871 protein-coding genes, 9 tRNA genes, 3 rRNA genes, 1 other RNA gene, 123 pseudogenes and 1 riboswitch (2 of these 1008 only partly in view) are annotated in these 899,313 nt (G+C 65.0%); of the genes and pseudogenes, 473 read left to right on the plus strand and 534 right to left on the minus strand.

The annotated features are described in order from the left end of the window. The 26 genes and pseudogenes from GT370_RS20930 to GT370_RS13075 all read right to left on the minus strand — a co-directional run. Positions 1-272, minus strand: the 5' portion of a protein-coding gene (locus GT370_RS20930) for an amidase family protein (RefSeq protein WP_333489944.1). It extends 91 nt beyond the left edge of the window; only the first 272 of its 363 coding nucleotides appear in the window; it begins with the start codon at positions 270-272; the stop codon falls past the left edge of the window. Beyond that, positions 206-466, minus strand: coding sequence for a hypothetical protein (locus tag GT370_RS20935; protein ID WP_333489945.1), 261 nt, complete (start codon positions 464-466; stop codon positions 206-208). Before GT370_RS20935 ends, GT370_RS20930 begins: the two co-directional genes overlap by 67 nt. After that, positions 412-1,257, minus strand: coding sequence for an amidase family protein (locus tag GT370_RS20940; protein WP_333489946.1), 846 nt, complete (start codon positions 1,255-1,257; stop codon positions 412-414). The genes GT370_RS20935 and GT370_RS20940 overlap by 55 nt, the downstream gene beginning before the upstream one ends. A gap of 6 nt (positions 1,258-1,263) precedes the next feature. After that, positions 1,264-1,446: a DUF4089 domain-containing protein gene (locus GT370_RS12990; RefSeq protein ID WP_008494196.1), complete on the minus strand. Its 183-nt coding sequence runs from the start codon at positions 1,444-1,446 to the stop codon at positions 1,264-1,266. After that, positions 1,446-2,531 (minus strand): BMP family ABC transporter substrate-binding protein, encoded by a 1,086-nt coding sequence (locus GT370_RS12995; protein ID WP_008494195.1) that lies wholly within the window; start codon positions 2,529-2,531, stop codon positions 1,446-1,448. Before GT370_RS12995 ends, GT370_RS12990 begins: the two co-directional genes overlap by 1 nt. Before the next feature lie 27 nt (positions 2,532-2,558). Continuing rightward, positions 2,559-2,945 (minus strand): ABC transporter permease subunit, encoded by a 387-nt coding sequence (locus tag GT370_RS21505; RefSeq protein WP_442865425.1) that lies wholly within the window; start codon positions 2,943-2,945, stop codon positions 2,559-2,561. A 154-nt stretch (positions 2,946-3,099) separates the two neighbouring features. Continuing rightward, on the minus strand, positions 3,100-3,483 hold the full coding sequence (locus GT370_RS21510) for an ABC transporter permease subunit (protein WP_442865426.1): 384 nt from the start codon (positions 3,481-3,483) through the stop codon (positions 3,100-3,102). Beyond that, positions 3,480-3,941, minus strand: a complete 462-nt coding sequence (locus GT370_RS13005) for an ABC transporter permease (RefSeq protein ID WP_333489947.1) — start codon at positions 3,939-3,941, stop codon at positions 3,480-3,482. Before GT370_RS13005 ends, GT370_RS21510 begins: the two co-directional genes overlap by 4 nt. Next, positions 3,824-4,555, minus strand: coding sequence for an ABC transporter permease (locus GT370_RS13010; protein WP_270183180.1), 732 nt, complete (start codon positions 4,553-4,555; stop codon positions 3,824-3,826). The genes GT370_RS13005 and GT370_RS13010 overlap by 118 nt, the downstream gene beginning before the upstream one ends. Next, entirely contained in the window at positions 4,539-5,609 is a 1,071-nt protein-coding gene (locus GT370_RS13015; protein WP_442865541.1) for an ATP-binding cassette domain-containing protein, read from the minus strand. The genes GT370_RS13010 and GT370_RS13015 overlap by 17 nt, the downstream gene beginning before the upstream one ends. Before the next feature lie 42 nt (positions 5,610-5,651). After that, a pseudogene (locus GT370_RS21515) lies at positions 5,652-6,019 on the minus strand (ATP-binding cassette domain-containing protein); the annotation flags it as partial. Between the two features lie 219 nt (positions 6,020-6,238). Then, the gene (locus tag GT370_RS13020) at positions 6,239-6,916 is read right to left on the minus strand and encodes a cysteine hydrolase family protein (protein ID WP_270183181.1); all 678 of its coding nucleotides are present in this window, start codon (positions 6,914-6,916) and stop codon (positions 6,239-6,241) included. After that, a pseudogene (locus GT370_RS13025) lies at positions 6,897-7,366 on the minus strand (nucleoside deaminase). Before GT370_RS13025 ends, GT370_RS13020 begins: the two are co-directional and overlap by 20 nt. Continuing rightward, a complete protein-coding gene (locus GT370_RS13030) occupies positions 7,363-7,926 on the minus strand; it encodes an XdhC family protein (protein ID WP_270183182.1) in 564 nt (187 codons plus the stop codon). The pseudogene GT370_RS13025 and the gene GT370_RS13030 overlap by 4 nt, the downstream one beginning before the upstream one ends. A 155-nt stretch (positions 7,927-8,081) precedes the next feature. Beyond that, positions 8,082-8,267, minus strand: a pseudogene (locus tag GT370_RS13035) (XdhC family protein); the annotation flags it as partial. Further along, positions 8,260-10,247 (minus strand): annotated as a pseudogene (gene xdhB, locus GT370_RS20955) (xanthine dehydrogenase molybdopterin binding subunit). The pseudogenes GT370_RS13035 and xdhB, both read right to left, overlap by 8 nt. Next, positions 10,133-10,573: a hypothetical protein gene (locus tag GT370_RS20960; RefSeq protein ID WP_333489951.1), complete on the minus strand. Its 441-nt coding sequence runs from the start codon at positions 10,571-10,573 to the stop codon at positions 10,133-10,135. Before GT370_RS20960 ends, xdhB begins: the two are co-directional and overlap by 115 nt. Beyond that, entirely contained in the window at positions 10,566-10,799 is a 234-nt protein-coding gene (locus GT370_RS13045; protein ID WP_270183183.1) for a hypothetical protein, read from the minus strand. Before GT370_RS13045 ends, GT370_RS20960 begins: the two co-directional genes overlap by 8 nt. A gap of 115 nt (positions 10,800-10,914) precedes the next feature. Further along, positions 10,915-11,781 carry an FAD binding domain-containing protein gene (locus GT370_RS13050; RefSeq protein ID WP_270183184.1) on the minus strand — a complete coding sequence of 289 codons (867 nt, stop codon included), beginning with the start codon at positions 11,779-11,781 and terminating at the stop codon, positions 10,915-10,917. After that, a complete protein-coding gene (locus GT370_RS13055) occupies positions 11,778-12,029 on the minus strand; it encodes a 2Fe-2S iron-sulfur cluster-binding protein (protein ID WP_270183185.1) in 252 nt (83 codons plus the stop codon). Before GT370_RS13055 ends, GT370_RS13050 begins: the two co-directional genes overlap by 4 nt. A gap of 136 nt (positions 12,030-12,165) precedes the next feature. Further along, complete coding sequence (locus tag GT370_RS13060; RefSeq protein WP_008494183.1) at positions 12,166-13,077, minus strand: polyprenyl synthetase family protein; 912 nt, start codon at positions 13,075-13,077, stop codon at positions 12,166-12,168. Between the two features lie 4 nt (positions 13,078-13,081). Beyond that, a complete protein-coding gene (locus GT370_RS13065) occupies positions 13,082-13,318 on the minus strand; it encodes an exodeoxyribonuclease VII small subunit (protein ID WP_008494182.1) in 237 nt (78 codons plus the stop codon). Between the two features lie 30 nt (positions 13,319-13,348). Continuing rightward, on the minus strand, positions 13,349-13,966 hold the full coding sequence (locus GT370_RS13070; RefSeq protein WP_442865427.1) for a histone deacetylase family protein: 618 nt from the start codon (positions 13,964-13,966) through the stop codon (positions 13,349-13,351). After that, positions 13,954-14,127, minus strand: coding sequence for a hypothetical protein (locus GT370_RS21520; protein ID WP_442865428.1), 174 nt, complete (start codon positions 14,125-14,127; stop codon positions 13,954-13,956). Before GT370_RS21520 ends, GT370_RS13070 begins: the two co-directional genes overlap by 13 nt. Further along, on the minus strand, positions 14,106-14,270 hold the full coding sequence (locus GT370_RS21525; protein WP_442865429.1) for a hypothetical protein: 165 nt from the start codon (positions 14,268-14,270) through the stop codon (positions 14,106-14,108). Before GT370_RS21525 ends, GT370_RS21520 begins: the two co-directional genes overlap by 22 nt. Then, positions 14,267-14,503, minus strand: a complete 237-nt coding sequence (locus GT370_RS13075; RefSeq protein WP_039885287.1) for a sulfurtransferase TusA family protein — start codon at positions 14,501-14,503, stop codon at positions 14,267-14,269. The genes GT370_RS21525 and GT370_RS13075 overlap by 4 nt, the downstream gene beginning before the upstream one ends. A 64-nt stretch (positions 14,504-14,567) precedes the next feature. Between GT370_RS13075 and GT370_RS13080 the strand changes: the two are divergent. After that, positions 14,568-15,466: pseudogene (locus GT370_RS13080) on the plus strand (ROK family protein). 356 nt (positions 15,467-15,822) lie between these two features. After that, a complete protein-coding gene (locus GT370_RS13085; protein WP_270184393.1) occupies positions 15,823-16,320 on the plus strand; it encodes a cysteine hydrolase family protein in 498 nt (165 codons plus the stop codon). Positions 16,321-16,368: 48 nt separating this feature from the next. Here GT370_RS13085 and GT370_RS13090 read toward each other — a convergent pair whose 3' ends face one another. Continuing rightward, a complete protein-coding gene (locus GT370_RS13090; RefSeq protein WP_270183186.1) occupies positions 16,369-16,839 on the minus strand; it encodes a hypothetical protein in 471 nt (156 codons plus the stop codon). A 56-nt stretch (positions 16,840-16,895) separates the two neighbouring features. Between GT370_RS13090 and GT370_RS13095 the strand changes: the two genes are divergently transcribed. After that, the gene (locus GT370_RS13095) at positions 16,896-17,267 is read left to right on the plus strand and encodes a hypothetical protein (RefSeq protein WP_270183187.1); all 372 of its coding nucleotides are present in this window, start codon (positions 16,896-16,898) and stop codon (positions 17,265-17,267) included. Between the two features lie 452 nt (positions 17,268-17,719). On the opposite strand, the gene GT370_RS13100 is transcribed toward GT370_RS13095, so the two are convergent. Next, the gene (locus GT370_RS13100) at positions 17,720-18,685 is read right to left on the minus strand and encodes a dipeptidase (protein ID WP_333490078.1); all 966 of its coding nucleotides are present in this window, start codon (positions 18,683-18,685) and stop codon (positions 17,720-17,722) included. A gap of 36 nt (positions 18,686-18,721) precedes the next feature. Then, positions 18,722-19,623 (minus strand): annotated as a pseudogene (locus GT370_RS13105) (A/G-specific adenine glycosylase). A 56-nt stretch (positions 19,624-19,679) separates the two neighbouring features. On the opposite strand from GT370_RS13105, the gene GT370_RS13110 reads away from it, so the two are divergent. The 4 genes and pseudogenes from GT370_RS13110 (at position 19,680) to GT370_RS21530 (ending at position 24,429) form a co-directional block, all read left to right on the plus strand. Next, positions 19,680-20,051 (plus strand): DUF721 domain-containing protein, encoded by a 372-nt coding sequence (locus GT370_RS13110; protein WP_270183188.1) that lies wholly within the window; start codon positions 19,680-19,682, stop codon positions 20,049-20,051. Beyond that, positions 20,048-20,212 (plus strand): hypothetical protein, encoded by a 165-nt coding sequence (locus GT370_RS13115; protein ID WP_270183189.1) that lies wholly within the window; start codon positions 20,048-20,050, stop codon positions 20,210-20,212. Before GT370_RS13110 ends, GT370_RS13115 begins: the two co-directional genes overlap by 4 nt. Before the next feature lie 60 nt (positions 20,213-20,272). Then, complete coding sequence (locus GT370_RS13120; RefSeq protein ID WP_039885161.1) at positions 20,273-20,890, plus strand: DsbA family protein; 618 nt, start codon at positions 20,273-20,275, stop codon at positions 20,888-20,890. A 10-nt stretch (positions 20,891-20,900) separates the two neighbouring features. Continuing rightward, a pseudogene (locus GT370_RS21530) lies at positions 20,901-24,429 on the plus strand (chromosome segregation SMC family protein). Positions 24,430-24,672: 243 nt separating this feature from the next. Here the strand turns inward: GT370_RS21530 and GT370_RS13140 are convergent. Further along, positions 24,673-24,906 carry a DUF1127 domain-containing protein gene (locus GT370_RS13140; protein ID WP_008494169.1) on the minus strand — a complete coding sequence of 78 codons (234 nt, stop codon included), beginning with the start codon at positions 24,904-24,906 and terminating at the stop codon, positions 24,673-24,675. 170 nt (positions 24,907-25,076) lie between these two features. Here GT370_RS13140 and GT370_RS13145 point away from each other — a divergent pair. The 4 genes and pseudogenes from GT370_RS13145 to GT370_RS13160 all read left to right on the plus strand — a co-directional run bounded on the left by GT370_RS13145 (position 25,077) and on the right by GT370_RS13160 (position 29,140). Continuing rightward, a pseudogene (locus tag GT370_RS13145) lies at positions 25,077-26,842 on the plus strand (aminopeptidase P family protein). A gap of 76 nt (positions 26,843-26,918) precedes the next feature. Next, positions 26,919-27,452, plus strand: coding sequence for an RNA 2',3'-cyclic phosphodiesterase (gene thpR / locus GT370_RS13150; RefSeq protein WP_039885284.1), 534 nt, complete (start codon positions 26,919-26,921; stop codon positions 27,450-27,452). A gap of 171 nt (positions 27,453-27,623) precedes the next feature. Continuing rightward, positions 27,624-28,172 carry a hypothetical protein gene (locus GT370_RS13155; protein WP_270183193.1) on the plus strand — a complete coding sequence of 183 codons (549 nt, stop codon included), beginning with the start codon at positions 27,624-27,626 and terminating at the stop codon, positions 28,170-28,172. Between the two features lie 53 nt (positions 28,173-28,225). Further along, positions 28,226-29,140 (plus strand): CHAD domain-containing protein, encoded by a 915-nt coding sequence (locus tag GT370_RS13160; protein WP_270183194.1) that lies wholly within the window; start codon positions 28,226-28,228, stop codon positions 29,138-29,140. Between the two features lie 130 nt (positions 29,141-29,270). On the opposite strand, the gene GT370_RS13165 is transcribed toward GT370_RS13160, so the two are convergent. From GT370_RS13165 to GT370_RS13175, 3 genes are read right to left on the minus strand one after another with little or no spacing between them, the layout of a single operon-like run. Beyond that, positions 29,271-30,176 carry an ATP-binding protein gene (locus tag GT370_RS13165; RefSeq protein ID WP_442865430.1) on the minus strand — a complete coding sequence of 302 codons (906 nt, stop codon included), beginning with the start codon at positions 30,174-30,176 and terminating at the stop codon, positions 29,271-29,273. 13 nt (positions 30,177-30,189) lie between these two features. Continuing rightward, positions 30,190-30,741 (minus strand): hypothetical protein, encoded by a 552-nt coding sequence (locus tag GT370_RS13170; protein ID WP_270183195.1) that lies wholly within the window; start codon positions 30,739-30,741, stop codon positions 30,190-30,192. Positions 30,742-30,758: 17 nt separating this feature from the next. Next, positions 30,759-31,478, minus strand: a complete 720-nt coding sequence (locus GT370_RS13175; RefSeq protein ID WP_008494163.1) for a response regulator — start codon at positions 31,476-31,478, stop codon at positions 30,759-30,761. 313 nt (positions 31,479-31,791) lie between these two features. Here GT370_RS13175 and GT370_RS13180 point away from each other — a divergent pair. The 3 genes and pseudogenes from GT370_RS13180 to GT370_RS13190 all read left to right on the plus strand — a co-directional run bounded on the left by GT370_RS13180 (position 31,792) and on the right by GT370_RS13190 (position 34,281). After that, positions 31,792-32,912, plus strand: a pseudogene (locus tag GT370_RS13180) (type III PLP-dependent enzyme). A 269-nt stretch (positions 32,913-33,181) separates the two neighbouring features. Further along, a complete protein-coding gene (locus GT370_RS13185) occupies positions 33,182-33,748 on the plus strand; it encodes a hypothetical protein (RefSeq protein ID WP_270183196.1) in 567 nt (188 codons plus the stop codon). After that, the gene (locus GT370_RS13190; protein WP_270183197.1) at positions 33,733-34,281 is read left to right on the plus strand and encodes a Hint domain-containing protein; all 549 of its coding nucleotides are present in this window, start codon (positions 33,733-33,735) and stop codon (positions 34,279-34,281) included. Before GT370_RS13185 ends, GT370_RS13190 begins: the two co-directional genes overlap by 16 nt. A 9-nt stretch (positions 34,282-34,290) precedes the next feature. On the opposite strand, the gene GT370_RS13195 is transcribed toward GT370_RS13190, so the two are convergent. After that, positions 34,291-34,629, minus strand: coding sequence for a hypothetical protein (locus GT370_RS13195; protein WP_270183198.1), 339 nt, complete (start codon positions 34,627-34,629; stop codon positions 34,291-34,293). A gap of 210 nt (positions 34,630-34,839) precedes the next feature. On the opposite strand from GT370_RS13195, the gene GT370_RS13200 reads away from it, so the two are divergent. The 3 genes and pseudogenes from GT370_RS13200 to GT370_RS13210 all read left to right on the plus strand — a co-directional run bounded on the left by GT370_RS13200 (position 34,840) and on the right by GT370_RS13210 (position 37,596). After that, positions 34,840-35,550, plus strand: a complete 711-nt coding sequence (locus GT370_RS13200; RefSeq protein WP_008494159.1) for a dienelactone hydrolase family protein — start codon at positions 34,840-34,842, stop codon at positions 35,548-35,550. Further along, positions 35,543-36,700 carry a hypothetical protein gene (locus GT370_RS13205; protein ID WP_144052740.1) on the plus strand — a complete coding sequence of 386 codons (1,158 nt, stop codon included), beginning with the start codon at positions 35,543-35,545 and terminating at the stop codon, positions 36,698-36,700. The genes GT370_RS13200 and GT370_RS13205 overlap by 8 nt, the downstream gene beginning before the upstream one ends. A 142-nt stretch (positions 36,701-36,842) precedes the next feature. Next, positions 36,843-37,596, plus strand: a pseudogene (locus tag GT370_RS13210) (IS5 family transposase). A gap of 104 nt (positions 37,597-37,700) precedes the next feature. Here GT370_RS13210 and mnmE read toward each other — a convergent pair. The 18 genes and pseudogenes from mnmE to GT370_RS13305 all read right to left on the minus strand — a co-directional run bounded on the left by mnmE (position 37,701) and on the right by GT370_RS13305 (position 54,472). Then, positions 37,701-38,966 carry a tRNA uridine-5-carboxymethylaminomethyl(34) synthesis GTPase MnmE gene (gene mnmE, locus GT370_RS13215; protein WP_008494157.1) on the minus strand — a complete coding sequence of 422 codons (1,266 nt, stop codon included), beginning with the start codon at positions 38,964-38,966 and terminating at the stop codon, positions 37,701-37,703. Beyond that, on the minus strand, positions 38,963-39,439 hold the full coding sequence (locus tag GT370_RS13220; protein WP_270183199.1) for a low temperature requirement protein A: 477 nt from the start codon (positions 39,437-39,439) through the stop codon (positions 38,963-38,965). The genes mnmE and GT370_RS13220 overlap by 4 nt, the downstream gene beginning before the upstream one ends. Before the next feature lie 46 nt (positions 39,440-39,485). Then, entirely contained in the window at positions 39,486-40,121 is a 636-nt protein-coding gene (locus GT370_RS13225; RefSeq protein WP_270183200.1) for a low temperature requirement protein A, read from the minus strand. Beyond that, positions 40,121-41,587: a carboxypeptidase M32 gene (locus tag GT370_RS13230; protein ID WP_008494155.1), complete on the minus strand. Its 1,467-nt coding sequence runs from the start codon at positions 41,585-41,587 to the stop codon at positions 40,121-40,123. The genes GT370_RS13225 and GT370_RS13230 overlap by 1 nt, the downstream gene beginning before the upstream one ends. Continuing rightward, positions 41,584-42,267, minus strand: a complete 684-nt coding sequence (locus tag GT370_RS13235) for an SURF1 family protein (protein WP_008494154.1) — start codon at positions 42,265-42,267, stop codon at positions 41,584-41,586. The genes GT370_RS13230 and GT370_RS13235 overlap by 4 nt, the downstream gene beginning before the upstream one ends. 3 nt (positions 42,268-42,270) lie before the next feature. Further along, positions 42,271-43,122 (minus strand): cytochrome c oxidase subunit 3, encoded by an 852-nt coding sequence (locus GT370_RS13240; protein ID WP_008494153.1) that lies wholly within the window; start codon positions 43,120-43,122, stop codon positions 42,271-42,273. A 70-nt stretch (positions 43,123-43,192) separates the two neighbouring features. Continuing rightward, positions 43,193-43,354, minus strand: a complete 162-nt coding sequence (locus tag GT370_RS13245; RefSeq protein ID WP_270183201.1) for a hypothetical protein — start codon at positions 43,352-43,354, stop codon at positions 43,193-43,195. A gap of 37 nt (positions 43,355-43,391) precedes the next feature. Next, positions 43,392-44,327 (minus strand): heme o synthase, encoded by a 936-nt coding sequence (locus GT370_RS13250; protein ID WP_008494149.1) that lies wholly within the window; start codon positions 44,325-44,327, stop codon positions 43,392-43,394. 8 nt (positions 44,328-44,335) lie between these two features. Next, a pseudogene (ctaD, locus tag GT370_RS13255) lies at positions 44,336-45,932 on the minus strand (cytochrome c oxidase subunit I). 11 nt (positions 45,933-45,943) lie between these two features. Continuing rightward, a pseudogene (gene coxB / locus GT370_RS13265) lies at positions 45,944-46,842 on the minus strand (cytochrome c oxidase subunit II). Between the two features lie 121 nt (positions 46,843-46,963). Then, a complete protein-coding gene (locus tag GT370_RS13270; protein ID WP_270183203.1) occupies positions 46,964-47,191 on the minus strand; it encodes a hypothetical protein in 228 nt (75 codons plus the stop codon). Beyond that, positions 47,188-48,339, minus strand: a complete 1,152-nt coding sequence (locus GT370_RS13275) for a 1-acyl-sn-glycerol-3-phosphate acyltransferase (protein ID WP_270183204.1) — start codon at positions 48,337-48,339, stop codon at positions 47,188-47,190. Before GT370_RS13275 ends, GT370_RS13270 begins: the two co-directional genes overlap by 4 nt. A gap of 56 nt (positions 48,340-48,395) precedes the next feature. Further along, entirely contained in the window at positions 48,396-49,430 is a 1,035-nt protein-coding gene (locus tag GT370_RS13280; protein WP_270183205.1) for a rhamnan synthesis F family protein, read from the minus strand. Between the two features lie 10 nt (positions 49,431-49,440). Further along, the gene (locus tag GT370_RS13285) at positions 49,441-51,048 is read right to left on the minus strand and encodes a class I SAM-dependent methyltransferase (RefSeq protein ID WP_270184394.1); all 1,608 of its coding nucleotides are present in this window, start codon (positions 51,046-51,048) and stop codon (positions 49,441-49,443) included. Beyond that, positions 50,952-51,416 carry a hypothetical protein gene (locus GT370_RS13290; protein WP_270183206.1) on the minus strand — a complete coding sequence of 155 codons (465 nt, stop codon included), beginning with the start codon at positions 51,414-51,416 and terminating at the stop codon, positions 50,952-50,954. The genes GT370_RS13285 and GT370_RS13290 overlap by 97 nt, the downstream gene beginning before the upstream one ends. Continuing rightward, complete coding sequence (locus tag GT370_RS13295; RefSeq protein ID WP_442865431.1) at positions 51,416-51,640, minus strand: hypothetical protein; 225 nt, start codon at positions 51,638-51,640, stop codon at positions 51,416-51,418. The genes GT370_RS13290 and GT370_RS13295 overlap by 1 nt, the downstream gene beginning before the upstream one ends. A gap of 86 nt (positions 51,641-51,726) precedes the next feature. Beyond that, positions 51,727-53,115 (minus strand): class I SAM-dependent methyltransferase, encoded by a 1,389-nt coding sequence (locus GT370_RS13300; RefSeq protein ID WP_270184396.1) that lies wholly within the window; start codon positions 53,113-53,115, stop codon positions 51,727-51,729. A gap of 43 nt (positions 53,116-53,158) precedes the next feature. After that, positions 53,159-54,472: a UDP-glucose dehydrogenase family protein gene (locus tag GT370_RS13305; protein ID WP_008494140.1), complete on the minus strand. Its 1,314-nt coding sequence runs from the start codon at positions 54,470-54,472 to the stop codon at positions 53,159-53,161. A 181-nt stretch (positions 54,473-54,653) separates the two neighbouring features. Here GT370_RS13305 and GT370_RS13310 point away from each other — a divergent pair, with 181 nt between their 5' ends. Next, positions 54,654-55,019: a hypothetical protein gene (locus GT370_RS13310; RefSeq protein WP_270183207.1), complete on the plus strand. Its 366-nt coding sequence runs from the start codon at positions 54,654-54,656 to the stop codon at positions 55,017-55,019. A gap of 26 nt (positions 55,020-55,045) precedes the next feature. Next, positions 55,046-55,675, plus strand: a complete 630-nt coding sequence (locus tag GT370_RS13315; RefSeq protein ID WP_270184397.1) for an MraY family glycosyltransferase — start codon at positions 55,046-55,048, stop codon at positions 55,673-55,675. 51 nt (positions 55,676-55,726) lie between these two features. Here GT370_RS13315 and metZ read toward each other — a convergent pair. Then, positions 55,727-56,910: pseudogene (metZ, locus tag GT370_RS13320) on the minus strand (O-succinylhomoserine sulfhydrylase). 248 nt (positions 56,911-57,158) lie between these two features. Here metZ and GT370_RS13325 point away from each other — a divergent pair. From GT370_RS13325 to GT370_RS13345, 5 genes are all read left to right on the plus strand, one after another. Further along, positions 57,159-57,232, plus strand: a tRNA-Gly gene (locus tag GT370_RS13325). 194 nt (positions 57,233-57,426) lie between these two features. Further along, positions 57,427-57,876 (plus strand): M28 family peptidase, encoded by a 450-nt coding sequence (locus GT370_RS13330; protein WP_270183208.1) that lies wholly within the window; start codon positions 57,427-57,429, stop codon positions 57,874-57,876. After that, positions 57,786-58,577, plus strand: coding sequence for a hypothetical protein (locus GT370_RS13335; protein ID WP_270183209.1), 792 nt, complete (start codon positions 57,786-57,788; stop codon positions 58,575-58,577). The genes GT370_RS13330 and GT370_RS13335 overlap by 91 nt, the downstream gene beginning before the upstream one ends. After that, positions 58,553-58,681 (plus strand): hypothetical protein, encoded by a 129-nt coding sequence (locus GT370_RS13340; RefSeq protein WP_270183210.1) that lies wholly within the window; start codon positions 58,553-58,555, stop codon positions 58,679-58,681. The genes GT370_RS13335 and GT370_RS13340 overlap by 25 nt, the downstream gene beginning before the upstream one ends. Before the next feature lie 406 nt (positions 58,682-59,087). After that, positions 59,088-59,621, plus strand: coding sequence for a hypothetical protein (locus GT370_RS13345; protein WP_008494135.1), 534 nt, complete (start codon positions 59,088-59,090; stop codon positions 59,619-59,621). Positions 59,622-59,699: 78 nt separating this feature from the next. On the opposite strand, the pseudogene hrpB reads toward GT370_RS13345, so the two are convergent. Then, positions 59,700-62,090, minus strand: a pseudogene (hrpB, locus tag GT370_RS13350) (ATP-dependent helicase HrpB). A gap of 49 nt (positions 62,091-62,139) precedes the next feature. On the opposite strand from hrpB, the gene GT370_RS13355 reads away from it, so the two are divergent. The 5 genes from GT370_RS13355 to GT370_RS13375 all read left to right on the plus strand — a co-directional run bounded on the left by GT370_RS13355 (position 62,140) and on the right by GT370_RS13375 (position 65,157). Then, positions 62,140-62,697 (plus strand): protein-disulfide reductase DsbD domain-containing protein, encoded by a 558-nt coding sequence (locus GT370_RS13355; RefSeq protein WP_270183211.1) that lies wholly within the window; start codon positions 62,140-62,142, stop codon positions 62,695-62,697. Then, entirely contained in the window at positions 62,694-63,182 is a 489-nt protein-coding gene (locus GT370_RS13360) for a hypothetical protein (protein ID WP_270183212.1), read from the plus strand. The genes GT370_RS13355 and GT370_RS13360 overlap by 4 nt, the downstream gene beginning before the upstream one ends. Positions 63,183-63,201: 19 nt before the next feature. Next, positions 63,202-64,026 (plus strand): thioredoxin family protein, encoded by an 825-nt coding sequence (locus tag GT370_RS13365; RefSeq protein ID WP_270183213.1) that lies wholly within the window; start codon positions 63,202-63,204, stop codon positions 64,024-64,026. Between the two features lie 82 nt (positions 64,027-64,108). After that, positions 64,109-64,768 carry a class I SAM-dependent methyltransferase gene (locus GT370_RS13370; protein WP_008494129.1) on the plus strand — a complete coding sequence of 220 codons (660 nt, stop codon included), beginning with the start codon at positions 64,109-64,111 and terminating at the stop codon, positions 64,766-64,768. Between the two features lie 5 nt (positions 64,769-64,773). Then, on the plus strand, positions 64,774-65,157 hold the full coding sequence (locus GT370_RS13375; protein WP_008494128.1) for a lysozyme inhibitor LprI family protein: 384 nt from the start codon (positions 64,774-64,776) through the stop codon (positions 65,155-65,157). 2 nt (positions 65,158-65,159) lie between these two features. Here GT370_RS13375 and GT370_RS13380 read toward each other — a convergent pair whose 3' ends face one another. Then, the gene (locus GT370_RS13380) at positions 65,160-65,417 is read right to left on the minus strand and encodes an usg protein (RefSeq protein WP_008494127.1); all 258 of its coding nucleotides are present in this window, start codon (positions 65,415-65,417) and stop codon (positions 65,160-65,162) included. A gap of 268 nt (positions 65,418-65,685) precedes the next feature. Between GT370_RS13380 and groES the strand changes: the two genes are divergently transcribed. The 3 genes from groES (at position 65,686) to GT370_RS13395 (ending at position 68,331) form a co-directional block, all read left to right on the plus strand. Next, a complete protein-coding gene (gene groES / locus GT370_RS13385) occupies positions 65,686-65,979 on the plus strand; it encodes a co-chaperone GroES (protein WP_008494126.1) in 294 nt (97 codons plus the stop codon). Positions 65,980-66,043: 64 nt separating this feature from the next. Continuing rightward, positions 66,044-67,690: a chaperonin GroEL gene (gene groL, locus GT370_RS13390; RefSeq protein ID WP_008494125.1), complete on the plus strand. Its 1,647-nt coding sequence runs from the start codon at positions 66,044-66,046 to the stop codon at positions 67,688-67,690. A gap of 101 nt (positions 67,691-67,791) precedes the next feature. Beyond that, positions 67,792-68,331, plus strand: coding sequence for a hypothetical protein (locus GT370_RS13395; protein ID WP_144052736.1), 540 nt, complete (start codon positions 67,792-67,794; stop codon positions 68,329-68,331). Between the two features lie 104 nt (positions 68,332-68,435). Here the strand turns inward: GT370_RS13395 and GT370_RS13400 are convergent, their stop codons facing one another. Further along, positions 68,436-68,921: a hypothetical protein gene (locus tag GT370_RS13400; protein ID WP_144052735.1), complete on the minus strand. Its 486-nt coding sequence runs from the start codon at positions 68,919-68,921 to the stop codon at positions 68,436-68,438. A 200-nt stretch (positions 68,922-69,121) separates the two neighbouring features. On the opposite strand from GT370_RS13400, the gene GT370_RS13405 reads away from it, so the two are divergent. Both GT370_RS13405 and GT370_RS13410 read left to right on the plus strand, forming a co-directional pair. Next, positions 69,122-70,114 (plus strand): radical SAM protein, encoded by a 993-nt coding sequence (locus GT370_RS13405; RefSeq protein WP_008494121.1) that lies wholly within the window; start codon positions 69,122-69,124, stop codon positions 70,112-70,114. Beyond that, complete coding sequence (locus GT370_RS13410) at positions 70,114-71,145, plus strand: hypothetical protein (RefSeq protein ID WP_008494120.1); 1,032 nt, start codon at positions 70,114-70,116, stop codon at positions 71,143-71,145. The genes GT370_RS13405 and GT370_RS13410 overlap by 1 nt, the downstream gene beginning before the upstream one ends. A 62-nt stretch (positions 71,146-71,207) precedes the next feature. Here the strand turns inward: GT370_RS13410 and GT370_RS13415 are convergent, their stop codons facing one another. The 5 genes and pseudogenes from GT370_RS13415 to GT370_RS13435 all read right to left on the minus strand — a co-directional run bounded on the left by GT370_RS13415 (position 71,208) and on the right by GT370_RS13435 (position 74,886). Then, on the minus strand, positions 71,208-71,801 hold the full coding sequence (locus GT370_RS13415) for a nitroreductase family protein (protein WP_008494119.1): 594 nt from the start codon (positions 71,799-71,801) through the stop codon (positions 71,208-71,210). Positions 71,802-72,015: 214 nt separating this feature from the next. After that, positions 72,016-72,840, minus strand: coding sequence for a CHAP domain-containing protein (locus GT370_RS13420; RefSeq protein WP_008494118.1), 825 nt, complete (start codon positions 72,838-72,840; stop codon positions 72,016-72,018). A gap of 308 nt (positions 72,841-73,148) precedes the next feature. After that, positions 73,149-73,499 (minus strand): RidA family protein, encoded by a 351-nt coding sequence (locus GT370_RS13425; protein ID WP_008494117.1) that lies wholly within the window; start codon positions 73,497-73,499, stop codon positions 73,149-73,151. A gap of 11 nt (positions 73,500-73,510) precedes the next feature. Further along, on the minus strand, positions 73,511-73,837 hold the full coding sequence (locus tag GT370_RS13430) for a hypothetical protein (RefSeq protein ID WP_008494116.1): 327 nt from the start codon (positions 73,835-73,837) through the stop codon (positions 73,511-73,513). 52 nt (positions 73,838-73,889) lie between these two features. Next, positions 73,890-74,886, minus strand: a pseudogene (locus GT370_RS13435) (NAD(P)H-quinone oxidoreductase). 64 nt (positions 74,887-74,950) lie between these two features. Between GT370_RS13435 and GT370_RS13440 the strand changes: the two are divergent. Beyond that, on the plus strand, positions 74,951-75,241 hold the full coding sequence (locus tag GT370_RS13440) for a hypothetical protein (protein WP_270183214.1): 291 nt from the start codon (positions 74,951-74,953) through the stop codon (positions 75,239-75,241). Next, the gene (locus tag GT370_RS13445) at positions 75,172-76,104 is read left to right on the plus strand and encodes an ABC transporter substrate-binding protein (RefSeq protein ID WP_270183215.1); all 933 of its coding nucleotides are present in this window, start codon (positions 75,172-75,174) and stop codon (positions 76,102-76,104) included. Before GT370_RS13440 ends, GT370_RS13445 begins: the two co-directional genes overlap by 70 nt. A gap of 20 nt (positions 76,105-76,124) precedes the next feature. Here the strand turns inward: GT370_RS13445 and GT370_RS13450 are convergent, their stop codons facing one another. Continuing rightward, on the minus strand, positions 76,125-76,643 hold the full coding sequence (locus GT370_RS13450; protein WP_270183216.1) for a dihydrofolate reductase: 519 nt from the start codon (positions 76,641-76,643) through the stop codon (positions 76,125-76,127). Beyond that, positions 76,603-77,387: pseudogene (locus GT370_RS13455) on the minus strand (thymidylate synthase). The gene GT370_RS13450 and the pseudogene GT370_RS13455 overlap by 41 nt, the downstream one beginning before the upstream one ends. A gap of 142 nt (positions 77,388-77,529) precedes the next feature. Between GT370_RS13455 and ssrA the strand changes: the two are divergent. Then, positions 77,530-77,912, plus strand: a transfer-messenger RNA (tmRNA) gene (gene ssrA, locus GT370_RS13460). 161 nt (positions 77,913-78,073) lie between these two features. After that, positions 78,074-78,376 carry a putative quinol monooxygenase gene (locus tag GT370_RS13465; protein ID WP_008494109.1) on the plus strand — a complete coding sequence of 101 codons (303 nt, stop codon included), beginning with the start codon at positions 78,074-78,076 and terminating at the stop codon, positions 78,374-78,376. Between the two features lie 328 nt (positions 78,377-78,704). Here the strand turns inward: GT370_RS13465 and ispF are convergent. Continuing rightward, positions 78,705-79,190 (minus strand): annotated as a pseudogene (ispF, locus tag GT370_RS13470) (2-C-methyl-D-erythritol 2,4-cyclodiphosphate synthase); the annotation flags it as partial. A gap of 145 nt (positions 79,191-79,335) precedes the next feature. Here ispF and dusB point away from each other — a divergent pair. From dusB to ntrX, 5 genes and pseudogenes are all read left to right on the plus strand, one after another. Beyond that, positions 79,336-80,390: pseudogene (gene dusB / locus GT370_RS13475) on the plus strand (tRNA dihydrouridine synthase DusB). Between the two features lie 105 nt (positions 80,391-80,495). After that, positions 80,496-81,640, plus strand: a pseudogene (locus GT370_RS13480) (two-component system sensor histidine kinase NtrB). Positions 81,641-81,644: 4 nt separating this feature from the next. Further along, the gene (gene ntrC / locus GT370_RS13485; RefSeq protein WP_008494105.1) at positions 81,645-83,105 is read left to right on the plus strand and encodes a nitrogen regulation protein NR(I); all 1,461 of its coding nucleotides are present in this window, start codon (positions 81,645-81,647) and stop codon (positions 83,103-83,105) included. A 21-nt stretch (positions 83,106-83,126) separates the two neighbouring features. Further along, positions 83,127-85,350, plus strand: a pseudogene (locus GT370_RS13490) (ATP-binding protein). After that, positions 85,347-86,732, plus strand: a complete 1,386-nt coding sequence (gene ntrX / locus GT370_RS13495) for a nitrogen assimilation response regulator NtrX (RefSeq protein ID WP_008494103.1) — start codon at positions 85,347-85,349, stop codon at positions 86,730-86,732. Before GT370_RS13490 ends, ntrX begins: the two are co-directional and overlap by 4 nt. Positions 86,733-86,883: 151 nt before the next feature. Here ntrX and GT370_RS13500 read toward each other — a convergent pair whose 3' ends face one another. From GT370_RS13500 to GT370_RS13515, 4 genes are all read right to left on the minus strand, one after another. Further along, positions 86,884-88,296, minus strand: coding sequence for a sensor histidine kinase (locus tag GT370_RS13500; RefSeq protein WP_144052734.1), 1,413 nt, complete (start codon positions 88,294-88,296; stop codon positions 86,884-86,886). Between the two features lie 20 nt (positions 88,297-88,316). Then, positions 88,317-89,000 carry a winged helix-turn-helix domain-containing protein gene (locus GT370_RS13505; RefSeq protein ID WP_008494101.1) on the minus strand — a complete coding sequence of 228 codons (684 nt, stop codon included), beginning with the start codon at positions 88,998-89,000 and terminating at the stop codon, positions 88,317-88,319. A 2-nt stretch (positions 89,001-89,002) separates the two neighbouring features. Next, the gene (locus GT370_RS13510; protein WP_333490080.1) at positions 89,003-89,635 is read right to left on the minus strand and encodes a S1C family serine protease; all 633 of its coding nucleotides are present in this window, start codon (positions 89,633-89,635) and stop codon (positions 89,003-89,005) included. Positions 89,636-89,810: 175 nt separating this feature from the next. After that, on the minus strand, positions 89,811-90,047 hold the full coding sequence (locus tag GT370_RS13515; RefSeq protein ID WP_270183218.1) for a hypothetical protein: 237 nt from the start codon (positions 90,045-90,047) through the stop codon (positions 89,811-89,813). 156 nt (positions 90,048-90,203) lie between these two features. Here GT370_RS13515 and GT370_RS13520 point away from each other — a divergent pair, with 156 nt between their 5' ends. Then, positions 90,204-90,542: a hypothetical protein gene (locus tag GT370_RS13520; RefSeq protein ID WP_008494097.1), complete on the plus strand. Its 339-nt coding sequence runs from the start codon at positions 90,204-90,206 to the stop codon at positions 90,540-90,542. Between the two features lie 6 nt (positions 90,543-90,548). Then, on the plus strand, positions 90,549-90,950 hold the full coding sequence (locus tag GT370_RS13525) for a hypothetical protein (protein ID WP_008494096.1): 402 nt from the start codon (positions 90,549-90,551) through the stop codon (positions 90,948-90,950). Positions 90,951-91,235: 285 nt separating this feature from the next. Here the strand turns inward: GT370_RS13525 and GT370_RS13530 are convergent. The 3 genes and pseudogenes from GT370_RS13530 to GT370_RS20970 form a co-directional block, all read right to left on the minus strand. Next, positions 91,236-91,648: pseudogene (locus GT370_RS13530) on the minus strand (DUF3576 domain-containing protein). Between the two features lie 273 nt (positions 91,649-91,921). After that, positions 91,922-93,196: a porin gene (locus GT370_RS13535; protein ID WP_008494094.1), complete on the minus strand. Its 1,275-nt coding sequence runs from the start codon at positions 93,194-93,196 to the stop codon at positions 91,922-91,924. Positions 93,197-93,675: 479 nt separating this feature from the next. Then, a complete protein-coding gene (locus GT370_RS20970; protein ID WP_333489954.1) occupies positions 93,676-94,155 on the minus strand; it encodes a thiamine phosphate synthase in 480 nt (159 codons plus the stop codon). On the opposite strand from GT370_RS20970, the gene GT370_RS13550 reads away from it, so the two are divergent. Continuing rightward, entirely contained in the window at positions 94,154-94,828 is a 675-nt protein-coding gene (locus GT370_RS13550) for a YggS family pyridoxal phosphate-dependent enzyme (protein ID WP_008494092.1), read from the plus strand. The two genes, GT370_RS20970 and GT370_RS13550, sit on opposite strands and share 2 nt — an antisense overlap. 202 nt (positions 94,829-95,030) lie before the next feature. On the opposite strand, the gene GT370_RS13555 is transcribed toward GT370_RS13550, so the two are convergent. Then, positions 95,031-95,357, minus strand: coding sequence for a hypothetical protein (locus tag GT370_RS13555; RefSeq protein ID WP_270183220.1), 327 nt, complete (start codon positions 95,355-95,357; stop codon positions 95,031-95,033). Positions 95,358-95,492: 135 nt separating this feature from the next. On the opposite strand from GT370_RS13555, the pseudogene GT370_RS13560 reads away from it, so the two are divergent. From GT370_RS13560 to murI, 6 genes and pseudogenes are all read left to right on the plus strand, one after another. Beyond that, a pseudogene (locus GT370_RS13560) lies at positions 95,493-95,699 on the plus strand (rod shape-determining protein MreC); the annotation flags it as partial. 44 nt (positions 95,700-95,743) lie between these two features. Beyond that, complete coding sequence (locus GT370_RS13565) at positions 95,744-95,914, plus strand: hypothetical protein (protein ID WP_270183221.1); 171 nt, start codon at positions 95,744-95,746, stop codon at positions 95,912-95,914. A gap of 3 nt (positions 95,915-95,917) precedes the next feature. Then, complete coding sequence (gene mreD / locus GT370_RS13570) at positions 95,918-96,463, plus strand: rod shape-determining protein MreD (RefSeq protein ID WP_008494089.1); 546 nt, start codon at positions 95,918-95,920, stop codon at positions 96,461-96,463. A gap of 10 nt (positions 96,464-96,473) precedes the next feature. Beyond that, the gene (mrdA, locus tag GT370_RS13575; RefSeq protein ID WP_008494088.1) at positions 96,474-98,360 is read left to right on the plus strand and encodes a penicillin-binding protein 2; all 1,887 of its coding nucleotides are present in this window, start codon (positions 96,474-96,476) and stop codon (positions 98,358-98,360) included. Between the two features lie 68 nt (positions 98,361-98,428). After that, a pseudogene (gene rodA, locus GT370_RS13580) lies at positions 98,429-99,514 on the plus strand (rod shape-determining protein RodA). Position 99,515: 1 nt separating this feature from the next. Next, the gene (gene murI, locus GT370_RS13585) at positions 99,516-100,274 is read left to right on the plus strand and encodes a glutamate racemase (protein ID WP_008494086.1); all 759 of its coding nucleotides are present in this window, start codon (positions 99,516-99,518) and stop codon (positions 100,272-100,274) included. A 316-nt stretch (positions 100,275-100,590) separates the two neighbouring features. Here the strand turns inward: murI and GT370_RS13590 are convergent, their stop codons facing one another. The 3 genes and pseudogenes from GT370_RS13590 to GT370_RS13605 all read right to left on the minus strand — a co-directional run bounded on the left by GT370_RS13590 (position 100,591) and on the right by GT370_RS13605 (position 102,804). Then, the gene (locus tag GT370_RS13590) at positions 100,591-101,076 is read right to left on the minus strand and encodes a GNAT family N-acetyltransferase (protein WP_008494085.1); all 486 of its coding nucleotides are present in this window, start codon (positions 101,074-101,076) and stop codon (positions 100,591-100,593) included. A 3-nt stretch (positions 101,077-101,079) separates the two neighbouring features. After that, complete coding sequence (locus tag GT370_RS13595) at positions 101,080-101,850, minus strand: sulfite exporter TauE/SafE family protein (protein WP_442865432.1); 771 nt, start codon at positions 101,848-101,850, stop codon at positions 101,080-101,082. Then, positions 101,825-102,804, minus strand: a pseudogene (locus GT370_RS13605) (adenosine kinase). The gene GT370_RS13595 and the pseudogene GT370_RS13605 overlap by 26 nt, the downstream one beginning before the upstream one ends. A gap of 375 nt (positions 102,805-103,179) precedes the next feature. Between GT370_RS13605 and GT370_RS13610 the strand changes: the two are divergent. Continuing rightward, positions 103,180-103,587 carry a bactofilin family protein gene (locus GT370_RS13610; protein ID WP_270183222.1) on the plus strand — a complete coding sequence of 136 codons (408 nt, stop codon included), beginning with the start codon at positions 103,180-103,182 and terminating at the stop codon, positions 103,585-103,587. Positions 103,588-103,670: 83 nt separating this feature from the next. On the opposite strand, the gene GT370_RS13615 is transcribed toward GT370_RS13610, so the two are convergent. From GT370_RS13615 to GT370_RS13640, 6 genes are read right to left on the minus strand one after another with little or no spacing between them, the layout of a single operon-like run. Beyond that, positions 103,671-105,173, minus strand: coding sequence for a Ppx/GppA family phosphatase (locus GT370_RS13615; RefSeq protein WP_008494080.1), 1,503 nt, complete (start codon positions 105,171-105,173; stop codon positions 103,671-103,673). Positions 105,174-105,216: 43 nt separating this feature from the next. Then, complete coding sequence (locus tag GT370_RS13620) at positions 105,217-105,651, minus strand: GNAT family N-acetyltransferase (RefSeq protein ID WP_008494079.1); 435 nt, start codon at positions 105,649-105,651, stop codon at positions 105,217-105,219. Beyond that, on the minus strand, positions 105,648-105,845 hold the full coding sequence (locus GT370_RS13625; protein ID WP_270183223.1) for a hypothetical protein: 198 nt from the start codon (positions 105,843-105,845) through the stop codon (positions 105,648-105,650). Before GT370_RS13625 ends, GT370_RS13620 begins: the two co-directional genes overlap by 4 nt. After that, positions 105,800-106,288 carry a hypothetical protein gene (locus GT370_RS13630; protein WP_333489955.1) on the minus strand — a complete coding sequence of 163 codons (489 nt, stop codon included), beginning with the start codon at positions 106,286-106,288 and terminating at the stop codon, positions 105,800-105,802. The genes GT370_RS13625 and GT370_RS13630 overlap by 46 nt, the downstream gene beginning before the upstream one ends. Next, positions 106,285-106,869, minus strand: coding sequence for a malonic semialdehyde reductase (locus tag GT370_RS13635; protein ID WP_008494077.1), 585 nt, complete (start codon positions 106,867-106,869; stop codon positions 106,285-106,287). Before GT370_RS13635 ends, GT370_RS13630 begins: the two co-directional genes overlap by 4 nt. Before the next feature lie 15 nt (positions 106,870-106,884). Continuing rightward, positions 106,885-107,439 carry a NifU family protein gene (locus tag GT370_RS13640; protein WP_008494076.1) on the minus strand — a complete coding sequence of 185 codons (555 nt, stop codon included), beginning with the start codon at positions 107,437-107,439 and terminating at the stop codon, positions 106,885-106,887. Positions 107,440-107,622: 183 nt separating this feature from the next. On the opposite strand from GT370_RS13640, the gene GT370_RS21535 reads away from it, so the two are divergent. The 4 genes from GT370_RS21535 (at position 107,623) to GT370_RS13655 (ending at position 109,404) form a co-directional block, all read left to right on the plus strand. Further along, complete coding sequence (locus tag GT370_RS21535; RefSeq protein ID WP_442865433.1) at positions 107,623-107,931, plus strand: DODA-type extradiol aromatic ring-opening family dioxygenase; 309 nt, start codon at positions 107,623-107,625, stop codon at positions 107,929-107,931. Beyond that, complete coding sequence (locus GT370_RS21540; RefSeq protein WP_442865434.1) at positions 107,886-108,368, plus strand: DODA-type extradiol aromatic ring-opening family dioxygenase; 483 nt, start codon at positions 107,886-107,888, stop codon at positions 108,366-108,368. The genes GT370_RS21535 and GT370_RS21540 overlap by 46 nt, the downstream gene beginning before the upstream one ends. Before the next feature lie 125 nt (positions 108,369-108,493). Continuing rightward, complete coding sequence (locus GT370_RS13650; RefSeq protein WP_008494073.1) at positions 108,494-108,895, plus strand: hypothetical protein; 402 nt, start codon at positions 108,494-108,496, stop codon at positions 108,893-108,895. 143 nt (positions 108,896-109,038) lie between these two features. Continuing rightward, on the plus strand, positions 109,039-109,404 hold the full coding sequence (locus tag GT370_RS13655; RefSeq protein WP_008494072.1) for a hypothetical protein: 366 nt from the start codon (positions 109,039-109,041) through the stop codon (positions 109,402-109,404). A 108-nt stretch (positions 109,405-109,512) separates the two neighbouring features. Here GT370_RS13655 and GT370_RS13660 read toward each other — a convergent pair whose 3' ends face one another. The 4 genes and pseudogenes from GT370_RS13660 to GT370_RS21550 form a co-directional block, all read right to left on the minus strand. Beyond that, positions 109,513-110,244 carry a hypothetical protein gene (locus GT370_RS13660; protein ID WP_008494071.1) on the minus strand — a complete coding sequence of 244 codons (732 nt, stop codon included), beginning with the start codon at positions 110,242-110,244 and terminating at the stop codon, positions 109,513-109,515. 114 nt (positions 110,245-110,358) lie between these two features. Then, positions 110,359-110,598 (minus strand): hypothetical protein, encoded by a 240-nt coding sequence (locus tag GT370_RS13665; RefSeq protein ID WP_442865435.1) that lies wholly within the window; start codon positions 110,596-110,598, stop codon positions 110,359-110,361. Beyond that, positions 110,595-111,152 carry an FGGY-family carbohydrate kinase gene (locus GT370_RS21545; protein WP_442865542.1) on the minus strand — a complete coding sequence of 186 codons (558 nt, stop codon included), beginning with the start codon at positions 111,150-111,152 and terminating at the stop codon, positions 110,595-110,597. The genes GT370_RS13665 and GT370_RS21545 overlap by 4 nt, the downstream gene beginning before the upstream one ends. Before the next feature lie 18 nt (positions 111,153-111,170). Beyond that, positions 111,171-111,847 (minus strand): annotated as a pseudogene (locus GT370_RS21550) (FGGY family carbohydrate kinase); the annotation flags it as partial. Positions 111,848-111,851: 4 nt separating this feature from the next. On the opposite strand from GT370_RS21550, the gene GT370_RS13680 reads away from it, so the two are divergent. Further along, positions 111,852-112,853 (plus strand): isopenicillin N synthase family dioxygenase, encoded by a 1,002-nt coding sequence (locus tag GT370_RS13680; RefSeq protein ID WP_270183226.1) that lies wholly within the window; start codon positions 111,852-111,854, stop codon positions 112,851-112,853. A gap of 183 nt (positions 112,854-113,036) precedes the next feature. On the opposite strand, the gene GT370_RS13685 is transcribed toward GT370_RS13680, so the two are convergent. The 3 genes from GT370_RS13685 to GT370_RS13700 all read right to left on the minus strand — a co-directional run bounded on the left by GT370_RS13685 (position 113,037) and on the right by GT370_RS13700 (position 117,993). Then, on the minus strand, positions 113,037-114,107 hold the full coding sequence (locus GT370_RS13685; protein WP_008494067.1) for an acyltransferase family protein: 1,071 nt from the start codon (positions 114,105-114,107) through the stop codon (positions 113,037-113,039). A 127-nt stretch (positions 114,108-114,234) separates the two neighbouring features. Further along, positions 114,235-115,476, minus strand: coding sequence for a class I SAM-dependent methyltransferase (locus tag GT370_RS13690; protein ID WP_333490083.1), 1,242 nt, complete (start codon positions 115,474-115,476; stop codon positions 114,235-114,237). A 438-nt stretch (positions 115,477-115,914) separates the two neighbouring features. Next, positions 115,915-117,993 carry a thioredoxin domain-containing protein gene (locus GT370_RS13700; RefSeq protein WP_333489956.1) on the minus strand — a complete coding sequence of 693 codons (2,079 nt, stop codon included), beginning with the start codon at positions 117,991-117,993 and terminating at the stop codon, positions 115,915-115,917. A 56-nt stretch (positions 117,994-118,049) separates the two neighbouring features. Here GT370_RS13700 and GT370_RS13705 point away from each other — a divergent pair, with 56 nt between their 5' ends. After that, entirely contained in the window at positions 118,050-118,385 is a 336-nt protein-coding gene (locus GT370_RS13705) for a (2Fe-2S) ferredoxin domain-containing protein (RefSeq protein ID WP_322786121.1), read from the plus strand. 286 nt (positions 118,386-118,671) lie between these two features. Here the strand turns inward: GT370_RS13705 and GT370_RS13710 are convergent, their stop codons facing one another. Then, positions 118,672-119,634: an APC family permease gene (locus GT370_RS13710; protein WP_270183228.1), complete on the minus strand. Its 963-nt coding sequence runs from the start codon at positions 119,632-119,634 to the stop codon at positions 118,672-118,674. 7 nt (positions 119,635-119,641) lie between these two features. Between GT370_RS13710 and GT370_RS13715 the strand changes: the two genes are divergently transcribed. After that, positions 119,642-120,004, plus strand: coding sequence for a hypothetical protein (locus tag GT370_RS13715; protein WP_270183229.1), 363 nt, complete (start codon positions 119,642-119,644; stop codon positions 120,002-120,004). Positions 120,005-120,069: 65 nt separating this feature from the next. Here GT370_RS13715 and GT370_RS13720 read toward each other — a convergent pair whose 3' ends face one another. From GT370_RS13720 to GT370_RS13825, 22 genes are all read right to left on the minus strand, one after another. Continuing rightward, complete coding sequence (locus GT370_RS13720) at positions 120,070-121,188, minus strand: EscU/YscU/HrcU family type III secretion system export apparatus switch protein (RefSeq protein WP_270183230.1); 1,119 nt, start codon at positions 121,186-121,188, stop codon at positions 120,070-120,072. Then, positions 121,181-121,390, minus strand: coding sequence for a flagellar biosynthetic protein FliR (locus GT370_RS13725; RefSeq protein ID WP_270183231.1), 210 nt, complete (start codon positions 121,388-121,390; stop codon positions 121,181-121,183). Before GT370_RS13725 ends, GT370_RS13720 begins: the two co-directional genes overlap by 8 nt. After that, positions 121,294-121,947 carry a flagellar biosynthetic protein FliR gene (locus GT370_RS13730; protein WP_270183232.1) on the minus strand — a complete coding sequence of 218 codons (654 nt, stop codon included), beginning with the start codon at positions 121,945-121,947 and terminating at the stop codon, positions 121,294-121,296. Before GT370_RS13730 ends, GT370_RS13725 begins: the two co-directional genes overlap by 97 nt. After that, complete coding sequence (locus GT370_RS13735; protein ID WP_008494059.1) at positions 121,938-122,213, minus strand: flagellar biosynthetic protein FliQ; 276 nt, start codon at positions 122,211-122,213, stop codon at positions 121,938-121,940. The genes GT370_RS13730 and GT370_RS13735 overlap by 10 nt, the downstream gene beginning before the upstream one ends. Next, a complete protein-coding gene (fliP, locus tag GT370_RS13740; RefSeq protein ID WP_008494058.1) occupies positions 122,213-122,944 on the minus strand; it encodes a flagellar type III secretion system pore protein FliP in 732 nt (243 codons plus the stop codon). The genes GT370_RS13735 and fliP overlap by 1 nt, the downstream gene beginning before the upstream one ends. Then, positions 122,937-123,206 carry a flagellar biosynthetic protein FliO gene (locus tag GT370_RS13745; protein WP_008494057.1) on the minus strand — a complete coding sequence of 90 codons (270 nt, stop codon included), beginning with the start codon at positions 123,204-123,206 and terminating at the stop codon, positions 122,937-122,939. The genes fliP and GT370_RS13745 overlap by 8 nt, the downstream gene beginning before the upstream one ends. A 6-nt stretch (positions 123,207-123,212) precedes the next feature. After that, positions 123,213-123,683: a flagellar basal body-associated FliL family protein gene (locus GT370_RS13750; protein ID WP_008494056.1), complete on the minus strand. Its 471-nt coding sequence runs from the start codon at positions 123,681-123,683 to the stop codon at positions 123,213-123,215. A 9-nt stretch (positions 123,684-123,692) separates the two neighbouring features. Then, positions 123,693-123,809: a flagellar basal body rod C-terminal domain-containing protein gene (locus GT370_RS13755; RefSeq protein ID WP_270183233.1), complete on the minus strand. Its 117-nt coding sequence runs from the start codon at positions 123,807-123,809 to the stop codon at positions 123,693-123,695. Continuing rightward, the gene (locus tag GT370_RS13760; RefSeq protein WP_270183234.1) at positions 123,806-124,240 is read right to left on the minus strand and encodes a hypothetical protein; all 435 of its coding nucleotides are present in this window, start codon (positions 124,238-124,240) and stop codon (positions 123,806-123,808) included. The genes GT370_RS13755 and GT370_RS13760 overlap by 4 nt, the downstream gene beginning before the upstream one ends. 29 nt (positions 124,241-124,269) lie before the next feature. Then, positions 124,270-125,625, minus strand: coding sequence for a FlgK family flagellar hook-associated protein (locus GT370_RS13765; RefSeq protein ID WP_270183235.1), 1,356 nt, complete (start codon positions 125,623-125,625; stop codon positions 124,270-124,272). Beyond that, complete coding sequence (locus tag GT370_RS13770) at positions 125,622-126,167, minus strand: glycoside hydrolase family 73 protein (protein WP_333489957.1); 546 nt, start codon at positions 126,165-126,167, stop codon at positions 125,622-125,624. Before GT370_RS13770 ends, GT370_RS13765 begins: the two co-directional genes overlap by 4 nt. A gap of 316 nt (positions 126,168-126,483) precedes the next feature. Continuing rightward, a complete protein-coding gene (locus GT370_RS13775) occupies positions 126,484-127,548 on the minus strand; it encodes a flagellar basal body P-ring protein FlgI (protein ID WP_270183236.1) in 1,065 nt (354 codons plus the stop codon). A gap of 35 nt (positions 127,549-127,583) precedes the next feature. After that, positions 127,584-128,111 (minus strand): flagellar basal body L-ring protein FlgH, encoded by a 528-nt coding sequence (locus tag GT370_RS13780; protein ID WP_234730562.1) that lies wholly within the window; start codon positions 128,109-128,111, stop codon positions 127,584-127,586. Between the two features lie 142 nt (positions 128,112-128,253). Beyond that, a complete protein-coding gene (flgG, locus tag GT370_RS13785) occupies positions 128,254-129,048 on the minus strand; it encodes a flagellar basal-body rod protein FlgG (RefSeq protein WP_008494050.1) in 795 nt (264 codons plus the stop codon). A gap of 29 nt (positions 129,049-129,077) precedes the next feature. After that, entirely contained in the window at positions 129,078-129,821 is a 744-nt protein-coding gene (locus GT370_RS13790) for a flagellar hook-basal body complex protein (RefSeq protein WP_008494049.1), read from the minus strand. Positions 129,822-129,835: 14 nt separating this feature from the next. Next, positions 129,836-130,657, minus strand: a complete 822-nt coding sequence (locus GT370_RS13795) for a flagellar hook-basal body complex protein (RefSeq protein ID WP_333490084.1) — start codon at positions 130,655-130,657, stop codon at positions 129,836-129,838. Next, positions 130,654-131,058, minus strand: coding sequence for a flagellar hook-basal body complex protein (locus GT370_RS13800; protein WP_270183237.1), 405 nt, complete (start codon positions 131,056-131,058; stop codon positions 130,654-130,656). The genes GT370_RS13795 and GT370_RS13800 overlap by 4 nt, the downstream gene beginning before the upstream one ends. After that, positions 131,055-131,750, minus strand: a complete 696-nt coding sequence (locus GT370_RS13805; protein ID WP_270183238.1) for a flagellar hook assembly protein FlgD — start codon at positions 131,748-131,750, stop codon at positions 131,055-131,057. Before GT370_RS13805 ends, GT370_RS13800 begins: the two co-directional genes overlap by 4 nt. After that, on the minus strand, positions 131,747-132,175 hold the full coding sequence (gene flgC, locus GT370_RS13810; RefSeq protein ID WP_008494046.1) for a flagellar basal body rod protein FlgC: 429 nt from the start codon (positions 132,173-132,175) through the stop codon (positions 131,747-131,749). Before flgC ends, GT370_RS13805 begins: the two co-directional genes overlap by 4 nt. Before the next feature lie 14 nt (positions 132,176-132,189). Next, positions 132,190-132,543, minus strand: a complete 354-nt coding sequence (locus GT370_RS13815) for a flagellar basal body rod protein FlgB (protein WP_008494045.1) — start codon at positions 132,541-132,543, stop codon at positions 132,190-132,192. A gap of 213 nt (positions 132,544-132,756) precedes the next feature. Then, positions 132,757-133,212, minus strand: a complete 456-nt coding sequence (locus tag GT370_RS13820) for a hypothetical protein (RefSeq protein WP_008494044.1) — start codon at positions 133,210-133,212, stop codon at positions 132,757-132,759. Between the two features lie 12 nt (positions 133,213-133,224). Continuing rightward, entirely contained in the window at positions 133,225-133,596 is a 372-nt protein-coding gene (locus tag GT370_RS13825; RefSeq protein ID WP_008494043.1) for a response regulator, read from the minus strand. A 272-nt stretch (positions 133,597-133,868) separates the two neighbouring features. Between GT370_RS13825 and GT370_RS13830 the strand changes: the two genes are divergently transcribed. The 26 genes from GT370_RS13830 to GT370_RS13950 all read left to right on the plus strand — a co-directional run bounded on the left by GT370_RS13830 (position 133,869) and on the right by GT370_RS13950 (position 156,682). Next, on the plus strand, positions 133,869-134,162 hold the full coding sequence (locus GT370_RS13830) for a flagellar hook-basal body complex protein FliE (RefSeq protein WP_008494042.1): 294 nt from the start codon (positions 133,869-133,871) through the stop codon (positions 134,160-134,162). A 3-nt stretch (positions 134,163-134,165) separates the two neighbouring features. Beyond that, on the plus strand, positions 134,166-134,828 hold the full coding sequence (locus GT370_RS13835; RefSeq protein WP_270183239.1) for a hypothetical protein: 663 nt from the start codon (positions 134,166-134,168) through the stop codon (positions 134,826-134,828). A gap of 80 nt (positions 134,829-134,908) precedes the next feature. Next, positions 134,909-135,283, plus strand: a complete 375-nt coding sequence (locus GT370_RS21555; protein ID WP_442865436.1) for a flagellar M-ring protein FliF C-terminal domain-containing protein — start codon at positions 134,909-134,911, stop codon at positions 135,281-135,283. Continuing rightward, the gene (locus GT370_RS13840; RefSeq protein WP_144052730.1) at positions 135,280-135,723 is read left to right on the plus strand and encodes a hypothetical protein; all 444 of its coding nucleotides are present in this window, start codon (positions 135,280-135,282) and stop codon (positions 135,721-135,723) included. Before GT370_RS21555 ends, GT370_RS13840 begins: the two co-directional genes overlap by 4 nt. Before the next feature lie 19 nt (positions 135,724-135,742). After that, entirely contained in the window at positions 135,743-136,741 is a 999-nt protein-coding gene (locus tag GT370_RS13845; RefSeq protein WP_008494039.1) for a flagellar motor switch protein FliG, read from the plus strand. Then, on the plus strand, positions 136,677-138,338 hold the full coding sequence (locus GT370_RS13850) for a flagellar hook-length control protein FliK (protein ID WP_270183240.1): 1,662 nt from the start codon (positions 136,677-136,679) through the stop codon (positions 138,336-138,338). Before GT370_RS13845 ends, GT370_RS13850 begins: the two co-directional genes overlap by 65 nt. After that, positions 138,331-139,593 carry a FliM/FliN family flagellar motor switch protein gene (locus GT370_RS13855; RefSeq protein ID WP_008494035.1) on the plus strand — a complete coding sequence of 421 codons (1,263 nt, stop codon included), beginning with the start codon at positions 138,331-138,333 and terminating at the stop codon, positions 139,591-139,593. The genes GT370_RS13850 and GT370_RS13855 overlap by 8 nt, the downstream gene beginning before the upstream one ends. Next, entirely contained in the window at positions 139,590-139,853 is a 264-nt protein-coding gene (locus GT370_RS13860; protein ID WP_008494034.1) for a flagellar biosynthetic protein FliQ, read from the plus strand. The genes GT370_RS13855 and GT370_RS13860 overlap by 4 nt, the downstream gene beginning before the upstream one ends. Continuing rightward, positions 139,846-141,933: a flagellar biosynthesis protein FlhA gene (locus tag GT370_RS13865; RefSeq protein WP_008494033.1), complete on the plus strand. Its 2,088-nt coding sequence runs from the start codon at positions 139,846-139,848 to the stop codon at positions 141,931-141,933. The genes GT370_RS13860 and GT370_RS13865 overlap by 8 nt, the downstream gene beginning before the upstream one ends. Further along, positions 141,926-142,489, plus strand: coding sequence for a sigma-70 family RNA polymerase sigma factor (locus tag GT370_RS13870; protein WP_008494032.1), 564 nt, complete (start codon positions 141,926-141,928; stop codon positions 142,487-142,489). The genes GT370_RS13865 and GT370_RS13870 overlap by 8 nt, the downstream gene beginning before the upstream one ends. Continuing rightward, positions 142,486-143,292 carry a flagellar motor protein gene (locus GT370_RS13875; RefSeq protein ID WP_008494031.1) on the plus strand — a complete coding sequence of 269 codons (807 nt, stop codon included), beginning with the start codon at positions 142,486-142,488 and terminating at the stop codon, positions 143,290-143,292. The genes GT370_RS13870 and GT370_RS13875 overlap by 4 nt, the downstream gene beginning before the upstream one ends. Then, the gene (locus GT370_RS13880) at positions 143,216-144,160 is read left to right on the plus strand and encodes a flagellar motor protein MotB (protein WP_270183241.1); all 945 of its coding nucleotides are present in this window, start codon (positions 143,216-143,218) and stop codon (positions 144,158-144,160) included. The genes GT370_RS13875 and GT370_RS13880 overlap by 77 nt, the downstream gene beginning before the upstream one ends. A 5-nt stretch (positions 144,161-144,165) precedes the next feature. Beyond that, a complete protein-coding gene (locus GT370_RS13885) occupies positions 144,166-144,327 on the plus strand; it encodes a hypothetical protein (protein ID WP_270183242.1) in 162 nt (53 codons plus the stop codon). Next, positions 144,315-144,437, plus strand: a complete 123-nt coding sequence (locus GT370_RS13890; protein WP_270183243.1) for a hypothetical protein — start codon at positions 144,315-144,317, stop codon at positions 144,435-144,437. The genes GT370_RS13885 and GT370_RS13890 overlap by 13 nt, the downstream gene beginning before the upstream one ends. Next, entirely contained in the window at positions 144,434-145,084 is a 651-nt protein-coding gene (locus GT370_RS13895) for a FliH/SctL family protein (protein ID WP_234730552.1), read from the plus strand. The genes GT370_RS13890 and GT370_RS13895 overlap by 4 nt, the downstream gene beginning before the upstream one ends. Then, positions 145,081-146,418, plus strand: a complete 1,338-nt coding sequence (locus tag GT370_RS13900) for a FliI/YscN family ATPase (RefSeq protein ID WP_270183244.1) — start codon at positions 145,081-145,083, stop codon at positions 146,416-146,418. Before GT370_RS13895 ends, GT370_RS13900 begins: the two co-directional genes overlap by 4 nt. Next, complete coding sequence (locus GT370_RS13905; RefSeq protein WP_270183245.1) at positions 146,415-146,837, plus strand: hypothetical protein; 423 nt, start codon at positions 146,415-146,417, stop codon at positions 146,835-146,837. The genes GT370_RS13900 and GT370_RS13905 overlap by 4 nt, the downstream gene beginning before the upstream one ends. Positions 146,838-146,849: 12 nt before the next feature. Beyond that, positions 146,850-148,070, plus strand: coding sequence for a flagellar hook-associated protein FlgL (gene flgL, locus GT370_RS13910; protein ID WP_008494025.1), 1,221 nt, complete (start codon positions 146,850-146,852; stop codon positions 148,068-148,070). A gap of 15 nt (positions 148,071-148,085) precedes the next feature. Beyond that, the gene (locus GT370_RS13915) at positions 148,086-150,128 is read left to right on the plus strand and encodes a sulfotransferase (protein ID WP_270183246.1); all 2,043 of its coding nucleotides are present in this window, start codon (positions 148,086-148,088) and stop codon (positions 150,126-150,128) included. Positions 150,129-151,497: 1,369 nt separating this feature from the next. Next, the gene (gene flgA / locus GT370_RS13920; RefSeq protein WP_270183247.1) at positions 151,498-152,199 is read left to right on the plus strand and encodes a flagellar basal body P-ring formation chaperone FlgA; all 702 of its coding nucleotides are present in this window, start codon (positions 151,498-151,500) and stop codon (positions 152,197-152,199) included. Between the two features lie 193 nt (positions 152,200-152,392). Then, on the plus strand, positions 152,393-153,865 hold the full coding sequence (locus GT370_RS13925; protein WP_008494022.1) for a flagellin N-terminal helical domain-containing protein: 1,473 nt from the start codon (positions 152,393-152,395) through the stop codon (positions 153,863-153,865). A gap of 71 nt (positions 153,866-153,936) precedes the next feature. Further along, positions 153,937-155,325, plus strand: coding sequence for a flagellar filament capping protein FliD (fliD, locus tag GT370_RS13930; protein ID WP_008494020.1), 1,389 nt, complete (start codon positions 153,937-153,939; stop codon positions 155,323-155,325). Between the two features lie 18 nt (positions 155,326-155,343). Next, on the plus strand, positions 155,344-155,721 hold the full coding sequence (locus GT370_RS13935) for a flagellar protein FliS (protein ID WP_144052725.1): 378 nt from the start codon (positions 155,344-155,346) through the stop codon (positions 155,719-155,721). Continuing rightward, positions 155,718-156,020, plus strand: coding sequence for a flagellar biosynthesis anti-sigma factor FlgM (gene flgM, locus GT370_RS13940; RefSeq protein WP_008494018.1), 303 nt, complete (start codon positions 155,718-155,720; stop codon positions 156,018-156,020). The genes GT370_RS13935 and flgM overlap by 4 nt, the downstream gene beginning before the upstream one ends. Then, on the plus strand, positions 156,017-156,490 hold the full coding sequence (locus GT370_RS13945; protein WP_008494017.1) for a hypothetical protein: 474 nt from the start codon (positions 156,017-156,019) through the stop codon (positions 156,488-156,490). Before flgM ends, GT370_RS13945 begins: the two co-directional genes overlap by 4 nt. Before the next feature lie 9 nt (positions 156,491-156,499). After that, complete coding sequence (locus tag GT370_RS13950) at positions 156,500-156,682, plus strand: hypothetical protein (protein WP_270183248.1); 183 nt, start codon at positions 156,500-156,502, stop codon at positions 156,680-156,682. A 19-nt stretch (positions 156,683-156,701) separates the two neighbouring features. On the opposite strand, the gene rpmE is transcribed toward GT370_RS13950, so the two are convergent. Both rpmE and GT370_RS13960 read right to left on the minus strand, forming a co-directional pair. Beyond that, positions 156,702-156,929 carry a 50S ribosomal protein L31 gene (gene rpmE, locus GT370_RS13955; protein WP_008494016.1) on the minus strand — a complete coding sequence of 76 codons (228 nt, stop codon included), beginning with the start codon at positions 156,927-156,929 and terminating at the stop codon, positions 156,702-156,704. A gap of 60 nt (positions 156,930-156,989) precedes the next feature. Then, the gene (locus tag GT370_RS13960; protein ID WP_008494015.1) at positions 156,990-157,892 is read right to left on the minus strand and encodes an alpha/beta hydrolase; all 903 of its coding nucleotides are present in this window, start codon (positions 157,890-157,892) and stop codon (positions 156,990-156,992) included. 94 nt (positions 157,893-157,986) lie between these two features. On the opposite strand from GT370_RS13960, the gene GT370_RS13965 reads away from it, so the two are divergent. The 9 genes from GT370_RS13965 to GT370_RS14005 all read left to right on the plus strand — a co-directional run bounded on the left by GT370_RS13965 (position 157,987) and on the right by GT370_RS14005 (position 164,468). Then, complete coding sequence (locus GT370_RS13965) at positions 157,987-158,343, plus strand: CidA/LrgA family protein (protein WP_039885146.1); 357 nt, start codon at positions 157,987-157,989, stop codon at positions 158,341-158,343. Next, positions 158,336-159,070, plus strand: coding sequence for an LrgB family protein (locus GT370_RS13970; protein WP_008494013.1), 735 nt, complete (start codon positions 158,336-158,338; stop codon positions 159,068-159,070). The genes GT370_RS13965 and GT370_RS13970 overlap by 8 nt, the downstream gene beginning before the upstream one ends. Positions 159,071-159,321: 251 nt before the next feature. Then, positions 159,322-160,161 carry an acyltransferase family protein gene (locus tag GT370_RS13975; protein WP_270183249.1) on the plus strand — a complete coding sequence of 280 codons (840 nt, stop codon included), beginning with the start codon at positions 159,322-159,324 and terminating at the stop codon, positions 160,159-160,161. Continuing rightward, positions 160,158-160,370, plus strand: a complete 213-nt coding sequence (locus GT370_RS13980) for a hypothetical protein (protein ID WP_270183250.1) — start codon at positions 160,158-160,160, stop codon at positions 160,368-160,370. The genes GT370_RS13975 and GT370_RS13980 overlap by 4 nt, the downstream gene beginning before the upstream one ends. Positions 160,371-160,563: 193 nt before the next feature. Beyond that, entirely contained in the window at positions 160,564-161,043 is a 480-nt protein-coding gene (locus GT370_RS13985) for a hypothetical protein (protein ID WP_270183251.1), read from the plus strand. Beyond that, the gene (locus GT370_RS13990; protein WP_008494009.1) at positions 161,034-161,816 is read left to right on the plus strand and encodes an SDR family NAD(P)-dependent oxidoreductase; all 783 of its coding nucleotides are present in this window, start codon (positions 161,034-161,036) and stop codon (positions 161,814-161,816) included. The genes GT370_RS13985 and GT370_RS13990 overlap by 10 nt, the downstream gene beginning before the upstream one ends. 104 nt (positions 161,817-161,920) lie before the next feature. Further along, a complete protein-coding gene (locus tag GT370_RS13995) occupies positions 161,921-162,655 on the plus strand; it encodes a manganese catalase family protein (protein WP_008494008.1) in 735 nt (244 codons plus the stop codon). A gap of 21 nt (positions 162,656-162,676) precedes the next feature. Further along, the gene (locus GT370_RS14000) at positions 162,677-163,936 is read left to right on the plus strand and encodes a DNA polymerase IV (RefSeq protein WP_039885143.1); all 1,260 of its coding nucleotides are present in this window, start codon (positions 162,677-162,679) and stop codon (positions 163,934-163,936) included. A gap of 28 nt (positions 163,937-163,964) precedes the next feature. Continuing rightward, entirely contained in the window at positions 163,965-164,468 is a 504-nt protein-coding gene (locus GT370_RS14005) for a flavin reductase (RefSeq protein ID WP_008494006.1), read from the plus strand. A 108-nt stretch (positions 164,469-164,576) separates the two neighbouring features. Here the strand turns inward: GT370_RS14005 and gshB are convergent, their stop codons facing one another. Beyond that, positions 164,577-165,524: a glutathione synthase gene (gene gshB / locus GT370_RS14010; RefSeq protein WP_008494005.1), complete on the minus strand. Its 948-nt coding sequence runs from the start codon at positions 165,522-165,524 to the stop codon at positions 164,577-164,579. A 31-nt stretch (positions 165,525-165,555) separates the two neighbouring features. Beyond that, positions 165,556-165,930 carry a hypothetical protein gene (locus GT370_RS14015; protein ID WP_008494004.1) on the minus strand — a complete coding sequence of 125 codons (375 nt, stop codon included), beginning with the start codon at positions 165,928-165,930 and terminating at the stop codon, positions 165,556-165,558. Between the two features lie 232 nt (positions 165,931-166,162). Between GT370_RS14015 and GT370_RS14020 the strand changes: the two genes are divergently transcribed. Together GT370_RS14020 and msrB are read left to right on the plus strand one after the other, a co-directional pair. Then, positions 166,163-166,318 (plus strand): hypothetical protein, encoded by a 156-nt coding sequence (locus tag GT370_RS14020; protein ID WP_168118416.1) that lies wholly within the window; start codon positions 166,163-166,165, stop codon positions 166,316-166,318. Between the two features lie 138 nt (positions 166,319-166,456). Next, complete coding sequence (gene msrB / locus GT370_RS14025) at positions 166,457-166,867, plus strand: peptide-methionine (R)-S-oxide reductase MsrB (RefSeq protein ID WP_008494003.1); 411 nt, start codon at positions 166,457-166,459, stop codon at positions 166,865-166,867. Between the two features lie 237 nt (positions 166,868-167,104). Here the strand turns inward: msrB and GT370_RS14030 are convergent, their stop codons facing one another. Continuing rightward, positions 167,105-168,382, minus strand: a complete 1,278-nt coding sequence (locus GT370_RS14030) for a beta strand repeat-containing protein (protein WP_008494001.1) — start codon at positions 168,380-168,382, stop codon at positions 167,105-167,107. Positions 168,383-168,865: 483 nt separating this feature from the next. Then, a complete protein-coding gene (locus tag GT370_RS14035; protein ID WP_008494000.1) occupies positions 168,866-170,629 on the minus strand; it encodes a chloride channel protein in 1,764 nt (587 codons plus the stop codon). 42 nt (positions 170,630-170,671) lie between these two features. On the opposite strand from GT370_RS14035, the gene rsmA reads away from it, so the two are divergent. Next, complete coding sequence (rsmA, locus tag GT370_RS14040; protein WP_008493999.1) at positions 170,672-171,502, plus strand: 16S rRNA (adenine(1518)-N(6)/adenine(1519)-N(6))-dimethyltransferase RsmA; 831 nt, start codon at positions 170,672-170,674, stop codon at positions 171,500-171,502. Positions 171,503-171,641: 139 nt separating this feature from the next. Here the strand turns inward: rsmA and htpG are convergent. Then, a pseudogene (gene htpG / locus GT370_RS14045) lies at positions 171,642-173,428 on the minus strand (molecular chaperone HtpG). Positions 173,429-173,676: 248 nt separating this feature from the next. On the opposite strand from htpG, the gene GT370_RS14050 reads away from it, so the two are divergent. Further along, a complete protein-coding gene (locus GT370_RS14050) occupies positions 173,677-174,021 on the plus strand; it encodes a hypothetical protein (protein WP_270183252.1) in 345 nt (114 codons plus the stop codon). A 61-nt stretch (positions 174,022-174,082) separates the two neighbouring features. Here GT370_RS14050 and GT370_RS14055 read toward each other — a convergent pair whose 3' ends face one another. Together GT370_RS14055 and GT370_RS14060 are read right to left on the minus strand one after the other, a co-directional pair. Then, complete coding sequence (locus GT370_RS14055) at positions 174,083-174,319, minus strand: YMGG-like glycine zipper-containing protein (RefSeq protein ID WP_008493996.1); 237 nt, start codon at positions 174,317-174,319, stop codon at positions 174,083-174,085. Between the two features lie 123 nt (positions 174,320-174,442). After that, entirely contained in the window at positions 174,443-174,694 is a 252-nt protein-coding gene (locus GT370_RS14060; protein WP_035179279.1) for a YMGG-like glycine zipper-containing protein, read from the minus strand. A 179-nt stretch (positions 174,695-174,873) separates the two neighbouring features. Between GT370_RS14060 and GT370_RS14065 the strand changes: the two genes are divergently transcribed. After that, the gene (locus tag GT370_RS14065) at positions 174,874-175,911 is read left to right on the plus strand and encodes a rod shape-determining protein (protein WP_008493993.1); all 1,038 of its coding nucleotides are present in this window, start codon (positions 174,874-174,876) and stop codon (positions 175,909-175,911) included. A gap of 80 nt (positions 175,912-175,991) precedes the next feature. Here the strand turns inward: GT370_RS14065 and GT370_RS14070 are convergent, their stop codons facing one another. Together GT370_RS14070 and GT370_RS14075 are read right to left on the minus strand one after the other, a co-directional pair. After that, positions 175,992-176,849: an AsmA family protein gene (locus GT370_RS14070; protein ID WP_270183253.1), complete on the minus strand. Its 858-nt coding sequence runs from the start codon at positions 176,847-176,849 to the stop codon at positions 175,992-175,994. Next, on the minus strand, positions 176,816-177,925 hold the full coding sequence (locus GT370_RS14075) for an AsmA family protein (protein WP_270183254.1): 1,110 nt from the start codon (positions 177,923-177,925) through the stop codon (positions 176,816-176,818). Before GT370_RS14075 ends, GT370_RS14070 begins: the two co-directional genes overlap by 34 nt. Before the next feature lie 227 nt (positions 177,926-178,152). Here GT370_RS14075 and dapF point away from each other — a divergent pair, with 227 nt between their 5' ends. The 3 genes and pseudogenes from dapF (at position 178,153) to GT370_RS14090 (ending at position 180,967) form a co-directional block, all read left to right on the plus strand. Continuing rightward, positions 178,153-178,971, plus strand: a complete 819-nt coding sequence (gene dapF / locus GT370_RS14080) for a diaminopimelate epimerase (protein WP_008493991.1) — start codon at positions 178,153-178,155, stop codon at positions 178,969-178,971. A gap of 3 nt (positions 178,972-178,974) precedes the next feature. Continuing rightward, positions 178,975-179,891, plus strand: a pseudogene (gene ftsY, locus GT370_RS14085) (signal recognition particle-docking protein FtsY). Then, complete coding sequence (locus GT370_RS14090) at positions 179,888-180,967, plus strand: hypothetical protein (RefSeq protein WP_008493989.1); 1,080 nt, start codon at positions 179,888-179,890, stop codon at positions 180,965-180,967. The pseudogene ftsY and the gene GT370_RS14090 overlap by 4 nt, the downstream one beginning before the upstream one ends. A 133-nt stretch (positions 180,968-181,100) precedes the next feature. Here the strand turns inward: GT370_RS14090 and GT370_RS14095 are convergent, their stop codons facing one another. Further along, positions 181,101-181,403 carry a hypothetical protein gene (locus tag GT370_RS14095; protein WP_008493988.1) on the minus strand — a complete coding sequence of 101 codons (303 nt, stop codon included), beginning with the start codon at positions 181,401-181,403 and terminating at the stop codon, positions 181,101-181,103. Between the two features lie 122 nt (positions 181,404-181,525). Between GT370_RS14095 and ade the strand changes: the two genes are divergently transcribed. Further along, positions 181,526-183,244, plus strand: a complete 1,719-nt coding sequence (ade, locus tag GT370_RS14100) for an adenine deaminase (RefSeq protein WP_008493987.1) — start codon at positions 181,526-181,528, stop codon at positions 183,242-183,244. Between the two features lie 179 nt (positions 183,245-183,423). On the opposite strand, the gene GT370_RS14105 is transcribed toward ade, so the two are convergent. The 4 genes and pseudogenes from GT370_RS14105 to GT370_RS21560 form a co-directional block, all read right to left on the minus strand. Continuing rightward, the gene (locus GT370_RS14105) at positions 183,424-183,990 is read right to left on the minus strand and encodes an aminotransferase class IV (RefSeq protein WP_270183255.1); all 567 of its coding nucleotides are present in this window, start codon (positions 183,988-183,990) and stop codon (positions 183,424-183,426) included. A 201-nt stretch (positions 183,991-184,191) separates the two neighbouring features. Next, on the minus strand, positions 184,192-185,133 hold the full coding sequence (locus GT370_RS14110; RefSeq protein WP_333489958.1) for an anthranilate synthase component I family protein: 942 nt from the start codon (positions 185,131-185,133) through the stop codon (positions 184,192-184,194). Positions 185,134-185,531: 398 nt separating this feature from the next. Then, positions 185,532-186,490, minus strand: a pseudogene (locus GT370_RS14115) (CobW family GTP-binding protein). A 105-nt stretch (positions 186,491-186,595) separates the two neighbouring features. Then, entirely contained in the window at positions 186,596-187,075 is a 480-nt protein-coding gene (locus GT370_RS21560; RefSeq protein ID WP_442865437.1) for a glycosyltransferase family protein, read from the minus strand. Between the two features lie 573 nt (positions 187,076-187,648). Here GT370_RS21560 and GT370_RS14125 point away from each other — a divergent pair. Beyond that, positions 187,649-189,031: an O-antigen ligase family protein gene (locus tag GT370_RS14125; RefSeq protein WP_168118415.1), complete on the plus strand. Its 1,383-nt coding sequence runs from the start codon at positions 187,649-187,651 to the stop codon at positions 189,029-189,031. Here GT370_RS14125 and GT370_RS14130 read toward each other — a convergent pair. Both GT370_RS14130 and GT370_RS14135 read right to left on the minus strand, forming a co-directional pair. Further along, complete coding sequence (locus tag GT370_RS14130) at positions 188,940-189,566, minus strand: glycosyltransferase family 4 protein (RefSeq protein ID WP_270183257.1); 627 nt, start codon at positions 189,564-189,566, stop codon at positions 188,940-188,942. The genes GT370_RS14125 and GT370_RS14130 overlap by 92 nt on opposite strands. Positions 189,567-189,671: 105 nt before the next feature. Next, entirely contained in the window at positions 189,672-189,998 is a 327-nt protein-coding gene (locus GT370_RS14135) for a hypothetical protein (protein WP_270183258.1), read from the minus strand. Positions 189,999-190,136: 138 nt separating this feature from the next. Here GT370_RS14135 and GT370_RS14140 point away from each other — a divergent pair, with 138 nt between their 5' ends. Then, positions 190,137-191,786, plus strand: a complete 1,650-nt coding sequence (locus tag GT370_RS14140) for a methyl-accepting chemotaxis protein (RefSeq protein ID WP_008493979.1) — start codon at positions 190,137-190,139, stop codon at positions 191,784-191,786. Between the two features lie 60 nt (positions 191,787-191,846). Here the strand turns inward: GT370_RS14140 and purF are convergent, their stop codons facing one another. Then, positions 191,847-193,298, minus strand: coding sequence for an amidophosphoribosyltransferase (gene purF, locus GT370_RS14145; protein WP_008493978.1), 1,452 nt, complete (start codon positions 193,296-193,298; stop codon positions 191,847-191,849). A 96-nt stretch (positions 193,299-193,394) separates the two neighbouring features. Then, positions 193,395-194,603: an aspartate aminotransferase family protein gene (locus GT370_RS14150; protein ID WP_270183259.1), complete on the minus strand. Its 1,209-nt coding sequence runs from the start codon at positions 194,601-194,603 to the stop codon at positions 193,395-193,397. A 354-nt stretch (positions 194,604-194,957) separates the two neighbouring features. Here GT370_RS14150 and lptF (GT370_RS14155) point away from each other — a divergent pair, with 354 nt between their 5' ends. The 7 genes from lptF (GT370_RS14155) (at position 194,958) to GT370_RS14185 (ending at position 202,221) form a co-directional block, all read left to right on the plus strand. Next, positions 194,958-195,950 (plus strand): LPS export ABC transporter permease LptF, encoded by a 993-nt coding sequence (gene lptF / locus GT370_RS14155; protein WP_270183260.1) that lies wholly within the window; start codon positions 194,958-194,960, stop codon positions 195,948-195,950. A 109-nt stretch (positions 195,951-196,059) separates the two neighbouring features. Then, positions 196,060-197,172, plus strand: coding sequence for an LPS export ABC transporter permease LptG (lptG, locus tag GT370_RS14160; protein WP_008493975.1), 1,113 nt, complete (start codon positions 196,060-196,062; stop codon positions 197,170-197,172). A gap of 3 nt (positions 197,173-197,175) precedes the next feature. Continuing rightward, positions 197,176-199,425, plus strand: coding sequence for an LPS-assembly protein LptD (locus tag GT370_RS14165; RefSeq protein WP_008493974.1), 2,250 nt, complete (start codon positions 197,176-197,178; stop codon positions 199,423-199,425). 103 nt (positions 199,426-199,528) lie between these two features. Next, a complete protein-coding gene (locus GT370_RS14170) occupies positions 199,529-200,038 on the plus strand; it encodes a SurA N-terminal domain-containing protein (protein WP_270183261.1) in 510 nt (169 codons plus the stop codon). Continuing rightward, entirely contained in the window at positions 200,035-200,715 is a 681-nt protein-coding gene (locus GT370_RS14175; RefSeq protein ID WP_270183262.1) for a peptidylprolyl isomerase, read from the plus strand. Before GT370_RS14170 ends, GT370_RS14175 begins: the two co-directional genes overlap by 4 nt. A gap of 6 nt (positions 200,716-200,721) precedes the next feature. After that, a complete protein-coding gene (locus GT370_RS14180; protein WP_008493972.1) occupies positions 200,722-201,300 on the plus strand; it encodes a YqaA family protein in 579 nt (192 codons plus the stop codon). Between the two features lie 147 nt (positions 201,301-201,447). Further along, the gene (locus GT370_RS14185; RefSeq protein WP_008493971.1) at positions 201,448-202,221 is read left to right on the plus strand and encodes a DeoR/GlpR family DNA-binding transcription regulator; all 774 of its coding nucleotides are present in this window, start codon (positions 201,448-201,450) and stop codon (positions 202,219-202,221) included. A 145-nt stretch (positions 202,222-202,366) separates the two neighbouring features. Here GT370_RS14185 and GT370_RS14190 read toward each other — a convergent pair whose 3' ends face one another. The 3 genes and pseudogenes from GT370_RS14190 to GT370_RS14200 all read right to left on the minus strand — a co-directional run bounded on the left by GT370_RS14190 (position 202,367) and on the right by GT370_RS14200 (position 203,760). Then, positions 202,367-202,978, minus strand: coding sequence for a cytochrome c oxidase assembly protein (locus tag GT370_RS14190; RefSeq protein ID WP_270183263.1), 612 nt, complete (start codon positions 202,976-202,978; stop codon positions 202,367-202,369). Further along, positions 202,975-203,277, minus strand: a complete 303-nt coding sequence (locus tag GT370_RS14195; protein WP_270183264.1) for a hypothetical protein — start codon at positions 203,275-203,277, stop codon at positions 202,975-202,977. The genes GT370_RS14190 and GT370_RS14195 overlap by 4 nt, the downstream gene beginning before the upstream one ends. After that, positions 203,270-203,760: pseudogene (locus GT370_RS14200) on the minus strand (Lrp/AsnC family transcriptional regulator). Before GT370_RS14200 ends, GT370_RS14195 begins: the two are co-directional and overlap by 8 nt. A gap of 170 nt (positions 203,761-203,930) precedes the next feature. Between GT370_RS14200 and GT370_RS14205 the strand changes: the two are divergent. Further along, positions 203,931-204,215: an NAD(P)-binding protein gene (locus GT370_RS14205; RefSeq protein ID WP_270183265.1), complete on the plus strand. Its 285-nt coding sequence runs from the start codon at positions 203,931-203,933 to the stop codon at positions 204,213-204,215. Next, positions 204,212-204,991, plus strand: a complete 780-nt coding sequence (locus tag GT370_RS14210; RefSeq protein ID WP_270183266.1) for a hypothetical protein — start codon at positions 204,212-204,214, stop codon at positions 204,989-204,991. The genes GT370_RS14205 and GT370_RS14210 overlap by 4 nt, the downstream gene beginning before the upstream one ends. A 66-nt stretch (positions 204,992-205,057) precedes the next feature. Here GT370_RS14210 and ndk read toward each other — a convergent pair whose 3' ends face one another. Next, the gene (ndk, locus tag GT370_RS14215) at positions 205,058-205,480 is read right to left on the minus strand and encodes a nucleoside-diphosphate kinase (protein ID WP_008493965.1); all 423 of its coding nucleotides are present in this window, start codon (positions 205,478-205,480) and stop codon (positions 205,058-205,060) included. Positions 205,481-205,570: 90 nt separating this feature from the next. Here ndk and GT370_RS14220 point away from each other — a divergent pair, with 90 nt between their 5' ends. The 9 genes from GT370_RS14220 (at position 205,571) to GT370_RS21565 (ending at position 213,705) form a co-directional block, all read left to right on the plus strand. Next, positions 205,571-207,439 carry an ABC-F family ATP-binding cassette domain-containing protein gene (locus GT370_RS14220; protein ID WP_008493964.1) on the plus strand — a complete coding sequence of 623 codons (1,869 nt, stop codon included), beginning with the start codon at positions 205,571-205,573 and terminating at the stop codon, positions 207,437-207,439. 184 nt (positions 207,440-207,623) lie between these two features. Next, positions 207,624-208,205, plus strand: a complete 582-nt coding sequence (locus tag GT370_RS14225) for a chalcone isomerase family protein (RefSeq protein ID WP_008493963.1) — start codon at positions 207,624-207,626, stop codon at positions 208,203-208,205. 75 nt (positions 208,206-208,280) lie between these two features. Beyond that, the gene (locus GT370_RS14230) at positions 208,281-209,321 is read left to right on the plus strand and encodes an AI-2E family transporter (protein ID WP_270183267.1); all 1,041 of its coding nucleotides are present in this window, start codon (positions 208,281-208,283) and stop codon (positions 209,319-209,321) included. After that, the gene (locus tag GT370_RS14235; protein WP_270183268.1) at positions 209,294-209,446 is read left to right on the plus strand and encodes a hypothetical protein; all 153 of its coding nucleotides are present in this window, start codon (positions 209,294-209,296) and stop codon (positions 209,444-209,446) included. Before GT370_RS14230 ends, GT370_RS14235 begins: the two co-directional genes overlap by 28 nt. 217 nt (positions 209,447-209,663) lie before the next feature. Next, positions 209,664-210,500, plus strand: a complete 837-nt coding sequence (locus GT370_RS14240) for an ABC transporter substrate-binding protein (protein ID WP_008493960.1) — start codon at positions 209,664-209,666, stop codon at positions 210,498-210,500. Between the two features lie 18 nt (positions 210,501-210,518). Next, complete coding sequence (locus GT370_RS14245; RefSeq protein WP_008493959.1) at positions 210,519-211,271, plus strand: amino acid ABC transporter permease; 753 nt, start codon at positions 210,519-210,521, stop codon at positions 211,269-211,271. Further along, positions 211,268-212,044 carry an amino acid ABC transporter ATP-binding protein gene (locus GT370_RS14250; RefSeq protein ID WP_008493958.1) on the plus strand — a complete coding sequence of 259 codons (777 nt, stop codon included), beginning with the start codon at positions 211,268-211,270 and terminating at the stop codon, positions 212,042-212,044. Before GT370_RS14245 ends, GT370_RS14250 begins: the two co-directional genes overlap by 4 nt. A 57-nt stretch (positions 212,045-212,101) precedes the next feature. Next, entirely contained in the window at positions 212,102-213,613 is a 1,512-nt protein-coding gene (locus tag GT370_RS14255; protein WP_442865438.1) for a gamma-glutamyltransferase family protein, read from the plus strand. Then, positions 213,577-213,705, plus strand: coding sequence for a hypothetical protein (locus tag GT370_RS21565; protein WP_442865439.1), 129 nt, complete (start codon positions 213,577-213,579; stop codon positions 213,703-213,705). Before GT370_RS14255 ends, GT370_RS21565 begins: the two co-directional genes overlap by 37 nt. Positions 213,706-213,892: 187 nt before the next feature. Here the strand turns inward: GT370_RS21565 and GT370_RS14260 are convergent, their stop codons facing one another. After that, positions 213,893-214,186, minus strand: a complete 294-nt coding sequence (locus GT370_RS14260; RefSeq protein WP_008493956.1) for a PAAR domain-containing protein — start codon at positions 214,184-214,186, stop codon at positions 213,893-213,895. Between the two features lie 375 nt (positions 214,187-214,561). Between GT370_RS14260 and GT370_RS14265 the strand changes: the two genes are divergently transcribed. The 13 genes and pseudogenes from GT370_RS14265 (at position 214,562) to GT370_RS14325 (ending at position 233,343) form a co-directional block, all read left to right on the plus strand. Further along, positions 214,562-214,993: a POTRA domain-containing protein gene (locus tag GT370_RS14265; RefSeq protein ID WP_270183269.1), complete on the plus strand. Its 432-nt coding sequence runs from the start codon at positions 214,562-214,564 to the stop codon at positions 214,991-214,993. After that, entirely contained in the window at positions 214,933-216,108 is a 1,176-nt protein-coding gene (locus GT370_RS14270; protein WP_270183270.1) for a ShlB/FhaC/HecB family hemolysin secretion/activation protein, read from the plus strand. The genes GT370_RS14265 and GT370_RS14270 overlap by 61 nt, the downstream gene beginning before the upstream one ends. Before the next feature lie 22 nt (positions 216,109-216,130). Beyond that, entirely contained in the window at positions 216,131-216,562 is a 432-nt protein-coding gene (locus tag GT370_RS14275; protein WP_270183271.1) for a two-partner secretion domain-containing protein, read from the plus strand. Beyond that, positions 216,559-217,644, plus strand: coding sequence for a hypothetical protein (locus GT370_RS14280; RefSeq protein ID WP_270183272.1), 1,086 nt, complete (start codon positions 216,559-216,561; stop codon positions 217,642-217,644). Before GT370_RS14275 ends, GT370_RS14280 begins: the two co-directional genes overlap by 4 nt. Before the next feature lie 11 nt (positions 217,645-217,655). Beyond that, on the plus strand, positions 217,656-224,066 hold the full coding sequence (locus GT370_RS14285; RefSeq protein WP_270183273.1) for a hypothetical protein: 6,411 nt from the start codon (positions 217,656-217,658) through the stop codon (positions 224,064-224,066). 14 nt (positions 224,067-224,080) lie between these two features. Further along, on the plus strand, positions 224,081-227,275 hold the full coding sequence (locus GT370_RS14290; protein WP_270183274.1) for a beta strand repeat-containing protein: 3,195 nt from the start codon (positions 224,081-224,083) through the stop codon (positions 227,273-227,275). Continuing rightward, positions 227,272-227,574 carry a hypothetical protein gene (locus GT370_RS14295; protein WP_270183275.1) on the plus strand — a complete coding sequence of 101 codons (303 nt, stop codon included), beginning with the start codon at positions 227,272-227,274 and terminating at the stop codon, positions 227,572-227,574. Before GT370_RS14290 ends, GT370_RS14295 begins: the two co-directional genes overlap by 4 nt. An 11-nt stretch (positions 227,575-227,585) precedes the next feature. Continuing rightward, the gene (locus GT370_RS14300) at positions 227,586-229,940 is read left to right on the plus strand and encodes a tetratricopeptide repeat protein (RefSeq protein ID WP_270183276.1); all 2,355 of its coding nucleotides are present in this window, start codon (positions 227,586-227,588) and stop codon (positions 229,938-229,940) included. After that, positions 229,937-230,638: a CHAT domain-containing protein gene (locus GT370_RS14305; protein ID WP_270183277.1), complete on the plus strand. Its 702-nt coding sequence runs from the start codon at positions 229,937-229,939 to the stop codon at positions 230,636-230,638. Before GT370_RS14300 ends, GT370_RS14305 begins: the two co-directional genes overlap by 4 nt. A gap of 25 nt (positions 230,639-230,663) precedes the next feature. After that, positions 230,664-231,244 (plus strand): annotated as a pseudogene (locus tag GT370_RS14310) (serine/threonine-protein kinase). After that, entirely contained in the window at positions 231,244-231,876 is a 633-nt protein-coding gene (locus GT370_RS14315; protein ID WP_270183278.1) for a hypothetical protein, read from the plus strand. The pseudogene GT370_RS14310 and the gene GT370_RS14315 overlap by 1 nt, the downstream one beginning before the upstream one ends. Continuing rightward, positions 231,798-232,463, plus strand: coding sequence for a DUF4384 domain-containing protein (locus tag GT370_RS14320; protein WP_270183279.1), 666 nt, complete (start codon positions 231,798-231,800; stop codon positions 232,461-232,463). Before GT370_RS14315 ends, GT370_RS14320 begins: the two co-directional genes overlap by 79 nt. A 214-nt stretch (positions 232,464-232,677) precedes the next feature. Beyond that, positions 232,678-233,343 carry a hypothetical protein gene (locus tag GT370_RS14325; RefSeq protein ID WP_008493945.1) on the plus strand — a complete coding sequence of 222 codons (666 nt, stop codon included), beginning with the start codon at positions 232,678-232,680 and terminating at the stop codon, positions 233,341-233,343. Here the strand turns inward: GT370_RS14325 and GT370_RS14330 are convergent. The 11 genes and pseudogenes from GT370_RS14330 to tssA all read right to left on the minus strand — a co-directional run bounded on the left by GT370_RS14330 (position 233,309) and on the right by tssA (position 244,357). Continuing rightward, positions 233,309-234,394: a hypothetical protein gene (locus GT370_RS14330; RefSeq protein WP_270183280.1), complete on the minus strand. Its 1,086-nt coding sequence runs from the start codon at positions 234,392-234,394 to the stop codon at positions 233,309-233,311. The genes GT370_RS14325 and GT370_RS14330 overlap by 35 nt on opposite strands. A gap of 122 nt (positions 234,395-234,516) precedes the next feature. Then, a complete protein-coding gene (locus tag GT370_RS14335; protein ID WP_008493943.1) occupies positions 234,517-235,116 on the minus strand; it encodes an OmpA family protein in 600 nt (199 codons plus the stop codon). Between the two features lie 137 nt (positions 235,117-235,253). Beyond that, positions 235,254-236,218 (minus strand): annotated as a pseudogene (tssG, locus tag GT370_RS14345) (type VI secretion system baseplate subunit TssG). 3 nt (positions 236,219-236,221) lie between these two features. After that, complete coding sequence (tssF, locus tag GT370_RS14350) at positions 236,222-238,045, minus strand: type VI secretion system baseplate subunit TssF (RefSeq protein ID WP_008493941.1); 1,824 nt, start codon at positions 238,043-238,045, stop codon at positions 236,222-236,224. Continuing rightward, the gene (tssE, locus tag GT370_RS14355) at positions 238,038-238,583 is read right to left on the minus strand and encodes a type VI secretion system baseplate subunit TssE (RefSeq protein WP_008493940.1); all 546 of its coding nucleotides are present in this window, start codon (positions 238,581-238,583) and stop codon (positions 238,038-238,040) included. Before tssE ends, tssF begins: the two co-directional genes overlap by 8 nt. Further along, positions 238,580-239,386: a type VI secretion system accessory protein TagJ gene (locus GT370_RS14360; protein ID WP_008493939.1), complete on the minus strand. Its 807-nt coding sequence runs from the start codon at positions 239,384-239,386 to the stop codon at positions 238,580-238,582. The genes tssE and GT370_RS14360 overlap by 4 nt, the downstream gene beginning before the upstream one ends. 31 nt (positions 239,387-239,417) lie before the next feature. Next, positions 239,418-240,671, minus strand: coding sequence for a type VI secretion system contractile sheath large subunit (tssC, locus tag GT370_RS14365; RefSeq protein ID WP_333490085.1), 1,254 nt, complete (start codon positions 240,669-240,671; stop codon positions 239,418-239,420). After that, complete coding sequence (locus GT370_RS14370; RefSeq protein WP_270183283.1) at positions 240,599-240,937, minus strand: hypothetical protein; 339 nt, start codon at positions 240,935-240,937, stop codon at positions 240,599-240,601. The genes tssC (GT370_RS14365) and GT370_RS14370 overlap by 73 nt, the downstream gene beginning before the upstream one ends. Positions 240,938-241,138: 201 nt before the next feature. Continuing rightward, positions 241,139-242,629 carry a type VI secretion system contractile sheath large subunit gene (tssC, locus tag GT370_RS14375; RefSeq protein WP_008493937.1) on the minus strand — a complete coding sequence of 497 codons (1,491 nt, stop codon included), beginning with the start codon at positions 242,627-242,629 and terminating at the stop codon, positions 241,139-241,141. 3 nt (positions 242,630-242,632) lie between these two features. After that, a complete protein-coding gene (gene tssB, locus GT370_RS14380) occupies positions 242,633-243,142 on the minus strand; it encodes a type VI secretion system contractile sheath small subunit (protein ID WP_008493936.1) in 510 nt (169 codons plus the stop codon). Positions 243,143-243,259: 117 nt separating this feature from the next. Continuing rightward, the gene (tssA, locus tag GT370_RS14385) at positions 243,260-244,357 is read right to left on the minus strand and encodes a type VI secretion system protein TssA (RefSeq protein ID WP_008493935.1); all 1,098 of its coding nucleotides are present in this window, start codon (positions 244,355-244,357) and stop codon (positions 243,260-243,262) included. A 796-nt stretch (positions 244,358-245,153) separates the two neighbouring features. Between tssA and tssH the strand changes: the two genes are divergently transcribed. The 3 genes from tssH (at position 245,154) to GT370_RS14400 (ending at position 248,760) form a co-directional block, all read left to right on the plus strand. Then, on the plus strand, positions 245,154-247,277 hold the full coding sequence (tssH, locus tag GT370_RS14390; RefSeq protein ID WP_442865440.1) for a type VI secretion system ATPase TssH: 2,124 nt from the start codon (positions 245,154-245,156) through the stop codon (positions 247,275-247,277). 30 nt (positions 247,278-247,307) lie between these two features. After that, a complete protein-coding gene (locus GT370_RS14395) occupies positions 247,308-247,793 on the plus strand; it encodes an Hcp family type VI secretion system effector (RefSeq protein ID WP_008493933.1) in 486 nt (161 codons plus the stop codon). Between the two features lie 355 nt (positions 247,794-248,148). Next, the gene (locus tag GT370_RS14400) at positions 248,149-248,760 is read left to right on the plus strand and encodes a putative adhesin (RefSeq protein WP_008493932.1); all 612 of its coding nucleotides are present in this window, start codon (positions 248,149-248,151) and stop codon (positions 248,758-248,760) included. 114 nt (positions 248,761-248,874) lie between these two features. Here GT370_RS14400 and GT370_RS14405 read toward each other — a convergent pair whose 3' ends face one another. The 13 genes and pseudogenes from GT370_RS14405 to GT370_RS14465 form a co-directional block, all read right to left on the minus strand. After that, positions 248,875-249,084 carry a PP2C family protein-serine/threonine phosphatase gene (locus GT370_RS14405; RefSeq protein WP_270183284.1) on the minus strand — a complete coding sequence of 70 codons (210 nt, stop codon included), beginning with the start codon at positions 249,082-249,084 and terminating at the stop codon, positions 248,875-248,877. Beyond that, positions 249,063-249,584, minus strand: coding sequence for a PP2C family protein-serine/threonine phosphatase (locus GT370_RS14410; protein WP_270183285.1), 522 nt, complete (start codon positions 249,582-249,584; stop codon positions 249,063-249,065). Before GT370_RS14410 ends, GT370_RS14405 begins: the two co-directional genes overlap by 22 nt. Further along, the gene (tagF, locus tag GT370_RS14415) at positions 249,584-250,180 is read right to left on the minus strand and encodes a type VI secretion system-associated protein TagF (RefSeq protein ID WP_008493930.1); all 597 of its coding nucleotides are present in this window, start codon (positions 250,178-250,180) and stop codon (positions 249,584-249,586) included. The genes GT370_RS14410 and tagF overlap by 1 nt, the downstream gene beginning before the upstream one ends. A 2-nt stretch (positions 250,181-250,182) precedes the next feature. Next, a complete protein-coding gene (gene tssM, locus GT370_RS14420) occupies positions 250,183-253,698 on the minus strand; it encodes a type VI secretion system membrane subunit TssM (RefSeq protein WP_270183286.1) in 3,516 nt (1,171 codons plus the stop codon). A 7-nt stretch (positions 253,699-253,705) separates the two neighbouring features. Next, positions 253,706-254,329 (minus strand): type VI secretion system protein TssL, long form, encoded by a 624-nt coding sequence (gene tssL, locus GT370_RS14425; protein WP_333490086.1) that lies wholly within the window; start codon positions 254,327-254,329, stop codon positions 253,706-253,708. Positions 254,330-254,338: 9 nt separating this feature from the next. Continuing rightward, a pseudogene (gene icmH, locus GT370_RS14430) lies at positions 254,339-255,090 on the minus strand (type IVB secretion system protein IcmH/DotU); the annotation flags it as partial. 12 nt (positions 255,091-255,102) lie between these two features. Beyond that, the gene (tssK, locus tag GT370_RS14440) at positions 255,103-256,449 is read right to left on the minus strand and encodes a type VI secretion system baseplate subunit TssK (protein ID WP_442865441.1); all 1,347 of its coding nucleotides are present in this window, start codon (positions 256,447-256,449) and stop codon (positions 255,103-255,105) included. Between the two features lie 75 nt (positions 256,450-256,524). Next, positions 256,525-256,902: a type VI secretion system lipoprotein TssJ gene (gene tssJ / locus GT370_RS14445; protein ID WP_270183288.1), complete on the minus strand. Its 378-nt coding sequence runs from the start codon at positions 256,900-256,902 to the stop codon at positions 256,525-256,527. Next, entirely contained in the window at positions 256,896-256,973 is a 78-nt protein-coding gene (locus GT370_RS21570; protein WP_442865543.1) for a hypothetical protein, read from the minus strand. The genes tssJ and GT370_RS21570 overlap by 7 nt, the downstream gene beginning before the upstream one ends. Then, entirely contained in the window at positions 256,970-258,418 is a 1,449-nt protein-coding gene (gene tagH / locus GT370_RS14450; RefSeq protein WP_270183289.1) for a type VI secretion system-associated FHA domain protein TagH, read from the minus strand. Before tagH ends, GT370_RS21570 begins: the two co-directional genes overlap by 4 nt. Before the next feature lie 106 nt (positions 258,419-258,524). Next, positions 258,525-258,875, minus strand: a complete 351-nt coding sequence (locus GT370_RS14455; protein WP_270183290.1) for a DUF6931 family protein — start codon at positions 258,873-258,875, stop codon at positions 258,525-258,527. Further along, complete coding sequence (locus GT370_RS14460; protein WP_270183291.1) at positions 258,812-259,117, minus strand: DUF6931 family protein; 306 nt, start codon at positions 259,115-259,117, stop codon at positions 258,812-258,814. The genes GT370_RS14455 and GT370_RS14460 overlap by 64 nt, the downstream gene beginning before the upstream one ends. A 19-nt stretch (positions 259,118-259,136) precedes the next feature. Continuing rightward, positions 259,137-261,074, minus strand: coding sequence for a type VI secretion system Vgr family protein (locus GT370_RS14465; protein ID WP_168118414.1), 1,938 nt, complete (start codon positions 261,072-261,074; stop codon positions 259,137-259,139). A 409-nt stretch (positions 261,075-261,483) separates the two neighbouring features. On the opposite strand from GT370_RS14465, the gene GT370_RS14470 reads away from it, so the two are divergent. Continuing rightward, positions 261,484-262,386: an EamA family transporter gene (locus GT370_RS14470; RefSeq protein ID WP_008493918.1), complete on the plus strand. Its 903-nt coding sequence runs from the start codon at positions 261,484-261,486 to the stop codon at positions 262,384-262,386. A gap of 36 nt (positions 262,387-262,422) precedes the next feature. On the opposite strand, the gene GT370_RS14475 is transcribed toward GT370_RS14470, so the two are convergent. Further along, the gene (locus GT370_RS14475; protein WP_008493917.1) at positions 262,423-263,586 is read right to left on the minus strand and encodes an alpha/beta fold hydrolase; all 1,164 of its coding nucleotides are present in this window, start codon (positions 263,584-263,586) and stop codon (positions 262,423-262,425) included. Between the two features lie 110 nt (positions 263,587-263,696). Here GT370_RS14475 and GT370_RS14480 point away from each other — a divergent pair, with 110 nt between their 5' ends. Further along, positions 263,697-264,599 (plus strand): LysR family transcriptional regulator, encoded by a 903-nt coding sequence (locus GT370_RS14480; protein WP_039885135.1) that lies wholly within the window; start codon positions 263,697-263,699, stop codon positions 264,597-264,599. 33 nt (positions 264,600-264,632) lie between these two features. Here the strand turns inward: GT370_RS14480 and GT370_RS14485 are convergent, their stop codons facing one another. Further along, the gene (locus tag GT370_RS14485) at positions 264,633-265,445 is read right to left on the minus strand and encodes an aldo/keto reductase (protein WP_270183292.1); all 813 of its coding nucleotides are present in this window, start codon (positions 265,443-265,445) and stop codon (positions 264,633-264,635) included. Then, positions 265,424-265,585, minus strand: a pseudogene (locus GT370_RS14490) (aldo/keto reductase); the annotation flags it as partial. The pseudogene GT370_RS14490 and the gene GT370_RS14485, both read right to left, overlap by 22 nt. A 167-nt stretch (positions 265,586-265,752) precedes the next feature. Between GT370_RS14490 and GT370_RS14495 the strand changes: the two are divergent. Then, complete coding sequence (locus GT370_RS14495; RefSeq protein ID WP_008493914.1) at positions 265,753-266,652, plus strand: AraC family transcriptional regulator; 900 nt, start codon at positions 265,753-265,755, stop codon at positions 266,650-266,652. A gap of 173 nt (positions 266,653-266,825) precedes the next feature. Here the strand turns inward: GT370_RS14495 and GT370_RS14500 are convergent, their stop codons facing one another. From GT370_RS14500 to GT370_RS14520, 5 genes are all read right to left on the minus strand, one after another. Beyond that, a complete protein-coding gene (locus tag GT370_RS14500; RefSeq protein ID WP_008493913.1) occupies positions 266,826-267,641 on the minus strand; it encodes a heavy metal-binding domain-containing protein in 816 nt (271 codons plus the stop codon). Between the two features lie 3 nt (positions 267,642-267,644). Beyond that, positions 267,645-268,580 (minus strand): heavy metal-binding domain-containing protein, encoded by a 936-nt coding sequence (locus GT370_RS14505; protein ID WP_008493911.1) that lies wholly within the window; start codon positions 268,578-268,580, stop codon positions 267,645-267,647. Next, the gene (locus tag GT370_RS14510) at positions 268,580-268,957 is read right to left on the minus strand and encodes a hypothetical protein (RefSeq protein ID WP_008493910.1); all 378 of its coding nucleotides are present in this window, start codon (positions 268,955-268,957) and stop codon (positions 268,580-268,582) included. The genes GT370_RS14505 and GT370_RS14510 overlap by 1 nt, the downstream gene beginning before the upstream one ends. Then, the gene (locus GT370_RS14515; protein WP_168118413.1) at positions 268,954-270,177 is read right to left on the minus strand and encodes a toxic anion resistance protein; all 1,224 of its coding nucleotides are present in this window, start codon (positions 270,175-270,177) and stop codon (positions 268,954-268,956) included. Before GT370_RS14515 ends, GT370_RS14510 begins: the two co-directional genes overlap by 4 nt. Positions 270,178-270,600: 423 nt before the next feature. Continuing rightward, positions 270,601-270,687 (minus strand) — tRNA-Ser (locus tag GT370_RS14520). A gap of 190 nt (positions 270,688-270,877) precedes the next feature. Between GT370_RS14520 and rplU the strand changes: the two are divergent. From rplU to proB, 4 genes and pseudogenes are all read left to right on the plus strand, one after another. Next, a pseudogene (gene rplU / locus GT370_RS14525) lies at positions 270,878-271,191 on the plus strand (50S ribosomal protein L21). Between the two features lie 14 nt (positions 271,192-271,205). After that, entirely contained in the window at positions 271,206-271,475 is a 270-nt protein-coding gene (gene rpmA / locus GT370_RS14530) for a 50S ribosomal protein L27 (protein ID WP_008493907.1), read from the plus strand. A 90-nt stretch (positions 271,476-271,565) separates the two neighbouring features. After that, positions 271,566-272,579, plus strand: coding sequence for a GTPase ObgE (obgE, locus tag GT370_RS14535; RefSeq protein WP_008493906.1), 1,014 nt, complete (start codon positions 271,566-271,568; stop codon positions 272,577-272,579). After that, positions 272,576-273,691 carry a glutamate 5-kinase gene (proB, locus tag GT370_RS14540; RefSeq protein ID WP_270183293.1) on the plus strand — a complete coding sequence of 372 codons (1,116 nt, stop codon included), beginning with the start codon at positions 272,576-272,578 and terminating at the stop codon, positions 273,689-273,691. The genes obgE and proB overlap by 4 nt, the downstream gene beginning before the upstream one ends. Before the next feature lie 70 nt (positions 273,692-273,761). Here proB and GT370_RS14545 read toward each other — a convergent pair whose 3' ends face one another. The 3 genes from GT370_RS14545 to trxB form a co-directional block, all read right to left on the minus strand. Next, positions 273,762-274,076, minus strand: a complete 315-nt coding sequence (locus GT370_RS14545) for a DUF167 domain-containing protein (RefSeq protein ID WP_240376600.1) — start codon at positions 274,074-274,076, stop codon at positions 273,762-273,764. A 220-nt stretch (positions 274,077-274,296) separates the two neighbouring features. Further along, on the minus strand, positions 274,297-275,193 hold the full coding sequence (locus GT370_RS14550) for a LysR family transcriptional regulator (protein ID WP_026440748.1): 897 nt from the start codon (positions 275,191-275,193) through the stop codon (positions 274,297-274,299). Positions 275,194-275,209: 16 nt separating this feature from the next. Continuing rightward, positions 275,210-276,175 carry a thioredoxin-disulfide reductase gene (gene trxB / locus GT370_RS14555; RefSeq protein ID WP_008493901.1) on the minus strand — a complete coding sequence of 322 codons (966 nt, stop codon included), beginning with the start codon at positions 276,173-276,175 and terminating at the stop codon, positions 275,210-275,212. Positions 276,176-276,592: 417 nt separating this feature from the next. On the opposite strand from trxB, the pseudogene GT370_RS14560 reads away from it, so the two are divergent. Then, positions 276,593-277,398 (plus strand): annotated as a pseudogene (locus GT370_RS14560) (MBL fold metallo-hydrolase). Here the strand turns inward: GT370_RS14560 and GT370_RS14565 are convergent. From GT370_RS14565 to GT370_RS14585, 5 genes and pseudogenes are all read right to left on the minus strand, one after another. Next, on the minus strand, positions 277,370-277,753 hold the full coding sequence (locus GT370_RS14565; RefSeq protein ID WP_008493899.1) for a RidA family protein: 384 nt from the start codon (positions 277,751-277,753) through the stop codon (positions 277,370-277,372). The pseudogene GT370_RS14560 and the gene GT370_RS14565 sit on opposite strands and share 29 nt — an antisense overlap. A 10-nt stretch (positions 277,754-277,763) precedes the next feature. Then, positions 277,764-278,406: pseudogene (gene nth, locus GT370_RS14570) on the minus strand (endonuclease III). Between the two features lie 35 nt (positions 278,407-278,441). Then, the gene (gene upp, locus GT370_RS14575; RefSeq protein WP_008493897.1) at positions 278,442-279,065 is read right to left on the minus strand and encodes a uracil phosphoribosyltransferase; all 624 of its coding nucleotides are present in this window, start codon (positions 279,063-279,065) and stop codon (positions 278,442-278,444) included. 27 nt (positions 279,066-279,092) lie between these two features. Beyond that, positions 279,093-280,706: pseudogene (locus tag GT370_RS14580) on the minus strand (ATP-binding protein); the annotation flags it as partial. Further along, a complete protein-coding gene (locus tag GT370_RS14585) occupies positions 280,703-281,404 on the minus strand; it encodes a response regulator transcription factor (RefSeq protein ID WP_008493894.1) in 702 nt (233 codons plus the stop codon). The pseudogene GT370_RS14580 and the gene GT370_RS14585, both read right to left, overlap by 4 nt. Positions 281,405-281,462: 58 nt before the next feature. Here GT370_RS14585 and GT370_RS14590 point away from each other — a divergent pair, with 58 nt between their 5' ends. The 5 genes from GT370_RS14590 to GT370_RS14610 all read left to right on the plus strand — a co-directional run bounded on the left by GT370_RS14590 (position 281,463) and on the right by GT370_RS14610 (position 285,492). Continuing rightward, a complete protein-coding gene (locus tag GT370_RS14590) occupies positions 281,463-281,945 on the plus strand; it encodes a pyridoxamine 5'-phosphate oxidase family protein (protein ID WP_168118412.1) in 483 nt (160 codons plus the stop codon). Positions 281,946-282,012: 67 nt separating this feature from the next. Continuing rightward, a complete protein-coding gene (locus GT370_RS14595; protein ID WP_008493892.1) occupies positions 282,013-283,620 on the plus strand; it encodes a phosphoenolpyruvate carboxykinase in 1,608 nt (535 codons plus the stop codon). Positions 283,621-283,878: 258 nt separating this feature from the next. Beyond that, complete coding sequence (locus GT370_RS14600) at positions 283,879-284,685, plus strand: hypothetical protein (RefSeq protein WP_270183294.1); 807 nt, start codon at positions 283,879-283,881, stop codon at positions 284,683-284,685. Next, positions 284,667-284,900, plus strand: coding sequence for a hypothetical protein (locus GT370_RS14605; protein ID WP_270183295.1), 234 nt, complete (start codon positions 284,667-284,669; stop codon positions 284,898-284,900). Before GT370_RS14600 ends, GT370_RS14605 begins: the two co-directional genes overlap by 19 nt. Beyond that, positions 284,890-285,492 (plus strand): hypothetical protein, encoded by a 603-nt coding sequence (locus tag GT370_RS14610; RefSeq protein WP_008493890.1) that lies wholly within the window; start codon positions 284,890-284,892, stop codon positions 285,490-285,492. The genes GT370_RS14605 and GT370_RS14610 overlap by 11 nt, the downstream gene beginning before the upstream one ends. Before the next feature lie 104 nt (positions 285,493-285,596). Here GT370_RS14610 and GT370_RS14615 read toward each other — a convergent pair whose 3' ends face one another. Together GT370_RS14615 and GT370_RS14620 are read right to left on the minus strand one after the other, a co-directional pair. Then, the gene (locus tag GT370_RS14615) at positions 285,597-286,337 is read right to left on the minus strand and encodes a TlyA family RNA methyltransferase (protein ID WP_008493888.1); all 741 of its coding nucleotides are present in this window, start codon (positions 286,335-286,337) and stop codon (positions 285,597-285,599) included. Next, a complete protein-coding gene (locus GT370_RS14620) occupies positions 286,337-287,740 on the minus strand; it encodes a helix-turn-helix domain-containing protein (protein WP_039885126.1) in 1,404 nt (467 codons plus the stop codon). The genes GT370_RS14615 and GT370_RS14620 overlap by 1 nt, the downstream gene beginning before the upstream one ends. 188 nt (positions 287,741-287,928) lie before the next feature. Here GT370_RS14620 and GT370_RS14625 point away from each other — a divergent pair, with 188 nt between their 5' ends. Next, on the plus strand, positions 287,929-288,144 hold the full coding sequence (locus GT370_RS14625; protein WP_008493886.1) for a hypothetical protein: 216 nt from the start codon (positions 287,929-287,931) through the stop codon (positions 288,142-288,144). A gap of 126 nt (positions 288,145-288,270) precedes the next feature. On the opposite strand, the gene GT370_RS14630 is transcribed toward GT370_RS14625, so the two are convergent. Then, positions 288,271-289,335 carry an acyltransferase family protein gene (locus tag GT370_RS14630; protein WP_083878606.1) on the minus strand — a complete coding sequence of 355 codons (1,065 nt, stop codon included), beginning with the start codon at positions 289,333-289,335 and terminating at the stop codon, positions 288,271-288,273. Between the two features lie 62 nt (positions 289,336-289,397). On the opposite strand from GT370_RS14630, the gene aat reads away from it, so the two are divergent. Next, the gene (aat, locus tag GT370_RS14635; RefSeq protein ID WP_008493884.1) at positions 289,398-290,063 is read left to right on the plus strand and encodes a leucyl/phenylalanyl-tRNA--protein transferase; all 666 of its coding nucleotides are present in this window, start codon (positions 289,398-289,400) and stop codon (positions 290,061-290,063) included. Next, positions 290,060-290,641, plus strand: coding sequence for a hypothetical protein (locus GT370_RS14640; protein ID WP_008493883.1), 582 nt, complete (start codon positions 290,060-290,062; stop codon positions 290,639-290,641). The genes aat and GT370_RS14640 overlap by 4 nt, the downstream gene beginning before the upstream one ends. Before the next feature lie 139 nt (positions 290,642-290,780). Here the strand turns inward: GT370_RS14640 and GT370_RS14645 are convergent, their stop codons facing one another. The 4 genes from GT370_RS14645 to GT370_RS14660 form a co-directional block, all read right to left on the minus strand. Further along, positions 290,781-291,554, minus strand: coding sequence for an ABC transporter permease (locus tag GT370_RS14645; protein WP_008493882.1), 774 nt, complete (start codon positions 291,552-291,554; stop codon positions 290,781-290,783). Next, positions 291,551-292,477, minus strand: a complete 927-nt coding sequence (locus GT370_RS14650) for an ABC transporter ATP-binding protein (protein ID WP_008493881.1) — start codon at positions 292,475-292,477, stop codon at positions 291,551-291,553. Before GT370_RS14650 ends, GT370_RS14645 begins: the two co-directional genes overlap by 4 nt. A 217-nt stretch (positions 292,478-292,694) precedes the next feature. Further along, on the minus strand, positions 292,695-294,368 hold the full coding sequence (locus GT370_RS14655) for a thiamine pyrophosphate-binding protein (protein ID WP_008493880.1): 1,674 nt from the start codon (positions 294,366-294,368) through the stop codon (positions 292,695-292,697). Continuing rightward, positions 294,361-294,573, minus strand: a complete 213-nt coding sequence (locus GT370_RS14660; RefSeq protein WP_168118411.1) for a hypothetical protein — start codon at positions 294,571-294,573, stop codon at positions 294,361-294,363. The genes GT370_RS14655 and GT370_RS14660 overlap by 8 nt, the downstream gene beginning before the upstream one ends. Positions 294,574-294,607: 34 nt before the next feature. Between GT370_RS14660 and GT370_RS21575 the strand changes: the two genes are divergently transcribed. Genes GT370_RS21575 through GT370_RS21585 form a run of 3 tightly spaced genes read left to right on the plus strand, consistent with a single transcriptional unit; the run spans position 294,608 to position 296,180 of the window. After that, positions 294,608-295,156: an aldehyde dehydrogenase family protein gene (locus GT370_RS21575; protein WP_442865442.1), complete on the plus strand. Its 549-nt coding sequence runs from the start codon at positions 294,608-294,610 to the stop codon at positions 295,154-295,156. Further along, on the plus strand, positions 295,129-295,881 hold the full coding sequence (locus GT370_RS21580; protein ID WP_442865443.1) for an aldehyde dehydrogenase family protein: 753 nt from the start codon (positions 295,129-295,131) through the stop codon (positions 295,879-295,881). The genes GT370_RS21575 and GT370_RS21580 overlap by 28 nt, the downstream gene beginning before the upstream one ends. Continuing rightward, complete coding sequence (locus GT370_RS21585; RefSeq protein WP_442865444.1) at positions 295,797-296,180, plus strand: hypothetical protein; 384 nt, start codon at positions 295,797-295,799, stop codon at positions 296,178-296,180. The genes GT370_RS21580 and GT370_RS21585 overlap by 85 nt, the downstream gene beginning before the upstream one ends. Positions 296,181-296,315: 135 nt before the next feature. Here the strand turns inward: GT370_RS21585 and GT370_RS14670 are convergent, their stop codons facing one another. The 7 genes from GT370_RS14670 to GT370_RS14695 form a co-directional block, all read right to left on the minus strand. Further along, on the minus strand, positions 296,316-297,743 hold the full coding sequence (locus GT370_RS14670; protein ID WP_008493878.1) for a short-chain fatty acid transporter: 1,428 nt from the start codon (positions 297,741-297,743) through the stop codon (positions 296,316-296,318). Positions 297,744-297,839: 96 nt separating this feature from the next. Beyond that, positions 297,840-298,940: an ABC transporter ATP-binding protein gene (locus GT370_RS14675; protein ID WP_333490088.1), complete on the minus strand. Its 1,101-nt coding sequence runs from the start codon at positions 298,938-298,940 to the stop codon at positions 297,840-297,842. Next, complete coding sequence (locus tag GT370_RS20985) at positions 298,871-299,071, minus strand: hypothetical protein (protein ID WP_333489959.1); 201 nt, start codon at positions 299,069-299,071, stop codon at positions 298,871-298,873. Before GT370_RS20985 ends, GT370_RS14675 begins: the two co-directional genes overlap by 70 nt. A 104-nt stretch (positions 299,072-299,175) precedes the next feature. Then, positions 299,176-299,886, minus strand: a complete 711-nt coding sequence (locus tag GT370_RS14680; protein ID WP_270183296.1) for a carbohydrate ABC transporter permease — start codon at positions 299,884-299,886, stop codon at positions 299,176-299,178. Between the two features lie 7 nt (positions 299,887-299,893). After that, the gene (locus GT370_RS14685; RefSeq protein ID WP_008493874.1) at positions 299,894-300,769 is read right to left on the minus strand and encodes a carbohydrate ABC transporter permease; all 876 of its coding nucleotides are present in this window, start codon (positions 300,767-300,769) and stop codon (positions 299,894-299,896) included. Positions 300,770-300,772: 3 nt separating this feature from the next. Further along, a complete protein-coding gene (locus tag GT370_RS14690) occupies positions 300,773-301,510 on the minus strand; it encodes an SDR family NAD(P)-dependent oxidoreductase (RefSeq protein ID WP_008493873.1) in 738 nt (245 codons plus the stop codon). Then, a complete protein-coding gene (locus GT370_RS14695) occupies positions 301,511-302,809 on the minus strand; it encodes an ABC transporter substrate-binding protein (RefSeq protein ID WP_039885122.1) in 1,299 nt (432 codons plus the stop codon). It lies immediately after the preceding gene. 167 nt (positions 302,810-302,976) lie between these two features. On the opposite strand from GT370_RS14695, the gene GT370_RS14700 reads away from it, so the two are divergent. The 5 genes and pseudogenes from GT370_RS14700 (at position 302,977) to GT370_RS14720 (ending at position 307,541) form a co-directional block, all read left to right on the plus strand. Continuing rightward, the gene (locus GT370_RS14700) at positions 302,977-303,849 is read left to right on the plus strand and encodes an aldolase (RefSeq protein ID WP_008493871.1); all 873 of its coding nucleotides are present in this window, start codon (positions 302,977-302,979) and stop codon (positions 303,847-303,849) included. After that, entirely contained in the window at positions 303,846-304,808 is a 963-nt protein-coding gene (locus GT370_RS14705; RefSeq protein ID WP_008493870.1) for an alcohol dehydrogenase catalytic domain-containing protein, read from the plus strand. Before GT370_RS14700 ends, GT370_RS14705 begins: the two co-directional genes overlap by 4 nt. Before the next feature lie 41 nt (positions 304,809-304,849). Next, positions 304,850-305,694: pseudogene (locus GT370_RS14710) on the plus strand (PfkB family carbohydrate kinase). Between the two features lie 141 nt (positions 305,695-305,835). Continuing rightward, positions 305,836-306,564: a FadR/GntR family transcriptional regulator gene (locus tag GT370_RS14715; protein WP_039885232.1), complete on the plus strand. Its 729-nt coding sequence runs from the start codon at positions 305,836-305,838 to the stop codon at positions 306,562-306,564. Between the two features lie 305 nt (positions 306,565-306,869). Beyond that, entirely contained in the window at positions 306,870-307,541 is a 672-nt protein-coding gene (locus GT370_RS14720; RefSeq protein WP_333490089.1) for a 5-dehydro-4-deoxyglucarate dehydratase, read from the plus strand. A 6-nt stretch (positions 307,542-307,547) separates the two neighbouring features. On the opposite strand, the gene GT370_RS14725 is transcribed toward GT370_RS14720, so the two are convergent. Next, a complete protein-coding gene (locus GT370_RS14725; protein ID WP_008493866.1) occupies positions 307,548-308,171 on the minus strand; it encodes an FMN-binding negative transcriptional regulator in 624 nt (207 codons plus the stop codon). Between the two features lie 180 nt (positions 308,172-308,351). Then, positions 308,352-308,461: riboswitch (guanidine-I (ykkC/yxkD leader) on the plus strand. 116 nt (positions 308,462-308,577) lie between these two features. Here GT370_RS14725 and GT370_RS14730 point away from each other — a divergent pair. The 8 genes and pseudogenes from GT370_RS14730 to GT370_RS14765 all read left to right on the plus strand — a co-directional run bounded on the left by GT370_RS14730 (position 308,578) and on the right by GT370_RS14765 (position 315,227). Next, a complete protein-coding gene (locus GT370_RS14730) occupies positions 308,578-308,781 on the plus strand; it encodes a hypothetical protein (protein ID WP_270183297.1) in 204 nt (67 codons plus the stop codon). A 29-nt stretch (positions 308,782-308,810) separates the two neighbouring features. Next, complete coding sequence (locus GT370_RS14735) at positions 308,811-309,359, plus strand: DUF1989 domain-containing protein (RefSeq protein WP_270183298.1); 549 nt, start codon at positions 308,811-308,813, stop codon at positions 309,357-309,359. After that, entirely contained in the window at positions 309,356-309,970 is a 615-nt protein-coding gene (locus tag GT370_RS14740) for an urea amidolyase associated protein UAAP2 (RefSeq protein WP_008493864.1), read from the plus strand. The genes GT370_RS14735 and GT370_RS14740 overlap by 4 nt, the downstream gene beginning before the upstream one ends. 3 nt (positions 309,971-309,973) lie before the next feature. Next, positions 309,974-311,232, plus strand: a pseudogene (locus GT370_RS14745) (ATP-binding protein); the annotation flags it as partial. Between the two features lie 176 nt (positions 311,233-311,408). After that, positions 311,409-312,892: pseudogene (locus GT370_RS14750) on the plus strand (carboxyltransferase domain-containing protein); the annotation flags it as partial. 240 nt (positions 312,893-313,132) lie between these two features. Further along, positions 313,133-313,447: an acetyl-CoA carboxylase biotin carboxyl carrier protein subunit gene (locus GT370_RS14755; protein WP_270184408.1), complete on the plus strand. Its 315-nt coding sequence runs from the start codon at positions 313,133-313,135 to the stop codon at positions 313,445-313,447. Positions 313,448-313,449: 2 nt separating this feature from the next. Then, entirely contained in the window at positions 313,450-314,799 is a 1,350-nt protein-coding gene (atzF, locus tag GT370_RS14760) for an allophanate hydrolase (protein WP_270183299.1), read from the plus strand. 32 nt (positions 314,800-314,831) lie between these two features. Then, complete coding sequence (locus tag GT370_RS14765) at positions 314,832-315,227, plus strand: allophanate hydrolase-related protein (RefSeq protein WP_270183300.1); 396 nt, start codon at positions 314,832-314,834, stop codon at positions 315,225-315,227. A gap of 30 nt (positions 315,228-315,257) precedes the next feature. On the opposite strand, the gene GT370_RS14770 is transcribed toward GT370_RS14765, so the two are convergent. The 5 genes from GT370_RS14770 to GT370_RS14790 all read right to left on the minus strand — a co-directional run bounded on the left by GT370_RS14770 (position 315,258) and on the right by GT370_RS14790 (position 320,628). Continuing rightward, positions 315,258-316,148, minus strand: coding sequence for an ABC transporter ATP-binding protein (locus GT370_RS14770; RefSeq protein WP_008493861.1), 891 nt, complete (start codon positions 316,146-316,148; stop codon positions 315,258-315,260). Then, positions 316,145-317,161: an ABC transporter permease gene (locus GT370_RS14775; protein ID WP_008493860.1), complete on the minus strand. Its 1,017-nt coding sequence runs from the start codon at positions 317,159-317,161 to the stop codon at positions 316,145-316,147. Before GT370_RS14775 ends, GT370_RS14770 begins: the two co-directional genes overlap by 4 nt. Continuing rightward, positions 317,161-318,156 carry an ABC transporter substrate-binding protein gene (locus GT370_RS14780; protein ID WP_008493859.1) on the minus strand — a complete coding sequence of 332 codons (996 nt, stop codon included), beginning with the start codon at positions 318,154-318,156 and terminating at the stop codon, positions 317,161-317,163. The genes GT370_RS14775 and GT370_RS14780 overlap by 1 nt, the downstream gene beginning before the upstream one ends. A gap of 79 nt (positions 318,157-318,235) precedes the next feature. After that, the gene (locus tag GT370_RS14785; protein ID WP_008493858.1) at positions 318,236-319,549 is read right to left on the minus strand and encodes an NtaA/DmoA family FMN-dependent monooxygenase; all 1,314 of its coding nucleotides are present in this window, start codon (positions 319,547-319,549) and stop codon (positions 318,236-318,238) included. Further along, a complete protein-coding gene (locus GT370_RS14790; RefSeq protein ID WP_270183301.1) occupies positions 319,546-320,628 on the minus strand; it encodes a fatty acid desaturase in 1,083 nt (360 codons plus the stop codon). Before GT370_RS14790 ends, GT370_RS14785 begins: the two co-directional genes overlap by 4 nt. Positions 320,629-320,878: 250 nt before the next feature. Between GT370_RS14790 and GT370_RS14795 the strand changes: the two genes are divergently transcribed. The 7 genes and pseudogenes from GT370_RS14795 to GT370_RS14825 all read left to right on the plus strand — a co-directional run bounded on the left by GT370_RS14795 (position 320,879) and on the right by GT370_RS14825 (position 326,393). Beyond that, positions 320,879-321,055 carry a LysR family transcriptional regulator gene (locus GT370_RS14795; RefSeq protein WP_270183302.1) on the plus strand — a complete coding sequence of 59 codons (177 nt, stop codon included), beginning with the start codon at positions 320,879-320,881 and terminating at the stop codon, positions 321,053-321,055. Further along, positions 321,052-321,816 carry a LysR family transcriptional regulator gene (locus GT370_RS14800; RefSeq protein WP_270183303.1) on the plus strand — a complete coding sequence of 255 codons (765 nt, stop codon included), beginning with the start codon at positions 321,052-321,054 and terminating at the stop codon, positions 321,814-321,816. The genes GT370_RS14795 and GT370_RS14800 overlap by 4 nt, the downstream gene beginning before the upstream one ends. A gap of 198 nt (positions 321,817-322,014) precedes the next feature. Next, entirely contained in the window at positions 322,015-322,695 is a 681-nt protein-coding gene (locus GT370_RS14805; protein WP_270183304.1) for a hypothetical protein, read from the plus strand. A gap of 15 nt (positions 322,696-322,710) precedes the next feature. Beyond that, positions 322,711-323,396: pseudogene (locus GT370_RS14810) on the plus strand (SDR family NAD(P)-dependent oxidoreductase). A 42-nt stretch (positions 323,397-323,438) separates the two neighbouring features. After that, the gene (locus tag GT370_RS14815) at positions 323,439-324,218 is read left to right on the plus strand and encodes a creatininase (RefSeq protein ID WP_008493851.1); all 780 of its coding nucleotides are present in this window, start codon (positions 323,439-323,441) and stop codon (positions 324,216-324,218) included. Between the two features lie 186 nt (positions 324,219-324,404). Next, entirely contained in the window at positions 324,405-325,499 is a 1,095-nt protein-coding gene (locus GT370_RS14820; protein ID WP_008493850.1) for a branched-chain amino acid aminotransferase, read from the plus strand. A gap of 223 nt (positions 325,500-325,722) precedes the next feature. After that, a pseudogene (locus GT370_RS14825) lies at positions 325,723-326,393 on the plus strand (TetR family transcriptional regulator). Here GT370_RS14825 and GT370_RS21590 read toward each other — a convergent pair. Then, positions 326,370-327,014 (minus strand): VOC family protein, encoded by a 645-nt coding sequence (locus GT370_RS21590; RefSeq protein WP_442865544.1) that lies wholly within the window; start codon positions 327,012-327,014, stop codon positions 326,370-326,372. The pseudogene GT370_RS14825 and the gene GT370_RS21590 overlap by 24 nt on opposite strands. A 66-nt stretch (positions 327,015-327,080) precedes the next feature. Continuing rightward, a pseudogene (locus tag GT370_RS21595) lies at positions 327,081-328,270 on the minus strand (TIM barrel protein); the annotation flags it as partial. 181 nt (positions 328,271-328,451) lie between these two features. Between GT370_RS21595 and GT370_RS14840 the strand changes: the two are divergent. From GT370_RS14840 to GT370_RS14850, 3 genes are read left to right on the plus strand one after another with little or no spacing between them, the layout of a single operon-like run. Then, entirely contained in the window at positions 328,452-329,336 is an 885-nt protein-coding gene (locus tag GT370_RS14840) for a shikimate dehydrogenase (protein WP_008493847.1), read from the plus strand. A 55-nt stretch (positions 329,337-329,391) separates the two neighbouring features. After that, positions 329,392-329,568: a hypothetical protein gene (locus tag GT370_RS14845; RefSeq protein WP_270183305.1), complete on the plus strand. Its 177-nt coding sequence runs from the start codon at positions 329,392-329,394 to the stop codon at positions 329,566-329,568. After that, on the plus strand, positions 329,547-330,710 hold the full coding sequence (locus tag GT370_RS14850) for an MFS transporter (protein WP_270183306.1): 1,164 nt from the start codon (positions 329,547-329,549) through the stop codon (positions 330,708-330,710). Before GT370_RS14845 ends, GT370_RS14850 begins: the two co-directional genes overlap by 22 nt. A 47-nt stretch (positions 330,711-330,757) precedes the next feature. Here GT370_RS14850 and GT370_RS14855 read toward each other — a convergent pair whose 3' ends face one another. From GT370_RS14855 to GT370_RS14890, 9 genes and pseudogenes are all read right to left on the minus strand, one after another. Further along, positions 330,758-331,279 (minus strand): sugar phosphate isomerase/epimerase family protein, encoded by a 522-nt coding sequence (locus tag GT370_RS14855; protein ID WP_270183307.1) that lies wholly within the window; start codon positions 331,277-331,279, stop codon positions 330,758-330,760. Then, a complete protein-coding gene (locus GT370_RS14860; RefSeq protein ID WP_270183308.1) occupies positions 331,279-331,611 on the minus strand; it encodes a hypothetical protein in 333 nt (110 codons plus the stop codon). Before GT370_RS14860 ends, GT370_RS14855 begins: the two co-directional genes overlap by 1 nt. A 61-nt stretch (positions 331,612-331,672) precedes the next feature. Next, on the minus strand, positions 331,673-332,956 hold the full coding sequence (locus GT370_RS14865; protein ID WP_008493844.1) for a carbohydrate porin: 1,284 nt from the start codon (positions 332,954-332,956) through the stop codon (positions 331,673-331,675). Between the two features lie 113 nt (positions 332,957-333,069). Then, positions 333,070-335,322, minus strand: a complete 2,253-nt coding sequence (locus GT370_RS14870; protein WP_270183309.1) for a branched-chain amino acid ABC transporter ATP-binding protein/permease — start codon at positions 335,320-335,322, stop codon at positions 333,070-333,072. Further along, on the minus strand, positions 335,262-335,558 hold the full coding sequence (locus tag GT370_RS14875) for an ABC transporter permease subunit (RefSeq protein WP_270183310.1): 297 nt from the start codon (positions 335,556-335,558) through the stop codon (positions 335,262-335,264). Before GT370_RS14875 ends, GT370_RS14870 begins: the two co-directional genes overlap by 61 nt. Positions 335,559-335,566: 8 nt before the next feature. Beyond that, positions 335,567-336,436, minus strand: a complete 870-nt coding sequence (locus GT370_RS14880) for a branched-chain amino acid ABC transporter permease (protein WP_008493842.1) — start codon at positions 336,434-336,436, stop codon at positions 335,567-335,569. A gap of 18 nt (positions 336,437-336,454) precedes the next feature. Then, entirely contained in the window at positions 336,455-336,607 is a 153-nt protein-coding gene (locus tag GT370_RS14885; RefSeq protein ID WP_270183311.1) for a hypothetical protein, read from the minus strand. Positions 336,608-336,634: 27 nt separating this feature from the next. Continuing rightward, positions 336,635-336,850: pseudogene (locus GT370_RS21600) on the minus strand (ABC transporter substrate-binding protein); the annotation flags it as partial. Between the two features lie 32 nt (positions 336,851-336,882). After that, positions 336,883-337,704, minus strand: a pseudogene (locus GT370_RS14890) (ABC transporter substrate-binding protein); the annotation flags it as partial. A gap of 374 nt (positions 337,705-338,078) precedes the next feature. Here GT370_RS14890 and GT370_RS14895 point away from each other — a divergent pair. The 7 genes from GT370_RS14895 to GT370_RS14920 all read left to right on the plus strand — a co-directional run bounded on the left by GT370_RS14895 (position 338,079) and on the right by GT370_RS14920 (position 343,708). Beyond that, the gene (locus GT370_RS14895; protein WP_270183313.1) at positions 338,079-339,749 is read left to right on the plus strand and encodes an FAD-dependent oxidoreductase; all 1,671 of its coding nucleotides are present in this window, start codon (positions 338,079-338,081) and stop codon (positions 339,747-339,749) included. A gap of 3 nt (positions 339,750-339,752) precedes the next feature. Then, entirely contained in the window at positions 339,753-340,094 is a 342-nt protein-coding gene (locus tag GT370_RS14900) for an NIPSNAP family protein (RefSeq protein ID WP_270183314.1), read from the plus strand. Positions 340,095-340,108: 14 nt separating this feature from the next. Next, positions 340,109-340,363, plus strand: a complete 255-nt coding sequence (locus tag GT370_RS21605) for an NIPSNAP family protein (RefSeq protein ID WP_442865545.1) — start codon at positions 340,109-340,111, stop codon at positions 340,361-340,363. 26 nt (positions 340,364-340,389) lie between these two features. Then, positions 340,390-341,211: a shikimate dehydrogenase family protein gene (locus GT370_RS14905; protein WP_270183315.1), complete on the plus strand. Its 822-nt coding sequence runs from the start codon at positions 340,390-340,392 to the stop codon at positions 341,209-341,211. 261 nt (positions 341,212-341,472) lie between these two features. Then, positions 341,473-342,027, plus strand: coding sequence for a sugar phosphate isomerase/epimerase family protein (locus GT370_RS14910; protein ID WP_270184411.1), 555 nt, complete (start codon positions 341,473-341,475; stop codon positions 342,025-342,027). Next, positions 342,024-342,470: an FAD-dependent oxidoreductase gene (locus tag GT370_RS14915; protein ID WP_270183316.1), complete on the plus strand. Its 447-nt coding sequence runs from the start codon at positions 342,024-342,026 to the stop codon at positions 342,468-342,470. Before GT370_RS14910 ends, GT370_RS14915 begins: the two co-directional genes overlap by 4 nt. Beyond that, positions 342,428-343,708, plus strand: coding sequence for an FAD-binding protein (locus GT370_RS14920; protein WP_333490090.1), 1,281 nt, complete (start codon positions 342,428-342,430; stop codon positions 343,706-343,708). Before GT370_RS14915 ends, GT370_RS14920 begins: the two co-directional genes overlap by 43 nt. A gap of 19 nt (positions 343,709-343,727) precedes the next feature. On the opposite strand, the gene GT370_RS14925 is transcribed toward GT370_RS14920, so the two are convergent. The 3 genes and pseudogenes from GT370_RS14925 to GT370_RS14945 all read right to left on the minus strand — a co-directional run bounded on the left by GT370_RS14925 (position 343,728) and on the right by GT370_RS14945 (position 346,882). Next, positions 343,728-344,540 carry an IclR family transcriptional regulator gene (locus GT370_RS14925; protein WP_008493833.1) on the minus strand — a complete coding sequence of 271 codons (813 nt, stop codon included), beginning with the start codon at positions 344,538-344,540 and terminating at the stop codon, positions 343,728-343,730. Positions 344,541-344,620: 80 nt separating this feature from the next. Beyond that, a pseudogene (locus tag GT370_RS14930) lies at positions 344,621-346,077 on the minus strand (MFS transporter). An 8-nt stretch (positions 346,078-346,085) separates the two neighbouring features. Next, positions 346,086-346,882: pseudogene (locus tag GT370_RS14945) on the minus strand (IclR family transcriptional regulator domain-containing protein). Between the two features lie 73 nt (positions 346,883-346,955). Here GT370_RS14945 and GT370_RS14950 point away from each other — a divergent pair. From GT370_RS14950 to GT370_RS21610, 4 genes are read left to right on the plus strand one after another with little or no spacing between them, the layout of a single operon-like run. Continuing rightward, positions 346,956-347,663, plus strand: coding sequence for a CoA transferase subunit A (locus GT370_RS14950; RefSeq protein ID WP_008493828.1), 708 nt, complete (start codon positions 346,956-346,958; stop codon positions 347,661-347,663). A gap of 1 nt (position 347,664) precedes the next feature. Then, positions 347,665-348,306, plus strand: coding sequence for a 3-oxoacid CoA-transferase subunit B (locus tag GT370_RS14955; protein WP_008493827.1), 642 nt, complete (start codon positions 347,665-347,667; stop codon positions 348,304-348,306). Continuing rightward, positions 348,303-349,175 (plus strand): acetyl-CoA C-acyltransferase, encoded by an 873-nt coding sequence (locus GT370_RS14960; RefSeq protein ID WP_442865445.1) that lies wholly within the window; start codon positions 348,303-348,305, stop codon positions 349,173-349,175. The genes GT370_RS14955 and GT370_RS14960 overlap by 4 nt, the downstream gene beginning before the upstream one ends. After that, positions 349,165-349,503, plus strand: a complete 339-nt coding sequence (locus GT370_RS21610; RefSeq protein ID WP_442865446.1) for a hypothetical protein — start codon at positions 349,165-349,167, stop codon at positions 349,501-349,503. The genes GT370_RS14960 and GT370_RS21610 overlap by 11 nt, the downstream gene beginning before the upstream one ends. A gap of 83 nt (positions 349,504-349,586) precedes the next feature. On the opposite strand, the gene pcaQ is transcribed toward GT370_RS21610, so the two are convergent. Further along, positions 349,587-350,441 carry a pca operon transcription factor PcaQ gene (gene pcaQ / locus GT370_RS14965; RefSeq protein ID WP_270183319.1) on the minus strand — a complete coding sequence of 285 codons (855 nt, stop codon included), beginning with the start codon at positions 350,439-350,441 and terminating at the stop codon, positions 349,587-349,589. Positions 350,442-350,546: 105 nt separating this feature from the next. Between pcaQ and pcaD the strand changes: the two genes are divergently transcribed. Genes pcaD through GT370_RS14990 form a run of 5 tightly spaced genes read left to right on the plus strand, consistent with a single transcriptional unit; the run spans position 350,547 to position 354,178 of the window. Beyond that, positions 350,547-351,332, plus strand: coding sequence for a 3-oxoadipate enol-lactonase (pcaD, locus tag GT370_RS14970; protein WP_270183320.1), 786 nt, complete (start codon positions 350,547-350,549; stop codon positions 351,330-351,332). Beyond that, the gene (pcaC, locus tag GT370_RS14975) at positions 351,333-351,737 is read left to right on the plus strand and encodes a 4-carboxymuconolactone decarboxylase (protein WP_008493822.1); all 405 of its coding nucleotides are present in this window, start codon (positions 351,333-351,335) and stop codon (positions 351,735-351,737) included. Continuing rightward, positions 351,730-352,473 (plus strand): protocatechuate 3,4-dioxygenase subunit beta, encoded by a 744-nt coding sequence (pcaH, locus tag GT370_RS14980; RefSeq protein WP_008493821.1) that lies wholly within the window; start codon positions 351,730-351,732, stop codon positions 352,471-352,473. The genes pcaC and pcaH overlap by 8 nt, the downstream gene beginning before the upstream one ends. A 3-nt stretch (positions 352,474-352,476) precedes the next feature. After that, positions 352,477-353,106, plus strand: coding sequence for a protocatechuate 3,4-dioxygenase subunit alpha (pcaG, locus tag GT370_RS14985; RefSeq protein WP_008493820.1), 630 nt, complete (start codon positions 352,477-352,479; stop codon positions 353,104-353,106). Positions 353,107-353,110: 4 nt separating this feature from the next. Beyond that, positions 353,111-354,178, plus strand: coding sequence for a 3-carboxy-cis,cis-muconate cycloisomerase (locus tag GT370_RS14990; RefSeq protein WP_008493819.1), 1,068 nt, complete (start codon positions 353,111-353,113; stop codon positions 354,176-354,178). Between the two features lie 505 nt (positions 354,179-354,683). Here the strand turns inward: GT370_RS14990 and GT370_RS14995 are convergent. Continuing rightward, positions 354,684-355,118, minus strand: coding sequence for a recombinase family protein (locus tag GT370_RS14995; RefSeq protein WP_270183321.1), 435 nt, complete (start codon positions 355,116-355,118; stop codon positions 354,684-354,686). 225 nt (positions 355,119-355,343) lie between these two features. Between GT370_RS14995 and GT370_RS15000 the strand changes: the two genes are divergently transcribed. Beyond that, complete coding sequence (locus GT370_RS15000) at positions 355,344-355,688, plus strand: hypothetical protein (RefSeq protein ID WP_144052720.1); 345 nt, start codon at positions 355,344-355,346, stop codon at positions 355,686-355,688. A 753-nt stretch (positions 355,689-356,441) separates the two neighbouring features. On the opposite strand, the gene GT370_RS15005 is transcribed toward GT370_RS15000, so the two are convergent. Together GT370_RS15005 and GT370_RS15010 are read right to left on the minus strand one after the other, a co-directional pair. Continuing rightward, complete coding sequence (locus tag GT370_RS15005; RefSeq protein ID WP_083878918.1) at positions 356,442-357,521, minus strand: IS5 family transposase; 1,080 nt, start codon at positions 357,519-357,521, stop codon at positions 356,442-356,444. Positions 357,522-357,597: 76 nt separating this feature from the next. Continuing rightward, positions 357,598-358,292: pseudogene (locus GT370_RS15010) on the minus strand (VIT1/CCC1 transporter family protein). Between the two features lie 129 nt (positions 358,293-358,421). Between GT370_RS15010 and GT370_RS15015 the strand changes: the two are divergent. The 7 genes from GT370_RS15015 to GT370_RS15045 all read left to right on the plus strand — a co-directional run bounded on the left by GT370_RS15015 (position 358,422) and on the right by GT370_RS15045 (position 367,816). Continuing rightward, positions 358,422-359,522 carry an AI-2E family transporter gene (locus GT370_RS15015; RefSeq protein WP_051060283.1) on the plus strand — a complete coding sequence of 367 codons (1,101 nt, stop codon included), beginning with the start codon at positions 358,422-358,424 and terminating at the stop codon, positions 359,520-359,522. Continuing rightward, positions 359,443-360,483, plus strand: coding sequence for a P-type ATPase (locus GT370_RS15020; protein ID WP_270183322.1), 1,041 nt, complete (start codon positions 359,443-359,445; stop codon positions 360,481-360,483). The genes GT370_RS15015 and GT370_RS15020 overlap by 80 nt, the downstream gene beginning before the upstream one ends. Then, positions 360,390-362,063, plus strand: coding sequence for a cation-translocating P-type ATPase (locus GT370_RS15025; RefSeq protein ID WP_270183323.1), 1,674 nt, complete (start codon positions 360,390-360,392; stop codon positions 362,061-362,063). The genes GT370_RS15020 and GT370_RS15025 overlap by 94 nt, the downstream gene beginning before the upstream one ends. Positions 362,064-363,439: 1,376 nt before the next feature. Then, positions 363,440-364,429, plus strand: a complete 990-nt coding sequence (locus tag GT370_RS15030) for a Y-family DNA polymerase (RefSeq protein ID WP_270183324.1) — start codon at positions 363,440-363,442, stop codon at positions 364,427-364,429. 8 nt (positions 364,430-364,437) lie between these two features. Further along, positions 364,438-364,713, plus strand: a complete 276-nt coding sequence (locus GT370_RS15035) for a hypothetical protein (protein ID WP_270183325.1) — start codon at positions 364,438-364,440, stop codon at positions 364,711-364,713. Next, positions 364,713-366,101: a PHP domain-containing protein gene (locus tag GT370_RS15040; protein ID WP_270183326.1), complete on the plus strand. Its 1,389-nt coding sequence runs from the start codon at positions 364,713-364,715 to the stop codon at positions 366,099-366,101. Before GT370_RS15035 ends, GT370_RS15040 begins: the two co-directional genes overlap by 1 nt. Beyond that, positions 366,035-367,816 carry a helix-hairpin-helix domain-containing protein gene (locus GT370_RS15045; RefSeq protein ID WP_270183327.1) on the plus strand — a complete coding sequence of 594 codons (1,782 nt, stop codon included), beginning with the start codon at positions 366,035-366,037 and terminating at the stop codon, positions 367,814-367,816. Before GT370_RS15040 ends, GT370_RS15045 begins: the two co-directional genes overlap by 67 nt. 86 nt (positions 367,817-367,902) lie before the next feature. On the opposite strand, the gene GT370_RS15050 is transcribed toward GT370_RS15045, so the two are convergent. After that, positions 367,903-368,118: a helix-turn-helix domain-containing protein gene (locus GT370_RS15050; protein WP_008493810.1), complete on the minus strand. Its 216-nt coding sequence runs from the start codon at positions 368,116-368,118 to the stop codon at positions 367,903-367,905. Positions 368,119-368,340: 222 nt separating this feature from the next. Here GT370_RS15050 and GT370_RS15055 point away from each other — a divergent pair, with 222 nt between their 5' ends. Beyond that, entirely contained in the window at positions 368,341-369,390 is a 1,050-nt protein-coding gene (locus tag GT370_RS15055) for a sensor domain-containing diguanylate cyclase (protein WP_270183328.1), read from the plus strand. Positions 369,391-369,642: 252 nt separating this feature from the next. Here GT370_RS15055 and GT370_RS15060 read toward each other — a convergent pair whose 3' ends face one another. The 8 genes from GT370_RS15060 to GT370_RS15095 form a co-directional block, all read right to left on the minus strand. Further along, positions 369,643-370,344 carry an IclR family transcriptional regulator gene (locus GT370_RS15060; protein WP_026440704.1) on the minus strand — a complete coding sequence of 234 codons (702 nt, stop codon included), beginning with the start codon at positions 370,342-370,344 and terminating at the stop codon, positions 369,643-369,645. Positions 370,345-370,419: 75 nt separating this feature from the next. Beyond that, the gene (locus GT370_RS15065) at positions 370,420-371,340 is read right to left on the minus strand and encodes an SMP-30/gluconolactonase/LRE family protein (protein WP_008493806.1); all 921 of its coding nucleotides are present in this window, start codon (positions 371,338-371,340) and stop codon (positions 370,420-370,422) included. Positions 371,341-371,355: 15 nt separating this feature from the next. Next, positions 371,356-372,369, minus strand: coding sequence for an amidohydrolase family protein (locus GT370_RS15070; RefSeq protein WP_008493805.1), 1,014 nt, complete (start codon positions 372,367-372,369; stop codon positions 371,356-371,358). After that, positions 372,366-373,037, minus strand: a complete 672-nt coding sequence (locus GT370_RS15075; RefSeq protein WP_008493804.1) for an RraA family protein — start codon at positions 373,035-373,037, stop codon at positions 372,366-372,368. The genes GT370_RS15070 and GT370_RS15075 overlap by 4 nt, the downstream gene beginning before the upstream one ends. A gap of 59 nt (positions 373,038-373,096) precedes the next feature. Further along, complete coding sequence (locus tag GT370_RS15080) at positions 373,097-374,428, minus strand: MFS transporter (RefSeq protein ID WP_039885118.1); 1,332 nt, start codon at positions 374,426-374,428, stop codon at positions 373,097-373,099. A 27-nt stretch (positions 374,429-374,455) separates the two neighbouring features. Beyond that, on the minus strand, positions 374,456-375,331 hold the full coding sequence (locus tag GT370_RS15085) for an amidohydrolase family protein (RefSeq protein WP_039885117.1): 876 nt from the start codon (positions 375,329-375,331) through the stop codon (positions 374,456-374,458). 15 nt (positions 375,332-375,346) lie between these two features. Further along, positions 375,347-376,816 carry an MFS transporter gene (locus tag GT370_RS15090; RefSeq protein WP_240376592.1) on the minus strand — a complete coding sequence of 490 codons (1,470 nt, stop codon included), beginning with the start codon at positions 376,814-376,816 and terminating at the stop codon, positions 375,347-375,349. 57 nt (positions 376,817-376,873) lie between these two features. Further along, the gene (locus GT370_RS15095; protein ID WP_039885116.1) at positions 376,874-377,878 is read right to left on the minus strand and encodes a hydroxyacid dehydrogenase; all 1,005 of its coding nucleotides are present in this window, start codon (positions 377,876-377,878) and stop codon (positions 376,874-376,876) included. Positions 377,879-378,333: 455 nt separating this feature from the next. On the opposite strand from GT370_RS15095, the gene GT370_RS15100 reads away from it, so the two are divergent. Then, positions 378,334-378,609 (plus strand): hypothetical protein, encoded by a 276-nt coding sequence (locus tag GT370_RS15100; RefSeq protein WP_270183329.1) that lies wholly within the window; start codon positions 378,334-378,336, stop codon positions 378,607-378,609. Between the two features lie 68 nt (positions 378,610-378,677). Here GT370_RS15100 and GT370_RS21615 read toward each other — a convergent pair whose 3' ends face one another. The 7 genes and pseudogenes from GT370_RS21615 to istA all read right to left on the minus strand — a co-directional run bounded on the left by GT370_RS21615 (position 378,678) and on the right by istA (position 384,770). Then, positions 378,678-379,115 (minus strand): citrate/2-methylcitrate synthase, encoded by a 438-nt coding sequence (locus tag GT370_RS21615; RefSeq protein WP_442865447.1) that lies wholly within the window; start codon positions 379,113-379,115, stop codon positions 378,678-378,680. After that, positions 379,112-380,320 (minus strand): IS256 family transposase, encoded by a 1,209-nt coding sequence (locus GT370_RS15105; RefSeq protein ID WP_008495841.1) that lies wholly within the window; start codon positions 380,318-380,320, stop codon positions 379,112-379,114. Before GT370_RS15105 ends, GT370_RS21615 begins: the two co-directional genes overlap by 4 nt. Before the next feature lie 189 nt (positions 380,321-380,509). Continuing rightward, entirely contained in the window at positions 380,510-380,596 is an 87-nt protein-coding gene (locus GT370_RS21620; protein WP_442865546.1) for a hypothetical protein, read from the minus strand. Continuing rightward, positions 380,593-381,075 (minus strand): citrate/2-methylcitrate synthase, encoded by a 483-nt coding sequence (locus tag GT370_RS15110; RefSeq protein WP_270183330.1) that lies wholly within the window; start codon positions 381,073-381,075, stop codon positions 380,593-380,595. The genes GT370_RS21620 and GT370_RS15110 overlap by 4 nt, the downstream gene beginning before the upstream one ends. Positions 381,076-381,199: 124 nt before the next feature. Then, positions 381,200-382,347 (minus strand): IS3 family transposase gene (locus tag GT370_RS15115; protein ID WP_270183331.1). Its coding sequence is split into 2 segments (ribosomal slippage): positions 381,200-382,098 and positions 382,098-382,347, totalling 1,149 coding nucleotides; the frame shifts between segments, so codons are not numbered across the junction. Positions 382,348-382,457: 110 nt separating this feature from the next. Beyond that, entirely contained in the window at positions 382,458-383,252 is a 795-nt protein-coding gene (gene istB, locus GT370_RS15120; protein ID WP_008495843.1) for an IS21-like element helper ATPase IstB, read from the minus strand. Then, a pseudogene (istA, locus tag GT370_RS15125) lies at positions 383,242-384,770 on the minus strand (IS21 family transposase). Before istA ends, istB begins: the two are co-directional and overlap by 11 nt. 51 nt (positions 384,771-384,821) lie before the next feature. Here istA and GT370_RS15130 point away from each other — a divergent pair. The 5 genes from GT370_RS15130 (at position 384,822) to GT370_RS15150 (ending at position 388,675) form a co-directional block, all read left to right on the plus strand. Continuing rightward, complete coding sequence (locus GT370_RS15130; RefSeq protein ID WP_270183332.1) at positions 384,822-385,580, plus strand: recombinase family protein; 759 nt, start codon at positions 384,822-384,824, stop codon at positions 385,578-385,580. Between the two features lie 77 nt (positions 385,581-385,657). Further along, entirely contained in the window at positions 385,658-386,098 is a 441-nt protein-coding gene (gene tnpA, locus GT370_RS15135; RefSeq protein ID WP_083878915.1) for an IS66-like element accessory protein TnpA, read from the plus strand. Beyond that, positions 386,095-386,484 (plus strand): IS66 family insertion sequence element accessory protein TnpB, encoded by a 390-nt coding sequence (tnpB, locus tag GT370_RS15140; RefSeq protein ID WP_144052888.1) that lies wholly within the window; start codon positions 386,095-386,097, stop codon positions 386,482-386,484. Before tnpA ends, tnpB begins: the two co-directional genes overlap by 4 nt. A 41-nt stretch (positions 386,485-386,525) precedes the next feature. Continuing rightward, positions 386,526-388,073, plus strand: a complete 1,548-nt coding sequence (gene tnpC, locus GT370_RS15145) for an IS66 family transposase (RefSeq protein ID WP_008495811.1) — start codon at positions 386,526-386,528, stop codon at positions 388,071-388,073. Beyond that, entirely contained in the window at positions 388,028-388,675 is a 648-nt protein-coding gene (locus tag GT370_RS15150) for a UPF0149 family protein (protein ID WP_144052887.1), read from the plus strand. The genes tnpC and GT370_RS15150 overlap by 46 nt, the downstream gene beginning before the upstream one ends. Positions 388,676-389,124: 449 nt before the next feature. On the opposite strand, the gene GT370_RS15155 is transcribed toward GT370_RS15150, so the two are convergent. From GT370_RS15155 to GT370_RS15180, 6 genes are all read right to left on the minus strand, one after another. Then, a tRNA-Met gene (locus GT370_RS15155) sits at positions 389,125-389,201 on the minus strand. A 70-nt stretch (positions 389,202-389,271) separates the two neighbouring features. Continuing rightward, positions 389,272-389,386: ribosomal RNA gene (rrf, locus tag GT370_RS15160) — 5S ribosomal RNA — on the minus strand. 119 nt (positions 389,387-389,505) lie between these two features. Beyond that, positions 389,506-392,239, minus strand: a 23S ribosomal RNA gene (locus GT370_RS15165). Between the two features lie 514 nt (positions 392,240-392,753). Continuing rightward, positions 392,754-392,829 (minus strand) — tRNA-Ala (locus GT370_RS15170). Positions 392,830-392,922: 93 nt separating this feature from the next. Beyond that, positions 392,923-392,999 (minus strand) — tRNA-Ile (locus GT370_RS15175). 198 nt (positions 393,000-393,197) lie between these two features. After that, positions 393,198-394,682, minus strand: a 16S ribosomal RNA gene (locus GT370_RS15180). Together the 16S, 23S and 5S rRNA genes with 3 tRNA genes alongside form the textbook arrangement of a ribosomal RNA operon. A gap of 193 nt (positions 394,683-394,875) precedes the next feature. Between GT370_RS15180 and GT370_RS15185 the strand changes: the two genes are divergently transcribed. After that, complete coding sequence (locus GT370_RS15185) at positions 394,876-395,142, plus strand: hypothetical protein (protein WP_270183333.1); 267 nt, start codon at positions 394,876-394,878, stop codon at positions 395,140-395,142. A gap of 33 nt (positions 395,143-395,175) precedes the next feature. Here the strand turns inward: GT370_RS15185 and GT370_RS15190 are convergent, their stop codons facing one another. The 4 genes and pseudogenes from GT370_RS15190 to GT370_RS15205 all read right to left on the minus strand — a co-directional run bounded on the left by GT370_RS15190 (position 395,176) and on the right by GT370_RS15205 (position 398,378). Further along, positions 395,176-396,138: an NAD-dependent epimerase/dehydratase family protein gene (locus GT370_RS15190; protein WP_008494692.1), complete on the minus strand. Its 963-nt coding sequence runs from the start codon at positions 396,136-396,138 to the stop codon at positions 395,176-395,178. After that, positions 396,135-396,722: a D-sedoheptulose-7-phosphate isomerase gene (locus GT370_RS15195; protein WP_008494694.1), complete on the minus strand. Its 588-nt coding sequence runs from the start codon at positions 396,720-396,722 to the stop codon at positions 396,135-396,137. The genes GT370_RS15190 and GT370_RS15195 overlap by 4 nt, the downstream gene beginning before the upstream one ends. A 115-nt stretch (positions 396,723-396,837) precedes the next feature. Next, positions 396,838-397,622 (minus strand): annotated as a pseudogene (locus GT370_RS15200) (3-hydroxybutyrate dehydrogenase). Positions 397,623-397,637: 15 nt separating this feature from the next. Beyond that, complete coding sequence (locus GT370_RS15205; RefSeq protein WP_039885352.1) at positions 397,638-398,378, minus strand: acetoacetate decarboxylase; 741 nt, start codon at positions 398,376-398,378, stop codon at positions 397,638-397,640. A 337-nt stretch (positions 398,379-398,715) separates the two neighbouring features. On the opposite strand from GT370_RS15205, the gene pstS reads away from it, so the two are divergent. From pstS to pstA, 3 genes are read left to right on the plus strand one after another with little or no spacing between them, the layout of a single operon-like run. After that, entirely contained in the window at positions 398,716-399,768 is a 1,053-nt protein-coding gene (gene pstS, locus GT370_RS15210) for a phosphate ABC transporter substrate-binding protein PstS (RefSeq protein WP_008494697.1), read from the plus strand. A gap of 59 nt (positions 399,769-399,827) precedes the next feature. Then, positions 399,828-400,751 (plus strand): phosphate ABC transporter permease subunit PstC, encoded by a 924-nt coding sequence (pstC, locus tag GT370_RS15215; protein ID WP_008494698.1) that lies wholly within the window; start codon positions 399,828-399,830, stop codon positions 400,749-400,751. Continuing rightward, entirely contained in the window at positions 400,732-401,601 is an 870-nt protein-coding gene (gene pstA / locus GT370_RS15220; protein ID WP_008494699.1) for a phosphate ABC transporter permease PstA, read from the plus strand. Before pstC ends, pstA begins: the two co-directional genes overlap by 20 nt. A 70-nt stretch (positions 401,602-401,671) precedes the next feature. On the opposite strand, the gene ppa is transcribed toward pstA, so the two are convergent. Next, positions 401,672-402,196, minus strand: coding sequence for an inorganic diphosphatase (ppa, locus tag GT370_RS15225; RefSeq protein WP_008494700.1), 525 nt, complete (start codon positions 402,194-402,196; stop codon positions 401,672-401,674). A 125-nt stretch (positions 402,197-402,321) separates the two neighbouring features. Here ppa and GT370_RS15230 point away from each other — a divergent pair. Continuing rightward, positions 402,322-402,396: transfer RNA gene (locus tag GT370_RS15230), tRNA-Ile, on the plus strand. Positions 402,397-402,448: 52 nt separating this feature from the next. Here the strand turns inward: GT370_RS15230 and GT370_RS15235 are convergent. Further along, positions 402,449-403,650, minus strand: a pseudogene (locus GT370_RS15235) (pyridoxal phosphate-dependent aminotransferase). Positions 403,651-403,864: 214 nt separating this feature from the next. Between GT370_RS15235 and GT370_RS15240 the strand changes: the two are divergent. Further along, positions 403,865-404,248: a hypothetical protein gene (locus GT370_RS15240; protein ID WP_008494702.1), complete on the plus strand. Its 384-nt coding sequence runs from the start codon at positions 403,865-403,867 to the stop codon at positions 404,246-404,248. 52 nt (positions 404,249-404,300) lie between these two features. Continuing rightward, a complete protein-coding gene (locus GT370_RS15245; protein ID WP_008494704.1) occupies positions 404,301-404,666 on the plus strand; it encodes an FKBP-type peptidyl-prolyl cis-trans isomerase in 366 nt (121 codons plus the stop codon). A gap of 122 nt (positions 404,667-404,788) precedes the next feature. On the opposite strand, the gene GT370_RS15250 is transcribed toward GT370_RS15245, so the two are convergent. The 3 genes from GT370_RS15250 to rpmI form a co-directional block, all read right to left on the minus strand. After that, the gene (locus tag GT370_RS15250) at positions 404,789-405,589 is read right to left on the minus strand and encodes an EcsC family protein (RefSeq protein WP_270183334.1); all 801 of its coding nucleotides are present in this window, start codon (positions 405,587-405,589) and stop codon (positions 404,789-404,791) included. 150 nt (positions 405,590-405,739) lie between these two features. After that, on the minus strand, positions 405,740-406,108 hold the full coding sequence (gene rplT, locus GT370_RS15255) for a 50S ribosomal protein L20 (RefSeq protein WP_008494706.1): 369 nt from the start codon (positions 406,106-406,108) through the stop codon (positions 405,740-405,742). Between the two features lie 14 nt (positions 406,109-406,122). Then, positions 406,123-406,323: a 50S ribosomal protein L35 gene (gene rpmI / locus GT370_RS15260; RefSeq protein ID WP_008494707.1), complete on the minus strand. Its 201-nt coding sequence runs from the start codon at positions 406,321-406,323 to the stop codon at positions 406,123-406,125. A 226-nt stretch (positions 406,324-406,549) separates the two neighbouring features. Between rpmI and GT370_RS15265 the strand changes: the two genes are divergently transcribed. Further along, positions 406,550-407,101 (plus strand): regulatory protein RecX, encoded by a 552-nt coding sequence (locus GT370_RS15265; RefSeq protein WP_039885355.1) that lies wholly within the window; start codon positions 406,550-406,552, stop codon positions 407,099-407,101. 42 nt (positions 407,102-407,143) lie between these two features. On the opposite strand, the gene GT370_RS15270 is transcribed toward GT370_RS15265, so the two are convergent. The 37 genes and pseudogenes from GT370_RS15270 to GT370_RS15450 form a co-directional block, all read right to left on the minus strand. Beyond that, positions 407,144-407,431: a hypothetical protein gene (locus GT370_RS15270; RefSeq protein ID WP_008494709.1), complete on the minus strand. Its 288-nt coding sequence runs from the start codon at positions 407,429-407,431 to the stop codon at positions 407,144-407,146. Positions 407,432-408,004: 573 nt separating this feature from the next. Continuing rightward, positions 408,005-408,316 carry a hypothetical protein gene (locus GT370_RS15275; protein WP_008494711.1) on the minus strand — a complete coding sequence of 104 codons (312 nt, stop codon included), beginning with the start codon at positions 408,314-408,316 and terminating at the stop codon, positions 408,005-408,007. Between the two features lie 22 nt (positions 408,317-408,338). Continuing rightward, positions 408,339-408,638 carry a hypothetical protein gene (locus GT370_RS15280; RefSeq protein WP_008494712.1) on the minus strand — a complete coding sequence of 100 codons (300 nt, stop codon included), beginning with the start codon at positions 408,636-408,638 and terminating at the stop codon, positions 408,339-408,341. A gap of 11 nt (positions 408,639-408,649) precedes the next feature. After that, positions 408,650-409,162, minus strand: coding sequence for a glycoside hydrolase family 108 protein (locus GT370_RS15285; RefSeq protein WP_008494713.1), 513 nt, complete (start codon positions 409,160-409,162; stop codon positions 408,650-408,652). Beyond that, entirely contained in the window at positions 409,155-409,481 is a 327-nt protein-coding gene (locus GT370_RS15290) for a hypothetical protein (RefSeq protein ID WP_008494714.1), read from the minus strand. Before GT370_RS15290 ends, GT370_RS15285 begins: the two co-directional genes overlap by 8 nt. Positions 409,482-409,493: 12 nt before the next feature. Continuing rightward, positions 409,494-411,635 (minus strand): hypothetical protein, encoded by a 2,142-nt coding sequence (locus GT370_RS15295; protein WP_008494715.1) that lies wholly within the window; start codon positions 411,633-411,635, stop codon positions 409,494-409,496. A gap of 4 nt (positions 411,636-411,639) precedes the next feature. Next, positions 411,640-413,796, minus strand: coding sequence for a beta strand repeat-containing protein (locus GT370_RS15300; RefSeq protein WP_270183335.1), 2,157 nt, complete (start codon positions 413,794-413,796; stop codon positions 411,640-411,642). A gap of 43 nt (positions 413,797-413,839) precedes the next feature. After that, the gene (locus tag GT370_RS15305) at positions 413,840-414,667 is read right to left on the minus strand and encodes a hypothetical protein (protein ID WP_270183336.1); all 828 of its coding nucleotides are present in this window, start codon (positions 414,665-414,667) and stop codon (positions 413,840-413,842) included. A gap of 47 nt (positions 414,668-414,714) precedes the next feature. Then, positions 414,715-415,062 carry a right-handed parallel beta-helix repeat-containing protein gene (locus GT370_RS15310; RefSeq protein WP_270183337.1) on the minus strand — a complete coding sequence of 116 codons (348 nt, stop codon included), beginning with the start codon at positions 415,060-415,062 and terminating at the stop codon, positions 414,715-414,717. Beyond that, positions 415,059-415,979: a right-handed parallel beta-helix repeat-containing protein gene (locus GT370_RS15315; protein ID WP_270183338.1), complete on the minus strand. Its 921-nt coding sequence runs from the start codon at positions 415,977-415,979 to the stop codon at positions 415,059-415,061. The genes GT370_RS15310 and GT370_RS15315 overlap by 4 nt, the downstream gene beginning before the upstream one ends. Positions 415,980-416,001: 22 nt before the next feature. Continuing rightward, positions 416,002-416,397: a hypothetical protein gene (locus tag GT370_RS15320; RefSeq protein ID WP_270183339.1), complete on the minus strand. Its 396-nt coding sequence runs from the start codon at positions 416,395-416,397 to the stop codon at positions 416,002-416,004. A 13-nt stretch (positions 416,398-416,410) separates the two neighbouring features. Beyond that, positions 416,411-416,893, minus strand: a complete 483-nt coding sequence (locus tag GT370_RS15325; protein ID WP_270183340.1) for a phage fiber-tail adaptor protein — start codon at positions 416,891-416,893, stop codon at positions 416,411-416,413. 10 nt (positions 416,894-416,903) lie between these two features. Continuing rightward, positions 416,904-417,128, minus strand: a complete 225-nt coding sequence (locus GT370_RS15330; protein ID WP_270183341.1) for a hypothetical protein — start codon at positions 417,126-417,128, stop codon at positions 416,904-416,906. Continuing rightward, entirely contained in the window at positions 417,125-417,949 is an 825-nt protein-coding gene (locus tag GT370_RS15335; protein WP_270183342.1) for a glycine-rich domain-containing protein, read from the minus strand. The genes GT370_RS15330 and GT370_RS15335 overlap by 4 nt, the downstream gene beginning before the upstream one ends. Then, positions 417,910-418,155, minus strand: a complete 246-nt coding sequence (locus GT370_RS15340) for a hypothetical protein (protein WP_270183343.1) — start codon at positions 418,153-418,155, stop codon at positions 417,910-417,912. Before GT370_RS15340 ends, GT370_RS15335 begins: the two co-directional genes overlap by 40 nt. A gap of 10 nt (positions 418,156-418,165) precedes the next feature. Continuing rightward, the gene (locus GT370_RS15345; protein WP_008494722.1) at positions 418,166-418,822 is read right to left on the minus strand and encodes a hypothetical protein; all 657 of its coding nucleotides are present in this window, start codon (positions 418,820-418,822) and stop codon (positions 418,166-418,168) included. A 1-nt stretch (position 418,823) separates the two neighbouring features. After that, entirely contained in the window at positions 418,824-419,936 is a 1,113-nt protein-coding gene (locus tag GT370_RS15350) for a baseplate J/gp47 family protein (protein ID WP_008494723.1), read from the minus strand. Between the two features lie 19 nt (positions 419,937-419,955). Next, positions 419,956-420,318 carry a hypothetical protein gene (locus GT370_RS15355; RefSeq protein WP_008494725.1) on the minus strand — a complete coding sequence of 121 codons (363 nt, stop codon included), beginning with the start codon at positions 420,316-420,318 and terminating at the stop codon, positions 419,956-419,958. Continuing rightward, positions 420,318-420,860: a phage baseplate assembly protein V gene (locus tag GT370_RS15360; protein WP_008494726.1), complete on the minus strand. Its 543-nt coding sequence runs from the start codon at positions 420,858-420,860 to the stop codon at positions 420,318-420,320. The genes GT370_RS15355 and GT370_RS15360 overlap by 1 nt, the downstream gene beginning before the upstream one ends. Further along, positions 420,861-421,835, minus strand: a complete 975-nt coding sequence (locus GT370_RS15365; protein WP_008494727.1) for a hypothetical protein — start codon at positions 421,833-421,835, stop codon at positions 420,861-420,863. Further along, positions 421,825-422,010 (minus strand): LysM peptidoglycan-binding domain-containing protein, encoded by a 186-nt coding sequence (locus GT370_RS15370; RefSeq protein ID WP_026438911.1) that lies wholly within the window; start codon positions 422,008-422,010, stop codon positions 421,825-421,827. Before GT370_RS15370 ends, GT370_RS15365 begins: the two co-directional genes overlap by 11 nt. Further along, entirely contained in the window at positions 422,010-422,696 is a 687-nt protein-coding gene (locus GT370_RS15375) for a hypothetical protein (RefSeq protein ID WP_039885361.1), read from the minus strand. Before GT370_RS15375 ends, GT370_RS15370 begins: the two co-directional genes overlap by 1 nt. After that, the gene (locus tag GT370_RS15380) at positions 422,693-422,830 is read right to left on the minus strand and encodes a hypothetical protein (RefSeq protein ID WP_270183344.1); all 138 of its coding nucleotides are present in this window, start codon (positions 422,828-422,830) and stop codon (positions 422,693-422,695) included. The genes GT370_RS15375 and GT370_RS15380 overlap by 4 nt, the downstream gene beginning before the upstream one ends. A 47-nt stretch (positions 422,831-422,877) precedes the next feature. After that, entirely contained in the window at positions 422,878-423,180 is a 303-nt protein-coding gene (locus tag GT370_RS15385; protein WP_008494729.1) for a hypothetical protein, read from the minus strand. Further along, complete coding sequence (locus GT370_RS15390; RefSeq protein ID WP_008494730.1) at positions 423,180-423,608, minus strand: hypothetical protein; 429 nt, start codon at positions 423,606-423,608, stop codon at positions 423,180-423,182. Before GT370_RS15390 ends, GT370_RS15385 begins: the two co-directional genes overlap by 1 nt. 15 nt (positions 423,609-423,623) lie before the next feature. Then, positions 423,624-425,177 (minus strand): tail protein, encoded by a 1,554-nt coding sequence (locus GT370_RS15395; protein WP_008494731.1) that lies wholly within the window; start codon positions 425,175-425,177, stop codon positions 423,624-423,626. 3 nt (positions 425,178-425,180) lie between these two features. Beyond that, positions 425,181-425,321 (minus strand): hypothetical protein, encoded by a 141-nt coding sequence (locus GT370_RS15400; protein ID WP_008494732.1) that lies wholly within the window; start codon positions 425,319-425,321, stop codon positions 425,181-425,183. 7 nt (positions 425,322-425,328) lie between these two features. Next, positions 425,329-426,159, minus strand: a complete 831-nt coding sequence (locus GT370_RS15405) for a hypothetical protein (RefSeq protein ID WP_008494733.1) — start codon at positions 426,157-426,159, stop codon at positions 425,329-425,331. After that, on the minus strand, positions 426,159-426,803 hold the full coding sequence (locus GT370_RS15410; RefSeq protein ID WP_008494734.1) for a hypothetical protein: 645 nt from the start codon (positions 426,801-426,803) through the stop codon (positions 426,159-426,161). The genes GT370_RS15405 and GT370_RS15410 overlap by 1 nt, the downstream gene beginning before the upstream one ends. Before the next feature lies 1 nt (position 426,804). Next, positions 426,805-427,200 carry a hypothetical protein gene (locus GT370_RS15415; RefSeq protein ID WP_008494735.1) on the minus strand — a complete coding sequence of 132 codons (396 nt, stop codon included), beginning with the start codon at positions 427,198-427,200 and terminating at the stop codon, positions 426,805-426,807. Beyond that, the gene (locus tag GT370_RS15420) at positions 427,200-427,508 is read right to left on the minus strand and encodes a hypothetical protein (RefSeq protein WP_008494737.1); all 309 of its coding nucleotides are present in this window, start codon (positions 427,506-427,508) and stop codon (positions 427,200-427,202) included. The genes GT370_RS15415 and GT370_RS15420 overlap by 1 nt, the downstream gene beginning before the upstream one ends. Before the next feature lie 12 nt (positions 427,509-427,520). Continuing rightward, positions 427,521-428,842: pseudogene (locus GT370_RS15425) on the minus strand (DUF4043 domain-containing protein). Between the two features lie 290 nt (positions 428,843-429,132). Then, on the minus strand, positions 429,133-429,522 hold the full coding sequence (locus GT370_RS15430) for a hypothetical protein (protein ID WP_008494740.1): 390 nt from the start codon (positions 429,520-429,522) through the stop codon (positions 429,133-429,135). Beyond that, positions 429,519-430,913, minus strand: a complete 1,395-nt coding sequence (locus GT370_RS15435) for a phage portal protein (RefSeq protein ID WP_008494741.1) — start codon at positions 430,911-430,913, stop codon at positions 429,519-429,521. Before GT370_RS15435 ends, GT370_RS15430 begins: the two co-directional genes overlap by 4 nt. A gap of 19 nt (positions 430,914-430,932) precedes the next feature. Continuing rightward, positions 430,933-432,252, minus strand: a complete 1,320-nt coding sequence (gene terL / locus GT370_RS15440; protein WP_008494742.1) for a phage terminase large subunit — start codon at positions 432,250-432,252, stop codon at positions 430,933-430,935. A gap of 147 nt (positions 432,253-432,399) precedes the next feature. After that, a complete protein-coding gene (locus GT370_RS15445; protein ID WP_008494743.1) occupies positions 432,400-432,804 on the minus strand; it encodes a DUF6362 family protein in 405 nt (134 codons plus the stop codon). Next, positions 432,788-433,090 carry an AsnC family protein gene (locus tag GT370_RS15450; protein ID WP_008494744.1) on the minus strand — a complete coding sequence of 101 codons (303 nt, stop codon included), beginning with the start codon at positions 433,088-433,090 and terminating at the stop codon, positions 432,788-432,790. The genes GT370_RS15445 and GT370_RS15450 overlap by 17 nt, the downstream gene beginning before the upstream one ends. 154 nt (positions 433,091-433,244) lie before the next feature. On the opposite strand from GT370_RS15450, the gene GT370_RS15455 reads away from it, so the two are divergent. After that, positions 433,245-433,445, plus strand: coding sequence for a helix-turn-helix domain-containing protein (locus tag GT370_RS15455; protein WP_270183345.1), 201 nt, complete (start codon positions 433,245-433,247; stop codon positions 433,443-433,445). 127 nt (positions 433,446-433,572) lie between these two features. Here the strand turns inward: GT370_RS15455 and GT370_RS15460 are convergent, their stop codons facing one another. The 5 genes from GT370_RS15460 to GT370_RS15475 are packed head-to-tail and all read right to left on the minus strand — an operon-like array spanning position 433,573 to position 438,032. Beyond that, positions 433,573-436,101: a glycosyltransferase family 2 protein gene (locus GT370_RS15460; protein ID WP_008494746.1), complete on the minus strand. Its 2,529-nt coding sequence runs from the start codon at positions 436,099-436,101 to the stop codon at positions 433,573-433,575. Between the two features lie 5 nt (positions 436,102-436,106). Beyond that, positions 436,107-436,757 (minus strand): isochorismatase family cysteine hydrolase, encoded by a 651-nt coding sequence (locus GT370_RS15465; RefSeq protein ID WP_008494747.1) that lies wholly within the window; start codon positions 436,755-436,757, stop codon positions 436,107-436,109. Beyond that, on the minus strand, positions 436,754-437,503 hold the full coding sequence (locus GT370_RS15470; protein ID WP_008494748.1) for an N-formylglutamate amidohydrolase: 750 nt from the start codon (positions 437,501-437,503) through the stop codon (positions 436,754-436,756). The genes GT370_RS15465 and GT370_RS15470 overlap by 4 nt, the downstream gene beginning before the upstream one ends. Then, positions 437,503-437,628, minus strand: a complete 126-nt coding sequence (locus GT370_RS20990) for a hypothetical protein (protein WP_333489961.1) — start codon at positions 437,626-437,628, stop codon at positions 437,503-437,505. Before GT370_RS20990 ends, GT370_RS15470 begins: the two co-directional genes overlap by 1 nt. Further along, the gene (locus tag GT370_RS15475; protein ID WP_333489962.1) at positions 437,589-438,032 is read right to left on the minus strand and encodes a histidine phosphatase family protein; all 444 of its coding nucleotides are present in this window, start codon (positions 438,030-438,032) and stop codon (positions 437,589-437,591) included. Before GT370_RS15475 ends, GT370_RS20990 begins: the two co-directional genes overlap by 40 nt. Before the next feature lie 146 nt (positions 438,033-438,178). Here GT370_RS15475 and GT370_RS15480 point away from each other — a divergent pair, with 146 nt between their 5' ends. The 4 genes and pseudogenes from GT370_RS15480 (at position 438,179) to GT370_RS15495 (ending at position 442,543) form a co-directional block, all read left to right on the plus strand. Continuing rightward, the gene (locus GT370_RS15480; protein WP_008494750.1) at positions 438,179-438,847 is read left to right on the plus strand and encodes a Tim44/TimA family putative adaptor protein; all 669 of its coding nucleotides are present in this window, start codon (positions 438,179-438,181) and stop codon (positions 438,845-438,847) included. A 1-nt stretch (position 438,848) separates the two neighbouring features. Beyond that, positions 438,849-439,970: a murein transglycosylase A gene (gene mltA, locus GT370_RS15485; RefSeq protein ID WP_008494751.1), complete on the plus strand. Its 1,122-nt coding sequence runs from the start codon at positions 438,849-438,851 to the stop codon at positions 439,968-439,970. Between the two features lie 110 nt (positions 439,971-440,080). Then, positions 440,081-441,972, plus strand: a pseudogene (locus GT370_RS15490) (potassium transporter Kup). A 370-nt stretch (positions 441,973-442,342) separates the two neighbouring features. Then, positions 442,343-442,543, plus strand: a complete 201-nt coding sequence (locus GT370_RS15495; protein WP_144052787.1) for a hypothetical protein — start codon at positions 442,343-442,345, stop codon at positions 442,541-442,543. 37 nt (positions 442,544-442,580) lie between these two features. Here GT370_RS15495 and GT370_RS15500 read toward each other — a convergent pair whose 3' ends face one another. Genes GT370_RS15500 through GT370_RS15510 form a run of 3 tightly spaced genes read right to left on the minus strand, consistent with a single transcriptional unit; the run spans position 442,581 to position 444,901 of the window. Then, complete coding sequence (locus GT370_RS15500; RefSeq protein ID WP_240376683.1) at positions 442,581-443,678, minus strand: CCA tRNA nucleotidyltransferase; 1,098 nt, start codon at positions 443,676-443,678, stop codon at positions 442,581-442,583. A gap of 50 nt (positions 443,679-443,728) precedes the next feature. Next, positions 443,729-444,286 (minus strand): NUDIX hydrolase, encoded by a 558-nt coding sequence (locus tag GT370_RS15505; RefSeq protein ID WP_008494755.1) that lies wholly within the window; start codon positions 444,284-444,286, stop codon positions 443,729-443,731. A gap of 18 nt (positions 444,287-444,304) precedes the next feature. Continuing rightward, positions 444,305-444,901, minus strand: coding sequence for a DUF1285 domain-containing protein (locus GT370_RS15510; protein ID WP_008494756.1), 597 nt, complete (start codon positions 444,899-444,901; stop codon positions 444,305-444,307). Positions 444,902-445,113: 212 nt separating this feature from the next. Here GT370_RS15510 and mnmG point away from each other — a divergent pair. The 5 genes and pseudogenes from mnmG (at position 445,114) to GT370_RS15535 (ending at position 451,197) form a co-directional block, all read left to right on the plus strand. Next, a pseudogene (gene mnmG / locus GT370_RS15515) lies at positions 445,114-446,821 on the plus strand (tRNA uridine-5-carboxymethylaminomethyl(34) synthesis enzyme MnmG). Continuing rightward, complete coding sequence (gene rsmG, locus GT370_RS15520) at positions 446,818-447,390, plus strand: 16S rRNA (guanine(527)-N(7))-methyltransferase RsmG (protein ID WP_008494758.1); 573 nt, start codon at positions 446,818-446,820, stop codon at positions 447,388-447,390. Before mnmG ends, rsmG begins: the two are co-directional and overlap by 4 nt. Continuing rightward, positions 447,374-448,168 (plus strand): annotated as a pseudogene (locus GT370_RS15525) (ParA family protein). The gene rsmG and the pseudogene GT370_RS15525 overlap by 17 nt, the downstream one beginning before the upstream one ends. Then, complete coding sequence (locus GT370_RS15530) at positions 448,165-449,043, plus strand: ParB/RepB/Spo0J family partition protein (RefSeq protein WP_008494761.1); 879 nt, start codon at positions 448,165-448,167, stop codon at positions 449,041-449,043. The pseudogene GT370_RS15525 and the gene GT370_RS15530 overlap by 4 nt, the downstream one beginning before the upstream one ends. Before the next feature lie 255 nt (positions 449,044-449,298). After that, on the plus strand, positions 449,299-451,197 hold the full coding sequence (locus tag GT370_RS15535) for a methyl-accepting chemotaxis protein (protein WP_008494762.1): 1,899 nt from the start codon (positions 449,299-449,301) through the stop codon (positions 451,195-451,197). A gap of 200 nt (positions 451,198-451,397) precedes the next feature. Here the strand turns inward: GT370_RS15535 and holA are convergent, their stop codons facing one another. The 6 genes from holA to GT370_RS15560 all read right to left on the minus strand — a co-directional run bounded on the left by holA (position 451,398) and on the right by GT370_RS15560 (position 457,283). Further along, the gene (gene holA / locus GT370_RS15540) at positions 451,398-452,462 is read right to left on the minus strand and encodes a DNA polymerase III subunit delta (protein WP_270183346.1); all 1,065 of its coding nucleotides are present in this window, start codon (positions 452,460-452,462) and stop codon (positions 451,398-451,400) included. Then, on the minus strand, positions 452,459-452,971 hold the full coding sequence (locus GT370_RS15545) for a hypothetical protein (RefSeq protein ID WP_008494764.1): 513 nt from the start codon (positions 452,969-452,971) through the stop codon (positions 452,459-452,461). Before GT370_RS15545 ends, holA begins: the two co-directional genes overlap by 4 nt. Beyond that, entirely contained in the window at positions 452,955-455,516 is a 2,562-nt protein-coding gene (gene leuS, locus GT370_RS15550; protein ID WP_008494765.1) for a leucine--tRNA ligase, read from the minus strand. Before leuS ends, GT370_RS15545 begins: the two co-directional genes overlap by 17 nt. A gap of 104 nt (positions 455,517-455,620) precedes the next feature. Continuing rightward, the gene (locus GT370_RS21625) at positions 455,621-456,046 is read right to left on the minus strand and encodes an SDR family oxidoreductase (protein ID WP_442865448.1); all 426 of its coding nucleotides are present in this window, start codon (positions 456,044-456,046) and stop codon (positions 455,621-455,623) included. Positions 456,047-456,140: 94 nt separating this feature from the next. Next, positions 456,141-456,398: an SDR family NAD(P)-dependent oxidoreductase gene (locus GT370_RS21630; RefSeq protein ID WP_442865449.1), complete on the minus strand. Its 258-nt coding sequence runs from the start codon at positions 456,396-456,398 to the stop codon at positions 456,141-456,143. Positions 456,399-456,422: 24 nt separating this feature from the next. Continuing rightward, positions 456,423-457,283 carry a pyruvate, water dikinase regulatory protein gene (locus GT370_RS15560; protein ID WP_026438936.1) on the minus strand — a complete coding sequence of 287 codons (861 nt, stop codon included), beginning with the start codon at positions 457,281-457,283 and terminating at the stop codon, positions 456,423-456,425. 338 nt (positions 457,284-457,621) lie between these two features. Here GT370_RS15560 and hemE point away from each other — a divergent pair. From hemE to GT370_RS15590, 6 genes and pseudogenes are all read left to right on the plus strand, one after another. Further along, positions 457,622-458,574: pseudogene (gene hemE / locus GT370_RS15565) on the plus strand (uroporphyrinogen decarboxylase). After that, positions 458,571-459,170: pseudogene (gene hemH / locus GT370_RS15570) on the plus strand (ferrochelatase); the annotation flags it as partial. The pseudogenes hemE and hemH, both read left to right, overlap by 4 nt. Positions 459,171-459,304: 134 nt before the next feature. Beyond that, positions 459,305-459,601, plus strand: a complete 297-nt coding sequence (locus GT370_RS15575) for a ferrochelatase (protein WP_270184414.1) — start codon at positions 459,305-459,307, stop codon at positions 459,599-459,601. Continuing rightward, complete coding sequence (locus tag GT370_RS15580; protein WP_008494771.1) at positions 459,591-460,250, plus strand: HAD family hydrolase; 660 nt, start codon at positions 459,591-459,593, stop codon at positions 460,248-460,250. The genes GT370_RS15575 and GT370_RS15580 overlap by 11 nt, the downstream gene beginning before the upstream one ends. Then, entirely contained in the window at positions 460,247-460,696 is a 450-nt protein-coding gene (gene hemJ, locus GT370_RS15585; RefSeq protein ID WP_008494772.1) for a protoporphyrinogen oxidase HemJ, read from the plus strand. The genes GT370_RS15580 and hemJ overlap by 4 nt, the downstream gene beginning before the upstream one ends. 337 nt (positions 460,697-461,033) lie before the next feature. Further along, positions 461,034-461,879: an oxidoreductase gene (locus tag GT370_RS15590; protein ID WP_008494773.1), complete on the plus strand. Its 846-nt coding sequence runs from the start codon at positions 461,034-461,036 to the stop codon at positions 461,877-461,879. Here the strand turns inward: GT370_RS15590 and GT370_RS15595 are convergent. The 6 genes and pseudogenes from GT370_RS15595 to GT370_RS15620 all read right to left on the minus strand — a co-directional run bounded on the left by GT370_RS15595 (position 461,864) and on the right by GT370_RS15620 (position 467,233). Further along, complete coding sequence (locus tag GT370_RS15595) at positions 461,864-463,054, minus strand: acetate/propionate family kinase (RefSeq protein WP_008494774.1); 1,191 nt, start codon at positions 463,052-463,054, stop codon at positions 461,864-461,866. The genes GT370_RS15590 and GT370_RS15595 overlap by 16 nt on opposite strands. Then, positions 463,047-464,438, minus strand: coding sequence for a bifunctional enoyl-CoA hydratase/phosphate acetyltransferase (locus GT370_RS15600; protein WP_008494775.1), 1,392 nt, complete (start codon positions 464,436-464,438; stop codon positions 463,047-463,049). The genes GT370_RS15595 and GT370_RS15600 overlap by 8 nt, the downstream gene beginning before the upstream one ends. Before the next feature lie 11 nt (positions 464,439-464,449). Continuing rightward, positions 464,450-465,466, minus strand: a complete 1,017-nt coding sequence (locus tag GT370_RS15605) for a PHA/PHB synthase family protein (RefSeq protein ID WP_442865547.1) — start codon at positions 465,464-465,466, stop codon at positions 464,450-464,452. A gap of 6 nt (positions 465,467-465,472) precedes the next feature. Beyond that, a pseudogene (locus tag GT370_RS15610) lies at positions 465,473-466,230 on the minus strand (poly-beta-hydroxybutyrate polymerase N-terminal domain-containing protein); the annotation flags it as partial. Next, positions 466,163-466,946 (minus strand): annotated as a pseudogene (gene fabI / locus GT370_RS15615) (enoyl-ACP reductase FabI). The pseudogenes GT370_RS15610 and fabI, both read right to left, overlap by 68 nt. Then, a complete protein-coding gene (locus GT370_RS15620) occupies positions 466,943-467,233 on the minus strand; it encodes a hypothetical protein (RefSeq protein WP_008494779.1) in 291 nt (96 codons plus the stop codon). The pseudogene fabI and the gene GT370_RS15620 overlap by 4 nt, the downstream one beginning before the upstream one ends. Before the next feature lie 826 nt (positions 467,234-468,059). Here GT370_RS15620 and GT370_RS15625 point away from each other — a divergent pair. Beyond that, positions 468,060-469,459: pseudogene (locus GT370_RS15625) on the plus strand (putative bifunctional diguanylate cyclase/phosphodiesterase). 178 nt (positions 469,460-469,637) lie between these two features. On the opposite strand, the gene GT370_RS15630 reads toward GT370_RS15625, so the two are convergent. The 5 genes and pseudogenes from GT370_RS15630 to GT370_RS15650 all read right to left on the minus strand — a co-directional run bounded on the left by GT370_RS15630 (position 469,638) and on the right by GT370_RS15650 (position 474,983). Then, entirely contained in the window at positions 469,638-470,117 is a 480-nt protein-coding gene (locus tag GT370_RS15630) for an acetate uptake transporter (RefSeq protein WP_270183349.1), read from the minus strand. A 454-nt stretch (positions 470,118-470,571) separates the two neighbouring features. Continuing rightward, complete coding sequence (locus tag GT370_RS15635) at positions 470,572-471,348, minus strand: SDR family oxidoreductase (protein ID WP_008494782.1); 777 nt, start codon at positions 471,346-471,348, stop codon at positions 470,572-470,574. Continuing rightward, positions 471,345-472,555 (minus strand): annotated as a pseudogene (gene hemA / locus GT370_RS15640) (5-aminolevulinate synthase). Before hemA ends, GT370_RS15635 begins: the two are co-directional and overlap by 4 nt. Before the next feature lie 170 nt (positions 472,556-472,725). Continuing rightward, complete coding sequence (locus GT370_RS15645) at positions 472,726-473,157, minus strand: CBS domain-containing protein (protein ID WP_008494785.1); 432 nt, start codon at positions 473,155-473,157, stop codon at positions 472,726-472,728. A gap of 47 nt (positions 473,158-473,204) precedes the next feature. Further along, positions 473,205-474,983, minus strand: coding sequence for a glucan ABC transporter ATP-binding protein/ permease (locus GT370_RS15650; protein WP_039885451.1), 1,779 nt, complete (start codon positions 474,981-474,983; stop codon positions 473,205-473,207). 128 nt (positions 474,984-475,111) lie between these two features. Between GT370_RS15650 and GT370_RS15655 the strand changes: the two genes are divergently transcribed. Both GT370_RS15655 and feoB read left to right on the plus strand, forming a co-directional pair. Next, positions 475,112-475,420, plus strand: coding sequence for a FeoA family protein (locus GT370_RS15655; protein WP_240376669.1), 309 nt, complete (start codon positions 475,112-475,114; stop codon positions 475,418-475,420). Positions 475,421-475,434: 14 nt separating this feature from the next. Further along, the gene (gene feoB, locus GT370_RS15660; protein WP_008494788.1) at positions 475,435-477,348 is read left to right on the plus strand and encodes a ferrous iron transporter B; all 1,914 of its coding nucleotides are present in this window, start codon (positions 475,435-475,437) and stop codon (positions 477,346-477,348) included. 125 nt (positions 477,349-477,473) lie between these two features. Here feoB and GT370_RS15665 read toward each other — a convergent pair whose 3' ends face one another. Together GT370_RS15665 and GT370_RS15670 are read right to left on the minus strand one after the other, a co-directional pair. Next, positions 477,474-478,157 carry an alpha/beta fold hydrolase gene (locus GT370_RS15665; RefSeq protein ID WP_008494789.1) on the minus strand — a complete coding sequence of 228 codons (684 nt, stop codon included), beginning with the start codon at positions 478,155-478,157 and terminating at the stop codon, positions 477,474-477,476. A 3-nt stretch (positions 478,158-478,160) separates the two neighbouring features. Beyond that, complete coding sequence (locus GT370_RS15670) at positions 478,161-478,949, minus strand: carbon-nitrogen hydrolase family protein (RefSeq protein WP_008494791.1); 789 nt, start codon at positions 478,947-478,949, stop codon at positions 478,161-478,163. A 111-nt stretch (positions 478,950-479,060) separates the two neighbouring features. On the opposite strand from GT370_RS15670, the pseudogene GT370_RS15675 reads away from it, so the two are divergent. From GT370_RS15675 to GT370_RS15690, 4 genes and pseudogenes are all read left to right on the plus strand, one after another. After that, positions 479,061-479,712 (plus strand): annotated as a pseudogene (locus GT370_RS15675) (50S ribosomal protein L25/general stress protein Ctc). Positions 479,713-479,731: 19 nt separating this feature from the next. Further along, on the plus strand, positions 479,732-480,310 hold the full coding sequence (gene pth, locus GT370_RS15680) for an aminoacyl-tRNA hydrolase (RefSeq protein WP_039885365.1): 579 nt from the start codon (positions 479,732-479,734) through the stop codon (positions 480,308-480,310). Then, positions 480,310-481,404, plus strand: coding sequence for a redox-regulated ATPase YchF (ychF, locus tag GT370_RS15685; protein ID WP_008494794.1), 1,095 nt, complete (start codon positions 480,310-480,312; stop codon positions 481,402-481,404). The genes pth and ychF overlap by 1 nt, the downstream gene beginning before the upstream one ends. 68 nt (positions 481,405-481,472) lie before the next feature. Continuing rightward, positions 481,473-481,970 (plus strand): TIGR00645 family protein, encoded by a 498-nt coding sequence (locus GT370_RS15690; protein ID WP_008494795.1) that lies wholly within the window; start codon positions 481,473-481,475, stop codon positions 481,968-481,970. A 5-nt stretch (positions 481,971-481,975) separates the two neighbouring features. On the opposite strand, the gene GT370_RS15695 is transcribed toward GT370_RS15690, so the two are convergent. Next, the gene (locus GT370_RS15695) at positions 481,976-482,707 is read right to left on the minus strand and encodes an HNH endonuclease (RefSeq protein ID WP_008494796.1); all 732 of its coding nucleotides are present in this window, start codon (positions 482,705-482,707) and stop codon (positions 481,976-481,978) included. A 99-nt stretch (positions 482,708-482,806) separates the two neighbouring features. Here GT370_RS15695 and GT370_RS15700 point away from each other — a divergent pair, with 99 nt between their 5' ends. Then, positions 482,807-483,238: a hypothetical protein gene (locus GT370_RS15700; protein WP_008494797.1), complete on the plus strand. Its 432-nt coding sequence runs from the start codon at positions 482,807-482,809 to the stop codon at positions 483,236-483,238. 200 nt (positions 483,239-483,438) lie between these two features. Then, the gene (locus GT370_RS15705; RefSeq protein WP_008494800.1) at positions 483,439-483,648 is read left to right on the plus strand and encodes a cold-shock protein; all 210 of its coding nucleotides are present in this window, start codon (positions 483,439-483,441) and stop codon (positions 483,646-483,648) included. 42 nt (positions 483,649-483,690) lie between these two features. Here GT370_RS15705 and GT370_RS15710 read toward each other — a convergent pair whose 3' ends face one another. From GT370_RS15710 to uraD, 13 genes and pseudogenes are all read right to left on the minus strand, one after another. Beyond that, on the minus strand, positions 483,691-484,758 hold the full coding sequence (locus GT370_RS15710) for a fatty acid desaturase (RefSeq protein ID WP_270183350.1): 1,068 nt from the start codon (positions 484,756-484,758) through the stop codon (positions 483,691-483,693). Positions 484,759-484,993: 235 nt separating this feature from the next. After that, positions 484,994-485,143: a hypothetical protein gene (locus GT370_RS15715; RefSeq protein ID WP_270183351.1), complete on the minus strand. Its 150-nt coding sequence runs from the start codon at positions 485,141-485,143 to the stop codon at positions 484,994-484,996. Continuing rightward, positions 485,143-486,936 (minus strand): arginine decarboxylase, encoded by a 1,794-nt coding sequence (locus GT370_RS15720; protein ID WP_270183352.1) that lies wholly within the window; start codon positions 486,934-486,936, stop codon positions 485,143-485,145. The genes GT370_RS15715 and GT370_RS15720 overlap by 1 nt, the downstream gene beginning before the upstream one ends. Next, positions 486,936-487,280 (minus strand): Orn/Lys/Arg decarboxylase N-terminal domain-containing protein, encoded by a 345-nt coding sequence (locus GT370_RS15725; protein WP_270183353.1) that lies wholly within the window; start codon positions 487,278-487,280, stop codon positions 486,936-486,938. The genes GT370_RS15720 and GT370_RS15725 overlap by 1 nt, the downstream gene beginning before the upstream one ends. Positions 487,281-487,688: 408 nt before the next feature. Next, entirely contained in the window at positions 487,689-487,880 is a 192-nt protein-coding gene (locus GT370_RS15730; RefSeq protein ID WP_008494803.1) for a hypothetical protein, read from the minus strand. A 17-nt stretch (positions 487,881-487,897) separates the two neighbouring features. Next, complete coding sequence (cydB, locus tag GT370_RS15735; protein WP_008494804.1) at positions 487,898-489,037, minus strand: cytochrome d ubiquinol oxidase subunit II; 1,140 nt, start codon at positions 489,035-489,037, stop codon at positions 487,898-487,900. Positions 489,038-489,050: 13 nt separating this feature from the next. Further along, entirely contained in the window at positions 489,051-490,661 is a 1,611-nt protein-coding gene (locus GT370_RS15740) for a cytochrome ubiquinol oxidase subunit I (RefSeq protein WP_008494805.1), read from the minus strand. Positions 490,662-491,051: 390 nt separating this feature from the next. Further along, positions 491,052-492,389, minus strand: a complete 1,338-nt coding sequence (gene cydC, locus GT370_RS15745; protein ID WP_270183354.1) for a thiol reductant ABC exporter subunit CydC — start codon at positions 492,387-492,389, stop codon at positions 491,052-491,054. Further along, positions 492,329-492,727, minus strand: a complete 399-nt coding sequence (locus GT370_RS15750) for a hypothetical protein (protein WP_270183355.1) — start codon at positions 492,725-492,727, stop codon at positions 492,329-492,331. The genes cydC and GT370_RS15750 overlap by 61 nt, the downstream gene beginning before the upstream one ends. Further along, a pseudogene (gene cydD / locus GT370_RS15760) lies at positions 492,720-494,437 on the minus strand (thiol reductant ABC exporter subunit CydD). The gene GT370_RS15750 and the pseudogene cydD overlap by 8 nt, the downstream one beginning before the upstream one ends. Next, a complete protein-coding gene (gene puuE, locus GT370_RS15765; protein WP_270183358.1) occupies positions 494,434-495,429 on the minus strand; it encodes an allantoinase PuuE in 996 nt (331 codons plus the stop codon). Before puuE ends, cydD begins: the two are co-directional and overlap by 4 nt. Then, positions 495,401-495,709, minus strand: coding sequence for a hydroxyisourate hydrolase (locus GT370_RS15770; protein WP_008494810.1), 309 nt, complete (start codon positions 495,707-495,709; stop codon positions 495,401-495,403). Before GT370_RS15770 ends, puuE begins: the two co-directional genes overlap by 29 nt. Beyond that, positions 495,706-496,215 (minus strand): 2-oxo-4-hydroxy-4-carboxy-5-ureidoimidazoline decarboxylase, encoded by a 510-nt coding sequence (uraD, locus tag GT370_RS15775; RefSeq protein WP_008494811.1) that lies wholly within the window; start codon positions 496,213-496,215, stop codon positions 495,706-495,708. The genes GT370_RS15770 and uraD overlap by 4 nt, the downstream gene beginning before the upstream one ends. A 50-nt stretch (positions 496,216-496,265) precedes the next feature. Between uraD and GT370_RS15780 the strand changes: the two genes are divergently transcribed. Then, on the plus strand, positions 496,266-497,483 hold the full coding sequence (locus GT370_RS15780; protein ID WP_008494812.1) for a M20/M25/M40 family metallo-hydrolase: 1,218 nt from the start codon (positions 496,266-496,268) through the stop codon (positions 497,481-497,483). A gap of 3 nt (positions 497,484-497,486) precedes the next feature. Here the strand turns inward: GT370_RS15780 and GT370_RS15785 are convergent, their stop codons facing one another. Continuing rightward, complete coding sequence (locus GT370_RS15785; protein WP_008494813.1) at positions 497,487-498,173, minus strand: DUF6766 family protein; 687 nt, start codon at positions 498,171-498,173, stop codon at positions 497,487-497,489. A 59-nt stretch (positions 498,174-498,232) separates the two neighbouring features. Next, positions 498,233-499,456, minus strand: a complete 1,224-nt coding sequence (locus GT370_RS15790; protein ID WP_008494814.1) for an allantoate amidohydrolase — start codon at positions 499,454-499,456, stop codon at positions 498,233-498,235. 91 nt (positions 499,457-499,547) lie between these two features. Between GT370_RS15790 and GT370_RS15795 the strand changes: the two genes are divergently transcribed. Together GT370_RS15795 and GT370_RS15800 are read left to right on the plus strand one after the other, a co-directional pair. Beyond that, entirely contained in the window at positions 499,548-499,805 is a 258-nt protein-coding gene (locus GT370_RS15795; RefSeq protein WP_270183359.1) for a hypothetical protein, read from the plus strand. Next, positions 499,802-500,959 carry an NAD(P)-binding domain-containing protein gene (locus GT370_RS15800; protein ID WP_270183360.1) on the plus strand — a complete coding sequence of 386 codons (1,158 nt, stop codon included), beginning with the start codon at positions 499,802-499,804 and terminating at the stop codon, positions 500,957-500,959. Before GT370_RS15795 ends, GT370_RS15800 begins: the two co-directional genes overlap by 4 nt. A gap of 56 nt (positions 500,960-501,015) precedes the next feature. On the opposite strand, the pseudogene dld reads toward GT370_RS15800, so the two are convergent. Beyond that, a pseudogene (dld, locus tag GT370_RS15805) lies at positions 501,016-502,727 on the minus strand (D-lactate dehydrogenase). 81 nt (positions 502,728-502,808) lie between these two features. Further along, complete coding sequence (locus tag GT370_RS15810; RefSeq protein WP_270183361.1) at positions 502,809-504,362, minus strand: L-lactate permease; 1,554 nt, start codon at positions 504,360-504,362, stop codon at positions 502,809-502,811. Positions 504,363-504,566: 204 nt separating this feature from the next. On the opposite strand from GT370_RS15810, the gene GT370_RS15815 reads away from it, so the two are divergent. Next, positions 504,567-505,349, plus strand: a complete 783-nt coding sequence (locus GT370_RS15815; protein WP_008494819.1) for an FCD domain-containing protein — start codon at positions 504,567-504,569, stop codon at positions 505,347-505,349. Between the two features lie 44 nt (positions 505,350-505,393). Next, positions 505,394-505,558: a hypothetical protein gene (locus GT370_RS15820; RefSeq protein ID WP_270183362.1), complete on the plus strand. Its 165-nt coding sequence runs from the start codon at positions 505,394-505,396 to the stop codon at positions 505,556-505,558. Positions 505,559-505,648: 90 nt separating this feature from the next. Here GT370_RS15820 and GT370_RS15825 read toward each other — a convergent pair whose 3' ends face one another. Then, positions 505,649-506,296 (minus strand): TetR/AcrR family transcriptional regulator, encoded by a 648-nt coding sequence (locus GT370_RS15825; protein ID WP_035178998.1) that lies wholly within the window; start codon positions 506,294-506,296, stop codon positions 505,649-505,651. Between the two features lie 265 nt (positions 506,297-506,561). Between GT370_RS15825 and GT370_RS15830 the strand changes: the two are divergent. From GT370_RS15830 to GT370_RS15860, 7 genes and pseudogenes are all read left to right on the plus strand, one after another. Further along, positions 506,562-507,739: pseudogene (locus tag GT370_RS15830) on the plus strand (efflux RND transporter periplasmic adaptor subunit). A 21-nt stretch (positions 507,740-507,760) separates the two neighbouring features. Then, positions 507,761-510,896: pseudogene (locus GT370_RS15835) on the plus strand (efflux RND transporter permease subunit). Positions 510,897-510,899: 3 nt separating this feature from the next. After that, positions 510,900-512,405 carry an efflux transporter outer membrane subunit gene (locus tag GT370_RS15840; RefSeq protein WP_270183363.1) on the plus strand — a complete coding sequence of 502 codons (1,506 nt, stop codon included), beginning with the start codon at positions 510,900-510,902 and terminating at the stop codon, positions 512,403-512,405. An 89-nt stretch (positions 512,406-512,494) separates the two neighbouring features. Further along, positions 512,495-513,238: an ABC transporter ATP-binding protein gene (locus GT370_RS15845; RefSeq protein ID WP_026438979.1), complete on the plus strand. Its 744-nt coding sequence runs from the start codon at positions 512,495-512,497 to the stop codon at positions 513,236-513,238. Further along, on the plus strand, positions 513,235-513,978 hold the full coding sequence (locus GT370_RS15850; RefSeq protein ID WP_270183364.1) for an ABC transporter permease: 744 nt from the start codon (positions 513,235-513,237) through the stop codon (positions 513,976-513,978). The genes GT370_RS15845 and GT370_RS15850 overlap by 4 nt, the downstream gene beginning before the upstream one ends. Before the next feature lie 361 nt (positions 513,979-514,339). Continuing rightward, the gene (locus GT370_RS15855; RefSeq protein WP_144052789.1) at positions 514,340-515,395 is read left to right on the plus strand and encodes a hypothetical protein; all 1,056 of its coding nucleotides are present in this window, start codon (positions 514,340-514,342) and stop codon (positions 515,393-515,395) included. Beyond that, positions 515,392-515,667 (plus strand): hypothetical protein, encoded by a 276-nt coding sequence (locus tag GT370_RS15860; protein ID WP_083878754.1) that lies wholly within the window; start codon positions 515,392-515,394, stop codon positions 515,665-515,667. Before GT370_RS15855 ends, GT370_RS15860 begins: the two co-directional genes overlap by 4 nt. Positions 515,668-515,859: 192 nt before the next feature. Here the strand turns inward: GT370_RS15860 and GT370_RS15865 are convergent, their stop codons facing one another. Further along, positions 515,860-516,939, minus strand: coding sequence for an IS5 family transposase (locus tag GT370_RS15865; RefSeq protein ID WP_083878918.1), 1,080 nt, complete (start codon positions 516,937-516,939; stop codon positions 515,860-515,862). Between the two features lie 160 nt (positions 516,940-517,099). Then, entirely contained in the window at positions 517,100-517,492 is a 393-nt protein-coding gene (locus GT370_RS15870; RefSeq protein WP_270183365.1) for a helix-turn-helix domain-containing protein, read from the minus strand. Positions 517,493-517,651: 159 nt separating this feature from the next. Here GT370_RS15870 and GT370_RS15875 point away from each other — a divergent pair, with 159 nt between their 5' ends. Further along, positions 517,652-517,846: a YqaE/Pmp3 family membrane protein gene (locus GT370_RS15875; RefSeq protein ID WP_008494828.1), complete on the plus strand. Its 195-nt coding sequence runs from the start codon at positions 517,652-517,654 to the stop codon at positions 517,844-517,846. A 7-nt stretch (positions 517,847-517,853) separates the two neighbouring features. Here the strand turns inward: GT370_RS15875 and GT370_RS15880 are convergent, their stop codons facing one another. From GT370_RS15880 to GT370_RS15905, 6 genes are all read right to left on the minus strand, one after another. Continuing rightward, complete coding sequence (locus tag GT370_RS15880) at positions 517,854-518,345, minus strand: ATP-binding cassette domain-containing protein (protein WP_270183366.1); 492 nt, start codon at positions 518,343-518,345, stop codon at positions 517,854-517,856. A 1,135-nt stretch (positions 518,346-519,480) separates the two neighbouring features. Then, entirely contained in the window at positions 519,481-520,644 is a 1,164-nt protein-coding gene (locus GT370_RS15885) for an ABC transporter ATP-binding protein/permease (RefSeq protein ID WP_270183367.1), read from the minus strand. After that, positions 520,590-521,246: an ABC transporter transmembrane domain-containing protein gene (locus GT370_RS15890; protein WP_270183368.1), complete on the minus strand. Its 657-nt coding sequence runs from the start codon at positions 521,244-521,246 to the stop codon at positions 520,590-520,592. Before GT370_RS15890 ends, GT370_RS15885 begins: the two co-directional genes overlap by 55 nt. A gap of 2 nt (positions 521,247-521,248) precedes the next feature. Beyond that, the gene (locus GT370_RS15895) at positions 521,249-522,292 is read right to left on the minus strand and encodes a cytochrome d ubiquinol oxidase subunit II (RefSeq protein ID WP_008494832.1); all 1,044 of its coding nucleotides are present in this window, start codon (positions 522,290-522,292) and stop codon (positions 521,249-521,251) included. 15 nt (positions 522,293-522,307) lie between these two features. Next, positions 522,308-523,750, minus strand: coding sequence for a cytochrome ubiquinol oxidase subunit I (locus GT370_RS15900; protein ID WP_008494833.1), 1,443 nt, complete (start codon positions 523,748-523,750; stop codon positions 522,308-522,310). Between the two features lie 68 nt (positions 523,751-523,818). Beyond that, the gene (locus GT370_RS15905) at positions 523,819-524,379 is read right to left on the minus strand and encodes a GbsR/MarR family transcriptional regulator (RefSeq protein ID WP_008494834.1); all 561 of its coding nucleotides are present in this window, start codon (positions 524,377-524,379) and stop codon (positions 523,819-523,821) included. A 178-nt stretch (positions 524,380-524,557) separates the two neighbouring features. On the opposite strand from GT370_RS15905, the gene GT370_RS15910 reads away from it, so the two are divergent. From GT370_RS15910 to urtE, 13 genes are all read left to right on the plus strand, one after another. After that, the gene (locus GT370_RS15910) at positions 524,558-525,658 is read left to right on the plus strand and encodes a purine-cytosine permease family protein (protein WP_270183369.1); all 1,101 of its coding nucleotides are present in this window, start codon (positions 524,558-524,560) and stop codon (positions 525,656-525,658) included. Further along, entirely contained in the window at positions 525,625-526,164 is a 540-nt protein-coding gene (locus GT370_RS15915) for a hypothetical protein (RefSeq protein ID WP_270183370.1), read from the plus strand. Before GT370_RS15910 ends, GT370_RS15915 begins: the two co-directional genes overlap by 34 nt. Next, positions 526,056-526,283: a hypothetical protein gene (locus GT370_RS15920; protein WP_270183371.1), complete on the plus strand. Its 228-nt coding sequence runs from the start codon at positions 526,056-526,058 to the stop codon at positions 526,281-526,283. Before GT370_RS15915 ends, GT370_RS15920 begins: the two co-directional genes overlap by 109 nt. Continuing rightward, a complete protein-coding gene (locus tag GT370_RS15925) occupies positions 526,280-527,515 on the plus strand; it encodes an ATP-binding response regulator (protein ID WP_270183372.1) in 1,236 nt (411 codons plus the stop codon). Before GT370_RS15920 ends, GT370_RS15925 begins: the two co-directional genes overlap by 4 nt. Beyond that, on the plus strand, positions 527,493-527,738 hold the full coding sequence (locus GT370_RS15930; protein ID WP_270183373.1) for a hypothetical protein: 246 nt from the start codon (positions 527,493-527,495) through the stop codon (positions 527,736-527,738). The genes GT370_RS15925 and GT370_RS15930 overlap by 23 nt, the downstream gene beginning before the upstream one ends. Before the next feature lie 109 nt (positions 527,739-527,847). Continuing rightward, positions 527,848-528,468 (plus strand): response regulator, encoded by a 621-nt coding sequence (locus tag GT370_RS15935; protein ID WP_333489964.1) that lies wholly within the window; start codon positions 527,848-527,850, stop codon positions 528,466-528,468. A 49-nt stretch (positions 528,469-528,517) separates the two neighbouring features. Beyond that, on the plus strand, positions 528,518-528,709 hold the full coding sequence (locus GT370_RS20995) for a helix-turn-helix domain-containing protein (RefSeq protein WP_333489965.1): 192 nt from the start codon (positions 528,518-528,520) through the stop codon (positions 528,707-528,709). Positions 528,710-528,852: 143 nt separating this feature from the next. After that, positions 528,853-529,287, plus strand: coding sequence for a hypothetical protein (locus GT370_RS15940; protein ID WP_144052792.1), 435 nt, complete (start codon positions 528,853-528,855; stop codon positions 529,285-529,287). 222 nt (positions 529,288-529,509) lie between these two features. Beyond that, a complete protein-coding gene (urtA, locus tag GT370_RS15945; protein ID WP_008494838.1) occupies positions 529,510-530,730 on the plus strand; it encodes an urea ABC transporter substrate-binding protein in 1,221 nt (406 codons plus the stop codon). Positions 530,731-530,789: 59 nt separating this feature from the next. Then, positions 530,790-531,698, plus strand: coding sequence for an urea ABC transporter permease subunit UrtB (gene urtB, locus GT370_RS15950; RefSeq protein WP_008494839.1), 909 nt, complete (start codon positions 530,790-530,792; stop codon positions 531,696-531,698). Position 531,699: 1 nt separating this feature from the next. Next, positions 531,700-532,812, plus strand: a complete 1,113-nt coding sequence (gene urtC, locus GT370_RS15955; protein WP_270183374.1) for an urea ABC transporter permease subunit UrtC — start codon at positions 531,700-531,702, stop codon at positions 532,810-532,812. Further along, on the plus strand, positions 532,748-533,500 hold the full coding sequence (urtD, locus tag GT370_RS15960) for an urea ABC transporter ATP-binding protein UrtD (protein ID WP_008494842.1): 753 nt from the start codon (positions 532,748-532,750) through the stop codon (positions 533,498-533,500). The genes urtC and urtD overlap by 65 nt, the downstream gene beginning before the upstream one ends. Further along, a complete protein-coding gene (urtE, locus tag GT370_RS15965; RefSeq protein WP_039885368.1) occupies positions 533,487-534,200 on the plus strand; it encodes an urea ABC transporter ATP-binding subunit UrtE in 714 nt (237 codons plus the stop codon). The genes urtD and urtE overlap by 14 nt, the downstream gene beginning before the upstream one ends. 185 nt (positions 534,201-534,385) lie before the next feature. On the opposite strand, the gene GT370_RS15970 is transcribed toward urtE, so the two are convergent. Beyond that, on the minus strand, positions 534,386-535,057 hold the full coding sequence (locus GT370_RS15970) for a DeoR/GlpR family DNA-binding transcription regulator (RefSeq protein ID WP_270183375.1): 672 nt from the start codon (positions 535,055-535,057) through the stop codon (positions 534,386-534,388). Next, complete coding sequence (locus GT370_RS15975; protein WP_270183376.1) at positions 535,054-535,308, minus strand: hypothetical protein; 255 nt, start codon at positions 535,306-535,308, stop codon at positions 535,054-535,056. The genes GT370_RS15970 and GT370_RS15975 overlap by 4 nt, the downstream gene beginning before the upstream one ends. Positions 535,309-535,372: 64 nt before the next feature. Here GT370_RS15975 and glpD point away from each other — a divergent pair. The 18 genes and pseudogenes from glpD (at position 535,373) to GT370_RS16060 (ending at position 550,956) form a co-directional block, all read left to right on the plus strand. Beyond that, positions 535,373-536,847 (plus strand): annotated as a pseudogene (gene glpD / locus GT370_RS15980) (glycerol-3-phosphate dehydrogenase). 40 nt (positions 536,848-536,887) lie between these two features. Continuing rightward, on the plus strand, positions 536,888-538,387 hold the full coding sequence (gene glpK / locus GT370_RS15985; RefSeq protein WP_008494847.1) for a glycerol kinase GlpK: 1,500 nt from the start codon (positions 536,888-536,890) through the stop codon (positions 538,385-538,387). A 75-nt stretch (positions 538,388-538,462) separates the two neighbouring features. Further along, the gene (locus GT370_RS15990; protein WP_008494848.1) at positions 538,463-539,191 is read left to right on the plus strand and encodes an MIP/aquaporin family protein; all 729 of its coding nucleotides are present in this window, start codon (positions 538,463-538,465) and stop codon (positions 539,189-539,191) included. 119 nt (positions 539,192-539,310) lie between these two features. Then, positions 539,311-540,039: an alpha/beta hydrolase gene (locus tag GT370_RS15995; RefSeq protein ID WP_270183377.1), complete on the plus strand. Its 729-nt coding sequence runs from the start codon at positions 539,311-539,313 to the stop codon at positions 540,037-540,039. Further along, the gene (locus tag GT370_RS16000) at positions 539,979-540,170 is read left to right on the plus strand and encodes a hypothetical protein (protein WP_442865450.1); all 192 of its coding nucleotides are present in this window, start codon (positions 539,979-539,981) and stop codon (positions 540,168-540,170) included. Before GT370_RS15995 ends, GT370_RS16000 begins: the two co-directional genes overlap by 61 nt. A 184-nt stretch (positions 540,171-540,354) precedes the next feature. Next, on the plus strand, positions 540,355-541,887 hold the full coding sequence (gene adh / locus GT370_RS16005) for an aldehyde dehydrogenase (protein WP_008494850.1): 1,533 nt from the start codon (positions 540,355-540,357) through the stop codon (positions 541,885-541,887). 12 nt (positions 541,888-541,899) lie between these two features. Continuing rightward, positions 541,900-542,271: a DUF779 domain-containing protein gene (locus GT370_RS16010; protein WP_008494851.1), complete on the plus strand. Its 372-nt coding sequence runs from the start codon at positions 541,900-541,902 to the stop codon at positions 542,269-542,271. A gap of 144 nt (positions 542,272-542,415) precedes the next feature. Beyond that, entirely contained in the window at positions 542,416-544,143 is a 1,728-nt protein-coding gene (locus GT370_RS16015) for a PQQ-dependent dehydrogenase, methanol/ethanol family (protein ID WP_008494852.1), read from the plus strand. 52 nt (positions 544,144-544,195) lie between these two features. Further along, positions 544,196-544,600, plus strand: a complete 405-nt coding sequence (locus GT370_RS16020; RefSeq protein ID WP_270183379.1) for a hypothetical protein — start codon at positions 544,196-544,198, stop codon at positions 544,598-544,600. Next, positions 544,594-544,959, plus strand: coding sequence for a hypothetical protein (locus tag GT370_RS16025; protein WP_270183380.1), 366 nt, complete (start codon positions 544,594-544,596; stop codon positions 544,957-544,959). The genes GT370_RS16020 and GT370_RS16025 overlap by 7 nt, the downstream gene beginning before the upstream one ends. 16 nt (positions 544,960-544,975) lie before the next feature. Next, positions 544,976-545,377 (plus strand): c-type cytochrome, encoded by a 402-nt coding sequence (locus GT370_RS16030; RefSeq protein ID WP_234730365.1) that lies wholly within the window; start codon positions 544,976-544,978, stop codon positions 545,375-545,377. 87 nt (positions 545,378-545,464) lie between these two features. Continuing rightward, complete coding sequence (gene pqqA / locus GT370_RS21635) at positions 545,465-545,542, plus strand: pyrroloquinoline quinone precursor peptide PqqA (protein ID WP_008494857.1); 78 nt, start codon at positions 545,465-545,467, stop codon at positions 545,540-545,542. Between the two features lie 38 nt (positions 545,543-545,580). After that, positions 545,581-546,510 carry a pyrroloquinoline quinone biosynthesis protein PqqB gene (pqqB, locus tag GT370_RS16035; protein WP_039885370.1) on the plus strand — a complete coding sequence of 310 codons (930 nt, stop codon included), beginning with the start codon at positions 545,581-545,583 and terminating at the stop codon, positions 546,508-546,510. Next, on the plus strand, positions 546,507-547,256 hold the full coding sequence (gene pqqC, locus GT370_RS16040; protein WP_008494860.1) for a pyrroloquinoline-quinone synthase PqqC: 750 nt from the start codon (positions 546,507-546,509) through the stop codon (positions 547,254-547,256). Before pqqB ends, pqqC begins: the two co-directional genes overlap by 4 nt. Beyond that, positions 547,247-547,522, plus strand: a complete 276-nt coding sequence (gene pqqD, locus GT370_RS16045; RefSeq protein WP_008494861.1) for a pyrroloquinoline quinone biosynthesis peptide chaperone PqqD — start codon at positions 547,247-547,249, stop codon at positions 547,520-547,522. The genes pqqC and pqqD overlap by 10 nt, the downstream gene beginning before the upstream one ends. Further along, a pseudogene (pqqE, locus tag GT370_RS16050) lies at positions 547,519-548,603 on the plus strand (pyrroloquinoline quinone biosynthesis protein PqqE). Before pqqD ends, pqqE begins: the two are co-directional and overlap by 4 nt. Next, a complete protein-coding gene (locus GT370_RS16055; protein ID WP_270183382.1) occupies positions 548,600-549,904 on the plus strand; it encodes a TonB-dependent receptor plug domain-containing protein in 1,305 nt (434 codons plus the stop codon). Before pqqE ends, GT370_RS16055 begins: the two are co-directional and overlap by 4 nt. After that, a complete protein-coding gene (locus GT370_RS16060; RefSeq protein WP_270183383.1) occupies positions 549,820-550,956 on the plus strand; it encodes a TonB-dependent receptor in 1,137 nt (378 codons plus the stop codon). Before GT370_RS16055 ends, GT370_RS16060 begins: the two co-directional genes overlap by 85 nt. A 39-nt stretch (positions 550,957-550,995) precedes the next feature. Here GT370_RS16060 and GT370_RS16065 read toward each other — a convergent pair whose 3' ends face one another. After that, entirely contained in the window at positions 550,996-551,202 is a 207-nt protein-coding gene (locus GT370_RS16065; RefSeq protein WP_270183384.1) for a hypothetical protein, read from the minus strand. Between GT370_RS16065 and GT370_RS16070 the strand changes: the two genes are divergently transcribed. From GT370_RS16070 to GT370_RS16080, 3 genes are all read left to right on the plus strand, one after another. Beyond that, positions 551,201-551,410 carry a hypothetical protein gene (locus GT370_RS16070; protein WP_270183385.1) on the plus strand — a complete coding sequence of 70 codons (210 nt, stop codon included), beginning with the start codon at positions 551,201-551,203 and terminating at the stop codon, positions 551,408-551,410. The genes GT370_RS16065 and GT370_RS16070 overlap by 2 nt on opposite strands. Positions 551,411-551,439: 29 nt before the next feature. After that, entirely contained in the window at positions 551,440-552,012 is a 573-nt protein-coding gene (locus GT370_RS16075; RefSeq protein WP_270183386.1) for a transporter, read from the plus strand. Between the two features lie 225 nt (positions 552,013-552,237). After that, positions 552,238-553,539 carry a Glu/Leu/Phe/Val family dehydrogenase gene (locus GT370_RS16080; protein ID WP_008494865.1) on the plus strand — a complete coding sequence of 434 codons (1,302 nt, stop codon included), beginning with the start codon at positions 552,238-552,240 and terminating at the stop codon, positions 553,537-553,539. A gap of 56 nt (positions 553,540-553,595) precedes the next feature. Here GT370_RS16080 and GT370_RS16085 read toward each other — a convergent pair whose 3' ends face one another. The 3 genes from GT370_RS16085 to GT370_RS16095 form a co-directional block, all read right to left on the minus strand. Continuing rightward, positions 553,596-554,261: a lipid-binding SYLF domain-containing protein gene (locus GT370_RS16085; RefSeq protein ID WP_008494866.1), complete on the minus strand. Its 666-nt coding sequence runs from the start codon at positions 554,259-554,261 to the stop codon at positions 553,596-553,598. Next, a complete protein-coding gene (locus GT370_RS16090; protein WP_270183387.1) occupies positions 554,258-554,830 on the minus strand; it encodes a histidine phosphatase family protein in 573 nt (190 codons plus the stop codon). Before GT370_RS16090 ends, GT370_RS16085 begins: the two co-directional genes overlap by 4 nt. Before the next feature lie 318 nt (positions 554,831-555,148). Then, on the minus strand, positions 555,149-555,499 hold the full coding sequence (locus tag GT370_RS16095; protein WP_008494868.1) for a carboxymuconolactone decarboxylase family protein: 351 nt from the start codon (positions 555,497-555,499) through the stop codon (positions 555,149-555,151). A gap of 103 nt (positions 555,500-555,602) precedes the next feature. Here GT370_RS16095 and hemW point away from each other — a divergent pair. From hemW to GT370_RS16115, 4 genes and pseudogenes are all read left to right on the plus strand, one after another. Then, positions 555,603-556,762: pseudogene (gene hemW / locus GT370_RS16100) on the plus strand (radical SAM family heme chaperone HemW). Positions 556,763-556,791: 29 nt separating this feature from the next. After that, a complete protein-coding gene (gene thrC / locus GT370_RS16105) occupies positions 556,792-558,186 on the plus strand; it encodes a threonine synthase (RefSeq protein WP_008494871.1) in 1,395 nt (464 codons plus the stop codon). 1 nt (position 558,187) lies between these two features. Then, positions 558,188-559,453, plus strand: coding sequence for a M16 family metallopeptidase (locus GT370_RS16110; protein ID WP_008494872.1), 1,266 nt, complete (start codon positions 558,188-558,190; stop codon positions 559,451-559,453). Beyond that, complete coding sequence (locus tag GT370_RS16115; protein WP_008494873.1) at positions 559,450-560,754, plus strand: TldD/PmbA family protein; 1,305 nt, start codon at positions 559,450-559,452, stop codon at positions 560,752-560,754. Before GT370_RS16110 ends, GT370_RS16115 begins: the two co-directional genes overlap by 4 nt. A gap of 255 nt (positions 560,755-561,009) precedes the next feature. On the opposite strand, the gene GT370_RS16120 is transcribed toward GT370_RS16115, so the two are convergent. Further along, positions 561,010-561,258, minus strand: a complete 249-nt coding sequence (locus tag GT370_RS16120) for a hypothetical protein (protein WP_008494874.1) — start codon at positions 561,256-561,258, stop codon at positions 561,010-561,012. 308 nt (positions 561,259-561,566) lie between these two features. On the opposite strand from GT370_RS16120, the gene mscL reads away from it, so the two are divergent. From mscL to GT370_RS16135, 3 genes and pseudogenes are all read left to right on the plus strand, one after another. Then, a complete protein-coding gene (gene mscL / locus GT370_RS16125) occupies positions 561,567-561,962 on the plus strand; it encodes a large conductance mechanosensitive channel protein MscL (protein ID WP_270184415.1) in 396 nt (131 codons plus the stop codon). 176 nt (positions 561,963-562,138) lie between these two features. Continuing rightward, positions 562,139-564,163, plus strand: a complete 2,025-nt coding sequence (locus tag GT370_RS16130) for an FUSC family protein (RefSeq protein ID WP_270183388.1) — start codon at positions 562,139-562,141, stop codon at positions 564,161-564,163. An 11-nt stretch (positions 564,164-564,174) separates the two neighbouring features. After that, a pseudogene (locus tag GT370_RS16135) lies at positions 564,175-565,130 on the plus strand (acetyl-CoA carboxylase carboxyltransferase subunit alpha). A gap of 231 nt (positions 565,131-565,361) precedes the next feature. Here GT370_RS16135 and GT370_RS16140 read toward each other — a convergent pair. Next, on the minus strand, positions 565,362-565,751 hold the full coding sequence (locus tag GT370_RS16140; RefSeq protein ID WP_008494878.1) for a hypothetical protein: 390 nt from the start codon (positions 565,749-565,751) through the stop codon (positions 565,362-565,364). A gap of 119 nt (positions 565,752-565,870) precedes the next feature. Between GT370_RS16140 and GT370_RS16145 the strand changes: the two genes are divergently transcribed. The 3 genes and pseudogenes from GT370_RS16145 (at position 565,871) to ppdK (ending at position 571,399) form a co-directional block, all read left to right on the plus strand. Further along, positions 565,871-566,707 (plus strand): glycine--tRNA ligase subunit alpha, encoded by an 837-nt coding sequence (locus GT370_RS16145; RefSeq protein ID WP_270184416.1) that lies wholly within the window; start codon positions 565,871-565,873, stop codon positions 566,705-566,707. Beyond that, on the plus strand, positions 566,700-568,715 hold the full coding sequence (gene glyS / locus GT370_RS16150; protein ID WP_008494880.1) for a glycine--tRNA ligase subunit beta: 2,016 nt from the start codon (positions 566,700-566,702) through the stop codon (positions 568,713-568,715). Before GT370_RS16145 ends, glyS begins: the two co-directional genes overlap by 8 nt. 12 nt (positions 568,716-568,727) lie before the next feature. Further along, positions 568,728-571,399: pseudogene (ppdK, locus tag GT370_RS16155) on the plus strand (pyruvate, phosphate dikinase). A 57-nt stretch (positions 571,400-571,456) separates the two neighbouring features. On the opposite strand, the gene GT370_RS16160 reads toward ppdK, so the two are convergent. Together GT370_RS16160 and gloB are read right to left on the minus strand one after the other, a co-directional pair. Next, positions 571,457-571,900, minus strand: coding sequence for a DUF2147 domain-containing protein (locus GT370_RS16160; protein ID WP_008494882.1), 444 nt, complete (start codon positions 571,898-571,900; stop codon positions 571,457-571,459). Positions 571,901-572,090: 190 nt separating this feature from the next. Further along, a complete protein-coding gene (gloB, locus tag GT370_RS16165; protein ID WP_008494883.1) occupies positions 572,091-572,816 on the minus strand; it encodes a hydroxyacylglutathione hydrolase in 726 nt (241 codons plus the stop codon). 39 nt (positions 572,817-572,855) lie between these two features. Between gloB and GT370_RS16170 the strand changes: the two genes are divergently transcribed. Continuing rightward, positions 572,856-573,578: a class I SAM-dependent methyltransferase gene (locus tag GT370_RS16170; protein ID WP_008494884.1), complete on the plus strand. Its 723-nt coding sequence runs from the start codon at positions 572,856-572,858 to the stop codon at positions 573,576-573,578. Here the strand turns inward: GT370_RS16170 and GT370_RS16175 are convergent. Genes GT370_RS16175 through GT370_RS16185 form a run of 3 tightly spaced genes read right to left on the minus strand, consistent with a single transcriptional unit; the run spans position 573,575 to position 575,858 of the window. Next, positions 573,575-573,820, minus strand: a complete 246-nt coding sequence (locus GT370_RS16175) for a hypothetical protein (RefSeq protein ID WP_270183389.1) — start codon at positions 573,818-573,820, stop codon at positions 573,575-573,577. The two genes, GT370_RS16170 and GT370_RS16175, sit on opposite strands and share 4 nt — an antisense overlap. After that, complete coding sequence (locus GT370_RS16180; protein ID WP_270183390.1) at positions 573,817-574,464, minus strand: mechanosensitive ion channel family protein; 648 nt, start codon at positions 574,462-574,464, stop codon at positions 573,817-573,819. The genes GT370_RS16175 and GT370_RS16180 overlap by 4 nt, the downstream gene beginning before the upstream one ends. Beyond that, complete coding sequence (locus GT370_RS16185; protein ID WP_270183391.1) at positions 574,440-575,858, minus strand: hypothetical protein; 1,419 nt, start codon at positions 575,856-575,858, stop codon at positions 574,440-574,442. The genes GT370_RS16180 and GT370_RS16185 overlap by 25 nt, the downstream gene beginning before the upstream one ends. 77 nt (positions 575,859-575,935) lie before the next feature. Between GT370_RS16185 and GT370_RS16190 the strand changes: the two genes are divergently transcribed. The 5 genes and pseudogenes from GT370_RS16190 (at position 575,936) to GT370_RS16210 (ending at position 578,614) form a co-directional block, all read left to right on the plus strand. Further along, on the plus strand, positions 575,936-576,121 hold the full coding sequence (locus GT370_RS16190) for an HIG1 domain-containing protein (RefSeq protein ID WP_026439014.1): 186 nt from the start codon (positions 575,936-575,938) through the stop codon (positions 576,119-576,121). A gap of 70 nt (positions 576,122-576,191) precedes the next feature. Then, positions 576,192-576,923, plus strand: a complete 732-nt coding sequence (locus GT370_RS16195; RefSeq protein WP_442865451.1) for a PhzF family phenazine biosynthesis protein — start codon at positions 576,192-576,194, stop codon at positions 576,921-576,923. Between the two features lie 113 nt (positions 576,924-577,036). Next, a pseudogene (gene alkB, locus GT370_RS16200) lies at positions 577,037-577,578 on the plus strand (DNA oxidative demethylase AlkB). Between the two features lie 155 nt (positions 577,579-577,733). Then, positions 577,734-578,162, plus strand: a complete 429-nt coding sequence (locus GT370_RS16205; protein ID WP_008494890.1) for a lytic transglycosylase domain-containing protein — start codon at positions 577,734-577,736, stop codon at positions 578,160-578,162. Between the two features lie 11 nt (positions 578,163-578,173). Continuing rightward, positions 578,174-578,614 (plus strand): hypothetical protein, encoded by a 441-nt coding sequence (locus GT370_RS16210; RefSeq protein WP_270183392.1) that lies wholly within the window; start codon positions 578,174-578,176, stop codon positions 578,612-578,614. 42 nt (positions 578,615-578,656) lie between these two features. Here GT370_RS16210 and GT370_RS16215 read toward each other — a convergent pair whose 3' ends face one another. The 6 genes from GT370_RS16215 to GT370_RS16240 form a co-directional block, all read right to left on the minus strand. Next, on the minus strand, positions 578,657-580,021 hold the full coding sequence (locus tag GT370_RS16215) for an APC family permease (RefSeq protein ID WP_008494892.1): 1,365 nt from the start codon (positions 580,019-580,021) through the stop codon (positions 578,657-578,659). A gap of 111 nt (positions 580,022-580,132) precedes the next feature. After that, a complete protein-coding gene (aguA, locus tag GT370_RS16220) occupies positions 580,133-581,212 on the minus strand; it encodes an agmatine deiminase (RefSeq protein WP_008494893.1) in 1,080 nt (359 codons plus the stop codon). Positions 581,213-581,230: 18 nt separating this feature from the next. Further along, entirely contained in the window at positions 581,231-581,623 is a 393-nt protein-coding gene (locus tag GT370_RS16225; protein WP_270183393.1) for a hypothetical protein, read from the minus strand. After that, a complete protein-coding gene (locus GT370_RS16230) occupies positions 581,563-582,582 on the minus strand; it encodes a glutamine synthetase family protein (RefSeq protein ID WP_270183394.1) in 1,020 nt (339 codons plus the stop codon). Before GT370_RS16230 ends, GT370_RS16225 begins: the two co-directional genes overlap by 61 nt. Continuing rightward, complete coding sequence (locus GT370_RS16235; protein ID WP_008494895.1) at positions 582,579-583,958, minus strand: aspartate aminotransferase family protein; 1,380 nt, start codon at positions 583,956-583,958, stop codon at positions 582,579-582,581. The genes GT370_RS16230 and GT370_RS16235 overlap by 4 nt, the downstream gene beginning before the upstream one ends. 244 nt (positions 583,959-584,202) lie before the next feature. Beyond that, complete coding sequence (locus GT370_RS16240; RefSeq protein WP_008494896.1) at positions 584,203-585,564, minus strand: hypothetical protein; 1,362 nt, start codon at positions 585,562-585,564, stop codon at positions 584,203-584,205. Between the two features lie 153 nt (positions 585,565-585,717). Here GT370_RS16240 and GT370_RS21000 point away from each other — a divergent pair, with 153 nt between their 5' ends. After that, positions 585,718-586,299 (plus strand): WD40 repeat domain-containing protein, encoded by a 582-nt coding sequence (locus GT370_RS21000; protein WP_333489966.1) that lies wholly within the window; start codon positions 585,718-585,720, stop codon positions 586,297-586,299. Beyond that, a complete protein-coding gene (locus GT370_RS21005) occupies positions 586,296-586,730 on the plus strand; it encodes a WD40 repeat domain-containing protein (protein WP_333489967.1) in 435 nt (144 codons plus the stop codon). Before GT370_RS21000 ends, GT370_RS21005 begins: the two co-directional genes overlap by 4 nt. A gap of 106 nt (positions 586,731-586,836) precedes the next feature. On the opposite strand, the gene GT370_RS16250 is transcribed toward GT370_RS21005, so the two are convergent. The 7 genes from GT370_RS16250 to GT370_RS16280 form a co-directional block, all read right to left on the minus strand. Continuing rightward, positions 586,837-587,280 carry a type 1 glutamine amidotransferase domain-containing protein gene (locus tag GT370_RS16250; protein ID WP_270183395.1) on the minus strand — a complete coding sequence of 148 codons (444 nt, stop codon included), beginning with the start codon at positions 587,278-587,280 and terminating at the stop codon, positions 586,837-586,839. Further along, the gene (locus GT370_RS21640; RefSeq protein ID WP_270183396.1) at positions 587,250-587,516 is read right to left on the minus strand and encodes a hypothetical protein; all 267 of its coding nucleotides are present in this window, start codon (positions 587,514-587,516) and stop codon (positions 587,250-587,252) included. The genes GT370_RS16250 and GT370_RS21640 overlap by 31 nt, the downstream gene beginning before the upstream one ends. Positions 587,517-587,565: 49 nt before the next feature. Beyond that, a complete protein-coding gene (locus GT370_RS16260) occupies positions 587,566-588,423 on the minus strand; it encodes an amidohydrolase family protein (protein WP_008494899.1) in 858 nt (285 codons plus the stop codon). A 38-nt stretch (positions 588,424-588,461) separates the two neighbouring features. Beyond that, positions 588,462-588,878 (minus strand): DUF4149 domain-containing protein, encoded by a 417-nt coding sequence (locus GT370_RS16265; protein WP_008494900.1) that lies wholly within the window; start codon positions 588,876-588,878, stop codon positions 588,462-588,464. Beyond that, positions 588,878-590,185, minus strand: a complete 1,308-nt coding sequence (gene ahcY / locus GT370_RS16270; protein WP_008494901.1) for an adenosylhomocysteinase — start codon at positions 590,183-590,185, stop codon at positions 588,878-588,880. Before ahcY ends, GT370_RS16265 begins: the two co-directional genes overlap by 1 nt. A 187-nt stretch (positions 590,186-590,372) precedes the next feature. Then, the gene (locus GT370_RS16275) at positions 590,373-590,696 is read right to left on the minus strand and encodes a c-type cytochrome (RefSeq protein WP_008494902.1); all 324 of its coding nucleotides are present in this window, start codon (positions 590,694-590,696) and stop codon (positions 590,373-590,375) included. Further along, positions 590,693-591,172, minus strand: a complete 480-nt coding sequence (locus tag GT370_RS16280) for a copper chaperone PCu(A)C (RefSeq protein WP_270183397.1) — start codon at positions 591,170-591,172, stop codon at positions 590,693-590,695. The genes GT370_RS16275 and GT370_RS16280 overlap by 4 nt, the downstream gene beginning before the upstream one ends. Positions 591,173-591,271: 99 nt before the next feature. On the opposite strand from GT370_RS16280, the gene folB reads away from it, so the two are divergent. The 3 genes and pseudogenes from folB to pgi all read left to right on the plus strand — a co-directional run bounded on the left by folB (position 591,272) and on the right by pgi (position 595,444). Continuing rightward, positions 591,272-591,682, plus strand: coding sequence for a dihydroneopterin aldolase (folB, locus tag GT370_RS16285; protein ID WP_008494905.1), 411 nt, complete (start codon positions 591,272-591,274; stop codon positions 591,680-591,682). A 218-nt stretch (positions 591,683-591,900) separates the two neighbouring features. Further along, on the plus strand, positions 591,901-593,763 hold the full coding sequence (gene uvrC, locus GT370_RS16290; protein ID WP_008494906.1) for an excinuclease ABC subunit UvrC: 1,863 nt from the start codon (positions 591,901-591,903) through the stop codon (positions 593,761-593,763). Between the two features lie 119 nt (positions 593,764-593,882). After that, positions 593,883-595,444 (plus strand): annotated as a pseudogene (gene pgi / locus GT370_RS16295) (glucose-6-phosphate isomerase). A gap of 21 nt (positions 595,445-595,465) precedes the next feature. On the opposite strand, the gene GT370_RS16300 reads toward pgi, so the two are convergent. After that, complete coding sequence (locus GT370_RS16300; RefSeq protein ID WP_270183398.1) at positions 595,466-595,870, minus strand: response regulator transcription factor; 405 nt, start codon at positions 595,868-595,870, stop codon at positions 595,466-595,468. Positions 595,871-596,002: 132 nt separating this feature from the next. On the opposite strand from GT370_RS16300, the gene GT370_RS16305 reads away from it, so the two are divergent. Together GT370_RS16305 and GT370_RS16310 are read left to right on the plus strand one after the other, a co-directional pair. Then, positions 596,003-596,263: a histidine kinase dimerization/phospho-acceptor domain-containing protein gene (locus GT370_RS16305; RefSeq protein WP_270183399.1), complete on the plus strand. Its 261-nt coding sequence runs from the start codon at positions 596,003-596,005 to the stop codon at positions 596,261-596,263. After that, the gene (locus GT370_RS16310) at positions 596,161-596,679 is read left to right on the plus strand and encodes an ATP-binding protein (RefSeq protein ID WP_270183400.1); all 519 of its coding nucleotides are present in this window, start codon (positions 596,161-596,163) and stop codon (positions 596,677-596,679) included. The genes GT370_RS16305 and GT370_RS16310 overlap by 103 nt, the downstream gene beginning before the upstream one ends. Positions 596,680-596,686: 7 nt before the next feature. Here the strand turns inward: GT370_RS16310 and GT370_RS16315 are convergent. The 3 genes and pseudogenes from GT370_RS16315 to GT370_RS16325 all read right to left on the minus strand — a co-directional run bounded on the left by GT370_RS16315 (position 596,687) and on the right by GT370_RS16325 (position 599,344). After that, positions 596,687-596,761 (minus strand) — tRNA-Gln (locus GT370_RS16315). 14 nt (positions 596,762-596,775) lie between these two features. Next, positions 596,776-597,632, minus strand: a pseudogene (locus GT370_RS16320) (4-(cytidine 5'-diphospho)-2-C-methyl-D-erythritol kinase). Continuing rightward, on the minus strand, positions 597,629-599,344 hold the full coding sequence (locus GT370_RS16325; RefSeq protein WP_008494911.1) for a tetratricopeptide repeat protein: 1,716 nt from the start codon (positions 599,342-599,344) through the stop codon (positions 597,629-597,631). The pseudogene GT370_RS16320 and the gene GT370_RS16325 overlap by 4 nt, the downstream one beginning before the upstream one ends. 231 nt (positions 599,345-599,575) lie before the next feature. Between GT370_RS16325 and GT370_RS16330 the strand changes: the two genes are divergently transcribed. From GT370_RS16330 to tldD, 6 genes and pseudogenes are all read left to right on the plus strand, one after another. Beyond that, a complete protein-coding gene (locus tag GT370_RS16330) occupies positions 599,576-599,839 on the plus strand; it encodes a Co(2+)/Mg(2+) efflux protein ApaG (protein ID WP_333489968.1) in 264 nt (87 codons plus the stop codon). A gap of 95 nt (positions 599,840-599,934) precedes the next feature. Beyond that, positions 599,935-600,581: pseudogene (gene folE / locus GT370_RS16335) on the plus strand (GTP cyclohydrolase I FolE). Positions 600,582-600,588: 7 nt separating this feature from the next. Beyond that, entirely contained in the window at positions 600,589-601,068 is a 480-nt protein-coding gene (locus GT370_RS16340; RefSeq protein WP_008494915.1) for a nucleoside deaminase, read from the plus strand. Between the two features lie 212 nt (positions 601,069-601,280). After that, positions 601,281-601,783: pseudogene (locus GT370_RS16345) on the plus strand (COX15/CtaA family protein). Positions 601,784-601,788: 5 nt separating this feature from the next. Continuing rightward, positions 601,789-603,285 carry a COX15/CtaA family protein gene (locus tag GT370_RS16350; protein WP_270184417.1) on the plus strand — a complete coding sequence of 499 codons (1,497 nt, stop codon included), beginning with the start codon at positions 601,789-601,791 and terminating at the stop codon, positions 603,283-603,285. 11 nt (positions 603,286-603,296) lie between these two features. Beyond that, a pseudogene (tldD, locus tag GT370_RS16355) lies at positions 603,297-604,731 on the plus strand (metalloprotease TldD). A 59-nt stretch (positions 604,732-604,790) separates the two neighbouring features. Here tldD and ilvN read toward each other — a convergent pair. The 3 genes and pseudogenes from ilvN to miaA form a co-directional block, all read right to left on the minus strand. Next, on the minus strand, positions 604,791-605,300 hold the full coding sequence (ilvN, locus tag GT370_RS16360) for an acetolactate synthase small subunit (RefSeq protein ID WP_008494920.1): 510 nt from the start codon (positions 605,298-605,300) through the stop codon (positions 604,791-604,793). After that, positions 605,300-607,061, minus strand: a pseudogene (locus GT370_RS16365) (acetolactate synthase 3 large subunit). Before GT370_RS16365 ends, ilvN begins: the two are co-directional and overlap by 1 nt. 92 nt (positions 607,062-607,153) lie before the next feature. Beyond that, positions 607,154-608,122 (minus strand): tRNA (adenosine(37)-N6)-dimethylallyltransferase MiaA, encoded by a 969-nt coding sequence (gene miaA / locus GT370_RS16370; RefSeq protein WP_039885376.1) that lies wholly within the window; start codon positions 608,120-608,122, stop codon positions 607,154-607,156. Here miaA and serB point away from each other — a divergent pair. After that, a complete protein-coding gene (gene serB, locus GT370_RS16375; RefSeq protein ID WP_008494923.1) occupies positions 608,121-609,005 on the plus strand; it encodes a phosphoserine phosphatase SerB in 885 nt (294 codons plus the stop codon). The two genes, miaA and serB, sit on opposite strands and share 2 nt — an antisense overlap. 17 nt (positions 609,006-609,022) lie before the next feature. Here the strand turns inward: serB and GT370_RS16380 are convergent. The 3 genes from GT370_RS16380 to GT370_RS16390 all read right to left on the minus strand — a co-directional run bounded on the left by GT370_RS16380 (position 609,023) and on the right by GT370_RS16390 (position 612,684). Further along, positions 609,023-609,097 (minus strand) — tRNA-Met (locus tag GT370_RS16380). A gap of 101 nt (positions 609,098-609,198) precedes the next feature. After that, complete coding sequence (locus GT370_RS16385; RefSeq protein ID WP_008494924.1) at positions 609,199-610,611, minus strand: APC family permease; 1,413 nt, start codon at positions 610,609-610,611, stop codon at positions 609,199-609,201. A 117-nt stretch (positions 610,612-610,728) separates the two neighbouring features. Continuing rightward, entirely contained in the window at positions 610,729-612,684 is a 1,956-nt protein-coding gene (locus GT370_RS16390) for a primary-amine oxidase (protein WP_008494925.1), read from the minus strand. A 244-nt stretch (positions 612,685-612,928) separates the two neighbouring features. Here GT370_RS16390 and GT370_RS21645 point away from each other — a divergent pair. The 3 genes and pseudogenes from GT370_RS21645 to GT370_RS16400 form a co-directional block, all read left to right on the plus strand. Then, positions 612,929-613,528: pseudogene (locus tag GT370_RS21645) on the plus strand (AraC family transcriptional regulator); the annotation flags it as partial. After that, entirely contained in the window at positions 613,503-614,024 is a 522-nt protein-coding gene (locus GT370_RS21650) for a helix-turn-helix transcriptional regulator (protein ID WP_442865548.1), read from the plus strand. The pseudogene GT370_RS21645 and the gene GT370_RS21650, both read left to right, overlap by 26 nt. Continuing rightward, positions 613,921-614,514, plus strand: a complete 594-nt coding sequence (locus GT370_RS16400; RefSeq protein WP_008494927.1) for a Maf family protein — start codon at positions 613,921-613,923, stop codon at positions 614,512-614,514. Before GT370_RS21650 ends, GT370_RS16400 begins: the two co-directional genes overlap by 104 nt. 99 nt (positions 614,515-614,613) lie before the next feature. Here GT370_RS16400 and GT370_RS16405 read toward each other — a convergent pair whose 3' ends face one another. The 3 genes from GT370_RS16405 to GT370_RS16415 form a co-directional block, all read right to left on the minus strand. After that, positions 614,614-614,976: a helix-turn-helix domain-containing protein gene (locus tag GT370_RS16405; protein ID WP_008494929.1), complete on the minus strand. Its 363-nt coding sequence runs from the start codon at positions 614,974-614,976 to the stop codon at positions 614,614-614,616. Continuing rightward, positions 614,973-615,293: a Smr/MutS family protein gene (locus GT370_RS16410; protein WP_270183403.1), complete on the minus strand. Its 321-nt coding sequence runs from the start codon at positions 615,291-615,293 to the stop codon at positions 614,973-614,975. Before GT370_RS16410 ends, GT370_RS16405 begins: the two co-directional genes overlap by 4 nt. A gap of 249 nt (positions 615,294-615,542) precedes the next feature. Continuing rightward, a complete protein-coding gene (locus tag GT370_RS16415) occupies positions 615,543-615,743 on the minus strand; it encodes a DUF1192 domain-containing protein (protein ID WP_008494931.1) in 201 nt (66 codons plus the stop codon). Positions 615,744-615,958: 215 nt separating this feature from the next. Here GT370_RS16415 and GT370_RS16420 point away from each other — a divergent pair. Continuing rightward, positions 615,959-616,437: pseudogene (locus GT370_RS16420) on the plus strand (cell cycle transcriptional regulator TrcR). 204 nt (positions 616,438-616,641) lie between these two features. On the opposite strand, the gene GT370_RS16425 reads toward GT370_RS16420, so the two are convergent. The 7 genes from GT370_RS16425 to gorA all read right to left on the minus strand — a co-directional run bounded on the left by GT370_RS16425 (position 616,642) and on the right by gorA (position 626,245). Further along, complete coding sequence (locus tag GT370_RS16425) at positions 616,642-616,809, minus strand: YdcH family protein (RefSeq protein ID WP_008494933.1); 168 nt, start codon at positions 616,807-616,809, stop codon at positions 616,642-616,644. A 133-nt stretch (positions 616,810-616,942) separates the two neighbouring features. Further along, positions 616,943-617,764 carry a sulfotransferase domain-containing protein gene (locus tag GT370_RS16430; protein ID WP_008494934.1) on the minus strand — a complete coding sequence of 274 codons (822 nt, stop codon included), beginning with the start codon at positions 617,762-617,764 and terminating at the stop codon, positions 616,943-616,945. Between the two features lie 16 nt (positions 617,765-617,780). Beyond that, positions 617,781-620,501 carry a DEAD/DEAH box helicase gene (locus GT370_RS16435; RefSeq protein ID WP_270183404.1) on the minus strand — a complete coding sequence of 907 codons (2,721 nt, stop codon included), beginning with the start codon at positions 620,499-620,501 and terminating at the stop codon, positions 617,781-617,783. A 119-nt stretch (positions 620,502-620,620) separates the two neighbouring features. Next, entirely contained in the window at positions 620,621-622,297 is a 1,677-nt protein-coding gene (locus tag GT370_RS16440) for an NAD+ synthase (protein WP_442865452.1), read from the minus strand. A 9-nt stretch (positions 622,298-622,306) separates the two neighbouring features. Next, positions 622,307-623,425, minus strand: a complete 1,119-nt coding sequence (locus GT370_RS16445) for a nicotinate phosphoribosyltransferase (protein WP_008494938.1) — start codon at positions 623,423-623,425, stop codon at positions 622,307-622,309. A gap of 11 nt (positions 623,426-623,436) precedes the next feature. Then, positions 623,437-624,825, minus strand: a complete 1,389-nt coding sequence (locus GT370_RS16450; RefSeq protein ID WP_008494939.1) for a class II 3-deoxy-7-phosphoheptulonate synthase — start codon at positions 624,823-624,825, stop codon at positions 623,437-623,439. A 58-nt stretch (positions 624,826-624,883) separates the two neighbouring features. Beyond that, on the minus strand, positions 624,884-626,245 hold the full coding sequence (gene gorA, locus GT370_RS16455; RefSeq protein WP_008494941.1) for a glutathione-disulfide reductase: 1,362 nt from the start codon (positions 626,243-626,245) through the stop codon (positions 624,884-624,886). A gap of 156 nt (positions 626,246-626,401) precedes the next feature. Here gorA and GT370_RS16460 point away from each other — a divergent pair, with 156 nt between their 5' ends. Together GT370_RS16460 and GT370_RS16465 are read left to right on the plus strand one after the other, a co-directional pair. Continuing rightward, positions 626,402-628,843: a tetratricopeptide repeat protein gene (locus tag GT370_RS16460; protein WP_270183405.1), complete on the plus strand. Its 2,442-nt coding sequence runs from the start codon at positions 626,402-626,404 to the stop codon at positions 628,841-628,843. After that, positions 628,789-629,073 (plus strand): hypothetical protein, encoded by a 285-nt coding sequence (locus GT370_RS16465; RefSeq protein WP_270183406.1) that lies wholly within the window; start codon positions 628,789-628,791, stop codon positions 629,071-629,073. The genes GT370_RS16460 and GT370_RS16465 overlap by 55 nt, the downstream gene beginning before the upstream one ends. Before the next feature lie 75 nt (positions 629,074-629,148). Here GT370_RS16465 and GT370_RS16470 read toward each other — a convergent pair whose 3' ends face one another. Next, positions 629,149-632,238, minus strand: a complete 3,090-nt coding sequence (locus GT370_RS16470) for a glycosyltransferase (RefSeq protein ID WP_270183407.1) — start codon at positions 632,236-632,238, stop codon at positions 629,149-629,151. A gap of 255 nt (positions 632,239-632,493) precedes the next feature. Here GT370_RS16470 and GT370_RS16475 point away from each other — a divergent pair, with 255 nt between their 5' ends. Beyond that, positions 632,494-632,919, plus strand: a complete 426-nt coding sequence (locus tag GT370_RS16475) for a hypothetical protein (protein ID WP_270183408.1) — start codon at positions 632,494-632,496, stop codon at positions 632,917-632,919. 111 nt (positions 632,920-633,030) lie between these two features. Here GT370_RS16475 and ygfZ read toward each other — a convergent pair whose 3' ends face one another. Then, complete coding sequence (gene ygfZ, locus GT370_RS16480) at positions 633,031-633,846, minus strand: CAF17-like 4Fe-4S cluster assembly/insertion protein YgfZ (protein WP_008494946.1); 816 nt, start codon at positions 633,844-633,846, stop codon at positions 633,031-633,033. An 80-nt stretch (positions 633,847-633,926) separates the two neighbouring features. Between ygfZ and GT370_RS16485 the strand changes: the two are divergent. From GT370_RS16485 to GT370_RS16495, 3 genes and pseudogenes are all read left to right on the plus strand, one after another. Further along, positions 633,927-634,819, plus strand: a pseudogene (locus GT370_RS16485) (glycosyltransferase family 9 protein). A gap of 8 nt (positions 634,820-634,827) precedes the next feature. Then, positions 634,828-636,153, plus strand: a complete 1,326-nt coding sequence (locus tag GT370_RS16490) for a dihydroorotase (protein WP_008494949.1) — start codon at positions 634,828-634,830, stop codon at positions 636,151-636,153. Between the two features lie 59 nt (positions 636,154-636,212). Then, entirely contained in the window at positions 636,213-636,707 is a 495-nt protein-coding gene (locus GT370_RS16495; RefSeq protein WP_008494950.1) for a cupin domain-containing protein, read from the plus strand. Between the two features lie 145 nt (positions 636,708-636,852). Here the strand turns inward: GT370_RS16495 and GT370_RS16500 are convergent, their stop codons facing one another. Genes GT370_RS16500 through GT370_RS16510 form a run of 3 tightly spaced genes read right to left on the minus strand, consistent with a single transcriptional unit; the run spans position 636,853 to position 638,442 of the window. Then, entirely contained in the window at positions 636,853-637,890 is a 1,038-nt protein-coding gene (locus GT370_RS16500; RefSeq protein WP_270183410.1) for an MFS transporter, read from the minus strand. Continuing rightward, positions 637,874-638,044, minus strand: coding sequence for a hypothetical protein (locus GT370_RS16505; protein WP_270183411.1), 171 nt, complete (start codon positions 638,042-638,044; stop codon positions 637,874-637,876). The genes GT370_RS16500 and GT370_RS16505 overlap by 17 nt, the downstream gene beginning before the upstream one ends. Beyond that, positions 638,041-638,442 carry a polysaccharide biosynthesis/export family protein gene (locus GT370_RS16510; RefSeq protein ID WP_270183412.1) on the minus strand — a complete coding sequence of 134 codons (402 nt, stop codon included), beginning with the start codon at positions 638,440-638,442 and terminating at the stop codon, positions 638,041-638,043. The genes GT370_RS16505 and GT370_RS16510 overlap by 4 nt, the downstream gene beginning before the upstream one ends. Positions 638,443-638,533: 91 nt before the next feature. Between GT370_RS16510 and GT370_RS16515 the strand changes: the two genes are divergently transcribed. Together GT370_RS16515 and GT370_RS16520 are read left to right on the plus strand one after the other, a co-directional pair. Continuing rightward, entirely contained in the window at positions 638,534-639,421 is an 888-nt protein-coding gene (locus GT370_RS16515) for a hypothetical protein (RefSeq protein ID WP_008494953.1), read from the plus strand. Next, positions 639,418-640,059 (plus strand): class II aldolase/adducin family protein, encoded by a 642-nt coding sequence (locus GT370_RS16520; protein WP_008494954.1) that lies wholly within the window; start codon positions 639,418-639,420, stop codon positions 640,057-640,059. Before GT370_RS16515 ends, GT370_RS16520 begins: the two co-directional genes overlap by 4 nt. A 47-nt stretch (positions 640,060-640,106) precedes the next feature. Here the strand turns inward: GT370_RS16520 and GT370_RS16525 are convergent, their stop codons facing one another. Further along, positions 640,107-640,310, minus strand: a complete 204-nt coding sequence (locus GT370_RS16525; RefSeq protein ID WP_008494955.1) for a cold-shock protein — start codon at positions 640,308-640,310, stop codon at positions 640,107-640,109. Between the two features lie 306 nt (positions 640,311-640,616). Between GT370_RS16525 and acs the strand changes: the two are divergent. Both acs and ppc read left to right on the plus strand, forming a co-directional pair. Beyond that, positions 640,617-642,562, plus strand: a pseudogene (acs, locus tag GT370_RS16530) (acetate--CoA ligase). Between the two features lie 129 nt (positions 642,563-642,691). Beyond that, the gene (gene ppc / locus GT370_RS16535) at positions 642,692-645,484 is read left to right on the plus strand and encodes a phosphoenolpyruvate carboxylase (protein ID WP_039885382.1); all 2,793 of its coding nucleotides are present in this window, start codon (positions 642,692-642,694) and stop codon (positions 645,482-645,484) included. Here the strand turns inward: ppc and GT370_RS16540 are convergent. Next, on the minus strand, positions 645,382-645,846 hold the full coding sequence (locus tag GT370_RS16540) for a hypothetical protein (protein WP_205619809.1): 465 nt from the start codon (positions 645,844-645,846) through the stop codon (positions 645,382-645,384). The genes ppc and GT370_RS16540 overlap by 103 nt on opposite strands. Positions 645,847-645,876: 30 nt before the next feature. Here GT370_RS16540 and GT370_RS16545 point away from each other — a divergent pair, with 30 nt between their 5' ends. Next, positions 645,877-647,091: a DUF6892 domain-containing protein gene (locus GT370_RS16545; RefSeq protein WP_270183413.1), complete on the plus strand. Its 1,215-nt coding sequence runs from the start codon at positions 645,877-645,879 to the stop codon at positions 647,089-647,091. A gap of 145 nt (positions 647,092-647,236) precedes the next feature. Here GT370_RS16545 and GT370_RS16550 read toward each other — a convergent pair whose 3' ends face one another. Both GT370_RS16550 and GT370_RS16555 read right to left on the minus strand, forming a co-directional pair. Then, positions 647,237-647,467 (minus strand): hypothetical protein, encoded by a 231-nt coding sequence (locus GT370_RS16550; RefSeq protein ID WP_270183414.1) that lies wholly within the window; start codon positions 647,465-647,467, stop codon positions 647,237-647,239. A gap of 44 nt (positions 647,468-647,511) precedes the next feature. Then, the gene (locus GT370_RS16555; protein ID WP_270183415.1) at positions 647,512-648,318 is read right to left on the minus strand and encodes a hypothetical protein; all 807 of its coding nucleotides are present in this window, start codon (positions 648,316-648,318) and stop codon (positions 647,512-647,514) included. A 211-nt stretch (positions 648,319-648,529) separates the two neighbouring features. On the opposite strand from GT370_RS16555, the gene ilvC reads away from it, so the two are divergent. Together ilvC and GT370_RS16565 are read left to right on the plus strand one after the other, a co-directional pair. Continuing rightward, on the plus strand, positions 648,530-649,549 hold the full coding sequence (ilvC, locus tag GT370_RS16560) for a ketol-acid reductoisomerase (protein WP_008494962.1): 1,020 nt from the start codon (positions 648,530-648,532) through the stop codon (positions 649,547-649,549). Positions 649,550-649,569: 20 nt separating this feature from the next. Next, positions 649,570-649,968 (plus strand): DUF1489 family protein, encoded by a 399-nt coding sequence (locus tag GT370_RS16565; protein WP_256378783.1) that lies wholly within the window; start codon positions 649,570-649,572, stop codon positions 649,966-649,968. 40 nt (positions 649,969-650,008) lie between these two features. Here the strand turns inward: GT370_RS16565 and GT370_RS16570 are convergent, their stop codons facing one another. Continuing rightward, positions 650,009-650,281 carry a GCG_CRPN prefix-to-repeats domain-containing protein gene (locus tag GT370_RS16570; protein WP_008494964.1) on the minus strand — a complete coding sequence of 91 codons (273 nt, stop codon included), beginning with the start codon at positions 650,279-650,281 and terminating at the stop codon, positions 650,009-650,011. Between the two features lie 183 nt (positions 650,282-650,464). Between GT370_RS16570 and fabD the strand changes: the two genes are divergently transcribed. From fabD to mltG, 6 genes are all read left to right on the plus strand, one after another. Further along, positions 650,465-651,421 carry an ACP S-malonyltransferase gene (fabD, locus tag GT370_RS16575; RefSeq protein ID WP_008494965.1) on the plus strand — a complete coding sequence of 319 codons (957 nt, stop codon included), beginning with the start codon at positions 650,465-650,467 and terminating at the stop codon, positions 651,419-651,421. Beyond that, a complete protein-coding gene (fabG, locus tag GT370_RS16580) occupies positions 651,422-652,159 on the plus strand; it encodes a 3-oxoacyl-[acyl-carrier-protein] reductase (RefSeq protein WP_008494966.1) in 738 nt (245 codons plus the stop codon). A gap of 132 nt (positions 652,160-652,291) precedes the next feature. Beyond that, positions 652,292-652,531, plus strand: coding sequence for an acyl carrier protein (locus GT370_RS16585; RefSeq protein WP_008494968.1), 240 nt, complete (start codon positions 652,292-652,294; stop codon positions 652,529-652,531). A 39-nt stretch (positions 652,532-652,570) separates the two neighbouring features. Further along, complete coding sequence (gene fabF / locus GT370_RS16590) at positions 652,571-653,833, plus strand: beta-ketoacyl-ACP synthase II (protein ID WP_008494969.1); 1,263 nt, start codon at positions 652,571-652,573, stop codon at positions 653,831-653,833. Positions 653,834-653,904: 71 nt separating this feature from the next. After that, complete coding sequence (locus GT370_RS16595; protein ID WP_270183416.1) at positions 653,905-654,411, plus strand: endolytic transglycosylase MltG; 507 nt, start codon at positions 653,905-653,907, stop codon at positions 654,409-654,411. After that, a complete protein-coding gene (gene mltG, locus GT370_RS16600; RefSeq protein WP_270184418.1) occupies positions 654,315-654,806 on the plus strand; it encodes an endolytic transglycosylase MltG in 492 nt (163 codons plus the stop codon). Before GT370_RS16595 ends, mltG begins: the two co-directional genes overlap by 97 nt. A 137-nt stretch (positions 654,807-654,943) precedes the next feature. Here mltG and GT370_RS16605 read toward each other — a convergent pair whose 3' ends face one another. Both GT370_RS16605 and phaR read right to left on the minus strand, forming a co-directional pair. Beyond that, on the minus strand, positions 654,944-655,570 hold the full coding sequence (locus GT370_RS16605; protein ID WP_144052800.1) for an ankyrin repeat domain-containing protein: 627 nt from the start codon (positions 655,568-655,570) through the stop codon (positions 654,944-654,946). A 59-nt stretch (positions 655,571-655,629) separates the two neighbouring features. Next, on the minus strand, positions 655,630-656,205 hold the full coding sequence (gene phaR, locus GT370_RS16610) for a polyhydroxyalkanoate synthesis repressor PhaR (RefSeq protein WP_008494972.1): 576 nt from the start codon (positions 656,203-656,205) through the stop codon (positions 655,630-655,632). A 157-nt stretch (positions 656,206-656,362) separates the two neighbouring features. On the opposite strand from phaR, the gene GT370_RS16615 reads away from it, so the two are divergent. From GT370_RS16615 to GT370_RS16635, 5 genes and pseudogenes are all read left to right on the plus strand, one after another. Beyond that, entirely contained in the window at positions 656,363-656,674 is a 312-nt protein-coding gene (locus GT370_RS16615) for a hypothetical protein (RefSeq protein ID WP_008494973.1), read from the plus strand. Beyond that, the gene (locus GT370_RS16620; RefSeq protein ID WP_240376673.1) at positions 656,628-657,692 is read left to right on the plus strand and encodes an alpha/beta fold hydrolase; all 1,065 of its coding nucleotides are present in this window, start codon (positions 656,628-656,630) and stop codon (positions 657,690-657,692) included. Before GT370_RS16615 ends, GT370_RS16620 begins: the two co-directional genes overlap by 47 nt. A 38-nt stretch (positions 657,693-657,730) precedes the next feature. Beyond that, positions 657,731-658,902 (plus strand): annotated as a pseudogene (locus GT370_RS16625) (acetyl-CoA C-acetyltransferase). Positions 658,903-659,000: 98 nt separating this feature from the next. Then, positions 659,001-659,711 carry a CoA transferase subunit A gene (locus tag GT370_RS16630; protein WP_008494977.1) on the plus strand — a complete coding sequence of 237 codons (711 nt, stop codon included), beginning with the start codon at positions 659,001-659,003 and terminating at the stop codon, positions 659,709-659,711. A gap of 3 nt (positions 659,712-659,714) precedes the next feature. Beyond that, positions 659,715-660,358: pseudogene (locus GT370_RS16635) on the plus strand (CoA transferase subunit B). Positions 660,359-660,393: 35 nt separating this feature from the next. Here the strand turns inward: GT370_RS16635 and GT370_RS16640 are convergent. From GT370_RS16640 to GT370_RS16655, 4 genes and pseudogenes are all read right to left on the minus strand, one after another. Beyond that, complete coding sequence (locus GT370_RS16640) at positions 660,394-661,635, minus strand: MFS transporter (RefSeq protein ID WP_270183417.1); 1,242 nt, start codon at positions 661,633-661,635, stop codon at positions 660,394-660,396. Beyond that, a complete protein-coding gene (locus GT370_RS16645; RefSeq protein ID WP_270183418.1) occupies positions 661,628-662,227 on the minus strand; it encodes a phosphatase PAP2 family protein in 600 nt (199 codons plus the stop codon). Before GT370_RS16645 ends, GT370_RS16640 begins: the two co-directional genes overlap by 8 nt. Positions 662,228-662,252: 25 nt before the next feature. Beyond that, positions 662,253-663,222 (minus strand): annotated as a pseudogene (locus tag GT370_RS16650) (quinone oxidoreductase family protein). After that, positions 663,219-663,679 (minus strand): annotated as a pseudogene (locus tag GT370_RS16655) (methylated-DNA--[protein]-cysteine S-methyltransferase). Before GT370_RS16655 ends, GT370_RS16650 begins: the two co-directional pseudogenes overlap by 4 nt. A gap of 84 nt (positions 663,680-663,763) precedes the next feature. Between GT370_RS16655 and GT370_RS16660 the strand changes: the two are divergent. Then, positions 663,764-664,249 (plus strand): CHAP domain-containing protein, encoded by a 486-nt coding sequence (locus GT370_RS16660; protein ID WP_051060369.1) that lies wholly within the window; start codon positions 663,764-663,766, stop codon positions 664,247-664,249. A gap of 13 nt (positions 664,250-664,262) precedes the next feature. Further along, positions 664,263-665,795, plus strand: a complete 1,533-nt coding sequence (murJ, locus tag GT370_RS16665) for a murein biosynthesis integral membrane protein MurJ (RefSeq protein WP_008494987.1) — start codon at positions 664,263-664,265, stop codon at positions 665,793-665,795. 42 nt (positions 665,796-665,837) lie between these two features. Here murJ and GT370_RS16670 read toward each other — a convergent pair whose 3' ends face one another. From GT370_RS16670 to GT370_RS16685, 3 genes and pseudogenes are all read right to left on the minus strand, one after another. Continuing rightward, positions 665,838-666,497, minus strand: a complete 660-nt coding sequence (locus GT370_RS16670) for an SGNH/GDSL hydrolase family protein (protein WP_008494988.1) — start codon at positions 666,495-666,497, stop codon at positions 665,838-665,840. Between the two features lie 159 nt (positions 666,498-666,656). Then, positions 666,657-668,497: pseudogene (locus tag GT370_RS16680) on the minus strand (putative bifunctional diguanylate cyclase/phosphodiesterase). 1 nt (position 668,498) lies between these two features. After that, positions 668,499-669,050 (minus strand): heme NO-binding domain-containing protein, encoded by a 552-nt coding sequence (locus GT370_RS16685; RefSeq protein ID WP_008494990.1) that lies wholly within the window; start codon positions 669,048-669,050, stop codon positions 668,499-668,501. A 147-nt stretch (positions 669,051-669,197) separates the two neighbouring features. Between GT370_RS16685 and trpS the strand changes: the two genes are divergently transcribed. The 4 genes from trpS (at position 669,198) to GT370_RS16705 (ending at position 672,024) form a co-directional block, all read left to right on the plus strand. Next, on the plus strand, positions 669,198-670,205 hold the full coding sequence (gene trpS / locus GT370_RS16690; protein ID WP_008494991.1) for a tryptophan--tRNA ligase: 1,008 nt from the start codon (positions 669,198-669,200) through the stop codon (positions 670,203-670,205). 18 nt (positions 670,206-670,223) lie between these two features. Next, complete coding sequence (locus GT370_RS16695) at positions 670,224-670,511, plus strand: hypothetical protein (RefSeq protein ID WP_270183420.1); 288 nt, start codon at positions 670,224-670,226, stop codon at positions 670,509-670,511. A gap of 2 nt (positions 670,512-670,513) precedes the next feature. Continuing rightward, positions 670,514-670,762 carry a DUF3678 domain-containing protein gene (locus tag GT370_RS16700; protein WP_270184420.1) on the plus strand — a complete coding sequence of 83 codons (249 nt, stop codon included), beginning with the start codon at positions 670,514-670,516 and terminating at the stop codon, positions 670,760-670,762. 107 nt (positions 670,763-670,869) lie between these two features. Then, positions 670,870-672,024 (plus strand): hypothetical protein, encoded by a 1,155-nt coding sequence (locus tag GT370_RS16705; protein WP_168118439.1) that lies wholly within the window; start codon positions 670,870-670,872, stop codon positions 672,022-672,024. A gap of 123 nt (positions 672,025-672,147) precedes the next feature. Here GT370_RS16705 and GT370_RS21655 read toward each other — a convergent pair whose 3' ends face one another. The 4 genes from GT370_RS21655 to GT370_RS16720 are packed head-to-tail and all read right to left on the minus strand — an operon-like array spanning position 672,148 to position 674,751. Then, positions 672,148-672,636, minus strand: a complete 489-nt coding sequence (locus GT370_RS21655) for a sensor histidine kinase (protein ID WP_442865453.1) — start codon at positions 672,634-672,636, stop codon at positions 672,148-672,150. Beyond that, complete coding sequence (locus tag GT370_RS21660; RefSeq protein WP_442865454.1) at positions 672,633-673,445, minus strand: HAMP domain-containing protein; 813 nt, start codon at positions 673,443-673,445, stop codon at positions 672,633-672,635. Before GT370_RS21660 ends, GT370_RS21655 begins: the two co-directional genes overlap by 4 nt. Positions 673,446-673,452: 7 nt before the next feature. Further along, positions 673,453-674,169, minus strand: a complete 717-nt coding sequence (locus GT370_RS16715) for a response regulator transcription factor (RefSeq protein ID WP_008494997.1) — start codon at positions 674,167-674,169, stop codon at positions 673,453-673,455. 6 nt (positions 674,170-674,175) lie between these two features. After that, on the minus strand, positions 674,176-674,751 hold the full coding sequence (locus GT370_RS16720; RefSeq protein WP_008494999.1) for a MarR family winged helix-turn-helix transcriptional regulator: 576 nt from the start codon (positions 674,749-674,751) through the stop codon (positions 674,176-674,178). A 303-nt stretch (positions 674,752-675,054) separates the two neighbouring features. Between GT370_RS16720 and GT370_RS16725 the strand changes: the two genes are divergently transcribed. After that, positions 675,055-675,201 carry a hypothetical protein gene (locus GT370_RS16725; RefSeq protein ID WP_270183421.1) on the plus strand — a complete coding sequence of 49 codons (147 nt, stop codon included), beginning with the start codon at positions 675,055-675,057 and terminating at the stop codon, positions 675,199-675,201. Next, positions 675,168-676,259 carry an acyltransferase family protein gene (locus GT370_RS16730; protein WP_270183422.1) on the plus strand — a complete coding sequence of 364 codons (1,092 nt, stop codon included), beginning with the start codon at positions 675,168-675,170 and terminating at the stop codon, positions 676,257-676,259. The genes GT370_RS16725 and GT370_RS16730 overlap by 34 nt, the downstream gene beginning before the upstream one ends. Before the next feature lie 17 nt (positions 676,260-676,276). On the opposite strand, the gene GT370_RS16735 is transcribed toward GT370_RS16730, so the two are convergent. From GT370_RS16735 to GT370_RS16750, 4 genes are read right to left on the minus strand one after another with little or no spacing between them, the layout of a single operon-like run. After that, positions 676,277-677,224, minus strand: coding sequence for a threonine ammonia-lyase (locus tag GT370_RS16735; protein WP_008495001.1), 948 nt, complete (start codon positions 677,222-677,224; stop codon positions 676,277-676,279). Beyond that, positions 677,221-678,597: a glycosyltransferase family 39 protein gene (locus GT370_RS16740; protein ID WP_008495002.1), complete on the minus strand. Its 1,377-nt coding sequence runs from the start codon at positions 678,595-678,597 to the stop codon at positions 677,221-677,223. The genes GT370_RS16735 and GT370_RS16740 overlap by 4 nt, the downstream gene beginning before the upstream one ends. Position 678,598: 1 nt before the next feature. Further along, the gene (locus GT370_RS16745) at positions 678,599-679,681 is read right to left on the minus strand and encodes a glycosyltransferase (RefSeq protein WP_039885386.1); all 1,083 of its coding nucleotides are present in this window, start codon (positions 679,679-679,681) and stop codon (positions 678,599-678,601) included. A gap of 4 nt (positions 679,682-679,685) precedes the next feature. Continuing rightward, complete coding sequence (locus GT370_RS16750) at positions 679,686-680,165, minus strand: peroxiredoxin (protein WP_008495004.1); 480 nt, start codon at positions 680,163-680,165, stop codon at positions 679,686-679,688. Positions 680,166-680,344: 179 nt separating this feature from the next. Between GT370_RS16750 and GT370_RS16755 the strand changes: the two are divergent. Next, positions 680,345-680,865 (plus strand): annotated as a pseudogene (locus GT370_RS16755) (YqgE/AlgH family protein). Beyond that, positions 680,862-681,432, plus strand: a pseudogene (gene rdgB / locus GT370_RS16760) (RdgB/HAM1 family non-canonical purine NTP pyrophosphatase). Before GT370_RS16755 ends, rdgB begins: the two co-directional pseudogenes overlap by 4 nt. Before the next feature lie 159 nt (positions 681,433-681,591). Here the strand turns inward: rdgB and glnA are convergent. Both glnA and GT370_RS16770 read right to left on the minus strand, forming a co-directional pair. Beyond that, positions 681,592-683,022 (minus strand): type I glutamate--ammonia ligase, encoded by a 1,431-nt coding sequence (gene glnA / locus GT370_RS16765; RefSeq protein ID WP_008495009.1) that lies wholly within the window; start codon positions 683,020-683,022, stop codon positions 681,592-681,594. 120 nt (positions 683,023-683,142) lie between these two features. Continuing rightward, positions 683,143-683,481 carry a P-II family nitrogen regulator gene (locus tag GT370_RS16770; protein ID WP_008495010.1) on the minus strand — a complete coding sequence of 113 codons (339 nt, stop codon included), beginning with the start codon at positions 683,479-683,481 and terminating at the stop codon, positions 683,143-683,145. 302 nt (positions 683,482-683,783) lie between these two features. Here GT370_RS16770 and GT370_RS16775 point away from each other — a divergent pair, with 302 nt between their 5' ends. The 9 genes from GT370_RS16775 to GT370_RS16815 all read left to right on the plus strand — a co-directional run bounded on the left by GT370_RS16775 (position 683,784) and on the right by GT370_RS16815 (position 691,942). Next, on the plus strand, positions 683,784-684,965 hold the full coding sequence (locus GT370_RS16775; RefSeq protein ID WP_039885509.1) for an aminotransferase: 1,182 nt from the start codon (positions 683,784-683,786) through the stop codon (positions 684,963-684,965). 27 nt (positions 684,966-684,992) lie between these two features. Continuing rightward, positions 684,993-685,068 (plus strand) — tRNA-His (locus GT370_RS16780). A gap of 87 nt (positions 685,069-685,155) precedes the next feature. Further along, positions 685,156-685,719, plus strand: a complete 564-nt coding sequence (gene mobA / locus GT370_RS16785) for a molybdenum cofactor guanylyltransferase MobA (RefSeq protein ID WP_008495012.1) — start codon at positions 685,156-685,158, stop codon at positions 685,717-685,719. A gap of 159 nt (positions 685,720-685,878) precedes the next feature. Next, positions 685,879-687,474, plus strand: a complete 1,596-nt coding sequence (locus tag GT370_RS16790) for an isocitrate lyase (protein WP_008495013.1) — start codon at positions 685,879-685,881, stop codon at positions 687,472-687,474. 127 nt (positions 687,475-687,601) lie between these two features. Next, positions 687,602-688,981 (plus strand): DUF2029 domain-containing protein, encoded by a 1,380-nt coding sequence (locus GT370_RS16795; RefSeq protein ID WP_008495015.1) that lies wholly within the window; start codon positions 687,602-687,604, stop codon positions 688,979-688,981. 151 nt (positions 688,982-689,132) lie between these two features. Beyond that, entirely contained in the window at positions 689,133-689,909 is a 777-nt protein-coding gene (locus GT370_RS16800; protein ID WP_008495016.1) for a sterol desaturase family protein, read from the plus strand. Continuing rightward, positions 689,909-691,039, plus strand: coding sequence for a hypothetical protein (locus tag GT370_RS16805; RefSeq protein WP_008495017.1), 1,131 nt, complete (start codon positions 689,909-689,911; stop codon positions 691,037-691,039). Before GT370_RS16800 ends, GT370_RS16805 begins: the two co-directional genes overlap by 1 nt. A gap of 10 nt (positions 691,040-691,049) precedes the next feature. Continuing rightward, complete coding sequence (locus GT370_RS16810) at positions 691,050-691,607, plus strand: EamA family transporter (protein WP_270183423.1); 558 nt, start codon at positions 691,050-691,052, stop codon at positions 691,605-691,607. Continuing rightward, positions 691,604-691,942, plus strand: coding sequence for an EamA family transporter (locus GT370_RS16815; RefSeq protein ID WP_270183424.1), 339 nt, complete (start codon positions 691,604-691,606; stop codon positions 691,940-691,942). The genes GT370_RS16810 and GT370_RS16815 overlap by 4 nt, the downstream gene beginning before the upstream one ends. A 145-nt stretch (positions 691,943-692,087) precedes the next feature. Here GT370_RS16815 and GT370_RS16820 read toward each other — a convergent pair whose 3' ends face one another. The 4 genes and pseudogenes from GT370_RS16820 to GT370_RS16835 form a co-directional block, all read right to left on the minus strand. Continuing rightward, entirely contained in the window at positions 692,088-692,780 is a 693-nt protein-coding gene (locus GT370_RS16820) for an NAD-dependent epimerase/dehydratase family protein (RefSeq protein WP_333490093.1), read from the minus strand. Beyond that, positions 692,726-693,088: pseudogene (locus GT370_RS16825) on the minus strand (NAD-dependent epimerase/dehydratase family protein); the annotation flags it as partial. The pseudogene GT370_RS16825 and the gene GT370_RS16820, both read right to left, overlap by 55 nt. Further along, on the minus strand, positions 693,030-694,061 hold the full coding sequence (locus GT370_RS16830) for a DUF1176 domain-containing protein (protein WP_008495020.1): 1,032 nt from the start codon (positions 694,059-694,061) through the stop codon (positions 693,030-693,032). The gene GT370_RS16830 and the pseudogene GT370_RS16825, both read right to left, overlap by 59 nt. A 7-nt stretch (positions 694,062-694,068) precedes the next feature. Beyond that, positions 694,069-695,806, minus strand: a pseudogene (locus GT370_RS16835) (fatty acyl-AMP ligase). Between the two features lie 255 nt (positions 695,807-696,061). Here GT370_RS16835 and GT370_RS16840 point away from each other — a divergent pair. From GT370_RS16840 to GT370_RS16860, 5 genes are all read left to right on the plus strand, one after another. Next, complete coding sequence (locus tag GT370_RS16840; RefSeq protein ID WP_270183425.1) at positions 696,062-696,679, plus strand: glycosyltransferase; 618 nt, start codon at positions 696,062-696,064, stop codon at positions 696,677-696,679. Between the two features lie 94 nt (positions 696,680-696,773). Then, positions 696,774-696,935: a hypothetical protein gene (locus GT370_RS16845; protein WP_270183426.1), complete on the plus strand. Its 162-nt coding sequence runs from the start codon at positions 696,774-696,776 to the stop codon at positions 696,933-696,935. 336 nt (positions 696,936-697,271) lie between these two features. Beyond that, positions 697,272-698,408, plus strand: a complete 1,137-nt coding sequence (locus tag GT370_RS16850) for an inositol-3-phosphate synthase (protein ID WP_008495024.1) — start codon at positions 697,272-697,274, stop codon at positions 698,406-698,408. Then, complete coding sequence (locus tag GT370_RS16855) at positions 698,405-699,121, plus strand: phosphocholine cytidylyltransferase family protein (protein WP_008495025.1); 717 nt, start codon at positions 698,405-698,407, stop codon at positions 699,119-699,121. Before GT370_RS16850 ends, GT370_RS16855 begins: the two co-directional genes overlap by 4 nt. Positions 699,122-699,258: 137 nt before the next feature. After that, positions 699,259-700,038, plus strand: a complete 780-nt coding sequence (locus GT370_RS16860) for a CDP-alcohol phosphatidyltransferase family protein (protein WP_270183427.1) — start codon at positions 699,259-699,261, stop codon at positions 700,036-700,038. Here GT370_RS16860 and GT370_RS16865 read toward each other — a convergent pair. From GT370_RS16865 to lptF (GT370_RS16875), 3 genes are all read right to left on the minus strand, one after another. Continuing rightward, entirely contained in the window at positions 700,024-700,260 is a 237-nt protein-coding gene (locus GT370_RS16865; RefSeq protein WP_008495027.1) for a DUF1272 domain-containing protein, read from the minus strand. The two genes, GT370_RS16860 and GT370_RS16865, sit on opposite strands and share 15 nt — an antisense overlap. 89 nt (positions 700,261-700,349) lie before the next feature. Beyond that, positions 700,350-701,435: an LPS export ABC transporter permease LptG gene (gene lptG, locus GT370_RS16870; RefSeq protein ID WP_008495028.1), complete on the minus strand. Its 1,086-nt coding sequence runs from the start codon at positions 701,433-701,435 to the stop codon at positions 700,350-700,352. Next, on the minus strand, positions 701,425-702,573 hold the full coding sequence (lptF, locus tag GT370_RS16875; RefSeq protein WP_008495029.1) for an LPS export ABC transporter permease LptF: 1,149 nt from the start codon (positions 702,571-702,573) through the stop codon (positions 701,425-701,427). The genes lptG (GT370_RS16870) and lptF (GT370_RS16875) overlap by 11 nt, the downstream gene beginning before the upstream one ends. Positions 702,574-702,764: 191 nt before the next feature. Between lptF (GT370_RS16875) and GT370_RS16880 the strand changes: the two genes are divergently transcribed. From GT370_RS16880 to GT370_RS16900, 5 genes and pseudogenes are all read left to right on the plus strand, one after another. After that, positions 702,765-703,016, plus strand: coding sequence for an acyl carrier protein (locus GT370_RS16880; RefSeq protein WP_008495030.1), 252 nt, complete (start codon positions 702,765-702,767; stop codon positions 703,014-703,016). 6 nt (positions 703,017-703,022) lie between these two features. After that, a complete protein-coding gene (locus GT370_RS16885; RefSeq protein ID WP_270183428.1) occupies positions 703,023-703,190 on the plus strand; it encodes a hypothetical protein in 168 nt (55 codons plus the stop codon). Between the two features lie 14 nt (positions 703,191-703,204). Further along, positions 703,205-704,238: pseudogene (gene spt / locus GT370_RS16890) on the plus strand (serine palmitoyltransferase). A 20-nt stretch (positions 704,239-704,258) separates the two neighbouring features. Further along, positions 704,259-705,386, plus strand: coding sequence for a glycosyltransferase (locus GT370_RS16895; RefSeq protein ID WP_008495032.1), 1,128 nt, complete (start codon positions 704,259-704,261; stop codon positions 705,384-705,386). Beyond that, positions 705,386-706,216, plus strand: a complete 831-nt coding sequence (locus GT370_RS16900) for a PIG-L family deacetylase (RefSeq protein WP_270183429.1) — start codon at positions 705,386-705,388, stop codon at positions 706,214-706,216. Before GT370_RS16895 ends, GT370_RS16900 begins: the two co-directional genes overlap by 1 nt. 37 nt (positions 706,217-706,253) lie before the next feature. On the opposite strand, the gene GT370_RS16905 is transcribed toward GT370_RS16900, so the two are convergent. From GT370_RS16905 to GT370_RS16925, 5 genes are all read right to left on the minus strand, one after another. Beyond that, positions 706,254-708,152, minus strand: a complete 1,899-nt coding sequence (locus GT370_RS16905; protein ID WP_051060371.1) for a transglycosylase domain-containing protein — start codon at positions 708,150-708,152, stop codon at positions 706,254-706,256. Between the two features lie 58 nt (positions 708,153-708,210). Next, the gene (locus tag GT370_RS16910; protein WP_270183430.1) at positions 708,211-708,723 is read right to left on the minus strand and encodes a hypothetical protein; all 513 of its coding nucleotides are present in this window, start codon (positions 708,721-708,723) and stop codon (positions 708,211-708,213) included. Between the two features lie 172 nt (positions 708,724-708,895). Beyond that, positions 708,896-713,500 (minus strand): alpha-2-macroglobulin family protein, encoded by a 4,605-nt coding sequence (locus GT370_RS16915; RefSeq protein WP_270183431.1) that lies wholly within the window; start codon positions 713,498-713,500, stop codon positions 708,896-708,898. Positions 713,501-713,583: 83 nt separating this feature from the next. Next, complete coding sequence (locus GT370_RS16920) at positions 713,584-715,152, minus strand: oligosaccharide flippase family protein (protein ID WP_270183432.1); 1,569 nt, start codon at positions 715,150-715,152, stop codon at positions 713,584-713,586. Continuing rightward, a complete protein-coding gene (locus GT370_RS16925; RefSeq protein WP_008495038.1) occupies positions 715,149-716,378 on the minus strand; it encodes a glycosyltransferase in 1,230 nt (409 codons plus the stop codon). The genes GT370_RS16920 and GT370_RS16925 overlap by 4 nt, the downstream gene beginning before the upstream one ends. A gap of 163 nt (positions 716,379-716,541) precedes the next feature. Here GT370_RS16925 and GT370_RS16930 point away from each other — a divergent pair, with 163 nt between their 5' ends. Next, on the plus strand, positions 716,542-717,468 hold the full coding sequence (locus tag GT370_RS16930; protein ID WP_039885518.1) for an alpha/beta hydrolase: 927 nt from the start codon (positions 716,542-716,544) through the stop codon (positions 717,466-717,468). A 320-nt stretch (positions 717,469-717,788) separates the two neighbouring features. Here the strand turns inward: GT370_RS16930 and GT370_RS16935 are convergent, their stop codons facing one another. From GT370_RS16935 to GT370_RS16950, 4 genes are all read right to left on the minus strand, one after another. Further along, positions 717,789-718,289, minus strand: a complete 501-nt coding sequence (locus GT370_RS16935) for a DUF2147 domain-containing protein (protein WP_008495040.1) — start codon at positions 718,287-718,289, stop codon at positions 717,789-717,791. A 210-nt stretch (positions 718,290-718,499) separates the two neighbouring features. Then, the gene (locus GT370_RS16940; RefSeq protein ID WP_144052803.1) at positions 718,500-718,751 is read right to left on the minus strand and encodes a hypothetical protein; all 252 of its coding nucleotides are present in this window, start codon (positions 718,749-718,751) and stop codon (positions 718,500-718,502) included. Between the two features lie 176 nt (positions 718,752-718,927). Beyond that, positions 718,928-719,146, minus strand: coding sequence for a hypothetical protein (locus GT370_RS16945; protein ID WP_008495042.1), 219 nt, complete (start codon positions 719,144-719,146; stop codon positions 718,928-718,930). 68 nt (positions 719,147-719,214) lie between these two features. Continuing rightward, on the minus strand, positions 719,215-719,436 hold the full coding sequence (locus tag GT370_RS16950; RefSeq protein WP_008495043.1) for a hypothetical protein: 222 nt from the start codon (positions 719,434-719,436) through the stop codon (positions 719,215-719,217). 262 nt (positions 719,437-719,698) lie between these two features. On the opposite strand from GT370_RS16950, the gene GT370_RS16955 reads away from it, so the two are divergent. The 4 genes and pseudogenes from GT370_RS16955 to GT370_RS16970 all read left to right on the plus strand — a co-directional run bounded on the left by GT370_RS16955 (position 719,699) and on the right by GT370_RS16970 (position 722,180). Beyond that, positions 719,699-720,280, plus strand: a complete 582-nt coding sequence (locus GT370_RS16955; protein ID WP_026439106.1) for a TetR/AcrR family transcriptional regulator — start codon at positions 719,699-719,701, stop codon at positions 720,278-720,280. A 94-nt stretch (positions 720,281-720,374) separates the two neighbouring features. Beyond that, positions 720,375-720,578 carry a YdcH family protein gene (locus GT370_RS16960; protein WP_008495045.1) on the plus strand — a complete coding sequence of 68 codons (204 nt, stop codon included), beginning with the start codon at positions 720,375-720,377 and terminating at the stop codon, positions 720,576-720,578. Next, the gene (gene purE / locus GT370_RS16965; RefSeq protein ID WP_008495046.1) at positions 720,575-721,057 is read left to right on the plus strand and encodes a 5-(carboxyamino)imidazole ribonucleotide mutase; all 483 of its coding nucleotides are present in this window, start codon (positions 720,575-720,577) and stop codon (positions 721,055-721,057) included. Before GT370_RS16960 ends, purE begins: the two co-directional genes overlap by 4 nt. Next, positions 721,057-722,180, plus strand: a pseudogene (locus GT370_RS16970) (5-(carboxyamino)imidazole ribonucleotide synthase). Before purE ends, GT370_RS16970 begins: the two are co-directional and overlap by 1 nt. Positions 722,181-722,267: 87 nt before the next feature. Here the strand turns inward: GT370_RS16970 and arfB are convergent. The 4 genes and pseudogenes from arfB to GT370_RS16990 all read right to left on the minus strand — a co-directional run bounded on the left by arfB (position 722,268) and on the right by GT370_RS16990 (position 725,358). Continuing rightward, positions 722,268-722,687: an alternative ribosome rescue aminoacyl-tRNA hydrolase ArfB gene (arfB, locus tag GT370_RS16975; RefSeq protein ID WP_008495048.1), complete on the minus strand. Its 420-nt coding sequence runs from the start codon at positions 722,685-722,687 to the stop codon at positions 722,268-722,270. A 33-nt stretch (positions 722,688-722,720) separates the two neighbouring features. Beyond that, positions 722,721-723,020 carry a 50S ribosomal protein L28 gene (rpmB, locus tag GT370_RS16980; RefSeq protein ID WP_008495049.1) on the minus strand — a complete coding sequence of 100 codons (300 nt, stop codon included), beginning with the start codon at positions 723,018-723,020 and terminating at the stop codon, positions 722,721-722,723. 139 nt (positions 723,021-723,159) lie between these two features. Beyond that, the gene (locus tag GT370_RS16985; RefSeq protein ID WP_008495050.1) at positions 723,160-723,426 is read right to left on the minus strand and encodes a hypothetical protein; all 267 of its coding nucleotides are present in this window, start codon (positions 723,424-723,426) and stop codon (positions 723,160-723,162) included. 61 nt (positions 723,427-723,487) lie between these two features. Next, a pseudogene (locus GT370_RS16990) lies at positions 723,488-725,358 on the minus strand (ABCB family ABC transporter ATP-binding protein/permease). A gap of 90 nt (positions 725,359-725,448) precedes the next feature. On the opposite strand from GT370_RS16990, the gene GT370_RS16995 reads away from it, so the two are divergent. From GT370_RS16995 to GT370_RS17010, 4 genes are all read left to right on the plus strand, one after another. Beyond that, positions 725,449-725,721 (plus strand): hypothetical protein, encoded by a 273-nt coding sequence (locus GT370_RS16995; protein ID WP_270183433.1) that lies wholly within the window; start codon positions 725,449-725,451, stop codon positions 725,719-725,721. Beyond that, on the plus strand, positions 725,712-726,209 hold the full coding sequence (locus GT370_RS17000; RefSeq protein ID WP_270183434.1) for an NUDIX hydrolase: 498 nt from the start codon (positions 725,712-725,714) through the stop codon (positions 726,207-726,209). Before GT370_RS16995 ends, GT370_RS17000 begins: the two co-directional genes overlap by 10 nt. An 82-nt stretch (positions 726,210-726,291) precedes the next feature. Continuing rightward, complete coding sequence (locus tag GT370_RS17005) at positions 726,292-726,768, plus strand: hypothetical protein (RefSeq protein WP_270183435.1); 477 nt, start codon at positions 726,292-726,294, stop codon at positions 726,766-726,768. Positions 726,769-726,818: 50 nt separating this feature from the next. Beyond that, a complete protein-coding gene (locus GT370_RS17010) occupies positions 726,819-727,928 on the plus strand; it encodes a Hint domain-containing protein (protein WP_270183436.1) in 1,110 nt (369 codons plus the stop codon). Positions 727,929-728,109: 181 nt separating this feature from the next. On the opposite strand, the gene GT370_RS17015 is transcribed toward GT370_RS17010, so the two are convergent. The 8 genes and pseudogenes from GT370_RS17015 to GT370_RS17050 form a co-directional block, all read right to left on the minus strand. Next, a complete protein-coding gene (locus GT370_RS17015) occupies positions 728,110-728,988 on the minus strand; it encodes a hemolysin family protein (RefSeq protein ID WP_008495055.1) in 879 nt (292 codons plus the stop codon). Then, entirely contained in the window at positions 728,985-729,425 is a 441-nt protein-coding gene (ybeY, locus tag GT370_RS17020) for an rRNA maturation RNase YbeY (RefSeq protein WP_026439113.1), read from the minus strand. The genes GT370_RS17015 and ybeY overlap by 4 nt, the downstream gene beginning before the upstream one ends. 50 nt (positions 729,426-729,475) lie before the next feature. Continuing rightward, positions 729,476-730,498 (minus strand): PhoH family protein, encoded by a 1,023-nt coding sequence (locus GT370_RS17025; protein ID WP_008495057.1) that lies wholly within the window; start codon positions 730,496-730,498, stop codon positions 729,476-729,478. Next, positions 730,495-731,850, minus strand: a complete 1,356-nt coding sequence (gene miaB / locus GT370_RS17030) for a tRNA (N6-isopentenyl adenosine(37)-C2)-methylthiotransferase MiaB (protein ID WP_039885389.1) — start codon at positions 731,848-731,850, stop codon at positions 730,495-730,497. Before miaB ends, GT370_RS17025 begins: the two co-directional genes overlap by 4 nt. Positions 731,851-732,008: 158 nt before the next feature. Continuing rightward, positions 732,009-732,455: a bleomycin resistance protein gene (locus GT370_RS17035; protein WP_008495059.1), complete on the minus strand. Its 447-nt coding sequence runs from the start codon at positions 732,453-732,455 to the stop codon at positions 732,009-732,011. A 3-nt stretch (positions 732,456-732,458) separates the two neighbouring features. Then, positions 732,459-732,974 (minus strand): glycine cleavage system protein R, encoded by a 516-nt coding sequence (locus GT370_RS17040; RefSeq protein ID WP_008495060.1) that lies wholly within the window; start codon positions 732,972-732,974, stop codon positions 732,459-732,461. A 3-nt stretch (positions 732,975-732,977) separates the two neighbouring features. After that, positions 732,978-733,754, minus strand: a complete 777-nt coding sequence (locus GT370_RS17045; RefSeq protein WP_008495063.1) for a Bax inhibitor-1/YccA family protein — start codon at positions 733,752-733,754, stop codon at positions 732,978-732,980. Between the two features lie 720 nt (positions 733,755-734,474). After that, positions 734,475-736,546, minus strand: a pseudogene (locus GT370_RS17050) (ribonuclease E/G); the annotation flags it as partial. Positions 736,547-736,938: 392 nt separating this feature from the next. Between GT370_RS17050 and GT370_RS17055 the strand changes: the two are divergent. Together GT370_RS17055 and GT370_RS17060 are read left to right on the plus strand one after the other, a co-directional pair. Then, a complete protein-coding gene (locus GT370_RS17055) occupies positions 736,939-739,005 on the plus strand; it encodes a glycosyltransferase family 2 protein (RefSeq protein WP_168118440.1) in 2,067 nt (688 codons plus the stop codon). 105 nt (positions 739,006-739,110) lie between these two features. After that, a pseudogene (locus tag GT370_RS17060) lies at positions 739,111-741,262 on the plus strand (malate synthase G). A gap of 152 nt (positions 741,263-741,414) precedes the next feature. Here GT370_RS17060 and GT370_RS17065 read toward each other — a convergent pair. Beyond that, positions 741,415-742,202 (minus strand): annotated as a pseudogene (locus tag GT370_RS17065) (inositol monophosphatase family protein). After that, a complete protein-coding gene (locus tag GT370_RS17070) occupies positions 742,199-743,191 on the minus strand; it encodes a c-type cytochrome (RefSeq protein WP_008495069.1) in 993 nt (330 codons plus the stop codon). Before GT370_RS17070 ends, GT370_RS17065 begins: the two are co-directional and overlap by 4 nt. A gap of 139 nt (positions 743,192-743,330) precedes the next feature. Here GT370_RS17070 and GT370_RS17075 point away from each other — a divergent pair. Then, positions 743,331-744,057 (plus strand): annotated as a pseudogene (locus GT370_RS17075) (3-deoxy-manno-octulosonate cytidylyltransferase). Continuing rightward, positions 744,054-744,893: a prephenate dehydratase gene (locus GT370_RS17080; RefSeq protein WP_008495071.1), complete on the plus strand. Its 840-nt coding sequence runs from the start codon at positions 744,054-744,056 to the stop codon at positions 744,891-744,893. The pseudogene GT370_RS17075 and the gene GT370_RS17080 overlap by 4 nt, the downstream one beginning before the upstream one ends. Before the next feature lie 106 nt (positions 744,894-744,999). Here GT370_RS17080 and rho read toward each other — a convergent pair. The 3 genes and pseudogenes from rho to GT370_RS17095 all read right to left on the minus strand — a co-directional run bounded on the left by rho (position 745,000) and on the right by GT370_RS17095 (position 747,838). Continuing rightward, positions 745,000-746,272: pseudogene (gene rho / locus GT370_RS17085) on the minus strand (transcription termination factor Rho). Positions 746,273-746,431: 159 nt separating this feature from the next. Next, positions 746,432-746,890 carry a ribonuclease HI gene (gene rnhA, locus GT370_RS17090; protein ID WP_008495074.1) on the minus strand — a complete coding sequence of 153 codons (459 nt, stop codon included), beginning with the start codon at positions 746,888-746,890 and terminating at the stop codon, positions 746,432-746,434. After that, positions 746,880-747,838 (minus strand): annotated as a pseudogene (locus tag GT370_RS17095) (homoserine kinase). The gene rnhA and the pseudogene GT370_RS17095 overlap by 11 nt, the downstream one beginning before the upstream one ends. Before the next feature lie 45 nt (positions 747,839-747,883). Here GT370_RS17095 and GT370_RS17100 point away from each other — a divergent pair. Continuing rightward, a complete protein-coding gene (locus GT370_RS17100) occupies positions 747,884-748,483 on the plus strand; it encodes a hypothetical protein (protein WP_008495076.1) in 600 nt (199 codons plus the stop codon). A gap of 162 nt (positions 748,484-748,645) precedes the next feature. Here the strand turns inward: GT370_RS17100 and GT370_RS17105 are convergent, their stop codons facing one another. From GT370_RS17105 to aroQ, 5 genes and pseudogenes are all read right to left on the minus strand, one after another. Next, positions 748,646-750,508 carry an aminotransferase class III-fold pyridoxal phosphate-dependent enzyme gene (locus GT370_RS17105; RefSeq protein ID WP_333490094.1) on the minus strand — a complete coding sequence of 621 codons (1,863 nt, stop codon included), beginning with the start codon at positions 750,506-750,508 and terminating at the stop codon, positions 748,646-748,648. Beyond that, positions 750,409-750,951, minus strand: coding sequence for a hypothetical protein (locus GT370_RS17110; protein WP_270183438.1), 543 nt, complete (start codon positions 750,949-750,951; stop codon positions 750,409-750,411). Before GT370_RS17110 ends, GT370_RS17105 begins: the two co-directional genes overlap by 100 nt. A 118-nt stretch (positions 750,952-751,069) precedes the next feature. Further along, positions 751,070-752,413, minus strand: coding sequence for an acetyl-CoA carboxylase biotin carboxylase subunit (gene accC / locus GT370_RS17115; RefSeq protein WP_008495078.1), 1,344 nt, complete (start codon positions 752,411-752,413; stop codon positions 751,070-751,072). Between the two features lie 15 nt (positions 752,414-752,428). Further along, positions 752,429-752,895 (minus strand): annotated as a pseudogene (accB, locus tag GT370_RS17120) (acetyl-CoA carboxylase biotin carboxyl carrier protein). Next, positions 752,892-753,343 (minus strand): annotated as a pseudogene (gene aroQ, locus GT370_RS17125) (type II 3-dehydroquinate dehydratase). The pseudogenes accB and aroQ overlap by 4 nt, the downstream one beginning before the upstream one ends. 190 nt (positions 753,344-753,533) lie before the next feature. On the opposite strand from aroQ, the gene thiS reads away from it, so the two are divergent. Genes thiS through GT370_RS17140 form a run of 3 tightly spaced genes read left to right on the plus strand, consistent with a single transcriptional unit; the run spans position 753,534 to position 755,207 of the window. Next, positions 753,534-753,755 carry a sulfur carrier protein ThiS gene (gene thiS / locus GT370_RS17130; RefSeq protein WP_008495082.1) on the plus strand — a complete coding sequence of 74 codons (222 nt, stop codon included), beginning with the start codon at positions 753,534-753,536 and terminating at the stop codon, positions 753,753-753,755. Positions 753,756-753,759: 4 nt separating this feature from the next. Then, positions 753,760-754,566: a thiazole synthase gene (locus GT370_RS17135; RefSeq protein ID WP_008495083.1), complete on the plus strand. Its 807-nt coding sequence runs from the start codon at positions 753,760-753,762 to the stop codon at positions 754,564-754,566. A 5-nt stretch (positions 754,567-754,571) separates the two neighbouring features. Continuing rightward, positions 754,572-755,207, plus strand: a complete 636-nt coding sequence (locus tag GT370_RS17140; protein WP_280512642.1) for a VC0807 family protein — start codon at positions 754,572-754,574, stop codon at positions 755,205-755,207. Between the two features lie 156 nt (positions 755,208-755,363). Here GT370_RS17140 and dnaQ read toward each other — a convergent pair. The 4 genes and pseudogenes from dnaQ to GT370_RS17160 form a co-directional block, all read right to left on the minus strand. Beyond that, positions 755,364-756,049 (minus strand): annotated as a pseudogene (gene dnaQ / locus GT370_RS17145) (DNA polymerase III subunit epsilon). Continuing rightward, entirely contained in the window at positions 756,046-756,630 is a 585-nt protein-coding gene (gene coaE / locus GT370_RS17150; RefSeq protein WP_008495086.1) for a dephospho-CoA kinase, read from the minus strand. The pseudogene dnaQ and the gene coaE overlap by 4 nt, the downstream one beginning before the upstream one ends. Further along, entirely contained in the window at positions 756,627-757,451 is an 825-nt protein-coding gene (locus GT370_RS17155; RefSeq protein WP_008495087.1) for a shikimate dehydrogenase, read from the minus strand. Before GT370_RS17155 ends, coaE begins: the two co-directional genes overlap by 4 nt. Continuing rightward, the gene (locus tag GT370_RS17160; RefSeq protein ID WP_008495088.1) at positions 757,355-758,590 is read right to left on the minus strand and encodes a glycosyltransferase family 87 protein; all 1,236 of its coding nucleotides are present in this window, start codon (positions 758,588-758,590) and stop codon (positions 757,355-757,357) included. The genes GT370_RS17155 and GT370_RS17160 overlap by 97 nt, the downstream gene beginning before the upstream one ends. Positions 758,591-758,633: 43 nt before the next feature. Between GT370_RS17160 and GT370_RS17165 the strand changes: the two genes are divergently transcribed. The 8 genes and pseudogenes from GT370_RS17165 (at position 758,634) to phnN (ending at position 763,467) form a co-directional block, all read left to right on the plus strand. Then, positions 758,634-759,818, plus strand: coding sequence for an aspartate aminotransferase family protein (locus tag GT370_RS17165; RefSeq protein WP_008495089.1), 1,185 nt, complete (start codon positions 758,634-758,636; stop codon positions 759,816-759,818). Between the two features lie 157 nt (positions 759,819-759,975). Beyond that, positions 759,976-760,912: pseudogene (argF, locus tag GT370_RS17170) on the plus strand (ornithine carbamoyltransferase). Further along, complete coding sequence (locus tag GT370_RS17175; RefSeq protein WP_008495091.1) at positions 760,909-761,184, plus strand: hypothetical protein; 276 nt, start codon at positions 760,909-760,911, stop codon at positions 761,182-761,184. The pseudogene argF and the gene GT370_RS17175 overlap by 4 nt, the downstream one beginning before the upstream one ends. After that, on the plus strand, positions 761,181-761,321 hold the full coding sequence (locus tag GT370_RS17180) for a hypothetical protein (protein ID WP_270183439.1): 141 nt from the start codon (positions 761,181-761,183) through the stop codon (positions 761,319-761,321). Before GT370_RS17175 ends, GT370_RS17180 begins: the two co-directional genes overlap by 4 nt. Beyond that, positions 761,318-761,962 carry a hypothetical protein gene (locus GT370_RS17185; RefSeq protein WP_270183440.1) on the plus strand — a complete coding sequence of 215 codons (645 nt, stop codon included), beginning with the start codon at positions 761,318-761,320 and terminating at the stop codon, positions 761,960-761,962. The genes GT370_RS17180 and GT370_RS17185 overlap by 4 nt, the downstream gene beginning before the upstream one ends. Beyond that, positions 761,959-762,297, plus strand: coding sequence for an amidohydrolase family protein (locus GT370_RS17190; protein WP_270183441.1), 339 nt, complete (start codon positions 761,959-761,961; stop codon positions 762,295-762,297). Before GT370_RS17185 ends, GT370_RS17190 begins: the two co-directional genes overlap by 4 nt. Beyond that, positions 762,290-762,955 (plus strand): DUF1045 domain-containing protein, encoded by a 666-nt coding sequence (locus tag GT370_RS17195; RefSeq protein WP_008495093.1) that lies wholly within the window; start codon positions 762,290-762,292, stop codon positions 762,953-762,955. The genes GT370_RS17190 and GT370_RS17195 overlap by 8 nt, the downstream gene beginning before the upstream one ends. 8 nt (positions 762,956-762,963) lie before the next feature. After that, a complete protein-coding gene (gene phnN, locus GT370_RS17200) occupies positions 762,964-763,467 on the plus strand; it encodes a phosphonate metabolism protein/1,5-bisphosphokinase (PRPP-forming) PhnN (protein WP_008495094.1) in 504 nt (167 codons plus the stop codon). Between the two features lie 138 nt (positions 763,468-763,605). On the opposite strand, the gene GT370_RS17205 is transcribed toward phnN, so the two are convergent. Beyond that, complete coding sequence (locus GT370_RS17205; RefSeq protein WP_008495095.1) at positions 763,606-764,061, minus strand: hypothetical protein; 456 nt, start codon at positions 764,059-764,061, stop codon at positions 763,606-763,608. 197 nt (positions 764,062-764,258) lie between these two features. Between GT370_RS17205 and GT370_RS17210 the strand changes: the two genes are divergently transcribed. After that, the gene (locus GT370_RS17210; protein ID WP_270183442.1) at positions 764,259-764,888 is read left to right on the plus strand and encodes an aldo/keto reductase; all 630 of its coding nucleotides are present in this window, start codon (positions 764,259-764,261) and stop codon (positions 764,886-764,888) included. A 160-nt stretch (positions 764,889-765,048) separates the two neighbouring features. Then, positions 765,049-765,276 carry an aldo/keto reductase gene (locus GT370_RS17215; protein WP_270183443.1) on the plus strand — a complete coding sequence of 76 codons (228 nt, stop codon included), beginning with the start codon at positions 765,049-765,051 and terminating at the stop codon, positions 765,274-765,276. 44 nt (positions 765,277-765,320) lie between these two features. On the opposite strand, the pseudogene glpX reads toward GT370_RS17215, so the two are convergent. The 4 genes and pseudogenes from glpX to GT370_RS17235 form a co-directional block, all read right to left on the minus strand. Beyond that, positions 765,321-766,303: pseudogene (gene glpX, locus GT370_RS17220) on the minus strand (class II fructose-bisphosphatase). A 12-nt stretch (positions 766,304-766,315) separates the two neighbouring features. Further along, positions 766,316-767,604: pseudogene (locus GT370_RS17225) on the minus strand (homoserine dehydrogenase). After that, a pseudogene (locus GT370_RS17230) lies at positions 767,601-768,810 on the minus strand (LL-diaminopimelate aminotransferase). The pseudogenes GT370_RS17225 and GT370_RS17230 overlap by 4 nt, the downstream one beginning before the upstream one ends. Positions 768,811-768,845: 35 nt before the next feature. Then, complete coding sequence (locus GT370_RS17235) at positions 768,846-769,334, minus strand: hypothetical protein (protein ID WP_270183444.1); 489 nt, start codon at positions 769,332-769,334, stop codon at positions 768,846-768,848. A gap of 263 nt (positions 769,335-769,597) precedes the next feature. Here GT370_RS17235 and GT370_RS17240 point away from each other — a divergent pair, with 263 nt between their 5' ends. Both GT370_RS17240 and GT370_RS17245 read left to right on the plus strand, forming a co-directional pair. Beyond that, positions 769,598-771,400: a PHA/PHB synthase family protein gene (locus GT370_RS17240; RefSeq protein WP_008495100.1), complete on the plus strand. Its 1,803-nt coding sequence runs from the start codon at positions 769,598-769,600 to the stop codon at positions 771,398-771,400. A 517-nt stretch (positions 771,401-771,917) separates the two neighbouring features. Beyond that, positions 771,918-773,090, plus strand: a complete 1,173-nt coding sequence (locus tag GT370_RS17245) for a hypothetical protein (RefSeq protein WP_039885396.1) — start codon at positions 771,918-771,920, stop codon at positions 773,088-773,090. 72 nt (positions 773,091-773,162) lie between these two features. Here the strand turns inward: GT370_RS17245 and GT370_RS17250 are convergent, their stop codons facing one another. Beyond that, on the minus strand, positions 773,163-773,570 hold the full coding sequence (locus GT370_RS17250) for a ketosteroid isomerase-related protein (RefSeq protein WP_008495103.1): 408 nt from the start codon (positions 773,568-773,570) through the stop codon (positions 773,163-773,165). Positions 773,571-773,628: 58 nt separating this feature from the next. Further along, positions 773,629-775,398 (minus strand): DNA mismatch repair endonuclease MutL, encoded by a 1,770-nt coding sequence (mutL, locus tag GT370_RS17255; RefSeq protein ID WP_270183445.1) that lies wholly within the window; start codon positions 775,396-775,398, stop codon positions 773,629-773,631. 99 nt (positions 775,399-775,497) lie between these two features. Between mutL and GT370_RS17260 the strand changes: the two genes are divergently transcribed. The 3 genes and pseudogenes from GT370_RS17260 to GT370_RS17270 all read left to right on the plus strand — a co-directional run bounded on the left by GT370_RS17260 (position 775,498) and on the right by GT370_RS17270 (position 778,233). Beyond that, complete coding sequence (locus GT370_RS17260) at positions 775,498-776,265, plus strand: type 1 glutamine amidotransferase (protein WP_270183446.1); 768 nt, start codon at positions 775,498-775,500, stop codon at positions 776,263-776,265. Further along, positions 776,262-776,831, plus strand: coding sequence for a hypothetical protein (locus tag GT370_RS17265; RefSeq protein ID WP_270183447.1), 570 nt, complete (start codon positions 776,262-776,264; stop codon positions 776,829-776,831). The genes GT370_RS17260 and GT370_RS17265 overlap by 4 nt, the downstream gene beginning before the upstream one ends. A gap of 464 nt (positions 776,832-777,295) precedes the next feature. After that, positions 777,296-778,233: pseudogene (locus tag GT370_RS17270) on the plus strand (hypothetical protein). A gap of 48 nt (positions 778,234-778,281) precedes the next feature. Here GT370_RS17270 and rsmD read toward each other — a convergent pair. From rsmD to GT370_RS17285, 3 genes are read right to left on the minus strand one after another with little or no spacing between them, the layout of a single operon-like run. Then, positions 778,282-778,821, minus strand: a complete 540-nt coding sequence (gene rsmD / locus GT370_RS17275; RefSeq protein WP_008495109.1) for a 16S rRNA (guanine(966)-N(2))-methyltransferase RsmD — start codon at positions 778,819-778,821, stop codon at positions 778,282-778,284. A 10-nt stretch (positions 778,822-778,831) separates the two neighbouring features. Next, positions 778,832-779,623 (minus strand): pseudouridine synthase, encoded by a 792-nt coding sequence (locus GT370_RS17280; RefSeq protein ID WP_270183448.1) that lies wholly within the window; start codon positions 779,621-779,623, stop codon positions 778,832-778,834. Further along, positions 779,583-780,290, minus strand: coding sequence for a gamma-glutamyl-gamma-aminobutyrate hydrolase family protein (locus tag GT370_RS17285; RefSeq protein WP_008495111.1), 708 nt, complete (start codon positions 780,288-780,290; stop codon positions 779,583-779,585). The genes GT370_RS17280 and GT370_RS17285 overlap by 41 nt, the downstream gene beginning before the upstream one ends. Positions 780,291-780,335: 45 nt before the next feature. Here GT370_RS17285 and GT370_RS17290 point away from each other — a divergent pair. From GT370_RS17290 to GT370_RS17300, 3 genes and pseudogenes are all read left to right on the plus strand, one after another. Beyond that, positions 780,336-780,784: pseudogene (locus tag GT370_RS17290) on the plus strand (nucleoside deaminase). After that, positions 780,777-781,403, plus strand: a complete 627-nt coding sequence (locus tag GT370_RS17295) for a ribonuclease HII (protein WP_008495113.1) — start codon at positions 780,777-780,779, stop codon at positions 781,401-781,403. Before GT370_RS17290 ends, GT370_RS17295 begins: the two are co-directional and overlap by 8 nt. 57 nt (positions 781,404-781,460) lie before the next feature. Next, positions 781,461-781,943: a DUF3429 domain-containing protein gene (locus GT370_RS17300; RefSeq protein WP_008495115.1), complete on the plus strand. Its 483-nt coding sequence runs from the start codon at positions 781,461-781,463 to the stop codon at positions 781,941-781,943. A 123-nt stretch (positions 781,944-782,066) separates the two neighbouring features. On the opposite strand, the gene GT370_RS17305 is transcribed toward GT370_RS17300, so the two are convergent. From GT370_RS17305 to pgsA, 9 genes are all read right to left on the minus strand, one after another. Further along, positions 782,067-782,639 (minus strand): CvpA family protein, encoded by a 573-nt coding sequence (locus GT370_RS17305; RefSeq protein ID WP_008495116.1) that lies wholly within the window; start codon positions 782,637-782,639, stop codon positions 782,067-782,069. After that, positions 782,636-784,054 carry a DNA repair protein RadA gene (radA, locus tag GT370_RS17310; RefSeq protein WP_008495117.1) on the minus strand — a complete coding sequence of 473 codons (1,419 nt, stop codon included), beginning with the start codon at positions 784,052-784,054 and terminating at the stop codon, positions 782,636-782,638. Before radA ends, GT370_RS17305 begins: the two co-directional genes overlap by 4 nt. A 2-nt stretch (positions 784,055-784,056) precedes the next feature. After that, positions 784,057-784,284: a hypothetical protein gene (locus GT370_RS17315; RefSeq protein WP_270183449.1), complete on the minus strand. Its 228-nt coding sequence runs from the start codon at positions 784,282-784,284 to the stop codon at positions 784,057-784,059. Continuing rightward, complete coding sequence (locus tag GT370_RS17320; protein WP_270183450.1) at positions 784,284-785,105, minus strand: hypothetical protein; 822 nt, start codon at positions 785,103-785,105, stop codon at positions 784,284-784,286. The genes GT370_RS17315 and GT370_RS17320 overlap by 1 nt, the downstream gene beginning before the upstream one ends. Before the next feature lie 57 nt (positions 785,106-785,162). Continuing rightward, a complete protein-coding gene (locus GT370_RS17325; RefSeq protein ID WP_008495119.1) occupies positions 785,163-785,678 on the minus strand; it encodes an adenine phosphoribosyltransferase in 516 nt (171 codons plus the stop codon). 10 nt (positions 785,679-785,688) lie between these two features. Continuing rightward, on the minus strand, positions 785,689-786,174 hold the full coding sequence (locus GT370_RS17330) for a molybdenum cofactor biosynthesis protein MoaE (RefSeq protein WP_008495120.1): 486 nt from the start codon (positions 786,172-786,174) through the stop codon (positions 785,689-785,691). Between the two features lie 4 nt (positions 786,175-786,178). Beyond that, positions 786,179-786,730 (minus strand): molybdopterin converting factor subunit 1, encoded by a 552-nt coding sequence (moaD, locus tag GT370_RS17335; protein WP_270183451.1) that lies wholly within the window; start codon positions 786,728-786,730, stop codon positions 786,179-786,181. 126 nt (positions 786,731-786,856) lie between these two features. Continuing rightward, positions 786,857-787,354 carry a molybdopterin-guanine dinucleotide biosynthesis protein B gene (gene mobB / locus GT370_RS17340; RefSeq protein ID WP_008495123.1) on the minus strand — a complete coding sequence of 166 codons (498 nt, stop codon included), beginning with the start codon at positions 787,352-787,354 and terminating at the stop codon, positions 786,857-786,859. Between the two features lie 6 nt (positions 787,355-787,360). Beyond that, complete coding sequence (gene pgsA / locus GT370_RS17345; protein ID WP_008495124.1) at positions 787,361-787,939, minus strand: CDP-diacylglycerol--glycerol-3-phosphate 3-phosphatidyltransferase; 579 nt, start codon at positions 787,937-787,939, stop codon at positions 787,361-787,363. A gap of 107 nt (positions 787,940-788,046) precedes the next feature. Between pgsA and GT370_RS17350 the strand changes: the two genes are divergently transcribed. The 4 genes from GT370_RS17350 to GT370_RS17365 all read left to right on the plus strand — a co-directional run bounded on the left by GT370_RS17350 (position 788,047) and on the right by GT370_RS17365 (position 790,365). Beyond that, positions 788,047-788,955, plus strand: coding sequence for an extracellular solute-binding protein (locus GT370_RS17350; protein WP_008495125.1), 909 nt, complete (start codon positions 788,047-788,049; stop codon positions 788,953-788,955). Positions 788,956-789,104: 149 nt separating this feature from the next. Next, positions 789,105-789,548 (plus strand): ABC transporter permease subunit, encoded by a 444-nt coding sequence (locus GT370_RS17355; protein ID WP_270183452.1) that lies wholly within the window; start codon positions 789,105-789,107, stop codon positions 789,546-789,548. Positions 789,549-789,571: 23 nt separating this feature from the next. After that, positions 789,572-789,700 carry a hypothetical protein gene (locus tag GT370_RS17360; protein ID WP_270183453.1) on the plus strand — a complete coding sequence of 43 codons (129 nt, stop codon included), beginning with the start codon at positions 789,572-789,574 and terminating at the stop codon, positions 789,698-789,700. Next, complete coding sequence (locus GT370_RS17365; protein ID WP_270183454.1) at positions 789,697-790,365, plus strand: ATP-binding cassette domain-containing protein; 669 nt, start codon at positions 789,697-789,699, stop codon at positions 790,363-790,365. The genes GT370_RS17360 and GT370_RS17365 overlap by 4 nt, the downstream gene beginning before the upstream one ends. Here GT370_RS17365 and GT370_RS17370 read toward each other — a convergent pair. After that, positions 790,340-790,975: a 2OG-Fe(II) oxygenase gene (locus GT370_RS17370; protein ID WP_008495130.1), complete on the minus strand. Its 636-nt coding sequence runs from the start codon at positions 790,973-790,975 to the stop codon at positions 790,340-790,342. The two genes, GT370_RS17365 and GT370_RS17370, sit on opposite strands and share 26 nt — an antisense overlap. A gap of 176 nt (positions 790,976-791,151) precedes the next feature. On the opposite strand from GT370_RS17370, the gene zapE reads away from it, so the two are divergent. The 5 genes from zapE (at position 791,152) to odhB (ending at position 798,945) form a co-directional block, all read left to right on the plus strand. Further along, positions 791,152-792,267 (plus strand): cell division protein ZapE, encoded by a 1,116-nt coding sequence (gene zapE, locus GT370_RS17375; protein WP_008495131.1) that lies wholly within the window; start codon positions 791,152-791,154, stop codon positions 792,265-792,267. A 170-nt stretch (positions 792,268-792,437) separates the two neighbouring features. After that, positions 792,438-793,634: an ADP-forming succinate--CoA ligase subunit beta gene (gene sucC / locus GT370_RS17380; RefSeq protein ID WP_008495132.1), complete on the plus strand. Its 1,197-nt coding sequence runs from the start codon at positions 792,438-792,440 to the stop codon at positions 793,632-793,634. Next, positions 793,634-794,509 carry a succinate--CoA ligase subunit alpha gene (gene sucD / locus GT370_RS17385; RefSeq protein WP_008495134.1) on the plus strand — a complete coding sequence of 292 codons (876 nt, stop codon included), beginning with the start codon at positions 793,634-793,636 and terminating at the stop codon, positions 794,507-794,509. The genes sucC and sucD overlap by 1 nt, the downstream gene beginning before the upstream one ends. Positions 794,510-794,741: 232 nt before the next feature. Next, positions 794,742-797,603 (plus strand): 2-oxoglutarate dehydrogenase E1 component, encoded by a 2,862-nt coding sequence (locus GT370_RS17390; RefSeq protein ID WP_008495135.1) that lies wholly within the window; start codon positions 794,742-794,744, stop codon positions 797,601-797,603. Positions 797,604-797,727: 124 nt separating this feature from the next. Next, positions 797,728-798,945, plus strand: a complete 1,218-nt coding sequence (gene odhB / locus GT370_RS17395; protein ID WP_008495136.1) for a 2-oxoglutarate dehydrogenase complex dihydrolipoyllysine-residue succinyltransferase — start codon at positions 797,728-797,730, stop codon at positions 798,943-798,945. 82 nt (positions 798,946-799,027) lie between these two features. On the opposite strand, the gene GT370_RS21665 is transcribed toward odhB, so the two are convergent. The 3 genes from GT370_RS21665 to GT370_RS17405 are packed head-to-tail and all read right to left on the minus strand — an operon-like array spanning position 799,028 to position 800,972. Next, complete coding sequence (locus GT370_RS21665; protein ID WP_442865455.1) at positions 799,028-799,561, minus strand: glycosyltransferase; 534 nt, start codon at positions 799,559-799,561, stop codon at positions 799,028-799,030. Next, positions 799,462-800,034 carry a glycosyltransferase gene (locus GT370_RS21670; RefSeq protein ID WP_442865456.1) on the minus strand — a complete coding sequence of 191 codons (573 nt, stop codon included), beginning with the start codon at positions 800,032-800,034 and terminating at the stop codon, positions 799,462-799,464. Before GT370_RS21670 ends, GT370_RS21665 begins: the two co-directional genes overlap by 100 nt. Before the next feature lie 8 nt (positions 800,035-800,042). Next, complete coding sequence (locus GT370_RS17405; RefSeq protein ID WP_270183455.1) at positions 800,043-800,972, minus strand: UDP-2,3-diacylglucosamine diphosphatase; 930 nt, start codon at positions 800,970-800,972, stop codon at positions 800,043-800,045. Between the two features lie 169 nt (positions 800,973-801,141). On the opposite strand from GT370_RS17405, the gene GT370_RS17410 reads away from it, so the two are divergent. The 13 genes and pseudogenes from GT370_RS17410 (at position 801,142) to GT370_RS17475 (ending at position 809,252) form a co-directional block, all read left to right on the plus strand. After that, positions 801,142-801,651, plus strand: a complete 510-nt coding sequence (locus GT370_RS17410) for a diacylglycerol/lipid kinase family protein (RefSeq protein WP_270183456.1) — start codon at positions 801,142-801,144, stop codon at positions 801,649-801,651. A 135-nt stretch (positions 801,652-801,786) separates the two neighbouring features. Beyond that, the gene (locus GT370_RS17415; protein WP_270183457.1) at positions 801,787-802,011 is read left to right on the plus strand and encodes a hypothetical protein; all 225 of its coding nucleotides are present in this window, start codon (positions 801,787-801,789) and stop codon (positions 802,009-802,011) included. A 69-nt stretch (positions 802,012-802,080) separates the two neighbouring features. Beyond that, positions 802,081-803,061, plus strand: coding sequence for a malate dehydrogenase (locus GT370_RS17420; protein ID WP_008495140.1), 981 nt, complete (start codon positions 802,081-802,083; stop codon positions 803,059-803,061). A gap of 104 nt (positions 803,062-803,165) precedes the next feature. Beyond that, entirely contained in the window at positions 803,166-804,125 is a 960-nt protein-coding gene (locus tag GT370_RS17425; protein ID WP_270183458.1) for a proton-conducting transporter transmembrane domain-containing protein, read from the plus strand. Then, a complete protein-coding gene (locus GT370_RS17430) occupies positions 804,110-804,376 on the plus strand; it encodes a hypothetical protein (protein WP_270183459.1) in 267 nt (88 codons plus the stop codon). Before GT370_RS17425 ends, GT370_RS17430 begins: the two co-directional genes overlap by 16 nt. Continuing rightward, a complete protein-coding gene (locus GT370_RS17435) occupies positions 804,343-804,828 on the plus strand; it encodes a hypothetical protein (protein ID WP_270183460.1) in 486 nt (161 codons plus the stop codon). Before GT370_RS17430 ends, GT370_RS17435 begins: the two co-directional genes overlap by 34 nt. Beyond that, positions 804,828-805,948: pseudogene (locus GT370_RS21020) on the plus strand (respiratory chain complex I subunit 1 family protein). Before GT370_RS17435 ends, GT370_RS21020 begins: the two are co-directional and overlap by 1 nt. Continuing rightward, positions 805,875-806,444, plus strand: coding sequence for a hydrogenase-4 component E (locus GT370_RS17450; RefSeq protein ID WP_270183462.1), 570 nt, complete (start codon positions 805,875-805,877; stop codon positions 806,442-806,444). Before GT370_RS21020 ends, GT370_RS17450 begins: the two are co-directional and overlap by 74 nt. Continuing rightward, on the plus strand, positions 806,441-806,845 hold the full coding sequence (locus GT370_RS17455) for a hypothetical protein (protein ID WP_270183463.1): 405 nt from the start codon (positions 806,441-806,443) through the stop codon (positions 806,843-806,845). The genes GT370_RS17450 and GT370_RS17455 overlap by 4 nt, the downstream gene beginning before the upstream one ends. A 28-nt stretch (positions 806,846-806,873) precedes the next feature. Continuing rightward, positions 806,874-807,890, plus strand: a pseudogene (locus GT370_RS17460) (proton-conducting transporter transmembrane domain-containing protein); the annotation flags it as partial. After that, positions 807,887-808,471 carry a hypothetical protein gene (locus GT370_RS17465; protein WP_270183464.1) on the plus strand — a complete coding sequence of 195 codons (585 nt, stop codon included), beginning with the start codon at positions 807,887-807,889 and terminating at the stop codon, positions 808,469-808,471. The pseudogene GT370_RS17460 and the gene GT370_RS17465, both read left to right, overlap by 4 nt. Beyond that, entirely contained in the window at positions 808,384-808,680 is a 297-nt protein-coding gene (locus GT370_RS17470) for a hypothetical protein (protein ID WP_270183465.1), read from the plus strand. The genes GT370_RS17465 and GT370_RS17470 overlap by 88 nt, the downstream gene beginning before the upstream one ends. Further along, positions 808,677-809,252, plus strand: coding sequence for a hypothetical protein (locus GT370_RS17475; protein WP_270183466.1), 576 nt, complete (start codon positions 808,677-808,679; stop codon positions 809,250-809,252). The genes GT370_RS17470 and GT370_RS17475 overlap by 4 nt, the downstream gene beginning before the upstream one ends. Positions 809,253-809,388: 136 nt before the next feature. On the opposite strand, the gene GT370_RS17480 is transcribed toward GT370_RS17475, so the two are convergent. From GT370_RS17480 to accD, 3 genes are all read right to left on the minus strand, one after another. Beyond that, positions 809,389-810,324, minus strand: a complete 936-nt coding sequence (locus GT370_RS17480) for a metallophosphoesterase (RefSeq protein WP_270183467.1) — start codon at positions 810,322-810,324, stop codon at positions 809,389-809,391. Between the two features lie 62 nt (positions 810,325-810,386). Beyond that, positions 810,387-811,679 (minus strand): bifunctional folylpolyglutamate synthase/dihydrofolate synthase, encoded by a 1,293-nt coding sequence (locus GT370_RS17485; RefSeq protein WP_008495148.1) that lies wholly within the window; start codon positions 811,677-811,679, stop codon positions 810,387-810,389. Beyond that, on the minus strand, positions 811,676-812,536 hold the full coding sequence (gene accD / locus GT370_RS17490; protein ID WP_008495149.1) for an acetyl-CoA carboxylase, carboxyltransferase subunit beta: 861 nt from the start codon (positions 812,534-812,536) through the stop codon (positions 811,676-811,678). The genes GT370_RS17485 and accD overlap by 4 nt, the downstream gene beginning before the upstream one ends. Before the next feature lie 632 nt (positions 812,537-813,168). Between accD and GT370_RS17495 the strand changes: the two genes are divergently transcribed. Together GT370_RS17495 and GT370_RS17500 are read left to right on the plus strand one after the other, a co-directional pair. Further along, positions 813,169-814,248 carry an IS5 family transposase gene (locus tag GT370_RS17495; protein ID WP_083878918.1) on the plus strand — a complete coding sequence of 360 codons (1,080 nt, stop codon included), beginning with the start codon at positions 813,169-813,171 and terminating at the stop codon, positions 814,246-814,248. 59 nt (positions 814,249-814,307) lie between these two features. Further along, on the plus strand, positions 814,308-814,799 hold the full coding sequence (locus GT370_RS17500) for a hypothetical protein (RefSeq protein WP_270183468.1): 492 nt from the start codon (positions 814,308-814,310) through the stop codon (positions 814,797-814,799). Between the two features lie 305 nt (positions 814,800-815,104). Here the strand turns inward: GT370_RS17500 and queG are convergent, their stop codons facing one another. The 9 genes and pseudogenes from queG to GT370_RS17545 form a co-directional block, all read right to left on the minus strand. Next, a complete protein-coding gene (gene queG, locus GT370_RS17505; RefSeq protein ID WP_008495151.1) occupies positions 815,105-816,148 on the minus strand; it encodes a tRNA epoxyqueuosine(34) reductase QueG in 1,044 nt (347 codons plus the stop codon). A 106-nt stretch (positions 816,149-816,254) separates the two neighbouring features. After that, positions 816,255-816,719, minus strand: coding sequence for a preQ(1) synthase (gene queF / locus GT370_RS17510; protein WP_008495153.1), 465 nt, complete (start codon positions 816,717-816,719; stop codon positions 816,255-816,257). Then, positions 816,716-817,843, minus strand: a complete 1,128-nt coding sequence (gene tgt, locus GT370_RS17515) for a tRNA guanosine(34) transglycosylase Tgt (protein ID WP_008495155.1) — start codon at positions 817,841-817,843, stop codon at positions 816,716-816,718. Before tgt ends, queF begins: the two co-directional genes overlap by 4 nt. Positions 817,844-817,880: 37 nt before the next feature. Further along, positions 817,881-818,906 (minus strand): tRNA preQ1(34) S-adenosylmethionine ribosyltransferase-isomerase QueA, encoded by a 1,026-nt coding sequence (gene queA / locus GT370_RS17520; RefSeq protein WP_008495157.1) that lies wholly within the window; start codon positions 818,904-818,906, stop codon positions 817,881-817,883. Beyond that, positions 818,906-819,301, minus strand: coding sequence for a VOC family protein (locus tag GT370_RS17525; RefSeq protein WP_008495158.1), 396 nt, complete (start codon positions 819,299-819,301; stop codon positions 818,906-818,908). The genes queA and GT370_RS17525 overlap by 1 nt, the downstream gene beginning before the upstream one ends. Positions 819,302-819,307: 6 nt before the next feature. Then, positions 819,308-820,953, minus strand: a pseudogene (locus GT370_RS17530) (fumarate hydratase). Between the two features lie 5 nt (positions 820,954-820,958). Next, on the minus strand, positions 820,959-821,465 hold the full coding sequence (locus tag GT370_RS17535) for an SspB family protein (RefSeq protein WP_008495161.1): 507 nt from the start codon (positions 821,463-821,465) through the stop codon (positions 820,959-820,961). A gap of 40 nt (positions 821,466-821,505) precedes the next feature. Further along, positions 821,506-822,342, minus strand: a complete 837-nt coding sequence (locus GT370_RS17540; protein ID WP_008495162.1) for a GNAT family N-acetyltransferase — start codon at positions 822,340-822,342, stop codon at positions 821,506-821,508. Further along, positions 822,339-822,749 carry a Fur family transcriptional regulator gene (locus GT370_RS17545; RefSeq protein ID WP_008495163.1) on the minus strand — a complete coding sequence of 137 codons (411 nt, stop codon included), beginning with the start codon at positions 822,747-822,749 and terminating at the stop codon, positions 822,339-822,341. Before GT370_RS17545 ends, GT370_RS17540 begins: the two co-directional genes overlap by 4 nt. Before the next feature lie 55 nt (positions 822,750-822,804). On the opposite strand from GT370_RS17545, the gene GT370_RS17550 reads away from it, so the two are divergent. Continuing rightward, positions 822,805-823,053: a sulfurtransferase TusA family protein gene (locus GT370_RS17550; RefSeq protein ID WP_008495164.1), complete on the plus strand. Its 249-nt coding sequence runs from the start codon at positions 822,805-822,807 to the stop codon at positions 823,051-823,053. Positions 823,054-823,190: 137 nt separating this feature from the next. Here GT370_RS17550 and rpsU read toward each other — a convergent pair whose 3' ends face one another. Next, on the minus strand, positions 823,191-823,394 hold the full coding sequence (gene rpsU, locus GT370_RS17555) for a 30S ribosomal protein S21 (protein ID WP_007421557.1): 204 nt from the start codon (positions 823,392-823,394) through the stop codon (positions 823,191-823,193). 145 nt (positions 823,395-823,539) lie between these two features. Here rpsU and def point away from each other — a divergent pair, with 145 nt between their 5' ends. Both def and GT370_RS17565 read left to right on the plus strand, forming a co-directional pair. After that, positions 823,540-824,067 carry a peptide deformylase gene (gene def / locus GT370_RS17560; protein WP_008495167.1) on the plus strand — a complete coding sequence of 176 codons (528 nt, stop codon included), beginning with the start codon at positions 823,540-823,542 and terminating at the stop codon, positions 824,065-824,067. 444 nt (positions 824,068-824,511) lie between these two features. Beyond that, positions 824,512-824,664 (plus strand): ubiquinone biosynthesis protein COQ9, encoded by a 153-nt coding sequence (locus GT370_RS17565; protein ID WP_270183469.1) that lies wholly within the window; start codon positions 824,512-824,514, stop codon positions 824,662-824,664. Between the two features lie 98 nt (positions 824,665-824,762). Here the strand turns inward: GT370_RS17565 and pgmG are convergent, their stop codons facing one another. The 11 genes and pseudogenes from pgmG to queE all read right to left on the minus strand — a co-directional run bounded on the left by pgmG (position 824,763) and on the right by queE (position 836,131). After that, positions 824,763-826,166, minus strand: coding sequence for a phosphoglucomutase/phosphomannomutase PgmG (pgmG, locus tag GT370_RS17570; RefSeq protein ID WP_008495169.1), 1,404 nt, complete (start codon positions 826,164-826,166; stop codon positions 824,763-824,765). Between the two features lie 14 nt (positions 826,167-826,180). Next, positions 826,181-827,055, minus strand: a pseudogene (gene galU / locus GT370_RS17575) (UTP--glucose-1-phosphate uridylyltransferase GalU). Between the two features lie 273 nt (positions 827,056-827,328). Then, positions 827,329-828,301: pseudogene (locus GT370_RS17580) on the minus strand (L-threonylcarbamoyladenylate synthase). Positions 828,302-828,450: 149 nt separating this feature from the next. After that, positions 828,451-828,860: pseudogene (gene rbfA / locus GT370_RS17585) on the minus strand (30S ribosome-binding factor RbfA). A gap of 18 nt (positions 828,861-828,878) precedes the next feature. Beyond that, positions 828,879-831,578, minus strand: a complete 2,700-nt coding sequence (gene infB, locus GT370_RS17590; RefSeq protein ID WP_270183471.1) for a translation initiation factor IF-2 — start codon at positions 831,576-831,578, stop codon at positions 828,879-828,881. Positions 831,579-831,640: 62 nt separating this feature from the next. Beyond that, the gene (locus GT370_RS17595) at positions 831,641-832,150 is read right to left on the minus strand and encodes a DUF448 domain-containing protein (protein WP_270183472.1); all 510 of its coding nucleotides are present in this window, start codon (positions 832,148-832,150) and stop codon (positions 831,641-831,643) included. A 108-nt stretch (positions 832,151-832,258) separates the two neighbouring features. Beyond that, positions 832,259-833,774, minus strand: a pseudogene (gene nusA, locus GT370_RS17600) (transcription termination factor NusA). 16 nt (positions 833,775-833,790) lie between these two features. After that, positions 833,791-834,171, minus strand: coding sequence for a ribosome maturation factor RimP (gene rimP, locus GT370_RS17605; protein WP_270184423.1), 381 nt, complete (start codon positions 834,169-834,171; stop codon positions 833,791-833,793). 250 nt (positions 834,172-834,421) lie between these two features. Continuing rightward, complete coding sequence (queC, locus tag GT370_RS17610) at positions 834,422-835,126, minus strand: 7-cyano-7-deazaguanine synthase QueC (protein WP_008495177.1); 705 nt, start codon at positions 835,124-835,126, stop codon at positions 834,422-834,424. Then, positions 835,126-835,497 carry a 6-pyruvoyl trahydropterin synthase family protein gene (locus GT370_RS17615; RefSeq protein ID WP_008495178.1) on the minus strand — a complete coding sequence of 124 codons (372 nt, stop codon included), beginning with the start codon at positions 835,495-835,497 and terminating at the stop codon, positions 835,126-835,128. The genes queC and GT370_RS17615 overlap by 1 nt, the downstream gene beginning before the upstream one ends. Beyond that, positions 835,497-836,131, minus strand: a pseudogene (queE, locus tag GT370_RS17620) (7-carboxy-7-deazaguanine synthase). The gene GT370_RS17615 and the pseudogene queE overlap by 1 nt, the downstream one beginning before the upstream one ends. 416 nt (positions 836,132-836,547) lie before the next feature. On the opposite strand from queE, the pseudogene GT370_RS17625 reads away from it, so the two are divergent. Further along, positions 836,548-836,808 (plus strand): annotated as a pseudogene (locus tag GT370_RS17625) (DUF2867 domain-containing protein); the annotation flags it as partial. A gap of 243 nt (positions 836,809-837,051) precedes the next feature. Here the strand turns inward: GT370_RS17625 and GT370_RS17635 are convergent. After that, a pseudogene (locus tag GT370_RS17635) lies at positions 837,052-837,995 on the minus strand (GlxA family transcriptional regulator). Between the two features lie 79 nt (positions 837,996-838,074). On the opposite strand from GT370_RS17635, the gene GT370_RS17640 reads away from it, so the two are divergent. Together GT370_RS17640 and GT370_RS17645 are read left to right on the plus strand one after the other, a co-directional pair. Next, positions 838,075-838,758 (plus strand): DJ-1/PfpI family protein, encoded by a 684-nt coding sequence (locus GT370_RS17640; RefSeq protein WP_008495183.1) that lies wholly within the window; start codon positions 838,075-838,077, stop codon positions 838,756-838,758. A gap of 27 nt (positions 838,759-838,785) precedes the next feature. Beyond that, positions 838,786-839,529: an SDR family oxidoreductase gene (locus GT370_RS17645; protein WP_008495184.1), complete on the plus strand. Its 744-nt coding sequence runs from the start codon at positions 838,786-838,788 to the stop codon at positions 839,527-839,529. Between the two features lie 46 nt (positions 839,530-839,575). On the opposite strand, the gene GT370_RS17650 is transcribed toward GT370_RS17645, so the two are convergent. The 4 genes from GT370_RS17650 to GT370_RS17665 form a co-directional block, all read right to left on the minus strand. Further along, on the minus strand, positions 839,576-840,994 hold the full coding sequence (locus tag GT370_RS17650; protein ID WP_008495185.1) for a DHA2 family efflux MFS transporter permease subunit: 1,419 nt from the start codon (positions 840,992-840,994) through the stop codon (positions 839,576-839,578). A gap of 3 nt (positions 840,995-840,997) precedes the next feature. Further along, positions 840,998-841,321, minus strand: a complete 324-nt coding sequence (locus GT370_RS17655) for a hypothetical protein (RefSeq protein WP_270183473.1) — start codon at positions 841,319-841,321, stop codon at positions 840,998-841,000. A gap of 71 nt (positions 841,322-841,392) precedes the next feature. Next, a complete protein-coding gene (locus tag GT370_RS17660; protein WP_051060378.1) occupies positions 841,393-841,839 on the minus strand; it encodes a MarR family winged helix-turn-helix transcriptional regulator in 447 nt (148 codons plus the stop codon). A gap of 153 nt (positions 841,840-841,992) precedes the next feature. Further along, positions 841,993-842,616, minus strand: a complete 624-nt coding sequence (locus GT370_RS17665; protein WP_270183474.1) for a DJ-1/PfpI family protein — start codon at positions 842,614-842,616, stop codon at positions 841,993-841,995. Positions 842,617-842,628: 12 nt separating this feature from the next. Between GT370_RS17665 and GT370_RS17670 the strand changes: the two genes are divergently transcribed. The 6 genes and pseudogenes from GT370_RS17670 to GT370_RS17695 all read left to right on the plus strand — a co-directional run bounded on the left by GT370_RS17670 (position 842,629) and on the right by GT370_RS17695 (position 849,071). Then, positions 842,629-843,690 (plus strand): GlxA family transcriptional regulator, encoded by a 1,062-nt coding sequence (locus tag GT370_RS17670; protein ID WP_442865457.1) that lies wholly within the window; start codon positions 842,629-842,631, stop codon positions 843,688-843,690. Positions 843,691-844,430: 740 nt separating this feature from the next. Next, entirely contained in the window at positions 844,431-844,520 is a 90-nt protein-coding gene (locus GT370_RS21675) for a KGG domain-containing protein (RefSeq protein ID WP_083878787.1), read from the plus strand. A 63-nt stretch (positions 844,521-844,583) separates the two neighbouring features. Next, the gene (locus tag GT370_RS17675; RefSeq protein ID WP_008495191.1) at positions 844,584-845,087 is read left to right on the plus strand and encodes a YciE/YciF ferroxidase family protein; all 504 of its coding nucleotides are present in this window, start codon (positions 844,584-844,586) and stop codon (positions 845,085-845,087) included. A gap of 65 nt (positions 845,088-845,152) precedes the next feature. Then, entirely contained in the window at positions 845,153-846,043 is an 891-nt protein-coding gene (locus GT370_RS17680) for an SDR family oxidoreductase (RefSeq protein ID WP_008495192.1), read from the plus strand. Between the two features lie 466 nt (positions 846,044-846,509). Then, positions 846,510-846,656, plus strand: coding sequence for a hypothetical protein (locus GT370_RS17685; RefSeq protein ID WP_168118442.1), 147 nt, complete (start codon positions 846,510-846,512; stop codon positions 846,654-846,656). Positions 846,657-847,070: 414 nt separating this feature from the next. Next, positions 847,071-849,071, plus strand: a pseudogene (locus tag GT370_RS17695) (FdhF/YdeP family oxidoreductase). Between the two features lie 235 nt (positions 849,072-849,306). Here the strand turns inward: GT370_RS17695 and GT370_RS17700 are convergent. Next, positions 849,307-849,471, minus strand: a complete 165-nt coding sequence (locus tag GT370_RS17700) for a hypothetical protein (RefSeq protein ID WP_168118443.1) — start codon at positions 849,469-849,471, stop codon at positions 849,307-849,309. Positions 849,472-849,756: 285 nt separating this feature from the next. Here GT370_RS17700 and GT370_RS21680 point away from each other — a divergent pair, with 285 nt between their 5' ends. From GT370_RS21680 to GT370_RS17755, 11 genes are all read left to right on the plus strand, one after another. Further along, positions 849,757-849,972 carry a DUF2934 domain-containing protein gene (locus tag GT370_RS21680; RefSeq protein ID WP_144052811.1) on the plus strand — a complete coding sequence of 72 codons (216 nt, stop codon included), beginning with the start codon at positions 849,757-849,759 and terminating at the stop codon, positions 849,970-849,972. Positions 849,973-850,971: 999 nt separating this feature from the next. After that, a complete protein-coding gene (locus tag GT370_RS17710; protein ID WP_008495199.1) occupies positions 850,972-852,069 on the plus strand; it encodes a paraquat-inducible protein A in 1,098 nt (365 codons plus the stop codon). Next, the gene (locus tag GT370_RS17715) at positions 852,066-853,703 is read left to right on the plus strand and encodes a PqiB family protein (RefSeq protein ID WP_270183475.1); all 1,638 of its coding nucleotides are present in this window, start codon (positions 852,066-852,068) and stop codon (positions 853,701-853,703) included. The genes GT370_RS17710 and GT370_RS17715 overlap by 4 nt, the downstream gene beginning before the upstream one ends. 18 nt (positions 853,704-853,721) lie before the next feature. Then, positions 853,722-854,285 (plus strand): PqiC family protein, encoded by a 564-nt coding sequence (locus GT370_RS17720; protein WP_008495201.1) that lies wholly within the window; start codon positions 853,722-853,724, stop codon positions 854,283-854,285. Continuing rightward, positions 854,257-855,252 (plus strand): lysylphosphatidylglycerol synthase domain-containing protein, encoded by a 996-nt coding sequence (locus GT370_RS17725; protein ID WP_270183476.1) that lies wholly within the window; start codon positions 854,257-854,259, stop codon positions 855,250-855,252. The genes GT370_RS17720 and GT370_RS17725 overlap by 29 nt, the downstream gene beginning before the upstream one ends. A 4-nt stretch (positions 855,253-855,256) precedes the next feature. After that, entirely contained in the window at positions 855,257-855,652 is a 396-nt protein-coding gene (locus GT370_RS17730) for an AI-2E family transporter (RefSeq protein ID WP_270183477.1), read from the plus strand. Positions 855,653-855,654: 2 nt separating this feature from the next. After that, positions 855,655-856,113 (plus strand): AI-2E family transporter, encoded by a 459-nt coding sequence (locus tag GT370_RS17735; protein WP_270183478.1) that lies wholly within the window; start codon positions 855,655-855,657, stop codon positions 856,111-856,113. 345 nt (positions 856,114-856,458) lie between these two features. After that, positions 856,459-857,190 (plus strand): GntR family transcriptional regulator, encoded by a 732-nt coding sequence (locus tag GT370_RS17740; RefSeq protein WP_270183479.1) that lies wholly within the window; start codon positions 856,459-856,461, stop codon positions 857,188-857,190. 33 nt (positions 857,191-857,223) lie between these two features. Then, on the plus strand, positions 857,224-858,462 hold the full coding sequence (locus GT370_RS17745; protein ID WP_039885414.1) for an MFS transporter: 1,239 nt from the start codon (positions 857,224-857,226) through the stop codon (positions 858,460-858,462). Positions 858,463-858,479: 17 nt separating this feature from the next. Then, positions 858,480-859,301, plus strand: coding sequence for an amidohydrolase family protein (locus tag GT370_RS17750; protein ID WP_168118444.1), 822 nt, complete (start codon positions 858,480-858,482; stop codon positions 859,299-859,301). Between the two features lie 319 nt (positions 859,302-859,620). Next, positions 859,621-859,881, plus strand: coding sequence for a hypothetical protein (locus GT370_RS17755; protein WP_144052813.1), 261 nt, complete (start codon positions 859,621-859,623; stop codon positions 859,879-859,881). Between the two features lie 49 nt (positions 859,882-859,930). Here GT370_RS17755 and GT370_RS17760 read toward each other — a convergent pair whose 3' ends face one another. From GT370_RS17760 to GT370_RS17775, 4 genes are read right to left on the minus strand one after another with little or no spacing between them, the layout of a single operon-like run. Beyond that, positions 859,931-860,368 carry a DoxX family protein gene (locus GT370_RS17760; protein WP_270183480.1) on the minus strand — a complete coding sequence of 146 codons (438 nt, stop codon included), beginning with the start codon at positions 860,366-860,368 and terminating at the stop codon, positions 859,931-859,933. A gap of 20 nt (positions 860,369-860,388) precedes the next feature. Continuing rightward, positions 860,389-861,099, minus strand: coding sequence for an HvfC/BufC N-terminal domain-containing protein (locus GT370_RS17765; protein WP_168118445.1), 711 nt, complete (start codon positions 861,097-861,099; stop codon positions 860,389-860,391). Continuing rightward, a complete protein-coding gene (gene bufB / locus GT370_RS17770; RefSeq protein ID WP_008495211.1) occupies positions 861,083-861,928 on the minus strand; it encodes an MNIO family bufferin maturase in 846 nt (281 codons plus the stop codon). The genes GT370_RS17765 and bufB overlap by 17 nt, the downstream gene beginning before the upstream one ends. Before the next feature lies 1 nt (position 861,929). After that, complete coding sequence (locus GT370_RS17775) at positions 861,930-862,235, minus strand: BufA1 family periplasmic bufferin-type metallophore (protein ID WP_008495212.1); 306 nt, start codon at positions 862,233-862,235, stop codon at positions 861,930-861,932. 388 nt (positions 862,236-862,623) lie between these two features. Here GT370_RS17775 and GT370_RS17780 point away from each other — a divergent pair, with 388 nt between their 5' ends. Next, entirely contained in the window at positions 862,624-863,193 is a 570-nt protein-coding gene (locus GT370_RS17780) for an RNA polymerase sigma factor (protein ID WP_039885417.1), read from the plus strand. Beyond that, a complete protein-coding gene (locus tag GT370_RS17785; protein WP_039885418.1) occupies positions 863,183-863,827 on the plus strand; it encodes an NrsF family protein in 645 nt (214 codons plus the stop codon). Before GT370_RS17780 ends, GT370_RS17785 begins: the two co-directional genes overlap by 11 nt. Before the next feature lie 144 nt (positions 863,828-863,971). On the opposite strand, the gene secA is transcribed toward GT370_RS17785, so the two are convergent. Then, the gene (gene secA, locus GT370_RS17790) at positions 863,972-866,653 is read right to left on the minus strand and encodes a preprotein translocase subunit SecA (protein WP_008495215.1); all 2,682 of its coding nucleotides are present in this window, start codon (positions 866,651-866,653) and stop codon (positions 863,972-863,974) included. 84 nt (positions 866,654-866,737) lie between these two features. Next, complete coding sequence (locus tag GT370_RS17795; protein WP_008495216.1) at positions 866,738-867,589, minus strand: bestrophin family protein; 852 nt, start codon at positions 867,587-867,589, stop codon at positions 866,738-866,740. A 98-nt stretch (positions 867,590-867,687) separates the two neighbouring features. On the opposite strand from GT370_RS17795, the gene GT370_RS17800 reads away from it, so the two are divergent. Beyond that, positions 867,688-868,599 carry a peptidylprolyl isomerase gene (locus GT370_RS17800; RefSeq protein WP_008495217.1) on the plus strand — a complete coding sequence of 304 codons (912 nt, stop codon included), beginning with the start codon at positions 867,688-867,690 and terminating at the stop codon, positions 868,597-868,599. A 6-nt stretch (positions 868,600-868,605) separates the two neighbouring features. Then, complete coding sequence (gene argJ / locus GT370_RS17805) at positions 868,606-869,835, plus strand: bifunctional glutamate N-acetyltransferase/amino-acid acetyltransferase ArgJ (RefSeq protein WP_008495218.1); 1,230 nt, start codon at positions 868,606-868,608, stop codon at positions 869,833-869,835. A gap of 45 nt (positions 869,836-869,880) precedes the next feature. Here the strand turns inward: argJ and GT370_RS17810 are convergent, their stop codons facing one another. From GT370_RS17810 to GT370_RS17825, 4 genes and pseudogenes are all read right to left on the minus strand, one after another. Beyond that, entirely contained in the window at positions 869,881-871,293 is a 1,413-nt protein-coding gene (locus GT370_RS17810; protein WP_008495219.1) for an NAD(P)/FAD-dependent oxidoreductase, read from the minus strand. Between the two features lie 47 nt (positions 871,294-871,340). Then, positions 871,341-871,925: an SCO family protein gene (locus GT370_RS17815; protein ID WP_039885420.1), complete on the minus strand. Its 585-nt coding sequence runs from the start codon at positions 871,923-871,925 to the stop codon at positions 871,341-871,343. A 130-nt stretch (positions 871,926-872,055) separates the two neighbouring features. Further along, a pseudogene (locus GT370_RS17820) lies at positions 872,056-873,722 on the minus strand (M3 family oligoendopeptidase). A gap of 2 nt (positions 873,723-873,724) precedes the next feature. Then, positions 873,725-874,960, minus strand: a complete 1,236-nt coding sequence (locus tag GT370_RS17825; RefSeq protein ID WP_008495222.1) for a DNA recombination protein RmuC — start codon at positions 874,958-874,960, stop codon at positions 873,725-873,727. 84 nt (positions 874,961-875,044) lie between these two features. Between GT370_RS17825 and GT370_RS17830 the strand changes: the two genes are divergently transcribed. Beyond that, positions 875,045-875,599: an SPFH domain-containing protein gene (locus GT370_RS17830; protein ID WP_270183481.1), complete on the plus strand. Its 555-nt coding sequence runs from the start codon at positions 875,045-875,047 to the stop codon at positions 875,597-875,599. Further along, positions 875,581-875,934, plus strand: a complete 354-nt coding sequence (locus GT370_RS17835) for a hypothetical protein (protein WP_270183482.1) — start codon at positions 875,581-875,583, stop codon at positions 875,932-875,934. The genes GT370_RS17830 and GT370_RS17835 overlap by 19 nt, the downstream gene beginning before the upstream one ends. Here the strand turns inward: GT370_RS17835 and GT370_RS17840 are convergent. From GT370_RS17840 to GT370_RS17850, 3 genes are read right to left on the minus strand one after another with little or no spacing between them, the layout of a single operon-like run. After that, entirely contained in the window at positions 875,931-877,514 is a 1,584-nt protein-coding gene (locus GT370_RS17840; protein WP_008495225.1) for an efflux transporter outer membrane subunit, read from the minus strand. The two genes, GT370_RS17835 and GT370_RS17840, sit on opposite strands and share 4 nt — an antisense overlap. Further along, complete coding sequence (locus GT370_RS17845; RefSeq protein WP_008495226.1) at positions 877,511-879,073, minus strand: DHA2 family efflux MFS transporter permease subunit; 1,563 nt, start codon at positions 879,071-879,073, stop codon at positions 877,511-877,513. Before GT370_RS17845 ends, GT370_RS17840 begins: the two co-directional genes overlap by 4 nt. Next, on the minus strand, positions 879,073-880,191 hold the full coding sequence (locus GT370_RS17850) for an HlyD family secretion protein (protein WP_008495227.1): 1,119 nt from the start codon (positions 880,189-880,191) through the stop codon (positions 879,073-879,075). The genes GT370_RS17845 and GT370_RS17850 overlap by 1 nt, the downstream gene beginning before the upstream one ends. 289 nt (positions 880,192-880,480) lie before the next feature. Between GT370_RS17850 and GT370_RS17855 the strand changes: the two genes are divergently transcribed. Next, the gene (locus GT370_RS17855; protein ID WP_270183483.1) at positions 880,481-881,089 is read left to right on the plus strand and encodes a TetR/AcrR family transcriptional regulator; all 609 of its coding nucleotides are present in this window, start codon (positions 880,481-880,483) and stop codon (positions 881,087-881,089) included. Positions 881,090-881,161: 72 nt separating this feature from the next. Here GT370_RS17855 and GT370_RS17860 read toward each other — a convergent pair whose 3' ends face one another. From GT370_RS17860 to GT370_RS17935, 14 genes and pseudogenes are all read right to left on the minus strand, one after another. Further along, positions 881,162-881,833 (minus strand): CarD family transcriptional regulator, encoded by a 672-nt coding sequence (locus GT370_RS17860; protein WP_008495229.1) that lies wholly within the window; start codon positions 881,831-881,833, stop codon positions 881,162-881,164. A 134-nt stretch (positions 881,834-881,967) separates the two neighbouring features. After that, a complete protein-coding gene (gene fdxA, locus GT370_RS17865; protein ID WP_008495230.1) occupies positions 881,968-882,300 on the minus strand; it encodes a ferredoxin FdxA in 333 nt (110 codons plus the stop codon). A 276-nt stretch (positions 882,301-882,576) separates the two neighbouring features. Continuing rightward, on the minus strand, positions 882,577-883,200 hold the full coding sequence (locus GT370_RS17870) for a hypothetical protein (RefSeq protein ID WP_270183484.1): 624 nt from the start codon (positions 883,198-883,200) through the stop codon (positions 882,577-882,579). 69 nt (positions 883,201-883,269) lie between these two features. Further along, positions 883,270-883,542 (minus strand): RNA-binding S4 domain-containing protein, encoded by a 273-nt coding sequence (locus GT370_RS17875; RefSeq protein WP_008495232.1) that lies wholly within the window; start codon positions 883,540-883,542, stop codon positions 883,270-883,272. A gap of 1 nt (position 883,543) precedes the next feature. Then, positions 883,544-886,092 (minus strand): annotated as a pseudogene (locus tag GT370_RS17885) (helicase-related protein). 45 nt (positions 886,093-886,137) lie between these two features. Beyond that, positions 886,138-887,927: pseudogene (ptsP, locus tag GT370_RS17895) on the minus strand (phosphoenolpyruvate--protein phosphotransferase). Further along, positions 887,914-888,195 carry an HPr family phosphocarrier protein gene (locus GT370_RS17900; RefSeq protein ID WP_008495236.1) on the minus strand — a complete coding sequence of 94 codons (282 nt, stop codon included), beginning with the start codon at positions 888,193-888,195 and terminating at the stop codon, positions 887,914-887,916. The pseudogene ptsP and the gene GT370_RS17900 overlap by 14 nt, the downstream one beginning before the upstream one ends. Before the next feature lie 7 nt (positions 888,196-888,202). Further along, positions 888,203-888,631: a PTS sugar transporter subunit IIA gene (locus tag GT370_RS17905; protein ID WP_008495237.1), complete on the minus strand. Its 429-nt coding sequence runs from the start codon at positions 888,629-888,631 to the stop codon at positions 888,203-888,205. Positions 888,632-888,641: 10 nt separating this feature from the next. Continuing rightward, positions 888,642-889,541, minus strand: a complete 900-nt coding sequence (rapZ, locus tag GT370_RS17910; RefSeq protein ID WP_008495238.1) for an RNase adapter RapZ — start codon at positions 889,539-889,541, stop codon at positions 888,642-888,644. Beyond that, positions 889,538-889,975, minus strand: coding sequence for an HPr kinase/phosphorylase (locus GT370_RS17915; RefSeq protein WP_039885426.1), 438 nt, complete (start codon positions 889,973-889,975; stop codon positions 889,538-889,540). Before GT370_RS17915 ends, rapZ begins: the two co-directional genes overlap by 4 nt. Positions 889,976-890,054: 79 nt before the next feature. Continuing rightward, entirely contained in the window at positions 890,055-891,302 is a 1,248-nt protein-coding gene (locus tag GT370_RS17920) for a type III PLP-dependent enzyme (RefSeq protein ID WP_008495240.1), read from the minus strand. A 344-nt stretch (positions 891,303-891,646) separates the two neighbouring features. Next, positions 891,647-892,444 (minus strand): response regulator transcription factor, encoded by a 798-nt coding sequence (locus GT370_RS17925; RefSeq protein ID WP_270183489.1) that lies wholly within the window; start codon positions 892,442-892,444, stop codon positions 891,647-891,649. Between the two features lie 102 nt (positions 892,445-892,546). Continuing rightward, complete coding sequence (locus tag GT370_RS17930; protein WP_144052815.1) at positions 892,547-892,738, minus strand: hypothetical protein; 192 nt, start codon at positions 892,736-892,738, stop codon at positions 892,547-892,549. Positions 892,739-892,802: 64 nt separating this feature from the next. Beyond that, positions 892,803-894,224, minus strand: coding sequence for a glycosyltransferase family 4 protein (locus tag GT370_RS17935; RefSeq protein ID WP_008495242.1), 1,422 nt, complete (start codon positions 894,222-894,224; stop codon positions 892,803-892,805). A 167-nt stretch (positions 894,225-894,391) separates the two neighbouring features. Between GT370_RS17935 and GT370_RS17940 the strand changes: the two genes are divergently transcribed. From GT370_RS17940 to GT370_RS17950, 3 genes are read left to right on the plus strand one after another with little or no spacing between them, the layout of a single operon-like run. Then, positions 894,392-894,850, plus strand: coding sequence for a DUF3617 domain-containing protein (locus tag GT370_RS17940; RefSeq protein ID WP_270183490.1), 459 nt, complete (start codon positions 894,392-894,394; stop codon positions 894,848-894,850). Next, positions 894,847-895,716: an MFS transporter gene (locus tag GT370_RS17945; protein WP_270183491.1), complete on the plus strand. Its 870-nt coding sequence runs from the start codon at positions 894,847-894,849 to the stop codon at positions 895,714-895,716. The genes GT370_RS17940 and GT370_RS17945 overlap by 4 nt, the downstream gene beginning before the upstream one ends. After that, positions 895,716-896,117: an MFS transporter gene (locus GT370_RS17950; RefSeq protein WP_333490096.1), complete on the plus strand. Its 402-nt coding sequence runs from the start codon at positions 895,716-895,718 to the stop codon at positions 896,115-896,117. Before GT370_RS17945 ends, GT370_RS17950 begins: the two co-directional genes overlap by 1 nt. Here the strand turns inward: GT370_RS17950 and GT370_RS17955 are convergent. Continuing rightward, a complete protein-coding gene (locus tag GT370_RS17955; RefSeq protein ID WP_008495246.1) occupies positions 896,104-896,868 on the minus strand; it encodes an MOSC domain-containing protein in 765 nt (254 codons plus the stop codon). The genes GT370_RS17950 and GT370_RS17955 overlap by 14 nt on opposite strands. 131 nt (positions 896,869-896,999) lie before the next feature. Here GT370_RS17955 and clpB point away from each other — a divergent pair, with 131 nt between their 5' ends. Next, positions 897,000-899,313 carry the 5' portion of an ATP-dependent chaperone ClpB gene (clpB, locus tag GT370_RS17960; protein ID WP_008495247.1) on the plus strand. The gene runs 266 nt beyond the window's last position, so only the first 2,314 of its 2,580 coding nucleotides appear in the window; it begins with the start codon at positions 897,000-897,002; its stop codon lies off the right edge, out of view.

The following is an 899,313-nucleotide window of genomic DNA, read 5'->3' on the forward strand; positions in this document are numbered from 1 at the left end:
ATCTGCACCCCGCGCGGCAATCCGCTTGAGGCCACCGGCACGCACACCACCGGCAGCCCGATGAAGCTGATCGGCTGGGTATAAAGCCCGATATTGGCGCGCAGCGGCACCTGTTCCCCGGCCAGCTCGAAACTTGGCTGGCCGATCAAAGGCGCGGTGATCGGCGTGGCAGGTGCCAGCAGCAGATCATGGCGCTCGAACAATTTCAGCGCCTGCTCCCGGAACCAGGCGCGGAAGCGCTGCGCCTGATAAATCGTCTCTGCCGGCTGCAACGCCCCGCGATCAGCCGCGGCAGCGTCGCCGGATCATAATCCTGCGGCCTTGCGATCAGGTTGGGCTTATGCAGCTGCCCACCCTCGAAGGCGGAAATGCAGAACGCCGCCGCCCGCGCCCGCTTCGCCTCCGGCAGCGTCACGCTCTGCGTGCCGCCCAGCGCATCGGCGACGATCCGCACCGCCTCCAGCATCTCAGCACTGGCCCGTGCTGGAACCAGTCATCCAGCACCGCCACCCGCGCCGCATCGGCCGCCTCGCCCAGAACCGGGCTGGCTTCATCCTCGTCCTGCAGCACATCATAAGCCAGCGCCAGATCCGCCGCCGAACGCGCGAACGGGCCGATATGGTCGAAGCTGTCAACGAACGGGAACGTCCCCGCCCGCGTCACCCGGCCGTAGCTCGGCTTCAACCCGTAAATGCCCGTCAGCCCGGCGGGCAGGCGGATCGAGCCGTTGGTGTCCGAGCCCAGCGCCAGCACGCACAACCCCGCCGCCACCGAAGCCGCCGAGCCGCCGGAGGAGCCGCCGGCGATACGCGTGGTGTCATGCGGGTTGCGCGTCGGCCCGTCATGGGCGTTTTCGGTGACGAAGCCATAAGCGAATTCGTCCATGTTCAAGGCGCCGAGCAGCACCGCCCCGGCCTCGTTCAGCCGCTGCACATGCGGCGAATCCTGCTTGGGCGGGGCCGCCTCGCGGCGGATTTTCGAGCCCGCCAGCGTCGGCAGCCCGACAATGTCGAACAGGTTCTTCACCGCGAACGGCACCCCGGCCAGCGGGCCGGGATCGCCCCCCGCCTGCACGGTGGCATCCACCCAGGCCGCCTCGGCCCGCGCCCGCTCAAAGGTTTTGCCGGTGAAGCAGTTCAGCACCGGGTCCAGCGCCTCGATGCGCCTGATATGCGCCGCCAGCACCTGCGAGGCGGAGAGCTTGCCCGCCCGCACCCGCGTGGCGATCTCCACCGCGCTCAGCTCAAAAAATTCCATATCGCCTCAGGGGGTAAAACGCGGCGCCGCCTCGGTCTGCGCCGGCAGCGGAAAATCCCGGATCAGCGCCGCCTGGGCGCAGAGCACGGCGAAGGCGGTTTGCACCGCCTCCTGGTGCTCGGGCCGGATCGGCAGCCCGAGCAATTTCGACGCCGCCGCCAGATAGGCGGCTTCGTCCGGCGCGCTCATCAGGAGAGCTTGCCGTCGATACCCTGCACCAGCGTCTGCAGCCCGGTCAGGGTGTTGTCATCCATCACCTGGCCGGCGGGCAGGAAGATTTTGCCGGTCTGGTCGGTCAGCGGGCCGACAAAGATCTTGTTCTTGCCGGAGGAAATATCCGCCACCGCCTGCTTCGCCGCCGCCGCCACGCTGTCAGGCATGTTGGTGTAGGGCGCCATGGCCAGCATGCCATCGGCAAAGCCGCCCCAGGTATTCTCGGTCTTCCAGGTGCCGGCCAGGGCTGCCTTGCAGCGCTTGATGTAATAGCCGCCCCATTCATTCACATCGGCGGTGAGCTGGTTCTTCGGCGCGAACTTGATCATGTCCGTCGCCTCGCCAAAGGCCGGGATGTTGCGGCTGGCGGCCACCTGCAGCGGCGCCGGGCTGTCAGTATGCTGGGTCAGCACGTCGCAGCCCTGGTCGATCAGCGCCTTCGCGGCATCGCCTTCCTTGCCCGGATCGTACCAGCTATCGACCATGATGAATTTCAGCTGCGCCTGCGGGTTCACCGAGCGCATACCCAGCAGCACCGCATCCATGCCCTGCACCACTTCCGGGATCGGCACGGAGGCGACATAGCCGATCTTGCCGGTCTTCGACATATGCCCGGCAATGACGCCCTGGATATAGCGCCCCTGGTAATAGCGGATGTCATAGATGGCGAGGTTCTTGGCCTGCTTATAGCCGGTGCAATGCTCGAACATCACATCAGGATGCTTCGCCGCCACCTTCACCATATAGTTCATATAGCCGAACGAGGTGCCGAAGATCAGCTTATGGCCGGAGGCGACCAGGCTCTCGAACACCGCCTGGCATTCCGGCGCTTCCGGCACATTCTCGACATAAGAGGTCTCGATGGCGCCCCCCAAAGCCGCCTGCGCCTGCTTGCGGGCGATATCATGCTGGTAGCTCCAGCCGAAATCCCCGACCGGGCCGACATAGACAAACCCCACCTTCAGCGGTGCGGCGGCGCGGGCGGCGCCGATAATGCCGGGTGCGGCCAGGGCCGAGGCCCCCAGCATGGCGGTAAAGCCACGGCGTTTGAGTGAAGACATGATGTTGCTCCTTCCTTTTCGTGAAGCTCAGGCTGTGGCGTGGAAATATTTGCCGAGGCAGGCGGGCTGGTTGAGCCGGATGCGCCGCGCATCGCGCGAGATCAGCACCAGCACCAGCACGGTGCCGACATAAGGCAAGGCGGAGACCAAGGGCGAGGGCACCGAAATCCCCAGCCCCTGGACATACAGCGAGAAGAAGGTGATGCCGCCGAACAGATAGGCGCCGACCAGCAGCCAGAGCGGCCGCCACGCGGAGAACACCACCAAAGCCAGCGCGATCCAGCCGCGCCCGGCGGTGAGGTCCTGCGACCAGAGCGGCGAATAGAAGAGCGAGAAATACGCCCCGGCGATCCCCGCCATCGCCCCGCCAAACGCCACCGCGGCGTAGCGGATGCGCAGCACCGGATAGCCCATCGCATGCGCGGCATCGTGGCTGTCCCCACCGCGCGCAAGATCAGCCCGGCATGGGTGCGGTTGAGGAACCAGGCGATGACCGCCAGCATGATGAAGGCGAAATAGACCAGGATATTTTCATCGAACAACACCGGCCCCAGCACCGGAATGGCGCTCAGCAGCGGGATCGCGATCGGGTGCAAAACCGGCGCGGAAATGCCGACATAGCCCGCCCCAGCAAGGCCGCGAAGCCATGCCCGAAAATCGTCAGCGCCAGACCGGTCGCCACCTGGTTGGCGAGGAAGGAGAGGCTGAGCAGCGCGAAGATCATCGCGATGCACACCCCCGCCAGCGCCGCCACCCCAACCCCCAGCATGGCGCTGCCGCTATGATGCGCGGTGGCGAAACCGGCGATGGCGCCGACCAGCATCATCCCCTCGACGCCGAGATTGAGCACCCCGGATTTCTCCGCCACCAGCTCGCCGGAGGCGGCAATCAGCAGCGGCGTGGAGGCGGCGACGACCGACACCGCCAAGGTTGTGACCATGGAGAGGATCATGCGGCCTCCGTCGCGCGCGGGCGGATGCGCCGGACGCGGTGCAGGATCAGCACATCCGCCCCCAGCAGATAAAACAGCAGCACACCCTGGAAAATCCCGGTGATGGCGTTGGGCATGTTGAGATTGATCTGCGCCGCATCGCCACCGAGATAAGAGAGCGCCAGCAGCAGCCCGGCGAAAATCACCCCGACCGGATGCAGCCGCCCCAGAAACGCGACGATGACGGCGGAAAACCCATAGCCCGGGGTGATGGTGGTGGTCAGCTGCCCGATCGGCCCGGTGACTTCGATGATCCCCGCCAGCCCGGACAAGCCGCCCGAGACCAAAAGCGCGATCCAGGTCAGCCTTGCATTGGAAAACCCGGCAAAGCGCGCCGCCCGCGGTGCCTGCCCCACCACCCGCAGCTGAAACCCCAGCACCGAGCGCCCCAGAATCTGCCACAGCACCAGCGCCAGCACCGGCGCCAGCGCGCAGCCGAGATGGATGGAGGTGCTGCCAAAATCCGGAGTCGTCGCCCCGCCCCGAACATCGCCGATTGCGGAAAGCCGAAGCCCTGCGGATCGCGCCACGGCCCGGTCACCAGCCAGACCAGGATCAGATTGGCGACATAGACCAGCATCAGCGAGGTCAGAATTTCATTGGCGTTGAATTTCAGCTTCAGCCAGGCCACCAGCCCGGCCCAGACCATGCCACCCAGCACGCCGAGTGCCAGCACCAGCGGATATTCCCACCAGAACGCGCCATTGGGCAGCGCCAGCGCCACGCCGGCCCCGGCCAGCGCGCCCATGGTGAACTGCCCGTCCCCGCCGATATTCCAGACATTCGCCCGGTAGCACAAAGCCAGCCCCGCCCCGATCATGATCAGAGGCGCCGCCCGCACCGCCAGCGAGGACAGGCCCGAGACATTGGCGATCGGGGTGATCAGGAAGGTCTCGATCCCCTGCACAGGCGGCTTGCCGAGCAGCGCGAAGATCACCATCATCGTCACGATGGTCAGCAAAATCGCCAAAACCGGCGAGCCGATGGACCAGAAGCCCGAGCGCTCGCCGCGCGGTTCAAGCCGGAACAACATGCTGCGCCTCCCCGGCTTGATCCTGGCCCGTCTGCGTGCCGCCCATCAACAGGCCAATCCGTTCGATCGTCGCATCCTTCACATCCATCGCCTCGGAAAGCCGCCCCGCCGCGATCACCGCGATGCGGTCGCATAACAGCAAAATCTCGTCCAGATCCTGCGAGATCAGCACGATCGCCGTACCCGCCTGGGCCAGCGCCACCAGGGCCTCGTAAATCGCCGCCGCCGCGCCGGCATCCACCCCCCAGGTCGGCTGCGAGATCACCAGCACGCCCGGCTGCTGCAACACCTCCCGCCCGACCAGGAATTTCTGCAGATTGCCGCCGGAGAGCGAACGCGCCTCCGCCAGCGGCCCGGTGGTGCGCACATCGAAGGCGGAAATCACCTTGGCCGCGAATTCCTGGGTCCGGCGCTTATTGATGAGACCAAACCGCCCCAGCGCGCCGCGTATATGGGCGGAAAGAAAGCCGTTCTCGGCCAGGCTCATCCCGCCCACCGCGCCATGGCCGTTGCGCTCCTCGGGCAGAAAACAGCCGCCGCGCCGCCTGCGCGCCCGCGGCCGCTCCAGCCCCACCGGGGCGCCATCCAGCAGAATATTCCCCGGCGCGCCGGCGGGAATTTCACCCGAAAGCGCATCCATCAGCTCGCTCTGGCCATTCCCGGCGATCCCGGCGATGCCGAAAATCTCCCCGCCTTTCACGGCGAAGGAAATCTCCTTCAAATCCGTGCCGAATTGCTGGTTGGAGCGGATGGTCAGCTTACTTACCACCAGCCGCTCCGGCCCCTGGGCACTGTGTTTCTGCGAATAATCCTGGGTTTTCAGCTTCGCCGAGATCATCAGCTCCGCCAGCTCGCGGGCGGTCTTCTCGCGCGGGTCGCACTGCGCCACCACTTTGCCCAGCCGCATGATCGTCGCCGCCTCGCACAAGCTGCGGATCTCTTCCAGCTTGTGGCTGATATAGAGAATCGAGCAGCCCTCGGCGCGCAGCCGCCGCAGCGTGGCGAACAGCGCCTGCACCTCCTGCGGGGTGAGCACGCTGGTCGGCTCGTCCATGATCAGCAATTTCGGGTTCTGCAGCAGGCAGCGCACAATCTCGATGCGCTGGCGCTCGCCGACGGAGAGATCATGCACCGCCTTATGCGGGTCCAGCGGCAGCCCGTAACGGCTGGAAATCTCGGCGATCCGGCCCTCGAGATTCTCCCGGTCCTTCGGATCATTCAGCCCCAGCGCGATATTCTCCGCGACCGTCAGCGCCTCGAACAGCGAGAAATGCTGGAACACCATGCCGATGCCCAGCGCGCGCGCCTGGGCCGGGCTGTTGATCGCCACCTCCTGTCCCCGCCAGCGCAGACTCCCGCATCCGGCTTCATCACCCCATAGATGATCTTCACCAGCGTCGATTTGCCCGCACCGTTCTCGCCCAGCAGCGCATGGATCTCGCCCTGGCCGATGGTCAGGTCCACATGGTCATTCGCCAGCGTGCCGGGGAATTGCTTGACGATGCCCCGCAACGCCAGCAATGGCGCGTCTTCAGCAACAGAGCGGTTCAAACCAGGGCCATCGCGCAACCTCCAAGCAATATTCAGGCCAGCATCGATCCCGCCCGCAACCGGCAATGGCTATGAAGCAGGCAACCCATCCTGCCCAAAGCGTAGCCAGACTGACACGAAGCTGCAATAGAATCAGGCCCCTGCCAGCGACGCCGCGACATCCGCACTCGCCGCGACCCAGCCGAAAATGCCGCCTTGGGCCGCGACCATCTCCAGTGCCGCGCGATGAAACTCCGGGAAGTAGGAGGCGGTGCCATCTTCCAGCACCAGACATTCGAAGCCGCGATCATTCGCCTCGCGCAGCGTGGTATGCACGCACACCTCCGTCGTCACCCCGGCCAGGATCAGCTGGGTGATGCTGCGCTTATGCAGGATCGTCTCCAGATCGGTGGCATAGAAGGCGCCCTTGCCCGGCTTATCCACCACCGGCTCGCCATCAGCCGGCGCCAGATCATCGATGATGCCGTGCCCGGCCTCGCCGCGCACCAGAATCCGCCCCATCGGCCCGGCTCTGCCGATCCCCGCCGCCCGCCGATGCTTGGCCGGATGCAGATCCGCCAGATCCGGCCGGTGGCCTTCGCGCGTATGCACCACCAAAATCCCTGCCGCCCGGGCCGCCGCCAGCACGGTTACGATGGGGCCGATGGCGGCGCGCAGCTTCGTCACATCATTGCCCAAAGCCGCGCCAAACCCGCCCGGCTCCAGAAAATCCCGCTGCATGTCGATGATCACCAGCGCCACGCGGCCGATATCCAGCACAAAGGGCGCGGCCTGGCTGCAATCTCCCGGCTCATGCCCAAACCCCGTCATGCAGCGCCAGCGCCTCATCCTCCAGCAGCGGGCCGACCACCTCGACCGCCCGCTGCCCGGCGGCGAACACCGTGCGGCAGGGCAGATCAAGCGTCGGGTTCTCCGCATGGTCCCCGGTCAGCGCCTTCAGCGCCGCTTCGCTGAGCCCGTACACCACCCGGCCGATCCCGGCCCAATAGATCGCCCCGGCGCACATCGCGCAGGGCTCGGCGCTGGAATAAAGCGTGCACTCGGCCAGGAATTTGCTGCCATAGGCAATGCTGGCCCGCCCGGCGAGGATGCGCTCGGCATGGCCGGTCATGTCATGGTCGGGCAGAAACCCGTTGCCTTGCTCCATCAGCACCGCCCCTGCGGCCCGGCCAGCAGCGCGCCGAACGGGTGGCACCCCGCCTCGCGCGCCTTTGCCGCCACCGCGAAACTCCGCCGCAGCAAATCCTCATCCAAACTCATCCGCCCTCCAGGCTCAAAAGCTGTGCCGCGACCGAAACCGCGATCACCTCCGGCTGCTTGCCGGCCACCCCCGCCAAACCGATCGGGCAGGTCAGCCGCGCCGGGTCCACCCCGTCCGCCGCCAGCCGCGCGAGAAACCGCGACCGCTTGGTGCCCGAGCCGATCATGCCGACAAACCCGGCCGGCCCGCTTAAGGCGGCGCGCACCAGGGCATAATCCAGCTGATGGTCATGGGTGAGCACCAGCACCGCCGCCTCCGGCGGCGCCTCTGCCAGCAGCGCCTGCATCTCCTCCGCCGTGCAGCAGACCAGCCCGGGCAGCCCGGCCAGCTCCGGCCGCACATCGAACCAGCCGAGCGAAAGCGGCAGCCCGGCAAACACCCGCGCCATCGCCTGGCCGACATGCCCGGCCCCAAACAGCAGCACAGGCCGGCTGGTGATCTCCACCGGCTCGACAAAGCTTGCCCCCGCCCCCGGCAACGCCCCGCGCGCTTGCGGCAGCTTTGTCGCCAGCCGCCCGCCATAGGCCCGCTCGATGCGCCCTTCCGCCAGCCTCGCCACCAGCGTCTCCCCGGCTCCGCCTGCAAAAATCCGCAAGATTCCGGGTCCAGATGCTCGACCAGCAGCCGCACCCGCCCGCCGCAACATTGGCCGAGCAGCGGCCCCAAAGGATAATCCTGCACCGCCCAGCTCCCGGGTGCCCGCCCCAACGCCGCCCTTGCCTGGGCGATGGCGGTGAATTCCAGCTTGCCGCCGCCAATGGTGCCGAAAATCGCCTCGGCAGACACCAGCATCTTCGTCCCCGCCCCGCGCGGCGCCGAACCTTCGGTGGCCAGCACGCTGACCAGCGCCACGGGACCACGCGGCAGCCAGGATCGTAGCGCTTCGATCCACTCAGCCATGACCCACCCTCAATGCCGCAATCGCCGCCAAAATCCGCTCCGGCGTCGCCGGCGCATCCAAAGCCGGAAACCCGCCGCCCGGCACGCTCGCCGCCACCGCCTGGGTCAGGGCGCAGAACACCGCATTGGCCAGCATGAAAGGCGGCTCGCCCACCGCCTTGGAGCGATGGATGGTCGGCTCGGCATTCTCGCCTGGTGCCCACAGCTCGATCTTCATCCGCGCCGGACGGTCCGAGGCGGTCGGGATTTTATAGGTCGAGGGCGCATGGGTGAGCAGCCGGCCTTGATCGTCGAACACCAGCTCCTCGGTGGTCAGCCAGCCCATGCCCTGAATAAACCCGCCCTCGATCTGGCCGAGATCGATCGCCGGGTTCAGCGATTTGCCGACATCATGCAGAATATCCACCGCCAGCACCTTATGCTCGCCGGTCAGCGTATCCAGCGCCACCTCCGCCACCGCGGCGCCGTAAGCGAAATAATAGAAGGGCCGGCCGGTATGGCTGGCGCGGTCATAATGGATGGCGGGGGTGGCATAAAACCCGGTGGCGGAGAGCGAAACCCGCGCCAGATAGGCCAGCTGGCACAGCCTGGCGAAACTCACCCGCTCCGCCCCGGCGACCACCCCGTCCGGCGTGAAGCGCACCGCCGCTTCCGCCACCCCGAAATGTTTGGCGGCGAATTCAACCAGCCGGGCGCGGATCGTCGCCGCCGCATTGAAGGCTGCCATGCCGTTGAGGTCGGACCCGAGGAGGCGGCGGTGGCCGAGGTGTTGGGCACTTTGTCGGTGCGGGTGGAGGAGATGCGCACCTGCGCCACTGGCACCGCGAACACATCGGCCACCACCTGCGCCACCTTGATCATCAGCCCCTGCCCCATCTCGGTGCCGCCATGGTTCAGCAGGATGGAGCCGTCCGTATAGATATTCACCAGCGCCCCGCCCTGGTTGAGATGGGTGGTGGTGAAGGAGATGCCGAATTTCACCGGCGTCAGCGCGATGCCTTTCTTGATGATGCGATGGCGCGCATTCCACTCCGCCACCGCCGCGCGCCTTGCCGTATAATCGCTGCTGGCCACCAGATCCGCGATGATCTGCGGGGCGACATTATCGCTCACCTGCATCGCATAGGGTGTGAGATCCCGCCCCGGCCCGTAGAGATTGGCCAGCCGCACCGAAAGCGGGTCCTTGCCCAGCACATGGGCGATATGGTCCAGCATCCGCTCCGCCACGATCATCCCTTGCGGCCCGCCAAAGCCGCGAAAGGCGGTGGCAGAGACGGTATGGGTTTTCGTCCGGTGCGAGAGGATCTTCACCGCCGGGTAGAAATAACAATTATCCGCATGGAACATCGCCCGGTCATTGATCGCCTGCGAGAGATCCGCCGAGCAGCCACAACGCGAGGCCAGCTCCATCGACACCGCTTCGATCCGCCCCTCATCGTCGAACCCGACCTCGTAGCTGGTCTCGAATTCATGCCGCTTGCCGGTGAGCACCATGTCGTCATCGCGGTCGGCGCGGATTTTCACCTGCCGCCCGGTCGCCGCCGCCGCCAGCGCCGCCCCGGCGGCGAACAGGGAGGCCTGGGTCTCCTTGCCGCCGAAGCCGCCGCCCATGCGGCGCACCTCCACCGTCACCTGCGCATCCGCCAGCCCGAGCACGCGGGCGATGATATGCTGCACCTCGCTCGGATGCTGGGTGGAGGAGAGCACATGCATGCCCCCCTGCTCCTGCGGGGTCGCCACCGCGATCTGGCCTTCGAGATAGAAATGATCCTGCCCGCCCATCGCCAGCCGGCCGGAGAGCCGGTGGGGCGACGCCGCCAAAGCCGCCGCCACGTCGCCGCGCCCCATGCTCTGGGCGGGCTCGATCAGGCTGTCCGCCGCCACCGCTTCGGCAATGGTGAGCAAGGGCGGCAACGGCTCATACGCGGCCTTGCCCAGTTTCGCCGCCCGCCGCGCCGCCTGATGGGAGCTGGCGACCACCAAGAACAGCGCCTGGCCGTGATAGACCACCTCATCTTCCGCGAAGAGCCGGTCATCCCCGGCGAAGGGCTGACATCGTTCTTGCCGGGGATGTTGATGGCGGAAAACACCGCCACCACGCCGGGGGCGGACTGCACGGCAGAGAGATCCAGCCCGGTCAGCCGCGCATGCGCCACGCTGGAAAGGCCGAAGGCGCCATGCAGAATGTTGGCGGCCTCGGGCACATCATCGGCATAAAGCGCGGTGCCGGAAATCTGCGCGGCGGCGCTGTCATGCGGCAAGGGCCGTGCGACGGCGCCCAGGGTCTGGATCTCGCGGTCAGCCATCGGCCAGCTCCAGCACGCTCACCGCCTCGCCCTGGGATTGCGCCCAGAGCCGGCGCAGCAGATTGGCCGCCACGGTGAGGCGATAGGCAGCCGTGCCCCGCACATCCGAAAGCGGCGCAAAATCCTGCCCGATCAACGATGCCGCCGCCTCCAGCGCGGCTTCGGTAAAGGGCGCGCCGGTCAGCGCCGCCTCGACATGCGCCGCCCGTTTCGGCGTGCCGGCCATGCCGCCAAAGGCCAGCCGCGCCTGGGTGATGGTGCCCCCTCCACCCGCAGATGGATCGCCCCGCAGACGGCGGAGATGTCGCTATCGAAGCGCTTCGATAATTTCGCAATCAGGATCAGCGCGCCCGGCTCGGGCCGGGGATGAACAGGCTTTCCACAAACTCGCCCGGCTGGCGGTCCTGCTTGCCATAGGCCAGGAAGAAATCCTCCAACGCCATGGTCCGGCGTTCCGCCCCCCGGCGCAGCGTCAGCGTTGCCCCCAGCGCGATCAGGGAAGGCGGCATGTCGCCGATCGGCGAGCCATTGGCGATATTGCCGCCGATGGTCCCGGCATTGCGCACCTGCGCCCCGCCGATCCGCCGCACCAGCTCGCCCAAAGCCGGATGCAGCCGCGCCAGCGCGGCTTGCGCCTCGGCATAGCGCAAAGCCGCGCCGAGGCGCAGCCCGTCCTGCGTCTCCTCCATAAATCGCAGCGCTTCGATATCGGCGATGAAGATCAGCTCGTCCAGCACGCGCTGCTGCTTGGTCACCCAGAGCCCGACATCCGTCGCCCCTGCCACCAGCCGCGCCTGGGGGTGCGCCAGATAGAGTGCCGCCAGCTCCTCGACGGTTTGCGGCAGGAAGGCGCGGCGGCCCTGATAGTTGATCGCGCCGGGAGCGTCGCGCAGTTTTCGCAGCGCTGCGATAATGGCCGCATCGTCACGCGGGGCCGACGCCACCGCCGCACCCGCCGCCAGAATCGGCCCATAGCCGGTGCAGCGGCAGAGATTGCCCGCGAGGCAATCCGCGACGCTCTGCTCCGCCCCCAGCGCGCCGATGCTGCGCGCATAGAGCGACATCACGATGCCCGGCGTGCAGAAGCCGCATTGCGAGCCGTGCCGCTCCAGCATTTCGCGCTGCACCGGATGCGCGCCGCCCAGGCTCTCGATGGTCAGCAGCGCCTTGCCATGCAGCATCGGCAGGAACATGATGCAGCTATTCACCGCCCGCCAGGCGATGCGCGCGCTGCCCCCTCGCCCGCCAGCGTGCCCAGCAGCACGGTGCAGGCGCCGCAATCGCCCTCGGCGCAGCCTTCCTTGGTGCCGGTGCGGCGCAGCGGGCCGCGCAACAGCTCCAGCACCGTGCCGGTGGGTCGGGCGCGTCCAGCGTGATCACCTCGCCATCCAGCAGGAACCGCACGCTCATTGGCTCTACTCCACACCCGTCCCAACCCGCGGAGTGTCCACCCCACCCACCCGGCCTGTCAACGGTAAGTTGCCCGCCCGGCCATTTAAAAAGGCAGGACCGAACCCGGCCCTGCCTGTTTCAGATTCCACCCACGGCGCGGTTTTGGGCAACCGGCTGAAAGCGCGCTCAGCGCGTGCGCCTCAGCTCTTGCGCGAGACGGTGAAGCGGGCCAGCGCCTGCAGCAGCGCGGCGCGCTCGCCAAAGCTCTCCAGATGCGCCGCCGCCTGCTCGGCCAGGCGCTCGGCCTGGGCGCGGGCGCGCTCCAGCCCCAGCACCGCGACCATGGTCGCCTTGCCGGAGGCGGCATCCTTGCCGGCGGTCTTGCCCATTTCCTCGGCGGTGGCGGTCTCGTCCAGCACATCGTCATAGATCTGGAAGGCCGCCCCCAGATCGCGGCCATAGGCGACGATCGCCTGGCGTTGGGCGGTGGGCGCACGGCCCAGAATCGCCCCGGCCTCGGCGGCGTACTGGATCAGCCGGCCGGTCTTCAGCGCCTGCAGCCGGGTGATCTCGGCGCCCGAGAGTTCCTTGCCCTCGGATTGCATGTCGATCATCTGCCCGCCGACCATGCCGCGCATGCCCGAAGCCGAGGCCAGCGCCAGCACCAGCTCGATGCGCGCCTCGGCATCGCCATGCGTGTCTTCCTCGGCCAGCACCTCGAAGGCGCGGGTCTGCAGCGCGTCGCCGGCCAGGATCGCGGTGGCCTCGTCGAATTTCTTGTGGCAGCTGGGCTGGCCGCGGCGCAGATCATCGTCATCCATCGCCGGCAGATCGTCATGCACCAGCGAATAAGCGTGCAGCATCTCCACCGAGGCGGCGACGCGCGCGGCGCAGGTGCGGTTGACCGAGAACAGCCTGGCCACCTCCATCACCAGAAAGGCGCGCATGCGCTTGCCGCCATTCAGCACGGCATAGCGCATGGCCTCCATCAGCTTCGCCTCGGCGGTCTCGGGCACGGGCAGCAGCGCGTCGAGCTGCGCCTCCACCAGCCTTGCCACCTCGGCCAGCGCCTCGCCCAGCGCGTCCGGCTTGGGTACCACATCAAGCGCCATGGTCTTACTCTCCGTCCTTGAGGGCGAGCGAGCCATCCGCCCGCGCCACGATGGCCTGCACCCGGGCTTCCGCCTGGGCCAGTTTTTCCTCGCAATGTTTCTTCAGCGCCGCCCCGCGCTCGTAGGCGGTGATCGCATCTTCCAGCTTCTGCTGGCCGGATTCCAGCCCGCGCACGATGGCTTCCAGGGCGGCCAGGGCGTCCTCGAAGGAGAGGGCGGCAATATCGGATTGATCAGTCATGAATGCTCCCGTAGCCGCGCCGCGCGGGAATCACAACCGCATCAGCGCGCGCACATGCGTAGCACAGCTTTGCGCCAACGCGGTGGGATCATAGCCACCTTCCAGCAGCGAGACGACGCGGCCGGGGCAATGCGCATCGGCGATGGCCAGCAATTCGCGCGTCGCCCAGGCGAAATCCGGCTCTTTCAACCGCAGCTGCGCCAGCGGGTCGGCGGCATGGGCATCGAAACCGGCGGAGAGGATCAAGATCTGCGGGGCGAAATCCGCCAGGCGGGGGAGCAGGGCCGTGCTCCAGGCGGCGCGGAAGACCTCGCCGGTGGCGCCGGGCGGCAGCGGGATGTTGAGGATATTGCCCATCCCGGTCTCGCTCTGCGCCCCGGTGCCGGGAAAGCAGGGTGATTGGTGGGAGGAGGCGTAGAAGACCTGCGGGTCCGCGCTGAAAATATGCTGGGTGCCGTTGCCGTGATGCACATCGAAATCGACGATGGCGATGCGCGTGAGGCCCCATTGGCGCTGCGCCTGGCGGGCGGCCACCGCGGCGTTATTGAAGACGCAGAAGCCCATCGGCCGGTCGGCCTCGGCATGGTGGCCGGGCGGGCGCATGGCGACGAAGGCGGCCTGGGCCCAGCCTTCCATCACCGCATCCACCGCCGCCGCCCCCCCCCGGCGGCGCGCAAGGCGGCCTCGCGCGTGCCCGGGCCGAACACCGTATCGCCGTCGATATGCCGGACGGGCTCGCCGGACCAGCCCAGCACGGCGTCGATGTAATCCGCGTCATGCGCGGCCTTCAGCTGCGCCGGCGTGGCCAAGGGGCCAGCTCGCGCAGCAGGTGCGCGAAATCCGGCGCGTCCAGGGCGCGCAGCACGTAGCGCAGCCGTTCCGCGCATTCGGGATGGTCCGGGCCGGTATCATGCCCCAACGCCGCCGGATGCGTGAACAGCGCCACGCTCATCCGGGCTGGCCGCCGCGTTTCAGCGAAAAGCTATACACACCCTTGACCTCGCTGGCGGCGATCAAGGCATGGCCGCTGGTTTTGCAGAATTCCCGGAAATCCGCCACCGCCCCTGGGTCCGTCGCCAGGATGCGCAATTTCTCGCCGGGCGCCATGGCGCGCAGGGCGCGGGCGGCGCGCAGCACGGGGATGGGCGATTTCTGGTATTGCGCGTCGATTAGAGTTTCTCCCATGGCGCGAATCATGCGCCTTCACGCGGGCTTGAGCAAGATGAGGTTTCGGCCCAGAACCCGGCTTATGACCCATCGCATCGGCATCGATCTCGGCGGCACCAAGACGGAAATCATTCTGCTGGCGCAGGATGGCCGCGAAATACTGCGCCGCCGCCGCCCGACCCCGCCCGGCTATGCGGCGGCGTTGCGCAACATCGCCGATCTGGTGGCCGAGGCGGAGCAGGAGAGCGGGCAGGTTTGCACGGTTGGGGTGGGGATACCCGGCTGCATCTCGCCCGCCACCGGGCTGGTGAAGAACGCCAATTCCAACGCGCTGAACGGCCATGCCTTCGACCGCGATCTGGCCGCCTTGCTCGGGCGCGAGGTGCGGGTGGCGAATGATGCCAATTGCTTTGCCCTCTCCGAGGCGGTGGATGGCGCGGCGGCGGGGCGGGGGTGGTGTTCGGCATCATCATCGGCACCGGCACCGGGGCGGGATTGTGGTGAATGGGCGGATACTGGAAGGGCGGCACCGCCTGGCCGGGGAGTTCGGCCATACCCCCCTGCCCTGGCCACGGGAGGATGAGCTGCCGCTGGCGCGTTGCTGGTGCGGGCAGAGCGGCTGCCTGGAGCTGTATCTGGCCGGCCCCTCGCTGGCGCGCGAATGCGACGGGCCGGGCTATCACGATGCCGGCTCGCTGCCCGAGCGCGCCGCCGCCGGGACGACAAGGCGCAGGCGGCGCTGGCCCGGCACGCGGACCGGATGGCCCGGGCGCTGGCGGTGATCACCAATCTGCTCGACCCGGACTGCATCGTGCTCGGCGGCGGGGTTTCCAATATGGCGCATCTCTATGAGCAGCTGCCCGGGTTGATGCGGCCTTATGTGTTCTCGGACCAGGTGGCGCCGCACATCGTGAAGGCGAAGCATGGGATAGTTCGGGGGTGCGCGGGGCGGCCTGGTTGTGGCCGGCGGGGCAGGGCTGAACGCCACGCGGTGCAGCGCTGGCACGCGGATTGCTTCACCCGCCTCATGCGCGGCCTTTGCGGCGGCGCTGCATTTCCAGCGCAAGGACCGCCATGACCCAGCCGACCCGCAGCATCGCCGCCCGCCCCTATCCCTGGCCCTATGATGGCAGCCTGGGGCCGCAGACCACGGCGCTGGTGATCATCGACATGCAGACGGATTTCTGCGGGCCGGGCGGGTATGTGGACAAGATGGGCTATGACATCGCGCTGACCCGCGCGCCGATCGCGCCCATTCAGGCGGTGCTGCGGGCGATGCGGGCGGGGGTTATACGATCATCCATACGCGCGAGGGGCATCGGCCGGACCTGGCGGATCTGCCGGCGAATAAACGCTGGCGCTCACGCCAGATCGGGGCGGGGATTGGCGATGCCGGGCCGTGCGGGCGGATTCTGGTGCGCGGCGAGCCAGGCTGGGAGATTATTCCCGAGCTGGCGCCGCTGCCGGGGGAAATCATCATCGATAAGCCGGGCAAGGGTTCGTTCTGCGCGACGGATCTGGAGTTGATTTTGAACCAGAAACGCATCCGCAATCTGGTACTGACCGGGATTACCACGGATGTGTGCGTGCATACGACCATGCGCGAGGCGAATGATCGTGGATTTGAGTGCGTGATTCTGGAGGATTGCTGCGCCGCGACGGATGCGGGCAACCATGCGGCGGCGCTAAAAATGGTGACGATGCAGGGCGGGGTGTTTGGGGCGGTGGCGAGGTCGGGGGCGTTGTTGGCGGGGTGTAGGGGTGGGGACGAGGAAAATTGCCGCTCAGAAGCGGCTACTTTGCGCCCATCCTTGTCGTTCCCGAGCCCTGGTTAATGGCCCGAAAGCCGCCGTTCCCACGGGAAAGATTTTTGCGCCGTAGGCCTAAGCTTTAGGCTCCTCCACCCAGCGAGCATATTCTTTCAGGTCAGGGATCAAATCACCGGCCATTTTAAAATCTGGCTTACTGATTTTTGGAGCATCTTTCCCGTATTCGGCGGCCATTTTTTCTCCATGCTCTCTAAGCACATTGACGAGCTGGACGCTAAATCCGATGCAGCTATCATTGTAACGTTCTATGGCGTCCATCAAATTGGGGTATCGATCATCAACACGGCCAGGTGCGAAAGGAGTGCCAAAATAAAGGCATGCTTTCATAGCGTCATTGTTTTCAGGCATCTTTTTGACTTCGTCGATCCAGGCGTTGCGTTGTGCCGCAGCATCAGCAAAGCCCTCGATGGACTGCATAAGAGGAGTTAACAGAAGCAGTGCCCTGCCGCTCGGGTTAATCCGATCCAAAAGAATTTTTTGCAGTTCCGCAATGGGAGAATAGGGTGGCAGAATTGTTTGGAGCACGAGTTGATAGGTAAAAGTAGTGTTTGCGGGATTACCAGTGCATTTACGCGCATGTCGTGGGCTTCGCGATCCGCGCGTTGCTGTTTGTAGCCTGCAACGAGTTCTTTGGTGAGCTGCTTTTTGGTCGCGATGTAGGTGTTGGCGATATTGAAGGCAAAACTCAGCGCCGCATTTACCCCCTTATTTCGGCCAAAATTTCTTTCCGCCGCGCTGTCCTTTCGGCGAGAAGTTGGGCACCCCAGGTGCCAGCGAAAGCGGCAATAGCGGTACTGACAATGGCAATAAAAAGTGGCGAGGAAAGGGCTGCATTTGCAATTCCCAGCAGTTGGTCAAAGATATACGGATCGGCCATGATTACAGGTCTTTTCGTCTCCACACGCCGTCGAGCTGGAACCATCTCTCAGAAACTGAGCGATCCTCTGAAATAAGGGTAAGCGAGTGTGCGGGAATTTTGGGGTGATTAGTCACCGCGCTAAAAACCTGCCGCGCCTCTTCAACGGTCTTAAAATCAAGAGTTAACGGTTTGAGTAACGGCTCAATTTCCCCGCTGGGGTTCGTCCAGAACATTTCTAAAGTGAATTGCATTATTTACTATAACGACTGTTCGTGTGTTTGTAATGGGCAGTTCATTTCTCAAAAATCAAGACTTCTGGAAACTAAATAGAGTCACATGATTTCAATAGGTTAAATCTTGCAAAAGATATGACCGAAACCCAAAATTCATTTCCTTGGCTCAAATCATCTTTTGATTTCAAACATTTTCCGCTAGGCGGTCGGCTCTTAAGCCAGATCTCCGCTATTTGCGGCTGTCAATCTGACGCAGACGAGCCGCTCCCGGCCCGATCTAGCCATCGGCAACCGCCGCCCCTATTCATTACCCCTACTCCGCCGCCGCCTTCTCCCCCGCCACAGCCTCAGCCTTTCGCATCAGCCGCAAAAAATTCCCGCCCCAGATTTTCTCGATTTCGCTCCGCCCATACCCGCGCTTCGCCAACGCCGCTGTCAGGTTCGGGGTTTGGCTGGCGTTCATAAAGCCGCGCACGCCGCCGCCGCCGTCGAAATCGGTGCCGATGCCGACATGGTCCACGCCCATGCGTTTCACCGCGTAATCGACATGGTCGACGATATCCTCCACCGTCAAATCCGCCGCGCGGGCTTTCGGGCGCAGGAAATTGGAGACGATGGTGATCTGCGCCAGCCCGCCAGTGGCGGCCAGCGCGTCGAGCTGTTCGTCGTCCAGATTGCGCTTATGGTCGCACAGGGTTTTCATGCAGCTATGGGTCGCCACCACCGGGGTGCGCGAGCGCTGGGCCGCCTGCATCATCGTCGCCTTGGAGGCGTGGGAGATGTCGATCAGCACGCCCAGCTCATTCATTCGCGCGATCACCGCCTGGCCGAAATCCGAGAGCCCGCCATAGAGCGCCTCGGGGTCGCCCAAGGTCGGCAAGGCGATGGCGGCGTCCGCGATCTCGTTATGGCCGTTATGGGTGAGGGTCATGTAGCGGATGCCACGGGCGGCGAACTCGTCCAGCAAAGCCAGGCTCTTGCCGATGGCGTAGCCATTTTCGATGACCGGGACGATGCCGGGCTTGCCGGCCGCGAAGGCGGCCTCGATGGCCCCCGCACTGGTCGCCCAGATGCCGCCAGAGCCATCCGCCGGGGCCATGGCGGCGATGGCGTCCAGCATCGCCCGCGCCCGGCTGGTGGCGGCCTGGTGCCCGGCATCGTCGCGCCGCCCTTGCGGGATATAGGCGGCGAAGCATACGCCCCCACCCGGCCCTGCCGCATCTTCGGCAGATCGACGCAGCGCGGCCCGTCCTCGAACGGGCTGGGGCCTTCCGGCCAGGGGATGTCGACATGGGTATCGATGGCCAGCAGGCCGTTATGCGGATCGTTTTCCATTCCCCGCATGGTTGAGCGCCAGGCAACCGGCGTCAAGCGCCTTGCGCATGACCGAGGGCACCGGGGCGGTGCCGACCGGGGCATGCAGCGCGCCCGCCGGCAAAGCGGGCACGCGGGCCACCTTCACGGACAAAGTCAGAGCGAAATGGGTGAAGATATGCTCGATGGCGCCGGCATCGCGCCAACGGGTTTTCACCGGCGGGGTATCCGGCAGAGCCAGCATGCCGCCGAGCAGCCCGCTGGGCGGGCGGCGCAGCAGCAGCACATTGTCCTGCGCGTCCAGCAGCATATAGGCGATGCCCTCACGGTGCGGGCGCTCGGGCTTTTTCGCCTTGGCCGGGAGGGTGGCGGCGATGCCCTGGGCATGGGCCGCGCAATGCGCCATCCAGGGGCAGATGGCGCAGGCGGGGGATTTGGGGGTGCAGATGGTGGCCCCAGATCGAACAGAGCCTGGGCGAAATCGCCGGGGGCCTGGCGGGCGGCTTTGTCGCGCATCAGCGCCTCGGCGGCGGTGGCGATGGTTTTCTTGGAGCCCGGCAGCGGCGCGGTAATGGCGAAGAGGCGGGCGGCGACGCGTTCGATATTGCCGTCCACGGGCAGCACCGGCAGGTTGAAGGCGATCGCGCCGATGGCGTTAGCGGTGTAGGGACCGATGCCGGGGAGGGCGCGTAACCCTTCGATACAATCAGGGAATTCGCCCAGCGCCGCCACCGCGACCGCGCATTTATGCAGGTTTCTGGCGCGTGCGTAATAGCCAAGCCCGGCCCAGAGGGCGCACACCTCCTCCACGCTGGCGGCGGCGAGCGCTTGCACGGTGGGGTAGGTTTCTAGAAATCTGGCGTAATAAGGCCGCACGGTTGCCACAACCGTCTGCTGCAACATGATTTCGGAGAGCCAGACATGGTAAGGGTCGGCATGCTCGCCAGGGGCTGAGCGCCATGGCAGATGACGGCGATGGCGGTGATACCATGAGAGGAGTTTGCGTGCCGGAGGAGGGGAAGAAGAAGCGTGCGCCACGGGCGCCGATTGTGCCGCAGGAATCTGCGCCGCGCAATTTCGGCCCGCGCGGCATCGCGGCGGTGCTGGCGCCGGTCACCCGTCCGGCCTTTCGCAAGCGCGCCCCCGCGGCCGCGCAGCTGATGGCGGACTGGGCGCAGCTGGCCGGACCCGAGCTGGCGGCGCGCGCCGCCCCGCTGAAATTCGCCGGCGGCACGCTGACTCTGGGCTGCACCGGGCCGACCGCGATGGAGCTGCAACTCGCCGCCCCGCAGATCATCGGCCGGCTGAACCTGGCTTTGGGCAGAGCATGATCGAGCGGCTGCGCTTCGAGCAGCAGGCGCCGCGCCCGCCCGCCACCCCGCCGGCCCGCCCGAAACCGCGCCATCCCGCCGCACCACCGGAGGATCTGCCGCCCGGCCCGCTGGGCGAGGCGCTGGCCCGGCTCTACCAGGGCTTAAAATCCCGTGGATAACTCTCACGCCGGGTTGGACTCCCGGCAGGGTCTTTGGCTACACTAGATATAGGAGACAACATGCAGTTTACTCGCCGTTCCATACTATCTGTTGTGGGTGCCACCGCGCTGATGCCAGGCGCCGCCTGGGCCGACTCGGGCAGCCTTCCGGCCACCGAGACGCAGCGCTCGATCGGCGCCGCCACCGCGCCGGTGACGATCATGGAGTTCTTCTCCCTCACCTGCACCCATTGCGCCGAGTTCGGCACGGTCACCATGCCGCAGGTGAAGCCGAAGCTGGTGGATACCGGCAAGCTGCGCATCGTCTATCATGATTTCCCGCTCGACCAGGTGGCGCTGAAGGCGGCCCAGGTGGCGCGCTATCTGCCGGTGGATGAATATTACCCGTTCATCGAGGCGCTGTTTGCCAGCCAGAATGACTGGGCCTTCCAGCAGGGCGAGGATTATCACGCCTCGATCTTCAAATATGCCGCCCTGGCCGGCATGGACCAGGCGACCTACGACAAGGCCTGGAACGACATGGCGCTGGCGAAATGGATTCTCGCCGGCCAGAAGGAAGCCGAGACCACCTACAAGATCAACGCCACCCCGTCCTTCGTGCTGAACGGTAAGACCTATCCGGGGGCGATGGATTACGAGGATTTCGCCGCCCTGATCGCCAAGGCGGCCGGGGGCTAAAGGAGGCTGAATGCCCGCTCGTTTCGCCCGGCTGCGGATTGCCGGTTTCAAGAGCTTTGCCGACCCGACGACGGTGGAGATCCTCCCCGGTCTGACCGGGGTGGTCGGGCCGAACGGGTGCGGCAAATCCAACGTCATCGAGGCGCTACGCTGGGCGATGGGCGAGGCCAATGCCCGCAATATGCGCGGCAATGAGATGGAGGATGTGATCTTCGCCGGCACCTCCGGCCGGGCGGCGCGGAATCTGGCGGAAGTGACGCTGACGCTGGAGGAGACGCTGGGGCTGGCGCCGCCGCCCTTCCAGGAATCGGCGGATCTGGAGATTTCCCGCAAGATCGAGCGCGGGGCGGGCAGCGCCTACAGGGTCAACGGCAAGGAGGCGCGCGCCCGCGACGTGCAGACCTTGTTCGCGGACCTGGCCTCGGGCTCGCGCGCCTCGGCGATGGTGAGCCAGGGGCGGGTCGGTGCGCTGGTGAATGCCAGGCCGGAGGAGCGCCGGGCGCTGCTGGAAGAGGCGGCGGGCATCACCGGGCTGCATGCCAGGCGGCACGAGGCGGAGCTGAAGCTGAAAGGGGCGGAGCAGAATCTGCTGCGCGCCGATGATCTGAAAGGCCAGCTGGAGGCGCGGCTAGGTGAGCTGCGCAAGCAGGCACGGCAGGCGACGCGCTATAAGGGGCTTTCGGGCAATATCCGTGCCGCCGAGGCGGAGCTGCTGTCCATTCAGCGGGCGATTTCGGTGAAGGCGCGGGAGACGGCGCAGGCCGCTTTCGCCGCCGCCGAGGCGCGGGTGGCGGCGGCGGCTGCGAAGGCCGCGGAAAGCGCGGCCCAGGCCGAGGCGGCCGACACCAATCTGCCGGCGCTGCGTGAGGCGGAGGCGCAGGCGCGGACGGTGCTGGAGCGCGCGCGCATCGGGCTGGAGCAGGTGAAGGAGCAGGAAGCCCGCGCCCGCGCGGCGCTGAACGATGCCAAGGCCCGGCTGGAGGCGCTGCGCCGCGACCATGGCCATGCGGAAAAACTGGTGGCGGATGCGCAGGCGGCGCAGGCGCGTCTGGTCGCCGAGCAGGAGGTGCTGCAGCAGGAAACCAGCGCCGCGCCGGCGGCGATCGATCAGGCCGCCGATGAGGCCGAGGCGGCGTTGGAGACGATGCGCGCCGCCGAGGGGGCTGCCACCAAGGCCACCGAATATGCCGCCCGTCTGGCCGCTGAGGCGGAGGCCGCCCGCCGCGCTTTGCAGGAAGCCGAGAGCCGGGCCCGTCGGCTGGGCCAGCGCGCGGCCGAGACCAAGGCCGAGCATGACAAGATCGCCGCGACGCTGATCCCGCCCGAGCGGGTGGCGGCGGCGGAGACGGAGCGCGCAGAGGCCGAGGCGGCTCTGGCCGGGGCGCGCGAGGCGGTGACCGAAGCCGAGGCGGCGAAGGTGAAGGCCGAAGCCGAGGCCGCCGAGGCGCGGACGGTTGCGGAAGCCGAGCTCGCCGGGGCACGCTCGCGCGCCGCCTCGCTGGAAGCCACGGCGACCAAGGTGGGCACCGAATATGACGCGCTGGCGGCGTTGCTGGCGCAGAAATTCGGGCGGGAGAGCCAGCCGATCCTGGATCAGATCACCGTGCCGCCAGGGCTGGAAGCGGCCTTGGGCGCGGCGTTGCGGGAGGAATTATCGGCCTCGGCGGACCTCACCGCGGCGCGGCATTGGCGCGCGCTGCCGGCGCTGGAGAGCACGACCGGCAAGCTGCAGAGCTTCGCCGAGCTGGCGCAGGGCCGGAGGCGCTGAAGCGGGCTTTCTCGCATATTCTGCTGCTGCCGGAGGGCGAGACCGGGGATCTCTATCAGCCGAACCTGACGCCGGGGCAGATTCTGGTCTCGCGTGAGGGCGCGTTGTGGCGTTGGGATGGGTATATCGTCCGCGCCGGGGCGGCCTCCGAGGCGGCGGTGCGGCTGAAACAGCGCAACCGTCTGACCGAGCTGGAGCGCGAGCGCGCCGTGGCCCGCGAGGCCGCCCAGGGCGCACGCGATGAGCGGATCAAGGCCGAGGCAACCGAGCGCGAGGCCCGCGCCAATGAAGCGAAGACCCGCGAGGCGCATCGTGCCGCCGAAACCGCCGCGCGCGAGGCGCGCCGGCTGGCGGAGCAGCGTTTCGACAAGGCCCGCAACGAGGCGATCCGGCTGACCGCCGAGGCTGAACGCGGGGCGTCCCGCGCCGCCGCCGCCGCCGCCCAGGCCGAGCAGGCGGGCAGCGAGGCGCAGGAGGCCGAGGCGGCTTTGGCCAAACTGCGCGAAACCCATGCGGCGTTGCCGGATGTGAATGCGGCCAGGCTGGCGGTGGAACAGGCCCGCAACGCGCTGAACGAGGCGCGCCAGGCCGAGAGTGCCGCCCGCGCCCGGCTGCTGGCGCTGCGCAATGCCGAGACCCAGCGCGGCCAGCGTTTGCAAAGCCTGACCCGCGAGCTGGAAGGCTGGCGCGAGCGTGGCCGCGATGCGAGCGACCGGCTGAAAGACCTCACCGCTCGGCTGAATGAGGCGCAGAGCGGGCTGGAGAGCCTGAACGCGGCACCTGAGCAGGCGCAGACGGCGCATAAGGAAGCGCAGGACGCGCTGCAGGGAGCTGAAACAGCCCATCGCGTCGCCGCCAAGGCCTTGCAGGAGGCGTTGAACGCCAATGAGGGCGCGATGCGCCTGGCCCGCGCCGCCGAATCCGAACTGGCGGCCGCGCGAGAATCCCGGGCGCGTGAGGAAGGCAACATCACCGCCGCTAACCATGCCTGGGGCACGGTGGCGGAGCGGATACTGGAACGTCTCGGCGCCAATCCGGAGCTGCCGGAACCGCCGGAGGTTTTGAATGCCGAGGTTGAGGACAAGGCCCGCAAGCGCTGGGAGCGGCTGCAGCGCGAGCGTGAGGAGATGGGGGCGGTCAATCTGCGCGCCGAGATCGAGGTGAACGAGGCGGAAGCCGCGATCGCCACCATCGACAAGGAGCGCGACGAGATCACCTCCGCCATTGCCAAACTGCGCGGCTCGATCGGGCATTTGAACCGCGAGGGCGGGAGCGGCTGAATACCGTCTTCGCCGAAGTGGATAAGCATTTCCAGGGGCTGTTCGCGCGCATGTTCGGCGGCGGCAAGGCGCATCTGGCGCTGGTCGGCTCGGAGGATCCGCTGGAGGCGGGGCTGGAGATTTTCGCGCAGCCGCCGGGCAAGAAGCTCTCGACACTGTCCTTGCTCTCCGGTGGCGAGCAGGCATTGACGGCGCTGTCGCTGATCTTTGCCGTGTTCAAATGCAATCCGGCGCCGATCTCGGTGCTCGATGAGGTGGATGCGCCGCTGGATGACGCGAATGTCGAGCGCTTCTGCAATCTGCTGGAGGATATGGTGCGCGAGACCGGCACCAGGTTCCTGGTGGTGACGCATCATCATCTGACCATGGCGCGGATGGACCGGCTTTACGGGGTGACGATGCAGGAGCGCGGGGTTTCGCGGCTGCTCTCGGTGGATTTCCACCGGGCGATGGACATGGTGGACCCAGGCCACGCGATGGCTGCGGAATAAGGCACTTAGAGCATCAAGCTTTTAGCTTGAGGCTCTAAGTTTTGTTTTGGCGAGCAATTTCATGTGTTTAGGTTGACGCTGTCGCGTCAGCCTAAACACATATTGCTCTAAACTATCAAAAGTTTTTTGGTGCCGCTTTTTTACAAAAAAGCGGCGAAAACGCTTGGGATTTACCCCATGACGGCGACACAAAAAAGGCCCCGCGAGGGCCTTGATTGTACCAGCTCCAAGGGGAGCGTGTTGTTACCGGACCGTCCGCAGGATGGTCGGGATATCGGCGCGGGAGATGCCGATATCGTTCAGGTCACGCTCATTCATGGCGTAGAGCTCGCTCGCGACAGCGCGGCGGGCCTGCCAGGCCTTGAACCAGCGGCGCAGCCCACCCGTCTTGCTCTCGGCGGCGACAGGAGCCTCGCGCGAGATCACCAGCGACCCGAGCTTGCCCAGGGTGGTACGGTTATGGATAGTCGTCGACATGATTCACCTATTCTCTGATGGAACGGCCGGTTCGGGATGAGCCAGCTGCGTTCCGGAAACGACCAGTTCGTCGCCGTTTCGAGGCATCATATAGGGCATTTCGCGGAATTTTTGTGCAGGTGCGAACGCCGAGTCAGGCCTGCGTTGGAAGCATAGCAACGGGATTACTCATGTCATCAGAACATAACACACGCCTCGCCGCCTTACGCGCTTCATGTCGCCAATACGGGCTGGATGGATATTTGATTCCACGATCCGATGAATATCTGGGTGAATATGTCCCGCCCTGCGGGGAGAGGCTGGCTTTCATCTCCGGCTTCACCGGCTCGGCGGGGCTGGCGATTGTGCTGGGCGCGCGAGCTGCCGTGTTTTCGGATGGCCGCTATACCTTGCAGTTGGAGCAGCAGACCGATGCCAGCGCCTGGGAGCGGCGGCACATCATCGAGGACAAGCCCGCGGCCTGGCTGGCCGAGGCAGCACCGGGCGGGCGGATCGGCTATGACCCCTGGACGATCAGCGCCGAGGCGCTGGGGCGCTTTAGCGGGGTGGAGATGGTGCCGCTCTCGCCCAATCTCATCGACATAATCTGGACGGACCGCCCTGCCCCGCCGCTGGCGCCGGCCTATCCTTACCCGGAGGCGCTGGCCGGGAGAGCAGCGAGGCGAAGCGGCATCGGCTGGGGGCGGCGCTGCAGGCGGCCGGGCAGGATAGCGCGGTGCTGAGCGATGGCGCCTCGCTGGCCTGGCTGTTCAATATTCGCGGCACGGATCTGGAATTCTGCCCGTTCGCGCTCGGCTACGCGCTGCTGCACAAGGATGGCACCGCCGGGCTGTTCATGGCGCCGGAGAAGATCACGCCAGAATTGCGCGCCCATCTCGGCCCGCAAGTGTTCATCGCGACCCCGGAGGCGCTGCCGGGGGCGATCGCGACGCTGGAAGGCCGCGTGGTGCGCTATGATCCGGCGAGCCAGCCGGCCTGGTTTGAGGCGGCGTTGAAGGAGGCGCGGGCGGTGATCGCGCCCGGGCCGGACCCGGTGGCGCTGCCCAAGGCGCGGAAGAATGCGGCCGAGCAGGCGGGGGCGCGCGCCGCGCATCTGCGCGATGGCGTGGCGATGGTGGAATTCCTGGCCTGGGCGGCGGAGGCGCTGCCCACCGGCAAGGAGACCGAGATGAGCGCTGCATCCCGGCTGCTGGCCTGCCGCGCCGCGCAAGACAAATTCAAGGGCGAGAGCTTTCCGGCGATTTCCGGCGCCGGGGAGAATGGCGCCATCATCCATTACCGGGTGGATGAGGCCAGCAACCGGGCGATCAAGCCGGATGAGGTCTATCTCATCGATAGTGGCGGCCAGTATCTGGACGGGACCACGGATATTACGCGCACCATCTGGACCGGCCCCGGCCCCGCGCCGGACAGCGTGAAGGCGCATGTGACGGCGGTGCTGGCCGGCACCATCGCGCTGGCCCGGGCGGTGTTTCCGGAAGGGGTGGCGGGGGCGCATCTGGATGCGCTGGCCAGGCAGGAGCTGTGGCGCGCCGGGCTGGATTACGACCATGGCACCGGGCATGGGGTGGGGGCCTATCTCTCGGTGCATGAGGGGCCGGTGAGCATTTCGCGCGCGGCGCGGCCGGTGGCGCTGGCGGAGGGGATGATCCTCTCCGACGAGCCGGGCTATTATCTGCCCGGTGCCTACGGCATCCGCATGGAAAATCTGCTGCTGGTGCAGAAGGCGGAGCTTCCCGCAGCGAAGACGCAATTCCTGCGCTTCGAGACGCTGACCCTTGTCCCGTTTGATCGTGCGCTGATCGATTCGGCGCGTCTGCCGGCGGAGGCGCTGGCCTGGCTCAATGCGTATCATGCGCGGGTGCAAGCCAGCCTCTCGCCTTATCTGTCTGATAAAGCAGCCGGCTGGCTGAAGCGGGTTTGCGCGCCCATATAAATATTTGACCATCGCGTCGTGGATCAGGCAGTCTTTGAGCTGCGGATTCGCTGAATTTTTGAAGAAAGGGCAAGCCATGCGCCTGTTCGTCGCACTCGACCTCCCCTGGGAGGTCAAGGAAGAACTCAGCGAGCTTTCCTGCAATCTGCCCGGCGCGCGTTGGGTGCCGGAGGATAATTTCCACCTCACTTTGCGCTTCATCGGCGAGGCCAACCGGCTGCAGGCGGAGGAGATCGACATGGCGCTGAGCGCGCTGCGCGGACGCGGGTTTACCTTCTCCCTCTCCGGGCTCGGCTGGTTCGAGAAGAATGGCCGGGTGAACACGCTCTATGCCGGGGTGGAGCGCAATGAGCATCTGGCGCGGCTGCAAGCGAAGGTGGAGACGGCTTTGCATCGCGTCGGGCTGGCGCCGGAGAAGCGGCGCTTTACCCCGCATGTGACGCTGGCGCGGATGGATATGGGGGTGACGCCCGCGCTGACCAGCTTCGTGCAGGCGAATAATCTGTACCGCTCGGCGCCGATCCGCGCCGATAACGTGACCTTGTTCTCCTCCTTCCTGGGCAAGGACCAGCCAACCTACACGCCGGAAGCCGAATACGCCCTGGCTTAGAGCCATATATGTTTGGATTGACGCGGCAGCGGCGAAATAAACACATATGGCTCGCCAAAACATGAGGAGCGCGCGTGGGCGTCAGCCCCTCGCGCGCTACGGCAATCTTCACATTTCTTCGGCTCGACTCGGGGGCGGCCGCCACGGTATCGTTGCGGCATGGACGCGATTGTGACGGGCGAGGCCCTGACGCCGGAGACGCCGGTGGCGGAAGCGGAAATCGAGCAGACTGTGATCCGGACATGGCGCTTTGCCCTGGTGCCGGCGCAGCTGAAGGCGCTGGAGCAGAGCCCGCTCTTCGGCCCGCCGACGCGGGCGAAGCGGCTGCAGGAGCGCTATCTGGATACGGAAGATTTCGCTCTGGCGCGGGCCGGGGTGACGCTGAGCTGGCGCAAGGCGGGGCGCGGGATGCGGCTCAGCCTGCTGCATGAGGGGGTGCGGCTGGACGCGGCGCAGAGCGGCGAAGACCCGGATTTGAGCGCCTTCGGCCCGGCCTGGCAGGCCAGCCTGACCACGCTGCTGCAGGATGCGCCGCTTTATGAGATTGCCGGCGCCAGGCTGCGCCAGACCACGCGCAGCTTCGCCGGGGCCACGCTCTGTTTCGAGGCCGGACAGCTCAGCGCCGAGGGGGAAAGATCGCCCTGGCGGAGGTTGAACTCTGCGGCCCGGCCACCGCCCTGGCCGATGCCGCGCTGGCGCTCGCCGGGCAGGCGGCGCTGACCCTGCAACCGGAATGCCCCGGCCCGCGCGCCGTGCGCCTGGCCGGCGGGCCGATGCTGAAGCCGCAAAAGGCTGCCGGGGCGCTGGAGGGGGCGCCCTGCCTGGATGAGGCGGTGCATGACGTCATAAAATCCTGCCTCAACCAGTTCCGCGCCAACTGGGCGGTGTTCGCGCATGGAGACCAGGTGGGGGCGGTGCATCAGATGCGGGTGGCCATGCGCCGGCTGCGCTCGGCGCTGGGGCTGTTCAACCGGGCGCTGCCATGTGGGGAGTTTCTGCTGCTGCGCGAGGAGGCCAAGCGCATCGCCAACGCCATGGGCGAGGCGCGCAACTGGGACGTGTTCATCGAAATGCTGCAAGACGGGCCGGCCAATGCCTTCCCGCAGGAGCGCGGCTTCGCGGCGCTGGCGGCGCAATGCCGGACCCATCGCGCCGCCGGCTATGATGCCGTGCGCGCGCTGCTGGATGATCCGGCGACGACGCGCTTCATCATCACCGCCGAGGCCTTCATCGCCAGGCGCGGCTGGCGCGGCGGCCTGCCCGTGGAGGCGCTGGCGCAACTGGCCGCCCCGGCTAGCGATTTCGGCGCCATCTGCTTGCAGCGTTTGCATCGCAAGCTGCGCAAGCGCGGGCGCCATCTGGCGGCGCTGCCGGCGCATGACCGCCATCTGGTGCGCATCGAGTTGAAAAAGCTGCGCTATGCGGCTGAGTTTTTCGGCGGGCTGTGCGCGCAGAAGGGCAAGGTGCGAAACTTCAACCGCGCCGCCGCGGCGTTGCAGGAGGAGCTGGGCAAGCTCAACGATATGGCGACCGCCGAAGGGCTGGCCACGCGGTTGCAGGGCGGCACGCCGGAGGCGCTGCGGGCTCTGGGCATCGTGCTCGGCTGGACCGCGCATGCCGCCCTGGGCGAGCCCCGGGCGCTGAACGCCGCCTGGGCGGAATTCAAGAACACCAAGCTTTTCGTCTGACCGAGGGTTTTTTCAAAACCCGCAAAAACTTTGGGTCTGTCCCAGATCTTCATTCATCTGGCCATGATGTCGATCCTTCAAGGCGTTGAAGGTATAAGCCGGAAACTTATCTGGGACAGCCCCAAAACTTTCAAACCGGCAGCGTCACGCTCACCCGCAGCCCCTGCGCCAGATTGGCCAGCGCGATATCCCCGCCATGGGCGCGGATGATGTTGCGGGCGATCGACATGCCGAGCCCGGAGCCGCCGGTTTCCCGGTTGCGGCTGGTCTCCAGCCGGTGGAAGGGCTCGAAGACGCGCTCCATCTCCGCCACCGGAATCCCCGGCCCGTCATCCTCGATCTCGATGCGCAGCGTGCCCTTCACCGGCGGGTGCAGCCGCACCCGCGCCGCGTCGCCATATTTCAGCGCGTTGGTGATGAGATTGCTCAGCGCGCGCTTGAGCGCCAGCGGCCTTGCATTGATGGGCAGATGCAGCGGGCCCTGGTAATCCACCGTCTCGGCGCGCTCGGGGTCGAGATCCCCCGCCTCGTCCACCAGCGTGCGCAGCAGGCTGGCCAGATCCAGCCGGGCCAGCGGCTCGGTGGTGGTGATGTCCTTGCCGAAGGCCAAAGTGGCGGCGACCATCGCTTCCATCTCGTCGAGATCGGCCAGCATTTTCGCCCGCTGCTCGTCATCCTCCATATATTCCGCGCGCAGTTTCAGCCTGGTGATCGGGGTGCGCAGATCATGACCGATGGCGGTGAGCAGGAAGGTGCGGTCCTCGACGAAGCGGCGGATGCGCGCGGCCATGGTGTTGAAGGCGCGCGCCGCGGTGGCGATCTCCTCCGGGCCGGTTTCCGGCAGCGGCTGGGCATTGACCACGTCGCGCCCGAACAGTTCGGCGGCGCGGGCCAGGGTTTTCACCGGCACCAGCAATTGCCGCACCGCCAGCGTGATCATCATGCCGCCCAGCAGCATCATCACGATGAAGGCGGTGGCGAAGCCCGGCGAGCGCCAAGGGGCGGGGGATGCAGCTCGGTCGTCACCGTCAGCCACATCAAGGGCGGCATCAGCTCGTCCGGCGAGGGAAAGGCGAAGGGCGGCGGGCCGTCAGGGAAGCCATCTGGCGGTTGCGCGTGATCGGGCGGGCCGGCATCGGGCGGGGCAGCGGCGGAAAGAACAGCCCGTCCGGCAGGCCGAAACTGACCATCAGCCGCAGCGGATGCGGGATGATCCGCAGCACGATGCCGCGCGGATGGATAGGGCGCGGGATGCCATAGGTGAAGATGCCGGCGCGCACCGCCTCGGCCATCGGCAGCGGCATCGGCAGGGTGCCCTGCTGGGGCGGCACCATGGTCAGGCTGACCGTGTCGCCCTTGGGCACCGGCTCGCGGGCCGCCACGAGGGCGCGGTTATCCGGCTGCGCCAGGGCGATATGGCGATAGATGATCGCCGCCCGGGTGGCGAATTCCTGCTCCTCGACCAGGCGCTGCAGATTGATCTGGTTCACCGTATGCACCAGCAGCCCCAGCATCTGGATCAGCGCGAAGCCGACCAGCAGGAACAGAATCGTCCGCCGCGCCAGGCTGTGCGGCAGCAGGCGCGTCCTGAAACAGCCCAATCTCAGCCGCCGAAAGATCAAAGCCGCTCGACGGGGGTGGAGAGCACGTAGCCGCCGCCGCGCACGGTCTTGATCAGCTGGGCGTTGCGCCCGTCATCCTCCAGCTTGCGGCGCAGGCGCGAGACCGCGACATCGATCGCCCGGTCGAACGGCCCGGCCTGGCGGCCGCGCAGCAGGTCCAGCAGCATGTCACGGGTCAGCACCCGGTTCGGCCGGTCCAGCAGGGCGACCAGCAGATCATACTCGCCACCGGTGATCGCGACCTCGGTGCCGCTCGGGTCCAGCAGGCGCCGGCGCGCGGTCTCCAGCACCCAGCCCGCGAATTGGTAGGTTTTCGCGGTCTGGTCGGCGGCGCGGTCCTCCGCCTCGGCGGTACGGCGCAGCACCGCGCGGATGCGCGCCAGCAGCTCACGCGGGTTGAAGGGCTTGGTGACATAATCATCCGCCCCCAGCTCCAGCCCGATGATCCGGTCGGTCTCATCGGCCATCGCGGTGAGCATGATGATCGGCACGTTGGTCTCGGCGCGGAACCAGCGCGCCAGCTCCAACCCGCCCTCGCCGGGGAGCATCAGGTCCAGCACCACCAGCTGGTAATGGCCGTTGAGGAAGGCGCGCCGGGCCTCCTTCCCATCGCGCGCGGCGGTCACGCGCAGACGCTGGCGCTCCAGGAATTTCGCCAGCAGATCGCGGATTTCACGGTCGTCATCGACGACGAGTATGTGCGGCAGGGTGTCCATGGCTGTTACAATAGCGATCCGCTGGGGCTTTGGGCAGATGAGGTTGCAATACGTGACAATTCGGGCCTGAACCGCAACAGTCCGGGCCACGAAAAAAACGCTTGCCCCCCTGGGCCGTTGGCTCTAATGCGCGCTCACGCAGCAACGTACGTGCCTCTGCCGGCTCTCCGGTTACGCAACGGCGTCAAGCGTTCTGGCAGCACGACTGGGAAGCCCTCCGGCGACCTGGAAGTCGGCTGGTTCGTTCGACCGTTTCGATAACCCTGCCCCGCCGCGTGAACAGGCGGGCATTTGAGAGAAGGACTTGAGGGCCATGACCCCCAAACTCGCTTCCTTTCTGGCGTCGCAGCCCGCGACGCCGTGCCTGGTGCTGGATTTGGACCAGGTGGCGGAGAATTATGCCCGGCTGCGCGCGGCTTTGCCGGCGGCTTCGATCTATTACGCCGTGAAGGCCAATCCGGCGCCCGCGATCCTGCGGCTGCTGGCTGATGCGGGCTCCTGCTTCGATGCCGCCTCCTGGCCCGAAATCCAGTCCTGCCTGGAGGCTGGGGCCGCGCCTGCGGCGATTTCTTTCGGCAACACCGTGAAGAAGCCCTCCGCCATCCAGGCGGCCTACAAGGCTGGGGTGCCGCTCTATGCCTTCGACAGCCGCGAGGAGCTGGAGAAGATCGCCCAGCACGCGCCAGGGGCAAAGATCTATTGCCGGCTGGCGGTGAATAATATCGGCGCCGAATGGCCGCTCTCGAAGAAATTCGGCACCACGCTGGAAAAGGCGAGGGAGCTGATGCTGGCCGCCCCTGGCTTGGGGCTGGTGCCGCACGGGCTCTCCTTTCATGTCGGCTCGCAGCAGACCGGCACGCTGGCTTATGAGCTGGCGATCGCGGAAGTGGCGATGCTGTTCACCGACCTGAAGGCGGCTGGCCTGCCGATGCGGATGCTCAATCTCGGCGGCGGCTTTCCGGTGCGCTACCAGGAAGACGTGCCCGAGGCGGATGCCTTTGGTGATGCCATCATGAACAGCATGGTCGCGCATTTCGGCAATGATATCCCGGACATCCTGATCGAGCCGGGCCGCGCGATGGTCGGCAATGCCGGGTGGTGGCGGCGGAGGCGGTGCTGGTCTGCCGGCGCATGCCGCAGGATGAGCGGCGCTGGGTGTATCTGGATATTGGCCGCTATGGCGGGCTGGCGGAGACCGAGGGCGAGGCGATCCGCTATCGCATCACCGCCGGCAATGGACCCACCGGCCCAGTGGTGCTGGCCGGCCCGTCCTGCGACGGGGTCGATGTCATGTATGAAAAGACATCCTTCAGCCTCCCCCTCGATTTGCAGTCCGGCGACCGGGTTTTGATCCACGACGCCGGCGCCTACGTGACCAGCTATGCCAGCCAGAACTTCAACGGCTTCGCGCCGCTGGCGGAGCATTACATCTGAGGGTTGTGGCGGCTGAGCCGGAAAGGCTCAGCCTGGCGCCCCGCGCCCCGACACCGCCGCAGCAGCAGGTTGCGTAAGTAAATTTAACGCGCCGATCAAATCGCCTGACACCGCCAACGCGGAGTCAGGAGATTTATTTTGTGACACATCTATTATTTTTTTAACATCGCCTGCTCAAAATTTGCCCTAAATATGTCTCTCAAATTTTACTTCGACTCAAAATTTACCTAATTTTGAGAACAAGAGAGGTTTTTATGGCGAACCTACAAATGGACTCAATTTATCAAAATTTTGACGATTCCTCCTGGCCAAGCAATTGGTTCGGTTGCGCGCCGGGGAGCTGGACATGGCCCGGCTTTGGGGACGGGGACGGGGATGGCGACGGCTCCGGCAAGGGCGGAGTCACGGAAACCGGCATGACCGCCTATGCGATCGCGCTCACCCCGGGGAGCGGCGGCAGCGCCACCGCCAGCATTCTCTCCCCCCTGCATATCGCGGTGAGTGTCACCTCAACCGCCACCGGCGCCCTCGCCAACCTGCTGGGTGACGTCAACACCGCGATCACCGGCGAAAGCTTCAAGCTGAACATCGGCGATTTCAGCCTCCCGAGCTACTATTACGGCACCGCCACGATCGACGGCGTCAGCGGCTTCATCGCGAACACGCTGCCAGGCGGGCCGGGCTCTGGTATTTCGTCACCCCCAGCAGCAGCCACTCCAACAGCCTCGGCCGGGGCGCTTCCGGCACGGCGCATCATGACACGACCGGCGCCAGCTCGCCCTATCAATGGGATCTCGCCACCGGCCAGGCCGTCTGCTTCATGGCCGGCACGCTGATTGAGACGCATGACGGGGAAAAGCCGGTGGAGAGCCTGCGCCCGGGCGATCTGATCCGCTGCGCCGATGGCCGGCTGATGCCGCTGCGTTGGCTGGGCGAGCAGCAGATTGTCCGCGCCTTCGCCGACCCGATCCGTGTCGGCCCGGTGCGCATCCGCGCCGGCGCGCTGGGGAATGGGCTGCCACGGCGGGATCTGCGCTGCTCGCCCGACCATGCGTTTCTGCTTGGCGGGGTGCTGGTGCAGGCCGGGGCGATGGTGAATGGCGGCAGCATCCAGCGTGAGGCGCAGATGCCGGAGCGCTTCACCTATTACCATCTGGAGCTGGCCGAACATACGCTGGTGCTGGCCGAAGGTGCGGCTTCGGAAAGCTTCGTCGATCATATCGACCGGCTGGCCTTTAATAACTGGGCGGCGCGCGGCCCGCAGGCGGCGATGCCGCCGATTCAGGAAATGAAACTGCCGCGGGTGAAATCCGCCCGGCAGCTGCCAGCAGCGTTGCGCCAGGCGCTGGGCCAGGCCCAAGCCGCCTGAAGGCGGGCTTTACGGCCAGGCGACCTGGGCGGTGGCGAGATCCAGCCTGCGCTGGCTGGCCACCCGCATGGCGGAGGCGGCGAGCGGCGGGGTTTCACGCGGCGCCTCCAGCCAATAGCCATGCACCGCCAGCGCCGCCGCCACCGCGCGCAGCAGCCGGCGTTCCAGCTTGGTGACGGCAAACCCGCCGGGCGGGCGCAGCGGCAAGGCCCGCGCGCAATCCGCCTGCCGCCCTTGCCAGACCGCCAGCAAGGCGCGATGGATCTGCGCCTGATCGCGCCCCAGCCCGAACGGGCAGACCAGACTGGCCGCCCCCGCCTGCCCCCCACCGCCCGGCGCAATGCGCACAAGGCCACACGTTCCGCCCGGCTCAAACCCGGCTCAGCTTGCAACAGGGTCATGGCTGCACCTCCTATGCCTGACCCTCGCACAATTGATAATGATTATCAATTGCAATTTTTGTTCATCAAAGCACTTTTGCGCCTTCCCCGCGCTTCTTCTACACTCCGCCCCGACCGGCCATTCCGGCCGGACGACATCAAAAAAACGGAGAGCAGAATGCGCGAGATCAAACTGAAGGCGGCGGATCAGAGCGGCGAATTTTCGGCCTTCGTCTGGGAGCCCAAGGGGCTCAAGGCCGGCAAGGAAGCCGGCGCGGTGGTGGTGATCCAGGAGATTTTCGGGGTCAATGACAGTTTGCGCGAGACGGCTGCATCGCTTGCCGAGCAGGGCTTCATCACCATCGCCCCGGATCTGTTCTGGCGGCTGGAGCCGGGGGTGAATATCTCCGACAAGAGCGACGCGGAATGGCAGAAGGCGTTCGACCTGATGAACCGCTTCGACCAGGATAAGGGCATCGAGGATCTGAAGACCACCCTGGCCGAGGCACGTGAGCTGCCGGGCTGCAATGGCAATGCCGGCACCATCGGTTTCTGCCTCGGCGGGCGCCTGGCGGTGATGATGGCGACGCGCTCCGATTCGGACGTGAATGTGTCCTATTACGGTGTCGGGCTGGACAGCCTGCTGCCGGAATTCGACCGCATCCAGGCGCCGCTGATGCTGCATATCGCCGATGAGGATGAGTTCTTCCCGGCCGAGGGGCGGGAGAAGCTGATCGAGGGGCTGGAGGGCAATGAGTGGGTGGACGCTTTCGTGTTCCCCGAGGTGCAGCACGCCTTCGCGCGCGTTGGCGGGGTGCATTACGATGCCCGCGCCGCGACCATCGCCAATGGTCACACCACCGAGCTGCTCGCCGAAATCCTTGACTAAGCTGACACGCCGCGCGGTTTGCGCGGGGGCTTTGGCGCTGCCCGCCTTGGCGCGGGCAGCGCCGGATCTGGCCAGCCGGCTGGTGCAGGCGGTGCGCGGGCAGATGGCGGCACTGGGTGATGGCCCGGTGCTGCTGAATTCCTATCTGGTGGAGACCGGGCCGAAGGCTGATGATTTCGACCTGACCCAGGCCAATGCCGCCTATGTTTACGACAATGCGCTGGCCGGGCTGCTGCTGATCGCGGCCGGGCATAAGGATGAGGCGCTGCGCATCGGTCAGGCTTTGGCGATGGCGCAGGCGCATGACCGGACATTTCACGATGGCCGCTTGCGCAACGGCTATGCCGCCGGGGTGATGACCAGCCCGGCGAAGCTGCCCGGTTTCTGGAACAAAAAGACCAATCAGTGGGACGAGGACCCGTATCAGGTCGGCACCGATACCGGGCCGGTGGCCTGGGCGATGCTGCTCTGGCAGGCGCTGGGGATGACAACCCCCGCGAACAAGGCCGGGAATTTCCTGGATGAGAGGCTGCGCGCCCCGCTTGGCTATTATGGCGGGTTTTACGGGTTCGATCAGGCGCAGCAGAAACTCACCTGGGAGAGCACGGAGCAGAATCTCGATCTGGCGGTGGCCTTCTCGCGGCTGGGCCGGGCGGAAGATGCAGCCCATGCCAGGGCATTTGTGAAGGCGGCCTATGATGCGAAGGCGCATCTGTTCAAGACCGGGCTGGCGCCGGATGGCAAGCCGGGGGCGATGCTGGCGGCGGATGCCGGGATCTGGCCGTATCTGGCCGGGATTGGCGACAAGGCGAGCGCGACGGCGGCGGTGGACGCGTTGCAGCATGGCGATGGCATCGGGTTTTCCAGCGCCTCGGACGGGATCTGGCTGGAGGGCACGGCGTTTGCGGCGCTGGCGCTGAAGCGGCTGGGGGATGCCCGGGCTTCGGCATTTTTGCAGACGGTGGCGGGGAATTTGTCGCCGCAGGGCTATGTGTATGCGACGGTGGCGCCGGTTCTGGGGACGGGGCTGAAAATTGGGCCCTCCCTGCAGAAGGGCGTGCCGGAGGCGGATTTCAACTATTACCGCCGGCCCTCGCTGAGTGCCACGAGCTGGGCCGGGTTGGCGGCGCTGAGCGTGAATCCGCTTTAATTTGCAAAAGTTTTTGGGCGGAGGCGGCCAAGGTTCCGCCGCTGCGCAGCAGCGGTGGAAAGCCGCCGGAGGGGCCGCTTTTTTAGGGCTTGTTGAGATTTAAGGATTCCCCTGACCACGTCTTTTGTGATTCACGCTTTTCATGGAAGAGCGTTTTGTCCTGACTGACGCCCAATGGGCGAAGATTGAGCCGCACTGCCTTGGGAAAGTGGGTGATCCCGGGCGGAGCGGTTTGAATAACCGCTTATTTGTTGAAGGTGTTTTGTGGATTGCGCGCACGGGCAGCCCGTGGCGTGATCTGCCGCCGTGGTTTGGTAAATGGAACACGGTGTTCAAGCGTTACCGTGACTGGGTAAAAGCTGGTGTTTTTCAGAAGCTTTTCGAGGCCTTATCGGATGAGCCGGACATGGAATACGCGATGATCGACGGCACGGTTGTAAAGGTCCATCGCCATGGCCAAGGCGCAAAAGGGGACCAAAAGCCAGGCCATAGGGCGCAGCGTCACCGGATGGGCGACCAAAATCGTCGCTTTAACAGACGCGCTCGGCAATCTGGTCCGCTTCGTCATTATCCCCGGTCAGCATTTTGACACTGTCGGCGTCGCCCCGCTCATCCAGCAGGCGGACTTTGCCGCTTTGCTTGCCGACAAGGCATTTGACGTAGAGTGGATCCGTGAGGCTCTGGAAAAGCAAAAGGCAGAGGCCGTCATTCCCCAACGGAAAAACCGTATCGTCAAACGCGATTATGACAAAACGACCTATAAGGCCCGCCATCTCATCGAAAACTTTTTCGCCAAACTCAAGGAGTTCAAGCGTATCGCCATGCGCAGCGACAAGACAGACCAATCCTTCAAAGCAATGATCTATCTCGCCGCTGCAACAATCAATTCACGATGAATGTCAACAAGCCCTAGAAAAAAGCGGCGAAAAACGTTTTGGGGGGGCAACGGCGTTGTCCCCCCCCCAACGTCTGTGGGGACTTTATTCGATCGCTACCTGGCCTACTTCCCGATACAAAACCCCGAGAATACCGCGTCGAGTATCTCCTCAACCCCGATCCCGCCCGCCAGCCGCGCCAGCGCCGAGGCCGCCGTGCGCAGCTCCTCCCCGCGTAATTCCGGTTCCGCCAGCGCCAGCGCCATATCCAGCGCCTGCACCACATCGCGCACACAAGCGATCTGCCGGGGCCGGGCCAGGGCGACGGCGCCCTGGCGGTCGGTCAGCGCGGCGGCTTCCTCGGCGAGGCGGGCGCGCAACGCCGCCATGCCCGCCCCGGTTTTGGCGGAGATGCAGAATTCGTCTGGGTTTTCGGCGAGGTCGGCCTTGGTGCGCAGGCGCAGCACCGCGGCACCGGGCGGGGCCTCGGCATAATCCGCCCCGGGCGGCGCTACCAGGATGACAAAATCCGCAGCCCCCGCCTTGGCTTTGGCGCGGCGCACGCCTTCGGCCTCGATCGCGTCCTGCGTTTCGCGCACCCCGGCGGTGTCGGTCAGGTGCACCGGCACGCCGCCGAGATCCACCCGCACCCCCAGCGCATCGCGGGTGGTGCCGGGAATGTCCGAAACGATGGCGACATCTTCGCCGGCCAGCGCGTTCAGCAGCGTGGATTTGCCGGCATTCGGCGCGCCGAGAATGACGAATTCCAGCCCCTCACGCAGCCGCGTTGCGGCCGGGGCGGCGTGCAGGCCGGCCTGCATCTCGTTGCGAAGATCGCTGATGCCGGCAAGGAGATTGGCTTCCACCTCGGGCGGCAAATCTTCATCCGGGAAGTCGATCAGCGCTTCCTGGCGGGCGATGATCTGGCGCAGCCGCTCGCGCCAATCGGCGGCCTGGTCGTGCAGCCCGGCCTCCAGCGCCTGGCGGCGCTGCGCCTCGGTTTCAGCGGCGATGAGATCGGCCATCGCTTCCGCCTGCAACAAATCCATGCGGCCATGCTCGAAGGCGCGGCGGGAGAATTCGCCGGGCTCGGCCGGGCGGGCGCCGAGTGCGACCAACGCGGCGCTCACCGCCGCCAGCACGGCGCGGCCGCCATGCAGGGAAATTTCCGCCACATCCTCGCCGGTGAAGCTGCGCGGGCCGGGGAAGGTGACCAGCAGCGCTTCGTCCAGCAGCGCGCCGCCCTGGCGCAATTTGCGCAGCGCCGCCTGTCGGGGAGGCGGCAAAGCGCCTGCCAGCGCCTGGGTGATTTTGAACGTGTCCGGCCCGGAGAGGCGCAGCGTGGAGATGGCGCCGCCGCGCCCGGTGATCGGCGCAAAGATCGTGCTCACGGCGTGCGAACCAGCTTGTTGGAGATGAGAATGACGGCAAGCAGCACGGCCAGCACCAGCGTGCCGAGCAGCCAGAGCGGGGCGAGAGGCGAGACCAGCGCCAGAACCGCCAAGCCGCCCAACCCGTAGAGATGCGAGGGCGGGAAGCGCGGATGCAGCATGCGGCGAAAAATGCCATTGCCGAGCAGGAAGGCGGCGGGGCCGCCAAGCAGCATCAGCCCCTGCCCCATTGTCGGCGCATGCAACGGCGCCTCCAGCAGAAACGCATCGCCGGCCGCGACGACGATGATCGCCGCCACCAGCAGCCCGTGCGCGTAGGTGTAGGCGGCGCGGGCAATCTTGCCGACATCCTGGGCATGGGCGAAGGCGTGGGCGGTGCGCTCGGCGGCATCGTTGAAATAGATCCACCAGAGCGCGAAGGCGGCCAGCAGCGCCAGCAATGCGGCCAGGTAGGTTGGCGCGCCCCAGTGCAATTCGGAAAAATTCGCGCCGATGACGGTGATGGATTCCCCAACGCGATCAGCACGAAGCCGGCGCAGCGCTCGGCCATGTGCCGGGCATCGACCTGCCAGTCCTGCGTCGTCGAACGGCCGAGGCCGGGACGTAAAATCCGTTGACGGGGCCTGAAAGATCGATCAGCAGCGCGGCGATCCACAGCGCCATGCGGGCACTGCCCTCGGCCAAGCCGCCCAGCAGCCAGAGCCCGGCGCCGATGCCGAGCCAAATGGAAATACGCTGGAAATTCCGGTAATTTCCCGAATCATGCCGCCGCAGCGCCCAGAGCATGAACATAGAGCGGCCGAGATTGAGCCCGCCCAACCCGATGGCGAAGGCAAGGCCGCGTTCGGCGAAGGCCTCCGGCAGCGACGCGGCCAGCAGCAAGGCGCAGCCCATCAACCCCAGCAACAGCAGCTTCACCGGGCGGCGCTCCGGGTCGATCCAGTTGGTCACCCAGCTGGTATAGACCCAGCACCACCACATCGCCGCGAACAGCATCAGCCCCTGGAACGCGCCCAAACTATTCAGGTGGGTGCGCAGAAATTCCGAAATCTGGGTAACGGCGAAGACGAAGATCAGATCGAAAAACAGCTCGATCTGCGTCACCGGCGCGGGGGCACCGCGCCGGCGCAGCAGGCTGGAGGAGGCGGCAAACATCAGGTGAGGTAGCGGGCGGTGAGATGCGCCTCGAAATAGTCCGGGTTCAAAGCTTCGCCGGTGGCGCCTTGCAGGATTTCATTGAAGCCGGCGGAGGCGCCCCGCGCGTGCACATGCCGCGCCAGCCAGCCGGTCAGCGGCGAGAGATCGCCCTGCGCCAGCGCGCCGTCCAGATCCGGCAGCGCCTGGCGCGCCGCCGCCATCAGCTGCGCCGCCGCCATCGCCCCCAGCGTGTAGGAGGGGAAATAGCCGATCGCGCCATCGAACCAATGGATGTCCTGCAGGCAGCCCCGCGCATCGTCCGGCGGGGTGATGCCGAGCAGGCCCTTCAGCCCTTCATTCCAGGCGCCGGGCAGGTCTTTCACCTGCAGCGCACCGGAGAGCAGGCGCTGTTCCAGCCGAAAGCGCAGCAGCACATGCGCCGGGTAGGTCATCTCATCCGCCTCGACGCGGATGAAGCTGCGCTGCACCCGGCGCAGGCGGTGTTGCAGCCCGGCCAGGGTGATCTCCTTGCCGAACGCCGCCGAGGCCAGCGGGGCGAGATAGCCCAGATAGGCATCCGAGCGCACCGCCTGCATCTCGATGATGAGGGACTGGCTTTCATGCACCGCCATCCCGGCCGCCGCCCCCACCGGCTGGCGCGCCCAGGCGGCGGGGAGGTTCTGCTCATAGAGCGCATGGCCGGTTTCGTGCAGCACGCCCATCAAAGCGGCGGCGAAATCGGCTTCGTCATAGCGGGTGGTGATGCGGATATCGGTTTGCGTGCCGCCGCAGAACGGGTGGGCGGAGATATCCAGCCGGGCGGCGTTGAAATTCAGCCCCGCCGCCTGCGCGAGCTTGCGGGCCAGCGCCGCCTGCACCGCTTCCGGGTAGGGGCCAGGGGGCAATTCCTGCTGCGGACGGGTGGCCTGCAAGGCCTCGGCCTTGGGCAGCGCCTCGCGCAGAAAGGCCTCGTAACGGGTGAAAATCGCCTCGGCCTGCGCCGCATCGATGCCGCGCTGATACTGGCTCATCAGCGCGTCATACGGCGAGAGCCCCAGCGCCTGGCCGAGGATCTCCGCCCCCTCGCGGGTGAGCTTCACCACCTCTTCCAGAGCCGGGCGGACGGCTTCGAAATCGCTGGCTTTGCGCGCATTGCGCCAGATGGTTTCGCAGGCCCGGCCGGCGCGCACCTGCGCCTGGACCAGCGCGCCCGGCAAGGCGGTGGCGCGCAGATGCGTCTCGCGCATCAGAGCCAGGTTTTTGCCGTCCCAGCCTTCGGCCTGGGCGGCGGCGAGATTCTCGCCGACCTCAGGCGCGCAGAGAAACTCGTGGCTGAGCCCGGCCAGCACCGCGAGCTGCTCCCCGCGCGCCGCCGCGCCGCCCTCGGGCATCATCGCGGCGGCGTCCCAGCCGAGCATGGCGCTGGCTTCGTCCAGGCAGGCGATGCGGTTGAAGGCGGATTTCAGGGCTTCGTAAGCGCTCATGTCGACAGCAGCCTTTTACGTGCGAGAAAGATGAATTCGAACACCAGGACCCCGGCGAAGCCGAACCAGGTGAGCGCATATCCATAATGGTTGTTCGGCGGGGTGGGCAAATTCTGCGCCGGCTGCGGCGCCGTACTGCCCGGCGGCGGCAGCGGCCCGAGCGCGATGAGCATATAGGGGGCGACATTGTGCAGCCCCATGCCGGCGCCGATGCGCGCCGGGTCCAGCGTGTAATAATGCTGGGCCTTGGGGTTGTCCGGCGGAGCGAACCAGCCAGGGCTGATCGGGGCGTGGATATAGCCGGACGGGGGGACGGGCGGATCGGCCAGAGGGGTGGGGACGCTCTGCGGCACCCAGCCGAGATCCACCAGCAGAATTTGCCCATCCGGCCGGCGCAGCGCCATGATCAGCTCGCCGCCGGAGATCGGCCCGCGCGGCCCGTCATGCACGATCTGCCCGTAAAGTGCCGCCTTGCCCGGCAGCCAATCCCCGCTGGCGGCAACCTTCTCGAACGGGCCGGGATGCGGCCCGAGCGGGACCGGCGGGGCCACCTGCGCGGCGCGGATCTGCGCGATGATGCCCTCTTTCCAGCTCAGCCGGTGCAGCTGCCAGACGCCCAGCGCGATGAAGGCGCAGAAGGCCGCGAGCCCCAGAGCGGCGGGCAGGATCAGCCGGCGCAAGAACTATCCCGCCGTGACCGCGCTGCGGCCGAGATAATAGATGCAGACAAACAGGAACAGCCAGACCACATCGACGAAATGCCAGTACCAGGCCGCGGCCTCGAAGCCGAAATGCCGCTCCTTGGTGAACTGCCCGGCCCGCGCCCGGAAGAAGCAGACGGTGAGGAACAAAGTGCCGATGATGACATGCGCGCCGTGAAACCCGGTGGCGATGAAGAAGGAGGAGGCGAAAATGCCGCCATGATAAAACGGGAAGGGCGAATGGGTATATTCCCAGGCCTGGCCGCAGAGGAACATCAGCCCCAGCACGATGGTGATGCCAAGCCCGCGCACCAGGTTCTTGTTATCCCCTTCCAGCAGCGCGTGATGCGCCCAGGTGATGGTGGAGCCCGACAGCAGCAGCACCATGGTATTGAAAAGCGGGATCGCGAACGGGTCGATCGTCGTCACCCCTTGCGGCGGCCAGACCGGCGCGAAGGCGGTGCCCATTTTGTCCGGGTAGAAGAAATAGTTGAAATAGTTCCAGAAGAAGGAGACGAAGAACATCACCTCCGAGGCGATGAACAAGGCCATGCCGTAGCGCAGGCCCATCTGGGTGACGATCTTGTGCAGGCCAGGGGTGCGGGCCTCATGGATCACATCGCGCCACCAGAGGAACATCACGCTGAGATCCGCGACGCCGCCGATGGCGAGCACGATGAAATCATGAAAATGCGCCGCCAGGATGATACCGGTGAAGGTGATCATCGCCGCGGTGGCGCCGAAGAGCGGCCACAGGCTGGGATCGACGAGATGGTAAGGGTGGGGCACGGTGCCCTTCACCTGGTCGGTCGCGGTATGGATTGAGCCGCTCATCTGTTTCCCTTTCTTCCTTGAGGCGTTTCCTTGAGGCGTCTTTTTTAGGCGGTGTCTTAATCGGCGCGGATCACCACATCTGGCCGTATTCGTGCAGCTTCACCAGCGCGATCACATAGACGATCAGGCAGAACCCGCCCAAGGCGGCGAGCAGCAGGAAATTCCTGGCCCGGCGGCGGCGCAGAAACTCCGCCTTCTGCTCATCGCTCCAATGCGATTCGGTAAGCTCCACCCGGGCATCTCATCGAGCTTGCGGGCCATGGCGCGGCTCATACCAGCCGGTCCACCGCGCAGGCGGCAAACAGCAGGAAGAGATAAAGGATGGAGAATTTGAAGGCGGCGCGGGCCGGGGCATCCTTGTTCAGGCTCACCCCTTTTTCGTCCTGGTCGTCGCGCAGCACACCCCAGGCGTAATAGATGAAGGCGCCACCCAGAACCAAGGCGGTCAGCCCGTAAATCGCCCCCGCCAGCCCCATGAACCAGGGCGAGAGCGCCAGCGGGAACAGGATCAGCGTGTAGATGAACACGTTCCAGCGTGTATGGCGCGCCCCCTTCACCACCGGCAGCATCGGCACCCCGGCCTTCTCGTAATCGGTGGAAGCGTAGAGGGCGAGGGACCAGAAATGCGGCGGCGTCCAGAAAAACACGATGAAGAACAGCACCATCGGCAGCAGGCCGATATGGCCGGTGACCGCCGCCCAGCCGATGACCGCCGGGAACGCCCCTGCCCCGCCGCCAATGACGATATTCTGCGGCGTGCGGCGCTTGAGCCAGATCGTGTAGATCACGGCATAGTAGAAGATCGAAAAGGCCAGCACGCCGGCGGCGCAGAGATTGGTCGCCATCGCCAGCAGCAGAACCGAGACCACCGAGAGCACGACGCCAAAGCCCAGCGCCCCGGCGGCCGAGATCTTGCCCGCCGGGATCGGCCTTGAGGTGGTGCGGCGCATAATCGCGTCGATATCGCGGTCATACCACATATTGATAGCCCCGGCCGCGCCGGCGCCAAGGGCGATGCAGAAAATCGCGATCGCCGCCATCAGCGGGTTGATATGGCCGGGCGCGATCAGCAGCCCGATGGCGCCGGTGAACACCACCAGCGACACCACGCGCGGCTTCAGCAGGGCGATCCAGTCCGCCGGCTCGGCGCCCAGATGCGGCACCGCCCGGCTGTTGGACAGGAACTCAGAGACGTGGTCGGACAAATCGGCTCCTAACGGATGATCGGCACATCTTCGAAGGTATGGTGCGGGGCCGGGCTGGGCACCGCCCATTCCAGCGTCGTCGCACCCTCACCCCAGTAATTATCCGCAAGCTTCTGCTTCGAGGTGAACACCGCGTAAAGCACATAAAAGAAGATCAGGGTTGAAACACCCGAGACCATCGAGCCGACGGAAGAGACGAAATTCCAGCCCGCGAAGGCATCCGCATAATCCGGATAGCGGCGCGGCATGCCGGCCAGCCCCAGGAAATGCTGCGGGAAGAAGGTGAGATTGACGCCGATGAAGAAGGTCCAGAAATGCAGCTTGCCCCAGAATTCCGGGTATTGGTGGCCGCTCATCTTGCCGATCCAGAAATAGAACCCGGCGAAGATGGCGAAGGCGGCCCCCATGGAGAGCACATAATGGAAATGCGCGATCAGGAAATAGTCGTTATGCAGCTCCTGATCCAGCCCGGCATTGGCCAGCACCACGCCCGTCGCCCCGCCAATGACGAACAGGAAGATGAAGCCCAGCGCCCAGAGCATCGGGGTTTTGAACTCGATGGAGCCGCCCCACATGGTGGCGATCCAGGAAAACACCTTGATGCCGGTGGGCACCGCGATGATCAGCGTCGCCACCTCGAAATAGACCCGGCTATCGGTCGAGATGGCCGAGACGAACATATGGTGCGCCCAGACCACGAAGCCGACAAAGCCGATGATCACCATCGCATAGGCCATGCCGAGATAGCCGAAGATCGGCTTGCGGGAGAAGGTGGAGACGACATGGCTGATGATGCCGAAGGCCGGCAGGATCATGATGTAGACTTCCGGATGGCCGAAGAACCAGAACAGATGCTGGAACAGCACCGGATCGCCGCCGCCGGAGGGCTCGAAGAAGGAGGTGCCGAAATTGCGATCCATGATCAGCATGGTCACGGCCCCGCCAGAACCGGGATCGCCAGCAGCAGCAGGAAGGCGGTGACCAGGATCGCCCAGCAGAAGAGCGGCATCTTGTGCATGGTCATGCCCGGGGCACGCATATTGAGGATGGTGGCGATGAAATTGATCGCCCCCAGCAGCGAGGAAATGCCGGCCAGATGCAGCGAGAACAGCGAGAAATCCGTGGCCACGCCGGGGAGTACTGGGCATTGTCCAGCGGCGGGTAGAGCGTCCAGCCCGCGCCGGTGCCGGTGCCCAGGAACAGCCCCAGCATCACGAACACGAAGCCCGCCACCAGGAACCAGAAGCTCATATTATTCAGCCGCGGGAAGGCCATGTCCGGCGCGCCGATCATCATCGGCACGAACCAGTTGCCCATGCCGCCGATCAAAGCCGGCATCACGAACCAGAAGATCATGATCAGCCCATGGGCGGTGATGATGGCGTTCCAGGTATTGCCGCTGGTGATGATGTCGTTGTGCGGATACATCAGCTGCTGGCGCATGATCATCGAGAGCACGCCGCCGAAGCAGCCGCCGATGAACGCCATGATGATGTAGAGCGTGCCGATATCCTTGTGGTTGGTGCTCATCAGCCAGCGCGCGGCGAAGCTCTTTTTATGGTGGCCGTGAGCGTGCAGGGCATGTTGGTCAGCGGTAATGGACATTCTCTGGCTCCTCAGCGCGCGGCGTCAGCCAACAGGGTGCGGGGGATGGCGGGGGCGGCGGCCGGCGCAGTCTGCGCGTAATTGGTTAGCGCCTGCTTGGTCCAGGCGATGTAATCGGCCAGCGGCACCGCCTTGATCTCGATCGGCATGGCATCATGGTTGAGGCCGCAAATCTGGTTGCATTGGCCGTAATAGGTGCCGGGCTTGTCGATCTCGGTCCAGCTGGTGAGCTGGGTGCCGGGAATGGCGTATTTCTGCACCCCAGCGAAGGCAAATAGAAGCCGTGCAGCACATCGGCGCTGGTGATGACAAAGCGCACCTTCTTGCCCACCGGCAGCACCAGCGGGTGATCGACCGACAAACGGCGGATCTCGCCGGGTTTGATCTCATTATCCGGGATCATATAGCTGGTATAATCAAGCCCCGGCACGGAGTCATACTTATATTCCCAATACCACTGATGTCCGGTGACGGTGACGGTCATGTATGGGTCGCTGTCATTCGCCTCGTAATAGATGAGGTTGATCGAGGGCACGATGATGGCGACCAGGATCAGGCAGGGCACCACGATCCAGATGATCTCGATCAAGGTATTATGGGTGGTCTGGCTGGGCTTGGGGTTGCGCCCGGCGCGGTAGCGCACCATCACATAGCCCATCAGGATGGTGACGAAACCCACCACCCCGGCCATGATCCAGAGCACATATTTCATCAGCCAGTCGATCTTGGCCTGCATCGGGCTGCCGGCCGCCGGAAACCAGAGCTGCCAGTTGAATGGCGCGTCCACATAGTGATTGGCTGCCGCCGTGGGGTCCGGGGCGGCACTCTGGGCCAGGCCAGCGTGGCACCATAGCCCGCTTGCCGCCGCCAGCATTGCCAACGTCAAGGCAGATTTCACTCTCAGCTTCATGCGTCTGCATCCCGCTTTATTTTCATTGGCCGTTTCCAAGCCTTCTTATGTTGGAAACGATACGGGCGGCGGCAGGGGAGATCAAGCGAAATAGGCGAGTGTCCCGGCTTGCAGCACTCGCTCAGCCGCGTTGCGCCGCCAGCCAGGCCCGATAGGCCGGCAACGGCAAGGCTTTGATCTGGATCGGCATCGGCTGATGATCGTCGCCGCAGATCGGGCTGCTCTGGCCGTCATACAGGCCGGGCCTGGCGATCACCGTCCAGCCGGTGAGGAGGGCGCCGGGCAGGGCGTAGATCTGCAGCCCCAGCGCCGCGACGAAGAACCCGTGCATCACATCGCCGCTGGTCACCAGAAACCGGATTTTCTCCCCCGCCGGCACCACCAGCGGATGATCGGCGATATCGCCATAGACCGCGCCGGGGGAAGCCGCTCCCGTGGCACGGCGCGGCTATCGAAGCCCAGGCCGGGAGCGGAGACATAGTCGTAATGCCAGTACCATTCATGCGCGGTGACGCTGACGGTGAGATAAGGCGGCTCATCGCCGCGATAGAGCATCCGCGCCGCCGGGATCGCCAGCACCAGCAGCACCGCCAGCGGGACGACGATCCAGCCGATGGCGGTGATTTTTTCCGGGCTGAAGCCGCGCGGGCGAGGATGTTGTGCAGCAGGCGGCGCAGGCCCAGATAGCAAAGCGCCAGCACCGCCAGCCCGAGCACCGCGACGATGAGCCAGCCGGCGAAGCCGAGCAGCAGCGCCAGCTCCTGATGCATGAACTGGTTGGCGCTCACGCCCCGGCAGCTCCCGGCCCTGGCGCAGTGCGGCGGCGTTGGCGCTGATCTGGCGCTCCAGCGCCGCACTCATCTGCTTGCGGTTGGCATAGCTGCCCGGGGGCATCGGTTCGCCGAGCAGGATGGTCGCCCGCACCCGGCGCCGGCCCAGCAGCGGCAGCAGATGCGGGGCAAGGTCCATGTCGCCGTACCAGGCCACCAGCGGCCGATCGGCATGGCGGAGGGGCTGGCCCTCCAGCCGGTCATAGACGATGGTCACCGGCTGCACCCAGGGCTTGGCGGCGCCGAAAGCCAAAGTGAAGAAGGCCGAGGCGAAGGGCAGCACGCGGTTGCCGTCCGAGGTGGTGCCTTCGGGGAAGAGGATGATATTATCGCCCGCCTGCAGCCGGGCCTCCAGCAGACGCTGCTCCTGCGCCACCGTCTCGCGGTTGCGGGAGACGAAGATGGTGCGGCCGAGCCTGGCGATGAGCCCGATGCCGGGCCAGCCGGCGACCTCACCCTTGGCGATGAAACAGCCCGGCAGCGTTGCCCCCAGCGCCACGATATCCAGCCAGGAGCAGTGATTGGCGACGAACAAGGTCGGCCGGCTGGGGCTCAGCCCACCCAGGCAGCGCCGCTCCAGCCCGATGATGCGCGCCACCCCGCGCCAGTAAAGCCGCGCGAACCAGGCCTTGCCCCGGCCCGGCAGGTTCAGCAGCACCGCCTGCACGGCGATGGCGAAAACCGTCCAGAGCAGGGTCGCAGCCGCCCGGCAGACCAGCCGGATCAGGGCGCCCCACCCTTCAGCATCAGCCGCAGATCCTGCTCGATCGGCCCCGGATCCGCGCCCAGCTCGTCGCGCACGACATCCTTCCAGTCCCCGACATCCTGCACCTTGCTGGGATTGTCGCGCAACAGCTCGCGCTTGATGAAGGGAAAGCCGGTGAGCAGCAGCTGGCGCCAGAGATCGGAGGTCGGGTTCATCGCCACCCGCCGCGCGACATTGTCGCGGATATTTCGGACCTGCGACAGCCTGGCGGCATTCACCGGGTCCACAAAATTGCCGTCCTGCTCATCGGCCACCAGCGCCTTCAAAACCTCGAAGCTCACCATCTTTGTCAGCGTCTCGTAGGGCCAAAGCGCCGCGCAGAGCAGCCCGCCCTTCATCATCGCCTGGGTGATCCCGACCTCGTAGCGATGCACGATAAACGGCTTCGCCGGCACCGGGCGCACGCTATTCCAGAATTTCCGCCAGGCCTTGGCGCGCAGCGCGGCGGGGCCGAAGGCCAGGAAGTAGGATTGCAGATGGTAGCGCAGCTGCCAGCTCTCGGTCAGGCCCCAGATATCGGCGCGGGTATAATCCAGCCGGCGCAACACATCGCCCAGCGGCAATAGCGGCCCGAAGACGCTGTCATTGGCGAGGATCACCTCCTCGGTCTCCGCGCGCGGCAGGCCGAGGCGGTCGATCGCGTCGCGCCAGGCGCCGAAATCATAGCCGACATTGCGGCGCAGGATGATGCCGGCGCAGATCTCGCGCAGCTCTGCCTGGGCCACCTCGTTCAATTTGCCGGCATTGCTGACGAAGACCACATCCCGGCCGCTGGCCCGCAAGGCACGCAGATAGCTGAAGACCTGAGCCCGCACGCCGCCACGGCCGTCATAATGCATGAACAGCACCACGCGCGGGCCGAGCGCGATACCGGCCTCCGGCCAGGAGCTCAGCGTCTGCCGGGGCGAGCGAATCCAGCCGATCAGCCGCGCCAACGGCACCCAGAAATACCAGCGGCCGATGGACAGCACCCTGCGGGCGATGCGTTTCACAGCTCAGCCCTCATGCGCTCTGCTCATCCAGCACCTGCCACAGATCCTCCGGCGAATCCTCATAGGAGGCCAGATGGGCTTTCAGCAGCCCGACCGCCTCCTCGCCGCGTTCGAGCTTGAACAGCGCGATGACTTCGCCGCGCAAAGCTGACCAGAAGAGCGGGTGGGCCAGCCCGCCAGGCGGAGCCTGGGTCAGCAGATCCTCTCGCAGCCGGGCCAGGGTCGCGGCGGCGCGGCGCTGGCCATTGGGCAGCTGCAGATAAAGCATGCCGACGGAAAACAGCGCATCCTGCGCCGCGCGGGAGAAAGGCGGCCGCAACGCCGCGAGTACGGGGCCAAGCGACTGCGCCAGCGCCTGCGCCTCCTCATACCGGGCCGCGTTCACCAGCCGCACGAACACCCCAAAGCGCAGCGTCTCCACATCCTCGCCCGCCGCCGCCAGCATCTCGGCCACCGGCAGCGCGGCGGCGGCGTCCTGGCCCGGGGCGAGATGCAAATTCGCCAGGCTGAGCAGGGCGTTGCGGCGCAGACCGGCGGGCAGATCCGCCCCCGGCGCGGCGCCGAGCAGCCCGGCTCGCAGCGACGCCGCCTGATCGATGGCCCCGGCATTCACCAAAGCCACGAAACCCCGCCAGCCACCGATCAGGTCGCCACGCGCGATCAGCGCCGCTGCCACGCCCGGCGCGCCGGCCTCGGCGGCGCAGAGCAGCAGCTCCAGCCGCAATACATCGCCGACGCTGGAAGAGAGCAGGTCATCGCCGAGCGAGCGCCGGCCGAGCGCGGCCTGCAGCGCCTCCACCGCCTGCAGCCCCAGCGCCATCACCGGGCGCACCGCGCTGCGGGCCTCGCCGCGGGCCAGGCGCTGCATGGCGCGTGCGAACAGGATCATGCCCAGCCCGTGCGGCATTTTTTCGCCCAGCCCTTCGAGCTGCGCCTGCGCCGCCCCGTCGGGCAGCGCGGTCAGATCCTCCAACCGGTAGCCATAGCGGGCCGCAGCACCTGCATTCAGCATCGCCCAGGCGCTCTCGCAGGCGGCTTCGTCGGCATCGTTGGCGGCGTCGAACATCGCCCTTCCGGCAAAGCCGAACTGGATGTCGCTGCCCACCGGCGCGCGCGCGGCGCGGGCTTCCATATAGCGGCGATAAGCGCGCCAGGCCGCGCCCTGGTCCTCATCCAGCGCCAGCGGCGAAGGCGAGGCATAGGCGACCAGCGCCGAGCGCTTCTGGCGCACCGCCACATGCGCGAATCCGGCATCGCGCAGGGCGCGCTCCATGCTCGCCACACTCTGCAGCACCACATGCGCGGCGGGGACGATCAGCGCGTCCAGCTCCAGCGGTGCCAAGTCCGGGGTGATGAAATCCGCCGCCGGGGTGGTCAGCATCAGCACCCCGTCCTCGGCGATGGCCCGGCGCATCAGCCGCAGAAATTCCGGCGGCTCGTTGATATGCTCGATCAGCTCGGTGCCGACGATGACATCCCACGGCCCGTCCTTCAGCGTCTCCTCGGTGAAGAAGCCCTGGATCACCGGCAGCTCCAGCGCCTTGGCGCCGATCGCCGCCAGCGGCGAAGGATCGTACCCGACGCCCTGCCAGCCTTTGCCATGCACGCAGAAATCCAGCCCGAACCCGTAGGCCCCGCCGACTTCCAGCACCCTCGCCCCGCCGGCTTGACGATGCGCGCCAGCGCCGAGGCGATCGGCCAGGTGCCAGCGCCCATCTGCGCATAATAAGGCGGCCAGCCGATCTCGATCAGCTCGTCACGCCCATAATCCACCACCGGCAGCGTATCGACGAACAGCACCGTGCAGGCCGGGCAGCGCAGCAGGTTATAATCCAGATCCAGCCCCGGCGGGTGGTGAAACACCGCCAAAGCCGCCTCGGCGCTGCCCTCATGCCCGCAATTCGGGCAATGCGCCGCCTGGCTGCGCCCGTGCAGCCATTCCGCTTCGGTGTAAGCGCTGATCCGATACCGGCCGGTCGAACTCATCAGGCGAACAGCTCCGGGGCGCGTTCGCGCAGCGCCGCGTTCAGCTCCTCACGCCGCGCCCACAGGCTGCGATACCATTCCATGCGCGCCTGCACCTGATAGGCCAGCATGCGGTTTTCCGCGACATAGGCGCGGGCATTATCGGCGATGCGGCGGGTCGCTTCCGGGTAGGCCAGCAGGCGCAGCAGCGCCGCGCGCAGCTCCGCCGCATCGCGGAACAGCACCCCGGTTTTGCCGTCCTGGATGGAGGCGGCATAGACGGTATGGCTGGCCAGGGCGCAGACCCGGGCCGCGCCGGCCTCGATGAATTTCAGATCCGACTTGGCGCGGTTGAAGGGGTATCCTCCAGCGGCATGAAGCTGATCTCGGCGGCGGCAAGCTCGCGCAGATAGGTGGCATAATCCACCAGCGCCGGCTCGAAGCTTTTATGCGGGGTCTCCAGCGCTTGGAAGAAGCCCTCATCGAACAGCACCCGGAAGCGCAGCCGATCGCCGACGGCGCGCGCCACCTCGTTGAGCACCGGCATCAGCAGCGCCCAGTCCCGCTGGCGATTGAGCGCGCCGAAGAACAGGGTGAGATGCTCGGGGTCCTGGAAATTCTGCACCTGCGGCAGCTCGAACACGCCGTTGGGGAACACCGCCAGCTCCGGGTTCTGCGCGCGCAGCGCCTCGCCCAGCACCGGGGTGCTGGTCTGCACCGCATGCACGCCGCGGAAGGTGAGCAGCTGGCTCAGATCCACCCCGCGCTCTTCCATGAACATCGGGTGATCGTCGAATTCGCTGACCACCAGATAATCCTGCGCCAGCAGCGCGCGCACCCGCGCCAGCCCTTCCTCGCCCAGCAGCAGCGGCCGGTGCAGCATGGCGATGCGCGGCACATTGTTCAGGCGCGGGCGCAGCTCCGCCTCCGGCATCACCGTCGCCAGCACGCTGCTCTCGGTGCGCAAGGCGCGCATCGGCTCCAGCACCCGCACATCGGAAACACCGCCCTGCGGCGTCAGCATCGTCGCGGCGATGTCCAGCCAGGCCGGGGCGGCCTTGCGGGCGCGCAGGATCACCTGAATCGGGGCACAGCGGCGCTTATACTCCTCGACATCAACGCCCAGCGCCTGCAACAGCGGCGCCGCGAGCGTGGCGAACTGCTCGGCGCGCTCCATCTCGGTATTCGGACGCGGCGCCGCGTCCACCAGCTCCAGCCCGGCCTGCCCCAGCGCCTCGATCATCGTGCGCGGGCTGAACCAGCGCAGATGGGTGCGATCGAACAGCCCGTTCTCCTCGTACTGGAATTTGCCGACGAGCAGCCGCGCCACCACGCTCCAATGCTCGATATTCGGCGTGCAGACGACCACCGTGCCCTCCGGGGAGAGCAGCTTGGCATGCGCCTGCAACAGCGCCCAAGGATCGCGCAGATGCTCCAGCACATCGCCATAGACGATGCAGTCGAGGCTGCCTTCCGCCAGCCCGAAGGGATTCGGATCAGCCTCGACATCGCCGACGAACACTTCCGTCAGCCGGGTGCGGGCCTGGACGGCCGCGTCCTCGTCGATATCGATCCCGAGATAGCGGCAATTCGGGTTGCGGCGCAGATAATTCGCTCCCAGCGCGCCTTGCGCACAGCCGACATCCAGCACGGTTTTCGCCGTCAGCGGAATCTTTTCCAGCAATTCGGGATTGGCAAAATCCGGATATTTGGCGTGCACGGCGTTCAAGCGATCATTCCTCGCGGTTGGGGCGGTCTTTTGGTCACGGCAGCGGGCGCCCGATGCCGGTATAGGTGAAGCCCGCCGCGCGCAGCGGCGCCGGGTCGAAGACATTCCGCAGATCCACCACCACGTCGCCGCGCATCAGCTCGCGCAGCCGGGCCGGGGGCAGCACCCGGAATTCGTTCCATTCCGTGACCAGCACCAGCGCATCCGCGCCGGTGAGGGCGCCAGCGGCATCCGCCGCCAGGGTGACGCGCGCGGGCAGCAGCGGCCGGGCGGTTTCCATCGCCTCCGGGTCGAAGGCCTGGATGCTGGCCCCGCGCGAGACCAGCCCGCGCACCAGCGGCAGCGCCGGGCTTTCGCGCATATCGTCGGTTTCCGGCTTGAAGGCGAGGCCGAGGACGGCGATCACCTTGCCGGCGACATCGCCGCCGCAAGCCGCGACCACACGCGCCGCCAACCCATCCTTGCGATGGTCATTCACCGCCACCACCGACTGGATCAGCCGCGAGGGTGCGCCCGCCTCCTCGGCGATGCGCATCAGCGCCAGCGTATCCTTGGGAAAGCAAGAGCCGCCGAAGCCCGGCCCGGCATGCAGGAATTTCCGCCCGATCCGCCCATCCAGCCCGATGCCGCGGGCGACATCATTCACATCCGCCCCGACCTTCTCGCAGAGATCGGCCATCTCGTTGATGAAGGTGATCTTCATCGCCAGGAAGCCGTTGGCGGCGTATTTGATCAGCTCCGCCGTCTCCAGCCCGGTGAACAGAATCGGGGTTTCGATCAGATAAAGCGGGCGATAGAGCTGGCGCAGCACCTCGCGGGCGCGCTCGCTCTCGGCGCCGACGACGACGCGGTCCGGCCGCATGAAATCCGGGATGGCGCTGCCCTCGCGCAGGAATTCCGGGTTGGAGGCCACCTCCACCGCCAGGTCCGGGCGCAGCCGGCGGGCCATTTCCAGGATCGTCCGCCCGGTGCCGACCGGCACGGTGGATTTGGTGACGATGACCGCCGGATGGTCCAGCGCCTTCAGCACCTGCTCGACAGCGGCATAGACATAAGTGAGATCGGCATGGCCATCGCCGCGCCTTGTCGGGGTGCCGACGGCGATGAAGATCGCCTCCGCCTCGGCGATGCCCGCTTCCAGCGTTTCGGGGAAGGTCAGGCGCCCGGCGGCGGCGTTATCGGCCACCAGCTTGTCCAGGCCCGGTTCATAGATGGGGATGCGGCCCTCCAGCAGCATCTGGCGCTTGGCGGCATCCGCCTCGACCACCGCCACGGAGACGCCGAATTCAGCGAAGCAGGCCCCCGAGACAAGCCCGACATAGCCGCCGCCGATAATCGCGATCCTCAACCCCCAAACCCTCCGCACCGGTTTGTCCTGCTCCCTGCTTCTGGCGTGGCCGGCAGGCCAGCACAAGCCCTGGCCGGCGGAAAACAAGAGATCTTCAAATTCCCTCCGGTTTCAGCCATGGTCCGCGCCAGATGAGCCTCACCACCCTTTCCGCCTTGTCACTCCCCGTCATCTCGCCCTCATGGGCGGGCTGGCGATCTTTTCCGGCATGATCGTCCGGGTGATGATCTCCATCGGCGTGCCGGACCATCCGGATGCGCGCAAGGCGCACGCCCAGACCACGCCGAAATCCGGCGGGGTCGGCATCGTCTTCGCCTTTCTGCTGGGGGTGCTGCTGCTCTATCGCTACGGCCAGGTCTCGCGCCTGGCGGAGGGGTATTTCATCGGCGTCATCGCCGCGTCGGTGCTGATCGCCCTGGTCTCGATGGCCGACGATCTGTTGAACATGCCCTTCACAGTGAAGCTCGGCACCCAGCTGCTGGCCGCCATCGCCGCCGTGGCCTCGGGCTGTATCTGCATGATCTGGCGCTGCCGGGATTCGGGCTGACCCCGCTTGGCTGGCTCGGCCTGCCGCTGACACTCGGGTTTCTGCTCTATGTCACCAACGCGATGAATTTCATCGACGGGCTGAACGGGCTGGCCGGCGGTGTCACCCTCATCGCCTGTTTGTTCCTGGCCGGCATCGCCGGGGCGCTGGGCGGGTTTTTCATCTATACCGCCTCCCTGCTGCTGGCCGGTGGGGTGCTGGGGTTTCTGCCCTTCAACTTTCCCAAGGGCCGGATTTTCATGGGCGATGTCGGCAGCCAGTTCTGCGGCTTCATGCTGGCTCTGTTCGGGGTGGCGGCGGCGCGGTTCGAACAGGTGCAGCTCTCTTTCCTGCTGGTGCCGCTGCTGCTCTCCGGCGTGCTCTATGATGTGACCTTCACCCTCATCCGCCGCACCCTGGCGCGCGAGAACATCGCCCGGGCGCATCATGGCCATCTTTATCAGGTGGTGCGCCGGGCCGGGATGGATGCGCGGCTGGTGGCGGTGATCCATTGGCTGTTCGCGCTGCTGGGCGGGGTGACGGCGATTGGCTTCGTCGCGGCGAATTCGGCCTCGAAACTCTGGATCGGGCTGCTGCCGCTGGTGGTACAGGTGGTCTGGACGTTTTACGTCGCCGGGCGGGCACGCCGGGCGGGGATCGGCAGCTGGTCTAGCTAAGAAAGTCGTGGGGGATTTTTGTAAAAATCCCCCACACCCCCTAAAAACTTTTTAGACCTTATCCAAGGCCTGGGCGAGGTCCTCGACCAGATCCTGGGCATCCTCCAGCCCCACCGACAGCCGGATCGTGCCGTCAGTGATGCCGAGCTTCGCCCGCTCCTGCGCGCCGATCTTCATATGCGTTGTCGTCGCCGGATGCGTCGCCAGGGATTTGGTGTCACCAAGGTTATTAGAAATCGTGATAACCCGGAACGCGTTCATCATGCGGAACGCCTCCGCCTTGCCGCCTTGCAGCTCGAACGCCACCAGCGTGCCGCCGCCGCTCATCTGGCTCATCGCCAGCTCACGCTGCGCGAAGCTCGCCAGGGTCGGGTACAAAGCGCGCTTGATCTTCGGATGGCCATCCAGGAACTGCGCCACCTTTTCGGCAGTCTCGCTCTGCGCCTTCACCCGCAGCGCCATCGTCTCCAGACCCTTCAGGATCACCCAGGCATTGAAGGGCGAGAGCGACGGGCCGGTATTGCGGAAGAAGGGCTGGAACACCTCCTCGATCCATTTTTTCGAGCCGAGCACGGCGCCGCCCAGCACCCGCCCCTGCCCGTCCATATGTTTGGTGGCGGAATACACCACCACATCCGCCCCCAGCTCCAGCGGCTTCTGCAGCAGCGGGTGGCGAAGACGTTATCCACCACCACGACCGCCCCGGCCGCATGCGCCAGCTTGGAGACGGCGCGCAGATCGACAATATCGAGCATCGGGTTGGAGGGGCTCTCCAGCAGCACCAAAGCGGTGGGCTGGCTCAGCGCCGCCGTCCAGCCTTCCATGTCGGCGCCATCCACGAACACGCCTTCAATCCCGAATTGCGGCAGCAGGGTGGAGATGATCCAGTGGCAGGAGCCGAACAGAGCGCGCGAGGCCACCACCCGGTCGCCGGTCTTCAAGCCGCACATCACCGCGCTATGCACCGCCGCCATGCCGGTGGCGGTGGCGCGGCACGCCTCCGCCCCCTCGATCTTGGCCAGGCAATCCTGCAGCATCGTCACCGTCGGGTTGGCGAAGCGCGAATACTGGAAATGCTCGACCTGGTTGGCGAACACCGCCTCGGCCAGGTCAGCGCTTTCATAGGTAAAGCCGGAGGTGAGGAACAAGGCCTCGCCATTCTCGTCCAGATTGGTGCGGATGCGCCCGGCATGGATCAGGTCCGTGGCAAGGCGGGTTTTCGGCGTGTCGGACATCTTCGGTGGCCCATCTTTCAAGCGCGGTGCGGACAAACTCTGTCCGGCCCGGGCCAGGCGGGGCGCGCGCAACCCTCCGCCGGGCCTCTTTAGCGCTTATTTTGCTCCGTCCCGCCAGGGGACGCCTCGCCGCAATCCGGCCGGACAAATCACGAGGTGCCCCAACGCCTAGCCCTCCGGGGGAGCGCGGTCAATGCTCCAACATGGCTTGCGCAGCCAGACGGGCTCGACTATGTACGCCCTCACGGGCGGGTATGATGTAATGGTAGCCTGCTAGCTTCCCAAGCTCGATGCGCGGGTTCGATTCCCGCTACCCGCTCCAGTTTCCCGTCCGGCGATGCCCGCCGACGGTTGAAAAACCCCTGAAATTCCTGTATTTTTCCAACCGTCACTGATTGTCCGTGACGGCGATGCTGGATGCCAGGCCGAAGCATATCCGCTTGTCGCACCGCCATCGTCCCCCGCACCTCTCCGGCGCCTTGCCGCCACCCACGATAACGCCTGGACCCGCCGCCCATGAACCAGCCCGCCGCCATCCAAGCCACCATCCGCGAGACGATCAGCCGGATTTTGACGCGGGTGAACGCCCTCTCCGCCGGCGGCCCGGGCTGGACCCGCCCTTCCTACAGTGACCTGGAATCCAGCGCCCACGCCCTGATCGAGGAAGAGGTGCTACGCCTTGGGCTGGAGGTCTCGCGCGATGAAGCTGGCAATCTCTTCGCCCGGCTGCGGGGCAGCGACCCGGCCGCGACCCCGCTTTATGTCGGCTCGCATCTGGATACGGTGAGCCAGGGCGGCGCTTATGATGGCCAGGCGGGTGTCGCCGCCGCCATGGCGCTCGCCGCCTGCTTCCACGCCACCGGCACCCGCCGAAGATGGATTTCGTCGTCACCGTCACCCGCGCGGAAGAGAGCGTCTGGTTTCCGGCCTCCTATATCGGCTCGCGCGGGGCGTTGGGCCGGCTGACCCGGCAGGATATGGAGGTGACGCGCGCCGATACCGGGCAGAGCCTGGCCGAACATATGCGCGCCCAGGGCTACGACCCGGAAGCGGCGCTGGCGCGGACCCCGCCGCCCCCGGCGCAATTCCTGGAATTCCATATCGAGCAGGGGCCGGTCCTGCACAGCGCCGGCGAGCCTTACGGGCTGGTCACCGCGATTCGCGGCGGGCTGCGCTACCGTAACGCGCGCATCGATGGCGTCTGGGCGCATTCCGGCGGCGCCCCGCGCGAAGGGCGCGCGGATGCGGTGATCGCCTTCGCCGATCTGGCGATGGCGATGGAGCAGGTCTGGGACGAGATGCTGGCGCAGGGCCATGACCTGACCGTGACCTTCGGCAGGGTGGACGCCGCCAGCCCGGTCCATGCCATGGCCAAGGTGGCCGGGACGTTGGAATTCTGTGTCGATCTGCGCTCCGAAAACAACGCCACGCTGGACGAGGCGGAGCGGCGGCTGCGCGCGGAAATCGCCCGCATCGAAATCGCCCGGCCCGGCATAGGTTTCCAGCTCGGCGCGCAAAGCCGCAGCCAGCCGGCGCAGCTTTCCGAGGCGATGGTGGCGCTGGCGGCTTCCGGCGCGGCGCGGCTGGGCCATGCCCCCGGCGCATGCGCGCCGGCGGCGGCCATGATGCCGCGGCGTTCGCGATGGCCGGCTGGGAGAGCACGATGATTTTCATCCGCAACTGGAATGGCAGCCATAATCCGGATGAAGCCATGGACGAGGCGGATCTGGCCCTGGCGGTGGAAGCGCTCTGGGCGGCGCTGACCCCGTAAGAGGCGATTTGGGAAATTCCCAAAAGTTTTACGGCTATCTCAGATAACTTTCAGGCATATACGGTCAACGCCTTGAAGGATCAGCATTATTTCGATCATTGCAGGGTTTCGCCTTTTGCCCGTGGCGTCAAGGGCGCGCGGCTTCGCCGCGCGTCGCCGAAGGCGAGTAAACCCCTTGACGCCACGGGCAAAAGGCGAAGAGACTCGGGATCGACATAATGGCCAGATGAATGAAGATCTGGGACAGCCCCAAAATTTTGTGGTTTTGCATGACGTTTTTGAAAACGAACACCATTCGAAACAGTAAATTACGAAGCTGTAAGGCATCACTTTTCGAAATTTTTTATTAATTCCTTCTGCGCATCATCCTTGTCACTTCAAACTTCGCCAAGGATGGAAACCGTTCATGGACCTCCAGACTTCCACGCCCTGGGAGCAGCGGCACGCCCCGCCGCATCCGGTGGAAACCGGCTCCTACCTATCCCGCCGCACCCTGCTGCGCATTCCCGGGCAGCCCTTCCGGCATCCGTGCCGCATCACCGATTGTTCGGTAGCCGGCTACCGCGCCGTCATCCTCTCACCGCGTCCGGATGCCGGGCGGCATTTCTCCACCGGCCAGGAGGTGGAACTGGAACATGCCGATGGCTGGCGCCGCATGGTCGGCGTGCGCTGGGTGAACGGCAATGTGCTTGGCCTGGAAATCCTCAACCCGGTCACCCGAATCATCATCCCCCGCGAAAATGGCGAGCCCGAGCCGCATGATTGCGATCTGCTGGGCGTTCATGGGGAGCTGTTCCGCGTCACCATTCCCGATGAGCCGAGCCTGTGCGACCAGTTCAGCCTGGAGCTGCCGAATGGCGAGACCTTGCAGGTGCGGGTGCGCTGGGCCATGCAGGGCGAAATCTGCTTGCAACCGGTTCGGCCAAACTGGCGGCTGTGAGGCTGCCGGCGCCAGCGCATCGATACACTGCGCCGCAACCGCGGCCACCGGGCCTGGCCGAAATGAGGCGATGAAATCTTATCCGCGCCAGGGCTCTTCCGGCCAGTCATGCTTGGGATAGCGCCCGCGCATATCGCGCCTGGCATCCGCCCAGCCGCCGCGCCAGAAGCCGGCGAGGTCGGCGGTGATGGCGATCGGCCGTTGCGCCGGGGAGAGCAACGCCAGTTGCAGCGGAATTTTGCCCCCGGCCAGTTGCGGCGTCGCGTCCGTGCCGTAAAACACATGCGCCCGGGCGGAGGCGACGGGCAGCGGGCCGGAATAATCGATCCGCACCCTTCCATGTTTGAGGTTGAGTTCGGCGGGCAGTTCCTTGTCCAGGCGGGTGGCCTGTTCATGGCTCATCAGACCGCGCAGCAGGCTATAAAGGTCCAGACCCTTTGCCTCCTTCAGCGTCGTCATCCCGGCGAGATAGGGGGCCAGCCAGTCCTGCACGGTGGCGGCGAGGGTAGCGCGGGAGAGGTCCGGATAGCTGTCATCCACCCCGCGCATCACCGCGACGCGGGCGCAGAGATTTTCCGCCGCGTCGGTCCAGTCCAGCTGCTCCAGCCGGGTGGAGAGCGCCTGCGCCAGGGCGGCCTGGATTTCCTCGGGGTTGGGTGCTGCCGCGCGGTCGCGCAACACCAGATTGCCCAGCCGCACCCGCTCGCGCACCGAGACATTATTGCTCACCGGATCGAACCCGGTCTCGCGCGTGGTCTTGCAGCGGGCGCGCAGGAAATCCGGCAGATCATCCGCATCCAAAGCCGCGCCCAGGCGGATTTTCGCGCCCTTGCCATCCAGCGACGCCACCGCCAGCAGCCGGTTGCGGGCCAGCGGGTCGGCGGCCGGAAGATTGCCGGCGCCGCCCCCGGAGAGCCGGTAAGAGCCATCCGCCCCGCGCGCCTGGGCGATGCGGTCCGGAAACCCGGCGGCGACCACCGGCCCCGGCGCGCCAAAGCCGGGCAGGCTCCCCAGCCCCAGCCGGTTGCGATAGATCTTCGCCGCCTGGCGCACGCGCGAAAGGATGGCGCGGTCGCCCTCGCCGCGCCCGGCCAGTACGTCCAGGCGCAATTGCAGATCCGCGCTGGCGGTCTGGGCGAGGAAATCGCGCTCTTCCAGGATCGCGGCGATGTCGGCGGCCAAAGCGCGGGTGGGTTTGTCCGGGGCGGCCAGCATCATCGCGGCCAGGCGCGGTTCGGCGCGCAGCCGGGCCATCTCCCGGCCCAACGCCGTGATCCTGCCCGCCTCATCCAGCGCCCCCAGCTGCGCCAGCAGCGCCTGGGCGGCTTTCAGCGCGCCGTCGGGCGGGGCGTCCGGGAAGGGCAGATCGCCCGGCGCCTCGCCCAGGCGGCGCAGGCCAAAGCCAGGCCGGAGAGCTCGGCGGCGAAGATTTCCGGCCGGTCGAAGGGCGGCAGGCCGCGATTCAGCGCGTCCGACCAGAGCCGGATCGCCACACCCGGCCCCAGCCGCCCGGCGCGGCCGGCACGCTGCGCGGCGGCGGCCCGCGAGATGCGCTGGGTGGTCAGGCGGGTCAGGCCGGAATTCGTGTCCAGCACCGGCGCGCGGCGATAGCCACCATCGATGACGATGCGCACGCCGGGCACGGTGAGCGAGGTCTCGGCAATGGAGGTGGAGAGCACCACGCGGCGCTCCTCATGCTGGCGCAGCGCCTTGTCCTGCGCCTCGCGCGAGAGATCCCCATGCAGCGGCAGCACCAGGGCCGGGCAGCGTTCCAGCGCCTGCGCGGTGCGGCGGATCTCGGCCATGCGGGCAGGAAGACGAGAATATCGCCGGGATGCGCCACCAGCGCCTCGCGCACCGCCTTCGCCGCCGCCTCCGGCAGATCGCGCGGGGACATGATGTCCCGCTTGGCGTGGATCACCTCAACCGGGAACATCTTGCCCTCGCTGCTGATCACAGGCGCCGCCAGCAGGGCGGAGAGTTTTTCGGCCTCGGCGGTGGCGGACATCGCCAATATGCGCAGCTCCGGGCGCAGGCCGCGCTGCAAATCGCGCACCAGCGCCAGCGCCAGATCCGCCTCCAGGCTGCGCTCATGCACCTCGTCGAAAATCACCAGCCCGATGCCCTCCAGCCCCGGGTCGGAGAGCAGGCGGGAGGTGAGCAGTCCTTCGGTGATCACCTCGATGCGGGTATTGGGGCCGACGGCACTCTCCAGCCGGGTGCGGAAGCCCACCGTCTCGCCCGCGACCTCGCCCAGCAGCTCGGCCATGCGCATCGCCGCGGCGCGGGCAGCGAGGCGGCGCGGTTCCAGCAGCAGGATTTTGCCGCCCATGCCCGCTTCCAAAGCCGCCAGCGGCACAGTGGTGGTTTTGCCCGCCCCGGCGGGGCGACCAGCACGGCATTGCCGCCCGGCTGGCCCAGCGCTTGCAGCAGGGCGGGCAGGGCTTCGGCGACGGGCAGATCGGTCATCATCGCGCCCGGATAGCAGAGAGCGCGCGCCCATGCGATATTCCCGGCCATGCGCTGCCTCGCCCTGCTCGTCTTGCTGTTCCTGCCGCATTTCGCCCAAGCGGCGGCCAGCGCGCCTTATGTAACGCCGCGCGATCAGGTGCGGCTGGTCTCGGAAACCAACAGCGCCACGGATGGCAAATTGCAGCTGGCGCTGCAGTTCAAGCTCGCACCCGGCTGGCATATCTATTGGAAAAACCCCGGCGATGCCGGCTTTCCCCCCGCCGTCAGCGCCGCCGCGCCGGTGACGCTGGGCGCCCTCGATGACCCGCCGCCCGATTATTTCCTGCAGGACGGGATCGCCGCCTATGTGCTCTCGGGCGAGGCGCTGCTACCCTTCACCGCCAGCGGGATCAGCGGCGACAGCCTCAGCGTGAATGCACGCTGGCTGGTCTGCGCGGATGTCTGCGTGCCCGAACATGCCAGCTTCACCCTGCCCCTGACGGGCGGGGCGTCCGCCGAGGCCGGGCTGTTCCCCGCCGCCCCCAGCATCGTCCCCTCCCCCTATAAAGCGACGCTGACGCCGGATGGCACGCTGCGGCTGGACGGGGTGGGGCGCAGCAGGTGAAAGCCGCGCATTTCTTCCCCGACTCGGCCAGCGCCCTGGTGAACAGCGCGCCGCAAACCTTGGGCTTCGGTGCGCATGATCTGACGCTGCACCTGAAACTGGCCGGCCCTGCCACGGCAGAGTTGACCGGAGTTCTGGAACTCACCGATCCGAGCGGGCGGATGCAGGCGCTCGCCATCGCCACCAGCCCGGCCCCACCCGCCGCGCACGCCCCCTGGTGGCTGCTGGCCCTGGCCGGCGGGCTGATTCTGAACCTGATGCCCTGCGTGTTCCCGATTCTGGCGATGAAGGCCGCCGCCTTCGCCCGCATGGGCGGCGCCGCCCATGCGCATATTCGGCGCGAGGCACTGGGCTATACGCTGGGCGTGCTGGGCTCGATGGCCGTGCTGGGCGGCGTGTTGCTGGGGTTGCGCGCCGCCGGGGTGGCGGCGTTCTGGGGTTTCAGTTCCAGTCGCCAATTTTCGTCGCTCTGGCCGCCTGGGTGATCCTGGCGGCGGGCTGAGCATGGCCGGGCTGTTCCATCTCTCGATGCCGGGCTTCATCGGCCGGCTGCCGGCGCAGCATAGCGTGCTCACCGGGCTGCTGGCGGTGCTGGTGGCCACACCCTGCACCGCGCCCTTCATGGGCGCGGCCATCGCCGCCGCTTTGGCGATGCCGGCACTGCCCGCCATGGGGCTGTTCCTGGCGCTGGGGCTGGGGCTGGCGCTGCCGATTTTGATCCTCGCCTTCATCCCGGCCCTGGCCGCTGCCCTGCCCCGCCCCGGGCGCTGGATGGCATGGGTGCAGAAGCTCCTCTCCCTCCCGATGTTCGCCACCTGCCTCTGGCTGGGCTGGGTGCTGTTCCGGCAATCCGGCCCGCTGGGGCTGGCGCTGCTGGGGCTGGGCGGGCTGCTGCTGGGGTTCAGCCTGGCACGCAAGCCGGTTTTCGCGCTGCTGGCGCTGGTGCTGCTGCCCTTCCTGCCCAGCGCCCCGGCCGGCGCCAGCCTCACCTTGCCCGGCGCGCAGCCTTACAGCGCCGCGCTGCTGGCGCAGCTGCGGGCGCAGCACCGGCCGGTCTTCATCGACCTCACCGCCGCCTGGTGCATCACCTGCCAGGTGAATGAGCGCACCACGCTGGAAGCCGCGCCAGTGCGGGATCTGTTCAAGGACAAGCATGTCGCGCTGCTGGTGGGGGACTGGACCAACCGCGACCCGGCCATCACCGCCTTGCTGACGGCCAGCCACCGCGCCGGCGTGCCGCTCTATCTCTATTATCCGCCGGGCGGCGCGGCGGCGATTTTGCCGCAAATCCTCACCCCCGGCATCGTGAAAGCGGCGCTGCAAGGTTAAAAAACCTTTACGGCCATTGCGCCTGAGCCCAATCCGCGCAAAATTCGGTTACGATAAAATGACAGGCGTCAAGGACTTGAGGATGCAGGATGTCTCCGGCGCGGCGCTGTCCGGCCCACGCGCGAAACTGGATGCTGACAGCATCAAAGCCACCTATTCACGCTACGCGAAATCCTATGACAGCTGGTTCGGGCTGGTCTCGGGCCACGCGCGCCGCGCGGCGGTGGCAGCGGTGAACGCGGCCCCCGGCGCCAAGGTGCTGGAGGTGGGGGTGGGCACCGGGCTGGCGCTGCCGCTCTACAGCCCGGCCAAGCGCATCACCGGCATTGATTTGTCGGACGACATGCTGAACATCGCCCGCGACCGCGTGGCCGAGATGGGGCTGCGCCATGTCGAGGCGCTGGAAGAGATGGACGCGCAGGCGACCAGCTTCGAGGATGGCAGCTTCGATGTCGCGGTGGCGATGTTCGTCGCCTCCGTGGTGCCGGACCCGCGGGCTTTGGTGGCGGAGCTGCGCCGGGTGGTGAAGCCGGGCGGGCGGATTTTGTTCGTCAACCATTTCGCCCGCGAGTCGGGGCCGATCTGGTGGATCGAGCGCGCCATGGCCCCGGCCTCGAAGCCGCTGGGCTGGCACCCGGATTTCCGGCTGGACCATATGTTCAAGGCCGCCGACCTCGCCCAGGCGCGGATCACGGATATGCGGCCGATCGGGCTGTTCCGGCTGGTGGAGCTGGTGCGCTAACCGCCATGCGCGGCATCATCCTGGTGGCTGGCCTGCTGCTGACCGGCCCGGCTTTGGCGCAGAACTGCGCCGACACGCAGACACAGACGGATCTGAATATCTGCTCCTATCAGGCGTTCCAGACCGCGGATGCGGCGCTGAATGCCAGCTACCGCACGCTGATGGCGAAACTCTCCCCGGCCGGCCAGACCGGCCTGCGCGAGGCCGAGCGCGACTGGGTTGCTTACCGCGACGCGCAATGCGGCTTCGAAACGATGGGCACGCAAGGCGGGAGCATCCACCCGCTGGTGCTCAATCAGTGCGAAACGGCGTTGACCCAGGCCCAGACCAGGCGGCTGGAAGCGCAGCTGCACTGCCAGGAGGGCGATGTCAGCTGCGGCGGCCAATAAAGCTAATGCAGCGTCAGCAGCTGGGCGTTGCGCCAGCCGGCGGGCTTGATCAGCTCCGCCTGGCCGACGCGAACCGAATGCAGCTTGCCATCCAGGTTGGCGGCCCAGAAATCCAGGAATTTATGCAAGGCGGGGAATTTCGGCGCGAGATCAAGCTCCTGCCAGATATAGCTCTGCAACAGGCCCGGATGGTCCGGCAGATGATAGAGGATCTCAGCGGTGGTCAGGCGGTAGTCGCGCATCTGCAAGGCAAGGGACATGCTTGGCACTCTCTCTTGAAGTCAGTGTTGGCAATCCCCGGGTTTCACCAGACTGCCACACACAGCCCCCTGCTGCGCAACTATAATCTTCAACGAAACCAGCAACTTAGCACTCAAAACCGGGAAGTGCTGCCGTTCTTGACTTACACTGCCGGCACAGGCTACATCTCTGGCACTCCTTCCAATGGAGTGCTAACAGCCGCGGTGCCGCACGATTGGGCCGGACAGGCTGGGAAGCTTTTAAGACATAATGTTTAGGAGCGATCATATGGCGAATTTCCGCCCCCTGCACGACCGCGTCGTCGTTCGTCGCATCACCCCCGAGGAAAAGACCGCGGGCGGCATCATCATCCCCGACACCGCCAAGGAAAAGCCGCAGGAAGGTGAAGTTGTCGCTGCCGGTTCCGGTGTGCGCAACGAGGCCGGCGTGCTGGTCGCGCTGGACGTCAAGGCGGGTGACCGCGTGCTGTTCGGCAAATGGTCCGGCACCGAGGTCAAGCTGAACGGCGAAGACCTGCTGATCATGAAAGAATCCGATATTCTCGGGATCGTCGCGGCCTGATTTTGAATGGTGGCCTTGAGGCCGCCGTCATCAGACGCTCAATTCAATTCAAGGAGCTAAACACATGGCTGCTAAAGATGTCCGTTTTGGTTCCGACGCGCGCGACCGCATGCTGCGCGGCGTCGATACCCTCGCCAACGCCGTCAAGGTGACGCTGGGCCCGAAGGGCCGTAACGTCGTCATCGAGAAATCCTTCGGCGCCCCGCGCATTACCAAGGACGGCGTGTCCGTCGCCAAGGAAATCGAGCTGTCCGATAAGTTCGAGAATCTGGGCGCGCAGCTGATCCGCGAAGTCGCCTCCAAGACCAACGACCTGGCCGGCGACGGCACCACCACCGCGACCGTGCTGGCTCAGGCCATCGTGCGCGAGGGTGTCAAGGCCGTGGCTGCTGGCCTGAACCCGATGGATCTGCGCCGCGGCATCGACAAGGCGGTTACCGCCGTCGTGGAAGAGCTGAAGGCCCGCACCAAGAAGATCACCAACCCGTCCGAGACCGCGCAGGTTGGCACCATCTCCGCCAATGGCGAGACCGAGATCGGCGAGATGATCTCCAAGGCGATGCAGAAGGTCGGCAATGAGGGCGTGATCACGGTTGAGGAAGCCAAGGGCATCCAGACCGAGCTCGATGTCGTCGAGGGCATGCAGTTCGACCGCGGCTATGTCTCCCCGTACTTCATCACCAACCCGGAGAAGATGGTTGCGGACCTCGAGAGCCCGTACATCCTGATCTTCGAGAAGAAGCTCTCCCAGCTGCAGCCGATGCTGCCGCTGCTGGAAGCCGTGGTGCAGACCGGCAAGCCGCTGCTGATCATCGCCGAGGATGTCGAGGGCGAAGCCCTGGCCACCCTGGTCGTGAACAAGCTGCGTGGCGGCCTGAAGATCGCCGCCGTGAAGGCGCCGGGCTTCGGTGACCGCCGCAAGGCCATGCTGGAAGACATCGCCATCCTGACCGGTGGCCAGGTGATCTCCGAGGATTTGGGCATCAAGCTCGAGACCGTGACCCTGAACATGCTGGGCCGCGCCAAGAAGGTCCTCATCGAGAAGGAAAACACCACGATCGTCGAGGGTGTGGGCGCCAAGGAGGACATCACCGGCCGCGTCAACCAGATCCGCGCGCAGATCGAGGAGACCACCTCGGACTACGACCGTGAGAAGCTGCAGGAGCGTCTGGCGAAGCTGGCCGGCGGCGTTGCCGTCATCCGCGTCGGCGGTTCGTCCGAGGTTGAGGTGAAGGAGCGCAAGGACCGCGTCGACGACGCGCTGCATGCGACCCGCGCCGCCGTTGAAGAAGGCATCGTGCCGGGCGGCGGCGTCGCACTGGCCCGCGCCTCCAAGGTGCTGGACGGGCTGAAGGCCGAGAATAACGACCAGCAGACCGGCATCGAGATCATCCGCCGCGCCATCCAGGTGCCGCTGCGCCAGATCGCCGAGAACGCTGGTGAAGACGGTGCGGTCATCGCCGGCAAGGTGCTCGATAATAACGAGTACGTGTATGGCTACGACGCCCAGTCCGGCGAATTCAAGGACATGGTCGCCGCCGGCATCATCGACCCGACCAAGGTTGTGCGCACCGCCCTGCAGGACGCCGCCTCCGTGGCCGCTCTGATCATCACCACCGAAGCCGGTGTTGTTGAGCGCCCCGAGAAGAAGGCCCCGATGGGCGCCCCCGACATGGGCGGCATGGGCGGCATGGGCGGCATGGATTTCTAATCCAGCCCTCCAGGTTGAAACAGGAAACCCCGGCAGCGATGCCGGGGTTTTTTGTTGGGCGCGGCGCTGTTAGACAAGACACATCGAGCGAGGAGATGAGCGTGGCGGCGTGGCGTGGCGCATCGTTGAGAGCAGGGTTGGTGCTGACATGCCTGCTGGGGCCGTTGCAGGCGCGGGCGGCGTCTTGCGGGATATATGGCGCGGTTTATGAGCCCAGGCCGCAACCCGCCCTGCACGATCCGGACCAGCCAGCCTTCTATCGGCTGACCATCCGACACCAGACGGCGGCTGCGGCGGGGGCGCGTTGGGTGTTCCAGCTCTACACCCCCAACGGCAAAACCTTGCAGACCGAACTCGCCATGGACGAGACCTGCCCGAACGGCAAAGGGCTGTGCCAACTTGGGATTTCGGGGGATGCGGGGACATCCTCCGCCATCGTGACGTTACATCGCGATTTCAGCCCCGCCAACATGCAAGAGAACGCCCCCTACGCCATCATCCTACCCGGCTTCGCCGCTGCAAATTGGGTGTTTGCTAAATCCGATCCTGCGATGATGGCGATGCGATTTTTCGATAAATCCGACGCCTATCCGGATTTGAGCCAGGCGGTGACGTGGGTGCGGGTCGCGTGCGGAGGGTAGCCGCCCTGGGCTTCAGCTTCACGCCGACGCCATGAAGCTGATTATAGCCGACGCCGCCAATCCGTGAGTCAGCCTTCGCGGACGCCAGCAAGACAAACATCACCTTAGCGGCGCTTATGGGACGCGGGGAAAAAGCCTGCCGGCAAGGTGTAAAAGTCATTCCCATCGAGGCTTTGGTAGAGGGAGGATTTGCCGCCAGGACCTGACGCACCTGCCGTGCGCCAGAAATATAGCCCTGTCGGACATGGATCGGTAGGCGCTGGTTGGGTGGCCGCGGTGATTGCCGCCTTCACAAACGCAAGATAACGCGCCTGCCGTGGGTCCGATAAATCGGCCGCAATGCTCAACTTCGCATCAATATTAGCCTGTATGGACGCAGGTAAAGTCGGGTAGGTGTTAAACCCGGCAAACTGTACCCCAAAGCCCGCCGCTTTGATGATCTGCGTCAGCGTGGTCGCACCCGGCGCCCCAAACATCCCCGGGTGGCGCAAGCGATTTTCCAGAACGCACCGCATCAAACCCATCGCCTTGAGCGTTAATGTCGCCTCTTTGTGCGGGCCAGCCGCCTCATTGAGGAACAGATTTGCCATTGCGCCGGCGTCGGTCGTCGAAATCGGCATCGTAAAAAGCGATGTAACAGGTGATCCCATCGAGCTTTTTCTTGTTTCGATCGCCGGTTCATCTCACGGCCAAAGCTGATGAACAAGAGAGACGACAGAGCGTCACAATTTGAGTTTTTCACTGTTTTCTTTATTGTCTTGGTATTTCACCAGCCAGAAAGCCCCTCCGCGTGGATAAACCGACCCTTCCCGAGCGCCTCGATACTTTAGGAGCGGGCCTGCGCTTCGCCGGCAAGGCGATTTTCACGCGCTATACGCCGCTCCTGGCGCAGATGGTGGTGACGCGGCGCTGCAACCTGGCCTGCGGCTATTGCAATGAATATGACGATTTTTCGGCCCCCGTGCCGCTGGCGACCTTGATCGCGCAGGTGGACCACCTGGCGGATCTGGGCTGCGCCTCGCTCACCGTCACCGGCGGCGAGACGCTGCTGCACCCGGATCTGGACAAGGTGATCCGCCATGCCCGCGACAAGGGCATGATCGTGACCATGATCACCAACGGCTTCAAGCTCTCCAAAAGCTGGATCGAGCGGCTGAACGCGGCGAAGCTGCAGGGCATGCAGATCAGCATCGATAATCTGATCGCCGACGATATTTCGATGAAGAGCCTCTCGTCGGTGGAAGGGCGGCTGAAGCTGCTGCAGGAGCATGCGAAGTTCAATGTGAATGTGAACTCGGTGCTGGGTGTCACCGGTGAGCGCACGCAGGATGTGATCACCATCGCCGAGACCGCGGCGAAATACGGGTTCCAGCATTCGGTGGGCGTGCTGCACGACCATTCCGGGGCGCTGAAGGCGCTCTCGGACGCGCAGATGGCGGCGTACCGGAGGGTGACGGAGATTTCGCCCTCGATGGTGCACACGCTGAACTACAAGCTGTTCCAGAAGAACCTGATGCAGGGCAAGCCGAATGATTGGAAATGCCGGGCGGGGGCGCGCTATCTCTACATCACCGAGGATGGGCGGGTGCATTATTGCTCGCAGCAGCGCGGCTATCCGGCGAAACCGCTGCTGGAATACACGCGCGAGGACATTAAGCGCGAATACCATACCAAGAAGGATTGCGCGCCGACCTGCACGCTGAGCTGCGTGCACCAGATGAGCCTGTTCGACGGCTTCCGGGGCAAACAGCGCGAGGCGGATCTGAAGCCCGCTTTGGTCTGATGTATTCCGAACAGGATCTCGACGAAGCGGTTCAACACGGGGCGATCACCGCGCAAAATGCGGCGGCGCTGCGCGAGTTCGTCGCGGCGCGGCGGCAATTGCCGGCGGTGGATGAGGAATATGTCCGGCTGTTGAGCGGCTTCAACGATATTTTCGTCTCCATCGCCATCGCGCTGGTCGGCATCGCCACCTTCGTGCTGGCCGGGGATGCCTGGTCACGCGGGCTGGCGATGGCGGCGGAAGCCTGGGTGATGGCGGAGTATTTCACCCGCCGCCGGCGCATGGCGCTGCCGAGTATTTTGCTCCTGCTGATGTATGCGCAGGGTGTCGCGCTGCTGCTGATGCATGTGATTGGGGTTTATGTGGCCGATCATTTGCTGGCGTTTCTGCCTTATGGGCGGGTGGGAACCAAGAGCGGGCTATACCTCACCACCGGCTTTACCGCCGGGTTCGAGGCGCTGGCGATTTACGCGCATTGGTGGCGGTTCAAGGTGCCGATCACGGTGGCGGCCGGGTGCGGGGCCTTGGTTGGGCTGGTGGTGTTTCTGGCGCTGGGCTTCGCGCCGGGGCTGCTGCCTTATTGGCCCTGGCTGATGATCGCGGGCGGGCTGGCGGTGTTCGCGGTGGCGCTGTGGTGGGACATGTCGGACCGCGCCAGGATCACCCGCCGGGCGGATGTGGCGTTCTGGCTGCATCTGCTGGCCGCCCCCATGCTGGTGCATCCGGCGTTTTATCTGCTGGGGCTGTTGCAGGGCGGCGGCGATGCGGCGATGGCGGTGGCGCTGTACGCGGTGCTGGCAATGGTGGCGCTGCTGGTGGACCGGCGGGCCTTGCTGGTCTCGGCCCTTGGCTATGTGATTTATGCGCTGGCGCATGTGCTGCGCCAGTCCGGCAGCGAGGCGCAGAGCCTGGCGGTGACAGCGCTGATCGCCGGCTGCGCGCTGCTGTTATTGTCCGCCTTCTGGCACCGCGTAAGGGTCGCGCTGCTGCGCCTGCTCCCCGTTTCGCTAACCGCGAAACTCCCCGCGTAAAAGAGCAAAAGTTTTTAAGGGGGTTTGGGGGATTTTTTCAAAAATCCCCCCAACTCTTACTTTCAGAACCCGCCTTCGAAGGCCAATTCCGTCACCGGCTTGCGCGGGCTCGGCGCCTCGCGGGCCTGCAAAGCTTCCGGCAGCTGGTCCTTCGGCCCCTGCTTGCCGATCACCAGCCCCATCTCGACCTTGTAGCCGGCCGGGACTTTCAGCTCGGTATAGATCTTCTCCAGCTCGATGCCGACCATGCCGTGCGCGAACCAGCCCATGGCGGTGGCCTGCAGCGCCAGGCAGGCCCAGGCGGCGCCGGCGTCGAAGGAATGGCTGTAGGACGGCACCGGCGTTTCCTTGCCCGGCACCATCATGGTCTCGGAGGAGACGATGAAGACGATGGCCGAGCCGGTCTTTGCCCAGCTCTGGTTGAACGGGTTCAGCAGGCCCAGGAACTTGTCCCAATGCGCATTGTCGCGGCGGGCATAGAGGAAGCGCCAGGGCTGGGAATTATAGGAGGACGGGGCCCAGCGCGCGGCCTCGAACATGGTGCGCAGATCATGTTCGGAAATACCCTCGCCATTGAAGGCGCGCGGCGACCAGCGCTCAAGGAAAACCGGCTCGATCGGGTGGTCGGCGGTACGGGAATTGGCGGTCAGGCTCATGCATCGCTCCTATAAGTACGAGGCTGTTTGAAAAGCCACTCTGGCGGCCGCCAAGCGGCGGTTTGCTGCGCGCCGGTGCTCACGTACCTTAAGTACGCTCCGCTCCGGTGCTCGCAAATCACCACGTGGCGACTCACCATAGCGACTTTTGAAACAGCCTCTAAGACGCGGGGCGAGCTTAGCCGAACCTCAGATGAGAGGCAAAAACGCTGCCTTATTGCAGGTTGCGGTTGGGGGCTTCGGCGGCGACCGGGCGGGCCACTGGGGCTTCCGCGACCTCGTTGCGGCCATTGCTGGTGGAGGCGATCACCGTGCCGGTATCGGCATGGTTATAGATGAAGCCGTAGGTCGGGTAGGTGGAGCCCATGGTGCGGGTATCGCCCAGCTCAACCTGCACCGCCGACCAGTTATTGTCCGGGGAAACGTCCTGGACGGTGACGTCATTGGTGATCGAGCCCGGGACCCAGTTCGCCTGCGTCACCAGGATGGTGCGCGGGTCGAGCACGGCGGTGACGACGGCGACATGGCCGAGCGGCATGCGGCCGATGGAGCGGAAATTCAGCACGGCGCCGACCTTCGGGGTGTCGCCGCGCTCATAACGGCCGGCGGCTTCGGCCCACCAGAGGAAGGCATCGCCGGAGAGCTGGATATGCGAAACCTCGCGCGCATAAGGCACGCACTGAATATAGGAATGGCGATATTCGGCGGCGATTCGGGCGCGGTGCGAGAGATGCCGGCTGGCGACATAATGCAGCTCATGCACGCTGCGGCGGCTGGCTTCGTGGGTGTGGCTGATCTCGTGGCGGCTCTGCGCCACATGGCGGATCACGTGGTGGGTTTCGCGCGCGGCCACATGGGTGTTGATGTGATGGGTCTCATGCGCGACGCGGCTGCTGGTATGGTGCACCGTGCTGTGGGCGATATGGGAGACGTGGGAGACGCTGTGATGGGTGGAAGCCTTGGCGGCGGCGGGGCAGAGGGCGGTTATCGCGGCCACGGAAACACCCGCAGCCCAGGCGGCAACGCCCTTTGTCATCATCCTGTTCGCCTTGTTCCCAGCCATTTCGTGTCCACCCGATCCGTACGAGACGCAAACAAACTATGACGATTTGCTACGGGTGGATTGCAGGAGGCGCAACCCATGACTGCGACAAAATTACAACAGATACATAAATTCGATGATCTGAGTGTCATCTGGCTGTTATGTTTAAGACAATTTTCCTAAACGCCGAAAACGCAATCTTTCCAGGCCAGAACCGGGTTTTTTAAGCGAGTCTTAACAAAAAAGGGAGCGTGGAACGCTCCCCAAATCGTTCATTCTAAAAAAGAATGAACGGCCGGTAAAAATCAGCGGCAGGCCGTGACCATGATCTCCACCAGCCAGGCCGGATCGGCCAGCTTGGCCTCGACGCAGGCGCGCACCGGGGCTTGGCCTTCCGGCAGCCATGCGGTCCAGACTTCATTAAGCGCGGCGCGATCTGAAATATCCTTTAGCCAGATATGCGCCTGGAGCAGGCGGGTATTGTCGGTGCCATGCGCTTCCAGCAGGGCATCGATCTGGTCCAGCACGTCCTTGGTCTGGGCCTTGATGTCGCCGCTATTATCCAGCGGGCCGACGCCCATGGTGTAGACGAATCCGTGATATTCGACGGCCTTGGCGAGAACCGGGCCGGCCTCGGTGCGGATGATACGGCTCATGAAAAACTCCGTTAGTTGACGATATGCGGGGTGACGACCGGCACGTTGTTCACGCTGGGGCCGCCATTCTGGTTGCCGAACTGCACGCAACGCTGAATCTGCTGATAGCGGTCATTCATCGCCCCCATCTGCTCGGACTGGAACAGCTGGGTCGGCGCGCCGAAACGCTGGCCATCCTGCAAGGTGCGGGCCTGCAGGTTGACCGTGCTGTTCTGATAGGCCTGGTTGGCGCTGGCGGTGCAGGCGGCCCGGTTGGCGGCGTCGGCCTGGCTTTGCGGCGGGCTGGCGCAGCCGGCCAGAAGCAGAGCGGCCGCCAGCGCGGCAAGATGCGGTTTCATGCGATAAGGCTTCCGTTGGTCTGCGCCAGCCATATCGGCTTTGCCGGAAAACTCAACCGGCCAGGTCCAGCAAAATCTTGCCGATATGGGTGCTGGCCTCCATCAGCGCGTGCGCCTGCGCCACCTGCGCCAGGGGAAACACCTTGTCGATCACCGGGGAGACCTTGCCCTTGGCCAGCAGCGGCCAGACATGATGCTTCAGCGACGCGGCGATATGCGCCTTCTCCTCGGCGCTGCGCGGGCGCATGGTGGAGCCGGTGATGGTCAGGCGCTTGGTCATCACCGGCAGCAGATCGATCTCGGCCTTGGCGCCCTGCATGAAGGCCACCTGCACCAGCCGCCCGCGCGGGGCGAGGGATTTGATGTTGCGCTGGGTATAAGGCGCGCCGACCATATCCAGCACCACATCCACCCGCGCTGATCCGTGGCCTGGGCGATGACCTCCTGGAAATCCTGGGTCTTGTAATTGATCGCGGTGGCGCCGTAGCGCTCGATCACCGCGCATTTCTCGTCCGAACCGGCGGTGGCGAAGACGCGCGACCCCTGGGCGCGGGCCAGCTGCAAGGCGGTGAGGCCGATGCCGGAGGTGCCGCCATGCACCAGCAGGCTCTCCTGCGGGGCGAGCTGCGCCATGTCGAACAGATTGGCCCAGACGGTGAAAAAATTCTCCGGAATCGCGGCGGCCCTGAAGGCGTCATACCCGTCCGGCCAGGGCAGGCACTGGCCCGCCGGCACCGCGACATATTCCGCGTAGCCGCCGCCATTGCACAGCGCCGTCACCTTATGGCCGGGATAAAACCCGCTCGCCATCTCGCCCAGCGCCACCACCTCGCCGGCCACTTCCAGCCCCAGAATCGGGCTGGCACCGGGCGGGGGCGGGTAGAGCCCCTTGCGCTGCTGCACATCCGGCCGGTTCACCCCGGCCGCCTGCACGCGGATCACCACCTCATCCGGCCCCGGCACAGGCACCGGGCCATGAGCGATCACCATCGCCTCCGGACCGCCGGGGTGGGAAGATCGACAAAGCGCATCGTCTCGGGAAGCATCATGGCGCCATATCGACGCCTTCGCCCGGCTTGCGTCAAGCCATCGCCGGTGCAAGGTAGGCGGCGCATGAGCCCCCTTCCCCGCCGCGCCCTGCTGGGCACTGGTCTGGCCCTGGCCCTGCCCGCTTTGGGCCGCGCCGCCAGCACTGCCCAGAAGCCGCCCGCCCCCACCCCGCCGAAAGCGCGCTTCGGCGCCGCCCTGCCCTTGACCGGCGCCGAGGCGCTGCAGGGAGATGAGGCGTTGCGCGGGATTTTGCTGGCCATCGCGGATGTGAACGCGGCCGGCGGGTGGCCGGCCAGCCTGTCGCCTTCACCAGCGCGGATATGTCCACCCAGGCCAGCGCCGCCACCGCGGTGAACGGGCTGCTCACCCAATCCCACGCCAATCTGCTGCTGGGCAGCGGCAGCTCCGCCCTCTCCTACCCGGCGACGGCGGCGGCGGAGCTGGCGCAGACGCCGTTCATCGAGCTGACCGCCCCGGCGGATGGCATCATGACCCGCGGCTTCAAATTCCTGCTACGCACCGCGCCCACCACCAGCATGATCGGCGGGTTGGCGGCGGCGACGGTGCAGGCGCGCTTCGCCAAGCGCAAGCTCGGGCTGCTGTTCAATACCGGCGCCACTGACGGGGCGATCGCGGCGGCGACGCTGACGGCCCTGGGCAAGGCGGGGCAGAGCGTGGCGCTCTCCGCCGGCTATCCGACGGATGCGGCCGGGCTTTACGAGCAGGTGGGGCGGATGATGCGCGCCAAGGTGGAGGTGCTGCTGCACGCCGCCGGGCCGGATGATACGCTGGCTTTGTTCCAGGCGATGAGGAACCTGAATTGGCGGCCGGATGCGCTGCTGGGCTGCGGCAACGGCTACGGGCTGCGCGATACCCAGGTGGCGCTGGGCGGGGCGCTGAACGGCACCTTTGTCATCGCCGCGCCGTTTTTCCCCGGCCCCGCCCTGGCGGTGGCGAAAGCCTATGAAACCCGCTTCGCGGTGCCGCCACGCTCGGCGGAAAGCTGCACCGCCTATGTCGGCGCCAAGCTGACCTTCGACACGCTGAACGCGGCCGGCGGCGACCCGGCGAAGCTGCTCGCGGCGCTGCGCCAGCTCAAGCTGGCGCCGGGCGCGCTGGCCAATGGCTTCGGCGCGCAGTTCGACGCCAGCGGCCAGAACATTGCCAGCTTCGTGACCCTGCAGATCTGGAAAGACGGAGCGCTGGTCCCGGTCTGAGTCGCACTTGCCCTGGCGTCTCAGGCGCGGCGCAGATAGTCGCGCAGGACGCAGCCCGGCGCCTGCGCCCGCAACACCCGCTCATGCACCAGCCGCCACGCTTGCGCCGGGAAATCCGGGAAGAACGTGTCGGCATCCGGCACGTCGAGCGCGACCTCGGAGATCAGCAGACGGTCGGCAAGCGGCAGCATCTCCTGATAGATCCGCGCCCCGCCGATGCCGTAAACCCGATCATGGCCACGCTCATAGGCCAGCGCGATCGCCGCGCCGACATCCGGCGCCACCAGCTCCGCCGCATTCGGCCGCGCCGAGACGACGATGTTGAGCCGCCTGGGCAGCGGCTTCACCGGCAGGCTCTCCCAGGTCTTGCGGCCCATGATCACCGCCCCGCCCAGCGTCTCGCGCTGGAAGGATTTCAGATCCTCCGGCAGCTCCCAGGGATAGCCCCCGCCCGGCCAATGGCGCCGTTGCGCGCCCGGGCGACGATCAATGTCAGCATCAGACCGCCACCGGGGCGCGGATCGCCGGGTCTGGCTCATAGCCGAGGATCTCGAAATCCTCGTAGCGGAAATCGAAAATCGAGCTGACCTGGCGCTTGATCCGCAAGCTGGGCAATGGCTTGGGCGTGCGCGAGAGCTGCAATTTCACCTGCTCCATATGGTTGGAATAGATATGTGCGTCGCCCAGCGTATGCACGAAACCCCCGGCTCATAGCCGGTGACATGCGCCAGCATCACCAGCAGCAGCGCGTAGGAGGCGATGTTGAACGGCACCCCCAGGAACATATCCGCCGAGCGTTGATAGAGCTGCAGATGCAGCTTGCCGTTGAGCACCCGGACCTGCCACATCGTATGGCAGGGCGGCAGCGCCATTTGCGGCACATCGCCGGGATTCCAGGCGGAGACGATCAGCCGGCGGCTATCCGGGGTTTTCTTGATCATCTCGACCAGCTGCGCGATCTGGTCGATCTCGCGGGCGCGGTAGAGCGGGGCGCCATCCTGCGCCAGCCCCGCCGGCTCCAGCGCCGGAAAGGCGCGCCACTGGCGGCCATAGACCGGGCCGAGATCGCCATTTGCATCGGCCCATTCATCCCAGATCGTCACGCCATTCTCGTTGAGGTAGCGGATATTGGTGTCCCCGGCGAGGAACCAGAGCAGCTCATGGATGATCGAGCGGATATGCAGCTTCTTCGTCGTCACCAGCGGAAACCCGTCCGCCAGCCGATAGCGCGATTGCAGCCCGAAATAGGAGATTGTGCCGGTGCCGGTGCGGTCACTCGACATCTCGCCCAGCTCCAGCACCGTGCGGAGGGCATCGTGATATTGCTGCAAGGCTCACCTCAATCTTTGCGCGCGGGCCGCATCCCAAAGCGCGGCGTATCATCCCCCTCTCTCCCATACCGGGCCGAGTCTGGCCAGCACGGGGGCTCTTTCACAAACCGCGAAGGGCGCCTATATCAGCCTCGTCAGCTTGCTGACTATGGCGATAAACGGTGCGTGGAATAAGCGTTGTGGACCCGGGGCGGTACCCGGCGCCTCCATATTCTCTTGCGGCCCTTCGGGGCCGCCGCGGCCTGATTCAGACTTCGCGGCGTTCGCCGCTACGTCATCAGGACGCGATCACGGGGGATTTGCGGGGGCGAAATAGACTCGACACGCGTGGTAAAGACCCATCTTTTGCCCGGCATTGTACCGCCGTTATCGGGCTAATTTTTAAATGCGAACGATAACAACGTTGCATTCGCTGCAGCTGCCTAATCAGTAGCTAAAGCGCGGCTCGGGGGCGCCGGGCAACAGAAGCCCCCCACTCCGCGGATCGGCGTTTCGGCCCGCATTGTGCCAGAGCGGCGCAACCTTGCCCGCGATCCCCGCCGCGATATCATCCCTCCCGCGCATCCCGGCCCTGCCAGATCTGGGGCCGCGCGCCACCCGCAGACAGAACTGACCCAAAACAGACAGAGGAACCCCTCATGGTGGACAATAAAATCGTCTATGTCTTCGCGACCCTGACCGCCGCCCCCGGGCGCGGAACCGAACTGCGCCTGACCCTGGAAGAGCTGGTCACCGCCACCCGCCAGGAGCCGGGCAATGTCACCTACACCCTGCACGAAGCCACCGACGCGCCCGGCACCTTCATCGTCTATGAGGCCTATGCCGACCAGGCGGCGGTGGACGCGCATATGGCCAGCGCGCATCTGAAAGCCGCCCTGTCCGCCGCCGGCCCGCTGCTCGGCAGCCCGCCGGTGATCATCGCCGCCAAGCAGATCGCTTAGGCGCTGGCTATCCGCGCCGCCGAAGAGGACAAAAAAAAGGCGGTGCACAAAAGCACCGCCAAGTTTAGGGAGGAAACGTCCAAGAAATAGGAGAGAACACTCATCCTATGGGTGGAGTATATAACTGGCCGGATGAAACGGCGAAACCGGCCAATTCGCAGCGCAGCAATACCAAAAAGCTGGGCTAATGAAGTTTTCTTCATAAGCTTAGTATAGATTAATTTACCCCCTCCCGGCGCATGCAAAATGCTTCATGATGCGTAAACAAAAAGCGCCGGAAGCAGGCTTTCGACGCTTTTTCATGCAGTCCGCCAAAGCGGGTTGGGCCTCAGCCCTCCGGCACCAGCACGATCACCGCCGCCTGCGCGGCAATGCCCTCGCCACGGCCGGTGAAGCCCAGACGCTCGGAGGTGGTGGCCTTCACCGAGATCAGATCGATCGACACCCCGAGCAGATCCGCCAGGCGCTGGCGCATGGCCGGGGCATGCGGGGTGATTTTCGGGCGTTCGCAGATGATGGTGATGTCCGCATTCGCCAGCTTGCCGCCACGCGCCTTGATCCGCTCGGCGGCGTGGCGCAGGAAGCGGGCGCTGTCCATGTCCTTCCACTCAGTCTCGGAGGGCGGGAAATGCCGGCCGATATCGCCTTCCGCCAGCGCGCCATAGATCGCGTCGCACAGCGCATGGATGCCGACATCGGCGTCCGAATGGCCGGCCAGCCCCATCTCATGCGGGAGCTTCACCCCGCAGATGATCATGTCGCGGTTCTCCGCCATCGCGTGAACGTCATAGCCGGTGCCGATGCGCGGAATCATGCCCTGTTTCTCCTGATAATGCTCCGGCCTGGAATGCACGCGCCAAGGCCGGAGCGTCAATAAGGGAGATCTGAGGGCGGCTTCGCCTAAAAAGAAGGGCTGACGCATTGCGCGGCGCGGCAAGGCGGAATAATTTGCCCAAATCATGAGCAACGACGTTTTCCCCATGATCAAACCGATCACCATCGGCCAGGGCCCCCTGGCGGTGCGGTTGGATCACCCTGTCATCCTCGCCCCGCTCTCGGGGTGACGGATCTGCCCTTTCGCGCCTTGGTGAAAGAGCAAGGGGCGGGGCTGGTCGTCTCCGAGATGATCGCCAGCTGGGCGATGGTGCGCGAGAACCGCAACACGCTGCGCATGGCCGAAGTAGTCTCCGCCGGCGGCCCGAATTCCGTGCAGCTGGCCGGCTGCGACCCGGAGGCGATGGCCGAGGCGGCGCGTATCGCCGTCGGGCTGGGCGCCAACCTCATCGACATCAATTTCGGCTGCCCGGTGAAAAAAGTGGCGATCGGCCAGACCGCCGGCTCGGCGCTGATGCGTGACGAGATTTTGGCCGGGCGGATTCTGGAGAGCACCGTGCGCGCGGTGAATGTGCCGGTGACGCTGAAAATGCGCATGGGCTGGGACCATAACAGCCTGAACGCGCCCAGCCTGGCGCGCATCGCCGAGCAGGCGGGCATCGCGCTGCTCACCGTGCATGGCCGCACCCGCCAGCAATTCTATGAGGGTGTCGCGAACTGGGATTTCATCGCCGAGGTGAAGGCCGCGACCAGCCTGCCGGTGATCGTCAATGGCGACATCACCAGCGTGGACAAGGCCGCCGAGGCGCTGCGCCGCGCCCAGGCGGACGGGGTGATGATCGGGCGCGGCTCTTATGGCCGGCCCTGGTTCCTGCAGCAGGTGATCGACTACCTCACCACCGGCACCCGCACCCCACCGCCCAGCCTGGCCGCGCAGAAGGAGATCTTGCTGCGGCATTACCGCGCCATCCGGGCGCATTTCGGCGAGCAGGCCGGGGTGCGGCTGGGGCGCAAGCATGTCGCCTGGTACAGCCAGGGGCTGCACAGCTCGGCCGGCTTCCGCGCCCGGATCAACCGGCTGGATGACGGCGCCGCGGTGGAGGCGCTGATTCATGAATTCTACGACCCGCTGATCGAACAGGGCTTCATCCGCCAGGACGAAATGGCGATGGCGGCATGACGCTGTTTCACATGATGACGGAAAAAAATACGCGCGTGGGGATGGTGGGGCGGCCACGCGCGCAGAGAGAAATCATTTTGCGCCGCGACGAAGGAGTGGCGTGAAATGAGCGGGTTTCGGAAAGCCTTCAAGCTGGTGCGCCGGGCGCCGCGGGAAACGCAGGTCAAGCTCGACCCGGCGCAGATCCTGGAGGCCATGCCCATCGCCGTGGTGGTGGTGGATGAGCAGGATATCATCGCCGAGGTGAATTACGCCGCCGAAGAGTTTTTTGGCGCCTCCAAAACCATGCTGCAGATGACCAATCTCAGCGAATTGCTGCCGGTGGACCATCCGATTTTCCTGATGATGGAACGCGCCCGCTCGGCCGGGTCACCATCGCCGAGCATGATCTGATCATGGAAGGCCCGCGCATGACCAGGCGCGGCTGCGCCGTGCTCGCCGCCCCGCTGCTGGACCAGCCGGGCTTCGTCGTGCTCACCTTGCAGGACGAATCCGCCGCCAAGGCGCTCGGCCAGCAAATGTCGGCGCGCAACGCGGCGCGCTCGATCACCGGCATGGCTGCCATCCTGGCGCATGAGGTGAAGAACCCGCTCTCGGGCATTCGCGGCGCGGCCCAGCTGCTGGAGCTGAGCTCCCCGCCGCAGGACCGCGAGCTGGCGGTGCTGATTCGCGACGAGGCGGACCGCATCCGCGCCATGGTCGAGCGGATGGAGACCTTTGGCGAGAAGACGCTGGAGCGCCAGGCGGTGAATATCCACCGGGTGCTGGAGCATGTCCGCAAGCTTTCCGCCTCCGGCTTCGCCGCCAAGGTGAAATTCATCGAGAGCTACGACCCCTCGCTGCCGCATGTGCTGGGGGACCGCGACCAGCTGATCCAGGTGCTGCTGAACCTGGTCAAGAACGCCGCCGAGGCGATCGAGGGCGGCGACCGCCAGGATGGCGAGATCCATCTCACCACCGGCTTCCAGCACGGGGTGCGGCTCTCCGCCTCGGCCGGGCGCTCGCGCCCGAATCTGCCGATCTTCGTCGCGGTGCGCGATAACGGCCCCGGTATCCCGGAGGATATCCGCCGGCATCTGTTCGAGCCCTTCGTCTCCACCAAGGCGGCGGGCTCCGGGCTGGGTCTGGCGCTGGTGGCGAAGATCGTCGCCGATCATGGCGGGCTCATCGATGTCGACAGCCATCCCGGCCGTACCGAATTCCGCATCCATCTGCCCGTTTTTGAAGATCCCGAAGAAGGCGTGAATTAAGCCCATGACGCTTCCCACCGTACTCGTCGCCGATGACGATCGTTCGATCCGCACCGTGCTCACCCAGGCTCTGGGGCGTGCCGGGTATCAGGTGCGCGCCACCTCCTCCGCCGCCACACTCTGGCGCTGGGTGGAGGATGGGGAGGGCGATGTCGCCATCACCGATGTCATCATGCCGGATGAAAACGGGCTGGATCTGATCCCGCGCATCCGCCGCATCCGCCCGGAGCTGCCGGTGATCGTGATGAGCGCGCAAAGCACGCTGACCACGGCGGTGCAGGCGACCCAGCGCGGCGCCTTCGAATATCTGCCCAAGCCGTTCGACCTGACCGATCTGCTGGCGGTGGTGGACCGGGCGCTGAAGCAGCCGATCGCCCTGGCGGCGGCGCCGGACGCGCAGAAGCCCAACCCCGACGAGGCGATGCCGCTGATCGGCCGCAGCCCGGCGATGCAGGAAATCTACCGCATCATCGCCCGGCTCACGACCACCGATCTGACAGTGATGATCAACGGCGAATCCGGCGCCGGCAAGGAGCTGGTGGCGCGCGCTTTGCATGATTTCGGCCGCCGGCGGCAAGGGCCGTTCGTGGCCATCAACATGGCCGCGATCCCGCGCGAGCTGATCGAGAGCGAGCTGTTCGGGCATGAGCGCGGCGCCTTCACCGGCGCCACCAACCGGCATATCGGCCGTTTCGAGCAGGCCGCCGGCGGCACTTTGTTTCTGGATGAAATCGGCGACATGCCGCCGGAGGCGCAGACAAGGCTGCTGCGCGTGCTGCAAGAGGGCGAGTTCACCACCGTCGGCGGGCGCCAGCCGATCCGCGCCAATGTTCGCATCGTCGCCGCCACCCACCGGGATCTGCGCGCGCTGATCCGCTCCGGCCAGTTCCGCGAGGATCTGTTCTACCGGCTCAACGTGGTGCCGATCCGGCTGCCGCCCTTGCGCGAGCGGCCGGATGATATCCCCGTGCTGGCCCAGCATTTCCTGGGCAAGGCGCAGGCCGAGGGGCTGCCGGCAAAGACCATCGACCCGGCGGCGATGGCGCTGCTTTCCGCCTATCGCTGGCCGGGCAATGTGCGTGAGCTGGAGAACGTGATCCGCCGCCTAACCGCCCTGGTGCCGCAGCCGGTGATCACCGAGGAGGTGATCGCCCAGGAGCTGGCCGACCATAGCCCGGTGGAGGAGCCGGCAAAGGCGATGAGCGGCGGCGAGGAGAGCGACAACATGACCAGCGTGGTCGAGCGCCATATCGGCCGGCTGCTGGCGAGCTTGCGGGAATCCGGCGAGGAAGGCGTGCTGTATGAGCGCGCCCTGGCCGAGCTGGAGCGCCCGCTGATCCGCATGACACTGGCGGAGACGCGCGGCAACCAGATCCGCGCCGCCGCCCTGCTCGGGCTCAACCGCAACACGCTGCGCAAGAAGATCCGCGAGCATGGCATCGGCGTGCAACGCCGTGTGGGATAACCTCGTGCAGCGCCGTGTTGGATGAGCGGGGCCAAGGACATCGCTGAAAAACGCCCCCGCCGCTCGGGTCTCACCTGGGCGGTGGATCTGATGCTGGGGCGCGTCTCCACCCTGCTGGTCGCCTCGGTGGCGCTGGTGCTGGGCATCCTCACCTTCGGGCTGCTGGCAGGAAGGGTGCATCTCTCGCTGCATTCCGGCGGCGCGCTGGCGCTGATGGTCTCGGATTTCGCCGCCCTGCTGCTGCTGATCCTGGTGCTGGCCGGGCGGGTGACGCGGGTGATGCTGGAGCATCGGCGCGGCGCCGCCGGGGCCAGGCTGCATGTGCGGCTGGTGTTCCTGTTCGGCGGCGTGGCCGCGGTGCCGGCCGTGCTGGTCGCCATCTTCGCCATCGTCTTCTTCAATTTCGGTGTCCAGGCCTGGTTCAACACCAGGGTGCAAACCGCCCTGGCCGAGAGCAACCAGGTCGCCCAGGGCTACCTGACCGAGCATGAGAACGATATCCGGCTGGATGCGCTGGCCATGGCCAACGATCTCTCCGGCTCGGTGTTTTTCGGCAACCCCAACGAGTTTGCCAATTATCTGGTCAGCCAGACCACCATTCGCGGCCTGACCGAGGCGGAGATTTTCGATCCGCGCAGCGGCCAGGTCATCGCCTCCGCCGGGCTGTTCGCCGGCATGGTCAATACCGTGCCGGACCGCGCCGTGATCGCCCAGGCCAATGCCGGGCAGGTGCCGGTGATCAGCCCGCCGGGCAGCACCGCCGAGCAGGCGGTGATCAAGCTCGACATCACCCCGCCTTTGATGCTGATGCTGGAAAAGCCGGTGGACCCGGCGATCCTGGATCACGTCAACCGCACCCAGCAGGCGGTGGAGGAATATCAGCGCCTGGCGAAGAACCGGGCGCAGCTGGAGATCTCCTTCGCGCTGATCATCGCGGTGCTCACCCTGCTGGTGCTCTCCGCCCTGGTCGGATTCGGCCTCGTCATCGCCAACCAGATCGCCAAGCCGCTCGGCCATCTGATCCGCGCCGCCGAGAGCGTGCGCCAGGGGATCTGGATGTGCGCGTGCCCGAGCGCGCCACCGGCGACGAGATGGAAGGGCTCTCGCGCGCCTTCAACCGCATGACCACTCAGCTCGCCGCCCAGCATTCCGAGCTGATGGATGTCAACAACCAGCTCGATGAGCGGCGGCGCTTCACCGAGACCGTGCTGGCCGGTGTCTCCGCCGGCGTCATCGGGCTGGATGCCGCCGGGCGCATGGAGCTGGCCAACCGTGCCGCCTCCGAGCTGCTACGGCTCGACCTGACACCGCAGGTCGGCCAGTATCTTGCCTTGTTGGTGCCTGAATTCGCTGCTCTGATCGCGCAGGTGAGCGCCACCCCGAGCGCCCGGCGACGGCGCAGATCGAGCATGGGCAGGGCTCAGCCAAGCGGGTGCTGCTGGTGCGCATCGGCGCGGAGATGAAGGAAGGCGTGGCGGATGGGTTCATCGTGACCTTCGATGACGTGACGGAGCTGATGTCCGCCCAGCGCAAGGCCGCCTGGGCCGATGTGGCGCGGCGCATCGCGCACGAAATCAAGAATCCGCTGACCCCGATCCAGCTCTCCGCCGAGCGGCTGAAACGCCGCTTCGCCAAGGAGATCACCTCTGATCCGGAAAGCTTCACCCAATGCGCCGAGACCATCGTCCGGCATGTCGGCGATATCGGCCGGATGGTGGATGAATTCTCCGCCTTCGCGCGGATGCCGCAGCCGGTGATGCGCGCGGAGAGCCTGGAGCGGCTGGCGCGCGAGGCGATGGTGCTGCAACGTGTGGCGAAGCGGGACATTGACTGGCAGGTCGAGATCGAGGCGCCGTTGCGCGCCAAATGCGACCGCCGGCTGATCGGCCAGGCGCTGACCAATTTGCTGCAGAACGCCGCCGATGCGGTGGAGATGCGCCCCGGTGCCAGCCATGTGACACTGCGGCTGCGCGAGGAAAACGGCATGGCGGTGCTCAGCGTCACCGATGACGGGGTGGGGCTGCCGGAAGCCGGGCGCGACCGGCTGACCGAGCCTTACGTGACGCATAAGCCGAAAGGCACCGGGCTTGGCCTTGCCATCGTCGCCAAGATCATGGAGGACCATGGCGGACGGCTGGCATTGCGCGAGGCACCGGGCGGCGTCGGGGCTGAGGTGTCGTTGATTTTGCCGGTGCTGCCGGAGGGCGCCGCCGTAGAGGATGCGAGGGAGTTGCCTGCAGGATGACTGAAATTTTGATCGTGGATGACGAGCCGGATATCCGGATGTTGGTCGAAGCGATTTTGAAGGATGAAGGCTATGAGGCGCGCAGCGCCGGCACCTCGGACGAGGCGCTGGCGGCGTATCGCGCCCGGCGCCCAGCACTCGTCATCCTGGATGTGTGGCTGCAGGGCTCCAAGCTGGACGGGATCGGCATTCTCGACGTGCTGCACCAGGAGGTGCCGCGCGTGCCCGTCATCATGTTCTCCGGCCACGGCACCATCGAGACCGCGGTGGCGGCGATTCAGCGCGGCGCCTATGATTTCATCGAGAAGCCGTTCAATTCGGACCGTCTGCTGCTGGTGGTCAAGCGCGCTTTGGAAGCCGCCAAGCTGGAGCGGGAGAATGCCGAGCTGCGGCTGCGCGTGGGCAGCGACACCAAGCTGACCGGCGAGGGCAACGGCATCGCCTCCTTGCGCAACGCCATCGAGAAAGTGGCCCCCACCGGCTCGCGCGTGCTGATCTCCGGCCCGCCCGGCTCGGGTAAGGAGATCGTGGCGCGGATGATCCACGCCAAATCCCGCCGGGCGGATGGGCCTTTCGTGGTGATGAATTGCGCGATTCTGGCTCCGGAGACATTCGAGGCGGAATTATTCGGCACCGAGGCCACCGCCGAGGCGCCGCGCAAGCTCGGCGTGCTGGAGCGCGCCCATGGCGGCACGCTGCTGCTGGACGAGGTCTCCGAGCTGCCGCTGGAGATGCAGAGCAAGATCGCCCGCGTGCTGCAGGACCAGAGCTTCGAGCGGGTTGGCGGTAATACCAGGGTGAAGGTGGATATCCGCGCCTTGGCCAGCACGGCGAAGGATCTGACCGCGGAAATCGCCGAGGGGCGGTTCCGGGAGGATCTCTATTACCGTCTCGCCGTGGTGCCGCTGCGGGTGCCGGCGCTGAAGGAACGGCGCGAGGATATTCCCGCCCTGGCCAACCATTTCCTGCGCCATGCGGCGGAGATTTCCGGCCTGCCGGTGCGCAGCCTGGCCTCGGACGCGGTGGCGGCTTTGCAGGCGCATGACTGGCCAGGCAATGTCCGCCAGCTGCGCAATGTGATGGATTGGCTGATGATCATGCGCTCGAGCGAGCCGGGCGAGCTGTTCCATGCCGAGCATCTGCCCACCGAATTGGCCGCGCACGCGCCACGCGCCTTGGCGATCGACCCGGCGGCGGATGTGATGGCGCTGCCGCTGCGCGAGGCGCGGGATGTGTTCGAGACGCAATATCTGCAGGCGCAGCTTTTGCGCTTTGGCGGAAATATTTCGCGCACGGCGAATTTCGTCGGCATGGAGCGCAGCGCGCTGCATCGCAAGCTCAAACAGCTGGGCATAGGTGCCGCGGAAGACAAAGTCGCCTAACTGAAATTTGCATAAGTTTTTTGGTGCCGCTTTTTTTCAAAAAAGCGGCGAAAGGACAAAGGCCGGACGCCCCCCTAAAGGGGCGATCCGGCCTTTGTCACGAAGGGGAGTTTTTGAAAAAACTCCCCTTCAACCCCAAAAACTTTTGCTCCTAATCCGGGCTTATATCCGCCGGCAGGCAGATCACCGCGCGCAAGCCAGGCTCGTTATCCTGCAGATGCAGCGTGCCATTATGCAGCTGCGCCACCGCCGACACCAGCGACAGCCCCAGCCCCGAACCCGCCGTGCTGCGCGCCGCCTCGGCGCGGAAAAACCGCTCGGTGGCGCGCTTGCGGTCCGCCTCCGCGATCCCCGGCCCGCGATCCGCGACGACGATCTGCACCGCCCCGTGCGCCAGCCGCGCGCTGAACCGGATCGAGCTGCCCGGCGGGGAAAATTTCAAGGCATTGTCGAGCAGATTGACCACCGCCTGCTGCATCAGCTCGCGATCGCCAAACACCATCAGCGGCGCGTCGATCTCGGTCTCCAGCGTGATCTCCCGCTCCTCCGCCACCGCCCGGTACAGCTCGTCCAGATCCAGCAGCACCGGGGCAAGATCCAGCGACGCGAACGCCGCGCGCCGCGCCCCGGCCTCGATCTCGGAAATCCGCAACAGCGCCTCGAACACCGCGACGATGCCATCCAGATCCTCGGTCGCCCGGTCGATCGCCGCCTGCATCTCCTCGGCGCTGCGCGCGTGCAAGGCCGCATCCTCCAGCCGTGCGCGCGCCCGCGTCACCGGCGTGCGCAGATCATGCGCGATGGCGTTGGAAACCTGGCGCACCCCATCCATCAGCCGGGCGATGCGGTCCAGCATATCGTTGATCGTCACCGCCAGCTCGTCGAACTCGTCGCCCACCCCGGTCACCGGCACCCGCCGCGTGATGTCGCCGCGCGCAATCGCGCCGGTGGTGACGGAAATGGCGCGAATGGTGCGCTGGAACAGCGAGCGGATCAGCACCGCGCCGAGAATGCCGAGCGCGATCATCAGGCTCAGCGCCCAGATCAGCCCGGCCCGCAGCACATTGCGCAGCTTGGTGCGCATCCGCACATCCCGGCCGACCAGCAGGCTGGACCCGTCGGGCATTTTCTGCATCTGCAACAGCGCGATGGAGGCCACACCCTGGCGGCGCACCGAGAGCTGATACCAGGCATTATCCTGGCTCATCCCCGCCGGCCACTGGTCCAGATTGCCCATCAGCACCTGGCCGTTCTGGCCCTTCAGCAAATAGATCCCATCCGGCGTCAGCGACCCTGCCAGCCGTTCCTGGATCGCCGCTTCCAGCGAGGGCAGCCCGCCCATCTGGTCATGCTCGATCAGCGTCTGAAAATCCGCATGGATGGAAGCCTGAACCTGCCGCTGCAGCAAATTCAGCGCCGAGTACCAGAGGGCCAGCGCCAGCACGAAGGCGGAGAGACCAAACACCACGGCATAGACCAGCGCGAAGCGCACCCCGGCCGAGCGCCACAGCCCGCGCCGGGCCGGGCGCTGCCTTTTGATACGCTCAGCGCTGGATCTAGCCATGGTTCTGAATCAAGCCGCGATCAGGGTTCTTCGGAGCGCAGCATGTAGCCCGCATTGCGGACGGTATGCAGCAGCGCGGTCGGGAACGGCTTGTCGATCTTCTGACGCAGACGCGAGATATGCACGTCGATCACGTTGGTTTGCGGGTCGAAATGATAATCCCACACGCCTTCCAGCAGCATGGTGCGGGTGACGACCTGGCCGGCATGGCGCATCAGATATTCCAGCAGCCGGAATTCCCGCGGCTGCAGATCGATCTTGGTCGGGCCACGGCGCACCGAGCGCGAGAGCAGATCCATCTCCAGATCGCCCACCTGCAGCCGGGTCGCCGGCCCGTCGCTCTTGCCGCGCCGGGTCAGCGCTTCCACCCGCGCCAGCAGCTCGGCGAAGGCGAAGGGCTTGGTGAGATAATCGTCACCGCCCGCCTTCAAGCCTTTCACCCGGTCATCGACCTGGCCGAGCGCGGAGAGGAACAGCACCGGCGTGGTATTGTCCTGCCCACGCAATGTTTCCAGCAGTCGCAAACCGTCGATGCCGCCCGGCAGCATGCGGTCGAGGATGATGGCGTCGAAATTCTCCGAGGCGGCCAGGAACAGCCCGTCACGCCCATTATCGGCATGTTCGACCGTATGTCCCGCCTCGCGCAGCCCCTTCAGTACGAAGCCCGCCACATCCTTGTCGTCCTCTACGACGAGTATCCGCATCTCTACTCCCCTATCTGCGCCGGTCGCCGCCCAACGGTGACCGGCAAGTGGAATATATGTCCATTTTTCCTTACCCCAAGGACTACCTTCCGCCCAGGCGGCATGGACGCAATGATCCGCGTCAAACCGTCAGCGCCGGAGATCGCCTCGCCATTCACCGAAACCACCAAATCGGACTGGTTGAGCCCGGCTTTGTCCGCCGGGCCACCAGCCTCCAGCCCGGTGATCACCGCCCCCGGGCCGCCATCGCTCAGGTCCGCGACGGAGACGCCGAGCCAGCCGCGCGCCACCGCGCCATGGGCGATCAGCTGCGCCACGATGGGCGCCGCGCTGTTGCTGGGAATGGCGAAGCCGATCCCCACCGATCCGCCGGAAGGCGAGACAATTGCTGAATTTATCCCAATCACCGCGCCCTGCATGTTGAAGGCCGGGCCGCCGGAATTGCCGGGATTGATCGGCGCATCCAGCTGCAGGAAATGGTTGAACGGGCCCTCGCCGATATCCCGCCCCTCGGCCGAGACGATGCCGAGTGTGAACGAATTTCCGAGCGCGAACGGGTTGCCCGCGGCCAGCACCCAGTCCCCCACCTGGACCTTGGAAGAATCCCCCAACGGGCCGGTTGCAGCGGCTTGGATGGATGGATTTTAATGACAGCGATATCCGTCAGGTCATCCGCGCCGACTAACTGGGCGGTGAATTTTTCGCCATTATCCAGGGTCACGGTGATCTGCGCGGCGCCGGCGATGACATGGTCGTTGGTGACGATCATGCCGTCCGGGCTGATGATGAATCCCGAGCCGGCGGCCTGGGTCAGAGGCGGGGTGGCCTTGCCGCCATGCACCGGGGCCGGGGTGGCGCCGGAGCCGCCTGACGCCTCGGTGACGGCAATGCCGACCACGCCGGGGCGACCATCTTCACCAGCGGGGCGAGGGAATGCGGCGCGCCCTCAAACAGGCTGAACTGCGCCAGCGCCACCCCGGACAGGCCAGAAACAACCCCAGCGCCAATGCCAGCCAGCCCATGCCGCCCCTTCCGTCTCTCACTCAAACCATGCCATGCCTTGCCAGCCGCGCGGTTAACAGGCAAGCCAAAGCGCAGCTTTGTTGCGCATGCTCAGCAATTATCGTGTGATGCGGCCGGCGGCGGCGTTGAAAAAGCCGCTCTGCCGTACGACGTGAGGTTTGAGCAAAGGAGGGTTTCGAGATGTGCGCCAAACGAATTGATCCGTCTTCCATCGATATCGATCAGCTGAAACAGGAATTCGAGAAATTCCGCGTCGGACTCGGCGATGCCGGGGAGAAGCTGGGTGAGAACGCGCATGCGGCGCTGGAGCAGATCACCTCCTATCTGAATGGCGGCAACCTCTCCTCGCGAGTCGCCTCGATCGAGGAGGAGCTGGAAATTCTCGGCGCCCGGCTGAAGGGCACGAGCAAGGATGCGGTCGCCAAGCTGGAGACGGAAGTGAGCGAGCGCCCGCTGGCGTCGCTGGCCATCGCCTTCGGCGTCGGCCTGCTCGCCGCCGGCTTCCTGCGCCGCGGCTAAGAGAGGATGAGCCTCGGCCGCCGCGCTGCCTATGTCGGTAAATCCGCCGCGCTTTGGGTCTGCATGGCCCTGGTGCTGCTCGGCACCGGGCTGGGCGGGCTGGGTTTGCTGGCCGCCGCTTTGCTGATCTGGCTGGCGCATTATGTCGGCATGGCGGGGGCGTCCGCCATTTGCGGCGTCCTGCTGCTGGTGGTGGGCGCGCTCTGCGCGCTCATCTTCACCGCCGTGCTGCGGCGCATGCGCGCCCGCCAGCCCAGCCTCGTCACCGAGGCGGTGAGCACGCTGAGCCTGGCGCTGCGCTTTGGCACCTTCATCGTCCGGCGTGACCCGCGCAAGGCGGTGCTGACGGCGCTGATCACCGGCGCGGTGGCGGAATATTTCCTCGGTGAGCGCCGCAACAAGAGCTGAGCGCTTAAAAAATCAAAAGTTTTTTGGTGCCGCTTTTTTACAAAAAAGCGGCGAAAGGTGTTCGGGGTGTGCGCAACGCCGTCGTCACCACCCGGACATTTTGCAGCCCTTTTTGTAAAAAGGGCTGCACCCTCCGGCGGCTTTCCACCGCTGCTGCGCAGCGGCGGAACCTTGGCCGCCTACGCCCAAAAACTTTTATGATCTTCCCTCCATGCCCGTGGCTCAGCCCCCAACAAAAAACCCCTCCCGTCGGCGACGGGAGGGGTTTTTTGTACCCGAAAAGCTTTACTTGGTGTTCTTCGCCGCCGCCTGCAGATCGGCGGCGCGGGCCAGGATGCGATCCTCCAGCCCGCTGGCGAGCGAGGGATCGGCCGGGCTGTCCACCCATTGGCCGTTCTGCTGCACCTGCTCGAACACGCTCACCTGAATCGCGTCCGCGGTCAGGGTTTTGCTGAGGATATAGGCATTCGCCTTGAAGCGGGTGCCGGGCTGGCCGGGCGGCGTGTACCAGTCGGTGATGATCACCCGCCGAACGGATCAGCCGAGACCAGCGGCATGAAGGAGAGCGTGTCCAGCGTCGCCCGCCAGAGATAGGCATTGACCTGGATATTGGTGTTGGAGGCGGCGCCACCCGTGCTGCCCTTGCCGAGGGTGAACAGCGAGCCAGAGCCCGGCGCGGCCGGCCCCATGCCGCCCATCTCGTAATTGGCGACGTCAGGGTTGGAGGTCTTCAGACCGCCTGAGCAGGCACTGAGCCCGAGCAGGCTGAGCGCCAGGCTGGCGGGGACGGCGACACGTTGAATAATCCGCAATTCTGCTCTCCAAACCCGAAACTGCAAGCTGTTTAGCCTTCAACCAAGGCGCCGCCAAGGGCTGCGGCCACAAGATCGAATGCGGCCGCGCAAACAAAAAGGGTGGCGGTTGCCCGCCACCCTTTCAAGATCAGCCCAGAAGGACCGGCCTTTAGGCGATTACCACTTGATGGTGGTGCCGAGGTCGATCATCTGCTCCTGCACGTTGCCGGTCGAGGTCGCGGTCGGCTGGTGCTGGTGGCCATACAGATATTCCAGATACAGGCCCATCGGCTTGGCGATCTGGTAGTTCGCGCCAGCGGCAACGCCATACTCGCTCAGCGTGCGAGCAACGGCGGTGGAACCCGGAACATAGTTGCCGGAGCTCTGCTGGTTGAAGTAGGAGGCGCCGACCGTGTACGGGCCGACATTGTAGGACGCGCCAACCACATAGCCCAGAGCGTTACGCGCGCCCTTCGGCTTGAAGGCGTAGCCGTCTTCAACCTGGCCCCACTTCATGTTGCCGCCAACGGTCAGACCCGCGAAGGTGGTCTGCGCACCGGCCTGCATCACGCTCAGCTCGTCATAGCCATGCGGCGCGGTGGTCGGGGTGCCGCCCAGAATGCCCAGCGGCGCGCCGTGCAGGTAAGAGACGGAGACCTTGTTGTCGAAGCCGTTCATCTTCTCGCCGTAGGACACGGACATGTCCAGCGTGTTGCGGCGGCGGACATTGCTGCCACCATAGATGGAGCTCGCGGACTCGCCCAGGGTGCTGCCGTTGGCGGCGTTGCCTTCCTTGATGCCGTTGGAGTTCGGCTCGAAGCCGATGATGCCGGACAGCTTGCCGCCGAGCACGCCCACGGCCGGGGACTCATACACAACCTTGTTGGTGGCATAGAGGCCGGAGGTGTCGGCGAACATGAACAGACCCGGGGAGGTCGGCAGCATGGTGCAGGCGCCGCCATCGCAGTTGAACCCGGCGCCGTCGCCGAAGCTCTCGATCGCGCCAACCTGGGACAGGGTCCAGGCGCTGTCGGTCTGGCCGGCGCGGATGAAGCCGTATTCCGGCGCGCCGATATAGGCATAAGCGCGCTTCACATACAGGCTCTCGGTGCCGGCGGAAACGGTGGTGTTGGAGCCGGCGGACTTGCCAGCGGAGGAGACGGTGGTGCGGATTTCAGCCTGCACACCATACCAGATGCCGTTGGTGGTCTGCGCGTCGAAGCCCGGATAGATGCGGAAATCGCCGTTGGTGCCGACATTGTTCAGCTTGTAGGCGCTGGTGCCCGAGCCGCCGGACATGTGGGTGGAGCCGAACGCGCCGACGCCGTACTGGAAGTAACCGTTCAGGTGAACGACGATGCTGCCCGGAGCGGCAACCTCTTTCGCCGGCTGGGCGAAGGCAGCGCCCGTGGCGAGCATGGTGGCCGCAGTGGCCAGAAGCAGTTTGCGCATCAAATCATCTCCATCATTCGCCGTGCGGCGGAATTTTTAAGACCGTGAGGCCCCAGAAGCGTGCACCGACAGCCTGACGACAGCCGATGCGCTCGGCAGCCTATAAATCGCCATCCGCCGGCCCGCGCAATCTCTGACTTTCCGTTCTTGAGCTTATTCGGGGGAGTGTGGCACGCACGCCACATGTATATGACGTTAATGTTAAATTCGATCCTGCGCTTTTCCTGTAAAAACCAGCGACTATGCGCAGCTTACGCTGCAGCGCGATATAATATTCATACCGTTTAAGTATTTTTATAGACACGCTTGGCCTGCCGCTCCGGGGCGAGCCCGAACCGGGTCAAACTTCAAGCCAATTGCTTCAAAAAAAGGCGTCGATTGCCCCCACGCCGGCACAGGCAGGCCCCAAGTTCCGAGCATGGCGGCCATTCATTCCCCCAGAGCGAAAGGCTTTATCGGCGCCTTGCCGCGGACTGGAGTCAGCCGTGCCGCCAGACGACGCCAACCCGCCACCCCCAACCCGCGCGCGCCGGGATGGCTGGCGGTGGGATGCACGGGTGAGATGAAGACCAGCGCCACATCCGCCCGCCTTGCCTGCCGAATCTGCGCCTCATCATGCGCCGAGGCGCTGCGCAGCCCGGTATGCGGACGCACCCGCCCGCCCCGCCGCGCAGATGCAGCCCCGCCTTCAGCGACGCCGCCAGCCGCGCATCCCCGGCGATGATCAGCGCCAGCCGCCGCGCCCGGCAAATCTTCGCCACCCGCCGCGCCAGCCGGGCGCGGTCCGGGTCCTGGTCATGGCGCAGCACCACCCCGCACAGCCCCAAAGGCAGCCGGGCGATCACCGCCAGCGGGTCGGGCGTGCGCTGGGCATCGGTGAAGAACCAGAGCGGCGGGATCTGGGCCTGCGGGTCGCGCCGCTTTACCGCGCGGCCCCAGGCGATTAACCGTGAATCCATGGCCGATATTAGCCCGATTGCCCGCAACCTCGAAATCATCCGCGCCCAGATCGCGCAAGCCGCCCGCGCCGCCGGGCGCGATCCCGAGGAGATCACCCTGATCGCCGTCAGCAAAACCCATCCGCGCGCCGCGGTGGAGGCGGCCTTGGCGGCGGGGCTGCATATATTCGGCGAGAACCGGGTGCAGGAGGCGGCGGAAAAATTCCCGCTCCCCGGCGCGAAACTGCATATCATTGGCGGGCTGCAGACCAACAAGGCCGAGCAGGCGGTGCGCCTGGCCGATGCGATCGACAGCCTGGACCGCCCGCGCCTGCTCGATGCCATCGACGCCGCCGCGCAAAAAGCCGGGCGCCTGCCGGAGCTGCTGGTGCAGGTGAATATCGGCGACGAGGCGCAGAAATCCGGCATCCCCACCGCCGAAGCGGATGGGTTCATCCGCGCCGCGCGCGCGCGTTTCGGCGATGCGCTGAAAGGGCTGATGTGCATCCCGCCGGCAGAGGGCGACCCCACAGCTTATTTCCAGCGCCTCGCCGCGATGGCCGATGCGCACGGGCTGGCGGTGCGCTCGATGGGCATGTCCGGCGATTACGCCGCCGCCATCGCCGCCGGCGCCACCCATATCCGCATCGGCACCGCTCTGTTCGGCCGGCGCGAGACCCCGCCGGCAAATTAACGCTACCGAAAGTTTTTGGCGGTATCGGGTGTTTCTTCAACAACAGCGGACCCTTTGCCCCGCCCGCCAGACACAATTTTTAATGTTTTAAACGCGCTGCCCTGGCTGAATCCGCGCATTCCCACTGTGCGTCCCGCGCATTTGCCTGTAAGGGCTAGGCGGTCATTGTCCTCTTTTTGCAGATAGGTTTCCGGTGATCAGATTATCGATCCCGCTCCGCCAAGCCCTGTCGCGTCTGACCCTGCCGGTGATGCTGATGGTCTCGCTCGGCTGCGTTCTCATCGGCCGGGCGGATCAGAATTTCTCCGACCGGCTGCGCGCTGGCTTGGATGACATGCTGGCGCCGGCCTATATGCTGGTCTCCGGCCCGATCCAGGCGGCCGAGCACGGCACCGGCGAAATCGGCCATCTCTTCTCGCTGAGCCAGGAAAACGAGCAGCTGCGCGAACAGAACGCCGAGCTGCTGCAATGGCAGGAGGTGGCGATGGCGCTGCAGGCGCAGAATGATGCGCTGAAAGCCTCGCTGCATTTCGTCCCCACCCCGACGCCGGAATTCGCCACTGGCGAGGTGGTGGCGGATCTCGGCGGCGTCTATGCCCGCTCGGTGCTGGTGCTGGTGCCGCCGGCCAATGGCAACCCGCAAAGCCTCATCGGCGCGGTGGCGATGGATGGGCGCGGCCTCGCCGGCCGGGTGGTGGATGCCGGGGACCGCTCCGCCCGGGTGCTGCTGATCAACGACATCAATAGCCGCATCCCGGTGGCGATCGGCGCCAATGGCGCGCCCGCCCTGATGGCCGGCACCAACGGACCGGACCCGTCCTTGCTGTACTGGTCGCCGAACCAGCCGCCGCCGGAAGGGGCGATGGTGCTCACCAGCGCCGAGGGCGGCGCCTTCCCGCCCGGCCTGCCGGTGGGGTGGTGCATTACAATGCGCAGAACCAGCCGGTGGTGCTGCCGCTGGCGCATCTGGACGCGCTGCGGGTGCTGCGCCTGTTCAGCTATCCGGATAATCTGCCGGCCCTCACCCCCATCCCGCATCTCAAACCCGCCGCCGCCAGCGCCGCCAAGCATCACCGGAAACGCTGAGCCATGGCCCGCGGCTCCGCCCTGCGCCGGCCCACGAAATTGTGGCGCCAGATCGACGCGATTTCGCGCTGGATATTCCCCGTGGTCACGCTGCTGTTCGGGCTGTTCGTCATCGGCATGCCCTTCGGCATTCCCGGCCAGGCGGCGCTGCGCCCGGTCTATGCGATGGCCTGCGTGTATTTCTGGTCGCTCTACCGCCCGGGCTCCCTGCCCGCGCCGCTGGTGGCCTTGTGCGGGTTGCTGCTGGACCTGCTCGGCCTCTCCTCCTTCGGGGTCTGGGCGGTGCTGTTGCTGCTGCTGCAATGGGGCACGCTGCTCGCCCGCCGCAAGCTGGTGCCGGCGCGGTTTCTCATCGTCTGGGCCAGCTTCACGCTGGCGGCCGGGGTCTGCGCCGGGCTGGCCTGGGCGATTGAATCCGCCCTCGCCTTACGGCTGCTGCCGCCCGGGCCGCTGGTGCTGGAGGTGCTGCTGGCCGCCGGGCTCTACCCGTTGCTGGCCGCCTTCCTGATCCGCGCCCATCGCGGCCCGGCGGCGGTGGAACAGGCGTAAGGAGCGAAGCATGCGTCGCCAGGCCAAGAACCGCACCGGCTTCTCCCGCCGCGCTCTGCTGATCGGCGCCGGCCAGGCGGCGATCTTCGCCGCCATCACCACCCGGCTCTATCATCTGCAGGTCTCCGAGCACGGCAAATACGCGCTGATGGCCAAGCAGAACTCCATCTCCGAGCGTCTGGTGGCGCCCGAGCGCGGCATCATCACCGACCGCTTCGGCGCCATCCTCGCCGGCAACCAGCAGCATTGGCGCGCCTTGTTCATGAAGGCGATGGCGCCGGAGCCGGACGTGGTGCTGGAGAATTTCTTCCGGCTGGTGCCGCTCTCGGACGAGGAAAAGGCCCGCATCACCCAGGATCTCGCCGACCATCCCGGCTATATCCCGGTGCTGCTGAAGGATTGGCTGGACTGGCCGGACATGGCCGCGATCGAGGTCAACACCCCGAACCTGCCCGGCGTCATCGTCGAGGAAGGGGCCAGCCGCACCTACCCGCTGGGGCCGGTGGCGGCGCATGCGGTGGGCTATGTCGGCCGGCCGAACCAGCAGGAGGCGAAGCAGGATGCGGTGCTGGCGCTGCCGGGCATGCGGGTGGGCCGCACCGGCGCGGAAGATGCCGACGACCTCTCCTTGCGCGGCGATCCCGGCTTCGTGCAGACCGAAACCAACGTGCATGGCGAGGTGATGCGCGTGGTGGCGCAGGATGCCGGCACCCCGGGCCAGACCGTGGCGCTGGGCATGGATGCCGGGCTGCAGCAGCTGGCGGTGCAGAGCCTGGGGGCGCAGACCGGCGCGGTGGTGATGATGGATGCGACCAATGGCGAGATCCTCGCCATGGCCAGCACCCCCTCCTTCGATCCGTCCTTGTTCGACAAAGGCGTGCCCAGCGATGTCTGGAAAGGCTGGATGGAGGACCCGAAACACCCGCTGCTCAACAAGGCGACAGCGGGGCTGTTCGCGCCCGGCTCCACCTTCAAGCCCACCGTGGCGCTGGCGGCGCTGAAATGCGGCGCCCTCACCCCGACCACCATCCATAACTGCCCCGGCTTCCTCAAGCTCGGCGACCATATCTTCTGGTGCGACAATCACGATGCCCATGGCAACATCAATGTCGTCTCCGCGCTGAAGGTCAGCTGCGACGTGTTTTTCTATAAAACCGCGCTGGATACCGGCATCGACAGGATCGCCGCGATGGCGACGATCATGGGCCAGGGCGTGGATCTCGATTCCGACATCCCCCACACCCAGGCCGGGCTGGTGCCGACTTTGGAATGGGCGCGCCGGCACGGCATCCATTGGGCCCAGGGCAATACCGTCGTGCAGGGCATCGGCCAGGGCTACACCCAGCTCACCCCGATGGCGCAGGCGACGATGATCGCCCGCCTCGCCTCCGGCCTCGCCGTCACCCCGCATCTCACCCGGCGGATCGGCGGCACGCTGCAGCCGGACTCGCTGCCCGGCGGCGCGGCGACCCTGGATGTCGACCCCGCGCATCTGGCGGTGGTCCGCCAGGGGCTGTTCGAGGTGGTGAACGACCCCGCCGGCACCGGCTATGGCGCACGCCTGACCATCCCCAACGTGCAGATGGCCGGCAAGACCGGCACAGCCCAGGTACACAACAACACCGCCGCCGAAAAAGCCAAAAACTTCAATGATATGACCATGGCATGGGAGCAGCGCCCGAATGCCTGGTTCGTCGCCTACGCGCCCGCCGACGCGCCGCGCTACGCCATCGCGGTGCTGATCGAGCACGGCAATTACGGCGCCCAGACCGCCGCCCCGATCGCCCATGACCTGATGACCTACGCCCTCCTGCACGACCCGGCCGGGCGCGACACCCCGCTCGCCAACCCGCCGCCGGAACCCCCGCCGACCGTACCGACCGGACTCAAAGCGTGATCGAACATGCCAGCCTGAGCTATCGCCGCCCCTTCCGGGAGCGCTCCTTCGGCCTCGCCCGCAAGCTGATGCGGGTGAACTGGCTGTTCGTGCTATGCGTCTGCGCGCTGGCGGGGGTGGGCTATGCGGCGCTCTATTCCGCCGCCGGCGGCTCGCCGCAGCCTTACGCGCAAAGCCAGCTGATCCGCTTCTGCGGCGCGCTGGTGCTGATGATTTGCATCGCCATGGTGGACATACGCTTCATCGCCAAGCTCTCCTGGCCGGCCTGGATTTTCGGCATATTGCTGCTGATCGCGGTGATGAAATTCGGCCATGTCGGGCTGGGCGCGAAACGCTGGATGACCGTGGGCGGCGTGGAAGTGCAGCCCTCGGAACTGATGAAGCTGTTTCTGGCGATGGCGCTCGGGCATTATTTCAAGCGCGCCACACCCGAGCAGACCGGCAATCTGCTGTTCGTGCTGCCCGCCATCCTGGCGATTCTGGTGCCGATGGGCTGATCCTGAAAGAGCCCAATCTCGGCACCGCCGTCATCACCGGCACCATCGGCGCCACGGTGATGCTGGGGCGGGGGTGCGCTGGTGGTGGTTCGCGCTGGTGGTGGTGGTGATCGCCGTGTCCGCGCCGGTGATCTATCACCATCTGCACGCCTATCAGAAAGCCCGGATCGACATCTTCCTCAATCCCGGCTCCGATCCGCTGGGGCGGGCTACAACATCATCCAGAGCAAGATCGCGCTCGGCTCCGGCGGATTTTTCGGCCAGGGCTATCTGCACGGCACCCAGAACCAGCTCAACTTCCTGCCCGAGAAACAGACGGATTTCGTCTTCACCATCGTCGCCGAGGAATTCGGCTTCTTCGGCTCGGTCGCGGTGCTGGGGCTGCTGATGATGATCGTGGCGCTGGCCTATTACACCGCCTTGTCCTGCTCGCATGTCTATGGCCGGCTGGTGGCGCTGGGCATCGCCACCAATTTCTTCCTCTATTGCTTCGTCAATCTCTCGATGGTGATGGGGCTGATCCCGGTGGGCGGGGTGCCGCTGCCGCTGATCTCCTATGGCGGCTCGGCGCTGACCGCGGTGATGCTGGGCTTTGGCGTGCTGATGTCGATCCATGTGCATCGCGACGTGGAATTTGCCGAGCCGGGGGATTTCTGAGATGGCGCTTTTGGTGTTCGATTCCGGCATCGGCGGCCTGGGCGTGGTGGCGGCGCTGAACCAGCTTGCCCCGGATTTGCCGCTCACCTACCTGGCCGATACCGGCTTCTTCCCTTACGGCGAAAAGCCGGACGAGGTTCTGCTGCCGCATCTGATCGCGTTGCTGGGCGAGGCGATCGCCCGACAGCGCCCGGAAGCGGTGGTGGTGGCCTGCAACACCGCCTCCACCATCGCGCTGACCGCCTTGCGCGAGGCCTTCCCGCTGCCCTTCATCGGCTGCGTGCCGCCGATCAAACCCGCTGCGAGCGCCTCCACCAGCCGCACCATCGGCGTGCTGGCGACCAAGGCGACGGTGCGCCGGCCTTATCTGAACGGGCTGATCGAAAAATTCGCCCCGGATTGCCGGGTACTCTCACTCGGCACGCCGGATCTGGCGGAGCTGGCGGAGGAGAAGTTTCGCGGCGCGACGGTGGATATCGCCCCCGCCGTGGCCCCGCTCTTCGCGCAAGCCGGCGGCGACACGATTGACGCGGTCGCGCTGGGCTGCACCCATTACACCTTCCTGCTGCCGGAATTCCTGGCGCTGCGGCCGGACATCTCCTGGCACGACCCGGCAATGCCGGTGGCCAAGCAGAGTTTGCGCATCGCCGAGACGCTGGCGATCAGCGCCGCCCCGCGCACCATACGCTTTACCGGCGCGCCGGTGGCGACGCCCTTGGTGGCGCCGTTCGGGCTGGAGCCGGCGCTGAGAGCAACATGATCCTGACTGGACTCAGTCAGGATCATGTTGCCCGCCAAAACAAAAGAGGCTGTCCCAGATCGTCATTCATCTGGCCACTATGTCGATCCCGAGTCTCTTCGCCTTTTGCCCGTGGCGTCAAGGGCGCGCGGCTTCGCCGCGCGTCGCCGAAGGCGAGTAAACCCCTTGACGCCACGGGCAAAAGGCGAAACCCTGCAATGATCGAAATAATGCTGATCCTTCAAGGCGTTGAAGGATTAGGCCTGAAACTTATCTGGGACAGCCACAGACAAAAAGCTGGAGCGCGCTGACCGGTTACGATCAGACTGAAAGCGCGCTAGCTCAGCCTGAGCTGATAGAACAACGTATCCACCGCCATGCGCGGATAGGCCGGCGGCAGATCCGCCTTCGCCACCGCCACAAACCCGTTCTTCTCATAAAACCGGCAGGCGGCGCGCAGGATTTCCACGGTGCCGAGGGTAATCTCCACAATCCCCTGCGCGCGCGCCTGCGCCAGCAGCGTCTCCAGCAGCGCCTGCCCCACCCCATGCGCGCGCCCGCGCCAGGGGGCGGCGACGAACATCTTGCGCAGCGCCGCCTGCGCCGTGCCGAAGCGGATCAGCGCGATGCTGCCGATGATCCGCCCTTCCGCTTCCGCCACCCAGAACCCGCCCTGGCGCTGGTAGAAATTCTCGATATCCAGCAGGTCCGGCTGGTCCTGCAGCGTCACCGGAACGCCGAACTCGCCTTGCTGGATCGGGATGATGAGATCGACCACGCCTTGCGTATCGGCAGGCCGGAAGGGACGGATCTGGTAGCTCAAATCTCAGGCTTTCAAAAACATGCCGATGGTCAGCGCGATCCCGATCAGGCTGACGACAACCCGCAGAACCTTCTCCGGCACATGCCGCAAAATCAGTACGCCCACCTGCCCACCAATGATCGCGGTGATCGCCAGCACCCCGACCAGCAGCCAGTTCTGCTTGCTCTCGACCAGAAAAATCACCACCGCGGCGACATTCACCACCCCGGCCAGCACATTCTTGGTGGCCCCGGCATGGCGCACCGCGAGGCCGACGGCGGTCAGCGCCGCCATCATCAAAATCCCGATGCCGCCGCCGAAATAGCCGCCATAGATGGCGATGATGAACTGCATCACAACGCCCATGCGCGGGGAGATCGGCGGCGCCTCATCCTCGCTTCGCGGCTTGCGGAAAAAACTGCCCCAGATGAAGACGATGGTGGCGAAGGCGATCAGCCAGGGCACCAGATGGGTGAACACCGAAACCGGGGTGGCCAGCAGCAGAATCGCGCCGATCGCCCCGCCGATGACGGAGACGGTGAACAGGGTCCGCAGCGAAAGCCCCGCCGCCCCCCGGCCATGTGCCGTCCGGTCCAGCCGGTGGTGGCCTGGCCGGGGAAGAGCGCGATGGTGGAGGTGATGTTCGCCGCGCGCGGGTCCAGCCCGGCGAACAGCAAAGCCGGGAAGGTCAGGAAGGAGCCGCCACCCGCCACCGCGTTCTGCGCCCCGGCGAGGAACCCCGCCAGGGCCAGCACCAGCAGCTGCCAGCTCAACCGACCAGCGCCCGCAGCTCATGCGCCGGCGGGCGGCGCCGATGCGCGCGATCGCCAGCGCCGCCGCCTTGGTGCCGAGCTTGCCGGCCGCTTCCAGCCCCTCGCCGCGCGTATAGGCGGTGAGGAAGCCGGCGGCATAGGCATCGCCCGCCCCGGTGCTGTCCACCAGCGCCACCTCCTCGGCCGGGATCAACACGCTCTCCTCGCCCCGCAGGATCAGGCTGCCCTGCTCGCTGCGGGTCAGCACCGCGATCTTAACATCCAGCGCCGCCCTGGTCGCGGCTTCCTCGAAGCTGTTGACCTCATAGAGGCTGCAAATCTCGGTCTCGTTGGCGAAGAGAATATCCACCCCCTCGGCGATCAGCCGCTTGAAGCCTTCGCGATGGCGATCCACGCAGAACGCGTCGGAGAGCGACAGCGCCACCTCCTGCCCCGCCGCGCGGGCCATGCGCGCCGCCTCGATGAAGGCGCTCTGCGCCGCCGGCGGATCGAACAGATAGCCTTCCAGATAGGTGACCTTGGAGGCGGCGATGATGGTCTCGTCGATGTCATGCAGCGCGAACTCGCCGCCCGCGCCGAGATAGGTGTTCATCGTGCGCTGGCCATCCGGCGTCACCAGAATCAGGCAGCGCGCGGTGGGGACCGGCGCCTCCAGCGCCGGGGTGGCGTAATGCACGCCGACGCCGGCGATCTCGCGGCGAAACACCTCGCCCATCTCATCCTTGGCCACCTTGCCGAGAAACGCCACCCGGGCCCCCAACGCCGCCGCCACCGCGCAGCTATTCGCCGCCGAGCCGCCGGAGGCGCTGTGCCCGCCCTGCATCGCTTCGGTCAGCCTGGTCGCGGTATCGGCATCGATCAGCGACATCGCGCCCTTTGGCATGTCGTGGCGTTTTAAAAATTCGTCATCAGTTTGTAGGAGAAAATCGACGATGGCATTCCCGATGCCGGTGATATCGAATTGTGACACGGCCATTCGGCAAGCCCCCCAGACATTCGCAACAGATTACAGCGCGGACGGGTTAGCATCGCCACACCGCAGCGGCAAATGAGCAAAGCTGTTGTTCGCCTTTAACGCGCATGCTAGCCCGGCATTATCGCGACGAGCCAGCACGGAGGATTTGTGTTCAACAAGCGCAAAATGGAAGAGCCAAAACCGCTTAACCCCGCGCCGACGGTGGAAGAGGAACCCTCCTCGATCTTTCCCCGGATGAAGACACCTCCCGGCCAGCAGTTTCATTCCCCCCAGCTTCAAGGAGTCTCCCATGGCCCGCTCACCTTTCGCGCCGCCGCCGGTCCCCGCCACCCCGTCTACCCCGTCCGGCATGCCGGCCGCCGCCCGCGCCCGCTGATGGGCAGCCCCAGCCGTGAGGCCGCCGAGCGCCGCACCCTGGTCGTTGGCCGTGGCATTTCCGTGCAGGGCACGGTGCAGGATGCCGAGCGGCTGGTGGTTGAAGGCACGGTCGAAGCCACGATGATCAACGCCAATGAACTCTCCATCGCCCCGGGCGGTGTGTTCAAGGGCGAGGTCGAGGTGGACGACGCCGAAGTCGCCGGCACCATCGATGGCACGCTGGTCGCCCGCGCCACCTTGATCGTGCGCGCCACCGGCCGGGTGCTGGGCACCGCCCGCTGCCGCCGTTTGCAGGTTGAGGATGGCGGCCAGATCACCGGCCGCATCGAGATGCTGAGCGATAATGGCGGGCCGAGCCTCGGCTCTTCCAGCCATGGCAGCCCGGCCCTCGCCTCCGAGCCGTAAGGTCGGCGTATCTGGGGGCGTTCTTGCGAACCCCCAGCGTTTTTCGCAGCTTTTTGAAAAAAGCTGCACCAAAAACTTTTGCTCTATTGAATAACGGTATCCGCTTCGCGGCCCAGCAGCAGCGCCAGCCGCTCCAGCCGCCTTAGCACCGCCTCTCCGGCAAACACACCGTTCGCCGCCGCCAGGCTCAGCATCAGCCGGCCCGGCGTCAGCTCCAGCCCGGTGCCCGCCAGCAGATGCGGCGTGCCCGCCGAGAGCGTGTAAGCCAGGCGCAACGCCGTTCCCAGCGTCTCCGCCCGCTGCGCCGCCCCCATATCCAGCAATGCCCGCGCCGGGGCCAGGAAGCCCGCTTCCGGCGGCGCCTCGTAACGCACCGCCGTCGCCAGCGCCAGAAAGGCGCGGGCATGGTGGTCCAGGCTCATCCCGGCCTGGCGCAGCACCCGCATGAAGGCCTGCTCGGCGCGATATTCCGGGTGCTCGTGGCTGCCAATGTCCGAAAGCCAGCACGCCGCCTCGCGCAGCCGCTTCTGCGCCGGGGTCTCGTCCGGGAACAAAGGCTGGGTCCAGATCACCAGCGCCTTGGGCAGATTCACATCCCGGATCATGCCCCGCACCAGATCCCGCGAGGCCGCCAGCAGCGGGTCCTCGGCGCGGATCTGCGCCGGCAGCAGCCGGGAGAACCAGCCCTCGCGCAGCCCATTGGCGGAAAACACCACCCGCGCCGCGCCGGTTGCGCGCAGCAGACGGCGCAGGATCACCGCCGCATAGGGCAGATCCTCGATGCGCCGGCGCGGCACCCCGGGCATGCGCTCGATCAGCTTGCGCCCGCCCTCGCTCACCACCCCGGCCAGATCCCGCGCCTCGTCCCGGTTGATGGTGTAATGATGCACGATATTCAGCGGATAGCCGGTCTGGGCGATGTGAATCCGCGCCAGCGCGCGGAAGGCGCCGCCGGAGAGGAACAGATCCTTCCCCGCCGCCTCGGCGGTGAAGGGCACGCTCTGCAGCGCCTCGATCATCACCGCCCGCGCCCGGCCGATATCCTCGCCCGCCCGCTCCGCCAGCCGGATCACGCCCACCGGCAGCGTCGCCGCCTCGCCCACCTGCCCGGCCTGCAGCCGGATCAGCTCCAGCGAGCCGCCGCCCAGATCCGCCAGAATCCCATCCGCGCCGGGAATGCCGCAGAGCACGCCCTCGGCCGAAAGCGCCGCCTCCTGCTCGCCGGAGAGCACGGAAATCCGCAGATCCGGCAGGCGCTTCATCACCGCCTGCACGAAATCGCGGCCATTCTCGGCATCGCGCACCGCCGAGGTCGCCAGCACCTCCACCGGGCTTGCCCCCATCGCGCGGGCGATGGCGGCGTAGCGGTGCAGCACCGTCTCCGCCTGCGCCAGCGCCTCATCCTTCAGCCGCCCGGTGCTGGTCATGCCCTTGGCCAGCCGCAGCACCGCGCGCTCGTTGAAAATCTGCAGCGGGTTGCGCAGCTCGCCCTCATAGACCACCAGCCGCACCGAGTTGGAGCCGAGATCCACCACCGCCCGCCGGAAGGGCGCGACATTCTGCTCGGATCGGCTCATCTGGTCCATGGATCACTCTCCCTCAACGCGGCGGCGGGACAAAGATAAGCTTTCATGACTGCCCGCCCGGCTCGTCACGCCGCATCATCAACGCATCCCCACCAGTCTCATAATAGGCCCGGCGGCGCCCGCTTTCCACAAAGCCGAACCCGGCATAGAGCGCGATGGCGGCCTCATTCTCCACCGCCACCTCCAGAAACAAGGTGGCGACACCCAGGGCCCGCAACCGCGCCAGCCCCTCCGCCAGCAAGGCCCGGCCGATGCCCTGGCGCTTGCGCGCGGCGCCGATGGTGATGATCTCCGCCTCATCCAGCACCTGGCGGATCAGCAGCAGCCCGCCCGCCTCATGCAGCAGCGCCAGCATCCCCGGCTGCGGCAACAAAGCGGCGAAGGCCGCCTCGTCCCACGGGTCATGCGCGAAGGCCTGGGCGTGCAGCGCCGCCATGATCGCGGCCTGGGCCGGCCCGGCTTGGAAGATGGCGCTCATAGCGGGGCCGGGCGCAACCCGGCGGCCGGCAGCTTGGCCTCCGGCGGATCGACATAAAGCGGCAAGGCGGGGGCCGGCGCCTGCCCCGCCGCGCGCTGCGCCAAAGCCGCGCGGCCCACCCATTCGGCCTCCAGCAGCCGCAGCTCGGTCAGCACCACATCCGCCCCGCGCGCGGCCAGGATGGCGGCGGCCAAAGGCGCCTCCGGCCCGCCAAGGGCGACCGGCTGGTCCGGGCTGGGAATATCGTCATCCGCACAGGCCAGCGCCTGGCCCTCGCGCAGCAGAAACAGCCGCCCGCGCCGGGCGCGAATCGCAATCCATAAAGCCCGGCGCAAATCCGGCGCGCCTTGCGCATAAGCCTGCGCCGCGCCGATGCCCCAGAGCCTCGCCCCGCGCCCGCCGCAAAGCCCTGCGCCAGCGCGATGGAGGTGCGCAAGCCTGTAAAGCTCCCCGGCCCGGTGCAAATGGCGATGTCCGTTATCTCCTGGCCCGCCGCCGCCTCCTGCAGCAGCAGCGGCAGCGTCTCGATCAGGCCCGGTTTCAGCGGCGCGCTCCAGCGCGCCTGCACCGCCCCGTCCGGCGCCAGCCGCGCCAGCACGGCGCGCGGGCCGGACGCGTCAAGCGCGATCAGACTCACGCGAAATCAGCCGCCTCGCCAAAGCCCAGGCGCGGCCGGCGCGCTGGCAGCTCTTCCCCGGCTGGATGGCCCAGATTGATCAGGAAGTTGGATTTCCAGCCATTTTCATTGAAAAACACCCGGTCCAGCTTGGTGCGGTCAAAGCCGGACATCGCCCCGGTGGCAAAGCCCATGGCGCGCGCCGCCAGCAGGACATACGCCCCCTGCATCGAGGAATTGCGCATCGCGGTCTCTTCCGCCAGGTCCGGATTGCCGGAGAACCAGGGCTTCACATCCGCCTCCGGGTAAAGCTCGGGCAGCTTGAGATAAAAATGCGGGTCGAACGCCACCACCACCGTCACCGGGGCGGCCATCACCGGCTCGATATTCCCGCCCGACAGGCAAGGGCGCAGCTTCTCCTTGCCCTCCGGCGTGCGCACGAACAGGAACCGCGCCGGCGAGCAATTCGCCGAGGTCGGCCCCCATTTCGCCAGATCATAGAGCGCTTTCAGCGACTCGTCGGGGACCGGCTCGGCGCTGAATGAGGAATGGGTGCGCGCGTTGGTAAAAAGCGCCGCCAGCGCCGCGTCATCCAGAGCCATTGTGCCTCCTTAAGGTTACGCCGCCTGTGTAACCGAGGTCACTTCCGGAATATAGTGCTTGAGCATGTTCTCGATGCCATGCTTCAGCGTCGCGGTGGAGGAGGGGCAGCCGGCGCAGGCCCCCTGCATCTTCAGGCTGACCACCCCATCCCGGTAGCCGCGGAAGATGATATCCCCGCCATCGCCGGCCACCGCCGGGCGGATGCGGCTATCCAGCAGCTCCTTGATCTGATCGACGATCTCCTGATCCGCCGGGTCCACATCCTCATCCTCCAGCGCGATGCCCTCGCGCAAGATCGGCTTGCCGGCCATCAGATGTTCCATCAGCAGCCCCAGCACCTGCGGCTTCAGCGCCTGCCATGCGGTGGCGTCATCCTTGGTGACGGCGACGAAATCCCCGCCCAGGAACACCCGCGCCACGCCTTCGAGCCCGAACAGAGCCTCGGCCAGCGGTGAGATCAAGGCCGCGTCGGCATCCGCGAAATCCGCCGTCTTGTCGCCCAGAATGCTCTGGCCGGGCAGGAATTTCAGCGTCGCCGGGTTGGGGGTGCCTTCGGTTTCGATAAACATTGCAATCCTCCGTCCGCAAAGCGGACTGGTGTGGTCCTGATACTGGCTCGTAGATTGTCCTTTTCAGCGCCCGTGGCAAGCAGGGAATGGAGGGACAGCCTTGCAAAGCGCTTGCCCCAGAGGCGCTTTCATGTCCAGTCTAGGCCCATGCTCCCGGCTTTGTTCATCAGCCATGGCTCGCCCATGACCATCCTTGAAGACACCCCCGCCCGGCATTTCCTGGCGGGTCTCGGCGCGCTGTTGCCTCGCCCGCGCGCCATCCTCGCAATCTCCGCCCATTGGGAGACCGACATTCCCGCGGTGAGCAACCCGCCGGCGAATGAGACCATCCATGATTTCTACGGCTTCCCGCCCGCCCTGTACGCCCAGCATTACAACCCGCCGGTGGCGCATGAGCTGGCCGGGCGGGTCGCCCAGCTGCTGGAAAAAGCCGGGCAGACCTGCGGGTGGATGGCCAGCGCGGGCTGGACCATGGCGCCTGGGTGCCACTGAAACTCGCCTATCCGGGCGAGGACATCCCGGTGATCCAGCTTTCGGTACAAACCCAGGCCGGCACCACCCATCACGTCGCCCTCGGCGAGGCGCTGCGCCCCCTGCGCGAGGAGGGCGTGCTGATCTTCGCCTCCGGCACCTTCACCCATGATCTGCGCCGCTTCCGCCATGGCCGCCCGGCCCAGGACGCGCCGGAAACTCCGGACGTCGCCGAATTCGCCGCCTGGATGGATGCAAGGATCGTCGCCGGGGATATTCCCGCTTTGTGCGATTACCGCCGCCTCGCCCCTTACGCCGCCGCCGAACACCCGACGGAGGAGCATCTGCTGCCGCTGCATGTCGCCCTCGGCGCTGGCGGGCCGAATCTCGCCCCCACCCGGCTGCACAGCTCGGTGGAATATGGCTTCATGCGCATGGATGCCTACGCCTTCGCCTGAGGTTTTCTTAAGGATTTTTCATCAAATTGAACGTCAGTGCCATGATCTCGGCTTGATTCCGGCTGGAAATCGCCATCCCGACCAATGATCTTACACTCCTGATTTCAACATCAAGGAGTCGTCAGATGAATGGCAAAACAGCCGGCCTGGCCGGCGCGCTGGCCGGAATGGCCGCACTGGGCAGTGCCGGCGCCGCCGAGGCGGCGAACGCCATGCAGGTGAAGTCCTATGCTGATCTGTTGACGCCCGTGCCCAACCCGGTCGCGGCGCTGCAGGCGAGCAACCAGGAGATGGCGACGCGCAACCAGGCGCCGCCCGCCGGGGTGACGCGCATCGATTGGCATGACCATTACCATCATCACCACCATGCGCATTACCCGCCGCCCTGGGCCTATCACCATCATCACCACGCCTATTATTATCCGCCGCCGCCCCCGCCGCCTGTGTTTTACCACCATCACCACCATCATCATCACAGCGGGGTGTTTTTCGGGGCGCCGGGCTTCGGCGTGGTGATCGGCAACTGACCAGCCCCACCCGGCCGCCGGGTTTGCGGTTTATTCATGAAGCAGCGCCGCATCATTCATCTTTCAGGATGCGGTGACGCCTTCAAATCCACCGCCCGGCTGCCGACGTTACAATCAAGACCTTCTCTTCACAGGAGATTCTGATGGATACGAAAAAAGCCGGCCTGCTCGGCGCCCTTGCCGGCGCCACGGCGCTTGGCGCTGGCGGCGCGGCCCAGGCCGCGAATGCGATGCAGGTAAATTCCTATGCCGATCTGTTGCAGCCGGTGGCCAACCCGGTCGCGGCGCTGCGGGAGAGCAACGCGGCGCTGGCGCAAAACCGGGATGCCGTGACGCGCATCGACTGGCACGATAACTACCATCACCATCATCACGCGCATTACCACCATCACCGGCCGCCGCCGCCCCCGCCGCCGCGCTATGATCACCATCATCACCACCATCATCACCAGGGTGGCGCGGTGCTCCTCTCCCCCGCGCCCGGCGTAGGCGTGGTGATCCGGAACTAGAGCAATATCCGATCAAACGGACTCGTTTGATCGGATAAAGTTGCGCGCTCAAACAAAACTTAGACCAGCGGAACGGGGGCTTTACCAAAATAAAGCCCCCGTCTCATTTCAATCCCCGGCCGCCTTATCGCGCGCCCGCGCCGCGCCCAGAATCCGCCGATAGGTGCCATCGAACACCGTATGCATCGCGGAGACCCAGCGTGTATCCTGCCCCAGCGTCTCGCGGCTGGCATGAATCCGGCGGGACTGCATCTCCCGCTCCGCCGCCTCTTCCTCGCCCATCGGCTCCAGCGCGAAATCCGGCTCCGCCGGGACGATGCAGAGCTGCATGAACGGCTCGCCGGGCCGGAAGACATGCACCAGGCCTTTCGGCGGCGCCTTGAACACCACGAAATTGATCATCGGCCACCAGGAGGTGCGCAACAAGGCCGGCACCGCCAGCGGCACATCATCGGCGGGGCTGAGATAATAGCGCGGATGCGGCTCGGCGCGCACCGCCATGCCCTCGGGCACTTTCAAATCCAGCAGCAATTGCAGCGTATAGAACCCTTCGCCGAAGCTGCGGAAGGGCGGCCATTGCAGGCCAGGGGTGGGCGGCGGGCCGAAATCCCCCTCGAACTGGAAGGCCCCATTCTCATGGCGCACGCGCAGCTCGGTCTCGTAAGGGTAGAAAAGCTCCACCCCATATTGCGCGCCTTCCACGAAAGGCAGGCAATGCCAGCCCTGCTCATGCGCGCCATCCTGGCGCGGTACTTTCTCCCCGCCCCAGCCCGGCACCTCGACGCGCGTGCGCCGCGGCGCCAGACGCGGCTGGTAATAGCGGTATTTGACGATGTTCACGCAACCCTCCGAAAAACCAAGACAAAACCATGGCACAGCAAACCGCTTTATGATGGCGCGATTGCGGCCGCCGCGTCGGCCCCTGTCATGAAATAACCGTCACCGGCCCGCCCCCTACCCCTGGGTGAGCGCGTGCAGCCGGTGATTGATGCCGGCCAGCGCCGCCTGCGCCTCCTTATACAGCCCGAAAAGCTGGTCGTAGAAAGCGCTGGCCTCCTGGTTCGGCACCGTCACATCCCGCAGCCGCACCGCGCGGGCCACCGCCTCCTGCGGGCCGGCGAACAGCCCCACCCCGACGCCGGCCAGCAGCGCCGCCCCGAACGAGGCATCGCCCGCCTCGGTCCGCTCGATCACCAGCCCGGTGACATCGGCGATGATCTGCCGCCAGCAGGCACTCCGCGCCCCGCCCCCATCAGCCGGATGGTGGAAAAATCCAGCCCCAGATCCCGCGCCGCGCCCAACAGATCGCGGATGGAAAAGGCGATGCCCTCATATACCGCCCGGGCGAAATGCGGCTTGCCATGCGCCATCGTCATGCCGATGAAATCCGCCCGCAGCAGCGGGTCCCAGTAAGGCGCGCGCTCGCCCTGCAGATAAGGGTGGAACAGCAGCCCCCCGGCCCCGCGCGGCGCCGCGCTGGCCAGCGCATCCATCGCCGCGAACCCGCCTTGCTCAAACATCAGATCCCGCACCCAGCGATGCGCGGAGGCGCAGCTATTGGTGCCGGTGGCGGTGTAATACAGCCCGGGCAGGATATGCGGATAACAGGAAATCGGCGGATGCACCGCCTTGCCCTGAGTGGCCAGAAACAGCACGCCCGCCGTGGCCAGCTTCACCCCGCCAATGCCGGGCGCATTGCCGCCGACGCCGAAAAACTCCACCGTCGTATCATTGGAGCCGCAAATCACCTTCGTGCCGGGCTTCAGCCCGGTGCGCGCCGCCGCCGCCGCGGTGACACCCCCCACCACCTGTTCCGCCGGGACGATCGGCGGCAGAATGGCCATATCCAGCCCGATCAGCCCGGCCAGCTCTGGAGACCAGTTTTTCGTCTCATCATCCGCCAGCAGCGCGCCCACCGCGTCGGAATAATCCGTCTCCCAGCCGCCGGTCAGGCAATGGCGCAGGAAATCCTTGGCCAGATAAAGCCGCTTGGCCTGGCGCATCACCTCCGGCTCATGCTCGAACAGCCAGGCCAGCATCGCCAGCGTCCAGGTCGGGTTCACCCGGTTCAGCGAGGTGGCGATAATCCGCGCCCCGGCTTTTTCGTGCAGGGCGGCGGCCTGGGCGGCGGCGCGCTGGTCGCTCCACATGATCGCCGGGCGCAGCACCGCGCCGGCCGCATCCGTCAGCACCGGAATATGCGCCCCGGCGGAGATGCCGATGCCGGCGATCTCCCCCGGATCGATCCCCGCCACCACCGCGCGCACCGCCTGGCACAGAGCCGCCACCCATTCCCCGGATCCTGCTCCGCCCAGCCGAAATGCCTGATCTGCGTGGTGACCGGCGCCGCCGCCTCGGCGACGATGCCGCCATCCGGCGAAATCAGGCTCGCCTTCAGGCTGCCCGCCCCGAGATCGATGCCCAGCAAATATGAATCCGGCATGGCGATGGCTCCTGGAAACAAAACGCCTCCGGGTCTAGCATCCCCCCATGCCCGAGACCATAGAGCTTGCCCCCGGCCTGGCCCCCGCTTATCTGGATGCGATCCCGGTGATCGACATCGCCCCGCTGCTGCACGGGATTTCTCCCCCGCCGCGCAGATCGGCCGCGCCTGCCGCGAGATCGGATTTTTCTACATCAAAAATCACGGCATCGCGCAGAGCGAGATCGACGCGGTCTATGCCCAGGCCAAGCGGTTTTTCGATCTGCCGGTGGCGGAGAAGGAAAAATCCGCGATCGAGAAATCCACCTGCCATCGCGGCTGGTTTCGCCTCGGCGGCGAGAATCTCGACCCCGCCAAGCAGGCGCAAGGCGATTTCAAGGAAGGCTTCAAGATCGGCCGGGATCTGCCCCCGGACCATGAGCGGGTGAAGGCCGGGCTGCCGCTGCACGGCCCGGATGTCTGGCCGGATCTGCCGGGCTGGCAGAGCGTGATGCAGGGCTATTACGACAAGATGGTCGATCTCGGCGCCTTATTGCTCAGCGCCTTCGCCGTCTCGCTCGGGCTCAAGCCGGATTATTTCTCCCCCTGGCTCGGCATCACCATGACCACTTTGGGCCCGCTGCATTACCCGCCACAGACAGGCCGCATCACCGAGGCGCAATTGGGCGCCGGCGCGCACACGGATTTCGGCTGCCTCACGCTGCTGCACCAGGATAATGCCGGCGGGCTGCAGGTGCAGGGGCTGGACGGCACCTGGCTCGACGCCCCGCCCATCCCCGGCAGCTTCGTGGTGAATATCGGCGACATGATGGAACGCTGGACCAACGGCGTCTTCCGCTCCACCCCGCACCGGGTCATCAACATCTCAGGCCAGGAGCGCTACTCTTTGCCATTTTTCTTTGACCCGGATTTCTACGCCCCGGTGGAATGTTTGCCGACCTGCCTGCAACCAGGCGAGACACCGAAATTCCCCCGACCACGGCGGGGCAGCATTTGCTGGATATGATCAATGCCAGCTTCAAATATCATCAGGACAAGGCGTAAGAGATGGGGCTTTTCTTGAAAAAATGCCCTGCTCTCCAAGATCTTTTTGACTGCCCCAGACCTTCATTCATCTGGCCATTATAACGATCCTTCAAGGCATTGAAGGTATAAGCCTGAAAATTATAGGGGACAGGCGTTTTGCTTTTTAACGCGGGGTTTCTAACGGGTGCCAGCTTCTGCACCACGCCAGCCAGGTTGAGGCGCGTTTTCCGAAAGAGATCGACGGCTTCTCGATGAAATACCAGGAGAGCATCGCCAACCCCAGCGCCACGGCGAAGGATAATATCTGATTCAGATGCCGGTCCATATGCGGCAGGCAGGCCGCGAAAATCTGCTGCACCGGCCAGCCCCATACATAGACGCCGTAGGAAAAATCTCCCGGCAGCCTGATCGCCCGCGCCAACCTCGTGCTCGCGACCCAGAGACAGCCTGTGAGAAACGCCGCATAGAACACAAACTGAAACGCCGTGCCGTGCCGCATGAACACCGCCAGCAGCACCAGCCCCGCCACCAGCCGGCCATCGATCCGCGCCCAGCCCTTATGCAACGCCAGCAATGAGCCGAACAGGAAAAATGCCGGCAATCTGCCGCCGAGATTCACATTGCTGAGCCCGGTTAGCGAAATATAACCCGGCCAGAGCATCAGCGTGCAGGCTACCACCAGACAAACCAGGCTCATCGCCCTGCGATATTTCAGCAGCCCGCACAGCCCCGCCACCGCCAGCATCGCATACATGAACAGCTCATATTTGATCGTCCAGATCGCGCCATTGGTCTGCGGGTAGAGATTATGCTGAAACACGCCAGGCAGGCCGTATTCGATATAAGGATGCAGCAGCACCGCCTTCAGCGCGCCCGCCTGGCCGAAATAGCCGCGCGGGCCCAGATCGCTGAAGAGCGGGCCGATCACCAGCACGCACACCACGCAGCTGACGATCAGCGCCGGAAAAATCCGCATCACCCGATGGATGGCATATTCGGCCACGCTCTGCTTCACCATCAGCGAATGGGTGATCAGAATGCCGCTGAGGAAAAAGAAAAATTCCACCGCCAGAGAACCGGAATAATCAAACCCGAGCAGCCGGCCGATCGGCTCCATCCGTCCTGTCGGGAGCACCAACGCATAGGCATGGCCCCAGATCACCGCCGCCGCGGCGATCAGCCGCAGCAGATCAAAATTATTATTCTCCCGGCGCAGCAGATCCGCGATCAGCATCGCGCCACACCGCGCTTGCCGGCCTTATAACAAAATGTAACATACCCCATCGACGAGATTTTGGGGCGAGCGGGGCGGGATCAAGGGCGCAGGCGCGCTTTATCTTCGCCGGCAGCGCCGCCGGCGCCTACCCCAGATGCTGCAGCAAATCCTCCGGCGCCCCGTCATGCAGCGCTACGATTTGGCGCAGCAACGCAACCGCCTCTGCCCCCCGCTCCAGCCCGAACAAGCCGATGATTTCGCCCCGCAACCCTGGCCAGCGCAAAGGATGCTCAGCCTCCGGCAACAGCAATCGCAGCGCTGCGAACGCGCTCACGGCTCGCGGAAAATCCTGGCTTTGCAGCGCCAGCATCCCGGCGGTGAAGGCGCCATCCTGCCGCAAGCCCAGCTCCAGCCCCTCCGGCGGCAGGTCGCCCAGCCCGGCGGCGCGCAAAGCCTCTGCCTCTTCCCGCCGCCCAGCATTCACCAGCCCGACAAAACCGCGCCAGGCGGCGGCAACCTCGCCTTGCGCCAGCAGGGCCGGCAGCGCCGCCGCGTCCCCGGCCTCGGCGGCGCAGAGCAGCGCCTCGCGCTGGGACAAGGCCGCGATATTTTCGGCAAACGGGTCGCGCTGGGAGATCTGCTCCATCGCCTGACACAAGGCCCGCGCCGCCTGGGCGGACAGGCTGAACATCGCCTGCAGCCCCGGCCGCGCCTGCCCGCGCGCCAGGCGGGACATGGCGCGGGCGAACAAGGCCTGGCCCAGCCCCAGCGGCATCAGCGCGGAAAGCTCTGGCAGTTTCGCCTGCAAAGCCGCCTCGGGCAGCGCCTCCGGCATGCGCCCAAACCGCGCCACCACCCCGGCATGGAACGCCGCCCAGGCTGCATCGGCGGCATCGTAATCGCCATCGATGGTGGCATCGAACAGCCCGCGCCCGGCAAAGCCGAGCTGGGTGTCAGACCCGGGCACGCAATCGCCGGCGCGTTTGGCCAGATAGGCCCGGTAAATCCCCCGCCCCGCCCCCTCGCGCAAAGCCAGCGGCGCGGGCGAGGCATAGGCGATCAGCCCGGTCTCATCGCGCATGATCCGCACATGCGCAAAGCCCGCCGCGTGCAGCGCCTGTGTCAGGCTCTCGCCGGTCTGCAGCACCAGATGCGCCCCCACCGCCAGGGCCGAGACCAGCTTGCCGGTGGATTGCCCGGGGGTGATCGTCGCCGCATCCGGGGTGGTCAGCAGCATCACCCCGTCCGGGGCGATGGTCTGTCGCATCAGCCGCAGATAAGCCGGCGGGTCCGGCAGATGCTCGATCAGCTCCGTCGCCGCGATCACGTCCCAGGGCGCGCCCAGCTGCGCTTCGGTGAAGTAATCCGCGCGCAGATCCAGCCCCAGCTCGCGCCGGCCAAAGGCCCGAAGGGCGAAGGATCATACCCCACACCCTGCCAGCCCAGCCCATGCACGCCGATATCCAGCCCGAACCCGTAGCCGCCGCCGATTTCCAGCAGCCGCGCCCCGGCCGGCTTGTCGATCCGCGCCAGCTGGGCGGCGATCGGCCACAGCCCCGCCCCACCTGCGCCAGATAGGCCGGCAGCCCCAGCTCCACCAGCGCGTTATCGCCATAATCCAGATCCGGGACGATGTCGGTGAAACAGGCGGTGCAGGCCGGGCAGCGCAGCAGATTGATCAGGAAATGCTTGCGCGGCGGCTTGAAATCCTCCTCCAGCACCAGCGCCATCTCGCCCGCATGGCCGCAATTGCGGCAGCGCGCGGCAAGGGTCTGGCCCTGGCGCCAGGTGATCTGGGCGTTGCGGCTGATCCTGATCGTCTCGTTCATCGCCCCGGTTCCATGCAGGCCGGCATGGTTACGGGCCGGCCCGCCCCCTGGCAAGACCGGCCCGTTTCAACCACTAACGCAACGTTATTAAATTCCAGCCTCAGAATTGTTTCACGTGGAACATTGCAGCTCCTGGCGCAAAATTTCCGCATCCTCCATCGGCAGGCCGCAAACATTGCCACGGCACACATAGGCGGCGCGCAGATCCCCGGCTTGCCGAAGGCAGGATGCTCGGGCGCCAGCACCTTGCCGCCGCGCAGCACCAGCACCTTCGGATCCGGCGCGGCCAGGGCCAGACGCACCAAATCCTCCGCCCCGCCGGTCACCACCACGCTCACCGCATTGGCCAGCAAATCCGCCGCCGCCAGCAGCTCCGGGGCGTTGGTGAGCGCGCGGGCGCGGCCGCCATAGGCGCGCAAAACCGCCTGCGTCTTGGCGCGGTACTCGTCCTTGCCGGTGAGGTGGAACAAGGACGCGTAGGCTTGCGCCATCATCCCGGTGCCAGACGGCGTCGGCCCGTCCTGGATCGAGCGGCCGCGCGGGGCGTAGACATCCTGCGCATCATCGGCGGAGATATAGAACGCCCCCTCGCCATCGCCGAAGCGCGCCTCGGTGGCGGCGAGGATGGTCTCGCTCAGCACCAGATAGGCGCTCTTGTCGGTGGCCTGGTAGAGGGCGATGCCGGCACGGATCATCGCCGCCTGGTCCTCCAGCAGCCCGGCGGCGGAGATCTTGCCGTCGCGCATGGCATGGGCGATGCGCCCATCCTCCTCGCCCATCGCCTGGATCAGCGTGGTGAAGATGCGCTCGCCCAGGGCAATCCAGCCCGGCTCCTGGAAGACGATCCCGGCTTTCACCAGCGCCGAGATGGCCAGCGCGTTCCAGTCCGCCAGAATCTTGTCGTCACGGCCGGGGCGGATGCGGGTGTCGCGCAGCGCTTTCAGTTTGGCCCGGCAGGCGGCCAGGCGGGTCTCATCGCCGTTAAAGGGCAGCCGACGCTCCAGGATGATGCGGCCTTCCCAGTTGCCGGCGGCCGGCATCGGGTAGGCGGTTTCGAAAAACCGCGCATCGTCACCCAGGGCCGCTTCGATCTCGGCGCGGGTGAAGACGTAGAATTTGCCTTCCTCGCCTTCGGAATCGGCATCCTCGGAGGCGGCGAAGGCGCCTTCGGCGGCCATGTCGCGGGTCAGCCAGCCCACCGTCTCACGGGCGCGGGCGGCGTAGAGCGGATTCGGCTTGTCCGCCTGGGCGTAGGCCAGCAGCTCCAGGATCAGCGCATTGTCATAGAGCATTTTCTCGAAATGCGGCACCAGCCAGGCATCGTCCGTGGCATAGCGGGCATAGCCGCCGCCCAGATGGTCATAGATGCCGCCCTGGCTCATCCGCTCCAGCAGCAGATGCACCGCCTCGCGCCCGCGCGCATCGCCCAGCTGCCAGAGGAAGCGGAAAACCGGGATATTCGGGAATTTCGGCGCCCCAGCGAGGCCGCCCAGCTCCCAATCCATGCCGCGCAGGAAGGCCTCCTGCACCGCATGCAGCAGCTCAGGGCCCGGCGCGTCGCCCGGCTTGGTGGCGGCGGCTTCGGCCAGAGCGCGGCGGATGGCGCCGGCGGAGCGGGCGATCTGCTCCTGCTCATTCGCCCAGGCCTGGGAGAGCGCCACCAGCACCTGCGGGAAGCTGGGCCGGCCATGGCGCGGGGTCGGCGGGAAGTAGGTGCCGCCCCAGAAGGGCGCGCCCTCGGGGGTGAGCACCATGGTCAGCGGCCAGCCGCCTTGCTCGCCCATGGCGTGCAGCGCGGCCATGTAGGTTTGGTCGATATCCGGGCGTTCCTCGCGGTCCACCTTGATGGCGACGAAGCGCTCATTCAGCAGGCCAGCGATCTGCTCATTCTCGAAACTCTCATGCGCCATCACATGGCACCAATGGCAGGCGGCGTAGCCGATGGAGAGCAGCACCGGGACATTGCGGGCCTTGGCCTCGGCGAAGGCGGCCTCGCCCCATTGCTGCCAGTGCACGGGGTTATCCTTGTGCTGGAGCAGATAGGGAGAGGAGGCGTCCTGCAGGCGATTGGTCATTTGGCTCTCTCCTGGTTGAACCGCTACATAGGGGCGCACAGACAGGAGAACCAGCTTTGGGTGAAAGAATGGAGGGCGATCCGGCGCCTTATTTCGAAACGCACATCTTTGTGTGCGGCAACCGGCGGCCGGAGGGGCATCCGCGCGGCGATTGCGCCAGCAAGGGCTCGGAGAAGATCCGCGATTATATGAAGGTGCGGGTGAAGGAGCTGGGGCTCAAAAATATCCGCGTCAACCAGGCGGGATGCCTGGACCGGTGCGAGCTGGGGCCCTGCGCGGTGTTTTATCCGGAAGGGGTCTGGTACAAGCTGGATAGTTTCGCGGCGGTGGATGAGGTGATTGAGAAGCATTTGGTTGAGCAAGGCCGCGCCCGCGACAAGATGCTGCCTTAAGTTATAAAAGTTTTTGGGGGTGTGGGGACTTTTTTCAAAAAGTCCCCACAGACGTTTGGGGCGTTGGCAAGATGTTGCCAACGCCCCAAACGTTTTGCAGCCCTTTTTGAAAAAAGGGCTGCACCCCAAAACTTTTAATATTCTTCGTCGGCGACGTAGGAGCCGATGCGCTGCACCAGATCCGGCTTGGATTTCGCCAGCAGCACGCCGTAAATCACCGACACCACCAGCAGGCCCAGCGCCAGCTTCGGATACAGGTTGAACGGATAAGGCTGGCCCGGCTCGATCAGCCCCAGAGCGGCATCAGCATCAGCAATGTGCCGACCACCGGAACGATCAGATGCGTGAAAACGTTGAAATCCTCACGGTGATAGCGAAGCATATAGACCGGCAGCGCCAAATTGGTGAGCAGATAGGTGACCACCACCGGGATGGTGCCCAGCGTGCCGGTATCGCCGAACAGGGTCACCGGATCGATATTGTAAAACGTGCCGAAGCCGAGCACGATCACCAAAGCCACCACGATATAGGTCCACATCGCCGCGTGCGGGGTGCGATGCTGCGGGTGGATCTTGCCGAAGAAAGGCGGAAGCAGCCCCTCGCGCGCGGAGGAGAACAGGATGCGCGCCTGGGCGTTGGTAAGGCCGATGAGCGAGGAGAAGATCGAGGTCACGCCTGCGAGATAGGCGATGATGAGAATGCCGGCGGCGGACGCCTTGAAGGCATCGACAAACGGCAGCGAGGAGTTGGTGATCGCCTTCACATCGTTATGGAAGGCCGTCTCCGTCGCGAAGGAGAGGAACATGTAGAGAATGCCGATGGAGAGCGTGCCGACGATCAGCGCGCGCGGCACGTTGCGGCGGGGATTGGTGGTTTCTTCCGCCAGCATCGCGGAATTCTCCCAGCCGATGAACAGATAGATGGCCAGCGGGAAGCCGAGCCCGATGCCCTTCCAGCCGCCGGTGACGGCGGCGATGGTGAAGGGGGCCATCGAGATCGAGCCGCGATTGACCACCAGCATGATCACCGCGCCGACGACCAGCAGGATCAGCTCGAAATAGAAGAAGATCGCCGCCCAGGTGGTGGAGAGCGAAATGCCGCGCGAGACCAGCACGCCGACAATGGCGGTCGCGATAATCGCCAGCACCTGCCAGGGGATATTGATGCCGAGGAAGGTTTGCAGCGTCTGCGCCGCCCAGCCGCCGGAGATCACCACCACCGAGGCGGCGGCGATGCAATAGCCGACCACGACGAAGATGGAAGCCGCCGCCCCGCCCAGGGCCGAAGGCCATGCCGATGAAGGTGACGAAGGAGCCGGTGCTGGGGCGATAGCGCGAAAACTGCGCCAGCGTGTTGGTGAGGAACAAAATCACCACCATCGCGACCAGGATGGTCAGCGGCGCGCCGACGCCGGCACCGGAGGCGATCAGCCCGAAACCAAAGAAAAAGCTCATCGCCGGGGCGATGTTGGCGAGGGTGGAGGCAATGATCTGCGAAAGCCCGAGGCTGTCACGCTTGAGGCGTTCGCCGCCCCGCGAGATTGTGCTCATTATTTTATGATCCCTGCTTGGATTAGACGTTCGGCCGCCGGATGTGGGCGTCTTTTTTCCTTGTGGTAAAATGAACGTTCCGTCAACTTATTTGTGAGAAGCGATTTAAATAATAGACAAATCCTCTGACCTGCTCAGGCGCCCGGCAGCCAGCGCGAGACCTCGATGTCACCCGCCTGCGGTTTCGGCGGCTGCGGCTTCGCCCCGCCCTGGGCGCGCCAGCGCTGCAGCCGCCAGACATAGGCCAGAACCTCCGCGCAGGCGCGGTAGAGGGCGGTGGGCACATATTCATCCGGCTCCACATAGCGAAACACCGCGCGCGCCAGAGGCGGGGACTGCACCACCGGCACGCCATGGCCGCGCGCCCGGGCGATGATTTCCTCCGCCTGCGGCCCGGCCCCTTTGGCGAGCAGCATCGGCGCCCTGTCCTGCCCGCGGCGATAGCGGATGGCGCAGGCGAAATGGGTGGGGTTGGTGACCACCACGCTGGCCTCCGGCACACGCTGCATCTGCCGGGCGCGGGCCATTTTGCGGGCCAGGGCGCGCTGGCGGGATTTCACATGCGGGTTGCCCGCCGCCTCCTTCATCTCCTCGCGCATATCCTCATCCGACATCCGCAGCTTGCGCCGGTGCAGCCAGAACTGGAGCGCGAAATCCACCCCCGCCAGCAGCCCCAGCACCAGGCAGATGAGGCTCAAACATTGCGTGGCCAGGGCGAAGAAGGCGCTGGCGGCGGGGCGGGGCAGCCAGGCCAGGGCGGTGAAATCCGGCCGGCGCGCGAGGATCGCCACCGCGCCCGCCAGGGCGATGGCGAGCATTTTCAACACGGATTTGCCCTGCTCCGCCATGCCGTGTCCGGAGAAGATCTGCGAAAATCCAGCCTGGGGCAGCAATTTGGAGAGATCCGGCGCCAACAGATTGAGCGCGAAGACGAACCCGCCCGAGGCGAGGCTGGAAGCCGCGCCGATGGCGGCGATGAGCCCGAGCAAGGGGAAGAGCCGCCAGAACACGCCCCCGGCCAGCCCCAGCGCCGCCGGCAAGGGCGCGGTGCCCGCCTGCGCCAGCCCGGCCGCGACCAGATCCAGCAGGCGCAGCCCCAGCCCGCCCGCGGCCGCCAGCGCCAGCACCGTGAACAGCACGATGATGGCGGCCCGGGGCAGATCCTGCGAGCGGCTGACATCACCCCGTTCGGCCGCCTGGCGCAGCCGGCGCTCGGTGGGGGCATGCTTCTTCTCGCCCGCCCCTTCAGCCATGCGGCATCAACCCGGCGATGGCCGCCATGGATTGCGCGGTGAGATGCGACGTGGCCACCCCAATGGCCGGCACCATGCCCACCAGCACCCAGAGCCCGGCCAGAATCAGCAATGGAAAGCCGACAGAGAGCAAATTGAGGCTGGGGGCGAAGATGGTGGCAAGCCCAACGGTGAGGTTGACGCAGAACCCCGCCGCCAGCACCGGCAGCGCCAGCGCCAAGGCGGCGGAGAACACCACCCCGCCCATGCCGGCCAGCGCCCCCAGCCTTGCAGCGGCGCCACCCCGGCGCCATGCGCGAAGGAATGGGCCAGCGCCATGAACAGCCAGACCGGCCCGCCCGCCGCCATATAGCCGAGCAGCCCGGCCCATTGCATGATATCCGCCAGCACCGAGCTGGCGCCCGGCGCGTCGCGGAATTGCAGCGTGGCAAAGGAGAGGCCCATCGCCTCGCCGATGATCTCACCGGCGGAGGAGAGCGCGGCGAGGACGATCTGCGCCGCCATGCCGAGCAGCGCGCCATAGGCGATCTGCTCAAAGCCGGTGAGGATGGCGCGGGCCGGGTCCGCCGGGTAGGCGGGCAGGTCCGGCAGCCAGAGGGCGAGCGCCAAGGCCAGGGCAGCGGCCAGCAGCGCCTTGACCATGTTGGGGAGGAGGGCGGAGCCGAACAGGGGGGCGGTGAGGAACAGCCCGGTGATGCGCAGAAACGGCCAGAGGAAGCGACCGAACCAGAGCATCACGGTCTGTTCATCTAAGACCATGGCTGATGCACCAGAATGGCCGCGTGCAGGATGAAGTCCCGCGCCAGCGCCTCGAACATCGCCACCGCGCCGAAGCCGCCAGTGACGGCGAGCCCGGCCATGGCGATGGTTTTGGGCAGCAGCGCGAAGGTGGCATCCTCGATCTGCAGCGCAGATTGGATGATGGCGGTGATGATGCCGACCAGCAGCAGCACTGCCACGCAAGGCCACAACGCCGCCAGCGCCAGCGAAAAGGCATGTTGCAGCAAGTGCAGATAAAGCGGCATCAGCCGAAACTATTGGCCAGCGTGCCCAAAACCAGCACCCAGCCATGGATGGAGACAAAGACCAGCAATTTCAGCGGCAAGGAGATCAGCGTGGGCGAGACCATGATCATGCCCAGCGACATCAGGATGGAGGCGACCGCGAGATCGATCAGCACGAACGGGATATAGACCAGAAAACCGATCTGAAAGGCCGTCTCCAGCTCCGAGGTGGCGAAGGCGGGAACCAGCACGGTGAAGGGTACATCGCGCGGCGCGGCATAATGCTGGCCCGAGAGATCGACGAACAGATGCAGCGGCGCCTTGCGGGTTTGGGCAAGCATGAAATCGCGCTCCGGCGGCTGCGCGGCGGCGATGGCCTCGGAGAAGGTGATCTGCCCGGCGAGATAAGGCTGCAAGGCCTTGTCCTGCTCCTGCTGGATGACGCCGCGCATGACGAAGACGGAGAGCGCCAAGGCCAAGGCCGCCAGCACCATGTTGGGCGGCGTGGTTTGCAGCCCGATCGCCTGGCGCATGATGGAGAGGACGATGATGATGCGAGTGAAGCTCGTCATCAACAGGATCAGCCCGGGCAGGAAGGCGAGCGCGGTGATGACCAGCAGGCTCTGCACATCCAGCGAGTAGGCTTCACCGCCATTCTTCGCGAGCGTGTTGACGATGGTGAGCCCCGCCGGCGCGGCATGCGCGGCGCCCGCCAGCAGCAGCGGCGCGGCATAGGCCAGGGGCCTATTCATCGGCATCGAGCCGGCTGAGCAGAGCGATGCCGCCGCGCCCGACGCCAAGCAGCAAGACCTGGCCGCCCGCTTGCGCGATGACGAGACTTTGCTGCCCGCCCAGCGCCCGGGCGGCAAGAATGGCGAGAGGCATGTTCGCCGCCGCCGGCGCGGCCCTGGCGCGCAGACGCCGCAGCAGAAAGGCGCCCGCCGCGAGGCAGCCCAGGAGGATCAGTAATGTCGCGATGGTGGAAGCCGCAGCGGAAATTGTTTCCGTGCCCATTTTGGCTCAATCCTGTTGCACGATGTTGGTGATGTAGGCGGCGGTGAACGGGTCCGGCGGGGTGAAGCCGGCATTTTTGTCCAGCACCTGGTTGGCGAGGGTGACGCAGGTTTTTGTCAGCGAATCATGGGTGGAAGGGTCCATCAGCTGCTTCGCCGTCTGCTTCATCAAAAGCGTGATCGTCTCCGCCTTGATGATCGGCAGCAGCGCGTTGAAACTGTCGATCGCCTTCTGATCCGTGGTGGCGTATTGGATGGAAATCTGCACGAAGCCCTGCCCGGCCTGGGCGCTGGAATCCAGCGGCACGCTCACCACCATATTCTCCAGCGTGCCAAAGAGGAGCGGCTTCGGCGGCGGGGGTTTCGGATGGGCGGGGGGGCTGTGGTGGCCGGTCATTTTCATATAGACCAGCGCACCGCCACCGCCGCCACCCACGAGCACCAGCGCGGCGACCGCGCCGAGAATGATCTTCTTCATCGCAGCTCCTCAAATCGCGTTCAACAATGAATCAAACATGGTGTTGGCGGCGCTGATGGCCTTTGCCGCCGCCTGGTAGGCTTGCTCGTAATTCGTCATCAGCACCGCCTGCTGGTCGCTATTCACCCGGCGATGGTGGCGAGGTTGGTGGTGGCGGCGGTGACCTGCGAGCCTGTCGATGTCGCCAGCGCCTGCGCGGCGGCGGCGTTGGCGCCCAAATCCGTCGATAATCCAACGAAGCTTTGCTCCAGCGTGCCGGAACTGGTGGTTCCGGTCGCGGTCCATAGATTGGCGAGGCGCTGCGCATTGCTGCCGCTGGCACTGCCGCCGGGGCTGAGGCTCAACGTGTCTCCCGCCACCGGCGCGCCGGTGAGTGGCAAATTCCAATATTGCCCGGACGCCAGACCGGACGGGTAGGCCACCGCGACATTGCCGCCATTGCTGCCCAGCGTGCCGCTGGCGATGATGGTGCCGGGACTGGCAAGGGTGGAAACATTATAGGCGCTGGCGGAGGTAAAGGTGAGCAGAAGATTTTGCCCGTAATAGCTGGCCGGCACCACGGCGCTGCCGCTGGCGGGGCTGGAGGTTACCGAATCCGTGCCGACATTGATGGTCCCGGCATTCTTGTTGATAACAGAACCATCTGTTTGCAGCGTCCCGTTGGTCGCGACATAAGGGTCGGCGGCGGCGATATCGTTGGGGGTCGTCGCGGCGACGGCAATGGCATTGGCGGCACCCGGGCGGGATTGACGGTGAAGCTGTCGCCATTATTGGCGGTGCCGGAGATGCTCAGCGCCAGCCCGGCAAAAGCCGGCGGCGTGCCGCCTACAATGTAGCTCTGGCCGTTGGCTTGATCCACGGCGCTCCAGCCGCTTGTGCTGTTGTAGGTCAAGGTGAAGGGCCCGCCATTCGCCGGCAGCGCGGCTTCATTGCTCAGGCTCGCCGTGATGACGGCGCTGCCGCTATTGCCGCCGCTGGGCGCGACGCTGGGCGCCGGGACGGAAAAAATCGGTGTGCCGCTGGTGCCGGTTGGTGTCAGCCCCTGCGCCTGCGCGGTGTTCACCTGCGCTGAAAATACCGCCGCCAAAGCGCTGAGAGATTGCGTCGCCTGCCCGCCCGCGACGATGTTGGCGAGGGTGGCGCCGAGCGATCCATCGGATTCGCCCAGCGTCAGCTTCATCTGGTTATTGCCGGCGGTGAGCGTGGTTTGGCCGTTCGCGTTTTCCGCCAGCGCCAGCGCCTGCACGCCGCTTTGATCCACCAGCACGGTGCCGCCCGTGGCCACCACCACCCCGCCATCGCTTTGCGGGATAATATTCACCGGCAGATATTGTGACAGCGCGTTTAACGCGGAATCACGCTGGTCCAGCAGACTCGGTGAATTTGGCGCGGTTTGCAGGGATTTGTTCAAAGTGCTGAGCTGCTGCAAAATCTGGTTGGCGGCGGTGACATTCGAGCTCAGCCCGGCCTGCTGACCGGAGACGACGCTGGCGATGCTGGTCGCGGCGGTCTGGAAGGTTCCGACGACATTGCCGGCGTCCGACAAAACCGTCTGGCGCAGCGCGGAACTTGAAGGGCTGGCGGCGAGGCTGCCAATATCGGAGAAAAATTGGTTAATCGCCGTCTGCACATTGCCGTTATTGGTCAGGGCGTTGGAAATGTCGGTCAGCGCCGTGGATTGTGCGCTGGCGGCGGCGCTGGCGCTGTTCGCCGTTCGCAGCTGGGAGGCGGCAAAGCCCGAGGCCGCACGCGTGATCTGCGCTGGCAACACCCCCGCGCCTGGCTGCCCGGCCGCGGCCTGCGCCGTTTGCGCGTTGACGTTTTCAACGGTGTAGCCGGCGGTATTGGCGTTGGCGAGGTTATTGGAAACTGTCGAAATGCCGGCCTCAAATAATTGAAGGCCAGATAGCGCGGCATTAACGGCGTTGGTGAGACCACTCATGGTTGCGCTCCGCTATTCGAAGATGATGCACCGACCGATTGCAGCACCGCGCTCATCAAAGGCGATTGCGCGATTTTCATGATTTTTTCCGCATATTGATCGTCCGTTGCGTAACCGCCAGCTTGCAGGGCCTGCGCGAATCCTGCGACGCTGCCCTGGCCGGTGGCGTTTTGATAGTTGGACTGGATCAAGCCGACATAATCCGAAACGCTGGCGGTGGGGTCGGCATAATCACGAAATGCTGCATCCTGCGCGACGGCTACGCCATTCTGCATTTCATGCGTCGCCCGCAGGCTGCCGGCTTGGCCAGGCCCGGCCTTGATGCCGAACAGATTATGGCCGGGTGCCGCGGCACCCCACCCGGTTTCCAATGCCGTTTGCGCCAGCACCGCCACCGCCGGCACCCCGAGGGCCTGCGCGGCCGCAGTGATTTGCGGCCAGATGGATTTGGCAAAATTCGTCGCCTGATCCAGCTCTTGTTCAGATCCGGGCGTTGGCTGGGGCGCCGGCGCCAACGGGGTTTCATTGACCGGCGCCGGCACCCCATGGCGGCAAGCACGGAAGCGGTTGAGGCGGTAGGAGCCGGGGTCTGCAGCGCCTGTCCGCCAATCTGGCGCTGCGCCGCCTGCAGCAGCCGGGCATCATATTTGCCGAAATCATTCTGCGCGAGATTCCACAGGAACATGCTCTGAAAATCGCTGCCACCCTGGCCCAGCGTGGACGCATCCATGCCGGTTTCATTCAGCGTGCTGAGCATCTGATACCAGAGCAACCCGGTCAGATGCTGCATCGCCTCTTTCTGCGTCGGCCGGGTGGGCGCGGGGTTGGCGGCATTTAGGGCGGTCCGTGCCTCGATCATCATATCACCTTGATGGTTCCGTTGATGGCGCCGGCTTGCTTCAGCGCCTGGATGATGGCGATCAAATCTTGCGGGGTGGCGCCCACTGCATTCAACGCCGCAGCCACATCCTGCAGCGTTGCGGCGCGTGGCAGGTTGATGACCTGCGCCTTGCTCTGCTTGGCGTTGACCGCGGTATTGCGGACACCGACGGTCGAGCCATTGGAAAACGGCCCTGGTTGGCTCACGCTATTTTGCGTCTGGATGGTCACGGTCAGATCGCCATGGCTGACAACGGCCGGGCCCAGCGTGACCCCGGCATTCATCACGATGGTACCGCTTTGCGCATCCACCACGATGGTCGGCGCCTGGCCGACCGGGGTGATCGGCAAGGCGAGCACATTGGCCATGAAGCGCATCGCATCCTGGCCCTGGGCGGAGAGATCGACCTCACCGGGCGAAACGGCTGTGGCCGTGCCCGCATCATAGCGATTAATGACATCCGCGATCTGCTGGGCGGTCTGATAGCTGGGCTGGTTGAGCAGCAACGCGGACGCGCCGTTGATCGCGTAGGTGGCGGGAATCGTCGTGGCCAGGATGGCGCCGCCGGGCAAGGTACCGACTGTCGGCACATTCACGCTGGCGGATGTTCCGCCGGCACTCGCGGCGAATCCGCTGACCAGCAGCGGCCCCTGCGCCTGGGCATAGACAACGCCATTGCCGCCGCGCAACGGGGTTGGCAATAACACGCCACCAGCCAATGACGTTGCATTCCCGACCGCGGAGACGGTGACATCCGCATGCTGGCCGGAATGCGCGAAGGCGGGAACTTCCGCCGTCACCATCACGGAGGCGACATCGTTGGGCTGCATGGTTGAGACATTTGGCAAGGCGATGCCCATATTGCGCAGCATGTTGAGGATGGATTGCTGCGTGTAGGGAACCTGGGTCGTCTGGTCGCCCGTGCCGGGTAGGCCGACAACCAGCCCGTAGCCATAAAGCTGGTTGCTGGGCGCGCCGGCGACGGACACCAGCTGGCCGATGGTCGTCGCATCGCCGGCGGCGAAGGCCTTGCCGCCAAACACCAGGAGAGCCAGGAGAGTTGCGGCGCAGATTCGCATCAGAATGGCGCAATCTTGTTGAGGACGCGTTGCAGCCAAGGCAGCTGATGTGCGCCGTTGATCGGCCCGATGCCGACATATTGCACATTCATATCGGCGACCTGATTCGAGCTGATGGTGGTATTGGCGGCGATATCGTCCGGGCTGGCATAGCCGGTGACGACGATGGAAATCACATTGCCGTTGATATTCACGTTGGTGCGGCCTTCAAGAGTGAGAATGCCATTGGCGTCGACATGGGTGACAACCGCCTCGACCTGACCGGAAATATTATTCGCCGCACTTGCCGCGCCGGTTCCGGTATATTCCTGATCGGAGGTGGCGCCGATGGAAGGAGCGAGGCTGCCGCCATTGATATGGCCAAAGCTCATCGGGATTCCCATGAAACTCGTCATGGAATCGTTGAGCGTTCCGGTCCGTTTCAGAGCGGCGTTGTCGGTATTGCTCGCGGCGCTGCTCGTGACGATGTCGATTGTCACGAGATCGCCCATACGCCAATCGCGCCGCGGCTCGTAAAGTGAGCCCATTGTGGAAGCCGGAAAAATCGACCCGTCCTGCGATGCGAGCGGGGCAAGGCTGCCACCGGAAACGCCGCCGGCTTGACCAGACTGGGCGGCGGTGCCGCAATCGTTTGGCAGCCAGTGAGCAGCAAAACGGGCAGCAAACGTTTCATGCGCCAGCAGCCGCCTGCGCCAGATAGTTGAGCTGATTATCGATGGCGCTGGCCACCTGGGTGCCGAGCTGGTAGGCGCGCTCCGCCGAGATCATGTTCACCATCGACTGCACGACATCGACATTCGAGGCTTCGAGATAGGACTGGTTGACGGAGCCAAGGCCGTTGCTCTGCGGCGCGCCATTGACGGCGGTGCCCGAGGAGGTCGTGGACGCATACAGATTCCCACCCAGCGGCTGCAGCCCCTGCGGATTGACGAAATTTGCAAGCTGGATCTGGCCGATTTGCGAGGCGGTGGAGGATCCAGGCAATGTCACGGAAACCGTTCCATCCGTCCCGATCGTCACCGAGGTGGCGTTGCTGGGAATGGTGACGTTGGGTAGGACCTGATAGCCCGATGAGGTGACGAGCTGGCCCGTGGCGTTGAGCTGAAACGCGCCGTCACGCGTGTAGGCGGTTTGGCCGTTGGGCAGAAGCACCTGGAAATAACCGGAGCCGTTGATCGCCAGATCGAGCGGGTTGCCGGTGCTGGTCAACGCGCCCTGGGTCAAGGTATCCTTCACCGAAGCAACCTTCACGCCAGTCCCGATTTCGAGTCCGGAGGGATAAACGGTCTGGCCGGTTGAATTGGCCCCGGGCTGGATGCCATCCTGGTAGAGCAAGGTTTGAAATTCCGGCGTTTCCGACTTGAAGCCCGTCGTGTTCACGTTCGAGAGATTGTCGGCGATCGTGTTCATCATCGTCTGGCTGGCGGCGAGGCCGGTGGCGATCGTGTCCAATGCGTGGTTCATAATGCGGCTCCAAATTCTGGCATGACGAATCAGCCCTGCGCCAAGATATTATTGAGATCCTGTGAGGTGCTGCTTTGGGTTTTCATCAGGTCCGTCTGCAGCTGATAGGACCGGCTGCTGTCGATCATCTCCATCATCGCGCTGGTGGGATCGACATTGCTGTCATTGATGTAGCCTTGATGCAGCGAGGCTGTGCTGCTCTGGCTTAAATTCGTTCCCGCCGGGGCCTGGTAGAGCGAGCCGCCAAGCGCGCTGAGTTTGCCGGACGGCGTGGCAACCAGGCCGATTCGCCCATAGACTTTCGCATCCCCGCCGGGATTTCCGGCGGCGATGCCAGAGATCGTCCCGTCCTCGCCGATTTGCAGTTTCGTCAAAGGTGGAAGGCTGATCGGCGTACCGTTATTGTCGAGGATCGGATTGCCGGAACTATCCGTCAGCAGACCCGCCGCGGAGATGCTGAGTGTTCCGTTGCGGGTCAGGGCCGTGCCGCTGGGCGTTTGCACCTGCAGCCAGCCATCGCCGGCAATGGCAACATTCAGCGGATCGCCGGTCTGGCGCATCGGGCCTGGTTTCAGATCCGGCCCCAGCGTTTCCACGGCCGCATCCGCCCCCACCGGCGCATTGCTGCCGCTATAGGCCTGCGCATCCGTCACCGCCTGCACGGCTTCATAGCCAGCGGTTTGCGCGTTGGCGAGGTTGCTGGCCACGGCTTGCATCTGCGCGGTAATCGCCTGCAGCCCGGCCATGCCGGTATAGAGGGAATCCGAATACATCTTGTTCTACCTTGTTAGATCTGCACCAGCCTCTGGCTGTCCTGCTGCTCGGTCTGGATCACCGAGGTGTTCGCCTGGTAGGCTTGCTGATACTGAATCAGCGAGACGAGCAGAGAGGAGGTGGAGGCATTGGAAGCTTCCAGCTCGCCACCGGAGAGCGTTCCGGCCTGGCCGCTGCCTGGCGTATTCACCACTGGCTGGCCTGAGCTGTTGGTGACAGCGTAAAGATTGCCGGTGACCGGATTCAACCCCTCCGGATTGATGAAATTGGCAAGCGCGATTTTGCCCGCACTCAGCGTCTGCCCGTTGGAATAGCTGGCTTGCACCGAGCCATCGGCGGAGATGCTGCTGCCTGTGTAATTGCCCGGCGCATAGCCATTATTGGTGATGCCGGCGACGGCGAAACTCTGCGCCGCCAAGGTGGTGCCGGTGAAATTCATCGCGATATTCGATGCAGCCGCGCCATTTCCCCAATTCACCGCCAAGGTGGCGGGACTGCCGGAGGTGAGCGTGCCCGAGGTGGAGAAGCCCAGCGTCGTCAAATTCTGCGGCGTGCCAACATTCGTGCCGTTGGCCAATTCGGGCTGGGCGTAAACCGTCCAGCTCGGCGTGGCGCCGCTGGTCGCGGGCTGGTTCTGCACCAGGTAAAACTGCACGCGATTGGCATTGCCCAGGGAATCGTAGGTGACGGCGGATGTGCTCTCGCTATAGGTGGTCGGGTCCGATGGGTTGAAGGTCGTGGTGGAGGGAATCGTCTTGTCGCCGGAATTCAGATTCAGCGTCAGTCCGAGCGTGCTGGTGGCGTTGGCGGCGACGGCCCCGGTATTGATCGTTATCGGCCCAGCGTATTGCCCTGCACACCATTAACCGTCGCGTAGCCCAATAATTTGGAGCCGTTCAGCGTTTCCAACTGGCCCGATGAGCTGAGCTGAAATGCGCCGTCGCGGGTATATTGTTGCGCGCCGTTGCTGGAGACGATGAAATAGCCATTGCCTTGGATCGCCGCGTCCAGCGAATTGCCCGTCGAGGTCAGATTGCCTTCGGTCAGATCCGTCGACATGCCTTCCAACGACGAGCCGATGCCTGGCGTATTGGTGGCGTTGCTCGGATAAATATCCTGGAACAACGCCGTTTGGCTTTTATAGGCCGTGGTGTTGGCATTGGCGAGATTATTTGAAACGGTGTTGAGCCCCGTCTGGGCGCTTGTGAGGCCTGATAAGGCAGTTTGCAGTGTCATGAAGATGCTCCCAGAACAGTTTGAACGGAAGAAATGGGCAATGCGCTGGCGCTGCCGGCGACATCCAGGCTTGGTGTGCCGTTGGTAAGATTGACGCCCTGGACATTGTAAACCGTGTAGGGCGTGGCGGAGATCGGCACGCCGCTGGCGCTGGCGGCGCTGATCTGATAGCTGTAGCTATCGCCGGCGGTGCCGCCTGTCCATTTAAAGCTTTGCTGTCCCGCTGGCAGCGCCCCCAGATTCATCGTCCCCGCGACACTGCCATTGGCGTTAAGAATGGTGACATCGGTATTGGCGCTGGCGCTCGGTAGGTTGAACGCGCCGGTGGCGCTACCCGTGCTGTTTGCGAACAGGCTGTTGCCGTTGACCGCCACCAGCCGCCCCACCAGCGCCGAAGCCTGGGCCAGCTGAGCGGCGCCATTCGCGGTTTGCAAACCCGTGAGGTTGGTATTGAGCTGGTTGATGCCATCCACGGTCGAAATCGCCGCGAATTCCTGTGTCATCTGCGTCGGGTCGGCGGGTGAGGTTGGCGATTGATATTTCAACTGCGCTGTCAGGAGTTGCAGGAAATCATTCTGCGTCAGGCTGGCGGCGCTGCCGGATGAGGCCGTGCTCGCGGTGGTCGAGGCGGCGACCGAGGCGTTGGAAATGCCGCTGGTGCTGGTGCTGGGCGAGGTCATGCTGGTCATCATGTCACCTGAAAGCTGTTGATGATTTGCTGATCGATCCGCGTGGATTGTTGGAGCAGCGCGACCGAGGCCGAATAGGAATTCGTGCTGTCGATCATGTTCACCATCTCATCGACCGGTGAGACATTCGAGGAGGTGACATAGCCTGAGGCATCCGCGTAGGGATTGCCTGGATCGTATTTGCGCGTCGGCGGTGCGTTGCTTTGCACGCTGGTTAAGACCTGCACGCCGAGCGGGGGAGTGGCGCCATCCATCTGCGTCGCATCCACCACCGGCGCCGCCTGGAAAACCAGCTCCTGCGCCCGGTAAGGCTGCGCGCCTGGCGCGGCGATGGAGGAGGCATTCGCGAGGTTCGAGGAAATCGCGCTGAGCCGTTGATCCTGCGCCGCCAGGGCGCTGCCGATGATTGAGAAAACACCATTGCCCATGAGATGAACCGCCTTTAATTGCCGCTGGGATTGGGACGCAGCGCGGTGACCAGCGCCGTGGTGGATTGATGCAGGAACGTCGCGGCGGCTTGCATCTGCTCGCCATTCTGCACGGCCTCGATACGTTCATTATCGAGCGAGACATCATTGCCATTCAGCCCGACCACGCCATCCATGCGATATTGCGCACCGGCATCCTGCCCCTCGCCTGCGCCCAGGCTGCTGGCCAGGGCAGAGTCAAAGGAGATATCGACCGCCTTGTAATTCGGCGTATCCGCATTGGCGACATTATTGGCGATGAGATCCGCGCGCTCCTGCCGGACATTCAGCACGGCGCCATAGAAATCCAGAAATCCTGCCTGCATCATCAGCTTCCTTCATTCCACCGACGGGATCACGGCATTTGCCGCCCCATTCGGGCTTCAGGAAGAGATCTATCCGGGTGGGATGAAGAAATGGTAAAAACAGGCCTGATCCTGCCTGTCCTGTATCCATCCCTATATTCGAATTCCACGGCGCCGGATTTCCTGGCGGCGCCGATCTTGGCAAAAAAAAAGTGCCCAGAGGCACTTTTTTCTGGTTCAGGCCGCTTGCCCTTTCAAGCGTTGCAACACCTCCTCATGCAGGCGGCGCTGATCCTCGCTCACATAAAGCGCCGCAAGATCCGCGGAAGCAAAATGCGTGCCCGGGGGCATCTGCGCATCGGACATGCGCTCCAGCGCCACAATCACGCAATCAGCGATCTGCTTGGCGAAATCCTGCCGCTGCGCCTCGACAAAGGCGAGATGGTCCAGCTTGCGGCGGATTTCGGCGATCTCGCTGATCGCCTCATTGCGTTCGCGCTCCACCACCGGACTGGCCTGCGGCGATTGCCGATTAATATCGGCCAGCAATCCGGACAGCCAGGACAGCAAGGCCGAGGTCCGCCAAAGCAGATCAAACGCGTCGCTCGCATCCATCTTGTCGCGTAAATGCGCAACCTGCTCGGCCAGGATGGCACAGACCAGCTTTTCATTTGCCTCAGCCATCCCGTTCATGTCCGATCTCCTTTATTTTACCGGGCAAAGCTGCTTGACGACGGATAAAAGCTGGTTCGGCTCCGCCGGCTTGGTCAGCCAGCCCGAGGCCCCGGCGGCCCGCGCCTCGTCGCGCTTGCGCCCGCCTGATTCCGTTGTCAGCACAATGATCGGCGTGAAGCGCGCGGAAGCGATCTTGCGGGCTTCCTTGATGAAGCCGATGCCATCCAGCTCCGGCATGTTCAGGTCCGTCAGGATCGCCGCCGGCTTCAACCCCCCGCTCAGCTTGGTGATTCCCTCGCGCCCGTTCATGCCGGTCTCGACCTCATAACCCGCTCCTTTCAGGATATGTGACAGACTCATCACCATTGTGGCGGAATCGTCGAGAACAAGAATAATCGGCATGAGAACGGCGCTCCAATCAGCTATATTTGCGCAGGGTCGCGACAGAATGGCTGGGAAGTGTTGAGAGGCGGTTAAAGCGACAAGAAAAATCGCCCGCGCCGATTTTAAGAATTGATTAGGCGTACGGATTTAATCGTGCGGCATGAGCAAAGTTTTCCTGATTTCCGAAAATAAATTTCCCCGGCGCGGGCGGCGGCCGCGCTGAGGCGGCGCGGGCGATCCCGCCCCGCGCCTCTCCCGCTTTTATCCTCGGTCCATAAAGGAGCTGTTTGATGATCTCAACGATTCTGGGGCAGGGCGTGGCCGCCGGCGCGCGCGCGTCGGCCGCGACCGCACCGCAGCCCGGACATTTTCTGTCCCTGGTCTCGGACGCGCTGCAACATGTCAGCGCCAGCCAGCAGGCGGCCACGGCGGCGGAGGCCGGCTACAGCGCCGGGCTTCCGGGCGCCACGCTGGGCAAGGCGCTGGTGGCGAGCGACCGGGCGGATGTGGCCTGGAACGCCACCGTGGCGGTCCGCAATGAAATTGTCTCCGCCTATCAGGCGGTGATGAACATGCAGTTCTGATCGATGGAGCGGGCGCGCGACATGTTGGCGCGGGGGCGGGCGGCGGCGGCCAGGCTGCCGAAGCTGCTTTGGGCGGCGGGCGGCGTGGTGCTGCTTTCGCTCGGCATCGTCGCCTGGCTGGAACTGTCCGGGCCGCCTTATGCGGTGTTGAGCGAGGGGCTTTCGCCGGCGGATGGCGGCAAGGTGATCGCGCAGCTGCAAAAGCTCGGCATTCCCTATCAGCTGCAGGCCGCCGGCAACGTGATTCTGGTGCCCGCCCCGCAGCTGGCGCAGGCGCGGCTGCAGCTGGGCGCGGCGCAGGTGCCGGGCTCGAACACGCAAGCCGCCTGGACCCAGCTTGAAACCGCGCCGATGACGACCTCCGAGCGCGCCCAGAGCGCGATGGCGACCCAGGCTCTGGAACTCTCCTTGCAACAATCCATCCAGCAGCTGGCCGGCATTCGCAGCGCGCAAGTGTTCCTGGCGCTGCCACCGGAAACGCCGTTTCTGGCGGACCAGCCCAAGCCCGCCGCCTCGGTGGTGCTGGATGCCGATCCCGGCCAGGCCGCCAGCCAGGCCGAGGCGATCGCCCGGCTGGTCGCCGGCGCGGTGCCGGGCCTGGAGGAGACGGGCGTCACCGTGGTCACCACCGCGGGCACCACGCTCTACCCCCCTCCGACAGCCTGACCACCGGGGCGCAATTCGCCACCGTCTCGCAGGTCGAGGCCGGGGCGGCGGCGCGTGTCGCCGGGCTGCTGATCCCCTTGGTGGGGGCCGGGAATTTTCAAACCGATGTGTCCGCCCAGCTGGATTTCACCCGCACCCATATCCAGCAGACCAGCTACGGGCCCACCCATCTCGTGGCGCATTCGGACAGCAAGCAGAGCACCCAGACCGGGCCGGATAACAGCGCCATCGGCATTCCGGCGCGCTCTCCAACGAGCCGCCGGGGCAGACCAGCGCCGGGGCCGCCGGGGCCAGCGCCAATGCGAGCGCGAGCACCACGGCCAGCGCCGCCCCCGGCACGAGCGGCGCGCCCGCCAGCAAGCCGACGCTGCCCAGCAAAAGCAGCGACGATCTCGATCAGAGCTTCGTCAATGACCAGACCCAGGCGGATATCACCAAGCCGGATTGGGCGGTGAAGGGGCTCGCCGTATCCGTGGTGCTGAACCAGGCGGCGCTGCCGAAGGGCTTGACCACCGAGCAGGTGAAGGCCGCGATCGCCGCCGGCTTCGCCTATCCGAATGTCAGCGTGAATGTGCTGGCCTCGCCCTTCCAGAAGCCGAGCGGTGGGCTTGCGGCGGCACCGCTGGCGGCGGCGGCCAATCCGGTGGCGCATGCGCTGCTGGAGGTGGTGGCGGCGCTGGCGCTGCTGTTCGGGCTGGCGCTGCCGGCGGGGCGGCGCTTGGCCAATGTCAATCTGAAAACGCTGATCCCGCCGCCAGCGCCCGCGCCGCTGCCGCAGCGGCCGCTGCCGGTGGTGGTGCCGCCGCGCGATTTCACCGAGCTGCGCGACCAGGCGGCGGAAAACATACCGGGCGTCGCGCGGCTCCTGCAAAGCTGGGCTGAAGAAAATGACTGAACAAAGCACGGATCTTGCATTGTCCAACGGTTTGACCGGGCCTGAGCGCGCCGCGCTGGTGCTGCGCGAGCTGGGCGAGGAAACCGCCGCCGCGGTGATGAAGGAGATGGACGAGCTGACCGTCGGCCGAATTTCGGTGGCGATGTCTAATCTCAAAGGCGTCAATGCGCAGCTCCGCGAGGACATCATGCTGTCCTTCGCCTCGGATCTCGGCATCACCAGCATCGGCGGCGACAGCATCAAATTTCTCAGCCGAGTGCTGGTGAATGCGCTGGGCGAACCGCAGGCGAAGGAGATTCTGGACCGGCTGCGCCGCAATGACCGGCGCTCCAGCTTCCAGCTGCCGCCAAATACCGATGCCCGGACGCTGGCGATGCAGATGATGCATGAGCGGCCGCAGACCATCGCGCTGCTGCTGGCGCATATTCCGCATGATATGGGGGCCAATCTGCTGACCTACCTGCCCGAGCCGCTGGCGGCGGAGGCGCTGTATCGGTTTTCCAATCTCGATGTCGTCTCGCCCAGCGTGGTGAAGGAGCTGCGGGACATGCTGGAGGAGCTGGCGATGCAGACCGGCACCGGCGGGCGGCGCGTCACCAATCTCGGCGGCGCGAAGCAGACGGCGGAGATTCTCAACCATTTCCCCTCGGCCATGTCCGACACCGTGCTCGCCGCGATCGACCAGCGCGACAGCAAGACCGCCGAGAAGATCCGCGAAAATCTCTTCACCTTCGTCGATCTCGGCAAGCTGACCGACCGCAATCTGCAGCTGCTGCTGCGCGAGGTGCCGGCGGACAAGCTGGCCCCGGCGCTGCGGCTGGTCGAGCAGGATCTGCGCGACCGGTTCTTCACCAATCTCTCCGCGCGGCAGACCGAGGTGCTGAAGGAGGAGCTGAGCGGCGGCCCGCCGATCCGCCGTTCGGACGCGCTGGCGGCGCAGAGCGAGATCGTCGATGCAGCGCTGCGCCTGGCCGCCGAGGGGCGCATCACCATCAGCGCCACCGAGGAGATGGTGTGATGGGCGATGCTGTGATGCCGATGGCCACGCCGATCTCGATGACGAAGGCGAGCGCGCCCCCCCCAACAGCCCGGGGGTGGCGGATCAAGCGGCCTGGGCGCAGAGCCTGCAGGCGGCGCAGCAGGACATGGAGGCACCGTCAGCGGGCACCGGCGCGCCCGACGCCGCCGCGTCCGACGCCGCCGCGCCCAGCAACGCCGCTGCCACGCCCGCGCTGCCCCGCGCCGCTCTGCCCCTCCCGGCCGCCAACGCCGCGCCTGCCAAGCCCAAAGCCGCGCGCGCGCGCGCGCCGCAAGACGCGCAGGCGGCGAGCGAGGCCAGCCCGCCAAGCCCCCGGAAAGCGGCGCGCCAGGATGCGGTGGCGCCGCTCACAATCCCGCTGGCTGATCCAGCGACGCAGCAGCCATCCGCCGCCGTGGCACCCGCCACCGGCCCGCAGGACAGCACAAGCGCGATCGGTACGCGACATGGCGTGACGCCCTCCAGCATGGATGAACCGGCCGCCATCGGACTGCCGGACAAAGCCGCCGCGATTGATACGCGGCATGGCGTACAGCCCTCCAGCACGGATGAACCGGCCAGCGGGAAGGGCAGCGCCAAGGCCATCGCCGGCGTCGGCCTCCATACCAGCACCAGCGCCAGCATCGGCACCGGCATGAGCGCCAAAGCCGCTTCGGCTGAGCCCCCCGCGCAAGGGGACGGCGGGGCGGCCTCGCCCGTTATGGCCAGCGCGAGCGCGCCTCCCCTCATCAGCGACGGCAAGGACGCCAAGCCGGCCGCGAAGGCGCCGGGCGCCAGCCTCGCGCCAGCCGCCACCGGCGACGCGACCACGGCAAAAAACATTGCACCGGCTGCCCCGCGGCCTGGCTCTGGCACGCCCGGTCCCGTGCCTTCCGCCGTGACGCCCCGCGCCGCCAGCGCCGCACCAGCAAAATCAGGTCCAGCAAAATCCGGTCCTGGCGCGGCCTCCGCGTCCGCGCCTGGCTCTGCCCCGGCGAGCACGGCCGCCTTGCTGGCGGTCAGGGAGGCGGCCGCCACGGCTGCCATCACCAGCCCCGCCCCGCACGCGCAAAATGCCGCCTCCGCGTCCAGCAACAGCGTCTTGGGGCCTGCCTCCGCCCTGCCAATGGCCGCCCCCGGCATCCAGCCCGCCACTATGGCAGCAAACATCATGGCGGCAACCACCAGCCACGCCAGCGCCAGCCCGGTTCTGGCCGCCGGCAGCGCCACCGCCCTGGCCGCCACCGTCACCGCCCTGCACCAGGCCGGGCAAAGCGGCGCGGTGCTGCGGCTGGATCCGCCAGGGCTTGGCCATCTCTCCGTGCAGGTCGGGCTGGGGGCGCAGGGGCAGGTGAATTTACTGTTCGTGCCCAGCACCGCGGATGCGGCGCAGGCGCTGCAATCCGCCCTGCCCGGCCTGTCCGGCGCCATGGCGCAATCCGGCCTCACGCTGGGCCAGGCGCAGGTGGGCGGCCAATTCGCGCAAAGCGGCGGGCAGAGCGGGCAGCACCAGCAACGCGCCCCGCAACAGCAGGCCAGCGCCCCGCAGCCCAGCAGCGACAACCCGCCGGCGAGCGGCCTGAGCGCCTATGCTTGACGAAAACGCCGATGTCGAGCTGCTCGATCTGCTCGACCCGATGCGTGCCCCGCTGCTGCGCTCCATTCTCATGGAGACGCTGGCGGACCGGTTCATGCGCCAGATCGCCTTCGCTTTGTTCCAGCGCATGCGCCATTCGGTGCAGGTTCTCTCCTGCATCCAGAATGTGATCTCGCATGAATCCGCCATGTCCGCTTTGCCGGAGGTGATGCTGGCGGGCATCTCCGAACTCACCCCGTTGCGCGGGCGGATGCTGCTGGCGATCGATGGCGATCTGATCGGCGCGATGGTGGATGCGATGTGCGGCGCCACCGCCGCGCATCCGTTCGAGCGTTACGAGCTTTCCGCGCTGGAGACGCGCGTGGGCAAGCAAATGATCGACCTCGCCTTCGCCACCATCACCGACACCTTCGCGCCGGTGGTGCCGATGCAGCTGGAGGCCCTGGCTTATGAGAACGCCACCGGCATGCTCGCCATCGCCGATGGGCAGGATTGGATGATCGCCGTCACCGGCATTTTCGAGACCGAGCTGGGGTCGGGCACCATCCGCGTCATCGTCCCCTACTCCGCCTTCGAAACGCTGGAGGCGAAAATCGCCACCCAGTCCGGCCTGCTGGGCGGGCGCGGACCGGACCAGAACTGGACCAGCGGCATCGAGCTGCTGGCCGATACCACCAGGCTGGCGCTGAGCTTCGAGCTGGCCCGGGCGGAGGTGCCGCTGGCGGTGTTTCAGGCGCTGCAGGCGGGCGACGTGCTGCCCTTCACGCTGTGGCCGCATGCGGTGGCGGTCTCCGGCGGGGTGGATCTGTTCCTGGCCGATTACGGCCAGCAGGACGGTTATGTCTGCTGCCGGGTGCGCGCCGAATCAGATGAGGAGGAGAGTGAAATGAGCGAGCAGACAGAACGCGTCACCGGGGCGGAGAAACTCGTCGAGACCGAGCGGGTGGAGTTGGAACGGCTGCAGGCGCGCGCCGGCGGCGCGCCGGCGATTACCGCCAAGGCGGTGCTGGACCGGGTGCAGGTGGCGGTAACGGTGGAACTCGGCCGCACCCACATCACCGTGAAGGATCTGCGCGCGCTGCGCCACGGGCAGATTTTGCAGCTGGACCAGATGATCGGCGAACCTTTGGCGATTTACGCGAACGGCCAGAAGCTCGCTTATGGCGAGGTGGTGGCTGTGGCGAATGACCGCTACGGCGTGCGCGTGACCGCCCTGACCGAGGACGTGCCCGCGGAGGAGGAGCCGGCGCCATGAGTGCGGCCAGCGTGAATAGCGGCGCCTGGCTGGCCTTCGCGGAACTGGCCGGGCCGGTGCTGCTGCTGATGCTGGTCATCGGGCTGGCGGTCGGGCTGGTGCAAACCGCGACCCAGGTGCGCGAAGCCTCGATCCCGTTCGTGTTGAAGCTGGGCGGGCTGGCGGCGCTGATCAGCGCCGGCGGCACGCTGATGCTGGGTGGCATCGAACGCTACAGCACCGCTTTGTTCCACGCGATTCCGGGATTGCTGCATGGCTGACGCCAGCGCCGCGCCGCGCCCCGGGCTGTTGAGCCCGAGCCAGCTCTCCGGCCCCGCCATCATTCTGATGGTGCTGGTAATGCTCGCGGCGCCGCTGCCGCCGGCCGCGATCTCGTTTCTGTTCGCGCTGAATATTTCAGCGGGGTTGGTGATTCTCGGGGCCTCGCTCTATATCGGCTCGCCGGCGGAGTTTTCCTCCTTTCCCTCCATCCTGCTCGCCACCACGCTGATGCGGCTGGCGCTGAATGTCGCCACCGCGCGGGCGATTCTGCTCAACGGCTATACCGGGCCGGGGGCGGCGGGGCATGTGATCGAGGCCTTCGGGCAATTCGCGGTCGGCGGCAATTATGTCGTCGGCGGCATCATCTTCGCCATTCTCATCATCATCAATTTCGTCGTCGTCACCAAGGGCGCCTCGCGCGTGGCGGAGGTTTCGGCGCGTTTCATGCTGGATAGTCTGCCCGGGCGGCAGATGGCGATCGATGCCGAGATCAATGCCGGCATCCTCTCCGCGCAAGCGGCCGAGCGCCGGCGCGACATGCTCCGCCGGGAGGCGGATTTTTTCGGTGCCATGGACGGCGCCTCGAAATTCGTGCGCGGCGATGTGGTGGCGGCGATGATCATCCTGGTCATCAACATGCTGGGCGGGCTGGTCATCGGCACGCTGCAATATGGGCTGCCGATCGGCGATGCCGCGCGCACCTACACGCTGCTGACCGTGGGCGATGGGCTGGCGGCGCAGATCCCCTCGCTCACCATCTCGGTCGCCGCCGGTCTGGTCGTCACCCGTGTCGCCACCGGCGAGGATATTGGCGGGCAGATCAAATCCCAGCTGTCGAAATATCCGCAGGCGCTGGCGATCGCGGCGGTGATCACCACGGCGATCGGGCTGGTGCCGCAAATGGCGCATATCCCGTTTCTGCTGCTGGGCGGCGCGCTGGGGCTCGCCGCCTGGCGGCTCTCCCGCGCCACGCCGGACGACGCCGCCGACCAGCCCGGCGCCAAGCAGAGCGAGGATGCCAAGCCGGAGGTCAAGCCGGACAGCCTCACCGATGTCTCCGGCGTTGACCCGCTGGGCATGAATATCGGCTTTGCCCTGGCGCCGATGGTGGGGGCGGGCGAGGGCAAGCTGCTCGGCCGGCTCACCGCCGTGCGCCAGCGTTATGGCCGCGCCATGGGGTTTCTGGTGCCCGCCGTGCATATTCGTGATTCCGCCGAGCTGCCGGCGCATAGCTATCGCTTCACATTGCGCGGCGCGGCGATTGCCGGCGGCGAGGCCTGGCCCAGCCAGTGGCTCGCCATTGAAGGCCCGATGGTGGTGGAGAAACTCACCACCGGCCGCGCGGTGAAGGACCCGGCCTTCGGCCAGAATGCGGTGTGGATCCCGCATGGTGCGATCCCGCAGGCGGAGGAGCTGGGCTACACGGTGGTGGACGCGGCCAGCGCCATCGCCACCCATTTCGCCGAGGTGCTGAAGCGCTATGGCGCCGAGCTGCTGGGCCGCCCGCAGGTGGAAGGGCTGATGACCAGGCTGGCGGAAACCACGCCGCGCCTGGCTGAGGATTTGCGGGCGGGGCTGTCCGTCGGGCTGGTCCGCCAGGTCTGCCAGGGGCTGCTCGCCGAAGAGGTGCCGGTGCGCGATTTCGAGCGCATTGCCGAAGCCCTGGTGGAAGGCAGCGATAGCGGCCAGAAGGACCCGGAAAAATTGCTCGCCTCGGTCCGGTTGCGGATCGGGCGTTTCATCGTCAGCCAGTTCACCGGGCCGGAGCCGGCCTTGCGGGTGGCGGTGCTGCAGCCGAAGCTCGAGGAGCTGGTGAGCAAATCCCTGCGCAGCGCGCGCGAGGGGGCAAGCGAGGTGGAGGCGGAGATCGCCACCCATCTGCGCCAGGCCGGGGAGCAGGCGGCGAAGGCGATGCGCGCGCGCGGCGCCAAGCCGGTGCTGGTGGTGCAAGGGCCGATGCGCCGCGCCGTGGCGAAATGCCTGAACGGGGTGATCCCGGTGATCGCGCTGGAGGAAATTCCCGAAACGATGAAGCTGCAGGTGGTGCATACCGCGGAGCCCGCCCCCGCCCATGCCTGACCAGAGCCCGCCCGACCATAAAGCCCTGACCTCACTGTACGGCGACTGGATCAAGCGCATGGCGCTGCTGCTGAAAGCCCGCATGCCCTGGGCGGATCTGGACGAGATGCTGCAATGGGGCGCGGTGGGGATGATGGAAGCCTCGCAGCGCTTCGATCCGTCGCATGGCGTGGCGTTTCAGGCTTTCGCGTCGCGGCGGATCAAAGGCGCGATGATCGATGGGCTGCGCCGCGAAGGGGCGCGCCGGCGCGACGAGGCGGTGCTGGCGCCGGAGGTGATGGAAAACACCGTGCAGGAGGATTCCTACGGCCAGGTGGACCCGCTCTCCCTGCTCGCGCGGACCGACAATTACACGCTGCTGGTGGCGGCGCTGAAAACCTTACCGGAATTGGAATATCGCATCCTGGCGCTGCATTTTTACAACGACCTTAATAATCGGGAAATCGCGGCGGTGTTGGATATCAGCGAGGGCTATGCCTCGCGGCTGCGCAAGCGCGCGCTGGAGCTGCTGGGCACCCACATGAATGCGGCTCAAAGCGGAGAGACCATGCCTTGATCAACCTCGTCACGCTGTTTCTCGGCATTCTCGTCGTCGTTGGTGGCGCGCTGTCGGATCATGTGCCGATCGGCTCGCTGCTCAATCTCACCGCCTTCATCATCGTGATGTGCGGCTCCGCGTCCGCCTGCGCGCTGCAATTCGGCTTTGGCGCGTTCGGAAAATGTTTCAAGGCGGTGATGTGGATTGCCAAGCCGCCGCGGATCGATCTGCACGCTTATATCGAACAGGTGGCGGAATGGTCGGCCAAGGCCCGCGCCGCCGGCACGCTGGCGCTGGAGGCGGAAATTCCGAACATCGCCGACGATTTTCAGCGCCAGGGCCTACAGATGATCGTGGACAACACCCCGCCCGAGGAATTCGCCGCGATGCTGACCGCCGCCGCCGAGCAGAAGGATCATGCCCAGGAACTGCCTGGGCATTTCTGGGAGGCGATCGGCGGCTATTCCCCCACTGTCGGCGTCATGGGCGCGGTGATGGGGCTGATCCATGTGATGATGGAGCTGAACCATCCGGAGTTGCTGGGCGCTGGCATCGCCACCGCCTTTATCGCCACCGTCTATGGTGTCGGCTTCGCCAATCTGATCGCGCTGCCGCTGGGGGCGCGGCTGAAGGCGATCAGCAAGGAGCTGGCGCAGGAGCGTGTGGTCGTCATTCAAGGGTTCATCCTGCTGGCGGAGGGCAAGCCCGGCATCATCATTCGCCAGACGCTGAAGAATTTCCTCCATGAGGAGAAAAGCAAGGCCAAGGCGAAAGACGAGACCACGGAAGCGGCGCCGGACGGCGCCTCGCAGGCGGCCTGACCATGGCGCTGCTGCCCCGAAAAAGAAGAAAGAGGAAGGCCACGCCAATCACGAGCGCTGGGTGATCTCCTATGCGGATCTGGTGACGCTGCTACTGGCGACCTTCGTGGTGCTCTATGCCTCCTCCACCCGCAATCATCACAAGGAAGACGAGATCGCCATGGCCTTCATCCAGGCATTTCATGGCAATCCACCGGCGATCGTGGAGCCGCCCTCGGGGTCGCGCGGGGTGTTGCAGCATAATGTCTCGCCGATTCCGCAAAGGATCGAGGCACCGCCACGCGCCGCCACGAAACTGCCGCAGAGCATGACCAAGCAGCTCGATGCAGAAATGAAAGCCCTGCAGGCGCTGCAAATGCAATTGCAAAAGGTCTTTCAGCCGATGACGGATGCGCATGAGGTCAGCATGACCAGCACGCCGCTGACGCTGACCATCCAGCTCGATGCCTCGGTGCTGTTCGATTCCGGCGCCGCGACGCTGAAGCCCGCCGCCGCCAGCCTGTTGGCCAAGGTCGGCACCGGGCTGACCCATCTGCCTCCTGGATTCCGCGTCACCGTCGAGGGCTATACGGATAACCAGCCGATCTCCACGGCGCAGTTTCCCTCCAACTGGTCGCTCTCGGCGGAGCGCGCGGTCGCCGTGGTGTCGCTGTTCGCCGCCAATGGCGTGCCGGGCAACGCGCTGGCGGCGGAGGGGTTCGGCGAGTTCTCGCCGGTGGCCAGCAATGCGAACGATGCCGGGCGCGCGCAGAACCGGCGCGTGGTGGTGGTGGTGCATGCGCCGGACCCGGCCGGCGATACCGGCGCCGCGCCCAGCCTCGGCACCATTCCCGGCGCCGGCCCGGCTCCCGGCGCGGGCAAAGGGTAAAGCCCATGGCCAAAGCGAAACCCCCGAAAGCCAGCAAGCTGTTCAGCCCGATCTGGCTCAGCCTGGCGGCGATGACCTCTTGGGCGGCGACGCATGAGCCGGGAAGCTTCGCCAATCCCGGGCTGGTCGGCGCGTGGGGGCTGGGGCGCTGGCGGTGGCGCTGCTGACCCGCGCGGGTCTGGCGCTGCTCGGCCCGCTGCTGAAACTGACCGGCCAAGGGCTGAGGCTGTTGATCGCCGATGCGCGCGGCCCCGACCAGGGCGGGGCTGATCCATGAGCTTCGTGGTGCCCTCACGCGCGCGCAAGGCGGCCTTCATACAGACCGTGCTGGCGCAGGAAACGGCGGACCGCGCGGCCCAGGAGGCGGAGCTGCAGCGCCGGGTGCGGCAAGAGATCGCCAAGCTGCGGGAGGGCGCCCTGGCCGAAGCCAAGGCGGCGGGGCTGGCAGAGGCGCAGGCGGCGCTGGCGGCCGAGCGCGCGCAGCTGGCCCAGGCCTTGGCCGCCTTGCACCAGGCCGGGGCGCAGCTGGCGGCGCCCTTGGCGCAGAAAGAGCAGGAGCTGGCCGGGCTGGTGCTGGAAATGGGGTTTCTGCTCGCCCGCCATATCGCCGGCGGGGAAAGCGGCCAGGCGCGCGCCGAGCTGGCCGGGCTGGTCGAAAGCTTGCTGCGGGAGGCCGCCGCCGGCATGGCGCCGGGGCAAAAATTGCGGCTGCGGCTCAACCCTTTGGATTTCGACGGGGTGGCCAACCTCCCTGAAGCCGCCGGGACCGAGCTGGTGGCGGATGCCAGCATCACCCCCGGCGGCGCCCTGGCCGAGCTGGTCGGCGAGGACGGGGCGGCCGCCGCGCAGTGGGATGCGCGGCTGGAACAACGCTTCACGGCCTTGCGCGCGGCGTTGGCCTTGCCGGGCGAGGCGGGCGCATGATCGCGCTGGACAGCATCCGGGAGCGCACCCAGGCGCGGCTGCGCCATGCCTTGGCGCAGCCCACCATCCATCGCTATGGCCGGGTGCTGCAGGCCAGCGGCGAGGTGCTGCGGCTGGGCGGGCTGGAAGCGCCGGTGGGGGCGCGTTGCCTGATCGAGCAGCAAGATGGCGAGGCGAGCGCGGAAATTATCGGCTTTGACCGCGACAGCCTGCTGGCGATGGCCGAGCAGGGGCCGCGCGGCATTCTGCGCGGCGCCCGCGCGCGGGTGGAGGCGGGGCCGCTGGCGGTGATGACCGGGCCGGCTTTGCTCGGCCGGATACTGGATGCGCGCGGCCAGCCTTTGGATGGCACGGCGCCGCCGCTGCTGGAAACACCCTGGCCGATGCGCGGCCAGACCATCAACCCGATGCAGCGCGCGCGGATCGAAACCCCGTTCGATACCGGGGTGGCCACCCTCAACGCGCTGACCACGCTCGGGCGGGGCATGCGCATCGGGCTGTTTGCGGGCTCGGGCGTGGGCAAAACCACGTTGCTGGGGATGATCGCCCGGCATGCGCGCGCGGATGCGGTGGTGCTGGCGATGATCGGCGAGCGCGGCCGGGAAATCCGGGAATTCATCGAGGATCATCTGGGCGAGGCGCTGGCGCGCAGCGTCGTCATCGCCTCTCCGGCGGATGATACCGCTTTGGCCCGCGCCCATGGCGCGTTTCGCGCCGCCGCCATTGCCGAGTCGTTGCGGGCCCAGGGCCAGCATGTGCTGCTGCTGGTGGACAGCCTGACCCGGCTGGCGATGGCGCTGCGCGAAATCGGCCTGGCGGCGGGCGAGCCGCCGGCCACGCGCGGCTATCCGCCCTCGGTGTTCGGCGCCCTCTCCGCCTATGCGGAGCGCGCCGGCACCGGCGGGCCGGGCCAGGGCTCGATCACCGCCATCCATACCGTGCTGGTGGAGGGGGACGACCATGTCGGCGATCCGGTGGCGGATACCGCGCGGGCGATCCTGGATGGGCATATCGTGCTCTCCCGCGCCATGGCGGAGGCGGCGATCTATCCGCCCATCGATGTTGCCGCCTCGCTCTCGCGGCCGATGCCGGGCCTGGTTTCGCCCGAGCATCTGCGCCTCGCCGCGCGGTTTCGCGGGCTGTGGGCACGAAAGGCGGAAAAGCAGGACATTATCGATCTCGGTGTCTATGCGCCCGGACGCGACGCGCTGCTGGACGAAGCGTTGCAGCGCGCCCCGGCGATGGAAGCGCTGCTGCGCCAGGAGGCGGAAATGCCGGTCGGGTTGGATGAGGCGCTGGCGCGGCTGCGCGCCGTGTTCGGAGAGGCGCCATGAAGCTCGGCACGCTGGAAAAGCTGGATCTGCTGGCCGCCGCCGAGGAGCGCGCCCTGGAGACGGCGCTGAGCCAGGCCCTGCACGCGATGCGGCATCTGGAAGGGCAAAGCCAGGTGCTGGCGGCCTATCAGGCGCGGCTGACGGCGGGCTGGCGGGACGGCGCCGTGATCGCCGCCGCCGAGGCGCAGCGCGCCGGGCTGTTCAGCCTGCGCGCCCAGGATGCCGCGCTGCAGCTGGCCGCCAGCCTCGCCACGGCGCGGGAGCGGGTGAACGAGGCCGCCACCGCGCTGGCCATCCACCGCGCCAAGCGCGAGCGGCTGCGCGCGCGGCTCGACCAAAGCCGCGCCCAGGCGCTGCGCGCCGCCCTGGAGCGCGCCGCGCGCAACCAGCCCCACCGCCCCGCCGCCCCGTTGATCTGAAGGGAATCCGCCATGAATACCGCCTTCTACAGCAATTTCATCGCCAATCTGAGCGCCCAGGAAGCGCAGATAAACACGCTGCAGCAGCAGATTTCCACCGGCCAGGCGGTGCAGACGCCCTCACAGAATCCGGCCGCCTATGAAACCGCGGCGCTGGCCACGGATCAGATCAGCCGGCTCAATAACGACAATACCGCCCAGGCCTCGATCCAGACCCAGCTCGGCGCCGCCAACAACGCTTACAGCGCCACCAACACGCTGCTGGATAATGTGCAATCGATCATGCTGCAGGCGCTGAACGGCAGCACCAGCACACAGAATCTCGGGGCGCTGGCCTCGCAGGTGCAAAGTGCCGGGCTGCAATTGCTGGCGCTGGGCAATAGTGTCGGGCCGAACGGGAATTATCTGTTCGGCGGCTCGCGCAGCACGCTGGCCCCGTTCCAGCCCAATGCCAGCGGCACCATCTCCTATTACGGCGATGGCGGGCAGAGTCAGGCCAGCATCAGCACCGGGCAGACGGCGAACACGCTGGTCAATGGCCAGGTTTTCACCTCCGCCTTGAGCGGGGACGGCATCTCGTATGTCAGTGCCGCCAGCGCCAATACCGGCACCGGGGAGATCCTGCAGCAAGGGCTGGTGAATGCCGGCGCCGCCAACGCCTTCCAGCAGGGCAGCGCCTCGATCACGGTCAGCTTCGCCGTCTCCGCGACGGGCGCCACCACCTATAGCGCGACGCAGGGCGGCAGCAGCTTGGCCACCGGCACGCTGGTCAGCAACGGCACCGGCCAGACCAGCCTGCAGCTGGCCGGGGTGAATTATGAGATCACCGGCCAGCCGGCGAACGGGGACAGCTTCACCATCGCGCCGGCGCGGCCGCAAACCGCCTTCGCGCTGCTGCAACAAATCGCCTCGACCCTGGCCAGCACCACCTCCACCCCGGCGCAGGTGGCGCAAACCCGGCAGATTCTGAATCAAAGCCTCGGCACGCTGGCGCAATATCAGCAATCCGTGACCACCGCGCAGGCACAGAACGGGGTGACGCTGCAAGCCCTCGCCAATGCCTCGACCGGCGATACCACCCAGCAGACCGCGGCGCAGGCAGCCGTCAACAGCGCCACCGGAGTCAACATGCCCGCCGCCATCACCACGCTGGAACAGACGATGACCGCCATGCAGGCGGCGATGAAAAGCTTCGCCAGCGCGCAAAGCCTGAGCCTGTTCAGCTATCTCTGAAAGCGAGTCCCCAAAATGTCGGATGCGATCTTCATCGTCGGCTATTACCGCAGCGGCACCTCGGCCCTTTCCGGCACGCTGGAAAAGGCCGGCGTCAAATTCTACAACGATGCCGATGCCAACGAGCATAACCCGCTTGGCTTCTATGAAATTCCGGAACTGATCCAGCTCGATGTCGATCTCTTCAACCGGCTGGGCGTGGATTGGACGGATGTGCGCAGCCTGCCCGCCGGCTGGGCGGAGCGGCCGGACATGGCCAGCTTCACCGCCCGGCTGGATGAGATTTTGCGCCGGCGCTTTCCCCCGCGCGAACGGCTCTGGGGGCTGAAACATCCGCATCTGTGCCGGACCTTGCCACTTTATGAGCGCGCCGCCCGGCAGGCCGGGCACAGCCCGCATGTGGTGCATATTTTCCGCGACCCCTGGGCGGCGGCGTCCAGCCAGGCGCGCAAGAACGGCCTCACCCGCGCCCATGCGCTGCTGCTCTGGCTCAGCTACGCGACGGACGCGGAACGCCAGGCCCGGCATCTGCCGCGCACCTGGCTCACCTATCAGGAGCTGCTGGCGGACCCGCAGGCGCAGCTGCCCCGCATCGGCGCCGAGCTGGGGCTGACTTTCAAGCGCGACCTGCGGGCCGCCTGCGCGCATCTCAACGGCCAGCTCAACCGCTCGGAAAACCTGCCGAGCGAGGGGCTGAGCCAGCCGCTGCGCCGGCTGGTCGAGGCGACATGGGCGGCGATCCAGGCGCGGCATTTCGACCCGGGGCTGTGGGATGAGCTGACCGAGGAAACCGCTGACCTGGTTGGGTTTCTCAACGAAATCGGGGCCAGCCGGGCGCGCGCGCTGCCGGCCTTCGGCGGCGCCGCGATGGCGGCGGAGGCGCCGCGCGACGTCACCGCAATGCCCCGCCCCAGCGAACGCACGGACGAAGCGGCGAAAGCCCGGCTGCTGGCGATCCAAAATCAAATTGGAGCACTGCCGCGCCTGACCGTGCTGCTCGCCGCCCCCGCCGGGCAGGCGCCGGCGGTGACGCAGAGCCTGGAGAGCTTGCGCGCGCAATGGGCGCCGCCCGCACTCATCAAGGTGCTCGCCGCCGATGCGCTGAGCCTGCCGGGGATCGAAACCATCACCGTCGCGGACGCGCCGGAAGCGATGACGCGCGCCCTCTGCGCCGCCCTCAACGATGCGGCGCGGAGCGCGGATTATGTCGCGATCCTGAATGCCGGCGACATGATCACCCCGGATGGCTGCCTGCGCATGGCGCTGCTGGCGGCGCAAAGCCAGGCGGATCTGCTCTATTCCGACGAGATCGTGCCGCGCGCGGAAGGCGCCTGGATCCGGCAGAAGCCGGGCTGGGATGTCACCCGGCTGCGCCAGGCGGCCTATCTGGGGGACTGGGTCTGGTACCAGGGGGAGGCGCTGCTGGCGGCCGGCGGCTTTGACGAACGCCGCGCCGGGGCCGAGGAATATGATGTGCAGCTGCGCTTCGCGGCCCGCGGGGCGCGGGTGGAGCGGCTGCCGGAAGCGATCTTCATCCGTCAGCCCGGGGCAAAGCGCGACGATATCGCGCCGCAGATTTTCTGCGCCCGCGCCGCCGAGGCGCTGAGCGCGCATCTGGCCGGCGCCGGGCTGGCGGCGGAGGTGCAGAACCGCCAGCATATGGGGTTGTTCCACCATGTCCGTCTCACCCAGGACCCCGGCACCAGCCTGATCATGCTCTGCGACGGGGTGGAGATTCCCCGGCTGGACCAATGGATGACCGGGCTGTTCTCCGGCCCGGCGCTGAGCGGCCCGGTGATCCTCGTCGCCACGGAACGCGAGAGCCCGGTGGGACTTACCTGGGCGAGGTGGCGCGGCGCGGCGCCGAGCTGCAGGGCCAGGTGCTGGCCAGCCTCGCCGACAACCCCGGCGCCGCGCTGGCCCAGGCGCTGGCGCTGGCACCCACCGAGCTGGTGGCGGTGCTGGATGCGCGGATGCTGGAGATCACCCCGTACTGGCTGGAAGGGCTGCGCGCCCGGCTGGCCGACCCCGGCGTGGCGGCGGTGGCGGCGCGGATGATCACGCCGACCAGCGCGGATGGGCGGCAAGGCGAGGTGCTGGGGCCGATCGTGATCGGCGCGGATGCCCGGCTGGGGGCGGGGCATGGGGTGATGGACCCGGGCCCCGGCGGCTGGCTGCTGGTGGACCAGGAGGCCAGCGCCATCACCCCGCCCGGGCTGCTGGCGCGCCGCGCGGCGCTGGCCGCCTGTCATGTCGAGACCGGGCTGGAAGGGGATGCGCTATGGATCGATCTCTGCGCCCAGCTGCGCGCCGCCGGGCACCGCCTGGTCTGGACGCCGGATGTCAGCCTGGTGATGCCAGCCGGCACGCAGGCGCCGGATGCCACCCACCGGTTCCGCGAAGGCGGCGCCGCGGCGCGGGCGCTGCCCTGGGCGGATCCGTATCACCACCCGGCCTTGTCGCTGCATGGCGATCTGCTGGCGGCGGAATTGCAGACCGGGCTGGTGCGCGCCAGCCCGGCGGACCCGGCCAGCCTGCTGCTGACCGGCGAACCCGCCGAGCCCGCGCTCAACGCCGCCCGCGCCCTGCGCCATACCGGGAGGCTGGACGCGGATTGGGCCCCCGGCTTGCCCGGCGCGGCGGATCTCGGCCGGCGCGGCACGCACACATGGGTGCGGATCAATCCGCAGCAGCCGGCGCAGCCTTACAGCCCTGATTATACCGCCCTCTATACCACGCTGCCGGCGCCGGAGGCGCAACCCGCCCTGGCGGCGGCGCGGGAGATTTACGCCACCTCGCCGCAGCTGGTCGCGCATCTGCGCCAGCTGACCCCGGCGCCGATCCCGGTGACGCTCTGGCGCCCGGCGCTCTCCCGGCGCTTCTGGCGTCATTTCGAGAGCGGGACCGGGCTCAACACCAATCCGCGCGTGCTGTGGATCGATGAGGGTATCGCCCCGCTCTGGATGCAGGAGCTGATCGAAGCGACGCTGGAGGAAATCTCCTGGGTGATCGTGGAGCGGCCGGACCATCCTTACCCGAAAGCCTTCGCGCGGCTGGGGGCGCAGGCCAACGAGCAGAGCTGGGCGCAAGCTTTGGCCACGGTGGGGCCGCAGATCATGCTACGCCCGGTGGCGTCGGAGACGCATCACGACCATTACCCCCTGCTGCTGGGCGCGGCCGCCGGCTGCCGGCTGCTGGTGGACCGGCGGCTGGACATGCCGGAGACGCTGGGCGCGCAGGCGCTGCCCAACCGCAAGGGGGATTGGCTGAACGCTTTGCGCGCGGCGACGCGCGACCTGCCGGGGACGCTGCGCGCCGGCGCCAAGGCCCGCGCCGCCGCCCTGGCGCTGCCCGCGCTGGAGGAGTCCCCGCCCGGCTGGGCCGCGCCCGCCATGGCCCGCCTGACCAACACGGCGGAGCAGGCGGCGTGACACGCGCCGCCCTGCTGGCGGGTCTGGCGGGTCTGGCCGGGATCGCGCTCGCCCTGCCGCGCGCCGGCCACGCCGCCCCGGGCCCGACGCAGGACGAGGCGTCATTGCGCCAGGCCGTGCTGCAGGCCGCGCGGGCTTTGGCACCGCCAGGGGCGCAGATCAGCCTCGGCAGCACCGCCGGGGCGCGCGCCATGCCGGCCTGCGCTTCGCCGCTCACGGTCAGCCTCAGCGGGGTGGCGCCTTATGAACAGGCCAAGGTGGAATGCCCCGCCGCGCGCTGGACGCTCTATGTCACCGTCACCGTGGCGCAGAGCGAGGAGGTGGTGGTCGCGGCGCGGCCGATCGCCGCCGGCGCCACGCTCGGCGCGGCGGATCTCGTCCGTCGCGCTTTGCCGGTGCAGGCCTTCGCCGGCCGGCAAATCTTCACCGATCCGACCGAGATCGAGGGTGACAGTGCGGTGATGTCGATCGCCGCCGGCATGGTCATCACCCAGGATGTGCTGCAAACGCCCTTGCTGGTGAAAGCCGGGCAGACGGTGAGCGTGCATGTTTATAGCGGCGGGGTGGAGCTGGCGCTGGATGCAACGGCCGACCAGCCCGGCCATCTCGGCGATACGATTCTGCTGACCAACCCGAAAAGCGGCCGGCGCTTTTCCGCCGAGGTGACCGCCCAAGGCGTATCGCTGCACCTGAACTGAGGCATGGCAAAGAACTAACGAGACGTTATTTATTAAGTCAATTTATCAAGCCCAAAATAGTAAATATTTGACTAATAGATTTTGATTTTTTTCTGCCGGAATCAGCAAAATTCTTTCATTATCTGCATGCAAACTTTTCGGGTCCCGCGCGAATGAATAGGTACGGCAACCATAACCAAGGAGCTTTTGCCTAATGTCCGCCATCGGATCCATCCTCACCAATACCGGGGCGCTGTCGGCGCTCAACTCCATCGCCGCCACCTCGCAGACGAATAATTCGCTGCAGAGCCAGCTGGCCAGCGGCATGTCGATCAACTCTCCGGCTGACAATCCGGCGGGCTATATCACCGCGCAGGGTTTCACCTCCCAGCTCAACGGCCTGACCCAGGCGACCTCCAACGCCAACCAGGGCGTCTCCCTGCTGCAGACGGCGCAGAGCGCCATCGGCCAGCAGATCGGCATCGTGCAGCAGCTCAACTCCATCGCCGTGCAGGCCGCCAACGGCACGCAGACGGCGGCTGAGTCGCAATCGCTGCAAACCCTGGTCGGGCAGCTGACCAGCCAGGTCACCACCATCTCCTCGCAGACTCAGTTCAACAACATCAATCTTCTGGATGGTACCTTCTCCGGCGTGCAGTTCCAGGTCGGCGCGAATGAGGGCCAGACGCTGAATCTGTCGATCGGCAACACCTCCGCCAGCAATATCGGCATGTACGCCACGGCGGCCGGGACCGCCTTCGCCGCCACCGGCACCTCCACCTTCGGCGGCACCTCCTCGGCGGCCGTGAACGCCGCGGCGACCGGCGCCTTCGGCAGCTCGACGGTGACGGTGAACGGCCCCACCGGCGGCTCCGGCACCTTCTCGACCACGAAGAGCGAATCCGCCGCCAACATTGCAGCCGCAGCCACCAACATCGCCGGCAAGACCGGTGTGCAGGCCCAGGCCAGCAATAACTATACCTATGCCACCACGTTCGGCTCCAAGGGGCTGAAATTCTCGATCGAGGCCTCTTCCGCCGCCGGTGCCGCGGGCACGGTGATCGGCGGGGCGATCTCGGTAAACGCCTCCAGCCTTTCGGGCGTCGTCTCGCAGATCAACCAGCAGACCAGCACCAGCGGCATCGTCGCCTCCAGCGCCAGCGGCAAGCTGAACCTGAAGCAGCTGAATGGTCAGAATATCGTGTTCAAGACCGTCGGCACCACGGCGGCGGCGAGCGGCTCGCTGAAGACCACGACCGGCACGGCGGCCGCCATCGTCGCGAATGATCTGCAGCAAGGCCAGGTGCAGTTCCAGTCCAGCGCCGCCTTCAGCGTCAGCGGGTCCGCGAAGCTGGCTGGCGCCGCCTCGCTCACCTCGCTCGCCAGCATCAATGTTGGCACCACCACCGGCGCCAACAATGCCATCAACGTCATCAAATACGCTCTGGCCGGCCTCAATAATCAGGGCGGCCAGCTGGGTGCGGTGCAGCAGCGCCTCACCGCCAACATCAATAATCTGAACACCACCGCCACCAACGTCACCACCGCGCTCAGCGTCGTGCAGGATGCCAACATCCCGCAGGTGGCGAACAAGCTGACGCAGGCGACGATCCAGGCGCAGTCCGGCGTGGCGGCGCTCAAGAACTCGACCCAGCTGCAGCAGAGCTATCTCTCCCTGCTGCCGTAATCGATTGGTTAACCTGGCCGGGGCAAATTGCCCCGGCCAATTCCGTTTCAACCCGGCCATGAAGGTGAACGATGTCGACCGTCTCCTCGCTCAGCTCCGCCGCGATCAACAGCAATATATCCGCCGTCACCAAAAGGCTGGAAGCGCCGATCACGTCGCTCGGCACCCAGGTTGCCGCGGACAAGGCGCTGATCTCCGCCTGGGGCAGCATCAGCGGGGCGATTTCCAGCCTCTCGGACAGTCTGGTTCACATCCAGAACATTTCCACCATCAATGCGCGCGCCGCCACCAGCAACAACACACTGGTCGCCACCGCCACCGCCAATGCCACCGCCGCCACCGGCACCTATAATCTCACCAGCATCAGCCTCGCCAAAGGGCAGGAGCTGTATTCCGGCCTGCTCGGCTCATCCAATGCCACGCTCTCGGGCGGCGCCGGGCAGCTGGCCTTCACCCTGGCCAGCGGCAAGAGCGAGACGATTTCGCTCGGCTCCGGCAGCATGACGCTCAATGACATCGCCGCCGCCGTCAACAAGCAGCATGGCGGGGTGCAGGCCTCGGTGCTCAGCACCTCGGCCGGGGCGCGGCTGGTGTTCAACAGCAGCGCCACCGGCGCCAGCGCCGCCTTTTCCGTCTCCGGCACCGGCGCGCTGGCGCAATTCGCCTATAGCAGCGCCAGCCCGGGCAGCGAGATCAAGGCGCAGAGCGCGGTGAATGCCAGCCTCAGCCTTAACGGCATCCCCATCACCAGCGCCAGCAACAGCCTGGGCAGCGCTATCGCCGGCGTCACCATTTCCCTCGCCGGCTCCGGTAATGCCAGCGTCTCGGTCAGCTCCTCGCCCACCGCCTTGTCCGGCAGCGTGCTCGATGTCGCCAACAGCCTCAACACCGCCTTGTCCGCGATCAGCACCGAGACCAAATATGTCGGCACCGCCAGCAGCACCGCCGCCTCCTCCGGCTCCGCGAAATCCGGCGTGCTGCTTGGCAATTTCTCCGCCGCGAATCTGAAAAACCAGCTGATGAACGCGGTCAGCTCGCTGGAATCCAGCGGGTTGAGCGCCGCGGCGATCGGGCTGACCCTCACCAGCGCCGGCACGGTGAGCTTCAGCAGCACCGCCTTCTCCTCCGCCTTCAGCAAGAACCCGTCCGCGGTGCAGACGCTGGTTTCAAAGCTCTATACCAGCCTGGACAACCTCACCACGGGCGCCATCGGCGCCGCCGCCTCCAGCGCCACCGGCGCCAGCAGCATCACCGGCTTCATTAGCGCGCAAACCTCCTCGCTGAACGATGCGATCAATTCGATCCAGCAGCAGATCACCCTGATCAGCAAACAGGCTTCCGCCACCATCACCGAGCTGCAGAAACAATATACCGCCGCCGAAACCTCGGCCAGTTCCGCCAGCGTCACCCAGGCCTATCTCAGTATTTTCCTCGGCAATAATTCTTCGAGCTCGGGCTAAACCATGAATGAGATGAGCATGGATGCAATCAATATCACCTACCGCGCGGCGATGTTTGACGGCCCGCCCGGCATCCATTGGCTGCGGCCCGGCTGGCGGGCGCTGCGCCAATATGGCCGCCGGGCGCGCCTGGCCATCGAGGAAGCCGACCAGCCCACCAAGGCGCTGATGATCGCCCGCGCGGATGAGCTGCTGACCCTGCTCAGCGGCGTGCTGGATACGCAGGAGGGCAGCACGCTCGGCCCGGCCTTGATGACCATCTATGCCGCCTTGCGCTTCACCCTGCTGCGCGCCAATGCGGAAAACAGCCTGGAGGCGTTGCGGGATTTCGACGCCGCCTTGTCCCTGCTCGACACTGAGATGACCAACCAGCCCGAAAGCGTGGTGGCAGCATGACCAGCCGAATCCAATCCTACAGCCCGCAAGGCACGGATGCCGCCGCGCCCCCGCCGGTGCAGACCGCCAAGCCGGCAACCGCCGCCGCCAGCCCGCAAACCGCGCAGACGGATAGCGTCACCCTCAGCGAGGCCGCGCAGACCGGCACCGCCTTGCTCACCGCCGCCCGCACCTCCAGCGGCATCGACCAGACCAATGTCACCGCCATCCGTCAGGCTCTGGCCAATGGCACCTATAATGTCTCACCGGAGACACTCGCCCAGGCCATCTCCACCGTGCTGAACGAGACCGGCTCGTGAGTGTCTCGGGGCAATTCCGGCCGGTGGAACTGCCGCCTTTGCTCAGCGAAAAAGCGAGCATCAGCGTCATTCTGCAAGATGGGCTGGCGCTGGTCGAGGATCTGAGCGCCAAACTGCAACGGCTGGACCAGCTGATGCTGAGCGGCAAGCCGAACGAGATTTCCCAGGAAGCGGCGCTGCTGGAGCAGGCGCTGAACCATGCCGCGCCGTCTTTCGCGGATATCGCGACGATGATGGGCCATCTCGGCGCCGCCAATCTCGCCGCCGCCGCTATCCAGCTGCGCGAGGCCGAACAGAGCGAGGCCGCCCGCCTGGCAGAGACGCTGCGCGGGGCGCTGGGGCGCTTCGCCAAGCGCTCCGCCGCCGCCAACCGGCGCGCCCAGCAGCTCAATAAGGGGCTGAGCGCGGCGCTGCGCAGCCTGCAGGCGCTCGGCATGGCGGAGGCCGGCCGGCTGATTGCCGAGGCCTGAAACAACATCTTGAAAAATTTGCAAAAGTTTTTGGGGTGTGGGGACTTTTTTCAAAAAGTCCCCACGAAGGTTCGGACCGGTGGCAACGCCGTTGCGACCACCCCCGACGTTTTCGCCGCTTTTTTGAAAAAAAGCGGCACCAAAAAACTTTTGCGCAATAAAAAAGCCGCCCATAAGGCGGCTTTTCCGTAAGCGCTCCTCGCGAGTACGCTTACGCCTTGCGGGTGCCGATCCCAGCGAAGCGCTTGTTGAACTTCGCGACCTGGCCGCCCGTGTCCATCACGCGCTGCACGCCGGTCCAGGCCGGGTGGGACTTCGGATCGATGTCCAGACGCAGGGTCTCGCCCGCGACGCCCATGCAGGAACGGGTTTTGTATTCGGTCCCATCGGTCATGATGATGTTGACCTCGTGATAGTCCGGATGAATGTTAGCTTTCACCGTGTAAACTCCATACGAAAAAGCCACCGATCCCGACCGGCAGCGAGGAAGGCCCGGCTTTTAAGCTGGCACGGAGGCCGATGCAAGGGCCGATCGCGCGAATCTGCCCGCCTGAACCAGGGCAGCCCGCGCCTCTGGGAGGAAATTCTGGCTGATCTGCCAGACATGCGGCAGCCCCGGCCAGATGGACAGCTCCACCTCGCCCCCGGCGGCGCGCACCTTCGCCGCGAGGCGGGTGGAATCATCCAGCAGGATCTCGCTGTCCGAGACCTGGATCAGCATCGGTGGCAGGCCGTGCAGATCCCCGTAGAGCGGCGAAGCCAGCGGGTTGCGGGCCGAAGCCTTGCCCAGATAATGGCTGGCCGCCTCCTCGATGCGATGGCCGATCAGCATGGCATCGCGCCGGGCGTTGGTCTTCACCGAGGCGCCGGTGGCGGCCAGATCCGTCCAGGGTGAGAACAGCACCAGCGCGGCGGGCATCTCCAGCCCGGCCTCGCGCGCCGCCAGCATCAAGGCCAGCGCCAACCCACCCCCGGCCGAGTCCCCCGCCACCACCAGGCTGTGCGCCCCATGCGCCGCCAGCAGCCCGCGATAGGCGGCCAGCGCGTCATCCACCGCCGCCGGGAACGGGTGCTCCGGCGCCAGCCGGTAATCCGGGGCGAAGACCGAGAAGCCCAGCCGGGCGAAGCCGCCGGTGATCGGCCGGTGCGTGGCCGGCGAGCAGGCAAAATAACCGCCCCCGTGCAGATACAGCATCACCCGCCCGGCATGGCCCGGCTGGCGCGCCCATTCGCCCGGCACGCCGCCCTCCTGCGTCGCGGTAAAGGCGACACCCGGTACCGCTTGCGGCGGGCGCCGGCCAAAGGCGGCCCGCGCCTGCTGCGGCGTGAAGGATCGCGCCAACTTGCGCTTGACGAAGATGCGCAACAGCGGGTTGACCAGATAAGACTGCCAGCTGGGCATGGTTTTTGGCTCCGTCACGGTTTAGGCAAGCGGTGGCATCGCATTGCAACATGGCCCTGGCGTGGCCGTCCGCCAAGGCGTTGGGAGAGCTTAAGTGGTCAGAGCGCTGACAATACTGGTTTTGTACCAGCTGGTGGGCACCATCATCCAGCAAGGGCTGGGGCTGCCGGTGCCGGGGCCGGTCATCGGGCTGGTCCTGGCGCTGGCCTGGTTCCTGAAATTCGGGCCGCCGAGCGAGGATCTGCGCCAGACCGCGCAAGGGCTGCTGAAATATCTTGGCCTGCTCTTCGTCCCGGCCGGGGTGGGCATTGTCAATGAATTCGGGGCCTTGCGGGAAAATGCCGTGGCCATTCTGGTCGCCATCGCCGTCTCCACCACGCTGGGGCTGCTGGTGACGGGGGTGACCATGCAATGGTTCCTCAGCCGGCGCGAGGCCAAGCCCCATGCATAAGCTGCTGCCGCTGCCTTTCTTTCATGTCTGGGTCTATCTGCAGACGCAGCCGCTGCTCGGCCTGGCCGCCACGCTCTGCGCCTGGGAAGTGGCCGCCCTGCTGGACCAGCGCGCCGGCCACAAGGCCTACAGCAACCCGACCGTGCTGGCGGTGGCGATGCTGGTGGCCGCCTTGCTGCTCACCGGCACCAGCTACCAGACCTATTTCTCCGGCGCGGTCTATATCCATTTCCTGCTCGGCCCCGCCACGGTGGCGCTGGCGGTGCCGATGTACGCCAACTGGCCGGCCATCCGCCGCAATTTCGTGCCGATTTTGGTCTCGCTCGGCGCCGGTTCGCTGGTGGCGGCGCTGTCCGCGATGCTCATCGCCAAGGCGCTGGGGGCGCCGCATGAGGTGGTGATGTCGCTGGGGCCGAAATCCGTCACCACGCCGATCGCGATGGGGGTGGCGCAGCAGCTGGGCGGGTTGCCGGCGCTGACCGCCGTGTTCGTCATCATCACCGGGCTGTTCGGCACGCTGATCTGCGGGCCGCTCTACAAGGCGGCGCGGGTGCGGGCCTGGGAGGCGCAAGGGCTGGCGGCGGGGACGGCGGCGCATGGCATCGCCACCGCGCATATGATCCGGCTGAACGAGACCGCCGGCGCCTTTGGCGGGCTGGCGATCGGGCTGAACGGCATCGTCACCGCGATTATCGTACCGCTGCTGGTGGCGCTGCTGCCGCTCTGAAATAGCGCTAAAAAACAAAAGTTTTTTGGTGCCGCTTTTTTTCAAAAAAGCGGCGAAGAGGTTCGGGGCGGTGGCAAAGTCGTTGCCACCACCCGAACCTTTCGTGGCCCTTTTTGAAAAAAGGGCCACACCCTCCGGCGGCTTTCCACCGCTGCTGCACAGCGGCGGAACCTTTGCCGCCTCCGCCCAAAAACTTTTATAACGCTCTGGCCGCGAATTGATTTCGCGTTTAGGTTGCAATCATGCAACGGATGCGACGCCTCGATGGGGTGCGCGGCCTGCTGGCGATGTATGTGCTGCTCAGCCACGCCCTGCCGCTGACCACCGCCCCGCTCTGGGCGCAACGCCTGTTGGCCCATGGCCAGGCGGCGGTGGAGCTGTTCTTCGCCCTCAGCGGGCTGGTGATCGCCGGCGCGCTGGAGCGGCATGGCGGCCGCTTCTGGCCCTTCATCCAGGCCCGCGCCCGGCGGCTGCTGCCGGTCTATCTCCTGGTGCTGGCCGCCGCGATCAGCATCGAAGCCCTGGGCGATCCGCTCTCCGCCCTGCCCTGGACCGGTGCTGCGGCGCGCGAGATCGTCTCGCCCGGCCTGCCGCAGCCGCTCTGGGCGCATCTTCTGGCGCATCTGACCTTGCTGCATGGGATCATCCCCGACCGCCTGCTGCCTTATGGCTGGGTGACCTTGCTCGGCCCGGCCTGGTCGCTCTCCACCGAATGGCAGTTCTATCTGCTGATCGGCCTCGCCGCGCCGAAGCGGCTGGGCGGACTGGCGGCGCTGCTGCTCGCGGTGGCGCTGCTCTATGCGCTGCTGCCGGCACACACCGAATTCTCCCGCGCCTTCCTGCCCGCCCAGGCCGGCTGGTTCGCGCTCGGGCTATGCAGCCGCATCTGGCTGCTCTCCGGCCGCGCCGCGCCGTTTCTCGCCTGCCTGGCCGGGCTCTGCCTGCTGGCGCTGCTGGGCACGCCGGAGCGCGCCCTCACCGCCTTGCTCTGGCTGGCGCTGATGCTGGCGCAGACCCAAAGCTGGGGGGGCTTCTGGCCAATCGGGGGCTGCTCTATCTCGGCGCCATCTCCTACCCGCTTTATCTGGTGAACGAACCGGTGGAGCGGCTGCTCGCACTCTGGCTCGGCCCGCCTCTGGCCGCGCATCCGGGCTGGTTCAGCCTGGCCTTCCTGGTGCTGGCGGTGCTGGGCTCCTGCTTCCTCGCGGCCATGCTGCATCACGTCGTCGAGCTGCCCTTCATGCGACAGAGCAAGAAAAAATTATTCCCTCCGGTTATTGCCCGCCCCGTCCGGGAATGACAGCATCGGGCATGGATTTCATCTTCATGCTCACCCGCCACGACCGCACGGTGCCGGACTGCCTGGCGGTTCTGGACGAGATCGCCCCGCTGGGTCTGCGCCATATCGGCTTCAAGGATATCGGCGCGGATGAGAAGACGCTGCGGACGCTGAATGCGCGGATCAAGGCGCTGGGGCGGTCTCTTATCTGGAAGTGGTCGCCACCACCCCGCAGAGCGCGCTGGACTCAGCGCGGATCGGCAAGGCGATCGGGGTGGACCGGCTGCTCGGCGGCACCGAGGTGGCGGCCACGCTGGCGCTGCTCGCGGGCACCGGCATCGGCTACTACCCCTTCCCCGGCACGCCCGTCGGCCATCCCACCCAGCTTCGCGGCGATGAAGCCCTGGTGGAGACGCATTGCGCCGATTTCATCGCCCAGGGCTGCGCCGGGGTGGATCTACTGGCCTATCGCGCCACCGAGGCTGACCCGCTTGCGCTGGTGCGCGCCGCGCGGCACGGGCTGGGGCGTGCGGCGCTGATCTGCGCCGGCGGGGTGGACAGCCCGGCCCGCATCAAAGCCCTGCGCGCGGCCGGGGCGGATGGATTCACCGTCGGCTCCGCCGCCTTTGACGGCGCCTTCGCGCCGGGCGAAACTCTCGCCGGACAGCTGCGAGCGATCATGTCATGCGTCTGAAGGGCAAACGGGTCTTCATCACCGGGGCGGCGGGCGGCATTGGCCGCGCCACGGCGGAAAAATGCGCGGCGGAAGGCGCACGGGTTGTCTGCGCCGATCTGCGCGGGGAGGCCGCCGAAGCGGTGGCCGCCAGCATCCGCGCGGGCGGCGGCGAGGCGCTCGCGGTGGCGGGCGATCTGACGAAAGAGGACGCCTGCGCCGCGATGATCGCCCAATCCGTGCGGCATTTCGGCGGGCTGGAGGTGATTTTCAACAATGCCGGCATCTGCCGCAACGATGATGCCGGGCCGGTGGAAACCTCGCTCGCGAGCTGGAACGCCACCCTGGCCGCCAACCTCACTTCGGTTTTCCTCTGCTGCAAGGCGGCGATTCCGCATCTGCTCGCCTCCGGCAACGGCGTGATCATCAACAACGCCTCCATCGTCGCGCTGGTTGGCTCCGCCTTTCCGCAGATCGCCTACACCGCCGCGAAAGGTGGCGTGCTGGCGATGACGCGTGAGCTCGCCATCATCTATGCCCGCCAGAAACTGCGCGCCGTCGCCATCTGCCCCGGCCCCACCGCGACGCCTCTGGTGAAGGCGTTTCTGGCGGATGCGGAGGCCTGGGCGTTGCGCCGGCGCTATATCCCGATGGGCCGTCTCGCTGAACCCGCCGAGATCGCCAACCTTGTCGCATTCCTGGCATCCGATGACGCCAGCTTCATTACCGGCTCCGCCTACACGATCGATGGCGGCCTCACCGCCTCCTATGTCATCGATGACAGCCAAGTTTGAAAATAACGAGGTCCTTAAAAGCAACTTCATGACATCGAATATGCTTGCGCAGGCGGCACCGGATGCCGACTCTCAGGGTTCCGAAACCCCGAGGAGACACCAGCATGTTCTACCACAGAAAAGAACTCTTCTATCCCGTGAATGTCGGCACGCCGGATCCGCAATTCGGCCAGTTCCTGCTCGAACAATTCGGCGGCGCCACCGGCGAACTCACCGCCGCCTTGCAATATTGGGTGCAGTCCTTCCATGTCGAAAACCCGGCCTTGCGCGACATGCTGCAGGATATCGCGCTGGAAGAATTCAACCATCTGGAAATGGTCGGCAAGCTGATCACCCAGCACACCGCCAAGCTCGACCAGACCAAGGTGTACGAGGCGCCGCTCTTCAAAATGAAAGGCATCGGCCCGCATTTTGTCGACAGCCAGGGCTCGGCCTGGACCGCCACCTATATCAACGAAGGTGGCAATGTGGTGCGCGATCTGCGCGCCAATATCGCGGCGGAGGGCGGTGCCCGGCAGACCTACGAGGCGCTGCTGAAATGCACCAAGGACAAGGGCACCATCGACGCGCTGACGCATCTGCTCACCCGAGAAATCACCCACACCAACATGTTCATGAAAGCGCTCGACGCCATCGGCAAACTCGACGATCCGATGTTCGGCAACGTCAAGCCGGACGACACGGTGGATGTGGTGTTCAATCTCAGCCAGGGCGAGGAGGGACGCGGCCCCTGGAACGAGGCGCCGTTCGACTATATCGAAAACCCGCAACCCAAGGGCAAGATTCCGGCCTCCCCGGCCAATCCGGACGACGAGAAAATCCATCTCGCCGCCGAATAACATCGCCGCGGGCGGGCTGAGATGCCCGCCCTCTGCCGCGATTGCGACGCGATCTGCCAAGGCCCCGCCTGCATGAAATGCGGCGGGGTGCGGATCGTGTCGCACCCCGAGCTGTTCACCTTGGCCATCGCCCATATCGATTGCGATGCCTTCTACGCCTCTGTCGAAAAGCGTGACCACCCGGAATTGCGCGACAAACCCTTGATCGTCGGCGGCGGGGTGCGTGGCGTCGTCTCCACCTGCTGCTATATCGCGCGCATCCATGGCGTGCGCTCCGCGATGCCGATGTTCAAGGCCAAGCAGCTTTGCCCCAACGCCGTGGTGCTGCGCCCGGACATGGCGAAATATGCCATCGTCTCCCGCCAGGTGCGGGAGATGATGGAGGCGCTGACCCCGCTGGTGCAGCCGCTCTCCATCGATGAAGCCGCCCTTGACCTTTCCGGCACCCAGGCGCTGCACGGCGCGCCCCCCGCCATCGTGCTGACCCGGCTGGCGCGGCGGATCGAGACGGAGCTCGGCATCACCATCTCCATCGGGCTGGCGCGCAACCGCATGCTGGCCAAGCTGGCGGCCGAGCGCGGCAAGCCGCGCGGCTTTGCCGTGCTGGGCGAGGAGGCGGCACAGCTGCTGGCCAATGAGAAGGTCGGGCTGCTGCCTGGCATCGGCCCGGCCCAGGTGAAAAAGCTGGAAGCGATGGGCCTCGTCACCATCGCCCAGCTCGCCGCTTTGGAGCCGCATTTGGCCAACAGGCTCGGCAATGAGGGGATGGCGCTGGTCGCCCGCGCCAGGTTGGAGGATACCCGCCCGGTCCGGCCTGAGCGCGAGAGCAAATCCATCAGCGCCGAAACCACCTTCGAGACCGACCTCTCGGACCGCACCGCGCTGGAGGCCGCGCTCTGGCCGCTGTGCGAGAAGCTGGGGCGGCGCCTGCACCGCGAGGATGTCGCCGCCGCCGGGCTGGTGCTGAAGCTGAAAACCGCGGATTTCCAGCAACGCACCCGCAGCCAGCGCCTGCCCGCCCCCACCCGCCTGCCCGAGACCATCTTCGAGGCCGCCCAGGCCCTGCTGGCCGCAGAGGCGACCGGCCCGCGCTTCCGGCTCATCGGCATTGGCGCGTCGCCGCTGGCCCCAGCCGCGCAGGCGGATCTGGGCGATCTGGCGGACACCTCAACGCCGCGCCGCCGCGCCCGGCAGGACGCCATCGACGCGTTGCGGTTGCGGTTTGGGGAACAGGCCGTTCAGCGCGGCCGCAGCTTGCGCCCGCCCAGGGGTAAGGATTAAAACCCGACGGCTTCAGGGGATTTTAACGATGAGCGCTGCCGTAGATACCAGCCTGTTCCGCGAGGCGATGGCCCGCATGGGCGCCGCCGTTAACATCATCACCACGCGCGGCCCGCAAGGTGATGTCGGCATGACCGTCTCCGCCGTGTGCTCGGTGACCGACAGCCCGGCCACGCTGCTGGTCTGCATCAACCGGACCAGCCGCCAATATGAGGCCTTCAAGACCGCCGGCATCATCTGCGTGAATGTGCTGGCGCATGAGCATGAGGCGCTCTCCCCGATCTTCGCCGGCAAGGGCGATCTCGGCATGGAAGAGCGCTTCAGCCATGGCAGCTGGATCCGCCTCGCCACCGGCGCCCCGGCGCTTGAGACCGCCACCGCCAGCCTGGACTGCAAAGTGGTGCAACAGACCGAAGTCGGCACCCATACCGTGTTCTTCTGCGAGGTGCAGGCCATCCATCTCGGGCCGACGGGGTCGGGGCTGGTGTATCATGGGCGGGCTTATCATCAGATTCTGGCGAAGCTGGGGTGAAGTCTCGGGGGCTTTTTGAAAAAAGCCCCCCGACCCTCCGGCGCCTTTCCAACGCTGCTACGCAGCGCTGGAACCTTGGGCGCCTGCGCCCCCAAAAACTTTTGCGACTTACGCGGCGCGGATTGCCTCAATCTTCTCTAGAATCGCCGCCGCCAGATTGAGGCCGTCGAACCGGGCGATCTGCTGCAGCCCGGTCGGCGACGTCACGTTGATCTCGGTGAGATAATCGCCGATCACGTCGATCCCCGTGAACAACAGCCCCTGCGCCTTCAAGGTCGGGCCGATCGCGGCACAGATCTCCTGCTCGCGCGCCGTCAGCCTGGTCGGCTCCGCCTTGCCGCCGGCATGCATGTTGGAGCGCGAATCGCCCTCCGCCGGCACACGGTTGATCGCCCCCAGCGGCTCGCCATCGATCAGGATGATCCGCTTATCCCCCTTGCGCACCGCCGGCTCATAGCGCTGCACCATCAACGGCTCGCGCGAGGCGGCGAAGAACATATCCAGCAGCGAGCCGAGATTTTCATCATCCGGCTTGATCCGGAACACCCCGATGCCGCCATTGCCGAATAGCGGCTTCACGATAATATCCTTATGCAGCGCCCGGAAATCCCGGATCGCGCCGCGATCCCAGGAGATCAGCGTCGGCGGCATCAGCTGCGGGAAATGCGTCACCAGCAGCTTCTCCGGCGCGTTGCGCACGGAAGCCGGATTGTTCACCACCAGCGTTTTGGGGTGGATATGCTCCAGCAGATGCGTCGCGGTGATGTAGGCCATGTCGAAGGGCGGGTCCTGGCGCATCAGCACCACATCCATGCTGCCCAGATCGATCACCTGCTCATCGGCGAATTTATAATGCGCCCCCGCCTCGTTGCGCACCTCCACCGGCCGCACCCGGGCTTTCAGCACGGCGCCGTCCAGCCACATATGCGGAACTTCATAATGCCAGAGCCTATGGCCGCGGGCCTGGGCTTCCAGCATCAACGCGAAGGTGGAATCGCCGGTAATATCGATGCTGTGCAGCGGGTCCATCTGCACGGCGATGTTCAAAGACGCCATTTTGTCCTCATGACTGACTAGCCTCAGGCTATCAGGAGGACGCGTTGCGCTCCAGGGCCGCCGCCGCCACCGGATGCTCCAGGCTCATCATGCAGCTTTGCGGATCATCCCCGGCATCCGCCACCGCCGCCGCCACACGCGGCACGCCATGCGCATCCGGATAGAGAAACACATTCATCCCGCAGATCGGCGAATGATACAGCCAGACCTGCGCCTGCCCGTCCGTCCGGCGCAGGGAGGGCTGGCCGAAATCGGCGTCCAGCACCTGCGGGGTCGAGCCTTTCAGCGCCTGTTCCGATTGGGGCAGATCATTGCCGGCGGCGATTTTCGGCGGCGCCGCACAGGCGCCCAAGCCCCCCAGCCCGGCCAGCGTGAATAAAATCCGGAAAACAGCCCGCTTCGCCATGAAAGCCCTGGGGAAAACAAAAAAACCCTGGTCTCCCTTATCAAAACCCGAAGCAGCTTGCACCGGGGCCTAACAAGTTATCAACAATTTTTTTTGCTGAAAATCCCGCCGAGAATCGTCACATTGAAATCAAGAGGCCGCCTTAATCATGCCTTTGTTGCAATGCACTGTAACAAGCATGGACATAGCGTCCGAGAGTATTCGAACAGAGGGTAAATCAATGCCTGCCAATATGCTGAAGACCGAGGCCGAACTTCGCCATGCCGTGATCGACCGGCTGATCGCGGCATCTCTGAACGATGGCAAGCCCGCCCGCGAGGCGACCCTGGAGCGCTGGCGCGCCCTGGGCACCCAGAAGCTGCCGACGGCCGAGAGCGCCAGCCGCTAAGAAGCCGCACCGGCGCCGCATCGCGCCTGTATATGCTGGCCAGCCGCAAGGCTGGCCCCCGCAGCGGGAACTGATACCCGTTGGCTCATCGAAGCCGCCTCCTTATATTACGGGCAGACCTGCCCGAAGGAGACGGCCATGAGCACAGACAGTAAGACTGTCTTTCCCTTTACATTAACAGACGCCGAGTGGCGCGCGCGCCTGACGCCCGATCAATATGCCATCCTGCGCCAGCACGCGACCGAGCGGCCCGGTACCTGCGCGTTGAATTACGAAAAGCGCGCCGGCAGCTTCGCCTGCGCGGGCTGCGGCCAGACGCTGTTCATTTCCGGCACTAAATTCGAGAGCGGCACCGGCTGGCCCAGCTTCAATGATCCGGTTGAGGGCGCCATCGGCACCACCATCGATCGCAGCCACGGCATGATCCGCATCGAGGCGCATTGCAGCAATTGCGGCGGCCATCTCGGCCATGTGTTCGAGGATGGCCCGCCGCCCACCGGGCTGCGCTATTGCATCAATGGCGAAGTGCTGGATTTCCACCCGGCCTGAACCAAAACCAGAACAGGGTCTTCAGCCTTTGGCCGAAGACCCTGTTTTTTAGTCTCTTAGAGCAATATGTGTTTAGGTTGACGCGCCAGCGTCAACCTAAACACATATTGCTCGCTAAAAAAACTTAGAGCATCAAGCTAAACGCTTGATGCTCTAAGACCTGCCCGCAACCATCAGCGCAAAAAAACCTGCCTTGGCGGACCAAGGCAGGTTTCCAGGTGAGATCCGGGAGCCGGATTAGACGAAGGTGATCACATTGTGGGCGCCGTTGACGCTCACCTGGCTCGTGGTCACGTTCGAGAGGGTGATCACGGTGTTGTCGGACAGCAGGATCTGCGTGCCGCCAGCCAGACCAGCCTGGACGCTCTCAACCGACGGGCCGCCGGCACCGTTGGAGACGGATTTCAGCAGGTTGATGGTGTCGTTGCCGCTGAAATCATTGATGGTGAAGGAGGAGCCGCCGAAGGTCAGCGCTTCGCCACCCGTGGTGGTGTAGGAGCCGAGCACGTCAAACACGTTCTGCGAGCCGGAGACGGTAGAACCGGTCAGGGTCGTGCCATCAACATTGCCGAGCAGGAAGGTCTGGGTGCCGGAGCCACCAGCGGAGGCGAGACCGCCGACCGCCTGGATGGAGCCAATGCCAGGCTCTTCAAGGCCGAGATAGAAGCCGTTCACGGTGCCGCCACCCATCAGCGTCTCACCGCCGGCGCCGGCGAACAGCTGGTTGTTGGCACCACCAGCGATCAGGGTGTCGCCCTGGCCACCGCCGACCAAGGTCGAGCTGCCGCTGCCGCCATTGATGGAGTTGAAACCGCCACGGCCGCCAACATAGAAGCCGCCGCCCTGGCCACCGAACACGGTGATAGAGTTCGGGGCGAACACATTCTGGCCACCACCAGTGGTGTAGGAGCCGGAGAAGATGGTCTGCGCCTGGGAGGAATTATTCACGAAGTCCAGGTTACCACCGGCGTTGGTATGGAACACCACGCTGACCTTGGAATTGCCGGTCGCGGTCACGGTCGCGACATCGCCGCCGCCGAGGAACACGGAGGTGGTGGCGTTGCCGGTCGCGGTCACGGTCTCGACACCGTTGGTGCCGTTGAAGTTCAGCGTGTCGTTACCCGCGGAGGTCACGTTGTAGCTGGAGCCGCTGCCGGTCGCGTTCAGCGAGTCAGCGCCGCCAGCAGCGAAGATCGAGCCGGTGCCGCCGCCAACATTATAGGTAACATTGCTGTTCCCGCCGAAGATCGCGACGGAGGTCGAGGCCACGCCATCGACGGTCACATTGCCCGGAACCTGCACGAATAGGTCGGTGGTGCCGGCGCCGACAGTCGCCACGCCAGCGGCGGCGCCGTTGGTGGAGGCGCCATTGGCGTCAACATTGGTGATTTCGGTGAAATGCGGCGCAACGCCGACGCCTATACCGAACACCGTGCCGGCGGTGATATCGATATTGGTGAAGCTCGCAGTCCCACCGGTCACTGACGCCGTAACGCCGTTCAGATAGGTCTGCAACAGAGTGTTAACCGGGCTCGACAGAGCGGACGGAACACTGAGAATACCATTCTGGCCGTTAAACGCGCCACCTACAGTCAAAAATCCGCTCATAATAACCCCTTAAAATCTCCACCTTTGCGAGTTTAGTACCGCCTCCGAAGTGGAATTGCAAGGAAAAGGCCACCTCAGATTGTTAAGAACGTGTTGCGAAGCACAAAAATTTTTACGTCAAAAATTGGACTTAATCTATATCATTGACAAAAATATCATTAAAAAAACAATACATACCGCCATATTCGAGCAAATCTAACTATTATTGTAGATTTATCAATTTTTATTAGACAATTCTCCCTTGTTTCGTTTCTTCTACAACACAAGTTTCATTCTTGGAATTTCGTCTAAATAACATTAATTTTTTCTCGTTTCGAAATCGTTCTTGAAGCCCTGTTTTCATGACCCACAAGACATAATTTCCTATTCTTAATTCGGGCTTTAACGGCTTTATTCCCCGGACACCTCGCGCCGCTTGCGGTCCAGCTCCTCATTATAGCGGCGTAACGCATATTGCTCGGTCAGCAGCCCCAGCACCTTGCGGCTCTCGCCGCCATCGAGCACCGCCAGCGCATCCGCTTCCGCGGCCTCGAACAGCGCCAGCGCCTCCTTCACATTCATCCCGGGCCGCAGGAAATAGTCCTGAAGATGCAGAATGTCGGTAATCTGCCGCCCCTCCCCTGTCACCGACGCCGCCTCCGCAGGGTAGGCGATGCCGGCATAGCGCCCGTCCGAATCCACCACCACCACGCGTTGCGTGGTGCCCAGCGGCACTTCCTGGCGGAACACCGCCAGGCTGGTCTGCGGGCGGACCGTCATCTGCACCGGGCGCATCATCCGGCCGACGGTGAGCGTATGGATCCAGCCGACATCCACCGCGGAGCGGATCTGCTCGCCCCGCAAATGGAAGCGCCAGGTGGCGAAGGAGTAGCCGAACAGCCGGCGCACGGTGATGGTGGCGACGATCGAGGCCCCCAGCACCGCCATCGTCACGTTGAAATTCTGCGTGCTTTCCAGCGCCAGGAAGGTCATCGTCATCGGCCCGCCGATGATGGCGGCGGCCATGCCGCTCATCCCCACCACGGCGTAGAGGCCGCTGGGCATCGGGTGGATGAACGGCACCAGCAGGGCGATGCCGGCGAAAACCTTGCCGAACAAGGCCCCCAGAAACAGCGAGGCGAAAAACAGGCCGCCACGGAAGCCCGCGCCGATGGAGAAGGCGGAGGCAATGGCCTTGGCCAGGAAAAACCCCGCAACCAGAAGAAACGGAAAGCTCACATCTATATAAGCATGCAATGCGGAGTGGCCGGAGGAGAGCGCCTTGGGCGTCAGGCAGCCCAGCAGCCCCACCAGCGCGCCGCCCAGCATCGGCCGCAGCCAGGTCGGGATGCGGCTGCGGCGAAACGCGGTTTCGATCAGCGTCACCCCGCGCATGATGACGATCCCCGCCATGCCGCAGGCAATCCCCTCGATCAGGATGACGCCGTAAATATCGTTGGGCACTGTCGCCGGCAGCGTCACCACCAGAGGCGGCGAGGAAAAGCCCAGAATCTGCACGGTCAGCGTGCCCAGCAGCGCGGCGATGACGACGAAAGGCAGTGTCACCACCGAATAGATGCCGATGATCAGCTCGATGCCGTAAAACGCCCCGCAGAGCGGCGCGTTGAACGCCCCGGCGATGGCCGCCGCCGCCCCGCAGCCGACCAGCGTGCGCAGATCATTCCGGCGCAGGCGGAACTGTTTGCCAAACCAAGAGGCCATACCGGCGCCCAGCTGCGCATAGCCGGCCTCCATGCCCACCGAAGCGCCGACGCCGTTGGACCAGACCGTCTGCGCCGCGACGATCAGCGAATCGGTCAGCGACATCCGGCCGCCATAGAGCGCGTTGGCTTCGATCGGATCGACGATCGGCTTCGGCCGGAAGCGCGCCAGCCCCCAGAGCACCACCCCCAGGATGAAGCCGCCCAGCGTCGGCACGCCAAAGGCGCGCAACGGGTCCAGGTCCGGCGTTTCGGACAATTCATGGCCGGGCGCCAGGGCGAACAGATTCTGGTGCATCAGGAACGAGATCTCGTTCATCAGCGCCACGCCGAATCCCGCGAGAATCCCAACCCCGGCCGCCAGCAGGACGAGCCAGACCTCATCCACCCGCACCAAAGCGCGCAGCAGACGCGGAACCTGCATGAACCCTGCCTTCTCGTCCGGCTTATCCACAGCTCCCTGTTGCCATGGCGCGGCGTGGGGTAACAAGCCGCCATGGCTAAAATATCTCTCCCCTCCCTGGCGGACACCATCCGCACCTTCGATCTGCGGGCCGACAAATCCCTCGGCCAGCACTTCCTGCTGGACCCGGCCCTGCTCTCGCGCATCGCCGCGGCGGCGGGGTCGCTGAAAGGGGTGAATGTCATCGAGATCGGCCCGGGCCCGGGCGGGCTGACGCGGGCACTTCTGGAGAGCGAGGCGGCGCATGTCACCGCCATCGAGTTCGACAAGCGGGCGGTGGCCGCCATCACCCAGCTCGCCGGCACCACGGAGCGGCTCAGCATCATCGAGGCGGATGCGATGCGGGCGGACCTGGCGGCGCTGGTGCCGGCCCCGCGCGCCATCGTCGCCAATCTGCCCTATAATATCGGCACGCTGCTGCTGGTGAACTGGCTGCAGAACGCGGCGGATTTCCAGTCGATGACGCTGATGTTCCAGCTGGAGGTGGCGGCGCGGGTCTGCGCGCAGCCGAATACCGGCGCCTATGGCCGGGTTTCGGTGCTGGCGCAGTGGCTATGCGATGTGACGATGCTGATGCGCATTCCCGCCGGCGCCTTCGCGCCGCCGCCGAAGGTGGAATCGGCGCTGATCCGGCTGGTGCCGAAGGCCGCGCAGCCGACGAAGGCCGAGTTGAAGCTGATGGAGCGCCTCACCGCCGCCGCCTTTGGGCAACGGCGCAAGATGCTGCGCGGGGCGTTGAAGCCGCTGGGCGGCGAGGCTTTGTGTGAGGCGGCGGGGATTGACGCGGCGCGGCGGGCGGAAACGCTGAGCGTGGCGGAGTTCGTGACGCTGATGCGGGTTCTGGAAGCCCGCGAAGGAAAATAGGAGCAAAAGTTTTTTGGTGCCGCTTTTTTTCAAAAAAGCGGCGAAAACGTTTGGGGTGGTGGCAACGCCGTTGCCACCACCCCAAACCTTTGTGGGGACTTTTTGAAAAAAGTCCCCACACCCCAAAAACTTTTATAAATTAAGCGTTTGCCAGCGCCGCCGCCACCTGGCGCACGAACGCCGCCGGATCCTCCGGCAAATCGCCATCCTGCAGCTTGGCCAGATTCAGCAGCAGGCGCGCCGCCTCGCTCACATCCTCCTTCGCCGCCAGCGCTTCCACCAGCTTATGGCCCGGATTGATCTCCAGCTTCGGCGGCAGCCCGAATGTCGGCCGGCCAGCGCGTTTGAGCAAACGCTGCATCGCCAGGTCCGGCCCCGCCTGTGCCGCCACCAGCATCGCCGGGCTATCCTTCAGCCGGGACGACGCCGCAACCTCGGACACCTCCGCCCCAGCGCCTCTTTCAGCTTGGCGCAAAGGGCGGTGATCGCCTCTGGCGCCTCCGCCGCCTCGAACAGCGAACCGGCCTGGGAGACGGAAACCAGCTTCTTCTCCTTGTAGCTGCCCAGCCGCCCCGGCCAGAACGCGTCGATCGCATCGCCCAGCAGCAGCACCTCATAGCCCTTCTCGGCAAAGCCCTCGAGCTGCGGCGAGGTCTTCAGATGCGCGGCATCCCCGGCCAGGTAATAAATGTCGCTCTGCCCCTCCGGCATCCGCTCGATATAGCCATCCAGCGTCGTCGCCTCCTCCTTGCTGGAAGCAAAGCGCAGCAGCGCGGCGATCTCGGCGGCATGGCCGGTATCCTCGTAAATCCCTTCCTTCAGCACCGAGCCGAAATTCTCCAGGAACGGCTTGAACGCCGCCTCGTCCTTGGCCTTGTTTTTCAGCTCGGTCATCACCCGGTTCAGCAGCGCCTTGCGGATCTTCTCAAGCACCGGAGTCGCCTGCAGAATCTCGCGCGAGACATTCAGCGGCAGATCCTCGGTATCCACCACGCCGACGACGAAATTCAGCCAGTTCGGCAGCAGCTTCGCCTCATCGGTGATGAACATGCGCTTCACATGCAAACGCAGCCGGCTCTCCTTGGTCTCCTCCACCGGCATGAACGGCTTGGAGGAGGGGATGAACAGCAAGGCGGTGAATTCCACCGCGCCCTCGGCCCGCCAATGGATGGTGGCGAAGGGCTCGTCCCAGCCCTGGCCAACATGGCGGTAAAACTCGGTATATTCCTCCGGGGTGATCTCGGAACGGCTCTTGCGCCATAGCGCCTGGCCGGAGGTCGCGGCCTCGAACGTTCCGTTGTCCTCCACCTCCACCGGCAGGGTGATGTGGTCGGCCCATTTATTAATGACCGTCTTCAGCCGGATCGGCTCCAGATATTCCTCCGCATCCGGCTTCAGATGCAGCAGGATGGTGGTACCCGGCGCGCCGCGCTCGGCGGGCTTGAGCGTATATTGCCCCTGCCCGTCGGACATCCACTCCCAGGCCTCGTCGGTCCCGGCCTTGCGGGAGATCACCTCCACCTTTTCCGCCACCATGAAGGCGGAATAGAAGCCCACCCCGAACTGGCCGATCAGGCTCGGCCGCTCCTCTGGCTTGGCCGAGGCCAGCTGCGCGGCGAAGCCGGCGGTGCCGGATTTGGCGATGGTGCCGAGATTTTCCGCCAGCTCCTCCTTGGCCATGCCGATGCCGCTATCCTCGATGCGCAGCGTCTTCGCCCCCTTATCGGCGGCGATGCGGATGGCGGCATTGTCCGGCAGCGCCAGCTTTTCATCCGAAAGGGCGAGGAAGCGGCGCTTATCCGTGGCGTCGGCGGCATTGGCCACCAGCTCGCGCAGGAAAATCTCCCGGTCGGAATAAAGGGAATGCACCACCAGATCGAGCAGCCGGCCCACTTCGGTGCCGAAATTCCGTGTCTCTTCGCTCATGCGACCCTCCTGTATTCAAACGATTTCAGCTCGGGATGTAATGCTCCTGGCGCGCGCGGCCAAGAGGGTTGAGATTGGCAGCGCCCCACCAGCTTGGTAAGACGCCCATCATCCATAGCGGAGCGAGACATGCCGGCCACTGCCTCTTTCGTGCGTTTGCCACGGGAAAATCTGCGCGACCTGACCGATGCCGCCAACGGGACGACCCGCAGGGCCTGGCCGATTATCTGGCCGCCACCGGCACATCGGTGGTCGAATTCGAGGAAGACGGGGATATTTTCTCCGTCCTGATCCCGGTTCTGGCCGATGATTATGACATCGACCTGGAGACCAGCGAGAATTCCATCGTCGCCGACCTGGCGGACGCGACGGATGCGCTGGTGATCATCCTCACCAAGGAGGATCAGAGCAAATATATGGACCAGCTGGACCCGGAGGGCTTCTCAGCCAAAGAGCTGCAGGACGCCTATGAGGATTTCACCGACGAGGACGAAAAAGGCGCCGGCCAGGCCATGCTGGCCGGCATCAGCGCCTTGTATCAGGCCTTGCAGGAGGTGGATGCCGACCACGTGGTGATCGTCACGGTTTCCTGAATGGGGCGTAACGCTGGTCTCTCCGCAAGGAGAGACCAGCGCCCGGATCAGTTGCCCAGAATCAGTTACCCAGGTTCAGCTGGCGATGGCTGGTGGCGGCACCGGTGACGGCACCGGCCGCACCGCCGATCAACGCCCCGGTCCCAGGCCCCAGGCCCGTCGCGGCGCCGATGATGGCGCCACCGCCCGCGCCGATCGCGCCGCCCGTGAGGGCGCGATGGCCGGGTGAGTAGCCGCACCCGGTCAGCGCGGTCAGGGACGCGGCCAGAAACAGGCCGGCAGAGATTTTGCGAAGCATTTCCAACTCCCGTGGTTCATAACATAACAAAAAGGATATTTAGTCCGCCTTCGGAAATTCAACCGGCCGCCGATCGCCTGACGATTCCTTCATGAAACCTTCAGTCATAATCGGCCGACGCCGTTAATTCCCGACCAGCGGACGCCCCAGATTCAGATTATGCGGGCTGATCGCCGCACCGGCGACCGCGCCGACACCACCGCCGACCGCCGCGCCAATGCCCGGCCCCACGCCGGTCACGCTGCCGATGATGGCACCGGCACCCGCGCCGATGGCACCGCCCGAAAGCGCGCGCGACCCAGGCGAATAGCCGCATCCGGCCAGGCTCAAGCCCGCTACGGCCAACAGGACAACAGGGGTGACTTTGTACGCCACGTTTACATCTCCTTGATCAATCAGCAATCTGGTCTAAACGATATATTGGGCGCGCAATATGGCGAATGAAGGGCTTCTTTGAGGCTTGCCCCTTTGCTGTACGGGCTGTAAGGCCAGCGCAATGCGGCGTTCTTGACGGCGCGGCGAAGATCTCGCCGGACTAAGCGGAAAGGGTTTTGATGTTTTCCAAACTTCTCGGCCTCATGTCGGCCGACATGGCGATCGATCTCGGGACCGCGAACACACTGGTTTATGTGAAGGGCCGGGGCATCGTCCTGGCGGAGCCCTCCGTGGTCGCCATCCAGGACGTGAAGGGCCGCAAGCAGGTGCTCGCCGTCGGCGAGGACGCCAAGCTGATGCTCGGCCGCACCCCCGGCAACATCCAAGCCATCCGGCCTCTGCGCGACGGCGTCATCGCCGATTTCGAGGTGGCGGAGGAGATGATCAAGCACTTCATCCGCAAGGTGCATAACCGCCGTGGCTACGCCTCGCCGCTGATCATCATCTGCGTGCCCTCCGGCTCCACCGCGGTCGAGCGCCGCGCCATTCAGGAATCCGCCGAGAGCGCTGGCGCGCGCAAGGTGCTGCTGATCGAGGAACCGATGGCGGCGGCGATCGGCGCCAACCTGCCCGTCACCGAGCCCTCCGGCTCGATGATCGTCGATATCGGCGGCGGCACCACCGAGGTGGCGGTGATCTCGCTGGGCGGCATCGTCTATGCGCGCTCGGTGCGCGTCGGCGGTGACAAGCTGGACGAGGCGATCATTTCCTATATCCGCCGCACCTTCAATCTGCTGATCGGCGAAAGCTCCGCCGAACGCATCAAGATGGATATCGGCGCCGCCTGGGTGGAGAGCAACCAGGATGGCCCGAGCCGCTATGTGAAGGGCCGCGATCTGATCAACGGCGTGCCGCGCGAAGTGACGGTGACACAGCGGCAGATCGCCGAGAGCCTGGCCGAGCCGGTCGGGCAGATCGTCGAGGCGATCAAGGTGGCACTGGAAAACACCCCGCCGGAACTCTCCGCCGACATCGTCGATAAGGGCATCATGCTCACCGGCGGCGGCGCCCTGCTGCACCGGCTGGACGAGGTGCTGCGCGTCTCCACCGGCCTGCCGGTGATGGTCGCCGAGAACCCGCTGCAATGCGTGGCTCTGGGCACCGGGCGGGCGCTGGAGGAGCGCAATCTGCGCTCTGTGACCTCCGCGATGTACTGAAGTCATGGGAACTTTTTGAAAAAAGTTCCCATACCCTCAAAAACTTTTGCTCCCATTCTACCCCGGCCCCGGCCGGGGTTTTATTTATGCAGCTTGGCCAGCGTGTCTTCGCAGGCGTTTTTATCGCCCAGCCCCAGCCGGATCGTCGGGATGATCGCCAGCGGCGGGAACAGCACCCCCAGCCCCACCGCGCTGCCCACCCGCGCCGCCAGCGGCCCAGGGGCCGGCATGATGCTCGGATGTTTCAGCGTGCCGCCGATATTGATCGGGGTGGACAGATTGCCGATCGAAAAATGCGTCGCCTCCGTCCACATATGCAGATTCAGCGTCTCGGTATCCAGATTGGCCGTGCCCTTGCCGAGAATGTTCGATTCCTTCGTCGCCACCAGGAAGGCATTGGTGTTCATCTGCCCATCCTTCAGCGAGACATCCGAGATCAGGCACTCGATCGGCGTCTTGTTCGGCACCCCCAGCGCGGAGAGGATCGCCGGGCCGCCCTGCAGCCCGACCAGATCCACCAGCAGCGCGCTGATATCGCCGCCATGCTGCAGGAACAGCGAAGCATGGCCATCGCCATGGCCCAGGATCGCCGCCATCGAATTGCCGGTGCCGGAAATCCAGGCCGAACCCCCGACCGTGCCATTGCCGGCAAAGCCGGTGGTGGAGCCGACGATGCGCGAGAGCTGCAGGCGCCGGAAATCGATATTCGCCTTGGCATGCAGCACGTTCTTATCCGGCGTCAGATCGATGGCGCTGGCGATGGTCCCGGTCCCCACCGCGAAATTCAGCGGATCCACCGTCACCCGGCCGTCCTTGACCACCAGATGCGCCACCAGATCATCCAGCGGCACGCCCTTATTGATGATGTGCTCGCCCTTGTAGCGCAGATCCACATCCACCTCGTTCAGCTTCGGCAGATTGATCGGCGTCGAGGGCAATAATTTTGAACTGTCCGCCGCCTTCGCCAGCTTGGCCTTGGTCGCCGCATTCTGGCCGGGGTGTTCTTGTTGCCCGGCGTGCCGCCCAGGAAGCCGGCGAGATCGGTCAGATCCACCCGCTTCGAGGTCAGGCGCGCGGTAATCTGCCGGCGCGGCTCGCCCGGCGCCTCGGCGATGGTGCCCTCCAGATCCGAAGAGCCGACATGGCCGGTGAAATCCTGCAGCCGGAAGGCCTTGTCCTGATACACGGCGGTGCCGGTCAGGCTGAAAGGCGGGGTGTCGGGGATCGGCACCCCGGTCAGTGCGTAAAGATTGGCCATGTTCTGGCCGGAGAAAGAGAGCTTCAGATGCGCCCCGGCGAAATGCGCCGGATCGTTCAGCGTTCCCGCCAGCTTCACCATTGTGGTGCCGTTCTGCAGATGCAGCGCCACCGGATAGGGGGTCGCCGCATCGCGCAGCGAGAGCAGCGCCCCGCCGGTGAAATCCCCGGTGATCGGCGCATTCGCATAGGTGCCCTTGACCGTCACCACGATCTCGCCGCCGGTGAACAGCTTGCTGTCGGCGGGCGCCGGGCGGGTTTCGATCGCCAGATTGAAATCGGCTTTGTAACTTGGCAGTTTCACGCTGGCCTGGCCGCCATGGATCAGCAGTACCCCCAGCTTCGGCGGGGTGCTGGAGCTGGGCGAGGCGGCCAGCTTCAGCGTATAATTGGTCTCGGCGCCAGTCTGCCGCAGCGAAATCACCGGCTGCTCCAGCGCGATCACCGGCAGCTCCAGCTGCTGGTGCCGCAGATAATGCAGCGCCGCCACCTCCACCCGCAGCTCGGGGATCTGCGCCAGCGGCGGGTCCTCCGCCGGGAAGCCCTTCGGGTTGGCGATGGTGATGCCATCGGCGCGGATGATGATGGTCCTGCCCAGCGTCACATGCAGATGCTGGATGCTCACCGGCCGGCCTGTTTCGGCCGAGGCCCTGGCCTCCACCACCGGAATGAACCAGTCCCAGTTCCAGAAGATGATCAGCAGCAGGATCAGTATAAGGATGGGACAGGTGATCCTGATCCACAGATTGCGCCGCATCCCGCCTCCCCTGGCCCAAAAACTCTAGATAAGGGCGCGATTGCGCGGCGCAACCGCACGAGAGCGTATTCCGCTCAGCTTGGCGCGCGGACCACGCTCTCGCTTTTTGTTTGAACGAGCAACTTTATCCGATCAAACGCTTCCGTTTGATCGGATGTTGCTCTAACCATCTTGTCATTACCCCGCACGGATTTGCCCCGCCTGGGGCGAGACGGTAAGGAAGGCGCATGCTCCCGTTCATCAAGATGCATGGCGCCGGCAATGATTTCGTCGTGCTGGATGGCCGCGTGACCAAGCCCGCCCTCGCCCCCGAGGCGATCCGCAAGATCGCCGACCGCCGGCGCGGGGTCGGCTGCGACCAGCTGATCATCATCGAACCGGATGGCGCGGGGGCGGATGCCTTCATGCGCATCCTGAATTCCGATGGTTCCGAGAGCGGCGCCTGCGGCAATGCCACGCGCTGCGTCGCCGCCCTGTTGGCGGAGGAGAGCGGCGCGCGGCATGTCTCCATCCGCACCGCCGGCGGGCTGTTGCAGGCGGAAATCCTCGGTCCCGGCCTGGTCGAGGTCGATATGGGCCCGCCGCATCTGGAGTGGGGCGACGTGCCGCTCGCGGCCCCCGCCGACACGCTGCATCTGCCCCTCGCCCTCGGCCCCGTCGCCGATCCCGCCGCCTGCTCGATGGGCAACCCCCACGCCACCTTCTTCATCGAGGATTTCGCGCATCTGCCGATCGAGACCATCGGCCCGATGCTGGAGAAAAACCGCATCTTCCCCGAGCGCGCTAATATCGGCTTCGCCAGGATCGAAAGCCCCTCGCGCATCCGGCTGCGGGTGTGGGAGCGCGGCGCGGGGCTGACGCTTGCCTGCGGCTCCGGCGCCTGCGCCACTTTGGTGAACGCGCATCGCCGGGGGCTGACCGGCCGCCAGGCGGTGGTGGAGATGGATGGCGGTGAGCTGTTGATCACCTGGACGCAGGCCGGCCATGTGCTGATGCGCGGCCCCGCCGTGACCGCCTTTGCCGGTGAAATTCCCGAAAGTCTCTAAGCCATGGCCAGTTCGTTCTTCTCCCGGCTGAAATCCGGCCTCTCGCGCTCGACCGCGAAACTGACCGGCGGCATCACCGCCATTTTCACCAAGCGCAAGCTCGATGACGAGGCGCTGGAAGAGCTGGAGGAGCAGCTGATCGCCGCTGATCTCGGCCCCGCCGTGGCGGCGCGCGTGATCAAGGGCTTCCGCTCCACCCGCTTCGGCAAGGAGGTGACGGATGCCGAGGTGCGCGAGACGCTGGGCGCCGAAATCGCCGAAATCCTCACCCCGGTCGCCAAGCCCCTGGAGCTGGACCGGGCGCATAAGCCTTATGTGATCCTGATGGTCGGCGTGAACGGCGCCGGCAAAACCACCACCATCGGCAAGCTGGCGGCACTCTACCGCGAACAGGGCCTCACCCCGATGCTGGCGGCCGGCGACACCTTCCGCGCCGCGGCGGTGGAACAGCTGCAGGTCTGGGGGCAACGCGCGGGCTGCGAGGTGGTCACCGCCCCGGCCAATACCGACCCCGCCTCGCTGGCGCATGACGCGCTGAGCCGCGCCCAGAAAACCGGCGCCGATGTGCTGCTGATCGACACGGCCGGGCGGCTGCACAACAAGACCGCCCTGATGGAGGAGCTGCGCAAGATCATCCGGGTGATCCGCAAGCTCGATCCCACCGCCCGCACGCCACTTTGCTGACGCTGGACGCCACCACCGGCCAGAACGCCGTCACCCAGGTCGGCATCTTCAAGGAGATGGTGGATCTCTCCGGCCTCATCGTCACCAAGCTGGACGGCTCGGCGCGCGGTGGCATCGTCGTGGCGCTGGCGGAAAAATACGGGCTGCCGATCCATGCGGTGGGCACCGGCGAGCAGATCGCCGATTTACGGGATTTCGACGCCACCGAATTCGCCCAGGCCCTGGTTGGCCAATGAGGCGGCTGCTGGCCGCCTGCCTCGCCGCGCTGCCGCTGGCCGGCTGCATCCAGCTCGGGCCGCATCAGCTGCAACAGGATACGGTCAGCTACGCCCAGGCGCTGGGCAACGCCCAGAACCAGCAGACGCTGCTCAACGTGGTGCGGCTGCGCTACGCGGATTCGCCCAGCTTCCTGCAGACCACGCAAATCATCTCCTCCTACCAGCTGCAGCAGACGCTGAATGCCGGGCTGGAGGCCTATCCGAGTGCCGCCACCTCGGCCGGCAACTATATCTCCGGCGGGCTGGGCGGAACCTTCCAGCAGAGCCCGACCTTCACGCTGGAGCCGATCACCGGCAAGAATTTCGCCGAAAGCTTCCTGCGCCCCTTCTCCCCGGCGGAGCTGATCCCCTTCGTCGGCGGCGGCATCCCGGTGGACATTCTGTTCCGGCTGGATGTGCAATCCATCAACGGGCTGCAAAATTCCCGCGAGCTGGGCGGTGCAGATGGGCTGGGCTCGCCGGATTTCTTCCTGTTGCTGCATGATCTGCGGCTGCTGCAGATCGGCGGGGTGCTGGATGGCGGCCAGGTGGAAACCAAGCCCGCCAGCGGCAAAAGCCCGGCCCAGACCAAGACCATCCTGGCGATCGAGCCGACGGACGATCCGGACCTCGCCCGCGTCGCCGCGCAAACCCGCGCGCTGCTCGGCATGAAGCCGAACGAACAGACCGCCACGGTCTATTACGGCACCGGCAAGCCGCCCTCCGGGCAGATCATGCTGCAGACAAGGCCGATGCTCGGCATCCTCAACCAGCTCGCGATCCAGGTGGAGGTGCCGGAGGCGGATGTCAAAGCCGGGCTGACCACCCCGACATTGGGCACGATCGGCATCGCCAAACACCCGGTCGTCGTCGTGCATTCGGGCGACAAGGCGCCGAAAGATGCCTTCGTCTCGGTGAAATACGGCGCCACCTGGTTCTGGATCGCCAATGACGATTTCAACAGCAAGGTGGCTTTTTCGATTGTGCAGACCTTGCTGTCCCTGGCCCAGACCAGCGCGACACCGGGAACGATCCTGACCATCCCGACGAGCTAAGAAACGCCTTCATCACAAAAGTTTTTTGGTGCCGCTTTTTTTCAAAAAAGCGGCAAAAACGTCTGGGCGTACGCACCGCCGCCGTCCCGCCCCGAACATCTGTGAGAGCTTTTTGAAAACCTCGACAGGCCGGTCAACGTGCCTTCAGTGTCTTGCCCTTCAGGATACGCGCCTTGTTCGCCCGCACCCGCCGCTTGGCCGGGGCCATCGCGGCATTCGCCACCGCCTGCGGCTTCGCCCCGCGCAGCGCCGCTAGCCCGGCCTGCATCGCGCCTTGTGCAAAGGCCTGCTGCTTTTCCGCCCCCAACGCCGCCAGCCGCCCGGCCGCCTTGCCCGGCTGCATCCAGAGCTGGGCGCTGTGCATGGCGAAGACAAAGCCGGCCTCAGCCAGCCAGAGATACGCGGCGAAGGGATTGAGCGGGGCTTTTCGGGTCATCCGTCCGATTTGGGGCGCCGCCGCACGCCTGGCCTGTCATGTCGAAAATATAATGAGCCTCGAACAAGGCTGCCTCACGAAATTACGTCTGGCCAGCCCCAGCCATCTCTGTATCATGGGTCATGGAGACCAAAGCCAAACTGCCTCCGGGCTTTCTTGAACGCTGCATCGACCAGGCCATCGGCCGCACCCAAGCCGATCTGGTCATCAAGGGTGCCAGCATCCTCAACCTGATCACCGGTGAGATCGCGGTCAGCGACATCGCCATCACCGGCAACCGCATCATCGGCACCTATGAGAGCTATCAGGGGGTGCGCGAGATTGACGGGCGTGGCCTGTTCGCCGTGCCGGGCTTTATCGATACCCATGTGCATTGCGAATCCACCTTGGTCGCACCTGGCGAGTTCGACCGCATCGTGCTGCCGCGCGGCACCACCACCGCGATCTGCGACCCGCACGAGATCTGCAACGTGCTCGGCGCGCAGGGGTTGGCGTATTTCACCCAAAGCGCCGAGGCTTTGGCGATGGATCTGCGCGTGCAGCTCTCCAGCTGTGTGCCCGCCACCGGGCTGGAGACCTCCGGCGCCGAGCTGCGCGCCGGCGATCTGCTGCCCTTCCTCAGCCACCCGAAAATCCTCGGCCTGGCGGAGTTCATGAATTTCCCAGGGGTTCTGCATAAAGACCCGGTGGTGATGGAAAAGCTCTACGCCTTCGCCGGCGAGCATATCGACGGCCATGCGCCGAAACTCTCGGGCCGGGAGCTGAATGCCTATCTCTCCTGCGGCATCCGCAATTGCCATGAAACCACCTCCCTGCCCGAGGCCTGGGAGAAATTGCGCAAGGGCGTGCATCTGCTGATCCGCGAAGGCACCGTCACCCGCGACGTGACGACACTGAGCCCGGCTTTGACGCCGGAGACCTCGCTCAACTGCTCCTTCTGCACCGATGACCGCAACCCGCTGGATATTTTTACCGAGGGCCATCTGGATTATTCCGTGCGCAAGGCCATCGCTTCCGGTGTGGCGCCGCTGCACGCCTACCGCGCCGTCTCCTACGCCGCCGCGCGGGGCTTTGGGCTGCGGGATCGCGGGCTGATCGCGCCCGGGCAGCGCGCGGATATCGTGCTGCTGGAGGATCTGGAGGCCTGCGCGGTGAAGCGGGTCATCGCTGGCGGGCGGCTGGTGGAGGAGATCGATTTCGCCGCCCGCGCCCTGCCCGGCTTTGTCGGGCTGGACAGCATGAAGCTGGAAAAGGTGAGCCCAGAGGATTTCCGCACCCCCGGCACCGGCCCGACCACCGCGGTGATCGGCATTTTGCGCGACAAGATCGTCACCGAGCATCTGACCATGACGCTGCCCTACCGCAATGGCGAGCGCCTGCCGGATCTGGCGAATGACGTGCTGAAAATCGCGGTGCTGGCCCGGCATGGCAAGAACCGCAATATCGGGCGCGGCTTCGTGAAGGGGTTTGGGCTGAAGAATGGCGCGCTGGCCTCCTCGGTCGGGCATGACAGCCATAATGTCTGCGTCGCCGGCACCGACGATGCGCAGATGGCGCTGGCGGTGAACCGGCTGGTGGAGCTGGGCGGCGGCTTCGTCGCGGCGGCGAACGGCCAGGTGGTCGGCGAACTGCCGCTGAAGATGGCCGGGCTGATGTCGGTAAAATCCGCCGAGGCGGTGCGCGAGGAGCTGATTGCCCTGCGCGCCGCCACCCGCGCCATGGGCTGCGAGCTGGCCGAGCCCTTCCTGCATCTCGCTTTCCTGCCGCTGCCGGTGATCCCGCATCTGAAAATCACCGATATGGGCGTGGTGGACGTGGATAAATTCGCGCTGGTGGATTAGCGGCCTCGCAAACCCTCCCCGGATCGGCATCCATCCCGCCATTTGCCGCTCCCAAGCCGCTTCGCGGTTTGTCCGTGGCGTCAAGGGCGCGCAGCTTCGCTGCACGTCGCCGCAGGCGAGTATACCCCTTGATGCCACGGGCAAACCGCGGAACCATAGGCTGATCGCCCTGATGCGGATCACTCAGGCGTCGTCATCTCCGGCAGCGCCACCCCATCCAGCGCCAGAACCGGCCGCAGCGCCAGCACATTGCACACCGCCAGCGCCCGCGCGGCGCGCAGCATCTCGACGCTGATAACCGCCTCCGCCACCGTACCAGACGCCAGAAGCCTGGCGCGGCGAATGCCGGGCAACGCGCCCTCCGTCAGCTTCGGCGTGAGCCACAACCCCTCATATTTCACCAGCAGATTGCCGATGCTGGCACAGGCCACCCGCCCGGCGCGGTTGAGCAAAATCGCCTCCTGCGCCCCGGCCGCCTCAGCCTCCTGCCGGGCCAGAATGTGCGGCAGATAATTCAGCGTCTTCACCTGTGAGAGCGGCGAGGTTTCATCGCGCGCGATCGAGCGGCAAATGATCGCCTGCACCGGCCCCGGCGCGGGCAGGGGAAAGGCCGTGGCCAGCACGGTCGGGCGGGGTTCAGCGGGCGGCAACAACCCGCGCGGGCCGGGGCCACGGGTGAGGGTGAGGCGCGCCCCACCCTCCGCAATGCCATTGGCGGCGGCGGTGTGCGCCAGAATTTCGGCCATTCCGTCCGCCTCAAAGGGCAGCGCCAGCCGCAGCTTCCTTGCCCCGCCGCCAGCCGGGCGAAATGCGCCGCCGCATCCTGCGCCACGCCGCCGCTCAATCGTAGCGTTTCGAAAATCCCGTCCCCCAGCGTGAAGCCGCGATCCGTCACCGGGACCATCGCCGCTTCCGCCGGCAGCAGCCGCCCGTTCAGCCAGACGATCTCAGCCATGCGCGATCAAAGGGGAGAGTTTCAGCATCATCTCCTCATACTCCGAAGCCGGATCGCTGTCCCAGGTGATGCCGCCCCCGGCCTGGGCGTAGAGGCACTCAGGCGTGGCCACCGCGGTGCGGATGATGATGGCGCTATCCATCGCCCCATCCAGCCCGATCCAGGCGAGGGCGCCGCAATAGGCGCCGCGCGCACCCGCTTCCAGCTCGTCGATAATCTGCATCGCCCGATGCTTCGGCGCCCCGGTGATGGAGCCGCCGGGTGAGCAGGCCAGCAGCAGATCCGCCGCCCCCACCCCGGGGCGCAGCTGTCCGGTGACGGCGGAAACCAGATGATGCGCCTGGGCAAAGCTCTCCACCGCGAACAGCTCCGGCACCTGCACGGAGCCGATTTCGCAAAGCTGGCCGAGATCATTGCGCAGCAGATCGGTGATCATCAGATTCTCCGCCCGCTCCTTCGGATCGTCCCGCAAGGAAGCGGCGGCCCGCGCGTCCTCCCGCGGGCAGGCCTCGCGCCGGGCGGTGCCTTTGATCGGCCGCGTCTCCACCGCGCCGCTGCGGTTTACCGAGAGAAACCGCTCTGGTGAGGCGCTGCATAAGGCCGCCCCGGCACCGGTTTGAATAAAGGCCGCGAAGGGCGCGGGGCTGCGGCGGCGCAAGGCGGCATAATAAGCGGCGGGCGAAAAACCCGGGGCAGCGCCGCGGTGAAGCGGGCGGTGAAATTCGCCTGGAACACATCCCGGCGCCGATATAAGCCCGCACCCTCTCCACCCGCGCCTCATACGCCGCGCGCGGCGTCTCCTCTTGCCAGTCCGGCTTCGGCCCTGGCGGCAGCGCGGCGGGTTGCCGCAGACGGGCCGCCAGCGCCGCAATCCGCGCCTGCGCCCCCTGCCCTGGCCGATCCCCGGCCAGCACGCAAAGCCGTCGCGCCGCATGGTCGAACCCCAGCACCAGATCGAACATGCCGAACCAGCCTTCGGGCAAGCCGGGAATCGGCGCGTGGCGGGACTCAATCCCGGCTTGCGTCAGCCCGGCGCCATAGCCGAGCCAGCCCATCGCCCCGCCTTTGAAGGCAAACGGCCAGTCCGGCGGGCAGGCATCATCCTCGGGCCGGGCAGAAGCCAGCCAACCCGGCAGCTCATCGGCCCGGGCCAGGTCCAGCACCGCGTAGGGCTCCAGCCCGATATAGCTGACCCTGGCGCGCGCATCGCCCGTAGCCGCGCTGTCCAGAAACACCAGCGGCACCTCCCCGGCCAGCGCCACGAAGGCCGCGCCGGGCTCGACCCAGCCGAGATCCCGGCACAGCATGGCCGCTCAGCCCAGACGGTTCAGCTCAGGCAGCGCAGCTCTCAAAGCCCCGGCGCAAAGCCGGGCGGTTGAGGTCGCGGCCGATGAAGACGATGCGGCTCACCCGCTTTTCATCCGCCTTCCACGGCGCCAGGAAATCCCCATCGGCGATCATATGCACAGCCTGGAAGGCAAAGCGCCGCTCCTCGCCCTCATAATTCAGGATACCCTTGGTGCGCAGAATATTCTGCCCCTGGCTCTGCAAGATATGGCCGATCCAGGTGTTGAATTTCTGCGCCGAGAGCGGCTTGTCGGTGGAGAGGCTGATCGAGGTCAGATGCTCGTTATGGGTGTGGCTGTCTTCCTCCAGGAAGTCCGGCACATTCGCCAGCACGCGCTTGAGGTCGAACGCGCCCAGCCCCAGCAGCTCATCCGCCGGCACATCGCCCTTGGTGGTCTTCTTGATCACCGCATAGGGGTTGATGGATTTGATCTTCGCCTCCACCGCCGCCAGCTCTTCCGCATTCACCAGATCCAGCTTGTTGAGCACGATCACATCCGCGAACGCCACCTGGTCGGCCGCCTCCGGGCTGTCCTCCAGCCGGGTGAGGAAATGCTTGGCATCCACCACGGTCACGATCGCGTCCAGCCGGGTCTTGGCCTTCACATCCTCATCCACGAAGAAGGTCTGCGCCACCGGGGCCGGGTTGGCGAGGCCGGTGGTCTCGACGATGATGCCATCAAATTTCTGGCTGCGCTTCATCAGCCCGCTGACGATGCGGATCAGATCGCCGCGCACCGTGCAGCAGATGCAGCCATTATTCATCTCGAACACTTCCTCATCGCTATCCACGACGAGGTCGTTATCCACCCCCAGCTCACCAAACTCATTGATCACGACAGCATATTTCTTGCCATGCGTGCCGGTGAGCAGATGGTTGAGCAACGTGGTCTTGCCCGCCCCAGATAGCCGGTGAGGACGGTGACAGGAACGAGATCGGACATTTTCAATCACCTAAAATTCTGAATTCGAAGACAGCATGTAGCGCCGGAATGGACCATAACAAGACGAAGAGGGGCAAGACGGAGCGGGGCAAGGTTGCACAATCCTCAGGCCGGATGGTCCGGCCAGGGATAGTCGCTCTCCCGCGTTTCGCCGAAAGCAGCCTCGACGATATAGGCCGCCACCCGGCGCTCATTGAACAATTCCGCATAGCGCGCCCGCCCCGCCGCCGCCGCGCGCATCCGCGCCCGGGGCTCGGCCTTATAGCGCGCCAGCATCTCCGCCAGCTCCTCCAGCGAGGAGAAAAACCCCATCTCATCCTCGCCGAAAAACCGGTCATAGCCGGTGGCGCGCTCGATGAAGGCGAGCTGGCCATTGCCGGTGAGATGCGCCAGCCGGTCCGAGCTATAGAGGAAATCATCCCCCGCCGGCTGATATTCAGCCCCATCCCGGCCTGGCAAAGCGCCGCCTGATAGGCCGCGCCATTGAGGAAGGGCCGGTCGATCCCCGGTGTCAGCCAGCGCAGGCCCGGCAGCCGCGCCTGCAGCCCGGCCACGAAATCCCGCATATCCCAATCCTGCCCGCAAACATGGCGCGGCGGGCGCGAGGGGTTGCCGCAGGCATAGAAAATATCGAAATCCGGGGTTTCCACCTCATCCATCCGCCCGCGCTCGATCGAGAGATCCACCGGATTGGGCATGAAGCCGACCCGCACGCCAGGGCGGCGCAGCGCCGCCATCGAGGCGCCGGCGGTGCTCACCAGGGTCAGATCAACCACCCCCAGCTTGCCCTCGATGCGGCGGATATTATCCGGCTCGAACAGCGGATCGACATTCCATTGCACCACCCGCAAGCCCGGCAGATCACCGCGAATGGCCGCAATCGTCTGCGCATCCACCATATCCGCATGGCCGAGCACCAGCAGCTCTGGCTTATGCGCCCGGCAATAATCGCGGATCATCCGGTTGAACGGCCCGCGCCCCAGCCGCCTGTGGCCAAAGCCGAAGCCGCGCGCCAGATCCCGGTCCGAAAGCGCCAGCACCTGATGCCCGTTGCGGATGAAGCCGTTGCAGAGCTTGATGCCGGTGGCGTGCTGGTTGAGGCTTTTCAGCGATACCGGGGCGTAGCCGATATGCACGATCCGGAGCATGGGCAGGCTGATGTCCTTGTTGCGCGGCTGGATGCAAGGCAGTCTGGGGCGTTACGCGAAGGGGGCGGCGAAGTCAACGAAACCGCCAGCCCCGGGGGTGGCCTTGACACCTGCCGCATCGCTGCGCCATCGCCATGCGCATATGGCTCTCCCCTCCAAAGCTGCGATGCGCCCTGTTGAGGCCGGCAGACGACGCTGGCACCCTGGCTTTCTGTTCACACCGCGCCTGGCGCTGCCGCTCACCCTCGCGGCCGGGCTGCTGCTGCCCAGCAATGCCGCCTGGTCCACCTTCTTCTATATCCTCGGCCTGCCCACCATAGGCTGGCAGCTCTGGCGCGGCGCCCGGCCGGATGCCGCAAACCGCCCGCTGCTGGCCATGCTCGCCCTCTGGGCCTGGTCCAGCCTCACCATCGCCTGGGACCGCAATATTTCCGGCCAGGGGGATGGCCATGGCTATTGGCTGCTGAATGCGCTCTGCACCCTCGCCTTCCTGCTCTGTTTCGACTTCGCCACCCGCCAGGATGCCAGCGCCCGCCGCCGCGCGGTCAGCGCCTTCATCCTTTGCGCGGTGCCGACGGCGCTGCTCTCCATCGCGCTGTTCGCGGTGCAGGACCACTGGACGGGCCGGCTCGGCGGCTGGGGGGCGCTGAAAACCCCGGTCTGGGGCGCCTCGGTCATCGTCATCTGCGTGCTGCTGACGCTGGGGCGAGTTGCCGAGGCCGGGCCCCGGCGCTGGCTCTACGCCACCGCTTTGGTGCCGATGCTGGTTTATCTGCCGCTGAATGGCAGCCGCACCGCCTTGCTCTCGCTGGCGATGGGGGTGATGATGCTGGGGCTGAGCAGCTGGCGCGCCTTCCGGGCCCTGGTCATTGCCGGGCTCTGCGCGCTGGCGGCGCTGGCGGGCGTCGTGCTGATGCGCCCGGTCTGGGTGAAAGCGGTGATCGGCAATTTCCTGGCCCGCGGCACGGATTGCCATATCACCATCTGGCGCACCGCCTGGGGGCTGTTCCTGGCGCAGCCGGTGATCGGCTATGGCCCGTCCGCCCGGCTGCCGATCTTGCCGCACGGCGCCTGCCCGGCCTATCCGAGCCCGCATAATCTTTATCTCTCGCTGCTGGTCTATAGCGGGCTGGTCGGCTTCGCGCTGTACGGGCTCTGCCAGATCCTGCTCTGCCGGCATGTGCTGCGCCGGCAGCGCGGCTTTCAGCGCGCCCTGGCGCTGGCGCTGCTCGCCGTGCCGCTGGTCTCCGGCCTGTCGGACCTGACCCAGGTGATCAAGGGCCCCTCGCCGCTCTGGTATATTATCTGGCTGCCGATGCTGCTGGCGCTGCGTGCCGGGCCAGAATCGCCTGGTACGTCTCCAGCATCCGCTGCGTCACCACCGCGCGGGTGAAACCGGCCTGATATTCGGCATGGCCGGTCTGGGCGATGCGCGCGCGCAAGGCCGGATCGTCCAGCACCGCGCGAATCGCCCCGGCGAGCGAAGCGGGATCGTCGGCCGGCACCATCATGCCGTTCTCGCCATTGCGGATGGTGGCGCGCGGCCCGTCCGACTCGCAGGCGATGAACGGGGTGGCGGTGGACCAGGCATCCAATATCACCGTGCCGAAGGGTTCGTAGCGCGAGGGCAGCAGGCAGATATCCGCGCCGCGCAGCAGCGCCCCGCGATCATTCCGCCAACCCAGGAATTTCACCCGCTCAGCCACACCCAGCCGCGCCGCCAGCGCTTTCAGCGCCGCCTCCTCCGGGCCGGAGCCGGCGATCCAGAGATCGCAATCGGGCAGTTGCGCCAGCGCGTGCAGGGCCGTGTCGATCCCCTTCACCTGATGCAGCCGGGAGAGGATCAGCAGCGCCTTGCGCGCAGGCGGCGTGCCGAGGGTTTGCTTGGCAATCGGCGCCGCCTCTTCCACCGACGGGAAGGTCGGCACGTAGAAGGCACTGCCGGGGCGGCGCCGCTCGCATAAGCGTGGCGGACCAGATCCTGCGTCACCCCGATGAAATCCGTGCAGGCGGAGAAATGCTTTTGCTGCTCCTCATAATCTCCGTACCAGCCGATGATCGCCGGCGCCGCACCGGGGGCGACCAGGCTCACCGCCCGGCGCATCCAGCAATGGATGATGTCCGGTTGATAATCGCGAATCAGCCGCGCCAGCCGCCGGCGCTGCAGCGGGCGCAGGGGGCGGCCAGCACCTCGGGCGCCATCGAAAGCCCCGCCCCGCCAGCTCAGCGAAGCGCGGCGCCGCGCGGCGCATGACGATGCGCTGCTCCAGCCCCGCCTCGTGCAGGCTGAGCATGATGTCGGTGGAGTAAAGCTCGGCGCCGCCATTCTTGGCGCCGGCCATGATCTGTAACACGCGCATCTGGGCGTCCCGCCTCTGGGATGAATGCGGCGCTGTTATCCGGTTCGGCACGGCCGGGCAAATCCCGCCCCTCCGTTAAGCGCGGCTTAGCATGCGCCGATTAAAATCAGCTGGAAACCCAACAAGGGGCCGCTTTGCATGCTATACGCTTTGATTTGTCTCGAACTTTTGGCTCTCGCCGCCGGGATTTGGTGGTGCAGGCGCCAGCGGCGGGATGATCTGCGCGCCCTCTCCAGGCTGGTGGCGGAGGCCACCGCCCGGCAGGCGGCGGTGCGCGCCCAGCTTGGGCTGGACCGCAATATCGATGCTCTGCGCGCCGCCCTGGCCCGGCTCGGCCCGCCCCAGCTGGCGGACGACAAGCTGTTTTTTGGCGAAACCTGCCTGCATGGGAATACCGAGATCGTCGATTCCATCCGCGCCGCCCATGGCGGCACCGCGACGATTTTCCTGCGCGATGAACGCATCGCCACCAATGTCACCCAGCCGAACGGGCAGCGGGCCATCGGCACCAGGCTCGCCCCCGGCCCGGCGCATCAGGCGCTATTCACCCGCAAAATCGCCTATCGGGGCGAGGCGCAGATCCTCGGCCAGGATTATTACAGCTATTATGAACCGCTGCTCGCCGCCGGCGAGGTGATCGGCGTGCTCTATGTCGGGGTGCTGAAAACCAGCGTGACCACGCAAAACCGTATGCCGGCGAGCTTCGCCGGCGGCCTTGCCCTGCTGGGACGGCTGAATGAGGCGGCCGCCGCCGATACGCTTGCGGCGGTTGAGCAACGGCAGAGCTACGAGGACCAGCGGCGCCTCGCCGAGGACGAGCAGCGCTGCGCCGCCGCCGCGCAGGGTGAAGCGCTGCACGCCCTCTCCGAAGGCTTGGCGGCCATGGCGAAAGGCCGCCTTGGCCACCGCGTGACCACCAGGCTGGCGGCCGCGTTCGAGGGCGTGCGGGCGGATCTCAATCAGGCCTTCGAAACCTTCGCGCAGGCCATGCAGGCGATCCAGGCCGGGGCGGACGAGGTCTCCGGCGGGGCCCGGGAGATCATGCAGGCCTCGGAGGATCTATCCCAGCGGACCGAGCGCCAGGCCGCGACGCTGGAGCAGACCGCGGCGGCGCTCAATGAGATCAACGGCTCGGTGCAGAGCACCGCCGCCTTCGTCGCCCAGACCCAGGGGCTAGCCACCGGCGCGCGCGATCATGCGGATCAATCCGGCCAGGTGCTGCGCCAGGCCACCGCGGCGATGCAACGGATCGAAGACGCCTCCGCCAGGATCACCGAAATCATCGGGGTCATCGATGAAATCGCCTTCCAGACCAATTTGCTGGCGCTCAATGCCGGGGTGGAGGCGGCGCGCGCCGGCGAGGCGGGGCGCGGCTTTGCCGTGGTCGCCACCGAAATCCGCAGCCTCGCCCAGCGCTCCGCCGATGCCTCCAAGGAGATCAAGGCGCTGATCGCCAATGCCGGCGCCGAGGTGGAAACCGGCGTCAGGCTGGTGCGCGACGTGAACGGGCTGATGGGGCATATCGTCGACGAGGTGAAGCAGATCGACCAGGCGGTGCAGGATATTTCCGGCAAAACCGTGCAGCAGGCGGCGAGCCTGCGCGAGGTCAGCAGCGCGGTGACCGATCTGGACCAGGTGACCCAGCAAAATGCCGCCATGGTGGAGGAAGCGACGGCGGTGATCCACACGCTGGAAGCGCAGGCGAAACAGCTGAACGGCCTGCTGCTGCAGTTCGAGCTCTCAGCGCCCGCGCCCGCCGCCCGCCGCCAGCTTGCGCATGCGCGCTAGCTTTTTGTTCGAGGGAGCAACGTTATCCGACCAAACGAATCCGTTTGATCGGATGCTGCTCTAGCTGAGTTCGGCCAGCAGGCTGGGTCGCGCCTCGCGGGTCTCGGCATTGTCGGTCAGCGAGATCGGATAATCGCCGGTAAAGCAGGCATCGCAGAAGGCGGGCGCCGCCGGGTCGCGGCCTTCCTTGCCCAGCGCCTTGTAGAGCCCGTCGATGGAGATGAAGGCGAGGCTGTCGACGCCGATCAGCCTGGCCATCTCTTCCACGGAATTGCGCGCCGCCAGCAGCTTGCCGCGCTCGGGCGTGTCGATGCCGTAGAAGCAGGAATGGGTGGTCGGCGGGCCGGCGATGCGCATATGCACCTCCTTCGCCCCGGCCTGGCGCACCATCGCCACGATTTTCTGGCTGGTGGTGCCGCGCACGATGGAATCATCCACCAGCACCACGCTCTTGCCTTCGATCATGGCACGGTTGGCCGAATGTTTGAGCCGCACGCCAAGATGGCGGATCTGATCCGTCGGCTCGATGAAGGTGCGACCGACATAATGGTTGCGGATGATGCCGAGTTCAAAGGGAATCCCCGCCGCCTCGGCGAAGCCCATGGCGGAGGGCACGCCGGAATCGGGCACCGGCACCACCACATCGGCCTTGGCCGGAGCCTCCAGCGCCAGCTGCGCGCCGATCTTCTTGCGCGCGGTATAGACGGAGTTGCCTTCCATGATCGAATCAGGGCGGGCGAAATAGATATATTCAAACACGCAGAAGCGCGGCTTGGTCGGCGCGAAAGGCTTGATGCTCTGCACGCCGCTATCATCGATCAGCACGATCTCGCCGGGGTCGATGTCGCGCACGAACTCGGCGCCGACGATATCGAGGCCGCAGCTCTCGGAGGCCAGCACCCAGCCCGGCTTGCCATCCGCGCCGGAGAGCTTGCCCAGCACCAGCGGGCGCACGCCCAGCGGGTCGCGCACGCCGATCAGCTGCTCATTGGTCAGCGCCACCAGCGAATAGGCGCCGATCACCTGCTTGATCGCATCGATCAGCCGGTCGACCACATTGGCATAGAGCGAAATCGCGATCAGATGCACGAACACTTCCGAGTCCATGGTGGACTGGAACAGGCAGCCCCGGCGGGTGAGCGCCTTGCGCAGCGTATGCGCGTTGGTGAGGTTGCCGTTATGGCCAACGGCGAAGCCGCCGAACTCGAATTCCGCGAACAAAGGCTGCACATTGCGCAGCACGGTGTCGCCGGTGGTGGCGTAGCGGTTATGGCCGATGGCGCGCGCCCCGGGCAGCCCCGCCATCACCTTGGCATCGCCGTAATTATCGCCGACCAGGCCGAGGCCCTTATGCGAATGAAAGCGCACGCCGTCATGGGTGACGATGCCGGTCGCCTCCTGGCCGCGATGCTGCAGCGCATGCAGCCCGAGCGCCGTGATCGCCGCCGCATCCGCCACATTCCAGGCGCCGAAAACGCCGCACTCCTCATGCGGCTTGTCATCGTCAATCATAGAAGTCCCGCCTTGCTGATCCCGCGCTCCAACTAGCGATGTGACAGCCAGATGTCGAGGCATCGGCACGCATAGGCGCACCCCGGCCGGTGCGGCTCAGCCCATCGCCGCGAGCACGGCGCGGAATTTTTCCAGGAAAAGATCCAGCTGCCCCAGGCTGATACAGAGCGGCGGGCAGAGTTTCAACGTCTGCCCGTGGACGCCGCCAATGCCGAGCAGCACGAAATTCTGCCGCATCATATTGACGATCTGCCGCGCCCCGGCGGGGTCCGGCTCGCCATTTTCCGGATTGGCGATGTCCACGCCCAGAATCAGCCCGGCCCCGCGCACCATGTCGACGCGCATGAAACTCTTCGCCAGGCTGTTCAGGCCGCGACGCAGATGCTCCCCGGCGCGGGCGGCATGGCGCAGCAGCCCCTCCTCGGCGATCGTCTCCAGCACCGCCTGTCCGGCCGCGGCGGCAACCGGATTGGCGCCGAAACTGGCGAAAAACGGCGCCTCCTCGGCGGCACGGGTCAAATAATCCGGCCGGGTGAGCATGGCGCCGGACGGGTAGCCATTGCCCAGGGCGCGGCCGAGCACGACGATATCCGGCACCATCTCATGCCGGGCAAATCCCCACATGACGCCGCCCACGCGGCCAAATCCGGCACGGCCCTCATCGGCGATGAACAGGCCGCCGGCAGCCCGCACCGCCTCCGCCGCCTCGGCCAGAAAGCCCGGCGGATCGGTAAAGACGCCATCGGAGGCGAAAACGCTGTCCACCACCAGCGCCGCCACGCCGGCACCGCTGGCGGCCAGGCTCTGCGCCGCCTCACGCACCTGCGCCGCGAACCAGGCCGACAATTTCTGGTTGCCGGCCATCGCCAGGTTGGGGGCCGGAATGGTGCGCACATAGGTCGGCAGGCCGCGCGGCGCGAAGAGCGGCGAGATCTCCGCCGCCGCGCTGGTGCGTCCATGGCTGGCGCCGCTCGTGACGATGACCCCCTGCCGGCCGGTCACCAGCCGGGCCGTGCGCAGCGCCAGATCCATCGCCTCGCTGCCGGAATTGGTCATCACCACATTGTCCAGCGGCGCGGGAAACAGCGTCAGCAGCCTTTCGGCGTAGCCATCGACCAGATCGTGCAGATAACGGGTCTGCACGTTCAGCCGCGCGGTCTGCGCCGCCACGGCGGAGGCGACATCCGGGTTACCATGCCCGACCAGCACGCCCTTGGCGTGAAAATCCAGATAAGGCTGGCCGGCGACATCGAACAACAGCGCGCCATCGCCGCGCACGATCTCCACCGGCTTGTCGTAATGCAAGGCGGCGGGGAGCCGAAGCGGCGCAGCCGGGCCTGGAGGCGGCCGGCCTGCGCCTCCATATCATCCGTCGGCGCCAGGCGCGGACGCGCAAGCGCCTTCACCCGTGCCATAACGCAACCTTAAGTGTTGGACCTGTCACAACCCCGCAAACTCCGCCATCCGTCAGATAAACCGCGGACGTGCCCGCACAGCACATTATTTCGCCACCTTATTGCATTGTGGTAAATACAACGATTTTTTGTGGCATGTGCAAAGCAAAATTTTGCCGTTTCCTGACTGTTTTGTCACGGCATGTTCCAACCGCAACACCCAGTCTTGCCATTGCCCCCGCGCCCGGCCAGAGATGCAGCCGAGATGCAAGCCTTGCCCTTCCTCCACCGACTGGACCGTTATGTGCTGAGCCAGCTGGCGCTGGCGCTGGCGCTGGTCACCACCGGCCTGGTGGCGCTGATCTGGCTGACCCAGTCGCTGCGCTTCATCCAGATCATCGTCAGCCACGGGCTTTCCCCGTTCGTGTTCGTGAAGCTGACGGCGCTGCTGGTGCCGAGCTTCCTCTCCACCATCCTGCCGATCACCTGCTTCATCGTGGTGCTGTTCATCTATGTCCGGCTCTCCGGCGACCGTGAACTGACCATCATGCGCGGCATCGGCCTGTCGGACCTCAAGCTCGCCCGCCCGGCGCTGGCGCTGGCGCTGGCGGTGACGCTGCTGGGCTATGGGCTGAGCCTGGGCGTGGTGCCGGCCACCTTATCCACCTTCCGCACCTATCAGTACGAGATCCGCAACCAGATCGCCGCCTTCCTGCTGGAGCCCGGGGTCTTCACCCCGGTTTCGGCGAATATCATGGTCTATGTGCAATCCCGCGATCCGGCCGGCGGGCTCAAGGGCATCATCATCGAGGATAACCGCGACCCCAACGCCCCGGCGACCATCCTGGCGCGCACCGGCGAGCTGCTCACCACCGCGCAAGGCCCGGTGGTGGTGCTGGAAAATGGCTCACGCGAGCAGATCGACCCGAAGACCGGCCAGCTGGACATGCTGACCTTCGAGCGCAACACGCTGTCCCTGGCCCAGGCCGCGCGGGCGGGCGGGCCGGTGGATAACGACGCCGCGGAGGAACCTCTGGGCGCGCTGCTGCACCCGCCCGCGACAATGGAGGCCGGGGACCGCGCGAAATGGATCGTCGAGGCGCAGCGCCGCCTCACCGCCCCGCTCTCCACCCTCGGCTATACGCTGGTGGCGCTGGTGGCCGCCCTTGGCGGCACCTTCCGCCGCCATGGCGGCATTACCCGCATCATCGGCGCCGTGGTCATCGTCACCGCCCTGGTGGCGCTGGGCTGGGGGTGAACAATCTCGCCGCCCGTAACCTCGCCTTGCTACCGTTGATCTGGGTCTGGGCGGTCATTCCCGGGCTGGTCTCGCTCTATCTGCTGCTGCGCCAGGGTGCGCCGCGGGCATGAGGTTTCCGCTCACGCTGTCCTGGTATTTCGGCCGGCATTTCGCCACCGCCGTGCTGGCGATGACCGCCGGGCTCACCGGGCTGGTCGCCTTGTTCGATTTTCTGGAGCTGCTGCGCGAATCCGCCACCGCGCCGGCCGCCAGCTTCGGTATCATCCTGGAAATCGAAGCGCTGCGATTGCCGTGGAGCATGATGCAGATCATGCCCTTCGCGGTGCTGCTGGGCGGCATCTACGCCTTCTGGCGCCTGGCCCGCTCCTCCGAGCTGGTGGTGGCGCGCGCCGCCGGCATCTCCGCCTGGCAGTTCCTCTCCACCCCGGTGCTGGCGGCCTGCGCGCTCGGGCTGGTCTGCACCACCCTGGTCAGCCCGCTTTCAGCGCTGATGTATGGGCGCGGCGAGCAGATCTATAACGCCTATCTGAAACCCTCCGGCGGCCCGCTTTCGCTGAATGGCGGCTCGCTCTGGGTGCGCCAGACCGATAGCGGGCTGGTGCCCGGCGGCATCGCCGTGCTGCACGCGAACGATGTGACGCTGAAGGGCCGCGAGCTGGCGGCCGACCAGGTCTCGATCCTGCGGCTTGACCCGCAGACCAGCCTGCTGGAACGGCTGGAGGCGCGCAGCGCCACCCTCTCCAGCGGCAACTGGGCGCTGAAAAACGTCTCGGTGCTGAAACCCGACCAGGCCCCGCAGCTGGTGGCGGAGATGAATTTCCCCACGGACCTCACCGTCAACCGGGTGCAGGAAAGCTTCGCCTCGCCCAACGCCCTCTCCTTCTGGGCGTTGCCGGGCTTCATCCATCTGCTCAAGCGCTCCGGCTTCTCCGCCACCCAGCATGAGCTGGCCTTCCAGACGTTGCTGGCCCTGCCGCTGCTCTGCGCCACCATGGCGCTGGTCGCGGCGGGATTTTCCATGCGCCCCTCGCGGCGCGGCGGGGCGGGAACCATGCTGGTCTCCGGCGTGAGTTTCGGATTCGCCCTGTTCATGATCTCCGAGGTCGCCAACCAGTTCGGCACCTCCGGCGCCATCCCCGTCAGCCTCGCCGCCTGGGCCCCGGCGCTGGCCGGATTGTTTTTGGCGCTTGCCTTGTTGCTGCATCTGGAAGATGGCTGAACCATGACCCGCACCGGCAAGTTTCTGCTCCTGCTCGCCACCACCGCTCTGAGCGGCGCCGCCGCCACGGCCCTCGGTGGTTCCGCGCTCGCCCAATCCATCGGCACGCTCGCCACCGGCTCATCCGCCTCCGGGGACAAGAACGCCCCGGTGAGCTTCACCGCCGACAGCCTGTCCTATGACAAAACCGGCAAGATTATCACCGCCACCGGCCATGTCGTCGCCATCCAGAACGACCAGACCCTGCATGCCGACAAGGTGACGATCAACCGCGCCACCGATGTCGTCACCGCCGACGGCCATGTGGTGCTGACCCAGCCGGACGGCAGCAATACCGTCTATGCCGAGCATGTGGTGCTCTCGCACAACATGAAGGACGGGGTGATGGAAGCGGTGGCCGCAAGGCTGGCGCAGAATGCCCGCATCATCGCCAATGGCGGCCGGCGCTACGATGCCAAGCTCGATGAGCTGTCGAAGCCGGTCTATTCCGCCTGCGATCTCTGCAAGAGCGATCCCCGCTCACCCCCGACCTGGGCGATCCGCGCCGCCAGCGCCACCCGCGACCTCGAACATAAAATGATCGAGTTCCGCGACGCCACGCTGCTGATGAAGGGCATCCCGGTGTTCTGGCTGCCTTATCTGTCCGAGCCCGACCCCTCGGTGAAACGCCAGAGCGGCTTCCTGATCCCCAGCGGCGGCGCCACCTCGCAGCTCGGCGCCTTCGCGGTCATCCCCTATTATCTCACCCTGGGCAAAACCGCCGATGTCACCCTCACCCCGGTGCTGGCCACCAAGCAGGGCCCGGCGCTGAAGGCGCATTTCCGCGAGGCCTTCAACCAGGGCTATCTCGATGTGAAACTCTCCGGCGGCCAGGATCGCGGCGAATTCGGCGACAGCGTCTTCGCCAACGGCACCTTCGATCTGAACCAGAACTGGCGCGCCGGCTTCTCCTACAACCGCGCCTCCAACCCGCAATATCTCGACGATTTCTCGATCCTGCCCAACGCCTCCTATCTGGAAAGCAACGTCTTCCTGGAGGGCTTCACCACCAGCTCCTATGCGCGGATCGATGCGCAGACCTATCAGGGGCTGGTCGCCTCGGTGAATCAAAGCGAGCTGCCGATCGTCGGGCCCTATGCGCAGTATCATTACGTCTCGCCGCCGAGCGGTCCGCTGAACGGCACGCTGAAGATTGACACCAGCTTCTTCAACGTGATGCGCGATGTCGGCACCAATACCCGCCGCCTCGCCTTCATCCCGTCCTATTCCGTGCCCTTCACCTTGCCGGCCGGCATCATCGGCACCGCGCGGCTGCAGCTGGACGCCGCCTATTACAATGCCGACAAGCTGAACCAGCAGCCCAACTACAGCGAGGACCAGCAGGCCAGCATTGGCCGCGCCCAGCCTTACGGCGCGGTGATGCTACGTTGGCCCTTGATGCGCCCGACCGCGCGCTGGGGCAGCCAGCTGATCGAGCCGATCGTGCAGCTCGTCGCCTCGCCGAATATCGGCATTTCGCAGAATGACCGCATCCCGAACGAGGACAGCCTGGATCTGGAATTCTCGGACGCCAACCTGTTCGCGCTCAACCGCTATCCCGGGATCGACCGGCTGGAAGGCGGCTCGCGGGTGGATTACGCCATGCATGCCGCCTGGTATCTGCCCGGCGGCATGACGCTGGACGGGCTGATCGGCCAGTCCTACCGCTTCCACAAGGATTCGGTCTATCTCCCCGCCTCCGGCCTGACCGACAATGCCTCGGACATCGTCGCCCGCGCCGTGGTGGCGCCGACCAGCTGGTTCAACATCACCTATCGCGGCCGCTTCTCGCATACGAGCCTGGGCAACCGGATGACCGATGTCACCGCGAATGTCGGCCCGGCCAGGCTGCGCGTCTCCGGCGGCTATCTCTATACCAGCACCAACCCTTACGCGCTGTACGACAATACCGTGCTGGGCGAGGTGGACACGCTGAACCCGCCCGCCGCCTATTTCACCCCGCGCCAGGAAGCGACGCTGAACGTCTCCAGCCAGGTCGGCCAATGGAACCTCTCCGGCGGCGGCCAGCGCAACCTGAAAACCGGGAAGTTTGACGTCGTCAATGCCGATATCGGCTGGCAGAATGACTGTTTCGGCGTCAACCTGCTGTTCTATAAGCGCTTCACCTCTTTCAACCTGGACAATGGCAGCACCGCGGTGCTCCTGCAGTTCAATTTCAAAACCCTTGGAACCGTCGGATTCAACGCCCTATGAAATTCCTGCTCCGCGCCGCTCTTCTCGCCACGGTCTGCACCGCCCCGGCCTTGGCCCAACCGGCCCCGCCCCGGCGCCCATCGCGGCCCCCGGTGCCGTCGGCATGGCCGCCGTGGTCAATGGCCAGGTCATCACCACCCAGGATGTCGCCGCGCGCGCCCAGCTGCTGGCCCTGACCATGGGCATCCACCCGACGCCGGATCTCATCGCCCGCCTCGCCCCGCAAGTGACCAAGCAGCTGATCGACCAGACCCTGCAGCAGCAGGAGATCGACAAGCTCAACATCAATGTCTCCGATGAGGAGGTGGAAAACGCCATCTCCAATATCGAGAAGGGCAACGGCATGGCGCCGGGCGGGCTGCAGAGCAAGCTGGAAGCAGCCGGGGTGCCCTATTCCACCCTGCTGGCGCAGATCCGCACCTCGCTCGGCTGGCAGCAGGTGCTGCACAAGGTGCTGGGCCCAGGGCTGCAGCCCACCCCCGGCGACCTGGCGGCACAGAAGACCGCCTTGCAGGCCAGCCTTGGCGCCACCCAATATCATCTCGCCGAAATCTTCATCCCGTCACCGACCCCAGCGACGAGGCCCCGGCCGAGACTTTCGCCAACACCGTGATCGCGCAGCTGCATAAGGGCGCGCCCTTCCCGATCGTCGCGGCGCAGTTCTCCCAGGCACAAACCGCCCTCGCCGGCGGCGATGAAGGCTTCGTGCAGCTCAGCCAGCTCGACCCGCAGGTGGCGGCGACGGTGAAGATCATGCCCATCGGCGCGATCTCCAACCCGATCCGCGTGCCCGGCGGCTTCGAGATCGTGCAGCTGATCGCCAAGCATGACGAGGGCGACGCGCTGCAGACCATCCTGGATATGCGCCAGGCCTATGGGCAATATCCGCAGCCCATCAGCGGCGGCCAGCTTGGCCCGGCGCAGATCAGTTTCATCAACGCCTTCATGGCCAAGGCGCAGCAGGCCAAGAGCTGCGCCGCGGTGGAAGCGCTGAATGCGTCTTACGGCAATGTGCATCCGGCCAATCCCGGCCCGGTCAATCTCGCCACCGTCACTCCGCCGGCCTTCCAGCAGATTCTCGCCAATCTGCCGCTGAACACGCTGAGCCGCCCGCTGGTGGAAGCCGCCGGCGTCTCGGTGGTGATGATCTGCAACCGCACCCAGGAAAAGGCCCAGCTGCCGCCGGACGATCAGATCGCCAACATGATCGTGGACCGGCGGGTGCAGCTGGAATCCGAGCAGATGATGGACCAGCTGCGCCACCGCTCCGTGATCCTGCAGAGCAACTGATCCGGCATGCTGCGTCGGCTTTATGACTGGGCGCTGGATCTCAGCGCCCGCCCGCTGGCCCCGCTCTGGCTGTTTCTGGTGGCGATGGCGGAGGCCAGCGTTTTCCCGTTGCCGCCGGATGTGCTGCTGATCCCGATGGCGCTGGCGAAGCCGCGCCGGGCCCTGCTGTTCGCCGCGATCGCGACGCTGGGCAGCGTGCTGGGCGGCGCCATCGGCTATGCGCTGGGCTATGCGCTGTTCGTCAAGCTGGCGCAGCCGATCATTCATTTCTACCATTACGATGCCGCCTTCGCGGCCTTTCAGCAGAAATTCGCCACCTACGGGGCGGCGATCATTCTGGTGAAAGGTCTCACGCCGATTCCCTATAAAATCGTCACCATCGCCGCCGGAGCGGCGAAGTTCAATTTCTGGCTGTTCATGGGGCTGAGCCTGATCACGCGCGGCGTCCGCTTCTTTCTGGAGGCGATTCTGCTGCGCCTGTTCGGCGATCCAGCACGGGTTTTCATTGAAAAACGGCTCGGATTGTTAACGGCCCTGTTCGCGATCATCCTTGTTGGCGGTTTTTTAATTCTCAAATTCGCGTGATCCGATGAGGGATTTGGGTATTTTCCCCCAGCTCGTCTTAATTATTGAGACGGCCTAACAAGAGCCAGGGAAATTTATTGTAATTCCAATATTTGCATAATTCCGACTCAGCAATCATACTAACACGCAATCTCAGCGAGTGATGGAATGAGGCAGGAGAAGCGAGACCGGCAAGCCAAGATTCTCGACGCGCTCGGCCAAGCTCCCAGCCTGCGCGTGGCCGAGTTGGCATCGTCCTTGCAGGTCTCAACCGAAACCATTCGCCGGGATCTGGATGAGCTGACCGAGGCCGGGCTGCTCAACCGCACCTATGGCGGCGCGGTACGCCCGCAGGGCAGCGAGCCCGGCATCGCCGAACGCAAGCTGATCAATCTGCAGGAACGCCGGCGCATCGCGCAGGCCGCCACCAGGCTCGTGGGGGATGCGCGCTCCCTGCTGCTGGGCAGCGGCGCCACGGTCGAGCATGTGGCCCGCGAAATTGCCGCGCGGCTCGACAATATCATGGTCACCACCCATTCCTGCGGCGTCGCCGCGGCGCTTGCCAGCAACAGCTCGATCGAGGTGATGCTGATCCCCGGCCTCTATCATGCCGCGGAAGCCTGCGTGTTCGGCGGCCATGCCATCGTCTTTCTGCAAAATCTCTATGCCGACTATGTCATTCTCGGCGCCAGCGGCGTGGATCAGGACGGGCCGAACAACGCCCTGGCGGAAACCGCGGCGGTGAACGCCGCCATGCTCGGGCACAGCGCCAAATCCATCGTCGTGGCGGACCAAGGCAAGTTCAACCAGCAATTCGCCACACGCTATGCCAGCTGGACGCAGATCGGCACGCTGGTGACCGACGCCACGCCGCCCGAAAATCTGGCGAGCAGCCTGAACAGCCATAATGTCCGGCTGCTGGTGACGGCGGAAACCGGTTAGGAGCCATATGTGAAAAAAAGCGGCACCAAAGAACTTTGGGGCTGTTCCAGATCTTCATTCATCTGGCCATTATCACGGCCCTTCAAGGCGTTGAAGGTAGAAGCCTGACACTTATCTGGGATAGCCCCAAAATTTTTATTTTATCTCAGCGCCCGGTCCATTTCGCCTCATAGATCTTCGCCCCCTTCGGCGCCTCGATCGTCGCATCCAGCTTCATCTCCGCCAGCCGCAGCGCATTCAGCGTGATGATCAGCGCCGCCACATTCATCATGCCCGAGGGGATCCATTCGATGATCCCGCCCAGCATCTGGTCATGGGCGGAAGAGATGGTCGGGAACAGCCGCCCGCACAGCTCATAGAAGGAGAACAGATCCCGCCCGGTCAGCGCGATATAGGCGCCGATGGCGATTTGCGGAAACATCACGAAAAACCCGGTGCCCGCCCGGGTGAGGTAAGAGAACCGGCAAGGCGGCTGCGGGCGCGGGTCCAGCACCACCATCCAGAACAGCACCCCGCCGGCGAGGCAGGAGAGATTCATCACCCCATACAGAAACGGGTCGATCATCGCGGCGAAATGCACGTCTGGGATCAGCCAGATATCGGCGCTGAGCAGAAACACCGCCATCGCCGCCAGCGGGTGGGTAAGCGGGCGCAAAGGCCGCCAGAGCCGGCGCGCGGCGGCCACAACCCAGCCCGGCGCGCCCGCCGCCAGCACCGCCCCCGGCCAGGAAATGCCGGCGCAGAAAGGCGCGATCATCCCAGCATCAGCGCCTGGGCGCGGTTGAGGAAGAACATATGCTGGGCGAGATATTCGAAATGCGTCTGCAGCACGAACCAAGTGCCGAGCAGCCCCAGCCAGAAAAACCCCTGCCGCACGCGCCCGGGCGTTTCCGCCAGCCGGCGCAGCCCGCGCCAGTACCAGAGGCCAAGCAGCAGGCAGCCGAGAAAGACGATCGGGTTGAAGACGAAGGGCAGCAGAAACGGCAGCTCGGCCGGGATATAGGCGCACATCCCCCCCACCAGCAGCGTGAGGAGGATGAGCCCCGCCTCAGCCATGCAGCCGGTCCATCGGCACGCCGGAGAGGGCGCGGCTGGTGCGGATGGTCTGCAGCGTCTGCACCCGGGCCACGGTGGGGCGTTGGTCAGGCGCTGGGTCAGCTGGTTTTCATGCGCCGCATCCCGCGCCACCAGTTTCAGCAGGAAATCCCCGCCGCCGCGGATCATGTGGCACTCGCGCACCTCCGGCCAGCCGGCGACGAATGCCTCGAACGCCTCCAGCACCGAAAGTTTCTGGCTCTCCAGCCCGACGACGACGAAGAAGGCGATCTGCCAGCCCAGCTTATGGCCGTCGGTGTCGGCATGGTAGCCTTTGATATAGCCGGCCTCCTCCAGCCGGCGCACCCGGCGCAGGCAGGGCGGGGGCGAGATGCCGGCCCGCCTGGCCAGCTCGACATTGGTCATGCGCCCATCCTCCTGCAATTCCGCGAGGATCTTGCGGTCGATTTCATCGAGGATGAGGGCGTCGGTCTCGGTCTGCATGCATAATCCGGGTCAGGTTTCACGCAATATAATTGCGTTCATCTATTTGGCCATGGGCAGTTTCGCTTTTCAACCAATGCCGGGCGGAAATCCGCCGCTTGGTTGACGCCGCGCGGCAAACCGGGCCCTGATGGCGGCATGGGCATGATGACACAAAGCGCGCAAAGCCGATGATCGACGCCGCCATCATCGGCGCCGGAGAGGCCGGAGTCGCGGCGGCGCAGCGGCTGCAGGCGCGCGGGGTGCGGCGGATCCTGCTGCTGGAGCGCCGTGGCGCGGTGGCCCTGCCGCGGCCTCTGCCAGGGGTAGAGTTGCGGCTGGGGCATGAGGTGCGGGCCCTGGATCCCAACGGTGGGCTGGAGATCGCGGCGCCGGACGGGCCAACCCGGCTGCGCGCCCGGCGCGTGCTGCTGGCGATGGGCGCACGCCAGGAGCCGCCCTGGCCGGGGCGGTGACGCTCGATGCGCTCACCCCCGGCGCACTGCCGTTCCAGCGCCCGGCGCTTCTCGGCCTCTCGCCGCGCGCCCCGGAGGCGCTGGCGCTCTGTGCCCGTCTCGGCCTGCGCCCGGCGGGACTGCTGGCCAGCACGGCGGGGGAGCGCGCTGCGTTGGGGCTAAAAATCGCAGCGCTACGATACCGGATCAGGCTGGTCGAGACGCGCTGGCCGGAGCGGGCCGAAGCCGGCCCAATAATCGAAACGCTACGATTATCGGATGGCGGCAGCCTGGCCTGCGATGGCGTGTTGCTCTCCGGCTGCTGGGTGGCGGAGGCCGGTCTGGCCCGGCAGAGCCATCTCGGCTGGGACGCCTCCGGGCTGATCCAGGACCAATATGGCCGCTGCACCGACCCCGCCTTTTTCGCCGCCGGGGATGTGGTGGAACAGGTGCCCGGGCAGGGCGATGCCGCCGGGGCGGGGCACCTGGTCGGCGATTATATCGCGGATGATCTGGAAGGCGGGCTGCCCTCCTGGGAGGGCGGGCTGGCGGTTCTGCCCGGCGACGGGGTGGCGCGGGTCACACCGCAGATGCTGGCGCATGTGGTGCCGCTGCGCGGGCGGCTGCTGGTGCATCCGGTGGCGCCCGTGAAGGGGCTGCTGCGCATCCTGGCTGGGGAGGCGGTGCTGTATCGGCGCTGGGTGACGCTGCGGCCGGGGCAGCGTTTGGCGATTGATCTGCACGGGCTGAAAACCCCGCCCGACGATGCGCGGCTGACGGTTGAGATCAGGCCCTGACCTCAGCCATGAAAAAACCCGCCGGGAGACCCCGGCGGGTTTTGTAGACATCAGCCTGAAGGCTGATTACGCGACGATCTCGATCGCGGCGAAGAAGAAGGAGATTTCCTGCGCGGCGGCTTCCGGGCTGTCGGAGCCGTGCACGGAGTTCGCCTCGATCGACTCGGCGAATTCCTTGCGGATGGTGCCGGGCTCGGCGTTCGCCGGGTTGGTGGCGCCCATGATCTCGCGGTTCTTGGCGATGGCGTTCTCACCCTGCAGCACCTGCGCCACCACCGGGCCGGAGATCATGAAGGAGACCAGATCATTGAAGAACGGGCGGGCGGCATGCACGGCATAGAACGCCTCGGCCTGGGCCTTGGTCAGGTGCAGGCGCTTGGAGGCGGCGATGGTCAGGCCGGCCTCTTCGAACTTGGCGTTGATCTTGCCGGTCAGGTTGCGGCGGGTCGCGTCCGGCTTGATGATGGAGAGGGTGCGCTCAGTGGCCATGATACTCGCTTTCCTAAAGGATGTTGCGCGCGCAATAGCCGGGCGGCCCAGGCGTAGCAAGCCCTGGCAGGTTAATATACAGGGAAGCCCATGAGTGTTCTGCGCCTTGAAGACCTGTCCTTCTCCATCGCCGGCCGGCCGCTGCTGGAGCATGCCTCGCTGCTGCTGGATGAGGGCAAGCATGTCGGGCTGATCGGCCGCAATGGGGCGGGCAAATCCACCTTGCTGAAGCTGATCGCCGGGGTGCTGCGGCCGGATGGCGGCAAGGTGATGCTGGGCAACCGGGTGCGGCTTGGCTATGTCGCGCAGGAAGCGCCGGGCGGGACGATCACCCCGCTGGAGGTGGTGCTGGCCGCCGATACCGAGCGCGCGGCACTGCTGGAGGCCGCCGAAAACCCCGCCACCCCGGCGGAAAAGCTGGCGGAAATCCATGACCGCCTGCTGGCCATCCAGGCCGACAGCGCCCCCGCCCGCGCGGCGGGCATCCTCTCCGGGCTCGGCTTCAACGAGGACTGGCAGGCGCGGCCGATGAGTTCCTATTCCGGCGGCTGGCGAATGCGCGTGGCGCTGGCCGCGGTGCTCTTCGCCGAACCGGACCTTTTGCTGCTCGATGAACCGACCAACCATCTGGATCTGGAAGCCACGCTCTGGCTGGAGGGCTATCTGCAGAAATTCCCCGGCGCCATCCTGCTGGTCAGCCATGACCGCCAGCTTCTGGATAAGGCGGTGGAGGCGACGGTGCATCTGGAAGCCGGCAAGCTCAACCTCACCCCGGGCGGCTTCGCCGAATTCGTGCGGATCAAGACCGAGCGGGCGATGCAGCAAGCCCGCGCGGCGGAGCGCGTCGCCGCCCAGCGCGCCCATATGCAGGCCTTCGTCGACCGCTTCCGCGCCAAGGCCACCAAGGCCCGGCAGGCGCAGAGCCGGTTGAAGGCGCTGGAGAAATTGCCGCAGATTGATGCCGTGGTGGAGGCGCAATCGGTGCCCTTCTCCTTCCCCTCGCCGGAGGAGCTGCCGCCGCCGATGCTGCAGCTGGAAGGGGTCGATATCGGTTATGACGGCAAGGCGGTGCTGAGCGGGGTGTCGCTGCGGATCGACATGGAAGACCGCATCGCGCTGCTCGGGCAGAACGGCAACGGCAAATCCACCCTGGCGAAGCTGCTGGCCGGGCGCCTGGGCGCACTGCGCGGCCGGGAATTCCGGGTGAAGGGGCTGCGGGTGGGGTATTTCGCCCAGCATCAGGAGGATGATCTGGTGCTGAGCGACACGCCCTATGACCATCTCGCCCGCGCTTTGCCGCAGGCGCTCCCCGCCCAGGTGCGGGCGCAGGCGGCCCGCTTCGGGCTGGATGCGGACCGGGTGAATACGCCGGTGGGCCAGATGTCCGGCGGCGAGAAAGCCCGGCTGCTGCTGGCGCTGGCCACGCGCGATGCCCCGCATCTCTTGATCCTGGATGAGCCGACCAACCATCTCGACATCGATGCCCGGGATTCGCTGATCAAGGCGCTGACGGATTTCGAGGGGGCGGTGATCCTGATCAGCCATGACCCTTATATCGTCGAGCTGGCGGCGGACCGGCTGCTGCTGGTCGGCCAGGGCAAGGTGACGCCGTTCGAGGGCGATCTCGCCGCCTATGCCGCCACAATGTCCGAGCGCGTCGCCCCGGCGCAGGCGAAGAAGGCCGAGGAGAAAAAGAACGACAAGGCCGAGCGCGCCCAGGCCCGCGCCCGGCTGGCGCCGCTGCAAAAGGCGGCGAAGGCGGCGGAGAGCGCGTTGAACAAGCTGACGGCGGAGAAGGCGCTGCTGGAGGGCAAGCTGGCGGACCAGGGGATTTACGCGGCCTCCAAGGCCGCCGAGCTGAGCAAGATCACGCTGCGTCTGGGACAGCTGAAAGGCGAGATCGAGGCTGCGGAGCTGGCCTGGCTGGAAGCGGCGGAGGCGCTGGAGGCAGCGGCCTAGAACAAGATGCGTTCAGCTTGGCGCGCTGAAACATACATAGAGCGCGTGGGTTTCAACCCCACCCGCCCTAACGGCAGACAGGCCCTCGCACCAGGTGAATGCAGCCGTACCAGGAGATTATGATCCGTTAAGACAGCGTTTTTTCGCGCGCCGCGCCGGACGAAAATCTCCTATAGGGTTGCGGATGATCCGCTTCAGCAAAGCCCGCCTCTGCGCGGCCGTTTTCGCTCTGAGCTGCGTCACGGGCCTGCAGGCGCGCGCCGCCGAGATGGCCGGCGTGCAATTGCCGGACAGCCAGACGCTCGGCACCCACCAATTGCAGCTCAACGGCATGGGGCTGCGCACCTATTCGCTGTTTCACGTGCATATCTATGTCGCCGGGCTGTATCTGGCGCATCCGAGCCGCAACGCCGCCGCCATCCTGAATTCCGACTCGCCGAAAATCCTGCAACTGCATTTCGTGCATAATGTCGCCGCGCCGCAGGTGCGCAAGGCCTGGGCCACCGGGCTGGCGGCGAACTGCTTGGCCCCGTGCAGCCTCAATCAAGCCGAGCTGAGCCGGTTTCTCGCGTCGCTGAACGCGGTTTCCGCCGGCGAGACGGTGACGTTCATCTTCCAGCACGACAAGGCCGACGCCTATGAGAATAGCCACTATCTCGGCCAGATCGCGGACCCGGAATTCGCCAAATTGATTTTGGCCATGTTCATCGGCCCGCATGTGCAGGCCCCCGGGCTGAAGCGCGCGCTGCTCGGCCAGACGGGGTAGATCGGATGTTGCTCTAATTGATTTTTCCGCGCCTTGTCGCAGATAGAGACGAGGATCTGTGGAGATGACACCGACATGACGGAAGACAACGCCGCCCCGGCCGGAACCTGGCTGCGCGAGGGGCAGGCGGGGATGAGCCGGACCCAGGGCTATTGCAGCCTCGCCGCGGTGGCGCTGCTGGTGCTGGCCGGGCTGTTCACCTTGCGTGAGTTTCTCCCCGCCTTGGCCTGGACGGCGATTTTTTCCATCGCGCTGTGGCCGGCCTTCCGCCGCACCGCCGCGCGCTGGCCGGGGCATCGCCGGGTTTTGCTGCCGGCGCTCTTCGTGCTGGCCGTGGTGGTGGTGTTCGTGCTGCCGGCCATCGTCATCGCCATCCCCTTCTCGATGGACGCGCATGCGGCGCGGGAATGGTGGATGCAGGCGCAGCAATATGGCATCGACCCGCCCGCCTTTCTCAGCGAGCTGCCGCATGGCGGGGCGCTGATTTCGCTCTGGGACGAGAAAATCGGCCAGCCGGGGCAGATTTCCACCCTCACCCATGGCGCCATGCAGGGCGGCGGGGCGAAGCTGCTCAGCCATTTCGGGCAGGAGACGGTGCACCGGGTGGTGCTGTTCGGCTTCACCTTGCTCGGGCTGTTCTTCTTTCTGCGCGATGGCGACTACATCATCGACCAGGTGCTGGTGGCCAGCCGCCGCGCCTTCGGCAGCGCGGGCGAGGATATCGGCCGGCAGATCGTCAATTCCGTGCATGGCACGGTGAACGGGCTGGTACTGGTCGGGCTGGGCGAGGGCGTGGTGCTGGGTGCGGCCTATTTCATCGCGCATGTGCCGCACGCCACCCTGTTCGGGCTGCTCACCGCGATTCTGGCGATGGTGCCGTTCGGGGCGGCGGTGGCAATCGCGGTGGTGGCTTTGGTGATCCTGGCAACGGGCAGCCTGGCGGCGGCGATCAGCATCGTCGTGATCGGCGTCATCGTCACCTTCGTCGCCGACCATTTCATCCGCCCGGTGCTGATCGGCGGGGCGTCACGTGTGCCATTTCTATGGGTATTGCTGGGCATTCTGGGCGGGGTTTCGGCCTGGGGCTGGTGGGGCTGTTCATCGGCCCGGCGGTGATGACGGCGCTGATCCTGGTCTGGCGGGAGTGGGTGGGCTCGCGCCCCGGCCCGATCAACCCGGTGGCGGAGGAGCTGGAGGGCGATCCGGCGGCGCATATGCCGAAGCACCCCATGGCGCGTTGAATATTTTAAACCCACCTTCCTTGCGCCGGACGGTATCTGCGCAATCCTGAGCAATCTAAGATGAAAATGCCATCACGCCGATGAATCTGTGTGCAGGCCGCGTTTCATCCCTGCGTTTTTGCCTAAGAATATGATTGTATACCGTTGTCTTCATCATCACCATGCGCCTCTCAAACCTGCCCGCCGCGGGCGTGTTCGTGTCATGGAGATGATTGGAATGGCGATGTTCGATAAACTCACCGGCATGGCGTTGGGCCTGATGCTCGCATCCTCCTGTCTGGTTCCCGTGAGCGCGCGGGCGGATGGGCTACCCGCCAGCATCACCAGCAGCAAGACGCTGACCTTCTGCAGCTCGCTGAGCCAGCCGCCGATGGAATTCGTCAATGCCCAGCAGCAGCCGCAAGGCGCGGATATCGAGCTGGGCGACGCGCTGGCCAAGCGGCTGGGGCTGACGGCGAAATGGGTGAACACGCCGTTTTCAGGGCTGATCCCGGCTTTGCAGGCCGGCGCCTGCGATGCGATCATCTCCCAGCTTTTCATCAAGCCGGCGCGGCTGCAGGTGGTGGATATGGTCCCCTACATGTATTCGCAGGAGATCATCCTGTTCAAGAAAGGCATGCCGACGGTTGATACACTCGCGGGCCTGTCCGGCAAGAAGGTGGCGAGTGTCACCGGCACCACCGCGACGGTGCTGTTGCAGGCGGAGAACGACAAGCTGAAGGCGGCGGGCAAACCGCTGATCAACATCGTCGATTTCCCCTCCAACACCGATGCGCTGCAGCAGCTGCAATTCGGCCAGGTGGCGGCTTACGGCGTGTCCTACGAGATCGGGCGGTATTATAACCAGACCGCGCCGGGGGAATTCGTCACCGGTGGCGCGCCTTATTTCAAGATCCTCACCGGCATCGCCACCAGGAAGAATGAGCCCGGCCTGCGCGATGCGTTCGCGGCGCAGCTCGCGGACATGATGAAGGATGGCAGCTACGCCGCCATCTTCAAGAAATGGGATCTGGCGTCCGACGTGCTGGACGCGCCGATGCAGCCGCAGCCTTGATCTTTCAGGTCTGATCCCGTGCATTTCGATTGGTCGTATTTCTGGGCTCAGCTGCTCACCCCGAGCAGCGCCTTCCTGGTCGGGCTGGGCCTGACCGTCGCCATGGCGGTCTCGGCCGAGATCATCGGCGTGGTGCTTGGCTTGCTGTTCGCGCAGCTGCGGCTCTCGCGCCGGCGCAGCCTGCGCGCGATCGCCAGCCTCTATATCTGGGCGCTGCGCGGCACGCCGCTGCTGGTGCAGATCGTATTCATCTATACCGGGCTGGCGGCCGCCGGGATCATGCATTTCTCGGATTTCACCCTGGCCGGGATTACCATTCCGGGAAATCTGCAGGCCGGCATTCTGGCTTTGGGGCTGCATGAGGGCGCCTACATGGCGGAGATTTTCCGCGCCGGCATCATGGCGGTGGATAAGGGCCAGACCGAAGCGGCGAAAGCCCTGGGCATGCCGCCGCTGATGCTGATGCGCCATGTGGTGCTGCCGCAGGCGCTGCGGGTGATTCTGCTGCCGATCGGCAATCAGTTCAATATTTTGCTGAAGAATACCACGTTGGTCAGCGTCATCGGCGTGTCGGAAATGCTTCTGGTGACGGAGACGATCAATTCCGCCACCTTCCGCACCTTCGAGCTTTATGCCGTGCTCGGCATCTATTTCCTCATCCTCACCAGCGCCTGGAGCTTGTTCATGGGCTGGGTGGAAAAACGGCTGCAGCTGGGCCGTAAGTCAAAGATCGTGCGCATCCAGGCGGTGGCGGCGGAGGCGGAGGCATGAGCATGGCGGATGATATTTTGGTCGATATGCAGAATGTCGATAAATATTTCGGCGCCAACAAAATCCTGGATAATGTCGATTTCACCGTGAAGCGCGGCGAGGTGGTGGTGCTGATCGGCCCGTCCGGCTCGGGCAAGACCACGCTGCTGCGCTGCATCAACCATCTCGAAACGATCGAGCATGGGCGGATCATGGTGAATGGCAAGATGATCGGCTACCGGGAAATCGGCGGCAAGCTGATTGAGGACCGGGAGCGCAACATCGCCGTGCAGTGGCGCGATGTCGGCATGGTGTTTCAGCGCTTCAACCTGTTCGCCAACATGAATGTGCTGCGCAACATCGCCATCTCGCCGCAGCTGGTGCGCAAGGCGGCAAAGCAGGAGGCGCAGGCGCAGGCGCGGGCTTTGCTCAAGCGCGTCGGGCTGGCGGAGAAGGAGGAGGCCTATCCCTCCGAGCTTTCCGGCGGGCAGCAGCAGCGCGTGGCGATTGCCCGGGCTTTGGCGATGAACCCGGCGATTTTGCTGTTCGATGAGCCGACCTCGGCTTTGGACCCGGAGATGGTCGGCGAGGTTCTGGCGGTGATGCGCGAGATCGCGCAGTCGGGCATGACCATGGTGGTGGTGACGCATGAGATGGGCTTCGCCCGCCAGGTCGCGGACCGGGTGGTGGTGATGGCGCAGGGCAGGATCATCGAACAAGGGCCGCCGGAGCAGGTGTTCGGCGCGCCCAGCCATCCAGTGACGCAAAGGCTGCTCGGCGCCGTGCTGCATTGACGCCGCGCCCCGGGCGCGACACTCTTCTCTCACAAAAAATTCAGGGACAGACACAGAATGCGGGACTTCCACGCGCCGGGCCGCAGCCCGATCTATGCCACCAACGCCATCGCCGCGACCTCGATGCCGCAGGCGAGCCTGACTGCCATCGAGGTGCTGAAAGCCGGCGGCAATGCGATGGATGCCGCGATCGCCGCCGCCGCCGTGCTGGCGGTGGTGGAGCCGCACTCCACCGGGGTGGGCGGGGATCTGTTCTGCCTCTATTCACCCGCCGGCAGCGGCAAGGTGATCGCGATGAACGCCTCCGGCCGCACCCCGGCCGGGCTCTCGCTGGAGGCGCTGGCCGCCCAGGGGCTTTCCGCCTACGAGAACAGCTCGCCGCATGCCGTCACCATTCCCGGCGGCGTCGCCGGTTGGGAGGCGCTGGTCAAGGCGCATGGGCGCAAGGGGCTGGATGAGCTGCTGGCCCCGGCGATCCGCTTCGCCGAGGAGGGCTATGTGGTGGCGCCGCGCGTCGCCGATGACTGGGCCGACCCGGATGTGCTGGCCAAGCTGAGGAAGCACGAGGCCGCCTTGTTCCTGAAGGATGGGCAGGCGCCGGCCACCGGCACGGTGATGCGCAACCCGCAGCTGGCCGCGACGCTGCGCGCCATCGCCAAGGACGGCGCCAAGGCGTTTTACACCGGGCCGATCGCCGCCGAGATCGTGAAGGATCTGCGCGCCCGTGGCGGCTTCCATACCGAGGAGGATTTCGCTGACGGGCTGAGCCTGGCGGAATTCGTGACGCCGATCTCGCGCCCGTTCGCCGGACATGATGTCTGGGAATGCCCGCCGAACGGCTCGGGCATCATCGCGCTGATGCTGATGGGGATCATGGACGGCTTCGCCCCGCCCGGCGATCCGCTCTCGGTGCTGCGCCTCCACCGGCATCTGGAGGCGGCGCGGCTGGTCTATCGCGACCGCGACGCCTTCCTGGCCGACCCCAAGCAGGTGGATGTGCCGGTGGAGCATCTGCTCAGCGACGCCTATATTTCGGGGCTGCGCGGGCTGATCCAGGATGACCGGGCGCTGGACACGCTGCCCCCGGCCGGACACGCGCACAAGGATACGGTCTATATCACCGTCGTCGACAAGGACGGCAATTGCTGCAGCTTCATCAACTCGATCTTCCAGAGCTTCGGCTCGGGCATCGTCGCCGGCAATACCGGCGTGGTGATGCATAATCGCGGCTTCTCCTTCAGCACCAAGCCGGGCCACCCCAACCAGGTGGCGCCGCGCAAGCGGCCGATGCACACCATCATCCCCGCCATGGCCTTCAAGGACGGGCTGCCGCGCTTCGTGTTTGGCGTGATGGGCGGACAGTATCAGCCGATGGGGCAGAGCTGGGTGCTCTCCAACATGCTGAATTACGGCATGGACCCGCAGGCCGCCTTGGATCTGCCGCGCATCTTCCCCTATGCGGGCAAGGTCGAGGCGGAGCGCGGCATTCCGCAGGCCACCCGCGATGCGCTGGCCGCGATGGCCATAAGGTGGTGCCGGCGGCGGATGCGCATGGCGGCGGCCAGGTGATCGAGATCGACCGTGAAAAGGGCATCCTGATCGGCGGCTCCGATCCGCGCAAGGATGGCTGCGCTCTGGGTACTAGAGCAATATGTGTTTAGATTGACGCGGCAGCGTCAAGATAAACACATGAAATTGCTCGCCAATATCAAAATTAGAGCCTCAAGCTAAAAGCTTGAGGCTCTAAGCCCGGCAGGATGAGCGCATCGCACGCCGCGTCAGCAATGACGCGGCGTTTTTTATTATAAAGGTGACAAACCTGTCGCGCCCCAACCAAAACGGCGCGGTTCAGCCGCCGATCATCACAGTGAAGCAGCCGAGCACGATCATGCCGCCATGGGCGCAATTATCCAGCATCCGCGCCGCCGGCTTGCCGCCGATCATCACCGTGGCCGAGCCTTTGATGATGCTATCCGGCGGGCCGACACAGGTGAGGCTGTCACCCATCACCGCGGCGGGCATGCCGCCGATCAGCACTGTCGGCGCGCCGGGGCCGATGATCGGCCCGCCGACATGCGGGACCAGCACATCCACCATCGGGCAGACATGCATATCGGTCAGGCGGGCGGCGGGCATCGGCATGCCGGCAGCTTAGCCCGCGGGGGCAGCCCTTCAATATGAAAGAGCCAATGATTTCGTTACCGGGTGTAGTTTAATCCGCGAAACGTCCAAAATTCACGGATACGCGTTAGCGTTGAAAAAGTTTTCTGTTTATAACGATCCGGTACAGGGATGAAGGCGAGGCAAAATGCGACGCGCAACGTTCAAGGCCGGAAGAATCGCGCGCGCCGCCATGTCGGGCGCGGGCCTTGTTATGGTGGCCGGCCATTGCGCTTTGGCTCAGACGGCCAGCGTTCCCAGCCTGACAACCTCTCCCTTGCCGCACATCATGCCGCAAACCCCGACGACACTCGGCAAGGGGCTGCCGGATTTTTCAAAAACCGGGACTGAGGGCCGTTGCCGGCGGTTTCGATTCAGGTGCATTCGGCCAGCATTGTCGGCGCCACCGCCTTTCCCGCCGCGAAACTGAACGGCATGATCGCCGGGCTGGCGGGGCAGAGCGTGCCGCTCACCAAGCTGGAAGCCGCCCGGCTGGCGCTGGTGCGGCTCTATCGCAGCCATGGCTATATTCTCTCCACCGTGACGCTGGATGTGAGTGCCACCGGCGATGTGCGCTTCGTGGTGACGGAAGGCTATGTCACCAATGTCAAACTTTCCAAGGATATCGGCCCGGCCGGCACCATGGTGCTGGGTTTCTCAATCACCTCACCCAGGAGCGCCCGCTGCGCGAGGCAGCCCTTGAGCGCTGGCTGCTGTTGGCGCAGCAGGTGCCGGGCGTGTCCGTGCATGCGGTGCTGCAGGCCGACCAAGGCAACCCTGGGGCGCTGACGCTGGTGGCCGAGGTTTCCAAACAGACCCTTTCCGGGCTGGTGACGGCGGATAATCGCGGCTTCGATGAAACCGGCCCGGCCGAGGGGCTGCTGGTGGCCGACATCAACAGCCTGACCGCGCATGGCGACCAGACCGAGATCTCGTATTTCCATACCAGCGGCAACACCGATAATTTCGGCCAGATTTCAGAGAGCTTCTTCATCGGCACGTCGGGTCTGCAGCTGAAGCTCTATGGCGGCGCCGGGCGCGCCCATCCCAGCGGGGTGCTGCGGTCTGCCGGCTATCAAAGCCAGGTGGAGGTATTTGGCGGCCAGCTCAGCTATCCGGTGCTGCTGCGCCGCAACCAGGCGCTGATCGCGCGGGTGCGGCTGGACGCGGCGCAAAGCCACATCATGTTCGCCGGCAGCGGGGCCAGCGGCGCCAACAGCGCCGACAGCCTGCGCGTGGCCCGGCTGGGCGGGCAATATGCCTGGCAGGATCTCTGGCTCGGCAACAGCCGCAATGCGCTGAACGTGCTGGAAGTGCAATATTCGCAAGGGTTGCCGCTGCTGGGCAGCTCCGCCGATGGCCGCACCGCGCCGCCGGGCGGCCGCGCCCAGGCGAAATTCGATTTCTGGAAATTCAACGGCTCGATCAGCCGGGTGCAGACGCTGTTTTCGCCCTGGCCGGCGGCGGATGTGGCGCTGCGCACCGAGGTCGGCGGCCAGTACAGCACCGCCATCCTGCCCTCGGCGGAGGAATTCTATCTCGGTGGCACCCGCTTCACCCGCGGCTATTATTCCGGCGAGGTGGTGGGCGACAAGGCGGCCTATGCCACCGCCGAGCTGCAATTGAACACCGGCACGGATTTCACCCTGTTCAAGCATGATTTTGAGATGGGCGCGCAATTCTATGGCTTCTATGATTGGGGCGAGACCTGGGCCAACCTGCCGACGGATTTGAATCATCGCATCGCCTCTGTCGGCGGCGGCGTGCGGCTCGGGCTGACGCGCAATCTCGAACTCGATGGCGAAGTGACGCACCGGCTGGTGACGCAGCTGGTACCCGGCTCCACCCACGTGGCGCCGCTCTCCGAGACGATCATCTACTGGGGTGTAACGGCGCGCTTCTAAGCGGCGCGGCGGGAGACTGAAAATGGCACTGGAACGGCAGATCAAATCATCGCCTCTACGCGGCCAGAGCCGCGCCGCCTGGCGCGGGTCTTGGCTGTTGGCCAGCACCGCGCTCAGCGCCGTGCTGGCGCATGCCGCACCGGCGCGCGCCCAGAGCCTCTCCTCCACCGCCACCCCGCAAGGCGGCGTGGTGGTGGGCGGCAATGCCAGCATCACCCAGGGCACCGGCAGCACCACCATCACCCAGAGCAGCGACCGCGCCGCGATCAACTGGCAGAGCTATAATGTCGGCAGCAATGCGCAGGTGACCTATGTGCAGCCTTCGTCCAGCGCGGTGACGCTGAACCGGGTCGTCAGCCCGGACCCCTCTGTCATTGCCGGCCATATCAGCGCCAATGGCCAGCTGGTGCTGATCAACCAGTCCGGCGTGGTGTTCACCAAGGGGCGGAGGTGAATGCGCAGGCGATCCTCGTCTCCACCTCCAACATCTCTGATTCCGACTTCATGGCCGGGAAGATGGCCTTCACCGGCACGCCGAATCCGGGGGCGAAGATCGTCAATGATGGCAAGCTGACCGCCGGGCAGGCCGGGCTGGTCGGGCTGGTGGCGCCGCAAGTGGCCAATAACGGCATCATCACCGCCCGGCTGGGCCAGGTGGTGCTGGCCGGGGCGGACGCCTTCACGCTGGATCTCTATGGCGACAGGCTGATCTCTCTGGATGTCACCAAGGCGGTGACGCAGGTGGATCTGAAGGGCAAAATCGTCCCGGCTCTGGTGACCAATAAAGGTCTGATCCTCGCCGATGGCGGCAAGATCACCCTCACCGCCGCGGATGCGGACGGGCTGATCTCGCAGCTCTTGCAGGTGGGCGGCACGCTGCGCGCCAACAGCGCCGAGGGGCAGAGCGGCAGCATCTCGCTGCAGGCGGTGGGCGGGGGCATCAACATCGCCGGCAACCTGCTGGCGCAGGGCCATGCGGTCGCCAGCAGCGGCGGCAAGATCGAGGCGGTGGCGAGCGGCACGGTGGCGGTGGCCCCGCACGCTGTCATCGACGCCTCCGGCCAGGCGGGCGGCGGCACCATCGCGCTCGGCACCGACCTCGCCCGCGCCGCGCAAGGGGCGCGTGACAGCACGGCGCCGCGCGCCGCTGCCGTCAGCATCGCCGCCGGGGCGCAGATCAAGGCCAATGCCGTCACCAAGGGCGATGGCGGCAAGGTGACGCTGCTGAGCAGCCAGAGCACCGCCTTGCAGGGCACCATCTCGACCACCGGCGGCACGCTGGGCGGCAATGGCGGCCTCGTCGAGATTTCCTCCGACGGCGTCATCAGCCTTGGCGGCACGGTGTATGACACCGCGATCAACGGCCAGGCCGGCGAGATTTTGCTGGATCCGCAGACGCTGATCGTCACCAGCGCCTCCCTCACCAACGCCAACAGCAATTCCAGCGGCCCATTCAACAACCCCACCACCACGCTGGTGACACCAGCAGCAGCCCCACCACCTCCTACGTCAATCCAGACGATCTGGCGCTGCTAAACGGCACCATCGTGCTGGAAGCGGCGAAGCTGCTTTCCGTCGCCAGCGCTATAAATCTGAACTTCGCCGACGAGCTGAAGTTGGTCTCAAACAAAAATGTCAGCATCACCGCGAATATCTCGGCGCAGGGATCGATCGAGATCGATGCCGCCGGGACGCTGAATATCGGCGCCTCGCTCAGCGGCACCACCATCACCCTGGCGGATAGCGGCAGCAGCAGCGTCATCGACATCAATGGCGTGATCTCCGGCACCGAATTGATCCTGAATGCCGGCGGCAGCATTGCCGAGGGAGCGTCAGGCGGCATCAGCGCGACCAGCCTCACCGGCAGCATCGGCGGCGACGCGGTGCTGAGCAATGGCGGCAATACCATCGGCACGCTGGCCGATTTCAGCGCCGGCGGCACGCTGGCGCTGACCGATACCGGGGCGCTGAGCCAGACCGGCAGCGTCAGCGCCAGCGCGGTGACGCTGAGCGCCACGGCCATGACTCTGAGCGGCAACGTCTCGGCCAGCAGCGCGCTGGAGCTGGCGAGCAGCGGCACGCTGGTGCAGAGCGGGAGCCTGACCGGCACCGATATCAGCCTCTCCGGCTCCAGCCTGGGGCTGAATGGCAGCATCACCGCGACCACCGCCACCCTCGCCGCCACAGGGGCGATCAATCAGGCCGGCAGCGCCGGGCTTGCCGCCGCCACCCTCACCGGCAGCGCTGGCGCCTCCATCGCGCTGGGCGGCCATAACAGCATCGCGGCCCTCGGCAGCCTCAGCGCCGCCGGCGATATCGCGATCGAGTCCGTGGCGACGATGACGCTGAACGGGCCGGTGAGTGCAGGCACCAGCCTGGCGCTGGTCACCGCCGGCTTGCTGGAGGGGACCGGCGGCAGCCTGGCGGCGGGGACGATCGCCATCGCCCCGTATAATGCCGGGACGCTCGATCTTGGCGGTACCGCGGTGGCGGGTTTGCAGCTTGCGCAGGCGCTGGTCAGCGCCTTTGACAGCCACGCGGTGGTGATCATCGGCGCCGCCAACGGCGTGCGGGCCAGCAGCGTTTACAGCGAAGGCAACATCTCCTTCGCCAACGCGCTGGTGACGCTGACCAGCAGCGGCGCGATCACCCAGACCGGCACGCTGGGCGGCCAGGGGTTCGATCTGGCCGGCGGCACGATGGCGCTGAATGGCGACATCTCCGCCGGCACCTTCACCGCCGACAGCACCGGCGGCTTGAGCCAGAGCGGCACGCTGAGCGGGACCGCCGTCAGCCTTTCGGGTAGCAGCCTCGGGCTGGATGGCAGCGTCGAGGCCAACACGCTCACCCTCCAGAGCGCCGGCGCGATCAGCCAGGGGGCAGGTGCGAAATTGAACGCCGCCAGCCTCACCGGCAGCGCTGGCACCTCCATCGCGCTGGGTGGGACCAACAGCATCGCCAGCGTCACCGGCCTGACCGCCGGCAGCGGCATCGATCTGCAGGACGCCCATGGGCTCGCCATCACGGGCAGCGTTGCCGCCGCGCAGATCACGCTCTCGGCGCCGACACTGAGCCTGGCCGCGCCGGTCAGCGTCGCCGGGGTTGCCCTGCTGGACAGCGCCGGCACGCTCACCCAGAGCGCGCCCTTGCGGGCGGGCACGCTCACCGGCAGCATCGGCGGCGACGCGGTGCTGAGCAATGGCGGCAATACCATCGGCACGCTGGCCGATTTCAGCGCCGGCGGCACGCTGGCGCTGACCGATACCGGGGCGCTGAGCCAGACCGGCAGCGTCAGCGCCAGCGCGGTGACGCTGAGCGCCACGGCCATGACTTTGAGCGGCAACGTCTCGGCCAGCAGCGCGCTGGAGCTGGCGAGTGGCGGCACGCTGGTGCAGAGCGGGAGCCTGACCGGCACCGATATCAGCCTCTCCGGCTCCAGCCTGGGGCTGAATGGCAGCATCACCGCGACCACCGCCACCCTCGCCGCCACAGGGGCGATCAATCAGGCCGGCAGCGCCGGGCTTGCCGCCGCCAGCCTCACCGGCAGCGCTGGCGCCTCCATCGCGCTGGGTGGCACCAACAGCATCGCCACGCTCAGCACGCTGAGCGCCGGCGGCAATATCGCGCTGAATGACGCGCAATCCCTGACGCTGGCAGGGCTGGTGACGACCCCCGGCACCTTGACCCTTACCGACGGCAAGGCGGTGGGTGAGAGCGCCGGCAGCCTGGTCGTCGGCGGGCTGGCGGGCAGCATCGGCGGCGGGCTGACGCTGGGCGGGGCCAACAGCATTGCCACGCTCGCCAGCATGAGCGCCGGCGGGGACATGCTGATCGCCAATATCGGCACGATCACGCTGAACGGGCCGGTGAGTGCAGGCACCAGCCTGGCGCTGGTCACCGCCGGCTTGCTGGAGGGGACCGGCGGCAGCCTGGCGGCGGGGACGATCGCCATCGCCCCGTATAATGCCGGCACGCTCGATCTTGGTGGCACCGCGGTGGCGGGTTTGCAGCTTGCGCAGGCGCTGGTCAGCACCTTTGACAGCCACGCGGTGGTGATTATCGGCGCCGCCAACGGCGTGCAGGCCAGCAGCATTTACAGCGAAGGCAACATCTCCTTCGCCAACGCGCTGGTGACGCTGACCAGCAGCGGCGCGATCACCCAGACCGGCACGCTGGGCGGCCAGGGGTTCGATCTGGCCGGCAGCACGATGGCGCTAAATGGCGACATCTCCGCCGGCACCTTCACCGCCGACAGCACCGGTGGCCTGAGCCAGAGCGGCACGCTGAGCGGGTCTGCCGTCAGCCTCTCGGGCACCAGCCTGGGGCTGGATGGCAGCGTCGAGGCCAGCACGCTCAGCCTCCAGAGCGCCGGCGCGATCAGCCAGGGGGCAGGTGCGAAATTGAACGCCGCCAGCCTCTCCGGCAGCGCCAGCACCTCCATCGCGCTGGGGGGGACCAACAGCATTGCCACGCTCGGCAGCCTGAGCGCCGGTGGCGATATCGCGCTGAATGACGCGCAATCCCTGACGCTGGCCGGGCTGGTGACGACCCCCGGCACCTTGACCCTCAGCGATGGCAAGGCGCTGGGTGAGAGCGCCGGCAGTCTGGTCGTCGGCGGGCTGGCGGGCAGCATCGGCGGCGGGCTGAGTTTGGCCAACGCCAACAGCATCGCGGCCCTCGGTAGCCTCAGCGCCAGCGCGGACATGCTGATCGCCAATACCGGCACGATGACGTTGAACGGCCCGGTGAGTGCAGGCACCAGCCTGGCGCTGGTCACCGCCGGCTTGCTGGAGAGGACCGGCGGCAGCCTGGCGGCGGGGACGATCGCCATCGCCCCGTATAATGCCGGGACGCTCGATCTTGGCGGTACCGCGGTGGCGGGTTTGCAGCTTGCGCAGGCGCTGGTCAGCGCCTTTGACAGCCACGCGGTGGTGATTATCGGCGCCGCCAACGGCGTGCAGGCCAGCAGCATTTACAGCGAAGGTAACATCTCCTTCGCCAACGCGCTGGTGACGCTGACCAGCAGCGGCGCGATCACCCAGACCGGCACGCTGGGCGGCCAGGGTTTCGATCTGGCCGGCAGCACGATGGCGCTAAATGGCGACATCTCCGCCGGCACCTTCACCGCCGACAGCACCGGTGGCCTGAGCCAGAGCGGCACGCTGAGCGGGTCTGCCGTCAGCCTCTCGGGCACCAGCCTGGGGCTGGATGGCAGCGTCGAGGCCAGCACGCTCAGCCTCCAGAGCGCCGGCGCGATCAGCCAGGGGGCAGGTGCGAAATTGAACGCCGCCAGCCTCTCCGGCAGCGCCAGCACCTCCATCGCGCTGGGGGGAACCAACAGCATCGCCAGCGTCACCGGCCTGACCGCCGGGCAGAGCATTCTGCTGACCAGCACCGGCACCACCGGGATCACCGGGCCGGTGCAGGCCGGCGGCAGCCTGACCCTGCAGGGTGCGGCATTCGCGGAAAGCGGCGCCGGAGCGATCCGCGCCACCGGGCTCACCGGCAGCGTCAGCGGCGGGCTGACGCTGGGCGGGGCCAACAGCATCGCCACCCTCGGCAGCCTGAGTGCTGGCAGCGATATCGTGCTGAACGACGCCCAGGCGCTGAACCTGGCCGGGCTGGTGACCACGCCGGGCACGCTGACCTTGACCGATGCCGCCGCCGTCACCGAGGCGGGCGGCGCGGCGCTGTCGCTGGGCGGGCTGGCCGGGCAGATCGGCGGCGGGCTGACGCTGGGCGGGGCCAACAGCATCGCCACGCTCGCCAGCCTGAGCGCCGGCGGGGACATGCTGATCGCCAATATCGGCACGATGACGCTGAACGGGCCGGTGAGTGCAGGCACCAGCCTGGCGCTGGTCACCGCCGGCTTGCTGGAGGGGACCGGCGGCAGCCTGGCGGCGGGGACGATCGCCATCGCCCCGTATAATGCCGGGACGCTCGATCTTGGCGGTACCGCGGTGGCGGGTTTGCAGCTTGCGCAGGCGCTGGTCAGCGCCTTTGACAGCCACGCGGTGGTGATCATCGGCGCCGCCAACGGCGTGCGGGCCAGCAGCGTTTACAGCGAAGGCAACATCTCCTTCGCCAACGCGCTGGTGACGCTGACCAGCAGCGGCGCGATCACCCAGACCGGCACGCTGGGCGGCCAGGGGTTCGATCTGGCCGGCGGCACGATGGCGCTGAATGGCGACATCTCCGCCGGCACCTTCACCGCCGACAGCACCGGCGGCTTGAGCCAGAGCGGCACGCTGAGCGGGACCGCCGTCAGCCTTTCGGGTAGCAGCCTCGGGCTGGATGGCAGCGTCGAGGCCAACACGCTCACCCTCCAGAGCGCCGGCGCGATCAGCCAGGGGGCAGGTGCGAAATTGAACGCCGCCAGCCTCACCGGCAGCGCTGGCACCTCCATCGCGCTGGGTGGGACCAACAGCATCGCCAGCGTCACCGGCCTGACCGCCGGCAGCGGCATCGATCTGCAGGACGCCCATGGGCTCGCCATCACGGGCAGCGTTGCCGCCGCGCAGATCACGCTCTCGGCGCCGACACTGAGCCTGGCCGCGCCGGTCAGCGTCGCCGGGGTTGCCCTGCTGGACAGCGCCGGCACGCTCACCCAGAGCGCGCCCTTGCGGGCGGGCACGCTCACCGGCAGCATCGGCGGCGACGCGGTGCTGAGCAATGGCGGCAATACCATCGGCACGCTGGCCGATTTCAGCGCCGGCGGCACGCTGGCGCTGACCGATACCGGGGCGCTGAGCCAGACCGGCAGCGTCAGCGCCAGCGCGGTGACGCTGAGCGCCACGGCCATGACTTTGAGCGGCAACGTCTCGGCCAGCAGCGCGCTGGAGCTGGCGAGTGGCGGCACGCTGGTGCAGAGCGGGAGCCTGACCGGCACCGATATCAGCCTCTCCGGCTCCAGCCTGGGGCTGAATGGCAGCATCACCGCGACCACCGCCACCCTCGCCGCCACAGGGGCGATCAATCAGGCCGGCAGCGCCGGGCTTGCCGCCGCCAGCCTCACCGGCAGCGCTGGCGCCTCCATCGCGCTGGGTGGCACCAACAGCATCGCCACGCTCAGCACGCTGAGCGCCGGCGGCAATATCGCGCTGAATGACGCGCAATCCCTGACGCTGGCAGGGCTGGTGACGACCCCCGGCACCTTGACCCTTACCGACGGCAAGGCGGTGGGTGAGAGCGCCGGCAGCCTGGTCGTCGGCGGGCTGGCGGGCAGCATCGGCGGCGGGCTGACGCTGGGCGGGGCCAACAGCATTGCCACGCTCGCCAGCATGAGCGCCGGCGGGGACATGCTGATCGCCAATATCGGCACGATCACGCTGAACGGGCCGGTGAGTGCAGGCACCAGCCTGGCGCTGGTCACCGCCGGCTTGCTGGAGAGGACCGGCGGCAGCCTGGCGGCGGGGACGATCGCCATCGCCCCGTATAATGCCGGGACGCTCGATCTTGGTGGCACCGCGGTGGCGGGTTTGCAGCTTGCGCAGGCGCTGGTCAGCACCTTTGACAGCCACGCGGTGGTGATTATCGGCGCCGCCAACGGCGTGCAGGCCAGCAGCATTTACAGCGAAGGCAACATCTCCTTCGCCAACGCGCTGGTGACGCTGACCAGCAGCGGCGCGATCACCCAGACCGGCACGCTGGGCGGCCAGGGGTTCGATCTGGCCGGCAGCACGATGGCGCTAAATGGCGACATCTCCGCCGGCACCTTCACCGCCGACAGCACCGGTGGCCTGAGCCAGAGCGGCACGCTGAGCGGGTCTGCCGTCAGCCTCTCGGGCACCAGCCTGGGGCTGGATGGCAGCGTCGAGGCCAGCACGCTCAGCCTCCAGAGCGCCGGCGCGATCAGCCAGGGGGCAGGTGCGAAATTGAACGCCGCCAGCCTCTCCGGCAGCGCCAGCACCTCCATCGCGCTGGGGGGACCAACAGCATTGCCACGCTCGGCAGCCTGAGCGCTGGCGGGGACATGCTGATCGCCAATACCGGCACGATGACGCTGAACGGCCCGGTGAGTGCTAGCACCAGCCTGGCGCTGGTCACCGCCGGCCTGGTGGAAGGCACTGGCGGCAGCCTGGCGGCCGGCACCATCGCCATCGCCCCGTATAATGGCGGCGGGCTCGATCTCGGCGGCACCGGGCTGGCGGGGTTGCAATTATCGCAAGCCCTGGTCAGCGCCTTTGCCAGCGGCGCGGTGATCAGGCTGGGTGCCGCCGACGGCGCCACCGCCAACAGCATCCTCAGCGAGGGCGCGGTGTCCTTCGCCAATGCCATCGTCGCGCTGAACAGCACCGGCGGGCTGACCCAGACCGGCAACCTCAGTGCTAACAATCTGGCCCTCACCGGCACCAGCCTGGCGCTGAACGGCCAGATCAACGCCACCGCGCTGAGCCTGACGGCGCGCGGCGCGATCAGCCAGACCGGCGGCAACGGGCTCACCCTCTCCAGCCTCTCCGGCAGCGGGGGCAGCATCGCACTGACCGGCGGCGCCAACAGCATCGCCAGCGTCACCGGCCTGACCGCCGCCGGCGGCATCGCCATCAACGATGCCGGCGCGCTCAGCGTCGCGGGCGGGATCAGTGCCGGCAGCAGCATCGCCCTCGCGGCGCCGACCCTGGATCTGGGCAACACCCTGATCAGCCCGCATGTCAGCCTGGCGGCCGATACGATCAACGATGCGGGCGGCGCGATCCAGGCCGGCAACGGCACCGTGGACATCTCGCCGCTGACCGCCACCCGCACTGTGGATCTGGGCGGCGGCGCGGCGGGGCTGGATCTGTCCGGCACGCTGCTGGGGGCGATCTCGGCGGCGCGGCTGGATATCTCCACCCAAGGCGGCATCGTCGCCGATGGGGCGGCCAGCCTGTCGACGAAGCTGCTCTCCCTCTCCGCCAACGGCATAAGCTTCGCCGGCACGCTGAGCCTGCCGGGCACGCTGGCGCTGGCCAGCGGCGCCGGCATCACCTCCACCGCCGGCAATGTGCTCAGCGCCAGCCTGCTGCAGCAAGGCGGGCAGATCGTCGGCGATGTCGATCTCGGCCAGGGTACCAACAACTTCGGCACGCTCGGCAGCTTCACGCTGGGCAGCGGCGGCTTCGCCCAGAGCAGCGCCCAGACGCCCGGAAGCGGCAATTTCACCCTGGCCGACACCCAGCCACTGACCATCACCGGCCCGATTTCGACCAGCGGCGGGCTGGTGCTGCGCAGCGCCGGCGCGATCACCCAGGCCAGCGCGCTCAGCGGCCAGCAGGTCAGCCTCACCGGCAGCACCCTCACGCTGGCGGCGCCGATCACCGCCGGCACGCTGGCGCTCATCGCCAGCAATGGCGTGACCGAGACCACCGGCTCCATCAACGCCACGCTGTTGACCGGCAATATCAGCGGCGACGCGACGCTCGATGCGGCCAGCAACAGCATCGGCACGCTGGCGAATTTCAGCGCTACCGGCACGCTGCGCCTGCGCGATGCCGGCGCCCTCAACCAGGCCGGCAGCCTCTCCGCCGGCAATGCCATACTGACCAGCAACGGTTTGAACCTCTCCGGCACCGTGCTGGTTCCCGGCACATTGCTGCTGGCCAGCACCGGCAGCGTCCTGCAAAGCGGCGGGGCGGTGAGTACGGGCACGTTGAGCAGCCTGGGGACCGTGCAGGGCGACATCATCATGGCCCAGCCGGGCAATCTGTTCCCGGTGGTGAATGATCTGGCGGCGACCGGCGCCATCGACCTGACCAGCGCCGCGGTGCTGGCGCAAACCGGCGCGCTCAGCGCCGGCACGGTGACGCTGAATGCGCCGAGCCTGGCCCTGAACGGCGTCCTCGATGCCGGCAGCGCCTTGCAGCTGAATGGCGGCAGCGCCAGCGAGGGCGCCAGCGCCGCGATCACCACCGCGCTGCTGACCACCGGGACGGGCAGCCTCTCCGGCGGCGCGGTGCTCAATAGCGGCGCCAACCGGATCGATCAGCTTGGCAATTTCAACGCTGCCGGCGGGCTGGCGATGGCGGATGGCACGGCGCTCGCCATCAGCGCGCCGGTGGCGCTGGGCGGCACGCTGGCGCTGTGGGATGCCAGCAGCATCACCCAGACCGGCGGCAGCATCACCGCCGCCGCCTTGACCAGCGATGGCGGGACCATCGGCGGCAACGCCCGCTTCGGCCAGCCGGGCAATCTGGTGCCGGTGCTGGGGCCGTTCGCGGCGACCGGCCTGGTGCAGCTGACCACCGGCACCCCGCTCACCCTGAGCGGCGATATCACCGCCGGGCAGGCCCTCAACCTGGCCAGCGGCGGCGCCATCGGCCAATCCGGCGGGCTGGTCAGCACGCCGGTCTTCAATGCGGTTGCCAGCGCCATCTCGCTGAGCGGCACCGCCATCACGCAGCTCGGCAATGTCACCGCGAGCGGCGATGTGAGCATCGCCAATGTCAACGAGCTGGCGGGGACGCTGAGCGCGCAGAACGCCACGCTGGGCGCCGCCGGCGGCTTCACCAGCAGCGGCACCGCGCGGATCGGCAACAGCCTGAAGCTGACCGCCAACGGCGCGGTGGTGCAGACCGGCGGGTCGATCAGCGCGGCGACGGCGACGATCAGCGCCCCTTCGATCACCCTCTCCGGCGCCACCGACATCACCGGCGCGCTGGCTTTGCAGGCCAGCGGCGAGATTCTACACTTGGCGGGCAGCCTGGATGCCGGCACGCTGAGCGGCACCGCCGGCCAGCTGGCGAATTTCACCGGTCCGGGCGACATCGCCACGCTGGGCAGCTTCCTGATGCCGGGCGGAACCATCCTGCTCAATGACAGCGAGGCGCTGACGCTGCTGGGCCCGCTGGTCGCCAATGTCGCCAGCATCACCGCCAGCGGCGCATTGACGCTGGAGGGCAACCCGGCCGGCGGCCTGTTCCTGAGCGGCTCCACCATCAGCAGCACGGCCACCCAGCCGCGCACCGGAATCGATTCCGTGCTGGTGAGCAGCGACCCGTCAATCGTCTCCACCGGGACCTTCTACATCGATTCCGGACCGAATCTCGCCGCCTATCTCGGCAATGCCAGCCCGGTCGCGGCCCTGTTCATGCGCCTTGGCGGCAGCGGCAGCATCGCGCTGGCGCCGACCCGGGGCTGCTCGACGCGCCGAATACCGATCTGGTCCTGGCCAGCGGACCGGCCGGGGTGATCACCGGCAATATCAACGTGCTGCATCTGGAAGTGGTGAGCGCGGCCTCGACCGACATGACCGGCTCCATCGGCAGCATCACCGGCCCGACCGCGGCCGGTAACGGCTCCGCCTTCCCCTTCCCGCAGCCGGGATACCGGTTCAATACCTGCCCGATCGGCTCGGTGAACTGCACCATCCTGCCCATTGCCGGGCTGCCGCAAGCCAGCCCGCTGCAGAATTTCGATCTCTCGCCGCGCAAGCGCAAGAAGCTGGACAAGAATGTGCCGCAGCCCGGGGTCGCGGCGCGGGATTTTTAAAAGGGCAGGCCATGAGGATTGCAGGTTTTATCCACACGCCCGCCGCCTTGGCGCTGCTGCTCACGGTGGCGGGCTGCAGCAAGCCGCCGGCCAGCGCCTATGAGCAGGCCAGCAGCACCAGCACCGGCCTGCCGGTGGGGCAGAACAGCGCCGGGGAGGGCTGCACCCTGCAAAGGCTGGCCGATGGCCGGGCTGATATTTATTGCGGCAGCTGGGACCAGCCGAGTGCGCATGTGCAGATTGGCGGCGCGGCCAGCGCGGCCACCCTGCCTGGCCTTGCCGCCAGCAGCCCGTGGCGGGCCGGGCTGGATGCCGCCTATGTCTGCGAGGCGCCGCAGCCGGCGCGAATCCTCGATGGCGTGCCGGCTGAAATTCTGCCCTGCACCCAGCGTTTCGGCGGCTGGCCCTATGTGGCGTTGGCGGCGGAGATCGACGGCAAGGTTTATTACGCTGATGGCGTGCAGCCCGCACTGCCGGCGATGCAGCGCGGCATTGGCGTGGTCAGCGGCCGGGTTCCCGCCGCCGCCGCCGGCCAGGCCGGGGTCGCGCAATCCGACCAGCTGCTGGCGCAAAGGCTGGCAGCGCATGCGTTCAGCTCCGGCGATGTCGGCCAGTATGACGCGCTGATGGCGCTGGGCGCGCAGGCCAATCAGGCGGAGAATTTCCCCGCCGCGGTCATCGCCTACCGCGCCGCGCTGGCGCTGCAGCAGAAGAAGCTCGGCGCGGACAATCCCGGCACGGTGATCCCGATGCTGGCGCTGGGGCTCAACCTTTCCAACCAGGGCCTGTACGCCCAGGCCCAGGCGCAGTTCGCCACCGCCGCCGCACTGGCACCGCGCGCCAGCGACCCCACCGCGCCGGCGGTTTTGCGCTATGACGAGGCGCTGGACGCGCTCAACCAAGGGCAGAGCCAGCGCGCGCTGGCGCGGCTGCAGGAGGCCCGGCAAGCCTATGCCGCGCTGGTGCCGCCAGCCTTGTTGCAGGCGCAGCCGCAGGCCGCGCAGAATAACGCGCTGTTCTCGATCAGCGCGCCGGCGGGGGCGGATACGCTGCTGGCCGACCAGGTGACGCTGAACAGCCCGGTGACGCAGGCGGCCTTGCTCGGGGTGATCGAATCCTGGCGCTATCAGGCGCTGGTGCTGGAGCGGATCGGCGACCGGGCCGGCAGCGACGCGGCCATCGCCAATGCCCGGCGCATCGCCAGCGCCAACGGGCTGGAACCGCCCTCCCTGGATGCGCGGCTGGACCGCACCCGCGCCGTGCTGGCCAGCGCGAACGGGCAGCCGGCGGCGGCGGCGGCGGATCTGGCCAGGGCGGCAGCCTCGTTCAACGACGCCCTGCCCGGCAGCCGGCCGGTGGCGCAGACGGATCTGCTGCGCGGCGCGGCGCTGGCGCAAAGCGGCGACACCCAGGCCGCTTTATCCGCCTGCCGTGACGGTATCGCGCTGTTGCGCAAGCTGCGCCTGGGCGGCACCGCCGGGCTGATCGGGCCATGTCTGGATGTTTACGCCAAGGCGGCCACGGATGATCCGGCCCGGGCCGGCACGCTGCATGGCGAAATGTTCGAGGCCGCCGAACTCACCCAAGGCAGCGTCACCACCCAGGAAATCGCCCAGGCGGCGGCGCGGCTTGCCTCCAGCGCCAGCGATCCGAAAGTGGCAACCGCCATCCGCGCCCAGCAGGATGCGCAGCACCGGCTGGCCGATCTCTATCAGCAGCGCGACCAGGCGGCGCACACGGCCAATAATGGCGCGGCCCTGGCCAGGCTGGACAAGGACATCGCCGCCGCCACCGCGCGGCTGCAACAGGCCGGGCTGGCCGAGCAGGCGGCGGCGCCGAATTACGGGCAGCTCGTGCAGCAGGTGGTGCCCGCGACCGAGGTGCTGAAATTGCTGCGCCCGGATGAGGCCTTCCTCGGCATCACCACCACGCCCCGGCATAGCTGGCTGTTCTTCCTGCATGCCGGACGCGTGGACGTGGCCCAGGCGAACGAGACCGAGCTTGGCATGGCGCGGCTGGTGAAGCAGGTGCGCGCCAGCATCGAACCCGGCACCAATGGCCTGCCGGCGTTCGACATGGCCGACGCGGCGACGATCTATGCCGATACGCTGGGCCCGTTCGCGGCGCAGATGGCGGGAGTGCATGATCTGGTGGTGGCGCCCTCCGGCGCGCTGCTGGCCCTGCCCTTCGCGCTGCTGCCCACCGGCCCGGCCAGCGCCACGGATCTCGCGCATGCGCCCTGGCTGATCCGCCAGACCACCCTGGCCTATGTGCCGGCCGCGGCGAATTTCGTTTCCCTGCGCCGGCAGAAGGAACGTCGGCGGCGAAGCAGCCCTGGTTCGGCTTCGGCGATTTCCGACCGGTGAGCCTGGCCCAGGCCCAGGCGACCTACAGCCCCGCCGCCTGCCCGCAGGCCGCGGCCGAATTCGCCGGGCTGCCGCAGCTGCCTTACGCCAAGCTGGAATTGCAGGCGGCATCGGCGATCTTCGGCGCCGGGCCGCAGGATGAGCTGCTGGGTGCCGGCTTCACCGTGCCGGATGTGGAAAAAGCGGATCTGAAGAATTTCCAGATCCTGCATTTCGCCACCCATGCGCTTCTGCCCACCGACCTGCCCTGCCAGGCGGAGCCGGCGATCGTCACCTCCGCCCCGGCGGGAGCGGCATCCGCCGACCAGGCGCAGCTGACCACCAGCGACGTGATGGGGCTGAAGCTGGATGCCAATCTCGTCGTGCTCTCCGCCTGCAATACCGGCGGCGGCGAGGAAGGCGGCGAGGCGCTCTCGGGCCTCGCGCGCAGCTTCTTCTTCGCCGGCGCGCGGGCAATGCTGGTGACGCAATGGTCGGTAAATGATCAGGTCTCGGCCTATCTGGTTGCCGATACGCTCTCGCGCCTGCATGCGGCCAGCGCCGGCGGGGCGGCGGGCAGCTTGCGGGCGGCGCAGCTGGCGCTGATCAGCGGTGCCGGCAAGGGCTTCCCGGCGCAGATCGCGGATCCGTTTTACTGGGCCGCCTTCACCGTCATCGGCGATGGCGGCGCCGAAGCTCTTTCCGGTTCCGGCAAGTGACGGCTATAACCAAACCATGACCGAAATGCTGGGCAAATACGAGCTGCGCCAGGTGCTGGGCAAGGGCGCCATGGGCACGGTGTATGAGGGCTATGACCCGATCATCGACCGGCGCGTGGCGATCAAGACCGTCAAGCTGCCGGATGCCGAGGATGTGGAAGCCCAGGAGGAGCTGGCCCGCTTCAAGCGCGAGGCGCAGGCGGCCGGGCGGCTCAGCCACCCCAACATCGTCGGTGTCTTCGATTACGGCGAAACCCTGAAATCGCCTATATCGTCATGGAATTCGTCGACGGCACGACGCTGAAACATGTGCTGGACAAGGGCGAGCGCTTCGGCGTGCCCGAGATCGTGCGGCTGATGGAGGGGCTGATGGCCGGGCTGCAATACAGCCACGGGCGCGGCGTCGTGCATCGCGATATCAAGCCCGCCAATATCATGCTGACCCAGGCCGGCGAGGTGAAGATCGCAGATTTCGGCATCGCCCGGATCGAGAGCAGCTCGATGACCCAGGCCGGCACCATGCTGGGCACGCCCTCTTACATGTCGCCGGAGCAGTTCATGGGGCAGACCGTGGATGCGCGCACGGATCTCTATTCCTCGGCGTAATGCTGTATCAGCTGCTGACCGGGGAAAAGCCGTTCGAGGGCGGGCTGACCGCGATCATGCACAAGGTGCTGCATACCGAGCCGCCGCCGCCCTCCGCGCTCTCCGTGAGCGTGACCCCGGCGCTGGATGCGGTGGTGAGAAAGGCGATGGCGAAACGGCCTGAGGACCGCTTCGCCGCGGCATCCGATTTTGCTCTGGCATTGCGTGAGGCGGCTGAGGCGAAGACCGCGGCGGTGGAGAGTTTCGGCCTGGGGCTGAGGATTTCGGCGATGCCGAGGCGACGATGGTGGCCCCGCGCCGCCCCAGCGCGCCGTCGGCGCCAACGCCCCGCCCGCGCCCGCACCGGTACCCAAGAAAAACGGCCCGAGCCCGGCAGTGCTGGGGGCGCCGCCGTGCTGGTGCTCGCGGTGCTGGGCGGTGGCGGATATGCGTTGTTCGGCGGCCATAAGCAGGCGGCACCCTCGCCCGCCTCGCCGCCCGCTCCCGCCGTGGCGCAAGCCCCGCGCCGGTGGCGCCGAAACCGGCCCCTGCTCCCGCCCTCACACCTGCTCAGTTGCAGGCGCGCTACAGCGCGACGCTGGGCGCTCTGCCCTGCACCTTGCTCAGCGCCAATCTGCCAACGCAAACCCTGACCGGCCTGGCCGGGGCGGGGGCGCCGCAGGCCGCGTTGAGCGGCGCCATTCAATCCCTGCCAGATCCCGGCGGCATCGTGAACCAGATCGATACCGTGGACGGGCCCTATTGCACGGCTCTGGATACGATCCGCCCGTATCACGCCTTGTTCCCCGGCAGCGATGGCGCCCTGTCACTCGCCCTCGCCGGCGGCAAGACCCAGCTTTACAATAACGATCTGATCACCATCGACGAGACGATGCCGAATTTCAGCGGCTATCTGGAAACGGATTATTTCTCCTCCGATGGCTCGGTGCTGCATCTCTACCCCACCAGCACCGACGCCGCGCAGCAATTTGCCGCAGGCGGCGCCAAGGTTCTCGGCGATCCGGCGCGTGGCGGGGCGAGCTGGCAGGTGAGCGCGCCGTTTGGGACGGACATGATCATCTCCATCGCCTCCTCAGTGCCGCTCTTTGCCAAGCTGCGGCCGCAGGATGAGACCGCCAGCGATTATCTGCCGGCGTTGCGCCAGGCGTTGCAGAATGCTGCGGCGGGAGGGGCAAAAATTTCGGTGGCGGCGATCCCGGTGGTGACGCTGGCGAAATAGCGGCGGTACACGGCGCTTCCATTACCGTGCCAGGATCGACGCCAAAGCCATCGATAAAATGACACCCCGTTGTAACATTCGATATTCGCAACGTCTGTTGACCTGCGCCGAGATTGCCTGGCAAGAAGGGGCACAAGATGACGTCCGTTGACACGGGATGAAACATCCCATCGCCTTTGACAAAAACAAACCGCGGAACAGGAGACCACCGAAGATGTCCGCATCTGTGAATTTGCCGCCGTGCAATAATCTGGCGATGACCAATTTACGGTCGAACCCGGACAAAGCCTATCAATCCAACTTTTATCTTGTGCAGTCTACGGCTTATACCGGCAATACCGAGACCATCGGTGGCCCATGCTCGGTTAAATGCGTTTCCCACGGCAAGAACAAGAACGTCTTTGAGCTACAGGTGACGCCCGGCAATGGCGATTATTTTTATCCTTATGTGCATATTCCCTATGGCGGCGTCGGCACATGCGTGGTCCCCAAAAACGCGCCGCTGGGAACGCTCGTGCTCACGGGCGCGATGAATGGCTGCAGCTTGCAGGTGAATGATTCAGGATCGAACCTGCATTTTTACCATGATGCCAATGGCGTATCGCTCAAAGGCAAGTTGACTCCCGGCAATGTTGTCGCGCGCGTCAATTACGAGACCTACGCCGGACCGGGCAATCTCGCCAACAACATGACGACCAAAGAATTCCCTGCCCATGTCAGCTACCTGGTCACGGTGCGCGGCAGGACACGTTGGTATGTTTATTCGAGCACGTTTCTGTACGGCAAAAAGGTGAAAAACTCCTGGTTTGGCGGCATCTCATCCGCCGAGGTGTTTGAGCCGGTTATTACGAGCGTATCCAGGCTGCTTTGCACGTTCTGAGCATGCTGGATAAATGGCCGTTTTTTGTGGGATGACGAAACGGGCAACACCGATCCGCCTGCGGCGCTTGAGCCGGCTTTAAACGAGTTTGCTGAGCGGCGCGGTACCCCGACATGTCATACCCACGTCGCTTCGAATCCCCCTTGCGATAACATAAGCACATCCGCCTCTGCCCCGTCACCGCCATCGCCTGCTTTGTCGGGCATGTCGGCATGGTGGCGGGCACCGGCGGCAATGGCGCGGTGGCGAGCGGGGTGAGCCAGAAATTCGGCATGTTGGCGATGAAGCCCTGGCGCAGCTGGTCGATCTCGGCTTCGGTTTTCCCCACTGCCGCAGCGTTGAAGAAGCGCGGGTCGCGGGTGAAGATCAGATAGGCCTGGGTTTCATTCAGCATCAGCTCGGTCAGGCTGGTATCGTAGCCCTGGCGGCCGAGGAAGCCCGTGAAGGCGGCGCGGTCTGCCGGCGTCAGGCCGGCCCAGAAGCGTTCGGTGTAATGCCGGTATTCGGGAACGATGTAGAAGGCGCCATGGGAGATTTCATGGCGCAAAATCACCGCGCGCATTTCGGGCGAAACATCGCCACCCGCCGCCGGCAGGGTGATCAGCGCGCCATTCGCCCCCGCCCGCAGCCAGCCAAGCTGGCGCAGCAGCCGGCGCAGCCATAATTCCTCTGGATTGAGCTGGATATTCTCGGATTTCGCCAGAGCGAAGAACCGCGCCAGGTCCGCCGCCTGATAATCGTGGCCGTAATAATAGCTGGCGACCGTCTCGCCGCCGGCGGCGATGGCGGCGTTCAACGCGGCATCATCCAGCAGCCGGTCATGCGGGACATTGGCTTTCTCGACGAAGGCCGCCACCCGGTCCAAAGCCTGGCCCTGGGCGAGCAGAGACGGGAAATCCACCACCACGACGGATTTGTCAGGTGCGAAATAGGTGACGATGGTCTCGCAGGGCTGGGTGGCGTCGATCTCGGCTTCGCTGGCGGTGCCGATGGCGATTGGTGCTGGCCCGCGTGCCCACCAGGCGACGCCGAACCCGGCCAGCGCCAGCATCGCGGCACCGCCGCCAAGCCCGGCCTTGAGCAGGCCGCGCCGGCGTGAAGCAATGGCCGGAGGGGCGCTCCGGATGACGATGGTATCGTCCTCGTTTCCGCCCCGCCCCCCATGGCAGATGGTTACTGGCCGATATTGATGATTTCGACGCGCCGGTTCTGGCGGTTGGGGGTGTTCGGCGGGGTCTGCACAGCGAGATCCGCCTCGCCCACGCCGCTGGCCTGCAGGCGGGTATCAGCGACGCCGAACTTGGTCTGCAGATAGGATTTCACCGCATCGGCCCGCTGCTCGGAGAGGGTCTGGTTTTGCGGCGCGGTGCCAGTTGTGTCGGTATGGCCGACGATCTTGAAATGATAGGCGGCGAGCTGCTGGCTGGTCAGCGCCTTGCCGAGCTGGTCCAGAGTGGCGCGGGCCTGCGGGGTGAGCGCGGCCGAGCCGGAGGCGAAATCCACGATCAGATTGGCCGAAGGCGCGGTCGGCATCGCCTGCGGCTTCGCGGCTGGCGCGTTCATCGCCGGCATCGCGGCGGGGCTGGCCTGCATCGCCGGGGCCGGGGCCTCGCCGGGGGCGATCGGCTTGATGCCGCGGGTGGTGTCGCTCAGCGCGCCGCTGGGCTTGAGCTGGTTGATCAGCTGTTGCGCGCTTTGCGCCAGGGCGGGCGCGGCAAAGGCGGCGCTGAGCAGCACACCAGAAAGAGCGAGTTTGAAGCTGGTTTTGCGCATGGTCTAAAACCTCCTTGATTTGAGCGGGATTGTAGCGCCAACCCTCCCGTTAGGCGAGAGCAACGATCCGGTTTACGCGGAAAGCCGCTCCACGGTTGCGGCGCTGAACAGGGTCTCGTCCACCAGAACCCGGCCTTTCAGCCCGGCGGTGGAGGACGGCGCCCAGCTGGTCCAGCCCAGCCGCGCCGCCCCGGCCCGCCGCCCAGGCTGAGCGGCGGGATTTCCTGCGCGTCCAGCACCAGATTGATGGCGAAATCCGCCTCCCAGCCGACATAGGCGCGGATCAGCGAAACCAAGGCGGGCAGCAAGGCTTTGTCCGGCAGCAGCGCCTCGAAGCCGGCGCGCGAGAGCGGGCCGATGCGCACGATGAAGCGCGCCTGCTGGTCCCAGGCGCGGGTGCCGATGGCGGCATCCTGCCCAGCGCGCAGAAGGCGCCAGGGATGCGCCCGCGCGGCAGCCGGCTTTGCTGGTCCGGGGCGATCGGCAGCCAGGCGCCGGCGAATTCCCGGATTTCCACCGGCCGGCCGAGATAATCCGAGACCATGCTGGCGAGCCGGCTGGAAGAGCGCGGATGCGCGGCGAAGAAACCGGCATAATGGCGCAGCGCATCCGCCCCCACCGGCAGGCGCGGTTCCAGATGCGGCGTGCCGAAGCCGGTGAAGGCGAGCAGCCCGGCGCCGATCGGCTCCTCCACCCCGGCCTGCGCCGCCTGCTCGGCCGAGCGCGGCAGCCGGTATTTGGCGCCGGCCAGGGCGAAGCCAGAGATCAGGCGCTGCGCCAGCAGATCGAAAAAATCCAGCACGGCGCGGGATTTCTGCCGGTTGGCCTGGGCCAGCAGCTCGGTGTACCAGCGCGGCATCTCAGCCGAGGGGCCGATCAGCCCGATCAGGGTGCTGACCAGCCGGGCGCGACGGCCACCCGACGGCGCCTGCGCCTCCAGCACCTCGGCGACCGGCTGGGCCAGGCTCGGCGGCGCGGCGAAGCGCACCGCGTCATCCTTGTGCCGGGTGCGGGCGGCCAGGCGCAACAGCCGCACCGCCGCATCGAAGCGGAACAGATGCGGGGTGGCGGCCAGGCGTTCGAGTGGGGATTTCGGCGCCATCGTCTAGAGCAGCACCTTGGCCCCGGCGCGGGGCGGAAAGCGCAGCTCCGGCTCCGGCTTGCCGCGCAGCCGCACGGATGTGCGCACGAAGGAGTTGATGCTGGCATGCAGCGCCAGGAAGCGCGCCAGCACCGCGCTCAGCAGATAGAGGCCGGAGCCCTGGAAGGCGCGCTGGTCGAATTCCAGCTCCACATCCAGCCCCCGGCAGAAGGCCCCCAGCCGCGCGCCGGGGACACGCGCCGTGCCGGGGCGGGCGGTGACGGCGAGCAGCGCCTCGATCGCCGCACGGGTATCGGCGGTTTCGCGCAGATCATACAGGCGCAAGATTTCCTTCAGCGCCGCCGCCCCTTCCGCGCCGCCGGTGACGGAGAGATGGCCGAGCGAGAGGTGCGAGATCAGCCGCCAGGCTTTGCGCGCCCGCCGCTCCGGGCGCAGCGTCGGCGTCGGCGGGGTGACGCAGGCCATCGCCGCGATCCCGGTATGGGGCTGCAAGGCCTTCAGCCCGGGGCGGCCGCCGCCGAAGGGCAAATCGGCCGGGAGGTCCCGGTTGAGGCAGAGCGCCTCGACCGAGAGCACGCTGTCCAGCTTCGCCTCGGGGTCGAAGCCGGCATCGAACAGCGAGATGAAGCTGTCCGTGCCGCCGAGGGCGGCCGGCCCGTCCCGCCGCGCGACGAGATAGGACCCGCCCTCGCCTGGCGCCGAGGCCTCGTTACGGCTGAGCCGGTAGAAGGGCAGGAAGGGCCGGCTGGTGCCGTCCTGGCGCACCTCGCGCACGCTGGAGACACTCCAGATCTCGGTGACGCTGGCGCGCCTGGCATCCGGCAGCACGCGATATTCGGTGGTGGTATGGTCCAGCGCCACCGGCTCGCAACGCTGCGCGAAGAGATTGACCATCGGCGTGCAGCCGAGCGCGAACATATTGGCATCGACCCCGCGCTCCAGCTCGGCCGAGGTCCGGTCGAGATAGAGAAACACCTCCAGCCGGTTGCTGTCCTGCACCAGCGTCTTGGCGCCGAGCCCGGCGAGATCGAGGAACATGAATTTCTGCGGAAAGGCGAAATATTCGCTGAGCAGGCGGAAGCCCTCGAAGCTGCGCGCCGGCCAGGGCAGCAGCGCCTCCTCCGGCGCGAAGCCGACCTCCTGCACGGCACTGGCCGGCAGCAGCACTGGCGAGAGATCCCCCGGCGTATCCGCCAGCGCGACGCCCAGCGTATGCGCGGCCAGCAGCTCGTAGAGTTGCAATGCCGCCGCCTGGCCGCCGCGCAGGAACAGGCGCAGCCTATCCATGCCGAGCTGGCTGAATTTCACATCCGGGTTCAGCGTGGTGAAGACCAGCCGCAGCACCGCCACCGCGCCATTGGCAAGCTGGTTGACCGGTGCGGTGAAGGGCAGACCGGTGAGGCGGGCACTCTCCAGCTTCACCGGCCAGAGGGTGAGCGGGCTGGTGGTGCGATAGCGGCAGCTCTGGCCGCGCACGGCTTCGGTCTCCAGCTCGAACCCGGCGGGAACCTCCACCTGGGCGGCGAGGTCCGGCTTGGCGCTGAACTGGGTGATGGCGCAGGAGGGGAACGGCGCGAGGTAGTGCGGATAGAGAATATCCAGCAGCGTGTCGGTGAGTTCCGGGAATTCATCATCCAGCCGCGCCTGGGCGCGGGCGGAGAGGAAGGCGACACCATCCAGCAGCCGCGCCACGTGCGGGTCGTCCACCGTGTCCGGGCTCAGCCGCAGCCGGCCGGCGACCTTGGGGTGCGCCTGGGCGAATTCCGCCGCGAGCTGGCGGATGGCCGCCAGCTCCTGGTTGAAATAAGGCAGCAGCGTATCAGCCAATCTCGCCTCCGGCGACCGCGATGTCGGTGGTGGCGGCGTTCACCAATGTCTCGAAACTGATCGGCTCGGGGGCCGGGTCCGCCTGCAGCAGCGCGTCGATGCGGAAATGCAGCGTGGTGCTGGTCTCCTCCTTCGCCGGCACCAGCTTCACCGCCACCTGGATCAGCCGTGGCTCGAACTGGCGGATGCTGCGCTCGATCTCGCGGCGCAGCGTCTCGCGCGCGCCATCCTCCTGCATCGCCCCGGCGGTGAAATCCGGCAGGCCGAAGGTGAAGGAGGAATTGGCCAGCTCATTCATCCCCGCCGGCACCGAGGCCAGGCGGCGGCGGCCATTCAGCAGCGCCTCCAGATCCCGCCGCACGGCGCGGCGCAGCACGCTCAGTGCCTCGGTGGCGGAGAGCGGGCGGTCGCGCTCCATCTCCGGGGCATCATCGAGCAGCCGGTCCAGCACCGAGAGCTTCACCCGCGCGCCGGAATCGCGCATCCGCTCGATGAAGAGATTGGCGTTGGCGCCGCGGCTGAGCGTGTCGTCGCTCATGCGGCCGGCTGGAAGCTCAGCGCGTCGAGCTGCATGATCGTCAGATCCTCTTCCCCGGCCAGGAACACACGCTGGCCGATGCCGCGCACCGGGCCTTCGCCCTCGCTCCAGCTGGTGGCGCGGCCGAGGCGGTGGGCGTCATCCGTTTCCTCGGCGGTGAAATAGAGGGCGGGGATATAGACATCGCCATCCGGCCCGGCGGTCACGCTCATCGAGCAGCGGCGCCAGGCGAGGTCGCGCGGGCGCTTGGGCGGATGGAATTCCAGGCTCTCGATGCGCGAGACCGGAATCCAGAAATATTTGCCGGTGGTGGTCAGGGTTTCGATATAGCCCGGGATCAGATCATCCGCGTCGCGGAAATCATCGACGCTCTGGCCGTTGACGGTGCCGGTGATGCGCGGGCGCAGCGCTTCGGCCTCCTGCGCGGCGGCGGCGGCTTCGGCCAGATGGCCCTCGCGCAGCGCCACCAGCGCCTTCATCGAGGCCTGGCCGGTCGGCTCCAGATCCCCCAGCAGCTCCGGCACCCGGCCATCGCGGTAGAGCTGGCGCCGCGCGGTCTCGGCGCGCAGCAGCTGGCGGAATTCCGAGACGACGACGGCAACAGACGGGTCGAGCTGGCCGGCGGCATCCAGGATCACGTCGGCGCGTTCCAGATTGCCGGAGAACAGCAGCAGCTCGGCCAGCAGCACGCGGCGGCCGAGATCGGTCGGCGCGGCCTTCACCTCGGCATTGGCGGCGGCCAGCGCATCGGCCAGGCGGCCGGCGCGGAACAGATCGGCGGCCTGAAGGGCGGTCTCTACCATGTGCGTGATTCCATTTCAGAAATTGGGTGGGTCATGATTGGCCGGGGGCGGCCAGCTCGGTCATCAGCCGGAAGGAGACGGCGACATCGTCCAGCTGGAAATGCGGCTGCAGATGGATGGCGCAGGTGAACACGCCGGGCTTGCCCGGCACCTCTTCCACCTTCACACTGGCATCGCGCAGCGGGTAGCGCGCCATCGTCTCCGGCCCGGCGGAGGTGTTGGAATTGGTGTAGCGCATCAGCCAGTCATGCAGGCGGCGCTGAATTTCGGGACCGGTTTTGAAGGAGCCGGTCATCTCGCGGCCCATGATCTTCACATAATGCGCGAAGCGGGCGACGCAGATGACGCTGTTGAACTGTGCGGAGAGCCGGGCATTGGCGGCGGCAACACCGGCATTGGCGCCGATATAGCTGGTGGTGGGCGTCTGCAGGCTGCGCGCGGCGCCGATCAGCGCCTCGCCGCCATAGGGTAGCGCGCAGATCGGCAGCAGCCCGGCGGCGACCAAAGCCCGCTCCTGCCGGTCGGTCAGCATCACATCCGGGGCCGGGCGGCCGAAGCCATCGGCGGGGTCGGTGGAGAACCAGGGCTCGGGCAGATCCTCGATGACGCCGCCGCCGAGACGGTCAATGTCGTAGCCACGGATATCGGCGGGCCAGGAGAAGGTCTCGAAGGCGCGGATGACGCAGGCCGCGACCAGATAGCCCGCCGTGCTGGAAACGCGGCCGGTGCCGTCACGCAGCCGCTCCTGATAGCGAAAACCGCGATGGCGGGCGAGCGTTTCCGCCCAGGGCAGGCGCATCAGCAGGCGCGGCAGCGTGACCGCGAGAAAGCGCGAATCATCCAGCATGCCCAGGCGCTTCCAGCGCTGGTACTCGGCCGAGGCCATGGTGGAGGCGGGATCAGCCACACCGCTGAGCTCGGAAAACTCGTCCACCCCGAACAGAGCCGGGGCGGCGCCGATGACCAGCGGCGCGAAGGCAGCGGCGGCGACGGCGGCGAGCGAGGCGAGGGCGGTGACGTCATCGGTGATCGCGCCCGGGCCGGGGCGGTGGCGGACCTCGTAATCCGCGACCAGGAGCCCATACGGCTCGCCGCCGGCGATGCCGAATTCATCCTCATAGATACGGCGGAAGAGCTGGCTCTGATCGAACGCGGCGGCGCGCTCCAGATCCCGGCAGATCTCGCCCCAGCCGGCGGAGAGCACGCGCAGTTTCACCCGGCCGGAGAGCGGCAGGCGGGCGGCCAGCCAGGCGAGGCCGCGCCAGCTCCCCTCCAGCCGGCGCAGCCGGGGTGATGCAGGATTTCATCGAGCTGGGCGGCAATCATCGCATCCAGCCGGGCGATGTCATGGTCCAGCCGCGCCGCCAGCGCCGCGCGGTCATGGATCAGGGTTTTCGCATCGGCGCCGAACCAGGTGGAGAGGGGGAGCTTTGGCCGGCGAGCATTTCCGCCAGGCGGGTGGCGGCCTCGGCATTGGCCGCGCCGAAAAACCGGCCGTTCAGCACCGCATCGCGCAAAGGCGGCAGCACGGGGGCAGGCTCTGGGGTTCAAGTTGGGCCGGTTCGGGGACGGGCTCAGCCTCGTCAGTCCGCATCTCGGGCAGCGTTGGGTCAGGCGCTGGTTCGGGCGCAGGCGTGGGCGGGAGGCGCCGGCTGGCGGGCCTCCAGACGATCGTCGCGTCCGGATCTTCCTCATCCCCCGTCATCACACACGCCCGTGCGCCGCGCCCGGTTCGGGCGCGGCGGTCCGGGATCAGGCCTTCTGCGGAATGCGGGCGACCATGCGCATGCTGGTCGTCAGCTCTTCCATCTGCAGCCAGGGGCGCAGATAGGCGACGGCGTTGTAGGAGCCCGGCTTGCCCGGAATTTCCTTCACCTCGACCTTGGCCTCGCGCAGCGGATATTTCGCCTTGGTCTCCGGCCCGGCATCCGGGTTGTCGGACACGTAGTTGGTGATCCAGCGATTCAGCCAGCGCTCGCACTCATTGGCTTCCATGAAGCTGCCGATTTTGTCGCGCGCCATCACCTTGAGGAAATGCGCGAAACGGCCGGTCGCCATGATGTAGGGCAGGCGCGCCGAGATCGCGGCATTGGCGGTGGCGTCCGGGCGGTCATATTTCTTCGGCTTCTGCACCGTCTGGCCGCCGAAGAACACGGCATAATCCGTATTCTTGTAGTGGCAGAGCGGCAGGAAGCCGAGATTGGAAAGCTCGAACTCGCGCCGGTCGGTGATGCCGACCTCGGTCGGGCATTTGCCGTCCATGTCGCCATCGTCGGACTGGAAGATGTGGGTGGGCAGGTTATCGACCTTGCCGCCGCCCTCGGCACCGCGAATGGCGACGCAGAAGCCGGATTCCGCGAAGGAATTGGTCATCCGCACGCCCATCGCGTAGGCGGCGTTCATCCAGCAATAATCCTTGTGATTCAGCGCCTGGGCGGCGCCGGTGGCGTCATAAGGCGCTTCTTCATAGGCGAAATCCTCGACCGGCTTGGTCGCAGCGCCATAGGGCACACGGGCCAGCACGCGCGGCATCACCAGCGAGACGAAGCGCGCATCCTCGGTATCGCGGAAGCCACGCCATTTGGTATATTCGGCGGTGTCGAAAATCTTCGCCAGATCGCGCGGCTTGGTCAGCTCGGTCCAGTCATCGAAGCCGAACATGCCGGCACCGGCGGCGGAGATGAAGGGCGCGAAGGCGGCGGCGGCGACGTTGGAGACCAGACGCAGCGATTCGATATCGTCCGGATGGTTGGTCCATTCATAATCGCCGATCAGCGCGCCATAGGGCTCGCCGCCCGGGGTGCCGAACTCGTTCTCGTAGATTTTCTTGAAGAGCTGGCTCTGATCGAACTCCACCGCCTTGGTCAGGTCGCGGTTCAGCTCGCGCTTGGTCATGTTGAGAACGCGGATCTTCAGACCGGTGCCAGTCTCCGAGTTCATCACCAGATGATTCAGGCCACGCCAGCTGCCTTCCAGTTTGGTGAATTTTTCATGATGCATGATGGCGTTGAGCTGCTTCGACATTTTCTGATCGATCGCGGCGATCGCCTTGTCGATCGTGCGGGTCAGGTTCTTGTCGAAGGTGACGGTGCCGGCCAGGGCCTGCTCGACCAGCGTCTTGACCAGATCCTGGGCGCGGTCCGGTTCGGTCTGCTTGGTGGCGGTGACAACCTGATCGAGGAAGCTGACGCCTTCACTGGTGGCGCCGGTGCCGCCTTGCGGGCTGGATTGGGTCTCGGACATGGATCAGCCCTCCTTCTTGTCGAGGCCGAGCTGGCTGGACAGCCCCTTCAGCTCGGCATCGTTCTGCAGCACCTGCTCCAGCAGCGTCTCCAGCTCCTCGGAGCGGTCCGCCTTGCTCAGCAGGTCGCGCAGCTTGTTGCGCGTCTCCAGCAGGGATTTCAGCGCCGGCACCTGGTCGACGACGCGGGCCGGGTCGAAATCATCCATCGAGTTGAATTTCAGATTGACCGCCATCTCGCTGCCATCGTCGGCCAGCGTGTTCTCGACCTTCATGTTCAGGCCCGGCGACATGCGGGACATGATGTCGTTGAAATTGTCACGGTCGATCTGGGTGAATTTGCGCTCGGCCATCGGGCGCAGCGGCTGCGTCGGATCGCCGGAGAAATCCCCCATCACGCCGACCACGAAGGGCAGCTCGCGCTGGATTTCGGCGCCGTCGGTCTCGACTTCATAGGTAATGTGAACGCGCGGTTTGCGGACCCGGTTCAGTTTGCTGTGTACGCTGCCACTCATCTTCTAGGTCTCCCGAAAGGCTTGCGGTTCATGACAATGCAAAGCGGTGTTGTGAAAGAGGCTTTAAATCGTCTGCGGCCGCGCTGGATAAACTCAAAGGAAAGTCTTTTTAGACGTTTATTGATCGGTTTTCAGGCCAAGGCTGGTCAAAATGCTGTTGCGCACCTGATCGTCCCGCACCAGCTCGGCGATGAGTTCGGGCCAGGTGAGACGGCCACGCCGGATGGCTTCATCGATCGTGTAAGCCAGCGGCGATTGCGGTTCCGTGCGGCGGAAATACTCGGCGATTTCAGCCAAGGTTGCAAGAGCATCCTCGCGGTTGGCCAAACGTTTCGGCCTGCCGGGACCAGCCTGCGCCGCCTGCGCCCCGGCCTCGTCCGACGCCGCCGCCGGCTCATCCGCCACCGCCGCGCTCGCCGCCTCCAGCGGCGCATAACGCGTCACGAAATCGTTGATCTGGTTCAGGGCTTCGGCGATGCGGCCGGTGGGTGGGGCATCATGCCCGGCCAGCCGGTCGAAGATATCGCCCATGCCGCGCCAGGCCAGACGCGCCTCCTCCAGATCGCGTCGCAACGCAACATAAGCGCCGGGGCTGGCGGCGCGGGCGGCGGCGCGCATCGTATCGTAGGGCACCACGCCGGCGGCGATGCGCGCCTCGACACGCTTGGCGTCGGCGATCGCTTCCAGCTCAGCCGATTGCTGATACTGGAAGAACATCACCATTTCGCCGTTCGGGTCCTTGAACAAAGGCAATTTCTGCAAAGGCTGGCTGAGCGTGCCCTCGCCGCCCTCGCCATTCAGGCCGGTCACCGGGGCGACGCGGGTTTCCATGCCGTCTTCGTCCGGCATCGGGAACAGATGCTCCCAGTACCGCTCCGCCAGCCCGCCCAGCAGGCTGGCGCCGAAGGCCAGCCCGGCCAACCCATGGCTGCGCACCAGCGCCTCGGTCAGCCACGCCGCCGCTTCCAGATCCTTGGCCTGGGTGCTGAGAATTTCGACAGCCAGGGCGCGCACCTGGCGCCAGCCTTCCGGCGATGCCACCTCGCCCGGATTGGCATCCGCCGCGCGTTCGGCGGCGCGGGCATCGGCGCGCGCGTCGCGCAGCCGGAAATAAGGAGAGGTCGGCGAGAAATCGCTGCGGACATCCGTTCCGGCGGGCTCATCATCGCTGATCGGCGCCAGCAAGCTTTCGAGATCCAAGCCTTCAATCGCCACGAATCTGCCCTCTTCCCCGCCCTATCGCCATCGACCATGGCGACGCTGTTGCATTATCCATCGAGGGAGTTCAGCTGGTGACGCGATATCATCAAAATTGCATCAACGAACCGGCCTTCCCCTGCTTGTATTAGCTGGACATTAACGGTAACTCAAGCTAACGAAATATTGTTAAATTAGCGCACCGTAAGATGCGCTTTGTTTCGGTATGGGCGTGTCGGATCGGCGTTTACCCTCCTGGTAAACGCTTCATTGGACGCGAGACCTTCTTGGAGGGGGACGCTTTGGTCACACTTGACCTCCGGTCGTTAATCGGTCGCCTGGATGAGCATTGCCGCCGCGCGCTGGAAGCCGCTGCCGGGCTGACAATGTCCCGCACCCATTACAATGTCGAAATCGAACATTGGCTGGTGAAACTGGCCGACGGCACGGATACCGATATCGCCGCGATCTTCCGGCAATATGAGATTGATCACGGCCGTTTCATGGCCGATCTCAACAAGGCGCTGGACAGGCTGAAAACCGGCAATTCCCGCGCCCCTGGCCTGGCGCCGGATGTGGTCGATACCGCCAAGCAGGCCTGGCTGCTCGCCTCCATCGAACAGGGGCTCTCGCGGGTGCGCTCGGGCCATGTGCTGCTGGCCCTGCTCTCGGATGAAACCCTGGCCCGGCGCGCGCGCGAGGCCTCCAGCCAGCTGCTGAAAATTCAGCCGGATGTGCTGAAGCGCGACCTGGCCACCATCACCGCCGGCAGCATCGAAGCCAGCACCCCGCTGGCCGCCGATGGCGCCGCCCGGTGGCGGATGAAAACGGCGTGCCCCGCCCCGCCGGCAGCGGCGCGCTCGATCTTTATACTTACGACCTCACCGACCGCGCCCGGAAGGGCAAGATCGACCCGATCCTCGGCCGCGATTTCGAGATCCGGCAGGCGATCGATATTCTCACCCGCCGCCGGCAGAATAACCCGATCCTCACCGGCGAGGCCGGCGTTGGCAAAACCGCCGTGGTTGAAGGTCTGGCGTTGAAGATCGCCGCCGGCGATGTGCCGGAGGCGATGAAGGATGTGACGCTGCGCACGCTGGATCTGGCGCTGCTGCAGGCCGGTGCGGGCATGAAGGGCGAGTTTGAGCAGCGTCTCAAATCTGTCATCGACGAGGTCAAGGCCAGCCCGAAGCCGATCATCCTGTTCATCGACGAGGCGCATACGCTGATCGGTGCCGGCGGCCAGGCCGGGCAGAACGATGCCGCAAATTTGCTGAAGCCGGCGCTGGCGCGCGGCGAGCTGCGCACCGTCGCCGCCACCACCTGGGCCGAGTACAAGAAATATTTCGAGAAGGATGCGGCGCTGACGCGGCGTTTCCAGGTGGTGAAGGTAGAAGAGCCCTCCGAGCCGATGGCGATCGCGATGATCCGCGGCCTCACCGCGACACTGGAGCGGCATCACAAAACCCGCATTCTGGACGAGGCGATTTCCGAAGCGGTGCGGCTCTCGGCGCGCTTCATCCCGAGCCGGCAGCTGCCGGACAAGGCGATCAGCCTGATCGATACCGCTTGCGCGCGGGTGGCGATGAGCCAGGCCGCGATTCCGGCGCCGATCGAGGACAAACAACGGCGTATCGAGCTGATCGATACCGAAGTGTCGATCCTGGAGCGCGAGATGGCGGCGGGCGGCGCGCATGAGGCGCGCATCGCCGAGCTGGCCGAGGAGAAGGCCGGGCTGGAAGCGGCGCTGGCGGCTTTGCAGACCCGTTTCGCCGAGGAAAAGACGCTGGCGACCGAGATCAGCGCCGTGCGCGCCAAGATCGAGGATGCGGAGAACACCGAGGACAAGGCCGCACTGAGGGCGCAGCTCAACAAGCTGCATGAAGATTTGCGGACATTGCAGGGCGAGACGCCGCTGATCTTCCCGGTGGTGGATGGCCAGGCGGTGGCGGAGATCGTCGAGAGCTGGACCGGTATTCCCGCCGGGCGCATGCAGTCCGACGAGATCAACACCGTGCTGAACCTGAAACAGGCGATGGAAGAGCGCGTCGTCGGCCAGCCGCATGCGATGGAGGCGGTGGCGCAGGCGATCCGCACCAGCCGCGCCAAGCTCACCGATCCACGCAAGCCGATCGGCGTGTTCATGATGGTTGGCACCTCCGGCACCGGCAAGACCGAGACCGCGCTGACCCTGGCCAATCTGCTCTATGGCGGCGAGCAGAACATGACCACCATCAACATGACCGAGTTCAAGGAAGAACATAAGGTCTCGCTGTTGATGGGCAGCCCGCCCGGCTATGTCGGGTATGGCGAGGGCGGTATCCTCACGGAGGCGGTGCGCCGGCGGCCTTATTCGGTGATTTTGCTCGACGAGATGGAGAAGGCGCATCCTGGCGTGCAGGATGTATTCTTCCAGGTGTTCGACAAGGGCAACATGAAGGACGGCGAAGGCCGCGATATCGACTTCAAGAACACCGTCATCATCATGACCTCGAATGCCGGGACCGATCTGATCGAGAAGCTCTTCGCTGATCCGGAGACCGCGCCGGATGCGGCCGGGCTGGCCGAGGCGCTGCGCCCGGAGCTGATGAAATATTTCAAGCCGGCCTTCCTCGGCCGGGTGACGCTGGTGCCGTATTTCCCGCTCTCCGACGAGGTGATCCGTCAGATCGTGCGGCTGCAGCTCAACAAGATTCAGAAACGCGTGAAGGAAGCCTACAAGGCCTCGTTCACCTACGCGCCGGAGCTGGTGGAAACCATCGCCGCGCGGTGCAAGGAATCCTCCTCGGGCGCGCGCAATGTAGAAAATATTCTCTCGCGCAGCCTGTTGCCGGAACTCTCCGCCGAGGTTCTGGCCCGCATGGCCGCGGGCGAGGGGATTGCAAACATCTCGGTCGGGATCGGGCCGGAGGGATCATTCTCCTACGCGCTCAGCTAAAGACTCTCTCTTCCATAACAGGAGCACGACATGGCGATTTACATCAAATATACCAGCCCGACGGTGGATGGCGACGTCACCACCCAGGGCTTCGACAAGCAGATCGAGGTCAACAGCTTCCAGTGGGGCGTCGGCCGCGGCGTCGGCTCGCCGACCGGTTCGTCGGGCAACCGTGAGGCGAGCTCGCCGAGCGTTTCCGAAATCACCGTCACCAAGATGCTGGACAATGCCTCCGGTGGCCTGCTGAAAGAGGCGCTGAGCAGCGGCGGCAAGGCGAAGCTGGTAATCTCCTTCACCCGCACCGACGGTAACGGCGCCGTCGTTTATTTGGAGGTCACCCTGACCGACACGATGATCAGCGGCTACAGCCTCTCTTCTGGCGGCGACCGGCCGAGCGAGAGCGTCTCCTTCAACTTCACCAAGATCGAAGTGAAGTTCACCCCGCAGAAATCCGACGGCACCGCCGGCTCGCCCTTCCCGGTCACCTACGATCTGGGGCTGCAGAAGCTGTCCTGAAAACGCAAAGGCCGGCGCCAAAAGCGCCGGCCTTTTTTCCACACGAGAGCACTACCAGGTCTAGGCTGACGCGCAGCGGCAAACCATCAACAAGCAATTGCTCGCCAAAATAAAAGTTTGAGATTTCAGCTGAAAACTGATGTCCCTAGGCATCTAGAGCGATGGTGACCAGGACGGCCTTGAAAAGGCAGGCCTCTGAACGCGTGAAACAATTTTTAAGCGTACACAAAGAAAAAAACCTCTAAAATTAAAGTCTTTTTTGAATTCTCCCGCGCCGTCTGCTTTAGGTTTTACCCTGCCGAAACCCAAATTCTCTGCGCCGTGATCTTGGCGGATCAACTCAAAGGAGTTTCCCATGCCGTTCTGGAAATCAAAGCCAAAAACAAAGCCTTTGACTATCTCAGGGCCGATCGGCAGCGACAGGCTGGCGGGTACCACCAAACGGGTCATCTTCGCCGGTCATGGCTCCTTCAACACCATCACCGACAAGAATTTTCCAAAAGTTCGGCTGCCTCCCAATATCACAATGGTGTTTTGGTGTCTGCATGGCGAGGAGCTTCTGGATTCCATTGGCAGCTTTATCGAATCTCATGAAGATGTGAATGGCTTGCCCGATTATCTCAGCGAGGCTGCGGAAAGAGCCGGGTACTCCAAAAAAGTTCCCGAAATCGTTCCTGGCGGCTCGGAAATCTGGAACTACCGGCTGACATATCCATCAGGGCTTAGCCTTGGCAACAAGCCCGCAAATATCCCGTCCTCGAAGTATAATCCTGCGATCAATCCCGCATCCCCGGCCAAAACGCCACCGGGCATCCCCGGCGATAAGCGCTATGTCGTGATGCCGCCGCTCTCCGGCGACATCAAGGACCGCGGCGTGCCGATCATCGCCTTGCTGGCCGCGAACTGGAATATCTGCGACGGTGCCGTGGTCCACTGGTGCGCCTGCCGTAGCATCGTGGCGCGTTAGAGAAAGATGGGTTCAGGTTGACGCGCCGGCGTCAAGATAAACACAAGAAATTGCTTGCCAAAACAAAACCTGGAGCCTTCAGCTGTGATCTGAAGGCTCTAAATTTTGCTTTGCCTAAACCTCCACAACCACCGCCGTCACATTGTCATTCACCCGGTGCGCCAGGGCGGCGGCAATCAGCAATTCCGTCGGTGGCACGCCCTCTGGCGCGCCGAGCAGGCTTTGGAGTTCCGGTTCGCTCAGGGTTTTACTCAAGCCGTCGCTGCACAGCAGAAACCGGTCGCCGGGCTGGATCTGGCCGATCACCTTGTCCAGCTCCAGCACCTCGTCATCCGCCCCACCGCGCGGGTGATGATATTGGCGTGCGGGTGTTTCTCCGCATCTTCCGGGCGCAGCGTGCCGGCCTCCACCAGCTCCTGCACCAGCGAATGGTCGCGGGTGATCTGTTGCAGCACGCCGCCGCGCAGCAGATAGGCGCGTGAATCACCGGCCCAGAGGCAGGCGAAATGCCGGTCACGGATCATCAGCCCGACAAAGGTCGAGGCGATCATCACATCGCCGCCACGCCGGGCGGCTTCCGCGCGCAGCGCATCATGCACCTGGGTGATGGTGACGCGAATGCCCGAGAGCAGCTCGCTCGCGCTCAGGTCAGCGGGCAGGCGGGAGAGCGCCTCGACGATCATGCCCGAGGCGACCTCACCCGAGGCATGGCCGCCGGCGCCATCGGCTACCACCCAGAGCCCCAGCTCCGGCCGGGCGAGCAGATTATCCTCGTTATGTTTGCGGACCGCGCCGACATCCGTCTGCGCCCAGGAACGTGGCATCAATTGAGCCCCTCCGCGGGCTGAGGATCATGGGGCTGAGAATCATGGGACTGAGGATCGCGCAGCATGGCGCCGGCATGGGTCGCGGCGGGCAACAGCCCCGGCATTTCGAAACGGCAAGGCCGCACCAGCGGGCTGCCTTCGGTCCACCAGCCAATTGGCGGCAGGGCTACGTCTTCCACCGGCGCGGCCAGGCCAGCGGCGATCGCTTCGTGCGGCTTATCGTCAACCACCACGGCCAGCCCTTCGGCTTGCGCCAGCGCCAGCCAGGCGCCGCCTTGCGCCAATGCGGCCGGATCATCCGCCAGCGCGGCCAGAATGAAGGGGTAATGCCGCCCGGCCTTGTCCATGCTCGGCAGCCACACCCCCAGCATCGCCCGCGCCCCGCAGGCGCCGTTAGGGAGGAAGAAATGCCAGATCGGCGCGCTCATCCAGGCCTGTTCCCATCCCGCGCCGAGATCGGCACGCGATTGGGTCAGGCAGTCCCGGCACCAGAGATCGAGCGGCTCGACCGCATCTTCCGGCAGCCCGGCGCGCAGGAAATCCCCGCGCGCCGGCAGCTTGCCGAAAAACCCGGTCAGAGCGGGTTGGAACATGCTCATCCCTGCAGGCTGGGGCAGCGGAAATCCGCCAGCATGCCGGGGGCGAAGGGGTTGAGCACGGAGTTGGCGCCGATGCTGTAGCTCACACTATGCCCGCCGGCGGAAAAGGTGAGCGTGTACTGGTCCGACGATCCGGCCTGGGCCAGCGTGCCCTGGCTGAACAGATGGAACAACGCCCAGGGGCCGGAGGCATCCAGCTCCACCGGGTTGCCGCCGCCGACCGGGGTGATGATCAGCCGCGCCGTCTGCATGCCATCGGCACCGGGCCAGGAGATCATCGTCGGCACTTGCGGGCCGTGGGCGTAAGAGACATTCACCGCGCCCAGCTGCAGCACCGCCTGCGCCGCGCCGGCATCGAGCGCGGTCGGGCTGAGGCTGAACTGCACGGACGGCGTGGCGCCGGCGGCGAAGAAGAGCTGCTTGATCGTCTCCGCGCGCTGGAACTCCGCCAGGGCGCCCTGGCTGATCGGCGGAGTGACGCCATTCACCGCCTGCACCCGCCAGGTCCGGCCGGACATATCGACGAAAGGCTGCACCTGCTGGGTGAAGAAGCTGTCCAGCAGCCCGTTGGGGGCGAAGAGATGCGCGAAATCACCCAACGGGATGTCGGAGGAGGAGGCAGGCACGAACGGGTAGCGCCCGGCCACCGCCTGCTGGCAGAGCTGGCCCGGCCCGGCGGCCCCGTTGAACGCCGCCGCCGCCGCCTTGGCCGCACTGCCGCCGCGCAGACCATTGGCATTGACCACCAGCGCCTGCAGCCAGCGCGATACGGGCTGCGGGTCGGTCGCCGCCTCACCTTGCAGCAGGCTGGCCGGGTCGCCGCCCGCCGCCGGGGCCGCCGGGACGGTGCCGGGCGCGGCGGCGGCCAATGCCGCCAATTGCTGTTGCAGCCCGTTGATGAGGTTGAGCGTGAGGCTCATCGGCGAGCCGGCGCCGCCGCCGACATAATTGATCAGCGGCGCGTAGTAATTATCCACCTCGGACCCAAGGGCGGGACCGCCGCTGGCCGTGGCCGCGCCCATCAGCCCTTGCAGCGCCGTGGCATCCGCATTCAACGCCGCCGCACCGGGGATCTTCGAGGTCGCGGCCGGCTTCGGCGGTTCGACGCCCTTGGAGAGCTGCAACTGCGTGGTGATGCTGGCCAGCAGACGCTGCATCGGCGATTGCGGGGAGCCGAGGATGTAGAGCGTCTGCACCGCCTGGCCGATATTGGTGGCCGGCTTCAGGTTCAGATCGCCCAGCATCGCGTTCCACTGCGCCTCGTAATCGGCCTCATAGAGCTTGATGACGTTCTGCTCCAGATTCTGCATGTCCGGACTGGACGGATCGACCTGCTGGCCGGGCCCGAGCACCCAGCTCTCATCCGCGACATCCTTGGTGGCGTGGGTGAGGGCCGGCAGCAGCACCAGCTGGAAGCCTTTCAGCGTGTAGAAACCGGGCACGCCCTCGGTCAGCGGCTTGCCGGAGGCGCGGGTGAAGAGCGGCACGCCGGCCGCCCCCATCGCCGTCGCCGGCACCCAGGCGGGCACGGCGGCGGCGGCCTGGGAATCGCGGATGCGCGAATAGACGCGCTCCGCCACCGAGACCCGGCTGAAGGTGGCGCGGGCGGCTTCCACCAGCGCGCCATCCAGCGGCACCTGCGGCAGCGGGGCGTTCAGCATCGCCACCAGATGCTGCATCAGATCCTCGCGCGCATCCTGGTTGGCGATGCCTGGATAAAGGCGCTGCCAATCCAGCTTCATCCAGGCTTCGACGAGGTTTTTGTCCATCGGCCCCTGCCCGCCCAGCATCAGATAGACGCGTGTGGCCTGGTAGAGGAATTCCGGCTTGTCGAAGCCGCCGCGCATCTCCGCTTCCAGCTGCAGGATCAGCCGTGGCAGCAGGATATTATCCAGCGCGTTGGCGTAGAGCGTGTTGGCACCGGCGCTGAGCTTGGGCGCCTGATTCAGCCCCAGCCCCATCGCGCCATGATCTGCCGTGTCGCCAGCGCCGAAGGGCATGGCGCGGGCGGCATCCAGCAAGGGCAGCACGGTTTGCAGGTTCGAATCCTGAACCGGATCCAGCTGCAGGCTCTTGGCCGCCTGCTGGTAATTGGCCACCGCCTGGTCGCTGGCGGCAATCGCCGCCTGGTTATGGGCGCGGCTGAGCAGGAACCCGCCGAGCAGCCCCAGAAACACGATGCCAACAGCGCCATAGCCCGCCGCTTGCAGCAGGAGGCGCCGGCGGCGCTGAGCCGGATTCTGCCCGGCCAGCATCGCCTCGCCGAAAATCACCTCCTGCAGCAGGCGGGAGAGGAAATAGCTGCGGCCGGAGGCGGCGCGCAGCGAGGGGGCGCGGCGCTGATCGATGCCGAAGGCGCGGGTGAGCGCGCCGGTCAGCCGGTCGATCGGCGTGCCCTCCTGGGTGCCGGAGGTGAAATAGACACCGCGCAGATAAGGGGCGGGGTCCAAAGCCGAGCCGCCAAAGGCCTCGGCCAGGAACTCGTTCAGCGGAGCTTCCAGGCTCGCCACCTGGGTGGGGAAGCCGGCGATGAGGGCGCGGCGCTCCGGGCTGCGCTCGCGCTGCAGCAGATCGATCAGCCGTTCATCCAGGCGCTGCACCAGCAGCTTGAACTCGGCATCGAACTGCGCCACCGCATTGGTGTTTTGTGCCGGGAAGGTGGTGCCCCAGACCTGGGCGCGCTTTTCCTGGTCGAGATCGTCGAAAAACTCGGTGAAGCCGGCGAGCAGATCCGCCTTGGTCAGCAGCGCATAGACCGGTAGCTTCAGATCCAGCCGGGCGGTGAGCTCCTTGATGCGGGTGCGGATGGCGCGGGCATGGGCCAGGCGCTCCTCACGCGGCGCGGCGGCGATGTCGGCCAGCGAGATCGCCACCACCACGCCGTTCAGCGCCTGGCGCTGGCGGGTGCGCTTGAGCAGGTCGAGGAAGCCCTCCCAACCGGCTTTGTCGGTGGCAGCGTTGGAATCCTGGGTGGTGTAGCGCCCGGCGGTGTCGATCAGCACCGCCTGCTCGGTGAACCACCAGTCGCAAAGCCGGGTGCCGCCGACACCGGCCACCGCCCCCTGCCCCAACTCCGCCGCCAGCGGGAATTTCAGCCCGGCATTCAGAAGTGCTGTGGTCTTGCCGGCCCCTGGCGGGCCGATGATCACGTACCAGGGTTGCTCATAGAGATAGCCGCGCGAGCCGCTGGCCTTGCGCAGCAAGGCGAGGGATTTTTTCAGCTTCTCGCTCAGCGCCGCCAGCTCTTCCGCCGCCGCCTTGTCCTGCGTGGCCGCCCCGGCATCCGCGACACCGGCGGCCAAAGCCGCGTCACGTGTCTTGCGCCGCCGGTCCAGCAGCAGATTGGCGCCGAGCCAGACCAACAGAATGACCAGAATGATGACCAGCCGGACGATGATGCCGGCCAAAGCGTGAATGAAGGGCGCGAAGAACCACACCAGAGCCGCCAGCACCAAGGCGGCGACGAAGCTCAAAACCCAGCGCGACGCCAGAAAGCCGAGAATTTTTTTCATGGCGATGTCAGTTTCCCGAAGGGTGGTTCAGCACGATTTCGATGCGCCGGTTCTGCGCGCGCCCCGCCGCGCTGGCGTTGCTGGCGACAGGGTCGGCATCGCCCATGCCTTTCGCGGTGATCCGGCTCTGGTCGCCGATGGTCTGGTCCAAAATCGCCGCCGCCGCCTGCGCGCGCGATTGCGAGAGCACGAAGTTGGAGGGGAATTGCAGCGTGTGGATCGGCTGGTTGTCGGTATAGCCGGTGACGACGACCGTGCCGGTTTCCTTTGCCAGCGCCTGGCCGATTTTCCGCAGCAGCGGCACATCGGTATCTTCCACCGTGGCGCTGCCGGAGCCGAACAGGCCCTGGTTGTTGATGCGCACGATCGGCTGATGGGTGGTGCCCAGCACGCTCACCTTGCCGGCGGCGATTTCAGGCTGCAGGAAGCCGGAGAGACGGTCCAGGATCGTCGGGCCGATGGGCGCGGGCTCGGCCGGGGCGACCACCGGCTGGGCGCGGACGATCTGCGGCATTTGCGGCAGCGGCGCGCTCACCTGCGCCTGGAAGGCGGCGTCGGACTTGCCGGAGAGCGAAAACAGGCAGCCGGCATAAACCAGCCCCAGCACACCCAGCGCCACGATGGCGACCACCCAGACCGGCACGCCGAAGCGGCGCGGCTTATAGCCCGCCGCAACACCTTGCCAATGCGGGGAGAGCGCCGGATCTCCCGGCGGGTTTTGCCGGCGCAGCACCGCGTAGGTTTCCTCGCGCAGCCGGTCGATCTCGGCCGGGCCGCGCGGGAGAGCCGGTAGCGGCCCATATAGCCAAGCGACAGGCAGAAATACATCAATTCCAGAACCGGCAGGAAATTGCCAGGATTTTGGCGGATCTGCGCCATCACGTCGAAGAAGCGCTCGCCGGAGCGGACTTCCTGATGGAAGGTGGAGACCAGCGAGCGCTGCGCCCAGGCCCCCTGGCTACCCCAGGGGGTCGCCAGCACCACGTCATCCAGGCTGGCGCAGAGGGCGTAATGCGCCGGGCGGAGCTGCTCCATCGGAATGTTGCGCGCCCGGGCGGTTTCCTCGAAACGGCGGATTTCGCGCACGGCGCGCTCGCGCAGATCCCCGGAATCAGGCGCCTGCAGCGTGTTGCGCAGCCGCGCCAGCAATTGCAGCAAGGGGGCGGCGGCGGCGATCAGCGGCGCGCCGCCCATGGAGATCGTCTCCGGCGCATCCGCCGGCAAGGCGGCGGCGGGGGCGCTGTAGCCGGGGGCGGCGGGCGCGCCGCCGAACGGGCTGTCGAACGGCGCGGGCTGGGCGGGCGGCGTTGTGGCCGGGCGTTTGCCGCCCGGGATCGGGCGGATCACGGTGCGGTCTGAATCGTCCGGCTCGGAGAACGGATTATCGCTCATCGTCTCTCTCCCTCAGCGCTTCGCGCGCTCACCCTTTGATGGCCCAAAGCTCCATGCGCAGGCCAGGAAATTCTCCGGAGACATGGATCGCGAAGCCGCCCGAGGTCTGCATCTGCTGCCAATGCGGGCTGTTGCGGTCCAGCTCGAAATAAGAGCCACCGGCATAGAACGGGATCTGCCGGGGGCGACGGGCAGCGGGCGCACGGCGATGCCGGGCAGCGCCACATTCACCAGCTCGCGAATATGCTCCACCGCGCCGATTTTCACCTGGGCGGGGAAGAGGCGGCGCATCGTCTCGGTCGGCACATCGGCCTGCACCGTCAGCACGAAATTCGCCGCGCGCAGAATATTGCGGTCATTGATCGGGCCGACATGCACGCCGTGCCGGCGCTCCTGCAGCGGGATCGCCGTGGCGTTGGTCTCAATCACCGAGGAGAGCGCGCGGCGCAGATCCGCGATCACCGGGGCGAAGGAACGTTGCAGATCCTCATGCCGATAGCCGGGATATTTGTTCGGGCGGCGCTGCCCCTCGGTGAAGGTGGCGAATTCGGCGGCCATCTGCACATAGGCGGTATAGAGCGTCTCGGGATGGATATTCGCGGCATCGGCCCAATGCTGCAGCAAAGCCTGCCAGCGATTGAGCGCCTGCAGCAGCATGAAATCCGCCACCTCGGCGACACCGCGCGCACCCGGCGCATTCACCCTTGCCGCCAGCGCCTCGCCGCGCTGGTTGATCATGCCGGCGAATTCGGTGACCAGCCCGGAGAGGCCCGGCACCGCGTGGCAGGCCAGAGCGGGGGGCAGCCAGTTCTCATCCAGCGTCACACGCTTGTCGGAGGAAACCTCCATGATCCGCGCGACGGGAATGCAGAGATAGCCGGCGCGGTCATCGCTATCCAGCAGGTAGCGCAGCTTCAGCCGGCCGATCAGCAATTCCGCCGCCTGCGGCGAGGCGGAATGGGTGTCGTAGGCCTCGAAGCTCTGCGCCTTGTAGCGGCCCTCGGCACTGCCATCGGCGGCGGCAATCTCCACCGCGCCGGCCTGCTGCACTGGCAGCGCCAGATGGATCAGCACGCCGCGGGTATTTTCCGGCACCTCGAACGGGGCGGGGTGGTCCGCCTCGCCGGGCAGGCTGAAGGGCGTGCCGTCCTCGAACAAGCCGGCGGCGCTGGAGAGGGCGAAACGCCCGGTGCCGAGCAGATCGCGGTCCAGCATCATCTGGGTCAGGCCCCAGCCATGCGACCGCAGCGCCGCGACACGGCCGCGCAACGTTGCTTCCAACCAGCGATCCTGCTGCTGGAAATGCTGGGAGCGGAGGAACATGCCCTCCTGCCAGATGACGCGGTTGGTCCAGCTCACGAAGCGGCTCGCATAATCTTCAAATCTCCCAAACACGGCACCCGGAGGCGCCGCGTCATTATTACGGCTTGCGCATCATCCGCCAAGGGATGCGGTCAGCCCGTTTATATGCAGTGTCAGCACGGTTGGCCCATGCGCGGCAACCGGGGCGGTGAGTTTCCAGGTGGAATGATTGATGTCCCGGAACAGCACCGCGACGCCGAGCGTGGTCGTCCCCGGCGTCAGATTGATCGTTTCCGTCAGCTTCTGGCCGGGTGAAACGATATATTGCGCGGAACCGCCCAGCGCCTCCGTGCCCAACGCCGCAGTTTCATTGCCGGTGAGGGTATAGACATCCGCCGCCTGGAACTTGCCGCTGGCGGCGAGCTGATAGACCCGCACCGCCACCGCCGTGCCCTGACCGGCGGGATCGGGATTCTGCCCGGCGGATCCTGCGATATTCAGCGTCAGCACCGGCGGCGGGGCGGCGGCGCGGCGCAGCCGGCGAGCACCAGGCAGGCGGCGAGGAAAGCCGAACGTTTCATGACATCTCTCCTGGTCCGGGGTCGCGGGCCGAAACCTCCCGCAAGGCGGTTTCATAGGCGCGGGCGAAGGATTTGCCGAACACGCTGTCGAAATCATCAGCCAGCGCGCGGGTGATGGTTTCGTGAAGTTTCTCATAGGCCTCGAAGGCACGGGCCTTTTTCTGCGCCGGCAGCAACGCCATGCCGCCTTCCACCTGCAGCTTCGCCGGGTCGAGCTGGGCCAGCAAGGCCCGCACCGCATCCTGCATCGCCGCCATGGTGGCCAGCTCATGCAGGCGCATATCGCGCAGCGCGTCGTTCACCGCCGCATCCGGGCCCATATCCACCCGCCGGCCGAGGCCCAGTAGGGCGGTCAGCGCGTCATCGTCATCGGCGGAGAATTTCAGCGGGTTGTTGCCACGGGCGCGGATCATCGTCTGCTCGATGCGGAATTCGCCCTTGATGGTGGCGCGCGCGATCAAAGCCTGGCGGATGCCGGAGACGACAGCCCGGAAGGTGGCGCCCAGCGCCTGCATCAGCGCCTCGGGATTGGCTGGAGTGCTACCCTCCAGCCCGGCGCCGCGCAGGAAGGCCGCCATCAACGCGTCACCACCCGGCGCGGGCGCCTGGGCCGTGACAGGCGAGGTCGGCATCGGCGCCGCCGCGCGGGGGGGCTCCGGCAGCGGGGCTGGCGCAGCTTGTGGCGGGCGATGATCCGCCGGCTCGGCAAAGGGGTTGGCAGCCTCCGGCGCCGGGCGCGGGGGCAGCGGCGGCGGCATGGAAGGTCGCGCGACGGGCGACGGCGCAAATGGCGCGGCAGGGGGCGTTGCCTCGAACGGGGACGGGGTGGACGCCCAGGACTCCGGCGCCGGCGCCTGGGGCGACGGCGTGAAGGCCGGAGGTGCCGCCGGCCGGGCTGGCTGCTGGCCGGGCAGCGGCGAGAGGTCCCAATCATCATCCTCCGGCAGCATCTGCCGGGCGGCGGGCGGGCGGAAGGCGTCGCTGAAGGAGGGGGTGTGGTCAGGCTGGGTCGGTGCGCCGAGGAAATCGCTCTCCGGCCCGGCCAGCGGGTCGAACCGGTCGGGCATCTGCACCGACGGGGGCTGCGGCGGGCCGCCAAAGAGCGGGTCATTCGGGCCGAAGGCGGCGCTGGTGAAGCTGTTGGCGGGCGGCGGTGGTGGTGGCGCGAACACATCGCCACCGAACGGATCATCGAAGGGCGAGCTGGCCTTGCCGAAGCTGGACGCCCCGAATCCCTGCCCGTCCTCGACCCTGGCCTCAATCTCATAGGCGCCGAAGCGGATCCGGTCGCCGTCGCGCAGCGCGCGGATCTGACCATTGCCGATCGGCTCGGGCTCGTGGTTCAGAAAGGTGCCGTTGGTGCTGATATCCGCAATCGCCCAGCCGCCATTGCGAAAGGCGATGACGCAATGGCGCTTGGAGAGCAGCCGGTCAGGATCCGGCATGATCCAGTCATTATCAGCCCCCGGCCGATGCGGAATTCCCCGCCGGAGAGCTGCTTGGTCTCGGGCGGCACCGCATCCGGGCAGCGCAGAATGGAAAGGGTCAGGGTCATGGCGCCTCCGGCGGCAGGCGGCCCGGACCGCCGGCGGCGATATCCTGGGCGGATTGCAGGAACATCGCCAGGCGCTGCGGCTGCCGGGCGGCATCGCCGCGCACCGAGGCGAGGGCCAGCGCCCCCGCCACCGCAATGCCGGTGAGATGCGGCGGCGGCGTTACCGCCGGCGCCTCCGGCGGTGCCAGCGAGTCCCCGCTCCAGAATGCCGCCACCCCGGCCCAGGCCTCGGGGCTTTGAAAGCCGGCGCGCCGGGCTTCATCCATCGCCGCCCGGGCCTGGGTCATGCCCTGCTGGCGCACCCAGCCCTCGGCCTGCTCGCGCGCCTTGCGGTCCGGCTCCGGCAACGCCGCCGGGCAGTGTGCAGGGCGCACATGCAGGCCCACCAGACCGCCTCGCGCTTGGGCAGGGCATGGGCCAGAACCCGCGTCGCCTCAATCCCGAACCCCGCCTGGGCCAGCGCGGCAACCACCGCCTCCACACTCTCCAGCCCGTCCACGCTGGCCAGCGCCGGCCCCTGCAGATCCGCGCGCTGCAGCACCACCGGCAGGGCGGCGGCGGATAATTTGCTCTGCGTCGCAGCACTCATTTTATGTGCCCTCCCCGCGTCACGAATTGATCATGGTGATGCCGCCCTTGAGCTCCAGCATCCCATCCCCGGAGACCTGCACGATCGCCCCCTTCACCGCCGTCTGCGCCTGGCCGGTGACATTCACCTGAATGCCCTTCACATCCACCTCGGAGGCGGTGAGCTTCACCGAGCTGGGGCCGACGGTGAGGGTGATCGAGCTGGTATCGATGACGATCGAGTTGCCCCCGACCTTCAGCGTGATCGACTGCCCGGCCTTATGGGTGATGGTCCCGACGCTGACATCCAGCGATTCATTGCCCTGGCTCACCGTGGTGGATTTATTGCCCTCGGAGACGGTGGTGGTGAAATCCTGCTTCACCGTGTCGGTCTTCTTGCCGTCGATCTTCACCGTCTCGTCCTTGGTGACGGTGACGTTGCGGTCGTTCTCGACCTCGATATTGAGGTCCTTCTCCGCATGCAGATACACGGCCTCGCTGCCCTTGGTATCGTCGATGGAGAATTCGCTGAAATTCGCGGTGCCGCCCTGCATGGTGGAGCGCGTGCGCAGGCCGCTCTTGTTCTTCTCGGAAGCGGCGAAAACCGGCTTGTTATTGCCGTTGAACAGGCAGCCCACCACCACCGGGCGGTTCACATCGCCTTCCAGGAAGGAGACCACCACCTCCATGCCGATGCGCGGAATATACTGGCTGCCCCAGTTATTCCCGGACCAGCCCTGCATCACCCGCACCCAGAGGGTTTTATCGGTGGTGATGTCGCCCTCATGGTCGAAGGGGAACTGCACCTGGATGCGGCCGAGATCATCCGTGTAGATCTCCTCGCCCTTCGGCCCGATGACGATGGCGCTGTACATCCCCGCCATCACCGGCGCGGCATAGGCGGGTTCGTCCTGGTAGGTCGTCTTGGAGGGGAAGGCGACGATGCTGGCGGAAATCGAGGCGCGGTGGCCGCCCTGGCCGCCGGCCTTGCTGTCCACCACATGCAGCCCGAGCGACTGGATAACATATTCCGTGCCGGCCCCCGTGGCGGGGTCGTTCATCAAAGTGAATTTGCCGCCGGCGATGAAATCCGCGACCTGGCCGGAGCCGGTATAAAGCTGCGCCCCGGCTTCCGCCGCCAGCATATGGGTCTTGGCCAGGGTTTTGGCGTTGCTTGTGGCATCGCGCACCGCCGGCCAGCCATAATGGGTGCGCTGCGAAGCGGCGGAGGCCTGCAGCACCGTGCTCTCGGTGCCGGTGATCGCGCCGGGGGCGAGCGTATCCGTCACCGGGTTGTAATCATCCCGGCGCACGCTGCCCATCACCGTGCGGTCCATCCGGTGCCAGCTATTCAGCACACCGAACCCGCCATGGGTCTCATCGAGATAGATCTGCGGCGCGGCAATATCCGCGAAGGCGGTGTTGGCGTTGGCCAGCACCATCGTGTGGGCGCCCTCGCTATGGGTGAAAAAATAGAAAATCCCGGCATCTTCCATCAACCGCTGGATGAAATGCAGATAGGATTCGTTGAACTGCACCACATAATCGCGCACGGGAAAGCTGCCGCTGGTCTTGTCGCTGACCGCGACGCTGAATTTGCCCAGCACATATTTGACGATGTCGAGCACCGATTGCTTCTGATAGAAGCGGCAATCCATGGTCTGGCTCAGAAACCAGAGCTTCGGCACGACGCTGATTTCATATTGCCACAGCGTGGTGGATTGCGAGGGCAATTGCCGCACGGCGTTGACCAGGCCGGAGATGTAGCGGCTGGCCGCGCCGCCATCCGGCGCCGCGATGCTCACCGTCACCGCCTTGTCGAGCAGGCTGTTCGCATCCAGCAACGCGCTGCCGGAATGCAGCTGGACCGTATATTGGAAGGGCCGGCTCAAGCGCTCGCTGCCATTGACGGCGGCGATCCCGAAGCTCGCATCCGGCAACGGCGTCGTGATCGTTAAAAAATCTAACTCTCCGCCCATGACCCACCCATCCGTTCCTGTCGTCCCGGAAACGGCGAGACCGCCTCCAGCCCGGCCGCGCGGGGCCCGGCTTGGCCCGCAATGCCTGATTCCGAACATTTCCCCAAATGTTGCACAGCCGCAAGGCTGAGCGGGGCGATGCTATCACCTTCATTATGATATCACCATGCCCGGGGCGGGGATTTGTCGGCAAGCCGGAACGACCCGCGCGGGCGTAGGCTGGCCATCATCGCGGCCCCGCGGCGGCGCCAGGCCGTCCGCAATTCCGTTTGCGGTAGCTGCGTCCCTGACATCAGGATCTCGCGCCGCGCGCAGGCGAGCCCTGCGCGCGGTCCCATTCCCCCTGCCCGCCGAACCTGCGCTAAATCCACATGCCGACGCGCAAAACGGCTTCAACGGGGGATTGCGGATGCACCATACGACACTCAGCCTGCGGCATGCCCTGCTGGCCCTGGCGGTGATGGCGATCTGGGGCAGCAATTTCGTCGTCGCGCGGCTGGGGCTGGAGCAGTTTCCGCCCTTCCTCTTCGCCGGGCTGCGCTTCACCCTCGCCGCCTTGCCGCTGGTGTTTCTGCTGCCCCGCCCCAATGTCAGCTGGCGCAACCTCGCCGCCTACGGGCTGCTGATCGGCACCGGCCAGTTCGGGTTGCTGTTTCTGGCGCTGAGCGGGCATATCTCGCCCGGCCTGGCCTCGCTGGTCATCCAGGTGCAGGTGTTCATCACCATCTTCCTGGCGATGCTGCGCAATGGCGAACGGCTGCGCGGCTTTCAGATTGTCGCCTGCCTGCTGGCCATCGCCGGCATTCTGGTGATCGCGGCGCATGTGAATGGCCACACCACGCCTCTTGGCCTGGCCCTGGTGCTGATGGCGGCCAGCTGCTGGGCCAGCGGCAATATCGTCGCGCGCGAAGGACGGCCGGATAATTTTCTCGCCTACGTGGCCTGGAGCAGCCTGTTTTCGGCGCCGCCGCTGCTGGGCCTGTCCCTGCTCACCGAAGGCCCGGCGGCGATGGCTCATGCCGTCAGCCACGCCACGCTGGGCGGCTGGGCGGCGCTGATCTGGCAAGCCGTCGGCAATAGCTGGTTCGGCTATGCCTGCTGGGGCATGCTGCTCGCCCGCTACCCCTCGGCCACCATTACCCCGATGGCGCTGCTGGTGCCGGTTTTTGGCATGGGCAGCGCGGTTTTATGGCTGCACGAGCCGATGCCGGCCTGGAAGCTGGGCGCGGCCCTGCTGGTCATTTGCGGCCTGGCGGTGAGCGTGTTCTATCCGCGCCTGCAGGCGGGAATGGCCCGGCGCCGGCCGCTCTGAATTCCGTATCAGCGCGCCATTTCATATGTGGGCTGGTCATGCAATCCCTAAAGGATTGGAAATCAGTAAGCGCCAATGTCCATCGGGACAGCACTCCAATATCTGCGTCGCGGTCCCTCGCTGGACGATGTCTTGTCCACCCGGTTGTGCGACACACAGCTCCCAGTCGAGCAGCAACAAGGCGGTCTTCTGATTTACAATCATCCGGCGGATGCTGTTACGCAGCTTCGGTGCCGTTGCAATGAGGTCGCCAAGGGCTTTACGCAAGGCTGTGGCGCCGTTGACGAGCGTACCGTCAGTCATGCGCATCATGGCATCCTGGCAAAAGAGCGCCATCAACCCATCCAGGTCTCCTCTACAAAATGCCTGATCAAACCTGCTGGCGAAATCTTCCGGCTGCAAGGTCAGCTTCGGCTCGCCAAGTTTCAATTCGGAAATATAAGCACGAAGCAGCCGCGCCAACGCTTCAGGCGCTTCATAAGGAATGAGATGTCCGACGCCGGCTATGATTTTCAATTTCGCGGCGGGCAATGCCGGAAGCACGATTGTCCGCAACATCTCGATGCTGTCCACCTTGTCCAATTCACCGCCCAAAACCAGAACCGGGACATTGATCGATTGCAGCTCGGCGCTGACATCCTCGGCAATGGCGCAAGCCGGCCAGAATGCTTTCGCCGCGGCGCTGCCGCCTAAGCTGTCGGCGATGATCTGCGCGCGCCATTCCGGCTTCAGCTTTGATCCAGCCAGGATGTTATCGATCGTCCAGGAGATGGCTTCGGCACTATTATACGCCCCCGCCATGCCTTCGCGTTCGGCATCGGAAAGTATTTTGCCTTGCGCGGGCGAAGGCGCCACCAGCACCAGCCCCTCAAGCCCCGCATGGCGGCGCGAGGCCAGCAGCTGGGCTATTTTTCCTCCCATGGAGTGGCCGACCAGGATGTAACGCCGCAACCCTAACGCTGAGATGGCGGCCTGCACGTCATCCGCCAATGTCGCGATATCATAGCCTGTATCCGGCCGGTCTGAACCGCCCCACCCCCGCAGATCCAGCGCGATGCTGCGAACCCAACCAGGCAGCGCCTCAATGACGGGCGCCCAGCTGCGCGCCGTGCCGCCGAAATAGGGGAGAAATACCAGCGTCAAATCACCATATCCCGCCGTTTCGGCGTGGAGCGTGATACCGTTCGCGGAGACCAGCATGTCGATGTCCTTTCTATGCATGAAATCTAGCCAGGACGATAAGAGTATCCCATTTAAACGATAATCCCGTTATGGTGAGCTACACTCGATAATAAGGTGATCGAATCAACATGGACCGGCTGTTAAGCCTCTCAGTTTTTGTCGCGACCGTTGAGCAGGGGAGCTTGGCCGCGGCGGGGCGCGCACTCGGGATGACGCCGGCCATGGCGGGCAAGCATGTTTCCGCCCTGGAGGCGGCGCTCGGGGTGCGCCTCCTCCACCGCACGACGCGAAAGCTGCATATGACCGAGGCTGGCGAGGATTATTACCATCGCAGCCGCAAGATTTTGGAATCCCTGGAAGACGCCGACAATGCCGCCCAGCAACTACAGGACGAACCGCGTGGCCTGTTGCGTATCGCAGCCCCCGCCAGCTTTGGCCCGCGGCATTTGGGCGCGCCACTGGCGGCCTTCATCGGGCAGTATCCTGGCTTAAGAATTGAGCTGAGTTTGACCGACCAGATCACCGATCTTGTCGCCGGCGGGTTTGATCTGGCGATCCGGATCGGCAGCCTTGCGGATTCAAGCCTCGTCGCGCGAAAACTCGCGCGCACAAACATGCTAGCCTGCGCCTCGCCCTCTTACATCGCCAAAAAAGGGCGCCCGCAAAACCCTGCTGATTTGCGGAATTTTGACCGCCTCGCCTTTAGCCGCGCCACCACGATTGGCGATTGGTGTTTTACCGATCATAACGGCATAACCAGCAAGATTTCCGGGACGGCAAAGATTGCCGCGGATAACATGGATATTCTTTTGAACGCCGCTCTCGCGGGAGCGGGCATTGTTTATGGGCCGGCTTTCGTCTTTTCCGAATATCTCCAGACGAACCGGCTGGAGCAGCTCTTGCCGGACTACACGACCGAAAGCCTTGATATTCATGTCGTCTATCCATCAGCATCGCTCGTCCCCGCAAAGCTGCGCCGGCTGATTGCGTTTCTCGCCGATTGGTTTGGCAAAAACGCTTCATGGATGTGAGTGCGAAGAATTCTTCTGCAGCAGGGCTGCTCATCACATTTCCTTTTCCCACCAGCCTCGTGTGTTCACTTGGGCAGCGTCGGCCACGGCCTCCAGATCTGCGATCTCCTCACCGGTAAGCGCAATGTCGCGGGCTCTGACCAGGCCCCCGACATGCTGAGGCTTGGTTACGCCAATGATCGGAACGGCCCCCTTGGCGATGGCCCAGGCGACCGCGATTTCGGCGGCCACTGCATTATGCGTCTTGCCGATGGAGGTGAGCTTATTCGTCAGCGCTTCCACCCGAGACAGCATGCCATTATAAATTTCCGCCCGCCTGCTGCCTGTTGGCAGCGGGTTCGCCGGACCATATCGGCCGGTCAAGGCGCCCTGTTCCAGCACCATGTAGGCAAAGAAGGGAATGCCGAGGGTACGAGAATGCGCCAGGATGCCGGCATGTTCGGGGTTGCGATAGAGCAGGCTGTAATGGTTCTGGATGGCTCCGACCCGGAATCCAGCCTCGCCGAGGATCTGATCGGCGCGCTTTAGATCGTCCAAACTGTGATTCGAGACGCCAACATGTTTGACCTTTCCACTCTTCAGCAAAGGAATCAGGTGCGGCGTCCACTGCATGACGTCGGCAGGATTATGAATCCAATAGAGGTCGATTATATCGGTATTCAAGCTGGCCAGGCTCTGCTCCAGCATCTCCGCCACCGGGTCGTCACCGCGTCCCGCCGCCTGCGGCGTAAACTTCGTAGAGAGCTGATAGTCGCCGCGGGGAAGCGCATCAAAACCTGTCCGAGACGGGTTTCCGCACGGCCCATGCCGTAGACGCGGGCAGTATCCCAGAAGGTGAAACCGCACGCATACGCCTTCGCGACCAATTCCTCCAGACCGTCCAGCGCGAGGCTGCTGCCGAAATAGCCGTCCCCGGCCTCGCCGCTATCGCCCCAGGCCCAGGTCCCGAGCGCGACGGCGGGTGGGCTTATCTTGTCACTCATCATGCAGGCTCCAATTTATCCGCGCCCAAACGGCCGTCCCTTGGGCGATTCTCATAGTTTGAGGTGTGATGATGCTGAGCGGTTAGCCTGATGCGCCGAGTTTCTTGCCCAATCCTCCAGAAGCCGGGCTCCGCATTGTCGCTCTCGCATGTGCATGCGATGCTCAGCCCATGGAAGCGCTGGCTGATATCGCGGCTGTCATTGCACGCCACACCTCGCAGGACGGGTTCCAGGCGACCGCGATGGAGCGCCTGACACTCGTTCGCTCCTCCACGGTGACGATGCCGATGCCGAATGTCTACCGGCCGCAACTATGTCTTGTGGCGCAGGGGCGCAAAGACGTCACGATGGGCGAGCACCTATTCCGATATAGTCCGGGGCGCTATGGGATCGTGACCTACGATCTGCCAGCGCTCGGCCATGTGGTGGAGGCGAGACCGGACAAGCCCTATCTCTGCCTGTATCTCGATTTCGATCCGGTGATGCTGGGAAACCTGACCCTGCGTGTGCCGCTGCCGCCCGGCGCCGCTTCGGTGCCGACGGGCAAGACCGTTTCCGACGCCAGCGCGTCCCTGCTCGACGCGGCCCTCCGCCTGCTGCGCCTTTTGGACGATCCGGCCGCACTGCCCGTGCTCGGGCCGCTTGCCGAGCAGGAAATTCTATATCGCCTGCTCGCGGGGCCAGATGGCGCGCGGATGCGCCACATCACCGCCAGCCAGGGCCGCGTGGCCGAGATTGGCCGGGCGATCGCCTGGATCGGCAAGAATTTCCGCGAACGGTTCAGCATCGAGAGGCTCGCCGCGGAAGTCGGCATGAGTCCCTCCAGTCTGCATGAGCATTTCCGCGCCGTGACGGCGATAACGCCGCTGCAATTCCAGAAGCAACTCAGGCTGCAAGATGCGCGCAGCCTGATGCTGGTCCAGGACCTGGACGTAACGACCGTCGCCTACCGCGTGGGATATGAAAGCCCGACGCAGTTCAGCCGCGAATATCGCCGCCATTTTGGAGAGCCCCCGGCACGCGACATAGCCCGCTTGCGCGCTTCGCCGGGCCTGGCAGTGATGGTCTGAGTTCAACGTAACTATACGCCTCAAGATCTCACCAAAGTCTTCAGGCAGCATAACCTCGCCTATGAGAGGAATAGGCCAACCGACGAACGGAGCCAATTGCCCGTAAAGGCGACCCTCCGGGTTCGCAGTCATGCGACGATTATCATTCCTACGCGCTTTTCTCGGCATATACTCTAATCGTTGACGGAAAGCACCATCATCGGGTCGGGGATTTTCTCCGGGGCGATTTCGGCCGCCAGCGGCACCACCGCCGTACCAATGGCGAAGAATTCGATGACATGCGGTTGCCAGTTGTGGCTGCCTTCATGAATATCGACACCCACGACACCCTCCGCCTTCGCCGAAGCGGCCTCATGCTGCATGCGCTCGACGGCGATTTCGCGGGCTTCGTAGAGCGCGGCGGTGAAGTTCTCCAGCTCAACATTCCGCCCCACCGCGCCAAGGCCGGAGAGCACGCCGCGATGCGCCACGTGATAGACGCAGGAGCCCATCACCATTTCCACCGGCCGGTAGCCCGCATGCAGCAGCGACCAGAAATCCTGGCCTGAGAGATCCGAGGTGAACGGCCCGTTATCATGAGCGCGAAAGCCCTTATGGCCCTCGCCATGCACAACCCCGGTGCCGATGGCGATGAACTCAAGAAGATGCTCATCCCATTCCAGCCGCTTGATGGTCAGCTTCACCCCCACAATGCCATCGGCCCCCATGGCGGCGGCCTCGGCGCGCATCCGGCTCATGGCCAGTTCACGGGCATGGTACATGGCCTTGGAGAGCACCTCCATCTCCTGGTTCTTGCCCCAGGAGGAATATTGAACGCCGACATGGTAAACGCAGGAGCCCACGCAAAGGCCAATCGGCTCGAAACCCGCCTTGCGGACCAGCAGAAACTCATTGACCGAGAAATCGGATGTGAAAACGCCGGTGGAATGGGCCGAGGAGCGTAGCCCTTTCAGGCGTTCCTGCGCGTGCAAAGGCAAATTCAAGGTCATGATTCAGATGGCTCCGTCAGTCTGGTTCGTGGCGTAGGATTGATGGTGCGCGGCAGTGCCGGTCAGGGGCGAGAGGCCGTCGCGCATATCCACCATCATCACGACATCATGCGGCAACTTGGTGCCGCGGCGGGCATCCACCGTGGTCGCCACCACAATATGCCGGGCGAGATATTCCTTGATTTTTTGCTGGCCATAGTCGCGCTCCACCTCAAACATCTGGGAGAAATTGACATGGGCGAGCACACCATTCCCCCGTGGCCGCGCCGTCTCGCGCAGATTGGCGTGCGCCTTGCGGCGCACAATCTCCCACAAGCCGGAAAGCTGGCTGGCTTCGACATTGAACCACAAGCTGGGATTGGCGGCGTAACCGCGCCAGTCACGCAGCCATTCGTAATGGGCGCCGATGGCAATGCCTGTCGGCACGACATCGGCCTCCAACAGCTTCACGAATTCCAGCGCCGGGACGGTGGCGATGACCGGATCGTTAGAGGGCGGCAGGCCTTCCAGTTTTACCGCCGTCCCCGTCAGGGAGAAATCCATGGAGCTGTCCACATCCAGCGGGATGGTGCGCATCTTCACATCCAGCACCGCATTGGCGCCGCAGGCGCGCGCCTCATCCGCCAGGCGTTTCAGCGCCGTCTCCCAGCCCTGCGCGTGGCCCAGCGTCCAGGACCAGCCATAATGCAGCCAGCAGGTGGCGGAGATGGCGGCGATGGGCTTCAGCCCGTGGGAGCGCGCCAGCCGCAGCTCAGCCGGCGTCAGCGTCGCCATCCAGGGCTTACGGCCTTCGGCGGTCTCGGTGAGGCGGGCAAGCGTGTCGCGCGGAATCCGCCCGGTCTGCACGCTGTTGAGAATGTCCGCCTGGCGGCGGGCACTCTGCGCCTCGGCCAGTTTCTGGTCCGCCGTCTTGCCCTTGATGAAATCGAACAGCCCCATCAGGACACCATGAAGGCTTGCAGGGAGGCGCTGAGCGCCTGGGCATGGGCCGAGGCTTTCTCGGTTTCGGCCCGCAGCCGGGCGAACCATTCGGCGGCATCGATGGTCTTGGTGTTCAGCGTAATGCCGCGCACCACCATGGCGATGCTGGCGACCAGATGGCCGTTGACGATCTCCAGCTTGTAACGGCTCTCGCCCAGCTCCAGCGTGACACCGGTGACGGTGCCGGACCTGGCAAACAGCCCCTTCTTCTCATGGATCGTGACCTGCCCGGGCAGCGCCTCGGCCAGGCGATGGGCGAAGGCGCCGAGATGGGAGGCGGCATCGGCGGAAAAGCGCCGCAGCCATGCCGCCTGGAGGTCGAAATTCTCGCTCATGTCTCCAACACCCGCGCATTCACCCCCTGCATGCCGATCACCAGCTTGGCGCGGATCTCGGCCAGCTTCTGCTCCCGCGCGGCCTCTTGCGCCGCCGCCTCGCGCTCGATGTCGATCACCTCGTTCATGGTCCGGATGGTTTCATCCGCCACCTGGGCCAGCACATCGATATTGCGTGGATCGCCGCCGCGCGACTGGGCGGCGGTGACGGCGGCGTCATGCGCGCCCTTGGCGGCCAGCAGCGTGATCTGCCGATTGGCCTCATCCAGCTTGGCGGCGGCATCGGCGGCGTTGCGGATTTCCACCTGCACCACCGCCTGGCTGGCCACCGCCATCAGCCGCGGGATGACCACCAGCATGCCGTTGGAAATCTTCAGCATCCGGGTTTCGGCGGCGGCGCGGTTCTGGGCGATGATGGGGATGAGCATGGCGCTGCCCACCAGCGCCTCGCGCATGTCGGCAAGCTTGGCGCGGAAATTCGCGATCCCCGACCGGAAGGCCTGAACCTCGGCGGCATCCGCGGCCTCCTGTGTTTCGATCGCGCGCAGGCGCTTCGCTTCCAACTCCGCTTCGGCGCGATCCAGCGCGATCTGCCCGGCGGCGATGCCAATTTTGAGGTTATACAGCCCCTCCCGGATGGACCCCGCCTGCTGGTCCAGCAGCTGGATGGACACGGCGAGATCGGCCTTGGTCTTGCGCGCCTTGGCCTGCTCCTGGTCCATGAGGGTGAGGAACTGCTTGCGGCTTTCGGCAAAGCCCTGGAAGGCGCTGCGCGCCTGGGCGATGCCGCCGAGCAGTTTGCCGAACAGGCCAGGGCGCTGCACGCCGGCCGCCGCTTCCGCCTGAAGGTCCGAAATGCGCAGGATCTTGATGCCATCAAGCACGGCGGCGGCAATCTGCCCGGCCTCACCGGCATCGCCCAGCCGCACGCCCGAGAGCAGCTGCCGGGATGACGCCGCGATGCCTGACAGCGCGCCCTCGCCATGGGCCATCAGCGAGGTGGAGGACGCGAAGTCGATCTTGGCGGCCTGAGCCTGGGCGGCGGCAAACTCCTCAGACGGCAGATTCGCAACCTCCACCAGACGCGGCGCCGGTGGTAGGGGCGCCAACGCCTCGGGCAAGGGCGCCGGGAGGGACGGTGCAGGCTCCCCGGCGGGAAGAGACATAGGCCCCGTATCGAACAATGACAGGTCGAGCGGCGAGGATGGCGTTTCAGGCATGCTGCATCTCCAGTGCTGCAAGCATGCTATCACGACCGACGTCGGCCGCAATTCGGAATGACAAAAAGCCGCGACGCTCATTTGGGCCAAGCGGCTCTAGCAGCTTGCGCCTCCGGCTCGCGACCCCCTCCTCATCGGAAGAGGTAACAACGCCGCCAAGCCTTGCATCCCTGAAACCGCAATATTCGCAAACCCATTTGCGTCCCAAAAGATCCCTCCGGGAAGGGTCACCTTCCTGAATTTTGGCGGCAGGGTCAGCCTTTGGGGCTCTGTCTGGTCGGCGGTTGGAATGACAATGCCGCCATGGTGTTCCGGCATCTTTTCCATGACCTCTGGCGTAACAGTTCGGTGCTACAGTCGGCGGCCAAAAGCCCTGGGAAATCGAGATAATTTAAGCAAATCAAACGGTTAAACGGTCTGCGGCGGAGAGGGTGGGATTCGAACCCACGGTACGCTTGCACGTACAACAGTTTTCGAGACTGCCCCAATCGGCCACTCTGGCACCTCTCCGTGGGTCTCGGCTGGGGGCTTATAGGCAAGGGTGGGGCGCACCGCAACAGGCTTGCAAAAAACCAAACCGTGCCGGAAGCAGAATCAGCATTGACAGCGCCCTTGGCCCGGCTATAACGCGCCACTCGTCGCGGCTGGGGTCTCCTGGGCGCGCTCTAGGTTTTGAGTCGACACCTGATTGGATTATACCATGTTCGCAGTCATCCGCACCGGCGGCAAACAATACCGCGTCACGCCAGACGCGGTGCTGAAGGTTGAGAAGCTGGAGGCGGAAGCCGGCAGCACGGTTACCTTCACTGATGTCCTCGCCGTCGGCGGCGAAGGCAGCCTGAAGCTTGGGGCCCCGTGGTCGCCGGCGCTTCGGTTACCGCCACCGTCATCGCCCAGGATCGCCTGGATAAGGTCCTGATTTTCAAGAAGCGCCGCCGGCAGAACAGCCGCCGTAAGAACGGTCATCGCCAGCACGTCACCGTGCTGCGCATCTCCGGCATCAACGCGGCTTAAAGGAGCACTCACCAATGGCACATAAGAAAGCTGGCGGCTCGTCCCGCAACGGTCGCGATACCGAAGGCCGCCGCCTCGGCCTCAAGAAGGCTGGCGGCCAGGCCGTCATCGCCGGCAACATCCTGGTCCGTCAGCGCGGCACCAAGGTGAAGCCCGGCCTGAATGTCGGCGTCGGCCGTGACCACACCCTGTTCGCTCTGGCGGACGGCAAGGTTGTCTTCACCCGCAAGGCTGATGACCGCGTGCACGTCTCCGTGGAGCCGGTGGCCCAGGCCGCCGAGTAAGTTTTTGGGCCCGCGCCCACCCGAAAAAGCCGGCGCGAGCCGGCTTTTTTTATGCCCAGGCCGCCCCTTTTTTAAGACTGAGTTCCCCCGATGAAGTTCCTCGACCAGGCGAAAATTTTCCTCAAATCCGGCGATGGCGGCGATGGCGTCACCGCCTTCCGGCGCGAGAAATATGTGGAATTCGGCGGCCCGGATGGCGGCGATGGCGGCAAGGGCGGGGACATCATCTTCGAGTCTGTCGAAAACCTGAACACGCTGATCGATTTCCGCTACACCCAGCATTTCAAGGCGAAAAAAGGCGGCAATGGCGCCGGGTCGGACAAGACCGGCGCCGGCGCCCCGCAGCTCGTCATCAAGGTTCCGGTCGGCACCCAGATTTTCGATGATGAGCGCGAGACCATGCTGGCGGATCTCGACAAGCCGGGCATGCGCATCGTGCTGCTGAAAGGCGGCGATGGCGGCTTCGGCAATGCCCGCTTCAAAACCTCCACCAACCGCGCCCCGCGCCGGTCCGACAAAGGCTGGCCGGGCGAGGAGCGCTGGGTCTGGCTGCGCCTGAAGCTCATCGCCGATGCCGGGCTGGTCGGGCTGCCGAATGCCGGCAAATCCACCTTCCTGAAGGCGGTCTCCGGCGCCAACCCCAAAATCGCGGATTATCCCTTCACCACCTTGCACCCGCAGCTCGGCGTGGTGCGGCTGAACATGTCCGAGGAATTCGTGCTGGCGGACATTCCCGGCCTCATCGAGGGCGCGCATGAAGGCATCGGGCTCGGTGACCGCTTTCTTGGCCATGTCGAGCGTTGCGCGGTGCTGCTGCACCTCATCGATGGCGCGGCCGGCGGCGTGGTGGATGCCTGGCGCACCATCCGCGGCGAGCTGGAAGCCTATGGCGGCGGGCTGAGCGAGAAGCCAGAGATCATCGTGCTGAACAAGACCGACGCGATGAGCCCGCGCGAGCTCTCCTCCCGCAAATCCGCTTTGGCGAAAGCCTCTGGCGCGAAGGTGATGAGCATCTGCGCCGTCACCGGCGAGGGCGTGCGCGAGGTGCTGCGCGCCCTGCAGGATGTCATCAACGAGGCCAAGGCGGAGCGCGCCGGGGCATGATCCCCTCGCTGAAATCCGCCAAGCGCATCGTCATCAAGATCGGCTCGGCGCTGATCGTCGACCCCGAAACCGCCGGCCCGCGCGAGGCCTGGCTGCGTGGCGTGGCGGCGGATATCGCCGCGCTGATGGCGCATGGGGCGGAGGTGATCGTCGTCTCCTCCGGCGCCATCGCGCTCGCCCGCCGGCAGCTTGGCCTCAGCGGCGCCAAGCTGCGGCTGGATGAGAAGCAGGCCGCCGCCGCCGTCGGCCAGATCCGCCTGGCCCAGGCCTGGGCGCAAATCCTGGCGGAGAAAAACCTCACCGCCGCGCAGCTGCTGATCACTTTGAGCGACACCGAAAACCGCCGCCATTACCTCAATGCCCGCGCCACCCTCGCCACCCTGCTCTCGCTGGGCTGCGTGCCGGTGATCAATGAGAACGACTCGGTGGCCACCGCCGAGATCCGCTATGGCGATAATGACCGGCTGGCCGCGCGCGTCGCAGAGATGGTGCAGGCCGACGCGCTGCTGCTGCTCTCGGACATTGACGGGCTCTACACCGCCGACCCCCGCAAGGACCCGGAGGCCGCCCATATCCCGGTGGTGGAGACGCTGACGCCCGAGATCATGGCCATGGGCGGTGAGCCGCCGCCGGGCTATTCCTCCGGCGGCATGCGCACCAAGCTGGTCGCCGGGCAGATCGCCACCCAGGCCGGCTGCGCCATGGCGATTGCCATCGGCAATCGCGAGAACCCGATCGCCGCCGTCGCCGCCGGGGCGAAATGCACCTGGTTCCTGCCCGCCCCGGAAGGCCGCTCCGCCCGCAAGAGCTGGATCGCCGGCCACCTCGCCCCGGCGGGCACGCTGACCATCGATGACGGCGCTGCCCGCGCTTTGGCCAAGGGCTCCTCGCTGCTGCCGGCGGGCATCCGGGCGGTCAACGGCGCCTTTGAGCGTGGCGATCCGGTGGACGTGCTGGCGCTGGATGGCACCCGCATCGCCCGCGGCCTCACCGCCTATTCCAGCCAGGACGCGGCGCGCATCGCCGGCCATCGTTCCGAGGATTTCGAGGGGCTGCTGGGGTTTCGGGGGCGCGATGAGGTCATCCACCGCGATGATCTGGTGATTTTTTAAAGACGTGGGGACTTTTTGAAAAAAGTCCCCACACCCCAAAAACTTTTGTGACCTTCCGGCCCGGGCGCTTCTATAATTCGGGCACGGGCACCGAGGGCGTGATCAGGAAGCGTTTTTCGCGGCTGGTCTGGCCGGCCACCAGTGTAATCGTTCCCGCCTTTACCCCCAGCCACGCCGCCAGCGCCGCGATGATCGCCTCATTCGCCTTGCCATCCTCCGGCGGCGCGTTCACCGCCACTTTCAGCCGCGCCTGCGGCCACCCAGGCGCTGCGGCCGCAGGCACCACCGGGCCAATCGCCACCCGCCTCGCCCCCGGCTGCGCCTTCACCGCCAGGCTCAGCCCCCGGCTCGTCTCATCCCAAAACCGCATCTCATCCTTCGGCACGAAAAAAAACCCGCCAGCCAATGGCCAGCGGGTCAAGTCAACAGGGAGGCTTCACGTCTGGGAGACGTTGGGACCGAAGTCCCACTCCAACCCCTCTCGGGACCGGATATGTTGTATATAAGCCACATCAGAGATTTTTTAAGTGTGAAAATCGTAACCCTGTTGATCTTGTGTAACATGGTGTAGCAGCGCCCCGGACGACTCCAGGGCGCGCCTCACTTCAGCCCTTCACGCCGTTGCGTTCCGCAATAGAATTCACCAGGAAGTCACGGAAAACCGCGACGCGCTTGGAGTTCCGCAGCTCTTCCGGATAGACGAAATACATATCCACCGGCGGCTTCTTCACATCCGCGAGCAGCGGCACCAGGCCGGAGGAATCGCCCACCAGATAATCCGGCACCGCGCCGATGCCGATGCCGGCCCGGATGCAGGCCAGCATCGCCTGCAGCGAGTTCACCTCCAGCACCCCGCGCCGCGCCGTGCCATCCTTGCGGCCCAGCTCGCCCAGCCAGTTCACATCCGGCACTGGCGGCTTGCGGTCGCCGAACAGGATCAGCTTATGCTTGTCCAGATCGTCCGCGCTCTCCGGCGTGCCATTCGCCTTCAGATAATCCGGCGAGGCCCAGATCTGGCTGCGGATCTCGCCCAGATGGCGCTGCACCAGGTCCGGCTGGCGGGGCGGATGCATGCGGATGGCGACATCCGCCTCGCGCATCGCCAGATCCAGGTCGGTGTCATCCAGCAGCAGCGAGACGGTGACATCCGGATGCGCGGCGAGGAAATGTTTCAGCCTTGGTGCCAGCCAGGTCACGCCGAAGCTGTGGGTGGTGGTCACTTTCAAGCGCCCGGCCGGCTTTTCCTTGCTCTCGGCCAGCAGCGCCTCGGTCATCGCCAGCTTGGCGAACACCTCGCGCACGGTGCGGTTCAACGCCTCACCCTGCTCGGTGAGGATCAGCCCGCGCGCATGGCGGTGAAACAAAGGCACCGCCAGCGCCTCCTCCAGCGCCGAAATCTGCCGCGACACGGCGGACTGGCTGAGATTCAGCGTATCCCCCGCATGCGTGAAGCTGCCCGCCTCGGCGACAGCGTGAAAAACCCGAAGCTTGTCCCAATCCATTTTTTGTCCGGTCATTTTATGCCGCCTCGCTGACGTGCAGAGGAATATGGCTCAGAAACTTCTCGACCTCCAGCGCCGCCATGCAGCCGGTGCCGGCCGCCGTCACCGCCTGACGGTAGATCTTGTCCTGAACGTCGCCGGCCGCGAATACGCCGGGGATGGAGGTCTCGGTGGTGCCGGGACGGGTGATGATATAACCCTCATCATCCAGCTGCACCTGGCCGTGGAACAAAGCGGTGGTCGGCGAATGGCCGATGGCGATGAACACGCCATCCACCTCGATCTGCCTGGCCTCGCCGGTCGTCGCGTGTTTCAGATTAAGCCCCGTCACCACCGCCGGGCTGGCCGTGCCGGTGATCTCCTCGACCACATGATCCCAGATGATCGAGATTTTCGGATTCTCGAACAAACGCTGCTGCAAAATCCGCTCGGCGCGCAAGCTGTTGCGGCGATGGATCAGCGTGACATGGCTGGCGTGATGGGTGAGGTAGAGCGCCTCTTCCACCGCCGTATTGCCGCCGCCGACCACCGCGACCTTCTTGCCGCGATAGAAAAACCCGTCGCAGGTCGCACAGGCGGAAACGCCGCCGCCCTGATAGGTTTTCTCTGACTCCAGCCCCAGCCAGCGCGCCTGCGCGCCGGTGGCGATGATCACGCTCTCCGCCTCGAACACGATCCCGCCATCGGTCTCGGCGATGAAGGGGCGTTTGGAGACATCGACCTTGGTGATCAGATCATACATGATCTCGGTGCCGACATGCTCGGCCTGCTTGGCCATCTGCTCCATCAGCCAGGGGCCCTGGATGGGATCGGCGAAGCCGGGATAATTCTCGACCTCCGTGGTGATGGTGAGCTGCCCGCCGGGCTGCAACCCGGCCACCAGCACCGGGGCCAGATTGGCACGGGCCGCGTAAATCGCCGCCGTGTAACCCGCCGGGCCGGCGCCAATGATCAAAACCCGGGTCTTTTTCACCTCAGTCATCGCTGCTGATCCACAATCCTTATAAGTCCCGGATTACATATCCGTTGCGTGCGCGCCGATACAAGGTATCTAACACGGCAGACGGCGCCAAAACCCGCGATAACTGGCTGTAACAAGACGTTTCCGGCTATTTAAGTCGTTCGCGCGCTTCCCAATATCATGCAAATGCGCTCTTCCGAAACTGATCATTTCAACGGTACATATTTTTTCAATCCAGAGGCCGCGCCGCAGACCGGCAAACGCAGCCGGGGCGGGATGATGCGAATCCTGCGAGCCAGGATGACGAGAAACCCGGCCCTCTGGGCGCAATGGCCGGAGCGCATCGAGAACAAGCCTTATCCGGCGCCGGACCCCGCCACACCCAGCGTCACCTGGATCGGCCATAGCTCCTTCCTGGTCTGCTTTGGCGGGTTAACAATGTTAACAGACCCGGTATTTTCGGAGCGCTGCTCCCCCGTGCGCTTCGCCGGGCCAAAGCGCGTGCGCGATCCCGGCCTGCGCATCGCGCAGCTGCCGCCTATCGATCTGATCCTGCTCTCGCACAATCATTACGACCATATGGACCTCGACTCGCTGCGCCAGATCCGCAAGCGCTTCCCGGCGGCGCATCTGGTCACCAGCCTGGGCAACGCCGCCTTCCTGAAACGCGCCCAGCTCCCCGGCGCCACCGAGCTGGATTGGTGGGAGAGTGTGACCGTGCAGGGCGCGCATATCGCCGCCGCCCCGCCCGGCATTTCGCCGCCCGGACGCTATGGGACCGCAACCAGACACTCTGGGTCAGCTTCATGGTCAATTATCACGGCCATAAGCTCTATTTCGGCGGGGATAGCGGCTACACGAAATTCTACACCGAGATCCATCGCCGCCTCGGCGCGCCGGACCTGGCGCTGCTGCCCATCGGTGCCTATGCGCCGCGCGAGATGATGAAGAGCGTGCACATGAACCCGCAGGAGGCGGTGCAGGCCTTCAGCGATCTGCAGGCCAAGCGCGCCGTGGGCATGCATTTCGGCACCTTCCAGCTCACCGCCGAGCCGATCGACGCGCCGGAGAAGGAACTGACCCTGGCGCTGACGCAGGCTGGGATTTCACCGGACCGGTTCTTCACGCTGGATGTCGGGCAGAGCGCGCCGCTCTGGGTTAACCCCAGCGTTTTTCGCCGCTTTTTTGAAAAAAAGCGGCACCAAAAAACTTTTGCTAACCCCTGCGCACCGCCATCGCCGTGACTTCCACCTTCATCGCCGGGTCCATCAGCGCGCTCACCCCCACCGCGCAGCGCACCGGGTAGGGCTTGGCGAAATACCGGCAATAGACCTCATTGAAGGCCGGGCGGTCCGCCATGTCCGTCAGATAGATCGTCAGATGGATCACATCCGCCAGCCTGCCTCCCGCCGCCTCCAGCGAGGTCTTCAGGCAGGTCAGCGTCGCCTCGCTCTGCGTCACGATATCGCCCAGCTCCAGCTCGCCATCCGGGCGTAGCGGGATCTGCGTGGTCACCAGCAGATTGCCCAGCCCGGCCACGTCCGAGGAGATCGCCGTCTCGTCGGTATCTTCCAGGAAATAAGGTTCGGTCTGGCTCATGGCGTCGCTTTCAGCCCAGCGGGGCGGTGGGTTTGGGTTTGAAGCTGCACCAGGGCGCGCCGGCACAGCGCCAGCATTCCGGCTTGCGCGCCTTGCACACATAGCGCCCGTGCAGGATCAGCCAGAGATGCGCCGGCTTCAGCATCTCTTTCGGGATGCGCTTCAGCAGCCCCTCCTCCACCGCGCGCGGGTGGCGCCGGGGCAATGCCAGTGCGGTTGCCGAGGCGGAAAATATGCGTGTCCACCGCCATCGTCGGCAGGCCGAAAATCTCGTTCAGCACCACATTCGCGGTCTTGCGGCCCACCCCGGGCAACGCCTCCAGCGCCTCGCGCTCGCCGGGCACCTCACCGCCATGGCGCTCCAGCAATTGCTGGGAAAGCGCTGCCGCATTCTTCGCCTTGGCCTGCCAGAGGCCGATGGATTTGATATGCTGGCCGATCCCCTCCGCCCCCAAAGCCGCCATCGAAGCCGCATCGGGTGCTGCCGCAAACAAAGCCGGTGTCACCTTGTTCACCGCGATATCGGTGGTCTGGGCCGAGAGCATCACCGCGATCAGCAGCTGAAACGGCGTGCCATAATCCAGCTCCGTGCGCGGATCGTCATTCCCCGCGGCGATGGCGGTGAGAAACGGCGCCACATCCGCCTTCTTCATCGGCTTGGAGGGCGCGATCTCGCCCGGCTTGGCGGTCATTTGGTGCCGAACAGCCGGTCCCCGGCATCGCCCAGCCCGGGCAGGATATAGGCATTCTCATCGAGCTGCCGGTCCAAAGCGGCGGTATAGATCGGCACATCAGGATGCGCCGCCTCGAAGTTTGCCACCCCCTCGGGTGCGGCCAGCAGGCAGACGAATTTCAGCTGCCGCGTCCCGGCATCCTTCAGCTTCTGCACGGCGGCGGCGGCGGAATGGCCGGTGGCGAGCATCGGGTCCACCACCACGCAGAGCCGTTCCTCCAGCGCCTCGGGCACCTTGAAGTAATATTCCACCGGCTCATGCGTCTCATGGTCGCGATAGAGCCCGACATGGCCGACCCTGGCAGCCGGCACCAGATCCAGCATGCCATCCAGAATCCCCGCCCCGGCGCGCAATATGGAGATGAAGCAGAGCTTCTTGCCCTGCACCTGCACCGCCTGCATCTCCTCCATCGGGGTCTGGATGGTGATCGGCTCCAGCGGCAGGTCGCGCAGCACCTCATAGGCCAGCAGCAGCGAAATCTCCCGCGCCAGCCGGCGGAAGCCGCCGGTGGTGGTCTCCGTCTTGCGCAGCAAGGTGAGCTTATGCTGCACCAGAGGATGGTCGATCACGCTCAGCATCGCTTCACTCCCCGCCTTAGGCAGCCGGATGACGAAGCGCGCCCCGATCACGTGGCCCTCCTCGTCCCGGCGGTTTTCGGCCGAAATCCGGCCCTGATGCGCCTCCACGATCTGCCGCGAGATCGACAGACCCAGCCCGGAATGGCTGCCGAACTGCTCATTCTGCGGCCGCTCGGAATAGAAGCGGTCAAAGATGGAATCGAGCTTGCCATCCGGAATGCCCGGCCCCTCATCCTCCACCGAAAGCTCCACCAGCCCGCCGGTCAGCCGTCCCCGCAGATAAATCCTGCCCTCCGCCGGGCTGAAGGAGATCGCATTGCCGATCAGGTTGCGCAGCACCTGCACCAGCCTTGTCTCGGAGCCGCGCACCAGCAGATCGGCCGCCGGCACGTCCACCTCCATGAAGGGCGCGCCCTCCTTGCGGGTGGCGTCGTGGATCTCCGCCAACGTCGCCAGCAGCCGCGCCATATCGACAATCTCATAGCGGCTGCGCGACAGCTCCGAATCCAGGCGCGAACTGTCCGAAATATCGGTGATCAGCCGGTCCAGCCGCGAGACATCCTGGTTGACGATGGCCAGCAGCCGCGAGGCCCGGGCCGGATCCTCCACCCGCGTCAGCGTTTCCACCGCCGAGCGGATCGAGGAGAGCGGGTTCTTGATCTCATGCGCGACATCGGCGGCGAATTTCTCAATCGCATCCATGCGCGACCAAAGCGCCTGGGAGGTGCCCTCCAGCGTGCGCGCCAGCGTGCCGATCTCGTCATTGCGCCCGGTCACCGCCTTGGGCAGCGTCTGCGCCCCGGCCCGGCCCTCGCGCATGCGCTGCGCCGCCGCCGCCAGGCGCGAGATCGGGCTGGCGATGGTGCGCGAAAGGTAGAACGAGACGATGACGGTGAGCGCCAGCGCCAGGGCGAACAGGAGCAGAATCGAAATCCGCACCGCCAGCACCGCCGCATCCACCTCGGAGGCCTCGCGGGTGAGCAGCACCGTGCCCACCGATTGCTGCCCATGCTCGATCGGCTCCGCCACCGTCACCAGCAAAATCCCCTGCGGGTCGCGGCGCACGAAAGGCGGCGCCTCCTTGCCCTGGGCGGCGTTGGTCATCTGCAAAACCGTGCGCGCATCCGGCTGCCAGCCCAGCGTGTTCGGGTCCTGCCCGGCGCCGGAGCCGATCACCCCGGATTCATCCTGGTTGCCGGTCACCGAGCCGGAAAGATGGTCATAGATGAAGGAAATCACCCGCGAGAACAGCCCTGGCGGCGGCGGCGCCGAAAGCGGCTCCGTCACAATCGCCCCGCCCGCGCCGGGATGCACCCTGGAATTGGCGATCAGCTCGCCATCCGCGCCATAAATCAGCGCCTGCGCATTCGGCGTCGGCTCGGTGAGGGAATAAAGCAGCGGCTGCGCCAGGTCCGCATTCAACGCCGGCTGGTTGTTGCTCTCCTGCACCGCCGTCTCGGCGATCGCCCCGGCATAGATCCGCGCCTGCTCGCGCAGCGCCGACACCTCGGCGGAGAGCAGCCCCTGCTGATACTGATCCAGATACAAAAGCGCCGCGAAGATCAGCACCAGCGGCAGCAAATTCACCAGGAGAATGTCGCGCAGCAACCGCGACAGGCGGGTTTTCCGGGCCAGCTTCAGGCGTCCTTATAGCGATAGCCGATGCCGTACAGCGTCTCGATCTGGTCGAACTCGCCATCCACATTGCGGAATTTCTTGCGCAGCCGCTTCACATGGCTGTCGATCGTGCGGTCATCCACATAGACATTCTCGCCATAGGCGGCGTCGATCAGCTGGTCCCGGCTCTTCACCATGCCCGGACGCTGCGCCAGCGCCTTCACCAGCAAGAACTCCGTCACCGTCAGCTGAATATCCTTGCCCTTCCACAGGCATTGATGCTTGGTCTCATCCAGGCTGAGATCGCCGCGGGTCAGGATACTCGCCGGGGTGGCGCCGGTGGCCTCGGCCCGGGTCGATTCATGCCGGCGCAGCAGGGCGCGGATGCGCTCCAGCAGCAGCCTCTGGCTGAACGGCTTGGTGATATAATCATCCGCCCCCAGCCGCAGCCCCATCAGCTCGTCCAGCTCGTCATCCTTGGAGGTGAGAAAAATCACCGGCAGCGCCGAGCGGGCGCGCAGCTTCTGCAGCAGCTCCATCCCGTCCATGCGCGGCATCTTGATATCCAGCACCGCCAGATCCACCGGCTTGGCCAGCAGCGCCTGCAGGGCACTCTCGCCATCGGTATAGGTGCGCACCACGAAGCCCTCGGCCTCCAGTGTCATCTGCACCGAAGTGAGGATATTGCGGTCGTCATCGACCAGGGCAATGGTTTGTTTCATCGTGCAGACCCAATCAGTGGCGGTTATGGCCTTTCTGCCGCCAGGGAGTGACCGGATTATGGCAGTAAATCAAGAGCAAAGACTTCACGACGCCGCGCAATTGCTCCTTACCGCCCGCAGCGCCACCTTGGCGACGGTGCATGAGGGCATGCCGCACGCCGCTTTGGTCACCCCGGCGCTGGATGAGGACGCCCAGCCCCTCCTGCTGCTCTCCAACCTGGCCGTGCATACGCGCCATCTGCGCGCCCACCCATCCTGCGCTCTGCTCGTCACCGGCACGCCCAGCAGCGACAACCCGCAAACCACCCCGCGCCTCTGCCTGACCGGCGAGGCCAAGGCCCTGCCGGACAAATCCAAGCGCGAGATTTTCCTGAAAACCCACCCTTACGCCACTCAGTATATAGACTTCGCAGACTTCACCTTCTGGAAGCTATTTATTTTAGGCTCAAATTATGTCGGCGGTTTTGCGAATGCGTCATCTTTCCAATTCGCCGCGCTGCAAAATCAGATTTTCAAATCCGCCATGCGCCCGCCCGGTTGAATCTCCGGCGTGACGCGCATATGAACCATCGTGCATATCCGCGTTTCCAGAAGGAATAGCCCAGCCGATGACCGATAAATCCGCGCTCCGCGATGCCGCCCCGCTGAAAGGGACGGGCGTGCGCCTCGCCGCCGCCCTGCATGCCAACCTCACCGCCCCGGGCCTCACCGCCCACGCGCTGCGCAAGGGCGAAGCCCGCCTCTCCGCCGAGGGCGCGCTGATCGTCAAAACCGGCATCCATACCGGCCGCTCGGTGGCCGATAAATTCGTCGTCGACGAGCCCGAGACCACCAACGACATCTGGTGGGGCAAGATCAACCAGCGCCTGCCGCGTGAAAAATTCGCCGTTCTGAAGGGCCGCGTGCAGGCCTATCTGCAGGGGCGCGAGCTGTTCACCCAGGATCTGTACGCCGGCGCGGACCCGGACCACCGCATCCGGGTGCGCCTGGTCACCACCGGCGCCTGGCACGCCCTCTTCGCCCGCAACATGTTCATCCGCCCGGCCGAGGGCGAGCTGGCCGGGTTCGAGCCGGATTACGTCATCCTCCACGCCCCGGATTTCGAGGCCGACCCGGCGCTGGACGGGGTGAAATCCTCCACCGCCATCGCCCTCTCCTTCGCCGAAAAACTGATCGTCATCGCCGGCACCGAATATGCGGGCGAGATCAAGAAATCCATCTTCACCGTAATGAACTGGCTGCTGCCTGCCAAGGGCATGCTGCCGATGCATTGCTCCGCCAATATCGGCCCGAATGAGGATGCGGCTCTGTTCTTCGGCCTCTCCGGCACCGGCAAGACCACCCTCTCCTCGGACCCCACCCGCCGGCTCATCGGCGATGACGAGCATGGCTGGGGCCCGCATGGTGTGTTCAATTTCGAGGGCGGCTGCTACGCCAAGGTGATCGACCTCTCCGAGGAAAACGAGCCGGAAATCTGGGCCGCCTCGCACCGCTTCGGCACGGTTCTGGAAAATGTGGTGGCGGACCCGCGCGGCCGGCTGGACCTGACCGACCGCACCCTCACCGAAAACACCCGCGCCTGCTATCCGGTCGAGTTCATCCCCAATGTCGAGCTCTCCGGCCAGGGCGGCATTCCGAAGAACGTGATCATGCTCACCGCCGATGCCTTCGGCGTGCTCCCGCCGATCTCGCGCCTCACCCCGGCGCAGGCCATGTACCATTTCCTCTCCGGCTACACCGCGCGCGTGGCGGGCACGGAAAAGGGGCTGGGCAGCGGCGCCCAGGCCACCTTCTCCACCTGCTTCGGCGCCCCCTTCCTGCCCCGCCACCCGCAGGTTTACGGCAAGCTGCTGCAAGAGCTGATCAAGCAGCACGGCGCGCATTGCTGGCTGGTCAATACCGGCTGGAGCGGCGGCGCCTATGGGGTCGGCAAGCGCATGTCCATCAAGCATACCCGCGCTTTGCTGAACGCCGCCCTGAACGGTGAGCTCGACCATGTCGACTACCGCACCGACCCGTTCTTTGGCCTCGCCATCCCCGTGCATGTGGACGGCGTTCCCGACGAGGTCCTCGATCCCCGCCAGGCCTGGTCCGACAAGGCTGCCTACGACGCCGCCGCCAAGGGCCTGGTGCAGCGCTTCATCGAGAATTTCGAGAGTTTTGCCGAGCATGTGGACGAGGACGTGAAAGCGGCGGCGATTAAGAGCGCCGCGTAAGGGTTTTGATCCGGGTTAGATGAGGAAAAGGCCGGACCATTGGGTCCGGCCTGTTTCATTTCTGGCTCCAGCAACATCATTGCGATGAGGGTGAAGCAAAGCATTACCAGTCAAATACAGGTACGCCGTTTTGCTTATTACGCTCGTCCGGCGAGGCTCCGTACTCGTAGTAGTCGGATACAAAACAGGAACATAGTAAAGTCTAGCCAGGCCTCTGCCAAAGAGGCTAAAAGCTTTTAATCATGCGAAAAGAAATCCATGCTTTCTGTCGTTGAGCAGGTCTTCGGAATCGCGCCTGGACGCGGAGTGCTCCAGCGTCCGGCTCCCTTACCATTATCGCGCGCGTTGGATCGAATAAGCTGCATCGATGCGGCTGAATACAATTTTTGGTACGGAGAGCTTTATGCAGCCGCAACGGGCCGTAAACAGCCCAGCCCCGCTACTATAACCTCGTTCGGCAGCGTGTCTATTGACCCAACGCTCTTGCAGCAGATTGCTGGACCTCCCCCAATCCATCATCACAAGGCTCCGGCTGCTCTTTACCAGAGCAAGTCAGCTCAAGCGAAATTACCCGCCATAGGAAAACACCAAGATTTACCAGAGATAGAAAGAAGGTTGCATGCACAAGCGCAGAAGCAACTCGACATACAGGATAAGCAAGCCGCATATGATAATCAGAGACAGATTATACAGGCAATTGCACCATGGATCGGCTTCTACGCGACGCTTTTTAATACCAGCACTATACCACGAATCTCGGCTTTTCTTGGCAATGCCGGTGAAGAATCATGGGCATTTACAAGATTGGTGGAAGATCTTGAATATACAAGCGCGTCAAGCATAGCTCGCACATTCGGCATCCAGTCCACAAAAGCCGCAGAACCGTATGTCAACAACCCAGAAGCTCTTGCCAATTACGTTTATAGTGGCGAGCGCGCTCGCTTTCTTGGAAACGGACCATTTGGAAACGGTAACGGATGGCGATATCGCGGGCGCGGTCTCTTACAAATTACGGGTTATATAACTATACTCAATTCTCAAAGAGTATGCAGATCGATTTTGTAAAAAATCCAGATCTTGTAGCCGAACCACAATATGCGGTCGCATCCGCCCTTTGGTATTGGGGTATGCGTCATTTGAACCATTATGCCGACAATTATGATTTTATCAGCCTTATCCATGCGATCAATCCTGGCGGGCTAAATATGGCGACAAGAGAGGCAAATCGGAAACTTGCCGCGAGAACGATCATGGAACGGATGCTTCACAATGCGGGTTAATTTGAAAAAATCTCTTTTTATTCTAGCTTTTTCCACAATCAGCCTTGCAACCGCCATGGCCGCCAGTACCTCCGTGCCGCCCCCGTCGGGGCAATGCGCGCATCTGGATCTGGACGCATCAAAGATTATCCCAAACACAATCTTTCCCGTAACGTTAAAGCCATATGGGGATGTTTGCTTTGTTGGCCATATCATCAATGATCCTCTTGGCGATGAGGGGATCAACCACCAAGCGCTGGATACAGCTTACATTGCCCTGAGCCTCTACCAGAACGGCAAAGACATCCACGACCTGACATGGCCAAACACGCCCGATTACGCCTGGAACACCCTCACGGCGGAGGTCAAATCAGTTGCCTTTCGCCGCCTGAGAGGCAGCAAATATACCGACATTATCGTCATCGGCGTATCAGGCGGCCCCAGTGGCCAGCCAATCTACCAGCCCCTCATCTACATCACGTCAAAAACCAAGATCACTTTTGATCAGACTTTGAGTGATCTCATGTCACAGGGCAATTACGCGACCATGCCGGAGCTATTAAAGGCAATCGACAGAGTTGGGGTGAAGCCACCGCCTGCCTCAGACGAATGAAACCTTCAACCGCAAACCCCTTCATAAACCACTGAAATCTAACGCGTTGTTATTTTAAACGCCAACCCATGTTCCACGTGGAACATTCCAAGAACAAAACACTCTCACCCCACCCGCCTTGCCCCGATCAGAAATTCCACATTCCCCTCCGGCCCTTTGATCGGGCTTGGCGTAATCCCCAGCACCTCCCAGCCCGGCAGGGCGGAAAACCAGGCTTCGATCCGCGCGCAAACCTGCTCATGCACGGCCGGATCGCGCACCACCCCGCCTTTGCCCACCTGCTCCGGCCCGGCCTCGAATTGCGGTTTGATCAGCGCCACCGCGAAGGCGCCGGGCGCGCATAAGCCCAGCCCCGCCGGCAGCACCGTCTGCAGCCCGATAAAGCTGGCATCGCAGACAATCGCGCCGATCGGCTCCGGGATCTGTTCCGCGCTCAGATGCCGGGCATTGGTCTTCTCCATCACCACCACCCGCGGATCGGAGCGCAGCTTCCAGGCCAGCTGCCCATGCCCCACATCCACCGCGTAAACTTTTTCCGCCCCGTTGCTGAGCAGCACATCGGTAAACCCGCCGGTGGAGGCACCCACATCCAGCCCGATCCGCCCGGCAGCCTCAAACCCGAAATGCGCCAGCCCATGCGCCAGCTTCATGCCGCCGCGCGAAACCCAGGGATGCTCCTGGCCTTTCACCGAAAGCTGCGCGTCCTCCGGCAGCGTATCCCCGGCCTTCGCCACCCGCGCCGTGCCGGCATAAACCAGCCCGGCCATAATCAGCGCCTGCGCCTTCGCCCGGCTCTCCGCCAGCCCGCGCGCCACCAGCATCACATCCACACGCTGCTTGGCCATTATCTGCTGTCTCCGGGCATGGATTTGAAACGATAGGGGCTGGCACTGGTGGTATCGGGGCTCAGCGCCAGCCGGTGGGCAATCGGCGGGAAGGCGCGGGAGCGGCACTCCTGGCGCTCGCACAGCCGGCAGGAGAGCCCGATCCCCACCGCCGCCCCGGCCAGGTCCAGCCCGTCGCCATAGACGATGCTGCGCGCGTGCGACACATCGCACCCCATGGCGACCACCCGCACCGGTGCTGGCTCCCCCCAGCGCGCCGGCCGCCCGGTGATGGCGCGGGCGAAGCAGAGAAACGTCTCGGTGGCGGAAAGCTGCGCCACCTGCACGCGGATGGCGCCGGGCGTGGCGAAGGCCGAATGCGCCACCCAGCGCGGACAGGTGCCGCCATAGCGCATGAACGGAAAGCCGGCGGCGGAAAACCGCTTGCTGACATTCCCCGCCGCATCCACCCGCAGAAAGAAAAACGGCACCCCGCGCTGCCCGGCCCGCTGCATGGAGGATAGACGCTGGCAGGCCTGCTCATAGGAAACCCCAAACCGCGCGGCCAGCCCGTCAACATCGTAGCGCAGCGATTGCGCGGCTTCGAGAAACGGTTCGTAGGGCATCATCAAGGCGGCGGCGATATAGTTCAGCAGCCCGATGCGCAGCAGCTCGGCGGCGTCGCGCGTCGTCGGCTCGGCGCGTTTGACGATCGCCTCCACCGGGGCGCGGGCTTCCAGCAAGGCGAGCTGGAAGGCCATCTGAAACCCCCGGCTCTCGCGCGGCAGATCCTCCGAGAGGGTGAGCATGCGGTTGGCGGCGTCGAACACCCGCAAGCTGCCCGGCAGCGGGCGCACCTGCACCACCAGCCCGTGCTGGCGCCGCAACCGCTCCGCCAGCGCGTGCGAGGAGCCAAAGCCCGCCACATCCAGCGTCTTGCCAATCGCCTCGGCGGCATCCTCCAGCGCCGGGAAATGGTTTTCATGGGCGTGGAAGAAATCCCGCACCTCCTCATTTGGCAGCAAAATCTTGCGCCCGGAGGGCAAGGTGATGCCGGTGCCTTCCTCCCTTGCCCCGGCCAGTGCGCGATGCAGCGCCAGGACGGCGCGGGCGGCATTCGGGGCGGCGGCGAGGGCCTGGAGCTCGCTTTCCGGCACCGCGTCCGCGCCCAGCTGCGGGTCGGTGAAGACCTCGCGCAGCGCCACCTCGAACTCGCGCTCCTGGGTGCCGGAGAGGGCGGCGAGGTCCACTTTCAGCGTCTCGGTCAGCTTGAACAAAAGCGAGGCGGTGACATTGCGCTGGTCATGCTCGACCAGGTTCAGATAGGAGGTTGAAATCCCCAGCTTCTGCGCAAGGCCTTGCTGGGTGAAGCCCTGCTCCATCCGCAGCCGCCGGATGGTCTTGCCGATCATCACTTTTGACATGTTTTACATTTTGCAAAAATTTACAGTAAAGTCACGCACAGATTTCGCCGGATCGGGCGAAAAACCGCTCGCGCAATCGCCGTGGTGTAAATAAATTCACTCTTACCTTCACTGGTCCGGCGACCTCTCCATGCACCTTCCAACGCCGGATTGGTGAAGGCTCTGCTCTCAACCCATGGAGTGTCACTATGCGTAACCAGATGAACCCCTGCTTCTCTCCCGACGGTCTCGGCGGGAACGGTGTGGTGGTGGCGCGTGACGCCCGCGCCAGCGGCCGCTCGCCCCAGCCCACCCCGACCCACCGCCGCGCGGAGACCAACCATGAGCACCATGCTGATTTTGACAATTACGATGATGGCCTGGTCCATGGCCATTTCTGGGCCATGTCTTCGACCGTCCGCTAGAGCGCTTTCAGGCTGACCGTAAACGGTCAGCGCGCTCTAGCTCTTTATTTTAACGAGCAACTTTATGACCCTGGATGATTCCATTCAGGGTCATGTTGCTCTAAAAAACCATAAAAAAAGCCAGGTTTAGGGATGGCAGGACGGCCCCCGGTTCCACCGCCGGGGGCCGTTTTTGCGTCGGCGCAGCCAGCGTTGCACCGGCTGGTCGAGCCAGAGCGTGGCCGCGGTGCACAGCGCGTAGATCAGCAGGATCACCACCAGCAATGCCCAGGGCCGCGCCGTGGCGCCCAGCTGAATCCGGCCTTTGCCCCAGGCCAGCAGCAGCGCCAGGATGACCATGTGCAGAATGTAGAGCGGGTAGGAGAGCTGCCCCAGCCCGCGCGCCAGCCGGCCGGTGCGCACGGCGCCGCGGCGCTCCAGCCCGGCCAGGGCCAGGATCAACCCGCCAAAGCCGATCGCGGCGCAGCCGGCCTTCAGCGCCTTGTCCAGCGGCGCATCCCCAAACGAAACCAACGCCCCCGGCAGCGCGAAGGCGATGCCGAGCCCGAGCAGCGCCAGGCAGGCCGGCGGCTTCAGGCTGTGCCGATGATACAGCCACGCCGCCAGCAGCCCGCCGAAAAACAGCAGATCCGTGCTGGTGAACAGCCCGCCCGCCGCAGGCGGCCCAAGCTCAGCCGGCCAGGCCAGCCGGGCCAGGATCGCCAACGCCCAGACCCCCAGCACCCAGCGCGCCAGCCCCGGCAGCAGGCAGAGCCCGAACAGCAGATAGAAGCCGATTTCGTAACGCAGCGTCCAGGCCGGGGCGACCCATTCATCATGCGCCCCGGGCCAGAGCGTGATCAGCGGCGCCAGCAAGGCCGGGCGCAGGGCGGCGTGCCAGAGCAGCATCGCCCCCGCCAGCGCCAGCCAATAGACGGGGTAGATGCGGCAGGCGCGGCGCCACCAGAAGCGCAGCGTGGCATAAGGCTGGCCAAAATCGTCGCGATGCGCGTGCAGCATGACGAAGCCGCTGAGCACGAAGAAATATTGGATGGCCGGCAGCGGCAGCAACGCCAGCAGGCCAGAGGCCGGGCGCGGGTGTGCGCTGAGCTGGCCGACCGCCCAGCTGGCATGGAACAGGGCGACGACAGATGCGGCGATGAAGCGCCCCAGCTCCAATGTTCCCAGTTTGGCGCGAGCTTGTTGCGGCACGCCTTTGGCTACACAGCATTTGCCCGCTTGGCAAACCGTCCGCTTGGGTGTGAAATCCCGCCATGTCCGCCCGGCCCTTTCTGCTCACACCGGATCTGCTGCTCCGCGCCTACCGGCTCGGGCTGTTTCCGATGGCGGAATCGCGCGAGAGCCGGACTTTGCATTGGCTGGACCCGGATGCGCGCGGGGTGCTGCCGCTGCATGGGTTTCACATCTCCCACAGCCTGATGAAGACGCTGCGCGGCAACCGCTTTACCGTTACCGCCGATGCGGATTTCGCCGGCACCATCGCCGCCTGCGCGGCGTCGCGCGAAAACCGGCCAGAGACCTGGATCAATCACGAGATCGAGACCCTGTTCACCGCGCTTTTCCGGCTGGGCTTCGCGCATAGCGTCGAGACCTGGGAGGATGGCAGGTTGGTGGGCGGGCTGTATGGCGCGGCGCTGGGCGGGGCGTTTTTCGGCGAGAGCATGTTCTCCACCGCGACGGATGCTTCCAAGGTGGCGCTGGCGCATCTGGTGGCGCGTCTGCGCCTCGGCGGTTATGTGCTGCTGGATACGCAATTCATCACCAGCCATCTCGCCCGCTTCGGCGCGCATGAGGTGCCGCGCGCGCGCTATCACGCGCTGCTGGCGGAGGCGCTGGAGCATCCCGCCCGGTTTCCAGACCGCCCCGATCCCGCCGCATTGCTGCGCGAGTTTGAGGCCATCCGAAAAGAGGTTCCATGAAATATCTGCTTCTCGCCGCCTGCGCGGCCCTGATTCCCGGCCTCGCCGCCGCCACCCCGGCCTTTCTGCCGACGCGCGATGTGCAGGTGGATTACACCCTCTCAGGCACCGGCCAGGCGCCGCAGAATTACCAGCTCAGCTACAATGCCCAGCACCAGCTGGCGCGGGTGGACAGCCCGAACGGGTTTTTCGTGCTGGCGGATCTGCCGCGCGGCGAGGCGAAGCTGGTGGTGCCGGCCTTGCACGCCATTGTCAGCGCGCCGGATTTCTCGGCGCTGACCGCCGAGATCAGCCAGGCGGACGGAGCGAATTTCAGCCCGCTGGGGCAAGGGCATTATGCCGGGTTGGCGTGTCGGAATTATCTGGTGACGGACCAGCACGGTTCCGCCACGGCGTGCCTGACGCGCGATGGGGTGGTTCTGCATTTTGTCGGGCATGATGCGCATGGCGGCGCGGATGTGACCGCGACCGCCGTCAATTTCGGGCCGCAGCCAGCGGACGGGTTCATGCCGCCGCCCGGCTTCGCGCCGCTGAATTTGCCGCCGGGGGCGGTGGCCGCGCTGCTGCAACAGCATTAGTTGTAAAAGTTTTTGGTGCCGCTTTTTTCAAAAAGCGGCGAAAAACGTTTGGGGTGGTGGCACCGCCGTCATCACCACCCAAACGTTTCTGGGGACTTTTTGAAAAAAGTCCCCAGACCCCCAAAAACTTTTATTAACTTTACGGCTTCAGCCGGTAGCCGGTGCGGAAAATCCACCAGATCGCCGCCAGGCACGCCACCATGAAGCCCAGCGTGCAGGCCAGGCTTGTCATCACCCGTACATCCGCCGCGCCATAGAAGCTCCAGCGAAACCCGCTGATCAGATACACCACCGGATTGAACAGATTGAGCGTGCGCCAGGGTTCGGGCAGCATGTCGATGGAATAGAAGGCCCCACCCAGGAAGGTGAGCGGGGTGACGATGATGGCGGGGATGATCGAGAGCTGTTCGAAATTGCGCGCCCAGATGCCGATGATGAAGCCGAACAGGCTGAAGGTGATCGAGGTGAGCAGCATGAACGCCACCATCCAGACCGGATGCAGGATTTGCAGCTTGATGAAAAAGCTCGCGGTGATCAGGATGATCAGCCCCAGCAGCACGGATTTCGTCGCCGCGGCGCCGACATAGGCCGTCACCGTCTCGAAGGCCGAAAGCGGGGCCGAGAGGATTTCGAAAATCGCCTTGGTGAAGATCGGGAAATAGAAGCCGACCGAGGCGTTGGAGATGCTCTGCGTCAGCAGCGTCAGCATGATCAGGCCGGGGACGATGAAGGCGCCATAGCTCACACCCTGCACGCTGTGCATATGCGAGCCCACCGCCCCGCCGAAGACGACGAAATACAGGATGGTGGTGATTACCGGGGTGGCGATGCTCTGCCAGAAGGTGCGGCGCATGCGCGCCATCTCGGCGCGATAGACTGTCCAAACGCCACGGGGGTTGAAGCGGGCATTCATACTTTCTGCTCCACCAGAGTCAGGAAAATATCTTCAAGCGAGCTGCGGCCGGTTTCCAGATCGGTGAAATCCAGCCCCAGCTCGCCGAGGGCGCGCAGCAGGTCCTGCACGCCGTTCTCGGTCGTGTTCGCGTCGAAATGATAGACCAGACAGCGCCCATCCTCCGCCAGCTCCAAATTCCAGCGGCTCAAGCTTGCGGGGATCTCCGCCAGAGGCCGCGCCAGCTCCAGCCTCAGCCGGCGCTTGCCGAAGCGGTGCATCAAGGCGGCGGTCTGCTCGACCAGAAGCAGCTTGCCATCGGCGATGACGCCGACCCGGTCCGCCATCTCCTCGGCTTCCTGGATGTAATGGGTGGTGAGAATGATGGTGACACCGCGCTGGCGCAGGCTGCGCACCAGCGTCCACATGTCGCGGCGCAGATTCACATCCACCCCCGCCGTCGGCTCGTCCAGGAACAGCAGCTTGGGCTCATGCGCCAGCGCCTTGGCGATCATCACCCGGCGCTTCATGCCGCCGGAGAGCTCCAGGATGCGGGCATGGCGCTTGTCCCACAGCGTCAGGTCGCGCAGCAGCGTCTCGATGAAGCCGTTATCCGGCTTCAGCCCGAACAGGCCGCGGCTGAAGCGCACCGTGTCCCAGACCGTGGCGAAAATCTCCAGCGAGATATCCTGCGGCACCAGCCCTATGGCCGCGCGCGCGGCGCGGTAATCGCGGTTGATCTCGTGCCCGTCGATCCGCACCTCGCCGGCGCTGGCGCGCACCAGCCCGCAAATGATGCTGATCAGCGTCGTCTTGCCGGCGCCGTTGGGGCCGAGCAGGGCGAAAATCTCGCCCTTGGCGATGTCGAGATCGACCCCGTCCAAGGCGACGAACCCGGTATCGTAGGCCTTGCGCAGCCCCGAGACGGTGATGATGGATGACATGCGGCTCCCCGTTAGAGCAACATCCGGTCAAACGGAATCGTTTGATCGGATAAAGTTGCTCGCTAAACCAAAGCTGAGAGCATCAAGCTCAAGGCTTGATGCTCTCAGGCTGCGCCGATGGGTGGCGCGGCGCCGCTTATATAGTGTCGCGGCGCCCGCAAACACCCCGTATCGCGCAAGCCCTGCCGTGGCGATGGGGGGCCGTTGGCCCCGAAATTTAAGCCAGGCGGGCCGTGGGGGTGATCTGCTTCGGGTCGGTGCGCAGCTCGATCAGCGCCGGCTTGCCGGCGGCCAGGGCCCGCGCGAAGGCGGCGGGGAAGGCGTCGGTTGCCTCCACCAGCTCGGCATGCGCGCCATAGGCTTTCGCCAGCGCCACGAAATCCGGGTTGTGCAGATCGGTGGCGCTGACGCGGCCGGGATATTCGCGCTCCTGATGCATGCGGATGGTGCCCAGCATGTTGTTGTTCACCAGCAGCACGATCAGCGGGGCGTTGAACTGCACCGCCGTCGCCAGCTCCTGCGCGTACATCATGAAGCAGCCATCGCCGGCCACACAGATGGAGATGCGGTCGCGGTCCTGCAGCTTCGCCGCCACCGCGGCGGGGAAGCCATAGCCCATGGCGCCGTTGGTGGGGGCCAGCGCCGTGCGCGGCTGCCGGTAGCGGTAATAGCGATGCACCCAGACGGTATAATTGCCCGCCCCGTTGGCGATAGTGGCGCTCTCCGGCAGCGTTTGGTTGAGATGGCCGATCACCTGCGCCAGATCCACCCCCTGGATCTCCGGATTGGGCCGCGGGGTGGAATGGGCGCGGTAATCCGCGTTCGCGGCCTGGGTCCAGCCCGCCCAGGGGATGCTGGCCGGGGCCGGCAGCGCCGCCAGCGCCCGCGCCGCCAGGGAGAGCCCGGCCAGCACCGGCAGATCCGCCTGATAGACCCGGCCCAGCTCCTGCGGGTCCGGATGGATGTGGATCATTGGCTGCACCGGCTTGGGGGATTGGATCAGCGTGTAGCCGGCGGAGACCGTCTCCGAGAGGCGCGAGCCGATGACCAGCAGCAGATCGCTCTCCTGCACCCGCCTGGTGAGGGCCGGCGCGGTGCCGAGGCCGAGCTGGCCGGCATAATGCGGGTCGCGATTATCGAACAGATCCTGCCGGCGGAAAGAGGCAGCGACCGGCAGGTTGAACTTGTCCACGAAACGGGCGAGGGCCTTGCTGCCGGCCTCGTCCCAGCCGGTGCCGCCCAGGATCACCAGCGGTTGCTTCGCGTTGGCCAACATCGTGCCGATCTCGGCGATCGCCGCCGCATCCGGGGCGGCATGGGCGATGCGCACGGCGGGCGCCGGGGACACGGCGGCGCTGGCAAACATCACATCCTCCGGCAGCGCCACCACCACCGGGCCGGGACGGCCGGACATCGCCACCGCGAAGGCGCGGGAGACGATTTCGGGGATGCGCGCGGCATCGTCGATCTCGGTGACCCATTTGGCCACTTCGCCGCCGAACATCTGGCGGTAATCCATTTCCTGGAAGCCCTCGCGGCCCATCGCGGCGCGCTCCACCTGGCCGATGAACAGGATCATCGGGGTGGAATCCTGCCGGGCGGTATGCACGCCATTGGCGGCATGGGTCGCACCTGGGCCGCGGGTGACGAAGCAGATGCCCGGCCGGCCGGTCAGCTTGCCATAGGCGTCCGCCATGTTGGAGGCGGCCCCTTCATGCCGGGTGACGATGGTGCGGATCTGGGGCGTGTCATAAAGCGCGTCCAGCACCGGCAGATAGCTCTCGCCCGGCACGCAATAGACCGTATCGACGCCATTGCGCCGCAGCGCATCGACCAGGATGAAGCCGCCATTGCGGGCCTGAATGGGCTGGGGGGTGAGGGTGTCAGGCATCGCGCTTCGCTCCGGTTCTGGGTGAGATCGCGGCCGCCGCGCGGGCCGCGAGGAAAGGCATGATGCGGACAGACGGCGCATGCCGCGAATGGCGACCATTCAAACCAGCAATGAGCAGAATGACAACCACAAGAAAACAGTCTTTTGCGCGGCGTTTTTGCGGGATGTCGCCATGGCGCGCCCGATCAAAATTGGTTATAATCAATTACAAATTTTTAGACAACATTGAGGAAGATGGCATGGAACTGACCGGCGACTTACTGATCGGCGCGACCAGCGCGCGCGGCACGGCACAGAGCTTCTCCGGGGTGGATGCCAGCAGCGGCGCGGTGCTGGCGCCCGCTTATGGCGGCGCCACGCCAGAGGATGTGGCCCGTGCCTGCGCGCTGGCGCAGGCCGCCTTCGCCCCCTACCGTGCCACCAGCCCGCAAGCCCGCGCCGCGTTTCTGGAGCTGGCGGCGGCGAAGATCGACGCGCTGGGCGATGCGCTGACGGACCGTGCCTGCGCCGAGACCGGCCTGCCGCGGGCGCGCATTGAAGGCGAGCGCGGCCGCACCGTCGGCCAGCTGCGGCTCTTCGCCAAGGAGGTGCTGGAGGGCGGCTGGCAGGATGTGCGGATCGACCCGGCTCTGCCGGAGCGCAAGCCGCTGCCCCGGCCGGATCTGCGGTTGCGGATGATCCCGCTTGGGCCGGTGGCGGTGTTCGGCGCCTCCAATTTCCCGCTGGCCTTCTCGGTGGCGGGGGGGACACCGCCTCGGCCTTGGCCGCCGGCTGCCCGGTGGTGGTGAAGGCGCATCCGGCGCATCCCGGCACCTCGGAGCTGGTCGGCCGCGCCATCCAGGCGGCGGTGAAGGAGGCCGGGCTGCATGAGGGCGTGTTCTCGCTGCTGTTCGGCGTGGGCGATGCGCTGGGCCAGGCGCTGGTGAGCGATGCCCGGATCAAGGCGGTGGGCTTCACCGGCTCGCGCGGCGGCGGGCTGGCTTTGGGTAAGCTGGCGGCGGCGCGCCAGGAGCCGATCCCGGTTTACGCGGAGATGAGCAGCATCAACCCCGTGCTGCTCCTCCCCGGCGCGCTGGCGGCCAATGGCGCGGCGCTGGGAACAGCTTTCGCCGGCTCGCTGACCATGGGGGCGGGGCAGTTCTGCACCAATCCCGGCCTGCTGCTGGCCACCCCGGGCCCGGGCTGGAGGATTTCGTGGCCGCCGCCAGTGCCGCCATCAATGCCGCCCCGGCCGCGACCATGCTGCATAAGGGCATTCTGGCGGCGTACGAAAAAGGCGTCGCCCAGCATGCGGCGACGGCGGGGGTGGAGCGGCTCGCCGCCGGGCAGACCGGCGCCAATGCCGCGCAGCCGGTGTTCTTCCGCACCAAGGCGGAAAATTTCATCGCCAACCCCAACCTCGCCGACGAGATTTTCGGCGCCGCCGGGTTGCTGGTGGAAGGGGCGGATGATGAAGCGCTGGCGGCTTTGCTGCGCGGGCTGGAAGGCCAGCTCACCATCACCGTACACATGACCGAGGCGGACGAGGCTTTGTTCGCCAAGCTGCTGCCGCTGCTGGAGGAAAAAGCCGGGCGGATTCTGGTGAATGGCTGGCCGACCGGTGTGGAGGTCTGCCACGCCATGGTGCATGGCGGGCCCTTCCCCGCCACCTCGGACGCGCGCACCACCTCCGTCGGCACGCTGGCGATCCGGCGGTTTCTGCGGCCGGTCTGTTATCAGAATGTCGCGGAGAAGCTGCTGCCGGAAGCGGTGCGGGATGCGAATCCGTACGGGATCGCGCGGCGGATGGATGGCACGCTGACGCTGGCGTAAAAAGTTTTTTGGTGCCGCTTTTTTTCAAAAAAGCGGCGAAAACGTCTGGGGTGGTGGCAGAGACGTTGCCATCACACCAGACGTTCGTGGGAACTTTTTGAAAAAAGTTCCCACACCCTCAAAAACTTTTGAGACTTAAGGCATCATTGGCGGCACGAAGGTCAGCGTCTGCGCGAACAGCCAGAGCATGAACAGCACCAGCGGCACATGCACGATCAGCTGCAGGAAGGTGAAGCCGACAATGTCCCGCGCCTTCAAGGACAGCACGCCCAGCAGCGGCAGCATCCAGAACGGGTTGATCAGGTTCGGCAGCGCCTCCGCGGCGTTATAAACCTGCACCGCCCAGCCCAGATGCACCTTCAGATCCGCCGCCGCCTTCATCACATACGGCGCCTCGATGATCCATTTGCCGCCGCCCGAGGGCACGAAGAAGCCGAGAATGGCGGAATAGGCGCCCATCACCACCGGGAAGGAGCCCGTGGTGGTCGCCGCCACGAAGCCATGCGCGATCAACTCGGCCAGACTATGCCCGCCGGCTCCCTTGGCGGTGGTCATGATCGCGGCGATGGCGCCGTAAAGCGGGAACTGGATCAGCACGCCGGTCGTCGCCGGCACGGCTTTCGCCACCGCGTTGAGGAAGGCTTTCGGGCGCCAATGCAGCAACAGCCCGGCCATCAGGAAGATCAGGTTATAGGTGTTGAGGTTGGCGATGGCATTGGCGCCATGGGCGGCGAATTGCTGCCAGCCCCAGCCGGCGGCCATCAGCACCACCAGAATGGTGATCAGCGGTGAATATTCCAGCCACTCGCCCGGCCGGGTGCGCGGCGGCAGCACCGGCACCGCGAGCCCCGGCTCGATGCCCAGCTGCTCGGCGGTGACGGCCTTGTCGCCGGTCGGGGTGGAGAAACGGCAGATCAGCACCGAGACCACCACCAGCACCGCCGCCATGGTCATTGACTGCCAGAGGAAGATGGTCTGGGTGAAGGGCAGCACGCCGGTGATCGCCAGCAGCGGCTTCGGCAGGCTGGCCGGGTTGGCCTGCAGCTGCGCCGCCGAGGAGGTGAGGCCCAGCGCCCAGGTCGCGCCCAGGCCGAGATAGCCCGCCGCCCCCGCGGCGCGATAATCCATCCGCAAATCGCCGCGGGCCGCCATCGCCCGCGCCAGCAGCCCGCTGAACACCAGGCTGAGGCCCCAATTGAGAAAGGAGGTGCCCATGCTGATGAAGGCGATGAAGGCCACCGCCCCCGGCCCGCTGCGCGGCAGGCTGGCCAGCCAGTTGATCAGCCGCGCCGCCGGGGCGGAGGTGGCGATGACGTAGCCGGTGATGACGATGAACGCCATCTGCATCGAGAACACGATGAAGCTCCAGAACCCGTCGCCAAAAGCCCCCACCACCGCCACCGGCTTGGCGCCGATCAGCAATGCCGCGCCGGCCACCACGATCAACGCCAGGGCGGCGAAGATATAAGCGTCCGGAAACCAATATTCCGCCCAGCTGGTGAAGCGCAGGGCAAGGCTGGCGGCCAGCCCCGTGCGTTGTGTCTCGTCTTTGCTCGCGCTCATCTTTATCCCGTTCTTTGTTATCGTTCAGTCCCCAGACGGCAGGCGCTTTTTGCGGCGCCGGCCGGTGCTCTATACGCGCGGATCGCGGCGTTTAGATCACGCGCGCCGCACCGCCCTATATATGAACACCCGGCCGCACGCCGTCACCAGCCCCTCTGTCTCTGGCATATTGGGCTTGAAACCGCCGGTCAGATCAAGATGCGCGCCAGGGTGCGGCCCATCCACCCGGATTGGCCGTTCACGAGGATGCTGAGTTTTATGGCGAAGGCGGGGGAAGGCGCGCTCAGCCGAGCCGCACGCCGCTCTCGGGATCGAACAGGAAGGCCTTGCCGGGGCGACACCCAGCCGCAGTGTCTCGCCCATTTGCGGTCTGGTATCCGGCGCCACCCGGGCGATGCAGCGCACCGCGCCGACGTTGAAATGCACCAGCGTATCCGCCCCCAGCGGCTCGACCAGCAGGATTTGCACTGCCAGCCCGCCCTCACCCACCGGCTCGAAATGCTCCGGGCGGATGCCCAGCACCGCCGGGCCGCGCCGCGCGGTGAGCACCGGCAATAATGTGCCATCCTCCAGCCGCGCGCCGCCCGCCTCCAGCGTCACCGGCAGGAAATTCATCGAAGGCGAGCCGATGAAACCGGCGACGAAGCGGTTGGCGGGGGTACTGTAGATCTGCTCAGGCGTGCCAACCTGCTGGATGACGCCGCCGCGCAGCACCACGATGCGGTCCGCCATCGTCATCGCCTCCACCTGGTCGTGGGTGACGAAGACCATCGTGGTCTGCAGGCGCTGTGAGAGCGCCTTGATCTCGCCGCGCACCTGGCCGCGCAGCTGGGCGTCGAGATTGGAGAGCGGCTCGTCGAACAGGAATACCTGCGGATCGCGCACCACGGCGCGGCCCATGGCGACACGCTGGCGCTGCCCGCCGGAGAGATCGCGCGGGCGGCGCTTGAGCAACGGCTCGATCTCCAGCATCCGCGCCGCCGCCAGCACCCGCGTTTCGATATCCGCCTTCGCCGCGTGGCGCATTTCCAGCCCGAAGGCCATGTTCTGATAGACCGTCATATGCGGGTAGAGCGCGTAATCCTGGAACACCATGGCGATGTCGCGCTGCGCCGGGGTGAGGTCGTTCACCCGGCGCTCGCCGATGAACAGATCGCCCTCGGTGATCGGCTCCAGCCCGGCGATGATGCGCAGCAGCGTGGATTTGCCGCAGCCCGAGGGCCGACAAACACCATGAATTCATGATCGTTGATTTCGAGATCCAGCGAGGGGATCACATCATGCGTGCCGAAGCGCTTGCGCAGACCCTGCAATCTTACCGAAGCCATGCCTTACCCCTTCACCGCGCCAAGAGTGAGCCCCGCGACCAGCCAGCGCTGCACGGCGATGGCGAGCACCAGAGGCGGGAGCGCGATCAATGTCGCCGCCGCCATCAGCCCGCCCCAATCGGTCGAGCCTCACCGATATAATTGAACGCCGCCACCACCAGCGGCTTGGTGCCTTCATCCGAGAGCACCAGCGCGAACAGAAAATAATTCCAGGAAAATACGAAGCCGAGAATGGTGGCGATGACGAGGCCGGAACTCACCAAAGGCAGCGCCACCCGCCACAGGCTGCGCAGCACCCCGCACCCATCCACCAGCGCCGCCTCCAGAATGCTGCGCGGGATTGCATCGAAAGCCGGCAGCAGCACCCAGATCACGATCGGCAAGGTGATCGCCGCTTGGGTGAGGATCAACGCCGCGTAGGTGCCGACGAGCCCCAACGCCTTGAACACCACATACCAGGGCACCAGGAACAAGGTGCCCGGCGCCATGCGCGCGGAGAGCGTCACCAAAGCCGGCCAGCTCGAACGGGTGACCGAGGCCGCGTAGGCCGCCGGAATCCCCAGCGCCAGCCCCAATATCGTCGAGGCGCCGCTTTCGATCAGCGAATTGCGCGCATAGGCGAAAAAAGGCGTGGTCTCCAGCAGATGGGTGTAATTCTCCAGCGTCGGCTTGAACAGGAAGCTCGGCGGGTAGGCGGTGACATCGGCCGAGGATTTCAGCGAGGACATCACCATCCAGACGATCGGAAACAAAATGCCCAGCGCCACCACGACCAGCTGCGCCACCACCAATATATGCAGGATGCGCTTGTTCATCGCCGCCTCACCACGCCACGGCTTTGCGCAGCCGGTTGAGCGACAGCACCACGCCGAACACCATCGCTGTCAGCGTCACCGCCAGCGCGCTGGCATAGCCGAACTGGAACAGCTCAAAGCCGATATGGAAGCCGAGCACGTTCAACGTATCCGAAGCATCCAGCGGGCCGCCCTGGGTGGTGACATAGATGATGTCGAAGAAGCGCAAGAGATCGACGCTGCGCAAGATCGCCGCCGTCATCAGCGTCGGCAGCAAAAGCGGCAAGGTGATGCGCCAGAATACCAGATGCGCCGGCGCGCCGTCGATCTTCGCCGCCTCATAGACGCTGGGCGGCAGCGATTGCAGCCCGCCGAGGACAATCAGCGCCACGAACGGCGTCCATTGCCAGGTATCGATCAGCGCGATGGTCGGGATCACCCATTGCGGCGAGGCGAGCCAGGCGGAGGGCGGCAGACCGAACAGGCTGAGAATCCAGTTCGCCGCCCCCAGCGACGGATCGAGAATGACCAGGAACATCATGCCGACCACGACCGGTGGCACCATGAAGGGCGAGATCAGGATCGAGCGCAGGATGGCGGGCATGCGGCGGGCGTGGAACAGCAGCAGCGCCAGATAGGTGCCGGCGATGAGCTGCAACGCCAGTGACAAAAGATACAGCGCCAGGCTGACCTCGATGCTGTTCCAGAAACTGCCCGAATGGAAAAGCTGCGCGTAATTGGCAAGGCCGGCGAATTGCGTGGCATGGCCGAGCGGCGCGCTGCGGAAGCTCAGCCAGATCGTATAGCCGACCGGAAACACCACCATCAAGGCGGTGAAAAACACCGCCGGTAGCGAGAGCAGAGCGATGGCGCCGCGCTGGCGCGAGGAAGCGGAAAAGCTCATGCCTCACCCCGCCAGAAAGCCGCCATCCGCATTCACCACCGTGCCGGTGATGTAGGCGGAAGCGGGCATGCAGAGAAACGCGACAGCGCCGGCCACATCCTCCGGCTGGCCCCAGCGCTTGAAGGCGGTGCGTTCGGCGATGCGCTGATAATGCGCTTTATCCTTGCGGCCTTCGGCGTTGAGCGTGGTTTCGATATAGCCGGGGGCGACGGCATTCACCCGGATCCCCTCTTCGGCCCAGGCCAGCGCCAGCGCCTTGGTCAACATCACCACCCCGCCCTTGCTCGCACAATAGGCGGGCAGGCGCGGCAGCGCGGCAAACGCGTTCATCGAGGCGATATTGACGATGCTGCCACGCTGTCTTGCCAACCCGTCGCGAAAGGCGCTGCACACACGGAAGCTGCCGGTAAGGTTCACATCCAGCACCTGCTGGAACACCGCGATATCGAACTCCAGATCGCGCCTGAGAATCCCCGCACAGTTGATCACCGCATCGATGCGCGGGAAGCCCTTGGCAAAATCCCGCACCGCCGCATCGTCGGTCACGTCCAGCACCGCCAGACGCAGCCGTTCATGCGCGGGAAGCGAGGTGGCGCTGACAGCCGCCTCATTCACCCCGGTCGCGGTAACGCAAGCACCAAGCTCAAGAAATTGCGCTGAGATCGCCGCGCCGATGTCGCCGCACCCGCCAATGACGGCGACATGAAACCCATCGCTCAGGGCAAAGGAGGAGGAGGTCACTTATTTCTTGTCTTTCGCGATCAGCGCGTTCAGCGACTGATCGGCCGGGGCACAGGCGGCATCCGGCTTGTCGGAGCCGACAATCACCTTGTCCACGGCTTCGCCGATATATTGCCGGGATTCCGGATTATCGGTGATCGGGTAGCCGACATTGGAGGTGCCGGTATTGGCGAGCTGGTTGACCGCATTCTGCCAGACCTGCCGAACGGGTGCGGCAGCCAGCCAGGCTTTCACCTGCGGATCCTGCGCGATGGCGGGGCGTGGTGCTGCGATGCCGGCGATCTCGTCCTTGGCCTGAATCGCCGGGCTGGTCGCCCATTGGATCAGATACCAGGCGGCACCTTTATGCGTACTGTAGGGCGACATCGCCAAACCCCAGGCGATGGCGGTGGGATGCGAACCGCCCGGCCCCGGCGGCAGCAGCGCGATGCCGGTATCGTTCAGCCGCGCGCCGCCCTGCATCACATCCGAAAGTTCATTGGAGGATTCAAACGCCATCGCGGCGCGGCCATCGCGATAGAGCGAGGAGATCTGGTAGAAGCTGTAATTGACCACGCCGAGCGGGCCGTAATGTTTCTGCAGATCGCCATAGAGCGACAGCGCCGAAAGCCCGGCCGGGCTGCACAGGCCGGATTTGCCGTTTTCGATGTAGTGGCCGCCCATATTATGGAAGAACACGCTGTAGGTATAGGCCAGCGCATCGCGCAAGCCCCGCGAGACGAAGGGTGTGGTGGCGGCATTGCATTTTTTCAGCGCCTTGGCGGTGTCCAGCATGCCGGAGAGGCTGGTCGGCACGGTGAGATTGCATTTCTTGAAGATATCCGTGCGGTAATACAGCACCGGACCTTCAATGTTCATCGGGATGCTGGTCAGCTTGCCGTCAAAGGTCGCGGCTTTCAGCAAAGCCGGGCTCAATCCGGCGAAATCATAGTCCGGGCTTGCATCCTTGGCCATCGGCGCCAGATCCGTGTACCAGCCCGCGCCGGAGAATTGCTGGCCTTCGCGCGAGGGCAGCGTCATGAACACATCCACCTGGGAGCTGTTAGAATCCAGCACCGTCACCAGACGCTGGCGCATCTGCTGCTCGGTGAAGATATCAACCTTGACGTTGATCCCTGTCAGCTTCTCAAACGCCGCGACATTATTGGCGATGACCTGGCCGATCGGGTTATTATCGACCAGCACATCCAGCGTCTGGCCTTTATATTTCTGCCAGTCGAACCCGGCGGCGTGGGCGCCGAGGGGCAAGGACAAGGCGAGTGCCGCCGCTGAAACCCGCTTCACGAGCCGAGCAACCATGGTCTGTTTCTCCCAACAGAGTGCAAACGTTCAGTCTATTGACCTGTCGTATGGCTTTTAGTATGACATAGAGCTAACGCCTCCGCGCCGCCTTGTCAAACCGGCATCGGTCAACAGGCGCGATAAAATGGAAACCCCAAGCAAACGCCTCAAAGGAGCAGATCCGAATGTCCGGCAGCCCCCCCGCCCTGACGCGCATGGCGCGCCCCTCCGGCACCTATGCGATGCTGGCGATCGACCAGCGCGAAGGGCTGCGGGCGATGATGGCGCCGCATCAGGATGGTCCGGTGACGGACGCGGACCTCACCCGCTTCAAGCTGGAGGTGATCGAAGCCCTCACCCCTTACGCCTCGGCGGTGCTGATCGACCGGGAGCTGGCCTGGCAGCAGGCACTGGATGCGAAGGCGGTCGACCCGTCCTGCGCGCTGATCGCCGCCGCCGATGTGCTGATCCCCAGCGCCGATGAGTTGGTGGCGCGGGTGGAGATCGACCATGAGGTGGTGCCTGCAAAGGTGAAGGCGCAGGGCGCGGTGGCGCTGAAGCTGCTGGTGCTGTGGCGGCCGGGCGAGGCGGCGGAACCGCGCATCGCCATGGTGGAGGAGTTTGTATCCATCTGCCGCCAGGCGGGGCTGGCCAGCGTGGTGGAACCGGTGGCCCGCGCCCCGCGTGATGGCTCTGGCTGGGACCGCGAGGCGGCGATCATCGAAGCTGCCAAGGAGTTGGGAGATCGCGGGCAGGATCTCTATAAATGCGAAATCCCCTATTACGGCGCCGGGCCGGAGGCGCAGGTGCGGCGTGGTTGTGCCGCCCTGTCCCGGCATGTGAATGGCGATTGGGTGGTGCTCTCCTCCGGCGTCAAACAGGATGATTTCCCGCGCGCCGTGGAATGGGCCTGCCGCGAGGGCGCTTCGGGCTTTCTCGCCGGGCGCGGCATCTGGTCCGGCACCATCGGCAAGCCGGATCTGCGCCGCGCCTTGCGCGAGGATGCGGTGCCCAGGCTGGAGACGCTCTGCAACGTGCTCGACAAGGTTTCGGCGTGAAAGCGGCGCGGTTTCTCGGCGAAGGGCGGATTGCCATCGAGGATGCCGCCGAGCCGGTGGCCGGGCCGGATGAGGTGATCGTGGATGTCGCCGCCTGCGCGCTGTGCGGCAGCGATTTCCGGCCCCTGCGCCAGGGCTGGCCGGTAACACCAGGGCACGAGATTTTCGGCCGGGTGCGTGCACCGGGCACCACAGCACATGGGCAGCGCGTGCTGGTCTATATCCCCACTTTCTGCGGCCAGTGCGCGCAATGCCAGGCCGGGCGGACCAATCTCTGCCCGCGGGCGGAGCTGCTCGGCTGGCAGCGCCCGGGCGGCTATGCGCAAGCCCTCGCCGTGCCGCGGCAATGCCTGCTGGCGGTGCCGGACGATATTCCGGACCATCTGGCGCCGCTGCTGCTGGATGCCATCGGCACCACCGCGCATGGCATCAGGCTGGCCTCGCGCGTGGTGGAACCGGGGGCGGCTCTGGTGGTCGGCGCCGGGCCGATCGGGCTGGGCTCGTTGATGGTGCTGCAGGCGCTGGGCTGGGGGACGCTCGCGGTGTGCGAGCCAAACCCGGCACGGGCGAATTTCGCCGCCAGCCTCGGGGTGGAGCTGCTCTCCGCCGAGGCCGCCGCCGCGCGGGCTTTTCCGCTGGTGATCGAGGCCAGCGGCCAGGATGCCGGGCGCGCTCTGGCGCTGGCGGCGGTGGCGCCGATGGGCGCGGCGGTGCAGCTGGGCGAGAGCGACCAATGGCAGATCACCGAAACCAAGGCGCTGCGCCGCAAGGATTTCTTCCTGATCCGCTCTTTCTATTTCCCGCTGGGCGAGTATCAGGCGAATATCGAGCTGCTGCGCGCCCACCGCGCAACCTTTGAAAAACTGGTGGATGACATAGCCGACCTCGCCGGGCTGGAAGCCTTGTTCGCCGCCTTCGCGCGCGGCGAAAGGCTGAAGCCGCTGATGTGCCCGGCTTGAATGCGCCCCGCTTGAAACAGGTTCTCTGCGCCGGGATCGTGGTGCTGGACCGGATCTACGCGCTCGATACCCTGCCCCAGGGCGAGGCGAAATACACCGCCAGCGCCTATCGCGAGAGCGGCGGCGGCATCGCCGGCACCGCCGCCGTGGCGGTGGCGCGGCTGGGTGGGGAGGGGCTTTATCTCGGCGCGGTGGGGAATGATGCGGCCGGGACTGGCTGCAAGCGGAGCTGCGCCAGCTCGGCGTGGGGCTGGAGGCATTGCAGATCATCGAAGGCGGGCGCACCCCGATTGCCTGCGCGCTGGTCGCCCCGGATGGGGCGCGCTGCCTGATCGTGGATCGCGGCACCGTGGCGCCGCGCCTCCCGCCGCACCTGCCGCAGGCCGACGCGCTGCTGGTCGATCATCGGTTTCCGGACCTCTCCGCCGCGCTGCTCAAAGCCGCCAATGTGCCCAGCGTGCTGGATGCCGAGGGCGGCGAACCGGCAACGCTGCGCGCCCTGGCGGCGCTGGCGGATTATCCGGTGTTCTCCAGCCATGGCCTGCGCGCCTGCACCGGGGAGGATGATCCGCACCTGGCCCTGGCCGCCATTGACGCCCCAAAGGCGCGCGCCGTGGCGGTGACACGCGGCGCTGAGGGCAGTTTCTGGCGCATTGACGGCACCATTCACCACATCCCCGCCCCGCGCATCGAAGCACGGGATACCACCGGCTGCGGCGATGTGTTTCACGGCGCCCTGGCGCTGGCGCTGGCCGAAGGCGAGCCGGTGCGCGCCGCCGCCCGCTTTGCCACCGCCGCCGCCGCGCTGAAGGCCCGCAATGGCGGCGGCTGGCGCGGCATGCCGGCACGCGAGGAGGTGGAGGCGCTACGCGCCGGCGGCTGGTAGGGCACGGCATATTCATATTATGAATTTTAAATTTTCATAACATAACCCAGCCTCTCCGGCTTGAGCCCCGGCAACGGACATGCGATCATCCCCGGATGGGCGCCGCCCATCCGCGCCTGAATGCAGCCCAAGGTGGACCAGATGAGCCCGCGCCCCAACCAACCCGAACGCCGCACCGGGGAAACGCTCGTCGTACAGATCGCTGCCAAATTACGTGCCGCCATCCAGCAAGGCGGCTTCGCCCCGGGCGACAAGCTGCCCACCGAAAGCCAGCTGGTCAGCGCCCATGGGGTCAGCCGCACAGTGATCCGCGAAGCCCTGGCGAGCTTGCGCACGGACGGGCTGGTGGAGGCCCGCCAGGGGGCTGGCGTGTTTGTTCTCCCCCCGCCCGCCCGGCCAGCACATGGCTTTCAGGGCGTTGATTTTGAACGGCTCTCCTCGGTCATCGAGATGCTGGAGCTGCGCAGCGCGGTGGAGATCGAGGCCGCCGGCCTGGCCGCTTTGCGCCGCGCCCCGCAGCAGGAGGAGCTGATCCTCGCCGCGCATGCGCGCATCGCCAGCCTGGCCGCCGCCGGGGAGGCGACGGCAGGGGCGGATTTCGAGCTGCATCTGGCCATCGCCCAGGCCACCAATAATCACCGCTTCGTGGAATTTCTGGGCCTGATCGGCGAAGCGATGATCCCGCGCCGGGCCTTGGACAAAACCCAGCCGGATGCCGCCACCCTCACCGCGACGCAGATTCATGCCGAGCATGGCAAGATCGTCGAGGCGATTTCCCTAGGCGACGAGGAGGCCGCCCGCGCCGCCATGCGCGCGCATCTGCGCGGCAGCCAGCAGCGCTACAAGGCGGCGCTGCACGGCATGTTGTAGTATTACTATTTACATTTGTATGATGACTAAGCTATGGATCGGCCTTCTTACATCATAAGGTCGTCCATGGAACCGCAAGACATCAAAACCAGGCTGGGTTCCGGCCTGCTCTCCTTTCCGGTCACGCATTTCGACGCGCAAGGCGCCTTCCTGCCGGACAGCTACCAATCCCATATCGAATGGCTCGCCGGCTATGACGCGCCGGTGCTCTTCGCCGCTGGCGGCACCGGGGAATTCTTCTCCCTGACACCAGGGGAAATCCCGCCATCGTCGCCGCCGCCAAGGAAGCCGCCGGGCAGACCGCCATCGTCTCCGGCTGCGGCTACGGCACCGAAATCGCCATCGAAATCGCCCGTGGCGCCGAAAAGGCCGGGGCGGATGGCATCCTGCTGCTGCCGCATTACCTCATCGACGCGCCGCAGGCCGGGCTTTACGAGCATGTGCGCCGGGTCTGCCAGTCCGTCGGCATCGGCGTCATGGTCTATAACCGCGACAATGCGGTGCTGCGGCCGGATACGCTGGCGCGGCTCTGCGAGGCCTGCCCCAATCTGGTCGGGTTCAAGGACGGCACCGGCGATATCGGGCTGGTCCGCGAGGTGACGGCGAAGCTGGGCGACCGGCTGACCTATCTCGGCGGCATGCCGACAGCGGAATTATTCGCGGAAGCCTATCTCGGCGCCGGCTTCACCACCTATTCCTCGGCGGTGTTCAATTTCGTCCCCGCGCTGGCGATGAAGTTCTACAAGGCGCTGCGCCAGGGCGAGCGCGCGGCCTGCGAAAAAATCCTGTTGGAATTCTTCTATCCCTTCATGGCCATCCGCGACCGGCAGAAGGGCTATGCCGTCTCCGCCATCAAGGCTGGGGTGCGGCTGCAGGGCTTCGCCGCCGGCAAGGTGCGCAGCCCGCTCTGCGACCTCACCGCCGAGGAGGAGGCGATGCTGGACGCGCTGATCGCCCCGTATCGCCGGCGGGGCTGAGCCCCTTCATGCCGGGATGAAGGGCGCCGCGGCGCGGTCCGCCGCGTCCGGGCTGTCGCGCAGCGCCGCCGCCACGCCGTTGCGGTCGGCCGCGCTGCGGTTCTGGCTCATCTTGCGCTTGCCGGTCAGCTTCGTGATCGGCAGCCGCAGCCCGACGATCCCTTTGAGCTGGGCGCGGATGAACGCCTCCGGCGCGTCGCTCACCGCCCAGGGCTGGGCGCGCGGCGCCTCATGCCGGGCAGTCAGCCGGGTGACGACATCCAGCAGGCGCTGCGGGTCGTCGAAAAACTCCACCGGCCCGTGCGCCTGCACCGTGATATAGTTCCAGGTCGGCACCACCTTGTGATGCTCCTGCTTGGAGGGATACCAGGAGGGCGAGATATAGGCCTCCGGCCCCATGAAAATCGCCAACGCCTCGCCGGTCACCTTCAGGTGCCATTGCGGGTTGGCGCGTGCGACATGGCCATAGAGCGTGCCGTGTTCGCCTTCCTCCGCCGCCAGCAGCAGCGGCAAGGGGGTGGCGAACAGCCCGTCCGGCGTCATTGTCACCAGATTCGCCACGCGGGCGGCGCGCATGGTCTCATGCAGGGCGGCAAGCTCGGTTTCGCGGAAGGCGGGCGGCACATACATGGCGGGACGGCTCCAGGGTGGGAGACGATCATGCCGCAAAATGCCGGGAGACGAAATGGCGGCATTTGCGCCAGGGTGCCCAGAAATGCGCCGCGCTCTGCCCGGCACGCCCCCGCCGCTGCCAGCGCCGGCCCTGAAACCGCGCCCGCTTGATTTCGGCACAATCTTTGCTTTACCTTTTTCGAAGGCCGCTAGGGTTCCGGCCGGGCAAATGCCCGGCGCTGGTCCGAGAGCGGCGGTCATGCGGGAGACATCCGCATGATGCACGGCGGGACAAAAGCCCGGGAGAGCATGGATGCGTGGGGATACGCGTCGGCTCTCCACGTATCCCTCGCATCGCTGAGACGTGACTGTTCAACGATGGGAGTTCATATGACGACCCTGTTCCTGACCGGATGCCGCGCCGATGCTTGACCTCGACAAGCTCAGCCCGGCCGAATACCGCGCCCGCTACGAAGCCCTGCAGGAAGCCGCCCGTGCCCGCGCCGCCGCCCCGCAAACAGAAGCCAGCTTCCCGGAGATCCCGCCCGATGCGGTGATCGCGCAGGATGTGATTCCGCCCGGCTGGTACGCTTCATTGCGGCTGCGCCGGGGGCGGCGCTGCGCCTGACCAATATCGCGGGCACGCCCGGCGCGGCTTTGTTCATCTGGAACGAAGCCGACCCCTCCGAGCGCTTCAACGCCGGCGACACCACCAAGCTGCAATGGACCACCAACCTGACCACCGGCCGGGTGCTGTTCTCGGATATGGGGCGCGTCCTCGCCGCCATCACCGCCGATAGCGGGGCGGGGCATGACAGCATCATCGGCCCCAACGGCCCGGCGCAGACGCAAGGGCGCAACGGGCGGGATAATCTGCGTTGCGGCGCCGCCAAATTCGGGCTGTCGCGCCGGGATCTCGCCCCGGCGCTCTCACTGTTCTCCCCGGTTGGGGTGGATGCGCAGGGTGTGATGCGCTGGCGCGGCAACCCGCCCGCCGGCGCCATGCTCGAGCTGCGCGCGGAGATGGATCTGCTCCTCGTCCTCTCCAACACCCCGCATGCGCTCAGCCCGGTGCAGCAGGCGACCGGCCCGCTCGCCTACACCGCCTGGCGCGCTGGCGCGCCCGGCCCGGACGATCTCTGCCGCCATTTCACCGCCGAGGCCGCCCGCGGCTTTGCCAATAATGATCGGTATTTCGCGCAATGACCCTGATCTCAGACCAGTTCGTGCCCGCCCGCGCCCCCTATTCGGTGGTGCTGAAACAGGGCCAGACCATGCGCATCATCGATCTGGAAAGCCAGCAGGCGGTGGATGCGCTGTTCTACAACGCACAGGATACCAGCGAGCGCTATTCGGCGCAGGACACGCTGGCCGCACAGGCCCTGCAAGGCGGGCGCTACGACCTGACCACGGGCGCCGTGCTGCGCTCCAACGAGGGCCGGCCGATGGTGACACTCACCGCCGATAGCTGCGGCTTTCACGATAGCTGTGCCGGGGCCTGCTCGTGTGAGAGCAATATCGTGCGCTTCGGCTATGAAACACGCTTCATGCATTCATGCCGGGAGAATTTCCTCACCGAGCTGGCGAAATACGGCATGGATAAGCGCGACCTGGTCTCCAACGTGAATTTCTTCATGAATGTGCCGATCCGCCCGAATGGCGAGCTGACGGTGGATGACGGGGTTTCCAAACCTGGCGGGTATGTCGAGTTCATCGCGGACATGGATGTGCTGGTGGTGATCTCCAACTGCCCGCAGGTGAATAATCCATGCAACGGCTTCACCCCCACGCCGATTCAAATCCTGATCAACGGCTAGACGATGTTCAGCAAAATCCTCATCGCCAATCGCGGCGAAATTCTGGGCCGGGTTTGTCGCACGCTGAAGCAGATGGGCATCGCCAGCGTCGCTGTCTATTCGGATGCGGACCAGTTTGCCCCGCCGGTGCGCGCGGCGGACGAGGCGGTGCATATCGGCCCCGCCCCGGCGGCGCAGAGCTATCTCGATATCGACGCGATCCTCGAGGCCTGCCAGCGCAGCGGCGCGCAGGCCGTGCATCCCGGCTATGGCTTCCTCTCCGAGCGGGTGGAATTCGCGGAGCGGCTGGAAGCGGCGGGGATCCGCTTCATCGGCCCGCGCCCCGCGCATCTGCGTGATTTCGGGCTGAAGCACACCGCCCGCGCCTTGGCCAAGGCCGCTGGCGTGCCGATGCTGCCCGGCACCGGCGTGCTGACCAGCCGCGAAGAGGCGCTGGCCGAGGCCGCGCGCATCACCTACCCGGTGATGCTGAAAAGCAGCGCCGGGGGTGGGGGCATCGGCATGGTGCTGTGCGAGGACGCGGCGGAGCTGGCCACGCGCTATGACAGCATCGCCCGGCTCGCCGCCAATAATTTCGGCAATGCCGCCTTGTTCCTGGAAAAATACGTCGCCCGCGCCCGGCATGTGGAGGTGCAGATTTTCGGCGACGGCAAAGGCGGCGTGGTGGCGCTGGGCACGCGCGACTGCTCCTTGCAGCGGCGCAACCAGAAAATGGTCGAGGAAACCCCGGCCCCCAACCTGCCTGATGCGATCCGCACCGCCATGGAGGAGGCCGCCATCGCGCTGGCGGCATCGGTACATTATGAATCCGCCGGGACGGTCGAATATGTTTACGATGCCGAGGCGCAGAGATTTTACTTCCTGGAGGTGAATACACGCCTGCAGGTCGAGCATTGCGTGACGGAGGAAATTTATGGAGTCGATCTGGTCCGCTGGATGATCGAACAGGCGGCGGGGGGCTTCGTGCTGCCGTCCCCGGCGGAACTGAAACCGCAAGGTGCGGCCATCGAAGTTCGCTTATACGCCGAAGCGCCCGGCAACCAATTCGCCCCATCCAGCGGCCAGCTGAGCGCCTTCACGCCGCCGCCCGGCCTGCGCGTGGAAAGCTGGGTGGAAACCGGCACGGAAATCACCCCTTTCTACGACCCGATGCTGGCGAAATTCATCGCCAAGGGGAGAGCCGCGCCAGCGCGCTCGCCACGCTGCAAGCCGGGTTGCGGCAGAGTGAAATTTTCGGCGTCGAGACAAATCTGGATTATCTGCGCGCCATCCTCGCTTTGCCCGCCTTCGCGGCTGGCGAGATGACGACGCGCAGCCTGGCGGATTTCAGCTTCACCCCGCTGGCCGTGGAGGTGCTGGACCCCGGCGCGCAATCGAGCTTGCAAAGCCTGCCGGGCGGTTGGGCTATTGGGAGGTCGGCGTGCCACCGAGCGGGCCGATGGATGATCTCCACCACACCCACGCCAACGCGCTGCTCGGCAATGCGTTTGACGCGGCCACGCTTGAGCTCACCCATACCGGGCCGAGCTTGCGCTTTCTCAGCGCGACGCGGATCGCGCTCTCCGGTGCCAATATGCCAGCGCTTCTGGATGAGCAGCCGGTGGCCTACCATTGCGCCGTGGAGGTGCAGGCCGGGCAGGTGCTGGAGCTGGGGATGATCGACGGTCCGGGCCAACGCACCTACCTCGCGGTGTCCGGTGGCTTCAAGGCACCGTCCTATCTCGGCAGCGCCGCCACCTTCACGCTGGGCGGTTTCGGCGGCACCACCGGCGCCGCCTTGCGCGCCGGGGATATTTTGCATTTTCCCTCGCCTTTGCCCGCGCCAACCGAACCGCCCCCGCGCCGGCGACATTGGCGCGCAGCTGGACTCTGGCCGTGCGTTATGGCCCCCACGGCGCGCCGGATTTTTTCACCGATGACGATATCACCACACTGTTCCACGCCACCTACGAGGTGCACCATAATTCCGCGCGCACCGGGGTTCGGCTGATCGGCCCCAAACCCGCCTGGGCGCGGCGCGATGGCGGCGAAGCCGGTCTGCACCCCTCGAATATTCACGACAATGCCTACGCGGTCGGGGCGATCGACTTTACCGGCGACATGCCGATTTTGCTGGGGCCGGACGGACCTTCGCTGGGCGGCTTCGTCTGCCCGGCGGTGGTGACGAAGGCGGATCTCTGGAAGCTGGGTCAGCTCAAGCCCGGCGACAAGGTCCGCTTCGCGCGCGTGGATTCCGCCCCCGCGATCATCGCCGCCAGCCAGGATGTCGTTATCCGCCGCGCCGGGGATGAGGATGTGCTGATCGAATTCGGCGAGATGAAGCTGGATTTCGAGCTGCGCCTGCGCGCCCAGGCGCTGCGTGATGCGCTTGCGGCCAGCGCGCTGAAGGGCGTTATCGATCTGACCCCGGGGATCCGCTCCCTGCAGATCCATTTCGATTCAGAGCAGACCGATACGGCAAAAATCATGGCGGCGGTGCGGGATATTCTGCCGCAGCTGCCGGATCCTGAAGCGATGGAGATGAAAACCCGCACACTCTGCCTGCCGCTTTCCTGGAATGACAGCCAGGTGCGGCTGGCCATGCGCAAATATCAGGAGACCACACGCCCCAACGCGCCCTGGTGCCCGGACAATATCGAATTCATCCGCCGCATCAACGGGCTTGAGGATATCGAGGCGGTCAAGCGAATCATTTTCGACGCTTCCTACATCGTGCTGGGGCTGGGCGATGTCTATCTCGGCGCGCCGGTGGCAACACCCTATGATCCCCGGCATCGCCTGGTCACCACCAAATATAATCCCGCGCGCCCCTGGACGCCACAAAACGCCGTCGGCATCGGCGGCGCCTATATGTGCGTCTATGGCATGGAAGGGCCGGGCGGCTACCAGCTTTTCGGCCGCACCATCCAGGTCTGGAATACCCATCGCCAGCCGGCCCCCTTCGAAGACGGCAAGCCCTGGCTGCTGCGCCATTTTGATCGCATCCGCTTCCGGGAGGTCTCCGAAGACGAATTGGAAGAGGCCCGCGCTGGCTTCTTGCACGGCAAATATCCGCTGCAGATCGAGGAAAGCAGCTTTTCGCTGCGCGCCTACCGGGAATTCTGCGCGCAGAATGCACAGAGCATCGACGCGTTTCAGACGCGCCAGCGCCGTGCCTTCGCGGTGGAGCGTGAGGATTGGGCTGCAAAGGGGCTGAACTCGTTTGAGGAGCCGGAGACGCCCCCGGCGACGGAGGAAGCGCCCTTGCCGCCAGGCGCGCGCGCCATCGCCGCGCCGGTTCCAGGCAGCATCTGGAAAATCCTGGCCGAACCGGGAGCGCAGGTGAAACGCGGAGATGTCGTGATGATTCTTGAATCCATGAAAATGGAGGTACGGGTTGAAGCCAGCACGGCCGGCCGCCTGACCAGCCTGACCGCACGGCCAGGCCAAATTATTCGCGCCGGGCAACGCCTCGGCATCATCACCACGGAGTCCTGACGATGATCCCTGAGCTGCTTGAATTTCCCACCCTGCGGAGCGCCTACGCCAGCGGGGCTTTGACCCCGACCATGCTGGTGAAAGCCCTGCTGGCGCGCATCGCCACGTACCCGGACAAGGCGGTGTTCATCAGCCTGGTGGCGGAGGAGGAACTGCTGGCACAGGCCGCCGCGCTGGAGACTGGCGGCGCGGAGGGCAAGGCGCTTTACGGCATTCCCTTCGTTGCGAAAGACAATATCGACGTCAGGGGCATCCCGACAACCGCTGGCTGCCCGGCCTTTGCCTACACACCGGCGCAGGATGCCGTCACCATCGCGCGGTTGCGCGAAGCGGGGGCGATTCTGCTCGGCAAAACCAACCTGGATCAATTCGCGACCGGCCTGAACGGCACCCGCTCACCCTACGGCGCGCCGCGCTCAGTGTTCAACCACGCCTACATCTCCGGCGGCTCCTCCTCGGGCTCTGCGGTGGCGGTCGGCGCCGGATTGGCAGCGTTTTCGCTCGGCACGGATACCGCAGGGTCCGGCCGGGTGCCCGCCGCGTTCAATAATCTGATCGGGCTGAAGCCGACAATCGGCCGCCTCTCCGCGACCGGTGTGGTGCCGGCATGTAAAAGCCTAGACTGCATCTCGGTTTTCGCCAATTCATCCGCGGATGCGATGGCCGTATTGGACGCCGCACAAGGTTATGACGCGCAGGATGCCTATTCCCGCCCGCCCGCATCCCACAGCTTGCCGCAACGCCCGCGCCTTGGCGTGCTTGCTGCCAAGGACAGGGATTTCGCCGGGGACGATGAGGCCGCTTCGCTCTACGACGCCGCTTTGGCGCAGGCGTTGGCACTGGGCTGGGAGTTGACCGAGATCGATTACGCGCCGTTCCGCACGATCGCCGCCCTGCTCTATGGCGGTGCCTTCGTGGCAGAGCGGACCGCCGCCATCCGGGACTTCCTGCGCGAGCATGCAGCAGAGATGCTTCCGGTCGTGCGCGGCATCGTCGAAGGCGGGATGAAGTTTTCCGCTGCCGACGCCTTCGACGATATCTACAAGGTTCAGGCCCTGCGACATCTGACGAATGTCGAGCTGGCAAAATGCGATGCCTTGCTGCTGCCCACGGCACCTACCTGCTTCACAGTGGAGGCGATGCTGGCCGAACCGGTCAAGCATAACTCAACCCTTGGCCTCTATACGAATTTCGTAAACCTACTGGACCTAGCCGCAATTGCGCTGCCCGCCGGTTTCACCGCAAACGGCATGCCGTTTGGCGTGACGCTGATCGGCCCGGCCTTCTCGGAAGCCTGCCTCTGCGCCTACGCGGACAAACTCCATAAAGCGCTGGGGCTGGGTCCGGGCTGAGCCGTGTCCAGCCTTGCGGCACCTACGAAGCGATGACGGATGAGGTAACGCTGGTTGTCGCCGGCGCGCATCTCTCGGGCATGGTGTTGAACCATGAATTGACCAGGCTCGGTGCCCAACTGATCCGCCCGGCCCGAACCGCCCCCGACTATAAATTATTCGCCCTCGCCACCACGCCGCCGAAACCCGGGCTGGTGCACAGCCCCGGCTTCGCAGGCACTGGAATCGCTGTCGAACTCTGGCGGATGAACGCGCGCGCGCTCGGTGAATTCCTTGCCGCCCTCCCCGCCCCCATGGGCATCGGGCGGGTCACCTTGGAAGATGGCTCGACGCATCCTGGCTTTCTCTGTGAAGCCTACGCGTTGGAAGGTGCCGAGGATATTACCGTGCATGGCGGCTGGCGCGCCTACCGCTCTTCCTTGTCCTGAATAAAAAAGGCCGGTTCGCACCGGCCTTTTTTATTCCACCTCGTCGCTGACATCCGTCAGCAGCGGCACGGCCGGGTAGGGCTCATCCTCATCCGCCGCCTCCTTGCCGTGAATCAACGCTTCCAGCCGCGCCTTGGTGGCGGCGAAGGCGGGGCTTGCGATCTGCGCGGCATCGCGGGGGCGTGGCAGCGGCACCTCGATCATTTCCCGCAAGCGCCCCGGATGCGCATCGAGAACGAGAATCCGGTCCGCCAAAAACACCGCCTCATCGAGATCATGGGTGATGAAGATAATTGTTATATCGACCTTTTTCCATATCTCCAGCAAATAGGCCTGCATGCGCTGGCGGGTCTGCGCGTCCAGCGCCGAGAAGGGTTCGTCCATTAACAGCACACGCGGACGATTGACCAAGGCGCGGATGATCGCCACACGCTGTTTCATGCCGCCGGAGAGTTGATGCGGGTAGGCATCGGCGAATTTTTCCAGCCCGACGAGCGCCAGCCATTCATCGGCCTGGCGTTGCGCCTCAACCTTGCCGACACCGGCCATGCGCAACCCGAACATCACATTCCGTCGCACGCTGAGCCAGGGGAACAAGGTATAGCCCTGGAACACCATGCCCCGCTCGCGGCCTGGCCCCTGTACCGGCTTGCCATCGAGCGAGACCCAGCCTTCACTCGCCGTATCCAGCCCCGCCAGAATCCGCGCCAACGTCGATTTACCGCAACCGGAAGGGCCGATGACGCAGAGGAATTCCCGCCGATGCGTCTGGAAAGATAAATCCTCGATCGCGGTGACGTTGTTTTTCCCGCTGTTGAAGCGCTTGCTCATGCCATCGACGCTCAATATCACGTCGCGGGCCTTCAGCCGTGCAAGCCGCGCCTGCACCTCTGGCGGTTGATCGAGATAGGAAACGCTCATGCGGCTGACTTGTCCCATGGAAAGAGTTTTCGGCCGAGCGCGGCCAGCAACAGATCGCCGCCAAGCCCCAGAATGCCGATCATCGCAATCGCCGCATAGACATTCGCATAATGCTGGTAGCGCGATTGCTGGGTGATGAAGAGAGAAATCCCGGACGTGGCGCCGATCAGCTCCGCGACGATCAGATAAGTCCACGCCCAGCCCAGAAGAATCCGCTGGTCACGATACAGATCCGGCAGCACGCTGGGGATGATCACGCTGGTCAGCAGCCGCAAATTACGCGTCCCCAGCGTCAAAGCGGCTTCCACCAAGGCGAAATCGGCCTTGCGCGTCGTGTTGGCGATGATCAGAATCTGCTGAAATAATGTGCCAATGACGATGATCGCGATCTTCGGCCCGGCATAGATGCCCAGCACCGCAACGGCCAACGTGCCGAAGGCCGGTGCCGGGAGGTAGCGGAAGAACTCGACAAACGGCTCAACCAGCCGCGCCAACCCGCTATGCGCCCCACATAAAATACCCAGCGGCACACCGATGATGGAAGAAATCACAAAGCCCCAGAAAATCGTCTGGATGCTTTGCCAAAGGCTTTGATGCAGCCAGAGCCCGTTCTGATCGGCCGGCGGCGTGGTGAAGGAGGTGTAGAACGCCGCCGCAACGTCACCGGGCGCGGGCAGATAGACCGGATTGCACGGCGTACCTACCGGTGGCGCGGTATGGTTGGTCTTCGCCGCCGCGAGTTGCCCGGCATAATCGGCCTTGGTCACCCGCATGCCCGGCATGTAGTAATCGACATCGCCAGGATCCGAAATCAACACGTCCGGATGCCAGATGAACGGCACGTAGCTGACCGCTGACCAGACCGCGAGCGGCAACAGAAACGAGGCAATTGCCAGAAAAATGCGCAAGCGTCGCGTCAAAGGCGCGCGGACGCGGAACCATTGCCCGCGCACCAGATCACCCGTCTCGGAGGCGGCCGGCTTCACGGCCGCGATCTCCGAGCGATCCAGCATCAATTCCCCTCCTTGTAGGCGTCGATCAACGACCCATTGATGTACAGCTTCACATCCTGCGGGGTTTTATAAACCTTATTGCGTACATTGAAGGCATCGGAATTTTCGTCGGAGCCGTACACGGAGTTCAGGCCGGTGCCGGGCACGAAGGCGGCCTTTGCCTCGGCCAAGCTGAGAAGATGCGTGCCCTTGACGTAGCGCTGATAGATCTGCGGCGACACGCCATCGCGCGCGGCCATGATCTTGAGCGCATCGGCATGCGTCTTCGGATCGTTGATATAGGCCAGAATGCGATACCAGACCTTGATTACCTTCGCCCAATCCTGCGGCCGTGCCGCCAGGCTTTGCGGCGATACCGCCAGACCGTCATAGATCAGCCCAGGCGCCTGCGCGGAGGTATAGATCGCCCTCGACCCCGGCACGGCCAGGCGCGCCTGATCCGCGATCGGCTGCCACAAGCCGATCGCCGCCACCGCGCCGGAGGCCAGAACCTGCGGCGTGCTGTTGGTCACCGTATTCACCAGCTGCACCGAATCCAGCGACATGCCATTGGCCTGCAAGGCGTGCTCCAGCAGCATCTGTTCCAGCAGCCCAACCTCGACGCCAACCTTCTGTCCCTGCAATTGCTTGACGCTGGTGATGCCGGGCTTTGCCAGAATCTGGTCATTGCCGCTGGAATAATCGGTCAGCATGATGAGCTGATTTTTGGTGCCGTTTGCGCCGAGCGCCAGCGCATCGCCGGTTGCGAGAAAATCGCCATCCAACTTGCCTGCGGAAAAGGCATCCAGTGACGCGGAATAATCAAACCATTGCATCTGCACATCAACGCCGGCTTGCTTGAACCAGCCTTTATCGACGGCGATCTGCCAGCCGGTGAAGCCCGGCCAGTCACTGAAGCCGATGCGCAGCGGCGTTTCGGCCTTTGCCGGCAAGCTGGCCAGCAGCGAGAGCGCCGCGGCGGAGAGAAAGGATGCAAATTTGGTCGCCCGTTTCATGGATACCCCTCAGATGGAGATCAGACTCTGCAAAAGACGTTACAAAAACAAAGACAGTGCAAGAACGATGCCAGACTGTTTAGAATTCCAAAAGATTATCGCGGAGCAGCTGGTGCTTGTAGGCGGTGCGCACGCAGCCCAGCCTCTGCAGCTCCGGCACCAGCCCGTCCGCCACTTCCACGAGATAGCGCCGCCCGACGCGCAGCACCGGCGTGGTGATCAAAAACCCGTCGCCGCCGACCTCTTCCATCACCTCGCGCATCCGCAGCGCGACGGATTGCGGCGTGCCGATCAGCTCAACCGACGAGACCATGCCGCCGGCGCCATCCACAACCAGTTCGCGCAATGTCTTGCCCGATCCCCATTGCTGGAATTTATCGAGCGAGCCCTGCTCGCCATTGGTCGTCAGCTTGCCCGGCAACGGTTCATCCAGCGGGAATTGCGCGAAATCGATATCGGTGATCGCCGAGATCGAGGCCAGCATGTCGTCGATGAAATGCGGCGCGCTGTGCTGGCGCCGCAGCCGCTCGCGCGCATCCTGCTCGGTATCGCCCAGCGCCGGCGTGACGCAGAACATCACCTTGATGCTGTCCGGGTCACGCCCCATCGCCGCCGCGCGGCTGCGAATATCGTCGCGAAACGCCTTCATCGATTCAACCCCGTTGGCGACGGAGACGATCGAGTCCGCGTGCTTGGCGGCGAAATCCCGCCCCCGTGGCGAGGCCCCGGCCTGCAGATAAACCGGGCGACCCTGCGGAGAGCGCACCGTATTCAGCGGGCCGCGAACCTTGAAGAATTTACCTTCATGGTTGATCGGATGCACCTTGTCATGATCGGCATAGATGCCACGCGCGCGGTCGCGCAGCACGGCACCCTCCTCCCAGCTGCCGAAGAGCTTGCCCATCACCTCCATATATTCCTCGGCCATCTCATAGCGCAGCTCACGCGGCGGCAATTTATCCAGGCCGAAATTCTGCGCGGCGAGATCTTCCGCGCTGGTCACCACATTCCAACCGAAGCGCCCGCGGGTCAGGCTGTCGATGGTGGAGGCCAGCCGCGCCATCAGGAAGGGCGGGTAGGCCAGGGTGGACATGGTGGCGATCACGCCGAGATGCCGCGTGGCCATGCCCATCGCCACCGCCAGCGGCGCGGGGTCGTGCTTGGGCGCCATCACCCCGCCGCGCAGGCCTTTTTCCCGCGAGCCGCCATAGGTCTCCGAGACCATCAGCTTGTCTTCGATCATGATATAATCGAAGCAGGCACGCTCCAGCGTCTGCGCCATCTCGATATAGAATTGCCCATCCCAGGGCATGCCGCCTTGGCCAAAAGGCTCTCGCCATTCATCCGGGGTAAAATTCATGAACCAGCCGAGATGAAATTTTTTCGTACTCATGAGGCTCCTTCGTCGCGCGCGTCAAGAATAACCGGATCGCGCGGCTTGCAGTGAAAAGCTGAGCGCCGCGCTTCAGATGGCGGTGAGAAACGACACCCCGACCGCGCCCAGAAAATCCTGCGCGCGGTCACCGTTCGCGTGCACCTCCCATAATCGGGGGACATTACGCGTTTGACCCGGTTGCGGTGATAGCTGCCGAAAAGCTGGCGCGCCGTCAGCACCTGGGTTGTATCCGCGCCGTACAGCGTTTCATGCAGTGCCGGCAGCGCGTGCCAGGGTACGGCGGGGCGGGCGTGATGCGCGTTATGGTAGGCGAAATTCAGCGTCAGCAGATTCAGCAGCGGATGCGAGAGCGACAGGATATTGCTGTAGGTATTCTCATGCTCATAGGCCCGGTCACGATTTTTGACGATCATCGGGGAGGAGTTGGAATGCGGCACATAGACATCGAATGTGTGCTGGTAGGCATCCATGAAGCGCAGCACCTGCAGCATCAGCAGATAGGCAACGGCATAGAAGCCCAATGACCAGGGCGAGACCCAGGCCAACGCGCCAAACAACAGCAGCCGCGAGAGCAGCAGCAGGCCGGCGCGCCGGCGCATGGCGTGCGTGCCGCGATATTGGGTGATGATGACCATGCCATGCATCAGCAACTCAACCGCCGGAATATAGGCCCATTCCAGCCCCAGCACGGCGCCCCGCACCCAGCCTGGCGCGCGCTTGAGAATATCCCGGTAATCGAAGGCCGCCACATCCATCCGGTCGGCATGGTGGCGCAGATGTTTTTCCTTCAGCCCGGCATAGGAGGCAAAGCAGGCGCCGGTGATCCAGGCCATCACTTCGCCCGCCTGGTCGTTGCGGCGCATTTTGCTGAACACCGCCCCATGCGCGCATTCATGGATGAAATAGGCGCAGATCACGAGGCCATGCGCCAGCAGCAGCGTGCCCAGCAGATTGAGTGCCAGGCTGGCGCGGGTGATCAGCACCAGCCCGCCGGCATAAGCGGCGAACGCATAAAAAATGCCGGCGCCATTATAGAGCGCGCCACCAGGGTAGCGGAACAAACGGGTCTGGCTCATGCCGACGCACCGCACGGGGCGTGGCTTCATCGCGGGCCGAGGGGCGGGCATCATTCATGCTGATCTCCTGACGAGGAATGACCAAAACGGCTAAACAACACTCATTTGCACTTTTTTTGTTCTTTTTGTTCGATGAAGGCCGAGATATCCGCGCGGCCATTCCACAAAATGACTATTTTATATTCGTATCTACTCAAATCCGGCTCGTACATAGCTTGATATGCCCATTTACTTTCCGTATCAGGAAAGAATGTCCCGCCCCTCCGCCCCCTTCAGCGGCAATCTTGGTGATGTCGATCTTCGCCTGCTGCGGCTGTTCGCCACGGTCGCCGAGGCGGGGGGCTTCACCGCGGCGGAGGCGGAACTGCAGGTCGGGCTATCGACCATCTCCAAGCAGTTGAAAGCGCTGGAAACCCGTCTGGGGTGACGCTGTGCCGGCGCGGGCGCGGCGGGTTCGCGCTGACCGATCAGGGGCGTTCGGTGCTGGTGGAGGTCCGCCAGCTGCTCGGCGCGCTGGATGGGTTTCGCGAGCGGATGAGCAATATCCACACCGAAATCGGCGGCGAGCTTAATCTCGGCATCATCGATACGCTGATCACCGACCCGCATTTCCGCCTGCCGCAGGTTCTGGCCACCGCCAAAAGGCGGGCGCCACGGGTGCAGATCAATATCAGCGTCGATCCGCCGAACCTGCTGGAAAAGGCGCTGCTGGAGGAGCGGCTGCACGCCGCCATCGTGTCCGTGCGCCAGCGCCTGCCGGGGCTGACCTACCGGTTTCTCTATGCCGAGCAGAATAATCTCTATTGCGCCGAGCCGCATCCGCTCTACCGCTATTGCCCGGACGAGGTGCCGACGGACATGCTGATGGGCTGTGAAGTGGTCGGGCGCAGCTATGCCGAGCAGGACGAGGCCCGGCAGCTCGCCAGCGGCCTGGTGCGCAGCGCCACCGCCAATGATGTCGAGGGGGTGGCGCTGCTGGTGCTCACCGGCCGCTATATCGGCTATCTGCCGGACCATTATGTGCGCGCCACCCGCTTCGGCTTGCCGCTGCGCGCGGTGCTGCCGGCGCGGTTCGGCTATCTGGTGGAATTCGAGCTGGCCACCCGGGCGCGCGGCCATGTCTCCCCGGCCTCGCGCAATTTCCTGGCCGAGCTGGGCCGCGAATATGAGCTGGCGATGGGTGGCTAGGCCTGTATCGGCCCACTCTGTTGCCGTTTCAGTCAAGTACGCTTCCCGAAATCGTCCTTTTTGCCGCGCGCGCGGCTTGCCTAAGCTTCCGGCATGGCAGCTTGCGACCCATCCGTTTCGGCCACGCCCCGTACGCGCCCGCACTGGCACGGTCTATGGACACGCTCCCTCCTGGTCGGAGCGGATGGGCAGCGCGATGTGAGCAGCGCGGTCTCCTGGCTGCAGGGGCCCGAACTATTCGTGGATCTGCGCCAGCCCGCCGCGCGCCCTGGCTTCTGCCTGGTGCCAGGCTTCGCGCAGCTCTCCATCGCGGCCGAAACCTGGCTGGCCGGCCAGCAGGGCTTCGCCGGCAGCTTCCACGTGGCCCAAAACCGCGCCACCTGGCAGCGCGAGATCGACTACCAGCCGCCAGGGCCGACGCCGGATGAAGGCACCCTCTCCTGGGAGGGCAAAACCCTGGTCGAGACCGGGCTGCACAGCCCCTATCTGGAACATTGGCACGAAGCAGCGCAGCCGAACCACCCTTGCGCGGCGCTGCGGCTGCGCGCGGCGCAAACCGGGCAGGCGGCGATTCTGGTGCGCACCGGGCCAATATTCATGCTGGCGCGCGGCCGCGCGCCGGGCATCCACCTGGCCGCCCCCAGCCTGGCGGCCTGCCTGGCCGGCGCGGCGGACGCCACAGCCCGCCAGGCGCTGCTGGATTGTGAGATTTCGCGCGGCACGGCTTCGGGCTGGGTGATCAACGCCTCCACCCTGCCCTGGCGGGAAGGCCAGCGTTTGCGCCTCTCTCTCGACCGGCCAGGCCGGCTGCTGATCGATGGCGCGGTATGGGAGATCATCCATGAGGAAGGGCAGATCGATGCGTTTACAACGGCTTAATACCGTCAGATGCCCATGCGCGCGCTAGTCACCGGCGCGGCCAGCGGCATCGGCCTGGCCACTTCCCGCGCCTTTCTCGCCGCCGGGGATGCGGTGATCGGGCTGGATATCGCCCCGCCGCCGGCGGAGGTGCCTTGGGTGGAGGCCGACCTCACCCGCCCGGAGGCAGTGGCGGCCGCGGTAGCGCAGGCCGCCGCGCGGCTGGGCGGGTTCGACGTGCTGGTGAACGCCGCCGGGTGGAATATGACGCCCCGCTCGCGGCTTTGGATCTGGCGCGGCTGGACCGGATGGTCGCCATCAATCTGCGCGGGCCGATGCTGGTGGCCGCCGCCGCGCTGCCGCACATCGCCAAGGGCGGGTCGATCATCAATCTCGCCTCGGAGCTGGCTTTTCTGGGCCGCGCCGAAGCCTCCGGCTATTGCGCCACCAAGGCGGCGATGCTGGGGCTGACCCGCTCCTGGGCGCGCGAGCTGGGGCCGGATATTCGGGTCAACGCCGTCGCCCCCGGGCCGATCGACACCCCCTTGCTGAATTTCGCGGCGATGAGCCCGGCGCTGCAGACGCTGGAAACCGGCAACCCGCTCGGTCGGATCGGCCGGCCGGAAGAGGTGGCCGCGGTGATCCTGTTTCTCGCCAGCCAAGCCGCCAGCTTCGTCACCGGCCAGTGCTACAGCGCCGATGGCGGCGCCGCGATGCATTGAAACCTGCCCCCCTCTCATCACAACGTCCAAGGAGCCTTGCGAATGGTTGAAAGCGTGTTCATGGCGGAGTTGTCCTGGCCGGAATGGGAGGCCAGGATCCAGGCCGGCGCCATCATCTTCCTGCCGCTCGGCGCCACCGAACAGCACGGGCCGCATCTGCCGCTGAATGTCGATGTGATCCTGCCGACGGCTGTGGCCGAACGCGTCGCCCGGCAGGTCGGCGGGCTGGTCGCGCCCACGCTGAATTACGGCTATAAATCCATGCCCCGCTCCGGCGGCGGGCAGAGCTTTCCGGGCACCGCCAGCCTGGATGCCGCCACCTTCAGCCACACCATCCGCGATGTCATCCGCGATATGGGGCTGCATGGGGCGCGGCGCTTCGTCATCCTCAACGGGCATTTCGAGAATGCCTGGCCGTCGGTGGAGGGGCTGGATCTGGCGCTGCGCGACCTGCGCGCCGAAGGCATCCGCGATGTCACCGCGATGCGGCTGGAATATTGGGATTTCGTCACGCCCGCGACGCTGGACAGGATTTTCCCGGAGGGTTTCCCCGGCACCGAGCTGGAACATGCCAGCCTGATCGAAGCCTCGCTGATGCTGCTGCTGCGCCCGGACCTGGTGGCGGTGGAAAAAATCCCGCAGGAAGGCCGGGCGCAGTTTCCGCCCTACGACATCCACCCGCCGCCGCCCGGCTATCTGCGCGCAAGCGGCGTGCTGGCGGATGCGCGCGGCGCCAGCGCGCAGATCGGCCAATGGCTGATGGATGATCATGTCCGCCTGATCAGTGCCGCGGTGCGCGAGGGCTTCCAGCTGGGCGGCTGAGGCGCGCAACGGCTTTCGGCAGGAAGAGCTTCGGGGTAAGGAATGGCCGGGCGCGGCGGTCCGGGCCTGGGCGCGTGCCCCAAGATCTCTCTTCTCAACAAGGCAGCCATGACGGCGACTGTCTTCACGGGAAGGCTGCTTTATTACAAACCTGCTTTCAGTGGGTGAATAACGAAAGATCGTATCGTGAACTCTGGTATCAGCTTTGCACATATTCCAAACGCCGCGCCGCTGCCGGCGGCCGAGCGCGCCGCGGTGCTGGAAAATCCCGGCTTCGGCACCTCCTTCACCGACCATATGGCGGTGATCGAGTACACCCAGGGCGTGGGCTGGCATGATGCAAGGATCCAGGCGCGCGAGGCGATTACCCTGCATCCGGCGGCGGCGGTGCTGCATTACGCGCAGGAGATTTTCGAAGGGCTGAAGGCCTATCGCCTCCCCTCCGGCGAGATCGCGATGTTCCGCCCGACGGCAAATGCCAAGCGCTTCCAGGACTCCGCCGAGCGCCTGGCGATGCCGAACCTGCCCAGCGAGCTGTTCGTTGAATCGATCGAGCAGCTGATCCGCGCCGACCGGGACTGGGTGCCCAACGATCCGACCAAGAGCCTCTATCTGCGCCCCTTCATGTTCGCCAACGAGGCGTTCCTGGGCGTGCGGCCGTCGAAAACCTTCATCTACGCCGTCATCGCCTGCCCGGTGGGCGGGTATTTCAAGGGCGGCGCCGAGGCGGTCTCCGTCTGGGTGAGCGAGCATTACAGCCGTGCCGCCACCGGCGGCACCGGCGCCGCGAAATGCGGCGGCAACTACGCCGCCAGCCTGCTGGCGCAGGCCGAGGCCAGCGCCCAGGGCTGCGACCAGGTCGCCTTCCTGGATGCGGCCGAGCATCGCTGGCTGGAGGAAATGGGCGGCATGAACATGATGTTCGTGTTCGAGGACGGCTCCCTGCTCACCCCGCCGCTGGGCGGCACCATCCTGCCCGGCATCACCCGCAATTCGCTGATCACCCTGGCCGGCGCCGCCGGGCTGCGCGTGCGCGAGGAGGCCTATTCCTTCCAGCAGCTGCGCGAGGATGCCGCCAGCGGCCGGTTGCGCGAGGCCTTCGCCTGCGGCACCGCCGCGGTGGTCACGCCGATCGGCAAGTTCAAATTCTCCGGCGGCGAGGTGGTGATCGGCGATGGCGCCCATGCCGGCGCCACCACCAAAGCGCTGAAGGACAGGCTGGTGCAGATCCAGCGCGGCCAGAGCGACGACCCGTATGGTTGGGTGCATCGCGTCGGCTAGAGCAACATCCGATCAAACGGACTCGTTTGATCGGATAAAGTTGCTCGCTCGAACAAAAAGCTAGAGCGTGTTCCGTGCACCAACGGGAACGGAATACGCTCTAGAGATAGGTTTGTCTTGGCGTGGCGCGGCTTCAGCAGGCCGCCCATCGCCCCGCAATGGTCTTTGCCCCCTGGCAGGGTCATGATAGATCGCTAACCCTATCCGATTGGCAAGGCGGGACATGACCAAAGACAACCCTGCGGGGCAGACCGAAACACCGGCGCCCAGCACCAGAACGCGCGACCCGGAGCGCACGCGGCAGGATATCCTCAACGCCGCCGCTGATGAATTTGCCAAGTACGGGCTGTCCGGCGCGCGGGTCGATGCGATCGCGGCGCGGACCTCCACTACCAAGCGGATGATCTATTATTATTTCGAGAGCAAGGAAGGGCTCTATACCGCGGTGCTGGAGCGCGCCTATGCCGGCATCCGCGAGATCGAATCCGGCATGAAGCTCGACAAGCTCGATCCCGAAACCGCCTTGCGCCGGCTGGTTGAATTCAATTTCGATTATCATGACGCGCATCCGGAATTCGTCCGGCTGGTGATGATCGAGAACATCCATAACGGGGCGCATATCCAGGACGCGCCGGATCTGCGCCGCACCAACAGCCCGGCGATCGAGGTGCTGAGCGACATTCTGCAGCGCGGCTACAAAGCGGGGTGTTCAAGCGCCAGATCGAAGCGCGCGAGCTGCACATGATGATCAGCGCGCTGTCATTCTACCGTGTCTCCAACCGCGCCACCTTCGGCACGCTGTTCAGCATCGATTTCGGCGCCCCGCAAACGCGCGAGCGCCATCGCCGCCATATTGCGGATTCCATCCTGCTACTGATGACCAACCCCGGCTGATTCACTCACCGCCAGCCGCCGCGCCATCGCCGCCAGACGGATCGGCGCATTGCTGGCGCCATAGCCTTCATAACCCTGGCGCTCCACCAGCTCGAAGAAAAACCGCCCCTGGAAATGCGGCAGGTAGGCGTGCCAGAACTCACCGCCGGTATCGCGGTCATACAGCACGCCATGCGCCTGCATCCGCCGCAGCTGGTCCGCCTCCAGCCCGAAACGCGCCTGCAGATCCTCATAATAATTCAGCGGAATCGGCACCGGCGCCAGACCGGCCGTGGCGGCCTGCGCCGCGGCCTGCTCCACGTTGCCGACCGCCAGCGCAATGTGATGCACCCCCGCCCCGGCCCCGGCGGCCACAAAGCGCGCGGTTTCGGTGGAGGGGCTCTCCGAGATGTTCAGCGGTATGCGCACGCTGCCGCTGGCGTTTTTCATCGTCCGCGAGCGCACTAGGCCGAAACGGTCGGCATATTCGATGGTCGGCTCCGCCACCAGGTTGAACAAGGTGCGGTAGAACAGGATGAACCGGTCCATGGAGCCCGGATTGAGCGCCTGGGCGACATGATCGATCCGCACCGGCCCGGCCTCCTCCGGCGCCGGGGCGAGGTCGAAATCATCCTGCCACATCTGCCGCGAGGCGGCCGCATCGACCAGATAGAGCAAGGTTCCATCCGGCTCGCGCACGGCGGGAATGCGATGCTCGCCCGGGCCGGTGCGCTCGCTCCAGGTGGGGCAGAGCAGGGCCTGCGCCCGCGCCAGGGTCGCCTGCACGTCATCAACCTGCAGCGCCAGGGCGCAGACCGAGGGCCCGTGCAGCACGAAATGCTCGGAGGCGGCGCTGTCCGGCTCGGCATTGAGCACGATATTCACCCCGCCCAGCCGGTAAAGCTCCACCGCTTTCGAGCGATGCTGTCCCGCCCGGGTGAAGCCCATCGCCTTCAAATAGGCGCCCAGCGCCACGCCGGCGCTGTGATCCACCGCGAATTCGATGAAGGCGACGCCGCCCAGCTCCGGCGGGCGCGGCAGCTGGGTGCGCCCGGCCTGCGCCTCCACCCAGATCAGCGAGCGCAGCCCATCCAGCGCGGTCGGCCGGGTGGGGCCGGCGCGGAAATTATCATTGAAGATTTCCAGGCTGAGCGGCCCCTTATACCCGGCATCCAGCGCCGCGCGGGTAAAGCCGGCGACATCGAAATCGCCCTGGCCAGGGAAATTGCGGTAATGCCGGCTCCAGGAGAGCACATCCAGCGAGAGCTTCGGCGCATCGGCGAGCTGGATGAAAAAGATCTTCTCGCCCGGCACACGCTCGATCCCCGCCAGCGAATCCCCGAGCGAGAGCGTGTGAAAACTATCCAGCGCCAGACCGAGCGCCGGATGGCTGACGCGCTGCACCAGCTCCCACGCCTGGCGCCAGAATTTCACATGCGTTCCCCAGGCCAGCGCTTCATAGGCAATGCGCAGCCCCGCGTGCCGGCATGCTCGGCCAGCTCGGCCAGCTCCGCCGTCAACGCCGCCGGATTGCCCGCCGCATGCGGCTGCACATTGGAGCAGAGCAGCAGCAGATCGGTGCCCAGCTCGGCCATCACATCGAATTTGCGGGCCGCGCGGTCCAGATTGCGCCGGAGCTGCGCCGCGCCCATGCCCTCGAAATCGCGGAAAGGCTGGAACATGAAAATCGCCAGGCCGAGATCCTCGGCCATACGGCGGACATCGCGCGGCGCGCCATCGAAGGCCAGAAGATCCGCCTCGAAGATTTCCACGCCCTCGAACCCGGCCGCCGCGGCTGCCTCCAGCTTGTCCGATAATGTACCAGACAGTGACACGGTGGCGATGGATTTCGGTTGAGTCTGTAATATATTCAAGGCGTACACCCTCCTTACCGGCATTATATATCATCATCCGCGACCCGAGGCGGAAAAAAACTGCTTGAAATGTTCTATTTGGTTAGTTACTAAAAATCCAGCAGAGGCTGGTCATTGGTCGTCACGGCTAGATTAGCGTCTTTTTTCACGCTCTCCTACTCTGGCAGCGTTGCCGACGCTGTTACTCGCTTGGGTCATAACATACATGGTTCATCTCTCCCCGGCCGTCACCGCCATCCGCCCCGCCACATCCAGCGGCCAGACGCTGCTGGGGCTGATCGGCGAGGGCATCGGCCCCTCGCGCACCCCGCGCCTGCACATGCAGGAAGGGCAAGCGCAGGGGCTGAACATCCGCTACGATCTGTTCGATCTGCATGAACGCAATTTGTCGGTCGCGGACCTGCCCCGGCTGCTCGCCGAGATCGAGGCGGCGGGCTATGCCGGGGTCAATGTCACCCATCCCTGCAAGCAGGCGATCATCCCGCTGCTGAGCGAGCTTTCCCCCGATGCGCGGGCGCTGGGGGCGGTCAACACCGTGCTGTTCCGCGATGGCCAGCGCATCGGCCATAATACCGACTGGTCGGGCTTTTCCGAAAGCTTCCGCCGCCGCCTCGGCGATGCCGATATGACCCACGCCGTGCAGATCGGCGCCGGCGGCGCCGGCAGTGCCGTGGCCTACGCGCTGCTGAAGCTGGGCACGAAAAAACTCACCCTGATCGACGCTGACCTGTCCCGCGCCGAGGCCCTGGCCGCGCGCTATGCGCCGCTGTTTCCGGGTGTCGCCATCGAAGCCGCCCTCACCCCGGATGCGCCGCTGCAAACCGCCACCGGTCTGGTCAATTGCACGCCGATGGGCATGGAAGCGCATCCGGGCCTGCCGCTGGCCGCCGAATTGCTGCGCCCCAGCCTGTGGGTGGCGGAGATCGTCTATTTTCCGCTGGAGACCGCTCTGGTGCAAACCGCCCGCGCCCTGGGCTGCCAGGTGAGCGATGGTGGCGGCATGGCGGTGTTCCAGGCCGTTTCCGCCTTCCGCCTGTTCACCGGCCGCGAACCCGATGCCGAACGCATGCTGGCCAGCTTCGCGGGCTGACGCTCGCAAGGCCACGCGAAACCTTTATAAATCGTTCAAATCTAGGGAGTTCATAATGTCCGACATCACCTCAACCGGGGTGCGGGCCGCCGGCGCCACGCGCGTCGGCAAGGTCCGCTTCTTCATGCTGGCGCTGGTCTGCGCCGCTGTGCTGGTGAATTATCTCGACCGCGCCATCCTCGGCATCGCCGCCCCAGCATCCGCAGCGAAATGCATATCGACGCGGCGCTGATGGGCATCGTGTTTTCCGCCTTCTCCTGGAGCTATTTCATCGCCCAGGTGCCGGTGGGGATCATGCTGGACCGCTTCGGCAACCGCATCATCTATTTCCTGGCGCTGACCTTCTGGTCGTTGTTCACGCTGGCGCAGGGCTTTGCCTCGTCGGTGGCGGGATTCATCGGTCTGCGCGTCGGCCTTGGGTTTTCGGAAGCGCCCTGCTTTCCGGCGAACAGCAACATCGTCGGCATGTGGTTTCCGCGCAAGGAGCGCGCGCGGGCCATCGGCGTCTATACCGCGGCGGAATATGTCGGGCTGGGCTTTCTCACGCCGGGGCTGTTCTGGCTGCTGAAAAGCTATGGCTGGCAGTCCCTGTTCATCATCACCGGCCTCGCCGGGCTGCTGGTCGGCGCCGTCTGGATTTTCAAATATCGTGATCCGCAGGAGAGCGATAGCGTCGGCGCGGCGGAGCTCGAGCATATCGCCGCCGGCGGCGGGCTCACCGGCAAGGGCGTCTCCGGTTCCAAATTCAAATGGGCGGATATGGGCGAGATGCTGCGCCACCGCCAGGTCTGGGGGCTGCTGATCGGCCAGTTCGCGGTCTATTCCACCTTCATCTTCTTCCTCACCTGGTTCCCCACCTACCTCGCCACGGCGCGGCATATGGGCTGGATCAAGGTTGGCTTCTTCGCGTCCCTGCCCTACATCGCCGGCTTCTTCGGCATTCTCTTCGCCGGCGTGCTGTCGGACTTCATGCTCGCCCGCGGCGCCAAGCTGGGGCTGGCGCGCAAGCTGCCGGTGATCATGGGGCTGCTCGGCGCCTCCACCATCATCGCCTGCAACTATGTGCAGTCCGATACGCTGGTCATCGCCATCCTCTCCTTCGCCTTCTTCTGCCAGGCGATGTCCTCCTCCGGCTGGTCGGTGCTCTCTGAAATCGCGCCGGTCGGCAAGCTCGGCCTGCTGGGCGGGCTGTTCTCCGCCGCCGCCAATCTCTCCGGCATCGTCATCCCCATCGTCATCGGCTTCATCGTGCAGGATACCGGCTCCTTCGTCGGCGCGCTGGTGTTCGTCGGCCTGGTGGCGTTGGTTGGCGCGCTGGCCTGGATTTTCGGCATCGGCGAGCTGAAGCCGATCGTGCTCGCGCATCGCGACTGATCCGCGCCTATCACAGCAGGGCCGGCCAGCATCTGGCCGGCCCTTTATCATGCGCGCGCCAGCAACCCGCGCATATAATCCAGGCTCTGCGCCATCGCCTGCGCGTCGCTCGTGTAGGCCGGGTCGAGATAATCGATCTCCAGCGCCAGCAGCCCATCATAGCCATGCGCACGCAGGGCCGCGAAAATCGCCGGCAGATCGATCAGCCCCTGCCCGAGCGGCACGCTGGGCCAGAAGGCGAAGCTGCGCGGATCCCCCGCGCGCGCCCTCACATCCTTCACATGCGTCGCTCGCGCATAAGGGGCGAGCTTCAGCGCCGCCTGCAGCGGGTCCTCCAGCATGCGCAAAGTATTCCCGGTATCCAGACAGACACCCAGCCAGGGCGAGCCGATGGTCTCGATCAGCTCCACCAGCTCATCGGCGAGAAAATCGATGTGATTCTCGATCGCCAGTACAACCTCATGCGCCCGCGCCTGGGCCACCGCCTCATGCAGCAAGGGCAGCAGCGCGGCCTTGTGGCGGGACCATTCCGCCGGGCGCGTCAGGCGGCTGCCGCAGCAGATGCGCATCACCCTGGCCCCACGCGCGCCGCGATCTCGATATGATCCCGCAAATCCCGCAACCGTTCCGGCGCACCGCCCGAGCCCAGCCCCGAGAGATGCCCCCAGGCCCAGATCCGCTCCAGCCCCAGCCTGTCCAGTTTGCGCCCCAGCGCATCGGCAACGCGCGCGCTAAATCCCGGCAGAAAGCAGGTTTCGATGGAAACCCCGGCAACGCCGAGCGAGACCGCGCGGTGCAGCGCCTCATCCAGCGTGATGCGCGTGCCAGGATCCTGTTCCAGCCCGGGATAGATCTCGCCGAAATAACGGTGATAACAATAGAAATCGATCGCCGGCTTCATCGCATTGCCTCGCATCCAGAAAAAAACCGCCCTTTTTGCAAAGGGCGGTGGAGATGTTGGTTCAGAGTGTGGCTTTTACCTGCAACCCGAAGGCCCAGGCATTGGGGATATGGGAGTAGGAGAAGGTCCCCGGATCCATCACATATTGGACATTGGGATGGATCTGCAGCCAGGGCGTCGCCTGGAAGCCATAGCCGATTTCAAGCACACCCTCGCCGGTGGACAGGTTGGTCAGCGTCGCGTTCGCGGCTTCCTTCGCATCAACCACGCGCTTGTTCAGGATGGCGCGGACATAGCCGACATCGATGAAATCCTGCGGCCGCGCGGCAAAGGGCCCCTGCGCGATCAACCCGCCCAGCACGGAGCCCTGGAACAGCGCCGTGGAGGGATCGGAATAGGAGACCATGCCGATCGCGATCAGCCCACGCTTCGGCCCGCCGAAGCTCACCAGCATCTGGTTGGCGATGGCATAAAAACCGTAGCGCCCGCTTTGCATATCCGAGGCGTTGGTGACGGAGGCGGCATCGCTGGTGTCGTAATAGGCACCGACCTTATACAGGCCGGGCAGCCCACCGAGATTGACCTTGTAGCCGGCCTCAAGCGGGATCAGCGCGCCAGTGGAACCGGAGGTGCTGACCTTCAGCCCGTTATTCTTCTGATAATAGCCCGGATTCACATCATAGATGCCGGTTTCGATGTAGAGCGAAGGTGTCGGCGACAGCTTGATGCGCCCGCCCCATTTGCCGGTCGGGTAATCGGACCAGCCGGAGGAGGCCGGCAGATTCTGCGCATGCGCACAGAAGCCGACATTCATGAAATCGCACCCATCCTCGATGCCGGCGAAATCATTGCCCATCGGATAGAAGCCGGCTTTCGTCTGCACGAGCCCGTGCGCGAAATTCTGCGTATAGGAGAGTTCGGTGACGCGCAGCGTCTCGCCGGCCCCATAGACTTCCTGCACGGCGAGCCTGTTGCCGATGAAATCCGAACTCACCGAGCGGCCCTGGCGCTGGTTGAAGCCAACACTCAACGTGCCGCCCTCAAGCCCAAACAGCTTGCCCATATCGGCATCCACGCCGATGCCCAGCTGCTGCGCATAGCCATTGCCGGTGCGCTTACCGCCGGACACCGCATCGGCGAAATTACCGTCATAGAAACCCTTGAAGGTCAGCCCGGCTTCTTTCAGCCGGGTGCGGCCGCCATTCCAGTCGCCGGTCATGGTCTTGCGGGTGAGCAGGCTGTTGAGGAAACTATCCTGCGTCATGGTTTGGGCATGCGCCGCCACGGCGAAGCTCAAGCTCGCCACCCCGCTCAGAATGGCCTGCCGCAAATATGTCGTCTTCATAAAACCTCCTGTTATTGGATTATAGAGGGACGAGTCCCACCTTCCGGATGCGTTGCCCGCATCCGGTCTCGCCAAAACATGCTCAGCGCTGACGGGTGTGAACCCGCCTCGCGCTAAGCGGCTTCGGGATTCACCACGCCGAGCAGTTTTGCCTGCAAGGCTTCGTCGGCGGCCAGTGCCTGCGCCGTGCCCTCATACGCCACCTCGCCATTCACCAGCACCACCGCACGATCCACGATCGAGAGCACCGATTCCGCATGATGCTCGACGATGATCAGGCTGGCTTTGCGGCGCAGCTTCACCACCGCCTCCATCACCTCCTTGACGACCGCGGGCGCTAGCCCTTCAAACGGCTCGTCAAGCAGAATGACGCGGCTCGGCACCATCAGCGCGCGCGCCACCGCCACCATCTGCCGCTCGCCACCGGAGAGCGACGAGGCGCGCGATTTCGCCAGGATCTGCAATTTCGGAAACAGCGCGTAGACCTCATGGAGCGTGGCGCCGCCCGGGCGCGTCGCCAGGCGCAGATTCTCCAGCACGGTGAGGTTGGGAAACAGCCTGCGCCCTTCCGGCACCAGCGAAATGCCGCGCCGGTTGATCTCAAAAGGCTTGCGGCCGGTGATCGCCTGACCATCCAGCAGCACCTCGCCGCCGGAAATCTCCACAGCGCCCATCAGGCTTTTCAGCGTCGTGGTCTTGCCCACGCCGTTGCGCCCCAGAATCGCCAGCGCCTCGCCTTCGCGCAGGGTGAAGCTGACCTTGTCGATCACCACGCTCCCCGCATAGCCGGCGGTGAGGGCCTTCACCTCCAGAACCGGCTTGCCGGGCGCGCTCGGCTCCCGCGCGTGCACCTCCTGCGCCGCCTCCCGCTCAGCCCCGAGATAGGCGCTGATCACCGCCGGGTTCGCCGCCACATCCGCCGGCTTGCCATCGGCGATCAAGGCGCCCTGGTGCAGAACCGTGATGCGATCAGACAATGTCAGCACCCGGTCCATGTCATGCTCGATCAGCAGCACAGCATGCGCTTCCGCCAGACGCCGGATCAGCGCGCCCACCACCTGCCGGTCCGCCTGCGCCAACCCGGCCAGGGGCTCATCCAGCAACAGCAAATTTGCATCCGTTGCCAAGGAAATCGCGATTTCGAGCAGGCGCTGTTCGCCATGCGAGAGATTGACGCATTGCTCCGCCGCCCGCTGCTCCAGCCCCACCGCCGCCAGCAGCGTCCAGGTGCGCGCATTCACCTGGTCCATCCGGTAGGCATCGACGAGCAGCTGCGCAAAACGCGGCTTGTGACGGCGCTGCACGGCGATGCGTACATTCTCGAACGCCGTCAGATTCTTGAACACGCTGACAATCTGAAATGACCGGCTGAGCCCCAGCCGCACCCGCTGATAGGGCTTCAACCGGGTGATATCGCGCCCGGCCAGGCTGATGCGCCCCTCCGTCGGTTGCAGCAGGCCGGTGAGCAGATTGAAAAACGTCGTCTTGCCGGCGCCGTTCGGGCCGATGAAGCTGTGCAGCTGGCAGGGCATCACGTCGAGATCGATATTGCGCGCCGTATAGAGCGAGCCAAACCGGTTGGTGAGGTTGCGCACCGTCAGCACCGGCTGGCTCAGATCCATCTGCTTCACCCGCGGCTGGTAGGGCGCGATCACATCCGGGCGGTTGGGGATGGCGTTGCGGGTCAGCGTCCAGCTCTGCCGGCCCAGCAGACGCTGCGCCAGACCTTGAATGCCTTCCGGCGAGGCCAACGCGAAGCCCATGATGATCGGCGCGAAAATCAGCCACCAATTGGCGGTGAACAGCGAAAGCCGGTCCTGCAAGGTGACGAATGCGATCGCCCCCCAGAGCGGCCCGAGAAATTGATGCACCCCGCCCAGCACCGTCATCAGCAGCGCATCGCCCGCATGTTCCCAGCCGAGATTATCCGCGTAGGCGCCCTGCAGCAGCAGCGCCAGCAGGCCGCCGGCCAGCCCCACCACCGCGCCGCACAGGCAGAAGGCGGCAAGTTTCAGATGCGCGGTATTATAGCCCAGGCAGGACATGCGCTGCTCATTGTCGCGCAGCGCCTGCAAGGCCCGCCCGAACGGCGCATGCGCGAGCCGCCACAGCCCCCAGGCCACGGCCACCGCGACCCCGGCGGTGAACATATAAAGCCGCAGCGGCGTGGTAAGCATGCTCAGCGAAACGCCCTGCAAGCCGTTCTCACCGCCTGTCAGCGCCGTCCATTTGAACGCCACCTCGAAGGCGATCTGCGAGGCCGCCAGCGTCAGCAGCGAAAAATATAGCCCACGCCGGCGTAGAATCAAAAGCCCCAGCAGCAGCGCCAGCAGCAGAGAGCCCAGCACCGCAACACCCAGCGCCACAACCTCATTGCCCCCGTGCGCAGCATGAAGATCGCGACGAAGTAGGTGGAGCAGCCAAAGAACACGGAGGCGCCGAACGGCACCAGCCCGGTATAGCCCACCAGCATGTTCACGCCGAGCCCGTAGAGAACATAGATCACGATCTCGGTCAGCTTGCTCAGCGGCATGCCCAGGCTGGGTGCCGCGATGCCCAGCACCACCAGCACCGCGCTCAGAATCAAAACAGGATGTTTCATCGCGGCGTTCATTCAAAACGCTCCCATTGCTCGCCGAACAGACCGCGCGGACGCAGCAGCAGCACAATCGCCATCAGCACGTACATCGCCGCGGTCGAAGCATCCGGCATGAATTGAATGGTCAAGGCCTGCACCAGCCCTACCGCCAGCCCGGCGACGATGGCCCCGGCATAGGAGCCGAGCCCGCCGATCGTCACCACCACGAAGGCCGGCATGATCGCATCGGTGCCCATCGTCGGCGCCACCGTCCAGATCGGCGCGGCCAGCAAACCCGCAATCGCCGCCAGCAAACATCCCAACCCGAAGGTGCCGGTGAGCACGTGCGGCAGATTGATGCCGAGCAGCTGCACCATCTGCGGATCACGCGAGCCGGCGCGTAGCACCCGACCGAACGGGGTGAAATTCATGAACGCCCAGAAGGCCAGCAAAATCACCACCGCGCAGACCATGATCGCGATGCGATAGCTGGCGATGATGAACGGCCCAGCGATGATCACGCCATTCAGCCAGCCCGGCGCGTTGAAAGGCTGCCCCTGCGCGCCCCACACCGCGCGAATGACCGCCTGCGCCAGCAATGCCAGCGCGAAGGTGACGATCAGACTCACCAGCGGCTCCTTGTCGTAGAGCCTGCGGATCAACAGAACTTCCGTGATCATGCCGATGACGCAGACAATCGCCAGCGCCAAGGGCACGCCCCACCAGCCCATCAGATTGAACAAAGTGAGCGAAAAATACGCGCCCAGGGCAAAGAACACGCCATGCGCGAAATTGACGATTCCGAGCAATCCAAAAATGATCGACAGCCCGAGGGCGATAAGAACGTACAGAAACCCCAATGCGAGGCCGTTTCCGGCCTGCATGATCATCATATCGAGCATGGCGCCAGCTCCTCGGCTTTAAAGCGGCGTCATGTGGCAGGCGCTGTCGGCCGCGGTGCCGAAGGCCTTTTGCGCCGCCGCGTCGGAATCCGGAATCGACCGCAGAACATCGAAATAATCGTAATCGTCGGGGATGTTCTTTTTCACCCCGACAACCAGGAAGCGATGCACCAGCTGGTTGTTCCATTTGTCGAAATGCACGGTGATGCCGCCATCCTGCTCCTGCCAGTTCTGCAGGGCATGGACGATCGCGTCAGGGTCGGTGGAGCCGGCCTTGTTGATCGCCTCGAACATGATCTTCGCCGAATACCAGCCCATCCAGGCTTTGTCGGCGGCGGGCTTGCCGTATTTCTTCTGGAAGGCGGCGGCGAAGGCCTTGTCGGAGGGGAGTTGTTCGGGTCCTTGTAATACCACAGGGTCGTGTAGGTGCCCGCGACATTCTCCTTACCCACGGCCCAGAGATCGGTATCGCCGACCGCGATTTCCGTGAACGGGATCTTGTCCGCCAGGCCGAACTGCTTCCATTGTTTCAGGAAGTTCGACAGATCCGCCGAAGTCAACCCGCCAATGACCAGATCCGGCTTCGCCTCACGGATTTTCAGAATATAGGAGCTGAAATCGCTGCTGCCCATCGGCACCGAATCGTCGCCGACGACCGTCCCGCCGATGCCCTTCAGAAGCGTCTTGAAGGAGGCCGCGATATCCTGCCCGAATGCGTAGGCGGAGGTCAGGAAGTACCAGCGTTTGCCGATGCTTTGCAGGTAAGGCAGCATCGCCGCCGCCTGCACCGGCACCGGCGGCTGCAGCCGGAATGTGTAGGGATTGCATTTCGCGCCGGTGATCTCCTCCGCCGCGGCGTTATTGATCATGAAGGGGATCTTATGCTGCCCCGCAACAGCTTCCTCCGCCAGCGCGTTGGAGCTCAGCGACCCACCCAGCAGTGCCACGACATTGTTTTGCTGGATCAGCTGCAACGCATTTTGCGCCGCACCCTGGGCGGAAGGTTCGTCCACCCACACAATCTCCGCCGGCTGGCCCAGCAGCTGGTTGTTCATCTGCTCCAGCGCCAGGAATGTACCACGCTGCAGATATTCCGCCTGCACCGCAATGGAGCCTTCCTTCGCCTGCAACAGGCCAATGCGGATCGGCGCGGCGGCGCGCGCGATATGCGGCATCGCCAGCGCGCAGCCCGTCGCAACCCCGGCGGCGGCACCCAGCAGGCGGCGGCGGCCCGTGGTGAAAACAGGCTGAATCTGGTCTTGGTCCATGGTTCCCTCGCTTGATTTTATTGCTTTATGGTTTGTACTAAATTGTCTTTGGTCAGCGGATGATCGGGCTTTTAACCCGATTTATGTAACATCTGTTTAGTTATTTTTAAGCGCGCTCCCTTGGCGTTGATTGCTTATTGTTTAACCCTTCCTCGCCCGTATCACAGGAGGGAACCAGATTACAACAGAGAATTTTGCCTCCCCCGGTTTCAGCGTTCGTGATCATCGATAAATTGGAATTGTATTCCAGATTATAATCTGATACTAGACCCTTCAATAATTAAACGTCGGGTTCATTGCAGGGCGGATCGAGGGGACATGCAGCAGACACCAGCCTATCAATCGCCCCCCTGCCCGCGCAGGTGGATGTGCTGGTGATCGGCTCCGGCGCCGCCGGGCTCGCCGCCGCCATCACCGCCGCTTCGCGCAGGCTGCGGGTGCTGGTCGCGGAAAAGGCGCCGCAATTCGGCGGCACCACGGCCTATTCCGGCGGCTGGCTCTGGGTGCCGCATAATCACGCCGTCCGCGCCGACGGGTTTGAGGAGCCCGAGGACGCGCCCCGGATGTATCTGCGCGCGGTGCTGGGCAACCAGTATGACGACCGCAAGATCGACGCCTATCTTCACGCCGCACCGCGTATGGCGGCATTTTTCGCCGGCCAGACCGCGGTGAAATTCCTGCCCGGCAGTTCGGTGCCGGATTTTCACGGCCATTTGCCCGGCGCCGTGAAGGGCGGGCGCTCCATGGTCGCCGCCCCTTATGATGGCCGCGAGCTGGGGCCGCTTTTGCCCCGGCTGCGTCAGCCGATACCGGAAACCACGCTGTGCGGCATGGGCATCGCCGCCGGCGCGGATCTCTATCATTTCCTGCACGCCACCCGAACATTCGCCTCCTTCCTGCATGTGGCCCGGCGCTTCGGCCGGCATCTGGCGCAGCGCCTGCGTCATGGGCGCGGCATGCAGCTGGTCAACGGCAACGCCCTGGCGGCGCGGCTGCTGCGCTCGGCGGCGGATCTGAATATCGGCCTGCATGAAAATCTCGAAGCAAAGCGGCTGATCATCGAACAGGGCCGGGTCGCGGGCGCGCTCTTCAACGCCCCGCACGGCCCCTGCGCCATTCGCGCCCGCCGGGCGGTGATTCTCGCCACCGGTGGCTTTCCGCATGATGCGCTGCGCCAGCAAACATTGTTCGCCCATGTCCGCGCCGGCACCCCGCACGCCTCGGCGGCGCCGATGGAGAATAACGGCGCGGGCTTGCGGCTGGGCGAGCAGGCGGGCGGGCAGGTCCGCGCGGATCTGGTGGATGCCGCCGCCTGGGCGCCGGTCTCCCTGCCGCCGCGGCGCGATGGCAGCGTCGGCCGGTATCCGCATCTGATCGACCGCGCCAAGCCCGGCCTCATCGCCGTCACCGCCGATGGAAGGCGCTTCGTCAACGAGGCCGGGCCCTATCATGATTTCATGCGCGCCCTGTTCGCCGCCACCCCGACCGGCCGGAGCGTGGCGGCCTGGCTGATCTGCGATTTCCGGTTTCTCCATCGCTACGGGCTGGGCGCGGTGAAACCGTTTCCGGTGCCAAAAGGCTTTTATCTGCGCACCGGTTATCTCAAGCGCGGCAACAGCCTCGCCGCCCTCGCCGCCGCCTGCGGCATCGATGCGGCCGCCCTGGCGGACAGCGTCGCCACCCATAACGCGGATGCCGCCAGCGGTGAGGACCGTGCCTTCGGCCGTGGCGGCACGCCGTTCCAGCGCGCCGGCGGAGATGCGCGGATCAGCCCCAACCCCTGCCTCGCCCCCATCGCCACACCGCCTTTCTATGCGGTGAAAATCGTCCCCGGCAGTCTGGGCACCTTCGCCGGGCTGAACACGGACGAGCATGCCCGGGTGCTGGATGCGGCCGGCCAGCCGGTCCCCGGCCTGTTCGCGGTCGGCAACGACATGGCGAGCATCATGGGCGGGCATTACCCCAGCGGCGGCATCACCCTCGGCCCGGCAATGACCTTCGGCTGGCTCGCCGCGCATTTCATCGCCGATCATCAGGAAAGTTAGACCATGAGCAAACGCTACGAACTCGCCACCCTGTCTCTGCAGATGGGCAGCGCCACGAACGCCCTGCCCGGGGTGGAGGCCTATGTGCGGGAGGGTGAAGGCCGCCTGCTCGGCGCCTGGCTCGCCGAGGTCGGCGCCCTCAACCGGCTGGTGCTGCTGCGCGAATTCGAAAATGACGCGGAGATGCTGCGCGAACGCCAGCGCGGCCTGGCCGCCAGCAACCCGTTCGGCGCGGCGTCCTGGCTCACCCGGCTGGAGATGGAGAGCTACGCCCCCTTCCCAAACATGCCCGCCCCCGCGCCCGGCGCCTTCGGGCGATCTATGAAATCCGCAGCTATGTTCTGAAACCCGGCGGTCTGCTGCCGACCTTCGAGGGCTGGGCGGAAAAACTGCCGGGGCGCACCGCCCTCTCCCCGCTCACCATCGCGCTCTACGGGCTGGATGGCACGCCGCGCATCACCCATATCTGGCCCTACGCGGATGCCAATGCCCGCTTCGCCAGGCGGGCTGAATCGGTCGCCACCGGGGTCTGGCCGCCGCGCAGCGCGGTCTGGCTGACGCCGGAGATGCAGGCCGGCCTCTACGTGCCCACCGCCATCTCACCGCTGCGCTGAGCCTCCCGGCCGAAGGAAACTCCAGAATGAACACTCTCTCTTTGCTCAGCGGCGCCAGCGCGGTCATCGGCATCGTCGGCGACCCGATCGCCCAAGTGAAATCCCCCGCCGGGATGACGGCCGGGCTGATGGCGCGCGGGCTGAATGCCGTCGTCGTACCCTTCCATGTCACCCCGGAGGATCTCACCGGCTTCGTCGCCGGCATCTCGGCGGCCAGAAACCTCACCGGCCTCATCGTCACCGTGCCGCATAAATTCGCCTTCTATACACTGTGCGCCAGCACCTCCGCGCGGTCGCTTCTGCTGCGCACGGTGAATGTGCTGCGCCGGCGCCCGGATGGCGGCTGGCACGGCGATATTTTCGATGGCGAGGGGTTTGTCGCCTCGCTCATCGCCGGCGGCGGCGCGCCGGCGGGCAAGCGCGTGCTGCTGGTGGGCGCCGGCGGGGCGGGCAGCGCCATCGCGCTGGCGCTGCTGGAGGCCGGGGTCGCGGCACTGGCGGTGCATGACGATAACCCCGCCCGGCGCGCGGCGCTGCTCAGCCTGCTCGCCCCCGCCGCCAATGGCCGCACCTGCCCCGGCAGCGCCGACCCCACCGGGTTCGACATCGTCGTCAACGCCACCCCCGCCGGCATGCGCGCCGATGACCCGCTGCCGGTGGACATCACCCGCCTCTCCCCGGCGATGGTCGCGGCCGACGTGATCACCGCTCCGGAGGAAACCCCCTTCCTGCAAGCCGCCCGCGCGCAAGGCTGCCGCACCCGCACCGGGGTGGAGATGTTCAACGGCGTGTGCGCGCTGATGCTGGATTTCTACACGCCGCCCGGCCACCAAAACCGGGAGGCCTGAGATGCGCCGCTACGCCCTCGCCCATCTCACCCTGCTGGAGCTGGACCCGCCCGCGCTGGTGGAAACCGCCGCCGCCGCCGGCTACAGCCATGCCGGCTTGCGGCTGCGCCCCGCCGCACCCGGCGGCCTGTTCTATGATCTCGCCGCCAGCCCGGCGCTGCTGCGCGAGACACAGGCGCGCCTGCGGGCGACCGGCCTTGAGATCTTCGATGTCGAGATCATTCGCCTCGGCCCGGATTTCCAGATCGAGCCGGCTTTGCCATTTCTGGACGCCGCCGCCGCGCTGGGCGCGCGCGCCGTGCTGCTGGCGGGGACGATCCCGACCCTTCCCGCCTCGCCGCCAGCTATGCCGCGCTTTGCGCCGCCGCCGCCGCGCGCCGCCTCACCGCCGATCTCGAGTTCATGCCCTGGACCGCGGTGCCGGACATCGCCGCCGCGCGCCGGCTGGTGGAGCAAGCCGGCCAGCCAGCCAATGCCGGCATTCTGGTGGATGCGCTGCATTACGCCCGCAGCCCCGGCGGCCCGGCCGCCGTGGCGGCAATCCCGCGCGGGCTGCTGCATTACGCCCAGATCTGCGATGCCCCGGCCGAAATCCCCGCCACGGTCGAGGGCCTCATCCACACCGCCCGGCAGGAGCGTCTGCTCCCCGGCACTGGCGGCATCGACATAACCGGCATGCTCCGCGCCCTGCCGGCCGATCTGCCGCTGAGTGTCGAGATGCCCAATATCCGCCTCGCCCCGGCGCGCGGGCCGCTGAACTGGGCGAAGGATTGCCTGGCCGCCTCGAAGAAACTGGCGGAGGAGGCTTTCGCATGAAATCCGCCTACGATGTCATCGTGCTGGGCGCCGGCGCCGCCGGCATGGCCGCCTGCCTGTTCGCCCGGCTCAATGGCCTCTCCGCCCTGCTGGTGGAGCGCACCGCGCATCTCGGCGGCACCAGCGCCTTTTCCGCCGCCACCATCTGGGTGCCGGGCTCGCCGCTCGCCGCCAGCGTCGGCGCGCCGCCGGACGATATCGACCAGGCCAGGAGATTCCTGAACGAGACGGTCGGCACCCATGCCAGCGCGGCGATGCGCGAGGCCTTTCTGCGCTGGGGCCGCAAGCCATCGCCAGGCTGCAGAACGAGACTCAGGTGCAATTGCGCGCCCGGCCGCTGCACCCTGATTATATCCAGGACGCGCCAGGGGCGAGCCTGCGCGGCCGCGCCCTGGAGCCGCTGCCCTTCGATGGGCGCGCCCTCGGCAAGCGCCTGGCGCTGATCCGCCCGCCCATCCCGGAATTCACCATTCTCGGCGGGCTGATGATCGACCGCGACGACATCGCGCATCTGCTGAAGATGACGAAAAACCCGGAGAGCTTCCTCTACGCCGCCAAACTCATTGGCCGCTACGGCATAGACCGCCTCACCCATAAGCGCGGCACCCGGCTGGTGATGGGCAACGCGCTGATCGGCCGGCTGCTGGCCGCGCTGGACGCGGCGGGGGCGGAGATCGTCACCCAGGCCGAGACCGAGGCGCTGCTCACCGAAAACGGCCGCGTCACCGGCATCAAACTGCGCCAGAACGGCCGCATATACGACATCACGGCAAGGCGCGGCGTGGTGATGGCGAGCGGCGGCTTCAACCGCCACCCCACCCGCCGGGCGGAGATGCTGCCCCAGCCGACCGCCGCTTATTCCCCTGGCGCCCCCGGCCATACCGGCCGCATCCACGACATGGCGCTGGCGCTGGGCGCGCATTATGGCGAGGGCGCGCTGGACAATGCCTTCTGGGCCCCGGTTTCCACCCGCCGCCGCGCGGATGGCAGCCTCGCCGTCTTTCCGCATTTCGTGCTCGATCGCGGCAAGCCCGGCACCATCGTGGTGAACGCGGCGGGGCGGCGCTTTGTCAACGAAGCCACCTCCTACCATCTCTTCACCCGCGCCATGTATGCGGCGCATCGGCACAGCCCCAGCATCCCGGCCTTCCTGATCGCGGATGCCACCGCCTTGCGCAAATACGGGCTGGGCATGGTGCGCCCCGGCGGGCGCGGGTTGAAGCCGTTTCTGGCGGATGGCTATCTGGTCGAAGCCCCCAGCCTCGCCGCCCTCGCCGGCAGGCTCGGCATCGACGCGCAAGGGCTGCAAACCAGCGTCGCCCGGATGAATGACTATGCCGCGAGCGGGGTGGACGCGGAATTCGGCCGCGGCACCAGCGCCTATCACCGCGTCAATGGCGACCCCGCGCACGGCCCCAACCCCAATCTCGGCCGCATCGCCACCGCGCCCTTCTATGCGGTGCGGCTGCTGCCCGGCGATATCGGCGCCGCCACCGGGCTGGTCACCAATGAATATGCCCAGGTGATGCGCAAGGACGGCACGCCCCTGCCCGGCCTGTACGCGGTGGGTAACGACATGCAGTCGGTCATGGGCGGCGTCTATCCAGGGCCGGGCATCACCATCGGGCCGGGCCTCGCCTTCGCCTACGCCGCCGCCACCCATCTCACCGGCGCGCTGTAGCAGGCTGCCGCAAAGCCTCTCAGCCCGGCGCCGCCTCCTGGCCCAGCCGCCAGGTACCGCCGAAATAGGCGGAGCCGAGGCTGGCCGCCGAAAGCTCCGCCGCCGCCGCCAGCAGGTCCGGCGCCAGCTGCCGCAGCCGCTCCTCCGGCAGACGCAGGGACGGGCCGGCGATGCTCAGCACGCCGATGGTGCGCGTCCCCTCCCGGGTCCGCACCGGGGTGGAAATCGCCGACAGGCCCGGGGCGGAGCTTTCCACCACCAGCGCATAGCCATCGCGCCGCGCCACCTGCAGACGCTGCAGCAGCGCCTGCACCGTCATCACCGCGTTCACCCCGAGCTGCCGCGGATCGCCGAAGCCCTGCAGGCTGACCAGCCGCACCGCCTCCTCGTCGGACATGGTGGACAGCCAGGCATGGCCGGAGGAGGTGGAGGCGAGATGCGCCTGCGCCCCCGCATCAGGGTCGTAGCGAAAGCCGGTGCGCGCCCCTTGCGCCCGCGCCACCCAGGTCAGCCGCTCATCGCTGACGATGGAGAGCCGCACCAGCTCCTCCGCCTTCGCCGCCAGCGCCTCCAGGATCGGCTGGGCGATATCCAGAATCCCGTTCAGCGACAGGAAAACCTGCCCCATCGCGGAAATCTTCAGCGTCAGCCGGTAGATTTCCGAAACCGGATCCTGCTCGACATAGCCGAGCCGGGCCAGATCGGCGAGCAGCCGGTGGGTGGCGCTGCGCGGCATGTCCAGCCGCTCGGCGATGACGTAAAGCTGCAGCCCCCCCGGGCTGTGGGCGAGACATTCCAGAATATTCAGGGCACGGTCGAGCACGGCGGACATGGCCCGCTCCTTTCCAAATTTAAGCCCGGCTGGCAATCGCAAGCGCCGACGGACAGCCGCAAATCCTGATCTTCATTCTATCATAAAACCAAGTTCCGATATGCCACTTGGCCGCAGAACCGCCAGACCCAGCGGCTTGAACCCTCAGTTTTTTCCCTTGCTGACATGCGCCCCCACCCCGCGCGGCAGGGAGAGGCAATCCAGCACCCCGAGCAGCGCCAGCAGCGCCACCACCAGGAAGGCGATGCGGAACGGCCAGGCCGGGGCCGCCGGCGCCAGCGCCTCGCCCAGCCGCCAGGCGATGCCCCCACCGCCACGCCAAGGCCCATCGCCAGCTGCGCGGCGGTGGAAAACAGCGTATTCGCCCCGGCCATCCGCGCCTGGGGCACATCCGCGAAGGCGATGGTGTTCAACGCCGTGAACTGCATCGAACGCGTCGCCCCGCCCAGAAACAGAATCGCGCAGATCACCGGCAGCGGCATGAACCGCCCCAGCCCGGCGCAACAGGCCAGGGCCAGCGCGTTGAGCAGCCCGTTGAAGATCAGCACATTGCGAAACCCGAAGCGCCGCAGGATCGGCGTCGTCGCCGGTTTGATCAGCAGATTGCCCGCGAATACCGCCATCAGCAGGGTGCCGGCGGTGAACGCGTCATAGCCCAGCCCGATCTGGAACATCACCGGCAGCAGGAAGGGCACCGCGCCCACGCTCATCCGGAACAGGCTGCCGCCGAGAATGGTCACCGCGAAGCTTTTTACCCGCAGCACGGACAGATCCAGCAAGGGGGCGGCATGGTTGCGCATATGCAGCAGGGCGGCGGCCAGCAGCACGCCCCCGGCGAACCCCAAGGCCGCCACCTCCCGCCAGGGGATCCGCGCGCGGCTGAACAATTCCGCCATCGTCAGCAGGCAGACCAGCGCCAGCCCGGACAGCAGAAAGCCCCGCCTGTCGAACCGCGCCGGATGCGGCCCGCGCGTATCCGGCACCAGCCACCAGACCAGCCCGAACGCCACCGCCCCAGCGGCAAATTGAGGTAGAAGATCCAGCGCCAGCCGCCATGGTCCACCAGCAGCCCGCCCAGCGGCGGCCCCAGCACCGGCGCCACCAAGGCCGGCCAGACCAGCCAGGCGAAAATATCGATCAGCCGCGCCTTCGGCGTCACCCGCAGCACCACCAGCCGCCCCACCGGCGTCATCATCGCCCCGCCAACGCCTTGCAGGATGCGCAACAGCACGAATTCATCCAGCCCGCGCGCCAGCCCGCAGAGCAGCGAGGCCAGGGTGAACAGCGCGATCGCCAGCCCGAACACCCGGCGCGCGCCGAAGCGCTCCGCCATCCAGCCGCTGATCGGCATGAAAATGCCAAGTGTCAGCATATAGGCGCTGACGCCGCTATTCAGATCCACCGGCCGCACCGCGAAGCTGCGCGCCATTTGCGGCACCGCCGGGGTGATCGCGGTGGCGTCCAGATTTTCCATGAAATTCGTCCCGGCCACCAGCAGAGCCAGGATGGTGATCCGCGGCGGCGGCTCGGCCTGCATCTTTACCCCTACCGAAACGCCACCCGCCCCAGATGCGCCGCCGCCGCCTGCAATTCCGGCAAGGCGGTGTGCAGCAGCCAGCCCTGGTCACGATGCGCGGATTGGGTGGCGAGGTTGAGGGCCGCCAGCGCCTGCCCGTCCGGCCCGCGCACCGGCACGGCGATGGAGCGCAGCCCCGGCTCCAGCTCGCCATCCGTCATCGCCCAGCCCTGGTCGCGCACCCGCGCCAGCTCCGCCTGCAGCGCCTGCGTGTTGGTCAGGGTCTTGGCCGTGCGCGCGGCCAGCTCCGCCCCGCCAGATAGGCCCGCAGCGCGTCCGGCGTGAGGGCAGCCAGTAAAACCCGCCCGTTGGAGGTGCAATAGCTCGGCAACATGCTGCCGATCAGCAGCGGCACCGAGATGATGCGCATCGTCTCCGCCCGGCACACATACAGCACCGCGCGGTGCCGGCTGCGCGTATCGAACATCGCCAGCGAGCTGGATTCCCCCAGCCGGTCGCGCAGCGCCTCCACCACCGGCTGGCCGGCCCGCGCCAGGCTGTCGCCCAGCAGAAAGGCCCGGCCCAGCGGCAGCACGCCGGGGCAGAGCCGGTAGCTCGTCCCCTCCGCCGCCACATAGCCGAGCCGCTCCAGCGTAAACAGGCAGCGCCCCACCGCCGAGCGCGGCAGCCCGGTCAGCTTCGCCGCCTGGGTGACGCTCAACCCCTCCTGCCCCTCGAACGCCGCCAACACCTCCAGCCCGCGCGCCAGCGAGGTCATGAAGCGCGGATCGAGCGCCTCTGCTTTTTCCTTGACTTCCTCAGCCATTGGCGCGATATCTCCGATTAACGAACAGTTTAACCGATAATCGGTTATTCCGGGATTGGACGCAAGAGGAAATATGCAAAAAATCTACGCGAGTCCTGAAGCCGCCCTCAAGGGCGTGTTGTTTGACGGGATGACGATCATGTCCGGCGGCTTCGGCCTCTCCGGCAACCCCGAAAGCCTGATCCCGGCGATCCGGGATGCCGGGGTGAAAAACCTCACGGTGATTTCGAATAATTGCGGCGCCGACGGGTTCGGCCTCTGGATGCTGCTCAACAACAAGCAGATCAAGAAGATGATCTCCTCTTACGTTGGCGAGAACAAGCTGTTCGAGCAGCTCTACCTCTCCGGCGAGCTGGAGCTGGAGCTGAACCCGCAAGGCACGCTGGCCGAGCGCATCCGCGCCGGCGGGGCGGGCATTCCGGCCTTCTATACCCGCACCGGGGTCGGCACCGTGGTCGCGCAGGGCAAGCCGGTCGAGGAATTCGATGGCATCGCCTATGTGCGCGAGACCTGGCTGAAAGCCGACCTCGCCATCGTCAAAGCCTGGAAGGCGGATGAGGCGGGCAATCTGGTCTATCGCAAGACCGCGCGCAATTTCAATCCGAACATGGCCACGGCGGGCAAGATCACCATTGCCGAGGTCGAGGAGATCGTCCCGGTTGGCAGTCTCGACCCGGAAAATATCCACACGCCCGGAATCTATGTGGACCGCATCATCAAGAGCACGATCAATGAAAAGCGCATCGAGAAACTGACCGAGCGCAAGAGGGAGACCGCCTGACATGCCCTGGACCCGTGAACAGATGGCGGCCCGCGCCGCGCGTGAATTGCAGGATGGTTTCTACGTCAATCTCGGCATCGGCATCCCGACCCTGGTGGCAAACTACATCCCCGAGGGCGTGAACGTGACGCTGCAGAGCGAGAACGGCCTGCTCGGCATCGGCCCCTTCCCCTATGAGGGCGAGGCCGACCCGGATCTGATCAATGCCGGCAAGCAGACCGTCACCACATTGCCCAGCTCCAGCTTCTTCTCCTCCGCCGACAGTTTCGCGATGATCCGCGGCGGCCATATCGACATGGCGGTACTGGGAGCCATGGAAGTGTCCGACAAAGGCGACATCGCCAACTGGACCATTCCCGGCAAGATGGTGAAGGGCATGGGCGGGGCGATGGATCTGGTCGCCGGGGTCAAGCGCGTCGTCGTGGTGATGGACCATAACGCCAAGGATGGCTCGCCGAAGATCAAGGAAAAATGCGACCTGCCGCTGACCGGCACCGGGGTGGTGGATCTCATCGTCACCGATATCTGCGTGCTGGCCTGCGACAAGATCAATGGTGGGCTGACGCTGGTGGAGCTGGCGGCGGGCATCACCGCCGAAGAGGTGCAGGCCCGCACCGCCGCGCCGGTGAAGGTGGCGGCATGAGCGAGGCTTTCATCTGCGACGCCATCCGCACCCCGATCGGCAAATTCGGCGGCGGGCTGGCCACCACCCGCACGGACGATCTCGCCGCCATCCCCATCGCCGCGCTGATCGCCCGCAACCCCCAGCTCGATGTCGAGGCGATCGACGAGGTGATCTTCGGCTGCGCCAACCAGGCCGGCGAGGATAACCGCGATGTCGCCCGCATGGCCGCCCTGCTCGCCGGGCTGCCGGTAAGCATTCCCGGCACCACCATGAACCGGCTCTGCGCCTCCGGCGCGGATGCGGTCGGCACCGCCGCGCGCGCCATCATCACCGGGCAGATCGATCTCGCTTTCGCCGGCGGGGTGGAGAGCATGAGCCGCGCCCCTTACGTGATGGCGAAATCCGCCACCCCGTTCTCCCGCGACATGAAAATCGAGGACACGGTGGTCGGCTGGCGGCTGGTCAACCCGAAAATGCACCAGATGTACGGCACCGCCTCGATGCCCGAGACCGGCGAGAACGTCGCCCAGCGCTTTGGCGTCACCCGCGCGGAGCAGGATGAATTCGCCCTGCGCTCGCAGCAGCGCGCCGCCGCCGCGCAAGCCAGCGGCTATCTCGCCGCCGAGATCACCCCGGTGATCGTGAAAAGCAAAAAAGGCGAGGTCAGCATCAGCGTCGATGAGCATCCCCGCGCCGAGACCACGCTGGAGGGGCTGGCGAAGCTGAAGCCGATCGTCCGCGCCGATGGCACCGTCACCGCCGGCAATGCCTCGGGCGTGAATGACGGCGCCGCGGCGATGATCATCGCCTCCGAAGCGGCCGCGAGACAACACGGCCTCACCCCCGCGCGCGCATCCTCGGCATGGCGACGGCCGGGTGGAGCCTGATGTGATGGGCATCGGCCCGGTGCCGGCCAGCCGCAAGCTGATGGCGAAACTCGGGCTGACCATCAATGATTTCGATCTGATCGAATTCAACGAGGCCTTCGCCTCGCAGGTCATCGCCTCGCTGCGTCAGCTCGGCGTCAACCCGGCGGCGGAGCATCTCAACCCGCATGGCGGCGGCATCGCGCTGGGCCATCCGCTCGGCTGCTCGGGCGCGCGCCTGGCGATGACGGCGGTGCATGGCATGGAGGTGCGCGGTGCCAAGCGCGCGTTGGTCACCATGTGCATCGGCGTCGGCCAGGGGCTGGCCTTGGCGCTGGAGCGGGTCTGATCACCCCAGCGCCGCCACCGCTTCGCGGACGGATTGGGCGAAAAGCTGGGCCGGCAAGGAGGGCTGCACATCCGTGCGGGTGGTCAGCCCCACCGGCCCCAGCGTCGCGCTGGTATCCGCCGGCAACCTTGCCAGAAACCCATGCGCCAGCTCCTCCGCCACCACCCCTCGGAGATGATCCACACCGCATCCGAGGCGCGCACATAGGCGCGGGCGAAATTGTCGGAGATGGTCTCGATCTCCCCGGCGAACGGCCCCAGCGCATGTGCGGTGAGATAACGCTGCGCGGTCGGGCGGATGATCGAGCCGGGCGGGGGCATCAAAAGCTGGTAATTGGCAATCGCCGCCAAATCGAAGCGCTGCGATTTCAGCAGCGGATGCGCCGGCCGCACCACCAGCGCGATGGCCTCCTCATACAGATGCTCAAAGGCAAAGCCGCGCATCATCTCCGGCTCCGCCATCCGCCCGATCACCAGATCCACCTCCCCCAGCCGCAGCTGGGAGAGCAGATAGCCGTTCGGCCCGGTGACAATGCGCGGCTTCAACCCCAGACCCTGCGCCATGAACCGCGCCGCCGCGCGCGGCAGGATACGCGCCGAGACGGTGGGCAGCGCGCCGATGGAGAACGCCGCCGCCTGATCGTCACGGGCCTGCGCCATCGAGCGCATGCCTTGCTTCAGCGCCGTCAGGCTGGCGCCGGCATAGCGTTGGAACACCTCGCCAAAGCTGGTCAGGCTCAGCTTGCGGCCGGCGCGGTCGAAAAGTTTGACCTGCAATATCTCTTCCAGCTCGGCGATGGTCTTGGACAAGGCCGGCTGGGTCAGCCCCAGCGCCGAAGCCGCCTGGACCACGCTGCCCGTACGCACCACTTCCAGAAACACGCTAAGGTGACGCAGCTTGATGCGGGGGTCGAGCCCTTCGCCACGCAGATTTGGCATATAACCCCCAGGTTATGGTTTATGTGAAATATCTCATTTTACATGAAACTCTGAAAGTATTTTAGTCAATCGCAACGGGGCCACGCGCCCAGGAGGAAACGAAACATGGCATTCACCCAGCTGAATAATGTGCGGCTGCATTGGCGCGAGGCCGGACCGGCCGACGCCCCGGCGATCATTTTCGCCAACTCGCTCGGCACGGATTGCCGGCTTTGGGACGAAATCGCCCATGCCCTCTCTGACCGCTACCGGGTGGTACTGTATGACAAGCGCGGCCACGGCCTCTCGGAAAACGCCCCCGGCCCCTACAGCATTGCGATGCTGGCGGATGACGCGCTGGCGCTGGCGGATCATCTCGGGCTGGCGCGCTTCGCCTTTGTCGGGCTCTCCATCGGCGGCTTGATCGCCCAGCAGATCGCGCTGAAGGCGCCGGAGCGCCTTACCGCCCTGGTCATCTGTGATAGCGCTGCGAAAATCGGCGATGATGCGAGCTGGAATGCCCGCATCAAGGCGGTGACGGAAAACGGCCTGGCCAGCATCGCCGGGCCGGTGATGGAGCGCTGGTTTACCCCCGCCTTCCATGCCGAAAGGCAAGTGGAGCTGCAGGGCTGGATCCAGATGCTGTGCGGCACGCCGAATGACGGCTACGCCGCCGCCTGCGCGGCGCTGCGCGCGGCGGATCTGACCGACAAAATCGCCGCCATCCGCCCCCCGACCCTCGTGGTCTGCGGTGATGGCGACCAATCCACCCCGCCCGCTTTGGTGCAGGCGACGGCGGCGCGCATTCCCGGCGCGCGCTTCGAGCTGATTGAACATTGCAGCCATATCCCCCCGCCGAACAGCCCGCCGCGCTGCTGGCGTTGCTGGCGCGGCATTTCGAGGAGCATTTGAATGCCTGACCCCTCCCCCCGCTACACCCAGGGGATGAAGACGCGCCGCAAGGTGCTGAGCGACAAATATGTGGATGTGGCGGTGGCCAACACCACGCCCTTCAATGCGGATTTCCAGGAGCTGATCACCGAGGCCGCCTGGGGCAATGTCTGGTCGCGCGGCACCATTCCCCTGCGCGAACGCTCGATGCTCACCATCGCGCTGCTGGCGGCCCTTGGCCATCATGACGAGGTGGCGATGCATGTGCGCGCCACCGCCAATACCGGGGCCAGCATGGACGACATCAAGGAGGCGCTGCTGCACGTCGCCATCTATGCCGGCGTGCCCGCCGCCAACCACGCATTCAAGATCGCCGCCCAGGCCTATGCCGAAATGGCGGCGCCAAAGGAGGACAGAAATGCGTAACGCCCCCGCGCCAAACCATAATGGCGGCTTCTACCAGCGCGACCGCGCCTGGCACCCGCCCGCCTTCACGCCGAACTACAAGACCTCGGTGCTGCGCAGCCCGAAACACGCGCTGCTCTCGCTCAACAACACGCTCTCGGAAATGACCGGGCCGGTCTTCGGCCATGCCATGCTGGGCGAGCTGGATAACGACCTGATCCGCAATTACGCCACCACCGGCGATGCGATCGGCCCGCGCATCATCGTGCATGGTCGGGTGCTGGACGAGGATGGCAGGCCGGTGCCGGGCGCACTGCTGGAATATTGGCAGGCCAATGCCGGCGGGCGCTACCGGCACAAGAAGGAGAGCTATCTCGCCGCCATCGACCCGAATTTCGGCGGCTGCGGGCGCTCGATCACGGATGAGGAAGGCCGCTACTGGTTCCGCACCATCAAGCCCGGCGCCTATCCCTGGCCGAACGGGGTGAATGACTGGCGCCCGGCGCATATCCATTTCTCGATCTTCGGCCATGCCTTCGCGCAGCGCCTGATCACCCAGATGTATTTCGAGGGCGACCCGATGATCTGGCAATGCCCGATCGTCATGGGCATCCCCGATAAGGCGGCGGTGGCGCAGCTGGTGGCGGCGCTGGACCGCGAAGCGACCATCCCGATGGACACGCTGGCCTATAAATTCGACATCGTGCTGCGCGGCCGCCGCTCGACGATGTTCGAAAACCGCATGGAAGGAAACTGAGCCATGGTGCAATCGCTGAGCCGGCTGAAAGAAAGCCCGTCCCAGACCGCCGGACCCTATGTGCATATCGGCACCACACCGAATTTCATCGGCATCAACCATGTCTACGCGCAGGATCTGGGCCTGGCCCCCTGCCCGGCCGCGGCCAATGGGCAGCGCATCATCATCACCGGCCAGGTCTTCGATGGCTCCGGGGCGGTGCTGAGGGATGCGCTGCTGGAGCTCTGGCAGGCGGATGCGGACGGGCTCTATCCCAGCCGGGGTGAGCATCGCGGCGCGGCGGACCCCAATTTCCCCGGCTGGTTCCGCCAGCCCGTGGATGGCGTCTCCGGCATTTACCGGTTCGAGACGATCAAGCCCGGCGCCGTGCCCTTCATCGATGGGCGGAAGATGGCGCCGCATGTGACACTCTGGATCGTCGCGCGCGGCATCAATATCGGACTGCATACACGGATGTATTTCCCGGATGAGGCGGCGGCGAACGAGGCCGACCCGATCTTTACCCGCTTCGAGCTGAGGGCGCGGCTGGCGACGCTGGTGGCGGCGCGGGATGGTGAGGAGGATGGCGTGCCGGTCTATCGCTTCGACATCCATTTGCAGGGCGACAAAGAAACGATTTTCTTCGATATCTGACCCCATGACCGCCCTGCCCCTCACCTCTGCCCTGATCGACGATGCTGAGCTGGCCCCGCTCTTCGCCCCCGCGGCGGAGCTGCGGGCCATGCTGGCGTTCGAAACCGCCTTGGCCGCCGCCCAGGCCGAGGCGGGGATGATCTCTGGCGCGGCGGCGCAGGCCATCGCGCAAGCCTGCGCGGAATTCACCCCGGACGAGGCGGCGCTGCGGGCCGGGCTGTTCAAGGATGGGGTGCTCGGGCCAAGCTTTGTCGCAGCGCTACGAAAGACGCTGCCTGTTGAGCACCAAAAGGCGCTGCATCTGGGCGCGACCAGCCAGGATGTGACGGATACGGCTTTGACGATAAGGCTGAAGCCGGTTCTGAGCATCCTCGCGGCGCGGCTGACGGCTTTGATCGCAGCGCTGCAAGATTTGAGCGCGGCGCAGGGCGCGGTGCAACTGATGGGGCAGACCCGGATGCAGGCGGCTCTGCCGATCCTGGCGCGCGACAAGATCGCGAGCTGGGAACAGCCTTTGCACCGGCATCTGGCCCGGCTTGCGGAGCTGGCCCCAAATCTGCTGGTGATCCAGCTCGGCGGGCCGGTGGGCAACCGCGCGGAGCTGGGGGCGGCGGCAGATGCCGTGGCGGCCAGGCTGGCGGCGCGGTTGGGGCTGGGCGATGCGCAATGCTGGCATACGGCGCGGGATAATATCGTGGCGTTCGGCGCGCTGCTGGCGATGATCGCCGGGGCGCTGGGCAAGATCGGCCAGGATGCGGCGATTTTGGCGCAGAGCGAGAATGGGGCGCTGAAGATCGAGGGCGGCGGCGCGTCCTCGGCGATGGCGCATAAGGTGAATCCGGTGACGGCGGAGCATCTGGTGGCGTTGGCGCGCTTTGCCGGCGGACTGGCGGGGACGCTGAACCAGGCGCTGGTGCATGAGAATGAGCGTTCGGGCGCTGCCTGGACGCTGGAATGGCTGGTGCTGCCGCAGCTGGTCTGCGCCACCGGGGCGGCGCTGCAAGCCGGGCTGGGGCTGATTGCGCGGCTGCATTTCATCGACCGGGCCAAGCCCGGCGATGATCGTGCTTGAGATGTAAATGAAGATCCTGGCGCCGGTGATCGTCGTTAAAACTGCACGTCCCTGCCTTTCGCCTGCCATTTACGGCCACTGGATACCCGGCGACTCAACAGGGATATTCAAATGATCAAATCGCGTCTGCCGCGCGGGACCGCCCGCGGCTTCCTTGCCTACGCCGCCGCGGCGCAGAGCGCTCGCCACTCAACCTCAATTGAGGCGATCAGCAAGAGCGCCGCGGCTCACTGAAGGCCAGAGCAACGGCTCCAAAGGTACCCGCGAACTCCTATCCCCCGGCCAAAGGCAGCAGCGCTTATCGCTGATCGAGGTGACGGGCGCTCAACAGCATAAGGCCGTAACAACATAAACGTTGTTAATCAGCAACATTCGTTTTGTTTGATTTCCAAATTGATCCGGCGGAGCAGTGTGTGTGCAGTAACATTGTAACGTTCTGCAACAGATTTGAGCGAGTGATTCTCGTACTTGATCAACCGCATCGCGTCGAGGCACTGCTCATGAGTTAATGACGGGGACGCCCCACATGTTTACCTTTAGCCCTCGCGGCAGCCATGCCGGCGCGGGTCCGCTCACTGATTAAAGTGCGTTCGAATTCGGCCAGAGCGGCCATCATGTGAAAAACCAGTCTGCCACCCGACGAGGTGGTGTCAATATTCTCATTCAGAGAATGAAACCGGACCCCCTTCTCTCCCAGTTGATCGAGCAGCTGGATCAGGTTGACCAGAGACCGGCCTAGCCGGTCGAGACGCCATACGACGAGCTTGTCTCCGGGCCTTAAGGTTCGGAGAGCTCGGTTGAGGTTTGGTCGACTTGCGAGACTTCCCGAGATGCCTTGATCAGAGAAAATTTTCTCACACCCAACGGCTTTCAGAGCGTCGATTTGAAGGCTCAAATTTTGCTCATCCGTTGACACGCGGGCATACCCAATTTTGCTCATTTGCTGTCCCATAATCGAATTAACATTCTCAGGCCTATGGGCGCGTAGTCGAAGAAGAGACCAAGACCAATAGTGACTTGGATATTGACAAAAAGGGGTCCCTTTTCACTAACAATCGAAAGGACAACCCAGATCCAAAAACTTGATGAATCAAGCAAACAATAGAGCTGTCTGCCCTATCTATTGCCACCCTTACACAAGGGACCCCTAATGGTGGCGGTTAGAATGAATATCTTTAGAAAAAGTAAAGAAACTAATCGCTCTTCTAGCTATGTTTGGGAAAAACGTGGGCAGAACTGCTTCATCTGTGTAGGCTTTGCCGCAGTCAGTCGTCCGGGCATCAGAAAGCCATGGGTTGTCATGGTTCCACGCGCGGCTGACGAAAATGGTTTGAGCCCATGGGGCCTCATGGCTGACAATGGAGGCATTCGGAATTTCGCATCAGCCGAAGAGGCCATGAAAGAGGCGGAAGCATATCTCGACATGTTCAGAGACTATCATCAGTCATATTCAGGTGATTATATCGATCTGTCGTGCAAGAATTTTCGTATTTCCGGGGCTGGCACTTAGAAAATCTTACAGATGAAACCGAATGAATCGCGTGTTATCCTGCCTTTTCCAGCGAGCACGCAGGATCGGAGAAAGGTCGCACGCCATCGAATTCTTTGGGGAGGCAAGCTGCTTTTTAGCTATGAGCGGCGAAGTGGTGTTGACTGTTTAGTTGTCGAACTCTCGAAGAGAGGCGCACGTGTTGAGACTGAATGGCTGACGCAAGTTCCAGAAACATTCTATTTCCAGGCAGGAACCCAAGAACCACGGCTTGTACGCCGCGTATGGGTGATGGGAAAAGCCATTGGATTGGAGTTCATTGACTGACCGCGAAGAAGATCAGTGTGATCTTCGAGCCAGACGGCGCAGCCAAAGGCAAGGTAATCCCCCCGTTTTTTAACGGAGCATATTCGTAGAATTTCACCCGGCGCGTTTCAGTTTCTGGGCGGTTGTAACCCCACCATTTTTAACGAGGCCTATGGGCAGACCTCACGCGAGAACAGCCCCCTGACCAATGCCACCGGCATCGCCGCGCGCGAGCCCACGCCGATCAAACGGACTCGTTTGATCGGATAAGGTTGCTCGTTCGAACAGAAGGCTAGAGCGTATTCCCTGCACCAACGTGAACGGAATACGCTCTAGCAGTTTGCTGAAAAACCCCGAAACTTGGTTTTATTTTTTCTGATTTAGCTTTGGGGCCTGGATTTTGGTTCAAGTGATTGAAGTTTCTTGCCGGTTTCTGGACTTTTTTCGTCCAGCGGACAGACTCGTCCCTTATATTGCCACCATTTTTGGAATGCGTACCAGATTATAGGCGATCAGGTTGAGCATGAAGGTGCCGGCGACCCGCGCAACGCCGCGCAGCTTGGTCTTGCGCATCGTGCCGTGCTGCTTGCCCCAGCCGAATATGCACTCGATCATCGCCCGGCGGGTCTGCGACATCGCATAACCGGGATGGCGCGTGGTGCGTCCGTCAATCGCGCTGCGGCGGTGCCTGCCGGTTTTGGTCTCACCGTTGTTTTGTGTGACATGCGGTGTCACGCCGGCGTCGCGCAGATTGGCGACATGATCGGCGGTATCGTAAGCCTTGTCTTCGCCTACGGTGATCCGCCCGGCGGCCGACTTGGCTTTGGCTTTCAACATCGCTTCCGAGGCTTCACGCTCAGCCGTGCCTGTGGCCTGGGTCACTCGGCCACCCACCGCCAAGCCGTGCCGGTTGTCCATCAGCGCGTGCCCCATATACGAAAGCTTTGCCTCCCGCCCAGCGGCCTTGCGGTACAGCCGGCTTTCCGGGTCGGTGGTGCTGGCATGGGTATCGTTCTTACGCTTCTGACCGTGGAAATCCGAACCATCATCGTCGCTGCCATCCTTCGGCCGGAAGCTCTTCTGCGACGCCCACGCCTCGATCAGCGTGCCGTCCACCGAGAAATGCTCATCCGATAGTAGCGGCGTCACCCGCGGGTGGTTCAGCAGCCGGCTCATGAATTTCTGGAATATATCGCCGTTCTGCAGGCGCTCGCGGTTCTTGCTAAACGTGGTCGGGTTCCAGACCGGATCATCCGGGGATAAGCCCACAAACCAGCGGTACAGGAGATTATAATCCAGTTGCTCCATCAACTGCCGTTCCGAGCGAATCCCGTACAGCACCTGGATCAGCAGCGCGCTCAGCAATTGTTCAGGCGGCACCGAGGGCCGGCCTTCCCTGGAATACAGCCAGGCAAAGCTGCGGCTCATCTCATGCAGAACATCCCGCACCAAAGCACGGATCGCTCGCAACGGATGGGTCGCCGGAACCCGTGTTTCTGGTGAAACATACGAAAACATCCCGCCCTGATCTCGAAAAGAACCCCGCACCCCACGCCTCACAAAACCTGCCAGCCAAAGTGAATCACATCATAATCCCGGCCGCCAGGAGTTTTTCAGCAAACTGCTAGGCTAGCGTGCCGAACAGCTTGCCGATCCCGACGGTCGCCGCCATCGCCAGAATGCCCCAGAAGGTGACGCGCAGCGCCGGTTTGAGCACCGGCGCGCCACCAGCCTTGGCGCCGATGGCACCGAGAACGGCAAGGCACAGCAGCGCGCCGAGGCCAATGCCCCCATCAGCCATGGCAGCGCGATGGCGGCCGCGAGAATGAGCGGGACGGCCGCGCCAGCCGAGAAGGTCAGCGCCGACGCCAAAGCCGCCTGGATGGGATTGGCGCTGGTATGTTCGGAGAGGCCCAGCTCGTCCCTGGCATGGGCGCCCAGCGCGTCATGCGCCATGAGCTGGCGGGCCACCTCTTGCGCCAGCGCCACGTCCACGCCGCGCTGTTCATAGATATGCGCGAGCTCCGCCAGCTCGGATGCGTGGTCCGTGGCGAGCTCGTGACGTTCCTTGGCCAAGGCGGCATCTTCCGTATCGGCCTGGGAGCTGACGGAAACATACTCGCCCGCCGCCATCGCCATGGCGCCGGCCACCAGCCCCGCCACACCCGCCACCAGCGCCTCGTGACGCCCGCCGCCAGCGGAGACGACACCGAGTATCAGGCTCGCGGTCGAGATGATGCCATCATTGGCGCCCAGCACCGCGGCGCGCAGCCAGCCGGTCCGCTCGATCAGGTGGTTTTCCGTGTGAACCTTTTGCATGTTGAGACCCTACGCCATTTGCGACCACAGCATAAGCGCGACGCCGCGAACCCATGTTGCGCTAAATCAAGGCGATGGATAGCCCGCGCATGCCATTGCTGCCGCGGGTCATATCGTGAGGTGCGTCCATTGGACCAGGCACATGATAACAGCCGGATGGCAGGCGATGGCGGGCTTGCCAGTTTCGCCAAGCGGGTCCTCATCGTTGCCCTGTTTGCGGCGCTGGCGGTAGCGGCGTGGCGACTGGCCGATCTTGGGCTGTTGCTGTTTGGCGCGGTTCTCATCGCCATCGGTCTGCGCCGGGCCGCCTGCGGGATCGGCAAATGGACCAGGATCGGCCCGGCCGGCGGGTTGGCCGTGGCTGTGCTTGTTTTCCTCGTGGCGCTCGCGGCGGCGCTGAGCTTCTTTGGCACCGTCGCGGCCGGACAATTCGGCGAGCTGGCCCGCCAGGTTCCCCTGGGCAGCAAAATCGCGCTCGACTGGCTGCGCCAGCAGCCTTACGGCCCGTACATCCTGACGCAGGCGCGCGGCATTGCCCCGGCCGACGTCACCGGAATGGCCGGCCGCGCTGCCGCGATCATCGTGCAATCCACGGTGACGACGGCCGGCTACGCCATTCTGGTCTTTCTGGTGGCCATCTATCTGGCGGCGCAGCCGGACCTCTATCGGCGCCTGCTCCTCCGCCTGGTGCCGCCGGGACGGCGCGCGGTCGCGGCAAGGCTGTACGAGCAGACGGGGCAGCTCTTGCTGCGCTGGCTGCTGGGGCAATTCATCGTGATGCTGACGATCGGCATCTTGTCCGGCCTCGGCCTGTGGGCGCTGGGCATCGAGGCGCCGGTTGCCCTGGGGCTGGTTGGCGGGCTGCTCACCTTCATCCCCTATTTCGGCGCGGTGATGGCGGCGGTGCCGGCAACGCTTGTCGCCCTCACCCAATCGCCGCTCGATGCGCTCTGGGTCATCGCCATGTATGCCGGGGTGCATTTCATCGAAGGCAATTTCATCACGCCTTTGGTGCAGGCCGAGGCCACCGCGCTGCCGCCAGTGCTTTCGCTGCTCTCCACGGTCGGCTTCAGCATTCTCTTTGGCATCTCGGCGGTGCTGCTGGCCACGCCGCTCATGCTGCTGGTGCTGGTCATCGTCGAAATCCTCTATGTCGAAACCATCCTCGGCGCGCCGCCGCCGCGGCGCGCGGGCAGTCTTCCCGTGCCGGAAGTGTCTGGCCCATGCTAGGCGCCGCCGGCACCTCCACGCCCCCGATGGCCTGACAACAGCACAAGCCGAGGCGCGCCTGCGCCAGGATGGGCCGAATGAGCTCCCGCAAGACCAGCGCCGCCATTTGCCGCGCATCGCGTGGGATGCGGTGCGCGAACCGATGCTGCAATTGCTGCTCGCGGCGGGGCTCATCTATCTGCTCCTGGGCAGTCTCGCCGAAGCGCTGATCCTGCTCGGCTTCGCCGTGCTCAATGTCGTCATGGTCGTTGTCCAGGAAGCCCGCACGGAATCAGCGCTGGCGGCCCTGCGCGAACTCGCCAGCCCGCACGCGCAGGTATGGCGCGATGGAGAAAAAATCCGCATCCCGGCCCGTCAGCTCGTCGTGGATGATCTCATCGGGCTGGCGGAAGGCGAGCGCGTGCCGGCGGACGCCGTGTTGCTGGACGCTGCCGCCCTCCAGGCGGATGAGGCCTTGCTCACCGGCGAATCTGTTCCCGTCCGCAAGCTCGTTGGCACGCCACCCTTAGCAGACGCCACGCCGGGGGGCGAAGATTCGCCTTTCGTCTGGGCAGGCAGCCTGATCACCGGCGGCAGTGGCATTGCGCGCGTCACCGCCACCGGACCACGCACCGCCATTGGCCGCATCGGCCATTCGCTGAGCAGCGTGGACTCTGCCCCGCCGCCCTTGCAGGTGCAGATGCGCCGGTTGGTCTGGTTGTTCGCGGCGGTCGGCATCGGCGCCTCGGCACTGCTGGCTCTGGCCTACGGGCTGCTGCACGGGCAATGGCTGCAGGCGGTGCTGGCCGGCATCACCCTGGCCATGGCCACGCTGCCGGAGGAATTCCCGCTCGTTCTCACCATCTTTCTGGTGCTGGGGCCTGGCGCATGGCGCGCCAGCACGTGCTGGCGCGCCGCGCCGCCGCCATTGAGGCGTTGGGCACGGCGACGCTGCTCTGCACGGACAAGACCGGCACGCTGACGCAAAACCGCATGTCGGTGGCGTGTCTGGCCGTGGGAGGGGAAATTTTGCAGGTGAACGAGGCCACGGCGACACTGCCGGAAGCCTTCCATGAGGTAGTGGAATTTTCTATCCTGGCCAGCCGGCCGGACCCGTTCGACCCGATGGAGCGGGCGTTCCACCGGCTCGGGCAGCAGGGGCTCGCCAACACGGAACATCTGCACACCGATTGGAGTCTTGTGCATAGCTACCCGTTGCAGCCGGACATGCTGGCAATGTCGCAAGGCTGGCGCGGCGGCGCCGAGGGCGCCCATGTCATCGCCGCCAAGGGGGCGCCGGAGGCCATCGCGGATCTTTGTCATATGAACGAAGCCGAGCTGGAAGCGCTGCGCCGCGATGTCGCGCAGATGGCGGCGGCCGGTCTGCGCGTGTTGGCCGTGGCCAAGGGGTTTCACGCCAAACCAGGCTGGCCAGAGACCCAGCATGATTTTGAGTTCACCTTCCTTGGCCTGGCCGGCCTTGCCGACCCGCTGCGTCCCGGCGTGGCGCAAGCCGTTGCGGCCTGCCGGACGGCTGGCATCAGCATGGCGATGATTACCGGCGACCATCCGGCGACAGCCCTGGCCATCGCCGCTCAGGCCGGCATTGAGACCGGCCGCGTGCTCACCGGCAAGGACATAGCGGGGCTGAACGACGCCGCCTTGCGCAAAGCGGTGGCGCAGACCCGGGTTTTCGCGCGCGTGATGCCGGAGCAGAAATTGCGCCTGGTGCAGGCTTTCGCGGCCAATGGTGAGATCGTCGCCATGACCGGCGACGGCGTGAACGACGCCCCCTCGCTGAAGGCCGCTCATATCGGTGTCGCCATGGGCGGGCGCGGTACGGATGTGGCGCGCGAGGCCGCCTCGCTGGTGTTGCTGGATGATGATTTCACCTCGCTGGTGGCCGCCATCCGCCTTGGCCGGCGGATCGACGCCAATCTGCGCCGCGCCTTTTCCTATATCCTCGCCGTGCATGTGCCGATTGCCGGCATGTCCCTCATTCCCGTGCTGCTGGGCTGGCCGCTGATGCTTGGGCCCGTGCATGTTGTCTTCCTGGAAATGATCATCGATCCGGCTTCATCGATTGTCTTTGAAGCGGAACAGGACGACACCGACAGCATGTCCCGCTCGCCGCGCCGGCCGGGCGCGCCCTTGTTCAACCTGGCCTTGCTCATCGGGGGGCTGCTGCAAGGCGTCGTGGTTTTGGCGGCGTCATTGCTCGTCTTCCTGCTCGGCGCACAAGGCGCGGCCGGAGAGAGCGCCGGCCGCGCCATGGCGTTCATCACGTTGGTGGCGGGAAATCTTGGCCTTGTGGTGAGCAACAGGATGCTCGGCGCCAGGGGGCTTGCGGCACTGCGCCGGCCGAACCCCGCGCTGGGGATTGTCACGGCGGTTGCCGTCGCTGCCTTGGGCGCTGTTATCACGGTACCGCAACTGCGCCATTTATTCGGCTTTTCACCGCTCAGCGCGCGCGATCTCGCCGTCGCGATTTTCGCTGCTGGTGCCTGCCTCGCTGTGAACATGGCGGCCCTCGGTTCGTGGCAGAGATGGCGCCGAGGCTGATGCGCGCCATTGCAGGCGGCTGGAGCGATATCTGTTTATCTTGATGCGAGCGTGTTAAGATAAACACGCGAAATTGCTTGAGAAAACATAAAAGATGCCTGGGTGGAAACCCCTCTCGCTCTGGAGCTTCAGCAATCACACTGGGCTATACGCAATCCTTGATATTATGTGGATGCACGAGCGCTACAGTGACATGTTGTCGCGGCGCGCAACAGATAGAACCGCAAGGCAACCTCTGTGAGGCATGTCAGAGCGAGGAGTTAAGATGAAGCAAATAGTTTCAGATATTTATCTCGCCGAGCGATTCGGTATGAGTGAGGCACCTCTGCTTCAGGGGCCGGTACTCCCATTTCTCCCGCCTATCACATTCGCGAGAATAACCCATCGCCATACATCTCATGGTCGTTCAATTAGTCCGCCCGGGAAAATGCGTTCAGCTTGTAGATCCCGCGTGCAGCCGCAGGTCTTTCTGATCTGCAGTATACAAACGGAGCTTTCATCACGCCGGAAGTAAAGGAGCCGGGGCGCGCCTTCCTGTTCGATCTGGGCGCCGGGCAAACTGTCGGCCTCTTTGACTGAAATCGCGATCAATTGTGAATTCTATGACTAAGCGCACCTTACACGCATTTTTCGCCGCCTGAAGGGGGGGCCAAACTCCCATTGCATGGCCGAAGCCCCTACTTGCCCGCCCGCGAGATCTGCGCTCCTGGAGTCCGCCGGGCGATTCACTTTTCATCAGGCAGAGGCCGGCTTCTGTCATGGTACAGACGCACAAATCCTGACTCGACTCTTCGGCTGAGTTGTGGATTCAGTGTTCTTGTTATGTTCTCTATCTCTCACCTCGCTATTGCCCCCGCCTTTCCGGCATTTCTGCACGCCTGCCCGGCGGTGCATGAGCTGCGCGCGCCGGCGGGAACGGCGGCACATGCGGGGCTGGCGGCGTTGCTGCTGGGACTGGTCTGGGGGCCACGGCCTGTTCTGTGGGTAAGCACTGTGCCGGACTGGTACCCGCCAGGGCTGGCCTGGGCGGGGGTTGATCCGGCCTGTTGCCTGTTTGCCCAGGCGAGGGACGATGCCGAAGCCCTGGGTGCGGCGGAAGTGGCTTTGCGCGGCGGCATGGCGGGGTCGTGGCGTGCGAAGCTCTGTCGCGGTTGGCGGCCAAACGTTTGGCTTTGGCGGCAAAGCAAGGCGGCGGGTTGGGGCTGGTGCTGCGCCACGCCGCCGCCCAAACGCGGGAGGATTCCACCGCCTTTGCCTCGCGCTGGATGGTGCATCCGGCCCCAGGCAGCCCCATGCCCCGGCGTTGCGGGCGGAGCTGCTCTACGCCAAGGGCGCCATGCCGGGGACATATCTGTTTGCGCTGAAGGAGGGATGGGATGCAGAAGCGCCGCTTTCTCTCCCTGGCCTGCGCCGGGCCGGATGATCTGGCCGCCCTGGCGCTGTGGTGCCAGGCTTTTACACCGCTCACCGCGCTTGATCCGCCAGACGGGGTGATGCTGGACATTGCCGGCTGCGCGCATCTGTTTGGCGGGGAGACCGGGCTGCTAGCCCGGCTGGCGGCACGGCTCCCCAATGCCCGCATGGCGGTCGCGGATACCGCCGCCGCCGCCTGGGGGCTGGCGCGCTACGGCAAGCCGGGCAGCCCTGATATTTTGCTCCTGCCACTGGCAGCCCTGCGGCTTGCACCGGAACCCATCGCCCGGCTGCGCCGCATCGGCATTCGCACCATCGGGCAGCTCGCGCGGCTGCCACGGGCCGGGCTGGTGGCGGGCTATGGGCAAGCGCCCGCCTTACGCCTGGCCCAGGCGCTGGGTGAGGCGCCGGAGGTCATCCGCTTCATCACCGCGCCGCCGGAATGGCGCGAAGCGGAGCCGTTTATGGAACCGTTATGGCTGCCCGCACAGTTACAGGCGGCGCTGACCAAGCTGGCGGCCCGGCTCTGCGCGCGCCTGACCGCGGCCACACTGGGCGCAACCGCACTCACCGCCCGGTTTTACCGGGTGGATCGCGCCTGCCCGGCGATCCACCTCGCCTTTGCCGCCCCCTGCCGGGATGAAGCGCAAATCGCCAAATTGCTGATCGAAAAACTGGCGCAGGAGATCGATCCAGGCTTTGGCATCGAGGCGGTTGCCCTGGAGGCCCCACTCACCGAACCGCTGGCCCTGGTGCAACAGGATATGGGCGCCAAACCCCCGGATTATGCCCGCCCCCTGAACACGCTGCTCAACCGTCTGGGTTCCACCCGCATCTGGCGCGTGGCGCCGCATGCCTCGCATATCCCCGAATTCGCCACGGAGCGGGTGACCGTGAAGGCCCAACCCGTGGCGTGGCCCAAGCCGCATCACCCCGCCCGCTGCGTTTACTGAACCCGCCTGTGCTTATCACCGCCATCGCCCCGGTGCCGGATGACCCGCCGGTGCAATTCACCTGGGACGGTAAAACCCACCGGCTGCGCTGGGCGACAGGGCCGGAGCGCATCGCGCGGGATTGGTGGGCGCACCCGCATGACCCCACCCGGCCGGAGGCGGAGAAGATTCGGGATTATTATCAGGTGGAAGATATGGAAGCGGCCCGCTTCTGGCTGTTCCGCGCCGGGCTGCATGAGGGCGTAGCCGTACCGCGCTGGTATCTGCACGGGCTGTTCGCCTGATGTATGCGGAGCTGCTCTGCCAGAGCGCCTTCTCCTTCTTGGAAGGGGCCTCGCATCCGCAAAGCCTGGTGGAGCAGGCGCAAGCGCTGGGGCATGGCGCCATCGGCATTGCCGATCGCAACACAGTGGCCGGGGTGGTGCGCGCTTATGTGGCGGCGAAGGCGGCGGGGCTACGCCTGCTGGCGGGCAGCCGGCTGGTGCTGGAGGATGCGCCGGATCTGGTCTGCTACCCCTCTGACCGTGCCGCCTGGGCGCGGCTCTGCCGGTTGTTGAGCCTGGGCAAAGCCCGCGCGCCCAAGGGCGAATGCCGGCTCCGGTTTGAAGATGTTGTGGCCCATGCCGAGGGGCAGATTTTCATCGCGGTGCCGCCGCCAATACTGGATGATGCGTTCACCGCCTGGCTGCGCCTGGCCTCCGCCAAATTGCGCGGGCAGCTTTATGTCGCGGCATTGCGCCGTTACGCGCCGGATGATCTGGCGCGGCTCACCGCCCTGCAAAATCTCGCGCAAGCCAACGGCCTACATCTCGTCGCGGCGAATGACGTGCTCTATCACAGCCCCGCCATCCGGGAGTTGCAGGATGTGCTGCGCTGCATCCGCCATGGCCGCACCATCGAGCAGGGCGGGCTTTTGCTGGAACCGCATGGCGAGCGGCATCTCAAATCCCCGGCGGAGATGACCCGGCTGTTCCGCAAATTCCCAGAAGCGCTCAGCCGCCAGCAGGAGATTTTGCACCGGCTGCATTTCTCGCTGGACCAGATTTCCTATGAATACCCGGATGAGCCGGTGCCGCCGGGGCTGACACCGGATGAGCATCTGGCCAATCTGGTGCAGGAAGGTGCCACTTGGCGTTACCCCGCTGGCGTGCCGCGGAAAGTACAAAGCTTGCTGGACAAGGAACTCTCCGTCATCGCCCAGCTGGCCTATGCGCGCTATTTCCTCACCGTGCATGACATCGTGCGCCATGCGCGCGTGCATAAAATTCTCTGCCAGGGGCGCGGCTCGGCGGCCAATTCGGCGGTGTGCTACGCGCTCGGCATCACCGCCGTGGACCCTGCCGAGAGCGACCTGCTGTTCGAGCGTTTCGTCTCCGCCGAGCGGGGCGATCCGCCAGATATCGATGTGGATTTCGAGCATGAGCGGCGCGAGGAGGTCATCCAGTACCTCTACACCCGTTATGGCCGCCACCGCGCCGCCATCGCCGCCACGGTGATTCATTACCGCCCGCGCTCGGCCATCCGCGAGGTGGCGAAGGTGCTGGGCCTGCCCGACGCCACCGCCGCGATATTGGCGGCCCAGACCTGGAATCCCGGCGACGAGTTATGGGGGCGGATACGCTGCGCGAGGCCGGGCTGGATCCGGAGGAGCCGCGCCTCAAACGCGCGCTGATCATCGCGCGCGATCTGGTGGGGCTGCCGCGTCATCTCTCCCAGCATGTTGGCGGTTTCGTGCTCACCAAAGGGCGGCTGGATGAGAGCGTACCCATCGGTCCCGCCGCCATGGCGGACCGCAGCTTCATCGAATGGGACAAGGACGACATCGACGCGCTGAAAATGATGAAAGTGGATGTGCTGGCGCTGGGGATGCTTACCTGCATCCGCAAATGCTTTGCGCTGCTCGGCATCCATGATCTGGCGGATATCCCGCCCGAGGACAAAGCTACCTACGAGATGTTGGCCCAAGGTGATTCGATCGGCGTGTTCCAGGTGGAAAGCCGGGCACAAATGAACATGCTGCCGCGCCTGCGCCCGCAAACATTCTACGACCTCGTCATCGAGGTCGCCATCGTCCGACCCGGCCCGATCCAAGGGGATATGGTGCATCCTTACTTACGCCGCCGCCAGGGCAAGGAGGCCGTGAGCTACCCGGCCCGCGCCGGCGGCCAGCCGAATGAACTGGAAGAGATTCTCGGCAAAACCATGGGCGTGCCCTTGTTCCAAGAGCAGGCCATGAAGATCGCCATGGTGGCGGCAAAATTCACGCCCGAGGAAGCCAACGGCTTGCGCCGGACCATGGCAACCTTCCGTAATCTCGGCACCATCGACAAATTCAAAACCATGATGGTCGGGCGCATGGTCGAGCGTGGTTATGAACGAAACTTTGCCGAGGCCTGTTTCCGGCAGATCGAGGGGTTTGGCTCTTACGGGTTTCCCGAGAGCCATGCGGCGAGTTTCGCCAAGCTGGTTTATGTCTCCGCCTGGCTCAAATGCCACCACCCGGCGGCTTTTGCGGCAGCACTCATCAATGCCCAGCCAATGGGGTTCTATGCCCCGGCGCAGATCATCCGCGACGCCCGCGCGCATGGGGTGGAGGTGTTGCCGGTGGATGTGAATGCGTCCGCCTGGGACTGCACATTGGAAGGCGGTGCGCTGCGGCTGGGCTTGCGGCTCGTAGACGGGTTCCAGCAAGGCTGGGCCACGCAACTGGCCGGGCGGCGGTTCACCAGCATCGAAGAGCTGCACCTGCCCAAAGCCGCTTTGGAAGCTTTAGCCGCTTCCGGCGCACTGGGCAGCCTGATTTCTGGCCGCCGCGAGGCGTTATGGCAGGTGGCAGTGCGCCAGACAGGCGCGGCGCTGATCGCCCCATGCGCCGCACCGCAAGCCGAACTGCCCTTGATGAGTGCAGGCGAGGAAGTGGTGGCGGATTATCGCAGCCTTGGCCTCAGCTTGCGCGCTCACCCCTGCGCGCTGCTGCGCGACAGACTGGCGGCAGCCGGTGCCGTGACCTGCATGCAGACCACCCAGGCCCGGAACGGGACAAAGCTGCGCCTGGGCGGGGTGGTGATCGTCCGCCAGCGCCCCGGCACGGCCAAGGGCACGGTGTTCATCACCATTGAGGACGAGACCGGCATCGCCAACCTCATCGTCTGGCCATCGCTGGTGCAAAGCCTGCGGCAAAAAATCCTCGGCGCCACGCTGCTCATCGCAGAAGGGCGGCTGCAACGTTCAGAAGAAGGTGTCACCCACATCACCGTCGAACGCCTGGCCGACCGCTCCGGCTGGATCACCGGCCTCGATGGCCCTGATGCCGCCCCGCCCGCGAACCGTCGCCCCGGCCATCCGCGCCAGGAACGGGTTGTCGGCAAAAGCCGCGATTTTCATTGAGGCAGGCAGAGATAAGGTAACCAAGGGGCCAAGCCCCTGGTTGCGCACCCGCAAGGGGTGCGCTTCTGGGCGATCCGCCGAGCGGCTCATTCCTCATCCACCTGCACCAGATCGCCCACGGTAACGTCGAGCACCCGCGCCAATTCATATAGCGTGATCACGGTCGGATTCCGCCGCCCCCGCTCCAAGCTGCTCAAATATTGCTGGCTGACACCCGAACGCGCTTCAACCTCTTCCTGCGTCAGGCCCCTGGCCTTGCGCAGCCGGGCAAAATTCCGTCCCACCAATTGCCGCATATCCATGCGGCATGCATTGCCCGCTTACACACTTTAAGTTTATAAACTATAATATGTATTTCATGCGGAGTGTGGTAAGAACATGTGCGAGGACGGATTCTCCGAACAATGATCATCACCCTATCCTACTTGAATGCATCGATTTCCGCGCGGCCCCGGCTCCACACGACGCCACCGGAACGGTACAGATGATCGGTAGAACGAAACGGGCATAAGCCAATGCATGATATGGAGCAGTCGGCCTGGGATGATATACAACGCTGGGAGATGGCCATGCGGGCCACGACCGGCTTGCTCAAGATTTTCTCTTTCCCCGAATTCTTCGCCGCGGCCGCTGAGCGCCTGGCCCAGCTCCTCGGCGCCGATGGCGTGGCGCTGATCGTTTACGATGAACCAGGGCAGTTACGCTACAAACTGTTCCACGGACTGGAACAGCTCAACCAAACCCCTATCGTCAAATTCAGCTTCTCCGCCAGCCAGGGCACGGTTGGGCGCGCGCTCGCCTCGGGCCGCGCGCTGTTTACGCCTGATTATCCCAACAGCGCGGATGCCATGCTGGATTTCGTGGGGGCGGGGCTGCGCGCCAATCTGGTTGTGCCACTGCCTGGCCCGGCCGGCTTCAGCGGCGCCATCGCAATTGCCTGGCTGCACCGGCAGCCAGCGCCACCCAACGCCACAAGCCTTGCCATTGCCGAGATGTTCGCCGCCCTTACCGGCTCAGCCGTCTATCGTGAGGCTTTAGAGGCGCAGCTTGAGACCCTCTCCCTCACGGATCCGCTGACAGGTTTGCCAAACCGGCGCACATTCATGCTGCGCCTCGTCAACGCGCAAAAGCGCGCCTGCCGCAGCCAGTCCCTCATGGCGCTCGCCGTGATCGATCTGGATGGCTTCAAAATCATCAATGACGAACTCGGCCATGCCGCAGGAGATCAACGGCTGCTCCTGGCGGCCAGCGCGATCCAAAGCATCGTCCGTGACATCGACATGGTCGCGCGATTTGGCGGGGACGAGTTTGTCGTCATCCTGGAGGATCTACGTTCCTCCCAGGAAATTCTTTCGATCCTGAACCGTATCGTCGGCGCCGTTCTCGAAGGCTGCAATAGCAACGATGAACGATACAAAATAACCGCCAGCCTCGGCGCCACCATCTATCCGCTGGATTTTTCGGAACCGGAGATTTTGCTCAAACATGCGGATGAGGCGATGTATCTCTCCAAGCGCAAGGGCGGCAATCAGGTTACTTTGCTCCCCCGCGATCTGGTTTCTCCTTCGCGATAAACTGCCGCCAGAGGCCAGCACCACCCGCCGACGCCGTAATACGAGACTGCGTGAATAAGGGCCGTATGCGCCCTTCACATCTCGGAGCGATGACGCCCAACGCCCCAATGTCTCTTCAGCAGATGCATCGCCACTTATCAGAGCCTGTATCACGGTTGCCCATTGATTGAGAACTCGCAATAAAATGCAACTGTAGTGCTAGAGCGCCGCCAGGGGAGTAAACCACAGAAAGGGAGCAGGCGCCGTGCGCGCTTATCTGCGGTCGCCGCCCAAACTCATGGTCAGCTCCAGCCCGCCATTGCGCAACTGATCGCGGACTTGGGTAGCGCGCGCCGCGGTCAGCCGCGTGATCGGCCCTGATACCGCGAGCGCGCCGACAAGACGCTGCCCCGCCCCGAAGACCGGCATCGCGAGCGCGGCGGTATGGGGGTCGGTAATGCCGCCGCTGTAAACCGGCGGATCCAGTTCGGCCGCGCTGCCGGGCCCCGCCGCATATTCGCGCAAAACTTGGGAGATCGCGGATTGATCCATCGGCCGGATATCGCCGGGCTGCACATGCATGCGCAGGCTGTGCATCGAGTCGACCCGATAGAGACAGAGTCTGCTCTTGCCATGAGGCACATAGAAAGAGGCCGTCTCACCTATCCCGGCAACCAGCCGTTCCAGGATCGGCATCACGAATTGTTCGATGTCCAGGGAGTGCTGGTAGACGGCGCCCAGACGCAGCGCTTCCGCGCCCAAACGATAACGGCCGCCCGGCAGCCGCACAACCAGGCCGAACCGTTCGAGCGACACCGCCAAACGCATGATCGTGCTTTTGACGAGCCCGGTACGCGCGGCCAGCTCCGCCAGCTCCACCGCACCGTCGCCCTTCTGGAACGCCGTCAGTATTGTCAGCACCCTGTCTGCCGCGGCAACGCCCGATACCGCCGCGGTCTCCTGATCCTTATCCATCGCCTTCAATCGCGCCCTTGACGCTCAGCCGTTCCGGCGCCCGCTTGGGTTCGTCACGTCGCCCGAAAATTATCATCAGCTATGGCTGTATAAGCGCTGGCCCGGCACCGCAAGCCCCGCCTTCAAGATCGTCCCGGTCTGCGATTCCGTGATGAACAGCTCGCGCCGCGCCGAGCCGCCGAAGGCAAGATTGGTGGTGGAATAGCCGGCGCTGGAGACGATCCGTTCCAGCGGCTCAGCCCGTGGCGAGAGGCGCCAGACCGTGCCGAACCCGGTGTGGGCGACCAGCAAATTGCCCTCCTCGTCGAGCGCCAGACCGTCCGGGCCGCCTGGGCCGCCATGGAGATGCGAGAATATGCCGACCTTCGCGACCAGGCCGCTGGCCAGCAGAGGGATACGCCAAATCTGGTTGGCGCGGGTCACGGCGACAAGCAGATAATCCATATTCGGCCCGATAACGATACCGTTGGGGCTTGGTATCGTGCCGATCAGGCATGTCAGCGCCCCGGTAGCGGAGAGTCGATAGACCCTGCCGGTGGGGTCCTGCAAACCGGTCTGGCCCTGATCCGTGAAATAGAGATCGCCATTCGCCGCAAATATGAGATCATTGACCCCTTTGAACCCCTCCGAGCCCACCGTCTCCAGAAGCGGTGTGACCGCGCCGGTTGCTGGATCGACGACGACCAACCCCTGCTTGTAGTCGGTTACAAACAACCTTCCATCCTGGTGGATTTTGAGGCCGTTGGGCCAGCCATCATATTCGGTGACAAGCTCCCACTCGCCGTCGGGCGAGATACGAAAAATGCGACCGAACGGGATGTCCGTCACGTACAGCCAGCCGGCGCGATCGAAGGACGGGCCTTCTAGAAAGGAATCCACCTCTTGTCCCATCCGGTTCGCATCGCTCCAGGCGGTACGCCTGGAGGCGCGAAAGCGGTCGGGCAGCCGGGTGAAAACCGTGGTCTCGGTCCGGTAAGGCGGCGGGAAGAAGCTCATAATCCGCTCTCCTGGTTAAAGCGCAAGATCGTAAACGCGCGAGGCGGTGCCGCCAAACAAGGCGCTCCGCTCGGATCGGGTAAAGCGCTCGGTAAGATGCTTGAACGCGTTCCAGAGCGTGACATAGCCGAACATTCCCTTATCCACTGGAAAATTACTCTCAAACATGCAGCGATCGGGCCCAAACATCTCGATGCAGGCCATGATCGGCGCGCGCCACGCCTCAGCCAGCACCAACGAGGAGGGCGGCACAGGCGCCTCATGAAACCGGTACCCCGCCACGGGCATGCCCAGGCCGCCAAGTTTGAGATAGGTATTTGGCAAGCGCGAAAGCGCCAGCAGCTCCGCCCGCCAGCTTTGGTCCTGCGCCTCGCCCAGCCTGCCGCCGAGATGATCGAGCACGATCGAAACATTCGGAAAGGCGGCGGCCAGTGAAAAAACCTCGGCCAGCTGCGTCTGATAGGCCCAGATATCGAGGGTGAGACCAAGGCGTCCAAGCCATGCCACCCCCTCACGAAACCGCCGGTCCGCCATTCGCCCGGGCGGGGGCAGAATGGGGCTGGAGCGGATCGCAGGGTCGGGGTGCCAGGCGAGCGGGTTGCGGATGCCGCGAAACCGGCCCGCTCCGGCCTGCTGCATGGCCTCCAGAACCGGCGCCACCTGGTCCCCCAGGCACAGATCTGCCCCACCGACGATGGCGGCACAGAGGCGCGGGCCGCCCGCCGCTTGCGCCTGCGCCGCCAATTGCGCGGCAAACGCGACCTCGGCGACGGGCCGGAACGCCTCCGGCCCGTCGGCAGCGTAAAATGACCGGCATTGGACATAGATTGTCGCCGCGACGCCGCCAGCCTGCGTGATATCTTCCCGCAATTCCGCTTCGAGGTAGCGAGACCCCGGGCGGTCCCACAAATGATGATGCGCATCGATGATCGGCGCCTCAAAAGGCAGCGGGGACTCGTCGCGTAAGTCCAGCCATTCCGGCCGGACCGGAATATGCGGGGAGGATGCGGCCGGCGGCCGGTCCGTCATACGGCACAACCCAAACGCTTGAGCGTTGCATCGACCCAGCTTCGGTCCTGCCCGCCGCCGCGGATCTGCGCCATTTGCGCGGTCTCCGCCTTATGCTTCGCGCTGGCGGCGGCGAAAACCGTTTCCGTCTCCTCGAACGGGACGACGACGAGCCCGTCATCATCGCCCAGAATCAGATCGCCCGGCGCGATCACCATGCCGTCGATCGCGATGTTTACATTGATTTCGCCTGGGCCATCCTTGTACGGCCCGCGATGGGTGACACCTGCGGCAAAAATCGGGAAGGTACCGGCCCGGATCGCCGCGAGATCCCGGACCGCGCCATTGATCACGATGCCCGCAAGGCCGCGCGTTTGCGCATGCGCGATCATCAACTCGCCGATCAACGCGTTGGTCAGATCGCCGCCGGCATCCACCACCACGACATCGCCTGGATCCGCCATGTCGAGCGCCTTGTGCAGCATCAGATTATCCCCGGGCCGGGCCTTCACCGTGATCGCCGGCCCGGCCAGCACGCCGCCGGCGTGAAGCGGGCGAAGCCGCGATCCGCCAGCCGCCATACGGCTCATCGCGTCGCTCACATTGGCGACGGGAAGCGCGCGAAACCCCTCGACCGTCTGCGCATCAACCTTGCGGGTCCGTTCACAAATCCGAAAACCTATCGGCATGGCATATCTCCTTTGCTAACTGTTATTGAATGCTAACTGTTATTGAAATTTCCGACGCCTCAGTCCGCAAGCGGCGAACGGCGAACATCGCGGATCGTGGCCAGGGTGATGAGCGCAACCACTGAACCGAACATGACGTAGAGGCTGGGCGCCCAGGAGGCCCCGGTGAGGCCGGCGAGCAGCGTGGAGATGTAGGGCGCCAGGCCGCCGCCCAGGACGATGGCGACATTGAAGCCGGTGGCCATGCCGGTATAGCGCACGCGGGTGGGAAACAGCTCCGGATAAATCGGGTAGGCCGCCCCCTGCACCGCGGCATGCGGAACCGCCAGCAACAACAGCATGAATGCATCCAGGGCAAGATTTTGGTCGTGCATCACGATCATGCTCAGAGGTGTGATGACGAGATAACCCAGAAAACCCAGCACCACGGGCGGCTTGCGGCCGACGCGATCCGAGAGCCATCCCACCAGGGGAATCAGGCCTACCGCGACGAGCTCGACAATCGCGAAGACCCAGGACGCCCAGGCCAGGGGCAATTTCACGACATGCACAAGATAAATGAACAAATACACGCTGGAGAAAAGACCCGTCAGGGTCATGCCAAATGCCAGCCCCATCGTCTGCAGGAGGCCGCCAAGATGTTGCGTCAGCACCGTATGCAAGGGGGCTTTCGCGGTCTCGTGCCGTTCAGCCACCTCAAGGAAATGCGGTGAGTCCGCCAGGCGAAGCCGCGCGTAAAGGCCAACAAACAGCAATGGGAGTGACAGAAAAAACGGAATCCGCCAGCCCCAGCTGAGCAACGCGGCGTGCGAGACCATCGTGCGCACAATCGCAGCGGTAATCGCCGCGCCGGCACCGCCGGCGACAACACCCGCCACATTGATGGAGCCGAAAAAGCCGCGCCGGCCTTCAGGGGCGCATTCCGCAACATAAGTGGCGGCACCGCTCACCTCGCCGCCGGCAAAGAACCCTTGGGCGATTCTGAGCAGCACCAAAAGGATCGGCGCCAACGAGCCGATACGCGCATAAGTCGGAAGAACGCCGACGAGCGCGCTGGTCAGGCCCATGCCAATGATCGTGGCAATCAGCGCATTCTTGCGGCCGTGGCGGTCGCCCAACCAACCGAAGAAAACGGCGCCGATAGGCCTGACCACGAAAGCGAACGCATAAACCAGCAACGCCGAAAGCAGAGACGCCGTGGCGTCCCCGGCCGGAAAAAACAAAGGCGCCAGGGAGATCGCCAGGACCCCGTACACACCAAAATCGTAATACTCCAGGAAGGATCCCATAGCGGCCGCCAGGGATACTCGCCATGGATCGAGACGCACGGCGGATAGGGTGTTTGGCGCCGACGCCTCGGCATGAAATTTACCAGTTTGGGACGAGTCCATGGGGCCTACCTCGATATGTTTTAGTTTTTAAAGTTTCTGAAAATCGTACATTTTGGCTGGATTTTCGACGAGAATACGGAGTCGATCCGTGTCGTTCGGCACGATCTCAGCCAGCCGGTCCAGCCATGCCGCATCATCCGGCTTGGGAGACTGAACCGTGGGATGGGGCCAGTCCGTTCCCCAGAGCAGCCGATCTGGCGCCGCGCGCGCGAGCATCGCCCCGAGTGTGACCGCATCCTCGTAGGCCGGCCCGGCAAAGGGCCGCCCGATATAAGGGCCGGATAATTTCACCCAGGCTTTCTCTGTTTGCATGAGGTCAATGAGCACCCCAAATCCACTATGTCCGGCGCCGCCATGCGCATGCAGATAGGCCATGTGATCGAACACAAGCTGGCAAGGAAGGCGCCTGCAAAGCGGCGCGATCTCGACCAGCTGGTCGGGCGACAGGGCGAGTTGAACATGCCAGCCAAATTCAGCGACTATCCAGGCAAGCTCTTGCAAGTTTGCCAGCCCGACACGTCCCGGCAGGCGCGCATTGATCCGGATGCCGCGTACCCCGCGTGCGTGCATCTCTATAAGCGCGCGCCGCGGGACGGATCCGTCGATCACGGCGACCCCTCTGGCGTAGGCCCCGGCAAGGCCGAGCGCCTCCATCATACAACGATTATCTATGCCATAGAGAGACGGCTGAACAATGATATGCCGCGTGAATCCTAGGCAATTTGCCAACCGCCTATAATCTTCCAGACTCGCATCCGCATGCGGCAGGCTTGCCATCGGATCCGCGGGATAGCGAGACTGGTAGATATGATGATGACAATCGGTCGCCCCGGCCGGTACGGATATCGCCGGTCCGCGCACCGTACCCGACCAGAGCAACATTGTCTGACCCTGCGCATTCATGCTTCGGTTCACCGGTCAGTGACTGATCTCTTCAAGCGCCAGCCCCGTCGATCTCGGGCCCAAAATGGCGATCAGCAAGATTTGCAGCAAGGTCGTGCCGCCGATCAGCACGGCGACGGACAGAACGCCACCGGAGTTGAGAAGATACCCAACGATCAAGCCGGAGAAGGCCGAGGACAGGCGGAGCCAGGACCAGACGAACCCCACGGCGCGCATTCTGAACCGGGTCGGGAATATCTCCGACTGATAGCTGTGGCTGGCAAAAGCCTGGATATTCGCGGCAAGCGTGAACAGCACCCCGCAAGCGATCAACGCTGCTCCCGAGGAAAGTTGCGCGAACAGCAACATGAACGTCATCATCGCCGCCAGGCCGACGCACATGATCCATTTGCGCTCGAAGCGTTCGGCGAATAAGAGCCCGAACAACGGCCCGAACGGATTGGCGATGGCGATGATAAAGGCATATTCTAGACTATGCGTAACGGTGATCCCACGATGCGCAAGCAGCGTCGGCACCCAGGCCGCGAAGCCGTAATAGCTGAATGCGCCAGCGAAGTTAAACAGTGAGAGCATCACGAGCCGGCGCAGATAAGGTGCTCGGAACATCTCACCGTAACTGCCTTTCCCGCTATCGTCCTGCAGGTCGGCGGACGGCAGCGGCAGGACGCGGCCGGTTTCGGCCATGACACGGCGCTCAAGGCCGCTCACGATCTGATCCGCTTCCACGAACCGCCCATGCTTTGCCAGCCAGCGCGGACTCTCAGGCAACCCCAGACGCATGAACCAGACGACAACCGCGCCAGCGGTTCCGATCAAAACAACCCAGCGCCAGCCGTCAAACCCAAAGGGGGAAAGCGGCACCAGGCGCCACGATAACAGCGCGACAAAGGGAACCGCGCAAAACGACACCATCTGTTGAACGGCGAAAGCGCGGCCACGGATATGGCGGGGCATCAATTCCGCGAGGTACGTATCGATCGTGGTAAATTCGATGCCGATGCCGATGCCGCCGAGAAAACGCCAGACATCGAGCGCGAAGCCGGTCTGCTGGAACGCCATCACGGCATTGCAGCCGAGATACCAGAGGAGCGCCCAGGTGAAGACGGCGCGGCGGCCGAAGCGGTCGAGCAACTGGCTGACCATCAGCGTGCCGACCCACAACCCGGCGAAGGTCGCGAACACAAACGTGCCGAAACCAGAGAAGGAAAGCACGCTCAGATGTGATAATATGCCAAGCGATTCCGGCTTGAACAAGCCAGACTTGATCATCCCCGGCGCGACATATCCGATGAAAAATACGTCATAGAATTCAAACCAGCCGCCCAGGGCGATGAGACACACCATGATCCAGATTGTTCGCGACGCTGGCAAACGATCAAGCCGCGCCGCGATACTCGCCGATGCGTCATCTCGCCCGCCGCGGCCAGTCTGGTTATTAACGCCAACCCCAGCCATCGCTGCGGCGGCGGTTATTTTTGTTTTCATATGAACGTCTCCCAATCAGGGTTTTTTGGATGGCATCTTGGTGATGCCTCGCTCTTTTTAGGCGGTAGTAACGGCTTTAAGGTTGAGTACGGAGGGATTCACCGCGAAGCGGGGATCGATGGCTTTTCCATCCAGCGCATCCAGAACGTGCTGCATCGCCATCAAGCCCACCCGGGCGGCGGCGGCATGCGTATTGGCTCCCACATGCGGCGTGACCACGAGGTTGTGCAACGGCCATAGATCACTATCGGCCGGCGGCGGCTCGATCGAAAACGTATCGAGGCCGGCGCCGGCAATTTTTCCTTCGGCAAGCGCGCTGGCCAGCGCCGCCATATCAACCAATTCCCCTCGCGCGGTATTGATCAAAAATGCGTCCCGCTTCATCAGCGCCAGCTGCGAGGGGCCGATCATGCCTCGGGTCGAGGGCGTCAGCGGGCAATGCAGGCTCACATAATCGCTCTGTTGCAAGAGCGCGTCCAGATCGTCCACGAGCGTCAAGCCCGTTATATCCAGCGTCTCCTTCATATCCGCGGAGATTTTAGGATCGAACGCCAGCAGTTTCATGCGCAAAGGCTGCACCAGCGACAGAAGGATGCGGCCAATCATTCCCAGCCCGACAATACCGAGCGTTTTCCCAAACAACTCGGTTCCGATACTTGTCGCCTTATCCCAATGCCCCTGGCGGATCCGGCCATCCAAATACGGGATCGATCGCGATACGCCGAACATCAGCGCCAGCGCATGCTCGGCAACCGATTGTGCGTTCGCGCCAAGGGCCGTCAGCACGGGAATTTGACGTTTTGTGGCGGCGTCGACATCAATTGTATCGACACCGACGCCGTGCTTCACGATGATCTTCAACCGCGACGATGCGGCGATCGCCGCATCGGTGAGGCGGCCCATACGCACGATCACGGCATCAGCCTGCTCCGCCGCCAGGAGGGCAGCGGCTTCATCAGGGGCGGCATACGGTGTCATGGTTATTACCCGCACATTGTGGCGGGCAGCCAGCGCCATCGCGGCTTCGTTCAGGGCCGGACCGGTCACAAGCACGGATCTCATCGGCGTGCAGCCGCCGCGAACGGAATTCTAATGCCGAATGTACAAACAAGCTTCACCGCCGAGACCTCCACTATTTTTTTGAGGGCCGTCGCACGCCATTCACCGCTCGCCCGCCAGCCTCGGCGCCAGTTAAGCAAAAACAGAACGACGTTGCAAATTAAAATAGAACGTCATTCTGAAATATAACAGTGCCTAGTGGATCCGCCTGGTGGTGCCAAGCGAAGCGCTGGCGGCGCGGGAGCGCAGCAGCACGCAAGGCTGCAAGCGGGGCGCTTGAGGAAGAGGTGGGGCGTGGCGCTCCAGCGCCTTCGGCTGGCTGGCTGCATCAACTGCAATGGCTGGGCATTACACTGTACCAGCTCTCCGCCACCTTGGCGGTTGCCTCCGGTCTATGAGCTGCTGCCGGTTTGGATGAACCGCCCCGGCTTTGCCGGAGGCTCCAACTTCCAAGTAGGATGGAGCCTGAGGCGGTACGGGAGTTCGTCGCCGAATTCACCGCCGAGTGGAACCGGCTGGCCGCCGAGAGCAATGCCGACCGGGCGCATGACCAGAGCCGCCTGACCACGATCGAGCGCAAGATTGGCAAGATCATAGAACGAAAAGCTGGGGCCGCATCACCCTATCGTATCATTCCGCTTTCCGAGGTGACGTCGGTGATCATTGACAATGATGCGCCAGATAAGGTGCTGGAGGATTTCAAGCCAAACGAGGTCAGCTTCATCACCGCATGATTTTCCGCTTAGGGAAAACTGCACGCGAAGATAGCGCTTACCCCTTGGAGTTCATGCTTCTTCCGGAGTCACTCGAAAACTTGATCAGTGGCAGATGGTATAAGCCCGGTGTAAGCCGCGCGTGGCCGAATGATTTCGGGATTGCGTCGCTGTTCGAGACCGTGGGCGATCCAACCGATAGAACGGCCCAAGGCAAAGAGACCGAAAGCAGCTCCGAGCGGTAGCCGAAGCTGGCGACGTAGGGCTACAAGCGCAAGATCTATGGAAGGCCGGGCCCCGGTCAGATGTTGCCCGTGATTCATGAGCTCTTCGCAGTCGCGATCGAGGGGCGCCATGGACGACAGCAGATCTGCCGCGCGAACATCTCCAGATGGATACAATCGATGGCCGAAACCGGGAATGTCATCGCCTCGTGCTAATCGCTGGCGTATCTTCGTACCGATTTCATCGGTAGCGTCCGTCAATGTGGTGGACATTCTGGTGTAGCTGAAGTGGCCATCGATCATGCGGCTGCAGTGGAAATCTGGTTTGGTTCAGCGTTGATCAGCGGGGGTGTAAGTTCAGCCATTCCCTCGATCTGCATATACCGGTTTTGTGTCTGCCACTCATCGTTTGCCTCCAGCAGCACGGCACCGATCAGCCGGATGATCGCTGCCTCGTTTGGAAAGATGCCTACGACATCGGCGCGGCGTTTGACCTCTTTGTTCAAGCGTTCCAAGGGGTTGGTGCTGTGGATTTTGGTCCGGTGCTGGGCGGGAAAATCCATGTGCGCCAGCACGTCGATCTCGCTGTCATCGATAAACGTGCCGAGCTTTGGCCACTTGCCGCGGAGCTGATCGGCGACATGGCGCAGGGTCTGGCTGGCATTGGCGCGGTCAGGCTGGATGAACGCCTGGCGCAACGCGGCGGATGCCATGTTCTGCTGGGCCTTCGGGACATAGGACAGCGCGTTCCTCATCCAATGCACCCGACAGCGCTGCCAGGATGCGCCCATGACCCGCCGGATCGCCGCCTTCAGCCCCTCATGGGCATCCGAGATGACCAGCTTAACCCCGTGCAGGCCGCGGCGCACCAAGCTCTTGAGGAAGGTTGCCCAGAAGGTCTCGGCCTCGGACGGACCAATGTGCAGGCCGACGATCTCACGGCGGCCGTCAGTGTTCGCTGCCACGGCGATTATCGCGGCAACCGAGACGATCCGCCCGCCCTCGCGCTGCTTGAGGTAGGTCGCATCCAGCCACAGATACGGCCAGTCACCGGCAAGCGGCCGGTCGAGGAAGGCATTCACCCGCTCGTCAATGTCCTTGCACAGCTTCGAGACCGTGCTCTTGCTGATCCCCGACAGCCCCATCGCTTGCACCAGCTCGTCCACCCGCCGGGTCGAGACGCCGCCGATCCAGGCTTCCTGAATAACCGCGCTCAAGGCCTTCTCCGAGGTCCGGCGGCTCTCCAGGAAGGGCGGGAAGTAGCTGCCTTGCCGCAGCTTGGGGATACGCAGTTGCAGGCTGCCAAGCCGCGTGTCCAGAGCCCGGTCCCGGTAGCCGTTGCGATACGTCGCGCGCTCGCCGCTACGCTCGTACCGCCCGGCACCGATCAGGCCGTCTACATCAGTCTCCATCAGCAATTGCACCACAGCTTCCGCAACGCTGCGCAGAAAATCGCCGTCACCGGCTTTGGCCAGCAGCTCGGCAAGTGGTAATCTCTCCTCGGTCATCGGGTTCTCCAGGCTCCAGGGGGAAGTCTCGCAACTCCACCATAGCCAAATGATCCGATGACCACCTCACGCTACACCGTTACGAGGGATGAAAGTCCACCAACAGCGCGGACACTACCATTTCATCACCTACGACCTCGTCCCAAAGCGCTTCACCGCGAGCGGTGGTCGCCCCATGGCGGCCGCCCGTCAATGCGGCCAATCCCCGACGATGCCGGCTCTCAGGCTTGCTCCGGTCGATACAACGCAACGCGCCGTGAAACTTGATGCGTTCAATTCATGGTCAGCACAAAGAACGAGGGCCCTGCGAATGAGGTCCGCCCCCGGCTATCGATGCCCCAGACGTCTGCGCATTGCTGATGAAGCGGCTTTGCATTCGGCTCTGTGCCGAGCAAGCATCCAGCCAGGATGCGCACAAGATCAATACTACCTTCCGCCAGGCGTTGCTGCGACGTCTGCCACAGTGCAGTTCCGGCATCGTCACTTGCCAGCGTGAAGAGTGTCAACAGCGTCTCTTCTGCACGCCGTTGCCGGAAGTTATCCATCACCGCCGAGAGATAACCGTGAGACGTGGGCGCGGAACGGTCGAACGCAGAGATATCGCATTGCCAGAGGTGCGCCGCCGCCGCCTCAACACTGTGCGTGCGGGCAATCTCCAATGCATTGACGCCTCGAAAGTAAAGGCGCTCGTTTTCGATCAGCGTAATCTCGGACTCCAGAACGGGCAGTCCGAAGTTCAACGTCGCTTTCGCCACTTCCTTGGGCTTACGGCCCTTTTCCTTCCTGTCTCCGAGCCGCTCGACATCTGAGGCAAGGTAGCTGTTGATTTCCGCTGAGATCTGACCCTGGTGAGCTGCTGCCGGTTTGGTGGACAGCGAGTTAAGCTAGCACGGCCTTGGCCTCGAACTCCATGGGGCTGAGATAGCCCAATTTCGAATGCCTGCGTCGTGGGTTATAGAAACGCTCGATATAGTCGAACACATCGGCCCGGGCCTGGTCACGGGTGCGGTAGGTTTTGGCAGCCGTGCGCTCGGTTTTGAGTGAAGAGAAGAAGCTCTCCATTGCCGAGTTGTCCCAGACATTGCCGGCCCGGCTCATTGAGCAGGTAATGCCATTATCAGCCAGCAAGCGTTGGAATTGCTCGCTGGTATATTGCGAGCCCTGATCTGAATGATGAAGTAGCGCGTCGGCCTTGCCGCGGCGCCAGACGGCCATCATCAACGCATCCATGACCAGCGCCGCATCGCGTTCCGCCTTCATCGACCAGCCGACGATGCGCCGGGAGAAGAGGTCAAGAACCACGGCCACATACAGCCAGCCTTCGGCGGTCCAGATATAGGTGAAGTCAGCCAGCCATTTCTGGTTTGGCCGGGCGGCGGCAAACTTCCGATCAAGGATATTATCGGCGATCACCGCACGCTCGCCCTCGTCCTTCGGCTTGGCCCGGCGCTTCGGGCGCGCCCGGAAGCCGTTCTCGCGCATCAGCCGCTCAACCCGGTGCAAGCCGCAGGCCAGGCCTTCTTCGAGCACATCATGCCACACGCGGCGCGCACCATAGGTTCTGTCACTGGCCTTGAAGCTCGTGTCGATCGCCAACGCCAGCTTCCCATCGTACACAGCCCGGTCACAGGCAGGCCGTTTGAGCCAGGCATGGAAGCCGGAACGCGACACCTCAAGAGCCGCACACAGCCAGCTCACCGGCCAGATATGCCGGTGCTTCGCGATGAAGGCAAACTTCACGTCGACTCTCTCGCGAAGAATGCCGCGGCCTTTTTTAGGATGTCACGCTCCGCCTTGAGCTTGGCGACCTCCTTCTTGAGGGCCGCAATCTCAGCCAGATCGGCCCGTTGCTGGCCATGGCCAGGGAACGCCGTCGCAGGCGCCGCCGCCAATTCACGCATCCAGCGCCGCAACACGCTCTCCGCCAGATCCAGGTCACGCGCCGCCTGAGCAACTGATACGCCCCGCTCCGTAACCAGCTTTACAGCCTCGGTTTTGAATTCAGCTCCAAACTTTCGTCTCGCCATATTCGTCCTCCGGTTCATGGGTCACGATCTTATCCTCGTGTCCACCAAACCGGCAGCAGCTCATGGAATTCCACCGAGAATTGACCCGCCTCTTGGTTATGGTTTGGGTTTCAAGATGGGGTCAAGGCCTGATTTTTCTCCTTTCGTTTTTGGTTTTTCTGCACCGAGCTGTGCTTGAACCTGAAGCTGTCATTGCCGGTCTCGAGGATGTGGCAGTGGTGGGTGAGGCGATCGAGGAGGGCGGTGGTCATCTTGGCGTCGCCGAAGACGGCGGACCATTCGCTGAAGCTCAGATTAGTGGTGATAACGACGCTGGTACGCTCGTAGAGCCTGCTGAGCAGGTGGAACAGCAAGGCCCCGCCCGAGGCGCTGAAGGGCAGATAGCCGAGCTCATCGAGGATAACGAGATCGGCATGGATCAGACGGCCGGTGATCTGGCCGCTCCGCCCCTGGGCTTTTTCCTGTTCCAGGGCGTTGACCAGTTCGACGGTTGAGAAGAAGCGGACACGCTTTTTGTGATGCTCGACGGCCTGCACGCCGAGTGCGGTGGCGATGTGGGTCTTGCCGGTGCCCGGCCCGCCGACGAGCACAACATTGTCCGCGGGCTCGATGAAGTCGCAGCGATGCAACTGCCTGACCAGGGCCTCGTTGACCTCGCTGCTGGCGAAGTCGAAGCCGGCGAGGTCGCGGTAGGCCGGGAAGCGCGCCGCCTTGAGCTGGTAAGCCATGGAGCGGACCTCGCGCTCGGCGGTCTCGGCCTTCAGCAGTTGAGAGAGCACCGGGATGGCGGCCTCGAAGGCTGGCGCGCCCTGCTGCGCCAGTTCGTCGACCGCTTGTGCCATGCCGTGCATCTTCAGGCTGCGCAGCATGATGACAAGCGCGCCGGCGGCGGGATCATGACGCATGGCGGGTCTCCTTGGTTTGGCGCAAGCTGTCGTAGCGTTCGACATCGGCCCTGGGCTCATTGGCCAAGCTCAGCGCCTGCGGCGCGGTTACCGCTGGCGGGGTGGCGGGTGTGCCGTCGATCAGCCGGTGGAGCCGGTTGAGGATATGCGTCTTGGCCGGCACGCCATCCTCCAGAGCCAGTTCCACCGCCGCCAGCACCGCCTGCTCGTCATGGTGCAGCACCAGGGCCAGGATCTCCACCATCTCCCGGTCACCGCCGGGGCGGCGCAGAAGAGGCTGTTGCAGCTGTTTGAAGGCATCGGGCAATTCCAGGAAGGGCGCGCCGTTGCGCAAGGCGCCCGGCTTGCGCTGGATCACCGCCAGATAATGCCGCCAGTCATAGATGGTGCGCCCGGGCCATTATGCGTCCGGTCGATGATGCGCGGATGCTCGCAGATGATCTGCCCTTGCGCCGCCACCACCAGCCTGTTGGGATAGACCCGCAGGCTGACCGGCCGGTTGGCGAAAGAGGCCGGTACGCTGTAGCGGTTACGCTCAAAATGGATCAGGCAGGTCGAGGAGACCCGCTTGGTGTGTTCCACGAACCCATCGAACGGCCGCCCCATCGGCATGAGGCTCTCGACCTCGCTCGCCCAGACATCGGCAATACTCCCCGGCTCGCCACCATGCGCGGTTTGCGCCCACAGCTCCCGGCAGCGCTGCTCCAGCCAATCATTGAGGGCGTCGAGGGTCTCAAAGGGCGGCATGGACTGCCACAGCCGGTGGCGGGCATCCTGGACGTTCTTCTCAACCTGCCCCTTCTCCCAACCTGCCGCACGATTGCAGAAATCAGGTTCAAAAAGATAATGGCTGGTCATCGCCTGGAAACGCAGATTGACGCTGCGCTCCTTGCCGCGGCCGACCTTGTCCACGGCAGTGCTCATATTGTCGTAAATGCCGCGCCGCGGCACACCGCCAAGCGCCCGGAAGGCGTGGGTATGCGCGTCAAACAGCATCTCATGTGTCTGCAGCAGATAGGCTCGGATGATGAAGGCGCGGCTGTATGACAGCTTGGTATGCGCCACCTGCAGCTTCAGGCGGACACCCCCGATGACCGCGAAATCCTCGCTCCAATCGAACTGGAACGCTTCGCCTGGCGCAAACGCCAACGGCACGAAAGTGCCACGCCCGGCGGTCTGCTGCAGACGCTGGCACTCCTCCTTCCAGGCTCGGGCAAAGGCCGATACACGGTTGTAGGAGCCGTCATAGCCAAGGCTGACAAGGTCGCCGTACAGCTGCTTCACCGTCCGCCGCTGCTTGCGCGGCCGGCTCGCCTCACGTCGCAGCCATGCCGCCAGCTTCTCCGCGTACGGGTCCAGCTTGCTCGGCCGATCCGGCACCTGAAATCTCGGTTCCACCAGATCAGATCGAAGATATTTGCGGATCGTGTTCCGCGACACCCCAAGCCGCCGGGAAATCTCCCGGATCGGCACATGCTCACGCTTATGCCACCGGCGGATAATGCTCAAAAATGCCATGTCCAACACTCCGTTCGCCCCCGCCAGTTCCAGACGGGGAAACAGTCAAACATGGGTCAAATCTCAGTGGAAAAATCCGGCCTTCCAGGGTCAGATCTCAGCGGAAATCAACATTTCAGAAGCTTCGCCGAAGGCCTCTCCCCCCTGGCCATAGCCAAGCAGCTGAATCAGGCAGCCATCCCAGGTCCAGAAGGGCGTCCCTGGCTGGATACGACTATCCGTGGCCATGCCACACGCGGCACGGGAATTTTAAGGAACGAACTCTATATCGGGCGCATGGTCTGGAACCGTATGCGTTATCTGAAAGACCCAGCTACCGGTAAACGCGTTTCGCGCATGAACCCCAAAGAAGAATGGTCGACGATGGAGGTGCCGAGCTTGAGGATCGTAGACCAAGAGCTATGGGACCAGGTCCAAGGCCGCCTAGCAAATATCCGCGATGCTTCCGGTGCCAATAAGCCCGATCGGCCCAAATTCTGGGAGAAGCGGCGCGCGAAGCATCTCCTGACCAACAAAGTGTTTTGCGCCTGTTGCGGCCATGTCCTGAGCGCCTTTGGCGGCGATTACCTCGCATGCGGCCCGGCCCGTCGGCGCGGCACTTGCTCCAACAGGACCAGCCTCAAGCGGGCCCGATTGGAGAGTGCTGTCATTGAGGCGCTCCGGCACAATCTAATGGATCCAGAGGCTGTCGGTGCCTTCGTGACTGAGTTCACCGCCGAGTGGAATCGTCTGGCTGCCGAGAGCAATGCCAACCGTGTTCAGGAGCAAAACCGCCTTAACGTGATCCAGCGCAAGCTCGATAAAATGTAACCGATGCGAGTCCGCCACCTCGCGGCGCGGTTTGATTTACTGGACAGTATGCCCCTGAATTTGTGTGGGGCGATATTGTGGATAATGACGGTCCTAAAGCCAGACATCAGCACAGTCATGAGGACAATGGCTACCATCGTGTTGAGCTGATCACCGGGCGGCGTCGGCGGCGGGATTGGACGCGGGAGGAGAAGGCGGAGATTCTTGCCGCGAGTGCTGCGCCTGGTGCCGTGGTTACGCAGGTTGCGCGCCGTTATGGGGTGAGCCGGGGCTTACTTTGGACATGGCGTCGCCAGGCGATGAATGATTTGGCGATGGCGGGGGATTTTGTTCCGTTGCGCATTGTGGATGATGTGGCTGGTTGCCCTATGGCTGAACCGGCTGGACCGCCCTCGGCCCGGGATCAAGCCGTGGGATCGATTGAGATAGAGATCGGGCGTACCCGGATCCGGGTGGAAGGCGCGGTTGACCAGGCTGTTTTGCGGCAGGTGCTTGGTCTGATCGGGCCAGCCCGATGATCCTGGGCATTCCGGCCCGGCCGGGGTTAAGGGTGATGGTGGCGTCCAAGCCGGTCGACTTTCGTAAAGGCATGGATGGTCTTGTTGCCCTGGTGGCGCAAGTTTTGGCGGCCGATCCATTTGCGGGCGATGTCTTCGTGTTCCGGGCCAAGCGCGCGGACCGGCTTAAACTGCTGCTTTGGGATGGCACGGGGCTTTGCCTGGTGACCAAACGATTGGAGGCAGGCGGATTTACCTGGCCGCCGGTGCAGGACGGGGCCGTCACACTGAGCCCCGCGCAGATACGCCTGCTGTTTGCTGGCATGGATTGGACGCAGATTGCAGCACGCTCTCCGGCGCTGGTGAGGCCCTCGATCCCGGCGGAAAATTCGCAGAAATTGCTGTAATTTGCTGGCGGCACAGCGGGCCTGTTTGGTAGCTTGCGTGCATGTCGGATGACCAACATTCCCCGCATGATCCAGCGCATCTGCTGGCATTGAATACAGCCCTGCGGGCGGAGAACGAGAACCTCCGGGCCGTTGTGGCGGCTTTGAAGCGGGCCTTGTTTGGTGCACGATCCGAGAAACAAGTTGAGCCCGAGGCCCAGTTACCGCTCGCTTTGGATGACCTTTCCGGCACGCCGGTGGAACTCGCCAAACCGCCAACGCCGGCGAACGCAAACCGGCCGCCGCAGCGAAAGGCGGCGCGCAATATTGGCGGGCTGCCGGTGCATCTGCCGCGGGTGGACATCACGATCGAGCCGGAGCGCAAGGCTTGCCCTTGCTGTCAGGGCAAGCTGCATGTGATCGGCGAGGATGTCAGCGAAATGCTCGACGTGGTTCCGGCAGTGTTACGCGTAAAACGCATTCACCGGCCGCGCTATGGCTGCCGCTCTTGTGAAGGGGCAGTGGTGCAGGCCAAGGCGCCGCCGCGACCGGTCGATGGCGGGCTGCCGACCCCGGCGCTGCTCGTGCATGTGGCGGTGATGAAATTCGCCTGGCACATGCCGCTGAACCGGCAGGCGCAGATGCTGGCCGGCCAGGGGATCATGCTCGACCGCTCGACTTTGGTGCATTGGGTCGCCCGGCTGGCTTGGTGGTGCAAGCCATTGCATGAATTGCTGAGCGCCATCGTTTTGAGCGCGCCAAAACTATTCTGCGATGACACGCCCTTGCCGGTTCAGGATCGCACCCGCAAACGAACGCGCATCGCAAGGATCTGGGCCTATGCGATCGATGACCGCCCCTGGGGCGGAGCACTGCCGCCGGCGGTGGTGTATTTATATGCAGAGGATCGCAAAGGTCAGCATGTCGAGGAACATCTCGCGGGCAAAGCTTGCGTGCTGCAGGTTGACGGCTATGCCGGATATAATCGGTTGACCCGGCGCGGCCGTGCCGGCGGCCCTGTGACGCTGGCTTTTTGCCTGGCACATGCACGGCGAAAGTTTTTTGAGGTGCATAAGGCAACGGATTGTCCGGTCGCCGCCGAAGCGTTGCTGCGCATTGCTGAAATCTACCGCATCGAGAAGCGTATCCGCGGCACCAGCCCCGAAGCACGCGTGGCCGTGCGCCAGGCGGAAACCCTGCCGCTGTTCGAGACGTTCAAGCCTTGGCTGCTCGACAGGCTGGCGGAAACTTCGGCCAAATCCACGCTGGCCAAGGCGATCCGCTACACGCTGGGTCATTGGGCCGGGCTGTGCGTGTTCCTGAACGATGGCCGGGTGGAGGTGGACAGCAACATCGTTGAGCGCAGCATCAGGCCCATTGCCTTGGGCAGAAAAAATTCTCTCTTCGCCGGCAGCGCCGGCGGCGGTGAGAGCTGGGCGATATTGGCCTCTCTCATCAACACGGCAAAATTGCACGATCTCGATCCGCAGACCTATCTCACCGATGTGCTGGAGCGGATGGTCTCGGGCACGACGAAGGCAAATGCGTTGGGCGAATTATTGCCGTGGAACTGGAAGGCGGCGCAGACCCAAAAGGCCATTGCGGCATGAGGCAGGCTGGCACCCGAACCGCGCAGGCTGACAGTGCGATGGATATGGAAATGCTCGACGCCTGGCTGGAGAAACAGAACCGCGTCATCGATGGCGTCTCGATGCTCGACGGCTATCTCGCCGCCATTGTCGTTGGTCCCTCCTCGATCTCCCCAGATGAATGGTTCTTTGATCTGCTTGGACCCAAGGGCAATATCGCCACCGCGCATAGCAAAACACTCAAGGCCATTATGGCGATCGTCGCCAGGCATAACGCCATCAGCGAAACCCTCTCGACCGCGCCACAAACATACGCACCAATCTTCCAACGCACCGACGCCGGCGTCGTATTCGCCGGACCATGGTGCCTGGGATTTGCCCATGCCATGAAGCTGCGATGGAGCGCCTGGGCGCCGCTGCGCGAGGCACGCGGTATCGAATGCGGCCTCATGTTACCGATCATGCTCTATTGTGCCGACCAGATCGGCGCGCCAATCAACCCACCGCCAAACGGCATCAATACAAAAGACTACCTCAAAACCGCCTACCACGACATCCCGCTCGTTATCCCCGCAATCAGAGAATTCTGGATGCCACAGCGCGTCGCCGAAGCCTCACGGTAGATCACAGCATAGCCCGTGGGGGGCTCACATCGGTTACGATAAAATCGTCGAGGCCATCATGGATGGGTTCCGCAGCGACGAGCTTAAACAGCAATTGGACGATCTTTCCCAACAGAAGGCGTCGTTGCAGGAGCGCCTCGCCGCCCCAGCAGCACCAGCGCCTGCGATCCACCCGAACCTGGCTGGGCTGTATCGGCAACGGGTTGCCGCATTACACACCGAACTCGCTGCGGCCAACGGCAGCAATAACGCTTCCCTGGAAGCCATGCGCGATCTGATTGAGCGGATAGAGGTCGGTCCAGCTCCCAAAGATGGCGAGCCGCAAATCATCCTGACCGGCGCACTGGCCTCGATGGTTCGTCTCGGCCTACCTCCCACCCCAACAAAAACAACGCCCTCTGCGCGTAGCACTGAGGGCGTTCCTGACTTGTTCATGAGTTCGGTATTGGTGGTTGCGGGACCTGGATTTGAACCAGGGACCTTCAGGTTATGAGCCTGACGAGCTACCGGGCTGCTCCACCCCGCGTCACCGAGTAAAAAACCGCCCTTGGTGTCCCTTGGGCGGTTTTTTTATTTTTGTATTGATAGGCTGGAAGACCTGGCGGCGACCTACTCTCCCGTGCCTTAAGACACAGTACCATTGGCGCTGGGGATTTTCACGTCCGAGTTCGGGATGGGATCGGGTGTAGGCTCCCCGCCAGAGCCACCAGGTCGTCCAGCCTATCAATATATGCTGTCTGGTTGAGGTTTTGGTGTGTGTGATCTCGTTTGCTTTTCATATCAGCGTATCGTCCGGATGGATGATTGCTGCTTATGGGGTTGGTGAGACGATGTTGAACTCTATCGGGTGATTAGTACCGGTTAGCTTCGCACATTACTGCGCTTCCACACCCGGCCTATTAACGTGGTGGTCTACCACGACCCTCAGGGAGGCCTAGTTTTGAGGTAAGTTTCCCGCTTAGATGCTTTCAGCGGTTATCTTTTCCGTACTTAGCTACCCGGCTATGCCGCTGGCGCGACAACCGGTACACCAGAGGTACGTCCATCCCGGTCCTCTCGTACTAGGGACAGATCCTCTCAAGCCTCCAACACCCACGGCAGATAGGGACCGAACTGTCTCACGACGTTCTAAACCCAGCTCACGTACCACTTTAATCGGCGAACAGCCGAACCCTTGGGACCTGCTCCAGCCCCAGGATGTGATGAGCCGACATCGAGGTGCCAAACCTCCCCGTCGATGTGGACTCTTGGGGGAGATCAGCCTGTTATCCCTAGAGTACCTTTTATCCGTTGAGCGATGGCCCTTCCATGCGGAACCACCGGATCACTATGGCCGACTTTCGTCTCTGCTCGAGCTGTCACTCTCGCAGTCAGGCGGGCTTATGCCATTGCACTCAACAGCCGATGTCCGACCGGCTTGAGCCCACCATCGCGCGCCTCCGTTACTTTTTGGGAGGCGACCGCCCCAGTCAAACTGCCCACCATGCAGGGTCCCGATCCCGGATAACGGGATTCGGTTAGATATCAGAAGAGTTCAGGGCGGTATTTCAAGGTTGGCTCCACCGAAGCTAGCGCCTCGGGTTCAATGCCTCCCGCCTATCCTACACAGCACTCTCCTAATACCACTGCAAAGTTGCAGTAAAGGTTCATAGGGTCTTTCCGTCTGACCGCGGGTACCCCGCATCTTCACGGGGAATTCAATTTCGCTGAGCCTACGCTGGAGACAGTGGGGAAGTCGTTACGCCATTCGTGCAGGTCGGAACTTACCCGACAAGGAATTTCGCTACCTTAGGACCGTTATAGTTACGGCCGCCGTTTACCGGGGCTTCAATTCAGTGCTTGCACACCTCCTCTTAACCTTCCGGCACCGGGCAGGCGTCAGACCGTATACGTCGTCTCTCGACTTCGCACAGCCCTGTGTTTTTACTAAACAGTCGCTACCCCCTCTTTTGTGCCACCCAATCATGGTTGCCCACAATTGGGTCTCGCTTATCCCGAAGTTACGCGAGTAATTTGCCTAGTTCCTTCAGCATAGTTCTCTCAAGCGCCTTGGTATACTCTACCAGTCCACCTGTGTCGGTTTAGGGTACGGTCTATATGCTAGAGCTATTTCCTGGAATGCTTAAAAAGCCAGATCAATCCAATAAGACCTGACAACATCTCGCATTCGTCACTTCTAGCAGGCACAGGAATATTCACCTGTTTCCCATCGACTACGGCTTTCGCCCTCGCCTTAGGAGCCGGCTCACCCTGCGCGGATTAACCTTGCGCAGGAACCCTTGGACTTACGGCGACAGTGTTTCTCACACTGTTTGTCGCTACTCATGTCAGCATTCGCACTTCTGATACCTCCAGGACCGGTCACCCGTATCCCTTCGCAGGCCTACAGAACGCTCCGCTACCGCGTGATAAATCACGCCCACAGCTTCGGTATATGGCTTGAGCCCCGTTACATTTTCGGCGCAGGATTTCTATTAGACCAGTGAGCTATTACGCTTTCTTTAAAGGATGGCTGCTTCTAAGCCAACCTCCTGGTTGTTTTGGAATTCCCACATCCTTTCCCACTTAGCCATAATTTGGGGACCTTAGCTGGTGGTCTGGGCTGTTTCCCTCTCGACGATGGACCTTAGCACCCACCGTCTGTCTGCCGTACAAGTCTCCTGGGTATTCGGAGTTTGGTTAGGTTTGGTAAGTCTTTGGGACCCCCTAGCCCATCCAGTGCTCTACCCCCCAGGGCATACATACGACGATCTACCTCAATAGATTTCGCGGAGAACCAGCTATCTCCAAGTTTGATTGGCCTTTCACCCCTAGCCACAGCTCATCCCCGACTTTTTCAACAGGCGTGGGTTCGGCCCTCCAGTGGGTGTTACCCCACCTTCAGCCTGGCCATGGCTAGATCACTTGGTTTCGGGTCTTCTGCCCGCGACTGAATGCCCTATTCAGACTCGCTTTCGCTGCGCCTACGTCTAACGACTTAAGCTTGCCGCGAACAGAAACTCGCTGACCCATTATACAAAAGGTACGCCGTCACACCAAAAGGTGCTCCGACTGCTTGTAGGCATCCGGTTTCAGGTCTATTTCACTCCCCTTGTCGGGGTGCTTTTCACCTTTCCCTCACGGTACTTGTTCACTATCGGTCACCAGGGAGTATTTAGGCTTGGAGGATGGTCCCCCCATGTTCAGACAGGGTTTCACGTGCCCCGCCTTACTCAAGTCCTCAAATGTTGTCTTCGCATACGGGGCTATCACCCATATTGCCGGACTTTCCAGACCGTTCTGCTAACGTCATTTGAGGCACTGGCCTGCTCCGCGTTCGCTCGCCACTACTAGCGGAATCTCAATTGATGTCTTTTCCTCCAGGTACTGAGATGTTTCAGTTCCCCGGGTTTGCCTCTCTACCCTATGTATTCAGATAGAGATCTCCTTGCGGAGGGGTTTCCCCATTCGGATATCTTTGGATCAAAACCTGCTCGCGGTTCCCCAAAGCTTTACGCAGCGTGCCACGTCCTTCATCGCCTCCTGGTGCCAAGGCATCCACCGAATGCCCTTTTGTCGTTCAATTCGTTCTCACCACACGTCATCGCATTGAACACACAATAACGCGCTACCCACCATAAACAGGAACCATCCATCGGCGTTCCGGCTCACCCTCCGCTCTTTCAGCTCCACCGCTAGGTACGGCAAAAACCAAAATCGCTTCATCGAGCAAACCCAACGTCCAACAGCGTTTGACTGTTAGGCAGATGAGATCACACATGCACTGAACACTCGAACCATCTTGTGTCTCGCTTCCGGCTTTCACCGTCCACGGGTCAGACAACCCAACACAAGAAGCCCGGACCGATCCTCAAGGCCAAAGCCCCAAAAACCAATGCGCGCATCCAGATGCACCAAAACCTATTCACCATGACAAAGAACAAATTCGTTCCCGACATTGCAGCTGGGAACAAACATCCAAGCCTCTTCGCCTTGACCTTTTCAGGAACAAGGTAAATCAGCTCGAAACTCGTGCTTACCTGTAACAGACATCCGCGCAAGGCCACTCAAGGCCCTACACCCAAAACCAACCAAAATCTGGTGGAGATGGACGGAATCGAACCGACGACCCCCTGCTTGCAAAGCAGGTGCTCTACCAATTGAGCTACATCCCCAGCAAGTTAAACTGGCCTGGCCGATTCAGACTTCGCAGCAAGCTGCTTCGTCATCGGCAGGCATGGCATCCTCACGAACACCACCACCAATCATGGTGGGCCAGGGAGGACTTGAACCTCCGACCCCACGCTTATCAAGCGTGTGCTCTAACCAACTGAGCTACTAGCCCGAGATCTAAAGTCCGCATCGGTTGATATCGACCCAAAGGCCGACATCGCCGCTGTTACAGGAAAGGGATACGTTGATGGCGCTTCATGACAACATCCGGACAGGATGTGTTGCCTAGATCATCCGATCCAGGTCTTTTTTTCAGGAAAATCCCAAATCAGTCAGCCAAAGCCAACCAATGCTCAGGATCATATCCTTGAAAGGAGGTGATCCAGCCGCAGGTTCCCCTACGGCTACCTTGTTACGACTTCACCCCAGTCTCTGACCCGACCGTGGTAGGCTACCTCCTTGCGGTTAGCGCACCTACTTAAGGTCAAACCAAATCCCATGGTGTGACGGGCGGTGTGTACAAGGCCCGGGAACGTATTCACCGTGGCATGCTGATCCACGATTACTAGCGATTCCACCTTCATGTACTCGAGTTGCAGAGTACAATCTGAACTGAGATGGCTTTTAGAGATCAGCACGGTATCACTACCTAGCTTCCCACTGTCACCACCATTGTAGCACGTGTGTAGCCCAGGACATAAGGGCCATGAGGACTTGACGTCATCCCCACCTTCCTCCGGCTTGTCACCGGCAGTTCCTCTAGAGTGCCCAACTAAATGATGGCAACTAAAGGCAAGGGTTGCGCTCGTTGCGGGACTTAACCCAACATCTCACGACACGAGCTGACGACAGCCATGCAGCACCTGTGCGGAAGGTCCCTTGCGGGAAAAGTACATCTCTGTACCGGTCCTCCCCATGTCAAATCCTGGTAAGGTTCTGCGCGTTGCTTCGAATTAAACCACATGCTCCACCGCTTGTGCGGGCCCCCGTCAATTCCTTTGAGTTTCAACCTTGCGGCCGTACTCCCCAGGCGGTGTGCTTATCGCGTTAGCTACGACACTGAGAAACTAAGTTCCCCAACATCCAGCACACATCGTTTACAGCGTGGACTACCAGGGTATCTAATCCTGTTTGCTCCCCACGCTTTCGCGCCTCAGCGTCAGTTAAGGACCAGGTTGCCGCCTTCGCCACCGGTGTTCTTTCCAATATCTACGAATTTCACCTCTACACTGGAAATTCCACAACCCTCTTCCTCACTCTAGCTTGCACGTATCAAAAGCAGTCCCCAGGTTGAGCCCAGGAATTTCACTTCTGACTGTACATGCCGCCTACGCGCCCTTTACGCCCAGTCATTCCGAGCAACGCTAGCCCCCTTCGTATTACCGCGGCTGCTGGCACGAAGTTAGCCGGGGCTTATTCTGCAGGTACCGTCATCATCGTCCCTGCCAAAAGTGCTTTACAATCCGAAGACCTTCTTCACACACGCGGCATTGCTGGATCAGGCTTGCGCCCATTGTCCAATATTCCCCACTGCTGCCTCCCGTAGGAGTTTGGGCCGTGTCTCAGTCCCAATGTGGCTGATCATCCTCTCAGACCAGCTACTGATCGTCGCCTTGGTAGGCCTTTACCCCACCAACAAGCTAATCAGACGCAGGCTCCTCCCAAGGCGACTTGCGCCTTTGACCCTCAGGTATCATGCGGTATTAGCAGCAGTTTCCCGCTGTTGTCCCCCACCCTGGGATAGATTCCTACGTGTTACTCACCCGTCCGCCGCTGCCATTGCTGACCGCGCGACTTGCATGTGTTAAGCATGCCGCCAGCGTTCGCTCTGAGCCAGGATCAAACTCTCAAGTTCATCCTACCCAGCGCCTAACCGGCACTAAATATAAATGAAAAAAGCCCTGCTCAAACATGTCGTCTCTCAGTCAAAGACCAAGAATATTCGAAGCGTTTCTGTACGTAATTTCAAAAGAAATACTCCAGCCACGCTTCCATAACGACAGAGGCAAAAACAGAAACTTAATCCCGCCCCTCATATCATCACCCAGATGAACCAAATCACCCAGCAGAGATCAGTAAACCAATCCCCAGAAACGCCACCAGCGTATCCCTTCCCAGCCTATGCAATTGTCAAAGAGCTAGATCAAAAACAACGCGGCGGAGTTTATCCCGCCGCGAAGGCATCCAATCTAACCGCTCAAGTTCCGAAGATCAAGTCTGCAGACCGCAGCGGTGGACGGGCTTCTATTCCACCCTTCGAAGGCCGTCAACTCGACCAGGCAAAGTTTTTCAAGAAAATTGAATATTTGTTCTAATATATTGATTTAATTGAATTTTATCTGAACTTCTCATGCCGGACGGCATTTCCAGCCCTGATACCATTCGACGAAGCGGGGGATCCCCTCATCCAACCGGGTGGTGGGCACGTAGCCGCAAAGCGCGTTCAGGGCGGAGATATCCGCGCAGGTTTCAACCGGGTCCGCCGCCGGTTTTGGCTGGCTGACCGTGATCGCCTCCCGGCCGAGATGGGTTTCCAGCAGGGCCACCAGGTCACGCACATATTCGGCGCGGTGATTGCCGATGTTGAAAACGCGGTGGCGCTGCTCACCGGCCGGCGGGTGATCGAACACCCCCATGATCCCGGTGATGATGTCGTCGATATAGGTGAAATCCCGCTTCAGGGCGCCTTCATCATAGAGGGTGATGGGCCGTCCGGCGATGATCGCCTCGGCGAAGCCGAAATAGGCCATGTCCGGCCGGCCCCAGGGGCCATAGACGGTGAAGAAGCGCAAGCCGGTCTGCTTCAGCCCGAAGAGATGGGTATAGGAGGCGCTCATCAGCTCGTCGGCGCGCTTTGTCGCGGCATAGAGGGAGGAGGGCTGGTCGGCACGCTCGCACTCGGAATAGGGCAGGGTGGAGCCGGTTCCGTACACGGAGGACGAGCTGGCATAGATGAGATGCTTCACGCTACTCGTCCGCCGGGCCAGCTCCAGGATGGAGAGATGCCCGGTGAGGTTGGCGGAGGCGTAGGCGAACGGGTTTTCCAGCGAGTAGCGCACCCCGGCCTGGGCGGCGACATGGAAGATGACCTCCACCCCGTCGCCCAGCTTCAGCAGGGCGTCATGGTCGGCGATGTCCAGCTGGTGGAAGCTGAAACCCTGGCCCAGCCGCGCCAGCCGGGCCTGTTTCAGCCTTATGTCATAATAGGGGTTGAGATCGTCCACCCCGACCACATCGATGCCGCGGCCCAGCAGCTTCTCGCAGATATGGAAACCGATGAAGCCCGCCGCACCGGTGACCAGCGCTTTCATTGGCGCACCAGCCGGTCTTCCATCAATGTCAGGATCGCATGGCCGAGGGCAATGTGACATTCCTGGATGCGCGCCGTCTCGGTATCCGGCACCACGATCGCCAGATCGCACAAGGGCAGGGCAGGGCCGCCATCACCGCCGAGCAGGCCAACTGAGATGATGCCCATCTCCTTGGCCTTTTTGACGGCGCCCAGCACATTCGCGGATTTGCCCGAGGTGGTGATGCCGAACAGCACGTCGCCGGCGCGGCCCAGCCCTTCCAGCGGGCGGGAGAACATTTCATCGATGCCGAAATCGTTCACCGCCGCCGTCACCGCCGAGGTGTCGAGGGCGAGCGTAATCGCCGGCCAGCTGGCACGCGGCACCGCGCCGCGCAGGCGGATCACCAGCTCGGTTGCCAGATGCTGGGCGTCCGCCGCCGAGCCGCCATTGCCGCAGAAGATCAGCTTGCCGCCCTGGCGCAGCGCCCGCTCGCACGCATCCACAATCGCCAGCACCGGCTCGGCTTGCTCGGCCAAAGCCAGTTTCAGCTCGGCACCCCGGCGCAGCATGGCGGCATATCGGGCTTTTTCGTCGGTCTGCATGGGCCAGAGTCACTCCACGATGTCGGTGCGGGGTTTATACGCCAGCCCGTAAAAAGCTTACAGCCGCCCGGCGTACCGGGCGGCTGCAACAAGACACTTCAAAAGCGGCGGAAGATCAGTGCGCGGTCCAGCCGCCATCGATGGAGATCGGCGTGCCGGTGATGGTGGCAGCACCATCGGAGGCCAGGAATACCGCCAGCGCGCCGATTTCCTCCGGGGTGGAGAATTTCAGCATCGGCTGGGTTTCCTGCAGCATCTTCTTCTTCTCGGTATCGACATCGGTGCCGGCATCCTTGGCGCGGTCCTCAAGCTGCTTCTGCACCAGCGGGGTCAGCACCCAGCCCGGGCAGATGGCGTTGACGGTGATGCCGTCATTGGCCGTCTCGATCGCGGCGACCTTGGTGGCGCCGACAACACCATGCTTCGCGGCCACATACGCCACCTTGTGCGGGCTGGCGACCAAGCCGTGGGCGGACGCGATGTTGATGATGCGGCCCCATTTCTTCGCCTTCATCCCGGGATGGCGGCCTTCATGCCGTAGAACACCGCGGAGAGATTGATGGCGATGATGGCGTCCCATTTCGCCTCGGGGAAATCCTCCACCGGGGCTGTGAACTGGATGCCGGCATTGTTCACCAGAATATCCAGGCTGCCCAGCTCGTCCTGGGTCTTCTTGACGATCGCGGCGACCTGGTCCGGCTTGCTGAGATCCGCACCGTCATAACCGACCTTCACGGAAAATTCTTTTTCCAGATCCTGGCGCAGCTTTTCGATCTCACCTGCATCGCCGAAACCATTCAGCATGATGTCCGCACCCTCGGCGGCCAGCGCCCGGGCGATGCCGAGGCCGATGCCGCTGGTGGAGCCGGTGACCAGGGCAACTTTATCTTTGAGAGCCATTTTGAGCGTCCTTTCTTACTTTTCCGCCAGATAATCATGCAGCACCTTGCCATAGGGCAAGGTCAAGTCGGCGCAGAGATGGGTACCGTAAAGGATCTTTTTCACCGGCAAATCCGCCAGCCGGCAATTCGCATGCGGCACCAGATGCAGCCGCGCATCGCCCGAATAAGCGAATTTCAGGTCGATATCCTCGAGATGATAGCCGACAAGCTGCGCGATCTTGGCGCTGCCATCCACATCCGGGATCCATTTCAGATTGATATTGAGTTTCTTCATGCCTTCGACCACTTTCGCGTGGTCAAGCGGCTTGGTCTTGTATGTCATCGTTCCCAGGGCAACGCGCTCATTGTCATATTTCAGCGTGCCGGTGAGGGTCTCATGGATCGTCTTCAGCTCGGGAATGCCGTATTTTTTCGGAAAGCCCCAGATCTCGCGGCCGCCGGTGGTGGGGCTTTCATCGTCAAGGTACATCATGACGGAGTAATTGCAGGGAATGCCGTTATAAAGTGCGGCAATGCCACAGCCGCTTTCCTCGTAATCACCAAAGCCGGTGGAATCCGGCATCTTCATCCATTCAAAATAGACGTCATTGCCATCCGGCACCAAAGGCTCCGGCAGCAGGCCCCGCAACATGTCGGGATCGGTTTCATAATGGATGAGGAGATATTCCCGGTTATAAAACCGGAAGGGCCCTTTGGGATAGCTGGGCGAGGCCAATGGCATCGAGGTAGCGTTGAGAATTTCGTCTCTCGTCATGCAAACCCTCCAAAGAAGTGACGTTTATGTAGACCGGCCGCCTGTGATTGCACATGACGTTTCTGTCACCATGTCATGAACGGGATCGTGACACACCGACCTCTCAACGCAAGCGAACAAACACAGAACAAGCGGCTGTCTTCATCGACGCCAGCAAAGCAGACCACGTTCAAGCGCGCCTTACCAGATGGAAATGTCATAGAACTGCAACGCAATGCCCGTCGCCATTGTCACAATGTTCAATTATTGCGAGGCGAGGCTTGGGGTTGCTCTCCCACGCTGACCGAAACGCTGGGCTGACGAGAAGAGCCTGAACAAAAGGAACGCGAACGTGAAGATGATGAACCTCCTCCGCGCCGGCGCCGCCGCGCTGGCCATTACCGCCGCCGTTGGCGCTGTGCAGGCGAAGGCCGACACCACCTCCGTGCCGCTGGTCGAGACGGGCTCCAGCCTGCTCTACCCGCTGTTCAACCTGTGGGTTCCGGCTTACACCGCCAGCCACCCGGGCGCTGACATCACCACCACCTCCACCGGTTCCGGCGCTGGCATCGCGCAGTCCCTCAAGGGCCTGGTGAATATCGGTGCGTCCGACGCCTATCTGTCTGACTCCATGGTCAAGGCGCACTCGAACATGCTGAGCATCCCGCTCGCCATCGCGTCGCAGGCCATCAACTATAACCTGCCCGGCATCACCAACCTGAAGCTGTCCGGCCCGATCCTGGCTGGCATTTACACCGGCAAGATCACCAAGTGGAACGACCCGGCGATCGCCGCGGCGAACCCGGGCGTGACCCTGCCGGACCACGTGATCATCCCCATCCACCGTCTGGACGGTTCGGGCGACACCTTCATCTTCACCCAGTACCTCTCTGACTCCGACGCCAGCTGGGGTTCCACCGTCAAGTTCGGCACCTCCGTGTCCTGGCCGGCGGTCGCCGGTGGCCTGGGCGCCAACGGCAACCCGGGCATGGTCGCCGCCGCCAAGGCGAACCCGTACTCCATCGCCTATATCGGCGTCTCCTTCGCCGACCAGGTTGCGCAGGCCGGCCTCGGCCAGGCCGAGCTGCTGAACAAGGCCGGCAACTACGTGCTGCCGACCGAAGCGACCATCTCCGCCGCCGCTGACAGCTTCGCCAACAGCACCCCGGCCGATGAGCGCGTCTCCATGATCTTCGCGCCGGGCGCGCAGGCCTACCCGATCGTGAATTACGAGTATGCGATCATCAACACCCACCAGGCTTCCGGCGCCGTCGCCAAGGCGGTCCGCGAATTCCTGACCTGGGCGATCACCGATGGCAACAGCATGAGCTTCCTGAAGAAGGTGCATTTCATGCCGCTGCCGCCGGCTGTTGTTGAGCTCTCCAAGGCTCAGATCGCGAAGATCAAGTAACGCCTTTCGCCCCCTTCCGGCTCTGGCCGGGAGGGGGTTTTCGCGTCAAAGGGTGATCCATGAAACTCCGCCCCTTCCGCCTTGCCGTGCTTGGCCTCAGCCTCCTGATCCCCGCCGCGCTCTGCGCGGTTGTTTTGTTTCTGGTGATCTATTCCGGGCAGGCCATTTTCTTCAACGGGCTGCATTTCCTGACCCAGATCAGCTGGAATCTCGGGGATATGTACAGCGATCCAGTCACGGTACGCGGCGTGCAGGTTCCATCCGGCGCCAATTACGGCATTCTGGTCTTCATTGTCGGCACGTTGGCCTCTTCGGCTATTGCCATTCTCATCGCCGTGCCGCTGGCCATGGGGGCTGCCATCTTCCTGGCGGAAGTGGTCTCACCCAAGATCCGGCCAATCCTCTCCATGCTGGTCGAGCTGATCGCGGTCGTCCCCTCCGTGGTGTTCGGGCTGTGGGGCATCGCGGTGCTGGTGCCGCTCATCGGCCATTATCTGGCGCCGAATGGCAGCGGCTATGGGCTGCTCGCCGCCTCCATCGTGCTGGCGCTGATGATCACGCCAATCATCGCCTCCACCCTGCTGGACGCGCTGCTGCAAGTGCCCAGGGAAAATCGCGAATCCGCCTTCGCACTGGGCGCCACCCATTTCGAGGTGGTGACCAAGGCGATGATGCCGATGGTCCGCACCACGTTGATCGGCGGCATCGTGCTGGCGCTGGGCCGCGCTCTGGGTGAAACCATGGCGGTGCTGATGGTCTCCGGCGGCGGCCTGAACATCCTGCCGACCTCGCTGTTCTCGCCCATCTCCACCATCGCCTCCTTCGTCGCCGGCCAGCTGGACAGCGCACAGACGGATTCCACCAACATGTCGGTCCGGGCGCTCTCTGAAATCGCCCTGGTGCTGTTCTTCATCACGCTGGGCGTGAATGCCTGCGCCAAACTTCTTTCGACGGGAGCCCTCCGTGTCCGCAAGCGCGCTTAAATCCCCCCGCTCGGCGCACGAGCTGCGCCGGATCATCACCAGCCAGATCGGCTGGGTTCTCTGCGGCATCGGGCTGCTACTGGTGATCGCCCCGCTGCTCGATATCGTCGGCGTCGTCGCCTGGCGCGGCCTCTCGGCCTTTTCGTGGCATCTCTTCACCGAGAACACCACCGGGCCGAATGGCGGCCTGCTCAATGCCATCGAAGGCACGTTGCTGATCACCCTGTTCGCCATGCTGATCGCCATCCCGCTGGGCGTGGGGGCGGGGATCCATCTCTCGGAATACGGCAAGAACCGGCTGGGCAGCGTCATCCGCTTCATGTCGGACACGCTGACCGGCACGCCCTCGATCGTGCTGGGCTATTTCTCCTACATCGTGATGATCATTGGCTTCGGCTGGGGCTTCTCGCTGATCGCCGCGGCGATCACGCTCGCCATCCTGATCGTGCCTTATCTGGCCCGCATCACCGAGCTTTCGCTGCAGCAGGTGCCCAACACCATGCGCGAGGCCGCCTATGCGCTGGGGGCCAAGGATTCCACCGTGGTGTTCAAGGTGGTGCTGCCGGCGGCGGCCTCCGGCGTCATCACCGGCGCGCTGCTGGCGCTGGCAATCTCGGTCGGCGAGACGGCCCCGCTGATCTACACCGCCGGCTGGTCCAACTATGGCTGGAGCGGCCATTTCACCCATTCGCCGGTCGGCTATCTGACCTACGTGATCTGGACCTTCATCGACCAGCCGGACGCGAAATCCCACGCCCTCGCTTTCGCGGCGGCATTTCTGGTGATGATGGTGGTGCTGGCGATCAATATCGGGGTGCGCCTCACCGTGCGCCGGACCAAATTCAACTGAGCCACTGAGGCGCGGACACAAAAAAAGGCCCCTCCCGGCATCGCGGGAGGGGCCTTTTTTATCGGACGCTTTACTTGGACGCGGCGGCTAGGCTGGCGGAAATCGCGGCCTCGGCGGCAGCGCGGTCGGCGAAGCCGGTGACCTTCACCCACTTGCCCTTTTCCAGATCCTTATAATGCTCGAAGAAATGCTTGATCACGTCGCGGGTGATGGCGGGCAGATCAGACAGCTCCTTCACATCGGTGTAGAGCGGGTGCACCTTGTCATGCGGCACGCAGACGATCTTCTCGTCCTTGCCGGACTCGTCTTCCATCTCCAGCATGCCGATCGGCCGGCAGCGGATCACCGCGCCGGGCACCACGGCGGTGGGCAGCAACACCAGCGCGTCGGCCGGGTCGCCGTCATCGGCCAGGGTGCCGGGGATGAAGCCATAAGCGGCCGGATAGGTCATCGGGGTGAACACCACGCGGTCCACCACCAGGGCGCCGCTGTCTTTGTCCACCTCATATTTCACGCCGGACCCGGCCGGAATCTCGATCACCACGTTGATATCGTGCGGCACATCCTTGCCGGGCGACAGCTTGCTCACATCCATTGCCAGAACTCCCTGATAGAAGGCGGCTGGGATATAGCTTGCTGCGGCGCAACTGGCCAGATTGCGGCATTTTGCCACGTTCACGGTTGACGGGGCGGCAACGCCACTTAAAAGCGGCAGCGGATGCGCTGGTAGCTCAATGGTTAGAGCGGACCGCTCATAACGGTTTGGTTGGGGTTCGAGTCCCTCCCGGCGCACCAGACATAAAAAAGGCGGCGCCTCGCGGCGCCGCCTTTTTTGCGATTTCGGAGGTTAGCGCAAAGCCGCGCAGAAGCGCTGGATGCGGGTGCAGGCTTCCACCAGCGCCTCGGTCGAGGTGGCGTAGGAAATGCGGAAATGCCCGGGGTAGACGAAGGCCGAGCCATGCACGGCGGCCACACCTTCTTCATCCAGCAGCGCAATCACGAAATCCTCGTCGGTTTCGATCTTCTTGCCCTTGGGGTGGTCTTGCCGATGCAGCCTTGCATGGAAGGGAACACGTAGAACGCGCCTTCCGGCTTCTGGCAGTTCAGCCCCGGCGCCTGGTTCAGCATCTCGACCACGAGATCGCGGCGGGTCTGATAGACCTTCACCATCTCATGCAGCGCCTCTTCCGGCCCTTCCAGCGCCGCCACCGCAGCCGCCTGGCTGATGGAGGAGGTGTTGGAGGTGGACTGGCTCTGCAGCTTGTCCATCGCCTTGATCAGCTGCACCGGCGCACCGCAGAAGCCGATACGCCAGCCGGTCATCGCGTAGGCCTTGGAGCAGCCATTCATGGTGATGGTGCGCTCCTTCAGCTTCGGCTCGACCTCGACGATGGTCGCCGGCTTGAAGCCGTCATAGGTCAGCTTCTCATAGATGTCGTCGGTGAACACCCAGATATTCGGGTGCTTCAGCAGCACATCGCAGATCGGGCGCAGATCCGCGGCGGAATAGGCCGCACCGGTCGGGTTGCTGGGGGAGTTCAGGAACACCCATTTGGTCTTCGGCGTGATCGCCGCTTCCAGATCCTCGGCGCGCATCTTGAAGCCGTTATTCGGCGAGCAGGAGACAAACACCGGGCTGCCCTCGGCCAGCTGCACGATATCGGGGTAGGAGACCCAGCACGGGGTCGGGATGATCACCTCATCGCCCGCCTGCACGGTGGCCAGCATGGCGTTGAAGATCACTTGCTTGCCGCCGGTGGAGACGATGATCTCTTCCGGCTTGTAGTCGATGCCGCTGTCACGCTTGAACTTCGCCGCCACCGCCTTGCGCAGCGCCGGGGTGCCGGCGACATCGGTATAGCGGGTTTCACCCTCGTTGATCGCCTTGATCGCCGCCTGCTTGATATGGTCCGGGGTATCGAAATCCGGCTCACCGGCGGAGAGGCTGATAATGTCCCGGCCCTCCGCCTTCAGCGCGCGCGCCTTGGTGGTGATGGCGATGGTCTGGCTCGGGCTGATGCGGTTCAGCCGGTCGGCGATCAGGGTCATAAATCTCTATCTCGAAGAAGTTTGAAGCCGGCGAAACTCCTAAACCTCCACTGCCATCGGCGCAAACCTCTTTTGCCGCAAAACTGCCACGCTTTTTCGCGAAACATTTGTTTATAGGGCGAAATCGTGGCCGATCCGGAAGGATCTCGTCACGAGCCTCACCTATCGCGCCAGCCAAGAGACTATGGCGTGTTTCTTTTCAGGAGAATCAAAAATGACCGTCACCAAATTCGCCAAGCTGCTCCCCGCCGTCGGTCTCGCCTGCGCCATGGCGCTGCCCGCGATGGCGCAGACCGCCCCGGCCAATTCCGGCACCATGGCGCCGATGTCCCCGAATACTATGAGCCACTCCGCCTCGCCGATGGCGAAGGCTGCCAAGGAGAAAACCAAGGCCGGCGGCCTGCCGGCTGACCAGAAATTCTCCACCGCCAGCGCCGCCGCAGCGCATTGCCCGAACAGCACCGTGGAATGGACCGCGCTGAGCCACAGCAAGAGCTACCATGCCAGCTCCTCCAAGCTGTATGGCAAGACCAAGCACGGCGCCTATGCCTGCAAGTCCGATCTGGACGCCGCCGGTTTCCACCAGGCCAAGAACTGAGCTAAAAAACGGGGCGGCAAACACCGCCCCGTTTTTTTGAAAGGAACTCGCCTTGGCCGAAACCAACTATGTCACCCTCCCTTCCGGCGTGAAGTATGAGGACCATGTCGTCGGTACGGGTGAAACCCCGAAGCAGGGCCAGATGGTGACCGTGCATTACACCGGCTGGCTGGATGAGAACGGCGCCAAGGGCCGCAAGTTCGATTCCTCGCGCGACCGCGGGCAGCCCTTTACCTTCAAGCTGGGTGTCGGCCAGGTGATTTCGGGTTGGGATCTGGGGGTGGCCACCATGCAGGCGGGCGGCCAGCGCACCCTGCTGCTGCTGCCGGAGCACGGCTATGGCCAGCGCGGCGCCGGCTCGGTGATTCCGCCGGGCGCGACCCTGATTTTCGATGTCGAGCTGATCAGCTTCAAGTAATCGCTAGAGCAATATGTGTTGAGGTTGACGCACCAGCGTCAAGATAAACACATGAAATTGCCCGCCAAAACATAAATAGAGCGAACGGGTGTCACCCATCTCGCTCTATTCGCCCTTTTTATTCAGCGTGCCGGCAACAGAATGGCCGGCGCGCTCCGCCGGCGCCGGCCGATACGGCGGCGATCCCGGGCGGCCCGCACCATCGTCTCGAAAGACAGCCGCACCGCCTCGCTATCCCCGGTCCGCCGCTCCAGAGCCCGCAGACAGAAATGCACTTTCGCCATGCTCTGATAATAATCAGTGAAGCTGTAATTCAGCAGCCCGCCGGTGACTGCTCCGGCCACGGGCACGAGCTGCGCCATCAGCTTCTCAGACAAAATCAGCCCAAACCGCCCCGCCGCGCTGCGGATCAGCAGATTGATCGTGAGATGGCTCACCCCAAGCCGCGCCGCCCAATAGCCGCTCTCCGCCGCTTCCCCCATCTCGCTCGGGCTGCCGAAGGCGAGAACCTCAAGGCAGGCGCGCCGGGTCTCCTCGGACGCCAGATCCTCGCCGGAATCCCGCGCCACCTCGGCGATGGAGCGCAGAATGGTGGCGGTAGTGAAAGGAATATCGACAAACGCGCCCGGCAGCCCGGCAAAGCCTGAAACAACGCCGCTCATCGTTGTCGCCGCCCGGTGCAGCCTGTTCTTGCGCGGCGCCTTGGGGCGAATGAAATGCGGCGCGGCATCCAGCCCGAACGTCGCGTAGCTGTAGCTGCTCCACAGCACGTCTTCCACGGTATCCTGGATTTTGCCGGAAAGCCCGGCCCATGTGTCGCCGCCAAATCTGGCGCCAACCTGCGAAATGGCGGCCTGCACGCCCTCAACCTGCCGGCCGAACAGAGCGGTGAGCCTGACCAGCAGCCCCCTGGAATCAGCCATCAGCACGGCCGCTTCCCAAAGCTGCCAGCGCTCGGATTCGGTCAAAAAGCCGGTCTCATCGACCAGGCTCTGGGGCAGGGGGGTAAAACGATCATGGCCAGACTGAGATGCGCTCAGCCTGGCCGTGACTCAAGAGATTTTAAGGAAATTTCACTCCGCGGCGGCGGCGGAAACACCCTTCACAGCCTGCACGATCTCGGCGAAGGACGCCGGATCATCGAACGCAATGGCGGACAGCACCTTGCGGTCCAGCTCCAGCCCAGCCTGCTTCAGGCCGTAGATGAACTGGCTGTAGGTCAGCCCATGCTCACGCACGGCAGCGTTGATACGCTGGATCCAGAGCGAGCGGAATTCGCGCTTTTTGACGCGACGGTCGCGATACGCATAGCGCAGGGCCTTTTCCAGGCGCTCCATCGCAATGCGATAATTGGTGGAAGACCGGCCAACATAGCCCTTGGAAAGCTCCAGGACCTTCTTGTGGCGGGCATGGGTGGTCACACCGCGTTTCACACGTGCCATTTTCTATCTCCTCCTTACAGACCGTACGGTGCCCACTGCTTCACGGTCAGGCCGTCAGCGTGGGTCAGGGTCTGGCTGCCGCGGTTCTGGCGCTTGGCCTTCTGAGAACGGGCATAGAGGTTGTGGCGCTTCTTGCCCGGGCCGGCCAGAACCTTGCCCGTGGCGGTGATCTTGAAGCGCTTCTTGACCGCGGATTTGGTCTTCAGCTTCGGCATTTCAGTCTCCTGATCGCATAACCCGCGCCTTGCGGCCCGGGGTCCCGGAAATCGGGGCGGCGGCCAGGCATGCCTAAAGGCCCGGACACGCGCGCTTCAACGCGAGACAAGACTGAAAAGCCGAGCAGTCGCGCCACTCCGCCTTGGGCCTGCCCACGGTGAAGGCGCGCCTATAAAGCCAGTAACGCCCCGTGACAAGAGGCACAAAGCAGCGCAGAGTCGCATAATGCCAGCAAAACCGCCGGATGAAGAGAGCCTGTACGAAGCGGCGATGAACCATATAGCCCGCTACGCGGCCACGGAAGCCGGCCTGACCCGCGTGCTCTCCCGTCGCATCGACCGCTGGGGGCAGAAACGGGCCCTTGAACAAGGCGCTGATGAAGCTGAACTCGCGCAGCTTTCGCGGCTGGCAAAAGCGGCGATCCCGGGCGTACTGGCGCGGCTCAAGGCGCTGGGCGCGCTGGACGACAGCGCCTTCGCCGCTTCCCGCGCCAGGCGGCTGACCCGCGCCGGCAAATCCAGGCGCGCGACCCTGGCGCATCTTGCCGCCAAAGGGGTGAACCAGCCTGATCTGCCGGACGACCCCGACCGCGAACTCGCCGCCGCCTGCGCCTTTCTGCGCCGCCGCCGCGGCGGCGCCTTCGGCGAGGCGCCCCGTGACAAGCTTCTCGCCGCCATGGCCCGTGGCGGCTTCACCCAGGCAACCGCCCGCCAGGCGCTGTCCCTTCCGCGCGACGAAGCGGAGCAGCTGATCAAGTCCTTGGAAAATCTGCCTTAGACAATATATGCTCAGCCTCTGTATCGGCGGCAGACGCATACCTCATCCCGGCAGTTTGAGGCCGGCCCAGAGCGGACTCACACGTGGGTCGAACGACGCCGCCCCGCGTGGCGCCAACCTGGATTGCTGAAAGAAATACTCATCCAGCGCATCGGCCAGCTCCAAACCACCCATCCATGCCGGACTCCGTACCCGCGAAAACGTTGCGGCCTCCGACCCCGAGCGACCCAAGCCGGGCGGTGACAACGCCCCTTGCATCTCATCCGCGCTCATCAGCAGGGCCGCCTCGTCCGGCATCGGCTCAAACCCGTTCCCCGGCGCGCTCGTCATCCCGCCGTCAGACCCGCTGAAATGCTGACGCCGCCGCCCGCGCGGCACCGGCGCCATGGGCCGGCCTAGGGCAGGTCGGGGTTCAATAATCGATACCCTGCCCTCAAAGGCCGGCCCAGCGCGGCGCCTGGACATAAGAGGCCGGGCACCAGCCGGGCGCCAGATCGCATAGCGCGGCACCGGCCAGGATCGGACCGCCGCCCCCCCAACGCCCCTGCGCAACCAACCCGGCAACGCGCTGCCCCGCCTCTGCGCCGCCACCGGCTGACGCCTTCCAGACCTCACCATGCCAGCCATCCCCAACGCCCTCGGCCAGCCGACAGGTGCAGAGGCCCGCACAGCCAGCGAGGCGAACTCCATCTCGCGGCGCCGGTTCGGCCGGCGCCCCCGGCCCGCGGGGCGGCGCACAGGCGCAAAACCGCCCGGCCTTTGCACGCCGACCCGCAGAGCCAGACGATGCAAAGGCCCGCCTGCCTCCCTGGCCTTGGGACGGGCACCACGCAACGCCGCCCTGAACCCCGCCAGCTTGTCGCGCTGCACCTCTGTCATGCTCAAGCGCTCCCCCCATCAGCCTCAGAGCGCGAAAACCGCCTTCAGCTCGGCCAGAATGGTCTGCAACAGGCTCAGCCCGGCAACAGCCTTCTGCGCGCTGGCGGAAGGCAAGGCAGCCAGGGCCGGCGCCGCCGCCGAGGCCAAAGCCGTCACCGCATCCTGCGCCGTCGCCAACGCCGAGGCATGGGCGGATTGATCCGCCACCACCGCATTCACCACCGCACCCGCCGCCGCCGCACCGGCCGCAACTTCATTGCCCACCACACCGCCAATGGCCTCGCCCGCCACGGAGGCCACCGCCAACCCCGCATTGATCCGCGTCGTATCGCTCATCGCCAACTCTCCTGTCTGAGACTCACTTCAAGATTTCATGCGCCAGGGCGCCAACATCGGACGCCACCGCCGCCACCTTCGTCACATCGCCCGATTGCAGCAGTGTCTTCACATCGCTCACCGCCTGCTCAAGCTGCACCGTGGTAACACTCGTCTCCGGTTCGACGATTTTCAAAAACCCCACCACCAGCCCCAGAATATCCACGGCCGGGAGCTGCTGATGCAGCACGCCCCACTGGATCAACGCCGTGATCGCCGTGCCCAGCCAGATCGCCAGCCCGGTCCGGTTCTGCGGCGATTGCAGAAAATGTTTCACACTCATGCCGATCTCCTTCACCCCCCAACAATCCGGGCAAGCTGCAGAATGCGCCTCGCCCATCCCAGGCCGAACACGCTCCAGCCCGGCAATTTCGCGTAATAATCAAGCCGCCTCACCAACGCCTCCAGCGCCAATGTGCCGGCATGTCCGCTCGTTAAAACCTGCAGGCTGCGCGGCCCCAGAATGCCATCACCCGGCACCCCTGCAGCCTGCTGCAAAAACACGATGGATCGGCGCACCCCCGCATTCACCGCGGCATCGAACGCCACCATCGCCAACGGCAACGCCAACGCATCACCCTGGATTTTTTCAAAATAATCCCGCCGGTAAATCGCCTCGATCTGCGGCTGCGTCAGAGTTTCGATATCCAGATCCGGATAGGCTGCGGCACTGATCCCGCATTTCGTCCCGCGCAACAGGCCCATGCCCACGGCACCCCCGGTCCAGTTTCCAGGATCAGCCGCATTCGTGGAATATCCGCCTTCCGCCTGCAAGGTGAAGGCAATACAGCTGGCAAAATTATCCATGAAACAAACTCGTTGCCAAACCACCACAAACAGCGGAGAGCAGGCTGACGATCATCAGGCTCAGCCGCCGCTCCACATCCCGCTCGCCGCGAATCCGCGCGAGGTCCGCGCGCATATCGCCGAGTCCGCCGATCAGTTCGTCGACTTTCGAAAAGATCTTCGCCACCACCAGGTCCTCCTGCGCCAGATAACGGACCCGCCAAGTCTCCAGCGATTCCGCCTTGGCTTCGAGGATCCGCAGATCCTGCTTCACGGCGCCGATATCATTTCTGATCCCCGCGACATCGGCGCGCAGCGCCGCCCCCAAATCCTGATCCATTCCTGATCCTTTTCAGGCCAGCACATCAGACAAGATGATCGGATATGTCGTCGCCTGCAGCGGCATGTTGATGGCCCAGCCCGACCCCAGATCGTTCGCGATGTTCCAGTTTGCCGGCGCAGCGCGCAGCGCGCTGTTATCCGTCACCGCATCGCCCCGGCCGATCTGCGTGCTGCCATAAGGGTAGAAAAACAGCACGGCGGCGGAGGGATTGCTGATAGCCTGCGCCAATGTCACCGCAATATGCGTCGCATCCACCCGCGCCGCCGCCACGGCGGTGATGATCGTCCCAGGACTGGCAACGGAGCCGCCATCCATCACCGCAAACCCCGCACCATTCAACGCCTGCAAGGGAACGATCAGATCATCCCCGGAATCATGCGTCACCGTGAGGATCAATTCGGTGTTGGACGCGCGATAGACATGCGAAATCTGCGGCCCGCCTTTCGCTGGCAGGCCGGCGGCGGGCAGGGTGCTGGCCGGAATCGAATCACTCCAGCCCGACGCAATCGCCAGCCGCCCCGCGGCATGCGCGCCCACCCGGCCATATCGCAGCAGATCCACCTCGTCGCGATGCTCCGGATCGCCACCGGTAAACATCCCCGTGGTCGCGTCATAGGTGGAATTCAGCGGATTCGAATCCGCCGTCTGCGCCGCGAAGATGGTGATGTTATTCGCGGCCACGCTTGCGAGATCCTCGATCGCTTCGCGCACCATCTGCACACCGCCCGCCGTCTCGTAAGGAATCGCGTTCCAGGCCAGCAAGGGCAATTGCACGGCCGTGCGCCCCAGCAAGGCCCGCGTCAGCGCCAGCAGCCGCAGCACGGTGGCTTTGTACAGCGCCTTGTTCGCATACGGCATCGTGCTGTCCTGCTCGCTCCAGGGCCAAAGCAGGAAGGTGATGTCCGCCTCATCCACGCTGGATACAAGTGCCGAACCGCCAGTGAGATAAGCGCTCAACGCGGCAAAATCCGGCCCACCGCTCCAGGTCGATGGATCCGATCCATCGCCCGGATTGGTCAGGAAGGTGCCGCTCCCCGTCCCTGGCGGAAACAGCGGCGGCGAGGAGTTCGAGATCGGATGGCCCGAGATCACCGAATAGCGCGCCGGTGAGAGATAGGTCCCGGAGATCTCCGCCGTATACGCATAAGAAGCGGCCCCCAGATACCAGGCCACACCTTGCGCCAACGCCAACGGCGCGCCGGCATTGATGAACCAGGCGGCGTTGGACTGGCCCATCACCAACAGATTGACCCCCCGCCGCGCGCCCAGCACCCAACGCCCCTGGGCGGCGATCAATGTCTGCATATCGGTGCTGGACAAAGCCCGCTCCCAGCACGCCGCCTCATGAAACCAGCATTGCGCGCTGCCTTGGATGGTCGCGTCATGCAGCCACAAAAGCTGCGCCTTGGCGCTGGCGGGCAGCGGGTTGGCAACGGCGCTGGCCACCTGCACCCCATCCAGCCACACATCCACCCCCACACCGGGGGTATTGCGCAGGATCACCGCATGGGTGTGGCGCCGCGCCAGGTTTGCGGTCAGCACCGTCGGGCTCGCCGCCGTCGGAAACAGGGTCAGATTGCTGCCCTGCGAACTATCCGCCTGCAAAATCGTGACGCCCGCGCCACTCAGCGTATGGATCAGCGGGATCGGCGACTGGTCGACATAATATGTCCCTTGCCGCCAGTTCGGCCGCGTCCAGACGAGATAGCGCGTCCAGGCCTGCCCGGCACCGAATTCCAGTCCAGGATGCGACAGCCCCCAATCCGGATCCAGGCTCGGCCCGTAATGCACGATGCTGGCATCCGGCGCGCCCACCGCGCCCAGAAACCCGTTCACCCGCGGCACCGCCAGCGTCGCCACCGGCGCGGTGTCGGCGCTGACATGGTAGGGTGTCAGCGCCATGCCGGCACCGGACTTATCCTGAAGGCTGCCCACCACGCTGTTGCTGCCGCCAACCGGATTGCCGCTGCCATCCAGCAGGCTACCCAGCAAACCCGCATCCCACCAGCCGGACAAACCGCTGATGGCGCTGGGGTAGGGGCCCGCGAACAAACCCGCCGGCACCGCCCCGGCAGGCAACGCACCGATCAGCACCCGCTTTCCCGAGCCCGACATCAAAGGCGAGCCGGGCTGGTTGAACAACATCACCATCGGCTCAGCTCACCGTCACGGTAAAGCTGCTCACCGCCGTCGCGGCGCCGGCCGTGGTCTGCACCCACACATAATAGGCGCCGGCCGTGGCCGGGCTGGTGTAGTAGATGGCCCAAAGCGTATTGGAATCGATCACCGACGCGGCCTGCCAGCCGCTCGTCGGCGCCGTGCTGTTCGAGGTGGACAGCGCCACCTGCACCGAAACCGCCTGCGCCGGCGAAATCGCGCCATTCAGCCCGATCGTCCCAGAGCCATGCGTATAGCTACCGCCCGGATTATTGAACCCGAAACTCACCGCCGCGGCTTCTGTCACGGCAATGGCGGAGGACACCGCCGTCAGCCCGCTGCTCGGATCCTGCGCCCAGGCATAATAGGTGCCCACGGCACCCGACGTCAGCGCGCCGGAGATCACCCCGGCATTGTTCGCCGCCGCCACCCAGCCGCTGGTCGGCGCCGTGCTGTTGCTGGTGGTGAGCTGGATATTCACCGCATCCCCAACCGGCGTCACGGCGCCGGACACGTTGAGCGCGCTCCCCGCCGTCCCGCTAACCGGCGCTGAAATCGTCAGGCTCGCCTGGGTCACGCTCACCGCGCCGGAGACCACCTGAACCGCCGTATCGGCCGTCTGCTGCGCCCAAACATAGAAACTCCCCGCCGCACCCGGCGTCAGGCTGGCGCTCCAGCCCGTGCCGCTGACGGTCGCACTGCTCCAGCTGGTCGGCGCCGTGGTCGCGGAACTGGACAAACCAACCCGCACCGCCGTCCCGCCCGGCGAAACCGTACCGGCAATGTTGAGCGCCGCGTTGATCTGCCCGGTCGTTGGCATGGTGGTGAAGGCAATCGTCGGCGCCGCCACGGTAAAGCTGTTGGACACACCAACGACGCTTTGGTTGCCGCGGTCGCGCACCTGCACCGTGTAGGTTCCCGCGGCCAGGCCCGGCAGCGTGAAGCTGTAGGCATTGGCGGAAATCACCGGGCTCGGCGCGGCGCTCCAGCTGCTGCCGCCATTCGTCGAATAATCCAGCGCCGTCACGGCATCGTTGAAAATCCCGCCACCGACCACGAAGGCCGTATTCACCGCCGGCGCGCTGATCGCCCCCACCGTGATGGTCGGCGTGTTGGACACAATGCCGCTCCACCAGACGGTCGAGCCCCCCGAATAGCTGATGCCGACAAGCTGGGTGGAGGCGCCCGGCGGCAACACCGTGCCACCCGTGCCGGAACTGATCCCCGTGCCCATCGTCACCGCGCCGGCGGAGAGATTGATCAGCGTGCAGGCAAACCCCGCCCCCGTATTCGCGAAATTCGCGGTCAGGGTCAGCGGGGCGCTGGCCACCAGCACGCGCTGATTATGCACGGTCGAATCCAGCACGGTGTTCACCGCCAGCTCCACCACGCCGGACTGCACGCTGGGCAGCTTGCCCTGCACATAGGTCCAGATCGAGCCAAAGCTCTGCACGCTCAGCGTATTGCTGCCCTGGGCCACCAGCAGCTCATCGCCATCGGCGACCGGGGCGGCGGCGGGCAATTCATCCACCGTCTGCCCCGCCAGCAGCTGACCATACGGGATCCACGCCAGCGCGCCATTCTGCCAGAGCGGCAGATAATCGGCGCTGCTCACACTGCTGGTGGCGGTCCCGACCGCCGGCCCCTGCAGCCCGGCCCCGGCAGCCCCGGTCGGCCCGGCCGGACCAGCGGGACCAACCGGGCCAGCAGGCCCCACCGGCCCGGCCGGCCCCGCGATGGCGCTCACATTCACCGAAATCACACCGCTGGCGGTGATGGACACATTCTGTCCGGCACTGAACAGCCCGGTCAGCGCGCTCACCGGCAACAGCCCCGGCCCTGCGGCGGTATTGATCACCAGCTCGTCGCTCAGCGCCAGCGCCGCCTGCACCGGATAGCTTGCATGGTCGGCGCCATTCGCGGCCAGCACGCTCCCGGAGAGGGCCAACCCCGTCCCCAACGTCACCGCTTCCGGCGTGCCCGTGCCCAGACTGACCCGCCCCAGCAACGCCCCGGACGAAACCTCGATCAGCGGCTGCAGGCTCGCCGTCACCTGCGCCACGGTCGCCGAATAAACCGAGCCATTCTGCGAAATCGGCAGCAGATCGCCGGCCCCGACGGTTGCCGCCGAGGGGAGTTGCGCAATCGTTGTCATGAAAACGACCTTGTGATTTGGCCCTTATCCAGGCCGTGAAGGCTCAGGCGACAGCGACCCAGTTGCCGCTCCCGGTGCCGGATTGCTTGACCCAGAAGGTGCTGCCGACGCCGCCATTGAGGTTGCGGAAGGTCGAGCCCGCCGGGGCGGAGACCACATTCAGCGGCGATCCCCGGCCGATCAGCTCCACCGCTCCGGTCGGTTCCGTGTCCGAGATGAGCCGCACCATACCGCTCCCGGCCGGATGCAGGGAAATATCCCCGGCACGGGATTTCAGCGCGACGCTGCCATCGCCGTTGGGCGAGACATAGTCGCTCTGGCTGAACCGCGCCGCCCGCCACCCATTTGCCCCCATGCCGACCCAATCGACACTGGCCCCCGCCGGCACGGTCATCGTCGTCCCCGTCCAGTTGTTCAAAGGCTGGCTGGCGCCGGGCGCGAAACTCACCGCCGCCAGGCAATCCACCGTCAGCTCGCGGTCCTGCCAGCTCGGCAACCCCACCTGCACACTCACCGTCGCCCCGCTGCCGTCGCCGGAAATCGTGGCGGTGGTGCCGCTGCCATAGCCGCTGCCGAAGGCCGACATCTGAATGCCGATCACCTTGCCGCCGCTCAGCCAAACACGCGCCGCCGCCCCGGTGCCGGTGCCGGAAATCGTCACCGTCGCGGTCGTGTATCCCGCCCCCGGCGCGGTAACCTTGATGAAAGTCACCGTCCCCGCCGCCAGCGCGCCTTGCGCGGTCAGGATCTGCGCCACCGGCGCGCTGGCCTGGGAGATGCTCACCGCATCCGCCAGATCCGGCACGGTCAGCGTATAAACCCCATTCACGCTCGCCGGATTCACCGGCCAGCGCGTGGTGAAATTCACCACATTGCGGCGCAGGATGATCGAATCCGTATAGGCCGACAGCGCCGTGGTCAGATTGCCCCGGCATTGACCATGATGACATTATCCTCGACCCGGATATTCTGCGCCGCATCCCGGATCAAAATCCCGGTGACGCTGCCACTGTAATTGATCCAGTTCCCGCAGATCGACAGCTCCGTACAGGCCAGGCCGAAATTATCCCCCGAACCGTCGGATTCCACATTCTGCACGGCAACGCCGGCACCGGTGCAGTCCTGAATGAAATTCGACCGCGCGGTGCAATATTGCCCGCCGCCGATATTCAATCCCATCCAGGCGCCATTGATGTAATTGCTGCAAACCTCGGTATAGATCGACCCGCCGCAATCGATCCCGAAGGCGGTGGCGCCGGTGATCATGTTGCCCGAAATTTTGCAATAGCCGGTATCGCAGAGAATCCCGCCCCGAACCCAACCGCCGTGCTGTTATTGGCACACAGATTGCCCGAGACGAGAATATTCCGGCCGGACACATAGATTCCGTAGATGCCGTTTTCATAACAATTATTGCCGGTGATCACCGCGCCCAGAATGTCCGGATTGGCATTGCCGTACAGGAAAGGCTGGGTGAACACATTATTCGCGACAAAATTGCCCACCAGGATGCCAATGGCATTGTCCCAGCAGCTATTGCCGACAATCTGCAAGGCGCGAACCTTCAGCACAAATGCCGGATCATGGCTGTCCGCACAGATCCCGTTATTTTTGTTGCCGTATGCGCGGGAATTGGTAACGCTGATGCCATCGGTCGCGAAAATCATCAGCCCGTTATTGGCATTGCCGGTGAACTCGCAATCATCGACATGGTGCCCCACCAGCGTCGGGTCGCTGGCCAGATAGGTAAGGCCATTGCCGTTATTGGGCCCCTGCGCATTCTGAAAACTGCAACGCGTGATCAAAGAGCGCGTACAACCCGGCTGCACCGCCACCGCCAGCGTATCGGCGGTGATCGACGCATTCGCATCGAACACCACACCATCCGCATAGAAATTCGTCGCCGCGATGTTCAGCCAGGTCGCGGTGCTGGCACTGCCGGTCTTCGATTGCGCAGGCCGCTTCAAAATCGAAAGCCCCGCGCTGCCCACCAGGCAGCATGTGGCGCCGGTAATGTCGGTCTCCCCGGCAATCGCATAGGTTTTCGCGCCCAGCCGCACCGGAAGGCCGCTGGCAATCGCCGCCAGCAACGCCGCGCTGTCGTCAGTCACCCCGTCGCCGACCGCGCCATAATCCTCGATCGACACGGCATTCCCAGCCAGCGCCGCAATCGTTCGCGCCACGCTGCCCCGGCCGCCGTCGCCGTCAGCCCGCCCGCCGGCAGGCCGGGTACATTCGCCATGCCGGCCAGGAAATTGGCATAGGAGACCGCCTGGTTGGCACCCGCCTGCCCAGCGCCACCAGATCGCTGGCCCCCGGCACGGTTCCGCTCGGCAGCCCGGCAATCACGAAGGGCGCCGCCGTGGCCGACAAAGTGCTGCCCGAAAGCGCCAGATTGGCGCCGATGGTGATCGGCTGAGGGGCGGCCGTACCCGGCCCCACCCCGCCCAGCAGCGTATTCTGCGGCAGGCTCAACGCCGCCTGCGTCCCTGCCAGCATCTGCGCGCGCGTCGCCGACAAGGTCTGGTTATTCTGGAAGATCGCAACCTGCGCGCTGTCGGAAACCGAAGCCGCAAGCGGCAACTGGCCAATCGTGGTCATATGCAGTCCTCTCTCAAAGGGTGGTGAGCGGCGTGCCGGTCGGGTCGGTCAGCGGCTGGCCGCCGGCCGTTGTCAGCGCATCCGCCGGTGCCGGGATGCTGGCCAGCGCCACCACCGGCAAAGCCAGGCTGCGCGCCAGGCTGCGCCCGCCGGTGGTGCCGGCCGTCACCGTCACCGTATAAATCGTCCCCGCCACGCCCGCGCTCAGCCACAGCACGACACGCGGCCCATCCGCCGCCGCCGAAACCAGCGTCAGATCACCCGGATTCTGCGGGCTCACCGTCACGCTCAGCGTGCTGATCGAATCACAGGGATTACCGCTCAGGGCCGGTGCCAGATCGAACACATAATCCAGCGTGTCGCCCGGGTCTTTCTGCGGCCACACCAAAGGCTGCGGCGGCGGAATTTGCGGGCCGCGCGGTGTGGCGACAAACCCGTCAATCTGCAGATAGCGCGCATTGGAGGGCCGCCAGAGCTGCGTTGCCTGTGTGCTCATCTCCAGCTCCTCAATATTCCACGATCACGATGCCCGCCCCGCCGGCGCCGCCGGGCGAGCCCACCGGGCTGCCGCCCGGCGAACAGCCGCCACCACCACCGCCGCCGCCATAGCCCGGCGCCGCAACACCGGAGAGCGGCCCGCTGGCACCGCGCCCATTGCCAGGGCCGCCGCCATCGCCACCCCGGCAGGCGACGACGATGGAATCCGTCCCCACCGCGCCCGCCATATTCACCTGCCCGCCAAAGCCCTGCCCGCCGGCGCCGCCGGCATTGGCGAAATTCGCGGCAGTCCCGCCATTGCCGCCGGTGCCGCCGCCCGCGGAGATGAAACCGCCGAAATTCGAAGCGCCGCCGCTGCCGCCATTGCCATACGCACCAGGTGCCGCCCCCCAGCCCCGACCGTCACCGGAATCGCCTGGCCCGGCGTCAGCCCGGAAATGATCCCCGTCACCTGCGCCCCGGCGCCACCGCCGCCACTGGGCATGGTGCTGTGATAGCCGCCCGCCCCACCGCCGCCGATCGCGCTCACCTTCACCACGCTCACCCCGTTCGGCACCACAAACGTGCCAGACCCGGTAAAGACCTGCTGATTGGCGAACCCCGGCCGCAAAGCGGGCAATTTGTAGGATAGAAACGGCGCCTGCGGCAGCAGCGCGATGCTCGCCGCCGTCACCGCAATCTGCCCGTAATTCACCGTCACCACATAAAGCCCCACCCAGCCGGCATCCACCGCCGGCGTGGCTTGCGTGCCAGACGAAGCCGCCGCCCCCGGCTTCACCTGCAGCTGCACGCGCTGCACCCGCATCGTATTCTGCGCGGTGCCGGAATTGGCCGGGCCGGAATAAGGCTGGGTCGGGTTGGCGGCGTTCACATAGGGCAGCACCACCGGGTCGGCATCGCTCTCCGCGAACGCCGCCTCGATCAGATAATTGATCGATTGCCCGGAGGAATTCGGCGCCGCCAGCGGGAAACTCGTCGCCTGCAGATTGATCCCGGTTTTGACGATCTGATCGGTCAGATCCGCCGCCAGGGACCCGTAGGAGGTGGCATCCACGCTGGAGAGCTGGGTGATGCTGCCCGCCCCACCACCACCGCGAGCGAGGCCGGGACGGTCGGCGTGCAGGCCAGCCCATCCACCACCGTGCCGGTGCCCAGCGTCGCGGCGCTCAGCGCCGCCAGGCCCACCATGGCATTGCGATTGGTGGAGAGAATATCACTATCGAGCGGAATACTGCCGGGATAGACGATGTTGCGATCCATGAATGAGCCTTCAGTTGGTGAGCCGCGTCCAGGCAATGCTGGATGTCGGAATGAAGCCGGCGATCGTCTGATAAATCTCCGCGTCGCTGACATTGCCGGCCAGCTCAGCCGCGGAACTATACGCCATCGGCGCCACGCCATAGCCGCCGGGGCCGATGCCGTAGCCGCCAGCATGGCTGGCCGGCAGGGCGTTCGGCCGGTAGGCGGTCAACAGAAACTGGTAGGGCATCGCCAGGCTGCCATAGCCGCCCGCGCTGTTGTAACCGGCATTGAGATTATAGCCGCCGGTGTCACCCGGGTTACGCGGCTCAAAAATCACTGGCGTACGCCCGGTCAGCACCGTCAATGCCGTGCTCAGCGCGGCCCTGGTCGCGCGCGGCGCCAGCAGCGCTGCGCGCAGCCGGGTGCTGAACGCCGCATCCGCCTCACCCGGCCGGCGCGGCAGGGCCGCACCCAGATAATCCTGCCCCGCGATGTCCAGAAACACCCCGCTCGCGGTGGCGATGCGCAGCTGTGCGCGCGCCTGCTGCAAAAGCGTGTAGATATTCGCCCAGCCTTGCCCCAGCCCGTTCAGCAGCGCGGCGAGATTGGGCGCCTCATCGGCAAACCAGCCGGTCGGCAGCAGCTGCGCAAGACGGGCGGCCATATCGGACACATCGCCGATCATCTCATGCCACCGCAATCACGCCGGCGCGCACCGCCCCGAACCTGCCGGGGATGAGATCCGCGGTGCCGCCATTCAGCAGCAATCCGGAAATATTGTTGATGGCGCTGGATGCATCATAAACCAGCTGCGCCAGTCTTGTGTAGCTCAAGGTCCCACCCACCGGCAGCGCCGCGATATAACCCGCCAGCGCCGCCGCCACGGCGGCCACCGCCACCGGATGGTCGGCCAGGCTGTCCGTGCTCAAACTCAGCGAGATATCGGCCCGCGTCACCACCGGCCCCTGCACGGCGAAGCTCGTGCCCACCGGGCGCACCTGCTCCACCGCCTGCTGCACCGTCGCCAGCAGGCTGGCCGGCGGCGCCCCGGTGCCATCATCCACCGTCACCACGAAAAACCCCATCTGGGGGGCGCCGGTCTGGTCGAGATTCTCCGCAATCGCGTAGCTCAAACCCTGCATGATGCCGGCAATGGCGCTCGCGATCGACGCCGTCGTCGCCTTCGACAATCCCGCCAGATACATGCCGAAGCGCTGCTTGAACGCGGCATCGCTTTCCGCATCGAGCCCGCCGGTCAAGGCATTCGGGTTGCTCACGACATCCACCCCGGCAATCGCCGCACTCAACAAAGATATTGCCCCGGCCTGAACATTTCCCGCCTGCCCGGCGATGGCGGCCACCACCGTCACGCTCACCGCGGCAATATTCGCCGCCAGCACATAGCCGCCCAGCGCGGCGCTGTAGGCCGGATTGCTGCTGTCCGCGACGATGATGAAACTCTGCTGATTATTCGCCGTGCCGACACTCGCCCCCACCGGGATCAACGCCTGCAGGCTGGGGGTGAAACGCGACATCACCACAACCCCGCTGGCCGCCACCGCCGGCAGCCGCGCAAACCCGAAATCCGCGCCGAAACTGTCGCAATCCACGCCGGCACTGGTCGCCAGCCGGGTCGCGCTCAGCGTCTGCACGATCAGCCATTGCATCCACAGCGCCAGCGCCGCATTGGCCTCCAGAATCGCCCGCAGCACGGAGCCGACCGTCAGATCCAGCAAGCTCGCCGCGGCCCCCTGAACAGACGCCGCCATCCCCTCCACCAGCGTGGAGAAATTCTGCAACGATAATCGCATGTCCGTCCTATATGGAAAATGAAAGCGATGCGGTCTGCCCGGTCGCGGCATCGACATATGAAACCGTGGCATTGACGGTGCCGTCATCGGCCATGCTCATCGAAACCGTTGGCGGCGGGGACTGCATCACCTGCGGCTCGCGCTGCATCTGCGCGCGCACCAGCCCGGCCATCAGGCTCAACGCCGCCGGCTGGCCGATAAACTGCCCCAGCCCCGCCCCATAACCAAGCTGCCAGATATAATCGCCGGGATTGGTCAGCAGCCTGCGCAAAACCCGCTGCTGCACCAGCGCCTGATCATCAAGCGTCGCCAGATCGCCCGAGGCGCTCACCATCAAATCGCCGCCAAACTGCAAGGCCAGATCAGCCATCACACAATCTCCGTCGGTAGCCCGGTCATGCCGTTCGGCGCCTGATGTTGGTGCCCGTCATAGGCATTGCGCAACGCGGCCAACGTGCCATGCGCGCCGCCCTGGTCAGACACATCGCCGCTGACGACAAGATTGCCCTGCACCTTCACCGTCGGCGCCTGCAGCAGAATGCTACCGTCATTGGAAAGCTTCACCACGCTGCCGCTTTGGTGCAGCAGCCATAATTCGCCAGCCGGCGCGCCGGTGGCCTTGTCCTGCGCGGACCAGACTGCGCCAGCCACCACGCCCTGCTCCGCATCGCCCTCCTGCGCCAGCACCAGCACCTGCGTGCCCGGCGGCAAGGGAGCCGCCAGCCCCCAGCCATTGCCCACCCAGCAGGACATCACCGGCAGCCAGCCGCTCAAAACATTCTCAGGCTGGATCAGCACTTTCGCCGCATAGGCCACCGGGTCGAAGCTCGCGACCAGCCCGAAGCGCAGCGTCCCCGCCATGCCGTCCAGCCCCCCCGCATGGGCCTTGATCAGATTCCGCAGCTGGTCCATTCACGCCACCCCGTAGGCTTTGAGGCTCTGCACAAACCCGTCCCTGTCATTCAACCGCCATTGCAGAGCGGCCACCTGGTAGCTGCCATCCAACGCCGTCTGCGTGCCGCTCAGCAGCAGCGTATCGCCCACCGCATAGCTGGCGTCACCCGGCATCCGTCCCAGCAAAAGCTGCGCGTGGCGCTGGACATTCTGCAAATAGGCGCTGGCATACTCCCCCGCCTGCTGGGTGGTCAGGTTCGGGCGCACCAGATTGGTCGCCTTGCCGCTCCCCGCCGCTTGCGTCACCACCTTCTTGTCCCGGCAATTCCAGGACCGCACCGTGACACTGGCGGGCAACGCCGTGATCAGATCCACCTCCAGCCCCAGAAAATTCCGTGCCGTCACCATCCGCGTTGTCCCATCGAGCATCGGGCCGAAATTCAGCGTGCCGTTCACCACCGAAACCGCGAACCCTGCCACCTCCGCCAGGCCGCACAGAAGCGACCATTGCGTGCTCGCCCGCGCCCCCACCGTCAACGCGCTGCGGGCATGGTCGATCTGATAATACTGGCCGATCAGCGTCTGCGTCGGCGTCACATTCGCCGCCAGGCCATGCGCCTGCGCCACCGCCAGCGCCACATCGCTGGCCGTCTGATTGACAAAGCTCTGGGAAATCTCTGTATCGATCAGCAGCGCCGTCTCATCGCGCCCCTGCAACACCGCCACCCCACGCGCCAGATCGAACCGGACCGTCTCAACCAATCCCGATAAAAGCGGCGCAAACCCGAACCCGTCCGCGCCGATTTCCAGCAGGATCGGCACCGGCGCGCCGCCGTCCATCGCCAGCGGCAACAGAGAGGCCGCACTGGCCGCGCAGACCAGCCGGTAGCGCCCGGCCTGGTACAACCCGGCCGCCTCCACCTCCAGCTCGACCACCCCACCCAGCTCAACCCCGCCCAGGCTCACCCGCGCGCGCGGCTGCTCAACCGGCAATGCCGCCTCCGGCCGATGGGTTGCGTTCCGGGATCACCAAGGTCGTCACCCCGCGCAGCACCGGATCGCTGATCTGGTTGGCCTGCGCGATGCGGATCCATTGTGTCGCATCCTGCAGATATTGCGCGGCGATGGCGAAGAGATTGCCGCCCGCCACAACGATGACCGTGCGCATCAAACCGCCTCCAGAGCCGAATTCACCACCGCCCGGTTCACATAGCCGGACATCCCCGCCAACCCCGCCAACTGCCCGCTGCGGGCATTGATCTGCGTCAGCGCGTTAACCCCGGCGACAATCGTCGCCGCCCCCGCCAGGGCCGCGCCAGCCGCCCCCAGAGCGGTTCCAGCATTGCCCATCGCCCCGGCGATCCCGGCTTGCGCCGCCGCCAAAGCCGCCAGGCTCGTCCCCGCCAACACCTGCCCCGCCTGTCCGGAAAATCCCGTGGCGGCCGCGATGTCATTGCCAATCAGCGTCGCCACCGGCAGCGCCGCCGCCACATCCGCCAGCGGGTCGCTCACGACCACACAGCTCAGCGCAAACGGAATCAGATTCGGCCGGCGATATTCCGCCACGAAGCTGCTGATGATGACCAGATAATAAAACCCGCCCCACACCAGCGGCATCTCGCTGCCCTGCGCCCGGGCAATATCCAAAAGCTGCGCCCGGGCGGCGGCATCCTGGCCGGAGAATATGCCGGAGAATGAAATCTCCCCATCATCCAGCCCCAGCGCGCCAACCACCCGCCCGCCGCCGATGATATTCTGCACCGCCAGGCGCTGCCGGCCGCCGAAGCGGATCTTCTCCGGCACTTCCATGTCGCGAAACGCGACATTGCCCAAAGAGAGCACGACATCACTCATCCCCGCCCTCCTGCCTCCTCATCACGCCAGCGCAGCGCCGTCCAGTCGAAGCGATGCCCCTCCAGCGTGCCCATCGTCACGATGAAGGCCAGCCGGTCCGCCTCATCCAGCCCGAACGCGATCTCGAACGGCACCCCGCAGCGCACCAGATACAAACAATCCGTCAGCCCAGGGTGCCGGCTCAGTTTCCCGCCGCGGCCGCCAGATCAGCCGGCTCAGCCGCAAGCAGCGCCTCGCCCACGGCGGCCACACCCTCCTCATCCAGCCGCTCCAGCGCCGCCTCGATGCCCGCCTCGCTGCCCGGAAACGGCAGCGGCACGCCATCCACGCAGGAGACGGCAGCGGCAATCCGCGCCAGCCCGATATAAGCCCGGTTCTCGGAAAGCTCCGGCCCCAAAACCTTATAAAGCCGCAGCTGCTCCAACACGCCCATCCGCCGCAGCTCGATCACCCGGCCCTTCGCATCCGTCACGCTCTGCGCCATCACACCTTGGTCCGGCTGGAGGCGAAGAAATCCAAACGCTGCGTCACCGTCGCATCGCCCTTGTACAACCCGGCGGAGGCCAGCTTGAACACGGCATTGTTGAACTGGTAGGTCGAGGTCGAGCCATCCGGCTCATTCACATATTGGTAGAGCGTGCCACCATTGATGCTCTGCCCGTTCAGGTAGGCCGCCTCGATCTGCGCGATGAAATCATCGGCGGCGGAGGAGCCACGATCCAGCATGAAGCTGCCATTCCAGCCCTTCGGCAGCTCCGCCCCCAGCTGCACCCCATCCAGCCGGTCCACCCGCAAGGGCAGCGTCACCTGGCTCGCCTCAAAGCCGGTGACATGCGAGAGATCGACCCGCCCGAACGGCCCCATCACCACAATCTGGCAGTCGCTGCCAACGGAAAATGTGTTAAACGGCATGTCTCATCCCTCTCTTCAGGCCGAAACCGGCACGGTCTGCACGCTCACCTGCACCGTCTGCCCGCCCTGCACATTCACGATGAATTTCTCGTTGATCGCCTGGTACTGCACCTGCACATCCGCCTGCACATAGCCCAACGCCGTGCGGCTCTGCGGATTGTTGCTCACATCGCAGATCACCGCGAAGGGCGTGCTGCCATCGGTGCTGCCCAGCATCCCCTGCTGCAATAGCCCATTCAGAAACGCCAGCAGTGTGGCGCGGATTTTCTGAAACAGCGTGCTGTTCACCAGCTGCCCGACATACCCGCCCATGCCCGCCTGCAAGGTCGCGGCGATATAATTGGTCAGCCGCGTATAATTATCCCCGTTCACCGCCGCACTGGAGGAGGAATTATGCCCGCCGCGCACCCCCCAATAGGCCCCGCCCGGCTGCGGATTGGCAATCACGTCAATCCCCGCACTCAGCAGCGCGGCGAGATCCGCGCTGGCATAGGTCGTCGCCGTCGCACTCCCCGGCTGCCCGGATTTCTGCGAGCCCACCACCCCATAAAGCGGCTTGTTCAGCGAGGATTGTTCCGGCGACAGATTGGCCAGCCGCCCCGCCACAAACCCTTGCGGCGAAACCAGCCGGGTCACCGCATTGGCCTGGTCGAACCAGTAAATCCAGTCGCCAAACATCATCTTCGCGGCATAGGAATCCACTCCTGCCTCGCCCTTCACCAGCACCGCATTCGCGATCGTATCGCCCGCCGGCCCGGTCAGGATCATATAGACGCTTTCGGACAGGCCGAATTCCATCTGCACGCTCCATTGCGTGGGATCATCGGTATCCGCCAGCAGCGCGATGGCACAGCCCTGGCCGCGCAGCGCATACATGCCCAAACGCGGCGCGGTGTCAGAGCCCACCAGCGTCGCCGCGGTCACGCCATTGGCGCCATCGCTGCCCGGCGTGCCGCCGGCGAACGGGTAGCTGCCGGCCGTCGGCGTCGCCTGCACGGATTGCGTGCTCGCCACCACCAGCTGCGAGGGCCCGCGCAGCACGCCATTGCCGCTATTCACCGCATTCGCCAGATTTTGCCAGAATTGCGCGCCGCTGCCGGTGAGGTTGTCGAACACCTCCGGGCTCTGCCCCGGCAGCGCCACCGTCAGCCGCCAGCTATTGGCGGCGGACCCAGCCGAGAGCGTCAGGGTCAGCTGATTGCCCGTGCTGCCAGTATGCACGGCGGTAAAGGTGATCGCCCCCAGCACGCTCAGGCTGGCGGCGGTATCAGTGCCGTCGCTTACCCGCACGCAGCGGAAATTCGCCGCGCCTTGCTGCACGGCGGTCGCCACCTGGGTGCCCATATCATGCTTGCGCGCCATCACCGGTCCGAAGGCGGCGGCATAATCACTCATGCTGCCAATCACCGTCGGCTCGCCCACCGGGCCCCAGCTCGCCGTGCCCACCACGCCGAGCATATCCGTCGGCACGCCATTCAACAGCAGAGATTGCGGCGGCACGATCTGCACATAGAGATCCGGCACCACCAGAGCGGTGGTATTGATCGCCCCTTGCTGAACAATCGGCATCGCTTACGCCCCCTTCGCCAACACGCGCACCACCGAGGCCGCATTGCCGCCGCCCAGCACCTTCAGCACGGTCGCGGCATCCGTAATCAGATCGCCCCGTTTGAACGTGCCAAACGGCTTCAACACCACCAGATGAAAATTCATGTCTGCCTCAGCTTTGATAAGTTCCCAGCACAACCGTGTTGACGGTGGCCGCCATGGTTCCGAACAGCATCGCTGGATCCTGCTGCGCCAGCGTGGTCGGGTATTCGAGCGCATAGACCAGGTCGCGCCGGTAGAGTGCGGCATTGCCGCCATTGTCGCTGCTCAGCGTATTGGCGAATTTGATCCGCGCCGAAGACCCATCCGCGAGCGCCACAAACTCATCCGCCATCAGCGCCGCATCCAGAACCGGCGCCAGCGCATCGCGCAGGGCAGGGGAGGGGCACCACATCGCCACCCTGATCTCCTGGATCTGCCGGCGGATTTCCTGCAGCGCCCCGGCGCCAGCCACCACCCGTGCGACAAACCTCGCCGCCTGCGGCACGCTGATCATGCTGCCGGCATAATTCACAATCCAGCCGCCCTGGCGCAGCAGCGCCGCGAGATTGCTCGCCACCGTCTGCGCATTGTCATTCGCCTGCACCGCGTAGGCATAGCTCTGCCCGTCCACCAGCACGCCGGCCAGCAGGCCGGTCGAGCAGCTGCCGGCAAAGCTGGCACTCACCCCGCTCACCGCCGCACTCAAGCTGCCGCTTGCCGGGCTCAGCGCCTGCCAGATGCGCGGATAGCGCGTGGTGATCTTCGCCGGCGTCTCGGTGGCGCTCACACTCACATGCGCCATGCCCTGCGCCAGATCCGCGTCCAGCACCGGCGAAAGCGGCCAGCCCCGATAAATCTTGCAGTCCACGCCTAGAACACTCGGAACCGCCGTGCCGCTGGGATACACCGCATTCGCGGCAATCCCCGCCAGCGCCGCCTCCACATCCGCCAGATCCGCCATCAGCGCACCGCCTGTACGCAGGAGAGCCGCCAGATGCCGCCAACCGCCTCGATGCCGGTCAGCGCATAACGCTCGCCCCGCTCATTGATCAAAATATCCGCCACCTGCGGCACCACCTTGTCCACAGCCGGCAGCAGCGCCACAAATCCTGGCACCCTGCCATCATCAGGCAGCCCATCCCGCGTGCGGTCGCCCAGCCCGCCGGCCAGCAGGCTGGCGGGAAAGCCGGTGAATAGCGGCGTCTCGGTGGCCACCTGCACAGCGCCATAGCCCGTCAGGCCCGGCTGCGTCTGCCCGCCCGGCCGCACCAGGGCCAGGAGCCCATTACCCATCACCACCAGCATCGGCTTTGGCGGCTCGATGCTGGCGATGAAGCAAACCCCCTCCGGCCCGGCCAGGTAATCCCCCACCCGCAGATAGGACCAATCCGCCCAGGCCTGGCGAAACGGCACGCCAAACCCGCTCGGCTCGCCGACACTGCCCGCCTGGGTCACAAACGCCACGCAGAGCCGCATGAAGCGGTTTTCCAGCGCCAGCGGCGCCACCGGCCCGGCCGGGCGAAACGCGTCATGCAGAAAGCCCACACGCCGCGCCGCCAGCCCCGCCCCGTAGGCCAGCCGGTCCGCCAGCCGCACCCCGTCCATCTCAAACCACCAGGGTCACGCCGGCCTGCGCCAGCGCCGGGCCGGGCGGCACGCCCAGAAACCCGCACAGCCGGCGCCGCCAGCCATCGAACAGATTGGTGCGGTCGCGCAGCTCATCGGCATTATGCGTCCAGGCCGCCGCACTCTCCGTATCCAGATTCTCAGAGGTCGGCGGGATCGCCGCCTCCAGCGTCGCCAGGGTGGAGAGATATTGCAGGCACACCGCCACCTCCGCCGGGGCCAGATTATTCATCCGGTATTCCAGCGTGCCGTAGGCCTGAAAGAACCGCCAGGAGTTGAACCCCGCCGCCCCGGCGCCATAGGCCGGATAGCCGCAAAAACGCCTGAGATCAGCCTTCTGCGCATCGCTGAAGCCGGTAGGCAGGGTGCCGCTCATCAGTAGGTATCCCCATCGCCAAGGGTGAAATAGACCGTGCCGGTGCCACTGCTCAGCAGCACCGCCGCGTTGGTCACGAAAGGCCCCGCATCCACCAGCATCCTTGCCCCGGCGGGCACCGGCGTATCGCTGCCGCTGGCGGAAAGCCCCGAGGCCCCGCCCAGCCGGAAGAAGGCGGTGGCGGCACTGGCATTATAAACCAGCACCGCCTGGCCGCCGCCCGCCAGCGCCACATTCACCGCGCTGGTGGAGGCACTGGCCGCGACGGTCCCGGCCGGGCGGAAAGGTTGGGTTGCACCGCTTGCCATGGCGCCGCCCCCTCAGCCCACATGCTCGAGCATCACCGCGCGCTTGAAATTCGCATTGGTGGCGGTGGGCACGGTGGTCGGCGTGGTGGTGGTGTCGGACGGCGCACAGAAGCCGCCAATCCAGTACCAGCTCTGCGCGATGATCTGCTGCAGCCGGTCGATCGGCTCGCGCGTCACCATCGCCACCCCGTCAATCACCTGCACCAGGCTGTCCTTCGGCGCCACATCATCGGCCGCCATCCCGGCGAAATCCCCCTCGATCAGCGCGCCCTGCCCACACACGATCGGCCGGCGCACATTCAGCCCGGTAATGCTCGGATGCGCCTGCACATAGGCCTCGGTGGTGGTGATGAAGCGCAGGCCCAGGAAGTCGCTCACCATCCCCTGCTGGAACACCGCGTTGGAGGAGGTCGCGCCCTGGAAGAGCTGCTTGAAATCCGCATCCGCGAAGAGCTGCCGGGCGGAAACCGGATCCAGATAGCAATTATAAACCCCATCCACCGTCGGCACCGCATTGCGCCGCAACAGCGCCACCGCGTCCAGCAGATTGGCCATCGCCAGCGTATCGGTCGCCTGCAGCGCGGCAGTGGTCAGCCGGCTGGCCGGACGCACGATGCGGCTGGCCGTCGCCGCCTGCACCGCATTGCCGGCCGCGCCATCCGCCACGCTCACATTGGTCGCGAAGGTCAGCTGCCCGGAAATCCCGTTCGGCGCACCCGATACATTGGTCGCATCCGCCACCACCCCCACCAGCGTGTAGAGATCCGCCCCCACCGTCACCGCCAACGGATTGCTGGCCGAAACCGCCTGCTGCACCCCGTTGACGAACACGCTCTGGAAACCGCGAATATCATCCACCTCGATGCTCGGCCCCGCCGCCCCCAGCGTGGTCAGCACCCTGGTATTGCCGCCGAAATAGGGGCGAACAGCGCATTGCGCGCCAGCTCATCCAGGCTGCGCGCCGCCTGCTCGCCATTGGTCGCGGCATTCTGCAGAAACTGCGAGGCGATGCCGACGCGCGAGGTGACCATGTTCAGGTCCTGCGTCGCCGCATAGAAATTCAGCGAAATCGTATATTGCTCCACCCCCCAATTGCTGGAGGTGAGCCCGTTATCCAGATTGGTATTGTTCGCCGCCGCCAGCGGCGTGGTCACGCTCGGCTTCAACCCCGCCCGGGTCTTGGTCAGCGTCTCGCCAATCCCCACCGCGAACTCCTCGCGATCGGCGATCATGCGATAGCCCAGCCTGGATTTCAGCGCGGTCTCAAACTCGCGCTCCAGAAACCCCTGCTGAATGATCGGCTGCAGCGCAGCCGGGAAATTCTGAATCCCCATTGCCTCGTAAATCTCCAGATTTCAGACGTGAACCACCAAGCCCGCCGCGCAACGCGCGACGAGGCAACGATCAAAAATAACTCTGCGTTAGAAATTTCCTGAAAAATCATAAAAGTTTTTTGGTGCCGCTTTTTTTCAAAAAAGCGGCGAAAAACCTTCGGGTGGTGGCAGCAACGTCGCCACCCCGAACCGTCGTGGGGACTTTTTGAAAAAACTCCCCACACCCCCAAAAACTTCTGATAATTTTCCAGCTATCTGTTGGAAACAGACAGTCTCTATAGAAAAAGCCGCTATCGCCGCCGCAGCAACGCCGCGCGCGCGCTCAGCCACTCCTCGCGGCTCATCTCATTGGCATGGCGCTGGCGCGGCGGCTCCGGCCGCGGCGGGCTTGCCGCCGCCGAGGAGGATTTCCCCGCCCCGAACAGCCACGGCTTCGCCCGCTTCAGATCCGCCAGCAAAGCCGGGGCATCCTCCACCCCGCCCGCCTCATTCATCCGCAAACTCTCAGGGTCGATCAGCTTCAGCCCGTCCAGATCGATCATCCCCGCCCGGATCGCCTCCGCCTTCAACTCCGCCTGCACCACCCTGGCCCTGGCCGTTTCCTCCGCCCGGGCCAGCGCCGCCTCCGCCGCCTCCGCCCGCTGCCGCCAGGCGGCACTCTCATTCACATCATCGCTCATGGCTCACCCTGCTCGATCGCATCCAGCTCCGCCTCGACATCATTCACCTGATGGCTCGCCGCCACGCTGCGCACCCCGGTCTCGCGCGACATCTGCCCCGCCCCCACCAAGGTCGCCACCGCCTGCGCCTCCTTCAGCCGGTCATCGGCCGAAAGCGGATACCAGCGCGGCCAGCGCAAACTCAGCCGCTGCGTGTCATCCAGCACCCCAACCGGCGCGCCGCGCACGGTCAACGCAAACAGGCTGGACGCCTTCACCACCATCCGCGCCAACGCCAGAATCCCGCCATCGCCATAAGAAATCCGCAGATTATCAGCGAGCCAGATCAGCCCCTGATTCATCATCTCCAGCGCCCGGCCGGATTGCGGCACCGCCAGCTTCTCGGCACTCGCCCGGTTGCCATGCACGCTCTCCAGCGCGAATTCCCGCAGCGTACGCACATAGGCAATCACCGCCTCCGCCGCGGTGCCGCCAATCTCCAGCAGCTTGGCATCGCCCTTCTCGGACACCACCAAGGCATTGCCCGCACCTTTCACGATCTCACTGTCGCAGGTCGCCGGCTCCTTGATCAGCAATGTCGGATCGGAGCTGTATTTCAACCCTCGCCCCGCCTGCGAAAGCTGGTAGTCAATCTCGATATTGGTCTCGATCGCGGCGCGAAACGTGCAGGCCCCATCAACGCCTTCACCGCCCGGCAGATTGCGCACCCACACCACCGGCACAAACCCCAGCCCATGCACAACGCTGCGCAGCTCATCCTTCACCGGCTTCGCCAACGGATCATCGACAGGGCAGGGCAGATACCAAATCTCCTCCTGCGTATCCCACACCCGCTGAAACCAATAGAGCCCTTGCGGATCGACGCCCTCATAGCCCTGCGCCAGCAAATCCGCGCCGCTCACCTTGTAGCGCTCGCTCACCCGCGAAAGCTCATCCGGCACATCCGCCCGCCAGACCGGCGTCAGATACAGGCTCTCCAGCACGGAAAAAAACACCCGCCCGCCCAGCACCCGGAACAGCAGCGCCACCGAGCCCACCGCCCCGCGCAGTGCGGCGTCGATCATCACCTCATTCAGCCGCGCCTCGGCGAACAGATCCGCCAGCACCCGCCCCAACGCCGCATCCGGCGCCTCGATGGTCGGGAAATGCCCCGCGCTGAACAGCAACGCCACGGAATCCTCCACCACCACCCGGCACAGCCCGTAGCGCACCGAGGGCCGGCGCAACCGCAGCGGAATATATTCCCCGGCGCCATTGCGCTCCTCGTGAAACTGGTAGGGCAGATCGTCATAAAGCGTGCCATCCAGAACCCGTTTCAGCGCCTGCAGCCGCGCCACGCGCGCCGGCAGCCCCGCATCCACCGGCATGGTGCTGCAAATCATATCGAACATGAAGCGTGCAAACCTTCCGTTATCGGCTGAGCAACGGCACATTCAGCCGCCTGGCCGGCGGCGGCACCAAAATTGCCAAACTATTCACCGCCCGCGACAGCGCATCGATCTGATCATCATGCCCGCCATGCGGAAACTCCCGCATCTCCGCCAGAAACGCGTCATTCCAGCCGCCAGCCACCAAAGCCAGATTCCCCGCATCCACCTGCGTTGCCGCCGGCATCGCCCGCACCAGCTTGGCCTCGCGCTCAGGGCTGGAAAGTATCCGAAACCCCACCAGCCCGCGCGAGAGCAGCGCAATCTGCGCCGCCCCCGCCTGGCCGGGATCCTGCGGCAAGGAAATCACCGTATTCGCGCCATCCAGCCTGGCTGTCTCCTTGATCGCGGCCTCCACCTCGGCCGGCGAGCCCTGCAGGCGGCGCACATCCAGCACCACCAGCCGGTCCTCCTCGGTCAGCCCCAGCTTCAGCCCCACCGTATAATCCGGCCGCCGTCCCAGCCCGGCACTCGTCGCCGCCAGATCCCAGGCCCGCACGCACAGCCGTACCTCAGGTGCTGCCGCCAGCCGGGCAATGCCGGACACCCTGAACAGCCCCGCATTCTTCGCCTGCGGCGCCTGCTGATACATCGCCGCGAAGGCGCGCTCGCCCGCCTCCGCGCGCCGGCGCGCCAGCGCATCCGCATTCAACAGCTCCGGCCACAAGGCCTCGCCAGGCGCGCGCCCCAGCGGATCATCCGCCTCCGCCAAGGCCGGCAGCCGCAAACTGCGCCACCCCGTCTCGGTCGCCTGCAACCGCCCGGCCAGATCATCCTCATGCCAGCGCGTCATGATCAGCACGATCCGCCCGCCCGGCTTCAGCCGCGCCGTCAGCTCGGCCCGGTACCAATCATACAGCATGTCCCGCTGCGCCTGGCTCTCCGCCTCCGCCCAGCTCTTCACAGGATCATCGATGATGATCAGATCCGCCCGCCGCCCGGTAATCGGTCCGCGCACCCCGGCGGAGAAATATTCCTGGCCCCCCGCCAGGGAAAATCGCGAGGCGGCCTTCGCCGCCCTGGCCATCTCCACCCCCAGCGCCTCGCCGTGCCGGGTCAGCACCGCCTTCACCCGCGCCCCGAAATAATGCGCGAGCGAGGCGGTATGCGCCGCCGCGATCACCTGCGCGTTTTTCCGCCGCGCCAGAAACCAGGCCGGGAACAACACGGAACCATAAGTGGATTTCGCCGCCCCCGGCGGCATCTGCACCATCAGCCGGTCGCATCTGCCATCCGCCACATCCTGCAAATGGCCGATCAGCCATTCATGATGCTTCGCCGGCCTCTGCTCCAGCTCCTCCATCGCACGCCGCGCGAAGCCCAGAAACCCCGCCGCCTCGCTCTGCTGTTCGATGAAGGCCCCGCTTTGTTTCGGATAACCAGTCTATAAACATTTCTAGTCCAAAACGGGGCGCATGGGCAATAACGAAATAACGCAATGTTAGAAAAATTATTTAAGCCAGCGCGCCGCGATGATCCCGATCCCCTGGCCATGCCAACGCTGGATGGATTTATGGTCCGCCCCCAGCATCTCTCCCAGCCGCCGCCAGGGATAGAGATGCCGCCCGGTCAGCGGATGCACCAATGCCCGCGCACCGACAATTCTGCGGATCACATATTTCCCCTCGGGAATGAAAGCGAGCCAGGAAAATGCTTCATCCATCCGGCCCATCGCCGCCGCGTCCGGGGCCGGGGCACGCAGGCGCGGGGTCTGCCAGCCATAGGCATCCAGTGCGGTATGCACCACCTCCAGCCGGGTCGTGCGCAGCCCGGTGGAATAGCCCCGCCCCGGCATCGCCAGCACCGTCGCCCCGGCCTCTTCCAACCGCGCGATGATCTCACCTTCCGTCATCATGGCTATCCCCCTCCGGATAGGGCGCATCGGTCAGCAATCCCCAGGTTAACGGATGGCCCGCGCGCAAGGGCGGACGGTTGGGGTCATCCAACCCTTCTTCATCGCGGTTGCGAGGCATTTGCGGTGGCCGCGGCGGCAACGCCGCACGCAGCCGCCGGCCTCGCTCAATCACCGTATTGCGTGACAATCCCAGTATTTTCCCAATCGAAGCCCAGGTCGCGCCCTGTCCGCGCATCTCGCAAATCACCTGGTCGGCCTCGGGTTTCCACAGTCTCGGCAATGGCATCCCGTCCTCCTCTGGTCGTTGCGTATTGTTATTAGCTCTAACTTTTTATGTCAAGAAATACTAACATTGAGTTTGGGCGTCATCCTGTTAGAATGTTTACATGCCAGCAAAGAAGCAGCTTCCCGCTGAGACAGTCGGGGCACGGATCAGGGCGTTGCGTCTCGCCGCCAACATGACTCAAGATGAATTCGCCGCGAAACTGAACGTCTCCCGCTCGGCCATCGCCCAGTGGGAGACCGACCGCGCCGGGCAAATTCGAGAAAATATGGAGAAAATCGCGAAGGTGCTCAACACCTCGCTGGGCTATCTGGTCTCCGGTGAAACCGGCTCCCTGGTCGGGACGAGCTGGCCCTGATGCGCCTCTACCGCGCCTGCTCGGCCGAGGACCGACGCATGTTGCTGCTCACCGCGCGCCGGCTGGCACGCAGCTGAGCTTTCCGATTTGTGTCAAATCGGTACAGTTTAAGACGGCGCTGGAACGCTCAGCCTTCGCCCGGCCGCAACAACCGCAACTCGCGGTAGACGCCACTCTCCCGGGAAAAATTCCGGTTGTAGTAAGGATCAAACGGTAAAACGTTTTCATAGCGCTGACGCATCACTTCATTTTCGAACATGAACCGCGCCAGCTTGGCTTGATCAAAATCATCACCGCGGCTGATGCTTTCCCGATGCTCCGCGACTGAATCCGGCATGAAGATGATTTTCAGTTTCGCCTGCCGCAGCTTCACGCACAGATCCACATCGTTGAACGCCACGGAAAGCTCGCGCTCATCGAACCCGCCCACCTGCAGGAACGCGCTCTTGCGCACTAACATGCAGGCCGCCGTCACCGCCGAAACCTCCTGCGCCGTTATGGCATGCGCAATATAGCCGGGCGCCTCGCCGCCCAGCCCGCGAAACGCATGGTCGGCCACACCGCCAACCCCCAGCACCACGCCGGCATGTTGCACCGTCCCGTCAGGATAAAGCAATTTCGCGCCCACCGCGCCCACCGCCTCATCCGCCAACGCCTCATCCAGCATCCGCCGCAGCCAGCGCGGCTCCTGCACAAACACATCGTTATTCAGGAACAGCAGGAACGGATATTTCGCCGCCGCCACGCCGATATTATTGATCCGCGAATAGTTGAACGGCTCGGCGATCCGCAGCACCCGCGTGCCTTCGATATTCGCCTGCTCCGCCGCGAATTCCGCCGCCTCCGGGCTGGTCGACCAGTTATCCAGCAAGAGAATTTCGTAGCTCACACCCTTGGTATGCGCCCGGATCGCCTCCACGCATTCGCGTGTCATCTCGACATGGTCGCGATACGGAATCAGGATCGACACACCCTGCGTCTTCACCTGCGCGGCGGGGAATTTCCAATCCACCTGATAGCAGGTCAGCCCGCCGCGCGGGCTCACCTTCGCCGGCAGGCCGCGCCGCTCCAGATGCGCCGCCACCGCCGTCGCCCCGGCCATCGCCGCCTTCGGCTTCGCCCCGGTCCCGGCAGCCGCCGTGGAGCTTGCGGTCTTGCGCCAATGATAGAGAATTTCCGGCACGTGATGAATTTCATCAGGCGTCAGCGCCTCGACCAGTCGCAACAGCAGATCATGGTCCTGCGCCCCGTCCAAAGCCGCATCCAACCCACCCGCCGCGCGCAGGGTTTTCGCCTCCACCAGCACCAGATGGCAGATATAATTCACCTCCAGCAGGAAGCGATGATTGAAATCCGGCTTGAAATGCGGCTCGCTGAACGCCCCGCCGCGCTCCACCTTGTCCTCATCGGAATAAAGCAGCTTCGCCCCGCTCGCCGCCTGCGCCAGCAGCATGATCTCCAGCGCGCCGGGCTCCAGCAGATCATCATGGTCGAAAAACGCGATGAAATCGCCCTTCGCCGCCTTCAGCCCGTCATTGGTCGCGCGCGCGATGCCGCCATTCTTCTTGCGCTCGATCAGCCTGATCCGCGCATCCGCCGCCGCCAGATCCTTCATCACCGCGCTCAGCGTTTTGTCCCCGCCGGCATCGTCGATCAGCAGCAGCTCCCAATTCTCATGGGTCTGCGCCTTCACGCTATCCACCGCCGCCAGGAAATCGCCCACCCCCGGCCGGTAAACCGGGCAGATCACCGAAATTTTCACCCCGGAGACATCCCGCACCCCGTAGGTGGCGCGGGCGCGGGGCAGGGCGAGCGGCCGGCTCTCCAGCGCCCAGCGCGGATAATCCGCGAGCAGATAACGCTCCCGCGGGATCGCCGCCTTCAGCTCCTTCTTCAGATGATAGGCGAAGCTGAACAACTCATCCGTGCGCTGGATCAGCTGCTCGATCTTCTCGCGCGCATTATCGCCAGGGAAAGAGATCTCCAGCGGGCTGCCGGTCAGCTCCTCGCGCTCCGGCAGAGCGAAGAATTTCAAACTCACCTGCTCGCGCCGGCGCAGTTCCGGCGGCGGCGCGAAGGCGAAGCCGCAGGCCGCATCGCTGCCCACCGCCTGCGCCACATCGCCCCGGAACTGGTCCGCCAGCAGCTCGGCAATCGGCTGGCCCTCATGCGTCACCAGCACCCGCACCCCGCCCAGCTTGGTGCCGGCCTCGTCATCCACCCGCAGCGCCCAGCCCTGGATCAGCCCGTCCACCATGCCATCCACCGTGGCCAGCAGCCGCACCGGCTTGGTCAGCACGAAGCTATATTCCTCCACCGCGCCGCCGGCGCGCGTGCTCACCGGCAGCAGCGCCCCGTCCAGCGTCACAAAGCGAATGCGATGCCGCACCCCGTCCCAATAGCGCTCCGGAATGTCATAGGTGAACCCAATCCGGCTATTCGCCTGGTTCACCAGCCGCGCATCGTCACGATGCATATCGCAGGCCATCACATCCTCGATCGCATCATCGATCATCACCCGCAGCTTCAGGCTCTCCGTCGGCCGCTCGAAATCCACCGCCCAGCCTTCCAGCCTTGATGTCTCGATCACATCCAGAAAACAAAGCAGCTGACGCTCAGGGCGAACCGCCGGAGCCTTCACGATCTTGCGCGCCATTCGTCTCACCCTGCCTTCGCGATTTCGTCCAGCAGCGCCTGCGTGGTCAGCTGCCGGCAATAGCCCTTATTGTTGAACAGCGCGCTGTCATGCCGTGCCTGGGTCTGGGTCGCCACCGCATCCACCGGCAGGCTGACCAGATAGCCGAGATCGCACGCATCCCGCACGGCGGAATCCACGCATTGGTCGGTCAGCGCGCCGGTGATGATCAGCTGGCTCTTGCCCATATTGCGCAGCAGATAATGGATGTGGGTCGAAATGAATACCGAGGACGAGCCCTTCGCCAGCACGATCTCATCGCCGCGCGGCGCCAGCGCCTCGATCACCTGCGCATTCCAGCTCTGATGATGGCAGAAAAACCCGGTAATCTTGTAATCCAGGCTGAGATCGCGCCCATCGCGGGTCAGCGCCGCCATCACCGTATAGATCACCTCGATCCCCGCCGCGCGGCTGGCCGCGATCAGCCTCTGCATGTTGGGGATCGCTCGCGCCCGCATCTCCTTGAAGAAAAAGCCGTATTTCGCTTCCTTCTCGGCCGGGTCGATGCCGGCATATTCGCCGCCATCCTCCATGATGTAATTCTGCGCGTCGATCACCAGCAGCGCGGTCTGGGCGGGCACCACCGGCACATCACGGCTCAGGCCAAAATCCTTCATGCCAGCGCCTCCAACGCCAAGGGTAAAAGCCGCGCCAGCCGCGCCGCCCATTCAACCTGCCCGGCCTCATCGGCGATCAGATCCTGCCTGATCTCGATCTCCAGATAATCCAGCCCATTCCCCTCGGCATGCACCGGCACGCCGTAATCGCTCTCATCGCTCACCCGGTAAGGCGCATTCTCCCCCACCACCAGCCCGCCCTCGTCCCGCAGCAGCGAAGCCAGCGCCTTGGAGAGCCGGGGATTGCGGTTATACAAAACCGCCACCTGCATCGGCCGCGCCTGGTCCAGATAGACCGGGGTGAAACTATGCATCGCCACATAAACCGTGCGCGGCCGCACCGCGATCATACGGCCGATCGCGCCATGATACGGGTCGAAAATCGCCACCCGCCGCGCCGCCCGGCCGGCCTCGTCCAGCCCGATATTCCCCGGAATGGGCGTCGCCTCGCTGATTTCGGGACAGGCGCTGGCCCAATGCGGCTGCCGGTTGCAATCGATCACCAGCCGCGAATAAGCCTGCAAAATCGCGGTGGCATCCAGCGCCGCGCTTAAGCGCCTGGTCACCCCGGCAATGCCGATATCCCAGGCGATATGCCGCTCCATATCCTCTGGCCCCACCCCCAGATCCCCCAGCGCGCGCGGGATGGCGCGTCCGGCATGGTCGGCGGTCAGCAGAAACGGGCTCGCCCCGTCGGGGCGCAAAATCTCGTAAACCGGCGGCTCATCCGCCTGCAGCAGCTCCATCAAAGCCCCTCCACCGGGTCATAGTCCAGCCATTCCCCGTTCGCGACGGAGCGCCCGGTCAGCGCCAGCAGAAACCCCCAATGGCTCACCAGCAAGGTGCTGGCATGGTCCTCGCGCGCCGCCATCGCCGCCCGGAAGGCCCGGGCGCGCTCCTCTGTCGCCGCCTCGCTTTCGGTCTCCTCATGCCACCAGCGCGCCGGCAGATGCCCGAACTCATGGTGGGGAAAGCGCGTCGCCAGCAGGGCAGGGGGGAGCCGATATCGCACACGAAGGCGGTGCGCTCGCGCACCTCATGCAGCACTTCGGCGGTCACCCCCGGCAGCGCCAGAAACGGCTCCGCCGTCTGCAGCGCCCGCGTATAAGGCGAGACGATCACCCGCGTGATCCCGGCGCCCTGCAACGCCTGCGCCGCCGCGCGGGCCTGCTGATGCCCCAGCTCGGTCAGCTCCGGATCCTCGATCCCTGGGTCGCGCTTGGTCGCGGTGAAATGCAGATTGAAATAGCTTTGCCCATGGCGGAGCAGGAACATGAAACTTCCTTCAAATTTGCCCGGCTTGCCGGGATGGCCCATTGCAACATATGTCTGCCCCCACGCCAACAGGCGCCGCGCCTTGCGCACCGCAACCGGTTGCGCCAGTCTGACCGATCAAGTCTGGTTATGAATAGAGGATGACAGTGGCCGATAACGCACTCCAATCGCTCGGCGGGTATCCCGTCGCCCTGGTGATCTTCGCGGGCATCGCGATCTTCCTCGTGCTGCGGCTGCGCGCCGTGCTCGGCAAGCGCGTCGGCTTCGAGAAACCGCAATCGCCCCCGCCCGGCCGCGCCGCCGCCCCGGTGATCGACGGCCAGGCCCTGCCGGCGCAAACCGGGCGCGACGTGCCGGACCCGCGCTCCGAGCTCGGCCAGCGCCTGATGCAGATCGTCAATAACGACCCGCAATTCGACCCGCCGCACTTCATCACCCAGGCCGAGGCCGCCTTCCGCGCCATCGTCACCGGCTTCGCCAATGGCGACCGCGCGGCGCTGCAGGCGCTGCTCACCCCGCACGTGTACGAGACCTTCGCCGCCGCCATCGCCGCGCGCGAGGCAGCCGGGGAGCGCCAGCGCACCGAAATCAAATCCATCCCCTCGATCAGCATCGAGGACGCGCAGCTCAGCGGCGATCTCGCGGTGGTGGTGGTGCGCTTCATCTCCGCCCAGACCAACGAGAAGCTGGACCAGAACGGCACCCCCATCCCTGGCAGCGCCGAAACCGGCGATGTGAGCGATCTCTGGACCTTCGAACGGCATTTGCGCGGGCCGGATAAAAACTGGCGCCTGGCCGCGGCCCGCAGCGCGTAACATGAAACTCCGCCGCGCCCTCGCCCTCATCTTCGCCAGCGCCAGCGCCCTGGCCCTCAGCGCCTGTGCGATCCCCCAGCAGCAAGCCGAAACCGGCCCCGACGCCGCCCCCGGCCACATCGTGGCGCTGGCCAGCCTGCCCGGCTGGCAGCAGGATAACCAGGCCGCCGCCCTGGCCAGCTTCGTCATCAGCTGCAAGCAGCTGGCGCTGATGCCGCCGGACAGCGCCCTGGGCGGCACCGGCCTGGCGCAGGAGCGCGCCGGCCAGGCCGGGCTCTGGCAGCCCGCCTGCAATGCCGCCAAGGATGTTCCCCCTGGCGACCTCACCGCCGCCCGCGCCTTCTTCACCACCTGGTTCCAGGCCTATGAAATCCCCGGCCAGGGGCTCATCACCGGCTATTTCGAGCCGGAATTCCCCGGCTCCAAGAACCAGCGCCCCGGCTATAACGTGCCGCTCTACGCGAAGCCGCCCGTCGCCGCCCTGGCCAACCTGACCCGCACCGAGATCGATGACGGCGCGCTCACCCGCAAGGCGCCGGTCACCGCCTATGTCACCAACCCGGTCGATGCCTTCATGCTGCAGATCCAGGGCTCCGGCCGCATCCTGCTGCCCGATGGCCGCATCCTGCGCGTCGGCTTCGATGGCCAGAACGGCCAGCCCTACACCCCGATCGGCCGCGTCCTGGTGCAGATGGGCGCGCTGAAACCCGACGATGTCAGCTACCAGACCATCTCCGCCTGGCTGAAATCCCACCCTGCCCAGGCGCGCGAGGTGATGGAACAGAACCAGCGCTACGTCTTCATGCGCCCGCTCGGCAGCCTGCCGGCAAATGAGGGCGCGCCCGGTGCGCTCGGCGTGCCGCTCACCGCCGGCCGCTCGGTGGCGGTGGATAAATCCGCCCTGCCGCTCGGCGCCCCGCTCTTCATCGCCACCACCGACCCGGTCACCGGCCGCGCGATGGACCAGCTCGCCATCATCCAGGACACTGGCGGCGGCATTCACGGCCCGGACCGCGCCGATATCTTCTTCGGCGCCGGCGCCGATGCCGAGCAGATCGCCGGCTCCATGCGCCAGGCCGGGACACTCTATCTGCTGCTGCCCAAGCCCCAGCAAGCCGGATGACCCGCCCCGCGCCGGCCGTTTTCCCAGGGCCGCGCGGCCGCCGCCCGCCCGGCTTGTTCAGCGCCAGCCAACCGGCTACAGGCTGCACAATGCCGACAGGGACAATCTGAATGACTTCCAGCGCAACCTCTTCCGGCGGCGTACCGGAAAAACTCAAGATGTCCGCGCTGATCGGCGTGCTTGGCGTCGTCTATGGCGATATCGGCACCAGCCCGCTCTACGCCCTGCAGTCCTGCATCGCCTATTTCAAGGGCCCGCATCTGCAGGCGGTGGACGTGCTGGGGTGCTCTCGCTGATCACCTGGGCGCTGATCCTCACCGTCACCCTGAAATATGTCACCTTCATCATGCGCGCCGATAATAACGGCGAAGGCGGCACCCTCTCCTTGATGGCCCTGGCCAGCCGCGTCGCCCGCAGCGAGCGCACCCGTGCCGCCGCCGGCATCATCGGCATCGTCGGCGCCGGGCTGTTCTTCGGCGACGGCGTGATCACCCCGGCCATCTCCATCCTCTCCGCGGTGGAAGGCATCGAGGTCGTCGCCCCGTCGATGAGCGAGGCCGTGCTGCCCATCGCCATCGCCGTCATCGCCGGGCTGTTCCTGGTGCAGCGCCACGGCACCGCCATGGTCGGCCGCGCCTTCGGGCCGGTGATGGTGCTCTGGTTCCTCTGCCTCGGCCTGCTCGGGCTGTTCCAGCTGGTCCAGCATCCTGACGTGCTGGTCGCCCTCAACCCCTGGTTCGGCGCCAGCTTCATCATCCGGCACGACAAAATCGCCTTCCTCACCCTGGGCGCCGTCGTCCTGGCCGTCACCGGGGCGGAGGCGCTCTACGCCGATATGAGCCATTTCGGCCGCCGCCCCATCCGCATCTCCTGGATGTTCTTCGTGCTGCCCTGCCTGATCCTGAATTATTACGGCCAGGGCGCGCTGGTGATCACCCACCCCGACACCGCCGACAACCCCTTCTACAAGCTCGCTCCGCACGCGCTGCAGGTGCCGCTGATCGTGCTCGCCACGCTCGCCACCGTCATCGCCAGCCAGGCCGTCATCACCGGCGCCTTCTCGGTCTCGCGCATGTGCGTGCAGCTTGGCCTGCTGCCGCGCATGGAGGTCCGCCACACCAATGAGAGCGAGCAGGGGCAGATCTACGTGCCCCAGATCAACACCATCCTCGCCATCGGCGTGCTGCTGCTGGTGCTCACCTTCCGCTCCTCGGAGGCCCTGGCCTCGGCCTACGGCATCGCCGTCACCGGCACCTTCCTGTGCGACAACACCCTGGCCGCTTTCGTCTATCGCCGCCAGTTCGGCTGGTCGCGCCTGGCCACCATCCTGGTCTTCGGCGCCATCGGCATTGTCGATTTCGCCTTCTTCGCCGCCAATTCCCTGAAAATCTTCGAAGGCGGCTGGGTGCCGCTGGCCATCGGCCTGTCCATCATCCTGATCATGACCACCTGGCGGCGCGGCCGCAGCCTGATCATGGCCCGCTGGATGCAGGACAGCCTGCCGCTCGCCACCTTCCTCAACCGGCTGCCGCAATCGCGCATCGTCCGCGTCCCCGGCACCGCCGTGTTCATGACCGGCAATCTCGACTACGTGCCCAACGCCCTGCTGCATAACCTCAAACATAACAAGGTGCTGCACGAGCAGGTCTTCTTCGTCACCGTCCGCAATCTGGACGTTCCCCAGGCCGACCCCGGCGGGCGCGTCCATCTCGATGAAGCCTCACCGGGCATCTACAAAGTGACCCTCTATTACGGCTTCATGGAAAGCCCGAACGTGCCCCGCGCTTTGGAAAGCCTGACCGGCCAGGGCATCGAGTTCAAAGCCATGCAGACCAGCTATTTCCTCGGCCGCGAAACCGTGGTCCCGGCCTCGGTGCCGAAACTGCGCTTCATCCGCCGCTGGCTGTTTTTGTTCATGGCCCGCAACGCCGTCACCGCCACGGAATTCTTCCGTATTCCGTCGGACCGGGTGGTGGAGCTGGGTGTGCGCATCGCCGTGTAAGACCACCTAATAAGTTTTCACATACCCGCCTCAGCGGCTCCAATATCGTTCGCTGCTGAGGCAATAGCTGGTCAGCTTCACATGGTTTATGCATCCCGCATTGGGATCGAAAGCTGCTCGCGCTTCAAAAACAGACGAAAGTTAACTGACTCAAAAAGTCGCAACTGACTCATTTTTGTGCTTGCGGGAACGCGCGCCAATATGTTGGAGTCTAATTGACGACGTGAGAGTCGAGTCGGGGGACTCAACTCTCACAATCCGCTTGCGTTAGAACCGCCTGCGGATTTTACACTCAGTGCGTGAGAGAAAGTTTTCTCCAATGGGTTTAGAAAGTCAAGGCGGTTCATGTAGTTCGATAAAGGATTATTACATGGACGATTTGGTTCAGCCGGATTTATTTCCACGAGAGCCTAGCAAAAAGCTGACTGAAAAAGACGTGCTTGAGATCAAGAAACGTCTTCAAAAGAAAGAGTTCCAACATCGGATAGCTGCTGACTACGACGTAAATCCAGGTCGTATTTCTGAGATTAATACTGGAAAAACCTGGAGCCATATCAAGCCTAACGCGTAGCCTTTAAAAAGAAGGGAGCGCTTAATCGCTCCCTTCTTTATATTCGGGAGCGAAAATTATCCCTAAAAACGGAGGCTTTCGCCAGACAAGCAGCCCGGTCGGCCACGCAGCCACCCTCCAGCCACCAGCCCCGCACCGCCGCCAGCACCTCACCCATCTTCGGCCCAGCCTCCACAACCCCGGCCAGATCCCGTCCCTGCAACGGAAACACCGGCCGCGCCATCGCTGACAGCCGCGCCCGCAGCGCCTCCCAGCCTGCGCCATCGTCGCCTTGCAGCCAAATCCGCCCGGCCAGCGCCTCATGCCCGGCCACCGCCAGAGCGCGGCGCAACGCCGCATCCTCATCCTCCGGCCCAATCCCCAACGGCAGCCGCCACGCCGCCAGCAAAGCCGCCTCCGCCCCGCTCAGCTTCAACCGCCGCGCCAGATCCTCATCACTCAGCGCCGCCACCCGCAATAACGGCTCCGATGGCGCCCCGCGCCCCAGCAGCGCCGCCAACCGTTCAACCCTGGCCCCCGGCAGCACCATTTCCAGCACCCCGGTCTCGCCCATCAGCGCCACGGCCCGCAGCGGGGCAGGGGCCGCCAAAATCTTCTTCACCTCGCTCCACACGCGCTCCGCCGAGAGCTGCCGCAAGCCTTCACGCCCGTCCCTGATCGCCGCCAGCGCCGCCGCATCCGCCTCCCTCCGCCCATAGCGCGCGAAGAACCGGAAAAACCGCAAAATCCGCAGATAATCCTCCGCCACCCGGGCCGCAGCATCGCCGACAAACCGCACCACCCCCGCCGCCAGATCCGCCTGGCCGCCGAAATAATCGAAAATCTCGCCCGCTTGCGTGCAGCTCATCGCATTGATGGTGAAATCCCGCCTGGCCGCATCCTCCCGCCAGTCATCGGTAAACTCCACGCGCGCACGCCGCCCATCCGTCTCCACATCGCGGCGCAGCGTCGTCACCTCAAACCCATGCCCCGCCGCCACCAATGTCACCGTCCCATGCGCCAGCCCGGTCGGCACCGCCTTCAGCCCCGCCGCCCTGGCGCGCCGCATCACCTCCTCCGGTGCCAGCGGCGAGGCCATGTCCACATCCGCCACCGCCCGTCCGGCCAGCATGTCGCGCACAGCACCCCCCACCATCCGCGCCTCCGGCAGCGCCGCCCACACCAACGCCAAGCCCGGCAGATCGATCACGCCACCCCCCGCAACCGCAGCGCCAGCAAGCGCAATATCTCCGCCGTCGCCCCCCAGATCACATGGTCCGGATGCGGCCATACCCAGAAGGCCCCCTCCCGCCCGCGCCACACCGCCTGCCGGCGCAGCGGGTACTCTTCGTTCAGCAATACGGAAAAAGGCAGGGAGAAAATCTCCTCCACCTCGTCATCGGCTGGCCGCAGCGCCACACCCTCGGGCACCAGCCCGACAATCGGGGTGATATGAAACCCGGTCCCGGTGGCATGGTCATGCAGCCGCCCGAGCAGCTCCACCTGGGCCGGATCAAGCCCGATCTCCTCCTGCGCCTCGCGCAAGGCGGCTTCAACCGGCGTCTCGCCCAGCCCCTCGATCTTCCCGCCAGGAAACGACACCTGCCCGGCATGGGTGGTCATCAGCCGGCTGCGCCGGGTCAGCCACACGCCGCGCCCCGGCTCCAGCGCCACCAGCACGGAAGCCGGACGCAACCGCCCCAGCGCCAGCGCGTTAAAGGCCAGATTTTCGGGAAAAGCCCGTCTCAGCTGCGCGGCCTTCATCGCCGCACCGCCCGGATCTCACTCGTCCAGATCGCACTCCGCATCGGAACAGCAATTCGGCATATCGCCAAGCGGGAAGAACACCCCCTCGCTCCACACCCCCATGACCTTGCGGCCCTTGACGATGCCCGGTTCGGACAGCGCCACCAGCTCATAATAGGTGGCGCGGTTGATCCGCGCCTCGATCGGGTATCTGCCTTTGCCATCGCGGATATGAAGATAGGGCGTCGGCTCGCAACTGAGCAAATCATGCGCGATGCGGATGCGATGCGCCGGCCCCGCCGTCACGCATTGATCGACATTGGTGCGGAAACACAGGCTCTGGTTCCGGCCCTCGCCGCTCCATTGCAGCTCCACCGCCAGGAACGGCACATCCTCCACCTCGATCCTGCCGCGCTCGGCGGGTGTCTGCAGGATGTACTGGCCCTCCTCGTCGCGCGTCAGCACGGTGGAAAACAGGCAAACCATCGGCTTGCGGGTGATCGGGCTGCCTTTATACAGCCAGGTTCCGTCGCGGCGGATCAGGAAGGGCAGATCCCCGCAATCGGCGAGCGGACGTGCCGACGCGGCATCGCTCACACCCTGCCGCAGCCCCCCTTTCACCTCATACGTCACCTGATCACACTCCTCTCTCCAAGCGGATATAGGTTGCATAAGGAACGGATCAAAGAGGCAAGCGCGCCCGCACGCCTTTCCGCGTTGAAATAGACACATCCCCGCATGAACGCAGCGCCAATCTGATGAATCCTTAATTTATTCGACCCCAAAACTTTCTTGCGGCTTTGAAAGCCTTGGCGTTTTTCAGGCAAACTCGCTAAACCCCCGGCATGGATTACGATGTCATCGTCATAGGCGGCGGCCATGCCGGCACCGAGGCCGCCGCCGCCGCGGCGCGGTTTGGCGCCCGCACCGCCCTGATCACCCAAAGCGCCGCGCGCATCGGGGAGATGTCCTGCAACCCCGCCATTGGCGGCATCGGCAAGGGCCATCTCGTCCGCGAGATCGACGCGCTGGACGGGCTGATGGGCAAAGCCGCAGACGCCGCCTGCATCCATTTCAAATTGCTGAATCGCGGCAAGGGCCCCGCCGTGCGCGGCCCGCGCGCCCAGGCGGACCGCAAACTCTACCGCGCCGCCATCCAGGCCCTGCTCGCCGCACAACCCAACCTTACCATTTTGGAAGGTGAGGCCGCCGGTCTGGAAATGCGCGATGGCCGCCTCACCGGCATCAAACTCGCCTCCGGCGCAACCCTCACCTGCGCCGCCGCCGTGCTCACCACCGGCACCTTCCTCAACGGCGTGCTGCATTTCGGCCCGCAGATGCAGCCCGGCGGCCGGGTGGATGACGCCCCCTCCCGCGCCCTGGCGGCTGATTTGCACCGCCTGGCGCTGCCGCTGGGCCGGCTGAAAACCGGCACCCCGGCGCGGCTGGCCAAATCCAGCATCGATTGGGAAAGCCTGCCGGAGGATCGAGGCGAAACCCCGCCCGAGCCCTTCTCGGCCCTGACCGCGCGCATCACCAACCCGCAAATCTCCTGCCGCATCACCGGCACCACCGAGGCCACGCACCAGCTCATCCGCGACAATCTCCACCAATCCGCGGTCTATGGCGGCAACATCGCTGGGCGCGGCCCGCGCTATTGCCCCTCGATCGAGGACAAGGTGGTCCGCTTCGCCGAAAAACCCGGCCATCAGATCTTCCTGGAGCCGGAAGGTCTGGATGACGATACGATCTACCCGAACGGCATTTCCACCTCGCTGCCGCTGGCGGTGCAGGCGGCGATGATCAAAACCATTCCTGGATTGGAACAAGCCAGAATCCTGCGCCCCGGCTACGCGGTGGAATATGACTATGTCGACCCGCGCGCCCTCGACCATGCCCTGGCGCTGAAATCCCTCCCCGGCCTCTATCTCGCCGGCCAGATCAACGGCACCACCGGCTATGAGGAAGCCGGCGCCCAGGGCCTCGTCGCCGGGCTCAACGCCGCGCGCCGGGCAGGGGGATGGATCCCGTCCAGCTTTCCCGCGCCGATGCCTATATCGGTGTGCTGATCGATGATCTGGTGACGCAAGGTGTCACCGAGCCCTACCGCATGTTCACCTCCCGCGCCGAATACCGCCTGCTGCTGCGCGCCGACAATGCCGAGCTGCGCTTAACGCAAAAGGGCCTGGATTGGGGCTGCGTCGGCTCCGCGCGCGAAGCCGCCTTCGCCGCGCTGAAAGCCGAAATCGCGGCGTTTGGAAACAAGCCGGAAGGTGAGGGCAGGGCCGCCAACATCTTGCGCGCGGACCTGCTCTATGCCGGCTATATCGCCCGGCAGAATTCCGAAATCCGCTCCCGCGAAAAGGACGAGGCGGTGAAAATCCCCGACGCCTTCGACTACACCGCCATCGGGGCCTCTCCGCCGAGCTGCGGGAAAAACTCACCCGCACCCGCCCGCAAACCCTCGCCGCCGCCGGCCGCATCGAGGCGATGACCCCCGCCGCGCTGGGCGCCATTTTCGGCGCCCTGCGCAAGGCCGGCCGCGCCGCATGAACGAGGAGAAGCTGCGCGCCTTCGCCGATCTGGTGCTGAAATGGTCGCCGAAAATCAACCTGGTCTCCAAGGCGGACCTGAACCATGTCTGGGACCGGCACATCCGGGACTCTCTGCGCCTGCTCCCCTATCTGCCCAAGGATCTCGACCGCGCCATCGATCTCGGCTCCGGCGGCGGTTTTCCCGGCATGGTGCTGTGCATCGCCAGCGGCATCCCGTTCGAGATGATCGAATCAGATTCCCGCAAGGCCGCCTTCCTGATGGAAGCCGCGCGCCAGACCGGCGCACCGGCAAAAATTCACAATTGCCGCATCGAAGCCGCCCGCGTCGAGCCCGCTGCCGTCATCACCGCCAGAGCCTTGGCACCTTTGGATAAATTGCTAGGCCTGGCGGCACCTTTGCTGAAACCGCAGGGGTTTTGCCTGTTCCCGAAAGGCAAAGGCTTGGAAGTTGAATTGACGCTCGCCGCCCCCCTCTGGCACATGGATACAGACCATATTTCCGCCCCGGACTGGGGCGAAAGCTGCATCCTGAAAGTGAGCCAGATCCGCCATGCCGGAGCCGCATAAAAAACCGCGCATCATCGCCATCGCCAATCAGAAAGGCGGGGTCGGCAAAACCACCACCGCCATCAACCTCGCCGCCGCGCTGGCGGTGGGGGGCTGAAAGTGCTGCTGGTCGATATCGACCCGCAAGGCAATGCCTCCACCGGGCTTGGCATCGACCATAACGCCCGCAATGGCGGCAGCTACGCGCTGCTGGCGGGGGATGTCAGCCTCGCGGACTCCATCGTTGCCACCAATGTCGAAAACCTCTCCGTCGTTCCCGCCGTCGCGGATCTGATGGGGCGGACATGGAATTCAGCGCCCATGAGCGCCGCAACTTCCTGCTCACCGACGCCTTCGCTCAAGGCTGCGATGCCGATGTGGTGTTTATCGACTGCCCGCCGGCCTAGCTCTGCTCACCCTCAACGCCCTCACCGCCGCGGATGCCGTGCTGGTGCCGCTGCAGGCGGAATTCTTCGCGCTGGAGGGCATCTCGCAGCTGATGCGCTCGGTGGAAATGGTCAAGCGCAGCCTCAACCCGAAGCTCGAAATCGAGGGCATCGTGCTGACCATGACCGACCGGCGCAACAACCTGTCCGAACAGGTCAGCGGCGATGTCCGCACCTATTTCAAGGACAAGGTTTTCGAAACCGCCATCCCCCGCAATATCCGCATCACCGAAGCCCCTTCCCACGGCATCCCGGTCCTGCTTTATGATTTCCGCTCCACCGGGGCACAGGCTTATTTGTCCCTGGCGGCGGAATTTTTGCGCCGGGCGCGCGCACGGAAGGAATTGGCATGAGCGGCAAGGAAACACGCAAACCTCTGGCACGCGGCCTCGCCGCCCTGATGGGCGATGCCGTGGCTGTGCCCGCCAGCCCCAACGCCCCTGGCGTGCAGCGCCTGCCGGTGGAAATGCTGGAACCGAGCCCCTTCCAGCCGCGCCAGGAAATGGACGAAACCGCCTTGCAGGAGCTGGCGGATTCCATCGCCCAGCGCGGTATTTTGCAGCCGCTGCTGGTCCGCCCGAAACCCGGTGTCGCCGGGCATTACCAGATCATCGCCGGCGAGCGCCGCTGGCGCGCCTCCCAGCGTGCGAAGCTGCATGAAGTGCCGGTGCTGGTGCGCGATCTCTCAGACGCGGACGCCATGGCCGCCGGGCTGGTGGAGAACCTGCAGCGCGAAAACCTCAACCCGGTGGAAGAGGCCGAGGGCTATAAGCGCCTCACCGACGAGTTCAAGCTGAGCCATGACAAGCTGGGCGAGGCGGTCGGCAAATCCCGCTCGCACATCACCAATGTCATGCGCCTGCTCTCTCTGCCGCCGCAGGTGCAATGGCTGCTGCGCGACGGCGAGATCTCCACCGGCCACGCCAAGGCGCTGATGGCGCATCCCGACCCGGTGAAAGCCGCCAATGATGTGGTCAAGCGTGGCCTCTCAGTGCGCCAGACCGAGGCGCTGGTGAAAAATCTCGGCCAGTCCATCGCGCCCAAGGAAACCACCCGCGCGCCTCGGCCGACCGGCGATAATGCGGAAATCGCCGCGTTGGCGGACAGCCTTTCCGAGAAACTTGGCCTCAAGGTTGAGGTCAAATTCAATGGCCAGGGCGGCGCCCTGATCCTGCATTATGCGGACCTCGACCAGCTCGATACCGTCCTGGCGCTGCTGAATAACTGACGCCTCCGCCGATGTTCCACGTGGAACATCGGCCCGCCCGCCGACGTCCTATGTTCCACGTGGAACATCCCCACCCCAGCCAGCCTCCAATGTTCCACGTGGAACATCGACCAACCACCCAGCGCCCTATGTTCCACGTGGAACATCGCCCCGCCCAAGCAATGACATCGCTCTAAACAGATTTTTAAGCCTGTTCCGTCATGCTCCGTCTGCGCTGGCCTCGCCGCGCCGCGACCATGCTTGAAGGAACTGGACATGTCATTTCTGCGCCGCCTCTCCATTACCTGGCAGTTCAACCTGCTCTCGGCCTTTGCATTGCTGCTGATGGTCTCCGGCACCGCCGTCTCTCTGCACCAATCCTATAATGCCGAGATGGCTGAGAAAAAATTCCAGATCCGCTCCATGGATGAAGCCGCGGCCAGCATCGCGGAATATTATGTCGGCCTGGCCAAGGCCGGCAGCATGACAACGCCAGAGGCGCAGAAAGCCGCCCTCGCCGCCATCGGGGCCATCCGCTACGGCAACAATACAAATTATCTTTTTGTCTACAATACAGAAGGAGTGGCGCTACAACATCCGTTCAAGAAATTGATCGGCAAGAATCTTATGAACGTGCCGGACGCCAAGGGTAAGCTGTTCAATCCCGAGATGTTCCGCCAAGCGATCGAGGGGCATGTCTATTTCGCGCATTATGTCTGGCCCCGCACCGCCGGCGCGACGCCGGAACCCAAGATGAGCTCCCTGCTCCTGGTGCCGGAATGGCATTGGGTGGTCGGCACCGGCGTGTATATTGACGATGTCGACAGCATGATGCTTGCCCATCTGCTCACACTCTCAGCCATATTCCTGCCCTTGTTGGGCCTGTATCTCATCGCCGTATTTGCGGCGCGCCGGCAGATCTCCGGGCTGCTGACCGGGCTGAGCCAGGCGATGAAGCGGATTTCCGCCGGCGACCTCAACGCCCCCATCCCCGCGACCGACCGGCATGACGAACTCGGCATCATGGCGACCTCGCTGACCAGCTTCAAAGCCGACGCCATCGAAAAGCGAAAGCTGGAAGCGGACGCCGAAACCATCCGGCGCCAGGCCGAGGAAACGCACCGTCTCGCCGAGGCCGAGGCCGCACGCCGCGCCGAAGAGCAATCGGCAGTCATCGTCGGGCTGGGCGGCGGGCTGAGCCGGCTGGCCGCGGGGGATTTGTCGCAGAGTCTCGATACGAAGTTCGCCGCGGAATACGAATCTTTGCGCGCGGATTTCAACGCCGCGCTGAAGCAGCTGCGCGCCACCATGGCGGCGGTGGGCGAAAGTGTCGGCAATGTCCGGGCCGGCACGGCGGAAATGATGGAAGCGGCGGACGATCTTTCCCGCCGGACGGAACATCAGGCGGCGGCGCTGGAGGAAACCGTCGCGGCGCTGGATGGCGTCACCCGTACCGTAAAGGAAACCGCCGAGGATGCGGAGCGCGTGCTGCGTGTGGTCGGCCAGGCGCATGACAAGGCCAGCCAATCCGGAACGGTGATGCGCAATGCCGTGGAGGCGATGACCGAGATCGAAGCCTCATCCGGGCAGATCGGCAATATTATCGGCGTGATCGACGAAATCGCCTTCCAGACCAATCTTCTGGCGCTGAATGCCGGGGTTGAGGCGGCGCGCGCCGGCGAGGCGGGGCGGGGTTTTGCCGTGGTCGCCACCGAAGTGCGGGCCCTGGCGCAGCGCTCCGCCGAAGCCGCAAAGGAGATCAAGACGCTGATCTCGACCTCCGGCGCGCAAGTGGAAACCGGCGTGCGGCTGGTGGGCGAAACCGGGACGGCGCTGGCCGAAATCGTCACCCAGGTGGCGGAGCTGAATCAGATGGTGAAAAAGATTTCCAGCTCCGCCACCCAGCAATCGATGGGGCTGGCGGAAGTGAACGCGGCGATGGGGCAGATGGATCAGGTCACCCAGCAAAACGCGGCGATGGTCGAGGAAAGCACCGCCGCCTGCCATGCCTTGGCGGAGAATGCCGGGCAGCTGGACCAGCTGATCGCCCAGTTCAACATCACCGCAGCGCCCGGAAAAACCGCCCAACCGGCGAAGGGAAAACCGGAGGGACAGGCCCACGCCAAGATCCTCACCGGCAATTTCCGGCCTCTTCCGGGCGCGGTGACTGGTTAAAGAAATATGTGCCTCCGCCCCGGCTAGAGCATATTCCGTTCCCGTTGGTGCACGGAATACGCTCCAGCTTTTTGTTCGAGCGAGCAACTTTATCCGATCAAACGAGTCCGTTTGATCACATGTTGCTCTAGAGCAATATGTGTTTAGGTTGACGCGCCAGCGTCAAACTAAACACATGAAATTGCTCGCTAAAACAAAAGCTAGAGCATCAAGCTAAAAGCTTGATGCTCTAAGAGCGCCGGGGCGAATCCGGCCTTATTGCCGGCCAGCCGAACGGGCCCGGCTGGCCAGGGCCAGCAAGGTCTGGCGGCAATAATCGTCGTCGGAATATGGGTGGTCTTGCACGCCACTTCCGCCGCCAGCGCCGCCTGCAAAGCCTGCTCCACCGCCCGCAGCGGCCAGAGCCTTAGCATTTTCTGCACCACCGGCTGACGCTTGAAAAATACCGGCGGGCGCATGCCGGCCATCGCCTCCTGCGCCGAAGCGCCTTGCGCCATGGCGCTGGCCGCCAGACGCAGCTTGGCAAGTTCCGAAAGCAGCACCCGCACCAGCGCCACCGGCGAGGCGCCTTCCTCATAAGCCAGGCTCAGCGCCTTATCCGTCGCCGCCAGATCGCCCGTCAGCGCCGCATCGATCGCATCCCCCACCGAGGTCTCGCCGCCATCCGCCAGCAGCGAAGACACATCCGCCAAAGAAAGCCGTTTTTCCGCCCCGGCATAGAGCACCAGAATCTCCAGCGCCTGGCCGAGCGGGCCTTCCTCGCCGGAGAGATTTTGCGCGGCCCAGGCGGCGGCGTCCTGGTCGATGCTCACCCCCTGGGCGCGCAGCCGCGCCGTGATCACCTGCGGCAAGCGCCCGGCATCGATGGCGTAGCAGGCGATGCTGACAATCCCCGGCGCTTTCTCCGCCAGACTGCGCAGCTTGGATTTCGCCGTCAGCTCCCCGGCTTCCAGAATTACCAGCGCGTCGGGCGGCGATTTAGTTAATAATTCTAACGATTTTGTTAGCGGCTCATGCGCATCCCGCACCCGCACCACACGCTCTCCGCCGCCGAGCGAAGCCGCTGTGGCCTCCGCCAGAAGCATATCCGGGCTGGGGTTGGACAGCTCGGCGAAGCGGAACGGATCATTCAGCGCGCCGGGCACGCTGCGCGCCAAGGCCAGCCCGCGCTCTGCCACCAGCCCGGCATCCGGCCCGTGCAGCAGCACCAGGCGGGCATTGGGCGCCTTCAGGAACGCCTCAACCCGGCTGGCTTCAAACTTCATGCAGCGGGATGGGTGCGGAACCAGGCGGCGAGCTGCACGGTGATCTGCTCGGCAATCTCATCGGACAGCGTCTGGTTGACCTTGGCGGTTTCCAGATTGGCGGCGAAATATTGCTGGTCGATCACGTTCAGCGCATCCGCGGCGACGGCATTGCCGGAGGCCAGAATCTGCTCCGGGTGGCCGATGGGGGCGAGCGTCCAACTCGCCCGCGCATCAAAGCGGGTGCGGCTGGTGGAGCTGTCCGACTGCACGCCTTCGCCGGTCTGGCCGATGCTGTAATTGACCGCGAGCACGTAATGCTCGGTCACCGGCTGGCCATCCGTGTAGAGATGCTGCTGCAGGCTCAGCCGCAGCATCTGCCCGGTGCGCTCGGGCAGGTTCTGCACGAACACGCTATCGAGCTTGTCGCTGGCGGCCGCCCCCTGCGCCCCGCCATAAAGCGGCGTGAAGCCGCAGCCGGAGAGGGCGAGAAGGGCGAGGGCGGCGAAGGCTTTACGGTTTGACGACAAAATTCACGATCCTACCTGGGACGTAGATCTGCTTGACGATGGTCTGCGTGCCTATAGTGCCCGCCACGGCCTCCTTGGCAAGCGGGATGGCGACATCCTCACCCGCCCCCGCCGGCACCAATATGGTGCCGCGCAGCTTGCCATTCACCTGCACCGCGACGGTAAGCTCATCCACCACCAGCAAAGCCGGGTCGGCCTTCGGCCAGGGCTGCTGCGCGGCAAGGCCCGCACCGGGGTTCAGCTTGGCGAAGAGATGCTCGGCCAGATGCGGCACCAGCGGGCTGGCGAGCCGCACCAATATCTCCATGGCCTCAAACCGCGCCGCTTGCATGTCCGCGCCCTCAGCCGGGGTGGCGACCGCGTTCAGCAGCTCATAGAGCCGCGCCACGGCGAGGTTGAAGGCGAAGCTCTCCAGCGCCTGCGTCACCGCCTCGATAGAACGGTGCGCCAGCTGGCGCAGCTTCTTGGCCTCGGGGCCGTAGCTCTCCACCTGGGTGTTGCCAGATTTGGCGATCTCCTCGCCGACACGGGCCAGGCGCTGCAGGAAGCGGAAAGAGCCCTGGACGCCGTTTTCGGTCCATTCCACATCGCGCTCGGGCGGGTTGTCGGAGAGCACGAACCAGCGCGCCGTATCCGCCCCGAAGCGCCCGACAATGGCGCCGGGATCGACGGTGTTGCGCTTGGATTTGGACATTTTCTCAACCCGGCCCACCGTCACCGGCGCGCCGGTGGCTTTCAGCACCGCGCCATCGGCGGTGCGGGTGATCTCGTCCGGATAGAGCCAGGCGCCGTTTTCATCCTTGTAGGATTCATGCGTGACCATGCCCTGGGTGAAGAGCCCGGCGAAGGGCTCGTCCACCGCCAGATGGCCGGTCTTGTGCATGGCGCGGGTGAAGAAGCGGGCATAGAGCAGATGCAGGATCGCATGCTCGATACCGCCAACATACTGGTCCACCGGCAGCCAGGCATTCGCGGCCGCCGCCACCGTCGGGGTGCTGGCGCGCGGGGCGGTGAAGCGGGCGAAATACCAGGAGCTGTCGATAAAGGTGTCGAAGGTGTCGGTCTCGCGCGTCGCCGGTTTGCCGCAGGCGGGGCAGTTCACATGCCGCCAGGTCGGGTGATGGTCCAGCGGGTTGCCGGGCGTCTCGAAGGTGACATCCGCCGGCAAAGTGACGGGGAGCTGCTCCGCCGGCACGGGCTGCGCGCCGCAGGCTTCGCAATGGATCACCGGGATCGGGCAGCCCCAATAACGCTGGCGGGAAATGCCCCAATCGCGCAGGCGCCAGTTCTGCACCGCCTTGCCGAAGCCGCGCGCCTCCAGCTCCGCGATGGCGCGGGGCTTGGCCTCCTTGGTGGTCAGGCCGGAAAGGAAGCCGGAATTGACGATGAAGCCATCACCATCCAGCGCCTTGTTGCCGATCTCCGGGGTGGAGTCCTTGTCGGGCGAGACCACCACCGGCACCGGCAGGTCATATTTACGGGCGAAATCCAGATCGCGCTGGTCGCCGCAGGGGCAACCGAAGATCGCCCCGGTGCCATATTCCATCAGCACGAAATTCGCGATCCAGACCGGGTGCTCCTGGCCGGTGAGCGGGTTGATGACTTTCAAGCCCGTGTCGAAGCCGCGCTTCTCGGCGGCCTCGATGGCGGCCTCGGAGGTGCCCTGGCTGGCGCATTCGGCGATGAAGGCGGCGGCTGCCGGGTTGCTCTGGGCGACCAGGCTGGCGATGGGATGCTCCGCCGCGATGGCCAGGAAGGACATGCCGAACAAAGTATCCGGGCGGGTGGTGTAGACGGTGATATCGTCCGACCCATCCGCCAGCTTGAAGGTGACTTCCGCGCCCTGGGAATGGCCGATCCAGTTTTCCTGCATCAGCTTCACCCGCTCGGGCCAGCGCTCCAGGCTGTTCAGCCCGTCCAGCAGATCCTGCGCGGAATCGGTGATTTTCAGGAACCATTGGGAGAGTTTCTTCTTCTCCACCAGCGCGCCGGAGCGCCAGCCGCGCCCGTCGATCACCTGCTCATTGGCGAGTACGGTCATGTCCACCGGGTCCCAGTTCACCGCGGCATCACGGCGCTCAACCAGGCCGGCCTTCCAGAAATCCAGGAACAGCTTCTGCTGCTGGCCGTAATATTCAGGATCGCAGGTGGCGAATTCGCGGGTCCAGTCCAGCGAGAAGCCCATGCGCTTCAGCTCGGCGCGCATATTGGCGATGTTTTTGTAGGTCCAGTCCGCCGGATTGGCCTTGTTTTCGCGGGCGGCGTTTTCGGCGGGCAGGCCGAACGCGTCCCAGCCCATCGGGTGCAAAACCGCGAAGCCCTGGGCGCGCTTGTAGCGCGCCACCACGTCGCCGAGGGTGTAGTTGCGCACATGGCCCATATGGATCTTCCCCGACGGGTAGGGGAACATCTCCAGCACGTAGTATTTGGGCTTGCCCTCGGCGGGAACATCTTCCGCCTTGAAGCAGGATTGGGCCTCCCACTGCGCCTGCCAATGCGGCTCGGCGGTGGAGAAATCATAGCGCGTGGGTTCGGTTTCGGACATGGTGCGCCTGTTTATCCCTGAGGCTTAGACCCGGAAAGGGCTGGAGCCTCAGGTGCAAAAGTTTTTGGGCCGCCTTTTTTCAAAAAGGCGGAAAAACCTCGCCGTTAAAGCGTGCTGTTGATGTTGCCGCCATCCATCAGGATGTTCTGGCCGACGATATAGCCCGCATATTGCGAGCACAGGAACGCGCACATCGCCCCGAATTCCTCCGGCTGGCCGACGCGCCTGGTGGGCAGGCCGGCGGCGCGGGCGCGCACCACCTCTTCGAGGCTCTTGCCGGATTTCTCGGCTTCAACCTTGGCCAGTTTCTGCAGCCGGTCCGTGTCAAACGCGCCGGGGAGCAGATTATTGATGATGACATTATGCTGGGCCACCTGGCGCGACAGCCCGGCGATGAAGCCGGTGAGGCCGGTACGGGCGGTGTTGGAGAGGCCGAGATGCGGGATCGGCGCCTTCACCGAGCCGGAGGTGATATTGACGATGCGGCCCCATTTGCGCTCGATCATCGGGTCGATCACGGCTTTGATCAACGCGATCGGGTGAGCAGATTGCCGTTCAGCGCCTCCTGCCAATCCTGCTCCGAGAAATCGCGGAAATCCCCGGCCGGCGGGCCGCCGGCATTATTCACCAGAATGTCGGGCTGGGGCAGACAGAGAGGGCGGCGGCGCGGCCTTCCGGCGTGGTGATATCCCCGGCGGCGTAGCTGATTTTGGCGCCGGTGGCGGCGGCGATCTCTTTCGCCGCGATGGCCAGCTTTTCCTCATTGCGGCCGGTGATGGTCACCGCCACGCCGGCCTGGGCGAGGGCCTGGGCGCTGGCGCGGCCAAGCCCGGCGCTGGCGGCGCAGACCAGGGCGGTGCGGGCGTGAAGACCAAGATCCATGATGAATTCTCCAATACGATACGTCTATTGGGCGTTTTCAGCCGCGGCGGCGCGCTTATTATGCCAGTTTTCCATCAGCTTCAGCACCGTCGCCGAGGTCTCCTCGATCGAGCGGCGGGTGACGTCGATGGTCGGCCAGCCGCGCTCATTGCACAGGCGCCTTGCCCAGATCAGCTCTTTTTCCACCGAATCCTGGTCCACGTAATCGGAGCTGTCGACCCGGCCGAAGATCTCGTTGGTGCCGATCAGTTTCAGCCGGTGGCGGCGGATATCGATGAGGGATTTCGGGTCGATGGTCAGGCCGATGATCGGGCAGGAGGGGTTTTCCAGCTCCTTGGGCAGCGGCGTGTTCGGCACCAAGGGCACGTTCAGCGCCTTGATGCCACGATTGGCGAGATAAAAGCAGGTGGGGGTTTTGGAGGAGCGCGAGACCCCGACCAGCACCACATCCGCCTCGCTGACCCCGCGATTGGCCTGGCCGTCATCATGCGAGATGACGAAATGCATGGCATCGATCCGGCGGAAATAATCGGCGTCCAGCACATATTGGCGGCCGGGCTTGTGCTTGGCGGGGGCGCCGAAATGGCTTTGCAGCATGTCCATCAGCGGGTCCAGCACATGCAGAAGCGGCACGCCGAGGCGGGCACAGGCGGCGTCCAGCTCATGGCGCAACGCATCATCCACCAGGGAGCAGAGCACCGGGCCGGGATCCGCCTCGATCCCCTCCAGGACGCGGTGCAATTGCAGGCGCGAGCGGATGAGCGACCAGCGATGATAGGAGACGCGGCTTTCATCAAACTGCGCCACGGCGGCGCGGGCCAGGGCGGTCAAAGTATCCCCAGTGGCGTCGGATATCAGATGTATATCGAGCTTATCACTGTCCATAATGCTGTTCATAGCGTGGATAACTCGGCTTGGCTCGCCCGATTTTCCGGATTGTGGGGATAAGAGGGGAAAACCGGTGAACGGGGATGACCGCCAAACCTTCCCTGTGCAGATTGTGCATAACCGCTGGGATATGTAAAAAACAGAGCCTTAGCGCTGGTTTCCTGCTGTGGATAAGTTTGTGGATTTTGACTCCAAGAGCCTTAACCCCCGTTATCCACAGGGTACTATCACTACGACTCTCACTTTAAATAAATAAAGATTAGGTTTAGGCGGTGGGCATGAAATTCCGTGAAGTCCTGGGAGGACATGAGGTCTGGCCCCCGCCGCTCTGGCTGATGCGCCAGGCGGGGCGCTATCTGCCGGAGTACCGGGCGACGCGGGCGAAGGCGGGGGATTTCATCTCGCTCTGCCTGAATCCGGCGCTGGCCGAAGAGGTGACGCTGCAGCCGATCCGTAAATTCGGCTTCGACGCGGCGATCCTGTTTTCCGATATCCTGATCCTGCCGATGGCGATGGGGCAGGGGCTGCGCTTTGCCGAGGGGAAGGGCCGCGCCTGCCGCCGCTGGAGGATCTGAGCCTGCTGCAGCCGGGCAAGGCGGCTGGGGTGTATGCGCCTGTCATCGAGACGGTGAGCCGGCTCAGCGCCTCTCTGCCGAAGCAGACGGGGCTGATCGGCTTCGCCGGCGGGCCGGCGACGGTGGCCTGCTACATGCTGGATGGCCAGGGCGGCGGCTTTCCGCGCACCAGGCAGCTGGCTTATGAGCAGCCGGATTTCGTGCGCGAGCTTGTGGATATCCTCGCCGAGGCCAGCATTGAGTATCTTTCCGCCCAGGTGGAGGCCGGGGCGCATTGCGTGATGCTGTTCGAGAGCTGGGCCGGGCTGTTTCCCCCCGCGCAGTTCCGCGAACTGGTGATCCGCCCGGCAAGGCGCATCTGCGATGGGCTGCGGGCCTTGCATCCGGGGCTGAAGATCATCGGGTTTCCGCGCCTGGTCGGGCTGATGCTGGGCGAATATGCGCGCGAGAGCGGGGTGGATGTGGTGGCGCTGGATAGCGTCACCGGCCTGGCCGAGGCGCGGGCGGCCTGCCCGCCAGGGACGATCTTCCAGGGCAATCTCGACCCGCTGCTGCTGAAGCTGGGCGGGGAGGCGCTGGATGAGGCGGTGGAAGCGCTGCTTGCGCAGGTGAAGGGGCATCCACATATCCTTAATCTCGGCCATGGCATCACCCCGGATGTCCCGGAGGCGCATGTGGCGAGGCTGGTGGAAAAGGTGAGGGCCGCAAGATGAAAACCGCGATCGTCCTGTTCAATCTGGGCGGTCCGGACCGCCCGGAGGCGATCAAGCCCTTCCGGGTCAATCTGTTTTCCGACAAGGCGATCATCCGTGCGCCTTGGTTCATCCGGGTCTGGCTCTCGCGGCTGATCGCGCGCTCCTCCGCCAAGGCGGCCTATGAGAATTACCAGCTGATGGGCGGGCGCTCGCCGCTACTGGAACTGACCGCGCAACAGGCGCGGGCGCTGGAGGCGCAGCTGGGGGATGAATATCGCTGCTTCATCGCCATGCGCTATTGGCACCCGTTCGCGGCGGAGACGGTGCGCCAGGTGAAGGATTGGGCGCCGGAGCGGGTGCTGCTGCTACCGCTCTATCCGCAATTTTCCACCACCACCACCGGCTCCTCGCTGAGCGATTGGCGCGAGGCGGCGGCGAAGGCCGGGCTGATTATCCCGGTGACCACGTTGTGCTGCTGGTTCGACGATCCGGCCTATATCGAGGCGACAGCGGCAATGGTGCGCGAGGCGATCGAGACCGCGCGGGCGCAGAATCCGGATTTGAAATTGCGAGTGCTGTATTCGGCGCATGGGCTGCCGGAGAGCATCGTCAAGGCCGGCGATCCGTATCAGGCGCAGGTGGAAGCCACCAGTGCGGCGGTGGGGGCGCGGCTGGCGGATATGGGGTTGAACATCTGGTCTGCTACCAGTCCCGCGCGACGCCGCAGAAATGGCTGGAGCCGAGCACGATCCAGGCGATCGAGCAGGCCGGGCGGGATGGTGTCGGGCTCGTGGTGGTGCCGATTGCGTTTGTCTCCGACCATATCGAGACCTTGGTGGAGCTGGATATCGAGAACCGGCATCTGGCCGAGGAAAACAAGGTGCAGCTTTATGTCCGGGCGCGGGTGGCGAATGATGATCCGGCCTTCATCGCGGCGCTGGCCGGGCTGGTGAAGCGGGCGGGCGAAACCGGCCTGTGCAAGGAAGGCGGGCGCTGCGGGGCGGCGCATAAGGATTGCCCCTGGGAGAGACAGCGTGCGTCCTGATTTGATTATTTTCGATTGCGACGGCGTGCTGATTGACAGCGAGATTGTGGCCAACCGGGTGGTGGCGGCGGAGATGACGCGGCTGGGCTGGGCGATGGATGCGCAAGAGTCCATGCGGCAATTTCTCGGCATGAATATCGGCGACATGCAGCCGGTGATCGAGGCCAGGCTGGGACGCAGCCTGCCGGCGGATTGGCGGCGCGCGATGGCGGACCAGCTGGTTGAGGTGTTGAAGGAGGAGGCGGCGTTGATCCCCGGCGCGGATGCGATGCTGGAGAAGGTGACGGCGCTGGGCTTTGACTGGCGCATCGCCTCCAACTCCTCCGATGAGGAGATGGCGGTGAAATTCGCCCGCACCGGCTTGTCAGAGATCACCGCCGGGCGCTGCATTTCCGCAGGAAGGGTGATCGCGCGCGGCGGGCGGGCGAAGCCGGCGCCGGATGTGTTTCTGGAAGCCGCCGCCGATGCGAGGATTGCGCCGGAACGCTGCATCGTTCTGGAGGATAGCGTGTTGGGCACGCGCGCCGCGGTGGCGGCGGGGATGGTCGCTTACGGCTATGATCCGCACGGCGATGGCGCGAAACTTCTGGCTGAGGGATCGAGGCGGGTGTTCAGCCGGCTGGATGAGATTTTCGAGGTGCTGGCGTGAGCTTTCCGGTTCTGTTGCCATGTTTTAAATGGTTTTTGGCGCTGCATATCATGAGCTTCTCCGCCTGGATGGCGGGGATGTTCTATCTGCCCCGGCTCTATGTGTATCATTGCCAGACGAAACCGGGATCGGTTGAATCCGAACGCTTCAAGGTGATGGAACGGCGTTTGCTGAAACAGATCATCAATCCGGCGATGATCTCCACCTTCATTTTCGGCGTGCTGCTGGTGCTGACCCCAGGAGCGGTGAGCTGGAGTGCGGGCTGGTGGTGGACGAAGATTGTCGCCCTGCTGCTGATGTTTGGGTTTCACGGCGCCTGTTCGCGCTGGCGCCGGGATTTTCTGAATGATTCGAATCGCCGGGCGGAACGGTTTTATCGCATCGCCAATGAGGTACCGACAATCCTGTTCATCGTCATCGTCATCGCGGTGGTGGTGAAGCCCTGATCTCGTTCAGCCCGCCGCTGCTGCTGCGGGCTGGCGCGACCGGGGTGATTGCGTGGCTGGACCGCGTCGCCGGTGGGTTTTCATTCTCTTCGGCTTTAAGCTGGCTTTTTCGAAGTTATAAAAGTTTTTTGGTGCCGCTTTTTTACAAAAAAGCGGCGAAAAACGTCTGGGGTGGTCGCAACATCGTGCCACCGCCCCGAACGTTTGTGGGGACTTTTTGGAAAAAGTCCCCACACCCCCAAAAACTTCTGCAAATTTTAAGAAATATATAAGTCACCTCTGAAAATTCCGGCAACACGGTCTACATAAGCTGCCTTGTTTGCAAGGAGTGGATGCGATGAGCGACAGTCAAAACCCTGTTTGGTTCATTACCGGCTGTTCGACCGGCTTTGGCCGCGAGCTGGCCTTGCGGGTGCTGCGGCGCGGCTGGAATGTGGTGGTGACTGCGCGCAATGTCGCGCAGATTGCCGATATCGTTGAGAACAAGCCGAATGCGCTGGCGGTGAGACTGGATGTCACCGATCAGGGCGAGATCGACGCGGCGGTGAAGGCGGCGGTGGAAAAATTCGGGCGGATCGATGTGCTGGTGAATAATGCCGGCTATGGCTACCAAAGCTCCGCCGAGGAAGGCGAGGAGCATGAGATCCGCGCCATGTTCGATGCCAATGTGTTCGGGCTGTTCGCGCTCACCCGCGCGGTGCTGCCGGTGATGCGGGCGCGCAAGAGCGGGCATATTCTCAACATCACCTCGGTCGCCGGGCTGATCGGCTTTCCTGGTTCGGCCTATTATGCCGCCTCCAAACATGCGGTGGAAGGGTTCTCCGATGGGTTGCGCGCCGAGACGCAGGCGCTCGGCATTCAGGTGACGTGCGTCGAGCCGGGGCCGTTCCGGACCGATTGGGCCGGGCGCTCGCTGAAGCAGACGCCCAACAAGATCGCCGATTATGCCGAAACCGCCGGGGCGCGGCTGGAGGCGACCAGGGCGCGCAGCGGCAACCAGGCGGGGGATCCAATCCGGGCCAGCGATGTCATGATCGCGCTGACGCAGAGGCAGACGGCACCGCGCCATATCGTGCTCGGCGCCTTCGGCTATGACGCGGTGACGAAGAAGCTGGAAGAGCGTCTGGCGGAGATCAGCAGCCAGAAAGAAGACTCCTACAGCGCCGATTATCCGACCGGCTGAGCCAGGCTCAGCAGGCTCAGCGTGTGGCGCGCGATCATCAGCTCCTCATCGGTGGGGATGATCCGCACCTCGATCGCGCTCTCCGGCGTGCTGATGGCGGGCTCGTTCGCGTCATTGGCCTCCGGAGAAAGCTCCAGCCCCAGCCAGGAGAGATGCGCGCAGATGGCGGCGCGGATGGGGGCGGCGTGCTCGCCGATGCCGGCGGTGAAGATCAGCCCATCCAGCCCGCCAAGCGCCGCCACCAGCCCGGCGGCCTGCTTCGCCGCCTGGTAGGCGAAAACATCCAGCGCCAGTTTCGCGGCCGGCGAGCCATCGGCCAGCAGCAACCGGACATCGCCGGAAATGCCGGAGAGGCCGAGCAGGCCGGATTTCTTGTAGAGCAGATCGGTGAGGGTGGCTTCGTCCATGTTGTGGGATTGCATCAGATAGAGCAGCACCCCGGCATCGATGGCGCCAGTGCGCGTGCCCATCACCAGACCATCGAGCGCGGTGAAGCCCATGGTGGAATCGATGGAGTTGCCGTTTTTCACCGCGCACATCGAAGCGCCATTGCCAAGATGCGCGATGATGACACGGCTTTTCACCAGATGCGGGGCCTGGGTGGGCAGGCGGGAGACGATATATTCGTAAGAGAGGCCGTGAAACCCGTAGCGGCGCACGCCTTCTTTATGCAGCGCTTCCGGCAGGGCGAAGCGTGTCGCGACATCCGGCATGGTGTGATGGAAGGAGGTATCGAAACAGCCGATCTGTTTCAGCCCTGGGCGGAGATTGAACAGAGCCTGCACCCCGGCGCAATTATGCGGCTCGTGCAAAGGAGCGAGCTGGCTGAGTTTGGCGATCTCGGCGAGATGCGAAGGGTCGAGCAGCAACGGTGCGGTGAAGCTGGCGCCGCCATGGACGATGCGATGGCCGGCGGCGATGAGATTATCCGCGCCGAGATGGGCTTCCACCCAGTTCAGAACTTCATTGAGAAGATCTTCATGATCCAGCGGCGCGTGGTTTGGCCAGCGCCGCTCGAAGGCCAGGGTGCCGCCCGCCTTGATGCGCAGATGCGGGGCGGCGCCGATATTCTCGGCCTCGCCCTCGGCGATGCGGGTCAGCCCATCGCGCAATTCGAACAAAGCGAATTTGATGCTGGAGGAACCGGCATTGATGGTGAGGATCGCGTCAGCCATGATGGGAAGCCAGCATCACCGCGATGGCGCAGGAGGCGAGGCGGGCGCGTTCCGTATCCGCCCGGCTGGTGAGGATGATCGGCACGCTGGCGCCCAGAACGATCCCCGCCGCATCCGCGTTGGCGAGAAAGCTCAGCTGTTTGGCCAGCATGTTGCCGGATTCGATATCCGGCACCAGCAGAATATCCGCCTGGCCGGCGACCGGGGAGATGATGTGTTTCTGCGCGGCGGCGTCGGCGCTGATCGCGTTATCAAAAGCCAGGGGACCGTCGATGATGGCACCCGTGATCTGGCCGCGATCGGCCATCTTGCAAAGCGCGGCGGCATCCAACGTGGCCTGCATATGCGGGTTGATGGTTTCCACCGCGGCCAGGATGGCGGCGCGCGGTTCCTCGATGCCCAGGGCCTTGGCGAGATCGATGGCGTTTTGCAGAATGTCGCGTTTTTCCTCAAGATTTGGGCAGAGATTGATCGCGGCATCGGTGATCAGCAGCGGTTTCGGGTAGGCGGGCACGTCCATGACATAGACATGGCTGAGCCGGCTGCCATTGCGCAGGCCGGTCTCGGGCTTCATCACCTCGTGCAGAAGTTCATCACTATGCAAGGCACCTTTCATCAGCGCGCCGGCTTCGCCGGATTTCGCCAAAGCGACGGCGCGGCTGGCGGCCTGCGCGCTGGTTGCCGCCTCCTCGATGCGGAAGGCTGCAATATCGATGTTATATTCAGCGGCTTTGGCCTGGATGAGCGCGGCCGGGCCGACCAGGATGGGGGTGATGAGGCCGCGCTGTGCAGCCTCCGCGGCGGCCTGCAAGGAGGTTTCATCGCAGGGCCAGGCGATGGCGGTGGCGAGTTTTTCGCCGGAGGTGGCCTTGGCCAGCAGCATGCGCAGAAACTCATGCCGCAGCAGCCGCACTTCCGGCAAGGCGATGGCGGGGCGGCTGACCTTTTCCGTCGGCGCCTGCACGGTGGCGGTGCCGCTCAGCACCTCCTTGCCGTCCTGGTTGCGGCAATGGCAATCCAGAATGACGCGGTGTTTTTCCGGTTGCAGATCGGTGATCGTCAGCGTCGCGGTGATGCTGTCGCCAGGGGAGACCGGGGCGCGGAATTTCAGCTCCTGGCCGAGATAGATGGTGCCGGGGCCGGGGAGTTTGGTGCCGAGCACGGCGGAGATCAGCCCGGCGGTGAGCACGCCCTGGGCGATGATATGGTGGAAAAGGTCGGACGCGGCATAGTCCTTGTCCAGATGCGCGGGGTTCACATCGCCGGAGATGACGGAGAAGAGGGCGATATCGTCCATCGTCACAGTGCGGGTGAGGCTGGCGCTATCGCCCAGCGCCAGCTCGGCGAAGATGCGGTTTTCCAGCAGCTCGGTCTGCATATCCATTGTGATATCCTTCAGCGTTGGAAAATATAGGTGCCGGGGGCGGACTCTTTCGCGGGGTAGCCAGCGTTGCCCAGCTGCGGCGGGTTGGTGGGGGCGCCGGAGCGTGCGGCGAGCCAGCCGGCCCAGTCCGGCCACCAGGACCCTTCCTGGCAATAAGCGTGGCTCTGCCATTCATCCGGCGGCACGTAGAGATCCCCCGGCTTGCGCTCCAGCTTGCAGAAATGCCGGTGCGGATGGCCCGGCTCGCTCACCACCCCGGCATTATGGCCGCCGGAGGTGAGCACGAAGGTGAAATCATTCGGGTTGAGCTGCTGCAGTTTATAGACCGAGCGCCAGGGGGCGATATGGTCGGTCTCGGTGCCGATGACGAAGAACGGCGCCTTGATGTCGGCCAGCGAGATCTTGCGCCCGCCGGCCTCGAAGCGGCCCTCGGCGAGGTCGTTATTCAGGAACAGCTTGCGCAGATATTCCGAATGCATGCGGTAGGGCATGCGGGTGGCATCCATGTTCCAGGACATCAGATCATTCGGATGGTCCTGCTCGCCGAGATAATAGCGGCGGATCATCTGCGACCAGACCAGGTCGTTGGCGCGCAGCATCTGGAAGGCGCCGGCCATTTGCGGGGCGTCCAGATAGCCTTGCGCCCACATCACGTCATCCAGGAAGTGCAGCTGGGATTCGTTGATGAAAAGCTGCAGCTCGCCGGCTTCGGTGAAATCCGTCTGCGCGGCGAGCAGGGTGAGGGAGGCGAGCCGCTCATCGCCATCGCGCGCCATGGCGGCGGCGGTGATGGAAAGCAGCGTGCCGCCCAGGCAATAGCCGGCGGCGTGGATTTTCTCACCATTGCAGATGGCGGAGACGGCGTCGATGGCGGCCATGGTGCCCAGGCGGCGGTAATCATCCAGCGACACATCGCGCATCGAGGCGTCCGGGTTGCGCCAGGAGATGCAGAACACGGTGAAGCCCTGGGAGAGCAGATATTTCACCATCGAATTCTGCGGCGAGAGGTCGAGGATGTAATATTTCATGATCCAGGCGGGGACGATGAGGATAGGCTCCGGGCGCACGGTCTGCGTCTCCGGGGCATATTGGATCAGCTCCAGCAATTCATTGCGCAGCACCACCCGGCCAGGGGTGAGCGCGACGTCATGGCCGGGGCGCATCGGCAGGGGCTGGGTTTTGCTGGTGCCGGCGGCGCGCAGATCCTCGATCAGGTTTTTCGCGCCCTGGCGCAGGCTCTCGCCCTGGCTTTCCTGGGCGCGCTTGAGCACTTCCGGGTTGGTGAGGGAAAGTTGGAGGGGGCGAGCACGTCCAGCACCTGGCGGGCGGCGAAATTGACGATACGCTCATTCTCATGGCTGACGCCGTCGATATCGGTGGTAGCCGCCTGCCAGAAGCGCTCGCCGCGCAGGAAGGCCTGGACGGCGAAGGCCGCCGGGCCCTGGGCCCAGCTCGGGTCGCGGAAGCGGTGATCCTGCGGCTCGGGCGTCACCGGCTCGTAGGACAGGCCCAGCGCCTGGTGGGTGAGGGCCTGGGCGTCGTTCGCGGCCTGGCGGGCGAGCTGCAGCTGCCGGCCGGGCTGGTCGGCGAGATGCAGCGCCCAATCCGCCCAGGCCAGGGCCAAAGCGGCGAGGGAGAGGCCGCCAGTGAGCCGCGCCTGGGCGGCGTGCAAGGCGCGGTCGAGATCCGCTTGGGGGTGGGGTGGTTCGGACATGAGAGGCTTCCTAATTCCCGATGAGATGTTCACCGCCATCGATGGGCAGGATGAGGCCGGTGAGCATGCGCGCCGCATCGCAGACCAGGAAGGCGGCGAGCGCCCCGCAATCCTCGATGCTGGCGAGCCGCCGTTCCGGCGACAGGCGGGCGGCATTGTCCAGCAGCTCGGAGAAATGCTCGATGCCGCTGGCGGCACGGGTGGCGATGGGGCCGGGCGAGATGGCGTTGACCCGGATGGCCTTGCCCCCAACTCGGCGGCGGCGTAGCGCACGGCGCTCTCCAGCGCCGCCTTCACCGGGCCCATCAGCCCGTAATGCGGGATGACGCGCTCGGAGCCCTGATAGGTGACCGCGAGCAGCGTGCCGCCTTGCGGCATCAAGGGCTCGGCCAGCCTGGCGGCGCGCAGGAAGGAGTGGCAGGAAATATCCATCGCCTGGGCGAAGCCGGCGGCGGAGCTGTCCACCACACGGCCGTGCAGATCCTGCGCCGGGGCGAAGGCGATGGCGTGCAGCAGAAAATCCAGCCCGCCCCATTGGCCTTCACCGCCTCGAACACCGCCTCCAGCGCGCCGGGCACCTGCACGTCGCAGGGCAACAGCAGCTCACAGGGCAGGGTGGAGGTGACGGCTTCGACGAAGGGCTTGGCCTTGTCGTTGAGATAGGTGGCGGCCAGCACCGCGCCCTCCTGCGCGAAGGCCTGGGCGCAGCCGGTGGCGATGCTGTGCTGGTTGGCGATGCCAAGAATGAGCCCGCGCTTTCCGGCAAGCCGTCCCGGAGCGGCGGGGGGCGTCATGGGGCGGAAACATCCGGCCGGTGCGCGGCCTTGCTGGGGCGCTCGGCCCGGGCTTGCGGCCCGTCCTCGGCATCACGCGCGGCTTTGGTATCCAGCCAAGCGGAAAGCAGGGTGGCGTTGGCGCGCAGGATGGTCTGGCCATAGGCGATCTGCGCCTGGGTCAGGCTTTGCATGCGCTCGGCCATGTCCGTGAACATGGCGCCGCCATAAGGGAGCTTCGCGGCGGCGAGAAACTCCTTGGAGATGCCGAGAACGTTGAACGGGTCGTTTTGGGTCTTGTCCGACATAACACAGTCTCCTGGGTCAGGATCAATGCCCGGAATCAGCCATCTTTCGAGGTCTGGCGCATTGACCTTTATCAAGCCTCTGACGTGACATTTTTGCTGCATACCGAAACAGGGATGGAAAATCGCGCGGCATCAGCGCGTTAACGGCGGATAAATATTCGACTCCGGAATATACATTTTGTTTACAAAATTCGGGTCTGCTGGCGGCATGAGCAGATTTTTTTCCAGGGGCCGGGAAACCATGCGCAAGCTGTTATGGGCGTCGCGTTTCATGCATTGGCTGCGCGACCTGATGGCCCTGCCGGAGGATGATCCTGCCCTGGCGGCAACGCAGCTTGCGGCGCTGTCGCAGTATGTGCCCGCATTCTATTTGGTGTTGATCTTCAACCTGACCAGCCTGGCAATCACGCATATGCGTGTGGCGCCGCCATTGCTGGGGCGGGCGATCCCGCTGCTGCTGCTAATAACGGCGACGATCCGCCTGGCGCTGTGGCTGCATCGGCGCCGGCACCTGACCCCGCGCGAGGACGCGGTGCGCAAGCTGCGCGCGGCGCGGCGCAGCGGGGTGGTGCTGGGGAGCTGTGCCGGCGGCTGGGCGCTGCTGCTGCTGCCCTATGGCGATGTCTATCAGCGTTTGCAGGTGGAGATTACGGTGGCGCTGACGCTGCTCACCTGTTTCATCTGCCTGATCAGCCTGCGCAGTGCGGCGATCCTGCTGGGGTTGATCGTCGGCGTGCCTTATGCGCTGGTGTTTCTCTCGGCGCCGCAAACGCCGGTGCGGCTGAGCGGCGCCGGGACGGTTCTGGTGCTGTTTGTCACCCTGCAGATGCTGCTGCGCAATGCGGCGGATTTCGTCGCCCTCAGCCATTCGGAGCGGGAATTGCAACGCCGCCAGCGCGAGACGCAGCTTCTTTCGGACGAGAATTCGCGTCTGGCCTATCTGGACTCGCTCACCGGGCTGCCCAACCGGCGGCGGTTTTTCGCCGAGCTGGAGCAGGCGCTGAGCGATGCCGCACAAGGCGGACGATGCCTCGCAGTGGCGCTGATGGATCTGGACCGATTCAAAGGCATCAACGACATGCATGGCCACGCCGCCGGAGACAGGTTGCTCTCACAGGTCGGCGCGCGGCTGCGGCGTCTGGTGGGGGAGGGGATTTTCATCGCCAGGCTGGGTGGGGATGAGTTTGGGGTGATTTTGCGCGATTGCCAGGGCGGTGCGGCGGTGCGGCAATTCGCCGCCGATGTGCGGCATGTGCTGGAAGCGCCGTGCATCGTCGGGGACCGGCTGGCGACCATTTCCAGCTCGCTGGGGGTGGCGATCTATCCGGATGCCGGCGGCACCGCCGAGGAGTTGTTCGAGCGCGCGGACTACGCGCTGTATCACGGCAAGCAGACGGAAAAAGGCGGGATGGTGCTGTTCTCCCGGGAGCATGAAACACGCATCCGCGCCGAGGCCCGGCTGGAGCAGGCATTTCGCCATTCCGATATGGAATCTGAATTATGGGTGGCGTTCCAGCCGATTGTGGATGTCGCCCAGCGCAAGGTGGTGGCGTTCGAGGCGCTAGCGCGCTGGCAAAGCCCGGAGCTGGGGCTGGTGAGCCCGGGCCTGTTCGTGCCATTGGCCGAACGCTCCCAGCTGGTTTGCCCGATGACGGCGGTGCTGTTGCAAAAAGCCCTGGCGGCGGCGAGGGAGTGGCCGGAACATGTCAGTCTGAACTTCAATCTTTCGCCGTATAATTTCACCTCGGTGGAGACGATGAGCAGGCTCCGCACGCTGGTGACGGGGAGCGGGCTGGCGCCGTCGCGGATCGAGTTCGAGGTGACGGAATCCGCCTTGCTGGATGATTTCGAGCATGCGCAATCCTGTTTGCGGGAATTGCGGGCGCTGGGGCGCGGATTGCGCTGGATGATTTCGGCACCGGCTTTTCCAGCCTCAGCCATGTCAGCCGGTTGCAGCTGGATAAGATCAAGATCGACCGCAGCTTCGTGATCGATGTTCATTCCAGCGCCACCTCTGCCAATATCGTCAAGACGATCATTTCGCTGTGCGATAATCTGCGGCTGGATTGCGTGGTGGAAGGGGTGGAGACGCTGGAGCAGCTGCACACCATCGCGGCGCTGGGCGGCCATTTCATTCAAGGCTTTCTGATTTCGCGGCCGGTGCCGGCGGAGGCGGTGGCGGGGCTGATCGCGGGGTTTGAAGCCGCAGCCCCCCATGCGGCCTGACGCGGCAAGGCGGAGGCTGAGAGCAATATGTGTTTAGGTTGGCACGCCAGCGTCAAGATAAACACATATTGCTCTAACAAACAGCAAGAGCCTGTCCCGCGCGCCAAGCCGGCGGGCGCAAAAAACCCAGACGCTTGCGGCGCCTGGGTCAGTGAGGGGTTAGCTTATTGTTGGTAAATTATTCGGCGGCGGCGTGGCTCAGGCGCGGGCCGGGCACGCCGATCGGCAGCACGGTATGGCCATGCGCCTCGTTGATGATCTCAGCAGCGCCGAGATAGAAGGCCAGGATCGCGGTGATCAGCCCGCCATAGCCGCCCAGTGTGCCCAGGGCGGGGATGCCCAGCAGATCCTTGAAGCCGAGCAGCAGGAAGGTGACGGACAAGGCCGCGAAGATCAGGAACAGGGTGCGGTTCAGCGCGAAGGTGCCGACCCACATCGCGATGGTGAAAACGCCCCAGACCAGCAGATACCAGCCGACAGCGACAGCCGGCACGCCCTTGGCGAAGAATTCCACGAACAGCGCGAAGCTCCACCAGAAGGCGCCGTAGGAGCAGAACGCAACGAAGCCGAAGCTGTTGCCTTTCACCATCTCCATCAGCCCGGCGCAGAATTGCGCGGTGCCGCCGAAAGCGATGGCCATGGCCAGCACCAGCGGCACGGCGGTGGCGGCATGAAGCCGGAATTGATTAGACAGAGAAGCCAGGTGGTCAGGGCAAAGCCGAACAGCCCGAGGGGGCGGGGTTTGCGAGCTTCATATTCTTTATTCCTCCAGAAGAGTTGCGCTTTTTGGTCGTCTTTTTGTCATTTTGTTTTATTTCCGGGCCGTTATTCGGCCTCTGATATGTAGCTTATTGCATATTTTTCATGGTCACGGAAGAACTCTGATGCATCAAGCCTTTAGCTGGACGCGCTCATTTTTGTTTTGGCCAGCAATTCCATGTGTTTATTTTGACGCCGCCGCGTCGGCCTCAACCTATATCGCTCTCGTGCTTGTCTCGTTTTGGAGCGTTTTGTTCCGGCCCTCCTGCGCATCCGATGGGTGGCTGAAACCGCATCGGGCGCCTTCTGGGTCGTCGCCGGGAGGGATCACTGAAACCAGGCCGCTTTGGCCCTCAGATGACCGGGTTCTGGACCCCGTCCATCGGCAGCACGGCGCCGTTGACGTAGCTGGAGAGCGGCGAGGCGAGGAACAGCACCGCATTGGCGATCTCTTCCGGCTTGGCCATCCGCCCGGCGCGGATTTTCGCCACCGTCTCGGTCAAAGCCTCGTCCATGGAGATGTTGCGGCTACGCGCGGTGGCTTGCAGCCCTTCCTGCACGCGGCCGGTATCCGTCAGCCCGGGATTGATGCCGTTGATGCGCACGCCGGAATCGGCGTAGGCGGCGGCGAGGCCGGCCGTGGCCAGCATCAAGGCCGCATTCGCCGCGCCGCCGGCGATATGCTCGGGGGCCGCCACCTTGCCGCCGACGCCGATGATGTTGACGATGGCACCATGCCCGCGCGCGGCCATGCGCTTGATCGCGGGGTCGACCAGATTGATGGTGGAGAAATATTTCGCGTCCATCGCGGCGCGGTAGGCGTCTGGGGTGAGGTCCGGCGGCGGGTTGCGCCGCGCGGCGCCGGCGCTGTTCACCAGCACCTCCAGGGCCCCAAGCGCGGCCTCGGTCTTGTCCAGCAGTGCCAGCGCCGCATCCGCATCCGAGAGATTGGCGGCGAAGCCGATGGCACCCGGAAGCGCCGCCAGCGCGGCGTCGATATTGGTCTGATCGCGCGAGGCGATGGCCACCCTTGCCCCTTGCGCCAGAAACGCCTTGGCGCAGGCCAGGCCGATGCCCTTGGAGCCGCCAGTGACGAGAACCGGCTTGCCCGTCAGCCCGAGATCGATCACGCCGCCACCTTGGCCGGCAGCACTATCTGCTGCAGGGCCGCCACCAGGTCATCCATCATCGCATCCGTGTGTTTCGGGCCGGGGGTGAAGCGCAGACGCTCGGTGCCGCGCGCCACGGTGGGATAGTTGATCGGCGTGGCATACATGCCGAATTCCCGGATCAGCCGCATCGAGACTTCGGTGGCCTTGGCGGCGTCGCCGATCATCAGCGGCACGATATGGGAGTTGCTCTCCATCACCGGCAGGCCAGCCGCCTTGAACTTCGCCTTCAGCGTCTCCGCGCGGTCGAACAGCAAAGCCCGGCGCTCATCATCCTCTTTCAGGATGCGGATGGAGGTCAGCGCCGCGGCGACGGTCGGCGGCGGCAGAGCGGTGGTGAAGATGAACCCGGCCGCGACCGAGCGTATATAATCCAGCACCTTGAAATCGCCGGTGATATAGCCGCCATGGCAGCCATAGCCCTTGGCCAGCGTGCCTTCGATGATAGTGATGCGGTTGGCGACACCATCGCGCTCGGAAACGCCGCCGCCATGCGCGCCATACATGCCCACCGCATGCACCTCGTCCAGATAGGTGAGGGCGTTGTACTTGTCCGCGAGGTCGCAGATTTCCTTCATCGGGGCGATGTCGCCATCCATGGAATAGACGCTCTCGAAGACGATCAGCTTCGGCGCCTCGGCCGGGCGGCGGCCAGCAGCCGCTCCAGATCCGCAAGATCATTATGCTTGAACACATGCACCGTGGCGGTCTTGCCGCCCTTGATGCCGACGATCATGGAATTATGGTTCTGCGCGTCCGAGAACACATGCCAATCCGGCAGGGAATTCAAAATCGCCGTCAGCGTCGCCTGGTTGGAGACATAGCCGGAGGTAAACAGTAGGGCGGCATCCTTGCCGTGCAGATCGGCCAGCTCCTCCTCAAGGGCGACATGCAGCGGCGAGGAGCCGGCGATGTTGCGGGTCCCGCCGGCCCCCGCACCGTAGCGCTGGGCGGCGGCGGAGGCGGCCTCGATCACCCGTGGGTCGGTGCCCATGGCGAGGTAATCATTGGTGGACCAGACCAGGATATCCCGCGTCTGGCCTTCCATGGTGACGGAATAATAGGGGAAGCGGTCAGCCAGCTTCTCCAGCGCCACGAAACGGCGATAGCGCCCCTGGGCCGAGATGTCGGCCAGCGCCTCGTCGCATTTGGTAAGAAATTTATGCATCTCGACCCGCGTTCGTGAAAATCCTGGGCGAAAAAAGCGCCCGCCAGCCGCCCAAGTCAATGACGCAAATCAACCGGGCAGCTTTGTGCGAAGCACAGTTGTTGGTCTTTGTGCGAAGCACAATTGTTCTTGTTTGTACGGCGCACAAGCTCGCCCGGTTTACAGCGCCGCTAAACCCGCCCGGCGACGTAGGTGCGCAAACTGTCCACCTCGTGCTGGCTCTGGTCGATCCGGGCCTTCACCACGTCGCCAATGCTCACCAGCCCGGTGAGGCGGCCATTTTCCAGGATCGGCAGATGGCGGAAATGCCCGTTGGTCATCATCTCCATCGCCTGCTCGACGGTGGTTTCCGGGGTGCCGGTGGTGATCTTGCGGGTCATCAGCGCGCCGGCGGTCATCGAGAGTGTGCCAGCGGCGCGGGTGGCCAGGGTGCGGACCACGTCGCGCTCGCTGAGAATGCCGATCAGCTCGCCATTTTCCACCACCAGCACGGCGCCGATGACTTTCTCCGCCAGGATGCTGACGACACCGCTGACCGGCAGATCCGCCGGAACCGAAACGAAACCGGGGGGCTTGTTCTTCAAGATCGCACTTACGAGCATTTTATTCCTCCGTTTTCAGCAAGTATGGGGCAAAGCCGCGGCAAGGTTCAATTATTATTTGAGTTGGTCTCAGACATTTCAGGTGTAAGCTGTGTTTCGACCAGATGCGCGAAGACGCCGCGCTGCGCCAGCAAATGCTGGAACGTCCCGCGTTCGACGATCCGCCCGGCCGCGAACACCAAAATCTCATCCGCATCGCGGATGGTAGAGAGGCGATGCGCGACGACAAAGCTCGTCCGCCCTTGCATCAGCTGCCGCAAGGCCCTGGAAACGCTGGCCTCGGTGGCGGCATCCAGCGCCGAAGTGGCTTCATCCAGAATCAGGATTGGCGGGTTTTTCAAAATCGCCCGGGCAATCGCCAGGCGCTGTTTTTGTCCGCCAGAAAGGTTAACACCGCGTTCGCCGATCAGGGTTTCAAAACCCTCCGGCTGCGCCTCGATGAAATTTAACGCCTCGGCCATTTCGCAGGCGCGGTGGATGTCTGCCGGTGTCGCGTCCGGGCGGCCGATGAGCAGATTCTCGCGGATGGAGCGGTTGAACAGCATGGCGTCCTGAAACACCACACCGATGGCGCCGCGCAGCGAGTCCAGCGTGACAGCCCGCAGATCCTGGCCGTCGATGCTGATGGCGCCGGCGCTCGGATCCCAATAGCGTTGCAGCAGCGCCATGGTGGTGGATTTGCCGGCCCCGGTGGCGCCGACCAGGGCGGTGACGCTGCCGGGGCGGGCGGTGAAATCCAGATCCTCGACGATCGGCACCGCGCTTTGATAGCCGAAGCTGACATGCTCGAACCGCACCGCGCCGGCGCGCAGCGCCAAAGCTTTGGCCCCCGGCGCCTCGGGCAGCAGGCTGGGCGCGTCCAGCACGGTGAAGAATTCCGCCAGGGTGGGCATTTGCAGGAACAGCCGGGAGATGAAGCCCATCGCCCCGGTCAGCCGCCCGACCAGCAGCATGGCAAAGCCCATGAAGGTGACGATGGCGCCGACACTCGCCTGGCCGCGCAGATGCAACAGCGTGCCCAGCATGAAGATGACGATGATGGTGATGGTGCTGGCCGCCGAGGTGACGACGCTGAGCAGCGCCCACCAGTTCAGCACCGGGATCTGCCGGTTCAGCACCGCCTCGCTGGTGCGGCGGAACTGGGTGGTCTCGGCGGTGAGGCGGGTGAAGGCCTGCACCACCAGCACATTCGCCAGCGTATCCTGCGCGGTGCCGGCGAGGTTGGACTGGTGGCGCTCGACCTGGCGCTGGGCGGTTTCCGTGCGGGTGATCACGAAGGCGGTGAGGGCGCAAAACAGCACCACCAGCAGGATCAGCGCCAGCGCCAGCCGCCAGTTCAGCACCAGAGTGAGCGGCAGCAGCAGCAGAATGGCGAGTGCCGTGGCCAGATGCTCCTTGAAGAAGGTCAGCCACATCCAGAACAGAGCGTCGGCGCCGGAGAGCATGATTTTCATCAGCTGGCCGGAATGGCGGCGGGTATGGAAGGCGGGCGGCATTGAGAGCACATGCTGGTAAAACCGGCTCATCGCCAGCAGCCGGTTGCGATGCGCCAGCCGCTCGGCCTGCACGGCGAGCACGATGCTGGCGCCGATGCTGGCCAGCCCGACCATCGCCCAAAGCCCGAGCAGCCTCACCGCCCCTCGCACCACCGCGGCCCGCGCCTGCGCATCGGCCCCGGTGAGCAGATTGATGACCCGGCCGAACAGCACTGGCTCGGCGAACTGAAAGCCCATCACCGCCAGATTGGCCAGGACCAGGAACCAGGCGATGGCGCGGTCCTGCCGGAGCAGGCCGAGCACGCGGGCATAGAGGGCGAAAAATTTCATCCTGGCCAGCCTGAAGGGCAAATGGGGCTGGCGCATGGCGGGGATGACTCGGCGCCTTGATTCAAATCATTGTTTTTGACATTCATTCGCATTAAGTCTGGGCTTCAAACCTCTGCTGGGGATATCAAGTGCTGCGCCAGACCCATTTAGGCTCGTCCGATGCTGGAACCACCCCGCGTGACATGACGCTGGGGCAGGCGAAGCCCGGCTTCAAAGGCAATATTCTCGCGGTGGACCCGATCGGCGTGCAGGGCAGCCTGCCGGAAGAGGAGCTGGAGCGCCGGCTGCTGGAGATGGGGCTGGTGGAGGGGGCCGAGATCGAGGTGCTGCACCAGGGGCTGATCCGGCGCGACCCGATCGCGGTGCGGATCAATGGCCGCGCCACCTTCGCGCTGCGCCGGCGGGAAGCCAGCGCGGTGCTGGTGGTGCCCGCCTGAACCGGATTTAACAGATGAGCCATTGCGCCGAGGCCCCGGAAAACGGCGCCGTTTTGCTTGCCGACAATACCGCGCGGATCGCGCTGATCGGCAACCCCAATTGCGGCAAGACCGCGCTTTTCAACGCCTTGACCGGCAGCCGCCAGCATGTGGCGAATTATCCAGGGGTCACGGTTGAGCGCAAGGCCGGCAATTTCACCACGCCGGGCGGGCGCGCCATCCGGGTGCTGGATCTGCCCGGCACCTACTCCTTGCGCGCCCGCAGCCCGGATGAGGTGATCGCCCGTGACGTCGTGCTGGGCCGGGTGGCCAGCGAGGCGCTGCCGGAATTTCTGCTCTGCGTGGCGGATGCGACGGATCTGCGGCTCTCGCTGCGGCTGGCGCTGGAGCTGAAAGCGCTCGGCGCGCCGATGGCGCTGGTGCTGAACATGGCGGATATCGCCAAGAATCGCGGCATCGTCATCGATACTGAAAAGCTGGCGGGGATGCTGGGCATGCCGGTCATCGCCTCGGTGGCGGTGCGCAAGGCCGGCATCCGCGAGCTGCTGGCCTTCCTGGATGAGCGTGTGGCGCTGGGGCTGCCGGCGCCCAAGCCCGTGCCCGCCTGGGAAGCGCCGGACCGCCACGCCATGCGCGACCTGCAACGCCAGGCGGATGCGTTGATCGCCGCCTGCGTGACGATGCCGGCGCAGACCTACAGCACCACGGCGCGCATCGATAAGGTGCTGCTGCACCCCATCGCCGGGCTGGTGGTGCTGTTCGCCATCCTGTTCGTGATGTTCCAGGCGGTGTTCACCTGGGCGCAGGCGCCGATGGACGCGATTTCCAACCTGTTCGATTGGCTGGGCGTGCTGGCCGGGCATGTGCTGCCCGCCGGGCCGTTGCTCTCCTTCCTGCGCGATGGCGTGTTGAACGGCGTCGGCTCCGTGGTGGTGTTCCTGCCGCAGATTTTGATCCTGTTCTTCTTCATTCTGGTGCTGGAGGATTTCGGCTATATGGCCCGCGCCGCCTTCCTGATGGACAGGATCATGGGCGGGGCCGGGCTGCATGGGCGGGCCTTCATTCCGCTGCTCTCCAGCTTCGCCTGCGCCATTCCCGGCATCATGGCCACCCGGGTGATCGATGGCCGGCGGGACCGGCTGGCGACGATCCTGGTGGCGCCTTTGATGACCTGCTCGGCGCGGATTCCGGTCTATACGCTGATCATCGGCGCCTTCATTCCGGACAGGCATGTGCTGGGCATCCAGCTGCAGGGGCTGGTGATGTTCGGGCTCTATGCGGTCGGCATTGTCGCGGCTTTGGGTGTGTCCTTCATCATGAAGCGCCTGGTCTGGCGCAAGGCGCAGCATGACCCGTTCCTGCTGCAGCTGCCGGATTACAAGATGCCGAGCCCGCGCAGTGTCGCCATCGGCCTCTGGCAGCGCGCGAAGGCGTTTCTGAAGCGCGCCGGCACGACGATTTTCTCGATGATGATCGTGATCTGGGCGCTCTGCTCGCTGCCGCTGGCCCCGAAAGGCGCCACCCAGCCCGCCATCGATTACAGCGCCGCCGCCTGGATCGGCCATGTGCTGGCGCCGATCTTCCAGCCGATCGGTTTCAACTGGCAGATCAATGTCGCGCTGATCCCCGGCATGGCGGCGCGCGAGGTGGCGGTGGCCGCCCTCGGTACGGTCTATTCCATCTCCGCCTCGGCGGATAATCCGGGGCATCTGGGCGGGGTGCTGGCGGCGCATTGGAGCATCGCGACCGCGCTGGCGCTGCTGGCCTGGTACGTGTTCTCGCCGCAATGCGCCTCCACCCTGGCGACCATCCGCCGCGAGACCGGCGGCTGGCAATGGGCGGCTTTGGTGTTCGCCTATATGCTGGCGCTGGCCTACGGGGCGGCGTTCGTGACCTATCAGCTGGCTTGTCTGGCCGGGCTTGGGTAGGCAAGTCATGGGGGACTTTTTGGAAAAAGTCCCCCACCCCTCCGGCGCCTTTCCAACGCTGCTGCGCAGCATTGGAACCTTTGGCGCCTCCGCCCCCCAAAAACTTTTGCTCCTTACCTCGGGGGTTAGGCGCGTTCTAGCGCATTGGCTAAAGCTTTGGGTGTTGAGAGGAAGGGGGAGTGGTCGGCTTGCAGGGTCAGGACCGTTTCGCACGGCAGCGCCGCCTGCATCGCCCGCTGCAAGGCCAGAGGCAAAATCCTGTCCTCGGTGCATTCTATATAGGCGCGGGGCAGGTCCGGCGTGGCGGTGAGGGATGCCGAGAAACTCCCCATCGGCTCCGGCCGCAGCCGCGCGGCGGCACGGGCCACCAGCTCCGGCGGGGCGAGATTGTAAAACCGGGGCACCACCGCCTCAGCTGCTACCGCCAGGCAGCGCCCGCGTGCCGGGCGTAGATAATCCGGCGCGCCACCGGCTTCCTTCATGGCCATGGCGCTCTGCATGCTCCCGCCCGGCGGCAGCAGAAAGCCGGTGAGATAGACCAGCTTGCGGACCGCCTGGGGGGCGATTGCGCCGGCTTCCGAAATCACCAGCCCGCCCCGGCTATGGCCGACCAGCAGCACCGGCTCCGGCGCCGCCAGCGCCAGATCCGCCACTTGCCGCGCCCAGAGCGGCAGCGGGTTGACCCCCGTCGGGACCTGCACGAGATCCGGCGCGATCACCTGATGCCCGGCCGCTTCCAGCAGCGGGGTCAGCGCCTCCCAGCACCAGGCGCCATGCCAGGCGCCGGGTACCAGCAGAAACACAGCCATGGTTCAGCCCGCGATCGGCCCGTACAGCCCCGGCCGGCGGTCGGTGAAGAACGGGTCCGCCTGCCGCACCGCCTGATGATGCGCCGGGTCGATCTCGGCGAAAATCATCTCCTCACCCGTCCCCGCCATCGCCAGCACCGCCCCGTTCGGCCCGCAGATGGAGGAGAGCCCGATATAGCCCAGCCCGTTCTCCTCACCCGAATGGTTGGCATAAGCCAGATAGACCTGGTTCTCATAAGCCCGCGCCGGGATCACATGCCGCGCCACCTGCTCGTAAGGCTCCATCTGCGCGGTGGGGACCAGCAGCAGATCCACCCCGGCCAGGGCCAGAGTGCGCGCCGGTTCGGGGAATTCGATATCGTAGCAGATCAGCAGCCCGAGTTTCAGCCCGCCCAGCTCGGCCACCGGGAAATCCTGGCCGCGCTGCTTGAACATGTCCCGGTCGAGATCGCCGAACAGATGCGTCTTGCGGTAATTCAGCAAAATCCGCCCATCCGGGCCGATCAGCACGGCGGCATTCGCCACCTGGCCCGCCACCAGCTCCGGATAGCCGAAGACCAGCGCGATGTTCAGATCCGCCGCCGCCGCCTGCGCCGGGGCCAGGCCGGATTGCGGGATGGCCAGCGCCAGCGCCGCCTGCGGGCCGATATTATAGCCGGAGAGATACATTTCCGGCAGGATGAGCAAATCTGCCCCCTGCGCCTTGGCCGAGGCCGCCTGCGCGCGCAGATGCGCGAAGCCGGCTTCGAGGTCGTTGACGCATCCGGGGCCCTGATACAGCGCGATTTTCATGCATGACAGCGTAGCACCGGCGCGCAAATGTTGAAAATCCTGGAAAAACCCGATAAACCCCGCCCGCCGGCACCCCTGGAGGCCGGCTTTTGTTGTTTTATGGAGCTGAAAATGGCTGATTTTGAACTGATTGAAGCCTCTGCTCGTTCGCGTGCCGGCAAGGGGTGGCGCGGGCGACGAGGCGTGAGGGCAAGGTGCCCGCCGTGATTTATGGTGCCCGCCAGGAGCCGAGCCTGATCGCGCTCGACCCGCGCACCGTGATGAAGGAGCTGAAGCGTGGCGGCTGGCGCTCGCGCCTGTACGAGATCGACGTGGCCGGGACCAAGACCCGCGCGCTGATGCGTGATGTCTCCTTCCACCCGGTCACCGACCAGCCCGAGCATGTGGATTTCCAGCGCCTCGTCGCCGGTGAGCCGGTGAAGGTGGCCGTGGCCGTGCACTTCCTCAACGAAGCGACCTCGCCGGGCCTGAAGCGCGGCGGCGTGCTGAACGTTGTGCGCCACAAGGTGGAAGTGGTGGTGGACGCCGACCACATCCCGAGAAGTTCGAGATCGATCTCGGCAAGCTGGACATCAACGACAATGTGCGTTGGCACGATCTGCAGGGCGCTGAGAACTGCAAGCCGGTGATCACCGGCCGCGACTTCGTCATCGCCACCATCGCCCCGCCGCTGGTGAGCGCCGAGCAGCTGGCTGCCGAGGCCGCTGCCGCCGCCGCTGCCGCCGCTGCCAAGGGCGGCGCCAAGAAGGGCGGCAAGAAGTAAGACGTAAAGTTACCGCGCCATGCTGCTTTGGGTTGGTCTAGGAAACCCGGAACCGGGCATGGCGCGGCAACGCCATAATATCGGCTTCATGGCGGTGGACGCGATTGCCTCCCGCTATGGCTTCTCCCCCTGGCGCGCCCGTTTCAAGGGCATGACCGCCGAGGGGCGCATCGGCACGCAGAAGATTTTGCTGCTGAAGCCGATGACCTACATGAACCTGTCCGGCGAGGCGGTGCAGGAGGCATCCTCCTTCTACAAGATCGCCGCCGCGGACATCACGGCCTTCCATGACGAGCTGGATCTGGAGCCTGGGAAAATCCGGGTGAAGAAAGGCGGCGGCAATGCCGGCCATAACGGGCTGCGCAGCATGGATAAGCATCTCTCCACCCCGGATTACTGGCGGGTGCGTCTGGGCATCGGCCATCCTGGCGATAAAGCCCGGGTGACCGGCCATGTGCTCGGGGATTTTTCAAAACAGGATCAAGCCTGGCTCGGCCCGGTGCTGGACGGCGTGGCGGATCATGCCGCGTTGCTGGCCGAGGGCAAGCCAGAGGATTTCATGACGCGCCTGGCGCTGGTCAACGGAGTGCAGAAATAATGGGTTTCAATTGCGGGATCGTGGGCCTGCCGAATGTCGGCAAGTCCACGCTGTTCAATGCGCTGACCGCGACGGTGGCCGCCCAGGCGGCGAATTATCCGTTCTGCACCATCGAGCCGAATGTCGGCCGGGTGGCGGTGCCGGATAAGCGGATGGGCGCCCTTGCCGAGATCGGCAAGAGCCAGAAGCAGGTGCCGACCAGCCTGGAATTCGTGGATATTGCCGGGCTGGTGCGCGGCGCCTCCAAGGGCGAGGGGCTGGGCAACCAGTTCCTGGCGAATATCCGCGAGGTGGATGCCATCGTGCATGTGCTGCGCTGCTTCGAGGATGACGACATCACCCATGTCGAAGGCTCGATTGACCCGGTGCGCGACGCCGAGACGGTGGAAACCGAGCTGATGCTGGCGGACCTTGAGAGCCTGACCAAGCGCGTGCCGCTGCTGCAGAAAAAGGCCAAGAGCAACGACAAGGCGGCCGCCGCCGAGCTGGAGCTGATCGAGCCGCTGATCAAGCTGCTGGAAGAGGGCAAGCCGGTCCGCACGGCCATCCCCAAGGGCGAGGAGGAGGCGGTGAAGCGGCTCAACCTGCTCACCTCCAAGCCGGTTCTGTATGTGTGCAATGTCGAGGAAGCCGCGGCCGCCACCGGCAATGCCCAATCCGCCCGGGTGGCGGAGATGGCCAAGGCGCAGGGGGCGGCGCATGTGATCATCTCGGCCGCGATCGAGGCCGAGGTGAGCCAGCTGCCGGATGAGGACCGGGCCGGCTTCCTGGCGGATCTGGGGCTGGAGGATAGCGGGCTGGACCGCATCATCCGCGCCGGCTACCAGCTGCTCGGGCTGATCACCTATTTCACCGTCGGGCCGAAGGAAACCCGGGCCTGGACGATCATCAAGGGCACCAAGGCGCCGGGTGCGGCCGGGGTGATCCATGGCGATTTCGAGCGCGGCTTCATCGCCGCCGAGACCATCGCCTATGACGATTACGTCGCCAACAAGGGCGAGGCCGGGGCGCGGGATACCGGCAAGCTGCGGGTCGAGGGCAAGGAATATGTCGTCAAGGATGGCGACGTGATGCTGTTCCGCTTCAACGTGTAAGCCGGGCAGGCTAGGATAAAGGGGCGCCCCGGCGACGGGAGCGCCCCTTTTTTGTTCCAGGAGCCAGCATGTCCCCCACGCGCATCATCGAAGCCATATTGTTCGGCGGGCGCTGGCTGATCGTGCCGGTCTATCTGGCGATGCTGGTGCTGCTCGGCATCATCGTGGTGTATTTCATCGGCGAGCTGGCGCATGCGCTGCCGACCATCGCCAGTATCACCGAAAACCAGCTGCTGATCTTCAGCCTCTCGCTGATCGACCTCTCACTCACCGCCAATCTCGTCGTGCTGGTGATCCTCTCCGGCTACGAGAATTTCGTGCGCAAGGTAGCGTTTGATGAGAGCGACCCACGGCCGGAATGGATGTCGAAGATCGATTTCTCCGGGCTGAAGCTGAAACTTCTGGCTTCGATGACGGTGATCGGTGCCGTGCATCTGCTGCGCAGTTTTCTGGATGTCGGCAATGAGAGCGACCGGAATTTGTTCTGGCAGTTGGTGATCGTGCTGGCCTTCGGGCTGCTGTCCCTGGTTTTGGCGCTGACGGACCGGGTGGAGCATAAGGAGTAGAAACCCTAAGGTAACTCACGCCACTCCCTATATTTTTCAAGAAATTTCTGTCGATGACTATCAAGGTAAGCTTGCGTTTTGTCCAAACGAGTAATTGAGTTACCCCCATATAGTCCGAGTTTCGCAAGCGTATCGGCAGATAGATCAGACCGCGCCCAAATTTTCCCCTCAGTGCTGAAAGTTATAATGTGTTTGTCAAAAAGCGCATCGATTGAGGCGGTAAGCAAGATGCCGTTACTAGGGTCGAGCCTCTCCTTATCATTAGATAGGCTCCAGCTTTTAATGTGCGATGCCCGCAACGCTTCCGTAACGCCACATCCAGTAACCGCGCATTTTCCATGCCAAATTTCGAGCAACGCGGAGCGGAAGGTACCTTGACCTAAGCGCGCATTTATAAGTGCAGTTTTAGTTGTCGGTAATTGGTTTGATTCAGCGATATCGTTGATGTCTTGAATTAAATTCGACGAGTTTGATAAATCTGTTTCAAGATGCTCCTTGAGAAGAATCTGAAATCCCCGTTTTTGTAACGGATCATTTGTTGGCCAACCTCCACCTTGATTTGGCGTAGGATCGCCAGCACATCGAGATGCTAAGTGCAGAACGGCTTTTGGCGGGTAACGGCGACCATTTTCAGGATTAATAACATCCCATTTCGTCGATTGTCGAAAACCGTCAGGGATTCCGTTTTCATCAATATGACGAAACGCTTCTCGAACATGTTCTGCGCCGAAAATCATTACTCTCCCTTTGCAGCGTGATGGGTTTTTGAAATAGCAAATTAGAGAAATTAAAAACAATAATTTACAAATCTCATATTGTTTCGGACGTAATCAAGCATGAATCGTTTCACAATCCTGTTTTTGCCTTTTCTCCTCGCCAGCCCAGCCTTCGCCGCACCGGCTCACTGGTCCGGCCTCGCTAAATTTGCCCGCACTTACCCGGCGGCGGGGCTGATGAAATCAGGGGTCGTGCGCGAAGAGCTGGCCGTTTTGCTGAGCCCGGCGCAGCGCGCACAGCTTGTGGCGATGGCCGTGTCGCCGCCGGTTTCGAAAATCGGCGGGGATTTAATGGCACAATTCTGTATGCCCCATGATTGCGGCAGCGAAAGTGCGGTTCTGGTCATCGACCCGGGGGCGGCAAAACTATGGGTCGGATTTTACGAGACGGATGGCAAGCGCGTGCAAATGGAGTGGATCGGCACGGACGACCCTGCCGCCCTGCCGCCGGATATCCAGGCCAGCCTGGCCAAGATCCATAACCCGTTCTGACCCCTCCAACCAAGCCGCGCATAGACGCCATTGCAGCCCGGATTTGCGCTTTTCCCCAATAGGCCCTAGTCGTATCAAACCGGTCTTGCCGCATGCCCTGGAACATTGACAATGTAACAGGGCCGTGGGGGAGCGGGTGGCTTTCGTGGCAGAGTATGTTCCCTGCCAGAGACAAGCCAAGAATGAATTAGGAATTTCTTATGGCGATCGGCACTGTTAAATTTTTCAACGAAACCAAGGGCTACGGCTTCATCAGCCCGGAGACCGGCGGCCCGGATGTGTTCGTGCACATCTCCGCTGTGGAGCGCGCTGGCATGCGCAGCCTGAATGAAGGCCAGAAGGTCAAATTCGAGCAGGTGCAGGATCGCCGCAGCGGCAAGACCGCTGCTGACAACCTGGAAGCGGCGTAAGCCGAATAGCCGGCAAGCTCGCTTTCCGGCTATTTCAGAGCCTCAAGCTTTCAGCTTGAGGCTTTTTTTGTCTTGATGCGCAATATCGCGCGCGTCAGGCCGGGAATGGCACCATGCGGTTGCCGGCCTCATCCCATAGCGTGAAGCTGGGGCGCGCAGGGCGTCGCGCAGCGTCAGGATGGTCACGTCCCGCGTCACGTCCGGGCAGCCATCATGGCAATCCTGCAGCCGGTAATTCGGAATGCCGGGGCGCAGATGGTGAATGTGATGCAGCCCGATATTCCCCGAAAACCATTGCAGCCAGGCCGGCAGCTTCAGATATGAGGCGCCATGCAGTGCCGCTTGCGTCGGGCACCAATCGGCCTGGCGGGCCCATTGTGACTCCTCGAAGCGATGCTGCACCGAGAACAGCCAGATGCCGATGATCGCCGCCAGGATGATGGCGGGCAGATGCACCAGCAGCACCGCCTTGAGGCCAAACGCCATAATCAGCCCGCCATAAAGCAGCACGAGCCCCAGATCGAGCAGATAGACGCTGCGCCGCTCCCGGCGCTGGGCGCGGGGGGTGTCGAAGGGCAGGCGGTAGAGCAGCAGGAAAATCACCGGCGGCAGCAGCACATGGATCAGCAGCGGGTGGTGGCTCAGCTGGTAGAGGCGTTTGCCCCAGCCGGACATCGCCTGATATTCCGCCAGCGTCGCGCAATCCGAGAAGAAATCCGCCGGGATGCCGCGCCCATCCAGATTGTTCCAGCTCTGGTGATGCCGCGCATGCAGCCGGCGCCAATAGGAAAACGGCGTGAAGGTGACCAGGCTGCACAGCGATCCGAAGGCGATGTTGAGGCGCTTGGAGCCGAAAAACGAGCCATGCCCGCAATCATGCTGGAACATGAACAGCCGCACGATCAAGCCGCTGGCGGGCAGGGATAAAGCCAATGTCAGCCAGAGCGAGACATGCAGGCTGGCATACATGGCGGCGATACAGAGCAGATAGAGCCCGAAGGTGGAGCCGGCCTGAAACGCGGCCCGGCGGGTGCACGCCGCCTGATAGGCCCGCAAAAGCCCGAGCGGCAGCGCGCCGGCGGATGATGGGCTGCTGAATTCTGTCGACAAAAAAAGGCCTCCCGGGTTTTGATTTATGCCTCTCACCTTATCACAATCGATCGGGCGGAAACCAAATCATTCATGTCCTGTCCGGCCCTGGGGCCGGGACTGGCTTGGGCCCCGTGCCCCGGGCAGACAAGCCGGGTTACGTGAACCTGCCGTGACACGCGCTCCATTTATGTTTTGGCGCGCAATTTGATGGGTTTATCGTGACGCTGGCGCGTCAAGCTAAACCCATAATGCCCTAATAGCGCAGCGCCCGATACCCGCCCTCCGCCGGTTCCACCCCGTGCGTATCGTGCCCGAAGCCGGGAAATTGCCGGTCGAAGCGCTCCACCGCCGCCAGATAGCGCAGCACCGGCCCATCCAGCGTGCCGAAAGTCTCGCCCGGCATCAGCAGAGGAATGCCCGGCGGGTAGGGTACGATGGCGGTGGCGGCGACCCCCCGGCCAAAGCGGCCAGCCCCGCCATGCCGCCTTCGCCGCGGATCAGCCGGTCATGCGCTTCCGCCGGGATCATCTCCGGCAGCGGCAGCGCGTTATAGGCTTCCTGCAGTTTTTCCGGATAGCCGGTCTCGCCCATCGCCTTGAACATCGCCTGGCCCAGCTCTTTCAGCCCCAGCGCGCCATAGGCGGCCGGGTGCGCGGCGCAGAGGGCGGGCAGGGCGCGGGTGAGCGGGGTGTTGGCGTCGTAATCGCGTTTGAAATCCAAGAGCGCGCTCACCAGCGAGCCCCATTTGCCCTTGGTCACGCCGATGGAGAACAGGAACAGGATGGAGAAATGCGCGGTCTTTTCCGGGGTGATGCCGTGTTCCGCGAGATAATGTGCCAGCAGCGGGGCGGGGATGCCTTGCGCCTCCAGCTTGCCGTCCCGCCCCATGCCCGGCGTGGTCAGCGTCACCTTGATCGGGTCGAGCAGGCAATAGCCTGGCTCCAGCCCGGCAAAGCCGTGCCAGTCCGCCCCCGGCTCCAGCGCCCAGCAGGCCTGGCTGCTGGCGAGAAGCTGCGGCGGCGCATCGGCGAAGGGGATGCGCAGCGCCCCGTCGCGCACGAAATCCGGCTGCCAGACGCCGAAGAACCAGTCGCCTTTTTCCAGAAAACCCGCCTGCAGCCGCGCCACGGTCTGCCGGAAGGCGACCGCCTCGGCGATCGCTTCCGAGGTCAGCAGCTGCCCGCCGGCACCATCCATCATCGCCGAGCTGATATCGGTGGAGGCGATGATGGCGTAGTTGGGCGAGGTGGAGGCGTGCATCATCAGCGATTCATTGAACCGCACCGCCTCGATCGGCACCCGCCCCTCGCGCAGATGCACCATCGAGGCCTGGGAGAGGGCCGCCAGCAGCTTATGGGTGGATTGGGTGGCGAAGATGGTGGGGCCGGCGGGGTCGCGCCCCGCCGGGTCGCCGCGCATGGCGTAGTGGTTTTCGTAAAGCGGGTTGAAACGGGCATGGCCGAACCAGGCTTCGTCGAACAAAATCCGGTCCACCGAGGGGCTGAGCAATTCCTCAACCCGTGCGGCATTGTAGCACAGCCCGTCATAGGTGGAGTTGGTGACGATGGCCAAGGCCGGCCGCGCGTCCTGGCCGGCGGTCAGGCGCGAGCTGGCGAGGTTATGCGCGATCGCCTCCCTGGTCAGCGACGCCGGCGGGATCGGCCCGATCATGCCCAGATGGTTGCGGTAGGGCAGCAGATAGGCCGGCCTTGCCCCGGTGAGTGCTAGCCCATGCTCGATGGATTTATGCGCGTTGCGATCCGCCAGCACGGTTTCGCCGCGCGCCACCGAGGCGGTGAACACCACCCGGTTGGCGGTGGAGGTGCCGTTGGTGACGAAATAGGAGCGCTGCGCCCCGAACACATAGGCGGCGTAGCGCTCGGCATCGCCGATCGGCCCGGTATGGTCGAGCAGCGAGCCCAGCGCCGCCACCGAGATCGAAAGATCCGCCCGCAGCAGCTTCTCGCCGAAATAATCATGGAACATCCGCCCGGCGGGGGAGCGCAGAAAGGCGGAGCCGCCAGTATGGCCGGGTGTGTGCCAGGAATATTCCGCCTCGTCGGCGAATTTCGCCAGCGCCCCGAACATTGGCGGCAGCAATGCCAGCCGGTAGCGGCGCACCGCTTCCAGGATCCGGGTGCTGACGAATTCCATCGAATCCTCCAGCAGCCAGATGAAACCATCCGCCTCGCGCATCACCTCGGCCGGGACGTGGGGGCGGCCTCGCGCGTCGCCAGCAGAAACACCGGCAGCTTGGCGTTGCGGGCGCGTAGCGCATCCAGCACCTCGCGCGCCTGGGTGTGGCTCGGGTCCTGGTGCAGATCCCAGTCCAGCAGCAGCGCCTGCAGATGCGGGTCCGCCTCGATCGCCTCATGCGCCGCGGCGGTGGAGAGGGCGATGACCGGGCTCAGCTCATGCGCGGTCAGATCCTCCTGCAGCGCGCGGGCGGCCCGGCCAGGGGATGAGGCCTCATGCAGCCGGTCGCAGACCAGCAGCACATTGCGGCCGATGCGTTTGCCTGTCTGTTCCGTCCTCGCCATGATGCTCCCTTTTGCGGCTTTCGGGATTGGATGGCGTTTGCGCGCCGCTGTCCAGCCCTATGCCGGCACTATGGAAGCTAGAGCAACATCCGATCAAACGGACTCGTTTGATCGGATAAAGTTGCTCGCTCAAACAAAAAACTAGAGCGTGTTCCGTGCACCAACGTGAACGGAATACGCTCTATGTTTCACCCGCCTGGCGGTGGATATGGCACGCCACGCCGCCGGCTGATCGGGATGCCCCCAAAAAACAACCGCGCCGGCGGTGGAGAACGCCGGCGCGGCCTTAGCCCGGAAGCATCCCAAGGGGTTAGGGGAACTTCCTCCGGGTGTACAGATAGGCGATCCCCAGAAGCCCCAGATACAGGAAGGGGATAAAGACAATCAGGCTTTCCAGCTCGACCGGCATCAGATCTCTCCTTTCCCATTTTCGTGCTGGGCGTCGTACATGACGGCACCGCAGCCCGCGATCAGCACGATCATCACCGTGCCGACAATCCAGGCGAAATACCAGGGACCGTAATCCCCAGCCACCACGGCGAGCAGCAATGCCAGAGCAAGCACCACGCCGAGGCCCACGAAGGTGAATAATTTACCCATTTCGTTGCCCTTTCTACTTAATAGCTGTGCTCGTCATGCGCCACCGCGGAAGCCTTTACTTTTCCGCGCATCACGTAGAAGCACCAGGAGGTGTAGCAGATGATGATCGGCGTGAAGACCAGCGCGAAGAACAGCATCCAGCCGAGATTATATTCGCTGCCGGAGGCGTTCCACACGGTCAGGCTCTGGCTCGGGTTGGTGGTCGAGGGCATCAGGAAGGGGAACATGCTCGCCCCCGTCGTGAAGATCGCGCCGATCCAGCCGATTGCCCCCAGCCACCAGGCCAGCACCGGCTTGCCCGCCAGGTTCAACAGCGCCGCGCCGAACATGCCGACGAGACCCAGCGCCGGCAGCACCCAGAGCAGCGGGTAGGATGCGTAGTTATGCATCCAGGCGCCGACCACAGGCGCCACGCTGGGGCCGGTGAGCGGGGTGGCGGCGGCATTCGGGTCAACCGCGCTGGTATAGGCAAAGCCGGTGAGATGGCCGAGCCACAGCCCGCCGGCCAGGAACAGGATGCCGCCGACCAGCCCGCCGCCGATGGCCGCCTTGCGGGCGCGGCCATAGATCGGCTGCTCGCCGCGCAGCATCAGCATGGTGCCGCCCTGCTGGATGGACAAAGCCAGCGACATCACGCCGCACATCAGCGCGAACGGGTTGAGCAGATACCAGATGAAGCTCTCATCCTGATAATACTGCCCGTCCCAACCATAATGATAGCCAACACCCTGCATCACATTGCCGAAGGCCGCGCCGTAGACGATCATCGGCACCGCGCCGGAGATCAGGAACGCCCAGTCCCAGGTGCCGCGCCATTTGCCGGCATCCACCTTGGAGCGATACTCGAAGGCCACCGGGCGCATGATCATGCTGAACAGCAGCAGGATCATCACCACGTAGAACACCGAGAAGGAGGTGGCATACAAGGTGGGGAAGGCGGCGAAGATGGCGCCGCCGCCCAGGATGAACCAGACCTGGTTGCCATCCCAATGCGGGCCGATGATGTTGAGCGCCACCCGGCGCTCCGCATCATTGCGGCCGACAAAGCGCAGCAGGCTGCCGACACCCATATCCATGCCGACCATTACGGCCAGGCCGGAGAGCAGCACCCCCAGCAGCACCGCCCAGATCACTTTCAGAACAACATAGAGTTCCATGATAAACGCTCCTTTACTCGGCCGGGGTGGCGAACATCGGCGCCGGCGTAGCCTCGGGCGCGGCGGCATGGTGCGGCTGCGGACCCAGGCGGGCGAACTTGAACATCAGGTAAAGCTCGGCGGCGATGAAGGCGCTGTAGAGCAGCGCGAAGCCGATGAGCGAGAACACCATATAGCCGAGCCCATGGCTGGAGGCCGCCTGGAAGGTCGGCAGATAGCCATAGACCGACCAGGGCTGGCGCCCGGCCTCGGCGGTGATCCAGCCGAACTCGCAGGCCAGGATCGGCAGCGGGATCGACCAGACGCACAGCTTCAGCAGCAGCGGATGCCGCTCCAGCTGGTTCTTCAGGCTGTAGAAGGCCGCGAAGGCGAACAGCCCGACGAAGAAGAAGCCCAGCGCCATCATGATCCGGAAGGACCAGAAGGTGACGGGCACGTTGGGGATGGTGTCCTTCTCCGCCTGGGCGATGATGGCGCCCTGATTGGCCGGGGTGATCAGGTTCAGATCCTGGTTCGGCGCATAGCGCTGCGCCAGGAAGCCATAGCCCATGTCGCTCTCATTCGCCTTGAAGGTGGCGAGGGCGGCGGCGTCATGGTCCTTGCCATAGGCCTGCAGCGCGTTCAGCGCCACGATGCCTTTCTGAATCCGCGGGCCGGCCTGCTGTTCCAGCGAGATCAGGCCGGGGATGTTGGTGCTGAAGGAATGCGCGATCAGCGGGTCCAGCACATAAGGCACGCCGATTTCGGCATAGTTGGTCTGCTTCGCCTGGTCGGGCAGGGCAAACAGCAGCCAGGGCGCGGAGGCCGCCGAACCATTGGCGGCACTATCCTGCCACAGCCCCTCGATCGCGGCGATCTTGGTCGGCTGCACCAGATAATCCAGCCGGCCCAGCGCATCGCCCAGCGTCACCACCGCCAGCGAGGAGATGATGCCAAACAGGGCCGCCATGCGGAAGGAGCGCGCCGCCAGCTCACGATGCTGCTTGCGCAGAATGTAGAAGGCGGAAATGCCCATCACGAACAGCGCCCCGGTGACGAACCCGGCGATCGAGGTGTGCACGAATTTCGCCTGCGCATCCTCGCTGAACACCAGCTTCAGGAAGGAGTTGAACTCCATGCGCATCGTATCCGGGTTGAAGCTCGCCCCTTGCGGGTTCTGCATGAAGCCGTTGGCGACCAGGATCCACAGCGCCGAGAGGTTGGAGCCCAGCGCCGTCAGATAGGTGACGGCGAGATGCCCCGGGCGGGAGAGCCGGTCCCAGCCGAAGAACATCAAGCCGATGAAGGTGGATTCCATGAAGAAGGCCATCAGCCCCTCGATCGCCAGCGGGGTGCCGAACACGTCGCCGACGAAATGCGAGTACATCGACCAGTTGGTGCCGAACTCGAATTCCATCGTCAGGCCGGTGGCGACACCGATGGCGAAATTGATCGCAAAGAGCTTGCCCCAGAACTGGGTCATGTCCTTGTAGATCTGTTTGCCGGTGATGACGTAGACCGTCTCCATCGCGGCGAGCAGGAAGGTCATGCCGAGAGTCAACGGCACGAACAGGAAGTGGTAGAGCGCCGTCAACGCGAATTGCAAACGCGATAGATCGACGACACTCGGATCGATTAACGGCATGACCGCCCTCTCCAGTTGTGGAAAAACTTTAACCAAGCGGACCGGGTATAGGCGGTGCCGGCAAAACGCGGCTTGATCTCTGTCAAATTCCGGGTGGAGAGCGGGCAGGGCCGGAGGATTGCGGTGAATTGCTGACCTTCGCTGCGGGCATGGCGCGCGGTTTTCAGGCGTTCCGCGCCGTTGGGCTCTTGGAGATTGGCCTTTCGGCTTCAACGCGTTGAAGGATCAGCATTGTTTCGATCATTTCAGGGTTTCGTCTTTTGCCTGGGGCATCAAGGGGTAAACGGCGCCTGCGGCGCCGCGCGGCAAAGCCGCGCGCCCTTGACCCCCCAGTCAAACGACGAAGACGCTAGGGATCGAGATAATGGCTGGGTGAATGTTGATCGGGGCCTAACGCTGGCGCAGCGCCTTGCCGTCCCGCAGCTCATACACCTCATCCATCAGCGCCAGCCCGGCCGGGCGGTGGGTGATGTAGAGCACGCTGCGCCCGGCCAGCAGCGGGGCCAGATCGGCCAGGAAGGCGCGCTCGGTCTCCACATCCAGCTCCTCGGTCGGCTCGTCCAGGATCAGCAACGGCGCCGGCTTGAGCACGGCGCGGGCCAGCGCGATGCGCCTTGCCTGCCCACCGGACAGGCTGGCCCCGCCTTCGCCCACCAGATGATCCAGCCCCTGCGCCAGCCCGCGCACGAAATCCGCCAGCTGCGCCACCTCCAGCGCGTGCCAGAGTGCCGCCTCATCCGCCGCACCATTGGCCAGCAGCAGATTATCCCGGATGCTGGTATGAAACAGATGGCTGCGCTGGGAGATGATGGTGGCATGGCGCGCCATCTGCGCGCTGGAAAATGCCCGCAGATCCACCCCGCCAAACCGCGCCGTCCCCGCCTGATATTCATGAAAGCGCAGCAGCAGATTGATCAGCGTGGATTTGCCTGACCCGGAGACGCCGACAATCCCGACATGCCGCCCCTGCGGCAGGCTCAGGCTGAACCCATCCAGCACCTTGCGGCCGCCATCATAAGCCAGATCGACCCCCGCCAGCTCCAGATCGTAGCGCTGCAACGCCGGGGCGGCGGTGGCGGGCGGGCTGATCGGCGGCATCTGGTCCGCCAGCGCGAAAATGCGCCGTGCGGCGGTTTTGATCTGGCCGAGATAATTCAGCGCCCCGGGAAGCGGGGCGGTGGCCTCGAAGGCGGCCATGGCGCCGAGCAGCAGCATCGGCACCTGGGCGGCGCCAAGCCCGCCCGCCTCAAAGCGGCGCGCGCCGAACACCAGCACCGCCAGCAGCGTCGCATTCGCCGCCAGCCCGGAGAGGGATGCCCCCAACGCGGCGACACCACCCAGCCGCGCCTGGGCGGCCGCCAGCTCTTCATTCAGCGCCGCCGCGCGGGCCTGCATCGCGGGCGCCGCGCCGCTCACCAGCAGCTCCCCCATGCCTTGCAGCGCCTCGACATATTCGGCCCGCAAACCCGCATTCAGCCGGGTGATCGCCGCCCCCGGCCCGGCGCCAAGCCGCGCCGTCAGCACCGGGGCGAGGGCGCCGTTCAAGCCCAGCCCGAGGATCAGCGCCAGCGCCGCCGGCACCGAGAAAAACGCGAAGAACGAAGCCATCAGCAGCGCGGCCGCCAGAGCGGTCAGCACCGGCACGAACACCCGCAGATAGAACAAATTCAGCGTGTCGATATCGGAGACGATGCGCCCCAGCAGATCCGCGCTGCGCTGGCCCTGCAAGGCGGCGGGGCCAGCGGCTCCAGCCGCGTGTAGAACCAGACCCGCAGATCCGCCAGCAGCCGGAAAGTGGCCTCATGCGTCACCAGCCGCTCGGCATAGCGCGAGGCCACCCGCAGCGTCGCGAAAAACCGCACCATCGCCGAGGGGGTGAAGAAATTAAAGGCGTTCTGCGCCGCAAAACCGGCCAGGCCGGCGATGGCGGTGGCGGCGAGGAACCAGCCGGAGAGGGCGAGCAACCCGAAATTCGCCAGCAAGGTGAGGGTGGCCAGCCCAAGACCCGCCAGCATCCAGCCCTTGCGCGGCGCGGTCAGGCGGATCAGGCGCCAGATGTCAGACATAGGCCGCCTCCCGGGTCCGCAGCATGTCCCGATAGGGGCCGGGGATTGCAGCCAGGCTCGCATGGGTGCCGGCCTGCACCAGCCGGCCCTCCTGCAGCACCAGAATTTGATCCGCCCGTTCGGCCAGGGTCAGCCGGTGCGCGATGATGATGGCGGTCACACCCGCCCCCTGCTCCATCGAGTCCAGGATCGCCGCCTCGGTCCCCGCATCCAGGCTGGCGGTGGCCTCGTCCAAAATCAGCAGCTTCGCCTGCCGGGCATAGGCGCGGGCCAGGGCCAGGCGCTGGGTCTCGCCGCCGGAGATATTGGCGCCGCCCTCGTCGATCGCCGCGCCGAACTGGCCGGGCAGGCTCTGAATGAAATTATAGGCATGGGCGCGCGCGGCGGCGTTGCGCAGCCCCGCGAAATCCCGCGCGGGCAGGCCCAGCGCCAGATTATCCTCGACACTGCCTTTGAACAGGCGCGGGCTTTGCGGCACCCAGGCCAGGGCCCGCCACCAGCTCTCCGGGTCGATCTCGGCCAGATCCTGCCCATTCACCAGAATTCGCCCGGCGCTGGGGTGAGAAACCCGAGCAGCAGGCGCGAGAGCGTGGTCTTGCCGGTGCCGCTGGCACCGACAATCACTGTTGTGCTGCCGGCGGGAAAACGGGCGGTGACATCCTGCAGCACAACACGCCCGTCATAGGCGAAGCTCAGCTTTTCGCAGGCCATCTCATATTCCTCAGCCGGCGCCAGCGCGGCGCTGCCGCGCGCGGGCACGGGCGCGTCCAGAAGGCCGAAAATCTGCCGCGCGGCGGCAATCGCGCTCATCCTGGCATGGTAATGCACCGAAAGCCCGCGCAGCGGCACGAAATATTCCGGGGCCAGCAGCAGCACCAGAAAGGCCGGGTAGAAATCGAAATGCCCGTGGATCAGCCGCGCCCCGAACAAAACCGCCACCAGCGCGATCGCCAGCGAGGCGAAAAACTCCAGCACCGCGCTGGTGAGAAAGGCGATGCGTAAGCCATCCATGGTGGTGCGGCGATAATCGTCCGAAATCCGGGCGATGATGGCGATCTCGTCGCGCGCCCGGCCAAACAGCTTCAGCGTGGTGAGCCCCTGCAGCACATCCAGGAAATGCGTACCCAGCGCCAGCAGCTTCAGCCATTGGCGCTGATTGATCGCCTCCGCCCGGTAGCCGACAAACACCATGAAGAGCGGGATCAACGGCCCCGCGACCAGCAGCACCAGCCCGCTGATCCAGTCCAGCGAGAACACGAAGGCGAGGATGGCCAGCGGCACCGCGACGCAGAGATACATCTGCGGCAGATAGCGGGCGAAATAGGGCTCCAGCGCCTCCACCCCGTCCAGCAGCACGGTGGCGTGCTCGGCGCTGGCCGCCCCCTCGGCCGGGCCGCGCGCGAATAGCCGCTCCAGCAAGGCGGCGCGCAGCCCGGTTTTGATGGTCAGGCAGGCGCGGCTGGCCAGGCGCTCGGCGCCATAGGTGAGCAGTGCGCGCAGCCCGAACAGCAGGGCCAGCAGCAAAAGCGGCGTCTCCAGCCGGCTCAGCGGCTGATGCAGGAAGGAGATGGCGGTGACCAGCTTGGCCAGCAGCACGGATTGGCCGATCACCACCCAGGCGGAGAGCAGCCCCAGCCCGATGCTGCCATAGAGCGCGCCCCGGGCGCGCTTGCCTTCGCGCATCAGGCGCGGATCCATGCGGTCACTCATGCCGGCGAGCTAACCCGGCGCGGGGATACCGCCAAGATATATATCAAATCCTCACGCTTCCGGCGGCGGCACCTGGCGCTGCCATTCCCGGCAATCTCGATCCTGCGCGCCACCCAGACATCCGGCAGGGAGGCGACATAATCCAGAATCTGCCGCAGCGCGCCGATGCGCCCCGGCCGGCCGATGATGCGGCAATGCAGCCCGATGGAGAGCATTTTCGGGCTGGTTTCGCCTTCCAGCCGCAGCGCGTCGATGGCGTCCTTGATGTAGGTGACGAAATGCGCGCCGGTATTGAAGCCCTGCACCGCGGCGAAGCGCATATCGTTGGTGTCCAGCGTGTAGGGCAGGATCAGCTGCGGCTTGCCCCATGTGGTGTCGTAATACGGCACATCATCCGCGTAAGAATCCGCGTCATACACAAAACCGCCTTCCTCGACCACCAGCCGCGCGGTGTTGGGGCTGGTGCGGCCGGTGTACCAGCCGAGCGGGCGATGGCCGGTAAGCGCGGTGATGATCTCGATGGCGCGCTGCATATGGTCGCGCTCGATCTCTTCCGGCACATATTGGTAATTGATCCAGCGATAGCCGTGGCTGGCGATCTCCCAGCCGGATTTCAGCATCGCCTCCACCGCCTCCGGGTTGCGCTGCATCGCCATCGCCACGCCATACACGGTGAGCGGCAGCCCGTGCGCCTCGAACAGCTTGCGGATGCGCCAGAACCCGGCCCGTGCCCCGTAATCATAGAGGCTTTCCATGGAATGATGGCGCATTCCCGGCACCGGGGCGGCGCCGACAATCTCGGAGAGGAAGGTCTCCGCCCCTTCATCGCCGTGCAGCACGGAGTTTTCCGCGCCCTCCTCGTAATTCAGCACGAAGCTGAGTGCGAGTTTGGCCCCGCCCGGCCAGGTGACGCGCGGCGGGTGGCCGGCATAGCCGGGAAGGTCACGCGGGTAGGCGGGGCTGTTAGCCGCCGCGATAGGTGGAATAGCCATAGGCGCTCAATATCAAAGGGACATGGTAATGGCGCGCGGGCTCATGCACCAGAATGCGCACCGGGATGATGTCGTAAAACTCGGCCGCCCTGCGATAGAAGGCGGCGTGGAAACGCAGCTCATAGGCGCCGGCGACGAGGGTTTCGGCCAGGCAGGCGCGCCCGCCTTCATCCAGCGTCACCGCGGTCACCGCCCCGCCCGGCGCGTGCAGCTCCACCTGCATCCCCGCCGCGCCGCAGCCCTGGACGACATCCAGCACATGGGTGGTGAGGCCCTTCATGGCGTGATGTCCTGTAGCCGCAACCAGGTGATATGGCCGATTTCGCGCAAGGCGGTTTCCTTTTCCGTGACAGGGTCATGTTCAAGCCGCTTGGCGAAGGCTTCCAGAATGGCCGCCTTGCCGGGCTGCAGCCGCACGCAGATGATGAAGGGAAAGCCGAATTTTCCCCGGTAGGCGGCGTTCAGCGCGGTGAAGCGGGCGAATTCCTCGGCGCTCAGCGCCCGCAACCCTGCCCCTTGCTGCTCGGCCTGGGAGGCGGCGGTGAGGTCCGCCTGGCCTGCGCCAAGCTCGGGATGGGCGCGGATCAGCGCCAGCTGCTCGGCCTCCGATGCGTCCGCCACCACCGCCACCAAGGCGGCGTGCAGGCTGGCCTTGTCCGGAAAGGGAGAGGTTGTGAAGGCCCGTTCCACCACCCAGGGGGAATGCTCGAACAGGCCGAGATACGGGCCGGACTCAGCGATCATGTCGACCTCCGGGGATTTCGCGACACGCTTGGCGAAAATCACTCACCCCCGCATAGTGGCGCTGATAGCCCAAGGGCGCAACCGGGACTGAGATGATGAAGAGCCTGACCGATCTGATCGATATGCATGATGCCAGCCGGGAGGAGTTTCTCGCCGAACTGGTCCGCCACCCGTCCGACAACCCGTCCGGGGACTGCGCCCCGCACGCGGCGATGACAGCGGCGCTGCTGGAGCGGTTAGGGTTCCACGTGGAACGTCATGTGGTCCCAGAGGCGCTGGTGCGGGCGCATGGCATGGTCAGCTGCACCAATCTCATCGTCCGCCACGGCTTCGGCCCCGGCCCGACCATCGCGCTCAACGCGCATGGTGACGTGGTGCCGCCCGGCGAGGGCTGGAGCGCGGACCCGTACGGTGCGGAGATCCGCGACGGCTGGATGTATGGGCGCGGCGCCGCCGTCTCCAAATCCGACATCGCCTCCTACGCTTTCGCGCTGAAGGCGCTGAAGGAGAGCAAGCTGGCGCTGAAGGGTACGATCGAGCTGCATATTACCTATGATGAAGAGACGGGCGGGGAGATCGGCCCGGGCTGGCTGCTGGCGGAGGGGATTTCCAAGCCGGATGCGGCGATCGCCGCTGGGTTTTCCTACAATGTCGTCACCGCGCATAATGGCTGCCTGCATCTGGAGGTGACGGTGCTGGGCCGCTCCGCCCATGCGGCGAAGCCGGAAACCGGGATCGACGCGCTGCAGGCGGCAACCTGCGTGCTCAACGCGCTCTATGTCGAGCGGGCGCGCCTGCGCGGCCAGCCCTCCGCCATTCCCGGCATCGGCGCGCCGGGGCTCACCGTGGGGCTGATCTCCGGCGGTATCAACACCAATGTGGTGCCGGACAAGATCACGCTGCGCCTGGACCGGCGGATCACCCCGGACGAAGACCCGGCGGCGGTGGAGGCGGGCTTGCGCGCGCTGATCGAGCGCGCGGTGACGGAGGTTGCAGGGGCGCGGGTGGAGATCCGCCAGGTGCTGCTGGCGCTCCCGCTCACCCCGCTGCCGGGGAGCGAGCGCTTGGCAGAGGCGTTGAGCCGCCGCGCCACGGAGATTTACGGCGAGCAAATCGGCACCACCGGCGTGCCGCTTTACACCGATGCCCGCCATTACGCCGCCGCCGGCGTGCCGATCGTGCTCTACGGTGCCGGGCCGCGCAGCATCGAGGAAGCCAACGCGCATCGTGCGGATGAGCGGCTGCCCCTGGCGGACCTGCACCGCGCGACCAAGGTGGTGGCGCTGGCGCTGGCGGATTTGTTGGGGTGAGGCCTATTCATTGGTCTCGCCGGTCTCTCCATCCTGCGCCTCCACCTTCTTGGATTCCGGCGAGTTCTCCTGGCGCAGGAAGATGCTGAGCACGACATAGAGGCCGATGGCGCCGAACTCGGCCTCCCAGCACTGGAACACCGAGAACCAGAAATCCGCGCTGCCGGCATAGGCCAGGGTGGAGAGGGTTGGCAGATGCTGCAGCGTTTGCTGCTCGTTATAACGCCAGCTGCCGAACAGCAGATGCAGCCCGAAGGCGATGACGAACATGAAAATGAACGCCAGGGACAGCGAATTGGCATAGAGCGTGTCGGCCAGATTATCCTGCCGGCGCAGCTTCCAATAGACCGTGCGCTGGCTCAGGCCGGCAGGCTTGCGCGAATGCGCGGCACCTTTCTGCCGCAGCACCGCGCTGAAGGCGATCAGCACCGCCAGCTGCAGGATCGCCGCCTGCCAGTTGCTGAAGGCGCCATCCAGAAAATTGCCAGTGCGCAGATAGGTCCCGAGTGAAATCGCCGGAAAATGCGCTTCTTTCAGGCTGCCATTATAATCGACCCAGCCGGTGAGCCCCTGCGGGATCAGGCAGAGGATGAACAGGGTGAAGAAGGCAATGGAGAGCCCGTCATCGCGCCAGAGCTTGCGAAGGCGGTTGCCGAGACTCTCGTTCAACGGGGTGGTCAGGCTGGACATGCGCATCCTCTGAGCGGGTCTTGCAGATATATGTCCGCCAAGGCCGCAAGGAAGATGGTTCAGCGCGCGGCGAGGCGCTCCAGGAAACCCAGCATCACCCGCGCCGCCGCGTCCACATCCTCGGGCGTGACATGTTCGGCCGGGTTGTGGCTGACCCCGTCCCGGCAGCGGATGAACAGCATGGCCACGGGGCAGAGGGCGGCCATGCTCATCGCGTCATGCCCGGCGCCGGAGGCGAGGGCGAAGGGGCGCCCGCCTTGCGCGGCGATGCTCTCCGCCAGCAGGCGCTGGGCCGTCTCGTCGCACAGGCAGGGGGCGAGCTGCTGGACAGTTTTCACCTCCTGACCGATGCCGCGCCGGGCGCAGAGTGCCGCAAGCCCGTCGCGGAATTCCTGTTCCGCCGCATCGCGCGGGCCCGCCAGCGGGGCGCGCAGATCGACCGAGAAGCTGACCAAGCCGGGGATGACATTGCCCACCCCAGGGGCCACGCTGAGCGCGCCGACGGTGCCGACGATGCCCTCCCGTGTCGCGATACGCTCGACCAGCAGCACCGCCTCGGCGGCGGCGGCCAGCGCGTCCCGGCGCAGCCCCATCGGGGTGGTGCCGGCATGGTTGGCCATGCCAATGAGGGTCACGGCCAGGCGCGTCTGCGCGGCGATGCCGGTGACGATGCCCAGCGGCAGATTTTCCGCCTGCAACACCGGGCCTTGTTCGATATGCGCTTCCAGATAGAGCCGCACATCGCCGCGCGGCGGGGGCTGGCGCAGGGCTTCCGGGTCCAGCCCGAAGCCGCGCATCGCCTCGCCCATCGAGATGCCGTCTTCATCCTGCAGCGTCGTGGGGTCCCCCGTCAGCGTGCCGGCGCGGTAGCGGCTGCCGGTCATCGAGGCGTGGAAGCGCGAGCCTTCCTCATCGCCAAAGGCCAGGATTTCGATGGCGAAGGGCAGGCGCTTGCCTTGCCGGGCCAGGTCCTCGACCACGCCCAGCCCCAGCATCACCCCCAGCGCCCCATCATAGGCGCCGGCATCGCGCACACTGTCGATATGCGAGCCGATCAGCACGGTGGCCGCGCCGGTGCCCTCATACCGGCCGATCAGCGTGCCCGCCGCGTCCAGCCGCGTGCTCATCCCGGCCGCCTGCATCCAGCCGGTCAGCGTCTCCAGCGCGGCTTTGTGGGCCGGGGTGAGGAAGCGGCGGGTGAGGGCGCCTGCCGCCTCGCTGTAAGGCGGTTGCTTGAACAGGTCGCAACGGGAGACGGCGATGGCGCCAAGGCTCTGGGTCATGCCCAAAAACTAGCCGCAGATAGCGATTGCCCGCAATAAGATGGCTCGCTAGCATTTACCCGGCGCAGGCAGCGTGAAGGAGTGCCCAAGGATGGACCAGATCTCTCCCCCGAAGAGCGAGGCGCTGACGGAGCTGGCGGCGCGGGTCCGGCATGATCTGGCCTGTCTGGATTACCCGGCCAGGCCCTGGGTGCGCCCGCATCGCCACCCGGAGGGGCATGTGTATGACGTGCTGATCGTCGGCGGCGGGCAGAGCGGGCTGGCGGCGGCTTTCGGGCTGGTGCGCGAGAAGGTGGAGAATATCCTGGTGCTGGACGAAAACCCGGAGGGCCAGGAAGGCCCTGGGTGACCTATGCCCGGATGGTGACGCTGCGCACGCCCAAACATCTGATCTCGGTGGATCTCGGCGTGCCCTCGCTCACCTTCCGCGCCTGGTGGGAGGCGCAATATGGCGCCGAAGGCTGGGAGGCGCTGGGCAAGATCCCGCGCGCGGCCTGGATGCGCTATCTGATCTGGTATCGCCGGATTCTGGGGATTCCGGTGCGTAATGAGGCGAAGGTGACGCTGATCGAGCCGGTGCAACGCGGGCTGTTTCGCGTGCATGCCGGCGGTTCGGCGCTGCTGGCGCGCAAGGTGGTGCTGGCCACCGGCATTCAGGGCGGCGGTGAGTGGCACACGCCGGATTTCATCAAGACGCTGCCGAAATCCCGCTACGCCCATACCTCGGAGGCGGTGGATTATGCCGCGATGCAGGGCAAGCGCATCGGCATTCTCGGCGGCGGCGCCTCGGCCTTTGACAATGCGCAGTTCGCGCTGGGGGAAGGGGTGGGGCGCGTGCAGGTCTTCATCCGCAAGCCGGCGCTGCCCAAGATCAACCCGATCCGCTTCATGGAAAATGCCGGTTTCCTCGGGCATTTTTCGGATCTGAGCGATGCCCAGCGTTATGACGGCATCGACCATTTCCTCTCCTTCAACCAGCCGCCGACCAATGACACGTTCAACCGCGCCTGCGCCTATGAAGGCTTTTCCTTCCATCCCGGCGAGCCCTGGCTTTCAGTGCGGGAGACACCGGATGGGGTGGAGGTGACGACGCCGAAGGCCACCTACCTGTTCGACTTCCTGGTGCTCTCCACCGGGCTGTTGACCGATGCGCGGCTGCGCCCGGAGCTGGCGGCGCTGGCCGGGGATATCGCCTGCTGGCGGGATAAATACCAGGCCCCGAAGCCGAACCCCTTGATCGACGATCATCCTTACCTTGCCAGGGATTTTGCCTTCACCGCGAAGACGCCGGACGGCGCTGACCGGCTGCACGGGCTGTTCAATTTCAACTATGCGGCGCTGGCGAGCCTGGGGCTCTCCGCCTCGGCGCTCTCAGGCATGAAATTCGCCGCGCCAAAGCTGGTTTATGGCGTGGTCTCGCAGCTTTTCACCGATGATGCGCCGGAGATCCTCGCGGATTACAAGGCCTATGCGGAGGAGGAGTTCAGCGGGGTCTGGCCGTGAAGATTGGGGGAGTTTTTGAAAAAACTCCCCCCAAGCCCCCAAAAAACTTTTGTAACTCAGGCAGCCTCTTCTTCGCCCCAGCAATAGAGCTTGGAGGTTTGCCCGATGCCGGGGTTGAAGCAGTTGCATGGGTCCAGCGCCTGGTAATGCGCCGCCAGTGCGGGCTTGGCGGGGTAGAGATGGCCGACATTATGCTCCGCCGGATATTCCGCCCCGCGACCATCCAGCAGCCCCCACATCTCATGCTCGATGGCGATCGGATCATGCCCGGCCTTCACCACATAATCCTGGTGGAACACATGGCAGAAGAAATGCCCGTAGTAGAGCTTGTGCAGCAGCTTGCCGTCCATCTCCGCGGGCAGCCGCTCCACCCACTCCTGGTCGTTGCGGCGCAGGGCCACGTCCAGCGCCACAATGTCCGAGACCGTGTCGCGATGAATGGCGCGATAGCGGATCGCCGCCCCGCCACGGCGAAGCGGTGCAGGAAGGCTTTCGCACCTTCCTCCGGCGTGCATTCGAAAAAATCCCCGCCAGCGCTGGGGAACAGTGAAGCAAGATAAGTCCGCGCCTCCGCAATGCCGGGGCCGGACATTTTCAGCAGCAGATGATGCTCAAAGCGGTCCCGGTAATCGCGCATCCGGGCGGGCAGATGCTGGGGGAAAAGCTGGCTCGCCGCCTGCATCAGCCGGTCGCTGAGATCCTTCGGCAGAAACGAAAAATTCGAGGCAAAGGCATCGAACTTCGCTTTCGCCGCGAACAGGGCCGGCAGCCGGTCGGTGCCCAGCTTTTCGATCGCAATCACCGTATCCTTGCCGTACAGAGCCGCGATGTCGAAGGCGGTGCGGTGGATATATTCGCCCGCCACCGGCAGGTTGGCGAAGCCACCCAGAATGTCGCGGCGGATGCGCGTCAGCGCGGCCGCGTCATTGCTGCCGATATAGAATACCGCGGTCTCTTTCTCGGCTGCGAAACTGTCCAGCCGCACGGCGAAGATCATCAGCTTGCCGGCACTGCCGGAGGCTTCGCAGAGCCGGCGCGGATCGGCGTTGAAGCGGGCGGGGGTGGCGGCGTCGATCTCGCGGACATGCCGGGCGTAGTCGGGGTCGGAGGCGGCGCGGCCGGCCGGGTGCTCGATTTCGTCGGCGGTGAAATCGCCGCGCTCCAGCCGGGTGAGCATCGCTTCCGGGTCGTTGCCGAGGCGCAGCCCGATATGGTTGACCAACTCGATGGCGCCCGCCTCATTCACCCGCGCATAGATCGCCAGCTGGGTGAAGGCCGGGCCACGATGGATCAGCGCCCCGCCGGAATTATTGGAAATCCCGCCCAGTACCGAGGCGCCAAGGCAGGAGGAGCCGATGACCGAATGCGGCTCGCGCCCCAGCGGGCGCAAGGTTTTCTCCAGCTGGAACAAGGTGGCGCCAGGCAGGCAGACCACCTGGCGCCCGCCCTCCAGCAGATGGATCTTCGCCATGCGGGTGGTGCTGATGAGCACGATCGGCCGGTCATACTCATCGCCATCCGGGGTGGAGCCGCCGGTGAGGCCGGTATTGGAGGCCTGCATGATGATGATGACGCCGGCCTGGTGGCAGGCCTGCAACACCCGCCATTGCTCCACCAGGCTGCCCGGCCGCACCACCGCCAGCACCTTGCCGGTGCCAAAGCGATAGCCGGTGCGAAACCGGCGCGTCGCGGCCTCCGCGGTCAGCACATGCCCGGCCCCGACCGCGCCTTGCAGGGCGGTGATCAGATCAGCGTTGCGGTCGGGCATGGGTTCTGTCCTTGTTGCGGTGGCCGCCACTCTGGGCGGTTTCACTGGTTTTGCCAGCCCCGTGGCGCGGGGCTGGCTTGTTCAGCCCGGGATCACCCAGGGGATGAGATACTGCTCGATAATCACCAGCACCGCCAGCGCCAGGGTCAGCACGATGGAATGGATGAACACCCGGGCGAACACCTTGCCCTCCTGCCCGGCCATGCCGGTGACGCTGCAGCCGGTGGCGATGTTCTGCGGCGAGATCACCTTGCCCATCACCCCGCCGGCGGAGTTGGTGGCGGCGATCAGGATCGGGCTGAGATTGAGCTGCCTGGCCGCGACCACCTGCAGATTGCCGAACAGCGCATTGCCGGAGGTATCGGAGCCGGAGAGCATCACCGCCACCCAACCCAGGAAGGGCGAGAGCAGGATGAAGAAATGCCCGGTGGCCGCCACCCCGGCCCCCAGCGTGTAGGCGAGGCCGGAATAGTTCATCAGATAGGCGAGGGCGACGATGGACATCACCGTCACCACCGCCAGCCAGATCTGCCTCAGCGTGGCGCCGATGCAGCCGAGCAGCGCCCCCGGCGAAACCCGGCCGAGCATGGCGGTGAGCAGCGCGGTCAGCAGGATCGCGGTGCCGGTGGCCAGCGGCTGGAAGCCATAGATCGCGGCATAGGGCTTGGCATGGTAGAGGGTGATCGAGATCGCCTTGTCCAGCCCTGGCCAATGGATGCTGCGCGCGCCGATGGCGGCGATGTTCAGATTGGTCCAGACGATGACGATGACCGAGACCAGCACCCAGGGCAGCCAGCCGCTCCAGGGGTTGCGCTTGGAGTGGGATTCCGCCCCGTGCAGCGCCTCGTCCTTGATCGCGAATTCAGCGTCGGGTTTCGGTTTCCAAACCTGCAGGAACAGCAGCGTGAAGACCAGCGAGCCGAGCGAGGAGAGCACGTCGGTCAGCGCATAATCCAGCAGGTTGGAGGCGATGAACTGCATCGCCGCGAAGGAGCCGCCGGCGGCCAGCAGCAGCGGCCAGAGCGCCTTCAGCGAGCGCCAGCCGCCATAGATGGTGATGACATAGAACGGCAGCAGCAGCGCGATCACCGGCAGCTGGCGGCCGAGCATGGCGCCGAGTGCGGTGGTGGGCAGGCCGGTGACCGCCCCCAGCACCGTCACCGGCACACCCAGCGCGCCGAAGGCGACGGGGGCGGTGTTGAAGATCAGCACGAATACCAGCGCTTCCAGCGCGGGAAAGCCGACCAGCATCAGCAGCGAGGAGGTGATGGCCACCGGCGTGCCGAACCCGGCCACACCCTCCAGCAAGGCGCCGAAGCAGAAGCCGATCACCACCAGCACCACCCGGCGGTCATTTGGCAGATGGTTGATCACCCAGGCGCGGAAGGCCTCGAAATAGCCGGCGCGGACGGAGATATTATAAAGCAGCAGCGCGTTCAGCACGATCCACATCACCGGCCAGGCGGCGAATACGGCGCCATTGGCCGCCGCCGCCAGCGCCAGATGCACCGGCAGCTGCCAGAAGCCGACCGCGACGATGAAGGCGGCGGCGAGCCCGGCCAAAGCCGCCTGCCAGGCCGGCCGGCGCAGCACGCCGAGCAGCGCCAGCACCAGCGCCACCGGAATCGCGGCCACGAGAAACGATAAAACCAGACTACCCCGATGGGGGTGATGAGCTGTGCGAACATTTCTGTCCCTGTGATTTGATTATGGTCCTTGGAGTGCTGGCCGGTTAGCATGCCAAGATTGTTATTGGCAATAAATTTTTACCATAATGCATTCTGGTACAACTGGCGCCGGGCTGTTTATAATGCCGGTCGGTTTTTGAGGGACGGTGCGATGGCTGAAAAGGTGAAGCCGGTGCCGCTGGCGGATATCATCGCCGAGCGCATCCAGACGATGATCCTGGAAGGGGCGCTGCGGCCGGGGGAGAAGCTGCTGGGCGAGCGCGAGCTGGCGGAGCGGCTGGGGGTCTCGCGCCCGTCTCTGCATCAGGCGCTGGCGCAGCTGGAGGAGCGCGGGCTGCTGGTCTCCGGCAAGTCCGGCACCAGCGTGGCGCGGTTTCTTGACCGGCTGGCCGACCCGCTGGCGGAATTATTCGTGACCGAGCCGCGGGCGACGGCGGATTATATCGAATTCCGGCGCACGGTGGAGGTGGCGGCCGCCGGCTATGCCGCCATCCGCGCCACCCAGCCCGAGCGCGAGGCGATCGCCGATTGCCTGCGCCGCATCCAGGCCGCGCATGATGCCGGGGAGTCGGCCCTGGAGGCGGATGTGGATGCCGAGCTGCACGGGCTGATCTACGAGGCCTCGCATAATCTGATGGTGCTGCACATCATGCGGGTGTTGGGCGATCTCTTGCGCAAGAACGTCTTTTATAATCGTGAGACGCTGTATCTGCGCGCGGGCCTGCGCGATTTGCTGCTGGCGCAGCATCTGCGCATCGGCGAGGCGGTGTTGAGCGGGGATGCCAACGAAGCGGGTGAGGCGATGCGCGCGCATATGGATTTCACCGGCTCGACGCTGGAGGACATCCAGCGCGAGGAGGCGCGTCTGGCCACCGCCATGCGCCGGATCGACCGGAAATATCTGGTCGCCGGCGCGGAGGACGGCCAAGGCTGATCTTACGGCTTGTGGGGTGGTGGCGCTCGAATTCCAGCCTGTCCTTGAACAGGCAGATCATCACCGCAATGAAGCCGATTGCCACCGGCACCGCCAACATTTCCGCCCAGATTGTCACGTCGTTCATGGGTCTTGCCTTTGCTTCCACGCCCCAGCTCGCGAATGCCCCGCGTCTTTTCGCGCGGTGGATCGCCAATTTAGCGCCGTGATCCCGCAAAGGCCAGAAAATAGTCCCGATTCAGGACCTAAAAACCGAAAGGCCGCTCTGTGCCCGCGCGCGTCTGCGGCGCAATATGGGGTCAGCTTGACGCGGCTGGGGCGGGGCAGACGCCGTGCAGGAAGACATGAATGGCGGCGCGGATATGGGCGCGCCGTGCCTCGCCGCTGCGCCAGGCGAATTCGCCGATGGATTTCAGGATCATCGCGCCGAAAATCATGTCCGAGAGCATGCGCGCGCTGGTCAGCGCATCCAGTGCCAGGTTGATCAGGCCGCGATCCGCCTGGCGCTGCATCCAGATGGCCAGCGCCGCATGCGCCTGCTGCGCCCCGTTGGTGCGGGCGATCTCGCTCAGCTCCGGGTAGGTCTGGGCCTCCGCCAAGGTCATGCGGAAGAAATCCAGCCGCTCCTTGTCCTCGTCCTCGCTGATATCGATCCGGAAAATCCGCTCCAGCGCCGCCGCCAGGGGCAGGTCGTCGGGCACGGGCAGCTCCAGCCATTGCGGGCGGTCGGCATCCACCACCGCAGCGAACAGCGCGGATTTGCCCGGAAACAACCGGTAGAGCGTCTGTTTGGAGATCTTGCAGCGTGTCGCGATGTCCTCGGTCCGGGTCGCGCCATAGCCTTGTTCCAGGAACAGGCGCCGTGAACAATCGATGATCAATCGCCGCTGCGTCTCGTCCGTACAGGCTTTTGGCCGCCCCCGATGCTTGCAAATCTCCTTGGACACTCAATCCCATCCATATTCGTTTCTTTGACGCGAAAAAATGCAACCAGGTCGCGTCTTGACAGCCCTTCGCAATCGCACAATATCAGTACTCATAAGTACTGTAAATGTTTTGAGGTCGTTGCTTCACTCTGGTGCGATGGTTCAGACATCCGCGATTCTCCGTATCGCGGATCAATGACGCTGAATCACACCAGATCTTTGATTTTGCTAGTGCTCCAACTGGGTTTCCGTTGTTTTCATTCCAGCCTGCCTTTGAGAGGTCTTGATGTCCGTCGAATTTCGTCGCCCCGCCCGTGGCCGTGCCCTGGCGGCAACGTGCCTTGCCGGGCTCACGCTTCTGGCTGGTTGTGACAAGCAGAAGGCCGCCTCCGCGCCGCCGCCGCCGGCGGTGGGCACGGTCACCATCAAAACTCAGCCGGTGACCCGGGAAACCGAGTTGCCGGGCCGTACCGCCGCGGTGATGACGGCGCCGATCATCCCGCAGGTGACCGGGGTGATTCTCAAGCGGCTGTTCGTCGAGGGTTCGGATGTGAAGGCCGGGCAGCAGCTTTATCAGATCGACCCGGCGCCCTATCAGGCGACTTATGACAGTGCCGTTGCCACATTAAAGCATGACGAGGCGCAGCTGGCCACGGATCAGGCGCAGGCCCGCCGCTACAAGCCTCTGGCGCAGGCCCAGGCCGTCAGCCAGCAATCCTACGACAATGCGCTGGCGACGGTGAAAGAGGACGAGGCCAATGTCGCCTCCGCCAAGGCCAGCATCGAGAGCGCGCAGATCAACCTGAATTACACCAAGGTGTTCTCGCCGATCTCGGGCACCATCGGCGCCTCCACGGTGACCCCGGCGCGCTGGTGACGGCGAACCAGAGCACGGCCCTGGCGACGGTGACGCAGCTCGACCCGATCTATGTCGATCTGAACGAATCCTCCGAGACCTGGCTGCGGCTGAAGCAGGAAATGCAGTCCGGCACGTTGCAGACCAACGCCGATGGCACGGCCAAGGTGACGCTGACCCTGGAGGACGGCAGCACCTACGCGCCGGCGGGCAAGATGCAGTTCGCCGAGGTGAATGTGGACCAGGCCACCGGCACGGTGCTGGTCCGCGCGATCTTCCCCAACCCCGACCATCTGCTGCTGCCGGGCATGTATGTGCACGCGGTGATCGATGAAGGGGTGGACAAGAACGGCATTCTGGTGCCCGAGCAGGCGGTCTCCCACGACACCCATGGCGACCCGACCGTGCTGGTGGTCGGAAAGGATGATGTGGTCGCGCAGAAGGTGATCAAGACCGGCGCCACGCTCGGCAATGACTGGGTGGTGACGGGCGGGCTGCAGCCGGGCGATCGCGTGATCGTCGATGGGCTGCTCAACGCCACCCCCGGCCAGAAGGTCACGCCCACCGACGAGACCGCCAAATTCGCCTCCGGCAACGCCGCCTCCTGACCCCGGTTCCAGGACTCCGATATGTCACGTTTCTTTATTGACAGGCCGATTTTCGCCTGGGTTCTGGCGCTGGTGCTGATGTTGGCCGGCGCCATCGAGATTACCCAGCTGCCGATCGCGCAATATCCCTCCATCGCCCCGCCGGCGATCTCGATCTCCACCAGCTATGCCGGCGCGAATGCGACGACGGCGGCGAATACCGTGATCCGGCCGATCCTGCAGCAAATGTCGGGTCTGGACGGGCTGGAATATATCGATTCCACCGCCGAGGCGACCGGCGCGGTGACGATCACCCTGACCTTCAAGCAGGGTACCGATCCGAACATCGCCCAGGTGCAGGTGCAGAATAAGCTCTCTCTGGCCGAGCCGACCTTGCCGAGCGAAGTGACCCAAAGCGGCATCAATGTGCGCAAGGCCGAGAAGAACTATATGTTGTTCTTCGCGCTGGAATCCACGAACAGCACCATGGATCACGCCGCACTCGGGGATTACATCGCCTCCAATTTCGAGGATCCGATCACCCGTATTCCCGGCGTTGGCGATTACACGCTGTTCGGCTCGGAATATGCGATGCGCATCTGGCTCAATCCGGGTGAGCTGTTCAAATACGGGCTGACCGCCGCCGATGTCGTCTCCGCCATCCAGGCGCAGAACATCCAGGTGCCGTCCGGCGAGCTGGGCAGCCTGCCGGCGGTGAAGGGCCAGCGGCTCGACGCGCTGATCAACGGCCCGAGCCAGTTTACCGATCCCAAGCAGTTCGAGAATATTCTGCTGAAGGTGGAGACCAGCGGCGCCCAGGTGCGGCTGAAAGATGTCGCCAAGGTCGAGCTGGGGCCGCAGAGCTACGCGATCGACGCCACCTTCAACGGTCACCCGACCGCCGCCATGGGGCTGAAACTGGCGCCCGGCGCCAACCAGCTGGATACCGAAAAAGCGGTGAAGCAGGAGCTGGCGGTGCTGGCGAAGAGCCTGCCGCCGGGGTGAAGCTGGTTTATCCCTACGATACCCAGCCCTATATCGTGCTGTCGCTGGAAGAGGTCGTGCAGACGCTGCTGGAAGCCATCGTGCTGGTGTTCCTGGTGATGCTGCTGTTCCTGCAGAATATCCGCGCCACGCTGGTGCCGACCATCGCCGTGCCGATCGTGCTCTTGGGCACGTTCGGGTGCTGGCGGCGCTGGGCTACTCGATCAACACCCTGACCATGCTGGCGATGGTGCTGGCCGTCGGCCTGCTCGTCGATGACGCCATCGTCGTCGTGGAAAATGTCGATCGTCTGATGCATGAGCGCAAGCTCGCGCCGAAAGAGGCGGCGCGCCAATCGATGGATGAAATCTCCGGGGCGCTGGTCGGCATCGCGCTGGTGCTGGCGGCGGTGTTCCTGCCGATGGCCTTCTTCGGCGGCTCCACCGGCGTGATCTATCGGCAATTCTCGGTCACCATCGTTTCGGCCATGGTGCTGTCGATCCTGACCGCGCTGATCTTCACCCCTCGCTCTGCGGCTCGCTGTTGCGCCCGCCGAAGGAAGGGGCCGGCACGCGCGGGTTCTATGGCTGGTTCAACCGCAATTTCAACCGTACCCGTAACGGTTATCTCGGCGGCGTGCGCAGGATGTCGCGCCATCGCCGGCTGACCATGGTGGGCTTTGTCTGCATCACCATCCTCACCGTCTTCCTGTTCACCCGGCTGCCGACAGGCTTTCTGCCGAACGAGGATCAGGGGCTGCTGCTGGGCCAGGTGACCCTGCCGACCGGCTCCACCGCCGAGCAGACCACGGCGTTGAACACCGAGCTGCGTGACTATATCGACAAGACCGAATCCGCGAACGTGAAGTCCGTCTTCAACGTCACCGGCTTCAGCTTCGCCGGTCAGGCGCAGAGCCAGGGCTTCCTGGTGATGCTGATGAAGCCCTGGGCCGACCGGCCCAAGGCGTCGCAGAATGTCGCCGCGATCGCGAACCGGGTGATGGCGCATTTCGCCGGCAACCCGGCCGGGCAGGTTTTCGTGCTGCAGCCGCCGCCGGTGCTGGAGCTGGGCAACGCCACCGGCTTCGATCTGGAGCTGATGAATTCCGGCAATCTCAGCAGCCAGGATTTCTTCAATGCCCGCAACAAGTTCCTCGGGCTGGCGGCGCAGGATCATCTGCTGGAGGCGGTGCGCCCCAATGGCCTCGGCGAGGCGCCGCAATATAATCTGAAGGTCGATCGTGAGGCGGCCTCGGCGCTCGGGCTGTCGATGAGCGATGTCAACACCACCATTCAGGCGGCCTTGGCCTCGGAATATGTCGACCAGTTCCAGCGCGACGGACGCGTGAAGGATGTCTATGTCCAGGGTGAGGCGGATGCGCGCATGCAGCCGAGCGACCTGGATAAATGGTATGTCCGCAATTCGTCCGGCGGCATGGTGCCCTTCAGCGCCTTCACCTCCGGCAGCTGGAGCGTCGGCCCGCAGGCGGTGGAAATCTATAATGGTGACGAGGCCTATGAGATTCAGGGCCAGCCGGCCCCGGGGTGAGCTCGGGCACGGCGATGGCGGAGGTCGAGAAACTCGCCGCCGAGCTGCCCAAGGGCGTCACCATGCAATGGACCGGCCTTTCTTACGAGCAGGTGAAAGCCGGCTCGCAGACCGGCGCGCTCTACACCATCTCCGTCGTCTTCATCCTGCTCTGCCTGGCGGCCTTGTATGAAAGCTGGTCGATCCCGGTGGCGGTGATGCTGGTGGTGCCGCTGGGCATCATCGGCGCGGTGCTGGCCAATCTGCTGCGCGGCATTGCCAATGACGTGTATTTCCAGATCGGCCTGCTCACCACGATGGGGCTGGCGGTGAAGAACGCCATTCTGATCGTCGAGTTCGCCCGGAACTTCTATGAGCAGGGCGAAAGCCTGTTCGATGCGGCGCTGCATGCGGCGCAGGAGCGGTTGCGGCCGATCCTGATGACCTCGATCGCCTTCGTCCTCGGCACCTTCCCGCTGGCGATCGCGACCGGCGCGGGGCGGGGGCGCGAACCGCCATCGGCACCGCCGTTGTCGGCGGCATGGTCACCGCCACGGTGCTCGCCATTTTCTTCGTGCCGATCTTCTTCGTCGTGGTGCTTGGCTTGACCAAGGTGCGCCGCAAATCGGAGCAGGTGGAAGTGACACATACCGGCGGGGGCCATTGATCCATGCGTAACGTGAAACCGGTCTCCGCCCTGATGCTGGGGCTGCTCTCGGGCTGCTCGCTCATCCCGGCCTATCACCGCCCGGCGCTGCCGGTGCAGAATGCCTACCCGGTGGCGGGTGGCGGCGCCGGCCCCGCCGCCGCCGATCTCGGCTGGAAGGATTTCTTCAAGGATCCGGCGCTGCAGCAGCTGATTTCCCTCAGCCTCGCGAATAACCGCAATTTCCGCGAGACGGCGCTGAACGTGCAGCAGGCGCAGGCGCAATATCGCGTCGACCGCGCCAGCCTGTTCCCGACCATCGAGGGCGATGCCTATCAAACCGTCACCCACACCCCGGCCAATCTCAGCTCCGCCGGGCGGGCCATCACCTCGCATGAATACAGCCTGGGCGCGCAGGCGGTCTCCTGGGAGATCGACCTGTTCGGCAAGCTGCGCGCGACCGCGAAATCCGCGCACGAGACCTTTCTGAGCGATCTGGATACCGCGCTCAGCACGCAGATCTCGCTGGTGGCGCAGGTGGCGTCCGAGTACGATACCTGGCTGGCGGATCGGCAATCGCTGCGGATTTCGCAGAACACCGCGGCGGCGGACCAGAAATCCCTGTCGCTGGTGCAGCTGGAGCTGAATAACGGCACGGTGACGGCGCAGGATCTGGCCCAGGCGCAGATCACCTACGACACGGCGGCGGCCAGCGTCGCGCAATATCAGCGCCAGGTGGCGCAGGATATGGATGAGCTGGTGTTGCTGGCCGGCGCGCCGATTCCGCCGGCCCTGCTGGCGCAGATGAACGCGGTGGACGGGCTGGATGCCGAGGCCAAGCTGCCGCACGTGCCGGCGGGCCTGCCCTCCGACCTGCTCACCCGCCGCCCGGATATCCGCGCGGCCGAGCATGAGCTGCTGGCGGCGAATGCCAATATCGGCGCGGCGCGGGCGGCGTTTTTCCCGTCGATCTCGCTCACCGCCAGCGGCGGTGTCGCCAGCAACAGCCTCAGCAGCCTGTTCTCCGGCGGTCAGACCTCCTGGTCCTTCCAGCCGCAGATCACCATCCCGATCTTCACCGCCGGCGCCAATATCGCCAATCTCGACATCGCCAAGGTCGAGAAGAAGATCCAGATCGCGACCTATGAGGCGACCATCCAGTCCGCCTTCCACGATGTCTCGGACGCGCTGAACGGCCGTGAGACCTATGTGGACCAGGTCAAGTATGAGCAGGATCTGGTGAACGCGGATCAGCGTTATTACACGTTGGCGCAGATGCGCTTCAAGGCGGGGATCGATACCTATCTGAACGTGCTGGTGGCGCAGAATGATCTGCTCAGCGCGCAGCTCAATCTGGTGGCGCTGCAGCTGGCGCAGCGGCAGAACGAGATCACGCTGTACAAGGCGCTGGGCGGCGGCTGGGAGGCGAACAGCACCCCGGGCACGCAGCCAGTGCCGGCCACGATGCCCGCCGCGCAGCCGGTGGCCCAGCCCCAGACCGGCCAAACCCCGGCAAGCCCACATCGCTGACAGGCAACTGACAGGCAATGGCTCCGTGCAAGGCCGGACCCCAGGGTCCGGCCTTTTTTCATGCGCGCAAGCGGGTATAGCTGAACGGGATGAAGCAAACGCCCAAGCCGCCCGGTTTGCATCTGCACGGGCTGACCCTGCGCTATGAAGGCCGCCCGCTGTTCGAGGGGCTGGCGCTGCGCGTGCCGGCGGGCCGCTGCGTGGCGCTGCTGGGGGCGAGCGGGGTGGGCAAGACCAGCCTGCTGCGCATCGCCGCCGGGCTGGAGACGCCGGATGCCGGGGTGGTGGAGGCCGATGACGGCCAGGCTTTGGCCCCGCGCATCGCCTGGATGGGCCAGCAGGATCTGCTCTATCCCTGGGCGCGCGCCCTTGAGAATGTCACACTCGGCAGCCGCCTGCGCGGGCAGCGCCCGGATCATGCGCGGGCCATGGCGCTGCTGGAAGCGGTGGGGCTGGCCGGGCGCGAGCGGGCTTTGCCCAAGGAACTCTCCGGGGGCATGCGCCAGCGCGTCGCTCTGGCCCGCACGCTGTATGAGGACCGGCCGGTGGTGCTGATGGACGAGCCCTTTTCCGCGCTGGATGCGATCACCCGCGCCCAGATGCAGACGCTGGCGGCAACGCTGCTGGCCGGGCGGACGATGCTGCTGATCACCCACGACCCGCTGGAAGCCTGCCGGCTCGGCCACAGCCTGCATGTGATGGCGGGGCAGCCGGCGCGCCTCGGCCCGGCGATCACCGTGCCCGGCACCCCGCCCCGCGCCCCGGATGACGAGGCGCTGCTGCACACCCAGGCCGAGCTGCTGCGCGCCTTGCTGGCGGGGCAGGGGGCATGAGCCGGGTGCTGCGGCCGCTGGGCACCTGTGCCGGGCTGGTGGCGCTCTGGTGGGGGCTGGCGCGTTTCGCCAATATCCCCGCCTTTCTGCTGCCCGGCCCTGGTGCCGTGGCGCAGACGCTGGTGGCGCAATGGGGCTTCCTGGCCCGCAACGCGCTGGTGACGCTGCTGGAAATCGCCCTCGGGCTGGGCTTGGGCACGCTGTTCGGGGCGGGCTGCGCGCTGGTGATGGTCGCCTCGCGCGGGGTGCAGCGCTGGCTGCTGCCGCTGCTGCTGCTGAGCCAGGCGGTGCCGGTGTTTGCCCTGGCGCCGCTTTTGGTGCTGTGGCTGGGCTTCGGCCTCGCCTCGAAAGTGCTGATGGCGGTGCTGGTGATTTTCTTTCCCGTCACCGCTGCCTTTTATGACGGTCTGCGCCGCACCGAGCCGGGCTGGCTGGACCTCGCCCGCACCATGGGCGCCTCGCGGCTGGCCATCCTCTGGCGGGTGCGGCTGATGGCGGCGCTGCCGGCCTTCGGCGCGGGCCTGCGCATCGCCGCCTCGGTGGCGCCCATCGGCGCCATCATCGGCGAATGGGCCGGCGCCTCCGAGGGGCTGGGCTATGTGATGCTGAACGCCAATGCCCGGATGCAGACGGATGTGATGTTCGCCGCCCTGGTGCTGCTGGCGGGGATGACGATCCTGCTCTGGGTGGGGGTGGATATGCTGCTGAAAAAACTGCTGCACTGGGCGCCGGAGGGGTAGGGGGCTGGGATGGGGGAAAGCAGTCACGGCGCGGAAACTGACGAGTGTCCGCTCAGCGCCCATAGTTGCTGTTCAGAGACCTTAGTCAGACGCTCCGAAGCGGACATTCCAGCCATTGGAAGGCTTTTTCGGGGAGGAGTCAGCTAGTTGGTCGTGGCAGGGCCACCATGGGATCAATCCAGAGAGTCGCCATTCGTTGGATGTGTTACGCTGTATTTTACCCGCTCTAAGCTCGCTGGGCTGGTGAATGCGTACAAGTAGCCAAGTTTTGTTTATTTGTCCCCTTTCATTTGCAAAGGCTGGTGGCTAAACATGACGGAAGCGCTACGAGAACCGTCAAGCAGATTTAATGGGGTCAGAAGTGGCTGAAAAGCCGGACAATATCGAACTGAAGTTCAACGGCGAGTCTGTCCGGCGACTGAACGGGGCGCCAGCCGATGCTGTGATAGCGTCTCTCAATGCACTTCAGCGTATGGTATATATTATTGGCATGATGTCAGAGGGACGCATTCTAAGTGAGCGCCTGAAGCCCACCGCGAAAGTAAGGCAAGAATATGCGATTGTATGCCATGCTCCCGAAAAGGGGAGCCACGTTCAACCGTTCAATGTAGCTTCACAAAATGGTGCCTTTACTCCTGCCACCGTAGCTGCACGAAAAAAATTGCTTGAAGCTTTGAAGGCATTCGATAGCGGCAATGAAGAGGTGGTAAAGCAAGTTCTCCCAAATGCACGCGAACGTTGGTTCATGGCAAAAGCTGCGCTTGGCCTTCTGCCATCGGAGGACAGCGATTTAGAAATAACAGTCCGAGCGGGATCACGCGGACCATTCAATTTTAAAGCGGAACGAGCGCGCACAGTGCTTGCCAAATATAAAACAGGCAGCCCACCTGAAATCGACGAAGAGGTTGTAGCTGGAAAATTACAGGCGATTGACTTCAGTCGTACGATTCTAGCGATCAAACCTAGCAATCAGGCCACAATTCGAATCGACTATCCCTTGTCTACTGAAGAATGGCTTAAGCAAAATGTTCGCAAAAGGTTAAAAATTACGGGCCGGCCTAAGATTAACCAGAAAGGCGATATAGCTTCTTTTAAAGAAGTCTATTCCGTTACTGAGTTGGAACCGACACTAGAAGCAATTTCAAGCTTCCAGTCCGGCTCACAAACAATTCAGGCAAATCGTACACTGTCAATTCCTGTAACTCTAAACTGGAAGGATAAAATATTTTCCTTTCAGGATAGTTTACTTGGCATAGATGCCTTTGCGCTCACTTATGACAAGCTGCGCGAGAGCGTTCTTGAAGAGCTTGACATATTGTGGCGTCATTATGCGCTCGCACCTGATGATGAGCTGGATGCTGAAGCCCAATCCGTCAAAGTAGCGTTATTATCGCGTTTCAAGGTAATCAGTGCATGACTAGAGAGCGAGATGTTATCGACGCCGCGTTACAGCGTAAGGGATTTAAAAAAGAAAATGGCGACCATTCCTATTATATCTACTGGAATCTTGGGGGTAAAAAAACAATAAAAAAGACCAAGATGAGCCATGGTTCGGCACATAAGACCATTGGTGATCCGCTACTCGGGCAAATGGCTAAACAAGTGGGCTTAACAAAGAAAGCCTTTTTAGAACTGGTGGACTGCACATTAGATCAGGCTGGATACGAAGCCGCTGCATTTCAGAAATAAAATTCAAATAACTCGGTGTAACTAACCTAACGCTGTGCTTCTAAGGCTCTCGCACTTTAGCAGTTTGCTGAAAAACCCCGAAACTTGGTTTTATTTTTTCTGATTTAGCTTTGGGGCCTGGATTTTGGTTCAAGTGATTGAAGTTTCTTGCCGGTTTCTGGACTTTTTTCGTCCAGCGGACAGACTCGTCCCTTATATTGCCACCATTTTTGGAATGCGTACCAGATTATAGGCGATCAGGTTGAGCATGAAGGTGCCGGCGACCCGCGCAACGCCGCGCAGCTTGGTCTTGCGCATCGTGCCGTGCTGCTTGCCCCAGCCGAATATGCACTCGATCATCGCCCGGCGGGTCTGCGACATCGCATAACCGGGATGGCGCGTGGTGCGTCCGTCAATCGCGCTGCGGCGGTGCCTGCCGGTTTTGGTCTCACCGTTGTTTTGTGTGACATGCGGTGTCACGCCGGCGTCGCGCAGATTGGCGACATGATCGGCGGTATCGTAAGCCTTGTCTTCGCCTACGGTGATCCGCCCGGCGGCCGACTTGGCTTTGGCTTTCAACATCGCTTCCGAGGCTTCACGCTCAGCCGTGCCTGTGGCCTGGGTCACTCGGCCACCCACCGCCAAGCCGTGCCGGTTGTCCATCAGCGCGTGCCCCATATACGAAAGCTTTGCCTCCCGCCCAGCGGCCTTGCGGTACAGCCGGCTTTCCGGGTCGGTGGTGCTGGCATGGGTATCGTTCTTACGCTTCTGACCGTGGAAATCCGAACCATCATCGTCGCTGCCATCCTTCGGCCGGAAGCTCTTCTGCGACGCCCACGCCTCGATCAGCGTGCCGTCCACCGAGAAATGCTCATCCGATAGTAGCGGCGTCACCCGCGGGTGGTTCAGCAGCCGGCTCATGAATTTCTGGAATATATCGCCGTTCTGCAGGCGCTCGCGGTTCTTGCTAAACGTGGTCGGGTTCCAGACCGGATCATCCGGGGATAAGCCCACAAACCAGCGGTACAGGAGATTATAATCCAGTTGCTCCATCAACTGCCGTTCCGAGCGAATCCCGTACAGCACCTGGATCAGCAGCGCGCTCAGCAATTGTTCAGGCGGCACCGAGGGCCGGCCTTCCCTGGAATACAGCCAGGCAAAGCTGCGGCTCATCTCATGCAGAACATCCCGCACCAAAGCACGGATCGCTCGCAACGGATGGGTCGCCGGAACCCGTGTTTCTGGTGAAACATACGAAAACATCCCGCCCTGATCTCGAAAAGAACCCCGCACCCCACGCCTCACAAAACCTGCCAGCCAAAGTGAATCACATCATAATCCCGGCCGCCAGGAGTTTTTCAGCAAACTGTTAGACCAAAAAAACTCGCCTGACGGTGTGCGATGTTCAAGCCGAATGCTGCCAGCAGGACTATGGGGCTGCATTGCCCGCTTTTCAGCGGCTTTGATTTAGAAGCGGACGGACGGCTTTCCGGCCCATACCGGACATGGCCGGCGCACCGCTCACTGTCTTGGACGGGTCGACACCAGCCCCCTCACGCCCCCTCCAGCGCCCTGATCGCAATCGCCACCGCCGAAGTCCGCGTCTCCACCCCAGCTTCGGATATATCTGCTCCAGATGCTTGTTCACCGTCCGGTCGCTGACATTGAGACTCTGCGCGATGTCGCGGTTGGATTTGCCGCGCGCCAGCCAGGGCAGCACTTCCGTCTCCCGCCGGGTCAGCCTCACCCGCGCCTGCAGCCGGTCCAGGTCATGGTCGATATCCTGCTCGACGATGCGCAGCAGAAACTCCTCCTCCGCCATCTGGCCGATCAGCGCGAATTCCACCCGCCGCGCCGGCAAGGTCGGGGCTGGCGTCCCCTGTTTTCAATATTTCAACGATCCGTAAGCCTCCGCGGTATGAGGCGCTTGACCCTGCGATGTTCGGCAAATTACGTATGCAGCCAGGGTGCGGGGACGGGTTCGCCCCTGGAAATGGAGGCTTTCATGCGTCTTTTGCTTGCCTTGCTGGTTCCCTGGCTGCTGTTCTTCACCATCGGCCGGCCCTTCGCCGGGATCATCTGCCTGGTCCTGCAACTCACCGTCATCGGCTGGGTGCCGGCGGCGATCTGGGCGGTCTATGCGCTGAGCCAGTATGATACCGACCGCAAGCTCGCCCGCGCCTTCGGGCGGGACGGCTGAAACGCGGCTATAACGCCAGGCGTTGAGTCGCCAGGCGCAGCGCCTGGGGGCGGTGGCTGATCAGCAGGCAGGTCCGGCCTTTGATCAGCCTGGCCATCGCGCCCAGCACGGCGGCTTCGCTTTGCGCATCCAGCCCTTCGGTCGGCTCGTCCAGCAGCAAAATCGGCGCATCCTTCAGGAAGGCCCGCGCCATCGAGAGCCGGCGCGCCTGGCCGCCCGAGAGGCGCTGCCCGGCCTCGCCCACCAGCGTCTCCAGCCCGCGCGGCATCGCCAGCACCTCGTCCAGCAACGCCGCGTCGCGCAGCGCCTCATGCAGCTGCGTTTCGGTCGCGTCAGCGCGTGCGATCAGCAGGTTTTCCCGGATGCTGGTGTTGAACAGATGCGTGCGCTGCGCCACCACCGTACACAGGCGGCGGACGGTCTCGCCATCCAGCCGGCGCAGCTCCTGCCCGCCAATCTCCACCCGCCCGGATTGATAGTCCCAGAAGCGCAGCAGCACATTGAACAGGCTGGTCTTGCCGGCCCCGGATGCGCCGGTGATGCCCAGGCACGCCCCTCGGGCACGCTCAGGCTGAGATCGCGCAGCACCGCCGGCCCGTCGCCATAGCCCATGCGCAGCTGCGACACGCGCAGATCAAACCGCGCCGGCGCCAAGGCGGGCCGTGCGGGTTCGGCCAGGGCGGGGGGCAGGTCGACAATCTCGAAAATCCGCCGCGCCGCCGCCAGCCCTTCGCCCAGCGCCTGATAGGCGGCGGGCAGGGCGGCAACCGCCTCGAACCCGGCCAGCACGAACAGCCCCAGCATCGCGAAATCCGGGCCGGAGAGCGCGGGGCCGGCGGCCAGCAGCACCAGCAGAACCGCCCATAAGGTCAGGTTCGCAACCAGTCCCGCCCCTTCCTTGCCGGCGGCGGCAAGGCGCGCCCCGCGCCGCTGCGCGGCCAGGGCGGTGCTGCCGGCTTCCAGGCACATGCGGGTCTGGCGCGGCAAGGCGCCGTCCAGCAGCAGCTCGTCATAGCCGCGCAGCAGCGCGCTCAGCGCCGCCGCCTGGTCTCCCCGCGCCGCCGCCAAAGCCGTCCCGGGCGCGCGTCCCAGGCGCTGGGTGAGCAAAGGCAGCGCCAGCCCGGCCAGCAGCAGCCCGGCCAGCATCACCGCCGCCGCCGCGAAGCTGAACCGCGCCAGGAAGACCACCAGCAACGGCACGCAGAGCAACGCCGCCAGGCTGGGCACCAGCACCCGCAGATAGAAGGTCTCCAGACTATCGATATCGGCGCGCATCCGGCTCAGCAGATCGCCGTTGCGCTGGCCCTGCAGCCGCGCCGGGGCCAACGGTTCCAGCCTTTCATAGAACCAGACGCGCAAGGCACTCAGCTGCCGGAAGGTGGCGTCATGCGTGACCAGCCGCTCGCCATAGCGCCCGACGCTGCGCAGCACCGCCAGCCCGCGTATGGCGGCGGCGGGGGTGAAATATTCGATCATCGGCCCGCCATGCCCGGCCAGCGCCATGGCGGCGATGAACCAGCCGGAGAGGGCGAGCAGTGCCACATTGGCGAGGATCACCCCGGCAGAGAGTAGAACCCCCGCCAGCGCCCAGCCCCAGCCCGCCCCCAGCAGCGATAAAAGCCGGCGCAAATCCCTCATGCCGCCCCCTCATAGGCCGCCAGCGCGGCGCGATAGGCGCTGCCTTGCGCCAGCAGCGCGGCGGGCGGCCCGTATTCCACCACCCGCCCGTGCTCGATCACCGCAATCCGGTCGGCCGCGCGCACACTCTCCAGCCGATGCGCGATGATCAGCACGGCCTTCTCTTGTCGCAGCGCTGCGATGGCGGCGCGGATGTTGTCCGCACTCTCCTCATCCAGGCTGGCATCCGGCTCGTCCAGCACCAGCAGGTCGGCGTTTTTCAGGATCGCCCGGGCCAGAGCGATGCGGCGCAGCTGCCCGCCGGAGAGCCCCTGGCCGGCCTCATCCAGCCGCGTCTCGTAGCGCTGCGAAAACATCTCGATGAACCCGTCCGCATGCGCGGCGCGGGCGGCGGCGCGCACCTCCTCGTCGCTGGCCTCAGGGCGGGCGAGGCGGATATTTTCGGCGATGCTGACCGGGAACAAGGTCGGGCGCTGCGGCATCCAGGCCACGCGCGGGCGCCAGGATGCCGGGTCGATTTCGCGCAGATCCTGCCCATCGACCATGATCCGCCCCTGGCTCGGCGCCTCCAGCCCCAGCAGCAGCCGGGCCAAAGTTGTCTTGCCGCCGCCGCTCGGCCCCACCAGCGCCAGCATCTCGCCGCGCGCCAGGCTCAGATTGATCCCCTCCAGCGTGGGATGCGCGGGCTCATAGGCAAAGCCCACCCCCTCCAGTCGGACTTCGCCGAGGAGCGGCGTGGGCAGCGCCATGGTCCCGGTCTGCGCCACCGGGATAGGGGTTTCCAGAAACGCGACAATCTGCTCGGCTGCCGCCACCGCGTCCATTTTGGCGTGATATTGCGTGCCCATATTGCGCAGCGGCCTGTAGAATTCCGGGGCCAGCAGCAGCACGAAAAAGCCGGGCAGGAAGGCCATCTCGCCGTAATAGAGCCGAAACCCGATATAGACCGCGACCATGGCGATGCTGATCGTCGCCAGGAATTCCAGCACCAGGGCTGAAAGAAACGCGACGCGCAGCACCTCCATCACCGCATGCCGGTACTCCTCCGCCATTCGCCCGACGATGCGCGCCTGCACCCGGCTGACATTGAAGAGCTTCAGCGTCGTCAGCCCTCGATCACATCGAACAGATGCGCCGAGAGCTGCGCCAGCTTGCGCCATTGTTTCTGGTTCAGCGAAGCCGTGCCCTTGCCGATGACGATCATGAAGATCGGGATCAACGGCGCGCTGAGCAGCATGATCAGGAAGGAGACCCAGTCCGTCGGCAGCACCACGGCGAGGATGGCTATGGGCAGGAAGGCGGCCAGGGCGGTTTGCGGCAGATAGGCGGCGTAATAGGGGTCGAGCTTGTCCAGCCCGGTGGAAAATAAGACCGCCAGCTCGCCGCTGCGCTGGCCCGCGATGAAGCGCGGCCCCAAAGCCGCCAGCTTTTCGTGCAAACTGGCGCGCAGGCTGGTTTTGGCCTGAGCCGCCGCCTCGAAGGCCAGAGCGTCCGTACCGAACCCGGCCAGGGCGCGGAGCAGAAACACCCCGAGCAGCCCGCCCAGCAGCGGCCAGAGCCCGGCCAGATGTTCCACATGGAACATCACCGCATCGACAATGCGGGCCAGCAGCCAGCATTGCCCCACCAGCAGCAGCCCGCCCAGCGCCCCCAGCCCCACCGCGCCCGCCAGGGGCCGGCGGAGATTTTTCGCCCGCGCCCGCAGCCAGCCATTCAGGGCCTTGGCCTGGTCGCGGGGCAGCGGGGCGCTGTGCGTCGCCATGCTCAGTGATAGGCCGCCAGGGCCGAGATGCGGGCGCGGAACACCCAGATCTGATAGGCGTTATAGGCCAGCATCACCGGAATGAAGCCGCCCATCGCCAAAGTGAAGGTGAACAGCGAGACCGCCGGGCTGGCGCCGTCATAGATCGTCCAGGTATTGGGGATCAGCCAGGGATAGATCGTCGCCATCATCGCCAGCGCCATCACCGCGATGCCGATATTCAGCCAGAGAATGGCGGCGATGTCGCGGTCCTGCCTCGCCGCAAGGCGCATCCGCCAGGCGGCGAAGACCACCACCAGCAGCACGACGATCCACATCCACATATGCGGCCCCAGCCATTTGCCGCGCGCCCAGGGGAAGAGGATGGCGCTTAAGCCCACGGTGATGGCGACCACCGCCAACGCCAGCCAGAAGGCGCTGCTGGTCCAGCGCGCGGCCTGCTGGCGGATCGGCTCGTCCTTCTCAAACCGGGCGCGCACGAACAGCACGCCGGAGAGGGTGGTGGCGATGACGGCTGCCACACCGGTCCAGATGCTGAACGGGGTGAAGCAGCGCAGCGCCCCGCCGATATAGGCGCCGGGCGCGTTCGGGTCATGGGTGATCGGGAAGCCGTTCAGCACCGCGCCGACCGCCAGCCCGCCGAAGAAGGCGACGATGAGGCTGGAAACGCCGAAGGCATAATCCGAGAAACGCTGCCAGCGCGCGGCGGCCAGATGCCGGAATTCCAGCGCCACCGCGCGGGTGATCATGCCCCAGAGGGCGATCATCAGCGGGATCATCAGATAGGAAAAAGCCGAGCCATAGACCAGCGGGAAGGTGCCGAACAAAACCCCGCCGGCGACCACCAGCCAGGTTTCGTTGGCATCCCAGGTGCCGGCCATGGCGGACATGATGGCGCCGCGCTCATGCTCGGCGCGGACGAAGAGGGAGAAAATCCCCGCCCCCAGATCCGCGCCATCCAGCACGACATAGAGCAGCACGGCGACATCGAGGGCGATCCACCAGGCGAAGGTGACGAGGTCCTGAACTTGGGTGAACTCATTCATGATCGGATCTCCGCCTCAGACCGGGCGCACATAAGACGGCGCGGCATGCTTATCGTGCGGGGCGGGCTCCAGCGCGCCCAGATGCTGGTGGCCATCCTCGGCGACCGGGCTGGTGAGATCCGGCCCGGTGCGGATGATCTTCGCCAGGAAGTACCAGACGCTGCCCCACACCGCGAGCTCGAAGCCGAGATAGCCAACCATCCAGACGATCTCCTGGCCGATGCCCATCAGGCTCACCCCGTCCGCGGTGCGCATCATCCCGTACACCACCCAGGGCTGGCGGCAGATTTCGCGCACCCACCAGCCGCACCAGATGGAGATGTAAGGCAGGAAACCGGCGGCGATGACGGCGCGCAGGAACCAGCGCTGCCGCGCGATTTGGGCCGCGCCCAGCCTGCCCCGCAGCGCCAGATAGAGGCCCCAGAAGGCCAGCAGCACCAGCGCCGCACCTGCGCCGGCCATGACGCGGAAGGCGTAGAAGGGGATCAGCACCGGCGGGCGCTGGTCGGCCGGGAATTCATCCAGCCCCTGCACCTTGCCGTTCCAGCTATGATCCTCCAGCAGGCTCAGCACGTGCGGGATGGTGATCGCCCAGGCATTGCCGTCGCCGCGCGCATTCGGCCAGGCGATGACCTGCCAGCCGGTATTCACCGAGCCGTCCGGATTATAGGTGTGGTAATGGCCTTCCATCGCGGCGAGGGCCGCCGGCTGGTCGTCCGCCACCACCCGGCCCAGACCATCGCCGAGATAGACCTGCAAGGGCGCGACGACGACCAGCGCCAGGATGGAGGCTTTCAGCGTCTTCTGGAACAGCGCCACATGGCGGAATTTCAGGCAGTACCAGGCGGAAATCGCCGCGACGAAGCCCAGCGCCAGCTCCACCGCCGCCAGCCACATATGCGGAAAGCCCAGCCATACATCCGGGTTGAGCAGCGCCTTGCCCCAATCCGTCACCTGGAACAGCCCGTTTTTCAGCTCGACGCCGGCCGGGGTCTGCATCCAGCTATTCGCATCCAGGATCCACATCGCCGAGAGGGTGGAGGAGAGGGCGACATTGAAGGTGGCGAAGAGATGCATCCTGCGGGAGATCTTGCCCCAGCCGAAGATCATCAGCCCGATGAAGCCGGCCTCATACATGAAGGCGGTGATCGTTTCATAGCCCAGCACCTGGCCGAAGAACGGCCCGGCGGCGGCGGAGAAGCGGCCATAGAGAATGCCGAAGGCCATCTCCATGGTGATGCCGGTGGCGACACCGGCGGCGAAATTCACGATGAACAGCTTCTCGAAGAAGCGCACCAGCCGGTACCAGCTTTCATTCTGGCTGCGCACCCAATGCCATTCCGCCAGGAACAGCAGCGCCGCCAGCCCGATGGTCAAAGGCGGATACAGGATATGCATGGTGGTGATCCACGCGAAATCCAGCCGCGACAGAAGGACGGATAGAGGGCTATCCTGCATCGCACACACTCCAGTGTTATTTCTTACCCGGGCGGTTCTGGCCCTGGGATCGTTAACGCAAACTCAAATCAGTCCGGCTGCGCGTCGGTTTCGGCGGGCTGGCGGCGCAGGCCGCGGCCCAGCCCCGGCAGCTTGTTTTTCAGCTCCAGCAGCCCGACCACCTTGCTGCCCAGGCGCAAAAGCTGCACCAGCTCCTTGGTGTTGAGCCGCTGCACCTCGTCCGCCCATTGCACCAGCAGCTCGATCAGATCGTGCATCTGCTGCAAACGCTGCTGGGCGTATTCATCGGCCTCGCTGCCCGGCTGGGTGACGATGAGGCCGCGCAGCACGCTCAGCGTCGGGTCGATCTCGCGCTTGCGCCTTTGCTCGGCCAAGGTGCGGACGATCTGCCAGATATCGTCCGGGGTGGAGAAATAATCCCGCCGGTCCCCGGGCAGATGCTGCAGCCGCACCAGCTCCCAGCTTTGCAGCTCCTTCAGGCTCATCGAGACATTGGAGCGCGAGACGCCCAGCGCCGCGACGATCTCATCCGCCGAGAGCGGCGCCTGCGAGGCGTAGAGCAGGGCATAGACCTGACCGACGGTGCGGTTGATCCCCCAGCGGCTGCCCATCTCGCCGAAATGCAGCACAAAATTTTCAACTAAAGGTGAAAGCGGCACTCTTCCGAACTTTCAGTAATTTTTGAAATTACTGGAACTTCAGGTGCCCCTCTGTCAAGCCGTTCCAGCCTGGCGCGTCCCGGCGGGGGCGCATCCCAGTCATGCCTTTCCGCTTGACCGGCCCGCGCATCGCGCCGGATAGAAAGCCATGCAGGTTCCCCAACGCGTCATCCGCCAGCGCCGCCAATATAATCAATGGGTCGGCAACCAGACGCTGGAGGATTTCGCGCTGCGCTTCACCGCGACCCGGGCGCGGCGCGGCGCCTTTCAGGTGGCGAACACGGCGCTCGGCGCGGTCTCCTTCCTGGCCTGTGAGGCGATTGGCGGCTCCATCACCCTCACCTTCGGCTTCACCAACGCGATGGCGGCGATTGTCGCGGCGGGGCTGATCATGTTCCTGGTCGGGCTGCCGATCTGCGCGGCGGCGACGAAGCACGGCATCGATGTCGATCTGCTCACCCGCGGGGCGGGGTTTGGCTATATCGGCTCGACCATCACCTCGCTGATCTACGCCACCTTCACCTTCATATTATTCGCCATCGAGGCCAGCATCATGTCGGCGGCGATGGTGATGGTGCTGCATCTGCCGCTCTGGCTGGCGAACTGCATCAGCGCCCTGGCGGTGGTGCCGATTGCGGCGCTTGGCATCCGCGTCATCAGCCGCATGCAGCTGTTCAGCCAGCCGCTCTGGCTGGTGCTGCAATTCGGGCCGCTGCTCTATCTCGCCGCGCGGGGCCTGCCGGATATCGCGGCCTGGACGCAGTTTCCCGGCATCACCGGCAGTAACGGGCTGGCACTGCTGCCCTTCGGCATGGCCACCTCCATTCTGCTCTCGCTGCTGCCGCAGATCGGCGAGCAGGTGGATTATCTGCGCTTTCTGCCGGCCAAGCGCGGGGCAGGGGGCTGGGCGGCGCTGCTGCTCACCGGGCCGGGCTGGGTGCTCACCGGCTGCGCCAAGATCGCGGCGGGGTCGTTCCTGGCCTATCTCGCCATCGAGCGCGGGGTGGATTGGGAGCATGCGGCGCAGCCCGCCACCATGTTCCGCTTCGCCTTTCTGGAAGTGTTCCATAACCCGGCGCTGGCGGCGGGGCTGACGCTGGTTTTCGTCGTCACCTGCCAGATGAAGATCAACACCACCAACGCCTATGCCGGCTCCATCGCCTGGTCCAATTTCTTCTCCCGGCTCACCCATTCGCATCCGGCCGGGTGGTGTGGGTGGTGTTCAACGTGGCGCTGGCGCTGCTGCTGATGCAGCTGGGCATCTACCGGGTGATTCAGAATATCCTCGGGCTGTACGCGAATTTCGCGGTGGGCTGGATGGGGGCTCTGGCGGCGGATCTGGTGATCAATAAGCGGCTGGGGCTGTCACCGCCGGGGATCGAGTTCAAGCGGGCTTATCTGTACGACATCAACCCGGTCGGCGTCGGGGCGATGGGGCTTTCGGTGCTGGTTTCCACACTGATGAGCTTTGGCGTGTTCGGGCCGGTGGCGCGGGCGGTCGCACCCTTTGGCGGGTTGATCGTCGCCTTTGTCGCGGCGCCGGCGATCGCCTGGGCGACCAAGGGGCGGTTCTATCTGGCGCGGCCGCCGGAGGACGTGGCCGCGCAAAGCTGCATCGTCTGCGAGGGGGGTTTGACGGGCCGGACATGGCCGGCTGCCCGGCCTATGGCGGGCCGATCTGCTCGCTCTGCTGTACGCTGGAGGCGCGTTGCCATGATCTCTGCAAGCCGCAGGGAAGGCTGGCGCAGAGCCTAGAGCGCAGCCTGCCGGCAAAGCTGCGCGACTGGCTGGCGAAGCGGCTGGATGCAAGGATCTTGCCCTTCCTCGGGCTGCTGCTGCTGTTCACCGCCATCATCGCGGCGCTGCTGGGGTGATCGGCTATGAGTTCGGGGTGCTGGAGCCCAATGCCAGTGCCGCCGTGCGCCAGACGCTGCTGGTGGCGTTCTACGCGCTGTTCATTCTCGCCGCCCTGGCCGCCTGGCTGCTGGTGCTGGCGCGGGCCGGCAGCCGGGCGGCGGAGGCGGAGACCGGGCACCAGACCGCGATGCTGCTGGATGAGATCGCCGCGCATGAGCGCACCGATGCGGCGCTGCAGACCGCCAAGGCGGCGGCGGAATCCGCCAATACCGCGAAGAGCCGTTATATCGTCGGCGTGATTCACGAAATCCGCGCGCCGCTGAACGCGATTTTCGGCTATGCGCAGCTGCTGGAGGCCGGCGGTACGCTGCGGCCGGATGAGGCGATCCGCACCATTCGCCGCTCCGCCGCACATCTCTCCAATCTGGTGGATGGGTTGCTGGATATTTCGCAGATCGAGAGCGGGGCGCTGCATCTGCACCGGGATCTGGTGGATTTCCCGGATTTTCTGGATCAGCTGGTGGATATGTTCCGGCTGCAGGCGCAGGCGAAAGGCATCGTGTTCAAGGATGAGCGTGCGCGCATGCTGCCCCGGCATGTGCATACGGATGAAAAGCGGCTGCGGCAGATTTTGATCAATCTGCTCTCCAACGCGATCAAATACACGCCCAAGGGCGAGGTGCGGCTCAATGTGCAGCGGCGCGGGCTGGTGACGGAATTCACCATCGCCGATACCGGCAATGGCATCCGGCCGGAGGATCTGGCGAAGATTTTCGAACCGTTCGAGCGCGGCCATCTGCCCGCCTCCAATGCGCTGCCGGGGACGGGTCTCGGGCTGACCATCTCCAAGCTGCTGACGGAGATATTGGGCGGGGAGATTGCGGTGGAGAGCACGCCGGGCCAGGGCAGCGCCTTCAAGGTGCGGCTGCTGCTCTCCGAGGCGCAAGGGGCGGAGGCGGTGGCGCCGCCGCGGCGGATGACCGCCTATGCCGGGCCGCGCCGGAAGATCCTGATCGCCGATGACGATGCGGACCATGTGCGGCTGGTGAGTGACGTGCTGCTGCCGCTGGGCTTCGTCGTGCTCTCGGTGGCGGATGGGCCCGCCTGTTTGGCGCTGGCGCAGGATGCCGCACCCGATCTGATCATTCTCGATATTTCCATGCCCTTCATGTCAGGGCTGGAGGTGGCGGGGCGTTGCGGGCGCGGGGGAGAGGGCGCGGATCTTGATGGTCTCGGGCAATCTGCATGATGCGACCCGCCCTGGTGAGGCGGATTATGATGCGTTTCTGGCCAAGCCGATCGATATCCGGGCGCTGCTGGAGAAGATCGGCACGCTGCTGGGGCTGGACTGGGTGTATGAGGCGCCCGCCCCCGCGCCGCAGGCCGCGTTGGCGCGCCCGGATGAGGATGTGGTGGAGGAGCTGCGCCAGCTCGCCCGCATCGGCTATGCGCGGGGCTGGAGGCAAGGTTGAAGACGCTGGCGGCGCAGGATGCGGCGCTGGCGCCGTTCTGCGCCGAGCTGCTCGGCTGGCTGCGCGGCTTCGAGCTGAAACGCATCCTGGCCTATCTGGATGAGACGCCATGAGCGCCCGCCGTGATCTGGTGCTGGTGGTGGATGACACGCCGGAGACGCTGGGGCTGCTGACCGAGGCGCTGGAAACGGCCGGGCTGACCGCGTTGGTGGCGACCAGCGGCGAGGCGGCGCTGGAGACGCTGCTGCATGTGACGCCGGACCTCATTCTGCTGGATGCGATGATGCCGGGGCTGGACGGGTTCGAGACCTGCAAGGCGCTGAAGGCGCTGCCGGCGTTGAGCCCGATCCCGGTGATCTTCATGACCGGGCTTTCGGATACCGCGCATGTGGTGCGCGGGCTGGAGGCGGCGGGGTGGATTATGTCACCAAGCCGATTGTCATCGATGAGATGCTGGCGCGGATCAGGGTGCATCTGGGCAATGCCAGGGCGGCCTTGCGGACCAGGGCGGCTTTGGATGCGGCGGGCGGGTTTCTGCTGGCGGCGGATGAGGCGGGGGCGCTGCTCTGGTGCACGCCGCAGGCCGAGCAGCGTTTGGCTGACGCGCTGCCGGATTTCACCGCCGCCGGCTTTCGTCTGCCGGCCGGGCTGGAGATGCAGGCGGGCACGCGCACGCTGCATTTTGCCCTGGTGGGGCGCACCGGTCCGGCGGAGTTGCTCTATCGCCTGACCGAGAGCGGGGCGGGCAGGAGGAGGCGTTTCTGCAAAGCCAGTTCGGCTTGAGCGCGCGCGAGGCGGAGGTGCTGCTGTGGGTGGCCCGGGGTAAGCCGAACAAGGATGTTTCGGATATTCTCGGCATTTCGCCGCGCACGGTGAACAAGCATCTGGAGCAGGTTTTCACCAAGCTGGGGGTGGAGAACCGCGCCTCGGCGGCGGCCCTGGCGGTGGGAGCGCTTGCGCGGCGGGGGTAAAAACCCTTTGAAAAATCTATAAAAATTTTGGCGATTATATACTTGATGCCACAATCCCCAAGATATAGGGTTTTCTAGCATTCAGAGGGGTGCCGTCATGTCGAAACTTTCCACATCGCAACAGAAAAAGGATGCGCACAGTGGTGGGTGAGATTTTTGCTGGCATAAGCGCCTTCAGGGCGATGTATGATTCCGCGAAGGCCCTAAAGGACATGAATGATGGGGCCGTTCGGAACGGAGCTGTCGTAGAATTGCTCGAAAAAATACTTACCGCACAACAGGCGCAAGGGGCGTTATTGGAGCAAGTAGCGAATCTTGAAAAAGAAATAGCAGCTTTTGAAACATGGAACGCTGACAAGCAGCGCTATAAGATGAGCACGACAAAAGGTGGTTCTATCGTCTATAGATTGAAGCCAGACGTGGAGCCTCCCGAACCTCCGCATGATATATGTGCCACCTGCTATGAGCACCGTAAGCGCTCGATACTTCAAGCGGCCCCATACTCCACTCCGCATATGCAGCTTGGAAAGCCACGTATGCTTGTGTGCCACGAATGCAAATCTGAAATTATTGCCTGACATCAACATGTTGTCCACTGTGGCTTCAAGTATATAATCGCCAAAGTTTTTGAAGCTATGCGGATTTTTTTCAAAAAGTCCGCGCGAACATTTGGGTCAGTGCCCCAGCGCCCCCACCCCGCCCCGCCCACTACGTCAAATGGCCCATGGCGTGCGGCGGCGCAGCAAACCCATACTCTCCATCACGAACGCGGGCTTGCCGCCAACAAGTGGGAGACTTTGATGACGATGAAGAAACTGGGGAAAAAACTGAGCCTCGCCGCCGCCCTTCTCGCCAGCACGGCTTTGGGCCTTGCCGCCCCCGCCCATGCCGACGGCACCGTGAAGGTGGGTGTGTTGCAATCCCTCTCCGGCACCATGGCGATTTCCGAAGTGCCGCTGGAAAATGCCGAGCTGCTGGCGATCGACCAGATCAACGCCAAGGGCGGCGTGCTGGGCAAGAAGATCGTGCCGGTGGTGGAAGATGGCGCCTCCGACCCGGCGATCTTCGCGCAGAAAGCGACCAAGCTGCTGCAGCAGGACAAGGTGGTGACGGTGTTCGGCGGCTGGACCTCCGCCTCGCGCAAGGCGATGCTGCCGGTGTTCCAGCGCCTGCACGGGCTGCTCTGGTATCCGGTGCAGTTCGAGGGCAATGAATGCTCCCCCAACATCATGTATTCCGGCGCGCAGCCGAACCAGCAGGCGCTCCCGGCTTTGGAATGGGCCGAGAAGCAGGGCTACAAGAAGATCTTCCTGGTCGGCTCCGATTATGTGTATCCGCGCACCGCGAATTTGATCCTGAAGAAGCATATCGCGCATGACGGGCTGACCCTCTCGGGCGAGGAATATGTGCCGCTCGGCGGGACGGATTTCTCCTCGATCATCGCGGAAATCCAGAAGGCCAAGCCGGACATCATCATCAACACGCTGAACGGCGATTCCAACGTCTCCTTCTTCAAGCAGATGGCCGCCGCCGGCATGACCCCGGACAAGCTGCCGGTGATGAGCTTCTCCATCGCCGAGCCGGAAGCCAAGGCGATGGGCCCGAGCCTGCTCGCCGGCTCCTATACCAGCTGGAACTATTTCCAGAGCCTGCCGGGCCAGACCAATGCCGATTTCGTCGCCGCCTATAAGGCGAAATATGGCGCCGACTCCGTCGTCGATGACCCGATGGTGCATGGCTATGAGGATGTGATGATCTGGGCCGACGCCGCCAAGAAGGCCGGCAGCTTCGACCCGAAGAAGGTGCGTAACGAGGCGGTGAAGCTCGGCTTCGTCGACAGCCCGCTGGGCCAGGTGAAGTTCGATGCCAACCAGTCCATGGTGCAGACCGGCTATATCGGCGAGCTGCAGCCGGATGGGCAGTTCAAGGTGATCTGGTCCTCGCCGGCGCCGATCAAGCCGGTGCCGTATGACCCGCTGACCTTCCCCGGCAAGAGCTGCGGCCTGCACAGCAACTTCTAAAGCCTGTGACGCGGCCCTGAACAAGGGCCGCGCTTCGTTCTCTCAGTCAGGAGGCCTCCATGCATGAAAGCGCGTTTCTGATCGGCCAGGTGTTCAACGGCATTTCGGTGGCCTCGCTGTTCGTCATGGCGGCCTTGGGCCTGGCTCTTTCCTTTGGCCTGATGCGGGTCATCAATATGGCGCATGGCGAGATGCTGATGCTGGGCGGGTATCTCGCCTATCTCACATTGTTGGTCGTGCCCGGCCCGCTCGGCATTCTCGTCGCCATGCCGGTGGCGTTTCTGGGGGCGGCGTTTCTCGGCGGCATCCTGGAACTCACCGTCATTCACCGCCTCTCGACCCGGCCGCTGGATACGCTGCTGGCGACCTGGGGCGTTTCGCTGATTCTGCAGCAGGCGGCGCGCAATCTGTTCGGCGCCATCGGCGTGCAGGTGGTCGCACCCACCTGGCTCGACCATACGATTTCCTTTTCCACCGGCATCCTCTCCGGGCTGACCCTGCCGGACACGCGGTTGTTCATCCTGCTGGTGGCGGCGCTCATCCTCGGCGGCGTGGCGCTGCTGATCAACAAGACCCGGCTTGGGCTTTATGTGCGCGCCGTCAACCAGGACCGCCCGACCGCCGCCGCCCTGGGCGTGAATGCGCGGCTGGTGGACCTGACCGTGTTCGCGCTGGGCACCGGTGTCGCCGGGCTCGCGGGCGTGATCCTGGCGCTGCTGGGGCCGGTGACGCCGACTGTTGGCCAGAGCTATATCGTGCCGGCCTTCCTGGTCGTCATTCTCGGCGGGCTGGGCTCGCTGGTTGGCACCACCATCGCCTCGCTGATGGTCGGGCTGTTTACCGCGCTGATCGAGATCTATGTCGATGTCAGCGTCGCCCAGGTGCTGCTGCTGGTCTTCGTCATCCTGTTCATCCAAATCCGTCCGCAAGGTGTCATCGCCGTGCGCTCTCGTGCGCTGGAGGGCTGATATGAAACCCGCACGTCCCATCACGCTTTTGGTCCTGGTTCTGGGCGCCGCCGCGCCCTGGCTCATCTCCGCCTACGAGCTTTCCTTGCTGGGCCGGTTTCTGGCATTCTCGCTGGTGGCGCTTGGCATCATGATGACCTGGGGCGAAGGGGGAATTCTCTCGCTCGGCCAGGGTGTGTTTTTCGGCCTGGGCGGCTACGCGCTGGCGATGCATCTGAAACTCGAAGGGCTGGACATCGCCAATGGCGATATGCCGGATTTCATGACCTGGAGCGGGGTTTCCGCGCTGCCGAGTTTGTGGCGCTTTTTCGTGAACCCGTGGCTCTCTCTGGTTTACGTGGTGCTGGTACCTGGGGTGTTTGCCGCCTTCTTCGGCTGGCTGGTGTTTCGCCGGCGCATTGGCGGGGTGTATTTCGCGCTGATTACCCAGGCGCTGGCTTTGGCCTTCGCGACGCTGCTGGTCAGCCAGCAGGCGCTTACCGGCGGCTTCAACGGGCTGACCAATTTCTCCACCTTCGCCGGCTATGATATCACCAGCCAGGGCGCGGCGCGGGTGATTTATCTGATCACCTTCATGCTGGTGGCGGCTGCCTATTTCGCCTTGCGCTGGCTGTTGGCGACGCGCTTTGGCACCATGCTGCGCGCCACCCGCGATGGCGAAAACCGCATCCGCTTCCTGGGACATAACCCGCTGCCCTACAAGGTTGTCGCCTTCACCATCGCCGGCAGCCTTTCCGGCATTGGCGGGGCGCTGTTCACGCTGCATGCGGGGGTGATCTCCCCGGCTTTGGTGGGCGTGGTGCCCTCCATCGAGATGGTGGTCTGGGTCGCTGTTGGCGGGCGCGGCGTATTGTGGGGGGCGATTGCCGGCACGCTGCTGGTGAATTTCGCCAAGGATGAGATCAGCTCGGCGCTGCCCTCGCTCTGGCTCTATGCGCTGGGCGCGTTGTTCGTGCTGGTGGTGAGCTTCCTGCCCGGCGGCATTGCCGGGATGTTCAGCAATCCGCGCCTACCCCCCGCCTATTGCGCCGCCGCCAGGAGGTTGTGGAATGAGCCCGCTGCTCGCACTGGAAAACGTCACCGTCGATTTCGATGGGTTCAAGGCGCTTACTGATGTTTCGCTGACGCTGGAGGCGAACGCGCTGCGCATCCTGATCGGCCCGAATGGCGCCGGAAAATCGACTTTGTGCGACACCATCATCGGCCGGGTGCGGCCGACGGCGGGGCGCATCCTGTTCAAGGGCGAGGCGATTACCGCGCTGCCGGAGCAGGAGATCGTCAAGCGCGGCATCTGCCGGAAATTCCAGACGCCGGGGATTCTGCCGAGCCTTTCGGTGATGGAAAATCTGCTGGTCAGTGGCCGCAAGAACCGCGCCTGGTGGCGCGCCTTCACCACTGCCACCCCGGCGCAGGAGATGGCGCGGGCCGAGGAGATTCTGGAGACGATCGGGTTGCAGGACCGGCGCGACGTGCCCGCCGCCAGCCTCGCCCATGGTGAGAAGCAATGGCTGGAGATCGGCATGGTGGTGGCGACGGACGCGGATCTGCTGCTGCTGGATGAGCCCACCGCCGGTATGGGCCCGCAGGATACGCAACGCACCGCCGAGCTGATCCTCTCGCTGATCGGCCGGCATGCGGTGCTGGTGATCGACCATGATATGAGTTTCGTGGAGGCGCTGAACGGTTTTACCACCGTGCTACATCAGGGGCAGATTTTGAAGGAAGGCAGTGTCGCGGAAATCCGCGCGGATGCGGCGGTGGAAGCGGTGTATCTGGGGAGGGCCAAAGATGAAGTTGCTTGAACTGCAGGCCGCCTGCGCGGCTTATGGCCAGAGCCAGGTGCTGTGGAGCATCGATATGGAGGTGGAGCAAGGGGCGGCGGTGGCGCTCATCGGCCGCAATGGCGTGGGCAAGACCACGCTGCTGAATGCCATCGCCGGGGTGCAGAAGCTTACAGGCGGGCATTTGAAGTTTGGCGGGAAGGATCTGACCGCGACACCGGCGCATGGGCGCGCGCGGGCGGGGATCGGCTTCGTGCCGCAGGGGCGGCATGTGTTTCCGCATTTGACCGTGATGGAGAATCTCACCGTCGGGCTGGCGGCGTTGGCGGGGCGCAAGGCGGTGAAAGAGTCAGGTATCGCCAGCCATATTTTCGATCTGTTCCCGAAGCTGACGCAGATTCGCAACCGCAAGGCCGGGCTGCTTTCGGGCGGGGAGCAGCAGCAGCTGGCGATTGGGCGCGCCCTCGCCGGGCAGCCGCGTTTGTTGCTGCTGGATGAGCCGACGGAGGGGATTCAGCCGAATGTGGTGCAGCAGATCGAGGCGGCTTTGCGGCGGATTCGCACCGAGCTGGGGGTGACGATTTTGATTGTCGAGCAATATCTGGATTTCGCGTGGTCGTTTGCCGAGGCGTATCATGTGATGCAGCGCGGGCGGATTATTCGTTCGGGCAGCACGGCGATGGAGTCCGCGAGCGAGATTTCGCATCTGGTGAATATATAAAAGTTTTTTGGCGGAGACGGCCAAGGTTCCGCTGCTGCGCAGCAGCGGTGGAAAGCCGCCGGAGGGGCCGCTTTTTTCAAAAAGCGGCGAACACGTTGACGCCTGTGCAGCTTCGTTGCCACCACCCGAACGTTTGTGGGGACTTTTTGAAAAAAGTCCCCACACCCCCAAAAACTTTTATTAATTTAGCCAGAGATTTCCAGCGCCACCCCGGTTTCCTTCAGCATCGTGGTGATCGCTTCCGGCGGCGGGGCGTCCGTGTACAGCGCCGAAATCTGCGATAAATGCCCGATCCGCACCATCGCCGGGCGGCCGAATTTGGAATGGTCGGCAAGCAGAAATACCCGCCTGGAATTGCGGATGATCGCCTGGGTGCACATCACCTCATCCAGATCGTAATCGAACATGCCGCCCTCCTTGTCGATGCCCGAGACCCCGATAATCCCGATATCGGCGCGGAACTGCTCGAACATTTGCACCGCCAGCTGGCCGGTGATGGCGCCATCCCGGTTGCGCACCTTGCCGCCCGCCATCACAATCGAACAATCCTGATTTTCACTGAGGATTTTCGCAACGTTGATGTTGTTGGTGATCACCCGCAGATTGCGATGCGCCAACAGCGCCCGCGCCGCCTGCTCCGTCGTGGTGCCGATATTGATGAACAAGGACGCGCCCTGAGGCACATCCCGCGCCACCGCGCTGGCGATGCTCTGCTTGCGCGCGAGATTGATCACCTGCCGGCGCTCATACTCCATATTCTCGATGGAGGAGGGCAACCCTGCCCCGCCGCGATAGCGCGACAGCCGGCCCTCCGCGTCCAGCGTGTTCACATCGCGGCGGATGGTCTGCACCGTCACCCGAAATGCTGAGCCAGCGCCTCGATGGTTTGGAATCCCCGCTTCGCTACCAGCTCGACGATCTCGCTTTGCCGGTCTTCATTGCCTTGTTTCTCGGACAGTGCACCACTCCTTGCTGGCCCCATATTAGGCCGGTTTCCCGGCCTCCGCCAGCGCCACCGGGCGGGCGGCATGTTGGCGGCGAACCGTGATTTATGCTGCATGTGCGAAATCGAACTCAATTTTCGATTTAAATTTTCGATTGCGAACATCGAAAATTCGGTTTAAACGCATGTCCGGTGGCTCAGGCCAAGGAAACCCAAGAAAGGTACTGTTTTGGACCAGGCTGGTATCGTGGATCTGTTGATCGTGGGCGGGGCGTGAATGGCGCCGCCATCGCGCGGGACGCGGCCGGGCGCGGGCTCTCCGTGCGGCTGCTGGAGCAGCATGATCTGGCCCAGCACACCTCCTCGGCCAGCACCAAGCTGATCCATGGTGGCTTGCGCTACCTCGAATATTACGAATTCCGCCTGGTGCGCGAGGCGCTGATGGAGCGCGAGCGGCTGCTCAACATCGCCCCGCATATCATCTGGCCGCTGGAATTCGTGCTCCCGCATGAGGCGCATCTGCGCCCGGCTTGGATGATTCGCGCCGGGCTGTTTCTGTATGACCATCTGGCCAAGCGCCGCACGCTGCCCTCCTCCAAGGCGGTTTCGTTTGCGAAGCACCAGGCCGGGCAGGTGCTGAAGGCTGAGTATCGCCGCGGTTTCACCTACGCGGATTGCTGGGTACAGGATTCCCGGCTGGTGGTGCTCAACGCCATGGATGCGGCCGAGCGCGGAGCGGTGATCACCACACGCTGCAAGCTGCTCTCGGCACGGGTTGAGAACGGGGTGTGGCAGGCACAGACCGAGGCCGGGCCGATTGCCGCCCGCGCCATGATCAACGCCGCCGGCCCCTGGGTGGCGGAGGTGCTGAACAGCAAGCTCGGCCGCAACACCGCCGCCAGCGTGCGGCTGATCAAAGGCAGCCATATCGTCACCAAACGGCTTTATGAGGGCGACGAGGCCTTCATTCTGCAGAACCCCGACGGGCGCATCGTCTTCGTCGTCCCCTACGAAAACGAGTTCTCGCTGATCGGCACCACCGATGTGCCGTTCGAGGCGGATGCCAACAAGGTCGAGATTTCGGCTGAGGAAACCAGCTATCTTTGCGAATGCGTCAGCCGCTATTTCCGCAAGCCGATCACGCCGGCGGATGTGGTCTGGTCCTATGCCGGGGTGCGCCCGCTCTTTGACGATAAATCCGAGAATGCCAGCGCGGTGACACGCGATTATGTGCTGGATCTGCAGCACGATGCCAGCACCCCGCCTTTGCTCTCGGTGTTTGGCGGCAAGATCACCACCTCGCGCAAGCTGGCTGAGCACGCGCTGGAGAAATTGCTGCCGGCGATGGGCCGCAAGGTGGGCCCCTCCTGGACTGGCAAGGCGCCGCTGCCAGGCGGCGATTTCGAGGATTTCGACGCCTATCTGGCGCAGTTCCGCCAGCGCTTCCCGGCGCTGCCGGCGGCCCTGGCGCACCGGCTGGTGCGCAATTACGGCAGCCGCGCCGAGCGCTTCGCGGGGGCGGATATGGGTGAGGATTTTGGCGGCGGCATCAGCGCGGCGGAGATCGCCTACCTGGCCACGCAGGAATGGGCGCGAACGGCGGAGGATATTCTCTGGCGCCGCTCGCGTTTGGGGTTGCATGTGCCAGAGGGCACGGCAGCGCGTATCGATGACTATCTGAGCCGGATGCAACGCGCCGGCTGAAGGACTGCGATTTCAAATGACAACGAGGAAACGGCAACACATGACAAAATATGTCGGCGCCATCGATCAGGGCACAACCAGTTCGCGCTTCATCGTGTTCGACAAGGCGGGCAATATCGTCTCGGTCGCGCAGAAGGAGCATAAGCAGATCTATCCCAAGCCCGGCTGGGTCGAGCATGACCCGCTGGAGATTCTGCACAACACCAATGAGGTGATCGGCGCGGCGCTGGCGCGGGCCGATCTCTCGGCCAGCGATCTCGTCTCCGTCGGCATCACCAACCAGCGTGAAACCACGCTGATCTGGGACAAGGCCACCGGCAAGCCGCTTCATAACGCGCTGGTCTGGCAGGATACGCGGGTCGATCAACTCTGCGCCGAATATGCGAAAAACGGTGGCCAGGACAGGTTCCGCGCCAAGACCGGGCTGCCGCTGGCGAGCTATTTCTCCGGGCTGAAGCTGCGCTGGCTGCTGGAGAATGTGGAGGGCGCGCGCGCCAAGGCGGAAGCCGGCGAGGCGCTGTTCGGCACCATCGATAGCTGGCTCGCCTGGAACCTCACCGGCGGCGCGAAGGGCGGGGTGCATATCACCGATGTCACCAATGCCAGCCGCACCCAGCTGATGAACCTCGCCAGCTGCGACTGGGACGAGGACATGCTGAATGAATTCAAAATTCCGCGCGCCTGCCTGCCGAAAATCCTGCCCTCCTCGACCGTGTATGGCGAGATCACCACGCCGACTTTGCGCGGCGCCAAGCTCGCCGGCATTCTGGGCGACCAGCAGGCGGCGCTCGTCGGCCAGACCTGCTTCTCGCCCGGCGAGGCCAAGAACACCTACGGCACTGGCTGCTTCATGCTGATGAACACCGGCACCGAGCCGGTGCAGTCAAAGGCCGGGCTGCTGACCACTCTGGCCTACCAGTTTGACGGCGAGAAGCCGCGCTACGCGCTGGAAGGTGCGATCGCCATCACCGGCGCGCTGGTGCAGTGGCTGCGCGACAATATGAAGCTGTTCGATGTCGCGCCGCAGATCGAGCCGCTGGCGAAATCCGTCGAGGATAACGGCGATGTTTACATCGTGCCGGCCTTCTCGGGGCTTTATGCGCCGTACTGGAAAGAGAGCGCGCGCGGCGTGATTGCCGGGCTCACGCGCTTTGCCACCCGCGCGCACCTCGCCCGCGCCGCGCTGGAATCCACCGCCTACCAGACCCGCGACGTGGTCGAGGCGATGGAGACCGATAGCGGCATCAAGCTCTCCAGCCTGAAGACCGATGGTGGCATGGTCGCCAACGAGCTGCTGATGCAGTTCCAGGCCGATATTCTCGACGTGCCGGTGATCCGCCCGAAAGTGACGGAGACGACGGCGCTGGGCGCGGCCTACGCGGCCGGGCTGGCGACGGGCTATTGGAGCAATGTCGAGGATCTGCGCGCCAACTGGCAGGTGGACAAGCAATGGACCCCGGCTTTGGCCGCCGATAAGCGCGCGCATTACTACAAATCCTGGAAGAAGGCGGTTCAGCGCTCGTTCGACTGGGTGGACTGAGCAGACCGACGCGCCCCCGGCCGCGTGCTTTTGCCGGGGATCTCTCGAAGCAATAATCAATCAGGGAACATCAAGATGGGTTCGGTCTTTTGGGGCGAGCTGCTTGGCACCGCCACACTCATTCTCCTGGGCAACGGCGTTGTCGCCTGCGTCCTTCTCAATAAATCCAAAGGCCAGAATGGCGGCTGGATCGTGATTACCGCCGGTTGGGCATTCGCGGTGATGTGCGGCGTGTTCGTCGCCGCCGCCACCGGCAGCCCGGCCGCCTACCTCAACCCCGCCGTCGCGGTAGGGCTGGCGGTGGATCATGGCGGATGGGCGAAGCTGCCCATGGCCATCGCCGGGGATTTCGTCGGCGCGTTCATCGGCGCATCGCTGGTCTGGCTGCATTTCCTGCCGCATTGGCGCGAGACCGAGGATAAGGGGCTGAAGCTCGCCTGCTTCTGCACCGGCCCGGCCATTCGCAACATCGCCGCCAATATGATCAGCGAGATCATCGGCACCTTTGTGCTGGTGTTCGTCGTCGGCGCGATTTTCTCCAAGACGGCCTCGCCTAACGGCGTTGCCGGCGGGCTGGGGCCCTATCTGGTCGGCTGCCTGGTCTGGGGCATCGGCCTGTCGCTCGGCGGGACCACCGGCTACGCCATCAACCCGGCGCGTGACCTGGGGCCGCGCATTGCCCATGCGGTCCTGCCCATCGCCGGCAAGGGGGATGCGGATTGGAGCTATGCGGCTATCCCCGTGGTCGGCCCGCTGATCGGCGCGGCGCTGGCGGGGATGGCGATGTCGGCCTTCGGCATCTGAACCTGCTGTGATCCAGCGCCAGGGCGCGGGCGTATAAAGCCCATGCAGTCCTGGCGCCCGTTTCAACGCCCGGCCCTTGTGCCGGGCGTTTTTTTGTCAGCCAGCCGGCGCGTGCGGGCGTGAGGCGGCGCGTGCTGCTGCTGGCCGGATCGGCGCTGGGGCTGGCGGGGGGCCTCGGCTTTACAGCTTATTCGCCGGTGACGGTGCTGAATGCCTTTGCCCCCGGCGCGTTCACGGTAAAACGCAACCTCGCCTACCGCCCCGGGCCGCGCGGCCGGATGGATCTCTATCTGCCCCGCCAGGCGCAGGGCGCGCCGCTGGTGGTGTTCTTTTATGGCGGCAGCTGGCAGGAGGGGGACAAGGCGATGTACCGCTTCGTCGGCGCCGCGCTGGCCGCCCGCGGCTGCATGGTGGCGATTCCGGATTACCGGCTTTACCCGCAGGTGCGCTTTCCGGAATTTCTGGAGGATTGCGCCGCCGCCACCGATTTTGCCCGCCGCCTCGCCCCGTCCGCGCCGCTGGTGCTGATGGGCCATTCCGCCGGGGCCTATAACGCCGCCATGCTGGCGCTGGACGGGCAATTTCTGGCGCCGCACGGGCTGGTGCCGAACCGTGACCTCGCCGGCTGGCTGGGCCTCGCCGGGCCGTATGATTTCCTGCCGATCACCGACCCCGCCTTGCAGCGCATGTTCGGCTCCCGGCGCAATGGCCGCGTACCCAGCCGATCAATTTCGTCACCCCGGGCGCGCCGCCTGCATTCCTCGCCGCCGGGCTGGAAGATCGCACCGTGGATCCCGGCAATAGCGAGAGGCTGGCGGCGAAGCTGCGCGCGCATGGCGATGCGGTGAAGCTGGCTTTGTATCCGGGGCTGGACCACCGCAAACTCGTCGGCGCGCTCTCGCCATATCTGACCTTCCTGGCGCCGGTTCTGAGGGATTGCATCGCGTTCATTAACAAAGTCGCGCCCTCGACCCGTTGAATGTTCACTGTTCTGTTATGGGACAGTGTGAGCTTTCAGGACGCTAAATTCAATTTGCTTTGCTGGACGGCGCGCGTGTGGTTTGAATAACTCAGCCAGTTTCCGGCCTTGGCATGCTCCTTGCTGGAACCTGGATACGTCCAAACGCGGCTTAACCGCGCACAACAAAGCGAGGAACCATACAATGCTCGACGCAGCCATCGCGCCTCTGTCGGGAAGCGCCCTTTCCGGGTTTTCCTTCAAGCCGCGCTACGACAATTTCATCAACGGCAAGTTCACGGCGCCGCTCTCCGGCCAGTATTTCGATAATGTCTCGCCGATCACCGGCCAGGTCTTCACCCAGGCCGCGCGCTCGAATGAGGCGGATATCAATCTGGCGCTGGACGCCGCCCATGCCGCTGCCGACGCCTGGGGCCGGCGCGCCCCGGCCGAGCGCGCCCTGGCGCTGCTGAAGATCGCCGACCGGATGGAGGAAAATCTCGATCTGCTCGCTTATGTCGAGACCGTCGATAACGGCAAGCCGATCCGCGAGACCACCGCGGCGGACGTGCCGCTGGCGATCGACCATATGCGCTATTTCGCCTCCTGTGTGCGCGCCCAGGAAGGCGCGCTCTCCGAGGTGGACGAGACCACCATCGCCTATCATTTCCATGAGCCGCTGGGCGTGGTCGGGCAGATCATCCCCTGGAATTTCCCGCTGCTGATGGCGGTGTGGAAGCTGGCCCCGGCTTTGGCCGCTGGCAATTGCGTGGTGTTGAAGCCGGCCGAGCAGACCCCGATTTCAATCATGGTGCTGATGGAAATCATCGGCGATCTGCTGCCGCCGGGCGTCATCAATGTCGTCAACGGCTTCGGGCTGGAAGCTGGCAAGCCGCTGGCCTCCTCCAACCGCATCGCCAAGATTGCCTTCACCGGCGAGACGACGACGGGCCGGCTAATCATGCAATATGCCAGCCATAACCTGATTCCGGTGACGCTGGAGCTGGGCGGCAAGTCCCCCAACATCTTCTTCTCCGACGTGATGGCCGAGGATGACGATTTCCTCGACAAGGCGATCGAAGGCCTGGTGCTGTTCGCGCTGAACCAGGGCGAGGTCTGCACCTGCCCGTCGCGCGCCTTCATCCAGGAAAGCATCTTCGATAAATTCATGGAGCGCGCGCTCAAGCGCGTCGCCGCGATCAAGCAGGGCAGCCCGCTCGATCCCTCCACCATGATCGGCGCGCAGGCTTCCTCCGAGCAGATGCAGAAGATCATGTCCTATATCGATATCGGCCAGCAGGAAGGGGCGAAGATGCTGATCGGCGGCGGCAAGGCCGATCTCGGCGGCGCCCTCTCCAACGGCTTCTACATCAACCCGACCGTGTTCCACGGCCATAACAAGATGCGTATCTTCCAGGAGGAAATCTTCGGGCCGGTGCTCTCCGTCACCACCTTCAAGACCGAGGAAGAGGTGCTGCACGCCGCCAATGATACGCTCTATGGCCTGGGTGCCGGCGTGTGGTCGCGCGATGGCAACCGCGCCTATCGCATGGGCCGCGGCATCAAGGCCGGGCGTGTCTGGACGAATTGCTACCATCTCTATCCGGCGCATGCCGCCTTCGGTGGGTATAAGCAGTCCGGCATCGGCCGTGAAACCCATAAGATGATGCTGGATCATTATCAGCAGACCAAGAATCTGCTGGTCAGCTACAGCCCGAAGCCGCTGGGCTTCTTCTAAGGGGTTAGGGACATGGATCAGCTCCCGGCACGCGTTTTGGCAACCGAAGCGGCGGTGGAGCTGATCCAAAAACTGCAGGCGAAACATGGCGCTGTCATGTTCCATCAATCCGGCGGCTGCTGCGATGGCTCGACACCGATGTGCTATCCGGTCGGCGATTATCTGGTGGCGCCGGACGATGTGAAGCTGGGTGAAATCGGCGGGGCGGAATTTTTCATGAGCGCCTCGCAGTTTGAATATTGGAAATTCACCCAGCTGATCATCGACGTTGTCTCCGGCATGGGTGGCATGTTCTCGCTGGAGAATGGGACGGGTTTGCGCTTCCTTACTCGCTCGCGTGTGTTCGAGGATGCGGAGCTCGCCGCTCTCGAGGCGGCCGTCTAAAGCCAAGCGACAAGCAAAAACAAGATCCGCGCCAGCAGCTGGCGGGCGCGGCGGGGAGGGCGCTTGCCTGAACCGTAACGAAGTCAGCACCAACATCAAGCCCGGTCCGGGGCAAAAATGGTTCAAGAATAGAGGGGAAACAGGATGAGCGTTTCGAAATATTCACGTCTGGCGCAGCGTTTGCTGACCGGGGTCAGCTTCACGCTGGCGGCAGGGCTGCTGGCCGCGCCGATGGCGCGCGCCGACCAGGCCGCCTACCAGCCGGTGACCAGCGACATGCTGGCCAACGCCGCCAGCAATGATGGCTGGCTGATGTTCAATCATGACTATACCGGGCAGAATTTTTCTCAGCTCAAGCAGATCGACACCAAGAACGCCGGCAAGCTGACCGAGGCCTGGACCTCCGACAAGATCGATATTCCCGATGCGTTCGAAGGCTCGCCGGTGATCAATGGCGATTATATGTTCGTCACCACCGCCAAGGACCATGTCATCGCCTATAACGCGACGACCGGCCAGAAGCTCTGGGAATATGACTACCAGCTGCCCACCGCCGCCTTCAAGACGCTGTGCTGCGACACCAATAACCGTGGCGTCGCGCTGTCTGGCGACATGGTGATTTTCGGCACGCTGGATAATCACGTGGTGGCGCTGGATGCCGCTACCGGCGCGGTGAAGTGGAATGTCACGCTGAAGGAGCCGGGCACCGGCTACTCCATCACCGAGGCGCCGCTGATCGTGAATGGCAAGGTCATTATCGGCACTGGCGGCGGCGAGTATGGCGCGCGCGGGCGCATCGTGGCGCTGGATGTCAATACCGGCAACGAGCTGTGGAAATTCTACACCACCCCGTCCGAGGACGAGCCGGGTGGCAAGACCTGGCCCGCCGGCGCCTACAAGACCGGTGGCGGCTCGCCCTGGATGACCGGCACCTACGACCCCTCGACCGACACGCTGTTCTGGGGCGTCGGCAACCCGGGCCCGTGGCTGGCGACGATGCGCCCCGGCGATAATCTCTACACCGACTCCCTGGTGGCGCTGGACCCGAATACCGGCAAGCTGAAATGGTACTACCAGTTCACCCCGAACGACACCTGGGATTATGACGGCGTCAACACCCCGGTGCTGACCGACCTGACCTATAAGGGCAAGCAGTACCAGGCGGTGATCCAGCCGAACCGTAACGGCTATCTCTACGCGCTGGACCGCACCACCGGCAAGTTCATCTATGCCGTACCCTTCGTGCACGATACCTCCGTCACCGGCATCAAGAATGGTGTGACCCAGACCAGCCAGGCGCTGCGCCCGGCCCTGGGCAAGACCATCACCACCTGCCCCTCCTTCCTGGGCGGCAAGAACTGGTGGCCGATCGCGGTGGACCCGATGAACCACACCGCCTACATCACCACGCTGCATGCCTGCATGAGCATGACCGGCGTGCCGGTGACCTATGCCGCCGGGCTGCCCTTCCTGGGTGAGACCTTCAAGATGCTGCCGGACCCGAAGGATCCGAATCTCGGTTCCTTCCAGGCGATCAACCTGAACACCGGCAAGCAGATGTGGCAGCACGAGACCAAGCAGGTCTGGGACGCGGGCGCGCTGAGCACCGCTGGCGGCGTTGTCTTCTCCGGCACCGTCGATGGCAAGCTGCACGCCTTCGATGCCAAGACCGGCAAGGATCTCTGGACCAGCCCGGCCATGGGCACCGCCATCCTCGCCGACCCTGTCGCCTATAGCGTCAACGGCACCGAATATGTCGCGGTGTGGGCGAGCTATGGTGGCGTCTGGCCGCTCTGGGGCGGCGCCCTCGCCGAGCCGCTGAAGAACACCCCGCGCTTTGGTCAGCTGCATGTCTATAAAATTGGCTCCTGAAGGTAACCTGACCCGGCCGCGCAAGCGGTCGGGACTTTTTGCCTCCGGTGCAATGCTGCTCGCGGCGGCATTGCTTTGCCCCGGCCTCGCCCACGCGGGCAGCATCACATTCTGCGTGGACAAGGCCAACCCGATGCTGCCGACCGACATGGCGGTGGCGCGGGCCGCGGCGCAAAAGGCGGGAGAGGTTGCGGTCTTCATCGAACGTGATTCGCTGAAATCCGAAACCGGCGGCGATGACGATGCCGGCCATGGCGAAAATATGAAAGCCATCAAGGCGCTGGTGCATAATTGCGATCTGGTGATGGGCTTTCCGCTTGAAGATGGCGGCGGCAATGTCCCCGCCGGTCTGGCGGCCTCGCGCCCTTATGCGCGCACCGGCTTTGTCGCCGTCGCGCAGGGGATGTCTCCGGCGGTTTCAAGGGCTTGCTGCATAAAGGCACGATCGGGGTGCTGAACATGTCGCCGGCGGAGACCTATTTCACCACCGCGACGATGGCGCATGAGCATGTCTATTACACCAACGACCAGCTGCTCGGCGCCGTGCTGAACGGCGAGGTGAACACCGCGCTGATCTGGCGGCCCTGGCTGAACCAGCAGCTGGCCGCGCATCCGCAAAGCCTGCATGTCGCGGAATTGAACATGCCTTACGCAAACTGGAACGTTGTTGCTCTGTATCCGCAATCGGCGCAGAATAAGCCAGAGGTCAGGGCGTTCAATAAGGCGATCGAGGCGCTTGCTGCATCGCGGCAGCTAGGGGCTTTGGTCAAACCCTATGACGTCCCGGCTCACGGCGTCTCAGGCATGGAAGAGTGAGAAGAGTATGAAAAATATGAAGATTGCGGTCCTCGGTTTGGCCTTGTCCCTGGGCGCGGTGGCGGCGCAGGCGGCAACCCCGCCGGCGATCTATACCGATGCGCAGGCCACCGCCGGCGCCGATGCCTATGCGCAGAATTGCGCCATGTGTCACGGCGCGAAGATGGAAGGCGGCGCCGGCCCGGCCCTGGTTGGCCAGGCCTTCGCCTCCGCCAGCAACAACTATACCGTCGGCGCACTCTTCACCGAGATGGCCCAGCAGATGCCCGCCGGCCAGCCGGGCAGCCTGACCCATACCCAGTATGAGGACATCTTCGCTTATATCCTGAAGACAAACGGCTACCCTGCCGGCAGCACCGCCCTTAATTACGATAAGGCGATGGGCGACAGCACGCCGCTGGTCTCTCAGGTGAAATAACACCCGGCAAGGGTGAATGAAATTTGCAAGCGGTTTGCAAATAAGGGCGCGATGTCGCGCCGGATCATAATCAAGGAGGAATGGACAATGTGGCGTAAACCGACCGTGAAGCAGATCTGCATCGGCGCTGAGATCAACTCTTACGTCTCCGCGACCCGCAAGTAAGTGAGGCAACCGATCCAGGCATAGGCCACGTCTCTCCCATGCGTGTAATTGTGCTTGGATCGGCCGCGGGCGGCGGCTTTCCGCAATGGAATTGTCATTGCACGGGGTGCCGCCGGGCGCGGGCCGGAGACCCGGCCGTGAAGCCCAGAACCCAGGCCTCCCTCGCCGTCAGCGCGGATGGGGTGCGGTGGGTGCTTTTGAATGCCAGCCCGGATCTTCCCTCCCAGCTGCGCGACCATGTCATTCTGCATCCTGACCATGATGGCCCGGCACGGAATAATCCCGTGGCGGCTGTGGTGATTTCCGGCGGGGATATTGATTGCATCGCCGGGCTGCTGACGCTGCGCGAGGGGCATGAATTCCGGCTCTATGCGCAGGATTTCGTCCAGGCGATTTTGAACGGCAACCAGGTGTTCAGCGTGATGAATCCGGCGCTGGTGCGCCAGGAGAGTCTGCGCGTGAACGAGCCGGTGGCGCTGCGCGATGCGGCGGGGCAAAGCCTCGGGCTTTCGGTGGAAGCCTTTCCGGTGCCTGGAAAATTGCCGCTCTACCAGGAGGCGGGGCGGGACCTCGCGGCCCTGGTGAGCGATGACAGCGTCATCGGCCTGTCCGTAAAGGATGAAGCCGGACACAGGATTCTTTTCATTCCCGGCTGCGCCTACGTGACGCCGGATATTCTAACGCGCGCTCAACAAGCTGATATTCTGTTTTTCGATGGCACGCTCTGGCAGGATCGCGAGATGATCGATGCTGGCCTGAGCCAAAAAACCGGCGCGCGCATGGGGCATATTTCCGTTTCGGGTGAAGCCGGCACGATGGCCGCATTTTCCGCATTGACGCGGACTCGCAAGGTCTTCATTCATATCAACAATACAAATCCGATCCTGTGCGACGATTCCGAGGAAGCCAAAAAAGTCCAAGAAAATGGCTGGGACGTTGCCTATGACGGAATGGAGGTGACGTTATGACGAATATGCTTTCCCATGCCGAGCTTGAGGCAGCACTGCGCAATGTCGGCGCCACGCGCTACCATAGTCTGCATCCGTTTCATAAGCTGCTGCATGGCGGCAAGCTGAACCAGACCCAGGTGCAGGCCTGGGCGCTGAACCGCTATTATTACCAGGCCTGCATTCCGATCAAGGACGCGATCGTGCTCTCCCGCCTGCCGGATGCCGCCTCCCGCCGCGCCTGGCGCCAGCGCATCATCGACCATGATGGCGAGCGCGAAGGCGATGGCGGCATCGCCCGCTGGCTGCGTCTGGCGGAAGGGGTCGGGCTGGAGACCGCCTACGTGGAATCGACCCAGGGCATCTTGCCCGCGACGCGTTTTGCCGTGGATGCCTATGTGCATTTCGTGCGCGACCGCTCGCTGCTGGAAGCGGTCGCGTCCTCGCTGACGGAAATGTTCTCACCCACCATCATCGCCGAGCGTGTCGCCGGCATGTTGGCGAATTATGAATGGGTGTCGAAGGACACGCTGGTCTATTTCAATGCCCGCCTCACCCAGGCGCCGCGCGATGCGGATTTCGCCCTGGATTATGTGAAGCACCACGCCACCACCCGCGCCGAGCAGGACCAGGTGATCGCCGCATTGCGGTTCAAATGCGATGTGCTCTGGTCGCAGCTGGATGCGCTCTATGCCGCCTACGTCACGCCGGGTCATGTCCCGCTCGATGCGTTTGGCGCCGAGGCGGCGCTGGCGCGGTGCGCGTAACCGGCGAAACCGTCCCCCGCCTGCGCCGCGGGGTGCGCCGCCAGTTCGACAAGGCCCGTGACACCGCCGTGCTGATGGCCCCGGAGCGTGTCGTCGTGCTCGACGAGATTGCCGATGCCATCGTCACCGCCTGTGACGGGCAACGCAATATCGCTGACATCGTCGCGCTGCTCGCCGCGCGCTATCAGGCGCCGGTCGAGGAGATCGACGGCGATGTCAGGGAATTTCTGGAAGGCTTGGCGGAGTCCGCCTTGGTCACGCTATGAGCTCTATCGCACCGCCTTTCGCCTTGATGGCGGAACTGACCCATCGCTGCCCGCTGCAATGCCCCTATTGCTCCAACCCGCTGGAGATGCTGAAGGCGAACAAGGAGCGTGACACGGCGTTCTGGCGCGGGGTGATCAGCGAGGCGGCTTCGATGGGCGTGCTGCAGATCCATTTCTCCGGCGGTGAACCCAGCCTGCGGCCGGATCTGGCTGCGCTGATCGCGCATGCGACCGATTGCGGGATGTACGCCAACCTGATCACCTCCGCCGTGCTGCTGAACAGGGACAAGCTCAGCGCCTACGCGCAGGCGGGGCTGGGTCATGTGCAGGTGAGCCTGCAAGGCGCGGAGGCGGCGAATGCCGACCGGATCGGCAATTATAAAGGCGCGCACAGAAAGAAACTCGAAGTGGCGAAGCTGGTCACGCAGATTGGCATGTCACTCACCATCAACGCGGTGGTGCATCGGCAGAATCTTGAGGAACTGCCAGCGATCATCGATCTGGCGCTGGCGTTGGATGCGGACCGGCTGGAAATCGCGCATGTGCAATATCATGGCTGGGCGCTGGAAAACCGCGCCGCCTTGATCCCCACCCGCGCCCAGTTCGAGGCGGCGGATGCGCTGGTGGCGCGTAGGCGTGAGGAAATCGGCGCGCGTATGGTGATTGATTACGTGGTGCCGGATTATTATGCGGATCTGCCGAAAACCTGCATGGGCGGCTGGGGGCAGAAAATGCTCAACATCGCCCCGGATGGACGGGTGCTGCCTTGCCACGCGGCGGAGACGATCCCCGGCCTGACCTTCCCGCGCGCCGATGATCTGCCGTTGCGCGAGATCTGGGAAGGCAGCGACGCCTTCAACAAATTCCGCGGCACCGGCTGGATGCAGGAGCCTTGTTCCAGCTGTGCGTTGAAGGAAATCGATTGGGCGGCTGCCGCTGCCAGGCAATGGCCATCACCGGCGATGCGGCGGCGACCGACCCTGTCTGCTCGCGCTCCCCGCGTCACGCGGCCATGAACGCGATGGCGGCGGCCGAGGCCCAGCAGGAGCCTGGTGACTTCAAATGGCGGCGGGTTTCATGATTTTGGCGGGCCGCACCAGGCGCCTGCTTCTCGCCAGTGCGGCTCTGGTTCCCGGACTGGCGATGGCGCAGACGAGCGACAGCTCAACTGACACCACCCCGCCGGTGATTAACGTTCACATCGGCGTTTCACCCTTGGGCGGCGGTGTGCCGTTGCAGAAATGGCCGACCGCCGTGCAAAGCTTCTCCGCGCAGGATCTGACCAAACAAGGGGCGGCGGATTTCACCGGGGCGCTGGCGCGGCAAGCCGCCGGCGTCAATCTGCAGAACAGCCAGGCCAACCCGTATCAGCCGAGCGTGCTTTACCACGGCTACGAGCTTTCCCCCATCCAGGGCACGCCGGCCGGGCTTTCGGTCTATGTGAATGGCGCGCGCTTCAACACGCCCTTTGGCGATCTGGCGCTCTGGAGCGTGCTGCCTGACGATGCCATCGATTCCTTCGATCTGGTCGATGGCAATCCGGTCTTCGGCCTCAATGCGCTGGGCGGCGCCATCGATGTGAAGATGAAAAACGGCTTCACCGCGCCGGGTGGCGTGCTGGAGCTGCAAGGCGGCTCCTTCGGCACGGTCGAAGGCCATCTTGAATATGGCAAGCAGGTTGGCAATGCAGCCGCCTATGTCGATATCTCTGCCGCCCGCAATACCGGCTGGCGCGACGCGCAAGGTTCGGACATCAAGAGCGCCTACGCGGATCTCGGCTGGCGCGGCAGCGCTGCGGCGCTGCATATCAATCTCATCGCCGGTAATTCCGGGCTGCATGGCCCAGGCACGGTGCCGGTGGAGGTGCTGGCGGCGGATCCCAACGCGCAATTCACTGGCCCGAATTCCATCAACGATAAATATCTGCGCCTCAGCAGCACGCTGGATCTGCAGCTGAGCCGCGATACCTCGCTGCAGGCGGTGCTCTATTACGAGAACATCTGGGAGCATCTGCTCAACGGCAACGGCCCGAGCGATCTTCCCTGCGGCGATGGGCAAAATCTCTGCCAGGGCGGGGCAGGGGGGAGTTATTCCACGGCGGCCGGCGGCGGCATCATTCCGCAATATCTGCCGAATGGCAATAATGCCTACGGGCAGCTCAACCTCAACACCACCAATACCAACGGCTATGGCGCCTCCGCGCAGATCACCCATAAGGGCGCGCTGGCCAGCTCGTCGCAGGGCTCAGTTATGATGGCGGCTACAGCACCTACGGCGCCGCGGCTTATGATGGCGCCTTGTCGCCGAGCACGCGCGATTATTATGCGCTGCCCGGCACCGGGCTTGGCTATCCTGTCGATGAGCCCGGCAACGTGCCGGTGAATGTAGGCTTGCGCAACGCCTATTACGGGCTCTACGCGACGGATACGATCGACCTCACCAAAAAACTCTCCCTCACGCTGGGCGGGCGGTTCAATATCGCGCAGATCGCCTTGCATAATGAGCGTGGTTACGACCCCAACGCCGCGCCGGGCGGGCTGAATGGCAGCCATTATTATCAGCATTTCAACCCCTCGGTCGGCATGGCCTACGCGCTCACGCGCGCGGTGACGCTCTATGGCAGCTGGTCTGTGCAGAACGCGGCGCCGACCCCGGCCGAACTTTCCTGCGCCAGCCCGCTTGATAGCTGTGCCCTGGCGAATTTCATGTCCGGCGATCCGGCGCTGAAGCAGATCGTCTCGCAGAATTTCCAGGCCGGGCTGCGTGGGACGTTCGTTGTCGGCGGATTGAATTTCCTGAGCATCCAGGCGGATGTTTATGATGATGAAACCAGAGACGACATCGAATTCCTGCAATCGCCTTATAATCCGCAAGGCAACGGCTATTTCTCCAATATCGGCAGCGTGCACCGGCGCGGCGGTGATCTCGCGGCGCAGTTCGATAGCGCCAAATGGCATCTCTACGCATCCTATTCACGCGTGCAGGCGACCTATGGCGCCAGCTTTATCGAGCGCAGCAACAGCCCGAATGCCGATGCGAGCGGCAATATCACCGTCAATAGCGGCGATTTTCTGCCGGGCGTGCCGAAAAATCTCATCAAGTTCGGCGCGGATTACAAGATCACCCCGCGCTGGAGTGTGGGCTTCAGCGGCACCGCGCAGACGGGCAGCTATCTCTACGGCGATGCCGCCAATCTCGATAAGCCGTTGCCGGGCTATGCGCTGATCGATCTGAACACGCGCTACAGCGTCACACCGCATCTCACTTTGTTTGGCAGTATCGATAACGTCACAGACCAGCGCTACTATGTTTACGGCACCTATTCCAGCGTCGGCGGCGTCTATGTCGCGCAGGCGCCAAATTACAGCAACCCGCGCAGCTATTCCATCGGCGCGCCGGTGGCGGTGACGGCGGGAATGAAACTGACCTTCTGAGCTGTTGCGTTTCGAAGCAGTGATGAAAAACGTGACAGCTCAAATCCCAGCTCTCTCGTGAATTCCCAAGCAAAACCCAAGATCTTTCTTTGGCACGAATCCTGCTGAGACGATGACGCGATGCGGGCCGCCCGGAACACCGGGGTCTCGCATCGCCCCGGTCAAAAAAATCAAGGCCGGGACGTCCAAGTCAAAACCAAGAGACAAAGCGGCGCAGACCGGTTTGTCGATATGCAGGGGTTTCATGAAGATCCAATCTCGTACCCATACCGCCCGGGCGCTGGCCTTGCTCGCGGGCACCGCTCTCGCGGGCTTTGCCGTGCCGGCCTTCGCCGGTTCCGTCACCCAGCCCGGCGAGACCATCGGCTTCGCGCCGGGCGCGCCGCTGCCGCAAGGCGTGTATCTGGTGGACACCACCGATTACGGTAATCTCGGCAAGGAAGCGCTGGGGTAACCATTCCGGTTGTCGCCTGGTCCACCCCGGTGCATCTGCTGGGCGCGCGCGTGCAGCTTTACGCCGCCTTTCCGCTGGCCGAGGCGAGCGTGCCCGGCGCGCATGTGCAGGGCTGGTATAATCCCTGGTTCGCCGGCCAGCTGGCCTGGGATCTCGGTAACAATATCGGCGTGTCCTATCTGCTCGGCACCTACCCGAAGCTCTCCAGCCCGGTCGCGAATGACGCCACCACCATCAATCAGCGCTTCGCGGTGTCCTATACGGGGAATGGCCTCAATCTCTCCGCCAATCTGATCATCGGCAATGAGGTGAATAACTCCTCGGTCAATGCCTCCAAGGTGCCGAATTATCTCAACCTGGATCTGACCGCGACGAAGAGTTTCGGCAATTGGAGCTTCGGCCCGGTCGCTTATTATTCAACGGACACAAGCTCACCCTATTCCGGCTACCAGAAGCAGCATCAATTCGCGATGGGCGGTCTGGTCGGCTATAATTTCGGCAAGGTGGTTCTGCAATCCTACCTTACCCATGACGTTACCCAGACGGGCTATCTCGGCAACGACACGCGCTTCTGGTTCCGGTTCATTATTCCGGTCAGCTAAGCTGCCGTAAGACGACGAAGACAGGGCATGGGGGCGGAACGCCCCATGCCTTTTTGGCGTTGCTGAGCTTCCCGGCTTTAACAAGGCTGCGTTGAAACGCGGCGTTAAGCCCCTGACGACGCTTGAGCTTAGGTGTAGCTTTTCCATCATGGCGCGGCCCGCGCGTCATGACTCTCGCCCGATTATGGGCGCAAGACGAAGCAATCGTCAGCAGAGGAGTATGGAATGGCCGATCATCCGCAAAGTTTCTTGCCAGGCGCCAGCCTGTCTTACGTATCGCCGACGCGCCAGAGCGCCTGGGGCACCTATCTGGCGCAGGTGGACCGCGTGCTGCCTTATATGGGCGATCTCGCCCGCTGGTCCGGCACGCTGCAACGCCCGAAGCGGGTGCTGATCGTCGATGTGCCGATCGAGATGGATGACGGCAGCATCGCGCATTTCGAGGGCTACCGGGTGCAGCACAGCCTCTCGCGCGGCCCGGGCAAGGGCGGCGTGCGCTACCATCCGGACGTGACGCTGGAAGAGGTGATGGCGCTGGCGGCCTGGATGACGATCAAGAATGCCGCGGTCAATCTGCCTTTTGGCGGCGCCAAGGGCGGCATCAGGCTGGACCCGAAACAGCTGTCGCAGAGGGAGCTGGAAAAGGTCACCCGGCGCTATACCAGCGAGATCGGCATCATCATCGGCCCGCAGCGCGATATTCCGGCGCCGGATGTGAACACCAACGGCCAGATCATGGCCTGGATGATGGACACCTACTCCGCCAATGTCGGCGCCACGGCCACCGGTGTGGTCACCGGCAAGCCGATCAGCCTGGGCGGCTCGCTCGGGCGGGTGAAGGCGACCGGGCGCGGCGTGTTCGTCACCGGGCGCGAGGCGATGCGCCGGCTGAAGCTGCCGATGGACGGGGCGCGCATCGCGATCCAGGGTTTCGGCAATGTCGGCGCCAATGCGGCTGAGCTGTTCGCGCAGTCCGGCGCCAAGGTGGTGGCGGTGCAGGACCATGGCGGCGGCGTCTATAATGATAACGGGCTGGATGTGCCGGCGCTGACCGCGCATGTGCTGGAAAAAGGCAGCGTCGCCGGGTTTCGTGGCGGCGAGGTGCTGGGGCTGGAGGAGTTCTGGGACGCGAAGGTGGATGTGATCATCCCCGCCGCGTTGGAAGGCCAGATCACCGAGGCCCGCGCCGAGCGGCTGCGCGCCAGCCTGGTCCTGGAGGCCGCCAACGGGCCGACCGTGCCGGGGGCGGATGATATTCTCGCCGCGCGCGGTGTCACGGTGCTGCCGGACGTGATCTGCAATTCCGGCGGCGTCATCGTTTCTTATTTCGAGTGGGTGCAGGACTTCTCCTCCTTCTTCTGGAGCGAGGAGGAGATCAATCTGCGCCTGGACAAGATCATCACCGGGGCGCTGGCGCATATCTGGGCCACCTGCGAGCGGCATAAATTCAGCCTGCGCACCGGCGCCTTCGTGGTGGCGTGCGAGCGCATCCTGCAGGCCCGCAACGAGCGCGGGCTGTATCCCTGAGATGAAAAAAGCCGCCTTCCGGGAGGAGGGCGGCTTGTTCGCGCGAGGGGCAGGGCTTACCCGCCGTAGCGCTGCAAGGTCTGGCGCAGCGGGTTGGCGCCGGGATTATTGCCCTGGCCATCAACGACGATCTGCCGCGCATCCAGCTGCTGGCCGTAATATTGCTGCTCGGCGCCGGCATTGTTGGAGAGCACGGTGCCGGAGAGCGAGACGCCGCCATAGAGCCCCTGGCTCTTGGAGAAGCTGATGATATCGGCATTGGTGGCGGTGGACATGGCGCCATTCACGCCGGCCCCCAAAGTCGCCACCGAAAGCCCGGCATCCGCGCCGATCTTGAATTGCGAGTTCAGCAGCGCGTTCAGCCCGCCCGTGGTCATGATGATCATCATCACCTCGGCGTTCTGCACGCCGATCTGCAGGCCGAAGCTGCCCGCGCCCATGGAATAGATGGCCGGGTTGGACCAGCCGCCATCGGCGGTGCGGGCACTCATCACGCAGCCGCCGCCTTCGCCGCCGAAGAAGAAGCCGGCCTTGAACACGTTCGGGCAGACCACGACGGCTTTGGCCTTGCGCAGGAAGTCCTGCGCCTGGGATCCCTGGGCGCCGCCCATCATGTCTTCCAGGGACAGGGTGGCGCTGTCGACCAGATGTTGCGGGTTGGCGGCCAGGGCCGGGGCGGCGGTGCCGGCCGCGAGGGCCGCGGCGAGAAGCAGGCGCTTCATGAGAGAACTCCTTCGGGTTTGGGCGCGTCTTGCCGTGTTGCTGCAGGTGGGGTGGCGGCCTCAAAGCGGCAAGCTTGGGTGGATGAATGTTCATTAACCGACAAAACCCGCCAGCCGCGCGGCCCATGCGAGAGCCGGGTGAGGGAGATATTGTCGATCTGCAAGCAGAGCGCCTGATGCGGGGTCAGCCCCAGCGCATAGGCGCAGGCGGCGCGGATGGCCCCGCCATGGCTGACGATGATGGTATCCGTACCTTCCGCACTTTCCCGCAGCGCCTCCAGCCCGGCACCGACGCGCTCGATCAGATGCGCGAAGCTCTCCCCGCCTGGCGGCGTCTCGGCGGCATGGATCGGCCAGAACGGATGCCGCTCATCATGGCCGCGGGCGTCGAAGGTGGAAATCGGCACGCCCTGCCAGTCGCCGAAATCCTGCTCGATGAAGGCGGGCTCGATCAGCCGGGCATCTGCGGATAGCCGGCGCGCTGCAGCGCATCGGCGGTGAGCTGGGTGCGGGTGAGGGGGTGCAGACCAGCCGGGCCGGGCGCGGCAGCCGGGCGGCCAGGGCGGCATAGTCCGCCGCCTGCGCCGCCATCGTGTCGGTGCATACCGGCACGTCGTCGGTGCCGTAGAGGAAGGCCAGATTGTCCCGGTGGACCAAAGCGTGGCGGATGAGCCAGAAGCGGTGCATGCTCAGTCTCCGGTTGGGCACGCCGCCGCCGCGCCGCGCCTGATTGCGTCTGCGTCAGGCATGAAGACGAAGATTATGGCGCAAAACCGGCTTATGCGTGTCCGCATCGGGGCCGGCATAGGCTCTGAAAACCGCGTCTCCATGCGCTTTTGGGATTAAGCGCGCGATGCGGTCTTGCCAACCACCCCGGCGAAGGGCGCCTATGCGGCGGGTGGGGTGAGCTGGTCGAAGGCTTCCAGCGCCTGGGCGGCGTACATCGCGGAGGGGCCAGCGCCCATATAGATCGCCATGCCCATCGTCTCCAGCACCTCCGCCCGGCTGGCCCCGTGCTTGCCGGCGGCCTGGGCGTGATAGGCGATGCAAGGCTGGCAGCGCGTCGCCACCCCGATAGCGAGCGCGATCAGCTCCTTGGTTTTCTGGTCCAGCGCGGTGCCGGCATGGGCGCCCTGGGCGAGGGCGGCAAAGCCCTTCATCGCCTCCGGCGCGCCCTGGCGCAGCGTTTTCACCCCGCCATTCATGGCCTCGATCAGCTTCGTCCAGTCCTGGATCATGTCCTGTCTCCTGAAAATGCCGCGAGCATAAGGGCGGGACGGCGCACCGCCTTGACCTTGCGCAAAACACGGCGCGGACTCGCACCGCGCGGCGCATCGGTCTATGCCGGGCGGCATGGATCAGCTGGCTTTGTATTTCCATTGGCCCTTCTGCCTGGCCAAATGCCCCTATTGCGACTTCAACTCCCATGTGCGCGAGAGCCTGCCGCAGGCGCAGATGCTGGCGGCGCTGACGGCGGAGCTGGGCTATGAGGCGGCGCGGCTGGGGCGGCGCGAGGTCGGCTCGATCTTCTTTGGCGGCGGCACGCCCAGCCTGATGGACCCGGACAGCGTGGCGGCACTCATTCAGGAGGCCGGGCGGGTGTTCCGCCTGGCGCCGGAGGCCGAGATCACGCTGGAAGCCAACCCGACCAGTGTGGAGGCGGCGAAATTCCAGGCCTATCGCCAGGCCGGGGTGAACCGTGTGTCCATCGGCGTGCAGAGTTTCGAAATCGAAGCGCTGCGATTTCTCGGCCGCCAGCACAGCGCCCAGCAGGCCATCGCCGCGATCGAGCTGGGGGCGAAAATCTTTCCCCGCATCTCCTTCGACCTGATCTATGCCCGGCCCGGCCAGAGCCAGGCGGCATGGCGGGCGGAATTGCGCCAGGCGCTGGATCTGGCGGCGGATCATCTCTCCCTCTACCAGCTCACCATCGAGGACGGCACCAAATTCGCCACCCTCCACGCCCGGGGGAGTTCTCTTTGCCGGATGAGGACGAGGCCGAGGCGCTGTATGACATCACCGCCGAGGAGGCCGGGCGCTATGGATTGCAGCGCTACGAAGTCTCCAACTACGCCAAGCCCGGCGGTGAGAGCCGGCATAACATGACCTATTGGCGCTATGGCGATTATGCCGGCATCGGCCCCGGCGCGCATGGGCGGCTCTCTCTGGGCGGCCGGCTGCTGGCCACCACCCGCCATCGCGCCCCGGAGCCCTGGATGGAGCGCGTCGCCGCGCATGGCCACGGCACCACGCTGGAGGAGGAAATCCCGGCCCAGGACCGCGCCCGCGAGGCGTTGATCATGGGGTTGCGGCTGCGCGAGGGCATCGCCGCGCCGCACTTCGCCGCCCGCACCGGCATTGCCCTGCTGGACGCCATCGAGCCGGAGATCCTCGATGAATGTCTCGCCGAGGGGTATCTGACGTTCGCTGACGACCGGCTGGCCGCCACCGCGCAAGGCATCAAACGGCTGGACGCATTGCTGCCGGCCCTGTGCAGATAGTATAGCCAGCCGCAATTAAGGGAATTTCGATGCGCTATGTTTCGACGCGGGGCCAGGCCCCGGAGATGGATTTCGCCGGCGTGCTGCTGGCCGGCCTCGCCAGCGATGGCGGGCTCTATATGCCAGCGAGCTGGCCGCGCTTCTCCGCCGAGGAGCTGAAATCCCTGCGCGGCCTCCCCTATCCCGAACTCGCCGCCAAGGTCATCGCCCCGTTCGCGGCGGGCAGCGTCTCCGAGGCTGAGCTGCTCTCCATGTGCAAGCTCGCCTATGCGGAGTTCGCCAGCAAGGCGATCGTGCCGCTGGTGCAGCTGGAGACCAATCTCTACGCGCTGGAGCTGTTCCACGGCCCCACGCTCGCCTTCAAGGACATGGCGCTGCAGCTGGTCGGGCATCTTTTCGAGCATGTGCTGGCCAAGCGCGGCGAGAAAGTCCGCATCGTCGGCGCCACCTCCGGCGATACCGGCTCGGCCGCCATCGAGGCTGTGGCCAACCGCAAAAATATCGACATCACCATCCTGCACCCGTACGGCAAAACCTCCGAGGTGCAGCGCCGGCAGATGACCACGGTGCAGGCGGATAACGTCCTCAACATCGCCGTGGACGGGAATTTCGACGATTGCCAGGATCTGGTGAAGGCAATGTTCGCGGATGCGCCGTTCCGGGCCGAGATGAATCTCTCCGCGGTCAACTCCATCAATTTCGCCCGTATCGCCGCACAGATCCCCTATTATGTCTATGCCGCGCTCAATCTCGGCGCGCCGGAGCGGGAGGTGGCGGTCTCCGTCCCCACCGGGAATTTCGGCAATATCCTGGCGGCCTGGGCGGCCAAGCAGATGGGGCTGCCGATCGTCAAATTCATCGTCGCCTCCAACCGCAACGATATTCTCTCCCGCTTCCTGGCGGAGAACGACATGTCCGTGCATGAGGTCGAGCCCAGCCTCTCGCCCTCCATGGATATCGGCGTCAGCTCGAATTTCGAGCGGCTTTTGTTCGAATTCCTGGGCCGGGATGCGCTGCTGACCGCGAAGACCATGGCGGATTTCCGCAGCACCGGGAAAATGACGGTGGAGGCGCCGGTCTGGCGCGCCATCGCCCATGAATTCCAGGGCTACCGCCTCTCGGACGAGGCGACTTTGGCGGAAATCAAGCGCTTCTACACCGAGAGCGCCTATCTGGCGGACCCGCATTCGGTCATCGGCCTCGCCGCCGGGCGCGATTGCGACACGGGGCGCCTGCCGGTGATCTGTGCCGCCACCGCGCATCCGGCGAAGTTCCCGGATGCGATTGAAAAAGCGGTCGGCATTCGCCCGCCCCTCCCAAACCATCTTTCCGACCTATATGACAGGAAAGAGACATTCACCCGCGCCGGCGCCGATCTCAACCAGATCGAAACCTTGGTGCGGAATTTTGCGAACAGGAACTGAAATGCCTGAACAGGTTTCCATCACCACGCTGCCCTCCGGCCTGACCGTGCTCACCGAGCGCATGGAACGGGTGGAAACCGTGTCCTTCGGCGCCTATGTCGGGGCCGGCACAAGGCACGAGACCGCCGCCGAAAACGGGGTGGCGCATTTCCTCGAACATATGGCCTTCAAGGGCACCGAGCGGCGCTCGGCGGCGGATATCGCCGAGGCGATCGAGAATGTCGGCGGCCATATCAACGCCTATACCTCGCGCGAGCAGACGGCCTATTACGTCAAGCTGCTGAAGGAGGATCTGGCGCTGGGGGCGGATATCATCGGCGATATTCTCTGCCATTCCAGCTTCGAGCCGGAGGAGCTGGAGCGCGAGCGTGGGGTGATCCTGCAGGAAATCGGCCAGGCGAACGACACGCCGGACGATATCATCTTCGACCATTTCCAGTCCGCCGCCTATCCGGCGCAGCCGATGGGCCGCCCGGTGCTGGGCACGGAAGCGATCATCTGCGGCATGAAGCGCGAGGCGCTGCCGGGCTTCATGCGCCAGCATTATACGCCGGAGAACATGGTCATCGCCGCTTCCGGCAATCTCTATCATGAGCAGGTGGTGGAGCTGGCGCAGCGCCATTTCGCCGACCTGCCGCGCGCCGAGCGCGCCGCGCCGATGGAAGCCGATTATATGGGCGGCGAGTATCGGGAGCTGCGCGATCTCGACCAGGCGCATATCGTGCTGGGCTTCGATGCGCCGGGCTATGGCCAGCCGGATTATTATCCTTCCATGCTGCTCTCCACTCTGCTGGGCGGCGGCATGTCCTCGCGCCTGTTCCAGGAAATCCGGGAGAAGCGCGGGCTGGTCTATTCCATCTACAGCTTCACCGCCCCGGCGCAGGATGGCGGGCTGTTCGGCATCTATGCCGGCACCGGTGAATCGGAAGCGGCCGAGCTGATCCCGGTGACGCTGGAAGAGCTGGAGAAGGTGCAGCGCGCCGTCAGCGAGGCGGAGCTGAACCGCGCCCGGGCGCAGCTCAAGGCCGGGCTGCTGATGAGCTTAGAGTCCACCGGCAGCCGCTGCGAGCAGCTGGCCCGGCAATGGCAGGTGTTCGGGCGGATCATCCCGGTTGAGGAGACCGTGGGCAAGATCAATGCCGTCACCGTGGAGGATATCCGCGCCTCGGCCGCCAAGATTTTCCGGCAGAAACCCACTCTGGCCACCATCGGCCCGGTGGCGCAGGTGCCGAAATTCTCCGCCATCATCGACCGGCTGGCGGCATGAGCGCGCTCTCCGACGCCGCCGCTGGGCTGCTGGAAGCGGCGAAGCGGGCCGGGGCGGATGTCGCCGAGGTCGGGCTGTATGAGGGCACCTCGGTCGGCGTGCAGCGCCGGCTGGGCAAGACCGAGGAGACCGAGCGCGCCGAGACCACCGAGCTGAGCCTGCGGGTGTTCCTGGGGCGCTGCTCGGCCTCCGTCTCCGCCAGCTCCATCGACAGCAGCGCCTTCGCGCGCCTGGCCGCGCAGGCGGTGGCGATGGCGAAAGTGGTGCCGGAGGACCCGTATGCGGAAATCCCCGAGGCGCCGCCGGCTCTGGATGCCGGGTTTTTGGAGCTTGAAGACCCGGTTGAGCCGAGCGCTGATCTGCTGATCGCGCGCGCGGCCCAGGCCGAGGACGCCGCCATGGGCGTGCCCGGCATCACAAATTCCGAAGGTGGCTCCGCCAGCTGGTCGCGCGCCGTCTCGGTGCTGGCCACCAGCCATGGGTTTCTGGGCGAATATGCCCGCACCGCGCATAGCGTCTCCGTCACCGCCATTGCCGGCACCGGCACCGCGATGCAGCGCGATTATGATTATGACAGCGTGATCCATGGCGCGGATCTGGCCGACCCGGCGCAGCTGGGCCGCAATGCCGCCGCCCGCGCGCTGGCCCGGCTGAACCCCAGGCGCCCGGCCACCGCCAAGCTGCCGGTGATCTTCGATCCACGGGTCTCCGGCTCCATCCTCGGCCATCTGGCCGGGGCGATTTCCGGCGCCTCGATCGCGCGCGGCACCTCCTTCCTGAAGGATGCGCTGGGCCAGCGGATTTTCCCCGCCGGGTTGGAGATCATCGACAACCCGCTGAAGGTGCGCGGCCGCCGCTCCCGCCCGTTTGACCGCGAGGGCCAGCGCGTGGCGCAGATGAGCTTCATCGCGGACGGGGTGCTGACGGGCTGGATCCTGGATACGCGCTCGGCCAACCAGCTTGGGCTGAAGACCAACGCCCATGCCGGCGGGCTCTCGAATTTCTACATGGCGCCGGGGCGGCTGAGCCCTGAGCAGTTGATGGCCGACATCGCCGAAGGGCTTTACGTGACCGAGATGATGGGCTCCAGCATCAACGGCCTCACCGGCGATTATTCGCGCGGGGCGGCCGGGTTCATGATCCGCAATGGGCAGATCGCCGAGCCGGTGGCGGAGATTACCATTGCCGGGAACCTCAAGGACATGTTCCTGAACCTGACGCCAGCCAGCGATCTGGAATTCAAGCGCGGCACCGATGCGCCGACGCTGCGGCTGGACGGCATGACCCTGGCCGGCGCCTGACACCGGCTTTTCGCGCCCGCGCGACACGCAGGTGATGGGCCACCACGGCCCATCACCCGGCAGCTGGAACATGGAGGTGGTGGGCCATGGGCAGACTGCGCGGAATAGCTAAGCTGCCGGCGATGAATGGTGGCTTAAAAAAGCCTGATTTTTTTGTCAGTCGTTGCGACCGGCGCGTTGATTTCGTTTCGGATTTTTAAGGCAGACCCCGCCATGACATGCCCGGCGCCGCTGCAGGCGCCCGGCATATCGGGGTTAACTGCCCTTCTTATCCCACGGCGCCTGGCCGAGATTGACCTGCTTGGGCGTGGTGTTGGACCCGGCCAGCGCGCCCGCGCCGGCACCGATGCCCGCTCCGACGACCACGCCGATCGGCCCGCCGACAATGCCGATCAACGCCCCCGTGGCCGCGCCACCCGCGGCCGTCCCGGTGGTGCGCCCGGTGCCATGGCCGCAGCCGGCGAGGGCCAGCGCCATCGCCAGCATCAGGGATTTCTTGAACATCCATCTCTCCTGTTTGGTCTTGCCCTTGTCTCAAAGGCGCGCCGCGTTGCGCAAGCCAAACCGCCGATCGATCCGCCTGCGGGACGGGGTGCGCTGATAGACGTTTTTCTTTTCAAGGACTTGAGAAAAGTTTCCGGCAATGCGCGGGGGCTGGGTCCAGAACGGATTGGTTTAAAAAGGGTTGCGAAGCGCGATCCGGCGCGTACATGGTGAAACGTAACCAACGCGGAGAGCCCGATGTCCGACACGTCCAAATTCCCGGTGCAGCTGAAGGCCCCAGCTGGGTGGATGACTTCAAGGCCTTCATCATGCGCGGCAATGTCGTCGATCTGGCGGTTGGTGTCGTCATCGGCGCCGCCTTCACCGGCATTGTCAGCTCGCTGGTCAAGGACGTGATCAACCCGATCATCGGGCTGATCACCGGCGGGGTGGATTTCTCCAATCATTTCATCATCCTCAAAGGCACCCCGGCGCTCACTTTGGCGGATGCCCAGAAGGCCGGTGATGTCACGTTGAATTATGGCGTGTTCATCAATGCGGTGATTAATTTCGTGATCGTCGCGGCGGCGATCTTCTGGATGGTCCGGATGGTGCAGAAGATCTACAAGAAACCGACGCCGCCGGCCGCCGCCCCGGCGCCGACGCCGACCGAGACCCTGCTGACCGAAATCCGCGACCTGCTGAAGGATAAGGGCACGGTCTGAGCCGCAGCCCTCCTCCTGGGCATGGCGGCCAGGGAGGCGCACAGCGTTGCGCCGGCCGGCCGTCTCTCGTCATTCCAAAATCGACATATGGCCAGTTAAACAATTCATTTCATTAATGCTGCGCTGCAGCATATACTCACGCAGCCGGGCCGTGGCGGCCCGGTGACGGATCGCGGATGCGGACTCAAAGCGTGGATTTAAGGCATTTCACATGGCGGGGCCCGGCGGCGGGACTCTCGGACGGGTTCTACCGCCTCGCGCGGCAGCTGGAATCCCGCGCCTTCGGTCTGACCCCGGAGCAGATCGGCATTGTCGAGGGCTTGCGGGCGGCCACCGCCGTGGCGGTGATGGCCGCTCTCGCCTACGGGCTGGGCCGGCCCTGGCTGGCCTGGGCGGTGTTCGGCGCCTTCTGGTGCTGCCTGGCGGACCCGGGCGGGCCGGATTGGGTGCGCAAACGCGCCATTGGCGGCTTCGCTTTGGCCGGGGCGCTGGTGCTGCCCATCGTTTCCATCGCCGGCGCGTTCGGGCCGTTTGTGGGCGGGCCGGTGATGCTGGCCGTCGTGTTTCTCACCAATCTGCCGCGCGCCTGGGGCGCCTCGGCCACGGTGCCGGGCATTCTGGTCAGCGTCGTCGCGGTGGTGGGGGTGGATTATCCGCATACACCCGCCGGCGCGCTGGTGCTCACCGGCGCGTTCCTGTTCGGCTGCGCCTGGGCCTATCTGCTCTGCCTGGTGCTCTGGCGCATCCATCCGCACGCCCCGGTGCGCCGCGCGGCGGCGGCCCTGTACGCCCGCGAGGCGGCGATGGTGCAGGACATGCTGGTGCTGGCCGGGCATGAAGAGGCCAGCGAGGCGGACTGGGCCGGGCTGAATGCCGAGCATCGGCGTGCGGTGCGGCTCTCCATCGAGCGCGCCCGCGCGGCGGTGGCGCGGCTGGAGCAGCGCCGCGCCCGGCATGAGCTGGCGGTGGATTGCGCGGACCGGCTCTTCGCCGGGCTGCTGGCGCTGGGCCATGGGCTGGCCTCGGGCGAGGCCTCGCGGCCGCTGCGCTTCGCGCTCTGGACGCTGCATGAGGCGCTGGCCGAGGCCGCGCACCAGGCGGCGTCGCGCCAGTTCAGCGGGGTGCGGCTGGCGGACCAGGCGCGCAGCCTGGCGCAGGATGCGCGGGCGCTGCCGCACGCGCCGGGCCGGGCGTTGGCGCAATGCGCCGCTGCCCTGGCCGCCTATGCCGCCGGGCCGGGGGCGGAGCGCGATGCGGCGCAGCCGCACGCAAGGCCGGGGCGCATCACCGTCCCGGTGCTGCGCCATGCGGCGCGGGTGACGGTGGCGGTGGCTTTGGCCTATCTGCTGGTCGCCTGGTTGAACCTCACCTTCTCCTACTGGGCGACGATGGCGACGGTGATGGTGATGCAGCCTCTGGCCGAGGCGACCTGGCCGCGCAGCCTGGAGCGGATCCTGGGTAGTGTCGGCGGCGGCATGCTGGCGGCCTTGCTGCTGGCGGCCAGCCCCGCCAAGCCGGTGCTGCTGCTGATCATCTTTCCGCTGGCGGCGCTCACCATCGCCTTCAAGAGCGTGAACTATACCGTGTTCGTGCTGTTTCTCACCTCCCTCTTCGTGCTGGTGATCGAGATGGTGCAGCCGGGCAGCGGCGTGCCGGTGGCCCGGGCGGTGAATAACATCATCGGCGCGCTGGTCGGCGTGGCGGGGGTTCTCGTGCTGTGGCCGGAACGCCGGCCGGGCGGGGTGGCGGCGCTGCTGGCGGCGGCGGTGGAGGCCAATCTCACCTTCGCCGCCCAGGCGCTGGCGCATCCCGCCATGGGCCAGGATGCGGCCGGGCAGGAGCGGCGCGCCGCCGGGCTGGCCAGCTCCGCCGCCGAAACCGCCCTGGCGCGGATGCGGCTGGAAGGGCGCGGCCGGGCGGCCGGCTGGAGGCCGCCACGGCGCTGCTGGGCGCGTTGCGGAATGTCGCCGGGGCGGCGGCGGTGCGGGTGCTGGGTGCCGGCACGGCGGATGCGGCGCGCGCCGCCGCCTGCCGGGCGCTCGCCGCGTCCATCCTCGCCCGGTTGCGCGGCGAGGCGGCGCCCTTGCCGTCTTTGCCGCCCGGCAATGACGAGCTGTCAGCCGCGCTGGCGCGCCTTGCCGATGCGGCGGCGGGCCTGCCCGCGCGCGCTTAAGGCTTTTTTTACGCGGAAGATGTGCTAAGCCCCACGGCCATGCGTCAGTATCTGGAATTCGAAAAGCCGGTCGCGGAGCTCGAGAGCAAGATCGAGGAGCTGCGGCGGATGAGTGCGGCCCCCGGCGAGATCAACATCGCCGAAGAGGTCGCCAAGCTCTCCGCCAAGGCGGATGCGCAGCTCAAGGCCACCTACGCCAAGCTGACCCCCTGGCAGAAAGCGCAAGTCGCCCGCCATGCCGAGCGCCCGAAGGCACTGGCGGTGATTTCCGCGCTGATCGAGGAGTTCACCCCGCTGGCCGGCGACCGCGCCTTCGCGGATGACGCCGCCATCGTCGGCGGCATGGGCCGCTTCCGGGCCAGGCGGTGATGGTGATCGGCACCGAGAAGGGCACCGACACCGAAAGCCGCCTGAAGCATAATTTCGGCATGGCCAAGCCCGAGGGCTATCGCAAGGCCAAGCGGCTGATCGAGCTGGCCGGCAAGTTCAATTTGCCGATCCTCAGCTTCGTCGATACCTCCGGCGCCTTCCCCGGCATCGAGGCCGAGGCGCGCGGCCAGGCGGAAGCCATCGCCCGCTCCATCGAGGCCTGCCTGGACGCGCCGGTGCCGCTGGTGGCGACCATCATCGGCGAGGGCGGCTCCGGCGGCGCCATCGCGCTGGCGGCGGGCAATACGGTTCTGATGTATGAGCACGCGATCTATTCGGTGATCTCACCGGAAGGCTGCGCCTCCATCCTCTGGCGGGATTCCGCCCAGGCCGCCACCGCTGCCGAGGCGATGCGCATCACCGCGCAGGATTTGAAGAAGCTGGGGCTGATCGATGAGATCGTGCCGGAGCCGCTGGGCGGCGCGCATCGCGACCCCGCAGCGGCGCTGGTGACGCTGGGCGATGCGGTGGAGAAATCCCTGCTGGCGCTGCTGGGCCAGACCCCGGAGGCCTTGAAGGCCAAGCGCCGGGAGAAGTTTTTGGCGATGGGCAAGCAGGGGCTCTAGCCCCGGCATTCACGGGGCGCTCTCGCGAGATGCGCCGTTTTTATGGCGCCACGCGGCAAGGCATGGATCTAGCCATTGCTTCGATCCCGAGCGTCTCCGTATTTTCCCTGTTCCGTCAAGGGGTTCACTCGCCTTCGGCGACGCGCGGCAGAGCCGCGCGCCCTTGACGGAACAGGGAAAATACGAAGAAAATCAATGATCGAAGAATGGTGAGCCCTCAATGGAAGAGGCTCAGACCCGGCCCCAGCCCGCCCGCCCACTCAGCAGGCTGAACCACGCCGCCAGCCCCAAAGCCGCGCCGATGATGCCCTGGGTGCCGTTGTAATTCACCACCGCGGCGATGCCGAGGCCGATGGCCAGCCCGGCCAGCACGCGCTTGCCGGCGAAGAAGGCCGCCAAGCCGACGAGCAGCGCCGCCCAGCCGAAGGCGCCGTAATATTGCCCGCTCAGCACCCAGCCGCGCGGCACGCACCAGCCCGGCGCATTGCCGGCCGCGCAGATGCCGACGGTTGCACGTGGAACAATGGCCAACACGCGGAAGGCGAAGGTGCCGCCGCCGACCAGTATCGCCAGCGCCACACCGGCGACGTCACTGACGCCCCACTGCACTATCTTGCGCATAAACCCCCTCCTTGCCGGTTGCTCTAACCGCCCCGGCGCCCTATTGCTGCGGCGCGTCAGTTTAACCAAAGGCCCATGACAGTCCATAGCCCCAAGGGAAGCCCAAGAGCTTCCAGGACATCATCCTGACCCTGCACGCCTTCTGGGCGAAGCAGGGATGTGTGATTTTGCAGCCTTATGATGTTGAGATGGGGGCGGGCACGTTCCATCCCGCCACCACGCTGCGCGCGCTGGGCCCGAAGCCCTGGAAGGCGGCCTATGTGCAGCCCTCGCGCCGGCCCTCGGACGGGCGCTATGGCGAGAACCCGAACCGGTTGCAGCATTATTATCAATATCAGGCGCTGCTGAAGCCGAGCCCGGACAATATCCAGCAGCTGCTGCTGGAAAGCTACGACGCCATCGGCATCGACCGGCGCAAGCATGATATCCGTTTCGTCGAGGATGACTGGGAGAGCCCGACATTGGGCGCCTGGGGCCTGGGCTGGGAGGTCTGGTGCGACGGCATGGAGGTGACGCAGTTCACTTATTTCCAGCAGGTCGGCGGCATTGCCTGCGTCTCGCCCTCCTCCGAGATCACGTACGGGCTGGAGCGGCTGGCGATGTATGTGCAGGGCGTGGAGAATGTCTACGAGCTGGATTTCAACGGCCAGGGTGTGTCCTACGGCGACGTGTTCCTGCGCGCCGAGCGTGACTATTCGAAGCATAATTTCGAGCTGGCCAATACCGACATGCTGGCACGGCATTTCGAGGATGCCGAGCGCGAATGCATGGCGCTGGTCGAGGGCATGGTCGCGCAGCCGGCCTATGATCAATGCATCAAGGCCAGCCATCTGTTCAACCTGCTGGATGCAAGGGGCGTGATCTCGGTGGCCGAGCGCGCCGCCTATATCGCGCGGGTGCGCAATCTGGCGAAGGCCTGCGCTGAAATCTGGCTTTCCGGTGAGTCCAATGGCTGAATTTTTTCTGGAACTCTTCTCCGAGGAAATCCCCGCCCGCATGCAGAAGGCGGCGAGCGAGGCGCTGGAGGCGATCTGCGCCCAGGCGCTGAAGCCGCTCTCGATTACGGTGCGCCAGGCTTATTACGGGCCGCGCCGCATCGCGCTTGCCGCCGAGATCGCCACCGAGGTTGCCGCCAGCTCGGTTTCCGAGCGCGGGCCGCGCGCCAGCGCGCCGGAGCAGGCTCTGGCCGGCTTCCTGCGCAAGCATGGGGCGGTGAAGGAGGATCTGGTCCAGGAGGGCGAGTTCTGGGTGCTGAACAAGCAGAGCCCGGCGCAGCCAGCGGCGGATTATATCGCCGGCGTGCTGCCGGAGCTGCTGGCGAAGTTGCCCTGGCCGAAATCCATGCGCTGGGGCTCGGGCGGGGAGTTCACCTGGGTGCGCCCGCTGCGCCGGGTGATCTGCCTGCTGGATGGCGCGGTGGTGCCGTTCAAGCTCGGGCCGGTGGAGAGCGGTAACCTCACCGAAGGCCACCGCGTGCACGGGCCGGGGCCGTTTGAGGTCTCCTCGGCCGCGGTGTGGGAGGAGAAACTGCGAGAGCATCATGTCATCGCCAACCCGGCCGAGCGCCGGGCGCGGGTGGCGGAGGGTATTGCGGAGGTTGCCGCGACGCTGGGCCTCAGCGTTGCCCCGGATGAGGGGCTGCTGGATGAGGTGACCGGGCTGGCCGAGTGGCCGGTGCCGCTGATCGGGCAGATCGACAAGGAATTCATGGAGTTGCCGCCGGAAGTGCGGGAGCTTTCGATGAAGATTAACCAGAAGTATTTTGCGCTGCGGGATGAAACCGGCGCCCCGGCCCCGTATTTCGCCTTTGTGGCAAATTTGGCGGCGGATGATGAGGGCAAGGCGATTATCGCGGGCAATGAGCGCGTGCTGCGCGCCCGCCTGTCCGATGCGCGGCATTTTTGGGCGCTGGATCTGAAAACCCCGCTCGATAGCCTGCTGCCGAAGCTGGAGAAGATCACCTTCCACGCCAAGATCGGCACCCAGCGCCAGCGCGCGGACCGGATCGCGGATCTGGCCGAGGAAATCGCCAAACTATTGCAAGCCAATAGCGAGAAAGCGAATTGGGCGAGATTGGCGGGCTTGTGGTGTAAGGCTGATCTCGTTACCGGTATGGTGGGCGAATTTCCTGAACTACAGGGAATCATGGGCGGTTATTATGTTGTCCGCCAGCATCCCGCCCAAGAGACAGCCGCTGCGATCGGCCAAGCGATATCTACCCATTACCAGCCGAAAGGCCCATCCGATGCGGTGCCCACTGGCATCGTCGCGGTGTCGGTGGCGCTGGCGGATAAGCTGGATACGCTGCGGGAATTCTTCGCCGTGGGCGAGAAGCCGACCGGCTCGGGCGATCCGTTCGCGCTGCGCCGGGCGGCGCTGGGTGTCATCCGCATCGTGTTGGAGAATAAGCTCCGGCTGAAGCTGCTGCCGCTTCTGGGCACGGCGCGAGGCGAGCTGTTTAGCTTCATCATCGAACGGCTGCGGGTGAAGCTGCGCGGCGAGGGCAAGCGGTTCGACGTGCTGGATGCTGTTCTTGCCGCCGGTGAGGATGACGATCTGGTGCGGCTGATGAAGCGCGTTGAGGCGCTCTCCATTATGCTCGACAGCGAGGACGGCAAGAACCTCGTCGCCGCCTATAAGCGCGCGGCGAATATCCTGCGCATCGAAAATGCCAAGGACGGCCCGCATGACGGGGCGCCCGAGGCCAAGCTGTTCCAGCAGCAGGACGAAACCAATCTGCTCGATGCGCTGGTGATCGAGACGCTAGCAGCGTCCATCGCGCAAGAAGAATACGAAACGGCAATGACGAAACTGGCGGCCATCCGGCCTGCCATCGACGCTTTTTTCGAAAACGTTACGGTCAACGCGGAATCGCCTGATTTGCGCCGCAATCGTTTGCGATTGCTCGCGCGCTTCACCGGCGCGGTCAACCAAGTGGCTGATTTTTCTCGGATTGAAGGGTGAGGAGACCAGGTAATGACGAAATGGGTTTATAATTTCGGCGCTGGCGTGAATGACGGCAACGCTTCGCTCCGCAACCTTCTGGGCGGCAAGGGGGCGAACCTGGCCGAGATGGCAAGCATCGATCTGCCGGTGCCGCCGGGCTTCACCATCACCACCGAAGTCTGCACCGCCTATTACGAGAATGACCGCAACTATCCCGCCGATTTGAAGGCGCAGGTGGATGCCGCGCTGGCCCGCATCGAGCAGGCGGTGGAGCGCAAATTCGGCGACAAGGACAAGCCGCTGCTGGTCTCCGTGCGCTCGGGCGCGCGCGTCTCCATGCCGGGCATGATGGATACCGTGCTCAATCTCGGCCTGAATGACGACACCGTGCTCGGCCTGGCGAAAGCCTCCGGGGATGAGCGTTTCGCCTGGGACAGCTACCGCCGCTTCATCCAGATGTACGGCTCCGTCGTGCTCAATGTCGATCATCACCGCTTCGAGGAAATCATCGAGCAGGTGAAGCTGGATGCCGACGTGACCGAGGACACCGCGCTGACCCCGGCCCATTGGCAGGACGTGGTCGAGGGCTACAAGAAGATGGTGCAGGAAGAGCTGGACCGGCCCTTCCCGCAGGACCCGCAGGACCAGCTCTGGGGGGCGATCACCGCGGTGTTCGGCTCCTGGATGAACCCGCGCGCCAATGTCTATCGCCGCCTGCACGACATCCCGGCCGATTGGGCACGGCGGTGAATGTCCAGGCCATGGTGTTCGGCAATATGGGCAATGACTGCGCCACCGGCGTCTGCTTCACCCGCGACCCCTCCACCGGCCTCAATGAATTCTATGGCGAGTATCTGGTGAATGCGCAGGGCGAGGACGTGGTGGCGGGCATCCGCACCCCGCGCCCGCTCTCCAACGCCTATGCCAAGCCGGGCGAGGTCTCCATGGAGGACGCGCTCCCCGAGGCCTATAAGGAGCTGCATAAGGTCCGCGAAATCCTTGAGAAACACTACAAGGATATGCAGGACATCGAGTTCACCGTGCAGCAGAACAAGCTCTATATGCTGCAGACCCGCGCGGGCAAGCGCTCCGCCGCGGCGTCCCTGCGCATCGCCGTGGAAATGGCGAATGAAGGGCTGATCGACAAGAATACCGCGATCATGCGCGTGAACCCCTCGGCGCTGGACCAGCTGCTGCACCCCACGCTGGACCCGAAGGCGGAGAAGACCATCTTCTCCAAGGGCCTGCCGGCCTCCCCGGGTGCGGCTTCGGGCGCGGTCGTGTTCTCCGCCGATGAGGCCGAGCTGCGCGCGCAGAAGGGTGAATCGGTGGTGCTGGTGCGCATCGAGACCAGCCCGGAAGATATTCACGGCATGCACGCCGCCCAGGGCATTCTCACCACCCGCGGCGGCATGACCAGCCACGCCGCCGTGGTGGCGCGCGGCATGGGCCGGCCCTGCGTGGCCGGTGCCGGCGGCATCTCGGTCGATTACGGCGCGCAGACCCTCTCCGCCAATGGCGTGGTGCTGCGCGCGGGCGATATCATCACCATCGATGGCTCCACCGGCGAGGTTTATGCCGGCGCGATGAAGATGATCGAGCCGCAGCTCTCCGGCGATTTCGGCACGCTGATGGAGTGGGCCGACCAGGCCCGCCGCCTGAAGGTGCGCACCAACGCGGAAACCCCGCTGGATGCCGAGACCGCCCGCAAGTTCGGCGCCGAGGGCATCGGGCTGTGCCGCACCGAGCATATGTTCTTCGACCCGGCGCGCATCGGCGCCGTGCGCCAGATGATCCTGGCCAAGGACGAAGCTGGCCGGCGCGCTGCCCTTGCGAAGCTGCTGCCCTTCCAGCGCGAGGATTTCGTCTCGCTGTTCAAGATCATGGAAGGTCTGCCGGTCACCATCCGCCTGCTCGACCCGCCTTTGCATGAATTCCTGCCGCATGGCGAGGCGGAGATGCAGGAGGTGGCGGATGCGCTGGGGGTCGATATCGCGGTGATCCGCGCGCGTGGCGAGGAGCTGTCCGAAGCCAACCCGATGCTCGGCCATCGCGGTTGCCGCCTGGGTGTGACCTATCCGGAAATCTACGAGATGCAGGCCCGGGCCATTTTCGAGGCGGCGGTGGAGGTGGCGAAGACCGCCAACGCCCCGGTGCCGGAGATCATGATCCCGCTGGTCGGCACCAAGAAGGAGCTGGATATCACCCGCGCCCAGGTGGAGGCCACCGCCAAGGCGGTGTTCGCGGAAACCGGCAAGACCATCGAATATTCGGTGGGCACGATGATCGAGCTGCCGCGCGCGGCGCTGATCGCCGACCAGATCGCCGAGGCGGCGGACTTCTTCTCTTTTGGCACCAACGATCTGACCCAGACCGTGTTCGGCCTCTCGCGTGACGATGCCGGCAAGTTCCTGCCCTTCTATGTTGAGAAGGGCATCCTGCCGAAGGATCCGTTCGTCTCCATCGATGTCGATGGCGTGGGCGGACTGGTGAAGATCGCCGCCGAGAAGGGCCGGGGCAAGAAGGCCGGGCTGAAGCTGGGCATCTGCGGCGAGCATGGCGGCGATCCGGCCTCCATCTCCTTCTGCGAGAGCGTCGGGCTGGATTATGTCTCCTGCTCGCCCTACCGCGTGCCGGTGGCCCGTCTGGCCGCCGCCCAGGCGGCGATCGAGGTCAAGGAGACCCATTTCCGCGACAAATAAGCGCGGAAACTCTTTCAACGAAAAAGGCCGGGAGCGATCCCGGCCTTTTTTACGCGGTTATGGCGAGGCCTTGCCGTCCAGCTCCGGCACATGGCAGCCCGGCTCCACCTTGCCGGTGAATTTTGGCCAGACCTGCGTCTCGCCCAGCACCGGCACGCCGATATAGCCATGCAGATCCAGATTGCCCTTGGCGTCGAACTTCACCATGGTACGATAGACATTGCCGTTGCGCGGGTCCTGCAGCACGCCTTTCCAGCGCGGGGTGCCGTCATCGGTCTTGCCGTCCGGGGCGACGCGCAGCATCAGGAAGCCGCATTGCGGCTGGCCGCGCCAGTCGGTCGGCATCGCATCGCCCGGATGGTCGAGCGCGATGCCGGCCATGAAACCGCAGAGATCATCGCCGCATTGCGAGATTTCCAGCACGATCTCGTGGCCGGAGGAGACCCAGTAGCCAGGGGTGAAGTCCGAAGCTGCGGCGGGCAGGGCGCTGCCGGCCAGCATTGCGCCAGCCAGCAGCATCCCACGACAGAAAGAAAGACAGAAAGAAAAAGCTCCCAGACGGTGCCCTTGTTGAGGCTTGCCGACAGGAACTTTCTAACAAATCCGGCCGTGTCAGGAATAGTGTTTCCTCGCCAAGGCGCTGTCATTTTTGATACCTGTTGCAAGAAAGCTGCATTGGTCAGAAAGGGTTTCAAAAACTATCCTTCGCCGCGCGCAATTTCGCGAAGCTTTCCTCGTCCGGGGCGCGCAGGAACGGGTTGGTGGCGCGCTCCTGGCCCAATTTCACCGGCAGGGTGGGCTTGCCCGCCGCGCGCAGCGCCTGCACCTCGGCGGCGCGGGCCTGCAGCGCCGCATTGCCAGGCTCCACGCTCAGCGCGAATTTGGCGTTGGAGGCGGTATATTCATGCCCGGCGCAGACCAGCGTGTCGTCCGGCAGGTCGCCATATTTGGCGATGGCGTTGAACATCTGCGCCGGCGTGCCCTCGAACAGCCGGCCGCATCCCAGGCTGAACAGCGTGTCGCCCGGCAGCAGGATGCCGCCATCGGCGATATAGTAGGAGATATGGCCCAGCGTATGGCCGGGGGTTTCGATCACCCGCAGCCTGGCGCTGCCGAATTCCACCAGCGAGCCTTCATGCACGGAAATATCCAGCTTCGGCAGGCGCTGCGCGTCCGCGCCATTACCGACCACCTGCGGGCGGTAGGCCGCCACCAGTTCCGCGACGCCGCCGATATGGTCGTCATGATGGTGGGTGAGGAAGATGTAATCCAGCCGCTTGCCCAGCGCCTCCAGCGCGGCGACGGCCGGGGCGGCCTCTGCCGGATCGACGATGCCGGTCTTGCCGGAGACACTATCGACCAGCAGCCAGGCATAATTGTCGGACAGCATGGGAATGGCTTGCGCCGTGACGGTCATCGCTCTCGCTCCTTCGCGTTACGTGGTTATATAGGGGCAATGGCGATCGATGCACGAGATGCGGCCGGATTTTACGCAACCGCGCTGGGCCGGCATGTGGCCCTGTTGCTGCGCCAGAAGCTGGCGCGGCTCTGGCCGCGCATGGAGGGGCTGTCGGTTCTGGGCATTGGCCATGCCGGGCCGTGTTTGCATCCCTGGCGGGAGGCGGCGCGCTGCATCGCGCTCTCGCCCAACCATATGGGGGCCGCGCCTTGGCCGGCGGGGCTGGCCAATCTCTCCTGCATGGCCGAGGCGGAGGCGCTGCCCTTTGCGGATCTCAGCTTCGACCGGATTTTGCTGATCCACGGGCTGGAGCAGGCGGAAAACGCCCGGCGGACGCTGCGCGAGGCCTGGCGGGTGCTGAAGGATGATGGGCGGATGATCGTGGTGGCGCCCAACCGGCGCGGGCTCTGGGCCTATGCGGAGAGCACGCCCTTCGGCCATGGCCAGCCTTATTCCGAGGGCCAGCTGGCGCGGCTGCTCACCGGGCTGTTCTTCCAGGTGGAGGCGCAGACCACCGCCCTCTACACCCCGCCGCTGCTGCCGGCCCCGCTCCGGCGGGTGGCCGGGCTGCTGGAAAAGGCGGGCCCGGTGCTGGCGCCGCAATTTGCCGGGCTGACGCTGGCGGAGGTGAGCAAAAATCTGCATGGCGTGCTGCCGGCCGGGCGGATGGCGACGGCGCGGCGGGTGCTGGCCAATGCCGGGTTTTCGCGGGCGGGTTAAGGCGCGGCGGGTTTCGGTGGCGGCCCCAGCAGCATTTCGCCGGGGGGCAGGTCCAGCCTCATGCTCTGGCGCCGGTAGGAGAGGGCGATGCCTTCCTCGGCGAAACGCTTCTGCACCCGGGCATTGAATTCGCGCCGCACCGCCCAGTGCTGGCCCGGCCCGGTGCGGATCTGCCCGGTGAAGACCAGCCCCAGCTCGCCGAAACTATCCAGCCCGAACAGCTGCAGATCGTCGCGCATCATCGCCCCCAGGCGGCCTCGGCCCGCATCTTCGCCCCGATCTCCTTCAGCAAGGCGCTGACCCGCTCGATATCCTCGTCATAGGAGACCATGACCGAGATCTGCGCGTAGGAGAAATCCCGGGTCTGGTTGGTGACGGTGGTGACCGAGGAGAAGGGGATGATATTGACCGAGCCATCGCCGCCGCGCAGCCGGATGGTGCGCAGCGAAAGCCGCTCCACCGTGCCGGACATGCCGCCGAGTGTCACCACATCGCCCACCTGCATCGCATCCTCGAACAGCAGGAACAGCCCGGTGATGATGTCCTGCACCAGCTTCTGGCTGCCGAAGCCGACCGCGATGCCGACCACGGAGGAGACCGCCAGCAAGCCCGTGGTGTTCACCCCGATGCGCGAGAGACAGATGATCAGCGCCACCAGCACCAGCACGATGCCGATGGCGGCGCGCAGCATCGGCAGCAGCGTGCGCAGGCGCGAGGCCTGGCGGGTCTTGCCGGCGTTGTTCAGCCGCTCGATCCGCGCATCGAGCTGGTAATTGATCGCCTCCCACAGCACGATGGCGATGGCGACGGTGACCAGCACGCTGAACCCGGCGGAGAGCAAGGCGCGGCTGATATTGTTGGTCAGCAGCCAGCCGAACGCATCCACCCCCAGCCCTGCAGCACCAGCACCAGCACCAGCATGGCGATGACGAAGCGCACGACGAGGCGGATCAGCGGATTATAGGTACGCGCCCGGCCGAGCACGGCGCTGCGGCGGGCGGCGCTGTCCTCATCCGGGAAAATCCGCGCCAGGGCGCGATTGCTGCCCACCCAGGCAAGCCGCCCCAGCACCAAAGCGATGAACACCACCAGCAAGGCCCGCAGCAGCACCACCAGCGCATTCTGCACCCCGCCCGCCCAGGCGACCCAGAGGGCGAGCACATAGAACAGCGCGAAAATATACCAGACCTTGGAAAAGCGCCGCCGCATGCCGGCGAAATAGCTGTCACTCCCGGGCTTGCCGGCGATCCAGCGGCTGATCACGCGCCGGCTCCGCCAGATCGCGAAGGCGACCTCCAGATGCACGACCAGCGCCGCCAGCCGCAGCAGCGCCCCGGCGCCATCCTTGGGCAGGAACAGGATCTCGGCCACCGAGATGATGCAGAAGGCGACGAAGATGGTGATGATCAGCAGCATCGCCCGGCGCATCAGCCATTTCGCATGGGTACTGGCCAGATGCGCCAGCCGCAGGCTGGGGGCGTTGGGCGAAAAGAGCAGCCGCAGCACCTCCTGGGTCAGCCGTGCCGCCAGATAGGCGTTGACGATGCCCACCACCGCCAGATGCGCCGGCCGCCGGGCGATGAGGCCGGAATTGAGGATGAGCTGTTCGGTGATGCCGAAGGCGGCGATCGGCAGCAGCATCAGCAGGAATTTCAGCAGCGCGAAGCCGAAGCGCCGGCTCCAGGCGCGCAGGCTGGTGCGCCGGGGCGGGCGCTGCTCGCTCTCGCCCTCCTCCGCGCTGGCGAGACCGTCCAGATCCGGTGTCGGCAGATATTCGTTGCGGCGGGGCACCGCCTGGCGGGCGCAAAGTGCGGCGGCGCCGCGCAGTGCTAGCACCAGCAGCACATCCAGCGCCATGCCCGGCACCACCGCGATGGCCAGCGCCATCCCGATGGCCAGCGCATCCGCCCGGCGCTGCGGCGCATTGGCAAAGCCCGCCAGCCAGTGCCAGACCGGCGTCAGCCGGGTGGATCGATGCAGCGCATCGGTAAAATCATCGAAGGTGCGCGTGGCTTCGTGGCCCAGCACGCTGGTCAGCGCGAAGCCGATCTCACTGGTGCCGAACGGCGCCGGCGCGGGGCTCTGGCCGGCCGCGCCGGCGCTGGCATCCGCCCCGGTGAGGGCGGCCAGCGGCGAGCCGGGGATGATCGCCGGCGCGCTCTTGGCCGGCGCCGCCGGGGCGCTGGCGGCGGCTGGCGCCGGCGCGGCGGCGGGCGTGTTGGCGCGGCCAAGCCCCGGCACCAGCAAGACCAGAAACAGGAACGTCAACAATAAGCGCATGAACCAAGCCTGTAAGCCGAAACGGGGGACGTCAACCGGGAGATAGGCAAATCCGTCAGTCATCGTATAGTGGCGCCATGCGGGGGATCATACTGGTCTTGTTGGGGTTGGATATGCTGGCGGTGGTGGGCGTGATGCTCGCCGGCGTGCTGGGCATGGCCGACAAAACCCGCGACCCGCGCCGCGCCAATCTGCTGATGCGCTGGCGCGTGGGGCTGCAAGGGCTGGCGATCCTGCTCGTCGTGATTTTGATGGTCAGCTGATGCCGCGTTTTGCCTTTTCCCAGATCGACGTGTTCACCGCCCGCCCGGCTATGGCAACCCGCTGGCGCTGGTGCATGGCGCCGATGGGCTGAGCGGCGAGGAGATGCAGCATTTCGCGCATTGGACCAATCTCAGCGAAACCGCCTTCCTGCAGCCGCCCACGGCGCCGGAGGCCGACTACCAGGTGCGGATTTTCACCCCGAAATCCGAGCTGCCCTTCGCCGGCCATCCGACCTTGGGCAGCTGCCATGGCTGGCTGGCCGCCGGCGGGGTGCCGAAGGGCGACTTCATCGTGCAGCAATGCCAGGCCGGGCTGGTGAAACTCCGCCGCGACGGGCAGCGTTTGGCCTTCGCCGCGCCGCCAGCCGCGCAGTCGGACATCGCGCCGGCGCTGAAATCGCGCATCGCCGCGGTGTTGGGCATTGCGGCGGCGGAGATTCTCGCCACGCGCCAGCTCTCCGCCACCCGCCCCGGCTGGACCGGCGTGCTGCTGAAGGACCGCGCCGCCGTGTTGGCGCTGCGGCCGGATTTTGTGGCCCTCGGCGAGTTGGAGCTGGGCGTTGTTGCGCCGCACGGCGCGGACGGGGTGGATTTCGAGGTGCGCGGCTTTGTCAATGATGTCGGCGGGGAGGACCCGGTGACCGGCAGCCTGAATGCCGGGCTGGCGCGCTGGCTGATCGGTGCGGGGATTGCCCTTCGCGCTATGTCGCCGCGCAGGGCACCGCTCTGGGCCGCGCCGGGCGGGTGCATGTGGCGCATGAGGACGGCGAATTCTGGATTGGCGGGGAGAGCGTGGAGGTGATCTCCGGCACGCTCGTCCTCTGAGCCATGCCGGGTGATCTGTTCCCCGAAACCCTGGCCCATCCGGGCCTGACCATCCTGCCGGGCTTCGCGGGCGAGGCCGCGCCCGCGCTGATGGCGGCGGTGCGGGAGATCGCCGCCCACGCCCCCTTCCGGCGCATGAAAACCCCCGGCGGCAAGGAGATGAGTGCCGCCATGACCAATTGCGGCGCCGTGGGCTGGGTGAGCGACGCCAAAGGCTATCGCTACCAGGCGAGCGACCCCTATACCGGCCTGCCTTGGCCGATGATGCCGGTGATTTTCCGTGATCTGGCCCAGCGCGCGGCGCAAGCCGGCGGGTTCGCGGGTTTGCGCCGGACGTGGCGCTGATCAACCGCTACGAGCCGGGCGCCAAAATGTCCCTGCACCAGGATGTCGACGAGCAGGATTTTTCCGCGCCGATCGTCTCGGTCTCGCTGGGGTTGCCCGCGATGTTTTTATGGGGCGGGGCGAAGCGGACGGACAAGGCGGCGCGGATTGCGCTTGCCAGTGGTGACGTGCTGGTGTGGGGCGGGCCGGCGCGGAGGCATTTTCACGGGATTGCGCCGGTGAAGGCGGGGACGCATCCGCTGACGGGGGCGGCGCGGGTGAATTTGACGTTTCGACTGGCGATGTAGGGGGCGGTCTGAATTAAAGGGAAGTGCAGCCCGGTTTTCATTGGTGAGCATTTGCCGTCTTCGAAAAGTAATAGATGTTTCGCGTTGCGGTTGTTCTATATGAAATAGAATAAGTATCATCGTCACATACGATTCAAAGATAACGAGAGGGCGGCATGGCAGCACTGACGCTGAGCGAGATAAGGCAGCTTGTGAGTAAAAATAACCGCTCAAATATTTTGTCAGACGAGTTCATTATTTGTCAGATTTGGAAAGAGTGCGGGTTTCGACCGAGACGGAATGAAGAAGGCTCTTCCGCTACCGGCATGATGCAAATGACCAAGGCCGCGATCAAAGATGTGAATGCTAGTCTAGGACAACACGCAAAACATTACACAGAGCAAGACATGTCCGACAACGCGCTGAATATCCAATGTGGAACACTTTATCTCGACATCCGTATCAAGCGGGCGGGGAACGACATCAAGGCAGGCGTGAATGGATACGGAACTGGCAATGGCTATGTGGATAATATTCTGGCCTGTGAAGCCTGCCTGAAAAAGGCTACAGGGGGGATCAATTGTTTGGTCCAAATTCACCCATGATTCGTGGTATTGTGATCAGCGCTTTCATTCTCTGCGCCATGCCAGCCATGGCGGCTACTGGGTGGGGCAGTTTAAGCAATTGGATCGGCCATTATCCGGATGAAAAGCTGGGGCCGGCAGGCGCGCAGTTGCTGGGTGTTCCGGCCATTCATTCCACGCTGCGGCATGTTTTGCCCGCCGCCGATTTTCAGGCGCTAAGCAACAGGTACAAACTGGCGGACCAAGTTTCGCAGGTAGGGCACTACATCCTCGTGGATTACTGCACAGCACATGATTGCGGGGCCAGCAATGTGACCATCGTGCTGGATCAGACCAGCGCCAATCTTTGGGTCGCTTTTTTCGATTCCAAAGGTTCCTCGGTTTCCACACGCTGGTATGGTACCGTGGATTATGCCGACCTGCCAGCGAACGTGCAGAATGCCGTCATAGCCGTGCATCGCCCAGCCAATTGATGGTTTGCAATAAAAACGGGGCCTTTCGGCCCCGTTTCCATCTCACTCCGCAGCCACGATAGACGGCAGCTTGTAGCCCCGCGGCCGGTAGAACAGGATCCCCAGCGCCAGCCCGCCAATGCCGACGACCTTGACGATCATGTTGAAGGTCGTGATCGCGTAAAATCCAAGCCCGATCAGCGCAATCGCCGACAGCGCCGGGAAGATCACATATTGTACGAAGGTGAAGCCGCTGCTCTTGCGATACACCCAGGCGCAGACCAGCCCGGCCAGGCCGTAATAATAGCAGACCTGCACCGCGATGGCGGCGACCGAGTCGTTCAAAATCGTGGACACCGAGGGCAGGAAGCTGGAAATCACGATCAGCACCAGCCCGACGATCAGCAGCATATACATGGTGCGCACCGGGGTGATGGTTTTCTCGTGCACCTGGCCGAAATAACCCGGCAGCGCGCGGTCGCGGCCCATGGCGAACAGGGTGCGGGAGAATTGCAGCATCGTCGTCTCCAGCGTGGCGACGGAGGAGAGGATCAGCACCAAAGCCGCGCCATACCCGCCCACCTTGCCAAGCCCGGCGGCGACGGCGACGTGATAGATCAGATTATCGGAAAAGCCAGAGGCATCCTTGAGGGAAAACATCATCAGCGCCGCCACGGTGAAGGCGACGAAGGAGGCGATGGTGGCGAAGATGGAGAGAAACCCGCCGCGCCCGGCGAGGTTCTGCTCCTGGCCCTTGGTTTCCTCGGCCAGATTCGCCGTCACGTCCCAGCCCCAATACAGGAACACCACGCTGAGCGAGGAGGCGGCGAAGCTGCCGGCCGGGTAGTTGAAGCCGAACCAGGACCAGGAGAAGGGCGAAACCGAGCCATGCAGCCCGCTATGGATGAAGGCGGCGACGCAAATGATGGCAAGGATGCCAAGCTCGATCCCGCTCATCACCATCTGGATCTTGCTGGTCAGCTCGATGCCGGTGATCAGCACCAGCCCGATGACGATGAACCAGACCGCGCCGATGCCGGTGGTGAGCAGAACATTGCTGGCCAGATCAGGGTCGATGAGCTGCAGCGTGGCAGTGCCCAGCGGCACCGAGCCGGTGACCATGAACACCAAAGCCGCGATCAGCAGCGCCCAGCCGGAGAAATAGCCGAAAAATCCACCGAACACGGATTTCGTCCATTCATAGGCCGCGCCCGCATTCGGCATTTTATGCGTCAGCCCCTTATAGGCGACGGCGATGCCCAGCATCGGCACCGCGAAGATCAGCAGCGCGTTGGGTGAGACGCTGCCCGCCGTGGCGAGCAGCCCGGCAATGGCGACGGCGATGGAAAAGCCCGGCGCGGAGCCGGCCACGCCCATGATGATCGATTCGAAAAACGATAACGAATCCGCTTTGAGTTTCGTGCTCATGCTGCTTCCTCCCCGTAGGGAATGAGGGTTGTTTTGGAATAGTATCAAAGGCGTTTAGGCAAAGCCAAGCACCGTTTGCGGCCAAACGGTGGTAGACAGAAAACAGCAGCTTTAGCGTGGGGCCGGCTGCTGCTGGGTGATGCAGTGGATGTTGCCGCCGCCGAGCAGGATTTCGCGTGCCGGGATCATCACGATCTCGCGCTCGGGAAACAGCCTGGCCAGAACGGCGCGCGCCGCCTCGTCCGTTTCCACACCGAAGGCGGGCGCGACGATGGCGCCGTTGGCGATGTAGAAATTCACGTAGGAGGCGGCGAGCCGCTCACCGGCGCGCCGGTTCATGCCCGAGGCGGTGGCATCCACCCCGTCCGCCTCCTCCTGGGTATAGAACATCGGCGTCGGCATCGGGATTTTTTCGATCACCAGCGCCCGGCCTTTGGCATCGCGCGCCCCTTGCAGCGCGGCCTCGGCGGCGCGGCTGACGGCGTAATGCGCATCCGCCGGATCATCGCACCAGCTCAGCAGCACCACGCCCGGCTTCACGAAACAGACGAGATTATCCACATGCCCGTCGGTCTCGTCATGCGGCACGCCTTCGGCGATCCAGATGACATGGCTGACGCCGAGATAATCCTTCAGCATCCGCTCCATATCCTGGCGGGTGATGTTGGGGTTGCGGTTCTCATTGAGCACGCATTGCTCAACGCAGAGAACCGTGCCCTCGCCATCCACATGCAGCGCTCCGCCCTCGATCACCAGAGGCGCGCGGAACGCGGTGGCGCGCTCAAGCCCCAGCATCTTGGACGCGATGGCATCGTCCTTGTCCCAGGGGAAATACAGCCCGCCCCAGCTTTTGAACGGCCAATCCACCCCGCCCAGCTTTCCATCCGGGCCGAGCAGGAAGGTGCAGGCAATGTCACGCGCCCAGGCATCGTTGCTGCTCATCTCCACCACCCGCACCGCCGGCGGCAGGCTGGCGCGGGCGTTTTCGTACTGGGCGTGGCTGACCAGCATCGTCACCGGCTCGAACCGGGCGATGGCGCTGGCGACAGCGACAAAGGCTTTCTGCGCCGGCTTCGCACCCAGGCGCCAATTATCCGGCCGCTCCGGCCAGATCATCCAGCACCCGTCATGCGCCGCCCATTCGGCCGGCATGGCAAAGCCGGCCTCACGCGGGGTGATCACATCGTTCATGGCACCCTCAGGCGTTTTTCAGATAGGCGTCATATTCCACATCGGAGATCCGCTTGCGCAGCTCGCTGATCTCCTGGCGCTTGGTGGCGGTGTAATAGCGCTGGAACTCCGCCCGAAAATATCGCCCATCGCCGCGGAGGCGCCGAATTTATCCACGGCCCCTGACCAGGCGATGGGCAAGGGCGGCGCCAGGGGGCTGCGGATGGTGCCATGGGTCTCCGGCCCTGGATCCATCCGCCCTTCCAGCCCGGCGAGCGCGGTGCCGAGCAGCGAGGCGAAGGAGAGATAGGGGTTGCAATCCGCCCCGGCGACGCGATGCTCGATGCGCGAGGCGGCCGGGTCGGCGGTGATCACGCGCACCGAGGCCATGCGGTTATCATGCCCCCAATCGCCATAGGTCGGCGCATGCACGCCGGGCGCGAAGCGGCGATAGGAATTGGCATGCGGGCCAGGGTCAGCATCGTATCCGGCATGTTGTGGATGATGCCGCCCAGCGCGTGATACAGCTCCGGTGCGGCGCGCTCCGGCGTGCCGACGAAGATGTTCTTGCCGGCATTGTCGAGGATCGACATATGCACATGCATGCCCGAGCCGGCCCATTGCCCGTAGGGCTTGGCCATGAAGGTGGCGGTGAGGCCGTGCTTGCGCGCCACCTGCTTGATGGTGCGCTTGAACAAGGTGGCGCCGTCGGCCAGGCGCATCGCGTCGGTCGAGTATTTCAGCGTCACCTCGAACTGGCCGGGGCCGGATTCGGAGACGAGGGTTTCCAGGATGATGTCCTGCGCTTTCGCGCAGGCCATCATTTCACGCAGGATGGTCTCGTAATCATGCACTTCGCCGAGCCCGACAGCGTCGATCTGCCAGCCGCGCCAGCCGCTCTCATCGGCGCCGCGCGGGGCGATCTTCATGCCGTTCTGGCGGGAATCGACCAGATAGAATTCCAGCTCCACGCCCAGAGCCGGGGTCAGCCCGGCCTTGGCGTAGCGGGCGAGCACCCGTTCCAGCGCGCCGCGCGGGTCCAGGTAATAGAGGCTGCCATCCTCCTCGCGCATGGTCAGCAGCGCCTGGGCGACATTGCCCTCCGCCCAGCCCATGCGGGTGATGGAATGCGGCACCGCCACGCAGAGCCCGTCCGGATCCCCGGTATCATAGGCGATGCCGCCCTCGACGATGTCGCGGCCCCAGATATCCAGCAGGTACGCCGAGCGCGGAATCGCGATGCCGGTGCCGAGCAGGGATTTCGCCTTGTCGCGCTGCAGCCATTTGCCGCGCGGCACGCCGTTCACATCGATGATGAAGGCTTCGATGTAGTCGGCGCCGGAGAGCAGGGAGAGCTTGGCTTCAAGCTCCGGGTTGGCGAGCATGTTCATTGCGCAACCTCGCTGCGCACATCGGCGTAGGTCTTCTCGAAGGCGATCTTCGCCATCGCCGCGAACTGCTCGATCTCGGCATCGCTGATGATCAGCGGCGGCGAGAACAGCATGGTGTCGCGGGTGGCGCGCATCATCAGCCCGGCCTTGATCGAATGATCCCGGCAGATCACGCCGACGCGGCCATTTTTCTCGAAGCTCTTGCGGGTGCGCTTATCGGCGGTCAGCTCGATCGCGCCGATCAGCCCGACGCCGCGGATCTCGCCGATAATCGGCAGATCGCCGATGGCCTCGGTGAGTTTTTCACGCAGCAGCGCGCCCTTGCGGGTGGCCTCGGCGACGAGATTTTCGTTTTCGATGAGTTCGAGATTCTTCAGCGCCACAGCGCAGGAGACCGGATGGCCGGAATAGGTGAAGCCGTGATAATATTCGCCCGCCTCATTCACCAGCACATCCGCGACGCGCCGGTTCATCAGCAAGGCGGAGAGCGGCAGATAGCCGGAGGTGAGGCCCTTGGCGGTCGTCATCATATCCGGCTCGATGCCGAACGTGTTGCTGCCGAACCAGTTGCCGGTGCGCCCATAGCCGCAGATCACCTCATCGGCGATCAGCAGAATATCGTACTGTTTGCAGATGCGGTTGATCTCCGGCCAGTAGCTGGCGGGCGGGATCAGCACGCCGCCGGCGCCCTGGATCGGCTCGCCGATGAAGGCGGCGACGTTCTCGGCGCCGAGTTCGAGGATCTTCTTCTCGACCTCCTTGGCAGCGTAGAGGCCGAATTCCTCCGGGCTCATCTGCCCGCCCTTGCCGTACCAGTAAGGCGGCAGCACCTGGGCGAAATTCGGCATGTCGCCGGCCTGGCGGTGCATGTCCTTCATCCCGCCGGCGGAGGCGCCGAGCGTGGTGGAGCCGTGATAGCCATATTCACGGCCGATGATGATCTTCTTCTCGGGCTTGCCGAGCGTCTGCCAGTACACGCGCGCGGTGCGCAGGGCGCTGTCCACCGCCTCGGAGCCGGAGCAGGCGAAGAAGGCGTGCTCGAACCCGGCCGGGGAGATTTCCGCCAGCTTGGTGGCCAGGCGCACGGCGGGCTCGTTCGTGGTTTTGAAGAACGTGTTGTAATAGGGCAGTTTCGCCATCTGGGTGGCGGCGGCCTCGACCAGCTCCTGGCGGCCATAGCCGGCGGCGACGCACCAGAGCCCGGCCATGCCGTCCATGATCTTGTTGCCGTTGGAATCGTGCAGATACACGCCTTCCGCCTTGGTGATCAGCCGCACCCCCTGCTCGTGCAGCTCCTTATGGTCGGTAAAGGGGTGAAAATGGTGGGCGGCGTCCAGCGCCTGCCAATCAAGGCCGTGGGTGAGGTTGTCCAGCATAGTGGGCTCCGATGATTTCTGAATATGAAAATGCCCAAACTCCCCGTTCGGGCAGGGGGAAACTCAGAACCGGGGCGGGCTGAAGCCAATACGTGCGCAGAGGATAAGCAACTCTGCTTGCAAAGTAAGCGCAGGTGGTAGGGCTGCCGAAACCATGCCCAAATCTGGCATGGCGGTAAAAACCTATCAAGAAATTTTTATAACAGCACGCCCCGCCCGCCGGGAGGCGGACGGGGGCCGAGGCTTAAAACACCAGCCAGATGCCGCCGAAGACGATGTCGTTATTCGCGGCCGAGCGGCCATTGCCGTCGTAATTATGCGCCAGCCCGTTGAAATACGGGTAGATCGTACCCTCCAGGAAGAATTTCGCATTCACCCAGGGGAAGATTTTCGGCCCGCCTTTGTTGAACGGGTAGTAATCCAGCTCGGTGGTGAAGCTGGCGGTGTTGGGCTTGCCGTTGGCGTTGCCGGAGATGGGGGCGGCGGCGTACAGCCCGGAATCCGCGTTGCCGCCGATATTGGTGAAGGATTCGGTGGCGCCGAACATCTGGTGCCAGAGATAGGAGACCGTGACGGTTTCCTGGTTCAGCGTATCGTTCAGGTTGGCGGTGTTGCCGGCCGGGAAGCTCGCCCCCCAATGCTGGCTCTCATGATACCAGGAGGCCTGCAGCGAGATCGCCTGGTTAGCGGTGATGTGCTGGATCTGCGCGTCCAGCCCGAGATCGGTGATGTCATCCTGCGGGCCATGGCTGAAGCCGCTGGGATAAGGATGATCGACCAGCCCGGAGGTGCCGATCTCGTAGGAATTCTCGCCGACGCTATGCTGGATGGCCAGGCGCCAATACGGAATGGTGCCGCCCACCCCGTTGGCGGGGCCGACCCCCAGCGCGTAGGCGGTGTGGTTGGGCAGGGATTTATAGGCGTCGAACTCGCCATAGAGCATGTCCGCCGGGGTCAGGTAATAGGCCGCATAGCCGCCCACGCCGACGACGCTTTGCGCCAGCCCGCTGATCTGCAGCCCGGCGGTGGGCGAGACGCCCAGCTCATCCGGGATGAACGGATAGCCCCAGGCCGGCAGCGTGTTCCACACGTCGGTGAGGCCCGGCGCGTTGTTGAAGGTGACGCCATAGAGGATCTGCCGCCCCGCCAGCTTGGCGCTCTGGGCGAAGCGTATATCGGTATTGTCCCAGTGGAACTGGTGCGCCACCCCGTCGAACGTGCCCTGGATGAAGGCGCCGAGGCCGAGATTTTTATCCAGCACACCGCCATAGAACAGGCTGGTCTGCTGGATCGACCAGGCATTATTGGGCGGATAATCCGGCGCCAGCCCGCCGGGCACGCTCTTGTTCAGATAGGTATAGCCGGCCTCCAGCATGGCGGAGAAATTATGCGCCCGCGGGTAGGTCTGGTCACCCAGCGTGTAGCCTTCCAGCTTGAACAGCCGCCCGAACGGGGTGAGCTGGGGAAAGCCGATATGGCAGGCGGCGCAGGCCAGGCCGGTTTGCGCCGCAAAAGCGGGAATCGCCTGGGCGGGGCGGCTGAAGGCCAGCAGCCCGGCCAGCCCGGCGAGGCTGAGGGCGGTGGTGGAGGTAATGAAGCGGCGCATCGCGCGTCTCCTGGCTGTTTGGTTATGATCGTGAAGCCAAGCCTGCCATCCTCCCATTTCGCCCTGTTGGCCTTGATATGGCGCAAACCCCATCATCTTTACGGGAAAAAGCCGCCCCTTGCCCGCCCGGGCCGGGCGGGCAAGACAAGGGCCATGTCCGACCTTACCGATCTCGACGAGCTGCTGAGCAAGCGCGGCCGTTCCGCCCAATTCGGCGCCTATGTCACCGCCCTGGCGTTCGACGCCTCCGGCCTGCCCGGCTTTGCCCTCGGCGACGGCACGCTGCGGCTGGGGCCCGATCATCAGAGCATCGCCGCGCATGACGGCGCGGCGCTGAGCCTGTCAGCGCATCCGCAGGGCGGCTTTGTGACCGGCGGGGATGATGGGCGGCTGGTCTGGACCAGGCCGGATGGCGGCACCCAGGAGTTGCACAAATTCGGCTCCAAATGGGTGGAGCAGCTGGCGGCCTTCGCCGGCAAAAGCCCGCTGCTGGCGGCCGCGGTGGGCAAGATGCTGTATCTGATGAGCCCGGGCGGTGAGGTGCTGAAAGAGATCGCGCACCCCTCCACCGTCACCGGCATCGCCTTTGACGCGAAGGGCAAGCGCGTCGCCGCCTCGCATTATAACGGGGCGAGTTTGTGGTTCACCGCTTCCGGTTCGCTGGTGGCGCCGAAGCTGGAATGGAAGGGCAGCCATACCGGCGTTGCCATCCATCCGGCCGGGAGGCGCTGGTGACGGCGATGCAGGAGAACGCCCTGCATGGCTGGACGCTCCCGGGGGGCAAGCATATGCGCATGTCCGGCTATCCCTCCAAGCCGGAATCGCTGGGCTTCACCAAATCCGGCAAATGGCTGGCGACCGCCGGGGCGGAGAGCATTGTGCTCTGGCCCTTCTTCGGCGGCGGGCCGATGGGTAAGCCGCCGATGGAGCTGGGCATGGGCGATGGCGTGATCAAGCGCGTCGCCTGCCATCCGCAGCGTGAGGTGGTGGCGGCCGGGTTCAATACCGGCATGGTGCTGGTGGCGGATGTGGGGCGGGAGCGGGTGCTGGCGGTGTGCGGGCCGGGACGCGGCAGTGTCAGCGCGCTGGGCTGGAGCCAGAACGGCGCGCAGCTCGCCTTCGGCACGGAAGAAGGCTTCGCCGCGATTGTGGATTTCAATGGTTAGAGCAACATCCGATCAAACGAAATCGTTTGATCGGATAAATTTGCTGGCTCTAAGTTTTATATCGGCGAGCAATTTCACGTGTTTATCTTGACGCTGCCGCGTCAATCTAAACACATATTGCTCTAATCAAAGCCTTCGCGACATCTTCGGAGGAGGCCGGGTTCTGGCCCGTAACCAGCTTGCCGTCCTGGACCACGTGCGCGCTCCAGTCTGGGCCTTTCTCATACAAGCCGCCGAGGGTTTTGAACTCGTCCTCGATCAGGAAGGGCACAATATCGGTCAGCTCCACCGCCGCTTCCTCGCTATTGCTGAAGCCGGTAACATGGCGGCCCTTGATCAGCGCATCGCCGTTTGCAGCCTTCACGTGGCGCAGCACGCCCGGCGCGTGGCAGACAAACCCGATCGGCTTGCCGGCGCGCTCGAAGCTCTCGATCAGCCTGATCGAGGACGGTGATTCCGCCAGGTCCCAAAGCGGGCCATGGCCGCCCGGGTAGAATACGGTGTCGAAATCATCCTGCTTCACGCTGTCCAGCTTGACTGTATTCGCCAACGCCTGCTGCGCGGCGGGTCGGCCTTGAAGCGGTGGGTCAGCTCGGTCTGGAATTCAGGCAGGTCACTTTTCGGGTCCAGGGGCGGCTGGCCGCCAGCCGGGGAGGCAAGGGTGATCTCAGCCCCGGCATCCTTGAATATGTAATAAGGTGCCGCGAACTCCTCAAGCCAGAAGCCGGTTTTCTTCCCGGTATTGCCCAGCTTGTCGTGGGAGGTGAGAACCAACAAGATTTTCATGAGTTATACTCCATGCAAGCCCGCCATGTTGGCGTTTGGCACTGGCCGATCAAGGCATTGAACGGTGATGATTCCAAAACATCCTTTCGGCGGTCTCGTGCATCACCTGCGCCCGTACCGCCGGGTCCGGGAAAAGCTGGCCGGCCAGGGCCAGGGACATGCCGTAATCCAGCCGCTCCGGCAGGCGCAGATAGGGCAGATCCGAGCCCCAGAGGCAGCGTTGCGGCCCGAAGGCGCGCAGCAGCTCGGCCACCACCCCATGCGCGCCTTCGAACGGCCAGGGGAAGGCGGCGAATTTATGCAGGCCGGAGAGTTTGATGCAGGTCGGTGCCTCGCGCTCGGCCAGGCATTTCAGGGCGCGGAAGGCGAAGCCATCCAGCCCGGCGGCGAGGTCCGGACGGCCGCAATGGTCGATCACCACCCGCACCTCGGACTCTTCGATCAGCGCCATCGCCTCGAACACCTGCTCACCCTCGAATTGCAGATCCAGCACCATGTCCAACGCCGCCAGCTTTTCGATCAGCCCGGCATGGGCGCGGAAATGCCCGGGCGGGTGGGCGGGCATCTGGAAGGCAGCGCCGACGATGCCTTGCGCCTTGAGCGCCGCCAGCGCCTCGAAGGAGATATCCGGCGCCAGCACGGCGATGCCGCGCCAGGCGCCGTTGGATGCCGCCAGCGCCTCCAGCAGCGCGGTATTGTCCGGGCCATAGCCGGAGGTGGGCTGCACCAGCACGGCCTTGCCCACCCCATGCGCGGCGAGCAGCGGGCGCAGATAATCCAGCGTGCACAGCTCCTGCCCGGCCGGGTGATAGCCGGTCTCGGCCGCATAGCCATGGCGGGCCGGGTCGAGCAGATGCAGATGGGTATCGATCTTGGGTTCGCTGATCAGCGTGGCGAGGTCGGTCATGGCGCCAGTGAAGCGCAGCTGAACCTCCCCGCAAAGCCTCAGCTTTTTTTGGCGCCTTCGCGTATCAGCAGCAGCAGGGCCAGGAAGACTTCCAGCCCGAAGACCCAGGTGGAAACATCATGCCCGCGCGCGAAGGCGGCTTCATTGCCCGCCACCCGCCACGCATCCAGCCTTGGCATCAGCCAGAACCAGCTCCAGAGCGTGCCGAGAATGGTCACCCCCGGCACCAGGGCGGCGCGCCCCCGCCCCAGCAACAGATAGCCAAAGGCGGACAGCCCGGCGGTGATCAGGCAATAAAGATATAAAACCGGAAAGGCCGTTCGAATGAACGGCCCCCCGATGGCAAGCGGCAGCCTGGTGAAGACCAGAGGCGCCATCACCGCGCTGAAAAACAGCATCCCGCCCGCGAGCAGGCCCAGCCCAGGCAGGGCCAGCAAGCGGCCGAGACGGCGCATCAGTAGCGATACGCCTCATGCTTGAACGGGCCCTGAACCTGCAGCCCCAGATAATCCGCCTGCTTCTTGGTCAGCTGGGTCAGCTTGGCGCCGACCTTGGCCAGATGCAAAGCCGCCACCTTCTCGTCCAGATGGCGCGGCAGCACATAGACCTTGCGCTCATACTTGCCTTCCGGGGCGGTCCAGAGCTCGATCTGCGCCAGCACCTGGTTGGTGAAGCTGGCGGACATCACGAAGCTCGGATGGCCGGTGGCGTTGCCGAGATTCACCAGCCGGCCCTCGGAGAGCACGATCAGGCGCTTGCCATCCGGGAAGACCACCTCATCCACCTGCGGCTTCACATTTTCCCATTTATAGTTGCGCAGCGCCTCGATCTGGATCTCGCTGTCGAAATGGCCAATGTTGCAGACGATGGCGCGGTGCTTCATGGCGCGCATATGGTCGATATTGATGACATCGACATTGCCGGTGGCGGTGACGAAAATATCGCCTTCCGGGGCGGCATCGTCCATCGTCACCACCTCATAGCCTTCCATGGCGGCCTGCAGGGCGCAGATCGGGTCGATCTCGGCGACCTTCACCCGGCAGCCGGCATTGCGCAGCGAGGCGGCCGAGCCCTTGCCGACATCGCCGAACCCGGCGACGACGGCGACCTTGCCGGCCATCATCACGTCGGTGCCACGGCGGATGCCGTCCACCAGGCTCTCGCGGCAGCCATAGAGATTGTCGAACTTGGACTTGGTGACGCTGTCATTCACGTTGATGGCGGGCACCAGCAGCTTGCCGGCCTTTGCCATCTCCCACAGGCGATGCACGCCGGTGGTGGTCTCCTCGGAAATGCCGCGAATATTGGCCAGCATCTCCGGGTATTTATCATGCATGATCTGGGTGACGTCGCCGCCGTCATCCAGGATCATGTTCGGGGTCCAGCCATCGGGGCCGCGCAGCGTCTGCTCGATGCACCACCAGAATTCTTCCTCGCTCAACCCCTTCCAGGCGAAGACCGGGATGCCGGCGGCGGCAATGGCGGCGGCGGCCTGGTCCTGCGTGGAGAAGATATTGCAGGAGGACCAGCGCACGGAGGCGCCGAGCGCCACCAGCGTCTCGATCAGCACGGCGGTCTGGATGGTCATGTGCAGGCAGCCGACGATGCGGGCACCGGCCAGCGGCTTGGATTTGCCGAATTCCTCGCGCAGCGCCATCAGGCCGGGCATTTCGTCCTCGGCCATGGAGATTTCCTTGCGGCCCCATTCAGCCAGGGACATGTCCTTGACCTTGTAATCGGTGGGCAGGTTGGCGTCTGGCATGGCGGTACGTCCTCAAACTTTAAAAACGGGAAACTTGAAAAACTCGAAACTCGAAAAACTGGAGAAACCCTTATTCGCTCGGGGCGGTTATGCCAACCGGCGAGGCTTTCAGCTTTTGCCGGAATGGCTTGCGAATTGATGAATTGCGGTTCAATTGCGCCCGCCTTATATCATCAGGTTGAATATTTTAAGGCTTGGCGGCGGGCAGGCTGGCGAAATATGCGGCCACATCCTGGCGCTGCGTCAGGGGCAGCGCGGCCGCGATGCGGCGCATCAGCGCATTGCCGCCCTGGCCCGCGGCCATCAGATTCAGCGCGGCGACGATATCATCCGCCTGGCGCCCGGCCAGCGCCGGCGCGCCGATAGAGCTGTTGCCCTGGCCTTGCGCGCCATGGCAGGCGGCGCAGGGCATGGCGCCGTTTTCATTGCCGTGCAGGACGATCTGCTGCCCCGCCGGCGCGGCGGCGGCCAGGCCCAGCAGCAGCAACGGCGCGGCCCGCAGCGCCTTCACGCGCCCGACGGGCCGGAGGGGCCATAGACCGGCAGCAACAGCAGCAGATCGCCGCCATCCGCGAATTTCAGCGTGATGCCGATCTTCTCGCCCACCTTCATCTTCGGCTTCATACACATCAGATGGTAGCCGCCTTCGGCGAAGCTCACCTGGCCATGGGCGGGGATGGTGAGGCTCTTCACCATCTCCATCGTCGAGGTGCCGCCATCATTCACCGTCTTGTGCAGCATCAGCGTACCGCAGGCCGGCGAGCTGGCGCCGATCAGCCTGGTGGTGCTGTCGCCGCTATTGCTCAGCGTCATGTAGCCGCCGGCCGGGATGTTAGGTAGCAGATACCGGAACCAGCCATTCGCGGCATGGATATTGGCCGGGGAGGGCTGCGGCGTGGCCGAGGGGCTGGGGCGGCGGCGCCGAGCAGCACGGGTAGCACGAGCAGAGCAAGGTGGCGTTTCATGCAGACTGGATAGCGCAGCCACGGGCGCAAGAAAAGCTTACGGCGTGGGAGGCTTTGTCCGGACATTGGCGCATGGCCGCCATTTATTGCCAATTTTGGCGTTGCGGCGCAAAAGGCGGCCATGGATCATATCCGCCTCGCCGATGCCGCCCGGGCCACGCGGCGCATGTTTGTCCGCGACCTGGTGCTGGAGGCGCAGATCGGCGTCTATGCCCAGGAGCATGGCCGCACCCAGCGCGTGCGCTTCAATCTGGATCTGGCGGTCGAGGATGACGGTGCCGCGCATCTCTCGCGCCCCGCGGTGGGGGCGGATGATCTGCGCCGGGTGGTGGATTACGATACGGTGATCAACGCGGTGCGCGAGATCATCGCCAGCGGCCATGTGCAACTGGTGGAGACGCTGGCCGAGCGCGTCGCCGAGGCCTGCCTGCGCGATCCAAGGGTGCGGGTGGCGCGGGTGATGGTGGAAAAGCTGGACGTGTTCGCCGATGCCGCCAGCGTGGGTGTGGAAATCGAACGCCGGACTATCTAGTTGTCCACTTCCACCACCCCGGTTCCAGCAAGGGGGTTTGGGTGGATTTGGAAACGGAGATAATTCGTTGAACAAATGTTAATGTCGTTCAAAATCAATATGTTAACTATGAATAACCAGGACCGGACCCGGCTCCTTTTCGGCCCGGCCTGGGCAGGGCGTGCACAGCTTGCCTGCCGACATTCCACAGAGTTATCCACAGGCGGAAGGGGATAAGTTTGGAGGCTGCGAAAATCGGCGTCGAGGTGATCGAAACCGCGCTGGAGACGATGCCGAACAACCCAGGCGTGTACCGGATGCTGGATGGCAAGGGCGATGCGCTCTATGTCGGCAAGGCGCGCAACCTGAAAAAACGCGTCACCTCCTACACCCAGATCAATCGTTTGCCGGAGCGGCTGCGGCGCATGGTGGCGGATACCGCCGCGATGGAGATCCTCACCACCCATACCGAGGCCGAGGCGCTGCTGCTGGAAGCCAATCTCATCAAGAGGTTGAAGCCGCGCTACAATATCCTGCTGCGGGACGACAAAACCTATCCCTGGCTGATGCTGACGGCGGGGCAGGCGTTTCCGCGCATCGCCAAGCATCGCGGGGTGCAGGAGAAGGGCAATCTCTATTGGGGGCCGTTCGCTTCGGTCTGGGCGGTCAACCAGACCGTGCAGGCGCTGCAGCGCGTGTTCCTGCTCCGTACCTGCGCGGATACCGTCTTCACCAACCGCACCCGGCCTTGCCTGCTGTTCCAGATCAAGCGCTGCTGCGCCCCCTGCGTGGACCGGGTCAGCAAGGAGGAGTACGGCAAGCTGGTCACCCAGGCCCGGGATTTCCTGCAGGGAAAGACCGGCGCGGTGCAGAAGGATCTCGCTGCTGCGATGCAGCAAGCCTCTGAAAATCTTGAGTTCGAGCGCGCGGCGGCGCTGCGTGACCGGATCCGGGGCCTGGCCTATGTGCAGGGCAGCGAGGTCATCAACCCGGAAAGCCTGGGCGATGCGGACGTGATCGCCCTGCACCAGCAGGCCGGCCAGGCCTGCGTGCAGGTGTTCTTCATCCGCGGCGGGCGCAATAACGGCAATCGCAGCTTTTTCCCCGCCCATGCCAAGGATGAGGAGGCGCCGGAGGTGCTGGCCGCCTTCATCGCGCAATTCTATGACGACAAGCCGCCCCCGGCGCAGCTTCTGCTCAACCATGCGCCGCAGGAGCAGGCGCTGCTGGAAGAGGCGCTGAGCCTGAAGGCGGAGCGGCGGGTTTATATCTCGGTGCCGCAGCGCGGCGAGAAGGCCGATGTGGTGGCCCATGCCGCCACCAATGCGCGCGAGGCGCTGGAGCGCAAGCTGGCCGAGAGTGCCGGCCAGGGCAAATTGCTCGCCGCCACGGCGGAATTGTTCGGCCTGGCGGAGACGCCAAGGCGGATCGAGACCTATGACAACTCCCACATCATGGGCACCAACGCTTACGGGGTGATGGTGGCGGCCGGGCCCGAGGGGCCAATGAAATCCGCCTATCGCAAATTCAGCATCAAATCCGTGCTCACCCCGGGCGATGATTTCGCGATGATGCGCGAGGTGCTGCAGCGCCGCTTCGGCCGCGCGCTGGAGGAAGACCCGGACCGCAGCGGCGAGAGCTGGCCGGATCTGGTGCTGATCGATGGCGGTGCTGGCCAGCTTTCGGCGGCGAAGGCGGTGATGGCGGATCTGGGGCTGGAGGATATCCCGATGGTCGCCATCGCCAAGGGGCCGGACCGCGATGCAGGGCGGGAATGGTTCCACATGGAACATCGCGAGCCCTTCCAGCTGCCGCCGCGTGACCCGGTGCTGTATTTTCTGCAGAGGCTGCGCGATGAGGCGCATCGCTTCGCCATCACCACCCACCGCGCCGCCCGCAGCAAGAAGCTCACCACCTCGGAGCTGGATGAGGTGCCGGGCATCGGCGCCGCGCGCAAAAAGGCGCTGCTGCTGCATTTCGGCTCGGCGCGCGGGGTGAAGGGGGCGGGGCTGAAGGATCTGGAATCCGTCCCCGGCATCAACCGGGCCACGGCCCGCGCGGTCTATGGCTTCTTTCACCCCGGTGTAAGGCTGGAGGATTAGCCCCTCTTGGCTTCCCGCGCCGAAGCTATAAGTTTGGAGCACAAAACAAGCGTGTGGGGGTATGGATGAGCCAGTCTGATTGGGCGGATGTGAAAAGGCTGGCGGCCGAGGCGCCGGACATGCGCGCATTATTTGCCGAAGATGCGACCCGGTTCGCGGATTTTTCCGTCACCGCCGCCGGGCTGCTGCTGGATTTTTCCAAAACCTCCCTCACCGGCAGCAGCTTCGCTGCCCTGCTGCGGCTGATCCGCGCCAGCGGGCTGGAGGAAAAGCGCGCCGCTATGTTCGCCGGCGCGCCGATCAACCTCACCGAAAACCGCGCCGTGCTGCACACCGCCTTGCGCGCCCCGGCGGATGCGCAAATCCTGGTCGGCGGGGAGAATGTGGTGCCGGCGGTGCAAGAGACGCTGGGGCGCTTTCTGGCCTTCGCCGAGGCAGTGCGCGGCGGCGCCATCGCGGCCGCCGACGGCAAGCCGTTCACCGATGTGGTGAATATCGGCATTGGCGGCTCGGATCTCGGCCCGGCGATGGTCACCGCCGCGCTCGCCCCCTATCATGACGGGCCGCGCCTGCATTACGTCTCCAATGTCGATGCGGCGCATCTTTCGGACACGCTGAAGCGGCTGGACCCGGCGCGGACCCTGTTCATCATCGCCTCGAAGACCTTCACCACGGTGGAGACGATGACCAACGCCGCTTCCGCCCGGCGCTGGCTGGCGGCCGCTCTGGGTGAGGATGCGGTGGGGGCGCATTTCTGCGCCGTCTCCACCGCGCTGGAGAAATGCGCGGCCTTCGGCATCGCCCCGGACCGGATTTTCGGTTTCTGGATTGGGTCGGCGGGCGCTATTCGGTGTGGTCCTCGGTCGGGCTGCCGGTCGCCATCGCCATCGGCGCGGAACATTTCCGCGCCTTCCTGGCCGGGGCCAGGGAGATGGACGAGCATTTCCGCGACGCCAGACTGGAAGAGAACCTGCCGGTGCTGCTGGCGCTGGTCGGGCTCTGGCACCGTGACGCGCTGGGCTACCCGGCCCGCGCCATCCTGCCTTATGACCAGCGCCTGGCGCGGTTTGCGGCCTATCTGCAGCAGCTGGACATGGAATCGAACGGCAAGCAGGTGACGCGCGAGGGCAACCCGGTCGCGCAGCCCACCGGCCCGCTGGTGTTCGGCGAGCCCGGCACCAATGGCCAGCACGCCTTCTATCAGCTGATCCATCAGGGTACGGATGTGGTTCCGTGCGAATTCTATATCGCCGCCGAAGGCCATGAGCCGGAGATGGCGGTGCATCATGAGCTGCTCGTGGCCAACTGCCTGGCCCAGGCGCAGGCACTGCTGCAAGGCCGCAGCCTGGAGGAGGCCAAGGGCAATCCGCACCGGGTTTTCCCCGGCAACCGCCCCTCCATCGTCACCGCCTACCGCAAGCTGGACCCGGCGACGTTGGGCAAGCTGATCGCGCTCTATGAGCACCGCGTGTTTACCGAGGCGGCGGTGTGGAACATCAACGCCTTCGACCAATGGGGGTGGAGCTGGGCAAGGAGCTGGCGACCAGGCTGCTGCCAATGGTGCGCGGCGAGGCCGGCGATGGGGCGGATGGCTCCACCACCGGGCTGCTCGGCTATCTGCGCGGGGGCGGCGGTAACGGCGTTGCCAACGCCCCGGAGGTTTTTCGCCGCTCTTTTGTAAAAAAGCGGCACCAAAAAACTTTTATAACTTCTTCAAGGGGTTATTTTCAAAGTTCGGGGTGGTGCGGCGCTCGTGCAGCGCCTCCACCCGGTCCAGCAGCTCCGAAAACACGAAGGGCTTGACGATATAATCATCGCCGCCGGCTTCCAGCCCGGTCATCCAGTCGCCCAGCGCGCCGAGGCCGGAGAGGAACAGCACCGGCGTGGTCACGTCATGCGCGCGCAGCTCGCGCAGCAATTCCGCCCCATCCACCCCGCCGGGGAGCTGGCGGTCGAAGATCATCACGTCGAACTTGCCCTTGGCGGCGCGGCTCAGCCCGTCCTGCCCGTCAATCGTATGCGTGACCTCGTGATTCGCCTCGGCCATGCCATTGGTGACCACGCTGGCCACCGTCTCGTCATCCTCGATGAGCAGAATGCGCATCATCCAACTCTCTTTCCCGGTTTCACAAACACTTGTTCACCTGCTGTATAAGCCTAATCTGAGTGACCTTAGTTTACAGTTGGGTTGCTTTTGGTTGAAAAAATCGGGGATGAGAGTGGCACAGGAGATTCAGGCATGATGCCCGCTGAGGAGGACGACGCCCCCGGCGGGCTGGAGCCCTTCGCCGCGCAGGTGGCGCATGACTTCAATAATCTGCTGACCGGCGTGCTCGGCAATCTCGAATTGCTGGAGATGCGCGCCGCCCGCAACAAGATCGAGGGCTGGAAGGCTATTTGTCCGGCGCGCGCAATGCCGGCGCCCGCGCGGCGGGGTTCGCGCACCGGCTGCTGGTCTATTCCGGCCGCACCGCCCGCCCGGCTGAGCCGGTGGAGGTGACCGCCTTGCTGCGCACGCTGGCGGGCCAGCCGGAAGGGCGTGGCGTGGCGATGACGCTGCCGCCGCAAACGCTCTTCGCCATGGCTGACCCGGACGGGTTGCAGCAGGCGGTGGTGGAGCTGATCGAGAATGCCAGGGAAGCCGCCCCGGCCTCGCATGCCCTGGCGCTGCGGGCCGCGCTGCAGGATGGCATGGTCTGTATCGAAATGCGCGACGATGGCCCGGGCATGGCGCCGGAGGTGCTGGCCCAGGCCGCCGAACCGCTCTTCACCACCCGCGCCAACGGCGCCGGGCGTGGGCTGGGGCTGGCCATCGCCGCGCGCAGCATGGAGCGCGCTGGTGGCAGGCTGGTGCTGGACAGCGCGCCGGGGCAGGGCTGCGTGGCGCGGCTGCTGTTACGGCCGGCGGAGGGCTAGGAGAGCCTGGCTGGGACGGGAGGATTCGAACCTCCGCATGGCGGAATCAAAATCCGCTGCCTTACCGCTTGGCGACGTCCCATCGGCTGGGCGCTCTCATAAGCCGGTCGGGGGCGGCTGGTAAAGCCCCCCGCCCCAACACCACCAGGAAGATTGCTCACCCTGCAGCGTCGCGGCGGCTTGGCGGCGTTCTCGGCGGTTTCGAACAGGGCGAAGCAGGTGGCGCCGGAGCCGCTCATCCGCGCCAGCAGCGCGCCCGGCAGTGCCGCCAGCGCCGCCAGCACCGTGCCGATGACGGGCTGAATGCCGATCGCCGCCGCCTGCAGATCATTGCCGCAGCGCTTCAGATCCTCGGCCATCAGCCGGGCGCTGGGCCACATCGCCGGCAGGCGCGGCGGTGGCGAGAAGCCGCCAGTGCGGGCCTTGAACACCGACGGGGTAGGTACCGCCACGCCAGGATTGACCAGCACCATGCCAAACTCCGGCAAACGCGGGGCAGGGGCCAGTACCTCGCCGATGCCCTGCATCCGCGCCGGTTCGCTGCGCAGGCAGACCGGCACATCCGCCCCCAGCGCCAGCGCCAAGGCCGGCAGATCCGCCTTTTGCAAGCCCCAGAGCCGGCAGAGGGCGCGCAGCGCCGCCGCCGCATCGGCCGAGCCGCCGCCAATGCCCGAGGCCACTGGCAGGTCCTTTTCCAGATGCAGCCGCGCCCCGCGCCCCGGTGCCAGCGCCCGCGCCGCCTTTAGCAACAGATTATCCGGCTCGCTCTGCAACGCCGCGCCGAAGCGCCCGCCCAGGCTCAGGCTCAGCGCCTCCGCCGCCTCAACCTGCACCCGGTCGCCGACATCAGGGAACACCGCCAGGCTGTCGAGCAGATGATACCCATCCGCCCGCCTGCCGGTGACATGCAGATAGAGATTGACCTTCGCTGGCGCGAAAACCGTGAGGCTCATGGCGTGGGGGCGCCGAAATGCTGCTGGATATTGGCTTCCAGCGCCGCTTTCAGCGTCGCATCCGGGTTCAGCCCCAGCGCGCGGTCCCATTGATAGGCCGCCTGCAGCTTTTGCCCCGCCTGCCAGAACGCATCGCCGAGATGGCCGTTGACCTCGGCATCGTCTGGCGCCAGCTCCACCGCCTGGATCAGCAGTGCCAGGGCGCGCTTGGTGTTGCCGCGCTTCATCTCGACATAGCCGAGCGAATCCAGCACCGCCGGATCCTTCGGGTCCAGCCCGGCGGCCTTGCTCAGCATCGCCTGCGCCTCATCCAGCTTCTCGTCGCGCGAGGCCCAGCTATAGCCAAGATAATTCAGCACATAAGGCTGGTTGGGGGAGAGTTTCAGCGCCTGTTCCAGGTCCGGCTCCGCGGCCGCCCAGTTGCCGGTTTCGTCCTCGCAGATGCCGCGATCGAAATACAGGCTCCAGGCGGCGGCCGGCGGCGGATTGCCGGCCAGGGCGATCGCCTTCTGGTAATAAGGCAGTGCCTGGCCGCATTGATGCGCGGTGCGCCAGACATCGCCGGCGGCGGCCAGCAGCCCGGGATTGTCCGGGTGCTGGGCGCTCAGCCCGTCGAGCAGCGCCACCGCCTTGTCCGGCTCGCCCAGGCTGGCGAGCAGGCTGGCCTGCTGCACTGCGGCCGGGCCATAGAGCGCGTCGCCGGGCTGGATCGGCGCCAGCGTGTCGAGCGCGTTGCGCATTTCCACCGGCGTCGGGGTGGCGTTGGGGTCGTCGCTGTCGATCTGGGTGGAGGCCAGGATCAGCCGCGCGGCGGAAAGGTCCGGGCGCAGCTCCAGCGCGAAGCGCAGGAACACGCTGCGCAGGAACAAAGCCTGTGGCTGGCTGAGCGAGGCCGCCAAGGTGAGATAGGCTTCGGCCATGCCCTGCACCGGGGTGGAGATCACCTTCGCCCCCATCTGCGCCTGCAGCTCCGGCAGCGCGATGGCGAGGTCCGGATGCGCCGCGATCAGCGCCATCAGCACCGCCTCGGCCTGCGCCTTGTTGCCCTGGCGGGCATCCCAGCTGGCCAGGATCTGCGCCAGGCGCAGATTGGGCGAGGCGGCGGAGACGGCGCCGTAGAGCTGGGTGGCACTCTTGGTATCGCCAGCCGCATCCGCGATCAGCGCCGCGTTCAGCACATACACGCCACCAAAGGCGCCATTATTGAAGCTGGGGCCGAGCGTGTTCAGCGCCCCTTGCTCGTCGCCCTGGCCGAATTGCGTCCAGGCGATCAGCAGCGGTTCGATCAAAGCCGCCAGCTGGTCGCCGGGCAGGGATTTGAAGAAGGTGGCGGCCTGCTTGTAATCGCCTTGCATCGCCGCCTGGTTGCCGCGCAGCAAGGCGGCCAGCGCATTGCCGGGCAGGCGCGGGGCGAGCGCCTGCGCCTCATCGCCGCCGGCCAGCACGCCGGAGAGAAACCCTTCCTGCGCCAGGCGCGGATTATCCGGGTCGGTTTGCAGCGCCTTGGCATAGAAGCGGGCGGCCCGCGCCGGGTCGTTCACCGAAGCCGCGTAGCGCGCCGCCAGAAACGCCCCGAAGGCTGGGTTGGGTTTGGTGGCCGGGGTGGGGGCGGTGTCGGGGAAGGAGGCCGTACCGGCAGCGCCCGCCGCGCAGGCGGAAAGCATGATGCAGGCAGCGACGGCGAAGCGGCCGAACGGCAAGGAGATGCGCATGAGCAGACTCTAGCAGCGCTGTTGCGGAGCGGCAAAAACCGTGAAGCAGGGCTCGCTTGTTCGCGCCCAGGGGCTGGGATAGGCTGGCGGCATGGAGCCTGGGTTCGAAGCGACAACCAACGACGTCACCGTGCAGGTGCGAGTCATGTTTCTGGATGAGCAGTCGCAGCCGGGGCGGGGCGGTTTTTCTGGGCCTACCATATTTCCATCATCAACCAGGGCGGCGCCACCGTGCAGCTGCTCAGGCGGACCTGGCACATCACCGATAGCACCGGCTACACCCATGTCGTGCATGGGGATGGCGTGGTGGGCGAGCAGCCGGTGCTCACCCCGGGGGCGCGGTTCGAGTACAGCTCCGGCGCGCCGCTGGCCACCGCCTCGGGCTTCATGGTCGGCACCTATCACATGCAGCGCCTGCCTGGCGGCGAGCCGTTCGACGTCGCGGTGCCGGCCTTCAGCCTGGACAGCCCGCACGAGGATCCCAGGCGGCATTGAGCCGTGCGATTTGCGCCCAATATTGGCTGAGTGATCCGGCTGGCCCATATAAACGTAATCGTCATACATGACGTCTTTAATGCCTCAGACCTGAAATGGAGCGCCGCGTGAACATCCAGTTGAAAGCCGCCAAGGCCGCGAAACGCAAGCAGAGCCTGGTCCGCCCGACGCGGGAACAGGCCGAGGAGGCGGTGCGGACCTTGCTGCTCTGGGCCGGGGACGACCCGACCCGCGAAGGGCTGCTGGATACCCCCAAGCGCGTCGCCAAATCCTATGCGGAATTCTTCAAGGGCTATGAGGAGGATCCGGTCGAGATCCTCTCGCGCACCTTCGAGGAAACCGAGGGCTATGACGAGATGATCCTGCTGCGGGATATCCGGCTGGAGAGCCATTGCGAGCATCACATGGTGCCGATCACCGGCAAGGCGCATGTCGCCTATCTGCCGGCAAGCGGGTGGTGGGGATTTCCAAGCTTGCCCGTGTCGTGGATGCTTATGCCAAGCGCCTGCAGATTCAGGAAAAACTCACCGCGCAGATCGCCAACACCATCCAGGAGGTGTTGCAGCCGCGCGGCGTGGCGGTGGTGATCGAGGCGAATCATCAATGCATCTCCACCCGCGGCGTGCACAAGCCCGGCGTCTCGATGATCACCAGCCATATGGTGGGCGAATTCCGCGACAACCCCTCGACCCGGCGGGAATTTCTGGCCATGATCCAAACCCGGAGTTGCACCGGGGAGTAACCTGCGTATGAGCCAGCACGAGCCTTTCATGAAACGCGCCATCGCCCTGGCGCGCCAGGGTGTGGCCGGTGGCCATGGCGGCCCGTTCGGCGCGGTGATCGTGCGCGATGGCAAGATCATCGGCGAGGGGCATAATCGCGTGCTCTCCGCCATCGATCCCACCGCCCATGCCGAGGTCACGGCGATCCGCGATGCGGCGAAGAAGGAAGGCCAGTTCGACCTCTCCGGCACCGAGATCTACGTGAACGGCCAGCCTTGCCCGATGTGCATGTCGGCGATTTTCTGGGCCCGGATCGGCAAGGTGTATTATGCCTGCGCCCCGGCGGATGCCGAGGCGATCGGCTTTGACGACCAGGAATTTTACCGCCAGCTCGCCAAGCCCGAGGGCGAGCGTGACACCCCGGCTATCCAGCTCACGGAATTCCTCGAAGAGGCGCGGGATTCCTATCAGGACTGGATCCGGCGCGAGGCGCGCATCCCTTACTGATTGCTGCCATTCGGTACAGGGGCTGGCGATTTCGGGGCGGGGGCGTAAGCCCTGCGTGTTAAGTCTGAAGGAGTTTCCTTGTGCCGAGCGACACGACCCGCTTGAACGCCACAGCCTTTTCCAACATCCGCCCGCAAGGCGGGGCTGGCAGCCTGGCCAACCGAAAACTTGTATCCAGCTGGCTGTTCCTTCTGGCCTTCATGATCTGGGTGATGGTCGGCATTGGCGGCTATACGCGTGACTCCGGCTCCGGCCTGTCGATCATGCGCTGGGAGCCGATCATCGGCGTGCTGCCGCCCTTGAGCCAGGATGCCTGGAACAAGATTTTCGCGCTGTACAAGACCATCCCACAATATCAGCTCCAGCATCAGGGCATGGGGCTGGCCGGGTTCAAGCAGCTGTTCTGGCCGGAATATATTCATCGCCTCTGGGGAAGGCTGATGGGGCGGTGCTGCTGCTGCCGCTGATCGTCTTCGCGCTCACCGGGCGGGTGGAGAAGCGGCTGGTGCCCTGGCTGGTGCTGCTGTTCCTGCTCGGCGGGCTGCAGGGTTTCATCGGCTGGTTCATGGTCTCCTCCGGCTTCCGGGCGGACAGCATCGCAGTGGAAGGCTGGCGGCTCTCGCTGCATTTCTTCGGGGCGATGTTCCTGTTTTGCGCGGTGCTGTGGACGGCTCTGGTCATCCGCCACCCCGAACCGGCCCGTTATGAGGGCTGAAGGGCCTGCGTGGCCATACCATCGGCGCACTGCTGCTGCTGCTGCTGGCGATGTGGGGCGGCACCATGGTCTCCGGCATTCACGGCATCGCCGATTTCAGCCTGAAGGATCATATCGGCACCGGCCAGCCGCCGGCCGGCTGGCCGATGACCGGGGTGCTGAACTCCGCCGGGGCGATCATTTTCGGCCATCAGATGCTGGCGGTGTTGGCGGCTCTGGGCATCCTCACCCTTACAGTGCGCGCCTTGCGCAGCGAGCTGCCCGGCCCGGTGCGTGATGGCGCGCTGATCGTCGGCGGGCTGGTCATTTTGCAATTCATCCTGGGTGTGACCGCTCTGGTCTCCGGCCGCTACGATATCGGCGTGGCGCACCAGATGAACGCGGTGCTGCTGCTGGGGGGATGCTGTTCATCGTCTTCACCCTGCGCGGGGCGACCCGCCGCAAGAGGGGGTGAGATGAGGCAGGACCGCGCCGTCGGCACCTGGCTGTTGCTGCTGGCCGGTATGGTCTTTGGCATGGTGGTCGGCGGCGGGCATGCGCGCACCATCGGGGCGGGGTTCACCATCCAGGTCTGGCGGCCTTTCACCGGCTTCATCCCGCCGCTGAACGCGGCGGATTGGAACCAGCTTTACGGGCTGTATCAGCACACCGCGCAATACCAGGCGCAGCCGATCGACATGGCGCAGTACAAGGCCTTGTTCTGGCCGATGTTCCTGGATCGCTGCTGGGGCCGGCTGATGGCCTGCGTGTTTCTGCTGCCCTTCGGCTATTTCCTCTTAAAGGGCCGCATTCAGCGCAAGCTGGCGCTGTGGCTGGGCTTCATCTTCCTGCTCGGCGCGGGGCAGGCCACCTATGGCTGGTACATGGTGCAGACCGGGATGTATCCCGGTGTGGTTTCACCGCCACCGGAATGGGCGGCGCCGCATCTGCTCTCCGCCATGCTGATCCTGCTCCTGCTGATCTGGACCGGCATGAGCCTGCGCACCCCGGAGCCGGTGCCGTTGGAAGGGGCTAGCAGCTTGCGCGGGCTTGCCAGCGCCTCGGTGCTGCTGATCTGGATCACCATGGGCTTCGGCGCGCTGGTCGCGACCTCGGGCGCCCTGCATGTCTATAACTCTTTCCCGACCATGGATGGCGCCTGGACGCCGCCGGGCGCCTTCGCCCAGGACCCGCTCTGGAGCAATTTCGTCACCAACAAGGGCACGGTGCAGTTCTGCCACCGGCTGCTGGCGACGGTCACGGCGCTGACCGTGCTGACCACCGCCGTGATGGGGCTGCGCCGCCGGCTGCCGCCGGCGCTGCGGGATATTTTTCTGCTGCTCGCCTTGCTGGTGGCGTTGCAATATGTGCTGGGCATGGCCACGCTTGTGCTGGGCAATAATGAGCTCGGCTTTGTGCATGAGCTGAATGCCGTGCTGCTGTTCGCCACCGCCATCGCCGCCCGCCACGGGCTGCGCGGCGCGGTGGCCGCCCCTGTTGGGGCGCTGGCGGCGGCGGAATAGGAGTGTGAGAGATGAGTGACGCGCTGACCAAGGCGGATGAATTCTTCCACGGCCCGCAAGGGCTGGATCTGGCTGATGCTGCCAAGCACATCGCCACCGCGCTCGACGGGGCGGATGATGGCGAGCTGTTCCTGGAATACCGGGAATCAGAGTCCATCTCGCTCGATGATGGCCGCATCCGTGCCGCCAGCTTCGATACGCGTCGCGGCTTTGGCCTGCGCGCGGTGCTCGGCGAGGCCGCCTATTATGCCCATGCCGGGGATATTTCCGCCGCCGCCTTGGGCCGCGCGGCGCAGACCATCCGCGCCGCCAAGGCGATGGAGCAATCGGTGACGGCCGGCGAGCCCGCCGCCGCCGGGGCGCCGCTTTACGTGGGCGTGAACCCGCTGGGCGAGGCGCCGTTCGCGGAGCGCGCGGCGTTGCTCAAGCAGATCGACGATTTCGCCCGGGGCGCGGATAAGCGCGTGGTGCAGGTGATGGCAAGCATAGCCGGCGAGTGGCAGGTGATCGAGATCGTCCGCGCCGGCGGGCGCGGGTGGCGGATATCCGCCCGCTGGTGCGGCTGAATATCTCCGTGGTGCTGGAAGAGAACGGCAAGCGTGAATCCGGCAGCCATGGCGCGGGCGGGCGCTCGGGCTATGGCGCCTATATCGACCCGAATTTCTGGCAGAATGCGGTGCGCGAGGCGATCCGCCAGGCCGAGGTCAATCTCGGCGCGGTGGCGGCCCCCGCCGGCGAGATGCCGGTGGTGCTGGGGCCGGGCTGGCCGGGCATTCTGCTGCATGAGGCCATCGGCCACGGGCTGGAAGGCGATTTCAACCGCAAGCAGACCTCCGCCTTTGCCGGGCTGCTGGGCAGCCGCATCGCCGCCCCGGGTGTGACCGTGGTGGATGACGGCACCATCCCCAACCGCCGTGGCTCGCTGACCATCGACGATGAAGGCACGCCGACCAGCCGCACGGTGCTGATCGAGGATGGGATTCTGACCGGCTTCATCCAGGACCGGCAGAATGCCCGGCTGATGAATATGCGCGCCACCGGCAATGGCCGCCGCCAGAGCTACGCCCACGCGCCGATGCCGCGCATGACCAACACCATCATGCAAGGCGGGCAGGATAAGAAGGAGGACATGATCGCCTCCGTGAAGCGCGGGCTGTATGCGGTGAATTTCGGCGGCGGCCAGGTGGATATCACCTCCGGCAAGTTCGTGTTCTCCGCCTCCGAGGCTTATCTGATCGAGGATGGCAAGGTGACGTCGCCGGTGAAGGGGCGACGCTGATCGGCAACGGGCCGGATGCGTTGACGAAGGTGGAGATGATCGGGGATGATCCGGCTCTGGACCCTGGCATTGGCACCTGCGGCAAGAATGGCCAGGGCGTGCCGGTGGGGGTGGGGCAGCCGACAATCAAGCTGTCGGGGCTGACCATTGGCGGAACCGCGGCGTAAATAAAAGTTTTTGTGGGTGTTTTTGAAAAAACACCCCACACCCCAAAAACTTTTATGACTTAAGAAATCGTCGTGGTGCCCCGGGCAATCGCCGCCACGCCCGTGCGCGACACTTCCGCCAGACCCAGCGGGCGCATCAGCTCCAGAAACGCGTCCAGCTTATCCGTCGCCCCGGTGAGCTCAAAGGTGAAGCTCTCCGTCGTCGCGTCGATCACGCGCGCCCGGAACGCATCCGCCAGGCGCAGCGCCTCGGCCCGCTTCTCGCCCGTGCCCAGCACCTTGATCAGCGCCAGCTCGCGCGCCAGATGCGGCCCTTCGGACAGATCCAGCACTTTATAAACCGGCACCAGCCGGTCCAGCTGCGCCTTGATCTGCTCGATCACCATCGCCGTGCCGCGCGTCACCACGGTGATGCGGCTCTTCGAGCCGTCCCGCTCCACCGGTGCCACGGTGAGGTTGTCGATATTATAGCCACGGCCGGAAAACAGCCCGATGACGCGCGCCAGCACGCCGGATTCATTCTCCACCAGAACCGAGATGGTGGCGGAGCGCAAATTCGTTTCAGACATCAGACCAGCGCCATCCCTTCATTGGTAACCGCCGGGCCTTCATCCTTATGCTCCGGCCCAGCAGCATTTCATTATGCGCCGCACCGGAGGGGATCATCGGAAGACGTTCTCCTTCTGGTCGACGCAGATATCGGCGATCACCGGCTTGTCGATCGCGATCATCTCCGCGATCACCCGGTCCAGATCATCCACGCTCTCGGCGCGCAGCCCCACACCATGGAAGCTCTCCGCCAGCTTCACGAAGTCCGGCAGGGCTTCGGAATAGCTTTGCGAATAGCGGCTGCCATGCAGCAGCTCCTGCCACTGGCGCACCATGCCCATATATTGGTTGTTGAGGATGAAGATCTTCACCGGCAGCCGGTACTGCGCCAGCGTGCCCATCTCCTGAATATTCATCAGGATGCTGGCCTCGCCGGCAATGTCGATCACCAGCGCGTCCGGGTGCGCCACCTGCACGCCCATCGCGGCGGGCAGGCCGTAGCCCATGGTGCCAAGCCCGCCAGAGGTCATCCAGCGGTTCGGCTTCTCGAACTTGAAATGCTGGGCCGCCCACATCTGGTGCTGGCCGACCTCGGTGGTGATGTAGGTCTCGCGCCCGCGTGTGGCCTGGTAGAGCCGCTCGATCGCGTATTGCGGCTTGATGATGCTACCCTTGTCGCGCGGCTGGGTGAAGCGCAGCGAGTTCTTGCTGCGCCAGACATCGATCTGCGCCCACCAGTTCGCCAGCGCGGCCTTGTCGGTCTTGGTGCTGTCCTGCTTCCAGGCGGCGATCAGCGCCTTCAGCGTCGCCAGCGCATCACCGATAATGGCTACATCCACCTGCACCGTCTTGTTGACATTGGCGGGGTCGATATCGGCGTGGATTTTCTTCGAGTTCGGCGAGAAGGCGTTGAGCCGACCGGTGACGCGGTCATCGAAGCGGGCGCCGAGATTCAGCATCACGTCGCAGCCATGCATGGCGAGGTTCGCCTCGTAGGTGCCGTGCATGCCCAGCATGCCGAGGAAGAGCGGGTCCGAGGCCGGAAAGGCGCCGAGGCCCATCAGCGTGTTGGTGATCGGAAAACCGGTGAGGCGGGTGAACTCGGTGAGCAGGCGCGAGGCCTCCGGCCCGGCATTGATGACCCCGCCGCCGGCATAGATCACCGGGCGCTCGGCGCGCTTGAGCAGCGCCACCGCTTCGGCGATGCGGCGCGGGTCCGGCGCGGTCTGCGGGCGGTAGGAGCGATGCACGGGCTGGGCCGCCGGCTCCTGATAGGGCGCCGGGGCGATCAGGATATCCTTGGGCAGATCGATCAGCACCGGGCCGGGGCGGCCGGTGCGCGCCACCAGGAAGGCCTCGTGCACCACCCGCACCAAATCTCCGGACTGCTTGACCAAGTAATTATGCTTGGTCGCCGGGCGGGTGATGCCGGTGGTGTCCGCCTCCTGGAAGGCGTCATTGCCGATGAGATGTGTGGGCACCTGGCCGCACAGGCAGACCAGCGGGATGCTGTCCATCAGCGCGTCGACCAGACCGGTGACGGCGTTGGTGGCACCAGGGCCGGAGGTGACCAGCACGCAGCCGACCTTGCCGGTGGAGCGGGCATAGCCCTCCGCCGCATGCACCGCCGCCTGCTCATGGCGCACCAGGATGTGACGGATCTCGTTCTGCTGGAAAATCGCGTCGTAAATCGGCAATACGGCGCCGCCGGGATAGCCGAAAATCACATCCACGCCCTGCGCCTTGAGCGCCCGGAGCAGGGCTTCCGCGCCGGAATTCATCAGCTCGGGTGCTGTGTTCGTGTGATCCATGCTAAACCTGCCATTCACGTCGGGAGTATTTCATGTTCCGGTACAGCGGCGGGATGCGAAGGTCAACCGGGGCTGTTCAGGAAGTTTCGTAAATCAGCGATATTTCTTTCCGAAAATTGCGTGTGACTGCCAATTCTTGAATGAATTATTTGCATGCCTGTTGTGCCGACGAGCGTCTGATGCCGAAACCAGGTCATCTGCCGCTTGGTATATTGGAAGGTGGCGAGGCAGGCTCGGGCTTTCGCCTCCTCCAGGCTGATCTCGCCGCGCAGATGCGCCGCCAGTTCCGGCATGCCATGGGCGCGCAGCAGCGGGGCGTCGGGCGGCAGGCCCAGCGCCAGCAGTGCCCGCGCCTCCTCCAGCGCGCCGCCCGCCAGCATGGCGGTGAAACGGGTTTCGATCGCGGCTTTCAGATCCGGACGGGGCGGGTCGAGCAGGATCATTTTCAGATCCCAGCCTTGCAGCCGGTCGGTCGGCTGCGCCTGCCAGTAGGTGATGCCCTTGCCGGTGCCGATCAGCACCTCATAGGCCCGGGCGATGCGCTGGCTGTCGCCTGGCTTCAGCTTCGCGGCGGTCGGTGCATCCAGCTTCGCATGCAACGCTTCCGGGCCGATCTCCGCCAGCAGCGCCCTGGCCTCGGCCCGGGCCGTCTCGCCAGGGTCGGGAATATTGGCGATGCCCTTCACGAGAGCCGAGAAATACATGCCGGTGCCACCGCAAAGGATGGGATAGTCGCAAGCCGCCATCTCCGCCTTCGCCGCCTCCCGCCACCAGGCGGCGTTCGCCGGTTCATGCGCCGCGCGCACGCCGTAGAGCCGGTGCGGGGCCTGGGCTTCGTCCGCTTCCGAGGGGCGGGCGGTGAGCAGGCGCAGCTCGCGGTAGCATTGCATCGCATCGGCATTGATGATGCTGCCGCCCATCTCGGCGGCCAGAGCCAGGGCCAAGGCGGATTTTCCGCTCGCCGTCGGTCCCGCCAGGATCAGACCCCGCCGTTGCCCTAAGCCGTTCTCTGCCCTATCCGTCGCGTCCATGACATCCGCCCAATCCCATATCGTGACGCTCGTGGCCAGCATCGAGGCCGGCACCCTCTCCGCCCAGGACGCCGCCCGCGCCCTGGCCTATTCGGAAGGGCGCAATCTGACCTGGCTGGAGGAGGGCAGGGCGGTGGAATTCCACGCCCCGCGCGCCCCGGACCGTTCGGCGATCGCGGCGATTCTCAGCCACAAGGCGGTGGATATTTTCCTCACCAAGCCGCGCGGCCGGCGCAAGGCGGTGCTGGTGGCGGATATGGATTCAACCATCGTCACCGCCGAGACGCTGGACGAGCTGGCGGCCTTTGCCGGACTGAAAGAGAAAATCGCCGGCATCACCGCGCGGGCGATGAACGGGGAGCTGGATTTTCATGCCGCCATCCGCGAGCGCGTCGGGCTGCTAAAGGGGCTGCCGGTGGCGAAGCTGGAGGAATGCTGGAAGGAGATCCAGTACAGCCCCGGCGCGAAAACGCTGGTGGCGACCATGAACAGCTTCGGCGCCACCACCGCGCTGGTTTCCGGCGGTTTCACCTTCTTCACCGACCGGGTGGCGCAGGAGCTGGGTTTTGCCATCCACCGCGCCAACACGCTGCTGGATGACGGCACGGCGCTGACCGGCGAGGTGGGCGAGCCGATTCTGGACAAGGATTCCAAGCTGGCTTCGCTGAACGAGCTGGCCCAGGCGCGCGGCGTGCAGCTGACCGCGACGCTGAGCGTGGGCGATGGCGCCAATGATCTGCCGATGCTCAAAGCCGCCGGGCTGGGCGTGGCGTATCGTGCCAAGCCGGTGGTGGCGGCGGAAATGTTGAACCGCGTGGTGCACACGGATCTGACGGCTTTGCTCTTCGCGCAGGGCTATCCGGCATCCGCGTTCAAAGGCTGAATTTTAAGGGAAAACCCTGGTAGCGGCGGAAGGATTTGAACCTCCGACCAAGGGATTATGATTCCCCTGCTCTACCACTGAGCTACGCCGCCACAAGAGGTGAGCGTGCGGGTACTTCGCCGCGCGGCAGAAGTCAATGCCCATAAAAAAGCCCCGGACACATGTCCGGGGCTTTTTCCGTGGAGGCTGGGGTTCAGCCTTCCATGTCGTTGGCGATGCTGGCCAGCACCTGCGGGGATTTGGATTTCAGCACCATGAACCAGATCAGCCCGAGGATGATGTAGGCCGCGAAAATCTGCGGTAGATACTGGTCCGGCGCGGCCGGCCAGGGGAACACGGAGCTGTAGACCACGAAGCCCATCAGCGCCACGCCGACCAGGCTGCAGATGATGTTCCAGGCGCTGAGTTTGCCGGTCTTGGCGACATCCAGCGAGGAGACGATGGACACGCCCAGATACACTATCACGAAGCCATAGGTGGAAATGGTGCCGCCGATATTGAAGGCGTTGAGATAGCCCTGGGTGATCGCCAGGGCGACATAGCCGATCATCACGATGACGGTGCTGAACAGCACCGCGACATAGGGCGTCTGGTGGGTTTTATGCACCATGCCCATCGAGCTGTGCAGGAACTGGTAGCGGCCCATGGAGAAGAGCATGCGCGAACCGGCATTGAGGCAGGCCAGGGCGCAGGCGAAGGCGCTGATGGTGGCGGCGAAATAGACCACGGCACCGGCCCAGGGCAGATGCGCAGCCTTGGTCATGTCCGAGAAGGGCGAGGCGGAGCTGCCCATGGCGGCGGTGTTGTCGCCCGAGCCCATGACCATGAAATAGCTGGTGACCACGAAGAACAGCCCGGCGGCGGCGGCGGAGCCGATGACGGCGAAGGGTACGGCGCGCTGCGGGTTGCGGGCTTCCTTGGCCAGGGTGGCGCTGCTCTCGAAGCCGACGAAGCTGAACACCGCGAAGGCCATCGCGGACATCATGCCGCCGACCGGCATATGGCTGAAATCGAGCTGCTTGGGGTCCACCACGGTGCCCTTCTGCGCCACCACCATGGCGATGATGACGACGATGATCGCCATCGACAACGCTTCCAGCAGCAGCCCGGCGCGCGAGGACATTTTGATATCTCGGAAGGAGGCGAAAGCGACGAGGCCGAGGAAGGCCGCGCCATACACGCCCAGCCAGAAATTATTCAGGCTGAGATTGAAGGGGGCCAGGATGGTGTTGATGTAGAGCGGCGCCGCGGTGACCACGGCGATGGCGCAGGCGAGATAGGCCAGGATCATCAGCCAGCCGGCCATGGCCCCCGCCACCGGGCCGAGATTGCGGCCGATATAGACGAAATAGGAGCCCGCCTCCGGATGGCGCTTGGCCAGGGTGGAGATATTGGCGCCCACGAACACGCAGCCGATGGTGGCGATGAGATACGACACCCAGGAGGCGGTGCCGGCGATGCCGGCGACCACGGCGATGTTCAGCGCCGGGGTCAGGGTGGGCGAGATATTGGCGATCGACTGGCCGATCGTCTCCGGCAGGTTCAGCGAACCCTGCCTCAACTTCGCTTCAGTCTGGTGCGCCGCGATGTCCGTGGTTGCGACCATACTCTTCAATCTCCTTGCTGGAAGCCTGTCTCCCGCCAGCGCCAGGCGCCGGCGGGGTCTGTTGTTGCGGCAATGCAAACACCGTGCCGTTTTTGCGTATGTCCCCTGGGAGGCCGCCTAATGCCCGCAGCACCCGCCGCCATGCAGCTTGCTGGCGCGGTTGGTCTCCGGGGCGATGTCGATGCCGGGATTCTGGTTGAAGAAGCCGACCGGCATCAATTTGAAGCCGGTCTTGATGCAGGGCTGCACCGGGAAATCCTCCGGCCGGGGCTGGTGATGCAGGCCAAACACGTGCCAAAGCACCAGATCGGTATTTTCCAGCGCCCGATCCTGCTTGACGAAATCCGCCACCCCGCCGGATCCGTCAGAATGGTTCATATATTCGCCGGCGGGAAAGCGCTCCTCCTCGGAGAATTTCGTCACCCAGAGATGGTTCTGCATGAAGTTGGACCGGATGCCTGACGGAGATCCGGGGCGGAAGAAGGGAGTGAGGGTGGATTCCGGCATCAATTTATAGCCGACCGGCTTGCCGGTATGGTTCAGCTTGTTGGGGTTGATCACCTTCCAATAACGCTGGGTCGCCGGATTGGCTTTGCGGCAGGCCTCCAGCTCGGTCTTCAGCATTGTATCCTGCTGGTAGAAGGCGTTGCCATAGGGGTTCCTGGCTTCGTCTTCCTCCGCATATGTGTTGCATTCGACGATGGAATTGCCCGGCCCATCCACCGCCATTTCCAACCGGGCGCAGAAGGCGTGCTGGTGGATATGGCCCTGCAGCCCGGGGGCGACCTCCACCCCGTATTTGGTGGGTTGGCCGGGCAGGCAGGCAGAGGTGTTGATGATGCCGGTGGCCTTCATCTCGAATTCGATTTCGCCGGCCTGGTCGAAATACCAGTAGAAGGCATATTCGTAATTGCCGACGGTGCAGATCGAGGAGATCACCAGCTTGCGCCCGCGCCGGACCTCGGTGCGCTCGGTGCGGAAATCCCAATGTTTCCAGAGGATGCCGTTATCCTCCTCATGGATGCAGATGGCCTTCTCGATCTCGAAAATGCCGCCTTCCATGGTGTTCAGCGCGGCATCCAGATAGGCGATATAGCCCAGGCAGTCGCAGCCCAGCTTCAGCGAGTTGGTGAGCTTGCCCAGCCCATATTCGCCGATATCGAAGACATTCTTGCGGAAATGCCCGCCCTCCGGCACGCCGTAGGGCACCACCATCTCGGCGATGGAAGCGCGGGCGACAATCGGCCGGCCATCGTAAGAAATATCGTGCAGGGTCAGCCCCTCGCGGGCATTGAAGCCGATGACGCAGCGCCATTTATCCCAGCTGATTTCGCGGCCCTTGAGCACGAAGCTCGCCCCTTCCGGCTGGATGATGTCGAGCGGCTTCAGCGCCGGGCGGAAATCGTCGCGGAACTGCGCCTCGTAATTGAATTCCGCCATCGGGATCGGCAGCACGCCATAATCACCCACCCGGATCACCTTGCCCGCCTTGATATCGACCACGGCATTGATGCCCTCGATCGGGTGGGCGTAGAAATTCTCGTTCTCATAGAGGCGAAGCCAGCAGAATGTATGGGAAAGATAGCCGCCTTCCTCGCCCTTCACGCCGAAATTCCCGGCCGACCAGGGGTCGACGCAGACCTTGCTCATGTCGGTGACGCCGCGCTTGGCACAGGCGGCGATGAAATCCGGATGGGCGCGGACGATATCCTCGATCTGGATGAATTGTTCGAGCTGGATCATCGGCCGTGCCTCCGGATGGAAGCTCTTTGCGGTGACGATATTGTCGGCCAAGGAGAGGCTGAGCCGCCAGACGCCGGGCGCATCGGCCAGAAAAATATTGGCGCGCGCCTCGCGCGGGCAGGGCTGGCCGGCGCGGTAGGCGGCCAGGGCAGCTTGGCTCGGCTCCTTCAGCTCGATCACCTCGAACAGATAAGGCAGCCCAAATGCCGCATCGGCGCGGATGATCGCCACCACCTGCTGGATTTCGGCGGCGTCCAGCGGGGTGAGCGGGTGGCGGAGGCTCGCGCACAGGCTCGGCGCGGCCGGGGTTGGCAGATGCAGATCGTCCATCGTCACACTCCTGGTTTTGGTCAGCGCTGCCGTCCTGAAGGCAGCTGGCTGTTTGATGCCCGGAGTAGAGACGAAGATGCCGGCGACGCGCTTGACATTTGGTGTCAAAATCAGTGCAACCAGAAAGGCTGTTTAAGGTGGCGGCGCAGAAACTGGGCTTGGTTTGCATCGTAAATGGGCGATTGCTTATTCTTGTGTGATTTTTTGCTTTAGCGTAAAAAATCTTTCCTGAAAGGGTGAGCGCATGGGTGTGGAGCCGCATATCGCCGCCGCTGCCGCGGCAGGGATCGAGGCGCTGATCGGCCAGTGCGGCGGGGATGCGCCGTCCTTGCTGGCCGGGTTGGCCTTGCCCGCCGCCCGGCTGGCCGACCCCACCCAGCGTCTGAGCCTGATGGCCTATTGCCGGCTGTTCGAGCAAGCGGCGGCGCAGACCGGGCTGGATGATTTCGGCTTACGCTTTGGCCAGCAATATGCGCCCGAACAGATGGGCGCGCTGGGCGCGCTGGTGCTGGCCTCGCCGGATCTGGGGGCGGCGCTGCGCAATCTCTGCGCCTATTTCCCGGTGCTGCAGGAGCATTCCTGCCTGCGCCTGCGCGCCCAGGGCGCGGTGATGGCGCTGGAATATCAGATCGGCGATGGACGGATCACCCAGCGCCGGCAGGATGCGGAGCTGTCTTTGGCGGTGTTCGCGGGGATATTTCGCCGGGCCTTGGGCCCGGGTTTCGCGCCGCTGGAGGTGCAGTTCGAGCATCTGCGCCCGGCCGGAGCCCGCGCGGCGTCTGGCTTCCGCGCCCCGGTCTATTACGCCGCCCCGCGCAATGCGCTGCTGTTTCCCGCCGAATTGCTGGCGGCGAAGATGCCTGGGGCGGCTGCGGCGCGGCTGCCGGGCTGCTCGCGGCGCTGCGCCCGCAATTGGCGGATGGGGAGCACGGGATTTCGTCGGCCAGGTGCTGGGGCTGATCCGGGACGGGTTTCTGAACGGGGCGGCGCAGATCGACCAGGTGGCGCAGCGTCTGGGGGTGAGCCGGGCCGGGCTGCATCGGCGGCTGCGCCAGGAGGGGGTGGCGTTTTCAGACCTCACCGCCCGCATCCGCCGCGATCTGGCCCAGGATTATGTCGGCCAGCCGGGGATCGCTTTCACGGATATCGCGCTGCTGCTTGGATATTCCGAACTCAGCGCCTTCACCCGTGCCTTCACGCGCTGGACGGGGCGCTCCCCGCGCGGTACAGACAGGCGTGCCGACACGCTCCCTGATCCTCGCCAGCGCCTCCGCCAGCCGCAAAGCCATGCTTGCCGGGGCCGGGGTGAATTTCTCGGCGGTGGCCTCCTCCGTGGATGAAACCGCGCTGAAATCTGGCTTTACCGGCGCGCCAGAGGCGCTGGCGGCGGCGCTGGCGCAGGCCAAGGCACAGGCGGTCTCCGCGCTTTATCCCGGGGCGCGGGTGATCGGCGCCGATCAGGTGCTGGTCTGTGACGGGGTGGTCTATGACAAGCCGGCGGATCTGGCGGCGGCGGGCGACCAGCTGCGCGGCTTTCGCGGCCGCACCCATGAGCTGATCAGCGCCGCCTGCCTGGTGCAGGATGGGGCGCTGCTCTGGGCGCATGCGGCGCGCGCGCAATTGACCATGCGTGAATTCAGCGAGGATTTCCTGCAGGATTATCTGGTCGCCGAGGGCGCCGAGATTCTGCATTGCGTCGGCGCCTACCGGCTGGAGGCGCAGGGGGCGCAGCTGTTCGAGCGGATCGAGGGCGATTATTTCACCGTGCTCGGCCTGCCGCTGCTGCCGCTGCTCGGCGCCTTGCGCGCCCAGGCCGTGCTGCCGGGTTAGAGCAATAATCATCTGATCTGAAACGGAAGGTTCAGATCAGATGATTGAAATTGCTCGCAAAGAAAAAGCTAGAGTGTTTTTCATTTGATGAAAAACATTCTAGCCCGCCTCCTTCGCATCCAGCAGCTTCTGGATCGCCGCCACCGTTTCCGGCGATAAATTCCGCAGCTCCTTGGCCAGCCGGTTGGCGAGCGCCGTCTGCGCCGCGCTCAGCCCCGCGCTGTTAAGCTTCAGCCGGGGTCGCGATTGCCGGGCCAGGGCCGCCAGCTCATCCGCATCATCCCAGATCAGCCCGAAAAACTGGCAGACCTGATGCACCAGCCCGGCGGAGGGCGCGCCCCGCCGCCCATGTTCCAGCGCCGAGAGATAGGCCGGTGAGACCTCCAGCGCCGCGGCCATGTCCTTCAGCAGAATGCCCCGCTCCTGGCGCAGCGCCCGCAATTTCTCCCCGAACGGCGTCATCCCCGGCGCCGGCGCAGCAGCACGCGAATGGCCCCCACATTGCGCGCATGCGGGTGGGCGAGGCCCAGGATGAGCGGCCGCATCGCCGGGGTGTTGAGCCAGTGCGGCAGCTCACGCGCCAGAATCTCGCCATTGCCGGTGACGATCTCCACACAGCGCAGCCCCGTGGCCTGCGCCATCTCCAGAAACCGTGTGACTTCCGTATGGGCCCGGGCGGCGGTGTGGCCGTGCAGGTCCAGCTTCGCCTCGGCGCGAATTTTCTGGCCACGGAATTTCGACCAGGTGGATTTATCCAGCCCCGCCGGCGGCGCATTCACCGCCAGCCAGGACGGGCTGGGCAGTTTTACGCGCGGCGGCTCGGGGCGGGCGCCTCCGGGTCTGGGGCGGTTCCGGCGCCGGCGGCGCCGAGGGCAAGGGCGCGTGGCGGCGGCCCGGCATCAGCCGGCTCAGCGTGCGCCCATAGGCCGCCCACAGCTCCAGATCCTCAGCCGAAAGCCCTTTCGGCCGGCGGGGCGCTGGTTTTTCCAGCGCCCCCGGCCCACCTGGTTGCGTCGCGCCATCTGAGCTCAGGCGCCGGGCGGCTTGAAGAAAAGCGCGGCGGCGGCGGCATGCGCCTGCTTGGCCTTGATCTCCGCCTCCACCCGGCGGATTTCTTCCTGCAATTCCGTGATATAGAGTTGCAGCTCCTCCACCCCCAGAGTGTCCAGAACCGGTGGCTCCAGCCTCTTTTTCTTCCGTGGCGGCAGGTCTTCTTCAGAAAATGTCATGGTTTGGACTTGACCAAAAGGTGGCGCGGGCTCGATAACCCCGCCAGTTGTACTTGCGGGGCCGAAGCGAGTAACTATGTCCGTTTCGGGCGCCTCGGCCCGAAACGAGAAAAGGTAATCGATCCATGTCCTTGCCCTTGATGCCCAAAGCTACCGCAGTCTGGCTGATTGACAAGACCGGCCTCACTTTCGAGCAGATCGCGGATTTCTGTGGCATGCATCCCCTGGAAGTCCAGGCGATCGCGGATGGCGAGGTCGCGCAAGGGATTGTCGGCTACGATCCGGTGATGAACAAGCAGATCACCGCCGAGGATATCCAGCGCTGCGAGGCTGACAGCTCCCGCCGGCTGAAGCTGCTGCCACAGCCGGAAATGCACAAGAAGCAGAAGGGCGGGCGCTATACCCCGTGGCCAAGCGCAATGACCGCCCGGATGCCATTGCCTTCCTGCTGCGTTCCTACCCGCATCTCACCGACGCGCAGATCGTCAAGCTGCTGGGCACCACCAAGGACACCATCCAGAAGATCCGCGACCGCTCGCACTGGAACGCCGCCAACATCAAGCCGCGCGACCCGGTGATTTTGGGGCTGTGCAAGCAGTCTGACCTGAACGATGCGGTGAATGCCGCCAATGAGCGCGTCACCCGCGAAGGCCTCACCCCGCCGCCGCCGCCCGGCCCGGCCGAAGCGGCCTGATAAACGCGACGGGCCGGAGATAACCAAGCAAGGGCAGCAAAAAAGGGGGCTTTTCGCCCCCTTTTCCGTATTCCGACGCTGGCGCATCATGCTTTGAGCATAAAGCGTCAATAGCATGAGGCGCCAAATTTTGCTTTGGCGAGCAATTTCATGCGTTTATCTTGACGCTATCGCGTCAATCTCAACACATATTGCTCTCGTCTCTTATTGAGTACGTATCCGTTCCATCTCTTCCTTGAGCCGCAATTTCTCAACTTTCAGGCGGGAAAGTGCCGCCATGTCCGGTAGCGGCCGCCGATCCTCGGCGGCGATCTGGCTTTCCAGGCTGGCATGACGCCCTTTCAGGGCCGCGAGACGTGATTGCAGGTTCATGGTGTCTCCTAATGGCTGATGGCCAACGAAACCCGGGTGCCCCTTGATCGGCGGGCTGTGCCCGGATGCTCAGGCTAGTCCCATTGCCATCGAACTGTCACGTGAAATCGGGATCAGTTGGTTTGTGGGCGGATCAATTCTGTGGATAACCGAATTTTTCCATCACCTTCCCGTGCGCGGCCCAGATCTTGCCGGCCTGGGCGGGGCTGAGCCGGCCGCGCCAGCCCCCGGCCTCGCCCTGGCGGAAGAATTTAGCCTCACCCGGGCCGCCGGCGCGGTAGCCCTCCCGCGCTTCCTGCCCGGCCAACCTCTTGAAGCTGCTGAATTCGATCGCCCGGCTGAGCCGCTCCGGGTCGGGCACGTCCCCGGCCGCACCCAGGAAGCGGATGATCCGGCCAAAGCCGCGCTGCGGATCGGCCAGCAGATCCTCATAGCGCACCAGCAGACGTCGCGGGGAGGCGACCCAGGAGAGCGCATGGGCGGACCAGGAGGAGAGCAGCTCGAACACCTGGGTGCCATCCGAGGCATTGGCAGCACCTTCGGCGTCCATGAAATCGATGATCTCATCCACGGATTTGCCGGTGAAGGCGGCGTAAGAGAGGGCCACATCGCGCGGATCGCGGACGATATAGATCGCCCCGGCGGTGGCTTCGGGCGTGATCAGCTGCACCCCATGCGCGCTGAGATGGGCGTTATGGGTTTTCACGAACACCAGATCCTCATGCAGCCGGGTCAGGGCCTCATGCACCTGGGGCCGGCGCGCTTGGACCTCGGCGGGGGGCAAAATCTCCCCCGGCGTGCCGAAAAACGCCATCGCGCATTCGGAGATGGTGACATCCACCAGCGCGTTGATGCTGTGCGGGGTCCGCGCGTTCAGCACATAATTATGCAGAAACGCCCTGACCCAGGTATTGCCGGATTTGGGATAGGAGGCGAGCCAGACCAGCTTGCCCATGCACGCCTCCTGATTTTTACGCCGCTTCCGCCGCTTCCGAAGCCGCCGTGTCGCGGCCGAACAGGAAGTCGATATCATCGGCGTTGAAGGCCATGCCGCCGGCATCCTGGAAGGCGATGGAGGCCAGCTCCGCCTTGCGCTGCTGCAGCTCCAGAATCCGCTCCTCGACCGTCTCGGTCGCGATCAGCTTATAGACGAACACGGATTTGGTCTGGCCGATCCGATGCGCGCGGTCGGAGGCCTGGGCCTCGATCGCCGGGTTCCACCAGGGGTCGTAATGGATGACGGTATCGGCCGAGGTCAGGTTCAAACCGCGCCCGCCGGCTTTCAGCGAGATCAGGAACAAGGGCACCTCGCCGGCCTCGAAGCGCTGCACCGGGGTGGCGCGGTCGCGCGTATCGCCGCGCAGCTCGACGAAGGGAATCCCCGCCTCGTCCAGGCGCGGCTTGATCAGATCCAGCATCGAGGTGAATTGCGAGAACACCAGGATGCGCCGCCCTTCCGGGATCAGCTCGGAGACCATCTCCATCAGATCATCCAGCTTGGCGGAGCTTTCGGTGCCGCGCGTGGCCCCCAGCTTCACCAGGCGCGGGTCGCAGCAGGCCTGGCGCAGCTTCAAAAGCGCATCCAGCACGATGACCCGGCTCTGCGCCAGCGTGCGCTCGGCCATCTGCTCCTTCACCGTCTCATACAGCGTACCGCGAATGGTCTCGTAGAGCTCCCGCTGGTCCGGCGCCAAAGTGATGCGGCGCAGGATGGTGTGCTTGGGCGGCAGCTCCGTCGCCACCTCGGACTTGGTGCGGCGCAGGATGAAGGGCTGGATGCGGCTGATCAGCTGGCCGCGCACCACCGGATCGCCGTTCTTCTCGATCGGCGTGCGGAAGCGCTTGGTAAAGCCGCGCCGGTCGCCCAACAGGCCCGGCATCAGGAAGGCGAATTGCGACCACAGCTCGTCGAGATTATTCTCAATCGGCGTGCCGGAGAGGCAGATCTTGTTCTCGGCCTTGAGCTGGCAGACCGCGCGCGTCGCCCGCGCCTCGGGGGATTTGATCGCCTGCGCCTCGTCCAGCACGGTGAGATGCCAGGGCAGCGGCTTCATGAATTCGATGTCGCGGGTCAGCACCGTATAGGTGGTGACGACGACATTCACATCTTCCAGCTTGTCGCGCTTCTCATGGCGCTCCATGCCGTGCAGCACCTCCACCCGCAGATGCGGGGCGAATTTGCGCAGCTCCGCCGTCCAGTTGGCGACCAGCGAGGTCGGCACCACGATCAGCGCCGGGGCGGTCAGCCGGCCCTCGGCATGTTCCACGCAAATATGCGCGATGGTCTGCGCGGTCTTGCCCAGCCCCATATCGTCGGCCAGGAAGGCGCCCAGCCCGTGCCCGGCCAGATGCTGCAGCCAGTCCACGCCATGCTGCTGATAAGGGCGCAGCGACCCCTTGAAGGCCTCCGGCACTTCCACCGGGATGATCTCCGGCTCGCCGCGGAAGCGCTCGACATAGGCCTCGATATCGGCGGCGTTCTGCCAGGATGTGGTGAGCACATCCTCCAGATCCAGCACCGTGGCGGCGGCCCCCACGGGGAGAACCAGATTTTTCTCGGCGGTGCGCCCGGCGGCCTCGATCAGATCGCCCATCACGTTCAGCAGCCGCTTGATGCGGTCCGCCGGCAGCTTGATGACGCGGCCATCCTCCAGCGAGGTGATGATCTCGCCATCGACGATCTGCGCCGCCTCATAGCCGCCACGGGCCAACAGATGCTCCAGGATCGGCAGCAGCGGGTGCCGCTCGCCATCGATCTCAATGCCGAATTCCAGGCTGAAATTGCCCTTCTCGGCATCCTGCACCACCACGTCCAGATTGCCGACATTATCGGCCAGCTGCGGGCCGAAATTCGCGTCGATCTGTGCCTGCCAGCCTTTCTCGGTGAGTTCCGGGATGCGCACCGCGACGAAATGGTGCCATTTGGCGGCGGCATCCTCGCCCCGGAACACCAGCACGCGCTGGCCGCGCGCGGCTTTGCCATCGGCCACGCGCATCTGCACGAAGCCATCCGGGCGCAGCTCGTCCAGGGCCGCGGCTTCAGCCGCCGGGTCGCGGCGGATGAAGGCGATCTGCCCGCCGGTGCGGATGCGCATGAACTGGCTGTCATCGGCGCCATCCACGCGCACGCCGCCATAGTCGAAATCCAGCGTCAGCACGTCGATCATGCGTTGGCGGTTATATTCATCCGGGCCGGTGACACGGCGCAGGCGCATCACCGGGGTGGCAGAGCGCTCCAGCACGGTCGCACCCGGCTCCGGCGCATCCGGCACCACGGCCAGCAGCGTCGCCGCCGGGCGGGCGCGCCGGCCGGTGGGGCGCGGGCGGACCGGCGGCGGGGTATAGGTGCGCTCGCCGGCGGGGATCACGGTATCGATCAGGCTCTTCGGCTCGGCCTTGCGCAATTCCGGGAATTTCGCCAGCGCCGCCAGGGCGGTGGCGGCCAGATGCCGGCAGCCGCGCTCGCCGCAGGAGCATTCACGCTCGGCAAAGGAAATCCGGCTGCCCTTGCGCTCGGGGGTGAGCGAGGTGGTGCGGCGGGTGCCGTCCATATCCTCGACGATGCCGTCGATGGTGTCGCCCTGCAGCGTCACATCCTTCACAAAGCCCAGCGCGATGACGCTCTGGGCCCGGCGGATGATGGCGGAATCGAAGACACGATCAAAATCTTCGGCGGAAAACGGCACCGGCATCGTCTAGCTCAAACTCCCCACAGGACATCCGCCGGACGAACCGGCGAAAGGGTGTAATAGCCGCTTCTGGAGAAAAGGCCAGAGGAATTACAGCGAATATTGCGGGACGCTGACCCGAGCTATTTGATAAGGTTGGTAAACCCGTTGGTCAGCGGATAGCGCCTGTCGCGCCCGAAGGCTTTCGCGGTGATCTTCACCCCCGGCGGGGCCTGGCGGCGCTTATATTCGGCGCGGTCCAGCAGTTTGATTACCCGCAGCACCGTCTCGCGCGCGAAGCCCTCCGCCACGATCTCCTCGGCCGAGCGCTCGCCCTCGATCAGATGTTCCAGAATGGCATCCAGCACCTCGTAAGGCGGCAGGCTGTCCTGGTCGGTCTGGTTGTCGCGCAGTTCGGCCGAAGGCGGCTTGGTGATGATGCGCTCGGGCATCGCCGGGCCGGGCGCGGTCAGCGCGCCGTGCGGGTGGTGTTCGTTGCGCCAGCGCGAAAGCGCGAACACGGTGGTTTTGTAGATATCCTTCAGCACCGAGTAGCCGCCGCACATATCGCCATAAAGCGTGGCGTAACCGACTGACATCTCCGACTTGTTGCCGGTGGTCAGCAGCATCGGGCCGAATTTGTTGGAAATCGCCATCAGGATCAGCCCGCGCGAACGGGACTGGATATTTTCCTCGGTGATATCCGCCGCCTTGCCGGCAAAGGCCGGGGCCAGCGCCGCCTCGAACGCCTCGGTGGCGCCGGAGATGGGGATGGTTTCGTAAGGGATTCCCAGCATCCGCGCGCATTCGGCCGCGTCTTCCAGGCTGTGGGCGGAGGTATAGCGGCTGGGCAGCATCACCGCGCGCACGCGCTCCGGCCCCAGCGCATCGGCGGCGACAGCGGCGGAGATGGCGCTGTCGATCCCGCCCGAGAGCCCCAGCACCACGCCGGGGAAGCCGTTCTTGTTCACATAATCGCGCAGGCCCCACATCATCGCCTGATAGATCAGCGCGTAGCGCTCCGGCTCCGGCGCCAAGGTCTGCGGCGCGCAGACCAGCCCGGCCTCGGTGCGGGTCCAGCTTGTGAGGGTGATCGCTTCCTCGAAATGCGGCATCTGCACCGCCAGCGAGCGATCGGCGTTCAGCACGAAGGAGGCGCCGTCGAACACCACCTCATCCTGGCCGCAGACCTGGGCGGCGAAGACATAAGGCAGGCCGGTTTCCACCACCCGCTCCACCGCCAGTGTGACCCGGCGGGTCTGCTTGCCATCCTCGAACGGCGAGCCATTGATGGAGAGCAGCATCTCCGCCCCGGTTTCCGCCAATGTTTCCGAGACGGCGGGCAGCCACCAATCCTCGCAGATCATCAGCCCCAGCCGGAAGCCACGGAACGGCACCGGGCCGGAGGGCGTGCAGGCATCGAACACGCGCTTTTCGTCGAACACGCCGTAATTGGGCAGCTCGACCTTGGCGCGACGCGCGGCGATGCGCCCGCCTTCCAGCAGAAAGGCGGCATTATGCAGCTTCCCGCCATTGCGCCAGGGCAGCCCGACGATGATTCCCGGCCCGCCATCGGCGGTCTCCGCCGCCAGCGTTTCCGCCGCCGCCTCGCAGGCGGCGACGAAGGCGGGTTTCAGCACCAGATCCTCCGGCGGATAGCCGGCGATGGAGAGCTCCGGTGTGACCACCAGATCCGCCCCCAGCCTCGCCCCTTCGGCACGGGCGGCGCGCAGCTTGGCGAGGTTTTTGTCGATCGCGCCCAGATGCAGATTGATCTGCGCGATGGCGATGTTCAGCGTGTCACTCATCTCGTCAGCCACAGGCTCCGTTTACCCCTTGGCCGGGCGGAGCAGGAACTCGCGCCCGATCTTCACCCGCGGCACCCCGTCATAGGCGACGATGTCGGCGGTGGCATAGGTCTCGCTCCAGCTCTCGGGGATGAAGCTGCCGGTGCCGACCACGTCGATCGGCGCCTTGGCATCGGCCATCACCGAGCATTTCTCCACGCCGAAGCCGGAGGAGGCGACGATTTTCACCGCCCCGAACCCGGCCTCGTTCAGCGCCTCGCGCATCTTCCAGATGGCGGCGGCGGAGACGCCGGTGCCGATCAGGTAATTCAGCTCGCGCTGGCTGCGATAGCGGCGCATCGCGCCCGGCGCGTTGCGCTCCAGCACGGCGTAGCTCTCCTGCGGGCCGAGCCCTTCCAGATAGCGCCCGCCATGGGTGTCCAGCCGCACCGAGATGCGCCCGGCGGCGGCCAGCTCCGGAAAGCGCCGGCAGACTTCCAGCGCATCCGTCACTTCCCGGCCGAAATAATCCACCAGCACGGTCAGCGGCTCGTCCGGGAAGGTCTCGCGGAACATCTCGGCGGCGCGCAGCGTGGAGTTGGCGTAGCCGATCAGCGCGTGCGGCATGGTGCCATAGCCGTGCGGGGCGCCGAAATAATGCGCCGTCCAGTCATTGGCGTTGCCGATGAAGCCCCTCGCCCCTTCGGCCTGGGCGGCGCGGGAGCCGACGGCGCAGCCATAGGCCATGATCTCCTGCATCTCCGCCCCGGCGCAATGGCGGGCTTCCATCGCCAGGAAGGCGGCGTTGGGCAGGGCCATGGCCATCTGGTAGGCGTTATGCGCGGCGACACAGGCGGGGCCGATTTTCTGCAGCGCCAGGGTTTCGAGGTCCGAGAGCGCGACGAAGGAGCCGGTGACATAAGCCAGCGGCTCGCCGGCCCCGACCCAGGCACCTTCCTTGTGCGGCAGCTCGATCTGGAAATCCCGCCCGCGCGTGCGCGCCACGCTCTGCAGCCACTCGACCATGATCGAGGGCGCAGAGACCACCGGGCGGCGCAGGAAGATCGCGTAGGTCACCCGGGCATCGCCGAATTTGGCGACGATCTCCCGGGTGCGGTTGAAATAGGCGTCTGTCCGCGCGGCGATGTCGCTATCGGACAAAGGCGCCGGGGTCACGCCTTGGCTTTCGAGGCGCGGCGGGATTTCAGCTCATCGGCCAAATAGAACGCCACTTCCAGCGATTGCTCGGCGTTCAAGCGCGGGTCGCAGAAGGTCTCGTAACGCTCGCCCAGCCCGTCCTCGGAAAGGCCGCGCGCGCCGCCGACACATTCGGTGACGTCCCGCCCGGTCATTTCCAGATGCGCGCCGCCGGCCACGGTGCCCTCGGCCTCATGCGCGTCGAAGAAGCCGCGCAGCTCGGCGACGATATCGTCGAAGCGGCGGGTCTTGATCTTGGCGGCGGTGGTGATGCCGTTGCCGTGCATCGCATCGCAGAGCCAGACCGGGCTGCGCCCGGCCTGCTTCACCGCGCGCAGCAAAGGCGGCAGCTTTTCGGCCACCTTGCCCGCCCCCATGCGGGTGATCAGGGTCAGCCGGCCGGGCTCGTTCTCCGGGTCCAGCACATCCATGATCCGCAGCAGATCATCCACCTCCATGCTCGGGCCGACCTTCATGCCGATCGGGTTCTTGATGCCGCGCATGAATTCCACATGCGCGCCATCGAGCTGGCGGGTGCGGTCGCCGATCCAGAGGAAATGCGCCGAGCAAGCGTAATTGTCGCCGCTGGTGGAATCCACCCGGGTCAGGGCTTCCTCATAAGGCAGCAGCAGCGCCTCGTGGCTGGTATAGAAATCCGTCTCGCGGATCTGCGGGGTGGCGGCGCTGGAGAGGCCGCAGGCGGCCATGAAGCGCAGCGTCTCGTCGATGCGCGTGGAGAGATCCTGGTACTTCGCCGCCAGCGGGGATTTTTCGACGAAATCCAGGTTCCAGCGATGCACCTCATGCAGGTCCGCGTAACCGCCGGAGGCGAAGGCGCGCAGCAGGTTCAGCGTGCCGGCGGACTGGAAATAGCCGAACTCCATGCGCGTCGGGTCCGGGATGCGGGCCTGCGCGGTGAATTCAGGCGCGTTGATGATGTCCCCGCGATAGGAGGGCAGGGTGACATCGCCAATGGTCTCATTGTCCGAGGAGCGCGGCTTGGCGAACTGCCCGGCCATGCGGCCCAGCTTCACCACCGGCATGGCGCCGCCGAAGGTCAGCACCACCGCCATCTGCAGCAGCACGCGGAAGGTGTCGCGGATCACGTTGGCGGTGAAATCGCCGAAGCTCTCGGCGCAATCGCCCCCCTGCAGCACGAAGGCCTCGCCCTTGGCGGCGGCGGCCAGATGCGCCTTCAGGTTCCGCGCCTCGCCGGCAAACACCAGCGGCGGAAACTTCGCCAGGCGCGCTTCCATCGCGGCGAGCTTGGCCGGGTCCGGATAGCTCGGCACCTGCCGGATCGGGCAGGTGCGCCAGCTTTGCGGGGTCCAGCCGGACAGGGTGGCTGGGGTGATCGTATCCATGGTGTCTCCAGACGGGCGTTCCTTATCCGCCCTATAAAGCGCGATTTGAAAAGAAACGCTACTCGGCCGCCGCCAAGGCCCCGGCAACCCTGGTCTGTGTGCGCATGGTCACGAATTCCTCGGCCGCTGTCGGGTGGATGCCGATGGTACGGTCGAAATCCGCCTTGGTCGCCCCGGCGATGATCGCCACCGCCAGACCCTGCATGATCTCCGGCGCATCCTCGCCCAGCATATGCGCGCCCAGCACCTTGTCCGTGTCCGCATCCACGATCAGCTTCATCAGCGTCTTGCGGGCCCGGCCGGAGATTGTGTGGCGCATCGGGGTGAATTTCGAGACGAAGATCTTCGCGCCCGCCGGGGCCTGGTCCTCGGTGATCCCGACGCTGGCGATGGGCGGGATCGAGAACACCGCACTTGGCACGTTCGCAAGGCTCACCCCGCGCGGCTTGTTGCCGAACAGACTATCCGCCAGCGCATGGCCCTGGGCGGTGGCGACGGGGGTGAGGTTCACCTGGTCGGTGACGTCGCCCAGCGCGTAGATATGCGCAACATTGGTGGCGAAATCCGCGCCGATGGGGATTTCCCCCTTCGGTCCGGTTTGCACCCCGGCGGCGCCGAGATTGAGCCCCCTGGTATTGGGCGCGCGGCCGGTGGCGAAAAACACCAGATCGACCTCGATGACGCTGCCGTCCGAAAGCCGCACCTGCTTGGCGCCGCCCTCGGCGGTGATCGCGACCGGTAGCGTGCCGGGATGCTGGCGCACGCCACTCTGCTCCAGCGCCTCGGCCAGCCCGGCGCGCAGATCCGCATCGAAGCCGCGCAGAGGCAGGGGCTGGCGATAGATCAGATGGGTTTGCGCCCCCAGCCCGGCGAACACCCCGGCGAATTCCACCGCGATATAGCCGCTGCCGACCACGGCGACGCGTCTGGGCATCTCCGGCAAGGCGAAAATATCATCCGAGACCACGGCATGCTCGGCGCCGGGAATCTCCAGCCCGGTCGGGTGGCCGCCCGTGGCGATGAGGATACGCTCGGCGGTGATGCGCTCGCCCCCGACATCGAGCGTATGCGCGTCGATGAAGGTGGCGCGGGCATCGAAGATTTTCGCCCCGGCATTCTCCAGCAGCCGGCGATAGATGCCGTTGAGGCGGGAAATTTCCTTGTCCTTGGCGGCGATCAGCGCGGCCCAGTCATGCCCGCCCTTGGCGATGTCCCAGCCAAAGCCGCGCGCGTCATCCGCCGCGCCGCCATATTCGGCGGCCATCACCATGAATTTCTTCGGCACGCAGCCGACATTCACGCAGGTGCCGCCCCAGAAGCGCGCTTCGGCGACGCCCACCCGTGCGCCGTGTCCCGCGGAAATCCGCGCGGCGCGCACCCCGCCAGAGCCGCCGCCGATCACGAAGAGGTCGAAATCCATCGATGAAGATCCTGTCATTTCCGCATTTACCTAATATGCGGAAGCTGCTTTTACCAATGCACGTCCTTCGGGGCGGGTCATCTTCCCGCGCCCGGTTGAAAAACCGCAGCCATGCAGGGACCATGGCGCGGGGCGAGGTGAAACAGGGAAGACGGCATGGCTCATGCCGGGGCGGGGATGATGGAACAGGCCGACGCGCAGACCACGACAATATCCGGCTATCTTGACCGGCTCGGCGAGGGATTCGAGGTGCTGGGCTGGGCCTGGAACCCGGAGGACCCGGCGCAACGGCTTGAGATCGAACTATCGGTGAATGGCATCCTCGCCGGGCGGACGCGGGCGGATCTGCTGCGCGGCGATGTCGCCGCCGCCGGGCTTGGTGATGGCTGCTATGGCTTCGCCTGGCAGCTCGACGTGCCGGTGCTGCCGGAAGCGGCCGAGGAGGTCGTGATCACCGCCCGGGATCTGGCCTCCGGCGCGGCGCTGGGTCATGAGCTGCGGCTGGATGCGGTGGCGCTGGCCGCACGGCTGATGGAGGCCGCCACCGCGCGTGACGGCGAGGGGCGGTTGCATGCGATGCGCATGGCGGCGCGGCTGGCCCCGGCTGACCCCTGGTATGTGATGACGCTGGCCGAAACGCTGCGCAATGCCGGCCATGCCATTGAGGCGGCTGAGCGGCTGCAGGGCCTGTTATCGGCGCAGCCGAGCTTCTGGCACGCGCATGTGGCGCTGGGCCATATCGCCCGCGACCGTGGCGACCATGAAGCGGCGTTGGCCTGGCTGGAGCAGGCGGCGCGGATGGCGCCGAATGAAATCTCGCGCTGGCTGGATATCGCCGAGGCGTTGCGCGCACTGGGGCGCATCGGCCCGTCCATGGAGATGCTGGACCGCGCCGCCGAGATCGATCCCGGCCATTGGGCGGTGGCGCTGGGGCGCGGCCATGGCGCGCGTGCCCAGGGCGAGCATGATCTCGCCCGCCAGCATTTCCAGGCGGCGGTGCGGCTGGCCCCCGATGAGCTGGCGCCGCGCCTGGCCTTGATCGACGCGCTGCGCGATGCCGGGGCGCTGGACGAGGCGCGCGCCGCCGGCACCGCGCTGCTCTCCTCCCATCCCGGCCGGGTGCCGGTGCTGGTGGGGCTGGCCTATACCGAACGCCAGGCGGGCGAGCCGCAGCAGGCAGCGCATTGGTTTACCGAGGCGCTGGCGCTGGAGCCGGAAAACCCGACCTTGCTGGCCGAACTGGCCCGGCAGGATTATCTGCTCGGCCGTCAGGCGGAGAGCAACGCGCATCTGCGCCGGGCGCTGGCGCTGGCGCCGACCCATACCGATGCGGTGTGCCAGCTCGCCGGCCAGGCCTTGACCGTGGGCGACGCCGCCCAGGCCTATCAGATCTATGAGGATGCCGCCCGCGCCAAGCCCGGCGAGATCGCGTTCCGCTTCGGCATGCTCGACACGCTGGCCTGGCAGGGCAAGCTGGATGCGGCGCTGGAGGGGCTGCAGGCGCTTGAGCAGGAGCACGGGCTGAGCCCGCAGCTGCAATCCTGGCGGATCACGCTGCTGCGCCGCACCGGCCGGATGGATGAGGCGCTCAGCGTCGCCCGCGCCGCGACGCTGGCGGCGCCGAAACAGTTCTGGCTCTGGGTCGAGCGCTTCCAGACCGAGTTGCTGGCCGGCAGCGATGCGATGCTGCAGAAGGCGCTGCTGGGCATTCCCGCCCTTTCGCGGGCCGAGCGCGGGGTGCGCCGGCGCTGCGTCGGGGCGCTGGCGGAATCGCTCTGGCAGATGGATGCCGCCCTGGCGCATTACGAGGCGGCGGCTGAGCTGAGCCCGAATGACGCGTCGCTGCAGGAGGCGCTGTGCCGGGTGAAGCTGATGCGCTTCGATCTGGACGGCGCGCGTGGGCATTTGCGCCGCCACTACGCGCTGATCGCCGCCGAGCGCCGGCTGCGCGGAGAATCGCTGAACATCTCCCAATCTTTGCTCGGTCAGATGATCGAGGAATATGCGCTGGACGCGGCGATGGCGGGCAGGCTCGCCGCCCTCAACGCTTTGCCGCTGCCGGAGCGGCTGGAGCCCTGCGCGGCTTTGGTGCGCGAGGCGCCGGAGAGCACCGCCCCGGCCGCCACCCTGCTGCTGGCGCTGCGCCAGGCGGAAAAACTGGAGTTTTCCCCGGTGCGCGGCGCCGCCGCGATCCCGCAGGTGATCAACGCCTATTGGCACGAAACCAATCTGCCGGCGGATCTGGACGCGATGATGCAGGGCTGGCGGGCGCGCAATCCCGGCTTCGCCTGGCGCCGGTTCGACGATGCCCAGGCGCGCGACTATCTCGCCGGCAAATTCCCGCAGCCGGTGCTGCAGGCCTATCTGCGCGCCAAGGAAAAGCCGCAGAAAGCCGATATCTTCCGGCTGGCGCTGCTGGTCGAGGAAGGCGGCATCTATGTGGATGCGGATGACCGCGCGCTGGCGCCGCTCAGCCGCATCCTGCCCGCCGGTGCCGAGCTGGTGCTGGCGCAGGGGAGTTTGGCTGTGTGGCGAATCATTTCATGGCCGCCATGCCGGGCCATCCGCTGCTGCGCAACGCCCTGCATTCCTTGGTGAATGCGATCAATCGCGGCGACAATGAAATCCCCTGGCTGCTCTCCGGCCCGGCCTTGCTCACCCGCACGCTGGGGCTGCGCGTGGCGCAGGCCGGTGGTCTGCCGCCGGGCATCCTGCTGCTGGAGCGCCGGGTTCTGGGCCGGCATGTCGCGGCCGGCTGCTTCGCCGCTTATAAAAATTTCGACATGCGCAACCGCCGCCGCATCGACGCCGCCGCCGAACTGGGCTGAGGCCCGGTTAGAGCAACATCCGATCAAACGGATTCGTTTGATCGGATAAAGTTGCTCGCCAAACTCGGCGTTTTTTCAGGCCGGGCTGGGGGCTTTCGCCTTCGCCGGCTTCGGCGCCGCCTTCACGCTCTCCCGGGGCTGGTTCAGCACGATCCGGTTCAGCCGCTCCAGATCCTCGGGCTTGGAGAAGAAGGCCTCCGGCAGCGCGCCCTCGCGCACCGGGCTAACCGTGCCGGCGGCAATCTCGTCGATCAGCGCCAGCACCGCGGCGGCATCGGCGGGGAAGGGGAAGACCACGCCAAACCCGGCCTTGCGGATCCGGTCCGCCGGCGCGCCGATATCCGGGGCCAGCGGGATGAAGCCGTGCTTCACCAGCTCGGAGAGGGTGTAGCTATAGGTCTCCGGCCAGGCCGGCAGGAACAAAGCCAGCCGTCCCTTGGTCTGCGCCAGCAGCTCGGGCAGCTCCTCGGGCGTATATTTGCCGGTGATGGTGACATTGCCCACCGCCCGCAGCGCCTGGTCGATATTGGTGTAGCCGATGACGCGGAAGCTGAGATGCGGATGCGTCAGCCGCGCCCGCCTGGCGATTTCCAGCAGCTTGTCCGAGCCCTTATGCGGGCCGATGGCGCCCAGCATCACGATCTCGGTATCATTGCCCGCCCGCGCGGCGGGGGCGGCGCCGTCCCGGCTTTCCGGATGCGGCAGCACGTTGAACTTGATCTGCGCGAACACCTTGCGAAGATAGCCGACGGCATTTTCCGACGGCGCGATGACATGGGTGAATTTCGCCAGCAGGCTGTCGAACAAAGCGCGATGCTCCGCCGGGCTCAGCTCGTTCAGCACCGAGGTCTCATGCGCCCCGCCCATCTCCACGCAGCGCCCGCAGGTGGCGGCATCCGCCCCGCCGCAGAACCGGCCGATCGCGTCGATCATCGTCACGCGCGGGCAGAGGGCGTAGAAATCATGCGCCCAGTACAGGCTGTGGCGCGTCCCCAGCCAGTCCCGCAGCCCGGCGATGACGCTGGCCGGAAAGCCCAGCAGCTGATGCGCCAGCACCAGCCGCGGATCGGCGACATCCAGCAGCGCGAACAAGTCCGCCGCCTCGTCCTTGTTGAAATGCGCGCATAGCAGCGGCGTGGCGCAGGAGAGCTCAACCAACCCGCTTTCGGTGACGCTGAGCGAGAGCCGGGTGGCGCCGCCATAGCCGACCTCGCGTTCGATATCGCGGATTGCCTTCGGTGTGCCGCCTTCCAGCGCGTTGGAGGTGACCAGCGCGAAGCGCGCCCCTTGCGCCCGCGCCCGGGCGAGGCGGGCGCGGTCCAGCGCCCAGCGCAGCTGGCGCAGCCCGTCACGGTCCTCGAAAGCCATGATCAGCGGGGTATATTCGGGGTAGAGCGCATTCAGCCGGGGCTGGTTCTGCGCCACCAGGCTGGCGCGCTCATTGCCGAAGGAGATGCTCTCCTTGTGCTCGACGATGACGCCGCCAGCGGCGACATTGCGATAGCCCAAGGCGGCGGCGCGGGCGCAGAAATCATTTTCTTCCCCGTAGCCGCGCCCAAACGCCTCATCCAGCGCGCCGATCCGCGCCATCACCTCGGCCTTGATCAGCATGCAGAAGCCATGGCCGGTCGGCACATCCGCGCACAGCCCGGCATTCTCGGCCAGGGCCAGGGCCGCCAACTCCGGCCAGCTGATATCGGCCAGCGCCGCCTCGCGCAGCTCCGCCGACGGGTAGGAGAAGATGGTGGCGTTGCTGGACATGGCGGTGACGGTGCCGATCGCGGGATCCGCCGCGGCGACGCGCAGCAGCTCATCCAGCCCGCCGGCGAACATCACCGTATCGGAATTCAGCAGCAGCACATCGCTGCCCTTGACCAGCGCCAGGCCGCGATTGACGCTGCCGACGAAGCCGAGATTGTCGCCATTTTCCAGCAGCACGACGTTCGGCAGCCCGGCATAGCCGGCCAGCATCGGCGCCATCGCTTCATCCGGCGAGGCATCGTTGATCAGCACCAGCAGATCGGTCTCGGCCTGGCGATGCGCCAGAACGGATTCGATGCAGGCCTGGGTGACCTCTACCCCGCGATAGATCGGCATGACGATGGCGACCCGCTTGCCGCCGCCCGGGGCGGGCAAGGGGGCGGGCTGGCGGTCGAGCACCAGCCCGTCCTGGGCGCGCATCTTGGCCAGAAATTCCTGCAGGGCGGCGGTCAGCAGCGCGCGCTCCCCGGTACCGATTCCCGGCAGCCCGGCATGCGCCAGATGCGCCGCGCGCTGCAGGGCGGCCACCGCCGCCGGGCGCCCGGCGAGCAGATAGGGACCATCGAACAGATCCCGCTTGCCGCCGGCGAAGCGCAGCGTCAACGAGACCGGCTGGTCGGCGGCCTGTTGCAGCGGATCCAGGCTGATATCGAAGCCCGGCGTCGGGGAGTCGGGGAAATGCGCCTGCACATCCGTGCGCTCAAGGTCGCAATGATCGGTCTCTTCGAGGATGCCGTTGCGATACACATCGAGCGCGAAGATGCGCTTGGGCACATCCGGGGAGAGCACCCAGCCGACCATGCGGGTGGGCGTGATCGTCTCCAGATGGGCGCGTAAGGCCAGATTGCAGCTGGTCCGCCCGATATTTTGGCCATTCGCCGCCACCTCCAGCAGCATCTCGCCGGCGCCGAAGCAATCCGCATCCAGCGTCAGTCTGAATCGCGCCGGGGCGAAGAGCGGGTCGGCGGGCTGGGCCTCGAACACGCTTTGCCCGCGCGCCACCTCCTGACCCGCCTGGTTGCGCACAGTGATGAAAGGGGCTTGCTTCGCCGGGGCGCGTTCGCTCACCCAGCCGACCAGCTGGTCGCCCTCGAGACTGAACAGCCCATCGAACAGGCCGGGCCCGACGGCCACAGGCGAGCCGATCAGCTCCTCACCATTGCCGAGGACGCGCAGCAGGCGCGGCTCCTCGCTCAGCGGCACGGCGATGCGATAGCCGAAGGTGGTGCGGCCGAGGCCCAGCGCGGCCAGATCCGGCCGGTGGCGGGAGGCGCGGCCCTTGGCCAGCAGCTTGCCCTCCTGATCCGTGACGGTGATGGCGCAGTTGCCGGTATCGGGCACGGAGGTGGCCCAACCGGTCAGGTAGCTGCCTTCCATCGTGTCCACATGTCCCCTGATCGCCATCAAATCTCCGTTCGTCGGACCGTTCCGGTGCCGTCATCAGAACCGGCATTCGTGGCGAGTTTTTGACGATCGGCGTGCCGCACTCAAGAGCAGATATCGGAAAATACACGAAATTCCGTCAAATGCCCGGTATGTAACGAAATTTTATGCTGCGTTGCAGAATTATAATTTGAATCATGATGAAAGGCATGGTCTATTCGTTCCATAGACGCAATGCAATTCCAGGTGGTGTCGATGCGGTCCTACAACTATTTAATGGCCGATAACGATTCCGCGGCTGGGCATTATGTCGAGCTGCGTGAGGAAAAATTATTTGGCCTGATCCGTGCCGTGCTGGAGATGGTCGAGGTCGATGAGGCTTGGTATCTCGCGACCAATGCGGACGTGGCACAGGCCGTCAGCGCAGGAAAACTCTCCTCCGGCAAGGCGCATTATGTCGCCGCCGGTTACTTCGAAAACCGCCTGCCCCGGCCCGTGCTCGTCGATGAGGCGTGGTATCTGGCCGAATATCCCGATGTCGCCGAGGCCATCGCCAATGGCGGCGTTGCCTCGGCAACGCTGCATTTTCATAATTCTGGGTTTCTCGAGGGGCGTCTGCCCCATAAAGGCTGGTCGGTGCTGCGTGATGGCGCCAGTGCCGCCGTGGTGCGCCTGCCCGCGCGCGTCGCCGAACGCGCCTGAGGCGTCCGCTTAGAGCATCAAGCTTTTAGCTTGATGCTCTAGCTTTTGTTTTAGCGAGCAATTTCATGTGTTTATATTGACGCTGGCGCGTCAACCTAAACACATATTGCTCTAGGACAGGCTGGGCAGCCTGATCCAGCTCATCGGCAACGGCGTCACCTGGGTGCCGTCGGCTTCCAGCGCCTTGCCCAGCGCATCCAGCCGCAGCGTCGCCAAGGCCAGATCGCCGGCGCTGGAGCGCAGCGTGCCGACCTCCTGGCCCTCGGCCAGGATCGGCGTGCCGGGCGGCAGGCCGGGCGTGGCAAGGCGCACCGGCAGCAGCCGGCGCTTGATCAGACCGCGATATTTCGTGCGCGCTGTCAGCTCCTGGCCCATATAGCAGCCTTTTTCGAAATCCACCCCGCCCAGCTCCTCGAACCCGGCTTCCAGCAGCAGGCTCTTCTCCGGCTCCAGATCCGGCGGGCCATCGGGCAGGCCGAGCCCGATCCGGTGCGCGGCGTAATCTTCCGGTGTGGCGTTGGCGGTGATCAGCGCCTCCGCCAGGCAGCGATAGCCGGCCTCGGGCAGGCGCGGATCGGCCGCGGTCAGCGGGATCTGCGGCGGCCTGCCGCCCCAGACGGCATAGACATGCAGATCCTCTGAGACATCCTTGATCTCCACCGCGCTGCGCAGCTTCATCCGCCGCAGCTTTTGCGCCAGAGCAGGGATCTCGGCGCGGGGCAGGTCCAGCAGCAGCCGCTCGCCATCCGAGAGAATGAAGAAATCGACAAGATATTTGCCTTGCGGGGTGAGCAGAGCCGCCCATACGGCCCGGCCCGGCCCGGCCCGGGCGACATCGTTGCTGACCAGCCCGTTGAGGAACGGCACACGCTCGGCGCCGGTGAGTTCCAGAACGCCGCGATGCGGCAGATGCGCGATGCTGCTCATGCCGGCAAAATGGGCGCGCCAGGGGCGAACGGCAAGAGCGGTTTGCCGCCGCCGCCAGGGCAGGCTACAGGCGCTGTTACATGAATATCCTGTTCATAACCTCGTCGCGGATCGGCGATGCCGTGATTTCCTGCGGCATATTGGAGGCGCTGCGGCTGCAATATCCGCAAGCGCGCTTCACCGTCGCCTGCGGCACGGTGGCGGAGGGGGTGTTCACCCGGTTTCCGGCGCTGGAACGGTTGATCGTGTTCGAGAAAGAGCGTTTCGACCGGCATTGGCTGCGGCTCTGGGCGAAGCTGGCGCCGCATGTCTGGGATATCGCGGTGGATGTGCGCGGCTCCGCCATCACCCTGGCGCTGGCCGTGCGCAAGCGGCACATGCTCAAGGGCGGCCGCCGGCCGGGGCGGCGCTATATGCAGCTGGGCACCGCGCTGGGCTTCGCACCGCCGCCGCTGCCCGTCGCCTGGACCGCGCCGGAGGACGACGCCAAGGCGGCTCTGCTGCTGGGGGACGGCCCGATCATCGCCCTGGCGCCGACGGCGAACTGGGAGGGCAAAATCTGGCCGGCGCAGCGATTCATAGATTTGTTTTATGAATTATCCGCCCGCATGCCCGGCGTGCGCGCCGCCGTGTTCGGCGGGCCAGGCGCTGCCGAGGCGGCGCTGGCGGCCCCGGTGCTGGCAGCGCTGCCCGGGGCGATCGATCTGGTCGGCACGCTCTCGCTGCCGGAGGCCGCCGCCTGTCTGCGCCGGGCCTGCCTGTTTGTCGGCAATGATTCCGGGCTGATGCATCTCGCCGCCGCCGCCGGCACCCCCACGCTGGGCTTGTTCGGCCGCTCGCGCGCCAGCGAATATGCCCCGGCCGGGCCGCGCACCGCCACCGCCATCGCCCCGGCCCGGAGGGTGAGGCGCCGATGGCGGGGCTCAGTGTTGAGGCTGTGGCCTCTGCCGCATTCACGCTTCTCGGCCTATAGGAATTGCCATGAGCTATGATCTGATCCTGGAAAACGGCATTGTCGTCCTCCCCTGGGGCGAGGCCAGCGCCGATATCGCCGTGAAAGACGGCAAGATCGCCGGCATCGGTAAAAATCTCGGGGCGTCGGCGGCGCGCTTCAACGCCGCCGGGCTGCATGTGCTGCCGGGTGTCATCGACCCGCATGTGCATTTCCGCGATGGCGGCAAGGGCGGGGTCGAGGGCGTTGAGGATATGCGTTCGGGCTCGCTGGGCGCGGTGCTGGGCGGGGTAACCGCTTGTTTCGACATGCCCAACACCAACCCGGCGGGTGTGGATGTTGCGAGCCTGACCGCCAAGCATGATTACATCGCTGGCCATGCCTGGTGCGATATGGGCCTGTTCGCCGGCGCCACCATGGATAATCTGGACGAGACCGGCACGCTGGAAACCCTGCCCGGTGTGTGCGCGATGAAGGTCTTCGCCGGCTCCTCCACCGGCAATCTGCTGGTCTCCGACGATGAAAGCATCGAGCGGCTGATGCGCTCGGGCCGCCGGCGCGTCTCTTTCCACTCCGAGGATGAGGAGCGGCTGCAGGCGCGTCGGGCGCAGTTTGAGGGCGGCGGGCCGTATAGCGACCATTATGTCTGGCGCGATGAGGAATGCGCCTTCAAGGGCACGCGCCGGATCACCGCGATTGCCGAGCGCACCGGCCGCCCGGCGCATATTCTGCACGTCTCCACCGCCGAGGAATTCGCCTTCCTGAAGGCGCATAAGGATCTGGTGGGCTGCGAGGTGCTGGTGAATCATCTGCTGCAATGCGCGCCGGATGTGTATGAGCGGCTTGGCCCCTATGCGGTGATGAACCCGCCGCTGCGCGACAAGCGCCATATGGATGCCGCCTGGGAAGCCGTGGCCGATGGCACGGTGGATAATATCGGCTCGGACCACGCGCCGCATCCGCGCGCCGCCAAGGAAAAGCCCTGGCCCGCCACCGCCGCCGGCCTCACCGGCGTGCAGACCAGCCTGCCGTTGATGCTGACCCAGGTGAATGAGGGAAGGCTCTCGCTGCTGCGCCTCGCGCAGCTGATGTCCGAGGGCCCGGCGCGGATCTATGGCGCGGTCGGCAAGGGCCGCATCGTGACCGGGAATGACGCGGATTTCTCCGTGGTCGATCTGAAGGCTCGGCGTAGCATCGAGAATAGCTGGATCGCCAGCCCATGCGGCTGGACGCCGTTTGACGGCGTCGCCTGCACCGGCTGGCCGATGGCCACCATCATCCGCGGCCAGGTGGTGATGTATGAAGGCCAGGTGACCGGCGAGCCGCAGGGCCAGGCCGTGCGCTTTCGGAGCTGAGGGTTTTCAAACCGCCCGGCATCCCGCATCCTCCTCACGGAGAGCGAAGAGAGAGCGGGATGCCGCAGGATCATACCCACGACCATGACCAAGAGCCGCGCTGGAAGCATGATGGTGTGCGCGTCATCAAAGGCGACCGGCTGGACGCCAACACCGCCCAGACCCCCGGCATGTTTCGCCAGGCCGCGATCAACCAGGCCCGCGTCGGGGCGCAGCGCCTCTGGGCCGGCACCGTCGCCATCGATCCTAACGCCAAGACCGGCGTGCATCATCACGGCGCTCTGGAGAGCGTGATCTATGTCGTCTCCGGCAAGGCCCGGATGCGCTGGGGTGAGAGTCTGGAATTCGTCGCCGAGGCCGGGCCGGGGGATTTCATCTATGTGCCGCCTTACGTGCCGCACCAGGAGATCAATGCCGACCCCGAGCAGGTGCTGCAATGCGTGCTGGTGCGCTCGGACAATGAGGCGGTGGTGGTGAATATCGACAGTATCGAGCCGGTGGAAAAGCCGGAATCGGTCTATTGGGTCGATCCCACTCACAAGGCCCCAGGCTGATCAGGCGGTTTTCCAGCTCTTCCAGGCGAAGCCCAGCATCAGCAACTGCACCAGGGCGGTTATGGCGGCGCAGCCGATCCAGCCGGCGCTGTGCCAGGCGGCGGCGGGATGATCCCGCCGAAACTGCCGCCGATATAATAGGCGGTCACATATAGCCCGACGGCGGTGGATTTTGCCCCCGCGCGGCGATGCCGATGAAGCCGGTCGCCAGCGTCTGCTGCGGGAACACCCCGAAGCAGATCAGCAGCAGCCCGAGCGCGATCATCCAGAGCGGGCTGGCCAAAGTCAGCGCCAGACCGAGCAGGATCAGCCCGGTGCAGCCCGCCATCAGCCATTGCCGGTTCATCTTCGCGCCCAGCCGCCCGGCCACCGGGCTTGCCGCCACGCCGCCGAGATAGACCACGAAAATCGCCCCCAGCGCCGCCGGGCCCATATGATAGGGCGCCTCGGCGAGGCGGAAATTGATGAAAGTGAAGACGCTGACCAGCGAGAACAGCACCCCGAACCCGACCGCATAGGTGCCGAGCAGCCGTTTGTTGGAGAGATGGTTGGGAAAGGAGGCCAGCGCCCCCGCCACGCCGGTGGTGGGTTTGAAGCGCGTCTCCCGCGGCAGCAGGAAGGTGATGATCAGCGCCGCCACCAGCGTGATCAGCCCGATCACCAGAAACCCGATGCGCCAATTATGCGTCAGCGCGGTCACGAACCCGACGATCAATCGCCCGGAAAACCCGCCGGTGATGGTGCCGGAGGTATAGATGCCCACCATCTTCATCGCGTTGGCCGGGCTCATCTCGTCGCTGATATAGGCGATGGTGACGGTGAAGATGAAGGGCAGCAGCAGCCCTTGCAGAAACCGGCAGGCGATCAGCATCGGCAGCGAGCTGGCCGTGGCGGCGAGCAAAGTGGGGATGATCAGCAGCAGCGCCGCGCCGCGAATGAAGACGCGCCGGCCGAACCGGTCCGAGAGCATGCCGATCAGCGGCGCCATCGCGGCGGTGGCGATCAGCGGGGCGGTGACGGTGTAGCCGGTCAGCGCCGGCGAGACATGCAGGCTTTGCGCCAGCACCGGCAGGATCGCCTGGGTGCACCACATATTCACGAAGGTCACATAGCCGGCGACGACCAGGGCGAGCGCGGTGGTGCGGGGGATGCCCCCGCTGGTCGGCTCAGAAGCGGCGCTCAAAGACTGTGATGACATCACCCGGCAGAACCATTGCTGTGGTCGGCGCCCGATATTGGGCAGCCTTGCTGCCAATCGTGCGCGTCACTCCCACATAGGCTGTCTCGGCCCGGTAAGTGAACCCGCCGGCAATGGAAATCGCGGTCAGGACTGTCATGCCCGGGCGGTATGGGTAGGGGCCGGGGTGGTGACCTCGCCCAGCGTGTAGAAGGGCCGGTAGGTGGCGATCTCCACCGCCACCGAGGGGTGCAGGATGAGCTGGCGCGCCTGCAGCTGGCTGGCGATGCTCTTGGCCAGCGCGTCGGTGCTCAAGCCCCCGGCCTGCACCAGCCCCAGCAAGGGCAGGTCGATATTGCCACCATCATCGACATGATAGCTGCCGGACATCTGCGCCTGGTCGAACACCCGCAAATTCAGCGCATCGCCGGGGCCAAGCCGGTAGGGGCCGGGCGGGGCGGGGGGCAGCCTGGGCAAATGGAAGCCCGGCGCCTGCCAGCTGGCGCAGCCGGAGAGCAGAGCGGGGAACGCAGCAAGCAGACCACGCCGCAGCACCATCGGCTTCCTTTCCAAAAGCTTAAGTTACTTCCTGTTTACCGAAGCCGGGAAACCCGGCAAAGCGGTGATTGGACCGAATCCGGAGTTTTTGATGAAGCGCCTCGCCGCTCTGTTTTCCCTGGTCGTGATCATTGCAGCCGGGCTGTTCCTGTTCCTGCCGCACCAAAACCAGCCCGGCGGCAGCGCTGTGCAGGGCGGCTCCACCCAGGCGCCCGTCCCCCCGGTCGCGGCGCAGAACCACGATCCGCGCGCCTTGAGCGCCGCCGAGCAGGCGGCGTTCCTGCCCTTGGTCTGCGGCGGCGCCAGCGGGGCCGGGGGCGGCTATGCGCATCAATGCGCCAGCCTGCCGGGTTATCCCGCCCAGGATTATGGCGGCGCCGGGCTGGGGCTGGGCATCACGTTGAAGAGCGTTGTCATCGGCCATCTCACCAGCGCCACGGCGGATGAGGCCTATGTGACCTATGCCGGCAGCTTCGAGCCGCATGTGAATAGTTTCGGCGGCGGCATCCTGTTCGTCCGCGATGCGGATCATTGGAAACTGAAAGGCTGGTATCCGGGCGGGCAGGCGGAGCATTGCGTCTCGCTGGCCCCGACCGGGCGGGCGAAATTCGTCTGCCTCTATACCGACGAGGCGCAGGGCGAGGCGGATAGCCGGCTTTCGCTGCTCTCCCTGCCGCCGCCGGGCGGTGAGAAGCCGGCGGTGCTGGCGGCGCGCGATCTGCGCGGCACCATGGCCCCCAACGCCAATTGCCAGGGGCTTGCGGACGGCGAGGCGGTGGCGCTGGGGATCGACGGCCTCGCCCCGGCGGAAGACGGCGCCAGCGCGACGCTGAGCTATGTCAGCGCCAAGGATGCCAAGAGTGCTTGTGCCGCCGGGCATTTCGCCACCGCGCCGGTCAGCAAGGCCACGCTGGCGTTGCGCTGGACCGGCGCCGCGCTGAAAATCTCCCCCACCCTGCATCTCGCCCCCGCCTCGTGAGTGCGCAGGCGCAGGCGCTGATCCGTGCGGCGCGGGAGATGGCGGCGCGCGGTCTGGCGGCGGGGACGTCCGGCAATGTCTCGCTGCGCACGCAGGGCGGGATTCTCATCACCCCCTCGGCGGTGCCGTATGAGGATCTGACGCCGGAGATGATCCCGCTGCTGCGCCCGGATGGCAGCTTTGAAGGCCGCTTCCGCCCCTCCTCCGAATGGCGTTTTCATCTGGATATCTATCTCTCCCGCCCGGAGGTGGGCGGGGTGGTGCATCACCACGCGCCCTATTGCACCGCGCTCTCGATGGCGCGCCGGGCGATTCCGCCCTGCCATTACATGGTCACACGCTTCGGCGGCGGCGATGTGCGCTGCGCGGATTACGCGCTGTTCGGCACGGCGGCATTGTCAGAGGCGGTGCTGCGCGCATTGGCGGGGCGGCGGGCCTGCCTGATGGCCAATCACGGCGCGCTGGCGGTGGGCCGGGATGTGGAGGCGGCGCTGGGCGCGGCGAGCGAGCTGGAGGTGCTGGCCCAGCACTATCTGCTGTCCCTGCAGGCGGGCGGGCCGGTATTGCTCTCGGATCAGGAGATCCAGGACGCGCTTGATCAGTTCGCCACCGCCTATCGGCCGAACACGGGGGCATGATACAAAAACGCCGCCCGAAGGGCGGCGTTGACGCGAATCAGGCTGGCTTAGACCGCTTTGATGTTCACAGCGGCATCCTTGCCGCGCTCCTTGGTGATGTCGAAGCTGACCTTCTGGCCCTCATTCAGGCCACGCAGGCCGGCGGACTGCACGGCGGTGATGTGCACGAACACGTCCTTGCCGCCATCCTGCGGCACGATGAACCCAAAACCCTTGGTCGTATTGAACCATTTCACAGTACCGATCGGCATAGTCTTCGTCGCTCCTCAAACGTTTCACCAGCCCGGCCAAACTGGCCGGGACAACCGTGGTCTGCCTTGTCTGCGTCCAGCAGCGGGCGCGCGGGAGCCGAAGTCAAGTCCAAAGTCGATTGCCGTGCCAAGCAGGCACAGAAACATGAAGTTTTGTCAACGATCTTGCGGGGCAGCATTGCAGAAACCGTGGGCCATGGCCGCCTCTGGTTGTAACGAAATGCGCCAGAACGGATCATGGATGGCGCGGACGCTGGAAGTTTGTGATAAAACGCCCATACAAAAACAAGGAGGAGGAGCGCCGACATGTCCGATGCCGATATCATTCCGGTGAAGCCGGAAGTCGAAGCCAAAACCCTGATCAATGCCGCCCGTTTCGAGCAGATGACCAACGCGGCGGCCAGCAACCCCGAGGCGTTCTGGGCCGAGGAATGCAAGCGCATTTCCTGGATGAAGCCGCCGACCAAGATCAAGAATACTAGCTTCGAAGGCAATGTCTCGATCAAATGGTTCGAGGATGGCACGCTGAACGCCAGCGCCAACTGCCTGGACCGGCATCTGGCCGAGCGCGGCGATGCGGTGGCGATCATCTGGGAAGGCGATGACCCGTCCCAGTCCAAGAAGGTCACGTATCGCGAGCTGCATGAGCAGGTCTGCCGGCTGGCCAATGTGCTCACCGCCCAGGGCATCAAGAAGGGCGATGTCGTTACGATTTACCTGCCGATGGTGGTGGAAGCCGCCGTCGCGCTGCTCGCCTGCGCGCGCATCGGCGCGATCCATTCCGTGGTGTTTGGCGGCTTCTCGCCGGACAGCCTGGCGAGCCGCATCCAGGATTGCGGCTCGGTGGCGCTGATCACCGCCGATGAGGGCCGCCGCGGTGGCCGCAAGGTGGCGCTGAAAGTGAATGCGGATGAGGCGCTGAAGAGCTGCCCGAGCGTGAAGAGTGTCGTGGTGGTGAAGATCACCGGGCCGATGTGGCGATGCAGCCCGGCCGCGATCTCTCCTACGAGGAAGAAACCGCGAAGGCGTCGCCCACCCATCAGGCGGTGGAGATGAACGCGGAAGACCCGCTTTTCATCCTCTACACCTCCGGCTCCACCGGCAAGCCGAAGGGCGTGCTGCACACCACCGGCGGCTATATGGTCTGGGCCAGCTACACCCATGAATATGTGTTCGATTACCGCCCGGGCGAGGTGTTCTGGTGCACCGCCGATGTCGGCTGGGTCACTGGCCACACCTATATCGTCTACGGCCCGCTGGCGAATGGCGCGACCACTTTGATGTTCGAGGGCGTCCCGAATTACCCCAGCGTCTCGCGCTTCTGGGAGGTGATCGACAAGCACCAGGTCAATATCTTCTACACCGCCCCCACCGCCATCCGCGCGCTGATGCGTGACGGCGAAGAGCCGGTGAAAAAATCCTCCCGCAAATCGCTGCGCCTGCTGGGCTCGGTCGGCGAGCCGATCAACCCGGAAGCCTGGCGCTGGTATTATCACGTGGTCGGCGAGGATCGCTGCCCGATCGTCGATACCTGGTGGCAGACCGAGACCGGCGGCGTGCTGATGACGCCGCTGGAAGGCGCCATCGCCCTGAAGCCCGGCTCCGCTGCCAGGCCGCTGCCCGGGGTGAAGCCGCTGATCGTCGATGGCGAGGGCAAGGAGTTGACCGGCGCCACCGAGGGCAATCTCTGCATCGCCGATAGCTGGCCGGGGCAGATGCGTAGCGTCTATGGCGACCATGAGCGCTTCGTGCAGACCTATTTCTCCACCTTCAAGGGGCTGTATTTCACCGGCGACGGCGCCCGGCGCGATACGGACGGCTATTACTGGATCACCGGGCGCGTCGATGACGTGATCAATGTCTCCGGTCACCGCATGGGCACGGCCGAGGTCGAATCCGCGCTGGTGGCGCATGAGGCGGTGGCCGAGGCCGCTGTGGTCGGCTACCCGCACGACATCAAGGGCCAGGGCATTTACGCCTATGTCACGCTGGTGGCGGATGTGGAGCCGACCGAGACGCTGCGCAAGGATCTCATCGCCTGGGTGCGCAAGGAGATCGGGCCAATCGCGGCGCCGGATGTGATCCAGTGGGCGCCGGGCCTGCCGAAGACCCGCTCGGGCAAGATCATGCGCCGCATTCTGCGCAAGATCGCCGCCGATGAGACCGAGAGCCTGGGCGATACCTCGACCCTCGCCGATCCCGGCGTGGTCGCGGATCTGGTGGAAAACCGCGCGCAGAAGAGCGCGGCCTGACCGGTATACGGATGTTTTAATCAGTATACATACGATTCGGCGTGAAAGAGGCCGCTCCCCTGGGGAGCGGCTTTTTGTTGCGCTGCAAAAAATGCTTGCGTGAATGTGATAAGCGCGTTTGATACGCGCATGGATACGTCTGAAGTGCAAAAGCACCGTTCTGAGTCCCTCGATGAGGCCCTGCGTGAGGATATTCGCCTGCTCGGGCGCATCCTCGGCGATACCATCCGCGCCATTGACGGCCCGGCGAGCTACGGGCTGATCGAGACCATCCGCCAGCTCGCCGTGCGCTATCATCGCGACGAGGATAAATCCGCCCAGGCGGAGCTGGAGCAGATTCTGGCCGGGCTCTCCGATGCCGAGATCAACCGTGTCACCCGTGCCTTCGGCTATTTCTCCATCCTCGCCAATATCGCCGAGGATCATCACCATACACGCCGCTGGCGCGCGCATCTGATCGCCGGCGCCGGCCCGCGTGAGGATTCACTGGCCGGCGGGCTGAACCAGGCCCGCGCGCATGGCTATGACGAAGCCCGGCTGAAGGAATTTTTCGGCGGCGCCTATATCGTTCCGGTGCTCACCGCGCACCCGACGGAAGTGCAGCGCCGCTCCATCCTGGATTGCCTGGACGCGATCGCCGGGCTGCTGACCCGGCGCGACCGGCTGGCGGATACGCTGGGGGAACGCGCCGAGATCGAGGCCGCCTTGCGCGCCCGGGTGCTCACGCTGTGGCAGACGCGGATGCTGCGCATGTCCAAGCTCTCGGTGCTGGACGAAGTCGCCAACGCGTTGACCTTCTTCGATGCCACCTTCTTCGCCGAGGTGCCGAAGCTTTATGCGGCGGTGGAGCGCGCCACCGGGGCCGGGCTGGCGGAGTTGCCGGCCTTCCTGGAAGTCGGCACCTGGATCGGCGGCGACCGTGACGGCAACCCGTTCGTGGATGCCAACGTGTTGCGCCAGACTTTGGCCACCCAGGCCGACAAGGCACTGACCCATTACATCGCCGAGGCGCGGATTTTGCGCCAGGAACTCTCTTTCGCCATGTTGCTGGTCGACGTGACCCCGGAGCTGCGCGCCCTGGCCGACAACTCCCCGGATCAATCCGAGCACCGCGCCGATGAGCCCTACCGGCTGGCGCTGGCGAATGTGCAGGCGCGGCTGGCCGCCACTTATGAAGCGCTGCTGGGCCGCGAGCATACCGGCTCCATCTCCGCTTCCGTGCGCGGGGTGCAGGCGCAGCCTTATCCGCAGGTGGAGGATTTCATCGCGGATCTGCTGGTGGTGGCGCGCTCGCTGGAGCGCCATGGCGCCGGGGTGCTGGCCACGCAAGGGCGGCTGGGCGCGCTGCTGCGCGCGGCCAAGGCCTTCGGTTGGACGCTCGCACCGCTGGATCTGCGGCAGAATTCCGATGTGCATGAGAAAGTGGTGGCGGAGCTGCTGGCCATCGCCCAGCCCGGCACCGATTATCTGGCGCTGGACGAGCAGGGCCGCATCGGGATTTTGTTGAAGGAGCTGGAGACCGCCCGCCCGCTGGTCTCCCGCCATGTCGCTTACAGCGCGCTCACCGCCAAGGAGCTGGCGATTTTCGATGAGGCGCGGGCCTCGCATCTGCGTTACGGCAAGCGCTGCATCCGCACCATGATCATCTCCAAGACCGATGGCCTGTCGGACATGCTGGAGCTGGCGGTGCTGCTGAAGGAAGCCGGGCTGCTGCGCCCGGCGGAGGGGGCGCTGGATGTGAATCTGGTGCCGCTGTTCGAAACCATCGAGGATCTGCGCGCCGCCCCGGCGATCATGGAAACCTTGTTCGCCGCCCCGGCCTATCGCCGGCTGCTGGCCGGGCGCGGCGATGTGCAGGAGGTGATGCTCGGCTATTCGGACAGCAACAAGGATGGCGGCTTTGTCACCTCCGGCTGGGAGCTGTACCGCGCCGAGGTCGGGCTGGTTGAGGTATTTGCCAAACATGGCGTGCGCATCAGGCTGTTTCATGGCCGCGGCGGCTCGGTCGGGCGCGGCGGCGGGCCGTCCTACCAGGCGATTCTGGCGCAGCCTGCCGGCGCGGTGCAGGGGCAGATCCGCCTGACGGAGCAGGGCGAGGTGATCGCCGCCAAATACGGCAATGCGGAAGTTGGTCGGCGTAATCTGGAAGTGATCCTGGCGGCGACGCTGGTGGCCACCGCCGACCAGGCGGTGGCGGCGCCGCCGCAGGAGGATTTCGTCGGCGCGCTCGGCGAGCTTTCCGACAATGCGTTTTCCGCCTACCGCAATCTGGTCTACGAGACCGAGGGCTTCGAGGATTATTTCTGGCAATCGACGGTGATTTCGGAAATCGCCGCGCTCAATCTCGGCAGCCGTCCGGCGAGCCGCAGCAAGAGCCGCTCGATCGAGGATCTGCGGGCGATTCCCTGGGTGTTTTCCTGGGCGCAATGCCGCATCATGCTGCCTGGCTGGTACGGGTTCGGCAGCGCGGTGGAGCGGCTGCTGGCGGCGCGCGGGCGCGAGGCGGGGATGGCGCTGCTGCAGGCCATGTTCCGCGACTGGCCGGTGTTTTCCACGCTGCTCTCCAACATGGACATGGTGCTGGCGAAGGCGGATATGGGCATCGCCGCGCGCTACGCCGCCCTGGTGCAGGATGAGGAGCTGCGCGCGCGCATCTTCCCGCGCATCATCGCCGAATATGAGCGCACCCGGGCCTATCTGCTGGAGATCACCGGCCAGACGGCGCTGCTCGACCGCAACCCGGTGATGCGCCGCTCGGTGCTCAACCGCTTCCCTTATCTGGACCCGCTGAACCATGTGCAGGTGGAGATGATGCGCCGCTATCGCGAGCAGAGCGAGGATGGCGAAGCCTCCGAGCGCATCCGCCGCGGCGTGCATATCTCCATCAACGGCGCCGCGGCGGCGTTGCGCAATAGCGGATGAATGCGCAGCTTGCCGCCAGCCTCGAGCAGCTGCGCGCCGTATCGCCGGATGATTTTGACGGGCTGCACGAGATCGAGACTCGCTGGTCCATATTGGCCGGCGAGGACGAAAGCGTCGTCCCGGACCTTTATCGTCTTTATATGGACACGCTGCGCGGCTGGTTTGGCGCGGCGCCTGCCGCAATCGGGTTCACGGGGCTGGATGCGTATAAATTCGTTATCAGCTTCTGCGGTCTGGCGCGCTTCCCCAGCCATGGCGCCAAGGCCCGGGCCAGCGCCGGGCTCGCCGCCATCCATGCCGAGCATCTCGCCCTGCTCACCGCCGGGCTGGACCGGCCGGATGAGCTGATCAGCGCTGTCCATCTCAGGACACGGACGGGGTGTTGGAGCGATGTGCTGGCGGCGATGTTCGAGCTGTATTATTGGCGCCGGCCGCTTGATTATGAGCGCGACCCGATCTTCGGAGAGGTTGCTGCCTTGCTGCCACGATTTTACCGCGCCTTCCCTGATCGCAGCGATCGTCCGTTGTCCCATCTCCTGGAAGCGCATCCGCGCTATGTCGAGTCCGTGGTGGACCTGATTCGCTTTTATCTGCTTGAGCGCGGGCAAGGGCACAGCGGCCCCATAGGCGATTTTTTTGACGAGATGCTGGGCCAAACACCGTTCACGACGCCGCTCAGGATACAAAATGCCGAGATTTTGAAGGCTGTTTTGCACGATGCCGGGTCGTGGCCGCAGGATCGGCTGCGCTTGTTTATCGAAACCGCAGTGCTGGAGCCGCTGAATATCCGCCCGGTGTCGCAAGCCGAAAGACTGGAGGCGCTGGACCGTGATATCGCCGTGGCAATCCACCGGCTGAACGTCGGGAAAGATCGCGCTCCACCGGCGGCGGAATCGAACATCGAAACAAGGTTTCTGCGCCAGTCTGAAGCCGAACGCCATCTGGTCGAAACCGATTTTACGGAATGGGCGCGCCGCCGGCACGATGCCGGCGTGCAGGCGCTGGCGGTTTCAACCGCCGCGCGCCGGGCGGTGAAAACGATTTGCGCCAAACTTCCTGCCAAGTGCAGGCCCGAACTCCAGACATTGCTGGGTGAGGCGGACGCCTGGGCGCGCCGCCCCAAGCGCTTCCCGATGCCCGCGCCCGCCGAAAACCGCTTCCGGGATTTTGGTCTGAAGTTGCTGGTAATCGAGGAGCTGATGTATCGCCAGAAGCGCCTGCTGCCGGTTTTCGATCTCGCGTCCTTCGCGGCCGAATATACCAAGCGCGAGATTTCAGTGGAGGAGGATGGCTACGCGATCATCCCCGAGGTGGCGCGCTATTTCAAAAATTTGCCGATCCCTGAGGACGCCCTGGCCTGTGTTGAAACGCTGCACCAATCGAGTGGGCTGGATGGCGGCGCGCGGGTGATGGCGCAGCTTTTTCCGTTTTGGGATCCCGGATCGGGGGACGAGCCGATCGCGGTCAGTGCCAAGGCGATAGAGGATCTGGCGTTGCTACCCAATCTCACCCGTATCAGCGGTCTAGAGAATAGCCGCCCGTCCCAACGGCTGTTGAGGGCGCTGCGCGATAAAGGGGTGGCCTTGGTCAGGGAGGAGGATCGCTGACCGGCTCAACGGGGCGGCATTTCAGGGTCGCGGGTTGGCATGCCTAGAGCCTCAAGCTTTTGGCTTGAGGCTCTAGGTTTTGTTTTACCGAGCAATTTCATTTGTTTGTCTTGACGCTGACGCGTCAACCTCAACATATATTGCTCTAGCTGCGCTGGGTGCGCCGTTTCATATCCTGGCGGCGTTGTTTCTGTTCCGCCCGGATTTTCTTGTAGTTCAACGTTTTCCCGGTCTCCCAAAGATGCAGCGCGGTAAAATAGGCCGCCAGGGCGGCGCGTGTGTTGCCCTGTGTGGTGATGCGGATCTGCGCGAACAGGCCGAGTGTGTTGAACTGGTAATCTCGCACCCGCTCCTGGCAGGTTGCGAAATACAGCATCAGCATCCCCATCTTCCGTCGGACATTGATGATGTCCGACAATTTCACCGCCCCAGCGGGGCTGCCGGCACATAGAGCATGCCATTATAGGCGATGAGCCGGGGGGTGGCCCAGTTGGGCGAACGCCGACGCAGCTGCCCCAGGCCCCAGGCGAACAAAATTGGCGCCAGCATCAGCCCGCAGACCAAGGCAAGCGTGCCGTTGGACACGTCTCCATACAGAATCGCAAACATGGTCGTGGTGAAGATGAGGCTAAGCGCGGTGCCGAGCAGCATCCAGTTCAGCTCAGAAAAATGCCCATTCAGAATTTTTGCGGGAGGCGGAAACGCGCCATTGCGGGGCGCCAGAGCGCGGAAGGCGGCCTCAATCTCGCCGCCGCCCGGCAGGTTGAAATGCGACAGCCGCAGATGCAGCTGGTGGGGAGATTCCGCGCGATGCGCGGTGAACAGGGCGGCGCGGGGGTCGGTATCGCCGATGAACAGCGCGCTGGAGGGATTTTCCGAGAGGTAGATATAGATGGCATAGGCTTTACCCCGGCGCCGGCAGACATGCAGCCCCAGAACATCGCTCCATCTGATGTGATAGCCCTGGGGGCCGAGGAAGCTGATCCCCTCCGGCGTGACGTCGAAGGCGGCATTGCGGCGCCGGAACGCCCCGGCATAGCGCCGCAGCAACCTGATGCCGCCAATGGCCATGAAGATGCCCGCGAAAATCGCCGCCGGGCGGAACAGCACGAGGCTGCCGATGACGATGAAAACGCCGCCCAGCGTCATCAGCAATCCGCAGGCGAGCATGGCGGTGGCGAAACCGGCCCGGTAATGCAAGGTGAAAGGCGCGGGTGTATCTGCCATGGAGACCTCTGATCGTTGCGAAGCATTAAAAGAGCGCGCCAGCTCGCAGGCAATAGTCCAAAAATTCCACAATGTGGCCTCTGATGGAAATAACATTGCGCGTGGTGGGAGGCTGGCATGCCGGAAATCAGCCGGAAGGCGGGTGACAGGGCCGTCATAACGCGCTAGGTGAGCCGCCAGTATTTTCCAAGACCAACCAGGAACCCTAGACATGCGCGTTTATTACGACCGGGATGCCGACGTTAATCTGATCAAGAGCAAGAAGGTCGCCATCATCGGCTATGGCAGCCAGGGCCATGCCCATGCGCTGAACCTGAAGGATTCCGGCGTCAAGGAACTCGCCATCGGTCTGCGCGCTGGCTCCGCCGGCGTTGCCAAGGCGGAAGGTGCGGGGCTGAAGGTGATGAGCCCGGCCGAGTGCGCGAAATGGGCCGATGTGGTGATGGTGCTGACCCCGGATGAGGGCCAGGCTGATTTGTACTACAAGGATCTGGCCCCGAACCTGCGCGAGGGTGCCGCCATCGCCTTCGCCCACGGCCTGAATGTGCATTTCAACCTGATCGACCCGCGCAAGGATATCGACGTGTTCATGGTCGCCCCGAAGGGCCCCGGCCATACCGTGCGCGGTGAGTATCTGAAGGGCGGCGGCGTGCCGACCCTGGTGGCCGTGGCGCAGAACCCGTCCGGCAACGCCTTCGAGATCGCTTTGTCCTATGCCTCCGCGAATGGCGGCGGCAAGGGTGGCATCATCGAGACCACCTTCAAGGAAGAATGCGAGACCGATCTGTTCGGCGAGCAGGCCGTGCTCTGCGGCGGCCTGGTCGAGCTGATCCGCGCCGGTTTCGAGACGCTGGTCGAGGCCGGCTACGCCCCGGAGATGGCCTATTTCGAGTGCCTGCACGAGGTGAAGCTGATCGTCGACCTGATCTATGAGGGCGGCATCGCCAACATGAACTACTCGATCTCCAACACCGCCGAGTATGGTGAATATGTCACCGGCCCGCGCATCATCACCGCCGAGACCAAGGCCGAGATGAAGAAGGTGCTGGAAGACATCCAGACCGGCCGCTTCACCCGCGACTGGATGCTGGAGAACAAGGTGCACCAGGCCAGCTTCAAGGCCGTGCGCGCCCGCAACGCCGCCCACCCGATCGAGGAAGTGGGTGCGAAGCTGCGCGGCATGATGCCCTGGATCTCCAAGGGCGCGCTGGTCGATAAGGCTAAGAACTAATCACGGTTCATCTGATCAAGCTGGCGGCGGGGGCGAAGGATGTTTCGCACCTGGCCGCCTGGCAGAAGAAAACGGCGGCAGAGATGCCGCCGTTACGTCATTTCACCCGCCATATGCCCAAGCGGCGGGACGAGATCCTGGATGGCGGCTCGCTCTATTGGGTGGTGAACGGCGTCATCATGGTGCGCCAGCTTGTGCTGGATATTCTGTCCGACACCGAGGCGGATGGCAGCGCCTGCGCCGCGCTGGTGCTGCACCCGGAGCTGATTCGCGTTGAGGGCCGGGCGATGCGCGCCTTCCAGGGCTGGCGCTATCTCGACCCCAAGGACGCCCCGGCCGATCTTGCCGCCATGGGCAAGGGGGCGGAGGAGATGCCGGATTCGATGCGCCGGGCGCTGGCCGCTCTCGCGTTGCTGTAAACGCAAACGCCGCCCCACGGGCGGCGTTTCTCATTCAAGCTTAGTAATAGGCCCAGCCATTATGGTGCCAGCGGCGATGTCGCCAGTAGCGGTGCCCATCCCAATAGCCATGGCCGTTATAATAATGGCCGATCACCAGGCCGGGCGGCACCACCACCACGCCGGGGCCACGCGGCGGTGGCGGGCGGTTCGGGCGGCAATGCCCGTAAGGGTCGCGGTGCCAGCCGGGGCCGCAGCCTTGCGCGGCGCTCGCCGCAGCGGCGGTGCCGCATAACAGGCCCAGGGCGCAAACGCTCGTGAGTAATTTTTTCATCTGTACCTCGTCAGTGGAACGCGGAACGCCTTGGTACATAAGCCGGAGAATGTGGCGGCACGATGCGCCGGGGCTAAGCGTCTTGTTACAAAACGGAGAGCGCCGGTGGTGGCGGGGAACGGCGAAATTTTGCGTCTCGCCTGAGCCATGCTAGGTGCGCCGGGAACCAAAGGAGTCTGACGAATGGCGGTAAACGCCTTTATCTTCCCCGGTCAGGGCAGCCAGGCTGTCGGCATGGGCCGGGATCTGGCCGCATCCTTCGCCCCCGCCCGGCATGTGTTCGAGGAAGTGGACGAGGTGCTGAAGCAGAAGCTCTCCAAGCTGATGTTCGAAGGCCCCGCCGATGAGCTGACCCTGACCGAGAATGCGCAGCCGGCCTTGATGGCGGTTTCGCTCGCCGTGCTGCGGGTGTTGCAGCAGGAAGGCGGGCTGAAGCTCAACGAAAAGATCATCGTCGCCGCCGGGCACAGCCTGGGCGAGTACAGCGCCCTGGCGGCGGTGGACGCGTTCTCGGTGGCCGAGGCGGCGCGCTTGCTCAAATTGCGCGGCCAGGCGATGCAGAAAGCGGTCGGCCCCGGGCTGGGCGCCATGGCGGCGCTGCTGGGGGTAGAGATGGAGCTGGCCCGCGAGATCTGCGCCGAGGCCGAGGATGGCCCGAATGGCCGCGAAACTGTCGCCTGCGCCAATGATAATGGCGGCGGCCAGGTGGTGATTTCCGGCCATAAGGCGGCGGTGGAACGCGCCATCGAGATTTCCAAGGCCAAGGGGGTGAAGCGCGCCATGCTGCTGCCGGTCTCCGCCCCCTTCCATTGCGCGCTGATGGCCCCGGCGGCGGATGCGATGGCGGAAGCCTTCGCCAACGCCCCGCCGCATGCCCCGGTGCTGCCGATCATCGCCAATGTCACCGCCGCCAAGGCCAGCGACCCCAGCCAGATCCGCGATCTGCTGGTCGAGCAGGTCACCGCCACCGTGCGCTGGCGCGAAAGCGTGGAGGAGATGGTGAAGCTCGGCGTGACCAATTTCTACGAAATCGGCGCCGGCAAGGTGCTCTCCGGGCTGGTGAAGCGCATCGCCCCGGAGGCCAGCGCCACCCCGGTGGGCAGCCCCGCCGATATCGAAGCTGTGCTGAAGGTTCTGTAAATGTTTGATCTGACTGGTAAAACCGCCCTCGTCACCGGCGCCTCCGGCGGTATCGGCGCGGAAATCGCCCGGGCGCTGCATGCGCAAGGCGCTGTCGTCGCGCTGTCGGGCACCCGCCGTGAGGCGCTGGACACGCTCGCCGCCGAGCTGGCCGAGCGCGTGCATGTGCTCCCGGCGGATCTCTCGGTGGCCGAGGAAGCCGCGAGGCTGATCGCCGACGCGGAAGCCGCGATGGGCAAGGTCGATATTCTGGTGAACAATGCCGGCCTGACCAAGGACGGGCTGGTGCTGCGCATGTCGGACGCGGATTGGGAGAAGGTGATCAATGTCGATCTCGCCGCGCCCTTCCGCCTCTCCCGCGCCGCGTTGAAATTCATGCTCCGCCGCAAGGCCGGGCGCGTCATCAATATCGGCTCCATCGTGGGCACCACCGGCAATCCCGGCCAGGCAAATTACTGCTCGGCCAAGGCCGGCCTGATCGGCCTGACCAAGTCCCTGGCGCAGGAAGTCGCCTCGCGCGGGATCACCGTGAACCTCGTCGCCCCCGGCTTCATCGAAACCCCGATGACCGATGCGCTGAACGAGGCGCAGCGCGCTGATCTATCAGGTAAAATCCCGCTCGGCCGGCTCGGCGCGCCGAAGGATATCGCCGCCGCCGTGCTCTATCTGGCCTCGGAAGAGGCGGGCTGGGTGACCGGCACCACGCTGCATGTGAATGGCGGCATGGCAATGTCCTGATCCCCTGGCTTGGCGGCGCGTGAAAAACCATGCTAAGCGCCGCCTTGTCTGACGTTTTTAACAAATCTGACCCGGTGGCGGCCGCAAATCCGTTCCGGGGCAAAGCCAACCCAGCAGGAAAGTGATATTTCGATGAGCGAAATCGCCGACAAGGTTAAGAAGATTGTTGTCGAGCATCTCGGCGTGGACGAAGCCAAGGTGACCCCGGAAGCTTCCTTCATCGACGATCTGGGCGCTGACTCGCTGGACACGGTCGAGCTGGTGATGGCGTTCGAGGAAGCCTTCGGCGTGGAAATCCCCGAGGATGCCGCCGAGAAGATCACCACCGTCAAGGACGCGATCGACTATATCGAGAAGCAGAAGGCCGAATAAGGCCCTTTTCGCTTCCCTAAAGCCGTCCAAGGAGTTCGCATGCGCCGTGTTGTCGTAACAGGTATGGGGATCGTCTGCCCGCTTGGGGTGGGGGTCGAACATGTCTGGAAGAGGTTGATTAACGGTGAATCCGGCATTTCAGCCATCCAATCCTTCGACACCACGGAGCTGACGGCGAAAATCGCCGGGCAGGTCCCGGCGGGGCCGAGCGCCGAGGGCGGTCTCGATCTGGCGGAATGGATTCCGGCCAAGGAAGTGAAGAAGATGGACCGCTTCATCCACCATGGCATGGTGGCGGCGGCCCAGGCGATGGCCGATTCCGGCTATGTGCCGGAGACCGAGGAAGAGAAATACCGCGCCGGCGTGATGATCGGCTCCGGGATCGGTGGTCTGCAGACCATCTATGAGACCTCGGTGATGGTGCATGAAGGCCGCGCCAAGCGCGTCTCCCCCTTCTTCATCCCGGCGGCTCTGATCAACCTGATCTCCGGCCAGGTCTCCATCCGCTACGGGCTCAAGGGTCCGAACCATTCGGCGGTGACGGCCTGCGCCACCGGCGTGCATGCCATCGGCGATGCCTCGCGTCTGATCGCTTATGGCGATGCGGATGTGATGGTGGCCGGCGGCGCCGAAGCCGCGGTGAACCCGCTCGGCATTGCCGGGTTCTGTGCCTCGCGCGCGCTGTCCACCGGCTTCAACGACCGCCCGACCGAAGGCTCCCGCCCCTGGGACAAGGACCGCGACGGCTTCGTGATGGGCGAGGGTGCCGGCGTGGTGGTGCTGGAAGAATACGAGCACGCCAAGGCGCGCGGTGCGAAGATCTACGCTGAGATCGGCGGCTATGGCATGTCCGGCGATGCGCATCACATCACCGCGCCGGCCGAGCATCATGACGGCGCCTTCCGCGCGATGAAGGCGGCCTTCAAGAATGGCGGCCTGTCTCCGGAAGATGTCGACTATATCAACGCGCACGGCACCTCGACCCCGATGGGCGACGATCTGGAGCTGGAAGCGGTCGAGAACATGTTCGGCGCGCATGGCAAGAAGGTCGCGATGTCCTCCACCAAATCCGCGATCGGGCATCTGCTCGGCGCCGCCGGGGCGGTGGAGACGATCTTCTCGATCCTGGCGATCCGCGACAATATCGCCCCGCCGACGCTGAACCTGCATAATCCGAGCCGTGAGTCCGTGGTCAACCGCGTGCCGCTGACTGCGCAGGAGCGCAAGATTGACGTGGCCTTGTCCAACAGCTTCGGCTTTGGCGGCACCAACGCCTCCATCCTGTTCAAGCGGGCCAACTGATCCATCTTGCGCTGGCGGGGCCGTCTCTTTCTCGTCCTGCTGGTTCTGCTGACCGCGATCAATGCGGGCGGATGGCGGTTCACGAGAGTTATGACGGCCCGGGTGCCGGGCGCTCGGATCTGATCCTGATGGTGCCGCCCGGCGGCACCCAACAGGTCGCCTCCACCCTGGCGAAGGCCGGGGTGATCGACTATAAGCTGATCTTCCGCGCCGCCGCCTGGTTCACCCGCGGCCAAGGGCCGTTGCGGACGGGCGAATATCTCTTCCCCCAGCATGCCAGCCTGCATCAGATCCTGGATATTCTGCGCCATGGCGCCGAGGTGCAGCACCAGGCCACCATCCCGGAAGGGCTGACCGGCAGCCAGATCGCCGATATCCTCAATGCTCTGCCGGTGGCCACGGGCCATGTGGCGCCGCCGGCCGAGGGGCGGTGCTGCCGCAGACCTATGATTATGTCTATGACACGCCACGCCATACCATTCTGGCCCGGGCCGAGGCGGCGATGCAGGGCAAGCTCGCCAGCCTGTGGGCGGGGCGCGACCCTGCCGTGCCGCTGGACAGTCCGGCCCAGGCGGTGATCCTGGCCTCCATCGTCCAGCAGGAGACGCCGCTGGAGAGCGACATGCCGATGATCGCGGCGGTGTATGAGAACCGGCTGAAGGCGGGGATGAAGCTGCAGGCGGACCCGACGGTGATCTATGCGGCCACGGACGGCAAGCAATCGGGCGGGACCGGCATCACCAAGGCGGATCTGGCGCTGGATTCGCCCTACAATACCTATGTTGTCCAGGGCCTGCCGCCCGGGCCGATTTGCAATCCGGGGGAGGCGGCGCTGCAGGCGGTGCTGCATCCGGCGCGGAGTAATGCGCTCTATTTCATCGCCGCCAAGGATGGCACCGGCCGCTCGGTGTTTTCAACCGGGCTGAAACAGCAGCTGGACAACATCCAACATCTCTGGAACCAAAACCGCTAGAGCCTCAAGCTTTTAGCTTGAGGCTCTAGTTTTGTTTTAGCGAGCAATTTCATATGCTTATCCTGACGCTGGCGCGTCAACCCAAACACATATTGCTCTAAAATTCGCAAAAGTTTTTTGGTGCCGCTTTTTTTTGGTCAGCCCTTCGGCCCGAAGCCCAGGAACCCGGCCTGCGGGTCAGGCGTGCCGGTGCCGGCATTGCCGTAATGCGGCGCGGGGCTGGCCTTGGCCGGTTGCATCGGGGCCTGCTTATGGGATTTCGCCTGCTTGCTGCCCTTTGCCGGGGCGGCTGGGGCGTTGTTCAGCGTCCAGGGCTTACCCATGGTGCCGCTGCCCCCCTGCGCCGCGATCTCGTTGCGGCTGCCCAGCAGCATGAAGGTGATGGCGTTGCGGTTCAGCGCGATCGACATATCGATCGGCGTCTCGCCGAACTGGTTCTTAGCGGAAAGCTGCGCGCCACGGCTGATCGCGTCCTGCGCGGAGCCGTAATCATTCTTGCTGATGGCGGTGAACAGCTCCTGCGTCGGGTCGCCGCCGATGGGCGCCTTCAGCTGCGGCCCGGTGGAGGGCGGGGCCATATTGCCCACGCCCGGCAGGCCGCTCGGGGCGATCTGGGGTGCGCGCGGCTCCATTTTCGGGGCAGGCGCGCCGCCGGCGCCGCCCATGCTCATGCCAGAGCCCAAGCCGCCGGCCATTTGCGCGAAGGCGGGTGGCGCGAAGACGCAAAGGGTAAAGCCCAAGGCAAGGGAATGAGCACGTTTCATGGCCATGCTCTGTACTGCATGCGCAGGATGGCGTCCATGCGCATGCAGGGCGCGGCGGATTACTTCTGTTTTGCCTTCAGCGCCGCCAGCTCGCTTTGCAGCCGCTCCACCTCGGCGCGCAGGCTGGCGATCTCTTCCTGGCTGTCCTGCGGCGCCTCCGGCTTCGCCTCATTGCCGTAGAAGGGCGAGAACAGCGTCATCGCCCGCTCCATCATCGCCATGTTGCGCCGGCCCATATCCTCAACCCCCGGCGGCATGAACGGGCCGAAGGTCTTGGTCACGGTCTCGCGCACGCTTTCCTGCTGGCGCATGAAATTGGCCATCGCCTGCTCCAGATATTTCGGCATCAGCCCCGGCATCTCGGTGCCGTAGACGCCGATGAGCTGGCGCAGGAAGGTGGTGGGCAGCAGCGCGTTGCCCTTGCCCTCTTCCTCGACGATGATCTGGGTCAGCACCGAGCGGGTGATGTCATCCCCGGATTTGGCGTCATAGACCACGAAATCGCGGTTATTGCGCACCATTTCGGCAAGGTTTTCCAGGGTGATGTAGCTGGAGCTCTCGGTGTTGTAGAGCCGCCGGTTGGCGTATTTCTTGACGATGACGGGCTGCGGCGTGGACTGGACCGTTTCATTCATGGTTTTTCTTCCATCCCGATTCGTGATGAGACAATGTACCAGACCATAAAAACACGAAATTTGTGCGCTGCACAGGCTGGCCTTGCATGGCATTCCTGGCGAATGTGCCGGGGCCGGGTTACAAGGGGCAGGAGCACCGGCAGGGATTTCATGGCGCATGGACGAGACATTGGCCAAGGACTTCGTGGCCGTCTGGCAGAGCGAGCTGACCGCGATGGCGGCGGACCGCGAATTGCGCGAGTGCTGGGCCGCAACCTTGGCGCTCTGGGCGCAGGCGGCGGCCGCCGCCGCGGCGCTGATGCCGCATGAGCCCCCGCCCGGAAGCTCCCGCCCCGCTCAGCCGGTGCGGCCCGCGCCCGCTGCTGCTGCATCTGGGCCTGGCCTGGATGAGGTCGAGCGGCTCAGCCGCCGCGTCGCTGAACTTGAACAGCGTCTGGCCCAGCTTCTCGACCGGCGAGACGCTGGCTGACCCGCAGGCGGTTGAAGCTTTGTTCCGGGAGATGCTGCGCCAGGACAAGGCGCTGATTGCCGGCATCGCCGCTTATCGCCGGGATGGCTATGTGCGCGAGATGCGCGACCCGCCGGCGATCTGGGAGGAAGGCGAGAGCCGGGTGCTGGATTATGGCGGGGAGGGCACCAAGGTGCTGTTCGTCCCCAGCCTGATCAACCGCGCCTATATTCTCGATCTGATGGAAAACGCCTCGATGCTGCGCTGGCTGAGCGGGCAAGGGCTGCATCCTTATCTGCTGGATTGGGGCTGGCCGGGCGAGGTGGAGCGGCGCTTCTCCCTCACCGATTACATCGCCGGCCGGCTGGAACGCGCCCTGGCGGCGCTGGAGGGGCCGGTGGTGCTGGCCGGCTATTGCATGGGCGGGCTGCTGGCCCTGGCCGCCGCCTTGCGCGTCCCGGCCAGGGTGAAGGCGCTGGCGCTGCTCGCCACACCCTGGGATTTTCACGCCGAGGATGCGGATACCGCGCGGCGTGTCGCCGAGATGGTGCCCTTCATGGAAGCGACGATGCAGTTTTCCGGCACTTTGCCGATCGACGCGCTGAATACGATGTTCGCCATGGTCGATCCGTTCGGGGTGGGCGAGAAATACCGGGATTTCGCCGGGCAGGACAAAGCCAGCGCGCGCGCCCGGCGCTTCGTGGCGATGGAGGATTGGCTGGCCGATGGCGTGCCGCTGGCCGCCCCGGTGGCGCGCGAGGCACTCTCCGGCTGGTACGGCGCCAATGCCACGGCGCGCGGGCAATGGCGGGTGGCCGGGCTGGCGGTGGACCCGGCCCGGCTGGAGATGCCCGCCTTCTGCGCCATTCCGGCGCGGGACCGGCTGGTGCCCGCCAGCTCGGCCCGGGCTTTGGCGGCGCGTTTGCGCCATGTCACGGTGATCGAGCCGCAGGCAGGGCATATCGGCATGGTGGCCGGCACCCATGCGCAAACGTCGCTTTGGCGGCCTTTCGCGGATTGGGTGCTCGGTCTATCGTGAGTGCAACGACTACGAGACTGATAAAAGGAAACCAGGACATGGAAGATATCGTCATCGTCTCCGCGGCGCGTACCCCGGTTGGCAGCTTCAATGGCGCCTTCGCCACCACCCCGGCGCATGTGCTGGGCACCGTCGCGCTGAAGGCCGCCATCGCCCAGGCTGGCCTCTCCCCTGAAGATATCGATGAGGCGATCCTGGGCCAGGTGTTGACCGCCGCCCAGGGCCAGAACCCCGCCCGCCAGGCCGCCCGCGCCGCCGGCATTCCGGACAGCAAGACCGCCTTCGGCATCAACCAGGTCTGCGGCTCGGGCCTGCGCGCCGTGGCGCTGGCGGCCCAGCAGATCGCCTCCGGCGAGAGCAAGATCGTCATCGCCGGCGGCCAGGAGAGCATGAGCCTCTCCACCCATGCCGCCTATCTGCGCGCCGGGCAGAAGATGGGCGATATGAGCTTCATCGACACCATGATCAAGGACGGTCTGTGGGACGCCTTCAACGGCTATCACATGGGCATCACCGCCGAGAACGTCGCCAAGCATTGGCAGATCACCCGCGACGAGCAGGACGCGCTGGCTTTGGGCTCGCAGCAGAAGGCCGCCGCGGCGCAGAAGGCCGGCAAGTTCAAGGACGAGATCGCCCCGGTGACGCTGAGCTCGCGCAAGGGCGAGGTGGTGGTCGAGAATGACGAATATATCCGTCACGACGCCTCCGCCGAGACCATGGCCAAGCTGCGCCCCGCTTTCACCAAGGACGGCACCGTCACCGCCGGCAATGCCTCTGGCATCAATGACGGTGCTGCCGCTCTGGTGGTGATGAGTGCCAAGGAAGCCGCGGCGCGCGGCCTCACCCGCTGGCGCGCATCGCCAGCTTCGCTACCGCCGGCGTGGACCCGGCGCTGATGGGCTCCGGGCCGATCCCCTCCTCCAAGAAAGCGCTGGAGCGCGCCGGCTGGAAGGTTGGCGATCTCGACCTGATCGAAGCCAACGAGGCCTTCGCGGCGCAGGCGGCGGCGGTGAACAAGGAGCTGGGTCTCGACCCGGCGAAGGTGAATGTGAATGGCGGCGCCATCGCCATCGGCCATCCGATCGGCGCGTCGGGCGCGCGCATCCTCACCACGCTGCTGCATGAGATGAAGCGCCGCGATGCCAAGAAGGGTCTGGCGACTTTGTGCATCGGCGGCGGCATGGGTGTCGCCATGTGCGTCGAGCGCTAGGCTTTTCGAAAATATCAAACCCCAGGCCAAGGCCTGGGGTTTTTTAATGTCTCGTGCCATCTTACCTTTTACGAGGCACGCAAGCGAAGCGAGGAAACATGGCGGTCAGCAAAGTCTCTCCCAATGCCGTGGAGGCCCTGAAGGGCAAGTTGTTCGACGGTATGACGATCATGTCCGGCGGGTTCGGCCTGTGCGGCATTCCGCAGACATTGATCGAGGCGATCCGGGAGTCCGGGGTGAAGGATCTCACCGTGATTTCCAACAATGCCGGTATCGATGGCGCCGGGCTCGGCATTCTGCTGGAGACGCGCCAGATCCGGAAGATGATCTCATCCTATGTCGGTGAGAACGCCACTTTCGCCAAGCAATTCCTTGCCGGGGAGCTGGAGATCGAATTCAACCCGCAAGGCACGCTGGCCGAGCGCATCCGTGCCGGCGGGGCAGGGATTCCGGCCTTCTTCACCGCCACCGGCTATGGCACGCAGATCGCCGAGGGCAAGGAAACCCGGGAATTCAACGGCCGCCATTACGTGATGGAAACCGGGTTGTTCGCGGATCTCTCCATCGTGCACGCCTGGAAAGCGGATACCGAGGGCAATCTCGTCTATCGCAAGACGGCGCGCAATTTCAATCCGATCATGGCGACGGCGTCGAAATTCACCGTGGCCGAGGTTGAGGAGATCGTCGAGCCGGGGCAGATCGACCCGGATCACATCATCACGCCCGGCATCTTCGTGAAGAAGATCGTGAAGCCCGCCACCATCGAAAAACGCATCGAACAGCGCACCGTGCGCAAGAAGGAGGGTTGATCCATGCCCTGGAGCCGCGACGACATGGCCGCCAAGGCCGCCGCCGAACTTGAAGACGGGTTCTATGTGAATCTCGGCATCGGCATTCCCACGCTGGTCGCCAACCATATTCCCGAGGGCATGACCATCCAGCTGCAATCCGAGAACGGCATGCTGGGCATGGGCCGTTCCCTTATGAGGGCGAGGAGGATGCGGATCTGATCAATGCCGGCAAGCAGACAGTGACCGCGCTGCCGACCACCAGCTTTTTCGATTCCGCCCAGAGCTTTGGCATGATCCGTGGCGGGCACATCGATATTTCCATTCTCGGCGCGCTGCAGGTGGCGGAGACTGGCGATCTCGCCAATTGGATGGTGCCGGGCAAGATGGTGAAGGGCATGGGCGGGGCGATGGATCTCGTCGCCGGCGTATCGCGCGTGGTGGTGCTGATGGAGCATACCGCCAAGGGCGAGGCGAAGATTCTGAAGGAATGTTCTCTGCCTTTGACCGGCAAGGGGGTGGTGAGCAAGATCATCACCGATCTCGGCGTGTTCGAGGTGAGGAAGGGCGAGAGGCCCGGCCTGGTGCTGATCGAACACGCGCCGGATGTCACGGTTGAAGAGATCAAAGCAAAAACCGAAGCCGACTTCGCCGTGGCTTTAGCCTAAAGTTTCAAAAGTTTTTGAGGGTGCGGGAACTTTTTTCAAAAAGTTCCCGCCTCTTTCCGCCAAATCCAGACCATAACCAGCAGATTGAGTAGGGCGGTCACGAGCAAAATCGTCCCCGACCCCACCCCCTTCGCATAAGCCAGCGCCTCCAGCCCGCCCGCTGCCAAGGTCGCTGCCGCGTTCAGCATATTATTGGCGCTCACCATGCGTGCGCGTGCCGCCGCCGGGCTCGCGGTTTGCAGCAGCACGTAGAAGGGCACGGAGAACAGCCCGCCACAGAGCGCCAGGGCGGCCAGATCCAGCAGCAGATGCCAGCCGGCAAACTGCCCCAGCAGGGCGGCGATGTCCGGCGCGACGATGTGGCCGCTGCACTTGGCGAAATCCGCGATGAACAGGCTCAAGCCCAGCCCCGCTGGCAGCACCAGCCGCAGCGGCCGCGTTGTGTGCACAAAGCGCGCCGCCAGCAGCGCGCCCACCCCCACCCCAATGGCGAAGATGCCCAGCAGCAGCGTCACCACATGCGCATCCGCCAGCAGCCGGGTGCGGGCCAGCACCGGGAAGGCCGCCAGCACGCTGGCCCCCAGCGCCCAGAACCAGGAAATGCCCCAGCAGGCGAACCAGACCGGGCGGATGCGCGAGGCCTCGCGCAGCAGGGCCACGCCGGCGCGCCAGAGCCGCCACTCCGTGCGCAGCCCCGGCGCGCTGGCCGCCCCGCGCGGAATGGCGCGGGCGCTGGCAATGCCGGCGAGCGCCAGCGCGATCGCCACGCCAGGGGCGAGCCAGACGCCATGTGGCGCGGTAATCAACGCCCCGCCGCCCAGCGTGCCGAGGACGATGCCGGCAAAGGTCCCGGCCTCGATGCCGCCATTCGCCCGCACCAGCGCATCGCCGGTGAAGCGCTCGGGCAAAATCCCGTATTTCAGCGGCGAGAAGAACGAAGCCTGCAGCCCCAGCCCGAGCAGCACGGCCAGCAGCAGGATGAAGCTGCCGCTGAGAAACCCGGCCAGCGCCAGGAGCATCAGCCCCAGCTCCCAATATTTGGTCAGCAGCATCAGCCGCGCCTTGTCATGCGCATCGGCCAGCTGCCCGGCCGGGGCGGAGACGAGGATATAAGGCAGCAGAAACACCCCGCCGGAGAGGGCGGAGAGCGCGCCCGCCATCCCCGCCGGCAGCTTGTAGAGGGCGAGCACGACCAGAGCGGTCTTGAACAGATTATCGTTCAGCGCGCCCAGCGCCTGGGTGATGAAGATCGGCCAGAAGCCGGCGCGCTTATCCACGGCGCGGCACCGGGCCCTGGCGCGGCGCCGTCAGTACCAAAGCGCCCCAGGCGCAGAAGGTCCCGGTGAGCAGCCCGGCCAGCACGTCCGAGACGAAATGATAATCCGCGCAGACCAGCCCGGCCATCACCGCCAGCAGGAGTGCGGCATAGAGCGGCCGCCACCGTGGCCGCAGCACCCACAGCACCGCCAGAGGGGCGGCGGCATAAGAGGTGTGGCCGGAGGGGAAGGCGCCATACCAGACGCTCTGCGCGAAGGGATGAAAGCCGGCATCGCCGAATTTCAGGAAAGTGCCGGGCCAGGCGCGGCCGAACATCCATTTCAGCTCATCCTTGGCGGCGGTGGCGGCCAGGGTGGCCAGCGCCATCGCCAGCCAAAGCCGCGAGGGGCCGGCCTGGCCGCGCAGCCGCTGGCTTAACGCCGCCAGCAGCACCAGCCCGGCCATCGGCAGGCTCAGCAGGGAGGGGGCGGCCATTGCCTGGAACAGCGGCTTTGGCGCTTTATGCTGCGCCCAGAACAGGGCCACGCTCTGGTCCAGCGTGAATATGCAAATGACCGACAAAGCCGCGACGCCCCCGCCGCGGCGCTCCACAGCACAGACGGGGATGGCCCTTTTCTCAGGGGATCAGCACGGTGCTGCCGGTGGTCTGGCGGGCTTCCAGCGCGGTATGGGCGGCGGCGGCCTGCTCCAGCGGAAAGCTCTGGTTGACGCTGATCTTCACCGCGCCGGAACCGACGACATCGAACAGAGCCGCGGCACCGGTGAGAATATCCGCCTGCGCCGACATATAGCTGGCGAAGCTCGGCCGGGTGAGGAACAGGCTGCCCTTGGCCGCCAGGGTGGAAAGCTCCACCGGCGGCACCGGGCCGGAGGCGTTGCCGAAACAGGCCATCAGCCCCAGCGGGGCCAGGCAATCCAGGCTGGCATTGAAGCTGTCCTTGCCGACACTGTCATACACCACCGGCACCATCGCCCCGCCGGTGATCGCCTTCACCTCGGCGGGCAGGTTGGCATAGCCGATGATGCTGTGCGTGGCGCCATGGGCGCGGGCGATCTCGGCCTTGGCTTCGGAGGAGACCACGCCGATCACCTCCGCCCCAGCGCCTTCGCCCATTGGCACAGAATCAGCCCTACCCCACCGGCGGCGGCGTGGACCAGGATGGTCTGGCCGGGCTGCACCTTGAAGGTGCGATGCAGGAGGAAATAGGCGGTGAGACCCTGCAGCATCATCGCCGCGGCGGTTTTGGAATCGATGCTCTCCGGCAGCTTCACCAACTTCTCGGCATTGATCACGCGTTCGGTGGCATAGGCTCCCAGCGGGCCGCCGGCATAGGCCACGCGCTCGCCAGGTGCGAAGCCCTTCACCTTCTCGCCCACCGCCAGCACCACGCCGGCGCCTTCCATGCCCAGCGTGGTCGGCAGCGCCGCCTTGTAGAGGCCGGTGCGGAAATACACGTCGATGAAATTCAGCCCCACCGCCTCATGCTTCACCAGCACCTCGTTCGGGCCGGGCTGCGGGTGGGCACCTGCTCCCATTTCAGAACCTCGGGCCCGCCATGGGCATGGATGCGGATGGCCTTGCTCATGCGGATAGCGCCTTGGTGCGGGTTTCGAGTGCCAGCAGCAGGCGCTTGGTCTCCAGCCCCTCGCCGCCGGAATAGCCGCCAAGGCCGGCGCTTGCGAGCACGCGGTGGCAGGGAATGAGAATGGGGATCGGGTTGGCGGCATTGGCCCCGCCGACGGACCGCGCCGAGCCCCCGCCGCCTGGGCGATTTCGGTGTAAGAGCGGGTCTGCCCGTGCGGAATGGCGCGCAGCGCCGCCCAGACGCGCTGGCGATAAGCGCTGCCCATCGGCTTGAGCGGCAGATCCGCCGGCAGCGGCGCCTCGCCGTCGAAATACGCATCCAAAGCCGTCTTGGCGCGGGTCAGCAGGGGCGAGGGCTCCTGCAGGCTGCCCCAGCCCCATTCAAGGGCGACGATGGCGCCATCCTCCTCGAACAAGGTCAGGTCACCCACCGGGGTGTGCAGGGAAAGCGAAGCCATGGGCGGAGGCTAGACGCAGCGCATCCGGGTTTCAAGCGGGGTTGCGGCGCGGAGGCGGGTTCCGGCAGATTACCGGGCGTGAAGATGTGCTCCATCCTGCGTTCAGTTTCGCCCCTCGCCGCACTTGGCCTCGCTTTGGCGCTGGCCGCCTGCGCGGGTGGGCCAAGGCTGGAATCGCCTTCGCATTTCGGCACCGCCACGCATCTCTCCTGCGTGCCTTATGCCCGCGATGTCTCGGGCATTCAGCTTAGCGGCGATGCCTATGAATGGTGGGGCGAGGCGCAAGGCCGCTATCCGCGCGCGCATGAACCGCGCCTGGGCGCGGTGCTGGTGCTCAAACCCCATGGCGCCATGGATGTCGGCCATCTGGCGGTGGTCACCGGGCTGGAATCGCGCCGTGAAATTCTTGTGACCCAGTCCAACTGGCTGCCGGGGCGCATCGAGCATGACCAGCCGGTGGTGGATGTCTCGCCGGAGAATAACTGGACCCAGGTGCGGGTCTGGTACGAGCCGGCGCATACGCTGGGCATCACCCGCTACCCCGCCTATGGCTTCATCCTGCCGAACTAGCTAAGAGGCGCCCATGATACGCGGCGCTTTCACCGTCGGAGCCTGGACGATGGCGAGCCGCGTGCTCGGTTTCGTCCGTGACATCCTCATCGCCGCCGTGCTTGGCACCGGCCCGGTGGCGGATGCGTTTTTCGTAGCGCTGCGATTGCCGAACCTGTTCCGCCGGCTGTTCGGCGAGGGTGCCTTCAATGCCGCCTTCGTGCCCGCCATCTCCACCATCCTGCACAAACAGGGGCTGCGTGCCGCCACCGATTTCGCCGAGGAGGCGACGGCGGTGATGGCGTTCTGGCTGGGCGGCATCACCATCATCGGTGAAATTTTCATGCCCTGGCTGCTCTATGTGCTCGCACCTGGCTTCGCCGGGCATGGCGGGCGGTTCGATCTGGCGGTGGGGATGTCGCGGGTGATGTTCCCGTATCTGTTCTTCATCTGCCTCACCGCACTTTTCTCCGGCGTGCTGAACGCGATGAGCCGCTTCGCCGCCGCCGCCGCCGCCCCGGTGCTGTTCAACCTGTTCATGATCGCGGCGATGCTCTGGCTCGCCCCTTACACGCGCAATCCCGGTTACGCGTTGGCCTGGGGGGTGACGGTTTCGGGCGTGGCGCAGCTGGCGCTGGTGCTCTGGGCCATCCGCCGGGCGGGGATGCGCTTCACCCGGCCGAAACTGCGCTTCTCCCCGCATATCCGCCAGATGTTCCGGCGCATGGCCCCGGCCTTGGTCGGGGCGGGGGTGACGCAGCTGAATGTCTCCATCGACATCATCATCGGCACGCTGCTGCCGGCGGGCTCGGTCTCCATCCTCTATTACGCGGACCGGGTGAACCAGCTGCCGCTGGGCGTCATCGCCACCGCCGCCGGCACCGCTTTGCTGCCGGCGGTGACGCGCAATATCGCGCTGGGCGAGGAAGCGGAGGCGAATACCGCCCTCAACCGCGCCTTCGAATCCGTGCTGATGCTGACTTTGCCGGCGGCGATCGGGCTGTCGGTGGCGGCGAAAGCGGTGATGGATGTGGCCTTCGTGCGGGGCGCCTTTTCGGCGCATGACGCGGTGTTGGCCGGGCGCTCGCTGGCCGCCTTCGCGCTCGGCCTGCCGGTGTTCGCGCTGATCAAGATTTTCACCCCCGGCTTTTATGCGCGCGGCGATACGGTGACACCGCTGAAAATCGGCATCTTCGCGGTGCTGCTGAATCTCGGGCTCAATCTCTTGTTCATGCACCCGCTGAAGGCGGTGGGGCCGGCTTTGGCCACCTCGCTTTCCTCCGCCTGCAACGCGCTGCTGCTGTTCTGGCTACTGCGCCGGCGCGGGCATTTCCGCTTCGATGCGCTCTCCCGCCGGCGGATTCCGCGCATTCTGCTCGCGGGCGTGGTCATGGCCGCCGCCCTGTGGGGGGTGCAGCGCCTGCTGCCGCAAAGCGTCGCCAGCCTGCCTTATTTCCTGCTGCTGGTGGTGGTGGGGGCGCTGTTCTATTTCGGCCCGGGCCTGGCGCTGAAGGCGTTCGACCTGGCGGGCTTCCTGGGGCTGCTGCGCCGGCGCAAGCGCGGCTGAACATTCCATCGCCGCGTCGCGGCGATGGAATGGCGTCACAGGCTAAATCAGCTTCAGCCGCCGCACCTCGCCGGCCAGGGCCTGGCCGATGGCTGCATTATTCTCGGCGGTGAGATGGATGCCATCCACCCCGCCGGTTGCGGTGACGCTGCCGGCATCGAAGCACGCAACCTTCATGAAATCCGCCATGTCCTTGTACAACGCCGCCAGCGCCATGGATTTCGCCTGGCCGCCCTCCATCATCTGCGCGAACCAGGGCACGGCGGAGGCGGCGAGGGGCGGCGGTGCCACCACCAGCGTTCGCGGTGCCGGATAGGCCGAGCCGACCCCGCTGGCACGCACCTGCAGCACCAGCTTCTGCATGCCGACCGCGATCTCGAAAGCGCTGCGGCCATAAAGCCGTTTGCAATCATTGGTGCCGAGCATGATGATCACCAGATCCAGCGGCATGTGGCTGGCCAGCGCGGCGGGCAGATAGGCCGAGCCGTCCAGCTTCGGGTCCAGCGGGTCGGCGATGCTGGTGGTGCGGCCGTTCAGCCCTTCCTCGATGATCTCATATCCCGCCCCCAGCGCCGCCGCCATCACCCCGGGCCAGCGCTGGGCAAAATTGTAGCGCGGCGAGGGCGGCGCTTCCGCCCGTGGCACCCAGCCCCAGGTGAGGGAATCGCCGAAGCATAAAATCCGTTTCGCCTGCTCGCTCATGCGCTGCCTCCTGAGCGGGGGAGGCTAGCCGTGGCGTCCCGCCGGGCAACCCGGCCTCGGAGCGAGATGGGTTGACACCCACGCGCTCCGCTCATGTTTTGGCGAGCAATTTCATGCGTTCAGGGTGACGCTGCCGCGTCAACCTCAACGCATATGGCTCTAATCCAGTTGGATGCCGCTGGTGAGGTTGTTGTAATGCGCGATCGGCTGCGGCCTGCCGATCAGATAGCCCTGCAGCACCTGGCAGCCCGCGTCGCGCAAGGATTTGGCCTGGGTCTCGGTCTCCACCCCTTCGGCGACGACATTCAGCCCCAGCGCCCGGCCCAGATCCAGCACCGCGGCGATTACCGCCTCGGTACGCTCATCCGCCCCGAGATCCTGAACGAAGCGGCGGTCGAGCTTGAGCTTGTCGAACGGGAAGCTGCGCAAAGTTGCCAGTGAGGAATAGCCGGTGCCGAAATCATCCAGGGACACACGCACGCCAAGCGCCTGGAGCTGGTTCAGAACCTCGATGGCGGCGTCGACATCCGCCAGCAGCATGCTCTCCGTCACCTCCAGCTCCAGCCGGTGCGCGGCCAGCCCGGTCTCCGCCAGAATTTGCGCCACCAGCTCCGGCAGCCGGCCTTTTTGCACCTGCACCGCCGAGATGTTCACCGCGACATGCAGCGGCACCGCCCAGCCCACCGCGGCGCGGCAGGCTTCCCTCAGCACATAGGCGCCAATCTCCAATATATGGCCGGACTCCTCGGCAAGCGGGATGAAGATGTCGGGCGGGACATCCCCCCGGCCCGGTGCCAGCGCAGCAGTGCCTCGAAGCCGGTCACCTGATTGCGGGCGACATCGTGCAGCGGCTGGTACACCACCTCGAACTCTCCGCGCTCGCGCGCCCGGCGCAGATCCGCCACCATCCGGTCGCGGGCCAGCTGGCTGTCATTGATGGCGGTGTTGAAAAAGGCAAAGCCGTTGCGGCTGGCGGATTTCACCTGGTAGAGCGCCATGTCGGCATGGGAGATCAGCGCCTCGGCGGTGTCGCCATCGGCCGGGGCGAGGGCGATGCCGATCGAGACGGTGGGCATCAGCGTGTCGTAATCGGTATGTTCCAGCAGGTTGCGCACCTTGCCGGTCAGCCGCTCGGCGAGGCTGCTGGCATCGGTGGCGCTGGCGATGTCGGTTTGCAGGATCACGAATTCATCCCCGCCCATGCGGGCGACCATGTCGCAATCGCGCACCTCGCCGGTCAGGCAGGCGGCGAGGTCGATCAGCAGCCGGTCGCCGGCGGCATGGCCGTAAAGATCGTTGACGGTCTTGAAGCGGTCGAGATCGAGCACATGCACGGCGAATTGGGAGCCGTAGCGCCGGCTCAGCGCCAGGGAAGCGGTCAGTTGCTCCTGCAGGCGGCGGCGATTGGCCAGCCCGGTCAGCGGGTCATGGTTGGCGAGATAATGGATGCGCTCGGCGGCGCGGCGGGTTTCGGAAATATCCTGGGTGATGACCAGGAACCCGACCACCGTGCCGGCCTCGTGCTCGGGCAGAACCTCGGTGCGGAACCAGGCGCTTTGGTCCGGATTGGGCCACTCCACCGCGCCGCCCGCCTGCACGAACAGCGCCTCGACGCTGTTGCGATAATCCGGGGCGATCTGTTCGAGAAACCAGCCCAGCCCGCGCTGCGCCGGGGCGCGGGCGATGGCCGCATCCGCCTCGATCTGCTGCACCAGCCCGTCCGGATGGCTGATCCGCCACGCGGAGAGCTTCATGATGCGTTGCACATTGCTGAGCGCATCGGCGTAAGAGCGGGTGCGGGCCACGGCACGCTGGGCGGATTCCAGCATGAAATTGGTCAGCAGCGCGGTTTTCTGCACGGTCAGATCTTCGCTTGCCGTGCTCAGCCGGATGCTGAAATTCCCGCCAATGACGCCGCACATGGACTGGCACAGCGCCTCGATGGCGCTGCGGTCGATCCCCTGATCCGCCATCTCGGCGGGAAAATCATGGTCCGCCATGTCAGGCGGGCTGCAGGCGAACGTCGATCACGGTTTCGCTGGCGCTGAGATCGCCCTCGACGATATTGAAGCTGGCCACCTCGCCGCGCCGCTGCGCCAGCCGGCGGGCCAGGGCGCAATAGAACACGCCCAGCCGGTTATCAGAGCGATAATGCACCCTGACCCCGTCAGGCAGCGGCACCACGCGGAATTTATCGTTGATCTTCTGTTGCGCCCCGGCACGCAGGCCACAGGCGAGGCTGGCATGGATTTCCGGCTGGATGAGCAGGAAGCCCCGCGTATCCGGCGCGGCGGCGAAAAAGCCGGAGAAGGTGGTCTCCGCCCAGTCCAGAAAAAACACCGCCAGCGCGTCGAACACCGCCTCACGATCCATGCCGGCTTCCTCGGCCAGCGCTTCGATCAGCCGGCAGCAGGTTTCATCGTCATATTCGGTATCCAGCCGGAAACTCTGCGTCGCCGGCAGCCCGATTTTTTCCAGCAATGCCGCGCGGGCCTGCGGTGAATGGTTGGCGCGGATATAGCCGTCCACCGTGTGAGGAATGATACCCAGCATGAAATAACGATCTCGCGAAAAACTTACAGGGGAATTAATTCAGAGAATAGGGAGGTGAGGTGGCAACGGCGCACTTGGGAATCAATCCCTATTGTCTGTTTTCCGTTTGCCGGTTAACCCGAGGGCGATCAAGGAGTAGAGACGCTCATGGCCCGCATATTTTCCGGCATCCAGCCTACCGGCATCGCGACGCTCGGCAATTATCTCGGCGCGCTGCGCAACTGGGTGGCGCTGCAGGACGGTGCGGATGAGTGCATCTATTGCCTGGTGGATCTGCATGCCATCACCACCTTCCAGGAGCCGGCGTCCCTGCGCGAACAGACCTATGGCATGGCGGCGCTGGTGCTGGCCTGCGGGATCGACCCTGAGCGCTCCATTCTGTTCCACCAATCCGCCGTCTCCGCCCATGCGCGTCTGGGCTGGATTTTCAATTGCGTCGCCCGCATGGGCTGGCTCAAGCGGATGACCCAGTTCAAGGACAAGGCCGGCAAGAATCAGGAGGAGGTCTCCACCGGGCTGTTCATGTATCCGAACCTGATGGCGGCGGACATCCATGCCTACCACGCCACCAAGGTGCCGGTGGGGGACGACCAGCTTCAGCATATCGAGCTGGCCAACGATATCGGGGAAAAATTCAACCATGATTTCGGGGTGGAGTTCTTCCCGCGCATCGAGCCGTTGATTGTGAAGGAGACCGCGCGGGTGATGTCCCTGCGTGACGGCACCAAGAAGATGTCGAAATCCGACCCGTCCGATCAGTCGCGCATCAACATGACCGACGATGCGGATACGATCAGCCAGAAGATCCGCAAGGCGAAGACCGATACCGAGGCGCTGCCGGATAATCTGGCGGCGTTGGCGGAACGGCCGGAGGCGCGCAATCTGTTGGGGATCTTCGCGGCGGTCTCCGGCGAAAGCCAGGAGGCGATTCTGGCGCGCTTCGCCGGCGGCGGTTTCGGCCCGTTCAAAAACGCTTTGGCCGAGGCGCTGGTGGCGCATGTCGCCCCCATCGGCGCGCGCGCCAAAGAGTATCTGGCCGACAAGGCGGAGCTGGACCGGATTTTGCAGAAAGGGGCCGCGAAAGCCGCCGCCATCGCCGGGCCGATCACCACCGAGGCGGAGCGCATTGTCGGATTTTTGCCCAGCGCGGGGTGATTTGGCTATGATGCCGCCATGGTCTGGAAAACCCTCGCCCGGCATGTGATCTCCCGCGCCGCCCCCGCCCAAGCCGCGGATGCGGCGCTGGCCAAAACCCTGCGCGCGCGGCTGGAAGCGGCGGGGCAGAAAAAGCTGGGCCGCGCCTTGGCCATTCGCCACGTGCCCGCCGGCAGCTGCAATGGCTGCGAGCTGGAGCTGCGCGCCACCCAGAACCTGATCCACGACCTCACCCAATACGGGCTGAGCTTCACCCCAGCCCGCGCCATGCGGATATTCTGCTCATCACCGGTGTCGCCGGGGTGAATATGCGCGAGGCGGTGCTGCAGGCACGCGCCGCGATGCCGGACCCGGCCTTCGTGGTGGCCCTTGGCGATTGCGCCGTGGATGGCGGCGTATTCAAGGGCTCCCCCGCCGTGGCCGGGGGGCGGAAGCGTTCCTGCCAGTGGACCTCGTCATCGCGGGATGCGCACCGACGCCGACGCAGATTATTCAGGGGCTATTGGCGCTGCTGGAGGCGCATGGGGAGGGGGTTCGGGAGGTGGTGGGGTAGGTAGGCTGGTTGGGGGGCAAACTGACTAGCCACTTTGGAGCGGCCAGGCAGTATTAGCGGTCCCTCACCGCTCAATTGTTTCTTTGACTTTCCTCGGAGCCCAACTGAGAGATGGGGTTGCCCGACGCAGACAGATCGGCAACGGTACAAAGGTATATTGGGAGCATTATTAGCGTGGTTCCTATTCTCCATCATGAAGGCCGCTGTCGCGAATACCTTTATCTTGGAGGGCAGGGTCTAGGTTTTGTGTTCTCTCTAATGATGTCGGCTCAAGCCGCCGCCTCTCCCACTGCTCTCCAGCAAGGCAGCCAGCCAATAGCCGAACCTCACATATCCGCAATCACTAAGGGTCTCGACCAAGCCAACGGTCTGACGAATTCTGCGTCAGCGAGCCAATCGATGCCCGCCATACAGATACAACCGTCCCCACAAGAGGTTGAAGCTGTTGCCGAACAAGAGGCCGCAAAAAGGCGCATATTTGGGCTTGAGCCAGACGCATGGGTCGCTATTTTCACGTTAGTTCTTAGCTTATCCACAATTTTCTTGTGGTGGGAGACCAGAAAACTCTCCAAGCTCGCTGGAATTCAAGCTGACGACTTTAAGAAATCCCTTGCACAGATGGAGATTTCAGCAAACGCAACCCAAACCGCTGCTCATGCAGCGCAGGCCTCCGCCGACGCAGCAAAACTGTCTTCTGATATCGCTTTCGGGTCCGAAATCCCTCGGTTTGAAATCTCCGCTACAAACTTCGAGCCCCTATCTTGGCTACACCCCAACAAAAGCCTTTTCAATATTTGCTTGCGCAATGACGGCGGGTCAAAGGCCTATTTGATAGAACAAGGTGCTAATTTTTTTGTCAGCACACTTCTCCCCGACCATCCACGATTGGAACTTAATATGATTTGTTCCGCTGATATTGGGGCTGTTGTTGAAAGTGGCGAAGAGATTGAAGTCATCTTTGGTCAGACAAAAGATTTGAGCAATGATGAAATTAACGCGGTTCATTCTGGATTGGACACTTTTCGGGTTTATGGTTACGTCACCTACAGAGATTTTTTGGGGAATTTTTGGAGGGACCGTTTCTGCCTTAAAAGCGAAGTAATGAAAGGGCGCGGTGTTAGATTGATTCAGGCCTATGAATATTCCAACTATATCGGTCGTGAACGGTACGATCCCAAAGAATCCAATCCATATCTCGAGAATTTCACAGAACTGTTGAACGCCTCCGATAAGGCCAACGAACGCAACAGCGTGAACAAAACTTAGTTGGGAAAATGTAAACCGGGATAATAGAACTCAGCGTCCGCTTTTGAGATTGGTGCTTCGCGGTCTGAACGTCCCAACCGGGTCGTAGCCCGCCTCCCTACCCCGGTAACTCCACCGCCACCCTTAACCCGCCCCCGGCCGGTCGAGGAGCGTAATCCGCCCGCCATGGGCAATCACAATGTCATGGGCGATCGCCAGACCCAGCCCGGTCCCGCCCGGCTGGTCGCTCTCAAAGGCCCGCAGCAGCGTCTCGCGTTTTTGCGCGGGAATGCCAGGGCCGTTATCGTCGATGAGGATTTGCACGCTGGTGCCGCTGCGCGCCGCGCTGACCCAGATCTGGCTGGCATGGCGCTGGCCGTTATCGATCAAATTCATCAGCGCGCGGCGCATCGCCTCCGGGCGCAGCGTCACGATCAAATCCTCCGGCACGGAGAGGCTCACCGCCGCGCCGGCGCGCCTCGCATCGGTGCAGAGATCTGCTAGCAAAATTGGAAGATCGGTCGGCAGCGCCTGTTCCGCGCCTTCGCCGCGGGCGAAGCTGAGATAGATGCCGATCAGCTTCTCCATCTCCTCGATATCGCCTTCCATGTCCCGCATATCCTCTGGCGTCACCCCGGCTGCATCGCCAGCGCCAGGCGCAGGCGCGTCAGCGGCGTGCGCAGATCATGGCTCACCCCGGCCAGCATGGTGGTGCGCTGGGTAAGAAAGCGCAGCAGCCGCTCCTGCATGCGGTTGAAGGCGGCGCCAGCGCGGCGCACCTCGCTCGCCCCTTCCGGGCGGATCGGCCCGTTATCGCGGCCCATGCCGAAATTCTCCGCCGCCTCAGCCAGCCTGCGGATGCCACGCACCTGGGTGCGCAAAAACAACGCCGCCAAAACCACCAGCAGCAGCGCGGAGCCGATCAGCCAGACCAGAAAGATGTAGAAGGTGCCGATGAAAAGCCGTTTGCGCGGCACGTCGATGCGGATCACCCCGTCCGCCATCTGGATATTCACCCGCAATATGCCAGGGGTTTTATGCCAGGAGACATTGAAGGGCCGGTGCACATCCTGCGCCAGCGCATTGGCGAGGTCGTTATCCACCGGGCCGGGGGCGTCAGGCGGGGGCAGATGCTCCAGCGTCTCGCCGTTCAGAAAACTTGATTCGAAATTGAAATGCTTTTCTCCCTCCTGCAGCACCAGCGTGCGGTGCGCGGGGTCGCGCTCGATCTGGTCGATCATGAAGCCGATCTCGCCGCCCACCGCATCGGCCAGGCGCCGGGAGAGCTCGTCCAGATGCGAGCCGTAGAAAATCTGCAGCGCCACCGCCTGCAGCACCACCATCGGGATCAGCACGATCAGCAGCGAGCGCCCGAACAGCCCGCGCGGCAAAATTTTGCGGAACAGCCGGTCCGGCTGCAGCGGGCCGAGCCGCAGCTTCATGGCTGGCTCACGGCCCCGGCTTCAGCACATAGCCCTTGCCGCGCACCGTCTGCAGAAAGCGCGGCTCGCGCGGGTCCGGCTCGATCTTGCGGCGCAGCCTGGTCACCTGCACGTCGATGGCGCGTTCATTCACATCATCCAGCCCCATCGCCGCGGCCAGCGCCTCGCGCGAGAATGTCTCGTGCGGGCGCGCCGCCAGCGTGGTCAGCAGCGCCAGCTCCGCCCCGGTGAGGCGCACCCGTGCCTGCGGGCTGATCAGCTCGCCGCGCGCGGCATCGAAGCTGGCCTCGCCCAAAGGCAGCGGGCCGGTGGTGATGGCCGGCGGCTGGGCGCGGCGCAGCATGGCGCGCAGCCTGGCCACAAGCACTCGCGGGTCGAACGGCTTGCCGAGATAATCATCCGCCCCGGCCTCGAATCCGGCGACGACATCCTCGGGCGTATCCCGGGCGGTGAGCAGCAGGATCGGCATTGCGGGCGCGCGCTCGGCGCGCAGGCTGTTGGTGAGGTCCAGACCGGTTTCGCCGGGCATCATCACATCCAGCACCATCAGGTCGAATTCCATCGCCCGCAGCCGCTCGCGCGCCTCGGCCGCAGAGGCCGCCCGGGTGACGCGAAACCCGTTCTCGGACAGATAGCGCCCGGCCAGCTGCGCCAGCCGCACATCGTCATCCACCAGCAGGATGTGTGGCGCGTCCTCGGGCGGGGGGCTGGCGCTGTGGCTCATGCGGGCTTACGGGCTGCGCGGCGCCTTGGCGGGGCGCGGCGCCTCCAGCGCGTCCAGATGGGCGCGGCCCTGCTCGTTGATCAGCCCGCGCATCACCCGCTTGAAGCCTTCCACCGCCGGGCCGCCGGCCTCGCGATAGGCGCTGAGCAGACGCTCGCGCTGGGATTCGAAAAGCTTGCGCTCCAGCGCCGCGCCCTTTTCGGTGAGGCTGAGCAGGCGCTGGCGCCGGTCCTTAGGCCCGGGCACCTGGTCGACATAGCCATCCCGGATCAGTGGCCCGAGCACCCGGGTCAGGCTCTGCTTGGTGATGCCGAGGATGGAGAGCAGCTCGCCCACCTTCAGCCCCGGCTTGCGGCCGATCCAATGCAGGCAGCGATGATGGGCGCGGCCGAAATCCATGCTGGCGAGGATGGCATCCGGCGGGCCGTTGAGGTCGCGCAGGGCGAAAAACACCATGTCCTGCGCCGTGCGCAGCTCGTCCTCACGCAGAAACAGCAGGCTGTTGCCGGGTGCCGGGTGCGAGGCGCCGGCCTGGGTTTCACGTTTGCCGGGCGGGAATGAGGGAGGCGTGGTTTCGGGCATGGCAGTATCTTGAACCGTTTGTTGGGCCGTTCGTGGTAATGCGGCTGTCTATTACGCAAAGCTTGATTGTCATCAGATCGTACCCCAATCGGATGGTTTTGGCCATGGCGCGTCGGGGGCGGCGTGCGTTGCCACGCATCTTATCATCTTGGTCGGGCCAGGGCCCGCAATGCTGTTCCGGAAGAGAACAGACGAGGGACGTTTCAGGTGCGACGCCCCCAGCCAATCCGGCGGCGCAAGGGCTAAAAAAAACGCCATCGGCTGGAAAGCTGACTTTTCAGTCAACTACGCCACTTAAACCACATGCCGGATACTGGGCGAAAACTGATCCCTCTCGAAGGCTTGCGCGGCATCGCCGCCGCCATCGTCGTGCTGTACCATCTGGTGCTGGCCTACACGCCACACGGGGTGGGGCGGTGCCGCATGGCCATGGGGTGCTGGATCTGCTGACCCAGTTCATCCTTGGCATGCTCAATGGCGGTGCCGCGGTGGCGGTGTTTTTCGTGCTTTCCGGCTTCATCCTCAGCCTGCCCTTCGCGCGGGACCGCCGGCCGGTGCGCGTCGCGGTGGCGATGCTCAAGCGCTGGCCGCGTTTGGCCTGCCTCACCGTCATCGCCTGCCTGCTCGCCTTTCTGCTGATCAGCTGGTCGGGGCTGGAATATAAGCAGGCGGCGCATGTCATCGGCGCGCAATGGCTGGCCACGCACGGCAATTCGCCGATCCGCCCGGCGCATCTCACCTGGTACGAGGCGCTGCGCGAAGGGCTGGTGAATGTGTTCATGCTGGGCGAGGTGAAGTTCGATTCGCCGCTCTGGACCATGCGCATCGAGCTGTTCGGCTCCTTCGCCATCTTCCTGTTCGCGCCGGTGCTGTTCGCGCTGCGCAGCTGGGGGTTGCGGCTGGGGCTGATGGCGCTCGCGTCCTGGCTCGCCGGCACCTCCTACCCGTTCACCTTTTTCACCGATTTCCTCTGCGGCACGCTGCTGGCGATGCTGTTCGCGGAAAACCGGCTGCCGGAACTGGGCAATAAATCCGCCTGCGGGCTGGGGCTGCTCGGGCTCTATCTGTTCAGCTTCACCTATGAGCAGACGCTGCTGATGCACGCGCCGCTGAAGGCGATCCTGCCCAACGCCTGCAGCCATTATGTCTGGGATGCCGGTGCGGCGCTGATCATCATCGTGCTGCTCGGCAACCCGACCATGCGCCGGGTTTTCTCCGGCGGCTGGGCGGTGTGGCTGGGGCTGCTCTCCTTCCCGATCTATCTGCTGCACGGACCGATTCTACTCTCCGCCGGCGCCATCGCCTTCATGGCCGGGGTGGGCCAGCTGGGGGTGGCCGGGGCGGCGCTGGTGGCGGCGTTCTGCTCGATCGTGCTCACTTTGATCTGCGCGGTGCCGCTGGCCTGGGTGGACCAGATCTGGACGCGACTGCTCTCCCGCCTGACCAAGCCGCTCACCCGCCGCGGCGCGCGACAGCCGGCGGCGAGGCTTGAGACGGCGGGGCTGTAAGGTGGCTTTTTAGCGGTTCACAGATCCGCGTTGCCGCCGGAGAGCACGAGTCCGACCACCTTGCCCTTCACCTCGATCTTTCCCGCCAGCAGCGCCGCCAGCGCCACCGCGCCGCCCGGCTCCACCACCAGCTTCAGTGTCCGCGCCGCCAGCGTCTGCGCGGCGCGGACCTCGTCATCGCTCACCGCCACGCCGGAGGCGTAGAAGCGCCGGTTGATGGCGAAGGTCAGCTCGCCCGGCGCCGGGGAGAGCAGCGCGTCGCAGAGCGGCGAGCCCTTCATGTCATTGGCCAGGCGCTCGCCCGCCGCCAGCGAGCGGGCGGTGTCGTCCCAGCCTTCCGGTTCGGCGGTGTGCAGATGCGTGGCGGGCGAGAGGTCGGAGAACGCCAGCGCCGCGCCCGCCGCGAGCCCGCCGCCGCCGGCCGGGGTGATGTAATGTGCCATCGTCAGCCCGGCTGCCCTGGCATCTTCCAGCAGCTCCAGCGCCGCCGTGCCCTGGCCGGCGATCACGTCCGGATGGTCATAAGGCGGAATCAGGCTGGCGCCGGTCTCGGCGGCGATGCTGGCAGCGATGGCGGCGCGGTCCTCGGTAAAGCGGTCATAGCTGACCACCCGCGCCCCCCAGAATTCGGTCGATTCGCGTTTGATCGCCGGCGCGTCGGACGGCATCACGATGGTCGCGGGCACGCCCAGCGCGGCGGCGGCGCAGGCGACACCCTGGGCATGATTGCCGGAGGAATAGGCGACGACGCCGCGCGCCCGGATCTCGGCCGGCAGGCGCAGCAGGGCGTTGGTGGCGCCGCGCAGCTTGAAGGTGCCGGTGCGCTGCAGCACCTCCGGCTTGATCAGCACCGTGGCGCCCAGGGTTTTATCGAGACTGGCGCTGCGCAGCATCGGGGTGCGGATGATGTGGCCTTGCAGCCGCGCGGCGGCGGCGTGAACATCCTGGGGGGTTGGCAGCATCATGGGCGCGGAAACTCCTTGGCCGTGGCGGGGGCGGCGATCCGGCAGACGCGATAGGTCATCACCACCGCCTGGCCCTGCTTGCGGCTGATCGTGCCGAGCGGGTCCGGGCAGGGTGTGGTGTCGCGCCGCGTGATCAACACCCCGCTGGCACCCTGCAATTTTGCGTTGCGCCAGTCCAGATATGCCCAGCGCGGGCCGATCCCCAGAACCGGCATGTCTTTCGGGGCGTAAAATGCCAGCTCGGAGGCGGTGGCGTAATCGTCCGAGGTGATGAAGGCGGGGTGGCTGGCGCTGGCCTGCGCCGCCAGTTCGGGCCAGCCGGCCATCTGCACGGCGGCGGTGTCGCGCGCGGCGGGCACGGGCAGGAACGGGTGCAGCACCTGCACATAGACCAGCCCGGTCAGCCCGAAGCCTAGCGCCAGCGCGGCGCGATGCCAGCGCGGCGGCGCGGCGGCGGCGGCGAGGCAGGCGGAGGGGTAGAGAATGGCGACCCAGTTGCCCTGCACCCGGTCGGTGAGCACATGCTCCAGAAACACCGAAGCCGGCAGCAGGCTGAGCCAGAGCAGCAGCCGGGCGCCAGGGGATTTGTCGGCGCGCAGATGCCAGAGCCCGCGCACCGCCAGAATGGCGATCAAAGGCGTGAAAAACAGCGCCTGCCCGCCGATCAGCTCGCCGAAAAACTGCGCCGCGCGGGCGGGGTCGAACCCATCCACCCGCCCACCTTGCTTCAGATAGCTGGCCCAGCCATGGGCGGCGTTCCAGGCGAAATCCGGCGCGAAGACCAGCAGCGCCAAAGCGATGCCCAGCCACGGCCAGGCCGTGCGTAGCGTGGCGCGGATGGGCGGGGCGGTGAGCGCCCACAGCCCGGTGCCGGCCAGCAGCAGGGCAGCGGTATATTTGGAAAACAGCGCCGCCCCGGCCAGGGCGCCCGCTGCCAGCCACCAGCGCGCATCCCGGCTCTGCACCAGCCGTGCCAGCGCCCAGAGGCTGAGCGTCCAGAAGAAGATCAGCGGCGTGTCCGGCGTCATCAGAATGCTGCCGGCGCCGAGCATCAGCGTCGCGTTCAGGAAGGACGCGGCCAGCAGCCCGCAGCGCTGGCCGGGCAGGATGCGGTTGCCGGCATCATACAGCGCCAGCGACCCCAAAGCCGCCGAGAGCGGCCCGAGCAGCCGGATGCCGAGCGGATCATTGCCCAGCAAAGCGGTGCCGAGGCGGATCCAAAGTGCGACCATCGGCGGATGGTCCAGATAGCCGGCCTGCAACGGTCGCGCCCAGCTGAAATAATAGGCTTCGTCGGGGGTCAGTGGCAGCCAGGCGGCCAGGACGAGGCGCAGGACGGTGAGCGCCGCCAGCGCCGCGAGGGCAAACCCCATGCTAGCGCACGCGCCAGACCAAAGTGGCGGAGACCGCGTAATTCCACACCACGCCAACCGCCGCCCCCGCCGCGCCGGAGAACAGGCTATGCCCGTTTTCGGCATAGAGCGCCTTGGCGATGCCGATATTCGCGATCGCCCCCAGCCCGCAGACGAGCATGAACAAGGCCAGCCCACGCCAGGCCTTGGCCCGCTTCAGCCGCTGTGCGCGGTAGGTGAGCTGGTTGTTGAGCTGGAAATTCACCACCATGGCGATGATGGTGCCGATGGTCTGCGCTGTGCCAAAATCCGCCCCGGCGGCGGCGGCGATCTGCGCCACCACCAGATTGACCAGCACGCCGACAATGCCGACCAGCGCGAAGGAGATGAAGCGCAGCGGCACCGTGCCGCGCAGCGCCTTATCCAGCAGCAGCCCGGCGAATTGCGCCAGCACCAGCACGTCCAGCTTGCTCTCGCCGGCCAGGCGCGGGCGGAATTTATACGGGATTTCGGCGATGTTCAGCACGCGCGGCGAGGCCAGGATCAGATCCAGCAAAATCTTGAAGCCCTGCCCGGTCAGGCGCGCCGCCAGAGCCTCGAACAGCTCCCGGCGCAGCAGGAAGAAGCCGCTCATCGGGTCCGAGATCGAGGTGCGGGTGACCGCCTGGGCGATGCGGATGCCGGTTTCCGAGAGCTTCACCCGCAGCGGCGAGGAGAGCCCGGCGGAATCGCCGCCTTCCACATGCCGGCTGCCCACCGCCATATCCGCCCCGGCGCGCACCGCGTCCAGCATCAAAGGCAGCCGGGTTTCGTCATGCTGCATATCGCCATCGATGACGGCAACGTAGTCGGCGGCGGAAGAGAGCGCGCCCTCGATCACCGCCGAGGACAGGCCGCGCCGGCCGATGCGCCGGATGCAGCGCACCCGCCCATCACCCTGCGCCAGGCGTTTGGCCTCAGCGCTGGTGCCATCGGGGCTGTCATCGTCGACGAACACCACCTCCCAGTCCAGCCCGTGCAGGGCCTGGTCCAGGGCGGCCACCATGGGTGCTACGTTCGCACGCTCATTATAGCACGGTACGACGACCGTGAGGGCGAGCGGCACGGGATCAGAGGGATTCGAGAATGGCCTCGGCGCGGCTGACCTCGAAGCCACCCGGCTCCTCGACCGCGACCTTGGTGACGACGCCATCCTCCAGCACCAGCGCGAAACGCTGGCTGCGGATGCCCATGCCGCGCGCGACCAGATCCAGCTCCAGTCCAAGCGCCTTGGTGAAGGCGGCGGAGCCGTCGGCCAGGAACTGCACGGCCTCGCCAGCCTTCTGGTCCTTGGCCCAGGCGCCGAGCACGAAGGCGTCGTTCACCGCCATGCAGACGATCCGGTCCACGCCCTTCTCCTTCAGCTCCGGCGCCAGCTTGACGAAGCCGGGCACGTGCTTGGCGCTGCAGGTGGGGGTGAAGGCGCCGGGAACGGCGAACAGCACGACCTTGCCGGTGCCCAGCAGCTCCGCCGTATCCGCTTCGCGCGGCCCGTCCGGCGTGGCCAGCATGAGCTTCATGGCCGGAATCTTGTCCCCGATATTGATCATTGTCTGCCTGTTTACGGTGAATGAATAAACCCGTTGTAAGCCAACTGATGGCTGGCGTGAAGCCGATCCCGCCCGGGCTGGCCGAGGCGAGGCGGGCCGCCTATAATCAGATGATGACGGAGCGAGAGATTTCCCCCTCACCGCCGCCCTCCTGGCTGACCGGGCAGGTGCTGCTGGCGATGCCTTCCCTGCGCGATCCACGCTTCGCGCAAGGCGTGATCTTCATCTGCGCGCATAATGAGGAGGGCGCGATGGGGCTGATGCTCAACCGCCAGCTGCGCAAGCCGAAATTCGGTGATTTGATGCAGCAATTGAATGTCGAGCCGAATCCACCTCAGCGCGAATTGCCGATGGGGCAGGGCGGGCCGGTTGAGGATCATCGCGGCTTCGTGCTGCATTCGGCCGACTGGATCGGCGAGGGCAGCCTGAATGTGGATGGCGACCATGTGCTCAGTGCCAGCATGGATGTGCTGCAGGCGATCGCCCGTGGCGAAGGTCCGGAAAAAGCCAGGCTGCTGCTGGGCTATTCCGGCTGGGGGCGGGGCAGCTGGAGGATGAGATCCGCCAGAATAGCTGGCTGAACGTGCCGGCGGACGATGCGATTTTGTTCGATGCGAATTACCAGCGCAAATGGCAGCGCGGCCTGGCGAAGCTAAAGATTGACCCCGGGATGCTTTCGGGCGATGCGGGCCAGGCATGAAACAGATCGTCATCGCCACCCATAATCCCGGCAAGCTGAAGGAATTCATCACGCTGCTGGCGCCGTTCGGCTTCACCGTGACCTCGTCGGGGAGTTGGGGCTGCCCAGCCCGTCGGAAACGGCGCGGGATTTCGCTGGCAATGCGCGGATCAAGGCGCTCACCGCCGCCAAGGCCTCCGGCCTGCCGGCGCTGGCGGATGATTCCGGGCTGTCGGTGCTGGCGCTGAACGGCCAGCCCGGCGTGTTCTCCGCCCGCTATGCGGGGGATGATTATCCCGGCGCCTTCGCCAAGATCATCGCCGCCGCGAAATCCAAGGATGTCTGGGACGCCTGGTTCACCTGCGCGCTGTGCCTGGCGCAGCCCGATGGCAGCACCGCCACCTATATCGGCGAAGCGCCGGGCCGCATCGCCCCGGAAGCGCGCGGCGAGGGGGCTTCGGCTATGACGCGATTTTCATTCCCAACGGCTATGAGCAGACCTATGCCGAGCTGGGCGATGAAAAGGAAAGCATCAGCCACCGCGCGAGAGCCTTCGAACAAATCGAAGCCGTGCTCGCCGCCAAATAAAAACAGGCCCCATTCCGGGCCTTTTTATTTGGCTTTGTCTCGCCGCGCCCCCGCCCCAAAGTGGCAAAAGTTTTAAGGGGGTATGGGGGATTTTTTTCAAAAAATCCCCCATGTTGTCTCCAACAAAAAACGGCGCCTTTCGGCGCCGTTTCGCGTGACTTACGCGGAGTAGTACATCTCGAACTCGACCGGGTGCGGCGTGTGTTCGAACTTGTACACTTCCTTCCACTTCAGCTCGATATAGCTCTCGATCTGCTCCTTGGAGAACACGTCGCCGGCGAGCAGGAACTCGTGGTCGGCTTCCAGGGCGCCCAGGGCTTCGCGCAAGCTGCCGCAGACGGTCGGGATGTCCTTCAGCTCTTCCGGCGGCAGGTCGTACAGATCCTTGTCCATCGGGTCACCCGGGTGGATCTTGTTCTTGATGCCGTCGATCGCCGCCATCATGATCGCGGAGAAGGAGAGGTAGGGGTTGCAGGTCGGATCCGGGAACCGCACCTCGACACGCTTCGCCTTCGGGCTGGTCGTGTACGGAATACGGCAGGAGGCGGAGCGGTTGCGGGCGGAATAGGCCAGCAGCACCGGCGCCTCGAAGCCCGGGATCAGACGCTTATAGGAGTTGGTGGACGGGTTGGAGAACGCGTTGATCGCCTTGGCGTGCTTGATGATGCCGCCGATGGCGTACAGGCAGGTCTCGGACAGATCCGCATAACCATTGCCCGCGAAGAGCGGCTTGCCGGCCTTCCAGATGGACAGATGGGTGTGCATGCCCGAGCCGTTATCGCCATAGATCGGCTTCGGCATGAAGGTCGCGGTCTTGCCGTAGGAATGGGCGACATTGTGGACGCAGTATTTATAGATCTGCATCTGGTCGGCCATGGTGGTCAGGGACGCGAACTTGGTGCCCAGCTCATGCTGGGACTGCGCCACCTCATGGTGATGCTTCTCGATCGGCAGGCCCATCTCGCCCATGGCGGAGAGCATCTCGGCGCGCAGGTCGGATTCGCTATCCACCGGCGGGACCGGGAAATAGCCGCCCTTGACGACCGGGCGGTGGCCCATATTGCCCTCGGGATAATCCTTCAGCGAGGAGCCGGGGCCCTCGATGGAATCGAGCTGATAGATGCCGTAATTGCCGCCGGTGCCGAACTTCACGTTGTCGAAGATGAAGAACTCGGCTTCCGCGCCGATGAAGGCGCTATCGCCGATGCCGGTGGACTTCAGGTAAGCCTCGGCCTTCTTCGCGGTGGAGCGCGGGTCGCGGGCATAGCCCTGGCCGGTGGAGGGCTCGACGATGTCGCAGAACAGGATCAGGCTCGGCTTGGCCGAGAACGGGTCCAGCACGGCGCTGTCCAGGTCCGGCTTCAGGATCATGTCGGACTCGTTGATCGCCTTCCAGCCGGCGATGGAGGAGCCGTCGAACATGAAGCCGTCTTTCAGGCTGTCCTCGTCCACGGTGGAAACGTACTGCGCGGTGTGCTGCCACTTGCCCTTGGGATCGGTGAACCGCAGATCGACATACTCGACCCCGTTCTCCTTGATCATGTTCAGAACTTTGGCGACGGCATCGCCGCCCTCGGCCTTCTTAGCCATAGACTTTACCCCGTTAATAATTGTTACCCGTTGAGGCCAAGCGGCGCGCACCATGCGGACCGCCCTTGAAACGCGTAGCGCCCGGCATGTTAAACATGCCGGGCTGCTTGGCAATGGTGGTTAGACCGCTGCCTCGCCCTTTTCGCCGGTCCGGATGCGGATGGCCTCTTCGATGGAGGAGATGAAGATCTTGCCATCGCCGATGCGCCCGGTGCGGGCGGCGTTGGTGATCGCCTCGACGGCGCGCTCGACGACCGCGTCGTCGCACACCACTTCGATCTTCACCTTCGGCAGGAAGTCCACAACATATTCGGCGCCGCGATAGAGCTCGGTATGGCCCTTCTGACGCCCAAATCCCTTGGCTTCGACGACAGTGATGCCCTGCAGGCCAACCTCGTGCAGCGCTTCCTTCACTTCATCCAGCTTGAACGGCTTGATGATCGCTTCGATCTTCTTCATCTGGTTTACGCCGGGCCCGGGGCCCCTGCGTCCTCCTCTGGTTTCGTCGGACAGCACGCTTGGAACCCCGCCCCGGCATCAGGTGGGCAAGCGCACGCCAGCCAACGGGCTGACGAAATTACGCTTTGCACAAGCCATGCCAGAACGATTTTCCGCGCGGTGCCGCGGTTGCGGCAATCGCATCAAAGGCGAAAACGCGGTTTTGCTCAAGCGGCGGCGATTTCGGCCTAAATTTTGAGCAATCTTGCCGCCTGCGCTTTGGGCGGCTAAATCCTGCTGCCCGAGTTTAGGATTTGGATGCCGTGAAACCTGTGAATGCGCTGCTGGCCGCGACCGGCACCACCATCTTCACTGTGATGTCCGCGCTCGCGGTCGAGCATCAGGCGATCAATCTCGGCCAAGGGTTTCCGGATACCGAGGGCCCGGAGGATATCGTGCGGGCGGCGGCCGAGGCGCTGCTGGACCATCGCAACCAATATCCGCCGCTGACCGGCCTGCCGGAGCTGCGCGCCGCCGTCGCCGCGGCCAACCAGCGTTTCTACGGGCTGGAGATCGATCCGGTGCACGGCGTCGTCGTCACCTCCGGCGCCACCGAGGCGATCACCGCGAGCCTGATGGCGTTGCTCAACCCGGGTGACGAGGTGGTGCTGATCGAGCCGCTTTATGACACCTATCTGCCGGTGGTGAAGCTGCTCGGCGCCGTCCCCAGGCTGGTCCGGCTGGAACCGCCGAACTGGGAGCTGCCGCGCGCCGAGCTGGAAGCCGCCTTCGGGCCGAAGACCAAGGCGCTGCTGCTGAACTCGCCGATGAACCCGACCGGCAAGGTCTTCACCCCCGATGAGCTGGCCTTCATCGCCGCCCTGCTGCGCCGGCACGATGCCTATGCGGTGTGCGACGAGGTCTATGAGCATCTGGTCTTCGCCGGCGCCCGGCATGTGCCGCTGGCCACCCTGCCGGACATGGCCGAGCGGAGCTTGCGCATCGGCAGCGCCGGCAAAACCTTCTCCCTCACCGGCTGGAAGGTGGGTTACATCTCCGGCCCCGCCGCGCTGATGAGCGTGGTGGCCAAGGCGCACCAGAACCTCACCTTCACCACCCCGCCCAATCTGCAACGCGCCGTCGCCTACGGGCTGGGCAAGCCGGATGCGTATTTCGACGGCCTGGCCGGCGGGTTGCAGGCGCAGCGCGATCTGCTGGATGCCGGCCTCACCCGGCTCGGTTTTCGCACCCTGCCGGCCCAGGGCAGCTATTTCATCACCGCAGATTTTTCACCGCTGGGCTTCGAGGGCGATGATGTCGCCTTCTGCCGCATGATCACCCAGGAGGCCGGGGTGGCGGCGATTCCGGTTTCCGCCTTCTATGTCGGCGCCGCGCCGCGCCATTATGCGCGCTTCGCCTTCTGCAAGCAGATCCCGGTTCTGGAGGAGGCTCTGCGCCGGCTCGAACGCTGGGTGGCCAAAACCCCATTGACGGCGCTGGCTTGACCGCGCTACTTGGCCCCATCCTGGATGGCGGACGTAGCTCAGTTGGTAGAGCGCCGGTTTGTGGTACCGGTTGTCGCGGGTTCAATCCCCGTCGTTCGCCCCAGGTTTCCCTTATAAATTTGCGAAGATACGCCTTTTTTGAAAAAAAGGCGCCCCAAAAAACTTTTGCTCCTTTGCGCCCGGGTGGTTCATGGCTGTTGCCGCGCTGATTCTGGCTGGGGGCAAAGCCACGCGCATGGGGGGCGCGGATAAGGCGCTGATCCTGCTGCAAGGCCGGCCGCTTTTGGCGCATGTGCTGGAGCGCCTGGCCCCGCAGGCCGCCCCTATCGCCCTCTCCGCCAATGGCGATCCTGCCCGCTTCGCGGCTTTTGGCTTGCCGGTGCTGCCCGACGCGCCGGAGTTCGCCCATTGCGGCCCGCTGGCCGGGGTGCAGGCCGGGCTGGCCTGGGCCGCCGCGCAGGGGGCGGATTTCCTGCTCACCATCCCGGTGGACACGCCCTTCTTTCCGGCCACCCTGGCGGCCGACCTCGCCCCCGGCCCGTCCGTCGCGGTCTATGCCGGGCGCCAGCACCACCTCGCCGCCCTCTGGCCGGTCGCCTTCCTGCCCGCTCTGGAAAATTTCCTGCGCCAGGACGCTAAATTCAAAGTCCGCGACGCGCTGGCCCTGTGCCAGGCCCGCCAGGTGCATTTTACAGCCCCCGCCGACCCCTTCGCCAACCTCAACAGACCTGAGGATCTCTCGGGTTTCGGCTGAATTTCAACGGCCTGTAAAAGATTTACGCTGCATATGCGAAGTGAGTGCAGGCTTTCACATATTTACCGGGTTTTTTCACAAAACCTTCTGACGCGCCGCAAAACCGGGTGTATTTGAACTGCCGCAACCATCCATTCCGGACGTTCAGCGGAGACCCAAATGTCGTACCAAGATAGCATCCGTACCACCAGCGAACTGATCGCCGCCAAGGGCGGCACCTGGGACGGAATTTCCCCGGAGGCCGTGGCCCGCATGCGGCTGCAGAACCGTTTCCGCACCGGGCTGGATATTGCCCGCTACACCGCCAAGGTGATGCGCGAGGACATGGCGGCCTACGACGCCGACCCGGCGAACTACACCCAGTCGCTCGGCTGCTGGCACGGCTTCATCGCGCAGCAGAAGATGATCTCCATCAAGAAGCATTTCGGCACCACCAAGCGCCGCTATATCTATCTCTCCGGCTGGATGATCGCCGCCCTGCGCTCCGAATTCGGCCCGCTGCCCGACCAGTCCATGCATGAGAAAACCTCCGTCCCGGCGCTGATCGAGGAGATCTACACCTTCCTGCGCCAGGCCGATGCGCGTGAGCTGGGCGGCCTGTTCCGCGAGCTGGACGCGGCACGCGACGCCGGCGATCTCGCCAAGCAGAAAGAGATCCAGAGCAAGATCGACAATTTCGAAACCCATGTCGTGCCCATCATCGCCGATATCGATGCCGGGTTTGGCAATGCCGAAGCGACCTATCTGCTGGCGAAGAAGATGATCGAGGCCGGCGCCTGCGCGCTGCAGATCGAAAACCAGGTCTCCGACGAAAAGCAGTGCGGCCATCAGGATGGCAAGGTCACTGTCCCGCATGAGGATTTTGTCGCGAAAATTCGCGCTCTGCGCTACGCTTTCATGGAAATGGGCGTCGAGGACGGGATTATCGTCGCCCGTACGGACAGCCTGGGGGCGGGCCTGACCAAGCAGATCGCCTTCTCCAAGGAGCCGGGCGATATTGGCGACCAGTATAATGCCTTCCTGGATTGCGACGAGGTCGATACCGCCACGATCGGCAATGGCGATGTGCTGATCACCCGCAATGGCAAGCTGCTGCGTCCGAAGCGTCTGCCCTCCAACCTGTTCCAGTTCCGTGCCGGCACCGGGGCGGATCGCTGCGTGCTGGATTGCATCAACGCGCTGAACAACGGCGCCGACCTGCTCTGGATCGAGACCGAGAAGCCGCATATCGAGCAGATCGCCTCGATGGTCGACCGCATCCGCGAAGTCGTCCCCAACGCCAAGCTGGCCTATAATAATTCCCCGTCCTTCAACTGGACGCTGAATTTCCGCCAGCAGGTCTTCGATGCGATGAAGGCACGGGGCGAGGATGTCTCGGCCTATGACCGCGCCAAGCTGATGAGCGCTGATTACGACGCCACCCCGTTGGGCCTGGAAGCCGATGAGAAGATCCGCACCTTCCAGCGCGACGCGGCGCAGCGCGCCGGCATCTTCCATCATCTGATCACGCTGCCGACCTATCACACCGCGGCCCTGTCCACCGACAATCTGGCCAAGGAATATTTCGGCGCGCAGGGCATGCTGGGCTACGTTGCCGGGGTGCAGCGCCAGGAGATCCGCCAGGGCATCGCCTGCGTGAAGCACCAGAACATGTCGGGCTCCGACATCGGTGACGATCACAAGGAGTATTTCGCCGGCGAGGCCGCGCTGAAGGCCGGCGGCGTGCACAACACGATGAACCAGTTCGCGGCGTAACCGCCCCCCCTTCAGGTGCGGCGCAAGAACCGCACGATTTTCAACTTGTGAACGGCCCGGCCTCGTCCGGGCCGTTTTTTATCGCCCGGCGCTGGGCAAAGCCCGCCGCAGCCCATAAGAGCCGCGCATGTCCCGCATCATCCGGCATTTCTGGACGCTCTATCTCACCTTGCTTGGGCTCGGCGCGCTCGCCCTGCTGGCGCCGCTGCTGGCGCGCGGGCTGGCCGATGTGGAAATCGATTCGGATGAGGGCTGGAATGTTGTGCGGGCATTGCGCGCGGCGGCACATGTGCAGCTCTATGGGCAGCCGCCGGGGCTGGATTTCACCAATTACCCGCCGCTCTCCTTCCATCTGATCGGCGCACTCAGCGCGCTGGGGCTGGACCCGCTTTTCACCGGCCGGGCGCTGGCGCTGCTGGCCCTGCTGGGGCTGGGCGGGCTGGCGGGTTCGCTGGTGGCGCGGCTTTGCGGCCAGGCCTGGGCCGGCGCCTGCGCCGGGCTGGGCTTCATCCTCTTCCTGGCCTTGTTCATGCCGGTGCGGGTCGCGGTGGATGACCCGCAGCTGCTCGGCATGTTGGCCGAGATGGCGGGGTTCGTGCTGTTCCTGCGGCGCGGCCCGCTCTGGCTGGTCGCCTTTCTGTTCGTACTGGCCTTGTTCACCAAACACTCTTTGCTGGCGCTGCCGATCGGGGTGGGGCTCGCTTTGCTCTGGCAGCGGCGCTGGGCCGAGCTGGGCCTCTTCCTGGCGGCCGGTATGGGGCTGGCGGATGCGCTGCTCTGGCTCAGCTTCCGGTTCGACGGCCCGTATTTTTTCGCGCATCTGCTCGCCCCGCGCGCCTTTTCCTGGCAGGACATGGCCTCCCAGACCGGCAGTTTCCTCGTCCGCTTCTGGCCGCTGCTGGCGCTGGCCCTCGGCTGGGGCTGGCAAGGGCGGCGCGAGCCAGCGCCCCAGGCCTGCCTGCTGGCGCTGATCGTGGCGCTGGTCCTGGGCATCGGCTTCTCCGGCGGCGATGGCGTCGGGCTGAACGTGTTTTTCGAGGCGCTCTGGCTGGGCACGCTGATGGCGGTGATGGCGGGGGCGGCGCAGGGTGGCTGGCGGCGCTGGGCCTTGCTCTGGCCGCTTTTGTTCCTGCCGATGGCCAGCCTCTCCGCCTGGCGCGAGCTGGACGCCCTGCCCCAGGCGCGGGCAGAGTTCGCCGCCGCGCGCACGGTGTTGCAGGCCATCAAGGGCCCGGTGGTGTGCGAAAACCTGCTGCTTTGCACCGAAGCCGGGCATCAATCGGCTTTCTCGCCCTATTTCGTCGCCAGCCGCATCCGCGACGACAAGCTCTCGGCGGCGCAGATCGACACGCTGCTGCGCAGCCACAGCCTCGTCGCGGTGCAGGTCGGCGCCACCGACCGGCCCATCCATCGCCCGCAATTCACCCCTGACTTTCTGGCCATCCTGCACCAGGATTATCGCCCGCTTCAGCAGGGCCGCACGCTCTCGCTCTGGGTGCCGCGCTAGCCGTGCGGCATCGCCCGGTTTGCCCCCAGTTTGCCCCCAGTTTGCCCCCAGTTTGCCAGGCCCGAACCCCGCATGGTAAGCGCTTTGCCCTGACGGGGGCAGGGCGCATGCCCGTTCCTTGCAATCTTTCCGGAGATGATCGGACCAAGGCATGGCAAAGAAACTCGTTTGGGGCCGGGCCTGGCATGGCCGTTCCTATGACCTCGGCAAAATGACCCTGCCGGAGCTCTGGGCTGCCTACATCACCTATCCTGCGATCAATCTCTACGCGGCCATCGCGCTCGCCGCAGGGCTCTATGCCGGTTTCACCGTCCGGCACTGGGCGCAGATCGTGCTGCCGATCGTCGCGGTGCTGATCGTCTATCCTCTGGTCTGGTACGGGCTGCACCGTTTCGTGCTGCATGGGCGCTGGCTCTACCGGATGCGCTGGAGTGCGGCGCTCTGGAAGCGCATCCATTTCGACCATCACCAGGACCCGCATAAGCTCGAAGTGCTGTTCGGCGATCCGCTGAACACCATCCCGACCATGGCGATCATCACCCTGCCGATCGGCTTCGCCCTGGGCGGCTGGGCCGGCGCGGCGACGGCGATCTGTACGGCGTTGGTGACCACCTGCGTCTATGAGTTTTTCCATTGCATCCAGCATCTGAACTACAAGCCGAAAAACCGCTTCGTGCAGATGCTCAAGCGCGACCATCTGCTGCATCATTTCCAGGATGAGAGCGGCAATTACGGCATCGTCTCCTTCCTGCCGGACAAGATTTTCGGCTCCTATTACCAGGAGCGCGGCCGCAGCCCGACCGTGTTCAATCTCGGCTATGATGTCGAGCAGGCGAAGCGTTACCCCTGGGTGATGGAGCTGACCGGCAGCCCCCCGCGTGACCGCCCCCCTGGTGCCACGGACGAACAAGGAAAGCGCCCCGCCTGATGCAGGATATTCAAATTGTCCCGGTGACGGATAAAAAGCTCCTCAAACGCTTCATCCTGTTGCCCGAGCGGCTGCACCAGAACGACCCCGCCTATATCGCCCCGCTGCATATGGAGCGCGAGGAAGCGCTGGGGCCGAAGAACCCGTTTTTCGGCCATGCGCAGGTGCAGTTCTGGCTGGCGGTGAAAGATGGGCGCGATGTCGGCCGCATCTCCGCGCAGATCGACACGCTGGCGCAGTCTTTGAACCCGGAGGCGCCGGGCCTGTTCGGCATGCTGGCGGCGGAGAATGATCTGGACCTGTTCCAGACGCTGCTGGAAACCGCCGCTGGCTGGCTGCGCCAACGCGGCATGAAAGTGATGCAGGGCCCGTTCAACCTCAACATCAACGAGGAAACCGGCGCGCTGATCGACGGCTTCGCCAGCAAGCCGATGCTGCTGATGCCGCATGACCTGCCTTATGTGGCGCGAAATCTGGAAACGCTCGGCTTCGCCAAGGCCAAGGATGTCATCGCCTATCTCTACGATATCCGCGAGGAGCTGCCGGAATCGGTGCAGCGTTTGCTCGCCCGTCCGCTGCCGCCCGGCATCACCGTGCGCCAGATGGACATGAAAAACCTGCCCGCCGAGATCAAGAACGTCACCTCCATCTTCAACGATGCCTGGTCGCAGAATTGGGGCTTCGTGCCGTTGACCGAGGCGGAGACGGACTATCTCTCCAAATCGCTGAAGCCGCTGCTGCATCCGCGTCTGACCAGCCTGGTCGAGCGCGACGGCGAGCCGGTGGCCTTCATGATCGCGCTGCCCAATCTGAACGAGGCGATCGAGGGGCTGAACGGCAAGATCCTGCCTTTCGGCTGGGCCAAGCTGCTCTGGCGGTTGAAGGTCTCGGGGGTGAAGACCGCGCGGGTGCCGCTGATGGGCGTGCGCCGCTCGGCGGCGAAGGACATGCTGGGCAGCCTGCTGCCCTATCTGATGATCGACATGGTCCGCCGCGAAGGCCGGCAGCTGGGTTATACCCATATCGAGCTGTCCTGGATTCTTGAGGACAATATGCCGATGCGCCGGATGATCGAAGGGTTGAAGGCGGCGCCGTACAAGACCTACCGGGTGTTCGAGGCGGGGCTGTAAGCACCAAATTTTGGAGCTGGAGCGCGTGGTGAAGCCAGAGCAGGATCAGCGGCTGGTCGGGTTGTTGGCCGTGCTCGGCTCGCAAAGCTCCGTCAATCTCGGCGCGGCCTTCGCCAAATCGCTTTTTTTGGTGATCAGCCCGGCCGGTGTCACCTGCCTGCGCGTCACCTTTGCGGCGCTGCTGCTGGTGGCGCTGCGCGCCCCCTGGAAGCGTGTGCCGCCACCCTCCACCCGGCCGGCGCTGCTGCTCTACGGCGCCATGCTGGCGGCGATGAACCTCGCCATCTACCAGGCCTTTCAGCGCATCCCCATCGGCATCGCGGTCGGCATCGAAGTCACCGGGCCGCTCGCCATCGTGCTGCTCTCCTCGCGCCGGCCACGGGATTTTCTCTGGCTGCTGGTGGTGGCCCTTGGTCTGGCGCTGCTGCTGCCCTTGCATGTGAAGGACAGGCTGAACCCGCTCGGCATCGCCTTCGCCCTGGCGGCGGCGTCGGCCTGGGCGCTTTATATCGTCGCCGGCAAGCGTGTCGCCGCCAGCCTGGGGCGAATGCGGTCACCTGGGGGATGATCGTCGCCGCCCTCCTCGTCGCCCCACTCGGCGCCGCGGTACTGAATTTCGGCCAGCTGCGCCCCTGGCAGCTCGGCATCGCGCTCGCGGTCGGGCTGCTCTCCAGCGCGGTGCCTTATTCGCTGGAGATGGAGGCGATGAAGCGCCTCTCCGCCCGGGTGTTTTCCATCCTGCTCAGCGCTGCCCCGGCGATTGCCGCCTTTGCCGGGTTTCTGGTGCTGGGCGAGCGCCTGACCTGGCTGCAATGGGGCGCGATGCTGTGCATCATGGCCGCCTCCGCCGGCAGCGCGCTGACCGCGCCGGTGACGCCGCCGCCGCCGATATTGGAAACCTGAATTTATAAAAGTTTTTGGGGTTTGGCCCTTTTTTCAAAAAGGGCCAAGAGAGGTCGGGTGGTGGCGACGGCGTTGCCACCACCCGAACGTTCGTGGGGAGTTTTTGAAAAAAGTCCCCACACCCCAAAAACTTTTGCAAATGTTCCTAAACCCAGCCCGCCTGCCGGTACCAGGCGGCCGTTTGCGCAAAGCCCTCCGCCAGCCCGATGCGCGGCGCATAGATCTCACGTGGCAATAGCTCCTGTGCGGGCACCGACCAGTCCGGATGCAATATCTCCCTTGCCTTGCCCAGTGTGAAGATCGGTGGCGCGCCGCGCAGCCATCCGGCAGCGCCGGAGAGCGCCCCCGCCGCCAGCACCAAAGACGCCGGCAATTTCACCAGACGCGGCGCCCCACCCATCGCCGCCCCGGCCTGCATCGCGACAAAGCGCAGCGTGTAGCCCTGCGCCTGGGCATCCGCCAGCGCGAAGCAGCCCGGGCGAAACCCAGCCCCGGCCAGCGCCGTGATCGCCCCGGCCGCGTCATCGGCATGGATCACCGCCACCTTGCTATCGCCAAGCACCGGCGCGATACGCCCTTTTGCCGCCTTGAACATCGCCAGGCTCTCACGATCCCACGGCCCATAGATCGCCGGCGGCCGGACGATGGCAAGCTGGTCCGGCGCCTGCGCATAAGCCGCCCGCGCCGCCTCTTCCGCCGCGCGCTTGCTGAACGCATAAGGTGAAAGCCCCGGCTCGCGCGCCGCCAGCGAGGAGATGAAAATAAACCGTGCCCCGCCGCGTGCAGCCGCGCCGCCCGCGCCAGCGCCGCAGTGCCATCCCGGTTGCCGCGCAGAAATTCGGCCCGGCTGCGCGCCTTGATCAGCCCGGCGCCATGCACCACCACATCCGCGCCGCGCACCAAGGCCGCCAGCGCCGCCTCATCCTCCAGCGCGCCGCGCACGGTCTCGAAGGTCAGCCCCTCCAGGGCAGGATGTTCCACCGGCCGCCGGCTCAACAGCCGCAGCCGGAAGCCGGCGCGGGACAGGGCAGGGGCCAGATGCAGACCCAGAAACCCCGTCCCGCCGGTCAGCGCCAGAAGCGGTGCCTCAGTTACCACGGGTCTGATAGAGCACTGGCCAGTCCGCCGTGGCGCCGCCACACGCATCCTGGAAAGTCAGGCTGGCCAGCACGAAGCGGCGCCCGTCCCAGATCCAGCTCGCCGCCGTGCCGCAATCGCCGATGCCCCGGCCTTTCGCGAACATCGCCAACAGGCCCCGCGCCGGATCGAACTCCGGGCTGGTCAGGTCGGTATCGTCGCTGTCACCGGGGAGGGGCAAGGGCAGATGTAAGGCGGTGACGCTGCCATCCCCTCGCCCCACGATGAAGCCCAACATGCTGCCCTGATACGCGCCCATGATGCAGGGCAGCAGCACCAGCGCCTTATCGTCACTCAGCGCGTGCGCCTCCGGGGGCATGGCCTGGGCGGCATCCGCCTCGCACTCATCCGCCTGCAGCGCCGCTGCCTTGCCGTTGGCCAGGGCGATCAGCTTTGCGGCCTCGCCGGGCGCCAGCGTCGCGGTGATCTTGCGTGCCGGCAGCAGCGGCAAGGCGGGCGGGGCCGGCACGTCGCTGGCCGGCTTGGCGCCTTGGTTGAGCAGCGCGGTGACGGTGCCGACACGTCCCTGAATGGCATCTATTTTCAGCATCGCCGCCGAAAACCCGTCCAGTGGCACCGCCGTCTCACCCGGAAGCTCAATCTCATGCCCGTTGCGCACCGCCTGCACGAAGGCACGGATGGCGGTAGCATCATCGGTGCTCAGCGTGGTGACGCCGTCCTGCGTGACGCTGCGCCAGCCTGCACCCAGCTTCAGCGGGCCGCCATCCAGACTCAGATCGTTCAGCCCCAGCGTGGTGGTGGAAATAATGTCCAGCTCGGCCGTGCCATCCGCCCCGCCGGCGCGGGTGAAGTCGATGGTCGCCTGCTGGTCCGTGCCGTCGCTGTTCAGCCCCTTGGCCTCACAGTTCAGCCCGTTATCGCAGGCGATGATCCAGCTTTTATATTCATGGTAGAACGGCGCCGCCCCGCCCGCCCAGGCGAATCCCGGCAGCAGCCAGGCCAGCAGAGCGAGCCGGCGCATCGCGGCTCTACTCCGCGGCGGTGGCGGTGGCGCGCAGCTGGAAGGCGCCGTCCAGATACATCGCCCGCGCCCGCGAGCGGCTGAGCTTGCCGGACGAGGTCTGCGGCAGGCTGTGCGGCGGCACCAGCACCACCCGGGTTTCCAGCCCCTGGCGGCCGCGGAAGAAGCGGGTGAGATCCTCCACCAGCGCCTGGCGGGCCGCATCCTCCGTGGCGCGACATTGCACGAGGACGATCACCTCCTCATCCTCGCCATGATCCACCGAGAACACCGCGACATCGCCGCTGCGCAAGCTGGCGATCTCCGCCTCGGCCGCCCATTCCAGGTCCTGCGGCCAGACATTGCGGCCATTGACGATGACCAGATCCTTGGCCCGCCCGGTGATCACGATCTGCCCGCCGGTGAGATAGCCGAGATCCCCGGTATCCAGCCAGCCCTCGGCGGAGAGCACGCGCGCGGTCTCCTCCGGGGCGCCGAAATAGCCCAGCATCAGGCTCGGCCCGCGCACATAGATGCGCCCGACCTCACGCTCGGCTAGCAAGCCGCCATCCTCGCCGCGCACCTGGACCTCATGTTCGGGCAGCATTTGCCCGCAGACGACGAAATGCCGGGTGCGCGCACTATTCTCATTCGCCGGCACGGCGCGGTGTTCCTGCTCCAGCACCAGCTGGTCCACCGCATCCTCGCGCGCGCCCTGGCCATCCGGGCTGAAGCTCAGCGCCAGCGTCGCCTCGGCCATGCCGTAGCAGGGGATGAAGGCGGTGGGGCGAAGCCATGCGCGTCAAAGCGTGCCGCGAAGCGGGTCAGCACCGCCGGGCGGATCATGTCCCCGCCAATCCCGGCACGCCGCCAGGAGGAGAGATCGAGATCCGCGGTCGAGGCGGTCTGGGCGCGCCTGGCGCAGAGCTCATAGCCGAAAGAGGGGCTGAAGGAGATGCTGCCCTTGTTGCGGGTGATCAGCTGCAGCCAGAGCAGCGGCCGGCGGGCGAATTCGCGGGTGGGCAGAATATCGACCGAAAGCTGGCAGGCCATCGGCATCAGCAGGAAGCCGACCAGCCCCATATCATGGTAATAAGGCAGCCAGCTGGTGCAGCGATCATCCTCATTCACCTGCAGCCCGTATTTGGCCATGTAATGCGCATTGGCCATGAATGCCGCCTGCGTCACCGCCACGCCGAGCGGAAAGCGGGTGGAGCCGGAGGAGAATTGCAGATAGGCCAGGGCCTCGGGGCGGGCAGGCGCTCCTGCGGCACCATCGGCGCGTCGGCGAGATCCGCGATCAGCCCGGCGCATTTCAGCCCCAGCCCGTCAACGGCCTCGGCCAGCCAGTCGGAGAGCACGGCGGGGCCGAACACGGCATGCGCGTCGGCCGCCTGGATCATCCGGCGCAGGAAGGAAATATAGCCTTCCTTGCCACCAAACGCCGCGGGCAAGGGCAGTGGGGCGGGCACCAGCCCGGCATATTGGCAGGCGAAGAAGGCGCGGGCGAAATCCCCATCGCTCTCGGCCAGCAGCCCGACGCGATCCCCCGGCTGCAAACCCGCACCCAGCAGCTTGCGGGCCAGCTCCAACGCCTGCATACGCAAGCGGGCATAAGGCAGGGATTCGGTGAGGACACCTTTGCCGGAATAGAAATTCAGCCCGGTTGGGCCCAACGCGGCATAGTCCAGAGCCTCGGCCAAAGTGCCGAAATCGGCGATACGCTTGGGCTGCCCGGGATGGTGAGTCGGGGTCGGCTCAGTCATATTGCCTGGAATTTACCGTTGGTGCCATCGCTTGGCGCTAACAGACTCACAAGGGAATGGCAATGGCTTTGGCGTCTGGCACGGTTGACAGAGCGCCCCGCCGCCGCCTAGCCAGCCTTGGCTAACCGCTTCATTTTGTTTGCTGGATTACCAAATCTCCATGTCCATCCCCGCGATTGCGCGATTCTGCTGGATCGGTCCGAAGCTGGCCTGGGCGCACGGCCTGGCGCTGCTCTCCGCCGCCGCGCACGGGGGATGGAGGGCGTCTGCCTGCATCATACCGATGATCTGGCGCCCGGCCCGGTGCTCGAGGCCCTGCAGGCGGCCGGCATCCAGCTGGTGCGCGAGGATGCGCCAGGCCGCCTCGCCCGCGTCGAGGCGGCGCTGGGCCTCGCCCCCGGCCTGACCCGGCTCTATGCCCGCCTGAGCAGCCCGGTGCAGCGCGCGGACATGCTGCGCGCCGCCATCCTGTTCGAGGAGGGCGGGGTCTATCTGGATGTCGATACCCTCACCGTGGCGCCGCTCACGCCTTTGCTGAATGTCCCGCAGTTTCTCGGCGCGGAGCGGATCGTCTGGCCGGAATGGGTGCGCGCCTCGCGTTCACCGCGACTCTGGGCCAAGCATCTGGGGCTGGATGTGCTGCGCAAAACCTTGCGCCTGCTGCCCGGCGGCTGGCGGTTCTTCCGGCTGGTGGAAGGCTGGTACGCGCCGGCGGTGAATAACGCGGTGATGGGGGCCACGCCCGGCGCGCCCTTCTTCGCCGCCGTGCTGCGCGCCATGGCGGCGCTACCGGGCGATGTCGCGCCCGGTGCTTACGCGTTGGGGCCGGATCTCTACCAATCCCTGCTGGAAGCCGCCCGGTGCCGGACCTGACCATTCATGCACCGGCGGTTTTCTACCCCTCCCGCCGGAAATCTCGGAACATTGGTTCCGCCCCACGCGCCACGCCCAGGCCGCGCTGGCCCGCGTGCTCAGCCCGCAAACCAGGGTCGCGCATTGGTATGGCTCGGTCCGCACCAGGCCCTATGTCGCTGAAATCAGCCCGGATTATATCCGCGCCCACCGCACCACCCAGCTTTTCAGCGCCCTGGCGGACCGGCTTCTGCCCGCCCTCGCCCCACAAGATTGAGCCCGTCCAGGCGTCTTACGCGCTTGTCATACTTGCGACACATGACGGAAACAGCTACGAGACTGACTTACTTACCGCGCAGAGTTCGGACTCATCCCGCAAGTGCCTGCAGTCCGTCCAGGGTTTTCCGCAAGAGGCGGGAGGCCCGGTGCCAATCCCCGGCAGGGCTGCGAGTGGCAGGAGGCCTTTGGTTACAAGGTTGAGAGACGAGCGCGTACCCGGTTCTGTTTACAGTCCCCGCCAGCTTTGCTGGCGCGGCCGGCGTGCGTCCTGGCGTCTGGTCAAGCTGGCGGCATCCTGCCCGTCGGCGGAATTTAGCGAGAGACGAGGTTGATTATGGCGAAGAACGGCGGCATCCGCATCGCGATCGCTGGCATCGGCAATTGTGCCAGCTCCCTGATCCAGGGCATCTATTACTACACGCCCGAGCGCTGCGCCGAAGGCGTGGTCGGCCTCATGCACACCGAGATCGGCGGCTATCAGCCCAACGATATCCGCGTGGTCGCGGCGTTCGATGTCGATGCCCGCAAGGTCGGTCAGGATGTCGCCACCGCGATCTTCGCCAAGCCGAATTGCACCAAGGTGTTCGAGCCGAACATTCCCGCCACCGGCACCATCGTGAAGATGGGCCAGGTGCTGGACGGCATCTCCGAACACATGGCCGATTACGACGAGGACCGCACCTTTGTGCGTTCCGACGCGAAAGAGCTGAGCAAGGACGAGATCGTCGCCGAGCTGAAGGCCACCAAGGCCGACGTGCTGCTGAACTACATGCCGGTGGGCTCTGAAGCTGCCGCGCGCTTCTATGCCGATTGCGCCCTGGAAGCCGGCTGCGCCTTCGTCAACAACATGCCGGTCTTCATCGCCAGCGATCAGGCCTATGCGGACAAGTTCGAGGCCGCCAACCTGCCGATCATCGGTGACGACATCAAATCCCAGGTCGGCGCCACCATCACCCACCGCGTGCTGACGGATCTGTTCGCCAAGCGCGGTGTGAAGCTGATCAATACCTATCAGCTCAACACCGGCGGCAATACCGACTTCCTGAACATGAAGAACCAGCAGCGCCTGGTCTCCAAGAAGAAATCCAAGACCGAAGCCGTGCAGGCCGTGGCCAAGGAGCGGATGCAGAAAGAGCACATCCATATCGGCCCGTCCGACTATGTGCCCTGGCAGAACGACAACAAGATCGCCTTCATCCGCATGGAAGGGCTGCAGTTCGGCGACGTGCCGATGGATCTGGAACTGCGCCTCTCGGTGCAGGACAGCCCGAACTCCGCCGGTGTCGTCATCGACATGGTGCGCTGCTGCAAGCTGGCGCTGGAAGCCGGTGTCGGCGGCGTGCTGGCCGGCCCCTCCGCCTATTTCTGCAAGCACCCGCCGGTGCAGTACACTGACGACATCGCGCATGAGATGACCGAAGAGTTCATCCGCACCTGCCGTCCGCTGCTGGCCGTCACCGCCGCCGAATGAAGGCGCTGATCGTCGCCGCCGGCCAGGGCACGCGGCTGCGCGAAAAGGGGGAGCTGAAACCGCTCATCCCGATTCGCGGCGTGCCGCTGATCGAGCGCGTCATCAGCAATGGGCGCGAAGCCGGGATCGAGGAGTTTCTCGTCGTCACCGGCTATCGTTCCGAGGAATTGCAGGCGCGGCTGGGGGAATTCTCCCGCCGCTCCGGCATCCATATCACACGCATCCATAACCGCGCCTGGGACCGCGCCAACGGCGTCTCCGTGCTCGCGGCCAAGCAATATCTGGATGAGCCGTTCCTGCTCACCATGTGCGACCATCTCGTCGACCCACAGATTTTGCGCCGGCTGATCGAGGCCAAGGCCGAGCCGGATACGGTCACTTTGGGCGTGGATTTCAATATCGAAAACCCGCTGAACGACCCGGAAGACGTCACCCGCGTCAAATCCGAGGGCGATGTGCTCAAGCATATCGGCAAGGTGATCCGCGACTTTAACTGCTTCGATACCGGCGTGTTCCGCTGCAACCCGGTGATGTTCGACGCGCTGGAAGAATCCCAGACCCGCGGCGATGACAGCATTTCCGGGGCGATGAACGTGCTGGCCGGCTGGGGCAAGGCGCGGGTGCTGGATATCGGCGACCGGCTCTGGGTGGATGTCGATGATCCGATCGCCTTCGGCAAGGCCGAGGCGCTGCTGGATGAAGGCCGGCTGTAAGAAGGTCCAGATATCGTGAGCGATGCCACCAGTGCCGGCGCGGCCGATCCGATCCGGCGCACCTATGAGATCGAGGACCCGACCAACCTCTATCTGATCCACCCGATCTCCGCCGCCCTGGTGCCGCTTTTCGCGAAATGGGGATTTCGCCCAATATTGTTTCGCTGCTCGGCATGGGCTGCGGGATTCTGGCCGGTGTCTCCTATCATTTCTACAGCAGCACCGGCTGCGCCGTGCTGGGCTTCCTGCTGATGCTGGCCTGGCATGTGATGGATGGTGCCGACGGCCAGCTGGCGCGGCTGACCAAGCGTTATTCCGAGCTCGGCAAGATCCTTGACGGCATCTGCGACTATGTCACCTTCACCGCCGTCTATGTCGGGCTGGCGCTGGCGATGAGCCGGTTCATGGGCGGTTGGGCCTGGGCGCTGGTGGCCCTCTCCGGTGTCGCCCATGCGGTGCAATCGGCGTCGTATGAGATGCAGCGCCAGGATTATAATTTCTGGGGCTGGGGCCGGGCCTCGGCGGCGCTGCCGCGGCTGGATGCGAAGCCAAAAGGCATCGCCGGGCGCCTGCATCATCTCTATGCCCGGGTGCAGCTCTGGGCCTCCGGCGGGGCGGCGGAATTTCACCGCGTCTTCGCCGCCATCCTGATCTCAAAGCCCCGGCAGGAGGCGGCCTTGCGCGAAGCCTACCGCGCCCGCTTCGCCCCGGTGACCCGCCGCTGGGGCGTGCTCTGCGCCAATTACCGCACGCTGGGCCTGTTCCTTGCCGCGCTGGTGAAGCTGCCGGTGCTGTATTTCGTCTTCGAGATCATCGGTTTCAGCGCCATCCTGATCGTGCTGCTGGAGGCGCAGAAGGTGCAGTACCAGGCTTTCCTGGAGCAGATCGGCCAGCGGAGCGGGTCAGGCGCAGCCTGAAAGCTTGACCACCCGGCGCGACGAGGCCGGGTATTTCGCCAGCATCCGCGCCGGGCGGATCGGCCGTTCCACCAGATTGCCGCTGCAATTCGGGCAGAGCCCGCCCAGATCCTCGGCGCAGGCCGCGCAGAATGTGCATTCGAAGCTGCAGATGCGCGCGGTCTCACTCTCTGGCGGCAGATCGATATCGCAGCATTCGCAGTTCGGCCTAAGGTCGAGCATGGGGGCGTCCCGTTTTCGTTATACAACCATAATGATGTATCGAAACGGATCAGGCAAGCCAGGATTGCGTGCCGGTCAAGCCCCGGCGTTCAGCCGCCCCGCCCCAGCCGGCTATGGCTGCGCTCCAGCAGCCAGCCCCCCACTCCCAGCAGCACGAGCGAGGGGGCGAGGGCCGCGATCGCCGGATGCACCGCCAGCAACAGCCCGAGATAGCCGGTAATCTGCTGCACCAGCAGATAGACCATGCCCAGCAGCGCCCCGATGACGATCTGCCGCCCCGCCCCGCCGGCCCGCTGCGGCCCGAATACGAAGGGGGCGGCGATCAGCGCCATGCCGAACAGCGAGAGCGGCACCGCCACCATGCTCCAGAAGGTCTGCTGATAGCGCAATGCCTGCTGATGCTGCGCCTGCAATTGCCGCAGATAGGCGTAGAGCGCCAAAGGCGGCATCGTCTCCGGCGGGATCGCCAGCAATTGCAGCTGCCTTGTGGAAAGAAAGGGCTTCCAGCTCAGGCTCTGCGCCGGTGCGCTCTCCACCTGGCCATGGGTGATGACCTCATGATGCACCCCGCTCAGCGCCCAGCTGCCATCGGGTTGCGGGGTGGCGTCATCGGCCTGCACCACATCCCGCAGCGTGCCGTCCGGCGCCAGCGTGTAGATGGAGACGCCGTGCAGCGTGTGCCCATCGGCGAAGCTCTGCACATTCAGGAACACCCCGTCTTTCTGTGCCCAGAAGCCGCCATTCACCATCCCGGGCAGGGCATCGCCCAAGGCCGCCGCCTGGGCGCGCTGGGCGGCCTGCTGCGCCGGCGGGATGACGAATTGCGCCAGCAGGAACAGCGCCAGGATGATCGGCAGGCAGAGCTTGGCCACGGCGCCGACAATCCTGGCCTGCGACACGCCGAAGCTGCGAAACGCCGTGAGTTCGGAGGATTTCGCCAGGCTGCCCAATCCCAGCAGGCTGGCCAGCAGCATCGAAACCGGGGCCAGCTGCAGCAGCCGGTCCGGGGCGGTGAGCGCCGTATAGCTCAGAGCGTCGGCCAGCGTGTAATGCCCCTGCCCGACCAGCCCCAGCTGCTCGACGAAGCCGAGCAGGCTGAACAGCGCCGTGAGCCCGATGATGAACAGCAGAAAAGCGCGGCCGACCACCCAGCCGACATAACGGTCAAGCTGCATCGTGGCTGGTGGCGGCGTGCCAGTTGGTGTTGGCGGGGTGGGGGTGGCGCGGCGTCTCGCCCGGCCGGTGCAAAAGCCGGCGCAACGCTGGCCCGTACCAGATCAGCGCGATGAACAGCCCGAGCAGGCATGGCGCCCACCACAGCCCCGGAAACGCGCCGACATCGCCATGCTGCACCCAGGTGCGGGCGATGGTGCAGAGCAGGTAATAGGCGGAATAGGCCAGAATCGCCGGGCCGAACTTGGCATAGCGATTCTGCCTTGGCTTGCCCCGGCTCAAAATCGCCCCCAGCAGCGCCAGCAGCAAGGTGGAAATGCCGGTGGAGAGCCGCCATTGCCGCTCCGCCACGTCGCCGGGGGTGGAGGAGGTGAACAGCTTCGCACTGCTCGCCGCCACCGGGCTGTAGCCGGGCTTGCCGGGCAGCGCGCCATCCGGGTCGATATTCAGCCCTTGCGCGTCCAGCACCTGGTCATTCGCTGGGGTGCCGGGGTCGAGCTGATAGATATGCGCATCCGAGAGATGCACGATGCGCCGTCCGTCATCGCCCATCGTCGCGGGGGTGGCGTTGGCGGCGGTGATGATCTCCAGATGCCCGTTCTGTTCACGCGCCACGAACAGGTTCCGCGCGGCGGCGTGCGGCCCGGCGCGGTTGCCCAGAAATACCACCTGGTCGCCCTTGGCGCTGGCATAGAAGGTGCCGGCCTCCATCGCATTCACATTCAGCGTCACCGCAGCCCGCCGGGTGATCTCGTGCGAGGTGGCATAGGCCCAGGGCCGGGCGAAGAGCGAGAGCCCGGCCACGCCCAGCCCCAGCGTCAGCGCCAGGCGCATCACCGGGCGCAAAAGCTGGCGCGGCCCCAGCCCCAGGGCCAGCATGGCAGTGATCTCACCATCCGATTGCAGCCGCCCGAACCCGGCCACCACGGCGATGAACAGCGAAATCGGGATCAGCACTTCGAGCGAGATCAGCAATTTCAGCCCGGTCAGCGCGGCGATGGCGCGCACCGGCAGCAGCCCGTTCACGGCATCGGAGAGAATGTTCGCCAGGCTGTAGCCGGCGAACAGCAAGGCCAGAATCCCCAGCACCACGGCAAAGGGGCGGATGATCTCACCGGTTAAATAGCGATCCGTCTTCAAAGCGCTCGACCAACTCTCTCAAGGCAGCAGGGGGCCCGGCGCGTGATGCCGCCCGAAAGGCCCGTGACAAGGCGGTGCCCGCTCTTTAATAGAGGGGCTGGTAAGAAGTATAGTTTTTCCTGCACGTTTGTCATGGGCCGCCTGTGCGGCCCTGCCGTGCGGGCAATGGCAGAGGAGCCGCGCGCAGCGATATGTCTGATCAGGCCAACGAGATCCGCGAAATCATTTTCGACACATTGCGCGCCGCCCTGCCGCAGGACCGCCCGCTCTCCGACAATACCCATATCATCGAGGATCTGGGGCTCGATTCCGTCGCGGTGATGGATTTCGTCATGGAGATCGAGGACAAGCTCGACATTTCCGTGCCGCTGGACAAGATCGCTGAGGTGGAGACGCTGGGCGATCTCATCGCCACCGTGCAGCGCCTGAAACAGGCCGCCTGATCCGCCATGGCCGTGCTGGATAAATACGCCGCTCTGGCGCAGCAATATGCTGGGCTGGAAGCGGCGGGCGCCAACCCGTTCAACGTGCCGTTCGAGCGCGTGCTCTCCCCACCGCCGCCATCATCGGCGGGCGCGAGACGCTGCTGCTCGGCACCAATAATTATCTCGGCCTGACCTACGACCCGGCGGTGGTCGCCGCGGCCAACGCGGCGACCCAGGCGGCCGGCACCGGCACCACCGGCTCGCGCATCGCCAATGGCAGCTATGGCAGCCATCAGCAGCTGGAAGCGGCGCTGGCGGATTTCTATGGCCGCAAGCAGGGCATGGTGTTCTCCACCGGCTACCAGGCCAATCTCGGCATCATCTCGGCTTTGGCCGGCAAGGGCGACCATCTGCTGCTGGACGCGGATTCCCACGCCTCCATCTATGACGGCTCGCGCCTCGGCTACGCCCAGGTGACGCGCTTTCGCCATAACAGCCCGGACGACCTCGCCAACCGGCTGCGCCGCCTGGCCGATGAGCCGGGCGAGAAGGTGATCATCGTCGAGGGCATTTACTCGATGCTCGGCGACACCGCGCCTTTGGCCGAATTCGCCGCGGTGAAGCGCGAATATGGCGGCTGCCTGGTGGTGGACGAGGCGCATTCGCTCGGCGTGCTGGGCGCCACCGGCCGGGGCCTCGCCGAACAGGCCGGGGTTGAGGCGGATGTGGATTTCATCGTCGGCACCTTCTCCAAGAGCCTCGGCGGTGTCGGCGGCTTCGCGGTGACGGACATGCCCGGGGCTGAAATCCTGCGCGTGGTCTCGCGGCCTTATATGTTCACCGCCTCGCTCCCCCCGGCGTGATCGCCGCCACGGAAGCGGCCTTGCACCAGCTGCGCGCCCGCCCGGAGTTGCGCCAGCGCCTGAACGAAAACGCCCTGCGGCTCTATCGCGGTCTGGCCGGGCTGGGCTTTGAGCTGGGGCCGGAACCCAGCCCCGTGGTCTCCGCCATCATGCCCTCGCCGGAAGCCGCCTTCGGCTTCTGGGCGGCGCTGCTCAAGGCCGGGCTCTACACCAATGTCAGCCTGCCGCCGGCCACGCCCAAGGGCCTGGCTTTGCTGCGCTCCAGCGTGAGTGCCGCGCACAGCCCTGAACAGATCGACCAGGCCATCGGCTTGTTCGCGCAGGTGGGCGAAAGGCTGGGGCTGCTCGGCGCGCCTGCTTTCGCCGCTGCCAAGTAACCCGCGCCGGGGGAGGCCGCATGCGCCAGGTTGCGATCTTCCGGCATAATCTGTTCCGCCTCTCGGAGCCTTTCATCACCCAGCAGGCGGGGCGGTTTCGCCGCTACCGCCCGCTTTATCTGGGACGGTTGCGCTACGGCCCGCCGCCGCCGGGCGCCGAGGCGATGGCGCTGGAAGATCTGGCGCCGAAGCTGCGCTTCCTGCCGGCGGCCTGGCATCTGCTCTCCGCCAGCCCGCACCCTTATCTCTACCGGCTGGAGGGCCAGCGACCGGACCTCATCCACGCGCATTTCGGCGTCGAGGGTGTCTATGCCCTGCCGCTCGCCGCCCGGCTTGGCGTGCCTTTGGTCACCACGTTCCACGGCTTTGATGCCACGCTGAACCAGCTCGGCCTGCTCGCCAACCCGGCCTGGGCCCGCTACGCGCTGCGCCGGGGCAGGCTCGCCCGCCAGGGCAGCCTGTTCCTCGCCGCCTCCCACTTCCTGCGCGAAAAGCTCCTGGCCATGGATTTTCCGCCGGAGCGGGTGCGGGTGCATTATATCGGCGTCGACTCCTCCGCCATCGCCCCGCGCCTGGCCGCGCAGGAGGAGCCGATCATCCTGCATGTCGCCCGGCTGGAAGAGGTGAAGGGCACGCAATTCCTCATCCGCGCCTTCGCGTCCATCGCCCCGCAGCACCCGGCCGCGCGGCTGGTGCTCATCGGCGACGGCAAATTGCGCAAGAGCCTGGAAAAGCTCGCCCAGGACACCGGCTTTGCCGATCGCATCGACTTCCTCGGCGGCATGGGGCACGCGCAGGTGCTGGGCTGGATGCGCCGCGCCGCCATGCTGGTGCTGCCCAGCATCAAAACCGAATCCGGCCGCGAGGAAGGGCTCGGCATGGTGATGCTGGAAGCCGCCGCCTGCGGCGTGCCCGGCATCGGCGCGCGCGTCGGCGGCATTCCCGAGGGCATCGCCGAGGGCGAAACCGGCTTTCTCGTCCCCCCGCAGGACCCCGAGGCGCTGGCGATGGCGATGGCCACCCTGCTCGCCAACCCGGTGCTGCGGCTGCGCATGGGCGATGCGGCGCGCAGGCGCATCGAGCGCCAGTTCGACATTCGCCGCCAGAGCGCGGCCCTGGAAGATATCTATGACGAGCTGCTGGCCTGATGCGCCGCGTCGTCGTCGCCGCCCATCCTGACGATGAAATCCTCTGGATGAGTTCGGCCCTGCGCGCGGCCGACAAGGTCGTGCTCTGCTATGGCGCGCCCTACGGCAAGCCGGAGAAAGCCGCCGCCCGCGCCCGCGCCGTGGCCGCGCTGGGCCTGCCCAACCTGGTCAATCTCGCCATCCCGGAAAGCGGCACAAGGCTGCTGGTGAACTGGGACGATGCTGAAATGACGCCGACCGGCATGGCGATCAACGATGCAGCCGGTCAGGCGCGCTATGATGCGAATTTCGCCACGCTGCGGGAGCGCCTGCGCCCGCTGCTCACGGGCGTTGACGAGGTCTTCACCCATAATCCCTGGGGTGAATATGGCCATCCGGAACATATCCAGCTCTATCGCGTGGCCGAGACGCTGCAGAAAGAGCTTGGCTTCACCATCGTCTTTTCAAACTATGTCGCCCCGCTGAGCTGGTTGCTCGCCCGCCGCCTCGGCGCCGCGCCGCTGTTCGCGGAAAAGCGCCGGGCGGTGCCGGATATGCGCCTGGCAAGGCGCCTGCGCGGCATCTATCTGCGCCACCGCGTCTGGACCTGGTCAGTCTTCCACGCCTGGCCGGCGACGGAGACGCTTTACGCGCAACCGCCGGGGGAGCGGGAATGCTGGCAGAGCCTGGAGGGTGAGGCGCTGGTGGATGTGACGCGGCTGCGTTGGTGGAAGCGGGTGGGGTGGCGAGGGTGTAAGGGACGGGTATCGAGCCAGCAGCGACATTGGGCTGTGCAGCCCGATGCCCGGTTTGGGCCGAGAGCGGTCCGACTGCTATGGAGCGCAACATGAAAGAACCGGACATTGTCCGACCGGAAGATGCCTATTGTTACGGCGAACTCGTGGCTGTTATGACCTGAAGCATCTCTGTAACCGATGCACCATTCGCATCGATGACGCGCAGGTGGTAGAAGCCTGGTCCGGCGGGCGCGAAGTGGGCGCTGCGCAGGGCTGGAATAGAATTTAGCGGCACGCCGTCAATTAGAAATGTGAGAGGCCGCACGCCACCAATAACGCGCAGCCTGATCGGCCCGATATCCGCCAGGACCGCATGCGGCGGCGGGTAGGCGATGGTGAGCGGTGTGTCTTGTTGCACTGCCTTCAGGCTGAGGGGCTTGGCAGAGGGCAGAACCTGGCGCGGATCGATCTGCAAAAGCCCAAAAGTTGAGGCCAGAATTGGTACCGCGCGGCCGATTGCGGCGGCGCCGGGGAGCGCGCCTCCATCTGGCCGGCCAACCCAGACGATAACGACATGGCGCCGGTCGAAGCCGATAGCCCAGTCGTCGCGATTGCCCGCGCTCGTTCCGGTTTTCCAGGCAATACCATCTGCCAGATAGCTTGGCAGCGGCCGGGTGAGGATATTAGCGACCTCCTCGGTAATGTCTGCGCTCAATAGCCGCACGCAGGGTTGCTTCTGGCCGTGGATGAAGTGCAGGGGTTCGACACAGCCGTCTGTTGCCAGACCGGCATAAAGCGCGCCGAGTTGACGCATGGTAAGGCCGTCACCACCCAGAATAACGGGCAGGCTGGGTTCGGCCCCGTAAGGCAATGCCAATGGCACCCCAACGGCGTTCAGCGCGGACCAGAAGCGCGCCGCGCCGTAGCGGTTGAGCAAGGCTACAGCCGGAAGATTGAGCGAACGGCGCAGCGCCGTGGCAGTGCTCACCGTGCCCATGAAGCTATGCGTGAAATCCTCCGGTCCATAGGCCGAGAAATCATGCGGCAGATCGTACAGCAAGGTGCGCGGCCCGGCATAGCCCTCGGCAAAGGCGAGGCCGTAGAGAAACGGTTTCAGCGCCGAACCTGGCGAGCGAATGGCCTGGGACAGATCGATGAACCCCGCGCGGGTGGGGTTGCCGGGATCGCCAAGGTAGGCGGCGCGAATAGCGCGTGTCTTGGCGTTGATGATAAGAATGGCAACGGACTCGGCCGGGCGCATGGTGGTGAGGGCAGTGCCGGCGAGACGTGCGAGCGCCGCGTTTAGTGCCGGGTTCAGCGTTGTGCGCGTGTTCGTGGCAAGGCCTATTGTAAGCTGGGGCGTCTGGCGCGGCAGTATTTGCCAATGGCGGGGGATGGGTTCTGCTTCAGCCCGGGCGGCGGTAGCGGCGTCGATTACGCCGTCGCGCGCGGCCTGTGTAAGGATGTGGTCACGCGCACGCTGGGCGGCTTGCGGGTGCAAATCCGGCCGCAATGCCTCGGGCCGGCGGCAAAGGGCAATCAGCAATGCCGCCTGCGCGGGGTCCAGGCTGCGTGGAGAAACACCAAACCAAAGCCGCGAGGCTGCTTCGACCCCGGTAATATTGCCGCCAAACGGCGCCAGAGAGAGCCACATGCCAAGAATTTGGCGCTTGGAATAATGTTCGCTCAGAGCGATGGCCTGCAGTGATTCGCGCAGCTTCACCCCCAAGGTGCGCGGCGCCGGATGCAACAGGCGGACCACCTCCATAGTGAGCGTTGAGGCGCCGGACACCACATGGCCGGTAGCCACGAATTGCGCTGTGGCACGCAGGATCGCCACGGGATCGACCCCAGGATTGTACCAGAAGCGTTTATCCTCGATGTGGACAAGCATGCGGAGCATCAGCGGATTGACCGCCGCGGCCGGGGTGGCGAATTTCCATTCCCCCGTTGCGTCCGGGTAATAGGCGATGGGCGCGCCGCCTTCCCCCGTAATAATGCGCCCTTGTTCCCGCAGCCGCGCAAGGCTGGGCGGGAACAGATACGCCACCAGAGCGATGAGCAGAGCGCCCGCCGCCAGAATGAGCGGCGCGCGCCAGGCAAGCGCCCTAAGGTGTTTTGGCTTTAGGCGCATTGCTGGGTTGGGCGGGCGGTGTGGTCGGGGCGCCGGGCGGGAGCACGGTCACCTCGCTCGCCGCCGTTGTGCCGCGTTCGTCAGGATGGGTGAGATCGGCCAGCACCGCGCCAGGCAGGATGAAATGCCCTTGTGTCACGGCGCGGAGTTCGACGGCGGTGACAAACTCCTGTGTATATCCGTTATCGGAACAGTCGATATCGGAACAGGGCGGGTAGAGCGTGAAGGCCGCCATGTAACGGTCATCAGCCGCCGCCTTGGCATCGGGCGAGGTCAGGTCCGGCAGCCAGGATAGTTGTGTCTGGCCGCTGGAAATATCGCCGGCAAGCTCCCAGCCGGCGGGCAGCCCCGCGGTAAGAACGGCGTGGTGCGGTGTGCTATCGGTGGCCCGCCCGCTAATGACCATGATGAACACCGTGTTCTGGTCCAGACGCGATACGTCGAGCGGCGTACCGTCTGTGGTGTAGAAGGCAATTTGCAGGCTCATACCATTCGACGTGGCCTTGGCTGGCGCCGCCGGGATGCCGGTGGTTGCTATAACAACAGGCAAAGCGGCTTTCCCGTTATTGGTGATCGTGACGCTTTTGCCGATGTTCTGAACAATGGCTTGGCTACTTGTTGCCGCTTTGCCGTCGATTGAGACCGAGAGCGTTTCTGGCTTACCCCAAAATCCGCCGCGGCAAGCCCGCCACGGCGAGTTCCTGGCTGTTCAGGCTATCGGGCGAAAGGCCCTTGCCCGGCAAATTGGCCGCAAGGCTGGGCCAATCCTGCTGCAGCAATCCCGTTTCGCGGGTGATGGCGGGCACGGCCCAGGCATCGCGCAGCGGTGTTCCGTAGCCGTCATTCCAGTCCTGGCCACGCCACCAGAAATAACCGCCCCTGTTATGGATGTTCAGCGCCGCTTGGAGAGCCTGCATGGCCCTGTCAGGCTCGCCAATCATTGCCAGGGCGGCACCGAGCTGCGCGCGGGCGAGCGGATGCGTTACGTCACCGATATTTTCGTCCATGACTCGTATGGCCCCGGCCGGAGCCTGCCCGTCCAGCGCCAGAACATAGGCCGCATAAATCTGCGCTTGCCCGGGCTGCGGATCATTATGAACTTCCTGGCGCAGCCAGGACAGCGCGGCCTTTAGCGGCGGGTCGGGAATATCAGCGCCAGCCTTGCGCGCGCGGAGCAGGAAATCCGTCGCATAGGCGGTCAGCCAGGGCTGCGCTGAATCCTGCGAAGACCAGAGGCCAAAGGCGCCATCGTAACGCTGGTCGTCGAGCACGTCTTCGACCGCTTGTGCCAAGCGCCCCTGCGGGTCTGGCCCGGCAACCGCGCCGGAGAGCGCGGTAAGGGGCAGCCCGCGGCTTACGCTCTCGTCCAGGAAGGGCAGGTTGCGCTGTTGTAGTGCCTGCAGGAAACCCGCGGGGTCGAAGGGGAGATGGTTCCCGAGTGTCATGACGGATTTGGCCGAACCAGGCACGAAGGGGCTAAGGTCAGGCGTCAGGGCCGCCTTCTGCCCTGGCGCAACCTCGGCACTCGTAAGCTGGGTGACGGCCGGGCGGACCAGATGCACCGAAATATCGCGCAGGCGCTCCTGCGTGTAGGCATCCGGGCCGGTTACATCGAGGCTGATATGCCCGGTGCCGATGGCATTGGCGGTAACATCCGTGTACACCACCTGGCGTGCGCCGCGCGCAAGCTCGACGGGGAAAACTTTCCCGCCGCTGACAGCACCTTTCGCCGCGACTGTGACGGTAAAATGGCCTGATGGCAGATCAAGGTCTTGCAGCATCACGCCGACATTTGCGGTGTCGCCGGGTGAGAGAAAGCGCGGCAGCAGCAAATTGGCGATGAGCTTGTGGCGGGAGATGATATCAGTCGCGGCCGAGCCCACGGCATCATCCTTCCAGGCCACGGCCATCAACCTGATCTTGCCGTTGAAGTCCGGCAGATGCATCACGAAGCGTGCCACACCATCCGGCCCGGCCTGGACGGGGCCAGCGAAAAGCGAGACGATTTTTTGTGGAATTGGTGGATTGGCCGGGCCGAAATCGCCGCCGCCGCCAACATGCAAAACCGCTTGCAGCCCCTGCGGCTGCCTGAGCAGCGCGCCGTAATCATCCCGTATATCGACACCGAGCAATCGCTTGCCGAAGAAATGGCCCAGCGGGTCGGGCGACTGGAAACCGGTCAGGGACAAAATTCCCTCATCCACCGCATCCAACGTAACATAAGCCCCGGGAGTAGTCTTAACCTCGAACGTCACATCACGGCCGGGCCGGTAGAGTGTCTGCACGTTAAAGGCGACGGGAAGTTCGTGCGTGCCTGGATTCAGGCCGAGCCAGACCAGCCCGATTGCGCGGTCGGGCGGTGTGGTGGCCGCAGCCGGACGATAGAGCTGCACGATTGCATACGCGCCAGCGCCCCAGGAGGCGGAAACCGGCACTTTGACATCGGCACCGCCTTTGGGAATTTCGAAATCGCGCGTGCTGATTACATGGTCATTGGCGAGCACGAGCACCGCCTTGCCCGCAAAGGGGGCGCTGATATGCAGTTGCGCCACATCGCCGTCATTATACGTTTTTTTATCACGGGTGACGGTCAGCCTGGTTGGCACATCTGGCTGGCTCGAGGTGATCCAGCCGGAATAGAAAACCGTCGAGCTCGCGGCATAACCGCCTGAATGCTGGATCAGTCGTAGCCGGTAGCGCCCGTTCGGCAGCGCGGGCAACACTAGATGGTAGGGCTTGCCGGGGGTGATGGTGATTGTTTCGTTCAGCACCTTGTGGTTGACATAATTATAGCGCCAGCTTGCGACTGAATCATTCCAGATGACGCCCCATTCATAATCCTGCCGGACCAAGGAGAGGTCGGCTTGCATCGGCACGGGTTTGCCGTCTGGCGCGACGGCGGCAATGTCGAAAACCGGCTTGGTGCCGCTATCGACCGCACCGCCGCTGAACCCAGGGCGGATGCCAATCAGCGGCGCCGCCGGCGTGATTTTCAGTGTCTGCTCTTTGGTTACGGCCCGGCCTGAAGGATCGTTGATTGTCACCTTGACCGCCGCCTGCAGCGCATGGGTTGCGTCTGGTAGCTGTGTTAGATCAATGGGGATCGATGCCGCGCCGGTTGCATCGGTTTCCGGCAGGTCCGGCTGCAGCATCGGCACGTTGACGATCTCATGGCGAAGGCCGAACGTGTATCCCTCATAGGCGGGAAACGGCGACGGATCGGCATTTACCCGCACGCTTGCCGTGCCGGTGAGGCCCGCCCCCGGCGCGCCGTAAAGAAATTCGACCGATATAGGCAGATTATCTATTTTTCCGGGCGCGAGAGGGCCGTGTGACGCGAAGCTGATCGCCAGCTTTGCGGGTACGAAGGCCGCAACCGTGAAGCTGCGCTGTGCGACTACAGGGCCGTTTTCGCCCTCCTGGAGGGAGATGCGCCAGTCGCCCGCTTGCGCTCCGGCAGGAAGGTGAATTTGTGTGACAAGGGACGAATCATCCGTCCACTTTGTCACCTCATCAATGAAGACCTGGCCGCCGGGACGATAGACGATCAGGCGTAAGGGTATGCCGAGCGGCTTCATGGCCGGATCGCGCAACAGAGCGCCGAGATTGACGGTTTCGCCGGGCCGGTAAATGCCGCGGTCGAGCCAGAGGTAGGGATCAACTGGCTGAGGCTGGGCCTGGCCGGAAACACCACGATCTGTCAGGTCGAATGGGGCGGCATTCAGGTCGGTGAGGGTGAAATCTCCATCTGGGTCAGTGATATGCAGCGCCACGGGGGCCTGCGCCTGCGCGCCATTCATCAGCGGCGCCGCAAAATGGGCGATGCCGTTCGAATCCGTAACCGCCGTATCGAGGACCGCATTATCCGAGGCGATGAGCGCGACTTTGGCGCCAGCGATCATCGAGGCATCGGTAAACCGACGGAGTTGCACGGTCAGCCCGTTCCGGCCCCACCAGCTTGTTGGCGCAATATTCGTGCGCAGCACTAATTGTTGCAGATTCAGAGAGCCATCATCGTTGGGGGTACCATCATCCGGTGCGAGCGAGACGGCGTAAAGTCCAGGCTTTGTCATCACCGTTGAAAGCGGCAGGGTGGCATGCACCAAGCGGTTCTGCTCAAAACCCGGTACAGCGGCGCTGCCCGTGAAGATGATCGGCGCGGTATTGCCATTGAGGCCGGGATTATAGGCGCCAGGATTGAGTAGCGGGTGATTCGATAGGAAATTGAGCAGACTGCGTTCGGAAACGCGCGCGATTTTTATTTTTACCTTCGAGATGTTGACGCCGGAAAATCCTATCGCGGGCGGATTATTCGCGGGGATGATAAAATGGTTTGGATCGGCGAACAGCGCGGGTTGGCGGTTAGCGAGTGTGACCTTGATGCTGCGTTGCTCTTTCAACGCAGTACCGGCAATTCCCGGTAAGCCAGGATGCAGGATAACCGTGGTTGTTGCCCCTGGTGTCAGTCCAGAAAGACAAAGCTGGCCGTTCGTCTCCGTAACAGCAAGATCTTCTATGGCAGGCTGCGTGGTGACATAGTCGCCCGGGTGCGCCATGCCCTGTGGAAGGTCGACGGTGAAGGAAATGCAGGCGCGGGCGGGGAAGGATTGCGGGTAGCTATCCACTTTACGGACTGCAAACCCGTACGCCGTCATCGCCTGGTCCAGCGTGGCACGGAGCGGGGCCTCCCGCGGATATGCCGATACCATTGCGCCAAGTAGGCGGATTTCCGCGCCGTGATTGCCCTGCTGGCCAAGCGCCTGGCGCATGAGGTTCAGCGCCCGCCAGCTTGCCGCTGCCGGGTTGTGGTCATGGCCGGCATTTTGCAGGCCAAGATAAGCGGCCTGCAACGCTTCCGCGGCCGGGCCGGCACCGTTGAGATCGGCCTCGGCAAGATCGAGCCAAGGTTCTGGGCTTTGGTTTGCATAGAGGTTGAGCCGGTTCTGGCTGGCTTGGCGCAAGCCTTGCCAATCCTGGGCCTTGCGGGCAGCCTGCATTGCCGCGTCATCCGTGGCAATTTCGCCTTGGAGCGAGGCGCTCCAGCCCGTGTTGCTGGCAAAGCCAAAAGCCAGTTGCTGAGCGTCGGCGCCAAGGCCGGGGAGAATTTTATCGATATCCTCAATGATCGGCGTTACCGGCAATGGTGGCGCGGATGCCACATTACCGGACGAAGCTGTGGCATTTTGAGCCACGGCGGATGGGGCGACCAGACCAACAGACAGGAGGACGAGGCCAAGAAGCACATTGCGGGCATAAGGATGCATGGTCTGCTCTAACTCCTGTCCAACCTAGCGCTGACGCCAAACCCTGACTTTTTTCCACAAAACGGCCTGTGGTTGAGTGCAGACTAGCTAGGTTCAATGCTGGGGGGAAGTTCGTTACTAAGAGCAACTTGACGTCCGCTTTCAGGCCAGCCGAAACTGGGCCGGAGCGGCAATAAAGGGCGCTGAGCGGACACACCGAAGCTTCTGCGTGATGCCGCTCCCCCTTTACCCCGTCGCCCCCAAACCAACCCCCCATATCCCAACCCCGTCGCCACCACCGCCGCCGCAATCCGCCCCGCCGCCGTGCCGCCATAAGGCAGTGCCCGCGCCGCCAGGCACAGCCCCACCATCCCAACCACCGCCAAAGCCGGCCGCAAAAACGGTTTCGCCAGCGCCAGCGCGGAAATTTCCCATTCCCGGCGCAAATACCCCACACTCCAGCTCAGCAAAAACGGATACACCGCCAGCCACGCCGCCGAGACCGCCAGCAGCCCCGCCTCGCCATGCACGAAAATCCCCGCCGTGAGAATAAACCCGCCCAGCATCAGCAATGTCGCGAAGGAGAGGCTTGCCGCCTTGCCCGGCTGCCCGGTGCCCAGCAGCAGCGGCGTGATCAATTGCGAGGCGATGCGCAGCACCGCTGCCGCCGCCAGAATCTGCAAGGGCCGCGCCGCATCCGCATAGCTGCGGCCTTGAGAATCATGCAGCAGCCCCATCAGCGGTACCGCCATCAGCCCCAGCCCCGCCATGCACGGCGCCACCAAGCTCGCCAGACGCTGCAGCGACCATAACAAAGCGGCCCGCAACTCCGCAGGCGCCGCCGCGACTTTCGCGAATACCGGCTGTGCCGCGCGGTTGACGATGGTGCCCACCGCCATCGCCGGCTCCATCGCCACGTCAAACGCCACCCGGTACACCGCCAGCATCGCCGGCCCGTAAAACCAGCCAACCAGCAGGAAATCGATATTCTTGAAAATCTGCTCGAAGATATTCGCGCTGGCCGAGCGCCAGCCGAAATCCACCAGCGCCCTGATCTCGCCAAAGGCAAAATGCCGGCGCGGCACAAAGCGATTCGCCAACAACGCGCCCGCCAGAATGAACACGCCGGAGGCAAAATACCCGCCCACCAGCGCCCAGGCCCCGCCGCCCGCCACCGCGATGCCAAACCGCACCAAAGCCGCGCCGAAGGTCGCGCCGACATTCACCATGGCGATTTTCTCATAGGCCAGCGCGCGATTCAGCAAGGCCAGAGGAATCACCGCCGCCCCCACCAGCGGCTGCTTCGCCGCCAGCGCCAGGAAGTACAGCTTCACGCCGGAAACGCCATATAACCAGCCAATCGCCGGCGAGAGCGCCACCGCGGCCCCTCCCACAATCACCGCCAGCACCAGAATGAACCAGAACAGCGAGGATAAAGCCTCCCGGCTCACCGCCTTCGCCTGCACCAGCGCATCGCCGGTGCCCAAGCCATCAAACGCCTCCACCACCATGCCCACCGCCAGCACCAGCGAGCCGATGCCAACCTGAGTCTTGGTCAAAAACACCAGAACCGCGACGATGGTGGCGAAATCGGTCACCTTGGCGACGATGGCGGCCCCGCCCAGCCAGTTGAAGCCGCGCCCGAGATGGCGCTGATGCTCGTTTTCGCTCATGCGTCCGGCGGCAAAACCGGGGCGCGGGTGCGGATGAAATGAAGCAGCCAGCGCGCCGAGCCCTGGCGCCAGCGCGCACTCTGCGCTGCCCCCCACAGCCCGGGGCGCGGCGTGGCATCCGCCGCCCAGTCTTTCACCTGCGCGATAATCTTCTCCGCCCGCGCCGCCCAGGTATAGCCCAGGCTGTCCGTTGCCGCGCCGGCCGCGAGCCTGGCAGCCAGCGCCTCATCGCCGGTCAGCGCCGAAAGCCCCGCGACCAGCGCCTCCAGATCATCCGGCTGCACCAGCAGCGCGTTCTGGTCATGCTTCAGCACCTCGGCCACGTCCGGCGTATTCCCCGCCAGAATCGGCCGACCGGAGCCGAGATAAAAGAACAACTTCAGCGGCAGCACGGTGGAGCCGAACTTCGCCAGCGGCTGGAAGGAAGGCGGGATCAGCAACACATCGGCGGCATGGATGTAATTGCCCAGCGTCGCCTCGGTCTGCCAGGGCACGATCACCACATTCGGCACGCTCTTCGCCAGCGCCTCCACCGAGCCCTCGCCATAGGAGCCGACGAACAGGAAGGTGAGCTGCGGCAGCCGCTTCGCCGCCTCGATCACCAGCTCCAGCCCCTTCTTATGGTTCACCCGCCCGGTATAGATCACGGTTTTCGTGGCCGGATCGATGCCGATGCGCGCCTTCGCCTCGGCCAGCGGAACCGGCGCGGCGAAACGCTGCGGCTCGAAGCCGTTATGGATGCAGCGCAGCTTCTCCGGCGGCACGCCGAGCTCGATATATTTCTGCCTGGTATATTCGGAATGGCAGACCGAGCCCAGGAATCGCTTATGGCTGAACAGTTTGTAGAGCCAATATTGCAGCGGCGGAATCTGATCCGGCCAGGGGCGGTAATGGTCGAACACCACGCGCTGCCCGCAGCGCAGCGCCATCCACGCCACCCAGAGATTGCGGGTATAAACCAGATCCGCGGCCCTGAAGGCGCTGCGCAGCCCGATTGTCAGCCCGCACAGAATATGCCGCCAGGCCGCCGGCTTCAGCGGCGCGAAGGCGCTGATCAGCGGCATGCCCAGCCGCGCGGTCAGCCCCGGCAGATTGTCCGGCGCCATCGGCACATGCAGCCAGGCCGCATCCAGATGCGGGGCCAGATAGCGCGCCGTGGTGGTGAACACTTCCGCATCCGCCTCGGCGCTGGGCAGGGGGTTTTCAAAGGCGAAGAGGATTTTCATATGGTCCCGGCGATCAGAAACAGGCCGGGAACCCGGCGCGGATACCTACCCGCGTTCCAGGGGCGGGATCAATAAGCCCGGCTGTCACGCTCCGTTGCAAATTGCCGCGGACGCGCATTATCGGCAGAATTAGCTCTGTCATGAACAGCCCATGGAGACGCAGATGATCGGCCGCCGCCCCCTTCTCGCCGCCGCCGGTGCCGCCCTTGTCGCCCCTGCCGCCCTGGCCGGCACCACGCCCGAGCGCATCCCGCTCTGGCCAGGCACGCCGCCGGGCGGGGGAGGGCCGCAAGGGCCGGAGCGGGTCAACACCAAGGGCAGCGTGCGCGACATTCCCGCCCCCTATCTCACCCTCTACCGCCCGCAGAGCCCGAACGGCGCGGCCGTGCTGGTGGCCGGCGGTGGCGGCTACCGCCATATCGAGATGGGCACGGAGGCCGACCCGGCCGCGCTTTGGCTGAACGCACGCGGCATCACCGCCTTCACCCTGGCCTACCGGATGCCGGGCGAGGGCTGGGCAGCCGGCGCGCAGGCGCCGTTTCAAGATGCGCAACGCGCCATTCGCCTCATCCGCGCCCGCGCCAAAAACGATGGGCTGGATGCGCAAAGGCTCGGCGTGCTGGGCTTCTCCGCCGGCGGGCATCTGATGGGGCTGGCGGCGGACTGGTCGGATTTTCGTTCTTACGCGCCGGTGGACGGGGCGGATTTTCTCTCCGCCCGGCCGGACAATGCAGCACTCGCCTATCCCATCATCACGCTGGAGGCGCCTTATCAGCATACCTCCACCGCGAAAATCCTGGTCGGCCAGGATGCGGATACACAGGCCCGGGCGGAATGGTCGGTGCAGACGCATCTGCGCCCCGGCGCCCCGCCTTTCTTCCTGGTGCAGGCCAAGGACGACCCGATTTCCAACCCCGCCAACACCATCATCATGGCGCAGGCCTGCAGGCGCGCCGGCGTGCAGGTGGATTTTCACCAGCTCCCCAGCGGCGGCCATGGCTTTGCCATGGGCCGCCCCGGCACGCCGACAATGGATTGGCCGGGCTGGTATGAAAACTGGCTGCGCGCCCAGGGCATGCTGGTCAGCTAGAGCAACGTCCGATCAAACGGACTCGTTTGATCGGATAAAGTTGCTCGCTCGAACAAAAAGCTAGAGCGTATTCCCTGCACCAACGTGAACGGAATACGCTCTAGCAGGCAAAAAAGAGGGCGTTCACAATGTGAACGCCCCAATGGCTTTGCCAAGTTTAACGCGATCCCCGGGAGAGGCGCCCAAGAGCGCCGCCCGGCCATGAAGCCATCCGGATGTCCAGATCGAGATGGAGCCACGCGGGCAGAGTAGCAGATCGCCGGCACGAGTCAATGAGAATAGTTATCATTATCATCAAGCGATGATTCGGCCGTCTTTTCTCAGCTGGAGATGCCGCTCAACCGGCAATCCTTGGCGGCAAGCTGGCCCTGAAAGGCGCTCCAGGTCTGGGTCGCGCCAAAAAGCGGCAGCCCGACATAGCCGCGCAGCCGCAGCTCGCCCTGCCGGTCCAGCGTCAGCTTGATCTGATAGACCGAGCCGTTGCGAGGGTTGGTGATATGGCCATACCAGGCGCGGCTGCCATCATCCTGGCGGCGCGCATTGGCGTCAGCCTGTAGAATGACCAGCCCGCATTGGCTCTGGCCGGCCCAATCGGTAGGGGTGGGCTCGGTCTGGTTGAGCACCATGCCCTCGATGGCGCCGCATAATTTATCGCCGCAGGGGGAGATTTGAATGACCGCGTCATGGCTGGCGGTGACCCAGCTTCCTACGGGGCCAGGCGTTGCCGCGCGGGCCGGGAGGACGGAGAGTCCAAGGCAGAGCACAAGCACGGTTGCTATGCCCGCCCAGGAGAGCAGGGCCGCGAAACGTTCGCTCGACATCACGAAATTCCTTGGGTTGCAGAGCCTTCCCGTCGCCGCGGGCGCGGCCAGGCGAGGCGGTCTGGAAGGGCTGGTTTACGGCACCGCCAGGCCGTGGGCGGTTGTGCGAGAGCAACATGACCCTGACGGGAATCATTCAGGGACATAAAGTTGCTCGCCACAACAAACAGTGAGAGCGCGCTGACCGTTTACGGTCAGGCTGAAAGCGCTCTAGCCGGAAATATCGCTCTGGCCAGCATTATTCGCATAATCGACAGCACCCGGCGCGGTACCGAACTGAACCGGCACCCGGCCATTCTCAGCGCTGCGCCCATGAAGCTGGCTGGCCTGCGGGGGCGGGGCAATACGTACCAGATGGCGCGGGGCGCTGGGGCGGATATCGCCAGGGCGGGCCTGGGCGGCGAAGGGAGCCAGAGAAACAGCCAGCAACGCGGCGGCCGCGAAACGAGACATACGAGGCATGATACACTCTTTTTCTGAAATGAAATTCTGGGAGCAAGGCCCGGAGCGTGCGGCAGGGCGCCGCCGCTTCGGTATTTCGAGCCATTGCATCTGGGAGATGAGAGGGGCCGCTATCCAGGCGGTTCGGCTTTCGCCGGTCTGATCCGCAAGGCGGCCGTTGATCTCACAGGGGCGGATTAGCCGCCGGTGCTGTCGGACGCGGCGCCGCCGACATGGCGCAGGGCAACCGGGGTCTGCTTGCCGGCGAAACCACCCTGGGCGGCCTGGTTCGCCTGCGGATTATACTGGGCGACGCTGGTGTTCACCTGGAAATTGCCGGGTGCGGCGATCGCGGCGACAGGGGCCAGGGAGGCGGCCAGCAGGGCGGCGGAAGCGATTTGAGAGATGCGGTTCATGATACACTCCTGAATTGAGCTGGATGTCTAAAGGGGGGCGCTTTGCGGCGGATTGAGCCGGGCCTGGCTTAGCCAGCCGTGCTGTCAGAGATCGGGCCGCCAACCTGGCGATCGGCGACCGGCATGCGGTGGTTGCCGGCATTGGTCTGGAAGGCCGGGATATTCTGGTTGGACTGCTGATTATAAGAGGCAACGCTGGTGGCCTGACGGTAGGACTGCGCGTTGGCGGCGATCGGGGCCAGGGAAGCGGCGATCAGAGCGGCGGAGGCGAAAGCGGTGAAACGAGACATGAGAAGATTTCCTTTTCAGTTCGGCGGGGCAGGTCGCCCTTTCGATGAGCCTGATTTAGATGGACGTACGTACGCTTGCAAGGCAAATTAGAACGGACGTACGTAAACTCAGTCATGTGTTTTTTGCATGCAAATCTAATAGTCATGCGATAATCGCAATCGAGTGCAGCTTTCTCTTGGTTTTTGTGCTTTTTTCTTGCGCTTTAAGACGTACGAACGTACTTAATGAGCATCATGTTCTGCAATAGATGCGATCAAACCCATGGCTAGACCCTCAAACCGCGAAAAAATCCTCACTGAAGGCCTCCGCGTCGTTCATGAGCGGGGCTTTTCCGGGGCCTCGGTGCGCGACATTGCCAGTGCCGCCAGCGTCCCGCTGGGCTCCTTCACCAATCATTTCCCCTCAAAGGAGATGTTCGGGCTGGAAATTCTGGAGCGCTATCATGAGCGCGTGCAGGAGGTGATCGGCAAGACCTTCCATGACCGCTCCCGTCCGGTGCGCGAGCGTGTAGCGTCTTACTTCGACCATGTGATCGAAAACCTCACCGCCAGCAACATGCGGGGCGGCTGCCTGGTCGGCAATTTCTGCGCCGAAGTGGCGGACCAGTCCGAGGTGCTGCGGCTGCGTCTGGCGAAAATTTTCCAGGATATCCGCGATGCGCTGGCGCAGGCGCTGGAGGAAGGTGTCGCCTCCGGCGAGCTGGCGCCGGATCTGGATTGCCTGGATACGGCCGGCTTCATCTATAGCTCCCTGCAGGGCGCGATCCTGATCGCGCGGGTGGTGCAGAACCCCAGCCCGATCGAGCGCTGCCGCCGCCAGATCCTGCAGAAGGTGCTGAAATAACGGCACAAGCGCGGCCGGCTCCGGCCTGCGGAAATCGCACGGGGACTGCAAAATTCCCGTATGCGCGGCGCGGGAATTTCTCTATTGCTCGCCCATGCTGACCGACAAAGACAATCTGCTGCGCCGGCTGCATGCGTTGCGCAGCGAGCACCGGGACCTCGATACCGTCATCACGCGGATTACCGACCTAGGTCCGGTGGATCAGCTGCATCTGCAAAGATTGAAGAAGCGGAAACTCGGTTTGAAAGATGAGATTTCCCGGCTGGAAAGCCGGTTGATCCCGGACCGCACGGCATGAGCCAGCCTCTGGTCGGGATTATCATGGGCAGCCGTTCGGACTGGCCGGTGATGGAACATGCCGCGCACATGCTTGAAAAGCTTGGCGTGCCCTATGAGGCCAAGGTGGTTTCTGCGCATCGGACCCCGCATCGGCTGGTCGAGTATGCCGGCAGCGCGCAGGCGCGCGGGCTGAAGATCATCATCGCCGGGGCGGGCGGGGCGGCGCATCTGCCGGGCATGGCGGCCTCGATGACCAATCTGCCGGTGCTGGGCGTGCCCGTGGCCGTCACCGCGCTGAACGGGCAGGATGCGCTGCTCTCCATCGTGCAGATGCCAGGCGGGATTCCCGTCGGCACGCTGGCGATCGGCAAGCCCGGCGCGATCAATGCCGGGATTTTGGCGGCCTCGATTCTGGCGCTCTCCGACCCGGACTTGGCGGCCCGCGTCGCAGCGCTGCGATCCGAGCAGACGGAAAGCGTGCCGGAGGACCCGGTCTGATGCTGCCGCCCGGATCGGTGATCGGCATGATCGGCGGTGGCCAGCTTGGGCGGATGTCCGCCCAGGCGGCGGCGCGGCTGGGGTTTCTCGTGCATGTGTTCTCGCCCGAGCCGGACGGCCCGGCGGCGCAGGTGGCGGCGCGCACCATAATCGCCGCGTACGATGATCTCGAAGCGCTACGATCCTTCGCCGAGGCGGTGGATGTGATCACCTTCGAATTCGAAAACCTGCCCGCCGCCTCGCTGGCGCTGCTGGAGAGCCTGAAGCCGGTGCGGCCGGGGGCGAAAATCCTTGCCATCAGCCAGGACAGGCTGCTGGAGAAGCAATTCCTCAACGATGCCGGCATCGCCACCGCGCCCTGGGCGAAGGTGGAGAGCCTGGCGGAGTTGGAGGCGGCGGTAGCCGAACTCGGCCTGCCGGCGGTGCTGAAAACCACCCGGCTGGGCTATGACGGCAAGGGCCAGGCCATGCTGCGCGCCCCGGAAGATCTGGCGCCCGCCTTCGAAAACCTGGCGCCGAAGCCGCTGGTTCTGGAAGGCTTCGTGGATTTCGCCGCCGAGATCTCGGTGATGGTGGCGCGCGGGGTGGACGGCACCATCGTCTGTTTTGACGCGGTGGAGAACCGCCACAAGCATCATATTCTCGACCTCACCATCGCCCCGGCGCCCTTCGGGCCGGAGATTCTGGAGGAGGCGCAAAACATCGCCCGGCTGATCGCCGAGACGCTGGCGCTGGTCGGGCTGCTAGGGTGGAGATGTTCGTCACCGCAACCGGCGCGCTGGTGGTGAATGAGATCGCCCCGCGACCGCATAATTCCGGCCATTGGACGATGGATGCCTGCCCCTGCGGGCAGTTCGAGATGCATATCCGCGCCGTGGCGGGCCTGCCGCTGCCGCCGGCAGTGCGGCATTCGGACGCGGTGATGAAAAACCTGATCGGCCCGGAGGACATGGCGCTGTGGCCGCGCGTGCTGGCGACGCCGGGGCTGATCCCGCATCATTACGGCAAGACCGAAGCCCGCCCCGGCCGCAAGATGGCGCATTTCAATCGCCTCTTCCCCAAAGGCGCGTTGCCGGGCGAATTTGGCATCGAAGATGCCCTGGCTCTGGCGGAAAAATCGTAAAAGTTTTTGGTGCCGCTTTTTTCAAAAAGCGGCGAAAAACGTCTGGGGTGGCGGCAACGACATTGCCACCACCCCTGAAACTTTCGCTCAGTAATCCTTGCTCTGGCGCATCCGCTTGATGTCCCCGCGGCGCGATTTCGCATCCAGCCGCCGGGTTTTCGAGGCCTTGGTGGGCTTGGTGGCGCGCCGTGCCTTCGGGATGATGGCGGCCTCCTGGATCAGCGCGAACAGCTTCTCGCGCGCCTCCTCGCGGTTGCGCAGCTGGGAGCGATGCTCTTCGGACTCGATCAGGATATGCCCGCTCAGCGTCAGGCGCTTGCCGGCGAGGCGGGCGAGGCGGGCTTTGACATGGCCGGGCAGGGTGGTGTTGCCGACGAGGTCGAAGCGCAGCTGCACCGCGGTCGAGACCTTGTTGACGTTCTGTCCGCCAGGTCCGGAGGCCGGGGTAAAAAATTCCTCCAGATCAGCATCGCTGATCTGGAGGTGATCTGTAACCGGTATCAGCATCGGAGCCTCTCAATCAACGGCCCCGGCGCGAAATCAGGCGGCCTTGGCTTCTTTCTTCGCCGTGGCGCGCTCGAGGCGGCGCTTCAGCGCCAGGCCTTCGGTGGTCAGCTTCGCGTCGGAATGGGCGAGCAGAAAGGCGTCCAGGCCACCATTATGCTCGATCGTGCGGATCGCGCGGGTGGACAGGCGCAGGCGAACAGCACCGAGCGTATCGGAGAGCAGCGTGGTGACCTGCAGGTTGGGCAGGAACCGGCGGCGGCTCTTATTGTTCGCGTGGCTGACGTTATTGCCAGCTTGCACGGTCTTTCCGGTCAGGTCGCAACGGCGGGCCATGATACTTTTCCTCAATAAAACGCAAAGCGGGCTGGCAGGGGCCAGCCCGGAAATTCGGGGCGGCTTATGGCGCAAGCGGGGGCATCGTCAAGCGGGTTCGCGCAAGGCTGGCCGTTGATTCAGCGCGGGGCTTGAATCTTTATGCCTCGCCGGCGTGATCCTTGCCCGCGGTGCCGCGCATCTCGCCGGACTCGACGCTCTCGATGGCGTTTTCCAGGATCTGCACCACCACCGCATCCGGCAGCACGCGGGTCAGCAGCCCCATGGCGCCGCCCAGCAGGGCGGAGGCGATGGCCAACTCCGAGATATCCTTGCCGACCATATACTCAATCGCTTTGTCCACGACGGAACCGGCGTGGCTGAGCTCTTGTTCGGGCGGGGCTTGTCGATCGTCGGTCATGGTCATCCGTTCAAAAATTTCCGGCTCTCTTATCTGGTGGCAGCCCGTGCCGCCACCAAGGGGAGGTTTATTCCGCGAGGCTCGGGGCGGTTTTTTCCGCCGGCGTGGCATTTTCGTCGTCCATCACCGCCTGTGCCGCCCACATCGCGGCATAGAGCCCGCCGGCGGCCAGCAGCGCCGCATGGGTGCCGCGCTCGGCCACCACGCCTTGTTGCAGCACCAGGATCTCGTCCGAGTCGGTCACGGTGGAGAGGCGATGCGCGATGACCAGCGTGGTGCGGTGCTGCGCCACGGAGCGCAGGGCGGCGGAGATGCCCTGCTCGGTCGCGGTATCCAGCGCGCTGGTGGCCTCGTCCAGGATCAGGATGCGGGGGTTTTTCAGGATGGTGCGGGCGATGGCGACGCGCTGCTTCTCGCCGCCGGAGAGTTTCAGCCCGCGCTCGCCCACCTTGGTCTCGTAGCCCTGCGGCAGCGAGATGATGAAATCATGGATCTGGGCGAGCCGCGCCGCCTCCTCCACCTCGGCGCGCGAGCAGCCGGGGCGGCCATAGGCGATGTTGTAATAGATGCTGTCATTGAACAGCACCGTATCCTGCGGCACCACGCCGATGGCGGCGCGCAGATCATGCTGCTTGATCGCCCGCACATCCTGGCCATCCACCAGCACCCGCCCGCCAGTGGCGTCATAGAAGCGGAAAAGCAGGCGCGAGATGGTGGATTTGCCCGAGCCGGTGGGGCCGACAATGGCGATCTTCTGGCCCGGGGCGGCGGTGAAGCTGACGCCTTTCAGAATTTGCCGGTCCGGGTTGTAGGCGAAGCGCACATCCTCGAAGCGGATTTCGGCAGGCGCGCCCTGGGGGGGATGGGGGCGGCGTCAGGGGCGTCCTTCACCTCCTGATCGACGTTCAAAAGCCGGAACATCTGCTCCATGTCCACCAGCCCCTGATTGAGGGTGAGGTAGGAGAAGCCGAGGAAGTTGAGCGGCACGTAGAGCTGCAGCAGATAGGTGTTGACCAGCACGAAGCTGCCCACACTCATCGTGTGATGCGCCACGCCGAAAGCGGCCATCACCATCATCGCGCCCAGCGCCAGCGAGATGATCACCGCCTGGCCGATATTCAGCATGTTCAGCGAAACCTGCGATTTCACCGAGGCTTTTTCAAACCGGGCCAGGCTGTCATCGAACCGCGCCGCCTCATGCGCCTCATTGCCGAAATATTTCACCGTCTCGAAATTCAGCAGGCTGTCGATGGCCTTGGTCTGCGCCTCGTTATCGGTCTCGTTCATCGTGCGGCGGAATTTGGTGCGCCAGGTGGTGAAGGAGAGGGTGAAGAAGATATAGAGCCCGATGGCGCAGAAGGCGATGGCCGCATACCAGGCATTGAACAGATGCCAGAGCATGAAGGTGGTGAGCAGCAGCTCGATCAGCGTCGGCACCAGGTTGAAGGCGGCCAGGCGCAGCACCGACTGGATGCCCAGCGTGCCGCGCAGGATGATGTTGGAGAGCCCGCCTGTCTGCCGGTCCATGTGAAAGCGCATCGAGAGCGCGTGCAGATGCTCGAAGGTGCGCCGGGCGACGACGCGCGAGGCGCGCATCTGCACCCCCGCGAACAGCGCGTCACGCAGCTCGCCAAAGGCCGCACTGGCGATGCGCACCGCGACATAGCCGCCAATCATCGCCAGCGGCACCGCGATGGCGCTATCCAGATGGGTCAGACGGTCGACCAGATGGCCATAGACCACCGGCACATAGACCGTGCCGATCTTCGCCAGCAGCAAGCAGGCGGCGGCGAAGACGAGCTTCACCCGCAACCCGGTCTCGCCCTGCGGCCAGAGATAGGGAAACAGCGAGAGGATGGTTTTCAGCGAGCCTTTGGCGGTCTTGGCGGTCGCATTGGGTGCCAGATGGGGGTTGGCACGGGCGCGGGATCGGGTCATGAGCCTGCACATGGCATCTGACTCGCAAATTGCAAAGCTTTTAGGTGATATCCGCTCCTGCCACTCAGCCATGCTGCCGGGGAGAGGCTGGTGCTGCGCGGCGGGGCGCAGAGCTTTGGCTTTGTGAAACCGGCGCTGGCGGAACAGCTGCGCGGCATCGAACCCGCCATTGAAATTTCATCCGGGGCGGTGACGCTGCCGCCGGGGCTGCTGCCCCGGCTGAACGAGCTGGCGCGCGCCGTCGGCATCCCCACCCGGGCCGAGGATTTCGATGTGCGGGCCGCGCCGGAGGGGGCGGTGCTGGGCGTGCTGGACCGTGGGGCGCTGCCCAGCTTCGGGGTGATCGGGTCGGGGTGCATCTGAACGGGCTGGTGCGCCGTGCCGACGGGCCGCATCTCTGGGTGGCCAGGCGCGCGGCGAACAAGAAACTGGACCCGGGCAAGCTGGACCATCTGGTCGCCGGCGGCGTGCCGGCCGGGCTGTCGCCGTTCGAGACGTTGCTGAAGGAGGCCGAGGAAGAGGCCGGGCTGGAGGAAACGCTGGCGGCGCAGGCGGTGGAGGTGGCGCGGTTTCGCTATGACATGGAGCGCCCGGAAGGGCTGCGGCGGGATTTCCTCTATGCCTACGACCTGGAGCTGCCCGAGGATTTCATCCCGCGCGCCCTGGATGGCGAGGTAGAGAGCTTCGCGCTCTGGCCGTTGGAACAGGTGCGCGAGACGCTGCTGACCAGCGATGCCTTCAAATTCAACGTGGTGCTGGTGCTGACCGACCTGCTGCTGCGCCAGGGGCTGTTCGCGCCAGGCGAGGCGCAGAGGCTGCGCGCCGCCCTCGCCATGCCGGCCAACAGTTAAGGTTTCTGAATGGCCATTTCCAGCTGCGTTTCTGCTTACTGAATGTTAACCTGACGCCAAGAAACTCTCCGAGGAGGATTTCATGGACATTCAGCTGATTTACGAGGGCAGTACGTCTCTGGCGCCGTCCGGGTTCGACTCGGCGATGCAGTATGCCGCCAATCAGCTGGATGCGCTGATCACCAATAATGTCACCGTCAGCATCGATATCGGCTGGGACAGCAGCGGCCAGGTCCTGGGGGTGGCAACGCCCAATCTCAGCAGCAACGGAATTTACAGCTATGCCAGCGTGGTGGCGGCGCTGCGCGCCCACGCGCAGACCGCCACGCAGATTGCCGCTGTCGATGCCTTGCCGGGCACGGATCCGACCCATGGCGCCGGGCTTTACCTGACCATGGCGCAGGCGCAGGCGCTGGGCCTTGCCGATACCGCCTTGTCCCGCGAATTTTCCGGGATCGATGGCAGCGCCACCTTCGGCACTGGCGGCGGGGTGCTGAGCTTCGGCACGGCGGCCGTGGCGGGGAGGTCAGCTTTATCGGCACCGCCGAGCATGAGCTGACACATGCGCTGGGGCGGATCGATTTCAACGATGGCGCGAATTACGCCCTCATGGATCTCTACGCCTATGCCTCGGCCGGCACGCTGCAGAGCACGCCCGACGCGCCGACCTTCTTTTCCCTGGATGGCGGCAAGACCAGCCTCGCCAGCTTCGATACCACCAGCGACAACAGCGACTGGGCGGATCTGCCGCAATATCGCAATGATGCCTTCGGGGCCTATGCCTATCCCGGTTACGCGACCAGCATCACCACGCTGGATACCACGCTGATGAGCGTGCTGGGCTTCGACATTGCCTGTTTCTGCCCCGGCACGATGATCGAAACCCCGCTTGGCGACAGGAAGGTCGAGACGCTGCGCATCGGCGACGAGGTCTGGACGCCAAATGGCCCGGCGCGGATCAAATGGATCGGCAAGAGCGCGTATGAGGGGCGCTTCCTGGCGCAGAATCCGTTGATGCTGCCGGTGATTTTCCTGCCGGGATCGCTGGGGGAGGGGATGCCGCGTTGCGCGATGCGGGTCTCGCCCGGGCATGGGATTTTCCTGCATGGCGTGCTGGTGCCGGCCTGGCGGCTGGTGAACGGGGTGAACGTGTTGCAGACGCCTTGCGAGGCGAAGGTGGAATATCGGCATATCCAGCTGGAGCGGCATGATTTGCTGCGCGCGGATGGGGCGCTGAGCGAGAGCTATCTCAACGGCACGCCGCGCAGCTGGTTCCAGAATGCGGCGGAATATGCGGCACTCTACCCGTGCGAGGCGGACGAGCCCTATGAGAGCTGCGTGCCGCGCCATGATGATGGCTGGGTGCTGGAGGCGGTTCGGGACTGGGTGAACCGGCGCGCCGGCCTGGCTGGCGGGATGGCGGAGGGGGCGATGCAGGGCGTGCTGGATGAGGCCGGGCCGGCGCTTTGCCGCGGCTGGGCCTGGTGCCCGCAAACCCCGGAGCTGCCGGTGGAGCTGCTGGTGCTGGCCGGTGGCACGGTGCTGGCGCGGGTGGTGGCGAACAGTTACCGGCAGGATTTACGCGCGGCGGGGATCGGCAAGGGGGTTTACGGGTTTTCGGTGGCGTTGCCGGACGGGGTGAGCGGCGCGATCAGCGTGCGGCGGGCAAGTGACGGCGCGCTGTTGGGCGGCGATGCGCAAAGCCGCGCAGCGGCCTGAAAGTTTTTGGGGGTGTGGGGACTTTTTTCAAAAAGTCCCCACAAACGTCTGGGGTTTTGACGACTGCGTTGCATACGCCCCCGCGTTTTCGCCGCTTTTTTGAAAAAAAGCGGCCCCTCCGGCGGCATTCCACCGCTGCTTCGCAGCGGCGGAACCTTGGCCGCCTCCGCCCAAAAACTTTTCAGCTTTCGTCCGGTGCCGGTTCCGCCGGGTGCAGCCGTTTCGCCCGCAGCCGCCGGATGCGCCTGGCATCCGCATCCAGCACCAGAAACTCCACGCCCGACGGGTGCATGATCAACTCGCCCCGCGCCGGCACCCGTTCTGCCAGATTGAACACCAGCCCGCCAACGGTTTCGATATCCGCGTCGCGCTCATCCTCCGACAGGATCGGGCCGATCTTTTCCTCGAACTCCTCCACCGGCAGGCGGGCATTGAGGTCGAAGGCGCCATCGGCGCGCTCGGTCAGCATCGGGCCCTCGATCTCGTCATGCTCGTCCGAAATATCGCCGACGATGGTCTCGACCAGATCCTCAATCGTCACCAGCCCGTCAATGCCGCCATATTCATCCACCACCAGGGCCAGATGGATATGGGTCAGGCGCATCTGCAGCAGCAGATCCAGCACCGGCACTTGCGGCGCCACCATCAGCGGCTTGCGCAGAATCTTCTCCAGTGCGAATTCCGCCGGCGCGCCGGTGAAGCCGAACACATCCTTGATATGCACCATGCCGGCGACATCATCGAGATGGTCGCGATAAACCGGCAGGCGCGAATGACCCTCCTTGCGGATCAGCGCCAACGCCTCATCCAGGGAGAGATCCGCCTTCATCGCCACGATATCCGGGCGCGGCACCATCACATCATCGGCGGTGATGTCGCGCAGCCGCAGCACATTGCCGATCAGCGCGCGTTCCTGGGCGTTGAGGTCGAGGGATTCGCTCTCCCCCTCCTTGTCCTCGGTGCTGGTCTCCTGCTGGAGCATCAGCTCGGCGATCGATTCGCGCACCGATTGCTCGGGGCTGCGCAGCTTGCCCAATAATCGGCTCAGCGCGTTGCTCATCGGTTTTTCCAGGGGTTGGGCTCGCCAAGCCGGGCCAGGATGCGGGTTTCCTCCGCCTCCATCTCCCGCGCTTCGCCGGGATGGTGATGGTCATAGCCCTGCAGATGCAGCGCCCCATGCACGATCAGATGGCTCAGATGCGTGCCGATGCTCTTGCCCTCGCGCTGGGCCTCCTTGGCCACCACGCCAAAGGCCAGCAATATTTCCGGCGGCGCTTCATAGGTGAGCACATTGGTGGGCTTGTTCTTGCCGCGGTCGCGGTAGTTCAAGGCCTTCACCGTGCGGTCATCGGTCAGCGCCACGCTGGCGGCGCAGCCTGTGGCGGCCAATGCGCGGGACACCCGGCGCAAGGCGTCCGGCACAAAGGCGCGCCAGCGCCGGTCCGTAACCACGATCTCAACACCCCCGAGGGGGCTGGTACTTCCAGGGTCGTCCATTTGCCTAATGTCTGTTGCAAACGAGGCGCAATTGGTCAACCGCAGGTCGGTTAACCCTGACGCTCGCGCGAATACTCCTTCACCGCCTTGTAGCGCTGGTCATAGGCATCGACGATGCGCGCCACCAGCGGATGGCGGACCACATCGGCGTTGGAGAAGCGGGTGACGCCGATGCCCTGGATGCCTTCCAGCGTCTCCAGCGCATCCGCCAGGCCCGAGCGGGTGTTGGGCGGCAGGTCGATCTGCGAGAGATCCCCGGTGATGACCATGCGCGTGCCCTCGCCCATGCGGGTGAGGAACATCTTCATCTGCACAGCGGTGGTGTTCTGCGCCTCATCCAAAATCACGAAGGAATGTGCCAAAGTGCGGCCGCGCATGAAAGCCAGCGGGGCGATTTCGATTTCACCGGTCGCCATGCGCCTTGTCAGCTGATCGCCGGGCAGCAGATCGTTCAGCGCGTCGTAGAGCGGGCGCAGATAGGGGTCGACCTTCTCTTTCATGTCGCCGGGCAAGAAGCCCAGACGCTCGCCGGCCTCCACCGCCGGGCGGGAGAGCACGATGCGGTCCACCTTGCCGGAGGTCAGCATCGCCACCGCCTGTGCGACCGCCAGATAGGTCTTGCCGGTGCCGGCGGGGCCGAGGCCGAAGACCATCTCATGGCGGGCCAGCGTATCGATATATTCCGCCTGGCCCTGGCTGCGCGGGCCGATTGGGCCCTTGCGAGTGCGGATCGCCGGCAGGTCAGAGAGCGGCAGGCGCGGCTCGTTCGCCGGGTCGGTCATGCGCAACACCCCATCCACCTGCGGGCCGTCGATCGTCTCCCCCTGTTCCAGCTTGCCGTAGAGCGTGCTCAGCGCCGCCTCCGCCGCCGCCACCTGCGCCGCCGTGCCCGAAACCGAGATCCTGTTGCCCCGGCAGGCCAGGCGCACGCCCAGCTTCTGTTCGATCCGGGCCAAATGGCGGTCATGATCTCCGAGCAGCATCGACAAAAGCACGTTATTGCCGAAGGTCATGGTGATGGTGCGCGGCGGCACCAGGGAAGGGCGGGGCTGGCTGGTGATGATCTGGCTCAAGCGGCGATGGTCTCCTGTTCCAAAAGAGTGCCTAAGAGAGAGTTAGGGTTGGCATGGTGGATTTTCACCATGCGCACCTGCCCGGTGAGGTCTTGCCCATGCTCGACGACCACCGGCTGCAGCCAGAGGGAGCGCCCGGCGATCTGCCCGGGATAGCGCCCCTTGCCGGTGAACAGCACGGGCGTTTCCAGCCCCACCGTCGCGGCGTTGAAATCATCCTGCTGGCGGCGCAGCAGGGCCTGCAGCGCCTGCAGCCGCGCATCCTTCACCGCCGTCTCCACCTGCGGCAGCCCGGCCGCCGGGGTGCCGGGGCGAGGCGAGTAGGTGAAGGAATAGGCCAAGGCGAAGCCGGTTTCGCGGATCAGCGCCATCGTCGCCTCGAAATCCGCGTCGGTTTCGCCGGGATGGCCGACGATGAAATCCGAGGAGAACGCCATATCCGGGCGGATGTCCTTCAGCTTGGCGACGATGCGGCGGAATTCATCGGCCTTGTGCTTGCGGTTCATTGCCCGGAGGATCTTATCCGAGCCCGATTGCACCGGCAGATGCAGGAAGGGCATCAGCTTTGCATTGTCCCGGTGCGCCAGGATCAGCTCATCGGCCATGTCGTTCGGGTGGGAGGTGGTGTAGCGGATGCGCTCCAGCCCTTCGATCTCCGAGAGGGTCTGCATCAGCCGGGTGAGGGACCAGATTTTCCCATCCGGCCCTTCGCCGTGATAGGCATTCACATTCTGCCCGAGCAGCGCCAGCTCCTTCGCCCCCTTGGCCACCATGCGCTTGGCTTCGGCGATGACGCTGACGACGGGCCGCGAGGCTTCCGCCCCGCGCGTATAGGGCACCACGCAGAAGGAGCAGAATTTATCGCAGCCCTCCTGGATGGAGAGGAAGGAGACCACGCCTTGCGGGGCGGCATCATCCGGCAGGAAGTCGAATTTCTGCTCCACCGGGAAATCGGTATCGATCACCGTGCCGGTTTTGCGATGCGCCTGGGCGATCAGCTCCGGCAGCCGGTGATAGGCTTGCGGGCCGACCACCAGATCCACGAACGGGGCGCGCTTGGCCAGCACCTCACCCTCCGCCTGGGCCACGCAGCCGGTGACGGCGATCATCATCTCGCCGTCCTTGGCCTCTTTCATCACCCGCCAGCGGCCGAGCTGGGAGAAGACTTTCTCCTCCGCCCGCTCGCGGATATGGCAGGTATTGAGGATGAGCATGTCCGCCCCTTCCGGCGCGTCCACGCTCTCATAGCCGAGCGGGCGCAGCAGGTCGGTCATCCGCGCGCTGTCATAGACATTCATCTGGCAGCCGTGCGTCACGACATGCAGCTTGCGAGGGGGGCGTTGGGTACTCATGCGCTCAAATCCATCCGGTTCGTCCGGATGGAGAAACGCGGGGTGGGCTTGCAGGTCAAGCGCAAAGCCTGAGAATCCTCCTGAGCATGAGGCTATTCGGCTATGCGAGGGCGCGTCGTGTCAAGAAAATTCGGGTGAAGGTTGGAAGACGTCGTGGCTCAGGCCCGGTGCGGGCGCAGCCCCAGATCGCTGAAAAAGCGCAAAAGATAGCCGTCAGGGTCGGCAATCACGAATTGCCGGTTGCCGGCCTCCTGCTCGTCCTGGCGGTACCATTTATCCTCAAGTGGAATGGGCATCTCCAGCCCGGCGGCAAGAACGGATTGGTAAAGCTGATCCACGTCAGGGATCTCGATCTGTAGATTGATGCCCCGTCCGAAGGGCCGCGCCATCGGCGCATCGGAGAAACGCCGGCCTGAGCCGCCGATTTCCTCCAGCATCAGATGCGCGCCATCGCGGGTGAGATAGGCAAACCCCTCCTCGGGACGGCCATAAAGCAGGGTGAAGCCGAGCGGCCCGAGATAGATGCGCAGCGAGGCGGTGAGGTCGCTGACCTCAAGTTCCGGCACCAGAGCCGGCCAGACAATATCCTCAGCCCCGCCCGCCATCGGTCAGGCCGGTTCGGGGGCTTTAATATCCACCATGAATTCGGCGGTCAGCCGCTCCAGCGCCGCGCTCACCGCCTCGGCGGTAACGCCCTGGGGCAGGCCCAGCCGCACGGTGGCGTGGAACATCTCCGCGCCGGTGAAGGGCGCGCTTTCGATATGGGAGGAGAAATCCTCGATATTCACGCCCAGGCCCCGCAAGGTCTCGGTGACGTCACGCACGATGCCGGGGCGGTCATTGCCGGTGAGGGCGAAGGTGACCTGCTCGGTCGGCGGGGCGGTTTCGGTGCCGGCGAGCACGGTGACGTTCAGCCCCTCGGCTTTCAGCCCGGCGAGGCTGGCTTCCAGCCCGGCCACCTGCTCATCGGCCAGGCGCACCAGCACGATGCCGGCGAACTGCCCGGCCAGATGCGCCAGCCGGCTATCCAGCCAGCTGCCCCCTGCGGCGGCAATGCGCGCCGAGAGGGCGTTGACGAGGCCCGGCCGGTCGGGACCGGCCAGGCTGACAACCAGCGAGGCCACCGGTCAGCGCTGGTTGCGCTGGCCGAAGAGCTGCAGCAGGAACATGAACAGGTTGATGAAGTTCAGGTAGAGCTGCAGGGCGTCATAGACGGAGCGCTTGCCCGCCATCTCCGCGCCATAGGCGCCGCCGAAGCGCAGATAATCGGTCTTGATGCGCTGCGTGTCATAGGCGGTGAGGCCCAGGAAGATGAACACGCCCAGGATCGACACCGCGAAGGCGATGGCCGGGGAATGCAGGAAGATATTCACCAGCGAGGCGACGATGATGCCGATCAGCCCCATGAACATGAAGCTGCCCAGGCTGGTGAGGTCCCGCCCGGTGACATAGCCATAGAGGCTGGTGGCGGCGAACATCGAGGCGGTGATGAAGAACACTTCCGCGATCGAGGTCTGGGTATAGACCATGAAGATATTCACCATCGAGGCGCCCATGGCGGCGCAGAACACCCAGAACAGAGCCTGGGCGCCGGTGGTGGAAAGCTTGTTCACCCCGAAGCTGAGCACCATCACGAACACCAGCGGCGCGAAGATGGCGGCATAGGCGAGGATGGTCGGGTGGATCGCCATGCCGGTGGCGGTTTGCACCGGCTGGTAGAACAGGTTGAGCAGCGAGGTATGAGCGATGGCGAACGCGATCAGCCCGGTCAGCACCAGGCCGGACGCCATCCAGTTATACACGCGCAGCATATAGGCGCGCAGTCCCGCATCCAGCGCGGCGCTGCCGTAGCCGGCATAGCCAGCCTGCACAGTGCGGTAGGATTGATTCGGGTTGAAGGCCATGAGGTTGTTTACTCCTGAAATGTGCCGCCTTGAGGGGCACTTTCTTATGATCAGCCCGATTCACCGGCTTTTCAAGTAAAATGGGGGCGAAAAACGCCCCCATTTTCGCTACGAACTGTAAATCAACCGGCCGTTTTTGGCCGTAGCGTGCGGGTTAGCGCCGCCACCAGCCGGTTTTCTTGGCAGCCGGGGCCTCCGTGGCGCCGACCAGGATCGGCTTCACCACCGGCTCGGCCGCGATTTCCGTGGCCTCCGGCACCGCCGTGACCTCGACCGGCGCGGCCTCGATGGCCTCCACTGGAACAGCGATTTCAGCCGGGGCCGCGTCCTTGGCGCCGTCCTTGGCAGCCGGCTTGCGCTTGCGCGGTGCGCGCTTGGGCTTGGCCGGGGCGGCTTCCAGCTCCGCCACGGCGGCCACCTCCACGGGGGTGGCTTCGATTGCCTCGGCCGGGCGGCTTCGGGCTCCGCCTTGGCGCCGTCCTTGGCAGCGGGCTTGCGCTTGCGCGGGGCGCGCTTGGGCTTGGCCGGGGCCGCATCCGGCGCGGCTTCGGCGGCGAGGATCACCGCCGCTTCCGGCGCTGCCTCGATCGCGGTTTCGGCCAGCTCGGCTTCGGCCGGGCCCATGGCCTCGGCGTCGCGGAAGGCGGCTTCCAGGGCCAGATCCAGCTCGGTTGGCGGTGCATCCTCGGCGCTCTCGTCGCCGGTCTCGGCATCGCCCTCGCTCTCGGCGGCGGCGTCCGTGCCGTTGCCCTGGCCGTTTTCACCACGGCGGCGGCCACGCCGGCGGCGGCGGCGCTTGCGCTCGCCACGCTCGGCCGATGCAGCCTCGGCGGCTTCGGTGGTCTCGGCCTCTTCCAGCTCGGCATCCGCCTCATCGGCTTCCGCCGCGGCGGCTTCCAGCACGCGCTCGATCTTCATCGGGGCCGGGGCCGGGGCGGCGCGGTGTGCGCCCTGGTCCGCTCCAGGCGGAAATTGGTGCCGGTCAGCCGTGCATCCGCCTCGAAGATCACCCGCATCGAATAGCGTTCCTCGATCGCCGAGAGCCGCTCGCGCTTATGGTTGAACAGATAGAAGGCGATTTCCGGCGGCAGATAGACACAGATTTCGGCGGATTTGAACTTGGCACCCTCATCCTCGATGGCGCGCAGAATATGCAGCGCGGCACTCTCCGGGCTGCGCACATGGCCCATGCCGGCGCAATGCGGGCAGGTGATCAGCGAGGCCTCGGTGAGCGACGGGCGCAGCCGCTGGCGCGACATTTCCATCAGCCCGAAATGGCTGATGCTGCCCACCTGGATGCGCGCGCGGTCATGCTTCAACGCGTCCTTGAGCTTGCGCTCGACGGCGGCATTGTTGCGCCGGCTTTCCATGTCGATGAAATCGATCACGATCAGCCCGGCCAGGTCGCGCATGCGCAGCTGCTTGGCGACCTCTTCCGCGGCCTCCATATTGGTGCGCAGGGCGGTGTCCTCGATTGAGCGCTCGCGGGTGGAGCGGCCGGAGTTCACGTCGATGGCGACCAGGGCTTCTGTCTGGTTGATGACGATGTAACCGCCCGAGCGCAGCTGCACCACCGGGTTCAGCATCGCATCCAGCTGCGCCTCGACCTGGTGCTTGGCGAAGAGCGGCTGGCCTTCCTGCCAGAGCTGCACCTTGCGGGCATTGGCTGGCATCAACATGCGCATGAAGTCCCGCGCCGCCTTGAAGCCGTCCACGCCGTCCACCAGAATATCCTCGACATCCTTGGTATAGACATCGCGGATCGCCCGCTTGATCAGGCTGGCTTCCTCATAGATCAGCGCCGGGGCGGAGGATTCCAGCGTCTTGTCGCGGATATCGTCCCAGAGCCGCAGCAGATATTCGCAATCGCGCTTGATCTCGGGCTTCGGCCGGTTGGCGCCGGCGGTGCGCACGATCATGCCCATGCCGGGCGGGATATCCAGCTCCGCCATCGTCTCTTTCAGGCGGCGGCGGTCGGTCTGCGAGGTGATCTTGCGCGACACGCCCCCGCCGGTGGGCGAGTTGGGCATCAGCACCGAGAAGCGGCCGGCCAGCGAGAGATAGGTGGTCAGCGCCGCGCCCTTATTGCCGCGCTCTTCCTTGACCACCTGCACCAGCATGATCTGGCGGCGGTGGATCACGTCCTGGATCTTGTAATTGCGCAGGAAACGCTGGCGCAGACGGCGCTCGCGGGCTTCCGCCGCATCGTCGCCATCGCCGCCGATCTGCTCCGGGGCCGGGCCCTCGGGTTCGATCTGCTCAACGCTGTCGCTCTCACCGGCCTCGGCGGAAATCTCGGCCGGCATCGCCTCTTCGGCGCTGGCATCGGCGGGGGCTTCCGGGTCCGGGGCGATCTCGGCCTCGTCGGCGCCGCTCAGCGCGTCATGCGGCAGCGCGCTGCCCTCTTCCGGGGGCGGCGCGGCGTGGATCTCGATCGGCTTGATCTCAAGCGCCTTGGCGTCGGCGGCGGCCTCGTCCTCCGGCTCGTCCTCGTCCTCGGCGGCGGCTTCGGCCTGGAGGTCCAGCAGCTTCTGCCGGTCGGCGACGGGGATCTGGTAATAATCCGGGTGGATTTCGCCGAAGGCCAGGAAGCCATGGCGGTTGCCGCCATATTCGACGAAGGCGGCCTGCAGGCTCGGCTCGACCCGAATCACCTTGGCGAGGTAGATATTGCCCTTGATCTGCTTGCGGCTGACGGTCTCGACGTCGAAATCGTCGAGGCGGTTACCGTCCAGAACCACCACGCGGGTTTCTTCCGCGTGGCTGGCATCGATCAGCATTTTCTTTGACATTAAGGATAAAACTCCGGCGTGCGCCGAGCGGGGCGGCATGGATCTGCCGGCCCTGCGCGCTGGGCGCGAAATAGGGATGAAAGGAGGACGTGTAAAAACCAGAGGACACAACGCCGAACCGGGCTAAAGCCTTGAAGGAAAAAGGGGTCTCGGTCGTCAGAGCGGTCATCGGTTCCATAAACTCGCCGGCGCGTTGGCACCGGATTGCGACATTTTTTATTCTGGATGCGACGCTGGCGGCCAACCGGTCAGGGCCAAACGCCGCGCCGCACACATCCTGTAATCGTAGATGACCCAAAAAACCCGCCCCTGCAAGGGGTAGGGTTTGCCGCCGGGGTTGTCGGCCCCGGGCTTTGCCGCCAGACTTGCCATGGCTGCCGAAGGGAGGCGAGGTGGGGAAGATCGGTTGTGTGGCGATCGTGAAGAACGAGGCGCGCCATATCGCGGAGTGGCTGGCCTGGCAGTTCATCATCGGGTTTGACACTGTCATCCTGCTCGATAACGGCTCCACGGACGCCACCATCGCTATCGCCCAGGATTTTGCGCTGGGGCGCGACGTGCGGGTGGTGGCATGGTCCAGCACCGCCCCGGATTATCAGATGCGCGGCTATGAACATATCGCTCGCGCGATGGCGGAAGAGTTCGAATGGCTGGGTTTTTTCGACGCGGATGAGTTCCTGCGGCTGGATGACGGGCTGACGCTGAAAGGGCTGCTGGCGGCGCGGCCGGAGGCGGCGGTGGCGCTGCCCTGGGCGATTTTCGGCTCCAACGGGCATGATGAGTTTCCCGACGGGTTGCTGGTGGAGCGCTTTACCCGCCGGGCGGCGCTGGGGTTTGGCCCCAACCATCATGTGAAATCGATCATCCGCCCGGCACAGATGGAAAACTGCCTCAACCCGCACGCCTTCGCGATGCGGGGCGAGTATGTCGATCTGCTCGGGCGGCCGATTATCTGGGGCGGCGGGCCGGGGGTGCTGGCGGCCACGCCGGACCATCAGGGCGGCAGCCTCAACCATTATTTCGTCCGCTCCCGCGCCCATTGGCGCGAGAAGATGGCGCGCGGCTATCACGACCTCACCCGCCCGGAGGGCGAGTTCGAGGCGTATGACCGCAACGAGGTGCCCGATGAGCGGCTGGCGGCGCGGGCGGGCGAATTACGGGCGATGATGCCAAAGCCGGCGAAGCCACAAACGTTGCAGGCCCCGCCCGCGAGCGCCTATCGTTACCGCTTTGCCATTGCCGCCTGCGCCCGCTGGGAGACGCCTTACATCTCTGAATGGCTGACCTATCACCGTGCCATCGGCTTCGAGCACGTGTTCCTGTACTGCAATGACGATGAGCCGAGCGAGCTTTATGAAGAGATCCTGCCCTTCGTGCAGGGGCCGGCCCCGTTCGTAAGCTTCCGGTTTTTCCCTGAACAGGGAATGCACCGGAAGATGATGATGCATTTCGCCCGGCATGATAGCGGTGCCGCGCAATGGGTCAGTTTCCTCGATCTCGACGAGTTCATCAGCCTTCCGCCGGGCGAGGATCTGCCGGGCTTCCTCTCCCGGTTTGAGGAGCGCACTGATTGTTTGATGTTCAACTGGCTGCTTTTTGGCCCCAATGGCCAGACGACGCCGCCAAAGAGCGTGCTGCGCAGCCTCACCCGGCATCAGCCGCACCTGCACCCTTTTACCAAAATGCTGTTCCGCTCCTGCATTCTGGATCGTCCGGAATTATTCGAAACCATCGCTGACAATGGGTTTGTGCATCAGCTCTCGGATTGCGTGAATGTCGATATCCGGCCACTCAACGTATTGGGCGAGGATATGCGGCAATATTACCGGGATTTCCCCAATGCGGCGAACGCTTGGCTGCAACAGGATGGACGTGCCGAACGGATCATGCAGTCGGGCGCGATGATCCACCATTACGCGATCCGGACCGAGGATGCGTTTCGCCAGCGTGTCGCGCGCGGGTTGCGGGGAGATTTTCACGGCGAGCGGATCTGGGGCGAAATCGCGGATAAGCCCGACGAACTACAGGCCTTCCTGTCGCATATCAACGCCGTGGAGGAGCGCCGCTTGGCGCTGTTCTGGGAGCGGCTGGTCGCGCATGGCTGGGATAATATCGCCGAACTCGGCCCGGCAGTTGAGATGTTCGTGGCGATGCCGGATCACGAGCGGATCCGGCAGGCATTGGCGTCGGCGCGGGTGGTCATCGTCGAACCCGGCGTGCGCGCCTATTATGCCCTCACCGAACAATTCGCCGCCGAGATCGCCGAAGGCCGGCTGGTGGTGGAGAATTTTGCTCCGGCGGCGCGCGGCGGGGAGATTGCGATGCTCACCCCGGGCGGTGGCGGGCGGGCTTATCCCGTGGCGACGATCAGCTGGGATGAGCTGGTGGCCAAGCATGGCATGCCGACAAAGGTTTATCTTGGTGCCGAGCTGCCGGGATTTGGTCCGGCGCCGCGCTGAACGCGCCAAAATTGGTCAGGCCGGTATGGCCTTGCACCCGGCCGGGTCTTTGCGGCACAGTTTCACCGGGAAGGTGCAAAGAACAATGAAAGCAAGGAGTTGGTAATGCCGGACGCCAGAACATCCATTTCGGGCCTGTCAGTCGCCACGGTTCTGTATGATTTTGTGAATCAGGAGGCGCTGCCGGGTACGGGGCTGGAGCAGGAGGCCTTCTGGGCCGGGTTCGCCAAATTGCTGAAGCATTTCGCCACCACCAACGCGGTGCTGCTGGGCAAGCGCGACGAGATTCAGAAAAAGCTGGATGGCTGGTACCGCGCCCAAAAGGGCAAGCCGCACGACCAAGCCGCCTATGAGGCCTATCTGCGCGAGATCGGCTATCTGCTGCCCGAACCCGCCGCGTTTTCGGTGGAAACCTCGAAGGTGGATGACGAGATCGCGGTGATCGCCGGGCCGCAGCTGGTGGTGCCGGTCTCCAACGCCCGCTACGCGCTCAACGCCGCCAATGCCCGCTGGGGCAGCCTGTATGATGCGCTCTACGGCACCGATGCGCTGCCGGAGAGTGATGGCGCCACCCGCGGTAAGGGTTTCAACCCGGTGCGCGCGGATGCGGTGATCGCCCGTGCCCGCGCCTTCCTGGACGCGGCCTTCCCGCTGGAAGAGGGCAGCCATGCCGATGCGCTGGGCTACAAGGTTGAAGCGGGCAGGCTGGTGGTGCTGCTGCCCTCCGGCGATGTGGGCCTGAAAGACCCCGCCCAGTTCGCCGGCTATAATGGCGATGCCGCCTCCCCAGCGCGGTGCTGCTGAAGAATCATCATCTGCACGCCGAAATCGTCATCGACGCGACCCACACGATCGGCAAGAACGACACCGCCCATATCGCCGACATCATCCTGGAATCCGCGATCAGCACGATCATGGATGCCGAGGACAGCGTGGCGGCGGTGGATGCCGAGGACAAGGTGCTGGTCTATCGCAACTGGCTGGGGCTGATGCAGGGCACGCTCTCCGCCCCGGTGGAGAAGGGCGGCAAGGTTTTCGAGCGCAAGCTCAATCCGGACCGCACCTACACCGCGCCGGACGGCTCGACACTGAGCCTGCATGGCCGCTCGCTGCTGCTGGTGCGCAATGTCGGCCACCATATGCTGACGGACATGATCACCATCGATGGGCAGGAAGTGCCGGAGACGGTGATGGACGCCGTCATCACCTCGCTGATCGCCAAGCATGACCTCGCGGCGAAGCGCAATTCCCGTCAGGGTTCGGTCTATATCGTGAAGCCGAAAATGCACGGGCCGGAGGAGGCGGCGAATGCCAATGCGCTGTTCGGCGCGGTGGAGGAGCTGCTGCACATCCCCGCCAACACGCTGAAAATGGGCATCATGGATGAGGAGCGCCGGACCAGCGCCAATCTGAAAGCCTGCATCGCGGCGGCGAAGCATCGTGTGGTGTTCATCAATACCGGCTTCCTGGACCGCACCGGCGATGAGATCCACACCTCGATGGAGGCCGGCCCCTTCCTGCGCAAGAACGACATCAAGGCGCAGCCCTGGATCAAGTCCTACGAGGACCGGAACGTGGATTTCGGGCTGGAATGCGGGCTGCAGGGCAAGGCGCAGATCGGCAAGGGCATGTGGGCGGCACCTGACCAGATGGCGGCGATGCTGGAGCAGAAGATCGCGCATCCGAAAGCCGGCGCCAACACCGCCTGGGTGCCATCCCCTACCGCCGCCACGCTGCACGCCATGCATTACCACGACGTGGACGTGCTGGCCCGGCAGAACGAGCTGAAGAGCCGGCCGGCCGCGAAGCTCTCGGACCTGCTGACGGTGCCGCTGGCCCATGGCGTGAACTGGAGCCCCGAGGAGATCCAGCAGGAGCTGGATAATAATGCGCAAGGGCTGCTGGGCTATGTGGTACGCTGGATCGACCAGGGGTCGGCTGTTCCAAGGTGCCGGACATTCATGATGTCGGGCTGATGGAAGACCGCGCGACGCTGCGGATTTCCTCCCAGCATATCGCCAACTGGCTGCATCACGGCATCGTCTCCAAGGAGCAGGTGATGGAGACGCTGAAGCGCATGGCGCTGGTGGTGGATAAGCAGAATGCCGGCGATGCGGCCTATAAGCCGATGGCGCCTGGCTATGACGGCCCGGCCTTCAAGGCGGCGCTGGATCTGGTGTTCGAGGGGCTGAGCCAGCCCAACGGCTATACCGAGTTCATCCTGACCCGCCGCCGCCGCGAGGCGAAAGCGGCGTAACACGACGCGACCGATGACGGGCGGTCCTCAGGTCAGCCCGTTTACAATGACTGAGAGCATCAAGCTTTTAGCTTAATGCTCTCAGTTTTGTTTTAACGAGCAATTCAAGCGTTTATCTTGGCGCTGGCGCGTCAACCTAAACACATATTGTTCTAGCGGTTGAGTTCCGCCAGCGCCTGCGCGTGCAGCGCCGCATTGGCGCTGGCCAGCACTGAGCCGTCGCAGCCCAGCTTCAACGGCGCTCCGGCCCAATCCGTCACCACCCCGCCGGCGGCTTCGATCACCGGACCCAACGCCGCCCAATCCCAGGGTTTGAGGTCGTGCTCGGCGATCACGTCGATCTGCCCCAGCGCCAGCAGCCCGTAGGAATAGGCGTCCCCGCCCCAATAGATCCGCTTGGCGGCATGGCGCAGCTGGTTGAAGCGGCGCACCGCATTGTCCCCGGCGCCGGCGATCATCTCCGGCGAGGTGGCGGAAAGCTCGGCCTGCGCCAGGCTCACCGTCTGGCGGGTGCCGGGCACACCGCCGAGCGCGCTGGAGAACCCGGCCGGCACACCGCGCCCGCCCCACCAGCGCTCACGGGTGATCGGCTGGTCGATGAAACCCAGCACCGGCACCCCGTCCTCCAGCAGGCCCAGCAAGGTGGTGAAGCTGGTGCGCCCGGTGATGAAGGCGCGGGTGCCGTCGATCGGGTCGGTCACCCACACATATTTGGCCTGCGGTTATGCGCCGGAAACTCCTCGCCGATGATGCCGAAATCCGGCGTCGCTTCGGCCAGGGCGGCGCGCAGCACCTGCTCGGCCTTGCGGTCCGCGGCGGTGACGGGGCTTTCGTCGGATTTATCGTCGGCGCTCAGACCAATGCGGAAATAAGGGCGAATCACCGCCCGCTGGCATCGAGCGCCGCATTGGCAATCGCAATCAGCTCCTGCATGGATCAGGGCAGCTTGGCCGGGCTGGCCGCGTTCTGGTTCAGATAGGCAATCATATCCGCTCGCATCTGGTCGTTCTTGATGCCGGGATAGGCCATATGCGTGCCGGGTGCAAAGCTCATCGGGGCTTTCAGCCAGTCATCTAGCATGGCGGGCGTCCAGGGCTTGCCGGCATGGGGTTTCACCGCGTCCGAATAGGCAAAGCCCGGTGCGGAGAACGCCTTGGCGCCGACGATGCCGTACAGATCCGGCCCCACCCCGTTCGGCCCGCCGCTGGCGATGGCATGGCAGGCGGCGCATTGCTGGGCGAAGAGGGCCTTGCCCTTGGCCGGGTCCGCCTTGGCCAGCAGGCTGTTCAGATCCTCAGCCGGGGCAGAAGGCGTGGCGGCGGGGGTGGCGGCGGCCGGCGCGGCGGCGGCGCTGGCGGCTTTGATCTCAGCGGCGCTGGGCAGCGCCACCGGCTGCGCGGCCAGGGTGCGCAGATAAGCGATCACGTCCGCCCGCGTCTGGGTGCTGTGGATGCCGCTATAGGACATGCCGGTGCCGGGCGCGAAATCGTTCGGCGCGTACAGCCACTGGTTCATCTTGTCATAATCCCAGTCGCCCTTGGCCTTGCTCTTGACGGCGGCGGAATAGGTGAAGCCGGCATGGGCGAACATCGGCCCGCCGAGCACGCCATAAAGATTCGGCCCCACCCCATTGGCCCCGCCCGCTGTCAGCGTATGGCAGGCGGCGCATTGCTGGGCGACGAAAGCCTGGCCCTTGGCCACATCCGCGCTGGCCAACAGCGGCAGCACGCTCTCCGGCCCGCTGGGCGCTGGCGCGGTGGCCGGGGCGGCGCTGGGCAGGGCGGCCACCTGCAACGCCGCATGCTCTGGCGCCTCATCCGGGATGAGGACATGGGCGATCCGGTTCGCCCCCCACAGCACCAGCCCGGCGGTCAGCACGCCGGCGGCGATTTTATTGAAAAACAAACCATCCTTGCCCGAATTCTGCATGGTTTTCCCCAGGTTCGTGTTTTGGACTTCTAGTCTGGACGTTGTTGCCCCAGCACTCCCTGTCGCTTTGCCGTGGCGTATTGCCCTTAGGCGTAGAGGGAATTAGGCAGGGCGGCAAGCAGACAAGAGGGCCAGGCTTTTGAATCCCATCGTTTTGATCCCCGCGCGTTTCGGCTCCACCCGCCTGCCGGGCAAGGTGCTGGCCGATATCGGCGGCAAACCGATGATCGCGCATGTGCTGGACCGCGCGCTGAGCGCCGGGCTCGGCCCTGTCGCGGTGGCCTGCTGTGAGGCGCAAGTGGCTGAAGCGGTTGAGAAAGCCGGGGCATCGCGGTGATGACGGACCCGGATCTGCCCTCCGGCTCGGACCGTATCTGGGCGGCGCTGCGCCGCCTCGACCCGGCGGGCGCGCATGATGTCATCGTCAATCTGCAAGGCGATCTGCCTTCGATCGACCCGTCCTATCTTGCAACAGTGGTGAAGCCGCTGGCCCAGGGGTTCGATATCGGCACGCTGGTCGCGCCGATCACCACCGAGGCCGAGCGCGATGCGCCCTCCGTGGTCAAATGTGCCTGCGCCTTTCCGGGGATACCGAGGTCAGCCCGGCTTTGTATTTCTCCCGCCATCTGATCCCCTCCGGCGAGGGGCCGCATTGGCATCATATCGGCATCTACGCCTATCGCCGCGCCGCCCTTGAGCGCTTCGTCGCACTGCCGCCCTCGCCGCTGGAGCTGCGCGAGAAGCTGGAGCAGCTGCGGGCGCTGGAAGCGGGCTTGCGCATCGGCGCCGCGCGCGTGGCGCAGGCGCCGTTCGGCGTCGATACTCCAGAAGATCTAGACCGCGCCAGGGAGGCGCTTTGCCAATGAGCCTGATCGCCTTCCAGGGCATGCCTGGCGCCTATTCGGACCTCGCTTGCCGTACCGCTTTTCCGGGGGCCGCCACCCTGCCGTGTGAGAGTTTCCAGGCGGCGATGGCGGCGGTGCGCGAGGGCCGGGCGGATCTCGCCATGCTGCCGCCGGAGAACTCCATCGTCGGCCGGGTGGGGGACATGCACGCGTTGCTGCCCGATTCCGGCCTCTCGATCATCGGCGAGACGTTTTTGCGCGTCGAGCATTGCCTGCTGGCGCCGAAGGGTACGCGGATTTCCGACATCAAGCGCATCCATTCGCATCCGGTGGCTTTGGGCCAGGTGAAGCGGCTGATCGCCGAGCTGGGCGCGACCGCCGTGGTGGAATATGACACCGCCGGGGCGGCGGAGATCATCGCCAAACTCGACAGCAAGGCGGATGCCGCGATCGCTTCCTCGCTGGCGGGCGAGATGTACGGGCTGGAGATTCTGCGCCGTAATGTCGAGGACGAGGCGCATAACACCACCCGCTTCTACATCATGGCCCGCGAACCGCTGCCGGTGGAGCCGGAAACGCCGGGGCTGATGACGACCTTCGTGTTCAATGTCCGCAACGTGCCGGCCGCACTTTACAAGGCGCTGGGCGGGTTCGCGACCAATGGTGTGAACATGACGCGGCTGGAGAGCTACATGGTGAATGGCAGCTTCACCGCCACCCAGTTCCTGGCCGAGGTGGAAGGGCACCCGGCGCAGAGCGGGCTGAAACATGCCTTCGAGGAGCTGGGTTTTTTCTGCACGGACTTCAAAGTCCTGGGCACGTATAAGATGGACCCGTACCGCCTCGCGCACGGATGAAACAAAGAACCCGGCCTATGGCCGGGTTTTTTCGTGACAAGGCGTTGATGGCGTCCCGATGACGGAGCGGCGCAGCCGCGCAGTCTGAATCGGGCCGCCGCTTTCTTCAAGTATTCATCGCCTCGAAGAAATCGTTGTTGCTCTTCGAGTATTTCAGCTTGTCGAGCAGGAACTCCATCGCGTCCGTCGTCCCCATCGGGTTCAGAATGCGGCGCAGCACCCACATCTTCGACAGCACCGCCTTCTCCACCAGCAGCTCTTCCTTACGCGTGCCGGACTTGGTGATGTCGATCGCTGGGAAGGTGCGCTTGTCGGAGAGCTTGCGGTCCAGGATCAGCTCGGCATTGCCGGTGCCCTTGAACTCTTCAAAAATCACCTCGTCCATGCGCGAGCCGGTATCGATCAAGGCGGTGGCGATGATGGTCAGCGAGCCGCCTTCCTCGATATTACGCGCCGCACCGAAGAAGCGCTTCGGGCGCTGCAGGGCGTTCGCATCCACACCGCCGGTCAGCACCTTGCCGGATGAGGGCACCACGGTGTTGTAGGCGCGCGCCAGGCGGGTGATGGAATCCAGCAGGATCACCACGTCGCGCTTATGCTCGACCAAGCGCTTGGCCTTCTCCAGCACCATCTCGGTCACCTGCACGTGGCGCGAGGCCGGCTCGTCGAAGGTGGAGGCCACCACCTCGCCGCGCACGGAGCGCGCCATGTCCGTCACTTCCTCCGGCCGCTCATCGATGAGCAGCACGATCAGGAACACTTCCGGATGGTTGGCGGTGATCGAGGCGGCGATGTTCTGCAGCATCACGGTCTTGCCCGTGCGCGGCGGGGCGACCACCAGGGCGCGCTGGCCCTTGCCGATCGGCGCCACCAGGTCGATCACCCGGCCGGTGACTTCCTTCTGCTGGCCCTTCACGGTCGGCTCCGGCGCTTCCACTTCCATGCGCAGGCGCGAGGTCGGGTAGAGCGGGTGAGATTGTCGAAATTGATGCGGTGCTTCACCGCCTCCGGCGACTCGAAATTGATCTTTTCGACATTTACCAGGGAGAAATAACGCTCGCCTTCCTTGGGGCGCGGATCTCGCCATCCACCGTGTCGCCGGTGCGCAGGCCATAGCGGCGCACCTGCTGCGGGGAGACGTAGATATCGTCCGGGCCGGGGAGGAAGTTGGCCTCGGGGTTGCGCAGGAAGCCGAACCCGTCGGGCAGGATTTCCAGCGTGCCATCACCGTGAATCGCCTGCTCGTTCTCGGCATGGGCTTTCAGGATGGCGAACATGATCTCCTGCTTGCGCAGGGAGGAGGCGTTTTCGACCTCCAGCTCCTCAGCCAGGGCCAGGAGGTCGGTCGGGGATTTTGCCTTTAATTCGGCGAGATGCATGGGGAACCAGAGATCCAGTGACAGGAAACGCTGCGGCGGAAGGCCGCAGCTTTATGGTCAAAATGAGATTTACATGCGGCCGAGGACCGGCGCAGGGACGTGGACGTCCTGACGCTGTAATGGGGATTCGCACGCCCGCCGTCAAGACGGGCGTGGAAATTAGCGTTTTTCCAGTGCCTCGCGGGCTGCCGTCGCCAGCACGTCGGCGCGCTCATTCATCGCATTGCCCGAATGGCCGCGCACCCAGAGCCATTCGATGCTGTGCGGCTTCGCCGCCTCCAGGATCAGCTTCCAGAGATCCATGTTCTTCACCGGATCGCCGGTGGAGGAGCGCCAGTTCTTGCGCACCCAGCCCTGATGCCAGCGTGTGATGCCGTTTTTCAGATATTCGGAATCGGTGTGCAGCTTCACCGTGCAGGGGCGCTTGAGCGCGCTCAGCGCCTCTGCGGCCGCCGTCAGCTCCATGCGGTTATTGGTGGTGTCCGCATCCCCGCCGGAGAGCTCCTTCACCACCTCGCCGAATTTCAGGATCGCCGCCCAGCCGCCCGGGCCCGGATTGGGCTTGCAGCCGCCATCGGTCCAGATTTCAACGATCCGTGCCTCGTCCTCAGAGCCCATAGGCGCCCGCCCCCGAGACCGCGAAATGGAAGCGCAGCCGCCGGTAATAATCCAGCGGGTCTTTCGGCGTCACCAAGGCCGCCGGGGCGCGGTTCAGCCAGTCATAGAGCCGGGTGAGCAGGAAACGGATCGCCCCGCCGCGTGCGAGCACCGGCAGCGCTTCGATCTCCGCCTGGGAAAGCGGGCGCACCGACTGATAACCCCGCAGCAAGGCCCGCGAGCGGGTCACGTTCAGCTCGCCCGGCGTCTCGAAGCACCAGGCGTTCAGGCAGATCGCGATGTCGTAAGCGAGGATGTCCGTGCAGGCGAAGTAGAAATCGATCAGCCCGGAAATTTCGCCATTGAGGAAGAACACGTTGTCGGGGAAGAGATCGGCATGGATCTGCCCGGTGGGCAAACCCTGCGGCCATTCGGCCTGGATGCGCCCCAGCCAGCCTTGCAGCTCCGCCCCCAGCCCGCCCAGTACGCTATCGGCCTGGGGCAGGCTTTTCTCCAGCAGCGGCCCCCAGGCCTCCGGGCCCAGCCCGTTGCGCCGGGTCATGCCAAAGCCCTCGCCGGCCAGATGCAGCCGGGCCAGCGCCGCACCCAGCGGGGCGCAATGCTCCAGGCGGATCTGGCGCGGCCAGACCCGGGCAGGAAGGTGGTGATGGCGGCCATCTTGCCTGCCAGCTCCTGCAAATTGCGCCCATCGCGCCCGCGCACCGGCAGCGGGCAGGAGAGGCCGCGCTCGCGCAGATGCTCCATCAGCCCGAGGAAATAGGGCAGATCCTCCTTGTTCACCCGTTTTTCGTAGAGGGTGAGGATGAAATCCCCGGCGCTGGTCTTCAGCGCGTAATTGCTGTTCTCCACCCCTTCGGCAATGCCACGGAAGGCGGTGAGGGTGCCGATGTCATAAAGTGTGAGAAACGCGCTCAGCGCCTCGTCGGTGACTTCCGTGTAAACTGCCATGCCGCGCTAGATGACCGGGGATAAAAATTCTGGCAAGGGAGGGCCATGAAAGATTTCCGGTCCGTCCTCGCGCCCGCCGCGGCGCTGCTCTCCTTGCTGGCCCTCGCCGCGTGCGGCGGTGGCGGCGACAAGCACCCCGACACCGCCGCGGCCGACGCCACCCCGGCCGACGGCGCCGCCCCGGACCCGACCAAATTCTGCCCGCAAGTGGCGGTGCTGCAGCAGGCCCAGACCGTGACCCTGTTCGAGCCCGGCCGCAGCGATGTGGCGGGGCAGATCTCGACCGGGCGGATCACCGGCGTCTCCGGCGCCTGCACCACCATGACCAAGAAGCGGCAGAAGCTGCTGCAGGTGAAATTCACCGCCAGCTTCCTTACCGATAACGGCCCGGCCAATCACGGCCAGCCGGTGAGCCTGCCTTGGTTCGTGGCGATCACCCAGGGCGATCAGATCATCCAGAAGCAGGACTACACCGCCACGCTCAAATTCGACGGCAATATGAGCACCACGGCGCTGACCAGCAAACCGATCAAGATCGTGCTGCCGCAGGATGAGCAGAGTGCGGATGTCGAAATCCTGGTCGGGTTCGAGATGACGCCGGAGCAGCTCGCCTACGCAAAGGCGCATCCGAGCGCGATGCCCTGAACCGGCCTTTTCAGGGCCGGATGTCGGACATCCCGGCCCCAGAGCCTCAAGCTTTTAGCTTGAGGCTCTGGATTTTGTTTTGGTGAGCAATTTCATGTGTTTATCTTGATTCTGGCGCGTCAACCTAAACACAGATTGCTCTGAAAATTTTTACAAAGCGTATCAGAGCCCGGCCAGGACGCGCTCCAGCGTTTCCAGGAAGCGCGTTGCATCCGCCCCGTTGAAGGGCAGCGGCGGGCGGATTTTCAGCACATTCCCCTGCGGACCCTCGGTGCCGATCAGCACCTGGGCGCGGCGCATCGCATTGGCGATGCGTTTGGCCAAAGCGCGGGAGGGTTGGCCGGCCTCAAAAATCTCCACCCCGGTCATCAGCCCGGCGCCGCGCACATCCGCCAGCAGCGGGAAGCGCCCCTGCAGGCTGGCGATCCCGGCCCGCAGCGCAGTGCCGGTGCGCTGGGCGTTGCCCTGCAAATCCTCCTCCTGCAGCACGTTCAGCGTCGCCAACGCCGCCGCCGCCGAGACCGGGTTGCCGCCGAAGGTGGAGAAGAACTCGATCTTGCGCTGGAAAATCTCCAGAATCTCAGGCCGCGTCACCACCGCGCCGGTGGGGTGGCCATTGGCCATCGGCTTGCCCAGCGTGACCATGTCCGGCACCACGCCATGGCGGGCGAAGCCCCAGAAGGCCTCGCCCATCCGTCCGAAGCCGGACTGCACCTCATCGCCCACCACCAGCCCGCCGGCTTCGCGCACCTTGGCGGCGATGGCGGCAAAATAGCCTGCCGGCGCGGCGGTGATGCCATGGGCGGTGAAGGCGCTGTCCACCAGCAGCATCGCCACCCCCAGCCCTTTTGCCTGCAGCGCCGCAATCGCCCGGTCCGCGTCCGCCGCGTAAGGCGCGGCCTCGGTGAAGCGGCCCCGGAACGGGTCCGGCACTTCCAGCACCTCGATATAGGGTTCCAGCGGCTGCGCCTGCGGGCCGTGATAGGGCGAGAGCGCGGCGGAGATTTCGGTGATGCCGTGATAGGCCCCGGAGATGACGATGGCGCCGCTCTTGCCCGTCACCGCCTTGGCGATGCGATAGGCGGTGTCATTCGCCTCGGAACCGGAATTGACGAACAGCACCTGGCTCAGCCCGTCCGGCAGGGTCGCGGTCAGGCGCTCGGCATAGGCCACCACCGTCTCGTGCAGGTAGCGCGTGTTGGTGCACATCCAATGCATCTGCCGTGAGATCGCGTCTGCGACGCGGACATTGCCATGGCCGACGGAGGGGACGTTGTTATAGGCGTCCAGATAATCCGTGCCGTCCGGGGCGAAGAGATGCGCGCCCTGGCCATACACCAGATGCACCGGCTCCTCGTAAGACAGCTCCAGCCCCTTGCCCAGCACCGCGAAGCGGCGCGCGGTCAGGCCCGCACTGGGCCGGCTGGCGCAGGCGGCGCGGAAGCGCGCCACCACCCGCTCCTTGCCCGCCGCCAGAAATGCCTGGATGGCGGCGATGCCGATGCCGGCCAAAGCCGCCAGCTTCTCCGCCCCCTCCGGATCGTTCTGCTTGCGCCAGGCCATGATGGTCGCGGCCAGCGCGTGGCGGGCGATGATCGCCTCGAACAGCGCCCCGAACTCCTCGGGCTGCAACGGGTTCACCGCGTCATAGCCGGCGACGATCTCGGTGGCGTAGGCGATCGGATCCAGGCTGGTGCCGACGGTTTCGGCGGCGGTGACGGCGATATCGAAGATCAGCGGCGCATGGATCATGTCGCCGAAATCCAACATGCCGGTCAGGCGGGTGGCGTCCGCATCCACCAGCATGTTGCCGGGGTGCAGATCGTTATGCACGGGCTGGTGGCGCAGCCGGTCCAGATGCGGGCGGAAGGCCAGGAAGCGCTCCAGCACGGCCTCGACCAGAGCGCGGTCCTGCGCCGGTTCGATCAACGCCGCCGAGGGGCGGAGGATTTCGATGGCGCGCAGATCCCAGACGATCTTCTGCCCCATGCCGGGGTGGAAGACATTGGCCAGCGCGCGGTCCAGCCGGGCGAGCTGGGCGCCGACGTCGCGCAGCAGGGCAGGGGGGGCTCGACATCATCCATCACCCGGCCCGGCTGGAAATCCAGGGCGCGGACCATATGCGGGGTGTCGGCGGCATCCTTGACGAAGGCGTAGGCGTCCCCCGCCAAAGTGCGGCGCACGCGCGGCACCGGCAGAGACGGGTCCATGGCCTGGATGTGGTCGAGCACGATTGTCTGGAAGTCCACGGCACTTTCCAGCTCGGTCGGGCTGAGGATTTTCAGGATGATCCCCGGCCCTTGTGCCGGGGTGATGCGGAAATTCTGGTCGCGCTCGCCATAGAGCGGCTTGGCGGGGCCGTCGATGCCGAAGATGTCGCGGGCAAAGGCGGCGGCCGCCTCGGCGCTGAAGCAAGGCGGGCTGGTTTCCAGGGCGAGCAGGGATTTCGGGTCGGTCATGGCCCGCAAATAGGCAAAGCCGATCGCCGCGCGCCAGACTTTAAAACACAAAGGCCGCCCTCAACGGGCGGCCCGTTGCAAAAGTTTTTGGGGTGTGGGGTGTTTTTTCAAAACCACCCCACGTCTTTCAGCCGCCCTGCGCCACGAATTTCTCCAGCCAGTGAATCGTATATTCACCCGACTGGAACTCCTCATTCTCCAGAATCCGCTGATGCAGCGGGATCGTCGTCTTGATCCCGGTGATGACGAATTCCGTCAGCGCCCGGCGCATCCGCGCGATCGCCTCGTCGCGGGTGCGGCCATAGGTGATCAGCTTGGCGATCAGGCTGTCATAATGCGGCGGCACGCGGTAGCCGGCATAGAGCGCGCTATCCACCCGCACGCCCAGCCCGCCCGGCGCATGGAACACCTCCACCTTGCCCGGCGAGGGGGTGAAGGTCTCGGGATCCTCGGCGGTGATGCGGCATTCGATGGCATGGCCCTCGAAGCGAATATCCGCCTGGGTGTAGCCCAGCTTCTCGCCGGCAGCGATGCGGATCTGCTCGCGCACCAGATCGATGCCGGAAATCGCCTCGGAGACCGGATGCTCCACCTGCAGGCGGGTATTCATCTCGATGAAGGCGAACTGCCCGTCCTGGTAAAGGAACTCCAGCGTGCCGGCATTGCGGTAGCCGAATTTCTTCAGCGCGTCGGTCGCGGTCTTGCCCAGCGCATCGCGCGCCTGCGCGGTGATGACCGGCGAGCCCGCCTCTTCCAGCACCTTCTGGTGGCGGCGCTGCAACGAGCAGTCGCGCTCGCCGATATGTACCACTTCGCCGTAATTATCTGCCAGGATCTGCAGCTCGATATGGCGCGGCTTATCGAGATATTTCTCCATATAGACCGCATTATTGCCGAAGGCGGCCAGGGCTTCGGCGCGGGCCTCGCGCCAGGCGGCGTCCAGCTCGTCCTTGGATTTCGCCACTTTCATGCCGCGCCCGCCACCGCCGGCGGCGGCCTTGATCAGCACCGGATACATGATCCGGTCCGCGACCTCATGCGCCTCCTCCAGCGAGGACAGCTCACCCGGCGAGCCGGGCACCAGCGGCACGCCCAAAGCGGCCATGGTGGTCTTGGCGGTGATCTTGTCGCCCATCATGCGGATATGCTCGGCGGTCGGGCCGATGAAGACCAGCCCGTGCGCCTCCACCATCTCGGCGAATTTGGCGTTCTCGGAGAGGAAGCCGTAGCCAGGATGGATCGCCTCCGCCCCGGTGATGAGGGCGGCGGAAATGATCGCTGGCATGTTGAGATAGGAATCGCGCCCCAAAGGCGGGCCGATGCAGACGCTCTCATCGGCGAGGCGCACATGCATGGCGTCCGTATCCGCGGTGGAATGCACCGCGACGGAGGCAATGCCCATCTCGCGGCAGGCGCGCAGCACCCGCAGCGCGATCTCGCCGCGATTGGCGATCAGGATCTTTTTGAACATCGGGCTGCCGGTCCGTTATTCGATGATCAGCAGGGGCTCGTCATATTCGACGGGCGCGCCGCTGGTCACCAGCACCTGCTTCACCACACCGGCGCGCGGCGCCTTGATCTGGTTGAAGGTCTTCATCGCCTCGATCAGCAGCAGCGTGGCCCGGCCTCGACCTGCTGGCCGACGGAGACATAAGGTGCCGCGCCGGGTTCGGCGGAGAGATAGGCGACACCCACCATCGGGCTCTTCACCGCGCCGGGATGCTTGGCCGGCTCGGCGGCGGCAGGGGCGGCGGCCGGGGCAGCCGCAACCGGCGCGGTGGCGGGGGCGGCGGCCATCGCCATCGGGGCGGCGGCGGTCATCGTCACCGGCGCCGGCTTGGCGGCCAGGCGAACCTTGCGGTCCCCCTCTTCCAGCTCGATCTCGGTCAGACCGGTGTCTTTGAGCAGCGCCGCCAGCTCGGCGAGCGCCTTGGGGTCGAAAGAAAGGCTCATTGTTCGTCTTCTTCCAGAATTTCAGAGAGGGCCAACAGAGCGAGCCTATAGCCGGCAAAGCCGAGCCCGCAAATCACGCCGGTGGCGGCGTGGGAGACATAGGAATGGTGCCGGAAGGCTTCGCGCTGGTGGATATTGGAGAGATGCACCTCGATGATCGGGATATCGAGGCTCTTCAGCGCATCCATCAGCGCCACCGAGGTATGGGAATAGCCGGCGGGTTGATGATGAGCCCGGCGGCGCTATGGCGCGCCTCCTGCACCCAGGTGATCAGCTCACCCTCATGGTTGCTTTGCCGGAAATCGATGGCGAGTCCGGCCCCTTCCGCCACCTCGGCGCAGAGTGTTTCCAGATCGTCCAGCGTGCCGTGACCGTAAATGTCCGGTTCCCGGGTGCCGAGGAGATTCAGGTTCGGTCCGTTCAGGACCAGAATGAGGGGTGCTGCCATGGTGCCGCTTGCGGTAGCATAGTGCCTCCGCGCCGCCAAATTTTTGCGGGGGTTGTTTCCATCCTTGTGGATCAATGGCTTGATTTATCAATGATTTACTGTGGCCCCGCGCGAGGCTTGCGGACGCCATGCCGGCAGCGCGCATCGCCTTGCCTTGCCTGCGCAAGGTGCCGGGCCGATAATAAGCGCCATGAGCCAAACCATTGAACAGATCACGCTCAGCGTGAACGGCGAATCGATGCAGGTCCCGGCCGGCACCAGCCTGACCGGGCTGGTGGCTCTGATGGAGCTGGATACGCGCAAGCTGGCGGTTGAACGCAATCTGGAGATCGTGCCCCGCTCCCAATATGGCGCCACCGTGCTCCAGCACGGCGATGCGCTGGAAATCGTGCATTTTGTCGGAGGGGGTTAGATCCATGGACGGTATCACGCAGAAGGCCCACGCTGGAGATCTAGGGGGCTGGACGGTCGCGGGGCGGCATTTTGCCTCGCGCCTGGTCGTCGGCACCGGGAAATACAAGGATCTGGAGACCACCGCCGAGGCGATCGCCCAGTCCGGCGCGGAGATGGTCACCGTGGCGCTGCGCCGGGTGAATGTGCATGACCGCAACGCCCCGATGCTGCAGGATTTCGTCGATCCGAAGCGCTATACTTACCTGCCCAACACCGCCGGCTGCTTCACCGCCGATGAGGCCGTGCGCACGCTGCGCCTGGCCCGCGAGGCCGGGGGCTGGAACCTGGTGAAGCTGGAAGTGCTCGGCCCGCCGCCGACCCTCTACCCGGACATGGCCGCAACCCTGCTGGCCGCCGAAGCCCTCATCAAGGACGGGTTCGAGGTCATGGTCTATTGCGCCGATGACCCGGTGGCGGCGAAGCGGCTGGAGGATATGGGCTGTGTCGCCATCATGCCGCTGGGCGCGCCGATCGGCTCTGGCCTTGGCGTGCAGAACCCGGTGATGATCCAGACCATCATCGAGAACGCCAAGGTGCCGGTGCTGGTGGATGCCGGGGTCGGCACCGCCTGGGATGCCGCCTATGCGATGGAGCTGGGCTGCGACGCGGTGCTGGTGAATTCCGCCATCGCCATGGCGGATGACCCGGTGAAGATGGCGGTGGCGATGAAGCACGGCGTCATCGCCGGCCGGCTGGCCTTCGAGGCCGGGCGGATTCCGCGCAAATCCTACGCCTCCGCCTCCTCGCCGATGACCGGGCTGATCCGCTGAAGCTGCTGCGCCGTGCCGGCCCGGAGGTTTTCGCCAATTTCATCGCCCCCTACCTCGTCTATGAGGCGCTGGATGCGCGGCTGGGCGATACGGATGCGTTGATCGCCTCCGCCCTGCCGCCTTTGCTGTGGAGCGGCTACGAGCTGGCCAAGACCAGGCGGCTGGATGCGGTCTCGTTCCTGGTGGTGGCCAGCATCCTGTTCACCCTCGCCGCCACCGCCATGGGCGGCTCGCCCCGGCTGATCCAGATCCGCGACGCGCTGGTTACCGGCGCCGTCGGGGGGCTGTTCCTGGCCTCGCTGGCGCTGGAAAAGCCGCTGATCTTCTATCTGGCCCGCGCCACCTCGGCCCGCAACACGCCGGAGGGCGCGGCGCGGTTCGAGGCGATGTGGGCGCAGCCGGGCACCCGGCGCAGCTTTCGGGTGCTGACACTGGTCTGGGGTCTGGGGCTGATCGCGCAGACCTGCGTGATGTGCACCCTGGCCAGCATCTGGAAGATCGACCGCTATCTGCTGTTGAGCCCGTTCATCGGGTACGGGATTTTCGGCCTGCTGCTGCTCTGGAGCTTCTGGTACGCCACCCGGCGCAAGGCCCTGGCGGAGCTGAGGGCGCCGGCGCCGCTGGAACCGCCCATTCCTTAGAGCATCAAGCTTTTAGCTTGATGCTCTAAGTTTTGTTTTGGCGAGCAATTTCATGTATTTAGGTTGACGCTGTCGCGTCAACCTAAATACATATTGCTCTAATTTACCAAAGTTTTTGGGGGTCTGGGGAGGTTTTTCAAAAACACCCCCAGCTCTTCAACCCGCCGTCTCGTCCCGGGTCCAGATCGCGCCTTTGATCTTGCCGACAAACCCCGCATGCGCCGCTTTCTGCTCATCGCTCAGCGCGATCCGCCTTGGCGTGCGGTTGGCCGGGGCCTGGTACTGCGCGAAGGAGAGCCCGGCCTCCTGGTCCAGCACCAGCCCGCGCTGGCGCCCGCCGGTCAGCTCCACATACACTTCCGCCAGCAGCTTGCAGTCCAGCAGCGCGTTATGGGTGGTGCGCGCAGAGAGGTCGATCTCGAAGCGCCGGCACAGCGCGTCCAGGCTGTTCGGCATGCCGGGGAAGCGCTGCTTGGCCAGCACCAGCGTGTCGATCATCCGCGCCTTGTCCAGGGGCGGGCGGCCGATGCGCTGCAACTCCGCCGAGATGAAGCCGAAATCGAACGGCGCATTATGCGCGACCAGCGGGACTCCCCGAAAAACGCCAGCATCTCATCCGCCACCTCGGCGAATTTCGGCTTGCCCTCCACATGCGCGTTGGTGATGGCGTGAATGCGGGTGCTGTCCGCCGGAATGTCCCGCTCCGGGTCCAGCAGCGCGTAAAACGTGTTGCCGGTGGGCAGGTCGTTTTCCAGCTCGATCGCGGCGATTTCGATCACCCTATCCCCGGTCAGCGGCTCGAAGCCGGTGGTCTCGGTATCGAACAAAACGGACCGGCTCATAGCCCCAGCTCCTGCAAAATCTCGTCCACCTGTGCCTGGGTCGCTTCCAGCGTGCCACCGGTTTCGACCACGTAATCCGCCTTTTCGCGTTTTTGCGCATCCGGCATCTGCCTGGCGATGATCGCCTCGATCTGCGCCAGCGTCAGCCCGCGCTGGCGCACCCGCTCGATCTGCACCTCGCGCGGGCAGGAAACCACGATCACCTTGTCGAACCCCGCTTCCCGGCCGGTTTCCAGCAGCAACGGAATATCCAGCAGCACCGCTTGTCGCCCCGCGGCCGTGGCATCGGCAATAAACGCCGCCTCGGCCGCGCGTACCAGCGGATGCATGATCTCTTCCAGCGCGCGCATCTGCGTCCCATCGGCCAGCACCAGGGCGCGCAGCCGGGCGCGGTCCAGCACGCCCGCTTCCACGGTGCCGGGAAAGGCCGCCGCAATCGCCGCAATCGCCACCCCGCCAGGGGCCTGCAGCCGGTGGACCTCGTCATCCGCATTGAAGCCCGGCACGTCGCGCGACGCGAACATCCCGGCCACGGTGGATTTGCCCATGCCGATGCCACCGGTGAGGCCGAGGCGCATCATGCGGCGACGATCCGGTACAGCTCCTCATCCACCACCGGCGTCACCCCGAACCAGGCGCTAAAGCCCGGCACCGCCTGGTGCAGCAACATCCCCAGCCCTTCCACCGGGGTCAGCCCACGCTCACGCGCCGCACGCAGCAATGCGGTCTCCAGCGGCGCGAAGATGATGTCGGCCACCGCCAGGCTCGTATGGGCGTGGGAGAGGTCCATCTCCAAAGGCGGCTGGTGCACCATGCCGAGCGAGGTGGTGTTGATCAGCAGCGCGTAATCGCCCAGCGCCTCGGCCCGGCGCTCCCAGGGCAGCACCTCGCCCGCCATTGCCATCGCCAGGGCGGCGGCGCGCTCGGGCGTCCGGTTGGCGAAGGTGATCTTCGCGCCCTCGTCCTGCAGCGCCGCGCCGATGCCGCGCGCGGCCCCGCCGGCACCCAGAATCAGCACCGGCCCCGCCGCCGGGTCCACCCCATGCGCGCGCAGATTGGCGATGAAGCCATAGCCGTCGGTATTGCGCCCCTCGATGCCGCGCTCGGAGAAGACCAGCATGTTCACCGCTCCGGCGCGGCGGGCGAATTCATCCACATGGTCGCACACCGCAAAGGCGGCTTCCTTGTGCGGGATGGTTACATTCATCCCGGCGAACCCGGCTTTGGCCAAGGCGGGCACCACCGTCGAGAAATCCTCCGGGCGGATCGGCAGCGGCAGATAGGCGCCGTCGATCTGATGCCGGTTCAGCCAGGTGCCGTGGATCCGGGGGGAGCGTGAGTGGGCGACCGGCCAGCCGGTGACACCGGCGAGCCGGGCGGAGCCGGAGAGGAGTCGCAACATGGGCGGACACCACCATGCCGCCACGCGCTTGCCAAGAGCAGAAGCAGCACAGCCGGTACCAGATGCGCGAAAGCCGGGTGCCAGGGCAGCAGCCCCGGCCCGAACCAGGCCAGGAAGAACAAAACCGGCTCGCCGGGCTTGAAGCTGCCTGCCGCCTCTCTTGCTTCCGCCAGCCGCGCCTCCACCAGCAGCGCCACCGCGAGGCTGACGCCGAGCAGGTCGTAAACATGCAGATAGGGGCTGGCCAGGCCAGAGAGAATCAGCATCGCCGGCACTGAGCGGGTGAACAGCCCGGCCAGCACGCACAGCGCGCTCACCCCCGCCTGCACCGCCAGTGCCGGGACGAGGCCGAGCGGCCTGGCGGTGGCGAAGGCGCTGATCAGCCCGCCGGCGAATGCCTTTGGCTCGCCGGTGAGCAGCACATTGCTCATCATCGGGCTGGTATAATGCAGGAAGCCCACCCAGGCGGCTTGCCCAAAGGCCCATAGCGAGGCCGCGGCCAGCAGCACCGTCGCCAAGGCCGCATAAAAGAAAGCCAACTTCCGTCGGCGCAGCAGATACAGCGGCAGCACCAGCCCGAGTTGCGGCTTGAAGCTGGCCAGCCCGATCAAGGCGCCCGCCAGCCGGGGCCGTGCCTGCGCCAGCAGCAACCCGCCGCCGATCAGCGCCGTCAGCAGCGCCGCATTCTGATGCTCCATGGCGTTTTCCAGGCTGGCCGGAGCCAGCAGCACGGCGGCGATGAACCAGACGCTCTTGCCCGCCAGCCGCAGCACCAACGCCAGCAGCGCCAGTGAGAGCGCATCGAAGGCCAGCACCGCCGGCCAGGGCGGCAGCCAGCCGAAGGCCGCCGCGATCAGCCCGTAGCTCGGCGGATAGCTCCACAGATGATAGGGCAATTTCCCATACATGCCCTGCAAAAAGCTCTGATAGGCCTGATGGTCGAACAGCATCCCCAGCTGCCCGTGCAGGTACAGAAATCCGCCGGCCCAGAAATCCAGCCCGTCGCGCAAGGCTTTGCCGTGGAAGCCATGCAGCTGGCCCCACAGGATCGCCACCGCCTCGCCAAGCGAGGGCAGGGTGCAGAGGGCGACGATCAAAACCAGTCTTAACCGGCTGAAGGCTTGATTTTTTTCCGACATATGCGCTTTAGTCCGGGCTTTCCGTTGCCTTGAAAGCATATTCATGATCTCCGCGCTAATGCCGAATTTCTCCAGACTCGACGTTGCCTTCGCGCACGGCCAGGGCAGCTGGCTGTTCGACGCGCAGGGGCGACGCTATCTGGATTTCGCGGCCGGGATCGCGACCAATTCGCTCGGCCATAACCACCCGCATCTGGTGAAGGCGATTTCCGAGCAGGCGGCGAAGGTGATTCACGTCTCCAACCTCTATCGTGTGCCGCAGGCGGAGCAGCTGGCGGCGCGCTTTGTCGAGGCGTGCTTCGCTGACAGCGTGTTTTTCTGCAATTCCGGCGCCGAGGCGAATGAGGGGCTGATCAAGGCGATGCGCAAGGCGCAGTTCGATGCCGGGCACCCGGAGCGCACCCGCGTGATCTGCTTCGAGGGTGCCTTCCATGGCCGCACCCTCGCCACCATCTCGGCCACCGGGAACCCGAAATATCTGGAAGGATTCGGCAAGCCGGTGGAGGGGTTCGACCATGTGCCCTTCAACAATCTCAACGCGCTGCGCGCCGCCATCACCGCCGAGACGGCGGGGATTCTGGTGGAGCCGCTGCAGGGGGAAGGCGGCATCCGCGCCGCCGACCCGGATTTCCTGCGCGGCCTGCGCGCCGCCTGCGACGAGTTCGGGCTGATCCTCGGCTTCGATGAGGTGCAAACCGGGATGGGGCGCACCGGGAAGCTGTTCGCGCATCAATGGGGCGATGTCGAGCCGGATATCATGAGCCTGGCCAAGGGCATTGGCGGCGGCTTCCCGATGGCGGCGGTGCTGGCCAGGGAGCACGTGGCCAAGGCGCTGAAGCCGGGCAGCCATGGCACCACCTTCGGCGGCAGCCCGCTGGCCTGCGCCGTTGGCAATGCGGTGCTGGACGTGATCCTCGCCGATGGCTTCCTGGACCAGATGAACGAGACCGCGTCCTATCTGCGCGCCGGGCTGGAGAGGCTGATCGCCCGCCATGGCGACGTGTTCACCGAGCTGCGCGGCCAGGGGCTGCTGATCGGGCTGAAATGCGCGGTGCCGAATGGCGAGGCGCAGGCACAGGCGCTGCGCCAGGGCCTGCTGAGCGTCGCCGCCGGCGAGAACGTGCTGCGCCTGCTGCCGCCCTTGGTCGTCACCCGGGCCGATTGCGACGAAGGGCTCGCGATGCTGGAACAAACTGCCGCCGCCCTGGCCCCGCAGGTGGCGAAATGAGCGCGTGGGGATGGTGGGGCGGCCACGCGCAAAATAAAATGAGCGCGTGGGGATGGTGGGGCGGCCACGCGCAAAATAAAATGAGCGCGTGGGGATGGTGGGGCAGCCACGCGCCCAAGCAAAATCATTTGAGCGCCTCCGCTCAGGAGGCGAATAAATGAGCGCTGTTCTCTCCTTGCAGGACTCCGGCCCCCGGCATTTCCTGGACCTGAAGGATTTCTCCGCTGCCCAGCTGCGCGCCATGCTGGATGATGCCGCCGCCTTCAAGCGCAGCCGCGCCAACCCGACGCGCAAGCCGCTTGCGGGCAAAACCCTGGCGATGATCTTCGAGAAACCCTCCACCCGCACCCGCGTCTCTTTCGAGGTCGCGGCCAAGGAGCTGGGGGGCGATACCGTGGTGCTGTCCTCGAAAGACATGCAGATCGGCCGCGGCGAGACCATTCCGGACACCGCCAATGTGCTGTCGCGCTTCGTGCATGGCATCCTGTTGCGCACGGACCGCGCCGCCAAGATGCATGAGCTGGCGGCGCATGCCAGCGTGCCGGTGATCAACGGCCTCACCGAGCTTTCGCATCCCTGCCAGATTCTGGCGGATCTGCTGACCTTCGAGGAGCATAAGGGCCGGTGGCCGGGCAGAGCATCGCCTGGGTGGGAGATGGCAATAATGTCGCCGCCTCTTTCATCGAGGCGGCCGCGCGCTTCAACTTCAAGCTCCGCCTGGCCTGCCCGGAAGGCTATTTGCCGCGCCCGGAGGTTCTGGCCTGGGCGAAGGCCGAGGGGCGGATGTGGCACTGGGGCAGGACCCGGCCTGGGCGGTGGAAAACGCCGCCTGCGTGGTGACCGATACCTGGCTCTCAATGTCCGATTCCGAGGACGAGGCCGCCGCCCGGGCGAAAATCTTCGCGCCTTATCAGGTCACCAACGCGCTGATGGGCAAGGCCGCACCCGGCGCGATTTTCCAGCACTGCCTGCCCGCCCATCGCGGTGAGGAAGTGACCGCCGAGGTGATCGACGGCCCGGCCTCCGTGGTGTTCGACGAGGCGGAGAACCGGCTGCACGCGCAGAAGGCCATCCTCACCTGGGCGATGGGGTGATCCTCGCGTTTCCCGAAAAAACCGGCCGTCTGGCCGGTTTTTTTATGATCGTGCGTGGATTTGCGCAGCGCGCTGCAATCGATCCGGACCACACGCGAAAACGCGGCGCCGTGAACAGGGATGGCGATCGCGTCGCCACGCTGGATGAGCCGACCGCCTCGCCCGATTCCGCCAGCCGTGATATGGTGATCGGGCTGATGAATGATGCGAAATTCCGCGGCGCGGCGGCGGATATGGAGCCGCACATTGAGTCGCTGAGGGAAAACGCATGACGAATTTCAAGAATGCCCGGCTGGTGCTGCCGCATGAGGTGGTGGAAGGCGGCTTGCGCGTCGAGGACGGGCTGATCGCTGCCATCGGCGTGGCGGAGGGGTATGATTGCGAAGGCGATTTCCTGATGCCGGGATGATCGATTTGCATACGGATAATCTGGAGCGCCAGGCGCAGCCGCGCTCTTCCGCGCGCTGGCCCTCGCGTTCGGCGTTGCTGATCCATGACGCGCAATGTGCCGCCGCCGGCATCACCACCGTGTTCGATGCGCTCTGCCTTGGCGATATCGGCTTTGAGAAAGAGCGCAATCAGACCTTCCTCGACGGCTATGCGGATCTCTGCGCGCTGCGGCCGACCGGGGCGCTGAAGGTTGAGCATTTCCTGCATCTGCGCTGCGAACTTCCCGCCGCCGAGATGCCGGACATGCTGGATGAGGTGATCGATGATCCGCTGGTGAAGCTGATCTCGGTGATGGACCACAGCCCCGGCATTGGCGGGCAGTACAAGGATGAGGCGCGCTATCGCCGCATGCGCGCCGCCGAAGGCTTCAGCCCGGATGAGATCGAACACGTGATCACCGCGTTGAAATCCGCGCATCATGAAAACCACAGGAAAAATCGCAGCCGGATTGTGAAGCGGACGCTTGCGCGCGGCATTAAGCTGGCCTCGCATGATGACCATAGCGAAGAGGATGTGATCCAGAACGAGGCGGATGGCATTTCCATCGCGGAATTTCCGGTCTCGCTGGTCGCCGCGAAGGCGGCGAAGGCGCGGGGATGAAGGTGATCGCCGGGGCGCCGAACATCGTGCGCGGTGGCTCGCATTCGGGCAATGTCGCGGTGATGGATCTGGTGCGGCAGAATTTGCTGGATGCGCTGGCCTCGGACTATGTGCCGGCCGCGATGCTGGAGGCGGTGTTTGGGATCGTCGCGCAAAAGACGCTGGCGCTGCCTGAAGCGGTGGCGTTGGTGAGCTCTGGCCCGGCGGCTGTGGCAGGGCTCGCGGATCGCGGCCGTATCGAAGTTGGCCAGCGGGCGGATCTGCTGCAGATCCGGCTCTATGACGGGTTGCCGGTGATCCGCTCCGTCTGGCGTGGAGGCGTGCGCGTTGCCTGAGCCGTATCGCGTCGCGGTCTATTACGCGCCGGAGGCGGACGATCCGCTCTGGCGCGCCGGTTGCGAATGGCTGGGGCGGGATCCGGAAAGCGGCGCGGTTCTGGCACAACCGGCGTTGGCGGGCCTGCATGAAAATACACAAGATCCGCGCCGTTACGGCTTCCATGCGACATTGAAGGCGCCGATGGTGCCAAGGCACGGATTTGAGAGGTTTCTCTCAGCCGCGAAGGATTTCGCCGCGCGGCAAAAGCCGTTTTTGATGCCGCGGCTTGAGGTCATGCCGTTGCACGGTTTCCTGGCATTATGCCCAGCCGAACCGGCGGCTTCACTTTACCAGCTGGCGAATGGCTGTGTGGAGGCTTTCGACGCGCATCGCCTCCCGGAAAGTGCGGCAGCCCAGGCCAGGCGCGCGCAGGGACGCACGCCGCGCCAGGAGGAAAATATCGCCCGCTGGGGCTATCCGCTGGTGTTCGAGGATTTCGAGTTTCACATGACGCTGAGTGGGAAGATGCAAGACAATCCCTACGTGCCTGCAGCCCGCGCCCATTTCGCGGCGTCCTTGGCGCAACCGCGCATGGCGCGCAGCCTGGCGGTGTTTATTGAAGAGTCGCAAGGTGCAGCTTTCAGGCTGTTTCAGCGCCTGGCGTTCGGCGCATGAAGGGGCCGATGCTGGTTCTGGTTGTCGGGCCGTCTGGTGCTGGCAAGGATACGGTTCTCGCCTACGCCAAGGCGCATTTGGCGGGCTATGAGACGGTGGTGTTTCCCCGCCGCGTCATCACCCGCCCGCCCGGACCGGGTGAGGATCATGTCTGTGTCACCGAGGCGGAATTTGCATCCGAGCGCTTTGCCCTGGCATGGCAGGCGCACGGTCTGCATTATGGCATTCCCGCCGATATAGAGCGGGATCTTGCGGCCGGACGCATCGTGATTATCAATGTTTCGCGTGGGGTGATCGCCGAGGCGCGGGCGCGCTTTCCGTGCATGGTGGTGGAAATCACCGCGCCGCCGGAAATATTGGCGCAACGCCTTGCCGCGCGCGGGCGCGAAGATGCGGCGGCCATCGCCGAACGGCTGCACCGGGAGGGCGCTCAAATCGACGCCGATGTCACCATCATTAATGACAGGCTGCCTCAGGATGCCGGGGCGATGTTGCTGGCGAAACTTTCCTGATCCAAGAAAATCCAGCGCAAGGTGGACATGTCGGGGATGAGAGCCTCAAGCTTTTAGCTTGAGGCTCTCATTTTGATATTGCGAGCAATTTCATCTGTTTATCTTGACGCTACCGCGTCAATCTAAACACATATTGCGCTAAAGCCGCCGCCAATAGGCTTTGAAATATCCTTGCGCATCCAGCGCGGCGGGGGCGCCGACATGCACCGGATCGCCATTGCGGCAGCGCCAGCGATACAGGCTGTCATGCCCTGAAATATAGGCGGGCACGAAAGCCGCATTCGGGTTTTTGTCGCACCAGGGCTTGGCCGCCGGCAAAATGGTCGCCTTGTTGGCCGGCCCGCAGGGCAAATTGGCGCCGATGAAGCAGCCATAGGCTTTGCCATCCATGCAGCGCATCAGCGTCATTTTTTGCACCATCGCCGGAGGCGGGCCGTGCAGTTTAAAGGCCTTCACCGCTTGCGGCACCAGAGCGGCGGGCAGCGCGCGGGCGGCGGCGTCGGTCTGTCCCGGCGCGCAGAAGGCGGCGGCATGGGCCCTGGGCGCGAGGGCAAAAAGACTGAGCAACAGCAAGGCAAAACCGATTTTTCGCATGGAGGAGCCTGACATGCGGGGCGGGGGCGCGTCAAATGCCCCTGGGATTGCGCGGCTGGGTTGCCTATGTTTCCGCGGACCAGACCATCAGGCTTTCAGCTCGATGGTACAGTCTTTGTTTGAGCGAGCCATTTCATGTGTCGAGCTTGACGCTGGTGCGTCGGGCTCGACACATATGGCTCTGGAGGAGCAACGCCATGGAATATCGTACACTCGGCCCAACCGGTCTGCTGGTTTCGCGCCTGTGCCTGGGCTGCATGAGCTTCGGCGAGGCGCAGCGCGGCACCCATGAATGGACGCTGGATGAGGAGTCCAGCCGCCCGCTCATCCGCCAGGCGCTGGAGGCGGGTATTAATTTCTTCGACACCGCGAACATGTATTCCAACGGCTCGTCGGAAGAGTTTGTCGGCCGGGCCTTGAAGGATTTCGCCGCGCGCGATGAGATCGTGGTCGCCTCGAAAGCCTATTTCCCCTGGCGCGGGGCGCCGAACACCGGCGGGCTGTCGCGCAAGGCGCTGTTCCAGGCGGTGGATGACAGCCTCAGGCGCCTGGGTATGGAGTATCTGGATCTCTACCAGATCCATCGCTGGGACGAGGTGACCCCGATCGAGGAGACGATGGAGGCGTTGCATGACATCGTGAAATCCGGGCGGGTGCGCTATATCGGCGCTTCCTCGATGTCCGCCTGGCAGTTTTCCAAGGCGCAATATACCGCGCAGATCCATGGCTGGACGAAATTCATCTCGATGCAGAATCAGGTGAACCTGATTTATCGGGAGGAGGAGCGCGAGATGCTGCCGCTCTGCGCGGATATGGGGTGGGGGTGATCCCCTGGAGCCCGCTGGCGCGCGGCCGCCTGACCCGGCCCTGGGGCGAGACGACCAAACGCTCTGAGACGGATCTGGTGATCAAATCCATCTACACCAAGACCGAAGAACAGGACCGCAAGGTGGTGGAAGAGGTGGCGCGAATCGCGGCGGCGAAGGGGTGGGCAAGGCGCAGGTGGCGATGGCCTGGCTGCTGCAGAAGCCGGGCATCACCGCGCCGATCATCGGGGCGACCAAGGCGTCGCATCTGGCGGATGCGGTGGCGGCGCTGGAGGTGAGGCTGAGTGCCGAGGAGATCGCGGCACTGGAGGCGCCTTATGTGCCGCATCCGGTGGCCGGCGTGGCTAGCCCCAGGGGAACGCAAGGCTTGACGCTGAGCGTGATGTGAATGCGGTTATGTGTGGGGGGATGCCCCCACACATAACCGGGGCTTTACAGCGAGAAGCCCTTTTTCGCGAAATTATGGTGGCCTTCGACATAGCGCACCGTGCCGGATTTGGAGCGCATGACGATGGAATGCGTCACCGCCCCATGGCCCACGCGCCGCACCCCGTTCAGCATCGCGCCGGTTGTGACACCGGAGGCCGCGAACATCACATCGCCCTTGGCCATCTCGGTCAGGGTATAGATGCGGCTCGGGTCGGTGATGCCCATGCCCGGGCGCGCTCGATCTGCGCCTCATCCTCGAACATCAGCCGGCCCAGCATCTGGCCGCCGGTGCAGCGCAGAGCGGCCGCCGCCAGCACGCCTTCCGGGGCGCCGCCGGAGCCCAGATACATATCCACCCCGCCGCCCGGCAGTGAGGCGGCGATGACGCCGGCCACATCGCCATCGCCCAGCAGCAGAATGCGCGCCCCGGCTTCGCGGATCTTGGCGATCGATTCCTGGTGGCGGTCGCGGTCCAGCATGCACACCATCAGCTCGGAAATCTCGATGCCCTTGGCCCGCGCCAGGTTTTTCAGATTTTCCTTCACCGGCGCGTCGAGCGAGATCACCCCCTCCGGCAGCCCCGGGCCGACGGCGATTTTTTCCATATACACGTCAGGCGCGTTGAGGAAATTGCCGTGCTCGGCCAGCGCCACGGTGGTGATGGCGTTGGGGCCGCCCTTGGCGGTGATGGTGGTGCCTTCCAGCGGATCGACGGCGATGTCCATCGCCGGGCCGCCGCAGCCGACCTTCTCGCCGATATAGAGCATCGGCGCCTCGTCCATTTCGCCTTCGCCGATGACCACGGTGCCGTCGATGGCGACGGTGTCGAAGGCTTTGCGCATGGCTTCCACGGCGGCGCCATCGGCCTCGTTCTTCTGGCCGCGGCCGATCCAGCGCGAGGCGGCGATCGCCGCCGCTTCGGTCACACGCACCAGCTCCAGCGCCAGGTTGCGATCAGAGACGTCTTCGAGACGGCGTTCGGTCATGGGCAAACTCCCTTATTTTGGTTCGATGCGGATCAAGGCCGGCGGCTCCAGCACCGCCGGCAAGGCGGCAATCCCCGCCAGCGCGGCATTCACCGCGGCTTCCTTGGTGTCGTGCGTCACCAGCACGATGGGCACCGCCTCGCCCGGGGCGCGGCCATGCTGGATCATGGATTCGAGCGAGATGCCATGGTCGCGCAGGATGGCGGTGACATCGGCGAGCACGCCGGGCTCATCCACCACCGAGAGCCGCACGAAATAGGCGCTGGCGAGTTCGGAGGTCGGCGTGATCGGCAGATCCTCCAGCGCGCTCTCCTCCATCCCCAGACCGGGACGCGGATATTGCGGGCGAGGTCGATCAGGTCCGCCACCACGGCGCTGGCCGTCGGGCCTTCGCCGGCGCCGCGTCCGCGCAAAAACACCGGGCCGGAGAAATCGCCTTCCAGCAGCACCGCGTTGAACACGCCATCGACGGTGGCAATCGGCTTCTCGACCGGCACCATGGTCGGGTGCACGCGCAGGGAGATGCCGGCCTCGGTCTGCTCGGCGATGCCCAGCAGCTTGATGCGGTAGCCCAGCTCCTCGGCGAAGGCGATGTCGATGGCTGAAATCCGGCGGATACCCTCGATATGCAGCTTGGCGAAATCAATCCGCGCGCCGAAGGCGAGGCCGGCGAGGATGGCGAGCTTATGGGCAGCGTCCACGCCATCGATGTCGAAGCTGGGGTCGGCCTCGGCATAGCCCAGCGCCTGGGCATCGGCCAGCACATCGGCGAAATCCCGGCCTTCCTCGCGCATGGTGGTGAGGATGTAATTGCAGGTGCCGTTGAGAATGCCGGCGACACGGCTGACCTTGTTCGCGGCCAGCCCTTCGCGCAGCGCCTTGATGACGGGAATGCCGCCCGCCACCGCCGCCTCATAGGCGATGGTGACATTATTGGCTTCCGCCGCCCGGGCTAGCGCGACGCCATGCACGGCGAGCAGCGCCTTGTTGGCGGTGACGAACTGCTTGCCGGCGGCAATCGCGGCCTCGGCCAGGGCTTTCGCCTTGCCGTCCGAGCCGCCGATCAGCTCCACCACCACCTCAACCTCCGGGTCATGCGCCAGGGCGAGGGCATCGTCATGCCAGGTCAGTCCGTCCAGCTTTACCCCACGGTCGCGGCTCTTGTCGCGCGCGGAGATGGCGGTGACCATCACCGGCCGGCCGGCGCGCGCCGCGATGAGTTCCTTCTGGGCGGCGAGCAGCTTGACGACGCCAGCGCCGACCGTGCCGAGCCCGGCGATGCCGATTTTAAGCGGTTTCACGATTTGACCTCTGATTCAGCCGGCGCCCCGTTGTCGGTCGCCAGGAAATGCTTGATGTTGCGCAGCGCCTGGCGCAGCCGGTGCTGGTTTTCCACCAAAGCGATGCGGACATGGCCATCGCCATATTCGCCAAAGCCGATGCCCGGGGCCACCGCCACCTTGGCCTTGGCCATCAGCAGCTTGGAGAATTCCAGGCTGCCGAGATGGGCATATTTCGGCGGGATCGGCGCCCAGGCGAACATCGAGCCTTCGGGCTGGGCACGTCCCAGCCGGCGGCGTGCAGACCCTTGATCAGAATATCCCGGCGCTCGCGGTAGAGATTGCGCATCTCTTCCACGCAATCCTGCGGGCCATTGAGTGCGGCCGTCGCCGCGACCTGGATCGGCGTGAAGGCGCCGTAATCCAGATAGGATTTCATCCGCGTCAGCGCCTTGATCAGATGCGGGTTGCCGACGCCAAAGCCCATGCGCCAGCCGGGCATGGAATAGGTTTTGGACATCGAGGTGAACTCGATGGTGATGTCCTTGGCCCCTTCCACCTGCAGCACCGAGGGGGCGGGTTGCCGTCGAAATAGATCTCGGAATAAGCGATGTCCGAGATGATGAAAATCTCGTGCTGCTTGGCCAGCTTCACCAGCGCCTTGTAGAAATCCAGCGTCGCCATATAGGCGGTCGGGTTGGACGGGAAATTGACGATCAGCGCGGTCGGCTTCGGCACGGAATGGCGCACCGCGCGGTCGATCGCGGCGAGCATGTCGTCATCCGGGGTGGCTGGGATCGAGCGCACCGAGGCGCCGGCGATGATGAAGCCGAATTGATGGATCGGGTAGGAGGGGTTGGGCACCAGAATGGTGTCGCCCGGCGAAGTGATGGCGGCGGCGAGGTTGGCCAGGCCCTCCTTGGAGCCGAGTGTGGCGATCACTTCGGTCTCCGGGTCCAGCTTCACCCCGAAGCGGCGCTCATAATAGGCCGCCTGGGCGCGGCGCAGGCCGGGGATGCCCTTTGAGGTGGAATAGCGGTGGCTGCGCGGGTCCTGCACGGTTTCCACCAGCTTCGCCACGATATGGGGCGGGGTGGGGCTGTCCGGATTGCCCATGCCGAGATCGATAATGTCCTCCGCGGCGGCGCGTGCCTTGGCCTTGGCGGCATTCACTTCCGCGAAGACGTAAGGGGGCAGGCGGCGTATGCGGTGAAACTCTTCGGACATTTTTCTGACTCGGTTGATAGAGGGTGACGCGGTGCTCAATACACCAATTGCACGAAGCCGCCAGAACCGGCGGCAAAGGCGTCCAGCTTAATCTTGTCGGCCGGCACGCCGGCGGCGGTCAGCGCATCGGCGATGCGCCGGGCGCGGGCGAGGGCGAGGCCCATCGAACCATCGCCGAAGCCGACGGCGCGGATGAAGCCATCCTGGCGCTGCGCGGCGACGCCCTGAATGACGCTTTGCTGTGCGGCCGGCAGCAGCGCCGAGCCGGGGGCGAAGGCGACGCCAACCGCCGGCCCGGGGGCTTGGGCGCCGGGGCGGGTGCGGGAGCCGGGGCCGGCTTGGGGGCTGGGGCGTTCACATTCGGGGTCTGGATGGTCAGGCCCGGCACGCTGGGCACGGGCGGCGGCGCCTCCGGCAGGCTCAGCCCGGCCAGGGCGCCGGGCGCGGGGGCGGAGACGCCGCTGCGCGCCTGGCTGGTGATGGCCGCCTGCGCGCCGGGAGCGGCGGGGGCTGGGGGCCGGCACATCCGCGAGGTTAGGGTAGGGCAGGTTCGTCCCCGGCGGGGGTTGCCGGTTCTGCGCAATCGCGCCACCTTCCTCCTTGTGGTATAAATTAATCGCCTGAGAACAACCACTAAGAGAGGTCGCCGCCAAGAATATCCATGAAGCCGCGAAACGCCGCCCGACCATTTCTAACCCCTCTTCGCTTGCCGTGCCTGGGTTCTGCCTGGGCCGAACCTGCCCCTTGTTAGCCCGAGAATAGACGCCACGGAAAGGATGCCCCCGCCATGAACGCGCCCATGCCGCCCCAGGAGAATGACATCAAGCTGCCCGACGCCCAGGCGCTCGGCCGCTCGATGGCGGATATCGCGGCCCGCAGCCAGAAGCTGGTGAATGAGTGGATGAAGCGCCAGGCGGCGGAGGGAATGGCGCTGGACCCGCTGAATGTCGGCAGCGCCTTTCTGGAAATGACCGCCAAGCTGCTCTCCAACCCCTCCCAGCTGATGGAAGCGCAGATGGGGCTGTGGCGCGATTACATGACGCTCTGGCAGAACACCGCGCGGCGGATCTGGGTGGGGGAGGAGCCGGACCCGGTGATCGCGCATGACCCGCGCGACAAACGCTTCGCCGACCCGGCCTGGCGGCAGAATGAGGTGTTCGATTTCATCAAGCAGAGCTATCTGCTCTCGGCGCGTTATATCAATGATGTCGTGACCCAGGTGGACGGGCTGGAGCCGAAGACGGCGCAGAAGGTGGATTTCTACGCCCGCCAGTTCATCAACGCGCTCTCCCCCAGCAATTTCGCCCTCACCAACCCGGAAGTGCTGCGCAAGACCCGCGAGACCGGCGGCGAGAATCTGATGCGCGGCCTCAACAACCTGCTCAATGATCTGGAGCAGGGGCGGGGCAATCTGCGCATCCGCATGACCGACACGGAGGCGTTCAAGATCGGCGAGAATATCGCCGTCTCGCCCGGCCAGGTGGTGTTTCAGAATGAGCTGATGCAGCTGATCCAGTACAGCTCCAGCACCGAAAACGTGCTGGCCCGGCCGCTGCTGATTTTGCCGCCCTGGATCAATAAATTCTACATTCTCGATCTGCGGCCGAAAAACTCGCTGGTGCGCTGGCTGGTCTCGCAGGGCCATACCGTGTTCATGGTGAGCTGGGTCAATCCGGACGAGACGCTGGCCGACAAGAATTTCGACGATTACATGCAGGATGGCGTGCTGGCGGCGCTGGATGCGATCGAGAAGATCACCAAGCAGCCGAAGGTGAACGCCATCGGCTATTGCCTGGGCGGCACGCTGCTGGCCTCCACATTGGGCTATATGGCGGCGACGGGGGATGAGCGCATCGCCTCCGCCACCTTCTTCGTGACGCTGACCGATTTCGCCGATGCCGGGGAGCTGGGCGTGTTCATCGATGAGGAGCAGCTCACCCAGATCGAGGAGAAGATGGCCAAGCGCGGCTATCTGGAGGGGGCGGAGATGGCCACCACCTTCAACATGCTGCGCGCCAATGATCTGATCTGGAGCTTCGTGGTGAATAACTACCTGCTCGGGCAGGAGCCGTTCCCGTTCGATCTGCTCTATTGGAATTCGGATTCCACCCGCATGCCGGCGGCGATGCATTCTTTCTATCTGCGCAACATGTACCAGAAGAACCTGCTCTGCCAGCCGGGCGGGATTTCGATGAAGGGGGTGGGGGTGGATCTCTCCCAGGTGAAGATCCCCTGCTATTTCCTCTCCTGCCGGGAGGATCACATCGCGCCCTGGACCAGCACCTATAAGGGGGCGCGCAATTTCGGCGGCCCGGTGCGCTTCGTGCTGGCCGCCTCGGGCCATATTGCCGGGGTGGTCAATCCGCCGGAGGGCGGCAAATATAACCATTTCATCAATGAGGCGCTGCCCGAGAGCCCGGATGAATGGTTCAAGGAGGCGACCGAAATCGCCGGGTCCTGGTGGCCGGATTGGCAGCGCTGGGTCACCGCCCAGAATGCCGAGACAGTCCCGCCGCGCGAGCCGGGCAAGGTGCGCGGCTTCAAGGCGCTGGAGGCGGCCCCTGGCTCCTATGTGGCGGTGCGCAGCTAGAGCAACATCCAGTCAAACGAGATCGTTTGATCGGATAAAGTTGCTCGCTCGAACAAAAAGCGAGAGCGTATCCCGTGCGCCAACGTGAACGGAATACGCTCTGGCGCAATGTCTGCTTGGATGACGCGCCGCCTCCCAAACCACGGCGGGACAGTCAAAAAAGCGCATTCGCCCAGAGATGTTTTGCAGTGCCCCGCTAAACTTTCCCTCCCAGGAAACCGGAAAAAACGCCCCGCCTTGTGCGGGGCGCTTTTGTCGGTGCCGCCATGCTGCGCCGCCGCGCGGCAGGAAAATCCATAAACTCAACCCTCTAGATGGCGGAATGTGTCATTTCAGCAACATGGTCGGGGCAAAGCGGGAGGCTGGCTTGTTTCGTCTGGCAATTTTTGGGGGTTGGCATGTAGATTGCGAATTCATTACCGACGATGGCGTTTGTTGGGGCGGTTTCTGCGCCAAGAATGTTGTCGGGTTAAAGTTTAGGCACAACGCGCGGATGATTGCGCAATCAGGAGGCATAATGATTACGATGCGTCGGCAACTTCTGGGTCTTGGCTTTGTCGCCGGGTCCTCTCTTCTGGCGATGAATGCGGCGCACGCGCTGAATGGCCCCACCGCGATCAATATCGATGGCGGCCCGCTCGGTTCGCTGAGCCTGAGCGGCGGCTTCGATGCCTATGGCTTCGCCGTGTCTGGCATGCCCGCCGGCGGCAATGGCAGCAACACCACCAATGTCGGCACCAATGTCGGCTCCGCCATCATCCAGCTGCAGAAGACCACCGGTGAGCTGCAGTTCAATATCGAGATCGGTTCCGTCGGCGGCAGCATCGCGCCCGGCACCGTGACCTCGCGTCCGGGCCAGACCTCGGTCAGCAATTATGTCACCGGCCCGCTTTACGAGGGCTACGTGACCTTGGCGCCGAAAGACATGCCCTTCACCATCTCCGCCGGCCAGCTGGGCTCGCTGGAAGGTTATGAGGCCTCGCTGCCCTGGTTCAACCCGTCGCAGCTCGTCACCTCGATCTTCTACGTGCAGAACTCCTCCGCGCGCGGCGTCGAGGCCAACTACACCAAGGGGCCGTTCTCCGCGACTGTCGAATATGGCGATGGCTGGGATACGGGCGTGTTCAACTTCGTGCAGGCGCTGGGCACCTACACGATCGACCCGAACAACGTGCTGAACGTGTATTATGCCGGCAATGTTGGCCGCCAGGGTCTGACCGCCAAGACCTACAGCAACACCAGCGTTGCGAGCTACGGCCCGTACTTCATGAACTCGCAGATGTTCGGCGCCTATTACAGCTTCACCGCCGGCAACCTGAACCTGGTGCCGGAAGTGCAATATGTGTACGCCCACACCAACCACCAGCTGGGCATCAACAAGACCACCGCCAATCTGGGCGCGGCCTTGTTTGGCAACTACACCTTCGGCAAGAGCCCCTACTCGCTGGGCGGCTGGGTCGAGTATGAGAACTCCCAGGGTGCGGGCAGCTGGTTTGTCGGTCCGAAGTCCGAGGGCGTCGGCTTCGCTCTGGCCCCGACCTGGCAGTACAAGGACCTCTATGCCCGCGTGAACGCCGGTGGCTTCTACCTGCTGAACAACAAGTATCAGGGCGTGTCCTACGGCTACGGCACCAGCGGCAGGGACAAGTTCCAGTTCGTTGGCACCCTCGAGGGCGGTGTGCTGTTTTAAGCCTCCCGCTTCGAACAAAAGGGAAAGGCCGGCGCTTGCGCCGGCCTTTTTGCGTTTCAGGCGAGGTTCGTTTCAGGCTGAAACCTGGTCCAGCCAGTCCTGCAGATTATAATAATTGGTGACACGGGTGATCCGGCCACCCGCCACCTCGAAAAAGGCGCCGCCGGGCAGCACATAGCTTTGGCCCTTGGCCTCCGGCAGCCCCTCGGCGGTGGTGAGATAGCGCCCATGCACGACATATTCCGCGGCCGCGCGGGTTGCCGATTTGTCGGACAGGATCTGGATATTTTCCAGGCGCTCGGCGTAGCAGCGTTGCATTTCCGCCATGAAGGCGCGGAAGGCGGGCTTGCCGGTCTGGGTTTCGGACTGGTTGATGTCGTGGCGGACATCCTCGCTCAGCAGCGCCAGCATCGCCTCCCAGTCGGCCTTGTTGAAGGCGGCGTAATAGGCTTCGATCAGCGCCTCGGTCTCGTCTCGCATCCTGTACTCCTTGTTGGCGTGCCTACAAGAGAGCGCGCAAGCGCGGCTGGCAAGCCGATCAGCCGCTGCGGCCGAAGAGTTTTTCCAGATCGGCGCGGGTGAGCTTGAGGAAGGTCGGGCGGCCATGCGAGCAGGTGGCGGCGCGCGGCGTGGCCTCCATCTCGCGCAGCAGCGCGTCGATCTCCTCGCGCTGCAGCCGCCGCCCGGCGCGGATGGAGCGATGACAGGCCAGCCGCGCCAGGGCGGCATCCAGCTTCGCCTCCAGCGCCAAGGGCGCGCCGGCCTCGGCGAATTCCTCCGCCAGATCGCGCAGCAGTCCGGCGGCGTCCGGGTCTTTCAGCGCCGCCGGCACGGCGCGGACCAGAATCGCGCCGGGGCCGAAGGGCTCGATCTCCAGCCCCAGCCGGGCCAGGGTTTCGGTCTCCCCCAGCAGCCGCGCCGCTTCCATCGCGGGCAGGTCCACCACCACCGGCACCAGCAGCGGCTGGGTGGCGATGCGGCCCTCCTGGAACTGGGCGCGCAACCTTTCCTCGGTCAGGCGTTCATGCGCGGCATGCTGATCGACGATCACCAGCGCGCCGTCCGGCGCCTGCGCCAGCACATAAGTATCGAGAATCTGCGCCAGAGGTGCCCCGAGCGGGTGTCCGGTGGCGGGCGCGGCGGGGGCGGGGGCTTGGATGTCGAAGGCCGGCCGTGCGGCGGGCGGGGCGGCCAGGGCCAGCTCCGCCTCGGCGAAGCCGCGCGCGGCGCGGCTGGGGGCCGGCGGCAGGCTGTAGCGCGGCCCGGCGGAAGGCGGCGGGCGCAGCGCCAGGCTGGGCAAAGTGGCGCTGGGCGCGGTGCCCAGGCTGACCGGCTGCGCCAAGGCGCGGTTGATGGCGCCGATCACCAGGCTGCGCACGCCATTCTGGTCGGCGAAGCGCAGCTCGGACTTGGCGGGATGCACATTCACGTCCAGCGCCTCGTCCGGCAGCTCCAGCCGCAGCGCCGCCACGGCGTGCCGCCCGGCCGGGATCACGTCCCGGTAGGCCAGGCGCAACGCCAGCTTCAGCAGCGAATCCTGCACCGGGCGGCCATTGACGACGAAGCTCTGCAATTGCGTGGTGGCGCGGTTGAGGCTGGCCGGGCCGATCAGGCCGGAGAGCTTCACCTCGTCGCGCTGCGCCTCCAGCGGCATCATGTTCGCCGCCGCCTCGCGCCCGAACAAAGCCGCGACGCGCGCGGCTTCGGGCTGGGCCGGCAGGTCGAACAGCACCCGCTCATCCGAGACCAGGCGGAATGCCACGTGCGGGGCGCAGAGGGCGAGGCGCCAGACGGTGCGCTCGGCGGCCTCCGCCTCGGCCCGGGGTGAGCGCAGGAATTTGCGCCGCGCCGGGGTGGCGTAGAACAGATCCTCGACAATGGCGCGCGTGCCCTTGAGGCCGGCGGCGGGGCGGGCGGCGGTGATCGCGCCACCGGCGACGTCGATCCGCCAGGCGCCATCCTGCCCGGCGGGGCGGCTGATCAAGGTGAGCTTCGCCGCCGCGCCGATCGAGGGCAGCGCCTCGCCGCGAAAGCCCAGCGTGGAGATTTGCACCAGCGCCTCGTCCTGCAGCTTGGAGGTGGCGTGGCGTTCGATGGCGAGCGGCAGCTCCTCCGCCGGAATGCCGCAGCCATCGTCGATGATCTCGATCCGCTCGATGCCGCCGCCGGCGAGGATGACCTCGATGCGCGTTGATCCGGCATCCAGCGCGTTTTCCACCAGCTCCTTCACCGCGGCGGCGGGGCGTTCGATGACCTCGCCGGCGGCGATGCGGTTGATGGTGGTTTCGGCGAGGCGGCGGATGGGCATGGGGCCTGATAGCATGAATGCGCGAGTCCGGCGCCTCGCGGCTTCACGAAAACCCCCCTCCCTGTAATAATGATGCCTCGACCCGGAAAGGAGCCGCCGATGAACATCCTCGTCTTCCAGCATGTCGCCTCGGAGCATCCTGGCAGTTTCCGTGAGGTGATGGCGGCGCGCGGCTGTAGGATGCAGGCGGTGGAGCTGGATGAGGGCGAGGCGATTCCCGCTGATCTCGCGGGCTTCGACGCGTTGCTGGTGATGGGCGGGCCGCAGGATGTCTGGGAGACCGATCAATTCCCCTGGCTGATCGAGGAAAAGGCGGTGATCCGCGACTGGGTGCGCGCCGGGCGGCCTTACCTTGGCATGTGCCTGGGGCACCAGCTGCTAGCCGAGGCGCTGGGCGGCGCGGTGGGGCGGATGGCGGTGCCGGAGGTGGGGATGAGCCGGGTCGAGACCCGGCCGGACCCGATTTTCGCCGGCCTGCCGCCGCTCTGGCCCTGCATGCAATGGCATGGGGCGGAGGTGACGCGGCTGCCGGAGGGGGCGGTGGCGCTGGCCACCTCGCCGGGCTGCGCCATCCAGGCGCAGCGCTATGGGAATGCCGCTTATGGGCTGCAATTCCATCTGGAGCTGACCCACAGCACCACCGCGGAATGGGGCAGCCTGCCGGAATATAAGGCAGCGCTTGAACGGGTTCGCGGCCCGGGCGGGCTGGCGGCGATGGTCGCGGAGGTGGATGCGCAATTTTCTGAGCTGCATGCGGCGGCGCAGATCGTCTTCGGCAATTTTCTGGACATCGCCGAACAGGCGTTTCTGAATGGCGACGAGCAGGCCTCTCGGGATAGCGCCGCGCGGGCGCTGGCGGGGCGGTGAGGCGCGCGGGATGGGCCGTGCTGGTGGCGATGCTGGGGCTGGCCGGCCCGGCCTGCGCGGCACCGGCGATCGCCAGCGCCGGGGCGATCGCCGGGCCGGAGGATCCTTACGCGGTGCCGCCGCAGAGCCGCTTCGCGCGCGGCGGCGGCTCCGGCCCGCTGGTGATCCGCTATCGCGGCGGCAAAACCGTGCAGGTGCAGCTGGATCTCGACGAGCAGGGCCAGCAGCTGGCGTTCAGCCAGATCCGCATCGCGCCCAACCGGCACAGCATCGGCTGGCTGGCCTCCTATGGCTGCGGGCGGGCGCAACCTTGCCCGCTGGCGCTGGTGGTCTGGCATGAGGGGCGGCCGGTGCTGCGGTTTGTGGCGCATCATGGGGTGATCGAGAGCTGGCAGTTTCTCGCCGGCGGCCGCCAGGTGGCGGTGCAGACGCGCCAGCCGGATGGCGACACACGCTATTGGCTGCTGGCCACCGCCTCGGGCCTCGCCATCGCCGATTGGCAGCCCGCTAGCGGCGCCCGCCGCCCGGCCTGGCTGGCCTTCTTCACCCGCGCCCATCCGCCTTAAGCGCGCGGCGCGGAATTTGCATCGCTGCCGCCAACAACGCCGCGAAAGGAGCCGGAATGTCGCTGTATTTCGAGCATACGAAACAGACCGCCGCCGCCCTGGCGCAGAGCCTGCGCGAGCGCCAGATCAAGCAGCTGCGCTTCGAGCTGCCGGACCTGGCCGGGCTTTCGCGGGGCAAGACGGTGCCGATTGCGCATGTGGAATCCTATGCGCGGGACGGGCTCAACCTCTATGGCGGCACGGTGACGCTGGATAGCGCCTCCAACCCGATCGCCGGGACGGGCTATAACGAGGATATCAATTTCGCCGATTGCCTGATGGTGCCGGATCCGGACACGGTCAGCGATGTGCCCTGGATCCCCCATACCGCGCGGGTGATCTGCGATACCAAATGGTATGACGGCACCCCGCAATATGCGGCTCCGCGCACCGTCTTGAAAACCATGCTGCAAAAAGCCGCCGAGATGGGATTCGGCGTGAAGATGGGGCATGAGTTCGAGTTCTATGTGGTCGATCTGCAAACCCGGCAGCCGCTTTATACAGGCAATCCGATTTTCGTGACCGCGATCACCCATCGCCACCCGGCGCTGGAGGGGCTGATGCGGGTGTTGGCGGAAAGCGGCGTCGACATGATCACCGCCAATGGCGAATTCGGGCCGGGGCAGTGGGAGCTGAATTTCGCCGCGCTCGATGGCATCGCGGCGGCTGATAGGGCGTTCGTGTTCAAGAACACGGTGAAGGAATATCTGCGCGGCCAAGGGCTGCTGGCCACCTTCATGACCAAGCCTTATGCGCATCTTTCAGGCTCCTGCTCGCATTTTCACCTCTCGCTGTTTGATCTGAAGAGCGGGGAGAATCTGTTTCTGGACAAGGCGGACCCGGATGGGATGAGCGCTTTGATGAAGAGCTTCACCCAGGGCATTCTCGACCATGCGCCGGCGGCGCAGGCGATCTGGAATCCGACGCCGAATTGTTATCGCCGCATCCGGCCAGGAACCTTCGCGCCCTCCAATATTTCCTGGGGGTGGAGGATCGCTCAGCCTCGGTGCGGATCAAGGCGTCGAAGGATAAGAGGCAGCATCTGGAGGTGCGGGTGCCATCGGCTTTGTCCAACCCGTATCTGACTGCGGCGGCGAGCCTGGCGGCGGGGCTGCTCGGGGTGCAGAGCGGAGCGGTGCTGGCGCCGGAGCGCAAGGGGTTGAAGGAGGCGGATGGATCTTTGGCCAAGCTGCCGACGGAGATTCATGAATCGCTGGCGGCGTTGCGGGCGGATGCGGCGTTGAGCGAGATGCTGGGCGCGGAATTTGTGAAAATTTACACCATTGTGAAGACGGCCGAGATCAACCGTCTGCGCGATGAAATCCCGGCGGCCGAGACGGCGGAGTATTTCGATCTTTATTAGAGCCTGAGCCGATCTTGGCGATATCCGTGGCGCTTGCGGAAATCCCGCTTAAAGGCGCCAGATTTTCAGATGCGCCTTGCCATGCGCGCGCTCGGCCAGAGGCTCGGCAATCTCCAGCGTCTCGCCCGGCCCCATCTCGGCGACGATGATCGCCCCCGGCGCGATCCAGCCTTTTGCCGTTAGCGCCGCCAGGGCCGGGGAGATCAGCGCCTCGCCATAAGGCGGGTCGAGGAACACCAGGTCGTGCGGGTTGCCGGCGGGCGGGTGCAGCGCGTCGGCGGTGAAGAGTTTCGCGCTCTCCACTTTCAACCCCGCGATATTGGCGCGCAGGGCGGCACCGGCCTCGCGGGAGTGTTCGATGAAGCTGGCACTGGCCGCCCCGCGCGAGAGCGCTTCCAGCCCGTAAGCGCCGGTGCCGGCGAAGACGTCCAGCACCTTCGCCTCTTGCAGATCGCACCAGGGGGCGTGGGCGAGAATGTCGAACACCGCCTGGCGGGCGCGGATATTGGTGGGGCGGGTTTCGCGGCCCTCGGGGGCGGCGAGCACGCGGCCCCTCCAGCGCCCGGCGATGATGCGCGGGCCGGTCATTTCGTCCCCCTCATTTCGCCAGACCCGGAACCTGCTCGCGCAGGATCTTGCCCGGCACTTCCTCGGCCGCGCCGCGCGGCAGCTGGCCGAGCTGGAAGGGGCCGTAGGCGACGCGGATCAGGCGTGTCACCGGCAATTCCAGCGCCTGCATCACCCGGCGGATTTCGCGATTCTTGCCTTCGCGCAGGCTCATCGAGAGCCAGGTATTGGAGCGCTGCTGGCTGTCGATGGCGGCTTCGATCGGGCCGTATTTCACCCGCTCCACCACCATGCCGTCGGCCAGGCGCTTGAGCTTGTCAGGCGAGACACCGCCATGCACGCGCACCCGGTAGCGGCGCAGCCAGCCGGTGGCGGGCAGCTCCAGCTGGCGGGAGAGGGCGCCGTCATTGGTGAGCAGCAGCAGCCCCTCGGAGGTAAGATCCAGCCGGCCAATGGAGATCAGCCGTGGCAGGCCTTGCGGCAGGCGCTCGAACACGGTCGGGCGGCCTTCGGGGTCTTTATGGGTGGTCACCAGACCGTCCGGCTTGTGGTAGCGGAACAGCCTTGTGCGCTCGGGCTCGCTCACCGGCTTGCCGTCCACCAGCACCATGTCGCCGGGCTTCACGAAGGTGGCGGGCTGGGTGACGGGCTCGTTATTCATCCGCACCCGGCCGGCTTCGATCATCGCCTCGGCATCACGCCTACTGGCCACCCCGGCGCGGGAGAGGAATTTGGCGATGCGCTCGCCGCGCGCTTCGTCTTCGGGGGCGTGGTCGCTTCGGTCATTGGCAGGCCTCGATAAAGGCGCGGTAGAGGGCGGCATCGCCCGCATCCACGAGATATTCCGGGTGCCATTGCACCCCGATGCAGAATTTCTGGGACGGGTCCTCGATGCCTTCGATCACCCCGTCCGGGGCGATGGCGTTCACCACGCCGCGTCCGGCGGATTTCACCGCCTGGTGGTGGGAGGTATTCACCTGCATCACCGGTCCCGTGATGCTGAACAGCTTGGTGCCGGCGAGGATCTCGACCTTATGGCCGGGCTCGTAATGGCTGGTTGTCTGCTCATGCGCCAGCGCGCCGGGAATCGCGTCCGGGATATGCTGGTGCAGCGTGCCGCCGAGGGCGACGGCGAGCAGCTGCTGCCCGCCGCAAATGCCCAGCACCGGCATGTTGCGGGCCATGGCGCCGCGCAGGAAGGCCAGCTCGGCGGTGGTGCGATCCGCCTTCAGCTCTACCGTTTCGTGGGTCTCGGTGTCGCCATAGAGGGCGGGGTCGACATCGAAGGCGCCACCGGTGACGATCAGCCCGTCCAGCCGGTCCAGATAATCCTCCGCCAGGCCCGGATCGTGCGGCAGCGCCACCGCCAGCCCGCCATGGGCGGCCAGGGCGTGGGTATAATTCTGGCGCAGCGCGTACCAGGGATATTTGGACCAGCCGCCGGCGGGTTCCGCATCCAGGGTCAGGCCGATCAAGGGGCGTTTCTTCATGGCGCTAACTAGACCTTCCGAGGCTGTTCAGGCAAATCCGACGCCATGACCACCCCGATGCAACTGGCGCTGGAGCAAGCGCGGCAGGCCGCCGCCGAAGGCGAGGTGCCGGTGGGCGCGGTGGTGACCGACGCGCAAGGGCAAGTGCTGGCCCTGGCGCGCAATGCGGTGGAGGCGGGGCAGAACCCGCTTTTGCACGCTGAGTATCTGGCGCTGACAGCCGCGCGCGCGGCGCGCGGGGGCAAATATCTGGCCGATTGCACGCTGAGCGTCACACTTGAGCCTTGCGCCTTCTGTGCCGGGGCCATCGCGGCGCTGCGCGTCGGCAAGCTGGTGTTCGGGGCCTATGATCCCAAGACCGGGCGGTGGAGCATGGGCCGCGTCTGTTCACCCAGCCGACGACGCACCATAAGCCGGAAGTGATTGGCGGGGTGCGCGAGCAGGACTGCGCGGCGCTGCTGACGGATTTTTTCCAGGCGAAGCGCGATGCCTGATTTGAGCCATGAGACGCGCATCGGTGGCCGGGTGGCGGGGCTGGATGAGGTTGGGCGCGGGCCGCTGGCCGGGCCGGTGCTGGCCGCCGCCGTGGTGCTGCCGCCCGTGCTGCCCGCCGGGCTGGCGGCGATGCTGGATGATTCCAAGAAGCTGAGTGCCAGGAAGCGCGCGGCGGCCTTGATCGCCCTGCGGGCCTCGGGGGCGGACATCGGCGTCGGCGCGGCGTCAGTGAAGGAGATCGAGCGGCTGAATATCCTGCACGCCTCGTTTCTGGCGATGCGCCGGGCGGTGGCGGCGCTGCCTTTGGCGCCAGAGCATCTGCTGGTGGACGGCAACAAAGCGCCGGGCACCGCGCTGCCTTGCACGCTGCTGGTGGGGGGCGATGGAATTTCGCTCTCCATCGCCGCCGCCTCGATCGTCGCCAAGGAGATCCGCGACCGGCTGATGCGCCAGCTGGATGCGCGCTACCCGCATTATGGCTGGGCGAAGAATGCCGGTTATGCGGCGGCGATCCATCGCGCGGCGATCATCGCGCATGGGCCGACGCCGCATCACCGCATCGGCTTCGGGCCGCTGTTGCAGCGCGCCCTCTGGGCAGAGGCGGATATCTCGCTCTAGACTGGCCGAGCCGCCCCGGTTGTCCCCTGCGTCTCCCTCTGGAAAAGGCCCAAACCCTTGCCCTCCTTGCCGCGCTCTCCCTTCGCCATCGCCCTGCTGCTGACCGCCTTGGGTGGGCTGCCCTTTCTGGCTGGAACCGGGCTGGCACTTCTGTTTCCGCGCTTCGCGGCGCCCGGCACGGCGGCGGTGATCGCCTATGGCGCCGTGATCCTGTCCTTTTTAGGGGCGGTGCATTGGGGGGCGCTGGTGGGCGGCGCGGCGCCGCGGCCTGAGGCGACAAAATGGGCGGGGCGGATTTTAACGCTGGGCGTGCTGCCCTCGCTGGTCGGCTGGCTGGCCCTGCTGGTGCTGCTGCTGGGGCAGGCGCCGCGCGCGGCCTTGTTGCTGCTGGCCCTGGGATTCGTCGCCACCTTGCTGGGCGAGGCGCTGGGGTGGCGCGCCGGGCTCATCGCGGGGCGCTATCTCGCCCTGCGATGCGCGATTTCCACGCTGGTTGTGGTCTTGCTGCTGGCCTTGTGGCAGGGGCAGCCGGCCGTCTAGATTTTATTTAGGCGTTCAATTTGAACGCTTGATGCTCCAAGTTTTGTTTTAGCGAGCAATTTCATGTGTTTATCTTGACGCTGGCGCGTCAACCCAAACACATATTCCTCTAAGGCCCGCCGGCTACTTGCCGAGCGCGCTGCCGGCGACCGGCTGCTGCATCAGCGCATCCGCGCTGGGGGCCTGCGGGCTGGGGAGTTTTTGCACTTTCGGCTGATATTGCGGCGGCAGGAAGCCGACCAGCCAGGTCGCACCCTGATAGGCAATGGGCAGAGAGCGGGCATCGACGATCGGCTTTGGCCATTCAGTCGAGGGCTCGGCCATGCCCAGTGCGATATAGGCGATGAACAGGATGATGGCGCCGCGCGCGATGCCGAAGACGATGCCGAGCGAATGGTCCAACCCCGAAAGCGGCGATTCGCGCACCAGCCCGCCGATCAGCCCGCTGACCAGGCTGAGCACGATCAGCACCACCAGGAACACCGCCGCCATGGCGCCATAGATGGCGAAATGCTGCAGCCCCTTGGGCAGCAGCGAGGCGATGTAAGGCTGCACCGGCGCATAGAATTTCAGGCAGGCGAGCAACGCGCCGAGCCAGGCGCCAACCCCCAGCACCTCGCGCACGAAGCCACGGACCATCGAGAACAGGGCGGACAGCGCCACAACCCCCAGCACCACCGCATCGACCCAGGTCATTCAGCCTCCTTGCGTTTCGCGCCGGGCTTCTGGCCGGTGGCGATGATGCCAACTAGGTCCGTCAGATGCCCGATTTCAATCAGGGAAAGTGTTTTGGGCACGCTGAGCTTGGCGGCGCCGCCGGCCACGCGCTTAGGGCCAGCCGCACGGGCGAAGCCGAGCTTCGCGGCCTCCTTCAGCCGCAGCTCGGTCTGCGCCACCTGGCGCAGCTCGCCGGAGAGGCCGATTTCGCCGCAGAACACCATTTCCGGGTCGGTCGGCACGTCGGACGCGGCGGAGATCAACGCCGCCGCCACCGCGAGATCGGCGGCGGGCTCGTTGACCCGCAAGCCGCCGGCGACGTTGAGATAGACATCGTTCATCGAAAGCTTCAGCCCGCAGCGCGTCTCCAGCACCGCCAGCAGCATCGAGAGCCGGCCGGAATCCCAGCCAATGACCGAGCGCCGGGGCGAGCCGCCAGGGTTGGGCGAGAGCAGGCACTGGATTTCCACCAACACTGGGCGCGAGCCCTCCAGCCCGGCCAGCACCGCGCTGCCCGCGACATTGCCGCGCCGCTCCGCCAGGAACAAAGCGGAGGGGTTGGCGACCTCGGAGAGGCCGCGCCCGGTCATCTCGAACACGCCGATCTCGTCCGTGGCGCCGAAGCGGTTTTTCATGCCGCGCAGGATGCGGAACTGGTGGCCGCGATCGCCTTCGAAATGCAGCACGACATCGACCATATGCTCGACCACGCGCGGCCCGGCGAGGGAGCCTTCCTTGGTCACATGGCCGACAAGGAGCAGGGAGAAGCCTTGGGTTTTGGCGGCGCGGATCAGCTCGAAGGCGCTGGCGCGGACCTGGGTGACGGAGCCCGGCGCGGAATCGATCCCCTCCGCCCACATGGTCTGGATGGAATCGATCACCACCAAAGCCGCATCGGGATATTGGCTGAGGCTGGCGAGGATATCGCCAAGCTGGGTGGCGGCGGCGAGGCGCAGTGGCGCGTCGGAGAGGCCCAGGCGCAAGGCGCGCAGGCGGATCTGGTCGATCGATTCCTCGCCGGAGATATAGAGCACCTCCTGCCCGGCGCGGCCCAGGGCGGCACTGGCCTGCAGCAGCAAGGTGGATTTGCCGATGCCGGGATCACCGCCAACCAACACCACGGAGGCGGGGACAAGGCCGCCGCCGAGAACACGGTCGAACTCGGCGATGGTGGTGGGGATGCGCGGCGGCGGTGGGGAGATGCCTTCCAGTCCGACGAACTCGATCTTGCTGCCAGCGCGTCGGGCGCCATCCTTGATGCCGCCGGGCAGCGCCTTGGGGGCGGCCTGTTCCTCCAGCGTGTTCCATTCGCCGCAGGCCTCGCAGCGCCCGGCCCATTTCGGAAACACCGCCCCGCAGGCGGTGCAGGCGAAAATTTTAGCTTGCTTGGCCAAAATCAGCCCGGCTGCCAGCCGTAATTCTTGGCCAGGAAGGCCAGAAGCTGCGGCTGCTCGGCCGGGACGATGGCCAGCGCGGTGAGGGCGTTGGCCAGCACCGTGGCGGGCTGCAAGGAGATTGAGCTGGCCTGGGCGGCGGCGGCCACCGCCTCGCTGCCGGCGGCCTCGATGGCGGCGCTGCGCCAGATGGAGACCGCGCCAGGGTCGGTCAAGCGCGGCAGCACCATCAGGAAATCCAGCCGCGCGGCGGCGGCGGCGGCCTCATAGGCGGAGGCGAGCAGCGGGCTGACCGTAGGGCCCAGCGTGCTGGGCAGAGCGAGGCCGGGGAAGAGCGGGTCCGGCCCACGCTGCCGCCCGGGCCGGGGGCGCCGATGCAGAAGGCCGGCACCGCGCCAGAGGCGATGAGCGGGGTGATATCTTCCGGCACGCCTTCGCCGCAGATGAACACGGCATCCACCGTGCCGGCGATGAAGGCGCGGGTTTTCTCGTCGTTGGAGTGCAGGCCGAAGACCGGCACGGTGGCCACGCCCAGCCGGGCGAGCGCGAGCAGCGCGGCCAGATCATCGCTTTGCGTCTGGGCGGCGCCGAGGCGCAGCGGGCTGCGTTGTTGCAGCGTTTCCAGCGTCGGCACGCTGCCTTTCGGGGCGCGCAGCATCAGCACGCCGGAATTGAAGCCGGCGAGCAGCGGGGTCCATTGCGTCGGGTTGAAATGCACCCGCGAATCGCCGGTGAGGAAGGCGATCAAGGCGGCGCCGGGCAGGATGGCGGCGCTGCGGCCATCGGGCACCATCAGCGCATCCAGCCGGTTGGCGCCGGTGACGCCATCCAGCCCGCCCACCGGCTCGGCGACGATGTTCGGGCTGCCGGGGAAATGGTCGGCGATGGCGAGCGCGAAGGCGTTGCCCCAGCGGCTGGTGGCGCCGCCATTCGGGCCGGCCACCAGCAGGTTCATCGGGCCGAGCGCGGCCTGCGCCATCGCCTGGGCGCGGGCGGCACCTGGCAGCAACGCGGAAGCAGCCAGGGCACCGAGCAGTTGCCGGCGTTTCATCTGGGTTGGACTCCGGTTTCCTCGAAGCCACGGAGATTACGCGCGCCGCTCATTTCGTCAATCGTCGTACTGGACCAGCGTTTCCACCGGCACATCCAGCTTGGCGCGGCCATTCAGGAAGGAGAGCTCGATCACCGCCGCGGCGGCGACGACCTCGGCCCCCACCTTGCGCAGCAGCTCGATGCCGGCCGCCATGGTGCCGCCGGTGGCCAGCAGATCATCCACCACGACGACGCGCGCCCCTGGCTCCACCGCATCGGCCTGAATCTCGACGCGGTCCGTGCCGTATTCGAGCGCGTAATCCAGCCCGACAGTGGCGCCGGGCAGTTTGCCGGGCTTGCGGATCATCACGAAACCGCAGCCGAGCTTGAGCGCCAGCGGGGCGGCGAGCAGGAAGCCACGGCTCTCGACCCCGGCCAGCACGGTCGGGTGATAGGCGCGCACGCGGTTGGCGAGGCGGCCCATGGCCACCTGCCAGGCGTCGGCATCGCGCAGCAGCGTCGAGATGTCGTAGAAGAGGATGCCCGGCTTGGGGAAATCCGGGATGCCGCGAATGTGATCTTTGAGGTCCATGATGGGGTTCCTATAAACGACCCTTGCCCTGCGGCAAATTTTTGGCGCGATTATGCCAGGATGCGGCAGCCGCCTCGTCCGCCGCGCGGGCTTCCACCCAGGCGGTCTCGCCGCCCAGCCGTTCCTCGGCCTTCCAGAAAGGCGCGCCGGTTTTCAGGCAATCGATGAGAAAGGCGGTGGACTCGAGCGCCGCCGCGCGATGCGCGCTGGCGGTGGCGACGAAGACGATCGGCGCGCCGACGGCAAGCCGGCCGATGCGGTGAATGACGATGGCGCCGGCGAGGTCCCAGCGCGCGCGGGCGTCCTCCAGCAGGCGGGTGAGGGCCGCCTCGGTCATGCCGGGATAATGTTCGAGCCGCAAAGCCGCGAGATCGCCGCTGGCGGTCTGGCGGACCAGGCCAATGAAGCTGGCGATGCCGCCGACCCCATCGCCGCCCAGCTGCGCCAGCAGCGCGCCGCTGTCGAATTCCGCCTCCTGGACGCTGACGAGGAACATCCGCTCAGCCGCCGGTCATCGGCGGGAAGAAGGCGATTTCTTTGGCGCCGTCGAGCGTCGCGTCGAGAGGCTGGAATTCCTGGTCGATGGCGCAGCGGATCTTGGCGTCTTCGATGAAGGCGGCTTCATAGCCGGGGCCACGGGTGCGCAGCCATGCGATCAGCCCGGCCGGGGTGGTGATGCCGGGGGGCAGTTCCAGCTCCTCGGCGCTTTTGCCGATGCGCTCGCGCAGCCAGGCGAAATACAGCACCTGCATGGCGTTAGCGCGCATCGCCAGGGGTGGCGGGGGGATCATCGGCTGGCCGCCCTGCTGGTCATAAAGCGGGCCGCCGGCGGTGACGCCTTCGGCGCCATTCACCTGCGGTCCCTGGCCCGGCGGGTAGGGCGAGGGCAGCGAGGGCATGAAAGCCTGGCCCAGCGGCCGGTTGGAATTGGCTTCCACCTCGCTGAGTGTGGGCATCTGTTTCACCGGGCCGGGCCAGACATCGCCGGCCTGGGTGGCCAGCGGGGTGATGGCGGGATGCTTGCCGATGGCGCGCGCGCCGGTCTCGCTCACCACCGGGGGGCGTTCGGGTTGCCGAAGGGCCAGGAGGCGTGCTCCAGAAAGGTGCCGCCACCCGCGCAACCGGTGAGGCAAAACGCCGCCATCAGGGCAAGGGGGGTGCGCAAAGACGGTGCTCCTTCAGCGTTGGCTTGTCCGGTTTAGACCAAGCGCTCCAATCAGGAAATCCGCGATCAGCGCCGGTTTGTCCAGGGGCAGCACCGGCACCGGGCAATCCGGCAGGGCGGCATCGCTGGCGACGGCCAGCAGATGCGCATCCGGCCAGGGGGCGGGCTTGCCCAGCGCCGGGCGATAGACCGCCAGACGCGGCAAAGGCTCGGCCTTGAAGCCTTCGATCAGCACCAGATCGACCGGGTTCAGCCGCGCCAGCAGCGCCTCAAGCGGGGCCGGGGTGCGCGAGAACAGGGCGAAGCCGGCCTCGGTGGTGAGGATGACCTCCCGCGCTCCGGCTTGCGCATGCACGAAACTATCCTTGCCCGGCTTGTCCAGCGTGACATTATGGTGGGCGTGCTTGACGCTGGAGACGCTCAGCCCCTGGGCCGTCAGGCAGGGGATCAGCCCCGCGATCAGCGTGGTTTTGCCGGACCCGGACCAGCCGGAGACGCAGAGAACCTCCAAACCCTGTCAGGCGCGCGGGGCGCTGGCGTGGCGCAGCCCGGCGGTGAGATAATCCCAGCCGGTGATCAGCGTCAGCGCCGCCGCCAGCCAGAGCAGCACGAAGCCGATGGCGCCGATATGCAGTGTGCCCAGCCCGATGAAGCGCGACCCGGTATCGCCGAGCAGCAGCAAGCCCAGCGCCACCATCTGCACGCCGGTTTTCCATTTCGCCAATTTCGTCACCGGCAGGCCGATGCGAATCTCCGCCAAATATTCACGAAGCCCGGAGACCAGGATCTCGCGCAGCATGATCACGATGGCCGGATAGATGCCAAAGCCGGGCATATGTTTGAAGCCGACCAGGCACATCAGCGTCGCGCCGATCAGTAATTTATCGGCGATCGGGTCCAGCATGCGGCCGAAATTCGAGAGCTGCGCCCATTCGCGGGCCAGCTTGCCGTCCAGATAATCGGTGATCCCGGCCAGGGTGAACAGCAAGGCCGCGCAGAAATCCGCCCAGGGCGCGCCGATCGCCTCAAGCAGCACCAGCAGCGGGATCGCGAAAATACGCGACATTGTGAGCATATTGGGCAGATCGGTCAGCATTGGCGCGCACCCTAGCGGGGTTTTGGCAACAGCGAAACTGCCCCGGAATTGACCAGGGCGCATTCCAGTCGATATGTTCAAATGAACATATCGCTTCGGAGTCCCGCATGTCCGTTTCACGCCGTCTGCTGCTGGCCGCCCCTCTGGCCCTGACCGCCGCCCAGCGCGCCTTCGCCGCGCAGGCCATCACCGTCGCCTTCGCCGGCTCCATGGGCAAGCTGATGGATAAAGGGCTGAACCCCTTCTTCACCGCTTCGTCGGGCGTGGAGGTGCATGGCATTGGCCAGGGGGCGGTGGCGCTGGCGCGGCTGATCACCGGCGGGGCGATGAAGCCGGACGTGTTCGTGCCGGTCTCCGCCGGGCCGGCGAAGATGGTGCGGGAGGCCGGCTTGGCGGAGAAAGCGGTGCCGGTGGCCAGCACCTCGATGGTTCTGGCCTATTCGCCGGCCTCGAAATTCGCCAGCCAGCTCGCCGCCGCCAAGGGCGCGGACTGGACCAAGATTGTCCTGAACCCGGATTTCCATCTGGGCCGCACCGACCCGACCGCCGACCCGCAGGGCCAATATGTGCTGTTCGCGCTGCAGCTGGCCGAGGCCTATTACAAAATCCCTGGCTTCGCGCGGAAACTGGCCGGGCCGATGCTCAATCCGGCGCAGATTTTCGCCGAGCCCTCGCTGCTGGCGCGGCTTGAGGCTGGCCAGATCGACGCGACTCTGGGCTATAAGAGTGCCGTGGTCTCTCAGAAACTGCCATTCATCGAGCTGCCGGATGCGGTCAACCTGTCCAACCCGGCCCTGGCCAAGAGCGTCTATGACACAGCGCGCCTGACGCTGAAGGAGAAGAACGGCCAGGATAAGGTGATCCATCCCAGCCCGCTGGTATTCTATGCGATGGCGCTGAAGGCCTCGACCAATCCGAAGGCGGCGGCGGATTATGTGAAATTCCTGGCCGGGCCGGATGGGCAGGCGATCTTCCGGCGCTATGGCTATGGCCCGGGCAAGGGAGCTTCGATCTGAAATTCCTGCGCGCCGGGTTTCTGCTGTTCATCCTGGCGTTTCTGCTGGCGCCGCTGAGTGCGTTCATCGGCCATGATGCATTCTGGCAAGGTATAACGCTCAGCGGCCAGGACTGGTTTTCCATCGCCACCTCGCTGCTCGGCGGGGCAATGGCGCTTTGCATCATCGTGCTGATCGGCACGCCGCTGGCCTTCTACCTGGCCCGCGCCCCTGGCCGGCTGGCGCTGCTGGCCGAGGCGGTGGTGCTGATGCCGATGCTGATGCCGACCCTGGCGCTGGGCATCCTGATTGCGGTGACCTATGGCCCGGCCGCGCCTCTGGGCCGGGCCTTCGCCGCCATCGGCATCACCCTCACCAACACCCCGGCGGCCTTTCTGCTCGCCACCATCTATGCGGCGCTGCCCACCTATGTGATCGCGGCGCGCGGCGCCATCGCCCAGGTGCCGGAAGAGTATGAAGGGTTGGCGCGCACGCTGGGGGATGGGCTGTGGGCGGCGCGGCTGCGGGTGACCTTGCCGATGGCGCGCAAGGGGCTGGCGGCGGCACTCTCGCTGGCCTGGGTGCGGGCCTTGGGGAGTTCGGGATCATCCTGATCGTCGCCTATTACCCGGCCGGGATGCCGGTGCAGCTCTGGACGGATCTGCAGGATCTCGGGCTGCAGGCGGTGTTTCCGCTGGTGGCGGTGTTTCTGCTGGCGACCTTGCCGGTGCCGCTCTGGCTCTCGCTGCGGGCGCGGGCCGCGTGATCGCGGTCGATCTGCGGCTGAGCGCCCCGGTGGCGCTGCATGCGGCCTTTCCGGTGCGGGGCTTCACCGCGCTGCTGGGCCGCTCCGGCGAGGGCAAGACTTCGCTGCTACGGGCCTTGGCCGGGCTGCTGCCGTCTGCCGGCGCGCCTTGGGCGGGGCTGGCGCCGGAGCGCCGGCCGGTGGGGTATCTGCCGCAGGAGACGCTTTTATTTCCGCATCTCAGTGTGCTGGAAAACACCGCCTACGCGCTGAAAGGCCGGGGACGGCTGGAGGAGGCGCGGCGTCTGCTGGCGGCGCTGGGGCTGGAGGCGCTGGCCGCGCGCCGGCCGGACCAGCTCTCCGGCGGCCAGGCCAAGCGGGTGGCGCTGGCGCGCGCCCTGGCGCACCGCCCGGCGCTGCTGCTGCTGGACGAACCCTCCGCCGGGCTGGACCGGCAGACGCGCGATGAGACGCTAAGCTGGCTGAAACAGACCGCCGCATCCTGGGGCATTCCGGTGTTGGCGGCGACGCATGATTATGACATCGCGGTGCAGGCGGACGCGCTGGCCTTGCTGGCGGGGGGCGGATTATTCAGTTCGGGCCGACCATGGAGCTGTTCGCCGCCCCGGTCAGTCCGGAAGCGGCGGCGCTGCTGGGCGTTTAGGCCGCCTTGGTCAGCCTTTTGATGAAGGCGGAGAGATGATGCCGGCGCATCTCCGCTTTGGCTTTGGTGCTGGTGGTCATGTAGTTCATCTGCACCACGTAACGCTGGCCGACGAACTGCTTATGGCCGTGCCAGGTGGTCGGGCCGTTGGGGAAGACCAGCAGCGTGCCCTCCACCGGCGGCACTTCCTTGGCGTAATTTTCCAGATTCTCGCCATCGCGCAGCAACCGCAGGCAGCCTTGGTGGCGCGCCCAGGCTTCGCCGGAGGCCGGGTTCAGATAAAGCAGGATGGTGACGCGCTTGGCCGAGCTGTCGGTATGGATGCGCCCGTCCTGCTCGCCGGAATTGCCGCGCAGCGTGGTCATCAGCGGCGCGTCCGCCAGATCCAGCCCGAATTTCTCCGCCACGATGGCGCGGAATTGCGGCCCTTCCAGCGCCGCGATGGCCGCTTTCGCCGCCGGGCCCAGCTTCAGCGCGCCGATGGGAAAGCTGCCGCGCGCCTTCATCGCCGGCAGATCCGCGACCACGGCGGGCAGCGCCTCTGGCTTGATGAAGCGTTCCAGCAGAATATGGGGGAACGGGTCCGCCGCAACCGGGGCCGCGCTCAAGGCGCTGAAATCCGCGACTTCCATGGCTATTTCCATTAACATTTCGTGTGGGGCAATGCGCTTTTAGGTAGGCGCTTCCCGCCCCCGTGCAAGGCGCCATGCGCGCATGCGGGTTGCTGCGCCGCATCAACAGGCGCAAGATGCGCTCCCGTATGTCCAAGTTAACACAAGCCGAGTTAACACAAGTCAAGTCTGGCGTGATGGCGGCGTATCGGGCACGCATCGCCGCCGGGTTGTTGAAGCATGATGCCGCGCAGGCGGTGGCGGCGGAGCAGTTGCAGGGCCTCTGGGCCAAGTTGCGCGGCTATGACCCCAACCCGAAACAGCCGCCGAATGGCTGGTTCTCCCGCATGTTGCGGCGCAAGCCGGTGGATGAGGTGCAGGATCATCCGAACGGGCTTTATATCGTCGGGGAGGTCGGGCGCGGCAAATCCATGCTGATGGATCTGTTCTTCGAGGCGGCGCAGGTGCCGCGCAAGAAGCGCATCCATTTTCATGACTTCATGCAGCAGGCGCATAAAAGCTTCCACAAGATCAAGCGCGAGCACCCGGAGGTGGATGATCCGGTGCCGGCCCTGGCCGATCTCATCGCCGGCGAGGCGGCTTTGCTCTGCTTCGATGAATTCCAGGTGCATGACATCGTCGATGCGATGATATTGGGCCGGCTGTTCGAGGCTTTGTTCGCCCGCCAGGTGGTGGTGGTGGCCACCTCCAACACGCTGCCGGATGATCTCTATAAGGGCAAACCGGGGCGGGACGCGTTTCTGCCCTTCATCGAGCTGCTGAAGAAGCGCCTGGATGTGCTGGTTCTGGACTCGGCCCAGGATTACCGGCGCGGGCGCGAGCACGGGCTGAAAGCCTGGGTGGTGCCGGCCGATAGCCGGGCCGATGCCGCGATCGACCGGGTGTTTGCGCATCTCACCGAGGGCCAGCCCGCCAAGCCCGAGACTTTGGTGATCCAGAGCCGCCGCCTGGTGGTGCCGCTGGCGGCGAAGGGCGTGGCGCGGTTCGATTTCGAGGCGCTGTGCAAGGTGGCGCTGGGGGCAGGCGATTACCTCGCCATCGCCACCCACTACCATACCGTGCTGATCGACGGGATTCCCCGGCTTTCGCCCGATAATTTCGACGAGGCGCGCCGCTTCGTCACCCTCATCGACGCGCTCTATGAGCATCGCTGCAAGCTCTACGCTTCGGCGGCGGCTTATCCGGACGATCTCTACCGGTCCGGCGAGGGCGCTTCGATCTTCGAGCGGACCGCCTCGCGGCTCGAGGAGATGCAGAGCGAAACCTATCTCGCTCTGCCGCATCTGACATGAGCTGGGCATTGCGCAAGGCCATCGGCACGAATGTGCATCAAATCGGCATGAAATTCCCGCCGAAGGCCTTTCGCGATGCACAATGCTGCTTGCCAGGGCGGGGGATGTGGGCTAGCACCCCCGCGGACGCCCCCTTTGTAACCTTTTAAGACAGGTAGGCTGAACTCCACATGAACATACATGAATATCAGGGCAAGGAACTGCTGAAGGCCTATGGCGTCGCGGTTCTGGACGGCTATGTGGCCTGGACGCCCGAGGAAGCGGTGGATGCCGCCAAGAAACTCCCCGGCCCCATTTACGTCGTGAAGTCGCAGATCCATGCTGGCGGCCGCGGCGCTGGCAAGTTCAAGGGCGACCCGAACGGCAAGGGCGGTGTCCGCCTGGCGAAGAGCCTGGACGAGGTCCGTGAGGCCGCCGCGGCGATGATCGGCAACACGCTGATCACCAAGCAGACCGGCCCGGCCGGCCGTCTGGTCCGCCGCGTCTATGTGGAATCCGGCTGCGACATCAAGCGCGAGCTGTATCTCTCCCTGCTGATCGACCGCTCGGTCTCCGAAGTGGTGATCATGGCCTCCACCGAGGGTGGCATGGAGATTGAGGAAGTCGCCGAGCATCACCCGGAGAAGATCCTGCGCGCGCCGATCGACCCGGCCTCCGGCATCTCCGGCTTCCATGCCCGCAAGCTCGCCTTCGGCCTCGGCCTCGAGGGCAAGCAGGTCGGCACCTTCGCGAAATTCGTCACCGCCATGTACAATGCCTTCGTGGCGCTGGACATCGCGATCATCGAGATCAACCCGCTGGTTGTCACCGGCTCCGGCGAGATCTACGCGCTCGACGCGAAAGTGACCTTCGACGATAACTCCCTCTATCGCCATCCCGAGATCGAGGCGCTGCGCGACGAGGGTGAGGAAGACCCGAAGGAGCTGGAAGCCAACAAATACTCGCTCTCTTATGTGGCGCTCGATGGCTCCATCGGCTGCATGGTGAACGGTGCGGGCCTGGCCATGGCGACCATGGACATCATCAAGCTCTACGGCGCCGAGCCGGCGAACTTCCTGGATGTCGGCGGTGGCGCGACCAAGGAGCGGGTGACCGCGGCCTTCAAGATCATCTTGTCCGACCCGAACGTGGAAGGCATCCTGGTCAATATCTTCGGCGGCATCATGCGCTGCGACGTGATCGCCGAGGGCGTCATTGCCGCCGCCCGCGAGGTCTCGCTCTCCGTGCCGCTGGTGGTGCGCCTTGAAGGCACCAATGTGCAGCTCGGCAAGGACATCATGGCCAAGTCCGGCCTGCCGATCATCCCCGCCGACAATCTGGCCGATGCGGCCGAGAAAATTGTCAAAGCCGTGAAGGAAGCCGCGTAATGGCCGTTCTCGTCAATAAAAACACCAAGGTCATCACCCAGGGCTTCACCGGCGCCCAGGGCACCTTCCACTCCGAGCAGGCTTTGGCCTATGGCACCAAGGTTGTCGGCGGTGTCACCCCCGGCAAGGGCGGCCAGACCCATCTCGACCTGCCGGTGTTCAACACCGTGGAAGAGGCCGTGGCCAAGACCGGCGCCAATGCCTCCGCCATCTATGTGCCGCCGCCGTTCGCGGCCGATTCCATCCTGGAAGCCATCGATGCCGGCGTCGAGCTGATCGTCTGCATCACCGAGGGCATCCCGGTGCTGGACATGGTCAAGGTGAAGCGCGCCCTCTCCGGTTCCAAGTCCCGCCTGGTCGGCCCGAACTGCCCCGGCGTGATCACCCCGGATGAGTGCAAAATCGGCATCATGCCGGGCCATATCCACAAGCGCGGCTCCATCGGCATCGTCTCGCGCTCCGGCACGCTGACCTATGAGGCGGTGGCGCAGACCACGGCGGCCGGCCTTGGCCAGTCCACCTGCGTCGGCATTGGCGGCGATCCGGTGAAGGGCACCGACTTCATCGAGGTGCTGGACATGTTCCTGCATGACGATGAGACCCAGGCGATCATCATGATCGGCGAGATCGGCGGCCCCTCCGAGATCGACGGCGCGGAATTCCTGGCCAAGCACAAGATCAAGAAGCCGGTTGTCGGTTTCATCGCCGGTGCCACCGCTCCTCCGGGCCGCCGCATGGGCCATGCCGGTGCCGTGATCTCCGGCGGCAAGGATACCGCCCAGGCGAAGATCGCTGCCATGAAGGAAGCGGGTATCTTCGTCGCGGACAGCCCGGCCTCGCTGGGCAGCACGATGCTGAAGGCCCTGAAGGCCTGATTTCCTTGCCCCATGGCGGTCACGCCATGGGGTTTTTTTCATCCCCGTGCCTGGGCGGGGGCAAAGCCGCGGCAACCATGCGGATTTGGCAACCCAGACCCATTGTTCAGGGTAACGGCACGATAACGCCAGTGCCTTATACGCCCGGCGAGGACGGTACTGCAGAGATTGCCTCCGGCGGTAAAGCGACAAACAGGCCGCGGCTGGACGCGTTTTAGGAGAGGATAGGTTTATGGCCGGTGTGGACGTGATTGCGACCGCGATGAATGGCGCCAATGCCCAGTTCATTGCGCAGCTTTATGCGAAATGGGTGGAAACGCCCAATTCTGTCGATCCCGATTTCGCGGCCTTGTTCGCCGCGCTGGACGATGACACCCGGGCCATCCTCACCGACGCCTCCGGCGCCTCCTGGGCGCCGCGCCCCTCCGTCTTCGAGACGGTGAGCAGCGATGCCGCGCCGAAGACCAACAAGGCCCCCGCCGGCAACCCGGCCGAGACCCGCGCCGCGACGCTGGATTCCATCCGCGCCTTGATGCTGATCCGCGCCTATCGCGTCCGCGGGCATCTGGAATCCAAGCTCGATCCGCTGGGGCTGAAGCCGAAAGCCTATCATTCCGAGCTTGACCCCGCCTCCTACGGCTTCACCGAAGCCGCCGATTTCGAGCGCCCGATCTTCCTGGATGGCGTGCTCGGCTTCGAGACGGCGACGCTGAAAGAGGTGATGGCGGCGCTGCGCGCCAGCTATTGCGGCGAGATCGGCGTGGAGTTCATGCATATCCAGGACCCGGCGCAGAAGAGCTGGATCCAGCGCAAGATCGAAGGCGCGCCCTGGCTCTCCGCCTATGACAAGAAGGGCAAGGCGAAGATCCTGAAGCAGCTGACCGAGGCTGATAGCTTCGAGACCTTCTGCCAGAAGCGCTTCGTCGGCACCAAGCGCTTCGGGCTCGAGGGCGGTGAGAGCACCATCCCGGCGCTGCACGCGATCATCGAAGCCGCCGCCGGCAAGGGCGTGCGCGAGATCGCCATCGGCATGCCGCATCGCGGCCGCCTCAACACGCTGGTCAATATCGTCAAGAAGCCGCTGGTGGCGCTGTTCTCCGAGTTCGGCGGCAACTCCTTCAAGCCGGACGATGTGCAGGGCTCCGGCGACGTGAAATACCATCTCGGCACCTCGACCGACGTGGTGATCAACGGCAACCAGGTGCATCTGTCCCTGCAGCCGAACCCCTCCCACCTGGAAGCGGTGGACCCGGTGGTGGTCGGCAAGATCCGCGCGCGCATGGATATGATGGGCGATACCAGCCGCAAATCCGCCATGGCGATCCAGATGCATGGCGATGCCGCCTTCGCCGGCCAGGGGCTGGTGTATGAAACCCTGGCGATGAGCCAGCTGATCGGCTACCGCACCGGCGGTTCGGTGCATCTGGTGGTCAATAACCAGATCGGCTTCACCACCGTCCCGGCGCATGCCTTCTCCGGCATGTATTGCACGGACGTCGCCAAGTCCGTGCAGGCGCCGATCCTGCATGTGAATGGCGACAACCCGGAAGCCGTGGTCTATGCCGCGCAGATCGCCGCCGAGTTCCGCTGCGAGTTCGCGACCGACGTGGTCATCGACCTAGTCTGCTATCGCCGCCATGGCCATAACGAGAATGATGAGCCGGCCTTCACCCAGCCGATCATGTACAAGGCGATCAAGGCGCTGAAGACCACCCGGGCGCTGTATGCCGAGCGTCTGGCCAAGGAGGGCTCGGTCTCCGAGGCCGAGGCCAAGGCGATCATGGATGAGTATGGCCAGGAGCTGGAAGCCGCCTTCGAAGGGGCCAAGGATTACAAGGTCAACAAGGCGGACTGGCTGGAAGGCCATTGGGCCGGGCTGAAACAGGCCGGGGATGATGCCGAGCAGCAGGATGGCGTCACCGCCGCGCCGCTGGCGCAGCTCCAGCAGGTCGGCAAGGCGCTCTACACCCCGCCGCAGAATTTCGAGCTGAACCCGAAGATCGCGCGTCAGCTCGAAGCCAAGAAGCAGATGTTCGAGAGCGGCGAAGGGCTGGACTGGGCAACCGGCGAGGCGCTGGCCTTTGGCACGCTGCAGCTGGATGGGCACCGTGTGCGCCTCTCCGGTGAGGATGTGCAGCGCGGCACCTTCTCCCAGCGCCATGCCGTGCTGGTCGATCAGGTCAACCAGAACGAATATGTGCCGCTGAACAACATCGCCGAGGGCCAGGCGCGCATCGAGATCTTCAACTCGCTGCTCTCCGAGGTCGGCGTGCTGGGCTTCGAGTATGGCTACACCGTCGCCGACCCCTCGACCCTGGTGCTGTGGGAAGCGCAGTTCGGCGATTTCGCCAATGGCGCGCAGGTGATCATCGACCAGTTCATCGCCGCCGGCGAGACCAAGTGGCTGCGCATGTCCGGGCTGGTGATGCTGCTGCCGCACGGCCAGGAAGGACAGGGGCCGGAGCATAGCTCCGCCCGCCTGGAGCGCTATCTGCAGCTTTGCGCCGAGAACAATATCATCGTCGGCAATATCTCGACCCCGGCGAATTACTACCATGCGCTGCGCCGGCAGATGAAGCGCAACTACCGCAAGCCGCTGATCCTGATGACGCCGAAATCCCTGCTGCGTCACAAGCTCTGCGTCTCGCCGCTGGCGGATTTCGCCGAGGGCACCGGCTTCAAGTTCGTGCTGCCGGAGACCGACGAGCTGGTGGCGCCCGAGCAGGTGAAGCGCGTCGTGCTCTGCTCCGGCAAGGTCTATTACGACCTGCTGGCCGAGCGGCGCGAGCGCGGCATCAAGGATGTCGCCATCGTCCGGCTGGAACAGTTCTACCCGTTCCCGGCCAAGGCGCTGAAGGCGGCGATCGAGGGTTATAAGAACGCGGAAGTGGTCTGGTGCCAGGAAGAGCCGGAGAATAACGGCGCCTGGTTCTTCGTGGATCGCCGGATCGAGACGGTGCTGGAATGCCTGGGCAATGCCGCCCGGCGTCCGCGCTATGTCGGCCGCCGCGCCATGGCCTCCCCGGCCGCTGGCCTCGCCAAGGCCTTCGCCGCCGAGCAGGCCGCCCTGGTCAACGAGGCGCTGAGCGTTTAGAGCATGAGGCGCCTGCCCTGGCGGATTACGCCGGGGCGGGCGCATGAATTTGCTCGTTCCATAAAAATTGGATCAGCCTGAATGATCCAATTCCCGTTTACGACAAAAGAGAGCAGGAGTTTCCATGTCGGCCGAGATCAAGGTTCCCACGCTGGGCGAAAGTGTTGCCACAGCCACCATCGCCCGCTGGATCAAGAAGGTTGGCGAGGCCGTTGCCGCGGACGAGCCCATTGTTGAGCTGGAGACGGACAAGGTCACTGTTGAGGTGAACGCCCCGGAAGCCGGTGTGATCGCCGAGATCGCCGCCGATGAGGGCGCCGAGGTTGCCCCGGGCGACGTGCTGGGCATGATCGACGCCAAGGGCGCCGCCGCCCCGGCGCCGAAGAAGGAGCCGGCCGACGCCGCTGCCCCCAAGACCGGCGTGAATGCCGCCCAGGAAGCCCCGGGCCCGGTGGCCCGCCCCGGCGTGGGCGCGCTGCCCGCCGCCGCCAAGCTGGCCGCCGAGAAGGGCGTGAACACCGCCGACATCGCCGGCACCGCCAAGGGCGGCCGCGTTTCCAAGGGCGATGTGCAGGAGTTCCTGAACAAGCCAGCCGCTGCCCCGGCGGCCGCCGCGCCGAAAGCCCCGCGCGCCAATGATGTGCGCGAGGAGCGGGTGAAGATGACCCGCCTGCGCAAGACCATCGCCAACCGGCTGAAGGAAGCGCAGAACACCGCCGCCATGCTCACCACCTTCAACGAGGTGGATATGAGCGCGGTGATGGCGCTGCGTTCGTCCTACCGCGACGTGTTCGAGAAGAAGCACAAGGGCATCCGCCTGGGCTTCAACGGCTTCTTCGTGAAGGCGGTGTGCGCGGCGCTGGCCGAGTTCCCGGCGGTGAATGCCGAGATCGACGGTGACGAGATCGTCTATAAGAACTTCGTCAATATGGGCATCGCCGTTGGCGGCGCCAATGGGCTGGTGGTGCCGGTGATCCGCGATGCGGAGACCAAGAGCATCTCCGAGATCGAAGCCGAGATCGCGGGTTTCGCGAAGAGTGCGAAGGACGGCACGCTGAAGCTGGACCAGCTTTCCGGCGGGTCTTTCTCGATCACCAATGGCGGCGTCTATGGCTCGCTGATGAGCACCCCGATCCTCAACCCGCCGCAGTCCGGCATTCTGGGCATGCACAAGATCCAGGACCGTCCGGTCGTGGTCGATGGCAAGATCGAGATCCGCCCGATGATGTATCTGGCACTGTCCTACGATCACCGCATCGTCGATGGCCGCGAGGCGGTGTCCTTCCTGGTGCGGGTGAAGGAAAGCATCGAAGATCCCCGCCGCCTGCTGCTGGCGATCTAAAAGAAAAGGCCCCGCAAGGGGCCTTTTTTATTTGCAAAAGTTTTTGGGAGTGTGGGGACTTTTTTCAAAAAGTCCCCACGACTTACTGCGCGGTCTCGCGCATCGGCACCAGATTATCCATAAACCGCTCCGCGCAAGCCCGCCACGAGAACCGTTCCGCATAAGGCCGGCAATTCGCCCGGTCGATTTCCAAAGCCTTCAGGCAGGCCTTGCGTAAATCCTCATCCAGCGTGCCGACGGGCACCGGCGCCTCGCCGAGAATATCCTTTGGCCCGGTCACCGGATAGGCGGCAACGGCAAGACCCGAGGCCAGGGCTTCCAGAACCACCAGCCCGAACGTGTCGGTCTTGGACGGAAACACGAACACATCCGCCCCGGCATAGGCCTGCGCCAACGCAGCGCCATGGCGGGCACCTGCGAAATGCACGTCCGGGAACTCCGCTTGCAGCGCCTTGCGCTGCGGGCCGTCCCCCACGATCAGCTTCGATCCAGGCAGATCCAGCGACAAAAACGCTTTCAGATTTTTCTCCACCGCCACCCGGCCGACATAGGCGAAGATCGGCCGTGGCAGATCCCAATCCTCGCGCGGCGCCGGATGGAACGCCTCCAGATCCACGCCACGCGACCAGGGCGGAGATTCTTGAAGCCGCGGCCGGCAAGTTCCTCGCGCAGCGACTGGGTCGCCACCATCACGCCGGAGCCGGGCTTGTGGAAATGAAGCAGCCAGCGATAGGTCAAAGCCGCGGGAATGCGGGTGCGGGCTTCGAGATATTCGGCAAAGCGGGTGTGAAAGGCGGTGGTGAAATGCAGCCCGCGCGTTTTCGCGTAAGCCCGCGCCGCCATGCCCAGCGGGCCTTCGGTGGCGACATGCAGCGCATCCGGCTGGAACGCCTCGATAATCCGCGCCAGCTTGCGGCCCGGAAACAAGGCGAGCTTGATCTCGGGATAGGAGGGCATCGGCATGGTGCGGAAGCGGTCCGGCCCGACGATGTCCACGGTCTTGCCCATCGCCCGCATCTCGGCGGTGATGGTGCGCAGCGTGCGGACCACCCCGTTCACCTGGGGTTCCCAGGCGTCGGAGATGATCATGATCTTGTTCAGGCCCGGATAAGCGAGCCCGGCTTCAGGTGCTGGCTGATACAACATGCGTCGCCGGGGGCTCGCTCTGCGGGGCGGTGAATTCGGCGACAACCGCCTGCAGCGCCGCCGCCGGGCAACGCTGAGCTTCGGCGCGGGCGGGCGAGCATGGAGAGCTTGTTGCGCGCCACCCAGTCCACCAGCTCCAGCCGTCCATCGAAATGCTCGACCAGGGCGGTACAGCTTTCCACCCAGTCGCCATCATTCAGATACATCACGCCATTCACCTGGCGCATTTCGGCATGGTGGATATGGCCGCAGACCACGCCATCGAAGCCACGGGATTTGGCGTCGTCCGCCAGCGCCGTCTCGAACCGGTCGATCGCCTTCACCGCCTCCTTCACCTGCAGTTTCAGCCAGGCGGAGAGCGACCAGTACGGATAGCCGAAGCGGGTGCGGACCATGTTGAAATAGCGGTTGACCACCAGCGCCGTGGTGTAGGCCCAGTCGCCCAGCAGGGCGAGCAGCTTGGCGTGGCGGACCACGCTGTCGAAACTGTCGCCATGGGTGATCAAGAGCTTCCTGCCGTCAGCGGTGGTGTGCTCGGCTTCCATCTGCAGCTTCACGCCGCAGATCTCGATATTGAGGCTGATATATTTGCGCAGCATCTCATCGTGATTGCCGGGCACATACACCACGTTGGTGCCGGAGCGCGCGGCTTTCAGGATCAGCCGCAGCACCTCGTCATGATGCTTGTCCCAGAACCAGCTGCGCTTGAGCCGCCAGCCATCGATGATGTCACCGACCAGGAACAGGTTTTCGCAAGATGTCTGCTTGAGGAAATCCGCCAGGAACTCCGCCCGGCAGCCGCGCGTGCCCATATGCACGTCGGAGATGAAGACGCTGCGATAGGCCGTCTGCGTCGGACGGATCGGGCTGGATGCGTTCATGGCGGTTGCAATAGTCTGTGACACGGCGCCGGAGACAGTGAAGTTTCCATGACGAGAGCATGGTTTTTTGCAAATCGTACTGTCACGTTCATGTCATGCGCGTGACATTCTCGTGTCACTGTTTTTGGTTATCCCAGAGTTTTTGCGAAACGATCCCGGAGCGGGCCTGATGTTGGTTATTTTCAATCCGGTAGCGGGCCGCAGGCGGGCAACAGCGCTATGGCGGGTGCTGGATCTGCTGGTTGAGAATGGGGTGAAGATCGAGGTCGCGGAGACCCAGCATGCCGGCCATGCGACCGATCTGGCCCGCCAGGCGGCGCGGGAGGGGGCGTTCATGGTCGTCGCCGCCGGCGGGGATGGCACCATCGCCGAAGTCGCCAACGGGTTGATCGGCACCGATACGGCGCTGGGCATCATTCCGCTCGGCACCGCCAATGTGCTGGCGAAGGAATATGGGCTCTCCACCCATCCGCGCGGCATCGCCAACACGCTGGCCTATAAACGCTGCAAGCCGCTCTGGCCGGGTGTGGCGCAGCTGCCGGGCAGGGCATGTGTTCGTGCAGATGCTGGGGCTGGGCTTCGATGGCGCGGTGGTGAAGGGTGTGCGGCCGCTGCTCAAGCGCGCCATCGGCAAGGGGGCTTATGTCTGGCAGTCGGTCTGGGAATCCGTGGCCTATGATTTTCCGCCGGTGCAGCTCAGCGTGGACGGGGTGACGCACCAGGCCGCCAGCGTCGTGGTCAGCAAGGGCGGCTTTATGGCGGGCCCTATCTGCTGGCGCCGCTGGCGCAGCCGGGGCAGCCTGGCTTCCAGGTGGTGCTGTTCGAGAAGCCCGGCACGCTGCCGGCTTTGCTCTCCGGGGCGGCGCTGCCGCTGGGGCTGCTGCCGCGCTGCCCGGGGGTGCGCGTGCTGGCCGGCAGCCATGTGGAATTTTCTGCTCCAAATGGGCGCATTTCCACCCATGCGGATGGCGATACGCTGCCCGCCCTCCCGCGCGGCGTGGTGAGCGCGCAAGCCCCGATTTCGCTGATTGTGGGTTGAGCCGGGAAGGGCTTGACGGGCGGGCCGAGGGTCTATGGGAAACCAGCCTTAAGCAAGGAGACACAAGAGATGAAGACCCCCGTGCGCGTTGCCGTCACCGGCGCGGCTGGCCAGATCGGTTATGCCATCCTGTTCCGTATCGCCAATGGCGACCTGCTCGGCAAGGATACGCCGGTCGACCTCAATCTTCTCGATCTGCCGCAGGCGCAGAAGGCGCTGAACGGCGTCATCATGGAGCTGAATGACTGCGCCTTCCCGCTGCTCAACTCCGTCACCCCTTCCGATGACCCGCGCGTGGCCTTCAAGGACGCCGACATCGCCATCCTGATCGGCTCGCGCCCGCGTGGCCCCGGCATGGAGCGCCGCGACCTGCTGGCCGCCAATGCCGAGATCTTCAAGGTCCAGGGCAAGGCGCTGAACGATGTCGCCAAGCGCGATGTGAAGGTGCTGGTGGTCGGCAACCCGGCCAACACCAATGCTTATATCGCCATGAAGTCCGCCCCGGATCTGCCGAAGGAAAACTTCACCGCGATGCTGCGCCTGGATCATAACCGCGCCGTCTCCATGCTGGCCGAGAAGACCGGCACCCCGGTGAAGGATATTGAGAAGGTGGCGGTGTGGGGCAACCATTCGCCGACCATGTTCGCCGATTACCGCAACGCCACCGCTGCCGGTAAGCCGATGCCGGACGTGGTGAATGACGAGGCCTGGTACAAGGACACCTATCTCTCCGCCGTCGGCAAGCGCGGTGCGGCGATCATCGAGGCGCGTGGCCTCTCCTCCGCCGCCTCCGCCGCCAATGCCGCCATCGACCATGTGCGTGACTGGGTGCTGGGCAGCAATGGCCGCTGGGTCTCCATGGGCATCCCCTCCGATGGCGATTACGGCGTACCGGAAGATGTGATGTTCGGCGTGCCCTGCACCTGCGAGGGCGGCAAATATACCCGCGTGAAGGGCATCGCCATGGACGAGTTCGCCAAGGGCCGCATCCAGCACACGCTGAATGAGCTGCTGGAAGAGCAGGCCGCGGTGGCCGATCTGCTGAAGTAAGCCGCGTCCACGGATGCTGCGAAGGCTCTCCCGGCGACGGGAGGGCCTTTTTCTTTGCGCCGGACCCGTTGGCGGCGCGGGGCTTGGTTTGGTAGGGGGGAGATGTGGGATCCTCCTTCAGCCTGATGTTCGGCCTGCCAGGGCATGGGATGCAGCTGCATCTCGATGCGCTGTCCATATTGTTCGCCTGTATTTTGCTGCCCCAGACCGTGGCGGCGGCGCTGGCGGGGATGCGCGGTTCGATCGCCTTCTGGGTGTTCGTGCTCGGCATGGCGCTGACCCTGGCGGCGGGGGACGGGTTCACGCTGATTTTCGGCTTCGAGCTGATGAGTGCCGCCTCCTGGCTGCTGGTGATGCAGGGCGATGTGAAGCCGGCGACATTTTATGCCGGGGTGGCGATCTTTTCCGGCGCCTGCCTGATCCCGGCGATCTTCCTGCCCGCCTCCTCGCTCGCCTTCGTGCTGGTGGCGCTGGGGGCGGGGGCCAAGGCCGGGCTCGCACCCTTGCATAGCTGGCTCCCCCGCGCCCATCCGGCGCCGCCGGCGGGGGTGTCGGCGCTGATGTCCGGCGGCATGGTGAAAATCGCGCTCTATGTGCTCATCCGCTACGGTTTCGTGGTGCTGGCGCCGGCCCAGCAGCCCTGGTGGGGCACGGTTCTGATGGTGGCGGGCGCGGCCTCGGTGCTGGTCGGCGCGTTGCGGGCGGTGCTGGAGGTGGAGCTGAAAACCGCTTTGGCCTGCTCGACGGTCGAGCATGTCGGGCTGATCGCGGTCGGGCTGGGCGTCGCGCTGCGGGCGAAGGCGCTGGGTGATGCGACGCTGACCGGGCTGGGGCTGGAGGCGGCGCTGCTCTGCGCGGTGGCGCATGGGCTGTTCAAGCCGCTTCTGTTCATCGGCGCCGGGGAGGTGAAGCACGCCACCGGCACGCTCTCCCTGAACTGGCTGGGCGGGCTGATGCGCGGCATGCCGCGGCTGGGCGCGCTGATGCTGCTGGGCGCGGCGGGCATGGCGGCGCTGCCGCTGGGCCGGGCTTCGCGCCGGAATTTCTGTTGCTGCACGCGGTGATCCAGGCGGCCGCGGGCGGCGGGATTCTGGCGCGGATCGGGTTTTCCGCCTTGCTCGCGGTGTTGGGGCTGGGCGCGGCGCTGGCGCTGGCGGCTGCGGTGCGGATCATCGGCATCGGCTTTCTCGGCCGGCCGCGCAGCCTGCATGCGGCGGCGGCGGAGGATGCGCGGCGTGGCCCCTTCATCGCCATGGCGCTGCTGGGGGGCTGTGTGTGCCGGTGGCGCTGCTGCCCGGGCTGCTGCTGGGGGTGATGACCCCGGTGATCCGGCTGCTGGCCCCGGATGCGGATGCGCCGCCGCTCACCTATGCGCCGCTGAGCCTGTTGCTGCTGGCGCTGCTGGCGGCTTTGGCGGCCGGCTTCATCCAGACGCGCTTTGGCGTGCGCGGCCTGCGTGAGGTGCCGGCCTGGCATGGCGGCTTCGGCCGCCCGCCGGCCTGGCTGCCCTTTGGCGACCCGCATACCCAGCCCAGCGGCGCCGGCTTTGCCGAGCCGGTGGCGCGGGTGCTGGGGCGCGGGCTGCTCGGCGCCCAGGGGCAGGACCCGTCGGAGCATTTCCTGCTCGGCCCGCTCTTGCGCGGCCAGCGCCGCGCGGTGCGGCTGGCGGAGCGGGTGCGCCGCGCCACCATCCGGGAGCGCCTGGCCTTCGTGTTCGCGGCGCTGGTGCTGTTTCTGCTGGCGCTTGGCCTGGGGCAGGGGGGCTGATGCTCGGTTTCACCCTCGCTTTCATCGCCACCGGCCTGCATGTGGCGCTCTGCTTCGCCGTTGCCCCTTTGCTGATCGGCACGACCAACAAATTGCGCGCCTGGCTGCTCGGGCGGCGCGGGCCGCCTTTGCTGCTGCCCTATTGGCATCTGGCCAAGCTTTTGCGCAAAAGCACGGTGCTGCCCGATACCGCGACCGATCTGTTCACTTTCTGGCCGCTGGGGGCGATGCTGGCCATGGCGGTCAGCGTCATGCTGATCCCGGGCTTCTCGACCGGGCTGCTCACTGGCCCGGCGGCGGATGCGATCACCATTGTCGGGCTGTTCGCCCTGGCCCGGGCCGCGACCATGCTGGGCGGGCTGGAGACCGGGGCCGGTTTCGGCGGCGCCGGGCGGCGCGCGAGGCGCTGTTTGGCATCTTCGCCGAGGGCGCGCTTTTGGTGCTGCTGCTGGCCTTCGCGCTGCTGGCCAGGACCACCAATATCGACGGCATCGCCAATGATTTCCGCGCCGCGCATCTGGGCATCTCGGTCTCGCTCGGCTTCGCGCTGGCGGCGATGCTGGCGGTGGCGCTGACCGAGGCCGGGCGCATCCCCACCGACAATCCCTCTGGCCATCTCGAACTCGCCATGGTGCATGAGGCGATGGCGCTGGATTATTCCGGCCGGTTGCTGGCGCTGCTGGATTATGCCGGGGTGCTGCGGCTGCTGGCCTGGATGAATTTGATCGGCACCATCTTCCTGCCCTTCGGCATGGCCCGCGCCGGGGATGTTCTCTCCTGGCCGCTCGGGCTGGTGCTGTGGGCGCTGAAGCTGGCGGTGATGGCGGTGGCGCTCTGCCTGTTCGAGGTCTCGCGGGCGAAGATGCGGGTGTTCCGGGTGCCGGAATTCCTGGGGCGGCGCTGCTGCTCGGCATGCTGGCCAGCGTGTTCCTGTTTGTCGCGGCGAGGATCGGCGCATGAGCCTCACTTTTTCCCTCGCGCATCTGATGGGCGGGATCATCCTGCTCTGCGGCTTCCTGCAGCTCTCCCAGCGCCGGCTCGCGGCGATGATCACGCTCTATCAGAGCGAGGCACTGGTACTGTCCGCCGCCGCCCTCTGGCAGGGGTTCGCCCAGCATGAGCTGGCCCTCTATCTCACCGGGTTGATCACCTTCGCGCTGAAAGGCCTACTGCTGCCCTGGGGCCTGCGCGAGATCGTGCAGCGTTTCGGCATGATCCGCGCGGTGGAGACGGCGCTGCCGATGGCGGTGTCGATGATATTCGGCCTGGCCTTGATCGGCATCGCGGTGCTGGTGGTGCTGCCCAGCACCGAGGCCTCGCTCTCCCTCACCCGCGAGGATCTGGCGATCGCGCTTTCGGTGGTGCTGCTCGGACTGTTGCTGATGATCGTGCGGCGCAATGCGCTGGCGCAGATCATCGGGTTCCTGTCGATGGAAAACGGGCTGGTGCTGGCGGCGATCGGCATGCCGGGGATGCCGTTCGTGGCGGAATTCTCGGTGGCGCTGCTGGTGCTGCTGGCCTTCCTGGTGGTGGGGGTGTTTTTGCTGCGCATCCGCGAGCATTTCGACACGCTGGACCTCTCCGGAATCGAGCAAATCGAAAGGCGCGGCAGATGAGCTTCGCCTGGATCGTCATCGCCTGGCCGTTTCTGGCGGCGCTGGTGCTGGGGTTGGCGGGCGGGCCGCGCGCCGGGGCGATCGGCAATGCTGTCGCCTGCGCGGTTTCGTTCGCCTTGTCGCTGGCGTTGTTCGCTTATGGCGGCGACGGGCTGGTGGCGACGGATGCGCTGGCCAGGCTGTTCGGCACGGTCAGCGGTTTTGTCGGCCTCACCGCATCGCTGGTGAATATTTCCTACGTGATGGGCGATGCGGCGCGGATGCCGGTGCGGCGCTGGCGGCTTTATCATGCGCTGTTTCAGATCGTGCTGGGCGCCAGCCTGCTCGGGCTCTATGCGGATAATATCGGCCTGCTCTGGGCGGCGATGGAGGGCGGCACCATCGCGATGACGCTGGGGTGAGCCTGTATCGCAGCCCCACCGGGCTGGAGGCGGCCTGGAAATATTTCATCCTGGCGGGGTGGGGATCGGGCTCGCCTTGTTCGGCACCATGCTGGTCTATCTCGCCGCGCAGCCGGCTCTGGGGCCGGGGCTGCGGGCGATGAGCTTTGCCGCCCTGGCCGGGCAGGCGGCGCATATGGATGGGGCGCTGCTGACCCTGGCCTTCCTGTTCATCCTGTTCGGCTACGGCACCAAGGCGGCGTTGGTGCCGCTGCATGGCTGGCTGCCGGATGCCTATGCGGAGGGGCCGGCGCCGCTGACCACCGCCCTCTCCGGCCTGCTGATCAATGTCGCGCTGCTGGCGATTTTGCGCTTCCGGCATCTGATGCAGGCAAATGCGGCGGCCGGGGGCAGTGCCATGCATCCGGGGCCGTTTTTGTTGACGCTGGGTGTGGCCTCCTTGTTTCTGGCGGCGTTCTCCTTCTCGCGGCGGCGCGATGCCAGGCGGTTTTTCGGCTTCTCCTCCATCGAGCAATCCGGGCTGGTGGCATTTGCCTTCGGGATTGGCGGCCCGGTGGCCTTGTTTGGCGGGTTGCTGCATATGCTGCTGCACAGCCTGTTGAAGCCCGGCCTGTTCCTGGCGCTGATCCGCGCCGCCCAGCTGCGCGGGGCGGCCGCACCGGGATTTTATGCTTTCTCGCATCTGCGCGGGCTGCCGCATGTGAATAAATATGCCGGCTGGCTGCTGGCTTTGTGCATCTTCGCCCTGGCCGGGCTGCCGCCTTCCGGGCTGTTTGCCAGCGAGTTCATCATCGTCAGCCAGACCATCCAGATCAATCCCTGGATGTCGCTGCCTTTGGGGCTGGGCATGCTGCTCTGCGCGGTGGCGATCCTGCGGCAGATCGGCCCGCTGCTGTTCGCCCCGGCGCCGCGTGAAACTTACCGCAAGGCGGGGTGGGAGGCGCATCTGGTGACGTTGCATCTGCTGCTGGTGTTCGCGCTGGCCTTTCTCACCCCGCCGGCCTTGGTGCGGCTGCTGGGCCAGGCGGCGGGGGCGCTGCAATGAGGCTGCTTTCGCCGGAGGCCTGGGCGGCGCATCAGGGGCATTTCATCGCGCTCTGGACCGATGCCGGCCATGCCTATGCACTGTATGAGCCGGGCGAGCTGGTGGCGGTGGCGCTGGTCGAGGGGGCGTATCCGGCGCTCGCGCATCCCGGGGCCAACTGGTTCCAGCGCCTGGCCAAGGATCTGAACGGGCATAAGGCGTTGGGCTTTACCGACACGCGCACGGCGGTGGAGCATTTCCGCGAGCCGGACGGGCGTGGCCCCTGGCCGGAGTTTCCGATGCCGGAGATCGAGGGGGTGCATCAGGTCGCGGTCGGGCCGATCCATGCCGGGATCATCGAGCCGGCGCATTTCCGCTTTTCCGTGCTGGGCGAGCAGGTGCTGCGGCTGCAGGGGCGCTTTGGCTATGCGCATAAGGGCACGCTGGGGCTGATGCGCGGCAAATCCCCCGCCAGGCGGCGCGCTATGCGGCGCGGATTTCGGGCGATGCCACGGTGGCGCATTCTATCGCCTTCGCCCGCGCGGCGGAGGCGGCGTTGGGCATCCAGGCGCCGGAGCGGGCGGTGTATCTGCGGGCGCTGATGGCGGAGATCGAGCGGCTGGCCAACCATGTCAGCGATATCGGCACGATCGCGGCGGATGCCGGCTTCGCCTTTCTGGAGTCCCGCTTCGCCCTGGCGCGGGAGCGGTTCTGCGCCGTCGCCAAGCTCGCCTTCGGGCATCGGCTGATGATGGATGTGGTGGTGCCGGGCGGTGTCGCCGGGGATCTGGCCGAGGGGCGGGCGAGATGATCGAGGAGATGCTCGATGCGCTGGAAGATGAGCTGCCCAGCCTGACCCGGGTGTTCGAGGATTATGCCAGTTTGCAGGACCGGGTGATGGGCACCGGCATCATCCCGCCGGCGCTGGCCGCCGCTTACAATGCCGGCGGGTTCGTGGGCCGGGCTTCCGGCCAGCATCGGGATGCGCGGATGGAGCCGGGCTATCCGCCTTATGCGGAGCTGGGGCTGAGCGTGCCGCGCGCGCAGGACGGGGATGTGGCGGCGCGGATCAAGATCCGGCTGCAGGAAATTCCGGAGAGCGTGCGGCTGGTGCGGGTGCTGCTGGAGGCGTTGCCGGCGGGCCCGCTGGCCTTCGCGCCGCCGCCGGAGAGCGGCATGGGGCTGGGGGTGGCAGAGAGTTTTCGCGGCCCGGTCTGGCATTGGCTGAAGCTGGATAATGGCCAGATCCAGGAGGCGTTTGTGGCGGATGCCAGCGCCGCGCACTGGCCGCTGCTGGAACATGCCGCGACCACGGCGATTTTGGCGGATTTCCCGCTCATCAATAAATCCGTCAACGCCTCTTATTCCGGCGTGGATCTGTAGGCGCAAAAGTTTTTTGGGGCCGCCCCTTTTTTTCAAAAAAGGGGCGGAAACGTCTGGGGTTTTGACGGCGAACTTGCCAAAACCCCAGACGTTTGTGGGACTTTTTGAAAAAAGTCCCCACGCCCCCAAAAACTTTTTAAACCCTTACGATGCTCTGCGCATACAGCGTCGTGCCGTGCTCATCCACGAACGACCAATCCATCTGCTTGCCCGTCAGCTTCATCACCATGAAGCCGTGCGCGCCGGCGGCGAAGCCGCCGCGTGTGGCGGGGCCGGGATTATAGGTCTCGGAGCCAGCGCCGGTGCAGACATAGGAGATGCCGTTCATCTTCACCGCCTGCAGGATATGGTCATGCCCGCAAATATAGATCGGCACGTGATGCTTGCGCAGGATCGGATCGACGGCGGCGATCATGTCCGGCATGTCCGCCCCTTCATAGCCCGGGTCGGACTCATGCGCGCCATAGATCGGGTGATGGCCGATGACGATGTTCCATTCGCTGGTCGAGGCGGCGAGCTTGGCATCCAGCCAGGCGAGCTGGGCCTGCGGGTCCTGCCCATCCACCGCGACCCGGGTGCCGTAATATTTTTTGATGAAGGGCGAGGTGTCCAGATAATAGAAGGTCGCGTGGGCGCCATCGGGCAGGGCGATGGTTTCCAGGGAATAGCGCGCGGGCATCTGCCAGCGCGGATTCTGCTTGGCGTAATCCAGCTGCGCCTGCACATTGCCGCGATAATCATGGTTGCCGAGCAGCACTTTCCAGGGCGTTTGCAGCGCCGGCTGGGTGTAGACATCCAGATAGGATGTCCGCCATTGCGGGTCCTCCAGCGAGTCGACGCCGTTTTCGTAGAAATTATCGCCGACCGAGACGACAAAGCGGCTATTGATGGCGTCCGCGGTGCGGCCCATCTGCGCGGCGACGGCGCGCTGGTGGTGATGGCCTCTGCGGCCCCAATCGCCGATCAGTACGATGTTCAGGGCTTCCTCGGCGGCGCTGGCGGCGGGGGCCAGGGCGGCGCCGGCGCCCAGAATGGCGCTGGTGGTGGCGAATTGGCGGCGGGTGAGTGTCATTGGCGGCTCCTTTGGCGGTCTATTAGCAAAGCAGGCGGTGGCCGGCATGCGACATTTCCGTGTCAGGCCAGAACCGTCTCATCCTGCTTCAACACCTCGCCGGCGAGGTAGAGGCTGCCGCAGATCAGCACCCGCGTGGGGGTGGTGATCTGGCGGAAGGCGCTGGCGATGTCCGGCCCGGGCAGCGCCTGGCCGCCCGAGGCTTCGATGATTTTCTCCACCGGCAAGGCGAGATGCTGTTCGGCCTCGGCCACGGCGAAAATCCGCGCCGCGTGCGGGGCGACGATGCGGATGAATTCCGCCACATCCTTGGATTGCTTCATGCCGAGCACCAGCGTGGTTGGGCCGTCCCAATCCTGCAATTGCCGGGCGATGATCTCGGCGCCGCCCGGATTATGCGCCCCGTCCAGCCAGAGTTCGGACCCGGCGGGCAGGGCCTGCGCCAGGCGGCCGGTGAGGCGCTGCATGCGGGCCGGCCAGCTGGCGGCGCGCAGGCCCCGCGCCATCGCCTCTGGCGACATCCTGAACCCGGCGGCGCGCAAGGCGGTGAGGGCGATGCCGGCATTTTCGATCTGATGCAGGCCGGCGAGGGCGGGTTTGGGCAGCGCCAGCCCATCATAAACCATGCCCGTGGCGCTGGGCTCGGCCGACCAGTCCAGCCCGCGGCGCAGCTGCTTGGCACCTTTCTGCGCGGCCTCGGCTTCGATGCGGGCCATCACCTCGGCCGGCTGGTAGCCGGTGACCACGGGCACGCCCGGCTTGATGATGCCGGCCTTCTCACCCGCGATCAGCTCCAGCGTGTTGCCCAGAAAATCCTGGTGGTCGAGCGAGATCGCGGTGATGGCGCAGGCGGCGGGGGCGACGAGGTTGGTGGCGTCCATCCGCCCGCCCAGGCCCACCTCGACGATGCAGATATCCGCGGGCACGCGAGCGAACAGCCAGAAGGCGGCAGCGGTGATCGCCTCGAACACGGTGATCTGGTTGGCTTGGTTGGCGGCCTCGATCGCATCCAGCGATTGCGCTAATTGTTCATCTGTGGCGAGGCACCCGGCCAGGCGGATGCGCTCATTGAAGCGCACCAGATGCGGGGAGGTAAAGACATGCACCTTCAGCCCTGCCGCCTCCGCCACGGCGCGGGCGATGGCGCAGACCGAGCCCTTGCCGTTGGTGCCGGCGACGTGAAGCACCGGCGGGAGTTTGGTCTGCGGATCACCGAGAGCGGCCAGCAGCCTTTGCAGCCGGTCGATCTTGAGGTCGATCATGCGCGGATAGAGCTTATGCAGCCGCTCCAGCGCCGCGCTCACCTGCAGCCGGGCGCCGGTGGCCCCGGCCGGGCTCTGCAGCTCGTTGCTCACGCGGCCTTTTTATTGGCCGTGGCGAGGGAAATGATGCGGGCCAGCGTCGCGGTCAGCTCCTCGCGTTTCACCACCATGTCGATAATGCCGTGCTGGTGCAGATATTCGGCGCGCTGGAAGCCCTCGGGCAGTTTCTCGCGCACGGTCTGCTCGATCACGCGGGCACCTGCGAAGCCGATCAGCGTGCCCGGCTCGGCGATGTGGATATCCCCCACCATGGCGAAGGCGGCGGTGACGCCGCCGGTGGTCGGGTCGGTCAGCACCACGATATAGGGCAGCCCGGCTTCCTTCACCATCTGGCTGGCGATGATGGAGCGCGGCAGCTGCATCAGGCTGATGGCGCCCTCCTGCATGCGCGCCCCGCCGGAGGCGGTATAGACGATGAGCGGGGCGTTCTGCAGCACCGCCAGGCGGGCGGCGGCAACCAGCCCCTCGCCGACAGCAGCGCCCATGGAGCCGCCCATGAATTCGAAGGACATCGCCGCGACGACGGCGTTTTTGCCGCCGAGGGTGCCGTGCGCGACCAGGATGGCGTCATCCTGCTTGGTCTTGTCGCGGGCATCCTTCAGACGGTCGGTATAGCGCTTCTGGTCGCGGAATTTCAGCGGGTCCGGCAGGGCTTTCGGCAGCTCGATCTTGGTGAAGACGCCGTCATCGAAGGTCCAGGCCAGACGCTCCGCCGCGTTGGCGCGCATATGGAAGCCGCAATGCGGGCAGACCTTCTTGGTGGCCTCCAGCTCGGTATGGAAGATCATCTGCTGGCAGGAGGGGCATTGGTGCCAGAGATTATCCGGCGCCTCCTTGCGGCCAAGCAGGGTGCGGATTTTGGGGCGGACGAATTCGGTGAGCCAGCTCATGGGGCAGGGATTTAGCCGGTTTGGGGGGGAAGGGAAGTTTTTGGGGGAGGGGCGGGATGGGGGAGGCGTGTTCGCTAAATGTTCCACGTGGAACGGGGGGTGGGGATGGGCGTCGCATAAATCCTAAGTTATGCGACAACCGATTTCGACCCACGTCAGGCTTAGGCTGGTCCAGGGGCTACGTCGGGAGTGGATTTTTTTGGCATTTCCAATTCGGTCAGTGGTCAAGTTGGATAGGTGGCTACCGCACAATCCATCATACCCATGTCAGCTGTTAGAAGGTCTCAGTTCTGGCTTGTCTCATGAGAATCGTCGCTATACCTTGCCGATATGCAAGGAATCGTAGAAAAACCCGACGGGACTGCTTACCTTGAAAGAAATCGAGAAGTGATTTTGACACTGGTAATGATAACCGGCTGTCTAGCCGGTTGGGCTTACTGGAGCATCGCTTTCTTCCTGTCCCTTGCCGCTCAGCGAATTCCTGTTGTGACTTTAATAATGGAGATGCTCTTGCCTATACACTGGGGCATCATATCCGTGGCTATGATGCTTCTAGCAGTTTGCTGAAAAACTCCTGGCGGCCGGGATTATGATGTGATTCACTTTGGCTGGCAGGTTTTGTGAGGCGTGGGGTGCGGGGTTCTTTTCGAGATCAGGGCGGGATGTTTTCGTATGTTTCACCAGAAACACGGGTTCCGGCGACCCATCCGTTGCGAGCGATCCGTGCTTTGGTGCGGGATGTTCTGCATGAGATGAGCCGCAGCTTTGCCTGGCTGTATTCCAGGGAAGGCCGGCCCTCGGTGCCGCCTGAACAATTGCTGAGCGCGCTGCTGATCCAGGTGCTGTACGGGATTCGCTCGGAACGGCAGTTGATGGAGCAACTGGATTATAATCTCCTGTACCGCTGGTTTGTGGGCTTATCCCCGGATGATCCGGTCTGGAACCCGACCACGTTTAGCAAGAACCGCGAGCGCCTGCAGAACGGCGATATATTCCAGAAATTCATGAGCCGGCTGCTGAACCACCCGCGGGTGACGCCGCTACTATCGGATGAGCATTTCTCGGTGGACGGCACGCTGATCGAGGCGTGGGCGTCGCAGAAGAGCTTCCGGCCGAAGGATGGCAGCGACGATGATGGTTCGGATTTCCACGGTCAGAAGCGTAAGAACGATACCCATGCCAGCACCACCGACCCGGAAAGCCGGCTGTACCGCAAGGCCGCTGGGCGGGAGGCAAAGCTTTCGTATATGGGGCACGCGCTGATGGACAACCGGCACGGCTTGGCGGTGGGTGGCCGAGTGACCCAGGCCACAGGCACGGCTGAGCGTGAAGCCTCGGAAGCGATGTTGAAAGCCAAAGCCAAGTCGGCCGCCGGGCGGATCACCGTAGGCGAAGACAAGGCTTACGATACCGCCGATCATGTCGCCAATCTGCGCGACGCCGGCGTGACACCGCATGTCACACAAAACAACGGTGAGACCAAAACCGGCAGGCACCGCCGCAGCGCGATTGACGGACGCACCACGCGCCATCCCGGTTATGCGATGTCGCAGACCCGCCGGGCGATGATCGAGTGCATATTCGGCTGGGGCAAGCAGCACGGCACGATGCGCAAGACCAAGCTGCGCGGCGTTGCGCGGGTCGCCGGCACCTTCATGCTCAACCTGATCGCCTATAATCTGGTACGCATTCCAAAAATGGTGGCAATATAAGGGACGAGTCTGTCCGCTGGACGAAAAAAGTCCAGAAACCGGCAAGAAACTTCAATCACTTGAACCAAAATCCAGGCCCCAAAGCTAAATCAGAAAAAATAAAACCAAGTTTCGGGGTTTTTCAGCAAACTGCTAGTTTTCTTTCGTCCGCCCCTACTCGAAATCCGCGACAAACAAATCATTTGGAGAAGATCAGGCGAGAGGAAAATGGTATTCCCTACAGAACAGTTGGGGTGGGTCTATCATGGGGACATGAATACTCTTGTTTACAGGGGGAATATTTGTCACCACGCGAGAGAGCCGTGGATGCAGTAAGGCTGTTTTCCAAAGAGGGAAAACTGCTAACTTCGATTTCGGGCAAGGTATTTGCGGCGTCTCTGACGGATATAGCTGAATACCTGACTCAAAAAACATCAGCTGTTGCTGGCGCACCGCCGACGTTTTCTAATGAAATCGTAAAGACTAAAGGCATTGGGCCTCTCTTTGCCGGACTGTTTGGCGGCTATATTCTATTCCTCACTGTAACGGCCCTGGTCATCTATTATGCGTAAAGAAAGGTGATGATAGTTGCGTTTCTCGTAGCAGGCATAGGTTATGCAACTTTTCAGGCTCGTTTTAGCTATTCGACTTGCATCGCTCTGAAACCCGAGCGCCCGTTACTCCACAACCAAGCCGCCGGTTGTCGCATAACTTGTAAATTACGCGACGATCTTTCGCCTTGCGGAGACATATGGCGCTCTCGTGTCGCGCTTTTTTGTCGCTGGATGTGATTTTTCGCGGCAGACATCCGCGACATGCGGGAAAGGAAGAAAGGCGTTTTGTTGAGGGCAGGGCGTGCTTCTGCAAGGGCAGGAGCCTAGCCGCGCAATCTTGCCGCCGCCCAGGCGCCAGACTGCGCTACCACCGGGTCATCATCCGCCGCTAGTTGCTCCGCTGTCGGCAGCATTCCAAACTCTCCGCTATTGCCAACCGCAATCGCCACGTTACGCAAAAACCTGTTTCGGCCGATGCGTTTGATGGGCGAGCCGGAGAATTTTTGGCGGAAGCCGGCATCGTCCAGCGTGGCCAACGCCGCCAATTTAGGAGCGGTGAGGTCGTCGCGGGCGGCGAGTTTCAGCTCTTGTCCGGCCTTGGCGAATTTGTTCCAAGGGCAGACGGCAAGGCAATCGTCGCAGCCATAGATGCGGTTGCCGATGGCGGTGCGGAACTCCTCGGGGATTGGCCCGTCATGTTCGATGGTGAGGTAGGAGATGCAGCGCCTGGCATCGAGCTGGTAGGGGGCGGGGAAGGCGGCGGTGGGGCAGGCTTCCTGGCAGGCGGTGCAGGAGCCGCAGAGGTCGCGCCCTGGGGCGTCTGGTTCCAATTCCAGCGTGGTGTAGATTTCGCCCAGGAACAGCCAGGAGCCATGGGCGCGCGAGACCAGGTTGGTGTGTTTGCCCTGCCAGCCTAAACCCGCTTGCTGGGCCAGCGGTTTTTCCATCACCGGCGCGGTGTCCACGAAGACCTTCACCCCCGCCCCGCGCGCGGCGATGAATTGGGCGAGATGTTTGAGCTTGCCCTTGATGATGTCGTGATAGTCGCGGTTGCGGGCATAGACGGAGATGTTGCCGATGTCGGGGCGGGTGAGGTTGGCCAATGCGTCGGTCGGCGGCGCGTAGGAGAAGCCGAGCGTGATGACGCTGAGCGCTTCGGGCCAGAGGGCTTGCGGATGGGCGCGCTGTTCGGTGCGCTCTTCCATCCAGCCCATGCCGCCATGGCGGCCAGCGGCCAGGAAGTCTTGCAGGTAGGCCAGGCGTTCCGGCGGCAATGCTGCGCGGGTGAAGCCGGTGGCGGCGAAGCCGAGGCTCGCCGCCTTGTCACGGATGAGGGTTTTTAGAGTTGCGTTTTGAAAACGTTCCATGGTGCGTCGTCAGGTGGTGGATGTCGAGCACCGGCGCGCAGCGTACATGAGTACGTGAGCACCGGCGCGCAGACATGCGCCGCCTGAAGGCCGCCAGGGGGCGTTTTCAGCCGCGGCCACGGTAGGGGGGCACGCCCTGGTCGGGGATCCAGGCTTCCTCGGGCGGTTTGCCGGTTTGCCAGAACACGTCGATGGGAATGCCGCCGCGCGGATACCAGTAGGCGCCCAGGCGCAGCCATTTCGGGGCGAGCAGCTCCACCAGCCGGTCGGCGATCATCAAGGAGCAGGCTTCATGAAACCCGCCATGGTTGCGGAAGGATTGCAGGAAGAGTTTCAGGCTCTTGCTTTCCACCAGCCATTCATCGGGGATGTAGTCGATGACGATATGGCCGAAATCTGGCTGGCCGGTCATTGGGCAGAGCGAGGTGAATTCCGGGCAGACAAAGCGCACCATGGCGTGCTTACCGCCGGTTTTCGCGGGCACGCGCTCAAGGATTGCCTCTTCCGGGCTGCGCGGCTGTTCGGTTTTGGTGCCGAGCTGCTGCAGCCCGGCGTAGCGATCATCACTCATGCATCTGGTCCTCTCTGCCATTGGCCGCGCACATCCGCGCAATAGGAATCGTAGTCGTGGTTGAGGATGGCTTCGCGCGCGCCCTGCATCACGTTTTGGTAGTAGGTGAGGTTGTGGATGGTCAGCAGCATCGGCCCCAGCATTTCCTCGCAACGGAAGAGATGGTGCAGGTAGGCGCGGGTGTGGCGGGTGCAGCAGAGGCAGGCGCAGTTTGCATCCAGCGTGCGGGTATCGTCCTGGAAGCGGGCGTTGCGCATGTTGAAGATGCCGTTGCTGGTGAAGGCGCGGGCGGTGCGCCCGGCGCGGGTGGGCATCACGCAGTCGAACATATCCACGCCGCGCGCCACCGCGCCCAGAAGGTCGTCCGGCGTGCCGACACCCATTAGGTAGCGCGGCTTGTCGGCGGGGAGGAAATCCGTGCAGTAATCCAGCACGGCGAACATCGTCTCCTGGCCTTCGCCCACCGCCAGCCCGCCAATGGCGTAGCCTTCGAACGCATTCTCCTGCAGCGCTTCGGCCGAGATGCGGCGCAGATCCTCATAGACATTGCCTTGCATGATGCCGAACTGGCCATAGCCGGGGCGTTTTACAAACGCGTCGCGCGAGCGCTTCGCCCAGCGGATGGACAGCTCCATCGACTCCTTCGCCTCCCGGTGGGTGGCGGGGAATTTGGTGCATTCATCCAGCTGCATGGTGATGGTGGCATCGAGCAGATGCTGGATCTCGGTCGAGCGCTCGGGCGTCAGCTCATAGGCGGTGCCGTCAATATGCGAGCGGAAGGTGACACCCTTCTCCTCCAGCTTGCGCAGCTTGGCGAGCGACATGATCTGGAAGCCGCCGGAATCTGTGAGGATGGGGCCGGGCCAGTCCATCATCTTGTGCAGGCCGCCCAGCCGGGCCACGCGCTCGGCGGTGGGGCGCAGCATGAGATGGTAGGTATTGCCGAGGACGATTTTCGCGCCGGTGGCGCGCACGGCGTCCGCCGTCATCGCCTTCACCGTGCCGGCGGTGCCGACAGCCATGAAGGTGGGGGTGGGCACCTCGCCATGGGCGGTGCGCAGCGTGCCGGCGCGGGCCTGGCCATGCTGGGCGGCCAGGGTGAAGGAGAAATCAGGGGTCGTCATGGGAGGGGATTAGCCGGAAAGCTGGCGCGGGGCCAGATTAACCGCGTTCCAGCAGGCAGGCATCGCCGTAGGAGTAGAACCGATAGCCATTCGCGATGGCGTGGGCATAGGCGGATTTGATCCGCTCCAGCCCGGCGAAGGCGCTGACCAGCATCAGCAGGGTGGAATGCGGCAGGTGGAAATTGGTGAATAGCGCATCGGCGATTTTGAAGCGGTAGCCGGGATAGATGAAGATATCCGTCTCGGAATCGAAGGGCTTCAGCACGCCCTCTGCGGTGGCCGCGGATTCCAGCAGGCGCAGGGCGGTGGTGCCGATGGGGATGATGCGCCGGCCTTCGGCTTTGGCCGCGTTGATGCGCGCGGCGGTCGCCTCGGTGATGAAGCCACGCTCGGCGTGCATTTTATGCTCTTCGATCACCTCGACGCGCACCGGCAGAAAGGTGCCCGCCCCCACATGCAGCGTCACCTGCGCCAGCTCGATGCCGCGCGCCTGGAGTGAAGCCAGCAGCTCCGGGGTGAAATGCAGCCCCGCCGTGGGCGCGGCGACGGCCCCTTCATGCGCTGCGAACAGGGTCTGGTAATCCGCCTTGTCCTGCTCGGTGATGCCGTCCGGCCTTGGAATGTAAGGTGGGAGCGCCAGAGCGCCGGAGCGCGCCAGGGCGGCGTAGAAATCATCCGCGGTAAAGCGCAGCAGGGCGGCGCCGCCCTCCAGCATCGCTTCCACCCGGGCGGAGAAATCCGGGTCGATCTCCAGCAGGTCGCCCTGCTTCACCCGCTTGGCATTGCGCAGCAGCACCCGCCAGGTGCCGTCATCCAGCCGCCGGTCCAGCGTGATGCCGATTTTGGCCTCGCCCCGCCGGGCGGAGAGCTGGGCGGGGATGACCTTGGTGTCGTTCACCACCAGCAGATCATCCGGGCGTAGCAGGCTGGGCAGGTCGCGCACGATATGGTCGTGCAGCGCGCCCTGCGTCACATGCAGCAGCCGGGCGGAATCACGGGGGCGGGCCGGGGCGGTGGCGATCCGCGCCTCCGGCAGATCATAGCCGAAATCGGAAAGCTGCATCAGGCGCCGAGATAGGAGGCGAGCTCGATGAGATTGCCGTCCGGATCGCGGCAATAGACGGACATGATATCCCCCAGCGCGCCGATGCGCGTCACCGGGCCGCGCTCGATCTCGACACCGCAGGCCTTCAGATGCGTCATCACATCCTCCGGCCCGACCGCCACGACCAGGCAGAGATCCAGCGTGCCGGGCTGGGCGGTGAGGGCGTGCGGAACGACCTCATGCCCGACCTCGTGGAGATTGATTTTTTGGCCGCCAAAGCGCAGAGCCGTGCGGTTCTTGCCACCATATTCCTCGCGCTCCATGCCGAGCACGCGCTGATACCAGCCCGCCGTGACCTGCAGGTCCCGGCAGACCATGACGATGTGATCGACCCGGTCGACGGTGAATTTCATGGCCGTTTACGCGAGGTCCGCGAAGAAATCATTGCCCTTGTCGTCGACCACGATGAAGGCCGGGAAGTCCTTCACCTCGATCTTCCATACCGCTTCCATGCCAAGCTCTGGATATTCCAGCACCTCGACCTTGGTGATGTTGTTCTGCGCCAGCACCGCGGCCGGGCCGCCGATGGAGCCGAGATAGAAGCCGCCATGCTTGTGGCAGGCCTCGGTGACGGCTTTCGAGCGGTTGCCCTTGGCGAGCATCACCATGGAGCCGCCGGCCGCCTGGAAGGCGTTGACATAGCTGTCCATGCGCCCCGCCGTGGTGGGGCCGAAGCTGCCGGTGGGCATGCCATCCGGGGTTTTCGCCGGGCCGGCATAATAGACCGGGTGGTTTTTCATATAGTCCGGCATGCCCTCGCCACGGTCCAGCCGCTCCTGCAGCTTGGCATGGGCGATGTCGCGCGCCACCACGATGGTGCCAGTGAGCGCCACGCGGGTTTTCACCGGATGCTTGGACAGCTCGGCCAGGATTTCGCGCATCGGGCGGTTCAGATCGATGGCGACGACCTCGCCGCCGAGATGCTCGCCCTCGATCTCGGGCAGATATTTCGCCGGGTTGGTCTCCAGCTGTTCGAGGAACACGCCCTCCTTGGTGATCTTGGCCTTGATCTGCCGGTCCGCCGAGCAGGAGACGCCGATGCCGATGGGCAGGGAGGCGCCGTGGCGGGGCAGGCGGATGACGCGGACATCGTGGCAGAAATATTTGCCGCCGAACTGCGCGCCAATGCCGATCTTGCGGCTGATCTCCAGCACCTTCTGCTCCATTTCCAGGTCGCGGAAGGCATGGCCGGTGGCATCGCCTTCGGTGGGCAGATGGTCGTAATATTTGGTGGAGGCGAGCTTCACCGTCTTCAGGCACAATTCTGCCGAGGTGCCGCCGATGACGATGGCCAGATGGTAAGGCGGGCAGGCGGAGGTGCCCAGCGTTTTGATCTTGGCTTCGATGAAGGCGTAGATCTTCTCAGGGGTGAGGACCGCGCGGGTCTCCTGGTAGAGATAGGTCTTGTTGGCCGATCCGCCGCCCTTGGCGATGAATTGCAGGCTGAATTCGTCATCGTGATAGCCGCCGGGGGAGGCCATCAGATCGAACTGCACCGGCAGATTGGTGCCGGTGTTCTTTTCCTCGAACATCGAGAGCGGGGCCATCTGCGAATAGCGCAGATTGGTCTCGGTATAGGTGCGCGCCACACCCCAGGAGAGCGCCTCCTCCTCATTGCCCTCGACCCAGACGCGCTGGCCCTTCTTGCCGAAGATCAAAGCCGTGCCGGTATCCTGGCACATCGGCAGCACGCCCTTGGCGGCGATGGCGGCGTTTTTCAGGAACTCCATGGCCACGTAGCGGTCATTCTCGCTGGCCTCGGGGTCTTTCAGGATGTTGGCGAGCTGCGCCAGATGCGCCGGGCGCAGCAGGTGCGAGACATCATGATAGGCCTGGAAGGCCAGTTCGGAGAGCGCCCCTCGCTGATTTTCAGCACCGTCTTGCCCTCGACCTCGATGGTCGAGACGCCCTCGATATCGAGCTTGCGATAGGGGGTGTCGTCATGCCCGAGCGGGAACATGGGCGAAAAGGCGAAACCAGGGCTGCGTTTCAGGGGTGCGTTCATGATTTTTAGTCTTTCTGACGGCGGCGAAAGGCGTCCAGGCTCACCACATCGGCGGGCTGGTCGTTGGGCGGGGCCGGTGTGTCCTCGCTCTGGACAGCGGGGCGTGCGGCGATCTCGGCCGGCTCAGGCAGCTCGACCTCGAATTGCAGGCCAAAGCGCACTTCCGGATCGGCGAAGCTGGTGATGGCGGCGATGGGGATGACCAAAGTGGTGGGGATGCCGGAGAAGCTCAAGCCCACGGAGACGGCGCTGCCATCCGGCTCCACGGACAGGCCGTGAAACTGGTGCTGCAGCACGATGGTCATTTCATCCGGGTATTGCGCCTTCAGCCGGTCCGGCACCATCGCCCCGGGATAGCCGGTTTTGAAGGTGATGTAGAAATGATGCTCGCCCGGCAGCCCTTGCGCGGCGGCATGGCGCAGCGCGCTGACCACGACATGGCGCAGCGCATCCTGCGTCCATTCATCATAGGGCAGCAGGGATTCGGGTGTGTTCAGATCGTCTTCAGCCATAGGTCAATCCCTTCGCGCGCGGTTCGCGGCCGGGGCCGGATCAGCGCGTATCCCGCTCATAATGGCGGTAATATTTCTCAGTCACCAGATCGGTCTGCACGATGATGGCGATGTCGGTGGTGTTGAACTGGCTGTCGATCACCGCGCCATCGCCGACAAAGCCGCCGAGCCTGAGATAGCCTTTAATCAGCGGCGGCAGGCGCATCAATGCCCCTTTCGGGTCGATCGCCTCGGGTGGCAGCCTGGCCATCTCGACATAGAGGTCCGGCAGGGCGCGCGGGCGGATCGCCTCCGGGGCGCGGTGATGCAGGCTGAGATAGGTCAGCTCCGCGGCCAAGGCATCCGGGTCGGTGCCGGAGAGCGAGGCGCAGCCGAACATCAGCTCGATGCCATAGTGGAAGACATAGGCGGCGATGCCGCGCCAGAGCAGCTGCATGACCATGCGGCTGCGATAGGCCTCGGCGGTGCAGCTGCGGCCCAGCTCCAGCTTGCGGCCAGGGAAGGCGCGCAGGGCAGAAATGTTGTATTCGCTTTCCGAGTAATAGCGCCCGAAAGCTTCCGCCGCCTCCTGGCGGATCAGCCGGTAGGTGCCGACCACGCTCTCGGCCCCCTCGCCGAGATCGTGATCGACCACCAGCAGATGGTCGGCAATGGCATCGAACTCGTCCTGGTCGAGCTGGCTGGCCAGGGTGGCGGCATCCGCCTTGGCGCCCATCTGCTCATAAAAAATCTTGTAACGCAGCGATTGCGCGGCCCTCAGCTCGGCCTCGGTGGTGGCCAGGCGCACGCCGAGATTGCCGGCGCGCAGCTCCGCGAAGCCGGGGGCGGCGTTGCCGATGGTAAAGCGCGGCAGATGCGGCAGGCTGGTCTCGTTCATGGCGCGACCGGATTGCCGAACAGCTCGATTTTGATCAAATCCACCTCCAGCCCATGTTTCAGGGCGATCTCGCGCAGCGCCGCTTCGACCGCCGGGGCCTCGAACTCGATGACATTGCCGCTGAGCTTGTCGACCATATGGAAATGGTTGCCATCGCCGCTGGCCTCATAACGCGCGCGGCGGCTGCCCAGATCGCGGCGGGAGAGAATGCCCTTGGCCTCCAGCAGCCGCACCGTGCGGTAGACCGTGGCCAGGGAAATATGGTTATCGATACGATTCGCCCGCCGATGCAGCTCTTCCACATCCGGGTGGTCGGTCGCCTCCGACAACACCCGCGCAATCACCCTGCGCGGACCTGTCATCTTCAGCCCGTTCTCTATGCACAGGCGCTCGATGCTTATATTCATCGGTAAGCCTTGTGGCCTAACTTTGTCATCCGGTCCAGCCTTAAGGGAGACCGCCATGCTGATTGCCGACCTGCCGAAACACGACAAAGCCATCGATATCACCGCCGAAACCTGCCCGATGACCTTCGTGCGGACCAGGCTCGCGCTGGACGCCATGGAGAGCGGGCAGATATTGCTGGTGAAGCTGAAAGGCGAGGACCCGCTGCGCAACGTGCCGCGCGCCGCCGCCGACCAGGGGCATGAGCCGCTGGATCTGCTCGAACAGGCGGATGGCAGCCATGTGCTGGTGATCCAGAAGGGCTGAGAGGCTACTCCAAAAGCCACTCTGGCGGCTCAAGATCGTGATTTACTGCGCTTCAAAGATCAAAAAAGCCGCGACGCGGAACCCGCGTGCGGCTGATCTGACACTGGTAAGCGACCCGCCCGGAGGCGGGAGGGGCTTTAGAAGCCCTCGCGCTCGATCCGCTTGCGCTCCATCTTGCGGGCGCGGCGAACGGCCTCGGCGGCTTCGCGGGCGCGGCGCTCGGAGGGCTTCTCATAATGGCGGCGGAGCTTCATCTCGCGGAACACGCCCTCGCGCTGCAGCTTCTTCTTGAGCGCCTTCAGCGCTTGGTCGACATTGTTGTCACGAACGAGAACTTGCACTGGGCTGTGTGCTCCAAACAAAAAATTTTAAACGGACAAACGCGGCGCGCGACCAATTGGGGCCACGGGCCGAGAACTGCTGGGCGGCCCTATAGCACAAAACATCCGCTCGCCAAACCATTTCTGCTGGGGCAATCATGCAAATATGTCGATTCTGAAGATCGCCCGCATGGGGCACCCGGTTCTGCTCGCCAAGGCGGGCTTGGTTGAGGATGTTTCGGCGCCGGAAATCCAGGCGCTGATCGCCGCCATGGCGGAGACGATGTTCGATGCCGGCGGAGTCGGGCTGGCGGCGCCGCAGGTGCATGTAGGGCTACGGCTGTTCGTGTTCCGGGTGCCACCCGGCCGGGGTGAGGGGGCGGAGATCCCGTTGCGGGCGGTGGTGAACCCAGTGATCACCCCCAATGAGGCGGCGGGGCGGGAGCTGGGCTGGGAGGGATGCCTGTCCATCCCAGGCCTGCGGGCGGCGGTGCCGCGCTGGCGGGAGATCCGCCTGAGCGGGCTGGATGAGGATGGCAAAGTCTTTGATGAGGTGCTGACCGGTTTTGCCGCGCGGGTGGTGCAGCATGAGGCGGACCATCTGGATGGGGTGCTTTACCCGATGCGGATGGAGGATTTCAGCCGGTTCGGCTATAATGAGGAGCTGGATCGATATCCTCAGGAGCTGTTGTGATGCAGATCGATGAACAGAAGGCCGCGCTGATTGACGCGCTGGCGCAGAATGCCGGGTTTGACGGCTGGACCGGCAAATCCTTGCGGATGGCGCTGAGCGGGTTGGGGCGGGATGCGGCGGAGGCGGATCTGGCCTTTCCCGGCGGACGCGCGGAGATGATCGCGGCCTATTTCGAGCTGGGCGATGAGCGGATGATCCGCGCCCGGCTGGGGCAGGGGGCGGAGAGTGGCACGACAGCGCGGGTGCGCGCGGCGGTGGCGGCCAGGCTGGAGCTGATGGCGGGCGAGAAAGAGGCGGTGCGCCGGGCGATGGCCTGGCTGGTGCTGCCGATGAATGCGCCGCGCCTGGCGAAGATTATCGCCCGGATGGCGGATGCGGTCTGGTTCGCGGCCGGGATAAGAGCGCTGACATGTCCTGGTACAGCAAGCGGGCCATTCTGGGGCGGTGCTCTCGGCGACGCTGCTCTACTGGCTCAGCGACAGCTCGATGGACTCGGAAAACACGCTGGCGTTCCTGGATCGCCGCCTGGCAGGGGTGGGGCGCTTTGGCAAGCTGAAAGCCCGCCTGCCGCGTTTGCCTTTCCCGCAGCACGCTTAAACGGAGACGGCGCGTCCCTAAAGGAGACGCGGCGTTTGCCTAAAGTCGCAGAAGTTTTTGGGGTGTGGGGACTTTTTTTAAAAAGTCCCCACTTCTTTTTAGTGCCCTGCGGACGGCGCATCAAAATCCGGCGTCAGTCCAGACGCGGAAAGCTGCACTGCCAGAGCGGATTTCAGCCGCACCAGCCCGGCTTCGGAGCTGGCTTCCGCGCGGGCGACCAGCACCGCCTGGGTGTTGGAGGCGCGCAGCAGCCACCAGCCATCCTCGGTGTTCACGCGTACGCCATCCGTATCGGACACTTTGGCGCCGTTTTCCTTCAGCCGGACGGCGACTTCCGTCACCACCTGGAATTTGCGGTCTTCCGGGCAATCGAAGCGCAGCTCGGGGGTGTTGAGCACCTGCGGCAGCGAGGCGCGGAAGGCGCCCAGCGTCTCTTCCATGCGGGCGATGACGCCCAGCACGCGCACGCCGGCATAGAGCGCGTCGTCAAACCCGTACCATTTATCGTTATAAAAGATGTGGCCGGACATTTCGCCGGCCAGCGGCGCCTTGGTCTCGGCCATTTTGGACTTGATCAGCGAATGGCCGGTCTTCCACATCAGCGGGGTGCCGCCGGCTTTGGCCACTTCGTCGAACAGTACCTGGCTCGCCTTCACGTCGGCGATGATGGTGCCGCCGGGGTGCTGCTTGAGCACGTCGCGGGCCATCAGGATCAGGAACTGGTCGCCGAACAGGATATGGCCTTCATTATCGACCAGGCCGATGCGGTCCGCATCGCCGTCGAAGGCGACGCCGACATCAGCACCTTCCTTTTTCACCGCGGCGATCAGCTGTTCCAGGTTCTTCGGCACGGTCGGGTCCGGGTGATGGGCGGGGAAGTTGCCGTCCACCTTGCCGTTGAGCACGATATGCTTGCCGGGGAGTTTTTCGACCAGCCTGGTCAGCACGTCGCCGGCGGCGCCATTGCCGTTATCCCAGACGATCTTGAGGGTCTTCTTGCCGTCCCAATCCTGCAGCAGGCGGGCGATATAGGCTTCGGAGATGTCTTTTTCGACGACGCTGCCCTTGGCTTGCGCGACGACCTTGCCCTCAGCGGCGCGGGCGCCGAGATCCTGGATCTGCGCGCCGAAGAACGGCTTGTTCTTCAACATCATCTTGAAGCCGTTATAGTTCGGCGGGTTATGGCTGCCGGTCACCATCACCGCGCCGTCGGCCGGCTGGGTGAAGGAGGCGAAATACAGCATCGGGGTCGGGCCCTGGCCGATATCGATCACCTCCATGCCGGACGCGACCAGCCCTTCGATGAGGGCGGCGGAGAGTTTGGGCGAGGAGAGGCGGCCATCGCGGCCGACCGCGACTTTTTTGCCGCCGGCCTCGGCGACGATGGAGCCGAAGACGCGGCCGATGGCGAAGGCATCCGCCTCGCCGAGGGTTTCGCCGACAATGCCGCGAATATCATACTCGCGCAGGCTGCTGGCGGGGAATTTATGGGAAAAGCTCATCGCTTCCTCTTGTCTCAGGCGTTGACGTAGTTTTTCAGGAATTCGCGCACGGCGGGCCCGAGGTCCGGCCGGGCGAGGGAGAAGGCGATCTGGGCTTCCAGGAAGCCGACCTTGTCGCCGCAATCGAAGCGCTTGCCTTCGAATTTCAACCCGTGGAAGGGCTTCTCGCCGATCATCTTGGCCATCGCGTCGGTCAGCTGCACCTCGTTGCCGGCCCCGGCCTCCATGCGGGAGAGATAGCCGATCACCTCCGGCAGCAGCACATAGCGGCCGATGATGGAGAGGTTGGAGGGGGCGTTCTCGGGCTTGGGCTTCTCGACCAGGCCGGTGACCTCGACGCGGTCGCCCTCGATGGCGCCGGTTTTCAGGATGCCGTAGCGGGCGGTGTGCTCGCGCGGGACTTCGGAAATGGCGACGACATTGCCGCCGGTCTCGTTATAGACTTTTGCGAGCTGGCCGATGCAGGGGTCTGGCTCAGCACCAGATCGTCTGGCAGCAGGATGGCGAAGGGATCGTCGCCGATGAAGGTGCGCGCGCACCAGATGGCGTGGCCGAGGCCCAGCGGCACTTGCTGGCGCACGGTGGTGATGGCGCCCGGCGGCATCGCCTCCTCGCGCAGCAGCGCCAGCGCCTCGCGCTTGGAGCGTTCGGCCAGGGTGGCTTCCAGCTCGAAGGCGATGTCGAAATGGTCGATCAAAGCGGTTTTGCCGCGGCCGGTGACCATGCAGAACTGGTCGATGCCGGCGGCGCGGGCCTCGTCCACCGCATATTGAATCAGCGGTTTGTCGACGACGGGGAGCATCTCCTTCGGCATCGCCTTGGTGGCCGGCAGAAAGCGCGTACCGAGGCCAGCAACGGGGAGCACGGCCTTGCGCAACGGTTTAACCAAAGGAAGTTCCTCCTGAGAAGCGATCTTGAGTGAGACCCGAAACCCCGGACGGGGCGGCGGGTGAGCGTTTGCGCCTTAAATGCGACAGAAATCTGGACAAGGTAACAGACGTATCGTGACAAAATAGCCACAAATGCGGCGTCTGGCGGGTTGGCCTGAGACGAGGAAGCAATGAAACGCCTATCTGTGATTGTCGCGCGAGGCACGGCACCGATGAGGCACCGCGATCATCCGATATTGCGAAGTAACGAATTTGCCAAGAGGGGGCGGCGCTTATCCGCGCGGGGCGGCGGCGCGGGCGAGGCGGTCATTGATCGCCACTCCCAGCCCGGTATCCGGAATGGGGGCGACGGCGATGCCGGCGGCACCCTTGGCATGGGCGTCCAGCCAATGCAGCCCTCGAACAGATTGGCGGCGGCCTCGGTGAGGTCGCGCCTGCCGGAGAGCTGGAAGCAGAGCCGGTCAGCGGGGGCGGGGCCGAAGGCGAGATAGGCTTCCTCTGCCCGCGGCGCGGTGACGTTGAGGCGCACGGGCAAAGCGGGGGCGTAATGGGAGGCGAGCATGCCGGGCGAGGCCATGGCGGCACCCGGGGTTGGCGCCGCGCCGAGCGGGCCGGCCAGGGCTTCCAGTGCCTCGCGGGTGACGCCGCCGGGGCGCAACAGCACCGGGCGATCGCCGGAGAGATCGATGACGGTGGATTCCACCCCGACCGGGCACGGACCGGTATCCAGAATGCCGGCGATCCGTCCCCCAGATCCGCCAGCACATGCGCGGCACTGGTGGGGGAGATGCGGCCGGAGCGGTTGGCGGACGGGCCGGCGATGGGCAGGCCGGCTTGTTTCAGCATTTCGCGGGCCAGGGGCTGGGCGGGGATCCGCACGGCCAGGGTCGGCAGGCCAGCCCCGGCCAGCAGGGCAACCGGGCAAGCCGCCCGGCGCTTCAGCACCATGGTGAGCGGGCCGGGCCAGCAGGCGGCGGCGATTTTCTCCGCGAGCCGGGTGGGCTGGACCTGCGCGAAGGCGGCGTCGGCATCTGGGTAATGGCAGATCAGCGGGTTGAAGCTGGGGCGGCCCTTGGCGCTGTAGATACCAGCGACGGCCTGGGCGTTGGTGGCATCCGCGCCGAGGCCATAGACGGTCTCGGTGCCGAAGGCGACGAGCTTGCCGGCCTGCAGCAGCTTTGCCGCGCAGAGCGGGCTGCGCAGGATCTTGGTCGGCTTATCGTCTGTCTGAGGCGTTGGTTCCAAGGCTCTGCCGGAAAATTATCGAAAGTTTTTGGGGTATGGGGACTTTTTTCAAAAAGTCCCCCAAAAATGTTCGGGACGTTGCACAGACGCCGTCACCACCCCGGCGTTTTTGCCGCTTTTTTGAAAAAAGCGGCGCCAAAAAACTTTTTTCAGTCTTTTTTGTCGGGCCCGAGATCGCGCGTTACTTCCGGGCTGTGCAGGAGCTTGTTGATCCGCGTCGCCTCGTCCAGCGCCTCGTCGGCGACGAATTTCAGCTCCGGGGCCACGCGCAGGCCCAGACGCGGCGCCATCTGCGCGCGCAGATACGGGGCGACGCGCTTCAGCGCCGGCAGCAGCGGGCGGATATCCTTCTGGCCGAGCACGGTGGCGAAGACCAGCGCGTGTTTGAGATCCGGCGACATCCGCACTTCCGAGACGGTGAGATGCTCACGCGCCAGGAGCGGGTCGTGGAATTCCGTGCGCATGAGAATATCGGAGAGGACATGCCGAATCTCCTCCCCACGCGCAGCTGACGCTGGCTTGGGCCAGCGGCAGCTTTGGAGTCGTTAGAGTGCTTCATATAACCGCTCCGGGACGATCAGGGCGCCACGATTTCGGTTTCATAGCACTCCACCACGTCGCCTTCACGCAGATCCTGGTAGCCGGCGAAGGAGAGGCCGCACTCATAGCCGCGCGCCACTTCCTTGACGTCGTCCTTGAAGCGCTTGAGCTGCGAGAGCTCGCCCTGATGGATGACCACGTTGTCGCGCAGCAGGCGCACGCCGCAGCCGCGCTTGACCACGCCCTCGGTGATGTAACAACCCGCGACCTTGCCGGTCTTGGTGATGTTGAACACCTGGCGGATTTCCGCGTAGCCCAGGAACTTCTCGCGATGCACCGGGGAGAGCTTACCCTTGACCAGCTTCTCGATGTCGTCCGACACCTCGTAGATGATCGAGTAGTAGCGGATATCCACGGCTTCGCGCTGGGACAGCTCACGGGCCTGCACATTGGCGCGGACATTGAAGGCGATGATCAGGCCATCGGAGGCCTTCGCCAGCTGCACATCGCTCTCGGTGATCTGGCCGACACCCGAATAGATCACGCGCACGCGGACCTCCTCGTTGCCGAGCTTGCCCAGCACCACGCCGATGGCTTCCGCCGAACCCTGCACATCCGCCTTGACGACGACGGCGACTTCCTTCTGCGCGCCGGCCTGAATGCGGGCGAGCATCTCTTCCATCGTGCCGCGCAATGCGGTCTGGGCGGCCACCTGACGCTCGCGCAGCTTGGCGGCGCGATACTCGGTGATCTCGCGGGCGCGCTGCTCATTCTCGACGACCACGAACGGCTCGCCCGCGGTGGGCGCGCCGGAGAGGCCGAGGATTTCGACCGGCAGGGAGGGCAGAGCCTCCTTCAGCTGGGCGCCCTTGTCGTTGATCATCGCGCGGATGCGGCCCCACTGGGCGCCGGCCACGACGATCTCGCCCTGGCGCAGCGTGCCCTTCTGGACCAGCACGGTGGCCACCGGGCCACGGCCCTTGTCCAGGCGGGATTCGATGACAGCACCTTCGGCGGACCGTTCCGGGTTGGCACGTAGCTCCAGCACCTCGGCCTGCAGGAGGATGGCTTCCTCCAGCTTGTCCAGGTTGGTCTTCTTCAGCGCCGAAACCTCGACATCGATGGTCTCGCCGCCCATGCTCTCGGTGACGATCTCGTATTGCAGCAGCTCGTTGCGCACGCGGTTGGCGTCCGCGCCCGGGCGGTCGATCTTGTTGATCGCCACGATGATGGGCACGCTCGCCGCCTTGGCGTGTTTGATCGCCTCGATGGTCTGCGGCATCACGCCGTCATCGGCGGCCACAACCAGTACGACGATGTCGGTGGAGGCGGCGCCACGGGCGCGCATGGCGGTGAAGGCTTCATGGCCCGGCGTATCGAGGAAGGTGATCGCCTGACCGGAGGGCAGGGTCACCTGATAGGCGCCGATATGCTGGGTGATGCCACCGGCCTCGCGGGCCGCGACATCGGTATGGCGCAGCGCGTCCAAGAGGCTGGTCTTGCCGTGATCGACATGGCCCATGATTGTGACGACCGGCGGGCGGGCCTGCAGCTCGTCATCGCTGTCGGCTTCGCCGGCCAAGCCGAGCTCGACATCGGAGTCAGAGACGCGGCGGACCTTGTGGCCGAATTCCTGCACCACCAGCTCAGCGGTGTCGGCGTCGATCACCTGCGTGATGGTGACCATCACGCCCATCTTCATCAAGGCGCGGACCACGTCGCGGCCGGGAGCGGCCATACGGTTGGCCAGCTCCTGCACGGTGATGGTCTCTGGCAGCACGACCTCGCGCACCACTTTCACGCCATCTGAGCGCAGCTTCTCCAGCTCCGCCTGGCGGCGCTCACGCTCGCGCTGGCGACGCACCGAGGCGAGCGAACGGGTCTTCTCGTCCTCGCCCGCGATTGCGGCCTGCACATCGATACGGCCGGCGCGGCGGTTGCCGTCGCCGATTTTCTTCGCCGGGGCGACCGGGGTGCCGCGCTTGGGCGCGGTGACGATCGGGCGGCGTGGGCCGCGCGGGGCGTCTTCTTCCTCGTCGCGGCCGCCGGGCTTGAGCTGCAGCGTGGTGCGCGGCGCGGCCGGGGTGCCGGGACGCGCCGGCGCCGGCGCGCCGGCGCGGGCTGGGGTGGCGGCGGGCTGGCGCGCGGCCGGCTGGGCCGGGGCCGGGGCAGGGGCCGGCGTTGCCGGGGCAGCCTTGGCGGCCTCAGCCTCTTCCTTGGCGCGGATCGCGGCCTCGGCGGCTTCCTTCTCGCGGGCGGCGGCTTCCTCGGCCTCGCGCTTCGCGTCTTCCTCGGCCTTGCGGCGGGCTTCCTCGGCGGCGGAGAGGATGGAGATCTTCTCCTGCTCGCGGCGCTCGGCCTCGGCCTTGGCGGCGGCGGCCAGAACGCGCTGGCGGTTGGCAAGCTCGGCCGCGGTCAGCGCGCGCTGGCCAGACGTGCCGCCACCACCACCCTGACGGGGGCGCGAGGGCGCGTTGCCGGACGGGGCCGGGCGGTCATTATTCTGCGGGCGCAGCGAAAGCGGCGCGGCCGGTGCCGTGCTGGCGGGCGCCGCACCGGCGGGCGCCGGGGCGCCGCCGCGCTTCTTGCGAACTTCTACCTGCACAACCTTTGTGCGGCCATGGGAAAAGCTCTGCCGCACCGATCCGGCATCGACCGTATGCCCGGCATCCGCGCGCGCGGCGGGGCGCAGCGAGAGCCTGCCCTTGGTTTCATTCTGGTCGTTGCCGTCACTCATGCCTAATCCGGTCCAATCTTCACATCGCGGCCGGATTTGACCCCGGCCTTGTTGGTTGGGCTCTACTGCCCGCTTACGCTTTCCTTCGCAACACCCCGCAGGCGCTGCGCCTCGATTTCGATCATGTGGGCGAGGCGCCCCGGTGCCACCACAACGTGCACCGTATGCTCCCGGCCAAAGATCCGGCCCAGCGCGGCGGCGGAAAGAACCGCCAGCTGGGGAATGGGCCGTCCGCCCGCGAAACGGGCGCGCTCCTCGGCGCTGCCATCGGCGGCCTGGACGATGATCCCGGCCCGGCCTGCCTGCAGCCATTCCCGGGCCTTCTCAAAGCCGGAGATCGCGGCACCGCTGCGCCGGGCCAGGCCCAGCAGATCGGTGATGCGCCGGGTCAGCGCGGCTTCCACCTGGGCGCGCAAATCCGGCGGGGCTTTCACCGCGCAGCGTGCGGCGCGTGAGAATACACCACGCCGGACCGCTAAATCTAGCACATCCGCGTCCGCGCTCAACCAGAGTCCGCGTCCGGGCAGGGTTGCGCCGGGGTCGAACACCAGGGTTGCGTCAGGTGCCGCCACGAAACGCAGCAGCGCCTCACGCGGCCCTGGGTGCGGGTGACCAGACAACGCCGGAGCGGCCCGCGCTCCGGCTCATCGGCCAGGATCTCTTCCGGCGCGGTTTGGGGGTCAGGCTGCGTCGCCATCCTCCCCTTCGAACCAATGGGCGCGGGCGGCCATGATGATCTCATTGGCCTGCTCTTCGCTCATGACATCCTCGCCGAGGATCTCCACCAGCTCGTCGCCGGCCAGATCGGCCAGATCATCCAGCGTCTTCACGCCTTTCTCGCCCAGCGCGATCAAATCCTTGGCGGAGAAGATCTCGATGGCGGCGACATCGTCGGTCACGCCCAGCTCGACGCGCTTTTCCTCCAGCTCGGCGGCCTGGCGCTCGAGATGGGTGGTGGCGCGGCGCACCAGCTCGCCGGCGACGTTTTCATCGAAGCCCTCGATGGTGGCGACCTCTTCCAGCGGGGTGGTGACCAGATCCTCGATCGTCTCGAAACCTTCCTGCACCAGCAGGCCGGCGATCATGTCATCCACATCCAGCCCGGCCACGAACAGGCCGGTCTTGCGGCGGAACTCTTCCTGGCGGCGCTCGGATTCCTCGGCTTCCGTCAGGATGTCGATATCCCAGCGGGTGAGCTGCGAGGCCAGGCGCACATTCTGGCCGCGGCGGCCGATGGCCAGCGAGAGCTGGCTGTCCGGCACCACCACTTCAACGCGGCCGGCTTCCTCATCCATCACCACCTTGGAGACCTCGGCCGGGCCAGCGCGTTCACCACAAAGGTGGCGACATTGGGGGACCAGGGAATGATGTCGATCTTCTCGCCCTGCAGCTCGGCCACCACCGCCTGCACGCGCGAGCCGCGCATACCCACGCAGGCGCCGACCGGGTCGATCGAGGCGTCGCGGGAGATCACCGCCATCTTGGCGCGCGAGCCGGGATCGCGGGAGACCGCCTTGATCTCGATGATGCCGTCATAGATTTCCGGCACTTCCTGCGCGAACAGCTTGGCCAGGAAGCCGGGATGGGTGCGCGAGAGGAAGATCTGCGGGCCGCGCGGCTCCTCGCGCACATCATAGATATAAGCGCGCACGCGGTCGCCATTCTTCAGGTTCTCGCGCGGGATGCACTCATCGCGGCGCAGCAGCGCCTCGGCGCGGCCGAGATCGACCATCAGATTGCCGTACTCGGTGCGCTTGACCACACCGTTGATGATCTCGCCGACACGGTCCTTGAACTCGTTGAACTGCTTGGAGCGCTCATATTCGCGCACGCGCTGCACGATCACCTGCTTGGCGGTCTGCGCGGCGATGCGGCCGAAATCGATCGGCGGCAGCGGGTCGATCAGGAAGTCGCCGATCTCTTTCTCGGGGGCGAATTTCTTGGCGATGGCGACGGGGATCTGGGTTTCCTCGTTTTCCACCGTCTCGACGATCTCGGTCCAGCGGGAGAGGCGGACATCGCCGGTCTTGCGGTCGATGACGGCGCGGATATCCTTCTCATGCCCGTATTTGGCGCGGCCGGCCTTCTGGATGGCCTGCTCCATCGCTTCCAGAACGTCCTCGCGTTCGATCTGCTTTTCCGGGCCACGGCGTCCGCGACGAGCAGCAATTCCGGGCGGTTGACGGAGGTGTCCATGCGATCCTCTAGTTTGTCACTTTGGGTGGGTGGTGAAGGCGATCAGCGCGTCGGTGAGGACGAGCTTGGCCTTGCGGATATTATCACGGGCGATCTCGACGGTCTCGCCATTTTCCAGGGTGAGTTTCGCGGTGGTGGCATCGGCGCCGGCCAGCTTGCCGGTATAGCGCTTGCGGTTCGCCGCATCCGGGAAATTCAGCTCGATGCGCGCATCGAACCCGGCATAGGCGTTGAAATCCTTGGCGCGGGTCAGCGGCCGGTCGATGCCGGCGGAGGAGACCTCCAGCGTCCAGGCGCTGTCGATCGGGTCTTCCACGTCCAGCACGGCGGAGAGCAGGCGGGAGATTTTCTCGCAATCCTCCACCGTGAAGCCGGTGCCATCGGCGCGGTCGGCCATGATCTGCACGGTGGGGTCTCGGTGCCCATCACCTGCACGCGCACCAGCTCATAGCCCTGGGCTTCCAGCGGCTCGACGATCATGTCGGCAATGCGGCCTTCCAGGCCGGTATGGGTCGGGCGGTTATCTGACACGTAAAATCCAATAAAAAAGGCGGCCGGTTAGGGCCACCCTGTGAAACAGCGGGTTTTGTTGGCGCTTATGTACGCCCGGGGGGAGAAAGGGCAAGGGGGATTCGCATGGGTGGCGCTCAGACCGCCTCGGCCCAGAATTTTTCCCAGCCCTGGGCGCGCAGGTCGCAGGCCGGGCATTTGCCGCAGCCATAGCCCCAGCGATGCAGCGTTGAGCGGTCGCCGTTGTAGCAGCTATGCGAGCCGGTGCGGATGGTCTCAACCAGCCCGTCCCCGCCCAGCTCCTGGGTCAGCGCCCAGGTTTGCGCCTTGTCCAGCCACATCAGCGGGGTATGCAGCACGAAGCGGCTTTCCATGCCGAGATTGATCGCCGCCTGCAGCGCCTTCACCGTATCGTCCCGGCAATCCGGGTAGCCGGAATAATCCGTCTCGCAGACGCCGGTGACGATATGCTTGATCCCGCGCCGATAGGCGATGGCGGCGGCGAAGGTGAGGAACATCAGGTTGCGGCCGGGCACGAAGGTGCTGGGCAGGCCGTTCTCCTGCATGGTGATCGCCGAGTCCTGGGTCAGCGCGGTGTCACTGATCTGGCCCAGCACGGAGAAATCCACCAGATGATCCTCGCCCAGCCGCGCCGCCCAACCGGGGACGAGCCTGGCCATCGCCTCGCGCAACGGCAGGCGGACATCCAGCTCCACCCGGTGGCGCTGGCCGTAATCAAAGCCCAGCGTCTCCACCCGGCCATAGCGGGCCAGCGCCCAGGCCAGGCAGGTGGCGGAATCCTGGCCGCCGGAGAACAGCACCAGGGCGGCGTTCTGGTCCATCATGCCGCCTCCGGGCCGTAATAGGCGCAGCGATCCTGGTTGGAGGCGCGCGAGATGGTCACACGATACAAGGCCGGGCAGGCGGCGGCGAGGCGCGTCCAGATCCAGGCGCAGAGATTTTCCATGGTAGCGGGGCCGAGATCCGGCACCTCATCGAGGAAGCGATGGTCCAGCCCGTCGCGCACCTCCTCCAGCAGCCGGGCCAGCAGCCCGACATCCATCACCATGCCGCTCGCCGGGTCCGCCTTGCCGCGCAATGTCACCTCCGCAAGATAGGTATGGCCGTGGATGCGCCGGCTCGGGTCGGTTTCGATCTTGCGCTCCAGCGTGTGCGCGGCATCGAAGATGAATTGCTTGCTGAGCTCGTACATCAGCGGATTCCCAAAAATTTATGCGTCTGCAGCGAGAGGCGCCAGCGCGGATGCGCCATGCAATAAGCCACCGCCGCCGCAGTATTGGCGGCCTGGTCGGGGCCGTCCATCGGCTGCAGCAGGAAATGCCGGAAGGCCAGCCCCTCGAAGCGCGCCGGGAGGGCGTCCGGCTGCGGGAAAACCAGCTTCAGCTCGTCGCCGCCCGCAACCGCCAGCACCGCGCCGGCCTTGGGCTGACGCAGAGCCAGTCCACCCCGGCAGGCGGGGCGATGGTGCCGTTGGTTTCCACCGCGATCTCGAACCCCGCCGCATGCAGGGCATCGACCAGAGGTGTATCGAGCTGCAGCAGCGGCTCGCCGCCGGTGAGCACGACCAGCCTGTCCTCCGGCTGGTCCTGCGACCAGGCGGCGGCGATGGCGGCGCTGAGATCGGCGGCATCGGCGAAGCGGCCACCACCGGTGCCGTTGGTGCCGATGAAGTCGGTGTCGCAGAAGCGGCAGATCGCCGTGGCGCGGTCTTCCTCGCGGCCTGACCAGAGATTGCAGCCGGCAAAACGGCAGAACACCGCCGCGCGGCCGGCATTCCGGCCCTCGCCCTGCAAGGTGTAGAAGATTTCTTTAACGCTATAGGCCATGGCTGCGGCGTGGGGATTATAGCCGGGCGGCCCGCATGGCAATGCCGCTTACGCGAAACCCTGCCCCGCTGTGGCAAAGCCCTCAGCGCAATAGCTGTTTAGATTGACGCGGCAGCGTCGAGATAGACACGTGAAGCTGCTGGGCAAAACCTGGTCGAGCGAGGGGGTTACCCATCTCGCCCTAGCAATAAAGTCGTAATTTTCTCTTGCGGCGGCGCCTGAGTTCCGAATCTTGGGGTTACCCCGACTCAGGTTTCATGGAAGGCTTTGCGCCTGTTGAGGGGACGCTGGAATTGCGGGCGGGGATCGATGCAATGCGTCGCGCGCCGGGCCGTCGCTGGGCGGTCGATACAACAATGGCAAGGAAAGAGCCCATGAGAATAATCGTCAGGCAGGTCGCGTGCCCGCAGGAGAGCATGATCGCAGACTGGGTGCCAGGTGCTGATCTTGCGGATGCCTTCGCCGTGGAGTTGAGCGGAGAGGATGCGGCGCGGGGCATCGAGGCTCTCGCCCGCAGCACGCTCGGCCACCCGGCCCCGTGGTTCCGGGCTCTGCTGTCGATCCGCGACCAGGTCGTCCGTCCGTTTGGCATCAAATCCTCGCGTCAATTGCGGGAGCAGGCCGTGGCAGGCGGGGCGGGGTACATCGATTTCTTCCGGGTCAGGTCAAGATCGCGCGACGAGGTTGTGCTGGGTGAGGATGATCGGCATCTCGATTTCCGGGCCTCGCTGTTAATCCGGCCGCGGCATGATGGCGAGGGGCGGAGCTTGTCGCGACGACCGTGGTGCGTTGCCACAATCTTGTCGGCAGGGCCTATTTGTTGGCGATCGCCCCGTTTCATCGGCAGGTCATCCGCTCCAACCTCTCTGCCGCCGCGGCGCGCGGCTGGCGGTAATGCGGCCGGGCGGGCGAGCGCCGGCTCAGTCCAGATTTTGTCGCGCGGCTCGACGGATGGCCTGTGGTGGGATGCCATGGAGCTTGACGAATGCACGGCGCATGCGCTCGGGATCGGTAAATCCCACGGCGCGCGCAATCTGCTCCACCGGTTCGGCACCCTCCCGCAACCGCACACGCGCAGCTTCGACGCGCAACCGCTCAACGGCCCGGGCCGGCGTTTCACCGGTCTCTCGGCGGAACGCGCGGCTGAATTGCCGCGGGCTGAGATGCACGGCCTCGGCCAGGCGCTCCACGCCCAGCGGCTCGGGCAGATGATCGCGTGCGAAGGCAAGCGCCAGGCGGATGCGGTCGGTTGCCGGTTCCATCTGCGATAATGGCGAGAATTGCGATTGTCCGCCGGAGCGTCGATGATAAACGACGAGCTCGCGGGCGACCTCGCGCGCCATCTCGACACCATGGTCAGCCTCGATCAGAGCCAAGGCGAGATCGATGCCCGCGGTGATCCCCGCCGATGTCCAGACATCGCGATCGGCTATGAAGATGCGATCGGCCTCGACCCTGACAGCCGGGTATTCCCGCTGCAGCAGATGCGCGACCCGCCAATGGGTCGTCGCCCGGCGCCCCGCCAGCAGCCCCGCCTCCGCCAGCAGGAACGCCCCGTGCAGACGCTGGCGACACGCGCGGCCTTTGCGGCCAGCGCGCGCACGGCGGCAACTTCGCCGGGCGCCCGCATCGGCGCGATGTCGCCGCCGACGACGATCAGCGTGTCCAGCGCGACGCCTTTCGGGGCACGGCTTTCAACCATGGCCCCACCACTGCCGCGCACCTTGCCGCCGGCCCGCGACAGGACCTCCAGAGCGTAAAGCGGCCGGTCGGCAATCCGGGCGACCGCTTCGAACGCGCCGAACGGCCCGGCGAAATCCAGGATCTGATGGCCTGGATAGAGAAAGAAACCGATATGATGCATGACGTCTTAAATTAAGGGATATATGTCATTTATGCCAATGTCTTTTTCCGTCACTGTCGTTGGCGAAAGGAGATCCGCCATGACAAATGTCGTCATCCCCCTCTATGAAGGGGTGACACCGCTCGATTTTACGGGCCCCTATCAGATCCTCCGCGTCCTGCCGGAGATGGATATCCAGCTCGCCGCGCTCAGCCAGAAAGAGATTGTCGCGGACGGCCTCACTTTTGGCGCGCTGCAAGATCTGGAGAGGATAGACTCCTGCGACGTTCTCCTCGTCCCCGGTGGCCTTGGCTGTATTGCGGCGTTGGAGACGCCCCGGTTTCTCGCCGAAATCCGGCGGCTTGGTGCAAGCGCTGGATATGTTACCTCGGTTTGCACCGGCTCGCTGATCCTCGCCGCGGCGGGGCTGCTGGATGGCCGCCGCGCGGCCTGCCACTGGGCCTTTCGAACGCTTCTGTCCGCCTTTGGGGCGATCCCGGATGCTGGCCGGGTGGTGCGTGACGGCAACCGTATCAGCGGCGGCGGGGTGACCGCCGGCATGGATTTTGCCCTCTCCCTGATTGCCGAGCTGCGGGGAGAGGAAGCCGCACAGGGCGCCCAGCTTCTGCTGGAATACGCGCCAGAACCACCCTTCGCGGCGGGGTTGCCGGAGATGGCGCCGCGGCCGGTCCTGGAGGCCGTCAATGCCCGTCTCTCCACCGCGCTTGCCGATGCCGAACGGCGCATCGCGATCGTCGCCGCACAGCTACGGCCAGCCGGTTGAGAGATTGGCTTAGAAAGGACCACGGAAATGAGACTGAAGAATAAAACCGTCCTGATCACCGGCGGCACCAGTGGCATTGGCCTGGCCACCGCCAAGCTCTTCCTCCGCGAGGGCGCGCGCGTGGCCGTTACCGGGCGCGATACCAGCCGCTTCGCGGCGGTGCGCGCCGAGCTCGGCGAAGAGGCGCTGATCCTGCGGGCCGACGCCCGCTCGGTCGCGGATATGCAGGAGGTCAGCAAGGACGTCGCGAAAGCCTTTGGTGAACTCGATGTCTTCTTCGCCAATGCCGGCATCGCCTATGGCACCCCGCTCGCCGAGACCGATGAGGCGCGCTATGATGAGATAATGGATATCGACGTCAAGGGCGTCTTCTTCTCCATGCAGGCCGTGGCGCCGATTTTGCGCCCTGGCGCTTCGGTCATCCTGAGCACCTCCTTCATCATCCATGTCGGCCGGCCCGGCCTTTCCCTGCTCTCGGCCGCCAAGGCCGCCGTGCGGTCCCTCGCACGAACCTGGTCTCGCGAATTTCTGGATCGCAAGATCAGGGTCAACACGATCTCTCCTGGCTTCATCGACACACCCCTGATCAGCCGGCATCGCAGCCCGGAAGAGCTTCAGGCGTTCCGCGACAAAGCCGCTGCGACGGTGCCCGTCGGCCGTATGGGGACAGCGGAGGACATTGCCGCCGCGGCGCTCTATCTGGCCAGCGATGAGTCCAGCTATGTCGTCGGCGCGGAGCTGGTCGTGGATGGCGGTGTCTCGCAGATTTGAGGCTGAGCCATGGTAGCAGGCGAAATACCCGCAAGCGTCTCCTCGATCATTCGGCACGCCTGACATCGTCCAAATGGCGCGGCAAACGGCATGCGGCGAGGAAAACAGCGACCTGAAATATGCAAAGAAGCAGAAAGGCCCAGGCGTAGGCGGTCGCCACCGCCGGGCCGGAACCATGCGCCCCCAGCCTCCAGGCGAGGAATGTCGCGCAAAGCGTTGTCATGATCGGCCCGCCGAGGCGCTGAGCGATGTTCAGCGAGGTGGTTGCCATGGGCAGATCTTGCTTGGGAATAGCGGCATATGCGGCGGTCATGGATGGCAAGCCGACGGCGCTCATGCCCAAGCCCCGCAGGAACAGCGTGGGGATTAGTATGAACAGGTTGAGCCCATGGAGCGCCAGATAAAGAAACGCCAGCGTGGCGATGCAACCCAGCAGCGCACCGCCCGCCGATAGGGCGCGGATGCCAAACCTGTCGGTCAGCGCACCCATCTGCGGATAGGTCACCATCATGCCCAGCCCGAGCGGCGCCAGCATCCAGCCCATCTCGGCCGGCGCGCGGCCGCATGCCTGAATCAAAAAGGCGGGGATGAGCATCTGCCCCGCGAACTGCACGCCGTTCGAGAGGGACTGCGTCACGATTGCGGCCGAAAACACCCGGATCTTGAACAGCCGCAGATCAACCAACGCCGCATCGCCTTTGCGCCGCGCCGTCCAAAGAAAGCCGGCAATCATGATGATACCGGCAGCGAGGGTCGCCCGGCCCGTCATCCGACCGATCTTGTCCGCGCCGTAGAGGCACAGCGCCAGTCCCGGCGAGAGCAATGCAAGGCCAAGCCAGTCCAGCTTCTTGCGGGTGACCTCTTCCCGGTCTCGCGGCAGGAACAGAATGGCCAACAGGAAGGCGAGCGCGCCGACGGGCAAATTGACCAGGAAAAGCCAGCGCCATGACGCATATTGCAGGATGGCGCCGGCAATGATCGGGCCAAAGACCGGCGCCAGCAGAACCGGCAGCGCCATGTACCCGGCCACACGCGCCATGTGCCTGCCGGCTGCCTTGGCGATCATCATCTGCGCCATGGGGGCGAGGAGCCCGCCGCTGATGCCCTGAAAAACGCGGAACGCGATCAAGCCATCCGCCGACCAGGCCAGCCCGCACAGCGCCGAGGACAAGGTGAAACCCGCGAAACACCAAAGGTAAAGCGATTTCGCGCCGATGCGGCCGACCAGCCATCCGTTCAACGGCAGAGCCAGGGCCAACGCCAGCAGATAACCGCTGGTGACCCACTGAATGATTGAAAAACTTGCGTGCAGATCTGCAGCCAGGCTCGACAGGGAGACATTGACGATGGTGGCATCGAGTTGCGCCAGCAGGCCCCCAAACAAGGCGACGGCGGCAATTCTCCATACCTCGGGATCGAGCTGCGTATCCTTCGCGACATCTTCCGGGGCCGGGCCTTGGGGCATGCGTTATGATTGCTTGGGCGAATGGCCACCGTGGAAACGCCCGAATGTGCGGGCGGAAAACAGGCCGATCAGCAGCACGCCCGCGCCGGCGGCGATGACCTGATCGGCGGCATGCAGATTGAAATTGCCGACGCGAATAAGGAGCAGATAGGCCAAGACAAGGTTCGCAAATCCCCAAAGGACATTGACGGTGGAGGAGGAAAGCCCCTGTCCCGGCGGCTTGGCGAACGGGCTTTGAAAGGCCTGCCCCATCGTGCCGCTGACAAAATGCGGAACGGCATTGGCGAGAAATATGCCCCGAACAGGTAAGATATGTCGTGCAGCCAATTCATGAATGCCGGCTCCTTGTCAGACGATAAATGCTGGGCGCCAAGCTGCGGCTGGGCCCGTGCTGCGACCTATTCCGCCTCACCCAGACGCTTGATCAGCGTCACGGCGGACATGAGCGTCTCCCGTTCTTCGAGGGTGAGTCTGGCCATGGCTTCGAGCAGCCATTTCTGTTTCGCGGCACTGCGCCGATGCCGCGCCTGAATGCCGGCCTCCGTCAAAGCGAAAAGGATCTGCCGGCCATCGGTTGGATGCGGTTGGCGCGAGACCAGCCCCTCGCCCTCCAATTCCGCGAGAGTGGCACCCATGGATTGCGGTTTGACCCCCTCGGCCCGCGCGAGATCGGCTGTCGTCATCGGGCCGGCTTTATCGAGCCGTGCCAGTACCATGGTCTGTGACCATGTCAGCCCGTCCGGGTTGGTGTCGGCACGCAGGCGCCGCAAAAGCTGGCCGACCGCCAGCGAAAGCTCCGTAACGGCGGTTTCGAGAGGCGCGGGCATGCCGGAAGATCGATCCATGCCCTCACCCTTACATAAAAACAGCTAAACTTGCAAGTTTAACTACTAAATATGCTATGCCACGCAAGCGACGATTATGTCATGCCCGCCCGATACCAAGGCGGTTGGCGGCTTCACGCGCTTCCGCCTCGCGGCGCGGCAGAATATCCGCCATCAGCGCCCGATACGCCGCCAGGATCGCGGCCGGGGCGGTTTCCGGCCGCCCCGCGTCGAACGGTGGCGCGGGGCATATTCAAGCCCGAGCTGAATGATCTGTGCCTGCTCCACGCCCCCGATCTCGGCCAGCACCGCCAGCGCGAAATCGATGCCCGCCGTCACCCCGCCACCGGTTATGATGTTTCCATCACGCACGACGCGTCCGTCATCGGCAATCGCGCCAAACAGCGGCAGAAGATGACGCCACGCCCAGTGGCAGGCGGCCCGCCGGCCAACCAGCAGACCGGCAGCGCCGAGGATCAACGAGCCGGTGCAAACCGAGGTGACATAGCGCGCGGCCAGTCCCAGCCGCCGGATCTCGGCAATGAAGGCCGAATCCAGCGCCGTGGCCGTCGTACCGCGGCCGCCCGGCACACAAATCAGATCGCAGGCCTCAATCTCCGCCAGCCGCCTGGTTCCAGCAAAGATCAAGCCCTCGCTCAGCACGTCACCCCCGGCGGGGCTGGCGATGATCACCTCGCTATCGGGCCAGCGCACGAAAAACTGATGCGGCCCGGTGAAATCAAGCTGGGTCATGTCGGGATAGATGGCGAAGACGATGCGGAATGGCGGGTTGTTCATGACAGGCTCCTGATGCTGACGAAACCATGCCCGAACTGGCCGATTGACCAAATGACAATGATCCCTCATTTTCTGACAGCGATGAAGACTATTGCCCTCTTCCTCTTCGAGGATTTCCAGATCCTTGACGCCGCCGGCCCGACCGCCGTGTTCGAGATCGCCGAGCGGCTCGCGCCCGGCTCCTATCGCCTCCAGCTCATCTCGATGCATGGCGGCGCGGTCCGCAGTTCGTCCGGCCTCGCCCTCGACAGCCTCCGGGCCGATGACGCGCCGGCCATGGACACGCTGATCGTGGTCGGCGGCAATGGCAGCCGACGGGCGATGCACCATCATGAGAACACCGCCTATCTTCGCAGCCGCGCCCGGGATACGCGGCGTCTCTGCAGCGTCTGTTCAGGTGCGTTTCTGCTGGCCGCGGCGGGGCTGCTCGACGGCAAACGGGCAACGACCCACTGGCATCGGGCGGAAGAATTGCAGCGCTTGTTTCCGGCCATACGGGTCGAAGCCGATCGCATCCATGTCCGAGACGGCACGATCTGGACGTCCGCCGGCATCAGCGCGGGAATCGATCTGGCCCTGGCGCTGGTCGCGGAGGATCTGGGAGAAGCGGTCGCAAAACATGTCGCGCAACAGATGGTCGTCTATTACCGCAGGCCAGGCGGGCAATCGCAATTTTCCGCGCTGGCCGAACTGGGCAGCAATGCCACGCCCTTCGCGCCCTTGTTGGATTACATGCGCGCCCATCTTTCCGAGCGCCTGACCGTGGAACGGCTCGCGGCATACATGGCGATGAGCCCGCGCAACTTTGCCCGCGCCTTCACGCGCGAGATCGGGATCAGCCCGGCCAGGGCCGTGGAACGGTTAAGGCTTGAAGTCGCCCGAGAGCGTGTCGAGTCCTCCCGCGAGCCGATCGAACAAATCGCGGCATCAACGGGATTTCACGACCCAGAACGAATGCGCCGGGCATTCGTTCGCCATTTCGGCCAGCCCCGCAGGCGATGCGCCGCGTTTGCGCATACGGCTGAGCACGACTTGGTTTTCTCTCGGGTGGTTCCAGTAGGATTCCGGAGGTAGTTTTGGGATGGCGGCATCTGGACTCAGAAAACCCGCTGGATCTCTAATTCAAAGAACTGATGGCTGGTTTCGCGAGTACGATTTGAACATGTGACCTTCAGGTTGCCGACCTCCTGCATAACAAGTGGAGGCACGACCGAAGGTGGAGGCAGGCTATTTCTGACCGCTGCTGGCAGTGCCATCGCCGCCATTATTTCCGGTCATGCCATTTGAAGAGCCGGAATCCACCCCGCCGGAGGGCGGCGCCGCATCCTGAGGCTTTCCAGTTTGCCGCATTTCATGGGCTTTTTGTCGTTTCAGGATGCGGCACCTTCGTGGTGGTGCTGGTCGCGTCCTGATTGGGCGAGGTCAGGGGTTGCGCCATAACCGGATGGCAGTTCGCCGCTAACAGAGCCAGAGACGCAGCAAACATAAATTTTATCATGATCGAAGCTCCTTCGCGGTACCGAAGCCTGAGCATAGGAAAAATTGAGCGCCTAACGAGTAAAAATTGAATGTCCAGAATCACATGAACATCGCATCGGCCTGCACCGCGTTGAAAGCCGCCTCACAAACATTGATTTCATGACAGCCGAACTAACCTCACCAGACTTTTCATAGGTTTATAGCAGAGGTTTTCCTGGGTATGGTTAAAAGCCGTATGTTAATTCCAGCCTCTGTTGCAATCTCTTCGATAACTTCCAACCTCCCGCTTGTCAGGCGGCGTGCTGCCTCTGACGATAACAGAACGGAGAAACGCTATGGCTGAAAAACATAATTCAAATCCTGGAAATTTCGCCAATGACCGCGAGCGTTCGTCCGACGCCGGCCGCAAGGGCGGCTCGCACTGACCCAGGACCGATCGGGAGCGTGTCGCGCGCTCCCGATCCCTCATCGCCACCAGGAGAACGACAATGGGCCTTTTCACCACCCCGATCAAAACGCTTGATGACCTGTATCTGCATACGCTGCGCGATATCTATTATGCGGAGCACCAAATCATCAAGGTATTGCCGACGATGATCGAAAAATCCAATAATGAGGCGTTGAAAACCGCGCTGTCGACACATTTCACCGAAACGCAGGAACAGATCAAACGGCTTGAGACAGTGTTCCAGCTTCTCAATACCGAGGCGAAGGGTGTGACCTGCGAAGCCATCGAAGGCATTATCGCCGAAGCCAAGCAGGTGATGAGCGATGTTGGCGACCCCGACGTGCTGGACGCGGCGATCGCCTCGGCGGCGCAGGCTGTCGAGCATTACGAGATCAGCCGCTATGGCACATTGATCGCCATGGCGAAACGCCTGGACCGCGATGAATCTGTCGGCCTGCTGGAGGTCACGTTGCAGGAAGAGAAACACGCCGATCACAAGCTGACCGAAGTCGCTGAGCGCGAGGTCAACAAAAAGGCGGCCTGACAAGTGCGGGTTCGGCACGAGGCTAAACCTCCTTTAACAGGCTCTGAAAAGAGAAACGAAGCGCCGTGAATCAGTACAACATGAAAGACCCGGCAGCCCAATATCCGAAGCCTGAGTTTGAGAGGCAGCCCCAATCTCCGCCTGGTCTCGCGGCTGATATGGTGCCAAAGCCGGATCACGGCGAGCGCAGCTATGAGGGTTTCGGGAGGCTGAAAGGTCGAAGGGCGCTGATTACCGGCGGCGATAGCGGCATCGGGCGGGCAATCGCAATTGCTTTTGCACGCGAAGGCGCCGACATCGCGATCAACTACCTCTCTGCCGAGGATGAGGATGCGGCGGAAGTAAACCGCATCCTCACCGAGGAAGGGCGGAATATCACGCTTTTACCAGGCGATTTATCGGATGGGGCATTTTTCCTAAAACTCGTGGAAGACGCCATTCAAGCGCTGGGCGGGCTGGATATTCTGGTCAATGTTGCCGGTAAGCAAGTCTATGTCGAACAGATTTCGGGTTTGACCACGGAGCAATTCGATAAGACCTTCAGGACCAATGTCTATGCGATGTTCTGGCTCTGCAAGGCGGCTCTCCCCGCCATGCCGCCTGGAAACACAATCATCAATACAACCTCGATCCAGGCCTACAAGCCGTCGCCGGGGCTGTTGGACTATGCCTCGACAAAAGCGGCGATTGCAGCGTTTACTCACGGCCTGGCCACACAGGTGGCTGAGAAAGGGATTCGGGTAAATGCCGTGGCTCTGGGCCCCGTCTGGACGCCGCTGCAGCCAAGCGGTGGCCAACCGCAGGAAAAGGTCCAGGCGTTTGGCGCCGAAGTACCGATGAAGCGTCCGGGCCAGCCGGCGGAACTTGCGCCGGTTTACGTGTTGCTGGCCTCGCAGGAATCAAGCTTCGTCACCGGAGAAATTTATGGTGCCACCGGCGGCGGACACTTGCCTTAATCGAAGGGAGCTGCGTCATGGTCCAGAACCGGACAACGGCCAACGAGCCGGTAGGCGATATCGATCCTGGTTGCATACATCCGTCCAAACCCGTCAGACCCCCTGCAAGGCCCCCGAAGCACAGCACACCGAGACGGGGGACCGCAATGCCATGAAAGACAAGCCGCCCCGCACGGGTCATGAGCAGGGGGGTAAGGATAAAACATGACCAGATTGCCGATGCTGCTAACGGTGGCTTTGCTGGCGGCGCTCACATTGTCCGCCTGGGGCGAATCCGAAGATAATCCTCCCTTTTCTGAGAAGGATTGGGATTTCATCACGGCGGCTTACAATCTCAGCCCGATCAAATCCATTTGGCTGATATGGCGGAAAAAGCAGGAGGTGAAAAATCCCGTTCCCTGGCGGACAAGATCGCACCCGAGCATAAAAAAATCACACCATTTTAAGAGGCTTGGCGCACACGAAAGTGGGAAGCGCGACCGCGGTGCCGCTGAGTGGCCAGCATCCAGCGACGGACGCCTTGCGAGACAAGACCGGGCAGCAGTTCGACCGCGCCTACATCGCGACGGCGCGGGAGGTGGAGCAGAAGGAGATCGCGCTTTTCTATAAATAGGCTGCGGCAGGGCATAACCATACGCTTAGACGTTTCGCTGACTCCGAGCTACCAGCGCTACGGTCCAATCTCGAACTTTTACAGGAAAAACGAAACTGAACAGACATTCAACGGAGGTATTCCATGAGACGCGGCGCGCGTATCAAACCCTATAAGAATGCGTCTGGCGGCTGGGGTTCGGTTCATTCCCTCGGCAATATTCTGCTGCGCGAACATGTTCCCCTAAAAGCGCGGCCTGTTCTCAGCCGCCAGAACAAGCCTGATGGCTTTGCCTGCGTGAGCTGCGCCTGGGCGAAGCCTGCAAAGCCTCATCTGTTTGAGTTCTGCGAGAACTGCGCCAAGGCGACCGCATGGGAGATCACTCGTAACCGCGTGGAGCTAGAATTTTTTCGCAAACATTCCGTGACCGCGCTGATGGAGTGGAGCGATTTTCAGCTGGAGCAGGCCGGCCGCCTTACCCATCCGATGCGGATCCGGGCGGGGCAAAATCATTATGAAGAGGTCTCCTGGGAAACCGCTTTCGCGGAGATCGGCCAGCTTCTGAAGGGCTACGATCGGGATTCCGTTGTATTTTACACATCCGGCCGCGCGTCGTTGGGGACCTCATATCTGTATAGCCTGTTTGCCCGGGCCTACGGCACAAATAATTTGCCTGACAGCTCGAACATGTGTCACGAAACGACATCCGTTGCGTTGACCAAATCCATTGGCGTGCCGGTTGGAACCGTTACGCTTAAAGATTGTTAGCATACCGATCTGATCTTCTTTTTTGGCCAGAATACCGGCACAAACAGCCCGCGCATGCTGCATCAGCTAGAGGACGCGCGCCGGCGAGGCGTGCAGATCATAACCTTCAACCCGCTGCGCGAATGTGGGCTGGAGCGCTTCGCAAATCCACAATCACCGGCAGAGATGCTGATAAAGCCCGCTACACAGATCAGTACACAATATCACCAATTAATGATCGGTGGAGATGCCGCAGCTCTTATGGGGTTGTGCAAGGCGGTCATTGAGATGGATGATAATGCGCAGGCAATGGGCAGTGCTCGCGTAATCGATCATGAGTTCATCGAAGACCATTGCGCAGGATTTGATAAGTTTGCCGCTGCGGCGCATGAATATGATTGGGATGACATCGTCCGCCGCTCCGGATTATCGCGCACAGCCATCGAAGCTGCCGCAGTCGTCTACACGCGCGCCCCGCGCGCCATGGCGTGCTATGGTATGGGCCTCACCCAGCACAAAAACGGTGTCGAGACAATTCAGCTCCTTGTTAATCTCCTGCTTTTGCGCGGGAATATCGGTCGGCGGGGTACGGGTATCTGTCCGGTGCGGGGTCATTCCAATGTGCAAGGTCAACGCACTGTCGGGATCAGCGAGAAACCAGAACTGGTCCCGCTTGATCGGCTCGAGGCTCAGTATAGATTTGCAGCGCCTCGAAAAAAAGTCCTGAATATCATTGAGGCATGCGAAGCGTTGGTGAACGGTAAGCTGCAGGCAGTATTTCAACTTGGCGGCAATCTTGTCCGCTCCGTACCGGACCGCACGCGAATCGAACCTGCTTGGCAGGAATTGCCGCTCAGTGTCAGCATTGCCACCAAGCTCAACCGCAATCATCTTATTCATGGCAAGGTCGGATATATCCTGCCCTGCCTCAGCCGGAGCGAGGAGGATATCCAGCCTTCCGGCCCGCAGGCTGTATCCGTCGAGGACAGTATCGCCTGCATCCATGGCTCGCGCGGGCGCCAACCGCCGGCGAGTCCAAACTTGTTGTCCGAAACAAGGATTATTGCCGGCTTAGCGAAAGCCACGCTGGCGCCCAACCCCCTTATGGACTGGGAGGGCTGGGCCGATGATTATTCCAGGATCCGCACAGCACTCGGTGAAACCTACCCGGAGATTTTCCACGATATGGAGCGCCGCATGTGGCAGCCGGGCGGTTTTCCCAGACCGATCAAGGCCCGCGAGCGCATCTGGCAGACCGAAAGCCAACGGGCAAATTTCATCACACCGGAGGGCCTTAAGGAAGATCCTCATCCGCAGGATAGCCACCGTGACGTGTTTCGGATGACGACGTTACGGAGCAATGATCAGTTCAACACCAATATCTATGGCTATAATGACAGGTTCCGCGGTATCAAGGGTACTCGCATGGTGGTGCTGCTGAACCGTGACGACATGATCCGGCTCGGTATCGACGAAGGCGACATGTTGATGCTTGAGACGGTTTGGGATGACGGGATTGAGCATAAAATGAGTAGATTCCGTGCCACCGGTTACGACATCCTGCCTGGTTGCTGCGCCTCTTACTATCCAGAAGCCAACGCGCTGATGCCATTGTCGCATTATGCAGCGCGCAGCTTCACGCCAGCGGCGAAATCAATTCCGATCAGGGTCATCAAGCTCTCCAACTAAACTCACGCTAAAATGAAGAACGAGCCGAAGGCGGAACACAGCTTTATTGCGATGGCGGGGATTCGGCCAACCCGTCATTTTCATTCATGGCTGGTTGCGCGGCGTTTGATATATAGATCCTCGTCATCAGCGGCACCTGAAAGGGAAGGGTATCGCTTCAACTTTTACACTGTAGCCACTGAACCGCTATGCATCGACGATGCGGAAGATAACACGAAGGACCAATGTGTTTCGGCTATTTTTCTTCCGGGAGATCTTCCATGGCGCGGTCCAGAGCAGCTCCAACCAATTCGCTCGCCCATTCATTGATGAGGAATTTCAGCGTTTCCTCCTGCACCCCCTGCCGCCATTTTGTTCCAAAATGGCCGTCCAGACGGAGGATTAATTCATCGGCATACATCTGTTGCTCCTGTCAAAAGCATGATGGTTATTTTATTTAACGTGTGACCCGCTATTAACTGTTCTGCGTACGAATGTTTCGTTAAGTTATATCCGGCGCATTATTTAGGGATCGGACCACAGCGTCTATCTTTCAGTCGCACAGGCTTCACATTCTTTGCGTATAAAAGGTGTCGCATTTCATTTCTCCCTGCCCTTGGCGGCCTTGTGGCGAAAAGCCAAGCGCTGCCCGCAGCGCGGTCTACTAGATTACTATACCATATCTCACTCTTGAAAGGAATATATCTTGTCAGATGACCGAAATGACCGCGAGAAGGACATTGAGCAAATTGCTTGTCATTTTTGGAATGACGCGGGTCGTCCTGCGGGCAGGGACCTGGAGTTCTGGCGGCAGGCAGAAGCAGAATATAGCCGGCGCGTTTCGAAACAGAATCAGGGCCATATGGTTGAGAAAGCTGGTGAAGACAGTTTTCCAGCGAGTGATCCGCTCAATCACATGTAGCTGGAGCATGATGAAGAATTTTTTCCATCGCTCGTAACCCGGAAAATTCGGCTTGATGATTGTTTGCGGCCACGGCAGTTTAAAAGTGAGTTTGATATCCGGCTTATAATGGCTGGCGTTAATTGGATCTCCCGCTGTCTCCAAAGCTATGCAGATGCAAAAAATGTTAGCCTTTTGGCGACGTCTCGTACCAAACCATCCGCAGCGGTATCGTCTCTGCCCCCGGGGCCTTGGCTTGCCGGAGGCAGCGATTGACGTGCTTGAGGTCGCAGATTTTGTCGAATTCTTCCCGGATTATTACGTTGCCGTGGACGTCTATCAGTTCATATACGATAGCCATATCCGCCTCCGAGTAAAGGTGACTCTTTGGGCATAAGATTATCCTTTGCTTTGCATTTTTTGGCAACCCACAATTTTACAGCAATTTCATGAACTCGAATATTCATAGAACAAATTTTTAATGGTTTACGGCGGCGTTTTGTAGCTTAATTGCTGGAGTAATTTTGAGCTCCTCGTCTTTCACGTGTTCAGTACCGCAAAACCAAGACAAAACTCCACGCTGCCAAGATCTTTGCACGACTCAAATATCCCGGTCTTTTATCTGATGGATCGAGGTATTTGATTATGCCAAATTTTCTAGAGTCCCGCTTTCGCCTTCACCTTGTCTTTTAGTTCCTCGTGCGGTCATCAGGCTCTTCCCGGCTTAGTGAGAGTATCGAATCGTCTTGTTTTTCACAGCTCTTGGCGGCGAGGCCTTCCAGTTCAGCTCTATGGCTTGTCGGGTGTCATAAAATTAAACTTCAGCCCCATTCTTATTGTCGCCAAAGCACCAAAATCTCGGGAAGTCTAACGGAATATGATAACGTGTCGTCATTTGCTGCGTGCAAAACCGAATTGGAGTTCGTTGGCTGCCGCGATTGCGGACAAATTCAGTCAATGGCCGATGTTGCGTATGGCGGCTCGCTGCGTTGTGTCCGGTGCGGCCACACTCTGGAGCGATTGAACGGGCGCAGCCTCACCTTGGCTTTCGCCTGTAGCCTGGCGACCTTACTGCTGCTATTTCCCGCCAATCTGCTGCCGATCCTGCAGGTCAATATCCTCGCCGCAACCAACCATAGTTATATCGCTTCCGGCGTCGTCGGAATCTGGGCGCAGGACTGGCCAGTGGCCGCCATCGTCATCGGGCTGGAGATCATCGCTCTGCCCTTTTTGCGCTTTGGTCTGCTCAGCCTGGTGCTGGGCATGCTTTGGCTTGGCCGACCGGCTTCGTGGCTCGGGCGTGGGTTTCGCTGGGCGGAGCGGCTGGATAACTGGGCGATGATGGATGTTTTCGTCTTTGGCGGCTTCATCGGCTATGAGCGTGTGGTGCAGGAGTTGCCGGTGCGGATTCTCCCCGGCGGCTATTGCGTTATTGCTGCGGCCTTCCTGTCCCTGGTGACCCGCGCCGCGCTTGAGCGCCGGCAGATCTGGCGGCGCATCGGCCCCGTTGCCCGCGAGGCCGCGCCGGACATGATCTGCTGCACCAGTTGCGACCATCCAGCGCCGCCGCTGGCCGAAGGCCAACCTTGCCCGCGCTGCGGCGCAGCGCTGTGGCGCTGCCGGCCCTATGCGCCGATGCGCGCCATGGCTCTCACCCTGGCCGGCTTCGCCTTCTATCCGGTCGCTTATCTTTACCCGATGGAATCAAGCGACGTGCTGGGGGATCTTACCGGCTATTCCATTCTCACCGGCGTGCTGAAGCTGGTGCAGGCCAATCTGTGGATCTTCGCCGCGATCATCTTTTGCGCCAGCGTGCTGATCCCGCTGCTGAAACTCTTCGCATTTGCCTGGTTCGGGCTCTCCATTCAGCGCCGCTCCAGCGCCCGGCTGCGGCTGAAAACCCGGCTCTACCGGCTGATCAATACGATCGGCCGCTGGTCACATATCGATGTCTTCACCGTCTCGGTGTTTTTGCCGTTGATGCATCTTTCCGGGCTGCTGGCCGTTCTCGTCGGCAAGGCTCTGCCCGCCTTCCTGGCAGTGGTGGTGCTGACCATGCTGGCGGCCTCGCTGTTTGACCCGCGGGCGATGTGGCTGGCGGCGGAGCGGCGGGCATGAGCGAAAACCCACCACCGCCCGAACAGGCTGCATTCCGCCCCTCGAAATGGCCGGGGCTGATCTGGGCGGTACCGCTGGCGGCGGTGGGCATTATCGGCTGGCTGAGCCTCAGCGCCTTCGTGCATCACGGGCCGCGTGTGCGGGTGACGTTTCCGGTGACCGGCGGCTTGCGGGCCGGCACCACCAAGGTTGAGTATCAGGGCTATGTGGTCGGCCATGTCAGTGCCGTGCGGCTGGAGAAAGACCTGCAAAAGCTCCAGGTGACGCTGGATTTCGACAATCGCATGGCCGGGCATCTGGGGGCGGGCACGCGCTATTGGCTGGCTGGTACCAGCTTCAGCCTGGCGCATCTCAGCAACATCAAGGACATGGTCTCCGGTCCGGTGGTGATGCTGGACCCGCATGCCGGCGCCACGGTCACGCATGCCCAGGGGCTGGGGGCGCCGCCGGCATTGAGCGGCTCGCCGCCCGGCCTGTCCCTCACCCTCACCGCCGCGCGGCTGGACAATCTTTCCGCCGGCTCGCCGGTTTTCTTCAAAGGCTATCATGTCGGCCAGGTAACCAGCGTGGCGATGGCGCCGGATGGCGGGCATTTCAACATGGCCTTGTTCATCAAGGCGCCCTGGGAGGGGCTGGTCACCGCGCGGACGCGCTTCTGGAATGCTGGCGCGGTGCGCCTCTCCGCGGGTGGCGACGGGCCAGGGGTGCAATTACAATCCGTTCCGGCGCTGCTGATGGGGGCGGTGGCGTTCGAGACGCCTCCTGTCCCGGGCGCGGCGCCGGCAAAAACGGGCGCCACCTTCACGCTGTATGCCAGCAAGACGCAGGCGCAGGATGCCCCGGGGCCGGACGCGGTGCGCTACGCGGCAATTTTTCCCGGCGGGCCGCACGGGCTCAAGCCCGGCGCGCCGGTGCAGATCGAGGGGGCGCCGGCCGGCAGCGTCAGCGCTGTAGCCTTGCATTATGACGCGGGGCAGGGCGCGCTGCAGACGCGGGTGACCTTCAGCCTCTCCCCCGCGCGCGCCGGGGTGGCGGATGCGGCCGGGCTCAACGCCATGCTGGCGACATTGGTGGGCAAGGGGCTGCGGGCGGAGATGGGCAGCAGCGTGCCGGTGGTGGGCGGCAAGATCATCCAGCTGGAGATGGCCAAGGATGCGCCCCCGGCCCCAATCCAGCCCGGTACGCCGCCTCTGATCCCCAGCTTCGGTGCCGGCGGCGGCGATGTCAGCGGCGTCATCATCCAGCTCAACCAGGTGCTGGCCAGCGTCAACGGCATGCGGCTGGACCAGATCGCCGCCAATGTGCAGAGCGCCACCCGCCATATCGCCAGCCTCACCGGTTCGGCGCAGACCCGGCGCACGCTGCGCCATCTTGACCAGACGATGCGCCATATCGACGACATCACCCGCCGGGCCGATGCGCAACTGCCAGCCCTTCTCAGCGCGGTTCAACAAAGCGCCGATCAGGCCAGCACGCGCTGCGCGATGCGCGGAACCTACTGGCGGCGCAGCGCCAGGGTAATGCGGCGGCGGATAGCGGCGACCTGCCGCAGACGCTTTACCAGCTGTCCGAGGCGGCGCGCTCGCTGCGCGCGCTCTCCGATTTTCTCACCAGCCATCCCGGCGCGCTGCTGACCGGGCGGGGGATTGACGATGCGACGAACCGTACTGTTTCTGCTGCTCCTGCTTTCCGCCTGCGCCGGCAAGCCCACCACCTATCTGGCGCTCGTCCCGGTGCCGGGCGTGGCGCGGCCGGCCTGTGGGCTGAAGGCTCTCGCGGTCAGCGCCATCGACATTCCGCCGGCGATCGACAGGCTGCACCTGACCACCGGTGCGGCGCCGGGGGTGCTGCATGTCGCGGGCAATACCCAATGGGCCGGGCCGCTGGGGCCGATGGCGCGGATCGTGCTGGCGCAGGATCTGGCGGCACGGCTGACGCGCACGGATGTGCTGATGCCCGGCGACCCGCTGCCGCCAGAGGGCGCCGCCAGCCTGCAGGTAACGGTGCAGGAGTTCATGCCCGATGCGAAAGGCCAGGTGCGCCTGCGCGCGGACTGGACCGCGCTGGGCCCCGACGGGCAGCGGGTACTGGCGCAAGGCCGGTTTTCGCAGCGCTTCGATGGCGGCCAAGGGAGGGCTGACGAGGCGCGGAGCATGAGCCGCGCCCTCGGCGCCCTCGGCGACCAGATTGCCGCTCGGCTGGCGGGGCGGGTATGAGGAGGGGCATTGTCATCGCCTTGTTTCTCGCCGGCTGGGGCTGGCCACGGCGGCGGTGCTTTGGCTGGGGGCTGGCAAGGTGCTGCATGCCTTGTCCACGCTCGGCCCAGGCGGGCTGGCGGCGATCCTGCTCTGGCAGCTGGCGGTGTTTATCATCCTGGCCGGCGCGTGGCGGGTGCTTCTTCCCGGCGCGCCGTTCTGGCTGACGGTCTGGGGCCGGCTGGTGCGCGAGGGCGGCGAGACTTGCCTGCCGTTCTCGGAGATTGGCGGGCTGGTATTTGGCACCCGCGCGGTGATGCTGGGCGGCGCCAGCCTGCCGCGCGCCGCTGCCTCCAGCCTTGCGGACATGATCTGCGAAGCGGCGGGGCTGGTGCCGTTTATCCTGATCGGGCTCGGGTTGCTGTTGGCGCGCGCCCCGCATAATTGGCTGATTTGGCCGCTGGCGGGCGGGCTGGTGCTGCTGCTGGCCGGGGCGGGGGGCGGCTATCTCGTCCGGCGCCGGCTGGCGCGGCTGGCGCGCGGCGCGGTGACGCGGCTGCTGCGCCCCTGGACCAAGAGCGCGCCGCGCGAGGCCGAGGCGATTCAGGCGCAGACCACCAAGCTGCTGCATGACAGGCCGCGCCTGGCGCTAGCCGCCTTGATCCATTTCCTGGCCTGGTGCGCCGGGGCCGGCAATATCTGGCTGGCTTATCATTTTCTTGGCGCGCCGGTGAGCCCGGTGGCAGCGCTGGGTATTGAGAGCCTGCTGAGCAGCGTACTGGCGGTGGCTTTTCTGGTCCCGGCGGCGCTGGGGGTGCAGGAGCTGGCCTATATCGCCATTGGCGGCGCTTTTGGCGTGCCGCCGCATCTCTCCCTCGCCCTTTCCTTCATCCGCCGCGCGCGGGATATTCTGATCGGCGCGCCGGCATTGGCGATCTGGCAGGGGGTGGAGGCGCGGCGTTTGCGCCAGCAGGCGAAGGAGGCCTGAGCCGATGCCCGCCACCGACATGCGGGGGCTGGGATGGCTGCTGGCGGCAGTCGCGACCGCCGCGCTGCTCTGGACCTTGTCGGATGTGGTGATGCTGGTCTTCGCCGCGATCCTGCTCGCGGTGTTGCTGCGCGGCGCGGCGCTGCTTCTGGCCCGTTACACCCGCCTGCCGGTTGGCGGCGCTTTGGCAGTGATCATCCTGCTGCTGGTTTCTGTGTGCTGCGGGTTCGGCTGGTATTTCGGGCCACGCTTTGTCAGCGAGGGCCAGCAATTGATCCTCCAGATCCAGCATTATGTCGGGCATTTGCAACAGGATCAGGGCTTCTGGGGGCAGATGGCGCGCCGGGCGATGGCGGCCAAGGGGATTTCGCCATCGCACCGCTGGCGCCGAAACTACTGACGATGACCTTTGGCACCGGCGGCGGTATCCTGCTGCTGCTGGCCACGACGCTGTATTTGGCGATTTCGCCGGATCTCTATCTGCGCGGCATCATCCGTCTGCTGCCTGTGCCCCGCCGCCGCCGCGCGGAGGACATCGCCTTCCAGCTCTGCCAGACGCTGCGCTATTGGATGCTCGGGCAGATGGTGGACATGGGCGTGGTCGGTGTCCTGTCGATGACCGGCTTGGCGCTGCTCGGCATTCCACTGCCGTTGGCGCTGGGGGTGCTGGCGGGGCTGTTGACCTTCGTGCCTTATGTCGGCGCCATCCTCGCCGGCATACCGGCGGTCATCGTCGCCTCTACTGTCGGGAAGCTAGAGCGTATTCCGTTCACGCTGGTGCACGGAATACGCTCTAGCTTTTTGTTTGAGCGAGCAACTTTATCCGATCAAACGAGTCCGTTTGATTGGATGTTGCTCTAGCAGCAAAGATTCCGCCGGCGTAAGCCGGTGTAGGGCTGCTGAAGCTGTCGAGAGAAGCTTCGTCTGGCTCGGCCGGTGTCGCCGCCTCGCCGAGGATTTCGAGGCAATTATCGCCAGTGCTACCGCATGGGGCTGCTCGCCCCATTCGCTTGCCGACAAGAAGGCTCACACAGGTTAGGCGTATTATCCTTCAGAGGCAGGTTCTGTGAGATTTTCGTAGTGCGCCAGATAGCGACGCCCGGCATGGGGCCAGGGGGGCGAGGAAGGTTGGGGCGTCTCATGAAGCCTATGGACGATGTCTGAAAAGTTGCATATATAGTTCTATATAGAACCAGAGGAAGCGCCGTGATTGATACGAGACTGCCTTTATATCAGCAGCTTCGCGACGATTTTCTGCACCGGATCCAGACCGGTGAATGGAGCCCAGATGCCGCCTTACCGAGTGAGAACGAGCTCTGCGAGAGCCTGGGCGTCGCGGTTGGCACGGTGCGCAAGGCGTTGGATGTCCTGGTTGCGGAGGGTGTGCTGGTGCGCCAGCAGGGCAGGGGAACCTTCCTGCGGCGCGCGAGCTTCGATGCGTCCCTGTTCCGCTTCTTTCGGCATGAGGACCGCGAGGGGCGGCGCCGCGTGCCTGACTCGCATATTCTCTCCCGGCGGGGCTTGCAGGCGGATGCGGGTCTGGCCGACTTGTTGCGGCTGGCGCCCGGTGAGCCCGTGCTGGGGCTGAACCGGCTCAGACGCATCGATGGCGAGGTCGTGCTGGTCGAGGAAATTCGCTTGCCCGCCACACGGTTTGCGCTGTTGGCCGATTTGCCGATCGAGGAATTCGGCCCGTTGCTCTATCCGCTTTATGAGCGCCTCTGCGGCCAGATCGTCACCTCCGCGCGGGAATCCCTGGCCGTGGCAACCGCCAATGCCGAAATCGCGGCGCATCTTGGCATCGCCCTCGGCAGCCCCATCGTGGAAATTGAGCGCTTGGCGCTGGATTGTACCGGGCAGCCGATCGAATGGCGGCGCTCCTGGGGCGGGGGACCGGTTCCGCTATCGCGTCGATATTCGCTGATCAAATTCATCTGAAACGGGCTGGTTAAAAAGCCCAAAGGGGGAAGCGTGGCTATTTTCATTTCAAAACTGACGCCTGTGGAGCGCCGTACATTCTGGGCCTGCTTTGGCGGCTGGGGGCTGGATGCGTTCGACTTCATGGTCTTTACCCTGGCGATCCCGGCGCTGATGACGGCTTTCCATGTCGGGCGCGCCGATATCGGCGCGCTGGGCAGTGCCGCCTTGTTCGCCTCGGCGTTTGGCGGATGGCTGGGGGGCGCCATTTCCGACAAGATCGGCCGGGTGAGGGCGCTGCAGGTGATGATCCTGTGGTTCTCTCTGGCCACGGGCCTGTCCGCCCTGGCGCAGAATTTCGACCAGCTGCTGGTGCTGAAAGCCCTGCAGGGGCTGGGCTTTGGCGGTGAGTGGGCCGCGGGGGCGGTATTGATGAGCGAGACCATCCGCCCGGCTTGGCGCGGCCGCGCCCTGGCCGGCGTTCAAAGTGCCTGGGCGGTGGGCTGGGGGGCCTCCGTTCTCGCCTATGGCGCCTGTTTCTATCTCTTGCCGGAAGCGCTCTCCTGGCGCGTGCTGTTTGGCATCGGCCTGCTGCCGGCGCTGCTGATCCTCTTCGTGCAGCGCGCCGTGCCGGAGCCCGTTCATCAGGCCGGGAAAGCCGTTCAGCCGATGCCCTTTCTGGGGATTTTCCGGCCGGAAGTGCTGCGTATGACGGTGCTGAGCTGCCTGCTCGCGGTGGGCGCGCATGGCGGCTATTATGCGTTGACGACCTTCCTGCCGACCTATCTGAAAACGTCTCGGCATTTGTCGGTGACGCATACGTCGCTGTATCTGGCGGTGATCATCGTGGCGTTCTTCTGCGGCTGCCTTGCCTCGGCGGCGCTGATCGACCGGATCGGTAGGCGGCGCAATATTTCGCTTTTCGCGGTCTGCTCGGCGCTCAGCGTGGCGCTGTATCTGCTGCTGCCGCTGAATGATACGGAAATGCTGATCATCGGCTTTCCGGTTGGCTTTTTCGCCGCCGGCATTCCCTCCAGCATGGGCGCCTTGTTCACTGAGCTGTTCCCGGCCGGCACCAGGGGGACGGCGGTTGGGTTCTGCTATAATTTTGGCCGTGTGGTCGCCTCCTTCTTTCCGTTACTGGTCGGTATCGTGAGTCGCTCCGTACCGCTCGGCACGGCGATTGGTGTGTCGGCGGCGGGGTGTTACGCGCTTGTGGTGCTCGCGGTGGCCATGCTGCCGGAAACCCGGCAGCGCGCGCTCGCCGATACGATCCCGGCCGAGGCCGATTGACCCAGGAGAAAATTGAAGTGCGGTTTGTTCACGGCGTCGATGCGCACGCCCATGTCTTCCATCGTGGCCTCAAATTGGCCGAAGGGCGCCGTTACGCCCCGATGGCCGATGCCACGCTGGCTGACTATCTGGCGTTTCTGGACCGGATGGGGATGGCGCAGGGCGTGCTGGTGCAGCCGAGCTTTCTGGGCGTGGATAACAGCTATCTTCTGGATTGTCTGGTCCAGTCCCAGGGGCGGCTGCGCGGGGTTGCGGTGATTCCCGAGGTGACGCCGGCATCGGCGCTTTCGGCGTTGTTCGCCGCCGGTGTGCGGGCGGTGCGCTTCAACCTGATCGGCCGGGCCTTGCCGGATTTCCGCAGTGCGGGGTGGCGCGCGCAATTGCAGCGTCTCGCCGGGGCGGGGCTGCATGCCGAAATTCAGTGCCGGGGCGAGGACGCGCTGGCGCTGCTGACGGCGCTGCTGGAGACGCTGCCGCACGTGGTGCTGGACCATTACGGCCTGCCGCCGGGCGGCGAGCCGGACCATGCCGTCGTGCGCCAAATCCTGAAGCTGGCGCAGACAGGGCGTGTCTATGTGAAAATCTCCGCTCCCTACCGGTTCCTGCCGCCGGGCGCCGCGGTGCGGACGCTGCTGCGCGCCTATTGGAAGGCGTTTGGCGCGGCGCGTCTGCTCTGGGGCTCCGACTGGCCGCATACGCAATTCGAAAATCGCGCCGACCCGCGGCGCAGCCTGGATGAGATTTGTGACGCCGTTGGCGCAGACAGCGCTGCACTGGCCGCACTGACGGCGACCACCGCGCGCGCCCTCTATGGTTTTGAACCGCCCGGCTTGGCCTGATACGTGTCTGCCGCGACCAGAGCGTCACGCCTGAAAGCCGCCTGCCTGGCTGAGAGCGAATCCTTGTATGAGGTCGTGCCCCAGGCCTCCTACACACCACCGGCAGCCGGGAAGGGGCTTGTGGCGGGGGCGTAGCATCCGTTCCGGCGTAATGGCTCGAACCGAGACGGAACTGCGTTCAAGCAAGAAGCGGCCGACTCCAGGTTTTTATCCGGGTGAGCAGGAGGTGGTATTTCTGGTGATCAGAAGGGCCAACAGGTGCAATTACTGCACGGCGCGCACAGCATGATCGCGGATAAGATGTCCAAGCTTCCCGCCGATGTTCCGGCGGCACTGCGCAGTGACGGCACAATCAACGATCCGAAACTGCCAGCATGCGCGAGATTCACGCAGCCTATTTTCGATATGCACGGTTTGTCAGCCCAAAAAAGATCTCGACGCCTTCCGCGCCGCCGGCTCTGCCGACCACCATGCGCGGGAAATTATTCTGGCCATGGCGGTGAAGACGCTGAGCAATTACGCCAATTACCTCTTCCATACCGAACTGGATGGAATGTTCGTTGGGTATCGCGTCGGCTGAATCCTTTACTCCGGCGCGCCTGGCGCGCGCCCCTGGCAGAAACGGGCAATCAGCGCATCAAGCGACAGCAGCCCGCCCCTTGCGAAATCAGCACCAGCATCATCGCCGCCCATTGAATATGCGTAGGCCAGGCCTGGGGATAGACGAAAATCTCGATCACCGCCGTCATGCCCAGCAGCGCCAGCGCGGCGAAACGCGTGCCCAGCCCGAGCAGCAGCAAGGGCGGCAGCGCAACCTCCTGCGCCACCGCGAGGTGGGCGGCGAATGTCGGCGGCAGCAACGGCACCTGATAGGACGTGGCAAACATGTAGAGCGTGGTGTCCCAGTTCGCGAGATGGGTCTGGGCGGAGCTGAAAAACACGTTTGCCAGCGCCACGCGGGCGGTGAGCGCCACCAGCCAATAGGGTATTCTGCCGAGCAAATCGATGAGTTTCTGGATCAGGGCGACAGGCGCGAGCGCCCCGTTCCGCAACAGACCATGCGACATGATAGGGCCTCCTTTGACATTCATGATTGAGCGTCTCGCCAGAAGCTGAACAGGCCGAGGGTGAAGCACTGCGCCAGGGCGGAGGCGGCGTGATCTCCAGCATGGCTGGCGGCATCTTCCAGGGAGACTGCGCTGGCCAGCATGACGGCAAGCGAAAATGCCGTCTGGTCCAGCTCATGCATCTCGATCCCCTCCGGCCCGTGCAGCAGCGCGATCTGTTCGATATTGTCATCCGCCGGCGGGTGCTCCGCGCCGCTCAGCAACGCCGCCCAGAGCGGCCGCACATCGCGCCGCAAGGTTAGCAAGGACAGCGACGGGCGCGGGAGAAACACCAGCGTCTCGGGTGCGTTGGCGAGGCTGGCGGGGTCGAGCGGCGGCGCGTCCTGCGCGTGCAGCGCGCGATGCACAGACCAGTCCAGCCAGGCGAGGTCGGCTAGCTCTGGCAGGCGCGCCTGGGCGGCGCTGTCTGCCAGAAAGGCGGGGAAGGTGGCGCCGTAGCGGTGCAAATCCGCGTCGCGCGGCGGGTGCGTCAGACAAAAATCCGCCGCCAGGGCGTTGAAGGCGGCATCTCCGAGTAGCTTTTGCGTGGCGGGAAAGGCGAGGCGCAGAACCAACGCCAGATTGCCGCGCAGATTATTCCGGTACACCGCCAGCCCCGGCGCCGCGCCGGGCGCGGCGGGCGCCAACAACGCGGCCTGGAAGGCGGCCTGGCGTTCACGCAACGAGGGCATGCTGGCCCCCGCCACACGCCGCGAGCATTGACTGCGCCTGCGCCGCCTCGGCCAGCAGGGCGGACAAAGGCGGCAATCTGGCATCGCGCTCGATCATCACCGGGCGCGGGCCGATTATCTCCAGCGCGGTCTGGAACAGCGCCCAGACATCGCCGGCGACGGGGCGGTCATGCGTGTCCAGCAGCAGCCCCTCGGCCTCATCCTCGCCCGGCGCATGGCCGGCAAGGTGATATTCCCCCACCGCCGCGGCGGGCAGGGCGCGCAAATAAGCCCGCGCGTCCCAGCCGTGATTATGCGCGCTGACAAAGATATTGTTGATGTCGCAGATCATCCCGCAGCCGGTGCGCTGGCACAGGGCCGTCAGAAATTCCGGTTCGGGAATGCTGGATTCAGCGAATTGCAGACAGGTCGAAGGGTTCTCGACCAGGATGGGGCGGCCCAGCGCCTCCTGCCCGCGCAGCACGTTGCGGCAGACGACCTCAAGGCTCTCCTCATGCAAGGGCAAGGGCAACAGATCCGCCAGATGCGTGCCGCCGGCCCCGGTCCAGGCCAGATGCTCCGACAGCAAAGCCGGTTCGATCCGTTGCGCCAGCGCGCGCAGCCGGGCGAGATGCGCGGCATCGAGCCCCTCGGCACTGCCGAGGGAAAGCCCGACCCCGTGCAGCGAGACCGGGTAGTCAGCCCGGACCCGCTCCAGCGCCGCCGCCGCCGGGCCGCTCAGGTAATTCTCGCTATGCACCTCCACCCAGGCGATCTCCGGCCGGGAGGCCAGAAATTCCTGGTGATGAGGCAGGCGAAGCCCGATCCCGGCGGCGAGCGGCGCGCCCATTTCAGGCTTTGCCCGGGGTCAGGGAGCCGCCGGCGATCTTCTCGCAATCGCCTTGCGGCAGCAGCACGAAGGAGGCGGGGTCGCGCGCCATCGTCGCCTGGCCGGCACAGGAATGCGCCCCGGCGGCGCAATCATTCCGGCCGATGGCGTTGACGCCATAGCATTTCTGCAAATGCTCGGTGGCCATCTTCATCTTGTTGGCCTGCTGTGTGGGGGTCATGGTCTGGGCGGCGGCGATAACCGGCGCGGCGGCGGCCAGCCCGATGGCGGCGGTGAGAATTTTGGCGGTAACGAAACGGCGTTCCATGCGTATCTCCTGCTCTGCGCCGCCGGAGTGGCGGCTGCATGAGGTTGTTCGCAACCGGCGGCGAAAAGGTTACGCGCCCTCGGGAAAAATGATCTGGAGGTCTGGGGCGGCGCGGTTGGAGCGGCAACGCCTCCAGCATTGACGCCAGGGGCGCGAAAATCCTCCGGCCATGAAAATATATTCAAGACCTCTGTAACCTTAGCGCGCCTGCGCACGAACAGTTCCGTGGCGGCATTCGGATGGTCCGGCGCCGCGCGCTTGAAAAGAAAATCCACGATGATGTTCAATGCCGCGGTGCGCGCGACACTGGCGCTGACCAATGAATAGGGCCCAAACGGATTGGCATATGAGCGTCCAGCCGGTAGCCTTACCCGCGGCAAGAGGGCGGATGGCAGAAGAAGACCCCAACTGGCGGATCTGGATGGCGGCGGCCCAGGCCGGAGACCAGCGCGCCTATGCCGCTCTGTTGGCTGCGGCGCTCCCTTGGCTGCGCCGGCGGGCGCGGGGGCGTTGGCCGGCCTCCAGCGCCGCCGACATTGAAGATATGGTGCAGGAAACGTTGCTTGCCCTGCACCAGAGCCGTCATCTCTACGACCCGGCCAGCCCCCTGCAGCCCTTCCTGTTCGGCATTCTCAAGCTGCGCGGCGCGGAGATTCGCCGCCGCCGCCATCGCCACGCCGGACGCGAGACGGCGCTTGAAGATATGCCAGCAGATACCGGCGCATTGATGACGCAGGGCACACAGGAACAAGATGTGGAACAGGCGGGGCTGCGAAAAGCGCTGGCCAGTTTGGGCGCGCGCGACCGGCAGGTGCTGGGGCTGCTTAAAATCCGCCAGCTTTCGCTGAAGGAGGCCATGGTTGAAACCGGGATGAGCGTGGCGGCGCTGAAAGTGGCATCGTTTCGCGCCGTGCAGCGGCTGAAACAGGCCCTGAAAGGGGGCACGGATGAAGAGTGAGGATTTAGTTGAGCGGTTGGCGCGGAACCTGGCGCCTGTTCGCCGGCTGCCGTCACCCGGTGCCTTGATGGCGCGCTGGCTGTTGGTCACGCTGCCGGTGTTGGCGGCCGTGACACTGATGATGAAGCTGCGTCCGGACCTTGCCGTCCTGCTCGTACAGCCGCGCTTCATGCTGACCGAAGGGCTGGCGGCGGCGACGATGTTGAGTTCCGCCTACGCCGCCTTCTGCGCCGGGCGGCCGGACCAGCCAGTGTGGAAACTTTTCATGCCCATGGCGGGTTTTCTCCTATGGCTGACTGCGCTGGGGCGGCAATGTTTCGTGCTCTCGGTGCAAACGGACGGTGCCGCGCTGGTGTTGCATGCCGACTGGCAGTGTGTGCCAGCCATCGCCATGACCGCGTTGGTCCCGGCCGCGGCGATGGTATGGCTGCTGCGCCGCAGCGCGAAATTCCGGCCGACTCATGCCTGCCTGTGCGGCACCCTGGCCGCCGCTGCCGCCGCCGAACTCGTACTGCCGCTGTTCCATGCGGCGGACACGATGATGACGCTGCTGGTCTGGCAGATGGGCAGTGTCGCGCTCTTCACCCTGCTCGGCGCACTGACGGTGCGGCTGGGATTGAATACCCTCGGATAGAGGTTCTTTCCCTTGGGAGGGAAGCGCCGTGGTAATGGCGCCGGTCTCTCCCGCGCGGGCCGACCGTTGATGGTTTCCTAACTATTTACAGCATCAAGCTTTTAGCTTGATGCTGTAAGTTTTGTTTTGGCGAGCAATATGTGTTTAGGCGCCGAGGCGCCCGTGGCAGTGCTTGTATTTCTTGCCGGAGCCGCAGGGGCAGAAGGCGTTGCGCGGGGTGGCGTTCCAGGTTTCGGGGCGGGCGGGGTCCACCTCGTCCGAGGAGAAGCCTTCCGCCACCGGGTCGCTCAGCGCCGGGGCGCCGGGGGCGGGGTGCAGCTCCTGCGTCGCCTCGGCCTGCGGCTCGGCCGGCATCTGCACGCTCACATGCGCCATCGCCACGCTGACGCGCTCCTTCAGATCGTCCAGCATCGCGGCGAACATCGAGAAGGCTTCGCGCTTATATTCATTCAGCGGGTCGCGCTGGCCATAGCCGCGCAGGCCGATGCCCTGGCGCAGATAATCCAAGCCCAGAAGATGCTCCTTCCAGACCGTATCCAGCGTCTGCAGCAGCACGGATTTCTCGATATAGGCGGTCAGTTGCGGACCGAAACCGGCGGCCTTGGCGGCGGCGGCCTCGGCGGCAGCCTGCTCGATGCGCTCGCGCAGATGCACCTCGTCGATGCCCTCTTCCGCCGCCCAGTCGGCGATTGGCAGATCCAGCGCCAGCACGCGGGCAATGTCCGCCGCCAGTTCCGTCGTCTGCCATTGCTCGGCAAAGGCTTTTTCCGGCACGCGGTTTTCGACCATCGCGGCGATGACATCGTTGCGCATCTCGGTGACGATGTCCGAGACATCCTCGGCGCGCATGAACTCCCGGCGCTGGGCGTAGACCTCCTTGCGCTGGTCGTTCATCACGTCGTCATATTTCAGCACGTTCTTGCGCATGTCGAAATTGCGGATTTCGACCTTCTTCTGCGCCTTCTCCAATGCCTTGTTGATCCAGGGATGGATGATGGCCTCGCCATCCTTCAGCCCCAGTTTCTGCAGCATGCCGCCCATCCGGTCGGAGCCGAAAATGCGCATCAGATCGTCTTCCAGCGACAGGAAGAAGCGCGAGGCGCCGGGGTCGCCCTGGCGGCCGGAGCGGCCGCGCAGCTGGTTGTCGATGCGCCGGCTTTCATGGCGCTCGGTGCCGATGACGAAGAGGCCGCCGGCGGCCTTCACCAGCGCGTGGTTGGCCTCGATCTCGGCGCGCAGGGCGGCGGGGTCGATATCCGGCTCCAGCGCCAGGCGCATCTCGTAATTGCCGCCGAGTTTGATGTCGGTGCCGCGCCCGGCCATGTTGGTGGCGATGGTGATGGCGCCGGGCGCGCCGGCCTGGGCGACGATCTTGGCTTCCTGCTCGTGGAAGCGGGCGTTCAGCACGCTGTGCTGGATGCCCTTGGCGGTGAGCAGGTTGGAGATGATCTCGCTCTTCTCGATCGAGGTGGTGCCGACCAGCACCGGCTGGCCGCGCTCCCGGCATTCCTGGATCAGGCTGGCGACCGCCTCATATTTCTCGGCCGCCGAGCGATAGACCTCGTCATGCTGGTCGTCGCGCGCCACCGGCACGTTGGTGGGGATTTCGACGACGCTGAGCTTGTAGATCTGCTCGAACTCGTCCGCCTCGGTCATCGCCGTGCCGGTCATGCCGGAGAGCTTGGGGTAGAGGCGGAAATAATTCTGGAAGGTGATGGAGGCGAGCGTCTGGTTCTCCTGCTGAACCTCAACCCGCTCCTTGGCTTCTAGCGCCTGGTGCAGACCATCCGAATAGCGGCGGCCTTCGAGCATGCGGCCGGTGAATTCGTCGATGATGACGATTTTGCCGTCGCGGACGATATAATCGACATCGCGGGCGAAGAGGGTGCGGGCACGCAGGCTTTGCTGGACGTGATGGACCAGGGCGACATTGCTGCGGTCATACAGCCCGCCGGTGAGCAGGCCGGTCTGCTGCAGCATCTCTTCGACGGTCTCGGCCCCCAGCTCGGTCATGTTCACCGTGCGGGCTTTCTCGTCCTTCTCGTAATATTCATGCTTGCCGTCCTCGGCGAGCTGGCCGCGGGCGAGGAAGGCCTCGACCACCGTATCCACCTGGGCGTAGAGGCCGGTGGGCTCATCCGAGGGGCCGGAGATGATCAGCGGGGTGCGGGCCTCGTCGATCAGGATCGAGTCGACCTCATCGACGATGGCGTAGAAGAAGGGCCGCTGGACCATGTCCTCCAGCCGGTACTTCATATTATCGCGCAGATAATCGAAACCGAATTCGTTGTTGGTGCCGTAGGTGATGTCGGCGGCATAGGCGGCGCGGCGGTGCTGCTCCTCCACGGCGGGGATGATGACGCCGGTGGACAGGCCCAGGAAGCCGTAGAGCTGGCCCATCTGCTGGGCGTCGCGGCTGGCCAGATAATCGTTGACGGTGACGACATGCACGCCCTTGCCGGCGAGCGCGTTGAGATAGACCGCCAGGGTGGCGACCAGGGTCTTGCCCTCGCCGGTCTTCATTTCGGCGATGCGGCCCTCATGCAGCACCATGCCGCCGATCAGCTGCACATCGAAATGGCGCATGCCGAGCACCCGGCGCGAGGCCTCGCGGACCACGGCGAAGGCTTCCTCCAGCAGCTCGTCCAGGCTCTCCCCGGCTTCGATCCGGGCCTTGAATTCGGTGGTTTTCGCGGCCAGGGCGGCATCGTCCAGCGCCTGCAGGGCGGGCTCCAGCGCATTGATGGCGGCGACCCGGCGCTTGAAGCTTTTCAGGGCGCGGTCATTGCTGGAGCCGAAAACGGCGCGGGCGAGGCTGGAGAGCATGATGGACAGAAAATCCGCACGGCTGATGATAAAGGACGAGCGTTGACATAGTCGCGGGGGCAGGCAGGGTCAAATAACCGCGCCTCAGAGCAGCACGAAATCCTTGGCCGCCAAGGGCTCCGGCGGGGTTTCGCCCAGCGCCTCGGCGACGGCGATCTCGATGGCGCGGACCATGGCATCCAGCGGCAGGCCGTTGGCGGTGTCGGAGAACGGGGCTTCCAGCTCCTCGCCCAGCGCATCCAGCCCCAGGAAGGAATAGGCCAGGGTCAGGCTGAGGACGGGGGTACAGATGCCCAGCGTGTCCACCATGCCGAAGGGCAGCAGGATGCAGAACAACCAGACCATCCGGTGCAGCATCAGCGAATAGGCGAAGGGCATCGGCGCCCCGCGCAGCCGCTCGCAGGCGCTCTGGATGCCGGCCATGGTGCCGAGATGGTCGGAAAACAGCCGGTAGGTGATGTCGGAGATCCGCCCGTCGCGCTGGCGGGCGCCGAAATGATGCGCCAGCTCGGTCAGCAGGCGGCCGGGCCTGGCCGGGGCGGTGCCGCGCAGCTCGTGGCGGAGCTGGCTGGCGAAGGCGGCGGTCAGGCGCGCGCCCTGGCGGTGCAGCGGGTCTTCCTCCGGCAGCAAAGCGGTGAGGTCGCGCAGAAAATTGCGTGAGGCGGCGATCAGCGCCCCCCATTGTTTGCGCCCCTCCCACCAGCGATCGTAACAGGCATTGTTCCGGAAACCGAGGAAGATCGGCACGCTGAGCCCCAGCATGGTGAATGGCGCTGGGCTGGGGACGCCGATCAGGCCGGGCCAGAGATGGTGCAGCCCCACGGCGAGGATGGCGATCAGCCCGATGAAGATCAGCCGGGGGGCGATGGTCGGCAGCACCGAGCCGCGCAGCAGGAAGATCAGGCCAAAGCCGGTGGGCCGGGGGCGGACAATCATGGCCGGCCTCCTACACCGGACGCCAGCCCGGGGCCAGTCTTGCCGGGCGCGGGGCTTTGGCTCATAGGAGCGGCATCGCAAAATAAGGTTTTCTATAGATGCGCCATTCGTCCACGCTCTCCGCTCTGGCTCTTGCGCTGGCCTTGGCCGCGCCGGCCGCGTATGCGCAAACCACCGCGCCCGCCGCGCCGGCTGCCGCCCCCGCCGCCCCGGCTGATGCCAACCCGGTGGTCGCCACCGTGAACGGCTCGCCGATCCATATGAGCGAAATCCAGGCCGACGCGCAGAGCCTGCCGCCGCAGGCCCAGCAACTGCCGCCCGAGCAGCTGTTGCCGATGCTCGTCAACCAGGAAATCGACCGCAAGGCGCTGCTGATCGCCGCCCAGAAGGAGGACCTGCAGAAGGACCCCGAGGTGGCCAAGCGCATGCAGGATGCCGCCAATATCCAGCTGGAAAACGCCTATGTGCAGAAGGCGGTCGCCGCGCAGGTGACCGACACCGCCGTGCAGGCCTATTACGACCAGCATTACGCCAACAAGCCCGGCCCGGAGCAGGTGGATGCCCGCCATATCCTGGTGAAGACCAAGGCCGAGGCCGAGGACATCATCAAGCAGCTCAACAAGGGCGCGGATTTCGCCAAGCTCGCGGAGAAGGACAGCATCGACCCCGGCGCCAAGAATGGCGGTGAGCTCGGCTGGTTCTCCAAGGATGAGATGGTGCCGGCCTTCGCCGATGCCGCCTTCGCGCTGAAGAAGGGCGAGTACACCAAGACCCCGGTGCAGACGCAGTTCGGCTGGCACGTGATCCTGAATGAAGGCCACCGCACCGCGCCGACCCCGGCGCTGGCCGATGTGCAGCAGGATATCCGCCAGAAATTGACCGACCAGGCGGTGCAGAACGTGCTGGATCAGGTGCGCGGCCAGGTGAAGATCCAGGTCTTCGGGCCGGATGGAAAGCCGGTGCCGCAGACCCCCGCCGCGCCCGCGGCCGGCGCCGACAAGAGCAAGTAAGCCGCGATGGCCGGCCAGCTGCCCGTCTCGCCCTTGGCGCTCCCGATGCCAAAGCTGCCGCCGATCGCCGGTGTGCGTCTGGCGACCGCGGAGGCGGGGGTTCGTTATAAAGGGCGAACCGACGTGCTGCTGGCCGAGCTGGCGGAGGGCACCAGCGTCGCCGGGGTGTTCACCAAAAATCTCTGCCCCGGCGCGCCCGTCACCTGGTGCCGGGAGGTGCTGCCCGGCGGCACTGCCCGGGCTTTGGTGGTGAATGCCGGCAATGCCAACGTGTTTACCGGCGCTGCCGGGGCGCGCGCGGTGGAGGCGACGGCGAAGGCCGCCGCCGCCACGCTGGGGGCGCAGACCGGCGAGGTGTTCCTGGCCTCGACCGGGGTGATCGGCGAGCCCTTGCCGGCGGAGCGGATCGTCGCGGTGATGGATCAGCTGAAGGCGGATCTGACCGAGGATCGCTTCGCCGAGGCGGCGAAGGCGATCATGACCACCGATACCTTCCCGAAAGGCGCCACCCGCACCGCCAAGCTGGGCGGCGTTGAGGTGCGGATCAACGGCATCGCCAAGGGGTCGGGCATGATCGCCCCGGACATGGCGACGATGCTGAGCTTCATTTTCACCGATGCCGCCATTCCCGCCAGCGCCCTGCAGGCGATGCTGAGCAAGAGCGTGGAGGGCACCTTCAACTGCGTGACCATCGATTCCGATACCTCGACCTCGGACACGGTGCTGCTGTTCGCGACGGGTGCCGCCGGCAACAAGCCGACCGAAGACCCCGGCCAGCTGGCGGATTTCCGCCGTGCGCTGCATGAGGTGCTGCATGAGCTGACGATGCTGGTGGTGCGCGACGGCGAAGGCGCGCAGAAGCTGGTGACGATCAAGGTCGAAGGCGCGGTGAGCCATGCCTCGGCGAAGAAGATCGCGCTCGCCATCGCCAACTCGCCGCTGGTGAAAACCGCCATTGCCGGTGAGGACGCGAATTGGGGACGGATTGTCATGGCGGTCGGCAAGGCCGGCGAGCCGGCGGACCGCGATAAGCTCGGTGTTGCGGTCGGCGGTGTCTGGATGGCCAAGGCTGGCGGCGTGGTGCCGGGCTATGACGAGACCCCGGTGGTGGCGCATATGAAAGGCCGCGAGATCGAGTTGGTGGTCGATATCGGGCTGGGCGAGGGCCATGCCACGGTGTGGACCTGCGACCTCACCCATGGCTATATCGACATTAACGGCTCCTATCGGAGCTGACACAGGGCCCCGCGAGGGCCTTTTTTGTGAGATGTTGTAACCGGCTCAGCGCATCAGCCCTTCCATGCGCGCTGCCAGGGCCTGGGCGAGCTGGCGGCGCCAGGGCGGGCTGGCTGGGTTGGCCAGCACCTGGTCCTCATGGGTGAAGCTGGCGATGATGGCGTTATAGCCGAGCCAGCGCAGCGGCTCCGGCTCCCAGCTTCGCAAGGCCTGGCGCAGGGCGCGGTCCTGGATGACCCAGGGCTGGCGCGTCTCCGGTGTCTCCTGCCCCAGGATCAGGTCGGCCAAGGTGCGGCCACCGAGATTGGCGGCGCCGACACCCTCCCCGCCATAGCCGCCGGAGAGCGCGATGCGGTTGCGCCGGTCCAGCAGCATATGCGGCTGAAACCGCCGGGACATGCCGAGATTGCCGCCCCAGCGATGGGTGATTTTGGCGTCGCGCAGCTGCGGGAACAAATCGGTGAGCAGATGCCGACGCAGCCCCTCCTCGGCTGCGGTGAGGGTGAAATCCGTGCGCAGCTTGCCGCCGAAGCGGTAGCCGCCGCGCGCGCCGAAAACCAGCCGGTCATCCGCCGTGCGCTGGCCATAGGTCACTTGCCGGGAGAATTCGCTGAAGGATTGGCCGCGGGAAAGGCCGATGCCGGCCCAGATAGAGGCGGGCAACGGTTCGGTGGCGATGAGCAGGCTTTGCACCGGCAGCTGATACGCGCCCAGAGGCGGCAGGGTGGCGGCGTAGCCTTCCACCGCTGGGATCACCCAATCGGCGCTGACCTTGCCCTGCGCTGTTCGCACCTGGCCGGGTGCCCAGCCGGTGGCCGGCGTATGCTCATAAATCCGCACCCCCAGCCGCTCCACCGCCACGGCCAGGCCGCGCGCCAGCTTGGCCGGCTGGATGGTGGCGCAATGCGGGGTGTAGAGCGCGCCCAGCGCGCCGTGCAGCCGCAGCTGCTGGGAAAGCTCTTCCGGCGGCAGCCACCAGGCGTCCGACTCCTGATAGCCTTCAGCGTAAAGCTCGTGCAGCCAGCCGCGCAGCCGCGCTTCCTGCTCCGGATAGCGCGCGGCGCAATAGAGCGTGCCGCCTTTGCGGAAATCGCAGCCAATGGCTTCCTGGGCGGTGACGCGGCCAACCTCGTCCGGGATGGCGTGCAGCAGCGCCCAGCTTTCGCGCCGCTGCGGCTCGGGCAGATGGCCGACCAGCCGGTTCTCGCCCAGCACCGCCCCCATCACCCAGCCGCCATTGCGGCCCGAGGCCCCGAAGCCGGCGCGCCTGGCCTCCAGCACCGCGATGTTCAGATGCGGGGCGCGGGTTTTCAGGTAATAGGCGGTCCAGAGCCCGGTATAGCCGGCGCCGATGATGGCGATGTCCGCCACGATATCACCCGCCAGCGCCGGGCGCGGGGTGAGGGGTTCATCCAGCCCGTCCCACCAGAGGCTGATCCTGCGCCAATCTTCATCCATGCCGGCAAGCTAACAGAGAGCGGCCGGGATGGCATGACGCCGCAGCACTAACCTTGTGCGACCTCGCGCAGATCCCGCGCCACGCCCTCGATATCCGGCTTCGCCGTGTCCAGCCCGGCGATGATGAATTCCGGCGCGCCCTTGGCGTTGAACACATAGATCGCGGCGGAGTGGGTGACGGTATAGACCGGCGTTTTCACCACCGAGAACACCACCCGGTAGCGCCGCGCCAGATCATAGAGCTGGTCCGCGCTGCCGCGCAGCCCGATGACATTATCGCCGAACAAGGCCGCATATTGGTTGAGCACGCCCGGCGTGTCGCGGTCCGGATCGACGGTGACGAACAGAATTTTCACCTTCTCCGCCGCCGCGCCCATCGCCTTCTGCACACGCTGCAGGTTGTAGAGGGTGGTCGGGCAGACATCCGGGCAGTTGGTGTAGCCGAAATAAAGCAGGGTGACATCGCCCCGGAAATCCGCCGCCGTCACGGTTTTGCCGGTTTTCGTGTCGGTCATGGTGAAGGCGAGGTCGGGCACCAGCCCGCGCACATTCACATCCTGGACGGAGAGCTGATGATGGCAGGCGGCGAGAGCCAAGGGGCTGAGAAGCAGGGACCGGCGCAGCATGGGCATGTTCTGCGCCAGCCCCTGCCGCGTGGCAAGGCTGAGAGCAATAAGTGTTTATCTTGACGCGCCAGCGTCAAGATAAACACATGAACTTGCTTGCCAAACTATGAGCGAATGGGTGTGAACCCCTCTCGCGCTACAGATCGAGAACCATCTGCGCCGCCCGCACCGCCTCTTCCAGCGCGCCGGGCTGGAAGGGCGAGGTGAGCCCGGCCGAGGCCGCCAGTCCCAGAAACGGTTCCGAGCCGCCGCGCCCGCAGAGTGTGACGTAATCCTGCAAGGCGGCCGCGTAATCCGCCCTTGCCTTCACCCAGAATTGCAAAGCGCAGCATTCCGCCAGCGTGTAGTCGATATAGTAAAAGGGCGAGCCGAAAATATGGCCCTGCGCCTGCCAGCGCCCGCCTTGCGCCGGGTAGGCGAGATTCCCCAGTCCCGCCAGGGCAAGTAAAGCGCTTCCAGCCGCTTCCACATTGCATGGCGCTCGGCTGGGGTGGCTTGTGGATTGGCGTAGATCTCGTGCTGGAAATGATCGACGCAGACGCCGTAGGGCAGGAAGGCGATGGACTGGATGAGATGCATGCGCCGGTAGCGCGCGGCGTTCTCCTCGCCGACCATCAGCCCGATATAGGGGTAGGCGAGATGCTCCAGGCTCATCGAATGGATCTCGGCGGATTCGTAGGTCGGCCAGAGATAGTCGAAGCTGGGCTGGGTGCGGGAGCGGTAATTCTGGAAGGCGTGGCCCATCTCGTGGGTGAATACGTCGATATCGTGATGGGTGCCGTTGAAATTCGCGAAGATGAAGGGCAGCCCGGCGACGGGGAACGAGGTGCAGAAGCCGCCGGGGGCTTTCGCGGGACGGTTATCGAGGTCGAGAAAGCCTTTCTCGTTCATCAGCCGGTAGAAGGCGGCCAGGTCTGGGTTCATGGCGTCGAACATCGCCTGCGCCTGGGTGCGCAGGAAGCTTTCATCGCCGGCGGGCTCGACATTGCCTTGCGGGTCCATCAGCGGCTCGTCCCAGGCGAACAGCCTGTCCCAGCCTTCCTGCGCGCGGCGGCGCTCGAAAAACCGGGCAACCAGCGGGGTGACGTGCTGGCGCACCTGGTCGCGGTAGGTGGCGACATCGGCGGCGGTGTAATCCACCCGGCGCATGCGCCGGTAGCCGAGTTCGGTGAAGCTGGAAAAGCCGAGTTTTTGCGCCATCCGGGTGCGCAGTTTGACCAGCTCGTCGTAAATCTCGTCGAAAGCGGCGGCGTTTTCCGCGAAGAAGCGCCAGCGTGCTGTCTCCGCTTTGTGGCGCATCTCCCGGTTCAGGCTCTGCTGGTAGGGGGCGAGGCCGGAGAGATTGGTGGTCTTGCCGTCGATCTCGATTTTCGCGGACGCCAGCAGCGCCACATAGCGCGCCTGCAATTTCGCTTCCGCCTGGAGATCGGCCTCGATCGCGGGGGAGAAGGTGGTGATGTCCGTCTCCCAGAGCCGCAAGGCGTGGGCGCCGGCCAGTTTTTCCACGCTGGCCCGGTCGGGGTGCGCCAGCAGCCGGGTTTTGAAGGCGGTTTCATGGCTGGTGATGACCGGGGCGATTTCGTCGCGATAATCCTGCGCGGCCTTGCGGGCTTCGTCCTGGGTGTCCTGCTCGAAGCGCAGATGGGTGAGCGCGCTCCATTGCTCGGCCGCGCGGCGGGCAGCTTCCCACTCGCTGATGGCGGTGGCGAGGTCCCCTTCATCCAGCCGCGCATTCAGCGCCGCGTAGGTGGCGGCGAGGCTCTCGCGGGTTGGTGTGGCTGCCTCAATGTCTGAAAATTTCATGCTCAATCCTCGCTCTCTTCGGAGAGGCCGAGCAGCGCCTGGGCACTGCCGGCCTCCACCACTTCCACGGTTTTCAGAACCCGGTGCATCACCCGCGTGCGGGTGCGCACCTTCTCGATATTATTGCTCATCGTGCTGGCATTGGCGGCGAGCTTGGCCAGGGCGTCGTCCATCTTCACCATCTCGGTCTTGGTGGCGCCGAGGATCTGGCCGATTTCGCCGGCGCGCTTTTCAAGGTCGAGCGTGACATGGCCGAGATGGATGGTCTGCAGCAAGGCCGGCAGCAGAGACGGGCCGAGCACGATGACACGCTCGCGGGCGCGAACATCGTCGATCAGGCCGGGAATGCGCGCCACCTCGGCGAAGAGCCCGTCAGAGGGCAAATAAAGCACGCCGAAATCCACGGTCTCCGGCGGGCAAATATATTTTTCGCGGATCTTGCGGGCCTCGCCGCGGATGCGCAGGGCCAGACCGTCGCGGGCAGCGCGCTCGGCCTCGGCATCCGCGCCATCGGCGGCGGTGAGCAGCCGGTCATAATCCTCGGTCGGGAATTTCGCGTCGATCGGCAGCCAGAGCAGCTCGCGCGAGGGCATGCGCAAGGCGAAATCCACCCGTTCGCGGGAGGTATCCTTCAGCGCGAAATTCGGCTGGTAGGTGCCGGGGGGCAAGATCTGCTCCAGCAACGCCGCCAGCTGCGCCTCGCCCCAGCCGCCACGGGTTTTCACGTTGGAGAAGAGCCGCTTGAGGTCGCCGACCTGCTTGGCGGCGGATTGCACCTCGCCCATCGCCTGCTGCACCTGGGCGAACTGTTCCAGCACGCGGGCGAAGGAGGCGGTCATTTGCTGCTCCACCGCCTCGTGCAGCTTTTCATTCACGCTGGTCTGGATGGCGGCGAGGCGGGTTTCGATGGTCTGGATGGTTTTCTGCGCCTCTTCGCCCGCCTGGCGGCGCAGCCCATCGATGGTGGCGGCGACATTCTGGGTGGCAGCGGCGATCTGCTCGAAGGATTTCGCCAGCGCATCGGTGGTGCCGCTCTGGATCGCCTGGGTGAGGCGGCCTTCCATGGCGGCCAGCGCCGAGCGGGTGAACTCCGCCTCGGCGCGGTTGCCGGCGAGGAGCTTGTCCAGCTCCAGCTTCAGGCGTGGTGGCGCGCCTAGCGCGGCGCGCCAGGCGAGCACGGCGAAAACCAGGGCGCCGAGGGCGGCGAGCAGAGCGAGGGCGGGGAGCAACGTATCCATACCGGCAGGCTAGCACCAAAGCCGCCCGAGTCGCAGGCGGGGCTATTGTCTGCTAGGCTGGGGCCAAGGTCGGAGGAGCTGGACATGAATAATGCCGTGACCGTCATTGCCGTTATCGTCGCGCTGGTCGGCGTCGCCATCAGCTATGTTTTGCATGCCTACAGCATCGGTGCTGTGTTCGTTGTCATCGCCGTCATTCTGGCGCTGACGCTGCGCACGGCGGCGGAATGGGAGCGCGCGGTGGTGCTGCGGCTGGGCCGCTTTGCCGGCGTGCGCGGGCCGGGGCTGTATTTCCTGATCCCGGCGATCGAGACCGTCTATGCCGTGGTGGATACGCGCCGGCAGAGCACCCGGATTTCCGCCGAGGATACGCTGACCGCCGATGCGGTGTCCGTGACGATGGATTCGATCCTGTTCTGGCGGGTGGTGGATGTGAAACGCGCCGCCACCGAGCTGACGGATTATCAGAACATGATTGCCCAGGTGGCGCAGACCTCGCTGCGCGAGGTGATCTCCGCCACCACGATGAGCGATATTCTCTCCAACCGCGAGGCGATGGATGAAAGGCTGCAAGCGCTCATCCGCCGCAAATCCGATGGCTGGGGGCTGGGGACATCGCGGTGGAGATCCGGGATGTGAAAATCCCGCGTGAGCTGAACGATGCGATGAGCCGCAACGCCCAGGCGGAGAAAGAGAAACAGGCGCGGGTGACGCTGGCGAGCGCTGAGATCGCCATTGCCCAGCAGATTGTCGACGCGGCGCAGATCTATCAGGAAAACCCCGTGGCGTTGCAGATCCGCCAGATGGGGCTGATTTACGACATGAACAAGGATCGCGGGGCGACGATTCTGGTGCCGACGACGATGACCCAGGCGCTGGGCGAGGTGCTGGCGCTGAACGCCGCGGCCCAGCAGGCAAATGCCCAGCCGCAGCGCCAGGCAATGCCGCCCGCTGGGTCCGTGCCGCAGGCTTAGCGCGGGTCCGCCAGCGTATCCGCCGCACCCGGCGCAATCGGCGGGGCCGGGTTGATCGGCGGCGGCGTCACCGCCTGCTCGCTCTCCTGCCAGCCGCCGCCAAGGGCGGTGTAGAGCGTGGCGGCATCGACATCGAGCTGCGCCTGGGCCTGGATTTCCTGCTGGTTGGCGGACACCAGACTGTCCTGTGCCTGCAAGGCCGGGAGCAGGCTGGCGAGCCCATGCTGGTAGCGGCTTTGCGCCAGGTTGAAGGAAATCTGTGCGGCCTGGGCGGTGCCTTGCGCGTCGGTAAGCGCCTGCTGGTCCTCCCGGTAGGCGACCAGGGCATTCTCCACCTCCGCCAGCGCGTTCAGCACCGTGGCGCGATATTGCAGCGCCGCGTTGGCCTGGGAGATGCGCGCCAGCCGCAGGTTGGAGGAGAGCTTGCCGCCCTCGAAAATCGGCAGTGAGATCGAGGGGCCGAAAGCGTAGAAGAGATTGGCCCAGTTGGTGAGGTAGGAGGCATCCAGCGCGTGGAAGCCGACGCTGCCGGTCAGCGAAATATCCGGGTAGAAGCTGGCGACGGCAACGCCGATCTGCGCGGTGGCGGCGTGGAGATTATCCTCGGCCTCGCGAATATCCGGGCGGCGGCGCGCCAGGCTGGCGGGGACGCCGGTGCCGATCAAGGCGGGCGGCGTCGGCAAGGGTGTTGCCTGCGCCAGCTGCGCATCCAGCGCGCCGGGCGGCTTCCCGGTGAGGATGTCGATCTGCGTCATGTCCTGCGCCACCTGTTTGATGTAGGTGGGCAGTTTCGCCTGCTGGCCGAGATAGGCGGTGCGGGCCTGCTCGACATCGCTTTGCGGCGCGAGGCCATGGGCCGCCTGGCTCTGGGTAAGATGCAAGGTGAGTGCCGTGGCCTGGACGTTCTGCTGCTGCTGCGCCAGTGCGGCCTGGGCGGCGCGCAGCTGGAAATAGGCCTGGGCGATTTGGGATTCCAGCATCACCAGCGATTCCCGCGCCGCATCATTCGCCTCGTCGGCATTGGCTTTCGCGGCTTCCACCTGGCGGCGGACCTTGCCGAACAGATCCAGCTCCCAGCTGGAGGAGAGGCTGTAGGAATAGAGATTGATCGGCTGGCCCAGTGAATCCAGCGCGCTGCTGGCGCCATTGGTGAGGGTGGCGCCGCTGCCGGGCGAGATGCTGTTGGCCTGCTGCGCGAGCTGGTTCAGCTGGCTGTAGGCGCCGCCGGATTCCGCCAGGCCTTTCAAGCCTTCCTGCTCGCGCTTGAAGGAGCCGGTGGCGCCCAGAGTCGGCAGGCCGGCGGCGCGGCTGGTGACGACATTCTCATGCGCCTGCTCGACGCGCAGCAGCGCCTCCTGCAAGGAGGGGCTGCCGGCGATGGCATCGCGCATCAGGCTGGTGAGAACAGGATCGTTGAAGCCGGCCCACCAGTTCGGGTTAGGGGCGTTCCGCGCCACGCCGGGGGCGCTGTTATGGTAGGCGCTGCCGGCGGGCGGTGCCGGCGGCTGGAAATTCGGCCCCAGCGTGCAGCCGCCGAGGAGCAAGGCGAGGCTCAGAGGGAGGCGTTGGGTCTGTTTCATGAGGCCTTCTTCTTGCGGACTTGACGGGAGGACATCAGCAGCGCCGTGGGGATCAGCAGCAGGGCCAGCAGGCCAGTATACCAGAACAGATCGTTATAGGCGAGCACGGCGCGTTGGGTGGCCAGCATCTGCTCCACCTGCCCCGGTGCCGCGGCCAGGGCCTTGGCGAAGGCGGTGCCGTGATTTTGCATCGATTGCGCGATCTGGCGGAGCAGATTGTTGTAGGGCGTGGAGGCGCCGCTGAGATGATCGACCATATAGCTCTGATGGATCTGCTCGCGTTCGCTGACGATGGCGGTTGAGATGGAAATGCCGATGCCACCGAAGACGTTGCGGCTCATCGAGAACAAGGCCGCGGCGTCGCCGTTCATTTCGCGCGGCAGGGTGTAGTAGGCGGCGGTGCTGATGGGCACGAACAGGAAGGCGAGCCCGGCGGTTTGCGCGGCGCGCATTTCCACCAGCCGGTCGAAACTCTCCTGCGGGATCAGATGCATCGAGTAGAACAGCGCACTCGCCAGCACCAGCCCGCCAAAGGCGATGATGAACTTCACCGGAATCACCTTCATCAAACGTTGCACGATGGGGATCAGCATGATGATGACGACCGCACCGGGGGCGAGCACCAGACCGGAGAGCGTGGCGGTGTAGCCAAGTTCGATCTGCGCGAATTGCGGAATGACGACGGCCGAGGAATAGAGCACCAGCCCCATGATGCCGATCTGGGTGAAGCCGAAGGCAAAATTGCGATCCTTCAGCACCCGCAGATCCACAGCCGGATGTTTCGTATAAAGCAGGTAGAGGCTGCCGAAAATGAAGGCGAGGGCGGAGATGCCCAGCATGACGGCGATGAAGTGCGAGCCGAACCAGTCATAATCCTCGCCGCGATCAACCGCGACTTCCAGGCAGCCCAGCGCCAAGGCGATGAAGATGGCGCCGATATAATCGAACGGCGGGGCGGTTTCCTTGTCGCGCTTCACCTCGTCGGAATCCTGCACGAAATTCATCACGCCGAGAAAGGTGAAGATGCCGACGGGAACATTGATGAGGAAGATCAAATGCCAGCTATAGGTGTCGGTCAGCCAGCCGCCGAGCAGCGGGCCCAGCACCGGGGCGACGACGATGGCGACGGCGGAGAGCGAAAAGGCGGCGGCGCGCTTTTCCGGCGGGAAGGCATCGAGAATGATGGCCTGTTGCAAAGGCTGCAGGCCACCGCCGAAAAATCCCTGAATGGCGCGAAACAGCAGCAGCTGGGTGAAGCTGATTGCCAGCCCGCAGCCGAGCGAGGCGAGGGTGAACACGCCGATGCAGATGAGAAAGAAGCGCTTGCGCCCGATGCGCCGTGAGAGCGAGCCGGACAGAGTGAGCACGATGGCGTTGGCGACCAGATAGGTCGTCAACGCCCAGGCGCTGTCATCGTTGGAGACGGAGAGCGAGCCGGCGATGTGGGTGAGCGAGACATTGACGATGGTGGTGTCCAGCACCTCCATGAAGGCCGCCAGCGTGACGATGAGCGCGATCACCCACGGGTTGGCCGAACGCGTCTGCGCGGCCCCGGGCATTATTCATGCACCGTGGGGGTCACGGAAATGCCGTAGGGCAGCACCGGCATGTTCGCCGGCATGCCGCTATCGATGACGATCTTCACCGGCACGCGGCGCACGATTTTCACGAAATTGCCGGTGGCGTTTTCGGCCGGGAAGGCGGTGAACACGGCGCCCGATCCCTGCTGGATGCTCTGCACATGGCCATGCAGGGTGATCGATGGGTAGGCGTCGATGCCCATGGTCACCTTGTCGCCGATCTTCATGTGGGCGAGCTGGGTTTCCTTGAAATTCGCGGTGACCCAGAAATCCTTGGTCACGATGTAGAAAATCTGTGTCCCCGCCTGCAGATAGGTGCCGAGCTGGATATTGCGTTTGGTGATCCAGCCATCCTGCGGGGCGCGGATATAATTGTAGGACAAAGCGGTTTTGGCGGCGCGCAGATTGGCCTGCGCCTGCGCCACATCGGCCTCGCGCTGCGCCACCTGCTGCTGGGCGGTGTCGATATTATCCTGCACCAGAGCGGCGGTTTTCAAATTTGCGTCGGCCTGCTTCACCTGCGCCTCGGCGCTGGCGAGCTGGGTGTTGCTCTGGTCGATATCGGTCTGGGCGGTGGCGCGCTGGTCCACCGAGAGCTGGCGGCGGTAATTGCGCTGCGCGTCCAAGAGCTGCGCCTTGGCCTGGGCCAGCTGCGCCTGCGCGGTTTCAAGCTGGGCCGGAGCGCGAACCTGTTCCTCCCTCAGATTGACTTGGGCGGCGGTGAGATTGGCGTTGGCGAGCTGGAGATTGGCCTGCGCCTGGGCCAGCTGCGCCTCATTCGCGCGCGGGTCCACCACCGCCAGCAAATCACCTTTATGCACATAGCTGTTGTCATTGACATAAAGCGCGGTGACGTAGCCGGAGGTGTTGGTGGCCATGGAGACGGCGTTGCCATCGGTATAGGCGTCGTCGGTGGAAACCTCGCCCATCGTCGCCAGCCAATAGATGATGCCGGCGATGACCACCACCACCAGCAGGATACCGGCGATGATCAGCGGCAGCTTGCTGCGCGGCTTCTGCTCGGTGTTGGCGTCATTCTGCTGCGTGGGGGCCGGTTTATCCTGGCCCTGATCCGTCTGCCCATTTTCGTTCGCCACCTGCTGCTCCGTAATTTCGAGACGGTCTCTAATAGTAGCGCGAGAGGGGTTTGCACCTCCTCGCTCTACTCATGGTTTATCGAGCAATTTCATGTGTTTATCTTGACTCTGCCGCGTCAATCTAAACACATATTGCTCTAGCTTTCGACAATAATGTACTGTATCAGACAGTACATTTCTTGTCGATGAAGGGAAGCCGCCTTGGTGGCGATCTGCATGAGAGATATGCAGCCCTGGCCTGCATGAAACCCCGCCTTGTTTTACGATGCTGTAATGCGCTGTTTATGGGATGATGATGCAGGACGAACGCGTTGAAAAAGACCCTCACGATGCGGCGGCCCGGCCCCGGCTGGAGGCGCGGCGGCGGGCTTTTCTGGATGCCGCGGCCCAAAGCTTTCTGGAAAAAGGCTATGCCGGCACCACGCTTGATGATGTGATCGCCCGCTCAGGCGGGTCGCGGCAGACGCTGTATCAGCTGTTTGGCGGTAAACAGGGGCTGTTCGAGGCGCTGGTGACGGAGCGGGTGCGCGCCATTTTCGGGGATTTCGAAGGCGATGAACTGGATGGGCGGCCACCAGAAGACGTGTTGCCACCATTGGGGGTGAGATTTCTGACCACCATCACCTGCCCCGCGGCTTTGGGCATGTACCGGCTGGTGTTCGCCGAGAGTGCGGCGATGAAGGAGGTGGGCGAGGCTTTCTGGCGGGCCGGGCCGCAAGCGCTGCGCAGGCTGCTGACAGGCTATTTCGCCGGGCAGGTGAAACGCGGCACACTGCGCCTGACGCGCCCGGATTACGCGGCCTCCGCCTTTGCCGGCATGCTGATCGGCAATTTGCACACTGAATGCGTGCTGGGCTTGCGTGAAACCCCTGGCCCGAGGAGATTGAGGAACGCGTGAAGGAAATTGTCAGATTATTCCTGGATGGCGCGCGCTGAGCCAATGGAAAAGGGGCCTCGCGGCCCCTTTTCCTTATTCCGATTTCAGATGCGCCAGCAGCTTCTCGATGGCCGTGGGCTTATCCACCTGCTCGAGCGCCGCGTACTCGGCGGCCAGGCGGTCCAGCGCGGATTCATAGATCTGCCGCTCGGAGAAGGACTGGTCCGGCTGGCCGGCATTGCGGTGCAAATCGCGCACCACTTCGGCGATGGCGGACGGGTCGCCGGAATTGATCTTCGCCTCATATTCCTGGGCGCGGCGTGACCACATGGTGCGCTTGATGCGGGCCCGGCCCTTCAGCACCGCCAGCACCTCGTCGAAGCTCTTCTTGGAGGTGAGCTTGCGCAGGCCGGCGGTGCGCGCCTTGGTGGTCGGCACGCGCAGGGTCATGCGGTTTTCATCGAAGGTGATGCAGATCAGCTCCAGCGTATGGCCGGCGATCTCTTCCACCGCGATGCGGTCCACCTTGCCGACGCCATGGGTCGGGTAGACGACATAATCGCCTTCCTTGAAGATTTCCGCCTTGGCCGGGGCACGGGGCGGGGCCAGCGGGCGGATCGGCCCGGCCGGCACGCCGCCATGCATCACCACGGCGGGCTGGGTCTCGGCTTTCGGGGTTTCGGGGGTGGGCGCCGCGGCCACGGCTTCGTCCTGGTCGGGTTTCGCGGCCTTCCTGGAAGCGCCGCTCTTCTGCTTATCCGTCATCACCACTCCGCTGGGAGGCGCTCGCCAGAGGGCGCCGCCAAAATATGAAGGCCGGGTGCGGCCGCCCGCACCCGGCTGACATGGAACATCCATACCATAAATTCAGCCGCCCGTCACCCGCCGGGCGGAAGCGCTCAGGGCGTGCCCGGCTCCAGCGACAGCAGCGCCTCTTTGCCCGGCTTGTCCTTCCACTCATTGGCGTCGGCCGGCGGGGTGCCCTTGCGGGTGATGTTCGGCCAGCTCTTGGAGAGTTCGCGGTTGCGCTCCAGCCAGGCCATGGCGCGGTCGTCGCTATCGGGCAGGATCGCCTCGGCAGGGCATTCCGGCTCGCAGACGCCGCAATCGATGCATTCATCCGGGTTGATGGCCAGGAAGTTCTCGCCGACATAGAAACAGTCGACCGGGCAGACTTCGACGCAATCCATGAATTTGCACTTGATGCAGTTCTCTGTGACCACGTAGGTCATCGGGTACTCCTGAAAGCTTGCGTAAGAATTTTGCTCCCCTATGCGCGTGGGAGGGGAGGGTGGTCAAGGTTCGGCTTAGCTGTTGTCAGGCAAGGGGAGATTCCAGTCCTGCCTGGGAACGATGCCGTGCGGGTTGAGATAGGGCCGCAGTTTCGACCAGGGAATGAGGTCGAATGCGCCCGCGCCGCCATCTTCGGCGCCAAAAAAATTCCGCGTAGGAGTAGATGAACCCGAGTCCGTTACGGGCCACGACCCAATGGCCTGGATCGGCGACATTCAGCGGTCGCAGAGGGACAGCCGGCGTCCCGTTGGCGTTTCGATCGGCGTCCAGCAGCGTCGCGAGGGGGTTTTGCCAGGCTGTGCCGGGGGCAAACACATCGCTTGCCTTGAGGCGGCGCCGCGCATCGACGAGCCAGTTGAAGCCCCAATAACGCCCCCTCCATGGAGGGCGCCATGGCGGTATCTGTCATTCATGCAGGCCATCGAGATCACGCCCGGCAGCATGCCGCCAGTATCGGGAGATTTGCCATCGACGGGCGGTGGCTCGCCGGTGGGTTGGCAAACCAGGGTTATATCTGTGTCAGGGGCGGATTTTTGGGTATTGTCTGAGGGGCCGTTCCACCATTTCGGTAGCATAGTCCTGATTTCCGCGTTGAAGGCGTTCGCGTCTTGTGTCAGCGGAGACGCGATGAGCGGGTAGGTTTTGCTGAACTCGACGGCATCGCCGAACCCGGTATCGACACCAGCGCCCAAAGGGTGATTTTGCTGCTGTTCGATGATCACGAGTTTATAGCCGGCACCATCGTCAACGGCGCTGGCGCCGGGTGACGTCCGCGCCTCGGCGCTGGCGGAGATCAGATACAGACCCAAAACCAGGCTAACGCGGAAGCGGCTGACCATGATGACCCTGCGGAGAATGCGGGCGAATTATTATTCTGCTGCGACGGATCCGTACAACGCGAAACCGCCTTACCCAATCTCTCGATAAAGCGCCTGCGCCAGCGTCGCGGCGCCTCGTCGTTCGGGGAGGAGCAGGATCTCCACCACCTTTACCCCTTGCGGCAGCGCCAGGGTGAGAACGTCACCCGGGCGGAGTTTGGCGTGGGGTTTGTCGGTGGGTTGGCGGTTGATGCGCACCCCGCCTTGATCCACCAGCGCCTCCGCCACCGACCGGGTTTTGCAGAAGCGCGCGAAAACCAGGAACTTGTCCAGCCGCAGCCAGTCTGTTCCTGGGTCCGTCAAATCAGCGCCGCGCCAGTTTCAGCGCCGCCAGGGCAGCGAAGGGGTTGTCGGCGTCGATCTCCACCGGCTTCTCCGGCTTGGGCTCGCGGTTCGGCCGCGCGGCCTGGGCGGCCGGGGCGTTGCGCTGCGGGGCCGCCTGGTGATGGTCCTGCTTGCGCCGGCCCAGCATCGCCGGGGCGGGCGGGCCGTAATATTTTTCGCTCGCCTCGGCGGCGGGGAAGAGGCGGAAGCCCAGCACGTTCAGGGTCGGGCCCAACTGCTCCGGCTTCAGCCCCATGCGGCTGCCGAGATTGGGCGGCAGCAAAATCTGGCTCTTGCGCATCAGATAATGCAGCTCGCGGGTGACGCGCTCGACCACGTCTAGACGGATCATGATGTCGCCGGCGCGGACCCAGCCCATCGCCAAAGCGAATTCATTGCTCCAATTCTCCGGCATCGGCGCGCAGACCAGGCCGGGGGTGGGCAGCTCGGGCGGGTTGCGGTCGTACCACACGCCCCAGAAGAGGGCGCGCAGACGGGCCGCGCCGGGCTTCAACGCGGCGGGCAGATACATGGCGAAGCGCCCCATATCGATGCCGAATTTCTTCGCCTCCTGGCGCAGCTCCGGGTGAAGGGCTCGGGCGGCAGCACGCCGCCGGACTCAGAGAGACGATGGACGATGCCGCGCAACGGGGCGGGCGGGTTTTCCATGGCCTTCAGCAGCGCGCCCAGGCGCTTCTCGGTCTCCGCCGCCAGCCAGGTGGCCAGACGGGTCCGGATTCGCTCGCGCGCCAGCCCGTCCAGGAATTCCGAATGCAGCACCTCGACGCCAGGCTTGAGGAAGATCTCGGTTTTTTTCAACCGGGCGATCTTCACCCCGTCCCAGACGAAATGCCGGTCGTCCGAGAGGCTGATCGCCTCGTCGGCGGCGGTTTCGGCCGCCAGGATGCGCCTTGGCATCTCCTGGGCCAGTACCCGCCGGGCGGCGCGCAGCAGGATCTTCTTCTCAGGCCCCTGCGTCGCGGGATCAGGATGGAACAGAAAGCCTTCGATGCGGCCGACCTCATGGCCTTCCACGCTCACCAGACCATCCGGTGCCACGATGGCCTGCAGCTCCTCCGCCTCAGCCTCTTCCAAACGTCTCGTCAAATGTGCCGCCCTCTTATCAACAAACCGGGTCATCAATTTCACATGCAGCGTATCGGATAACCGATCCTCGACCGCCCGGGCCCGCATGGCCCATGTGTCGGCATCCTTCATCCAATCCGCCCGCGCCGTTATATAGGCCCAAACGCGCACGTCCGTCAGCCTCTGCATCAACGTGTCGATATCGCCGTCCAGACGATCGAGATTTTCGATCTCGCGGGCGACCCAATCCTCCGGCAGATGCTCCTTGGCCAGCAGGTGGGTGAATACCTTGGCGACCAGCTTGACATGGGTATCGGTGGCGAGTTTGCGGAAATCCGGGATCTGGCAGGCTTCCCATAGCAGGCGGGTGGCGGCGCGGCCCTGGGCGCGGCGCTGGATGTCGCCATCGCGGGTCAGCGCGTCCAGCGTTTGCACATCCGCCGCCTCATTGCCGCGCACCAGCCCCTGGCGATTTGAGGGCAAAGTGAGGCTGGCCAGCAGCGCCTGCGGGGAGGCGAAATCCAGCGCGCTGTTGCGCCAGAAAATCTGCTCCAGCTTCTCGAATTCGTGGGACTCCACCTGCTCGGCCACCTCTTCCGAGAGAGGCGGGCAATCGGCCGTGGTGCCGAATGTGCCATCGCGCATGCCGCGCCCGGCGCGCCCGGCGATCTGTGCGACTTCCGAGGGGGTGAGCAGGCGGGGCTGGCGGCCATCGAATTTGCGGATGCCGGCGAAGGCGACATGGTTCACATCCATGTTCAGCCCCATGCCGATCGCATCCGTGGCGACCAGGAAATCCACTTCCTTGTCCTGGTAGAGCGCCACCTGGGCGTTGCGGGTGCGCGGGCTGAGGCGGCCCATCACCACCGCGCAGCCGCCGCGCCGGCGGCGCACCGCCTCGGCGATGGCGTAAACTTCGGCGGCGGAGAAGGCGACGATGGCCGAGCGTGGCGGCAGCCGGGAGAGCTTGGCGGCCCCGGCGAAGCTGAGCTGGGAGAGGCGCGGGCGGGTTTCGATCTCCACGCCCGGCACCAGCCGGCGCATCAGCGGCGCAATGGTGTCGGCGCCCAGGAACATCGTCTCCACCAGCCCGCGCGCATGCAGCAGACGGTCGGTGAAGACATGGCCGCGGTCAGGGTCGGCGCAGAGCTGGATCTCGTCCACTGCCAGGAATTCCACCTTGCGGTCCAGCGGCATCGCTTCCACCGTGCAGGAGAACCAGCGCGCCCCTGGCGGCACGATCTTTTCCTCGCCGGTGATCAGCGCCACGGCCTTGATGCCTTTGGCTTTCACCATGCGGTCGTAATTCTCGCGGGCGAGCAGGCGCAGCGGGAAGCCGATGATGCCGGTGGCGTGGCTGAGCAGACGCTCGATCGCGAGATGCGTCTTGCCGGTGTTGGTGGGGCCGAGCACGGCCTTCACCCGGGGTTGGAAGCCGGACATGAAATTCAAATGACCGTGCGGGCGCGGCTTTGCAAGCGGGGCCGCTCAGCCGCCCTGGGCGCGGGCGAGGATTTCGCGCACCGCCTTGGCGTCGGGCGCCGCCAGCGCCTGGTTGGCCAGCTCTTCGCAGGCGAGCAGGGTGGTGGCGCGGATGGCCTGTTTCACCAGCGGCACGGCGTTGCCATGCATCGAGAACTGGCGCAGCCCGAGCCCGAGCAGTAAAGCGGTGGCTGCCGGACGCGCCGCCAGCTCTCCGCACAGCGAAACCGGCACGCCGCCGGCGGCGGCGAAGCTGGCGGTGAGATGCAGCAGCCGCAGCACAGCGGGCTCCAGCGGATCATAAAGCTTCACCGCGCCGGGCGAGGAACGGTCCGCCGCCAGCGTGTACATGGTGAGGTCGTTGCTGCCGATGGCGAAGAATTCCGCATGCTTGGCCAGCAAAGGCGCGGCCAGGGCGGCGGCGGGGGTTTCCACCATGATGCCGAGTGGCGGCATCGCCTCGGGCAACGCCACCGCCTTGCGCCGCTTCAGCCGCCGCCAGACTCGGCGCATCACCTCGCGCGTGTCGATGATTTCCTGGGCCACCGTCACCATCGGCAGCATGATCCGTACCGGACCGGCAATGGCGGCGCGCATGATGGCGGCGAGCTGGGTTTCCAGCAGATCCTCGAATTGCAGCAAGGCCCGCACCCCGCGCAGCCCAGCGCCGGATTCGGCTCGGGATGCTCGGGCAGCAGGCGGGAGAGCACGTCGATCTCCTTGTCCGATCCCCAATCCAGCAGCCTTATGGTCACCGGCTCGCCATCCATCGCCTCGATGATGTCGCGATAGATGCGGAACTGCGTCTCCTCGTCCGGTGCGCTTTCGCGGTTCATGAACATGAATTCGGAGCGCAGCAGCCCGATGCCGCGCGCCCCGGAGTCGGCGATCATTTTCAGCTCGAAGGGCAGTTCCAGATTGGCCTGCAGCTCGATCTGCACGCCGCAGCGCGTCTGCGCGGGCAGATGCTGCAGCCGGGCCAGGCTGCGCCGCGCGCGGGTCTGCGCGGCGAGCTTTTTGCGCGCGGCATCGAAGCTGGCCTTGCCGGGGTTGAGGATGACATCGCCGGTTTCGCCATCGATGATGGCAAAGCAGCCGGGGGCGGCCTTGTCCAGCAGCCCTTCGACGCCGAGCACGGCGGGCAGGCCCAGCGCGCGCAGCATCACCGCCGTATGGCCGTCTAGCCCGCCTTCGGCCGTGACGATGCCGGCGAAGCGCGTCGGCTGGATCAAGGCGGCTTCTGCCGGGCGTAGATCCTGGGCGGTGAGGATGCTCCCTTGCGGCAACCCCTCGAAGGAGCGGAAAGGCTGGCGGGTGAGGTTGCGGATCAGCCGGCGGGCCAGCTCCTGCACCTCGTCCGCGCGGCGGGTGCGGCTGGCCTTGTCGCCACCGGCCTGGCTCATGATCAACGCTGCCTGCGCCTCGGCCTCCTCATGGGCGGCGGCCTCGGCGCCAAGTTCGCCCTCCTGGATGCGCGCCTTGATGCCGCGCATCAGCCGCGAGGCGCCCAGCATGTGCAGATACACATCCAGCAGCGGGGCGATTTCGGCCTGGCTGTCCTTGGGCATCGCCGAGAGGCGGGATTTCAGCTTCTGCAGCTGCTTGCGCGAGCGCGCCACCGCGTCTTCCAGCCGTTCCAGCTCGGCCGGGATCGATTCCGGGGCGGGTTTGTCGCGGCAGATCGTGAGCGCCGGCTCCGCCGCCTCATGCAGCGGGCCAATGGCGATGCCGGCGGAAACCGGCTTGCCCTGCAGCCGCTTCTCCTTGGGCGCGGCGGGCTTTTTAGTCGCTTTCATGGAAGCCGGCCTCGATCAGCGCCGTAATGGCGTCGAGCGCTTCCCGGGCGTCGAATCCCTCGGCGGAGAGGGTGACGGAGCTGCCGATTCCAGCCCCCAGCATCATCAGCCCCATGATCGAGCGGGCGGAGACGGATTGCCCGTCCTTCGCCACTTCCACATTGGCGGAATATTGCTCGGCCAGCGTCACCAGCTTGGCGGCGGCGCGCGCATGCAGGCCGCGCCGGTTGACGATGCCGATTTCGGCGGTGATCACGGAGCCGTCCATTTTATTGTTACTCCGCCGCGTTGCAGGTGGCCGCCGGGGCCTGGGGCTGCAGATCATGGCCGTTGCAAATATATTTCTTGCCGGCCGCTTCGGCGATCTGCACCGTCTCGGCCAGGGTCATCTGGCCGCGGATCTTGGCCAGCTTGACCAGCATTGGCAGGTTCACCCCGCCGAGGATTTCGATGTTGGGCTGCGCGCACATCGACATGGCCAGGTTGGAGGGGGTGCCGCCGAACATGTCGGTGAGCAGGATGACGCCGTCGCCATTATCCACCTCGGCGATGCGTTTGGCGATTTCCGCCTTCTGGCCCTCAAACGCCGCATCGGATTCGATGCAGACGGTCGCCAGCTGCGCCTGTTTGCCGACGACATGCTCCATGGCGTCGCGCATGGCCAGGGCCAATGTGCCATGGGTAACGATAACAAGACCGATCATAGGTTCTCGCTCAGCCCTTCCCCGGATCAACCGAGCCTTCGCGCAGGCTGAGAAATTTCGGCGCTTCCCGGTGCGTGACACCGATCCGCCAGCCCGCCTGGGCCAAAGGAATATTCAATTTTTCGACCATATAAACCGATCTATGTTGTCCACCGGTACATCCGACACAGATTGTTGCATATTTCTTTCCTTCCTGCACGAATCTCGGCAGTAAAAATGTGATGAGGTTCAAAACTTTCTCGAAGTATTCCGCAAAATCAGCGTCTTCTTCGATGAATCTCCCAACTTCCGGGTCCAGCCCTGAAAGTGGTTTCAGATGTGGGACGTAATGCGGATTCTTTAAGAAGCGCGCATCGAAGATCAGATCTGCTTCCGGCGGCAGGCCGACGGCGTAGGAGAAGGAGACCAGCGCCACGGTCAGGCCGGGATTGGTGGCGCCGAAGCGGGCCTCCACCAGATTGCGCAGCTTGGGCAGCGGCAAAGCGGAGGTATCCAGCAGCCAGTCGGCGGCGCGGGCGAGTGGGGCGGTGAGCTCGCGCTCCAGTGCGATGCCCTCGGCGATGGCGCCGGTCTGCGCCAGCGGATGGCGGCGGCGGGTTTCGGAATAGCGGCGCAGCAATACGTTATCGCCGGCGGTTGTATAGACGAGGGACGGGTCCAGCCGGTCATGCTGGCGCAGCTGCTTCAGCGCTTCCAGCACGTTTTCCGCCGAGAAGCCGCGCGAGCGCGCATCCACGCCGATGGCGAGATTCTGCTCGGCTTGGCTGGTGAGGGTCTCCAGCGTGTCCAGCGGCGGGTTGTCCACCGTCTCGAAGCCGAGATCTTCCAGCGTTCTCAGCAGAGAGTTCTTGCCTGCGCCCGAAAGACCGGTGACCAGCACCACCTGCAGCTTGTCGGGCGCCGTGCTCATGCCGCGAAGGCGCCTTTATGCTGGCTCACGCGCCCGCACGCGGCTTCCAGGGCCAAGGCAGCGCGCGCGGCGGCGGAGGGAAAAGAGGCATCGAGCGTGATTTCCGGCAGGTCGAGCTGGGCATGGCGGCGCGGGGCCGGCAGGCGCTCCGCCGGCGCCGCGCTGAGGATCACCGCCAGCCGTAGTTTCGCAGGGGCGACGAAGGGGAGATGAAACAGGCCGAGGCCGCGAACTTCCAGCAAACCGGCCAGGCCCGGTGCGGGGCTTGCCATGCCGTCCTCCACGAGGACCTGATCATCCCCGACCAAGGTAAAGCCCTGGTCAATCAGACGCAGCAACAGGTCGGATTTCCCCGCGCCGGATGGCCCGAGGAGCAATAAAGCGTCTCCGCCTGGCTGGCCTTGCCGGGCGGCACAAGAGGCGTGCAAAAGCATGGTAACGCGACTGTGGCAAAGTTTGGGCAGACGCGAAAGGCTTGACAGATGAGTGCCAAGCCGCCGTAGCCGCGCGAGGTTACTCCTCCGGCGGCTCGTAGCCTGCGGTTTCCAGCATCGCGCGGTCACGGACCTCGACCAGCGCGGCGCGGTCGAAGCCGTTGAAGGCGGTGCGCAGGCAGGCCCCGTAAGCGCCGAGCTGGCCGATTTCGATCCAGTCGCCCTCCGCCACGTCGCCGGGCAGCAGGAAGGGGCCGTGCATCACATCCAGCGAATCACAGCTCGGGCCGAAAAAGCCGAATGGCATGTCCGGCGCGCCGTGGCTGGCGCGGGCGCGCAGCAGGCGGGTGGGGAAGCGAAAGCGCAGCGCCCCGGCATCCGCGAGGGCGCCATAGACGCCATCATTGATGTAGAGCATCTCGCCACGGCGCAGCTGCACCTGCACGACCACGGAGGCGCCGCCACCCACTAGCGCGCGCCCGGGCTCGGCCCAAAGCTTCAGCCAGGGCATCTCCAGCGCGTCATAAGCGGCGTCGATCTCGGCCATGAAGGCGCCGAGGGGGGGCGGGTCCATGTCCGGATAGGCGACCGGGAAGCCGCCGCCGACATCGAGCACATCCACGCGCACGCCGGCGGCGCGGATTACCTCGCCGGCCAGCTGCATGGCATCGCGCCAGGCCAGCGGGTCCAGGCATTGCGAGCCGACATGGAAGGCGAGGCCGAGCTTGCCCGCCAGTGGTCGGGCGGCGCGCAGGAGAGTGATCGCGCTGTCGATATCCGCGCCGAATTTCTTTGACAGATTGATGGCGGCACCGGTCTCGGGCAGGCCGAGGCGGATGAACAGGCCGGGCTTGGTCTCGGGCTTGGCGGTCTCCGGACGGTTCAGCTCATCCATGATCTTGGTGAGCTCGCTCTCCGAATCTAGCACGAAATCGCGCACGCTGTGCAGCATCCAGGCTTCGCGGATGGCCGCACGGGATTTCACCGGGTGCATGAAATGAATCTCCGCACCGGGGAAGAGGCGGCGGACCAGTTGCACCTCGGAGATGGAGGCGCAGTCAAAATGGCGGACGCCACCATCCCATACGGCGCGCAGAACAGCCGGTTCCGGGTTGCACTTCACGGCATAGAGCACGTCGCCATTGAAGGCGGTGGCGAAGGAGCGGGTGCTGGCGCTGATCACGTTCGGGCGCACGCAATGCAGCGGCTCCTCAGGGCGCAGCGTTTTGACCATCTCATTGACGGTCGGCAGGAGTTTCACGTCGCCACGGAGCGAGATGTGGCGGTGCAACGGGCCCACGGCCGCGCGGTTTTCGATCAGGCTCATAACGGAAAGTCCCCGGCATGCGACGGCAGGCACTATAGGCCCACCAAAAATTGAAGCGAAAGGAAATCCAGGGAGCGGCAGTGGTTAAAAGCCGTCAACGCCTGAATTCAGACGGTTCGATCAGATGCTGGTCTGAGGACTTCGCATCACGATATTCCGCTCTAAAAGCAACATCAAAACTCTCCCAATTGATCCGGCTTCCGGGGAAACCGACTCTCGACCTACCAGGATGCGTCTCGTCGTTACTGTACCTGGATTGCCAGGTTCGCGGCACGTGCGATGCATCGGACAAACCCAAGTTGGGTTGAACGAATAATGCTCTAAGCCATTCGGCTCGGCGCGAGTTATGCTATTTTTGCATGCGAACTAGGAAAGAGGGGCGGCATTTTGCCGGCCAATGAATCAGGCCACAACGCGCGGCTGCATCGGGTTGGGTGGGGTGGGCAGGTTCTCCTGTACGGACGCGCTCTGGCGATGGTCGATCGCCATATAGCCGCGCCCCAGTTGGTTTCGATGAAATCATCCACACCCAGCGCCTGCAGTTTCTTGCGGATCTTGCAGATGAATACATCAATAATTTTCGGGTTCGGCTCGTCCAGCCCACCATAGAGATGATCGAGAATGGCTTCCTTGCTCAGCACAACGCCTTTGCGTAGAGCGAGGATCTCAGCGATCTGATATTCCTTCTTGGTCAGCGTCACCGGCTTGCCGTTGGCGTAGATCTTCTTCGCGTTCATGTTGATCTCAACCTGGCCGATGCGCAGCGCGTTTTCCTGGAACCCGCGGGAACGGCGCACGAGATTCTGCACCTTGATGAAAACCTCCTCGTGCGACAGCGCGTCGACGATCAAATCATCCGCCCCTGTTTGTAGCACCCGCAGCCGAACGGCCTCGCTCATGCCGCGAGCGACCGCGATGACCGGCGCGCGCACGCGTGCCAGACGCAGCTTGCGAACCAGTTCCAGGTCACCCAGCCTGGTTTCCGACAAGCGCAGCAGAATGGCGTCGTAATCATAAAACTTGACCAGATCGAGAGCCTCCTCCGGATCGCTGGTCTCGTCGACGATGGCCATGCGCGAGCGGAGAAAGGCAGTAAAAAGATCTTTTTTATTCGATATCGTCTCAAAAGAGAGTATCTTCATGGCTGCCTCCGTTGTGTTCGCCGAACGAATACAACCAAGAGGGGTAATCGTCAATAATTTTATTTAATAATCCATCATAGCGTGCAAAAAGTAAGACGAAGTTTATAAAATTGTTAACGTCTGGTTGTGTTTCCCAGGCGTTATAGCGGTAATATGATTTATCAAAGGTTTGCGGACGGTCATTTCGGGCGATGCCTGTGCCAAAAAAACAGCCGCCTTGAGGCGGCCGTCATGAAATTGAGGATAAGCCTCAGCGAGATACATGTCTGTCCGATGCGCCAGCGTCAGGATCAAGGCTGGCGTGGCACGCCCGGAAAAAGCCGTAGCGTTCCAGCGGCGCCGCCATGTTTTCCGATATTTACAGGGGGTTGCCGCGGCGGTTGAGGATGTGGATCTGCGCGCTGGCAGTGGTCTGTTGCGGCTGGCATTGCGCCAATAAAGCCGCTGCCGTGTTCTGCCAGGCGGGCGGGATGAAGCCCGCTTCAATCTGCGCCTGGGCCTGGGCGACGAGTTCAGGGTGATCGATCCAGGAGCGGATGAGCGCTTCCGCCGCGCTGAGATCACCGGGGTCGAAATAGCCGCAGAAAGGGCCGCCGGCTTCCGGAATGGCCGAGCTGCCGGAGGCCAGGACCGGTTTGCCGTAACAGAGCGATTCCGTCACCGGCAGGCCCCACCCTTCATAGAAGGATGGGTAGAGGGTGAACAGGCAGTGCTGATAGAGCGCCGCGAGCTGCGTTTCACTGGGTTGATCGACGAACAGGATGCGGCCGTCCAGATAGGCGGAATTCTCCAGCTGCTGCATCAGATCCTTGGTCAACCAGCCTTCCTTGCCGGCAAACACCAGGAGAGGCACGCCATTGGCCGGTGGGGTGTGCAGCAATTGCCGCCAGACTCGCAGCATGCCGCCATGATTCTTGCGCGCCTCGATGGTGCCGACCATCAATATGTACGGGTCGGGCAGCGAGCGCGCCAGCCTCGTGCCGATGATCCTGCCGGCGCCGCCGGGCGGCAGGCGTGATTGTGGCGGAACCCGGCGATGGCGCCGCTCCAGGCTGGCTTGCAGATCCGTCAGCGTGTTCTGGGAGATCGCGAAAATGGCATCGGCGCGGGGCACCTGCTCGTCCAGCCAGAGGGAGAAATCCCGTACCATCGATTGGGTACACCATTCCGGAAACAGATCCGGGATCATGTCATGCGCGAACAGGCCAAGGCGCGCCCCTGCGGCGGTCAGGCTGTTGAGAAAGCCCGGTGCGTAGGGGCGCTCCCAGGAGGCGCCGAGGTGGATCAGCCAATCGCCAGCACCAAGGGTGATTGGTGGTGTGTCCGGGGCAGGCGAGGGCGTCGTCGTTGGGGGGGGCGGCGCCGGCGGGCTGAGTGTTGCAAAGCCCGCCCGCGCCAGGGCTTTAAGCGCGGCGGTACCGGCCAGGCCTGCCCGGTAGAGCTCGCCAAGCGGGAGCCGGTAGGCGGGCGGCAGGTGGCGCGCCGCTTGGTATAGGCGTCCGGGTTTCGGTGCTTTGGCGGTGGGCGAGGGTGGTGTCATTTCCGGGGCGGGTGGTTCCTGGTCCGCGGTGGCGCGGATACGTGCTTCCAAAGCCGCGAAATTCACCGCCAGCAGGCGGGTGCCGCGCTCATTGCGCCGGCAGAAGCCGATATCGAAGCTGCTGCCTTGGAGTTGGGCGGCGGCGGCGCAGGTTTCGAAGCTGAAGCGCTGGATCCCGGTGGGACGGCGCGCGCTTTGGAAGAAATTGATCAGGTCTTCGACATCGAACCAGATGGTCATTGTTCCGCCCCTCGGATTTAGTTTCACATTAGTATCGTTTTAGTAAATTATCTATCCCAGCTTGTCGTGCGTGCTGACCTATCCGGCCATTGCGCCGGCCATCGCGGCCCGGTAATTTGCCGGTCATGACGAAAAATCTGGCGCGTGGCTTGGTTGTGGCGTTTTGCTTGGGCGGTCTGGCGCAGGCAGCGGAGTTGCCGTCCCGCGCGGCGGGGCTGTGGCAGAGCACAACCAACGTGACCGGCCCGGGCGGCGCGCCGATGGCGAATGCCCAAGGCGTGGTGACGCTGACCTGCGTGGACCCGGCGACCGACCGGAAATTCCTGCTTTCCGGCCAGAGCCGTTGCAGCCAGCTCAGCATCACCGGCGCCGGCGCGGCCTACACGATTTCGGGCACCTGCGTGCAGCCGGCAGGGACCGTGAAGATCCATGAGACGCTGACCTATGACAGCAATAAATCCGTGCAGCTGAAGGCGGATTTCAGCACCAGCTCGGGTGAGATGTCGATGGTCTCCGATCTGCAATGGCAGGGCCCGTGTCCGGCCGGGATGGCGCCGGGGGATGAGGGCAGCATGCGCGACGGCGTCTTCGTCAAGGCGGGCAATATCAACGACCACGCGCCTTGAGCGGACAGGCCGGCCGGGGCTCGTTCAGCCGTCCGGATTTCGGGCGGCTCGGCATCATGGCGGTGCTGGGGTTTTCCTCCGGCCTGCCCTGGGCGCTCTCCGGGCCGACCCTGCGCTACTGGATGTCCGGCGAGCACGTGCCGCTGGGGATGATCGGGCTGACGGCGAATATCGGCCTCGCTTATCTGCTGAAATTCGTCTGGGCGCCGTTTTTCGATGAGGCGAAGCCGTTTTTCTTCGGGCGGCGGCGCGGCTGGCTGATCCCGGTGCAGATCGCGCTGGCGCTCGCCATCGCGGCGCTGGCGCTGAGCGATCCGGGGCAGGATATCTGGTTGACGCTGGGGCTGGGGGCGCTGGTGGCGTTTCTCTCCGCCAGCCAGGATATCATCATCGATGCCTGGCGGATCGAGGCGTTTGCGCCGAATTTGCAAGGGGCGGCCTTGGCCTGCGAGGTCTGGGGCTGGCGGGTGGCCTATCAGGTTTCGAATGCCGGGGTGATCGCGCTCTCCATCGGGCTGGGCTGGCATGGGGCGTTCGGGCTGATGGCGGTGCTGGCACTGCTGGGGCCGCTGGCGGTGCTGTTCGCACCGGAGCCGCAAGTGGCGCGCGAGGTGCATCCGGCCGGGCTGGCGTCGCGCTTCACCCAGGCGGTGCGCGAGCCATTGCAGGAGTTTCTCGGCCGGCGCGGGATTGCGGTGATCATCGGCTTCATCGTGCTGTTCCGGCTCGGCGGCGCGCTGGGCGGGACGATGCTGGCCCCTATTATACCGCTCTGGGGTTCGATCGCGCCCATATCGCGGTGGCGAACGGGCCGTTATCGCTGGTCTGCGGCATTGCCGGCACCGGGTTGGGTGGCTTGCTGGTGATGCGGATCGGCGTCGGGCGGGCGCTGCTGTTCACCGCCTTGCTGCAGGTGGCCGCGCTCTGCCTCTACCCGGTCTTGGGGCTGTATCCGCATTTGCCCTATATTCTGCTGATCATCTCGGCCGTGGAGGCGTTCACCGACGCGTTTTCGGATACCGCCTTCCTCTCTTATCTGTCTGGCCTGTGTCACCCGGAGCATACCGCCACACAATATGCGCTGCTCTCCTCGCTGGCGCCGCTGGCGCTGCATACCATCGCCGGCGCTTCCGGCTTCCTGGCGGCGCGCACCGGGCTGGTGAGCTTCTTCGTCATCTGCGCCTTCGCGGCGCTGCCTGGCATCGCGCTGCTGCTGGTGATTTTGCGCCTCTATCCGCCGAAGGAAACCCGGCTCAAAGCAGTCTGAGCCTGTCGCCGGGGCGGATCACGCCGCCCTTGGTTACTTCCGCGAAAATCCCCAGCTCGATATGGCCGAAATGGGTTCGTAGCTCCTTCACCGGGTTGGCGTCGCGCGCCGCGGTGTCCGGGTTGACCATGGTGGCGGCGCAGCGATCGATGCGCTCCTGCACCACTATCTCCACCTCGCCGATGGCCAAGGTGCGGCCGAGCCAGGTGAATTCCTCCCAGGGTTTGGGGCCCTCCAGATAGAGATTGGCGCGGAAGCGGCGGGCATCGCGCGGGGCGCCGACGGCCTCTTCCAATGCGGCCAGGGAGGCTTTGCCGATCAGGCTGATCACCTGGGTCTTGTGGTCACAGAAACTATGGCCGGGGAAGAAATGGAAGCGCGGCGCCTGGCCCTCGCTGCCATAGCGCGCCTCCTCGCCCAGGAAGGCGGTGAAATAGGCGGTGAGGGCGGCCTGGCCGTCCGGGGTGAGCGGCGAGGCAGTAAGGGGGCCGTCTGGTCCTTCGATATGCAGCATCTGGGTGGCGTCGTCGAAGCGCGTCCGCAGCAAGGCGGCTTTAGGGTTCTTGGCCAGGCACATGAAATTCATCTTGGAGATCCAGGCCGGGTTCGCCTCGTCCAGCACGGCGTCGCCCTGCTTCAGCGCGAAGGCCCGGTCCCAGGGGATGCAGCGTCCTGGCGAGAGCTGGGCGGCAGGCAACGTCTCCGGCGTCAGGCCCTTGACCGGGTAGCGATAGAGTGCCGCGATGTGCATTGAATGACCCCAAAAATCCACTTGAGACAGATCATGGCGTCGCCCATATTGGGTTGGCAAGGTCGCGTTGCCTATTGAGGGGCGGGGCCTGAACGTTGCCTGGGATGCAGGGACGATGAAGGAGCAAAAAGATGGATTTTGAGAAATTCACCGAGCGTGCGCGGGGCTTCGTACAAGCGGCGCAGACCATCGCGATGCGTGAATATAATCAGCAGATCACGCCGGAGCATCTGCTGAAGGCGTTTCTGGATGATGAGGAAGGCGCGGCCAGCGGTCTGATCCGCATTGCCGGGGGCGATCCGCAGGCGGCCAAGCAGGCGGTGGATGCCGCCGTGGCGAAATTGCCGAAAGTGCAGGGGGCCGGGGCTGGCCAGCCGAATGTGACGCCGGATCTGGTGCGCGTGCTCGATGCCGCCCAGCAGGCCGCGCAGAAGGCTGGCGACAGTTTCGTGGCGCAGGACCGGATGCTGGTGGCGCTGGCCGCGGGCGAGACTGCCGCCGCCCGGGCCTTGAAGACCGCCGGCGTTTCCGCCCAGGCGCTGGAGAAGGCGGTGGCCGATATGCGCAAGGGCCGCAAGGTGGACAGCGCCACGGCCGAGCAGCAATTCGACGCGCTGAAGAAATACGCCAAGGACGTGACGCAGTTGGCGCGCGAGCAGAAGCTCGACCCGGTGATCGGCCGCGACGAGGAGATCCGCCGCGCCATCCAGGTGCTGGCACGGCGCACCAAGAACAACCCGGTGCTGATCGGCGAGCCGGGCGTGGGCAAGACCGCCATCGTCGAGGGGCTGGCGCTGCGCATCGTCAATGGCGATGTGCCGGAGAGCTTGCGCAATAAGCGCGTGCTGGCGCTGGATCTCGGCGCGCTGGTGGCGGGGGCGAAATTTCGCGGCGAGTTCGAGGAGCGGCTGAAAGCCGTGCTGAAGGAGATCGAGTCCGCCGAAGGCGAGATCATCCTGTTCATCGATGAGATGCATACGCTGGTCGGCGCCGGCAAGTCCGATGGCGCGATGGATGCCTCCAACCTGCTCAAGCCTGAGTTGGCCCGCGGCGCGCTGCATTGCGTCGGCGCCACCACGCTCGATGAATATCGCAAATATGTGGAGAAGGACGCTGCCCTGGCGCGGCGCTTCCAGCCGGTGTTCGTAAGTGAGCCGAGTGTTGCCGACACCATCTCCATCCTGCGCGGTATCAAGGAGAAATATGAGCTGCATCACGGCGTGCGCATCGCGGATAACGCTTTGGTTGCCGCCGCGACACTCTCCAACCGCTACATCACCGACCGGTTCCTGCCGGACAAGGCGATCGATCTGGTGGATGAGGCGGCCTCGCGCCTGCGCATGCAGGTGGACAGCAAGCCCGAGGCGCTGGACGAGCTGGACCGCCGGCTGATCCAGCTGAAAATCGAGCGCGAGGCGCTGAAGAAGGAGACCGACACAGCCTCGCGCGAGCGGCTGGAGAAGCTGGAATTCGAGCTGGGCGAGCTGGAAGAGCGCTCCGCCGAGATGACCGCCAAATGGCAGGCCGAGAAGGCGCAGCTCACCGACGTGCAGAAGGTGAAGGAGCAGCTGGAGCAGGCCCGCAACGAGGTGGAGCTGGCGCAGCGCAAGGGCGATCTCGGCAAGGCCTCAGAGCTGCTCTATGGCCGCATTCCCGAGCTGGAGAAGCAGCTTGCCGCCCAGCAGGACGGGCAGATGGTGAATGACGCGGTGACGGAAGATTCCATAGCCGCCGTCGTCTCCCGCTGGACCGGCGTGCCGGTGGAGAAGATGCTGGAGGGCGAGCGCGCCAAGCTCTTGCGCATGGAGGATGATCTGCGCCACCGGGTGGTGGGGCAGGAGGCGGCTTTGGTCGCGGTCTCCAACGCCGTGCGCCGGGCGCGTGCCGGGCTGCAGGACCCGAACCGGCCGATCGGCTCCTTCCTGTTCCTGGGGCCCACCGGTGTCGGCAAGACCGAGCTGACCAAGGCGCTGGCGGAGTTCCTGTTCGACGATGAGCGGGCGATGGTGCGCATCGACATGAGCGAGTTCATGGAGAAGCATGCCGTCTCCCGGCTGATCGGCGCGCCGCCGGGCTATGTCGGCTATGATGAGGGCGGCGTGCTGACCGAGGCGGTGCGGCGGCGGCCTTATCAGGTCGTGTTGTTCGACGAGGTGGAGAAGGCGCATGAGGACGTGTTCAACGTGCTGCTGCAGGTGCTCGACGATGGCCGGCTGACCGACGGCCAGGGGCGCACGGTGGATTTCAAGAACACCATCATCGTGCTGACCTCCAATCTCGGCTCGGACATTCTGGCGGCGCAGACCGAGGGCGAGGATGTGCGCCTGGCCGAGGCCGGGGTGATGGCGCGGGTGCGCGAGCATTTCCGCCCGGAATTCCTCAACCGCCTGGATGAGATCGTGCTGTTCGGCCGGTTGCAGCGGGCGGATATGGGGGCGATTGTCT

Origin of the sequence: Acidocella sp. MX-AZ03, from assembly GCF_027626035.1 — a bacterium.
Classification (GTDB): domain Bacteria; phylum Pseudomonadota; class Alphaproteobacteria; order Acetobacterales; family Acetobacteraceae; genus Acidocella; species Acidocella facilis.

What these genes read in the sequence shown, in the direction of transcription:
- GT370_RS20935 (WP_333489945.1), bottom strand. Translation starts at nt 466, where the DNA reads ATGCTGGAGGCGGTGCGGATCGTCGCCGATGCGCTGGGCGGCACGCAG.
- GT370_RS20940 (WP_333489946.1), bottom strand. Translation starts at nt 1,257, where the DNA reads ATGGAATTTTTTGAGCTGAGCGCGGTGGAGATCGCCACGCGGGTGCGG.
- GT370_RS12990 (WP_008494196.1), bottom strand. Translation starts at nt 1,446, where the DNA reads ATGAGCGCGCCGGACGAAGCCGCCTATCTGGCGGCGGCGTCGAAATTG.
- GT370_RS12995 (WP_008494195.1), bottom strand. Translation starts at nt 2,531, where the DNA reads ATGTCTTCACTCAAACGCCGTGGCTTTACCGCCATGCTGGGGGCCTCG.
- GT370_RS21505 (WP_442865425.1), bottom strand. Translation starts at nt 2,945, where the DNA reads ATGGGCTATCCGGTGCTGCGCATCCGCTACGCCGCGGTGGCGTTTGGC.
- GT370_RS21510 (WP_442865426.1), bottom strand. Translation starts at nt 3,483, where the DNA reads ATGATCCTCTCCATGGTCACAACCTTGGCGGTGTCGGTCGTCGCCGCC.
- GT370_RS13010 (WP_270183180.1), bottom strand. Translation starts at nt 4,555, where the DNA reads ATGTTGTTCCGGCTTGAACCGCGCGGCGAGCGCTCGGGCTTCTGGTCC.
- GT370_RS13015 (WP_442865541.1), bottom strand. Translation starts at nt 5,609, where the DNA reads ATGGACGAGCCGACCAGCGTGCTCACCCCGCAGGAGGTGCAGGCGCTG.
- GT370_RS13020 (WP_270183181.1), bottom strand. Translation starts at nt 6,916, where the DNA reads ATGACGGGGTTTGGGCATGAGCCGGGAGATTGCAGCCAGGCCGCGCCC.
- GT370_RS20960 (WP_333489951.1), bottom strand. Translation starts at nt 10,573, where the DNA reads ATGGCTGACCGCGAGATCCAGACCCTGGGCGCCGTCGCACGGCCCTTG.
- GT370_RS13045 (WP_270183183.1), bottom strand. Translation starts at nt 10,799, where the DNA reads ATGGCCGGCACGCCGAAACGGGCGGCGCATGTCGAGGCGGCGCTGACC.
- GT370_RS13060 (WP_008494183.1), bottom strand. Translation starts at nt 13,077, where the DNA reads ATGGCGCTTGATGTGGTACCCAAGCCGGACGCGCTGGGCGAGGCGCTG.
- GT370_RS13065 (WP_008494182.1), bottom strand. Translation starts at nt 13,318, where the DNA reads ATGACTGATCAATCCGATATTGCCGCCCTCTCCTTCGAGGACGCCCTG.
- GT370_RS21525 (WP_442865429.1), bottom strand. Translation starts at nt 14,270, where the DNA reads ATGAGCGTGGCGCTGTTCACGCATCCGGCGGCGTTGGGGCATGATACC.
- GT370_RS13075 (WP_039885287.1), bottom strand. Translation starts at nt 14,503, where the DNA reads ATGGGAGAAACTCTAATCGACGCGCAATACCAGAAATCGCCCATCCCC.
- GT370_RS13110 (WP_270183188.1), top strand. Translation starts at nt 19,680, where the DNA reads ATGGCAGATGACGGCGATGGCGGTGATACCATGAGAGGAGTTTGCGTG.
- GT370_RS13115 (WP_270183189.1), top strand. Translation starts at nt 20,048, where the DNA reads ATGATCGAGCGGCTGCGCTTCGAGCAGCAGGCGCCGCGCCCGCCCGCC.
- GT370_RS13120 (WP_039885161.1), top strand. Translation starts at nt 20,273, where the DNA reads ATGCAGTTTACTCGCCGTTCCATACTATCTGTTGTGGGTGCCACCGCG.
- GT370_RS13140 (WP_008494169.1), bottom strand. Translation starts at nt 24,906, where the DNA reads ATGTCGACGACTATCCATAACCGTACCACCCTGGGCAAGCTCGGGTCG.
- thpR (WP_039885284.1), top strand. Translation starts at nt 26,919, where the DNA reads ATGCGCCTGTTCGTCGCACTCGACCTCCCCTGGGAGGTCAAGGAAGAA.
- GT370_RS13160 (WP_270183194.1), top strand. Translation starts at nt 28,226, where the DNA reads ATGCTGAAGCCGCAAAAGGCTGCCGGGGCGCTGGAGGGGGCGCCCTGC.
- GT370_RS13175 (WP_008494163.1), bottom strand. Translation starts at nt 31,478, where the DNA reads ATGGACACCCTGCCGCACATACTCGTCGTCGATGACGACCGTGAAATC.
- GT370_RS13185 (WP_270183196.1), top strand. Translation starts at nt 33,182, where the DNA reads ATGGACTCAATTTATCAAAATTTTGACGATTCCTCCTGGCCAAGCAAT.
- GT370_RS13190 (WP_270183197.1), top strand. Translation starts at nt 33,733, where the DNA reads ATGGCCGGCACGCTGATTGAGACGCATGACGGGGAAAAGCCGGTGGAG.
- GT370_RS13200 (WP_008494159.1), top strand. Translation starts at nt 34,840, where the DNA reads ATGCGCGAGATCAAACTGAAGGCGGCGGATCAGAGCGGCGAATTTTCG.
- GT370_RS13225 (WP_270183200.1), bottom strand. Translation starts at nt 40,121, where the DNA reads ATGTTTGCCGCCTCCTCCAGCCTGCTGCGCCGGCGCGGTGCCCCCGCG.
- GT370_RS13230 (WP_008494155.1), bottom strand. Translation starts at nt 41,587, where the DNA reads ATGAGCGCTTACGAAGCCCTGAAATCCGCCTTCAACCGCATCGCCTGC.
- GT370_RS13240 (WP_008494153.1), bottom strand. Translation starts at nt 43,122, where the DNA reads ATGAGCGGCTCAATCCATACCGCGACCGACCAGGTGAAGGGCACCGTG.
- GT370_RS13290 (WP_270183206.1), bottom strand. Translation starts at nt 51,416, where the DNA reads ATGAGTTCGACCGGCCGGTATCGGATCAGCGCTTACACCGAAGCGGAA.
- GT370_RS13310 (WP_270183207.1), top strand. Translation starts at nt 54,654, where the DNA reads ATGGGCGGGCTGGCGATCTTTTCCGGCATGATCGTCCGGGTGATGATC.
- GT370_RS13330 (WP_270183208.1), top strand. Translation starts at nt 57,427, where the DNA reads ATGAACCAGCCCGCCGCCATCCAAGCCACCATCCGCGAGACGATCAGC.
- GT370_RS13335 (WP_270183209.1), top strand. Translation starts at nt 57,786, where the DNA reads ATGGATTTCGTCGTCACCGTCACCCGCGCGGAAGAGAGCGTCTGGTTT.
- GT370_RS13340 (WP_270183210.1), top strand. Translation starts at nt 58,553, where the DNA reads ATGGCCGGCTGGGAGAGCACGATGATTTTCATCCGCAACTGGAATGGC.
- GT370_RS13345 (WP_008494135.1), top strand. Translation starts at nt 59,088, where the DNA reads ATGGACCTCCAGACTTCCACGCCCTGGGAGCAGCGGCACGCCCCGCCG.
- GT370_RS13355 (WP_270183211.1), top strand. Translation starts at nt 62,140, where the DNA reads ATGCGCTGCCTCGCCCTGCTCGTCTTGCTGTTCCTGCCGCATTTCGCC.
- GT370_RS13365 (WP_270183213.1), top strand. Translation starts at nt 63,202, where the DNA reads ATGGCCGGGCTGTTCCATCTCTCGATGCCGGGCTTCATCGGCCGGCTG.
- GT370_RS13370 (WP_008494129.1), top strand. Translation starts at nt 64,109, where the DNA reads ATGCAGGATGTCTCCGGCGCGGCGCTGTCCGGCCCACGCGCGAAACTG.
- GT370_RS13375 (WP_008494128.1), top strand. Translation starts at nt 64,774, where the DNA reads ATGCGCGGCATCATCCTGGTGGCTGGCCTGCTGCTGACCGGCCCGGCT.
- GT370_RS13380 (WP_008494127.1), bottom strand. Translation starts at nt 65,417, where the DNA reads ATGTCCCTTGCCTTGCAGATGCGCGACTACCGCCTGACCACCGCTGAG.
- groES (WP_008494126.1), top strand. Translation starts at nt 65,686, where the DNA reads ATGGCGAATTTCCGCCCCCTGCACGACCGCGTCGTCGTTCGTCGCATC.
- groL (WP_008494125.1), top strand. Translation starts at nt 66,044, where the DNA reads ATGGCTGCTAAAGATGTCCGTTTTGGTTCCGACGCGCGCGACCGCATG.
- GT370_RS13400 (WP_144052735.1), bottom strand. Translation starts at nt 68,921, where the DNA reads ATGGCAAATCTGTTCCTCAATGAGGCGGCTGGCCCGCACAAAGAGGCG.
- GT370_RS13410 (WP_008494120.1), top strand. Translation starts at nt 70,114, where the DNA reads ATGTATTCCGAACAGGATCTCGACGAAGCGGTTCAACACGGGGCGATC.
- GT370_RS13415 (WP_008494119.1), bottom strand. Translation starts at nt 71,801, where the DNA reads ATGAGCCTGACCGCCAATTCCCGTACCGCCGACCACCCGATCGAGCCG.
- GT370_RS13420 (WP_008494118.1), bottom strand. Translation starts at nt 72,840, where the DNA reads ATGATGACAAAGGGCGTTGCCGCCTGGGCTGCGGGTGTTTCCGTGGCC.
- GT370_RS13425 (WP_008494117.1), bottom strand. Translation starts at nt 73,499, where the DNA reads ATGAGCCGTATCATCCGCACCGAGGCCGGCCCGGTTCTCGCCAAGGCC.
- GT370_RS13430 (WP_008494116.1), bottom strand. Translation starts at nt 73,837, where the DNA reads ATGAAACCGCATCTTGCCGCGCTGGCGGCCGCTCTGCTTCTGGCCGGC.
- GT370_RS13440 (WP_270183214.1), top strand. Translation starts at nt 74,951, where the DNA reads ATGAGCCCCCTTCCCCGCCGCGCCCTGCTGGGCACTGGTCTGGCCCTG.
- GT370_RS13450 (WP_270183216.1), bottom strand. Translation starts at nt 76,643, where the DNA reads ATGAGCCAGACCCGGCGATCCGCGCCCCGGTGGCGGTCTGATGCTGAC.
- GT370_RS13465 (WP_008494109.1), top strand. Translation starts at nt 78,074, where the DNA reads ATGGTGGACAATAAAATCGTCTATGTCTTCGCGACCCTGACCGCCGCC.
- ntrC (WP_008494105.1), top strand. Translation starts at nt 81,645, where the DNA reads ATGACGCTTCCCACCGTACTCGTCGCCGATGACGATCGTTCGATCCGC.
- ntrX (WP_008494103.1), top strand. Translation starts at nt 85,347, where the DNA reads ATGACTGAAATTTTGATCGTGGATGACGAGCCGGATATCCGGATGTTG.
- GT370_RS13500 (WP_144052734.1), bottom strand. Translation starts at nt 88,296, where the DNA reads ATGGCTAGATCCAGCGCTGAGCGTATCAAAAGGCAGCGCCCGGCCCGG.
- GT370_RS13505 (WP_008494101.1), bottom strand. Translation starts at nt 89,000, where the DNA reads ATGCGGATACTCGTCGTAGAGGACGACAAGGATGTGGCGGGCTTCGTA.
- GT370_RS13520 (WP_008494097.1), top strand. Translation starts at nt 90,204, where the DNA reads ATGTGCGCCAAACGAATTGATCCGTCTTCCATCGATATCGATCAGCTG.
- GT370_RS13525 (WP_008494096.1), top strand. Translation starts at nt 90,549, where the DNA reads ATGAGCCTCGGCCGCCGCGCTGCCTATGTCGGTAAATCCGCCGCGCTT.
- GT370_RS13535 (WP_008494094.1), bottom strand. Translation starts at nt 93,196, where the DNA reads ATGCGCAAACTGCTTCTGGCCACTGCGGCCACCATGCTCGCCACGGGC.
- GT370_RS13550 (WP_008494092.1), top strand. Translation starts at nt 94,154, where the DNA reads ATGGCCGATATTAGCCCGATTGCCCGCAACCTCGAAATCATCCGCGCC.
- GT370_RS20970 (WP_333489954.1), bottom strand. Translation starts at nt 94,155, where the DNA reads ATGGATTCACGGTTAATCGCCTGGGGCCGCGCGGTAAAGCGGCGCGAC.
- GT370_RS13555 (WP_270183220.1), bottom strand. Translation starts at nt 95,357, where the DNA reads ATGCAGCGAGGCTTTCAGCGCATCATTCTGCGCCTGCAGCGCCATCGC.
- mreD (WP_008494089.1), top strand. Translation starts at nt 95,918, where the DNA reads ATGGCCCGCGGCTCCGCCCTGCGCCGGCCCACGAAATTGTGGCGCCAG.
- mrdA (WP_008494088.1), top strand. Translation starts at nt 96,474, where the DNA reads ATGCGTCGCCAGGCCAAGAACCGCACCGGCTTCTCCCGCCGCGCTCTG.
- murI (WP_008494086.1), top strand. Translation starts at nt 99,516, where the DNA reads ATGGCGCTTTTGGTGTTCGATTCCGGCATCGGCGGCCTGGGCGTGGTG.
- GT370_RS13595 (WP_442865432.1), bottom strand. Translation starts at nt 101,850, where the DNA reads ATGAGCTGCGGGCGCTGGTCGGTTGAGCTGGCAGCTGCTGGTGCTGGC.
- GT370_RS13610 (WP_270183222.1), top strand. Translation starts at nt 103,180, where the DNA reads ATGGGCAGCCCCAGCCGTGAGGCCGCCGAGCGCCGCACCCTGGTCGTT.
- GT370_RS13615 (WP_008494080.1), bottom strand. Translation starts at nt 105,173, where the DNA reads ATGGACCAGATGAGCCGATCCGAGCAGAATGTCGCGCCCTTCCGGCGG.
- GT370_RS13620 (WP_008494079.1), bottom strand. Translation starts at nt 105,651, where the DNA reads ATGAGCGCCATCTTCCAAGCCGGGCCGGCCCAGGCCGCGATCATGGCG.
- GT370_RS13635 (WP_008494077.1), bottom strand. Translation starts at nt 106,869, where the DNA reads ATGGCTCTGGATGACGCGGCGCTGGCGGCGCTTTTTACCAACGCGCGC.
- GT370_RS13640 (WP_008494076.1), bottom strand. Translation starts at nt 107,439, where the DNA reads ATGTTTATCGAAACCGAAGGCACCCCCAACCCGGCGACGCTGAAATTC.
- GT370_RS21535 (WP_442865433.1), top strand. Translation starts at nt 107,623, where the DNA reads ATGACCATCCTTGAAGACACCCCCGCCCGGCATTTCCTGGCGGGTCTC.
- GT370_RS13650 (WP_008494073.1), top strand. Translation starts at nt 108,494, where the DNA reads ATGAATGGCAAAACAGCCGGCCTGGCCGGCGCGCTGGCCGGAATGGCC.
- GT370_RS13655 (WP_008494072.1), top strand. Translation starts at nt 109,039, where the DNA reads ATGGATACGAAAAAAGCCGGCCTGCTCGGCGCCCTTGCCGGCGCCACG.
- GT370_RS13680 (WP_270183226.1), top strand. Translation starts at nt 111,852, where the DNA reads ATGGCTCCTGGAAACAAAACGCCTCCGGGTCTAGCATCCCCCCATGCC.
- GT370_RS13685 (WP_008494067.1), bottom strand. Translation starts at nt 114,107, where the DNA reads ATGCTGATCGCGGATCTGCTGCGCCGGGAGAATAATAATTTTGATCTG.
- GT370_RS13700 (WP_333489956.1), bottom strand. Translation starts at nt 117,993, where the DNA reads ATGACCAATCGCCTGCAGGACGCCTCCTCTCCCTATCTGCTCCAGCAC.
- GT370_RS13715 (WP_270183229.1), top strand. Translation starts at nt 119,642, where the DNA reads ATGGAAGCCGCCGCCCCGCCCAGGGCCGAAGGCCATGCCGATGAAGGT.
- GT370_RS13720 (WP_270183230.1), bottom strand. Translation starts at nt 121,188, where the DNA reads ATGGCTGAAGGGGCGGGCGAGAAGAAGCATGCCCCCACCGAGCGCCGG.
- GT370_RS13730 (WP_270183232.1), bottom strand. Translation starts at nt 121,947, where the DNA reads ATGGTCTTAGATGAACAGACCGTGATGCTCTGGTTCGGTCGCTTCCTC.
- GT370_RS13735 (WP_008494059.1), bottom strand. Translation starts at nt 122,213, where the DNA reads ATGCCGCTTTATCTGCACTTGCTGCAACATGCCTTTTCGCTGGCGCTG.
- fliP (WP_008494058.1), bottom strand. Translation starts at nt 122,944, where the DNA reads ATGAATAGGCCCCTGGCCTATGCCGCGCCGCTGCTGCTGGCGGGCGCC.
- GT370_RS13745 (WP_008494057.1), bottom strand. Translation starts at nt 123,206, where the DNA reads ATGGGCACGGAAACAATTTCCGCTGCGGCTTCCACCATCGCGACATTA.
- GT370_RS13750 (WP_008494056.1), bottom strand. Translation starts at nt 123,683, where the DNA reads ATGAAGAAGATCATTCTCGGCGCGGTCGCCGCGCTGGTGCTCGTGGGT.
- GT370_RS13765 (WP_270183235.1), bottom strand. Translation starts at nt 125,625, where the DNA reads ATGAGTGGTCTCACCAACGCCGTTAATGCCGCGCTATCTGGCCTTCAA.
- GT370_RS13780 (WP_234730562.1), bottom strand. Translation starts at nt 128,111, where the DNA reads ATGGGCTCACTTTACGAGCCGCGGCGCGATTGGCGTATGGGCGATCTC.
- flgG (WP_008494050.1), bottom strand. Translation starts at nt 129,048, where the DNA reads ATGAACCACGCATTGGACACGATCGCCACCGGCCTCGCCGCCAGCCAG.
- GT370_RS13790 (WP_008494049.1), bottom strand. Translation starts at nt 129,821, where the DNA reads ATGTATTCGGATTCCCTCTATACCGGCATGGCCGGGCTGCAGGCGATT.
- GT370_RS13800 (WP_270183237.1), bottom strand. Translation starts at nt 131,058, where the DNA reads ATGACACTGCAAACTGCCTTATCAGGCCTCACAAGCGCCCAGACGGGG.
- GT370_RS13805 (WP_270183238.1), bottom strand. Translation starts at nt 131,750, where the DNA reads ATGATGACCAGCATGACCTCGCCCAGCACCAGCACCAGCGGCATTTCC.
- flgC (WP_008494046.1), bottom strand. Translation starts at nt 132,175, where the DNA reads ATGGGCAATGGTGTTTTCTCAATCATCGGCAGCGCCCTGGCGGCGCAG.
- GT370_RS13815 (WP_008494045.1), bottom strand. Translation starts at nt 132,543, where the DNA reads ATGATGCAGGCAGGATTTCTGGATTTCTATGGCGCCGTGCTGAATGTC.
- GT370_RS13820 (WP_008494044.1), bottom strand. Translation starts at nt 133,212, where the DNA reads ATGAACGGGATGGCTGAGGCAAATGAAAAGCTGGTCTGTGCCATCCTG.
- GT370_RS13825 (WP_008494043.1), bottom strand. Translation starts at nt 133,596, where the DNA reads ATGCCGATTATTCTTGTTCTCGACGATTCCGCCACAATGGTGATGAGT.
- GT370_RS13830 (WP_008494042.1), top strand. Translation starts at nt 133,869, where the DNA reads ATGATCTCAACGATTCTGGGGCAGGGCGTGGCCGCCGGCGCGCGCGCG.
- GT370_RS13835 (WP_270183239.1), top strand. Translation starts at nt 134,166, where the DNA reads ATGGAGCGGGCGCGCGACATGTTGGCGCGGGGGCGGGCGGCGGCGGCC.
- GT370_RS13850 (WP_270183240.1), top strand. Translation starts at nt 136,677, where the DNA reads ATGCAGCGCTGCGCCTGGCCGCCGAGGGGCGCATCACCATCAGCGCCA.
- GT370_RS13855 (WP_008494035.1), top strand. Translation starts at nt 138,331, where the DNA reads ATGCTTGACGAAAACGCCGATGTCGAGCTGCTCGATCTGCTCGACCCG.
- GT370_RS13860 (WP_008494034.1), top strand. Translation starts at nt 139,590, where the DNA reads ATGAGTGCGGCCAGCGTGAATAGCGGCGCCTGGCTGGCCTTCGCGGAA.
- GT370_RS13865 (WP_008494033.1), top strand. Translation starts at nt 139,846, where the DNA reads ATGGCTGACGCCAGCGCCGCGCCGCGCCCCGGGCTGTTGAGCCCGAGC.
- GT370_RS13870 (WP_008494032.1), top strand. Translation starts at nt 141,926, where the DNA reads ATGCCTGACCAGAGCCCGCCCGACCATAAAGCCCTGACCTCACTGTAC.
- GT370_RS13880 (WP_270183241.1), top strand. Translation starts at nt 143,216, where the DNA reads ATGAGGAGAAAAGCAAGGCCAAGGCGAAAGACGAGACCACGGAAGCGG.
- GT370_RS13885 (WP_270183242.1), top strand. Translation starts at nt 144,166, where the DNA reads ATGGCCAAAGCGAAACCCCCGAAAGCCAGCAAGCTGTTCAGCCCGATC.
- GT370_RS13895 (WP_234730552.1), top strand. Translation starts at nt 144,434, where the DNA reads ATGAGCTTCGTGGTGCCCTCACGCGCGCGCAAGGCGGCCTTCATACAG.
- GT370_RS13900 (WP_270183244.1), top strand. Translation starts at nt 145,081, where the DNA reads ATGATCGCGCTGGACAGCATCCGGGAGCGCACCCAGGCGCGGCTGCGC.
- GT370_RS13905 (WP_270183245.1), top strand. Translation starts at nt 146,415, where the DNA reads ATGAAGCTCGGCACGCTGGAAAAGCTGGATCTGCTGGCCGCCGCCGAG.
- flgL (WP_008494025.1), top strand. Translation starts at nt 146,850, where the DNA reads ATGAATACCGCCTTCTACAGCAATTTCATCGCCAATCTGAGCGCCCAG.
- GT370_RS13915 (WP_270183246.1), top strand. Translation starts at nt 148,086, where the DNA reads ATGTCGGATGCGATCTTCATCGTCGGCTATTACCGCAGCGGCACCTCG.
- GT370_RS13925 (WP_008494022.1), top strand. Translation starts at nt 152,393, where the DNA reads ATGTCCGCCATCGGATCCATCCTCACCAATACCGGGGCGCTGTCGGCG.
- fliD (WP_008494020.1), top strand. Translation starts at nt 153,937, where the DNA reads ATGTCGACCGTCTCCTCGCTCAGCTCCGCCGCGATCAACAGCAATATA.
- GT370_RS13935 (WP_144052725.1), top strand. Translation starts at nt 155,344, where the DNA reads ATGGATGCAATCAATATCACCTACCGCGCGGCGATGTTTGACGGCCCG.
- flgM (WP_008494018.1), top strand. Translation starts at nt 155,718, where the DNA reads ATGACCAGCCGAATCCAATCCTACAGCCCGCAAGGCACGGATGCCGCC.
- GT370_RS13960 (WP_008494015.1), bottom strand. Translation starts at nt 157,892, where the DNA reads ATGCCCAGCTGGCAGTCTTATCTGGTCAACCCGCTGTTGCGCATCTTC.
- GT370_RS13970 (WP_008494013.1), top strand. Translation starts at nt 158,336, where the DNA reads ATGCATAAGCTGCTGCCGCTGCCTTTCTTTCATGTCTGGGTCTATCTG.
- GT370_RS13975 (WP_270183249.1), top strand. Translation starts at nt 159,322, where the DNA reads ATGCGACGCCTCGATGGGGTGCGCGGCCTGCTGGCGATGTATGTGCTG.
- GT370_RS13990 (WP_008494009.1), top strand. Translation starts at nt 161,034, where the DNA reads ATGCGTCTGAAGGGCAAACGGGTCTTCATCACCGGGGCGGCGGGCGGC.
- GT370_RS13995 (WP_008494008.1), top strand. Translation starts at nt 161,921, where the DNA reads ATGTTCTACCACAGAAAAGAACTCTTCTATCCCGTGAATGTCGGCACG.
- GT370_RS14000 (WP_039885143.1), top strand. Translation starts at nt 162,677, where the DNA reads ATGCCCGCCCTCTGCCGCGATTGCGACGCGATCTGCCAAGGCCCCGCC.
- GT370_RS14005 (WP_008494006.1), top strand. Translation starts at nt 163,965, where the DNA reads ATGAGCGCTGCCGTAGATACCAGCCTGTTCCGCGAGGCGATGGCCCGC.
- gshB (WP_008494005.1), bottom strand. Translation starts at nt 165,524, where the DNA reads ATGGCGTCTTTGAACATCGCCGTGCAGATGGACCCGCTGCACAGCATC.
- GT370_RS14015 (WP_008494004.1), bottom strand. Translation starts at nt 165,930, where the DNA reads ATGGCGAAGCGGGCTGTTTTCCGGATTTTATTCACGCTGGCCGGGCTG.
- GT370_RS14020 (WP_168118416.1), top strand. Translation starts at nt 166,163, where the DNA reads ATGCTGAAGACCGAGGCCGAACTTCGCCATGCCGTGATCGACCGGCTG.
- msrB (WP_008494003.1), top strand. Translation starts at nt 166,457, where the DNA reads ATGAGCACAGACAGTAAGACTGTCTTTCCCTTTACATTAACAGACGCC.
- rsmA (WP_008493999.1), top strand. Translation starts at nt 170,672, where the DNA reads ATGGCTAAAATATCTCTCCCCTCCCTGGCGGACACCATCCGCACCTTC.
- GT370_RS14055 (WP_008493996.1), bottom strand. Translation starts at nt 174,319, where the DNA reads ATGCTTCGCAAAATCTCTGCCGGCCTGTTTCTGGCCGCGTCCCTGACC.
- GT370_RS14065 (WP_008493993.1), top strand. Translation starts at nt 174,874, where the DNA reads ATGTTTTCCAAACTTCTCGGCCTCATGTCGGCCGACATGGCGATCGAT.
- GT370_RS14075 (WP_270183254.1), bottom strand. Translation starts at nt 177,925, where the DNA reads ATGCGGCGCAATCTGTGGATCAGGATCACCTGTCCCATCCTTATACTG.
- dapF (WP_008493991.1), top strand. Translation starts at nt 178,153, where the DNA reads ATGCTCCCGTTCATCAAGATGCATGGCGCCGGCAATGATTTCGTCGTG.
- GT370_RS14090 (WP_008493989.1), top strand. Translation starts at nt 179,888, where the DNA reads ATGAGGCGGCTGCTGGCCGCCTGCCTCGCCGCGCTGCCGCTGGCCGGC.
- GT370_RS14095 (WP_008493988.1), bottom strand. Translation starts at nt 181,403, where the DNA reads ATGACCCGAAAAGCCCCGCTCAATCCCTTCGCCGCGTATCTCTGGCTG.
- ade (WP_008493987.1), top strand. Translation starts at nt 181,526, where the DNA reads ATGGAGACCAAAGCCAAACTGCCTCCGGGCTTTCTTGAACGCTGCATC.
- GT370_RS14105 (WP_270183255.1), bottom strand. Translation starts at nt 183,990, where the DNA reads ATGGCCGAAATTCTGGCGCACACCGCCGCCGCCAATGGCATTGCGGAG.
- GT370_RS14110 (WP_333489958.1), bottom strand. Translation starts at nt 185,133, where the DNA reads ATGCGGCGCGACGGCTTTGCGTGCTGGCCGGGGATCGGCCAGGGCAGG.
- GT370_RS14125 (WP_168118415.1), top strand. Translation starts at nt 187,649, where the DNA reads ATGTCCTTGTTGCGCGGCTGGATGCAAGGCAGTCTGGGGCGTTACGCG.
- GT370_RS14135 (WP_270183258.1), bottom strand. Translation starts at nt 189,998, where the DNA reads ATGCGCGTGTTACAGATCATGGCCGGCGCCAAGAATGGCGGCGCCGAG.
- GT370_RS14140 (WP_008493979.1), top strand. Translation starts at nt 190,137, where the DNA reads ATGCTATACGCTTTGATTTGTCTCGAACTTTTGGCTCTCGCCGCCGGG.
- purF (WP_008493978.1), bottom strand. Translation starts at nt 193,298, where the DNA reads ATGATTGACGATGACAAGCCGCATGAGGAGTGCGGCGTTTTCGGCGCC.
- lptF (WP_270183260.1), top strand. Translation starts at nt 194,958, where the DNA reads ATGCAAGCCTTGCCCTTCCTCCACCGACTGGACCGTTATGTGCTGAGC.
- lptG (WP_008493975.1), top strand. Translation starts at nt 196,060, where the DNA reads ATGAGGTTTCCGCTCACGCTGTCCTGGTATTTCGGCCGGCATTTCGCC.
- GT370_RS14165 (WP_008493974.1), top strand. Translation starts at nt 197,176, where the DNA reads ATGACCCGCACCGGCAAGTTTCTGCTCCTGCTCGCCACCACCGCTCTG.
- GT370_RS14170 (WP_270183261.1), top strand. Translation starts at nt 199,529, where the DNA reads ATGGCCGCCGTGGTCAATGGCCAGGTCATCACCACCCAGGATGTCGCC.
- GT370_RS14180 (WP_008493972.1), top strand. Translation starts at nt 200,722, where the DNA reads ATGCTGCGTCGGCTTTATGACTGGGCGCTGGATCTCAGCGCCCGCCCG.
- GT370_RS14185 (WP_008493971.1), top strand. Translation starts at nt 201,448, where the DNA reads ATGAGGCAGGAGAAGCGAGACCGGCAAGCCAAGATTCTCGACGCGCTC.
- GT370_RS14190 (WP_270183263.1), bottom strand. Translation starts at nt 202,978, where the DNA reads ATGATCGCGCCTTTCTGCGCCGGCATTTCCTGGCCGGGGGCGGTGCTG.
- GT370_RS14195 (WP_270183264.1), bottom strand. Translation starts at nt 203,277, where the DNA reads ATGGCTGAGGCGGGGCTCATCCTCCTCACGCTGCTGGTGGGGGGGATG.
- GT370_RS14205 (WP_270183265.1), top strand. Translation starts at nt 203,931, where the DNA reads ATGATCGACGCCGCCATCATCGGCGCCGGAGAGGCCGGAGTCGCGGCG.
- ndk (WP_008493965.1), bottom strand. Translation starts at nt 205,480, where the DNA reads ATGGCCACTGAGCGCACCCTCTCCATCATCAAGCCGGACGCGACCCGC.
- GT370_RS14220 (WP_008493964.1), top strand. Translation starts at nt 205,571, where the DNA reads ATGAGTGTTCTGCGCCTTGAAGACCTGTCCTTCTCCATCGCCGGCCGG.
- GT370_RS14225 (WP_008493963.1), top strand. Translation starts at nt 207,624, where the DNA reads ATGATCCGCTTCAGCAAAGCCCGCCTCTGCGCGGCCGTTTTCGCTCTG.
- GT370_RS14230 (WP_270183267.1), top strand. Translation starts at nt 208,281, where the DNA reads ATGACGGAAGACAACGCCGCCCCGGCCGGAACCTGGCTGCGCGAGGGG.
- GT370_RS14240 (WP_008493960.1), top strand. Translation starts at nt 209,664, where the DNA reads ATGGCGATGTTCGATAAACTCACCGGCATGGCGTTGGGCCTGATGCTC.
- GT370_RS14250 (WP_008493958.1), top strand. Translation starts at nt 211,268, where the DNA reads ATGAGCATGGCGGATGATATTTTGGTCGATATGCAGAATGTCGATAAA.
- GT370_RS14255 (WP_442865438.1), top strand. Translation starts at nt 212,102, where the DNA reads ATGCGGGACTTCCACGCGCCGGGCCGCAGCCCGATCTATGCCACCAAC.
- GT370_RS14260 (WP_008493956.1), bottom strand. Translation starts at nt 214,186, where the DNA reads ATGCCGATGCCCGCCGCCCGCCTGACCGATATGCATGTCTGCCCGATG.
- GT370_RS14275 (WP_270183271.1), top strand. Translation starts at nt 216,131, where the DNA reads ATGGCACTGGAACGGCAGATCAAATCATCGCCTCTACGCGGCCAGAGC.
- GT370_RS14290 (WP_270183274.1), top strand. Translation starts at nt 224,081, where the DNA reads ATGCTGATCGCCAATACCGGCACGATGACGCTGAACGGCCCGGTGAGT.
- GT370_RS14300 (WP_270183276.1), top strand. Translation starts at nt 227,586, where the DNA reads ATGAGGATTGCAGGTTTTATCCACACGCCCGCCGCCTTGGCGCTGCTG.
- GT370_RS14315 (WP_270183278.1), top strand. Translation starts at nt 231,244, where the DNA reads ATGCTGTATCAGCTGCTGACCGGGGAAAAGCCGTTCGAGGGCGGGCTG.
- GT370_RS14325 (WP_008493945.1), top strand. Translation starts at nt 232,678, where the DNA reads ATGTCCGCATCTGTGAATTTGCCGCCGTGCAATAATCTGGCGATGACC.
- GT370_RS14330 (WP_270183280.1), bottom strand. Translation starts at nt 234,394, where the DNA reads ATGCTGGCGCTGGCCGGGTTCGGCGTCGCCTGGTGGGCACGCGGGCCA.
- GT370_RS14335 (WP_008493943.1), bottom strand. Translation starts at nt 235,116, where the DNA reads ATGCGCAAAACCAGCTTCAAACTCGCTCTTTCTGGTGTGCTGCTCAGC.
- tssE (WP_008493940.1), bottom strand. Translation starts at nt 238,583, where the DNA reads ATGAGCGACGACACGCTCAGCCGCGGCGCCAACGCCAATCTCTTCATC.
- GT370_RS14360 (WP_008493939.1), bottom strand. Translation starts at nt 239,386, where the DNA reads ATGGTAGAGACCGCCCTTCAGGCCGCCGATCTGTTCCGCGCCGGCCGC.
- tssC (WP_008493937.1), bottom strand. Translation starts at nt 242,629, where the DNA reads ATGTCCGAGACCCAATCCAGCCCGCAAGGCGGCACCGGCGCCACCAGT.
- tssB (WP_008493936.1), bottom strand. Translation starts at nt 243,142, where the DNA reads ATGAGTGGCAGCGTACACAGCAAACTGAACCGGGTCCGCAAACCGCGC.
- GT370_RS14395 (WP_008493933.1), top strand. Translation starts at nt 247,308, where the DNA reads ATGGCGATTTACATCAAATATACCAGCCCGACGGTGGATGGCGACGTC.
- GT370_RS14400 (WP_008493932.1), top strand. Translation starts at nt 248,149, where the DNA reads ATGCCGTTCTGGAAATCAAAGCCAAAAACAAAGCCTTTGACTATCTCA.
- GT370_RS14410 (WP_270183285.1), bottom strand. Translation starts at nt 249,584, where the DNA reads ATGCCACGTTCCTGGGCGCAGACGGATGTCGGCGCGGTCCGCAAACAT.
- tagF (WP_008493930.1), bottom strand. Translation starts at nt 250,180, where the DNA reads ATGTTCCAACCCGCTCTGACCGGGTTTTTCGGCAAGCTGCCGGCGCGC.
- tssM (WP_270183286.1), bottom strand. Translation starts at nt 253,698, where the DNA reads ATGAAAAAAATTCTCGGCTTTCTGGCGTCGCGCTGGGTTTTGAGCTTC.
- GT370_RS21570 (WP_442865543.1), bottom strand. Translation starts at nt 256,973, where the DNA reads ATGAAACGTTCGGCTTTCCTCGCCGCCTGCCTGGTGCTCGCCGGCTGC.
- tagH (WP_270183289.1), bottom strand. Translation starts at nt 258,418, where the DNA reads ATGCCGGATCCTGACCGGCTGCTCTCCAAGCGCCATTGCGTCATCGCC.
- GT370_RS14460 (WP_270183291.1), bottom strand. Translation starts at nt 259,117, where the DNA reads ATGAGTGCTGCGACGCAGAGCAAATTATCCGCCGCCGCCCTGCCGGTG.
- GT370_RS14465 (WP_168118414.1), bottom strand. Translation starts at nt 261,074, where the DNA reads ATGGGCGGAGAGTTAGATTTTTTAACGATCACGACGCCGTTGCCGGAT.
- GT370_RS14470 (WP_008493918.1), top strand. Translation starts at nt 261,484, where the DNA reads ATGCACCATACGACACTCAGCCTGCGGCATGCCCTGCTGGCCCTGGCG.
- GT370_RS14475 (WP_008493917.1), bottom strand. Translation starts at nt 263,586, where the DNA reads ATGCTGGTCTCCGCGAACGGTATCACGCTCCACGCCGAAACGGCGGGA.
- GT370_RS14480 (WP_039885135.1), top strand. Translation starts at nt 263,697, where the DNA reads ATGGACCGGCTGTTAAGCCTCTCAGTTTTTGTCGCGACCGTTGAGCAG.
- GT370_RS14495 (WP_008493914.1), top strand. Translation starts at nt 265,753, where the DNA reads ATGGAAGCGCTGGCTGATATCGCGGCTGTCATTGCACGCCACACCTCG.
- GT370_RS14500 (WP_008493913.1), bottom strand. Translation starts at nt 267,641, where the DNA reads ATGACCTTGAATTTGCCTTTGCACGCGCAGGAACGCCTGAAAGGGCTA.
- GT370_RS14505 (WP_008493911.1), bottom strand. Translation starts at nt 268,580, where the DNA reads ATGGGGCTGTTCGATTTCATCAAGGGCAAGACGGCGGACCAGAAACTG.
- GT370_RS14510 (WP_008493910.1), bottom strand. Translation starts at nt 268,957, where the DNA reads ATGAGCGAGAATTTCGACCTCCAGGCGGCATGGCTGCGGCGCTTTTCC.
- GT370_RS14515 (WP_168118413.1), bottom strand. Translation starts at nt 270,177, where the DNA reads ATGCCTGAAACGCCATCCTCGCCGCTCGACCTGTCATTGTTCGATACG.
- rpmA (WP_008493907.1), top strand. Translation starts at nt 271,206, where the DNA reads ATGGCACATAAGAAAGCTGGCGGCTCGTCCCGCAACGGTCGCGATACC.
- obgE (WP_008493906.1), top strand. Translation starts at nt 271,566, where the DNA reads ATGAAGTTCCTCGACCAGGCGAAAATTTTCCTCAAATCCGGCGATGGC.
- proB (WP_270183293.1), top strand. Translation starts at nt 272,576, where the DNA reads ATGATCCCCTCGCTGAAATCCGCCAAGCGCATCGTCATCAAGATCGGC.
- GT370_RS14550 (WP_026440748.1), bottom strand. Translation starts at nt 275,193, where the DNA reads ATGGATTGGGACAAGCTTCGGGTTTTTCACGCTGTCGCCGAGGCGGGC.
- trxB (WP_008493901.1), bottom strand. Translation starts at nt 276,175, where the DNA reads ATGACTGAGGTGAAAAAGACCCGGGTTTTGATCATTGGCGCCGGCCCG.
- GT370_RS14565 (WP_008493899.1), bottom strand. Translation starts at nt 277,753, where the DNA reads ATGAGCCAGACCGAACCTTATTTCCTGGAAGATACCGACGAGACGGCG.
- upp (WP_008493897.1), bottom strand. Translation starts at nt 279,065, where the DNA reads ATGCTGAGCGTGATCGACCATCCTCTGGTGCAGCATAAGCTCACCTTG.
- GT370_RS14585 (WP_008493894.1), bottom strand. Translation starts at nt 281,404, where the DNA reads ATGAAACAAACCATTGCCCTGGTCGATGACGACCGCAATATCCTCACT.
- GT370_RS14590 (WP_168118412.1), top strand. Translation starts at nt 281,463, where the DNA reads ATGGCAGTAAATCAAGAGCAAAGACTTCACGACGCCGCGCAATTGCTC.
- GT370_RS14595 (WP_008493892.1), top strand. Translation starts at nt 282,013, where the DNA reads ATGACCGATAAATCCGCGCTCCGCGATGCCGCCCCGCTGAAAGGGACG.
- GT370_RS14600 (WP_270183294.1), top strand. Translation starts at nt 283,879, where the DNA reads ATGCTTTCTGTCGTTGAGCAGGTCTTCGGAATCGCGCCTGGACGCGGA.
- GT370_RS14605 (WP_270183295.1), top strand. Translation starts at nt 284,667, where the DNA reads ATGCAGATCGATTTTGTAAAAAATCCAGATCTTGTAGCCGAACCACAA.
- GT370_RS14610 (WP_008493890.1), top strand. Translation starts at nt 284,890, where the DNA reads ATGCGGGTTAATTTGAAAAAATCTCTTTTTATTCTAGCTTTTTCCACA.
- GT370_RS14615 (WP_008493888.1), bottom strand. Translation starts at nt 286,337, where the DNA reads ATGGCCAAGCAGCGTGTGGATGTGATGCTGGTGGCGCGCGGGCTGGCG.
- GT370_RS14620 (WP_039885126.1), bottom strand. Translation starts at nt 287,740, where the DNA reads ATGTCAAAAGTGATGATCGGCAAGACCATCCGGCGGCTGCGGATGGAG.
- GT370_RS14625 (WP_008493886.1), top strand. Translation starts at nt 287,929, where the DNA reads ATGCGTAACCAGATGAACCCCTGCTTCTCTCCCGACGGTCTCGGCGGG.
- aat (WP_008493884.1), top strand. Translation starts at nt 289,398, where the DNA reads ATGTCCGCCCGGCCCTTTCTGCTCACACCGGATCTGCTGCTCCGCGCC.
- GT370_RS14640 (WP_008493883.1), top strand. Translation starts at nt 290,060, where the DNA reads ATGAAATATCTGCTTCTCGCCGCCTGCGCGGCCCTGATTCCCGGCCTC.
- GT370_RS14645 (WP_008493882.1), bottom strand. Translation starts at nt 291,554, where the DNA reads ATGAATGCCCGCTTCAACCCCCGTGGCGTTTGGACAGTCTATCGCGCC.
- GT370_RS14650 (WP_008493881.1), bottom strand. Translation starts at nt 292,477, where the DNA reads ATGTCATCCATCATCACCGTCTCGGGGCTGCGCAAGGCCTACGATACC.
- GT370_RS14655 (WP_008493880.1), bottom strand. Translation starts at nt 294,368, where the DNA reads ATGCCTGACACCCTCACCCCCCAGCCCATTCAGGCCCGCAATGGCGGC.
- GT370_RS21575 (WP_442865442.1), top strand. Translation starts at nt 294,608, where the DNA reads ATGGAACTGACCGGCGACTTACTGATCGGCGCGACCAGCGCGCGCGGC.
- GT370_RS14670 (WP_008493878.1), bottom strand. Translation starts at nt 297,743, where the DNA reads ATGAGCGCGAGCAAAGACGAGACACAACGCACGGGGCTGGCCGCCAGC.
- GT370_RS20985 (WP_333489959.1), bottom strand. Translation starts at nt 299,071, where the DNA reads ATGGCTTCGGTAAGATTGCAGGGTCTGCGCAAGCGCTTCGGCACGCAT.
- GT370_RS14680 (WP_270183296.1), bottom strand. Translation starts at nt 299,886, where the DNA reads ATGAACAAGCGCATCCTGCATATATTGGTGGTGGCGCAGCTGGTCGTG.
- GT370_RS14685 (WP_008493874.1), bottom strand. Translation starts at nt 300,769, where the DNA reads ATGAGCTTTTCCGCTTCCTCGCGCCAGCGCGGCGCCATCGCTCTGCTC.
- GT370_RS14695 (WP_039885122.1), bottom strand. Translation starts at nt 302,809, where the DNA reads ATGGTTGCTCGGCTCGTGAAGCGGGTTTCAGCGGCGGCACTCGCCTTG.
- GT370_RS14700 (WP_008493871.1), top strand. Translation starts at nt 302,977, where the DNA reads ATGTCCGGCAGCCCCCCCGCCCTGACGCGCATGGCGCGCCCCTCCGGC.
- GT370_RS14715 (WP_039885232.1), top strand. Translation starts at nt 305,836, where the DNA reads ATGAGCCCGCGCCCCAACCAACCCGAACGCCGCACCGGGGAAACGCTC.
- GT370_RS14725 (WP_008493866.1), bottom strand. Translation starts at nt 308,171, where the DNA reads ATGTATGTGCCGCCCGCCTTCCGCGAAACCGAGCTTGCCGCCCTGCAT.
- GT370_RS14730 (WP_270183297.1), top strand. Translation starts at nt 308,578, where the DNA reads ATGCTTGACCTCGACAAGCTCAGCCCGGCCGAATACCGCGCCCGCTAC.
- GT370_RS14740 (WP_008493864.1), top strand. Translation starts at nt 309,356, where the DNA reads ATGACCCTGATCTCAGACCAGTTCGTGCCCGCCCGCGCCCCCTATTCG.
- atzF (WP_270183299.1), top strand. Translation starts at nt 313,450, where the DNA reads ATGATCCCTGAGCTGCTTGAATTTCCCACCCTGCGGAGCGCCTACGCC.
- GT370_RS14765 (WP_270183300.1), top strand. Translation starts at nt 314,832, where the DNA reads ATGACGGATGAGGTAACGCTGGTTGTCGCCGGCGCGCATCTCTCGGGC.
- GT370_RS14770 (WP_008493861.1), bottom strand. Translation starts at nt 316,148, where the DNA reads ATGAGCGTTTCCTATCTCGATCAACCGCCAGAGGTGCAGGCGCGGCTT.
- GT370_RS14775 (WP_008493860.1), bottom strand. Translation starts at nt 317,161, where the DNA reads ATGCTGGATCGCTCGGAGATCGCGGCCGTGAAGCCGGCCGCCTCCGAG.
- GT370_RS14780 (WP_008493859.1), bottom strand. Translation starts at nt 318,156, where the DNA reads ATGAAACGGGCGACCAAATTTGCATCCTTTCTCTCCGCCGCGGCGCTC.
- GT370_RS14785 (WP_008493858.1), bottom strand. Translation starts at nt 319,549, where the DNA reads ATGAGTACGAAAAAATTTCATCTCGGCTGGTTCATGAATTTTACCCCG.
- GT370_RS14790 (WP_270183301.1), bottom strand. Translation starts at nt 320,628, where the DNA reads ATGAGCCAGACCCGTTTGTTCCGCTACCCTGGTGGCGCGCTCTATAAT.
- GT370_RS14795 (WP_270183302.1), top strand. Translation starts at nt 320,879, where the DNA reads ATGTCCCGCCCCTCCGCCCCCTTCAGCGGCAATCTTGGTGATGTCGAT.
- GT370_RS14815 (WP_008493851.1), top strand. Translation starts at nt 323,439, where the DNA reads ATGGTTGAAAGCGTGTTCATGGCGGAGTTGTCCTGGCCGGAATGGGAG.
- GT370_RS21590 (WP_442865544.1), bottom strand. Translation starts at nt 327,014, where the DNA reads ATGTGGCAGGATGATTTCGACCTCGCCCCGGCGCCGGAGGAGGCCGGG.
- GT370_RS14840 (WP_008493847.1), top strand. Translation starts at nt 328,452, where the DNA reads ATGGTTCATCTCTCCCCGGCCGTCACCGCCATCCGCCCCGCCACATCC.
- GT370_RS14845 (WP_270183305.1), top strand. Translation starts at nt 329,392, where the DNA reads ATGTCCGACATCACCTCAACCGGGGTGCGGGCCGCCGGCGCCACGCGC.
- GT370_RS14850 (WP_270183306.1), top strand. Translation starts at nt 329,547, where the DNA reads ATGCATATCGACGCGGCGCTGATGGGCATCGTGTTTTCCGCCTTCTCC.
- GT370_RS14855 (WP_270183307.1), bottom strand. Translation starts at nt 331,279, where the DNA reads ATGCGCATCTGCTGCGGCAGCCGCCTGACGCGCCCGGCGGAATGGTCC.
- GT370_RS14860 (WP_270183308.1), bottom strand. Translation starts at nt 331,611, where the DNA reads ATGAAGCCGGCGATCGATTTCTATTGTTATCACCGTTATTTCGGCGAG.
- GT370_RS14865 (WP_008493844.1), bottom strand. Translation starts at nt 332,956, where the DNA reads ATGAAGACGACATATTTGCGGCAGGCCATTCTGAGCGGGGTGGCGAGC.
- GT370_RS14875 (WP_270183310.1), bottom strand. Translation starts at nt 335,558, where the DNA reads ATGAAACATCCTGTTTTGATTCTGAGCGCGGTGCTGGTGGTGCTGGGC.
- GT370_RS14880 (WP_008493842.1), bottom strand. Translation starts at nt 336,436, where the DNA reads ATGCTCGATATGATGATCATGCAGGCCGGAAACGGCCTCGCATTGGGG.
- GT370_RS14900 (WP_270183314.1), top strand. Translation starts at nt 339,753, where the DNA reads ATGAGCAAACGCTACGAACTCGCCACCCTGTCTCTGCAGATGGGCAGC.
- GT370_RS14905 (WP_270183315.1), top strand. Translation starts at nt 340,390, where the DNA reads ATGAACACTCTCTCTTTGCTCAGCGGCGCCAGCGCGGTCATCGGCATC.
- GT370_RS14915 (WP_270183316.1), top strand. Translation starts at nt 342,024, where the DNA reads ATGAAATCCGCCTACGATGTCATCGTGCTGGGCGCCGGCGCCGCCGGC.
- GT370_RS14925 (WP_008493833.1), bottom strand. Translation starts at nt 344,540, where the DNA reads ATGTCCGCCGTGCTCGACCGTGCCCTGAATATTCTGGAATGTCTCGCC.
- GT370_RS14950 (WP_008493828.1), top strand. Translation starts at nt 346,956, where the DNA reads ATGCAAAAAATCTACGCGAGTCCTGAAGCCGCCCTCAAGGGCGTGTTG.
- GT370_RS14955 (WP_008493827.1), top strand. Translation starts at nt 347,665, where the DNA reads ATGCCCTGGACCCGTGAACAGATGGCGGCCCGCGCCGCGCGTGAATTG.
- GT370_RS14960 (WP_442865445.1), top strand. Translation starts at nt 348,303, where the DNA reads ATGAGCGAGGCTTTCATCTGCGACGCCATCCGCACCCCGATCGGCAAA.
- pcaQ (WP_270183319.1), bottom strand. Translation starts at nt 350,441, where the DNA reads ATGCCAAATCTGCGTGGCGAAGGGCTCGACCCCCGCATCAAGCTGCGT.
- pcaD (WP_270183320.1), top strand. Translation starts at nt 350,547, where the DNA reads ATGGCATTCACCCAGCTGAATAATGTGCGGCTGCATTGGCGCGAGGCC.
- pcaC (WP_008493822.1), top strand. Translation starts at nt 351,333, where the DNA reads ATGCCTGACCCCTCCCCCCGCTACACCCAGGGGATGAAGACGCGCCGC.
- pcaH (WP_008493821.1), top strand. Translation starts at nt 351,730, where the DNA reads ATGCGTAACGCCCCCGCGCCAAACCATAATGGCGGCTTCTACCAGCGC.
- pcaG (WP_008493820.1), top strand. Translation starts at nt 352,477, where the DNA reads ATGGTGCAATCGCTGAGCCGGCTGAAAGAAAGCCCGTCCCAGACCGCC.
- GT370_RS14990 (WP_008493819.1), top strand. Translation starts at nt 353,111, where the DNA reads ATGACCGCCCTGCCCCTCACCTCTGCCCTGATCGACGATGCTGAGCTG.
- GT370_RS14995 (WP_270183321.1), bottom strand. Translation starts at nt 355,118, where the DNA reads ATGAGCAAAATTGGGTATGCCCGCGTGTCAACGGATGAGCAAAATTTG.
- GT370_RS15000 (WP_144052720.1), top strand. Translation starts at nt 355,344, where the DNA reads ATGAATATCTTTAGAAAAAGTAAAGAAACTAATCGCTCTTCTAGCTAT.
- GT370_RS15020 (WP_270183322.1), top strand. Translation starts at nt 359,443, where the DNA reads ATGTCGAAACCATCCTCGGCGCGCCGCCGCCGCGGCGCGCGGGCAGTC.
- GT370_RS15025 (WP_270183323.1), top strand. Translation starts at nt 360,390, where the DNA reads ATGGCGCGCCAGCACGTGCTGGCGCGCCGCGCCGCCGCCATTGAGGCG.
- GT370_RS15030 (WP_270183324.1), top strand. Translation starts at nt 363,440, where the DNA reads ATGCAGAAGCGCCGCTTTCTCTCCCTGGCCTGCGCCGGGCCGGATGAT.
- GT370_RS15040 (WP_270183326.1), top strand. Translation starts at nt 364,713, where the DNA reads ATGTATGCGGAGCTGCTCTGCCAGAGCGCCTTCTCCTTCTTGGAAGGG.
- GT370_RS15045 (WP_270183327.1), top strand. Translation starts at nt 366,035, where the DNA reads ATGGGGGCGGATACGCTGCGCGAGGCCGGGCTGGATCCGGAGGAGCCG.
- GT370_RS15050 (WP_008493810.1), bottom strand. Translation starts at nt 368,118, where the DNA reads ATGGATATGCGGCAATTGGTGGGACGGAATTTTGCCCGGCTGCGCAAG.
- GT370_RS15055 (WP_270183328.1), top strand. Translation starts at nt 368,341, where the DNA reads ATGGAGCAGTCGGCCTGGGATGATATACAACGCTGGGAGATGGCCATG.
- GT370_RS15060 (WP_026440704.1), bottom strand. Translation starts at nt 370,344, where the DNA reads ATGGATAAGGATCAGGAGACCGCGGCGGTATCGGGCGTTGCCGCGGCA.
- GT370_RS15065 (WP_008493806.1), bottom strand. Translation starts at nt 371,340, where the DNA reads ATGAGCTTCTTCCCGCCGCCTTACCGGACCGAGACCACGGTTTTCACC.
- GT370_RS15070 (WP_008493805.1), bottom strand. Translation starts at nt 372,369, where the DNA reads ATGACGGACCGGCCGCCGGCCGCATCCTCCCCGCATATTCCGGTCCGG.
- GT370_RS15075 (WP_008493804.1), bottom strand. Translation starts at nt 373,037, where the DNA reads ATGCCGATAGGTTTTCGGATTTGTGAACGGACCCGCAAGGTTGATGCG.
- GT370_RS15080 (WP_039885118.1), bottom strand. Translation starts at nt 374,428, where the DNA reads ATGGACTCGTCCCAAACTGGTAAATTTCATGCCGAGGCGTCGGCGCCA.
- GT370_RS15085 (WP_039885117.1), bottom strand. Translation starts at nt 375,331, where the DNA reads ATGAATGCGCAGGGTCAGACAATGTTGCTCTGGTCGGGTACGGTGCGC.
- GT370_RS15090 (WP_240376592.1), bottom strand. Translation starts at nt 376,816, where the DNA reads ATGAAAACAAAAATAACCGCCGCCGCAGCGATGGCTGGGGTTGGCGTT.
- GT370_RS15095 (WP_039885116.1), bottom strand. Translation starts at nt 377,878, where the DNA reads ATGAGATCCGTGCTTGTGACCGGTCCGGCCCTGAACGAAGCCGCGATG.
- GT370_RS15100 (WP_270183329.1), top strand. Translation starts at nt 378,334, where the DNA reads ATGGAGCCTGAGGCGGTACGGGAGTTCGTCGCCGAATTCACCGCCGAG.
- GT370_RS21615 (WP_442865447.1), bottom strand. Translation starts at nt 379,115, where the DNA reads ATGATCGATGGCCACTTCAGCTACACCAGAATGTCCACCACATTGACG.
- GT370_RS15105 (WP_008495841.1), bottom strand. Translation starts at nt 380,320, where the DNA reads ATGACCGAGGAGAGATTACCACTTGCCGAGCTGCTGGCCAAAGCCGGT.
- istB (WP_008495843.1), bottom strand. Translation starts at nt 383,252, where the DNA reads ATGCGTCATGATCCCGCCGCCGGCGCGCTTGTCATCATGCTGCGCAGC.
- GT370_RS15130 (WP_270183332.1), top strand. Translation starts at nt 384,822, where the DNA reads ATGGGTCAAATCTCAGTGGAAAAATCCGGCCTTCCAGGGTCAGATCTC.
- tnpB (WP_144052888.1), top strand. Translation starts at nt 386,095, where the DNA reads ATGATCCTGGGCATTCCGGCCCGGCCGGGGTTAAGGGTGATGGTGGCG.
- tnpC (WP_008495811.1), top strand. Translation starts at nt 386,526, where the DNA reads ATGTCGGATGACCAACATTCCCCGCATGATCCAGCGCATCTGCTGGCA.
- GT370_RS15185 (WP_270183333.1), top strand. Translation starts at nt 394,876, where the DNA reads ATGAACCAAATCACCCAGCAGAGATCAGTAAACCAATCCCCAGAAACG.
- GT370_RS15190 (WP_008494692.1), bottom strand. Translation starts at nt 396,138, where the DNA reads ATGAAAGCGCTGGTCACCGGTGCGGCGGGCTTCATCGGTTTCCATATC.
- GT370_RS15195 (WP_008494694.1), bottom strand. Translation starts at nt 396,722, where the DNA reads ATGCAGACCGACGAAAAAGCCCGATATGCCGCCATGCTGCGCCGGGGT.
- GT370_RS15205 (WP_039885352.1), bottom strand. Translation starts at nt 398,378, where the DNA reads ATGACGAGAGACGAAATTCTCAACGCTACCTCGATGCCATTGGCCTCG.
- pstS (WP_008494697.1), top strand. Translation starts at nt 398,716, where the DNA reads ATGATGAACCTCCTCCGCGCCGGCGCCGCCGCGCTGGCCATTACCGCC.
- pstC (WP_008494698.1), top strand. Translation starts at nt 399,828, where the DNA reads ATGAAACTCCGCCCCTTCCGCCTTGCCGTGCTTGGCCTCAGCCTCCTG.
- ppa (WP_008494700.1), bottom strand. Translation starts at nt 402,196, where the DNA reads ATGGATGTGAGCAAGCTGTCGCCCGGCAAGGATGTGCCGCACGATATC.
- GT370_RS15240 (WP_008494702.1), top strand. Translation starts at nt 403,865, where the DNA reads ATGACCGTCACCAAATTCGCCAAGCTGCTCCCCGCCGTCGGTCTCGCC.
- GT370_RS15250 (WP_270183334.1), bottom strand. Translation starts at nt 405,589, where the DNA reads ATGGCTGATTCCAGGGGGCTGCTGGTCAGGCTCACCGCTCTGTTCGGC.
- rplT (WP_008494706.1), bottom strand. Translation starts at nt 406,108, where the DNA reads ATGGCACGTGTGAAACGCGGTGTGACCACCCATGCCCGCCACAAGAAG.
- rpmI (WP_008494707.1), bottom strand. Translation starts at nt 406,323, where the DNA reads ATGCCGAAGCTGAAGACCAAATCCGCGGTCAAGAAGCGCTTCAAGATC.
- GT370_RS15265 (WP_039885355.1), top strand. Translation starts at nt 406,550, where the DNA reads ATGCCAGCAAAACCGCCGGATGAAGAGAGCCTGTACGAAGCGGCGATG.
- GT370_RS15270 (WP_008494709.1), bottom strand. Translation starts at nt 407,431, where the DNA reads ATGACGAGCGCGCCGGGGAACGGGTTTGAGCCGATGCCGGACGAGGCG.
- GT370_RS15275 (WP_008494711.1), bottom strand. Translation starts at nt 408,316, where the DNA reads ATGAGCGATACGACGCGGATCAATGCGGGGTTGGCGGTGGCCTCCGTG.
- GT370_RS15280 (WP_008494712.1), bottom strand. Translation starts at nt 408,638, where the DNA reads ATGAGTGTGAAACATTTTCTGCAATCGCCGCAGAACCGGACCGGGCTG.
- GT370_RS15285 (WP_008494713.1), bottom strand. Translation starts at nt 409,162, where the DNA reads ATGGATAATTTTGCCAGCTGTATTGCCTTCACCTTGCAGGCGGAAGGC.
- GT370_RS15290 (WP_008494714.1), bottom strand. Translation starts at nt 409,481, where the DNA reads ATGGATCAGGATTTGGGGGCGGCGCTGCGCGCCGATGTCGCGGGGATC.
- GT370_RS15295 (WP_008494715.1), bottom strand. Translation starts at nt 411,635, where the DNA reads ATGGTGATGTTGTTCAACCAGCCCGGCTCGCCTTTGATGTCGGGCTCG.
- GT370_RS15300 (WP_270183335.1), bottom strand. Translation starts at nt 413,796, where the DNA reads ATGACAACGATTGCGCAACTCCCCTCGGCGGCAACCGTCGGGGCCGGC.
- GT370_RS15310 (WP_270183337.1), bottom strand. Translation starts at nt 415,062, where the DNA reads ATGATCACCGGCGCCACCGCCTTCGGGATCGATTGCGGCGGGTCGATC.
- GT370_RS15320 (WP_270183339.1), bottom strand. Translation starts at nt 416,397, where the DNA reads ATGACCACGATTGGCCAGTTGCCGCTTGCGGCTTCGGTTTCCGACAGC.
- GT370_RS15325 (WP_270183340.1), bottom strand. Translation starts at nt 416,893, where the DNA reads ATGAGCACACAGGCAACGCAGCTCTGGCGGCCCTCCAATGCGCGCTAT.
- GT370_RS15340 (WP_270183343.1), bottom strand. Translation starts at nt 418,155, where the DNA reads ATGGATCGCAACATCGTCTATCCCGGCAGTATTCCGCTCGATAGTGAT.
- GT370_RS15345 (WP_008494722.1), bottom strand. Translation starts at nt 418,822, where the DNA reads ATGATCGGCGATGTGTCCGATATGGCCGCCCGTCTTGCGCAGCTGCTG.
- GT370_RS15355 (WP_008494725.1), bottom strand. Translation starts at nt 420,318, where the DNA reads ATGGCTGATCTGGCCTTGCAGTTTGGCGGCGATTTGATGGTGAGCGCC.
- GT370_RS15360 (WP_008494726.1), bottom strand. Translation starts at nt 420,860, where the DNA reads ATGGACCAGCTGCGGAATCTGATCAAGGCCCATGCGGGGGGGCTGGAC.
- GT370_RS15370 (WP_026438911.1), bottom strand. Translation starts at nt 422,010, where the DNA reads ATGCGCACGGTCATCGTTGTGGCGGGCGGCAATCTCTTCGCCATCGCC.
- GT370_RS15375 (WP_039885361.1), bottom strand. Translation starts at nt 422,696, where the DNA reads ATGAGTGATGTCGTGCTCTCTTTGGGCAATGTCGCGTTTCGCGACATG.
- GT370_RS15385 (WP_008494729.1), bottom strand. Translation starts at nt 423,180, where the DNA reads ATGGCGCAGAGCGTGACGGATGCGAAGGGCCGGGTGATCGAGCTGCGG.
- GT370_RS15390 (WP_008494730.1), bottom strand. Translation starts at nt 423,608, where the DNA reads ATGCCGTTTAACACATTTTCCGTTGGCAGCGACTGCCAGATTGTGGTG.
- GT370_RS15395 (WP_008494731.1), bottom strand. Translation starts at nt 425,177, where the DNA reads ATGCCGATTGTTCAGCAAGGGGCGATCAATACCACCGCTCTGGTGGTG.
- GT370_RS15400 (WP_008494732.1), bottom strand. Translation starts at nt 425,321, where the DNA reads ATGAATTTTCATCTGGTGGTGTTGAAGCCGTTTGGCACGTTCAAACGG.
- GT370_RS15405 (WP_008494733.1), bottom strand. Translation starts at nt 426,159, where the DNA reads ATGGCGGATCTGGCGGATGTGGAGGCGGCGCTGGCGGGGATTGCCGCG.
- GT370_RS15410 (WP_008494734.1), bottom strand. Translation starts at nt 426,803, where the DNA reads ATGGACGGGGTGCGGCTGGCGGACCGGCTGGCCTACGGGGCGGGGCTG.
- GT370_RS15415 (WP_008494735.1), bottom strand. Translation starts at nt 427,200, where the DNA reads ATGAGCGGCACCCTGCCTACCGGCTTCAGCGATGCGCAGAAGGCTGAT.
- GT370_RS15420 (WP_008494737.1), bottom strand. Translation starts at nt 427,508, where the DNA reads ATGGCAAGCGGTGCAACCCAACCTTTCCGCCCGGCCGGGACCGTCGCG.
- GT370_RS15430 (WP_008494740.1), bottom strand. Translation starts at nt 429,522, where the DNA reads ATGAGCGATGATGTGAATGAGAGTGCCGCCTGGCGGCAGCGGGCGGAG.
- GT370_RS15435 (WP_008494741.1), bottom strand. Translation starts at nt 430,913, where the DNA reads ATGTTCGATATGATTTGCAGCACCATGCCGGTGGATGCGGGGCTGCCG.
- terL (WP_008494742.1), bottom strand. Translation starts at nt 432,252, where the DNA reads ATGGAGGAGCTGGAGCAGAGGCCGGCGAAGCATCATGAATGGCTGATC.
- GT370_RS15445 (WP_008494743.1), bottom strand. Translation starts at nt 432,804, where the DNA reads ATGATGACGGAAGGTGAGATCATCGCGCGGTTGGAAGAGGCCGGGGCG.
- GT370_RS15450 (WP_008494744.1), bottom strand. Translation starts at nt 433,090, where the DNA reads ATGCCATTGCCGAGACTGTGGAAACCCGAGGCCGACCAGGTGATTTGC.
- GT370_RS15460 (WP_008494746.1), bottom strand. Translation starts at nt 436,101, where the DNA reads ATGGCGCGCAAGATCGTGAAGGCTCCGGCGGTTCGCCCTGAGCGTCAG.
- GT370_RS15465 (WP_008494747.1), bottom strand. Translation starts at nt 436,757, where the DNA reads ATGAAGGATTTTGGCCTGAGCCGTGATGTGCCGGTGGTGCCCGCCCAG.
- GT370_RS15470 (WP_008494748.1), bottom strand. Translation starts at nt 437,503, where the DNA reads ATGGAGCTGCTGCAGGCGGATGAGCCGCCGGTTTACGAGATTTTGCGC.
- GT370_RS20990 (WP_333489961.1), bottom strand. Translation starts at nt 437,628, where the DNA reads ATGGCGGCGCGCGAGGACCATGCCAGCACCTTGCTGGTGAGCCATTGG.
- GT370_RS15475 (WP_333489962.1), bottom strand. Translation starts at nt 438,032, where the DNA reads ATGTTCCTGCTCCGCCATGGGCAAAGCTATTTCAATCTGCATTTCACC.
- mltA (WP_008494751.1), top strand. Translation starts at nt 438,849, where the DNA reads ATGAAACTCCGCCGCGCCCTCGCCCTCATCTTCGCCAGCGCCAGCGCC.
- GT370_RS15495 (WP_144052787.1), top strand. Translation starts at nt 442,343, where the DNA reads ATGGACGATTTGGTTCAGCCGGATTTATTTCCACGAGAGCCTAGCAAA.
- GT370_RS15500 (WP_240376683.1), bottom strand. Translation starts at nt 443,678, where the DNA reads ATGGTGGGGGGTGCTGTGCGCGACATGCTGGCCGGACGGGCGGTGGCG.
- GT370_RS15505 (WP_008494755.1), bottom strand. Translation starts at nt 444,286, where the DNA reads ATGAAGGCCGCGCAGCTGAGACGGGCTTTTCCCGAAAATCTGGCCTTT.
- rsmG (WP_008494758.1), top strand. Translation starts at nt 446,818, where the DNA reads ATGAACGAGGAGAAGCTGCGCGCCTTCGCCGATCTGGTGCTGAAATGG.
- GT370_RS15530 (WP_008494761.1), top strand. Translation starts at nt 448,165, where the DNA reads ATGAGCGGCAAGGAAACACGCAAACCTCTGGCACGCGGCCTCGCCGCC.
- GT370_RS15535 (WP_008494762.1), top strand. Translation starts at nt 449,299, where the DNA reads ATGTCATTTCTGCGCCGCCTCTCCATTACCTGGCAGTTCAACCTGCTC.
- holA (WP_270183346.1), bottom strand. Translation starts at nt 452,462, where the DNA reads ATGAAGTTTGAAGCCAGCCGGGTTGAGGCGTTCCTGAAGGCGCCCAAT.
- leuS (WP_008494765.1), bottom strand. Translation starts at nt 455,516, where the DNA reads ATGTCCGAAACCGAACCCACGCGCTATGATTTCTCCACCGCCGAGCCG.
- GT370_RS21630 (WP_442865449.1), bottom strand. Translation starts at nt 456,398, where the DNA reads ATGGATCTTGGTCTTCACGCCCGCACCGCCCTGGTCTGCGCCGCCAGC.
- GT370_RS15560 (WP_026438936.1), bottom strand. Translation starts at nt 457,283, where the DNA reads ATGGACAGTGATAAGCTCGATATACATCTGATATCCGACGCCACTGGG.
- GT370_RS15590 (WP_008494773.1), top strand. Translation starts at nt 461,034, where the DNA reads ATGAGCGACAGTCAAAACCCTGTTTGGTTCATTACCGGCTGTTCGACC.
- GT370_RS15595 (WP_008494774.1), bottom strand. Translation starts at nt 463,054, where the DNA reads ATGGCTGACGCGATCCTCACCATCAATGCCGGTTCCTCCAGCATCAAA.
- GT370_RS15600 (WP_008494775.1), bottom strand. Translation starts at nt 464,438, where the DNA reads ATGGATATGCAGACCGAGCTGCTGGAAAACCGCATCTTCGCCGAGCTG.
- GT370_RS15605 (WP_442865547.1), bottom strand. Translation starts at nt 465,466, where the DNA reads ATGAAATATTACATCCTCGACCTCTCGCCGCAGAATTCGATGGTGAAA.
- GT370_RS15620 (WP_008494779.1), bottom strand. Translation starts at nt 467,233, where the DNA reads ATGTCGGACAAGACCCAAAACGACCCGTTCAACGTTCTCGGCATCTCC.
- GT370_RS15645 (WP_008494785.1), bottom strand. Translation starts at nt 473,157, where the DNA reads ATGCTCGTAAGTGCGATCTTGAAGAACAAGCCCCCCGGTTTCGTTTCG.
- GT370_RS15650 (WP_039885451.1), bottom strand. Translation starts at nt 474,983, where the DNA reads ATGAAATTTTTCGCCCTCTATGCCCGCGTGCTCGGCCTGCTCCGGCAG.
- feoB (WP_008494788.1), top strand. Translation starts at nt 475,435, where the DNA reads ATGAGCCATTGCGCCGAGGCCCCGGAAAACGGCGCCGTTTTGCTTGCC.
- GT370_RS15665 (WP_008494789.1), bottom strand. Translation starts at nt 478,157, where the DNA reads ATGGCTGTGTTTCTGCTGGTACCCGGCGCCTGGCATGGCGCCTGGTGC.
- GT370_RS15670 (WP_008494791.1), bottom strand. Translation starts at nt 478,949, where the DNA reads ATGAAAATCGCGCTGTATCAGGGCCCCGGATGCGTCAACGACCTCGAA.
- pth (WP_039885365.1), top strand. Translation starts at nt 479,732, where the DNA reads ATGCTGCTTTGGGTTGGTCTAGGAAACCCGGAACCGGGCATGGCGCGG.
- ychF (WP_008494794.1), top strand. Translation starts at nt 480,310, where the DNA reads ATGGGTTTCAATTGCGGGATCGTGGGCCTGCCGAATGTCGGCAAGTCC.
- GT370_RS15690 (WP_008494795.1), top strand. Translation starts at nt 481,473, where the DNA reads ATGTCCCCCACGCGCATCATCGAAGCCATATTGTTCGGCGGGCGCTGG.
- GT370_RS15695 (WP_008494796.1), bottom strand. Translation starts at nt 482,707, where the DNA reads ATGATTTTCGGCGCAGAACATGTTCGAGAAGCGTTTCGTCATATTGAT.
- GT370_RS15700 (WP_008494797.1), top strand. Translation starts at nt 482,807, where the DNA reads ATGAATCGTTTCACAATCCTGTTTTTGCCTTTTCTCCTCGCCAGCCCA.
- GT370_RS15705 (WP_008494800.1), top strand. Translation starts at nt 483,439, where the DNA reads ATGGCGATCGGCACTGTTAAATTTTTCAACGAAACCAAGGGCTACGGC.
- GT370_RS15715 (WP_270183351.1), bottom strand. Translation starts at nt 485,143, where the DNA reads ATGCCGGGCGAGACTTTCGGCACGCTGGATGGGCCGGTGCTGCGCTAT.
- GT370_RS15720 (WP_270183352.1), bottom strand. Translation starts at nt 486,936, where the DNA reads ATGCGCGAGGCGGATGGTTTCATCTGGCTGCTGGAGGATTCGATGGAA.
- GT370_RS15725 (WP_270183353.1), bottom strand. Translation starts at nt 487,280, where the DNA reads ATGGCGAGGACGGAACAGACAGGCAAACGCATCGGCCGCAATGTGCTG.
- GT370_RS15730 (WP_008494803.1), bottom strand. Translation starts at nt 487,880, where the DNA reads ATGGGTAAATTATTCACCTTCGTGGGCCTCGGCGTGGTGCTTGCTCTG.
- cydB (WP_008494804.1), bottom strand. Translation starts at nt 489,037, where the DNA reads ATGGAACTCTATGTTGTTCTGAAAGTGATCTGGGCGGTGCTGCTGGGG.
- GT370_RS15740 (WP_008494805.1), bottom strand. Translation starts at nt 490,661, where the DNA reads ATGCCGTTAATCGATCCGAGTGTCGTCGATCTATCGCGTTTGCAATTC.
- GT370_RS15750 (WP_270183355.1), bottom strand. Translation starts at nt 492,727, where the DNA reads ATGTCTGACATCTGGCGCCTGATCCGCCTGACCGCGCCGCGCAAGGGC.
- puuE (WP_270183358.1), bottom strand. Translation starts at nt 495,429, where the DNA reads ATGGCTATTCCACCTATCGCGGCGGCTAACAGCCCCGCCTACCCGCGT.
- GT370_RS15770 (WP_008494810.1), bottom strand. Translation starts at nt 495,709, where the DNA reads ATGAAGGGCCTCACCACCCATGTGCTGGATGTCGTCCAGGGCTGCGGC.
- GT370_RS15780 (WP_008494812.1), top strand. Translation starts at nt 496,266, where the DNA reads ATGATGAAGAGCCTGACCGATCTGATCGATATGCATGATGCCAGCCGG.
- GT370_RS15785 (WP_008494813.1), bottom strand. Translation starts at nt 498,173, where the DNA reads ATGTCCAGCCTGACCACCCCGTTGAACGAGAGTCTCGGCAACCGCCTT.
- GT370_RS15790 (WP_008494814.1), bottom strand. Translation starts at nt 499,456, where the DNA reads ATGACCCAGAGCCTTGGCGCCATCGCCGTCTCCCGTTGCGACCTGTTC.
- GT370_RS15795 (WP_270183359.1), top strand. Translation starts at nt 499,548, where the DNA reads ATGGACCAGATCTCTCCCCCGAAGAGCGAGGCGCTGACGGAGCTGGCG.
- GT370_RS15815 (WP_008494819.1), top strand. Translation starts at nt 504,567, where the DNA reads ATGGCTGAAAAGGTGAAGCCGGTGCCGCTGGCGGATATCATCGCCGAG.
- GT370_RS15840 (WP_270183363.1), top strand. Translation starts at nt 510,900, where the DNA reads ATGCGTAACGTGAAACCGGTCTCCGCCCTGATGCTGGGGCTGCTCTCG.
- GT370_RS15845 (WP_026438979.1), top strand. Translation starts at nt 512,495, where the DNA reads ATGAAGCAAACGCCCAAGCCGCCCGGTTTGCATCTGCACGGGCTGACC.
- GT370_RS15850 (WP_270183364.1), top strand. Translation starts at nt 513,235, where the DNA reads ATGAGCCGGGTGCTGCGGCCGCTGGGCACCTGTGCCGGGCTGGTGGCG.
- GT370_RS15860 (WP_083878754.1), top strand. Translation starts at nt 515,392, where the DNA reads ATGACTAGAGAGCGAGATGTTATCGACGCCGCGTTACAGCGTAAGGGA.
- GT370_RS15875 (WP_008494828.1), top strand. Translation starts at nt 517,652, where the DNA reads ATGCGTCTTTTGCTTGCCTTGCTGGTTCCCTGGCTGCTGTTCTTCACC.
- GT370_RS15885 (WP_270183367.1), bottom strand. Translation starts at nt 520,644, where the DNA reads ATGGCGCAAGCTGGCGCAGCTCTCGGCGCATCTGTTCGATGTGATCGA.
- GT370_RS15890 (WP_270183368.1), bottom strand. Translation starts at nt 521,246, where the DNA reads ATGGCGACGCACAGCGCCCCGCTGCCCCGCGACCAGGCCAAGGCCCTG.
- GT370_RS15895 (WP_008494832.1), bottom strand. Translation starts at nt 522,292, where the DNA reads ATGAATGAGTTCACCCAAGTTCAGGACCTCGTCACCTTCGCCTGGTGG.
- GT370_RS15900 (WP_008494833.1), bottom strand. Translation starts at nt 523,750, where the DNA reads ATGCAGGATAGCCCTCTATCCGTCCTTCTGTCGCGGCTGGATTTCGCG.
- GT370_RS15910 (WP_270183369.1), top strand. Translation starts at nt 524,558, where the DNA reads ATGCAGGTTCCCCAACGCGTCATCCGCCAGCGCCGCCAATATAATCAA.
- GT370_RS15920 (WP_270183371.1), top strand. Translation starts at nt 526,056, where the DNA reads ATGGCCGGCTGCCCGGCCTATGGCGGGCCGATCTGCTCGCTCTGCTGT.
- GT370_RS15930 (WP_270183373.1), top strand. Translation starts at nt 527,493, where the DNA reads ATGGTCTCGGGCAATCTGCATGATGCGACCCGCCCTGGTGAGGCGGAT.
- GT370_RS15935 (WP_333489964.1), top strand. Translation starts at nt 527,848, where the DNA reads ATGAGCGCCCGCCGTGATCTGGTGCTGGTGGTGGATGACACGCCGGAG.
- urtA (WP_008494838.1), top strand. Translation starts at nt 529,510, where the DNA reads ATGACGATGAAGAAACTGGGGAAAAAACTGAGCCTCGCCGCCGCCCTT.
- urtB (WP_008494839.1), top strand. Translation starts at nt 530,790, where the DNA reads ATGCATGAAAGCGCGTTTCTGATCGGCCAGGTGTTCAACGGCATTTCG.
- urtC (WP_270183374.1), top strand. Translation starts at nt 531,700, where the DNA reads ATGAAACCCGCACGTCCCATCACGCTTTTGGTCCTGGTTCTGGGCGCC.
- urtD (WP_008494842.1), top strand. Translation starts at nt 532,748, where the DNA reads ATGAGCCCGCTGCTCGCACTGGAAAACGTCACCGTCGATTTCGATGGG.
- urtE (WP_039885368.1), top strand. Translation starts at nt 533,487, where the DNA reads ATGAAGTTGCTTGAACTGCAGGCCGCCTGCGCGGCTTATGGCCAGAGC.
- GT370_RS15975 (WP_270183376.1), bottom strand. Translation starts at nt 535,308, where the DNA reads ATGTTCGCAATCGAAAATTTAAATCGAAAATTGAGTTCGATTTCGCAC.
- glpK (WP_008494847.1), top strand. Translation starts at nt 536,888, where the DNA reads ATGACAAAATATGTCGGCGCCATCGATCAGGGCACAACCAGTTCGCGC.
- GT370_RS15990 (WP_008494848.1), top strand. Translation starts at nt 538,463, where the DNA reads ATGGGTTCGGTCTTTTGGGGCGAGCTGCTTGGCACCGCCACACTCATT.
- adh (WP_008494850.1), top strand. Translation starts at nt 540,355, where the DNA reads ATGCTCGACGCAGCCATCGCGCCTCTGTCGGGAAGCGCCCTTTCCGGG.
- GT370_RS16010 (WP_008494851.1), top strand. Translation starts at nt 541,900, where the DNA reads ATGGATCAGCTCCCGGCACGCGTTTTGGCAACCGAAGCGGCGGTGGAG.
- GT370_RS16015 (WP_008494852.1), top strand. Translation starts at nt 542,416, where the DNA reads ATGAGCGTTTCGAAATATTCACGTCTGGCGCAGCGTTTGCTGACCGGG.
- GT370_RS16020 (WP_270183379.1), top strand. Translation starts at nt 544,196, where the DNA reads ATGCTGCTCGCGGCGGCATTGCTTTGCCCCGGCCTCGCCCACGCGGGC.
- GT370_RS16030 (WP_234730365.1), top strand. Translation starts at nt 544,976, where the DNA reads ATGAAGATTGCGGTCCTCGGTTTGGCCTTGTCCCTGGGCGCGGTGGCG.
- pqqA (WP_008494857.1), top strand. Translation starts at nt 545,465, where the DNA reads ATGTGGCGTAAACCGACCGTGAAGCAGATCTGCATCGGCGCTGAGATC.
- pqqB (WP_039885370.1), top strand. Translation starts at nt 545,581, where the DNA reads ATGCGTGTAATTGTGCTTGGATCGGCCGCGGGCGGCGGCTTTCCGCAA.
- pqqC (WP_008494860.1), top strand. Translation starts at nt 546,507, where the DNA reads ATGACGAATATGCTTTCCCATGCCGAGCTTGAGGCAGCACTGCGCAAT.
- GT370_RS16055 (WP_270183382.1), top strand. Translation starts at nt 548,600, where the DNA reads ATGATTTTGGCGGGCCGCACCAGGCGCCTGCTTCTCGCCAGTGCGGCT.
- GT370_RS16070 (WP_270183385.1), top strand. Translation starts at nt 551,201, where the DNA reads ATGAAGATCCAATCTCGTACCCATACCGCCCGGGCGCTGGCCTTGCTC.
- GT370_RS16065 (WP_270183384.1), bottom strand. Translation starts at nt 551,202, where the DNA reads ATGAAACCCCTGCATATCGACAAACCGGTCTGCGCCGCTTTGTCTCTT.
- GT370_RS16080 (WP_008494865.1), top strand. Translation starts at nt 552,238, where the DNA reads ATGGCCGATCATCCGCAAAGTTTCTTGCCAGGCGCCAGCCTGTCTTAC.
- GT370_RS16085 (WP_008494866.1), bottom strand. Translation starts at nt 554,261, where the DNA reads ATGAAGCGCCTGCTTCTCGCCGCGGCCCTCGCGGCCGGCACCGCCGCC.
- GT370_RS16090 (WP_270183387.1), bottom strand. Translation starts at nt 554,830, where the DNA reads ATGCCGCCCTGGCCGCCCGGCTGCCGCGCCCGGCCCGGCTGGTCTGCA.
- GT370_RS16095 (WP_008494868.1), bottom strand. Translation starts at nt 555,499, where the DNA reads ATGATCCAGGACTGGACGAAGCTGATCGAGGCCATGAATGGCGGGGTG.
- thrC (WP_008494871.1), top strand. Translation starts at nt 556,792, where the DNA reads ATGCGCTATGTTTCGACGCGGGGCCAGGCCCCGGAGATGGATTTCGCC.
- GT370_RS16110 (WP_008494872.1), top strand. Translation starts at nt 558,188, where the DNA reads ATGCCTGAACAGGTTTCCATCACCACGCTGCCCTCCGGCCTGACCGTG.
- GT370_RS16115 (WP_008494873.1), top strand. Translation starts at nt 559,450, where the DNA reads ATGAGCGCGCTCTCCGACGCCGCCGCTGGGCTGCTGGAAGCGGCGAAG.
- GT370_RS16120 (WP_008494874.1), bottom strand. Translation starts at nt 561,258, where the DNA reads ATGTTCAAGAAATCCCTGATGCTGGCGATGGCGCTGGCCCTCGCCGGC.
- mscL (WP_270184415.1), top strand. Translation starts at nt 561,567, where the DNA reads ATGCGCGGCAATGTCGTCGATCTGGCGGTTGGTGTCGTCATCGGCGCC.
- GT370_RS16130 (WP_270183388.1), top strand. Translation starts at nt 562,139, where the DNA reads ATGCGGACTCAAAGCGTGGATTTAAGGCATTTCACATGGCGGGGCCCG.
- GT370_RS16140 (WP_008494878.1), bottom strand. Translation starts at nt 565,751, where the DNA reads ATGCGCAAGATAGTGCAGTGGGGCGTCAGTGACGTCGCCGGTGTGGCG.
- glyS (WP_008494880.1), top strand. Translation starts at nt 566,700, where the DNA reads ATGGCTGAATTTTTTCTGGAACTCTTCTCCGAGGAAATCCCCGCCCGC.
- GT370_RS16160 (WP_008494882.1), bottom strand. Translation starts at nt 571,900, where the DNA reads ATGCTGGCCGGCAGCGCCCTGCCCGCCGCAGCTTCGGACTTCACCCCT.
- gloB (WP_008494883.1), bottom strand. Translation starts at nt 572,816, where the DNA reads ATGACCGTCACGGCGCAAGCCATTCCCATGCTGTCCGACAATTATGCC.
- GT370_RS16170 (WP_008494884.1), top strand. Translation starts at nt 572,856, where the DNA reads ATGGCGATCGATGCACGAGATGCGGCCGGATTTTACGCAACCGCGCTG.
- GT370_RS16175 (WP_270183389.1), bottom strand. Translation starts at nt 573,820, where the DNA reads ATGATGCGCGACGATCTGCAGCTGTTCGGGCTGGATAGTTTCGGCGAG.
- GT370_RS16185 (WP_270183391.1), bottom strand. Translation starts at nt 575,858, where the DNA reads ATGCGCTTATTGTTGACGTTCCTGTTTCTGGTCTTGCTGGTGCCGGGG.
- GT370_RS16190 (WP_026439014.1), top strand. Translation starts at nt 575,936, where the DNA reads ATGCGGGGGATCATACTGGTCTTGTTGGGGTTGGATATGCTGGCGGTG.
- GT370_RS16205 (WP_008494890.1), top strand. Translation starts at nt 577,734, where the DNA reads ATGGCAGCACTGACGCTGAGCGAGATAAGGCAGCTTGTGAGTAAAAAT.
- GT370_RS16215 (WP_008494892.1), bottom strand. Translation starts at nt 580,021, where the DNA reads ATGAGCACGAAACTCAAAGCGGATTCGTTATCGTTTTTCGAATCGATC.
- aguA (WP_008494893.1), bottom strand. Translation starts at nt 581,212, where the DNA reads ATGAACGATGTGATCACCCCGCGTGAGGCCGGCTTTGCCATGCCGGCC.
- GT370_RS16230 (WP_270183394.1), bottom strand. Translation starts at nt 582,582, where the DNA reads ATGAACATGCTCGCCAACCCGGAGCTTGAAGCCAAGCTCTCCCTGCTC.
- GT370_RS16235 (WP_008494895.1), bottom strand. Translation starts at nt 583,958, where the DNA reads ATGCTGGACAACCTCACCCACGGCCTTGATTGGCAGGCGCTGGACGCC.
- GT370_RS16240 (WP_008494896.1), bottom strand. Translation starts at nt 585,564, where the DNA reads ATGCGCCGCTTCATTACCTCCACCACCGCCCTCAGCCTCGCCGGGCTG.
- GT370_RS21000 (WP_333489966.1), top strand. Translation starts at nt 585,718, where the DNA reads ATGTCCGACCTTACCGATCTCGACGAGCTGCTGAGCAAGCGCGGCCGT.
- GT370_RS21640 (WP_270183396.1), bottom strand. Translation starts at nt 587,516, where the DNA reads ATGAAAATCTTGTTGGTTCTCACCTCCCACGACAAGCTGGGCAATACC.
- GT370_RS16260 (WP_008494899.1), bottom strand. Translation starts at nt 588,423, where the DNA reads ATGACCGACCTCGCCACGCTGATCAGCGAACCCAAGATCGATACCCAT.
- GT370_RS16265 (WP_008494900.1), bottom strand. Translation starts at nt 588,878, where the DNA reads ATGCGCCGTCTCGGCCGCTTGCTGGCCCTGCCTGGGCTGGGCCTGCTC.
- ahcY (WP_008494901.1), bottom strand. Translation starts at nt 590,185, where the DNA reads ATGCCAGACGCCAACCTGCCCACCGATTACAAGGTCAAGGACATGTCC.
- folB (WP_008494905.1), top strand. Translation starts at nt 591,272, where the DNA reads ATGGATCATATCCGCCTCGCCGATGCCGCCCGGGCCACGCGGCGCATG.
- GT370_RS16300 (WP_270183398.1), bottom strand. Translation starts at nt 595,870, where the DNA reads ATGATGCGCATTCTGCTCATCGAGGATGACGAGACGGTGGCCAGCGTG.
- GT370_RS16305 (WP_270183399.1), top strand. Translation starts at nt 596,003, where the DNA reads ATGATGCCCGCTGAGGAGGACGACGCCCCCGGCGGGCTGGAGCCCTTC.
- GT370_RS16325 (WP_008494911.1), bottom strand. Translation starts at nt 599,344, where the DNA reads ATGCGCATCTCCTTGCCGTTCGGCCGCTTCGCCGTCGCTGCCTGCATC.
- GT370_RS16340 (WP_008494915.1), top strand. Translation starts at nt 600,589, where the DNA reads ATGAGCCAGCACGAGCCTTTCATGAAACGCGCCATCGCCCTGGCGCGC.
- ilvN (WP_008494920.1), bottom strand. Translation starts at nt 605,300, where the DNA reads ATGTCTGAAACGAATTTGCGCTCCGCCACCATCTCGGTTCTGGTGGAG.
- serB (WP_008494923.1), top strand. Translation starts at nt 608,121, where the DNA reads ATGACATCCGCCCAATCCCATATCGTGACGCTCGTGGCCAGCATCGAG.
- miaA (WP_039885376.1), bottom strand. Translation starts at nt 608,122, where the DNA reads ATGGACGCGACGGATAGGGCAGAGAACGGCTTAGGGCAACGGCGGGGT.
- GT370_RS16385 (WP_008494924.1), bottom strand. Translation starts at nt 610,611, where the DNA reads ATGGTCGCAACCACGGACATCGCGGCGCACCAGACTGAAGCGAAGTTG.
- GT370_RS16390 (WP_008494925.1), bottom strand. Translation starts at nt 612,684, where the DNA reads ATGGACGATCTGCATCTGCCAACCCCGGCCGCGCCGAGCCTGTGCGCG.
- GT370_RS21650 (WP_442865548.1), top strand. Translation starts at nt 613,503, where the DNA reads ATGCGCTGCTGTTTCCCGCCGAATTGCTGGCGGCGAAGATGCCTGGGG.
- GT370_RS16405 (WP_008494929.1), bottom strand. Translation starts at nt 614,976, where the DNA reads ATGACGCCGTTCGGGGAGAAATTGCGGGCGCTGCGCCAGGAGCGGGGC.
- GT370_RS16415 (WP_008494931.1), bottom strand. Translation starts at nt 615,743, where the DNA reads ATGACATTTTCTGAAGAAGACCTGCCGCCACGGAAGAAAAAGAGGCTG.
- GT370_RS16425 (WP_008494933.1), bottom strand. Translation starts at nt 616,809, where the DNA reads ATGAACCTGCAATCACGTCTCGCGGCCCTGAAAGGGCGTCATGCCAGC.
- GT370_RS16430 (WP_008494934.1), bottom strand. Translation starts at nt 617,764, where the DNA reads ATGGGCAAGCTGGTCTGGCTCGCCTCCTATCCCAAATCCGGCAATACC.
- GT370_RS16435 (WP_270183404.1), bottom strand. Translation starts at nt 620,501, where the DNA reads ATGCCGGTGCCGTTTTCCGCCGAAGATTTTGATCGTGTCTTCGATTCC.
- GT370_RS16450 (WP_008494939.1), bottom strand. Translation starts at nt 624,825, where the DNA reads ATGGATACGATCACCCCAGCCACCCTGTCCGGCTGGACCCCGCAAAGC.
- gorA (WP_008494941.1), bottom strand. Translation starts at nt 626,245, where the DNA reads ATGGATTTCGACCTCTTCGTGATCGGCGGCGGCTCTGGCGGGGTGCGC.
- GT370_RS16460 (WP_270183405.1), top strand. Translation starts at nt 626,402, where the DNA reads ATGGCTCATGCCGGGGCGGGGATGATGGAACAGGCCGACGCGCAGACC.
- GT370_RS16465 (WP_270183406.1), top strand. Translation starts at nt 628,789, where the DNA reads ATGGCCGCCATGCCGGGCCATCCGCTGCTGCGCAACGCCCTGCATTCC.
- GT370_RS16470 (WP_270183407.1), bottom strand. Translation starts at nt 632,238, where the DNA reads ATGGCGATCAGGGGACATGTGGACACGATGGAAGGCAGCTACCTGACC.
- GT370_RS16475 (WP_270183408.1), top strand. Translation starts at nt 632,494, where the DNA reads ATGGCCGATAACGATTCCGCGGCTGGGCATTATGTCGAGCTGCGTGAG.
- ygfZ (WP_008494946.1), bottom strand. Translation starts at nt 633,846, where the DNA reads ATGAGCAGCATCGCGCATCTGCCGCATCGCGGCGTTCTGGAACTCACC.
- GT370_RS16490 (WP_008494949.1), top strand. Translation starts at nt 634,828, where the DNA reads ATGAGCTATGATCTGATCCTGGAAAACGGCATTGTCGTCCTCCCCTGG.
- GT370_RS16495 (WP_008494950.1), top strand. Translation starts at nt 636,213, where the DNA reads ATGCCGCAGGATCATACCCACGACCATGACCAAGAGCCGCGCTGGAAG.
- GT370_RS16505 (WP_270183411.1), bottom strand. Translation starts at nt 638,044, where the DNA reads ATGACAGTCCTGACCGCGATTTCCATTGCCGGCGGGTTCACTTACCGG.
- GT370_RS16510 (WP_270183412.1), bottom strand. Translation starts at nt 638,442, where the DNA reads ATGGTGCTGCGGCGTGGTCTGCTTGCTGCGTTCCCCGCTCTGCTCTCC.
- GT370_RS16515 (WP_008494953.1), top strand. Translation starts at nt 638,534, where the DNA reads ATGAAGCGCCTCGCCGCTCTGTTTTCCCTGGTCGTGATCATTGCAGCC.
- GT370_RS16525 (WP_008494955.1), bottom strand. Translation starts at nt 640,310, where the DNA reads ATGCCGATCGGTACTGTGAAATGGTTCAATACGACCAAGGGTTTTGGG.
- ppc (WP_039885382.1), top strand. Translation starts at nt 642,692, where the DNA reads ATGGATACGTCTGAAGTGCAAAAGCACCGTTCTGAGTCCCTCGATGAG.
- GT370_RS16540 (WP_205619809.1), bottom strand. Translation starts at nt 645,846, where the DNA reads ATGGACAGCGCTGATCAGCTCATCCGGCCGGTCCAGCCCGGCGGTGAG.
- GT370_RS16550 (WP_270183414.1), bottom strand. Translation starts at nt 647,467, where the DNA reads ATGCTGTATTTCGCAACCTGCCAGGAGCGGGTGCGAGATTACCAGTTC.
- GT370_RS16555 (WP_270183415.1), bottom strand. Translation starts at nt 648,318, where the DNA reads ATGGCAGATACACCCGCGCCTTTCACCTTGCATTACCGGGCCGGTTTC.
- ilvC (WP_008494962.1), top strand. Translation starts at nt 648,530, where the DNA reads ATGCGCGTTTATTACGACCGGGATGCCGACGTTAATCTGATCAAGAGC.
- GT370_RS16570 (WP_008494964.1), bottom strand. Translation starts at nt 650,281, where the DNA reads ATGAAAAAATTACTCACGAGCGTTTGCGCCCTGGGCCTGTTATGCGGC.
- fabD (WP_008494965.1), top strand. Translation starts at nt 650,465, where the DNA reads ATGGCGGTAAACGCCTTTATCTTCCCCGGTCAGGGCAGCCAGGCTGTC.
- fabG (WP_008494966.1), top strand. Translation starts at nt 651,422, where the DNA reads ATGTTTGATCTGACTGGTAAAACCGCCCTCGTCACCGGCGCCTCCGGC.
- GT370_RS16585 (WP_008494968.1), top strand. Translation starts at nt 652,292, where the DNA reads ATGAGCGAAATCGCCGACAAGGTTAAGAAGATTGTTGTCGAGCATCTC.
- fabF (WP_008494969.1), top strand. Translation starts at nt 652,571, where the DNA reads ATGCGCCGTGTTGTCGTAACAGGTATGGGGATCGTCTGCCCGCTTGGG.
- GT370_RS16595 (WP_270183416.1), top strand. Translation starts at nt 653,905, where the DNA reads ATGGCGGTTCACGAGAGTTATGACGGCCCGGGTGCCGGGCGCTCGGAT.
- GT370_RS16605 (WP_144052800.1), bottom strand. Translation starts at nt 655,570, where the DNA reads ATGAAACGTGCTCATTCCCTTGCCTTGGGCTTTACCCTTTGCGTCTTC.
- phaR (WP_008494972.1), bottom strand. Translation starts at nt 656,205, where the DNA reads ATGAATGAAACGGTCCAGTCCACGCCGCAGCCCGTCATCGTCAAGAAA.
- GT370_RS16615 (WP_008494973.1), top strand. Translation starts at nt 656,363, where the DNA reads ATGGACGAGACATTGGCCAAGGACTTCGTGGCCGTCTGGCAGAGCGAG.
- GT370_RS16630 (WP_008494977.1), top strand. Translation starts at nt 659,001, where the DNA reads ATGGCGGTCAGCAAAGTCTCTCCCAATGCCGTGGAGGCCCTGAAGGGC.
- GT370_RS16660 (WP_051060369.1), top strand. Translation starts at nt 663,764, where the DNA reads ATGTGCTCCATCCTGCGTTCAGTTTCGCCCCTCGCCGCACTTGGCCTC.
- murJ (WP_008494987.1), top strand. Translation starts at nt 664,263, where the DNA reads ATGATACGCGGCGCTTTCACCGTCGGAGCCTGGACGATGGCGAGCCGC.
- GT370_RS16670 (WP_008494988.1), bottom strand. Translation starts at nt 666,497, where the DNA reads ATGAGCGAGCAGGCGAAACGGATTTTATGCTTCGGCGATTCCCTCACC.
- GT370_RS16685 (WP_008494990.1), bottom strand. Translation starts at nt 669,050, where the DNA reads ATGCTGGGTATCATTCCTCACACGGTGGACGGCTATATCCGCGCCAAC.
- trpS (WP_008494991.1), top strand. Translation starts at nt 669,198, where the DNA reads ATGGCCCGCATATTTTCCGGCATCCAGCCTACCGGCATCGCGACGCTC.
- GT370_RS16695 (WP_270183420.1), top strand. Translation starts at nt 670,224, where the DNA reads ATGGTCTGGAAAACCCTCGCCCGGCATGTGATCTCCCGCGCCGCCCCC.
- GT370_RS16700 (WP_270184420.1), top strand. Translation starts at nt 670,514, where the DNA reads ATGCGCGAGGCGGTGCTGCAGGCACGCGCCGCGATGCCGGACCCGGCC.
- GT370_RS16705 (WP_168118439.1), top strand. Translation starts at nt 670,870, where the DNA reads ATGGGGTTGCCCGACGCAGACAGATCGGCAACGGTACAAAGGTATATT.
- GT370_RS21660 (WP_442865454.1), bottom strand. Translation starts at nt 673,445, where the DNA reads ATGAAGCTGCGGCTCGGCCCGCTGCAGCCGGACCGGCTGTTCCGCAAA.
- GT370_RS16715 (WP_008494997.1), bottom strand. Translation starts at nt 674,169, where the DNA reads ATGAGCCACAGCGCCAGCCCCCCGCCCGAGGACGCGCCACACATCCTG.
- GT370_RS16720 (WP_008494999.1), bottom strand. Translation starts at nt 674,751, where the DNA reads ATGCCCGAAACCACGCCTCCCTCATTCCCGCCCGGCAAACGTGAAACC.
- GT370_RS16725 (WP_270183421.1), top strand. Translation starts at nt 675,055, where the DNA reads ATGCCGGATACTGGGCGAAAACTGATCCCTCTCGAAGGCTTGCGCGGC.
- GT370_RS16735 (WP_008495001.1), bottom strand. Translation starts at nt 677,224, where the DNA reads ATGATGCTGCCAACCCCCCAGGATGTTCACGCCGCCGCCGCGCGGCTG.
- GT370_RS16740 (WP_008495002.1), bottom strand. Translation starts at nt 678,597, where the DNA reads ATGGGGTTTGCCCTCGCGGCGCTGGCGGCGCTCACCGTCCTGCGCCTC.
- GT370_RS16750 (WP_008495004.1), bottom strand. Translation starts at nt 680,165, where the DNA reads ATGATCAATATCGGGGACAAGATTCCGGCCATGAAGCTCATGCTGGCC.
- glnA (WP_008495009.1), bottom strand. Translation starts at nt 683,022, where the DNA reads ATGGCTAAGAAGGCCGAGGGCGGCGATGCCGTCGCCAAAGTTCTGAAC.
- GT370_RS16770 (WP_008495010.1), bottom strand. Translation starts at nt 683,481, where the DNA reads ATGAAGAAGATCGAAGCGATCATCAAGCCGTTCAAGCTGGATGAAGTG.
- mobA (WP_008495012.1), top strand. Translation starts at nt 685,156, where the DNA reads ATGGCTGTTGCCGCGCTGATTCTGGCTGGGGGCAAAGCCACGCGCATG.
- GT370_RS16790 (WP_008495013.1), top strand. Translation starts at nt 685,879, where the DNA reads ATGTCGTACCAAGATAGCATCCGTACCACCAGCGAACTGATCGCCGCC.
- GT370_RS16795 (WP_008495015.1), top strand. Translation starts at nt 687,602, where the DNA reads ATGTCCCGCATCATCCGGCATTTCTGGACGCTCTATCTCACCTTGCTT.
- GT370_RS16800 (WP_008495016.1), top strand. Translation starts at nt 689,133, where the DNA reads ATGGCAAAGAAACTCGTTTGGGGCCGGGCCTGGCATGGCCGTTCCTAT.
- GT370_RS16805 (WP_008495017.1), top strand. Translation starts at nt 689,909, where the DNA reads ATGCAGGATATTCAAATTGTCCCGGTGACGGATAAAAAGCTCCTCAAA.
- GT370_RS16815 (WP_270183424.1), top strand. Translation starts at nt 691,604, where the DNA reads ATGATCGTCGCCGCCCTCCTCGTCGCCCCACTCGGCGCCGCGGTACTG.
- GT370_RS16830 (WP_008495020.1), bottom strand. Translation starts at nt 694,061, where the DNA reads ATGCGCCGGCTCGCTCTGCTGGCCTGGCTGCTGCCGGGATTCGCCTGG.
- GT370_RS16840 (WP_270183425.1), top strand. Translation starts at nt 696,062, where the DNA reads ATGGAGGGCGTCTGCCTGCATCATACCGATGATCTGGCGCCCGGCCCG.
- GT370_RS16850 (WP_008495024.1), top strand. Translation starts at nt 697,272, where the DNA reads ATGGCGAAGAACGGCGGCATCCGCATCGCGATCGCTGGCATCGGCAAT.
- GT370_RS16855 (WP_008495025.1), top strand. Translation starts at nt 698,405, where the DNA reads ATGAAGGCGCTGATCGTCGCCGCCGGCCAGGGCACGCGGCTGCGCGAA.
- GT370_RS16860 (WP_270183427.1), top strand. Translation starts at nt 699,259, where the DNA reads ATGGGGATTTCGCCCAATATTGTTTCGCTGCTCGGCATGGGCTGCGGG.
- GT370_RS16865 (WP_008495027.1), bottom strand. Translation starts at nt 700,260, where the DNA reads ATGCTCGACCTTAGGCCGAACTGCGAATGCTGCGATATCGATCTGCCG.
- lptG (WP_008495028.1), bottom strand. Translation starts at nt 701,435, where the DNA reads ATGCAGCTTGACCGTTATGTCGGCTGGGTGGTCGGCCGCGCTTTTCTG.
- GT370_RS16880 (WP_008495030.1), top strand. Translation starts at nt 702,765, where the DNA reads ATGTCTGATCAGGCCAACGAGATCCGCGAAATCATTTTCGACACATTG.
- GT370_RS16885 (WP_270183428.1), top strand. Translation starts at nt 703,023, where the DNA reads ATGGCCGTGCTGGATAAATACGCCGCTCTGGCGCAGCAATATGCTGGG.
- GT370_RS16895 (WP_008495032.1), top strand. Translation starts at nt 704,259, where the DNA reads ATGCGCCAGGTTGCGATCTTCCGGCATAATCTGTTCCGCCTCTCGGAG.
- GT370_RS16900 (WP_270183429.1), top strand. Translation starts at nt 705,386, where the DNA reads ATGCGCCGCGTCGTCGTCGCCGCCCATCCTGACGATGAAATCCTCTGG.
- GT370_RS16910 (WP_270183430.1), bottom strand. Translation starts at nt 708,723, where the DNA reads ATGAGCCTGCAAATTGCCTTCTACACCACAGACGGTACGCCGCTCGAC.
- GT370_RS16915 (WP_270183431.1), bottom strand. Translation starts at nt 713,500, where the DNA reads ATGCATCCTTATGCCCGCAATGTGCTTCTTGGCCTCGTCCTCCTGTCT.
- GT370_RS16920 (WP_270183432.1), bottom strand. Translation starts at nt 715,152, where the DNA reads ATGAGCGAAAACGAGCATCAGCGCCATCTCGGGCGCGGCTTCAACTGG.
- GT370_RS16925 (WP_008495038.1), bottom strand. Translation starts at nt 716,378, where the DNA reads ATGAAAATCCTCTTCGCCTTTGAAAACCCCCTGCCCAGCGCCGAGGCG.
- GT370_RS16930 (WP_039885518.1), top strand. Translation starts at nt 716,542, where the DNA reads ATGATCGGCCGCCGCCCCCTTCTCGCCGCCGCCGGTGCCGCCCTTGTC.
- GT370_RS16935 (WP_008495040.1), bottom strand. Translation starts at nt 718,289, where the DNA reads ATGTCGAGCGAACGTTTCGCGGCCCTGCTCTCCTGGGCGGGCATAGCA.
- GT370_RS16940 (WP_144052803.1), bottom strand. Translation starts at nt 718,751, where the DNA reads ATGCCTCGTATGTCTCGTTTCGCGGCCGCCGCGTTGCTGGCTGTTTCT.
- GT370_RS16945 (WP_008495042.1), bottom strand. Translation starts at nt 719,146, where the DNA reads ATGAACCGCATCTCTCAAATCGCTTCCGCCGCCCTGCTGGCCGCCTCC.
- GT370_RS16950 (WP_008495043.1), bottom strand. Translation starts at nt 719,436, where the DNA reads ATGTCTCGTTTCACCGCTTTCGCCTCCGCCGCTCTGATCGCCGCTTCC.
- GT370_RS16955 (WP_026439106.1), top strand. Translation starts at nt 719,699, where the DNA reads ATGGCTAGACCCTCAAACCGCGAAAAAATCCTCACTGAAGGCCTCCGC.
- GT370_RS16960 (WP_008495045.1), top strand. Translation starts at nt 720,375, where the DNA reads ATGCTGACCGACAAAGACAATCTGCTGCGCCGGCTGCATGCGTTGCGC.
- purE (WP_008495046.1), top strand. Translation starts at nt 720,575, where the DNA reads ATGAGCCAGCCTCTGGTCGGGATTATCATGGGCAGCCGTTCGGACTGG.
- arfB (WP_008495048.1), bottom strand. Translation starts at nt 722,687, where the DNA reads ATGCTGATACCGGTTACAGATCACCTCCAGATCAGCGATGCTGATCTG.
- rpmB (WP_008495049.1), bottom strand. Translation starts at nt 723,020, where the DNA reads ATGGCCCGCCGTTGCGACCTGACCGGAAAGACCGTGCAAGCTGGCAAT.
- GT370_RS16985 (WP_008495050.1), bottom strand. Translation starts at nt 723,426, where the DNA reads ATGACCATGACCGACGATCGACAAGCCCCGCCCGAACAAGAGCTCAGC.
- GT370_RS17005 (WP_270183435.1), top strand. Translation starts at nt 726,292, where the DNA reads ATGGACATTCAGCTGATTTACGAGGGCAGTACGTCTCTGGCGCCGTCC.
- GT370_RS17010 (WP_270183436.1), top strand. Translation starts at nt 726,819, where the DNA reads ATGGATCTCTACGCCTATGCCTCGGCCGGCACGCTGCAGAGCACGCCC.
- GT370_RS17015 (WP_008495055.1), bottom strand. Translation starts at nt 728,988, where the DNA reads ATGAGCAACGCGCTGAGCCGATTATTGGGCAAGCTGCGCAGCCCCGAG.
- ybeY (WP_026439113.1), bottom strand. Translation starts at nt 729,425, where the DNA reads ATGGACGACCCTGGAAGTACCAGCCCCCTCGGGGGTGTTGAGATCGTG.
- miaB (WP_039885389.1), bottom strand. Translation starts at nt 731,850, where the DNA reads ATGAGTACCCAACGCCCCCCTCGCAAGCTGCATGTCGTGACGCACGGC.
- GT370_RS17035 (WP_008495059.1), bottom strand. Translation starts at nt 732,455, where the DNA reads ATGGCGGGCGGGGCTGAGGATATTGTCTGGCCGGCTCTGGTGCCGGAA.
- GT370_RS17045 (WP_008495063.1), bottom strand. Translation starts at nt 733,754, where the DNA reads ATGGCCTTCAACCCGAATCAATCCTACCGCACTGTGCAGGCTGGCTAT.
- GT370_RS17070 (WP_008495069.1), bottom strand. Translation starts at nt 743,191, where the DNA reads ATGCAGAATTCGGGCAAGGATGGTTTGTTTTTCAATAAAATCGCCGCC.
- GT370_RS17080 (WP_008495071.1), top strand. Translation starts at nt 744,054, where the DNA reads ATGAGCCTGATCGCCTTCCAGGGCATGCCTGGCGCCTATTCGGACCTC.
- rnhA (WP_008495074.1), bottom strand. Translation starts at nt 746,890, where the DNA reads ATGGGCTCTGAGGACGAGGCACGGATCGTTGAAATCTGGACCGATGGC.
- GT370_RS17100 (WP_008495076.1), top strand. Translation starts at nt 747,884, where the DNA reads ATGAAAGATTTCCGGTCCGTCCTCGCGCCCGCCGCGGCGCTGCTCTCC.
- accC (WP_008495078.1), bottom strand. Translation starts at nt 752,413, where the DNA reads ATGTTCAAAAAGATCCTGATCGCCAATCGCGGCGAGATCGCGCTGCGG.
- thiS (WP_008495082.1), top strand. Translation starts at nt 753,534, where the DNA reads ATGAGCCAAACCATTGAACAGATCACGCTCAGCGTGAACGGCGAATCG.
- GT370_RS17135 (WP_008495083.1), top strand. Translation starts at nt 753,760, where the DNA reads ATGGACGGTATCACGCAGAAGGCCCACGCTGGAGATCTAGGGGGCTGG.
- coaE (WP_008495086.1), bottom strand. Translation starts at nt 756,630, where the DNA reads ATGATGCGCCTCGGCCTCACCGGTGGCATCGGCATGGGCAAATCCACC.
- GT370_RS17155 (WP_008495087.1), bottom strand. Translation starts at nt 757,451, where the DNA reads ATGTTGCGACTCCTCTCCGGCTCCGCCCGGCTCGCCGGTGTCACCGGC.
- GT370_RS17160 (WP_008495088.1), bottom strand. Translation starts at nt 758,590, where the DNA reads ATGTCGGAAAAAAATCAAGCCTTCAGCCGGTTAAGACTGGTTTTGATC.
- GT370_RS17165 (WP_008495089.1), top strand. Translation starts at nt 758,634, where the DNA reads ATGATCTCCGCGCTAATGCCGAATTTCTCCAGACTCGACGTTGCCTTC.
- GT370_RS17180 (WP_270183439.1), top strand. Translation starts at nt 761,181, where the DNA reads ATGACGAATTTCAAGAATGCCCGGCTGGTGCTGCCGCATGAGGTGGTG.
- GT370_RS17185 (WP_270183440.1), top strand. Translation starts at nt 761,318, where the DNA reads ATGATCGATTTGCATACGGATAATCTGGAGCGCCAGGCGCAGCCGCGC.
- GT370_RS17190 (WP_270183441.1), top strand. Translation starts at nt 761,959, where the DNA reads ATGAAGGTGATCGCCGGGGCGCCGAACATCGTGCGCGGTGGCTCGCAT.
- phnN (WP_008495094.1), top strand. Translation starts at nt 762,964, where the DNA reads ATGCTGGTTCTGGTTGTCGGGCCGTCTGGTGCTGGCAAGGATACGGTT.
- GT370_RS17205 (WP_008495095.1), bottom strand. Translation starts at nt 764,061, where the DNA reads ATGCGAAAAATCGGTTTTGCCTTGCTGTTGCTCAGTCTTTTTGCCCTC.
- GT370_RS17210 (WP_270183442.1), top strand. Translation starts at nt 764,259, where the DNA reads ATGGAATATCGTACACTCGGCCCAACCGGTCTGCTGGTTTCGCGCCTG.
- GT370_RS17240 (WP_008495100.1), top strand. Translation starts at nt 769,598, where the DNA reads ATGAACGCGCCCATGCCGCCCCAGGAGAATGACATCAAGCTGCCCGAC.
- GT370_RS17245 (WP_039885396.1), top strand. Translation starts at nt 771,918, where the DNA reads ATGATTACGATGCGTCGGCAACTTCTGGGTCTTGGCTTTGTCGCCGGG.
- GT370_RS17250 (WP_008495103.1), bottom strand. Translation starts at nt 773,570, where the DNA reads ATGCGAGACGAGACCGAGGCGCTGATCGAAGCCTATTACGCCGCCTTC.
- mutL (WP_270183445.1), bottom strand. Translation starts at nt 775,398, where the DNA reads ATGCCCATCCGCCGCCTCGCCGAAACCACCATCAACCGCATCGCCGCC.
- GT370_RS17260 (WP_270183446.1), top strand. Translation starts at nt 775,498, where the DNA reads ATGAACATCCTCGTCTTCCAGCATGTCGCCTCGGAGCATCCTGGCAGT.
- rsmD (WP_008495109.1), bottom strand. Translation starts at nt 778,821, where the DNA reads ATGACCGGCCCGCGCATCATCGCCGGGCGCTGGAGGGGCCGCGTGCTC.
- GT370_RS17280 (WP_270183448.1), bottom strand. Translation starts at nt 779,623, where the DNA reads ATGCCGCCCTCTACCGCGCCTTTATCGAGGCCTGCCAATGACCGAAGC.
- GT370_RS17285 (WP_008495111.1), bottom strand. Translation starts at nt 780,290, where the DNA reads ATGAAGAAACGCCCCTTGATCGGCCTGACCCTGGATGCGGAACCCGCC.
- GT370_RS17295 (WP_008495113.1), top strand. Translation starts at nt 780,777, where the DNA reads ATGCCTGATTTGAGCCATGAGACGCGCATCGGTGGCCGGGTGGCGGGG.
- GT370_RS17305 (WP_008495116.1), bottom strand. Translation starts at nt 782,639, where the DNA reads ATGACCTGGGTCGATGCGGTGGTGCTGGGGGTTGTGGCGCTGTCCGCC.
- GT370_RS17315 (WP_270183449.1), bottom strand. Translation starts at nt 784,284, where the DNA reads ATGGTGCTGCCGCGCTTGACCGACCCTGGCGCGGTCTCCATCTGGCGC.
- GT370_RS17320 (WP_270183450.1), bottom strand. Translation starts at nt 785,105, where the DNA reads ATGAAACGCCGGCAACTGCTCGGTGCCCTGGCTGCTTCCGCGTTGCTG.
- GT370_RS17325 (WP_008495119.1), bottom strand. Translation starts at nt 785,678, where the DNA reads ATGGACCTCAAAGATCACATTCGCGGCATCCCGGATTTCCCCAAGCCG.
- GT370_RS17330 (WP_008495120.1), bottom strand. Translation starts at nt 786,174, where the DNA reads ATGTTCCTCGTCAGCGTCCAGGAGGCGGAATTCGACAGCGGCGCGCTG.
- pgsA (WP_008495124.1), bottom strand. Translation starts at nt 787,939, where the DNA reads ATGCTGACCGATCTGCCCAATATGCTCACAATGTCGCGTATTTTCGCG.
- GT370_RS17350 (WP_008495125.1), top strand. Translation starts at nt 788,047, where the DNA reads ATGTCCGTTTCACGCCGTCTGCTGCTGGCCGCCCCTCTGGCCCTGACC.
- GT370_RS17355 (WP_270183452.1), top strand. Translation starts at nt 789,105, where the DNA reads ATGGCGCTTTGCATCATCGTGCTGATCGGCACGCCGCTGGCCTTCTAC.
- GT370_RS17360 (WP_270183453.1), top strand. Translation starts at nt 789,572, where the DNA reads ATGCCGGTGCAGCTCTGGACGGATCTGCAGGATCTCGGGCTGCAGGCG.
- GT370_RS17370 (WP_008495130.1), bottom strand. Translation starts at nt 790,975, where the DNA reads ATGGAAGTCGCGGATTTCAGCGCCTTGAGCGCGGCCCCGGTTGCGGCG.
- zapE (WP_008495131.1), top strand. Translation starts at nt 791,152, where the DNA reads ATGGCGGCGTATCGGGCACGCATCGCCGCCGGGTTGTTGAAGCATGAT.
- sucC (WP_008495132.1), top strand. Translation starts at nt 792,438, where the DNA reads ATGAACATACATGAATATCAGGGCAAGGAACTGCTGAAGGCCTATGGC.
- sucD (WP_008495134.1), top strand. Translation starts at nt 793,634, where the DNA reads ATGGCCGTTCTCGTCAATAAAAACACCAAGGTCATCACCCAGGGCTTC.
- GT370_RS17390 (WP_008495135.1), top strand. Translation starts at nt 794,742, where the DNA reads ATGGCCGGTGTGGACGTGATTGCGACCGCGATGAATGGCGCCAATGCC.
- odhB (WP_008495136.1), top strand. Translation starts at nt 797,728, where the DNA reads ATGTCGGCCGAGATCAAGGTTCCCACGCTGGGCGAAAGTGTTGCCACA.
- GT370_RS21670 (WP_442865456.1), bottom strand. Translation starts at nt 800,034, where the DNA reads ATGATCATCTCCGACGCCTGGGAACCCCAGGTGAACGGGGTGGTCCGC.
- GT370_RS17405 (WP_270183455.1), bottom strand. Translation starts at nt 800,972, where the DNA reads ATGAACGCATCCAGCCCGATCCGTCCGACGCAGACGGCCTATCGCAGC.
- GT370_RS17410 (WP_270183456.1), top strand. Translation starts at nt 801,142, where the DNA reads ATGTTGGTTATTTTCAATCCGGTAGCGGGCCGCAGGCGGGCAACAGCG.
- GT370_RS17420 (WP_008495140.1), top strand. Translation starts at nt 802,081, where the DNA reads ATGAAGACCCCCGTGCGCGTTGCCGTCACCGGCGCGGCTGGCCAGATC.
- GT370_RS17450 (WP_270183462.1), top strand. Translation starts at nt 805,875, where the DNA reads ATGATCACGCTCTATCAGAGCGAGGCACTGGTACTGTCCGCCGCCGCC.
- GT370_RS17455 (WP_270183463.1), top strand. Translation starts at nt 806,441, where the DNA reads ATGAGCTTCGCCTGGATCGTCATCGCCTGGCCGTTTCTGGCGGCGCTG.
- GT370_RS17465 (WP_270183464.1), top strand. Translation starts at nt 807,887, where the DNA reads ATGAGGCTGCTTTCGCCGGAGGCCTGGGCGGCGCATCAGGGGCATTTC.
- GT370_RS17475 (WP_270183466.1), top strand. Translation starts at nt 808,677, where the DNA reads ATGATCGAGGAGATGCTCGATGCGCTGGAAGATGAGCTGCCCAGCCTG.
- GT370_RS17480 (WP_270183467.1), bottom strand. Translation starts at nt 810,324, where the DNA reads ATGACACTCACCCGCCGCCAATTCGCCACCACCAGCGCCATTCTGGGC.
- accD (WP_008495149.1), bottom strand. Translation starts at nt 812,536, where the DNA reads ATGAGCTGGCTCACCGAATTCGTCCGCCCCAAAATCCGCACCCTGCTT.
- queG (WP_008495151.1), bottom strand. Translation starts at nt 816,148, where the DNA reads ATGGAACGTTTTCAAAACGCAACTCTAAAAACCCTCATCCGTGACAAG.
- queF (WP_008495153.1), bottom strand. Translation starts at nt 816,719, where the DNA reads ATGAGTGATGATCGCTACGCCGGGCTGCAGCAGCTCGGCACCAAAACC.
- tgt (WP_008495155.1), bottom strand. Translation starts at nt 817,843, where the DNA reads ATGACGACCCCTGATTTCTCCTTCACCCTGGCCGCCCAGCATGGCCAG.
- queA (WP_008495157.1), bottom strand. Translation starts at nt 818,906, where the DNA reads ATGCAGCTTTCCGATTTCGGCTATGATCTGCCGGAGGCGCGGATCGCC.
- GT370_RS17525 (WP_008495158.1), bottom strand. Translation starts at nt 819,301, where the DNA reads ATGAAATTCACCGTCGACCGGGTCGATCACATCGTCATGGTCTGCCGG.
- GT370_RS17535 (WP_008495161.1), bottom strand. Translation starts at nt 821,465, where the DNA reads ATGGCTGAAGACGATCTGAACACACCCGAATCCCTGCTGCCCTATGAT.
- GT370_RS17540 (WP_008495162.1), bottom strand. Translation starts at nt 822,342, where the DNA reads ATGAACGAGACCAGCCTGCCGCATCTGCCGCGCTTTACCATCGGCAAC.
- GT370_RS17545 (WP_008495163.1), bottom strand. Translation starts at nt 822,749, where the DNA reads ATGAATATAAGCATCGAGCGCCTGTGCATAGAGAACGGGCTGAAGATG.
- GT370_RS17550 (WP_008495164.1), top strand. Translation starts at nt 822,805, where the DNA reads ATGCTGATTGCCGACCTGCCGAAACACGACAAAGCCATCGATATCACC.
- def (WP_008495167.1), top strand. Translation starts at nt 823,540, where the DNA reads ATGTCGATTCTGAAGATCGCCCGCATGGGGCACCCGGTTCTGCTCGCC.
- pgmG (WP_008495169.1), bottom strand. Translation starts at nt 826,166, where the DNA reads ATGAGCTTTTCCCATAAATTCCCCGCCAGCAGCCTGCGCGAGTATGAT.
- infB (WP_270183471.1), bottom strand. Translation starts at nt 831,578, where the DNA reads ATGAGTGACGGCAACGACCAGAATGAAACCAAGGGCAGGCTCTCGCTG.
- rimP (WP_270184423.1), bottom strand. Translation starts at nt 834,171, where the DNA reads ATGGCCGACCGCGCCGATGGCACCGGCTTCACGGTGGAGGATTGCGAG.
- queC (WP_008495177.1), bottom strand. Translation starts at nt 835,126, where the DNA reads ATGGACCAGAACGCCGCCCTGGTGCTGTTCTCCGGCGGCCAGGATTCC.
- GT370_RS17615 (WP_008495178.1), bottom strand. Translation starts at nt 835,497, where the DNA reads ATGTACGAGCTCAGCAAGCAATTCATCTTCGATGCCGCGCACACGCTG.
- GT370_RS17640 (WP_008495183.1), top strand. Translation starts at nt 838,075, where the DNA reads ATGACAAATGTCGTCATCCCCCTCTATGAAGGGGTGACACCGCTCGAT.
- GT370_RS17645 (WP_008495184.1), top strand. Translation starts at nt 838,786, where the DNA reads ATGAGACTGAAGAATAAAACCGTCCTGATCACCGGCGGCACCAGTGGC.
- GT370_RS17650 (WP_008495185.1), bottom strand. Translation starts at nt 840,994, where the DNA reads ATGCCCCAAGGCCCGGCCCCGGAAGATGTCGCGAAGGATACGCAGCTC.
- GT370_RS17660 (WP_051060378.1), bottom strand. Translation starts at nt 841,839, where the DNA reads ATGGATCGATCTTCCGGCATGCCCGCGCCTCTCGAAACCGCCGTTACG.
- GT370_RS17665 (WP_270183474.1), bottom strand. Translation starts at nt 842,616, where the DNA reads ATGAACAACCCGCCATTCCGCATCGTCTTCGCCATCTATCCCGACATG.
- GT370_RS17670 (WP_442865457.1), top strand. Translation starts at nt 842,629, where the DNA reads ATGCTGACGAAACCATGCCCGAACTGGCCGATTGACCAAATGACAATG.
- GT370_RS21675 (WP_083878787.1), top strand. Translation starts at nt 844,431, where the DNA reads ATGGCTGAAAAACATAATTCAAATCCTGGAAATTTCGCCAATGACCGC.
- GT370_RS17675 (WP_008495191.1), top strand. Translation starts at nt 844,584, where the DNA reads ATGGGCCTTTTCACCACCCCGATCAAAACGCTTGATGACCTGTATCTG.
- GT370_RS17700 (WP_168118443.1), bottom strand. Translation starts at nt 849,471, where the DNA reads ATGTATGCCGATGAATTAATCCTCCGTCTGGACGGCCATTTTGGAACA.
- GT370_RS17715 (WP_270183475.1), top strand. Translation starts at nt 852,066, where the DNA reads ATGAGCGAAAACCCACCACCGCCCGAACAGGCTGCATTCCGCCCCTCG.
- GT370_RS17720 (WP_008495201.1), top strand. Translation starts at nt 853,722, where the DNA reads ATGCGACGAACCGTACTGTTTCTGCTGCTCCTGCTTTCCGCCTGCGCC.
- GT370_RS17730 (WP_270183477.1), top strand. Translation starts at nt 855,257, where the DNA reads ATGCCCGCCACCGACATGCGGGGGCTGGGATGGCTGCTGGCGGCAGTC.
- GT370_RS17735 (WP_270183478.1), top strand. Translation starts at nt 855,655, where the DNA reads ATGACCTTTGGCACCGGCGGCGGTATCCTGCTGCTGCTGGCCACGACG.
- GT370_RS17755 (WP_144052813.1), top strand. Translation starts at nt 859,621, where the DNA reads ATGTTCCGGCGGCACTGCGCAGTGACGGCACAATCAACGATCCGAAAC.
- GT370_RS17760 (WP_270183480.1), bottom strand. Translation starts at nt 860,368, where the DNA reads ATGTCGCATGGTCTGTTGCGGAACGGGGCGCTCGCGCCTGTCGCCCTG.
- GT370_RS17765 (WP_168118445.1), bottom strand. Translation starts at nt 861,099, where the DNA reads ATGCCCTCGTTGCGTGAACGCCAGGCCGCCTTCCAGGCCGCGTTGTTG.
- bufB (WP_008495211.1), bottom strand. Translation starts at nt 861,928, where the DNA reads ATGGGCGCGCCGCTCGCCGCCGGGATCGGGCTTCGCCTGCCTCATCAC.
- GT370_RS17775 (WP_008495212.1), bottom strand. Translation starts at nt 862,235, where the DNA reads ATGGAACGCCGTTTCGTTACCGCCAAAATTCTCACCGCCGCCATCGGG.
- GT370_RS17780 (WP_039885417.1), top strand. Translation starts at nt 862,624, where the DNA reads ATGGCAGAAGAAGACCCCAACTGGCGGATCTGGATGGCGGCGGCCCAG.
- GT370_RS17785 (WP_039885418.1), top strand. Translation starts at nt 863,183, where the DNA reads ATGAAGAGTGAGGATTTAGTTGAGCGGTTGGCGCGGAACCTGGCGCCT.
- secA (WP_008495215.1), bottom strand. Translation starts at nt 866,653, where the DNA reads ATGCTCTCCAGCCTCGCCCGCGCCGTTTTCGGCTCCAGCAATGACCGC.
- GT370_RS17795 (WP_008495216.1), bottom strand. Translation starts at nt 867,589, where the DNA reads ATGATTGTCCGCCCCCGGCCCACCGGCTTTGGCCTGATCTTCCTGCTG.
- GT370_RS17800 (WP_008495217.1), top strand. Translation starts at nt 867,688, where the DNA reads ATGCGCCATTCGTCCACGCTCTCCGCTCTGGCTCTTGCGCTGGCCTTG.
- argJ (WP_008495218.1), top strand. Translation starts at nt 868,606, where the DNA reads ATGGCCGGCCAGCTGCCCGTCTCGCCCTTGGCGCTCCCGATGCCAAAG.
- GT370_RS17810 (WP_008495219.1), bottom strand. Translation starts at nt 871,293, where the DNA reads ATGGATGAAGATTGGCGCAGGATCAGCCTCTGGTGGGACGGGCTGGAT.
- GT370_RS17815 (WP_039885420.1), bottom strand. Translation starts at nt 871,925, where the DNA reads ATGCCCATGCTGCGCCGGTCCCTGCTTCTCAGCCCCTTGGCTCTCGCC.
- GT370_RS17825 (WP_008495222.1), bottom strand. Translation starts at nt 874,960, where the DNA reads ATGGATACGTTGCTCCCCGCCCTCGCTCTGCTCGCCGCCCTCGGCGCC.
- GT370_RS17830 (WP_270183481.1), top strand. Translation starts at nt 875,045, where the DNA reads ATGAATAATGCCGTGACCGTCATTGCCGTTATCGTCGCGCTGGTCGGC.
- GT370_RS17840 (WP_008495225.1), bottom strand. Translation starts at nt 877,514, where the DNA reads ATGAAACAGACCCAACGCCTCCCTCTGAGCCTCGCCTTGCTCCTCGGC.
- GT370_RS17845 (WP_008495226.1), bottom strand. Translation starts at nt 879,073, where the DNA reads ATGCCCGGGGCCGCGCAGACGCGTTCGGCCAACCCGTGGGTGATCGCG.
- GT370_RS17855 (WP_270183483.1), top strand. Translation starts at nt 880,481, where the DNA reads ATGATGATGCAGGACGAACGCGTTGAAAAAGACCCTCACGATGCGGCG.
- GT370_RS17860 (WP_008495229.1), bottom strand. Translation starts at nt 881,833, where the DNA reads ATGACGGATAAGCAGAAGAGCGGCGCTTCCAGGAAGGCCGCGAAACCC.
- fdxA (WP_008495230.1), bottom strand. Translation starts at nt 882,300, where the DNA reads ATGACCTACGTGGTCACAGAGAACTGCATCAAGTGCAAATTCATGGAT.
- GT370_RS17870 (WP_270183484.1), bottom strand. Translation starts at nt 883,200, where the DNA reads ATGGTCAGCCGCTTCCGCGTTAGCCTGGTTTTGGGTCTGTATCTGATC.
- GT370_RS17900 (WP_008495236.1), bottom strand. Translation starts at nt 888,195, where the DNA reads ATGGACGGCTCCGTGATCACCGCCGAAATCGGCATCGTCAACCGGCGC.
- GT370_RS17905 (WP_008495237.1), bottom strand. Translation starts at nt 888,631, where the DNA reads ATGATCGGTCTTGTTATCGTTACCCATGGCACATTGGCCCTGGCCATG.
- rapZ (WP_008495238.1), bottom strand. Translation starts at nt 889,541, where the DNA reads ATGAGCACGGCGCCCGACAAGCTGCAGGTGGTGCTGGTCACCGGTCTT.
- GT370_RS17915 (WP_039885426.1), bottom strand. Translation starts at nt 889,975, where the DNA reads ATGCTTTTGCACGCCTCTTGTGCCGCCCGGCAAGGCCAGCCAGGCGGA.
- GT370_RS17920 (WP_008495240.1), bottom strand. Translation starts at nt 891,302, where the DNA reads ATGAGCCTGATCGAAAACCGCGCGGCCGTGGGCCCGTTGCACCGCCAC.
- GT370_RS17925 (WP_270183489.1), bottom strand. Translation starts at nt 892,444, where the DNA reads ATGAAGATACTCTCTTTTGAGACGATATCGAATAAAAAAGATCTTTTT.
- GT370_RS17935 (WP_008495242.1), bottom strand. Translation starts at nt 894,224, where the DNA reads ATGACCATCTGGTTCGATGTCGAAGACCTGATCAATTTCTTCCAAAGC.
- GT370_RS17950 (WP_333490096.1), top strand. Translation starts at nt 895,716, where the DNA reads ATGCGGATCGGCGTCGGGCGGGCGCTGCTGTTCACCGCCTTGCTGCAG.
- GT370_RS17955 (WP_008495246.1), bottom strand. Translation starts at nt 896,868, where the DNA reads ATGCACATCGCGGCACTCTATCGCTACCCGGTCAAGGGCCTGACGCCG.